This window comes from Streptomyces sp. SJL17-4 (assembly GCF_036826855.1).
Classification (GTDB): Bacteria; Actinomycetota; Actinomycetes; order Streptomycetales; family Streptomycetaceae; genus Streptomyces.
In genome coordinates this window covers 1143815-2066560 of record NZ_CP104578.1, presented here as the reverse complement: position 1 = coordinate 2066560, position 922746 = coordinate 1143815, and the positions used below count along the sequence as shown (strand labels likewise).

At 71.8% G+C, this 922746-nt stretch carries 801 protein-coding genes, 3 tRNA genes, 15 pseudogenes and 1 riboswitch (2 of these 820 only partly in view); of the genes and pseudogenes, 437 read left to right on the top strand and 382 right to left on the bottom strand.

Annotation, left to right across the window (positions count from 1 at the left end):
* The 9 genes from N5875_RS09085 to N5875_RS09045 all read right to left on the bottom strand — a co-directional run.
* Positions 1 to 86, bottom strand: partial view of an FAD-dependent oxidoreductase gene (locus N5875_RS09085; protein ID WP_318212166.1) — the start only. 1378 nt of this gene lie to the left of the window's left edge; 86 of the gene's 1464 nt are visible here — the first part of the coding sequence; its start codon is at positions 84 to 86; its stop codon lies beyond the left edge, outside the window.
* Between the two features lie 198 nt (positions 87 to 284).
* Positions 285 to 1034: a methyltransferase gene (locus N5875_RS09080; RefSeq protein WP_318212165.1), complete on the bottom strand. Its 750-nt coding sequence runs from the start codon at positions 1032 to 1034 to the stop codon at positions 285 to 287.
* A gap of 84 nt (positions 1035 to 1118) precedes the next feature.
* Positions 1119 to 2390, bottom strand: coding sequence for a Cmx/CmrA family chloramphenicol efflux MFS transporter (locus N5875_RS09075; protein ID WP_318212164.1), 1272 nt, complete (start codon positions 2388 to 2390; stop codon positions 1119 to 1121).
* Complete coding sequence (locus tag N5875_RS09070; protein ID WP_338492846.1) at positions 2387 to 2536, bottom strand: hypothetical protein; 150 nt, start codon at positions 2534 to 2536, stop codon at positions 2387 to 2389. Before N5875_RS09070 ends, N5875_RS09075 begins: the two co-directional genes overlap by 4 nt.
* A 230-nt stretch (positions 2537 to 2766) precedes the next feature.
* A complete protein-coding gene (locus tag N5875_RS09065) occupies positions 2767 to 3261 on the bottom strand; it encodes a group II truncated hemoglobin (RefSeq protein ID WP_338492844.1) in 495 nt (164 codons plus the stop codon).
* 78 nt (positions 3262 to 3339) lie between these two features.
* Positions 3340 to 4212, bottom strand: a complete 873-nt coding sequence (locus N5875_RS09060) for an AfsR/SARP family transcriptional regulator (protein WP_318212162.1) — start codon at positions 4210 to 4212, stop codon at positions 3340 to 3342.
* A gap of 362 nt (positions 4213 to 4574) precedes the next feature.
* Positions 4575 to 5537: a class I SAM-dependent methyltransferase gene (locus tag N5875_RS09055; protein WP_338492841.1), complete on the bottom strand. Its 963-nt coding sequence runs from the start codon at positions 5535 to 5537 to the stop codon at positions 4575 to 4577.
* The gene (locus N5875_RS09050) at positions 5534 to 6394 is read right to left on the bottom strand and encodes a thioesterase domain-containing protein (protein WP_318212160.1); all 861 of its coding nucleotides are present in this window, start codon (positions 6392 to 6394) and stop codon (positions 5534 to 5536) included. The genes N5875_RS09055 and N5875_RS09050 overlap by 4 nt, the downstream gene beginning before the upstream one ends.
* Positions 6394 to 6957, bottom strand: a complete 564-nt coding sequence (locus N5875_RS09045) for a hypothetical protein (RefSeq protein ID WP_338492838.1) — start codon at positions 6955 to 6957, stop codon at positions 6394 to 6396. The genes N5875_RS09050 and N5875_RS09045 overlap by 1 nt, the downstream gene beginning before the upstream one ends.
* 468 nt (positions 6958 to 7425) lie before the next feature.
* Here N5875_RS09045 and N5875_RS09040 point away from each other — a divergent pair, with 468 nt between their 5' ends.
* Positions 7426 to 10419: a BREX system ATP-binding domain-containing protein gene (locus N5875_RS09040; RefSeq protein WP_338492835.1), complete on the top strand. Its 2994-nt coding sequence runs from the start codon at positions 7426 to 7428 to the stop codon at positions 10417 to 10419.
* Positions 10420 to 10443: 24 nt separating this feature from the next.
* On the opposite strand, the gene N5875_RS09035 is transcribed toward N5875_RS09040, so the two are convergent.
* A complete protein-coding gene (locus N5875_RS09035; RefSeq protein WP_318212157.1) occupies positions 10444 to 11136 on the bottom strand; it encodes a response regulator transcription factor in 693 nt (230 codons plus the stop codon).
* Entirely contained in the window at positions 11133 to 12083 is a 951-nt protein-coding gene (locus N5875_RS09030; RefSeq protein WP_318212156.1) for a HAMP domain-containing sensor histidine kinase, read from the bottom strand. The genes N5875_RS09035 and N5875_RS09030 overlap by 4 nt, the downstream gene beginning before the upstream one ends.
* Positions 12084 to 12296: 213 nt before the next feature.
* Here N5875_RS09030 and N5875_RS09025 point away from each other — a divergent pair, with 213 nt between their 5' ends.
* The 4 genes from N5875_RS09025 (at position 12297) to N5875_RS09010 (ending at position 15529) form a co-directional block, all read left to right on the top strand.
* Complete coding sequence (locus N5875_RS09025) at positions 12297 to 12767, top strand: TrkA C-terminal domain-containing protein (protein WP_318212155.1); 471 nt, start codon at positions 12297 to 12299, stop codon at positions 12765 to 12767.
* A gap of 7 nt (positions 12768 to 12774) precedes the next feature.
* Positions 12775 to 14034 carry a cation:proton antiporter gene (locus N5875_RS09020; protein WP_338492830.1) on the top strand — a complete coding sequence of 420 codons (1260 nt, stop codon included), beginning with the start codon at positions 12775 to 12777 and terminating at the stop codon, positions 14032 to 14034.
* An 89-nt stretch (positions 14035 to 14123) separates the two neighbouring features.
* Entirely contained in the window at positions 14124 to 14528 is a 405-nt protein-coding gene (locus N5875_RS09015; RefSeq protein ID WP_318212153.1) for a BlaI/MecI/CopY family transcriptional regulator, read from the top strand.
* Between the two features lie 5 nt (positions 14529 to 14533).
* Positions 14534 to 15529, top strand: coding sequence for a M56 family metallopeptidase (locus N5875_RS09010; protein WP_338492827.1), 996 nt, complete (start codon positions 14534 to 14536; stop codon positions 15527 to 15529).
* A 28-nt stretch (positions 15530 to 15557) separates the two neighbouring features.
* On the opposite strand, the gene N5875_RS09005 is transcribed toward N5875_RS09010, so the two are convergent.
* Positions 15558 to 16013: a tellurite resistance TerB family protein gene (locus tag N5875_RS09005; protein WP_318212151.1), complete on the bottom strand. Its 456-nt coding sequence runs from the start codon at positions 16011 to 16013 to the stop codon at positions 15558 to 15560.
* Positions 16014 to 16198: 185 nt separating this feature from the next.
* On the opposite strand from N5875_RS09005, the gene N5875_RS09000 reads away from it, so the two are divergent.
* Both N5875_RS09000 and N5875_RS08995 read left to right on the top strand, forming a co-directional pair.
* Complete coding sequence (locus N5875_RS09000; protein WP_318212150.1) at positions 16199 to 16888, top strand: GntR family transcriptional regulator; 690 nt, start codon at positions 16199 to 16201, stop codon at positions 16886 to 16888.
* 25 nt (positions 16889 to 16913) lie between these two features.
* On the top strand, positions 16914 to 17492 hold the full coding sequence (locus N5875_RS08995) for a MarR family winged helix-turn-helix transcriptional regulator (RefSeq protein ID WP_338492823.1): 579 nt from the start codon (positions 16914 to 16916) through the stop codon (positions 17490 to 17492).
* A 15-nt stretch (positions 17493 to 17507) separates the two neighbouring features.
* On the opposite strand, the gene N5875_RS08990 is transcribed toward N5875_RS08995, so the two are convergent.
* Entirely contained in the window at positions 17508 to 18170 is a 663-nt protein-coding gene (locus tag N5875_RS08990) for a maleylpyruvate isomerase family mycothiol-dependent enzyme (protein ID WP_318212148.1), read from the bottom strand.
* A 71-nt stretch (positions 18171 to 18241) separates the two neighbouring features.
* Between N5875_RS08990 and N5875_RS08985 the strand changes: the two genes are divergently transcribed.
* Positions 18242 to 19180 carry a LysR family transcriptional regulator gene (locus N5875_RS08985; protein ID WP_318212147.1) on the top strand — a complete coding sequence of 313 codons (939 nt, stop codon included), beginning with the start codon at positions 18242 to 18244 and terminating at the stop codon, positions 19178 to 19180.
* 143 nt (positions 19181 to 19323) lie between these two features.
* A complete protein-coding gene (locus N5875_RS08980; protein ID WP_318212146.1) occupies positions 19324 to 20622 on the top strand; it encodes a hypothetical protein in 1299 nt (432 codons plus the stop codon).
* Positions 20623 to 20630: 8 nt separating this feature from the next.
* Here N5875_RS08980 and N5875_RS08975 read toward each other — a convergent pair whose 3' ends face one another.
* Positions 20631 to 21116 (bottom strand): VOC family protein, encoded by a 486-nt coding sequence (locus tag N5875_RS08975; protein ID WP_318212145.1) that lies wholly within the window; start codon positions 21114 to 21116, stop codon positions 20631 to 20633.
* Positions 21117 to 21292: 176 nt separating this feature from the next.
* Between N5875_RS08975 and N5875_RS08970 the strand changes: the two genes are divergently transcribed.
* The 4 genes from N5875_RS08970 to N5875_RS08955 all read left to right on the top strand — a co-directional run bounded on the left by N5875_RS08970 (position 21293) and on the right by N5875_RS08955 (position 24152).
* Positions 21293 to 21724, top strand: a complete 432-nt coding sequence (locus N5875_RS08970; protein WP_318212144.1) for a cell division protein SepF — start codon at positions 21293 to 21295, stop codon at positions 21722 to 21724.
* A 55-nt stretch (positions 21725 to 21779) separates the two neighbouring features.
* Positions 21780 to 23150, top strand: coding sequence for an ATP-binding protein (locus tag N5875_RS08965; protein ID WP_318212143.1), 1371 nt, complete (start codon positions 21780 to 21782; stop codon positions 23148 to 23150).
* A complete protein-coding gene (locus tag N5875_RS08960; RefSeq protein ID WP_318212142.1) occupies positions 23147 to 23503 on the top strand; it encodes a nucleotide pyrophosphohydrolase in 357 nt (118 codons plus the stop codon). The genes N5875_RS08965 and N5875_RS08960 overlap by 4 nt, the downstream gene beginning before the upstream one ends.
* A gap of 163 nt (positions 23504 to 23666) precedes the next feature.
* On the top strand, positions 23667 to 24152 hold the full coding sequence (locus N5875_RS08955) for a DUF6099 family protein (protein WP_318212141.1): 486 nt from the start codon (positions 23667 to 23669) through the stop codon (positions 24150 to 24152).
* A gap of 197 nt (positions 24153 to 24349) precedes the next feature.
* Here N5875_RS08955 and N5875_RS08950 read toward each other — a convergent pair whose 3' ends face one another.
* Positions 24350 to 24595, bottom strand: coding sequence for a hypothetical protein (locus N5875_RS08950; protein ID WP_318212140.1), 246 nt, complete (start codon positions 24593 to 24595; stop codon positions 24350 to 24352).
* Positions 24596 to 24844: 249 nt separating this feature from the next.
* Between N5875_RS08950 and N5875_RS08945 the strand changes: the two genes are divergently transcribed.
* The 17 genes and pseudogenes from N5875_RS08945 (at position 24845) to N5875_RS08865 (ending at position 55699) form a co-directional block, all read left to right on the top strand.
* Positions 24845 to 25768: an LLM class F420-dependent oxidoreductase gene (locus N5875_RS08945; RefSeq protein WP_318212139.1), complete on the top strand. Its 924-nt coding sequence runs from the start codon at positions 24845 to 24847 to the stop codon at positions 25766 to 25768.
* A gap of 13 nt (positions 25769 to 25781) precedes the next feature.
* Positions 25782 to 26711 carry a homocysteine S-methyltransferase gene (mmuM, locus tag N5875_RS08940; protein ID WP_318212138.1) on the top strand — a complete coding sequence of 310 codons (930 nt, stop codon included), beginning with the start codon at positions 25782 to 25784 and terminating at the stop codon, positions 26709 to 26711.
* 79 nt (positions 26712 to 26790) lie between these two features.
* Entirely contained in the window at positions 26791 to 28275 is a 1485-nt protein-coding gene (locus N5875_RS08935) for a 3' terminal RNA ribose 2'-O-methyltransferase Hen1 (protein WP_318212137.1), read from the top strand.
* On the top strand, positions 28272 to 30842 hold the full coding sequence (locus N5875_RS08930; protein WP_338492814.1) for a polynucleotide kinase-phosphatase: 2571 nt from the start codon (positions 28272 to 28274) through the stop codon (positions 30840 to 30842). The genes N5875_RS08935 and N5875_RS08930 overlap by 4 nt, the downstream gene beginning before the upstream one ends.
* 432 nt (positions 30843 to 31274) lie before the next feature.
* Positions 31275 to 32000 carry a Crp/Fnr family transcriptional regulator gene (locus N5875_RS08925; protein ID WP_338492812.1) on the top strand — a complete coding sequence of 242 codons (726 nt, stop codon included), beginning with the start codon at positions 31275 to 31277 and terminating at the stop codon, positions 31998 to 32000.
* A 103-nt stretch (positions 32001 to 32103) separates the two neighbouring features.
* Positions 32104 to 33078, top strand: coding sequence for a hypothetical protein (locus N5875_RS08920; protein ID WP_338492810.1), 975 nt, complete (start codon positions 32104 to 32106; stop codon positions 33076 to 33078).
* Positions 33075 to 35561 (top strand): hypothetical protein, encoded by a 2487-nt coding sequence (locus tag N5875_RS08915; protein ID WP_338492807.1) that lies wholly within the window; start codon positions 33075 to 33077, stop codon positions 35559 to 35561. The genes N5875_RS08920 and N5875_RS08915 overlap by 4 nt, the downstream gene beginning before the upstream one ends.
* Positions 35558 to 37345 carry a hypothetical protein gene (locus N5875_RS08910; RefSeq protein WP_338492804.1) on the top strand — a complete coding sequence of 596 codons (1788 nt, stop codon included), beginning with the start codon at positions 35558 to 35560 and terminating at the stop codon, positions 37343 to 37345. The genes N5875_RS08915 and N5875_RS08910 overlap by 4 nt, the downstream gene beginning before the upstream one ends.
* The gene (locus tag N5875_RS08905) at positions 37342 to 38004 is read left to right on the top strand and encodes a Pycsar system effector family protein (RefSeq protein WP_338492801.1); all 663 of its coding nucleotides are present in this window, start codon (positions 37342 to 37344) and stop codon (positions 38002 to 38004) included. Before N5875_RS08910 ends, N5875_RS08905 begins: the two co-directional genes overlap by 4 nt.
* Positions 38005 to 38012: 8 nt before the next feature.
* Positions 38013 to 40466 (top strand): vWA domain-containing protein, encoded by a 2454-nt coding sequence (locus N5875_RS08900; protein ID WP_338492798.1) that lies wholly within the window; start codon positions 38013 to 38015, stop codon positions 40464 to 40466.
* Positions 40467 to 40487: 21 nt separating this feature from the next.
* A complete protein-coding gene (locus N5875_RS08895; protein ID WP_338492795.1) occupies positions 40488 to 43940 on the top strand; it encodes a tubulin-like doman-containing protein in 3453 nt (1150 codons plus the stop codon).
* The gene (locus N5875_RS08890; protein WP_338492792.1) at positions 43937 to 46591 is read left to right on the top strand and encodes a hypothetical protein; all 2655 of its coding nucleotides are present in this window, start codon (positions 43937 to 43939) and stop codon (positions 46589 to 46591) included. Before N5875_RS08895 ends, N5875_RS08890 begins: the two co-directional genes overlap by 4 nt.
* Positions 46588 to 48918 (top strand): hypothetical protein, encoded by a 2331-nt coding sequence (locus N5875_RS08885; RefSeq protein WP_338492791.1) that lies wholly within the window; start codon positions 46588 to 46590, stop codon positions 48916 to 48918. The genes N5875_RS08890 and N5875_RS08885 overlap by 4 nt, the downstream gene beginning before the upstream one ends.
* Complete coding sequence (locus N5875_RS08880) at positions 48915 to 51482, top strand: hypothetical protein (RefSeq protein ID WP_338492789.1); 2568 nt, start codon at positions 48915 to 48917, stop codon at positions 51480 to 51482. The genes N5875_RS08885 and N5875_RS08880 overlap by 4 nt, the downstream gene beginning before the upstream one ends.
* 185 nt (positions 51483 to 51667) lie before the next feature.
* Positions 51668 to 52900 (top strand): arginine deiminase, encoded by a 1233-nt coding sequence (locus tag N5875_RS08875; protein WP_318212125.1) that lies wholly within the window; start codon positions 51668 to 51670, stop codon positions 52898 to 52900.
* A 161-nt stretch (positions 52901 to 53061) separates the two neighbouring features.
* Positions 53062 to 54060: pseudogene (gene argF / locus N5875_RS08870) on the top strand (ornithine carbamoyltransferase); the annotation flags it as partial.
* A 199-nt stretch (positions 54061 to 54259) separates the two neighbouring features.
* A complete protein-coding gene (locus N5875_RS08865) occupies positions 54260 to 55699 on the top strand; it encodes an amino acid permease (protein WP_318212124.1) in 1440 nt (479 codons plus the stop codon).
* Here the strand turns inward: N5875_RS08865 and N5875_RS08860 are convergent.
* The gene (locus N5875_RS08860) at positions 55653 to 56171 is read right to left on the bottom strand and encodes an ATP-binding protein (RefSeq protein WP_318212123.1); all 519 of its coding nucleotides are present in this window, start codon (positions 56169 to 56171) and stop codon (positions 55653 to 55655) included. The two genes, N5875_RS08865 and N5875_RS08860, sit on opposite strands and share 47 nt — an antisense overlap.
* A gap of 247 nt (positions 56172 to 56418) precedes the next feature.
* Between N5875_RS08860 and N5875_RS08855 the strand changes: the two genes are divergently transcribed.
* The 3 genes from N5875_RS08855 to N5875_RS08845 all read left to right on the top strand — a co-directional run bounded on the left by N5875_RS08855 (position 56419) and on the right by N5875_RS08845 (position 59791).
* Positions 56419 to 57246 (top strand): enoyl-CoA hydratase family protein, encoded by an 828-nt coding sequence (locus tag N5875_RS08855; RefSeq protein WP_318212122.1) that lies wholly within the window; start codon positions 56419 to 56421, stop codon positions 57244 to 57246.
* A gap of 2 nt (positions 57247 to 57248) precedes the next feature.
* Positions 57249 to 59507: a bifunctional salicylyl-CoA 5-hydroxylase/oxidoreductase gene (locus N5875_RS08850; RefSeq protein ID WP_318212121.1), complete on the top strand. Its 2259-nt coding sequence runs from the start codon at positions 57249 to 57251 to the stop codon at positions 59505 to 59507.
* An 89-nt stretch (positions 59508 to 59596) separates the two neighbouring features.
* Positions 59597 to 59791: a hypothetical protein gene (locus N5875_RS08845; RefSeq protein ID WP_318212120.1), complete on the top strand. Its 195-nt coding sequence runs from the start codon at positions 59597 to 59599 to the stop codon at positions 59789 to 59791.
* On the opposite strand, the gene N5875_RS08840 is transcribed toward N5875_RS08845, so the two are convergent.
* Entirely contained in the window at positions 59788 to 60723 is a 936-nt protein-coding gene (locus tag N5875_RS08840; RefSeq protein ID WP_338492783.1) for a PaaX family transcriptional regulator C-terminal domain-containing protein, read from the bottom strand. The two genes, N5875_RS08845 and N5875_RS08840, sit on opposite strands and share 4 nt — an antisense overlap.
* Positions 60724 to 60815: 92 nt before the next feature.
* Positions 60816 to 62438 (bottom strand): AMP-binding protein, encoded by a 1623-nt coding sequence (locus N5875_RS08835; protein WP_318212118.1) that lies wholly within the window; start codon positions 62436 to 62438, stop codon positions 60816 to 60818.
* A gap of 252 nt (positions 62439 to 62690) precedes the next feature.
* On the opposite strand from N5875_RS08835, the gene N5875_RS08830 reads away from it, so the two are divergent.
* The 8 genes from N5875_RS08830 to N5875_RS08795 all read left to right on the top strand — a co-directional run bounded on the left by N5875_RS08830 (position 62691) and on the right by N5875_RS08795 (position 72487).
* Positions 62691 to 63845, top strand: coding sequence for an acyl-CoA dehydrogenase family protein (locus tag N5875_RS08830; protein ID WP_338492780.1), 1155 nt, complete (start codon positions 62691 to 62693; stop codon positions 63843 to 63845).
* Positions 63846 to 63910: 65 nt separating this feature from the next.
* On the top strand, positions 63911 to 64324 hold the full coding sequence (locus N5875_RS08825) for a RidA family protein (protein ID WP_318212116.1): 414 nt from the start codon (positions 63911 to 63913) through the stop codon (positions 64322 to 64324).
* Positions 64325 to 64421: 97 nt separating this feature from the next.
* Positions 64422 to 65975 (top strand): MFS transporter, encoded by a 1554-nt coding sequence (locus N5875_RS08820; protein ID WP_318212115.1) that lies wholly within the window; start codon positions 64422 to 64424, stop codon positions 65973 to 65975.
* Between the two features lie 182 nt (positions 65976 to 66157).
* Positions 66158 to 67693 carry an ABC transporter substrate-binding protein gene (locus tag N5875_RS08815; RefSeq protein ID WP_338499122.1) on the top strand — a complete coding sequence of 512 codons (1536 nt, stop codon included), beginning with the start codon at positions 66158 to 66160 and terminating at the stop codon, positions 67691 to 67693.
* Between the two features lie 85 nt (positions 67694 to 67778).
* On the top strand, positions 67779 to 69656 hold the full coding sequence (locus tag N5875_RS08810; protein ID WP_338492777.1) for an ABC transporter permease subunit: 1878 nt from the start codon (positions 67779 to 67781) through the stop codon (positions 69654 to 69656).
* Positions 69637 to 70599: an ABC transporter ATP-binding protein gene (locus N5875_RS08805; protein ID WP_338492775.1), complete on the top strand. Its 963-nt coding sequence runs from the start codon at positions 69637 to 69639 to the stop codon at positions 70597 to 70599. The genes N5875_RS08810 and N5875_RS08805 overlap by 20 nt, the downstream gene beginning before the upstream one ends.
* On the top strand, positions 70596 to 71270 hold the full coding sequence (locus N5875_RS08800) for a dipeptide/oligopeptide/nickel ABC transporter ATP-binding protein (RefSeq protein WP_338492772.1): 675 nt from the start codon (positions 70596 to 70598) through the stop codon (positions 71268 to 71270). Before N5875_RS08805 ends, N5875_RS08800 begins: the two co-directional genes overlap by 4 nt.
* Entirely contained in the window at positions 71267 to 72487 is a 1221-nt protein-coding gene (locus N5875_RS08795; RefSeq protein WP_338492769.1) for an MFS transporter, read from the top strand. The genes N5875_RS08800 and N5875_RS08795 overlap by 4 nt, the downstream gene beginning before the upstream one ends.
* On the opposite strand, the gene N5875_RS08790 is transcribed toward N5875_RS08795, so the two are convergent.
* The 3 genes from N5875_RS08790 to N5875_RS08780 all read right to left on the bottom strand — a co-directional run bounded on the left by N5875_RS08790 (position 72484) and on the right by N5875_RS08780 (position 76400).
* Positions 72484 to 74013 (bottom strand): UDP-N-acetylglucosamine 1-carboxyvinyltransferase, encoded by a 1530-nt coding sequence (locus N5875_RS08790; protein WP_318212110.1) that lies wholly within the window; start codon positions 74011 to 74013, stop codon positions 72484 to 72486. The genes N5875_RS08795 and N5875_RS08790 overlap by 4 nt on opposite strands.
* Before the next feature lie 51 nt (positions 74014 to 74064).
* A complete protein-coding gene (locus N5875_RS08785) occupies positions 74065 to 74421 on the bottom strand; it encodes a VOC family protein (RefSeq protein WP_318212109.1) in 357 nt (118 codons plus the stop codon).
* A 101-nt stretch (positions 74422 to 74522) separates the two neighbouring features.
* Positions 74523 to 76400 (bottom strand): amidohydrolase, encoded by a 1878-nt coding sequence (locus tag N5875_RS08780; RefSeq protein ID WP_338492763.1) that lies wholly within the window; start codon positions 76398 to 76400, stop codon positions 74523 to 74525.
* Between the two features lie 93 nt (positions 76401 to 76493).
* On the opposite strand from N5875_RS08780, the gene N5875_RS08775 reads away from it, so the two are divergent.
* Together N5875_RS08775 and acnA are read left to right on the top strand one after the other, a co-directional pair.
* On the top strand, positions 76494 to 77543 hold the full coding sequence (locus tag N5875_RS08775) for a LacI family DNA-binding transcriptional regulator (protein WP_318212107.1): 1050 nt from the start codon (positions 76494 to 76496) through the stop codon (positions 77541 to 77543).
* 227 nt (positions 77544 to 77770) lie between these two features.
* Positions 77771 to 80488 carry an aconitate hydratase AcnA gene (acnA, locus tag N5875_RS08770; protein ID WP_318212106.1) on the top strand — a complete coding sequence of 906 codons (2718 nt, stop codon included), beginning with the start codon at positions 77771 to 77773 and terminating at the stop codon, positions 80486 to 80488.
* A gap of 79 nt (positions 80489 to 80567) precedes the next feature.
* On the opposite strand, the gene N5875_RS08765 is transcribed toward acnA, so the two are convergent.
* On the bottom strand, positions 80568 to 81485 hold the full coding sequence (locus tag N5875_RS08765; protein ID WP_318212105.1) for a VCBS repeat-containing protein: 918 nt from the start codon (positions 81483 to 81485) through the stop codon (positions 80568 to 80570).
* Between the two features lie 540 nt (positions 81486 to 82025).
* Between N5875_RS08765 and ngcE the strand changes: the two genes are divergently transcribed.
* The 10 genes from ngcE to N5875_RS08715 all read left to right on the top strand — a co-directional run bounded on the left by ngcE (position 82026) and on the right by N5875_RS08715 (position 95449).
* Positions 82026 to 83471 (top strand): N-acetylglucosamine/diacetylchitobiose ABC transporter substrate-binding protein, encoded by a 1446-nt coding sequence (ngcE, locus tag N5875_RS08760; RefSeq protein WP_318212104.1) that lies wholly within the window; start codon positions 82026 to 82028, stop codon positions 83469 to 83471.
* A 100-nt stretch (positions 83472 to 83571) separates the two neighbouring features.
* A complete protein-coding gene (locus N5875_RS08755) occupies positions 83572 to 84501 on the top strand; it encodes a sugar ABC transporter permease (protein WP_209497352.1) in 930 nt (309 codons plus the stop codon).
* Positions 84501 to 85439, top strand: coding sequence for a carbohydrate ABC transporter permease (locus tag N5875_RS08750; protein ID WP_318212103.1), 939 nt, complete (start codon positions 84501 to 84503; stop codon positions 85437 to 85439). The genes N5875_RS08755 and N5875_RS08750 overlap by 1 nt, the downstream gene beginning before the upstream one ends.
* A 196-nt stretch (positions 85440 to 85635) precedes the next feature.
* Positions 85636 to 86847 (top strand): ROK family transcriptional regulator, encoded by a 1212-nt coding sequence (locus N5875_RS08745; RefSeq protein WP_318212102.1) that lies wholly within the window; start codon positions 85636 to 85638, stop codon positions 86845 to 86847.
* A gap of 121 nt (positions 86848 to 86968) precedes the next feature.
* A complete protein-coding gene (locus N5875_RS08740) occupies positions 86969 to 88033 on the top strand; it encodes a substrate-binding domain-containing protein (protein WP_318212101.1) in 1065 nt (354 codons plus the stop codon).
* A gap of 303 nt (positions 88034 to 88336) precedes the next feature.
* Positions 88337 to 89131, top strand: a complete 795-nt coding sequence (locus N5875_RS08735) for an ATP-binding cassette domain-containing protein (protein WP_318212100.1) — start codon at positions 88337 to 88339, stop codon at positions 89129 to 89131.
* Between the two features lie 35 nt (positions 89132 to 89166).
* Complete coding sequence (locus N5875_RS08730; RefSeq protein ID WP_338499121.1) at positions 89167 to 90447, top strand: sugar ABC transporter permease; 1281 nt, start codon at positions 89167 to 89169, stop codon at positions 90445 to 90447.
* A 241-nt stretch (positions 90448 to 90688) separates the two neighbouring features.
* Positions 90689 to 92608 carry a 1-deoxy-D-xylulose-5-phosphate synthase gene (gene dxs / locus N5875_RS08725; RefSeq protein ID WP_318212098.1) on the top strand — a complete coding sequence of 640 codons (1920 nt, stop codon included), beginning with the start codon at positions 90689 to 90691 and terminating at the stop codon, positions 92606 to 92608.
* Positions 92609 to 92729: 121 nt separating this feature from the next.
* Positions 92730 to 94244 carry an amino acid permease gene (locus N5875_RS08720; RefSeq protein ID WP_318212097.1) on the top strand — a complete coding sequence of 505 codons (1515 nt, stop codon included), beginning with the start codon at positions 92730 to 92732 and terminating at the stop codon, positions 94242 to 94244.
* Between the two features lie 110 nt (positions 94245 to 94354).
* Positions 94355 to 95449 (top strand): hypothetical protein, encoded by a 1095-nt coding sequence (locus N5875_RS08715; protein ID WP_338492754.1) that lies wholly within the window; start codon positions 94355 to 94357, stop codon positions 95447 to 95449.
* A gap of 99 nt (positions 95450 to 95548) precedes the next feature.
* Here N5875_RS08715 and N5875_RS08710 read toward each other — a convergent pair whose 3' ends face one another.
* From N5875_RS08710 to N5875_RS08690, 5 genes are all read right to left on the bottom strand, one after another.
* Positions 95549 to 97687, bottom strand: a complete 2139-nt coding sequence (locus N5875_RS08710; protein ID WP_318212095.1) for a 3-hydroxyacyl-CoA dehydrogenase NAD-binding domain-containing protein — start codon at positions 97685 to 97687, stop codon at positions 95549 to 95551.
* Positions 97684 to 98898 carry an acetyl-CoA C-acyltransferase gene (locus N5875_RS08705; RefSeq protein WP_318212094.1) on the bottom strand — a complete coding sequence of 405 codons (1215 nt, stop codon included), beginning with the start codon at positions 98896 to 98898 and terminating at the stop codon, positions 97684 to 97686. Before N5875_RS08705 ends, N5875_RS08710 begins: the two co-directional genes overlap by 4 nt.
* Before the next feature lie 420 nt (positions 98899 to 99318).
* Complete coding sequence (locus N5875_RS08700; RefSeq protein ID WP_338492751.1) at positions 99319 to 100602, bottom strand: ribonuclease D; 1284 nt, start codon at positions 100600 to 100602, stop codon at positions 99319 to 99321.
* 82 nt (positions 100603 to 100684) lie between these two features.
* The gene (locus tag N5875_RS08695; protein ID WP_015037008.1) at positions 100685 to 101350 is read right to left on the bottom strand and encodes a response regulator transcription factor; all 666 of its coding nucleotides are present in this window, start codon (positions 101348 to 101350) and stop codon (positions 100685 to 100687) included.
* 262 nt (positions 101351 to 101612) lie between these two features.
* Positions 101613 to 102314 carry a DUF3000 domain-containing protein gene (locus tag N5875_RS08690; protein ID WP_318212092.1) on the bottom strand — a complete coding sequence of 234 codons (702 nt, stop codon included), beginning with the start codon at positions 102312 to 102314 and terminating at the stop codon, positions 101613 to 101615.
* Between the two features lie 91 nt (positions 102315 to 102405).
* On the opposite strand from N5875_RS08690, the gene hemE reads away from it, so the two are divergent.
* Positions 102406 to 103479: a uroporphyrinogen decarboxylase gene (gene hemE / locus N5875_RS08685; protein ID WP_318212091.1), complete on the top strand. Its 1074-nt coding sequence runs from the start codon at positions 102406 to 102408 to the stop codon at positions 103477 to 103479.
* Positions 103480 to 103545: 66 nt separating this feature from the next.
* Here the strand turns inward: hemE and N5875_RS08680 are convergent, their stop codons facing one another.
* The 3 genes from N5875_RS08680 to N5875_RS08670 all read right to left on the bottom strand — a co-directional run bounded on the left by N5875_RS08680 (position 103546) and on the right by N5875_RS08670 (position 106543).
* Complete coding sequence (locus N5875_RS08680) at positions 103546 to 104040, bottom strand: hypothetical protein (protein WP_318212090.1); 495 nt, start codon at positions 104038 to 104040, stop codon at positions 103546 to 103548.
* A gap of 65 nt (positions 104041 to 104105) precedes the next feature.
* Complete coding sequence (locus N5875_RS08675) at positions 104106 to 105479, bottom strand: FAD-dependent oxidoreductase (RefSeq protein ID WP_338492725.1); 1374 nt, start codon at positions 105477 to 105479, stop codon at positions 104106 to 104108.
* Positions 105480 to 105529: 50 nt separating this feature from the next.
* Positions 105530 to 106543 (bottom strand): DUF4349 domain-containing protein, encoded by a 1014-nt coding sequence (locus N5875_RS08670; protein ID WP_338492722.1) that lies wholly within the window; start codon positions 106541 to 106543, stop codon positions 105530 to 105532.
* Positions 106544 to 106708: 165 nt separating this feature from the next.
* Here N5875_RS08670 and hemG point away from each other — a divergent pair, with 165 nt between their 5' ends.
* Together hemG and hemQ are read left to right on the top strand one after the other, a co-directional pair.
* Positions 106709 to 108160: a protoporphyrinogen oxidase gene (gene hemG / locus N5875_RS08665; RefSeq protein WP_318212087.1), complete on the top strand. Its 1452-nt coding sequence runs from the start codon at positions 106709 to 106711 to the stop codon at positions 108158 to 108160.
* A 17-nt stretch (positions 108161 to 108177) separates the two neighbouring features.
* A complete protein-coding gene (gene hemQ / locus N5875_RS08660) occupies positions 108178 to 108891 on the top strand; it encodes a hydrogen peroxide-dependent heme synthase (protein ID WP_189835811.1) in 714 nt (237 codons plus the stop codon).
* A gap of 200 nt (positions 108892 to 109091) precedes the next feature.
* Here hemQ and N5875_RS08655 read toward each other — a convergent pair whose 3' ends face one another.
* The 4 genes from N5875_RS08655 to N5875_RS08640 form a co-directional block, all read right to left on the bottom strand.
* Positions 109092 to 110183, bottom strand: coding sequence for a TIGR04222 domain-containing membrane protein (locus N5875_RS08655; protein ID WP_338492709.1), 1092 nt, complete (start codon positions 110181 to 110183; stop codon positions 109092 to 109094).
* 1 nt (position 110184) lies between these two features.
* Positions 110185 to 111624 (bottom strand): DUF692 family multinuclear iron-containing protein, encoded by a 1440-nt coding sequence (locus tag N5875_RS08650; protein ID WP_338492707.1) that lies wholly within the window; start codon positions 111622 to 111624, stop codon positions 110185 to 110187.
* 103 nt (positions 111625 to 111727) lie between these two features.
* A complete protein-coding gene (locus N5875_RS08645) occupies positions 111728 to 113041 on the bottom strand; it encodes an epoxide hydrolase family protein (protein WP_338492704.1) in 1314 nt (437 codons plus the stop codon).
* 23 nt (positions 113042 to 113064) lie between these two features.
* Positions 113065 to 113772, bottom strand: a complete 708-nt coding sequence (locus N5875_RS08640; RefSeq protein WP_318212083.1) for a peptidyl-tRNA hydrolase — start codon at positions 113770 to 113772, stop codon at positions 113065 to 113067.
* A gap of 71 nt (positions 113773 to 113843) precedes the next feature.
* On the opposite strand from N5875_RS08640, the gene N5875_RS08635 reads away from it, so the two are divergent.
* From N5875_RS08635 to N5875_RS08620, 4 genes are read left to right on the top strand one after another with little or no spacing between them, the layout of a single operon-like run.
* The gene (locus tag N5875_RS08635) at positions 113844 to 114518 is read left to right on the top strand and encodes an AIM24 family protein (protein ID WP_318212082.1); all 675 of its coding nucleotides are present in this window, start codon (positions 113844 to 113846) and stop codon (positions 114516 to 114518) included.
* A 44-nt stretch (positions 114519 to 114562) separates the two neighbouring features.
* Positions 114563 to 115558 (top strand): ATP-binding cassette domain-containing protein, encoded by a 996-nt coding sequence (locus N5875_RS08630; protein ID WP_338499120.1) that lies wholly within the window; start codon positions 114563 to 114565, stop codon positions 115556 to 115558.
* Complete coding sequence (locus N5875_RS08625) at positions 115555 to 116205, top strand: ABC transporter (protein WP_318212080.1); 651 nt, start codon at positions 115555 to 115557, stop codon at positions 116203 to 116205. The genes N5875_RS08630 and N5875_RS08625 overlap by 4 nt, the downstream gene beginning before the upstream one ends.
* A 14-nt stretch (positions 116206 to 116219) precedes the next feature.
* Positions 116220 to 116393: a hypothetical protein gene (locus N5875_RS08620; protein ID WP_338499390.1), complete on the top strand. Its 174-nt coding sequence runs from the start codon at positions 116220 to 116222 to the stop codon at positions 116391 to 116393.
* Positions 116394 to 116450: 57 nt separating this feature from the next.
* On the opposite strand, the gene N5875_RS08615 is transcribed toward N5875_RS08620, so the two are convergent.
* Positions 116451 to 117368, bottom strand: coding sequence for a polysaccharide deacetylase family protein (locus tag N5875_RS08615; protein WP_338492699.1), 918 nt, complete (start codon positions 117366 to 117368; stop codon positions 116451 to 116453).
* Between the two features lie 26 nt (positions 117369 to 117394).
* Positions 117395 to 117592: a hypothetical protein gene (locus N5875_RS08610; protein WP_318212078.1), complete on the bottom strand. Its 198-nt coding sequence runs from the start codon at positions 117590 to 117592 to the stop codon at positions 117395 to 117397.
* A 121-nt stretch (positions 117593 to 117713) separates the two neighbouring features.
* Between N5875_RS08610 and N5875_RS08605 the strand changes: the two genes are divergently transcribed.
* Positions 117714 to 119192, top strand: coding sequence for a hypothetical protein (locus N5875_RS08605; RefSeq protein ID WP_338492697.1), 1479 nt, complete (start codon positions 117714 to 117716; stop codon positions 119190 to 119192).
* On the opposite strand, the gene N5875_RS08600 is transcribed toward N5875_RS08605, so the two are convergent.
* The 4 genes from N5875_RS08600 to zapE form a co-directional block, all read right to left on the bottom strand.
* Positions 119178 to 120056: a PPK2 family polyphosphate kinase gene (locus N5875_RS08600; protein ID WP_318212076.1), complete on the bottom strand. Its 879-nt coding sequence runs from the start codon at positions 120054 to 120056 to the stop codon at positions 119178 to 119180. The genes N5875_RS08605 and N5875_RS08600 overlap by 15 nt on opposite strands.
* Before the next feature lie 101 nt (positions 120057 to 120157).
* Positions 120158 to 121531 (bottom strand): alkaline phosphatase PhoX, encoded by a 1374-nt coding sequence (locus N5875_RS08595; RefSeq protein ID WP_338492693.1) that lies wholly within the window; start codon positions 121529 to 121531, stop codon positions 120158 to 120160.
* A 135-nt stretch (positions 121532 to 121666) separates the two neighbouring features.
* Complete coding sequence (locus tag N5875_RS08590; RefSeq protein ID WP_318212074.1) at positions 121667 to 122092, bottom strand: OsmC family protein; 426 nt, start codon at positions 122090 to 122092, stop codon at positions 121667 to 121669.
* 33 nt (positions 122093 to 122125) lie between these two features.
* A complete protein-coding gene (gene zapE / locus N5875_RS08585; RefSeq protein ID WP_318212073.1) occupies positions 122126 to 123211 on the bottom strand; it encodes a cell division protein ZapE in 1086 nt (361 codons plus the stop codon).
* A gap of 36 nt (positions 123212 to 123247) precedes the next feature.
* Here zapE and N5875_RS08580 point away from each other — a divergent pair, with 36 nt between their 5' ends.
* The 6 genes from N5875_RS08580 (at position 123248) to N5875_RS08555 (ending at position 128543) form a co-directional block, all read left to right on the top strand.
* Entirely contained in the window at positions 123248 to 124033 is a 786-nt protein-coding gene (locus tag N5875_RS08580) for a pyrimidine reductase family protein (protein ID WP_318212072.1), read from the top strand.
* 106 nt (positions 124034 to 124139) lie between these two features.
* Positions 124140 to 124622 (top strand): indole-3-glycerol phosphate synthase, encoded by a 483-nt coding sequence (locus N5875_RS08575; protein ID WP_318212071.1) that lies wholly within the window; start codon positions 124140 to 124142, stop codon positions 124620 to 124622.
* A gap of 150 nt (positions 124623 to 124772) precedes the next feature.
* A complete protein-coding gene (gene murC / locus N5875_RS08570) occupies positions 124773 to 126173 on the top strand; it encodes a UDP-N-acetylmuramate--L-alanine ligase (protein WP_338492688.1) in 1401 nt (466 codons plus the stop codon).
* A 47-nt stretch (positions 126174 to 126220) separates the two neighbouring features.
* Positions 126221 to 126628 (top strand): peptide-methionine (R)-S-oxide reductase MsrB, encoded by a 408-nt coding sequence (gene msrB, locus N5875_RS08565; protein WP_318212069.1) that lies wholly within the window; start codon positions 126221 to 126223, stop codon positions 126626 to 126628.
* Positions 126629 to 126702: 74 nt separating this feature from the next.
* Positions 126703 to 128199 carry a hypothetical protein gene (locus N5875_RS08560; protein WP_338492685.1) on the top strand — a complete coding sequence of 499 codons (1497 nt, stop codon included), beginning with the start codon at positions 126703 to 126705 and terminating at the stop codon, positions 128197 to 128199.
* Positions 128200 to 128213: 14 nt separating this feature from the next.
* Positions 128214 to 128543, top strand: a complete 330-nt coding sequence (locus N5875_RS08555; RefSeq protein ID WP_318212067.1) for a hypothetical protein — start codon at positions 128214 to 128216, stop codon at positions 128541 to 128543.
* A gap of 30 nt (positions 128544 to 128573) precedes the next feature.
* Here the strand turns inward: N5875_RS08555 and N5875_RS08550 are convergent, their stop codons facing one another.
* From N5875_RS08550 to N5875_RS08510, 9 genes are all read right to left on the bottom strand, one after another.
* Positions 128574 to 129917, bottom strand: coding sequence for a protein kinase (locus N5875_RS08550; protein ID WP_338492682.1), 1344 nt, complete (start codon positions 129915 to 129917; stop codon positions 128574 to 128576).
* Positions 129914 to 130885, bottom strand: a complete 972-nt coding sequence (locus tag N5875_RS08545; RefSeq protein ID WP_338492679.1) for a PP2C family serine/threonine-protein phosphatase — start codon at positions 130883 to 130885, stop codon at positions 129914 to 129916. The genes N5875_RS08550 and N5875_RS08545 overlap by 4 nt, the downstream gene beginning before the upstream one ends.
* Complete coding sequence (locus tag N5875_RS08540) at positions 130882 to 131550, bottom strand: tellurium resistance protein (protein WP_318212181.1); 669 nt, start codon at positions 131548 to 131550, stop codon at positions 130882 to 130884. The genes N5875_RS08545 and N5875_RS08540 overlap by 4 nt, the downstream gene beginning before the upstream one ends.
* An 88-nt stretch (positions 131551 to 131638) precedes the next feature.
* Positions 131639 to 131815 (bottom strand): hypothetical protein, encoded by a 177-nt coding sequence (locus tag N5875_RS08535; protein ID WP_318212064.1) that lies wholly within the window; start codon positions 131813 to 131815, stop codon positions 131639 to 131641.
* Positions 131812 to 133446, bottom strand: a complete 1635-nt coding sequence (locus tag N5875_RS08530; protein WP_338492677.1) for a hypothetical protein — start codon at positions 133444 to 133446, stop codon at positions 131812 to 131814. Before N5875_RS08530 ends, N5875_RS08535 begins: the two co-directional genes overlap by 4 nt.
* Before the next feature lie 97 nt (positions 133447 to 133543).
* Positions 133544 to 136126, bottom strand: coding sequence for a GTPase-associated protein 1-related protein (locus tag N5875_RS08525; RefSeq protein ID WP_338492674.1), 2583 nt, complete (start codon positions 136124 to 136126; stop codon positions 133544 to 133546).
* On the bottom strand, positions 136123 to 137376 hold the full coding sequence (locus N5875_RS08520; RefSeq protein ID WP_318212061.1) for a hypothetical protein: 1254 nt from the start codon (positions 137374 to 137376) through the stop codon (positions 136123 to 136125). Before N5875_RS08520 ends, N5875_RS08525 begins: the two co-directional genes overlap by 4 nt.
* A 1-nt stretch (position 137377) precedes the next feature.
* Entirely contained in the window at positions 137378 to 139699 is a 2322-nt protein-coding gene (locus N5875_RS08515; RefSeq protein ID WP_338492671.1) for a hypothetical protein, read from the bottom strand.
* Positions 139700 to 139960: 261 nt separating this feature from the next.
* Positions 139961 to 140746, bottom strand: a complete 786-nt coding sequence (locus N5875_RS08510; protein ID WP_318212059.1) for an SDR family oxidoreductase — start codon at positions 140744 to 140746, stop codon at positions 139961 to 139963.
* Positions 140747 to 140887: 141 nt separating this feature from the next.
* On the opposite strand from N5875_RS08510, the gene N5875_RS08505 reads away from it, so the two are divergent.
* Positions 140888 to 141346, top strand: a complete 459-nt coding sequence (locus N5875_RS08505) for a PPOX class F420-dependent oxidoreductase (protein WP_338492668.1) — start codon at positions 140888 to 140890, stop codon at positions 141344 to 141346.
* A 15-nt stretch (positions 141347 to 141361) separates the two neighbouring features.
* On the opposite strand, the gene N5875_RS08500 is transcribed toward N5875_RS08505, so the two are convergent.
* Together N5875_RS08500 and N5875_RS08495 are read right to left on the bottom strand one after the other, a co-directional pair.
* On the bottom strand, positions 141362 to 141601 hold the full coding sequence (locus tag N5875_RS08500) for a DUF397 domain-containing protein (RefSeq protein ID WP_338492665.1): 240 nt from the start codon (positions 141599 to 141601) through the stop codon (positions 141362 to 141364).
* The gene (locus N5875_RS08495; protein ID WP_338492663.1) at positions 141598 to 142431 is read right to left on the bottom strand and encodes a helix-turn-helix transcriptional regulator; all 834 of its coding nucleotides are present in this window, start codon (positions 142429 to 142431) and stop codon (positions 141598 to 141600) included. The genes N5875_RS08500 and N5875_RS08495 overlap by 4 nt, the downstream gene beginning before the upstream one ends.
* A 149-nt stretch (positions 142432 to 142580) precedes the next feature.
* On the opposite strand from N5875_RS08495, the gene N5875_RS08490 reads away from it, so the two are divergent.
* Both N5875_RS08490 and N5875_RS08485 read left to right on the top strand, forming a co-directional pair.
* Positions 142581 to 143018, top strand: a complete 438-nt coding sequence (locus N5875_RS08490; protein WP_318212055.1) for an ATP-binding protein — start codon at positions 142581 to 142583, stop codon at positions 143016 to 143018.
* 48 nt (positions 143019 to 143066) lie between these two features.
* Complete coding sequence (locus N5875_RS08485; RefSeq protein ID WP_338492660.1) at positions 143067 to 143543, top strand: DUF3592 domain-containing protein; 477 nt, start codon at positions 143067 to 143069, stop codon at positions 143541 to 143543.
* A 36-nt stretch (positions 143544 to 143579) separates the two neighbouring features.
* Here the strand turns inward: N5875_RS08485 and N5875_RS08480 are convergent, their stop codons facing one another.
* Positions 143580 to 143984 carry a MerR family transcriptional regulator gene (locus N5875_RS08480; protein WP_318212053.1) on the bottom strand — a complete coding sequence of 135 codons (405 nt, stop codon included), beginning with the start codon at positions 143982 to 143984 and terminating at the stop codon, positions 143580 to 143582.
* A 76-nt stretch (positions 143985 to 144060) separates the two neighbouring features.
* Here N5875_RS08480 and N5875_RS08475 point away from each other — a divergent pair, with 76 nt between their 5' ends.
* Positions 144061 to 144831 carry a methyltransferase domain-containing protein gene (locus N5875_RS08475; protein ID WP_338492657.1) on the top strand — a complete coding sequence of 257 codons (771 nt, stop codon included), beginning with the start codon at positions 144061 to 144063 and terminating at the stop codon, positions 144829 to 144831.
* 97 nt (positions 144832 to 144928) lie between these two features.
* Here N5875_RS08475 and fusA read toward each other — a convergent pair whose 3' ends face one another.
* The gene (gene fusA / locus N5875_RS08470; protein WP_338492655.1) at positions 144929 to 146944 is read right to left on the bottom strand and encodes an elongation factor G; all 2016 of its coding nucleotides are present in this window, start codon (positions 146942 to 146944) and stop codon (positions 144929 to 144931) included.
* A 465-nt stretch (positions 146945 to 147409) separates the two neighbouring features.
* Between fusA and N5875_RS08465 the strand changes: the two genes are divergently transcribed.
* A complete protein-coding gene (locus tag N5875_RS08465; RefSeq protein WP_338492653.1) occupies positions 147410 to 148033 on the top strand; it encodes a DUF6232 family protein in 624 nt (207 codons plus the stop codon).
* Positions 148030 to 148371 carry a hypothetical protein gene (locus N5875_RS08460; RefSeq protein ID WP_338492651.1) on the top strand — a complete coding sequence of 114 codons (342 nt, stop codon included), beginning with the start codon at positions 148030 to 148032 and terminating at the stop codon, positions 148369 to 148371. The genes N5875_RS08465 and N5875_RS08460 overlap by 4 nt, the downstream gene beginning before the upstream one ends.
* A gap of 3 nt (positions 148372 to 148374) precedes the next feature.
* Here N5875_RS08460 and N5875_RS08455 read toward each other — a convergent pair whose 3' ends face one another.
* A complete protein-coding gene (locus N5875_RS08455; RefSeq protein WP_338492647.1) occupies positions 148375 to 148791 on the bottom strand; it encodes a VOC family protein in 417 nt (138 codons plus the stop codon).
* Positions 148792 to 149059: 268 nt separating this feature from the next.
* On the opposite strand from N5875_RS08455, the gene N5875_RS08450 reads away from it, so the two are divergent.
* Positions 149060 to 149710 (top strand): nucleoside/nucleotide kinase family protein, encoded by a 651-nt coding sequence (locus tag N5875_RS08450; RefSeq protein WP_318212047.1) that lies wholly within the window; start codon positions 149060 to 149062, stop codon positions 149708 to 149710.
* Here the strand turns inward: N5875_RS08450 and N5875_RS08445 are convergent.
* Together N5875_RS08445 and N5875_RS08440 are read right to left on the bottom strand one after the other, a co-directional pair.
* Positions 149707 to 150378, bottom strand: a complete 672-nt coding sequence (locus tag N5875_RS08445; RefSeq protein ID WP_318212046.1) for a response regulator transcription factor — start codon at positions 150376 to 150378, stop codon at positions 149707 to 149709. The genes N5875_RS08450 and N5875_RS08445 overlap by 4 nt on opposite strands.
* A complete protein-coding gene (locus N5875_RS08440) occupies positions 150375 to 151532 on the bottom strand; it encodes a sensor histidine kinase (protein WP_338492643.1) in 1158 nt (385 codons plus the stop codon). The genes N5875_RS08445 and N5875_RS08440 overlap by 4 nt, the downstream gene beginning before the upstream one ends.
* Positions 151533 to 151755: 223 nt before the next feature.
* Between N5875_RS08440 and N5875_RS08435 the strand changes: the two genes are divergently transcribed.
* The gene (locus N5875_RS08435; RefSeq protein WP_338492640.1) at positions 151756 to 152124 is read left to right on the top strand and encodes a DUF6223 family protein; all 369 of its coding nucleotides are present in this window, start codon (positions 151756 to 151758) and stop codon (positions 152122 to 152124) included.
* A 36-nt stretch (positions 152125 to 152160) separates the two neighbouring features.
* On the opposite strand, the gene N5875_RS08430 is transcribed toward N5875_RS08435, so the two are convergent.
* Positions 152161 to 152928, bottom strand: coding sequence for a hypothetical protein (locus tag N5875_RS08430; protein WP_318212043.1), 768 nt, complete (start codon positions 152926 to 152928; stop codon positions 152161 to 152163).
* A 96-nt stretch (positions 152929 to 153024) separates the two neighbouring features.
* Here N5875_RS08430 and N5875_RS08425 point away from each other — a divergent pair, with 96 nt between their 5' ends.
* The 4 genes from N5875_RS08425 to N5875_RS08410 all read left to right on the top strand — a co-directional run bounded on the left by N5875_RS08425 (position 153025) and on the right by N5875_RS08410 (position 156693).
* Entirely contained in the window at positions 153025 to 153555 is a 531-nt protein-coding gene (locus N5875_RS08425; protein ID WP_338492636.1) for a tetratricopeptide repeat protein, read from the top strand.
* Positions 153556 to 153567: 12 nt separating this feature from the next.
* Positions 153568 to 154449, top strand: a complete 882-nt coding sequence (locus N5875_RS08420; RefSeq protein ID WP_338492633.1) for a LysR family transcriptional regulator — start codon at positions 153568 to 153570, stop codon at positions 154447 to 154449.
* Positions 154450 to 154498: 49 nt separating this feature from the next.
* Positions 154499 to 155455, top strand: a complete 957-nt coding sequence (locus tag N5875_RS08415) for a hypothetical protein (RefSeq protein ID WP_338492632.1) — start codon at positions 154499 to 154501, stop codon at positions 155453 to 155455.
* 74 nt (positions 155456 to 155529) lie between these two features.
* Positions 155530 to 156693, top strand: a complete 1164-nt coding sequence (locus N5875_RS08410; RefSeq protein WP_338492629.1) for an aminopeptidase P family protein — start codon at positions 155530 to 155532, stop codon at positions 156691 to 156693.
* A gap of 67 nt (positions 156694 to 156760) precedes the next feature.
* Here the strand turns inward: N5875_RS08410 and treZ are convergent, their stop codons facing one another.
* Complete coding sequence (gene treZ / locus N5875_RS08405) at positions 156761 to 158512, bottom strand: malto-oligosyltrehalose trehalohydrolase (RefSeq protein WP_338492626.1); 1752 nt, start codon at positions 158510 to 158512, stop codon at positions 156761 to 156763.
* 61 nt (positions 158513 to 158573) lie between these two features.
* Positions 158574 to 159572, bottom strand: a complete 999-nt coding sequence (locus tag N5875_RS08400) for a GNAT family N-acetyltransferase (protein WP_338492623.1) — start codon at positions 159570 to 159572, stop codon at positions 158574 to 158576.
* Between the two features lie 135 nt (positions 159573 to 159707).
* Between N5875_RS08400 and N5875_RS08395 the strand changes: the two genes are divergently transcribed.
* Both N5875_RS08395 and N5875_RS08390 read left to right on the top strand, forming a co-directional pair.
* Positions 159708 to 160256, top strand: a complete 549-nt coding sequence (locus N5875_RS08395) for a DUF1707 and FHA domain-containing protein (protein ID WP_229313204.1) — start codon at positions 159708 to 159710, stop codon at positions 160254 to 160256.
* A 46-nt stretch (positions 160257 to 160302) separates the two neighbouring features.
* On the top strand, positions 160303 to 161235 hold the full coding sequence (locus N5875_RS08390) for a hypothetical protein (RefSeq protein ID WP_338492619.1): 933 nt from the start codon (positions 160303 to 160305) through the stop codon (positions 161233 to 161235).
* 262 nt (positions 161236 to 161497) lie between these two features.
* On the opposite strand, the gene N5875_RS08385 is transcribed toward N5875_RS08390, so the two are convergent.
* Both N5875_RS08385 and N5875_RS08380 read right to left on the bottom strand, forming a co-directional pair.
* On the bottom strand, positions 161498 to 163129 hold the full coding sequence (locus N5875_RS08385) for an MFS transporter (RefSeq protein ID WP_338492616.1): 1632 nt from the start codon (positions 163127 to 163129) through the stop codon (positions 161498 to 161500).
* 94 nt (positions 163130 to 163223) lie between these two features.
* Positions 163224 to 164243: an NAD(P)/FAD-dependent oxidoreductase gene (locus N5875_RS08380; RefSeq protein ID WP_338499119.1), complete on the bottom strand. Its 1020-nt coding sequence runs from the start codon at positions 164241 to 164243 to the stop codon at positions 163224 to 163226.
* A 372-nt stretch (positions 164244 to 164615) separates the two neighbouring features.
* On the opposite strand from N5875_RS08380, the gene N5875_RS08375 reads away from it, so the two are divergent.
* The 3 genes from N5875_RS08375 to N5875_RS08365 all read left to right on the top strand — a co-directional run bounded on the left by N5875_RS08375 (position 164616) and on the right by N5875_RS08365 (position 167627).
* The gene (locus tag N5875_RS08375) at positions 164616 to 165239 is read left to right on the top strand and encodes a helix-turn-helix domain-containing protein (protein WP_338492613.1); all 624 of its coding nucleotides are present in this window, start codon (positions 164616 to 164618) and stop codon (positions 165237 to 165239) included.
* A 643-nt stretch (positions 165240 to 165882) separates the two neighbouring features.
* A complete protein-coding gene (locus N5875_RS08370; RefSeq protein ID WP_338492610.1) occupies positions 165883 to 167031 on the top strand; it encodes a cytochrome P450 in 1149 nt (382 codons plus the stop codon).
* A gap of 95 nt (positions 167032 to 167126) precedes the next feature.
* Positions 167127 to 167627, top strand: coding sequence for a hypothetical protein (locus N5875_RS08365; protein ID WP_318206285.1), 501 nt, complete (start codon positions 167127 to 167129; stop codon positions 167625 to 167627).
* 30 nt (positions 167628 to 167657) lie between these two features.
* On the opposite strand, the gene N5875_RS08360 is transcribed toward N5875_RS08365, so the two are convergent.
* Together N5875_RS08360 and treY are read right to left on the bottom strand one after the other, a co-directional pair.
* On the bottom strand, positions 167658 to 167888 hold the full coding sequence (locus tag N5875_RS08360; RefSeq protein WP_338492608.1) for a hypothetical protein: 231 nt from the start codon (positions 167886 to 167888) through the stop codon (positions 167658 to 167660).
* A gap of 58 nt (positions 167889 to 167946) precedes the next feature.
* Entirely contained in the window at positions 167947 to 170292 is a 2346-nt protein-coding gene (gene treY / locus N5875_RS08355; protein WP_338492607.1) for a malto-oligosyltrehalose synthase, read from the bottom strand.
* Positions 170293 to 170382: 90 nt separating this feature from the next.
* Here treY and N5875_RS08350 point away from each other — a divergent pair, with 90 nt between their 5' ends.
* Positions 170383 to 171615, top strand: coding sequence for an MFS transporter (locus tag N5875_RS08350; RefSeq protein WP_338499118.1), 1233 nt, complete (start codon positions 170383 to 170385; stop codon positions 171613 to 171615).
* Here the strand turns inward: N5875_RS08350 and glgX are convergent.
* Positions 171584 to 173704 carry a glycogen debranching protein GlgX gene (glgX, locus tag N5875_RS08345; RefSeq protein WP_318206282.1) on the bottom strand — a complete coding sequence of 707 codons (2121 nt, stop codon included), beginning with the start codon at positions 173702 to 173704 and terminating at the stop codon, positions 171584 to 171586. The two genes, N5875_RS08350 and glgX, sit on opposite strands and share 32 nt — an antisense overlap.
* Positions 173705 to 173842: 138 nt before the next feature.
* Between glgX and N5875_RS08340 the strand changes: the two genes are divergently transcribed.
* The 4 genes from N5875_RS08340 to N5875_RS08325 all read left to right on the top strand — a co-directional run bounded on the left by N5875_RS08340 (position 173843) and on the right by N5875_RS08325 (position 178385).
* Entirely contained in the window at positions 173843 to 174727 is an 885-nt protein-coding gene (locus tag N5875_RS08340; protein ID WP_338492604.1) for a Tat pathway signal sequence domain protein, read from the top strand.
* A 73-nt stretch (positions 174728 to 174800) separates the two neighbouring features.
* Positions 174801 to 176174 carry a copper amine oxidase gene (locus N5875_RS08335; protein ID WP_338492602.1) on the top strand — a complete coding sequence of 458 codons (1374 nt, stop codon included), beginning with the start codon at positions 174801 to 174803 and terminating at the stop codon, positions 176172 to 176174.
* Between the two features lie 110 nt (positions 176175 to 176284).
* On the top strand, positions 176285 to 177571 hold the full coding sequence (locus tag N5875_RS08330; protein WP_318206279.1) for an SAV2148 family HEPN domain-containing protein: 1287 nt from the start codon (positions 176285 to 176287) through the stop codon (positions 177569 to 177571).
* A gap of 88 nt (positions 177572 to 177659) precedes the next feature.
* Positions 177660 to 178385: a 3'-5' exonuclease gene (locus N5875_RS08325; RefSeq protein ID WP_318206278.1), complete on the top strand. Its 726-nt coding sequence runs from the start codon at positions 177660 to 177662 to the stop codon at positions 178383 to 178385.
* On the opposite strand, the gene N5875_RS08320 is transcribed toward N5875_RS08325, so the two are convergent.
* Entirely contained in the window at positions 178382 to 179206 is an 825-nt protein-coding gene (locus N5875_RS08320) for an alpha/beta hydrolase (protein WP_318206277.1), read from the bottom strand. The two genes, N5875_RS08325 and N5875_RS08320, sit on opposite strands and share 4 nt — an antisense overlap.
* Before the next feature lie 45 nt (positions 179207 to 179251).
* The gene (locus N5875_RS08315) at positions 179252 to 180109 is read right to left on the bottom strand and encodes an aminoglycoside phosphotransferase family protein (RefSeq protein ID WP_318206276.1); all 858 of its coding nucleotides are present in this window, start codon (positions 180107 to 180109) and stop codon (positions 179252 to 179254) included.
* Positions 180110 to 180251: 142 nt separating this feature from the next.
* Between N5875_RS08315 and N5875_RS08310 the strand changes: the two genes are divergently transcribed.
* The 5 genes from N5875_RS08310 (at position 180252) to N5875_RS08290 (ending at position 184765) form a co-directional block, all read left to right on the top strand.
* Positions 180252 to 181196 carry a sugar ABC transporter permease gene (locus N5875_RS08310; protein WP_318206275.1) on the top strand — a complete coding sequence of 315 codons (945 nt, stop codon included), beginning with the start codon at positions 180252 to 180254 and terminating at the stop codon, positions 181194 to 181196.
* Positions 181193 to 182035 carry a carbohydrate ABC transporter permease gene (locus N5875_RS08305; protein WP_338492597.1) on the top strand — a complete coding sequence of 281 codons (843 nt, stop codon included), beginning with the start codon at positions 181193 to 181195 and terminating at the stop codon, positions 182033 to 182035. The genes N5875_RS08310 and N5875_RS08305 overlap by 4 nt, the downstream gene beginning before the upstream one ends.
* Positions 182032 to 183327, top strand: a complete 1296-nt coding sequence (locus N5875_RS08300) for an extracellular solute-binding protein (RefSeq protein ID WP_338492595.1) — start codon at positions 182032 to 182034, stop codon at positions 183325 to 183327. The genes N5875_RS08305 and N5875_RS08300 overlap by 4 nt, the downstream gene beginning before the upstream one ends.
* A gap of 152 nt (positions 183328 to 183479) precedes the next feature.
* Complete coding sequence (locus N5875_RS08295; protein WP_338492592.1) at positions 183480 to 184034, top strand: DUF1697 domain-containing protein; 555 nt, start codon at positions 183480 to 183482, stop codon at positions 184032 to 184034.
* Positions 184035 to 184108: 74 nt separating this feature from the next.
* Positions 184109 to 184765, top strand: a complete 657-nt coding sequence (locus N5875_RS08290) for a DsbA family protein (protein ID WP_318206271.1) — start codon at positions 184109 to 184111, stop codon at positions 184763 to 184765.
* Between the two features lie 61 nt (positions 184766 to 184826).
* On the opposite strand, the gene N5875_RS08285 is transcribed toward N5875_RS08290, so the two are convergent.
* From N5875_RS08285 to N5875_RS08215, 15 genes are all read right to left on the bottom strand, one after another.
* Entirely contained in the window at positions 184827 to 185684 is an 858-nt protein-coding gene (locus tag N5875_RS08285; protein ID WP_338492590.1) for a D-alanyl-D-alanine carboxypeptidase, read from the bottom strand.
* Between the two features lie 178 nt (positions 185685 to 185862).
* Entirely contained in the window at positions 185863 to 186618 is a 756-nt protein-coding gene (locus N5875_RS08280; RefSeq protein ID WP_338492587.1) for a sirohydrochlorin chelatase, read from the bottom strand.
* Between the two features lie 11 nt (positions 186619 to 186629).
* Entirely contained in the window at positions 186630 to 187520 is an 891-nt protein-coding gene (locus tag N5875_RS08275; protein ID WP_318206268.1) for an ABC transporter permease, read from the bottom strand.
* Complete coding sequence (locus N5875_RS08270) at positions 187507 to 188301, bottom strand: ABC transporter ATP-binding protein (protein ID WP_318206267.1); 795 nt, start codon at positions 188299 to 188301, stop codon at positions 187507 to 187509. Before N5875_RS08270 ends, N5875_RS08275 begins: the two co-directional genes overlap by 14 nt.
* A gap of 33 nt (positions 188302 to 188334) precedes the next feature.
* Positions 188335 to 189444, bottom strand: a complete 1110-nt coding sequence (locus N5875_RS08265; RefSeq protein WP_318206266.1) for an aliphatic sulfonate ABC transporter substrate-binding protein — start codon at positions 189442 to 189444, stop codon at positions 188335 to 188337.
* Positions 189445 to 189640: 196 nt separating this feature from the next.
* Complete coding sequence (locus N5875_RS08260; protein WP_318206265.1) at positions 189641 to 190984, bottom strand: GTP-binding protein; 1344 nt, start codon at positions 190982 to 190984, stop codon at positions 189641 to 189643.
* A complete protein-coding gene (cysD, locus tag N5875_RS08255; RefSeq protein ID WP_318206264.1) occupies positions 190984 to 191919 on the bottom strand; it encodes a sulfate adenylyltransferase subunit CysD in 936 nt (311 codons plus the stop codon). The genes N5875_RS08260 and cysD overlap by 1 nt, the downstream gene beginning before the upstream one ends.
* Entirely contained in the window at positions 191916 to 192482 is a 567-nt protein-coding gene (cysC, locus tag N5875_RS08250; protein ID WP_318206263.1) for an adenylyl-sulfate kinase, read from the bottom strand. The genes cysD and cysC overlap by 4 nt, the downstream gene beginning before the upstream one ends.
* Entirely contained in the window at positions 192479 to 193186 is a 708-nt protein-coding gene (locus N5875_RS08245; RefSeq protein WP_318206262.1) for a phosphoadenylyl-sulfate reductase, read from the bottom strand. Before N5875_RS08245 ends, cysC begins: the two co-directional genes overlap by 4 nt.
* Complete coding sequence (locus N5875_RS08240; protein WP_318206261.1) at positions 193183 to 193362, bottom strand: hypothetical protein; 180 nt, start codon at positions 193360 to 193362, stop codon at positions 193183 to 193185. Before N5875_RS08240 ends, N5875_RS08245 begins: the two co-directional genes overlap by 4 nt.
* Before the next feature lie 88 nt (positions 193363 to 193450).
* Positions 193451 to 195148 carry a nitrite/sulfite reductase gene (locus tag N5875_RS08235; RefSeq protein WP_318206260.1) on the bottom strand — a complete coding sequence of 566 codons (1698 nt, stop codon included), beginning with the start codon at positions 195146 to 195148 and terminating at the stop codon, positions 193451 to 193453.
* A 136-nt stretch (positions 195149 to 195284) separates the two neighbouring features.
* The gene (locus N5875_RS08230; protein WP_310591794.1) at positions 195285 to 195368 is read right to left on the bottom strand and encodes a putative leader peptide; all 84 of its coding nucleotides are present in this window, start codon (positions 195366 to 195368) and stop codon (positions 195285 to 195287) included.
* A 207-nt stretch (positions 195369 to 195575) separates the two neighbouring features.
* Entirely contained in the window at positions 195576 to 196145 is a 570-nt protein-coding gene (locus tag N5875_RS08225) for a GNAT family N-acetyltransferase (RefSeq protein WP_338492576.1), read from the bottom strand.
* A gap of 163 nt (positions 196146 to 196308) precedes the next feature.
* Positions 196309 to 197610 carry a GAF domain-containing protein gene (locus N5875_RS08220; protein ID WP_318206258.1) on the bottom strand — a complete coding sequence of 434 codons (1302 nt, stop codon included), beginning with the start codon at positions 197608 to 197610 and terminating at the stop codon, positions 196309 to 196311.
* Positions 197611 to 197896: 286 nt separating this feature from the next.
* The gene (locus tag N5875_RS08215) at positions 197897 to 199552 is read right to left on the bottom strand and encodes an acyl-CoA dehydrogenase family protein (protein ID WP_338492573.1); all 1656 of its coding nucleotides are present in this window, start codon (positions 199550 to 199552) and stop codon (positions 197897 to 197899) included.
* A gap of 17 nt (positions 199553 to 199569) precedes the next feature.
* On the opposite strand from N5875_RS08215, the gene N5875_RS08210 reads away from it, so the two are divergent.
* Both N5875_RS08210 and N5875_RS08205 read left to right on the top strand, forming a co-directional pair.
* Positions 199570 to 200694 (top strand): YihY/virulence factor BrkB family protein, encoded by a 1125-nt coding sequence (locus tag N5875_RS08210; protein ID WP_318206256.1) that lies wholly within the window; start codon positions 199570 to 199572, stop codon positions 200692 to 200694.
* Between the two features lie 51 nt (positions 200695 to 200745).
* A complete protein-coding gene (locus N5875_RS08205; RefSeq protein ID WP_338492571.1) occupies positions 200746 to 201528 on the top strand; it encodes a helix-turn-helix domain-containing protein in 783 nt (260 codons plus the stop codon).
* On the opposite strand, the gene N5875_RS08200 is transcribed toward N5875_RS08205, so the two are convergent.
* Positions 201420 to 201866, bottom strand: a complete 447-nt coding sequence (locus N5875_RS08200) for a VOC family protein (protein WP_318206254.1) — start codon at positions 201864 to 201866, stop codon at positions 201420 to 201422. The two genes, N5875_RS08205 and N5875_RS08200, sit on opposite strands and share 109 nt — an antisense overlap.
* A 185-nt stretch (positions 201867 to 202051) precedes the next feature.
* Here N5875_RS08200 and N5875_RS08195 point away from each other — a divergent pair, with 185 nt between their 5' ends.
* The 4 genes and pseudogenes from N5875_RS08195 to N5875_RS08180 all read left to right on the top strand — a co-directional run bounded on the left by N5875_RS08195 (position 202052) and on the right by N5875_RS08180 (position 215861).
* Positions 202052 to 202939 carry a PRC and DUF2382 domain-containing protein gene (locus tag N5875_RS08195; RefSeq protein ID WP_338492569.1) on the top strand — a complete coding sequence of 296 codons (888 nt, stop codon included), beginning with the start codon at positions 202052 to 202054 and terminating at the stop codon, positions 202937 to 202939.
* Between the two features lie 886 nt (positions 202940 to 203825).
* Positions 203826 to 204179, top strand: a pseudogene (locus tag N5875_RS08190) (transposase); the annotation flags it as partial.
* 787 nt (positions 204180 to 204966) lie between these two features.
* Entirely contained in the window at positions 204967 to 215265 is a 10299-nt protein-coding gene (locus tag N5875_RS08185) for a LamG-like jellyroll fold domain-containing protein (RefSeq protein ID WP_338492567.1), read from the top strand.
* On the top strand, positions 215238 to 215861 hold the full coding sequence (locus N5875_RS08180) for a hypothetical protein (RefSeq protein WP_338492565.1): 624 nt from the start codon (positions 215238 to 215240) through the stop codon (positions 215859 to 215861). Before N5875_RS08185 ends, N5875_RS08180 begins: the two co-directional genes overlap by 28 nt.
* Before the next feature lie 559 nt (positions 215862 to 216420).
* Here N5875_RS08180 and N5875_RS08175 read toward each other — a convergent pair.
* Both N5875_RS08175 and N5875_RS08170 read right to left on the bottom strand, forming a co-directional pair.
* Positions 216421 to 216657 carry a hypothetical protein gene (locus tag N5875_RS08175; RefSeq protein ID WP_338492563.1) on the bottom strand — a complete coding sequence of 79 codons (237 nt, stop codon included), beginning with the start codon at positions 216655 to 216657 and terminating at the stop codon, positions 216421 to 216423.
* Positions 216654 to 216800, bottom strand: a pseudogene (locus N5875_RS08170) (IS5/IS1182 family transposase); the annotation flags it as partial. The pseudogene N5875_RS08170 and the gene N5875_RS08175, both read right to left, overlap by 4 nt.
* Positions 216801 to 217169: 369 nt before the next feature.
* Here N5875_RS08170 and rsgA point away from each other — a divergent pair.
* Complete coding sequence (rsgA, locus tag N5875_RS08165) at positions 217170 to 218294, top strand: ribosome small subunit-dependent GTPase A (RefSeq protein ID WP_338492561.1); 1125 nt, start codon at positions 217170 to 217172, stop codon at positions 218292 to 218294.
* A 55-nt stretch (positions 218295 to 218349) separates the two neighbouring features.
* Entirely contained in the window at positions 218350 to 219795 is a 1446-nt protein-coding gene (locus tag N5875_RS08160; RefSeq protein WP_338492558.1) for an AlkA N-terminal domain-containing protein, read from the top strand.
* On the opposite strand, the gene N5875_RS08155 is transcribed toward N5875_RS08160, so the two are convergent.
* The 3 genes from N5875_RS08155 to N5875_RS08145 form a co-directional block, all read right to left on the bottom strand.
* Positions 219728 to 220126 (bottom strand): PPOX class F420-dependent oxidoreductase, encoded by a 399-nt coding sequence (locus tag N5875_RS08155; RefSeq protein ID WP_318206250.1) that lies wholly within the window; start codon positions 220124 to 220126, stop codon positions 219728 to 219730. The genes N5875_RS08160 and N5875_RS08155 overlap by 68 nt on opposite strands.
* 77 nt (positions 220127 to 220203) lie before the next feature.
* Positions 220204 to 220686, bottom strand: coding sequence for a DUF456 domain-containing protein (locus N5875_RS08150; RefSeq protein ID WP_318206249.1), 483 nt, complete (start codon positions 220684 to 220686; stop codon positions 220204 to 220206).
* Positions 220687 to 220833: 147 nt separating this feature from the next.
* A complete protein-coding gene (locus N5875_RS08145) occupies positions 220834 to 221817 on the bottom strand; it encodes a helix-turn-helix domain-containing protein (RefSeq protein ID WP_318206248.1) in 984 nt (327 codons plus the stop codon).
* 233 nt (positions 221818 to 222050) lie between these two features.
* Between N5875_RS08145 and N5875_RS08140 the strand changes: the two genes are divergently transcribed.
* The 4 genes from N5875_RS08140 (at position 222051) to N5875_RS08125 (ending at position 229673) form a co-directional block, all read left to right on the top strand.
* Positions 222051 to 225812 carry a S8 family serine peptidase gene (locus tag N5875_RS08140; RefSeq protein ID WP_338492553.1) on the top strand — a complete coding sequence of 1254 codons (3762 nt, stop codon included), beginning with the start codon at positions 222051 to 222053 and terminating at the stop codon, positions 225810 to 225812.
* 123 nt (positions 225813 to 225935) lie between these two features.
* The gene (locus N5875_RS08135) at positions 225936 to 227402 is read left to right on the top strand and encodes a protein phosphatase 2C domain-containing protein (RefSeq protein ID WP_338492550.1); all 1467 of its coding nucleotides are present in this window, start codon (positions 225936 to 225938) and stop codon (positions 227400 to 227402) included.
* A gap of 55 nt (positions 227403 to 227457) precedes the next feature.
* Positions 227458 to 229200, top strand: a complete 1743-nt coding sequence (locus N5875_RS08130) for a pyruvate dehydrogenase (protein ID WP_318206245.1) — start codon at positions 227458 to 227460, stop codon at positions 229198 to 229200.
* Positions 229201 to 229268: 68 nt separating this feature from the next.
* Complete coding sequence (locus N5875_RS08125; RefSeq protein WP_318207318.1) at positions 229269 to 229673, top strand: ATP-binding protein; 405 nt, start codon at positions 229269 to 229271, stop codon at positions 229671 to 229673.
* 42 nt (positions 229674 to 229715) lie between these two features.
* Here N5875_RS08125 and N5875_RS08120 read toward each other — a convergent pair whose 3' ends face one another.
* Together N5875_RS08120 and N5875_RS08115 are read right to left on the bottom strand one after the other, a co-directional pair.
* Positions 229716 to 230840 carry a DUF2637 domain-containing protein gene (locus tag N5875_RS08120; RefSeq protein ID WP_318206244.1) on the bottom strand — a complete coding sequence of 375 codons (1125 nt, stop codon included), beginning with the start codon at positions 230838 to 230840 and terminating at the stop codon, positions 229716 to 229718.
* Between the two features lie 204 nt (positions 230841 to 231044).
* Positions 231045 to 231911 carry a (2Fe-2S)-binding protein gene (locus N5875_RS08115; protein ID WP_338492548.1) on the bottom strand — a complete coding sequence of 289 codons (867 nt, stop codon included), beginning with the start codon at positions 231909 to 231911 and terminating at the stop codon, positions 231045 to 231047.
* Between the two features lie 194 nt (positions 231912 to 232105).
* On the opposite strand from N5875_RS08115, the gene N5875_RS08110 reads away from it, so the two are divergent.
* The 3 genes from N5875_RS08110 (at position 232106) to N5875_RS08100 (ending at position 235638) form a co-directional block, all read left to right on the top strand.
* Positions 232106 to 233071 (top strand): GntR family transcriptional regulator, encoded by a 966-nt coding sequence (locus N5875_RS08110; RefSeq protein ID WP_338492545.1) that lies wholly within the window; start codon positions 232106 to 232108, stop codon positions 233069 to 233071.
* Between the two features lie 28 nt (positions 233072 to 233099).
* Complete coding sequence (locus tag N5875_RS08105) at positions 233100 to 233816, top strand: hypothetical protein (protein ID WP_338492544.1); 717 nt, start codon at positions 233100 to 233102, stop codon at positions 233814 to 233816.
* 145 nt (positions 233817 to 233961) lie between these two features.
* Positions 233962 to 235638, top strand: coding sequence for a hypothetical protein (locus N5875_RS08100; RefSeq protein ID WP_318206241.1), 1677 nt, complete (start codon positions 233962 to 233964; stop codon positions 235636 to 235638).
* 33 nt (positions 235639 to 235671) lie between these two features.
* On the opposite strand, the gene N5875_RS08095 is transcribed toward N5875_RS08100, so the two are convergent.
* Both N5875_RS08095 and N5875_RS08090 read right to left on the bottom strand, forming a co-directional pair.
* Positions 235672 to 236460, bottom strand: a complete 789-nt coding sequence (locus N5875_RS08095; protein WP_318206240.1) for a hypothetical protein — start codon at positions 236458 to 236460, stop codon at positions 235672 to 235674.
* A 343-nt stretch (positions 236461 to 236803) separates the two neighbouring features.
* On the bottom strand, positions 236804 to 238501 hold the full coding sequence (locus N5875_RS08090) for a PucR family transcriptional regulator ligand-binding domain-containing protein (RefSeq protein WP_318206239.1): 1698 nt from the start codon (positions 238499 to 238501) through the stop codon (positions 236804 to 236806).
* A gap of 308 nt (positions 238502 to 238809) precedes the next feature.
* Between N5875_RS08090 and N5875_RS08085 the strand changes: the two genes are divergently transcribed.
* The 5 genes from N5875_RS08085 (at position 238810) to N5875_RS08065 (ending at position 245568) form a co-directional block, all read left to right on the top strand.
* Positions 238810 to 239700 carry a xanthine dehydrogenase family protein subunit M gene (locus N5875_RS08085; RefSeq protein ID WP_209497449.1) on the top strand — a complete coding sequence of 297 codons (891 nt, stop codon included), beginning with the start codon at positions 238810 to 238812 and terminating at the stop codon, positions 239698 to 239700.
* A gap of 2 nt (positions 239701 to 239702) precedes the next feature.
* Positions 239703 to 240290, top strand: a complete 588-nt coding sequence (locus N5875_RS08080; RefSeq protein ID WP_318206238.1) for a (2Fe-2S)-binding protein — start codon at positions 239703 to 239705, stop codon at positions 240288 to 240290.
* A 2-nt stretch (positions 240291 to 240292) separates the two neighbouring features.
* The gene (locus N5875_RS08075) at positions 240293 to 242680 is read left to right on the top strand and encodes a molybdopterin cofactor-binding domain-containing protein (RefSeq protein WP_318206237.1); all 2388 of its coding nucleotides are present in this window, start codon (positions 240293 to 240295) and stop codon (positions 242678 to 242680) included.
* Positions 242681 to 242921: 241 nt separating this feature from the next.
* Positions 242922 to 244388: an NCS2 family permease gene (locus N5875_RS08070; protein WP_318206236.1), complete on the top strand. Its 1467-nt coding sequence runs from the start codon at positions 242922 to 242924 to the stop codon at positions 244386 to 244388.
* Between the two features lie 43 nt (positions 244389 to 244431).
* Complete coding sequence (locus tag N5875_RS08065; protein ID WP_318206235.1) at positions 244432 to 245568, top strand: XdhC/CoxI family protein; 1137 nt, start codon at positions 244432 to 244434, stop codon at positions 245566 to 245568.
* Between the two features lie 50 nt (positions 245569 to 245618).
* Here N5875_RS08065 and N5875_RS08060 read toward each other — a convergent pair whose 3' ends face one another.
* Positions 245619 to 246929, bottom strand: coding sequence for an ROK family transcriptional regulator (locus tag N5875_RS08060; protein WP_318206234.1), 1311 nt, complete (start codon positions 246927 to 246929; stop codon positions 245619 to 245621).
* Positions 246930 to 247094: 165 nt separating this feature from the next.
* On the bottom strand, positions 247095 to 247700 hold the full coding sequence (locus N5875_RS08055) for a TetR/AcrR family transcriptional regulator (protein ID WP_338492535.1): 606 nt from the start codon (positions 247698 to 247700) through the stop codon (positions 247095 to 247097).
* 116 nt (positions 247701 to 247816) lie between these two features.
* Here N5875_RS08055 and N5875_RS08050 point away from each other — a divergent pair, with 116 nt between their 5' ends.
* Entirely contained in the window at positions 247817 to 248965 is a 1149-nt protein-coding gene (locus tag N5875_RS08050; protein WP_318206232.1) for an acyl-CoA dehydrogenase family protein, read from the top strand.
* Here the strand turns inward: N5875_RS08050 and N5875_RS08045 are convergent.
* From N5875_RS08045 to cynR, 3 genes are all read right to left on the bottom strand, one after another.
* Positions 248940 to 249596 (bottom strand): ankyrin repeat domain-containing protein, encoded by a 657-nt coding sequence (locus N5875_RS08045; RefSeq protein ID WP_318206231.1) that lies wholly within the window; start codon positions 249594 to 249596, stop codon positions 248940 to 248942. The two genes, N5875_RS08050 and N5875_RS08045, sit on opposite strands and share 26 nt — an antisense overlap.
* Before the next feature lie 42 nt (positions 249597 to 249638).
* A complete protein-coding gene (locus N5875_RS08040) occupies positions 249639 to 250202 on the bottom strand; it encodes a heme-binding protein (RefSeq protein ID WP_338499116.1) in 564 nt (187 codons plus the stop codon).
* A 151-nt stretch (positions 250203 to 250353) separates the two neighbouring features.
* Positions 250354 to 251271 (bottom strand): transcriptional regulator CynR, encoded by a 918-nt coding sequence (gene cynR / locus N5875_RS08035; RefSeq protein ID WP_318206230.1) that lies wholly within the window; start codon positions 251269 to 251271, stop codon positions 250354 to 250356.
* 94 nt (positions 251272 to 251365) lie between these two features.
* Between cynR and N5875_RS08030 the strand changes: the two genes are divergently transcribed.
* The 5 genes from N5875_RS08030 (at position 251366) to N5875_RS08010 (ending at position 254776) form a co-directional block, all read left to right on the top strand.
* Entirely contained in the window at positions 251366 to 251959 is a 594-nt protein-coding gene (locus tag N5875_RS08030; RefSeq protein WP_318206229.1) for a carbonic anhydrase, read from the top strand.
* Positions 251960 to 252002: 43 nt separating this feature from the next.
* Entirely contained in the window at positions 252003 to 252470 is a 468-nt protein-coding gene (gene cynS / locus N5875_RS08025) for a cyanase (protein WP_318206228.1), read from the top strand.
* 185 nt (positions 252471 to 252655) lie between these two features.
* Positions 252656 to 253417 carry an SDR family NAD(P)-dependent oxidoreductase gene (locus N5875_RS08020; protein WP_318206227.1) on the top strand — a complete coding sequence of 254 codons (762 nt, stop codon included), beginning with the start codon at positions 252656 to 252658 and terminating at the stop codon, positions 253415 to 253417.
* Between the two features lie 108 nt (positions 253418 to 253525).
* Positions 253526 to 254242, top strand: coding sequence for a TetR family transcriptional regulator (locus N5875_RS08015; protein ID WP_318206226.1), 717 nt, complete (start codon positions 253526 to 253528; stop codon positions 254240 to 254242).
* A 144-nt stretch (positions 254243 to 254386) separates the two neighbouring features.
* Complete coding sequence (locus N5875_RS08010) at positions 254387 to 254776, top strand: zinc ribbon domain-containing protein (protein WP_318206225.1); 390 nt, start codon at positions 254387 to 254389, stop codon at positions 254774 to 254776.
* 90 nt (positions 254777 to 254866) lie between these two features.
* Here the strand turns inward: N5875_RS08010 and N5875_RS08005 are convergent, their stop codons facing one another.
* The 4 genes from N5875_RS08005 to N5875_RS07990 form a co-directional block, all read right to left on the bottom strand.
* Positions 254867 to 255823: an electron transfer flavoprotein subunit alpha/FixB family protein gene (locus tag N5875_RS08005; RefSeq protein ID WP_318206224.1), complete on the bottom strand. Its 957-nt coding sequence runs from the start codon at positions 255821 to 255823 to the stop codon at positions 254867 to 254869.
* A 38-nt stretch (positions 255824 to 255861) separates the two neighbouring features.
* The gene (locus tag N5875_RS08000; RefSeq protein WP_318206223.1) at positions 255862 to 256647 is read right to left on the bottom strand and encodes an electron transfer flavoprotein subunit beta/FixA family protein; all 786 of its coding nucleotides are present in this window, start codon (positions 256645 to 256647) and stop codon (positions 255862 to 255864) included.
* A gap of 28 nt (positions 256648 to 256675) precedes the next feature.
* A complete protein-coding gene (locus tag N5875_RS07995; RefSeq protein WP_338492527.1) occupies positions 256676 to 257842 on the bottom strand; it encodes an acyl-CoA dehydrogenase family protein in 1167 nt (388 codons plus the stop codon).
* A 127-nt stretch (positions 257843 to 257969) separates the two neighbouring features.
* A complete protein-coding gene (locus N5875_RS07990) occupies positions 257970 to 258650 on the bottom strand; it encodes a ScbR family autoregulator-binding transcription factor (protein WP_318206221.1) in 681 nt (226 codons plus the stop codon).
* A gap of 128 nt (positions 258651 to 258778) precedes the next feature.
* Between N5875_RS07990 and N5875_RS07985 the strand changes: the two genes are divergently transcribed.
* On the top strand, positions 258779 to 259729 hold the full coding sequence (locus tag N5875_RS07985; RefSeq protein ID WP_318206220.1) for a ScbA/BarX family gamma-butyrolactone biosynthesis protein: 951 nt from the start codon (positions 258779 to 258781) through the stop codon (positions 259727 to 259729).
* Positions 259730 to 259770: 41 nt separating this feature from the next.
* Positions 259771 to 260739, top strand: a complete 969-nt coding sequence (locus N5875_RS07980; RefSeq protein ID WP_338492523.1) for an NAD-dependent epimerase/dehydratase family protein — start codon at positions 259771 to 259773, stop codon at positions 260737 to 260739.
* A gap of 51 nt (positions 260740 to 260790) precedes the next feature.
* On the opposite strand, the gene N5875_RS07975 is transcribed toward N5875_RS07980, so the two are convergent.
* From N5875_RS07975 to N5875_RS07965, 3 genes are all read right to left on the bottom strand, one after another.
* Positions 260791 to 261438, bottom strand: coding sequence for a ScbR family autoregulator-binding transcription factor (locus tag N5875_RS07975; protein ID WP_318206218.1), 648 nt, complete (start codon positions 261436 to 261438; stop codon positions 260791 to 260793).
* Between the two features lie 266 nt (positions 261439 to 261704).
* Positions 261705 to 262124, bottom strand: coding sequence for a DUF2231 domain-containing protein (locus N5875_RS07970; RefSeq protein WP_338492520.1), 420 nt, complete (start codon positions 262122 to 262124; stop codon positions 261705 to 261707).
* Between the two features lie 208 nt (positions 262125 to 262332).
* A complete protein-coding gene (locus tag N5875_RS07965) occupies positions 262333 to 262884 on the bottom strand; it encodes a hypothetical protein (RefSeq protein ID WP_338492517.1) in 552 nt (183 codons plus the stop codon).
* Positions 262885 to 263214: 330 nt separating this feature from the next.
* Here N5875_RS07965 and N5875_RS07960 point away from each other — a divergent pair, with 330 nt between their 5' ends.
* From N5875_RS07960 to N5875_RS07930, 7 genes are all read left to right on the top strand, one after another.
* Positions 263215 to 264765 carry a vanadium-dependent haloperoxidase gene (locus N5875_RS07960; RefSeq protein ID WP_318206214.1) on the top strand — a complete coding sequence of 517 codons (1551 nt, stop codon included), beginning with the start codon at positions 263215 to 263217 and terminating at the stop codon, positions 264763 to 264765.
* A 167-nt stretch (positions 264766 to 264932) separates the two neighbouring features.
* Positions 264933 to 265472 (top strand): HPP family protein, encoded by a 540-nt coding sequence (locus N5875_RS07955; protein WP_318206213.1) that lies wholly within the window; start codon positions 264933 to 264935, stop codon positions 265470 to 265472.
* A gap of 81 nt (positions 265473 to 265553) precedes the next feature.
* Complete coding sequence (locus tag N5875_RS07950) at positions 265554 to 266465, top strand: sulfurtransferase (RefSeq protein WP_338492513.1); 912 nt, start codon at positions 265554 to 265556, stop codon at positions 266463 to 266465.
* Entirely contained in the window at positions 266458 to 266883 is a 426-nt protein-coding gene (locus N5875_RS07945) for a cupin domain-containing protein (RefSeq protein WP_318206211.1), read from the top strand. The genes N5875_RS07950 and N5875_RS07945 overlap by 8 nt, the downstream gene beginning before the upstream one ends.
* 425 nt (positions 266884 to 267308) lie before the next feature.
* A complete protein-coding gene (locus N5875_RS07940) occupies positions 267309 to 267785 on the top strand; it encodes a cobalamin-dependent protein (protein ID WP_030326396.1) in 477 nt (158 codons plus the stop codon).
* Positions 267782 to 271111 (top strand): FAD/NAD(P)-binding protein, encoded by a 3330-nt coding sequence (locus tag N5875_RS07935; protein ID WP_338492509.1) that lies wholly within the window; start codon positions 267782 to 267784, stop codon positions 271109 to 271111. The genes N5875_RS07940 and N5875_RS07935 overlap by 4 nt, the downstream gene beginning before the upstream one ends.
* On the top strand, positions 271108 to 272841 hold the full coding sequence (locus tag N5875_RS07930) for an AMP-binding protein (protein ID WP_318206209.1): 1734 nt from the start codon (positions 271108 to 271110) through the stop codon (positions 272839 to 272841). The genes N5875_RS07935 and N5875_RS07930 overlap by 4 nt, the downstream gene beginning before the upstream one ends.
* Positions 272842 to 273105: 264 nt before the next feature.
* On the opposite strand, the gene N5875_RS07925 is transcribed toward N5875_RS07930, so the two are convergent.
* A complete protein-coding gene (locus N5875_RS07925) occupies positions 273106 to 273684 on the bottom strand; it encodes a helix-turn-helix domain-containing protein (protein WP_338492505.1) in 579 nt (192 codons plus the stop codon).
* 144 nt (positions 273685 to 273828) lie between these two features.
* Here N5875_RS07925 and N5875_RS07920 point away from each other — a divergent pair, with 144 nt between their 5' ends.
* Positions 273829 to 274377 carry a carboxymuconolactone decarboxylase family protein gene (locus tag N5875_RS07920; RefSeq protein WP_318212816.1) on the top strand — a complete coding sequence of 183 codons (549 nt, stop codon included), beginning with the start codon at positions 273829 to 273831 and terminating at the stop codon, positions 274375 to 274377.
* A 21-nt stretch (positions 274378 to 274398) separates the two neighbouring features.
* Positions 274399 to 275541, top strand: coding sequence for a LysR family transcriptional regulator (locus tag N5875_RS07915; protein ID WP_338492502.1), 1143 nt, complete (start codon positions 274399 to 274401; stop codon positions 275539 to 275541).
* Between the two features lie 125 nt (positions 275542 to 275666).
* Here the strand turns inward: N5875_RS07915 and N5875_RS07910 are convergent, their stop codons facing one another.
* Positions 275667 to 277175, bottom strand: a complete 1509-nt coding sequence (locus N5875_RS07910; protein WP_338492500.1) for a right-handed parallel beta-helix repeat-containing protein — start codon at positions 277173 to 277175, stop codon at positions 275667 to 275669.
* A gap of 706 nt (positions 277176 to 277881) precedes the next feature.
* Here N5875_RS07910 and N5875_RS07905 point away from each other — a divergent pair.
* From N5875_RS07905 to N5875_RS07895, 3 genes are all read left to right on the top strand, one after another.
* Complete coding sequence (locus N5875_RS07905; RefSeq protein ID WP_338492498.1) at positions 277882 to 278088, top strand: cold shock domain-containing protein; 207 nt, start codon at positions 277882 to 277884, stop codon at positions 278086 to 278088.
* 125 nt (positions 278089 to 278213) lie between these two features.
* Entirely contained in the window at positions 278214 to 278579 is a 366-nt protein-coding gene (locus N5875_RS07900) for a metalloregulator ArsR/SmtB family transcription factor (RefSeq protein WP_318212821.1), read from the top strand.
* Between the two features lie 132 nt (positions 278580 to 278711).
* Positions 278712 to 279995, top strand: a complete 1284-nt coding sequence (locus N5875_RS07895) for an MFS transporter (RefSeq protein WP_338492496.1) — start codon at positions 278712 to 278714, stop codon at positions 279993 to 279995.
* Positions 279996 to 280218: 223 nt separating this feature from the next.
* Here N5875_RS07895 and N5875_RS07890 read toward each other — a convergent pair whose 3' ends face one another.
* Both N5875_RS07890 and N5875_RS07885 read right to left on the bottom strand, forming a co-directional pair.
* Positions 280219 to 281499, bottom strand: a complete 1281-nt coding sequence (locus tag N5875_RS07890; RefSeq protein ID WP_338499115.1) for a radical SAM protein — start codon at positions 281497 to 281499, stop codon at positions 280219 to 280221.
* Between the two features lie 206 nt (positions 281500 to 281705).
* Complete coding sequence (locus N5875_RS07885) at positions 281706 to 282371, bottom strand: DUF4097 family beta strand repeat-containing protein (protein WP_338492493.1); 666 nt, start codon at positions 282369 to 282371, stop codon at positions 281706 to 281708.
* Positions 282372 to 282617: 246 nt separating this feature from the next.
* On the opposite strand from N5875_RS07885, the gene N5875_RS07880 reads away from it, so the two are divergent.
* Complete coding sequence (locus N5875_RS07880; protein ID WP_338492490.1) at positions 282618 to 283352, top strand: helix-turn-helix domain-containing protein; 735 nt, start codon at positions 282618 to 282620, stop codon at positions 283350 to 283352.
* Between the two features lie 153 nt (positions 283353 to 283505).
* Entirely contained in the window at positions 283506 to 284000 is a 495-nt protein-coding gene (locus N5875_RS07875; RefSeq protein ID WP_318212825.1) for an SRPBCC domain-containing protein, read from the top strand.
* A gap of 41 nt (positions 284001 to 284041) precedes the next feature.
* On the opposite strand, the gene N5875_RS07870 is transcribed toward N5875_RS07875, so the two are convergent.
* The 4 genes and pseudogenes from N5875_RS07870 to N5875_RS07855 all read right to left on the bottom strand — a co-directional run bounded on the left by N5875_RS07870 (position 284042) and on the right by N5875_RS07855 (position 288986).
* Complete coding sequence (locus N5875_RS07870) at positions 284042 to 284461, bottom strand: hypothetical protein (protein ID WP_338492487.1); 420 nt, start codon at positions 284459 to 284461, stop codon at positions 284042 to 284044.
* Positions 284462 to 284607: 146 nt separating this feature from the next.
* On the bottom strand, positions 284608 to 286776 hold the full coding sequence (helR, locus tag N5875_RS07865; RefSeq protein WP_318212827.1) for an RNA polymerase recycling motor ATPase HelR: 2169 nt from the start codon (positions 286774 to 286776) through the stop codon (positions 284608 to 284610).
* 329 nt (positions 286777 to 287105) lie between these two features.
* Positions 287106 to 287722, bottom strand: a pseudogene (locus tag N5875_RS07860) (BTAD domain-containing putative transcriptional regulator); the annotation flags it as partial.
* A 61-nt stretch (positions 287723 to 287783) separates the two neighbouring features.
* Positions 287784 to 288986, bottom strand: coding sequence for a serine hydrolase domain-containing protein (locus N5875_RS07855; protein WP_318212828.1), 1203 nt, complete (start codon positions 288984 to 288986; stop codon positions 287784 to 287786).
* A gap of 219 nt (positions 288987 to 289205) precedes the next feature.
* Here N5875_RS07855 and N5875_RS07850 point away from each other — a divergent pair, with 219 nt between their 5' ends.
* Both N5875_RS07850 and N5875_RS07845 read left to right on the top strand, forming a co-directional pair.
* Entirely contained in the window at positions 289206 to 290468 is a 1263-nt protein-coding gene (locus tag N5875_RS07850) for a hypothetical protein (protein WP_338492483.1), read from the top strand.
* Between the two features lie 159 nt (positions 290469 to 290627).
* A complete protein-coding gene (locus N5875_RS07845) occupies positions 290628 to 291413 on the top strand; it encodes a DUF4239 domain-containing protein (RefSeq protein WP_338492480.1) in 786 nt (261 codons plus the stop codon).
* Here the strand turns inward: N5875_RS07845 and N5875_RS07840 are convergent.
* Together N5875_RS07840 and N5875_RS07835 are read right to left on the bottom strand one after the other, a co-directional pair.
* Complete coding sequence (locus tag N5875_RS07840; protein WP_338492477.1) at positions 291404 to 292573, bottom strand: ABC transporter substrate-binding protein; 1170 nt, start codon at positions 292571 to 292573, stop codon at positions 291404 to 291406. The genes N5875_RS07845 and N5875_RS07840 overlap by 10 nt on opposite strands.
* Before the next feature lie 40 nt (positions 292574 to 292613).
* Entirely contained in the window at positions 292614 to 294218 is a 1605-nt protein-coding gene (locus tag N5875_RS07835; RefSeq protein WP_318212832.1) for a carboxylesterase family protein, read from the bottom strand.
* A 76-nt stretch (positions 294219 to 294294) separates the two neighbouring features.
* On the opposite strand from N5875_RS07835, the gene N5875_RS07830 reads away from it, so the two are divergent.
* The gene (locus N5875_RS07830; RefSeq protein WP_338492474.1) at positions 294295 to 295386 is read left to right on the top strand and encodes an FAD-dependent monooxygenase; all 1092 of its coding nucleotides are present in this window, start codon (positions 294295 to 294297) and stop codon (positions 295384 to 295386) included.
* An 11-nt stretch (positions 295387 to 295397) separates the two neighbouring features.
* On the top strand, positions 295398 to 295733 hold the full coding sequence (locus N5875_RS07825) for a YnfA family protein (protein ID WP_338492472.1): 336 nt from the start codon (positions 295398 to 295400) through the stop codon (positions 295731 to 295733).
* Positions 295734 to 295785: 52 nt separating this feature from the next.
* Here the strand turns inward: N5875_RS07825 and N5875_RS07820 are convergent, their stop codons facing one another.
* From N5875_RS07820 to N5875_RS07810, 3 genes are all read right to left on the bottom strand, one after another.
* Positions 295786 to 297723 (bottom strand): ABC transporter permease, encoded by a 1938-nt coding sequence (locus N5875_RS07820; protein ID WP_338492470.1) that lies wholly within the window; start codon positions 297721 to 297723, stop codon positions 295786 to 295788.
* Between the two features lie 88 nt (positions 297724 to 297811).
* Complete coding sequence (gene modA / locus N5875_RS07815) at positions 297812 to 298624, bottom strand: molybdate ABC transporter substrate-binding protein (protein WP_338499114.1); 813 nt, start codon at positions 298622 to 298624, stop codon at positions 297812 to 297814.
* Positions 298625 to 299361: 737 nt separating this feature from the next.
* Positions 299362 to 300033 (bottom strand): hypothetical protein, encoded by a 672-nt coding sequence (locus N5875_RS07810; protein WP_338492468.1) that lies wholly within the window; start codon positions 300031 to 300033, stop codon positions 299362 to 299364.
* Positions 300034 to 300228: 195 nt separating this feature from the next.
* Here N5875_RS07810 and N5875_RS07805 point away from each other — a divergent pair, with 195 nt between their 5' ends.
* From N5875_RS07805 to N5875_RS07795, 3 genes and pseudogenes are all read left to right on the top strand, one after another.
* Entirely contained in the window at positions 300229 to 301890 is a 1662-nt protein-coding gene (locus N5875_RS07805) for a phospholipase A2 (protein WP_318212837.1), read from the top strand.
* Between the two features lie 195 nt (positions 301891 to 302085).
* Positions 302086 to 304911, top strand: a complete 2826-nt coding sequence (locus tag N5875_RS07800) for a S8 family serine peptidase (protein WP_338492466.1) — start codon at positions 302086 to 302088, stop codon at positions 304909 to 304911.
* Positions 304912 to 305011: 100 nt separating this feature from the next.
* Positions 305012 to 305140: pseudogene (locus N5875_RS07795) on the top strand (diaminopimelate decarboxylase); the annotation flags it as partial.
* 261 nt (positions 305141 to 305401) lie between these two features.
* Here N5875_RS07795 and N5875_RS07790 read toward each other — a convergent pair.
* Complete coding sequence (locus tag N5875_RS07790; RefSeq protein ID WP_338492463.1) at positions 305402 to 306217, bottom strand: oxidoreductase; 816 nt, start codon at positions 306215 to 306217, stop codon at positions 305402 to 305404.
* A gap of 161 nt (positions 306218 to 306378) precedes the next feature.
* Positions 306379 to 306948 carry a TetR/AcrR family transcriptional regulator gene (locus tag N5875_RS07785; protein WP_318212839.1) on the bottom strand — a complete coding sequence of 190 codons (570 nt, stop codon included), beginning with the start codon at positions 306946 to 306948 and terminating at the stop codon, positions 306379 to 306381.
* A 134-nt stretch (positions 306949 to 307082) separates the two neighbouring features.
* On the opposite strand from N5875_RS07785, the gene N5875_RS07780 reads away from it, so the two are divergent.
* A complete protein-coding gene (locus tag N5875_RS07780) occupies positions 307083 to 307280 on the top strand; it encodes a hypothetical protein (RefSeq protein WP_338492460.1) in 198 nt (65 codons plus the stop codon).
* 47 nt (positions 307281 to 307327) lie between these two features.
* On the opposite strand, the gene N5875_RS07775 is transcribed toward N5875_RS07780, so the two are convergent.
* On the bottom strand, positions 307328 to 308443 hold the full coding sequence (locus N5875_RS07775; RefSeq protein ID WP_318212841.1) for a magnesium and cobalt transport protein CorA: 1116 nt from the start codon (positions 308441 to 308443) through the stop codon (positions 307328 to 307330).
* Positions 308444 to 308601: 158 nt separating this feature from the next.
* On the opposite strand from N5875_RS07775, the gene N5875_RS07770 reads away from it, so the two are divergent.
* Positions 308602 to 309729, top strand: coding sequence for a winged helix DNA-binding domain-containing protein (locus N5875_RS07770; protein ID WP_338492458.1), 1128 nt, complete (start codon positions 308602 to 308604; stop codon positions 309727 to 309729).
* Between the two features lie 8 nt (positions 309730 to 309737).
* Positions 309738 to 310259, top strand: a complete 522-nt coding sequence (locus N5875_RS07765; RefSeq protein WP_338492455.1) for an SUKH-3 domain-containing protein — start codon at positions 309738 to 309740, stop codon at positions 310257 to 310259.
* 45 nt (positions 310260 to 310304) lie between these two features.
* Here N5875_RS07765 and N5875_RS07760 read toward each other — a convergent pair whose 3' ends face one another.
* On the bottom strand, positions 310305 to 311120 hold the full coding sequence (locus tag N5875_RS07760) for a helix-turn-helix transcriptional regulator (protein ID WP_338492452.1): 816 nt from the start codon (positions 311118 to 311120) through the stop codon (positions 310305 to 310307).
* Between the two features lie 91 nt (positions 311121 to 311211).
* Between N5875_RS07760 and N5875_RS07755 the strand changes: the two genes are divergently transcribed.
* Both N5875_RS07755 and N5875_RS07750 read left to right on the top strand, forming a co-directional pair.
* Positions 311212 to 312897: an AMP-binding protein gene (locus N5875_RS07755; protein ID WP_338492450.1), complete on the top strand. Its 1686-nt coding sequence runs from the start codon at positions 311212 to 311214 to the stop codon at positions 312895 to 312897.
* Positions 312894 to 314537, top strand: a complete 1644-nt coding sequence (locus tag N5875_RS07750) for an AMP-binding protein (RefSeq protein WP_338492447.1) — start codon at positions 312894 to 312896, stop codon at positions 314535 to 314537. The genes N5875_RS07755 and N5875_RS07750 overlap by 4 nt, the downstream gene beginning before the upstream one ends.
* On the opposite strand, the gene N5875_RS07745 is transcribed toward N5875_RS07750, so the two are convergent.
* From N5875_RS07745 to N5875_RS07735, 3 genes are all read right to left on the bottom strand, one after another.
* On the bottom strand, positions 314534 to 315121 hold the full coding sequence (locus tag N5875_RS07745) for a GNAT family N-acetyltransferase (RefSeq protein WP_318212849.1): 588 nt from the start codon (positions 315119 to 315121) through the stop codon (positions 314534 to 314536). The two genes, N5875_RS07750 and N5875_RS07745, sit on opposite strands and share 4 nt — an antisense overlap.
* 19 nt (positions 315122 to 315140) lie before the next feature.
* Positions 315141 to 315944 carry a TIGR04222 domain-containing membrane protein gene (locus N5875_RS07740; RefSeq protein WP_318212850.1) on the bottom strand — a complete coding sequence of 268 codons (804 nt, stop codon included), beginning with the start codon at positions 315942 to 315944 and terminating at the stop codon, positions 315141 to 315143.
* A gap of 136 nt (positions 315945 to 316080) precedes the next feature.
* Positions 316081 to 317271 carry a hypothetical protein gene (locus tag N5875_RS07735; protein ID WP_338492443.1) on the bottom strand — a complete coding sequence of 397 codons (1191 nt, stop codon included), beginning with the start codon at positions 317269 to 317271 and terminating at the stop codon, positions 316081 to 316083.
* Positions 317272 to 317603: 332 nt separating this feature from the next.
* On the opposite strand from N5875_RS07735, the gene gcl reads away from it, so the two are divergent.
* Entirely contained in the window at positions 317604 to 319382 is a 1779-nt protein-coding gene (gene gcl / locus N5875_RS07730; protein WP_318212867.1) for a glyoxylate carboligase, read from the top strand.
* 60 nt (positions 319383 to 319442) lie between these two features.
* Here gcl and N5875_RS07725 read toward each other — a convergent pair whose 3' ends face one another.
* Positions 319443 to 320414, bottom strand: coding sequence for an ArsR family transcriptional regulator (locus N5875_RS07725; protein WP_318212852.1), 972 nt, complete (start codon positions 320412 to 320414; stop codon positions 319443 to 319445).
* A gap of 73 nt (positions 320415 to 320487) precedes the next feature.
* Here N5875_RS07725 and N5875_RS07720 point away from each other — a divergent pair, with 73 nt between their 5' ends.
* Entirely contained in the window at positions 320488 to 321711 is a 1224-nt protein-coding gene (locus N5875_RS07720) for an MFS transporter (RefSeq protein WP_338492441.1), read from the top strand.
* Here N5875_RS07720 and N5875_RS07715 read toward each other — a convergent pair.
* From N5875_RS07715 to N5875_RS07700, 4 genes are all read right to left on the bottom strand, one after another.
* On the bottom strand, positions 321647 to 322312 hold the full coding sequence (locus tag N5875_RS07715) for an HNH endonuclease (protein ID WP_338492439.1): 666 nt from the start codon (positions 322310 to 322312) through the stop codon (positions 321647 to 321649). The two genes, N5875_RS07720 and N5875_RS07715, sit on opposite strands and share 65 nt — an antisense overlap.
* A 489-nt stretch (positions 322313 to 322801) precedes the next feature.
* A complete protein-coding gene (locus N5875_RS07710; RefSeq protein ID WP_338492436.1) occupies positions 322802 to 324259 on the bottom strand; it encodes a catalase in 1458 nt (485 codons plus the stop codon).
* A 187-nt stretch (positions 324260 to 324446) separates the two neighbouring features.
* Positions 324447 to 325337 carry a 2-hydroxy-3-oxopropionate reductase gene (locus N5875_RS07705; protein WP_318212856.1) on the bottom strand — a complete coding sequence of 297 codons (891 nt, stop codon included), beginning with the start codon at positions 325335 to 325337 and terminating at the stop codon, positions 324447 to 324449.
* Between the two features lie 43 nt (positions 325338 to 325380).
* A complete protein-coding gene (locus tag N5875_RS07700; protein WP_318212857.1) occupies positions 325381 to 326232 on the bottom strand; it encodes a TIM barrel protein in 852 nt (283 codons plus the stop codon).
* 138 nt (positions 326233 to 326370) lie between these two features.
* Between N5875_RS07700 and N5875_RS07695 the strand changes: the two genes are divergently transcribed.
* From N5875_RS07695 to N5875_RS07655, 9 genes are all read left to right on the top strand, one after another.
* Positions 326371 to 326625: a thiamine-binding protein gene (locus tag N5875_RS07695; RefSeq protein ID WP_318212858.1), complete on the top strand. Its 255-nt coding sequence runs from the start codon at positions 326371 to 326373 to the stop codon at positions 326623 to 326625.
* A gap of 44 nt (positions 326626 to 326669) precedes the next feature.
* Entirely contained in the window at positions 326670 to 327008 is a 339-nt protein-coding gene (locus N5875_RS07690) for a helix-turn-helix domain-containing protein (protein WP_318212868.1), read from the top strand.
* A 155-nt stretch (positions 327009 to 327163) separates the two neighbouring features.
* Positions 327164 to 327688 carry a 2-oxo-4-hydroxy-4-carboxy-5-ureidoimidazoline decarboxylase gene (uraD, locus tag N5875_RS07685; protein ID WP_338492431.1) on the top strand — a complete coding sequence of 175 codons (525 nt, stop codon included), beginning with the start codon at positions 327164 to 327166 and terminating at the stop codon, positions 327686 to 327688.
* Positions 327685 to 328086: a hydroxyisourate hydrolase gene (gene uraH / locus N5875_RS07680; protein ID WP_318212860.1), complete on the top strand. Its 402-nt coding sequence runs from the start codon at positions 327685 to 327687 to the stop codon at positions 328084 to 328086. Before uraD ends, uraH begins: the two co-directional genes overlap by 4 nt.
* A gap of 5 nt (positions 328087 to 328091) precedes the next feature.
* Positions 328092 to 329015 carry a factor-independent urate hydroxylase gene (pucL, locus tag N5875_RS07675; protein ID WP_318212861.1) on the top strand — a complete coding sequence of 308 codons (924 nt, stop codon included), beginning with the start codon at positions 328092 to 328094 and terminating at the stop codon, positions 329013 to 329015.
* Between the two features lie 71 nt (positions 329016 to 329086).
* Positions 329087 to 330493 carry a nucleobase:cation symporter-2 family protein gene (locus N5875_RS07670; RefSeq protein ID WP_318212862.1) on the top strand — a complete coding sequence of 469 codons (1407 nt, stop codon included), beginning with the start codon at positions 329087 to 329089 and terminating at the stop codon, positions 330491 to 330493.
* Positions 330494 to 330541: 48 nt separating this feature from the next.
* Positions 330542 to 331930 carry an 8-oxoguanine deaminase gene (locus N5875_RS07665; RefSeq protein ID WP_338492426.1) on the top strand — a complete coding sequence of 463 codons (1389 nt, stop codon included), beginning with the start codon at positions 330542 to 330544 and terminating at the stop codon, positions 331928 to 331930.
* Positions 331931 to 332344: 414 nt separating this feature from the next.
* Positions 332345 to 333694, top strand: coding sequence for a nucleobase:cation symporter-2 family protein (locus tag N5875_RS07660; protein ID WP_338499113.1), 1350 nt, complete (start codon positions 332345 to 332347; stop codon positions 333692 to 333694).
* 88 nt (positions 333695 to 333782) lie between these two features.
* Positions 333783 to 334547, top strand: coding sequence for an aspartate/glutamate racemase family protein (locus tag N5875_RS07655; protein WP_338492423.1), 765 nt, complete (start codon positions 333783 to 333785; stop codon positions 334545 to 334547).
* A 61-nt stretch (positions 334548 to 334608) separates the two neighbouring features.
* On the opposite strand, the gene N5875_RS07650 is transcribed toward N5875_RS07655, so the two are convergent.
* Positions 334609 to 335202, bottom strand: a complete 594-nt coding sequence (locus tag N5875_RS07650; RefSeq protein WP_338492421.1) for a hypothetical protein — start codon at positions 335200 to 335202, stop codon at positions 334609 to 334611.
* Positions 335203 to 335332: 130 nt separating this feature from the next.
* Between N5875_RS07650 and N5875_RS07645 the strand changes: the two genes are divergently transcribed.
* Both N5875_RS07645 and N5875_RS07640 read left to right on the top strand, forming a co-directional pair.
* Positions 335333 to 336298, top strand: coding sequence for a fibronectin type III domain-containing protein (locus N5875_RS07645; protein ID WP_318212613.1), 966 nt, complete (start codon positions 335333 to 335335; stop codon positions 336296 to 336298).
* Positions 336299 to 336400: 102 nt separating this feature from the next.
* Entirely contained in the window at positions 336401 to 338200 is a 1800-nt protein-coding gene (locus N5875_RS07640) for a hypothetical protein (protein ID WP_338492418.1), read from the top strand.
* A 58-nt stretch (positions 338201 to 338258) separates the two neighbouring features.
* On the opposite strand, the gene N5875_RS07635 is transcribed toward N5875_RS07640, so the two are convergent.
* From N5875_RS07635 to N5875_RS07625, 3 genes are all read right to left on the bottom strand, one after another.
* Positions 338259 to 339404 carry a GDSL-type esterase/lipase family protein gene (locus tag N5875_RS07635; protein ID WP_318212615.1) on the bottom strand — a complete coding sequence of 382 codons (1146 nt, stop codon included), beginning with the start codon at positions 339402 to 339404 and terminating at the stop codon, positions 338259 to 338261.
* Positions 339405 to 339664: 260 nt separating this feature from the next.
* Positions 339665 to 341296 (bottom strand): malate synthase A, encoded by a 1632-nt coding sequence (gene aceB / locus N5875_RS07630; RefSeq protein WP_318212616.1) that lies wholly within the window; start codon positions 341294 to 341296, stop codon positions 339665 to 339667.
* Positions 341297 to 341522: 226 nt separating this feature from the next.
* Positions 341523 to 342149, bottom strand: a complete 627-nt coding sequence (locus N5875_RS07625) for a nucleotidyltransferase family protein (protein WP_338492414.1) — start codon at positions 342147 to 342149, stop codon at positions 341523 to 341525.
* Positions 342150 to 342356: 207 nt separating this feature from the next.
* On the opposite strand from N5875_RS07625, the gene N5875_RS07620 reads away from it, so the two are divergent.
* Positions 342357 to 342683 carry a DUF5955 family protein gene (locus tag N5875_RS07620; protein ID WP_318212618.1) on the top strand — a complete coding sequence of 109 codons (327 nt, stop codon included), beginning with the start codon at positions 342357 to 342359 and terminating at the stop codon, positions 342681 to 342683.
* Positions 342684 to 342772: 89 nt separating this feature from the next.
* Here N5875_RS07620 and N5875_RS07615 read toward each other — a convergent pair whose 3' ends face one another.
* Positions 342773 to 343399 carry a response regulator transcription factor gene (locus N5875_RS07615; RefSeq protein WP_318212619.1) on the bottom strand — a complete coding sequence of 209 codons (627 nt, stop codon included), beginning with the start codon at positions 343397 to 343399 and terminating at the stop codon, positions 342773 to 342775.
* Between the two features lie 5 nt (positions 343400 to 343404).
* Complete coding sequence (locus tag N5875_RS07610) at positions 343405 to 344583, bottom strand: sensor histidine kinase (RefSeq protein ID WP_338492411.1); 1179 nt, start codon at positions 344581 to 344583, stop codon at positions 343405 to 343407.
* A 112-nt stretch (positions 344584 to 344695) separates the two neighbouring features.
* On the opposite strand from N5875_RS07610, the gene N5875_RS07605 reads away from it, so the two are divergent.
* Positions 344696 to 345775, top strand: coding sequence for an FtsX-like permease family protein (locus N5875_RS07605; RefSeq protein WP_338492409.1), 1080 nt, complete (start codon positions 344696 to 344698; stop codon positions 345773 to 345775).
* Positions 345772 to 346452 carry an ABC transporter ATP-binding protein gene (locus N5875_RS07600; RefSeq protein WP_318212622.1) on the top strand — a complete coding sequence of 227 codons (681 nt, stop codon included), beginning with the start codon at positions 345772 to 345774 and terminating at the stop codon, positions 346450 to 346452. Before N5875_RS07605 ends, N5875_RS07600 begins: the two co-directional genes overlap by 4 nt.
* A 581-nt stretch (positions 346453 to 347033) precedes the next feature.
* On the opposite strand, the gene N5875_RS07595 is transcribed toward N5875_RS07600, so the two are convergent.
* Positions 347034 to 347840, bottom strand: a complete 807-nt coding sequence (locus N5875_RS07595) for an IclR family transcriptional regulator (RefSeq protein WP_318212623.1) — start codon at positions 347838 to 347840, stop codon at positions 347034 to 347036.
* A gap of 337 nt (positions 347841 to 348177) precedes the next feature.
* Between N5875_RS07595 and allB the strand changes: the two genes are divergently transcribed.
* Both allB and alc read left to right on the top strand, forming a co-directional pair.
* Entirely contained in the window at positions 348178 to 349512 is a 1335-nt protein-coding gene (gene allB / locus N5875_RS07590; protein WP_338492405.1) for an allantoinase AllB, read from the top strand.
* A gap of 3 nt (positions 349513 to 349515) precedes the next feature.
* Complete coding sequence (gene alc / locus N5875_RS07585) at positions 349516 to 350634, top strand: allantoicase (RefSeq protein ID WP_338492403.1); 1119 nt, start codon at positions 349516 to 349518, stop codon at positions 350632 to 350634.
* A 212-nt stretch (positions 350635 to 350846) separates the two neighbouring features.
* Here alc and N5875_RS07580 read toward each other — a convergent pair whose 3' ends face one another.
* Complete coding sequence (locus N5875_RS07580; protein WP_338492400.1) at positions 350847 to 351587, bottom strand: SDR family oxidoreductase; 741 nt, start codon at positions 351585 to 351587, stop codon at positions 350847 to 350849.
* 170 nt (positions 351588 to 351757) lie between these two features.
* On the opposite strand from N5875_RS07580, the gene N5875_RS07575 reads away from it, so the two are divergent.
* Together N5875_RS07575 and N5875_RS07570 are read left to right on the top strand one after the other, a co-directional pair.
* Positions 351758 to 352369 (top strand): dihydrofolate reductase family protein, encoded by a 612-nt coding sequence (locus N5875_RS07575; RefSeq protein WP_338492397.1) that lies wholly within the window; start codon positions 351758 to 351760, stop codon positions 352367 to 352369.
* A 125-nt stretch (positions 352370 to 352494) separates the two neighbouring features.
* A complete protein-coding gene (locus N5875_RS07570) occupies positions 352495 to 353430 on the top strand; it encodes a DMT family transporter (RefSeq protein WP_338492394.1) in 936 nt (311 codons plus the stop codon).
* Between the two features lie 13 nt (positions 353431 to 353443).
* Here N5875_RS07570 and N5875_RS07565 read toward each other — a convergent pair whose 3' ends face one another.
* Positions 353444 to 353665, bottom strand: coding sequence for a hypothetical protein (locus N5875_RS07565; RefSeq protein ID WP_318212629.1), 222 nt, complete (start codon positions 353663 to 353665; stop codon positions 353444 to 353446).
* A 145-nt stretch (positions 353666 to 353810) separates the two neighbouring features.
* On the opposite strand from N5875_RS07565, the gene N5875_RS07560 reads away from it, so the two are divergent.
* Genes N5875_RS07560 through N5875_RS07550 form a run of 3 tightly spaced genes read left to right on the top strand, consistent with a single transcriptional unit; the run spans position 353811 to position 356921 of the window.
* Positions 353811 to 355025, top strand: a complete 1215-nt coding sequence (locus N5875_RS07560; protein WP_318212630.1) for a histidine kinase — start codon at positions 353811 to 353813, stop codon at positions 355023 to 355025.
* Positions 355022 to 355705, top strand: a complete 684-nt coding sequence (locus N5875_RS07555) for a response regulator transcription factor (RefSeq protein WP_318212631.1) — start codon at positions 355022 to 355024, stop codon at positions 355703 to 355705. The genes N5875_RS07560 and N5875_RS07555 overlap by 4 nt, the downstream gene beginning before the upstream one ends.
* A gap of 37 nt (positions 355706 to 355742) precedes the next feature.
* The gene (locus N5875_RS07550; RefSeq protein WP_338492390.1) at positions 355743 to 356921 is read left to right on the top strand and encodes a cytochrome P450; all 1179 of its coding nucleotides are present in this window, start codon (positions 355743 to 355745) and stop codon (positions 356919 to 356921) included.
* Between the two features lie 16 nt (positions 356922 to 356937).
* Here N5875_RS07550 and N5875_RS07545 read toward each other — a convergent pair whose 3' ends face one another.
* Entirely contained in the window at positions 356938 to 357936 is a 999-nt protein-coding gene (locus N5875_RS07545) for a Gfo/Idh/MocA family oxidoreductase (RefSeq protein ID WP_338492388.1), read from the bottom strand.
* 139 nt (positions 357937 to 358075) lie between these two features.
* Here N5875_RS07545 and N5875_RS07540 point away from each other — a divergent pair, with 139 nt between their 5' ends.
* The 6 genes from N5875_RS07540 (at position 358076) to N5875_RS07515 (ending at position 363618) form a co-directional block, all read left to right on the top strand.
* Positions 358076 to 358804, top strand: coding sequence for a GntR family transcriptional regulator (locus N5875_RS07540; protein WP_338499111.1), 729 nt, complete (start codon positions 358076 to 358078; stop codon positions 358802 to 358804).
* Positions 358805 to 358926: 122 nt separating this feature from the next.
* Entirely contained in the window at positions 358927 to 359946 is a 1020-nt protein-coding gene (locus tag N5875_RS07535; protein ID WP_318212634.1) for a sugar ABC transporter substrate-binding protein, read from the top strand.
* A complete protein-coding gene (locus N5875_RS07530; RefSeq protein ID WP_318212635.1) occupies positions 359943 to 360998 on the top strand; it encodes an ABC transporter permease in 1056 nt (351 codons plus the stop codon). The genes N5875_RS07535 and N5875_RS07530 overlap by 4 nt, the downstream gene beginning before the upstream one ends.
* On the top strand, positions 360995 to 361801 hold the full coding sequence (locus N5875_RS07525; protein ID WP_318212636.1) for an ATP-binding cassette domain-containing protein: 807 nt from the start codon (positions 360995 to 360997) through the stop codon (positions 361799 to 361801). Before N5875_RS07530 ends, N5875_RS07525 begins: the two co-directional genes overlap by 4 nt.
* A gap of 66 nt (positions 361802 to 361867) precedes the next feature.
* Positions 361868 to 363043, top strand: coding sequence for an ROK family glucokinase (locus N5875_RS07520; RefSeq protein WP_318212637.1), 1176 nt, complete (start codon positions 361868 to 361870; stop codon positions 363041 to 363043).
* The gene (locus N5875_RS07515; protein ID WP_338492384.1) at positions 363040 to 363618 is read left to right on the top strand and encodes a hypothetical protein; all 579 of its coding nucleotides are present in this window, start codon (positions 363040 to 363042) and stop codon (positions 363616 to 363618) included. The genes N5875_RS07520 and N5875_RS07515 overlap by 4 nt, the downstream gene beginning before the upstream one ends.
* Positions 363619 to 363741: 123 nt before the next feature.
* Here N5875_RS07515 and N5875_RS07510 read toward each other — a convergent pair whose 3' ends face one another.
* Positions 363742 to 364182 (bottom strand): MarR family transcriptional regulator, encoded by a 441-nt coding sequence (locus tag N5875_RS07510; RefSeq protein ID WP_318212639.1) that lies wholly within the window; start codon positions 364180 to 364182, stop codon positions 363742 to 363744.
* 146 nt (positions 364183 to 364328) lie between these two features.
* On the opposite strand from N5875_RS07510, the gene N5875_RS07505 reads away from it, so the two are divergent.
* The 7 genes from N5875_RS07505 to N5875_RS07475 all read left to right on the top strand — a co-directional run bounded on the left by N5875_RS07505 (position 364329) and on the right by N5875_RS07475 (position 375404).
* Positions 364329 to 365825: an MFS transporter gene (locus N5875_RS07505; protein WP_338492382.1), complete on the top strand. Its 1497-nt coding sequence runs from the start codon at positions 364329 to 364331 to the stop codon at positions 365823 to 365825.
* 433 nt (positions 365826 to 366258) lie between these two features.
* On the top strand, positions 366259 to 366477 hold the full coding sequence (locus tag N5875_RS07500) for a hypothetical protein (protein ID WP_338492381.1): 219 nt from the start codon (positions 366259 to 366261) through the stop codon (positions 366475 to 366477).
* 130 nt (positions 366478 to 366607) lie between these two features.
* A complete protein-coding gene (locus N5875_RS07495) occupies positions 366608 to 367414 on the top strand; it encodes an HlyD family efflux transporter periplasmic adaptor subunit (protein ID WP_318212642.1) in 807 nt (268 codons plus the stop codon).
* A 127-nt stretch (positions 367415 to 367541) separates the two neighbouring features.
* On the top strand, positions 367542 to 369848 hold the full coding sequence (locus tag N5875_RS07490) for an NHLP family bacteriocin export ABC transporter peptidase/permease/ATPase subunit (RefSeq protein WP_338492380.1): 2307 nt from the start codon (positions 367542 to 367544) through the stop codon (positions 369846 to 369848).
* Between the two features lie 88 nt (positions 369849 to 369936).
* Positions 369937 to 372819: an NHLP bacteriocin export ABC transporter permease/ATPase subunit gene (locus N5875_RS07485; RefSeq protein ID WP_338499109.1), complete on the top strand. Its 2883-nt coding sequence runs from the start codon at positions 369937 to 369939 to the stop codon at positions 372817 to 372819.
* A 171-nt stretch (positions 372820 to 372990) separates the two neighbouring features.
* A complete protein-coding gene (locus tag N5875_RS07480; RefSeq protein ID WP_318212645.1) occupies positions 372991 to 373545 on the top strand; it encodes a hypothetical protein in 555 nt (184 codons plus the stop codon).
* A gap of 197 nt (positions 373546 to 373742) precedes the next feature.
* The gene (locus tag N5875_RS07475; protein ID WP_338492379.1) at positions 373743 to 375404 is read left to right on the top strand and encodes a long-chain fatty acid--CoA ligase; all 1662 of its coding nucleotides are present in this window, start codon (positions 373743 to 373745) and stop codon (positions 375402 to 375404) included.
* 63 nt (positions 375405 to 375467) lie between these two features.
* Here the strand turns inward: N5875_RS07475 and N5875_RS07470 are convergent, their stop codons facing one another.
* The 8 genes from N5875_RS07470 to rpmB all read right to left on the bottom strand — a co-directional run bounded on the left by N5875_RS07470 (position 375468) and on the right by rpmB (position 402400).
* Complete coding sequence (locus tag N5875_RS07470; RefSeq protein WP_338492378.1) at positions 375468 to 375902, bottom strand: hypothetical protein; 435 nt, start codon at positions 375900 to 375902, stop codon at positions 375468 to 375470.
* A complete protein-coding gene (locus tag N5875_RS07465; RefSeq protein ID WP_338492377.1) occupies positions 375899 to 377035 on the bottom strand; it encodes an NAD(P)-binding domain-containing protein in 1137 nt (378 codons plus the stop codon). Before N5875_RS07465 ends, N5875_RS07470 begins: the two co-directional genes overlap by 4 nt.
* Before the next feature lie 102 nt (positions 377036 to 377137).
* Positions 377138 to 390397, bottom strand: coding sequence for an amino acid adenylation domain-containing protein (locus N5875_RS07460; RefSeq protein WP_338492376.1), 13260 nt, complete (start codon positions 390395 to 390397; stop codon positions 377138 to 377140).
* Between the two features lie 167 nt (positions 390398 to 390564).
* Positions 390565 to 400161: an SDR family NAD(P)-dependent oxidoreductase gene (locus N5875_RS07455; protein WP_338492375.1), complete on the bottom strand. Its 9597-nt coding sequence runs from the start codon at positions 400159 to 400161 to the stop codon at positions 390565 to 390567.
* Between the two features lie 387 nt (positions 400162 to 400548).
* Positions 400549 to 400854: a hypothetical protein gene (locus tag N5875_RS07450; protein ID WP_318212679.1), complete on the bottom strand. Its 306-nt coding sequence runs from the start codon at positions 400852 to 400854 to the stop codon at positions 400549 to 400551.
* Positions 400855 to 400959: 105 nt separating this feature from the next.
* Positions 400960 to 401541 carry an RNA polymerase sigma factor gene (locus N5875_RS07445; RefSeq protein WP_318212650.1) on the bottom strand — a complete coding sequence of 194 codons (582 nt, stop codon included), beginning with the start codon at positions 401539 to 401541 and terminating at the stop codon, positions 400960 to 400962.
* Between the two features lie 317 nt (positions 401542 to 401858).
* Positions 401859 to 402164: a 30S ribosomal protein S14 gene (rpsN, locus tag N5875_RS07440; protein ID WP_318212651.1), complete on the bottom strand. Its 306-nt coding sequence runs from the start codon at positions 402162 to 402164 to the stop codon at positions 401859 to 401861.
* Positions 402164 to 402400, bottom strand: a complete 237-nt coding sequence (gene rpmB / locus N5875_RS07435; RefSeq protein WP_318212652.1) for a 50S ribosomal protein L28 — start codon at positions 402398 to 402400, stop codon at positions 402164 to 402166. The genes rpsN and rpmB overlap by 1 nt, the downstream gene beginning before the upstream one ends.
* 80 nt (positions 402401 to 402480) lie before the next feature.
* On the opposite strand from rpmB, the gene rpmG reads away from it, so the two are divergent.
* The 7 genes from rpmG (at position 402481) to N5875_RS07400 (ending at position 407266) form a co-directional block, all read left to right on the top strand.
* Entirely contained in the window at positions 402481 to 402645 is a 165-nt protein-coding gene (gene rpmG / locus N5875_RS07430) for a 50S ribosomal protein L33 (protein ID WP_209497550.1), read from the top strand.
* A gap of 98 nt (positions 402646 to 402743) precedes the next feature.
* The gene (locus N5875_RS07425; protein WP_229315468.1) at positions 402744 to 402989 is read left to right on the top strand and encodes a type B 50S ribosomal protein L31; all 246 of its coding nucleotides are present in this window, start codon (positions 402744 to 402746) and stop codon (positions 402987 to 402989) included.
* Positions 402989 to 404140 carry a GTP-binding protein gene (locus tag N5875_RS07420; RefSeq protein WP_318212653.1) on the top strand — a complete coding sequence of 384 codons (1152 nt, stop codon included), beginning with the start codon at positions 402989 to 402991 and terminating at the stop codon, positions 404138 to 404140. The genes N5875_RS07425 and N5875_RS07420 overlap by 1 nt, the downstream gene beginning before the upstream one ends.
* 56 nt (positions 404141 to 404196) lie before the next feature.
* Positions 404197 to 404433: a 30S ribosomal protein S18 gene (rpsR, locus tag N5875_RS07415; protein WP_318212654.1), complete on the top strand. Its 237-nt coding sequence runs from the start codon at positions 404197 to 404199 to the stop codon at positions 404431 to 404433.
* A gap of 112 nt (positions 404434 to 404545) precedes the next feature.
* Positions 404546 to 405841 carry a hypothetical protein gene (locus N5875_RS07410; protein ID WP_338492373.1) on the top strand — a complete coding sequence of 432 codons (1296 nt, stop codon included), beginning with the start codon at positions 404546 to 404548 and terminating at the stop codon, positions 405839 to 405841.
* Positions 405842 to 405932: 91 nt separating this feature from the next.
* The gene (locus N5875_RS07405) at positions 405933 to 406100 is read left to right on the top strand and encodes a hypothetical protein (RefSeq protein ID WP_338492372.1); all 168 of its coding nucleotides are present in this window, start codon (positions 405933 to 405935) and stop codon (positions 406098 to 406100) included.
* A gap of 62 nt (positions 406101 to 406162) precedes the next feature.
* Positions 406163 to 407266, top strand: a complete 1104-nt coding sequence (locus N5875_RS07400; protein ID WP_318212656.1) for a glutamate--cysteine ligase — start codon at positions 406163 to 406165, stop codon at positions 407264 to 407266.
* Between the two features lie 94 nt (positions 407267 to 407360).
* On the opposite strand, the gene N5875_RS07395 is transcribed toward N5875_RS07400, so the two are convergent.
* Positions 407361 to 407555 (bottom strand): LapA family protein, encoded by a 195-nt coding sequence (locus N5875_RS07395; RefSeq protein WP_318212657.1) that lies wholly within the window; start codon positions 407553 to 407555, stop codon positions 407361 to 407363.
* Between the two features lie 227 nt (positions 407556 to 407782).
* Here N5875_RS07395 and N5875_RS07390 point away from each other — a divergent pair, with 227 nt between their 5' ends.
* From N5875_RS07390 to N5875_RS07345, 10 genes and pseudogenes are all read left to right on the top strand, one after another.
* Entirely contained in the window at positions 407783 to 407956 is a 174-nt protein-coding gene (locus tag N5875_RS07390) for a hypothetical protein (RefSeq protein WP_318212658.1), read from the top strand.
* 62 nt (positions 407957 to 408018) lie between these two features.
* Positions 408019 to 408213: pseudogene (locus N5875_RS07385) on the top strand (peptidoglycan-binding protein); the annotation flags it as partial.
* A 78-nt stretch (positions 408214 to 408291) separates the two neighbouring features.
* Positions 408292 to 409542 (top strand): alpha/beta fold hydrolase, encoded by a 1251-nt coding sequence (locus N5875_RS07380; RefSeq protein WP_338492370.1) that lies wholly within the window; start codon positions 408292 to 408294, stop codon positions 409540 to 409542.
* Between the two features lie 9 nt (positions 409543 to 409551).
* A complete protein-coding gene (locus N5875_RS07375; protein WP_318212660.1) occupies positions 409552 to 410187 on the top strand; it encodes an MBL fold metallo-hydrolase in 636 nt (211 codons plus the stop codon).
* Between the two features lie 77 nt (positions 410188 to 410264).
* Complete coding sequence (locus tag N5875_RS07370; RefSeq protein ID WP_318212661.1) at positions 410265 to 411044, top strand: exodeoxyribonuclease III; 780 nt, start codon at positions 410265 to 410267, stop codon at positions 411042 to 411044.
* Positions 411045 to 411127: 83 nt separating this feature from the next.
* Complete coding sequence (locus N5875_RS07365; RefSeq protein WP_318212662.1) at positions 411128 to 411571, top strand: DUF6278 family protein; 444 nt, start codon at positions 411128 to 411130, stop codon at positions 411569 to 411571.
* A 183-nt stretch (positions 411572 to 411754) separates the two neighbouring features.
* Positions 411755 to 412501: an amino acid ABC transporter ATP-binding protein gene (locus tag N5875_RS07360; protein WP_229315492.1), complete on the top strand. Its 747-nt coding sequence runs from the start codon at positions 411755 to 411757 to the stop codon at positions 412499 to 412501.
* 14 nt (positions 412502 to 412515) lie between these two features.
* Positions 412516 to 413451 (top strand): glutamate ABC transporter substrate-binding protein, encoded by a 936-nt coding sequence (locus N5875_RS07355; protein WP_318212663.1) that lies wholly within the window; start codon positions 412516 to 412518, stop codon positions 413449 to 413451.
* Positions 413452 to 413469: 18 nt separating this feature from the next.
* Positions 413470 to 414114, top strand: a complete 645-nt coding sequence (locus N5875_RS07350; RefSeq protein WP_318212664.1) for an amino acid ABC transporter permease — start codon at positions 413470 to 413472, stop codon at positions 414112 to 414114.
* A complete protein-coding gene (locus N5875_RS07345) occupies positions 414111 to 414968 on the top strand; it encodes an amino acid ABC transporter permease (RefSeq protein WP_318212665.1) in 858 nt (285 codons plus the stop codon). The genes N5875_RS07350 and N5875_RS07345 overlap by 4 nt, the downstream gene beginning before the upstream one ends.
* 37 nt (positions 414969 to 415005) lie before the next feature.
* Here the strand turns inward: N5875_RS07345 and N5875_RS07340 are convergent, their stop codons facing one another.
* Both N5875_RS07340 and N5875_RS07335 read right to left on the bottom strand, forming a co-directional pair.
* Positions 415006 to 416565: an alpha/beta fold hydrolase gene (locus N5875_RS07340; protein ID WP_318212666.1), complete on the bottom strand. Its 1560-nt coding sequence runs from the start codon at positions 416563 to 416565 to the stop codon at positions 415006 to 415008.
* Positions 416566 to 416678: 113 nt separating this feature from the next.
* On the bottom strand, positions 416679 to 417902 hold the full coding sequence (locus N5875_RS07335; RefSeq protein ID WP_318212667.1) for a hypothetical protein: 1224 nt from the start codon (positions 417900 to 417902) through the stop codon (positions 416679 to 416681).
* 123 nt (positions 417903 to 418025) lie between these two features.
* Between N5875_RS07335 and N5875_RS07330 the strand changes: the two genes are divergently transcribed.
* Positions 418026 to 419285 carry a cytochrome P450 gene (locus tag N5875_RS07330; protein ID WP_338492364.1) on the top strand — a complete coding sequence of 420 codons (1260 nt, stop codon included), beginning with the start codon at positions 418026 to 418028 and terminating at the stop codon, positions 419283 to 419285.
* On the opposite strand, the gene N5875_RS07325 is transcribed toward N5875_RS07330, so the two are convergent.
* Positions 419236 to 419967 carry a hypothetical protein gene (locus N5875_RS07325; protein ID WP_338492363.1) on the bottom strand — a complete coding sequence of 244 codons (732 nt, stop codon included), beginning with the start codon at positions 419965 to 419967 and terminating at the stop codon, positions 419236 to 419238. The two genes, N5875_RS07330 and N5875_RS07325, sit on opposite strands and share 50 nt — an antisense overlap.
* 105 nt (positions 419968 to 420072) lie before the next feature.
* Here N5875_RS07325 and ggt point away from each other — a divergent pair, with 105 nt between their 5' ends.
* On the top strand, positions 420073 to 421884 hold the full coding sequence (ggt, locus tag N5875_RS07320; RefSeq protein WP_338492361.1) for a gamma-glutamyltransferase: 1812 nt from the start codon (positions 420073 to 420075) through the stop codon (positions 421882 to 421884).
* A 37-nt stretch (positions 421885 to 421921) separates the two neighbouring features.
* Here the strand turns inward: ggt and map are convergent, their stop codons facing one another.
* Positions 421922 to 422689 carry a type I methionyl aminopeptidase gene (map, locus tag N5875_RS07315; RefSeq protein WP_318212671.1) on the bottom strand — a complete coding sequence of 256 codons (768 nt, stop codon included), beginning with the start codon at positions 422687 to 422689 and terminating at the stop codon, positions 421922 to 421924.
* Positions 422690 to 422721: 32 nt separating this feature from the next.
* On the opposite strand from map, the gene N5875_RS07310 reads away from it, so the two are divergent.
* On the top strand, positions 422722 to 422973 hold the full coding sequence (locus tag N5875_RS07310) for a helix-turn-helix transcriptional regulator (protein ID WP_055601124.1): 252 nt from the start codon (positions 422722 to 422724) through the stop codon (positions 422971 to 422973).
* 59 nt (positions 422974 to 423032) lie between these two features.
* Complete coding sequence (locus tag N5875_RS07305; RefSeq protein ID WP_318212672.1) at positions 423033 to 423605, top strand: DinB family protein; 573 nt, start codon at positions 423033 to 423035, stop codon at positions 423603 to 423605.
* A 44-nt stretch (positions 423606 to 423649) separates the two neighbouring features.
* Here N5875_RS07305 and N5875_RS07300 read toward each other — a convergent pair whose 3' ends face one another.
* Positions 423650 to 424321 (bottom strand): NAD(P)H-binding protein, encoded by a 672-nt coding sequence (locus N5875_RS07300; RefSeq protein ID WP_318212673.1) that lies wholly within the window; start codon positions 424319 to 424321, stop codon positions 423650 to 423652.
* A 61-nt stretch (positions 424322 to 424382) separates the two neighbouring features.
* Between N5875_RS07300 and N5875_RS07295 the strand changes: the two genes are divergently transcribed.
* The 9 genes from N5875_RS07295 to N5875_RS07255 all read left to right on the top strand — a co-directional run bounded on the left by N5875_RS07295 (position 424383) and on the right by N5875_RS07255 (position 434962).
* A complete protein-coding gene (locus N5875_RS07295; RefSeq protein WP_318212674.1) occupies positions 424383 to 424757 on the top strand; it encodes a helix-turn-helix domain-containing protein in 375 nt (124 codons plus the stop codon).
* A gap of 131 nt (positions 424758 to 424888) precedes the next feature.
* The gene (locus N5875_RS07290) at positions 424889 to 426112 is read left to right on the top strand and encodes an alginate lyase family protein (protein WP_338492357.1); all 1224 of its coding nucleotides are present in this window, start codon (positions 424889 to 424891) and stop codon (positions 426110 to 426112) included.
* A 10-nt stretch (positions 426113 to 426122) separates the two neighbouring features.
* The gene (locus tag N5875_RS07285; protein WP_338492356.1) at positions 426123 to 426506 is read left to right on the top strand and encodes a PPOX class F420-dependent oxidoreductase; all 384 of its coding nucleotides are present in this window, start codon (positions 426123 to 426125) and stop codon (positions 426504 to 426506) included.
* Positions 426507 to 426621: 115 nt separating this feature from the next.
* Positions 426622 to 428187, top strand: coding sequence for a UL36 very large tegument protein (locus N5875_RS07280; RefSeq protein ID WP_338492355.1), 1566 nt, complete (start codon positions 426622 to 426624; stop codon positions 428185 to 428187).
* Positions 428188 to 428520: 333 nt separating this feature from the next.
* Complete coding sequence (locus N5875_RS07275; RefSeq protein WP_318212743.1) at positions 428521 to 429363, top strand: nitrilase-related carbon-nitrogen hydrolase; 843 nt, start codon at positions 428521 to 428523, stop codon at positions 429361 to 429363.
* On the top strand, positions 429360 to 430640 hold the full coding sequence (locus tag N5875_RS07270; RefSeq protein WP_318212742.1) for an aspartate aminotransferase family protein: 1281 nt from the start codon (positions 429360 to 429362) through the stop codon (positions 430638 to 430640). Before N5875_RS07275 ends, N5875_RS07270 begins: the two co-directional genes overlap by 4 nt.
* 79 nt (positions 430641 to 430719) lie before the next feature.
* Positions 430720 to 432123, top strand: coding sequence for a dihydropyrimidinase (gene hydA, locus N5875_RS07265; RefSeq protein ID WP_338492352.1), 1404 nt, complete (start codon positions 430720 to 430722; stop codon positions 432121 to 432123).
* Positions 432124 to 432133: 10 nt separating this feature from the next.
* On the top strand, positions 432134 to 433147 hold the full coding sequence (locus N5875_RS07260) for a TIGR03842 family LLM class F420-dependent oxidoreductase (protein ID WP_318212740.1): 1014 nt from the start codon (positions 432134 to 432136) through the stop codon (positions 433145 to 433147).
* Positions 433148 to 433411: 264 nt separating this feature from the next.
* Positions 433412 to 434962 carry an NCS1 family nucleobase:cation symporter-1 gene (locus N5875_RS07255; protein ID WP_338492350.1) on the top strand — a complete coding sequence of 517 codons (1551 nt, stop codon included), beginning with the start codon at positions 433412 to 433414 and terminating at the stop codon, positions 434960 to 434962.
* Here N5875_RS07255 and N5875_RS07250 read toward each other — a convergent pair.
* The 3 genes from N5875_RS07250 to N5875_RS07240 all read right to left on the bottom strand — a co-directional run bounded on the left by N5875_RS07250 (position 434916) and on the right by N5875_RS07240 (position 438092).
* A complete protein-coding gene (locus N5875_RS07250; protein WP_338492349.1) occupies positions 434916 to 435728 on the bottom strand; it encodes a serine protease in 813 nt (270 codons plus the stop codon). The two genes, N5875_RS07255 and N5875_RS07250, sit on opposite strands and share 47 nt — an antisense overlap.
* Positions 435729 to 435981: 253 nt before the next feature.
* Entirely contained in the window at positions 435982 to 436869 is an 888-nt protein-coding gene (locus tag N5875_RS07245) for a hypothetical protein (protein ID WP_318212737.1), read from the bottom strand.
* A gap of 155 nt (positions 436870 to 437024) precedes the next feature.
* Positions 437025 to 438092, bottom strand: coding sequence for a biotin/lipoate A/B protein ligase family protein (locus tag N5875_RS07240; RefSeq protein ID WP_318212736.1), 1068 nt, complete (start codon positions 438090 to 438092; stop codon positions 437025 to 437027).
* A gap of 112 nt (positions 438093 to 438204) precedes the next feature.
* On the opposite strand from N5875_RS07240, the gene N5875_RS07235 reads away from it, so the two are divergent.
* The 6 genes from N5875_RS07235 to N5875_RS07210 all read left to right on the top strand — a co-directional run bounded on the left by N5875_RS07235 (position 438205) and on the right by N5875_RS07210 (position 444241).
* The gene (locus tag N5875_RS07235) at positions 438205 to 439041 is read left to right on the top strand and encodes an inositol monophosphatase family protein (RefSeq protein WP_338492347.1); all 837 of its coding nucleotides are present in this window, start codon (positions 438205 to 438207) and stop codon (positions 439039 to 439041) included.
* 72 nt (positions 439042 to 439113) lie between these two features.
* Complete coding sequence (locus N5875_RS07230; protein WP_338499107.1) at positions 439114 to 440541, top strand: NAD(P)/FAD-dependent oxidoreductase; 1428 nt, start codon at positions 439114 to 439116, stop codon at positions 440539 to 440541.
* A gap of 9 nt (positions 440542 to 440550) precedes the next feature.
* Positions 440551 to 441171 carry an L-threonylcarbamoyladenylate synthase gene (locus N5875_RS07225; RefSeq protein WP_318212734.1) on the top strand — a complete coding sequence of 207 codons (621 nt, stop codon included), beginning with the start codon at positions 440551 to 440553 and terminating at the stop codon, positions 441169 to 441171.
* Between the two features lie 176 nt (positions 441172 to 441347).
* On the top strand, positions 441348 to 442109 hold the full coding sequence (locus tag N5875_RS07220; protein ID WP_318212733.1) for a metallophosphoesterase: 762 nt from the start codon (positions 441348 to 441350) through the stop codon (positions 442107 to 442109).
* 134 nt (positions 442110 to 442243) lie between these two features.
* Complete coding sequence (locus N5875_RS07215; protein ID WP_338492345.1) at positions 442244 to 443719, top strand: AlkA N-terminal domain-containing protein; 1476 nt, start codon at positions 442244 to 442246, stop codon at positions 443717 to 443719.
* A gap of 21 nt (positions 443720 to 443740) precedes the next feature.
* Entirely contained in the window at positions 443741 to 444241 is a 501-nt protein-coding gene (locus N5875_RS07210; protein ID WP_338492344.1) for a methylated-DNA--[protein]-cysteine S-methyltransferase, read from the top strand.
* Here the strand turns inward: N5875_RS07210 and N5875_RS07205 are convergent.
* Entirely contained in the window at positions 444238 to 444957 is a 720-nt protein-coding gene (locus tag N5875_RS07205) for a Sir2 family NAD-dependent protein deacetylase (protein ID WP_318212730.1), read from the bottom strand. The two genes, N5875_RS07210 and N5875_RS07205, sit on opposite strands and share 4 nt — an antisense overlap.
* Before the next feature lie 64 nt (positions 444958 to 445021).
* On the opposite strand from N5875_RS07205, the gene N5875_RS07200 reads away from it, so the two are divergent.
* Positions 445022 to 445225: a type II toxin-antitoxin system VapB family antitoxin gene (locus tag N5875_RS07200; protein WP_318212729.1), complete on the top strand. Its 204-nt coding sequence runs from the start codon at positions 445022 to 445024 to the stop codon at positions 445223 to 445225.
* 7 nt (positions 445226 to 445232) lie between these two features.
* Here N5875_RS07200 and N5875_RS07195 read toward each other — a convergent pair whose 3' ends face one another.
* Complete coding sequence (locus N5875_RS07195) at positions 445233 to 446327, bottom strand: ADP-ribosylglycohydrolase family protein (protein WP_338492343.1); 1095 nt, start codon at positions 446325 to 446327, stop codon at positions 445233 to 445235.
* Between the two features lie 55 nt (positions 446328 to 446382).
* Positions 446383 to 448011, bottom strand: coding sequence for a BCCT family transporter (locus N5875_RS07190; RefSeq protein WP_318212727.1), 1629 nt, complete (start codon positions 448009 to 448011; stop codon positions 446383 to 446385).
* A gap of 112 nt (positions 448012 to 448123) precedes the next feature.
* On the opposite strand from N5875_RS07190, the gene N5875_RS07185 reads away from it, so the two are divergent.
* Entirely contained in the window at positions 448124 to 449275 is a 1152-nt protein-coding gene (locus N5875_RS07185; RefSeq protein WP_338492341.1) for a glycerate kinase, read from the top strand.
* A 48-nt stretch (positions 449276 to 449323) separates the two neighbouring features.
* On the opposite strand, the gene N5875_RS07180 is transcribed toward N5875_RS07185, so the two are convergent.
* Positions 449324 to 449941: a hypothetical protein gene (locus tag N5875_RS07180; protein ID WP_318212725.1), complete on the bottom strand. Its 618-nt coding sequence runs from the start codon at positions 449939 to 449941 to the stop codon at positions 449324 to 449326.
* Positions 449942 to 449976: 35 nt separating this feature from the next.
* The gene (locus N5875_RS07175; protein WP_318212724.1) at positions 449977 to 451179 is read right to left on the bottom strand and encodes a helix-turn-helix domain-containing protein; all 1203 of its coding nucleotides are present in this window, start codon (positions 451177 to 451179) and stop codon (positions 449977 to 449979) included.
* A 205-nt stretch (positions 451180 to 451384) separates the two neighbouring features.
* Between N5875_RS07175 and N5875_RS07170 the strand changes: the two genes are divergently transcribed.
* From N5875_RS07170 to N5875_RS07150, 5 genes are read left to right on the top strand one after another with little or no spacing between them, the layout of a single operon-like run.
* Positions 451385 to 452203, top strand: coding sequence for an ABC transporter ATP-binding protein (locus tag N5875_RS07170; RefSeq protein ID WP_318212723.1), 819 nt, complete (start codon positions 451385 to 451387; stop codon positions 452201 to 452203).
* On the top strand, positions 452200 to 453114 hold the full coding sequence (locus tag N5875_RS07165; protein ID WP_318212722.1) for an ABC transporter ATP-binding protein: 915 nt from the start codon (positions 452200 to 452202) through the stop codon (positions 453112 to 453114). Before N5875_RS07170 ends, N5875_RS07165 begins: the two co-directional genes overlap by 4 nt.
* Positions 453111 to 454001 carry a branched-chain amino acid ABC transporter permease gene (locus tag N5875_RS07160; RefSeq protein ID WP_318212721.1) on the top strand — a complete coding sequence of 297 codons (891 nt, stop codon included), beginning with the start codon at positions 453111 to 453113 and terminating at the stop codon, positions 453999 to 454001. The genes N5875_RS07165 and N5875_RS07160 overlap by 4 nt, the downstream gene beginning before the upstream one ends.
* A gap of 19 nt (positions 454002 to 454020) precedes the next feature.
* Positions 454021 to 455220, top strand: a complete 1200-nt coding sequence (locus tag N5875_RS07155; protein ID WP_338499105.1) for a branched-chain amino acid ABC transporter permease — start codon at positions 454021 to 454023, stop codon at positions 455218 to 455220.
* Positions 455217 to 456482 carry an ABC transporter substrate-binding protein gene (locus N5875_RS07150; RefSeq protein WP_318212720.1) on the top strand — a complete coding sequence of 422 codons (1266 nt, stop codon included), beginning with the start codon at positions 455217 to 455219 and terminating at the stop codon, positions 456480 to 456482. Before N5875_RS07155 ends, N5875_RS07150 begins: the two co-directional genes overlap by 4 nt.
* 4 nt (positions 456483 to 456486) lie before the next feature.
* On the opposite strand, the gene N5875_RS07145 is transcribed toward N5875_RS07150, so the two are convergent.
* Positions 456487 to 457326, bottom strand: coding sequence for an NAD(P)-dependent oxidoreductase (locus tag N5875_RS07145; protein WP_338492339.1), 840 nt, complete (start codon positions 457324 to 457326; stop codon positions 456487 to 456489).
* 59 nt (positions 457327 to 457385) lie between these two features.
* Between N5875_RS07145 and N5875_RS07140 the strand changes: the two genes are divergently transcribed.
* Positions 457386 to 457949, top strand: coding sequence for a GNAT family N-acetyltransferase (locus N5875_RS07140; protein ID WP_318212718.1), 564 nt, complete (start codon positions 457386 to 457388; stop codon positions 457947 to 457949).
* Positions 457950 to 458021: 72 nt separating this feature from the next.
* Here N5875_RS07140 and pssA read toward each other — a convergent pair whose 3' ends face one another.
* The 9 genes from pssA to N5875_RS07095 all read right to left on the bottom strand — a co-directional run bounded on the left by pssA (position 458022) and on the right by N5875_RS07095 (position 468913).
* Positions 458022 to 458888 carry a CDP-diacylglycerol--serine O-phosphatidyltransferase gene (pssA, locus tag N5875_RS07135; RefSeq protein ID WP_318212745.1) on the bottom strand — a complete coding sequence of 289 codons (867 nt, stop codon included), beginning with the start codon at positions 458886 to 458888 and terminating at the stop codon, positions 458022 to 458024.
* Positions 458881 to 459537, bottom strand: coding sequence for a phosphatidylserine decarboxylase (locus N5875_RS07130; RefSeq protein ID WP_318212717.1), 657 nt, complete (start codon positions 459535 to 459537; stop codon positions 458881 to 458883). Before N5875_RS07130 ends, pssA begins: the two co-directional genes overlap by 8 nt.
* A 169-nt stretch (positions 459538 to 459706) precedes the next feature.
* A complete protein-coding gene (locus tag N5875_RS07125) occupies positions 459707 to 460912 on the bottom strand; it encodes an acyl-CoA dehydrogenase family protein (protein WP_015037484.1) in 1206 nt (401 codons plus the stop codon).
* 2 nt (positions 460913 to 460914) lie between these two features.
* On the bottom strand, positions 460915 to 461439 hold the full coding sequence (locus N5875_RS07120; RefSeq protein ID WP_338492334.1) for a MaoC family dehydratase: 525 nt from the start codon (positions 461437 to 461439) through the stop codon (positions 460915 to 460917).
* A 5-nt stretch (positions 461440 to 461444) separates the two neighbouring features.
* The gene (locus tag N5875_RS07115; RefSeq protein ID WP_030551238.1) at positions 461445 to 462410 is read right to left on the bottom strand and encodes a CoA ester lyase; all 966 of its coding nucleotides are present in this window, start codon (positions 462408 to 462410) and stop codon (positions 461445 to 461447) included.
* Complete coding sequence (locus N5875_RS07110) at positions 462407 to 464428, bottom strand: protein meaA (protein ID WP_318212716.1); 2022 nt, start codon at positions 464426 to 464428, stop codon at positions 462407 to 462409. The genes N5875_RS07115 and N5875_RS07110 overlap by 4 nt, the downstream gene beginning before the upstream one ends.
* 14 nt (positions 464429 to 464442) lie before the next feature.
* Positions 464443 to 465780 carry a crotonyl-CoA carboxylase/reductase gene (gene ccrA, locus N5875_RS07105; RefSeq protein WP_266970826.1) on the bottom strand — a complete coding sequence of 446 codons (1338 nt, stop codon included), beginning with the start codon at positions 465778 to 465780 and terminating at the stop codon, positions 464443 to 464445.
* A gap of 405 nt (positions 465781 to 466185) precedes the next feature.
* Positions 466186 to 467016 carry a TetR family transcriptional regulator gene (locus tag N5875_RS07100; protein WP_318212715.1) on the bottom strand — a complete coding sequence of 277 codons (831 nt, stop codon included), beginning with the start codon at positions 467014 to 467016 and terminating at the stop codon, positions 466186 to 466188.
* 115 nt (positions 467017 to 467131) lie between these two features.
* Positions 467132 to 468913 carry a 3-hydroxybutyryl-CoA dehydrogenase gene (locus N5875_RS07095; protein WP_338492331.1) on the bottom strand — a complete coding sequence of 594 codons (1782 nt, stop codon included), beginning with the start codon at positions 468911 to 468913 and terminating at the stop codon, positions 467132 to 467134.
* A 304-nt stretch (positions 468914 to 469217) separates the two neighbouring features.
* On the opposite strand from N5875_RS07095, the gene N5875_RS07090 reads away from it, so the two are divergent.
* Complete coding sequence (locus N5875_RS07090; RefSeq protein WP_338492329.1) at positions 469218 to 469820, top strand: HEAT repeat domain-containing protein; 603 nt, start codon at positions 469218 to 469220, stop codon at positions 469818 to 469820.
* On the opposite strand, the gene N5875_RS07085 is transcribed toward N5875_RS07090, so the two are convergent.
* The 3 genes from N5875_RS07085 to N5875_RS07075 form a co-directional block, all read right to left on the bottom strand.
* A complete protein-coding gene (locus N5875_RS07085; RefSeq protein ID WP_318212712.1) occupies positions 469791 to 470285 on the bottom strand; it encodes a RidA family protein in 495 nt (164 codons plus the stop codon). The two genes, N5875_RS07090 and N5875_RS07085, sit on opposite strands and share 30 nt — an antisense overlap.
* Before the next feature lie 77 nt (positions 470286 to 470362).
* Positions 470363 to 471955, bottom strand: coding sequence for an alpha/beta hydrolase (locus N5875_RS07080; RefSeq protein ID WP_338492327.1), 1593 nt, complete (start codon positions 471953 to 471955; stop codon positions 470363 to 470365).
* Positions 471956 to 472093: 138 nt separating this feature from the next.
* Positions 472094 to 473125, bottom strand: coding sequence for an Rv2578c family radical SAM protein (locus N5875_RS07075; RefSeq protein WP_338492326.1), 1032 nt, complete (start codon positions 473123 to 473125; stop codon positions 472094 to 472096).
* Positions 473126 to 473272: 147 nt separating this feature from the next.
* Between N5875_RS07075 and N5875_RS07070 the strand changes: the two genes are divergently transcribed.
* Together N5875_RS07070 and N5875_RS07065 are read left to right on the top strand one after the other, a co-directional pair.
* Positions 473273 to 473716, top strand: a complete 444-nt coding sequence (locus N5875_RS07070) for an SRPBCC family protein (RefSeq protein WP_338492325.1) — start codon at positions 473273 to 473275, stop codon at positions 473714 to 473716.
* 238 nt (positions 473717 to 473954) lie between these two features.
* Positions 473955 to 476450 (top strand): MFS transporter, encoded by a 2496-nt coding sequence (locus N5875_RS07065; protein WP_338492324.1) that lies wholly within the window; start codon positions 473955 to 473957, stop codon positions 476448 to 476450.
* 10 nt (positions 476451 to 476460) lie between these two features.
* Here the strand turns inward: N5875_RS07065 and N5875_RS07060 are convergent, their stop codons facing one another.
* Positions 476461 to 477642, bottom strand: coding sequence for a hypothetical protein (locus N5875_RS07060; protein WP_318212707.1), 1182 nt, complete (start codon positions 477640 to 477642; stop codon positions 476461 to 476463).
* A gap of 166 nt (positions 477643 to 477808) precedes the next feature.
* Between N5875_RS07060 and N5875_RS07055 the strand changes: the two genes are divergently transcribed.
* From N5875_RS07055 to N5875_RS07030, 6 genes are all read left to right on the top strand, one after another.
* Positions 477809 to 479572 (top strand): hypothetical protein, encoded by a 1764-nt coding sequence (locus N5875_RS07055; RefSeq protein ID WP_338492323.1) that lies wholly within the window; start codon positions 477809 to 477811, stop codon positions 479570 to 479572.
* Between the two features lie 97 nt (positions 479573 to 479669).
* A complete protein-coding gene (locus tag N5875_RS07050; RefSeq protein ID WP_318212705.1) occupies positions 479670 to 480503 on the top strand; it encodes a M55 family metallopeptidase in 834 nt (277 codons plus the stop codon).
* Complete coding sequence (locus N5875_RS07045; protein WP_338492321.1) at positions 480496 to 481830, top strand: M20/M25/M40 family metallo-hydrolase; 1335 nt, start codon at positions 480496 to 480498, stop codon at positions 481828 to 481830. The genes N5875_RS07050 and N5875_RS07045 overlap by 8 nt, the downstream gene beginning before the upstream one ends.
* A gap of 42 nt (positions 481831 to 481872) precedes the next feature.
* Positions 481873 to 483873 (top strand): prolyl oligopeptidase family serine peptidase, encoded by a 2001-nt coding sequence (locus tag N5875_RS07040; RefSeq protein ID WP_338492319.1) that lies wholly within the window; start codon positions 481873 to 481875, stop codon positions 483871 to 483873.
* Positions 483870 to 484847 (top strand): LD-carboxypeptidase, encoded by a 978-nt coding sequence (locus tag N5875_RS07035; protein WP_318212702.1) that lies wholly within the window; start codon positions 483870 to 483872, stop codon positions 484845 to 484847. The genes N5875_RS07040 and N5875_RS07035 overlap by 4 nt, the downstream gene beginning before the upstream one ends.
* Before the next feature lie 175 nt (positions 484848 to 485022).
* A complete protein-coding gene (locus tag N5875_RS07030) occupies positions 485023 to 486804 on the top strand; it encodes a CocE/NonD family hydrolase (protein WP_338492317.1) in 1782 nt (593 codons plus the stop codon).
* Here the strand turns inward: N5875_RS07030 and N5875_RS07025 are convergent.
* Positions 486801 to 487904 carry an adenosine deaminase gene (locus N5875_RS07025; RefSeq protein ID WP_318212700.1) on the bottom strand — a complete coding sequence of 368 codons (1104 nt, stop codon included), beginning with the start codon at positions 487902 to 487904 and terminating at the stop codon, positions 486801 to 486803. The genes N5875_RS07030 and N5875_RS07025 overlap by 4 nt on opposite strands.
* Positions 487905 to 488080: 176 nt before the next feature.
* Positions 488081 to 488842, bottom strand: a complete 762-nt coding sequence (locus N5875_RS07020) for a GntR family transcriptional regulator (RefSeq protein WP_338492315.1) — start codon at positions 488840 to 488842, stop codon at positions 488081 to 488083.
* 178 nt (positions 488843 to 489020) lie between these two features.
* Between N5875_RS07020 and N5875_RS07015 the strand changes: the two genes are divergently transcribed.
* Entirely contained in the window at positions 489021 to 489272 is a 252-nt protein-coding gene (locus tag N5875_RS07015) for a lipopolysaccharide assembly protein LapA domain-containing protein (protein WP_318212698.1), read from the top strand.
* A complete protein-coding gene (locus tag N5875_RS07010; protein ID WP_318212697.1) occupies positions 489269 to 489619 on the top strand; it encodes a hypothetical protein in 351 nt (116 codons plus the stop codon). Before N5875_RS07015 ends, N5875_RS07010 begins: the two co-directional genes overlap by 4 nt.
* 67 nt (positions 489620 to 489686) lie before the next feature.
* Here the strand turns inward: N5875_RS07010 and N5875_RS07005 are convergent, their stop codons facing one another.
* The gene (locus N5875_RS07005; RefSeq protein ID WP_338492312.1) at positions 489687 to 490019 is read right to left on the bottom strand and encodes a DUF6204 family protein; all 333 of its coding nucleotides are present in this window, start codon (positions 490017 to 490019) and stop codon (positions 489687 to 489689) included.
* Between the two features lie 180 nt (positions 490020 to 490199).
* Between N5875_RS07005 and N5875_RS07000 the strand changes: the two genes are divergently transcribed.
* The 5 genes from N5875_RS07000 (at position 490200) to N5875_RS06980 (ending at position 495958) form a co-directional block, all read left to right on the top strand.
* Positions 490200 to 492260, top strand: coding sequence for a DUF5107 domain-containing protein (locus N5875_RS07000; RefSeq protein ID WP_338492310.1), 2061 nt, complete (start codon positions 490200 to 490202; stop codon positions 492258 to 492260).
* Between the two features lie 391 nt (positions 492261 to 492651).
* Positions 492652 to 493062: a Rid family hydrolase gene (locus tag N5875_RS06995; protein WP_338492309.1), complete on the top strand. Its 411-nt coding sequence runs from the start codon at positions 492652 to 492654 to the stop codon at positions 493060 to 493062.
* Between the two features lie 307 nt (positions 493063 to 493369).
* Positions 493370 to 494080, top strand: a complete 711-nt coding sequence (locus N5875_RS06990) for a hypothetical protein (RefSeq protein WP_318212693.1) — start codon at positions 493370 to 493372, stop codon at positions 494078 to 494080.
* 110 nt (positions 494081 to 494190) lie between these two features.
* Positions 494191 to 494703 (top strand): toxin-antitoxin system, toxin component, encoded by a 513-nt coding sequence (locus tag N5875_RS06985; protein ID WP_338492308.1) that lies wholly within the window; start codon positions 494191 to 494193, stop codon positions 494701 to 494703.
* A gap of 13 nt (positions 494704 to 494716) precedes the next feature.
* Positions 494717 to 495958: a DUF6545 domain-containing protein gene (locus tag N5875_RS06980; RefSeq protein WP_338492307.1), complete on the top strand. Its 1242-nt coding sequence runs from the start codon at positions 494717 to 494719 to the stop codon at positions 495956 to 495958.
* Between the two features lie 55 nt (positions 495959 to 496013).
* Here N5875_RS06980 and N5875_RS06975 read toward each other — a convergent pair whose 3' ends face one another.
* Complete coding sequence (locus N5875_RS06975) at positions 496014 to 500438, bottom strand: ricin-type beta-trefoil lectin domain protein (protein ID WP_338492306.1); 4425 nt, start codon at positions 500436 to 500438, stop codon at positions 496014 to 496016.
* Between the two features lie 365 nt (positions 500439 to 500803).
* On the opposite strand from N5875_RS06975, the gene N5875_RS06970 reads away from it, so the two are divergent.
* Positions 500804 to 507817: a ricin-type beta-trefoil lectin domain protein gene (locus N5875_RS06970; protein ID WP_338492304.1), complete on the top strand. Its 7014-nt coding sequence runs from the start codon at positions 500804 to 500806 to the stop codon at positions 507815 to 507817.
* 133 nt (positions 507818 to 507950) lie between these two features.
* On the opposite strand, the gene N5875_RS06965 is transcribed toward N5875_RS06970, so the two are convergent.
* Together N5875_RS06965 and N5875_RS06960 are read right to left on the bottom strand one after the other, a co-directional pair.
* Positions 507951 to 508796 (bottom strand): methyltransferase domain-containing protein, encoded by an 846-nt coding sequence (locus tag N5875_RS06965; RefSeq protein ID WP_318212688.1) that lies wholly within the window; start codon positions 508794 to 508796, stop codon positions 507951 to 507953.
* A gap of 89 nt (positions 508797 to 508885) precedes the next feature.
* A complete protein-coding gene (locus N5875_RS06960) occupies positions 508886 to 509404 on the bottom strand; it encodes a GNAT family N-acetyltransferase (RefSeq protein WP_338492303.1) in 519 nt (172 codons plus the stop codon).
* A gap of 334 nt (positions 509405 to 509738) precedes the next feature.
* Between N5875_RS06960 and N5875_RS06955 the strand changes: the two genes are divergently transcribed.
* From N5875_RS06955 to N5875_RS06945, 3 genes are all read left to right on the top strand, one after another.
* Positions 509739 to 511010 (top strand): sulfite oxidase, encoded by a 1272-nt coding sequence (locus N5875_RS06955; protein WP_318212686.1) that lies wholly within the window; start codon positions 509739 to 509741, stop codon positions 511008 to 511010.
* Between the two features lie 210 nt (positions 511011 to 511220).
* A complete protein-coding gene (locus N5875_RS06950; protein ID WP_338492301.1) occupies positions 511221 to 512453 on the top strand; it encodes an aminotransferase class I/II-fold pyridoxal phosphate-dependent enzyme in 1233 nt (410 codons plus the stop codon).
* 133 nt (positions 512454 to 512586) lie between these two features.
* Entirely contained in the window at positions 512587 to 513654 is a 1068-nt protein-coding gene (locus N5875_RS06945) for an MBL fold metallo-hydrolase (protein ID WP_338492299.1), read from the top strand.
* Here N5875_RS06945 and N5875_RS06940 read toward each other — a convergent pair.
* The gene (locus tag N5875_RS06940) at positions 513634 to 514287 is read right to left on the bottom strand and encodes a VTT domain-containing protein (RefSeq protein WP_338492297.1); all 654 of its coding nucleotides are present in this window, start codon (positions 514285 to 514287) and stop codon (positions 513634 to 513636) included. The two genes, N5875_RS06945 and N5875_RS06940, sit on opposite strands and share 21 nt — an antisense overlap.
* A 102-nt stretch (positions 514288 to 514389) precedes the next feature.
* Positions 514390 to 515169, bottom strand: coding sequence for an MBL fold metallo-hydrolase (locus N5875_RS06935; RefSeq protein WP_338492296.1), 780 nt, complete (start codon positions 515167 to 515169; stop codon positions 514390 to 514392).
* A 146-nt stretch (positions 515170 to 515315) separates the two neighbouring features.
* Here N5875_RS06935 and N5875_RS06930 point away from each other — a divergent pair, with 146 nt between their 5' ends.
* From N5875_RS06930 to N5875_RS06905, 6 genes are all read left to right on the top strand, one after another.
* On the top strand, positions 515316 to 515732 hold the full coding sequence (locus N5875_RS06930; RefSeq protein WP_318212682.1) for a hypothetical protein: 417 nt from the start codon (positions 515316 to 515318) through the stop codon (positions 515730 to 515732).
* A gap of 207 nt (positions 515733 to 515939) precedes the next feature.
* Entirely contained in the window at positions 515940 to 518108 is a 2169-nt protein-coding gene (locus N5875_RS06925) for a phage holin family protein (RefSeq protein ID WP_338492294.1), read from the top strand.
* Positions 518109 to 518173: 65 nt separating this feature from the next.
* On the top strand, positions 518174 to 519598 hold the full coding sequence (locus N5875_RS06920) for an amino acid permease (protein ID WP_318212680.1): 1425 nt from the start codon (positions 518174 to 518176) through the stop codon (positions 519596 to 519598).
* A 334-nt stretch (positions 519599 to 519932) separates the two neighbouring features.
* On the top strand, positions 519933 to 520232 hold the full coding sequence (locus N5875_RS06915) for a hypothetical protein (protein WP_338492292.1): 300 nt from the start codon (positions 519933 to 519935) through the stop codon (positions 520230 to 520232).
* Between the two features lie 58 nt (positions 520233 to 520290).
* Positions 520291 to 520455: a hypothetical protein gene (locus N5875_RS06910; RefSeq protein ID WP_318209773.1), complete on the top strand. Its 165-nt coding sequence runs from the start codon at positions 520291 to 520293 to the stop codon at positions 520453 to 520455.
* Between the two features lie 76 nt (positions 520456 to 520531).
* Positions 520532 to 522394, top strand: coding sequence for an alpha/beta-hydrolase family protein (locus N5875_RS06905; RefSeq protein ID WP_338492290.1), 1863 nt, complete (start codon positions 520532 to 520534; stop codon positions 522392 to 522394).
* Between the two features lie 53 nt (positions 522395 to 522447).
* Here N5875_RS06905 and N5875_RS06900 read toward each other — a convergent pair whose 3' ends face one another.
* Complete coding sequence (locus N5875_RS06900; protein ID WP_338492288.1) at positions 522448 to 523659, bottom strand: low temperature requirement protein A; 1212 nt, start codon at positions 523657 to 523659, stop codon at positions 522448 to 522450.
* 261 nt (positions 523660 to 523920) lie between these two features.
* Between N5875_RS06900 and N5875_RS06895 the strand changes: the two genes are divergently transcribed.
* Entirely contained in the window at positions 523921 to 524343 is a 423-nt protein-coding gene (locus tag N5875_RS06895; protein WP_318209770.1) for a hypothetical protein, read from the top strand.
* Here N5875_RS06895 and N5875_RS06890 read toward each other — a convergent pair.
* Positions 524333 to 525160 carry a helix-turn-helix transcriptional regulator gene (locus N5875_RS06890; protein ID WP_318209769.1) on the bottom strand — a complete coding sequence of 276 codons (828 nt, stop codon included), beginning with the start codon at positions 525158 to 525160 and terminating at the stop codon, positions 524333 to 524335. The two genes, N5875_RS06895 and N5875_RS06890, sit on opposite strands and share 11 nt — an antisense overlap.
* Positions 525161 to 525252: 92 nt before the next feature.
* On the opposite strand from N5875_RS06890, the gene N5875_RS06885 reads away from it, so the two are divergent.
* The gene (locus N5875_RS06885; RefSeq protein WP_318209768.1) at positions 525253 to 525558 is read left to right on the top strand and encodes a 4a-hydroxytetrahydrobiopterin dehydratase; all 306 of its coding nucleotides are present in this window, start codon (positions 525253 to 525255) and stop codon (positions 525556 to 525558) included.
* A 136-nt stretch (positions 525559 to 525694) separates the two neighbouring features.
* Positions 525695 to 526441, top strand: coding sequence for a class I SAM-dependent methyltransferase (locus N5875_RS06880; protein WP_338492286.1), 747 nt, complete (start codon positions 525695 to 525697; stop codon positions 526439 to 526441).
* Positions 526442 to 526464: 23 nt separating this feature from the next.
* Here N5875_RS06880 and N5875_RS06875 read toward each other — a convergent pair whose 3' ends face one another.
* On the bottom strand, positions 526465 to 527379 hold the full coding sequence (locus tag N5875_RS06875) for an NmrA family NAD(P)-binding protein (RefSeq protein ID WP_318209766.1): 915 nt from the start codon (positions 527377 to 527379) through the stop codon (positions 526465 to 526467).
* A 95-nt stretch (positions 527380 to 527474) separates the two neighbouring features.
* Between N5875_RS06875 and N5875_RS06870 the strand changes: the two genes are divergently transcribed.
* A complete protein-coding gene (locus tag N5875_RS06870; RefSeq protein ID WP_338492285.1) occupies positions 527475 to 528407 on the top strand; it encodes an AraC family transcriptional regulator in 933 nt (310 codons plus the stop codon).
* A gap of 84 nt (positions 528408 to 528491) precedes the next feature.
* Positions 528492 to 529457 (top strand): class I SAM-dependent methyltransferase, encoded by a 966-nt coding sequence (locus N5875_RS06865; RefSeq protein WP_338492284.1) that lies wholly within the window; start codon positions 528492 to 528494, stop codon positions 529455 to 529457.
* A 95-nt stretch (positions 529458 to 529552) separates the two neighbouring features.
* Here N5875_RS06865 and N5875_RS06860 read toward each other — a convergent pair whose 3' ends face one another.
* The 4 genes from N5875_RS06860 to N5875_RS06845 all read right to left on the bottom strand — a co-directional run bounded on the left by N5875_RS06860 (position 529553) and on the right by N5875_RS06845 (position 534167).
* A complete protein-coding gene (locus N5875_RS06860) occupies positions 529553 to 530020 on the bottom strand; it encodes an RICIN domain-containing protein (RefSeq protein ID WP_318209763.1) in 468 nt (155 codons plus the stop codon).
* 131 nt (positions 530021 to 530151) lie between these two features.
* Positions 530152 to 530940: an aldo/keto reductase gene (locus N5875_RS06855; RefSeq protein ID WP_338499103.1), complete on the bottom strand. Its 789-nt coding sequence runs from the start codon at positions 530938 to 530940 to the stop codon at positions 530152 to 530154.
* 163 nt (positions 530941 to 531103) lie between these two features.
* Complete coding sequence (locus tag N5875_RS06850; protein ID WP_338492282.1) at positions 531104 to 532927, bottom strand: long-chain fatty acid--CoA ligase; 1824 nt, start codon at positions 532925 to 532927, stop codon at positions 531104 to 531106.
* Positions 532928 to 533300: 373 nt separating this feature from the next.
* Positions 533301 to 534167 carry a LysR substrate-binding domain-containing protein gene (locus N5875_RS06845; protein ID WP_338492280.1) on the bottom strand — a complete coding sequence of 289 codons (867 nt, stop codon included), beginning with the start codon at positions 534165 to 534167 and terminating at the stop codon, positions 533301 to 533303.
* A gap of 186 nt (positions 534168 to 534353) precedes the next feature.
* On the opposite strand from N5875_RS06845, the gene N5875_RS06840 reads away from it, so the two are divergent.
* The 24 genes from N5875_RS06840 (at position 534354) to N5875_RS06725 (ending at position 562095) form a co-directional block, all read left to right on the top strand.
* Positions 534354 to 535463: a bile acid:sodium symporter family protein gene (locus tag N5875_RS06840; protein WP_338492279.1), complete on the top strand. Its 1110-nt coding sequence runs from the start codon at positions 534354 to 534356 to the stop codon at positions 535461 to 535463.
* Positions 535464 to 535488: 25 nt separating this feature from the next.
* Positions 535489 to 536010 carry an isochorismatase family protein gene (locus tag N5875_RS06835; RefSeq protein ID WP_338492277.1) on the top strand — a complete coding sequence of 174 codons (522 nt, stop codon included), beginning with the start codon at positions 535489 to 535491 and terminating at the stop codon, positions 536008 to 536010.
* On the top strand, positions 536007 to 536390 hold the full coding sequence (locus tag N5875_RS06830; RefSeq protein WP_318209758.1) for a (2Fe-2S) ferredoxin domain-containing protein: 384 nt from the start codon (positions 536007 to 536009) through the stop codon (positions 536388 to 536390). The genes N5875_RS06835 and N5875_RS06830 overlap by 4 nt, the downstream gene beginning before the upstream one ends.
* Positions 536391 to 536564: 174 nt before the next feature.
* Entirely contained in the window at positions 536565 to 537521 is a 957-nt protein-coding gene (locus N5875_RS06825) for a beta-ketoacyl-ACP synthase III (protein WP_318209757.1), read from the top strand.
* A gap of 212 nt (positions 537522 to 537733) precedes the next feature.
* Positions 537734 to 538306 (top strand): hypothetical protein, encoded by a 573-nt coding sequence (locus N5875_RS06820; protein WP_338492275.1) that lies wholly within the window; start codon positions 537734 to 537736, stop codon positions 538304 to 538306.
* 247 nt (positions 538307 to 538553) lie between these two features.
* On the top strand, positions 538554 to 539219 hold the full coding sequence (locus tag N5875_RS06815) for a class F sortase (RefSeq protein ID WP_318209755.1): 666 nt from the start codon (positions 538554 to 538556) through the stop codon (positions 539217 to 539219).
* A gap of 155 nt (positions 539220 to 539374) precedes the next feature.
* Complete coding sequence (locus N5875_RS06810) at positions 539375 to 540556, top strand: ROK family transcriptional regulator (protein WP_318209754.1); 1182 nt, start codon at positions 539375 to 539377, stop codon at positions 540554 to 540556.
* A 227-nt stretch (positions 540557 to 540783) separates the two neighbouring features.
* Positions 540784 to 542301 (top strand): sugar ABC transporter ATP-binding protein, encoded by a 1518-nt coding sequence (locus tag N5875_RS06805; RefSeq protein WP_318209753.1) that lies wholly within the window; start codon positions 540784 to 540786, stop codon positions 542299 to 542301.
* Entirely contained in the window at positions 542298 to 543296 is a 999-nt protein-coding gene (locus tag N5875_RS06800; RefSeq protein WP_338492272.1) for an ABC transporter permease, read from the top strand. The genes N5875_RS06805 and N5875_RS06800 overlap by 4 nt, the downstream gene beginning before the upstream one ends.
* A 106-nt stretch (positions 543297 to 543402) precedes the next feature.
* Positions 543403 to 544440, top strand: coding sequence for a substrate-binding domain-containing protein (locus tag N5875_RS06795; RefSeq protein WP_231070888.1), 1038 nt, complete (start codon positions 543403 to 543405; stop codon positions 544438 to 544440).
* A 68-nt stretch (positions 544441 to 544508) separates the two neighbouring features.
* Entirely contained in the window at positions 544509 to 545819 is a 1311-nt protein-coding gene (locus N5875_RS06790; protein ID WP_338492270.1) for a Gfo/Idh/MocA family oxidoreductase, read from the top strand.
* A gap of 13 nt (positions 545820 to 545832) precedes the next feature.
* Complete coding sequence (locus tag N5875_RS06785; RefSeq protein ID WP_338492269.1) at positions 545833 to 546837, top strand: sugar phosphate isomerase/epimerase family protein; 1005 nt, start codon at positions 545833 to 545835, stop codon at positions 546835 to 546837.
* A gap of 245 nt (positions 546838 to 547082) precedes the next feature.
* Complete coding sequence (locus N5875_RS06780) at positions 547083 to 550820, top strand: ThuA domain-containing protein (RefSeq protein WP_338492267.1); 3738 nt, start codon at positions 547083 to 547085, stop codon at positions 550818 to 550820.
* 240 nt (positions 550821 to 551060) lie between these two features.
* Entirely contained in the window at positions 551061 to 552284 is a 1224-nt protein-coding gene (locus N5875_RS06775; RefSeq protein ID WP_338492265.1) for an inositol-3-phosphate synthase, read from the top strand.
* Positions 552281 to 553375, top strand: a complete 1095-nt coding sequence (locus N5875_RS06770; protein ID WP_338492263.1) for a UbiA family prenyltransferase — start codon at positions 552281 to 552283, stop codon at positions 553373 to 553375. The genes N5875_RS06775 and N5875_RS06770 overlap by 4 nt, the downstream gene beginning before the upstream one ends.
* Positions 553372 to 554250, top strand: a complete 879-nt coding sequence (locus tag N5875_RS06765; RefSeq protein WP_338492261.1) for a sugar phosphate isomerase/epimerase family protein — start codon at positions 553372 to 553374, stop codon at positions 554248 to 554250. The genes N5875_RS06770 and N5875_RS06765 overlap by 4 nt, the downstream gene beginning before the upstream one ends.
* Complete coding sequence (locus tag N5875_RS06760) at positions 554244 to 554816, top strand: EboA domain-containing protein (protein ID WP_318209746.1); 573 nt, start codon at positions 554244 to 554246, stop codon at positions 554814 to 554816. Before N5875_RS06765 ends, N5875_RS06760 begins: the two co-directional genes overlap by 7 nt.
* The gene (locus N5875_RS06755; RefSeq protein ID WP_338492258.1) at positions 554816 to 555664 is read left to right on the top strand and encodes a TatD family hydrolase; all 849 of its coding nucleotides are present in this window, start codon (positions 554816 to 554818) and stop codon (positions 555662 to 555664) included. Before N5875_RS06760 ends, N5875_RS06755 begins: the two co-directional genes overlap by 1 nt.
* A gap of 9 nt (positions 555665 to 555673) precedes the next feature.
* Positions 555674 to 557023, top strand: coding sequence for a metabolite traffic protein EboE (eboE, locus tag N5875_RS06750; RefSeq protein ID WP_338492256.1), 1350 nt, complete (start codon positions 555674 to 555676; stop codon positions 557021 to 557023).
* On the top strand, positions 557020 to 558483 hold the full coding sequence (locus N5875_RS06745; protein WP_338492254.1) for a nucleotide pyrophosphatase/phosphodiesterase family protein: 1464 nt from the start codon (positions 557020 to 557022) through the stop codon (positions 558481 to 558483). Before eboE ends, N5875_RS06745 begins: the two co-directional genes overlap by 4 nt.
* Before the next feature lie 83 nt (positions 558484 to 558566).
* Positions 558567 to 559637 (top strand): sugar phosphate isomerase/epimerase, encoded by a 1071-nt coding sequence (locus N5875_RS06740; RefSeq protein ID WP_338492252.1) that lies wholly within the window; start codon positions 558567 to 558569, stop codon positions 559635 to 559637.
* Positions 559638 to 559881: 244 nt separating this feature from the next.
* Positions 559882 to 559969 (top strand) — tRNA-Leu (locus N5875_RS06735).
* Positions 559970 to 560073: 104 nt separating this feature from the next.
* Positions 560074 to 560442 carry a zinc ribbon domain-containing protein YjdM gene (locus N5875_RS06730; protein WP_318209741.1) on the top strand — a complete coding sequence of 123 codons (369 nt, stop codon included), beginning with the start codon at positions 560074 to 560076 and terminating at the stop codon, positions 560440 to 560442.
* Positions 560443 to 560505: 63 nt separating this feature from the next.
* Positions 560506 to 562095 carry a hypothetical protein gene (locus N5875_RS06725; protein WP_338492250.1) on the top strand — a complete coding sequence of 530 codons (1590 nt, stop codon included), beginning with the start codon at positions 560506 to 560508 and terminating at the stop codon, positions 562093 to 562095.
* Here N5875_RS06725 and N5875_RS06720 read toward each other — a convergent pair.
* The 3 genes from N5875_RS06720 to N5875_RS06710 all read right to left on the bottom strand — a co-directional run bounded on the left by N5875_RS06720 (position 562092) and on the right by N5875_RS06710 (position 563910).
* A complete protein-coding gene (locus N5875_RS06720) occupies positions 562092 to 562802 on the bottom strand; it encodes a methyltransferase domain-containing protein (protein WP_318209739.1) in 711 nt (236 codons plus the stop codon). The two genes, N5875_RS06725 and N5875_RS06720, sit on opposite strands and share 4 nt — an antisense overlap.
* A gap of 86 nt (positions 562803 to 562888) precedes the next feature.
* Positions 562889 to 563251, bottom strand: coding sequence for a hypothetical protein (locus tag N5875_RS06715; RefSeq protein WP_338499101.1), 363 nt, complete (start codon positions 563249 to 563251; stop codon positions 562889 to 562891).
* 206 nt (positions 563252 to 563457) lie between these two features.
* On the bottom strand, positions 563458 to 563910 hold the full coding sequence (locus N5875_RS06710; RefSeq protein ID WP_318209737.1) for an ATP-binding protein: 453 nt from the start codon (positions 563908 to 563910) through the stop codon (positions 563458 to 563460).
* Between the two features lie 249 nt (positions 563911 to 564159).
* Between N5875_RS06710 and N5875_RS06705 the strand changes: the two genes are divergently transcribed.
* From N5875_RS06705 to N5875_RS06695, 3 genes are all read left to right on the top strand, one after another.
* A complete protein-coding gene (locus tag N5875_RS06705; RefSeq protein ID WP_318209736.1) occupies positions 564160 to 565035 on the top strand; it encodes a helix-turn-helix transcriptional regulator in 876 nt (291 codons plus the stop codon).
* Positions 565036 to 565272, top strand: coding sequence for a DUF397 domain-containing protein (locus N5875_RS06700; protein ID WP_015037566.1), 237 nt, complete (start codon positions 565036 to 565038; stop codon positions 565270 to 565272).
* 74 nt (positions 565273 to 565346) lie between these two features.
* On the top strand, positions 565347 to 566165 hold the full coding sequence (locus tag N5875_RS06695; RefSeq protein WP_318209735.1) for an SAM-dependent methyltransferase: 819 nt from the start codon (positions 565347 to 565349) through the stop codon (positions 566163 to 566165).
* A gap of 125 nt (positions 566166 to 566290) precedes the next feature.
* Here N5875_RS06695 and N5875_RS06690 read toward each other — a convergent pair whose 3' ends face one another.
* Positions 566291 to 568177, bottom strand: a complete 1887-nt coding sequence (locus N5875_RS06690) for a M64 family metallopeptidase (RefSeq protein ID WP_338492231.1) — start codon at positions 568175 to 568177, stop codon at positions 566291 to 566293.
* A 91-nt stretch (positions 568178 to 568268) separates the two neighbouring features.
* Positions 568269 to 569612 carry a 6-phospho-beta-glucosidase gene (locus N5875_RS06685; protein WP_318209733.1) on the bottom strand — a complete coding sequence of 448 codons (1344 nt, stop codon included), beginning with the start codon at positions 569610 to 569612 and terminating at the stop codon, positions 568269 to 568271.
* A 113-nt stretch (positions 569613 to 569725) separates the two neighbouring features.
* Here N5875_RS06685 and N5875_RS06680 point away from each other — a divergent pair, with 113 nt between their 5' ends.
* A complete protein-coding gene (locus tag N5875_RS06680; RefSeq protein WP_338492229.1) occupies positions 569726 to 570184 on the top strand; it encodes a YchJ family metal-binding protein in 459 nt (152 codons plus the stop codon).
* A 90-nt stretch (positions 570185 to 570274) separates the two neighbouring features.
* On the opposite strand, the gene N5875_RS06675 is transcribed toward N5875_RS06680, so the two are convergent.
* The 3 genes from N5875_RS06675 to N5875_RS06665 all read right to left on the bottom strand — a co-directional run bounded on the left by N5875_RS06675 (position 570275) and on the right by N5875_RS06665 (position 574149).
* Positions 570275 to 572395, bottom strand: a complete 2121-nt coding sequence (locus N5875_RS06675; RefSeq protein WP_338492228.1) for an MDR family MFS transporter — start codon at positions 572393 to 572395, stop codon at positions 570275 to 570277.
* Positions 572396 to 572482: 87 nt separating this feature from the next.
* A complete protein-coding gene (locus N5875_RS06670; RefSeq protein ID WP_181399417.1) occupies positions 572483 to 572731 on the bottom strand; it encodes a hypothetical protein in 249 nt (82 codons plus the stop codon).
* Between the two features lie 359 nt (positions 572732 to 573090).
* Positions 573091 to 574149: an ATP-dependent DNA ligase gene (locus N5875_RS06665; protein ID WP_338492226.1), complete on the bottom strand. Its 1059-nt coding sequence runs from the start codon at positions 574147 to 574149 to the stop codon at positions 573091 to 573093.
* A 52-nt stretch (positions 574150 to 574201) separates the two neighbouring features.
* On the opposite strand from N5875_RS06665, the gene ligD reads away from it, so the two are divergent.
* Complete coding sequence (gene ligD / locus N5875_RS06660; protein ID WP_318209729.1) at positions 574202 to 575236, top strand: non-homologous end-joining DNA ligase; 1035 nt, start codon at positions 574202 to 574204, stop codon at positions 575234 to 575236.
* Between the two features lie 146 nt (positions 575237 to 575382).
* Positions 575383 to 576306 carry an alpha/beta hydrolase gene (locus N5875_RS06655; protein WP_338492224.1) on the top strand — a complete coding sequence of 308 codons (924 nt, stop codon included), beginning with the start codon at positions 575383 to 575385 and terminating at the stop codon, positions 576304 to 576306.
* A gap of 55 nt (positions 576307 to 576361) precedes the next feature.
* Here the strand turns inward: N5875_RS06655 and N5875_RS06650 are convergent, their stop codons facing one another.
* Positions 576362 to 577015 carry a TetR/AcrR family transcriptional regulator gene (locus N5875_RS06650; RefSeq protein ID WP_338492222.1) on the bottom strand — a complete coding sequence of 218 codons (654 nt, stop codon included), beginning with the start codon at positions 577013 to 577015 and terminating at the stop codon, positions 576362 to 576364.
* A gap of 107 nt (positions 577016 to 577122) precedes the next feature.
* The gene (locus tag N5875_RS06645) at positions 577123 to 577917 is read right to left on the bottom strand and encodes an IclR family transcriptional regulator (protein WP_318209726.1); all 795 of its coding nucleotides are present in this window, start codon (positions 577915 to 577917) and stop codon (positions 577123 to 577125) included.
* Between the two features lie 255 nt (positions 577918 to 578172).
* On the opposite strand from N5875_RS06645, the gene N5875_RS06640 reads away from it, so the two are divergent.
* Positions 578173 to 578430 (top strand): WhiB family transcriptional regulator, encoded by a 258-nt coding sequence (locus N5875_RS06640; protein WP_318209725.1) that lies wholly within the window; start codon positions 578173 to 578175, stop codon positions 578428 to 578430.
* 151 nt (positions 578431 to 578581) lie between these two features.
* On the opposite strand, the gene N5875_RS06635 is transcribed toward N5875_RS06640, so the two are convergent.
* From N5875_RS06635 to N5875_RS06625, 3 genes are all read right to left on the bottom strand, one after another.
* Positions 578582 to 579556, bottom strand: a complete 975-nt coding sequence (locus tag N5875_RS06635; protein ID WP_318209724.1) for an acyl-ACP desaturase — start codon at positions 579554 to 579556, stop codon at positions 578582 to 578584.
* A 293-nt stretch (positions 579557 to 579849) separates the two neighbouring features.
* Positions 579850 to 580032, bottom strand: coding sequence for a hypothetical protein (locus N5875_RS06630; RefSeq protein ID WP_338499099.1), 183 nt, complete (start codon positions 580030 to 580032; stop codon positions 579850 to 579852).
* Between the two features lie 102 nt (positions 580033 to 580134).
* Positions 580135 to 580986, bottom strand: a complete 852-nt coding sequence (locus N5875_RS06625; RefSeq protein ID WP_338492220.1) for a helix-turn-helix transcriptional regulator — start codon at positions 580984 to 580986, stop codon at positions 580135 to 580137.
* Between the two features lie 167 nt (positions 580987 to 581153).
* On the opposite strand from N5875_RS06625, the gene N5875_RS06620 reads away from it, so the two are divergent.
* Complete coding sequence (locus N5875_RS06620; protein WP_338492218.1) at positions 581154 to 581627, top strand: ATP-binding protein; 474 nt, start codon at positions 581154 to 581156, stop codon at positions 581625 to 581627.
* A gap of 32 nt (positions 581628 to 581659) precedes the next feature.
* On the opposite strand, the gene N5875_RS06615 is transcribed toward N5875_RS06620, so the two are convergent.
* The 3 genes from N5875_RS06615 to N5875_RS06605 all read right to left on the bottom strand — a co-directional run bounded on the left by N5875_RS06615 (position 581660) and on the right by N5875_RS06605 (position 584711).
* Positions 581660 to 583303 (bottom strand): ABC-F family ATP-binding cassette domain-containing protein, encoded by a 1644-nt coding sequence (locus N5875_RS06615; RefSeq protein ID WP_318209720.1) that lies wholly within the window; start codon positions 583301 to 583303, stop codon positions 581660 to 581662.
* Between the two features lie 252 nt (positions 583304 to 583555).
* Entirely contained in the window at positions 583556 to 583972 is a 417-nt protein-coding gene (locus N5875_RS06610) for an SsgA family sporulation/cell division regulator (RefSeq protein WP_318209719.1), read from the bottom strand.
* Between the two features lie 193 nt (positions 583973 to 584165).
* Complete coding sequence (locus N5875_RS06605; protein ID WP_338492216.1) at positions 584166 to 584711, bottom strand: (4Fe-4S)-binding protein; 546 nt, start codon at positions 584709 to 584711, stop codon at positions 584166 to 584168.
* A 76-nt stretch (positions 584712 to 584787) separates the two neighbouring features.
* On the opposite strand from N5875_RS06605, the gene N5875_RS06600 reads away from it, so the two are divergent.
* A complete protein-coding gene (locus N5875_RS06600; protein WP_338492215.1) occupies positions 584788 to 585885 on the top strand; it encodes an oxidoreductase in 1098 nt (365 codons plus the stop codon).
* Positions 585886 to 585933: 48 nt separating this feature from the next.
* Here N5875_RS06600 and N5875_RS06595 read toward each other — a convergent pair whose 3' ends face one another.
* The gene (locus tag N5875_RS06595) at positions 585934 to 586233 is read right to left on the bottom strand and encodes a YciI family protein (protein ID WP_318209716.1); all 300 of its coding nucleotides are present in this window, start codon (positions 586231 to 586233) and stop codon (positions 585934 to 585936) included.
* 142 nt (positions 586234 to 586375) lie between these two features.
* On the opposite strand from N5875_RS06595, the gene N5875_RS06590 reads away from it, so the two are divergent.
* Both N5875_RS06590 and N5875_RS06585 read left to right on the top strand, forming a co-directional pair.
* Positions 586376 to 587071: an endonuclease V gene (locus tag N5875_RS06590; protein WP_338492214.1), complete on the top strand. Its 696-nt coding sequence runs from the start codon at positions 586376 to 586378 to the stop codon at positions 587069 to 587071.
* Positions 587072 to 587342: 271 nt separating this feature from the next.
* Complete coding sequence (locus N5875_RS06585) at positions 587343 to 587714, top strand: VOC family protein (protein WP_318209714.1); 372 nt, start codon at positions 587343 to 587345, stop codon at positions 587712 to 587714.
* 41 nt (positions 587715 to 587755) lie between these two features.
* Here the strand turns inward: N5875_RS06585 and N5875_RS06580 are convergent, their stop codons facing one another.
* Positions 587756 to 589105 carry a saccharopine dehydrogenase NADP-binding domain-containing protein gene (locus tag N5875_RS06580; RefSeq protein WP_338492212.1) on the bottom strand — a complete coding sequence of 450 codons (1350 nt, stop codon included), beginning with the start codon at positions 589103 to 589105 and terminating at the stop codon, positions 587756 to 587758.
* A gap of 228 nt (positions 589106 to 589333) precedes the next feature.
* Between N5875_RS06580 and N5875_RS06575 the strand changes: the two genes are divergently transcribed.
* From N5875_RS06575 to N5875_RS06560, 4 genes are read left to right on the top strand one after another with little or no spacing between them, the layout of a single operon-like run.
* Positions 589334 to 590491, top strand: a complete 1158-nt coding sequence (locus N5875_RS06575) for a CaiB/BaiF CoA-transferase family protein (RefSeq protein ID WP_338492211.1) — start codon at positions 589334 to 589336, stop codon at positions 590489 to 590491.
* 31 nt (positions 590492 to 590522) lie between these two features.
* Positions 590523 to 591674 carry an acyl-CoA dehydrogenase family protein gene (locus N5875_RS06570; RefSeq protein ID WP_338492210.1) on the top strand — a complete coding sequence of 384 codons (1152 nt, stop codon included), beginning with the start codon at positions 590523 to 590525 and terminating at the stop codon, positions 591672 to 591674.
* A 47-nt stretch (positions 591675 to 591721) separates the two neighbouring features.
* Complete coding sequence (locus N5875_RS06565; protein ID WP_338492208.1) at positions 591722 to 592936, top strand: acetyl-CoA C-acetyltransferase; 1215 nt, start codon at positions 591722 to 591724, stop codon at positions 592934 to 592936.
* A gap of 47 nt (positions 592937 to 592983) precedes the next feature.
* Positions 592984 to 595158, top strand: coding sequence for a 3-hydroxyacyl-CoA dehydrogenase NAD-binding domain-containing protein (locus N5875_RS06560; RefSeq protein ID WP_338492207.1), 2175 nt, complete (start codon positions 592984 to 592986; stop codon positions 595156 to 595158).
* A gap of 27 nt (positions 595159 to 595185) precedes the next feature.
* Here the strand turns inward: N5875_RS06560 and N5875_RS06555 are convergent, their stop codons facing one another.
* A complete protein-coding gene (locus N5875_RS06555) occupies positions 595186 to 595941 on the bottom strand; it encodes a MerR family transcriptional regulator (protein ID WP_318209708.1) in 756 nt (251 codons plus the stop codon).
* 139 nt (positions 595942 to 596080) lie between these two features.
* Between N5875_RS06555 and N5875_RS06550 the strand changes: the two genes are divergently transcribed.
* The 3 genes from N5875_RS06550 (at position 596081) to N5875_RS06540 (ending at position 597671) form a co-directional block, all read left to right on the top strand.
* Positions 596081 to 596524 (top strand): TIGR03618 family F420-dependent PPOX class oxidoreductase, encoded by a 444-nt coding sequence (locus N5875_RS06550; RefSeq protein ID WP_338492205.1) that lies wholly within the window; start codon positions 596081 to 596083, stop codon positions 596522 to 596524.
* Positions 596525 to 596572: 48 nt separating this feature from the next.
* A complete protein-coding gene (locus tag N5875_RS06545) occupies positions 596573 to 597055 on the top strand; it encodes a macro domain-containing protein (RefSeq protein ID WP_338492203.1) in 483 nt (160 codons plus the stop codon).
* 94 nt (positions 597056 to 597149) lie between these two features.
* Positions 597150 to 597671 carry a hypothetical protein gene (locus N5875_RS06540; RefSeq protein ID WP_338492201.1) on the top strand — a complete coding sequence of 174 codons (522 nt, stop codon included), beginning with the start codon at positions 597150 to 597152 and terminating at the stop codon, positions 597669 to 597671.
* Positions 597672 to 597708: 37 nt separating this feature from the next.
* Here N5875_RS06540 and sph read toward each other — a convergent pair whose 3' ends face one another.
* Positions 597709 to 598713 carry a sphingomyelin phosphodiesterase gene (gene sph / locus N5875_RS06535; protein ID WP_338492199.1) on the bottom strand — a complete coding sequence of 335 codons (1005 nt, stop codon included), beginning with the start codon at positions 598711 to 598713 and terminating at the stop codon, positions 597709 to 597711.
* Between the two features lie 158 nt (positions 598714 to 598871).
* Between sph and N5875_RS06530 the strand changes: the two genes are divergently transcribed.
* Positions 598872 to 599360, top strand: a complete 489-nt coding sequence (locus N5875_RS06530; protein ID WP_318209703.1) for a hypothetical protein — start codon at positions 598872 to 598874, stop codon at positions 599358 to 599360.
* Between the two features lie 97 nt (positions 599361 to 599457).
* On the top strand, positions 599458 to 600339 hold the full coding sequence (locus tag N5875_RS06525) for an oxygenase MpaB family protein (protein WP_318209702.1): 882 nt from the start codon (positions 599458 to 599460) through the stop codon (positions 600337 to 600339).
* A gap of 38 nt (positions 600340 to 600377) precedes the next feature.
* Here N5875_RS06525 and N5875_RS06520 read toward each other — a convergent pair whose 3' ends face one another.
* Positions 600378 to 601955, bottom strand: a complete 1578-nt coding sequence (locus tag N5875_RS06520) for a M1 family metallopeptidase (protein ID WP_338492197.1) — start codon at positions 601953 to 601955, stop codon at positions 600378 to 600380.
* A gap of 230 nt (positions 601956 to 602185) precedes the next feature.
* Between N5875_RS06520 and N5875_RS06515 the strand changes: the two genes are divergently transcribed.
* The 3 genes from N5875_RS06515 (at position 602186) to N5875_RS06505 (ending at position 605958) form a co-directional block, all read left to right on the top strand.
* Positions 602186 to 604234 (top strand): Xaa-Pro dipeptidyl-peptidase, encoded by a 2049-nt coding sequence (locus tag N5875_RS06515; protein WP_338499098.1) that lies wholly within the window; start codon positions 602186 to 602188, stop codon positions 604232 to 604234.
* Positions 604231 to 605538: a M14 family metallocarboxypeptidase gene (locus tag N5875_RS06510; RefSeq protein ID WP_318209700.1), complete on the top strand. Its 1308-nt coding sequence runs from the start codon at positions 604231 to 604233 to the stop codon at positions 605536 to 605538. Before N5875_RS06515 ends, N5875_RS06510 begins: the two co-directional genes overlap by 4 nt.
* 117 nt (positions 605539 to 605655) lie before the next feature.
* Positions 605656 to 605958 (top strand): hypothetical protein, encoded by a 303-nt coding sequence (locus tag N5875_RS06505; protein WP_318209699.1) that lies wholly within the window; start codon positions 605656 to 605658, stop codon positions 605956 to 605958.
* Positions 605959 to 606040: 82 nt separating this feature from the next.
* On the opposite strand, the gene N5875_RS06500 is transcribed toward N5875_RS06505, so the two are convergent.
* Complete coding sequence (locus N5875_RS06500) at positions 606041 to 606997, bottom strand: FAD-dependent oxidoreductase (RefSeq protein ID WP_338492195.1); 957 nt, start codon at positions 606995 to 606997, stop codon at positions 606041 to 606043.
* Between the two features lie 83 nt (positions 606998 to 607080).
* Here N5875_RS06500 and N5875_RS06495 point away from each other — a divergent pair, with 83 nt between their 5' ends.
* The 4 genes from N5875_RS06495 to N5875_RS06480 all read left to right on the top strand — a co-directional run bounded on the left by N5875_RS06495 (position 607081) and on the right by N5875_RS06480 (position 610665).
* Entirely contained in the window at positions 607081 to 607743 is a 663-nt protein-coding gene (locus tag N5875_RS06495) for a hypothetical protein (protein ID WP_338492194.1), read from the top strand.
* Positions 607744 to 607866: 123 nt separating this feature from the next.
* On the top strand, positions 607867 to 609504 hold the full coding sequence (locus N5875_RS06490; protein ID WP_338492193.1) for an ABC-F family ATP-binding cassette domain-containing protein: 1638 nt from the start codon (positions 607867 to 607869) through the stop codon (positions 609502 to 609504).
* A 34-nt stretch (positions 609505 to 609538) separates the two neighbouring features.
* Complete coding sequence (locus N5875_RS06485; protein WP_338492192.1) at positions 609539 to 610267, top strand: 2-phosphosulfolactate phosphatase; 729 nt, start codon at positions 609539 to 609541, stop codon at positions 610265 to 610267.
* Complete coding sequence (locus N5875_RS06480; protein WP_318209694.1) at positions 610264 to 610665, top strand: hypothetical protein; 402 nt, start codon at positions 610264 to 610266, stop codon at positions 610663 to 610665. Before N5875_RS06485 ends, N5875_RS06480 begins: the two co-directional genes overlap by 4 nt.
* Before the next feature lie 143 nt (positions 610666 to 610808).
* Here N5875_RS06480 and N5875_RS06475 read toward each other — a convergent pair.
* Positions 610809 to 613305, bottom strand: a pseudogene (locus tag N5875_RS06475) (Tex family protein).
* 134 nt (positions 613306 to 613439) lie between these two features.
* Positions 613440 to 614309, bottom strand: a complete 870-nt coding sequence (locus tag N5875_RS06470; RefSeq protein WP_318209692.1) for a hypothetical protein — start codon at positions 614307 to 614309, stop codon at positions 613440 to 613442.
* 166 nt (positions 614310 to 614475) lie between these two features.
* Between N5875_RS06470 and N5875_RS06465 the strand changes: the two genes are divergently transcribed.
* The 5 genes from N5875_RS06465 to N5875_RS06445 all read left to right on the top strand — a co-directional run bounded on the left by N5875_RS06465 (position 614476) and on the right by N5875_RS06445 (position 618392).
* A complete protein-coding gene (locus N5875_RS06465; RefSeq protein ID WP_318209691.1) occupies positions 614476 to 615447 on the top strand; it encodes a GlxA family transcriptional regulator in 972 nt (323 codons plus the stop codon).
* Positions 615448 to 615474: 27 nt separating this feature from the next.
* The gene (locus N5875_RS06460; protein ID WP_318209690.1) at positions 615475 to 616113 is read left to right on the top strand and encodes a DJ-1/PfpI family protein; all 639 of its coding nucleotides are present in this window, start codon (positions 615475 to 615477) and stop codon (positions 616111 to 616113) included.
* A 38-nt stretch (positions 616114 to 616151) separates the two neighbouring features.
* The gene (locus N5875_RS06455; protein WP_338492190.1) at positions 616152 to 616376 is read left to right on the top strand and encodes a hypothetical protein; all 225 of its coding nucleotides are present in this window, start codon (positions 616152 to 616154) and stop codon (positions 616374 to 616376) included.
* A 355-nt stretch (positions 616377 to 616731) separates the two neighbouring features.
* Complete coding sequence (locus N5875_RS06450) at positions 616732 to 618033, top strand: alpha/beta hydrolase domain-containing protein (protein ID WP_318209688.1); 1302 nt, start codon at positions 616732 to 616734, stop codon at positions 618031 to 618033.
* Positions 618034 to 618113: 80 nt separating this feature from the next.
* Positions 618114 to 618392 (top strand): hypothetical protein, encoded by a 279-nt coding sequence (locus tag N5875_RS06445; protein WP_338492188.1) that lies wholly within the window; start codon positions 618114 to 618116, stop codon positions 618390 to 618392.
* A 25-nt stretch (positions 618393 to 618417) separates the two neighbouring features.
* Here the strand turns inward: N5875_RS06445 and N5875_RS06440 are convergent, their stop codons facing one another.
* Positions 618418 to 618741 (bottom strand): hypothetical protein, encoded by a 324-nt coding sequence (locus N5875_RS06440; protein WP_338492186.1) that lies wholly within the window; start codon positions 618739 to 618741, stop codon positions 618418 to 618420.
* A 65-nt stretch (positions 618742 to 618806) separates the two neighbouring features.
* Between N5875_RS06440 and N5875_RS06435 the strand changes: the two are divergent.
* A pseudogene (locus N5875_RS06435) lies at positions 618807 to 619414 on the top strand (IS5 family transposase); the annotation flags it as partial.
* A 170-nt stretch (positions 619415 to 619584) separates the two neighbouring features.
* Here the strand turns inward: N5875_RS06435 and N5875_RS06430 are convergent.
* Positions 619585 to 620329, bottom strand: a pseudogene (locus tag N5875_RS06430) (enoyl-CoA hydratase/isomerase family protein).
* 66 nt (positions 620330 to 620395) lie between these two features.
* Between N5875_RS06430 and N5875_RS06425 the strand changes: the two are divergent.
* Positions 620396 to 621058: a DUF308 domain-containing protein gene (locus tag N5875_RS06425; protein WP_318209684.1), complete on the top strand. Its 663-nt coding sequence runs from the start codon at positions 620396 to 620398 to the stop codon at positions 621056 to 621058.
* Positions 621059 to 621188: 130 nt separating this feature from the next.
* Positions 621189 to 621710: an ATP-binding protein gene (locus N5875_RS06420; RefSeq protein ID WP_318209800.1), complete on the top strand. Its 522-nt coding sequence runs from the start codon at positions 621189 to 621191 to the stop codon at positions 621708 to 621710.
* On the opposite strand, the gene idi is transcribed toward N5875_RS06420, so the two are convergent.
* The 3 genes from idi to N5875_RS06405 form a co-directional block, all read right to left on the bottom strand.
* Positions 621676 to 622305, bottom strand: coding sequence for an isopentenyl-diphosphate Delta-isomerase (idi, locus tag N5875_RS06415; protein ID WP_318209683.1), 630 nt, complete (start codon positions 622303 to 622305; stop codon positions 621676 to 621678). The genes N5875_RS06420 and idi overlap by 35 nt on opposite strands.
* A gap of 152 nt (positions 622306 to 622457) precedes the next feature.
* A complete protein-coding gene (locus N5875_RS06410) occupies positions 622458 to 623705 on the bottom strand; it encodes a bifunctional class I SAM-dependent methyltransferase/N-acetyltransferase (RefSeq protein WP_318209682.1) in 1248 nt (415 codons plus the stop codon).
* 195 nt (positions 623706 to 623900) lie between these two features.
* Positions 623901 to 624842 carry a cation diffusion facilitator family transporter gene (locus tag N5875_RS06405; RefSeq protein WP_318209681.1) on the bottom strand — a complete coding sequence of 314 codons (942 nt, stop codon included), beginning with the start codon at positions 624840 to 624842 and terminating at the stop codon, positions 623901 to 623903.
* Between the two features lie 436 nt (positions 624843 to 625278).
* Between N5875_RS06405 and N5875_RS06400 the strand changes: the two genes are divergently transcribed.
* From N5875_RS06400 to N5875_RS06315, 18 genes are all read left to right on the top strand, one after another.
* Positions 625279 to 627075: a DUF5941 domain-containing protein gene (locus N5875_RS06400; protein ID WP_318209799.1), complete on the top strand. Its 1797-nt coding sequence runs from the start codon at positions 625279 to 625281 to the stop codon at positions 627073 to 627075.
* A complete protein-coding gene (locus N5875_RS06395; protein WP_318209680.1) occupies positions 627072 to 627809 on the top strand; it encodes a phosphocholine cytidylyltransferase family protein in 738 nt (245 codons plus the stop codon). The genes N5875_RS06400 and N5875_RS06395 overlap by 4 nt, the downstream gene beginning before the upstream one ends.
* Positions 627797 to 628858, top strand: a complete 1062-nt coding sequence (locus tag N5875_RS06390) for an iron-containing alcohol dehydrogenase family protein (protein WP_338492184.1) — start codon at positions 627797 to 627799, stop codon at positions 628856 to 628858. Before N5875_RS06395 ends, N5875_RS06390 begins: the two co-directional genes overlap by 13 nt.
* A complete protein-coding gene (locus tag N5875_RS06385) occupies positions 628836 to 629615 on the top strand; it encodes a CDP-alcohol phosphatidyltransferase family protein (RefSeq protein WP_318209678.1) in 780 nt (259 codons plus the stop codon). The genes N5875_RS06390 and N5875_RS06385 overlap by 23 nt, the downstream gene beginning before the upstream one ends.
* A gap of 47 nt (positions 629616 to 629662) precedes the next feature.
* Positions 629663 to 630508, top strand: a complete 846-nt coding sequence (locus N5875_RS06380) for a glycosyltransferase (protein WP_318209798.1) — start codon at positions 629663 to 629665, stop codon at positions 630506 to 630508.
* A gap of 49 nt (positions 630509 to 630557) precedes the next feature.
* Positions 630558 to 631487, top strand: coding sequence for an ABC transporter permease (locus N5875_RS06375; RefSeq protein ID WP_318209677.1), 930 nt, complete (start codon positions 630558 to 630560; stop codon positions 631485 to 631487).
* Positions 631480 to 632277, top strand: a complete 798-nt coding sequence (locus N5875_RS06370) for an ABC transporter ATP-binding protein (RefSeq protein ID WP_318209676.1) — start codon at positions 631480 to 631482, stop codon at positions 632275 to 632277. The genes N5875_RS06375 and N5875_RS06370 overlap by 8 nt, the downstream gene beginning before the upstream one ends.
* Positions 632278 to 632402: 125 nt before the next feature.
* Positions 632403 to 633050, top strand: coding sequence for a TetR/AcrR family transcriptional regulator (locus N5875_RS06365; protein ID WP_318209675.1), 648 nt, complete (start codon positions 632403 to 632405; stop codon positions 633048 to 633050).
* 313 nt (positions 633051 to 633363) lie between these two features.
* Complete coding sequence (gene hpnC, locus N5875_RS06360; RefSeq protein WP_318209674.1) at positions 633364 to 634275, top strand: squalene synthase HpnC; 912 nt, start codon at positions 633364 to 633366, stop codon at positions 634273 to 634275.
* The gene (hpnD, locus tag N5875_RS06355) at positions 634272 to 635222 is read left to right on the top strand and encodes a presqualene diphosphate synthase HpnD (RefSeq protein ID WP_318209673.1); all 951 of its coding nucleotides are present in this window, start codon (positions 634272 to 634274) and stop codon (positions 635220 to 635222) included. Before hpnC ends, hpnD begins: the two co-directional genes overlap by 4 nt.
* A 148-nt stretch (positions 635223 to 635370) precedes the next feature.
* Complete coding sequence (gene hpnE / locus N5875_RS06350; RefSeq protein ID WP_338492181.1) at positions 635371 to 636771, top strand: hydroxysqualene dehydroxylase HpnE; 1401 nt, start codon at positions 635371 to 635373, stop codon at positions 636769 to 636771.
* The gene (locus N5875_RS06345) at positions 636768 to 637868 is read left to right on the top strand and encodes a polyprenyl synthetase family protein (protein ID WP_318209671.1); all 1101 of its coding nucleotides are present in this window, start codon (positions 636768 to 636770) and stop codon (positions 637866 to 637868) included. The genes hpnE and N5875_RS06345 overlap by 4 nt, the downstream gene beginning before the upstream one ends.
* A 107-nt stretch (positions 637869 to 637975) precedes the next feature.
* Positions 637976 to 640003, top strand: a complete 2028-nt coding sequence (gene shc / locus N5875_RS06340) for a squalene--hopene cyclase (RefSeq protein ID WP_318209670.1) — start codon at positions 637976 to 637978, stop codon at positions 640001 to 640003.
* Positions 640003 to 640662, top strand: coding sequence for a 1-hydroxy-2-methyl-2-butenyl 4-diphosphate reductase (locus N5875_RS06335; RefSeq protein ID WP_338492179.1), 660 nt, complete (start codon positions 640003 to 640005; stop codon positions 640660 to 640662). The genes shc and N5875_RS06335 overlap by 1 nt, the downstream gene beginning before the upstream one ends.
* 7 nt (positions 640663 to 640669) lie before the next feature.
* Positions 640670 to 641692 carry an adenosyl-hopene transferase HpnH gene (gene hpnH, locus N5875_RS06330; protein ID WP_318209668.1) on the top strand — a complete coding sequence of 341 codons (1023 nt, stop codon included), beginning with the start codon at positions 640670 to 640672 and terminating at the stop codon, positions 641690 to 641692.
* Positions 641693 to 641698: 6 nt separating this feature from the next.
* Entirely contained in the window at positions 641699 to 643084 is a 1386-nt protein-coding gene (locus tag N5875_RS06325; RefSeq protein WP_318209667.1) for an aspartate aminotransferase family protein, read from the top strand.
* 74 nt (positions 643085 to 643158) lie between these two features.
* Positions 643159 to 643803 carry a helix-turn-helix domain-containing protein gene (locus N5875_RS06320; RefSeq protein WP_318209666.1) on the top strand — a complete coding sequence of 215 codons (645 nt, stop codon included), beginning with the start codon at positions 643159 to 643161 and terminating at the stop codon, positions 643801 to 643803.
* Positions 643804 to 643837: 34 nt separating this feature from the next.
* Positions 643838 to 643993, top strand: coding sequence for a DUF6126 family protein (locus tag N5875_RS06315; RefSeq protein ID WP_318209665.1), 156 nt, complete (start codon positions 643838 to 643840; stop codon positions 643991 to 643993).
* Between the two features lie 24 nt (positions 643994 to 644017).
* Here N5875_RS06315 and N5875_RS06310 read toward each other — a convergent pair whose 3' ends face one another.
* The gene (locus tag N5875_RS06310; protein WP_318209664.1) at positions 644018 to 644839 is read right to left on the bottom strand and encodes a tyrosine-protein phosphatase; all 822 of its coding nucleotides are present in this window, start codon (positions 644837 to 644839) and stop codon (positions 644018 to 644020) included.
* 388 nt (positions 644840 to 645227) lie between these two features.
* A riboswitch (cyclic di-AMP (ydaO/yuaA leader) is annotated at positions 645228 to 645388 on the top strand.
* A 4-nt stretch (positions 645389 to 645392) separates the two neighbouring features.
* Between N5875_RS06310 and N5875_RS06305 the strand changes: the two genes are divergently transcribed.
* The gene (locus N5875_RS06305) at positions 645393 to 646406 is read left to right on the top strand and encodes a LysM peptidoglycan-binding domain-containing M23 family metallopeptidase (RefSeq protein ID WP_338492177.1); all 1014 of its coding nucleotides are present in this window, start codon (positions 645393 to 645395) and stop codon (positions 646404 to 646406) included.
* A 169-nt stretch (positions 646407 to 646575) separates the two neighbouring features.
* Positions 646576 to 647370, top strand: coding sequence for an SGNH/GDSL hydrolase family protein (locus tag N5875_RS06300; RefSeq protein WP_318209662.1), 795 nt, complete (start codon positions 646576 to 646578; stop codon positions 647368 to 647370).
* On the opposite strand, the gene N5875_RS06295 is transcribed toward N5875_RS06300, so the two are convergent.
* The 5 genes from N5875_RS06295 to N5875_RS06275 all read right to left on the bottom strand — a co-directional run bounded on the left by N5875_RS06295 (position 647357) and on the right by N5875_RS06275 (position 652699).
* The gene (locus N5875_RS06295) at positions 647357 to 648235 is read right to left on the bottom strand and encodes an STM4011 family radical SAM protein (protein ID WP_338499097.1); all 879 of its coding nucleotides are present in this window, start codon (positions 648233 to 648235) and stop codon (positions 647357 to 647359) included. The genes N5875_RS06300 and N5875_RS06295 overlap by 14 nt on opposite strands.
* A 123-nt stretch (positions 648236 to 648358) precedes the next feature.
* Entirely contained in the window at positions 648359 to 649696 is a 1338-nt protein-coding gene (locus N5875_RS06290; RefSeq protein WP_338492175.1) for an STM4012 family radical SAM protein, read from the bottom strand.
* Complete coding sequence (locus N5875_RS06285) at positions 649693 to 650514, bottom strand: STM4013/SEN3800 family hydrolase (protein ID WP_338499096.1); 822 nt, start codon at positions 650512 to 650514, stop codon at positions 649693 to 649695. Before N5875_RS06285 ends, N5875_RS06290 begins: the two co-directional genes overlap by 4 nt.
* 11 nt (positions 650515 to 650525) lie before the next feature.
* Entirely contained in the window at positions 650526 to 651719 is a 1194-nt protein-coding gene (locus tag N5875_RS06280) for an STM4014 family protein (RefSeq protein ID WP_338492174.1), read from the bottom strand.
* Positions 651716 to 652699: an STM4015 family protein gene (locus tag N5875_RS06275; RefSeq protein ID WP_338492173.1), complete on the bottom strand. Its 984-nt coding sequence runs from the start codon at positions 652697 to 652699 to the stop codon at positions 651716 to 651718. Before N5875_RS06275 ends, N5875_RS06280 begins: the two co-directional genes overlap by 4 nt.
* A 156-nt stretch (positions 652700 to 652855) precedes the next feature.
* On the opposite strand from N5875_RS06275, the gene N5875_RS06270 reads away from it, so the two are divergent.
* From N5875_RS06270 to N5875_RS06260, 3 genes and pseudogenes are all read left to right on the top strand, one after another.
* Positions 652856 to 653182, top strand: a complete 327-nt coding sequence (locus tag N5875_RS06270; RefSeq protein ID WP_318209658.1) for a hypothetical protein — start codon at positions 652856 to 652858, stop codon at positions 653180 to 653182.
* 116 nt (positions 653183 to 653298) lie between these two features.
* Positions 653299 to 654377: pseudogene (locus N5875_RS06265) on the top strand (DUF6745 domain-containing protein).
* Between the two features lie 173 nt (positions 654378 to 654550).
* Positions 654551 to 655318, top strand: a complete 768-nt coding sequence (locus N5875_RS06260) for an SIMPL domain-containing protein (RefSeq protein WP_338492171.1) — start codon at positions 654551 to 654553, stop codon at positions 655316 to 655318.
* A gap of 82 nt (positions 655319 to 655400) precedes the next feature.
* On the opposite strand, the gene N5875_RS06255 is transcribed toward N5875_RS06260, so the two are convergent.
* Positions 655401 to 656063, bottom strand: coding sequence for a TetR/AcrR family transcriptional regulator (locus N5875_RS06255; RefSeq protein ID WP_338492170.1), 663 nt, complete (start codon positions 656061 to 656063; stop codon positions 655401 to 655403).
* Positions 656064 to 656127: 64 nt separating this feature from the next.
* Complete coding sequence (locus tag N5875_RS06250) at positions 656128 to 657324, bottom strand: Glu/Leu/Phe/Val dehydrogenase dimerization domain-containing protein (RefSeq protein WP_338492169.1); 1197 nt, start codon at positions 657322 to 657324, stop codon at positions 656128 to 656130.
* A 243-nt stretch (positions 657325 to 657567) separates the two neighbouring features.
* On the opposite strand from N5875_RS06250, the gene N5875_RS06245 reads away from it, so the two are divergent.
* From N5875_RS06245 to N5875_RS06220, 6 genes are all read left to right on the top strand, one after another.
* Positions 657568 to 658863, top strand: coding sequence for an MBL fold metallo-hydrolase (locus N5875_RS06245; RefSeq protein ID WP_338492167.1), 1296 nt, complete (start codon positions 657568 to 657570; stop codon positions 658861 to 658863).
* A gap of 393 nt (positions 658864 to 659256) precedes the next feature.
* A complete protein-coding gene (locus N5875_RS06240; RefSeq protein WP_338492165.1) occupies positions 659257 to 661203 on the top strand; it encodes an ATP-binding protein in 1947 nt (648 codons plus the stop codon).
* A gap of 5 nt (positions 661204 to 661208) precedes the next feature.
* On the top strand, positions 661209 to 661643 hold the full coding sequence (locus N5875_RS06235; RefSeq protein WP_030313740.1) for a roadblock/LC7 domain-containing protein: 435 nt from the start codon (positions 661209 to 661211) through the stop codon (positions 661641 to 661643).
* A 2-nt stretch (positions 661644 to 661645) separates the two neighbouring features.
* Complete coding sequence (locus tag N5875_RS06230; RefSeq protein ID WP_318209794.1) at positions 661646 to 662017, top strand: DUF742 domain-containing protein; 372 nt, start codon at positions 661646 to 661648, stop codon at positions 662015 to 662017.
* Positions 661995 to 662618 (top strand): ATP/GTP-binding protein, encoded by a 624-nt coding sequence (locus tag N5875_RS06225; RefSeq protein ID WP_030313744.1) that lies wholly within the window; start codon positions 661995 to 661997, stop codon positions 662616 to 662618. Before N5875_RS06230 ends, N5875_RS06225 begins: the two co-directional genes overlap by 23 nt.
* Positions 662615 to 663187, top strand: coding sequence for a GAF domain-containing protein (locus N5875_RS06220; RefSeq protein ID WP_318209652.1), 573 nt, complete (start codon positions 662615 to 662617; stop codon positions 663185 to 663187). Before N5875_RS06225 ends, N5875_RS06220 begins: the two co-directional genes overlap by 4 nt.
* Before the next feature lie 102 nt (positions 663188 to 663289).
* Here the strand turns inward: N5875_RS06220 and N5875_RS06215 are convergent, their stop codons facing one another.
* The gene (locus N5875_RS06215) at positions 663290 to 664498 is read right to left on the bottom strand and encodes an acyl-CoA dehydrogenase family protein (RefSeq protein WP_338492163.1); all 1209 of its coding nucleotides are present in this window, start codon (positions 664496 to 664498) and stop codon (positions 663290 to 663292) included.
* A gap of 601 nt (positions 664499 to 665099) precedes the next feature.
* Here N5875_RS06215 and N5875_RS06210 point away from each other — a divergent pair.
* Positions 665100 to 665173, top strand: a tRNA-Pro gene (locus tag N5875_RS06210).
* 299 nt (positions 665174 to 665472) lie between these two features.
* On the opposite strand, the gene N5875_RS06205 is transcribed toward N5875_RS06210, so the two are convergent.
* Positions 665473 to 665724 carry a hypothetical protein gene (locus tag N5875_RS06205; RefSeq protein WP_318209650.1) on the bottom strand — a complete coding sequence of 84 codons (252 nt, stop codon included), beginning with the start codon at positions 665722 to 665724 and terminating at the stop codon, positions 665473 to 665475.
* A 224-nt stretch (positions 665725 to 665948) separates the two neighbouring features.
* Between N5875_RS06205 and N5875_RS06200 the strand changes: the two genes are divergently transcribed.
* On the top strand, positions 665949 to 666377 hold the full coding sequence (locus N5875_RS06200) for a DUF6325 family protein (RefSeq protein WP_338492161.1): 429 nt from the start codon (positions 665949 to 665951) through the stop codon (positions 666375 to 666377).
* Positions 666378 to 666412: 35 nt separating this feature from the next.
* A complete protein-coding gene (locus tag N5875_RS06195; RefSeq protein WP_318209648.1) occupies positions 666413 to 666706 on the top strand; it encodes an SHOCT domain-containing protein in 294 nt (97 codons plus the stop codon).
* 12 nt (positions 666707 to 666718) lie between these two features.
* Here the strand turns inward: N5875_RS06195 and N5875_RS06190 are convergent, their stop codons facing one another.
* The 10 genes from N5875_RS06190 to N5875_RS06145 form a co-directional block, all read right to left on the bottom strand.
* Positions 666719 to 668095 (bottom strand): chloride channel protein, encoded by a 1377-nt coding sequence (locus N5875_RS06190; protein ID WP_338492160.1) that lies wholly within the window; start codon positions 668093 to 668095, stop codon positions 666719 to 666721.
* Positions 668096 to 668129: 34 nt separating this feature from the next.
* The gene (locus N5875_RS06185) at positions 668130 to 668702 is read right to left on the bottom strand and encodes a potassium channel family protein (RefSeq protein ID WP_318209646.1); all 573 of its coding nucleotides are present in this window, start codon (positions 668700 to 668702) and stop codon (positions 668130 to 668132) included.
* Positions 668699 to 669721: a hypothetical protein gene (locus N5875_RS06180; protein WP_338492158.1), complete on the bottom strand. Its 1023-nt coding sequence runs from the start codon at positions 669719 to 669721 to the stop codon at positions 668699 to 668701. The genes N5875_RS06185 and N5875_RS06180 overlap by 4 nt, the downstream gene beginning before the upstream one ends.
* A 362-nt stretch (positions 669722 to 670083) precedes the next feature.
* Positions 670084 to 671697: a long-chain fatty acid--CoA ligase gene (locus N5875_RS06175; protein ID WP_338492157.1), complete on the bottom strand. Its 1614-nt coding sequence runs from the start codon at positions 671695 to 671697 to the stop codon at positions 670084 to 670086.
* A gap of 46 nt (positions 671698 to 671743) precedes the next feature.
* Complete coding sequence (locus N5875_RS06170; protein WP_338492156.1) at positions 671744 to 673450, bottom strand: aldehyde dehydrogenase family protein; 1707 nt, start codon at positions 673448 to 673450, stop codon at positions 671744 to 671746.
* A gap of 82 nt (positions 673451 to 673532) precedes the next feature.
* On the bottom strand, positions 673533 to 674765 hold the full coding sequence (locus N5875_RS06165; RefSeq protein WP_338492155.1) for an MFS transporter: 1233 nt from the start codon (positions 674763 to 674765) through the stop codon (positions 673533 to 673535).
* 156 nt (positions 674766 to 674921) lie between these two features.
* Positions 674922 to 675839, bottom strand: a complete 918-nt coding sequence (locus tag N5875_RS06160) for a TauD/TfdA family dioxygenase (RefSeq protein WP_338492154.1) — start codon at positions 675837 to 675839, stop codon at positions 674922 to 674924.
* Positions 675840 to 675958: 119 nt separating this feature from the next.
* A complete protein-coding gene (locus tag N5875_RS06155; protein ID WP_318209640.1) occupies positions 675959 to 676561 on the bottom strand; it encodes a TetR/AcrR family transcriptional regulator in 603 nt (200 codons plus the stop codon).
* Between the two features lie 50 nt (positions 676562 to 676611).
* The gene (locus tag N5875_RS06150) at positions 676612 to 676968 is read right to left on the bottom strand and encodes an alkyl sulfatase dimerization domain-containing protein (protein WP_338492152.1); all 357 of its coding nucleotides are present in this window, start codon (positions 676966 to 676968) and stop codon (positions 676612 to 676614) included.
* 6 nt (positions 676969 to 676974) lie between these two features.
* A complete protein-coding gene (locus tag N5875_RS06145; RefSeq protein ID WP_338492151.1) occupies positions 676975 to 678267 on the bottom strand; it encodes a DUF2254 domain-containing protein in 1293 nt (430 codons plus the stop codon).
* A 208-nt stretch (positions 678268 to 678475) separates the two neighbouring features.
* Between N5875_RS06145 and N5875_RS06140 the strand changes: the two genes are divergently transcribed.
* A complete protein-coding gene (locus N5875_RS06140) occupies positions 678476 to 680323 on the top strand; it encodes a glycoside hydrolase family 15 protein (protein ID WP_338492149.1) in 1848 nt (615 codons plus the stop codon).
* Between the two features lie 28 nt (positions 680324 to 680351).
* On the opposite strand, the gene N5875_RS06135 is transcribed toward N5875_RS06140, so the two are convergent.
* From N5875_RS06135 to N5875_RS06100, 8 genes are all read right to left on the bottom strand, one after another.
* Positions 680352 to 682127 (bottom strand): cation:proton antiporter, encoded by a 1776-nt coding sequence (locus N5875_RS06135; protein WP_318209636.1) that lies wholly within the window; start codon positions 682125 to 682127, stop codon positions 680352 to 680354.
* 64 nt (positions 682128 to 682191) lie between these two features.
* A complete protein-coding gene (locus tag N5875_RS06130; RefSeq protein ID WP_318209635.1) occupies positions 682192 to 683250 on the bottom strand; it encodes a cytochrome d ubiquinol oxidase subunit II in 1059 nt (352 codons plus the stop codon).
* A complete protein-coding gene (locus N5875_RS06125) occupies positions 683240 to 684733 on the bottom strand; it encodes a cytochrome ubiquinol oxidase subunit I (RefSeq protein ID WP_338492147.1) in 1494 nt (497 codons plus the stop codon). Before N5875_RS06125 ends, N5875_RS06130 begins: the two co-directional genes overlap by 11 nt.
* Before the next feature lie 36 nt (positions 684734 to 684769).
* Entirely contained in the window at positions 684770 to 685609 is an 840-nt protein-coding gene (locus tag N5875_RS06120) for an SDR family oxidoreductase (protein WP_318209633.1), read from the bottom strand.
* Positions 685610 to 685756: 147 nt separating this feature from the next.
* Positions 685757 to 687337 (bottom strand): GMC family oxidoreductase, encoded by a 1581-nt coding sequence (locus N5875_RS06115; RefSeq protein ID WP_338492145.1) that lies wholly within the window; start codon positions 687335 to 687337, stop codon positions 685757 to 685759.
* 151 nt (positions 687338 to 687488) lie between these two features.
* Positions 687489 to 688409 carry a cyclase family protein gene (locus N5875_RS06110; protein WP_318209631.1) on the bottom strand — a complete coding sequence of 307 codons (921 nt, stop codon included), beginning with the start codon at positions 688407 to 688409 and terminating at the stop codon, positions 687489 to 687491.
* Positions 688410 to 688441: 32 nt separating this feature from the next.
* Positions 688442 to 689965, bottom strand: a complete 1524-nt coding sequence (locus tag N5875_RS06105) for a gluconokinase, GntK/IdnK-type (protein WP_338492143.1) — start codon at positions 689963 to 689965, stop codon at positions 688442 to 688444.
* Between the two features lie 18 nt (positions 689966 to 689983).
* Positions 689984 to 690397, bottom strand: coding sequence for a hypothetical protein (locus tag N5875_RS06100; RefSeq protein ID WP_318209629.1), 414 nt, complete (start codon positions 690395 to 690397; stop codon positions 689984 to 689986).
* A 374-nt stretch (positions 690398 to 690771) separates the two neighbouring features.
* On the opposite strand from N5875_RS06100, the gene N5875_RS06095 reads away from it, so the two are divergent.
* Together N5875_RS06095 and N5875_RS06090 are read left to right on the top strand one after the other, a co-directional pair.
* Positions 690772 to 694506: a S8 family serine peptidase gene (locus N5875_RS06095; RefSeq protein WP_338492141.1), complete on the top strand. Its 3735-nt coding sequence runs from the start codon at positions 690772 to 690774 to the stop codon at positions 694504 to 694506.
* 137 nt (positions 694507 to 694643) lie between these two features.
* A complete protein-coding gene (locus N5875_RS06090; protein WP_318209627.1) occupies positions 694644 to 695636 on the top strand; it encodes a helix-turn-helix domain-containing protein in 993 nt (330 codons plus the stop codon).
* 486 nt (positions 695637 to 696122) lie between these two features.
* Here N5875_RS06090 and N5875_RS06085 read toward each other — a convergent pair whose 3' ends face one another.
* Positions 696123 to 697043 (bottom strand): MurR/RpiR family transcriptional regulator, encoded by a 921-nt coding sequence (locus N5875_RS06085; protein WP_338492138.1) that lies wholly within the window; start codon positions 697041 to 697043, stop codon positions 696123 to 696125.
* Positions 697044 to 697367: 324 nt separating this feature from the next.
* Here N5875_RS06085 and N5875_RS06080 point away from each other — a divergent pair, with 324 nt between their 5' ends.
* The 5 genes from N5875_RS06080 to N5875_RS06060 all read left to right on the top strand — a co-directional run bounded on the left by N5875_RS06080 (position 697368) and on the right by N5875_RS06060 (position 705952).
* Positions 697368 to 702164, top strand: coding sequence for a DUF6531 domain-containing protein (locus tag N5875_RS06080; protein WP_338492137.1), 4797 nt, complete (start codon positions 697368 to 697370; stop codon positions 702162 to 702164).
* Between the two features lie 234 nt (positions 702165 to 702398).
* Positions 702399 to 703202, top strand: coding sequence for a hypothetical protein (locus tag N5875_RS06075; RefSeq protein WP_338492135.1), 804 nt, complete (start codon positions 702399 to 702401; stop codon positions 703200 to 703202).
* A gap of 160 nt (positions 703203 to 703362) precedes the next feature.
* Complete coding sequence (locus tag N5875_RS06070) at positions 703363 to 703596, top strand: hypothetical protein (RefSeq protein WP_338492133.1); 234 nt, start codon at positions 703363 to 703365, stop codon at positions 703594 to 703596.
* An 80-nt stretch (positions 703597 to 703676) separates the two neighbouring features.
* On the top strand, positions 703677 to 704285 hold the full coding sequence (locus N5875_RS06065) for a TetR/AcrR family transcriptional regulator (RefSeq protein WP_318209622.1): 609 nt from the start codon (positions 703677 to 703679) through the stop codon (positions 704283 to 704285).
* Between the two features lie 26 nt (positions 704286 to 704311).
* Entirely contained in the window at positions 704312 to 705952 is a 1641-nt protein-coding gene (locus tag N5875_RS06060) for an acyl-CoA dehydrogenase family protein (RefSeq protein WP_338492132.1), read from the top strand.
* Positions 705953 to 706033: 81 nt separating this feature from the next.
* Here N5875_RS06060 and N5875_RS06055 read toward each other — a convergent pair whose 3' ends face one another.
* The 5 genes from N5875_RS06055 to N5875_RS06035 form a co-directional block, all read right to left on the bottom strand.
* Positions 706034 to 706825 carry a hypothetical protein gene (locus N5875_RS06055; protein WP_338492131.1) on the bottom strand — a complete coding sequence of 264 codons (792 nt, stop codon included), beginning with the start codon at positions 706823 to 706825 and terminating at the stop codon, positions 706034 to 706036.
* Positions 706826 to 706986: 161 nt separating this feature from the next.
* Complete coding sequence (locus N5875_RS06050) at positions 706987 to 707460, bottom strand: nuclear transport factor 2 family protein (protein WP_318209619.1); 474 nt, start codon at positions 707458 to 707460, stop codon at positions 706987 to 706989.
* Positions 707461 to 707673: 213 nt separating this feature from the next.
* On the bottom strand, positions 707674 to 710955 hold the full coding sequence (locus N5875_RS06045; RefSeq protein ID WP_338492128.1) for a S8 family serine peptidase: 3282 nt from the start codon (positions 710953 to 710955) through the stop codon (positions 707674 to 707676).
* Between the two features lie 541 nt (positions 710956 to 711496).
* On the bottom strand, positions 711497 to 712741 hold the full coding sequence (locus tag N5875_RS06040) for a serine hydrolase domain-containing protein (RefSeq protein WP_318209617.1): 1245 nt from the start codon (positions 712739 to 712741) through the stop codon (positions 711497 to 711499).
* Positions 712742 to 712954: 213 nt separating this feature from the next.
* The gene (locus N5875_RS06035; protein WP_318209616.1) at positions 712955 to 713473 is read right to left on the bottom strand and encodes an Rrf2 family transcriptional regulator; all 519 of its coding nucleotides are present in this window, start codon (positions 713471 to 713473) and stop codon (positions 712955 to 712957) included.
* 110 nt (positions 713474 to 713583) lie between these two features.
* Here N5875_RS06035 and N5875_RS06030 point away from each other — a divergent pair, with 110 nt between their 5' ends.
* Positions 713584 to 714330 (top strand): SDR family oxidoreductase, encoded by a 747-nt coding sequence (locus N5875_RS06030; RefSeq protein ID WP_338492127.1) that lies wholly within the window; start codon positions 713584 to 713586, stop codon positions 714328 to 714330.
* 18 nt (positions 714331 to 714348) lie between these two features.
* Here N5875_RS06030 and N5875_RS06025 read toward each other — a convergent pair whose 3' ends face one another.
* Positions 714349 to 715563 carry a glycoside hydrolase family 64 protein gene (locus tag N5875_RS06025; RefSeq protein WP_318209614.1) on the bottom strand — a complete coding sequence of 405 codons (1215 nt, stop codon included), beginning with the start codon at positions 715561 to 715563 and terminating at the stop codon, positions 714349 to 714351.
* 445 nt (positions 715564 to 716008) lie between these two features.
* Here N5875_RS06025 and N5875_RS06020 point away from each other — a divergent pair, with 445 nt between their 5' ends.
* The 3 genes from N5875_RS06020 (at position 716009) to N5875_RS06010 (ending at position 720929) form a co-directional block, all read left to right on the top strand.
* On the top strand, positions 716009 to 716848 hold the full coding sequence (locus N5875_RS06020; RefSeq protein ID WP_338492124.1) for a methyltransferase domain-containing protein: 840 nt from the start codon (positions 716009 to 716011) through the stop codon (positions 716846 to 716848).
* Between the two features lie 269 nt (positions 716849 to 717117).
* Positions 717118 to 720435 (top strand): M36 family metallopeptidase, encoded by a 3318-nt coding sequence (locus tag N5875_RS06015; protein ID WP_338492122.1) that lies wholly within the window; start codon positions 717118 to 717120, stop codon positions 720433 to 720435.
* On the top strand, positions 720432 to 720929 hold the full coding sequence (locus tag N5875_RS06010) for a hypothetical protein (protein ID WP_338492120.1): 498 nt from the start codon (positions 720432 to 720434) through the stop codon (positions 720927 to 720929). The genes N5875_RS06015 and N5875_RS06010 overlap by 4 nt, the downstream gene beginning before the upstream one ends.
* 47 nt (positions 720930 to 720976) lie before the next feature.
* On the opposite strand, the gene N5875_RS06005 is transcribed toward N5875_RS06010, so the two are convergent.
* The 3 genes from N5875_RS06005 to N5875_RS05995 all read right to left on the bottom strand — a co-directional run bounded on the left by N5875_RS06005 (position 720977) and on the right by N5875_RS05995 (position 722165).
* On the bottom strand, positions 720977 to 721276 hold the full coding sequence (locus N5875_RS06005) for a hypothetical protein (protein ID WP_318209610.1): 300 nt from the start codon (positions 721274 to 721276) through the stop codon (positions 720977 to 720979).
* 122 nt (positions 721277 to 721398) lie between these two features.
* A complete protein-coding gene (locus N5875_RS06000) occupies positions 721399 to 721815 on the bottom strand; it encodes an SRPBCC domain-containing protein (protein WP_318209609.1) in 417 nt (138 codons plus the stop codon).
* Positions 721812 to 722165, bottom strand: a complete 354-nt coding sequence (locus tag N5875_RS05995) for a metalloregulator ArsR/SmtB family transcription factor (protein WP_318209608.1) — start codon at positions 722163 to 722165, stop codon at positions 721812 to 721814. The genes N5875_RS06000 and N5875_RS05995 overlap by 4 nt, the downstream gene beginning before the upstream one ends.
* A 160-nt stretch (positions 722166 to 722325) precedes the next feature.
* Here N5875_RS05995 and N5875_RS05990 point away from each other — a divergent pair, with 160 nt between their 5' ends.
* Entirely contained in the window at positions 722326 to 723123 is a 798-nt protein-coding gene (locus N5875_RS05990; RefSeq protein WP_338492117.1) for a VOC family protein, read from the top strand.
* A gap of 29 nt (positions 723124 to 723152) precedes the next feature.
* Here the strand turns inward: N5875_RS05990 and N5875_RS05985 are convergent, their stop codons facing one another.
* Positions 723153 to 723497 (bottom strand): GNAT family N-acetyltransferase, encoded by a 345-nt coding sequence (locus tag N5875_RS05985; RefSeq protein WP_318209606.1) that lies wholly within the window; start codon positions 723495 to 723497, stop codon positions 723153 to 723155.
* Between the two features lie 90 nt (positions 723498 to 723587).
* A complete protein-coding gene (locus N5875_RS05980) occupies positions 723588 to 724511 on the bottom strand; it encodes a pirin family protein (protein ID WP_318209605.1) in 924 nt (307 codons plus the stop codon).
* Positions 724512 to 724638: 127 nt separating this feature from the next.
* Between N5875_RS05980 and N5875_RS05975 the strand changes: the two genes are divergently transcribed.
* Positions 724639 to 725208, top strand: coding sequence for a carboxymuconolactone decarboxylase family protein (locus tag N5875_RS05975; RefSeq protein ID WP_338492114.1), 570 nt, complete (start codon positions 724639 to 724641; stop codon positions 725206 to 725208).
* A gap of 107 nt (positions 725209 to 725315) precedes the next feature.
* Entirely contained in the window at positions 725316 to 725573 is a 258-nt protein-coding gene (locus N5875_RS05970; protein WP_318209603.1) for a hypothetical protein, read from the top strand.
* Positions 725574 to 725651: 78 nt separating this feature from the next.
* Here N5875_RS05970 and N5875_RS05965 read toward each other — a convergent pair whose 3' ends face one another.
* Positions 725652 to 725903: an EF-hand domain-containing protein gene (locus tag N5875_RS05965; RefSeq protein WP_030313851.1), complete on the bottom strand. Its 252-nt coding sequence runs from the start codon at positions 725901 to 725903 to the stop codon at positions 725652 to 725654.
* A 211-nt stretch (positions 725904 to 726114) separates the two neighbouring features.
* On the opposite strand from N5875_RS05965, the gene recQ reads away from it, so the two are divergent.
* Positions 726115 to 728145 (top strand): DNA helicase RecQ, encoded by a 2031-nt coding sequence (recQ, locus tag N5875_RS05960; protein WP_338492112.1) that lies wholly within the window; start codon positions 726115 to 726117, stop codon positions 728143 to 728145.
* 62 nt (positions 728146 to 728207) lie between these two features.
* Here the strand turns inward: recQ and N5875_RS05955 are convergent, their stop codons facing one another.
* Positions 728208 to 729485 (bottom strand): DUF3533 domain-containing protein, encoded by a 1278-nt coding sequence (locus N5875_RS05955; protein WP_338492110.1) that lies wholly within the window; start codon positions 729483 to 729485, stop codon positions 728208 to 728210.
* A gap of 332 nt (positions 729486 to 729817) precedes the next feature.
* On the opposite strand from N5875_RS05955, the gene N5875_RS05950 reads away from it, so the two are divergent.
* Positions 729818 to 732316 (top strand): AAA family ATPase, encoded by a 2499-nt coding sequence (locus N5875_RS05950; RefSeq protein ID WP_318209600.1) that lies wholly within the window; start codon positions 729818 to 729820, stop codon positions 732314 to 732316.
* Positions 732317 to 732372: 56 nt separating this feature from the next.
* Here N5875_RS05950 and fdhD read toward each other — a convergent pair whose 3' ends face one another.
* A complete protein-coding gene (gene fdhD, locus N5875_RS05945; RefSeq protein WP_318209599.1) occupies positions 732373 to 733209 on the bottom strand; it encodes a formate dehydrogenase accessory sulfurtransferase FdhD in 837 nt (278 codons plus the stop codon).
* A 224-nt stretch (positions 733210 to 733433) separates the two neighbouring features.
* Complete coding sequence (locus N5875_RS05940) at positions 733434 to 735716, bottom strand: FdhF/YdeP family oxidoreductase (protein ID WP_338499095.1); 2283 nt, start codon at positions 735714 to 735716, stop codon at positions 733434 to 733436.
* Positions 735717 to 736035: 319 nt separating this feature from the next.
* Between N5875_RS05940 and N5875_RS05935 the strand changes: the two genes are divergently transcribed.
* The 4 genes from N5875_RS05935 to N5875_RS05920 all read left to right on the top strand — a co-directional run bounded on the left by N5875_RS05935 (position 736036) and on the right by N5875_RS05920 (position 740097).
* Positions 736036 to 737022, top strand: coding sequence for a Dyp-type peroxidase (locus N5875_RS05935; RefSeq protein WP_318209598.1), 987 nt, complete (start codon positions 736036 to 736038; stop codon positions 737020 to 737022).
* Between the two features lie 6 nt (positions 737023 to 737028).
* The gene (locus N5875_RS05930; protein WP_318209597.1) at positions 737029 to 737910 is read left to right on the top strand and encodes a family 1 encapsulin nanocompartment shell protein; all 882 of its coding nucleotides are present in this window, start codon (positions 737029 to 737031) and stop codon (positions 737908 to 737910) included.
* Positions 737911 to 737915: 5 nt separating this feature from the next.
* Positions 737916 to 738551 (top strand): DUF1345 domain-containing protein, encoded by a 636-nt coding sequence (locus N5875_RS05925; RefSeq protein ID WP_318209596.1) that lies wholly within the window; start codon positions 737916 to 737918, stop codon positions 738549 to 738551.
* Between the two features lie 76 nt (positions 738552 to 738627).
* Positions 738628 to 740097, top strand: a complete 1470-nt coding sequence (locus N5875_RS05920; RefSeq protein ID WP_338492106.1) for an NAD(P)/FAD-dependent oxidoreductase — start codon at positions 738628 to 738630, stop codon at positions 740095 to 740097.
* Here N5875_RS05920 and N5875_RS05915 read toward each other — a convergent pair.
* On the bottom strand, positions 740094 to 740561 hold the full coding sequence (locus tag N5875_RS05915) for a GreA/GreB family elongation factor (RefSeq protein WP_338492104.1): 468 nt from the start codon (positions 740559 to 740561) through the stop codon (positions 740094 to 740096). The two genes, N5875_RS05920 and N5875_RS05915, sit on opposite strands and share 4 nt — an antisense overlap.
* A gap of 41 nt (positions 740562 to 740602) precedes the next feature.
* Positions 740603 to 741892 (bottom strand): serine hydrolase domain-containing protein, encoded by a 1290-nt coding sequence (locus N5875_RS05910; protein WP_338492102.1) that lies wholly within the window; start codon positions 741890 to 741892, stop codon positions 740603 to 740605.
* 157 nt (positions 741893 to 742049) lie between these two features.
* On the opposite strand from N5875_RS05910, the gene N5875_RS05905 reads away from it, so the two are divergent.
* Positions 742050 to 742727 carry a 1,4-alpha-glucan branching protein gene (locus N5875_RS05905; RefSeq protein WP_318209592.1) on the top strand — a complete coding sequence of 226 codons (678 nt, stop codon included), beginning with the start codon at positions 742050 to 742052 and terminating at the stop codon, positions 742725 to 742727.
* Here N5875_RS05905 and N5875_RS05900 read toward each other — a convergent pair.
* From N5875_RS05900 to N5875_RS05890, 3 genes are all read right to left on the bottom strand, one after another.
* The gene (locus N5875_RS05900; protein ID WP_318209591.1) at positions 742724 to 743803 is read right to left on the bottom strand and encodes a serine protease; all 1080 of its coding nucleotides are present in this window, start codon (positions 743801 to 743803) and stop codon (positions 742724 to 742726) included. The genes N5875_RS05905 and N5875_RS05900 overlap by 4 nt on opposite strands.
* A 7-nt stretch (positions 743804 to 743810) precedes the next feature.
* A complete protein-coding gene (locus N5875_RS05895) occupies positions 743811 to 749264 on the bottom strand; it encodes a trypsin-like peptidase domain-containing protein (protein ID WP_338492100.1) in 5454 nt (1817 codons plus the stop codon).
* A gap of 174 nt (positions 749265 to 749438) precedes the next feature.
* Positions 749439 to 750326, bottom strand: coding sequence for a DNA/RNA non-specific endonuclease (locus N5875_RS05890; RefSeq protein ID WP_318209589.1), 888 nt, complete (start codon positions 750324 to 750326; stop codon positions 749439 to 749441).
* A 120-nt stretch (positions 750327 to 750446) separates the two neighbouring features.
* On the opposite strand from N5875_RS05890, the gene N5875_RS05885 reads away from it, so the two are divergent.
* The gene (locus N5875_RS05885; RefSeq protein ID WP_338492098.1) at positions 750447 to 751313 is read left to right on the top strand and encodes a caspase family protein; all 867 of its coding nucleotides are present in this window, start codon (positions 750447 to 750449) and stop codon (positions 751311 to 751313) included.
* Here N5875_RS05885 and N5875_RS05880 read toward each other — a convergent pair.
* From N5875_RS05880 to N5875_RS05840, 9 genes and pseudogenes are all read right to left on the bottom strand, one after another.
* Positions 751303 to 754239, bottom strand: coding sequence for a LuxR family transcriptional regulator (locus N5875_RS05880; RefSeq protein WP_338492097.1), 2937 nt, complete (start codon positions 754237 to 754239; stop codon positions 751303 to 751305). The two genes, N5875_RS05885 and N5875_RS05880, sit on opposite strands and share 11 nt — an antisense overlap.
* 226 nt (positions 754240 to 754465) lie before the next feature.
* On the bottom strand, positions 754466 to 756160 hold the full coding sequence (locus N5875_RS05875) for a S8 family serine peptidase (RefSeq protein WP_318209792.1): 1695 nt from the start codon (positions 756158 to 756160) through the stop codon (positions 754466 to 754468).
* Between the two features lie 787 nt (positions 756161 to 756947).
* Entirely contained in the window at positions 756948 to 757826 is an 879-nt protein-coding gene (locus N5875_RS05870) for a GNAT family N-acetyltransferase (protein ID WP_318209586.1), read from the bottom strand.
* 408 nt (positions 757827 to 758234) lie between these two features.
* Positions 758235 to 759347, bottom strand: a complete 1113-nt coding sequence (locus tag N5875_RS05865) for a DUF5954 family protein (RefSeq protein ID WP_338492096.1) — start codon at positions 759345 to 759347, stop codon at positions 758235 to 758237.
* A 106-nt stretch (positions 759348 to 759453) separates the two neighbouring features.
* On the bottom strand, positions 759454 to 759948 hold the full coding sequence (locus tag N5875_RS05860) for an SAM-dependent methyltransferase (protein ID WP_338492094.1): 495 nt from the start codon (positions 759946 to 759948) through the stop codon (positions 759454 to 759456).
* Between the two features lie 36 nt (positions 759949 to 759984).
* Positions 759985 to 760884, bottom strand: coding sequence for a hypothetical protein (locus N5875_RS05855; RefSeq protein WP_338492092.1), 900 nt, complete (start codon positions 760882 to 760884; stop codon positions 759985 to 759987).
* Positions 760881 to 761888 (bottom strand): SPFH domain-containing protein, encoded by a 1008-nt coding sequence (locus tag N5875_RS05850; RefSeq protein WP_318209583.1) that lies wholly within the window; start codon positions 761886 to 761888, stop codon positions 760881 to 760883. The genes N5875_RS05855 and N5875_RS05850 overlap by 4 nt, the downstream gene beginning before the upstream one ends.
* 549 nt (positions 761889 to 762437) lie before the next feature.
* Positions 762438 to 763298, bottom strand: a pseudogene (locus tag N5875_RS05845) (DMT family transporter); the annotation flags it as partial.
* A complete protein-coding gene (locus N5875_RS05840) occupies positions 763295 to 764161 on the bottom strand; it encodes a phosphatase PAP2 family protein (protein WP_338492089.1) in 867 nt (288 codons plus the stop codon). The gene N5875_RS05840 and the pseudogene N5875_RS05845, both read right to left, overlap by 4 nt.
* Before the next feature lie 192 nt (positions 764162 to 764353).
* On the opposite strand from N5875_RS05840, the gene N5875_RS05835 reads away from it, so the two are divergent.
* Together N5875_RS05835 and N5875_RS05830 are read left to right on the top strand one after the other, a co-directional pair.
* Positions 764354 to 764962: a TetR/AcrR family transcriptional regulator gene (locus N5875_RS05835; protein WP_318209581.1), complete on the top strand. Its 609-nt coding sequence runs from the start codon at positions 764354 to 764356 to the stop codon at positions 764960 to 764962.
* Positions 764963 to 764991: 29 nt separating this feature from the next.
* Positions 764992 to 765423: a DUF488 family protein gene (locus N5875_RS05830; protein ID WP_338492087.1), complete on the top strand. Its 432-nt coding sequence runs from the start codon at positions 764992 to 764994 to the stop codon at positions 765421 to 765423.
* Between the two features lie 219 nt (positions 765424 to 765642).
* Here the strand turns inward: N5875_RS05830 and N5875_RS05825 are convergent.
* Positions 765643 to 766086: pseudogene (locus tag N5875_RS05825) on the bottom strand (DUF309 domain-containing protein); the annotation flags it as partial.
* 258 nt (positions 766087 to 766344) lie between these two features.
* Here N5875_RS05825 and N5875_RS05820 point away from each other — a divergent pair.
* Positions 766345 to 766418 (top strand) — tRNA-Pro (locus tag N5875_RS05820).
* Positions 766419 to 766516: 98 nt separating this feature from the next.
* On the opposite strand, the gene N5875_RS05815 is transcribed toward N5875_RS05820, so the two are convergent.
* Positions 766517 to 767734, bottom strand: a complete 1218-nt coding sequence (locus tag N5875_RS05815; protein WP_318209578.1) for a site-specific integrase — start codon at positions 767732 to 767734, stop codon at positions 766517 to 766519.
* A complete protein-coding gene (locus N5875_RS05810; RefSeq protein WP_338492085.1) occupies positions 767734 to 768039 on the bottom strand; it encodes a helix-turn-helix domain-containing protein in 306 nt (101 codons plus the stop codon). The genes N5875_RS05815 and N5875_RS05810 overlap by 1 nt, the downstream gene beginning before the upstream one ends.
* Before the next feature lie 1243 nt (positions 768040 to 769282).
* Between N5875_RS05810 and N5875_RS05805 the strand changes: the two genes are divergently transcribed.
* The 3 genes from N5875_RS05805 (at position 769283) to N5875_RS05795 (ending at position 772186) form a co-directional block, all read left to right on the top strand.
* Complete coding sequence (locus N5875_RS05805; RefSeq protein WP_318209577.1) at positions 769283 to 770779, top strand: SulP family inorganic anion transporter; 1497 nt, start codon at positions 769283 to 769285, stop codon at positions 770777 to 770779.
* 379 nt (positions 770780 to 771158) lie between these two features.
* Positions 771159 to 771881 carry an HNH endonuclease family protein gene (locus N5875_RS05800; protein WP_318209576.1) on the top strand — a complete coding sequence of 241 codons (723 nt, stop codon included), beginning with the start codon at positions 771159 to 771161 and terminating at the stop codon, positions 771879 to 771881.
* Entirely contained in the window at positions 771878 to 772186 is a 309-nt protein-coding gene (locus N5875_RS05795) for a hypothetical protein (protein WP_318209575.1), read from the top strand. The genes N5875_RS05800 and N5875_RS05795 overlap by 4 nt, the downstream gene beginning before the upstream one ends.
* 136 nt (positions 772187 to 772322) lie before the next feature.
* Here the strand turns inward: N5875_RS05795 and N5875_RS05790 are convergent, their stop codons facing one another.
* Positions 772323 to 773258: an ion transporter gene (locus N5875_RS05790; protein ID WP_318209574.1), complete on the bottom strand. Its 936-nt coding sequence runs from the start codon at positions 773256 to 773258 to the stop codon at positions 772323 to 772325.
* 96 nt (positions 773259 to 773354) lie between these two features.
* Between N5875_RS05790 and N5875_RS05785 the strand changes: the two genes are divergently transcribed.
* Positions 773355 to 773768 carry a hypothetical protein gene (locus tag N5875_RS05785; protein WP_318209573.1) on the top strand — a complete coding sequence of 138 codons (414 nt, stop codon included), beginning with the start codon at positions 773355 to 773357 and terminating at the stop codon, positions 773766 to 773768.
* A gap of 566 nt (positions 773769 to 774334) precedes the next feature.
* Here N5875_RS05785 and N5875_RS05780 read toward each other — a convergent pair.
* Positions 774335 to 774505 (bottom strand): hypothetical protein, encoded by a 171-nt coding sequence (locus tag N5875_RS05780; protein WP_318209572.1) that lies wholly within the window; start codon positions 774503 to 774505, stop codon positions 774335 to 774337.
* An 89-nt stretch (positions 774506 to 774594) separates the two neighbouring features.
* Between N5875_RS05780 and N5875_RS05775 the strand changes: the two genes are divergently transcribed.
* Complete coding sequence (locus N5875_RS05775) at positions 774595 to 774975, top strand: excalibur calcium-binding domain-containing protein (RefSeq protein WP_318209571.1); 381 nt, start codon at positions 774595 to 774597, stop codon at positions 774973 to 774975.
* 150 nt (positions 774976 to 775125) lie between these two features.
* Here N5875_RS05775 and N5875_RS05770 read toward each other — a convergent pair whose 3' ends face one another.
* The 6 genes from N5875_RS05770 to N5875_RS05745 all read right to left on the bottom strand — a co-directional run bounded on the left by N5875_RS05770 (position 775126) and on the right by N5875_RS05745 (position 782377).
* Entirely contained in the window at positions 775126 to 776145 is a 1020-nt protein-coding gene (locus N5875_RS05770; RefSeq protein WP_318209570.1) for a hemolysin family protein, read from the bottom strand.
* Positions 776142 to 777464 carry a hemolysin family protein gene (locus N5875_RS05765; RefSeq protein WP_318209569.1) on the bottom strand — a complete coding sequence of 441 codons (1323 nt, stop codon included), beginning with the start codon at positions 777462 to 777464 and terminating at the stop codon, positions 776142 to 776144. The genes N5875_RS05770 and N5875_RS05765 overlap by 4 nt, the downstream gene beginning before the upstream one ends.
* Before the next feature lie 129 nt (positions 777465 to 777593).
* Positions 777594 to 778607 carry a hemolysin family protein gene (locus tag N5875_RS05760; protein WP_318209568.1) on the bottom strand — a complete coding sequence of 338 codons (1014 nt, stop codon included), beginning with the start codon at positions 778605 to 778607 and terminating at the stop codon, positions 777594 to 777596.
* Entirely contained in the window at positions 778604 to 779941 is a 1338-nt protein-coding gene (locus N5875_RS05755) for a hemolysin family protein (RefSeq protein ID WP_318209567.1), read from the bottom strand. The genes N5875_RS05760 and N5875_RS05755 overlap by 4 nt, the downstream gene beginning before the upstream one ends.
* Before the next feature lie 189 nt (positions 779942 to 780130).
* Positions 780131 to 781429, bottom strand: coding sequence for a hemolysin family protein (locus N5875_RS05750; protein ID WP_338492082.1), 1299 nt, complete (start codon positions 781427 to 781429; stop codon positions 780131 to 780133).
* A 57-nt stretch (positions 781430 to 781486) separates the two neighbouring features.
* Positions 781487 to 782377, bottom strand: coding sequence for a universal stress protein (locus tag N5875_RS05745; protein ID WP_318209565.1), 891 nt, complete (start codon positions 782375 to 782377; stop codon positions 781487 to 781489).
* A gap of 334 nt (positions 782378 to 782711) precedes the next feature.
* Between N5875_RS05745 and N5875_RS05740 the strand changes: the two genes are divergently transcribed.
* Positions 782712 to 782933, top strand: coding sequence for a hypothetical protein (locus N5875_RS05740; protein ID WP_318209564.1), 222 nt, complete (start codon positions 782712 to 782714; stop codon positions 782931 to 782933).
* 380 nt (positions 782934 to 783313) lie between these two features.
* Here the strand turns inward: N5875_RS05740 and N5875_RS05735 are convergent, their stop codons facing one another.
* On the bottom strand, positions 783314 to 783679 hold the full coding sequence (locus N5875_RS05735) for a metalloregulator ArsR/SmtB family transcription factor (protein WP_318209563.1): 366 nt from the start codon (positions 783677 to 783679) through the stop codon (positions 783314 to 783316).
* A 176-nt stretch (positions 783680 to 783855) separates the two neighbouring features.
* Here N5875_RS05735 and N5875_RS05730 point away from each other — a divergent pair, with 176 nt between their 5' ends.
* From N5875_RS05730 to N5875_RS05715, 4 genes are all read left to right on the top strand, one after another.
* On the top strand, positions 783856 to 784917 hold the full coding sequence (locus N5875_RS05730; protein ID WP_318209562.1) for a sporulation protein: 1062 nt from the start codon (positions 783856 to 783858) through the stop codon (positions 784915 to 784917).
* A 179-nt stretch (positions 784918 to 785096) separates the two neighbouring features.
* Positions 785097 to 785612: a redoxin family protein gene (locus N5875_RS05725; RefSeq protein ID WP_318209561.1), complete on the top strand. Its 516-nt coding sequence runs from the start codon at positions 785097 to 785099 to the stop codon at positions 785610 to 785612.
* Between the two features lie 131 nt (positions 785613 to 785743).
* The gene (locus N5875_RS05720; protein WP_318209560.1) at positions 785744 to 786199 is read left to right on the top strand and encodes a TerB family tellurite resistance protein; all 456 of its coding nucleotides are present in this window, start codon (positions 785744 to 785746) and stop codon (positions 786197 to 786199) included.
* Between the two features lie 45 nt (positions 786200 to 786244).
* Entirely contained in the window at positions 786245 to 786508 is a 264-nt protein-coding gene (locus tag N5875_RS05715) for a GlsB/YeaQ/YmgE family stress response membrane protein (RefSeq protein ID WP_318209559.1), read from the top strand.
* Positions 786509 to 786580: 72 nt separating this feature from the next.
* Here N5875_RS05715 and N5875_RS05710 read toward each other — a convergent pair whose 3' ends face one another.
* From N5875_RS05710 to N5875_RS05700, 3 genes are read right to left on the bottom strand one after another with little or no spacing between them, the layout of a single operon-like run.
* The gene (locus tag N5875_RS05710) at positions 786581 to 787513 is read right to left on the bottom strand and encodes a M56 family metallopeptidase (RefSeq protein WP_318209558.1); all 933 of its coding nucleotides are present in this window, start codon (positions 787511 to 787513) and stop codon (positions 786581 to 786583) included.
* Positions 787514 to 787517: 4 nt separating this feature from the next.
* On the bottom strand, positions 787518 to 787916 hold the full coding sequence (locus tag N5875_RS05705; RefSeq protein ID WP_318209557.1) for a BlaI/MecI/CopY family transcriptional regulator: 399 nt from the start codon (positions 787914 to 787916) through the stop codon (positions 787518 to 787520).
* Positions 787913 to 788428 (bottom strand): BlaI/MecI/CopY family transcriptional regulator, encoded by a 516-nt coding sequence (locus N5875_RS05700; RefSeq protein WP_318209556.1) that lies wholly within the window; start codon positions 788426 to 788428, stop codon positions 787913 to 787915. Before N5875_RS05700 ends, N5875_RS05705 begins: the two co-directional genes overlap by 4 nt.
* 310 nt (positions 788429 to 788738) lie before the next feature.
* Between N5875_RS05700 and N5875_RS05695 the strand changes: the two genes are divergently transcribed.
* From N5875_RS05695 to N5875_RS05665, 7 genes are all read left to right on the top strand, one after another.
* Positions 788739 to 790028 (top strand): LCP family protein, encoded by a 1290-nt coding sequence (locus N5875_RS05695; protein ID WP_318209790.1) that lies wholly within the window; start codon positions 788739 to 788741, stop codon positions 790026 to 790028.
* A 145-nt stretch (positions 790029 to 790173) separates the two neighbouring features.
* On the top strand, positions 790174 to 790749 hold the full coding sequence (locus N5875_RS05690; protein ID WP_318209555.1) for a TerD family protein: 576 nt from the start codon (positions 790174 to 790176) through the stop codon (positions 790747 to 790749).
* A gap of 121 nt (positions 790750 to 790870) precedes the next feature.
* Entirely contained in the window at positions 790871 to 791560 is a 690-nt protein-coding gene (locus N5875_RS05685) for a hypothetical protein (RefSeq protein WP_318209554.1), read from the top strand.
* A 175-nt stretch (positions 791561 to 791735) separates the two neighbouring features.
* Complete coding sequence (locus tag N5875_RS05680) at positions 791736 to 792314, top strand: TerD family protein (protein WP_318209553.1); 579 nt, start codon at positions 791736 to 791738, stop codon at positions 792312 to 792314.
* 36 nt (positions 792315 to 792350) lie between these two features.
* Positions 792351 to 792626, top strand: coding sequence for a Sec-independent protein translocase subunit TatA (gene tatA / locus N5875_RS05675; protein WP_318209552.1), 276 nt, complete (start codon positions 792351 to 792353; stop codon positions 792624 to 792626).
* Positions 792627 to 792720: 94 nt separating this feature from the next.
* Entirely contained in the window at positions 792721 to 792987 is a 267-nt protein-coding gene (locus N5875_RS05670) for a GlsB/YeaQ/YmgE family stress response membrane protein (RefSeq protein WP_318209551.1), read from the top strand.
* Positions 792988 to 793142: 155 nt separating this feature from the next.
* A complete protein-coding gene (locus tag N5875_RS05665; protein ID WP_318209550.1) occupies positions 793143 to 793349 on the top strand; it encodes an antitoxin in 207 nt (68 codons plus the stop codon).
* Between the two features lie 195 nt (positions 793350 to 793544).
* On the opposite strand, the gene N5875_RS05660 is transcribed toward N5875_RS05665, so the two are convergent.
* Positions 793545 to 794096 (bottom strand): LysM peptidoglycan-binding domain-containing protein, encoded by a 552-nt coding sequence (locus N5875_RS05660; RefSeq protein ID WP_318209549.1) that lies wholly within the window; start codon positions 794094 to 794096, stop codon positions 793545 to 793547.
* A 768-nt stretch (positions 794097 to 794864) separates the two neighbouring features.
* On the opposite strand from N5875_RS05660, the gene N5875_RS05655 reads away from it, so the two are divergent.
* Complete coding sequence (locus tag N5875_RS05655) at positions 794865 to 795740, top strand: DUF5655 domain-containing protein (RefSeq protein ID WP_318209548.1); 876 nt, start codon at positions 794865 to 794867, stop codon at positions 795738 to 795740.
* Between the two features lie 174 nt (positions 795741 to 795914).
* Here N5875_RS05655 and N5875_RS05650 read toward each other — a convergent pair whose 3' ends face one another.
* From N5875_RS05650 to N5875_RS05440, 43 genes are all read right to left on the bottom strand, one after another.
* Positions 795915 to 796325: a TIGR03618 family F420-dependent PPOX class oxidoreductase gene (locus tag N5875_RS05650; protein ID WP_318209547.1), complete on the bottom strand. Its 411-nt coding sequence runs from the start codon at positions 796323 to 796325 to the stop codon at positions 795915 to 795917.
* A 79-nt stretch (positions 796326 to 796404) separates the two neighbouring features.
* The gene (locus N5875_RS05645; protein WP_318209546.1) at positions 796405 to 796527 is read right to left on the bottom strand and encodes a hypothetical protein; all 123 of its coding nucleotides are present in this window, start codon (positions 796525 to 796527) and stop codon (positions 796405 to 796407) included.
* A gap of 304 nt (positions 796528 to 796831) precedes the next feature.
* Positions 796832 to 798139 carry a DUF317 domain-containing protein gene (locus tag N5875_RS05640; RefSeq protein WP_338492080.1) on the bottom strand — a complete coding sequence of 436 codons (1308 nt, stop codon included), beginning with the start codon at positions 798137 to 798139 and terminating at the stop codon, positions 796832 to 796834.
* A gap of 13 nt (positions 798140 to 798152) precedes the next feature.
* Entirely contained in the window at positions 798153 to 799301 is a 1149-nt protein-coding gene (locus N5875_RS05635; RefSeq protein ID WP_318209544.1) for a DnaB-like helicase N-terminal domain-containing protein, read from the bottom strand.
* Entirely contained in the window at positions 799301 to 800566 is a 1266-nt protein-coding gene (locus N5875_RS05630) for a DNA cytosine methyltransferase (protein ID WP_318209789.1), read from the bottom strand. The genes N5875_RS05635 and N5875_RS05630 overlap by 1 nt, the downstream gene beginning before the upstream one ends.
* A 5-nt stretch (positions 800567 to 800571) precedes the next feature.
* The gene (locus N5875_RS05625) at positions 800572 to 801432 is read right to left on the bottom strand and encodes a hypothetical protein (RefSeq protein ID WP_318209788.1); all 861 of its coding nucleotides are present in this window, start codon (positions 801430 to 801432) and stop codon (positions 800572 to 800574) included.
* A 159-nt stretch (positions 801433 to 801591) separates the two neighbouring features.
* The gene (locus N5875_RS05620) at positions 801592 to 802401 is read right to left on the bottom strand and encodes a hypothetical protein (protein WP_338492077.1); all 810 of its coding nucleotides are present in this window, start codon (positions 802399 to 802401) and stop codon (positions 801592 to 801594) included.
* A gap of 60 nt (positions 802402 to 802461) precedes the next feature.
* Positions 802462 to 803349, bottom strand: a complete 888-nt coding sequence (locus N5875_RS05615) for a hypothetical protein (protein WP_318209542.1) — start codon at positions 803347 to 803349, stop codon at positions 802462 to 802464.
* A gap of 308 nt (positions 803350 to 803657) precedes the next feature.
* A complete protein-coding gene (locus N5875_RS05610) occupies positions 803658 to 804203 on the bottom strand; it encodes a hypothetical protein (RefSeq protein WP_318209541.1) in 546 nt (181 codons plus the stop codon).
* A 21-nt stretch (positions 804204 to 804224) separates the two neighbouring features.
* Complete coding sequence (locus tag N5875_RS05605; RefSeq protein WP_318209540.1) at positions 804225 to 804569, bottom strand: hypothetical protein; 345 nt, start codon at positions 804567 to 804569, stop codon at positions 804225 to 804227.
* Between the two features lie 164 nt (positions 804570 to 804733).
* On the bottom strand, positions 804734 to 806527 hold the full coding sequence (locus tag N5875_RS05600; RefSeq protein ID WP_318209539.1) for a TraM recognition domain-containing protein: 1794 nt from the start codon (positions 806525 to 806527) through the stop codon (positions 804734 to 804736).
* Between the two features lie 44 nt (positions 806528 to 806571).
* A complete protein-coding gene (locus N5875_RS05595; RefSeq protein WP_318209538.1) occupies positions 806572 to 807324 on the bottom strand; it encodes a DUF317 domain-containing protein in 753 nt (250 codons plus the stop codon).
* Positions 807321 to 807935: a hypothetical protein gene (locus tag N5875_RS05590; protein ID WP_318209537.1), complete on the bottom strand. Its 615-nt coding sequence runs from the start codon at positions 807933 to 807935 to the stop codon at positions 807321 to 807323. Before N5875_RS05590 ends, N5875_RS05595 begins: the two co-directional genes overlap by 4 nt.
* Positions 807936 to 807945: 10 nt before the next feature.
* A complete protein-coding gene (locus N5875_RS05585) occupies positions 807946 to 808584 on the bottom strand; it encodes a DUF317 domain-containing protein (protein ID WP_318209536.1) in 639 nt (212 codons plus the stop codon).
* Positions 808585 to 808776: 192 nt separating this feature from the next.
* Positions 808777 to 809592, bottom strand: coding sequence for a DUF317 domain-containing protein (locus N5875_RS05580; RefSeq protein WP_318209535.1), 816 nt, complete (start codon positions 809590 to 809592; stop codon positions 808777 to 808779).
* A gap of 453 nt (positions 809593 to 810045) precedes the next feature.
* Positions 810046 to 810444 (bottom strand): hypothetical protein, encoded by a 399-nt coding sequence (locus N5875_RS05575; protein WP_318209534.1) that lies wholly within the window; start codon positions 810442 to 810444, stop codon positions 810046 to 810048.
* A 31-nt stretch (positions 810445 to 810475) separates the two neighbouring features.
* The gene (locus N5875_RS05570) at positions 810476 to 811216 is read right to left on the bottom strand and encodes a hypothetical protein (RefSeq protein WP_318209533.1); all 741 of its coding nucleotides are present in this window, start codon (positions 811214 to 811216) and stop codon (positions 810476 to 810478) included.
* A gap of 20 nt (positions 811217 to 811236) precedes the next feature.
* Positions 811237 to 811875 (bottom strand): hypothetical protein, encoded by a 639-nt coding sequence (locus tag N5875_RS05565; protein WP_318209532.1) that lies wholly within the window; start codon positions 811873 to 811875, stop codon positions 811237 to 811239.
* 13 nt (positions 811876 to 811888) lie between these two features.
* Complete coding sequence (locus tag N5875_RS05560) at positions 811889 to 812734, bottom strand: relaxase/mobilization nuclease (RefSeq protein WP_318209531.1); 846 nt, start codon at positions 812732 to 812734, stop codon at positions 811889 to 811891.
* A gap of 8 nt (positions 812735 to 812742) precedes the next feature.
* On the bottom strand, positions 812743 to 813162 hold the full coding sequence (locus N5875_RS05555; RefSeq protein ID WP_318209530.1) for a hypothetical protein: 420 nt from the start codon (positions 813160 to 813162) through the stop codon (positions 812743 to 812745).
* Between the two features lie 141 nt (positions 813163 to 813303).
* Positions 813304 to 813801, bottom strand: coding sequence for a hypothetical protein (locus tag N5875_RS05550; RefSeq protein ID WP_318209529.1), 498 nt, complete (start codon positions 813799 to 813801; stop codon positions 813304 to 813306).
* A 32-nt stretch (positions 813802 to 813833) separates the two neighbouring features.
* On the bottom strand, positions 813834 to 815633 hold the full coding sequence (locus N5875_RS05545; protein WP_318209528.1) for a hypothetical protein: 1800 nt from the start codon (positions 815631 to 815633) through the stop codon (positions 813834 to 813836).
* Entirely contained in the window at positions 815630 to 816772 is a 1143-nt protein-coding gene (locus N5875_RS05540) for an AAA family ATPase (RefSeq protein WP_318209787.1), read from the bottom strand. The genes N5875_RS05545 and N5875_RS05540 overlap by 4 nt, the downstream gene beginning before the upstream one ends.
* Positions 816773 to 816963: 191 nt before the next feature.
* Positions 816964 to 817185 carry a hypothetical protein gene (locus N5875_RS05535; RefSeq protein ID WP_318209786.1) on the bottom strand — a complete coding sequence of 74 codons (222 nt, stop codon included), beginning with the start codon at positions 817183 to 817185 and terminating at the stop codon, positions 816964 to 816966.
* 37 nt (positions 817186 to 817222) lie between these two features.
* Entirely contained in the window at positions 817223 to 818464 is a 1242-nt protein-coding gene (locus tag N5875_RS05530) for an MFS transporter (protein WP_318209527.1), read from the bottom strand.
* A 92-nt stretch (positions 818465 to 818556) separates the two neighbouring features.
* On the bottom strand, positions 818557 to 819561 hold the full coding sequence (locus N5875_RS05525; protein WP_318209526.1) for a hypothetical protein: 1005 nt from the start codon (positions 819559 to 819561) through the stop codon (positions 818557 to 818559).
* A 192-nt stretch (positions 819562 to 819753) separates the two neighbouring features.
* Positions 819754 to 820773 carry a hypothetical protein gene (locus N5875_RS05520; protein WP_318209525.1) on the bottom strand — a complete coding sequence of 340 codons (1020 nt, stop codon included), beginning with the start codon at positions 820771 to 820773 and terminating at the stop codon, positions 819754 to 819756.
* A 61-nt stretch (positions 820774 to 820834) separates the two neighbouring features.
* A complete protein-coding gene (locus N5875_RS05515; RefSeq protein WP_318209524.1) occupies positions 820835 to 821254 on the bottom strand; it encodes a hypothetical protein in 420 nt (139 codons plus the stop codon).
* Entirely contained in the window at positions 821251 to 821991 is a 741-nt protein-coding gene (locus N5875_RS05510) for a hypothetical protein (protein WP_318209523.1), read from the bottom strand. The genes N5875_RS05515 and N5875_RS05510 overlap by 4 nt, the downstream gene beginning before the upstream one ends.
* Positions 821988 to 822515, bottom strand: a complete 528-nt coding sequence (locus N5875_RS05505; protein WP_318209522.1) for a hypothetical protein — start codon at positions 822513 to 822515, stop codon at positions 821988 to 821990. The genes N5875_RS05510 and N5875_RS05505 overlap by 4 nt, the downstream gene beginning before the upstream one ends.
* A 47-nt stretch (positions 822516 to 822562) precedes the next feature.
* Positions 822563 to 823555: a hypothetical protein gene (locus N5875_RS05500; RefSeq protein WP_318209521.1), complete on the bottom strand. Its 993-nt coding sequence runs from the start codon at positions 823553 to 823555 to the stop codon at positions 822563 to 822565.
* A 712-nt stretch (positions 823556 to 824267) separates the two neighbouring features.
* Positions 824268 to 824996 (bottom strand): hypothetical protein, encoded by a 729-nt coding sequence (locus N5875_RS05495; RefSeq protein ID WP_318209520.1) that lies wholly within the window; start codon positions 824994 to 824996, stop codon positions 824268 to 824270.
* 98 nt (positions 824997 to 825094) lie between these two features.
* On the bottom strand, positions 825095 to 825592 hold the full coding sequence (locus N5875_RS05490) for a hypothetical protein (protein WP_318209519.1): 498 nt from the start codon (positions 825590 to 825592) through the stop codon (positions 825095 to 825097).
* The gene (locus N5875_RS05485; RefSeq protein ID WP_318209785.1) at positions 825592 to 826422 is read right to left on the bottom strand and encodes a ParB/RepB/Spo0J family partition protein; all 831 of its coding nucleotides are present in this window, start codon (positions 826420 to 826422) and stop codon (positions 825592 to 825594) included. The genes N5875_RS05490 and N5875_RS05485 overlap by 1 nt, the downstream gene beginning before the upstream one ends.
* A gap of 64 nt (positions 826423 to 826486) precedes the next feature.
* Complete coding sequence (locus N5875_RS05480; protein ID WP_318209518.1) at positions 826487 to 826957, bottom strand: hypothetical protein; 471 nt, start codon at positions 826955 to 826957, stop codon at positions 826487 to 826489.
* Between the two features lie 95 nt (positions 826958 to 827052).
* Entirely contained in the window at positions 827053 to 827619 is a 567-nt protein-coding gene (locus N5875_RS05475; protein ID WP_318209517.1) for a hypothetical protein, read from the bottom strand.
* A gap of 13 nt (positions 827620 to 827632) precedes the next feature.
* A complete protein-coding gene (locus tag N5875_RS05470; RefSeq protein WP_318209516.1) occupies positions 827633 to 829147 on the bottom strand; it encodes an ATP-binding protein in 1515 nt (504 codons plus the stop codon).
* Positions 829148 to 829173: 26 nt separating this feature from the next.
* Positions 829174 to 829584, bottom strand: coding sequence for a DUF6238 family protein (locus N5875_RS05465; RefSeq protein ID WP_318209515.1), 411 nt, complete (start codon positions 829582 to 829584; stop codon positions 829174 to 829176).
* Between the two features lie 49 nt (positions 829585 to 829633).
* On the bottom strand, positions 829634 to 831109 hold the full coding sequence (locus N5875_RS05460; RefSeq protein ID WP_318209514.1) for an SCO6880 family protein: 1476 nt from the start codon (positions 831107 to 831109) through the stop codon (positions 829634 to 829636).
* A gap of 83 nt (positions 831110 to 831192) precedes the next feature.
* The gene (locus tag N5875_RS05455; RefSeq protein ID WP_318209513.1) at positions 831193 to 832542 is read right to left on the bottom strand and encodes an ATP-binding protein; all 1350 of its coding nucleotides are present in this window, start codon (positions 832540 to 832542) and stop codon (positions 831193 to 831195) included.
* A gap of 29 nt (positions 832543 to 832571) precedes the next feature.
* On the bottom strand, positions 832572 to 833267 hold the full coding sequence (locus tag N5875_RS05450; protein ID WP_318209512.1) for a hypothetical protein: 696 nt from the start codon (positions 833265 to 833267) through the stop codon (positions 832572 to 832574).
* Positions 833267 to 833575 (bottom strand): DUF6112 family protein, encoded by a 309-nt coding sequence (locus tag N5875_RS05445; RefSeq protein WP_318209784.1) that lies wholly within the window; start codon positions 833573 to 833575, stop codon positions 833267 to 833269. The genes N5875_RS05450 and N5875_RS05445 overlap by 1 nt, the downstream gene beginning before the upstream one ends.
* Before the next feature lie 153 nt (positions 833576 to 833728).
* The gene (locus N5875_RS05440) at positions 833729 to 834847 is read right to left on the bottom strand and encodes a C40 family peptidase (protein ID WP_318209511.1); all 1119 of its coding nucleotides are present in this window, start codon (positions 834845 to 834847) and stop codon (positions 833729 to 833731) included.
* A gap of 507 nt (positions 834848 to 835354) precedes the next feature.
* Between N5875_RS05440 and N5875_RS05435 the strand changes: the two genes are divergently transcribed.
* The 18 genes and pseudogenes from N5875_RS05435 to N5875_RS05350 all read left to right on the top strand — a co-directional run bounded on the left by N5875_RS05435 (position 835355) and on the right by N5875_RS05350 (position 850074).
* The gene (locus N5875_RS05435; protein ID WP_318209783.1) at positions 835355 to 836110 is read left to right on the top strand and encodes a site-specific DNA-methyltransferase; all 756 of its coding nucleotides are present in this window, start codon (positions 835355 to 835357) and stop codon (positions 836108 to 836110) included.
* 168 nt (positions 836111 to 836278) lie between these two features.
* Positions 836279 to 836860 carry a DUF4913 domain-containing protein gene (locus N5875_RS05430; RefSeq protein WP_318209510.1) on the top strand — a complete coding sequence of 194 codons (582 nt, stop codon included), beginning with the start codon at positions 836279 to 836281 and terminating at the stop codon, positions 836858 to 836860.
* Positions 836857 to 837333 (top strand): hypothetical protein, encoded by a 477-nt coding sequence (locus N5875_RS05425; RefSeq protein ID WP_318209509.1) that lies wholly within the window; start codon positions 836857 to 836859, stop codon positions 837331 to 837333. The genes N5875_RS05430 and N5875_RS05425 overlap by 4 nt, the downstream gene beginning before the upstream one ends.
* Entirely contained in the window at positions 837330 to 837716 is a 387-nt protein-coding gene (locus N5875_RS05420) for a hypothetical protein (protein ID WP_318209508.1), read from the top strand. The genes N5875_RS05425 and N5875_RS05420 overlap by 4 nt, the downstream gene beginning before the upstream one ends.
* Positions 837717 to 837735: 19 nt before the next feature.
* Positions 837736 to 838425, top strand: a complete 690-nt coding sequence (locus N5875_RS05415) for a hypothetical protein (RefSeq protein ID WP_318209507.1) — start codon at positions 837736 to 837738, stop codon at positions 838423 to 838425.
* 28 nt (positions 838426 to 838453) lie between these two features.
* A complete protein-coding gene (locus N5875_RS05410; protein WP_318209506.1) occupies positions 838454 to 839155 on the top strand; it encodes a hypothetical protein in 702 nt (233 codons plus the stop codon).
* Between the two features lie 141 nt (positions 839156 to 839296).
* The gene (locus N5875_RS05405; RefSeq protein WP_318209505.1) at positions 839297 to 839746 is read left to right on the top strand and encodes a hypothetical protein; all 450 of its coding nucleotides are present in this window, start codon (positions 839297 to 839299) and stop codon (positions 839744 to 839746) included.
* On the top strand, positions 839743 to 840165 hold the full coding sequence (locus N5875_RS05400) for a hypothetical protein (protein WP_318209504.1): 423 nt from the start codon (positions 839743 to 839745) through the stop codon (positions 840163 to 840165). Before N5875_RS05405 ends, N5875_RS05400 begins: the two co-directional genes overlap by 4 nt.
* Positions 840166 to 840564: a hypothetical protein gene (locus N5875_RS05395; RefSeq protein ID WP_318209503.1), complete on the top strand. Its 399-nt coding sequence runs from the start codon at positions 840166 to 840168 to the stop codon at positions 840562 to 840564.
* A 28-nt stretch (positions 840565 to 840592) separates the two neighbouring features.
* Positions 840593 to 841438 carry a helix-turn-helix domain-containing protein gene (locus tag N5875_RS05390; protein WP_318209502.1) on the top strand — a complete coding sequence of 282 codons (846 nt, stop codon included), beginning with the start codon at positions 840593 to 840595 and terminating at the stop codon, positions 841436 to 841438.
* Between the two features lie 46 nt (positions 841439 to 841484).
* Positions 841485 to 841865 carry a hypothetical protein gene (locus tag N5875_RS05385; protein ID WP_318209501.1) on the top strand — a complete coding sequence of 127 codons (381 nt, stop codon included), beginning with the start codon at positions 841485 to 841487 and terminating at the stop codon, positions 841863 to 841865.
* 62 nt (positions 841866 to 841927) lie between these two features.
* A complete protein-coding gene (locus N5875_RS05380) occupies positions 841928 to 843211 on the top strand; it encodes an MFS transporter (RefSeq protein WP_318209500.1) in 1284 nt (427 codons plus the stop codon).
* Entirely contained in the window at positions 843211 to 844716 is a 1506-nt protein-coding gene (locus N5875_RS05375; protein ID WP_318209499.1) for an ATP-grasp domain-containing protein, read from the top strand. The genes N5875_RS05380 and N5875_RS05375 overlap by 1 nt, the downstream gene beginning before the upstream one ends.
* An 8-nt stretch (positions 844717 to 844724) precedes the next feature.
* A pseudogene (locus N5875_RS05370) lies at positions 844725 to 845251 on the top strand (hypothetical protein).
* A 14-nt stretch (positions 845252 to 845265) separates the two neighbouring features.
* A complete protein-coding gene (locus N5875_RS05365; protein ID WP_318209498.1) occupies positions 845266 to 846105 on the top strand; it encodes a hypothetical protein in 840 nt (279 codons plus the stop codon).
* Positions 846106 to 846163: 58 nt separating this feature from the next.
* Complete coding sequence (locus N5875_RS05360; protein ID WP_318209497.1) at positions 846164 to 847159, top strand: SpaA isopeptide-forming pilin-related protein; 996 nt, start codon at positions 846164 to 846166, stop codon at positions 847157 to 847159.
* Positions 847160 to 847329: 170 nt separating this feature from the next.
* Entirely contained in the window at positions 847330 to 848682 is a 1353-nt protein-coding gene (locus N5875_RS05355; RefSeq protein WP_318209496.1) for a hypothetical protein, read from the top strand.
* A 531-nt stretch (positions 848683 to 849213) separates the two neighbouring features.
* Positions 849214 to 850074 carry an MBL fold metallo-hydrolase gene (locus N5875_RS05350; protein ID WP_318209495.1) on the top strand — a complete coding sequence of 287 codons (861 nt, stop codon included), beginning with the start codon at positions 849214 to 849216 and terminating at the stop codon, positions 850072 to 850074.
* Positions 850075 to 851018: 944 nt separating this feature from the next.
* Here the strand turns inward: N5875_RS05350 and N5875_RS05345 are convergent.
* The 5 genes from N5875_RS05345 to N5875_RS05325 form a co-directional block, all read right to left on the bottom strand.
* Positions 851019 to 852695, bottom strand: a complete 1677-nt coding sequence (locus N5875_RS05345; protein WP_318209493.1) for an FAD-binding dehydrogenase — start codon at positions 852693 to 852695, stop codon at positions 851019 to 851021.
* Between the two features lie 80 nt (positions 852696 to 852775).
* Positions 852776 to 853447 (bottom strand): hemolysin III family protein, encoded by a 672-nt coding sequence (locus N5875_RS05340; RefSeq protein ID WP_318209492.1) that lies wholly within the window; start codon positions 853445 to 853447, stop codon positions 852776 to 852778.
* A 17-nt stretch (positions 853448 to 853464) separates the two neighbouring features.
* Positions 853465 to 854145, bottom strand: coding sequence for a TetR/AcrR family transcriptional regulator (locus tag N5875_RS05335; RefSeq protein ID WP_318209491.1), 681 nt, complete (start codon positions 854143 to 854145; stop codon positions 853465 to 853467).
* A 154-nt stretch (positions 854146 to 854299) separates the two neighbouring features.
* Positions 854300 to 856750: a glycoside hydrolase family 3 C-terminal domain-containing protein gene (locus N5875_RS05330; protein ID WP_318209490.1), complete on the bottom strand. Its 2451-nt coding sequence runs from the start codon at positions 856748 to 856750 to the stop codon at positions 854300 to 854302.
* A 75-nt stretch (positions 856751 to 856825) separates the two neighbouring features.
* Positions 856826 to 858130 (bottom strand): MFS transporter, encoded by a 1305-nt coding sequence (locus N5875_RS05325; RefSeq protein WP_318209489.1) that lies wholly within the window; start codon positions 858128 to 858130, stop codon positions 856826 to 856828.
* A gap of 294 nt (positions 858131 to 858424) precedes the next feature.
* Between N5875_RS05325 and N5875_RS05320 the strand changes: the two genes are divergently transcribed.
* A complete protein-coding gene (locus N5875_RS05320) occupies positions 858425 to 859438 on the top strand; it encodes a LacI family DNA-binding transcriptional regulator (RefSeq protein ID WP_318209488.1) in 1014 nt (337 codons plus the stop codon).
* A 463-nt stretch (positions 859439 to 859901) separates the two neighbouring features.
* Here N5875_RS05320 and N5875_RS05315 read toward each other — a convergent pair whose 3' ends face one another.
* Both N5875_RS05315 and N5875_RS05310 read right to left on the bottom strand, forming a co-directional pair.
* Positions 859902 to 860060 (bottom strand): hypothetical protein, encoded by a 159-nt coding sequence (locus tag N5875_RS05315; protein ID WP_318209487.1) that lies wholly within the window; start codon positions 860058 to 860060, stop codon positions 859902 to 859904.
* A 505-nt stretch (positions 860061 to 860565) separates the two neighbouring features.
* Entirely contained in the window at positions 860566 to 861150 is a 585-nt protein-coding gene (locus tag N5875_RS05310; protein ID WP_318209486.1) for an XRE family transcriptional regulator, read from the bottom strand.
* 119 nt (positions 861151 to 861269) lie between these two features.
* On the opposite strand from N5875_RS05310, the gene N5875_RS05305 reads away from it, so the two are divergent.
* Genes N5875_RS05305 through N5875_RS05295 form a run of 3 tightly spaced genes read left to right on the top strand, consistent with a single transcriptional unit; the run spans position 861270 to position 863547 of the window.
* Positions 861270 to 862106: an EamA family transporter gene (locus N5875_RS05305; protein WP_318209485.1), complete on the top strand. Its 837-nt coding sequence runs from the start codon at positions 861270 to 861272 to the stop codon at positions 862104 to 862106.
* Between the two features lie 43 nt (positions 862107 to 862149).
* Entirely contained in the window at positions 862150 to 862797 is a 648-nt protein-coding gene (locus N5875_RS05300) for an FMN-binding negative transcriptional regulator (protein WP_318209484.1), read from the top strand.
* Positions 862798 to 862839: 42 nt separating this feature from the next.
* Positions 862840 to 863547: a phenylalanine--tRNA ligase beta subunit-related protein gene (locus tag N5875_RS05295; RefSeq protein WP_318209483.1), complete on the top strand. Its 708-nt coding sequence runs from the start codon at positions 862840 to 862842 to the stop codon at positions 863545 to 863547.
* 6 nt (positions 863548 to 863553) lie between these two features.
* Here the strand turns inward: N5875_RS05295 and N5875_RS05290 are convergent, their stop codons facing one another.
* From N5875_RS05290 to N5875_RS05275, 4 genes are all read right to left on the bottom strand, one after another.
* Positions 863554 to 864183, bottom strand: a complete 630-nt coding sequence (locus tag N5875_RS05290; RefSeq protein ID WP_318209482.1) for a hypothetical protein — start codon at positions 864181 to 864183, stop codon at positions 863554 to 863556.
* Positions 864180 to 864974, bottom strand: coding sequence for a TniB family NTP-binding protein (locus N5875_RS05285; RefSeq protein WP_318209481.1), 795 nt, complete (start codon positions 864972 to 864974; stop codon positions 864180 to 864182). The genes N5875_RS05290 and N5875_RS05285 overlap by 4 nt, the downstream gene beginning before the upstream one ends.
* 399 nt (positions 864975 to 865373) lie before the next feature.
* Positions 865374 to 866561 (bottom strand): serine hydrolase, encoded by a 1188-nt coding sequence (locus N5875_RS05280; RefSeq protein ID WP_318209480.1) that lies wholly within the window; start codon positions 866559 to 866561, stop codon positions 865374 to 865376.
* Positions 866562 to 866678: 117 nt separating this feature from the next.
* On the bottom strand, positions 866679 to 867311 hold the full coding sequence (locus N5875_RS05275) for a TetR/AcrR family transcriptional regulator (RefSeq protein WP_318209479.1): 633 nt from the start codon (positions 867309 to 867311) through the stop codon (positions 866679 to 866681).
* 107 nt (positions 867312 to 867418) lie between these two features.
* Between N5875_RS05275 and N5875_RS05270 the strand changes: the two genes are divergently transcribed.
* The 4 genes and pseudogenes from N5875_RS05270 to N5875_RS05255 form a co-directional block, all read left to right on the top strand.
* Positions 867419 to 868975, top strand: a complete 1557-nt coding sequence (locus N5875_RS05270) for a long-chain fatty acid--CoA ligase (RefSeq protein ID WP_318209478.1) — start codon at positions 867419 to 867421, stop codon at positions 868973 to 868975.
* Positions 868976 to 868989: 14 nt separating this feature from the next.
* Positions 868990 to 870159 carry an acyl-CoA dehydrogenase family protein gene (locus N5875_RS05265; protein ID WP_318209477.1) on the top strand — a complete coding sequence of 390 codons (1170 nt, stop codon included), beginning with the start codon at positions 868990 to 868992 and terminating at the stop codon, positions 870157 to 870159.
* Between the two features lie 124 nt (positions 870160 to 870283).
* Complete coding sequence (locus N5875_RS05260) at positions 870284 to 871591, top strand: MFS transporter (RefSeq protein ID WP_318209476.1); 1308 nt, start codon at positions 870284 to 870286, stop codon at positions 871589 to 871591.
* Positions 871592 to 871601: 10 nt separating this feature from the next.
* Positions 871602 to 872938, top strand: a pseudogene (locus N5875_RS05255) (SulP family inorganic anion transporter); the annotation flags it as partial.
* Between the two features lie 199 nt (positions 872939 to 873137).
* On the opposite strand, the gene N5875_RS05250 reads toward N5875_RS05255, so the two are convergent.
* The 5 genes from N5875_RS05250 to N5875_RS05230 all read right to left on the bottom strand — a co-directional run bounded on the left by N5875_RS05250 (position 873138) and on the right by N5875_RS05230 (position 880124).
* Positions 873138 to 875321: a TniQ family protein gene (locus tag N5875_RS05250; RefSeq protein WP_338492066.1), complete on the bottom strand. Its 2184-nt coding sequence runs from the start codon at positions 875319 to 875321 to the stop codon at positions 873138 to 873140.
* Positions 875318 to 876427 (bottom strand): TniB family NTP-binding protein, encoded by a 1110-nt coding sequence (locus tag N5875_RS05245; RefSeq protein ID WP_338492065.1) that lies wholly within the window; start codon positions 876425 to 876427, stop codon positions 875318 to 875320. The genes N5875_RS05250 and N5875_RS05245 overlap by 4 nt, the downstream gene beginning before the upstream one ends.
* Entirely contained in the window at positions 876424 to 878550 is a 2127-nt protein-coding gene (locus N5875_RS05240; RefSeq protein ID WP_318209473.1) for a Mu transposase C-terminal domain-containing protein, read from the bottom strand. The genes N5875_RS05245 and N5875_RS05240 overlap by 4 nt, the downstream gene beginning before the upstream one ends.
* Positions 878547 to 879191, bottom strand: coding sequence for a TnsA-like heteromeric transposase endonuclease subunit (locus N5875_RS05235; protein ID WP_318209782.1), 645 nt, complete (start codon positions 879189 to 879191; stop codon positions 878547 to 878549). The genes N5875_RS05240 and N5875_RS05235 overlap by 4 nt, the downstream gene beginning before the upstream one ends.
* Before the next feature lie 519 nt (positions 879192 to 879710).
* Positions 879711 to 880124, bottom strand: coding sequence for a MerR family transcriptional regulator (locus N5875_RS05230; RefSeq protein WP_318209472.1), 414 nt, complete (start codon positions 880122 to 880124; stop codon positions 879711 to 879713).
* A 413-nt stretch (positions 880125 to 880537) separates the two neighbouring features.
* Between N5875_RS05230 and N5875_RS05225 the strand changes: the two genes are divergently transcribed.
* The 5 genes from N5875_RS05225 to N5875_RS05205 all read left to right on the top strand — a co-directional run bounded on the left by N5875_RS05225 (position 880538) and on the right by N5875_RS05205 (position 884352).
* Complete coding sequence (locus N5875_RS05225; RefSeq protein WP_338492064.1) at positions 880538 to 882028, top strand: SulP family inorganic anion transporter; 1491 nt, start codon at positions 880538 to 880540, stop codon at positions 882026 to 882028.
* Positions 882029 to 882646: 618 nt separating this feature from the next.
* On the top strand, positions 882647 to 883009 hold the full coding sequence (locus N5875_RS05220) for a DUF317 domain-containing protein (protein WP_318209470.1): 363 nt from the start codon (positions 882647 to 882649) through the stop codon (positions 883007 to 883009).
* 46 nt (positions 883010 to 883055) lie between these two features.
* Positions 883056 to 883331, top strand: coding sequence for a hypothetical protein (locus tag N5875_RS05215; RefSeq protein ID WP_318209469.1), 276 nt, complete (start codon positions 883056 to 883058; stop codon positions 883329 to 883331).
* 72 nt (positions 883332 to 883403) lie between these two features.
* The gene (locus N5875_RS05210; protein WP_318209468.1) at positions 883404 to 884081 is read left to right on the top strand and encodes a DUF317 domain-containing protein; all 678 of its coding nucleotides are present in this window, start codon (positions 883404 to 883406) and stop codon (positions 884079 to 884081) included.
* Positions 884082 to 884130: 49 nt separating this feature from the next.
* Positions 884131 to 884352: a hypothetical protein gene (locus tag N5875_RS05205; RefSeq protein WP_318209467.1), complete on the top strand. Its 222-nt coding sequence runs from the start codon at positions 884131 to 884133 to the stop codon at positions 884350 to 884352.
* A 102-nt stretch (positions 884353 to 884454) separates the two neighbouring features.
* Here N5875_RS05205 and N5875_RS05200 read toward each other — a convergent pair whose 3' ends face one another.
* The 9 genes and pseudogenes from N5875_RS05200 to N5875_RS05160 form a co-directional block, all read right to left on the bottom strand.
* A complete protein-coding gene (locus N5875_RS05200; protein ID WP_318209466.1) occupies positions 884455 to 885144 on the bottom strand; it encodes a hypothetical protein in 690 nt (229 codons plus the stop codon).
* A gap of 89 nt (positions 885145 to 885233) precedes the next feature.
* A complete protein-coding gene (locus N5875_RS05195) occupies positions 885234 to 885599 on the bottom strand; it encodes a hypothetical protein (protein WP_318209465.1) in 366 nt (121 codons plus the stop codon).
* A gap of 186 nt (positions 885600 to 885785) precedes the next feature.
* Complete coding sequence (locus N5875_RS05190) at positions 885786 to 887498, bottom strand: relaxase/mobilization nuclease domain-containing protein (RefSeq protein ID WP_318209464.1); 1713 nt, start codon at positions 887496 to 887498, stop codon at positions 885786 to 885788.
* Positions 887495 to 888112, bottom strand: coding sequence for a hypothetical protein (locus N5875_RS05185; RefSeq protein WP_318209463.1), 618 nt, complete (start codon positions 888110 to 888112; stop codon positions 887495 to 887497). Before N5875_RS05185 ends, N5875_RS05190 begins: the two co-directional genes overlap by 4 nt.
* A 116-nt stretch (positions 888113 to 888228) precedes the next feature.
* On the bottom strand, positions 888229 to 888420 hold the full coding sequence (locus N5875_RS05180; RefSeq protein ID WP_318209462.1) for a hypothetical protein: 192 nt from the start codon (positions 888418 to 888420) through the stop codon (positions 888229 to 888231).
* Positions 888421 to 889181: 761 nt separating this feature from the next.
* Positions 889182 to 889622 (bottom strand): annotated as a pseudogene (locus N5875_RS05175) (DUF2637 domain-containing protein); the annotation flags it as partial.
* The gene (locus tag N5875_RS05170; protein ID WP_318209461.1) at positions 889619 to 890308 is read right to left on the bottom strand and encodes a WhiB family transcriptional regulator; all 690 of its coding nucleotides are present in this window, start codon (positions 890306 to 890308) and stop codon (positions 889619 to 889621) included. The pseudogene N5875_RS05175 and the gene N5875_RS05170, both read right to left, overlap by 4 nt.
* A 116-nt stretch (positions 890309 to 890424) precedes the next feature.
* A complete protein-coding gene (locus N5875_RS05165) occupies positions 890425 to 891180 on the bottom strand; it encodes an ATP-binding protein (protein WP_318209460.1) in 756 nt (251 codons plus the stop codon).
* Positions 891177 to 892223 (bottom strand): hypothetical protein, encoded by a 1047-nt coding sequence (locus N5875_RS05160; RefSeq protein WP_318209459.1) that lies wholly within the window; start codon positions 892221 to 892223, stop codon positions 891177 to 891179. The genes N5875_RS05165 and N5875_RS05160 overlap by 4 nt, the downstream gene beginning before the upstream one ends.
* Positions 892224 to 893378: 1155 nt before the next feature.
* Here N5875_RS05160 and N5875_RS05155 point away from each other — a divergent pair.
* Entirely contained in the window at positions 893379 to 894014 is a 636-nt protein-coding gene (locus N5875_RS05155) for a helix-turn-helix transcriptional regulator (RefSeq protein WP_338492062.1), read from the top strand.
* Entirely contained in the window at positions 894011 to 894667 is a 657-nt protein-coding gene (locus N5875_RS05150) for a hypothetical protein (protein WP_338492061.1), read from the top strand. Before N5875_RS05155 ends, N5875_RS05150 begins: the two co-directional genes overlap by 4 nt.
* 159 nt (positions 894668 to 894826) lie before the next feature.
* Here the strand turns inward: N5875_RS05150 and N5875_RS05145 are convergent, their stop codons facing one another.
* The 15 genes from N5875_RS05145 to N5875_RS05075 all read right to left on the bottom strand — a co-directional run bounded on the left by N5875_RS05145 (position 894827) and on the right by N5875_RS05075 (position 907940).
* Positions 894827 to 895624, bottom strand: coding sequence for a 3-deoxy-manno-octulosonate cytidylyltransferase (locus N5875_RS05145; RefSeq protein WP_318209457.1), 798 nt, complete (start codon positions 895622 to 895624; stop codon positions 894827 to 894829).
* Between the two features lie 22 nt (positions 895625 to 895646).
* The gene (locus N5875_RS05140; protein ID WP_318209456.1) at positions 895647 to 896006 is read right to left on the bottom strand and encodes a hypothetical protein; all 360 of its coding nucleotides are present in this window, start codon (positions 896004 to 896006) and stop codon (positions 895647 to 895649) included.
* 26 nt (positions 896007 to 896032) lie between these two features.
* On the bottom strand, positions 896033 to 897034 hold the full coding sequence (locus N5875_RS05135) for an NAD-dependent epimerase/dehydratase family protein (RefSeq protein WP_318209455.1): 1002 nt from the start codon (positions 897032 to 897034) through the stop codon (positions 896033 to 896035).
* A 32-nt stretch (positions 897035 to 897066) separates the two neighbouring features.
* A complete protein-coding gene (locus N5875_RS05130) occupies positions 897067 to 897903 on the bottom strand; it encodes a phosphotransferase (RefSeq protein ID WP_318209454.1) in 837 nt (278 codons plus the stop codon).
* Entirely contained in the window at positions 897900 to 898556 is a 657-nt protein-coding gene (locus N5875_RS05125; protein ID WP_318209453.1) for a histidine phosphatase family protein, read from the bottom strand. Before N5875_RS05125 ends, N5875_RS05130 begins: the two co-directional genes overlap by 4 nt.
* Positions 898553 to 899314: a phosphotransferase gene (locus tag N5875_RS05120; RefSeq protein ID WP_318209452.1), complete on the bottom strand. Its 762-nt coding sequence runs from the start codon at positions 899312 to 899314 to the stop codon at positions 898553 to 898555. Before N5875_RS05120 ends, N5875_RS05125 begins: the two co-directional genes overlap by 4 nt.
* On the bottom strand, positions 899311 to 900156 hold the full coding sequence (locus N5875_RS05115) for a class I SAM-dependent methyltransferase (protein ID WP_318209451.1): 846 nt from the start codon (positions 900154 to 900156) through the stop codon (positions 899311 to 899313). The genes N5875_RS05120 and N5875_RS05115 overlap by 4 nt, the downstream gene beginning before the upstream one ends.
* Positions 900157 to 900187: 31 nt before the next feature.
* Positions 900188 to 900700, bottom strand: coding sequence for a topology modulation protein (locus N5875_RS05110; RefSeq protein WP_318209450.1), 513 nt, complete (start codon positions 900698 to 900700; stop codon positions 900188 to 900190).
* 96 nt (positions 900701 to 900796) lie between these two features.
* A complete protein-coding gene (locus N5875_RS05105; protein ID WP_318209449.1) occupies positions 900797 to 901849 on the bottom strand; it encodes a hypothetical protein in 1053 nt (350 codons plus the stop codon).
* Complete coding sequence (locus N5875_RS05100) at positions 901846 to 903564, bottom strand: carbamoyltransferase C-terminal domain-containing protein (RefSeq protein WP_318209448.1); 1719 nt, start codon at positions 903562 to 903564, stop codon at positions 901846 to 901848. The genes N5875_RS05105 and N5875_RS05100 overlap by 4 nt, the downstream gene beginning before the upstream one ends.
* Before the next feature lie 8 nt (positions 903565 to 903572).
* Entirely contained in the window at positions 903573 to 904529 is a 957-nt protein-coding gene (locus N5875_RS05095; RefSeq protein WP_318209447.1) for a thymidylate synthase, read from the bottom strand.
* Positions 904526 to 906337: a hypothetical protein gene (locus N5875_RS05090; protein ID WP_318209446.1), complete on the bottom strand. Its 1812-nt coding sequence runs from the start codon at positions 906335 to 906337 to the stop codon at positions 904526 to 904528. Before N5875_RS05090 ends, N5875_RS05095 begins: the two co-directional genes overlap by 4 nt.
* Positions 906334 to 907002: an HAD family hydrolase gene (locus N5875_RS05085; RefSeq protein WP_318209445.1), complete on the bottom strand. Its 669-nt coding sequence runs from the start codon at positions 907000 to 907002 to the stop codon at positions 906334 to 906336. The genes N5875_RS05090 and N5875_RS05085 overlap by 4 nt, the downstream gene beginning before the upstream one ends.
* 21 nt (positions 907003 to 907023) lie before the next feature.
* Positions 907024 to 907545, bottom strand: a complete 522-nt coding sequence (locus N5875_RS05080; RefSeq protein ID WP_318209444.1) for an ATP-binding protein — start codon at positions 907543 to 907545, stop codon at positions 907024 to 907026.
* Positions 907542 to 907940 carry a hypothetical protein gene (locus N5875_RS05075; RefSeq protein WP_318209443.1) on the bottom strand — a complete coding sequence of 133 codons (399 nt, stop codon included), beginning with the start codon at positions 907938 to 907940 and terminating at the stop codon, positions 907542 to 907544. The genes N5875_RS05080 and N5875_RS05075 overlap by 4 nt, the downstream gene beginning before the upstream one ends.
* Before the next feature lie 146 nt (positions 907941 to 908086).
* Between N5875_RS05075 and N5875_RS05070 the strand changes: the two genes are divergently transcribed.
* The 3 genes from N5875_RS05070 to N5875_RS05060 are packed head-to-tail and all read left to right on the top strand — an operon-like array spanning position 908087 to position 910617.
* Complete coding sequence (locus N5875_RS05070; protein WP_318209442.1) at positions 908087 to 909199, top strand: hypothetical protein; 1113 nt, start codon at positions 908087 to 908089, stop codon at positions 909197 to 909199.
* Between the two features lie 16 nt (positions 909200 to 909215).
* Positions 909216 to 909884: a YdcF family protein gene (locus N5875_RS05065; RefSeq protein WP_318209441.1), complete on the top strand. Its 669-nt coding sequence runs from the start codon at positions 909216 to 909218 to the stop codon at positions 909882 to 909884.
* A gap of 16 nt (positions 909885 to 909900) precedes the next feature.
* A complete protein-coding gene (locus N5875_RS05060) occupies positions 909901 to 910617 on the top strand; it encodes a WbqC family protein (RefSeq protein ID WP_318209440.1) in 717 nt (238 codons plus the stop codon).
* A gap of 574 nt (positions 910618 to 911191) precedes the next feature.
* On the opposite strand, the gene N5875_RS05055 is transcribed toward N5875_RS05060, so the two are convergent.
* The 4 genes from N5875_RS05055 to N5875_RS05040 all read right to left on the bottom strand — a co-directional run bounded on the left by N5875_RS05055 (position 911192) and on the right by N5875_RS05040 (position 913682).
* On the bottom strand, positions 911192 to 911422 hold the full coding sequence (locus tag N5875_RS05055; protein ID WP_338492053.1) for a hypothetical protein: 231 nt from the start codon (positions 911420 to 911422) through the stop codon (positions 911192 to 911194).
* A gap of 197 nt (positions 911423 to 911619) precedes the next feature.
* Positions 911620 to 912816: an IS256 family transposase gene (locus tag N5875_RS05050; RefSeq protein ID WP_318209439.1), complete on the bottom strand. Its 1197-nt coding sequence runs from the start codon at positions 912814 to 912816 to the stop codon at positions 911620 to 911622.
* A 117-nt stretch (positions 912817 to 912933) separates the two neighbouring features.
* Positions 912934 to 913203 (bottom strand): hypothetical protein, encoded by a 270-nt coding sequence (locus N5875_RS05045; protein WP_318209438.1) that lies wholly within the window; start codon positions 913201 to 913203, stop codon positions 912934 to 912936.
* Positions 913204 to 913304: 101 nt separating this feature from the next.
* Positions 913305 to 913682, bottom strand: coding sequence for a hypothetical protein (locus tag N5875_RS05040; RefSeq protein ID WP_318209437.1), 378 nt, complete (start codon positions 913680 to 913682; stop codon positions 913305 to 913307).
* 382 nt (positions 913683 to 914064) lie between these two features.
* Here N5875_RS05040 and N5875_RS05035 point away from each other — a divergent pair, with 382 nt between their 5' ends.
* The 4 genes from N5875_RS05035 (at position 914065) to N5875_RS05020 (ending at position 917319) form a co-directional block, all read left to right on the top strand.
* On the top strand, positions 914065 to 914649 hold the full coding sequence (locus tag N5875_RS05035; protein ID WP_318209436.1) for a TerD family protein: 585 nt from the start codon (positions 914065 to 914067) through the stop codon (positions 914647 to 914649).
* 17 nt (positions 914650 to 914666) lie between these two features.
* On the top strand, positions 914667 to 915716 hold the full coding sequence (locus N5875_RS05030; protein WP_318209435.1) for a hypothetical protein: 1050 nt from the start codon (positions 914667 to 914669) through the stop codon (positions 915714 to 915716).
* 540 nt (positions 915717 to 916256) lie between these two features.
* A complete protein-coding gene (locus N5875_RS05025; RefSeq protein ID WP_318209434.1) occupies positions 916257 to 916538 on the top strand; it encodes a hypothetical protein in 282 nt (93 codons plus the stop codon).
* Positions 916539 to 916590: 52 nt separating this feature from the next.
* Positions 916591 to 917319, top strand: a complete 729-nt coding sequence (locus N5875_RS05020; protein ID WP_318209433.1) for a DUF1775 domain-containing protein — start codon at positions 916591 to 916593, stop codon at positions 917317 to 917319.
* 69 nt (positions 917320 to 917388) lie between these two features.
* On the opposite strand, the gene N5875_RS05015 is transcribed toward N5875_RS05020, so the two are convergent.
* Positions 917389 to 918072, bottom strand: a complete 684-nt coding sequence (locus tag N5875_RS05015) for a DUF305 domain-containing protein (protein WP_318209432.1) — start codon at positions 918070 to 918072, stop codon at positions 917389 to 917391.
* A 700-nt stretch (positions 918073 to 918772) separates the two neighbouring features.
* Here N5875_RS05015 and N5875_RS05010 point away from each other — a divergent pair.
* Positions 918773 to 919909: a pyridoxal-phosphate dependent enzyme gene (locus N5875_RS05010; RefSeq protein ID WP_318209431.1), complete on the top strand. Its 1137-nt coding sequence runs from the start codon at positions 918773 to 918775 to the stop codon at positions 919907 to 919909.
* Positions 919906 to 921192 (top strand): MFS transporter, encoded by a 1287-nt coding sequence (locus N5875_RS05005; protein WP_318209430.1) that lies wholly within the window; start codon positions 919906 to 919908, stop codon positions 921190 to 921192. Before N5875_RS05010 ends, N5875_RS05005 begins: the two co-directional genes overlap by 4 nt.
* Before the next feature lie 28 nt (positions 921193 to 921220).
* Here the strand turns inward: N5875_RS05005 and N5875_RS05000 are convergent, their stop codons facing one another.
* Complete coding sequence (locus tag N5875_RS05000) at positions 921221 to 921601, bottom strand: metalloregulator ArsR/SmtB family transcription factor (RefSeq protein WP_318209429.1); 381 nt, start codon at positions 921599 to 921601, stop codon at positions 921221 to 921223.
* Positions 921602 to 921693: 92 nt separating this feature from the next.
* Between N5875_RS05000 and N5875_RS04995 the strand changes: the two genes are divergently transcribed.
* On the top strand, positions 921694 to 922746 hold the 5' portion of the coding sequence (locus tag N5875_RS04995) for a heavy metal translocating P-type ATPase (RefSeq protein ID WP_318209428.1). It continues 918 nt past the right edge of the window; 1053 of the gene's 1971 nt are visible here — the first part of the coding sequence; the start codon lies at positions 921694 to 921696; its stop codon lies beyond the right edge, outside the window.

The window sequence follows — 922746 nt, the reverse complement described above, 5'->3', positions numbered from 1 at the left end:
GCGAGCGACAGTCCCAGGACTCCGTTTCCGGCGATGACGGTGTCGTAGCCGGTACCGACCGCGTCTGCGTTCCTGTTGGCGTTCATCAATGTCCAATCTCCCGGGGCTCCGTCAGGTCGCCCCGATGGGTGTGGGTGGGTCGATGGCGTCGGAACTGCTGGTGCGTGTGGTGCCTTGGTACGGGGAGGTGCGGGGAGGTGCGGGGAAGGTGCGGGGGAGGTACGGGGCGGTGCGGGGAAGGTTCGGGGAGGTGCGGGGAGGTACGGGGGCGGTGCGCGGGGTGGTCAGCGGCGCCGGAACTCGTAGAGCGTGAAGTCCATGTGGACGATGCCGCGTTCGTCGGTGTGCGCCTTGACCACGGGGGAGTCGCCGAACTCGGCGGCGGGCAGCTCGACGGACTCGGTGCGGAGCCGCTTTCCCTCGAATCCGGCCTCGTCGGCGGCGCGCAGCATCTTGAACGGGTTGCCCATGGCCTCGCTGGTGCCCAGGTAGATCCGGCCGTCGGCGGCCAGATGGCGCACCACGTCGCGGAAGAACCGGTTCACCAGGCCGTACCCGGGGTCGAAGACCGCGCGCTCGATGTGCCCGGCGTACGGGCGGTCGGCGGGCGCCTCGATGAACGGGGTGTTCCAGAACACCGTGTCGAGCTGCTCGGCGGGGTCGAGGGCGTCGAAGAGGTCACTGGTCAGCGCGGTGAACCGGTCCGTGACCCCGTGCCGCTCGGCGTTGCGCCGGGCGTTCTGCACGGCGGCCGGGTTGATGTCGGTGGCGAGCACCCGCGTGGCCCCGTGCTGCGCCGCGAGCACGGCGGCGATGCCGGCGCCGCAGCCCAGCTCCAGGAAGCGGTCGCCCCGCTCGTACGGCACCCAGGAGGCGAACAGGCCGGGGCCGGGGTCCGTGTGCGGCGGGAACACCTCGGGCAACAGGTCCCATTCCCTGCCGAGCAGCGAGAAGGTCGACTCCGTGGGGCGGTCGGGGCTCTGGATCTGTGACACGACCCAGGTGCCGAGTTCGTAGCCCAGCTCGTTGTCCATGAGGTCCTCCCTGTGGGGGAGCCGGCGGAGAGTCCCGGGGGACGGAGCTCTCCGCGGCTACCGGTGATGTGTCATGACGGTGGATCAGTTGTCCGCGACCGCCTGGGCGCTCACGTCGGCGCTCGTCGTCGTGTTCGCGGAGTCGGGGGTGCGTGCGGCCCGGTTGCGGGCCATCGTGCGCTCGACCAGGACGACCGGGATGGTGAGGACGGCCAGGCCGGCACCCAGCCACGGGATCGAGGTGAGACCGGCACCGGCGCCGAGCGCCACGCCCGCGAGGACGGGGACCACGCTGATGCCGAGCTGGAACATGGAGACGGCGGTGGCGCCGGCGAGCGTCGGCGCGCCTGCCGCGACGGTGAACACCCGCCCGTAGACGGCCGGGTTGAGGACGAAGCCGGCGACGCCCAGGAGCAGGACCAGGGGGACGACGGCCACGGCGTAGTCGGCGAGGAGCGCGAGCAGGACGGAGCAGACGAGGATGCCGCCGGCCCCGATGAGCAGGGCGTGATGGGGGCGCCCGTCGGCGATCCGGCCACCGATGGAGAGGCCGATGAAGGCCCCGATGCCGAAGAGGACGAGGATGCCGGGCACCCACACGGAGTCGACACCGGTGACGTCCGTGAGGAAGGCCGCGAGGTAGTTGTACGAGATCATGTACGCGGCGGTGCTGAGCAGGGTCGCGGCGTACACCACCCACAGCTGCGGCTGCCGCATCGTCTGCAACTCACGCTTCACGCTGGGTTCTTGTGCCGCCTTGGTGGCGGGCACGGCGACGATCGTGGCGATCGCGCTGAGCACGGTGAGCGCGACCACCGCCCAGAACCCGCCCCGCCAGCCGGTGAAGTGGCTGAGGAAGGCGCCCGCCGGGCCGCCGGCGACCATCGCGATGCTGAGGCCGCTGACCACCACGCCGGAGGCCCGGGCGGTGCGGTCGGGGGTGACGAGGGAGATCGCGGTGACCGCGGCGACGGCCCAGAACCCGGCGTACGCCAGGCCGATCAGGAAGCGGGTGACGAGCAGCACGGTGAAGTCCTCGGTCACCAGACCGACGGCCACCCCGGCGGCGAACACCGCCTGCGAGATCACCAGGGTCGTACGGCGCGGCCAGCGCAGGGTCAGCACCGCGAGCGGCGGCCCGCCGATCACCACGCCGATGGCGAAGGCCGAGATGAGGGCGCCCGCGGAGGACAGCGAGATGTCGAGGTCGTCGGCGATGTCCGGGAGGACGCCGGCGAGCAGGAACTCGGCGCTGCCCATCGCGAACAGGCTGAACGCGAGCAGATAGACGGCGAGCGGCAGCCTGCCGTTGGCCTTCGGCGCGGTGGCTTCCTGCGGTTCGGTCTGGACGCTCATCGGGGGCCGCCTCCCGCCTGCGGGACGGAGAGGCGCGGGGCCTGGGTGACGCGCGGGGTGGTGGGGCGCGGGGTGGCGACGGGGTGCGGGGAGGCGGCGGGGTGCGGGGGGACGCGTCGCACAGCCCCGGGGGTGGCCAAACGCATGAGCGGACTCCTCGTTGAGACGGTTCGGGCATACGGATCAGGGCGGATGCGTGCCGGTCTGCCGGCCTCGGCGGTCCGCCGGATCGTGGTGATCACCAGTGGCCCCCATGCTGGAACCGGGCTCCACGGACGGACAACATTTGTTGCCGATACCGGGACGCGGAGGGGACCCGCGGGAGGGCCGGTTCCGGGGGCCGGCCGGGGGATCGGCCCCGCCGTCGGCCTGTGGGTCACTCCTCACCGGGTACGCCCTCGCCCCAGCCCCACTTCTTGATGGTCGTACGACGGGTGGGGCCGACGTCCGGCTGGGAATTGGCCATGGCCCGGCGCGAGCCGAACTCGATGTAGCCGACGAAGGCCGAGCGGAACTCGGCGTCCTCGGGCAGCCCGACCTCGTCCATCGCCGTCAGCATCAGCTCCACCCAGCGGGCCCGCTGCTCGGGCTTGATGGCCCGGCCCCGGTGGCGGGAGACCATGTGGGGGTAGCCGCCGTGCTGCTCGGTGTAGTGCGTGGGCCCGCCGAGTACTTCGCCGAGGAAGGTCGCGACGTGCTGGGGGTGGTCGTCGTCCATGTGCGCGAAGAGCGGGGCGAGGACCTCGTCCTTGCGGACGCGGGCGTAGAACGCCTCGGTGAGCCGCTCCAGCGCCTCGGTGCCGCCGATCCATTCGTAGAGGGTGGGTACCTGGTTCTGGTCCTGGTCCTGGTTCTCGTCCTGGTCCGTCACTGTGTCGCCTCTCTCGGGTGTCTCGCGCGGTGGGGTCGAGGTGGGGGTGGAGGTGGGGCTGGGGTGTGTGGGCAGGGTTCAGGCTGCGTAGAGGTCGAAGGTCGGTGTCGGCCGGCCGCCGTGGGCGGGGGTGTCCAGGCGGGGATCGACCGAGAGCATCGCCTGGTGCAGCCGCTGGAGCTGCGGGGCGGGCTCCAGGCCCAGCTCCTCGACGAGCCGCCGCCTGAGACCGCGGTAGAGCTGGAGCGCCTCGGACTGGCGGCCGGCGCGGTAGAAGGCCACCATCGCCTGGGCGTACAGCCGTTCGTTGGCGGGGTGGAGCCGGGTCAGTTCGACGAGTTCGGCGAGGAGTTCGCCGTGCCGTCCGAGACGCAGCTCGGCATCGAGCCGGCGTTCGGTGGCGAGCAGTCGGCTCTCCTCGAGGTGGGCCGCGTGGATCCGCAGCGCCGCCCCGGCCCGTACGTCCACCAGGGCCGGTCCCTGCCACAGCGAGAGGGCCTCGCGGAGCAAGCGGGCGGCACGGGCGCTGTCGCCGTCGGCGAAGGCGGTGTGTCCGGCCTGGGCGGCGCGCTGGAAGGCGTAGGCGTCGACGTCCTCTTCGGCGATCCGCAGGAGATAGCCGTCGTGACCGGTGGCCAGCAGATCCCGCGCCCGGGCCGGGCCGGTGGCGCGGGTGGTGCCGGTCTCCGCACGCGTCTCCTCCGAGCCGTACGGTCCGCCGAGGGCGGCGGCCAGTGCCCGGCGCAGCCGCAGGATGTAGGTCTGGAGGGTGCTGTGCGCGCTGCACGGCGGCAGCGGGCCCCAGAGTTCCTCCTTGAGGGTGGCCACCGGGACGGGCCGGCCGGGGTGGAGCGCGAGGAGCGCCAGAATCTGTCGCGTCTTCGCCGCACTCGGGACGACCGGAACTCCGTCCGTCTCGGCGTGCAGCGGGCCGAGAATCCGTATCTTCACGCGTCCTCCGTCCATCGTCCGGGTGCCGTCCGGATCGGTCCCTTTCCGAAGCGGCTGTTCTGGGAAGGAACGTAGGAGTGCGGGGGTGAGGGCCTCAATACGGTGGGACCGTAGGGCTGACCGAAGAATCTGCGGAGGGGGTGTCCCTACGGGGGTCCGGATTCGACGGATTCAGGACATGCGAAGGCCCCCGAGGCGGGGGACGCACTTCGGGGGCCTTACGGGAACTGCCGGAACTGCCGGAACCACCGGAACTACCGGAACCGCCGGAACCGCCGGAACTGCTAATCTCCTTAGTTAATTCGTATGCCTTTCCTTTTCGTGGTCGGTTTTCGCCAAGGTGACAAATTCACCGGCCGGATTCAGGCGGCGGCGCGGGGCCGGCACAACCGTGCGGTGTGCACGGTGGCGGCGGTCAGATAGAAGGCGTCGGGCCGCCAGAGGACCCCCGTGCAGGCGTCCCCGTCGAGGAGCTGCTCCACGGTGAGCCGGTCGACGAGGTCGAGGCGCTCTCCGAGGTCGGCGAGCAGCCCGTGCAGCCGGGTGTGGAGGTGCCGGCGCACCGGTACGTCGAGCGGGGCCGGGAACTCGATGAGGAACGTACGGGTACCGGCGGGCACCAGCCCGGCCGAGGCCAGCAGGCAGGGCCAGTCCTCGACGACGGAGGTGGAGCCGGGGAGCCTGGACCGCCGGGCGGTGACCTGTTCCTCGACGGCGGCGTCCAGACGCGCCTGGAGGCCGGGCCGGCCGATGCCGATGTCCCGGGGCAGGAAGCGTGGAGGCAGACCGCGCTCGGCGACGGCGAGCAGTCCGCCGGGCCGCAGCGCGGAGGCCAGGCTCCGCAGGGCGGCCTGCTGGTCGCCGAGGTGGCGGCAGACGTTCCCGGTCCAGATCAGGTCGACGGGGCCCGACCGGGCGAACTCCTCGGGCCGTTCGGCCCGCCGCGTGGTGATCCGGTGCCCCAGCCCGTGCTCGGCGGCCCGGGCCTCGGCCCGGGCGAGCATGGTGGCCGACCGGTCCACGGCGACGACCTGTGCCTCCGGGAAGGCGTCGGCAAGGGCGTGGGAGGCCACGCCCGGACCGCTGCCGATGTCGAGGATCCGGCGGACGGCCGCCGTGGCCCGGTCCGCGGGGCCGAACAGTCCGTGCAGCCAGTGGGCCGCCTCGGTCAGGAAGCCGGCGTGCAGTTCCGCCTCCTGCTCGGCCGGGTGCCCGGCGCGGTCCTCCGCCTCGTGCTCGACTCCGTGGTCGCCTTCGTGCTCGGCTTTCTCTGCGCCGCCGAGGGCGTCACCGGCGAGGCCTCCGGTGCCATGCGTGGGTGTCATACGGTCACCTCCGCCGGCCAGGATGGGGACGCCGGGGACACCGGACAACTCTTGTTGCCGGTTCCGGGACCGACCGCCGGATCGTACGCACCGGAACCGGCCGGTACGCGCGGACGGCCGCCGCCGACAGCCGCGCGCGACGCACGGACCCGGGGGCGCAGCAGGTCCCGGCTGAAGGTGTCGAGCAGCTCCCACCGGGCGGTGAGCGGGAAGTAGTGGTCGCCGGGGATCGTGTCCACCCGCAGGGACCGCCGGGTGCACCGGCGCCACCCGGCCAGATCGGCCCCGGTGACGCTCCGGTCGTCGCTGCCGCCCATGGCGGTGACCGGGCAGTGCACGACATGGCGGGGGTCGCGCCGGTACGACTCCAGGACGGCGAGGTCGGCACGGAGCGCGGGCAGCACCCGGGGCGCCCGCAGCGGGTCGAGGGCGCCCGGGGGAATCCGGCCCCGCCGGCCGAGCCGGCGCAGCAGCTCTGCGTCCGGCAGCTGGGCGACGGCGTGTTCCGGGGCGGGCCGGTACGGGACGCCGGCCCCGGAGACGTACAGCCGCTCGGCCACCGCGTCGTACTCCCATTCGAGGCGGGCGGCGATCTCGTACGCGAGGAGGGCGCCGAAGCCGTGCCCGTAGAGGGCGAACGGGCGGTCACGCATGCGGGCCACGTACGGGATGATCTCGGCGAGCAGCGGCTCGAGCCGGCCGCAGGGGCGGCCGCGCGGATGACGGCCGCGGCCCGGCAGCTCGACGGGGGTGACGACCACCGAGCTCCCCAGGGCCTCGGCCCAGGGCAGGTAGACGCCCGCCGAGGCGCCCTCGAACGGGAGGCAGAACAGCCGCACCGACGTGTCCCCGGTCATCAGGCCACCGGTCCCCGGGTCCGTACGCCGGTGGTCAGGGGGGCGCCCGGTAAGGCCGCGCGCGGCGGCGCCGTGACCGGCGCCGTCGTGCACGACTGCGCCGTGGCGGCTGTGCGGCGCGGGGTCCCGCCGCGGAGCAGTACCGCGTACGCGTCCGCGGCCTCCTCGAGTATCCGGAGCCCTGCCCGCCGGTCCATCAGCTCGCGGGCGTACCGCCAGGCGAAGGTCCAGTCGCGGTCGGAGCGCCGGATCAGGGTGGCGCACATCAACGGGGCCCGGTCGAGGGGCAGTCCGGTCGCGGACTCCCCGGCCAGGCGTTCGGTGAGCCGGGCGTCCTGCACCTCGGCCCGGGTGGCCCGCCAGTCCACGATCTGCAGCCGGAAGCGGGCCTCGGGCCGCAGCGTACGGCGCAGCAGGCCGTCCGGCCCGCGGTGGAGCGCGGTGCGGGACAGCGGAGTGCCGTCCAGGACGGACTGCCACGCCTGCTCGTACACGTACGGCACGACTCCGCGCAGGGACATGACGAACTGTTCGGTGCGGAGCTCCTCGCTGATCGCGGACACGCGGGACCGCTCCCTCCATCAGGTTTACGCCAATTGGCCGGTGGTGAACGCAGGTCCGGGACAACCGCTCTCCGGGCCGTTCACTGGTCACCGCCGCACATCGGTGCCGACCGTACCTGTGTGGTCCCCATTCACCTCAATACGGTGGCACCGAAGCAATGGCCGAAGGAATACGTTCGGAATCCGTGCAGTGACATCCGCTGTACAAATATCGCGGCCCCCGTGTTAGCGTCGGGATCCTCGGAGGTGTGGGCCGTTCACCGGTGTTCGGGGGATCGGCATGGAGGACTTCGACCGGTCCCCGTGTCGTCTGAAGAAGGCATTTCCAGTATGACGGCGACTGTTCGGGCCATGACCTGAAAATGGCCTTGACGGCGTCGGCTCCACAGCTTTTCCGCATGGCCTCCCCCTGCCGAAGTGGCGACCTCGTCCGAGTCATTCCACTGTTCGGCAGGGAGGTGTGGGGCGGTGCCCAAGGAGCTGTTCGGCAGGAGCGAGGAATCGAAGACCATCACCGAGATACTGGACGCCGCGAGAGCGGGTGCGGGCGCCGTCGCCCTGGTGGAGGGCATCATCGGCACCGGCAAGACCTCGCTGCTGCGCTGGGCCGAGGAGACAGCCCGCGACCAGGGCATGATCGTCCTCTCCGCCACCGCGTCCCCGGCCGAGCAGCGCTTCCCCCTCGGGGTCGTGCACCAGCTGCTCGGGACGCTGCCGGAGACCGCGCACGGCTGGGACCGCACCTTCGCCGCCTACGGCACCCCGCCCGGCGGCGGCCGGGCCGAGCCCGACTATCCGCTCCTCGCGGAGCTGTGCGCGAGCGTGGGCCGGGCCGCCCGGCGCACCCCGATCCTGCTGACCGTCGACAGCGTCCAGCACGTCGACTGCCCGTCGTTGCTGTGGCTGGGCTTCCTGAGCCGTCGTCTGGAGAACCTCCCCGTCGTCCTGCTGGCCACCAAGCGCTGCGGCGAACCGGCCAGCGACCAGCACCTCCTGGTCGAGTTCATGGAGGGGCTGCGCCCCGACCGCCACATCCATCTGAGCGACCTCAGCCCGAGCGCGGCGCTCGATCTGGCCACCTCGCTGTGCGGCCACGGACACGGCCACGAGGCCGTGGACGCGCTGGTCGCCGGGACCGGCGGAAACCCGTACCTGCTGACCGAGCAGATACGGACGGGCCCGACGGGCCGATCGGGCCCCCTCGCCCCCGCGGGCCGGCACCACGCCGCGGGCTTGCCGGGCTTGCCGGGACTGCCCGGACTGCCAGGGCGGGCCGCTCATCCCGCGAACTCCGCCGATCCGCGCGCCGGCCGGGCGCCGGGCGACCCGCCGGACGAGCAACTCGGACTCCAGGCCGTCAAGGAGCGCATCCTGTGCCTGCTCCGGCGGATCGACCCGCACGGCCTGGAGATCGCCCGCGCCGCCAGCATCCTGTGCGGTCCGGTGGACGCCGCCCTCCTCGCCGACCTCTGCGGCGTCCCCACCGAAGACGCGTGTCGATGTATCAGCAGACTCACGGAATCAGGACTGCTCTGCCCCCACGACATGAAGTTCCGCCACCCCCTCCTCGCCGGTCTGCTCTACCAGGACATCCCCTGCGCCGAGCGTGCCGAACTGCACCGGCTCGCCGCCCGCAGGATGCGGCATCGCGGCGATCCGAGCGAGGACGTCGCCGCCCATCTGCTGCGCTCCCACCGCCTGGACGAACCCTGGATGGCGCAACTGCTCGTGGACGTCGCCCAGGGCGTGGTCGAGCACGACCCGGCGGGCGCCCGCCGGCTGATCGAGAAGGCCGTCCTGCACGGTGTCCCGGAGGGTCACGAGGACCGGGCGGAAGCCCTGCGGATCCAGGCCCTCAGCGGCCTCGACCTGCCCGCCGCGGCACGTGCCCTGACCGCGCACTCCTCCACCGTCACCGCGCCCGCCGAAAAGTTCCGGCACGCGCTGCGGCTCTCCGACCTCCGGCTGCGCCTGGACGACACCGCGGGCGCGCTGGAGATCCTGGAGGAGACACGGCGGGAGACGGCGGGCACGCTCGGCCCGACCGCCGCGGCACGACTGCGCGAGGCGGTGGCGCAGGTACGGTTCCACGACGGCGGCCGCCCCGATGCCGGAGGCAACGGGGCTGGGGGTGATGACGGTGGACGTCACGGCGACGCGGGCCACCCCTCCCACGGCCGTCACCACCCCGGCGAGGAGGACCGGCTGCTGAGGGTCCTGCTCCTGCGTACGGCCACCGGCGACTCGGCGTCCGCGGCGCGGCGGATCGCCGACCGGCTGCTCTCCGTCCCGCGTGCCCCGTACGGCTCCACGCGCTGGTACCAGGCACTGCTCGCCCAACTCTGGGCGGGCGACGTGGAAGAGGCCCGACGGCACATCGACACCGAGGTCGGACTCGCCCGCGCCGACGGCAGTACGACCCGCATCGCCGAGGCCCTCGCCGTACGCGGTCTGGTGCAGCTGCACCGCGGGCAGCTGGCCCGGGCCGAGGGCGACGCCCGCGAGGCGCTCGACCTGCTCACCCGGATCCGCGCCGGCCGGTTCCACGTGGGGCCGCTGGCCCGCAGCGTGCTCATCGACGTCGCCATGGAACGGGACGACATCGCCGCGGCCGGGGCCCTCCTCGACGACGCCCCGCCGCTGCCCGGCGACCGGCCGGTCACCTGGTGGCGGCTGCACCTCCTGCACAGCGCCGGGCGGGCCCTCGGCCGGCTCGGCGAGGTACGGCGCGGTCTGGTGCTGCTCGCCCACTGCGAGGAGGAGCTGGCCCGGCGCGGAATCGTCAACCCGGCGATCCTGCCCTGGCGTTCCACCCGCGCCGCGCTCCAGCTGGCCCGGCGCAACGTGACCGCGGCCCGCCGCGCCGCTCAGGAGGAGACCGCCCTCGCCCACCGCTGGGGCGCCCCCTTCGCGCTGGGCCGGGCCCTGGTCGCCGAGGCGGCGGCGAGCTCGGGCCGCGAGGCGCTGCGGCTCGCGGACCGGGCCGTGGAACTCCTCGAACCCGCCCCGGCGCCCCTGCTGTTCGCCCACGCCCTGTACGCGGCGGGGCGCGCCCACCGGCAGAGCGGCACGCCCCGCCGGTCCCGCGAACTGCTCCACCGCGCCAACGAGGTCGCCATCTCGCTGGGCGCCGACGGCCTGGTGGAGGCGGTGCAGCGCGAGCTGCGGGACGCGGGCGGCCGCCCCGACCCCCGCAAGGACTCGACCGAGTCGCTGCTCACCCCCACCGAACGGCAGGTGTCCGAACTGGCCGCGCGCGGCCTGAGCAACCGCGACATCGCCCGGCTGCTCCAGGTGAGCCTGCGGAACGTCGAGTCCCACCTCACCCACTCGTACCGGAAGTTACGCATCAGCGGCCGTCACGAACTGGCCCGCTTCTTCCCCGCCGACGAACCACCGGATCCCGCCCCGGTCCTCCTCTACCAGCCCCGAACCGCCCTCACCCCGACCGCCAACCCCTAGACAGCCGGCCCACGGAAACCGGTCCTAGGGCTCGATCAGGCCCACCCTGATCGCGTACCGGGTCAGCTCCAGACGGTCGCGCATGCCGAGCTTCTGGAGGAGGTTGGCGCGGTGGCGTTCCACCGTCTTCGGGCTGATGACGAGGAGGTCACCGATCTCCCGGGAGCTGTGGCCCTCCGCGACGAGTTTGAGGATCTCCTCCTCCCGTTCCGTGACGGCCTTGTCCGGCAGGGGCCTGCCCTGCTCCGCGCGGTCGAGGTAGGTGCGGATGAGGGCGGTCTCCGCGCCGGGGTAGATGAAGGGCTCGTCGCGGACCGCCGCCCGGCAGGCCTCCACCAGGTCGCGGTCCGCGACCGACTTCAGGACGTAGCCGCTCGCGCCCGCCTTCAGGGCCTCGAAGAAGTACTGCTCGTTGTCGTACATGGTGAGGATCAGGATCCGCAGCTCCGGCTGGAGGCGGCTGAGTTCGCGGGCCGCCTGGAGGCCCGTCATGCGGGGCATCGAGATGTCCAGGACGGCCAGGTCGACGGAGCCGGAGCGGGCCAGGGCCACCGCCTCCGCGCCGTCCGCCGCCTCCGCCACGACCGTCAGGTCCGGCTCCGCGTCCAGGATGAGGCGTACTCCTCCGCGTACGAGCGCGTGGTCGTCCGCGAGGAGGATACGGGTGGGGGACGGCGTTGCCGTGGCCGTGGGAGGTGTCGGGGTCGGGGCCGTCATGGCGTCGCCTTACCGCTGGGCGTGCTCAAGTGGACTTCCGTACCGCCGTCCTCGCCGCCGCGGATCGTCAGTTCCGCGCCGACCAGCAGGGCGCGTTCCCGCATCCCGCTGAGGCCCGCCCCGTCCGGCGCCCGGCCGATCCCCCGGCCGTCGTCCTTGACCAGGAGACCGACCCCGCCGTGGGCCAGCCGGCGCAGACGCAGGTCCACCCGGGTCGCGCCCGCGTGCCGCGCCGTGTTGGTGAGGCCCTCCTGCGCCACGCGGTAGAGCACCAGCTCCGTCTCGTGGTCCAGCTTCGGGAGGCCGGACTCGACGTGCGACCGCACCGTCAGGCCCGGCGTCGAGAACTCCGAGGCCAGCGATCTGAGCGCGCTGTGCAGACCCAGCTCCTCCAGAACCCCCGGCCGCAGCCGGCGCGCGATGCGGCGGATCTCGTCCAGGCTCGCCCGGGTCGTCTCCTGCGCCTGGTGGAGTTCCGGGCGCAGCTCCTCCGGAGCGTGGTTCGCGGCATGCTTCAGCTGGAGCAGCACCGCCGTCAGAGTCTGCCCCACCTCGTCGTGCAGCTCCTGCGCGATCCGCCGCCGCTCCTCCTCCTGTGCCGAGAGGACCCGGGCGGTGCTCGCGGCCCGCTCGGCCTCGAGACGGTCGAGCATCGTGTTGAACGTACGCGTCAGATCGGCGAGTTCGCCGCGCCCCGCCACCGCCGCCCGCCGTCCCGGCCGCAGCAGGTCCGCCGTCCGCATCGCCCGGGTGAGGCGCTGGAGCGGTGCCAGACCGAGCCGCAGCAGGAACGCGTTCGCGAGGAGCATCGCGACGAGGCCTGCCACGAGCACGATCGCCTCACCCATGAGGACGGGCGTGGAGACCGTGACCGGGCCCAGCAACAGCAGTACGGCGACGACCAGCACCGAGGCGTCGAGAAGGAAGATGCGCCAGTACAGCGACACTTGTGCGACTCGCTCCCTTTCCCTGCTCCGGGCCTCTGACCTGCGACGGGATCCATGTCCCCGCCTCATCCTGACCAGTTTCCGGTGTCTTGTCCATCCGTGCCGACACCCATGTTCCGGCCCTCCCGGCGGGTGGCACCATGGCCCCCGACCACCGACCTGATCACCCTGTGACATGACGACGGAAGGGACGGGCCCTTGCCTGCTCCGCGGATGAGAACGACACCCCTGCCCGGCATCGGAGTCCAGTACGACCTCACCACCCGGGAGCACCGCCAGCTGTCGGTCATCGCGCACCGCGACGGAACCCGGACCGTGAACGTCTACCGGGGCGACGACCCCGACGCCTGCGCGCAGTCGCTCCACCTCACCGAGGCCGAGACCGCCTCACTGATCGACGCGCTGCTCCCCGCGCACCACAGCCCCAACGTCCTGCACACCACCGACCTGGGGCTCGTCGCCGAACGCATCGAGCTGTCGGCCCACTCGTACTGGAACGGGCGCCTGCTCGGCGAGACGCGGATGCGCACCGAGGCCGGTGCCTCCATCGTCGCCGTACTGCGCCGCTCCGGGGCCGTTCCGTCCCCGACGCCCGCCTTCCGGTTCGCCGGCGGCGACACCCTCATCGTCATCGGCACCCGCGAGGGCGTCGACGCGGCCGCCGCGATCCTCGGTCGGGAGTGAGGGCGGCGTGCACTCCGCGGTCTTCCTGATCGAATTCGGCGCCATCATCCTCGGCCTCGGCCTGCTCGGGCGCCTCGCCGGCCGGTTCAGCTTCTCCCCGATACCCCTCTACCTCCTCGCCGGGCTCGCCTTCGGCAAGGGCGGCCTGCTGCCGCTCGGCACCAGTGAGGAGTTCGTCGCCATCGGCGCCGAGATCGGGGTGATACTCCTGCTCCTCATGCTCGGCCTGGAGTACACGGCGAGCGACCTGGTCTCCAACCTCAAGACCCAGTACCCGGCCGGGCTCGTCGACTTCGCCCTCAACGCCCTGCCCGGCGCCGCCGCCGCGCTGCTCCTCGGCTGGGGGCCGGTCGCGGCCGTCGTCCTGGCGGGTGTCACCTGGATCTCGTCCTCCGGCGTCATCGCCAAGGTCCTCGGCGACCTCGGGCGCCTCGGCAACCGCGAGACACCGGTCATCCTCAGCATCCTGGTCCTCGAAGACCTCGCCATGGCCGTCTACCTGCCCATCATCACGGCCCTGCTCGCCGGGGTCGGCCTCGCGGCCGGCAGCGCCACGCTCGCCATCGCCCTGGGCGTGGCCGGCGCCGTGCTCTTCGTCGCCGTCCGCTACGGGCGGCTGATCTCGCGGTTCGTCTCCAGCGACGATCCCGAGAAGCTGCTTCTCGTCGTCCTCGGCCTGACGCTGCTCGTCGCCGGCGTCGCCCAGCAGCTCCAGGTCTCCGCGGCCGTCGGCGCGTTCCTCGTCGGCATCGCCCTCTCGGGGGAGGTCGCCGACGGAGCCCACGCCCTGCTGAGCCCCCTGCGCGACCTCTTCGCCGCGGTGTTCTTCGTGTTCTTCGGACTGCACACCGACCCCGCCAGCATTCCGCCGGTGCTCCTCCCGGCGTTCGCCCTCGCCGTCGTCACCGCGCTGACCAAGATCGCCACCGGCCACTGGGCCGCGCGCCGCGCCGGCATCGGGGCCAAGGGCCGCTGGCGGGCGGGCGGCACGCTGGTGGCGCGCGGCGAGTTCTCCATCGTCATCGCGGGCCTCGCCGTCACCGCCGGGGTGCAGCCCCAGCTCGGGCCCTTCGCCACGGCGTACGTGCTGATCCTCGTGGTGATCGGGCCGCTCACGGCGCGCTACACCGAGCCGATCGCCGCGTACCTCCTCCGAGGACGACGACGGAAGCCGTCGGCACCGGAGGGCGTGACCGTACGGGAGCCGGAGACGGGACCCGAGCCCGTACGCGTACCCGACCCCGGGTCCGCCGCCGACCGCGTGTGAACCCGCTCCCCGTCTCGGCCCGCGATCTCGATCGATTCCCCCCGCGGCCCAGTACGATGGGCGGCTGTTCTTACGCGGAGGAGAGCGTCGTGACGGACCGGAGCGAGGGCGGAGCGGAGCCCTCCGCGCGCAGGCGCGGGCAGGGCGAACTGGAGTCCCAGGTGCTCGCCGTGCTGCGCGAGGCGTCCGAGCCCGTGCCCGTGGCGTGGGTACGGGAACGCCTCGGCGGCGGTCTCGCCTACACCACCGTCATCACCATCCTCACCCGCCTCCGGGCGAAGGGCGCAGTCGAGCGCGAACGCGCCGGCCGTTCCTTCCGGTGGACGGCGGTCGCCGACGAGGCCGGTCTCGCCGCCCTGCGGATGCGGAAGGTGCTCGACGCGGAGACGGACCGCCAGGCGGTCCTCGCCAGCTTCGTCACCGGCCTCTCGCCGAACGAAGAGCGGCTCCTGCGTGAACTGCTCTCCCAGGCCGCGGAGGAGGAGGAAGGCTAGCCGTCATGGGAGTCTTCGTCTTCCTTCCCCTGGTCCTTCCGCTCACCGCCTGGCCGGTCGCCCGCCTCGCCGAGCAGCGGCTCCACCCCCGCACTGCGACGCGCCTGCTGGCCGCCGTCGCCGGTGTCTCCGCCGTGTGCAGCACCCTCTGCCTCGGCCTGCTCATGATCGTGGGCACCGCGCAGCTCCCCGGAAACCCGCTCCCCGACAGCTGGTCGGACCCCGACGTGCGCGCGGCCCTCCCGTACGACGAGATCGCCGGCCGCGCGGCCATCCCGGCGCTGCTCGCCGTCCTCGTCTCCTGCGCAGCTGCGGCCTGGCGTCACGTGCGGGTACGGCGCCGGGTCGTGGCGGCGCTCGGCGGGCTGCCGCCGACGCCCGTCGCGGTACTGCCGGACCGCACCCCGTACGCGTACGCGGTGCCCGGCAGGGAGGGGCATCGCCGCCTCGGCAGGGAGGCGCGCGGCCCCGGCAGGGAGACACGGGGTCCCGGTCGGGTCGTGGTCAGTACCGGGATGCTCGCGGGCCTCGCCCCCGCCGAACGGCGGGCCCTCTTCGCCCACGAGCGGGCCCATCTGGCCGGGCGTCACCACCGGCATCTCCTGACGGTCCATCTCGCGGCGCGCGCGAACCCGTTCCTGCGGCCGCTGCGTACCGCCGTCTCCTACACGGCCGAGCGCTGGGCCGACGAGGAGGCGGCCGCCGAGGTCGGCAGCCGCCGCTCCGTCGCCCGCGCGATCGGCAAGGCGGCCCTCCTTGCACCACGCGCTCCGGCCGTCGGCCTCCCCGCCCTGACGGGCGGGGGCGCCGGCCCGGTGCCTCGACGGGTCGCGGCCCTGATGAGCCCGGCCCCGGCGGGCCGCGCGTGGCCGCCGGTCGGCACGGCTGTCGGCCTCGCCGCCTGGTGCGCCGCCTTCGGCACGACCGTGTCGGCCCTGTCCTCGGCGAACTCGGCGGTCACGCTCTTCCTGGTGCTGCGCGGGGCCGCCTCACCGATGTAGCCGCCGGCGCGTCCGGCGGGGAAAGACCCTAGAGGTCGAACTCGTGCGGCGGCAGGTCCAAGGTGAAGCAGGCCTCGCGGACCACGGCCTGCTCCGTCTTGTCGAAGTCGCCGTCGGCGCCGCCGATGACGATGCCGATCTGGATGACGGCGCGTGCCTCGGCCGGCTTCTTCTTCGCCTTGGCGATCTCCTGGAGCACGCTCACCTTGCCGAAGTCGAAGTCGGCCGTCAGCTTGTTCAGGTTGTCGTCGAAGCGGCGCTGAAGGTCGAGGGCGTCGAAGTTCTGCAGCACCTCGTTGGTCGAGATGAGCTGGGCGACCCGGCGGCGCTCGGCGGGGTCGATCGTCCCGTCGGCGGCGGCGACCAGCGCGCACATGGCCATGCTCGCGTCCCGGAAGGCGCCGCTCTTCAGGTCGTTCTTCTTCGTCATCAGCTGGGTCTGCATCGTCGATGCGGATTCCCGGATGCGGTCCCACAGGGCCATGAGTACTCCAGATGTCGATTACTTCTACGGTCTTGTAGAACGTAGCAGTGAGGGGTGGAGTTCCCCGGGACCCCGGGACCGTCACACTCCGGGCCGTCACCCGCCGGACCGCCACACGCCGGGGCGACCGAAGGAGAAACGTGACATTGTACGATGCTCCCCCGTGACTTCTCGGAGGACGCACGATGGGTGACCTGAAGCAGTACGGCCTCGTCAGAGCGCAGGAGCGGCTCCGCGACCAGGTCGGGCACGCCCTCCGCGCGGCCCTGATCGCCGGCGAACTGCGCCCCGGCCAGGTCTACTCCGCCCCCGGACTCGCGAGTGACCTCGGCGTCTCCGCCACCCCCGTCCGCGAGGCCATGCTCGACCTGGCCCGGGAGGGCCTGGTCGAACCCGTCCGCAACAAGGGATTCCGTATCACCGAGGTCAGCGAGCGGGACCTCGACCAGTTCACCGAGCTGCGCACCCTCATCGAGGTGCCCACCATCGGCCGCGTCACGAGGAAGGCCGACCGGGAGCAACTGGAGGCGCTGCGCCCGGTCGCCGAGGAGATCGTCTCGTGCGCCCGGGGGCACGACCTCATCGGCTATCTGGAGGCGGACCGCCGCTTCCACCTCGCGCTGCTCGCGCTCTCCGGGAACGACCGCCTGGTCGAGACGGTGGGGGACCTGCGCAAGCGCTCCCGTCTCTACGGCCTGACCGGCCTGGACGAGGCCGGCAAGCTCGTCTCCTCCGCCGAGGAACACCTCGAACTCCTCGACCTGATGATCGCCGGAGACGCGCGCGGAGCGGAGGCGTGCATGCGGCGTCACCTCGGACACGTACGGTCGTTGTGGGCCGAAGCCCGCGACGAACCGGTCGGGCGACGGGGATAGGGCCGCGGAATGTAGCGTCGTGATCATGAACTCGCCGAATCCCGCCGCCGCCACGACCGCGGCCGCCGCCACAACCACGGCTGCCGCGACCACCGCGGCCGCCGCCACGACCACGGACCAGGCTCCGGCCGACCCGGCCGCCACCGACGACCTGCTGCCCTCCCAGCCCGTCGGCTACTGGAGCGGCCTGGCGCACGACACCGTCGTCGGCCATCTGCGCGACGCCATGGCCGGGATCGACGCCACGCAGCCCCAGTACTGGGTCCTGAACCGCGTGAACGGCGGTCCGTCGGCACCGAGCCGCGAGGAAGTGATCGCCCAGCTGACACCGCTCGCGGACGGGCCGCACGAAATCTCCCGGGTGGTCGACCAGTTGCTCCACCGGGGCTGGCTCCGGACCGAAACGGGGAGTGACCGGGGCCGGAGCCTCCACCTCACCGAGGCGGGCGAGGCCGCCCGGCTGAAACTGCGCGAGCTCGCCACCGAGCTGCGGGCCGTCGTCCACCAGGGCATCAGCGACGAGGAGTACGTGGCCGCGCTCAAGGTGCTGCGCCGCATGGTCGCCAACGTCGAGGCCGCACGGAGCGCCGCCGCCCAGGAGTAGCCGCGCGCAGCCGGCTCACCTGCCGTCCGCGGCCCGGGTGAACCGGCCGCTCGGCTCCCCACGGAGCCGGCCGGCCGGAAGCCTGCGACCGTAGGCCAGCAGCAGGAGGTCCTGGGCGGCGCCGAACACGGGAGAGCCGGAACCGTACGACCAGTCGAGGTCCTCGGCGCACAACCGCACCCCGTCGAGGTCGGCACCGAAGAACTTCAGGCCGCTGGGCCGGATCTGGTCCAGCAGGATGCGCAGCCGGTCTTCCGGGACGCGCCGGTCGAGGCCGAGGGCGACGGTGATGTCCAGGCCGTGCACCACGTCGTGGCCGAGCGCCGCCGCGAACCCGCCGACGGGAGGTGTCCAGGGGTGGCCGGCGTTGTCCCGCAGGAAAGCGGCGAGTGCGGTGGTGGAGTGGGCGGCCGCGTCCCTGCGCGCGACCCGGTCGGTCATGCGGTGAAGGTTCCCGCGCGCCTTGACCAGCTCACCGAGCGTCGCGGGCAAGGAGAGCCGGAACCCCATCGACATGTGCGCCGCGACCTCGCGCACCCGCCAACCCGCGCAGAGGCTCCCTCCGTTCCACTGCTCGGCCGACAGACCGTCGAACAGGTCCGCCAGTTCCCGGCGTTCGGCCGCGATCGCGGCCCTGACCTCGGTGGTGTTCCTTGTGCGTGCTGTCTCCTTCTCCATGTGACCAACCTTGCGGCCCACCGGCCGATAACGCCAATAGACGTTTCTGCTGCGATCTAGAATCATTGCTTATGGAGCTTCGGCAGCTGCGTTACTTCGTCTCCGTCGTCGAGGAGGGCGGCTTCACCCGGGCCGCGGCCCGGCTGCATCTGGCCCAGCCCGGCCTCAGCGCCCAGATCCGCCGACTGGAGCGGGAGTTGGGGCAGCCCCTGCTCGACCGCTCCGGCCGCTCGGTGACGCCGACCGAGGTGGGCCGGGCCGTCCTTCCCTACGCCCGCGCCGCACTGGCCGCCGCGGACGCGGTGCGGCAGACGGTGGACGCGTACACGGGGCTGTTGCGCGGCCGGGTCACGCTCGGCCTGGTCTCCGGCGCCGCCGGGCACGTCTTCGACATCGCCGGCTTCCTCGCGGCCTTCCACGAGGACCACCCGTCGGTGGAGGTGGCGCTCACCGAGGACACCACGGAACGGATGGTGGCCGCGCTCCTGGCCGGCGAACTCGACATCGCCCTCCTCGGGACGGCGGTGCGGACGCCACCGCCGGGAACGGCCTTCCAGATGGTGATCGACGTCCCGCTGGTCGCCGTCGTCGCGCCCGGCGATCCCCTGCTCGAACGCGCCGACGGCACGAGCGTCCCGCTCGCCGAGCTGCGCGACCGTCCCCTCATCTGCCTGCCGCGCGGCACCGGGGTGCGTGCGGCGCTCGAACGCGGCTGTGCGCAGGCCGGATTCCGGCCACGGATCACCTTCGAGGCGGCGGCCCCCCACGTGCTCGCGCGGCTCGCCGCGCGGGGCCTCGGCACGGCCGTGCTGCCGGCCGGAGAGAACGAGGATCCCCTCGACGGGCAGCTCCGCACCCTGCGGATCGTCGAGCCCGAGATGCGTGCCCGCCTGGCGCTCGCCTGGCCGGCGACCGGTCCGTCGAGCCCCGCGGCCCGGGTCCTCCTCGACCGCCTGCGCGAAGCCCTCCCGAAGCCGCCCGAGGTCCGGGGGGCGCCCGGAAGGGCGTAGGAAGTGTCCGGAGGGGCGCCACTGCGGCCCCGAGCCGTGTCGCTCGGCACGGGAGGTTCCTTGCCCTGTCGAGCACAGCGACGATCATGGGAACGGGCACCCCTCGCACCGACGGGTGCCCGTTCCGCACAGGAGGTAGGGGAATGGCACGCGCGCGTGAGGTCTACTACTACGACTACGCGGGCGACTTCGGGCTCAGCGGCCTCGCGGGCACGCTGTGCGCCCGTACGACGCTCCGCCTCGACGGACCGGTGGTTCTCGCGCTGGCCGAGGGGGAGGCGGACGACGACGACCACCAGCTCGGCGCCGACGTACGCCTCCTCCTCGACTCCCCGCTGCCCGACGAGGTACTCCACACCGTGTGGCTGGCGGCCGTACGCCGCTGCTTCGACCCGGCCGAAGAAGGCACGGACACCCGGGCCTGGCTGGACCGGGTCGCCGACCTGTGTCCGCCGCGCGCACCGGAGCGCGATCCGTACGAGGTGAAGTCCCTGGACGAGGTGCGGCCGGTGGTCCCCGAGGAGGAGCTGCGGACGACCGTGGCGACGGAGATCGAGTCGGCCGCGGCCGGGCTCGCACGGGCCGTCGCCGTACCGGGGATCGTCCCGGCGCTCCTCCGGGTCGTGCGCGAGGCGGACGCGGACCTCGGGTTCCGGCTGTTCCTGAGGGCGCTCAAGGCGTACTCCGTGCCCGTCGGGGCGGACGCGTACGACCGGCTGCTCGCTCTCGGGGACCTGCTGGCCCACCCCTGGGCCGCCGTCCACGAGGAGCTGACCGTGCGATGGCCGCCCCTCGACCCGGGCCGCCGCGACTTCGCGTCCGGCCGTGTCGGGCTGCCGTTCCTCGCCGCCGTACTGCACGGGACGGACTGGCCGCACACGGGCACCGTGCGGGAGCACATCCAGCGGGTCGCCGACGACGGACCGGGACGCGCTCCCGGCACGGCCGCCGCGGTGCTCCTCGACGACGTGTGGCGACTCCTCGACTCCGCCCTCTCCGAGGAAGCGCTCGGCCTGCTCTGGCGGACCGCCTCCAAGCGCCTGTACGTCGTCGGCGAGGACGAGTTCGACGCCGACGCGCGTGCCCTGCTGGAACAGGTCTCCCAGGTGTGCCACGCCCACCTGGGCGAGGTCGACCCCGCCTACGTCCCCTTTCTGTCGCCCGCCAGGACCGATCTGACGGAGACGGTGCTGCGGGAGGTCCGTGCGGCGGTCCACGCCGACGCGGAGGCAGTACGGGGCGTGGCGCGGGTCCTGGAGGACGTGGTCACGGCCGTCGACCCGGACCTCGGCTTCCGCTTCCTCCTCCAGATCCTCTCCACGTACGACATCCCCGTCACCGGCGACCGGCGCGACCGCTACCGGGCGCTCGCCGAGCGGTTCGGGTTCGACGCGGACCACCTCGACGACGTCCTGCCCACCGACCGCACCGGCGCCTCGTAGTCCGGCCCTCAGTCCCGGCCCGGGAAGAAGTCGGCGCTCTGGACGTACTCCATGGCCTTGGTGAACTCCGGGTCACCGAGGCGGCGTTCCGCCTCCTCCGGGCTCACGTCCTCCACCCGGGTCTGGATCCAGTACAGGTTGCCCAGCGGGTCGCGCACGCGCCCGACCCGGTCGCCGAAGAACAGATGGGTGACCTCGGTGACCGAGGTGCCGCCGGCCGCGACGGCCCGCCGGTGCACGGCGTCGGCGTCCTCCACGTACAGACGGAGGAAGCCGGGGGTCGCCGGCCACTCCGGTCGCGCGTCGAACATCATCACCACCGAGTCGCCGATCCGGACCTCGGCGTGCTGGATGCTTCCGTCCTCGCCGGCCAGGCATGAGAGCTCCTCCGCGTCGAAGGCCCGCCTCAGGAAGTCGATGAGCCGCACGGTGTCACGCGAGATGATCCAGGGCGTCACCGTGTGGTAGCCCTGGGGAACGGAGTTGACGGACATCTGGCTGCCTCCTGGGATGCGAGTGCCTCAAGGTGATGACGACGCTAAGCCCGATATAGGCCAGGTCATGGCCTAGAAGGGCCCGGTTCCCGGCGCGAAGGGGTGAAGCGCCCCCACCCCGCCGACACCTCGTGTCGTTGTTGGGCCGAACGGGTGAGGAGCGGGAGGATGTGCCCATGAGTAGGTACGAGAGGTACGACGTCACCGACGAGCAGTGGGAGGGCCTCGCCCAGGTCGTGCCCCTGCGCGGCCGTGACGAATGGCCGTCCAGGGTCGACCACCGCACGATCCCCGAGCAGTACGAATCCGCCGACCAGCGCCGCATGGTCGTGCTCCGAGTGCAGGTGTTCGCCGACGCCCGTGAGGTCGCCGAGTACCTCATCGCCCAGATCCCGGTGCTCCTCGATCTGACGAGCGCCGACACCGAGGTCGCCAAGCGCATCCTCGACTTCAGCAGTGGTGTGGTCTTCGGTCTCGGCAGTGGGATGCACCGCGTCGACCGGAACGTTTTTCTTCTCGCCCCGGCCGGTACGGAGGTCGAGGGTGCGGAAGGTGAGGACGAGGAGGGTGTCGTGGGCGGCCGGACCGCCGGCGTCCCCCGATCGTAGGAAGGTCATCTAGCCGTAACGGTTCGTCAGGGAGTGGACTGCGTACGGTCCGGGCATGGACCTCACCGGTGGCTTCACGCTCGACCACTCCTCCTCCACGGCTGCCCGCTGCTCCGGCGCTCCTTCGCTGGGGGCACCGTCCACCGGCGCTCCGACGACGGGGGCCGCGCCCCGGCTGCCGTCCCAGGGCGGGCCCGGTCGGCGGGCCCGGGCCGGGGCGGAGGCCGGGGGCGCGTCCGGGCGCGGGTCCGGGGGCGCGTCCGAAGGCGAGGGCGCGTCCGCCGGTGGGAGAGGCGGTGGGGGGCTCCGGGCGCGGCCGGCCGTCACCGAGCTGCGGCTGTCCGCGTTCGCCGGTCACCGCTCCGCCGTGCACGCCCTGGGGCCGGTCACCCTGTTCACCGGGCCCAGCGGCAGCGGAAAATCCACCACCCTGCGGGCGTACGAGGCCCTGGCCCGGCTCTGCGCGGGCGACAGCCTCGACGAGGTGTTCCCCGACGCCGCCGACTGCGTCCCCGAGCGGGCCCGGCCCGACGCCCAGGGCCGGCGCGGCTTCCGCATCGGGTGCACGGTCGACGGGCCCGAGGGCCCGGTCCACCTGGACCTCGCCGTCCAGGTCGAACCCCGGCTCCGTATCGTCGGCGAACGGCTCACCGGCCGGGGCCGCACCCTCCTCGCCACCGCGCTCCGCGACCCGGGCCGCCCCACCGTCCAGGCCGAGTGGCACACCGCCGGCACCACCCCCGTCACCCGGGCGCCCTTCCCCGACGGCCTCCTCGGTACGGCCCTGCTGCCGCTGCGGGTCGCGGGCAAGACCCCCGGGCAGCTGGAGGTCCTGGCCGCCGCCGAGCAGGTGGTCGTCGGGCTGCGGTCCGCCTTCGCGTGCGACCCCCGGCCCGAGCGGATGCGCGCTCCCGTACCGCCGGGCGAGGGGCGGCTGCGGCGCGGCTGCGGCAACCTCGCCGAGGTCCTGCACCGCACCCACACGGACTGCCCGCGCCGGCACCACCGCCTCGCGGCCGTCGCGGCGGCCGGATGCGTGGGCCCCGTCACCGGGCTCGGAGTGCAGGAACTCGCGGAGGGCACCGTCCGGGCCGTGCTGGAACGCGGCGGCCGGCCCGCGACCCCGCTCGCCCGGCTCGGGGACGGGGAACTGCGCTATCTCGCGCTCGCGCTCACCCTGCTCACGGGCCCCGGTGTCCTCGCCATGGACCGGATCGCCGAGGTGCCCGAGGCCATGCAGTCCCTGACGCTGCTCGCCGACGGCCTCGACCGCGGGCTCGACGAGCGGCAGGTGGGCGAACTGCTCGGCCTCGCCACGGGCATCGCCGCCGACGGACACATCCGGGTCGCCGGCACGGTCGGGGCACGGACGGCGGCACAGGCGCGCAGGACGCCCGGGGTGACGGTGGTAGACCTGAGCGCGTGACGGACAACGACGTAGCGGGACTGCAGCGCAGGCTGGCCGAGTTCGCGGCCGCCCGCGACTGGCAGCCCTACCACACGCCCAAGAACCTGGCGGCGGCGCTCAGCGTGGAGGCGGCCGAACTCCTGGAGATCTTCCAGTGGTTGACACCCGAGCAGGCGGAGCGGGTGATGGACGACCCGGAGTCGGCGCACCGGGTCGCCGACGAGGTGGCGGACGTGCTCGCCTACCTCCTCCAGTTCTGCGGAGTGCTCGGGGTCGACCCGCTGGCCGCGCTCGCGGCCAAGATCGACCGGAACGAGGTCCGATTTCCCGTCCGGAAGCGAGGCGGAGGGGAGGGAGAAGGAGGCGAGTAGGGGGATTCGATCATGGATTGTCACTCTTCGGAGTGATCGACTTTTCCCCGTCGAGCCTCCTGTCCACAGATTTCCGAATTCCCCTGGTGTTGGGGCTCAGGCCGCCTCACTCTGGGTAGTGGACTGAGTGGGCAGATAAGTCGTACGAACGGGGGCGGCGTTGATGGAAGCGGAACGGCTCATCGCGCTTGGCCGGCACGCGTTGGCGGAGAGCGGATCGGCACAGGACATCGTGGCGGAGGCCTGGCAGGCGCAGGCGCTCGCCCAGGCGATAGGGAATCATCTCGCGCTCTGCGGACCGCAGGAACTGCGGGGCGAGGCAAGGGGATTGAGCGAGATCGGGGAGTACCCGGCGTGGGGTGCCGGTGGGCCGCGTGCGGCCCAGCTGTCGGAGGTGGCGGACCCGCACGGGGCGCTGACCGCGCTCGGGGAGCTGCTCGGGGAAGTGGGCATCGCGCTGGTCGGCGTGGCCTGTGCAACCGACGAGGAGGGGCTCTACTGGCAGTGCATCGAGGCCATCGACGCCGCCGACGAGTCGAGCGACCGGGTCCGCGGGATGCTGCGGCGCCTCGCCGTGCGGGACGGGGAGCGGGCCCGCCCGCCCGACGCCGCCCGGGGCCGCGCGGGCCCCGGACGGGGCCGGTGGTGAACGGGGTGCGGCTCGGCCCGTTCGGGCCCGTGTTCCTGGGGCTCGTCCTGCTCGGGCCCGTGATTCAGGGGCTCGGTTCGTTCGGGGCGGGGCCGACGGGAAGGGGTCTCCGGCTGCTGGGTCCAGGGCTGCTCGGGCCAGGGCGGCTCGGGCCAGGGCGGCTCGGGTCAGGGGTGCTCGGGCCAGGGCGGCTCGGGTCAGGGGTGCTCGGGCTGGGGCTTGTGGGGGTCGGGCTGGTCGTGGGCGGCCTGGTCCGGAGCGAGGCGGTCGGACGTGGACTGGAGGTCGGCGTCCAGCTGGTTGAGGTCGGCCGAGAGCGCCGCCATCAGTTCCTCCATCTGCTGGAGCAGGCCCTTGGGGGCGCCGGCGCCCTTCTGCTCGGGCACGGACCGCGGCACCGGCTGTTCGGGCACGGCCTGCTCCGGCGCGGCTTCCTGGGACATGGGGGCCTCCTCGGCCCGGACCCCGCCGCCGAGGACGGGGCCACGAGAGAGAGCGACGCACCGGCAGCGGCCGCCGGCACGCGGGCCGGGCGGTCCGGCTCCGCCCGAGCCAACGACGGGTGCCGGGCCCCGGTCACTGGCCGGGACGGACGCGGCCCGCCAGGGGGCGGGATATTCACCCGACCGAGCCGGGGCGCACCGCGAGCTGACGGAGAGGTTGACACGCACCCGACGGTGCAGGATGGAGGCATGGATCTCCGCATCTTCACCGAACCCCAGCAGGGGGCCGACTACGACACCCTCCTCACGGTGGCACGGGCCACCGAGGAGCTCGGATTCGACGCCTTCTTCCGTTCCGACCACTACCTCAGCATGGGCTCCGCCGACGGGCTGCCCGGACCGACCGACGCCTGGATCACCCTGGCCGGGCTCGCCCGGGAGACCAAGCGGATCCGCCTCGGCACCCTGATGACGGCCGGGACCTTCCGGCTCCCCGGCGTGCTCGCCATCCAGGTCGCCCAGGTGGACCGGATGTCCGGCGGACGGGTCGAACTCGGGCTCGGGGCGGGCTGGTTCGAGGAGGAGCACAAGGCCTACGGCATTCCCTTCCCGAAGGAGAAGTTCGGCCGTCTCGAGGAGCAGCTGGCGATCGTCACCGGTCTGTGGGAGACCGGGATCGGCAAGACCTTCAGCTACGAGGGGGAGTTCTATCAGCTCAGCGACTCCCCGGCGCTGCCCAAGCCCGCACAGGACAGGATCCCGGTCCTGATCGGCGGCCACGGTGCGAGTCGCACGCCCCGGCTGGCCGCGCGGTACGCGGACGAGTTCAACATCCCGTTCGCCTCGATCGAGGACAGTGAGCGGCAGTTCGGCCGGGTCCGGACCGCGGCCGAGGAGGCCGGACGGGCAGCCGACGACCTGGTGTACTCCAACGCGCTGGTCGTCTGTGTCGGCAAGGACGACGCGGAGGTGGCCCGCCGGGCCGCCGCCATCGGACGGGACGTGGACGAGCTCAAGGCGAACGGTCTCGCGGGATCGCCCGCCGAAGTCGTCGACAAGATCGGGCGGTACGCGGCGATCGGATCCTCCCGGGTCTATCTCCAGGTCCTCGACCTGGACGACCTGGACCACCTGGAGCTGATCTCGGCGCGGGTCCAGTCACAGCTGGGATGAACGGGGCGATCCGATGAAGCCGGACCGTACGCTCGCCGACGCGCTCGGGGCGGGTGTCCTCGTCCTCGACGGCGGACTGTCCAACCAGCTGGAGGCACAGGGCTGCGACCTCTCGGACGCGCTCTGGTCCGCGCGGCTCCTGGCCGACGGCCCCGAGCAGATCGAGGCGGCCCACGCGGCGTACGTACGGGCCGGCGCCCGGGTGCTCATCACCTCCAGCTATCAGGCCACGTTCCAGGGCTTCGCCCGGCGGGGCGTGGGCCGGGAGGAGGCGGCGCGGCTGCTCGCGCGGAGCGTGGAGCTCGCCCGGACCTCGGCGGCGGACGTGGGGGAGGAGGTGTGGGTCGCCGGGTCCGTGGGGCCGTACGGCGCGATGCTCGCGGACGGGAGCGAGTACCGGGGACGGTACGGGCTGTCCGTACGGGAACTGGAGGCGTTCCACCGGCCCCGGATCGAGGTGCTGGCGGCGGCGGAGCCGGACGTGCTGGCGCTGGAGACCGTTCCGGACGTGGCGGAGGCGGAGGCGCTGCTGCGGGCGGTGGAGGGGTGCGGGGTGCCCGTGTGGCTCTCGTACACGGTCGAGGGCGGGCGGACCCGGGCCGGGCAGGACCTTGCGGAGGCCTTCGCGGTCGCCGCGGGGAACGACCGTGTCGTCGCCGTCGGGGTGAACTGCTGCGACCCGGCGGAAGCGGGGCCCGCCGTGGAGCTCGCCGTCGCCATGACCGGGAAGCCGGCCGTCGTCTACCCCAACAGTGGCGAGCTGTGGGACGCCGGCGCGCGGGGCTGGCGCGGCGACATCGCCTTCGACCCGGCGCGGGCCACCGGCTGGGCCGCGTCCGGCGCCCGGCTCATCGGCGGCTGCTGCCGGGTCGGCCCGGCGACGATCTCCGCCCTGGGCTCGTCCCTGGTCGCGGACGACGACGCCGATGAGGGCGAGGGCTGAGCCCGGAGCCACCCCCCCCAGGGCCGTCGCGCGGAAAAATGCCTGGTCGGGAGGGGAGCGGCGAACCATACTCGGAAGTGTGTTCCTGACGATCAGTACGACCGGCAACCCGGAGCGTCCCGCGACCGATCTCGGCTTTCTGCTGCACAAGCATCCCGAGCGGGCGCAGACGTTCTCGACTTCGCACGGCACGGCGCACGTCCTCTACCCCGAGGCGAGCGCCGAGCGGTGCACGGCGGCACTTCTCCTGGAGGTGGACCCCGTGGCGCTGGTGCGCCGCGGCAAGGGCAAGGGCCGGGGCGGCGCCCCGGACTCCGCGCTCGCCCAGTACGTGAACGACCGGCCCTACGCGGCGTCCTCGCTGCTCGCCGTCGCGCTCGCGAAGGTCTTCAAGACGGCGCTGCACGGCGTCTGCCAGGCGATGCCCGAGCGGGCCGCCGCTCCGCTGCCGCTGCGTGTCGAGGTCCCCGCGCTGCCCGCGCGGGGCGGCGCCGATCTGGTGCGCAAGCTGTTCGGGCCGCTGGGCTGGGACACGGTGGACGCCGAGCCGGTGGCCCTGGACGGGCAGTTCCCCGAGTGGGGCGCCTCCCGCTATGTGCGCCTGGTGCTCGAAGGTGAGCTGCGGCTCGCGGACGCCCTCAACCACCTCTACGTCCTGCTGCCCGTGCTCGACGACGCCAAGCACTACTGGGTCGCGCCCGACGAGGTCGACAAGCTGCTGCGCGCCGGTGACGGCTGGCTCGCCGGTCACCCCGAGCGGACGCTGATCACGGCCCGCTATCTCTCCCGCCGCTGGGGCCTGACGCGTGAGGCGAGCGAGCGGCTCGAACTCGTGCGGCTCGCCGAGGCCGAGGGGCTGGACGTCGACGACGTCGACAACGCGGTCGACGAGTCGACCGACACCGAGGAGCGGCCCGTGCCGCTCGCCGAGCAGCGCAGGGCGGCGATCCTCGCCGCCCTGGAGCGGGCCGAGGCGAGCCGGGTCCTCGATCTCGGGTGTGGCCAGGGTCAGTTGGTGCAGGCACTGCTCAAGGACACCCGTTTCACGGAGGTCGTCGGCGTCGACGTGTCCGTCCGTGCCCTGACCGTCGCCGCTCGGCGGCTGCGGCTGGAGCGGATGGGGGAGCGGCAGGCGGCCCGTGTGAAGCTGATGCAGGGCTCGCTCGCGTACACCGACAAGCGGCTGACCGGCTACGACGCGGCGGTGCTCAGCGAGGTCATCGAGCACCTGGACCTGCCGAGGCTGCCGGCCCTCGAATACGCGGTGTTCGGCTCGGCCCGGCCGCGCACGGTCCTCGTGACGACGCCGAACGTGGAGTACAACGTGCGCTGGGAGTCGCTGCCGGCCGGGCACGTCCGGCACAGCGATCACCGCTTCGAATGGACCCGGGAGGAGTTCCGGAGCTGGGCGGCCTCGGTCGCCGAGCGGTACGGGTACGGCGTCGGGTTCACCCCCGTCGGCCCGGACGACCCCGAGGTCGGACCGCCCACCCAGATGGCCGTCTTCACCCGCACCCAGGACCAGGACACCACCACCGCGAAGGAGAAGGAGGAACAGGCATGACCATGACCACCGAGACCGAGACGCCGGCCGCCCCGGCCCGCATCCTGCCCGTCACCGACCTGTCCCTCGTGGTGCTCGTCGGCGCCACCGGCTCCGGCAAGTCCACCTTCGCCCGGCGCCACTTCAAGCCGACCGAGATCGTGTCCTCCGACTTCTGCCGGGGGCTCGTCGCCGACGACGAGAACGACCAGTCCGCGAGCAAGGACGCCTTCGACGTCCTGCACTACATCGTGGGCAAGCGTCTCGCGGCCGGGCGGCTCGCCGTCGTCGACGCCACCAACGTGCAGCAGGAGGCCCGGCGTCAGCTGGTCCAGCTGGCCCGTTCGTACGACGTGCTGCCCATCGCGATCGTCCTCGATCTGCCCGAGGAGGTGTGCCGCAGCCGGAACGCCGCACGCCCCGACCGCGCGGACATGCCCGCGCACGTCATCCAGCGCCACCGCCGCGAGCTGCGCCGCTCGCTGCGCGGCCTGGAGCGCGAGGGCTTCCGCAAGGTGCATGTGCTGAGGTCCGTCGAGGAGGTCGACGCCGCCCAGGTCGTCCTGGAGCGCCGCTTCAACGACCTGCGTCACCTCACCGGCCCCTTCGACATCATCGGTGACATCCACGGCTGCCGCTCCGAGCTGGAGACCCTGCTCGCCAAGCTCGGATACGTCGACGGCCACCACCCCGAGGGGCGTACGGCGGTCTTCGTCGGCGACCTCGTCGACCGGGGGCCCGACTCGCCGGGTGTCCTGCGCCGGGTGATGGCGATGGTCGCCGCGGGCGACGCCCTGTGCGTCCCCGGCAACCACGAGAACAAGCTGGGCCGCTGGCTCAAGGGCCGGAAGGTCCAGGAGACGCACGGCCTCGCCGAGACCATCGAGCAGCTGGGGCACGAGAGCGAGGAGTTCCGGGCCGAGGTCGGGACGTTCATCGAGGGGCTCGTCAGCCACTACGTCCTCGACGGCGGCAACCTCGTCGTCTGCCACGCCGGTCTGCCGGAGAAGTACCACGGCCGGACGTCGGGGCGGGTGCGTTCGCACGCGCTGTACGGGGACACCACCGGCGAGACCGACGAGTTCGGGCTGCCGGTGCGCTACCCGTGGGCCGAGGAGTACCGGGGGCGAGCGACGGTCGTGTACGGCCACACCCCCGTTCCGAGCACCTCCTGGATCAACAACACCCTCTGCCTCGACACCGGAGCCGTCTTCGGCGGCAGGATGACCGCGCTGCGCTGGCCCGAGCGTGAACTCGTCGACGTACCGGCCGAGCGCGTCTGGTACGAGCCGGCCCGGCCGCTCGCGACCGAGGCGCCCGGCGGGCACCAGGGGCGCCCCCTGGACCTGGCGGACGTGCACGGCCGGCGGATCGTGGAGACCCGGCACCTCGGCAACGTCGCCGTACGCGAGGAGAACGCGGCGGCCGCCCTCGAGGTGATGAGCCGGTTCGCGGTCGACCCGCGGCTGCTCACCTATCTGCCGCCGACGATGGCGCCGACCGCCACGTCGAAGGAGGAGGGCTACCTGGAGCACCCGGCCGAGGCCTTCGCCCAGTACCGGGCGGACGGTGTCGAGAAGGTCGTGTGCGAGGAGAAGCACATGGGCTCCCGGGCCGTGGCCCTGGTCTGCCGGGACGCCGACGCGGCCAGGGAGCGCTTCGGCGTGGACGTCGAAGGGGTCACCGGCGCGCTGCACACCCGTACCGGACGGCCCTTCTTCGACGATCCCGCCGTCACCGAGCAGGTCGTCGACCGGCTGCGGACGGCGATCGGCGCCGCCGGACTCTGGGACGAGCTCGACACGGACTGGCTGCTGCTCGACGGCGAACTGATGCCGTGGTCGCTCAAGTCGGCCGGGCTGCTCCGCGCGCAGTACGCGGCGGTCGGCGCGGCCTCGGGCGCGGTCTTCCCCGGTGCGATCTCCGCGCTCGAACAGGCGGTGGCGCGCGGGGTCGAGGGGATCGACGGGCTGCTCGCGAAGCAGCGGGAGCGAGCGGTGGACGCGGAGGCGTTCACCGAGGCGTACCGCAGGTACTGCTGGCCGACCGAGGGCCTGGACGGTGTGCGGTTCGCGCCGTTCCAGCTCCTGGCGGCGCGCGGACGCTCGCTCACGGCCGTCCCGCACGACGAGCAGCTCGCCTGGCTGGACCGGCTCGTGGAGCACGATCCGACCGGGCTGCTGCAGGTCACCCGTCGGCTCGTCGTCGATACGGGCGACGAGACCTCGGTCCGGGCCGGTGTCGACTGGTGGCTGGACATGACCGGCGCCGGCGGCGAGGGCATGGTCGTCAAGCCGCTGGCCGCACTCGTCCGCGACGGCAAGGGCCGGCTCGGTCAGCCGGGCGTCAAGGTGCGCGGGCGGGAGTACCTGCGGATCATCTACGGTCCCGAGTACACCCGGCCGGAGAACCTGGAGCGGCTGCGGCAGCGCTTCCTCGGCCACAAGCGTTCGCTGGCCCTGCGCGAGTACGCGCTCGGCCTCGAGGCCCTCGACCGCCTCGCCGAGGGGGAGCCGCTGTGGCGGGTCCACGAGGCCGTGTTCGCCGTCCTGGCTCTGGAATCGGAGCCGGTGGACCCGAGGCTGTGAGGCCTTGAAGTGGAGTGAGGCCTCACGGCAGTGAGACCGTGAGGCATTGCGGCCGTGAGGCTGCGCCGCCGAAGTGAGGCCGTGCTGACCGGAAGCCCTCGCGGAGACCCCCTCGGACGGGTGGGGCTCCGCGAGGGCTTCGGTGTGTTCGCCCCGCCTCCGCAGGGCCTTCGCACGGTCTTCGCGAGCTCTTCGCCCGGCCCCGACGGGGGGCGCAGGGGTGCGGGCTGCGGCGCTCCCCTGCGCCCCCCGTGCCTGTTGACGCATTTCTTCCGCACCCTCTAGCGTTCTTCACCCCATGACGTGACACAGCGTCAACAGTGTGACGTAGCAGGTCACTTGAGGTGGGAACACGCACACGAATACGCCGGTCGATCACCGGCGGCCGGTCTTCCCCGGAGGGCCCGAGGACGGTACGGGGGTGAGCGGGCGGTGAGTCTCTTCGGCCAGGACCGCTCCTTCCTCCACGCCCTCCCGGCGGCCGACCGGCGGTCCCTGCTCGCCGAGGGCGCCCGGCGCGTCTACGAACCCGGGGAGGTGATGATCCGCGAACGCGACACCAGCGCCTTCGTCCTCGCGCTCCTCTCCGGCTGGTCCGTCGTCTCCGTGGGCACCGAGCGCGGCTCGCGGCTCATCCTCGCCCTCCGGGGCGCCGGCGAGGTCGTGGGAGACCTCGCCGCCGTCGACCGGCGCCCGCGCAGCGCCAGCGTCACCGCGCTGGGCACGGTCGAGGCGGTGGCGATCTCCGGAGACCGGTTCCGGCGGTTCCTCGCCGCCCGGCCGCACGCCACCTCGCTGGTCATGCGCCAGCTCGCCACCCGGCTGAGGAGCGCCGACGTCGAGCGCCGCGCGCTCGCCTCGGAGACCGTCCTCCAGCGCCTCGCGGCCCGCCTCGTCGAGCTGGCCCAGCGCGCCGGGCGGCAGGCCGAGGCCGGGACCGTACTCGAACTTCCGCTGCCGCAGCACGACCTGGCGGCGGCCATCGGAGCGACCCGGGAGGCGGTGGCCAAGGCGCTGCGCCTGCTGCGGGAGCAGGACGTGGTCCGCACCGCGAACCGCACCGTCATCGTGATCGACATGCGGGTCCTGGTGCTGCTCGCGGAGGGGCGCGCGCGCCCCGGCGGGAATCCGGCGGACGAATCTCCGCCGGATGTGTAAACGGCTACATCGCCGGTCGCGGAACGCGGCCAGTCTGGACACGCGGCACCAACGGCACCAACGGCACCGGGGCAGCACACGGCAGCACACAGGGAGTCCGAGAGTGAGCAGTGCGGGAGTGAACGGGGCAGCGGGCGGAGACGTGGGCGGAGAAGCGGGCGGCATCCACCGGTTCGTCGTCTTCGGTGACATCTGCGCCTCCGGGACGCTCGACCTGGCCGAGAAGAAACACCAGCGGGCGGCGATGTACGCGGCCTTCGACGACGCGTACAGCTCCGTCGGGGTCGAGCCCGGCACCTTCCACCAGGAGGACCGGGGGGACGGCATCCTCGCCGCCCTGCGTCCCGACGTGCCGCCGACCCTCATGGTCGGCCGGTGGATCGACACGCTCTACGAGAGTCTGCGCGCCCACAACCAGGGCCGGGCCAGGCCGCTGCGGCTGCGGATCGGCATGAACGCGGGCCTCGTGGCCCAGGACCGGCACGGCCTCGTCGGACGGGCGGTGGACCTCGCCGCCCGGCTCTGCGACAGCCCCCCGGCCAAGCGGATCATGAACGAGACCCCGGAGATCGACCTCCTGGTCGTCGTCTCCGACTGGCTGTACGGGAACGTGGTCGCCGAGGGCGGTCGGTACGTCGAGCCGGACCACTACCGGTCGGCCCGCATCCGGTCCAAGGAGACCGACGAGGCCGCCTGGTTCCACGTACCGCGCAGGCCCGCGCCGCCGCTGATCGGGCGCGACGGGGAGCTGCCGCCCGAGGGGGAGCCGGCCGGCGAGGGGGCGCCCGCCGCCGCGGGGGAGCGGCCGCCGGTGGGGGTGGCACGGACCGGCGTTGGGCCGTCGCGGGGGGACGGCCCAACGCCCCGGCCCGTGGGTGGGAACCGCGAGTACCACGTCGGGGGCGACCTCCTCGATGTCCACGGCAACACCATCCACGGCGGGTTCACCGGAATCCGCAAGGATTCCGGCACAGGCTCCGGTTCCCGATCCGGTTCCGGCCCCGGCCCCGGCACGGGCTCCGGTTCCGGTACGGGTACGGGGCCCGGTGCGGCCTCCGGGGCGGGTGAGCCGGAGTGAGCGACCAGGACGACGCCGCACCGCAGGGCGACTCCGGGGACGCCGGGCACGGCCACGGCGACCGGGCCGACGCATCGGACCGGGGTGGTGACCGGGGCGCCGACCGTGGTTCCGACCGTGGATCGGACCGCGGCGGCGATCGGGGAGACAGGGACCGGGACCGCGACCGGGACCGCGACCGGGATCGAGGCCGCGACCGGGATCGAGACCGCGACCGCGACCGCGACCGGGCCGGCGGGTCCGAGCGGGGTGACGGTGCCGCCGAGCAGCCCCGCGAGCCGAGCGTCTTCGCGGCCGCCGACCGGGGGCCCCTCGGCGGCGAGAGCGACACCGGCGGGGCCGCCACGGCACGCCGCGCCGTCCGCACCTGGGCGGGCGGCGCCGCCGACCGTCTCACCACCATCCACGGCGACGGCACCGTCTTCGAAGGCAACCAGATCTTCGCCCTGTACGGCTCCGACCGCACCGCGCACTTCGTCCAGGGGCCCGTCCCGCCCGAGACGCTCGACCACCTCGGCCGGGTGTACTGCGCCACCTCCGGCTACCGGCGGATGCGGGACCGGCTCCGCGACCACCGGGTCCTCGTCCTGTGCGGCGAACCCGGCAGCGGTCGCAAGGCCACCGCGCTGGCCCTCCTCGACGAACTGACCGGCGGCAAGGTCTTCCGGCTCGATCCGCGCCACGGCGTCGACGAGATCACCGAGGAGGCCCTCCAGGAGAGCGGCGGCCACCTTCTGGAACTGCTCACCGAGGACGTGCGCGAGGCCGAGGGCGAGCCACGCGCCGGACGCGCCGGCCGGGGCGAACACACCTCCGTCGCCCGCCGTCCCGTCACCCGGCTCTCCGAACTGCACCTGGACCGCTTCGGCGATCTGCTGCGCGGCCGGGACGCGTACGGCGTCGTCCTCGTCGAGAACGGGGAGCTCGCCGACCGGCTGCTGCGCGGCCGGTACGGGATGTACTGCGCGCCGCCCCCGGCCGACGAGGTCCTCCACCGGCACCTCTGGAACCAGCTGCGCGCCGAGTCCGACGACGCCCTCGGCGAGGCCCGGGCGCGCGGCGCGCGGCGGGACGTCGTCGAGGCCCTCGGCCTGGAGGAGCTGCGGCCGCGCGAGGCGGCCCGGCTCGCCGACCACCTCGCCCGGCACTGGCGCGGTGAGGTGACGGACGAGGAACTCCTGGCCGAATGCGCCTCCTTCGTACGCTCCCAGGCCCGCGAGTGGTTCGCCGGCGCCGACCGTCCGGGCGCGGTCCCCGAGGCCCTTCCGGCCCTGAACGCCGGGGCGTTCCGGATCGCCGTCGCCGTCTTCGACGGCTCCGCGTACAGCCTCGCCGCCGAGGCCGCGGAACTCCTCGCCTGGGAACTCGCGGTCACCCTCGACCCCGAACACCCGCCAGGCCGACGCCTGTTCGGGACGCACGCCGAACACCGGCCGGTGCAGGCACGGGCCGTCCTGGAGGACGGCGAGCTGGACCTCGGCCCGGCCAAGGTGCCCGTGCGGGCCGTCCGCTTCCAGGGCGAGGCGCTCGCCGGAGCCGTCCTCGGCGAGATCTGGCACGGCTACCACAACGTCCGTGGCCCGGTGGCCCGTTGGCTGCGCGCGCTGTGCGACGACCCGCGCCCCGAGGTGTGGGTGCGGGCCTCCATCGCGGCCGGCGTCCTCTGCTCCTGGGACTGGATCCACGGCTTCCGCGAGCTGGTGGTGCCGCTCGCCGTGACCGACGATCCGGTCGCCCGCATGGCGGCCGCCACCGCGCTCGCCGAGGCCGCGCGCGACCCGCGCGTCCGGCCCGCCGTCGCCGACGTCCTCAAGAACTGGGCCGCGTCCGACGACGAGATGCTCGTCAGGACCGCCCTGCTCGCCCACGGCTATGTCCTGGCCGCCGGCGACGTCACCGGTTCGCTCGACGCCCTCGCCCGGGTCGTCAGGGCCCGCGAGGCGACCGACGTCGAGGTCCTCGTGCCCGCCGCGTTCAGCGTGGCGCGGCTGCTCGCCTGCGGCGAACCCGCGCCCGTGCTCCGACGGCTCCGCCAGTGGCTGGAGGACGGCCGGCTCAACCTCGCCAACCTCGTCCACCTCGCCGTGATCCGCGCCCTCAGCACCCGGACCACCCATCTGTGGGGGCTGCGGGAGGTTCCGGAGCTCGACGGGCACGCGGCCCGCCCGCTGTTGATCGCACTGCTCGCGACCCGGCCCGAGCTCGCCGCCGAGCTGGCCGCGCTGCTGCGGTCCACGCTCACCACGGCGCGCTCGGGGGAGTCGGCCCTGGAGGCGCTCGGCGGGATGCTCCGGCGGGCCGCGAAGGACCCGGAGTCGCTCGGGCACGTCTGCGCCTTCCTGCCGCGCCTCGCGGTGGACCGGCGTGACCGGGACCGCCTCAGGGGCTTGCTGAACGAACTGGTCCGGGACCGTGACCGGCCCCTGGACAGAGGCGCGGCGCGCCGGATGTGGGACGCCGTGACGGAAGGAGCGAACCGATGACCGGGCCCGAGCAGGACAGGAACGGACGGCCTGACGAGCGGACGCGCTGGATCGACCGGGACCACGACGAGCGCGGCCGTGAAGGCCGGGGACGGGACGAAAGGGCCCGGGACGAACGGGTCCGTGCCGAGCAGGCCCGTGACGAGCGGGCCCGGGACGGCCGCGACCGGGACGACCGGGAGCGGCAGCGGTACGGGGGGCAGCCGGGCGACGGGCAGCGGGGCGGTGGCCGGCGGTACGACGCGCAGCGGTACGACGGGCAGAACGGCGGCGGCCGGCACGCCGGTGGCCGGGACGAGGACGAGGACCTGGACATGGACCCCGACGAGGACCTGGACCGAGAGCAGCAGCAGCGGCAGGGCAGGGGGCGCGTCCGGGGCCAGGGCGGGCGCTGGAGCGGGGACGACGGCGGCGGGGCCGGGGCGGGTTCCCGGTCGGGCGACCGGCCGCGCGGGCCGCTGATCGCCGAGTACGCGCCCCCGTACCGCCGCCGGAGCGGCAAGGTCGCGTCGGTACTCCTCTACCGCAACGGCGGCCACCGGGTGGTCTGGCCGGACCGCACGGAGGACGTCAACAAGCCCATGCTCGGCTCCGCGTACACCATCTTCGAGGTCCAACTCGGCCGGAACGTGACCGAGTTCAGGCTCCAGCTGCCGGCCGCAGGGGACGGCGTCTTCTTCGAGGCCGTCGCCAGGGTCCAATGGGTGGTCACCGACCCCCACCTGGTCGTCCGGGAACAGGTCGAGGACGTGGCCGAGCTGCTGCACGACGAGCTCCTCGACGGACTGCGCAGGATCTCCCGGCGGTTCCGGATCACCGAGGCCCAGCGCGCCGACGAGGCCGTACGCGAGGAACTGAGCACCGGACGCCTCAGGTTCGGCTCGGACATCGGGCTGCGGACCCGGGTCCACGTCTTCGTCGACCTCGACGACTCCGTCAAGGCCGAGGTCTCGCGCCGGGACCGGGTCGTCGTCACCATGGAGGCCGACGAGCGCGTCGCCGAGGCCGAGCGGCGCAGGGACGCCGCCGACCGCGCCCTGATCGCCGACCGTGCCCGCGAGATGGAGGAACTCCTCCGGCGCGGCGACTTCGCCCAGATCGCCCACCACATGGCGATGCACCCCGACAAGCAGTGGGAGATCCGCACCCAGCTCCAGCGCGAGCGGCGCGAGGGCCAGGAGGACTACCTGGCCGTCTTCAACCGGCTCCTCGACACCGGAGTCCTCGAACGGCACGACATCGGCGAGCAGATGTACCAGGTGCTCATGTACCTGCGGACGCAGACCGGCGGCGTCATCGACGGCATCACCAGCCGGGTGCTCAACCCCTCGGGCAACCCCCCGCGGCGTCGACTCGCCCTGGAGGACGCGGCGTCGCCCGAGCCGAACCGCCCCGACTGGTACGAGGAGCAGGACCACGGGGGCGCCCCGGCACCGGGCGGGCCCCGGGTCTACGAGCCGACCCGCGTCGAGTCCGGCTCCGAGCGGGAGCGGGAGCGGGAGCGGGAGCGGGAGCGGGGCAGGGCGCGGGAGAGGGGCCGCGACGGCGACGACCGCGACGGCGGCAGGGACCGCGGCCGCTCGCGGGACCGGCACGACGACGGCTTCGACGACGGCCACGACCGTTACGAGGACGGTGACCCGTACAGGCGGAGCGACGCCTACGAGCGGAACGACCGGTACGACCGCGACGACCCCTACGACCGGGACGGACAGGACGGCGTCCGGCGGCCCGCCCGTCCGGCCCCGCTCAGCTCCGAGTTCGACGACTGGGACGAGGCATGACCACCGCCCCGGGGCGCGGGCAGGACCCGACCCGCCCACCCACCACGACGGACCCGGTCCGGGACCAGGCCCCGGCCCCGACCGCCGTACCGGGCCCCGTGCCCGCACTCACCACGCCGGACCCCGTACGGGACCAGGCCCCGGGCCGGACCGCCGTGCCGGGGCCCGTGGCGTCCGCGCCCGCCCCCGTACCCGCCGAGGAGCTCAGGTTCATGGCCGAACGGCTGCTCGCCACCGTCCGGGAGGACATCGGCCGGGCCGACACCAAGGCCGCGATCCTGCTCTCCGGCGCCCTCGCCTTCCTGGCGGTCGTCTTCTCCGGGGACCGCGCCCTCCTGCCCGACTCCGGACCCGGGCTCGTCCTCCTGCTCGTCGCGGGCGCGCTCTGGACGGCCGGAGTCCTGATGCTCGTCTCGGTCGTGCTGCCCCGCACCCGGATCGGGGCCGACCGCACGTTCCTGCGCGAGCTGACGGGCGGCCCGTCGGAGACCGCGCTGCGCGAGCGGCTCTCCGCACCCGGCGCGGACGCCACCGGATGGCTCCTCGAACAGGCCAGCGTGCACGGCCTCGTGCTCGCGGCGAAGTACCGGTGGCTGCGCCTGGGCGTGTCCGCGCTCGCGCTCGGCGCCCTTCTGGCCCTCTTCAGCGAACTGTGGTGAGAGAGAACATGCAGTGGACCAACAAGGGGGGCGCCCTGCTCCTCGCCGGGGCGCTCCTCGCCCTCGCCGGCCCGCTCGCGGCGACCACCGCCTCGGGCACGCCCGGCGTCTCCGGGACGCGGGCGGTCCCCCGTACCGCTCCCGCCGCACCCGAAGCCCCCGCCGCTCCCGCCGACGGGCCCGACCCCATCGACTTCGCCGTCGTGGTCGACCAGTCGGCGAGCCTCGCCGACAAGGACCTGGCGCTGGAGACCGAGGCGGCGGCGCTGCTCGTCCAGGGCGAGATATCGGAGCGCTCCCGCGCCGCCGTCATCGGCTTCGGCAGCTCGGAGAAGCGCGGCCAGTCACCCGTGCGCGAGGTGTGCCCGCTCACCGTCGCCGACGCGGCGGGCCGCGAGCGACTCAGCGACTGCGTACAGGAGTTGGGGCGCCGCGACACTGCCAGGATGGGCCCCGGCACCGACTTCCCGGCAGCCGTCCGCCAGGCGGTCACCCGCCTCGCCGGAGCCGGAGCCGGAGCCGCGGCCGGTCCCGGCACGGGCGCCGGGACCGGCGGATCCAAGAAGCCCGGCACCCCCAAGGTCGTCTTCCTGCTCACCGACGGCAAGCTCGACGTCGCCGACAGCCCCGAGTACGGCACCGACCGGGAGAGCCGCCAGGCCAACGGGGCGAAGCGGCTCGCCGAGGAACTCGCCCGCGCCCGCGCGGCCGGAGTCCAGATCTGGCCCCTCGGCTTCGGCGGCGAGCTCGACCGCGACTCCCTCACCGCGATGGCCGAGGGCGGCTACCGAGGCGCCTGCTCCGAGATCCCCGGCTCCACCCCGCGCATGCGGGTCGTCGGCACCTCCGCCGAGATCGACAAGGCCCTCCAGGAGACCTTCGCCGCCGCCCGCTGCGCCCGGATCGAGCACGGCACCGTCGGGAAGCCGCCCGCCGACCTGACCGTCACCATCCCGCCCATCGCCACCGACGGCTCCCTCACGGTCGCCAAGCACGACCCCAAGGTGCAGGTCACCTACTACGACCCGGCCGGCCGCAAGGTGCCCGTCCGGGGCGAGTTCGACGGCTCCTCCTTCGAGGTCAGCGGGGAGAACGGCCCGGTCGAGGCGCTGCGCGTGAAGAACCCCCTGCCCGGCCCCTGGCGGGTGCACATCGAGGCGCCGCCCGGTCACCGCGACCGGGAGGTCGCCGTCCGGGCGCTCTGGCAGGGCAGGCTGCGTTCCGCCGTCGTCCTCGACCCGGCCTCCCCGCGCGCCGGCGAGCGGGTCAAGGTCGAGGTGCAGATGCAGACCCGGCGCGGAGTCGTCATCACCGACCCGAACCAGCTGGCCGGTCTCTCGGTCGCGGCCGACCTGAGCGGCGAGGGCTTCGAACCCGTCACCCTCCGGCTCGCCGACGACGGCAAGGCCCCCGACGCCAAGGCCGGCGACGTCCGGTTCACCGGCACGCTCACCGTCCCCGCGAGCGCCACCGGCGCCCTGGAACTCGCCACCCGCATGGAGGCGCCCGGGATCACCTCCGACCGGCGCCCGCTGCACGCCGTCGTCGCCAAGGGCGCGCCGCCCGTGACCGCCGCCCTCACCGTCGACGGGGCCACCGTGCACCCCGGAGCGACCGTCCGGGGCACCCTCGACGTCACCAACAACGACTCCGCTCCGCACACCCTGCGGCTGGCCCTCGCGGACCGGACCCCGGGCGCCGAACTCACCATCGCCCCGGCGACCGTCACGGCCCCGCCGAACGGCAGCACCCAGATCCCCTTCACGGTGACCATCGGCAAGGGCACGCCCTACGGTCCACTCGGCGGCCAGGTCACCGTCGTGGACACCGCGGACGGCGACCGCACCCTGCGCGGCGCCTTCCTGGACGTCCAGGTGGTGGCGCCGCCGACCTGGTGGGAGCGCTGGTGGAAGGCCGTGGTCGGCGGGGCCGTCGTCGTCCTCCTCGTGGGCGCCTTCGTCGGCATCCGGCTCGTGTTCCGGCGCCGCCGCCGCGACCTCACCGGCGTCACGCTCGAACTCTGCCAGGAAGGGCGGCCGCTCGACTCGCTGACCATCCGCCGCGGGCAGAGCCCCGGCGGCATCTTCGCCTTCGCCGTCGACGAACCGTACGGGGTGCCGGCCACCCTCCGCCGCGTCCCCGGCGGCGGCGGCTCCTCCGCCCATGTGCTGCGCCGAACCGGCACGGGCGAGCTGCTGCTGCGCCCCCGCGGCGGCGCCCAGGTGCCCGTGCGGACCGGCGAGCCGGCCGGGCTCGGCGACCACGAGCTGGTCGTACGGGGCGGCCGCCCAGCGCCGACCGGCGGCCGCGGCACACCGTGGTCCCGTCGCCCCCGCCGTACCGGCAGCGGCAGCGGAGGCGGCGGCGCCGGCACGGGCGATACGGGCACGGGCTCCGGTCCCCTCACCGGATCGGGCGCGGCCGGCTCACCCGACGCGAGCGCATACGACGGCAACTTCTGAACGGGTCCCGAGGAGAACGACATGAAGATCTACCAGCCCATGCTCTTCGTCGGACTCGGCGGCACCGGCGGACGTATCGGCAGCGAACTCGAACGCAGCCTCCGCCGGGAGCTGTGCGGACCCGACGGCACCGACCTGGTCGACGGCGGCCGCCGCCTGCCCTTCCAGCTGCCCGACTGTCTCCAGTTCGTCTACGCCGACTTCAGCGAGGCCGAGCTGCTCAACTACCCGCAGTTCAAGGCGAAGGGCGCCGAGGGCGCCGCCTTCGCCCGTACCTCCCGGATCGTCCGCGACCTGCTGCCCACCGACTACGACTCCTCGCCCGCGGTGACGCGCATGCTGCGCGTCTCCGTCCCCGAGGAGACCCGGATCTGGCTGCCGCCGAAGGCCCGCGAACCGCGCGTCGCCCCGCTCAACAACGGGGCCGGACAGCTGCCGACCGTCGGACGCTCCGCGCTCTTCGCGACCCTCCGCTCCGGGCTCGAACCCGTCCTGCGGCAGCTCCGCGAGGCCATCGGGTCCATCGGACAGGCGGCGGGCGACCTGCGGCGGGTCGGTGGCGGCCCGATCCGGGGCTGCGACGTGTTCGTCGCCTTCTCCGTCGCAGGCGGCACCGGGGCCGGCATCTTCTACGACTTCATCCACCTCATCGGGCACGAGTTCAGCAACGCCCGGGTGCCCGGCGTGAAGATCTACCCGCTCGTCGTCATGCCCTCCGCCTTCCCGCTGGAGGCCGGCGGCGGACGCGAGGCCGAACTCAACTCCGCCCGCGCCCTCGTGGACCTCTCGCGGCTCGTCGACGACCAGAACGTGCCCGACGCCACCGACCAGGTCGGCGACGTCGAGGACCGCGGGCGGCTCAGCGTCACGTACCCCGGCGACGGGGTCGTCGCGCTGCGCCCCGCCACCATGCAGACCGCGTTCCTCTTCTCCAAGCCCTCCGTCATCAACAGCGAGGACCTGCGGCGCTCCATCGCCGCCATGGTGATGTCGCTGATCGGCACGGACCTCGGCCAGGACAGCGGCTCGGCGACCCGCGCCGAGGAGGACTACCAGTCCTTCGCCGCCAGCTTCATCAACAAGAGCGTGGAACGGTCCACGCCGGCCCGGACCGGAATCGGCTACCGCGGCATGTCCACCAGCCTCGCCGCCTCCCTCACCGTGCCCGTCGACGACCTCGCCGAGATCGTCGCCGCCCGGCTCCTCGCCCAGGCCGTACGCGGCATGAGCGAGCGGGCCCGGCGCCCCGACCGGGAGGGACAGAACCACGTCAGGGAGCTGTTCAACCGCTCCGGCATCGGCCGCCTCTGGACCCGGGACGCCCCGGACGTCCCGCTGCCGGAGCAGCTCCCCCGGGGGAAGACGAGGATCATCCAGGAACTGCGGAACCGGCTCGGGGACATGGAGGAGGCCCTGCGCCGCCTCGACGCCGGCCTCGCCCGCGACATCCCGCGCCTCACCGAGGACTTCAGGCCGAGTGCGGGGGTCCGTGAACTCCTCGGCTCCATGGACCCCTTCCAGGTCGGAGTCGTCCTGAAGGGCCTGCCCGGCCACCCCGACCGGGTGGCGAGGGAAGGCTTCACCGGCATGATCGACAACCGGCGGAACGAACCCGAACGGCCCCCGAACGTCCAGACCGCCGCCCCCAGCATCCCCCCGATCAAGGGTCCCGTCGGCGGGGTCGTACCGGCCCGCTGGAACGACCCCGACGTCCAGGACGCGCTCGCCGCCCAGCAGGCCTGGTACCAGTGGCGGGCCCGGACCCTCTGGCACCACGGCTGGCAGACCGGCGAAGCCCAGTGGCGGCCCTCCCTGAACAAGGCCGGCTCCGAGATCGCCGAACTCGTCAAGGCACTCCGCGCCCACGAGCAGGACGAGGCCAAGGCCTTCGCCGACAGCCGTCGCGACCTCTACCGGGACGACCGCGCCGGCATCGCCTATCTGCTGCCCCCGCAGAACACCCTGCGCGCCTTCTACGACGACGTCGTCGACCGGCTCGCCCAGAGCGAGGGCCTGCACGAGTCCCCCGACGCCGCGACCCTGCTCGGCCGGATCGTCGGCCCCGACGACTGGCGGCGGGCCCTCGACGCGGTCCGCCGGTCGTCCGGCGCGGCGGTGAAGGAGATCAAGCAGGTCGTCGAACGGCGGGTCAAGCGGCTCTTCGGCGAGGCCAACGAGGACGCCTTCGCCCGCCCCCTGCTGCCCTCCATGGAACTGCTGCTCCGGGCCGCCGCGGGCGACGAGACCGCCGAGGCGAAGATCGACCCGCGCTGGCTCGACCAGTTCCGCTCCCGGCTCGCCGGACTCATCCCGGTGGGCTTCGTCCCGGACGGCAGCGGACCGCTCAAGATCCTCATCGTGCATCCGGCGAGCGAATCCGACGGCCGGGCCCGCGACTACCTGGAGCAGGCACTCAACCTGCCCTCCCGGGTGACCCCGGAGAGCCGGGCCGGCGACACCGACTCCATCACCGTCGTCTTCTTCCGCAGCGGCATGAACCTCACCGACATCTCCGAGGTCCGCAACGTCCTCAGCCTCTGGTCCGAGGCCCGCGACTCGGCCGGCGAGGACGACTTCCTGCACTGGCGCCAGCGGCTCGGCTACGAGGACGACTGGCTGGTCTCCACCGAACACGACCGGCAGCGCATCCTGCACCGGCTGCTCTGCGCCATGTGGAACGGACACATCGACACCGAGGGCCCGGCCGGCTCGCCCCACCGCGTCCGCATCCGGCTCCAGGACGGCGAGTCCGCGACCATGGCCCTGCGCCTGGAGGACTTCGACGGCTCGCTCACCAGCTGGGCGGGGCTGCTGCGGGCGTACGAGCGCTGGGCGCTGCTCGACGAGGGGCAGATCATCGAGCAGTTCTGCGAACGCCTCATGCAGGCCCTGCCCAAGGGCCTCGCGCAGGTCCCGGTGCCGCCGTCACCGCTCTTCACCCACTTCGTGGAGCAGGTCGCGCCGCGCCAGCTCACCCTGATCGACGAACTCGTCGCCGAGTACGGGGAGTACGGCGATTCGGACACCGAATGGCTCACCCCGCTGCGCCACTTCTGGGAGGTCACCTTCCCCGGCGCCCTCGACATGCGCTTCCCGAGAGCGGCCCGCGCGACCCGGTCGAGCCTCCGGGCCCTGTACGAACGGCACGCGCCACGGGCCGGAGCGACGCACGGGCAGGGCCAGGGCCAGGGCCAGGGCCAGGGCCAGGGGCAGGGGCGGACTGTCGGCCCGCAGGGGGTGCAGCGGCCTCGGTCGTACGAGAACGGCGCACGTCCCGGGTACGCGAACGGCGCCGTGCCCGACCCCCGTACCGCCTACGGGAACGGAGACGCCCCCGGCCCGGGTTCCGCGGCGCCGCCGCCCCCGCGGCCCTCCGTCTTCGAGGGCGATTGGGAGATGGAGCCCGAGCCCGACTTCGGGCCCGACTTCGACGACGAGCCCTACCACCGCGACCGGGCCGGGGAGGCGGAGTGAGCGCGCGCGTCCTCCCCGAACGGCCGCTGCCCGGCCACGCCGTCTGCCTCGACCTGCGGACGGCAGGGGCGTACGACCACGACGCGGTCGTACGCGCCGCCCTGGACGCCCCGCAGCCCGGCGGCGAGCGCCGCTTCCTCGTCCTCGACGAGGCCGACCGGCTCGTCTCCCACCAGCTGCTGTACGAGCGGCTCTCCTCCTACGGGCCCGCCCATGTCGTCTGCCTGGCCGTCGGGGTCAGGGGCGAGCGGAGCGTGCGCCGCACCCTCACCCTCCGTCCGCCCGCCGCCGGCGTCCTGTGGGTGTTCGACACGACGGAGGACGGCGTCCCGGGCGAGGCCGTGCTGCGCCCGCTCGTCGACGTCCTGTCCACTCCCGAGGTCTTCGACGCGGTGCTGCGCGCGCTCGGCGAGGTGGTGCACGGCGTCGCCGTGCCCGCCGTGCGCGTCCTGGAGCACGACCTCACCGACGAGGCGCGGGCGCGCGCCTGGCGGCAGGCGGTGGAGGGGCTCACCGGCCCGGAGGTCCCGGCCGGCACCGCCTCGGCCGAGCAGGTGCCGCCCGCGCTCGCGCTGCTGCTCGACGAGGGTCTTCCGCGCTCGCTCCAGGACCACCGCTGGCTGCCCGCCCAGGGCCGCGCGGGGCTCCGGCTCGCCACCTGCGACGACGCCGTCCAGGACGCCGTCGACGGCTACCACCGGGTGCGCGGCGCGGCGGGACTCCTCACCGCCGCCGGCCGTGCGGTCGATCTGCCGGGAGACATCGAGCGGGTGGCGGGGGAGCTGGACCGGTTCCGGATCGCCGTCGCGGACGCGTTCGCCGCCGCGGGCGGCAGCCGGCTCACCGCCGAGCACCGGGGAGTGCTGCGGGAGCGGGGCATCGAACTGCCGGAGTTGCCACGGGAGATCTCGCGGGCCGGAATCGTCCCGGCCCTGCGCGACCACACCCATGAACTGATAGGCAAGGGGCTGCCGTTGCGCTCCGTGGCGGCCCGGCTCGCCGCGCTCTCCGCGCGCACCGCGCCCGTCGGCAGCGCGGCCAGGCTCGCCCGGCTCGACGCGATCTGCGGGCCGGAGCGGCTGCGGCGGCTCGGCGGCAGGCACCCGTTCACGGCCGGCGGTTCGCGGCCGGTCGCCTTCGCCGTGACGGGCCTCCTGGCCCTGCTCGCGGGGGTCTGGCCGTTCCTCGGCTGGGTCCTCGGCCCGGCTGTCGGTGTGCTCGCCGCCGGGCTCGCCCATCTGATGCTGCGGCGCAGGCCGAACCGTTCGCCGGACGGGCGGATCGACGGAGGCGGTGCCACGGGGGCGGCGCCCCGGCTCTTCGGCGGAGTGCTCGGCGGTCTCGTCGGGGCGGGCCTCGGCCAGTTCCTCGGCCTTCCGCCGTGGGCGGGGGCGGTGGCCCTCACGGTGTCCCTCGCGGCGGTCGTCCTCCTCGCGCTGCGCGACTGGAGCCGGGCCGTGGACGAATGGTGGGCCCGTGCGGACCCGGAGGACGCCTGGCGGATCCTGCGCGAGGTCCAGAACCTGGTGGTCACGACCGCCGTCCACGACTGGCTCTTCGCCGAGGTGCGGCACCAGTGCTCGGCGGGGGCGGGCGCGGTGGCGCGACTGCTGCGCGGCCTCGCGGACACGGCAGACGCACACGGCCGGGGGCCGTCGCACGCGAACGGGCCGGGGTACGCGTACGTGCCGTCGGCCGACTCGGCGGACTCGGCGGAGGAGGGCTTCCGTAGGGCGTCCGGCGGACCGCCGGGCCCCGACAGTGCCACCTCGTCGTGGAGTTGGGAGGACTGGGGGCGCGACGGCGGTGCGGACGACGTCTGGTCGGACATGGACGAGGAACCCCCGTCGCCGGTCAGGGCACCCGCTCCGCCGACGAGCGGGTCCCCGTACCTGTCCGATCCGTTCGGCCCCTCCGATCCGTTCGGCCCCTCCGACTCGTTGGGCGCTTCCGTTCCTTCCGGCCGGGACCCCGCCGACGGAGAGGACGGGGCGGAAGGGGCCGGACCGCGCCCCGGGCACGAGGCCGTACCCGCGCCCGCGTGGCTGGAGCGGCGGTACGGCGACGGCGGCCCGCTGCTCGTCGACACGCTCGTCGGTGACCTGGTCGCCGGGACCCTCCTGATCCTCGACCGGTGCTGGGCGGGCATCGAACGTGACCCCGGAGCCGTGGTGCCCACGGTCCACGAGGAGCGGATCGCGGAACTCCTGGGCGAGACCCGTGTCCGTCTGGAGCGCGATGTCGCCGCCTCGCCGCCGCCCCGGTACGACGGTCTCCGTGACCCGGACGCGCTCTCCGGCCTCGCCGCCTTCACCGACCGTTCCGACCGGCCCGACGCCGCCCGGCTCACCGGCGTCGCCCCGGACGCGGTGGCCCGGCTGATCTTGGCCGAGGACGACCCCGGCCGCACGGTCGCGCTCTGCGGCCCGGAGCACATGCGACTGCTCTCCCACGACCCCCTCGCCGTCCGGCAGGTCCGGTTCGTGCCGGAGGCGATGCGGCGCGGGGCCGCCGGGGACGACATCTGGCGGGGCACCGCCGAGGACGTCGTATGGACCGGTGCGGGACGCCACGCCGGAATCCTCCGCCTCGTACCACTGCGCGCGGACGTCGTGCACACCGTCCGCGCCGAGGAGGCGGGAGAAACGTGACCGACCCGAACCATCCGAACGACCAGCGTGACCCGAACCGTTCGAACGACCAGCGTGACCCGAACCATCCGCACGACCAGCGCGACCCGGGCCGACCGAACCAGGGGATCGGCCCGGACCACCCCGACCATCTGAGCGAACCGAGCCCGCCGCCCCATCCGTACTACCAGGAACTGGAGTTCCTCACCCCGAAGGAGGCGCAGAGCCGCTTCGTCGTGCGGTACGGGGAGGACCACAGGCCCCCCGGTCGTCCCGGGTTCCTCGCGCGACGGGCGGTCCTGGGGGCCGCCGGCGTGCCGGTCGTGCAGTACCGGCTGGCCTCGTCCGCGCAGAGCGACCCGCAGGCGTACGGACTCCTGGAGCGGGAGGTGGCCGCCTCCGTCGCCCTCGAACGGCGTTACGGCACCGAGAAGTTCGTCGGCATCCTCACCCGGATCGTCGGCTTCGACCTGACCGCCGCCGAGCCCTTCGTGCTCTACCGGCCGCCGAGCGGGCGGCCGCTCTCCGACTGGGCAGGACGGCTCGGCGCCGAGGAGCAGGAGCGGATCACCGGCCAACTCGCCATGGCCGTACGCCTCCTGGGGGGCCTGGGCCTCGTCCACCGGGCGATCACGCCCGAGAACGTCCGATGGGACGGCGCCCGGGTGCGACTCTGCGAGCCGTACGCGGCGCTGCGTGCCGGGGAGGCGCGCGAAGCCTTCGGGGCCGCCCCCTGGGCCTCGCCCGAGCAGCGCGCGGGGCGGGGGTTCGTCGACCCGCGTGACGACCTGTGGTCCGTAGCCGAGCTCGCCTACTACCTGCTCTCCGGACGCCCCGACCGCGGGGAGGGGCCTCCCGCGGACCTCGCCGACTTCCGGCGCCTCGCCGCTCTCCAGCACAGCGGTCTCTTCTCCCCGAACGCGACGGAACGGCCGCACCCGGACGAGCTGTTGAGACTCCTGTACGTGCCCGACCCGCTCGCGGCCGGGGCCGACGCGGCCGATGTGCTCGAACCGTTCCGCGCCCAGTACGACGCCCAGCTCGCCCGGAAGCGCGCACTGTCCGGGGAGAGCCGGCCGGGCGCGGCTCCGGCCGAGGAGGCCCCGGAGGCTCCCGCCCGGGACCCGCGCCCGTCGCGCCCCTCCCTGATCAGCAAGATCTTCGGCGGCGGCGAACCGCCCCGCCCCGCCCCCCGCCCCGCCACCCCGCGTGCCGCCGAACCGCCCCGCGCGGCCGTCCCGGCCTCGGAACTCCTCCAGCCGCCGCCCTCACGCAGCCGGATGTGCCCGCACTGCCTGCTCCCCGTCGAGTACGACGAACGCCTGCTCGTCACCATCGACGCCAAGGGCAACCGCATCCCGCTCGACCTCAGCACCGAACGCCGGCCCGCCCACCGCGCGGACGCCCTGCGCAAGGCGTACCACCTCTGCCCGCACACGGTGGACGGCGACGAGGGGCACGAACTGCCCCTGCCCTACCTCATCAACGGCGAGCCGCTCTCCATCGCCCTCGTCGGCAGCTCCTCCGTCGGCAAGACCCACCTCCTCGCGGCCATGCTGGGCGAGGTCGAACTCGGCGGCCTCGAACCGTACGGACTGAAGTGCCTGCCGCTCAACCCCGAGGCGCACCGCGCCTATCTGCGCGAACGCGTCCAAAGTCTGCAACAGGGGCGGCAGTTGGGCCGCACCGGACAGCAGACGTTCGCCCGGTTCGCCGACGGCCTGCTCGTCTCGGCGGGCGGCGCCACACCCCGGCCCGTCGTCTTCTTCGACCTCGCGGGCGAGGACCTCGCCCAGGACAGCGAGGTCGGCCGCTTCCTCATGGGCGTCGACGCCTTCATCTTCGTCCTCGACCCGCTGCGCGCGCTCCGGCTGCCCTCCCTCGAACCGGTACGGGAACAGAGCGGACTGCGGCTGCGAGACCTCGGCGACGAGGCCTTCGCCACCGTGCTCAACCGGATCCCCCGGCAGCGCGGCGGACTCGTCGCCGCCCCCGCCGCGCTCGCCGTCAACAAGAGCGACCTGGTGCGCTTCGAACCGGTCGTCGACCGCTGGCTCGGCCGGGGTCTGCCGGGCCGCCACGACCCCGCCGCGGTACGGGCCGAGAGCCGGGACGCGTACGCCTTCCTGGCCCAAGGGGCCAGCCCCGCCTGGCTCAAGCCGTTCGACGACTGCGCCGACTGCACCCTGCACTTCGTCGCCGCGACCGGTGGACAGGCGCGCGGCGACCGATTTCCGCACGGGGCCCGGCCGCGCCGGGTCCTCGCGCCACTGCTGTCGCTCTTCGCCCTGTGCGGGCTGCTGCCCGGGGCGGAACCCGCGGGACCTATGGAGGGGATCGACCGATGACACGGTCGGAGAACGAGGTCGACCAGATCGTGTTCCGGTGGGACAGCGAGAACCTCACCGGCAGCACCGGTTTCGGGCCGGTCGCCTGGTCCGGGCCCCGCGAAGAGGCCGAGAGCCTCTTCCGGACGTCCGGGACCGTGCTGCGCGCCAGCGGCGAGGAGACCCGGCCGGCGCTGATCCGGCTCCAGCGGCGCTCGGAGGTGATGCTCATCCACCGCAGGCCGTTCACGGACGCCGACGGGGGGACCTCCGTGCTCTGCCACGCCCTCGTCGGCTCGCCCGAACTCCTCGAACCCGCCACCTGCCTCGGGCTCCACGCCTGGAACTGGGAGGGCGCGGCCATGGACGGCGCCCGGGTGCGCGGGCAGCTGCCGGTGATCCCGGAGCGGGTCCTCGTCCCCGCGACCGGCCGTGGGCAGGGGCAGCTCGACAGCGCCCTGGAGCACGCGACCATCGAACTCACGGGAATGGTCGCGGAGTTGCTGCGCCACCCGGACGAGCGCTTCACCGTCCTGGACGAACGCGGCGACACCGCGGGCCCGGTGCTCTGGGGGCTGCACAGCATGTTCGGCGCGCTCACCGGCCGCCGGTGGACCTTCGCCACCCATGACACCGTCGAACTCACCGCCCTGCGCTTCGTGTTCGTCGGCCGGTGGTCGGGCGCGGCGAGCCGCAACACCGACCGCCGCCGCGTCGACCCGCGCGAACGGGTCGGCGACCGGGCGGAGGAGATCGCGGCCCGGCTCGTCCGGCACCACCTGAGGGGCGTCGCGGAGGGGGAGGGCCAGGAGTACGCGGTCGGCAGCGCCCTGCACGGCGCCTCCTCTGTCCGGGGCGCCACGCTCCTGGAGACGGCCGGGCGGGCGCTGGACGTCCTCGACCGCCGCCACCCCGGCGGGTACGCGCCCGCCCCGGGGGGCACGGGCCAGGCCCCACGACCCCCGGACCCGGAGGAACCGGAGGTCCGGAGGACTCCGGGACGGAAATGGGGCTGGGGCCTCGGGGGCAGGACCGCCGATGGCGCCCCGGCGGCCGCGGACGACACCGCCGTCGACCGGCCCGGGGCACGTGACGCGGCACCCGCCGGGGGACGTCCCCGAGGAGCGGGCCGCCCCGGCCCGTACGAGAGTCCCGAGGACTGGTTCCGCTCGGACCAGCCGGAGCCGACGCCGGAGCCGGCGGCGCCGACGGTGCCCCAGGACAGCCCGACGCCCAGACCGGCCCGCCGACCGGACCCGTCCCACCCGACTCCCGACCCCACCCCGTACCGCCCCCCTCACCCGTCCCCCGAACCCGACGCCTACCGCCCGCCCCAGCGCCAACGGGACCCGGACCCCGACCCGTACCGCTCGCCCCAAGGGGACCCAGGCCCCGACCCGTACCGCTCGCTCCAACGGGACCCGGAGCCCGACCCGTACCGCTCGCTCCAACGGGACCCGGAGCCCGACGCGTACCGCTCGCCCCGACAGGACCCGGAACCCGACCGCCCGTACCGCCGCGCCCCGGCGGATCAGCAGCCCGCCGACCCGCCCCGCGTGCCACACCCCGCCCACGGGGCCGACCCGTACGGCCGCGACGCCGCCGACCGCGAGCCCCGCCAGGTCCCCTCCGCGCCCTCCGTTTCCTCCGTCCACCCCGACGTCCCCGCCACCCCACCCACCCCGCCCACCCCATCCGCCCCGCCCACCCCGGTTCAGCCCCGGCCCGCCGACGTTCCCGCGCACCGCCCCGATCTCTCCAAGGGCCCCGCCGAGTCCGGCGCCCGCCCGCCCCGGGCGTCCGAAGCCGACGCGTACCCCCGCCCGGCGCTCCCCCTCGTCGCGCCCGCGTGGACCGGCCCGGGGGCGGCCTCCGGGCGGGCCTGGGCCGCGGTGCGGGGCCGCGGGCGGGAACGGGAGGCCGAGACCGGCCTCCTGCACAAGCTGCCCGCCGCACGGACCGTGGACGAGGCGCGCGAGCTGGTCGAGCGCGGCGGCAACCGCGAGCTGCTCGACTCGCTGCGCCGCCCGCAGGCGTACGTCGTCCTCACCCTCCTCCTGGGCGAGGCCGCCCGGCGCCTGCCGTCCTGGGAGCACCCGCTGCGCCGCGAGCTGTGCGAGGTGGCCATCGGCCAGGAGTTCTGGGCCGTCGCACCGTCGGGCGCCTCGGCCGACCCGTCCGACCCGCCGGAGGAGCAGCGCGCGGCCAACGCCGCCGAGCTGCACCGCTGGGCGGTTCGTCCGCTCCTCGCCGGGGGCGACGCCCCGGTCGGCACCGTGGGAGAGCTGCTCGCCCGGCTCCGTACGAGCCCGGTGCCGTCCGCTCGCGAGACCTTCTGGCTGATCGTCGAGGACGAGCGTCCGGGCCTGCCGGAAGCCGTCTGGCTCACGCTCCTCAAGGACGCGTACGGCCTGCCCCGAACGGCGCGCCGCCCGGGGCCGCCCGCACCCGGGGCGGTCACCGATCACCCGGACGATCCCGGCAACGGCTACACCCGTCGCTTCCTGCGCCGTGCCGGGCTGCTGATCGGCGGCATGGTGACGGCGATCGTCCTGCTCGTCGCCGTACGGGAGTGGTTCGGCTGACCAGGACCGAGACCGAGACCGGGACCGAGACCGGGGCCGAGACGGGGGCCGAGACGGGGGCCGAGGCCGGGATCGAGACGGGGGCCGCCGCGGGGTGCGGGGGCACCGCCGGCCACTCGACGCGCCCCGCCCCCGCCTGTCGCGAAACACGGGCCACGGGCGCCCCGCTCCGTCAGGATGGGCGCATGGGATTCCACGTCGATTCCGAGACCGGGCGGCTGCGCCGCGTCATCCTGCACCGGCCCGATCTGGAGCTGAAGCGGCTCACCCCGACCAACAAGGACGCCCTGCTCTTCGACGACGTGCTCTGGGTGCGCAGGGCCCGGCAGGAGCACGACGGCTTCGCGGACGTGCTGCGCGACCGGGGCGTGGAGGTGCACCTCTTCGGGGACCTCCTCGGCGAGGCCCTCGACGTGCCCACCGCACGCGCGCTGGTGCTCGACCGGGTCTTCGACGAGAAGGAGTACGGTCCGCTCGCCGCCGACCACCTCCGGTCCGCGTTCGACTCGCTGGACTCCGCCGCGCTGACCGAGGCGCTCGTCGGCGGGATGACGAAGCGGGAGTTCCTGGCGGCACACCGGGAGCCGACCTCGGTCCGTTTCCACGCCATGGACCTGGACGACTTCCTCCTCGGCCCGCTGCCGAACCACCTCTTCACCCGGGACACCTCGGCCTGGATCTACGACGGCGTCTCGATCAACGCGATGCGCTGGCCGGCCCGACAGCGCGAGACCGTCCACTTCGAGGCGATCTACAAGCACCATCCCCTCTTCACGGGGGCCGAGGCGGGCGCCTTCCATCACTGGTCGGAGGGGCAGGCCGACTACCCGTCGACGATCGAGGGCGGAGACGTGCTCGTCATCGGCAACGGCGCCGTGCTCATCGGGATGAGCGAGCGGACGACGCCGCAGGCGGTGGAGATGCTGGCCCGCGGCATGTTCGCGGCGGGTTCGGCGCGCACGATCATCGCGCTCGACATGCCGAAGCGGCGCGCGTTCATGCACCTGGACACGGTGATGACGATGGTCGACCAGGACACGTTCACGCAGTACGCCGGGCTCGGGATGCTCCGCTCGTACACGATCGAACCGGGCGACGCGGGCCAGGCCCTGCGGGTGACAGACCATCCGCCGGAGCAGATGCACAGCGCCATCGCCGCGGCTCTCGGGCTCCAGGACATCCGGGTGCTGACGGCCACGCAGGACGTGCACGCGGCCGAGCGCGAGCAGTGGGACGACGGCTGCAACGTGCTGGCCGTGGAGCCGGGGGTGGTCGTCGCGTACGAGCGGAACGTCACCACCAACACCCACCTGCGGAAGCAGGGCATCGAGGTGATCGAGATCCCCGGCAGCGAGCTGGGCCGGGGGAGGGGCGGCCCGCGGTGCATGAGCTGCCCGGTGGAGCGGGACGCCGCCTGAGAGGGCCGGGGGCAGGGGCTGTATATAAATGTTGAAGTGTGTATACACTTCCAGGGTCCCTGATCGTCGTCCCCGATCGTCGTCGCCGATCGCCGACCCCTGATCGCCGATCGCCGACCCCGATCGCCGACCCCTCGACCGTACCCATAGGAGCGCGTCCCATGGCCACAGACCTCATCGGCCGCCACTTCCTCAAGGAGCTGGACTTCACCGCCGAGGAGTTCCGCGGCCTGATCGCGCTCTCCGCCGACCTCAAGGCCGCCAAGAAGGCCGGCGCCGAGGTCCAGCGGCTGCGCGGCCGGAACATCGCGCTGATCTTCGAGAAGACCTCCACCCGCACCCGCTGCGCCTTCGAGGTCGCCGCCGCCGACCAGGGGGCCACGACCACCTACCTGGACCCGTCCGGCTCCCAGATGGGCCACAAGGAGTCGGTCAAGGACACCGCGCGCGTCCTCGGCAGGATGTTCGACGGCATCGAGTACCGGGGTGACGGTCAGGACGTCGTCGAGGAACTCGGCGCCTTCGCCGGCGTCCCCGTCTTCAACGGGCTCACCGACGACTGGCACCCCACCCAGATGCTCGCCGACGTGCTCACCATGACCGAGCACACGGACAAGTCGCTGGACGCGATCGTCTTCGCCTACCTCGGCGACGCCCGCTTCAACATGGGCAACTCCTACCTGGTCACCGGTGCCCTGCTCGGCATGGACGTCCGGATCGTCGCCCCGCGCGCGTACTGGCCGTCCGAGGACGTCGTCGCCGCCGCCCGCAAGCTCGCCGAGACCAGTGGGGCCACGGTCACCCTCACCGAGGACGTGGCCGAGGGGGTCAGGGGTGCCGACTTCGTGGCCACCGACGTCTGGGTCTCCATGGGCGAGCCCAAGCAGGTCTGGGACGAGCGGATCGCCGCCCTCGCCCCGTACTCCGTGACGATGGACGTGCTGCGCGCCACCGGGAACCCGGACGTCAAGTTCCTGCACTGCCTGCCGGCCTTCCACGACCTGGGTACGGCCATCGGGCGGGACATCCACGCCCGGCACGGCCTCACCGAGCTGGAGGTCTCCGACGAGGTCTTCGAGTCGGCGCACTCGGTCGTCTTCGACGAGGCGGAGAACCGGATGCACACGATCAAGGCGGTCCTGGTCGCGACGATGGCCGGCGGCCCGCTTCCCGAGGTGACCCCCACGGAGATCCCCACGGAGATCCCCACGGCGATCCCCACGGCGATCCCGAAGGAATAGCTTTACGCCCGATTGGGTGAATATGCGTGGTGCGGTTTACGATCGCACCCTTACAGGGGGTTCGGGCGTGCATGCCCGAACCCCCTGACGCGTGCCCATGAGAGATGAGAACCACCGCATGACCCCGTCCGCCTCGCGGATCAAGACCCCGCAGCAGCTCCTCGCCGAATCCGGCGCCGACCTCGAAGGCCACGGCCTCAAGCGCACCATGGGCCTCTTCCAGCTCGTGTGCTTCGGAGTCGGCGCGATCGTCGGCACCGGCATCTTCGTCGGTCTCTCCGACAGCGTCGCCGAGGCGGGTCCCGCGGTGGTGATCTCCTTCGTCCTCGCCGCGATCACCTGCATCTTCACCGCCTTCTCCTTCGCGGAGCTGGGCGGCGCGATCCCGGTCTCGGGCTCCTCGTACTCCTTCGCGTACGCGAGCCTCGGCGAGCGGGCCGCCTTCCTCGTCGGCTGGTGCCTGCTCCTGGAGTACGGCGTCTCGGTCTCCGCGGTCGCCGTCGGCTGGAGCCAGTACCTCAACGAACTGCTTGAGAGCCTCACCGGCTGGCAGCTGCCTGCCGCGCTCTCCGCCGGGCCCGGCGACGGCGGGGTCGTCAACGTGCCGGCCGTGGTCGTGATCGCGCTCGCCGCCACCCTGCTGGTGCGGGGGGTCCGGGAGAGCGCGGGGGCGACCGCCGCCATGGCGATCCTCAAGATCGGGATCCTGATCGTCTTCTGCGCGATCGGTTTCTCGGCCTTCCGGGCCGGCCACCTCTCGCCGTTCGCCGAGCACGGCATGAGCGGGATCACCGCAGGAGCCTCGGTGGCCTTCTTCTCGTACATCGGCTTCGACGCGATCACCACGGCCGGCGAGGAGGTCAGGAATCCGCGGCGGAACATCCCGATCGCGATCCTCATCTGCATCGGGCTCGTCACGCTGCTCTACTGCGCCGTCGCGCTCTCCGCGATCGGGGCCCTCGGCGCCGACGCCGTGGCCGATCGGCCGGCCGCGCTCTCGCTGGTCGTCGACCAGGTCACCGGATCGTCGGTCGGCGGCGGGATCATCGCGTTCGGCGCGGTCGTCGCCATCGCGTCCGTCGTCCTCGCGGTGATGTACGGGCAGACCCGCGTCCTGATGTCGATGTCCCGCGACGGTCTCGTGCCCCGGGTCTTCGAGCGGGTCTCGCCGAAGTCCGCCACTCCGGTGGCCAACACATGGATCGTGGCCGCGGTCTTCGCCGTACCGGCGGCGTTCGCCTCGCTCGACGTGGTCGTCGACCTGACCACCATCGGCACGCTCGCCGTCATGGCGGTCGTCAACCTCGCGGTGATGGTGCTGCGGCGCCGGAATCCGGAGCTGCCGCGCTCGTTCCGGGTGCCGCTCTTCCCCCTGAGCCCGATCCTCGGCATCGGGTTCTGTCTCTACCTGATCTGGGGCACGGGCTGGACGACCTGGCTGCAGTTCGCCGGATTCCTGGTCGTCGGGACGCTGGTGTACGCCGTCTACGGGCGCCGCCACTCGCGCCTGGTCACGGCTCCGAGCGAGGACGCTGCGCCGGTATCCCCGGCAGCGTGAACCAGACCGCCTTGCCCTGCGCGGTGGGGCGGTGTCCGCAGTCGCTGCTGAGGGCCCGGATGAGGAGCAGGCCCCGGCCGTGCTCCTGCCAGGGGTCCACCTCGCCCGGCTCGGGGCAGACGAGCTCGCCCGGACGGGCGGGTTCGGAGTCGTGGACCTCGATCTGACAGCCGCCGGGAGTGGCGAGCAGCTCGACGACCAGCTCGATGGGACCGAGGCCGGCGGTGTGCTCGACGGCGTTGGCGACGAGCTCGGCGGTGAGCAGCTCCGCCGTGTCGCTGTCGGGGCGGCCGGCGGTCGCGGGGGCGAGGTCGGTGAGGGCGGTACGGATCAGGGCGCGGGCGATCGGCACGGCGGCGGTCGTGTGGGGCAGCCGGATGCGCCAGGAGGCGGCGGGTCCGGTGGGGCCGCGGGCCTCGGTCGGTCCGGTGGCCGGTCCGGTGGCTTCGGTCGGTCCGCTGGCTTCGGGCATGGGCAGGCTCCCTTCACCGAGTGGGGGGGTGGGCGAGTGGGGTGGAGGCATCCCGAGACGTCCTGGTTTCAACCTTACGAGGTGCAAATTCTTTTTCCAGAGGCGCCCCTCCCTGATCGCCAGGGCCTTCGGTCATGTGTGGCCGGGGGCTTTGGGTGGCGCGCCTTCATCCCTCCTTTATCGCGCACTCGTGACGATGGTCACAGGAGAGTGATACCCTCCGAACGGAGGAAGGAGGCCGTTCCGGATGAGCCCCTTTATCGGCTCCACGCCCCGCACGGCACGCTGGCAGCACCTGCGCCTCGACATCGACCGGGGCGTCGCCACCGTGACGCTCGCGCGCCCCGCGAAACTCAACGCCCTCACCTTCGGCGCCTACGCCGACCTGCGTGACCTCCTCGCCGAGCTCTCCCGCGAGCGGTCCGTCCGCGCGCTCGTCCTCGACGGCGAGGGCCGCGGCTTCTGCTCCGGCGGCGACGTCGACGAGATCATCGGCGCCACGCTCGCGCTCGACACCGCCCAGCTCCTCGACTTCAACCGGATGACCGGGCAGGTCGTCAGGGCCCTGCGCGAGTGCCCCTTCCCGGTCGTCGCAGCCCTCCACGGCGTCGCGGCGGGCGCCGGGGCCGTCCTCGCCCTCGCCGCCGACTTCCGGATCGCCGACCCCACCACCCGCTTCGCCTTCCTCTTCACCCGGGTCGGACTCTCCGGCGGCGACATGGGCGCGGCGTATCTGCTGCCCCGGGTCGTCGGCCTCGGCCACGCCACCCGGCTCCTCATGCTGGGCGAGCCCGTCCTGGCCCCCGAGGCCGAGCGCATCGGCCTCCTCTCCGAGCTCACCGAGGAGGGCGGGGCGGGGGAGCGGGCCGCGGAGCTCGCCCGCCACCTCGCCGACGGCCCGGCGCTGGCCCTCGCCCAGACCAAGGCGCTGCTCACCGCCGAGCTCGACATGCCACTCGCCGCCTCGATCGAACTGGACGCGGCCACCCAGGCCCTCCTGATGAACGGCGAGGACTACGCCGAATTCCACGCCGCCTTCACGGAAAAACGCCCCCCGAAATGGCGAGGGCACTGACGATGCCACCCCCCGCCCTCACCCGTATCGCCGTCGTCGGCGGTGGGCCCGGTGGGCTCTACGCCGCCGCACTCCTCAAGCGGCTCGACCCCGCCCGGGACGTCACCGTCTGGGAGCGGAACGCCCCCTCCGACACCTTCGGCTTCGGCGTCGTCCTCTCCGACGAGACCCTCGGCGGCATCCGGGACGCCGATCCCGTCGTCTACGAGGCGCTCGGCCGCGACATGGTCCGCTGGGACGACGTCGACGTCGTCCACCGGGGCCACCGCACCACCTCCACCGGCCACGGCTTCGCCGCCCTCGGCCGCCGCCGGCTCCTGGAGATCCTGCACGCCCGCTGCACCGACCTGGGCGTACGGCTCCGCTTCCGCACCGAGGCCCCGCCCGCCGACGTCCTCGCCGCCGGCCACGACCTGGTCGTCGCCGCCGACGGTGTCCACAGCCGCACCCGCGAGGCCCACGCCGCCCACTTCCGCCCCCGGATCACCACCCACCGCTGCCGCTACATCTGGCTCGCCGCGGACTTCGCCTTCGACGCCTTCCGCTTCGAGACCGCCGAGACCGAGTACGGCGTGATGCAGCTGCACGCCTATCCCTACGAGGCCGGCGCCTCCACCGCCATCGTCGAGATGCGCGAGGAGGTCTGGCGGGCCGCCGGGTTCGACGAGCTCGACGAGGCGGAGTCCACCGTCCGCTGCGCGAAGATCTTCGCCGAGGCGCTCGGCGGCCGGGAGCTGCGCTCCCACCGCTCCGCCTGGACCGCCTTCCGTACGGTCGTCAACGAGCGCTGGTCGTACGGCAACACCGTGCTCATCGGCGACGCCGCCCACACCGCCCACTTCTCCATCGGCTCCGGCACCAAACTGGCCGTCGAGGACGCCCTGGCCCTGGCCCACAGCCTCCGCGACCACCCCGTCCCCGCCGAGGCCCTCGCCGCCTACGAGGCCGAGCGCCGTCCCGTCGTCGAGTCCACCCAGCGCGCGGCCACCGCCAGCCTCCAGTGGTTCGAGGAGCTCGCGGGCCACGTCGACCGGCCGCCCCGCCGGTTCGCCTTCGACCTGCTCACCCGCAGCCGCCGCGTCACCCACGCCAACCTGCGGCTCCGCGACCCGGCCTTCACCACCGCCGTCGAACGCGACTTCGACTGCCCGCCCGGCACCCCGCCGATGTTCACGCCCTTCCGGCTCCGCGGACTGACCCTGCGCAACCGGATCGTCGTCTCCCCGATGGACATGTACGTCGCCGAGGACGGCGTCCCCGGCGACTTCCACCTCGTCCACCTGGGGGCGAGGGCCCTCGGCGGCCCCGGACTCGTCATGACCGAGATGGTCTGCGTGAGCCCGGAAGGCCGGATCACCCCCGGCTGCACCGGTCTGTGGACCGACCGACAGGCCACCGCCTGGAGCCGGATCACGGCCTTCGTCCACAGCCGGGCACCCGGCACCGCGATCGGCGTCCAGCTCGGCCACTCCGGCCGCAAGGGCTCCACCCGGCGCATGTGGGAGGGCATCGACCAGCCCCTGCCCGACGGCAACTGGCCGCTCGTCGCCGCCTCGCCCCTCCCGTACCGGCCCGGCGTCAACCAGACCCCGAGTGCCCTGGACCGCGCCGGACTCACCGCCGTCCGCGAGGAGTTCACCGCCGCCGCCCGCCGCGCCGCGCACGCCGGCTTCGACCTCCTCGAACTGCACTGCGCCCACGGCTACCTGCTCTCCGGCTTCCTCTCCCCGCTCACCAACCACCGCACCGACGGCTACGGCGGTGATCTGGCCGCCCGGCTCCGCTACCCGCTCGAAGTCTTCGACGCCGTACGGGAGGTGTGGCCCGAGGACCGCCCCATGACCGTCCGCGTCTCGGCCACCGACTGGGCCGAGGGCGGGACGACCGACGAGGAAGCGGTCGCGATCGCCGCCGCCTTCGCGGAGCACGGCGCGGACGCGATCGACGTCTCCACCGGCCAGGTCGTCCCCGACGAGACCCCCGCCTACGGCCGCTCGTACCAGACCCCGTACGCCGACCGGATCCGCAACGCCGCCGGCGTCCCCGTGATCGCGGTCGGCGCGATCTCCTCGTGGGACGACGTCAACTCCCTGCTCCTGGCCGGCCGCGCCGACCTGTGCGCACTCGCCCGACCGCACCTCTACGACCCGAACTGGACCCTGCACGCGGCCGCCGAACAGGGCTACGAGGGCCCGGCGGCCCCCTGGCCCGCCCCGTACCGCGCGGGCAACCGGCCGCCTCCGACCGGCCGCCGGGGCTGAGCCGCGCCCCGAGGCCCGTGGACGCCCGTGTATGCGGGGGCGACGCGCGAGCATGGTCCACGGCGCACCCCCTGCTCTTGAGTGGGGACATGACAGAGCAGCGGGGTGGGAAGGGCGCCGGGGCGGTCCTCGGCGCGGCGACGGTGGCGACCGGACCGGTCGCGGGGGTGTGGTTCGCGTACGGGTGCTCGGTGATGCCGGCACTGGCCCGCAGCGACGACCAGGTCTACGTCGACGCCTGCCTGCTCCGGGCCCTGGCGGCACGGACCCGGCCCCAGGGCTAATCCCCGGACCCGGACCCTGCCCCGGCCCCGGACACGTACGGGCGGACGAACTCCGCGCCCCGGTCCCGCAGCAGCTCGTGCAGGGCCGCGAAGACCTCCGCCGAGCGTCGGCCCGGCCAGTCGTCGGGCAGCAGCTCGGCCGGGAGCACCGGGTCCGCGTACGGCAGACGGCGCCAGGAGTCCAGGGCGAGCAGGTAGTCCCGATAGGCCTTCTCGGCGCCCGCCGGTGTCTCCGCGCTCGACAAGACCTCCGCGCCCGCCGGTGTCTCCGCGCTCGACAAAACCTCCGCGCCCGCCGACGCCTCCCCGCCCGCCATGGCCGTCCGCCAGGCCCGCAGCACCGGTTCGTGGGCCGCCAGGAACTCCTCGTGGAGCCGGGCGATGGCCGGCAGGTCCCACCAGCGGGCCACCGCCCCGGCCGTCGCCGCGTACCCCAGGTGGTCGCCCCGGAAGAGGTCCACGTACGGGGAGAGCTCCAGGCGCTCCAGGGCGTTCCGGGTCTCCTCGTAGAGCCGCGCGGGTGCGATCCAGACGCCGGGCGCCGCCGAGCCGAAGCCCAGACGGGCGAGCCGGGAGCGCAGCAGGTGCCGCTTGTGCCGCTCGGCCTCGGGCACAGAGAAGACCGCCAGGACCCAGCCCTCGGAGAGCTTGGGTTCGGTACGGGCGTAGATCCGGCGGTCGCCGTCGTCCAGCAGCCTGCGGGCGTCGTCCGAGAGGGCGTACCCGGCGGACCCGTCGGCCGTCCGGCCCGGCAGCAGCAGTCCCCGCCGCTTCAGCCGCGACACCGAGGAGCGCACCGAGGGCGCGTCCACGCCGAGGACGGCGAGCAGCCGGATGAGCGCGGCCACCGGCATCGGCGCCCCGTCGGGCGCACGGCCGTACGCGCCGTAGAGGGAGACGATCAGGGATCGGGGGGTGTGCTGCTCGGCCACGTGATCACTTTAGAGGGTGGTGCGCTGGTCGGGCCGGGTCGGGCGGGGCCGGGCGGGGGAGTCCGGGAGGGCCGGCCGGGGCGGGTCGGCCGTCACGCCGGCTCGCGCAGCCGGAAGCGCTGGAGCTTTCCCGTGGGGGTGCGCGGCAGCGCGTCCAGGAAGACGATCTCGCGGGGCGACTTGTACGGGGCGAGCCGGGCGCGGACGAAGGCCCGCAGCGCGGCGGCGGTGCCCGCGTCGCGCGGCACCCCGTCCCGTACCACGGTGTAGGCGACGACGACCTGCCCGCGCAGCTCGTCGGCGCGGCCCACGACCGCCGTCTCCACCACGTCCGGGTGGTCGAGGAGGACCTCCTCGACCTGGGGTCCCGCGATGTTGTACCCGGCCGAGATGATCATGTCGTCGGCGCGTGAGACGTAGCGGAAGTAGCCGTCGGGCTCGCGGACGTACGTGTCGCCCGTGACGTTCCAGCCCTCCCGTACGTACTCCGCCTGGCGGGGATCGGCCAGATAGCGGCAGCCGACCGGGCCGCGCACCGCGAGCAGCCCCTCCTCGCCGTCCGGGACGTCCTTGCCCTCGTGGTCGACGATCCTGGCCTGCCAGCCGGGCACGGGGCGGCCCGTGGTGCCGGGGCGGATGTCGCCGTCGGCGGCGGAGATGAAGATGTGCAGGAGTTCGGTGGCCCCGATGCCGTTGATCAGACGGAGGCCGGTGCGCGCGTACCAGGCCTTCCAGGTCGCTTCCGGCAGGTTCTCCCCGGCCGAGACACAGCGCCGCAGGGAGCTCAGATCGGGGGCCGTGCCCTGGGCGAGTTCGTCGAGCATGACCCGGTAGGCCGTCGGGGCGGTGAAGAGCACCGAGACCCGGTGCCGCTCGATCGCGGCGAGCAGCTGCTTGGGTCCGGCCTGTTCGAGGAGGACCGCGCTCGCCCCGGCCCGCAGGGGGAAGACGACGAGCCCGCCGAGGCCGAACGTGAAGGCGAGCGGCGGCGAACCGGCGAAGACGTCGTCGGGCAGCGGGCGCAGGACGTGCGCGGAGAAGGTGTCGGCGACGGCCAGGACGTCCCGGTGGAAGTGGACACAGCCCTTGGGCCGCCCGGTCGTGCCGGAGGTGAAGGCGATGAGGGCCACGTCGTCGGCGGCCGTCTCCACCGCCGCGTACGGGCCGGGGCGGCGGGCCGCGAGGGCGAGCAGGTCGTCCGGGCCCTCCCCGCCGAAGGGGGTGATGCGGAGTCCCGGGATGCGGGCCGCGAGGAGCTCGTCGAGGCTGTTCGTGTCGCAGAGGGCGTGGGTACAGCGGGCGGCGTCGGCCATCGTGGCCAGTTCGGGGGCGCGCTGCTGGGCCAGGACGGTGACGGCGACCGCGCCGGCCTTCATCACGGCGAGCCAGCAGGCGGCGAGCCAGGGGGTGGTGGGGCCGCGGAGGAGGACCCGGTTGCCGGGCCGGACCCGCAGGTCGGAGGTGAGGACATGGGCGATGCGGTCGACCCGGTCCTGGAGCTCGCCGTAGGTCCAGACACCGCCGTCGCCGTCGTGGAAGGCGGGCCGTTCGGCGCCGAATCGTTCCGCCGTACGGTCGAGGAGTTCGGCGCCGCAGTTGAGCCGGTCGGGGTACGCCAGCTCGGGGAGGTCGAAGAGGAGACGCGGCCAGCGATCCGGCGGAGGCAGCCGGTCACGGGCGAAGGTGTCGAGGTGGGCCGAGGGTGTCAGCTCCATGAGTCCGTCCCCCTGTCGTGGTGGGGTCGCCGGTCGCCCCACGAGCGTATCGTGTTGGTGACGGCAGTCAACGGTTCGCGACAAGGGTGCTTCCGGGCGCCCGGACGAAGACATCGGACGGCGCGCGGACGCCATGCGGCAGCGGCGCAGGTACGCCGACGCCGTACGGCGCAGGCACGCACGTGCCGGGCGGCACAGGGACGCCGCCCGGTGCGGGGACGAAGACGCCAGAGGGCGTCAGAGAGGGCCCACATGCCCGCATTCTCGCTCGATCCGGCACAGACCACCTGGTGTGCGGAGCTCCGCACCCTCGCCGCCGAACGCCTGAAGCCCCTCGCCGACAAGGGCGAACCGGGCCGGGTCAACCGCCCCCTGGTGGCCGCCCTCGGCGAGCTCGGCCTCCTCGCCCGGCTCTTCGACGCGGGCGCCCTCGAACTCTGCCTCCTGCGCGAATCCCTCGCCCGGACCTGCACCGAGGCCGAGACCGCCCTCGCCCTCCAGGGCCTCGGCACCCACCCCGTCGCCGCCTTCGGCACCCCCGCCCAGCGCGCCCGCTGGCTCCCCGAGGCCACCGCGGGCCGCGCCGTCGCGGCCTTCGCGCTCTCCGAGCCGGGCGCCGGGTCCGACGCCGCCGCGCTGGCCCTGGAGGCCCGCCCCGACGGAGCCGGCGGCTGGCGCCTCCACGGTGAGAAGCGCTGGATCTCCAACGCCCCCGAGGCAGACTTCGCCACCGTCTTCGCCCGCACCACCCCGGACGCCGGAGCCCGCGGCGTCACCGCCTTCCTCGTCCCCGCCGACCGGCCGGGACTCGGCGGCGAGGCCCTCGACATGCTCGCCCCGCACGCCCTCGGCACCCTCACGTTCGACGGCGTCCCCGTCGGCCCCGACGACCTGCTCGGCGAACCCGACCAGGGCTTCCGGGTCGCCATGAACACCCTCAACCTCTTCCGGCCGAGCGTCGGGGCCTTCGCCGTCGGCATGGCCCAGGCCGCCCTGGACGCGGCCCTCGCCCACACCGCCGACCGCCCCGCCTTCGGCGGACAGCTCGCCGACCTCCAGGCCGTCGCGCACCGGATCGCCGAGATGGCCACCCGCACCGAGGCCGCCCGCCTCCTCGTGTACGCGGCGGCCACCGCGTACGACGAGGGAGACCCGGACGTGCCCCGGCGCTCGGCCATGGCGAAACTCCTCGCCACCGAGACCGCGCAGTACGTCGTCGACTCCGCCGTCCAACTCCACGGCGCCCGCGCCCTGCAACGCGGCCACCTCCTCGAACACCTCTACCGCGAGGTACGGGCACCCCGTATCTACGAGGGGGCGACCGAGGTCCAGCGCGCGATCATCGCCAAGGAGCTGTACGCGTCCCACCGACGGTCCCACCCCCGCCAGGAGGAGCCGACCCCATGAGCCGGAAGGAGCCGACCTCATGAGCCGGAAGGAGCCGACCCCATGAGCCAGAAGGAGCCGATCTCGTGAGCCTGCACCGGCACAACCCCGCCGAACTCGCCCCGCCCACCGGCTTCTCGCACGCCGTCACCGCCACCGGCACCCGGCTGGTCTTCCTCGCCGGACAGACCTCCCTCGACAGCGAGGGCGCCGTCGTGGGGGACACTCTGGCCGAGCAGTTCACCACCGCGCTCGGCAATCTGCTCACCGCGCTGCGTCACGCCGGAGGCACTCCCGCCGACCTCGCCCGCGTCACCGTCTACACCACCGACGTCGACGACTACCGCACGCACGCGCCCGAACTCGGCCGGATCTGGCGGCGGTTGGCGGGCCGCGACTACCCGGCGATGGCCGTGATCGGAGTCGTACGGCTCTGGGACGAGCAGGCCCGGGTGGAGCTGGACGGCTTCGCGGTCCTGGACGAACCCGCCCACACTTGATCAATTGGTCACCCGCGTGGGCCGGGCTTAGTGTCGAAAGGTGGACTGACCGGCCCACGGCCCCGTCAGGTGAGGGCGCGATGCGCCATGAACAGCCATGAGTAGAACACCCGAGCCGAAGCTTCCGACGGCGACCGCCCCCCGCGCGAGCGGCACGGACGGCAAGGGCATCGCCCTGTTCGTGATCGCCTCGTGTCAGCTCATGGTGGTCCTCGACATCACCATCGTGAACATCGCGCTCCCCCATATACAGACCGCGCTGGACTTCTCCACCACCAGCCTGTCCTGGGTGGTCAACGCCTACACCCTGACCTTCGGCGGTCTGCTCCTGCTGGGCGGACGCGCCGGTGACATCCTGGGCCGGCGGCGCGTGTTCATCTTCGGCGTGCTGCTCTTCGGACTGGCCTCGCTGTTCTGCGGACTCGCCCAGAGCGAGTGGCAACTCCTCGCGGCCCGCGCCCTCCAGGGCGTCGGCGGCGCGATAGCCTCACCGACCTCGCTCTCCCTCATCACCACGACGTTCGACGAAGGCCCGGAGCGCAACCGGGCCTTCGGCGTCTTCGCGGGCGTCTCGGCCGGCGGCGGAGCGATCGGCCTGGTGGCCGGCGGGATGCTCGTGCAATGGCTCGACTGGCGCTGGATCTTCTTCGTCAACGTCCCGATCGCCGTACTGATCGCCTTCCTGACGCCACGTCATGTCAAGGAGTCGGCGCGGCACCCCGGTCACTTCGACCTCGCCGGCGCGCTGACCTCCACGCTCGGCATGGTGGCGCTGGTGTACGGGTTCATCCGCGCCGCACAGGAAGGCTGGCGCGACCCGTACACGATCGGCTCGTTCTGCGCCGCGGTCGTCCTCCTGGCCGCGTTCATCCTGATCGAGCGGCGCTCCCAGCAGCCCATCACACCGCTGCACATGTTCGCCGACCGCAACCGCTCGGGCACCTACGTCATCATGCTCTGCCTGGCGGCGGCCATCTTCGGGATGTTCTTCTTCCTCACCCTGTTCGTCCAGCAGGTGCTGAGCTTCAGCCCCCTGGCGACCGGCCTCGCGTTCCTGCCGGTCAGCGCGATCATCGGGGTCGGCGCCGGACTCACGTCCAACCTGCTGCCCAGATACGGCCCCAAACCCTTCATGGTGACGGGCTCGGTACTCGCCGCCGCCGGACTGTCCTGGCTGACCCTGACCGATGTGCACTCCACCTATCTGGGCAGCATCCTCGGGCCGATCCTCGTCTTCGGCCTCGGCATGGGCCTGATGTTCGTGTCGCTGACCATCATGGCCCTGTCCAACGTCGAGCAGCGCGAATCGGGCGCCGCGTCCGGTCTCCTCAACGCCATGCAGCAGGTGGGCGGTTCGCTGGGCCTGTCGATCCTGGTGACGGTCTTCGGTACGGCCAGCCGCAACGAGGCCGAGAAGCAGGTACCCGCCTTCCTGTCCCAGGCGGGCCCCCTGGAGAAGGCCCGCTTCGCCGAGACGGGCCAACTCCCGCCCCCCTGGGGCGACCAGGTACTGACCTCCGGCGTCTCCGCGGGCTTCGTCACGGCGGCGATCTTCGCCGTGGTCGGCGCACTGATCGCCCTCTTCGTGATCCAGGTCCGCCCCTCGGACATCGAACGCCTCAAGGGCGGGATGGTGACGCCGCCCGGCTGACGCCGCCCGCCGTCGCCTGCCCGCCGTCGCCCGGCTGACGGCGGGCGACGGCGGGCGCGCGATGATCCCGGGTGCCGAGACAACCATAATGAAAACGATTGTCATCCTGGTATGGTCGGCCCGTACCCGCTCGCCGCGCCCCTCCGAGGACTCCCTTGTTCCGCCTGCCCGTGCGCTCCGGCCTGCCCGGAAACAGCCGCACACCCCGCGCCCACCGCCGCCGCACCGGCACCGCTCTCGCTCTCACCACCGCGGCCGTGACCCTGCTCTCCGGCTGCTTCGCCGGCACCGGAAGCACCGGAAGCGCCGGAAGCAAGGGCGCCGCCCACGACGGACGCCTCCGGGTCGCGATGATGCAGCCGCCCCGGTCCGGCCTCTCCCCGCTCTCAGACGACGCCTTCAAGCTCTCCCGGTGGTCCACCGCCGAGACCCTCGTCCGGCTCGACCGCGACGGCAACGCCGTACCCGCCCTCGCCACCTCCTGGCGTCGGAGCGGCTCGAACTGGACCTTCACGCTCCGCGACGGCGTGACGTTCCACGACGGAACGCCCCTGACCGCCGAGGCCGTCGTCCGCTCCCTGACCACCGCGGCCCAGGCCTCTCCCAAGCCCCGCATCCTCGACGGCGTCGCCCTCACCGCACGCGCCGCCGGCCCCCGCGCCGTCACCGTGACCACCGGCACGGCCGACCCCCTCGTCCCCCAGCGGCTCAGCTCGCCGCAGCTGTCGATCCTCGCCGCGAAGGCCTACCGTGGCCGCACCGTGAACCCCGTCGGCGCCGGCACCGGACCCTTCGTCCTGGTCCGCGCCGAGGGCGCCGCCTCCGCGACCCTCGACCGGTACGAGTCCTACTGGGGCGGCCGCGCCAAGGCCACCGGCATCGACGTGCGGTACGTCCCCGACGGCACCGCACGGGCCGCCGCCCTGCGCAGCGGCGAGGCCGACATCGTCGAGGCCGTCCCCGTCTCCCAGGCCCACCTCCTCGACCAGAAGCTGGTCACCGAGGTCCCCATGCCCCGGACCAACACCCTCTACCTCAACACCCGCAAGGGCCCGTTCAAGGACCCGGCTCTCCGCGCCGCCGCCCGCGAGGCCGTCGACGCGCGCGCCCTCGTCGCCGGCGTGTACGAGGGCCGCGCCGACGTGGCTCACGGACTCCTCGGCCCCGCCCTGCCGTGGGCGGCCGAGCTCCGCACACCCCTCCACCGTCCCCACGCGCCCGGCGCCCCCAAGGGCGCCACCGTCACCATCGGCACCTTCACCGACCGGGCCGAACTGCCCGAGGTCGCCCAGCTCCTCCAGCAGCAGCTCCAGAAGGCCGGGTTCACCGTGAAGCTGGACGTCAGGGAGTACGCCACCATCGAGGCCGACGCGCTCGCCGGGAAGTTCGACGCCTTCGTCCTCTCCCGCGCCACGGTCCTCGACTCGGGCGATCCCGCCGCGTACCTCTACAGCGACTTCGCGGGCGACGGCTCCTTCAACATCGCCCAACTCGCCGACCCCGCCGTCGACCGAGCCCTCACCACCGCCACCGACACGGCGACCGGCGACGCCCGCCGCCGGGCCGTGATCGCCGCCGAGGCCGCCGTACTCGCCACCGACGCGGCCGTGCCGATGCTGCACGAGCGCGTCATCCAGGGCGACGCCGCCGACGTCGTGGACGCCGCGCACGACCCGCGCGAACGCGAACTCGTCACCATCGACACCCACGTACGGTGAAGTCGCCCGCGGTGACCACCCTCGCGGCCCGAGTGCTCGTGGCGAAGGCCCTGACCGTCAAGACACTCCTGACGAAGGCCCTCCCATGACCCACCCCACGGGGAAACGCCTCCCGACGGAACCCTCGCCCGCCGCGCCCTCGCCCGCCGCGCCCTCACCCGCGGCGCCCTCAGCCACGGCGTCCCCGGGGTCGCCCCGGTGGCGATCCGCCCTTGCCGGTGCCACCGGCAGGGGCGCCGCCCTGGCCGTTCTCGTGGCCGTCGTCGGGCTGCTGCCATGGCTCTCCGGCAAGGATCCCGCACTCGGCCTGCTGCGCGCCCGGTCCGCCGAACAGGCCCCCACCCCCGAGGCGCTCGCCGCCATCCGCGCCGACCTCGGACTCGACGCGGGGCCGTGGGGCCTCCTCGGCGGCTGGGCCACCGGACTGGTCCGCGGCGACCTCGGGGTCTCCTGGGTCTCCGGCAGCGACGTCCTGCCCTCGGTCGTGACGGGCCTCGGCGTCTCGCTGACCCTGATGGGAGCGGCGCTCGTCGTCGCCCTCGTCGTCGGCTCGCTGCTCGCCGCGCCCACGCTCGTACGGGGCAGACCGACGGCCGGCTCGGTCGCCGCGGTCCTGACGTCGCTGCCCGAATTCCTGCTCGCCCTCGTGCTGCTGATCGTCGCCGGGGTGTGGCTCGGTCTGCTGCCCACCTCCGGCTGGGCCGGACCGGCGCACCTGGTGCTGCCCGCACTGGCCCTCGGCGTCCCGGCGGGCGCGCTCCTCGGCCGGCTCGTCGCCGACGCGGTCCCCGCCGTCCTCGACGAACCGTGGGCGGAGCTGTGGCGCGGCGCCGGGACCAGCCGTGCCCGGATCAACCGGGCCGCGCTCCGCCGCGCCCTGCCGCCGCTCGTCCCGCAGATCGGCCTGGTGGTCGTCGGCCTCACCGGCGGCGCGGTCGCCGTCGAGACCGTCTTCGCCGTCCCCGGCATCGGCCGTACGGCGCTCGGCGCGGCGAAGGCGCAGGACCTGCCGCTGCTCCAGGGCTGCGTGCTCGCCCTCCTCCTGCTGGGCCTGCTGGTCGGCGCCGCCGCCTCGCTCGTCCGGCGCAGGCTCCTCGGGCCCGCGCTGCGCGAGGCGGGCCTGACCCTGCCGCCGCCCCGGCCGACGCGGGTGTCCGCCGTGGTCCCACTGCTCCTGGCCGCCGTACTCGCGGGGGTGATCGGCTGGGGGCTGTTCCGTGATCCGTACGCCGTGGACGTGGCCTCCCGGCTCGCCGGGCCCTCCGCCGCGCATCCGCTCGGCGCGGACGCCCTCGGCCGGGACGTTCTCGCCCGGCTCGGGCACGGCGCCGCGGCCACCGTGGGTACCGCCACCGCCGTGACCGCGCTGAGCTGGCTGATCGCCCTCGTGCTCGGCTTCCTGCCGGCCACGGCGGCCGGCCTCGCGGACATCGCCAACGCCCTGCCGCCGGTGATCGCCGGCCTGCTCGTCGCGGCCGTGACCGGCCCCGGCGCGGGCGCGGCCGCCCTTGCCGTGACCCTGGTCTCCTGGCCGCCGCTCGCCGCCCACGCGGCCGCCCTCGCCCAGGAGGTACGGGCCTCACGCTTCCTCCAGGCCCAACGGGCCCTGGGCGCAGGTCCGTTGTGGATCGCCACGCGCCACGTGCTGCCCTCGGTGGCGGGCCCGGTGGCCCGGCACGCGGTGCTGCGGCTGCCCGGCATCACCCTCGCCCTCGCCTCGCTCGGCTTCCTCGGTCTCGGCGCCCGGCCGCCCTCGCCCGAGTGGGGCCTGCTCCTCGACGAGTCGGCCGACTACGTCGAGCGGGCCCCCGCCGCGGCGCTCGCCCCGGCCGTGGCCCTCGCGCTCCTCGCCGTGCTCGCCGTCCGCCTCTCCCACCTCTCCCACGTCTCGCCGGTACGCCGGAGTCCCCACACCGCACCCCTCCCCAGGAAGGCCCGCTCCGTTGCCGCCGCCGGCTCCTGAACCGCTCCTCTCCGTCGACGGCCTCCGCGTCTCCTTCCCCCGGGCCGCTCGTGCGGACGTCGAGGCCGTGCGGGGGATCGACTTCGAGGTGTCCGCGGGCGAGGTCTTCGCCCTGGTCGGCGAGTCCGGCGCGGGCAAGTCGCTCACGGCCCGCGCGCTGCTCGGCATGGTGCCCCGCGCGGCGGCCGTCTCCGGCCGGGTGCTGCTGCGCGGCGCCCCCGTCACCCCGGCCGACCTCGGGCGCCGCCTCGCCCGGATCCCGCAGGACGCCTTGTCGGCACTGTCGCCCGTCCACCGGGTGGAGGACCAACTGGCCCTCGCCGTACGGTCGGTGCAGGGGCTCGGCCGGCGCGAAGCCCGCGAGGCCGCCCGCCGGGCGCTGGCCGACACCGGCCTCGCCCCGGAAGCCGCCACGGCGTACCCGCACACGCTGTCGGGCGGTATGCGCCAGCGCGCCGTGATCGCGCTCGCCCTGGTCAACGGGCCCGACCTCGTCGTGGCCGACGAGCCGACCACGGCGCTCGACCCCGAGCGCCAGGAGCACGTCCTCACCCTCCTGCGCGAACGGTGCGCGGTCGCCGGAGCCGCCCTGCTGCTCGTCAGCCACGACCTGGAGGCCGTACGCCGCCACGCCGACCGGGTAGCCGTCCTGTACGCGGGCCGGATCGTCGAACTCGGCCCCGTGGCAAGGGTTCTGGAGCGCCCGGCGGCCCCGTACACCCGTGCCCTCCTCGCCTCGCTGCCCACGGCCGGACTGCCCCGCCGCTCCCGGCTTCCCGTCCTCGCCGGAGCGCCACCGGTCCCGGGCACGACGAATGAGGGCTGTGCCTTCGCACCCCGCTGCCCGTACGCCACCGCCCTCTGCCGGCGCGAGGACCCCGGACCGAGGACCGTCGACGGGCGCCGGGTCGCCTGCCACCACCCCCTCGGGGAGGCCGCGTGAACGCCCTGCTCCAGGTACGCGACCTCGTCGTACGCCACGGAGACCGCACCGCCGTCGACGGGGTGTCGTTCGACGTGGCGGCCGGTGAGACCGTCGGCCTCGTCGGCCCCTCCGGCTGCGGCAAGTCGACCACGGCCGCGGCCGTCCTGCGGCTGCTGCGTCCCCACGCGGGGTCGGTGCGGTTCGACGGTGTCGAGCTGACGACCCTGCCCGAGCGTGAACTCCGGGCGCTGCGGCCCCGGTTCCAGCCGGTCTTCCAGGACCCGTACGGAGCGCTCAGCCCGCGCCGCCGTATCCGCGAGCAGATCGCCGAGCCCTTGCGGCTGCACGGACGCTGGACACGGGCCGACGGTCCCGCCCGGGTCACCGAACTCCTCGGCCTCGTCGGCCTCGACCCCTCGCACGGCGACCGGTTGCCCCACGAACTGTCCGGCGGGCAGTGCCAGCGCGCCGGGATCGCCCGCGCCCTGGCCACCCGCCCGGACCTGCTCGTGCTCGACGAGCCGACCTCCGCCCTCGACCCCTCACTGCGGGCCGGCGTCCTCAATCTCCTGATGGACCTTCAGGACACCCTCGGGGTCGGCTGTCTGTTCATCTCCCACGACAGGGCGGCGGTGCGGCACACCTGCGACCGCGTCCTGACCATGCGCGACGGAAAGCTCACCGCGTGACCCCCCTCGCCCGCCTGCTCATCACGAGCCAGTTCGCCTTCAACCTCGGCTTCTTCGCCGTCCTGCCCTACCTCGCCGGCCATCTGGGCGGTGCCCTCGGATTCGGCGGCGCGCTCGTCGGACTCGTCCTGGGCCTGCGGACCTTCAGCCAGCAGGGCCTGTTCGTCGTCGGTGGGGCGCTCACCGACCGGTACGGGCCCCGGCCCGTGGTCCTCGCCGGCTGCGCGCTGCGGGTCGTCGGTTTCGCCTGGCTCGCCCTCGCGGAGAACCCCTGGACGGTCACCGGGGCCGTCGTCCTCGTCGGCTTCGCCGCCGCCCTCTTCTCCCCGGCCGTCGAGTCCGAGATCGCCCGCGAGGCGCTGCGAGCCGAACGGTCCGGCGGCCCCCGGCGCACCCGGACCCTGGCCCGCTTCTCGGCAGGCGGCCAGGCCGGCGCCCTCCTCGGCCCGGCCCTCGGCGCCCTGCTCCTGTACGGGACCGGCGACGCCCACTTCCGTACGGCCTGCCTGGCCGGAGCGGCCGTCTTCGCGCTCGTCCTCGCCGCCCACGCCCGGCTGATGCCCCGTGGCGGCGGCCGGGAACGGCACCCGGGGGAGTGGCGGACGGTCCTCGGCGAGCGGCGCTTCCTCCGCCTCGCCCTCGCCTACTCCACCTATCTCCTCGCCTACAACCAGCTCTATCTGGCCCTCCCCGCCGAACTGGACCGCGCCACCGGCTCCCAGGCCGCCCTCGGCTGGTTGTTCGCCCTCTCCTCCGCCCTGGTCGTGTTCGGCTCGGCGCCCCTGGAACGGCTCGCGGCCACCCGCCTCGACGGCCCGGCGATGGTCCGCGCCGGCCTCCTCCTGATCGCTGCGGCGTTCGCCGCGACGGCCGCCCTCCGGACGTACGAGGGCCTCTGGGCGGCGGCCACGTTCACCGTCCTGCTCACCCTCGGACAGATGCTGGTGCTGCCCGCCACCCGGGCCCTGCTCCCGGACCTGGTGGACGAGCGCCGGCTCGGCCTGGCCACCGGCGCGCTCTCCTCGCTCTCCGGCCTGGTGGTCCTCGCCGCGTCGGCCCCGGTGGGCGCCCTCCTGGACCACCCGGGCCCCACCCCCTGGCTACTCCTCGCGACAACCCCGCTCCTCGGCCTCGCCCTCGTACCGGCGGCGAGGGGGCCCCTCGCGCCGGGCGCAAAGGCGCCCCGCCGCGCGAACGGCCCCCAGGGGGTGTCCTAGATGTCCCGGAAGATCTCGATCTGCGCGCCGATCGAGTTCAGTCGCTCCGCCAGGTCCTCGTAACCCCGGTTGATGACGTACACGTTCCGCAGGACCGACGTGCCCTCGGCGGCCATCATCGCGAGGAGGACGACCACCGCGGGGCGCAGGGCCGGCGGGCACATCATCTCGGCGGCGCGCCAGCGGGTGGGGCCCTCCACCAGGACGCGGTGGGGGTCCAGGAGCTGGAGGCGGCCGCCGAGGCGGTTGAGGTCCGTGAGGTAGATGGCGCGGTTGTCGTAGACCCAGTCGTGGATCAGGGTCTTGCCCTGGGCCGTCGCCGCGATCGCCGCGAAGAAGGGGACGTTGTCGATGTTCAGGCCGGGGAACGGCATCGGGTGGATCTTGTCGATCGGCGCCTCCAGCTTGGAGGGGCGGACCGTCAGGTCGACCAAGCGGGTCCGGCCGTTGTCCGCCGGGTACTCGGCCGAGCGGTCGTGGTCGAGGCCCATCTCCTCCAGGACCGCGAGCTCGATCTCCATGAACTCGATCGGGACCCGGCGGATGGTCAGTTCGGATTCCGTCACGACCGCCGCCGCCAGCAGGCTCATCGCCTCGACCGGGTCCTCGGAGGGGGAGTAGTCGACGTCCACGTCGATCTGCGGCACTCCGTGCACGGTGAGGGTGGTGGTGCCGATGCCGTCCACCCGTACGCCGAGGGCCTCCAGGAAGAAGCACAGGTCCTGGACCATGTAGTTGGAGGAGGCGTTGCGGATGACGGTCACGCCGTCGTGGCGGGCCGCCGCGAGCAGGGCGTTCTCGGTCACGGTGTCGCCGCGCTCGGTCAGCACGATCGGGCGGTCGGGGGAGACCGAGCGCTCGACCTGGGCGTGGTAGATGCCCTCGGTCGCGGTGATGTCGAGGCCGAAGCGGCGCAGCGCGATCATGTGCGGCTCGATCGTGCGCGTACCGAGGTCGCAGCCGCCGGCGTACGGCAGCTTGAAGCGGTCCATGCGGTGCAGCAGCGGGCCGAGGAACATGATGATCGAGCGGGTGCGGATCGCCGCCTCGGCGTCGATCGAGTCCATGTCCAGCTCGGCCGGCGGCACGAGCTCCAGGTCGACGCCGTCGTTCACCCAGCGGGTGCGCACCCCGATGGAGTTGAGCACCTCCAGGAGGCGGAAGACCTCCTCGATGCGGGCGACCCGGCGCAGGACCGTGCGGCCCTTGTTGAGGAGGGAGGCGCAGAGCAGCGCGACGCAGGCGTTCTTGCTCGTCTTGACGTCGATGGCGCCCGAGAGGCGGCGGCGGCCGACGACCCTGAGGTGCATCGGTCCCGCGTAACCCAGGGACACGATCTCGCTGTCGAGGGCTTCGCCGATCCTGGCGATCATCTCAAGGCTGATGTTCTGGTTGCCGCGCTCGATCCGGTTGACGGCGCTCTGGCTCGTGGCCAGTGCTTCGGCGAGCTGCGTCTGTGTCCAGCCGCGGTGCTGACGGGCGTCACGGATGAGCTTGCCGATGCGTACGAGGTAGTCGTCTGCCATGGCGTCACGTTATCTCAGATATGAGATGGTGCTCGCCGTTGGGGTAGGCCGTCAGAGTGACAGGCCGTGCGCGGTCGGGTGACGCGGTTCGTACAGGGGGAGTTCGGTGCCGCTCGGCAGCCGTACGGCGGCGAGCAGGCCCCAGCCCTGGTCGGTGATGGCGCGTGAGATCTCCGCGCCCCGGTCCTCCAGCTCCGTCAGGGTCGCGGTGAGGTCGTCGCACATGAGGTAGAGCTCGTGCTTCGGCTCCTCCTTCGTCGGGTGGACGGCGACCTCGGCGGGCGGCAGCTTGAAGATGAGCCAGCCGCCCCCGGCGTCCACGTGCGGGAAGCCGGTCACGTCCTTGAGGAAGGCCCGGTCGGCCTCCGCGTCCCGCGTGTACAGAATCACGTGCGCGCCACTGAACATGTCCCGATCCTCGGCCGCCCGTACGGCCGCGGCAATTCGTCCGCGGCCGTACGGGCGGGTGTCTGCGGGGGAGGGGGTGGCCTGTGTGGAGGGCGAGCGTCTCAGTGCGCCGCGCAGCCGCACGCCCGGTGCCGGCCGCCGTGCACCGCCGCGTACGTCGAGGGCCGCGGCGCGGACGCCGCACGGGCAAGACCCGCGCCGGCCGTACGCCCCGAGGCCGACTCCGCGTCGTGGACCACGCGGCCCCCGACCAGCGTGAGCCGCACCGTGGTGTCACTGATGTCCGCGACCGGACATTCCATTACATCCCGGTCGAGAAGCAGCAGATCGGCGGCCCGTCCCTCCCGGACCGTCCCGGTCTCCCCGTCCATCCGCAGCTGCCAGGCCGTGCCGTACGTGTGCATCCGCAGCGTCGAGGCGCGGCTCAGGCCCTCGAGCTCGCGGTGGAGCGGGCCCTCGCCGTACGCCCCCTGCCGGTCGATCGCGGTCCGGATCTGGTTCCACACCTGGAGCGCGTCCACCGGCCAGTCCGAGCCGCCCGAGAGCACGGCGCCGTGGCGTTCGAGCGAGCGCGCCGGGTACATCCACCGGTGCCGCTCGGCTCCGATGTACGGCAGGAGCGCCTCCATCGTCCAGGTGTCCGCGGACGCCCACTGCAGCTGCATGCAGGCCGCCACGCCCAGTGCGGCGAAGCGCCGCAGATCGGCGGGGTCCACCAGCTGGAGATGGGCGACGGCGTTGCGCGGGTCGCGCAGCCCGGTGGCGCGGCGGGCGTACGCGTATCCGTCGAGCGCCGTCCGTACGGCCCGGTCGCCCAGGCCGTGGGCGTGCATCTGCCAGCCGGCCCGGTTGAAGGTGGCCGAAAGCCGTCCGTAGTCCTGGGCCGAGACGTACAGTTCACCCCGGTTGGTGGTGGATCGTCCCTCACCGTCCAGATACGGTTCGAGGAGCGCCGCCGTCTGCGCCGGGTACTCGATCACCCCGTCCAGGAACACCTTGATCATCCCGAAGCGCAGCCCGCGCACGTCGCCGAACTCCCGGCGCAGCCCCCGGGCGTACGCGAGCGCCGCCGCCGGGTCCTTCGCCTGGTCCGGGTCGAGCCGGATCGCCGGGACGATCCGCTGCGGCAGCTTCCCCGCCGCCGCGAGCGCCCGGTACGTGCTCAGCTCACCGCGCCCGACCAGGGCGTCCATCATCGTGGTGACCCCCGAGGCCGCCGCCTGGGCGAGCACCCGCGCGCAGGCCGCGACCAGTTCGGCCTCGCTCGGCTCCGGGATGTGCCGGGTCACCAGCGGCTGGGCGTCGTCCTTGAGGACGCCGGTCGGCCTGCCGTCCGCGCCCTTCACGATCTTCCCGCCGGGCGGGTCCGGTGTGGCGGCCGTGATGCCGGCGATCTCCAGGGCGCGGCCGTTGACCCAGATGTTGTGGCCGTCCCCGCCGACCAGGGCGACCGGACGGCGGGTGGGGAGGGCGTCGAGCAGCGAGTGGTGGGGGAGCGACCCCTGCGGCAGCAGGCCGATCGGGTTCCAGTCCTCCACGACCAGCCAGCCGTCCGGTTCCTGCCCCGGGCTGTCCTTCAGGAAGCCGGTCAGGATCGCGAGCAGCTCCTCCCGTGTCGTCTCCGCCCCTTCGAGTGAGGGCCGCAGCGAGCGGCTGCCCGCGCCCAGGGGGTGGACGTGGCCGTCGTGGATGCCGCTCATCACGGTCGCACCGCGCGCGTCGACGACCTCGGTGTCCCGGCCGACGAGGCGGCGCAGTTCGTTGCCCCGGCCGGTCGCCAGGATCCGGCCGTCGCGGCCGACGGCCACGGCCTCGACGGGCCGGCCGCCGGACCGGCCGGTGAACACCCGGGCGTTGTGCACGACCAGCGCGGCCGACCGGGGGCGCGAGCCCGCCGCCGCGGGGCTCCCGGCGACCCCGACGAGACCCGCCGCACCGGCGGCGGCGAGAACGGTGCGCCGGCTCAGGGAAGAAGTCATGACCACTCCAAACATTGGCTGTGGCCGGACGCTCGCTGATTAACGTCGTAACCAGTACCCTCCCCGGACCGCGAAATCCGTACGATGGCGCGCATGCCAGGGCCCACCCTCACCGACATCGCCCGCGCCGCGGAGGTGTCCACCGCCACCGTGTCCCACGCCCTCAACGGCACGGGCCGGCTCGGTGAGTCCACCCGGCGCCGGGTCCGCGAGGTGGCGGCGGCCCTCGGCTACGGCTCGCGCCGGACGCCCCTCAGCCGGACCGGGACGCTCGGCCTCGCCGTCACCACCTTCGCGGGCGCGCCCTGGAACTACCTCCAGGTCCCCTACTTCTCCCGCCTGCTGACCGCCGCCGCGGCCACCGCGCACGCCCTCGGCTACGCGCTGACCGTCCTCCCCGCGGAGCGCGGCGGAGAGACCCTGTGGCACACCCTGACCGTCGACGGCATGCTCCTGCTCGACAGCCCCGAGGACGACCGGGTGCTGCGCGCCCTGCGGGCCCGGGGCATCCCCGTGGTCTTCGACGGCCGCCCCACCGACCCGCACCCCGACGACGTCTGGGTCGACAACGACCACGCCACGACCACCCGCGAGGTCCTCGACCATCTGGCGGCCGCCGGTGCGCGCCGGATCGCCCTGCACGCCGGGTACGGCCGCGAGTACTACACCGGCGCCGTGACCCGGGCGTACGAGGAGTGGTGCCGGGAGCACGGCCGGGAGCCCTCGGTGATCACCTTCGACCCGGAGGACGCGCATGGCCATGCCTTCGACCGGGCGTTCGCCGACCGGGCCCTCTCGGGGCGGGACTCCTCCGACCGACCCCTCTCCGACCCGGCCTCCTCCTGCGACGCCGTCCACTCCCTCTACGACCCCGGCGGCCGGCAGGTCCTCGCGGCTGCGGCCCGCCACGGTCTGCGGATCCCCGACGACCTGCTCCTCGTCTGCGCCAGCGAGGATCCGGCCTATGCCGAGACCGACCCCCCGGTGACCACGGTGACGCTGCGGCCCGAGACCATCGCGGAGACGGCGATCACGACCCTGGTGGCCCGGCTCGACCCCGCCCTCCCGGCCCCCGCGCCGGGCGGGCTGACGGTCCCGGCCCGGCTGTGTCCGCGCACGTCGACCGGACGGCCGTCAGGATGACGGCCGTCACAGGCATGCCGGGCATGACCGAGCAGCGGGGATGCACTAGAGTTATCTCGACATCGAGATAACTGCTTACGGCGCACCGCGGCCGCCCACCCAGTAAGGGTTACCTAACTAAGCCTTACCTTAGCGGATCGGCGAGGGAGTCGTGGCGTGCACCACGCGGCGGCAGCCGCATATTGTCGCGGCGCGGTAATACGCGCACATTGATGAAGGAGACTGTCGTGTCGGCGAACAGCTTCGACGCCCGCAGCACGCTGCGCGTGGGCGACGAGTCGTACGAGATCTTCAAGCTGGACAAGGTCGAGGGCTCCGCGCGCCTCCCTTACAGCCTGAAGGTCCTCCTGGAGAACCTGCTCCGCACCGAGGACGGCGCGAACATCACCGCCGACCACATCCGGGCCCTCGGCAACTGGGACTCGCAGGCCCAGCCGAGCCAGGAGATCCAGTTCACGCCGGCCCGCGTGATCATGCAGGACTTCACCGGCGTTCCCTGTGTCGTCGACCTCGCCACCATGCGTGAGGCCGTCGCGGCGCTCGGCGGCGACCCGGCGAAGATCAACCCGCTCTCCCCGGCCGAGATGGTCATCGACCACTCCGTCATCGCGGACAAGTTCGGCACCAACGAGGCCTTCGCGCAGAACGTCGAGCTGGAGTACGGCCGCAACAAGGAGCGCTACCAGTTCCTGCGCTGGGGCCAGACCGCCTTCGACGACTTCAAGGTCGTCCCCCCGGGCACCGGCATCGTCCACCAGGTCAACATCGAGCACCTGGCCCGTACGGTCATGGTCCGCAACGGCCAGGCGTACCCCGACACCCTCGTCGGCACCGACTCCCACACCACCATGGTCAACGGCCTCGGTGTGCTCGGCTGGGGCGTCGGCGGCATCGAGGCCGAGGCCGCGATGCTCGGCCAGCCGGTCTCCATGCTCATCCCGCGCGTCGTCGGCTTCAAGCTGACCGGCGAGCTCCCGGCCGGCACCACCGCCACCGACCTGGTCCTCACGATCACCGAGATGCTGCGCAAGCACGGCGTCGTCGGCAAGTTCGTCGAGTTCTACGGTGAGGGCGTCGCCGCCACCTCCCTCGCGAACCGCGCCACCATCGGCAACATGTCGCCGGAGTTCGGTTCCACCGCCGCCGTCTTCCCGATCGACGGCGAGACCCTGAACTACCTCAAGCTGACCGGCCGCTCCGCGCAGCAGGTCGCGCTCGTCGAGGCGTACGCCAAGGAGCAGGGCCTCTGGCTCGACCCGGCCGCCGAGCCCGACTTCTCCGAGAAGCTGGAGCTCGACCTCTCCACGGTCGTCCCCTCCATCGCCGGCCCGAAGCGCCCGCAGGACCGCATCGTCCTCGCGAACGCCGCAGCGCAGTTCGCCCAGGACGTCCGCAACTACGTCGACGACGTGGACGAGGCGGGCAAGGAGTCCTTCCCGGCCTCCGACGCCCCGGCGAACCACCCCAACGGCGCCCCGTCGAAGCCGGTCACCGTGACCGCCCCCGACGGCTCGACCTACGAGATCGACCACGGCGCCGTCACCGTCGCCGCGATCACCTCCTGCACCAACACGTCGAACCCGTACGTGATGGTCGCGGCCGCGCTCGTCGCGAAGAAGGCCACCGAGAAGGGCCTGACCCGCAAGCCGTGGGTCAAGACCACCCTCGCCCCGGGCTCGAAGGTCGTCACCGACTACTTCGACAAGGCGGGTCTCACCCCGTACCTCGACAAGGTCGGCTTCAACCTCGTCGGCTACGGCTGCACCACCTGCATCGGCAACTCCGGCCCGCTGCCGGAGGAGGTCTCCAAGGCCGTCAACGAGCACGACCTGGCCGTGACCTCGGTGCTCTCGGGCAACCGTAACTTCGAGGGTCGTATCAACCCCGACGTCAAGATGAACTACCTGGCCTCCCCGCCGCTGGTCGTCGCGTACGCCATCGCGGGCTCCATGAAGGTGGACATCACCAAGGACGCCCTCGGCGTCGACCAGGACGGCAAGCCCGTCTACCTGGCCGACATCTGGCCGACGGAGGCCGAGGTCAACGACGTCGTCGCCAACGCCATCGGCGAGGACATGTTCAACAAGTCCTACCAGGACGTCTTCGCGGGCGACGCCCAGTGGCAGGCGCTGTCGATCCCGACCGGCAACACCTTCGAGTGGGACGCCGAGTCCACCTACGTCCGGAAGCCCCCGTACTTCGAGGGCATGACGATGGAGACCACCCCGGTCACCGACATCGTCGGCGCCCGCGTGCTGGCCAAGCTGGGCGACTCGGTCACCACCGACCACATCTCCCCGGCCGGCGCCATCAAGGCCGACACCCCGGCCGGCAAGTACCTCACCGAGCACGGTGTGGAGCGTCGTGACTTCAACTCCTACGGCTCGCGCCGTGGCAACCACGAGGTCATGATCCGCGGCACCTTCGCCAACATCCGCCTGCGCAACCAGATCGCGCCGGGCACCGAGGGCGGCTTCACCCGCGACTTCACCCAGGCGGACGCGCCGGTGTCGTTCATCTACGACGCCTCGCAGAACTACCAGGCCGCCGGCACCCCGCTGGTCATCCTGGGCGGCAAGGAGTACGGCTCCGGCTCGTCCCGCGACTGGGCCGCCAAGGGCACCGCGCTCCTCGGCGTCAAGGCCGTCATCACCGAGTCGTACGAGCGCATCCACCGCTCGAACCTCATCGGCATGGGCGTCCTGCCGCTCCAGTTCCCGGCCGGCCAGTCGGCCGACTCGCTCGGCCTGACCGGCGAGGAGACCTTCTCCATCGCGGGCGTCACGGAGCTGAACGAGGGCACCACGCCGAGCACGGTCAAGGTCACCACCGACACCGGTGTCGAGTTCGACGCGGTCGTCCGCATCGACACCCCCGGTGAGGCGGACTACTACCGCAACGGCGGCATCATGCAGTACGTGCTCCGCAACCTGATCCGCGGCTGACGCGTCGGGTGATCGGCTAGTACGACAAGGGCCCCGCTCCTCGGAAGAGGAGCGGGGCCCTTGCGTTGCGCCAAGGCGACTAGAAGAGCTCGCGGAAGCCGTTCCAGCCGGACGTGCCGATCTTCACGCGGCCGGTGTACGGGGTCGTGGAGCTGCCACGGCCCTTGTACAGCCACAGCGCGCCGGCGCTGTCGCGGGCGACGAGGTCCGCCTTGCCGTCGAAGTTCAGGTCACCCGAGGAGGCGATGGCGTTGTAGGAGTTCCAGCCACTCCCGATGCGGCTGCGGGTGGTGAAGGGCGACCGGTAGTTGCCGGTGCCCTTGTACAGCCACAGCACGCCGGAACGGTCGCGGGCGACGATGTCGGGCCGGCCGTCGCCGGAGACGTCGCCCTTGCCGGCGATCTGGGTGTAGGCGTTCCAGCCGGAGCCGATGCGGTAGCGCTGGGTCAGCGAGCCGTTGCCGTTGCCCAGGTAGTGCCACAGCACACCGGAGCTGTCGCGGGCGAGGACGTCGTCGGCCACGCCACCACCGGTGTTGGCGGCCGAGAAGACCTCGTTGTAGATGCCCCAGCCGCCACCGATGAAGCGGGGCGAGCCGCCGAACGCGGTGTAGGTCAGGTTGCCGCGGTTGACGGTGTACATGCCGTTGGCGGAGCCGTTGCCGTCCATGTCGGCCTGCGAGAAGTGCTTGTCGTAGTTCCAGCCCGAGCCGGACTGGGTGTTGAGGCGCTGGATGGCGCCACCACCGACCGGCTCGTAACGCCAGATGATGCCGGCGCTGTTGACGCCGTTCAGGTAGTTCACCGGAGCGGCGGCGGCGGCCGACTCGGCCGAGAAGGCGCTTGCGCCGGACGCCTGCTCGACGCCGGCGATGGTGGGCTTCGGCGCGTCGGCGGCCGCGGCCGCCGTCGTCGTGCCGACCAGAGCCGCCGTTATCGCCGCGACCGTCACACGGGACAGAACGCCCGTGCGGTTCAGGCGAGAAGACTTCGCCACGTATTACTCCAAACGCATAGGAAACCAGGCAGGTTCGCCGCGCCTCCGTCGCGAGGACGGGCGCCGGCGAGACCTCTATGATCCCGGATCCTCCTTATGGAATCTTCACTTGGTGGAGGGTCTGTGACACAACTGTTTCGATCACGGACGTATGTCCGCCTTTGCCCCTTCACTCACCCGCTCCGTACGGTTGGGGTCCCGCCCATGCTGCGACACGGCCTCCCATAGGTGGAGGCCTGATGTGCTGTCAAGGGTGTTACAGGGCCAACGGTTGGACGAAACGCCGCAGATCCAGCGTGCTTATCCCGGAGGTCTCAACTCGGGAAAGATGGCCGTCAAAACCTGCTTTCGATCTTGCTCAGGCGAAGGGAAGTGGACTATACCTGTCGGCGTCCAGCCAGTCGGTTCCATCACACGACGGCCCGACGCCTGCACGACCCGGCTGCAAATGACCGCGGTGGCGGGGCCCTTCGCCTGTGGCGAGTGAGTACGGGCGACCGGTACACCGCCTGAGTCCTGAATGAAGGCGAGGACTTGAGCATGGGATCCACCTCCGCTCAGACCAATGAGGGCCTTGGCCGTCGCGACCTGATCAAGCGTTCCGCCGCGATCGGCCTGATTTCGGTGCCGACCATGGGCTTCCTCTCCGCCTGCGCGAGCAGCAGCGGCGACGGAAACGGCAAGGTCGAGAAGGGTACGAAGTCCGACAAGAACCCGCTCGGGGTGAACGAGTCGGCACCGCTCGATTTCGTCCTCTTCGACGGCGGATTCGGACAGCAGTACGCCAAGGACGCGATCAAGGTCTACGAGACGAATTACCCCAAGGCCAAGGTCAAGTTCACGCCCACCCAGAAGATCACCACCGAGCTCCAGCCGCGCTTCAACGGTGGCAACCCGCCGGACCTCATCGACAACTCCGGCGCCGAGCAGATGGACATGGGCGTCCTCGTCGGCCAGAAGCAGCTGACCGACCTCACCGCCCTCCTCGACGCGGCCTCCGTCGACGACCCGAACAAGAAGGTCCGCGACACCCTGCGGCCCGGCATCATCGAGATGGGCCAGTTCGACGGCGCCCCCGTCTGGGTCCTCTACTACGCGTACACCGTCTACGGCGTCTGGTACTCGCAGAAACTGCTCGACTCGCTCGACGCGAAGTACCCCGAGACCTGGGACGAGATGCTGGCCGTCTGCGAGAAGGCCAAGAAGAAGGGCATCGCGGGCTGGACGTACGCGGGCAAGCACCCGTACTACCTGCCCTTCTCGCTCTACCCGATGATCGGCAAGGTCGGCGGCCGCGAGGTCCTGGACGCCATCGACAACCTGGAGCCGAAGGCCTGGGAGCACCCCGCGGTCAAGACCTGTTTCGAGGCCTACTACGAGCTCCAGCGCAAGGGCTACATCCTCAAGGGCACCCCCGGCCTCGACCACATCCAGTCGCAGACCGCCTGGACCGAGGGCAAGGCGCTGTTCATCCCGAACGGCTCCTGGGTCGAGAACGAGGCGGCCAAGACGATGCCGGCCGACTTCGACCTGGCCGTCTCGGCCCCGAGCGGCATCGACGCCTCCGACAAGATGCCCTTCGGCACCATGTGGGCGTCCGGCGGCGAGCCGTTCATCGTCCCGGCCAAGGCGGCCAACCCCGAGGGCGGCATGGAGCAGCTGCGCATCATGCTCAGCGAGGCCTCGTCCAAGAACTTCACGCAGTCCGTGAAGTCCCTCTCCGCGTTCAACGGCGGCACCGACGGCATCGAGCTGACGCCGGGCCTCAAGTCGGGTGTCGCGGCCCTGGAGAAGGCCGGCCAGAACGTCGTCAACCCGCGCCTCCAGGACTGGTACGTCGCCCTCCAGAAGGAGAAGATCGGTGTCGCGGGCATCGGCGAGATGATGGCCGGCCGCGCGACCCCGGCCGAGACGATCAAGAAGATCCAGAAGTTCGCCGACGAAGCGGCCAAGGACTCCTCGATCAAGCACTACAAGCACCAGTGAGCAGTGCCGGGGCCCCTTCCCGCCGACCGGGAGCGGGCCCCGGGCCCTTCGCGCGCGGCACCCGCGGCGCGCCTCCGCGGGAAGATCGGGGTCGGTAGGAATGCAGCACGGCAAGTACCGTTTCATCGTGGGGTTCCTGGCGGCACCCCTCGCGCTCTACGCGCTCTTCGTCATCTGGCCGTTCATCCAGTCCATCTACTACTCGCTCACGGACTGGAGCGGACTGAGCCCCGAATTCGGGTTCGTCGGATTCGACAACTACAGCAGAATGCTGGACGACGAGATCTTCTGGAAATCGCTCCAGCACAGTCTGACCCTCGCGGTGGTGCTGCCGCTGGTGACCGTCGGACTCGCGCTGTTCTTCGCGTTCATGCTCAATGTCGGCGGTCGGCGTCGTCGCGGAGCGGCCATCGCCGGCGTGCGCGGATCAGCCTTCTACAAGATCGTGTACTTCTTCCCGCAGGTGCTGTCGATCGCCATCGTCGCGCTGCTCTTCCAGTTCGCCTACAACCCGAATAGCGGAGCCATCAATTCCGCTCTGAAGCTCGTGGGCCTCGGCAGTATTCAGCCGGACTGGCTGGGCGATCCGAAACTCGCCCTCATCTGCGTGATGGCGGTTCTCGTCTGGTCCACGGTCGGCTTCTTCGTCGTCCTCTTCTCGGCCGGCATGGCGTCCATTCCGAGGGACTTCTACGAGGCGGCGCTGCTCGACGGCGCCAACCGCTTCACGACCTTCTTCAAGATCACCCTGCCGCTGCTCTGGGACACCGTGCAGTCCGGCTGGATCTACATGGGCATCCTCGCGCTCGGCGCGGAGTCCTTCGCCGTCGTCCAGATCATGACCGTCGGCCCCAACGGCGGCGGGCCCGACTACTCCACCGTCGTCCTTCCGCTGTACGTGTACCAGAAGGCGTTCCGGGACGGTCAGGCCGCCTACGCAACGACCATCGGTGTCGCGCTCCTTCTCGTCACCCTGGCCTTCGCGGCCGTCGTGATGAAGCTGGGCCGGCGCGAGCGGCTGGAGTTCTGATGAAGACGACCGACACTGTCACTCCCGGCGTCGAGTCCCCCGACCCCTCGGGGGGCGCGGGGCCCGCGGTCGCCAAGACGGCGGCGCCCACGCCTCGCAAGGAGTCCAAGAGCGAGGGCGCGGTCCTCAACGTCTTCTCGCACGGCGTCCTGATCATCTGGGCGATCATGGTCGTCATGCCGCTGCTCTGGGCGGTCATGACCTCCTTCAAGACCGACCGGGCGATCTTCACCTCCCCGTGGTCGCTGCCCGACAGCCTGCACTTCGAGAACTGGTCGCGCGCCTGGTCCCAGGCACACATGAGCGACTACTTCATGAACACGATCGTGGTCGTCGGCGGTTCGCTCGTCGGCACGCTGCTCCTCGGCTCGATGGCGGCGTACGTGCTGGCCCGCTTCGACTTCCCCGGGAACCGCTTCATCTACTTCCTCTTCATCGGAGGAATGAGCTTCCCGATCATCCTGGCGCTCGTGCCGCTCTTCTACGTGATGCAGAACATGGCCCTGCTCAACACCCCGCACGGCCTGATCCTCGTCTACATCGCGTACTCGCTTCCCTTCACCGTCTTCTTCCTCACGGCCTTCTTCCGCACGCTGCCGACCTCGGTGGCGGAGGCGGCCTTCGTGGACGGCGCGTCGCACACCAGGACCTTCTTCCAGGTGATGCTGCCGATGGCGAAGCCGGGCCTCATCAGCGTCGGCATCTTCAACTTCCTCGGCCAGTGGAACCAGTACCTGCTGCCCACGGTGCTCAACACCGAGCAGGACCAGAAGGTGCTCTCCCAGGGCCTGGTCCAGCTCGCCACGAGCCAGGGCTACAAGGGCGACTGGTCAGGACTCTTCGCCGGTCTGGTGATGGCGATGCTCCCGGTGCTCGCCGCGTACATCATCTTCCAGCGGCAGGTGGTGGCCGGGCTGACCGCCGGCGCCGTGAAGTAACCCACGCTCCCGCAGCCTCCAGGGCCCCCGGCGCACCCGCGCCGGGGGCCCTGCGCGCTGTGTGACACGTCGGGAAACCGACCGTGGACGTCATGTGACACAGACCCTCCGCCACTCAAGGTCTTGACGGGGAGCAAGCCGAAAGCGTCCCCTTAGAGTTCACATGTTGGAGAAAACGGTGGGAGTGAGTGAGTCGATGGAGACTCCGGGGTCGCAGACGTCTCTGCACAGGGCCAATCTCGAACGGGTCGTCCGGGCGGTGCGCATGGCCGGCTCGCTCACCCAGGCGGAGATCGCCCGGGCGACGGGACTGTCCGCCGCGACGGTCTCCAACATCGTCCGGGAGCTGAAGGACGGCGGCACCGTCGACGTCACGCCCACCTCGGCGGGCGGCCGCCGGGCCCGCAGCGTCTCGCTCTCCGGTGACGCCGGCATCGTGATCGGCGTGGACTTCGGCCACACCCACCTCCGGGTCGCCGTCGGCAACCTCGCCCACCAGGTGCTCGCCGAGGAGGCGGAGCCGCTCGACGTGGACGCCTCCGCCGCCGAGGGCTTCGACCGGGCGGAGCACCTGGTCAAGCGGCTGATCCTGGCCACCGGGATCGGCCCCGACAAGGTGATCGGCGTCGGGCTCGGTGTCCCCGGCCCCATCGACGTCTCCTCCGGGACCCTCGGCTCGACCTCGATCCTGCCGGGCTGGAGCGGGATCAACCCCGCCGAGGAGCTCTCCGGCCGCCTCGGCGTCCCCGTGCACGTCGACAACGACGCCAACCTCGGCGCCCTCGGCGAACTGGTCTGGGGCAGCGGGCGGGGCGTCAAGGACCTGGCGTACATCAAGGTGGCGAGCGGCGTCGGCGCCGGCCTCGTCATCGACGGACGCGTCTACCGGGGCCCCGGCGGCACCGCCGGCGAGATCGGGCACATCACGCTCGACGAGTCGGGCCCGGTCTGCCGCTGCGGCAACCGCGGCTGCCTGGAGACCTTCACGGCCGCCCGGTACGTGCTGCCGCTGCTCCAGCCCAGCCACGGCCCCGATCTGACCATGGAACGGGTCGTCCAGCTGGCCCGCGAGGGCGACCCGGGCTGCCGCCGGGTCATCGCCGACGTCGGGCGGCACATCGGCAGCGGCATCGCCAACCTCTGCAACCTTCTGAACCCGAGCCGGGTGGTGCTCGGGGGCGACCTCGCGGAGGCCGGAGAGCTGGTCCTGGCGCCCATCAGGGACTCCGTGTCGCGGTACGCGATCCCCAGTGCCGCCCGGCAGCTCTCGCTGGCCCAGGGGGCCCTGGGGGGCCGCGCCGAGGTGCTCGGCGCGCTGGCCCTCGTACTGAGTGAAATGGGCGATTCGACCCTGTTGGAGAGTGCTCTGCCGACGGCCGCTCCGGCCTCACGCCTTGCGTTCACTTAGATAACGAACACCACCGTTGTCATCTCGTTAAGGATTTACTTCTTGACGTCGGTGTGACGGCCGAGTTGACTTCGTGCCACCTCGGCCGCAACGTCGCGGCCTCGTCAGGGAGGCAACCCCAATGAACGCAGTGACGCGTCGCGCCGTCATAGCCACGGCCGCGGTGTCGATGGCCCTCTCGCTCGCCGCCTGTGGCCAGGCCGGCGGCGACGACAGCGGTGACAAGGGCAGCTCGACCAAGATCGGCCTGCTCCTTCCCGAGAACAAGACCTCGCGCTACGAGGCCCTGGACAAGCCCCAGTTCGAGAAGGCCGTCAAGGCCGCGTGCGGCGACTGCGAGGTCGTGTACAACAACGCGGTCTCCGACGTCGTCAAGCAGAAGCAGCAGTTCGACCAGCTGATCGCCGACGGCATCAAGGTCATCGCGCTCGACCCGGTCGACGCGACCAAGGCCGAGGGCTGGGTCACCGAGGCCAAGGCCAAGGGCGTCAAGGTCGTCGCGTACGACCGCGCCGTCAAGGGCGCCGACGCCTACGTCAGCCACGACAACAACAAGGTCGGCGAGCTCCAGGGCCAGGCGCTCCTCGCCGCCCTCGGCGCCAAGGCCGCCTCCGCCAACGTCGTGATGATCAACGGTGACGAGAAGGACCCGAACGCCGGTCTCTTCAAGAAGGGCGCCCACACCGCCCTCGACGGCAAGGTCGGCAAGATCGCCTACGAGGCCTCCGGCGAGTGGGACCCGAAGATCGCCGGCGAGAAGATGTCCGCCGCGATCTCCTCGGTCGGCAAGGACAAGATCGGCGCGGTCTACTCGGCCAACGACGGCATGGCCGGCGGCGTCATCACCTCCCTCGAGAACGCCGGCATCAAGGGCATCCCGGTGGGCGGCCAGGACGCCGAGGTCGCGGGCATCCAGCGCATCATCGCCGGTTCGCAGACCTTCACCATCTACAAGTCGCCGCTCCAGCTGGCCCCCGAGGCCGCCAAGTTCGCGGTGAACCTGCTCCAGGGCAAGGAGCTCGGAGCCCAGGGCGCGACCGACGGTGTGCCGTCGACGCTGTTCCCGCCGGTCGTGGTCGACAAGACCAACATCCAGACCACGGTGATCAAGGACGGCATCTACAAGGCCGCCGACCTCTGCACCTCGGACCTGGCCGCCAAGTGCACGGAACTGGGCATCAAGTAACCCCTGAGCCCAGCCCGCCGGGCCCCCGAGGGCCCGGCGTCACGGATCCCGTCACCGGCCCGCGTACAGAGGCCGAAGCCCCGGCCACGGGGTGAACGGCCCCGCCGGGGGTGAAACCCGCCAGAGGGTGAACCCCCCGCCGACCGCCAGGTGCCCGTCGACCGGATCCGTCCCCCTGCCCGTCCGGCCCCCGGCCGACCCAGACCCCGCTGTCGGTCCGGGGGCCGGACGAGCTCAGCCCCCCTCGAACTTTGGCGCTGCACCGGCGGCGCGACATGCCGCCGCCCGCGGGCGGCGAAGGAGTTGGTTCACGTGTCCCAGACGCAGGCGCCCGTGCTGGCGTTGCGCGGGATCTTCAAGCGGTTCGGAGCGGTTCAGGTCCTCTCCGGTGTCGATCTCGAAGTCCACGCAGGAGAGGTCGTCGCGCTCGTCGGCGACAACGGAGCGGGTAAGTCCACGCTGGTCAAGACGATCGCCGGCGTGCACCCGATCGACGAGGGCGTCATCGAGTGGGAGGGCGAGCAGGTCGAGATCCAGCGCCCGCACGACTCCCAGAACCTCGGTGTCGCGACCGTCTACCAGGACCTCGCGCTCTGCGACAACCTCGACGTCGTCGCCAACCTGTTCCTCGGCCGCGAGATCAAGAAGGGCAGCGTCCTCGACGAGGTCGCCATGGAGAAGCGGGCCAAGGACCTGCTCTCCACGCTCTCGATCCGCATCCCCAGCGTCCGCATCCCCGTCGCCGCCCTCTCCGGCGGCCAGCGCCAGGTCGTCGCCATCGCGCGCGCCCTGGTCGGCGACCCCAAGATCGTGATCCTCGACGAGCCGACCGCCGCCCTCGGCGTCGAGCAGACCGCCCAGGTCCTCGACCTGGTCGAGCGGCTGCGCGAGCAGGGCCTCGGCGTCATCCTCATCAGCCACAACATGGCCGATGTGAAGGCCGTCGCCGACACCGTGGCCGTGCTGCGCCTGGGCCGCAACAACGGCACCTTCCCGGTGGCCACCACCACGCACGAAGAGATCATCGCCGCGATCACCGGTGCCACGGACAACGCCGTGACCCGCCGTCAGGCCCGCAACGCGGAGGTAGCGAAGTGAGCAACACCCCTCCCACCGCGAGCGAAGAGGCAGCGGTGCCCGAGCCCCGTACCCCCGACGGGACGGCCCCGGTGACCGAGGCTCCGGCCGCCGCCGCGATCCCCGCCGTCGACCCCCGCCTCCTCGTGCGCGAGCAGGGCTTCAAGGGCTACGTCACGGAGTTCAAGCGCAAGATCCGCTCCGGTGAGATCGGCTCGCTGCCCGTCGTCGTCGGCCTGATCGTCATCGGCATCGTCTTCCAGGCGCTCACCGGCAACTTCATCACCTCGTACAACCTCGACCAGATCACGCTGTACGCGGTCGGCCCCGGCATCATGGCCGTCGGCATCGTCTTCGTGCTGCTGCTCGGCGAGATCGACCTCGCGGTCGGCTCCGTGGCGGGTCTGGCCGGCTCGGTCTGGGGCGTCCTCGGCACCGACATGCCGGACTCCCTCGCGATCCTCCTCGGCATCCTGTCCGGCACCCTGCTCGGCGCCTTCCACGGTCTGGTCTTCGCCAAGATCGGCGTGCCCGCGTTCGTGGTCACCCTGGCCGGCTTCCTCGGCTGGGCCGGTCTGCAGACCTGGGTGATGGGCGACCGGTCCACCATCCCCACCCCGATCGGCAGCTTCGTCGGCGACCTCACCAAGTACTACTTCTCCGACGTCGCCGCCGCCTACGGCCTCGCCGTGGTCGTCGTCGCCGCGTTCTATCTCGCCCAGCTGCGCGACTCCCGCCGCCGCAAGGGCGCCGAGCTGCCGCACCGCCCGCAGAGCGAGATCATCCTGCGCACCGCCGTCCTCGCGGTCCTGGTCCTCGTCGCCGCGTACGGCTTCAACCAGGAGCAGGGCCTGCCGCTCTCCCTGGTGATCTTCCTGGTGATCCTCCTCGTCACCGACTTCGTGCTCCGCCGCACCACCTACGGCCGTCAGGTCTTCGCCGTCGGCGGTGGCATCGAGGCCGCCCGCCGCGCCGGTATCAACGTCTCGTGGATCCGGATCTCGGTGTTCATGATCTCCGGCACGATGGGCGCGATCGGCGGTCTGTTCCTCGCCTCCGCGACCGGCGGCGCCGACCGCTCCCTCGGTGGCGGCAACCAGCTGATGATGTGCATCGCCGCGGCGGTCATCGGCGGTACGTCCCTGTTCGGCGGACGCGGCAAGGTCTGGTCGGCGCTCCTCGGCATCCTGGTCATCCAGTCGATCGTCCAGGGCCTCAACCAGATGAACCTGTCCTCGAACGCGATCCAGTACATGATCACCGGAGCGGTCCTGCTCATCGCCGTGATCATCGACTCGGTCTCCCGCAAGACGCAGAAGACGGCCGGACGGGCTTAGGGCCACCAGGGCCACGCCCACGCGCGCGTAACGCTCGCCACACCGCCCGGCGCCGGGAAACCGGCGCCGGGCTGCCGCGCGTCCGGAGCAGTACACGCGCCCGTACAGAGCCGTACAGATCAGCGACATGTAGGCCGTGAGGGTGACGCCTCACCCCCCGGCCCGATGCCCACGATCCAAGACGGAACATTAGACTCGACAAATCGGCAAGCTCGACCAGCTCAAACGCAAGGAGGCACGGGTGGCATTGCTGACCCGTATCAGGGGACCGCGAGATCTGGACCGGCTCTCCCCGGAACAGCTGGATCAGCTGGCCGACGAGATCAGGACGTTCCTCGTGGACGCCGTCTCCAAGACCGGCGGGCACCTCGGGCCCAACCTCGGCGTGGTCGAGCTGACCATCGCCCTGCACCGCGTGTTCGACTCCCCGAAGGACAAGGTCCTCTGGGACACCGGCCACCAGAGCTACGTCCACAAGCTGCTCACGGGCCGCCAGGACTTCTCGAAGCTCAAGATGAAGGGCGGCCTCTCCGGCTACCCCTCGCAGGCCGAGTCCGAGCACGACGTCATCGAGAACTCGCACGCCTCCACGGTCCTCGGCTGGGCCGACGGCCTCGCCAAGGCGAACGAGGTCCTCAAGAAGGACGACCACGTCGTCGCCGTCATCGGCGACGGGGCCCTCACCGGCGGCATGGCCTGGGAGGCGCTGAACAACATCGCCGCCGCCAAGGACCGCCCGCTCGTCATCGTCGTCAACGACAACGAGCGCTCCTACGCCCCCACCATCGGCGGCCTCGCCAACCACCTGGCGACCCTGCGCACCACCGACGGCTACGAGCGCTTCCTCGCCCGCGGCAAGGACATCCTGGAGCGCACCCCCGTCGTCGGGAAGCCGCTCTACGAGACCCTGCACGGCGCCAAGAAGGGCCTCAAGGACTTCATCGCCCCGCAGGGCATGTTCGAGGACCTCGGCCTCAAGTACGTCGGCCCCATCGACGGCCACGACATCGAGGCCCTGGAGTCCGCCCTGACGCGCGCCAAGCGCTTCGGCGGCCCCGTGATCGTCCACTGCCTCACCGAGAAGGGCCGCGGCTACCAGCCGGCCCTCCAGGACGAGGCCGACCGCTTCCACGCCGTCGGCAAGATCCACCCCGACACCGGCCTGCCCATCGCCTCCTCCGGCGCCGACTGGACCGGCGTCTTCGCCGAGGAGATGGTCGCGCTCGGCAAGGAGCGCGCGGACATCGTCGCCATCACCGCGGCCATGCTCCAGCCCGTCGGTCTCGACAAGTTCGCCAAGGCCTTCCCCGAGCGGGTCTTCGACGTCGGCATCGCCGAGCAGCACGCCGCGGTCTCCGCCGCCGGCCTCGCCACCGGAGGCCTGCACCCGGTCTTCGCGGTCTACGCGACCTTCCTCAACCGCGCCTTCGACCAGGTCCTGATGGACGTGGCCCTGCACAAATGCGGGGTCACCTTCGTCCTGGACCGGGCCGGCGTCACCGGCACCGACGGCGCCTCCCACAACGGCATGTGGGACATGTCGATCCTCCAGGTCGTCCCCGGCCTGCGGCTCGCCGCCCCGCGCGACGCCGACCAGGTCCGCGCCCAGCTGCGCGAGGCCGTCGAGGTCACCGACGCCCCCACCGTGGTCCGCTTCTCCAAGGGCGCCGTCGGCCCCGCCGTACCCGCCCTGCGCCGCGTCGGCGGCATGGACGTGCTCCGCGAGCCCGGCTCCGACCGGCCGGACGTCCTCCTGGTCTCCGTCGGGGCGCTCGCCCCGATGTGCCTGGAGATCGCCGACCTGCTCGACCGCCACGGCATCTCCACCACGGTTGTCGACCCCCGTTGGGTCAAGCCCGTCGACGAGGCCCTCGCCCCGCTCGCCGAGCGCCACCGGGTCGTCGTCACCGTCGAGGACAACAGCCGCGTCGGCGGTGTCGGCTCGGCCGTCGCCCAGGCGCTCCGCGACGCCGGGGTGGACGTGCCGCTGCGCGACTTCGGCATCCCGCCGCGCTTCCTGGACCACGCCTCCCGCGGCGAGGTCCTGGCGGAGATCGGCCTGACCGCCCCGGACATCGCCCGTCAGGTCACCGGTCTGGTCTCGCGTCTCGACGGCAGGTTCGAGAGCAGCGCGCAGGCCGTGGAGCCCGCCCGCGACTGACGGTCACCGTCACCCCGCGTCACCCAGGGGCCGATCGGTTCACTCTTCGGAGTGCCGATCGGCCCTTTCGCGTGCATTCTGACCAGAGGGCGGGCAGCCCCATGGCAGGGAGGTACGACGAGTGAGTACGGACCAGCAGCCACGCGCCAACAGCGGAATCTTCCGCACCAAGACGGTCGAGCAGTCGATCCGCGACACGGAGGAACCGGAGCACGCCCTCCGGAAGTCCCTCTCCGCCTGGGACCTGACGGTGTTCGGCGTCGGCGTCATCATCGGCACCGGCATCTTCGTCCTCACGGGCAAGGTCGCCAAGGAGAACGCCGGCCCGGCGACGGCCCTCGCCTTCGTCGCCGCCGGCATCGTGTGCGCCCTCGCCGCCCTGTGCTACGCCGAGTTCGCCTCGACGGTGCCGGTGGCGGGATCGGCGTACACCTTCGCGTACGCCTCGATCGGCGAGCTGCCCGCCTGGATCATCGGCTGGGACCTCGTCCTGGAGTTCGCCCTCGGTACGGCGGTGGTCGCCGTCGGCTGGTCGGGATACGTCCGCTCGCTCATGGACAACATCGACTGGCATCTGCCGGCGGCGCTCCAAGGCCCTGACGCGCCGGGCGGCACCTTCGACATCCTGGCCTTCATCCTCGTCCTGGTGCTGACCGTCGTCCTCGTCCTCGGCATGAAGCTCTCCGCCCGGATCACCGCGCTCGTCGTGGCGATCAAGGTGACCGTGGTGATGATCGTGATCGTCGCCGGTCTGTTCTTCATCGTCGGCGACAACTACACGCCCTTCATCCCGCCGGCCGTCACCCCCGAGGGCGGCGGCTCCAGCTGGGACTCCCCGCTGGTCCAGACGATCTTCGGCTACGAGCCGACCAACTTCGGCGTCATGGGCATCTTCACCGCCGCCTCGGTCGTGTTCTTCGCCTTCATCGGCTTCGACGTGGTGGCCACCGCCGCCGAGGAGACCAAGCTGCCCCAGCGGGACATGCCCCGAGGCATCCTCGGCTCGCTCCTCATCTGCACCGTGCTCTACGTGGCCGTCGCGCTGGTCGTCACCGGCATGCAGCACTACTCGGAGCTGTCCGTGAGCGCCCCGCTCGCCGACGCCTTCAAGGCGGCAGGGCATCCCTTCTACGCGGGCGTGATCAGCTTCGGCGCCGCCGTCGGCCTCACCACGGTCTGTCTGATCCTGCTGCTCGGCCAGACCCGGGTGTTCTTCGCGATGAGCCGCGACGGCCTCCTGCCGCGCTTCTTCTCCAAGACGCACCCGCGCTTCCGGACCCCGTACCGGCCGACCATCCTGCTCGGTGTGATCATCGCCATCGTCGCCGGCTTCACCAGCATCAACGAGCTCGCGACCCTGGTGAACATCGGCACCCTCTTCGCCTTCGTCGTCGTCGCGTTCGGCGTCATCGTGCTCCGCCGCACCCGCCCCGACCTGCCGCGTGCCTTCCGCACCCCCTGGGTGCCCGCGCTGCCGATCCTCTCCATCGCCGCCTCGCTCTGGCTGATGCTCAACCTGCCCGGCGAGACCTGGTTCCGGTTCGCGGTCTGGATGGCGATCGGCATCGTCGTGTACTTCCTGTACGGGCGCGGTCACAGCCGGCTCGGGCGCGAAGGCCAGGGAGCGAAGTATTGAGCGGGCCGTAGGGCGGCGATACCGCAGGCGCGGAAGGGACCGTTCGGAAGGGCGACTACAGTCGGTTCGTACCCGAACTCCTTCCGACGACCGGAGTGCTGGATCCCCCCATGGCTATTCGATCCCAGGCCCCCACCGCCCCTTCCCACGGCTCCTCCACCGGCCCCCTGCTCCAGGGCGCCTGGCTGACCAGAGGGGCGGAGGGCCGGTTCAGCGCCTACCTGCCCAGGGACGGAGAGGTGGTGCGCTGGACCGAGCAGCCCGACGGATCGTGGAGCGGACCCGTCTCGCTCGGCGGCCCCGGACCGGCCGGCGGACTCACCCCCTTCCTCGCCGTCGGCCAGGGAGCCGACCGCTACGTCCACCTCGTCGCCCTGCGTCCCACCGACGGGGGAGAGGGCCACGTCGAGCTCGTCCACAGCGTCCAGTTCCAGACCGGCCGCCCCGCCCTCGAATGGCGCTCGATCGGGCACTCCAACGGCAAGGGGCCGTGGACCGGCAACCCCGCCGTCGCGGTGGACGGCCAGGGCCGCGTGTACGCCTTCATGCGCAACGGCGGCGGCGGACTGAGCGTGCGGGCCCAGAAGGACGCCGGCGGCTGGCACCCCTGGTGGGACCTGATGGGGTCCAAGACCGACCCCTCGCCGGTCGCGGTCACCAACGGCTCCGGCTTCGTCGAGCTGTACAGCTCGCACGCCAAGGGCCTCGTCCGTTACGTGCAGCGCGAGTCCGGCGCCAAGCCGATCCGCGAGGAGCTGCTCCCGGCGTCGGTGACCATGGGCACTCTGGCGGCCACGACCGGCCCCTCGGGGCACGTCACGCTCTTCTACCTCGATCTGGACGGACAGGTCCGCGCCTGGTCGCCGGAGCGCTCCCTGGAGCCGACGGTGCTCGGCAAGGCCGTCGGCACCGGGCGGCTCGCCGCCACCCGCTGTCTCATCGACGGCTTCGACTGCACGGTCCTCGCCCAGCAGTCCGCCGACGGCCGGCTCGCCCTCGCCGCCTACCCGAGCGAGCAGGAGACCGAGGGCATCCAGTGGTCGGAGACCGGGGAGCGGCACGGCGAGCTCGCCGCCGTCCTCACCCGCGGGCTCGACGGGCGCCTGGTCGCGATGGCCCGGATCGGCTCGGGCGCGCCGATCACCACCCGCCAGAAGGCCTCGGCGGAGGGTCTGCTCCTGGAGGGCTGGCGCTCCATAGGGTGACGCCCCGCGAAGTGCGCGTCCGGCGGTACGCGAACGGCCCCGGCACCTGGAGAAGGTGCCGGGGCCGTCCACGTACGCCCTGGGGCGCGAGGCCGGGTGTTACGCCGGGACGCTCGCCACGCCCTGCGCGAGGAACCGCTTGCCGTTGACGCGCTCGGAGACGCCCTCACGGTCCAGGTACGGCGTGATGCCGCCCAGGTGGAAGGGCCAGCCCGCACCGGTGATCAGGCAGAGGTCGATGTCCTGCGCCTCGGCGACGACACCCTCCTCCAGCATCAGGCCGATCTCCTGCGCCACCGCGTCCAGGACGCGGTCGCGGACCTGCTCCTCGGTCAGGACGGAGTCGCCCTGGACGAGGAGGGCGGCGACCTCCGGGTCGAGCTCCGGCTTGAAGCCGTTCTCGGCGTTGTAGACGTAGAAGCCGCGCTTGCCGGCCTCGACGACGCGCTTGAGGTTCGGCGAGACGGTGAAGCGCTCCGGGAAGGCGCGGTTCAGGGTCTCGGAGACGTGCAGACCGATGGCCGGGCCGACGAGCTCCAGGAGGACCAGCGGCGACATCGGCAGGCCCAGGGGCTCGATCGCCTTCTCGGCGGTCTCGACCGACGTGCCCTCGTCGATGACGTTCTGGATCTCGCCCATGAAGCGGGTCAGGATGCGGTTCACGACGAACGCCGGGGCGTCCTTGGTGAGGACCGCGGTCTTCTTCAGCTTCTTGGCGACACCGAACGCGGTGGCCAGCGAGGCGTCGTCCGTCTGCTCGCCGCGGACGATCTCCAGGAGCGGGAGGATCGCGACCGGGTTGAAGAAGTGGAAGCCGACCACGCGCTCCGGGTGCTGGAGCTTGGAGGCCATCTCCGAGACGGACAGCGAGGAGGTGTTGGTGGCGAGGATCGCGTGCGCCGGGGCGACCGCCTCGACCTCCGCGAACACCTTCTGCTTGACGGACATCTCCTCGAACACGGCCTCGATGATGAAGTCCGCGTCCGCGAAGCCGGCCGCCTTGTCCAGGACACCGGAGACGAGGCCCTTGAGACGGTTGGCCTTGTCCTGGTTGATGCGGCCCTTGCCGAGCAGCTTCTCGATCTCGGCGTGGACGTAGCCCACACCCTTGTCGACGCGCTCCTGGTCGATGTCGGTCAGGACGACCGGCACCTCAAGACGGCGCAGGAAGAGCAGGGCCAGCTGGGACGCCATCAGACCGGCGCCGACGACGCCGACCTTGGTGACCGGGCGGGCCAGCGACTTGTCCGGGGCGCCGGCGGGGCGCTTGCCGCGCTTCTGCACCAGGTTGAAGGCGTAGATGCCGGAGCGCAGCTCGCCGCCCATGATCAGGTCCGCGAGGGCCTGGTCCTCGGCGTCGAAGCCCTTCTGCAGGTCGCCGTCCTTGGCGGCCTCGATGATCTCGAGGGCGCGGTAGGCGGCCGGGGCGGCACCGTGGACCTTGGAGTCGGCGATGGCGCGGCCCTTGGCGACGGCCTGGTCCCAGGCCTCGCCGCGGTCGATCGCGGGACGCTCGACGGTCACGGAGCCGTTCAGGACGGACGCGGTCCAGATGAGCGACTGCTCCAGGAAGTCGGCACCCTCGAACAGCGCGTCGGCGATGCCGAGCTCGAAGACCTGCTTGCCCTTGAGCTGACGGTTCTGGTTCAGCGAGTTCTCGATGATGACCGAGACGGCCTTCTCGGCGCCGATCAGGTTCGGCAGGATCGCGCAGCCGCCCCAGCCGGGCACCAGGCCGAGGAAGACCTCGGGCAGCGAGAAGGCCGGCAGGGCCTTCGACACGGTGCGGTAGGTGCAGTGCAGACCGACCTCGACGCCGCCGCCCATGGCCGCGCCGTTGTAGTACGCGAAGGTCGGGACGGCGAGCGCGGAAAGCCGCTTGAAGACGTCGTGGCCGCCCTTGCCGATGGCGAGCGCCTCGTCGTGCTTCTTCAGCAGCTCGACGCCCTTGAGGTCGGCGCCGACGGCGAAGATGAACGGCTTGCCGGTGATGCCGACGCCGACGATCTCACCGTTCGCGGCCTCCGCCTCGACCTGGTCGATCGCCGTGTTCAGGTTGGCGAGCGACTGCGGGCCGAAGGTGGTCGGCTTGGTGTGGTCGAAGCCGTTGTCCAGCGTGATCAGCGCGAACCGACCGACACCGGCGGGCAGTTCGAAGTGACGGACGTGGGCGCTGGTGACGACCTCGTCCGGGAAGAGCTCCGCGGCGCCCTTCAGAAGCTCGGCGGTGGTGCTCACTTGCCCTCCCAGTGGGGGTTTTCCCAGATGACCGTGGCGCCCATGCCGAAGCCGACGCACATCGTGTTGAGGCCGTAGCGGACCTGCGGGTTCTCCTCGAACTGGCGGGCCAGCTGCGTCATGAGACGGACGCCGGAGGAGGCGAGCGGGTGACCGTAGGCGATGGCGCCGCCGTACTGGTTGACGCGGGCGTCGTCGTCGGCGATGCCGTAGTGCTCCAGGAAGGCGAGGACCTGGACCGCGAAGGCCTCGTTGATCTCGAAGAGGTCGATGTCCTCGATGGACAGACCGGCCTTCGCGAGGGCCTTCTCGGTCGCGGGGATCGGGCCGTAGCCCATGACCTCGGGCTCGACGCCGGCGAAGGCGTACGAGACGAGGCGCATCTTCACCGGGAGGTCGTTCTCGCGGGCGAAGTCCTCGGAGGCGATGATCGAGGCGGTGGCACCGTCGTTGAGACCGGCCGCGTTGCCCGCGGTGACGTTTCCGTGGACGCGGAACGGCGTCTTCAGGTTGGCCAGCGACTCCAGGGTGGTGCCCGGACGCATCGGCTCGTCGGCGGTGACCAGGCCCCAGCCGGTCTCACCGGTGGAGGCGTCGGTACGGCGGACCGAGATCGGCACCAGGTCCTGCTGGATCTTGCCGTCGGCGTACGCCTTGGCGGCCTTCTCCTGCGAGCGCACGGCGTACTCGTCGGCGCGCTGCTTGGTGATGCTCGGGTAGCGGTCGTGCAGGTTCTCGGCGGTCATGCCCATGAACAGGGCGGACTCGTCGACCAGCTTCTCGCTCACGAAGCGCGGGTTCGGGTCGACGCCCTCACCCATGGGGTGGCGGCCCATGTGCTCGACACCACCGGCGATGACGGCGTCGTACGCGCCGAAGGCGATCGAACCGGCGACGCTCGTGACGGCCGTGAGCGCACCGGCACACATGCGGTCGATGGAGTAGCCCGGCACCGACTGCGGCAGCCCGGCGAGGATGCCCGCCGTGCGGCCGAGCGTCAGACCCTGGTCACCGATCTGCGTGGTCGCGGCGATGGCGACCTCGTCGATCTGCGCGGGGTCGAGACCGGGGTTGCGGCGCAGCAGCTCCCGGATGGCCTTGACGACGAGGTCGTCGGCGCGGGTCTCGTGGTAGATGCCCTTCGGGCCCGCCTTGCCGAACGGGGTGCGGACGCCGTCGACGAAGACGACGTCCCTGACGCTACGAGGCACGATGGCTCTCCTCCAGGGTGCGGGATGGCACTGCTGCTGCCGCACACGCCTAAGCGTGCGCTTGCTTCCCCCATGCTACTTGCGGGTAACCGGGCTGCCCAGCCCCTGAGGGCTAAGCGGTGAAGGTCACATCGAGGATGCCGCCCGGGTGGTTGCGCGCCCCCGCGCGCGCCCGGCCGATCGGAGGGCCCCATCTCCCGGAACGCAAGGCCGTTCTCATGCTGCACGGCCGGAGCACCCCGGTGCTTCCGGGCTTCGACCTCCAGCACACCACCCCGGCTTCCCGACGTTCCTCAACACGCGATGGGGTCTCGACCCAGGGCGTCTTCGACATGGACACCGACGGCAACCTCAGCCCGGTCCCGTAGGACGGCGGAGCCCCCGGCGCCTCGAAGGCGCCGGGGGCTCTACGGACAGGTGTTACGCGGTCACCGTCAGCGCCTTCACCAGCAGCGGGGTCACCAGCTCGACCTGCCACTGCCGGGCGCCGTACCCCGCCAGAGCGGCGGCCACGCCCGAGGCGTCGGCCGGCGTCGGCGGCTCCCAGCAGACCCGGCGCACCGTGTCCGGGGTGATCAGGTTCTCCTGCGGCAGGTTCAGCTCCTCCGCGAGGGCCGAGACCGCCGCGCGCGCCGCCGACAGACGGGCCGCCGCGACCGGGTCCTTGTCCGCCCAGGCGCGCGGCGGGGGCGGGCCGGCCACCTGCTGGCCGGGCTGGGGCAGCTCGCTCTCGGGCAGGGAGCGGGCGCGGTCCACGGCCGCCTGCCACTGCTCCAGCTGACGGCGGCCCATCCGGTGCCCGAAACCGGGCAGCGCCGTGAGCGCGGCCAGGTTCACCGGCACCGCGAGCGACGCCTCCACGATCGCGGCGTCGCTCAGCACCTTGCCGGGGGAGACGTCCCGCCGCTGGGCGACCGCGTCACGGGCCGTCCACAGCTCCCGTACGACCGCCATCTGGCGACGGCGCCGCACCTTGTGCATGCCGGAGGTCCGCCGCCACGGGTCCTTGCGCGGCGGGGCGGGCGGGGCCGAGGCGATCGCGTCGAACTCCTGGTGCGCCCAGTCCAGCTTGCCCTGCCGGTCGAGCTCCTTCTCCAGCGCGTCCCGGAGGTCGACGAGGAGTTCCACGTCGAGGGCCGCGTACCGCAGCCAGGGCTCGGGCAGCGGCCTGGTGGACCAGTCGACGGCGGAGTGGCCCTTCTCCAGGGCGTAGCCGAGGACGGACTCGACCATCGCGCCGAGGCCGACGCGCGGGAAGCCCGCGAGCCGCCCGGCGAGCTCGGTGTCGAACAGCGAGGTCGGGAGCATGCCTATGTCGCGCAGGCACGGAAGGTCCTGGGTCGCGGCGTGGAGGATCCACTCGGTCCCGGCGAGCGCCTCGCCGAGCCCCGAGAGGTCGGGGCAGCCCACCGGGTCGATGAGCGCGGTCCCCGCGCCCTCGCGGCGGAGCTGGACGAGATAGGCGCGCTGGCCGTAGCGGTAGCCGGAGGCGCGCTCGGCGTCCACGGCGACGGGGCCGCGGGCGGCCGCGAAGGCGGCGATCACCTCGGCGAGGGCGTCCTCCGTCTCGACGACGGGCGGAATCCCCTCGCGGGGCTCCAGCAACGGGATCGGAAGCCCATTCGCAGGGACATCGTCGTCCGGGGGGCCGCCCCCGGTGGTGCGCAGTGCTGTGTCTGCTGCGGTCTCTTGGGCGTCGGTCACCTGTCAAGGGTATCGGTGAACGGCAAGCGCCTGTCGACGGAACGTTCCGTCGACAGGCGCCGGCTTCTCGTCGAGCGCTCCGTCAGTGGATGATCCCCGTCCGCAGGGCCACGGCGACCATGCCGGCGCGGTCGCCGGTGCCCAGCTTGCGGGCGATCCGGGCGAGGTGGCTCTTCACGGTGAGGGCCGAGAGGCCCATGGAGACGCCGATCGCCTTGTTCGACTGGCCCTCCGCGACGAGCCGGAGCACCTCGACCTCACGGCCGGAGAGCTCGCGGTAGCCGCCCGGGTGGCTCGGGGCACCCGGGGGGCGGCGGTGGCCGAGCCGCGCGGCCGCGGCGCCGATGGGGGCCGCGCCGGGTCGGGTCGGGTGGCCGATGTTGGTACGGGTGCCGGTGACGACATAGCCCTTCACGCCGCCCGCCAGGGCGTTGCGCACGGCACCGATGTCGTCCGCCGCCGAGAGGGCGAGGCCGTTGGGCCAGCCCGCGGCGCGGGTCTCGGACAGCAGGGTCAGGCCGCTGCCGTCGGGCAGGTGGACGTCGGCAACGCAGATGTCGCGCGGGTTGCCGACGCGGGGACGTGCCTCCGCGATGGAAGAAGCCTCGATCACGTCGCGTACTCCGAGGGCCCACAGGTGGCGGGTCACGGTGGAGCGGACGCGCGGGTCGGCCACGACGACCATGGCCGTCGGCTTGTTCGGGCGGTAGGCGACCAGGCTTGCGGGCTGCTCGAGGAGAACGGACACCAGGCCTCCTGGGGGGAAGGGTGCGGGACGGAGCCGGCTCGGGGAAGAAGCCGGGGGCGAACCCGTGCTGTGAAGGGGTCACTGACTCCTTCGGCAGCTGGGCCGCCCGCCTTTAGGGAAAGATCACGATTTGGTGAGTAACAATTAGGGCAATTCGGACGCATGATCGATCATCCTACGAGCGGGCCCCCTCACGTCACCCCTGAGAGGGAGTACCGGAGCCGTCGTTCGGACACTCCGAAGGTTGGCTTGATCCCACCCCTCAGACCTGCTGCGGCCCCCGCCGCTGGGGCAGCGAGACGATCCCCGCACCCGACACCGTCCCCGCCGCCCCCGTCGCCGGCTCCGTCGGCGCGGGCGGCAGCCCCGCGATCTGGCAGAGCAGATCGCACCAGGCCGCCAGATGCGCCCCGGTGTCCGGCACCCCTCCCAGACCCTCCCGCGGCGTCCAGGACGCCCGGATCTCGATCTGCGTCGCCGGCCTGCGGTCCGCGAGACCACCGAAGTAGTGCGAGCCCGCCATCGTGACCGTCCCGCTCGCCTCCCCGTACGGGAGCCCCCGGGCCTCCATGGCCCCGGTCAGCCAGGACCAGCACACCTCGGGCAGCAGCGGATCCGCCGCCATCTCCGGCTCCAGCTCCGCCCGGACCAGCGTCACGAGCCGGAAGGTGCCCTTCCAGGCCTCGTGGCCGTCCGGATCGTGCAGCAGCACGAGCCGCCCGTCCGCGAGGTCCTCCTCGCCGTCCACGACGGCCGCCTCCACCGCGTACGCGTACGGGGCGAGGCGCTGCGGGGGCCTCGTCGGGTCGATCTCGATCTCGGGTCGCAGCCGCGCCGAGCGCAACGCCTCCACCGCCCGCCGGAACGCGGGTGGAACCGGGTTCGCCTCCGTACTGTCCGCCGTTTCGTCCGTCCCTCGATCACCGTCGGAATGATCGGAAAAATGTCCCTGAGCCGCAGCCATGCGGGGAAGAGTAGGCGGAACGGGGCCTCCGTGCAGGGAGGGACACCCTGCCCGGACGAGCGGCTTCCCGCCACATGCGAAGATTCTGGTCGTGAGTGCCAACGAACGCCCCACGGGCCAGCAGACGAAGCAGTCGCGGACGTACGACTCCGCGTTCCTCAAGGCATGCCGGCGTGAACCCGTGCCGCACACCCCCGTGTGGTTCATGCGGCAGGCCGGGCGCTCGCTCCCCGAGTACCTGAAGGTGCGCGAGGGCATCCCGATGCTCGAGTCCTGCATGCGGCCCGAGCTGGTCACCGAGATCACCCTCCAGCCGGTCCGCCGCCACAAGGTCGACGCCGCGATCTACTTCAGCGACATCGTCGTCCCCCTCAAGGCCATCGGCCTCGACCTCGACATCAAGCCCGGCGTCGGCCCGGTCGTCGCCGACCCGATCCGGACCCGCGCCGACCTGGACCGGCTGCGCGACCTGACCCCCGAGGACGTCCACTACGTCACCGAGGCCATCGGGATGCTCACCGAGGAGCTGGGCGACACCCCGCTCATCGGCTTCGCGGGCGCGCCGTTCACCCTCGCGAGCTACCTCGTCGAGGGCGGCCCGTCGCGCAGCCACGAGCGCACCAAGGCGATGATGTACGGCGACCCGCAGCTGTGGGCCGACCTGCTCGACCGCCTCGCCGAGATCACCTCGGCCTTCCTCAAGGTCCAGATCGAGGCCGGCGCCTCCGCCGTCCAGCTCTTCGACTCCTGGGTCGGCGCCCTCGCCCCGGCCGACTACCGCCGCTCGGTGATGCCGGCCTCCGTGAAGGTCTTCGACGCGGTCGCCGGGTACGGCGTCCCGCGCATCCACTTCGGCGTCGGTACGGGCGAGCTCCTCGGCCTCATGGGGGAGGCCGGCGCGGACGTCGTCGGCGTCGACTGGCGCGTCCCGCTCGACGAGGCGGCCCGCCGCGTCGGCCCCGGCAAGGCGCTCCAGGGCAACCTGGACCCGGCCGTGCTGTTCGCCGGGCGCGAGGTCGTCGAGGCCAAGACGGACGAGGTCCTGGCCGCCGCGAAGAACCTCGAAGGCCATGTCTTCAACCTGGGCCACGGCGTCATGCCGTCGATGGACCCGGACGCGCTGTCCCGGCTCGTCGAGTACGTCCACACGCGGACGGCCGTCTGATCACAGGTCGCGCGCGACTGCGCGCCGCCGGTACCACCCGGCGGCGCACAGGGACGGTCGCGGCTGTCAGGCCTCGCAGCCGACGGGCGGGTTGCCGGATCCCACCCGGCACACGTCGAGGCCGAGGCCGGCGTTCACGACACCGTTGTTGACGCCGACGCGCAGGAAGTCGTTGCCCGAGTCGCCGAAGACCGAGCCCATCGGCGCGACGGTGTTGTTGACCGCGATGTAGTCGCCGTCCCCGCCGCCGCCGGCGATGCCGTTGACGACGCCGGACTGGACCAGGATGTAGTCGCGGCCCGCGCCGCCGGCGACGGTGCCGTTGAGGTTGCCGGTGGTGACGACGATGTAGTCGTCACCACCCAGGCCGTTGACCGTGTCGCCGGCGTTGACGGTCGCACAGCGGATGTAGTCGGGACCGGCCGTTCCGTTGATGGTCGTGCCGGTGCGGGGGGCGCCGTTGACCGTGCACGTGGTCACGGCGTGGGCGGGGGTGCTCAGAGCGAGCGGGGCGATGACGAGGGTGGCGGCGCAGAGCGCTCGCGCGGCGTGTCGGATCATGTGATCAGTCACACATGGTGAAGAATGGTCCGCAAACCGTCACCATGCGTGCTGGTCCGGTCGGGTCACATCGCCGCCCGAACAGCCGCCGTCGCCTTGCGGGCCGCGATCAGGACCGGGTCCCACACCGGCGAGAACGGCGGCGCGTACCCCAGATCCAGGGCCGTCATCGCCTCCACCGTCATCCCCGCCGTCAGCGCCACGGCCGCGATGTCCACCCGCTTCCCCGCGCCCTCCCGGCCCACGATCTGCACCCCGAGCAGACGGCCCGTGCGCCGCTCGGCCAGCATCTTCACCGTCATCGCCGCGGCCCCCGGGTAGTACCCGGCCCGGCTCGTCGACTCCACGGTCACCGCCACGTACCGCAGCCCCACCGCCCGCGCGTCCTTCTCCCGCAGGCCGGTCCGGGCGAGCTCCAGGTCGCACACCTTCGACACGGCCGTGCCCACGACCCCCGGGAACGTCGCGTAGTCGCCGCCGACGTTGGACCCGATGACCTGGCCGTGCTTGTTCGCGTGCGTCCCCAGCGGTACGTACCGCTCGCGGCCCGAGACCAGGTCCATGACCTCCACACAGTCACCGCCCGCCCAGATGTTCTCGTGGCCCCGGACCCGCATCGCCAGATCGGTGAGCAGTCCGCCGTGGGTCCCCAGGGGCAGCCCCGCCGCGCGGGCGAGGGAGGTCTCCGGCACCACACCCATGCCCAGGACGACCACGTCCGCCGGATACTCGGCCTCGTCCGTCGCCACCGCCCTGACCCGCCCGTCATCACCGGTGAGGATCTTCGTGACCTCCGCCGAGGCGACCGTCGTGATCCCCAGACCGTCCATCGCCCGGTGCACCAGCCGGCCCATGTCCGGATCCAGGGTCGCCATCGGCTGCTCGCCCCGGTGCAGGACCGTCACCTCGTAGCCCCGGTTGAGGAGCGCCTCGGCCATCTCCACGCCGATGTAGCCCGCGCCGACCACGACCGCCCGCCGACCCGGCGTCGCGTCCAGGGAGTCGAGCAGCGCCTGCCCGTCGTCCAGGGTCTGCACCCCGTGCACCCCGGGCGCGTCGATCCCGGGCAGCGCCGGCCGCTTGGGCCGGGCGCCCGTCGCGACCACCAGCTTGTCGAAGTCCGTCCAGGTCTCCGTACCCGTGTCCAGGTCCCGTGCGAGGACCCGCCGGCCGGGCACGTCGATCGACGTCACCTCCGTCCGCATCCGCAGGTCGATGGCGCGCGCCCGGTGCTCCTCGGGGGAGCGCGCGATCAGCTCGTCGCGCGAGGCGACGTCACCGCCGACCCAGTACGGGATGCCACAGGCCGAGTACGAGGAGAAGTGACCGCGCTCGAGCGCGACGATCTCCAGCTCCTCCGGCCCCTTGAGCCTGCGCGCCTGCGACGCGGCGGACATCCCCGCCGCGTCGCCACCGATGACCACCAGTCGTTCGCTCATGGGACGACGCTACTTCTCCGACGCCCATTCCCGGACGCTACTTCTCGACGCTACTTCTCGGGCGCCTCCGGAGGCGCCGGAGAGGTCACCGCCCCGGCGGCGTTCCGCTCCGGACCGGCCTCCCCGGGGCGCGGTACCGGCACCGTCGCGGGCGCGGCGGCGGCCCGGCGGGTGACGCGCGGGCGGATCAGGCGGTACCAGACGACGAAGACGATCAGGGCGACCGCGAGCCACGGGGCGAGCGCCGCCAGGACGATCACGACCCAGGTCACCACGCCCACCAGGGCGTTCCAGCCGCCGGCGAGGGCGTCGAGGAAGCCGGGCCGGCCCTCCTCGCGCTCCTCGGCCGGCGGAGCCTTCTTCTCGCTGAGCTGCAGGGTGATCGTCGCCAGCGAGGTTTGGTCCTTCAGCGAGGACTGCTGGGCGAGCAGCGCCTCCAGGTCCGCCTGACGCCGGCTCAACTCGCCCTCCAGCGTCACCACGTCGGTCAGCCGCTCCGCCCGGTCCATCAGCGCCCGCACCCGCGCCACGCTCGCCCGCTGGGTGGCGATCCGGCTCTCCACGTCCACGACCTGGCCGGTGACGTCCTTCGCGTCCGCCTTCCGGGCCAGCAGCTTCCCCGTCCCCGCGAGATCGGTGAGGACGGCGTCGTACCGCTCCTGCGGCACCCGCAGCACGATGCGGGAGGTGACGTACCCCTCGACCCGCTCCGTCGCCTCGTTCTCGACGTGCCCGCCCGCGCCCGCCGTCACCGTACGGGCCGTGGCGAGGGCCTTCGTCACATCACCGACCTCCACCGAGAGAGAGGCGGTGCGGATGACGTGCTGCTGCGCGGGGGCCTTCGAGGACGCCGACGGGGCCTTCTCGGCACCCGATCCGGCGTAGCCGTCGGTGGCGCCCCGCGCCGCCGTGCCGCCCCCCTTGGCGTCAGCGGCCGCGCCGAGGTCCCGCTTGCCGCCCGCGTCCCTGTCGCCGGCCCCGCAGCCCGTCAGGACCAGCGCGGCCGTGAGCAGGACCGCGCCCGCCGCCGCCCGTGTTCTCGCCGTCGTACGTGAGCTCCGCATCGAGTCCCCCCAGGGGTGTAGGTGTTGCCCGTTCGACGTACGAGCCCCCGGCACGGGTTGCCCTCCGGCGGTAGCGATGCGGTCACGGTCCGGCCTCGGAACGGGCGCGGGCGGGAGAGGGAGCCTCGGAGCGGGAGCCGAGGGGCGATTTGAGAGAGTGGTCCCATGAACGCGGACACCACGGGACCCCATGTCGTCGTCGCCGGAGGCGGTATCGCCGGACTCGCCGCCGCCCACCGGCTGGCCGTCGCAGGCCACCGGGTGACCCTCCTCGAAGCGGGACGGCGGCTCGGCGGCAAGCTGCTCGCCGGGGAGATCGCGGGCGCCCCCGTGGACCTCGGTGCCGAGTCGCTGCTCGCCCGCCGCCCCGAGGCGGTCGCCCTCGCCCGGGCCGTCGGCCTGGGCGACCGGCTCCAGGCCCCGGGCACGACCACCGCGTCCGTCTGGTCCCGGGGCGAACTCGTCCCCATGCCCAAGGGCCACGTCATGGGTGTCCCCGGCGACGCCCACGCCGTCGAGGGCCTGCTCTCCGCGGAGGGCGTGCGCCGGATCGGCCTCGACGCCGAACTGCCCCCGACCGGGATCGGCGACGACATCGCCATCGGCGCGTACGTCGCCGCCCGCATGGGCCACGAGGTCGTCGACCGGCTCGTGGAACCCCTCCTCGGCGGGGTGTACGCCGGTGACGCCTACCGCATCTCGATGAAGGCCGCCGTCCCCGCGCTCTTCGAGGCCGCCCGCAGCCACCCGACGCTCACCGCCGCCGTCCGCGCCGTCCAGCGGGCCGGAGCGGCCGTCCCCGCCGACGCGGCGGGCGCCGCCACCGGTCTCGGCGGCTCCGTCTTCCTCGGCGTCGACGGCGGCGTCGGCACCCTGCCCGGTGCCGTCGCCGACGCGATCCGCGCCGCGGGCGGCGAGATCCTCACCGACGCCCCCGTGACCGGGCTCCGCCGCACCGGGGCCACCGGCTGGCAGGTCGTCAGCGGCGACCGGGTCCTCGCCGCCGACGCGGTCGTCCTCGCGACCCCCGCCGGGCCGACCGCCGCGCTCCTCGCCCCGCACGCGCCCACCGCCTCCGCCGAGCTCGACGCCGTCGCGTACGCCTCCATGGCCCTGGTCACGCTGGCCTTCCGCCGCTCCGACATGCCCGTTCTCGCCGGCTCCGGGTTCCTCGTGCCGCCCGTCGACGGCCACACGATCAAGGCCTCCACCTTCTCCTCGCAGAAGTGGCAGTGGGCCGCCGACGGCGCCCCCGACCTGTTCGTCCTGCGCACCTCCGTCGGCCGGCACGGCGAGGAGGACCAGGTCCACCGCGAGGACGCCGACCTCGTCGCGGCCTCCCTCAAGGACCTCGCCGCCGCCACCGGGCTCGCCGCCCGGCCCGTCGCGACCACGGTCACCCGCTGGATCGGCGGTCTGCCGCAGTACCCGGTCGGCCACCTCGACCGGGTGGCGAGGGTCCGCGAGGCCGTCGCCGCCCTTCCCGGACTGCGTGTCGCGGGCGCCGCGTACGACGGTGTCGGCATCCCCGCCTGCATCGCCTCCGCCCATCGAGCGGCCGACGAGATCATCGCCACGTCGAAAAGGACCGACCCCGGTGCGGGGCACTCCCTGTGACGGGCGAGAATAGGCGTATGAGTGCGCCCGAAAAGATCCCGAACGCCGGTAAGAAGGCGAAGGACCTCAACGAGGTCATCCGCTACACCCTGTGGTCTGTCTTCAAGCTGCGCGACGTTCTCCCCGAGGACCGCGGCGGCTACGCCGACGAGGTCCAGGAGCTGTTCGACCAGCTCGCGGCCAAGGACATCACCATCCGTGGCACGTACGACCTGTCCGGTCTGCGCGCCGACGCCGATGTGATGATCTGGTGGCACGCCGAGACGAGCGACGAGCTCCAGGAGGCGTACAACCTCTTCCGCCGCACCCGCCTGGGCCGCGCCCTGGAGCCGGTCTGGTCGAACATGGCGCTGCACCGCCCCGCCGAGTTCAACAAGTCGCACATCCCGGCCTTCCTGGCCGACGAGAACCCGCGCGACTACGTCTCGGTCTACCCCTTCGTGCGCTCCTACGACTGGTACCTGCTGCCGGACGAGGACCGCCGCCGGATGCTCGCCGACCACGGCAAGATGGCCCGTGGCTACCCGGACGTCCGCGCCAACACGGTCGCCTCCTTCTCCCTCGGCGACTACGAGTGGCTCCTCGCCTTCGAGGCCGACGAGCTGCACCGCATCGTGGACCTCATGCGTCACCTGCGCGCCTCCGAGGCGCGGATGCACGTCCGCGAAGAGGTCCCGTTCTACACCGGTCGCCGCAAGAGCGTCGCCGACCTGGTGGCGGGCCTGGCCTGACGGCCGTACGAAAACCTGGTGGTGGCCCGGCTCCCGGTCGGGCGCGCCACCCCTCGACCCGGAAGATCAGACGGCAGGCGTGACCATGCCTGCCGCTCCAGCGACACCGGGTCCGGCTCCGGGTGCGGCGCGCATGACGCGCGCCGCACCGGCGTCATTTCCGGGGTCTTCCCGCTCTCAGCCGCCACACGAACGGGCGGTCAGCTGCTGGAGCTGGAGCACGAACTCCCGCTGGAACTGGAGCTGGAGCACGAGCTGGAGCTTGAACTCGAGCACGAGCTTCCGCCGCCCCCACCCCCGCCACAGCTGGAGCCGCCCCCGGAGCAGGCCCCGGACGAGCACGACGACCCGGAGCCCCCGCCGGAGCAGGAGCTTCCGCCCCCGCCTCCGCCCCAGCTTCCGCCACCTCCGCCGCCACAGGCACTGGTCCCCGCGCACCACACCGTGGCCGCCGCGAAGGCGTCCTCCGCGCCCGAGGTGCCGTACTGGTACTGCGGCAGGGGACGCCGGCCGCCCCGTCCGCGCCGCCGTGGCGGCCCGTAGATCCGGGCGGCGGCCACCAACTGCTCCCGCAGCACCGGATCGGGCAGCGCCCGCAGCCCGTGCAGGGCCACCAGCAGGCCCGCGTCCGCGAGATGGGCGTGCGCCCGCCCGAACGCGAAGACCGCGCGCCGCCCGGCCGGGGTGATCTGCCGGCCGGTGAGCGACCCGCAGACGATGGCGGTGACCAGCGCGGCGAGCAGGATCGGCACCACCTTGAAGATGAACGGGACCGGCATCCCGGAGTCGGTGTCCACGGTGGCGGCGAAGTCCACGACCGTGAGGACGATCGACACCGGGAAGAGCACGAACGCCGTGACGGCGAGCACGCCGCACCACCGGCCCGTGGTGCGCCGGGTCGCCGGGTCGACGACGAGCCCGCGCGCCGCGAGCCCGTCGCCGATCTCCTGGACCGCCGGGTGCCGCATGACGGCGAGCCGAAGGTGGTGCAGGGCCCCGTGCGGTGCGGCGGCGTGCGCCTGGAGCACGGCGCGCTCCACCGGGTCGTACGCCACGGGGCGGACGACGGCCACGATGCCGGGGCCGCCGATCGCCAGCCTGCCGTCCGCCTGGAGGGCGGACAGGGCGGAGTCGACGACCCTGGCGGGGCCGCCGTTGAGGAAGGCGGCCTCGTACCGGTCGTGGACCGGTCCGCCCGGTCCGCCTCGGGTCCGGACGACCCGGCTCACGAGCAGCGTGATGCCGGCGATGCCGGCGAGGTAGTAGAGCGCGGCCAGGACGTTCACGAACACCTCACTTCCGTACCAGTGCGTGCCGGGCGGCCCGGACGAGCCGGGTGGCGCGGCCCGGCGGGCGGCTGCCGGAACGGTCCTGCCACCACTCCGTGAGCCGCCGCCGGGCCGCCGGGTCCTCCGGCCGCCCCGCGACAAGGAGATGCTCGGCGAAGTCGAGCGCGTCCCGGCGGTAGCCGCCGGTCATGGGCCGGGATCTGGCGTACGCGAGGAACGCGGGCCGGTAGCCCTTGCCCAGGATCTCGGGGAGCTCCGGTGCGACCTTCGCGACGACCCCGGCCCGCTTGGCCGCGAGCGCCCGGCTCTGTACGCCGAGCCGCCGGCTGTCGAACCCCTCGGGCACGGGAGTCCCGGCGACGAGCGCGGACAGCAGGGCGGCCTGAGCGACGGCGACGCGCTGCCGAGCACCCTCGCGGGGAGCGGGCCCGGTGGCGACGGGTGTCGGGGCGACGGGTGCCGTGGGGGCGGGTGTCGCGGGGACCACGCCGGGCATCGGCCCACCCGAGACCCGGGCACCGGCCCCGATGAGCAACGGCTGCGCCGCCGCCGTGGGCACAGTCCCCGTCCCACCACGCGGTGCCCTCACCCCGTGCCCCGCTCCACTGCGCGCCACTCGGGAAGCCCCGGTCAGGGTCGCCCGGATGGCGCGGAGCTCGTCGCCCAACTCCTCCCCGGGAGGAAAGTCGTCGTCCCGCTCCAGCAGCACCCCCGGCGGCGTCACCCGGGACGCGAGATCCGCCAGCACGTCCAGCACCGCCCCCGGCACGGGATGCGCGTGCGTGTCGTGCCAGACCCCGTCCCGCTCGACACCCCCCGCCACGTGCACGTAGGCGATCGCCTCCACCGGCAGCTCCGACAGGGCCCGCGCCGGGTCCTCGCCCCGGTTGACGTGGTTGGTGTGCAGATTGGCGACGTCGATGAGGAGCCGTACCCCCGTACGCTCCACCAGCTCCGCCAGGAAGCGTCCCTCCGACATCTCCTCGCCCGGCCACGAGACGAGCGCCGCGATGTTCTCCAGGGCGAGCGGCACGGGCAGCGCGTCCTGCGCGATCCGTACGTTCTCGCAGAGCACGTCGAGCGCGTCCCAGGTCCTGGGCACGGGAAGCAGATGGCCCGCTTCGAGCTGCGGGGTCGCGGTGAGCGGCCCCCCGGCCCGTACGAACGCGATGTGTTCCGTGACCAGCGGCGCCCCGAGCGCCACCGCCTTCTCGCCGAGCGCGGCGAGCCGCGCCGGGTCGGGGCGGTCCGCGCCCCCGAGCCCCAGCGAGACGCCGTGCGGCACGACGGTGACGCCGCGCTCGCGCAGCCGGGTCAGGGAGTCGGGCAGATGGTCGGCGCAGATGTTCTCCGCGACGACCTCCACCCAGTCGATGCCGGACAGGCCCTCCACCGCGTCAGCGATCTCGGGACGCCAGCCGATGCCGATGCCGAGTTCCGTCATGTCCCCCTCCTTCGGTCCTCAGTCACCCACCTGATGGCCCCGGCGGCAGGGTTCGAATCCACGGAGGGGCACGTTCAGAGCTTGATTTGAGGTTCCATTTCGGTCACGCCGAACGGGGGGAGGCCCTCCGGAAGCTCCGGAAGAACCTCCGTACGTCCCCGACGAGCAGCTCCGGCTGCTCCATGGCCGCGAAGTGCCCGCCCCGGTCGTACGTCGTCCACTGCACGATCCTGTTGGTCCGCTCGGCGATGTGCCGTACGGGGATGAAGTTGTCGTGCGCGAAGTCGGCCAGCGCGGTCGGTGTGTCGGAGGGCTCCGGGGGCGTCCCCCAGTACGCGGCGTGCGCACGCTCGTAGTAGATGCGGGCGGAGGAGCCGGCGGTGCCGGTCAGCCAGTACAGCATCACGTTGGTGAGCATCAGGTCGCGGTCGACGGCGTCCTCGGGACACGTGTCGGAGTCGGTCCACTCCTTGAACTTCTCGGCGATCCACGCCAGCTGGCCGACCGGCGAGTCGGTCAGGCCGTACGCGAGGGTCTGCGGCCGGGTGGACTGGATGTCGGCGTAGCCCTGGCGGTCCCGGCTCCACTCCCGCATCCGCTGCCAGGAGGCAAGGGTGCGCGCACGTTCGGCGGGGTCCAGCGCGTCGAGCTCGTCCGTGTGGGGTTCCTCCGTCACGGCCGAGTTCGGCAGCAGGTTCAGGTGCACACCGATGACGCGGTCGGGCAGGGTCCGGCCGAGCTCCCGGGAGATCACCGCCCCCCAGTCGCCGCCCTGCACCCCGTACCGCTCGTAGCCAAGGCGCTCCATCAGCTCGGCGAACGCGGCGGCGACCCGCTTGAACTCCCAGCCGGTCTCCCGGGTGGGGCCGGAGAGTCCGAATCCGGGGATGCTCGGCAGCACCAGGTGGAAGGCGTCGGCGGGGTCGCCGCCGTGCGCCCGTGGGTCGGTGAGGGGGCCCACGACCTCGCGTCCGAATCCGGGGATGCTCGGCAGCACCAGGTGGAAGGCGTCGGCGGGGTCGCCGCCGTGCGCCCGTGGGTCGGTGAGGGGGCCCACGACCTCGGTGAACTCGACGATCGAACCCGGCCAGCCGTGCGTCATGATCAGCGGGGTCGCGTCGGGCTCCGGCGACCGGATGTGGGCGAAGTGGACGTCGGCCCCGTCGATCGTGGTGGTGAACTGCGGCCACCGGTTCAGCCGGGCCTCCGCCGCCCGCCAGTCGTACGTGTGCCGCCAGTGGCGCACGAGCTCCTGGAGGTATCCGCGGGGGATGCCGTACGCCCACCCCACCCCGGGCAGCTCGTCGGGCCAGCGGGTCCGGTCCAGGCGCTCGTGGAGGTCGTCCAGCTCTTCCTGGGGGACGTCGATACGGAACGGGCGGAGGTGGCGGCTGCTCTCGTCGGCCAAGATCGTCATGCCCGCACCCTACGGACCGGCCGTCAGGCCCGGGACAGCCGGAGGTGCGAGGCGAAGAGGGGGCTTCCCTCGGACACGACGGTGGGGCCGGGGGCGATCTCCGTGAACCCCGCGTCCCGGACCAGCGGGAGACCGCTCGCCGTCAGGGCGGGCCACTCCGCGGCCGACGCGGTGCGGACCGCGAGCGGGAAGCCCGCCTCGTGCCAGGCCTTCCGGTCGGCATCCCCCATCGCCCACCACAGCAGCTGCGCCCCGTGCCCGGCCTGGGCCATCGTCTTGCCCGCCGACATGTCGAGCTCCGGGTTGATCCACAGCACCACCGCCCCGTCCGGAACGGGTCCCGGCGCCACCGGGTCGTCCAGGTCCGTGCCCGACACCTGGAGCTTCGCCAGCTCCTTGGGCCAGCCGTCGAGCGGGACCGGCGGGAAGACCCGTACCTCCGCCTCCAGGCCCTCGACCGTGATCCCCGGGAGCGCGCCCGCGCGCCGCCACTCCGCGCCGCGCGCCCGGCGCACCACCTTGCGGATCCTGGCGTCCTGCCAGTCGGTCATGGCCTGCGCCCACTCGCCCTCGCCGAGCGAGCGGTCGTCGGTGAGGATCTCCAGGACGGCGCGTGCGGCGGTCTCCAGGGCGTCGGTACGGGACGGCGGCGCGTCCCGTTCGATCCGTACGACCAACGGCAGGACGAACTGGGGCTTCTCATCGCGAAGATCGGTCTCGTTGCTGCTCACCGGGCAATTCTGCCACTGCCGTCACGAGCGATTCTTGTGGGAATGAGCGCTTCCGGGTCAAGATGCCCCTCATGAAGAGTGATCTTTTCACCGGCGAACACCTCGCCGAGACCGCGGACTTTCCGGGGATGACCCTCCAGAACGCGAAGTCGGTCAAGTACACCGTCAACGGCGAGATGCACGCGCGTCAGGGATCGATGATCGCCTTCCGCGGCGACCTCCAGTTCGAGCGCAAGGGCCAGGGCATCGGCGGCCTGCTCAAGCGGGCCGTCACCGGCGAGGGGCTGGCGCTGATGGCCGTGCGCGGCCGGGGCGAGGCGTGGTTCGCGCACGAGGCGCAGAACTGTTTCATCGTCGAGATCGAGCAGGGCGACGCGTTCTCGGTCAACGGCCGCAACGTGCTCTGCTTCGACGCCACCCTCCACTACGAGATCAAGACCGTGAAGGGCGCCGGCATGACCGGCGGCGGCCTCTTCAACTCCGTCTTCTCCGGATACGGCAAGGTCGCCCTCATGTGCGAGGGCACCCCGATCGTCATCCCCGTCACCCCGCAGGCCCCGGTCTTCGTCGACACCGACGCCGTCGTCGGCTGGAGCGAGCAGCTGCACACCTCGCTCCACCGCTCGCAGTCCGTCGGCTCGATGATCCGCGGCGGCTCGGGCGAGGCGGTGCAGCTGAAGCTGGAGGGCCAGGGCTTCGTGGTCGTCCGGCCCAGCGAGCTGACCCCGCAGAAGTCCTCCGGTTGAGGCTGGAGCGCGTCGGGCGCCGGCACGGCCTCCGGGGGGCGTGGATCCTCCGCGAGGTGGACCTCGACCTGCCCGCCGGGGCCCTCGTCCGGGTCGTCGGCACGAACGGCACCGGGAAGTCGACGCTGCTCCGGCTCGTCGCCGGGGTCGACGCGCCCACCGCGGGCCGGGTCACGGACCGCCCGCCCCGCACGGCGTACGTCCCCGAACGCTTCCCGGTCGCGCTGCCCTTCACGGCCACCGACTATCTGGTCCACCTGGGGCGCGTCCAGGGTCTTGGCACGGCGGTGGCGCGGACCCGGGCGGGGGAGTGGCTCGATCGCTTCGGCGCGGGCGAGCACGCCCGTACGCCCATGGCGGAGCTCTCCAAGGGCACGAGCCAGAAGGTCGCCGTGGCCCAGGCCCTTCTCGCCGACCCGTCCCTCCTCGTCCTCGACGAGGCCTGGACCGGCCTCGACACGGGCGCGCGTGCGGAACTGGACGCGGCGGTCCGCTCACGCCGGGCGGCCGGCGGAACCGTCGTCTTCGTCGACCACGACCCGCGCCGGCTGGAGGGGGAGCCGTCCGCGGTGTACGAGGTGCGGGAGGGACGGGTCAGGGAGGCCGAGAACCCGGTCAGGCCGGGCGCGGGTCCCGTCGGCGTGGGCGTCGGGCCGGTGGGCGTGGGCGCCGACGCGATCGGCGTGGGCTCGGGGCCGGTCCATGCGGGTGCCGGTCCCCTCGGCGTGGGCGTCGGTCCCGTCGGCGCGGGCGCCCGGCCGGTCCATGCGGGCGGCGCCGGTCACCTCGGCGTGGGCGCCGGGCCGATCGGCGCGAGCCCCGGGACGCTGCCGCGTGTGCGGATCATCGTCTCCGGCGGCCCGCGTGCCCTCCCGCCCCCGGAGCGGCTTCCCGGTCACCCCGCCGTCGCACCCGGACCCGACGGCGACGGGACCACCGTCCTCACCGTCGACGCCGCCCACTCCGACGCCCTGCTGAGCGCGCTCCTCGCCGCCTCCTGGCACATCCACCACCTCGGCTCCGAAGGCGTACGCGTATGACGGCGCTCCTGCGCTACCAGACCGGCCTGCTGCTCCGCTCGCAGCGCTGGCTCGCACCGCTCCTCCTGTACGCGGCCTTCCTCGGCGTCGGCGTCAACGCCGGTGAGCCGGTCCTCGGCGCGCTCGGCTTCACGGCCGCCGCGCTGCTCCCCGTGACCGCCTGGACCGTACGGATCTGCGTCACGCAGGAGCCGTCCGCGGCCCGGAACGTCGTCGCGGCGACGGCCGGCCGGGGCCGCGCGCATCTCGCGGCGCTCGTCACCGGGACCGTGCTGCCCGCGCTCGTCGGCGCGGTCGCGGTCCTCGCGGTGACGGCGACCGGCGACCGGCGGGGTGTCACCGCGCCCGCCGCGGTGACCACGGGGCTCCTGGCCGCGCTGGCCTGTGCCCTGACGGGCGCCGCCGTCGGCGCGCTGGCCTCGCGCCCCTTCGTCCGGGCCCCCGGCTGGTCCGTCGCGGCCCTGGTCCTGGGCTCGCTGCTCGCCCTGGTGACCACCGGCTCACCGGCGAAGCACGCGATGACGGCCCTGATCACCGGCGCCCGCACGGTGACCGCCGACCCGCCGTGGCTCGCCTGCGGCGGCGCCGTGCTCCTCGCGGCGGCGTGCGCGGTCCTCGCGAGCGGGGCCACGGCCCGCCTGGAGTGAGTACGCTCGAAGACATGAACGACATGACCGAGTCCACCGAGTCCACGTCGTACTGCGCCACCCCGGAGCCCGGCCCGAAGCCCGAAGCGGCGGCCGAGGGCCCCTTCGCCGACTGTGTGCTGTGCCAGGAGCCGACCGAGTACCCGGATTCCACGAAGGGCATCACGCTGTGCCCGGTCTGCGAATGACGGGAGGCGGAGCGCACCGCCTGCTCCGGCTAGGGCCTGTCCGGCAACAGCCGGAGGTCACCCGCGCATCAGTTCCGAGACCTTCACGAAGCGGTAGCCGCGGGCTCGGAGTTCCGGGACGATGCGGCGGATGGCCTGCTCCGTGACCGGGGCCGCGCTGCGCGTGCAGTGCATGACGACCAGCGAGCCCGGCCGCACGCCGTCGAGGACCTGCTCGGCCACCGCGTCCGCGTCCTTCGCGAAGGCGTCGCCGCTGACCACGTCCCACTGGACCGCCGTGACACCGGTCGGGGCGAGCGCGCGGAGGGCCGCGTCGTCGTAGCAGCCGCCGGGGAAGCGGAAGTACGGGACGACGTTCACCGCCCCGGCGTCGCGGAACGCGTCGAAGGCCCGCTGCACGTCGTCCGCCATGTCGGGCTTGGCGACGGTCGGGAGGCCGTAGCAGGGGGACGCGAAGGCGTAGTGGCTGTAGGAGTGGTTCGCGATCTCGAAGCGCGGGTCGACGCCGATGGACTTCGCCTGGTCCGGGTACTCCTCCGCCCAGCGGCCCGTCATGAACACGGTCGCGTCCACCTTGAGCCGGCGCAGGGTCGCGATGAGCTGCGGATTGTCGAAACGCTCGCCCTGGGCGGCCCGAGGCCCCTGATCGGCCGTCATGTCGGCGTCGAAGGTGAGGGCGACGACCTTTTCCGCGGCCTTCGACGTGCCCGGCCCCGCGGCCTCCCCCGCTTTCGCCCGGCGTGTGTACACGGGGGTGAGTCCGCCCGGCCCCGGAGCCATGGTGGGCGGAGCGGCCGGGACGCGCGCGGGCTTGGGCCCGGCCGCCGCGGCGCTCGCCCGGGGTGACGGGCTGCCGGTGGCGGCCGGTTCCTTCGCCGGCGGGGCCGGGGGCGTTTCGGCGGTGCCCCGTCCACAGCCGACGAGGGCGGCGCCCAGAAGACCGAGCGCCGCCAGGTTTCGTACAGAAGTGTTCACGATCGGAAGTTAACCGATCAGAGTCTCTAACGCTCGCGACTCGACAGCAGCAGCACCCGAGTCCACGCGCTGAGCTGACGCACCATCGCGTCGGCGTGCGCGGCCCGCTCCCGCCGGAAGGGAAGGACGAGCAGGGCGGGTACGAAGGCGAGCGTCACGAGGAGCAGGGGCAGGATCGCCACGAGAACGATGAGGGCGCGCTGGGCCCAGCGGAGAGTACGCATCGGGTTCCTTGGGGTCTGTCGGGTTCTGGATGAGCGAGCCCCCACCGTCGGACCCGTCCGGTACGTTGCGACAGCGGCAACCGTTGCCGGTGTCGGGGCAACGCCCAGGGGGAGGTGTGCGATGACCGAAGTCGCCCGTACGCAGGGCAGTTCGTCGGAGATGGAGCGCGGCGGGGTCGCCGAAGTTGCCGCGCTGGGCAACGTGTTGACAGGCCTGTTCAAGCGGCTGGACATCCCTCAGGCTCAGTACGCCCACCGCGTCCACCTGGACAAGTCGGTGGTCTCCCGCTATCTCTCCGGCCGCCGCATCGCGCCACAGGACTTCCTCGACCGCCTGGTCCAGGAGGTCGAGGAGCACATCGGAGCTCCGCTCCAGCCGGAGGCCAAGGAGGCTCTTCGCGGTCAGAGGCTGGAGGCGCTGCGGGTCTGCAACCCGGACGAGTTCCGGCTGGAGAGCCTGCGGGACGAGTTGGCGCGCTCGCGGCGGGACGCTGACCGTGCCCACCGCAACATCGAGGCGCTGCACGCCCTCCTCGACAGGAAGGAGGCGGAGGCCCGGGACGTCGCGGAGGACCTCACGCGCCTCCGCCTGGACTGGGGTACGGAACGGGCCGCCCTCGCCCGCGCCCAGGAGGCGCTCCTCCGCCAGGTCGACCAGCTCCGCCAGGACCTCCGGGACGCGGAACACCTCCGCGAGGAGGCGGAACGCCACGGCTTGGAACTGCGGGAGACGGTATTGCGCCTGGAGGAGGAGCTGTCGCGGACCGGAACCGGTGACCTCCCGTTGGAGGCCTTCAAGAGCCGGCTGATGGTGCTGCGGAAGGAGGCGAGGTTCCCGGAGGCTTCCCGGGAGCTGAGCGAGGCGGCCTGGTCACGCTCCTTGGAGGAGGTCATGGAGCTGATGCACTGGCTGGGGGACGACGCGGAAACGTTCGCGGTGGACGTCGCACGGCTGAGGCCGTTGGAGGACGTGCTGGCGCTCGCCCCGGAGGTGGCGCGACTGGAGAGCGCCTGGTTCCGTGACACGTGGACGATCGCCGTGGCGGGTCGGGTCACCCCGGGGAACGCGCCGGAAGTCCATCAGGCGATGGGCGAGGACGGAGGCGACAGGGTGATGGCCGAGGCGGTCGGCCGCGCGCGGAGCGACTGGGACGCGGTCGCCCTCGTCCTGGCGGTCCTGTCCGACGGCAGCTCCTTGGCGGAGCTACCGGGACTGAAGCTGGCGCTGGGCATGAAGCGTCGCGCCGACCGGTACGGACTGCGGGCTTCGGTGGAGCTGGTGAAGGCCGGGAGGCCCGACCTGGCTGCGGACCTTCTCGAGGGCGCGCTGTCGTTCCGCCCCTGGGGAGCCATCGTGCGGGACCTGGAAGAGATGGGCGACGCCCCGGCCGCCGCCCTGTTCGACCTGGCCGTGTCGTCGCAAGACGGAATGACCCTGACGGAATTCGCCGTCCATCTGGCCCACGTGGGCCAGAGCCCCTTGGGCCACCGATTCCTCACCGCCCTGGACGACCGGGGACGCCTCGGGCTCCTCGACCTCGGCGCGCACACGTACCTGCTCCAGGAGGTCACCCGCTGGCGCCGCTCACGTGGCCAGTAGCAGCCGCCGGCTCTCTTCCACGTCGAAGTCCCCCGGCGGGTACGTCGGGTCCAGCGCCTCCAGGTGTTCGAGCAGCAGCCTGCTGATCGCCCAGTTCCGGTACCACTTGCGGTCCGCCGGGACCAGGTACCAGGGGGCCTCGTCCGTCGTGCAGCGCTCCAGGGCGATCGCGTAGGCCTTCTGGTACGCCGGCCACATGCGGCGCTCCTCGATGTCGCCCGCGTTGAACTTCCAGTGCTTCTCCGGGTTGTCCAGGCGTTCGAGGAGGCGGCCGCGCTGTTCCTCGTACGAGATGTGCAGGAAGACCTTGACGACGGTCACGCCGTCGTCGGCCAGGGACGCCTCGAAGCGGTTGATCTCGTCGTAGCGGCGGTCGAGCCGGGAGCGCGGGACCAGCTCCCGTACGCGGGCGATGAGCACGTCCTCGTAGTGCGAGCGGTCGAAGATCCCGATCTCGCCCGGACCGGGGAGCGCCTTCATGATCCGCCAGAGGAAGGGGTGGCTCCGCTCCTCCGGCGTCGGGGCCTTGAAGGCGTGGATACGGCAGCCGGACGGGTTGAAGAGGCCGATGACGTGCTTGACCGTGCCGCCCTTGCCGCTGGTGTCCATCCCCTGGAGGACCAGGAGCACGCGCCGGCGGTCACCGGCCGTGCTCGCCGCGTAGAGGCGTTCCTGGAGGCCCGCGAGGCGCGGTGCGAGGGCGGCCGTGGCGGCCAGACCGGCCGCCTTGTCGGCGGGGCCGCCCGGGGTCGCGGCGGCGTCGTACGCGGCGAGGTCGACGCGCTCGCCCCCGGGGACGCGGAGCAGCTCACGCAAGGACGCGTCCTGCCGCTTCCGCTGCCTGCTGCCGTCCTTCTTCGCCACCTCGTGCCCCTTCCACCCGCCGCTGGTGCGCTCGTCCTCCCCCGATCCTGCGACGGAACCCGGCCGCCCGCGAGCGCGCGCGGCCGGGCACCGCCCTCAGCTCAGCACCACGGGCCGGTCACCGCGAACGTCGTCCCCGGCGTGTAGCAGTTGACGTACATCGTTCCCCGGTCGGGGGAGAAGGTGACGCCCGCGAACTCGCCCCACTCCGGGGCTTCGGGCGTGCCGATGTTCTGCCCGCCCCGGGCGACGGCGTACACCTCGCCCTTCTCGCTCACCCCGTAGACGTGCTGCGCCCCGTCGCCGTCCTCGCTGACCATCAGGCCTCCGCTCGGTGCCAGACAGATGTTGTCCGGCGATTCGCCGGGCAGCCGGATGTCGGTGTCCGGGCCGAAGACGACGACCAGGGTGAGCCGGCGCCGGTGCGGCTCGTACTTCCAGACCTGGCCGAAGTGCGTCGCGCCGGAACCGTCCTTCACGCGCGCGAAGGAGGACACGAAGTACACGGCGCGGCCGCCCCAGTAGCAGCCCTCCAGCTTCTGCGCGTGGGTGATGCCCCGGGGGCCGAAGTCCTGGTGTCTGATCGGGGTCTGTGCCGCCTGCGGGTCGGGTACGGGGACCCACTCGATCCCCTCGAAACGGGTGCCCGCCTCCTGGATCACCGAGAGGTCGGCGACGCCCGGGACCCGCATGGCCTCCAGGGCGCCGCCCGCGCGCAGCGAGCCGGTGCCGCCGAGCGGCCGGTGGGGGAGGAAGCGGTAGAAGAGGCCGAAGGGGCGCTCGAAGGCGTCCTCCGTCTCGTAGACGATGCCGCTCGCCGGGTCGACCGCGATCGCCTCGTGCTGGAAGCGGCCCATCGCGGTGAGCGGGACGGCTCCGGTGCGGTGCGGGTCGGCTCCGTCGACCTCGAAGATGAAGCCGTGGTCCTTGGTGTAGCCGTTCGTCCCGGCCTTGTCCTCGGTCTCCTCGCAGGTCAGCCAGGTACGCCAGGGGGTGGGCCCGCCGGCGCAGTTGACGGCCGTACCGGCGATGGCGACCCGCTCGCCGAGGACGTCGTTCCGGCCGTCGAGCTCCAGGGCCGTACAGCCGCCCTTGGCGGCCGGGTCGTACGTCAGGCCGGGGACGGTCGGGACGCCGACCTTCCCGGTGACCCGGTTCTCGTGGTTGCGGACGAGGTGCACGCGGCCGCGACGGCCGGCGAAGGCGCCCATGCCGTCGGGGTTGCTGGGGACGGGGCCCTCGCCGGAGCGGAGCGGATCGCCCTGCCGGGAGAGGACCCGGTAGCGGAAGCCGGCCGGAAGGTCGAGCAGACCGTCGGGGTCGGGGACGAGGGGGCCGTAGCCGGCCCGTCCCGTGTGGCCGCCGGCCGCGGCGCTCGCGCTGCCGGCGAAGAGTTCGGAGAGGGTGCCGGTGAAGGCGATCCCGGCGGCGGTGGCGCCGGTGCGGGACAGGATCTGACGTCGTGTTGCGGACATGAGGCAACCCACTTTCCTGTTGGCGGACAGGTGTGTGAAATGACGTGTGACCCGCATGTGTGTATCACGCACTGTGGTGACACGTGAACCATGCGGGTCACAACTGCCTCATGTGGCGCGTGTTCTGACCGGGGGTCAGGCCAGTTCGGCGGTGAGCGTGATCGTCACACCGGTGAGGGCCTGGCTCACCGGGCAGTTCTGCTTGGCGTCCTCGGCCAGCTCCTGGAACTTGTCCGCGTCCAGGCCAGGTACGGTGCCGCGCACGGTGAGGTGGCTGGTCGTGATGCCCGTGCCGGGCACGAAGGTCACGTCGGCCTTGGTCTCCAGGCGCTCCGGCGCGTTGCCGGCCTTGGCCAGGACGTTGGAGAACGCCATGTTGAAGCACGAGGAGTGCGCGGCGGCGATCAGCTCTTCCGGGCTGGTCTTCCCGTTCGGCTGCTCGGTGCGGGCAGGCCAGGAGACGTCGAACTTGCCGAGACCGGAGGAGTCGAGCGTGACGACACCGGAGCCCTTGAGGAGGTCGCCCTCCCAGACGGCGTGAGCGCTGCGCGTTGCGGCCATGGTGATCCCTTTCGATCGGGTATGGCCTCCAACCTACTGCGCCACCAGCCCCTTGGCGTCGCGGGCGAGCGCGGTGAGCCGGGAGATCGCCCGGAAGTACTTCTTGCGGTATCCGCCGTTCAGCATCTCGTCGCTGAACAGTCGGTCGAAGGGCAGTCCGGAGGCGAGGACGGGTATCTCGCGGTCGTACAGCCGGTCGGCCAGGACGACGAGGCGGAGGGCCGTCGACTGGTCCGGGACGGGCTGGACGTCGGTGAGGCAGACAGCGGTGAGGTCGTCGGTGAGCGCGCCGTACCGGCTCGGGTGAACCCTGGCCAGGTGTTCGAGCAGATGCGGGAAGTCGTCGAGGGAGGCACCCGGCGTCGCGTACGCGGTCTCCGTGACGACCTGGTCGGAGTAGGGGGACGGAGCCTCGGGCAGACCGCGGTGGCGGTAGTCCTCGCCGTCGATGCGCAGCGGCCGGAAGTGGGCCGAGAGGCCCTGGATCTCGCGCAGGAAGTCGGCGGCGGCGAAGCGGCCCTCGCCGAGCTTGCCGGGGAGCGTGTTGGAGGTGGCGGCGAGCGCCACGCCCGATTCGACCAGCTTGCCGAGCAGGCTGGAGACAAGGACGGTGTCGCCCGGGTCGTCGAGCTCGAACTCGTCGATGCAGAGGAGGCGGTGCTCGCTGAGGGTCTTCACGGTCTGCTGGAAGCCCAGCGCGCCGACCAGATTGGTCAGCTCGACGAAGGTGCCGAACGCCTTCAGGGCGGGCTCGGCGGGAGTCGCGTGCCAGAGCGAGGCGAGCAGATGGGTCTTGCCGACGCCGTACCCGCCGTCCAGGTAGACCCCGCGCGGCCCGGTCGGGGCGGCCGGCTTCCGGGCGAACCAGCGGCGCTTCCCGGCACCGGAGGCGTGCGCTCCGCCCAGGCCCTCGGCGAAGGAGCTCAGCGCCTTGACGGCGTCCGTCTGGCTGGGCTGGTTCGGGTCCGGGAGGTACGTGTCGAACCGTACGGAGTCGAAGCGCGGCGGCGGCACCATCTCCGCGACGAGCCGGTCGGCGGGGACGTGGGGCTCTCGCGAGCAGAGCGAGAGCGGGGCCGCTGAGGTGGATGCGGCTGCGGAGAGGGCACGGGTCGACACAGTTCCCCACTGTAAGCGCCATGTCAGACTCGAAGGATGCGACGCCTGTTCCCTGTGACGGACATGACAGCCCACACGACCGAGGCGGGGGGCGGCGGGGACTGGTCCCTCGACGCGCTCGCCGACGCCTACGCGTACCCGGAGCTGCCCGAGGGCGAGGGCGCCTGGCTGCGGGCCAACATGGTCTCCTCGCTCGACGGGGCGGGGCAGCACGACGGGCGCTCCCAGCCGCTCTCCTCCGAGGCCGACATGCGGATCTTCGGCACCCTGCGGGGCCTCGCCGACGTGGTCGTCGCCGGTGCGGAAACGGTGCGCCTGGAGGGTTACCGCCCCGCACGCGCGCGCGAGGCCTTCGCGGCCCGCCGCGCCGCCGCCGGACAGGGACCGGCCCCGGTGATCGCCGTGGTCAGCGCCTCCCTGAACCTGGACTTCTCGCTGCCGCTCTTCACCGAGCCGCTGGTGCCGACCCTGATCCTCACGGGCGCCGCCGCGCCCGCCGAGCGGGTGCGGGCCGCGCGGGCGGCGGGCGCCGAGGTGCTGGTGGCGGGCGACGGGGCCGGGGTCGAGCCGGCCCGGGCGAAGGCGGTGCTCGCGGAGCGCGGGCTCCGGCGGCAGCTGACCGAGGGCGGGCCCCGGCTGCTCGGCCAGTTCGTGGCGGCGGGAGTCCTCGACGAGCTGTGTCTGACCGTCTCGCCGACGATGACGGCGGGTGACGCCCAGCGGATCGCCGGGGGCCCTTCGGTGGCCGTCCCGACACGCTTCGCCATGGCTTCGCTGCTGGAGCAGGACGGCTTCCTCTTCAGCCGCTACCGTCGGATCTGACAATCGGCGGAATTTGTCGTTCCGCTTACCGTCCGCTGGGCACACTTACTGTCGCAGACCCCGTGCGAGCACGGGGAAGGATGGATTCCGCAGAAGGGCTCCTGAGGTGTTCACAAGCGTTCTGATGATCGAGAAGCCCCTGACATCCGTCGACGTGGAATTCGTCACCACGCTGCACGGCGACGAGGGCGTGTCCTTCATCGTTCTGATGCAGCCGCGTGGTGACCAGGCCGATGTACTGCTGCGTGCCATCGACGACGTGGCCATGGGCGAACTGAAGGAAGCGACCCGCGAGGGCGATGAACCGGAGGGCAAGGAGGCCAGGCGTCCCGCCGAGCTGGCCCTGGAGCAGTCGCTCCGGGCGTTGAGAGACGCCGGCTGCGAAGCGGTCGGCCAGGTCGTCGAGGACCACCCTCTCACCAAGATGAAGGCGGTGGTCGAGGAGTCGGAGGCGGACGAGGTGATCGTGCTGACCGCCCCGCACTACGTGGAGGAGTTCTTCCACCGGGACTGGGCCTCCCGGGCCCGCCACAAGGTGGGGGTCCCCGTCCTCAAGCTCTTCGCCCACAGCGAGGAAGCCACCGAGTAGAAGCGAGGAAGCCGCCGAGCGGACCGGCCCGGCCCGCGTCCGCGCCCCGTGCAGGGGGCGCGGACACGGCCCGGCTCCCGCCGGGCCCACCCGGCGGGAGCCACTAGGCTGGGGTCTTCCACGCACGACGCACCCCGGGGAGAGATCCGCATGGCACCCGCCATCCCTGCCGCCATGGAACGGCCGCACTTCATCGGCATCGGCGGTGCCGGAATGTCGGGCATCGCGAAGATCCTCGCCCAGCGCGGCGCCAAGGTCGCCGGCAGTGACGCCAAGGAGTCCGCGACCGCCCAGTCGCTGCGCGCCCTCGGCGCCACCGTCCACATCGGGCACGCCACCGAGCACCTCGCCGACGACGCCTCCGCCGTCGTCGTCTCCAGCGCCATCCGCGCCGACAACCCCGAGCTGGCGCGCGCCGCCGAGCTCGGCATCCCCGTCGTCCACCGCTCCGACGCGCTCGCCTCCCTCATGGACGGCCTGCGCGCGATCGCCGTCGCCGGTACGCACGGCAAGACGACGACCACCTCCATGCTGGCCGTCGCCCTCACCGAGCTCGGTCTCGACCCCTCGTACGCCATCGGCGGCGACCTCGCGGGCCCCGGCACCAACGCGCTGCACGGCGAGGGCGAGGTCTTCGTCGCCGAGGCCGACGAGAGCGACCGCAGCTTCCAGAAGTACGACCCCGAGGTCGCGATCGTCCTCAACGTCGAGCTGGACCACCACGCGAACTACGCCTCCATGGACGAGATCTACGAGTCCTTCGAGGCCTTCACGGCCAAGATCCGCCCCGGCGGCACCCTGGTCGTCGGCGAGCACGCGGGCGCGCGCGAGCTGGCCCGCCGGGTCGCGGACCGCGACGGTCTGAACATCGTCACGGTCGGTGAGTCCGAGGGCTCCGACGCCCGCATCCTGAAGATCGTCCCGAACGGGATGAAGAGCGAGGTGACGGTCGCGCTCGACGGCGTCGAGCACACCTTCACCGTCTCCGTACCCGGCCGCCACTACGCGCACAACGCCGCCGCGGCCCTCGCCGCCGGCGCCCGCGTCGGCATCGACCCGGCCGAGCTCGCCCAGGCGCTCACCGCGTACACCGGCGTCGGCCGCCGCCTCCAGCTCAAGGGCGAGGCGAAGGGCGTCCAGGTCATCGACTCGTACGCGCACCACCCCACCGAGATGACCGCCGACCTGGAGGCCATGCGCGGCGCCGCCGGGGCCTCCCGCCTCCTGGTCGTCTTCCAGCCGCACCTCTTCTCCCGCACCCAGGAGCTGGGCAAGGAGATGGGCGACGCGCTGGCCCTCGCCGACGCGTCCGTCGTCCTCGACATCTACCCGGCCCGCGAGGACCCGATCCCGGGCATCACCAGCGAGCTGATCATCGCCGCCGCGCGGCAGGCGGGCGCCGACGTCATGCCCGTCCACGACAAGACGACGGTGCCGCTGGTCGTGGCGGGAATGGCCGGCCCCGGCGATCTCGTTCTCACCATGGGCGCGGGCGACGTCACGGACCTCGGCCCGCTGATCCTGGACCACCTGGACCACCTGTCGAAGTAGTACCGGCCGAGAGCGGAGCCGGTCGAAGCAGCAGAGGGAGCGAGCTCATGGCGTACGACGTCGAGAAGCCGGACGAGCAATGGCGTGCGGAGCTGACCCCGGCGGAGTACCAGGTGCTGCGCCAGGCGGGCACCGAGCCCGCCTTCCGGGGTGAGTACACGGACACCACCACCCAGGGCGTGTACTCCTGCCGGGCCTGTGGCGCGGAGCTGTTCACCTCGAACGAGAAGTTCGAGTCGCACTGCGGCTGGCCGTCCTTCTTCGACCCGAAGGACAGCTCCGCCGTCGAGCTGATCGAGGACCGCTCCCACGGCATGCTCCGCACCGAGGTCCGCTGCTCCCGCTGCGGCTCGCACCTGGGACATGTCTTCGAGGGCGAGGGCTACCCCACCCCGACGGACCAGCGGTACTGCATCAACTCGATCTCGCTGCGGCTGGAGACCGAACCGAGCTGATCCTTCCCCCCGATCCGGGGGACACGGTGGGCGGACTTCCCTAGGGTGTGCGGTGACACACAGGGGGAGTCCGCATGGCACGCAGACAGTTACCGACGCTTCCGACCTACCGCAAGGACGCGGTGACCCGGCAGCTGTGCGCGCACGTCCACCTCGACGAGCGATTCGCCCGCGAGGTGGACACCGAGCTCACCGCGGACCGGATGACGGCACTCGGACTTCCCCTCGGGATCCACCTGATCGCCCTCGCCCGCCACGCGCGGGCGGCGGTGCGCCGCCATGAGCGGCGTGACCGCTTCCTCTCCCGCCTCTTCCTCGCCCTCTGGGCGGGCCTCGCCGTCCTGGTCTGGGGCTTCGTGAGCGGCAACGCCCTCGGCCCCTGGGCGGGCGGCGGGATCGTGCTCGGCGCCCTCGCCGGAGCCTGGTGGGCCGTCCACGCCGCCCTGTCGGGGGCCTGGAGCGCGGCTCAGGAGGTGTACTGGGGCACCGAACGCCCCGAGACCCTCGCCGAGCCCGTCGAGCGGGCGGCCGAGGACCGGCTCCGGGCACTCGCCAAGGCCAACGTGGTGCCGTACACGGCCGCCGCCGCCCGCACTCACCCCTTCGTCGGCAGCGGCACGAAGATCAAGGACGTCGTCTGGCAGCCCATCGACGTCTCGCGGCCCGCCGAGGACCCCGCCAATCCGGGACGCAAGCTGACCATCGTCCCCTTCGACGCCGTGGACCTGCACACCTACGTCGCCAAGGAGATGGCGAAGATCGCGGGCCTCGAAGGACTCCGCGCCCGCAACCGGCTCTACGTGTGCGGCGACCACGTCCCGCTCCTCGCCGACGAGCTCCTGGAGGAACCGCAGGGCCGCCCCCGCGCCCAGATCGACGCCGACCTCGTACGGACCGGACTGCTCACCCCCGGGGCCGGGATGCGGACCTTCCTCAGCCTGGAGCGCGTCAGCGACGGCGGCCGGGTCATCGTGACCATGCAGCTGCGGGCCCGGCTGCACCACCCCAGCCTCTCCTGGGAGGTGCTGGTCCTCGTCATCCCGCCCGTGGACGACGCCGTCTACAACATCGTGGGCTCCCTGCCGTTCCGCGGCTTCGAGCGGACCTGGAAGCTGCTCTCCGCCACCCGGCGCGCCTGGTTGCCCGGCCTGCGGGGAGCCTGGGGACGCAACTCCGGGCGGCGGAGCCACGCCCGGGCCAGGGCCCGTGAACTCAGGAACTGGCGCAGGGAGATCTCCGAGCGGCAGCTCGTCTTCGACCACGGGGCGACCGGAAGCATCCGGGAGAGCGTCTCCTCCTGGGACCAGATGCTCCACAACGACCGCGCCGACTCCCGGGACTACCTGCACCGGCTCCAGAGCGGCGTCCTCACCGCGACCGAACGGTTCCTCAAGGACCACCGGGTGGACACCAGCTCGTACGACCAGGCGGTGCAGGTGATCAGCACCCAGACGTACAACATCTCGGGCGACATCCACGGCAGCAACGTCGGCAACCACGGCGTCGTCAACCAGCACGGACCGGGCGGACAGCAGGGCGCGCCGGCCCAGCACGGCACCGCCACCCCCTGAGCGAGAGGAAACCCATGAACACGTACAACTTCCACGGCCAGGTGTCCGGGAGCAACATCGGGGACCACGGCCGGGTGGAGATCCACCAGTACGGGACGGACGCGGCGAGCGCCGTGGCGATGGCGGCCCGCCTCGTCCAGTGGCTCCGCGACGAGGAGGCGGCCCGAACCGCCGTCGAGCAGGCCGAGGCGGTGCACGGCGAACTCGTGACCGCCGAGCGCGAGGGGCGCCCCGCCGACCGGAGCCGCATCCGGTCCGCGTTCACCGCCATCGAACCGTACGTGACCGTCGGGAGCGGCGGTCTCGCCCTGGTCCAGGGGATCGCCGGCATCGTCGGCATGTGATCCCCTGGCAGGCTCCCCGGAGGGCGGGCGTCAGCGGGCGCGTACCTCCGCCTTGGCGCCGCCGTCCAGTTCGAGGGCGAGCCCGGACCGCAGCGGCACCGTCTGGCCGGGCACGACCTGCTGGGTGGTGCCGTCGGAACGGGTGCCCGTCCAGGCCGTGGCGGACCGGTTGGCCAGACCGTAGCGCCCCGGCTTCTGCGGATGCTCCACGAGCTCGGCCACCAGGCTCTCCTCCGAGTAGTCGTGCCGCGAGGGCTCGGGGCTCAGGTGATGCCGGTGGATCCGCGCGGACCTGCCGAGCATGATGTGCCGCTCCGCCCTCGGCGGCGGGGTGGTCACCACCAGGCGGGGCGGCAGGACGAGGGCGCTGCGGCAGCCGTCCTTCCAGCAGGTGCCGGGAGTGGCCGAGCCCGGCTCCGTCATGTTCTCCCGGCCGCAGTTCGCGCACTCCACCACGGCGTCACGGACGGCCCGCAGCGCGTCCCGCCACTGCGACTCCCGCACCCGGGCCGACGGTTCCCGCAGCCCGACCGTGAAGTTCTGCACGAACAGCGCCTGTACGGAGGGCGGCACCAGCGGCCACAGGGCGAGCACGGTGGAGTGCTCGACCGGGTCGGGCCGGTTGTCCGTGTACTGCGGGTCGAAGACGAACAGCGGCTCGCGGCCGTACAGCTTGCGCTCCGCGTTCTCGTCCAGACAGTGGATCGCCAGCTCGCGGGCGCCCTTGAGCGGGTGGTGGTTCATCAGGAACATGAACAGCAGGACCGAGAGCGAGTGCAGGTCGCTCTGGGTCCCCGGCTGGGCGCCGGGGTCCCCGCGTACCAGCTCGGGAGCCATGAAGCCCATGGTCCCCGAGATCCCGCTCTGGTCCCCCTCGACCACCGCGTTGTCGTTGTCGCAGACCAGGATCTCGCCGGTGGCCGGGTCGAAGAAGATGTTGCCCCAGGAGATGTCCCGGTAGGCGATCCCCTTGGAATGCAGGGCCTGGTACGCCTCGACCGTGTACAGACAGGCGGTCAGCAGGGCCCGGAAGGAGGTGCTCACCGTCCGGCGGAACAGCTCGGGCAGACCGCGGAAGCGGTCCGGCCGCACGTCCATCAGATAGCCGAAGCGGTCGGCCCCCGCACTGACGAAGGCCGTCGGCCAGAGGAACCTGTCGTCGTCGAAGTCACGGGTCACCAGGTCCTCGACGACCCGGCGCTGCTGCGGGGTCGCGCTGTCCGGGTAGTACCACTTGAGGGCCTTGACGCTGCCGTCGGGCAGGCCGACCCGGTACACCTCGCCCTGGCCGCCCGAGCCGAGCAGCCGGTCGACGACGATCGTCTGCCCGCCGTCCGTGATCAGTGAGTCTCCGCTGTCGAGCATGCCGCTCATGGTCGTTCTCTCTCCTCGCAGTAGGGGATCCGCGGGTCCACGGGGCTGCTTCCCGGGCCCTCCGCGGCCTCGTCCTGGCTCTCGTCCTGGCTCTCGCCCCGGCTCTCGCCCTGGCTCTCGTCCGAGCCCTCGTCGGTGGCCGGGCCTTCGGCGGACCGGCGGGCCAGCACCAGGGTGGTGTCGTCGCCCGAGTGCCGGGACGCCTCGGCCAGCCACCGGGGGATGTCCTCGGCGACGCCCGGCACGCCCCGCTCGGCCAGCCGCCGGTGCAGACCGGCCGCGAACTCGGTGAAGCCCTCGTCCGAGACGAAGCTCTTCGACAGGCCGTCCGTGGACAGCGCCACCAGCCGGGGAGCCCGTACCGGATCGGGCAGCGGCTCCCAGTGCACCCGGACCGACCGCCACGCGTTGCGCATGCACAACGAGGCCGTCTCGTCGCCGAGTTCGGCCCGGGCGGGGGCGAGCGGCAGCCGGACCTCGCCGTCGCCGTCCACCACGGTCAGCTCGCCGTCGCCCAGCTGCCAGGCGACGAAGAGGTCCGGGGTGAGGACCGCGCCGATCAGCGTCGACCCGTACAGCCGCAGGATCGGCCCGGGGGACTTCGGGTCCTCGTCCGGGGTGGGATTCCGCTCCCAGTGACGGAGGACCTCGCTCTGCCAGTCCCTGACCAGCCGCTCCGGCAGCCCGATCCGGGCGTAGTCGCGCAGCCGTCCGCGCCAGCCCGCCCGGTCACGGTCGGCCACGGACATCGCGAACTCGCGCGCGCGGTTGGCGAACAGGTCCGTCGCGTAGTGCGCTCCGACGTGGCTCCGGGGGTACGAGGCCGAGCCGTGGCCGTCCGCGACGGTGAGGATCAGCGGATCCCGGGCCGTGCCGGTGCCCTGGACCAGGCACCGGTCCTGGTTCCGTGCCTTGTTGACGCCCCGGACGCTCTCGTGGAAGGTCTCCCAGGCCCCTGGCCTGCTCACCACACGTCGTCTTCGTCGTCGTCGTCGGAGAGGACGGGCGGCGCGTACGGAGCCGGCTTGACGGCGGGGTCGGCCGAACCGGCCACCGGCTGCGAGGCCGCCTTGACCGCGGCGGTCGAGGCCCAACGGATGGCGGCGGCCAGCTGCTTGGGGCTGTTCGCGTCGAGCGGGCGCAGCTCCGGATTGGCCAGGAACTCCTGGAGCACGCTGCGGTCGGCGTCGGAACCGATCGCGATGGCGACCCGCACCGCCTTGCGGCCCCACGGGGTGGCGTCGATCGCCTTGAGCCCGGCGCGCCAGTCGTCCGTCGGCACGCCGTCCGAGACCAGGGCGATGACCGGCTTGAGGGCACGCTCGGGCATCGGCGGGGTACGCAGCTCCCCGGCCACCAGATGCAGGGCCTCGCCCAGGTTGGTCGTGCCGTCGGGCTGCACGTCCTGCCAGGTGAAGTCGTCCACCGCCACGGGGTCCTTGTGGTGCCAGCGGGCGGTGGTGGAGAAGGTGATGGTGCGCAGGAGCAGCTGGGCGGCGGGGTTGTCGTGCGCCACCGAGCGCATCTCCGGGATCGCCTCCCGGATCGCGTAGTTCAGCTGTCCGATCTTCTCGCCGAGCATCGAGTACGAGCAGTCGAGCAGCCAGATGAAGTGCACCGGGCGGTTCGCCATGGGGCCGCCGGGGATCTCGGTCACGAGAATCCTCCTGTGGGTGGGTAGGTGGCAATCGGATGGTGGGAAGGGGAGTGAGGGGAAGACGTCAGGACTCCTCCCACCGGGGGGACTCCTCCCACAGGAGCCGCAGCTCCTCCAGGAGGCCGGGCAGCGCGTACAGGACGCCGTACACGGCCGCCCCGAACACCACGACGCAGGCCGTCACGAACAGCGCCAGGACCGCCTTGCGGGACCGCGCCACGCGCGGGGTCACCACCGTCATCCCTGTCGTACCCCCTGCTTCCTGGTGTCGGTGCGGCGTCCCTGCCGGGGGACCGGCCCCCGCGACTCGACCAGCGCGCCGACCCTCAGTCCCGAGCGGGCGAGCAGCCAGAGGACCGGCTCCGCCGCCCGCCGCCGCTCGCTGTCCAGGGCGCCGGTGCCGGTGGCCGCGGAGGCGCTGACCGCCCAGAAGCCCGTCGCTCTGAAGTCGTGGGTGAAGCCGCGGACGAGCCCGCCGAGGCCGATGGCGGTGAGCCATTCGTCGACCCGGGCCCCCGGAGCGGGCAGCGCCTCGATGCGGTCGAGCACGTCCCGTTTGGTGACCACCACGGCCACCGGGAGGTCGCCGCGGCCGCCGGTGAGCGCGGCGAGTTCGCCGGTGAGCCCCTGGTAGGTGTCGACGGGCCCCTGGGCGGCGGGCCGGGCCCCGTCTGCGAGGGTGTCGTCGGCGCCGTGCAGGGTGCGCCGTACCGTACGGTCGGCCAGCACGTCGACGACGAAGAGGACGCCGTCGGCGTGGGCGAGGTACTGCTGTTCGCGTACCCGGTCGGCCTGCTGCAGTGACTCGCCCATGGGGTCGTAGAGGTAGAGCAGGCGCCGTCGCCGTCCCCTGCCCACCAGGATCATCCAGGCCCGCTGGTCGCCCTGCGTCTTGTTGGCCCAGTCGTTCCGGTCGAGCTGCCGGTCCAGTGCCTCGCCGTCCTGCTGGTCGGCGTCCGAGGCGAACTCCATGGTGAGGTTCCCGCGCTCCGACCAGGAACGCAGACCCGCCACGACGGCCGCCACGAGCATCGTCTTGCCGGAGGAGGAGCCGCCGATCAGAGGGACGTGGACCACCCGCGTGGTCCCCACCGACGGAGGCAACGGCCGTGCGCAGGAGGGACATTCGGCCGGTGTCCGGCCGCGGCCCGAGAGGAGCGAGGAGGGCAGCCGGGCACCGCACCGGCAGGCGTGCCGGAACACCCCGTACCGCCCGGGCCGCAGCGAGGTGTGGACCGCGCGGCACTGCGGACAGGGGTGGGCCGCCAGGGGGAAGGGCCGGTGGCAGCCGGGGTGCGGGCAGACGGTCCGTACGCCGCGTAGCAGCAGCGAGCCGCGCTCCACGCCCCGTACGACGGCGACGGTCAGGACCCAGGACGACCAGACGACGGCGACGAGGACGCAGAACACGACGAGGACGAGGGTGTGGAGCGCGGCGGCGAGCAGCGCGGCGGCGGTCGCGCCGATCGCCGTGCCCGGTGCCACCAGCCGCAGGATGAGGCGGGTGAAGGCGTTCGCGCCCCGCGCGTTCGTGGCCGGCCGTCGGCCCAGGAGGAGCCGCCCGGCGACGGTGACCATCCAATGGGCCCACCACAGCGTCCACAGCGCGCGGTAGGAGCGGCCCACGGCGCCGGCCGCGTCGATCCACGACTGCTGGGGCCAGTACGAGGGGTGGGCGGGTTCCGTGCCGATCGTGAGGACCCGCGCGTCGGACCGCCCCGCCCGGAACGGCCCCAGGGCCCGTCCCGCGCTCCGGCAGGCCGTGGCGACGAACACCCAGAAGGCGTAGGCCACGCAGACCAGGAACGCGGTCACGCCCGTGATCGCCACGAGCACGTCGACGGCGATCCCGGCGAGTTCGGCACCCGTCATGTCGACCGCCTCCTCGTCGTCGGCCCTGCCGACGTCAGTCCTCGCGCCGTCGTACCTCGCGCCGTCATCGGCCCTGCCGACGTCAGTCGTCTCGCCGTCATCGGCCCTGCTTCCCCTCGGGCGGTGTGACGTCGCCCCGCCAGGGCGTCGTCGGCGTCGTCGGCTTGCGCCCGCGCCGCCGGAAGAGGCGGCCGAGACCGCCCGACGGCCGGTTCCACTCCTGGAAGGCGGCCGCGCGGCTCGCCGACAGACGCCCGAGCGCCTGCTCGACCGAGAAGACCTCCCCGTCGGTGAAGTCCTGGACGACGGGACGCAGCACCTCGTCGAGGAGCGCCCGGCGCGTCAGGTCCCATCGCGGGCTCGCCCCGGCGTGGGCGGTCCAGGCGAGGAAGCAGTCCGCCACACGGCCGGGGGTCGCGCGCAGCACGTTGCGGAAGACCGGCGTACGGGCCGCCGAGGCGTAGGCGTCGATGAGGTCGCCGTCGTCGCTGCGGGCCAGCTCCCCGAGTTCACCCTCCGGCCGGTCCGGGCCCATGAGCCGCCGGGCCAGTGCGGCCGTGGCGCGGTTGCGGACGTTCGGGCGGGCGGAGCCGGCGAGGGCCCGGACCCGGGCCGTCCAGCCTCCCTGGGCGGGGTCGGCGTCGCCCTTCCGCTCCTCCATGTCGTGGACGAGCGACAGCAGCCTCAGGTCGTCCAGGATCGAACGCCCGACGGCGTCGGGCGCGGCCGCGAGGAGCTGCCGGGCGAGGGCCGGGGCCTCCTTGTCGTCGACGGGCGCGTCGACCGCGGCGGCCACCACCTGGTCCCAGGTCTCGGCGGCGATGAGCAGCCGGGCTCCCGTCTCGTTCAGGAGCTGGGACGCCTCGGCCGCCGTCGGTACGCGGTCGTCCCAGACCAGCGCGAACGCCGTGCGCAGCACGAGGGGGTTCTCCAGGTGGGACACCCCGGCGATCCGGAGCAGCTTGTGCAGCTCGCCGTTTCGGTCTCGGACCCACGCCTGCTGCCGCTCGCGCTCCCGTACCGCGGCCCCGTCAGCAGGACGTACCCCGGCCCCGTCGGCCGCCCGTTGGCCTGCTTGTCCGGCGCTCGCCGTGCCCTCCGGCCGGAGCGCCGGGGCCGCCGCGCACATCCGGAGGTGGGGCAGCGCCCCGGGCGGCCCGTCGACCGGAAGCCCGGTGTCCCGCAGGGCGCGGGCGACGCCCGGCGGGTCGTCGGAGGCCCGGGAGTCGAGCAGGACGGACACCTCGTCGCGCAGGGCGCCGGACTCGGCGAGCGTCTCCCGGAGCGCCTCGGCGGTGGAGGGGCCGGGCCGGCTCAGGAGGCCGTCGCGGAACCGCTCGGCGAGACCGGCCGTCAGGTCGTCGTGCGCCACCCCGAGCAGCCGTGCCACCCGCAGCAGTTCGACGGTCCGGCTCAGCGGTGTCAGCGGGTCCCGGAGCGTCCGGCGCAGCTCGTCGCCGGACTCGGCGGCCAGTTCGCCCCGGTACGGCTCGGGCAACGCCCCCGGAGGCAGCGGCGGCAGGGCCGTCGTCCCGCCCCGTACGGCCCGGCTGACGAGCCGCGCGGTGAGCGGGGCCGTCAGCGCGACGGGGACCCGTCCGTACAGCGCGCCCAGAAGGTCCGCCAGGGTGTCCGAGGGGAGTTCGGGCGCGCCGGGGCCGACCTCGCAGACGGCCCTGAGGAAGCGGGTGAGCGTCGTCTCGTCGAGGGCTCCGGGGTGGGCGCGGACCCACGCGACGGCGTCGGTCCGCGCGTCCTCGGTTGCCGGGATGCCCCGCGCCAGCGCGAGCGCGGCCAGCGGTCCCGAGGCGAACGGCTCCGCGCCGTCCGTCTGGGCCGCCTGCCGGATGAGCTCGTACGCGTCGGCGGCCCAGACGGCCGCCGCCGTGTGTGCCCAGGCGTCGGCCACCGGCGGCGGGGCCGCCGAGGGATCGGAGCAGTCGTGCACGCTGTACCGGTGCGGCTGCCCGGCCACGGACCTGACGTCCTCCGGGTGGACGCCGATGATCTGCTGGCGGGCCTGCTGCGGACGCCGGGTGTACGTGGTGAACGTCAGGCCGCGGGCGAACTCGTGCGGCAGCGCGGCGTTCACCAGCATCACCCAGTGCGCGACCCGCCGGGTGTCCTGCTCGGCCAGGACGATCTGCGGGGCGTGCGGGGACTCGGCGAGGCGCCGCAGATCGGCAAGGACGGCCGCGAGCCGGGGCTGCCGTGCGGCGGCGAAGGCCGCGAGCTCCGCCCGGAGTCCGGCCGAGTGCGCCGGGGTGAAGGCGTCGAGCGGCGGTGGGGTGCCGTCCTCCGGGGAGTGGTCCGCCCACTGCGGGGCGCCCCACGCGGCGATGGGCGGCAGGTCGCCGGGCAGCCGGTCGCCGGCCGTCAGATGGACGGCGTGGGCGTGGAAGTTGCCCCACCGTCCGCTGTAGTCGGCGCCCGTGTACACGGTGCGGCTGAGCAGTCCACTGCCGTCGGAGAGCCGCGTGTAGCTGAACATCTCGGGGAACAGGGCGAGTTCCGAGGGCGTGGGGCGTGACGGGGCGTCCCGGGGCGGCTCGTACCCGACGAGCTGCTCGGCCTCGCGGAGCACGGACGACGGGACGCCGGGGGTGACCGCGGTGAACCGGAAGCCGGAGCCGTCCGGTCCGGGCGGCGCCGACGTGTAGTGCATCTGGGGCAGGCTCATGCCGTGGACTCCCCCTTGGCGCCGCCGTCGCGCGGCGGCTTGGCGACCGGGATGAGGCCGCGCCGTCCGAGGAGCCACAGGATCGGGTCCTCGACGCGGACGGGCTGGGGACCGGACTTGGGCGCGTCGGCGGGGGCGTCGGCGGGCGGCGGGGAGCCGAGCGCGGACAGACCGAAGAGCGACACCGTGGAGAAGTCCCGCTCCAGCTGCCGCCAGAGCGCCCCCGAGTCCCAGCCCTCCAGCAGCGACCGGGTCTCCTCGTGGACGGCGAGCCGGTCGGCCTCGTCGAACCGGCCGCCGGAGTGCGGGGTGTTGCGCAGCAGCGGGGAGTGCGGGTCGACCAGCGAGCGCAGGGTGTCCGTCTTGGTGACGGCGACGGCGAGCGGCGTGTCCACCCGGCCGCGCGAGCCGCTCCGGCGGTGCGAGCGCAGCTGGGTGGCGACGTCGGCGGCGATCTGCAGGGCCGGGGTCTCGCGGGAGGGCAGGGGCGGCCCGCCGCTCCCGGGCAGGGCGTCCCGTACCGCCCCCAGCTGCAGCGGGTCGACGAGCAGGACGATGCCGTCGGCCGCGCTCAGGTACTGGGTGTAGCGGGTCATCGACTCGGCCGACTTGAGGTCCTCACCGGCCGCGTCGAAGAAGACGAGCGCCGTGTGCCGGCTGCCCTGGCGGCCCTGCCTCGGCAGGCTCAGGCGGTAGAGCAGCGGGTCGTTGAACCCGGTCGCGGCGGGCCGGGTCGCGCCGGGCAGCCGCAGCCGCTCGTACAGGTCCTCCGCCATCTCGCGGTCACGGTTCTGGCTCTCGTCGCCCATGGCGGCGAGCGCCGCCCCGTACGCCTGCCCGACCCGGTGCCTCAACTCGTTGACGAGGACCGACACATAGGTGCTCTTGCCGGACGCCTTCGCCCCGATCAGCGCGATGATCCGGCTGTCCTGGGCGCAGTAGTCGCTGGGCAGGTCGCTGTGGCAGGCCGCGCACACCCGCACGGGCGTGGCCACGCCGCAGCGCGGGCACTCGGCGCGCCCGCCGCCACCGCCGCGCAGCCTGCCGAGGCCGCCGGGGGCGGCGAACACCGGACCCCTCATGTACGCGGCGGGGGGCGCCGCGGCGCCCGTGAAGCTCGCCCACAGGTCGTCCCGTTCGGGGTCGCAGGGGGTGCCCCCGCGCAGGCCGGTACGGGACATCAGACAGCGGTACGGGAGGCGCGAGGCCTGGGAACGGTCGAAGCAGTACGGGCAGATCACCGTCGTCATGTCAGCGCACCACCAGGGTCGAGAGGGCGGGTTCTTCGAGGCGTACGGAGCCGGCGTGCTCGCCGGCCAGGAACGCGCGCAGGGCGTAGGGCGGCCGGAGGTGCCCGGCGGGCAGCTCGCGGACCGTGCGCGGCGAGGCGGCCAGCTCCGCCCCGGTCAGCCGGACGAGGACGTCACCGTCCTCGGGGTGCCGGGGGCGCGCGGTGGCGGCGTCGCCGACGCGGCCGACGAGCACGAGGTCGGGGAGGGCGGGGAGAGCGGGGAGGGTGGGGCGGTCAGCGGTGTCGGGCGGGTCGGCGCCGGCGGGGGAGGAGCCGGGAAGGTCCGCCCCCTTCACCGTCACTTCGACCGCCTCGGGCGTCGCCCTGCGCGCGAGGCCCCGGCGCCGGGTCACCAGCCGGAAGGAGACGACGACGTCCCCGGGGAGGACGAGCACGGCGGGGGCACGCCGGACGACGACGGTCGGGTCCACGGCGTCCGGGGCGTTCACGGAGGGTGCGCCGGCCTCCGACCCGGCGGGCGGCGCGGGTGACCCGGCCTCCGGCCCGGCGGACGGCCCGGCGAGCGGCTCGTGGCGGGAGGCGGCGCGCACACCGATCCGGGCGGAGGCCGGACCGATCGGCAGCCGCAGCCCCTCCCGGAAGAAGCGGGAGCGGCTGACCCGGGAGCGGTCCCGGGCTCCTTCCTGCTCCCACTCGACCTCCACCGACCCGGCGTCGGCGGGCCAGTCGAAGACGAGCCGCACCTGTCCGTCGTGCTCGCGCAGGCCCTGGAGTCCGGTCACCGGCGCCGGGATGTCGACCAGGACGGACGGGCCGACGAGGGCCCGTTCCCCGAGTACGGCCACCGCGACGATCCGCCCCGCGAAGGCGGAGGGCGACGTCACCGGGTGCGCGGTGCCGTACGTGGCCCAGGGGAGCGCGGCCGGCAGGGCGTCGGTGCGCAGACCGGTGCCCTCGGGCGGCGCCCCCGCCGGGCCGGTCCAGGCGACGAGGCGCACCTCGGCGTCGGCCGCACCCCGGCCGGTGAACCGGACGCCTCCCTCGGGGTCCGGTGTCACGGTGAGCGCGGTGAGCGGCTCCGGCCACACGTGGACGACACCGGCGGCCCGTACTCCCTCGGACTCCACCTCCCGGCCCTCGGGAGAGGAGTGGTGGCAGACGACACGGACGAGGTAGGAGCCGGGCCGGAGCCCGGTGAAGGTGTGCGTGTCGCCGTCGGCGCCCGCGTCGTGGCGCGCGAGCACCGTGCCGCCGGGCATCGTGCCGCCGGGCGCCGGGCCGCCGCGCGCCGGGCCGTCGGCGGCGTGCAGGGCGACCGTCACACGGGCGGTGCGGGGCGGACGGGTCCAGCGGACCGTGAGCCGCGCGGGCGCGTCGGTGACGGTGAGGTCCTCGGCGTCGGGAGCGATCAGGAGCGGCCCCGAGACCAGCGGAGGCCCGTCGGGGACGCCGTCGAGCAGAGGGAACACCGCGTACCGCACCTGGGTTCCGCGCCGGGGGCTGTGGTCGACGGCGGCTCCTCTGGCCCCGGGCGTCGTGGCGGTCGAGGGGACGACGGCCGGCCGGTCCGTGCCCCGGGTGAGACGGACCGCGCGCCAGCTCCGTCCGTCGGTCGCCGGCCAGGAGAGGAGGACCCGGTCGCCGGAGAGCCGGGCCGTGAGCGGGGCGTCCTCGGGGCGCCGGGGGCGGCCCAGCGTGATCAGGCCGCGCGTCGCCGTGTCGTCGTCGGCGGCCACTCCGAGGGCGTCCAGATAGTGGGTGCGGGCCGCCTCCGTGTCCCGGGTGGCGCGTGCGGCGGCGAGCGAGCGGTCGCAGCGGCCGAGGCGGCGGGCGAGCCGGGAGGCGAGGTGCGAGAGCGCCGGGTCGGTGCGGACGGCGGCGGGGCCCAGGGCGTCGAGGGCCCGCGCGGCGGCCCGTAACCGGCGCCGGCGCCAGAGCCCGCCGAGCGACTCGGCCGCCTTGCGCTGCCGTGCGTCGAGGACGGGCACGGTGGGGACGGCCTGTTCGAGGAGGGCCGCCTCGGCCGGGTCGAGCCCGGCGGCCTTCCGCCGTGCTCCCGGCTCCTGGAGGAGCCCGATCAGCTGGTGGAGCAGCACGCGCCGGAGGACGGCCGCGTCGCGGGTCTGGATGTCGGCGAGGAGCCTCAGGAGGGGGCCCCGCGACGGATGGGCGTCGGCGAGGTCACGCAGCCGGGCCGCGCTGAGGTGGTGCCGCCGGTTCCCGGCGCACAGGAAGAGGCCGTCCAGGAAGGACAGCGTCTCGCCGTCCCCGACCAGAGCCTCTCCGAAGTGACGTAACCCGGCCGTGCGCTGATGGTCCATCAGTTCGCCGTACTCGGGTGCGAGCGGGGCGAGGGGTAAGGAACCCAGTGCGCTGGGCAGCCCCAAGCGTTCTCCGAACCCCCGTCGCATCCCCGTCCCTCATGATCGTCCGGCTACCCGCCGGGGGTACATCTCAGCAGAAGTCGTGGCGCTGTGCAGGGGGTTTACCGCTATTACCGCCCGTACCGGAGCGGCTGCGCAGCGTGGCGGAGCCAGGGGCTGTCGCGGCTGGTCGTCGCCGGGGCCGGCGGTCCCCGTCACTCAGTGGACGGAGAAGCCACCGTCGACGAAGAGCGACTGGCCCGTGACGTACGCGGAGGAGGCGCTCGCCAGGAAGACCGCCGCACCCGCGAAGTCCTCGGCGAGGCCGTTGCGGCCGACCATGGTGCGGGCGGCGAGCGCGGCCACCTTCTCGGGGTCGGTGGAGAGCCGCTGGTTGAGCGGGGTCATCACGAAGCCGGGGACCAGAGTGTTGGCCGTGACGCCGTACGGCGACCAGGCCTCGGCCTGCGAACGGGCCAGCGACTCCAGGGCGCCCTTGGACACCCCGTACGCCCCGCTCTGCACGAAGGCGCGGTGCGCCTGCTGCGAAGTGATGTGGATGATCCGGCCGAAACCGCGCTCGGCCATGCCCGGACCGAAGCGCTGACCGAGGAGGAACGGCGCCTCCAGGTTCACGGTCATCGTCGTGTCCCAGACCTCCTCGGCGAGTTCGCCGAACGGGGGCCGGAGGTTGATCCCCGCCGAGTTCACCAGGATGTCCGGCTCACCGAAGACCGCCGCCGCCTGCTCGGCTCCGGCCTTGATCCCCTCGCGCGTGCTCAGGTCGACGCTCACCCAGGCTGCCCGGCAGCCGTCGGCGGTCAGTTCGTCGACGGTCGCGACGAGCTCGGCCTCCTTGCGGGCCATGACGACCACGCTCGCCCCGGCGCGGGCCAGGGCGCCGGCGATGGCGCGGCCGATGCCGGAACTGCCGCCCGTGACGAGGGCCGTGCGCCCTTCGAGGGAGAAGAGGCCGGAGAGGTAGCCGCCGGGGGTCGTGCTCATGCGTGTCGCTCCTCGCGTCGTGCGTGTACCGGCACGCCCTGTGCGGAGGGGGACCGGTCCCGGCATCCTGGCACACGGCACTCCGGTCGCCCGCGTGTGGCACTGCGGAATACCGGGGGCGGACACGGCGGTTCATCGGCCATGAGCCAAGGTCCCGCACCCCGCGTTCTGTCCGACGACGAGCTTTCCGAACTGCTGAGCACACAGCAGTTCGGCACGCTCGCGACCAACAAGAGCAGCGGTCATCCGCATCTCACCACGATGCTGTACAGCTGGGACCCCGAGGCCCGCGTCGTGCGGTTCTCCACGACCGCCGACCGCGTCAAGGCCAAGCAGCTCCGGCGCGACCCGCGCGCGGCCGTGCACGTCCCGGGCGGCGACGTGTGGTCCTTCGCCGTGGCCGAGGGCGAGGCGGAGGTCTCCGAGACGACGACCATGCCGGGCGATGCGACCGGCAGGGAACTGCTCGCCATGATCCCCCAGGCGGCGAAGCCGGAGGACGAGAACGCGTTCCTGGAACAGCTGGTCGCCGAGCGCCGGGTCGTCATCCGGCTGAAGGTCACCCGGTTGTACGGGACGGCGCTCGACGTCAACGGCTAGGAACAGGCGGCCGGTTCAACCCAGTTCGGCGAGGAACTCCGTCCAGGTGATGGGGGAGAGGGCGAGCTGGGGGCCAGTGGGGGTCTTGGAGTCGCGGACGTGGACGGTGGAGGGGCAGGAGGCGACTTCTACGCAGTTGTCGCCGTCGCCACTGCTGTACGTGGACTTGTGCCAGGAGAGGGCGACTTCGACGCAGTTGCCGCCGTCGCCGGTGCTGTAGCTGCTCTTGAACCAGGCCAGTTCAGTGGTGCTCATAGTGCTCCTCGGATCTCCCGCAGCAGGCTCACGGACTCCTCAGGGGACAGAGCCTGTGTCCGCATCCTGGCATATCGCTGCTGGAGGATGCTGACCACTTTGGGGTCGGAGATGAGCTGGCCGGTGCCTTGGCCCTCGCTGTACGCGTACCAGGCGTTCTCCTCGGTCTCCAGGAGGCACAGGGGGCCGTCGAGACCCGCGTGGTGACCGCGCGATTGCGGCATGATCTGGATGTCGACGTTGCGCCGTGAGCTGAGTTCGATGATGTGGTCGATCTGCTCGCGCATGATCTCCGGGGTGGCCACCTGACGGCGCAGGGCGTGCTCCTCGATGACGAAGCTGAAGATCGTCTCCGGGTGTTCCGTGAGGATGCGCGTGCGCTCCATGCGGGCGACCAAGCTCGACTCCATCTTGTCATCGCTCATCGCTGGGAGCTGCTTCTCGAAGAGAGTCCGGGCGTAGGCGGTTGTCTGGAGCAGTCCTGGCGCGAGTCGAGGCTCGAACGTGTACAGCGTCACCGCCAGGGGCTCCAGCTCCGCCCACCCCTCGAACCACTTCGCCAAGCCCGCCTTGCGCGTCAGATGCTTCGCCGCCGCCCGGATCACCCCGAACGCGTCCAGCACCTCCTCCGCCCGGTCCACGAACCCCTTGGACGGCAGCCGCCGGCCCTGTTCGATCGAGGCGACCATCGGGACCGAGTAGCCCACCAGTGGGGCGAACTGCTCCTGCGTCAGGCCCGCCCGCTTGCGGAGGACCTTGACCACCTCCCCGAAAGCCTTCAGGCTCTCCGACGTCTCCGGTTCACTTCCCTTGGGAACCTCGTCCGTCACCCCGCCACCTCCCGTACCCGTGTGCTCGTGCTGAACGCAACCAGGCTCACTGATAGTTACCGGTACAGTCCAGAGTGTGAACCCGTACGCTGCGCAGCGTACGAGTTTCTGAGCTGGCAACACCCCCCGGGCGCCGCCACATTGGCCCCATGACCTCCCCCGTGACCCGCGAAGCCACCGTCACCGTACGTGTGTTCACCCAGCGCTTCAGCTCGACCCCGCGCGGCGCCCGCCTCGCCCGTCGGCTCGCTCTCCACCAGTTCGACCGCTGGAACATCCCGTACGGCTCCGAAGTCTCCGACGCCGCCGCGCTGCTCGTCGCCGAACTCGCCGCCAACGCCGTCACCCACGGCCGCGTCCCCGGGCGGGACTTCGAGCTGACGCTCGCGTACACACCCGGGCTGCGGCTCCGGATCGACGTTTCCGACACCCGGGGCGAGCGGCGTCCGGCCACCGTCGCCCCGAGGCCCCTCGACGAGGGCGGGCGCGGCCTGCTGCTCGTCGCGGCGCTGGCGGCCCGGTGGGAGGTGCTCGACCGCGTACCGGTAGGGAAGACCGTGCGGGCCGAGCTGGACCTCGGCTCCTGACCTCCGGACCGCACGGGTACGTTGATCAGAGAGAGACGACCGAAGGGGGTGGATGACCTGAACGCCGAGACGAACGCGGGCAAGGGAGTCCTGGGACCACGTGCGGCGATCGTGTTCGCGCTGGTGCTCACAGTGCTGCTGGCGGCTCTGTCGGGCCTCGTGATGCTTCCGGCGGCCCAGCACCTGCGCTCCCTCCAGGACGGCCGACAGGCCGACGCGACGCTGGTGGCCGCCGGCTCGGGGTGCTTCCTGGGGGGATGCAAGGTCAGGTTCGAGGCCGAGGGGCGGACCGTGGTGGCGGACCTTCCGGTGGGGAGCAGTCACGGGAAGAACGTCGTCGGTGAACGTCTGACCGTCCGGTACCGGGAGGACGATCCGCGGGTGGCCGCTTCCGCGGACGACGTCGGCGGCGGTGGGGCGGCAGTGGGCACCGTCGTGTTCGGCGCCGGTGCCGTGCTCTTCCTGCTGGCGCTCGTCTGGTCGACGGTCCACCTGGGACGGCAGCGGCGCGCCGAGGCCGGGTGACCCGAGGCCGGGTGAACAGCGGGCGGGCGGACGGTCTCAGACGGGGCGGGGAGCGGCGGCGTCCGTGCCGACGCGGTCTGCCACCGTCCGCTGGACATGGGCGCACCGGCTGATGTCCTCCCGGTCGCAGCCGAGGGCGCATTCAAGGAGTTCGAGCGAGGCCTGCGCGGCCGCGATGCGGGAACGAAGCGTCTCGGCCTCCTCGCGGAGGGTGTCCCGGCGCTTCGCGGTATCGGCGGTGGCGACCAGAGAACGGATGGTGTCCAGGGACAGCCCCGCCTCCTTGGCACGCAGGATGACGGCGACACGTGCGAGGTCGGCGGTGCGGTAGCGGCGGTGGCCGACGGCGTCACGTGCGGGAGCGAGCAGCCCCATCGCCTCCCAGTGGCGCAACACATGCGTGGCCAGACCGAAGCGTTCGGCGAGGGCGCCGATGCTCATCGCCGCAGGCTCCCCGCCCTCAAGCACGCTGTGCTCGCTTGACTTCATGTCGACATTAAGCCCCAGCCTTGCGCTCATGACCAGAGACACGGAACTGACGCGCCCGTCACCGGACGACCTCGTCGCACGGCTCGACGCAGCCGATCGCCTGCCGGGCGCCGGGGAACTGAGGGCCTTGTCCTACGGCCTGCTCGGCGCCGAACCCGGAACGTCCGTGGTGGACGTGGGCTGCGGCGCCGGACGAGCCGTGGCGGAACTGGCCGAGGGGGGTGTGACGGCCGTCGGCGTGGACCCGAGCGAACGGATGATCGCCGTCGCCCGCCGCCGGTGGCCCCGGGCGGACTTCCGCATCGCGGGGGCCTCCGGACTGCCGCTGCCGGACGCCTCGGTGGACGGCTACCGGGCGGACAAGGTGTTCCATGAACTGGCCGAACCGGAGAGGGCGTTGGCGGAGGCCCGCAGGGTTGTCGTGCCCGGAGGGCGGATCGTTCTGGTCGGCCAGGACTGGGACACGTTCGTCATCGACTCCGACGATCCGGGTCTCACCCGCACGATCGTGCACGCGCGCGCCGACCGGATCGTCGGTCCGAGGGCCGCCCGCCGATACCGCAACCTGCTGCTGGACGCCGGTTTCGGTGAGGTGACGGTCGAGGTCCGTACCGGCGTCTTCACCGGACCGGTGATGCTGCCGCTGCTCATCGGGCTGGCCGAAGGAGCCTGCTCCGCCGACGCCGTCACGCGTGAGCAGACGGACCGCTGGGTCGCGGAGCAGCGCGCGCGGGCCGAGGCCGACCGCCTCTTCCTGGCACTGCCGATGTTCCTGGCAGCGGCGACCGCCGCACGGTGAGGGGCCGTCACCCACGGCAGGCGCGGGACCGGGAGCACGACCGGGCGTCCGGGCTGCGGGGTCACCGCAGCCCGGACGCCCTACGCCGCATCCCACGTCACCTCATCGGCGTCGGCGCCGCCGCATAGCCCGCCGGGCGGGTCGTGAACGTGCCCCGGCCCTGGGTGCGGCCGCGCAGGCGGGACGCGTAGCCGAAGAGTTCGGCCAGCGGCACCGTCGCCTCCACCACCGCCGTACCGGAGCGGGTCGTCTGGTCCGACACCCGGCCGCGGCGGGCCGCGAGGTCGCCGAGGACCGAGCCGACGGACTCCGCGGGGACGGTGACCGTCACGTCGGTCACCGGCTCCAGGAGCGTCATCACGCTCGCGCGGAGCGCCTCGCGCAGCGCGAAGCGGCCCGCCGTGCGGAACGCCATCTCCGAGGAGTCCTTCGGATGCGTGGCGCCGTCCGTGAGCGTGACCCGGACCCCGGTCACCGGGTGGCCGCCGAGGGGACCCTCGACGAGCGCGTCCCGGCAGCCGGCCTCGACCGCGCGGACGTACTCCTGCGGGACCCGGCCGCCCGTGACGGTCGACGTGAACGCGAACTCCTCTCCCTCGTCGAGCGGTTCGACGTCGATGACCACATGGGCGAACTGGCCCGCGCCGCCGTCCTGTTTGACGTGACGGTGGAGCAGCCCGGTGACGCCCTTCGCCACCGTCTCCCGGTACGCGACCTGCGGACGGCCGACGGTGACCTCAAGGCCCCGGTCGCGCCGCAGCTTCTCCACCGCGACCTCCAGATGCAGTTCGCCCAGACCCGACAGGACGGTCTGGCCCGTCTCCGGGTCGGACCGCACGACGAGCGAGGGGTCCTCCTCGGAGAGCCGGGCGAGGGCCGTCGCCAGGCGGCCGGTGTCCGTGCTCCGGCGGGCCTCGACCGCGACCGAGACCACCGGGTCGGCGGTCGTCGGCGGTTCGAGGACGATCGGGGCGCCCGGGGCGCACAGGGTGGCTCCGGCGCGGGCGCCCTTCGGGCCCACGACGGCGACGATGTCCCCGGCGCGCGCCACGTCGACCTCGGTCGCCCGGTCGGCCTGGACCCGCAGGATGCGGGCGATCCGCTCGGTGCGGCCGCTGACGGTGTCGAGCACGGTGTCCCCCTTCCCGATCATGCCCGCGTAGACGCGGACGTAGGTCATCCGGCCGGTGGCCGTCGCGCTCACCTTGAAGGCGAGCGCGGTGAACGGCGCCTCCGGGTCCGCCGGCACCTCTCCGCGTACCGGAGGCATGTCCGAGGGCGCCGGGAGGTACGCGACGACGGCGTCGAGCAGCGGCTCGACACCCCGGTTGCGGTACGCCGAACCGCAGAGCACGACCACGGCCTCGCCGGTGAGGGTGAGGTCGCGGAGCGCGCCCGTGAGGGTCTCCGCCGAGAGCGCGCCCTCGCCGCAGAACTCCTCCAGGGCGCCCGGATGCAGCTCCGCCACGGTCTCCTCCAGAAGTCGCCTGCGGTGCCGGGCCTCGTCGCGGAGCTCGTCGGGGACCGGCTGGTCGGTGTACGTGTCGGCGCCGTCGGCCCACACGTACGCCCGCATCCCGACCAGGTCCACGACGCCGGTGAAGCCGTCCTCGCGGCCGATGGGCAGCTGGACGGGCAGCGGGACGGTGCCGAGGCGGGTACGGATCGACTCCACGGCGCTGTCGAGCTCCGCGCCCGCGCGGTCCAGCTTGTTGACGAAGGCGATGCGCGGGACGCCGTGCCGGTCGGCCTGCCGCCACACCGTCTCGCTCTGCGGCTCGACGCCCGCGACGGCGTCGAAGACGGCGACGGCGCCGTCGAGGACGCGCAGCGAGCGCTCGACCTCGTCGGAGAAGTCGACGTGCCCCGGGGTGTCGATGAGGTTGATCCGGTGCCCGGCCCAGTCGCAGCTGACGGCCGCGGCGAAGATCGTGATGCCGCGGTCCCGCTCCTGCGGGTCGAAGTCGGTGACGGTGGTGCCGTCGTGGACCTCGCCGCGCTTGTGGGTGGCGCCGGTGAGGTACAGGAACCGCTCGGTGACGGTGGTCTTGCCGGCGTCGACGTGGGCCAGGATGCCGAGGTTGCGGACGCGGTCGACGAGGTGGGTACGCACGGTGTCGTTCCTTTCGCTGCTGCTGCTGGATGGAGACAGGGCAGCGCGATTCCCGGACGACGGACCGTCAGAGGGACGGGTGGGACGTCACGGGTCGGCGATGGCGGGCGCGCAGCCGCCACCGGCCGGAGGGAGAGGCGAGGATCACGTCGTACCGGGCACGGGCGGACGACACGGCGGCGGCGTTACGGCAACGCACGGTCGTCTCCCCTCGGTCGGACGTCGGACGGCACCATCGGTCGATGCGCCGCGAGACGAGAGTGTAGGGACGGGGAGCGGAGGGGCGACAGCGGTTTTTCCGGTTGCCGTGTGCCGCGGTCGGTGTGCGTCGCGCCTCACGTGTCGGTCAACTCCCGGCCAAAGATGGGGAATTGGCTGTTTCTCGTCTGCCTCGGGCCCCGCCTCGGGCGCTTAATGGTGCTCCCGCACGGTGCGGGTGGGAGTGACGAGAACACGGGGGAACGCATGGCCGTCACAGGGAACGTGGGACCGCCCATGCCGCCGGGGCCACCGCCGGGGCCGCCGTCCGGTCCGCCGGGTCCGCCGTCGGGGCCGGCCTCGACGGAGCCGGACCCCCGCAAGGGAGCCCCCCTGCATCTCCGGGTCAGCCGCCGGATGCTGTGGGTGGGGCCGGCGGCCTTCCCCCTGCACAACATCACCCGCGTCGAGACGTACAGGATCAAGCCCGACCGGGGCGCGGCCTTCCTGCGCTTCCTGAAGTGGCTCCTCGTCGTCGCGCTCGTCTACGCCGCGCTCTTGGGAGCGAGTGACGCCCAGACCCGTTCCGATCTCCGCGACAACCCGGGCATCCTCATCGTCGTGGTGGTCGTGCTCGCCGGGTTCCTCCTCAGGGACCTCTTCGAGCCGGCGAAGCCGGCGCTGGCCGTCGAGCTGTCCAGCGGTTCCGCGGTGCTCGTGACGCTGCCCAGCATGGAGGAGCTGCGGGACATCGCCGGACTGATCGCCAGGGCGATCGACAACCCGGCCGCCGAGTTCAGCACGGTCGTACGGCAGTTCAACAACACGAACAACTACGGCCCCGTGGTCAATATGAACGGCGGCCGGAACAACAGGGGGATCAACCTGTGAGCGGCGAGACGACGAACAATTACGGCCCCGTGGTCAACATGAACGGGGGCAACGAAAACATCGGCATCAACTACGGCACCGTCGGCGGCGGTCAGGACGACCGGCTCCGCGCGGCAGTCGAAGAGCTCACCCGTCTCCTCCAGGGCCTGCGGCCCCACCTCACCCCGGAGCAGGCGCAGACCGTCGACGAGGCCCTGTCCGAGCTCACCCCCGACCGCGCCGCCCTGCGGCAGCGCGGCCTCGTCCTGGCGTCGGTCGCGCAGATCGCCGCCGCCGTCGGCGCGGTGGGGCAGCCCGTCGTGGACGCGGTGGGGCAGCTGCTCGCGCTCCTGGGTTAGGCGCTACGCGGCAGGGTCGGCCGGCTGGAGGAGGTCCCAGCGGTTGCCGTACAGGTCCTCGAAGACGGCGACCGAGCCGTACGGCTCGTGCCGCGGGTCCTCCAGGAACTTGACGCCCGCAGCCGTCATCCGCGTGTGGTCGCGGGCGAAGTCCTCGGTGTGGAGGAAGAAGCCGACCCGGCCGCCCGTCTGGTTGCCGACGGACGCCTCCTCGGAGTCGTTCTTGGCGCGGGCCAGGAGCAGGCCCGCGTTCCCGAGTCCGCCGACCCCGGCCGCGCCGGGCGGGCGGACGACGACCCAGCGGCTGCCGTCGCCCCGGTCGGTGTCCTCGACCAGGTCGAATCCGAGGGCGTCGGTGTAGAAGGCGATGGCCTCGTCGTAATCACGGACGACGAGGGTGACGAGTGCGATGGACGGCATTACCCCAACGTAATACGCGGAAGCGGCAGGAATCTACCCGCGTCAACCCGAGTCGACCCGAGCGGGACCCTCGCCGGATGGAGGGTACGAACGAGGGTCCGGGGGAGGCGGGGGAGGGTCGGGACGGGGCCGTCGGCGGTCGGCCCTCGGGACCGGGCCGTCGGTCGGCGGGACCGGACGGTCGGTCGTCGGGGCCCGTCGGTCGGCGGGACCCGGGCGTCGGCCGCGCCTGGGGAGCGCGGGCCCTGCCCCCGTCGCCGGTGCGAGAATGCCCCGCATGGACGCGCAGCAGTTCGACCGCCTCGCCGCTCGGGCGCGGGCCCTCGCCGAGCGCCCCGGGGACGGCCGCCCGCCCCGCCGCATCCTCGGGCTCGCCGGCGCGCCCGGCGCGGGGAAGTCCACGCTCGCCGCGCGGCTCGTCGCCCGCCTCGACGGGCTCGCCGTCCTCGTCCCCATGGACGGCTTCCACCTGGCCCAGGCCGAACTGGACCGCCTCGGCCGGGCCGGCCGCAAGGGCGCGCCCGACACCTTCGACGCCGCCGGGTACCTCGCGCTCCTCGCCAGGCTGCGCGCCCCCGCCCCCGGCACCACCGTCTACGCCCCCGCCTTCGACCGCGCCCTGGAGGAGCCGATCGCCGGGGCGATACCCGTCGGCCCCGAGATACCGCTGGTCGTCACCGAGGGCAACTACCTGCTGTACGACGAGGGCGCCTGGGCCGGCGTCCTGCCGCTCCTCGACGAGGCCTGGTACCTCGACCTGGACGCCCGGCGCCGCGTCCCCCGGCTCGTCGACCGTCACGTCCGCTTCGGCAAGGACCGCGCCCGCGCCGAACGCTGGGTGCGGGACTCGGACGAGGCGAACGCCCGCCTGATCGCCCCCGGCCGCGACCGCGCCCACCTCGTGGTGCCCATGTCCTAGGCCGAACCGGGACTCCCCGGCGTCACCAGGCCCGATTCGTAGGCCAGGACGACGAGCTGGGCGCGGTCACGGGCGTCCAGCTTGGTCATGGCGCGGTTGATGTGGGTCTTCGCGGTCAGCGGGGTGATCACCATGGTGGCGGCGATCTCGTCGTTGGAGAGTCCTCGCGCGACCAGGACGACGGCCTCGCGCTCACGGTTGGTCAACTCCTTCAGCCCCGTACGGGCACGCCCGGACGGTGGCTGGGAGACGTACCGGTCGATGAGCTTGCGGGTGATCGACGGCGCGAGCAGGGCATCGCCGCGCGCGGCGACCCGCACGGCGTGCAGGAAGTCCTCGGGGACGATGTCCTTGACGAGGAAACCGGCCGCGCCGGCGCGGAGCGCGTCGAAGACGTACTCGTCGAGCCCGTAGTTGGTGAGGACGACGACGTGCACCCCGGCCAGGTCCGGGTCCGCGGCGATGCGCCGGGTCGTCTCGATGCCGTCGACGACCGGCATCTGGATGTCGACGAGCGCGATGTCGGGCAGGTGCTCCCTGGCCAGAGCAAGACCCTCCCGTCCGTCGCCCGCCTCGGCCACCACCTCGATGTCGTCCTCGATGTCGAGGAGGGCGCGGAACCCACTGCGGATGAGTGGCTGGTCGTCGACCAGCAGGACACGGATCACGGCGTGCGCTCCGACGGCGGGGACGTGCGGCTCGACGGGAGGGACGTGCGCTCCACGGGAAGTTCGGCCCGGACGGTGAACCCGCCCCCGGGGCGCGGTTCCGCTCGCAGCCGGCCACCCAGGGCGGTGACCCGCTCGCGCATCCCGAGCAGTCCGACACCGGGCACCGGTACGGTGTCCGGCCTCGCCCCGCCGTCGTCGTCGACCCGGATGACAAGGGCGTCGGGACGGTGGTCGATCCGGACCGACGCGGTGGTGGCGGCGGCATGCCGGGCGACGTTGGTCAGCGACTCCTGGACGATCCGGTACGCCGTCCGGTCCACCGCGGCGGGCACGTCGGACCGGTGCCCCTCGACGGTCAGCCGCGCGTCCAGACCGGGCGCCCGGGCCCGCCGTACCAGTTCCGGTACGTCGGCGAGCCCACGCGGCGGGTTCTTGTCGTCGTCGCGCAGTGCCTCCAGCGTCGCCCGCAGTTCCCGTGCCGCTTCACGTCCGGCCTCGCGGATCACGAGCAGGGCCTCCGGCACCTGCTCGCCCCGCCGGCCGGCCAGGTGGACGGCCACCTCGGCCTGCACCTTGATGACGGAGATCTGGTGGGTGAGCGAGTCGTGCAGCTCCCGGGCGATGTGCAGCCGTTCCTCGTCGGCGCGGCGCCGCGCGGTCTCCTCCCGGGTGCGCTCGGCCTCGTCCGCCCGGCGCTCGGCCTGGCGCAGCGCCTCACCCGCCGCCCCGGCGGCGATCAGCCAGGCCAGTTGGAGGACGTCCCGGGTCCGCGTCAACGCCTCGCCCATGGTCAGGTCGTGAGGGGAGGCGAGCAGCGCGAGCGTCACGGCAACCGGCATGATCACGGAACCGGCCACCGCGACGACGCGGTGTCCCGCCCGCACAGCGGCGTACACGGCGAACAGATAGGCCACGGCGGGCGCGTCGAAACCGATCACCTGGTGGCCCAGCGCGCAGACCGCGGTCACGGCCAGCACGGTGACGGGAGCCCGGCGGCCCCAGACCAGAGCGAGACCGCCGCCGACCAGCAACGCGTAGCCCAGTGGATCGAGCTGCGTGGGCCCTTGCTGCCGCAGCCCGGCGAACAGCAGGGCCGCCGTCACGCCGACGGCGATCGCCCAGTCCGTGACACCGATGCGTTGCCTGTTCATGCGTGGACCCTAGCCGGGCGCCGACGCGGGTGAGTCCCGCGCGAGGAGGACCGACCGCATACCGCGCACGCGGTAGTTCCGCGGCTCCTGCGGCGTCCGCGGCAGTCGGCTACGACGGCTGCGGAAGGGCACAGTGTCTGCGCGCGGGGGACGACCGGAAGCGGGGGCGGCGGACACGATCGGAGAGCAACCCGCCGTAGTGAAGGAGCACCCCATGTCCCCCATGTCCCCAGACACTGCCACCGTCATCGCCGCCGACGTCCTCTCCCTGAGCTCCGGTCGGGTCGGAGCCATCGTGGCCACCCTGCTGGGCCTCGTCGGCGTCGCCGTCGGCGGACGGGCGCTGGCCCGCGCCGTCGGCCGTACCGGCACCGTCATCGGCTCCGGCTCCGCGCGGACCGGGGCCTTCGCCGCGCTCGCGGCGGGGCTGATCGCCCTGGCCGTCGGCGGGACCGTCGTGGCCACCTCCGAGGGGGCCATCGGCTCCGGCAACGGACTGGGCGGGGCTTTCGTGGCCCTCCTCATGGGGCTGGTCGCCGCCGTCCTCGGCGGCCTGGCACTGACCCGCTCCTCCCGTCGCCGGGCCGGCTGACCCCCGTGCGACCGGCACGGCGACGGGCGCTCTGGGCTACCCCGCGACCGGCACGGCGACGGGCACCCTCGGCCACCCCGCCGCGTGCTTCGCCGCCGCCACCGCCAGCGCCCGGATCAGCGGGTGCGGGCGGGTGCCGTCGCCGGCCAGTTCCGGCTGGAAGAGGGTCGCGAGGAAGAAGGGGTGCGAGGGGAGTTCGGCGATGCGGATGCCGCCCTCCTCGTCCGCGCCCGTGAACCGCATGCCGTGGGCCCGCAGGGTGTCCAGATGGCGGCTGTCGGGGCCGTAGTTGCAGTGGTAGCGCTCGGTGGTCCGCTCCGCGCCGAGGGCCTGCTCGGCGAGCGAGCCCGGGGTGACGCGTACGACTCCCTCGTGGCCCACCAGCGAGCAGGCGAGGGGGGCGATCAGCAGGTCGCCGACGTCCGCCGACGGGTCGTTCTCCGCGTGTGCCGCACCGGTCAGACCGCAGACGTCCCGCGCGTACTCCAGGAGCGCGTGCTGGAAACCGCCGCAGGTGCCGAGGAACGGGATCCCGTCCTCACGGGCCGTGCGGATCGCGGCCAGCGCCCCCGCCTCGCTCGCGTACGGGCTCCCCGGGAGCACCCACACCGCGTCGAAGCCCTTCACCGCGCCGGGTGTCTCCGCGTCCCCGGTCGGGATCCAGTACGCGTCGAGGGCGAGGCCGTCGCGCTCGGCGAGGGCGTCGAGGAGGACGGGAATCCGGACGTGGGAGCGGACGTGCGGGGAGCGGTCGCCGACCAGAGCGATCCGCGGGGTGTGAGGGAGGGTGTTCGTGCTGTTCATGGGGACCATCCTTGGCGCCGTCACCCGTTCACGTCCAACGATGATCACTGCACTGTCCATCACGAACGCTGATACCGGGCTGGATAGGGTGACCGTATGACCACCGATCAGGAACTGCCCGACTGGGAGCGCCGCGTCGCCGCCCTCTGGGAGCGGCTCGACACGTACGAGCCCGCCGACTTCCGCGCCCGTGCCGCCGCCCTCGCCGCCGAGCGCCCCGACGACGCGGCCGCCCTCTTCGAACTGGGCGCCGCCCACGACTCCACCGGCGAGCCGGAGGAGGCCGTGCGCCTCTACCGGCGAGCCCTCGACCAGGGCCTCACCGGTCTGCGCCGCCGCCGGGCCGTCATCCAGCTCGCCAGCAGCCTGCGCAACCTCGGCCGCCCCGACCGCAGCGTCGAACTCCTCACCGCCGAGCGCGACATCCCCGCGGCCGAGCTCGACGCCGACGAGACCGCGCTCTCCGGCGCCGTCGACGCCTTCCTCGCCCTCGCCCTCGCCGACACCGGGCGCGACCGCGAGGCCGCCTCCCTCGCCCTCGGCGCCCTCGCACCCCTGCTGCCCCGCTACAACCGCTCCCTCGCCCACTACGCCCGCTCTCTCCTCACCTCCCCCGACGGGTCCTGAGCCGCCCTCCCCATGGACCCGCACCTGCTCCGCACGTACGTCACCGTCGCCCGGCTCGCCTCCTTCTCCGAGGCCGCCCGCGAGCTGGGCTACACCCAGTCCGCCGTCTCCCAGCACATCGCCGCCCTGGAGGCCGACCTCGCGCTGCCGCTGCTCACCCGTCGGCCCGTCGCCCCGACCCCGGCCGGGGAGCGGCTCCTCGAACACGCCGGGGCGCTGCTGCTCCGGCTCGACGCGGCCCGCGCCGACCTCGACCGGTTCGCCGCCGCGCCCCGCGCCACCCTGAGCGTCGCCGCCTCCCCGCTCGCCCTGCACGCCCGTACCCTCGCCGCGCTGCCCGCCACCGGCGTCACCCTGCGGGCGCTGCCCCGCGAGCGGGTGCCCGCCGCCGTCGCCACCGGCGAGGCCGACGCCGGGCTCGTCGACGGCATCGCCGCCCCCAGCGACCCGCTGCGGCTGCCCGACGTCGCGCCGCTCGCCGCGAGCGGCGTCGCCGAGGAGCCGCTCGCCGTCGTCCTGCCCGCGTCCCATCCGCTCGCCGGGCGCTCCGGGCTCCGCCTCGACGACCTCGTCGACGCCCGCTGGCTCGACGCCCCCGCCGCCGGCCTCCCCCTCGACCAGCTGCGGGGCGTCCACGGCGGGCCGGCCGGGCGGGGATTCCGTACCGCCCTGCGCTACGAGGGCACCGACACCCGCACCCTCGCCGCGCTGGCCGCCGCCGGCCACGGCCTCGCCCTGCTGCCCGCACCGGTCGCGGCGGACGTCCCCGGCGCCACCGCCGTCCCCCTGGTCACACCCCGGCTCGTGCACCGCACCGAACTCCTCCTCCTGGCCGGCTCGCGTACCGAACCCACCGGCCCGGTGGCCGAGTTCATCCGACGGCTCAAGAGCTGACACCGGCAGTCGCTACCCTGTCCGCAACGGCGACGGAAGGCGGGCGGGCGTGGGGTGGCTGCGGCGAGGACCCAGGCGGGACGGCGACGACGCACCGAGGGACCCCGAGTTCGCGTACTTCTCGCAGCGTGAGGCCGCGCTCTTCCGCGGCCGCGTCCGGGAGACCTTCGCCGAGCTGGGCCTGGAGGTCAGCGTCTACGCCGACCACGTCATCGACGACAAGGGCCGCCGCTTCGGCCTCGGCAACCTCGCCGCCGTCTGCCACCAGGACCGGCGCGGGCCCCGCGTCTGGCCCGGCATGATCAACCGCCACATCGGTCTGGTCGTCCGCGCCATGGACGGCCCCTCCGCGCTCGACACCCTGCCGCCCGAGCAGATCCGCTCCCAGCTGTACCCCCGGGTCGTCAGCGGTGACGGCATCGACGCCGCCGCCTTCGGATACGCGCGGACCGTCGCCCCCGGTCTGTACGAGATCCTCGCCCTCGACCTGCCGGAGAGCGTCATGATGCTCACCGACGAGGCGCTCGAACGGCTCGGCGACCACGCCCAGCTGCGCGACCGGGCCCTGCGCAATCTGCGCGGGCTGCTCGAGGAGCACGAGACCGTCCGTGACGCCGACGGCATGTGCTTCGAGATCATCCTCGGCGACTCCTTCTACACCGCGAGCCGCGTCCTCGACCTGGAGGGCGTGGCCCGGCGGGTCACCGGGCTGCCGCTCGGCGAGCACGGCGCCCTGGTCGCGATGCCGTTCCGCCACCAGCTCGCCTTCCACCCCATCCGGGACACCTCGATCATCCCGGCCCTCGGCGCGATGGCCTCCTTCGCCGCCTCCGGTTACGAGGAGACGCCCGGCGCCATCAGCCCGTACGTCTTCTGGTGGCGCGGCGGCACGCTCACCCAGCTCAGCGAGCACGACGAGGAGCGGGGGGACCTGCGGATCGTCGTCGGCGACGAGTTCCAGGAACTCCTGGAACGGCTCATCGCCCAGGGCCCGGACCGCGGCTGAGCGGTCGCGGCCGCCGATCCGGCCCGGCAGGATGCTGTACGTCCAGGACGCAGCGGAGCCGAGAAGGAGCCCCCATGCCGAGCAGCCCCGCCCCCGAAGCGGCCGAGGAGCGGGGCGAGGCCCCCGTCCCGTTCACCCCGGACGACTACCGGGCCCGGATGGCCCGCGCCGCCGAGTCCGCGGCCGACGCCGGACTCGCGGGCGTGATCGTCGCCCCCGGCCCCGACCTCGTCTACCTCACCGGCTACCGGCCGACCGCGATCACCGAGCGGCTCACGGCCCTCGTCATCGCCCCGGGGCAGGAGCCGGTCCTGGTCGTCCCGACCCTGGAGGCCCCCGACGCCGAGAAGGCCGCCGGGGCCGCCGCGCTCACCCTGCGGGACTGGACCGACGGCAACGACCCGTACGCCGTCACCGCGCCCCTCCTCGACGTCGACGGCCGGTTCGGCGTCAGCGACAACGCCTGGGCCATGCACCTCCTCGGCCTCCAGCAGGCCCTCCCGGGGACCTCGTACGTCTCCCTCACCGAGGCCCTGCCGATGCTCCGCGGCGTCAAGGACGCCCACGAGCTCGCCCGGATCGCGGCCGCCGGGGCCGCCGCCGACCGGGCGTACGGCGAGATCCTGAAGGTCCGGTTCGCCGGCCGCAGGGAGACCGACGTGGCCGCCGACCTCGCCGCGCTGCTGCTGCGTTTCGGGCACTCGCAGGTCGACTTCACCGTCGTCGGCTCGGGCCCCAACGGCGCCAACCCGCACCACGAGGCCGGCGACCGGGTCATCGAGCGCGGCGACATGGTCGTCCTCGACTTCGGCGGCCTCAAGCACGGGTACGGCTCCGACACCACCCGTACCGTCCACGTCGGCGAACCCACCGTCGAGGAGCGGCGCGTCCACGACCTCGTACGGGAGGCCCAGCAGGCGGGCTTCGAGGCGGTACGGCCCGGGGTCGCCTGCCAGGAGGTGGACCGGGCGGCCCGCAAGGTCATCACGGACGCCGGGTACGGCGCGTACTTCATCCACCGCACCGGCCACGGCATCGGCGTCACCACCCACGAACCGCCGTACATGATCGAGGGGGAGGAACTGCCGATCGTGCCCGGCATGTGCTTCTCCATCGAGCCCGGTGTCTATCTGCCGGGCCGCTTCGGCGTCCGGATCGAGGACATCGTGACGGCGACGGAGGAGGGTGCGGGGCGCCGCTTCAACAACACCCCGCACGAGATGGCGATCGTCGAGTAGCCGCCGACGGACCGACCGTCAGCCGTCAGCCGTCAGCCGTCAGCCGTCAGCCGTCAGCCGTCAGCCGTCAGCCGTCCGTCAGGACGACCGCCGACTCGCCGGGGAGCCGCAGGACCCCGTCCACCGCGGGGGTCTCGACCGGCTCCCACGCCGCCAGGACCTGGTCGCGGCCGTTGGAGCCGAGCGGGATCACGGCCGGCTCCTTGCCGAGGTTGACCGCCACCCGCAGGACCCCGCGGCGGAAGACCAGCCAGCGGGCCTCCTCGTCGAAGGCCACCTTCACGCCCGCCAGGTCCGGGTCGGTCAGGTCGGGCAGGGTGCGGCGCAGCGCGATGAGCTGGCGGTACCAGGCGAGCAGCCGCTTGTGCGGGTCCCGCTCGCGCTCGGCCCGGTCGAGGACCGAACGGTCGCGGGTGGCGGCCTCCTGCGGGTCGGGGACCTCGTTCTCGTCCCAGCCGTGCTCCGCGAACTCCCGCCGCCTGCCCCGCCGTACGGCCTCCGCGAGCTCCGGGTCGGTGTGGTCGGTGAAGTACTGCCAGGGCGTCCTCGCCCCCCACTCCTCGCCCATGAAGAGCATCGGCACCGAGGGGCCGGTGAGGACGAGGGTCGCCGCGCAGGCGAGCAGACCGGGGGAGAGGGAGGCCGAAAGACGGTCGCCCAGGGCCCGGTTGCCGATCTGGTCATGGGTCTGCGCGTACCCGAGGAAACGATGGGCGGGGGTGCGCTCCCGGTCCACCGGACGCCCGTGCCGGCGCCCCCGGAAGGCCGAGTAGGTGCCGTCGTGGAAGAAGACGTGGGTGAGCGTCTTCGCGAGCGCGGCCATGGGGGCGCGCGCGAAGTCCGCGTAGTAGCCCTGGGACTCACCGGTCAGGGCGGTGTGCAGGGAGTGGTGGAAGTCGTCGTTCCACTGGGCGTGGATCCCGATGCCGCCGAGCGCGCGCGGGGTGGTCGTGCGCGGGTCGGCGAGATCGGACTCGGCGATCAGGAAGTGCGGGCGGCCCTGCTCCTTCGCCAGCTCGTCGACGGCCGCCGACAGCTCCTCCAGGAAGGTCAGTGCCCGGGTGTCGGCGAGGGCGTGCACGGCGTCGAGCCGCAGCCCGTCGATCCGGTAGTCCCGCAGCCAGGCGAGCGCGCTGCCCCGGAAGTACGCCCGGACCTCGTCCGAGCCGGGCGCGTCCAGGTTCACCGCCGCGCCCCACGGCGTGTGGTGGGTCTCCGTGAAGTACGGGCCGAAGGACGGGAGATGGTTGCCGTCGGGCCCCAGGTGGTTGTGCACCACGTCCAGGACCACGCCCATGCCGAGCCCGTGCGCCGCGTCCGTGAACCGCTTCAGGGCCTCGGGGCCGCCGTACGGCTCGTGCACCGCCCACGGCGCCACCCCGTCGTACCCCCAGCCCCGCACCCCGGGGAACGGACACAGCGGCATCAGCTCCACATGGGTGATGCCGAGGCCCGCGAGTTCCCCGAGGCGCGCGGCCGCCGCGTCCAGGGTGCCCTCCGGGGTGAAGGTGCCGAGGTGCAGCTCGTACAGGACGGCGCTGCGGAGCCGCAGCTTCGGGGACTCGTTCCGCCAGACGTACGCGGAGTGGTCGACGACCGCGCTCAGCCCGTCGGGACCGTCGGGCTGCCGGCGGGAGCGCGGGTCGGGCAGCAGGTGCCCTCCGTCGAGCGAGAAGCCGTACCGGTCGCCGTCCTCGGCGGGTACGACACTCGTCCACCAGCCCTCCCGCTCGGCGTCCCGCTCCAGGGGATGCGCGGAGCCGTTCAGCTCCAGCGTCACCCGGTCACGGGCGTTCGGCGCCCACACCTCGAAGAGCACGGAAATCCCCTCGTCGACGGACCAGCCACTGCACGACTGACTACCGCGACCATCCTGGCAGTCAGGAACCCGCCACGCCTGGTGTGTCCCACACGTAGTTGATCGCCCGCTCGAACGTGACGTAGCCCGCACGGGCGAACGACGCCGCCATCGGGACATTGCCCAGGTCCGTCGCCGCCCGGATCCGGGGGACGTCGGCGGCGGCGAGGATCCGCGTGCCCTCGGCCAGGATGTCGTCGATGTAGCCGTGGCCGCGGTGGGCGGGCAGCACGCCGATGTACGCGATCGTGTGGTGGTAGTTGTTCCTCGCGGGGACGACGAAGCCGACCGGCTCCCCGGTCTCCGGCAGCTGGGCCACCTGCCACCACTCCCGCGGCGAGGAGTAGTGGGCGAACTCCTCGTCGTAGTGCAGCTCCGCGGCCTCGCGCGCCGACAGGCCGGAGGCCAGATCGGCCTGGCCGTGCGCGTCGAGCGTGCCCTCCATGACCGGCGTCATCAGCGCGACCAGGTCCTCGCGGTCCCGCACCGGGCGGAACTCCAGACGGCCCTTCGGCTCCGGTACGGGGGTGCCGGGACGCCACTCCAGACGCAGCCGCTCGACGAGCGGACGAGCCCCCGTCGCCACAAGGGCGCCGAAGACGGACTCCAGGAGGGACCGGGTCTCCGGAATCTCACGCCAGTCCGCAGGCATGAAGCGGCAGAACTCCGGACGCTGCGTGCCCGCCGGGATCACGGCGGCCGTGGCGGTCTCCAGAAGCCGCAGACCGACCGCGGCGCGCTCCTCCTCCGACAGCTCCGGGGCGAGGTCGAAGAAGTCGAACTGCTCTGGGGCGCCGCCGGCCGCGTTCGTCCACCAGGAGAGCCGGCCGAGGAGCCGGTCGCCGTCGAGGGCGACCCACATCCACTCGGGGACGCGGCGGCCGGTGGCGAGGTCGTCGGCGAGCTCGTGGTCGAGCGAGTAGGTGAGGCGGAGGAACAGGTCGAGTTCCTCGGGTCCGGCGAGCGGACGTATGACGAGGCCGTGCGGGTAGTTGGTGGTGCTCGAAGAAGACGTGGTCACGTCGTGTTTCCCCCTGGGGATCCGTGCTGTGGAGACGGCAGACCGTAACAGTGATCACCGACGAGGGGATACGGGGTTTCCCGGCCCGGGGGCTCTTCTGGACACTGCGGGCCCGACGGACCGACAATCACAGATGTGACGACCCCTTTCGAGCTTCCGGCGAACACCCCTCGGCTGACCGACGCCGAGCGGGACCGCGCGCTGGTGCTGCTCCGTGAGGGCGCCGCCCAGGGCCGCCTCTCGCACGACACGTTCGTCTACCGGATGGAGCGCGCGCTCCAGGCCCGGCGCCCCGACGAACTCGCCCTGCTCACCGCCGACCTGAGGACCGAGGGCACCTGGACCCGCCGGGTGGTGGGCGCGGTCGAGCGGATGTCCGCGTTCACGGCCAAGCTGGGACGCGCCTGGTCCGCGGAGCGGCTGCCGAAGCTGCTGCTGCCCCTGCCGGGCCCGCACCCCCTGCGCATCGGCCGGGACCCGGTCAACGGCCTCCGCCTCAGCCACGAGACGGCCTCCCGGCTGCACGCCGAACTGTCGATGCAGAGCGGGATGTGGATCCTCCGCGACCTCGGCTCGACGAACGGCACGACGGTCAACGGCCGCCGGGTGACCGGCGCGGTGGTCGTACGGTCGGGCGACGTGGTCGGCTTCGGCCAGATGTCGTTCCGGCTGTCGCACGGGTAGGGCCCGTCCGGGAAGCCCCAGCGGCCCGACCGTCTACGCTCTCGGCATGCGGCGGAACGATGTCACGCGGGACGACGGCACATGGGTGGGCCTGTCACTCGACGTGCGGGACCGCCATCAGCAGGGGCTGCGCGTGTTCAGTGCCGGGCGGCGGCTGCTGCTCGCGCAGCAGTCGCGGCCCGTGCTGCTCGCCGTCGTCGACGAGCACCTCCAGGGTGTGGACTTCTGGCGCACCGACGCGTACCGCTCCGTCGTCCCGCCGCTCCGTGCCGACACGGGGCGCGCGCTGGCGGGCAGTCCGGAACGGTGGGCCCACCGCATCGCCCAGTACCTCGTCGACTCGCCGGACAGTCCGCTGCACGAGGGCAGGTGGCTGCTGTCGGGCGAGAGCCCGCTCCAGCGCTGGGGCCGCGGCGACACGTCGCCTGCCGTGCACTGGAGCTCGATGCTCGTGGAGGGCCATCCCGACGGGTACATCGACTGGTTCGACCATTCCGTCTCGTGGGAGATCCTTCCGCTGCGGCCGATGCCCGCCGCCGACGACAGCCGGGTCAAGGCGTACCGCAAGCAGGCGCGGGAAGGGACGCTCCCGCCCGTCCTGCTGTGGTGGGTCAGCGGCCTGGACTGCCATCTGATCCTGGACGGTCACGCGCGGCTCGCCGCGGCGATCGCCGAATCCGTCGACCCTCCGGTGCTGCAGTTGCAGCGGACGGTGCCGCGTGACGACCTGGCCTCACGCACGCACGAGGCCGTGGGCTTCTACGAGGACGAACTGGCACGTTTCGCGGAGCTCCGCGCCGTCCACGGTTCCACCGTCCCCGACGGCGCCGCCACCGCAGGCCCGCAGCTCGCCCGTCTCCTCCAGGACCTGAACACCAAGGAACAACTCACCTGGGCCTGGCCGCTGCCCGGTGGGGAGGCCGAGTGGCATCGCATCAGCGGCGAGGTGACCGCCGGCCAGGACTGGACCCGTGGCTGAGCCCTGCTGAATCGTTCCGCACCTCCCGCGGCACGGTGCCGTGCCGTCCTCCTGTTCTCTCGCCTCTTGCGAGCGGTTGCTTCCACCGTCAACCGAGCATGGGCCGCAGGGCGGTCGCACGACGCCGCCGCGTGGGTGCGAGCAGCAGCGGGTGCGGCATAGCGGAGTGCGGCGCAGCGGCGTCGCCTGTCGATCCGGGGACGCGTCCCCGGCGACCCGGCGGACGCGTCCCCGGCGATCCAGTGGACGCCCCGCCGGCGATCTAGCGGGTGGACCCGGTGTGCTCCCGCACAGTCGCCGCCTCGCTCGCCGTCGTCCCGGCCCCCGGCTCGGCGCTCTTCCTCGCGAACCCGCGCCGGCCCGGCAGGAGCGCGAGGACGATCATTGTTCCGGCGGCCATGATGATCCCGCCGATGAGGCTGGTCTGGGCGACTCCGTGGGCGAAGGCCTGGTGGACGGCGTCCACGGCGGCCTGGGCCTGCTGGGGCCCGGCGGAGGGATCCTGCGCGACCCGCTCCGCGACGGCCAGGCCGGCGCCGACCGAGTCCTTGGCGGTCTCCATCGCCTCCGCCGGGAGCCGGTTGCCCACCAGGTCGGTCAGCTCGTCCCGGTAGGCCGTGCCAAGCAGCGAGCCCAGCACCGCGATGCCCAGCGCCCCGCCCAGCTCGAGCGCGGTGTCGTTGACACCGCCGCCGACGCCCAGCTCGGACTCGGGGAAGGAGCCCATGATCGTGTCGGTCGCCGGGGAGATGGCCAGTCCGAGCGCGAGGCCCAGCATCATCAGCGGCGCCAGGAAGTCCCCGTACGTCGACCCCTTGTCGATCTGGGTGAGCAGGAACATGCCCGCCGTGCCGACGGTCAGGCCGGTCACGGCCATCACCCTCACCCCCAGCTTCGGGGCGAGCACCCCGGTCACCGCGGACCCGAGGAACACCGCACCGCCCAGCGGCAGCAGCCGTACACCCGTGTCCAGGGCGCCGTAGCCGAGGACGAACTGCAGGAACTGCGTCGAGTAGTAGATCACGGCGAACATGCCGAAGAAGAAGAACATCACCGCGAGCATCGAGCCGCTGAAGGGCCGCAGCGCGAACTTTCGGACATCCAGCATCGGGTGCGGGTGCCGCAGCTCCCAGGCGACGAAGGCGACCAGACCGACACCGGCGACCACGGCGCCGGTGACGGGGCCGACGCCCCAGCCGGAGTGCGGGCCCTCGATGGCGGCGTAGATCAGGGAGCCGACGGTGACCATCGACAGCAGACCACCGACGTAGTCGATCCGGCCCATGCCCTCCGCCTTGGACGGCGGTACCAGGGCGAGCGCGCCGAACACGGCGAGGACGGCGATCGGCACGTTGATCAGGAAGGTCGAGCCCCAGGCGTGGTCCTCGAGCAGCCAGCCGGAGACCAGCGGGCCGACGGCTACCGCCAGCCCGGAGGTCGCGGCCCAGGCAGTGATGGCCTTGGTCCGCTCGCTCCGGGGGAAGGTCGCGACCACCAGGGACAGCGTGGCCGGCATCACGACCGCGGCACCGACACCCATGATCGCGCGGGCCACGATGACCAGCGAGGTCTCGTCGACCATGCTCCCCATCACCGAACCGCCGGCGAAGATCAGCAGCCCCAGCACCAGCGCGCCGCGCCGGCTGTACTTGTCCCCGATCGCGCCCAGCACCAGCATCAGCGCCGCGTACGGAACGGTGTAGCTGTCGACGACCCACTGCAGATCACTGCTGCTCAGGCCCAGGTCGGTGGTCATGCCGGGGGCGGCGACGATCAGCGACGTATTCGCCATCACGGTGATCAGCAGGCTCAGGCACAGCACGAGCAGCGCCCACCAGCGCCGCGCGTAAGGCCCGGTCATTTTCTCCACGGGGGTGTTCGCAAGGAAGGGCATCAGTAGCTCCTGAGAGGGACGGGGCGGACGAGCGGAATCACTCACATGCCCATGAGGTGAGCGGGCGGCGGGCTGAGATCTCAGGGCTTCGAGATCATCCTGTGGCCCCTTTGGGGCTTACCTCGGCGATCCCCTGGAGGGCCGCGTCGGTGTCCGCGGCGGCCAGCACCCTGTTGATGTCGGCGCCGGCCAGTGCGCCGGCCGCTGCGGAGGCCCCGACCTGGGCGACCAGATCGGTGGCGTTGCCGGCCACCCACACACCCGGCACCTCGGTGGTGCCGGCCGTGCCGGAGGCGAAACCGCGGCCCATGTTCGGCAGGTCCTGCACCGGCAGGCCCAGACCTTCCAGGCCCTGGGTGCGGGCCTGCAGCTGCGCGGCGACCGCGACGACGCGGCGGGCCACGACCTGGCCGTCGGCCAGGCGCACCCCGGCGAGGGCATCGTCCTCGTCGTTGACGACCTCGGTGACCGGGGTGTCGATGACGCGGATGCCGCGGGCGGCGAAACGGGCGCGGCTGTCCTCGTCCAGGTCGGTGCCGTGGGTGAAGTAGGTCAGGTCCTCGGTCAGCTGCCGGAACAGAAACGCGTGGCCGATGGAGACCGGGCCGGTGGCGAGAATGCCGATGGGCTCATCGCGCACCTCCCAGCCGTGGCAGTACGGGCAGTGCACCACACTGTGTCCCCAGTGCGCGGCGAGCCCGGGCACCTCCGGCAGCACATCCGTGAGGCCGGTGGCCACCAGGATGCGGCGGGCGGTGATGCTGCGGCCGTCGGCCAGGGTGACGGTGAACCGCAGGTCCCCGTCCGCCGACGGGGCGGTGGACTCGGCCGAGACCACCTCGCCGAACACGACGCGTCCGCCGTACTGGCGCACCTGCTCCCGGCCCCGCCGAAGGATCTCGGGCGGCGGGGTGCCGTCCAGGGCGATGAGGCCGTGCACGGCCTCCGCGGGCGCGTTGCGCGGGGAGCCGCTGTCGATCACGACGACCGAGCGGCGGGAGCGGGCGAGGATCAGTGCACCGTTCAGCCCCGCGGCGCCCCCGCCGATCACCACCGCGTCGACGGTCCCCTCGGCCAGTGCGTCGCTCGCGTACGCAGGAGTCGTCACAGCCATGGCCTCCTGCCTTTCCTTGTCAGTCATGGTTCGGTCAACCTTTCGAGTTCTGGGTGGTTGGAGGAGGGGCCGCTGTTCAGAAAGCCCAGGTGGTCGGCGACCGTCTCGGGCTGTTCGAGGTGCAGGGAGTGCCCTGTGCTCGGACGCGTGATCGAGAACGAGGCCAGCGTGAGAACGGGCCTTGCCGGCCTGGCAGGGGGCGCAACGCTGGGCGGCGCGGAGGAGTTCGCAGGCATGGGTTGCCCTCGATCGCGCCAGGCGTGCACGCAGCCTGTCCGATGCACTCAGGACAGTTGTGTACTGAACAGTCAGAAACCTAGGTAGTTCTGTACCGGGTTGTCAAGAACGGCAGGTCGGCTTTACCTTCTGTGTATGGCGAGACCACGAAGCTTCGATCGCGACCACGTCCTCCATGCCGCCGAGCGACAGTTCCGCACGACGGGCTACAGCGGCACGAGCGTCGACGACATCAGCGCCGCCACCGGCCTGGGCCGCGGCAGCCTCTATGCCGCGTTCGACGGCAAGCACGGCGTGCTGCTGCAGGCGATGGCCGGGTACTCCGCCCGGCTGGGGCAGTTTGCGCCGGAGGCGCTCGCCGGACCGGACGAGGGCGCCCTGGAACGACTGCGCGGGTTCTTGCTCTACGCCGTCGACGGGGTGCCGCTCGCCGACGACGTACCCCCCGCCCCCGACCGGGCGGCGGCGGCCTGCTTCGCCGCCAAGATGGCCCTGGAGCTCGGCGCCTCCGACCCTGAGGTGGAACGCCTGGCCAACGACTGCTTCTCCGTGGTCGCGACGGCGGTGGCCGAGTGTGTGCGAGCGGCGCAGCGCAACGGCGACATCGACCCCGACGCGGATCCCGACGACCTTGGGTACCTTCTGCTGACCATCGTCCGCGGGATCGATGTCGTAGGCGCGTCCGGCCACAGTCCCGCCCGCCTGACCTCGATTGCGGAGAGCGCGTTCGCATTGTTGCCTCGCCCGCGCCACCGCTGAGAAGGGCACGGCCGGCCTCGTTGCACAGGCATCTGATGCGGTCGGCCCACTTGCTGGGGGCGTTCAGCGCGCCGCGGGCGGTGTCGAGCACCTTCGCGATATGCGAGAGGCTGACCCGGAGCGTGCCGTCGTCGTCCCGGAGGCCGGGAAGCGGACGTCCCTGCGCGCTCGCGTACCTCCTCGGCGTTCAGGTGCGCGAGCTGCCGCTCGTAGAGCAGTCGGCCGACCGAGTACCAGCGCAGCGCGAACGAGTGCCGCATCATGTGCGCGTTTGCCTCGAACGAGGTGAGCCCGGCGCGGGCGACCCGCTCGTTGCCGGTGTCGAAGGTGTGCTGCCATCCGTGCGCCTCGCGTGGCGTGCCGTCCTCGTTCGCACGTTGGCCTCGTCGGTCATCTGCCACCGCGCCAACGGACCGGCTTCCACCTCAAGTTCATCGATCATCAACGAGTAGACGTACAGACACCCGCAGTCACGGAAATCCCGGCAGCAGTTGCTTGTGGCTAGAGACCGCCTGAGCGTCTCGGCAGTTTTCACCCGTTCGGCGGTATGCGGCAGGCGGTGGGGCGCGGGCGGTGATGGGCTGGGGGGACGCGCGCCACGATCTCCGGCCGCGGTACCCACCGCCGATCGACAGGGGACGCGATGAGCCACGAGCAGAACCGCGAGCCGGGCCGAGGCATAGGGAACGACCGGCCGGAGGTGCCGCCCGGGGACCCCTGGACCCGGCTGCCGTCCATGGCGCCGGCGACGGCCCCGTCCGGCGGCCGGGCGGGTGAGGACCGGGCGCGTGAGGGCGCGGACGCCGTGGTGCGGGGTGGTCTCGCGCCGCTGGCCGCGCGGGTGCGGACCGAGCCCGGGGGCGGGGGCGCGCCCGGGTCCCGGGTCGTCGCGCCGAGCCCCCTCGACCCCGGTGCCTCGCGCGACCCGCACGGGATCCACCGGGCCCTGCGCGAGGAGTTCCCGCTCACGTACGACCCGCTGCTGCGGGCCTGGGTGCTCAGCCGGTACGCGGACGTGGCCACCGCCCTCACCGACAGCCGGTTCACGCACGGGCACCGGCCCGGCGACCCGCCGTGCGCGCGGGCCCATGTCGACGTCGACATGGCGGCCCTGCGCTCGGTCGCCGAGCGGACGGCGTACGTCCTGGCCCGCCGGATCGCCGAGCGGCCACAGGCCGACCTGGTCGCCGACTTCTGCCACTGGCTGCCCGCCGGAACCGTCGCCGCCGCCGTCGGCGTCCCCTACCGCGACATGATGCGGCTCGTCCGCGGCCGGGCCGCCGGAGCCCTCGCGGGGGAGTGCGGCGCGCAGATCGCCGTACGGGAGAAGGCCCTTGCCTCCTTCCTCGGCAACGTCCTGGCCGATCCCGACCAGGTCGCCGCCCTCCGCGACGCCCCCGCCGGGCTGGTGGGCCGGGCCTGGGCGGAGTCGTTGCGCCGGGACCCGCCGGTGCAGATCGCCGTGCGCCGTACCGGCGCCGAGGTCCGGGTCAGCGGTGGCGTGATTCCGGCGGGCGCGTCCGTCGCCCTGCTCGTCGGCTCGGCCGGCCGCGACCCGGAGCGCTTCCGGGAGCCCGACCGGTTCGACCCGCTGCGCGACGACCCGGGGCAGCTCACGTACGGCTCCGGCTTCTGCCCGGCCGTCGTCCTCGCCGGACTCGAAGCCGAGTACGCCCTGCGCGCCCTGTTCGCGGCCATGCCCCGGCTCCGGCTCGCCGACGGTTTCCGGCCCACCGCGACGGGACTGATCACCCGGGCGCCGCGCAGTCTGATCGTCCGGCCGGGGGGCTGACCGGGGGTGTCAGCGAGTTGTCCCCGACCGCTGCTAGGGTGACGTGCGCTCGTCAAGGAGCCCTCTTTAGTACCACTTTCAACGGGGATTGAAACATGAAGATGCGTCATGTCCGCGGAATCGCTGTCGCCGCCATCGCGGTCGTCGCCCTGACCGGAGCCCGCGGTTCCGGCGGAGGCGGCTGCGACAACCACAGCAGCAGCGGCAGCTCCGGCAGCTCCAGCGGCAGCAACCACAACGACAACGACAGCACCTCCGGCGGTACGTCCGGCGGCTCCCTGCCCGGCGGCTCCAGCAGCGCCGACAAGGCGGCCCGCGACGTGACCATCGACGAGTGCAAGTACGACCCGGCCACCAAGAACCTCGTCGCCCGTGTCACCGTGAAGAACGACAGCACGATGGACTACGACTACAACATCACCGCGAAGTTCACGGGTGCCGCGGGCGGCGACGTCATCCCGAGGACCGCCATCAAGGCCGGTATCGCGGTCACGGCGGGCGCCTCCCAGAGCGCCGAGATCACCACCCCGTACATCGGCACCGGCGACGGCTCCGAGTACATCAAGTGCGAGGTCAGCCGCGTCTCCCGCTTCTGACCGCCCGAAGGCCCCGCGGAGCGCGGGGCCTCAGGGGCGATGACGGTTGTGGATGTCCTTGTAGTTGATCGGGGCGTCGTGCACGGCCAGGGGGTGATAGGTCACCCGGTCCTCGGCGGCCTGCTCCCTGGCCCGCTGCTCGATGAGCAGTCCTTCGGCCCCCTCGGTCCTGCTGTACCTGCGACTGCGCCGCGCGTGGACCAGGACCAGCAGCCCGACGAGACCCCAGAGGACCCCGAACAGCACCCACAGTGAGCCCATAGCCTTACCTCTCCCCGTTCGACCGCCCGTCCGGCGGCACGGTCCGGCAGCGCGTGGTTCACCCGTGGATCCGGGCGAGCAGGGCCACCGGCCGCTCCGCGAAGAGCTCCGCCGCCTTCGTCTCGGAGGCCGGCCCTCCCGTGAACTCCCTTACCCCGTCCAGGAGATCCTCCCACCTGCCGTCCGGCAGGACCAGCTCCGTGTCCTGCCAGCCACCCGACCGCGCGAGCCGTAGCGGCAGCCGGGTCACCGCCGTCACCACCTCGCCCGAGCGGGCGAAGGCCAGGCAGTGGGCGGCGGCCGGACCCTCGGCCCTCAGCGGCTCGTACGTGCCCCCGGCGCCGAAGGCCTCCGGGCGCTCGCGGCGCAGCCGGAGGGCCGCGCGCACCAGAGCCGTACGGTCGTCGTCCGCCCCGACCGCGAACGGGGCCCGGTTGTCCGGGTCGACGAGGGCCCGGTACTCCCGCTCCGTGTTCTGGTACAGTTCCGGCACTCCCGGCATCGTCAGCTGCGCGAGGAGCACCCCGAGCGCGTGCGCCCGGATGTGCGGCTCCAGGGCGAAGGCCGCCTCCGACGCCCCCCGCAGCGGGATGCGGCCGGGGCCGGCCGCCGCGAACTCGGCCACCGCGCGCTCGTACTCGGCATCGGGTTCGGTCCAGCTGGTCCGCAGACCCGCCTCCCGTACCGACTTGAGGATCGCGGGGGTCAACCGGTCCGCGTCCGGGGACCCGAAGCCGAAGGCGGTCTGCCAGGCCGTCCAGGCCACGTGCGCGTCGGGCGCGGGCACCCCCGCGACCTCCCCGAGCAGCTCCGCCCACACCTCCGGGCACTGCGAGAGCACCGCGATCGCCGCCCGGACGTCGGAGCTGCGCTTGGTGTCGTGCGTGGACAGCACGGTGCCGGTGCCCGGCCAGTCCCGGGCGATCCGCAGGCAGTACGCGTGGAACTCCTCCGCCGGCACGGCCGGGCGGCCCGCGTCGCCGCCCACCTCGTTCGCCGAGAGCAGCGGCGTGTAGCGGTAGAAGGCCCTGTCCTCCACCGACTTGGCCCGCAGGGCGGACGAGGTCTGCGCGAACCGGGCCCGGAACGCCCGGTGTTCGGGTCCGTCACCGAGCGCGCCGAGCGCCAGGTCCCGTACGACGTCGACCGCCGTGGCCTCCTCCGGCACCGCGAAGGCGGCCTTCGCGCCCCGCGCGGCCTCCGGGGTCAGCACCTGCTCGCCGCCGGTCCGGTAGGGGCGGTACACCGGGACCCGGACGAGGAGTTCGCCGATCGCGGTGCGCAGCGCCCAGGGGGCGTGGTCCCGCAGCGTGGGGTCCGCGGCGCAGATCCGCTCCGCCATCCGGGTGAGCGCGGCCGTCTCGGCGGCCAGGTCGTGGCCGACCACCTCGTACGCGGCCCGCCGCTCGGTCGCTTCCCAGCGCCCGCCCCTGTCCGCCGCCTTGCCGACGAACTCGCGGTACACGTCGGCCAGTTCGGCGGCCCCCTCCGGGTCCGTGAACACCCCGTCGAGGTGCCGCAGGGCGTCGTACCCCGTGGTGCCGGCGACCGGCCAGGCGGTCGGCAGCGCCTCGGGACCCGTGAGGATCTTCTCGACCACCGTCCAGCAGCGCCCGCCGGTCGCCGCCGCCAGGTCCTCCAGGTAGCCCTGCGGGTCGGCGAGGCCGTCCGGGTGGTCGATGCGCAGCCCCTCGATCACCCCGTCCCGTACCAGCTCGACGATCTTCCCGTGGCTCGCCGCGAACACCTCCGGGTCCTCCACCCGCACGCCGATCAGTTCCGAGACGGTGAAGAACCGGCGGTAGCCGAGCTCGGTCCTGGCGAGACGCCACCAGCCGAGCCGGTACCACTGGGCGTCGAGCAGCTCGTCGAGCGGCAGCCCCTCGGTGCCGGGGCGCAGGGGGAACTCCTGCCCGTCCAGGTGCAGCGCCCCGCCGGAGACCCGCAGTCGGTCCCGCACCTCGGGGAGCCGCGCGGGGAGCACCGGAAGCAGCAGTCGGCCGTCCCCCGCCCGCCAGTCGATGTCGAACCAGCGGGCGTACGGGGAGTCCGGACCGTCGCGCAGGACGGCGCGCAGCGCGTGGTTGTGCCGGGGGGAGGCCGCCATGTGGTTGGGCACCAGGTCGACGACGAGACCGAGCCCGTGCGCCCGCGCGGTCGCGGCGAGGGCCCGCAGCCCGTCCTCGCCGCCGAGTTCGGCCCGTACGGACCGGTGGTCGGTGACGTCGTACCCGTGGGCCGAGCCGGGGACCGCCTCCAGGACCGGGGAGAGATGGAGGTGCGAGACCCCGAGGCCCGCGAGGTACGGCACGGCCCGTTCGGCGGCGGCGAACGGGAACTCCGGCTGGAGCTGGAGCCGGTAGGTGGCGGTGGGAAGCGCGGAAAGGGCCGGGGAGGAGGTCATGCGAACGTACGTACCCCGCGAGAGGGCTTCTGTGTCATCGCCCCATGCACCCGTTCGTGTGCATCGCGTTACGTTCGCCCGATGCTCCGGATGTATCGCGACACCCTCTCCCTGCTCGGCCCGGCCCTGCCGGTCGTCTCCTTCCTCGGCCGGCTGCCCACCGCCATGTGCCAGCTCGGCAGCCTGCTGCTGGTCGCCGAGACGAGCGGCTCCCTCGCCACGGCCGGCCTGGCGGGCGGTGCGCTCGCGGCGGGGCAGACCGTCGCCGGGCCCGTCATCGGACGGCTCGCCGACCGGAGCGGCCAGCGCGGGGTCGTCCTCGCGGCCTCCCTCGCCAACGCCGTCGCCGTCACCGCCCTGGTCCTCGCCGCGCTCGCCCACGCCCCCACGGCCTGGCTGATGGTCCTCGGCGGGCTCGCCGGGGCGACCGTCCCGCAGATCGGCCCGCTCGCCCGGACCCGCTCGGTGGCCCTCGCCCGCCGCTCCGGCGCCGACGACCGGACCGTCGGTACGGTGCTCTCCTTCGAGGGCACCCTCGACGAGGTGTCCTTCGTCCTCGGCCCGGCGTTCGTCGGCCTGGCCGCCGCCCTCGCCCACCCGGCGGCCGCGCTCCTCCTCGCGGCCCTCCTGCTCGTGGTCTTCGGTACGGCCTTCGCCCTCCACCCGTCCGCGCGGGCCACCCTTCCGGAGCCGTCGGCGACCACCCGTACGGGCGCCTCCGAACGGACGCGGCTGCCCCGCTCCGCGTACGTCCTGCGCGGCACGATGGTCCTCCAGGGCGCCATGTTCGGCGCCTCGCAGGCCGGGATCACCGCACTCACCGAGGAGCTCGGCGCGCCCGCCCAGGCCGGGCTCGTCTACGCGGCGATGGGGGTCATGAGCGCCGCCGTCGGTCTCTCCATGGCGGCCGTGCCCGCCCGGATCGGACTCATGACGCGCTGGCGCGCGGCGACCGCGGCGCTCGTCGTCCTCTCCGTACCGCTGCTGTTCGTCGGTTCCCTCGGCGCCCTGTACGCGGTCGTGGTCGTCCTCGGCGCCGCCTACGCGCCGCACCTGATCACCGTCTTCGGGCTCACCGAGCGGACCGTGCCGGCCGCCCGGCTCGCCGAGTCCATGGCCTTCCTCACCAGCGGGGTCGTGGCCGGTCAGGCCCTCGCCCTGGCCGTCTCGGGCCGGCTCGCCGAGGGCCACGGCGCCCCCGCCGCCTTCGCGGTGGCGGTGGGGGCGGCCGTGGCCTGCGCTCTGCTGTCCTGGACGGTACGGGCGGCGGTACCCGGTCCCGTACGGGAACTCAGGCCGGCCGGCGCAGAACGGTCAGGCTGAGCGGCGCGAGGGTCACCCGCTCGCCGCCCACGAGCTCCGGGCCCTCCTGCGGTGGCATGCCCTCCGGATCGGAGGTGTCCACCACCGTGCGCCAGCGGGCCCCGTGACTGTCGGGGACCGCGAACTCCAGCTCCTTCGACGAGGCGTTGAACATCAGCAGGAAGGAGTCGTCGGCGATCCGCTCGCCCTGGGTGCCCGGCTCCGAGATGGCGTTGCCGTTGAGGAAGACGGTCAGCGCCTGGGCGTGCGCCGCCTGCCAGTCGCGGGACGTCATCTCCTCGCCCTCGGGCGTGAACCAGGCGATGTCGGTGAGCTCGTCGTGGGTGCCCTCCACCGGCCGCCCGTGGAAGAAGCGGCGGCGCCGGAAGACCGGATGGTCCCGGCGCAGCCGCACCATCGCCCGGGTGAAGCGGAGCAGCGTGGTCTCCGCCTCGCTGTCCGGCTTCGGCCAGCGCACCCAGGACACCTCGTTGTCCTGGCAGTACGCGTTGTTGTTGCCGCCCTGGGTGCGCCCGAACTCGTCGCCGTGGCTGAGCATCGGCACCCCCTGCGAAAGCATCAGGGTGGCGAGGAAGTTACGGGCCTGGCGGGCGCGCAGCTCGGCGATCCCGACGTCCTCGGTGTCGCCCTCCGCGCCGCAGTTCCAGGAGCGGTTGTAGCTCTCGCCGTCCCGGTTGCCCTCCCCGTTCGCCTCGTTGTGCTTGTCGTTGTACGAGACGAGGTCCCGCAGGGTGAAGCCGTCGTGGCAGGTCACGAAGTTGACCGAGGCGAGCGGCCGTCGCCCGTCGTCCTGGTAGAGGTCGGAGGAGCCGGTCAGCCGGGAGGCGAACTCGGCGAGGGTGCGCGGCTCACCCCGCCACAGGTCCCGCACGCAGTCCCGGTACTTGCCGTTCCACTCGGTCCACAGCGGCGGGAAGTTCCCCACCTGGTAGCCGCCCTCGCCCACGTCCCAGGGCTCGGCGATCAGCTTCACCTGGCTGACCACCGGGTCCTGCTGCACCAGGTCGAAGAACGAGGACAGCCGGTCCACCTCGTGGAACTGGCGGGCCAGGGTGGCCGCCAGGTCGAAGCGGAATCCGTCCACGTGCATCTCGGTCACCCAGTACCGCAGGCTGTCCATGATGAGCTGGAGCACGTGCGGGGACCGCATGAGCAGCGAGTTCCCCGTCCCGGTGGTGTCCGTGTAGTACCGGGGGTCGTTCGAGAGCCGGTAGTACGAGGGGTTGTCGAGGCCCCGGAAGGAGAGCGTCGGGCCCAGGTGGTTGCCCTCGGCGGTGTGGTTGTAGACGACGTCGAGGATGACCTCGATGCCCGCCTGGTGCAGTGCCCGGACCGCCGACTTGAACTCCAGGACCTGCTGACCCCGGTCGCCCCAGGACGCGTAGGCGTTGTGCGGGGCGAAGAAGCCGATCGTGTTGTAGCCCCAGTAGTTGGAGAGCCCCGCGTCGACCAGCCGGTGGTCGTTCACGAACTGGTGGACGGGCATCAGTTCGAGCGCCGTGACACCCAGTTCCTTGAGGTGCCCGATCACCGAGGGGTGCGCGAGCCCCGCGTACGTCCCGCGCAGCTCCTCCGGAAGGTCCGGGTGGAGCATCGTCAGGCCCTTCACATGGGCCTCGTAGATCACCGTGTGGTGGTACTCGGTGCGCGGCCGCCGGTCGTCGCCCCAGTCGAAGTACGGGTTGACCACGACCGAGGTCATCGTGTGCGGACCCGAGTCGAGGTCGTTGCGCGCGTCCGGCTTCCCGAAGGGATAGCCGTACACCGCCTCACCCCACTCGACCTGCCCCGACACCGCGCGCGCGTAGGGGTCGAGCAGCAGCTTCGCCGCGTTGCAGCGGAGCCCGCGCTCCGGGGCGTACGGGCCGTGCACCCGGAACCCGTACCGCTGACCGGGCATCACGCCCGGCAGATAGGCGTGCCGCACGAACGCGTCGGTCTCGCGCAGCTCCACCGCCGTCTCCGAGCCGTCGTCGTGGAGCAGACACAGCTCGATCCTGTGGGCGGCCTCCGAGAAGACCGCGAAGTTGGTTCCCGCACCGTCATAGGTGGCGCCCAAGGGGTACGCCTGTCCCGGCCAGACCTGCATGGATACGACTCTTCCTTTTCTGTCCGGGTTTTGTAGGTGTTCTTCGGCCGAATCCTGCCCGAAAGAGGCGCAACCTCCTAGGACTTCGCCCCGTCCTACCGGGTGACCGCAGACCTGGAGGGGGAAAGAGGGGGAAGTGTGTACGAAATAGCGCGTCGCCACCTGGGGAAGGTGGTGGCCGGAGCGGCCATGGCGGTGACGGGAACCGCCGTCGCGGTCGCGATCAGCCTGCCGAGTTCCGCGGGGGCGGACGACACACCGGGCGGCCGCGCCGCCGCCGGGGTGGGGGCGGCCGGAACCGCGGGATCGACCGGAACCGCGGGATCGACCGGAGCCTCCGGTACGACCGGACAGCAGGGCACGGACGGGACGCAGGGCGGCGACGCACAGGCGCAGGGCGCCGCGCCCGCGCCGGCGACCGTGGCCCCTGTGCCGGCCGAGGGGGAGAAGGGCGTGGGCAGCGACCCGCTCACCGACGACGAGCTCGCCCGGGCCGAGGCGCTGGCGCTGACCCCGCCCGGCGCCGCCGCCCAGCAGAACGTCGAGGGCGGCCGGGGACCCCAGCACCTGGGCACCGACCTGGCCGATCCGCTGCCGGGGGACCGCACCCGCCGCGCCGAGGTCCGCTTCTACGACTACGGGCGGGACGAGCTCATCACCCGGACCGTCGACCTCTCCACGGGGAAGGTCGAGAAGTCCGGTTCGCAGCGCGGGGTCCAGCCCTCCGCCCACCCCGAGGAGCTGCGCGAGGCCCTGGAGCTGATCCTCGCGAGCCCGCTCGGCAAGGGCGTCAAGGAGGACTACGAGGACGCCACCGGCAAGAAGCTCACCACGACCGCCCAGTTGTGGTTCAACGGCGACGTCTACCGCCCCTACCGCGAGGCGAACGTGCCCGCGCAGCTCACCCGTTGCGGCGAGCACCGGTGCGTACGGCTCGTCACCAAGGTCCTCAACGGCGCCTGGATCGACACCCGCAACCTGATCGTCGACCTCTCCGCGAGGACCGTCACCCGCGTCGGCTGACCACCGCCGCCGGTCCTCTCCCGCCGCCCCTCGGGGACGGCGGGCCGATCTCCGTACGAGGGAGTACGTTCCCATGCCCACCCCGCACAGCCTCACCCGGCCGACGCGGCGCACCCGCACCCGGGGCGCCGTCCTGACCGCGGCCGTCCTGCTCGGCACCGCGACGGCCGCCACCGCCCCCGCGACCGGGGCCACCGCGGCCCCGGGCCCGGTCCCGACGCGCACCCCCGCGGTGCCGCCGCCGTCCCCGACGCGGACGCCCGTCACGCCCGAGGCCGACTGCTCCAACGCCTACCGCATCACGCAGAAGCTCGACGGCGGCGCCACCTGGCGCATGTGCTGGCGCTACGACACCGACGCCGGGCTCACGCTCGACAAGGTGACCTACCAGCCGCCCGGCGGGGCCGCCCCCATCAAGGTCCTCACCAGCGCCCGGCTCGCCCAGATCCACGTGCCCTACGACGACGGGGGCGCCGAGTACGACGACCTCACCGGCGCGGGCTTCGGCTGGGGCCTGCAGAACCTCAAGCCGGCCGAGTGCCCCGGCGGCACCCTCACCACGGTCAAGGTGCCCGAGGTCGGCCAGATCAAGGGACTGTGCACCACCACGCGCGCGCGTGGCCACGCCTACCGCATGGCCAGCGACACCGGCGCCAAGGTGTACCAGGCGCAGGCCAAGGACCTGCTCGTCTACACCGTGAACAAGGTCGGCTGGTACGAGTACATTTCCGAATGGCGGTTCTCCAGCGACGGCACCATCGGCGCCAACGTCGGTGCCACCGGCAGCCTCTCGCCGGTCGACTACAACGCCACCGACGGCCGCGGCTGGCCCATCGGCAAGGGCTCCCGCTCCTACGCCACCAGCCACGCCCACAACGTCTTCTGGAAGCTCGACTTCGGTCTCGACGGCTCCACCAAGGACCGGATCGAGCAGTTCGACTCCACCGTCACCGCGCCCGCCCCGGGCGCCGGCGGACCGACCGTGAAGACCAAGCGCACCGTCGTCACCAAGGAGCTCGCCGGCGACGCGAAGAACATGCGCTGGTGGCGGGTGGTCAGCGGCACCGGCAAGAACACCGACGGCCACGCCCGCTCGTACGAGATCGTCCCCGGCCACACCGACACCCACGCGGGACGCGGCTTCACCAAGCACGACGTGTACTTCACGCAGGCGCGCGCCTGCGAGAGGTTCGCCAGCAACAACATCGGCAACTGCGCGCCCAACGCCGGTGACAGCGTGGACAAATGGGTCAACGGCGAGACCCTGACCAAGCCGTCCGTCTGGGTCAACATCGGGTTCCACCACGTCGCCCGGGACGAGGACCAGCAGCCCATGCCGGTCCACTGGCAGGGCTTCCAGCTCGCCCCCAGGGACGTAACCGCTATGAATCCGCTCACTCCGTCCGATCTCGCCTCCCAGAACGGGCAGCCCGATCTGGGGAGTTGAGGAAGGAGCCTGACGATCCTGCTGCACCGCCTCCCGCTCGCGGAGTACCCTTCCTTGATCGTTGTCGGACCGGTCGACACGGGCGTCCAGGAGCAGAAGGCGGTGCGCGGGTGAGCTCGGGAGGTCTGGAGCTGCCCCCAGGGGATCCGGGTCAGGAGCAGCAGGGTCCCGCCGGCCCCGCCGAGGCCCCGCCGGGAGCGGTCGCGCCGCCGGGAGCCGTGCCCCCGGGCACGGTCACCGTGGCCCGGCCGGTGGAGATAGGCGCCGAGCTCGACTGGGACGCCGAGGCCTGGAGCGAGGTCCGTACCCGCGCCCAGCGCGCCGGACGGGCCTACATCTGGCTGAACCTCGTCGAGCAGCGGCTGCGCGCCGTCGTCGCCGCCGTCCTGCGGCCCGTGTACGAACCCGTGCACGGCGAGGAGTGGGTGGTGGCCGCGGCGGGCCCGGCGGGCCAGGAGTGGGTGCAGCGGGCGGTCGCCGTGCGCGAGGTGTCGCGCCGCAAGGGCTATCTGCTCGACCCGGCCGACGACAACGTCCTCAGCTTCCTGACCCTGCCGCAGCTGCGCGAGCTGATGGTGCAGCACTGGCCCTGCTTCGAGCCCTACTTCGACGACCGCCGCGAGGTCGAGCTGGCCCTCGACGAGCTGGAGGTCACGCGCAACGTGGTCTCCCGCAACCGGGCCCTCTCGCTGACCGTCCTCGCCCAGGCCGAACGGGCCTCGGCCCGCATCCTGGAGATCCTCGGCAGCGGCGCCGGGGTGCCCTCCGCCGACCGGCTCCCCGTCGACGCGGTCGAGGACCTCGTCGGGGACCGGTACGCGGACGTGGTCTCCGTCCACCCCGACCGGGTCAGGCTCCAGCGGCAGCTGCCGGCCGAGGACCTCTTCGGCGGGGCCCGCCGCCTCGACGCCACCGGCATAGGTCTCAATCTGCTCGTGCAGAACTTCTCCGGGCGCCGCATGGTCCGGCTCGCCGAGTCCGGCTGCCGCACCCGGCTCCTCTTCCTCAACCCGGCGAGCAGCGCCGTCAAGCGCCGCGAGCGCGAACTCGGCCTGAAGAAGGGCGAGCTGAGCCGCTCGGTGGAGATGAACATCCTGCACATGCGCCGGGTCCGCTCCAAGCTCCGCGACCCGGGCGCCTTCCAGATCCACGTCTTCGACGAGACGCCCCGCTTCACCGCCTATCTGGTGGACGGCGACGGGCCCGACGGGGTCGGCGTCGTGCAGTCCTATCTGCGCCGCGCCCGGGGCATGGAGGCGCCGGTCCTCGTCCTGCGCGGCGGCGGGCGGAACGTGGTGCGCCACGGCCAGGGCATCCGTGACGGCGATCACGGACTTTTCGAGACATACCGGGAGGAGTTCGAGTCCGTCTGGCTCGACTCCCGGCCCGTCTCCTGACCCTTCGACGGGGGGAGGCCGGGGGCGTTGTCAGTGGCGCGTGCGAGGGTGGTCAACACCACGGGGGAGATCACGTAAGGAGGACCCGATGGCTTGGCACGGCGAGACGCTGGTCGGCTTCGACCTGGAGACGACCGGCACCGAACCGCTGGAGGCCCGGATCGTGACGGCCTCGATCATCGAGGTCGACGGCGGGGGACAGGTCGTACGCCGACGGGACTGGCTGGCCGACCCGGGCATCCGCATCCCGGAACAGGCCTCCGCGATCCACGGCATCAGCACCGAACGGGCGGCCGCCGAGGGCCGGCCGGTGCGCGAGGTCGCCGACGAGATCGCACAGGCCCTCGCCGCGTACTGGGAGGACGGCGTCCCGGTCGTCGCGTACAACGCCTCGTTCGACCTGACGCTGCTCTCCGCCGAGCTGCGCCGGCACGGACTGCCCTCGCTCAGCGAGCGGCTCGGCGGCGTCCCCATCGGACCCGTCGTCGACCCGTACACCATCGACCGGGCCGTCGACCGCTACCGGCGCGGCAAGCGGAACCTGGAAGCGGTCTGCGGGGAGTACGGGGTGGTGCTCGAAGCCGCCCACCAGGCCGCGGCCGACGCGCTCGCCGCCGTCCGGGTCGCCGTCGCGATAGCCGAGCGGCACCGCCAGGTCGCCGAACTGGACCCGGCCGAGCTCCATGAGCGCCAGATCGGCTGGTACCGCGCCTGGGCCGAGAACTTCCAGGCCTTCCTGCGCCGCAAGGGCGACGCGGAAGCGGTCGTCGAATCCAGCTGGCCGCTGCGCCCGGCCGTGGCGGTGGCGGGTTAGCCGTTCTCCTTGAGGAAGGAGAGCAGCAGCTCGTTCACCCTGTCCGGCTGGTCCAGCGGGAACCAGTGGCCCGCGTCCTCCACGCGCTCGTAGCGCCAGGGACCGGTGACGTGTGCACCGGTGTCCACCATCTGCCGCTCGTCGAGGAACCGGTCTCCGGTGGACCAGACGCCCATGGCCGGGACGGACAGCGGGGGAAGCACCGGGGGCTCGGCCAGCTGAGTCTCGATGGACAGCCCCGACCGGTAGATCTGGAGGGCGGCGGTCAGCCCGCCCGGAGCGCGCAAGGGCTCCAGTACGGCCTCCGCCTCCGCGTGCTCGGCGAGCATCTCGCGCAGACGCGCGAAGTCCTCGCGAGAGAGCCACTCCTCGGCGAGTTCCTCGTGCTGGAACATCGACAGGTGCCACAGGCGCTGCCGCTGCTCCCAGCCGGCGGCGAGGATCGCCGCGAGGTTGCCCACCGACATGAGGGTCGCGCTCACCACCCGGTCCGGTACGACCTGCGCGATGCCCTGCGCGAGTCCCGAGCCCCAGTCGTGGCCGACCACGTGGAACCGGTCGATCTCCAGCCGGGCGAGCAGCTCAAGCAGATCGCCGACGTGCTTGGCCGGGTGGTACTCCTCCGGACCGCCCTCGGGACGGTCCGAGGCGCCGAACCCCCGCAGCGTCGGGGCGACCGTCCTGAACCCGGCCGCGTTCAGCGCCGGGATCTGATGACGCCACAGACGGTGGCTGTCGGGGAAGCCGTGCACGAGCAGCACCGCCGGGCCCTCGCCGCTCACCTCGACGTCGAGCGTCACCTCGGACAGTTCCACGCGCATCCCAACACCCCGTTCGCCACCGGCCGGTTCGACGGGACCATGATGTCAGAACGGATACCAGCGCACCTCGGGGTCGCCGTCCCGCAGCGAGGCCACCCGCCGCTCGAATTCGGCCAGAGCCTTCGGGTTCGTCGGCGCGTGCTGCGCCACCCACGCGCAGCTCGCGGTCTCCCGCGCACCGCGCAGCACCGCACACCCCTCCCACTCCCGCACGTCCCAGCCGTACGCCCCGGTGAAGGCCTCGTACGCGGCCGGGTCCAGGCCGTACCGGTCCCGGGAGAGGGCGAGCACCACGAGGTCGTGCTCGCGCAGATCGGAGGAGAAGGTCTCCAGGTCCACCAGGACCGGGCCGTCGGGGCCGACATGGACGTTCCGGGGGAGGGCGTCGCCGTGGATCGGGCCCGGCGTCAGGTGCGGCGTCAGCGCGGCCGCCGCCGGGGCGAAGGCATCGCGCCGCTCCCGCAGGAAGGCCGCGTCCGCCGGGTCGATCGCGTCCCCCGCGAGCCGCAGCCACCGCTCGACCCCGCCGAGCAGCTCACGGCGCGGCAGCGTGAAGGCCGCCGGCTCCGGCAGGGCGTGGATCCGCCGGAGCAGCGGTGCCAGATCACGGGGCTCCGCGGGCCGCACCGCCTCGGGCAGCCGGTGCCAGAAGGTGAGCGGGTGCCCCTCGACGAGCCGCGGCTTCTCCTCGGCGGCCCGTACCGCCGGGACCTCCGCGTCGGCCAGCCAGGCGGCCAGCGCCAGCTCCCGCTCGGCCCGCTCGAACAGCTCCGCGTCCCGGCCCACCTTCACGGCGAGATCGCCCACGGCGAAGACCGCGTTCTCCCCGAGGGCCAGCAGCCGCGCCTCCGCGACCGGCACCCCCGCCGCGGCCAGGATCTCCCGCGCCCGCGCCTCGTCCATCGACTTCTCCCTACCTGTGCGTTTGAGCCAAAGTCTCGCATCCGGCCAGGTGGCACGCGCAGGTCGCCTTGACGGCCCCACGACCTGTCAGGACCATGACGGGGTTCCCAGCGGCGCGGTACCGGCGGACGGGGGTCGGATCATGAGCTCGGCGACCGCGACGAAGCGGCCGGGCCGGACGCGCACACCGCGCGCCGCCCACGGGACACGCCCGCGCGGCCCCGACTTCGGCGCCTGGTTCCTGGTGCTCCCCGCGCTGCTGCCGATCCTGGTCCTCAGCGTCGGCCCGCTGCTCTACGGCATCGCGCTCGCCTTCACGGACGCCCAGTCCGGCCGCACCCGGGCCACCGGCTGGGTGGGCACGCTCAACTTCCAGGACCTGCTGCACGACACCCTGTTCTGGGACTCCTTCCGCATCGGCGTGGTCTGGGCCGTCGGGGTCACCGTCCCCCAGTTCCTGCTCGCCCTCGGCCTCGCCCTCCTGCTCAACCAGAAGCTCCGCTTCCGATGGCTGGCGAGGGCCCTCGCCATCGTCCCCTGGGCCATGCCCGAGGTCGTCGTCGGCATCATGTGGCGGCTCGTCTACAACCCCGACGCGGGCATCCTCAACGAGACGATCCGGAACCTGGGCCTCGGTGAGGGCCGCGACTGGCTCTCCGGCCTCGCCACCGCCCTCCCCGCCGTCATCCTCGTCGGCGTCTGGGCCGGCATGCCGCAGACCACCGTCGCCCTGCTCGCCGGACTCCAGAACACCCCGCACGAACTCCACGAGGCCGCCGCCCTCGACGGCGCCGGAGCCTGGCGCCGTTTCCGCACCGTCACCTGGCCCGCGCTCAGACCGGTCGCCCTCGCCATCACCGCCCTCAACCTCATCTGGAACTTCAACTCCTTCGCCCTGGTCTATGTGCTGACCAACGGCGGACCGGGCGGCCGGACCCGGCTTCCCATGCTCTTCGCCTACGAAGAGGCCTTCCGATACGGCCAGTTCGGCTACGCCGCCGCGATGGGCTGCGTGATGATCGCCGCCGTCTCGGTGCTCATCGCCCTCTCCCTCGTACGACGGCTGAAAGGGGACCAGGACCGGTGAGCGCCCTCCGGACGAGCAGACCCGCGCGATTCGGCCAGTACGTGGCCCTCCTCGCGTATCTGGTCTTCCTCGCCTTCCCCTTCCTCTGGCTGATCTCCACCGCCTTCAAGCCCGCCCCCGAGCTCGCCTCGCTCCACCCCACCTGGATCCCGAAGGACCCCACGCTCGCCAACTTCCGGCAGGCCTTCGACGAACAGCCGCTGCTCAGGGCCGCCGCCAACAGCCTGGTCGCCGCGGTCGCCGCCGCAGTGATCGCGGTGGCCGTCGCGACCCCGCTCGCCTATGTGACGGCCCGCCACCGGGGCAGACTCGCCTCTGCCGCCACCGGCTGGGTGGTGATCAGCCAGGCGTTCCCGTTCGTCCTCGTGATCATCCCGCTCTTCCTGATCCTCAAGAACCTGCACCTCATCAACAGTGTCCTCGGCCTCGTCCTGGTCTACGTGGTCTGGTCGCTGCCCTTCGCCCTCTGGATGCTGACGGGGTACGTCCGGGCCGTCCCCGCCGAACTGGAGGAGGCCGCCGCCGTCGACGGCGCGGGCCGGCTCCGCACCCTCGTCTCGGTCACCGCCCCGCTGCTCCTCCCCGGCATCATCGCCACCGCCCTCTTCGCCTTCGTCACCGCGTGGAACGAGTTCTTCTTCGCACTCGTCCTGCTCAAGACCCCGGAGAAGCAGACCCTGCCGGTCGTCCTCACCCACTTCCTCGGCGCCGAGGGCGTCGCCGACCTCGGCCCGCTGGCCGCCGCGGCCTTCCTCGCCACCCTGCCCTCCCTCGTCGTCTTCGGCTTCCTCCAGCGACGGATCACCGGCGGGATGCTGGCCGGGGCGGTGAAGTCATGAGACGACGGATCCTCACCCTCACCGCCGCACTCGCCCTGCTCCTCACCGGCTGCACGGCGGGGAACGAGGCCCCCGAGGACGGGGTCGTACGGCTCCGATTCCAGTCACTCGCCTGGCAGAAGGAGTCCGTCGACGCCAACCGGCAGCTGGTGAAGGAGTGGAACGCCACCCATCCCGACGTCCAGATCGACTACGTCCAGGGCAGCTGGGACTCCGTCCACGACCAGCTCCTCACCTCCTTCGAGGGCGGTGAGGCGCCCGACATCATCCACGACGCCTCCGACGACCTCGCCGACTTCGCCTACGGCGGCGACCTCGCCGACCTCCGTCCCCTGCTCCCCGAACGGCTCCGCGCCGACATCCCCGCCCGCAGCTGGGAGACCACCACCTTCGGCGAGGGGATCTACGGCGTGCCGTTCCTCCAGGAACCGCGCGTGTTCATCGCCAACCGGAAGATCCTCGAATCCTCCGGCGTCCGCCTCCCCACCCCGGAGAAACCCTGGACCTGGACCGAGTTCCGGCAGATCACCCAGGACCTCACCCGCACCATGGGCCCAGGCCGGTACGCCGTCGCCTGGCCGCTCAAGGAACCCGTCTCCGTCAGCCTCAACCTGGGACTCTCCGCCGGCGGGCAGCTCTTCCACCGGGAGGCCGACGGCCGGGTGACCGTCCGCTTCACCGAGGCCGACGCCGTCGTCCCCGGCACGATCCACGACCAGGTCGTCACCGACCGCACCGCCCCGCGCACCACCCTCGGCAGCGGCGGCTCCGACACCCTCCCCGGCTTCTTCGCCGGCAAGTACGCCATGGTCCCGCTGGGCTTCGCCTATCGGCAGCAGATCGCCCAACAGGCCCCCAAGGGCTTCGAATGGATGGTCCTGCCCGCCCCCGCCGGAGACGGCGGGCTCACCCAGGGCGTGTCCCCGCAGACCCTGTCGATCGCCGAGGACAGCCCGTACAAGAAGGAGGCGGCCGCGTTCCTCGACTTCTTCCTGCGCCCGGAGAACATGGTGCGGCTCGCGCGCGGCGACTGGATGCTGCCCACCGGCACGACCGCGCTCGCCGACCCCTCGCTCCACACGGCCCGGGACGGCTGGGCGACGGGGGCGGCGGTGGCCGAACGGCTGCGGCCCGCGCCGGCGCAGTCGGTGCGCGGATACCCGGAGTGGAAGGACAAGGTCGCGACGCCCGCCTTCCAGGAGTACTACAGCGGCGCCATCGACGCCGCCGAGCTGCGCAGCCGGCTGGTGACGGACGGCAACCGGGTGCTCGCCCGCTATCAGCGCAAATGAGGCCTTCACGGAGGGTCCGGCATTACGAAAGTTTGTTGAATAAGTCACAGATGGGTGAAGGGTCTTCTCGCGGCTCCCCCTGATCGGACAGTGTTCGAACCAGCCACCGCGCCGCCCCCCACGAGGCGCGGTGGCCCGCCTACGCTGAACCCATGACGCAGACATACGCGCTCCTGCTCCGCGGCATCAACGTGAGCGGCCACCGCAAGGTGCCCATGCCGGAGCTCCGTTCCGTCCTCGAAGGGCTCGGGCACCGGGACGTCCGCACCTACCTGCAGAGCGGCAACGCCGTCTTCACCACCGACTCGGCCGCGACCCAGGACGCGCTCACCGCCGAGATCGAGGACGCGATCGAGAGCCGCTTCGGCTTCCGCGTCGACTGCCTCGTCCGTGACGCCGACTACCTGGCCGCGGTGGCCGAGGCCTGCCCGTTCCCGGCGGCGGAACTCGAAGGCAAGCAGCTCCACGCCTTCTACCTCTCCGGCCCCACCGACCCCGAGCGCTTCGCCGCGATCGACCAGGAGGCGTACGCGCCCGAGGCCTTCGCCCTCGGCGACCGGGTCCTCTATCTGTACGTCCCCGAGGGTCTCGGCCAGTCCAGGCTGGGCGACGTCCTGACCCGGCCGTCGACCGTCAAGGGGCTGGTGGTCACGGCCCGGAACTGGAACACGGTGGTCAAGCTGGTGGAGATGACACGGGGGGACTGAGGGAGCGAATGGCCCAGGGGAATGGCGTCTGATTGGACCAGGGAGGCAGGCCAATGGCTGGCTAGATTCGTCCCATGACAACCATCGAGATCCAGCCGCAGAACCAGCCCCAGTCCCCGGCCCCTACCCGTCCCACCGTCGACTTCTACTTCGACCCGGTATGCCCCTTCGCCTGGATCACCTCCCGATGGATCCTGGAGGTCGAGCGCGAGCGGGACATCGACCTCCGCTTCAAGGTCATGAGCCTGTACCTGCACAACGAGGGCAACACCCTGCCCGACTGGTACCGCGAACTCGTCGACGCCTCCATCGGACCCGTCAGAGTCGCGGCGGCCGCCGCCGAGCGGCACGGCGAGGAGATCCTGCGCCCGCTCTACACCGCGTACGGAACCCGCATCCACGAGCAGAAGCGGCAGGACTTCGACGCGGTCGTCGCCGAGGCGCTCGCCGAGCTCGGCCTGCCGGCCGAACTCGCCCTGGCCGCCGACGACCCGGCGTACGACGAGGCCGTTCGCCGCAGCCACGACGCCGGCCAGGACCCCGCCGCCGAGGCGTACGTCGGCACCCCCACGATCCACGTCGACGGCACCGTGTGGTTCGGCCCGGTCCTGCGGGCGATCCCGCGCGGCGAGCGGGCGGCCGAACTCTTCGACAGCTTCCGGGTCCTGGCCGCCCACCCCGATCTCTTCGAACTCAAGCGGACCCGCACCGGCGGCCTCGACTTCGCCTAGGGCCTGTCCGGTCGACGGCGGGGTCCGCCGAGAGAGCCGATGAACTGCTACCTGCTACCTGCTACCTGCGGAAGCCGTAGTCCAGCAGCTTCTTGACGTCGGCCGCCCGGTTCGTCTCGCTCGACGAGCCGAGCACCGTCCCGATGACCGTCTTGCCGTTGCGGGTGGCCGCGAAGACGAGGCAGTACTTGGCCTGCGGGCCCGAACCGGTCTTCACACCGATCGCGCCGCTGTACGTGCTCAGGAGCTTGTTCGTGTTGCTCCACGACATGTACCGGTAGCCACCGGTCCTCGTGGTCACCTTCTGCTTCGTGGACTTGGTCTTGACCACGGTGCGGAACGTGGAGTTCTTCATCGCACTGCTCGCGAGCTTCGTCAGATCGCGCGGCGTGGAGTAGTTGCTCCCATTGCTTATTCCGTCGAACGAGTCGAAGTGGGTGTTGCGCAGGCCCAGGTTCCTGGCCTCGGCGTTCATCTTCCCGATGAACGACTTGACCCGGGCGGCCCGCGTGGTGCCGGTGCCGAACTTGTCGGCCAGTGCGTAGGCCGCGTCGCAACCCGACGGCAGCATCAGGCCGTAGAGGAGCTGCCGGACCGTCACCTTGTCCCCGACGATGAGCCGGGCGGACGAGGCGTTCTTGGAGACGATGTAGTCGCTGTAGGCCTTCTGGATGGTGACCTTGGCGTCCAGGTTCAGGTTCCGCTGGGCCAGGACCACCTTCGCGGTCATGATCTTCGTGGTGGAACCGGTCGACCGGCGGGTGTCCGCGGCCTTCCCGAACAGCGTCGCGCCCGTCCCGTTGTTCATGACGAAACCGCCCGGGGCGGTGATCGACGGGGCGGGCGGCGGCGCGGCGTACGCCTGGCCCGTGAAGAGGCCGCCGGCCAGGACGGCCGAGGCCGTGATCGTGACGGTCACGGCTCTGCGTACGCCGAGTGTCGAAGTGATCAAAGTCTTCTGCCCTTGGTAGGTACCGATGTCTTCCGGGCCCGCAATGGCCCGGCGCACAGAAGACGTCCGAGAGGGGTCGATGGATGCACGGCGCGGCCATGAAGTTCATCGCATCCGCCGCCCGGCCGAATTGTCGGACGGGGTCCTAGGCCGAGTGGGCCACGGCGGCGCGGGCCGCGTGGGCGGCGTCGTAGCGCTCCAGGAGCAGCCGGGCCAATTCCGGGGCGGGGCCGAGGACATCGGCGAGGACGTCCGCCTCCGCCGCGCCCGCCGCGATGCGGTCCGGGAGACGGCCGGGGGCGATCACGTACGGGGCGACGGCCACCCGGCGGACGCCCGGGTCGGCCCGCAGGGCCCGTACGGCGTCCTCCGTACGGGGGACGCCTCCGGCACACACAGCGGAGGCGAACGCGGGCCGCACGGAGCACCAACCGGTGCGCCGCAGCTCCCGCGCCGTTTCTGCGATCACCGCGATCGCCTCCGGGTCCGTGGAGCCCGCCGAGGCCAGGACGACCCCGGTCGCGCTCTTGTCGCCGGGCGTGAGCCCGGCCTCGTACAGCCGCCGTTGCACCGCTTCGACGAGCAGCGGCGAGGGGCCGAGGACCTCCGCCTGGCGGACGCGCAGGGACGGCGGCGCCTGGCGCAGTACGGCGGGGATGTCGGCCTTCGCGTGGAAGGCCCGGGTCAGCAGCAGCGGCAGGGCCACCACGTCCCGCACCCCGTCGGCGGCGAGCCGGTCGAGCACCCCCGGCACCGACGGCAGGTTGAAGTCCAGGAACGCCGTCTCCACGCGCAGCCCCGGCCGCAGCGCGCCGGCCCGGCGCACCAGCGCCTGGACGGTCGCCGCGTGCCGCGGGTCGCGGCTGCCGTGGGCGACGACGAGAAGGACGGGTCGGTTCATGGTGGATCGGCTCACTTCACCAGCAGGCCGCGGCTGCGGAGCACCCAGCGCTCCAGCGGGCTGAAGATCAGCAGGTCGATCGCGATGCCGACGACCAGGATCAGGATGATCGCCAGGAAGATGCCCGCCATGTCGATGTTGTTGCGGCCGTTCTCCAGGAGCTGGCCCAGGCCGAGGCCCAGGTCGGGGGAGGAGGCGATGATCTCGGCGGCCATGAGCGAGCGCCACGAGAACGCCCAGCCCTGCTTGAGCCCGGCCAGATAGCCCGGCAGCGCGGCCGGCATGACGATGTACCAGGCGCCCTTGAAGCCGGTCGCGCCGAGCGTCTGGCCGGCCCGCAGGAAGAGCGGCGGGACCTGGTCGACACCGGAGACGAGGCCGTTGGCGATCGAGGGCACCGCGCCGAGCAGGATGACCGCGAACATCATGCTGTCGTTGAGGCCGAGCCACAGCACGGCCGGTGCCACCCAGGCCACCGAAGGCAGTGACTGGAGACCCGAGAGGATCGGGCCGAGCGCGGCCCGGACGAAGGCCACCCGGGAGACCAGGAGTCCCAGCGGGGTGCCGATCGCGAGCGCCATGAGGAAGCCGAGCAGCGCGCGGGACACGCTGGTCCACAGGACGTCGAGGAGTGTGCCCTGCAGCCACATCGTGGTCAGGCTGTCCCACACCGCGGACGGGGCGGGCAGCTTGTACTCGTCGGTGACCTTCGCCGTGACGAGCAGCTGCCAGACGACCAGGACGAGCGCGACGGCGACGAGCGGCGGCAGGACCTTCTTGACCAGCACCTCGCGGACCGGGGTCCGGCGGATCTGCACACTGTCCAGGGCGTCCAGGCCGGCTTCGAGCCCGGCGAGGTCGTCGGTCTTCCGCGGATTCGCGGTGGTGTCAGTGCTGGCCATGACGGCGGATCTCCCCACGCAGGTGCTCGGTGATCTCGAGGGACAGCTCCGCGACGTCGGAGTCCTCGATACGGCGCGGCTGAGGGATGTCGATGGTCCACTCGTGGGCGATCCGGCCCGGCCGGGACGACAGCAGGATGACGCGCTCGGCCAGCCGCACGGCCTCGCGCACGTTGTGGGTGACGAAGAGCACCGACAGCTTCGTCTCCCGCCAGATCCGGGTCAGTTCGTCGTGCAGTACGTCCCGGGTGATGGCGTCGAGCGCGGCGAACGGCTCGTCCATCAGGAGCAGATCGCTGTCCTGGGCGAGCGCGCGGGCCAGCGCGACCCGCTGGCGCATGCCGCCGGACAGCTCGTGCACCCGCTTCCCGTACGCGCCGCCGAGCCGGACCAGTTCGAGCAGCCGCTCCGCCTCGGTCCGCCGGTCGTTCTTGGGCACCCCGCGCAGCCGCAGGGCCAGTTCGATGTTCTTGCCCGCGGTGAGCCACGGGAAGAGGGCGTGCTCCTGGAACATCAGGGCCGGCCGGCCGCCGGGGGTCTCGATGGACCCCGCGGACGGCCGGTCGAGCCCGGCGACCAGGTTGAGCAGTGTGGACTTGCCGCAGCCCGAGGCGCCCAGAAGGGTGACGAACTCGCCCGGGGCGACATCGAGCGAGATGTCGTCGAGGACGAGCTGCCCGCCGGCGGGTCCGCCGAAGGACTTGGAGACATGCTCGATGCGGGCGGCATGGGTCACCGCCGCACGGTCCTCGGCCTTGGCGAGCGTCGCGGTCGTGGCCATGGTCGTCACCTCCTGGAGATCAGCTGCGGGCTGTTACTTCGCGCCGAGACCGGCGTCGGAGACCTCGGGCTGCCCCGCGGCCTTCAGGACCTTGTTGAGCGGCTTCAGGTCGTAGATGCCGCGCAGGTCGGGCTTCTCCAGGAGACCGGCCTTCACCGCGTGGTCGGCCTGCGCCTGGAGCGTGGCGGCCAGCGGGTCGTTGGTGAACCGGATGGACGGCCACGCGGCGTCGATCACCTTCGCGCCCAGCGCCTTGCCCGAGAGGTCCTTCAGCTTGGCGTTGGCGGAGGCCTTCGCCTCGTCCGGGTTGGCGTTGATCCACTCGTTGGTCTTCGCCGCGCCGCGCAGGAAGGCCTCGACGACGTCCGGGTGCGCGCTCAGGAACTTCTGCGACACGATGATGTTCGTGATCACGAACTTCTTGTCGGGCCACAGGTCGGACTCGTCGAGGAGCACCTTCGCCCCGTCGCTGACCAGCTTCGACGCGGTCGGCTCGGGCACCCAGGCGCCGTCGATGGCACCGGAGAGGAAGGCGTTCGGGGTGACCTTGTTGTCCGTGCGGACCACGGAGACGTCGCCCTTGCCGCTCTGGGCGTCGACCTTCCAGCCCTTCTCGGAGATCCAGTTGAGGAAGGCCACGTCCTGCGTGTTGCCGAGCTGCGGCGTGGCGATCCGCTTGCCCTTGACGTCGTCCAGGGTCTTGATCTTGTCCGGGTTCACCACGAGCTTCACCCCACCGGAGGCGGCGCCGCCGATGATGCGCAGGTTGGAACCCTGCGTCTTGACGTAGCCGTTGATGGCCGGCGAGGGGCCGATGAAGCCGATGTCGATCGAGCCGGCGTTGAGCGCCTCGATCTCGGAGGGGCCGGCGTTGAAGGTGGTCGGCACCAGCTTCGTGCCGCCCAGCTCCTTCTGGAGGATGCCCTCCTGGTCGCCCACCAGGGCGGTCGCGTGCGTGAGGTTGGGGAAGTACCCGAGCCGTACGGTGTCGGCGGAGAGCTTCTCGCCCTCGGCGACCACCTTCTTCTCGTCGGTCTTGGCCTCGGAGCCGTAGCCGCAGGAGGCGAGTGCGCCGATGAGCAGCGGCAGAGCGGCGGCGGCGGCGAGGCCGCGGCGCAGGGTGGTACGGGTCGTGGCAGGCACGGGAGGTTTTCCCCTCGATTCAGCGTTTTCGAAGTCTGCTTCTATGTCGTTCGGGGTGGAGCGGGGTCGCGCCGCGCATGCGGCGCGTCGAGGTCAGCACGCACATCGCGCGACGCCTCCCATGCCCGCACCGAGGGCGCCGGAGCCCACCCGGCCGCCCTCCTTCGCGAAGGTGGCGTAGACGTTCTCGCTCATGTCAGAAGTCCCACCCTTCCTCGTCCTCGACGACCGCGACGGCCTTGGCGGTGGCGAAGGACTCGCCCGCCATGCCCGCCGCGAGCGTGGTGCCGTCCGCCGGGTCGATCAGCAGGAACGAACCGGTGCGGCGCGAGTCGGCGTACGCGTCGAGCGCGAGCGGCTCGGCGGTGCGCACCACGACCCGGCCGATGTCGTTGGCGACCAGCTGCCCCGGGTTCGGGTGCTGCGACAGGTCGTCCAGGGTCAGCCGCGACGGGATCTCCTTGACGATCGCCTTGACCGTGCGGGTGGTGTGCTTCAGCAGCACCCGCTGGCCGACGGCGAGCGCCCGGTCCGCCACGTGGCAGACGGTCGCCTCGATGTCCTGGGTGGTCGCCGGGGCGTCACCGCTCGGGGCGAGCAGGTCGCCGCGCGAGATGTCGATGTCGTCGGCGAGCCGGATGGTGACCGACTGCGGGGCCCAGGCGATGTCCACGGCCTCGCCGAGGGCGTCGATCCCGGTGATCGTGGAGGTCTTCCCCGACGGCAGGACGGTGATCTCCTCGCCGACCCGGAAGGCGCCGGCGGCGATCTGACCGGCGTAGCCCCGGTAGTCGGGGTGCTCGGCGGTCTGCGGGCGGATCACGTACTGCACGGGGAACCGCGCGTGGCAGGCCGTCAGGTCGTGGCTGACCGGGACGGTCTCCAGGTGCTCCAGGACCGTCGGGCCGCCGTACCAGTCCATGTTCGCGGACGGCTCCACGACGTTGTCGCCGGCCAGCGCGGAGATCGGGATCGCGGTGATCTCCGGGACGCCGAGCTCGGAGGCGTACGTCGTGAACTCCTCGGCGATCGCGGCGAAGACGGGCTCCCGGTACTCGACCAGGTCCATCTTGTTCACGGCCAGGACCACGTGCGGCACGCGGAGGAGCGCGGCGACGGCCGCGTGCCGGCGGGTCTGCTCGACCACGCCGTTGCGGGCGTCGACGAGGACCACGGCCAGCTCGGCGGTGGAGGCACCGGTCACCATGTTCCGGGTGTACTGCACGTGCCCGGGGGTGTCGGCGAGGATGAAGCGGCGGCGGGGCGTCGCGAAGTAGCGGTAGGCCACGTCGATGGTGATGCCCTGCTCACGTTCGGCCCGCAGACCGTCGGTGAGGAGCGCCAGGTCGGGGGCCTCCTGGCCACGGGAGCGCGAGGCGTGCTCCACGGCCTCCAGCTGGTCGACCAGGACCGACTTGGAGTCGTGGAGGAGGCGGCCCACCAGGGTGGACTTGCCGTCGTCGACGGAGCCGGCGGTGGCGAAGCGCAGCAGGGTGGTGGCCGCCAGCTGCTCGGTCAGCTGCTCGGTGGACGTGCTCATTAGAAGTACCCTTCGCGCTTGCGGTCTTCCATCGCGGCCTCGGACATCTTGTCGTCGGCGCGGGTCGCGCCCCGCTCGGTGAGCCGGGAGGCGGCGATCTCGGCGATGACGGCGTCCAGCGTGGTGGCGTCGGAGTCGACGGCGCCGGTGCAGGACATGTCGCCGACGGTGCGGTAGCGGATCAGCCGCGTCTGCGTGGTCTCGGACTCCTTCGGGCCGCCCCAGTCGCCGGCCGTCAGCCACATCCCGCTGCGGGCGAACACCTCGCGCTCATGGGCGAAGTAGATCTCCGGGAGCTCGATCTTCTCGCGCTGGATGTACTGCCAGACGTCCAGCTCGGTCCAGTTGGACAGCGGGAAGACACGGACGTGCTCGCCGGGGGCGTGCCGGCCGTTGTAGAGCTGCCACAGCTCGGGGCGCTGGCGGCGCGGGTCCCACTGCGAGAACTCGTCACGCAGCGAGAACACCCGCTCCTTGGCGCGGGCCTTCTCCTCGTCGCGGCGGCCGCCGCCGAAGACGGCGTCGAAGCGGTGCTGCTGGATCGCCTCGGTGAGCGGCACCGTCTGCAGCGGGTTGCGGGTGCCGTCGGGGCGCTCGCGCAGCTTGCCGGCGTCGATGTACTCCTGCACGGAGGCGACGTGCAGCCGCAGGCCGTGCTTGGCGACCGTGCGGTCGCGGTACTCCAGGACCTCGGGGAAGTTGTGCCCGGTGTCGACGTGCAGCAGCGTGAAGGGGATCGCCGCGGGGGCGAAGGCCTTCAGCGCCAGGTGCAGCATGACGATGGAGTCCTTGCCGCCGGAGAAGAGGATCACCGGCCGCTCGAACTCGCCCGCCACCTCACGGAAGATGTGGACGGCCTCGGACTCCAGGGAGTCGAGGTGCGACAGCGCGTACGGATTGTCGGTGCTGTCGTGAACATGGGCGACGGTGGTCACAGCAGACCCCTCTCGGTGAGCAGCGCGTGGAGCTGCGCCGCGGACTCCTGCACGGTCTGGGTGTGGGACTCGATCCGCAGATCCGGATCGCGCGGCTCGTCGTACGGGTCGTCGACGCCGGTGAGGCCGCTGATCTCGCCGGCGGCCTGCTTGGCGTAGAGACCCTTCACGTCGCGTACGGAGCAGACGTCCACCGGGGTGGCGACGTGCACCTCGACGTAGGGCGTGCCTTCGGAGGCGTGGCGCTTGCGGACCGCCTCGCGGCTGTCCTCGTACGGGGCGATGACGGGGACGAGGGCCTTCACGCCGTTGGAGGCGAGCAGCTCCGCGACGAACCCGATCCGCTGCACGTTCGTGTGCCGGTCCTCGCGGCTGAAGCCGAGGCCCGCGGAGAGGAACTCGCGGATCTCGTCGCCGTCGAGCACCTCGACGCGGTGGCCCTCCTCGCGGAGCCGGCCGGCCAGCTCGTACGCGATGGTGGTCTTGCCGGCGCTCGGCAGGCCGGTGAGCCAGATGGTGGCACCCGTCACGTGCTTCTCCTGAACTTCCTGAGTGTCCGTCATCCGTGCAGCCCGCATTCGGTCTTGCCACGGCCCGCCCAGCGTCCGGCGCGGGCGTCCTCGCCCTCCAGGACGCGGCGGGTGCAGGGGGCGCAGCCGACGGAGGCGTAACCGTCCATCAGGAGCGGGTTGGTGAGGACGCCGTGCTCCGTGACGTACGCGTCGACGTCGTCCTGCGTCCAGCGGGCGATGGGGGAGACCTTGACCTTGCGGCGCTTCTCGTCCCAGCCGACGACCGGGGTGTTCGCCCGGGTGGGGGACTCGTCGCGGCGCAGCCCGGTCGCCCAGGCGCTGTACCGGGTCAGGCCCTCTTCGAGGGGCTTGACCTTGCGCAGCGCGCAGCACAGGTCGGGGTCGCGGTCGTGGAGCTTCGGGCCGTACTCGGCGTCCTGCTCGGCCACCGTCTGACGCGGAGTCAGGGTGATGACGTGGACGTCCATGACGGCGTCCACGGCGTCACGGGTGCCGATGGTCTCCTCGAAGTGGTAGCCCGTGTCGAGGAAGACGACGTCCACGCCGGGCCGGACCCGGGAGGCGAGGTGGGCGACGACCGCGTCCTCCATGGAGGAGGTGACGCAGAAGCCCTCACCGAAGGTGTCCACGGCCCAGCGGAGGATCTCCAGCGCGGAGGCGTCCTCCAGATCGCGGCCGGCCTGCTCGGCGAGTGCCTTGAGGTCGGCCGTGGTCGTGTCGTGAGTCGTCGTCATATCTCTTTCCCTCCAGGGGTGTTGCCCGAAGTTCCGGGGGCGAGCAGCCCCAGGAACTTCAACTGGAAGGCTCGACTGCACGCGGCGCATTCCCAGGCGCCGTGACCCTGCTCGTTGGGACGCAGGTCCTCGTCGCCGCAGTAGGGGCAGAAGAAGGGGGCCGCACGCTCGCTCACAGTGCCTCCTTGTTCGCTTCTCCGCCCGCGCGGCGGAGAGGTGCGGCTTTCGCTGTCGTCCGCAGCCCGGCGGCCGCGCGTGCGTCGCTCACGAGAGCGCCTCCTCGGAGGCGCGGGCCGCCCAGGTCGCGAAGCGCTCGCCGGTCTCGCGCTCCGCCTGGAAGCGCTTGAGGACCCGCTCCACGTAGTCGGGGAGCTCGGTCGCGGTGACCTTGAGGCCGCGGACCTTGCGGCCGAAGCCGGCCTCCAGGCCGAGCGCGCCGCCCAGGTGCACCTGGTAGCCCTCGACGCGGTTGCCGTCGTCGTCCAGGACCAGCTGGCCCTTGAGGCCGATGTCCGCGACCTGGATGCGGGCGCAGGCGTTCGGGCAGCCGTTGATGTTGATCGTCAGCGGCTCGTCGAACTCCGGGATGCGGCGCTCCAGTTCGTCGATGAGCGAGGCGCCGCGGGCCTTGGTCTCGACGATCGCGAGCTTGCAGAACTCGATGCCGGTGCAGGCCATCGTGCCGCGCCGGAACGGGGTCGGGTTCACCCGTAGGTCGAGCGCCTCCAGGGCGGCGACGGCCGAGTCGACCTGCGCCTCCTCGACGTCGAGCAGGATCATCTTCTGGTCCGCGGTGGTCCGCAGACGGCCGGAGCCGTGCTGCTCGGCCAGGCCGGCGATCTTGGTCAGGGTGGCGCCGTCGACCCGGCCCACGCGCGGGGCGAAGCCGATGTAGAAGCGGCCGTCCTGCTGCCGGTGCACGCCCATGTGGTCGCGCCACTGGCCGGCGGGCTGCTCGGGGGCGGGGCCGTCGGTGAGCTTCCGCTGGAGGTACTCGTCCTCCAGGACCTGGCGGAACTTCTCCGGGCCCCAGTCGGCGACGAGGAACTTCAGACGGGCGCGGTTGCGCAGCCGCCGGTAGCCGTAGTCGCGGAAGATCGAGATGACGCCCGTGTAGACGTCCGGGACCTCGTCGAGGGAGACCCAGGTGCCGAGGCGGACGCCCAGCTTGGGGTTGGTGGAGAGACCGCCGCCGACCCAGACGTCGAAGCCGGGGCCGTGCTCCGGGTGGTTCACGCCGACGAAGGCGATGTCGTTGATCTCGTGCGCCACGTCGAGCTGCGGCGAGCCGGAGACCGCGGACTTGAACTTGCGGGGCAGGTTGGAGAAGTCCTTGTTGCCGACGATCCGACGGTAGATCTCGTCGATCGCGGGCGTGCCGTCGATGATCTCGTCGGCCGCGATGCCGGCCACCGGGGAGCCGAGGATGACACGCGGGGTGTCGCCGCAGGCCTCGGTGGTGGAGAGGCCGACCGCCTCCAGGCGGTTCCAGATCTCGGGGACGTCCTCGATGCGGATCCAGTGGTACTGGACGTTCTGCCGGTCCGTGATGTCGGCGGTGCCGCGGGCGAACTCCTCGGAGATCTCGCCGATGACCCGGAGCTGCTCGGTGGTCAGCCGGCCGCCGTCGATACGGACGCGGAGCATGAAGTACTCGTCGTCCAGCTCCTCCGGCTCCAGGACACCCGTCTTGGTGCCGTCCAGACCCTGCTTGCGCTGGGTGTAGAGGCCCCACCAGCGCATGCGTCCGCGCAGGTCGTTGGGGTCGATGGAGTCGAATCCGCGCTTCGAGTAGACCGTCTCAATACGTGTCCGTACGTTGAGACCGTCGTCGTCCTTCTTGAACTGCTCATTGCCGTTCAGGGGGGTGAAGTGCCCCACGGCCCACTGACCCTCGCCACGGTGGCGCCCGGTCTTGCGGCGTGCGGCGGCGGGAGTGGGGTTTTCCGGGGTGGCGGCCATGGCGTCTTGTCCTTCGGGACTGCGAGAGGGCGGCTCTGACCTGCACACTGGCGCGCAGGTCGGAGGGTGGCGCGTCAGTGCGCAGCAGGGTCGGGCAGAGTCGTGCTGAAAAGTGATCGCGGCGGTGCTGGTTCTCTCAGCGCGCCGGACAGATGGCGCTGGACATGCGGCCTAGGTCGACGTGCCGCCGACTCACCAAGGCAATTCCAGTTCCAGACATGACGGAAGCGTGTCACGGGACTTTGGACCCAGTCCAGCATCGTCCAGAATGCGGACATAGTCGTCTCGCTTAGCGAGATGGTGTGGTCTGGGTCACGCGAAAGGGGCCCTGATCAGGGCCCCTTCACGGGTCTTCGGCGCGATGCACGGGGCGGCGCGCCGGGCGTCGTGCACCGAGGGGCACGCACGGGCGACGCGCCGGGCGACGTCAGGCGTGGGCGCCCGGCCACGGTCCCGGCGTCTCGGTCTCCTCGACCTCCTCCACCTTCGTGTCGAAGAGCCGGAAGCCCCGGCGCTCGTAGTTCGCCATCGCGTGCGGGCCGTCGAGCGAGCAGGTGTGCAGCCAGACGCGCTTCGTCGCCTCCCGCTCCGGCCAGCGCTCGGCCAGGTCCCAGGCCCGCGCCACCCCGTACGACAGCAGGTGACCACCGATCCGGCGCCCCCGGAAGGCCGGGATCAGGCCGAAGTAGACGATCTCCACGACGCCGTCGTCCTGCGGGTCCAGCTCCACGTACCCGGCCGGCGTCCCCTTGTCGTACGCCACCCAGATCTCTGCGCCCGGCTTCTCGACGATCTCCTGCCACTGCTTGTACGTCAGCGACAGCCGGTCGTTCCAGCGGATGTCGCCGCCGACCGCCGTATAGAGGAAGCGGCTGTACTCCGGCGACGGGACCGCGGCCCGCGCGATCGTGATGTCGTCCCCCTCCGGGACGGGGGAGGGGCGGAGGTCGGACGGTGAGGTCTGTTCGAGGGACCAGGTGGTGAGAGTGATGCGCATGGGCTCATCGCATCACGACCCCGCCCGGCACGGCGACAGGGGGCCGGGTGACGGGGGCCCGGCTGCCGGGCGGCCGGTCCAGGGTGTCCGGATGCTGGACAGCCCGAGGCAGCCGCCCGCAGCCACGCAGCCGGCGCCGCGCGCGGCCCCGATCCGCGGCGCCCTACGCGTTCGTCCCCGTGCGCGGGCCCCGTACCGCCGGTGCCAGGGAGTGGGGCAGCAGGTCCGCCGGGCGTTCCGGGCGGAGGACCTCCACCGCGACCTCCTCGCTGAAGCGGTACGGGCGGTGCGCCAGGACCCCGGCCAGGTTCCGGCGTACCCGGGACATCTCCGCCCGTACGGTCACCGTCCGCGTACGGTCCCCGAACACGTCGTCCGCCAGCTCCGCCGCCGTCCGGCCGTCCCGGTGCATCGCCAGGACGTAGAGGAGCTCGGCGTGCCGGGGGCTGAGCTCCTGCTGCCAGCTGCCGGCCGCACCCGAGACGGACACCGTCCAGCGGCGCGGCCTGCTCAGGTCGAGCACCACCCGGCTCGCCGCCGCCGCGCCCGGCTCCTCCGCCGCCGTCTCGTCCTCGACCCGCAGCAGCCAGCCGCCCGGCAGCGGCTCCACCGCGCAGACGCCGAGCGAGGGCAGCCACATCCGGCCGGACCTGAAGGACTTCGGCAGCGCGATCCGGTCCACCGGCGCGAGCCCCGTCACCGCCGCCGTCCAGCCGTGGGCGTCCACCGCGACGGCCCGGCCGCCCACCCGGCACAGGATCGGCGCTGCCACCGCCCGAAGCCGCTCGACCGAGCGGCGGTGCCGCTCCCGCATCTCCGCCTCGGCGAGCTGGGCCACCGAACCGACCAGGGCCAGCATCGCCGGATGGAAGCTGGACGCGGGACCGCTCACGTCCAGGATGCCGAGCAGCCGACGGTCGCGCGGGTCGTGCACGGGCGCGGCGGCGCAGGTCCAGTTGTGGAGCGCCTGGACGTAGTGCTCGGCGGAGTGCACCTGCACCGCCCGGCCCATGGCGAGGGCCGTACCGACCGCGTTCGTCCCGGCGGTGTGCTCGGTCCAGGCCGCGCCCTCCTCCAGACAGATGCCGTTCGCCTGCCGCATCACCGCGAGGTTCCCCTGCCGCCACAGCACCCGGCCGTGCTCGTCGGTGACCACCATGATCTGGAGGGAGGTGTCGGCGATGCCGGCGAGCCCGCCGCTGAGCGTCTGCATGACCTCGGAGAGGAGCGTGGTCCTGCGCCGCTCCTCCAGCTCGTCGCGCTGGAGGAGCACACTGCTCGTGCCCTGGTCGGGATCGAGCCCCAGCCGGGCCATCCGCTGCCAGGACGCGTCGATCACCGCGCGGGGCGCGATCGGCGGCGTACGGCCGGCGAGCGTCTCCTCGCGGACCCGGTGGAGCAGCCGGGTGGCGTGGGCGGCGTCCATGGCGGCGAGGCGCTTCATGTCGAGCTGCGTGTTATTCATCGGTCTCTCCCAGCCACCCGGAGTGCTGTATCGGTTCTGCACGAGGCAGATGTCCGGAGTGTCGGTGCCCATCGTGCCGTTCGGAACCGTCCGGCGAGGCCCGGTTCGGGTAATCCTGCAACCCTTTGCAACTCTGGTCGCCGACCGGCCCCCTGGGTGAAGCTGGTGCGAGCGGCGGGTGGTGCCGTGTCGGCGCAGCACCACCCCCGCTTTTCCGCGCGTGCCGACCCTTGCGGTCCACCCCTGGCACGCGCGGCGAACTTCCCCCGGGTGTACGTCGGTCGCCTCAGACTGCCACCCGCGCCCGCTCCACGAGCGCCCGCAGGTCCAGCGTGTGCGGCAGCGTCCCGAACGCCGCGCCGCCGTCCCCGCCCAGCCGCGCCGCGCAGAACGCGTCCGCGACCTCCGGCGGCGCCCACCGCACGAGCAGCGCCCCCTGGAGGACCAGCGCGAGCCGCTCCGCGAGCCGCCGCGCCCGCGCCTCGATCCCCTCCAGGTCCGCCAGTTCGACGAGCAGCCCCCGGATCGCCCGGTCGAGCCGGTGGTCCGCGCCCCGCGCCGCCCCGACATCCCGCAGGAACGCGTCCAGCGCGGCGGGCTCCGTCCGCAGCGCCCGGACCACGTCGAGCGCCTGGACGTTCCCCGAGCCCTCCCAGACCGAGTTGAGCGGCGACTCCCGCAGCAGCCGGGGCATCCCGGACTCCTCCACGTACCCGTTGCCGCCCAGGCACTCCAGCGCCTCCGCCACCATCGGCGTGCACCGCTTCGTGACCCAGTACTTCGCCGCGGGAACGGCGATACGGAGCAGGGCCCGCTCCCGCTCGGCGTCGTCGCCGCCGGCGTCGACGGCGTCGTAGGCCGCTGCCAGACGCATGCCCAGGACCGTCGCCGCCTCCGACTCCAAGGCCAGATCCGCGAGCACGTTCCGCATCAACGGCTTCTCGATCAGCGGCCCGCCGAAGGCCTCGCGGTACGCGCTGTGGTGCACGGCCTGCGCGACCGCCTGCCGCATCAGCGCCGCCGAACCGAGGACGCAGTCGAGCCGGGTCGCCGCCACCATGCCCATGATCGTGCGGAGCCCGCGCCCCTCCTCGCCGACCCGGCGCGCCCAGGTCGTCCCGTCGAACTCGACCTCGGCGGAGGCGTTCGAACGGTTGCCCAGCTTGTCCTTCAGCCGCTGGATCGCGAAGGCGTTGCGCGAGCCGTCCGCGAGCACCCGGGGCACCAGGAAACAGGTGAGCCCCGCCGGTGCCTGCGCGAGGACCAGGAAGGCGTCCGACATCGGCGCCGAACAGAACCACTTGTGGCCCGTCAGGACGTACTCCCCGTCAGCGGCCAGCGGGCGCGCCTCCGTCGTGTTCGTCCGGACGTCGCTGCCGCCCTGCTTCTCGGTCATGGCCATCCCGAGCAGGACGCCCGGCTTCTCCGCGACCGGGCGGAGCTCCCGCTCGTACACGTGCGAGGTGGCCGCCGGCTCCCACACCTCGGCGAGCTCCGGCTCGGCGCGCAGCGCGGGCACGGCGGCGTGCGTCATCGACAGCGGGCAGCCGTGCCCCGCCTCCGGCTGTGACACCACCAGAAACCCGGCGGCCCGCCGTACATGACCGCCCGGCGTGCCCCACGCGTCCGTCAGCCCGGCCCCCACCGACTTGCCGAGGAGCCGGTGCCAGGCCGGATCGAAGTCGACCTCGTCGATCCGGTGGCCGTACCGGTCGTGGGTCCGCAGCCGCGGCGGGTTCGCGTTCGCCTGCTCGCCCCACTCCCGGACCTGGGCCGAACCGGCCGCCTGGCCGAGCACGACGAGGTCCTCGCGGGCCTCCGCCAGGAGCTCCGGCGCGAGATGTCGTTCGACCGCCTCCGTGAGAACGAGATCGGTCATGAAGACGTCGTACCCGACCAGGGGCGGAGCCTGGTTGGTCACGGTGTGGGTGCTTGCTGCCATGCCGATACGGTAAGCAGGTGCAGGTAGCAAGCGAAACACCCGAACGGCCCGAGCGGCGGCCCTGGAGCAGGCTCCACCGCGCGCGTGTCCTCTACCGCAACGTCTCGAAGCGGAAGATGGTCTGGCTGCTCCTCAAGGACACCGTCAACTCGTGCATCGAGTACCGGATCCTCGGCCTCGCCGCCGAGGCGGCGTTCTTCACCCTGCTGTCGCTGCCGCCGCTGCTCCTCGGTCTGATCGCCCTGCTCGGCTACGCCGACGACTGGACCAACACGGACACCGTGGCGAGCATCCAGGAGAACATCCTGCGCGCTGCCGGGACCGTCCTCTCCGACCGGGGCGTCGAGGAGATCGCCAAACCGGTCCTGGACGACGTGACCCAGGGCAAACGCGCCGACCTGATCTCCCTCGGCTTCGCCATCGCCCTCTGGTCCGGCTCGCGCGCGGTGAACGTCTTCATCGACACCATCACCGTCATGTACGGGCTCGACGGCCACCGAGGCATCGTGAAGACCCGGCTCCTCGCCTTCCTGCTCTACATCGTGGCCCTGCTCATCGGCGCCGTCGTGCTGCCCCTCGCGGTCGTCGGACCCGACCGGGTCGTCGAACTCGTCCCCTGGGGCACCGAGGTCGTCTCCGTCCTCTACTGGCCGGCCGTCATCCTGCTCTCCATCGCCTTCCTCACCACGCTCTACCACGTGTCCGTGCCCGTCAGATCGCCCTGGATCGAGGACATTCCGGGCGCCCTCGTGGCACTCGGGATGTGGGTCCTCGGCAGCTTCCTGCTGCGCATCTACCTCACCAGCCAGGTCGAGGGACCGACGATCTACGGCTCCCTCGCCGCCCCCATCGCCGTCCTCCTCTGGATCGGCATCTCGGCCTTCGCCGTCCTCGTCGGCGCCGCCGTGAACGCCGCCATCGACCGCGTCTGGCCCTCCGTCGCCACCGCGGCGGCCCGCGAGGCCAACGAGCGGGCCCGCGCCGTCCAGGCGGCGGAACTCGTCGCACGCGTGCGCGCGGAGGCGGAGGACGTCGACGAGGACGACCCGGACATGCCGTCCGAGTTCCCCGAGCGCTGGTCCCGGTTCCTGCCCCCGGACGACGTGAAGGCCCGCCTCCACTCGGGCTGGGAGAAGGACTGACCGACCGGCGGGGCTATTTTCGACGTGTGCCGGCGGGGCTATTTTTGACGTGTGTACGAGGAGCGCCCCGCCCTGCTCGACGGAGCCGTCCTGTGGACCCGGACCGCCGGCCCCGCCACGGACGGCGTCCGGCCCGTCCTGCCCGACGGCTGCATGGACCTGATCTGGGCCGACGGACACCTCCTCGTCGCCGGACCCGACACACGCGCGTACGTACCGGGAGAGTTCGCCACGCGGTACGCGGGAATCCGCTTCGCCCCCGGTGACGCGCCCGGCTTCTTCGGCGTACCGGCGCACGAACTCCGCGACCGGCGGGTCACACTCGGCGCGCTCTGGGGCGAGGCCGAGGCTCGGCGGCTCGGCGAGCGGATCACCGGGTCCCCCGACCCGGCCGCCGCCCTGGACGCGCTCGTACGGCTCAGGGCCGCCGAGGCCCCCGCGCCCGATCCGCTGCTCCGGGCCGTCGTGGCGCGCCTCGCGGCCGGCCGGGCGGTCGCCGAGACGGCCGCCGCGGTCGGGCTCGGCGCCCGGCAACTGCACCGCCGGTCCCTGGACGCCTTCGGCTACGGACCCAAGACCCTCGCCCGCGTCCTCCGGCTCCAGCGGGCCCTCGCCCTGGTCCTGGAGGGCGTGCCGTACGCTGAGGCGGCCGTCCGCGCGGGCTGCGTCGACCAGGCCCATCTCGCCCGCGAGACCAGGGCGCTGGCCGGGATGACGCTCGGCGCCTACGTGGCGTCCGTGGCGTCCGTGGCGTCCGTGCCGTCCGCGGTGTCCGTGGCGGCGTCGGCGAACAGCGAGACGCCCGAACCGTCCGGGTCGAGGACCACGGCGTAACGCTGCCCCCAGACGGCGTCCCAGGGCTTCAGATGCCCCCGGTACCCGGCGCCGACCAGCTCCTCGTACGCCGCGTCCACGGCCTCCGGCGTATCGCACCGGAAGGCGAGCTCGATCCGGTCGCCGCCCTCGGGCCGCCGCCATCCGGGGTCGAAGGAACGCACGACGTCCTCCGTGTCCCAGGCGATCCGCAGCCCGCCGGGCAGCGCGGCCTCCACGTGCGGGGCGGACTCGGCCCCGTCCGGGATCTCCAGACCGAGGCGGCGGTAGAAGGCGAGCGAGGCGGCCATGTCGGAGACGACGAGGCCGATGAGGTCGAGGCGGGGTGCTGTGTTCATGGGAGCACGGTAGGCACGGGGCTCCCGGCGGGTCTTGTACGAATCGGACGCGGCCGCCCCTGTCCGGACGGGGCGTTGAGCGATCAACAGGTTACGAATCAACGAAATCTGAGGGCGATTTGCGTGTTTTCGTTTCCCCGAGGGGGAAAGCCGCACCATTACAGCGACAGAACCAGGAGGCCATCATGATTGCCCAGGAACAGATTCCCGCGATCGTGGACCACCCCGTCTATGACGCTCAGGGCAAGAAGATCGGCGACGCCAAGCAAGTCTTCCTCGACGATGTCTCCGGCCGACCGGAATGGGTCACCGTCAAGACCGGACTGCTCGGCTCCAGCGAGTCGTTCGTGCCGATCAAGGACGCCTCCATGGTGGACGACCACCTGGAGGTCCCGTACCCGAAGGACCGGATCAAGGACGCTCCCCACGTCGACGTGGACGGCGGTGGCCACCTGTCCGTACGCGAGGAACGGCGGCTGTACGAGTACTACGGCATCGCCTGGGACGAGGCCTGGCAGCGGGCGAACCAGCCTGGCGAAGGTGGTTGGGCGCACGGCACGGCGGCCGCCTCCCGGCGCGGCGACACCGAAGCCGGCCTGGACGAAGGCCTGCGGGGGACCGGTGGCATCGAGGGCCGTGACATGTCGCGGACCGACGACGCCATGACCCGCTCCGAAGAGGAGATGCACGTCGGCACCGAACAGGTGGAGACCGGCCACGTCAGGCTGCGCAAGTACGTCGTCACCGAAGACGTCCAGCAGACCGTCCCCGTCATGCATGAGGAAGTCCGCGTGGAGCGCGAGCCCATCACCGAGGCGAACCGGGACCCGGCCATGAAGGGACCCGAGATCTCCGAGGCGGAACACGAGGTCACCGTTTACGCGGAGCGCCCCGTCGTGGAGACCCGGGCCGTGCCCGTCGAGCGGGTGAGCCTGCGGACCGACGAGGTGACGGAGGAGGAGACGGTCACCGGCCGGATCCGCAAGGAGCGGATCGATGTCGAGACCGATGTGACCGACGAGGCCGACGAAGGTTCCGAGCGTCGTGACCGCACCGACGAAGGCCGCGCCTGACAGTCCGTTCGGTCGTCACAGGGGGTATCGGCAGGCACAGGGCGACCCGGCATGCCGGGCCGCCCTGTGATGGTGTTCGAGGAGAGGCCACGCCCCTGGCGCGTCCGCCACGCGACGTGACAGTCGCTCTGCCACAGCTGGCACCGAACCCCCTCTGTTGACGCTTCCACAGCAAACCTTAGGACGCTGGGACGCTGCCATTCAGGCAAAGGATCGCATCGCCGGCAGAGATCTCCACGAGGGAACGTTCGGCCGCGGGCGCACAATGGGTGGTGCCGTGCTCTGGGGTGGGGCTGAGGTTCTGATTGTCCGTTCGCTAGCGAGCGAGCGGTGTCGGTTCGTTGAGAAGAAGCAGGGGGTGAGGACATTGATGACTGTCACGGTGACGGGCTCTGCCCGCATTCAGGAGTTCATCGTTCCCACTCCTATGGTCTCCGGCTGACACCCACTCGATCCGCGCGCTCGGAGCGCACCGCCGGGGCCACCCTTCGAAGGACAATGGAGGGGAATCGCGCCCGCTCAGCCCCTCGCCGAGGTATCCGCGTCCGAAGAGCGTCGGCCGCGGCGTTGTCCACATCGCAGGCAGCAACTCGATACAGCCACACCCAGCCTCACCCTGCAAAGGACATCAACTCACGGACCGTCCTCTCAAAGAGCTGCACGTCGATTACGTCCGCGTCGCCCCACCCGCCTTCCGGGACGCCCGTGCGGTCGGCACTTGAGGATCGAGGAGCTGACAGCCACTCCCCTGGCCCGCCGGTGCCCTGGTGGGCCAGGCAAAGTCGCGACTGAAGCCCTGATTGAGGAGCGCTACTGCAGGGTCGTGGCCGTAGCCGCGGTCGGTCAGCAGCCTGTCCGGTCGTCGCCGCGGCCGGCCGACCAGGCCCGCAACGACGTCACCCAGCTGATGCCCCTGCTCGCCAAGATCCCGGCTGTCGCCGGCCTGGTCGGCCGACCGAGGCGAAGGCCTGATGTTCTGCTGGCCGACCGGGGCTACGACCACGACAAATACCGCCGACTCGTCTGGGCCCAGGGCATCAAACCCGTGATCGCCCGCCGAGGCGTCCTGCACGGCTCTGGCCTAGGTGTTCACCGCTGGGTCGTCGAGCGAACCATCGCCTGGCTCCATGGCTTCCGGCGCCTACGCGTCCGATGGGAACGACGAGACGACATCCACGAAGCCTTCCTCGGCCTCGCAACCTGCCTCATCACCCACCAGCACGTCCAACGCCTTTGTTAGGACCTCTTAGTCCATCTCCTGCGCAGCAGGACGAGGCTGTCGGCTTCAGTGTTGCGGCGCCGCGTGTGGAGGGTGACGACTTCGGTGTCTTGTCCCCGCGACCGAAGTAGCGGTTGTCGACCATGTGCGGTGCGACGGGGCTGGCCGGGATGCGAACGATGAGATAGCCGGTGCCATCGCTGGCCGCAGAGCTGATCTCCTCGGTGGGGATGGCGAGGGGCGGGTCGGGGGTGGTGCGGGCCGCCTGCTCAACTTCTCCGGCAGTCCGTTCAGTGAGCATTTCAGCGGTGTCGTTTTTGCTGTTGGTGAGGATTGCGGCGTGATGATCTTCACTTGCTGATCACGAGATAGTCACGGATCTTGCTCAGTCGATCTCCTCGGAGATGTACTGCGCCTCTCTTGATCGTGTCCTGAGGGGGGCTCCGTGCACTTCGTGCGGCCTATTGCTTTCGCTGTTGCGTTTGGCATGGCGTGTCTTGTCGGCGCCGAGGGGGCGGCTGCCGCGCAGACCTTCGAGTCGTCTTCTGTGGCAGCAGACGCTCCCGATCAGCGTTGGGGGTCGGCTGCGGGGCGGTCGCACAGGTCAGCCGTTGAGGGTACGTCGGCGGACGCGACCGGCGGGAGGAAGGGGCACCGGCCGGCGACGGGGGAGCTGCCTCCTGAGACTGGGGCTTCCGCCTCGTTCAGGGGTTCGACTGCGGTGGATATCCCTCGCCCGAGTATCACAGCCGTACCTGGTGAGACACCCGAGCCCAAGGGTTTCGACCCCGACACGAGCCGTGAACTGGTGGCCGAACGTGAGCGCACGGTTCGCACGTTCCAGAACACGGATGGAACGCTCACCAGCCGGTTCTTCGAGGAGCCGGTCAACTTCCAGGACGCTGCGGGAAACTGGGAGGAGATCGACACCACCCTCAAGGAATTGCCTCAAGGCGGCACACTCGGCCGTGCGGTGAACGGCTCCTCCGACGGCTGGCGCATCACGGCTGGGGATTCCGAGACGACGTTCGCCGGCCATGCCGATGGCTCTCCGCTCGTGTCGCTGCGGGTGAGTGAGACGGAGTCCGTCGGGTTCGCCCTCGAAGGCGCGGCGCATGTGCCTGGTGAAGCCGAGGCGAGCACGATCACCTACCGTGCTGTACGACCCGAAGCGGACGTGCGGTTCGTGGCCGGCGGAGCGTCAGTCAAGGAGCTCCTGGTCCTCAACAGTGCTGACGCACCCACAGAGTGGGTCTTCCCGCTGTCCATGCAGGGACTGACGGCGGCCCTCGACGCAACGGGCGCAGTGGTATTCACCGACACCTCCGGTACGGCACGCGCACGGATGCCGGCCGGCTGGATGGAGGACTCCAACCTCGCCCCGAACTCCAACGAGGGAGAGATCTCCGGCGGTGTCGCCTACGAGCTGATCGATGTGGACGGCCGGCAGGCTCTGAAGGTCTCCCTGGACTCCGATTGGCTTCACGACCCTGAGCGCACCTACCCGGTGAAGGTCGACCCGACCGTGATCACTGTGTCGGCGATCGCCGCCACCTCAGGCACCTACGTAGAGTCGCCGTACAACGTGAACTTCTCCGGCGACACGAACATCAAGGCGGGCACCTACGATGCGGGCGGCCACAAGGCCGCCGGATTCCTGCACTTTGCCGGTGTCGAGAGCACGTTGAAGAACGCATGGGTCCTGGGGGCCAGCCTCGCGCTCTACAACACCTGGTCGTACTCCTGCACTGCACGGCCGGTGACGGTTCATCCGATCACCTCGAACTGGGCGGAGTCGACAGCATCGACCTACCCGGGGCCGGCAACCGGTGCCGCGCTGGCGTCGAAGAGCTTCACCCACGGCTGGCGCCCCGCGGGGCAGACGGCGTACCCGTGCGGCGGTCCTGCGTGGGAGGGCATCAACCTGGGGTCGGCAGGACGTCAGCTTGTTGACGACTGGACTCACGGGCGCAAGAAGAACTACGGCCTCGCTGTCAAGGCGTCGACCACCGATTCGTATGGGTGGAAGACCTTCGGCTCCGACGACTACCCGAACGGCAAGCCCTCGCTGGACGTCACGTGGACCAAGTACGGAGCCACGTACACACTCGGCCAGTTCGTCACGCCGATGACCGCCACCTCCGAAGGCACGTTCAAGGTCACGGTCACCAACCGTGGCCAGCAGACCTGGCTCAAGAACGGCACCTACGCCCTCGGCTACCACTTGTACGACGCGGCGAGCAAGGAGATCACGGACGCCACGAAGATCCGCTGGTCGCCGATGCCGGCCGACGTGCCCCCGGGCGCCAGCGTCACCGTCGACGCCAAGATCGCGCCCCTGGCTCCCGGCGCATACACGCTTGCGTGGACGATGAGGGAGAACGGCGTTTCCCTCTTCAGCGCGGCAGGGGTGCCGACAGTCGCTATGAAGTTCTCGGCTGTGAACATTCCGCCGACGCTCACCGACCTGGCTCCTGACAGCGGCGTTGCCGTGGACACTCTTACGCCCACGCTCTGGGCCGCTGCCGCGGACCGGGATCGTTACCCCAAGGCCCTGGAGTACCAGTTCGAGGTCTGCGAAGTAGAGGGCAACAACACGCGCAAGAACTGCAAGACGGGCACCCGCAGCCCGTCGTCCCAATGGATCGTTCCCAGCGGCTGGCTCACATGGGCGAAGACGTACGCCTGGTACGGATACGCCTACGACGGGAGCGCCACCTCCACCCGGCCGGAACCGTCTCTGCTGACGACGCAGGTTCCACAGCCGCCGATCACCGGCCATCTCGGAGGATCTGACACCGGGGGCGGCTTCGGCGAGCGCGCCGGAAACTACACCACCGCAGCCACGGACGCCGCCGTACCCACGGTCGGTCCGGAGCTTTCGGTGACCCGTACGTACAACTCCCAGGACCCACGTCAGGGCAATGCATTCGGCGCCGGCTGGGCGACCCGATGGGACATGCGGGCCGTACCCGAGAGCAACGGCAGCATCCTCATCACGCTGTCGACCGGTGACCAAGTCCGCTTCGGCCGCAACACCGACGGCACCTACACCGCGCCCGCGGGTTCGGTGGGTGTCCTCAAGGCGGAGAGCGGCGGGGGCTGGACACTTCGAGACGGATCGGCGACTCTCCACGCCTTCGACTCCCAGGGCCGACTGACCAGGATCACCGACGGTCACGGACGCACTCAGCAGCTCACGTACACGAACGGGCAGTTGGTCAAGGCCACGGACGTCGTCTCGGGGCGCCACCTCTCCTTCACCTGGTCGGGCGGCCATGTCATCGCGGCCGAAACCAATCCGGTGGAGGGAACCGGTTCGAATCTGAAGTGGACCTACACCTACGAGGGCGACAAGCTCGTCAAGGTCTGCCCGCCGACATCTACGACTGCGTGCACCCAGTACACCTACGAGAGCGGCAGCAAGTACCGCAGCACCGTTCTGGACGCCAACCCCGCAGCCTACTGGCGGCTCAATGAGACGGAAGGCGAGGCCGCGGCCAGCGAGGCAGCCTCAGCGAACGGCCCCAACATCGGCCGGTACCGTGATGTCGGCTTCCGAAACGATGGAGTACTGGCCGGAACCGGCAACAATGCCGTCGGGTTCGCCGGCGCCGACGTCGGCTCTCATATTGAGCTTCCCGACACAGCACTGTCCTCCTCGAGCGTGGTTTCTGTCGAGCTGTGGTTCAAGACCTCCGTGCCTTCCGGGGTACTCATCGGCTTCCAGAGCACGCCGCTGGATGACTACAGCCATCGCTACAACAACCCGGTGCTCGAGATTGACCCTCAAGGGAAGCTGCGAGGTTCTTTCGACACAGTAGGGGCGCCGCAGACTCCGATGCCTTCAAGCGTCACCGTTGCAGACGATGCATGGCACCACGTGGTCCTTTCCAGTAGCGGAACCAGTCAAACTCTCTACCTCGACGGCGTGGCTGTTGGCACGCGCTCAGGGCCGGTCGATCACGGTGCCAAGACCTATACATACCTTGGCGCTGGCTACTCGAGCTGGAACTACGACGGCGATATCGAGAGCGTGCGCCACTTCCAGGGATCTCTCGACGAGGTAGCGGTCTACCACCACGCCCTGGACGCCGCGACCGTCAAGGAGCACTTCGCAGCCCGCAACGCATCCCCCAGAATGACCAAGGTCACGCTCCCCTCCGGGCGGACGAGCTCGCAGGTCACATACGACAGCGACACTGAGCGCGTGACCGAGGTGTCGGATTCGGCGGGGACCTGGAAGATCTCCGCGCCGACGTACTCCTCGGGTTCCGAAGGCTACGCCTCGGCTGTTCGTACTGCTGGCCCCGTCAACTACTGGCGCCTGGGGGACAGCAGCGGTGCGGCCGCCGCCGACGACATATCCAGCGGCGCCGACGGCTCCTACCGGGACGGAGTGAAACTCGGCCAGACCGGTGCCTTCGCCGCTGGTGACGACGGTGCCATCGGCCTCGACGGCACTGAAGGAGCCGTCGAGGTACCCGCAGACGCCCTTGAGGGCGCCGCCGCACTCTCCGTCGAGACGTGGTTCCGGACAGACCAGCCTGGCGGAGTGCTCCTCGGGCTCCAGAACACCGAACTGGGCACCGTGCCCCAGCTGTACACCCCCAGCCTTCTCATCGATGCGAGCGGAAAGCTCCGTGGCCATCTGTGGCGGGGCTCAACGGCAACACCCACCATCAGCACCAACACGGTGACGGACAACGTGTGGCACCACGTGGTGATCACGGGCGGTCCCGCTGGACAGAGCCTGTACCTCGATGGCGTAAAGATCGGGTCCCTTGCCGGGGCGGTCAAGCCGCTGACCCTCGCCCACGCCTATCTCGGCGCCGGCCATTCCACCTCCGGCTGGGGCGGTACCGGCACCGTAACCGGCGTGCAGTACTTCAGTGGCTCCATGGACGAAACTGCGTTCTACACGAAGGAGCTGAGCGCTCAGACGGTCCTCGAGCACTACCGGGCACGCACGAGGCTCGTCGCCGGCAACAGCGCGCACTATCGAGGTTCGGTCACCGGGGACGCACCCTCCGGTTTCTGGCCTCTTGACGAGACCAGCGGCACCCAGGTCATCAGCAAGGTCGCCGCGAACAACGGCACCGGGACCTACACCAAAGCGGCACTCGGCACCACCGGCGTCTTCGGCATCGGAGACGGCTCGGCTGTCCAGTTCAACGGCGACGGATACGCTGAAATCCCGGGCCTCGGCACAAAGACCACCAACGTGGCGGTGGAGCTCTGGTTCAGGACTGCCAAACCAGGTGTATTGATCAGCGACCAGAAGGATCAGCTGGCCGGCGCAACCGCCACGTCGGGAACATGGACACCTGTTCTCTACGTGGGTGCGGATGGCAAGCTGCATGGCGAGTACCCCTCACCAGGAGTGACTCCGTCCAATGCCTCGCCGGGCACGGTAACCGACAGCCAGTGGCATCACGCCGCCATCACCGCTGATTCAGGGACGCAGACGCTCTTCCTGGACGGTGCTCCGGTAGCTACGAAGGCCAACGCGCCCGTCAACCATCAGCTGAACACGCGTACGTTCATCGGAGCCGGATTCGCCAGGACCTGGCCGTCGCCTCCCGCGGACATCAGCTACTTCACCGGGCAGATCGATGAGGCAGCCGTCTACCAACACAGCCTGACTGCCGAGCAAGTGGCCGACCACTATGCGGCGCGCACCTTTGCGAGCGGCTCGACACTGGCATCCACCGTGACAGTGACCGACCCCATCGGCCAGAAGAGCAGCACCACCTACGACGCGTTGCGCGGGCAGCGTCGCATCGCTTCCACCGATGAGGCGGGAGGCGTCACGACGTACGCCTACGACACCGGCGGCTTCCTGCACACCGTCACCGACACCAACGGCCACTCGGCGATCACGGGTCACGACGCCAAGGGCAACCCCGTCTCCCAGACCACATGCCGGGACGACAACTCCTGCTGGACCTCCTACGAGGAGTACTTCGACAACCCCGCCGACCCGCTCGACCCGCGCAACGGCAAGCGCACCGTCGTGCGCGACGCCCGCTCGTCCGGGCCGGCCGACGACCGCTACAAGACCACCACGGGATACACAACGCTGGGCCTGCCCGACAAGCTGACCCTTGCCGACGGCCGGACCTCCGCCACGACGTACACCAGCGGAACCGAAGCCGCTGTCGGCGGAGGATCCACTCCCGCCGGACTGGTCGCCACCACCGTCACCCCGGACGGCGCGGTCACCGCCCACGCCTACCACGCCAACGGCGACCTCGCCACCACCACTTCCCCTTCCGGCCTCGTCACCCAGTACGCCTACGACGGCATCGGGCGGCAGACCGGTGAGACCCAGGTCTCCGACACACACCCGAACGGCGTCACCACCACCCACACCTACGACCAGATGTCCAACCTCGTAGCCGAGACCGGCGCCGGCGTGAAGAACGAGATCACCGGCGTCACTCACACCGCCAAGATCAGCCGCACCCACGACGCGGACGGCAACGTCCTCAGCGAAACGGAAGAGGACCTCTCCGGCGGCGACACCGCGAAGACGACCACTTACCACTACGACAGCCGGAACCTGAACGACACCGTCACGGACGCGGAGGGCAACACGACGACGTTCGGCTACGACACCCTGGGCCGGCTAACCAGCGAGAAGGACCCCCTCGGCAACGAGGTGACCTACAGCTACACCCCGCTCGGGCTCCCCTACGAAACCGTCCTGAAGAACTGGACCGGCACCCCCACTGGCGAACCCCGCGACCTGGTCCTGGAATCCAACTCCTACGATCCGGCCGGCCGTCTCGCCTCCACCACCGACGCCATGGGCGCCACCACGGCCTTCACCTACTACGACGACGGGCTGCCGGCCACGACGACGGCCCGTCAGGTCGAGAAGCACGACGGCACCCGCCGCGACATCGTCCTGGAGAGCAACACCTACGACGGCGCCGGCTACCTGACCACGCACGTCACCGACGGCGGCACCCTCACCCAGATCAATACCGTGGACGCCACGGGTCGCGTCACCCACTCCGTGCTCGACCCCAACGCCCTCAACCGCTCGGTGGACTACGTCTACGACGACGACGACCGCGTCACCGAGTCCACCCAGCGAGGCCCCAGCACGGGAGAACTGACCGAGCGCGCCATCTACGACAACGCGGGCAACGTCACCTCCTCGACCCTGGCCTCGGGTACCACCACCCTGACCTCCCGGCACACCTACGACCAGCGTGGCCTGCTCCTCAGCAGCACCAGCCCCCGAGGGACCAAGGCGGGAGCCGATGCCCCCGCCCACACGACGAACTTCCGTTACGACGCCCTCGGCCGCCTCGTCGAGCAGACAGCGCCCTCCGTGACCACGGAGACCCACGGAACCGCCGCACAGTCCAAGAGGCCGACCGTCACCCTCGGGTACAACACCTTCGGCGACACCACCGACTCCCGCGACGAGAACGGAGTGGAGAGCCGGTCGGAACTCGACAAGCTCGGCAGGACCACCAAGGTGACGCTGCCCTCCTACACGCCCCCCGGCGGCACCCCGATCACGCCTGTGCATCACACGGCCTACGACGCCCTTGGACGTGTCACCTCCACGACCGACCCGCTGGGCCGCACGACCCGTTACGCCTACGACCAGCTCGGGCATCTCACGCAGCAGACGGACCCACTGGCCGGAGGCGCACCCACTCAGCTGAACACCAGCGAGAGCGGCACGCTCAACGGCACTCCCGCCTCACTCGACGACTCCGGCATCACCCGGTACTCCTGGACGCCCACAGGACTGCAGCTCTCGGCGACCAGCCCGACCGGTGCACGAACCGAAGCAACCTACGACAGCCTCGGCCGACAGCTGACCGCGACCACCATCGAGCGATTCCCGGCGCTCCAGAACCTCACCGAGCGCTTCACCTGGGACGACGCGGGCAACCAAATAGCATCCACCTCACCCTCTGGACTCGTGGCATCAGCCACGTACAACGCCATAGGAGAAACCCTGACCGAGACTGAGCCGGGGCAGCGGGTCACTCGGTACGCGTACGACGGACTCGGCCGCCAGACCCAGGTCATCGACCCCACGAACCGTAAAAGCACATTCACCTATGACCTGATGGGCAACGTGACCGAGGCCGCCGACTACGGCACGGCCGCAAGCGCTCTGCGGACCTTCAAGGCCACCTTCGACGAGGAAGGCAACAAGACCTCGACGATCGCCCCCGAAGGTGGTCACACCTCCTTCGCCTACGACGCGCTCGGCCGACTGACCCGGCAGACGGAGAAGGCGTCGGACACCGAAGTGATCACCACCAGCTTCGGCTACGACGCACGCGGCTCCCTCACCCGCTTCACCGACGGCCGCGCCACCTCCACTCACTACACCTTCAATGCCTGGGGTCTCCCGGAATCCACCATCGAACCGGCGACCAGTCAGCACCCGAACGCGATCGACCGCACCTGGACGACCATCTACGACGCGGCCGGCCAGGCCGTCACCGAGATCCTGCCCGGAAACATCAAGCGAGAGCGCACCTACGACGGCCTCGGCCGACTCGTCCGCGAAACGGGTTCCGGCACCTCCGCCGCCACGACACCCCGCAGCTTGTCGTACGACCTTGACGGCCGGCTCACCGGCGCGGGCACCGACGGCATCCAGTTCGGCAACACCTATGCCTACAACGACCGCGGGCTGCTGCTGCGCACCCAGGGGCCGTCCGGCAACTCCCAGTACGCCTACGACGTCGACGGCAACATGGTGTCCCGCACTGACGCCGCTGGAACGGCAAGCTACGGGTACGACACCACGGGACGGCTCGACTCCGTGGCCGACCCGCTCACCGGCACGGTCGTCCAGTACGACTTCGACGCCGCGGGACGACCCACCAAGGAGCAGTACAGCCGAGTCGCCACAGGCGGCGAGAGCACGATCGCCGCACAGCGCACCTACGGTTACGACAGCCTTGGACGCCAGACCTCGGACGCTGTGACACGCACCACCACGGGCGCGACGGTCGGCAGCGTCACCTATGGCTACGACCTCGACGACCACCTGACCAGGAAGACCACGGCAGGAACCGCAGGAGCAGCCGAGAACACCTACGGCTACGACCTCGCCGGTCGTATGACCTCATGGGCCAGCGGTGCCACCACGACCGCCTACGAGTGGGACAAGGCCGGCAACCTCACGCGGAACGGCAACACCGTCGGCGTCTACGACGACCGAGGCCGCCTCGAAACCTGGGGCGCGGAGTCCTACACCTACAGTGCCCGAGGCACGACCGACACCATCAAGCAGGCCGAGGGCCAGACGCGCAGCATCTCCTCCGACGCCTTCGAGCGCGTCGTTTCCAACGGCACGAGCGCCTTCACCTACGACTCACTCGACCGCGTCCTCACCCACGACGGCACGGCGTTCACGTACGACGGCGGCTCCAACAACCTGGTGACCGATGCCACCACCTCCTACAGCCGAGGACCGGACGGCTCCCTGCTCGCCAGTGCCGCCAAGAGCGAACCGGCTGTGGCTCAACTCGCCCTCACCGATCAGCACAGCGACCTCATCGCCGGCCTGAACGCAGACGGCACCTCCATCACGGGCTCGCGTGCCTACGACCCCTTCGGCAAGCTCATCACGAGCGAAGGCGCCAACCCGGCCATCGGCTACCAGTCCGGCTGGACCGACACCACGACAGGCGAAGTCAACATGGCCGCGCGCTGGTACCAGCCCGGCACCGGCGGCTTCACCTCCCGCGACACCTGGCAGCTGGCCGCCACCCCCTCCGGGCGCGCAAACCGGTACGCCTACGGGGAGGGCCAGCCGCTCAACGGGATCGACCCCACCGGCCACGCCGTGGACAAGGGCTACGGAGGCGGAGGCGGGGGCAGGGGACAGGGTTATGGAGGTTCGTGGGGGGTGCGAGGCGGAAGCGGGAGTCGCGGGACGAGCAACGGATCAGGAAAGCGCTCGAAGCCTTTGAACCACGGGAACATCGATCGGTCTCGGAACGACGCATGTGGCGGCGGACGTTGCACGCCGAGGAAGAGCACTTCCTCCGCCTCGAACACAAGGACGAAGATAGCGCCTAACAGGACGCGCAACGGAACGTCGAACGTAAGAACAAGGACCCGCACGTCCACCGGAACGCGCAAGTCGCCTACAACGTACCGGGGAACGAGCTCCCCCAGGATTAACAAGGGCAAGGTGTCCTCGCCCAGCAACGGCAAGGGGCGGGCGTCAGTCAGCAGCAAGGGAAGGCCGCCGGGTAACGGCCTGACGAAGCCGGTCAGGCCAGCAGAGCCTCAAAACATCACCCGAGGAAAGAACCCGAAGCCCGCCCCGCAGCGCCCGAAGCCGAAGCCGGAGATCGACGTCACCAGAAGTGAACGAGAATCTCTGATCAACGCGCAGGACATCAGAGATGCCATCGAGTTGATCGTCGCAGAATCGGATCAGCCCCTCACGCCTGAGGAAGCGAGTCGAGGCGACGATTCTGCTCGGAGTGACAGTCTGCCCGAAGGTGACTGTCGGAATGGTTTCGGAGGTTGGCGCTACTACGCTCCGGTTGATGTGGACAACGGTAACCGCGCTACCGGCGCTGAGGCATGCCTCGACGAGTCTTTCCTTGACGCCAATAAGGGATCTGGGACTGCAGTTAAGGTGATAGCGCCGCCTGCTTATCAGTGGGCAGCTGGGTACGCATGGGAGCTTGGGAATTCTCCGGCGCGGAATTGGCGAAACGCCTGCCATCTACTGGCCAGTTCACTTGGTGGAAGCGGTGTGGCGTACGAGAATCTTGCGACCTGCTCTCGCACTGCGAACTCGACGCGAATGGACCCTTCCACGCCTGAACATCATGTTCCGAACATGGCTCATTACGAGGGCCTTGTAAGGAATGCCGTTCTTGATCAGAAGCTGGTCGTTCGCTATCGAGTGACTCCGCTCTATGAAGGTTCCAGGGTGGTACCGGTGGGGTTCCGCATGCAGGCGTACGGATACAATCCGCGCGGTGGCCCGGGCGTCTCGTTGTTCGATAAGGAGGTCCCCAACGACATGTACAGCAAGGCTGACGGTAAGTGGCATAATATGGGCCGATGGTCGCCGACTCATTGGACGGAATGATGAGTAGTAGTGAATCTTGGGCGCTGACGGCAGTAGCCGAACTTGCGCGTATTCTCACTCGTGTCGGGCCTACTCGGGGGAGTGATCTCGAGTGGCCTGAGGTGGAAGCAAATTATGGTACGAGATTCCCGACCGACTACATGGAGTTCATTTCTGCGTTCGGGTGTGGCTCTATCGAGGAGCAGCTTGCAGTTCGCATTCCGGGTGTTCAGGGTGACGAAGAGCGTGTAACGCCTCTTTCGAGCGCTGCGCTGGCAGAGCCGGTGGTGCGAAATTGGAGCGACCCTTCACTGGTAGGCAGATACCGCCTGGAGGACATGCTCATCTGGGGAGAGGGTGTAGGTGCAGACACCCTTTGCTGGATTGCTGAGGATTCGAATCCTGATAAATGGCCCGTCGCTGTGTATGCGCGAAGTGATCTCGCATGGACGGTGTACGAGTGTGGCATGGTCGAGTTCATTCTGCGTTTGCTGCGTGACGACTTCTCGAAATGGCCCCTGACTGACGAATCTCTGAGGGGATGGCCTGGGGCTCGCTTCTTGCACGAGAAGGACGAGAAAGCTGCCCTGGAGCAGGGGAACGACCCGTGGGCGTGATCGTGAATGAGCGTTTTCCAACCTCACGCCGATGCGTGGTGATGGGCGAGGCGGCCTTCACGACCTCGGTGATTCGGTTGGTGCTGCAGCGGCTTCGCAGGAGGCGCCACCCTCGAGGGTGGCCATGGCCTGCACGCTGAGGCAGCGGATCTCGGCCTGGGTGGTGTGTGGCGGCGCTTCCATCTCTTGAGTCGGCGGTACCGGGCGGGTCCGCCGGCGCCTTGAGTTCCTTGATATGCCTTGCCGGCCCGACATTTGAGAGGACGGTTCGTGAGTTGATGTCCAGGATCATCCCTGGTCACATTCGCGAAATCGCCGAAGTCCAGGTTGGCGATCACCAGGTTCGCGTTCATCGATGTCTGCGAGGTGTACAACGCCGCGGTGCTCTGTGTACACGGATGCCTGGCGAGGGCCTGAGCGGGCGTGATTCCCGTCGTTGCGGACCATCGACGATGTGGACGTAGGGACCACCAACTGATGCACCCGATCGGAATATCACCGCCCTCGCCGACCGGATCCCCGCCCGGACGGCCTCGCCTGACCTGCCCGAGCACCCTGACTACCCCCGCATCCTCAGCGTCGCCAACGAGGCGACGGGCCCCCTCCGGGCCCGCGACGTCTGCGAACCCTCGTCCGACAAACTGCTGCCGAAGAACATCGAAGGCACCCGCGCCAAGGGTTCGAGCTGGGTCTCGGCGTCCCGCAGCCAGGCCTGCAATGTGCGGAGGTTGTCGGCCGCGGCTCGGGCGGCGTCCTCCTGGATGTCGAGTGCGTCGAGCACGGGCTGGACGTTCATGTGGTCATCGTCTGCGGGTCGCGCCAGGCGGGAGTGTTCGCGCCGGTGAGACGGCGGGCCATGACATGGGGCGTCGCGCAGTAGACGCGGGAGGCGGACGAGGACGGACGGTGCTCGCAGCCACGGACCAGGCACCAGTGCAGAGGCGAGTGCCGTGGGCGGCGGCCTGGTTCCTGAAGCCTGGTCGACCAGGGGGCCCTCATGTAGAACGTTGTACGACTCGCGGCATGAGATCGGTTCGCCGGCTGCGTGCTTTGGAGTGGGTGGGCCCCGGATTTAATCGGTGGTGCCGTGCCCCGGGGTGGGGCTAAGGTTCTGATCATCCGTTCGCGAGCGAGCGGTGTCGGTTCGTTGAGAAGAAGCAGGAGGTGAGGACATTGATGACTGTCACGGTGACGGGCTCTGCCCGCATTCAGGAGTTCATCGTTCCCACCCCTGTGGTCTCCGGCTGACACCCACTCGATCCGCGCGCTCGGAGCGCGCCGCCGGGGCCACCCTTCGAAGGGTTCCCCTTGTTCAACGCTTCGCTCCACCCGTCCTCCCTTTCCGGTGCCCAGCACCCGCTCGACGCCCACGGCTGGGACTCCGGCTGGGCCGACGCCTTCGCCCCGTACGCCGCCCAGGGACTCGTCCCCGGCCGGGTGATCCGGGTCGACCGCGGGCAGTGCGACGTCGCCACCGCCGACGGGATCGTGCGCGCCGACACGGCGTTCGTGACCCCGCACGACCCGCTCCGGGTCATCTGCACCGGCGACTGGGCCGCCATCGACCCCGAAGGCGCCAGCGACCCCCGCTACGTACGGGCCTGCCTGCCGCGCCGCACGTCCTTCGCGCGGTCCACCTCCTCCAAGCGGTCCGAGGGGCAGATCCTCGCCGCCAACGTCGACCACGCCGTCATCACGGTCTCGCTCGCCGTCGAGCTCGACCTCGGCCGGATCGAGCGCTTCCTCGCCCTGGCCTGGGAGTCCGGCGCCCAGCCGACCGTCGTCCTCAGCAAGGCGGACCTCGTGCCCGACCCCGTCGGGCTCTCCTACCTCGTCGAGGACGTCGAGACGGTCGCCCCCGGCGTCCAGGTCGTGCCCCTGAGCTCGACCACGGGGGAGGGACTCGACGTGCTGTCCGCGGTGGTCGCGGGCGGTACGACCGTGCTGCTCGGCGTCTCCGGCGCCGGGAAGTCGACCCTCGCCAACGCCCTCGTCGGCGAGGACGTCATGGACGTCCAGGCCGCCCGTGACATCGACGGCAAGGGCCGGCACACGACCACCACCCGCAACCTCTTCGTCCTGCCGGGCGGGGGCGTCCTCATCGACACCCCCGGGCTGCGCGGAGTCGGGCTGTGGGACGCCGAGACGGGAGTCGGCCAGGTCTTCGCGGAGATCGAGGAACTGGCCGGAGGCTGCCGCTTCCACGACTGCGCCCACGAGGCGGAGCCCGGCTGCGCGGTGACGGCGGCGATCGAGGACGGCTCGCTGCCCGTGCGCCGCCTGGAGAGCTACCGCAAGCTGATCCGCGAGAACCGGAGGATCGTGGCCAAGACCGACGCCCGGATGCGTTCCGAGATCCTCAAGGAGTGGAAGCGCATGGGCCGGGAGGGGCAGACGGCCATGGAGCTCAAGCGCGGCCGCAACGTCCGGTAGGCGCGAGCGTGCCCGTGTGCTGCGGTCCGGGGCGCCCGCCCCGGACCGCAGCGCGATGTCCGAAAACCGCGAGCCGGGGGTCGTCGGCCGTCGCACACTGGGAGACGTGAAGGACGACGACACCCGCTACGAGGCGGTCAGCAGCAGGGACGCGCGGTTCGACGGAGAGTTCTTCTTCGCCGTCCGCACCACCGGCATCTACTGCCGCCCCAGCTGCCCCGCCGTCACCCCCAAACGCCAGAACGTCGCGTTCTTCCCGACGGCCGCCGCCGCCCAGGGCCACGGCTTCCGGGCCTGCCGCCGCTGCCGTCCGGACGCCGTGCCCGGCTCCGCCGCCTGGGACGTACGGGCCGATGTCGTCGGGCGCGCCATGCGGATGATCGGCGACGGCGTCGTCGACCGCGAAGGCGTGCCCGGCCTGGCCGGACGCCTCGGCTACAGCACCCGGCAGGTGCAGCGCCAGCTCACCGCCGAGCTCGGCGCCGGGCCCGTCGCGCTCGCCCGCGCCCAGCGGGCGCACACCGCGCGGCTGCTCCTCCAGACCACCGGGTTGCCGGTGACCGAGATCGCCTTCGCGGCCGGCTTCGCCAGCGTCCGCCAGTTCAACGAGACGATCCGCGCTGTCTACGCCCGCACCCCCAGCGCGCTGCGCGTCGAGGCGGGCAGCGGCACCGGAGCCCGTACCGCGCTCGCCGCCGGGGTACCGCTGCGGCTCGCCCACCGGGGCCCGTACGCGGCCGGCGAGGTCTTCGACCTGCTCGCGGCCGAGGCCCTGCCCCGCGCGGAGGAAGTCGTCGGCGCCCCCGGCACCCGCACCTATCGGCGCACCCTCCGCCTCCCGTACGGCACCGGGATCGTCTCCGTCGACGAGCGCTCCGCCGGGCGCTGGCTGGAGGCCCGGATCCATCTCACCGAGCTGCGCGACCTGACCACCGCCGTGCACCGGCTGCGCCGCCTCTTCGACCTGGACGCCGACCCGTACGCCGTCGCCGAGCGGCTCGGCGCGGCGCCCGGGCTCGCCGCCGAGGTCGCCGCCCGGCCCGGCGTACGGTCCCCGGGGACGGCCGAGCCCGAGGAGTTCGCGCTGCGGACGCTGCTCGGCGCGGCGGAGTCCGCCCGGGTCGTCGAGGCGCACGGCACCCCGCTGGCCACCGGCTGCGGCAGCCTCACCCATGTCTTCCCGGAGCCCCGGGAGCTCACCGGCCATGCCGTCGCGGGCCCGCTGGCCCGCGCGCTCGCCGACGGAGCCGTACGCCTCGACCCCGGCGCCGACCGCGACGAGGCCGAGGCCGCCCTCCTCGCCGTTCCCGGAGTGACCGCCGAGACGGCCGCCCTGATCCGGATGCGGGCCCTCGGCGACCCCGACGTACCCCCCGCGGGTGTCCGGGCCACGGACGAGTGGCGGCCCTGGCGCTCGTACGCCGCCCGCTACCTCAGGACTCCGCTCCCGGGGGCTCCTCAAGACCCCAGCTGTGGATCCGGCGAGGACGGATCCGGATGACCTCCTCGCTGAAGTGCGGGCCCAGCGTGTGCGGGCCGACCAGGAGCTCCGCCTCGCCCCGGATCTCCACGCCCCGCACCCGCCAGGGGCGGACGCTCGCGAGATCGTCGACGACCAGCGCCACCTTCGGGTTCTCCCGCAGATTGCGCCACTTCTTCGTACGGCCCATCGCGAGGCCGCCGACCAGGACGGTGCCGTCCTCCTGCGGGAAGAAGCCCACCGGGTTGACCTGAGGCTGACCGGACGGGTCGACCGTGGCCATCCGGGCGAGCTGCCGGCCACCTGTGAGATAGGCGCGTTCCGCCGCGCTGAAGCCCTCGAAATCCCTCATGGGACCAGCATCGCGCCGCCGCACCACCGCCGGATCGGCAGCCGGGCCCGTCCCCCCTCCCCCTTCCGTCCTAGGACTCACCCCCAGAGCACCGCCCCCGCCCACGCCCCCACGATCAGCAGACAGGAGAACAGCTCCACGAGGACGCTCGTGCCGGCCGCCCGCATCACCGTCCGGGTCGCCGCCCTGGCCTGGCCGTGGCCGCCCAGCCGGAGGCGTTCCGAGAGGTAGATCCCGCCCACGAAACCGGGGATCGCGCCGAGCACCGGCACCAGGACGAAGCCCAGGAGCGCGCCCGCGCCGGCGTACGTCACCATCCGCCGGGTGATGCCCACGCCCCGGAGGCGGCGGGGCGGCAGCTGCCAGACGACCACCTGGGTGAGCAGCAGCAGACCGGTCGTGGAGGCGAGCAGGATCCAGGCGAGGTCGGTCCGCTCGTGCAGGGACCACCAGAGCATCGCGGCCCACACCAGCCACGTCCCGGGCACGCCGGGGGCCAGGACCCCGAACAGACCGAGCAGCATCACCGTCGCGACCATCAGGAGCTGCCACACACCCACGCGCCCAGGGTCCCCCACAACGGGCGTCCTCGCAGGTCGCGGCGGGCATCCGGGTACCTCGGGCATCCGGGTACCTCGGGCATCCGGGACCCTCGGTAGCCGGCACCTCGGCCTGAACCCTCGGTTGTCCGGGACCCTCCGATACGGTCAGCCGCGCGCCACCCAGCCCTTCTCGTACGCGTGCCAGCCCAGCTGCAGCCGGGTCGTCACCCCGGTCAGCTCCATCAGGCCCTTCACCCTGCGCTGCACCGTCCGGAGCCCCAGGTCCAGCTGCTTGGCCACGCTCGCGTCCGTCATCCCGGCCAGCAGCAGCGACAGGATCTCCAGGTCCATGACGTCCGGCCCGGGTGCCTCCTCCTCGGTGATCTGCGCGCCGGCGCCGAGTCTCAGCGGCAGCGCCTCCCGCCACACCGACTCGAACAGGCCCATCAGCGATTCCAGGAGCCCGCTCGCGTGCACGACGATCGCCGCCGGTTCCACGCCCCGCCCGGTCAGCGGCACCATCGCCAGGTTCCCGTCGGCGACCACCAACTTCGTCGGGACCCGGTCCGCGACCCGGATCCTCTCCTCACGGCTGAGCGCCGCCGAGAGTTCGAGCAGCCCGGACGGAAGCGTCAGCACCTCCCGCTCGATCACCACCCGGTAGCGCACCCCCCGCCCGGCGGCCTGCTCCTCCGCGTCGTTCTCCATGCCGGAGACCGCGATCGGCTTGCCCGTCACCAGGGCGCAGACCTCCTCCTGGGCCCCCAGCTGGAGCTGGAGGAAGCGGTGGGTGACGGCGCTCGCGCCGGTCACCACCTCCACCAGGTCGTGCACGGCCGCCTCCGTCGCCTCCGCCCGGTACTCCTCGGCCAGCAGCGCCGCCGCCAGCTCCGCCTGCTCCAGCTCGTGGCGCTGCTGGGTGAGGAGAGCGCCCAGCGCCACCCCCGGCGGCGCCGCCACCCACCGCCCGGTCCTGGCCGAGGACTGCGCGGCGAGCCCCTGCGACTCCAGCCGGCGCAGCGCCCGCTCGGTGTCGAGCTCGGGCAGCGCGAGCCGGTGCGCGAGATCGGTCACCTCGGCCGCGCCCAGCGCGACCAGCGCCCGGTACGCGGACTCCTGGCGCTCATCGAGTCCTATCGCTCCCAGCATGGATGCCCCACCCCTCGCCCTACCCCCGGCGGCGCGCCCCGGATCGTCCCAGGACATTCACCGGAGGCATTCGTTCCGTTGGTGACCTGGCGGGAAACGGCCACGGCGTATTCCCGCCTCGCCCATCATCCCTGTACCGCCCTCACCTCTGCCAATGTGGCGCCACCGCAGCACCAACAGCCTCCGGAGACGGGTGTCTTATGCCTTATTTCCGGAATCAGATGGGGAGAGCGATGCGCCCGATTTCGCGTACGGCCCTGGGGGCGGCGACCGCCGTCGTGCTGGCCGTCACCGCGGTCGCGCCGTCCGTGGCGAACGAGCCGCAGGACGACACGACCGGCAAGCGACCGCTGGTGGGGAGCGAGGCCGCGGCCCGCTCCGGGCACCGCCCCGTCACGGTGACCCTGGTCACCGGGGACCGCGTCGTGGTCAGCCGCGACGCCGACGGCAACCCCTCCGCCACCGCCCTGCCGCGCGAGGACGGAACCGTCCCCCTGGTCCAGACCCGCCGCTCCGGCCAGGACCTGTACGTCTACCCCGAGGGCGCCACCGACGCGCTCGCCGCGGGCCGCGTCGACCAGGAGCTCTTCAACGTCACCGGTCTCGTCCGCCAGGGCTACGACGACGCCGCCACCACGACGCTGCCCCTCATCGCGGTCTACGGCTCCGACCTCGCCCGCTCCGTCCCCGCCGCCCCGCGCGGCGCGCGGCGCGGCCAGGTCCTCAGGACCGTCGACGGCGTCGCGCTCATGGCGGAGAAGAAGCAGGCCGCCACGTTCTGGGCCGAGGTGAACACCCCCACGGCCCGCTCCGCCTCCGGAATCAGGAAGCTCTGGCTCGACCGCAAGGTCCAGGCCACCCTGGAGCGCTCGACGAAGCAGGTCCACGCCCCCGAGGCCTGGGCCGCCGGCTACGACGGCACGGGCACCAAGGTCGCCGTCCTCGACACCGGCGCCGACGCCGAGCACCCCGACCTCAAGGGCCGGATCGCCGCCTCGGAGAACTTCACCGACTCCGACACCGCCGACGACCGCCGGGGCCACGGCACCCACACCCTCTCCACCGTCGGCGGCTCCGGCGCCGCGAGCGACGGCAGGAACAAGGGCGTCGCGCCCGGCGCGGCCCTCCTCAACGGCAAGGTCCTCAACGACTCCGGCTCCGGTGCCGCCTCCTGGATCATCGCGGGCATGGAGTGGGCGGTCGCCCAGGGCGCCGACGTCGTCTCGATGAGCCTCGGCAGCTCCGTACCCACCGACTGCACCGACCCGATGAGCGTCGCGGCCGAGGAACTCTCGCAGAACGAGGGGGCGTTGTTCGTCGTCGCCGCCGGCAACTCGGGTCCCACCCTCAACACGGTCTCCTCGCCCGGCTGCGCGCCCAGCGTGCTCACCGTCGGCGCCACCGACCGCGACGACTCCACCGCGTACTTCTCCAGCCGCGGCCCGACGATCGTCAACCACACCCTCAAGCCCGAGATCGCGGCGCCCGGCGTCGGCATCTCCGCCGCCGCGGCCGGCGGCCGGGGCGTCTACGCCTACCAGTCCATGTCCGGTACGTCGATGGCCACCCCGCACGTCGCGGGCGCCGCCGCCATCGTCAAGCAGCGCCACCCCGACTGGACCGCCCAGCAGGTCAAGGCCGCCCTCGTCGCCTCCGCCGAGAGCGACCTCCCCGGCGACGTCCGCGAGGTCGGCGGCGGCCGCCTCGACGTCAAGGCCGCGATCGACCAGACGGTCCTCGGCTCGCCCGCCGTCCAGGGCGGCACCTACAACTGGCCGCAGGACAGGAGCGACCGCACCACGGTCTCCGTCCCGTACACCAACACCTCCGGCGACCCGGTCACCCTGGCCCTGGCCGTCGAGAAGGTCACCGGCAACGACGGCTCTCCGGTGCGGAGTTCGGTCGCCCGCCTCGGCAAGCGCACCGTCACCGTCCCCGCCGGCGCCACCGTCCGGGTCCCGCTGGAGCTCGACCCCACGGCCCACCTCGACCGGGCCCAGTACGGCGACGTCACCGGCCGCGTGATCGCCACCGGCACGGGCGGCGTCCACGTCTCCACCCCGTTCTCGCTCCACGTCGAGCCCGAGACGGTCACCCTCCGCGTCAAGCTGATCGACCGTCAGGGCAGGCCCGCCTCCGGCGCCTCGTCCCTCGACGTCATCGGCACCGACGACGCGAGCGGCGAGCGCCGCTTCAACGAGGGCGCCGCCGACCAGGTCTACCGCCTGCGCCCCGGCAGCTACTTCCTCTCCTCCTTCGTCACCACCCCCGACGCGGGCGAGGGCGCCACGCTGAACGACTCGCTCAGCTACCTCGGCCGCCCGCAGCTGGAGGTGAAGAAGGACACCACGGTCGTCCTCGACGCCCGCAGGGCACACAAGCTGTCGGTCGCCACCGACAAGCCCTCCGAACCCCGCGGTACCACCCTCGCGTTCGCCCGCTCGTGGGACGACACCTGGCTGCACACCGGTACGGCCGCCGGCCCGCGCACCATCCGCGGCTACTACGCCTCGGTCGAAGGCCCGGCCGACGAGGGCGACTTCGAGTTCGGCAGCTACTGGCGCGCCGCGGCCCCGCTGATCTCCTCGCTCAGGACCGACGACGGCCTGACGCTGCACCCGGTCACCGCCTCCACCGGCTCCGACAACCTCGACGGCACCGGCTCCGCCGGTCTCGTGGACGCCGGCACCGGCACCCCCGAGGAACTGGAGGCCGCCGGGGTCCAGGGCCGCATCGCCCTGGTCCGCTTCCCCGACACCTCCCCCTCGGCGGTGACGGTGGCCCGTAACGCCAAGGCCGCCGGCGCGGTGGCCGTCCTCGCGTACCGCGCTGGTCCCGGCCGCTGGTACCCCGCGGGCGGCCTCGCCGGCGTCGGGTTCCCGGTCCTCGCCGTCGACTCCGCCGAGGGCGCGGCCCTGCTCGGCAAGCTCGCCGCCGGTGAGGTCGGCCTCTCCTGGAAGGCCACGGCGAAGAGCCCGTACCTCTACAACCTCGCCTTCCCCGAGAAGGGGTCGGTCCGCGGCGACAAGGACTACCGTGTCCGCGACGGGCAGCTCGGCCGCACCGAGTCCACCTACCGCGCCATGGGCCTCGCCAGCGACTTCATCGACTTCAGCGGCGCCTCCCGGCCCAACGGCACGTCCGTCTCCTTCGGCGACCTCGAGCGGATCCCCGCGCCGGGCACCCGCACCGAGTACTACACCGCCGGTGACACGAGCTGGGACCGGATGCTGTCCTCCAGCTTCCCGTTCGGCGAGTTCATGATCGGCGCCCCGCGCACGTACACGGCCGGCGAGCGACGCACCGAGAGCTGGTACGACGGCGTCGTCGCCCCCACCGCCCCGCGCGACAGCTCCGGCAAGCCGGTCCTCGTCGCCGAGCGCCAGGGCGACTACATCGGCTTCTCCGCCGCGATCTGGGGCGACAACACCCACCACGGCGAGGCCGGTTCCTTCGGCGACATCGGCGGCCTCCGCCTCAGCCGGGACGGCGAGCTCCTCGGGCAGACCGGCTGGCCGTTCGGCGCCTTCCCGGTGCCCGCCGACGAGGGGACGTACACCCTCGAACAGAACGTCATGAAGATCGGCAGCAAGGTGTGGGCCCGCTCCACTTCCGTCAACTCGGTATGGAAATTCACCTCCAAGCTTGACGAGAGCGTCTATTCTCAGGGCATCCCGATTCTCTTCCCCCGGTACGACCTTCCGGAGGACGGACTCAAGACCCTCGCCGCGACCGACGGCCAGCACATCGGCCTCACCGTGACGGGTCACGCGGGCTACACCCCCGCAGCGCTCACCTCGGCCAGGCTCTCGTACTCCTACGACGGAGGCACGAGCTGGACCGAAGCGCAGGTCTCTCAGCAGGGCGGCCACTGGACCGCGACCGTGAACCACGCGGGCGCGACCGGCAAGCCGGTCACCCTGAGGACCGAACTGACGGACGCCAACGGCAACTCCGTCACCCAGACCGTGATCCGCGCCTACGACGTGCGCTGATCACGCCGGTCCGCCGGGCGTCCTTCCCGTGGGGGGTGGGGCCGCCCGGCGGACCACCCATTTGCAGCAACGGTTTTCCTGATGTCCCGTTTTCGGGCGCCCCGCGCGGTGGACAATAAGGGCATGACTCAGCAGGGGGACGACAACTGGTGGGACAAGCTCTACGACGAGTCGGCGCCGGACACGGCCCCGACGGCGTCGGGTGACACCCTCGACGACCACTTCACCACGGCGACCCGGGCCACCACGGGCCCGCCGGGCGCGGCCCCGGACCCGCGGGCCCCCGCGGCCGCCGTACCCCTCGTGCCGGGGCGGGCGCCCTGGGAGACGCGGCAGGAGGGCCCGCAGACCTTTCCCGCACCGCCTCCGCCGCCTCCACCCGCGCCGCCCGTCGAGACGCCCACCGTCCGGGTGCAGCTGCCGGGGCCACCGGACGACCGCGAGGAGACCGAGACCGAGACCGAGAACGAGTCCGGGTTCGAGTCCGGGTTCGAGTCCGGGTTCGAGTCCGCGGCCGGTGCCGGGGGCGGGGAGGAGGCCCCGACCGGCGGCTCCGGCTCCGGCTCCGACCTCACCGTCGAGGTCACCGTGCCCCGTCCCCGTACCGGATACGTCGGGAGCCGGCCGCCCACCTACGACGCCGAGCCGACCGCACTGCCCGTCGCCCGCCCCGGGGAGCTCGGCGAGCTGGTGTCCGACACCGTGCTCGACGGCGCCCGGTACGGCACCTGCACCCTGCGGGCCGCCTCCGTACGCGGAGACTCCGCGCGCTACCGGGGCGAGCCCCGCCGCGACGCCCTGCTCACCGCCCGCTTCGGCCACGACGAGACCGCGCTCGTCCTCGTCGCCGTCGCCGCGGGCTCCCGCGCCGCCGAGGACGCCCATCTCGCCGCCGCCGACGCCTGCCAGTGGATCGCCGAGGCCGTCTGCCGCAGCCACGCCCGGCTCTCCGAGGACATCAGGTCCGGCCGCCGCGGCGACCTCAAGTCGGGACTCCACCGGCTCACCGACCGTACGTACGGCAAGCTCCGCACCCGCGCCGCCGAGCGCGGCCTCGCCCCCGACGAGTACACCGCGACACTCCGCTGCCTCCTCGTCCCCGCCGACCCCGACTGCCGCACCCGGGTCTTCTTCGGCATCGGCGGCGGCGGTCTCTTCCGGCTCCGCGACGGCACCTGGCAGGACATCGAACCGCTCCTGCCCGAACCGGCCGCCGTCACCGGCGCACCCGTCGTGGGCTTCGGCTCGCCGCCTCCGCAGGACGTCGCCTCCGAGACCGAGGAGGGCGACCGGCTCACCATGGACCTCGGCATCACGACCGCGCCGGCGCCGCTCGTCGAGGGGCCCGTGCCGCCGCCCGCCGAGCCGTTCCGTTTCCGCGCCTCCGTCGCCCGCCCCGGCGACACCCTGCTCCTCGCCTCGCCCGGTCTCGCCGAGCCGATGCGCGGCGAACCCGCGCTCGCCCGCGAGCTCGCCGCCCGCTGGGCCGACACCGAGGCGCCCGGCCTGGCCGCGTTCCTCGCCGACACCCAGCTGAGGGTGACCGGCTACGCCGACGACCGTACGGGGGTGGGCGTCTGGGAGGCGTAATCCACCGGGCGCAACCTGCCGGGCGCAACCCGCCGGGCCATGGGTTGATGGAGCCATGGCCAAACAGAACGTGGCGGAGCAGTTCGTCGACATCCTCGTCCGCGCGGGAGTCCGGCGCATGTACGGCGTCGTCGGTGACAGCCTGAACCCGGTCGTCGACGCGATCCGCCGTACCCCCTCGCTCGACTGGATCCAGGTGCGGCACGAGGAGGTCGCGGCCTTCGCCGCCGGCGCCGAGGCCCAGATCACCGGTGGTCTCGCCGCCTGCGCCGGCTCCTGCGGCCCGGGGAACCTGCATCTCATCAACGGCCTGTACGACGCCCACCGCTCGATGGCCCCGGTCCTGGCCCTCGCCTCGCAGATCCCGTCGAGCGAGATCGGCCTGGGTTACTTCCAGGAGACCCATCCGGACCAGTTGTTCCGCGAGTGCAGCCACTACAGCGAACTCATCTCCAACCCGCAGCAGATGCCCCGGCTGCTCCACACGGCGATCCAGCACGCCGTCGGCCGCCGGGGCGTCAGCGTCGTCTCGCTCCCCGGCGACGTCGCCTCCCAGCCCGCCCCGGAGAAGGCGGTGGAGACCGCGCTGGTCACCACCCGGCCCACCGTCCGCCCGGGGGACGCCGAGATCGACGCCCTGGTCCGGATGATCGACGAGGCCGAACGGGTGACGCTCTTCTGCGGCAGCGGGACGGCCGGGGCGCACCCCGAGGTGATGCAGTTCGCCGAGCGGATCAAGTCACCGGTCGGCCACGCCCTGCGGGGCAAGGAGTGGATCCAGTACGACAATCCGTACGACGTCGGCATGAGCGGACTGCTCGGCTACGGTGCCGCGTACGAGGCCACCCACGAGTGCGATCTGCTGATCCTGCTCGGCACCGACTTCCCGTACAACGCCTTCCTGCCCGACGACGTCAAGATCGTGCAGGTGGACGTCCGGCCCGAGCACCTCGGCCGCCGCTCCCGGCTCGACCTCGCCGTCTGGGGTGACGTGCGGGAGACCCTGCGCTGTGTGATCCCCCGTGTCCGGGCCAAGAGCAACCGCCGCTTCCTCGACAAGATGCTCAAGAAGCACGCCGACGCGCTCGAAGGCGTCATCAAGGCCTACACCCGCAAGGTCGAGAAGCACGTCCCGATCCACCCCGAGTACGTGGCCTCCGTGATCGACGAACTGGCCGACGACGACGCCGTGTTCACGGTGGACACCGGGATGTGCAACGTCTGGGCGGCCCGCTATCTCAGCCCCAACGGGCGGCGCAGGATCATCGGTTCGTTCAGCCACGGCTCGATGGCGAACGCGCTGCCGCAGGCCATCGGCGCGCAGTTCACCGACCGGAACCGGCAGGTCGTCTCGCTCTCCGGCGACGGCGGATTCTCCATGCTGATGGGCGACTTCCTCACCCTCGTGCAGTACGACCTGCCGGTGAAGGTGATCGTGTTCAACAACTCCTCGCTCGGCATGGTCGAACTGGAGATGCTGGTCTCCGGACTGCCCTCGTACGGAACGACGAACAAGAACCCGGACTTCGCGGCCATCGCCCGCGCCGCCGGGGCCTACGGCGTACGGGTCGAGAAGCCCAAGCATCTGGCGAGCGCCCTCAAGGACGCCTTCGCGCACAAGGGCCCGGCCCTGGTGGACGTCGTCACCGACCCCAACGCGCTCTCCATCCCACCGAAGATCCGCGCCGACATGGTGACCGGCTTCGCCCTCTCCGCCAGCAAGATCGTCCTGGACGGGGGAGTGGGCCGGATGGTCCAGATGGCCCGCTCCAACCTGCGCAACGTGCCCCGACCCTGAGGGAATGCGGGCGATGTGGCGGGGCATGCATCCCCGTGAGCCTGTTCGACGATCTGTGGGTGGGGGATATGGCCGGGGAGGCACGACAGCCGACTCAACTGCTCAGAAAGGTGGGATGCGAGGATCTCACCGCGGTGCCGGAGGTGCGACATGCCCTGCGTGACCTGCTGCGGAAATGGGGCCGACCGGGCGTTTCCGACGTGGCGGAACTGCTCATCAGCGAGCTGGTGACCAACGCCCTGATCCACACCGAGCACGGGGCCGTCGTGACGGCGACGGTCGTGCCCGAGCAGCTGAGGGTCGAGGTCCGCGACTTCGTCCCCGGTCTCGCCCCACCGCACGTACCGCCCGCCGACGACGGTACGCACGGCAGGGGGCTGATCCTCGTCGAGGCCCTGGCCGACTCCTGGGGAGTCGAGGACCACGGGGTGGGCAAGGTGGTGTGGTTCGAACTGAACGGCGGGGCCGCCTGAGAGGCGGCCCCGCCGGTGTGTGGTGGACGGACGGCTGTCCGCTCAGCCGAACTGCTGCTCCAGGTCCTTGAGCTTGCGCTCCAGGGAGTCGAGACGGGGCAGCGTCTGAGTGTCGTCCTCCGCGGTGAGATCCACCGTTCGGGAGTCGCTCGTGCGGATGTCACGGCCAGTGACGGCCTGGAGGGAGGGCCGGGGTCGAAGCGGCAGTTGTCCCGGATCCGCTATGGCCGGTTCCGCGACGGCGGCCTGCACGGACGCCGTCGCGGAACCTGAACCCGAACCGGTGCCGGACCCCGAACCCGGGCCCGTACCGCTACCCGAGGTGGCGTTGAGCGCCGCCATCTCCACCTGACGGCCGCCACCCCGGCCGAGCCCGAAGGCGCGGTGCTGGCGGTTGATCGCCTTCAGCCGTGCCCGGTCGAGCTTGACCTGGTCGCGCCGGCGGATCCGGTTCTGCTCCTTCTCCCGCCGGTCCTCGCGCACCTCGTCGACGGCCTCGTCCAGGGTCCGTACGCCTTCCAGAAGCATCAGCGACCAGGCGGCGAACGTCTCCCGTGGTGCCCTCATCCACCGCACGATCCGGATCTGCGGCAGCGGGCGGGGCACCAGGCCCTGCTCGCGCAGCGCGGCCCTGCGGGTCTGCTTGAGCGCCCGGTCGAAGAGGACCGCAGCCGAGAGGGACATGCCCGCGAAGAACTGCGGTGCCCCGTCGTGGCCCAGGCCGCGCGGGGCGTGCACCCAGTTGAACCAGGCGGCCGCGCCCGCGAACAGCCAGACGAGCAGGCGCGAGCCGAGGGCCGCGTCGCCGTGGCTGGCCTCGCGGACCGCGAGCACCGAGCAGAACATGGCGGCGCCGTCGAGGCCGAAGGGGACGAGGTACTCCCAGCCCCCGGTGAGGTTGAGGTTCTGCCGGCCGAAGCCGACGAGTCCGTGGAAGGACAGTGCCGCGGCGACCGCGGCACAGCAGAAGAGGAGGACGTAGGAAGCGGTGCCGTACACGGCTTCCTTGCGTCTGCGGCGCTCCTCGCTGCGTTCCCAGGAGTCCTCGGCCGCGGCCTGGTCACCGGCGCGCTTCCCGCGCGCGAGCACCGCCACCGCCGTCAGGACTCCGGCCACCATGACGCCACCCGGAAGCAGCCAGTCCAGCGATATGTCGGTCAGTCTCATGCGGTGTCCCTTGCATCGCAGTAGGGCGTTTGGCGGCCCATACTGGCCGACCCTGTGGGGCGCTCAAGGGGTTTCCGGGCAAGAGCACGCCATCGGGGCGCCACGACATACGAATAGGTGCGATCTGCTCGAACACCCATGCAAGGAAAGGGAGTTGAGTTCGATTTACGCCACCCGTCCGGGTGGCGTAATCACTCGGGTGCCTCAGGCTGCCGCCGTGAGCCGACGGACCCGCTCGGCGTCGCACGTACGCGGACAGGTGAGGCAGGTGTCCTCGGGGCGCAGCGTGTAGAAGAAGCAGCAGGACGCCCGGTCGCGCGTGGTACGCGGGGCGCCGTCCGGCCCCTCGGCGCCGGGCAGTTCGCGGAAGCCCGCCGAGCCCGCGTAGGGCTTGTACGGCTTGACGGTGCCCGGCATCAGGAGGTCGAGGTCGTCCATCGCCCGCCGCTCCTCACCGAGGAGCGCACCGACGTACCAGAGGCCCTCGACGATCTCGTCCGTGGCCATCCCCCACAGGGCACGGCGACCGCGCCGCATCCGGGAGCCGAAGCCGTCGAGGATCGCCTCGAAGTGCTCGGCGAGCGAGGCGCGCACCTCGGCCCGCAGTGCGTCCTCGTCGGCGACCACCCGGGCGCCGGGGAGCGCCGCCGCGGGGTCGCCGGGCAGGCAGGCGAACTCCTCCACCCGGACGGCCATCCGCCCGAGCGCCCGCTGGAACGTCACGTTCCGTGCGGGCAGCCGGGGCACCCTGCGGTCCAGGAACCAGGGGACGGTGACGAGCAGACAGGCGGGCCAGGCGTACCGGTGCAGTCCGAAGCCGGCGACGACGTCGGGGCGGGCCTGGGTGCCGTAGTCGCGGAGCACCTGCGCGTTGTCCCAGGCGAGGAAGGCGTCGAGGTCGGGGCCGCCGGCCGCGAGCCAGTCCGCGCCGACCCAGCCCGCGCCGCGCGGCAGCCGCTCGCCGCGGACGTGTTCCTCTATCCGGAGATGGGGGAAGACCTCGGCGAGCCGGGCGTAGGCGGCCGCGACGGGCGAGGTCGGAGAGGCGGGCAACAGGGCGGGGACGGTCATGCGGACCACCGAATCGCGAGCGTTGGCAGGTTAGCCTTACCTTACCCGATTCGGGGTCACCTCTCACCACCGGCCCGAGCGCCCTCACCAGCGAGGCAGCCCTCACACCCCTGATGTCGGTCCGTTCGCCTATGGTGCACAGAGGACCCGCGCGACGCGAGCCGGGCCGGGCACGAGGCCGCAGGAGGACCCGGGTGGAGCAGGGCGCAGCGCGCGAGCGGGCGACGGAGAGGCCGTCCCCGCCCTTCGGCGACGCAGCCGCCCGGCGCTCGGAGGAGGCCGCACGGGTGCCGGAGCAGGCTCGTGGCATACCCCGCGCCGAGTCCGTACGGGGGGAGTCCGCACGAGCCGAGTCCGCACGAGCCGAGTCCGCACGAGCCGAGTCCGCCCGAGCCGAGTCCGCCCGAGCCGAGTCCGCCCGAGGCGAGGCCGGCCGGGGCGAGGCCGGCCGGGGCGAATCCGTACGGGGCGAGCACACCCACTGCGAGCCGGACGCCCCCGGCGCCGCTCCCGCCGCCGTCCCCGCGCCCGCCCCCCGTGTCGTACGGCACTCCGTCCGCGGCCAGATCCTCGACGCGCTCCGTACCGCCCTCGTCGGCGGTGAGCTCGTCCCCGGTGAGGTGTACTCCGCGCCCGCCCTCGGCGAGCGGTTCGGCGTCTCGGCGACCCCGGTCCGCGAGGCCATGCAACGGCTCGCCGTCGAGGGCGCCGTCGAGGTCGTGCCGAACCGCGGCTTCCGCGTCACCGAGCGGACCCCGCGCGAGCTCGCCGAACTCGCCGAGGTCCGCGCCCTCATCGAGGTCCCCGTCATGCTGCGGCTCGCCCGCACGGTCCCGGCCGCCCGCTGGGCCGAGCTCCGCCCGCTCGCCGAGGCGACCTCGACCGCCGCGGCCCGGGGCGAGCGCGCCCACTACGCCGAGGCCGACCGGGCCTTCCACCGGGCCGTCCTCTCCCTCGCGGGGAACGAGCAGCTGCTCGCCGTCGCCGACGACCTCCACCGCCGCTCCCAGTGGCCCCTGATCAGCGCGCCCGTCGTCCGCCACGGTGTGCTCGTCGCCGACGCCGCCGAGCACACCGCCCTGCTCGACGCCCTGATCGCCCGGGACCTCCCGGTCGTCGAATCCCTCGTACGCGAACACTTCACCGGCTCGAACGCCTGACCCCTGCGGCCCGCTAAGGTTGATGATCATGTCAACCGGCAAAGCCGCAGGGGGAATCAGGATGAGGACGGGCGTACGGGGGATCGCTGTCGCGGCGGCGATGGTGTTCGCGCTCGCGGGATGCGGGGACGGCGACGGAACCGACGCGGTCACGGGGAACGACGCGATCCCGGGAATCGCGGAGGGCCAGGACAAGGGCCAGGACAAGGGCCAGGACAAGGTGCCGCCGGTCTCGCTGAACGAGGCCGGGATGATCAACGCCCTGCCGCTGTCGTCCGAGTTCACCGACGGCACGTACGGCGCCGGTGATCCCGAGATCGTGCAGGGGGCGGAGTCCGGGAAGGCCTGCTTCGACAGGCTGGAGGTGGAATGCCCCGGCGTGAAGTCCTTCAGCATCAAGGACCTGGCCCTGGTCAACTCCAGCTCGGACACGGGGGCCACCTTCATCCTCGCCTCCTTCGGCACGGAGGAGGAGGCCGCCGCCGTACTGAAGTCGGTGGAGAAGGCGAAGAAGGAGTTCAACGGCCCGTCCGGCCGCTACACGCCGGTGAAGGTCGAGAGCGGCGGCGCCGACGAGTGGTTCGCCATCGAGAGGAACGACTTCGTCGGTGTCTACATGCGGATCGGCACCGTGCTGTCCTACGTGATCACCGACGACTTCGGACGTGAGCGCGCGGAGGGAGCCGCCCAGCTCCAGGTCGGCCGGCTCAAGGTCGTCGCGGCGGGCGGCGACCCCGACGCCTGACCGCCCCGAGAAACCCGCGGAAGGTCCCGAGAACCCGCGGAAGCTCCCGGGAAACCGTCCCCGCGACGGGGCGGTCCCCGGGGGCCCGCGCCCACTAAGGTCATGGGCGACAGCCGCCCGTACCGCGTCGCCCGTGAGGTGCCCCATGCCGTCCGCGACCCCGTCCCCGGCGGACGGAGGCCGACCCGTCACCGGTACGGAGACCGAGGCCACCGCCCTGCTCGGCTGGCTCACCGATCCCGAGGCGCCCCGGCTCTGCCTCGTCACCGGCGCCCCCGGCAGCGGCAAGACGGCTCTGCTCGGCTGGTTCGCCAAGCACGGCCCCCGGGCCGGCCGGCCGCGCCGCCGCACGGCCCGGGTGCTCGTCCCGCTGGCCGGACAGAGCGCCCTCGGCGCGACCTGGACGATCGCCGACCGCCTCGGCGTGGTGGCGCGGTCGCCCGGCGACCTCGTGCACGCCCTCGCCACCAGCGAGGCCCGGCCCGCCGGCCGCGCCGTCCTCCTCCTCACCGATCTGCACGCCGCCGCCGAACCCGCCGCGCTCACCGATCTGATCGCCGAACTCGCGGGCGTCGGCCGGGTCCGACTCGTGGTCGAGGCCCGCAGCGGCACCCCGGCCCCCGCCGCCCTGCGCACCGACCGGCGGGTCGCCGTCGTCGACCTCGACGGCGACGCCGACGCGGCCGGCCCCGGCGCCCCCGAGCAGACGCGGCCGCTGCCGGACCTCTCCGACCCGGTGGCCGTCTGTACGGCCGACCCGCTGCTCGTCACCACGGCGTACGTCACCGGGGCGGCCGCCGCCGGACTCCCGGGCACCCTCGACGGACCCGAGGTACCCGCCCGCCCCGGCGAGAACGCCGCCGAGGACCACGGTGGGCTGCGGGCCGCCTGGATGCGGGCCGGCCAGTCCCTCTGCCGCGAACAGGCCCCCTCCGAACGGGCGTTGGTGCTGCTCTCGGCACTCGGCGACGGTGCCGACCCCCGGCTGCGCCCCGCACTCGCCGAGCTCGCGGAGGGCTCGCCCTGGCGGCTCCGCTGGGCCCGGCACCGCGGTGATCTGACCCCGCCCTGGCCGGGTCCCGTCACCGTCCTCGGCGCGGCGGGCGGCCCCCTGGAGGGAACGCTCCTCGTGGGCGACCGCACCGGCGCCGTACGGCTGCTCCACGAGGCCGACGCGAGCCCGGCGGGCCGTCTCGCCCACACCGTGCCCGGCCGGGTCACCGCGCTCGCGCCCGCGCCCGACGGCACGGTGCTGCTCCTGGACGACCGGGGCCGGCTGCACACCGTACGGGGGACGACGCCCCGGGCCCCGTATCTGGAGCGCCTCACCGAGGCCGTCTCGGCGACCCTGGCCCGCCACCCGGGCACGGCCCTCGCGGCGATCGCCGGTTCGGTGGTGGTCGGGGACCGGCTCGGCTCCGTGCACGCCTTCGGTCTCCGGGGCCTGCACCAGGCCGCCTCGCACAGCGGCCGGGTCACGGCCGTCGCGGCGGTGGACTCCGAGACCCCGTTCGTCTGCTCCGGCGGCGTCGACGGGACCGTCCGGCTCTGGACCCCGGGCCGCGATCCGCGCCCCGAACCCCTCGCCGAACGGCCCTCGCCGGTGGTCTCCCTGCACGCGACGGAGACCCCGCACGGTCCGCTGATCGCCGCCGCCTGGGGCGACGGTCTCGTCGAACTCCACCGCCCGGAGGGCGGCCCGACGCTGTCGTTCCGCCCGGGCCCCCCGGTCCGCGCGGTCGCCGTCACCGGCGGCGGCTCCTTGGTCATCGGCACCGACGAGAGCCTGGTGTGTCTCGCCCCGAGGCGCACGACCGTCTGAGGGACTGTCACCAGCCCCTCGTCCGGAGGGGCTTCAGGTGGCGGGCTGGGGTGTCAGCTGGGCGGCGAGCCAGGTCGGCACGCCACCCAGCAGGCGGAAGAGACGGCGGGCCTCGGCGCGTAGCCGGCCCGCCTCCGGCTCCGTCTCCGTGGTGGCGAGGGCGGTGAGGGCCGGGGCCGTACCGACCAGGTAGCCCAACTCCTCCCGGATGCGGAGTGATTCGGCGAAGCCGTGCCGGGCCTCCGCCAACTCGCCTTCCCGCAGGGCGAGTCCGGCGAGGTGCCGCCACGTGGAGGAGAGCAGCAGCGAGTCGCCCTGCGCGGTGGCCCCGGCGTGCGCCCTGCGGTACGCGGCACGGGCCGCCTGCGGGGAGTCGCCGAGGTTCTGTGCGATGAGCCCGCGGCGCAGGTCGAGCAGCGGCCTGCCCTCCGCGGACGGGGCGATCAGGGCGGCCGCCCGGCCCAGTGCCATCCGCGCCTCGTCGGCCCGGTCGCGTACCCCCAGAAGCGTCGACGCGTAGGCCAGATAACCGCGTTCGCAGGCGGCGGCCCCGCGTTCCTCGTCGGTTCCGGCCACCGCCTCGGCCGCCCGGAGCGCCTCCTCCGCGTCGGCCCAGCCCTGTTCCGTGTAGAGGCAGCGCTCGATCAGCAGCGCGGCCCGTTCGAGTGCGGCGGCCGGTTCGGTCGCGTGGGGCGCGAGCAGCGCGGCCGCGTCCGTCCAGCAACCCCGGGAGCGGAGCCGCCATATGGCGGTCTCCACGGGAGTCTCCTTGCCGTAGGCGAGGGACGGATCTTCGCCGCCCCTTGATTCGGAACCAGACATGGCGGTGTCCGCCACATTGCCCTCCCCGAGCGCGCCATTGAGCTGTTGAGTGAGACCCGCATCTCAGCACGAAGGGGAGTACCTGGCCAAGGGGTCAGGTGAAAGAATTCACAAGAGTCCGGCGGATCGGTGTACCGCTGTCCGGACCGTGGCCGAAAGGGCGTTGGACGGCCGCCGGGCCCGTGATCAGGCCCCGGTGGGGCCCGCCGACCGTCCCGGCCGACGGGCCCCACCGGCCCGGACGTCACTCCACCGGACTCGCCCGAAGGGGTGAATCCGCGTGGCACCTCTCAGGTCATCCGATCAGCTCACCCTGCCGGCTCGATCCGGTCGGCTCACCCGGTCAGCTCATCCGCAGGGCGAGGAAGAAGTCGAGCTTGTCCTCCAGACGGGACAGGTCACGGCCGGTGAGCTGCTCGATCCGGCCCACCCGGTACCGCAGCGTGTTCACGTGCAGGTGCAGCCGGGTCGCACAGCGCGTCCAGGAGCCGTCGCAGTCCAGGAAGGCCTCCAGCGTCGGGATCAGCTCCGCGCGGTGCCGGCGGTCGTAGTCGCGCAGCGGGTCGAGCAGCCGGGCCGTGAACGCGCGCCGGACGTCGTCCGGGACGAACGGCAGCAGCAGCACGTGCGAGGCCAGCTCGTGGTGGCCCGCGGCGCAGACCCGGCCCGGACGGGCGGCGGCGACCCGGCGGGCGTGCCGGGCCTCCTCCAGCGCCCCGCGCAGGCCCTCCGCCGAGTGCACGGCGGCGCTGACACCGAGGGTGAGCCGCCCGTCGTCGGCGAGGCCGGCCGACAGCGGAGCGCGTACGGCCGCGAGCAGCGCGTCCGCGTGCAGGCCCAGCGCGGCGGCCGGGCTCTCGTCCTCGCTGTCCGGCAGCGGACCCGTGGCCAGCGGGACCAGGGCGATGGCCTCGTCGCCGCTGTGGGCGACGGCGATCCGGTCGGCGGACTCGGCGCCCACGGTCGCCGGGTCGACGAGGATCTCCTCCAGGAGCGCCTGGGCCACCGGCCCGGCGTCCACGGCGGGGCTCTGGCCGGCTTCCTGCTCCCACTCGACCCTGGCGACGACCACCTGCCAGTGCGGGGCCGTGCCGATCCCGGGCAGCAGCACCGGGGCGGCCACCCGCAGCCTTGCCGCGATCTCGGCGGGCGCGGCGCCCGTCTGCACCAGCTCCAGGACCTCCTGCGCGAGCCGGCGCCGTACCGTACGGGCCGCGTCGCGCCGGTCCCGCTCGACGGCGATCAGCTGGGTGACGCCCTGGAGCAGGTCGAGCCGGGCGGCAGGCCAGTCCCCGGCGTCCGCCTCCACGGCGAGCAGCCAGTCCGAGAGGACCGTCTCGCGCACGTCGCGGGAGGCGGGGGCGGCGCCCCGGCCCGTGTTGCGGATCGGGAAGAGGGAGTACGCCGTTCCGCCCGTGCTCAGCCGGTGCGGGCCACGCCGTCCGGTCCGGGTGGCGGCCAGGTGCTCACCGGCCAGGGTGGCGGCGAGCGGGGCCGGGAGGGGCTCGCCCGCGCCCGCGATCTGGCGGCCGGTGGGGGAGAGCACCCAGGCCCGCAGGTCCAGGTCGGAGCCGAGCAGGTCGAGGACCACCTCGGGGCCGCCACCCGCCGGTCCCGAGGTCATCAGCCGCCGGTGCCGGTCGACGACGGCCGCCAGGTCGCCCGCCCGCTCGCCGGAGACCTGTCGAACAACGTGCTCGGTGATCGTCGCGAACGCAACGGTCTCGTTCACCGCGAAAAGCGGAAGACGATGGCGTGAACACGCCTCTACGAGATCGTCGGGGATGTCGCCCAGCTCCGCCTCGCCCGCCGCCAGGGCGGCGACCCCGGCCGAGGCCAGGATCCGGACGAAGGGCTCGGCGTCGGCCGGCTCCCGCAGCCAGGCGAGGCCGGTGAGCACCAGCTCGCCGCCGGACAGGTACCGGCTGGGGTCCTTGAGGTCCGTCGTCATCACGCCGCGGACGGTGCGGTCCAGCTCGTCCTCGCCGCCGAGCAGGCGCAGCCCGAGCGCGTCGTGTTCCAGCAGTGCGCGCAGCCGCATCGTGTCGCCGCCGTTCCTTCGTCAGTGGGTGGTGGGGTTGTCGCGTTGTCGACGGTGGCGTGGGGCCACCGTTTCCAGGGGAAAACAGCGAGGTAACTGTTCCCCGCCTTTCGTTCGAATCTACAAGACGACGACGGGACCCAGCCAACTCCTTCATGTTTTCGGTGACTGCACCCGGGCGAACGTGGGCTTGTGTACTAGGCCACACACCGCGTGAACAGCACATGAACGTGAAGTCGAGGACCGGCCGTCCCCCCGGAACCCTGCGCACGACCCCCGATCACCAGAATCACTAGAAGAGAGCCACCATGGACTTCCTTCGCCCCGCCAGCTGGGAGGAGGCGCTCGCCGCCAAGGCAGAGCACCCCACGGCCGTGCCCCTTTCGGGTGGTACGGACGTCATGGTCGAGATCAATTTCGACCACCGGCGGCCCGAGTACCTCCTGGACCTGAACCGCATCGAGCTGCTGCGTGAGTGGGAGGTCGGCGAGGAGAACGTCCGCCTCGGCGCCGCCGTTCCGTACACCCAGATCATGGAGAACCTGCGGGCCGAGCTGCCGGGCCTGGCGCTCGCCTCGCACACGGTCGCCTCCCCGCAGATCCGTAACCGCGGCGGCGTCGGGGGCAACCTCGGCACCGCCTCGCCCGCCGGCGACGCCCACCCGGCCCTGCTCGCCGCGGGCGCCGAGGTCGAGGTCGAGTCGGTGCGCGGCAGCCGGTTCATCCCGATCGACGAGTTCTACACGGGCGTGAAGCGCAACGCGCTCCAGCCCGACGAGCTCATCAAGACCGTCCACATCAAGAAGGCGGACGGCCCCCAGCAGTACTCCAAGGTCGGCACCCGCAACGCGATGGTCATCGCCGTCTGCGCCTTCGGCCTGGCCCTGCACCCGGAGACCCGGACCGTGCGCACCGGCATCGGCTCCGCCGCGCCCACCCCGATCCGCGCCAAGGAGGCCGAGGCCTTCCTCAACGCGGCTCTGGAGGAGGGCGGCTTCTGGGACAACGGCAAGATCATCACCCCGTCGATCGCGAAGCAGTTCGCCGACCTCTGCTCCGGCGCCGCCAACCCGATCGACGATGTCCGAGGCACCGCCAAGTACCGCCGCCACGCCGTCGGCATCATGGCCCGCCGCCAGCTCGGCTGGACCTGGGAGCAGTACCGCGGCACCGGCCGCACGCTTGAGGGAGCTGCATAACCATGCGCGTCAATTTCACGGTCAACGGACGTCCGCAGGAAGCCGACGACGTCTGGGAGGGCGAGTCCCTCCTCTACGTCCTGCGTGAGCGGATGGGGCTCCCCGGCTCCAAGAACGCCTGCGAGCAGGGCGAGTGCGGTTCCTGCACGGTCCGCCTCGACGGGGTGCCGGTCTGCTCCTGTCTGGTCGCGGCCGGCCAGGTCGAGGGCCGCGAGGTCGTCACGGTCGAGGGCCTCGCCGACTTCGCCAAGGAGCGTTCCGAGCACGCCGGTTGCGCCACGGGCGCCTGCGGTACCTCGCTGGATGCCGCCAAGAAGTGGGAAGCCAAGCCCGGTCAGGACTCGCAGACCGGCGAGGGTGTCGAACTCTCCCCGATCCAGCAGGCGTTCATCGACGCCGGCGCCGTCCAGTGCGGCTTCTGCACCCCCGGTCTGCTGGTCGCGGCCGACGAGATGCTGGAGCGCAACCCGTCCCCGACGGACGCGGACATCCGCGAGGCGCTCTCCGGCAACCTCTGCCGCTGCACCGGTTACGAGAAGATCCTCGACGCGGTCCGCCTCGCGGCCGCCCGTCAGGGAGAGGCGGTCTGATCATGGCTGGCACCACCACGGGTATCCCCCGCGACGTCACCCAGAACCACGTCAAGGGCGGCATCGGCGAGTCCACCCTCCGCCCGGACGGCACGCTCAAGGTCACCGGCGAGTTCGCCTACTCCTCCGACATGTGGCACGAGGACATGCTGTGGGGGCAGGTCCTCCGGTCCACCGTCGCCCACGCCGAGATCGTGTCGATCGACACCTCCGAGGCCCTCGCGATGGACGGCGTCTACGCCGTCCTGACGCACGAGGACCTGCCGGCCGCGAAGAACTACGGCATGGAGTTCCAGGACACCCCGGTCCTCGCCTACGGCAAGGTCCGTCACCACGGTGAGCCGGTCGTCCTCGTGGCCGCCGACCACCCGGAGACCGCCCGCCGCGCCGCCGCCAAGGTCAGGATCGAGTACCGGGAGCTCCCGGTCATCACGGACGAGGCCTCGGCCACCGCTCCGGACGCGATCCTGGTCCACGAGGGCCGCGACGACCACCACTCCGGTCACGTCCCGCACCCGAACATCGTGCACCGCCAGCCGATCATCCGCGGCAACGCGGACGAGGCCGCCAAGCGGGCCGACGTCATCGTCAAGGGCGAGTACACCTTCGGCATGCAGGACCAGGCCTTCCTCGGCCCCGAGTCCGGCCTCGCCGTACCGGCCGAGGACGGCGGCGTCGACCTGTACGTGGCCACCCAGTGGCTGCACTCGGACCTCAAGCAGATCGCGCCCTGCCTCGGCCTGCCCGAGGAGAAGGTCCGTATGACCATGGCGGGCGTCGGCGGCGCCTTCGGCGGTCGCGAGGACATCTCGATGCAGATCCTCGCCTCGCTGCTCGCCCTGCGCACCGGCAAGCCGGTCAAGATGGTCTACAACCGGTACGAGTCCTTCTTCGGGCACGTCCACCGCCACCCGGCGAAGCTCTACTACGAGCACGGCGCCACCAAGGACGGCAAGCTCACGCACATGAAGTGCAAGATCGTGCTCGACGGCGGCGCCTACGCGTCGTCCACGGCATCGGTCGTCGGCAACGCCTCCTCCCTCTCGGTCGGCCCGTACGTCATCGACGACGTCGAGATCGAGGCGATCGGCCTCTACACCAACAACCCGCCCTGCGGCGCCATGCGCGGCTTCGGCGCGGTCCAGGCCTGCTTCGCCTACGAGGCCCAGATGGACAAGCTCGCGGCCAAGCTGGGCATGGACCCGGTGGAACTGCGCCAGCTCAACGCCATGGAGCAGGGCACGATCATGCCGACCGGCCAGGTCGTGGACTCGCCGGCCCCGGTCGCCGAGCTGCTCCGCATGGTCAAGGCCCGCCCGATGCCGCCGGAGCGCCAGTGGGAGGCGGCCGGCGAGGGCGCGGACGTCCGCGCGCTGCCGGGCGGTCTGTCCAACACCTCGCACGGCGAGGGAGTCGTGCGGGGCGTCGGCTACGCCGTCGGCATCAAGAACGTCGGCTTCTCCGAGGGCTTCGACGACTACTCGACCGCCAAGATCCGCATCGAGGTCATCAACGGCGAGGCCGTCGCCACGGTCCACACCGCCATGGCGGAGGTCGGCCAGGGCGGTGTCACCATCCACGCGCAGATCGCCCGCACCGAGCTCGGCGTCCAGCAGGTCACCATCCACCCCGCCGACACCCAGGTGGGCTCGGCCGGTTCGACCTCCGCGGGCCGCCAGACGTACATGACCGGCGGCGCCATCAAGAACTCCTGCGGGATCGTCCGCGAGAAGGTCCTGGAGATCGGCCGGCGCAAGTTCGGCTCGTACCACCCGGCCTGGGCCAACGCCGAACTCCTGCTTGAGGGCGGCAAGGTCGTCACCGACGGCGGCGAGGCCCTCGCGAGCATCGCGGACGTCCTGGAGGACCAGGCCGTGGAGGTCGAGGAGGAGTGGAGGCACCGTCCCACCCAGGCCTTCGACCTCGTCACCGGCCAGGGCGACGGCCACGTCCAGTACGCCTTCGCCGCGCACCGCGCGGTGGTGGAGGTCGACACCGAGCTGGGCCTGGTCAAGGTCATCGAACTGGCCTGTGCCCAGGACGTCGGCAAGGCGCTCAACCCGCTCTCCGTCATCGGCCAGATCCAGGGTGGCACCACCCAGGGCCTGGGCGTCGCGGTGATGGAGGAGATCATCGTCGACCCGAAGACCGCGAAGGTGCGCAACCCCTCCTTCACGGACTACCTGATCCCGACCATCCTCGACACGCCGACCATCCCGGTCGACTACCTCGAGCTGGCCGACCCCAACGCGCCGTACGGCGTGCGGGGCATCGGTGAGGCCCCGACCCTGTCGTCCACCCCGGCCGTCCTCGCGGCGATCCGGGCCGCGACGGGCCTGGAGCTCAACAAGACGCCGGTCCGCCCCGAGGCGCTCACCGGCACCCTGTAGGACTCTCCGGGCGGTACGTGCCTCCCAGGGAACGTCACACTTCCCCAGCCCGTACCGCCCGGAGTAACCCCCAGCAGTACCCGCAGTACGCAGTACCCGCAGTACCGATTCATTTCGTTCGTCTCGGGCCGTCCCCCGGGTCGTGCAGCCCACGCAGCATCCCAAATCCCGCAACTTCAGCAGATCAGAAGTCCTTCGAAGTCTGACGCGGGTGCCCCTTTGAACCTTGGGAGTAGGCCCCATGACCCAGTCGTCTGTGGAGCCCAAGACCGCTTCGGAGGACGCGGGCTCCGGCTCGAACGTCCCCGCCGGCCGCTCTTGGCTCGACCGGTACTTTCACATCTCGGAGAGAGGATCCACCGTCGCGACGGAGATCCGCGGCGGCGTCACCACCTTCATGGCGATGGCGTACATTCTCCTGCTCAACCCCCTGATCCTCGGCGGCAAGGATGTGGACGGCAACGTCCTCAGCCAGCCCGCACTCATCACCGCGACCGCGCTCGCCGCCGCCGTGACCACCCTGCTGATGGGCTTCTGGGGCAAGGTCCCCCTCGCCCTCGCAGCCGGTCTCAGCGTCTCCGGCGTGCTGTCCTCGCAGGTCATCGCCGTCATGACCTGGCCGCAGGCCATGGCCATGTGTGTGGCCTACGGTGCGGTGATCTGTCTCCTGGTGGTCACCGGCCTCCGCGAGATGATCATGAACGCGATCCCGCTGGCGATCAAGCACGCGATCACCATCGGCATCGGTCTCTTCATCGCGCTGATCGGCTTCGTCAAGGCGGGCTTCGTCCACGAGAACCCCTCTCCCGGTGGTGGCCCGGTCGTCCTCGGCCCGGCCGGTGAGCTGGCCGGCTGGCCCGTGCTCATCTTCGCCTTCACGCTGCTGCTGATCTTCGCGCTGCAGGCCCGCAACGTGCCCGGCGCCATCCTGATCGGCATCGTGGCCGGCACGGTCATCGCCGCCGTCGTCAACGCCGTCGGCGACCTGCCCGCCAAGTCCTGGTTCGCCGGCCCGCCGGAGCTCAACGGCAGCGCGGTCTCCACGCCGGACTTCTCGCTCATCGGCGAGGTGTCGTTCAGCGGCTGGGGCGACGTCGGCTACATCACGATCACGATGATCATCTTCACCCTGGTGCTCGCCGGCTTCTTCGACGCCATGGCCACGATCATCGGTGTCGGCTCCGAGGCCAAGCTCGCGGACTCGCAGGGCCGGATGCCCGGCCTGTCCAAGGCGCTGTTCATCGACGGTGCCGGCGGTGTCATCGGCGGCGGCGTCGGCGGCTCCGGCCAGACCGTCTTCGTCGAGTCGGCCACCGGCGTCGGCGAGGGAGCCCGCACGGGTCTGTCCTCCGTCGTCACCGGCGCGTTCTTCGCGGCCTGCCTCTTCTTCACCCCGATCACCGCGATCGTCCCGGCCGAGGTGGCCTCCGCGGCCCTGGTCGTCATCGGCGCGATGATGATGCAGAACGCCAAGCACGTCGACTGGAGCGACCGCTCCGTCGCGATCCCGGTGTTCCTCACCGTGGTCCTGATGCCGTTCACGTACACCATCACCACGGGTGTCGCGGCCGGCGTCATCTCCTACGCCGTCATCAAGACGGCGCAGGGCAAGGCACGCGAAGTGGGCGCCTTCATGTGGGGCCTGACCGCGATCTTCATCGTGTTCTTCGCGATCCATCCGATCGAGAGCTGGCTGGGCGTCAGCTGACGCCCGTACCGTCGCCCTCCACACACATATCGAGGAGTTCGAGATGCTGGACATCGCCGAAGAGCTGCACCGGTGGGTCGAGCAGGGACGCGAGTTCGCCGTCGCCACGGTCGTGGCGGTCGGCGGGAGCGCGCCCCGGCAGCCGGGCGCCGCGCTCGCCGTCGACAGCGACGGCACGGCGATCGGCTCGGTCTCGGGCGGGTGTGTGGAGGGCGCGGTCTACGACCTGTGCCAGCAGGCCCTTGAGGACGGCAGGACCGTCGTCGAGCGCTTCGGCTACAGCGACGAGGACGCCTTCGCGGTGGGTCTGACCTGCGGCGGCATCATCGACATCCTCGTCACCCCGATCCGCGGCGGGGTCTTCCCCGCCGCGCTGGCCGCCGCCGCCACGGGGGAGGCGGCGGCCCTGGCCCGGATCGTCTCCGGCCCCGAGGACCTGATGGGCCGGGCGCTCCTGGTCCGCCCCGACGGCTCGTACGAGGGGAAGCTCGGCGGCCACCCGGAGCTGGACCGCACGGCGGCGGGCGAGGCCCGCGCGATGCTCGACGCGGGCCGCACCGGCACCGTGGAGATCGGCGAGGACGGCAGCCGCTGCGGACAGCCGCTGACCCTCCTGGTCGAGTCCTCGGTCCCCGCCCCCCGCATGATCGTCTTCGGTGCCATCGACTTCGCGGCCGCCCTTGTCCGGGTCGGCAAGTTCCTCGGCTACCACGTCACCGTGTGCGACGCGCGGCCCGTCTTCGCGACGCCCGCCCGCTTCCCCGAGGCCGACGAGATCGTCGTCGAATGGCCCCACCGCTACCTGGAGTCCACGGAGGTGGACGGCCGTACGGTGCTCTGCGTCCTGACCCACGACGCCAAGTTCGACGTGCCCCTGCTCCAGGCCGCGCTCACACTTCCCGTCGCCTACGTCGGCGCGATGGGCTCCCGCCGGACCCACGAGGACCGCAACAAGCGCCTCCGGGAGGTCGGCGTCACCGAACTCGAACTCGCCCGACTGCGCTCCCCGATCGGCCTGGACCTCGGTGCCCGTACGCCCGAGGAGACCGCCCTGTCGATCGGCGCCGAGATCGTCGCCAACCGCCGGGGCGGCACCGGCCTCTCCCTCACGGGCGCCCATACCCCGATCCACCACGACATCCCGCGCGAGCCGACGGGACGCATAGGGTCCGTCGCCTGATCCCCGGGTACCTCTGATCCCCGGCTACCTCCCGGACGGGCGGCGCACGCTCAGTGCGCCGCCCGTTCCCGTACCGTCGACGCCCAGGCCGGCTGCTCCTCGGCCGTCTCCGCCTCGGCCCGCCGCCCGCCCCGGCCGAAGAAGTCCGCCAGTGGCAGGATCGCCGCGCCGACCGTGACCGCGTCGGGGCCGAGCTTGCCCATGTCGATGGTGACCCGGCCCGCCGGGTACGTGAGGGCGTACTCGCTCGCGTACCCCTTGACCGTCTCCAGGAAGCGGGTGCCGAGCTGGAGGCCGGCCCAGCCGCCGACGAGGATGCGCTCGGGCTGGAAGAGGTTGATGAGGTCGGCGAATCCGGCGCCCAGGTACTCGGCGGTCTCCGCCAGGACGGCGAGCGCCGTGGCGTCGGGCTCCGTCCCCGGTTCCACCGGGTACGCCGCCGCCAGCATCGCCGTCAGCGCCGTCTCCTCGTCCGCGCCCGCCGGGGGCACCCCGCCGGCCTCCCGCCACCGCTCCAGGAGGGCTTCGGCACCGGCGTACGCCTCCAGGCAGCCCTGGGCTCCGCAGCGGCAGCGGCGCCCCCGGACCCGTACCGTCAGATGACCCCATTCGATCGCCCGGCCCGGCCCCATCGGGTCGGTGACCACGCACGCGCCGACGCCCGAGCCGAAGAGGACCACCACGGCGCTGTGCGCGCCCCGGCCCGCGCCGAACCACATCTCGGCCTGGCCGAGGGTCTTGGCGCCGTTGTCGATCCAGTACGGCACCGAGGCCGGAAGCTCCACGCTCTCCCGCAGCAGCCGCTCCAGCGGGACCGCGTCCCAGCCGATGGTCTGGCCGTGCACGACCGCGCCGTCCTCGGCGGTACGGGCCACGATGCCGGGCACGCCGACGCCGACGCCGAGCAGCCGCTCCGCGGGCACGTCCGCGGTCCGCAGCACCTCCGCGACGCCCTCCCGGACGTGCTCCACGACGACCCCGACCTCGTACCGGTCGTGGGGGTTCGGGCCGTCGATGGCCAACGGGCGTTCGGTGCGCGCGAGTTCGGTGAGCGTGAGGTCGAACAGCTCGATCCTGATCCGGGTCTCGCCGACGTCGACGCCGATCATGCAGCCGCTGCCGGGGGAGATCCGGAGCAGGGTGCGGGGGCGTCCACCGGCCGAGTCGACGCTGCCCGCCTCCTCGACGAGGCCCTCCGCGACCAGCTCCGCGACCACGTTGCTGATCGAGCCCGAGCTGAGACCGGTCGCCGGTCCGAGCGAGAAGCGGCTCAACGGCCCGTCGAAGTAGAGGCATTGAAGGACGGCCGTGCGGTTCTCGCGTCGGAGGTCGCGCACGGTGCGGCCGTTCCGCATGGTCACTTGGGCCCCCAGGTGAAGTGGTTGTGAGTGCAACATACCGCCGCCAGGGCCCCGCCAGACCCTTCTCTTTAGGTTTAACTCACATGGTGAATTAAGCGCGGGAGGGCTTCAGGACCTGAACGCGGGCGCCTTGCTCTCCCGCGAGGATCGTGCCCCGGTGGGAGCTCAGGCCTTGCGGAGGCCGCTGAGGAGCAGCTCGGCCAGCTGGTCGTACGCCTCGGCGTCGGCGAGACCGGTCGCCGCGGCGACCTGGCGGCGCTGGATGCGGACCATCACCGAGGAGATGACGTCGGCCGCGAACGTCACGTGCACCTCGCGGAAGACACCGGCCCTGACCCCCTCCTCGATGAGCTGCTGGACCCGGCCGGCCGCCGCGCGCGTGTTGCGCTCGTACACCTCGGCCGCGGGCTCGAACGCCGCCACGTCGTCGAAGAACTGCGGCGAGACCGGCGCCAGCTCGGCCGACACCGCCCGCAGATAGGCGGCCAGCCGCTCGGCGGGATCGGTCGCGGCGGCCAGGACCGCCTCCACCCGTGCCGTGGCGCGCCGGAAGAAGTGCACGACCGCCGCCCGGACCAGCTGCTCCTTGCTGCCGGCCAGGCCGTACAGGGTCCGCTTCGAGCACCGCAGCCGTGCGGCGAGGTCGTCGAGCGTCAGCCGGGCGAAACCCTCGCCGACGAGGAGGGCGACCAGCTCCTCGAAGAGGGCGGAACGGCGCGCCGCTCCGCGGCCCGTCAGCTTCGGGGCATCGGCGGCGGGGGTCTCGATCACCCCGCCAGTATTCCAGGCCGACGTTCCCGGGGGGTTACGGGGACACCCTTCTGCGCTACTCTAAGCGGTACTGCAGTACCTTCCCCAGTACCACTTTGCGCGCCGCTGGAGTCGCCATGGATGTCGACCGCCTGCTTCCCACCCCCGAGGCAGCGGACCTCATCGCCCTCACCCGGGAGATCGCCGACAAGGAGCTCTCTCCGCGGGTGGACGAGTACGAGGCCGCCGAGAGGTATCCCGAAGGGCTGTTCGCCACCCTCGGCGAGGCCGGGCTGCTCGGTCTGCCGTACCCGGAGGAGTACGGCGGCGGAGGCCAGCCGTACGAGGTCTACCTGCAGGTTCTCGAGGAGCTCGCCGCGCGCTGGGCGGCCGTCGCCGTCGCCACCAGCGTCCACACCCTCGCCTGCCACCCGCTCCACACCTTCGGCACCACCGAGCAGAAGGAGCGGTGGCTGCCCGAGATGCTGGAGGGCCGCACCATCGGCGGCTACAGCCTCTCCGAGCCGCAGGCCGGCTCCGACGCGGCCGCCCTCGCCTGCAAGGCCGAGCGGCAGGACGACGGCAGCGGGTACCGGATCACCGGCACCAAGGCGTGGATCACCCACGGCGGCAGGGCAGACTTCTACGCGCTCTTCGCCCGGACCGCCCCCGGCAGCCACGGCATCTCCTGCTTCCTCGCCCCCGGCGCCACCGAGGGCCTGAGCTTCGGCGCCCCCGAGCGCAAGATGGGCCTCCAGGCCGTCCCGACCACCTCCGCCTACTGGGACGGCGCGCTCCTCGACGCCGACCGGCTCGTCGGGGACGAGGGCCAGGGCCTCCAGATCGCCTTCAGCGCCCTCGACAGCGGCCGCCTCGGCATCGCCGCCTGCGCCACGGGCCTCGCCCAGGCCGCCCTCGACGCCGCCGTGGCGTACGCCAACGAGCGCACGACCTTCGGCCGCCGGATCATCGACCACCAGGGTCTCGGCTTCCTCCTCGCCGACATGGCCGCCGCCGTCGACGCGGCCCGCGCCACCTACCTGGACGCGGCCCGCCGCCGTGACCTCGGCCGTCCCTTCAGCCGTCAGGCCAGCGCTGCCAAGCTCATCGCCACCGACACGGCCATGAAGGTCACGACGGACGCGGTCCAGGTCCTCGGCGGCTACGGCTACACGCGCGACTTCCCGGTCGAGCGCTACATGCGCGAAGCCAAGATCACCCAGATCTTCGAGGGCACCAACCAGATCCAGCGCCTCGTGATCAGCCGGGGGCTCGTCCAGCCGTGACGGTGCCGCCCCCGGAGAACCTCGCCCTGCCGCTCCCCGAGCGCCGGCCGAGGAGGGCGGCGATCTCCGTGAGGCCGTGACGGACCGCGTGGTGGAGGGCCGTTTCGCCGTATGGGTCCGGGAGCTCGGGGTCGGCGCCCGCCGCCAGGAGCAGGGCGACGACGTCCTGGTGGGCGCGGCCGCCCGTACCGAGGATCACGGCCTCCAGGAGGGCCGTCCAGCCCAGCCGGTTGACGTGGTCGACCTCGATGGCCGTCTCCGCGAGGACGGCGCGGACGTAGGCCACGTGGCCCCGCTCGGCCGCCGGGATCAGGGCCGTACCGCCGTAGCGGTCGGTGAGCTTCAGGTCCGGGCCCGCGGGGAGCAGGCTCCGCATCATGGCGACGCCGCCCGTGACGCCGGTGACCAGCCAGGGACTGTCGCACCGGTCGTCCTGGGCGTTCGGGTCCGCGCCCGCGGCGAGCAGGACGCGCGCGGCGGCGACATGGTCGCCACGGGCCGCGTGCAGCAGCGGGGTGCGGCGGCGCCGGTCCCGGGCCTCGACCCGGGCGCCCGCGGCGAGGGCCGCACCGACGGCGACGGTGTCCCCGTGCGCGGCGGCCGCCAGGAGGGTGTCGTCGAGTGCGTTCATGGTGGCCTTCCTCGTGCGGGCGCGGGTCCGGACCGCTTCGTGCTACTTGCCGAGCGCGGCGACGCCGGCCTGGGCGAACTTCTCGTCGAGGTCGCCCGAGGGGGCGCCCGCGACACCGATGCCCGCGATGGGCGCGCCCTTGGCGGTCACCGGGGCGCCGCCGCCGAGGAAGAGGGTGCCGGGGATGTCCTTCAGGGTCGGGGCGTTCGCGAGGCGCTTGACCAGCTCCGAGGTCGGGGCGTTCCAGGACACGGCGGTGTACGCCTTCTTCTCGGCCGACTCGTAGGACTGCGGGCCGGCGCCGTCGCCGTGCAGGGTGACGATGATGTTGCCGTTGCGGTCGACGACGGCGACGGAGACGCGCTGGTTCTCCTTCTCGGCGGCGTCGAGGGTCGCCTGCGCGGCCTTGGTGGCGGCCTCGATCGTCAGGTGGGTCGACTGCGTGGTGTTCTTGTTCTTGGCGTCCGCCGTGGCGACCGCGGCGGCGGGAGCGGCCGCCGTGTTCTCACCGGTCGCACTGGCCGAGTAGGCACCGAAGCCACCGAGGGCGAGCGCGGCGACGATCGCACCACCGGTGACGACACGGGTGCGCGAGGTCTTCTTCACGTGCTTCATGGGATCTGCTCCAGTGAACTCGGTGGACTGCGGGGGCCGTCGGTGCTCCGTGGCCCGCTTCCCCTCCATCCTGGGGCCGTCCCCCTCCGCCGTCGGTCGTCGCCCCGGCTGCCTCCGGCGCCCGCAACGGTGGACCCCGGGGTCATCCGATCGGTTGACCCTCCTCGCCGGCCGGGTCCTCCTCGCGTCCGTGGACGACAAGGTCCGTGAACGCGCGCGTGGCCGCGCTCCGGTACCCGGCCGCCCGGCGGAGAAGGATGACGCGGCGGGTCGGCAGGGCCGGGGAGAGCGGGACGGGAGTCAGCTGCGGATGGTCCCGGGTGACGGCGTCGGGCAGGACGGTGGCGAGCGCGGTCCGCCGGACGATCTCGGTCAGCGCGCCGACGGCGTTCGCCTCCACCGCGATCCGTGGCCGGAGACCGTGCTCGGAGACGTACGCGTCGATGTGCCGACGGGTGGCGAAGTCCTGGCTGAGCAGGGCGAGGTGATGGTGGTTCAGCTCCTCGGCCGGTACGGGCTCGGTGCGGCCGGCGAAGGGATGGCCGGGGCCGACGACGAGCCCCAGGGTCTCGGTGTACAGCGCGGTGTCCTCGATGCCCGGCAGATGGTCGCCGCGGAAGGCGATACCGAGGTCGAGGCGGTCGGCGAGGAGCTCGGCCTCGATGCGGTCCTGGGGCAACTCCCGTACCTCCACGGTGATTCCGGGGTGCCGGGCGTGGAAGGCGGCGACCAGCGGGCCGGTGAGGTACGTGAACGTCGGGGTCGCGGCGAGGCGGAGCCGCCCGCGCGAGAGATCGTGCACGTCGAGCACCGCGCGCTCGCCCGCCGCCAGGTCCTGGAGCGCGCGCCGCGCGTAACCCGCGTACGCCTCCCCGGCGTCGGTGAGGCGCACCGAGCGGCCGGAGCGGTCCAGGAGCAGCACCCCGAGCGCCTTCTCCAGCTGCTTGATCTGCTGGGAGAGCGTGGGCTGGGCGATCCGGAGCTCTTCGGCGGCCCGGGTGAAGTTGGCGTGCTCGGCGACGGCGAGCAGATAGCGGAGATGGCGGAGTTCCGGCTGCATGCCTCGACTCTAACCGCTGTCATAGATGACAGCTATAGCAGACATCGACAGGACGTCTTGGACGCTATAGGTCCTGGTCGTGCAGGGTGAGGGCATGCCTCATCTCGCCGAGGGAATCGCCCGCTTCCAGCGGGAGATCTTCCCCGCCAAGGCAGGGCTCTTCGCCCGCCTGGCCACCGTCCACCGCCCCGGCACGCTGTTCATCGGCTGCTCGGACGCCCGCGTCGTACCCGAACTCATCACCCAGACCGACCCCGGCGAACTCTTCGTCGTCCGCACCGCCGGAAACCTCGTCCCCGCCCACACCCCGGGCACCGACGGCGTCGCCGCCGGTGTCGAGTACGCCGTCACCGTCCTCGGCGTGCGGGACGTCATCGTCTGCGGGCACTCCGCCTGCGGCGCCATGACCGCACTCGCCGAGGGCCGCGACCTGAGCGGCGCGCCCGCCGTCGCCGCCTGGCTGCGGCACGCCGACGCCTCCCTGGCCCGTACCGCGGCCGCCGGACGGGCGGGGGACGTGGCCGCCCTCGTCCGGGAGAACGTCGCCGCGCAGCTGGCGAACCTCGCCACCCACCCCTCGGTGGCCCGCGCCCTGGCGAACGGAGACGTACGGCTCCACGGCTGGGTCTTCGACATCGCCGACGGCACCGTCGAAGAGCTGCCCGGGGCCCTCGCCCACGCCGCCTGATCCACCCCTTCCCGCACATCCCCACCGAAAGGACGTACCTCTCATGGTGCACGCCCAGTTCGACCCCACCGCCCGTCGTGAGCTCGCCGTCGCCGCCGTCGACGCCAAGACCCGCAAGGACCTGAGCTGGCAGCGGATCGCCGACGCCGCCGGTCTCTCCGTCGCCTTCACCACCGCCGCCGTCCTCGGCCAGCACGCCCTGCCCGAGGCCTCCGCGCGGGCCGTCGCCGAACTCCTCGGCCTGGACGAGGACGCGGTGCGCCTGCTGATGACGATCCCCACCCGGGGGTCCCTCGACGGCATCCCGACCGACCCGACCATCTACCGCTTCCACGAGATGCTCCAGGTCTACGGGACCACCCTGAAGGCCCTCGTCCACGAGGAGTTCGGCGACGGCATCATCTCCGCGATCAACTTCACGCTCGACGTGAAGAAGGTGGCCGACCCCGAGGGCGGAGAGCGCGCCGTCATCACGCTCGACGGCAAGTACCTGCCGACGAAGCCGTTCTGACCCGTCCGGTCAAGCGGGTGTGACCCTTCCGACCGGACCCGGCTGCGCTTCCGGGGGCGCCGCCTGCGGTTCTATGGTGGGCGGCGCAGATCGCGCGGACCGCGCGGTCCTCCGCGGGCACGCGCCCGATCCGGCGGCCAACCCGGCGGCAGGGTCGCACCCGCACGACACGAACGAGGAGTTCCATGGACATCGCCGGCTCCGCCGCTCTCGTCACCGGTGCCGCTTCCGGTCTCGGCGCCGCCACCGCCGCGGCGCTCGCCGCCCGGGGCGCCACGGTCTACGGACTCGACCTTGGCAAGGCCGTGGCCGCCGCCGGGCAGCTGCCCGAGGGCGTCCGGCTGCTCGCCGCGGACGTCACCGACGAGCAGCAGGTCCGCGAGGCCCTCGCCGCGATCGACGCCGACGGCGCCGAGCTGCGGCTCGCCGTGAACTGCGCCGGCATCGCGCCCTCCGCCCGCATCCTGGGCCGCAAGGGACCGCACGACCTCGACCTCTTCCGGGCCGTGGTCGACGTCAACCTGATCGGTACGTTCAACGTGATGCGGCTCGCCGCCGAGGCCATCGCCCGGCACGAGCCCGACGAGAACGGCCAGCGCGGTCTCGTCGTCAACACCGCCTCGATCGCCGCCTTCGAGGGCCAGGTCGGCCAGATCGCCTACGCCGCCTCCAAGGCGGGTGTCGCCGGGATGACGGTCACCGCCGCCCGCGACCTCGCGCAGTTCGGCATCCGGGTCGTCACCGTCGCCCCCGGCATCGTCGACACCCCGATGATGGCCGGCTTCGGGGAGGACGTCAGGGCCGGTCTCGCCGCGAGCGTCACCTTCCCGCAGCGCCTCGCCCGCCCGGAGGAGTACGCCCGCCTGGTGACGATGATCGCCGAGCACGACTACCTCAACGGCGAGACGATCCGGATGGACGGCGCGCTCCGGATGACCGCCCGCTGAGCCTGCCGCATCGGCCCTGGGCCTCCGTACCCTCGCGACAGCACTCGGTGTCGGATCCGTCCGGCACCTAGTGCCGCGCCGAGGGGATTCGGGTGTTAGGTTCGGCCCATGGGAACAGCCGGATCAGCGTCGACGAACTCCACGAAGCCCGCGATGCGGGACTCCCTCATCGCCGCGGCCTTCCAGCTCTTTCTCGAGCGGGGCTACGAGCAGACCACGGTCGACGACATCGTCACCCTCGCGGGCGTCGGCCGACGCTCCTTCTTCCGGTACTTCCCGTCGAAGGAGGACGTGGTCTTCCCCGACCACGAACAGTGCCTCGCCGACATGACCCGCTTCCTCGCGGCGAGCGCCGACTCCGACGACCCGATGGTCCGGGTCTGCGGCGCCGCCCGGCTGGTCATGCGGATGTACGCCGAGAACCCGACCTTCTCCGTGCAGCGCTACCGGCTCACCCGCGAGGTGACCGGGCTGCGCACGTACGAACTGTCGGTGGTCTGGCGGTACGAGAAGACCCTCGGCGACTATCTGCGCACCCGCTGGGCCGACCGCAGGGACGGCACCCTGCGCGCCAACGTGGCGGCGGCGGCCGTGGTCGCCGCCCACAACCACGCCCTGCGGCACTGGCTGCGCTCGGGCGGCGAGGGCGACCCGCTGGCGGAGGTGGACAGCGCCCTGGAGTTCGTCCGTGCCACCTGGAGCCCGGACGCGGTGGTGGCCGCGCCGGCCGAGGAGGCCGAGGACGTCGTCGTGGTGATCACCAAGCGGTCCACCCCCATGTGGCGCGTGGTGCGCGAGGTGGAATCGAGCCTCGGCGACAGCTGAAGAGGAACCGGCAGTGGACCGACGATCGACGCCGGGGATCGCGGTATCTCCAATTGAGGGAACTCAGGTCTTTATTTGATGGCACTCAGTGCCATATCTTTGCTCCATGCACGGTCGAGCCGCCGAGTGCAAGGAGAAGGCATCGTGTTCCACACGGGACTGAGGAGCGGGACAGCCGTCCAGGCCGCCGAGGAGGCGGGCCCCGACGCCGAGCTCTACTTCCAGCGCTGCCGCTGGTGCCACACCACGACGTTCCAGCGACTGCTCTGTCCGACCTGCGGGTCGACCGATCTCAACCCCGAACTCAGCGAGGGCGAGGGTGTGATCTCCGTACGGCGTGGGGTCGCCGCGGCCGACGCCGACCTCTGGCCGGTGTACATGACGGAGGGTTTCACCGTCCGCTGCCGCGTCGACGGGCCGCTGCACGCCGTCCGTCCCGGCGTCCGGGTCAAGGTCTCCTCGGGCGTCGGCGAGACGGGCCGCAGGCCGGTCGTCCGGCTCTGCGAGGAGGTCCCGCTCGACGGCTGGATCTGAGCTGGATCCGGCTGGATCCGGCTGGATCCGAGCGCGTACGCGAAGAAGGGGCGGGTGGCACAGAGTGCCACCCGCCCCTTCTCGCTGGGATCAGCGGGCGCCGATCTCGTCCGTCAGCTGCGGCAGCACCTCGAAGAGGTCGCCGACCACGCCGTAGTCGACCAGGTCGAAGATCGGGGCCTCGGCGTCCTTGTTCACCGCGACGATCGTCTTCGACGTCTGCATGCCGGCCCGGTGCTGGATCGCGCCGGAGATGCCCGCCGCGACGTACAGCTGCGGCGAGACCTGCTTGCCGGTCTGGCCGACCTGGTTGGAGTGCGGGTACCAGCCCGCGTCCACGGCGGCGCGCGAGGCGCCGACGGCCGCGCCGAGCGAGTCGGCCAGCTTCTCGACGACCGCGAAGCCCTCGGCCGCGCCGACACCGCGGCCGCCGGAGACCACGATCGCGGACTCGGTCAGCTCGGGGCGGCCGGTGGAGACGCGCGGGGTGCGCGCCACGACCTTGGCGGCGTTGCCGGTGAAGGAGACGGTGACGTTCTCGACCGTACCGGCGGCCGAAGAGGCCTCCGGGGCGGCGGAGTTCGGCTTGACGGTGATGACCGGCACGCCGTGCGTGACCGTCGAGCGCACCTGGTACGAGGCGGCGAAGACGGACTGGGTGGCGACCGGGCCGTTCTCGCCGGCCTCCAGCTCCACGGCGTCGGTGATCAGACCGGAGCCGAGGCGGAGCGCGACACGGGCCGCGATCTCCTTGCCCTCGCCGGAGGAGGTCACCAGGACGGCGGCCGCCCCCTTCTCCTTCGCGAGCTGGGTGAGCGCGTCGACCTTCGGCACGACCAGCTGCTCGGTGAACTCGGCGCCGTCCGCGACGTACACGGTCGCCGCGCCGTACTCGCCGGCGGTGGCGGCGATCGAGGCCGCGGCCTCGCCGGCGCCGAGCACGACCGCCGAGGGCTCGCCGATGCGGCGGGCCAGGGTCAGCAGTTCGAGGGCCGGCTTGCGGACCGCACCGTCGGCGTGGTCCACGAGAACCAGGATCTCAGCCATGGTTTTCTGCTCCTGTGAGGTATCAGGCTGACGGTGGGTCAGATGAACTTCTGGGTGGCGAGGAAGGCGGCGAGCTGCTTGCCGCCGTCGCCCTCGTCCGTGACGATCGTGCCCTTCGTACGGGCGGGGCGCGCGGCCACGGCGTCGACCAGGGTCCACGCTCCCGCGAGGCCCACCTCGTCGGCGTCGATGTCCAGGTCGTCCAGGTCCAGCTCCTGGACCGGCTTCTTCTTGGCGGCCATGATCCCCTTGAAGGAGGGGTAACGGGCCTCGCCGGACTGGTCGGTGACCGAGACGATCGCCGGCAGCGGGGCCTCCAGGAGCTCGGTGGCGGCGTCGCCGTCGCGGCGGCCCTTCACGAGGCCGTCCTCGACGGAGAGCTCCGAGAGCAGGGTGACCTGCGGCAGGCTCAGCCGCTCGGCGAGCAGCGCGGGCAGCACGCCCATGGTGCCGTCGGTCGAGGCCATGCCGCAGACGACCAGGTCGAAGCCGGTCTTCTCCAGGGCCTTGGCGAGGATCGCCGAGGTGGCCATGACGTCGGAGCCGTGGATGTCCTCGTCGTTGACGTGGACGGCCTTGTCGGCGCCCATCGACAGGGCCTTGCGCAGCGCGTCCTTGGCGTCGTCCGGGCCGACCGTGACGACGGTGACCTCGGCGTCGTCGGACTCCTCGGAGATCCGCAGCGCCTGCTCGACGGCGTACTCGTCGAGCTCCGACAGCAGGCCGTCGACCTCGTCGCGGTCGACCGTCAGGTCGTCGGCGAAACCGCGGTCGCCGGTCGCGTCGGGTACGTACTTCACACAGACAGCGATCTTCAGGGTCACGGCCTGTCTCCTTCCAACAGTCTTGTGATTACGGGAGGTTGCGGGCCATGACGATGCGCTGGACCTGGTTGGTGCCTTCGTAGATCTGGGTGATCTTGGCGTCGCGCATCATGCGCTCGACGGGGTAGTCGCGGGTGTAGCCGTAGCCGCCGAGGAGCTGGACGGCGTCGGTGGTGACCTCCATGGCGACGTCGGAGGCGAAGCACTTGGCCGCGGCGCCGAAGAAGGTGAGGTCCTCCTTGTCGCCTCCGGCGGAGACGCGCTCGCTCTTCGCCGCGGCGGCGTAGGTGAGCTGGCGGGCGGCTTCGAGCTTCATGGCCATGTCGGCGAGCATGAACTGGACGCCCTGGAAGTCGGCGATGGGCTTGCCGAACTGCTTGCGCTCGGTGACGTAGCCCTTGGCGTAGTCGAGGGCGCCCTGGGCGATGCCGATGGCCTGGGCGGCGATGGTGATGCGGGTGTGGTCGAGGGTCTTCATGGCGGTGGCGAAGCCGGTGCCCTCGGCGCCGATCATGCGGTCGGCGGGGATGCGGACGTTGTCGAGGTAGACCTCGCGGGTGGGGGAGCCCTTGATGCCGAGCTTCTTCTCCGGGGCGCCGAAGGAGACGCCCTCGTCGGATTTCTCCACGACGAAGGCGGAGATGCCCTTGGAGCGCTTGTCGGGGTCGGTGACGGCCATCACGGTGTAGTACTCGGAGACGCCGGCGTTGGTGATCCACCGCTTGACGCCGTTGAGGACCCAGAAGTCCCCGTCGCGCACGGCGCGGGTCTTCATGCCGGCCGCGTCCGAGCCCGCGTCGGGCTCGGACAGGGCGTAGGAGAACATCGCGTCGCCCTTGGCCAGCGGGCCGAGGTACTTGTGCTTGAGCTCCTCCGAGCCGGACAGGATCACCGGGAGGGAGCCCAGCTTGTTGACCGCCGGGATCAGCGAGGAGCTGCCGCACGCACGGGCGACCTCCTCGATCACGATGACCGTGGCGAGGGCGTCCGCGCCGGCGCCGCCGTAGGTCTCCGGGACGTGCACGGCGTGCAGGTCGTTGGCGACCAGCGCGTCCAGGGCCTCCTGCGGGAACCGGCCCTCCTCGTCCACCGCCGCGGCGAACGGCACGATCTTCGCCTCCGCGAGCGCACGCACCGACTCCCGGAGCATGTCGTGCTCCTCGGAGGGCCGATACAGGTCGAAGTCCTTGCCCATGATGTGGAGCTCCCCTAGACGCTTTTGGCACTGAGTACCCTCAGCAAAACACACTCAGTGCCATGACGCCAGAGCGCCCCGACGCTGATCTACGTCGGGGCGCTCAAGGACCGGATGGTCGGTTTTGTTAACCAGGGGTGTCCGCGAGATGGACTTCGTCCCGCCGGAGCCGGCTGGCGTCGTACTCGGCACCGAGCTGCACGGCGCGGCTCTCGGCCATGTCGAGCCGGGGGAGCAGAGCCGGGGTGCAGATGCTCGGCAGAAAGTGCTGGAGCAGGACCGAGACCCGATGGGCCAGGTCATTGCGATCGCACAGAATCTGGGACATCGCCTGAATGCCCGAGAAGGCGCCCGAGAACAGCTCGGCGGTGTCCGACACGTCCACATGGACGAGCAGCTCCCCCCGCGCCTTCGCGACCATCAGGATCTCCGACACCTGGTCGATCCACGCCCGGAAGGGGGCGGCGCGATCGACCCCGGTGGCGCCGCTGTCCAGCGCCAGGGCGACACTCGCCCGCACCAGCGCGTCACGCTGCAGCCGGTGGGTCAGCAGGAAGGCCTGGTCCGCGAGCTCCTGGAGCTTGACCTCCTGCGGCTCCAGGGGCACGTCGAGCATCTGGGCGTCGAGGACGCCCACGGCGAGATCTTCCTTGGAAGCAAAGTGGAAATACAGAGCTCCCTTGGTCACCCCGGCGCGCACCAGGATCTCGCCGATGGTCGTCCGCTCGTAGCCGCGCTCCGCGAAAACCGTGGCGGCCGACTCGAGGATCACCCGCCGGGTTCGGATTGCACGCGCTTGCTGCGCCAAGGCGCCTCCTGCTGTCTCGCTGTGTGTGCTCAACGTGTGACGTGAAGCATTGAAAAGAAAACCGCGCTGTACGTATTCTAATTCGGGCGGACACACCGCCCAGGGGCGCGGGGTTGCAAGGGGGATCCATGGATCAGAACGGACGAGGAACGACTGCACACGTCCCCGGGGAGTTCGTACACCGGGCGGATCCCGCGGACATCATCCCCACGGGGTGGACTCAATTGCGGGAGAATCGGTTCTCCGTCTCCGCCCGCTGGCCGGCCTCACATCCCTTCTTCGCTCCTGTGGCAGGGGACCGTCACGACCCCGTGTTGGTGGCCGAGACGATACGCCAGACCACCATGCTGATCGCTCATGCCGAGTTCGGGGTACCCGTGGACGACCAGTTCGTCATGTGGGGCCTTTCCTACCGCGCGGATCCCGAGGCGCTCACCGTCGACGGGCTCTCCTCGGACGTGACCGTGGACGTCGTCTGCTCCGACCTCAGCAGCCGGGGCGGCCGCCTCCGCGACCTGCGCACCACCCTCGTGCTCACCCGCGACGGCCGGTTCCTCGGCACCGGCACGGCCCAGGCGCGCTGCACCTCCGCCCTCGCGTACCGCAGGATCCGCGGCGAGCGGATGGCCGCGCTCGGCCGTCCGGTCCCGCTGATCCCCGAGGTCGCCCCGCACCTGGTGGGCCGCGAGCACGCCAAGGACGTCGTCCTCGGCCCCGGCAACCGCCCCGACCAGTGGCAGCTGCGGATCAACACCGCCCACAGCACCCTCTTCCGGCGCCCGAACGACCACGTGCCCGGCATGGTGCTTCTCGAAGCGGCCCGGCAGGCCGCGACGGCGACGGTCGGCAGCGAGACGTTCCTGCCCGCCGTGATGGACGTCTCCTTCTCCCGCTACGCCGAACTCGACAGCCCCTGCTGGATCGAGACGGAGATCGTGCCCGGCGCCGACCCGTCGACGACCACCGTCCGGGTCGACGGCCGGCAGGACGGCCACTCCGTCTTCCAGTGCACACTCACCTCCCCGTCCCGGGAACTGGCGGTGGCCGGAGCCGGCCTCGGCAGCCGCCTGGCGGGCTGAATCGGATCGGCACGATAGGCGCGATGGGCACGATGGGCACGATGGCTCCTCACCTCCTGATCACCGGCGCGACCGGCTTCATCGGCGGCCGGGTGGCCGCGGCGGCGGCGTCGGCCGAGGAGCCCGCGGGCGTACGCCTGCTCGCCCGCCGCCCGCCCACCGACCCGGGGGAGTCGGCCGATCCGGGGGGATCGGCCGGCCCGGGGACCGAGACCGTGCTGGGCGACCTCCGGGACCCGGACTCGCTGCGCCGCGCATGCGAGGGGATCGACGTCCTGATCCACTGCGCCTCGGCGATCGGCGGGGACGCGGAACTGGCCCGCGCGGTCAACGACGAGGGGACCCGTGCCCTGGTCGACGCCGCCGTGGCCGCCGGGGTGACCCGGATCGTCTCCCTGAGCACCGCGTCCGTCCATGGCCGCGGCCCCTTCCGGGCCGCCGCCCCCGGCACCCTGCCGCTCGCCCCGGGCTCGGCGACCAGCCGCACCCGGGCCGCCGGCGAGCGGTACGTCCTGGACGCGGGCGGGACCGTACTGCGCCCGCACCTCGTGTACGGCACCGGCGACCGGCAATTGATCCCCGGTGTGGTCCGGCTGCTCGCGGCCCTGCCGGCGCCGCTCGACGGGGGAGCGTCGCTGCACTCCCTGATCGACGTGGACAGCCTGGCGGGGGTCCTGCTCGGGGCGGCGCTCTCGCCCGCGACCCGGCCGGGTCCGTACTACGTCCAGCACCCCGAGCCGGTGCCGGTCGGCGAACTGCTCGCCGCCGCCGAGGACCTGCTCACCCACCGGACGGGGAAGAGCCGGGGCCCGGCGATCGACATCACCTCGGCCCGCGCGCTGCTCGCCGACGTCCCGTTCGCCCAGCACCACCTGGACATGCTCGCGAGCGACCACTGGTTCGCGGACGACCGCCCCTGGCGGGAGCTGGGCTGCGATCCGGGGCCCGGCTTCGCCGCCGGCTTCGCCGACCATCTGCCCTGGTACCGGGGGATCCTCGGCGGTTCCTGAACCGGCCGGCCGGCCGCCGCGCGGGCGCGGCGACGGCCGAGGGCTGAGCCGTCAGGCGACCGGCGTGCGGGCGGCGGGCACGGCCGCGCTGCCCGCCGGCTCCAGACCGGCGAGTGTGCCGGGGGCGGCCAGCATCGGCAGCAGTGTCCGCCACAGACCGGTGACGGTGTCGGGTGACAGCCACTCGCCGTTGTCCCGGCACAGTGCCTCCAGACCGACGGTGGCGGCCACCACCGTGCGGACGAGCTCCTGTTGGCCGCCGTGGCCGGTGGCGAGCAGGCCCTCGTCGGCCGCCTCCGCCAGCCGCTGCTGGACGCAGCTCTGCCACTCCTGGCGCAGGTTCAGGTCCGTACGACAGCCCTGGGAGCAACTGAGCCGGTAGCCCGCGCGGACGACGGTGTCCTCGCGGAGCAGCCGGGCCAGGGCGTGTGTGGTGTCGGCGAGGTTCTGCAGGGGGCCGGCTCCCTGCCGGTACACGATCCGGGCGGTCCTGCGCAGGGCGGTGGAGGCCACCTGCTCGACGGCGGCGGCCACCGCGGGCTTGTTCTCGAAGTGGAAGTGGAGCGCGCCGGGGCTCACTCCCGCCCCCGTGCTGATCGCCGACAACTTGGCCAGGACGTAGCCGTGCTGGTCGAACTCCCTGGCCGCCGACTTGATCAGCGCATCGCGGGTTCGTGCGGCCCGCTCTTGTTTGGTCACCCGTGGCTCCAGCTAGCACCGTGTGTCGCAGTGGCACGGGTGTGCACCCGTCGCGCCGCACCGCTCGACGACTCCAAACCGACTGCTTGGTATTGTACGAGCTTTTCGTGCGTCCTTGAGCGCTTCGGTGCGGATCGGATGACCGGGCCCACTCCTGGGCGGATACGGAACACGTACGGGGTGGTGAGTCGGACGGAGGACGGGGCGGCGGGCGTGCTCCCGCGGGTCGGTCTGGACGTCAACTGGAAAACCGAGACACAGGTTTGTTACGGGTCCTGATGATGGGCCAGGTGACCGCCGATCGCCCCGGTGACACCCACCGCGGCGAGCCCCATGAAGCCGAGAGCCCGGCCGAGGCCCGGGTGGTCGCCACCCCGGGTGGCGAAGGAGGCCGCGTAGAGGGCCACGGCCGTCACGTTCGTCACCGCGTGCACCAGTCCGAGACGCCTTCGCGGCAGGTCGAGCTCCGCCCAGTCGACCCAGCCCGAGACCGCGGCCGGGGCGACACCGACGAGGCCCACGCCGACCAGCGTCCGGGCGGCCCGGCGCTCGTCGGGCAGCAGATCGAGGACGGCCGCGGACAACCATGCCCCGATGGGCACGTGGACGAGCAGCGGATGGAGGGGGTGACCGAGCCCATGGCCGCGCAGTACGTCCCGGCCGCGGCCCAGGGGAACGGCTCGCACGACTCTCCGCATGCGATCGGCGACACCGTCCAATGCCGTCGTGCGCTCCAGGCGGTCCATCACGCGCGGCACCCGTCCGTGCCCCGGGGCCGGCCCCGTGACGAGGCCTTCCGTGGGGACACCGGAATCCTGCATCTGTGATCCGTCCATACCGGTGGATTCCCCGCATTTCGCGCCCTGAAACGGCACGTGCGCCCTGCGTACGGACTCAGTCGCGCGGGCGGGTCGTCACCACGACCACGCCCGCGAGCAGCACCACGTTCTTGACGACGAACTCGCCGACCAGCGTGAGCAGCAGCGGGTTGGAGTGGGCGAAGGCCACCGACGGCGTGAGGACGAGCACCGCGAAGGTGCCGCAGAGGTGGGCGGTGAGCACCGGCAGGGCCAGCGCGCGGGCGCGCCCCGACACCAGCCAGAGGCCCAGCGCCACCTCGGCCCAGCCCAGCGCGGGCACGAACCAGCCGCCCGCCGGGAACGGCAGGACGTCGACCACGAGCGCGGCCGCCGGGCTGAGCCCGATGACCTTGAGCACCCCGAACCACACGAACACGCCGCCCAGGCCGGCCCTGAGCATGCCCAGGCCGTACCGGTGCAGCCGTGGCGCGAGCCGGTCGAAGCGGCCGAGGGGGGCCAGGGAGGTGGCGGGCGGCGGGGTGGCGGTCCCGGGAGCGGGAGGGGTGGCGGTCCCCGGAGCGGGAGGGGTGGCGGTCCCCGGAGCGGGAGGGGCGGCAGCAGGGATCACCTGGGAGGAAACGGTCATGCGCGGGCATCTCCATCACGAGTCGACGCGGGGGCCGGGCGGGGCCGTGCGGGCGGATCGAGGCCGGGTGGGGCGGAGCCGGGGTGGTGGACCGTTCGGATCACGCCGAAATCACGGCAGGAGGATCGGACGCCGTGAGCCACGCTAACCACGTCCCGAGCGCCCCCGCGACGCCCATCGATTCCTTGCATGCCCGCGATGGAAGAAGTCGATAGGGCGTTGCCGCACGCGATCAAATCTCGCCAGCCTGAGCACTGTTCGAGTTTGTGTGTGATTCACGGACTCGGACCGCGTCCATCCGCTCCCGGCAGCATGCGAAGGAATCCACGGATGTCCCACCGACCCGCCGCCCCCGCCTCCACCACGAGCCCCGCGGCCCGCACCGCCCTCACCCGGCGCCGGGTGCTCACCACGTCGGCCGCCGCGGCCGGGGCGCTCGCCCTGCCCGGCAGCGCCGCGTGGGCCGTGCCCACCAGCTTCGAGGCGGAGACGCGCACCGGCCGCCGGCGGCCCGGTGCCGTGACCGACCCCAGCGTCGTCATCCGCTGGAACCAGGCCGCGATGGACGCGATCCTCGGCCGCTACCAGGCGGCCGGCAACCGCTTCGGACCCGCCACCGTGAACGCCCGCGCCCTCGCGATCATCCACAACGCGATCTACGACGCCTGGGCCTGCTACGACCACTGCGCCGTCGGCACCCGCTTCGGCGGCGCCCTGCGCCGGCCCCGTTCCGAGCGCACCCTCGACAACAAGAACGAGGCCATCAGCTACGCGGCCCACCTCGCGCTGCTCGACCTGTACCCCGAGTACAAGGTCGCCATCGACAACATGCTCCGCAGCCTCGGCCACGACCCCGAGCTCACCCACCCCCGCCGCAACAGCCCCGCCTGGATCGGCCGCCGCACCGCGCAGGCCGTCCTCGACTACCGCCACGGCGACGGCGCCAACCAGCTCGGCAGCCCGGCGTACTCCGACACCACCGGCTACCAGCCGCGCAACACCCCGCAGGTCGCCGGGGCGTTCGACCCGGCCACGGTCGCCGACCCGGCGCACTGGACCCCGCTGACCGTCGGCGGCAAGACGCAGCGCTACCTCACCCCGCAGTTCGCGGTGATGCAGCCCTTCGCGCTGACCCGCCCCGACCAGTTCACGGTCGCCGCCCCGCCCGCGTATCCCTCGGTCCGGATGACGGCCGCGATCGAGGAAGTCCTCGACATCAGCGCGAATCTGACGGACGAGCAGAAGGCCATCGCCGAGTTCTGGCTCAACGACGACGTCACCCCGCCGGGCGCCCAGCAGATGTGGGGACGGTACGTCTCCGCCCGCGACGGCCACGGGGTCGACGAGGACGCCCAGATATTCTTCGGCCTCAACATGGCCGAGTGCGACGCCGCCATCGGCTCCTGGGCCGTCAAGGCCCAGTACGACTTCGCGCGCCCCTCCACCCTCATCCCGTTCGACCAGCGCGGCCGGCAGATCCGCTCCTGGGGCGGCCCCGGGCGGGGCACCGTCGCCATGGACGGTGTCGACTGGCAGGCGTACGTGGCCGTTCCGCCGTTCCCGGCCACCGTCTCCGGGCACAGCACCTTCTCCGGCGCCGCCGCCGAGTTCCTGCGCCGCTTCACCGGCTCGGACTCCTTCGGTGACTCGTACCGCTTCAAGGCGGGCGCCTCCACCGTCGAGCCCGGCCTCACCCCGCGCACCGACGTCGTCCTGCACTGGCCCACCTTCAGCGAGGCCGCCCGGCAGGCCGGCATCTCCCGGGTCTACGGCGGCATGCACTGGAGCTTCGACAACGAGCCCGGCATCGAGATGGGCCACCGCATCGGCAAGGTCGTCCACCGGCAGGCCATGCGCTACTTCGGCGGCACCCACCGCTGAGCCGGGCAGGCCCGTCCCGCGGTGTGACAGACACCCGCGGGACGCGCCGCCGCCCTCGCCTGCCCCGCCGCCGCTCCTGATCAACCCGCCGTGCTGTGCGCGGCCGCCCCCGCTCCCGCCCCGCCTTCGCCCGCCCCGCCCCCTGCCCCGCCCAAGGAGAGAACACCGTGAGCAACCAGACCCAGACCCCCACGGGTGCGGCGACCCCGCCCGCCCGCAGCCGCTGGGCGGGCGGCGCCCCGCCCTTCCCCGGCAGCCGGCCCGCCACCCTCGGCACCCTCGCCACCGTCGTGTCCCTGGTGATCCTGGTCGCCCTCGGCGAGGCCACCGACCAGCTCCTGATGATCGCCCCGCTGGCCGCCACCGCCATGATCATCTGCAGCACCCCCGTGCTGCCCCCGGCCCAGCCCCGGGGCGTCATGCTCGGGCAGGTCGGCTCCGGTGTCCTCGGCCTCGTCGCCGTCGCCCTGTTCGGCCACTCCCTGTGGGTGGCCGCCGTCGCCGCCGGCCTCAGCGTCGGCCTCATGCTGCTGCTGCGGGCCGTCCACGCGCCCGCCGCCGCCACCGCCGTACTCGCCGTCCTCCAGGACCCCGCGCCCCTGCGCTTCCTCGTCCTGCTCGCCGTCGGCAGCGCCCTCCTCGTCCTGGTGGGCCTGCTCGCCTCCCGCCTCGGCGTGATCGGCAAGTACCCGACGTACTGGTGGTGACCGGAGCCCTCGGCGCACCACCCGGCTGAACCCCCCTCCACTCGCCCGCACTTCCGCGTACTCACCCTCAACGGAGCGCTCGTGAACCGAGACAGACTGCTCGTCAGCTGCGAGCAGATCATGGAACAGCTGCGCCATCCCGCGGCCGGGGACGAGAACACGGTCCTCGTCGAGATCACCGACGGCGGCAGCCGGCTGGGCCGGATCCCCGGCTCGGTCCGCCTGGACTGGACCGGCGACCTCCAGGACCCGGTACGCCGGGACGTCATCGGCCCCGAGGCCTTCGCCGATCTCCTCGGCCGGCACGGCATCTCCGCCGACCACACCGTCGTCTTCCTCAGCGGCAACAACAACTGGTGGGCCGCCGCCGGATACTGGCAGTTCACCCTGTACGGCCACCGGGAACTGCGGATCCTCGACGGCGGCCGGCTCCGCTGGGAGGCGCTCGGCGCCGCCCTCACCCAGGACGCACCGGAGCGCAAGCCCGTCACGTACCCCGTACCTTCCCCCGACGAGACGATCCGCGCCCGCCGGGAGGACATGCTCGACCACATCGGACGCCATCAGCTAATCGACGTCCGCTCCCTGGAGGAGTACCTCGGGCAGAGCAACACGCCGCCCGGCGTGCCCGAGGACCTCGGTGTGCGCTGCGGCCACGCCCTCTCCGCCGAGCACATCCCCTGGCACACCGCCGTCCGCCCCGACGGCACCTTCCGCGACGACGTGGAGCTGGCCGCAGCCTACGCCGCTGTCCGCACCGACGCCCCGACCGTCGTCTACTGCCGGGTCGGCTGGCGCTCCGCGCACAGCTGGTTCGTGCTGAGCGAGCTCCTCGGCCTGCCCGACATCCGCAACTACGACGGCGCCTGGCGCGAGTTCGGCTCGCTCATCGGCGCCCCCATCGTCAACGGGCCCCAGCCCTGGGGCCCCGACGGCATCCCGTCCATCGTCGCCCAGCGCGACGCCGCCTCGGAGGTCCGCGCCCATGCCTGACGTGACCGTCTTCCGCAACGTGCTCCGCAACGGCTTCGACCAGACCGACCTGCCGTGGGTGCCGTGGACCGAACCCGGTCGCGTCGGCGTCGAGTTCGTCGTCCTCTGGGGCCCCGACCCGGCCGAGGACGAGGACTCCGCCTCGCTGCTGCTTCGCTTCCCGCCCGGCGCGCACGGCGACTTCCACGAGCACCTGGGCCATGAGCTGATGCTCGTTCTCGACGGCACCCTCGACCACAGCGACGGGCGCCGCTTCCACCGCGGCGACCTCGTCGTCGAGGAGCCGGGCACCCGGCACCAGATGTCCAGCGCCGACGGCTGCACCGTCCTCGCCGTCCGCGCCCGCCCCGCGGCCGCGCGTACGCCCGGGGCCGGTGAGATCACCACGGGAGTCGGCGCCGGGGTCCCCGGCGCCTGAGCCACCCCACCTGGCACCCACAGGCGCGCACGACCCCCGGGGTACCCCCGCGCGGTCCAGAGACCACCGGGTCCCCATGAGGGCCCGGCGGCCTCGGGCCCTGCGCGGTCGTGCGACGACCGCGTGCTCGTCGCACGACCGGTACGCCCCCGTGCCCGCCCGGCGCCCGCCCCGTACACGGCGAGGGTTCGCCCCGTGCGCGGTCGAAGCCCGCACGGCCCCCGCTCGCGCCCGCCCGCACACCGGCTCCCCCGCGCCTCGCACACCGCCTCGCCCGCGCCCGTACGCCGCGTCGCCCCTGTCCGTACGGACAGACCGCCCGTCGCGTACGACGTCCCGCTCGCGTCGGTACGGGCGCGGGTCCGCGGCCCGCCGCACGGGCCCCGCACACCCACCCGCCCGCACCCCTTCCGGAGAGAGACGCCATGACCCCGTCCGCACGGCCCCAGCCCCTGCGCAGCAGTCCCGAGCCCTCCCGTCGGGTCCTGCTCACCACCGGTTCCTCCGACGCCCACACCTGGAACCTCGTCCACCTCCAGCTCTTCCTGGAGGAGCACGGGCACTCCGTGCTCAACCTGGGCCCCTGCGTCCCCGAGCAACTGCTCGTCGACACCGCCCGGATGACCAGCCCCGACCTCGTCGTGCTCTCCTCCGTCAACGGCCACGGCCACCAGGACGGGCTGCGCGCCGCCCGCGCCCTGCGCGCCGACCGCAAGACCCGCACCCTCCCCATGGTCATCGGCGGGCTCCTCGGCATCTCCCCGGAGGGCGCCGCCACCCGCACCGCCGAACTCCTCGACGCCGGATACGACGAGGTGTACGCGGACGGCACCCCGCCCACCGCCCTGCTGCGTCGGCTGGCCGACCTCGGCGGTGCGTGTACCGGGCGGGCCGCGGCTTGACGACCTCCGCCCCGCCCCCGCTCGCCCCCGGCGATCTCGGCGCCTTCGTCCAGGAGTCGGCCGCGGCCGGCGAACTGGTCGTCCAGCCCCGGATGGGGATGGTCGCGCCCGAGGTGATGGCCGGCGGAGTCGCCGCCGTCGCCGCCCTGCCCGAAAGGACCGTCGCCACCCTCACCATCGACAGCTACACCCGCGTCGGCGACCACGCCGCCGCCACCGCCGCCCTGCGCGCCGGCCGGCCCCTCAACGGGTTCCCGCTGGTCAGCCACGGCCCGAGGACCACCGCGCGGGTCGCCGCCGCGGCCGGAGGCACCACCCCCGTCCAGGTCCGGCACGGCTCCGCCGACCCGCTGGCCATCTTCCGCACCATGGCCGCCGCCGGGCTCGCCGCCTCCGAGGGCGGCCCCGTCTCGTACTGCCTGCCCTACGGCCGTACCCCGCTCGCCGAATCCGTCGCAGCCTGGCGCGACTCCGTCCAGTTCCTCACCGAGGAGAGCCGCGCGCACGGCCGCCGGGCCCATCTCGAATCCTTCGGCGGCTGCCTCCTCGGCCAGCTCTGCCCGCCGTCGCTGCTCGTCGCCGTCTCGCTCCTGGAGTGCCTGTTCTTCGCGGCCAACGGCGCGACCAGCGTCTCCCTCAGCTACGCCCAGCAGACCCATCCCGCCCAGGACACCGGCGCGCTCACCGCGCTGCGGCTGCTCGCCGACGAGTTCCTGCCGCCCTCCGTCGACCGCCACATCGTGCTCTACACGTACATGGGGGTCTACCCGAGGACCGTGCCCGGCGCCCGGCTGCTGCTGCGCCGCAGCGCCGAACTGGCCGTACGGGGCGGGGCCCAGCGCCTGATCGTGAAGACCGAGACCGAGGCGCACCGCATCCCGACCGTCGAGGAGAACCTCACCGCCCTGCGGATCGCCGCCGACGCCGCCCGCTCCGCGCCCCGGCGCGGCACGCACCAGGGCGCCAGGTCCGCCGCCGAGGCCGACGCCGAGGAGACGCTCGTCGAGGCGCGCGCCCTGGTCACCACCGTCCTCGGGCTCTCCGACGACCTCGGCGTCGCCCTGCTCAAGGCCTTCGACCGCGGCCTGCTCGACGTGCCGTTCTGCCTGCACCCCGACAACCGGGGCGCCGTCCGGTCCACCGTCGCACCGGACGGGCGCCTGCAGTGGACGGATCTGGGCGCGCTGCCGCTGCTCACCACCAGCAGGAGGACCGTTCCGATGACCTCACGCCAGCTCTCCGGCATGCTCGGCCGGGTCGCCCGTGAGCACGACCAGGCCGCGGCCACCAACCCGCCGCCGGAGCCGTTGCCGCGGGCCGCCCCGGCGCCGTCCGGGACGCCGCTGCGGATCGCGTTCGTCGGCATGGGCCCGCGCGGCCTCTCCGTACTGGAGCGGCTCGCGGCCCGCTGCGCCGAGACGCCGCCCGCGCGGCCGATCGAGGTGTTCGCCGTGGATCCGTACGAGGCGGGGGCCGGACGGATCTGGCGGACGGACCAGTCGCCGTGGTTCCTGATGAACACCCCGGCCCAGGAGGTCACCATGTTCTCCGGGCCCGCCGACGAGGGGCCGCACCGGCCCGGCGCCGGACCGTCCCTCGGCCAGTGGTGGGCCGAGGACGACCCGGCCGGGGCCGAGCCCGAGGGCTACGCGCCGCGCGCCGTCTACGGCCGCTACCTCACCCATGTCATGCGGCGGATCGAGGAGACCCTGCCGCCTTCCCTCACCGTCCACCGCGTCACCGCCCGGGTGATCTGCGCGGACCGGGGCAGCGGCGGGGGCGGCGAGACCGGAGCCACGCACCGGCTGAGACTCGACCGCGGTGACGTCCTCACCGTCGACCGGCTGGTTCTCGCCACCGGCCACCCCGTCAACGAGCTCGACGCGGACCAGCGCGCCTGGACGCGGTTCGCCCGTGAACACAGCACACCCGCCCGCCCCGTCCGCTACATCGCCGGCGGCTCCGCGAGCGAGATGCCGCTGGCCGAGATCCCGGCGGGCGCGAGCGTCGGCATCCTCGGCATGGGGCTCACCTTCTACGACATCCTGACCGAGCTCACCCTGGGGCGAGGCGGCACCTTCACCGAGGGCTCCGAGGGCCTGCTCTACCTGCCCAGCGGCAAGGAGCCCCGGATCCTGGCCGGCTCGCGGGGAGGCGTGCCGCTGCTCACCCGGGGCGCCAACCAGAAGGGGCCGGAACACCGGTACCGGGCACGGCTGTTCACCGCCGAACGGATGGCCGCGTTACGTGCGGAGAGGGCGCCGCTCGACTTCGAGGAGTCGGTGCTGCCCTGGCTGCTCGCCGAGGTCAACCTCGTCCTCCTCGCCACCCGGATCCGCCAGGTCCACGGCCCGGAAGTCGCCGACGAGTTCACCGAACGCGGTGCGCGGGCCCTCGCCGACCGGTCCGACCCCCGGCCCGATCCCCGGCTTCTGGAACGGCTCGCCGCCGGCTACCGGGTCGACGCCCGGCCGATCGCCGGACTCGAAGCGCTCGCCCGCCCGTTCGGCCAACGGCGCTTCGGCTCCCCGGCCGAGTACCACAAGGTGCTCACCGAATGGCTGCGCGCCGACCTCTTCGAGGCGCGCCAGGGCAACGCCGACGGACCCCTGAAGGCGGCCGCCGACGTCCTCCGGGACGTCCGGCAGACGATCCGTACCGTCGTCGACTTCGGTGGACTCACCCCTGCCTCGCACCGCTGGTTCCTCGCCGAGTTCGGCCCGGTCGCGGCGATGGTCTCGACCGGACCGCCGCAGCTGCGCTCGGAGCAGTTCCTCGCGCTGCTCGCGGCCGGGGTTCTCGAACCGGTGGGCCCCGGCGCCCGGTTCGGCGCCGATCCCGTCGAGGGGCGGTTCACGGTGGAGTCGGTGCAGGTGGAGAACTCCTGGGTGCCGCTGGACGTGGTCGTGGACGCCCGGGTGCCGGGCACCGATCTGACCGCCGACCGGGACCCGTTGATCCGGGGGCTGATGGTGGACGGGGAGATCCGTACCTTCACCAACGCGGTCGACGGGGCGGAGGAGTTCGCCACCGGCGGCCTCGACTGCACCGATGCGCCGTTCCACCCGGTGCGGGCGGACGGCTCGGTGGACACCAGCACCCATGTGCTGGGCATCCCCAGCGAGTTCACCCGCTGGTTCACGCAGGTGGGCAGCGGCCGGCCGGGCCCGTGGGGTTCGTTCACGCGGGACGCCGACGCGATCGCGGAGGCGCTGGTGGGGGGTGCGGTGGACGCGGGAGGTGACCGGGAGAGCCGCCGGGCGGTCGGGCCCGCGGAGCTCGGCCCGGCGGTGCTCGGGGGCGTGACGCTCGGGGGCGTGGGGTGAGCGGCGCCGCCGGAACATCCGCCCACGAGGAGTACCGGGCCGCGCGGGATCTGCTGCTGCGGCTGCGCGGCGACCGGGAGGCGGCCTGTGCCGCCTTCCGGTGGCCGCGCGCCGAGCACTTCAACTGGGCCCTCGACTGGTTCGACGTGATCGCCGAGGGCAACGAGCGCCCGGCCCTCGAACTCCTCGGCCGGCCGGGTCCGGACGGCGGCGTCCCCGTCGTCGACCGGGTGTCGTTCGCCGAACTCTCCGCACGCTCGGACGTGTTGGCGACGGCTCTGCGCGAGCAGGGGGTCGTACGGGGCGACCGCGTCCTGATCCTGCTCGGAACCCGTGTCGAACTGTGGGAGACGCTGCTCGGCTGCATCAAGCTCGGCGCGGTCGTCGTCCCCGGCTACCAGGACCTGACCGGCTCCGAGGCGGCGGACCGGATCGGCCGGGGTGGCATCCGGCACGTGGTGTGCGCACCCGAACTCGTGCCGCTGCTCGACGAGTTGCCGGGGCGGGGGCCGGGATCGTTGTCGGGGTCGGGGTCGGTGCCGGGCGTCCGGATGACCGTCGGCGGCACGGACCGGGCCGGCTGGGTCCCGTACCCCGACACGCGTCGTCCCGGGCGGCCCCGCTTCGTCCCGGACGGGCCCACCCCCGCCGCCGACCCCTCCTTCTGCTACTTCACCTCCGGGACGACCTCACTGCCCAAACTCGTCGAGCACAGCCACGCGGGCTATGCCGTCGGGCACCTCTCCAGCCTGTACTGGAGCGGCCTGCGCCCCGGCGACCGGCACCTCAACCTCTCCGCGCCCGGCTGGGCCAAGCACTCCTGGTCCAGCTTCTTCGTCCCCTGGACGGCGGAGGCCACCGTGCTCGCGCCCCCGGACGGCGGCCTCCCGCCGGCCGCTCTGCCGGGCGTCCTCGCGACGCACGGCGTCACCAGCTTCTGCGCGCCGCCCAGCGCCTGGCGGTCCCTGCTTCCGTACGTGAGCGGGGGCGCGGCGGCACCCCGACTGCGCGAGGCGACGGCTGCCGGAGAGCCCCTGACCGCCGAGACGGTGGAACGGATCGAGGCGGCATGGGGGGTACGGGTCCGCGACGGCTACGGCCAGACGGAGGCGACCGCTCTCATCGGCCGTGCCCCCGGCACCGAGGAACCCCTCGCCCCGCTCGGGCACCCGCTCCCGGGCTACCGGATCGTGCTGCGCGACCCGGAGACGGGGGAGCGGGGCGAATCCGGCGAGGTCTGCGTCGATCTGACGGAGCGTCCGCCGGGCCTGATGCGGGGGTACGCGGGCCTGCCCGAGCGCACGGCGGAGGCGTTCGCCGACGGTCTCTACCGCACCGGGGACCGGGGCGAGCGGTGCGCGGACGGTTCGATCCGGCTGCTGGGACGGATGGACGAGGTCTTCAAGTCCCACGGCCACCGGGTCTCCCCGATGGAGATCGAGGCGGTGCTCCGCACCCACCCGGAGGTGGCCGATGCGGCGGTGGTGCCGTGCGAGGACCCGGAGGGCGGGCTGGCCCCGTACGCCGTGGTCGAACTCCGTCCGGAACGACGGGAGTCGGGCGCCGACGCGCACGCCCGCATCGGCGCGGAAATCCTGGCCCTCGCCGCCGCACGACTCGCGCCGGTCTTCGTCCCGCGCGGGGTCGAGGTGATCGCCCACCTCCCACGCACCCGCTCGGGCAAGGTGCGACGGAGCGAACTGCGACCGGGGACGCCCGCCACACGCTGACGGCGGACGACCCCGAGCGACGGACCGCGCCTGGCGCCGACCCGAACGCCGGGCCCGGCCGGGCACCCCACTCGGGCGGCGGGCCCGGCCCGGCACCCGCCCAAGTGGCGGGCTCGGCCCGGCGTCCGGACGCCGGGGCCCGGGCCCGGCACCCGACCGAGCGGCTACCCGCCCGAGCGACAGGCCCGGCCCGGCCCCCGACCGGGCCGCCGGGCCGGGCCGCCCGGCCGGGCTTCGACGCCCGGCCCCCGACCCGGCCGCCCCCTACACCTTGGCCGTCTCCCTCTCCGCCGTCCGGAGCAGTACTTCCGCCACGCCCCTGGCCCGTACCGCCGCCTCCGGTGTCCCCTCGCGGAGGGCCGTCACGATCGCTCCGTCGCCCAGCAGGGCCAGCTGGCGGGCCAGGGCCTCGTGGTCGCGGTAGCCGCCCTCGGTGAGCAGGCGGTCCAGGACCGCGATGACCTTCTCCTTGTGCTCGGCCGCCACATGGTGGGCCGGGCTGTCCGGATCGGCCGTCTCGACCATCGTGTTGATGAAGGCGCAGCCGCGGAACGAGGCCGCGGCGAAGCGTTCCGCGAGGCCGTCGAAGAGTGCCAGCGGCAGTTCCTCGGGGGAGCGCTCGCTCACCGCGATCCGGCCGTCGAGCCAGGCGCGCCACATGCCGTCCCGGCGCCGCAGGACCTCGACGACGACATCGCCCTTGCTGGGGAAGTGGCGGTAGAAGGAGGCGCGGCCCACTCCGGACTCGGACAGGATCCGCTCGATGCCGACGGCCCGGATCCCCTCTTCGTAGAACAGACGCTCCGCCGCGCTGAGGAGCCGTTCTTTCGCGTTCGTGGCCATACCAGACGGTACCACTCGGTGCCGTATCGGCGATCCCGAGGCGAAAAGGGGAGTGGCTGCCTCCCGTTGCGCCAGATGGAACCGATCGGTACCGTCTTGATGGTACCGATCAGTTCCGTCTTGGTCCGGCTCAAGGAGAGCTCCATGCCCCGCCTGCCCCAACTGACCGTAGAGACCGCCGACGAGGAGCAGCGCGAGCTGCTCGAAGGCACCCTCAAGCAGCTCGGCAAGCTGCCCAACCTGTACGCCGCCCTGGCCAACGGCCCGGCCGCCCTCCGCGGTTACCTCGCCATGCGCGAGGCCCTCGTCGGCGGCAGCTTCAGCGCCCGCCAGCGCGAGCAGCTCGCGCTCTTCATCGCGCAGCACAACGACTGCACCTACTGCGTCTCCGCGCACACCCTGCGCGGCGGCAAGGTCGGCCTGAGCGAGCAGGAGCTGCTCGACACCCGCCACGGCACCGACGCCGGCGACCCGCACATGGACCAGGTGCTCCGCTTCGCCGGCGCCGTGATGGCCACCGGCGGCCGCGTCACCGACGCGTCCCTCGCCGACGCCCGCGCCGCCGGCGTGACCGATGCCGAGATCGCGGAGATCGTCGGTCACGTCGCGCTCAACGTCCTGTCGAACTTCTTCAATCACGTAGCGCAGCCGGACTTGGACTTTCCGTTGGTCCCGGCCCAGCTCGCCGAGTAGAGTCTTCGCGGCCGAGCAGGGGTGCCGGGCGCGAAGGGGCGTCCGGCACCCCTGCGGCTTGTGCGACAACCGACTGGGGCGATCGAACGGGTGGACGACCAACCACCTGATGCGAGGAACTGCCGCCTGCGCGGCAGGGGGGAATTTCACGTGGACATCGACGCAAGAACCCTTCGGACCTTCCGCGAGGTGACCTTGACCGGGTCGTTCACCCAGGCGGCGCGACGCCTCGGGTACTCGCAGTCCAGCGTCACGGCACAGATGCGTGCCCTGGAGCGGCAGGTCGGCGAGCCCGTCTTCGAACGGCTCCCCAACGGCGTCCGGCTCACCCGCGCCGGCACCGTCCTGTGCGACTACGCCCGCCAGATCCTCACCCTCGTCGGTGAGATGGAGACCGCCCTGCGCCGGCCCGCGGCCAACCCGCCACGGCTGACCGTGGGCATCGTCCCCGCCCTCGCGTACGGACAGCAGCTCGCCCGGGTCACCCACATCGGGCGACGGCTCCTCTCCGGCGTCCAACTCGCCCTGCGCGTCATGGGAACCGCCGAGGTCCACGACGCCTTCCGGGCCGGCGCGATCGACGGTGCCCTCGTCCTCACCGTCGTCGACGCCGAGGACCCGGCCGTCCAGCTCGCCGACCAGTTGCACACCGAACGCTCCGACGAACTGACCGAAGTGCGCCTCCAGGAAGTCGAGTTCATTCCCGTCACCAGTGTCGGTCACCGACGCGGAAACCTCGGCCGCCAGGTCGTCATCGCCGACCCGGACTGTCCGTCCCAGCGCTGGCTCCCCGAGTTCCTCCGACTGCGCTGCGACAGCCCGCCCGAGATACACGAACTCGGCTCCATGGCGGGGGTCCGCGCCGCCACCCAGTCCGGCCTCGGCTGCGCCATGCTCCCCATGGCCCTCGCCGCCTCGCACCAGGAGGCCGGTGGGCTGCGCCCGCTCCCCGGCGTGCCCCGGATGCGCTGGAACGCCTCCCTCGTCCTCGGCCGCTCCGACACCCGGCCCGCCCTCGACTGGCAGAACCTGACGGAGACCCTCCGCCAGGCCACCGCCCTCTCCTGCGCGGTCCACCCCGGCGAGCCCGGCCCCGCGAGCCCGGTCGACGTGCTCGGCGACACGGCCCCGGCCCTCGACCCGGACCCGAGCATCGCCTCGTAACGCCCCACCTCACAGACCGGTGCCACGGCGCACCGTCGTCTCCCCCCGGCCCCACCCCCGACCGGGTCCGAACGGGAGCGACGGCGCGCCGTGGCACCTTCTTCTTCCCGGCAGGCGCGAGCGGGCTACAACCCGGGGCCGTTGTAGGCGCCGCGGTGCGGCTTGGTCGTCGCGGACACCGGGTTCCCCCAGTAGTCGCGGCCCCCGCTGCCACTGATCACCGAGCCGTTGCTCAGCGCCGGCGACGTGGCGCGCAGCTTGTACCCGTCGGCGGAGTCGAGCGAGTCGCCGCCCGCGCCCGGGTTCACGAAGTGCGGGTCACCCACGATGCCGTTGGCGGTCGGCCTCGGCACGCCCTGGAAGACGTTCCAGAGCCAGGAGATCCCCGCGCCGGTCGGCAGCCGGGAGTCGGTGGTGCCCACCCAGATGTTGTTCTCGACGACGCTCTCGTCGGGGAGGGTGATGCTGAACTTCTTGTCCGTGCAGTAGAGGACGTTGTTGTACATGCGCAGCGCCGACCGGCCCGCGCTGACGCTGCTCATCCGGCAGTCGTTCTCGGAGATGTTGTAGCGGATGACCTGCTGGGCCCCGCCGATGGTGCCGCACCCGTCGCAGTCGAGGAAGAAGCCGCCGATGTTGTCGCGGCTGAAGTTGTACTGGATCAGGCAGGTGCCGGTGTTGCCCCAGTCGCAGTCGAAGGCCTGGCTGTCGGCCACGGACATCCGGGTGATGCCGTACACGACGTTCTTCTGGATGGTCGGGTTGTGGTCGCCCAGCACCCAGATGCCGGCGAAGTTGCCGCCGGAGAAGGGATAGACGCCGTTGCCGACGCCGGAGGCGTTGTTGTACTGGATCATGGGCGCGTCGGCGTAGCTGGCGATGATGCCGTCGCCCCCGACGTCCTTGATGACGTTGTGCTCGATCAGGACCCCGGAGCCCTTGACCGCCATGGCGCCGACCCGGATCTTGAGGCCGCCTCCGCCGGTGTTGCTGATCTGGTTGTGGTGGACGTGGACGTCGTGGAGGGTCGAGTTGGTGCCGCTCGCCCCCGTGACGATGCCGGCGGACTGGACGAAGTCCTCGGTGGTCGGGCTGTTCTTGCTCGTCTGGCCCGCGACCCGGTCGACGACCAGATTGCCGATGTCGAAACCGCGGTGCGCCTTGCCGTCGGTCGCGGAGATCCGGAGTCCCGTGCGACGGGCGAGGGAGGCGGCGGGGTTGGTCACCTTGAGGTCGCTGATCCGCCAGTGGTCCTGATCGGTCAGGGAGACGGCGTCCGGGGCGCCGCCGCCGTCGATGACGGGAAGCGCGCCGGTGCCGTAACGCGTCAGCGTGATGGGGGCGGTCGAGGTGCCGCTGCCCTTGGGGGCGAGGGACCCGGTGCAGGTGGTGCCGGACGCGAAGGCGAGGGTGTCCCCGGCCGCGTACGTCCTCCCGTTGGCCTGGGCGATGCTGTTCAACGGCGAGGCCTGGCTGCCGTCGCCGGCGCCGGGACGCGAACAGTCCACGTACGTGGTGCTCCCGGCGGCCGAGGCGGGCGCGGTGGGGAGGGTGACGCTGCAGGCGAGGGCGAGCGCGACGGCGATGAGCCCACCGACCGCGGCACGACGCCCCGGAAATGCCTCCATGGTCATGACGCGACACCTTTCTCGAGGTCTGGTGTCGCCAGAAGCTAGGTGGGGCCGATGAGCGAGTCAATGCAGAAGTGTCGAATGATCGAATATCGATCAGGATCCGGTTGTTTGGTCGACTCGACGTCAGCCGCATCGTCCAGGCGGAAGGCCTGCGGGGTCTGACGGAAGACAGGAAGAGGCCCGATGTCGGACACGGGGGATCTCCGGCATCGGGCCTCTGTTGAATATTCTACGAGATGTGGGGGAGTGGTCTGCACCACCAGCCCCCATGCGTTCCTTCCCGGGCGTCAGGAACGCGTACGGACCCGGCCTCCCGGCGTCAGGACCGCGGGAAGGCGGCACCGCGACGCCCCGACACGGCCTCACGCTGAGCGGACCCGCGAAGACCGCCACGCAAAGGATCAGCGAAGATGGCCGTTCTCACCCCCCCCCGCCACCAGGGCGGAAGCGCGCCCGCCGCGTCCGCCGTCGAGGAGCCCCCGGGCTGGTCGCCCGCGCGACGCGCCGCGACACGGACGCGGTGGTCTGCCCGACTGCGGTTCCGGCTCTGAGTCCCGCCCCGGCCGTCCCCGCCCGCCCGTCACCACGGGCGAACGGCGGGCGTACGGGGTAAGAAGTCGTCAGAGACGCGGATGCGGCCGAGCGGGGCACCCTCGCTCCCTCGGCCTCCCTCGGCCGCGTCGCCGGTGACGACGAGGAGGCCGCCGTGGCAGGCAGAAGCAAAGGGTTCGTGCATTCCTTCAACCGCGCCGGCGGGTACGGATTCGTCGTCCCCGTGGGCTCCGAGGAGCAGGTCTGGTTCAGCGCCGAGGACATCGAGGGCGAGGGCCGCACACTCTCCGAGGGCCAGCAGGTCTCCTTCGTCCTGGTCCTCGGCGACGGCCGCTTCGAGGCCAAGGAGCTGCGCATCTGACACGGCACCGGCACCGGCATCGGCACCGGCACCGGCGGGGCCCTCAGCCGGCCGAGGGGCGTCCGCCCGGCTGAGGGCCGCCCGCCCGGCCGAGGGGCGTCCGCCCCGCTGCCTACGATGGGCCCATGTCCGATCGCGTAGATCCCGTGGCCGCGGCCGCGTCCCGGCCGCACGAGCGGACGCCGGGAGCGCTCGAACTCTCGGCGGCGGCGGAGGTGTTCGGCCTGCTCTCCGACCCCACCCGGCTGCACCTGGTCTGGCTGCTCACCCGGGGCGAGGCCGATGTGACCGCTCTGACGGAGGCATGCGGCGCCGCCCGTCCCGCCGTGAGCCAGCACCTGGCCAAGCTCCGCCTCGCCGGGCTCGTCCAGTCCCGCAAGGACGGACGCCGGGTCGTGTACGCCATGCCGGACGGGCATCTGAAGCGCCTCGTGGTCGAGGCGATCAGCCGCGCCGACCACCAGGTGAGCGGCGAACCCTGGCACGACTGAGGGCTCGGCCTTCACCAAGACCCCAAGGTCCCAAGACCCCAAGGTCCCTGACGTCAACATGTGCGCAAGCATGCACACGTCGGCTACGTTGGTGACGTCCGCAGTCCGCCGTGGCCGACCGGGGGCGTCCTCATGCTGTCCGTGCTGCGCAACCCCACCTACCGCCGTCTGTTCGGCGCGCAGGTCGTCGCCCTCACCGGCACCGGCCTGGCGACTGTGGCCCTGAGCCTCCTCGCGTACGACCTGGCCGGCGCGGACGCCGCCGCCGTCCTCGGCACCGCCCTCGCGATCAAGATGGCCGCGTACGTCGTCCTCGGCCCGCTCGTCGGCGCCCTCGCCGACCGCGTACCCCGGCGGGCGCTGCTCGTCTCCATGGACCTGGCGCGCGCGGCGGTCGTGCTCGCCCTGCCGTTCGTCAGCCGGATCTGGCAGGTGTACGTCCTGATCCTGCTGCTCCAGGCCGCCTCGGCCGCCTTCACGCCGGCCTTCCAGGCGACGATCCCGCAGGTGCTGCCCGACGAACGCGACTACACCCGGGCCCTCTCGCTCGCCCGGCTCGCCTATGACCTGGAGAGCCTGGCGAGCCCGGTGCTCGCCGCCGCGCTGCTGACGGTCCTCCCGTACGCCTGGCTCTTCGCCGGCACCGCCGCGGGGTTCGTCGCCTCGGCCTTCCTGGTCCGCACGACGGCGCTGCCCGACCCGGATCCGGAGCCGACGCCCACGGGTGGCGCGGTCCGCTGCCCCCGTACGTACGCCAGGGCGGTCTCCGGGATCCGGCTCGTCCTCGCCGCCCCGCGGCTGCGGGCCCTCCTCGCCCTCGACCTGGCCGTCGCGGCCGCCGGGGCCGTCGTCCTCGTCGACACCGTGATCCTCGTCCGCGACATCCTCGGCCGCCCCGCCGGGGACGTACCCCTCGCCCTCGGCGCGTACGGCGCGGGCTCGATGGCGGTGGCCCTGCTGCTGCCGCGCGTCCTGGAACGCGGCGGCGACCGCGCGGTCATGGTGCGGGCCGCCTTCGTCCTCCCGGGGGCTCCGGGGCTCCTCGCCCTCGGCCTCACGGTCACGCCCGGGGCCTGGTCCTGGCCCGCCCTGCTCACGGTCTGGCTGCTCACCGGCGCCGCGGGCTCGGCGGTGCTCACCCCCGGCGGCAGGGTGGTGCGCCGCTCCGTCCGCAGCGGCGACCTGCCCGCCGCCTTCGCGGCCCGGTTCTCCCTCTCGCACGCCTGCTGGCTGCTCGCCTACCCGCTCGCCGGCGTGCTCGCCGCGACGACCGGCCCCGCCGCCTCGGCGGCCGTACTCGCCGCCGTGGCGCTGGCGGGGGCCGTGGTCGCGGCGAGACTGTGGCCGCGCGTCCCCGCCTCCCCTCAGCGCGGCAGCCGCATCTCCAGTCCGTCCAGGACCACGTCGAGTCCGTAGAAGAACTTCTCGTCCCGGATCGCGACCGGGTCGATCGGCGCCTGCACCGCGGCATCCGCGTACGCCTCGGTCAGATGGTCGTGCCCGGCCGTCGCCCTCGGCCTCCTCGGCCTCGGTGCCGGCCTCGCGATGCCGGCCGCCGTCGGCGCAGTCGGACCCCGCCTTCGCGAAAGAGCCGGTACCCCTCCAGGGGCACCGGCTCTTTCGCGTCACTCGACGTCCGTCACTCGCCCGGCGCCGCGGGCAGCGCGTCCATGAACGAGCTCACCGAGAACACCGCGCGGCCGGGGCCGGCCGGCCCGTACCCGGGCGGCGCCGTCAGACCGTACTCCTCCAGCGTCGCCGTGTACGCCTCGAGCAGCCGCAGGTGGTACTCGAGCGGCGCCCCGTCCGGGTTCTCGCGGCCCAGCGGGGTCGTCGGCTCCGGGCACCAGGTGGTGAACCGGGGCGTGATCCCGCGCGACATGAAGAACCGCAGGCCCTCACGGGTGGAGGCGATCGCCTCGTCCACGGTCAGGAAGCCGGAGGGGCGGGCCATCTCGACGCCCGCGACGAAGTTCGGGATGACGTTGCGCGGCCCGAAGATCTCGGCGGAGTCCAGGATCCTGCGGTGCCACTCGTCCCGGCCGATGTAGCGCTCCTTGCCGGGGCAGTACAGCTCGAACAACCGGCGGTCCCACACCTCGTAGTTCGGGTGGTAGATCCGGATGCCGTAGTCGTGGAACCGCTGCACGTCCTCCTTCGGCAGCGCCTGCGCGACGACCTTGCCGATCCAGCGGCCGGGGAACCGCTCCTCGATCGCCCGTGCGTACTGCCCGTAGAAGTCGGCCTCGTCCTTCGCGCCGACCTGGGACGTGACCGCCCCGCCCGTGAGGGTGTACGCGGTGGAGGTACGGGCCGTGTCGTGGCGGTCGATGATCTCCAGCGCCTCCAGGACCTCGTCGACCGGCTTCACCCCGGTGTACGGGCGGCCCGCCGCCTTGTGCTGGCGCCAGTTGTGGTTGATGTCGCAGTACTGGCACTCCTCCTTCGCGCCGAAGTACTGGCAGACCCGAAAGACCGTCAGATAGATCAGGTAACCCCACTGGATGGTCGGCGCGACCTCCATCACGGACTTGCCGTTCGCCAGCGGGTGCCGGTAGTACTCCGGCATCGGCGGCAGACCGACGTCCGCGATCTTCACGCCGTCGAGGAACAGCGCGAGCGCCCCGTCGCCGTCCGGCGCCACCCGGTAGGGCGACGACGGGTTGACCCGTACCGACACCACCGTGCGGCGGAGCCCGTACGGCCCGCCCGTGAGCACGATCTCCTCCGGCGGGCGGTTGAGGGCCGCCTCCCCGAGCTCCGGCAGCGTGCGGTGGTCGAAGGAGAAGATGAAGTACGACTTCGGCTTCACCTCGCCCCCCTCGTTCCCGGACAGCGCGGACGGGTCGAAGGCGAGTCCGCCGCGCAGCAGGTCCTCCTTGAACACGGCCTCCGGAGGGACTCCGGGGAAGCGGTCCATGAGGGATTCGACGACGGCGGTACGGGTCGGGGCGGCGCTGGACACAGGCGGATCTCCAGGTGAGAGACGACGGAGCCGACGCACCTCACGCTACGCGCGCGTGCGTCGGCCACGTCGACCGGGACCCGCCCTGCGGCCGGGGAAACGCCGACAGGGCGGCGTACTCCGACTTTCGGTCGGAGGACGCCGCCCTCGGGCGGTCCGCATCAGAGGCTGCGGGCGGTGATGTCGCCGTAGGAGGTGGTGGCGTGGAGGGTCAGGGCGGCGGTGCCGTTGTTGGCGAGGGAGTTGTGGACGCGGCCGTAGCCGGTGCCGGCGTCGAGGGCGGCGGAGACGCCGCGGGCGGCGCCGACCGTGATGTCGCCCGCCGCGGTGCGCAGGACGACGGTGCCGCCCATGGCCTCGGCGATGCGGAGGTCGCCCTTCTGGGTGCTGATCTCGGCGGAACCACCCAGTCGGCCGACCGTGATGTCACCGGCCTGCAGGGTGAGGCGGGCGCTCGCGGCCTCGTCGAGCTTGACCGGACCCAGCGCGCCCTCGAAGACGACGTCACCGAGCCGCCCGACGCCGCGGAGTTCGGCGGCGGCGGTCTTCGCCTCGACGCGGGAGCCGGCCGGGAGCTGGACGGTCACCTCGACCGATCCGGAGTCGCCGAGGATCTTGTTCTTCGGGGGAGCGGCGGTGATCCGCAGGACGCCGTCGGTGAACTCGACCGTGACCTGCCCGGCCGCCTTCACGTCGGCGCTCTTGGCGGCGTTCACGGGACGGATGTCGACGGTGGCGTCGTTCCGGTCGGCGGCGATGAGCTGGATGCGGCCGGCCGGGATGTCGAGGACGGTGGCGATGGCGGCGGCGGTGGCGAACTTCTGCATGGTGCTTCTCCTTCGTCTTCGCGGGCGCCCTGTCGTCGGCCCGCTGTTTCCGATGAGAGAAAAGCTACGTTGCGTTCACGGGTCTGGCAATATCCTCGTTGCGTAAAAGTCCCATCGTTGCAGGTCAACTGCAGAAATTCATTGCAATGGAGATGAGCTTAACGCAACACGCCCACCTCTGGGCGTTGCAATGGAGTGAGGGTGAACGCTATAGTAGGGGTCCCCAAGGACCACGAAGGAGACCCGATGCCGGGAGGCAGGCTCACCCAGCAGGAACGTCAGCAGATCGCGCTGGGATTGGCGGACGGCCTCGCCTATGCCGAGATCGCCAGGCGTCTCGACCGTCCGACGTCGACGATCACGCGTGAGGTCATGCGGAACGGCGGCCCCACCGCCTACCGTTCCGACCTCGCGCACCGGGCCACCGAGCACCGGGCCCGCCGCAGGCAGGCCACGGCCCGGGACCCGAAGGCGGCCGTGCGGGCCGACGGGCGCGACGCCGAAGCGATGCGCGAGTTCGAGGAGGTCTTCACGACCGTCCTCATACAGTCGGGGACGCCCAAGATGATGGCCCGGGTGATGGCCTGTCTCTGCCTCACCGACTCGGGCAGCCTCACCGCCTCCGAGCTCGTCCAGCATCTCCAGGTCAGCCCGGCGTCCATCTCCAAGGCGATCGCGTTCCTCGACAGCCAGGGGCTCGTCCGTCGCGAGCGCGACGAGCGCCGTCGTGAGCGCTATGTCGTCGACGACGACATCTGGTACCAGTCGATGATGGCCAGCGCCCGTGCCGCCCTCCAGATCGTCGAGACCGCACGTCAGGGCGTGGGCGTCCTCGGCTCCGGCACGCCGGCCGGCGCCCGCCTCGAAAACATCGCCCGCTTCCTGGAGTTCGTGTCCGAGAGCACCGCCCGAGCGGCGGAGCAGGCCCGCGCGATCCTCTCCACGAGGCCCGCGTCGACGCCCCCGGACGGTACTGCCTGAGCCGAGGTCCGCCGCGTCCCCCAGCGCCTCGAGGTGCTGCGGGACGCCGGTCTGGTTACGCTGCGCAAGGAGGGGACGAAGCGGTTCCACCGGGCGGACCGGGAAGCGTCCGGCCCGGCTCGCCGAAGAGGCCGAACGAAGCGAGAAGCCCTCATGACGATCCCCCCGACCCCCATGGACACCGTCACCCTGGAGCGGCGCATCGCCGCCCGCCCCGAGACCGTCTTCGGCTTCTTCACCGACCGGGAGAAGTGGCTCTCGTGGATGGGCGCCGACGGCACGTTCTTCTTCGAGCCGGGCGGCTCGTACCGCACCCGGATCACCGGGGAGGACATCGCCTCCGGCCGCTTCATCACCGTCGACCCGCACCGGCGGATCGTCTTCAGCTGGGGCTGGGAGTCGGGCCCCCTGCCCGTCCCGCCGGGCACCAGCACGGTCGAGATCACCCTCGAACCCACCCCCGACGGCACCCTTCTCCACCTGATCCACAGCGGCCTGCCCTCCACGGAGGCCTGTGAGGCCCACGCGGAGGGCTGGCAGCACTACGTGGACCGGCTCGCGACCCGCGCCGAGGGCGGCGACCCGGGCCCGGATGCCTGGCTGCGGGACAAGCCGGAGAGCGAGCGCCGGAACCCCTCGGAGGGCTGAGCCCGAGTCGCTCCCCCCGTGCCCTTTCCGGCGAGTGCCGGTCAGGCGCCCACCGGGACCGGCGTGCGGCCCGGGGCCGAGGTGCCGAGCTCGCGGGCCAGCCCCAGGCCGAGCCGCAGATACGCGGCGAGGTCCGCGCGCGGGGCCTTGCGGACGAGCTGGCGGATCGCCTGCATGGCCTCCCAGGCGGAGGTGTGCGCCAGGGACCCGCCCCAGGTCTCACCGAGACCGTCCGAGAGGTACGCGCTGAACCCGAGCTGGAGGGCTCCCTCCCTGCGCCGCTCCTCCTCGTGCGCGTCCAGAGCCCGTACGAAGAATCGTTCCGCCTCTACGGGGGGAAGCGCGGAACGGATGATGCGCAGGTACGGCGCGACAAGCGACGCGACCTCGGGGCACTCCCCACCGGGCACGACCTGGTCATGGAGAACGGGAGCGGCGGCGTCTGCGCGTGTCTGAGTCATGCACCTATCGATACGTCATCTCATCGCAGGAGCGGCCATGGCGCGCCCACGCGCGACACCGGTTCGCCCCACGGAGGCAGGCCGGGACCTGCCCGGCACCTGAACAGGTGCCGGGCCGGGCCCTCCGGACGCGGTCCCGCTCGCCGTCAGGCGCTCGTCAGGACGACGAGCTGCCTGGTCGCGCGGGTCATCGCCACATAGCGGTCGACCGCGCCCTCGATGCCCACGCCGTACGCCTCCGGGTCGACGAGGACGACCAGATCGAACTCGAGGCCCTTCGACAGGCTCGGCGTGAGCGACTGCACGCGGGGCCTCGGCCGGAACCGGGGATCGCCGATGACGCACGCGGTCCCGTCGGCGTGGGCGTCGAGCCACTCGTCCAGGATCGCGTCCAGTTCGGTCACCGAGCCGCGCACGACGGGGATGCCGCTGCTGCGGACCGACGTCGGCACGTTCGCGTCCGGCAGCGCGGCCCGGATCGCCGGCTCGGCCTCCGCCATGACCTCCTCCGGAGTCCGGTAGTTGATGCTCAGCGACGCCACGGTGATCCGGTCGAGACCGACCCGCTCAAGCCGCTCCTGCCACGACTCCGTGAAGCCCTGCCTCGCCTGGGCACGGTCACCGACGATGGTGAAGCTGCGGGACGGGCAGCGGAGCAGCAGCATCTGCCACTCGGCATCCGTCAGTTCCTGCGCCTCGTCCACCACGATGTGCGCGAACGGGCCGGCCAGCAGATCGGGCTCGACCCCGGGCAGCGCTGCCTCGTCGACCAGGCTGTCCTTGAGGTCCTGCCCGCGCAGCATCGTCACCGCGCCCTCGCCGTCGACGTCGGCGGCGAGGACGTCGGCGATGACATCGGCCATGCGCGCGCGTTCGGCGGCGACGGTGGCCTGCCGACGGCGCGTGCGCCGTGCCGCCTCCGGGTCACCGAGCCGCTGCCGCGCCGCGTCCAGGAGCGGCAGGTCGGACACCGTCCAGGCCTGCGCGTCCGCACGCTGGAGCGTCCGGACCTCCTCGCGGTCGAGCCACGGGGCGCACTTCCGCAGGTACGCGGGGACCGACCACAGGTCGCCGACCAGATCGGTCGCCTCAAGCAGCGGCCACGCGCCGTGCAGGGCCCCGGCCACCTCCTCGTCCTGCCGCAGGGCCCGGCGGAACTCGTCCTCCGGGACCTCGTCGCCGAGCTTGCCCAGGAGGATCGAGCCCAGCTCCTCCCAGATCTGCTCGCGCGCCTCGTTGTGCGGCGTCCCCGCCTCCGCCGCCTCGAACGCCTCGGCCCAGTCGCCCGCGGTCAGCCGGACGTCGGCCCAGTCGGTCGAGACCGTCATCCCGTGGGTGGGCGGCTCCTCGTAGAACCGGACGGCCGCCTCGATCGCCCGCACCATGCCGGCGGACGACTTCAGCCGCGCCACCTCGGGGTCGCGCTCGATCGCCGCCTTGGCGCCCTCGGCGACGAGATCCCGCACGGTGCAGGTCTGCACGCCCTCCTCGCCGAGGCTGGGAAGCACGTCGGCGACGTACGCCAGGTACGGCTGATGCGGGCCGACGAACAGGACGCCGCCCCGACGGTGCCCGAGGCGCGGGTCCGCGTACAGCAGGTGCGCGGAGCGGTGCAGCGCCACGACGGTCTTACCCGTACCCGGTCCGCCGTCGACGACGAGGGTGCCGCGGGAGCCCGCCCGGATGATGGCGTCCTGGTCGGCCTGGATGGTGGCGAGCACGTCGCGCATCCGGGGCGAACGGCTGCCGCCCAGGCTGGCGATGAAGGCGGACTGGTCGTCGAGCGCCGCGTGCTCCTCCAGGCCGTCGGCGGTGAACACCTCGTCCCAGTAGTCACTGATCCGGCCGCCGCTCCAGCGGTACCTGCGGCGGCTCGCCAGACCCATCGGGTTGGCGTGGGTCGCCGCGAAGAACGGCTCGGCCGCGGGCGAGCGCCAGTCGACGAGGAGACGACGGCCGGTGCTGTCGGTGAGGCCGAGGCGGCCGATGTACACGGGCTCGGCGTCGTCCGCTCCCACGATGTGCCCGAGGCACAGGTCCAGGCCGAAGCGGCGCAGGGTGCGCAGGCGCCCGGTCAGCCGGTGGATCTCCGCGTCCCGGTCCATCGCCTCCCGGCCGGCACCGCCCGGGGCCTTGCGCGTGGCGTCGAGCCGGTCGGACAACTCGGCGATCGTCTCTTCGAGGCTCTGCGCGATGGCCGCGAAGTGCCGCTCGTCACCGGCGATCAGCGCCGGGTCGGCCTTGGGGGAGAGGCGGTCGGGAAGGTCGAAGGCACTGGTGCCGCGCGACTGGTCCACCGACGAAAGCACACGCACTGGGTAAGTCTCATTTCTGCAGGTCCGGGGCTGAGGAGTGAGATTCTGCGGCACGGCGAGGGCCTTGCCGCAAGCCCCCCTGTGCGGTATAAGTTGTAAGTGGCAAGAGGTGAGGACACCTTCTTGCCCTTCTTTTTTGGGCGTCCACACCGCCGGTTTCAGGCGCTGCCACCGCGACCCCCTCCCTGAAACCGCCCTGAAGCCACGCTGAAGCCGGCCCCGGCCGAGCTCTGCGCCACGACCTTCCCGCAGGGCAGCGACGGCAGCCGGATGGGCGAGGCCCTCGTCGGCGTCGTCGAGGGACACCACCGTCCTCGGGCCCGGCGGTGTTCGTCGCGCAGCCGGCGCCGATAGCGGTCGTACGTGGTGAGGGCGGCGGCCGTACCGGTGGTGGCGGCCTCGCACCGGACGAGTTCGAGCAGCAGCTCCTCGTCCCTCGGTAACTCCCGCGCCGGCGTGCCGAGCCGGGCCACGGCCTCCTCGTGGCGCCCGGTACGTGCGAGCCCGAGTGCCCGGACCCCCTCCAACGCCCGGTGGGAACGGGCCCGTTCGCACCGCAGCGCCGCGACCGGATCGCCGAGCGACGCCGCCCCCACATGCGGTCTCGCCTCAACCCCCACAACCGTCCCCGCGTCCGCCCCCGTAGGACCGCCCGGCCACAACGCGAGTCCGGCCTCGGCCTCGGCGAGTGCGCCGGCGTGACCCCGGCCCGTGCCTGCTCGGCGGCGGCCCCCAGCCTGGCGCGGGTCCGCGAGACGAGGATCTGCACGGCCTTCACCGGATTCGCCGGCCGCTCGTCCGGCCAGAGCCCTTCGACGATCCGGCCGGTACTGCACCCGCTCCGCAACTCCCCGGCCGGCAGGGCCGGAAGCCCTCGCAGCCGGGGCGCGGTGACCTCCTCCCCGCGGTACGAAACCGTCGACAGAAGGGTCAGCTGCATGCTCAGTCGTGCAGGCTGGCGAAGCGGCGCCGACGCAGGCGTCCTACCCGTCCCTCACACCGGGCCCCTAACGCGGGCCGATCCCACCGGCGTAGACGTTGTTCGGGGTGATGACCTCCGTGATCGCCCGGGCGAGCAGGGTGGACGGCTCCTGGCCGCCGACCTGGGAGTCGGTGGTGAGCATGAGGACCATGGTGGCCTTCTGCGCGGGCAGGTAGACCGTCACGGTCTCGTAGCCGGGGATGGAGCCGTTGTGCCCGATCCAGCCGTTGGCGTCGAGGATCCCGAGGCCGTAGCTGGTGCCGGGGAAGCCGGTCGGCAGCGTCTTGAGGCGTTGCGCCTGAGACTCCGGGCTCAGCAGCTCGCCGGTGGCGAGGATCTTGGCCCAGCGGCGGAGGTCGTGCAGGTCCGAGATCATCGCGCCGGCCGCCCAGGCCCAGCTGGGGTTCCAGTCGGTGGCGTCCGCGATCGTGCCGTTCAGCGTCTGGTCCGTGTAGCCGCGGGCGTGCGGCTCGGGGAACTCGGGACCCTCGGGGAAGAGCGTGTGGCGCAGATGGGCCGGGCGGAGCACCCGCCGCTCGATGAAGTCGCCGAGCCGCTGACCGGTCACCTTCTCGATAACGAGGCCGAGGAGGACGAGGTTGCTGTTGGAGTACTGGAACTGCGCGCCGGGCTTGAAGGTGTTCTTGTGCTTGAAGCCGTACGCGAGTGCTTCCTGCGGCGTGAACGGGCGCTGCGGGTCGCTCAGCAGGTCGTGGACGAAGTCCGCGTCGGCGGTGTACGGGAAGAGACCGCTGCGCATCTCGGCGAGGTGGCGCAAGGTGATCCGGGGGCCGTTCGGGACACCGCGGACGTACCTGGAGATCGGGTCGTCGAGGCCGATCCGGCCCTCGTCGACCAGCTTGAGCAGCGCGGTGACCGTGAAGGTCTTCGTCTCGCTGCCGATCCGGACGAACGAATCGGTGAACATCGGCTCGCGGGTGACCTTGTCGGCGACCCCGGTGGCGCGGACGTAGCTCCCCTTGCCGGGCAGCCAGAGCCCGACGACGACGCCGGGGATCTTGGCCTGCTCGCGGACGTCCGCGATCGTCTTGTCGAGCCGGGCGGTCAGCTCCGGCCCGAGTCCGCCCGGCGGACAGTCGTCCTCACCGTGCCGGTCGACGACGGCGGCGGCGTGGACGGGAGCGGCGGGAGTCGCCGCCATCGGCGCGAGCACGGAGGCCACGAGGACCGTCGCGGCGAACAATCGGCGATAGGGGATGCGTCGCATCTCGACAGACCTCTTCCGGCGTCACGGTCAGGGACGGCCACATCACACCGCCACCCCGCACGACAGCTCCCCGCCCCGCCCCGCCACCCGGCAAGTCCACTCGTTCGGCGCCGGCGGGGTCACCGGGGTGGCCCTGGGCCCGGCGCCCCCGTCCCCACCCACCGATATCTCCCGGGAATCCGCCCCGGGGACGGGCTCGGGCCTGGCACGCTTGCCGACGTGAGCTACGTCGTAACAGTGGAAACGTGCCTGCCCGACAATGCCGAGGAGCTGGACGCCCTGCAACAGGTCGGCGCGTCCGCACTCCTGGAGCACGGCTTCGACGCGGTGGAGGGGATCGAGGGGCCCGGCGGGGTCGAGGTCGACGTCCTGGAGACCATCGTCGCCGTCCACCCGCGAGGGTCGATCGTCAAGGTGTTCGTCCACGCCCCCTCGCTGGAGACCGCGGAGGACGCCGTCGGCTCCGTCGCCGCGGAGGTCCTCGAACGCTCCGAGCTCCTCGCCGACTGGGTGGTCGAGAGCAGCGAGGTCAAACTCCACATCGATCTGACCCGGGAGAGCCTTGCGGCCGCCGACGGGCCGGACGCGCCGCCCAGCGACCTCAGGGCCCGCCGCGCCCACCACACGGCGGGAGCCGACCCCGCGGACGCCACGCGACTCACCGACATCACCGACATCACCGGCATCACCGACGTCACCAACCTCACCGAGCTGACCGACATCACCGACCGTACGGACCTCGACGACCTCACCGACCTCACCGCCCTCGCCGACCTCGCCGACGCTGCCGGGGGAGCGGACGGGAGCGAGGACGACGACCAGGACCGGGCCGACCTGGACGCCCAGATCCGCGCCCTGGCCCCGCGCCTGGTCTCCTTCGGGCCCCTCTTCGCCTCCGAGGCCGCCGAACTGGCCGCCGGAGCCTTGGTCTATGCCTCCGAGGTCCTCATCGACGAGCTGTACGACGACGTCCGGACCCTCGCCGACGAGGAGACCAACGTCGCGGAGTGCCGGGCCGAACTGTGGCACCTCACCGAGCTTCCGCCGCGCTACGGCCTGGCGTACGACGAACTCTTCGCGCGCCGCTTCCTCGTGACCGCCATAGCCCTGACCACCCGGTTCACCGACGGGAGCTTCCGTCAGCTCGGCTGCCTCGCGGAGGAGCTCGTACTGAAGCTCCTCCTGCAGCAGGCGCACTCCACCCTCGACCTGTACGGGCTCCTCAGCGACGAGGTCGCGGAATCCCTGGAACGCTTCGCCGACGAGGTGTACGAGGACATGGACTTCGAGTGGCTCTACGACGACGCGCGGGACGGCGTCGACGAGGATCCCGCCCCGGCCGGCCCGGACGGCACCCCACTGGCCGGCCCGGAGGTCACCCCACTGGCGATCGGCACGTGGTTCACCCCGTTCGACGACGAGCGCTACGTCCACCCGTACGCCGTCGACGAGGAGGCGGGCCGGCAGAGCACGCACGACTGACACGCCCTCGGCGGGACAGCGCCCGCCCGCTCACTCGATGGTGTGAACCGCGGGTGCGGACCTCCGCGGCGCGCAGGCGTGCGCTCCGGCGGTCGAGGCGGAGAACGGGCCCTTCGCGGGCGCCGGGCGGCGGTGGCCGCGTCCCTAGACTTCCCGCACATGTCGCTCTGGCTGCTCAATCACTTCAGCACCTTCACCCTGGCCGTGGTCACGGTCGGCGGAACCGTCCTCGTGGCGGTGGCCGGCAGCGTGCTGCTGCGCCGCAGGCACCCGTCGCTGTCCGACGGCGAGCACAACGACATGGTCGGGGTGACCCTTGGCATGTTCGGTGCGATCTACGGAATCATCCTCGCCTTCGTCATCGTGACCCTCTGGACGCAACTGGAGAGCACACAGACCATCGTGGCCACCGAGGCCACCGACGTCGCGCTCATCGCCCGCGACGCCGCCGCCTTCCCGCCCCCGGTCCGCGCCCGCGTCGACGACGCGCTCAGCGACTACGTCCACTCCGTCGTCGAGGTCCAGTGGCCCCGGATGCGGGCGGGGCAGCCGAGTTACGGGGCCACCGCCGAGAAGCTCCAGACCGTCTACGACGTCCTCCAGGAGTACGACCCGAAGACTGCGCGCGAAGAGGTCTTCTACGAGCAGGCCGTCAGCCACCTCAACGGCGTGGCCTCACAGCGCCGGGCCCGGCTGACCATGGCCGAGCAGGAACTGCCCCCGCTGCTCCAGGTCCTCGCCTTCGGCGGCGCCCTCGTCCTGATCCCGCTCACCTTCCTGTACGGGATGCGCAAGCTGCGGATCCAGCTCCTCTTCGTCGCCTCCGTCGCCGCCCTGATCGGCTTCAGCCTGCTCCTGGTCTTCGTGCTGGACCGCCCCTTCGCCGGAGAACTCAGCGTGAGCCCGGCCCCGTACAGGGAGGGAGCCCTGGAGCGTTACTGGTAGCGGGTTCGGGCCGGTCCGGTGTGAAGGACGCGGAAACGTTCGGGTGCCGCCGGATCCCGGTCGACGACCTGGACGGGCGGCCACGTCCACTGCCACACGCTGATGTCCGGTGTCCGGGAGAACCGGATCTGTCCGCGGGTGCCTTCGACGTCGACGTACGGCCAGGATGTCGCGATGCCCGGCCGGTCCGCGCCGTGAGAGCGCAGCAGGTCGGCGAGGACGGTGACGGTGTCGTAGCCCTCGAAGGCGACGAAGGAGGGTGCTTCGCCCAGCCGCTCGCGCAGCACCGTCCCGACGCGTGTACCGAGCGGGCCGAGGTGCTCGGGCAGGTAGCGCAGGAACGGGACGGCGGCGCCGTCGTCGCCGAGCGACCGCGCCCACGTGGCGAACTCCGGCTGCCCGGCAGGGGCGCCGATCAGGATCTCGGCGAGGCGCGGGTCGCGGCGGACGGCCCGGACGAGCGGCACGGCCGGCTCCGGGTGGCCGACCAGCAGCAGGAGAGCGGTGGCACGCCGGTCGACGAGTGCGTCGCACACGGCCGCCGGCGTGAGCTCGGCCGCGTCGAGCGGGATGACGGTGCCGCCGCGGGGAGCGAGATGGTCCCGCAGGATGCGGGTCCCGGACGCCCAGTAGACGCTCGGCTGGGCGGCGACGGCTATCCGACGGTGGCCCGCGGCCAGGAGGAAGTCCGCGTAGGTCCGCCAGCCGTGGGACTGCGCGGGGGCGATGCGCGCGACCAGGTCCGTCGGCTCGTCGGTGAGCGCGTCGAGAACGGCCGACGAGCAGAGGTACGGCAGCCCGAGGGCGTCGGCCCGCGCGGCGGCGGCGCGGGCGACGACGCTGTGGTACTCCCCGGCCAGGGCGGTCACGCCGAGCCCGGCCAGTTCCTCCACGGCCGCCGCGGCCTGCCGCGGATCGGCCGCGGTGTCCCGGACCACCAGTTCGAGCGGCCTCCCGCCGATTCCGCCGGCGTCGTTGACCTCGCGAACGGCCAGTTCGAGGCCGGCGAGCAGGTGCCGGCCGGCCTCGACCCAGCCGGGCGGCGTCAGCGGGACGAGAGCGCCGATCCGAACGGGCGATCCGTCGGTCGGCGTCGCTTCGGTCGGCGTTGCTTCGGGCGTTGCATCGGGCGTTGTTTCGGGCGTCGAGGATGGCGTCATGTCGGCCATTGGACCCCCCGCGCGACCCACGGGCAAGCGATCAAGTGACCACCGATAGCACGGGGAAGGGGTGGTCCTGCCAGATCAAGCGGGAGGCCTCCTCCGGGTAGGCGGTGACGGCAGGATCGGTGTCGAAGATCTGCACGAGCCGTTGCCCGGTGTCGTACGCGGGCCAGCCGGGGTCGCCATGGGCGGCGAAGGACGTCCACGCGGCGCGCATCCGGGCGGACAGGGCCTCCGCCTCCGGGGACGGCCCCTCACCGATCAGCGCGGCGGGCTGCCCGCGGTCCAGATTGCCGAAGACGAGGGGTACGTCGAGGCCGTGGCAGGCGCCGAAGACACCGCCCATGCCGGGGGCGGCCCAGGTCAGCTCGTACACATGGGCGCGACCGCCGGCGGCCGCCCGGGCCTCGGCGAGGTGGAGCGACGGCATGCGGAACAGCCAGTCGGAGTGGACCAGTTCGTACAGCTCGTCCGGGCCCGCCGCCGGATAGGCCTCGCGATACCGGCGCGCGCCGTCCGGGCCCGGAGCGAGGAAGCGGAGGGCGGTCGCCGCCTGTTCCTCGCTCACCTCTCCGAGCATGCCGGTGACCGCGGTGAACAGGCGCTGTTCGTCGCGGGTGTGGCCGACGAGGAGGTCGACGTCACGACCGGCGCCGTCGGCGAGGGCCTGCCACGGTGTGGCGGGCAGGATGTCGCCGTCGACGACCGGCGAGAAGGGAATGGTCCGGTACGCGGGCCGACCCCAGCGGTCCGCCCACTGGTCCATCGTGGCGCCGAGCGCGTCGCCCGCGGCCGGCAGCTCGTGCGGGGGGACGCCGGACAGGTCGGTCACCGTGGGCCGAAGCCCCCGTTCGGCGGCGCAGGCCGCGGCGATGTCCGACGCCAGGTCCGGGGAGAAGTACGTGCCCTGCGCGCTCTGCGCGACGGCCCGGCGGAAGAGCCCGGCCGCCCGGTCCATCGCCAGCAGGGCGGCGACGGATCCCCCGCCCGCCGACTGGCCGAAGACCGTGACCCGCTCGGGGTCGCCGCCGAAGGCCCGGATGTTGTCCCGCACCCATTCCAGGGCGGCGACCTGGTCGAGCAGCCCCCGGTTGGGCGGAGCCCCCTCGATCTGCCCGAAGCCCTCGATGCCGACGCGGTAGTTGAACGTCACCAGAACCACGCCGCCGTCCCGGGCGAGGCGGCCGCCGTCGTACTCGGGGAGGCCGGACGTCCCGAAGACGTACGCGCCGCCCTGGATCCAGACCATGACCGGCAGACCGGCGCCGGGGGTCGGTTCGGGCGACCAGACGTTGACCGTCAGCCAGTCGTCGCCCGGTGCGTCCCGCGAGAGGGCGTCCATGCCGAAATGCCCGGCCTGCGGGGGCGGCGGCCCGTACGAGACGGCCTCTCGCACCCCGCTCCAGCTCCGTGCGGGCCGGGGCGCGCCGAAGCGCAGCGCGCCGACCGGGGGCTCGGCGAACGGGATGCCGCGGAAGACCGCCACACCCGCCTCATGCGTGCCGCGGAGCACACCGGCCGCTGAGCGGACCTCCGGCCGGGATCCGGACGGCTGGGGCGGCGCGGGCACCTGGGAGGGCTCGGGCGGCTCGGGCGGGGTGACGGCCATCGCGACTTCTCCCGGACGGGTGAGCGGGCTCATGACGAGCGCGGACCCTTCGCATGATCCGCCGCCTCCGGAAGTCGTGCCAGCCGATTACGGCTCTCTACACTCGGTCATGTGCCTGACAGAAACCCATTCGGTGCTGGACGAACTCGGCCTCCTCCCCGCCCTGGAGAAGGCGGGAGCGGTCCGCAGCGAGGCCCGCTGGCACACCCGTTGGGGATGGATCGAGCCGAGGGCCGCGCCGGCGGGCCCCGAGCTGCCGTACGGGTACGACATCCGGCGCAGCGTCCTCGATCCGCTGATCCGGTCCCGTGCGGCGGACACTCCCGGCGTCGACCTGCTGCTCGGTCACGGGGTGACCGGGCTGCTCGGCGCGGGCGGGCGGACCGTCGGGGTGCGCGCGCCGACACCGGACGGTGAGCGCGGGATACGGGCCCGGCTCGTCGTGGGCGCCGACGGCAAGGACTCGGCGGTGGCGAAGCTCGCCGGGGTGGCCGCTCGGCAGCACGAGAACACGCGGTTCGGCCATCTCGCGCACTTCCGCGACCTTCCGCTGCACGGCGGGATCGGCCAGACCTGGTTCCTCGAACCCGACATGGCGTACGCGTTCCCGAACGACGACGGGATCACGGTCCTCGCCGTGGTCCCGGACAAGAAGCGGCTGCCGGCGTTCAAGGAGGACCTGGAGGGCAGCTTCCACGCGTTCGTCCGCGCCCTGCCCGACGCGCCGCCCATCGACGACGCCGAGCGCATCACGAAGATCATCGGGATGGTCGACCACCCCCTCCACAGCCGTAGGCCGACCGCCCCGGGCCTCGCGCTCGTCGGCGACGCGGCACTGACCGGCGATCCCCTGTGGGGAGTGGGATGCGGCTGGGCGCTGCAGTCCGCGCGATGGCTGGCGGAGGAGGTGGCTCCGGCCGCCACCGGTCGAGGGGACCTCGACCGGTCACTCGCACGCTACGCCCGCCGGCACGGGCGCCGGCTGCGCGGCCACCAGTACCTCGCCGCGGACTTCTCCAAGGCCCGCCCGTTCAATCCGGTGGAACGGCTGATGTTCTCGGCGGCGGCACGCGACGCATCGCTCGCGCGCCACATGCACCTGTTCTCCGCCCGGCTGATCGGCCCCCTGCGCTTCCTGCACCCCGTAGCCCTGGCCAGGGCCGCGGCGGTGAACCTCAGGCACCGCCGGACGGCCGGGTAGGCTCACCGATCATGACCGTCGCTCGTTCCGTCGCCCTGTTCGTGGTGGCCGCCCTCTTCGAGATCGGCGGCGCCTGGCTCGTCTGGCAGGGCATCCGCGAGCACAAGGGCTGGGTCTGGATCGGCGCCGGTGTCATCGCCCTCGGCCTGTACGGGGTGGTGGCCACGCTCCAGTCCGACGACAACTTCGGCCGTATCCTCGCCGCGTACGGCGGGATCTTCGTGGCCGGGTCGATCGCCTGGGGCATGGTCGCCGACGGCTACCGCCCGGACCGTTACGACGTCATCGGCGCGCTGGTCTGCCTGGCCGGCATGGCCGTCATCATGTACGCGCCGCGCGGCAACTGACCTCCTCCTCCCACCCCTCGAAACCCGCATCAGTCCCGTACGGACCGGGCGGTCACAGCGGCACGATCGTCGCCTCGGTCGCCTTGACGCTCGTCCAGACGGAGACCCCGTCGGCGAGGCCGAGCTCGGCGGCGGACTGCGGCGTGATCTCGGCGACGAGGTCGGGTGCCCGGTCGGAGGCGATCAGGACCCGGAGCCGGCTGCCGCTGCTGGTGATCTCGCGTACGGTGCCGGGCCAGACGTTACGGGGGCTGCCGGCGGGCCTCTCGCGGTGGACGGACACCGCCTCGGGCGCGACGATCGCGAGCGCGGGGGTGCCGGGCGGCGGCGGGTCGGTCGCGACCAGGGCGCCGCCTCCGTCCAGCGCGAGGCCCTCCGGGGTCGCCGTGCCCGGCCACGCGTTGCGGCCGAGCATGCGGGCGACCCAGGGGGAGCGCGGGTGCCGGGTGACCTCGACGGGTGACGCGTCCTGGAGGGCCCGGCCGTCGTCGAGCACGAGGACACGGTCGGCGAGTGAGACCGCTTCGACCGGGTCGTGGGTGACGATCAGACAGACGCCGCCGAAGCCGGTGAGGTGGGTGCGCAGGGTGTGGCGTACATGGGCGCGGGTGGTCTGGTCGAGCGCGGCGAGCGGCTCGTCGAGGACGAGGAGCCGGGGCCTGGCGGCCAGCGCCCGGGCCAGGGCGACGCGTTGGGCCTGCCCGCCGGAGAGCTGGTTCGGCCGACGGTGGGCGAGCGGGCCGACTCCGAGCCGGTCGAGCCAGGTCTGCGCCTCGCGCCGGGCCTCGGCGCGCGGGACGCCCTGCGCCCGGAGTCCGTACGCCGTGTTGGCGAGGGCGCTCAGGTGCGGGAACAGCGCGCCGTCCTGGGGAACCCAGGCGACATGCCGTCGGTGCGGGGGCAGCGCGGTGACGTCCTCGTCGCCGAGTCGCAGGTCGGCGTGGGCGCGGGGGGTGAGGCCGAGGAGGGCGCGGAGCAGGGTGGTCTTTCCGGCGCCGTTGGGCCCCACGACGGCGATGGTGGTGCCGGGGTCGGCGTCCAGGGTGAGCCGGTTGAAGCCGGTGACCTCGGCGTGCAGCGCCCAGCGTTCGGTCTCCTTCGCGGCGGCGGGCGCGGGGGGAGCCTGCGGGACCGGCGCCGGGTCCTCGGGGCCTGCCTCGGGGGCGGGGCGGGGACGGCGGTCCGCGGGCGCCCCCGTCCATCGGCCGCGCAGGGCGACCAGTACGCCCATGGCGATGGCGAGGAGGAGCAGCGAGACGGAGGTGGCGGCCCCGGGCTCGTCCTGGAGCAGGAGGTAGACCCGGAGCGGCAGCGTCTGCGTCGTCCCCGGCAGGTTCCCGGCGAAGGTGATCGTGGCGCCGAACTCGCCGAGCGCCCGCGCCCAGGTGAGGGCCGCGCCCGCGATCAGTCCGGGCGCGACCATCGGCATCGTCACGGTGAAGAAGACCCGTACCGGCGAGGCGCCGAGGGAGGCCGCCGTCTCCTCGTACCGCGGCCGCAGTCCGCCGAGCGCGCCCTCCAGGCTGATGACGAGGAACGGCATCGCGACGAACGTGGCCGCGATCACGGCCCCCGACGTGTGGAACGGGAAGGTGATGCCGAAGGTGCTCTCGAACCACGGGCCGAGGAGCCCGCGCCGGCCGAAGGCGAGCAGCAGCGCCACACCGCCGACCGTCGGCGGCAGCACCATCGGCAGCAGGACGAGCGAGCGGACGAGCGCCTTGCCGGGGAACGACACGCGGGCCAGCAGCCAGGCGAGCGGCACCCCGAGCAGCAGGGAGAGCCCCAGCGCCCAGAACGACACGACGAGGGAGAGCTTCAGCGCCTCGACCGTGCCCGGTGAGCGCAGATGGCCGGCGAGCTCGCCCCACTCCGTGCGGGCGAGGATGCCGAGCAGCGGCAGGGCCAGGAGCGCCACGGCCAGGAGCGCGGGCAGTGCGAGAGTGAGGGGCGGCCGGGTGCCGGACGCTCGTACGCCTGCTCGTTTCATCGATGACCCCGAAGACGTGAGGGAGGAGGGCCGCCCGTTGCCCCGGTCCCCCGGGACGGACAGTCCTCACGGTGGTGATCCCGCTCGGTCACGGCTTCTGGAAGCCCGCGTCCTGGAGGATCTTCTGGCCCTCGGGCGAGGAGAGCCAGGCGACGAAGGCGGCCGCGGCCTCGGCGTTCTCGGAGTCCTTGATCGTAGCGGCCGGGTACGTCGCGATCGCGTTCTGGTCGTCGGGGATCTCGACGGCGTCGACCTCGTCCTTCGCGCTCGCGGCGTCCGTCGTGTAGACGAGGCCGGCGTCGGCCTCGCCGAGCTCGACCTTGCTGAGGACGGAGCGGACGTTGGGCTCCTGGGAGACCGGCTTCACCGTGATCTTCCGGGCGTCCAGGATCTGCTTGCTGTACTTGCCGGCCGGGACCTCGGGGGCGGCGAGGACGACCTTGAGCTCGGGGTCGGCCAGGTCCTTCAGGTCGTCGACCTTGAAGGGGTTGCCCTCGCCGGTGGCGATGACGAGCCGGTTCTTCGCGATGATCGCGGGGGTGCCGGTGTCGGCCTTCACCTTGTCCATGCTCTTGGTGTCGGAGGTGACCAGGACGTCGGCGGGCGAGCCCTGCGAGACCTGGGCGACGAGCTCCTGCGAGCCGGCGAAGGAGAAGGTGAGCTTCGTGCCCGGGTGGGACTTCTCGTACGCGGCGCCCGCGGTCCTGAAGACGTCGGTGAGCGAGGCGGCGGCGAGGACGGTGAGGTCCGCCGCGGGCGCGCCGCTCGCGGAGCCCGAGCCGGAGGGGCCTGCGGCGTCCTTCCCGGTGCCGCCGTCGGTGCCGCAGGCCGCGAGCGGCACGAGGAGGGCGGCGGTGAGCACGGCGGCGGCGGTACGACGTCCGGTGACGGGGAGGGCCATGAGGGTCTGAACTCCGTCGCGGGGGGTCTGCATATGCGACACGTTAGGTCGTGTTCGATCTCATCTGCAACAAGTTTGTGGGACTCTCCATCGCGAATAAGAGGAGGGTCGTAGGAAGTGACGACCGGTGCCGTCGGGGCAGGCCCCCGGGGGCCCGGAGCACGGGATGCGCATCCCCGCTCGGGCAGTGCGCTGTCGTGCCACCCCCTGGGCGCCGGGAGGAAAGTCGGCCGGTCGGTCCGGTCGTAGCTGTGGCGGCCGTCAAGGCGACCGGTCGGAAGAAGGTCATCCTGTCGGGTCTGGGACGAAGGTCTGCCTCGTCCTGCCCGCGCTCTCCGTGCTGGAGCAGTGATGTGAGGTGTACGTGGTCACCGACGCGTCGCCCTGTCCCAGCCCGAGAAGGTCGCCGATCTGATCAAAGCCGCGGTAGGGGCGACACGCCGAGGAGCCCTGCCGTGAAGAGATCGACAACGCGCGTGATCGAACGCCGGCGGAAATCCTCTCAGACGGCCTCAGGAACGCGGATTCATACGGAACCCAGCCATCCACGGGCATAGCCGATTGCTGACGCAACCTTGAAAGCGTGCCCTGTGGACAACTGCCCTCTATGGCCCGGCGCCCCCCAACTCGCCGCTTCAGCACCGATTTAGGACACTATCCCCCATTCGCGGGTAACGTGATGTCGCTGATCGGTCACCCAGAATGAGACGGGGCGTGTGACCTCGATCACAACGAACTCACGTTCGGCGATGAAGATTTGCAATATCGAACGGACCATCCGTAGGAGCGGCGCAAGCGTCGACCTCCGTCAGCTCGCCGTTGGCGGTGCCGTCCAGGCACAGTCGCCCTCCCTTGTGGCGGAGGTCGATGGCGAACTTCGTGACCGCGCCGGACCGCTTCAGGCCATGGATGCGCTCGTCGATGTAGCCGAGGCCGTTCAGCACCTTCCTGACCTGGGCGGGATCGGGCTGCTTGAGCTGCAGGACCGCCTCTGCCACGCGCTGTTCGTGCTGGACGCCGGCGCACCAGTCGTGGGCGTCGAGCTCCACTTCCGGACCTGCCGTGGGGGCGACGGGCTCGACCGCGCCGCCCGGCGGCGGCTCCACCGTCGTGCCCGGCGGCGGCTCCACCGGAGCGGTCGGCGGCTCGCCCTCCGGGGTGCCCGGCGACCCCCTCTTCGTACCCCGCGGGGGGCACTCCCGCGCCACCTCGTCCAGCATCTTGATGAAGGCCGCGTCGTTCCTGGCCGAGGCGGCATCGGCGGACGTGCCCCGCTCCCCCTGGGGATCCGGCTGCCCGGAGCCGCAGGCGGCCAGGGTCAGAGCGGCGAGAGCCGTCACCGCCAGGGTGCGCCCACGGCGGCGCGCTGCGGGGCCAACTGCCCTGGTCGTGGCTTGGGTTCGCTTCATGTGCCCAGTCTTGGGCCGGGCCGTACACGCCACATGAGTACGCGTACTCAACCTCGGGCGGCGGCCGGGCGATCTTCACTGCTGCAAGGAAGCGGAATCAACACCCCTCATTTGCAAGCCACTTGTGGTCGTGATCAACGCCGGTCTACGTTCCGCAGCGATCAAGCAGCACACCTACGACACGAGGGGGGACTCGTGCGCAAGACAGCTCTGCCTGTCATGGCCGCACTCTCCATGGCGCTGATGCTTCCGCAGCAGCTCGCCGGAGCCGCAGTCATCGAGCAGCCGCAGGCCGCGGCCGCCACTGTCGATCCGCCGCTGGCCGACGGGGAGATCCAGCAGGTCGGTCCCGGCCTGTACTCCACCGCGGAGAAGTCCTTCGAGCTGTACGAGACCGATGTGGCCGAGGGCCTCATGGGCCGTACCCACACGGTGACCGAAGGCGCGGACGGAGTCGCCAGGCCGGAGTCGGCGCCCACGACCCGTCCTGACCAGGGCGTCTTCGGCCCCGGCTGGGAAGCCGGGTTCCTGGGGGGTCAGCTCAACCGCAAGCTGGAGCAGAAGGCCGACTCCGTCGTGGTCACCGACCTCGACGCGAAGGTCTCCGTCTCGTACGCCCTGAAGAGCAGCGTCGACTACCCGAGCGGCGGCGGCGTCAAGAAGTACGAGACCGCCACCGGCGACAAGCTCACCGAGACCGCCACGTACAACGAGGCGACCGGCACGCTGGTGACCACCGCGGTCGAGACCCTCGCTCCGGCCACCGGCACCCCGGACACCGAGGTGACCGGCGACGAGGACGCGGGCGCGGCCATCGGGGTCGCCAACCTCACGGCCACGTACAACTGGAAGCAGGTCGCTCCGGGCACCGACAAGTGGCGTGTGACCAGCCTGGGCAACCTGGCCGACGGTGCCACCGCCACGGTCTCGTACGACACCAAGGGCCGGGTCGCCACGGTCGGCGAGCCCGCCACCGCCGACGCCCCGGCGCAGTCGCTGACGGTCAAGTACTCGACCGCCACGACGGCCACCGGCACGACGGTCGGTGAGTACACGGGCCGCGCGAAGGAGATCACCCTCACGTCGGGTGCCACCACCCAGACGCTGGCGCGCTACTCCTACGACGCCTCGGGCCTGCTGCGCAACGTGACCAACCCGGTCGAGGGCACCGACCCGGTCTCGTCGTACGCCTACGACACCACGGGGCGCGTCTCCGACATCGCCTCGCCGACCAACGGTGAGTGGGACCTGGCGTTCCCGGCCGACTCCGCCGAGTCGGCCGCCCCGAACGCCGCGCCCGTCGGCACCGACCTGCCGTCCGCCACCGAGCCCCTGCAGGGCCCGGCCGGCGACGGAACCGCGACCACGCCTCCGGCCGGGGACTTCACCACCGGTGAGATCACCGACCCGCAGGCCTACCCGCGCTACTGCAACCGCGCCACCGAGTGGATGTGGTACCTCAACCGCGGCTGCGTCGCGTGGGCCGCGCACTACGGCTGGCACTGGCCGCACTTCCGGTACACGCCGACCGGCTTCCGCGTGGCGGGCATCCTCTACGACGGCTGCAGCACCCCCGGCCCGAACATCAGCCGTCCGGGCGGCTTCAACTTCCGGGCCGCGTGTGACACCCACGACTACGGCTACGGCCTGATCGGCAACACGTACAAGGGCTACCGGTACTACCTGGACCGCAGCAAGAAGTCGAACGTCGACAACGCCTTCTACTCCACGATGAAGACACACAGCTGCAAGGCGTACAACATCTTCGTCCGCTGGAAGTGCAACTCCTACGCGTACGTCTACCTCAAGGCCGTGGCCTGGAAGGGCCACCCGAAGAACGGTGCCAACAAGACCTGATCACGGGTCCGAGCCGGTCCGAGCATCTTCTGACGACACACAGCACAACCTCCTGACGGAGCACGCCCCTTGGGCGTGAACGGGCCGGGCGGCGGACACCTCTCGCCGCCCGGCCCGTTCCGTCAGGACCTTTCACCACTTCGCTCCCCACATCTCCCCGGGCTGTGTCATGTCTGCTTCCCCACGGGCCCAGTCATGACGCGCCCCCTGCTCACCGAGGCAATAGTGAAGAGAACGATCTGGGCGACGGTCGTCACCGCGGTGACGGCCGTGACCCTCGGCGCCGCGATACCGGCCCACGCCGTCACGCCGCCGAGCACCGCGACAGCGGCCGAAGCCGTGACCGATCCGGTCGACCCGCCGCTCTACGACCAGACCGCGGGCGGCGGCAAGGTCCGCGTCAACGTCATCACGGAGACCCTCGCGGACGTCGCCGACGCGGCGACCGCCGGCGAGACGAAGCAGGAATTCGAGACCGTGCCGGTGGTCACCCTCAAGGTGGACCGGGCCGGCCTCGACCAACTCGCCGCGAAGCCGGGCGTGGTCAGCGTCACCGAGGACACGGTGGAGCCGGCGACCCTGGACCAGAGCATCCCGCTCATCGGCGGTGACGACGCCGTCGCGGCCGGCAAGACCGGTACGGGCCAGACGATCGCCGTCCTGGACACCGGCGTCGAGGCCGGCCACCCGTTCCTGAAGAACCGGGTCGTGGCCGAGGCCTGCTTCTCGCCGAGCGATGCCGAGAGCGGCATCGTCAGCCTGTGCCCGAACGGCGCCGACACGCAGGAGGGCACCGGTGCCGCCAACACCGCGGCCGGCCCCTGCTCGACCATGACCGCCTGCGACCACGGCACCCACGTGGCCGGCATCGCCGCGGGCAACGGCGCCGGCATCACGGGCGCTCCCAAGAACGGTGTGGCGCCCGGCGCCAACATCGTCGCCATCCAGGTCTTCAGCCAGTTCACCACCGAGGAGTTCTGCGGGGGCGCCGCCCCCTGCGTGGGCAGCTACCAGAGCGCCCAGCTCAAGGGGCTTGAGCACGTGCTGAAGCTCAAGCAGGCCGGTACGCCGATCGTCGCGGCCAACCTCAGCCTCGGCAACGGCCGTTACGCCACCGCCTGCGACACCGATCTGCGCAAGTCGGTCGTGGACAGCCTGCTGAGTGCCGGCGTGGCCACCGTGATCGCGGCCGGCAACAACGGCCACACCGACGCGGTGAGCATGCCCGGCTGCATCTCCTCCGCCGTCACGGTCGGCTCGACCACCGACGACGACGAGCTGTCCGCGTTCAGCAACAGGGGCCCGCTGCTCGACCTGTTCGCCCCCGGCACGGGCATCGTCTCCGCCGTGCCCGGCGGCACCTACGCCGCCAAGAACGGCACCTCCATGGCCGCGCCGCATGTGGCCGGCGCGTACGCGGTGCTCAAGCAGGCCTTCCCCACCAAGAGCATCGCCGACCTGACGGCTCTGCTGAAGAGCAGCGGCCGGGGCATCATCTACACCGGTGCCACCACTCCGCGGCTCGACCTCGGTACCGCTCTCGGCGGCGGGGGCACCACCCCGAAGCCGGCCGGGATGACCGACTTCAACGGTGACGGCGCGGAGGACATCGCGATCTCCGACCCCCAGGCCACCGTCGGCACGGACGCGAAGGCCGGTCTGATCCGCGTCGTGTACGGCAGCGGCAAGGGCACCGCGGAGATCAGCCAGGACCTGGACTGGGTGCCCGGCGGCTCCGAGGCGGACGACTACTTCGGCGAGACCCTGGCCACCATCGACTGGAACAAGGACGGCTTCACCGACCTGGTCGCCGGAACCCCGAGCGAGACCGTCGGCACCGCCGCCAACGCGGGCTTCGTCGACATCCTGTACGGTGCGGCCGGCGGTCTCGGCACCGGCACTCTGAAGGCCACGCACCTCGAACAGGGCCTCGGCACGGGTGCCATCGCGGGATCGGCGTCCGAGGCGGGCGACCGGATGGGCCACAGGATCGCGGCCGCGGTGAACGACGCCGGCCGGCCGTACCTGGTCATCGGCCTGCCCGGTGAAGCCCTCGGCGACGTCACGCAGGCGGGTTCCTCGTTCTACGTGCACGGCACCACCAGCGTGGCGGTGAGCCAGTCGACGGCCGGTGTCCCCGGTGACCCCGAGGCCGGCGACCTCTTCGGCTGGTCCGTGGCCGCCGACCAGAACTACATCGCCATCGGCACCCCCAACGAGGCGCTGGGCAGCACGGCGAAGGCCGGTGGCGTCGCGATCTTCGACGCCAACCGCTTCGACTCCAGCGGCCACCCCCTGCCGCTCGCCGGACTCGACCAGGACAACGCGGCGATCTCCGGCGGTTCCGAGGCGGGCGACCAGTTCGGGTACGCGGTGGCCATCGCCCCGTTCCGGGCCAGCGGCGCCGCGGCCGCCACCGAGTCGATCCTGGCGATCGGTTCGCCCGGTGAGAGCGTGACGGTCGGCACCGAGAGCCGCGCCAACGCGGGCCGGGTGGTGCAGATCCGCATCAAGCCCGACGGCACCTGGAGCTACCTGCGCGAGCTCAAGCAGGGCACGGCGGAGGACGACGTGTCCGGCACCTCCGAGGTCGGTGACCGCATGGGCGAGTACCTCTCCGCCGTCAACACCGCTCCCGGTTCCGTGAGCACCGTGGCGTCCATGCGGCTCGCCGTGGGAACGCCCGGTGAGGATCTCGGCACCGTGGCCAACGCGGGCGCGGTCCACACGTTCTCGCTGGCCGGGTCGGCCGGTCCGAACGACCGCTGGATCGAGGCCGGTGACGGCGACGGCATCCCCGGGCCCCCCGGCGCCAACCAGTACATGGGCAGGAGCATCCACTTCACGGCGACCAAGCTGTACGTGGGCATGCCCTCCGGGCCCCTGGCCACCGGCGCGCTCTACGCGCTGCCGATGTCCAACGTGACACAGGGCGGCACGGTCGCTCCCACCACCACGTACAGGCCCGGCTCCGGTGGACTCCCGGCCAACGGCGTGGCCTTCGGCTACTCGGCACGGTAGACGTCGGTCGACGGGAGCAGCCCCCGAAGGCACCGCCCTTCGGGGGCTGCTCGACGTCCCGGGCCGGAAGACCGGTGAAGGTCGCCCGACGCGACGCGGTGAGGTGCCGGCCAAGAAGATCTCACTGCCCCGTGTCCGGCCCGGCGACCTGATCGGGATCGAGCGTTCCGGCGCCTACGGCCCCACCGCGTCACCGGTGCACTTCCTGGGCTTCGGCGCGCCCGCGGATCGTCACTGCCCCGGGCACGGCGTCCGCCCACGTGAAGCCGTCGGCGGCTTTCCGGGGTCGCACGGGACGATTCGGCGCCGCGGCCGCGTTCACTCGGCAGGCGCCGCTGCTCCCGGTAGGGCCGCGGTGGCCGGGTGGGCAGGGCGGAGAACAGGTCGGGAGTGGGGCCGTGTTCGACGGCGTGGCCTTCCGACAGGTTCTCATTCGGCCTCGGAGGCGAGCCGGCCCCGGGTGTCCTGAACGGCCTTCGGGGGGCAGGCGTCAGCCGGTCAGACGGTTGAGCTTGCGGATCTGCTTGTCGAAGACCCCGGCGGGAGCCATGCGGCGCAGCATGCGCGCGCGACCGGCCACGGGGCCGGCGGTGTAGCGCAGCTTCGGCTTCGGGTCGGTCGCCGCCGCGACGATCGCCTTGGCCACGACAGCGGGGTCGTCGCCGTCCTTGATCGCGTCCACCATCAAGCGGTCGAAGGCGTGCCGCCGCTTGTCGTAGACCGGCAGGGGCGTGTCGGGCCGGGGGCTGTTGGACTCGAATCCGGTGCTGGTGTAGGCGGGTTGGACGAGAAGCGCCCGGACACCCTGTTCGCGGACCTCGTGGTCCAGGGACTCGGTGTACCCCTCGATGGCGTGCTTGGACGCGGCGTAGACGGCCATGTACGGCGAGGGGAGGAAGCCGACCACGGAGGACACGTTGATGATGCGTCCACGCCGCCGGGCGCGCATGTGCGGCAGGACCGCCTTCACCATGCGCATCACACCGAAGACGTTGACGTCGAAGACCGCCTGGGCCTGTGCGACGGAGTTCTCCTCGGCCGCGCCCATCAAGCCCGTACCGGCGTTGTTGACCAGGACATCGATCCGGCCGAACCGGTCGACCACCTGCTGGACCACGGCTGCGGCCGACGCGTCGCCCGCCACGTCGAGGTCGAGGAAGGTGACGCCGTCGAGCGGGGTGACGCGGGAGGTGTCGCGGCTCGTGCCGACCACCTCGAACCCCGCTTCGACCAGCGCGAGCGCGGCTGCCTTCCCGATGCCGGATGACGCACCCGTCACGAGGGCCACCGGCCGATGTGTGCTCATCATGTACTCCCGGACACATAGAAAAAACCGATCGGTTTCCTCAACGGTAAACCGATCGGTTTCACAATGCAAGGTCGGGGTCGGGCGCCGCATGCCGATGACCGACGGCCTTCGCCCCCGAGTGCACATCGCTCACGGCGCCTGCTCGGGGAGGCGGCGCGTCAGCGCACGTCTGCCGCGTCGAGGAGGGTGGCCACCGTGGGGGCGATGAGCCCCGTGAGGTTGTCGGCTCCGATCCCCGCGCGGGCACTGGCGCCGTCGAAGACGAGGCTGAGCTGCCGGGCCAGCAGGTCGGGGTCACCGGCTCCGCCCTGCTCGGCCTCGGCGCGGAAGAAGGATGTCAGCCCTCCCTTGACCCGGTGGGCCACTTGGCTCGCCGGATGACCCTGGTCCTTGAGCTCGATCTGCACGGCCAGGTACCGGCAGCCCCGGAACTCGGGCGCGCCCGCCTGCGATTCCACCTGCTCGAAGACGTGCAGGATCCGCTCGCGCGGCGAACGGTCGTCGTCCGCCGCGGGCAGGAGGGTCGCCACGAAGGCGGAAGCGCGCTCCTCCAGGCTCGCCGCCAGCAGTTCGTCCTTGCTCTCGAACAGCTGATACATGGAGCGCTTCGACACTCCCGCCGCCTTGCACAGCGCCTCGATGCCGACGCCGACGCCGTCTCGGTAGGTGAGCGTGGCCGCCGCCTCCAGCAGCCGATCTCGGGGACTTGGCTTCACTTCGGTGCTCATATGGGGAGGTTAACTCGATTCCGACCAGAAGGAAACCGATCGGTTTATAGGGCGGCGGTCTTCGGCGTCGCCCACAGTCGAGCTGGCGTGTGAGCGTGGTGGGAGGGGCCCGGTCATGGAGACGGTAGTCGGCCGTGGCCGATGAGGCGATGGTGGTCGGCAGTGCCGCGCTGATCGAGCCTCCCACCTGCTGGCTGGTGTTGATCAGCGCCGAGGCGACCCCCGTGTCCTCGTGGTGCACGCCTGCGGTCGCCCCCTGGAACGCGGTGGTCATCACCGCGCCGATGCCGAGGCCCAGCAGAATCATCCCGGGCGTGATGTGGGCGACGTAGGTGCTGCCCAGGGGCCATGCGCACCGCGTGTGTGGCTCAGGTGCCTCCTACAGCCAGTCTCGCCGCTTGAAGACCACGTACAGACTCGTGCACACCACCGCCATCAGCACCACCGCGAACGGATACCCGCCCACCCAGTGCAGCTCCGGCATGTTGTCGAAGTTCATGCCGTAGATCGTTCCCACCAACGTCGGTGCGAACAGGATGGCGGCCCACGAGGAGATCTTCTTGATCTCCTCGTTCTGCTCGAAGCCCGCCTCCGCCAACGCCCGCATTTCCGCGTTCTGTTGCTGGGTGACCAGGGTCGCGTTGACCGTGAGGATGTCCGCGAGGGCCTGGCGGAAGCCGTCGACCCGTTCGCTGGTGTGGGTGACGTGGTCCGCCACGTCACGGAGGTAGCGCTGGAGTTCCTCGTCCGTGCCGTACTTGGCGAAGCCGGCCATCAGGCCGTGCAGCATGCCGACCAGGGGGCGGGTGGCGCGCTGGAACTCGACCATTTCCCGGGAGAGTTCGTAGATGCGACGGGAGACCGCCGGGTCGCCGCCGAAGACCTCCGTCTCGATCTCGTCGATGTCGTTCTGGACGCCCGCCACCACCGGCGCGTAGCCGTCGACCACCGCGTCCAGGATCGCGTACAGGACCGCCTCCGGTCCCAGGGCGAGCAGCTCCGGGTCCTTCTCCATACGGTGGCGGACCGTGGAGAGGTCCGGTGCGGCGCTGTGGCGGACCGTGATCACGAAGTCCGGGCCCACGAAGATGTGGAGCTCGCCGAAGTCGACCTCCTCCTGAGCGTCCAGGTAGCGGGCCGCCCGCAGGACCACGAAGAGGGTCTCGCCGTACCTCTCCAGCTTGGGGCGCTGATGCGCCTCCATCGCGTCCTCGACGGCCAGTTCGTGCAGGTCGAACTCGGCCGCCAGGGAGTGGAGTTCCTCCTCGGTCGGACGCTGGAGGCCGATCCACGCCATGCCGTCCGGGTGCTCGCGCAGTTGCCGGAAGGTCTCCGCGAGCGTCGCCGGGGACGAGACCCGACGGCCGTCCCGGTACAGGCTCGCCTGCACCACGCTCCGCCGCTCCTCCGGCGCCTCGGGTGCCTCCGGGGAGGTGGTCGTGGGCGACTCCGCGTGGGGGCGGCGCCATGCCGCGCGCGGTCGACGATCGGACATCTCGTGCACCTCCAGAGTCTTCGGGAAGGATATATGGGGTTGGGTTCGGGCGAATGGTGATGGATTGGGTGGGTTTGGTGGGCTGGGGCGCGGCGTCTTTCCCGCGTTCGTCGACTTGCGGACCATTTCTGTCCGCAACTCTGGGTAGCGTGCCCTTCATGGCCCTCAAGACGACCCACCCCGTGCTCGGTGCCCGCGCCCTGAACCGTGCCACCCTCGACCGCCAGCTCCTTCTCCGCCCCGCCTCCCTGGGCGTCACCGAGGCCGTCGAGCACCTTCTCGGCCTGCAGGCGCAGAACACCAAGCCCCCGTACTACGCGCTCGCCGCCCGCCTCGACGGATTCCGGCCCGAGCAGCTGTCCGCGCTCATGGAGTCCCGTGAGGTCGCCCGTATCGTGACCATGCGCTCCACCGTGCACACCCACACCGCCCGCGACGCGGTCGCCCTGCGCGGGCTCGCGCAGCCCGGGGCCATCGACCGTGAACTCGCCCTCTTCGTCTCCCGCGGGGGCCTCGACGGCGTCGACCTCGACCGGCTCGCCGACCTCGCCCGCGCGCTCGTCGAGGAGCGGCCCCGCACCCCCAAGGAGTTGCGCGAGGAGCTGCTTCCCCACTGGCCCGGCGCCGACCCGCAGTCGCTCTCGGTCGCGGCCCGCTGCCTCCTTCCCCTGGTCCAGGTCACCCCGCGCGGCCTCTGGGGGCGCGGCGGCAGGGTCGCGCTCACCACGACCGACCAGTGGTTCGACGCGTCCGCCGGGCGCACCACGGACGGGGCCGCCGATCTCGACGAGACCGTGCTCCGCTACCTCGGCGCCTTCGGACCCGCCTCCGTCAAGGACATGCAGACCTGGTGCGGCCTCACCAAGCTCGGCCCCGCCTTCGAGCGGCTGCGGCCCCGGCTCCTCGTCTTCCAGGACGAACGCGGCACCGAGCTCTTCGACCTGCCCGACGCGCCCCGCCCCGACGAGGACACCCCGGCCCCGCCCCGCTTCCTCCCCGAGTTCGACAACCTGCTCCTCTCCCACGCCGACCGCACCCGCGTCGTGCCCGCCGAACTCCGGGGCCGCACCTGGACCGGCAACCAGGCCCACCGCGTCTTCCTCCTCGACGGCTTCCTCGCCGGGATCTGGCACCTCGACGAGGGCAAGGACCGCACCACCCTCACCGTCGAGCCCTTCGCGCACGTGACGCGCTCCCAGCGGGCGGCGCTCACCGCCGAGGCCGAGCGGACCCTCCGGCTCATGAATCCGCAGGGCGCCCGGTACGACATCGTCCACGCCGGATAGGTGTAGCCATGCCGAGAATGACAGCGGAGGCCGTCGAGGCCGCCCTGGCCGAGGCAGGCTGGTCCCCGGGGCGGGACATCGGCGCCGAGCTGCCCGAGCTCCTGACGTTCGTGATGGACCGTTTCGCGGAGGAAGGGCACCCGGTCGAACCGTTCCAGGCCGCTCAGGACTTCGTCCGGGAATTCGGTGGACTGCGCCTGGAGATTCCGGGAACTCCACCGGCCGCCATCGTATTCACGCCGCACTGGATCTACGAGGAGAGCGGCGAGGATGTCGCCGAACTCGCCCGGAACCTCGGCAAGAAGCTCTTCCCCGTCGGATACGAGACATTCGACGGCGGGATGCTCCTCGTCGACGAGACCGGGCGCTTCTTCCTCCTGCACCACACCGGTCCCTCGTACCTGGGAGCGAACACACACGAGGCCATCAGCTGTCTACTGCGGGGCCCTCAGAGGGAAGCGCGGGACTACTTCGTCCGACACCCTTCCGGGGACCGCCTCCTCCCTCCCCCTCCAGGAGCTGACGGGTGACGGCGTACCCCGGCTCCACCCCGCCGTCCGCCCGGCCGCCCCGCCCTACGGCAGCGCCCCCGCCCTCCGTGCCGCGACCACCGCCTCCAGGCGGGTGTGCGCGCCCAGCTTGCGCATCGCCGAGCGCAGGTAGCCCTTGACCGTCTCCGGGCGCAGGCCGAGGCGGGCCGCCGCCGTCGCGTTCGTCGCGCCCGAGGCCACCGCCGCGAGCACGTCCGTCTCCCGGGGGGTCAGCGCCACCCCCGGCAGGTCACGGGGCGCCCCCGAGGCCGTCTCCAGCCGGCCGCAGACCGCGAGCAGCCGCTCCCGCAGCTCCGGGTCCGGGACCATCGGGGCCAGTTCGCGCAGCTCCCCGTACGCCTGGCGGACCTCCTCCCAGGACGGCGCCGTGGCCGGCGGAGTGTCGAGGCGGCCGACCTCGTCCCGTACGGCCAGCGCCTGCTCCACGTCACGGGCCGCCGCGACCGCCGCGTCGAAGACCCGCTCGCCGATCGGCAGGGCGTCGCGCAGCGCCCCGTACAGGACCCCGCGCACCCTGCGGCGTACGACGACGGGCACCGCGATCACCGAGCGCAGCCCCTCCGCGGCGACCGGGCCGTCGTACTCGTGGGTGATGTGCCGGGCCGAGGGGTAGTCCGTGACCGCGCACGGCCGCGACAGGGCGAGGCACTTCCCGCCCAGGCCCGAGCCGGTCGAGATCGTCAGGCCGTGCAGCGCCGGCGTCACCGCCCCGCAGGTCTCGCCGATCCGCATCGCCCGCCCGTCCTGGAGCAGCCCGCCGAAGACCACGGGCAGTCCGCTGCCCCGGCGCAGGCGCAGCAGCGCCGCGCGCAGCTCGGCCGTTTCCCTCTGCTCGGGCACGGAACCACTCCTTCACCCCCGAACGGGGGTAGTGAGACCTGGGTCACTGATTACACGATGTCCGGGACCGGTCCCGCAACGAGGAGGACGTATGACGGCGCAGAGAGCGACCAGTGCGACGGAGAGGTTCCGGGCCGCCCGGGACTTCCTGCTCCAGCACCGCGAGGACTACGAGGCGGCCTACGAGGGTTTCGCCTGGCCCCGGTCCGACCGGTTCAACTGGGCGCTCGAATGGTTCGACGTCATCGCCGAGGGCAACGCCCGGACCGCGCTGCACCTCGTGGAGGAGGACGGCGAGGAGACGAAGGTCAGCTTCGCGGAGATGTCCGCGCGCTCCAACCGCGTCGCGAACTGGCTGCGCGCCCAGGGCGTCCGCCCCGGCGACCGGATCATCGTGATGCTGGGCAACCAGGTCGAGCTGTGGGAGACCGTGCTCGCCGCCATGAAGCTGCGCGCCGTCGTCATCCCCGCCACCCCGCTCCTCGGCCCCGCCGACCTCCGCGACCGCGTCGACCGGGGCCGCGCCCGGCATGTCATCGTGCGCGCCGAGGACACCGCCAAGTTCGACGAGGTCCCGGGGGAGTACACCCGGATCGCGGTCGGCGGCGACGGGGTGAGCTGGCTGGGGTACGAGCACGCCGCCCGCGAGTCCGAGGTGTTCGAGCCCGAGGGCGTCACCCTCGCCGACGACACCCTCATGCTGTACTTCACCTCCGGCACGACCGCCCGCCCCAAGCTGGTCGAGCACACCCACACCTCGTACCCGGTCGGGCACCTCTCGACGATGTACTGGATCGGTCTCAAGCCCGGTGACGTGCACCTCAACATCTCCTCGCCCGGCTGGGCCAAGCACGCCTGGTCCAACCTCTTCGCCCCGTGGAACGCCGAGGCGACCGTCTTCATCCACAACTACACGCGCTTCGACCCGGCCCGGCTGATGAGCGAGATGGAGCGCAACGGCGTCACCAGCTTCTGTGCTCCGCCGACCGTGTGGCGGATGCTGATCCAGGCCGACCTCGGCCAGTTGAAGACCCCGCCGCGCGAGGTCGTCGCCGCCGGCGAACCGCTGAACCCCGAGGTCATCGAGTCGGTACGGCGCGCCTGGGGCGTCACCATCCGGGACGGCTTCGGCCAGACCGAGACCGCCGTCCAGGTCTCGAACAGCCCAGGCCAGCGGCTCAAAGAGGGCTCCATGGGGCGCCCGAGCCCCGGCTTCCGGGTCACCCTCGTCGACCCGGTGAGCGGACAGGGGGACGTGGAGGAGGGCGAGATCTGCCTCGACCTGTCCACCAACCCGGTGGGCCTGATGACCGGTTACCACGGCGACCCGGAGCGTACGGCGGAGGCGATGGCCGACGGCCACTACCGCACCGGTGACATCGGCTCCCGGGACGCCGAGGGGTACATCACCTACATCGGGCGCGCCGACGACGTCTTCAAGGCCTCCGACTACAAGATCAGCCCCTTCGAGCTGGAGAGCGCGCTCCTGGAGCACGAGGCCGTCGCCGAGGCGGCCGTCGTCCCCGCCCCCGATCCGCTGCGGCTCGCCGTCCCGAAGGCGTACGTCGTCCTCGCGGCCGGCTGGGAGCCCGACGCGGAGACCGCGAAGGCCCTCTTCGCCCACTCGCGCGCGGTCCTCGCCCCGTACAAGCGGGTCCGTCGGATCGAGTTCGCCGAACTACCCAAGACCGTCTCCGGCAAGATCCGGCGGGTGGAACTGCGCCGGCTGACCGCCGAGGGCGGCGGCAGGGAATTCGTGGAAGGAGACCTCGCGTGAACGGTGACAAGGAACTCTCCTACGCCCACGGGGTGTCGGAGACCCCGCTCCTCGGCGACACCATCGGCGCCAACCTGGACAGGGCCGTCGCCGCCTGGCCGGACCGGGAGGCGCTCGTCGACGTGCCCACCGGACGCCGCTGGACGTACGCGCAATTCGGCGCCGACGTCGACCGGTTGGCCGGGTCCCTGCTCGGCAGCGGGGTGCGGAAGGGCGACCGGGTCGGCATCTGGGCGGTCAACTGCGCCGAGTGGGTCCTCGTGCAGTACGCCACCGCCCGGATCGGCGCGGTCATGGTCAACATCAACCCCGCCTACCGTCCCCACGAGTTGGCGTATGTCCTCAACCAGGCCGGGATCACCCTGCTGTTCGCCACGCTCGCGCACAAGACGAGCGACTACCGGGCGATGGTCGAGCAAGTCCGGTCCCAATGCCCCGAGTTGCGCGAGGCGGTGTACTTCGGCGACCCGGGCTGGGACGCCTTCCTCGCCCGTACGCCGGGAGAGCTCCGCCCCGAGCCGCTCTCCTGCGACGAGCCCGTCAACATCCAGTACACCTCGGGGACCACGGGCTTCCCCAAGGGGGCCACGCTCTCCCACCACAACATCCTCAACAACGGTTTCTTCGTGGGCGAGATGATCGCCTACTCCGAGCAGGACCGGATCTGTATCCCGGTGCCCTTCTACCACTGCTTCGGCATGGTCATGGGCAATCTGGCCGCCACCTCGCACGGCGCCTGCATGGTGATCCCCGCCCCCTCCTTCGACCCGGCCGCCACCCTCCGGGCCGTACAGGAGGAGCGCTGCACCTCGCTCTACGGGGTGCCGACGATGTTCATCGCCGAGCTGAACCTCCCGGACTTCGCCACGTACGACCTGTCGAGCCTGCGCACCGGCATCATGGCCGGCTCGCCGTGTCCGGTGGAGGTGATGAAGCGGGTCGTCGCCGAGATGAACATGGCGGAGGTGTCGATCTGTTACGGCATGACCGAGACCTCACCGGTCTCCACCCAGACCCGCCGCGACGACGATCTGGAGCGCCGTACGGGCACGGTCGGCCGGGTCATGCCGCACGTCGAGGTGAAGGTCGTCGACCCGGCGACCGGCCTCACCGTCGGACGCGGCACGGCGGGCGAGCTGTGCACCCGTGGCTACAGCGTGATGCTCGGCTACTGGGACGAGCCGGAGAAGACCGCCGAGGCGATCGACTCCGGTCGCTGGATGCACACCGGCGACCTGGCCGTGATGCGCGACGACGGCTACGTCCAGATCGTCGGCCGCATCAAGGACATGATCATCCGGGGCGGCGAGAACGTGTACCCGCGCGAGATCGAGGAGTTCCTCTACGGGTACGCGAAGATCGCCGACGTCCAGGTCGTGGGCGTGCCGGACGAGCGCTACGGCGAGGAGATCCTCGCCTGCGTCATCCCCCGCGACCCGGCCGACCCGCCCACCCTGGAGGACGTCACCGCCTACTGCCGCGACCGGCTCGCCCACTACAAGATCCCGCGCCGGGTGGAGATCCTCACCGAGTTCCCGATGACGGTGAGCGGGAAGGTACGGAAGGTGGAACTGCGACAGCGGTACGGGGAGCCGGGCGGCACGTCCCACGACCTGGGGGAGCCGGGCGGCGCGCCCTAGGGACCGCCTAGGGCCTGTCTGACCTCCCGGACCTCCCGTGCCTCCGGGGCGCCCTGGTCCGGCAGGGTGTGCCGCACCTCCCGGCGCATGCACACCCGGGGCCAGACCGAGAGGCCGTGGGCCGCCTCCGCGCGGCTGATGGCGCGCAGGCCCTCCGTGAGCGCCGGGTCGGAGTCGGCGAGCGGACGGAAGCCGAGCCGCGCGTAGTAGGGGGCGTTCCACGGCACCTCGGTGAACGTCGTCAGGGTCAGCGCCGCCAGGCCCTGTTCCCCGGCGGCCGCCGCCAGATGCTCGATCAGCGCCCGGCCGACGCCCCGGCGGGCGGCGTCCGGATGCACCGACACCTGCTCGATGTGGGCGGAGCCGTCGACCGTGTCGGTCAGCAGATACGCGACCGGGCGATCGGCGGCGTCCACCGCCACCCACGCCCGGCCCGCACGGCGATAGGACTCCAGGACGTCCAGGGGCAGCGGGTCGTCGTCGGCGATCGCCGCCATGCCGAGAGTACGGAACGGCTCGCCCGCCGCCCGTTCGATGTCCTGGAGCAGCGGGAGTTCGGCCGGAGCGGCCGCTCTGATGCGCATACGACAGTATGGCGCGGCCTCACCCCGCGCCGTCGCCCCGAACCGGACCACGATCCTGCGGCGGCCGGTTCCGGTCCACCTCGGCGGGCCGGTCGAGCAGCCCGCCGTCCCGGGAGAAGTGGGGCAGGAACAGCGCGAGCGCCGGATCGCCGTACAGCGCCACGTACAGCTGGACGAGCCACCCGTCCGTCACCTCATGCCGATGCTGCGGCAGCGGGTACCGCTCCCGCAGCCCGGCGAGGAGCCGCCGCGCCGCCCGGGTCGCCGGCGGCAGCCGCAGCAGCACCACCGCCGCGAGGAGCACGGGCAGGGCCCCGGCCGCGAGCGCCCCGGCCACACCGGCGCCGGGCGCCCCCGCCGCGTACGCCCCCGCCGCCACCGTCAGCGGTACGCAGCCGAGCAGCGCCCTGGCCGCCCACAACCTGGCCGGCGACTGCAGCAGCCCCGCCCCGCGCAGCTCGCGGTGGAGCGCGTCCACCGCCCGTCGCGCCTCGGGGCGCAGGGCGAGGTCACGCACCGCGAACGCCCGGTGGAGCGCCCCGTGCACCCCCAGCTGGACGGGGTCCCGCGTGCGGCCGGGGCCGCCGTTGGCCCGAATCGTATGTTTGCGGCCCGCAGCGACCGCCCCGCGCTGGTGCAGCGCCACCAGCGCCACGACGACGGCCGCCCGCCGCCCGCCCCGCAGCAGCGCCAGGGCCTGCGGCGGCGGCACGTCGTCCGGACGCGGCCCTTCGCTTTCCTTGCTGCGGGTTCGCAACAACACGGCGGCGAGCAGCAGTTGCCCGCAGGCCGCACCTATGAACCACCACATCCCCGTCGGCATGACGCCCACCCCCCGAGGGTGTTGTGCCCGGGGGAGCGTGATCGTCACGCGTGAATGGCCGGTTTCGGATGCCGAAGTGTTGTGGGCGGTACGTGTCCGGGGTCGGCACCGTGGGCGGCACCTTCGGACGGCACTCTCAGGCGGTGCCCGAGGCGAGGTCGTCGGCGGCGTCGTTCACCGGCTGAGGGGTGCCGGTCAGGTCGAGCACGAACAACGGAAGGCCGACCTCGGCGGCCCGCGAGCGGGCCTCCGGCGTGTAGCCGGCGAGCGAGAAGAACACGCTCACGGAGGAGGCGCTCAGTCCGTTCAGCCAGAGGCACTCGACGGCCCGGAGCCCGGCGGGCCGAGTGCTCGGGTCGACCTGTGCGACGAGCCCCGGCGCCCGCAGGTCCACCCCGGACGCGGCGCGCTCCTCGGGCTGGACCACGTCCCGGAACCCCAGCCAGCGCAGATACCCGGCGGCCGCGGCGACCGCGTCCCGCGCGGTCCGGATCGTCAGCGGCCGGAAGTCGCCGCGCGCCGGAACCGGGCGCGGGGCGGTGGGCGGCAGCGGTATGTGGGAGGGGTACCGCTCGGCGAAGGTGCGGGGCGCGCCATGGCGGGGCGGGTTCGCGGGCTGAGGGTGGACGGCGGGACCGGGTATGGCTCCGGGGGCGCCGGGGCCCGCGTCCGCGCCACCGGGACCTGCTCCGGCGGCGCCGGGTCCCGTACCGACGGCTCCGGGGCCCGTACCGAACCATGCCGAGCCGGGTTCGACCGGCTGGGGGTGCCCCGTGCCGGGGGAGGTGTCCGCCCGGGGCGGGTAGGGCCCGCCCGAGGCGAGCGGACCGAGCGGACCGAGCGGACCGAGCGGACCGGAGGTGCTGGACGGACCGGAGGTGCTGGACGGACCGGACGAGCCGGACGGAGGGGAGGGCAGCGGGGACGAGGCCCGGCCGCCGCTCGTTCCAGGCCCGGCCGCGCCCGTACCCGTACCCGTACCCGTACCCGTACCCGCACGCGTATCCGCGCCCGTACCCGCACGCGTAGCCGTGCTCGTATCCACGCCCGGACGCAGGCCCGCCCGATCGGCGCCCCCATCCGGCCACGGTCCGGCCTCTCCGGCCTCCGCTGCGTCGCCCTCCGAGGGTCCGCCGGCCGTCGGGGTCTCCGACTCCACCGCCCTCACCGGTACCCGCAGGACCGTCCCGCACGTGCAGCCCATCTCCGGCTGCGGCCAGTCGTTCGCCCGGCCGCAGGCTTCGCAGCGGACGGCGACCCACTCGTCCGTCCAGTTCCGGTGCGTGATGGGTTCCGCCGTCACGCCCGCCGTCACGGGCGGCGCCACCGGGCTTCCGCACGCGCAGGGGAAGACGGGTGCCGCGTACGCCTGCGTGCGCAGGCATTCCGGGCAGCGCACCGGTACCGACTCGCCCACAACCAACCCCCTGTCGTTCCGCCCCATCGTCCACCCATCGGGCGCCTCGGGGGGAGGTGTTCGGCCACTTCCCTGATCCCGCCGATCGGACTTCTCTTGACGGCTCTCCGGAGCCCGACCTACATTGCTTCCGTATAGCAGAACAGTATTTCCGCATTACGGAAACAAGCCGCTCCGGGCTCCCGAGCCGACCGGTGGGCTTGGATCCGCCCGGCCGAAGCAGGAGCACTCCCATGCCTCGTATGACCGCCGCCGCAGCGGCCGTTGAGATCCTCAAGCGCGAAGGCGTCACCACCGCGTTCGGCGTGCCCGGCGCGGCGATCAACCCCTTCTACCGCGAGCTCAAGAACGTCGGCGGCATCGGCCACACGCTGGCCCGCCACGTCGAGGGCGCGTCCCACATGGCCGAGGGGTACACCCGTGCCAAGGCCGGCAACATCGGTGTCTGCATCGGTACGTCCGGCCCGGCCGGCACCGACATGATCACCGGCCTGTACTCGGCGATCGCCGACTCGATCCCGATCCTGTGCATCACCGGCCAGGCCCCGGTCTCGAAGCTCCACAAGGAGGACTTCCAGGCCGTCGACATCGCGTCCATCGCCAAGCCGGTCACCAAGGCCGCGACGACCGTCCTGGAGGCCGCGCAGGTCCCCGGCGTCTTCCAGCAGGCCTTCCACCTGATGCGCTCCGGCCGTCCCGGCCCGGTCCTCATCGACCTCCCGATCGACGTCCAGCTGACGGAGATCGAGTTCGACCCGGAGACCTACGAGCCGCTGCCGGTCTACAAGCCGTCCGCGACCCGCGCGCAGGCCGAGAAGGCCCTCTCCTTCCTCCTGGAGTCCGAGCGCCCGCTGATCGTCGCCGGTGGCGGCATCATCAACGCCGACGCGTCCGACCTCCTCGTCGAGCTCGCCGAGCTGACCAGCATCCCGGTCATCTCCACCCTCATGGGCTGGGGCACCATCCCGGACGACCACGAGCTGGCAGCCGGCATGGTCGGCGTCCAGACCGCGCACCGCTACGGCAACGCGACCTTCCTGGAGTCGGACTTCGTCCTGGGCATCGGCAACCGCTGGGCCAACCGCCACACCGGCTACAACATGGACGCCTACACCAAGGGCCGGAAGTTCGTCCACGTCGACATCGAGCCCACCCAGATCGGCAAGATCTTCGCCCCGGACTACGGCATCGCCTCCGACGCCAAGGTCGCCCTGGAGCTCTTCGTCGAGATCGCGAAGGAGTGGAAGGCCGCGGGCAAGCTGCCCGACTTCTCCGCCTGGGCCGCCTCCGCGCAGGAGCGCAAGGCCACCCTGCAGCGCCGCACCAACTTCGACAACATCCCGATCAAGCCGCAGCGCGTGTACGAGGAGATGAACAAGGCCTTCGGCCCGGAGACCCGCTACGTCACCACCATCGGCCTCTCCCAGATCGCCGCGGCGCAGTTCCTGCACGTCTACAAGCCGCGCCACTGGATCAACTGCGGCCAGGCCGGCCCGCTCGGCTGGACCATCCCGGCCGCCATCGGTGCCGCCACGGCCGACCCGGAGACCCCGGTCGTCGCCCTGTCCGGCGACTACGACTTCCAGTTCATGATCGAGGAGCTGGCGGTCGCCGCCCAGCACAAGGTCCCCTACGTCCACGTCCTCGTGAACAACGCCTACCTGGGCCTCATCCGTCAGGCGCAGGGCAACCTGGGCATCAACTTCGAGGTCAACCTCGAGTTCGAGAACATCAACACCCCGGAGATCGGCGTCTACGGCGTGGACCACGTCAAGGTCGCCGAGGGCCTGGGCGTCAAGGCCATCCGCGTCACCGACCCGGACAAGCTGGGCGAGGCCCTCGAAGAGGCCAAGAAGCTGGCCGTCGAGCACCAGGTCCCGGTCGTCGTCGAGGCCATCCTGGAGCGCATCACGAACATCGCGATGAGCAAGACGGTCGACATGAGCGACGTCACCGAGTTCGAGGAGCTCGCGACCGAGCCCGGCCACGCGCCGACCGCGATCAAGGCCCTCAAGGTCTGATCCCGGCCGAGTGACACGGCCCCCGTCCCGAGGAGCACCGGGACGGGGGCCGCTCCGCGTTCACCCCGAGGCCCGTACGAGCACCGCGCCCGCCTCCGTCCACTCGTACAGCACCGACCGCCCGGCCCGCCCCTTCCGTACGAGCCCGGCGTCGAGCAGCACCCTCAGGTGCCGCCCCACCGACCCGAGCCCCTGCCCGGTGAGTGCCACCAACTGGCTGGTGGACTTGGGGGTTTCGAGCCGCACGAGGACCCCGGCACGGGCCGCGCCGAGCAGGGTGGCGAGAGCCGAGGGCGCGGCCGGTCCCGTCCCGGCCGCCAGGGCGCCGGCGCAGGTGTACACCACCGCGAAGCGCTCCGTCCCCTCCCAGGTCACCCATCCCGCGCTCGACGTCACCGGGACGAAGAACAGACGCCCTCCGTCGACCGAACGCGGGGGATAGTCACGGGTGTTGACCTGGAGCCGACCGTCACCGAGCCAGCGCATCCGGCCCGGGGACAGCTCGTCGAGCGCTGCCGCCCAGCCACCCCGACTCAACCGCGCGGTCCGCGCCACCACATCTGCCTCCAGGACCCTCCGGCGGCGCGGCCACTCCGGCATTACCGCCTCCCGCCACACCCACGTCAGGACCCCGGCCATCCGCTCCGGCAGATCGCGGGCGGAGCGCAGCGGCTCCGGCACCGGGCCGCCGATCGACAGCGCCAACTCCGGTACGGCAGAGGCGGGATCGGCCGTCCGGACGGCCTCGACCTCCTCCTCGAAGGACGCCTCCCCCTCACCCAGAGGCGTCGGGGTCACGAACCCCGCGTTCCACGTCCGCCCGAGCGCGGCCCGGACGAGCAGACCGTCGAGCGGCTCGGCCGCCAGGCGCGCCCGGTAGGCGGGCAGATGACGGGCCAGCCAGGCCTGTTCTCCCGGGTGGGCACCCGAGGCCGTGTGGAGGATCTTGAGCGCCGCGATCGTCTCGGCCAGCGGCGAGACGACGAAACGGCTCACCGCGAGCGAGTCCGTACCGATCTGCCACCAGCCCATGCCCCGCCCCCCGTGGTTTCGCCCTACCGCGAAACAATATCGCCGTGGCGGGGCGCCCCCGGAGACTCCCCGCATGCCCCGCTACCGCACCCTCTTCCGTACCCCGGAGTTCACCCCGCTCTTCCTCACCGGCTCCGCCCACACCGCCGCCCAGACGGTCGCCGGGCTCGGGCTCGCCACCCTCGTCTTCCGTGCGACCGGCTCCCCGTTCCTCTCCGCCCTCGCGCTCTTCGGTCCCTCGCTCGCCCAGCTCATCGGCGCCACCACCCTGCTCTCGGCCGCCGACCGGCTCCCGCCACGCGCCGCGCTCGCCGGCATCGCGCTCTTCTTCGCCCTGTGTACGACGGTCCTCGCGCTCCCCGCCCTTCCGACCTGGGCCGTTTTCGTGATCCTCCTCGCGCAGGGGCTCGCGGCCTCTCTGGGCGGCGGGGTCCGATACGGCCTCCTGAACGAGGTCCTGGCCCGCGAGGACTACCTCCTCGGCCGCTCGGTGACCAACATGGCCGCCGGCGTCAGTCAGATCGGCGGCTACGCGACCGGCGGCCTCCTGGTCGCGCTCCTCTCACCGCGCGGCACCGTCCTCGTCGGCGCCGGGCTCTACCTCACGGCGGCCCTCCTCGCCCGGCTGGGCCTCGGGAAGCGTCCGCCGCGCGCCACGGGCCGCGCCTCGGTCGCCGAGACCTGGCGCACCAACGCCCGCCTGTGGTCCTCGCCCGCGCGGCGCCGCACCTACCTGGCCCTCTGGCTGCCCAACGGGCTCATCGTCGGCTGCGAGTCGCTCTTCGTGCCGTACGACCCCGAGCGCGCCGGGCTGCTCTTCGCCGTGGGCGCGCTCGGGATGCTGGCCGGGGACATGGCCATCGGCCGCTTCGTACCGGCCCGGCTGCGTGCACGGATCCGCTTCCCGCTCCAGGCGCTGCTCGCGGCCCCGTTCCTGCTGTTCGCCGTCGACCCGGCGCTGCCGGTGGTGCTCGTCGCCGTGGCCGTGTCGGCCGTCGGGTTCGGGGCGAGCCTGCTGCACCAGGAGCGGCTGATGACCCTGGTGCCGGAGGAGCTGAGCGGTCACGCCCTCGGCCTCCACACCTCCGGGATGCTCGCCCTCCAGGGAGTGAGCGCGGCGCTCGCGGGCACCCTCGCCCAGTACACGTCACCGCGCACGGCGATGGTGGTGCTCGCCCTCGGCTCGCTCACCGTGACGTACCTGCTGGCGCGCGCGGACCGCCGGACGCCCGTTACTGGGGCGCCTTCGAGCGGAGTACGACCGTCTCCTCGCACGGCCCGTCGGCGAACAGCTTGAGCGCCTCCATCTCGTCCTTGTCGGTGGAGAGGCCCCAGCGCAGTTTGGTGCTGACCCAGTCGCCGACGAAGCGGCAGTACCGGGCGGAGTCCGAGGGCACCCACTCGGCGGGGTCGCGCCCGGCCTTCTCCTTCTGGCTGCGGGCGGTGACGGCGACGAGGGTCGCGGCGGCGCCCTGGTCGTTGGCGTACTGCTCGCGCCGGGCCGCCGTCCAGCCGGAGGCCCCCGACTGCCAGGCCTCTTCGAGTCCGACGACATGGTCGACGCGGAGGGCGGCGGGGTCGGTCACGCTCTGGCCGTCGTAGGGCGAGGTCCACCGGCCGCCGGTCAGGGCGCACTTGGCGCCCGTGCTTGGGGCGTCCTCGGCCTCGGCGATGAGGACCTCGGAGCGGGTGTCGCAGCCGTCGGCCGGGTCGAGGCCCTGGTTCCAGTGGCGGAACGCCGTCGCCTTGTAGCCGTCCGGGTCCTCGGCGGCCTCCGTGAGCTCGGAGAGCGCGTCGGGGAAGAGGATGACGTTGGCGGAGAGGGCGGGGGAGGGGATCGCCAGCGGGGACAGGATCAGGGCGAGCGGTGCGAGGCCGCGCATCAGGTTCTTGATCATGTACGAGTGGATAGCGCCGGTCGCGGGGCGCGTGGGGCCCGCATCGCGGTGCGCTCCCCCGAGCGGGTGCGGATCTTCACCGCAGAAACGATGCGCTGCGACCCGTACACCCCGTACACCCCGTACACGAAGAAGAGCGCGGAACCAGGGACCGTAAACCTGGTTCCGCGCTCTTCGGCTGGTGACCGCCCGGCGGCACGAGGCTGGCGCGACAGGACGTTCGCGCCGCCGGGCGGAGTCTTGGGTGGGGCCGGGAGCCCTCGGGAGGGGGCGTTGGGACCGCGGCGGTGCCGACGGGCGGCCGGTGCTCCCCTTCTTTCAGGTCAAGAAGGGGGACCGGCGCCCTTACCACCGCACTGGCTCGGCGCCGCCGCGGTCCTCACGCTTGTCCGGATCACCGGCCACCCCTCATCCGGGTCGGTGATCCGGACCACGTACGACACTGACCTCCCGTCAGGTGCCGTACGCAGTCTGGGTGATGCCGGCCGGTCAGTCCTCGCGCAGGGCGTTGACGGCCTCGGCCACGCGCTTGCCGTAGTCCGCGTCGGCGGCGGCGAAGTGCGCCACGTTCTTCTCGATGACGTCCTCGCGGGACACCTGGGACAGACCGCCGGCGATGTTGGCGACCAGGCGCTTCTTCTCGTCCTCGGACATCAGGCGGTAGAGCTCACCGGCCTGGAAGAAGTCGTCGTCCTTGGTGTGCTGCGGCGCCTCGTGGGTGCCGGTCCAGCCGTGGATCGCGAGCGGGGCGGAGAGCGCCGCGTCGGTCTGGGCCGGGCCCTGGTACGAGTTGGGCTCGTAGTTCTTGTCGTGGCGCGAGCCGTTGCGCAGCGCCATGGCGCCGTCGCGGCCGTAGTTCTGGGCCGTGGTCGCCTTGGGGGCGTTGACCGGCAGCAGGGTGTGGTTCACGCCGAGGCGGTAGCGGTGGGCGTCCGCGTAGGCGAAGAGGCGGCCCTGGAGCATCTTGTCCGGCGAGGGGCCGATGCCCGGGACGAAGTTGTTCGGGGAGAACGCGGCCTGCTCGACCTCGGCGAAGACGTTCTCCGGGTTGCGGTCGAGGACCAGGCGGCCCACGCGCTGCAGCGGGTAGTCGCTGTGCGGCCACACCTTGGTGAGGTCGAACGGGTTGAAGCGGTACTCGGCGGCCTCGGCGGCCGGCATCACCTGGACGTACAGGGTCCACGAGGGGTTCACACCGCGCTCGATGGCCTGGAGCAGGTCGGTCTGGTGCGAGTTCGCGTCCTTGCCGACGAGCTCGGCGGCCTGGTCGGCGGAGAGGCTGCGGATGCCCTGGTTCGTCTTGAAGTGGTACTTGACGAAGAAGGCCTCGCCCGCCTCGTTGGTCCACTGGTAGGTGTGCGAGCCGTAGCCGTTCATGTGACGGTACGAGGCCGGGATGCCGCGGTCGCCCATGAGCCAGGTGATCTGGTGCGTCGCCTCGGGGGCGTGCGCCCAGAAGTCCCAGACGTTGTCCGCCTCCTGCTTGCCCGTGAAGGGGTCGCGCTTCTGGGAGTGGATGAAGTCGGGGAACTTGATCGGGTCCTTGATGAAGAACACCGGGGTGTTGTTGCCGACGAGGTCGTAGTTGCCCTCTTCGGTGTAGAACTTCAGCGCGAAGCCGCGCGGGTCGCGGACGGCGTCCGCGCCACCGAGCGAGTCGGCCACGGTGGAGAAGCGGATGAACGTCTCGGTCTTCTTGCCGACCTCGCCGAGGAAGTTCGCCTTGGTGAAGCCGGTGACGTCGTCGGTCACCTCGAAGTAGCCGTACGCGCCGGAGCCGCGGGCGTGCACCACACGCTCCGGGATCCGCTCACGGTTGAAGCGCGCGAGCTTCTCCAGCAGGTGCTGGTCCTGGAGGAGGAGAGGGCCACCGACGCCGGCGGTGGCGGAGTTCTGGTTGTCGGCGACGGGGGCGCCGGACTCGGTCGTAAGCACGCGCTTCGACATCGTGACCTTCCGTACGGGAGCTCTGCTGACGGTGCGAGGAGCGTAAATTCGGCTCGAACGTAACGTCAACAGTTTGTTGAAAATGAAGTGGGTGTTCCGGTCGGCGACGGCGCCTGGGCGCGACAGGACAGTTGTCAGCGCCGCCACCGACCGGAAATCTGGGGCCCCCGCTCACGGGGGCGCTGGATCAGACCTGCTGGCCGGAGAGGCGCTCGACGGCGCGCAGCAGGGCCGAGTGGTCCAGGCCGCCGTCACCCTGGGCGCGCAGCGAGGCCACGAGCTGGGCGACGACCGCGCCGACCGGGAGGGCCGCACCGACGTTGCGGGCGGCGTCGGTGACGATGCCCATGTCCTTGTGGTGCAGGTCGATCCGGAAGCCGGGCTTGAAGTCCCGGTTCAGGAAGTTGTCCTTCTTGCGGGTCAGCACGGTCGAGCCGGCCAGACCGCCGTTGAGGACGTCGAGGGCGGCCTGGAGGTCCACACCGGACTTCTCCAGGAAGACCACGGCCTCGGCGCAGGCCTGGATGTTGACCGCGACGATCAGCTGGTTGGCGGCCTTCACCGTCTGGCCGGAGCCGTGCGGACCACAGAGGACGATGGTCTTGCCGAGGGTCTCGAGGATCGGGAGGGCCTCGTCGAAGTCGGCCTTCTCGCCACCGACCATGATCGAGAGCACGGCCTCGATGGCGCCGGCCTCGCCGCCGGAGACGGGCGCGTCGATGACGCGGATGCCCTTCTCCTTGGCGTTCTTCGCGAGGTCGACCGAGGTCTGGGGGGTGATCGACGACATGTCGACGATCAGCGCGCCCTGCCTGGCGTTCTCCAGGATGCCCTCGGGGCCGTAGGAGATGGCCTCGACCTGCGGGGAGGCGGGCACCATCGTGATGACGACGTCGGCGTCCTTGACTGCCTCCGCGATCGACGCGGCGGCGGTGCCGCCGGCCGCGGTGAGGCGGTCCAGCTTGTCCTGCTCCAGGGTGAAGCCGGTGACCGAGTAGCCGGCCTTGATCAGGTTCTCGGACATGGGGGAGCCCATGATGCCGAGGCCGATCCACGCGATCTTGGGGAGGGTGCTCATGAGGGTGCCTCTCAAAAACTGGTCGTACGGGGGAAGTCGCTGGTCAGCGGGCCGGGCGGGCCTCGGCCGGGAGCCACTCGAAGGACGCGGCGGCGTCGGCGGCCTTGTACTCCAGGCCGATCCAGCCCTCGTACCCGGCCTTCTTCAGCTCGTCGAGGAGCTGCTCCAGGGGGAGGTCACCGGTGCCCGGCGCGCCACGGCCCGGGTTGTCCGCGATCTGGACGTGGCCGGTCTTGGCCGCGTACTCCGCGATGACCTGGCTGACGTCCTCGCCGTTCATCGACAGGTGGTAGATGTCGAGGAGGAACTTGGCGTTGCCGAGCCCGGTCGCCGCGTTGACCTTGTCGATCACCTCGATGGCGGAGGGGGCGCTCACCAGCGGGTAGAGAGGCGACTCCGGCTTGTTGAGGGTCTCGACGAGGAGGATCGCGCCGATCCGGTCCGCCGCGCGGGCGGCCAGGACCAGGTTCTCCAGGGCGAGGGTGTCCTGGATCTGCGGGTCGACGCCCTCGACGCGGTTGCCGTAGAGCGCGTTGAGCGCCTTGCAGCCGACCGAGGCGGCGAAGTCGGCGGCCACCTCGATGTTGGCGCGGAAGCGGTCCGACTCGTCCCCGGGGACGGAGAGGGCTCCGCGGTCCGGGCCGGGGAGCTGTCCGGCGTAGAAGTTCAGGCCCACCAGCTGGGTGCCGGCGTCCTCAAGAGCCTTCTTGAGGGCGTCGAGCTCGCTCTGCTCGGGGGTGGCGGTGTCGATCCAGGGCCACCACAGCTCGACCGCGGTGAAGCCCGCCGCGGCGGCGGCCGCGGGGCGCTCCAGGAGCGGGAGTTCCGTGAAGAGGATCGACAGGTTCACATCGAAGCGCTGGTCCATGGCTGCGTCTGCTGAGAAGCGGGTCATGAGGGGTAGGCGCTCCTTCCGTATCGCGGAAGTAAGTTTCTGTCTGACGGAATGTTGCAAGGCGGGCGGCGCGCTTGTCAAGAGGTCCCCGCAGGTCCGGGGCTCCCGCAGACGGGAGTGGGGCCGTAGCGTGGGGCCATGGTGCGTTTGAGAGTGGAGTTCACGACCGAGCCGTTCGACCTCGACGAGGCGCCGGCGCACGCGGTCGTGGCCCGTGAGGTCATCCAGTCGGCCGAACTGGACGCGGTCGACGTCGGCCCCTTCGGAAACACGGCGGAAGGCGGTGCCGACGAGGTGCTCACCGCCGTCGACGCGCTGCTGCGCAAGTCGCTCGCGGCCGGCGCCACCCGCGTCTCGCTCCAGGTCAATGTGCTCGGGGAGGACGACAAGTGAACGAGCACCCTCTGGTCACTGCCGTGAAGCCGCTGGTGGACGCCATGGGCGCCGAGCTGCTCGTCCCCGCGCAGGCGGAGGCCGACGACGTCGTCCTGTCCTGGGAAGGGGAGGACGTGCTCGCCGTACGGCTTCCACAGCTGTCCGAATCCCTCGACCACATCCTCGCGGCGATGGAGCGGCGGCACGGGATGCCACTGGCCGAACTGGACCGCAAGGCCAAGCAGGAGGCCGTCCGTCTCCTGGAGGCCCGGGGGGCCTTCGCGGTGCGCCATGGAGTGGAGACGGTGGCGGGTGCACTGGGTGTCAGCCGCTTCACCGTGTACAACTACCTGAACAGGGAGACCGCCCTGAACAGGGAAAAGGCCGCCAAGGGCGAGTAGTTGATCATGTGTGGCCACAAGCCGTCGTCCGGATGTCGGGACGACGGCTTTTGCGTGGCCGAGTTTTCAACAAAGTGTTGACGTTGTGTTGCGGAGGGCGTTAGCTATCCGCAGCCCGTCCGACGCACAGCGAAAAACAGCCACGGAGGCTTCCCGTGACTTCAGGTACGACACCGGGCCTCACCCGGTTCAACACCTCCGCGGACAGCGAGGCCCTCGCCGCGCTCCACGAGGTGTGTTCCAGTTCGGCGTGGGGGAGCGAGATCCTCGCCCAGCGCCCGTACACCACCGCCGAAGCTCTCTTCCTCGCCAGCGACGCCGCCATGGCCGAGCTGACCGCCGAGGACCTTGCCGAGGCGATGGCGGGGCACCCGCCGATCGGTCGTCCGAAGGCCGGGGACCCGACCTCCTCCCGCGAACAGAGCGGGATGGCAGGCGCCTCCGCGGAGCTCAAGGCCGAGATGCTCGAACTCAACCTGGCCTACCAGGACCGGTTCGGACACGTCTTCCTCATCTGCGCCACCGGCCTGACCGGCGAGCAGATGCGCGACGCCCTCCGGCAGCGGATCGGCAACTCGCCCGAGAAGGAGCGGGAGATCATCCGCACCGAACTGGGCAAGATCAACCGCATCCGGCTGACCCGTCTCGTCGAGACCTCCGAGGAAGAGAGCTCCGCATGAGCACCGACACCACGGCCTCGGTGTCCACCCACATCCTGGACACCAGCATCGGCCGCCCTGCTGAGGGCGTCGCCATCACGCTCGCGGCCCGCAGCGGCTCCGACGCGGAGTGGATCGCGCTCGGCGGCTCCGCCACCGACGCGGACGGACGCTGCAAGGACCTGCCGGCGCTGCCGGAGGGCACCACCCACGTACGACTCGACTTCGAGGTCGAGACGTACTTCGTGAACAAGAACTCCAAGAAGCAAGCCGAGGCGCAGCAGGACGCCCCCCGCGTAAGGGACAGCGGTGCGTTCTTCCCGGAGGTGGCGATCACGTTCGCCGTCACCCCCGGCGAGCATTACCACGTACCGCTGCTGCTCAACCCGTTCGGCTACTCCGTATACCGAGGGAGCTAGCAGACATGCCCACGATTCTCGGCCAGAACCAGTACGGCAAAGCAGAGAACCGCGTCGTCAAGATCACGCGGGACGGCGACACCCACCACATCAAGGACCTGAACGTCTCCGTCGCCCTCTCCGGCGACCTCGACGACGTCCACCTCACCGGCTCCAACGCCCACTGCCTCCCCACCGACACGACGAAGAACACCGTCTTCGCGTTCGCCAAGGAGTACGGCATCGAGTCCGCCGAGCAGTTCGGCATCCACCTCGCGCGCCACTTCGTGACGAGCCAGGAGCCGATCAAGAAGGCGCGCATCCGGATCGAGGAGTACGCCTGGGAGCGCATCGCGTCCTCCGAGGCCAACTCCAAGTTCATCGGCGCCGACGAGGTCAACCACTCCTTCGCCCGCAAGGGCCAGGAGACCCGCGTCACCCAGATCACCTACGACGGCGAGAACTGGGAGGTCATCTCCGGCCTCAAGGACCTCGTCGTCATGAACTCCACCAACTCGGAGTTCTGGGGCTACATCAAGGACCAGTACACGACGCTCCAGGAGGCGTACGACCGCATCCTGGCCACGCAGGTGTCCGCCCGCTGGCGGTTCAACTGGACCGACGACGAGCAGCGCATGCCCAACTGGGAGCGGTCCTACGAGCAGACCAAGAAGCACATGCTCGAGGCCTTCTCGGAGACGTACTCGTACTCCCTCCAGCAGACGCTGTACCAGATGGCCACGCGCATCATCAACCACCGCTCGGAGATCGACGAAGTCCGCTTCTCGCTCCCGAACAAGCACCACTTCCTGGTCGACCTCGAGCCCTTCGGCCTCAAGAACGACAACGAGGTCTACTACGCCGCCGACCGCATGTACGGCCTCATCGAGGCCACCGTCCTCCGCGACGGAGCCACGGCGCAGATCCCGGTCGACATGACCAACCTCTAAGCGGCGTCCGAGTGACCGGCCCCCGCCCGCCCGCAGTCGGGCGGGGGCCGCGCCGGACCGGAGGGATTCTCATGACACAGCCCGCAAAGGGGCCGGCAACCGCCGAAGGCCCGTGTTCCACCCCGCCGGACCCGACCCGCCAGGTTCATCCGGTGGACGAAAAGCTTCCTGCCTCGCGGCTCGTCCCCGCGGCGCTCCAGCACATCGCCGCCATGTACGCAGGCGTCGTCACCCCTCCGCTCATCATCGGCCAGGCCGTCGGCCTGGACGCCGCCGGAATGACCCGGCTCATCGCGGCCGGCCTGCTGATCGCCGGCTGCGCGACCATCCTGCAGACCCTCGGCGTCCGGGGCTTCGCCGGCAACCGGCTGCCGTTCGTCAACGCCGCCTCCTCCGCCGGCATCGCGCCGATGCTCGCCATCGCCGAGACCAGCGCCCCCGGTCACCAGCTCCCCGCCATCTACGGCGCGGTGATGGTCGCCGGAGTGTTCTGCCTCGCCGTCGGACCCTTCTTCGGCAGGCTCCTGCGCTTCTTCCCGCCGCTCGTCACCGGCGTCGTCATCACCCTCATCGGGGTCACCCTGATGCCCGTGCCCGTCGGCTGGGCGCAGGGCGGCGACAGGACCGCCGCCGACTTCGGCGCCATGAAGTACCTGGCACTCGCCGGCTTCACCCTCGTCGTCATCCTGCTCTTCCAGCGCTTCGGCAAGGGCTTCGTCAAGCAGATCGCCCTGCTGCTCGGCCTCTTCATCGGCACCCTGGCCGCGATCCCCTTCGGGATGGCCGACTTCACGGCGCTGCGCGAGGCGCCCGTCGCGGCCCTGCCCGCCCCCTTCGCCTTCGGCGCCCCGGAGTTCCAGCCCGCCGCGATCCTCTCCCTGTGCATCGTGATGCTGGTCCTGATGACCGAGTCCAGCGCCGGCATGCTCGCCCTCGGCGAGATCTGCGAGCGCCGCAGCGACGGCCGGACCATCACCCGCGGACTCCGCACCGACGGCATCGCCACGCTGATCGGCCCCGTCTTCGGCGGCTTCCCGACCTCGGCCTTCGCCCAGAACGTCGGCGTCGTCTCGCTGACCCGGGTGCGCTCCCGGTACGTCGTCGCGGTCGCCGGCGGCGCCCTGCTGGTCCTCGGCGCCTTCCCGGTCCTCGGCGCGGTCGTCTCCATGGTCCCGATGCCCGTCCTCGGCGGCGCCGGTATCGTCCTCTTCGGCTCCATCGCCGTCAGCGGCATCCGTACCCTGTCGGAAGCCGGACTCGACGACAGCTCCAACATCATCCTGGTGGCCGTCGCGCTCGGAGCGGGCATCATCCCGCTCGCCGCACCCACCTTCTACGCCGAGTTCCCCGCCTGGGCACAGACCGTGCTCGGCTCCGGCATCAGCGCCGGCGCGCTCGTCGCCGTCCTGCTGAATCTGTTCTTCCACCATCTCGGCACCCGGAGCCGTCACACGGCCCCGGCACTCAAATCCTCCTAGGGTCCTGCCGTGCCCACACCACCCCCGAGGAATGAAGGAAGCACCGCCATGGCAGCACCTTCGGCAGCCCAGCGCATCGTCATCGAGAACGCGGCGATCGCGACCGTCGACGCGAACGACACCGAGTACGCCTCCGGCTACCTCGTCGTCGCGGACAACAAGATCGAGTCCATCGGCGCCGGCAAGGCTCCCGAGGGCCTGGAGAACGTGGTCCGGCGCATCGACGCCACCGGCCATCTCGTCACGCCCGGTCTCGTCAACACCCACCACCACTTCTACCAGTGGATCACCCGGGGCCTGGCGACCGACCACAACCTGTTCAACTGGCTCGTCGCCCTCTACCCGACCTGGGCGCGGATCGACGAGCAGATGGTGCGCGCCGCGGCGCAGGGCTCGCTGGCCATGATGGCCCGCGGCGGTGTCACCACCGCCATGGACCACCACTACGTGTACCCGGTGAACTCCGGTGACCTGTCGGGTGCCATCATCGGCGCCGCCTCCGAGATGGGCGTCCGCTTCACCCTCGCCCGCGGTTCCATGGACCGCAGCGAGAAGGACGGCGGCCTGCCGCCGGACTTCGCCGTCGAGACGACCGAGGGCGCGCTCGCCGCGACCGAGGAGACGGTGAAGAAGTACCACGACGCCTCCTTCGACGCGATGACCCAGGTCGCCGTCGCCCCCTGCTCACCCTTCTCCATCTCCACCGAACTCCTCCGGGAGGGCGCCGCGCTCGGCCGCCGCCTCGGTGTGCGCATGCACACCCACGGCTCGGAGACCGTGGAGGAGGAGAAGTTCTGCCACGAGCTGTTCGGCATGGGCCCGACGGACTACTTCGAGTCCACCGGCTTCCTCGGCGAGGACGTGTGGATGGCGCACTGCGTCCACATGAACGACTCCGACATCGCGGCCTTCGCCCGCACCAAGACCGGTGTGGCGCACTGCCCCTCCTCCAACGCGCGTCTCGCCGCCGGGATCGCCCGCGTCCCCGACATGCTGAAGGCGGGCGTACCCGTCGGCCTCGGCGTCGACGGCACCGCCTCCAACGAGTCCGGCGAGCTCCACACCGAGCTGCGCAACGCGCTCCTCATCAACCGCCTCGGCGCCCACCGAGAGGCCGCGCTCAACGCCCGCCAGGCGCTGCGCCTCGGTACCTACGGCGGCGCCCAGGTCCTCGGCCGCGCCGACAACATCGGCTCCCTCGAAGCCGGCAAGCTCGCCGACTTCGTCCTCTGGAAGATCGACGGCCTCGGCCACTCCACGATCGCCGACCCGGTCACCGCCATCGTCTTCGGCGCGGCGGCCCCGGTCACGGCCTCCTTCGTCAACGGCAAGCAGATCGTCGAGAACAACCGACTGCTCACCGTCGACGAGGACACCATCGCGCGCGACGCGCGCGCGGAGGCCCAGCGCCTGGCCCGCATCGCGGCCCAGGGCTGACCCTCCCCATGGAGTCCGACCGAGGGGGACGGCCCTCGGTCGGTCGCCGCGGACCCGAGCGGGGTCCGCGGCAGCCCGACCGGGAGGTGCCGTACGCAGAAGACGTACGGCACCTCCCGGGACGGTGACACCCGCCCGCACCCCCACCGGGCATCCGTCCCCGTGTCGCGGACTCCCCACGCGCGCACCGCACCACCCCTGCGTCACCCCCGCACCACCCCGCAACGAGCCGCACCTCCTGCACCCCGCACCGCATCGCACCACCTCCCTGAACCCCGCGTCGCCGCCGACGTGTAACCGACCGGAGGAACCGCCGTGGCCGCCAAGCCCCAGGTTCGCAATGCACAAGCCGCAGGCTCCGCCCCCGACGACCGCGAGAAGCATCCGGTCGACGAGACGCTGCCCCCACTGAAGATGCTCACCAGCGGCCTCCAGCACGTCGCCGCCATGTACGCGGGCGTTGTCGCCCCGCCCCTGATCGTCGGAGCCGCCGTCGGCCTCTCCGGAACCGAACTCACCTTCCTGACCGGCGCCAGCCTCTTCACCGCGGGGCTCGCGACCTTCCTCCAGACGCTCGGGGTCTGGAAGATCGGCGCCCGGCTCCCGTTCGTCAACGGCGTCACCTTCGCCGGCGTCGCGCCGATGCTCGCCATCGTCGACACGACCGACGACAAGGCCGACGCGCTCCCCGTGATCTTCGGCGCGATCATCGTCGCCGGTCTCCTCGGCTTCCTCGCCGCCCCCTGGTTCTCCCGGCTCGTGCGGTTCTTCCCGCCGGTCGTCACCGGCACCGTGATCACCCTCATCGGCGTCTCCCTCCTCCCGGTCGCCTTCGGCTGGGCCCAAGGGCCCAACCCCGCGGCCGAGGACTACGGTTCGACGACCTTCCTCTCGCTCGCCGGCATCACGCTCGTCGTCGTCCTCCTGCTCCGCCGCTTCACCCGCGGCTTCGTCAAGCAGATCGCGGTCCTCCTGGGCCTCGTCATCGGCACCCTCATCGCCATACCGTTCGGCGTCACCGACTTCTCGCCGGTGACCGAGGCGGACATCGTCGGCTTCCCGACGCCGTTCCACTTCGGCGGCCCGCAGTTCGCCCTCGCCGCGATCATCTCGATGTGCGTGGTCATGCTGGTCTCCATGACCGAGTCGACCGCCGACATGCTCGCCCTCGGCGAGATCGTCGAACGGCCCGCCGACGAGAAGACCATCGCGGCCGGACTGCGCGCCGACACCCTCGGCTCCGCGATCAGCCCGCTCTTCAACGGCTTCATGTGCAGCGCCTTCGCGCAGAACATCGGCCTGGTCGCCATGACCCGGATCCGCAGCCGCTTCGTCGTCGCCGCCGGTGGCGGCTTCCTGGTCCTGATGGGCCTCTCGCCGGTCGCCGCCTCGCTGATCTCGGTCGTCCCCCGGCCGGTCCTCGGCGGCGCGGGCGTCGTCCTCTTCGGCTCGGTCGCCGCCAGCGGCATCCAGACCCTGGTCAAGGCCGGCCTGGAGAAGGACAACAACGTCCTGATCGTGGCCGTCTCGCTGGCCGTCGGCATCATCCCGATCACCGCGCCGGAGTTCTACCACGCCTTCCCGGAGACGGCGAAGATCATCCTGGACTCGGGCATCTCGACCGGCTGCGTCGCGGCCGTCCTGCTGAACGTGGTCTTCAACCACCTGGGCCGGGGCCGGGACGCCGACGACGTCACCGCGCCGATGGAGCCCGGCGAGGACATCTCCGGCAGCCACACGGCGAAGGCGGCGCACGTCCACTGAACCACCGCCCCGTCACCCCGCCGCCCGCCCCGGCCCCCGCGCACGCCGCGGGGCCCGGGGCGGCGGTGCTGGGCGGCGAACCGGTGCAGTGCGGCGACGAGGTGCCGACCCGCCGCGCGGTACCGACCCACCGCGCGATGCCGATCAACCCCGCGGTGCAGCGCGGCGTCGAGCCGGCGAGCGCCCTCCGGCTGACGCGTCGCCACATCGTGCTGATCAACCCCAACACCTCCGCCGCCACGACCGCGATGATGACCGCCATCGCCCAGCGCGCCCTCGGCGGCGGCTGCCCGGTCCGGGGCGTGACCGTGGACCGGGGCCCGGCCATGCTCACCGACCCGGCCGCCCTGCGCGCCGCCGCGCCCGAGGTCCTCGCCGCGGCCTCCGCGCCACGGCCCGAGGCGACTGTGCGGCGCTCCTCGTCGGAGCCTTCGGCGACCCGGGCCTGGCGGAGCTGCGCGCGGCGACCGACGTGCCCGTGGTGGGCCTGGGCGAAGCGGCGCTCAGGGAGGCGGCGGCCGACGGCACCCCGTTCGGCGTCGCCACCACGACGCCGCTCCTGGCCGGGGCCATCGCCGCGCGGGTGGCGGCCCTCGGCCTCGCCGACCGGTACACCGGCCTCCGCCTCACCACGGACGCCCCCGAACGGCTCTCCGCCGACCCGGAGTCGCTCCTCGACCAGCTGGAGCAGGCGGTCCGCGCCTGCGTGGAGCGGGACGGGGCACGGGCGGTCGTCATCGGCGGCGGCCCGCTGGGCGAGGCGGCGGAGGCCCTCCGCGACCGGTGCGCGGTCAGGATCGTGGCGCCGATCCCGGCGGCCTGCCGGGCGCTCACACGCCTGCTGCGGCAGTGACGGCAGTCGGGCGGCCCGCCCGGACTCCGGTGGCGGGGACGGCGCCCGGCCGCGCCCCCGCTCACCGCTCCACCGCGATCCTGCGACGGCACTCCTGAGCCAGTGCCGGATACGCGGCTCCGATCGCCTCGTACAGCCGTCGCCGCAGCAGCCGCTCGGCCTCGCCGCGCCCGGTCTCGCCGTACAGGCCGTCGAGGAGCGCCTCGTACCGCGCGAGGGCGTGCCGGAGGTAGCTCACCTGCCACCGTACGAGTGCCCCCGCCGGAGCCCCGTCTCCCGGTGGCGTCCCGGGGCTCCGCGCCCCCAGGAGCTGCCGGTGCCGGACCGCCCGCCGCTCCAGCTCGGGGCCGGGGAGCCGGGGCACCTCGATCGGTTGCGCGCGGATCGCGGCCAGGACGGCGGCGCGGCGCCGCTCCGCGTAGGCCGCGGCGGCAGAGGAACCGGCCAGAGCGAGCGTCGACGTGCCGGTGAACTCGGGTGTCCGCTCCACCGTCTCGACCCGCGCCAGGAGGTAGAGCCGCAGGGGCGCGGGGGACCAGCGGCGCGGGTCGCGGCCCTGCACATCGGGTGTGCCGAGGAGCTCCCGCACCATCGTGTCGGTCCAGCCTCGTCGGCGTACCCCGGCGTGGCTCAGATAGGTCGTACGGTCCGTCATGATTCCCCCAGATTCGACTACGGAGAGTGATGTTCTCAGTGAAGCGCACGCCACTGACAACGCCCCCTTGTCGAGGCCGGTCCGACTGTGCGATATAGGTCTGGACCTTTCCGGCGGAGGAGGCCGGCCCGTGCAACGACCGCTCGCCGCAAGCCTGTTGACCGCCCTCACGCTGACGCTCACGCTCGCCGGATGCTCCGGCGCCGCCGTTCCCGAGGTCAAGGACGTCCGCGCCCCCAGCGTCCCCTCCGGCGTCACCGCGACGGCGGGCAGCGCGAGCACGGTCCATGTGATGTGGAGCGCGGCCACCGACGACCGGGCCGTCACCGGATACGCGGTCTACAGCGAGGGCCGCAAGATCAAGGACCTCCCGGCCACCACCCTGATGACCGACGTGGTCGGCCTCGCCCCCGCCACCCTCCACCGCTTCACCGTCCGGGCCAGGGACGCCGCCGGCAACGTCTCGCCCCCGAGCGCCACCGTCACCGCGACCACCCTCCGCGCCGCCGCCGAGGACCGCACGCCCCCCACCACACCCGCCGCGCTCCGCGCCACTCCCGACGGCAGCCGCGCCGTGACCCTCCGCTGGACCGCGTCCAAGGACGACACCGAGGTCACCGCGTACGACGTCTACCAGGCCGACACCCGCATCCACACCGTGCCCGGCACCGCCACCTCCGCCCACGTCACCGGACTGCGCCCCGGCACCGCCTACGCGTTCACCGTCCGCGCCCGCGACGCCGCCGAGAACTCCTCCCCGGACAGCACCCCCGCCGACCTCACCACGGCCCCGTCCCCGGGCGCGCCCGCGAACACCGCCCCCACCCGCCTCACCGCGTCAGCGGCCAAGAGCGAGATCACCGTCACCTGGACCCCACCGGACACAGGCGCCCCGGTGACCCACCACGAACTCCACCTCGACGGCAGGTTCGCCACCACCATCATCTGGGGCACCGCCCCGCCCCCCGGCCGCGCCACCTACACGTTCCCGGTCCAGGACCCCCCGGGCACCCGGTACACCGTCACCCTCCGCGCCCAACTCCCGGACGGCACCTGGGGCGACTTCTCGGCACCCCGGACGGTGGTGGTCCGCTGACGTCGGCCCACCGGGCGCCCGCTCCGCGACGCAGGCGACTCCCCGTCCCCGCCGCCTGCGTCCTCCGTCCGATTCGTCCCCCGCCGAACTACCCTGGGAAGCGTGGCCGAGACCGTTCTCACCAACACCGGGCTCGACAGCTTCCTCGACGGAGCACCCGAGCGCCGCGATCCCGTTTTCGTGCGTGCCGCCGAGGCGGTGCTGGGTCTCCTCGCCCTCCGGGGGGCCGATAGGGCGTCGGGGGTGCCCGAGCCGACGCCAGGGCTCGTACGGCAGCTGCTCGTCGAGGACCTGCCGACGTTCGTGTACGTGCCGCCCGGGGCGCTCGCCGTCTATCCCGCCGTGGTCGGACAGCTCGCGGCGCGCTTCGACGGGGGCCGGGGCGAACAGGTCGCCGTGGCCGTCCGGGAGGCCGCCGGCGACTTCGAGCGGGCGATGACCGATCCCGGGAACCTGACCTGGCACCGGTGGTACGCCTCGCTCCTGCGCTCCTGCGGCGCCGACCTCGCCGACCCCGAGGACGTACGGCGCCGACTCGCCGCCCTCGACGGCGCGCCGCTGCCCGACGGCGTGCACCGGGCCGACCTCATGGGACGCACGGCCCTCGCCGACGTGCTGCTCGCTGAGGCCCTCACACGCGCGTACGTACGGGACGCCGAGCAGCCGCCCGCCGCGGGGCCGCTGCTCACCGACCACGCCGTCGCGACCGGCATCGGGCAGGTGGCCGCCGCGCTCCAGGACCGGTGGACCGCCGCCGGGCTCGCCGAGCAGCTCGCCGGGCCGTACGCGCGCTTCGCGCCCGGGCCCGACGACTTCCCCCACCTCGTCCTGGCCGACGCCCTCCTGGACGAGCACCTCGACCACTACGGCGACATCTCCGTCCCCGTACCCCCGCCCGCCGCCATCGAGGCCGGGCCGGTCGAGGAGGACGCCGACACCCTCATCACCGCCGTGGAGGAGCTGTCCGAGGAGGAGTTCGAGCCCTACGGGGGTGAGGCTCCGCATCTGCTGTACGTGGTCTACCGGCGCGGCTGCTCGGCCGAGTCCGTCGCCCGCAAGGCCGCCGAGTACGAGGACTGGGCCGTCGATCCGGCCGTGGAGGACCTGCCCGTACCCGTACCGGCGGCGGTGCCGGACGGGGCGTTCGCGTCCTCGCACATCGTTCCGCCCGTCCCCGAGCTCGCACGGCTCCTCGGTACGACCGACCTGACCGAGACCGACCGGGCCCGGCTCGAGGGCCCCACCCGCGACCTCGCCGCCGTCCTCGACCGACTCGCCGCCACCGGCCTGGTCTTCCGCACCGGCGACGCCTTCGGGCTCACCCCGCGCGGCGCCGGCGTCGTCCGCTATCTCCTCGGAGTGCGCGGGATCGCCGCCCCCGACGCCGCCGAGGCCAGGGCGTGGTCCGCCTCCGAGGCGGTGGCCGCCGCCGGGGGCTGGCCCACGGGCGTGGCCGCGCGCGTGCTCGCCGACTGGCTCCGCGCGCGCGGGGACACCGCCGACGCCTGGTCCCAACTGCTCGCCGCCCTCGGCACCGTCCACGTCGGCACGACCGACGCCGCCGCCACCCGAGGGCTCTTCACCGTCCTCGACACCGCCGCGGCCCCGCCTGATGCGCTGCGCGGAGCCCTTCGCGACCCGGTGATCGGCGCGTACGCCCATCAGGCGCTCCGCGCGCGTGGAGAGCCCTCCGACCTGATCCAGGTGGGGATCTCGGCACGGGCCCTGTTCGTGCTCGACGCGCTGCCCGCCAAGAAGGGGCCCCTGGAGTCCCGCCGTGCCGCCTTCGACACGGCGGCCGCCGCCTGGCCCGGCGGTTCCGCCGCCCTGGTCCGGGCGATGCGGGCGGCCGACCGGCACGAGGCCGAGCGGGTCCTCGGCCCGCTCGGCCTGGCGCCGTAGCTCTCGGTCACGCGGCTCGGCGCCCAGCAGGTGCCGCAGCCCCTGCCCCGCGCTGTCGCTATCCCGCCGTCAGGTACATCCCCGACGGCCCCGACCCCGCCGTGTTCCGGCAGCTGTGGTTGCCCGTGGGGCGGGCGTGGACCAGGGCCAGACAGCGGCCGAGGGCCTGCTGGCCGTAGGCGTTGGGGTGCATGGACTCCTGGACGAGGCCCTGGGTGCTCTGGCTGTCGATCCAGCGCGCCCACTCGCTCGTCGTCCCCGACGTCGGCGCCGTCGACGTCACCTGACGGCTCGCCTTGGCACACACCTCACGCCCCTGGAGCGCGTCCCGCAGGTCCATGAACTGCACGCCCTTCGCCGCCGCGACGCCCTTCAGGCGGTTGGCGAGCTGCGGGACGAGGGAGTCGCGGGCCCAGTCGGAGTCGGCGTTCCAGAAGGGGCAGCCGCCGGTGTTCGTACGGGACCAGCCGCTCTCCGCGTACCGGTTCTCGGCGGCGCGGGGGAGGGGCGATGGATACGACTGGAGGACGATCCGGTAGTCGGAGGAGGTGTATCCGGCGCCCGTCATCACGGCCCGGATCTCGTCGACCGAACGGCCGACGTCCGCCATCACCCCGTCGATCCGGGCGTCGACCTCGGCCTGCTGGTCGTCGTGGCAGTACGAGTACCAGACGATGTAGTCCTTGGCGCAGGTGGCGATGATGTCGGCGAACCCGAGGTCGTTGCCGCCGATGGAGAGCGCGATCAGCTCCACGTCGTGCGAGGCGGCGACGGCCGCGAGCTGGTCGGCCTGCGGGGCCTCGCCCTTGTAGGACAGGCCGCCCTGCGAGGCGCGGAAGACGTTGTCGGTCGTGGCCCCGGAGCAGGCCAGATTGACCAGGGAGCTCGCGATCGGTCCGGCGCTCTTCACCTCGGCGGTGTCCGAGCGGTGACATCCGCCCGCGGTGGTGCCGTACACCCGGGACGGGTCGTACGCGCTGCCCGTCCAGGCCCGGTCGGTGCCGTTGCGGCTCCCCGAGTCGGTGAGGCTGTTGCCCAGCCAGCGCCCGGCCTCGCCGGAGATGTAGCTGTCGCCCATGGTGACGACGGCGGTGGGCCCGCTGCCCGGGGAGGCGGAGGCGGTGGGGGCGGCGACGGAGGCGAGCCCGGCGGCGGTACACAGTGCCAGGAGTGCGCGCAGCGCACGGTGGGGGGACGAAGGCATGGCTGTGCTCCTGCGGTACGCAGTGACGTGGGGGACAACCGCCGGCCGGTGGCACGGCGGAATCTGTCACCTCGTGGCTTGTTACCGCTAGGTAGCTGCATATCTCGGTTGCGTCACGTCGCCTGTGAGCCCACAGGAACGGCAACAGGGCCCCGCCTCCGGTGTTGTGCGACACCGGGGACGAAGCCCTGTTCAGGATGCTGTCCGACCGCTGTGCGGGCCGTCGGGGCAGCCGTTCTTCTGCTACTTCGGCTGCGAGATCAGCCGACCAGCTGCTCGTACGCGGGGAGCGTCAGGAAGTCCGCGTAGTCGGCGTCGAGGGAGACGTGCAGGAGCAGGTCGTGCGCCTGCTGCCACTTGCCGGCCGCGAAGGCCTCCTCGCCGATCTCCGCGCGGATCGCGGCCAGTTCCTCGGCGGCGATCTTGCGGGCCAGCTCCGGAGTGGCCTTCACAGTGGTTCCGGCGTGCTCGAAGACGACGCCCGCGTTGATCCACTGCCAGATCTGCGAGCGTGAGATCTCGGCCGTGGCCGCGTCCTCCATCAGGTTGAAGATGGCGACGGCGCCGAGGCCGCGCAGCCACGCCTCGATGTAGCGGGTGCCGACCTGGACGGCGCTGACCAGGCCGTCGTAGGTGGGCTTCGCGTCGAGGGAGTCGATCGCGATCAGGTCTCCGGCCGCGACGGACACGTCCTCGCGGAGGCGGTCCTTCTGGTTGGGCTTGTCGCCGAGGACGGCGTCGAAGGAGGCCATCGCGATCGGGACCAGGTCGGGGTGGGCGACCCAGGAGCCGTCGAAGCCGTCGCCGGCCTCGCGGTCCTTGTCGGCCTTGACCTTCTCGAACGCGACCTTGTTGACCTCGGCGTCCTTGCGGGACGGGATGAACGCCGCCATGCCGCCGATCGCGTGCGCGCCGCGCTTGTGGCAGGTGCGCACGAGGAGCTCGGTGTACGCGCGCATGAACGGGGCCGTCATCGTGACCGCGTTGCGGTCCGGAAGGACGAACTTGGCGCCGCCGTCACGGAAGTTCTTGACGATGGAGAAGAGGTAGTCCCAGCGGCCCGCGTTCAACCCGGCGGCGTGGTCGCGGAGTTCGTAGAGGATCTCCTCCATCTCGTACGCGGCCGTGATGGTCTCGATGAGGACCGTGGCGCGGACGGTGCCCTGCGGGATGCCGACGTAGTCCTGGGCGAAGACGAAGATCTCGTTCCAGAGGCGGGCCTCCAGGTGCGACTCCGTCTTCGGGAGGTAGAAGTACGGGCCCTTGCCGAGGTCGATCAGACGCTGGGCGTTGTGGAAGAAGTACAGGCCGAAGTCGACGAGCGCGCCCGGCACGGGGCGGCCGTCGAAGGTGAGGTGGCGCTCCTCCAGGTGCCAGCCGCGGGGCCGCATGACGACCGTGGCCAGCTCGCCGGCCGGCTTGAGGGCGTACGACTTGCCCGAGCGCGGGTCCGTGAAGTCGATCTTCCGGCTGTACGCGTCGATCAGGTTGAGCTGGCCCAGGACCACGTTCTCCCAGGTCGGCGCGGAGGCGTCCTCGAAGTCGGCGAGCCAGACCTTCGCGCCGGAGTTGAGCGCGTTGATCGTCATCTTGCGGTCGGTCGGGCCGGTGATCTCGACGCGGCGGTCGTTCAGGGCCGCCGGGGCCGGCGCGACCTTCCAGGAGTCGTCGGCGCGGATCGCCGCGGTCTCCGGCAGGAAGTCCAGGGTGGACGTGCGGGCGATCTCGGCGCGACGTTCCGCTCGGCGGGCGAGGAGCTCGTCCCGGCGCGGGGTGAACCGCCGGTGCAGTTCGGCGACGAACGCCAGGGCCGCCTCGGTGAGCACCTCCTCCTGACGGGGCAGGGGCTCGGCATCGACGACGGCCAGGGGGGACGGCGCTGGTGCGGACATGAACTGTCACTTCCTTCAGCGGACTTCACGGGCGGTGCCAGACGGCCGCCGGGCGTCGCTGGACGGCACGCAGTGCCGCCGGCGCCGAGATACGGCCGCAAGCGCCTTCTGAACGGACAGGCGCTTCTGAACAGTGGATACTAGTTTCCTCATGGTGGAAGTTCAATGGTTTGTTGATGTCGAGATTCTCTGGATCGACAGACCATGGCGCTGGGTGCCACGCCGTTCACTCCAAGTGCGCCAGATCCTCCTCGGTGTCGATGTCATAGGGCTCGGCCACATCCGAACAGTCCACCGGGGTGATCGCATCCCGGTGCGCCGCCAGATAGTCCCGCGCGCCCCGGTCGCCCACCGCGAGCTCGGCGATCCCCGCCCAGTGCCCGGCGCCGAACAGCACCGGATGGCCCCGCTGCCCGTCGTACGAGGCCGCCGCGAGCGAATCCCGCGAGACGTACGCCGCCCGGACCCGGGCCACCGCCTCCGCCCCGATCCCCGGCTGGTCGACCAGGAGGACGAGCGCCGCGTCCACCCCGCGCGGGTCGGCTGCCAGCGAGGCGAGCCCCGCCCGCAGCGAGGAGCCCATCCCCTCCGCCCACTCCGGGTTGTCCACGAGCACACATTCCGGCAGCTCCGCCCGCTCCCGTACGACCTCGGCCGACGCGCCCAGAACCACGTGCACCACCTCGCAGCCGGCCGTGCGCAGCGCCCCCACGGCGTACTCGACGAGGGGGCGGCCGCGGTGGGGCAGCAGTGCCTTGGGGCGCCCGCCGAGCCGCCGTCCGCCCCCGGCGGCGAGCAGCAGGCCGGCGACGAGTGGCGTGTGGACATCCGTTCGGTCATGCGCTGTTGTCATGGGGACTGCATACCTCATCAGGCGGAATCACACGGTCGCCTGAATTCCCCGGGCGAAGGGTGGCGCGGTGGGGTGGCGAAGGAGTTAACTGACCCGCAACTCACGGCGCCCGACCACCGCCCGGGGTCGGCTCCGAGCGCTGCTCGGAGTGCTCGGAGTGTTCGGAGTATGGAGTTCTGCGCACAGTGCCGTGCGAGGGGGAGAACCATGTTGCGAAGCGTGGGGCAGAGGCGAGTGACCGGCGAGGGCATGGACCCGAGGGTGGCCGAACTGCGGTCCGCCGTGTCCCGGCTCCGACGTGAACTGGCCGCGCATCGCGTCGAGTTCGCCGACCGGGGCATCGCCGAGGACGAACTCGCGGCGCTCGACGCGATGGCGCTCAGCGGCGCCCCCGAGGTACGACGGCTGCGCCGCTCGCTGCTGCTCGTCGCGGGATCGGTCGGATCCGTCAGCGCCCTCGCGGAAGGGCTCGCCGGGGTCCGGCGGGCGGTGGAACTCTTCGGCCCGCCGGCGCCCCGGGGGCCTGTCGACTGACGGGCGTGCTGTGACGGGTGAGCCTCGACGGGTGGCGGGGGCAGCCGCGGCGTGACTGCCGTGCGGTGACGGGTGTGTGGTGACCGGTGCTAGCGCCTGATCAGGCGGCGGGCCGTCGCCGTCGCCACCGCCGCCGTCCGCGAGTCCACGCCCAGCTTCGCGAAGACGTGCACCAGATGGGACTTCACCGTCGCCTGGCTCAGGAACAGCACCTTGCTGATCTGCTGGTTCGACAGGCCCTCGCCCACCAGCTGGAGCACCTCCAGCTCGCGCTTGGTCAGCGCCTCCGCCGGGGTCCGCATCCGGTCCATCAGACGGTGCGCCACCGCCGGCGCGAGGGCCGACTGCCCGGCCGCCGCCGTGCGGACCGCCGCCGCCAGCTCCTCCGGCGGCGCGTCCTTCAGGAGGTAGCCGGAGGCACCCGCCTCCACCGCCGCCAGGATGTCCGCGTCCGTGTCGTACGTCGTCAGGACCAGCACCTTCGGCCCGCCGGGCGCCGCCGTGATCGACGCCGTCGCCTCCGAGCCGTGCATCCCGGCGCCGAACTGCAGGTCCATCAGGACCACGTCCACGCCCCCGGCAGCGGCCAGCTCCACCGCGCGCTCGGCGGTCGCCGCCTCCGCGACGACGGCGAAGTCCGGCTCCGTGTCCAGGACCGCGCGCAGGCCCGCCCGTACGACGGGGTGGTCGTCGGCCAGGAGAAGACGGATGGTCATGCTCTTCACGCTCCAGCGGGGAGGGGGAGGGAGACGGCGACGGCCGTGCCCTGGCCGGGGGCGGACTCGACGGTGAACGTGCCGCCCAGCGACTCCGCGCGCGAGCGCATCGCCGGAAGCCCGAAACCGCCGTCGGAGGAGGGCCGTACCGCGCCCGGTTCAAAACCCCCGCCGTCGTCGACCACGTCCAGGGTCACCGAGGCGTCCATGAACGACAGGGTGATCTCCGCACGTGACGCGTCCGCGTGCCGCACCGTGTTCGCGAGCGCCGACTGGGCGATACGGAGCAGCGCCACCTCGTAGGGGGTCGGCAGCTCGACCGGCGTACCGCTGACGGAGAAGCGGACCCGCGGCCCGGCCCCCGGCTCGCACAGGCGCTCCAGGGCCGCCGCCAGGGAGCCGTGCTCCAGGTCCGGCGGTGACAGCGCCCGGACGAAACGTCTGGCCTCCGCCAGATTGCCCTGGGCCTCCTGCCGGGCCCGGTCGATGTGGCCCGCGGCGGGGGAGTCCGGCGGCAGCGCCCGCTCGGCCGCGCGGAGCAGCAGCTGGATCGAGGACAGGCCCTGCGCGAGCGTGTCGTGGATCTCGCGGGCGAGACGCTCCCGCTCGGCGAGCGTCCCCGCGTGCCGTTCGGCCGCCGCCAGCTCCGCCCGCGTCTCGATCAGCTCCTCGATGAGCCGGCGCCGCCGCTCGCTCTCCCGGTACAGCGCCTGGTAGCCGAGGACCGTCGCCACCGCGACCGCCGCGCCGAGCAGCGGCCCGATGAAGACCCCCGGGTTGAGCGTGGCGCCGTGCCCCACGTACGAGAGGATCGCCGCGACCGCCGTCAGCGCGACCACCGGCAGCGACCAGCGGGCGGGCAGCAGATGCAGCTGGAGGAAGTAGAGCGGGAAGGCCACCCAGAGCGCTTCCGGGGTCAGGCACAGCAGCGCGATCCAGGACGCGCCCAGGACACCCAGCCACACCGCCGCGGCCCGCTGCGAGTCCCGTACGGACGGCAGATACGACCCGGCGGCGTAGACCGCGCCCGTCACCATCGCGAGCACCGCCCCGGCGGCCGAGTCGGCCCGTACCGCCGCGAGGGCGAGCAGGCCCGCCATCAGCAGGTGCAGACAGAGGCGCAGCACCCGCAGGACGGGGGTGAGGGGGCGCCGGGTGGGGTGGTGGGAGGGGCTCGGATCCATGTTCCCTCCAGCCTAGACAGCGGCAGACAATCCGGACTCAACCGAAAGTTTGATTGCGGAGCCATCCGTGGCGCGATGCCCGGGGGACGCCCCGCGCACCACTCTGGTCACCATGTTCGTCGCATGGAGAGACCTCGGATTCGCCAAGGGGCGTTTCACCCTCATGGGCACCGTGATCGTGCTGATCACCCTGCTCGTGGGCCTGTTGTCCGGGCTGACCGCCGGCCTCGCGAGGGAGAACATCTCCGCGATCACCGGCCTGCCCGCCGACCGGCTCGCCTTCGCCGCGCCGCCGTCCGGGCAGTCGGTCTCCTTCGCCAACTCGACGGTGACGGAGGAGCAGTGGCGCGAGTGGGCCGAGCGGCCCGGGGTCGTCTCGGCGGCGCCGCTCGGCATCCGTACGCTCAACGGCGCCGCCGGGGACCGCACCGCCGCCGTGTCCGCCTTCGGCACGGAGCCGGAGGGCGGGCTCGCCCCCGTGGCGCCCGCCGTCGGCACGGCCGTGCTCTCGGAGTCCGCGGCGGAGGAGCTGGGCGTCGCCGTCGGTGACTCCGTCCGCCTCGGGCCCCTGGAGCTCACCGTCGCCGCGGTCGCGGGCGATGCCTCGTACAGCCACACGCCGGTCGTGTGGACGACCCTCGACGACTGGCAGCGGCTCGGTCACAGCGGCACCACCGCGCAGGAGCAGGCCACCGTCGTCGCGCTCCGCGGGGACGGGGACACCGACTGGGACGCGGGTGACAAGGCCGTCGGCACCGAGGCGCGGACCGTCGACGAGGCCCTCACCGCCATAGGGTCCTACCAGGCCGAGAACGGCTCGCTCCAGCTCATGCGCGGCTTCCTCTTCGTCATCTCCGCCCTCGTCATAGGGGCCTTCTTCACCGTCTGGACCATTCAGCGGAGCGGTGACGTGGCCGTCCTGAAGGCCCTCGGCGCCTCGACCCCGTACCTGCTCAAGGACGCCCTCGGGCAGGCGGTCCTGATGCTCACGGCGGGCACGCTGCTCGGGACGGCGCTCGCGGTCGGCGTCGGGGCGCTGGTCAGCGGCGGGAACGTGCCGTTCGTCCTCGAACCGCTGACCGTCCTCGGGCCGGCCGCCGTGATGGTGGTGCTCGGTGTCCTCGGGGCGGCCCTGTCCATCCGGCGGATCACCGCCGTCGATCCTCTTACCGCGCTCGGGAGTGCCCGATGAGTCTCGTCCTCGATGCCGTCACCCTCACCTACCCGGACGGCGACGGCCGGCTGACCGCGCTCGACGCGGTCTCCCTCACCGTCCCCGCAGGATCCCTCACGGCCGTCGTCGGGCCTTCCGGCTCCGGCAAGTCCAGCCTGCTCGCGGTCGCCGCGACGCTGGTGACGCCGGACCGGGGGCGGGTCGTCGTCGACGGTACCGAGACGGGGGAGCTGGACGCGGCCGGGCGGGCGGCGCTGCGGCGGGAGCGGATCGGCATCGTGTTCCAGCAGCCCAATCTGCTGCCGTCGCTCACGGCGGCGGAACAGCTCCAGGTCATGGCGCACGTCTCGGGGCGGCCGGCGAAGTCGGCCCGCGGCAGGGCGCTGGAACTGCTCGACGCGGTGGGCCTCGCGGACCTGGCCGGGCGACGGCCGCACCAGCTGTCCGGCGGGCAGCGGCAGCGGGTCAACATCGCGCGGGCGCTGATGAACGAGCCGGCGGTCCTGCTCGTCGACGAGCCGACGAGTGCGCTGGATCATGAGCGGGGAGCGGCGGTGGTGGAGCTGCTGGCGGGGCTGACGGTGGGGCGGGGGACGGCGACGGTGCTGGTGACGCACGACCGGACGCATGTGGCTCGCGCGGGGCGGGTGGTGGAGGTACGGGATGGGCGGGTGTCGGAACGCGCGAGCGTCTGAGGCCGACCGGCCTGAGCCTCCGCTGGGCCTCCGCCCCCGCTCCCCACTGCGGAACCTCCGCCCCCGGGACGGCGCCGCCCCGGAGTGCCTGCGCCCCCCCGGGGCGGCGCCCATCCCGAGTGCTTGCGCCCCCGGGGCGGCGCCCATCCTCGGTGCCGGCACTCGCGTCGCTGGGCGGTGCCCCCCCGCCACCGCCGTTGTGGGCAACTGTTCCGCTGGGGCGGAACGGGTGGGCACAACGGACGGCGCCCCCTGCCGGGCCTAGGCTTCCGTGCCTGAACCCGCACCACAGGTGCAGCGCACAGGGGGTGCGGGTCCAGGCGCAAGGGGCGGAGGCGCCGCCAGAGGGCGCCGTCCCGTGTGCCCACCCGTCCCGCCCTGCGGGACGATTGCCCACACGGGGGTGTGGCGCGGGCGCGGCCCGCAGTGGAGGTGGTGCGGGCGCGGCCCGCACGGGCGTCTCGGCCGCGCAGGCCCGCAAGGGGCGGTCCGCACCGGCCCGCAGGGGGGCGGTCCGCACCCGCGCGACCCCGCACGGGGCCCCGCACCCGCGGCCGACCCACCCCCGCCGCCCCGCAGGGCTACGCGCCCCCGTTGCCCGTCGTGTTCGCCAGGGCCGACGACAGTTCTCGGGCGACCTCCTGGAGGATCGGGACGATCTTCTCCGTGGCCGCCTCCGTCACACGGCCCGCCGGGCCCGAGATCGAGATCGCCGCGGCCGTGGGGGAGTCCGGGACCGAGACCGCGAGGCAGCGGACTCCTATCTCCTGCTCGTTGTCGTCGACCGCGTACCCCGTCTCGCGGACCGCGACGAGCGCGTCGAGGAAGCCGTCCGGCGTCGTGATGGTCTTCTCCGTGGCCGCCGGCATGCCGGTACGGGCGAGCAGCGCGCGGACCTCCTCCGCCGGGGTGTGTGCCAGCAGCGCCTTGCCGACACCCGTCGAGTGCGGCAGCACCCGCCGGCCGACCTCGGTGAACATGCGCATCGAGTGCTTGGACGGCACCTGCGCCACGTACACGATCTCGTCGCCGTCGAGCAGCGCCATGTTCGCGGTCTCGCCGGTCTCCTCGACGAGCCGCGCCAGGTACGGGCGGGCCCAGGTGCCGAGGAGGCGGGAGGCGGACTCGCCGAGCCGGATGAGACGGGGGCCGAGCGCGTACCGCCGGTTGGGCTGCTGGCGTACGTACCCGCAGGCCACCAGGGTGCGCATCAGGCGGTGGATGGTGGGGAGCGGGAGTCCGCTGCTGGCGGAGAGCTCGCTCAGCCCGACCTCGCCCCCGGCGTCGGCCATCCGCTCCAGGAGGTCGAAGGCACGCTCAAGGGACTGGACGCCCCCGCTCGCGGCGGGTTTGGCGGCGTCGGTGGTGCTGGCGCTGGACGTCGGCACGTCAACGGTCCTTTCGGGGCAGGCGGGCAAGGCAGCAGCCTACCGGCCCATCGGCCGGGGTACATGGTCCTGGTGTCGGCGTCCGCGCCGGTCAGGACGTGTTTGTCCGGTGTCGGTGACGGCCCGGAGGCCTCCGGGCCGGCCCCAGCTGTACGGAGCTACGTTCTACTGTACGGAATTTGCATTTCACTTGGTGGAAACGTCCAAGCGGCGTGCGGCGGCGTCCGACGTCGGCGGCGATGCTGGAAGTGTGCCCTTGACGACATGTCGTCCGGAAGTGAAAACTCCTTCAACAGTTCGTTGAATTTTTTCTTGAAGCACTGGAAGAGGGGTACGGGTGGACGTCAACCTGGTCCTGCGCTCGACGCGTGTCATCACCCCCGAGGGGACACGCCCGGCGTCGATCGCCGTCTCCGGAGGGACGATCGCGGCCGTGCTGCCGTACGACGCGGAGGTACCCGCCGGTGCCCGGCTCGAGGACGTCGACGACGACGTCGTCCTGCCCGGACTCGTCGACACCCACGTGCACGTGAACGACCCCGGCCGCACCGAGTGGGAGGGCTTCTGGACCGCCACCCGCGCGGCCGCCGCCGGTGGCATCACCACCCTCCTCGACATGCCCCTCAACTCGCTGCCGCCCACCACCACCGTGGAGAACCTACGCGTCAAGCAGGAGGTCGCCCGCACCAAGGCCCACGTCGACGTCGGCTTCTGGGGCGGCGCCCTGCCCGACAACGTCAAGGACCTGCGCCCGCTCCACGACGCCGGTGTCTACGGCTTCAAGTGCTTCCTGTCGCCCTCCGGAGTCGAGGAGTTCCCCGAACTCGACCAGGAGCAGCTCGCGACCTCGCTCGCCGAGATCTCCGGCTTCGGCGGCCTGATGATCGTGCACGCCGAGGACCCCCACCACCTCGCCGCCGCGCCCCAGCGCTCCGGCGGCGCGTACGCCGACTTCCTCGCCTCGCGTCCCCGCGACGCCGAGAACACGGCGATCGAGAACCTGATCAACCAGGCCCGCCGGCTCAACGCCCGCGTCCACGTCCTGCACCTCTCCTCCTCGGACGCGCTGCCGGTCCTCGCCGCCGCCAAGGCCGAGGGCGTCAAGGTCACCGTCGAGTCCTGCCCGCACTTCCTCACGCTCACCGCCGAGGAGATCCCGGACGGGGCGACGGAGTTCAAGTGCTGCCCGCCCATCCGCGAGGCCGTCAACCAGGACGCGCTGTGGCAGGGGCTCGCGGACGGCACGATCGACTGCATCGTCTCCGACCACTCCCCGTCCACGACCGACCTCAAGACGCCCGACTTCGCGTCCGCCTGGGGCGGCATCTCCTCCCTCCAGCTCGGCCTCCCCGCCATCTGGACCGAGGCCCGCCGCCGCGGCTTCGACCTGACGGACGTCGTCCGCTGGATGTCCGAGGGCCCGGCCCGGCTCGCCGGCCTCACCCGCAAGGGCGCCATCGAGGCCGGCCGTGACGCCGACTTCGCCGTCCTCGACCCGGAGGCCTCCTTCACCGTCGACCCGGCCGAGCTCCAGCACCGCAACCGGATCACCGCCTACGCGGGCAAGACCCTCAACGGCGTCGTCACCTCCACCTGGCTCCGCGGCGAGCGGATCGCCGACCACGGCACCCTCGCCGAGCCCTCCGGCCGCCTCCTCGAAAGGAACAACTGACCCGTGAGCACCGGCATACCCTCCTTCACCGGCGACGCCAGCCCTTACGGCGGTGGCGACCCCTACGCCGACTACCGGACGGGTGACTTCCCCTTCACCCAGTACGCCGACCTCGCCGACCGGCGCCTCGGCGCGGGCGTGATCGCCGCCAACGACGAGTTCTTCGCGGAGCGCGAGAACCTGCTCAAGCCCGAGGCCGCCGAGTTCGACCCCGAGCACTTCGGCCACAAGGGCAAGATCATGGACGGCTGGGAGACCCGCCGCCGCCGTGGCGTCTCCGCCCAGCAGCCGCACCCCACCGAGGACGACCACGACTGGGCCCTCGTACGCCTCGGCGCGCCCGGCGTCGTCCGCGGCATCGTCGTCGACACCGCCCACTTCCGCGGCAACTACCCGCAGGCCGTCTCCGTCGAGGCCGCCTCCGTCCCCGGCTCGCCCTCGCCCGAGGAGCTCCTCGCCGACGACGTGAAGTGGACGACGCTCGTCCCGCGCACCGCCGTGGGCGGCCACGCCGCCAACGGCTTCGCCGTCGACGTCGAGCAGCGCTTCACCCACCTCCGCGTCAACCAGCACCCCGACGGCGGCATCGCCCGCCTCCGCGTGTACGGCGAGGTCGCCCCCGACCCGCAGTGGCTCGGCGTGCTCGGCACCTTCGACCTCGCGGCCCTGGAGAACGGCGGCCAGGTGGAGGACGCCTCCGACCGCTTCTACTCCCCGGCCACCAACACCATCCAGCCGGGCCGCTCCCGCAAGATGGACGACGGCTGGGAGACCCGTCGCCGCCGCGACAAGGGCAACGACTGGATCCGCTACCAGCTCGTCGCCGAGTCCGAGATCCGCGCCGTAGAGATCGACACCGCGTACCTCAAGGGCAACAGCGCCGGCTGGGCCGCGCTGTCCGTCGCCGCCGAGGGCTCGGAGGAGTGGACCGAGATCCTGCCCCGGACCCGCCTCCAGCCCGACACCAACCACCGGTTCGTGCTCGACACCCCGGCGGTCGGCTCCCGCGTCCGGATCGACATCTACCCGGACGGCGGCATCTCCCGCCTCCGCCTCTTCGGCTCCCTCACGGACGCCGGTACGGCCCGCCTGACGGCCCGCCACCAGGAACTGGGCGGCTGAGCCCCCCTTTTTTGAGGGCTCGGCCGCCTCCGGGGCGCTCAAGCCGGGCTCACGACCCCGACCGTGCTCGACCCCCTCGTTCCTCGGGGGGCCTCCGCGCGCTCGGGGTCGTTCCCCCGGCCGCGCCCCTTCGGCTCACTCGCCGGTCCTATGGGTGGGCCCTTCGAAACGGCCCCTGTGTACGGGTGCTGTGAGTCGCCACGGGGCCGGCGTTACGCCGCGTGCCCGCCGTCCACCGAGAACTCCGCACCCGTCACGTACCGTCCCTCCGGGCCCGCCAGGAAGGCGACCATCGCGGCCACCTCGTCCGGGGTGCCGAAGCGGCCGAGCGCCGTCATGGCGGCCTGGCCCTCGGCGTACGGGCCGTTCGCCGGGTTCATGTCGGTGTCGATGGGACCCGGGTGGACGAGGTTGGCCGTGATGCCGCGCCCGCCCAGCTCCCGGGCGAGCGACTTCGTCAGGCCGATCAGCGCCGACTTGCTGGTCGCGTAGAGCGTGCCGCCGGGGCCCGGAACCCGCTGGGTCATGCAGGTGCCGATGGTGACGATCCGCCCGCCCTCCGGCAGCCGCGCGGCCGCCGCCTGCGAGGCGAGGAAAGGGGCCCGGACGTTGACCGCGAGGGCCCGGTCCACGTCCGCGAGGGTCAGCGACTCCAGCGGGCCGAGGATCCCGACGCCCACGCTGTTCACCAGGACGTCGAGCCGTCCCAGCGCGTCCGCCGCCCAGTTCACCGCGCCCGCCGCGTCCCCGGCGTCGGCCGCGTCTGCCCGCAGCGGCAGCGCCCGTCGGCCGGTCGCCTCGATGCGCGCGGCGACCTCCTTGGCCCGCACCTCGTCCTGGACGTAGGTGAAGGCGACGTCCGCGCCCTCCTGAGCGAGGCGGACGGCCGTGGCCGCGCCGATCCCGCGGCTGCCGCCCGTCACCAGAACCGCCGTGCCGTTCATCGTGGACATCCCGAACCTCCGTGTGGAGTAGCCATAAGTGGTTGCGGGTTCAAGGAAAGCTGCCGCGGGCGCCGCAAGCTGGCGGGAATCGGACGCCGACCCGATCACCGATGAGTTCCGCCCGGCGGCACGGTCGGAACTGCTGAGACACGATGGACCGGAGACGAAAGGGCACCCCCATGGCCACGCTCAGCCTCACCCAGTTCCTGACCCTCGACGGCGTCCACCAGGCCCCCGGCGGCCCGGAGGAGGACCCCAGCGGCGGCTTCCCGCACGGCGGCTGGTCCGTCCCCTACGGCGACGAGGACTTCGGACGGTTCATGGACGGGGTCTTCGAACGGCCGACCGCCTTCCTCCTCGGCCGCCGCACCTACGAGATCTTCGCCGGCTACTGGCCGAAGCAGACGGACCCCGACAACCCCATCGCCACGAAGCTCAACGCGCTCCCCAAGTACGTCGCCACCTCCACCCTCGACTCCGCCGACTGGGCCGGGACCACCCTGCTCCGCGGGGACGTCGTCGAGGAGGTCGGGGCACTCAAGGAGCGCATCGACGGCGAGATCCAGATGCACGGCAGCGGCGGTCTCGCCCGGACCCTGCTCGACCACGACCTGATCGACACCCTGCATCTGCTCGTCTTCCCGGTGATCCTCGGCACCGGCCGCCGTCTCTTCGGCGACGGAGTGCGCCCCACGGCCTTCCGTCAGACGGACGCCCGCACCACCGGTTCGGGCGTCGCCATCGGTACGTACGAGCTCGCCGGCCGCCCCTCGTACGGCAGCTACGTCTGACCCGCACACCGACAGAGGACCCCGGAAAGATGTAGCCACCACAGGCCCGTCCCGGTACGGTGATCGCTCCACGTGCGAGCCGTCGAAGTCTCCACCCCACCCCGAGAGTTGGAGAAACGGCCGCAATGTCGGTTTCGTCGTCGATCGCCGCCCCCGTGTCCCTCGGCGCCCCGCGCCGCGCCTGGCTCACCGACCTGCCCGTGCTGCTCGTCGCCGTCGTCTGGGGCGCCAGCTACCTCGCCGCCAAGGGCATCACCACCACCCACACCGTCATCGCGGTCCTCGTGCTGCGGTTCGCGGTGGTGCTGCCCGTCCTGGTCGTCGCCGGCTGGGCCAGGCTCCGGGCCCTGAGCGCCGCCCAGTGGCGCGGCGCCGGGGTCCTCGGGCTGATCCTCAGCGGGATCTTCCTCCTGGAGACCTACGGCGTCGTCCACACCTCCGCCACCAACGCGGGCCTGATCATCAGCCTCACCATGATCTTCACCCCGCTCGCCGAGGCCGCCGTCACCCGGGTCAGGCCGCCCCGCGCCTTCCTCGGCGCCGCCGCGCTCTCCGTCGGCGGCGTCGTGCTCCTCACCCAGGGCGGAGGCTTCACCACCCCCTCCCTCGGCGACCTGCTCATGCTCCTCGCCGCCCTCGCCCGTACCGTCCACGTCCTGGCGATGTCCCGGATCAAGGCCGTCCGGTCGGCCGACTCGCTCTCCCTCACCACCGTGCAGCTCGGCTCCGCCGTCGCCGTCTTCGCCGTCATCGCGGCCTTCCCCGGCACCGGCGCCTCGCCCTGGGCGGTGGCTCTCGACTTCGGCCCCCGCGAGTGGGCCGGACTGCTCTTCCTCTCCGTCTTCTGCACGCTCTTCGCGTTCTTCGTGCAGATGTGGGCGGTCCGCCGCACCTCCCCGTCGCGGGTCAGCCTCCTCCTCGGCACGGAGCCCCTCTGGGCCGCCGCCGCGGGCATCGCCCTCGCCGGCGACCGCCCCGGCGTCCTGGGCCTCGCGGGCGCGATCCTCGTGCTCGCGGGCACCAGTTGGGGCCGGAGGGCCGCCGACCACGGGGCCGGGTAGGCCGGCGGACCGATCAGGTCTTCGCCACCCGGTCCGACACGATCATGAGGACCAGGCCGAGCACCGCGATCACGATGTTGGCGAACAGCTCACGGCCCTCCAGGAACCACACGTTCTCCGTGAGGAACCGGGTCACACCGAGGAGACGGAACCAGCCGTCCGTCAGCTCGCGCACCACCCCGGCCACACCGAAGAGGGCGAGCAGGAAACCGGTGACCTCCAGAAACTTCTTCATGAGGTGATCATGACGCCGCCGGTGGACCGGCCGCGTCCGCCTCCGGTCCACCGGCACCGCGACCGAAGTATCGACCTCCGCGACTTCGGTAGCGGCCCGGCCGCCACTGCCCCGCACGGCGCCCCCGGCTGCGTACATTGCCGATATGACCCGCACGGACCGGCAGCGCTGGCTGCTCCCCTCCCACCTGGCCGAACCCGGTGGGAACGGGGAGGGCCGGCCCCGCCGTACCGTCCGCGACTGGATCGTGGACACCTCGCTCTTCCTCCTCGCCGCCTTCGTCGGCCTCCTCGCCGCCGACACCAGCGCGCAGTACACCAGCGAGGCCGTCACCCTCGTCGACCAGCTCCTGGGCGCCGCCGGCTGCTGCGCCCTCTGGCTGCGCCGCCGCTGGCCGGCCGGGCTCGCGATCGGCCTCTCGCTGCTCAACATCGTGGCCCCGGTCGCCGCCGGCGCCCTCCTCGCGAGCCTCTTCAGCGTGGCCGTGCGCAAGCCCTTCCGCGAGGTCGCCGCGATCGGCGCGCTCGCCGTCGCCGCCTCCACCGCGCAGGCCTTCATCCGGCCCGACCCCACCACCAACACCGGGCTCTCCATCGCCCTCGGCTTCACCCTCATCCTGCTCGTCACCGCCTGGGGCATGCTCGTCCGCTCCCGCCGCCAGCTCGTCGAGGCCCTCAGGGAGCGCGCCCGCCGCGCCGAGGCCGAGGCCGAACTGCGCGCCGCCCAGGCCCAGCGGCTCGCCCGCGAGGCCATCGCCCGCGAGATGCACGACGTCCTCGCCCACCGGCTCACCCTGCTCAGCGTGCACGCCGGAGCCCTGGAGTTCCGGCCCGACGCCCCGCCCGAGCAGGTCGCCCGCGCCGCCGGCGTCATCCGCGACAGTGCCCACGAGGCCCTCCAGGACCTGCGCGAGATCATCGGCGTGCTGCGCGCCCCCGGCGAGAACGGCGACGGAGGCCACCGGCCGCAGCCCACCCTCGCCACCCTCGACGCGCTGATCGAGGAATCCCGCGAGGCCGGGGCCGACGTCGTCCTCGACACCACCGTGGACGAACCGGCCACCGTCCCGGCCGCCACCGGCCGTACCGTCTACCGCATCGCCCAGGAGGGCCTCACCAACGCCCGCAAGCACGCCCCCGGCACCACGGTCACCGTCACCGTGCGCGGCCGCCCCGGCGAGGGCCTCACCGTCGACATCCACAACCCGGCACCCGCCGGACCGGTCCCGCCCGTCCCCGGCTCAGGCCAGGGCCTGATCGGACTCACCGAACGCGCCGCGCTCGCCGGTGGCCGGATGGAGCACGGACCCGCCCCCGACGGCGGATTCTCCCTGCACGCCTGGCTACCGTGGCCCCCATGACCATTCGGCTGCTCATCGTCGACGACGACCCCCTGGTCCGTGCGGGCCTCACCCTGATGCTCGGCGGCGCCGAGGACCTGGAGATCGTCGGTGAGGGGACCGACGGCCGCGAGGTCCCCGAACTCGTCACCCGGTACGCCCCCGACGTCGTCCTCATGGACATCCGCATGCCGCACGTGGACGGGCTCACCGCCACCGAGCGGCTGCGGGCCGAGCCCGGCGCCCCCGAGGTCGTCGTCCTCACCACCTTCCACGCCGACGAGCAGGTGCTGCGCGCCCTGCGGGCCGGCGCGGCCGGCTTCGTCCTCAAGGACACGCCGCCCGCCGAGATCGTCGCCGCCGTCCGCCGGGTCGCGGCCGGGGACCCGGTGCTGTCCCCGGCCGTCACCCGCCAGCTCATGACCCATGTCGCAGGCCGGCCGGAGCAGTCCCCGCGCACCGCGGCCGCCGGACGCCTCACCGAACTCGCCGACCGCGAGCGGGAGGTGGCCGTCGCCGTCGGCCGCGGTCTGTCCAACGCGGAGATCGCGGCCGAGCTGTACATGAGCGTGCCCACGGTCAAGACCCATGTCTCACGGGTCCTCGCCAAACTCGGCCTCAACAACCGCGTCCAGATCGCCCTCCTCGTCCACGACGCGGGCCTCTTGACCGCGGGAGGGGGCGAGGACGGCCAGAACTGATCGTCTCCGCCCCGGACCCGTCGGATAGTCTGCGTCGATGTCCGTCATCGAACTGGGGGAGTACGGCGCGGACTTCACCGCGAACCCGTATCCCTCCTACGCGAGGCTCCGCGAGGCCGGTCCCGTCCACGAGGTGCGGATGCCCGACGGCTTCCAGTTCTGGCTGGTCGTCGGTCACGAGGAGGGGCGTGCGGCCCTCGCCGACCCCCGGCTCGCCAAGTCCCCGCACGTGATCGGCGTACGGGCGCCGGAGGAGGACATCATCGGCGTCCACCTCCTCGCGGCCGACGCACCCGACCACACCCGGCTGCGCCGCCTGGTCACGGGCGAGTTCACCGGCCGCCGGGTGGAGGCCCTGCGTCCCCGCATCGAGCGGCTCACCGCGGAACTCGTCGACGCGATGGAACCGGCCGGCCGCGCCGACCTCGTCGACTCCTTCGCGTACCCGCTGCCGATCACCGTCGTCTGCGAGCTCCTCGGGGTCCCCGCGGCGGACCGGGACACCTTCCGCCGCTGGTCGACCGAGCTGGTCACCCCCACCGGCGACGAGGACTTCACCCAGAGCATGGTGGACTTCGGCGCCTACCTCGACGCGCTCATCGAGGACAAGCGGGCCGCGGGCCCCACCGACGACCTGCTCTCCGGTCTGATCGCCTCCCGCGCCGAGGACGGCGACCGGCTCTCCGGACCCGAACTCCGGGCCATGGCCTATCTGCTGCTCATCGCGGGCCACGAGACGACGGTCAACCTGATCGCCAACACCGTCCGCAACCTCCTCACCCACCCCGATCAGCTCGCCGCCCTGCGCGCCGACCCGGGCCTCCTGGACGGGACGATCGAGGAGTCCCTGCGGTACGACGGGCCGGTGGAGACCAGCACCTTCCGCTTCAGCCGGGAGCCCGTCACCGTCGGCGGCACCGAGATTCCGGCAGGTCAGAGCGTTCTCGTCGCCATCGGGGCGCTCGACCGCGACCCGGCCCGGTTCCCCGAACCCGACCGCTTCGACATCCGCCGGGACACCCGGGGCCATCTGGCCTTCGGGCACGGCATCCACTACTGCCTGGGCGCCCCGCTCGCCCGGCTGGAGGGCCGGATCGCGCTCCGGACCCTCCTCGACCGCTTCCCGAACCTGGAACTCGACCCGGAGGGCGAGCCCTGGGAGTGGCTCCCGGGCCTCCTGATGCGCGGAGTCCGGCACCTCCCGGTCCGGTGGTGACGCCGCTACGGGGCGACTAACGGATGTCGTCCACCCGTACCGGGCACCGCTCCCGACGCGAGCGCTCGCACGCCTCCGCGATCCGGAGCGCCGCCAGGGCCTCCCGCCCGTCGCACGGGTTGGGCGCCTCGCCGCGGACCAGGCGTACGAAGGCGTCGAGCTCCGCCTCGTACGCGGGGGCGAACCGCTCCAGGAAGCCGGTCCAGGGCTTTCCCGGCGGGGCCGACGCCCAGGGCTCCACCGAGGTGAGCGGGGTGCGGTCGTCCAGGCCCACCGCGATCTGGTCCAGGTCGCCCGCCAGCTCCATGCGGACGTCGTACCCGGCGCCGTTGCGGCGGGTCGCCGTCGCCGTGACGAGCGTGCCGTCGTCGAGGGTGAGGAGCGCGGCGGCCGTGGACACGTCACCGGCCTCCCGGAACATCGCGGGACCGGCGTCCGAGCCCGTCGCGTACACCTCCACGACCTCCTGCCCGGTCACCCAGCGCACGATGTCGAAGTCGTGCACCAGACAGTCCCGGAAGAGACCGCCGGAGAGGGGGAGGTACGCGGCCGGCGGCGGTGCCGGGTCGGAGGTCGCCGCCCGTACGGTGTGCAGCCGGCCGAGCCGCCCCGAGCGCACCGCCTCACGCGCCGCCCGGTACCCCGCGTCGAAGCGCCGCATGAAGCCGAGCTGGAGCTCCGTGCCCGCCTCGGCCACCGCCGAGAGCGCGCTCGCCGTCCCCGGCACGTCCAGGGCGATCGGCTTCTCGCAGAAGGCCGGGAGCCCGGCGCCCGCCGCGCGGGCGATCAGCTCCGCGTGCGCGGCCGTCGCCGAGGCGATCACCACGGCGTCCAGTGCGTGCGCGAACAGCGCGGTGACGTCCGGCGCGGCCTCCGCCCCGAGCGCCCCCGCGACCCCGGCCGCCCGCGTGGTGTCCGCGTCCGCCACGACCAGCGACTCGACCTCCGGGTGGCGGGCCAGCACACCCGCGTGGAAGCTCCCGATCCGGCCCGTACCGATGAGTCCGATGCGCATGGCCCCACCGTGGAGCCGTCCGTCCCCGGTGTCAAGGATTTGTCAGGACAACCGGACGTCACGACTTCCCGTCATCAGCGCACCGGGCTACGCTCCCCCCGTGTCCAAGCAGTCAGGCGCCGCCCTGCCCCCGCTCTCCGTGGACCGCAGCAGCCCGGTCCCGCTCTACTTCCAGCTGGCCCAGCAGCTGGAGAGCGCCGTGGAGAACGGCACGCTGACCCCGGGCACCCTCCTCGGCAACGAGATCGACCTCGCCACCCGCCTCGGCCTCTCCCGCCCCACCGTCCGCCAGGCCATCCAGACCCTCGTCGACAAGGGCCTCCTGGTCCGCCGCCGGGGGGTCGGCACCCAGGTCGTGCACAGCACGGTCCGCCGCCCGCTGGAGCTGAGCAGCCTGTACGACGACCTGGACGCCGCCGGACAGCTCCCCGCCACCCGGGTCCTGGTCAACCGGGCCGAACCCGCCACCGGTCCGGTCGCCGCGGCCCTCCGCGTACCCGAGGGCAGCGAGGTCGTCTATCTCGAACGGCTCCGCACCGCGCACGGCGAACCCATGGCGTACCTGCGCAACCACCTGCCCGCCGGGCTCCTCGGCCCCGGCGGACCCGACACGGCGCGCCTGGAGACCACCGGTCTCTACCGGATGCTCCGCTCCGCCGCGCTGACCCTGCACAGCGCACGCCAGGCCGTCGGCGCGCGCGCCGCGACCGCTACGGAGGCGGCCTTGTTGGACGAGCGGGAGGGCGCCCCGCTGCTGACGATGGAGCGCGTCACCTTCGACGACACCGGACGCCCCGTCGAGTACGGCTCCCATCTCTACCGGGCCGACCGCTACTCCTTCGAGTTCCAGCTGATGGTCCGTCCGTAGGCCGTACCCCACCGGCCCAAGAGCCGGACACCGGCCCCCTGGCGAGCGCCACGACCCGCATGACCGATACTGCAATGCACGACTGCAATGCACGCAAAGGACACAAAGGAGGGCACGGCCTCGTGACCAGGCTTCGGACAGGAGGGGTACGCGCCGCAGTCGGCGCCGTGCTCGCGCTCGCGCTCACCGGGGCGCTCGCCGGGTGCAGCAGCACCGGCGGAAAGCGGGCGGAGGACGCCCGCAAGGCCGCCGAGGCCCAGGGCAGGGCGGCCGTCGACACCCCCCGCTGGACCTTCGCCATGGTGACCCACTCGGGTGACGGCGACACCTTCTGGGACATCGTCCAGAAGGGCGCCAAGCAGGCCGCCGCCAAGGACAACATCAACTTCCTCTACGCCCACAGCGACGAGGCCCAGCAGCAGGCGCAGCTGATCGACTCGTACGTCGCCAAGGACGTCGACGGTCTGATCGTCACGCTCGCGAAGCCCGACGCCATGAAGGCCGCCGTCGAGAAGGCAGTCAAGGCCGGCATCCCGGTGATCACCGTGAACTCGGGCGCCGAGCAGTCCAAGGCGTACGGGGCGCTCACCCACATCGGCCAGGACGAGACCGTCGCCGGCGAGGCCGTCGGCGAGGAACTCGACAAGCGGGGCAAGAAGAAGGCGCTCTGCGTCCTGCACGAACAGGGCAACGTCGGCCACGAGCAGCGCTGCGCGGGCACGAAGAAGACCTTCGGCGGCGAGCTGGTCAACCTCTACGTCGACGGCACCAACATGCCGGACGTCAAGGCCTCCATCGAGGCCAAGCTCCAGTCCGACAAGGACGTCGACGCCGTCGTGACGCTCGGCGCCCCCTTCGCCGACGCCGCCGTCCAGGCCGCGAAGAGCGCCGGGAGCAAGGCCGAGATCGACACCTTCGACCTCAACGCCAAGGTCGCCACCTCCCTCCAGGCCGGCACCCTCGGCTTCGCCGTCGACCAGCAGCCCTACCTCCAGGGCTACGAGGCCGTCGACCTGCTCTGGCTCTACCGCTACAACGCCAACGTCCTCGGCGGCGGCAAGCCGGTCCTCACCGGCCCGCAGATCATCACCAAGGACGACGCCGCGAAGCTCGTCGAGTACGCGGAGCGGGGCACCCGATGAGCTCCACCGCCCCACCGTCGGACGGGCTCGACCACGTCGACGAACGGCTGCTGCGCACCACCCCGCTGAAGAAGCTGCTGGCCCGCCCCGAGCTCGGCTCGGTCGTCGGCGCGATCGCCGTCTTCGTCTTCTTCTCCGTGGTCGCCGACAGCTTCCTGAACCCGTCCAGCCTCGGCACCGTGCTCTACGCGGCCTCCACCCTCGGCATCATGGCGGTCCCCGTCGCGCTGCTCATGATCGGCGGCGAGTTCGACCTGTCCGCCGGTGTCCTGGTCACCAGCTCGGCCCTGGTCTCGTCGATGTTCAGCTACCAGATGACGGCGAACGTCTGGGTCGGCGTCGGCGTCTCGCTGCTCGTCACCCTGGCGATCGGCGCCTTCAACGGCTTCATGCTCACCCGTACGAAACTGCCCAGCTTCATCATCACGCTCGGCACCTTCCTCATGCTGACCGGCCTGAACCTCGGCCTCACCAAGCTGATCAGCGGCACCGTCTCCACCAAGACCATCGCCGACATGGAGGGCTTCTCCTCCGCCCGCAAGCTCTTCGCCTCGCAGCTGACCATCGGCGGCGTCGAGTTCAAGGTCACCATCCTGTGGTGGTTCGGCCTGGTCGCGCTCGCCACCTGGATCCTGCTCCGCACCCGCTTCGGCAACTGGATCTTCGCGGTCGGCGGCGGCGCCGACGCGGCCCGCGCGGTCGGCGTCCCGGTCTACCGGACGAAGATCGGCCTCTACCTGGGCGTGGCGTTCTGCGCCTGGATCTCCGGCCAGCACCTGCTCTTCTCCTTCGACGTCGTCCAGTCGGGCGAGGGCGTCGGCAACGAGCTGATCTTCATCATCGCGGCCGTCATCGGCGGCTGTCTGATCACCGGCGGATACGGCTCCGCCATCGGCTCCGCGGTCGGCGCCCTCATCTTCGGCATGACGAGCAAGGGCATCGTGTACGCCGAGTGGAACCCGGACTGGTTCAAGTTCTTCCTGGGAGCGATGCTCCTCCTGGCGACCCTGCTGAACGCCTGGATCCGCAAGCGCGTGGAGGCCACCAAGTGACGACGGCCACGAAGACCGAGTCCGCTCCGCTCGTCGAGCTCGACGACGTCAGCAAGTACTACGGCAACATCCGCGCCCTCGAAGGGGTCTCCCTGGAGGTCCGCTCCGGCGAGATCTCCTGCGTCCTCGGTGACAACGGCGCCGGCAAGTCCACCCTCATCAAGATCGTCGCGGGTCTCCACCAGCACGACACGGGGACCTTCCGCATCGAGGGCGAGGAGGTCACCCTCGCCAACCCGCGCGACGCCCTCGACCGGGGCATCGCCACCGTCTACCAGGACCTCGCCGTCGTCCCGCTCATGCCGGTCTGGCGGAACTTCTTCCTCGGCTCCGAGCCCACCAGGGGATCCGGCCCCTTCAAGCGGCTCGACGTCGGCCTGATGCGGACCACCACCCGCGAGGCGCTGCTCCGCATGGGCATCGACCTCCGCGACGTCGACCAGCCCATCGGCACCCTCTCCGGCGGCGAGCGGCAGTGCGTGGCCATCGCCCGGGCCGTCCACTTCGGCGCGAAGGTCCTCGTCCTCGACGAGCCGACCGCCGCACTCGGCGTCAAGCAGTCCGGCGTCGTCCTGAAGTACGTGGCCGCCGCCCGCGACCAGGGTCTCGGCGTGGTCCTCATCACCCACAACCCGCACCACGCGTACCTGGTCGGCGACCGGTTCGTCCTGCTCAAGCGGGGCGTCATGGCCGGCAGCCACACCAAGGGCTCCGTCACGCTCGACGAGTTGACCCGGCAGATGGCCGGCGGCACCGAGCTGGAGGACCTCCGGCACGAACTGGAGCGGCCGTCCGGGACGTGACGGACCTCCCGCGCCCGTCCCCGATGTAACGGCCCCTTGACACCCCACCTGGCAGAATCGGAGCCGATGAGTACCTACCGTGACCTCGCCCACCGGGGGTCGGCCCGGGGCACCGTGCTGCGGACCGTCGGCACCCGGGAGCGGCGCTCCCATCTGACGGCGCCGCGGGTGCCGACCGTCGGCATCGACATCGGCGGTACGAAGGTGATGGCCGGCGTCGTCGACGCCGACGGCAACATCCTGGAGAAGCTCCGCACGGAGACCCCGGACAAGTCCAAGAGCCCCAAGGTCGTCGAGGACACCATCGTCGAACTGGTCCTGGACCTCTCCGACCGGCACGACGTGCACGCCGTCGGCATCGGCGCGGCCGGCTGGGTCGACGCCGAGCGCGCCACGGTGCTCTTCGCCCCGCACCTGGCCTGGCGCAACGAGCCCCTCAAGGACGCCCTGCAGAGCCGCCTCGCAGTCCCCGTCATGGTGGACAACGACGCCAACACCGCCGCCTGGGCCGAGTGGCGCTTCGGTGCCGGACGTGGCGAGGACCACCTCGTCATGATCACCCTCGGCACCGGCATCGGCGGCGCCATCCTGGAGGGCGGCCAGGTCAAGCGCGGGAAGTTCGGGGTGGCCGGCGAGTTCGGCCATATGCAGGTCGTCCCCGGCGGCCACCGCTGTCCCTGCGGCAACCGCGGCTGCTGGGAGCAGTACAGCTCCGGAAACGCGCTGGTCCGCGAGGCCCGAGAGCTGGCCGCCGCCGACTCCCCGGTCGCGTACGGGATCATCGAGCGGGTCAAGGGGAACGTCCCCGAGATCACCGGACCGCTCATCACCGAGCTCGCCCGCGAGGGCGACGCCATGTGCGTGGAGCTCTTCCAGGACATCGGCCAGTGGCTGGGCGTCGGCATCGCCAACCTCGCCGCCGCCCTCGACCCCTCCTGCTTCGTGATCGGCGGTGGCGTCTCGGCCGCCGACGACCTGCTCATCGGCCCCGCCAGGGACTCCTTCCGCCGCCACCTCACCGGCCGCGGCTACCGTCCCGAGGCCCGTATCACCCGCGCCCAGCTCGGCCCCGAGGCGGGGATGGTCGGCGCCGCCGACCTCGCCCGGCTCGTCGCCCGCCGCTTCCGCCGCGCCAACCGGCGCCGGGTGGAGCGGTACGAACGGTACGAGCGTTACGCCCAGGCCCTGCGCAGCGGGACCTCGGGCCGGGCCGCCCGTTTCCCCGAGGACCCGCCTTCATGACCCTGCCCCACCAGTCCACCCCGCCGCGCGCCCCCGGGGGCAAGCTCCCCGAGGACCACCGGCACATGATCCGCCGCCGCTGGCTGACCGCCGTCATCATCGTCCTGCTGGTCGGCATCCCGGCCGGCTATCTCGTCATCTCCGCGGGCCAGAGCCGCGACAGCGGCCGTGACAAGGAGCGCGAGTCCTCCGCGGCGGGACTCCAGGACAACTGGCCCTCGCTGATGAAGCGGCGGATCTACGAGGTCCCGATCCCCGCCGGGTCGTGGGGGGTCGCGTACTACGAGACCAGCAACTGGAAGACCAGCCGGCTGTACGTGCAGTTCACGACGACCGCCGCCGGCCTGGACGGCTTCCTCGCCGAGTCCGGCACGAGCCGCGCGGCACTCACCCCGGGCCGGATCACGGTCGGCGACCGCGACGCGGACATCGCGGGCTGGAGCTTCGTCGAGGGCATGAACTGGTCCGGTACGACGGTGAAGCGCGAGGAACCGCGCCCGGTGACCGACCTGACCGTCGACCTCACCGAGCCGGCGTTCCCCCGGGTGTACGCGGTCTCGACGACGAGTCCCTGACCCTGCCGGTCTCGACGACGAGTCCCTGACCCTGCCGGTCTCGACGACGAGTCCCTGACCCTGCCGGTCTCGACGACGAGCCATGACCTGTCGGTCCCGACGAAGAGCCCCTGACCTGTCGGGTCAGGGGCTCTTCTCCATGCCCGGGCGCAGCCGCGCCAGCAGGGCGTAGAGGGTCGTGCTCTCGTCCGCGTCGAGGGTGTCGAGGGCGCCGCTCGTGGCCTGCATCTCCTCGCGGACCCGGCGGATGATGTCCCGGCCCTCGTCGGTCGCCACGACGTTCTTGACGCGGCGGTCGGAGGGGTCGGGCTCGCGGCGGACCAGGGAGCGGGCCTCCAGGCGGTCGATGATGCCGGTGACGTTGGACGCGTCGCACACGAGCAGGGTGGCCAGGGCGCGCATCGGCAGCGGGCCGTCGAGCTGAGCGAGGACCTTCGCCTGGGTGGAGGTCAGACCGTGGTGGGCCGCGGCGGCCGCGAAGTCGCGCCACTGGGCCGTGCCGATGGCGGCGAGCAGCTCCATGAGCTGGAGCTTGGTGGGGGTGCGGGAGGTCGTCTCGCTCATGGGTCGAGCCTACCCAGAACACTTGACATTATCAATTGTTTACTTGACCACCTCAAGTATCCGGGTCTACCGTCGGCGAAGTACTTGATGACATCAAGCATCGATGATCTGAAGCTCCCGCGTCACCGGAAGAGGCCCTCCCCGCCATGAGTCACGCCCCCGCACCGCCCGTCGCCGATCCCCGGCGCGAGACGGTCGTCGTCTTCGCCCTGAGCCTCGCCGCCATGGTCGTCTCGATGATGCAGACCCTGCCGGTCCCGATCCTCGGCCTCATCCGCGCCGACCTCGGCACCTCGACCGCCGACGTGAGCTGGGTGACCACCGCCACGCTCCTCTCCGCCGCCGTCTTCACCCCGCTGCTCGGCCGCTTCGGCGACCAGCACGGCAAGAAGCCCACCCTCGTCGCCGTCCTCGGTGTCATGGTCGTCGGCTCCGTCGTCGCCGCCCTCGCGACCTCGCTGCCCCTGCTGATCCTCGGCCGCGTCCTCCAGGGCGCCGCCACCGCGATCTTCCCGCTGGCCCTCTCCGTCCTGCGCGAGGAGGTCAGGCCGCAGAAGCTGCCCGGCGCCATGTCGCTGGTCAGCGGCACCCTCGCCTTCGGCAGCGGCCTCGCGCTCGTCGCGACCGGCCTGCTCACCTCCGGCTCCGACGCCGACTACCGCAGCGCCTTCTGGATGGCGACCGGCTTCGCGGTGCTCGCCCTCCTCGCGGTCGTGTTCCTCGTCCCCGCGACCCGCCACAAGACGGGCGGCCGCACCGACTTCCTCGGCGCGCTGACCCTCGGCGCCACGCTGCTGCTGCTCCTGCTGCCCATCTCGCAGGGCCACGAGTGGGGCTGGGCCTCGACCCGGACGCTCGGCAGCTTCGCCGGCGCGGTCGTCATGGCGGTCGTCTGGGTCCTCGTGGAGCGGAAGGTCCGCGAACCGCTCGTCGACATGAAGATGTTCGTCCACCGCCCGGTCCTCATGGCCAATCTGGCCGGCATCCTCGTCGGCTTCGGCATGTTCGCGAACTTCCTGGGCGTCTCCTACCTCGTCCAGATGCCCGAGGCCCTCACCGGCTACGGCTTCGACGCGTCCATCCTGCGTGCCTCCGTGCAGTTCCTGCTGCCCGGCGCGATCGTCTCGCTGCTCGCCTCCCCGATCGGCGGCCGGCTGGTCCGCCACCGCGGGCCGCGCACGGCCCTCGCCCTGGCCGCGGGCCTCGGCGCCGTCGGCTTCGCCTGGCTCGCCCTCGGCCACGGCCACACGGCGTCGGTGATCGGGGCGGGGATCGTCGTCGGCGCGGCCGTCAGCTTCGGTTACGCGGCCATGCCGGCCGTCATCATGGCGAGCGTCCCGCACCACCAGAGCGGTATCGCGAACGGCATCAACTCCATCTCCCGCTCCACGGGCAGCGCGATCGGCAGCGCGGTCGTCACCACGATCCTCGCCTCGCAGACCATCGAGCACCTCCCGGCCGGGGTCCCGCCGCTGCCGGCGGAGTCCGGCTTCACCCTCACCTTCTGGATCGGCGCCACGGCGTTCGCCCTGGTCGGGGTGGTCGCGGGGCTCGGTCTGCGGGGGCGCGCGACGGCTCGCCCGGCTGCGGGGACGCCGTCGGTCGCCACTGCCGCCGCTCCCGAGAAGGCGTCGGTGTCCTAGCCGGGGTCCCTTCGCCGGCACGGCGCTCGGAGCTCGGTCGGCACCCGGTGTGTCGACCTCCTCACCGAGCGTCGCTCCGGCGAATCTTCACATCGTGCAAGAGGAGGGAGCCCTTCCCCTTGCGTCACTCCTCGACGCGACGGCCGCGCTCCCGTCGTTTGAGGGGTCTATGTCCCCTTGCGTTCCGTCGGCGCGGCGGAGGGTCGATTTCTGTTACTCGATCCTGCGGAGAACCTGTGACGATCTCCTGGCGATCTGTCAAATGGATCGAAACGCCGCTCGATTCGGTGATGAATTCGTGTGCCGCAGCACGTCAACTCGGTTGGCCGGGCAACCCGTTCGCGTGCTTATATCTGCACATCGCGGCCGCCGTCGGAACGGCTTGATTCCGGCCGGGGTAAAAACATTCACACGAATTGAAGGGTGCGCACACATGCGTAACGACATCGAGACCCGTGAGATCGCCGACGCCGAGCTGGACGCCGTCTCCGGCGGCCTCGCCATCTCCGGTGGCCTCGCCGGTGCCGTGGTCGGCGACGTCAGCACCGTCCTCGGCACCGTGACCTCGCTGCAGACCGTCCAGGGCGTGCAGACCCTGCCGGGCGTCGTCACGGGCCTCGCCGGTGTCAACGTCGGTGTCGCCGGTCTCTGAGCGGTATATCCGTGAACCCCGGAACGCATTCCCGTTCCGGGGTTCACGGCTGCCCTTCCCGCCCATGGCGGGCGAGCTTCTGCCGGTCAATTCGGCAGCCCCGTAAAGAATGCAGTCGAAGGATGAGCCCGTGCAGTTCCGTCAGAAGGCGCTTTCCAAGCTGCAATCGCCCGAAGAACTCGACCTGCCGGTACGGTTCGCGCGTCCGCAGGGCCGGCTCGTGCTCGCCGTCACCGTCGTCGTGATGGCCGCCGCGACCTTCTGGGCATTCACCGGATCCGTGTCCTCGAAGCTGAGCGCACCCGGCATTCTCACCCGGGCCGAAGGCAGTTACCTCCTCCAGAGCCCGTACGCGGGGCAGGTCACCGCCGTCCATGCCGAGGAAGGGCAGTCGGTGTCCCCGGGCGCACCCCTGCTCACGGTCCGGACGCCGCAGGGCGACCGGGACGTTCGCGCGGTCGACGGAGGACGGGTGACGACCCTCCTCGCCAAGACCGGTCTCGTCGTCACCACCGGCGCCGACGTGGCGACCGTGGAACGCGTGAAGAACCCGGACGACCCGCTGGTGGCCATGCTCTACGTGCCCGGCGGCAGCGGCGCGACGATCCCCGTCGGCGCCCAGGTCGACCTGGGTGTCCCGTCCGCACCCCAGCAGCGGTTCGGGGTGCTCCGCGGGCGGGTCAAGGCGGTCGGCCGCGCCCCCCAGACACCGGCGCAGATCAGCGGCTTCCTCGGCGACAGCAGGCTCGCCGAGCAGTTCGCCCGGCACGGCAACCCCGTCGCGGTGCTCGTCCAGCTGGAGCGCTCGGCCACGACCCCGTCCGGCTACCGGTGGTCCTCGGCCGACGGCCCCCCGTACGCCGTCGACTCCACGACCCCCGTCACCGGAACCGTCCACCTCACCGCGCAGCGCCCCGTCGACTGGCTGCTCCCGTGACCGCGTCGCCCGACACGCCGGCCCGGCGGGCCGCTTCCGTGACCGCGTCGCCCGACACGCCGGCCCGACGGAGCGCTTCCGTGACCGCGTCGCCCGCCACGACCCCCCAGCCCGATTGGCCGCTCCCGTGACCGCGTCGCCCGACACGACCCAGACCCCGCAGCTCCCGCCCGCCGCGCAGCGGCGTCACCGACCCGCGCCGCAGGGCGGCACCCGGCGCCGTCGCCCCGAGCCGGCCGCCCGAAGCCCCAGGCGTCGCCGGCCCGTCCCGAAGGGCCGTACACCCCGCCCCGTACGCACCCCCACCGTGCTGCAGATGGAGGCGGTGGAGTGCGGCGCCGCCGCGCTCGCCATGGTCCTCGGTCACTACGGCCGGTTCGTCGCCCTGGAAGAGCTCCGCATCGCCTGCGGCGTCTCCCGCGACGGGTCCCGCGCCAGCAACCTCCTCAAGGCGGCCCGCGGTTACGGCCTCAAGGCCAAGGGCATGCAGATGGACCTGGCCGCGCTCGCCGCGGTGGGGCCGCCGGCCATCCTCTTCTGGGAGTTCAACCACTACGTCGTCTACGAGGGCATCGGGCGCCGCCTCGGCCGCCGCGGCGTCCACATCAACGACCCGGCCAAGGGCCGGCGCTTCGTGCCCATGGACGAGTTCGACACCAGCTTCACCGGCGTCGTGCTCACCTTCGAGCCCGGCGAGGGCTTCCGCCGCACCGGACGCAGGCCCGGCGTCATGGGCGCGATGCCCGCCCGCCTGCGCGGCACCTCGGGCACCCTGCTCGCCGCCGTGCTCGCCAGCCTCCTCCTCGTCGTGGTCGGCGCCGCGATACCCGCGCTGAGCCGTACGTACATCGACATGTTCCTGATCGGCGAGCAGACCTCACTCCTCGGCGTGCTCTTCGCGTCGATGGCGGCGGCCCTGCTGCTCACGGCGGTGCTCACCTTCCTCCAGCAGTCCAACCTGCTGCGCGGCCGCATCATCTCCTCCACGCTCGGCAGCGCCCGCTTCCTGCGGCATCTGCTCCGGCTCCCCGTCACCTTCTTCTCCCAGCGCAACCCGGCCGACCTGGTCCAGCGCCTGCAGTCCAACGACGCCGTCGCCGAGACACTGGCACGGGACCTCGCCGCCGCCGGCGTGGACGCCGTGGTCGTGATCCTCTACGCGGTACTGCTCTGGACGTACGACCCCCAGCTGACGGTCGTCGGCATCGGCATCGCGCTGCTCAACGTCGTGGCCATGCGGATCGTGATCCATGTGCGGGCCACCGACACCCAGAAGCTCCGTGCCGAGAGCGCCCGGCTGACCAACACCTCGTACAGCGGCCTGCAGCTCATCGAGACGATGAAGGCCACCGGCGGCGAGAACGGCTTCTTCCGGCGCTGGGCCGGCCAGCACGCCGTCACCCTCGACGTGCAGCAGCGGCTCGGCGTGCCCAGCATGTGGCTGGCGATCGTCGCCCCCACGCTCGCCGCGCTCAACAGCGCGCTGATCCTGATGATCGGCGGCCTGCGCGCGGTGGAGGGGCATCTCTCGGTCGGGCTGCTCGTCGCCTTCCAGGCACTCATCACCAGCTTCACCACCCCGATCACCCGCCTCAACGGCGTGGCCGGCCGCATCCAGGACTTCGCCGCCGACGTCGCCCGGCTCAAGGACGTCGAGAACTTCCCCGTCGACCCGCTCTACTCCCGGCGCGAGCCGCCCGCCGCGACCCGCCGCCTCAAGGGCCATGTGGCGCTCGACGGCATCACCTTCGGCTACAGCCCGCTGGACGCCCCGCTCCTGAAGGACTTCTCGCTCGCCGTCGGCCCCGGGCAGCAGGTCGCGCTCGTCGGTGGCTCCGGCAGCGGCAAGTCCACCGTCTCGCGGCTGATCTCCGGGCTCTACGCCCCCTGGGAAGGCACCATCCGCATCGACGGCATGAGGCTTGAGGACATCCCGCGCGGCGCGCTCGCCGCCTCCGTCTCCTTCGTCGACCAGGACGTCTTCCTCTTCGAGGGCACCGTCCGCGACAACGTCGCCCTGTGGGACCCGTCCATCCCCGACGAGGCCGTCGTGGCCGCCCTCGAGGACGCCGCCGTGTACGAGGTGATCGCGCGCCGTCCCGGCGGCATCCACAGCCGGGTCGAGCAGGACGGCCGCAACTTCTCCGGCGGCCAGCGCCAACGCCTGGAGATCGCACGGGCGTTGGTGCGCCGTCCCAGCGTCATGGTCCTGGACGAGGTGACCAGCGCCCTGGACGCGGCGACCGAGCGTCTCGTCATCGACAACCTGCGGCGCCGGGGCTGTGCCTGCGTGGTCATCGCCCACCGGCTGAGCACCGTCCGCGACAGCGACGAGATCGTCGTCCTGGAGCGGGGCACCGTCGTCGAGCGCGGGCGGCACGAGCACCTGCTCGCCGCACGGGGCGCGTACGCCGAACTGGTCAAGGAGCACTGAGGTGACGTCCCCCCACCCCGCACCCGTCGCCGTGGACCCGGTCGTGGCCGCCCTGGGCGGACTCGGCACGCCCCTCGACTGCGCGGGCATGCGCAGCCTGTCCCTGGAGGGGCCGCTCGTGCTGTGGCTCGTCGTCGAGGGCGAGCTGGACCTGTTCGCGATCGACGCCGCGCAGGAGGGCCACTGGCACTTCCTCGGCCGCCTCGTGCCGGGCACGCTGCTGCTCGGCCCGGCCGAGGGCCCCGGCCACACCCTGATCGGCCGCCCCCTCCAGGGCTGCCTGCTGCGCCGCATCGAACTGCGCGAGCTGCAGCCGTACGGACAAGGGGAGTACGGGCAGGGGGAGTACGCGCACGGGGAGTACGGATACGGGGAGTACGGGCACGGGGAGTACGGCCATGGCCAGTTCGGGCACGGCCCGCACGGACAGGGCCGGTTCGGGCCCGAGGCGTACGGACCGGGGGAGTACGGCGTCACCGAGGTGCCGTTGAGCCCCCTGGAGAACGCCTTCGCACTCGGCATCGGGCGCGGCCTGCGCGTCCTCTACCAGGCGCCGCTCGAAAGCCGCGCCACCGCCGGCCCGGGCGCGGCCGACGACGACGTCCTGTGGATGCAGATCACCCCGGGCAGCGTCCGGTACGGCGCCGTGTACGAGGGGTACGACGGGTACGACACCGCGGCAGCGCTCCTCGTCGACGGGGCGATGTGGCAGGGCATGGTCGACCAGCAGTACCGCCTGCTGTACGCCCTGGACAACTGGATCGAGCAGGTCGAGCGCGCCCATGAGGACCGCACGGCGGCCGGCATCGAGGCCGGCGAGGCCGCCCGTACCCAGGCCGACCAGGCCCTGCTCGCCTCCATCGGCCGCTCCGGCGGCCGGTCGCGCGGGGCCTCCGGGCGCGGCGGGAGCGACGACGCGGCCTTCGCCGTGTGCCGGCTGGTCGCCCGTGAGGCGGGCATCACCCTGACGGAGCCGGTCGGCTCCGGCGGCGACCCCGGCCGGGCCGACCCCGTCGAGCGCATCGCGCTCGCCTCACGGATCCGCACCCGGGTCGTCAGCCTCCACGGCCGCTGGTGGCGCGAGAACAGCGGGCCCCTGGTGGGGCGGCGGGAGGAGGACGGCGCCCCGGTCGCCCTGCTGTGGCGGCGCGGCGGATACGAGGCCGTCGACCCCGCCACCGGCAGCCGGGAGCGCGTCGGTGCCGCCGACGAGGGCCTCTTCGAACCCGGTGCCGTCATGTTCTACCGCCCACTGCCCGACGGGAGGCCGAGCCTGCTGCGGCTGCTCCGTTTCAGCCTGCGGGGGACCGGCGGGGACCTGCGCAGCCTCCTCGTGGGCGGTCTGGTCGCGGTCGGCCTCGGCGCGCTCGTGCCCATCGCGACCGGCAAGGTCCTCGGCGAGTACGTACCGCACGCCGAGGACAGCCTCATCGTGCAGACCGCGCTGGCGCTCATCGCGGCCAGTGTCGTCTCGGCCGCCTTCATGCTGCTGCAGAACATCGCGATCCTGCGGGTGGAGGGCCGCATCGAGGCCACACTTCAACCGGCCGTCTGGGACCGGCTGTTGAGGCTGCCTGTCACGTTCTTCACCGGCAGCTCCACCGGGGAGCTGGCGAGCGCGGCCATGGGCGTCAGCGCCATCCGCAGCGTGCTCTCCGGCATCGGGTCGGTCTGTCTGCAGGCGAGCACCGTCGGCACGATGAACCTCGTCCTGCTGCTCTTCTACAGCGTGCCGCTGGCCCTGGCGGCGCTCGCCATGCTGCTCGTCATCGCCGCCCTCTTCCTGGGGCTCGGGCTGTGGCAGCTGCGCTACCAGCGGCGGTTGCTCGTCCTCGGCAACAAGCTCAACAACCAGGCGTTCCAGACCCTGCGCGGGCTGCCCAAGCTGCGCGTGGCCGCGGCCGAGAGCTTCGCCTACGCCGCCTGGGCGCGGGAGTTCGCCCGCACGCGGGAGCTCCAGCAGCGGATCGGCCGGATCAAGAACGTCATCACCGTCCTCAACGCGGTCTGCCCGCCGCTGTGCATGCTCGTGATGTTCATGCTGCTCGCGGGGCCGGCGCGGGGCAGCATGTCCGCCGCAGAGTTCCTCACCTTCAGTACGGCCGTGACGATCCTGCTGTCCTCGGTCACCCAGCTGACCGGTGCGCTGATCTCGGCCGCCGCCGTGCAGCCGATGTTCGAACAGATCGGGCCGGTCTTCCGGGAGACCCCCGAGGTGCGCGGTTCCAGCACACAGCCGGGGGTGCTGAGCGGGGCGGTCGAGGCGAAGAACCTGTCCTACCGGTACACCGAGGACGGTCCGCTCGTCCTGGACGACGTGTCGGTCGAGGTAAGGCCCGGCGAGTTCGTCGCGATCGTCGGGGCCAGCGGCTGTGGCAAGTCGACCCTGCTCCGGCTGCTCATCGGCTTCGACAGGCCGGTCGCGGGCAGCGTGCTGTACGACGGTCAGGATCTGGCGGCGCTCGACCGGGCGGCCGTGCGCCGGCAGTGCGGCGTCGTCCTGCAGAACGCGCAGCCGTTCTCCGGGTCGATCCTCGACTGCATCCGCGGGGCGGAGCCGTACGCTCCGGAGGAGGCCTGGGAGGCAGCCGCCATGGCAGGTCTGGCCGAGGACATCAAGGCCATGCCCATGGGCATGCACACCATGCTGTCCGACGGCGGCGGCACGGTCTCCGGTGGCCAGCGCCAGCGGCTGATGATCGCCCAGGCCCTCATCCGCAAGCCGCGGGTCCTCTTCCTGGACGAGGCCACCAGTGCCCTGGACAACGAGGCCCAGCGTGTCGTCATCGAGTCCACCCGCACCCTGCGCGCCACGCGCGTCGTGATCGCCCACCGGCTGTCCACGATCATGGACGCCGACCGGGTGATCGTCATGGCGGACGGCCGGGTGGCCCAGCAGGGACCGCCCGCCGAACTGCTCGCCGACACGAGCGGCGCGTTCCACGAACTCGTACGCCGTCAGCTCGGCTGAGCGGTGTCTGCCGCGCGGGGATACATGGAGAGGGCACATTTCGGAATCCGAGCCTCCCGGACGGAAAAGCCGGAATGCCTCGACGGAAGGGCTTTCGATCAGGGAAGCTGTCCCCAACAGGCCTTCATATAGGCGCAGTTAGGCAATTTCTGCATCATTCCGGGGGAGAAGATGACAAGATTCACGAACAGATGGCTCGCGCGCGCCGCTGGGGTGGCGGCCGCGGCGGTACTGATAACCGGCGGTACGGCCGGTGTCACGTACGCCACCGAGACGGACCGCGCGGGCATCGTCGCCGACACCTGGCTGCCCACCGTCGACATCACCTCGAACTTCGGCGTGGTCGCGACCACGCATCCGGACACCGTGGGCTGCAACGGCTACAACGTGGTCGGGACGGGGACCGCCACCGGCAAGCCGGTCGGCACCGCCACCTGGTCCCAGACCGAGGTCGTGTGTCTCGCGACCATCCCCGGCAAGTACGACATCAAGGGGACGCTGACGCTCACCGAGGCCGACGGTGACAAGCTCAACATCAGCTACGCGCTCACCGCGCCGGTGACGACGAACACCCTGGTCTACCCGACCGGCACGTTCACGCTCACCGCCGGCACGGGCAACTACGCGATGGTCCGGGGCAGCGGCAAGATGAACGCCCGGGTCAACCTCCTCGACCACGACCACGTCAGCGCCACGCTGGTGGGGGACATCGAGTACCTGGGCTGATCCGACGACTGGCCCCGGGCCAGGCGGACGTGGGTGACGGCGAACCGCCGTCACCCACCTCCGGGGTCACCTCACCCACCTTCAGGGTCACCACCTCACCCACACCACCCTCAGAGCCGTCAGCCACCCTCGCAGCCGGCTCCGCCCTCGGGGCCGGCTTCGTCCACGCGACGGCGCAACCTCCAAGGGGCCGCACCATGAAGAGCACCATGCAGGACCGCGAACTGCTCGTCCGTGACCTCCTCGCGCACGGACAGCGCGTCTACGCGGACAGCCGGGTGATCCGATGCGCCGACGGGCAGAACGAACGGTCCTTACAGACCTTCGCCGAGATCGCCGACCAGGCCGAGCAACTCGCCGCCGCACTGGCCAGGCTGGGCGTGCAGCTCGGCGAGCGCGTCGCCACCCTCGCCTGGAACACCCCCGAACACCTGGTGGCCTATCTCGCCGTACCGAGCATGGGCGCCGTACTGCACACCCTCAACCTCCGTCTCCACCCCGACCAGTTGGGCTACATCGTCGAGCACGCCGAGGACGCCGTCCTCCTGGTCGACTCGACCCTCCAGGACATGCTCGTCCCCCTGCGGGACCGGCTCGGCAGCGTACGGCACGTGGTCGTCATCGGCGGCGCGCCCGAGGTCGACCTGCCCGGGCACATCGCCGTGCACCGCTGGGACGACCTCCTCGCGGCCGAGCGACCCGGCTACGTCTGGCCCGACCTGGACGAGCGGGAAGCGGCGGCGCTCTGCTACACCACGGGCACCACCGGGGACCCCAAGGGCGTGGCCTACAGCCACCGCTCGATCTCCCTGCACACCCTCGGCGTCTCGGGCGGCTCCGGCTTCGCCATGCACGACGGCGACCGCGTCCTGCCGATCGTGCCGATGTTCCACGCCAACGCCTGGGGCTGGCCGTACTCCGCCTGGCTGGCGGGCTCCGACCTGATCATGAACGGCCGGCAGCTGCACACCCCGGACCTGGTCCGGATCATCAACGAGGAGCGGCCCACCGCGGTGGCCGCGATCTGCACGATCTGGAACAGCCTGGTCCACCACGGCGAACAGCAGCCGCTGGACCTGAGCAGCGTACGGCTCGCCGGCTGCGGCGGCGCGACCCCGCCGCGCGCCCTGCTGCAGCGGCTCAAGGACCAATACGGCGTCCGTCTGACGCAGGGCTGGGGACTCACCGAGACCAGCCCCCTCGCCACCTTCGCGGTCCCCCCGTACGGCACCCCCGACGAGGAGGAGGTCGGCTGGCTGGCCAAGAGCGGCCGGGTGATGCCCTACGTCGACGTCCGGCTGATCGCCGAGGACGGCACCGAACAGCCCTGGGACGGAACCTCGGTGGGCGAACTGGAGCTGCGCGGGCCGTGGGTCACCGGCTCGTACTACAACTCCCCTGACTCCTCGGAGAAGTTCCACGACGGCTGGCTGCGCACCGGCGACCTGGGCGTGATCGAGCCGGGCGGCTGGGTGGTGGTCAGCGACCGCCTCAAGGACGGCATCAAGAGCGGTGGCGAGTGGATCTCCACCATCGAGCTGGAGAACGCGATCATCGAGCACCCGGCGGTCCTCGAGGCGATCGTGGTCGGTGTGCCCGACCCGCGCTGGGAGGAACGCCCGCTGGCCTGCGTGTCGTTGGTGCCGGGCGCCGAGGTCGGCGGGGACGAGCTGCGGGAGTTCCTGACCGGGCGGGTGGCACGCTGGTGGGTGCCGGAGCGGTGGTCGTTCGTGGACGCGGTGCCCAAGACCAGCGTCGGCAAGTACGACAAGCGGGCGGTGCGGACGCTGTACGCGGAAGGGGCGCTGGACGTCTGGGTCCCGGGCGACCTCGACCCGCAGGCGCCGCCGGAGTCCTGACCGCGGCGGAGGCGAACGACGGTGCGGCGCCCCGGGTGACCGGGGCGCCGCTGGACGCGTGCGTCAGGAGCCCAGTCGGTGTGCCGTCTCCGTCAGCAACTCCCGCTGCTGGTCGGTGTCGAGACCCAGCTCCCGTACCAGCCGGAGCGTCAGTACGAGCCGGGCCTGGATCGTCGTCTCGGGGTCCTGGTGCTCACCGCCGGTCGCCGTGCCCCCGTCGAGGGCGGCGGCGACGAGGCCTTCGAGGAACGCCGGGTCGAAGTCCTCCCCGCCGGCGTCCAGCGAGCCGAGGACCTCCGCGACGTAGCCGCTGATCTCCTGCGGCGCCGCACCCTGCGGGAAGCGCCTGCGGACCGCGATCCCGAAGGCGGCGCCGACCGCCTGACCGTAGTGCGGGTCGGTGGGGTCGAGTGCGGCCGACTTCTGGGCGAACCCGATGAAGTCGAACGCCAACAGCGCCCCCAGCACATCGAGTTCGGTGGAGGTGGCACTGGTCATGACGGTCGGCCTTCTGTCGTGGGCGGAGTGGTCGTGGTGTCCTTGCCGTGGGCGGTGGCGATGATCGCCGTCGCGACGTGCTCGGCGTCGCGGCCCACGAAGCCGATCAGCGCCGAGCCGCGGGTACGCATCCGGTACAGCCCCAGGTAGTAGCTGCCGGGGACCGCACCCGTGCCCTCGGTGTGCCGCGGCTGCCCGTCGTCGTCCAGCATCTCCGGGTCGAGCCAGCTCCAGTCGGTGCGGAAACCGGTCGCCCAGATCACCGTGGACGGCTTGACGCGCTCGCCGCCCGCGACCAGCAGCTCGGCTCCGTCGGCCGCCGTGATCCGGCCAACGGTCCGCAGCCCGCCCGCCGCGACGAGCTCGGGCACCCGGTCACCGACGACCGGGTCGGGCGCCTGCATGTTCACCGGCAGACGCATCACCCCGAGGACGCTCATCCACCAGAACATGTCCCGGCCGACGACGGTCTGCGGCAGGGGCGGTGAGACGGCCTCGCTGCAACTGAGCACCACGTCGTGGGTCGTGGACAGCTCGGCGGCGATCTGCCGGCCGGAGTTGCCGTCGCCGACGACCACCACGGTCCCCGGCGCCACCTGCGCGGGGCTCCGGTACTCGCTGGTGTGCAGGGTGGGTACGTCCGGACCGAGCGCGGCGGCGAACTCCGGAAGGCGGGGGATGCCGAACGCCCCGGTCGCGATGACGACCTGCCCGGCCCGGCAGTGGCCGCGCGTGGTGCTCAGCAGATAGCCGTCACCGTCCCGCCGTACCGACAGCACCCGGTGGTCCGGCAGCACCTGCAGGTCGAACCGCTCGGCGTAGTCCCGCAGGTACGCCACCACCTCGTCCTTGCCGGGGTAATGCCTGCCGTCGCCGGGGAAGGGCAGACCCGGCAGCCCGGAGAACTGCGCGGACGTGAACAGCTTCAGCGAGTCCCAGCGCCGCGCCCACGTCTCGCCGACCTCGCTGTCCGCGTCGAGCAGCACACACTCCACGCCGGCCTGCCGCAGGTGATATCCGACGGCGAGCCCGGACTGGCCCGCTCCCACGACGGCGACCGGCACGGTGGCCGGCAGCGTGCTCGCTCGCTCACCGGCCTGCCGCCGTATCGGGTCGGCCTGATCAATTCCCATACCGATTGTCCTCACTTCTTGGACCTGGACCCGTGCAACCCGAAGGGACCGGTCCGGGGTGGATCGGCCGGGCCGCCGGAGGGGCGGCCCGGCCGGGTCGGTTCAGTGGGCGTCGAGAGCCCGGCGCAGCTCGTCCGCCAGGACCCGCAGCCGCTCACCGCGCATCACCGTGTAGTGGTCGCCGGGCACGTCCACGAGGGCGGCGTCACCGGAGAAGTACTCCATCCAGCGGTTCGCCGTCTCGACGGTCGCACCGCCGTCCGCCGCCCGCAGCGACAGCACCCGGCCGGCGAAGCCGCTGGGCGCGTACCGCAGCAGGGCACGGTAGTTGCTCTGGAACCGGCCGACGATGGAGCTCAGCGTGTCGAGGTCGATGTCCTCGGACAACGCCCCCGCAGCACGCGCCTCGGCGTGCAGCACCTGCACCGGCGGACGGCCGTCGAAGGCCTCGGCCGGCAGCTCCCACTCCACCCCGGCAAGGCCCGCCAGATCCCGGGCGAACCAGGACAGCAGCACCTCGTCGGAGACCGGCGCGCCCTCGGCCGGTCCGGGCTGTTCCATCAGGTCGACCACGGCGAGCAGCTCCACCTCGGCTCCCGCCGCGGTGAGTTGGGCCGCCATCTCCAGGGCGATCACTCCGCCCATCGACCAGCCGCCGAGCCGGTACGGGCCGTCGGGCAGCGCCTCACGGACCGCCGCGACGTAGTGGGCGGCCATGTCCTCGACGCTCAGCAGCTCCGTGTCCGGAAGCTGCAGCGCGTAGAACGGCTGGTCGTGGCCGAGGAGTTCGGCGAGTTCCGCGTAGCAGAGCACGTCACCGCCGACCGGGTGGACGAACACCAGCGGAGTCCGCCAGCCCGTGGCGCGTACCGGTACGAGTGCCCTGCGGCCTTCCTCGCCGCTGCCGGTCTCCCGGACCGCCTGGGCGAGCAGCTCGATGGTCGGCCGGGCGAAGAGGCTGGACAGCGGCAGGCTGCGGCCCAGACCGCGGGCGATCCTGGCCATCAGCCGCACCGCGAGCAGCGAGTCCCCGCCGAGGTCGAAGAAGCTCGCGGTCACCCCGATCTCGGCGACACCGAAGAACTCCGCCCAGATCTCCGCGAGTCGGCGTTCCACCTCGTCGCGGGGGGCGACGAAGCCGGCGCCTTCGACGGCGACCTCGTCGGGGGCGGGCAGCGCCGCCCGGTTGACCTTGCCGTTGTCGCTGAGCGGCAGCTCGTCCAGGACGAGGATGCGCTGCGGCACCAGGTGCTGCGGGACCACCTTGCGCAGCGACTCGGTGATCCGCTGCTCGGTGTCGTCGCGCCCGTCGTCGAGGACGACGTACGCGATCAGCCGCTTGGGACCGTGCTGCTCGCCCGCCGCGACGACCGCGGCGGCCCGTACGCCCTCGCACTGGGTGAGAGCGGCCTCCACCTCGCCCAGTTCGATGCGATAGCCCTGGATCTTGACCTGGGAGTCCTGGCGGCCGAGGAACTCGATGGTGCCGTCCGGCAGGAAGCGTCCCAGGTCGCCGGTGCGGTACAGCCGCTCACCGGTGACCGGGTGGTGCAGGAACGCGGCGTTCGTCTTGGCCTCGTCGTTCAGATAGCCGCGGGCCAGACCGACCCCGGCGATGTAGAGGTCGCCGGGCACCCACACGGGGCAGGGCCGCATCGTGCCGTCGAGCACATGGAAGCGCTGGTTACGCATCGCCTTGCCGTAGGGAATGCTCACGCAGTCCTCGCCGACCTCCCCGATGGGGTGCAGGATCGACCAGATCGACGCCTCGGTGGCGCCGCCGAGGCTCCACAGCTCGGCGTCCTCGAGGAGCAGCCGGATCCGGCCCGGCAGGGTCACCGGAATCCAGTCCCCGCTCATCATGACCAGCCGCAGCGGCAGTCCGGTGAGCCGGTTCGCGAGGGCGTGCTCGGTGAACATCTCCATCAGCGCGGGCACGCTGTTCCAGATCGTCACCCCGTGCTCGGTGACGAGCTCCGCCCAGCGGGCGGGCTCGCGGTGCGCGGACGGCTCGGGCAGCACGAGGGCGCCGCCCGCCGACAGCAGTCCGAAGACGTCGTAGACCGACAGGTCGAAGTGCATCGCGGACAGTCCGAGGGCCCGGTCCGCCGCGGTGACGCCGTAGCGCTCGTTGACGTCGACGATCGTGTTCAGGGCCGCGCCGTGCTCGATCATCACGCCCTTGGGCAGCCCGGTGGAGCCCGACGTGAAGATCACATAGGCGAGGTCGGTGGGCTTGGCGCCGGACGGCCCGAGCGGCTCGAGCTCGCCGCCCGCCTGCCGGCTCGCGCCGTCGTGCTCCGCGTCGGCGTCTTCACCGGCCCGCACCACGATCCTGTCCACGCCCCGGGGCCAGTCGGCGATGTCGTCCACCCACGGCTGGGTGACCACCCGGCTGATCCCGGCGCTGTCGAGCAGCACATGCAGCCGCTCGGCGGGCACCCGGGCGTCGATCGGCACGTACGCCGCCCCCGCCCGCAGGATGCCCAGGGCCGCGACGACCTGCTCCCAGCCCTTGTCCATCACGATGCCGACCAGATCACCGGGACCGGCCCCCAGCGCGCGCAGCCGGTGACCCACCTCGTGCGACCTTCGGTCGAGATCCGCGTACGTCAGGGTCAGCGACCCCGTGATGACCGCCGGCGCGTCGGGGGTCTCCGCCGCCCTGGCGAGCACGGCGTCGTGCAGCAGTCCGTCGGGCACCGGCCCGTCGGTGGCGTTGGCCTCGGCCCGTACGTCGAGGTCGGCGACGGGGGCGAGGGCGGGCCTGGGCCGCTGCCAGGCCGCCGCGTCGCGGGACAGCTCGCGCAGCGTCCGCTGGTACGCGGCGAACATCGCGTCGATGCAGCCCGCCGGGAACAGCTCCTCGATCACGTCCCAGTTCAGGAGCAGCTCACCGGCCTCCTCGACCGCCTGGTGGTCCAGCCACACCTGGGGGGTGCGGACCGAGCTGCTCACCTGGCGGCCGTTCTCACCGATCCCGGCGAGGTGCTGGACGACTCCGCCGCGCTCGCCGTCCTGCTGACCGGCGATGTTCACCAGGCTGGTGAAGACGACCGGCGCGGCCGCCCGCATCGAGCCGCCGCGAGCCCGGTTCAGTTCCCGGAGCACCTGCACACCGCTCACCTGGCTGTGCTCCATGTCGCTCCACAGCCGGCTCTGGACGTCGGAGGCACGGACGGCGAACGAGTCGGCCGCCGAGTCGCGGATCTCCAGCATCAGGGTCGTGGAGAACTGACCGATGACGTCGCCGACCTGCGGATGCAGCGGAAGCCGGTTGAAGTAGAGCAGGTTCAGGGAGAAGTCGGGAGTGGCACTCCACTCCGCGATGACCTGCGCGTACGCGGTGCACAGGGCCGCCGAGGGGCTGACCCCGGCCGCCGAGGCGTGCTGCTTGAACCGGTCCCAGTCCTCCCGGCCCAGGGTCGCGCCACGGTGGTTGAACACCGGCCGCTCAAGGCTCGACGGGCTTACCGCCAGCGGCAGTTGGGGCGCGGGAGGCAGGGTGTCGAGCCGGTCCCGCCAGTAGGCGAGCGCCCGGTCGTACTCGGGCCCGGCCTCCAGGGCACGGGCCTCCCTGACGTAGTCCCGGTAGCGCAGCCGCAGTTCGGGAAGGGTCTCACCGCGGTAGTGCGCGGCCCACTCCTTGAACAGGATCGACGTGCTGAAACCGTCGATGATCAGGGCGTCGAAGCCGGCGTGCAGCCGGATCACCCGGTCGTCGATCCGGGTCACCCGCACGTCGAACAGCGGCCAGCTCGTGGTGTCGAAGACCTGGTGCCGCATCTCCTCGTGCACCGCGACCAGTTCGGCCTCGCGCTCGGCCGGGTCCAGGGAGGAGGCGTCGGTCTCGCGGATCACATAGGCCGGGACGTCGCGCTGGATGCGCTGCTCGCCGTCGGCGGTGAAGACCGCCCGCAGCATGTCGTGGCGCTCGATCATCGCCCGGAAGGACGCGCCGAGCCGATCCAGGTCCACGTTCTCCAGGTCGATCTCGATCTGGAAGTACGTGGAGGTGTTGCCGAGTTCGAAGGCGTCACCACGGCCCACGAGGTACGCCTGCTGGAGGTCGGTCAGTCCGAACGGCTCGTAGCGCTCGGAGTCGTCCTCGGTCGCGGCGGCTTCACCGTCGGCCACCTGGGCCTCGGTCTCCGCTCCCTCGTGACCCTCGGGGCCGGCGCCGAGGAGGGCGAGGACGTCGTCGGCGATGTCATCGGTGCTGCGGCCGTCGAGGAACGCCTTCATCGGCAGCAGGACGTCGAACTCCTTGCTCAGCGTCGTCCGGATCTTCATCGCGATCAGCGAGTCCAGACCGAGCGCCTGCAAGGACTGTCGGGCGTCGAGCCGGGCCGACGTCGTCCCGAGGGCCCGGGCGACGGTCCGGTTCACGAGGGCACGGGCCGCGTCGGGCGCCACGGCGGGTGCCGCGTCGGACACGTCGGCCGGGGCCGTCGCGGCGGCGACTGCCGGGGCCGCGACGCGCGGGCGCGCCTCGGGCTCCGGAGCGGGTGCCCGCACGGCCGTGGGCACGTGGTGCGCCGTGGGGGCCTGCGCGGTCTCGGGTTCCGCCACCGACCGGGTCAGGGCGGGGACGAACCGTACGCCGTCGGCCTCGGCCACCAGCCGGCCGTTCGCCGAGACGAGCCGGATACGTGCCCGGGTGCCGCCTTCGAACAGCTCGGCGTGACATCGGAGCCCGTCCTGGGGGCCACCGCGGTCGTAGTGGACGAACCGTTCGAGACCGGCCGGCACGAGGGCCGGGCCGTCCGCCGGGAAGCAGGCGAGCGCGGTCTGGAACATCGCGTCGACGAGTCCGGGGTGGATCACGTACGGCTCTGTCTCGCCGGGTACGGCGGACCGGATCTCGGCGGTGGCCTCGCCCCGGCCGAGCCTGATCCGCTCCACCCAGCGGGCGGCGGAGCCCAGGTACAGGGCGCGCTGCCACAGCAGCCGGTACAGCTCGTCGCCGGTCAGCTCGCGGCCCGAACCGCCCGCCGCGAGCGCCACCGTCGGAGCGGCCGACGCGCCCGACCGGGCCAGGGCCTGCGCGTGCAGCTGCCAGCCACCGGCCGGGTCCTGCGCGTAGTAGCTGAACCGGTCGTCGTTCACGATGAGTTGAGCCGCGCGCCCGGTGCCGGCCGGCGCGAGCGCCAGATCGGCGGGCAGCTCCAGGTCCTGGACGGACACCGGTCCCGGTCCGGCGAGTTCGGTGACCGCCTCGATCAGCGACTCCACGAACACACCGGCACTGACCACCGGCCGGCCGCCGACCACGAAGTCCCCGAGGCAGGGGTGCGCCGACGGGTCGAGCGGCGGGGAGAACTGCGCCTGCGCGAGCGGTGAGGACGGCATCCGCACGCCCAGGAGGCTTGTCGACTCGGCAGCCGATACCGCCGGGCGGGGCGCGCCGGGCGCCACGGAGGGGGCATCGAGTGCGAGCCAGTAGTGCTGGCGTTGGAAGGGGTAGGAGGGGAGTTCGACGGTGGCGGCCTGGTAGGGCTTGAGGAGGGTGGGCCAGTCGATGGTGACGCCGTGGGTCCAGGCTTCGGCGGCGGATTCGATGAAGCGTTCGAGGCTGCCGGTGTTGCGGTGGAGGGTGCCGACGACGGCGCCGGTGTCGCCGATGGTTTCGGTGATGCCGGAGATGAGGACGGGGTGGGCGCTGACTTCGATGAACACGACGTCGGGTGCGGTGAGTTGTGCGATGACGTCGGCGAGTCGGACCTTGCTGCGCAGGTTCCGGAACCAGTAGGCGCCGTCGAGCGCGTTGGTGTCGAGTACGTCGCCGGTGACGGTGGAGTGGAAGGCGATGTTGCCCGTCCGCGGGGTGACGTCCTTCAGTTCACTCGCGAGGGTGTCTTGGATTTCGTCGACGTGTGCGGAGTGGGAGGCGTAGTCGACGGGGATGCGGCGGGCCCAGACGCCGGTGGTTTCGCAGTGGGTGAGGAGTTCGTCGAGTGCTTCGGGTCGTCCGGCGACGACGGTGGAGGAGGGGCCGTTGACGGCGGCGACGGATATGTGTCCGGGCCAGGCGGTGAGGATGTCTTGGGCTTGGGTTTCGGGGACGCTGAGCCAGGCCATGCCGCCGCCTCCGGAGAGGACGCGGAGGGCTTTGGAGCGGAGGGCGACGACGCGGGCGCCGTCTTCGATGGTGAGGCCGCCGGCGACGACGGCGGCGGCGATTTCGCCCTGGGAGTGGCCGACGACGGCGGTGGGGTTGATGCCGTTGGCGCGCCAGAGGGCGGCGAGGGCGATCATCATGGCCCAGGAGGCGGGCTGGACGACGTCGACGCGGTCGAGGCCGGGGGCGTCGTCCTCGCCGCGCAGGACGGCGGTCAGGGACCAGTCCACGAACGGCGCGAGCGCCGCTTCACACTCGCTGATGGCCTGTGCGAAGACGGGGGAGGAGTCGAGGAGTTCGACGGCCATACCGACCCACTGCGAACCCTGCCCCGGAAACACGAACACCACAGAGGCACCCGAGGCGCGCCCCGGCTTCGCACCGGAGACGGCCGCGGCGACCCCGTCGACCTCGCGGGAGGCCAGTGCGTCGAGACCGGCGAGAAGCCCCTCGCGTCCTTCGGCGCCGGGAACCATGGCCCGGGACTCGAAGGCGGACCGGTTCGCGGCCAGCGAGAACGCCACATCGGCGGGGCGGAGCTCGGGCCGTGCCCGTACGAACTCCGCGAGCCGGCCCGCGGCCTCGGCGAGCGCATCGGCCGAACGCGCCGACAGCATCCACGGCAGAGCGGCCTCAGGACCCTCGGTCACGTCCTCGGCGGTCGGCCCGGCGGTCGGCCCGGAGGCCGACTCGGCGGTCGGCTCGGTCGTCGGGGCTTCGGCGAGGATGACGTGGGCGTTGGTGCCGCTGATGCCGAAGGACGACACTCCGGCCCGCCGTACCCTCCCCTCCGTGGCAGGCCAGGGGCGCGCCTCGGTCAGTACCTCGACGCCGCCGGACTCCCAGTCGACGAGCTCGCTGGGCTTGCTCACGTTGAGCGAGGCGGGTACTTCGCCATGGCGCAGGGCCATGACCATCTTGATGACGCCGCCGACACCGGCGGCGGCCTGCGCGTGCCCCAGGTTGGACTTGAGAGATCCCAGCATGAGGGGCTGCCCCCCGTCACGCTCGCTGCCGTATGTGGCGAGAAGCGCCTGCGCCTCGATGGGGTCGCCGAGGACGGTGCCGGTGCCGTGGGCCTCGACCGCGTCGACTCCGGAGAAGGAGACCCCGGCGTCCTGGACGGCGGCGCGGATGACCCGCTCCTGCGCCGGACCGCTGGGCGCGGTGAGCCCGTTGGACGCGCCGTCCTGGTTGACGGCGGTACCGGCGACCACGGCAAGCACGTCATGCCCGAGCCGTCGGGCGTCCGACAGCCGCTCCACGACGAGCACACCGACGCCCTCGGCCCACGCCGTACCGTCCGCGTCCGCCGAGAACGACTTGATGCGGCCGTCGGTCGCGAGTCCCCGCTGACGCGAGAACTCGATGAACGTGTTGGGGGTGGACATCACCGCGGCGCCACCGGCGAGGGCCAGGGAGCACTCGCCGGACCGCAGGGCCCGTACGGCGAGATGCAGCGCGACGAGCGACGACGAGCACGCCGTGTCCACCGTCAGCGCCTGCCCCTGGAGGCCCAGCGTGTAGGCCACCCGGCCGGTGGCGACACTGCCGGCCGTGCCCGTCATGAAGTGGCCCTCGGCCTCCTCGGGGAGCCGGCCGCCACCGCCGTAGTCGTGGTACATCACACCGGCGAACACACCGGTGTCGCTGCCGTGCAGCGTTCCGGGCGCGATGCCCGCCCGCTCCAGGGCCTCCCACGACACCTCCAGGAGCAGCCGCTGCTGCGGGTCCATCGCCAGCGCCTCACGCGGCGAGATCCCGAAGAACGCGGGGTCGAACTCGCCGGCCTCGTGGAGGAATCCACCACGCCGCACGTAGGACGTGCCGGAGTGGTCCGGGTCCGGATGGTAGAGAGCGTCGAGGTCCCAGCCCCGGTCGGTCGGGAAGTCCGAGATCACATCGCGCTGCTCGGCGACGACCTGCCACAGCCCCTCGGGCGAGTCCACCCCGCCCGGGAACCGGCAGCCCATGCCGACGATCACGATCGGGTCGTCTTCGTCCGTACGCGGTACGACGGCGGCGACGGGCTGCGGGGAGGCACTCTCGGCGCGTTCCCGCGCGAGCGCGAGCGTGAAGTCGACGACGGCGGACGGCGTGGGGTGGTCGAAGACCAGGGTGGCGGGAAGACGCAGGCCGGTCGCGGAGTTGAGGCGGTTCCGCAGCTGCACCGCGAGCAGCGAGTCGACGCCGAAGCTCTTGAACGGCTGGTCCGGGTCGATCCCGTCCGTCGAGTCTCGGCCGATGACCGCGGCGAGCTGGGTGTTGACGAGGTCGAGCAGCAGACGGCGGCCCTCCTCCTCGGACAGCCGGCCGAGCTTGCGGCGCAGGCCGGACTCGCCCGCGCGCCGCCGGGGGACCCGCACCAGCGAACGCAGCACCGGGGACAGCGTCCCGTTGAGCGCGTCGGAGCGCAGCGCGGCCGGGTCGAGACGGGCCGGTACGAGCATCGCCGTGTCGTCGGCGAGCGCCCGGTCGAGGAGTTCGAGGCCCTGCTCGTTGGAGAGCGGGGCGATGCCCCGGGTCGAGAGCGTGTTCTCGTCCAAGTGGCCGGTGAGGCCGGTGCGTTCGGCCCACAGGCCCCAGGCGAGCGAGGTCGCGGGGCGACCGGCGGCCCGACGGCGGACGGCGAGCGCGTCGAGGAAGACGTTGCCGGCGGCGTAGTTGGCCTGACCCGGGTTGCCGAGTACACCCGCCACCGAGGAGAAGAGGACGAACGCGGCGAGGTCCTGGTCCGCGGTGAGTTCGTCGAGGTGTGCGGCGGCGTCCACCTTGGGGCGCAGCACGGCGGCGAGCCGGTCCGGGGTCAGCGACTCGATCACACCGTCGTCGAGGAGGCCCGCGGTGTGGACGACAGCGGTGAGCCGCACGCCGTTGAGCAGCTGCGCGAGCGCCTCGCGGTCGGCGGTGTCACAGGCGGAGAGGGTCACCTCGGCGCCCAACTCGGTGAGCTCGGCGGCGAGTTCCCCCGCGCCCGGCGCATCGGCGCCGCGGCGGCTGACGAGGAGCAGGCGGCGGGCGCCGTGCTCGGTGACCAGGTGCCGCGCGACCGAGGCACCGAGGACACCGGTTCCACCGGTGATGAGTACGGAGCCGTCCGGGTCGAGCGGGGCGGCACCGGCCAGGTCGGCGACGGCGGTGTGCCGGACGAGCCGCGGCGTGAGGGCCGTGCCCGCCCGCAGGGCGAGCTGGGGCTCGGTGAGTACGGCCCCGGGCACGGTGTCGACGTCGTACGCAACGCCCGGGTCCGTGTCCAACAGTGCGAAACGGTCGGGGTGTTCGGACTGGGCGGTCCTGATCAGGCCCCACACGGTGGCCTGGTCGGGGTTCGTGACATCGGGGCCTGCGGCGCCGTCGGTCAGCACCAGCAGTCGGGAGCCGGTGAAGCGGGCGTCGGCCAGCCAGTCCTGGACCAGGTCCAGCGCCCAACCCGCCGCGCGGTGCGCGTGGGCGGCGAGGCCGGCCCCTGCGCTGTCGGAGTCGGGCGTCGAGCCCGGACATCGTACGGCGACGAGCTGCGGCACGGGATCCGGCACCTCGGCCAGATCGGCGACCAGGCACACGTCGACCTCGGGCACGGCGGTCTGGACCGGCTGCCACTCCAGGCGGAACAGCGCGTCGGTTCCGCGCGTGGCGGCCAGGTCGGCGGTGAACGGCCGCATCGTGACGGACTCCGCGGACAGCACGGGCTTGCCCGAGCCGTCGGTGACGCGCAGGGTCACCCCGTCCTCGCCCCTGGCGCTGAGCCACACCCGCAGGGAGTCCGCACCCTCGGTGTAGCGGGTGACGCCGGACCAGGAGAAGGGCAGGACCGTACCGCCGTCCTCGCGCAGCAGGCCGACCGCGTGCAGCGCCGCGTCCAGCACGGCCGGGTGGACGCCGAAGGAGGCGGCGTCGAGCTCGGCGGGCAGGCTCACCTCGGCGAAGACGTCCCGGCCGCCGCGCCAGGCGGCACGCAAGCCCTGGAAGGCGGGACCGTAGTCGTAGCCCGCTTCCGCGAGGGTGTCGTATCGGCTCTCGACGTCGATCTCCTGGGCGCCGGGCGGCGGCCACTCGGCGAGGTCGAAGTCCACCGTCTCGTCGTCGATGTCGAGCAGCGCCGCGGCGTGCCGTGTCCAGGGCACACCGGGGTCGGCGTCCTGCGGCCGGGAGTGCACGGCCAGCTCCCGCTGCCCGTTCGCGTTCGGCGGCTCGACGGTCACCCGGAGCTGTACGGCCTCGTCGGGCGGCAGCACCAGGGGTGCCTGGAGGGTGAGTTCGGAGAGTCGCCGCCAGCCCATCCGGGCGCCCACGGCCATCGAGAGTTCGAGGAAGGCGGTTCCGGGCAGCAGGACGGTGCCGTGCACGGCGTGATCGCCGAGCCACGGCTGCGTGTCGAGGCCGAGCCGCCCCGTGTACACCAGCCGGTCCTCCTCGACGAGCTCGACCACGGCGCCCAGCAGCGGGTGCCCTGCCGAGTTCAGGCCGAGTCCGCGGGCGTCCGTCGCGGCCGGCTCGGGCTCCAGCCAGTAGTGCTGGCGCTGGAAGGGGTAGGAGGGGAGTTCGACGGTGGCGGCCTGGTAGGGCTTGAGGAGCGTCGTCCAGTCGATGGTGACGCCGTGGGTCCAGGCTTCGGCGGCGGATTCGATGAAGCGTTCGAGGCTGCCGGTGTTGCGGTGGAGGGTGCCGACGACGGCGCCGGTGTCGCCGATGGTTTCGGTGATGCCGGAGATGAGGACGGGGTGGGCGCTGACTTCGATGAACACGACGTCGGGTGCGGTGAGTTGTGCGATGACGTCGGCGAGTCGGACCTTGCTGCGCAGGTTCCGGAACCAGTAGGCGCCGTCGAGCGCGTTGGTGTCGAGTACGTCGCCGGTGACGGTGGAGTGGAAGGCGATGCGTCCGGACTGCGGGCTGACGTCCTTGAGTTCCTCGGCGAGGGTGTCCTGGATTTCGTCGACGTGTGCGGAGTGGGAGGCGTAGTCGACGGGGATGCGGCGGGCCCAGACGCCGGTGGTTTCGCAGTGGGTGAGGAGTTCGTCGAGTGCTTCGGGTCGTCCGGCGACGACGGTGGAGGAGGGGCCGTTGACGGCGGCGACGGATATGTGTCCGGGCCAGGCGGTGAGGATGTCTTGGGCTTGGGTTTCGGGGACGCTGAGCCAGGCCATGCCGCCGCCTCCGGAGAGGACGCGGAGGGCTTTGGAGCGGAGGGCGACGACGCGGGCGCCGTCTTCGATGGTGAGGCCGCCGGCGACGACGGCGGCGGCGATTTCGCCCTGGGAGTGGCCGACGACGGCGGTGGGGTTGATGCCGTTGGCGCGCCAGAGGGCGGCGAGGGCGATCATCATGGCCCAGGAGGCGGGCTGGACGACGTCGACGCGGTCGAGGCCGGGGGCGTCGTCCTCGCCGCGCAGGACGGCGGTCAGGGACCAGTCCACGAACGGCGCGAGCGCCGCTTCACACTCGCTGATGGCCTGTGCGAAGACGGGGGAGGAGTCGAGGAGTTCGACGGCCATCCCGACCCACTGCGAACCCTGCCCCGGAAACACGAACACGGCTCGGGAGGAGGACACACCGTTCTCGCCGTCGACCTCGCGGGAGGCGAGCGCGTCGAGACCGGCGAGAAGGCCGTCGCGTCCTTCGGCACCGGGGACCACGGCCCGGGACTCGAAGGCGGACCGCTTGGCGGCCAGCGAGAACGCCACATCGGCGGGGCGGAGCTCGGGCCGTGCCCGTACGTACTCCGCGAGCCGGCCCGCGGCCTCGGCGAGAGCATCGGCCGAACGCGCCGACACCGTCCACGGCAGCGTTGCGCCCTCCAGCCGGGCAGCGCCGTCCGGTGCCTTGTCTTCGGTGACCGGCTCGCCCGTCGGGGCTTCGGCGAGGATGACGTGGGCGTTGGTGCCGCTGATGCCGAACGACGAGACACCGGCGCGTCGGGCCCGGTCCTCGGTGGCGGGCCACGGGCGCGGCTCGGTGAGGACCTCGACGCCGCCGGCGGCCCAGTCCACCAGCTCGCTGGGCTTGCTCACGTTCAGGGAAGCGGGGAGTTCACTGTGCTGCAGAGCCATGACCATCTTGATGACGCCGCCGACACCGGCGGCGGCCTGCGCGTGGCCCAGGTTGGACTTGAGGGAGCCCAGCATCAGGGGCTGCCCACCGTCACGCTCGCTGCCGTAGGTGGCGAGGAGGGCCTGTGCCTCGATGGGGTCGCCGAGGACGGTGCCGGTGCCGTGGGCCTCGACCGCGTCGACGCCGGAGAAGGTCACTCCGGCGTCGGCCACGGCGGCGCGGATGACCCGCTCCTGCGCCGGGCCGCTGGGCGCGGTGAGCCCGTTCGAGGCGCCGTCCTGGTTGACGGCGGTACCGGCGACCACGGCCAGCACGTCATGTCCGAGCCGTCGGGCGTCCGACAGCCGCTCCACGACGAGCACACCGACGCCTTCGGCCCACGCCGTACCGTCCGCGTCGGCGGAGAAGGACTTGCAGCGGCCGTCGGCTGCGAGTCCCCGCTGGCGCGAGAACTCGACGAAGATGCCGGGCGTCGACATGACCGTGACACCGCCCGCGAGGGCCAGCGAGCACTCGCCGGACCGCAGCGCCTGCACGGCGAGATGCAGCGCGACCAGGGACGACGAACACGCCGTGTCGACCGTCAGAGCGGGGCCCTGCAACCCGAGGGTGTAGGCCACCCGGCCCGAGGCCACGCTCGACGTGGTGCCCGTCAGACCGAACCCGGCCGAACCCGCCGCAGCCTCACCCAGTCGCGGACCGTACTCCTGGGCGATCGCGCCCAGGAACACGCCCGTTGACGTTCCGTGCAGTGCTCCGGGGGCGATTCCCGCCCGCTCGAGCGCCTCCCACGACACTTCCAGGAGCAGCCGCTGCTGCGGGTCCATCGCCAGCGCCTCACGGGGAGCGATCCCGAAGAACGCGGGGTCGAACTCGGCGGCGCCGCTCAGGAATCCACCGTCACGCACATAGGACGTACCGGAGTGGTCCGGATCGGGGTGGTAGAGACCGTCGAGGTCCCAGCCGCGGTCGGTGGGGAGTCCGGAGATGACATCGCGCTGCTGCGCGACGACCTGCCACAGCGCCTCGGGGGAGTCCACCCCGCCCGGGAAACGGCACCCCATGCCGACGATCACGATCGGATCGTTGGTGCCGGCCTCCAGCTCACGGACCCGCTGACGGGACTGGTGGAGGTCGACGGTGAGGCGCTTGAGGTATTCGACGAGTTTGTCGTTGTCCGTTGTTGTCATGACGATGAAGCCCCCGTAGGCGTCGTGAAGCTGTGCGTGTGCGCGGTCCGGGCACGGCACGCCCGTGGGCCGTGCCCGGGCGTGCCGCGCGCGAACAGGATGGGCGGACCGAGGTCCGGCTCCGTGCGGTGCGCAGGTGGAGTTGTGGTTCGGAGTGGGAGTCGGGGTCAGAGTTCGGAGTCGATGAACGCGAGGAGCTCGTCGACCGAGGCCGACTCGACCCGCGCGGCCAGATCCTTGTCGTCGGACTGGGTCCGCTGAGCCGGTACGCGGGCCACCAGTGCCTGGAGTCGTTGGACGATCTCGTCCCTGACGTCGTCCTGGGTGTCGTCCGGGAGTTCGGCGAGCGCGGCTTCGAGGCCGTCGAGCTCGACCAGGCCGGGTACGGCCTTCGCGTCGCCGGAGGCGACGGCATCCGTCTCGGCCGGGGCCAGTTCGGTGTGCAGGTGGGCCACGACCGCGATCGGCGTGGGGTAGTTGAAGAGGAAGGTGGCGGGCAGTCGCAGATCGACGCTGGTCTGCAGCCTGTTGCGCAGTTCCACGAGCGTGAGCGAGTCACAGCCCATGTCCTTGAAGGACCGGTCGGCGGGAATGCCGGACGCGGAGGAACGGCCGAGCACCGCGGCGGTCTGTACCCGGACGAGGTCGAGGAGCATCTCCTCCCGCTCGGCCTGGCCCAGTGCGGCGAGCCGGTCGCGCAGGGTCGCGGTCGTCGGGGCCGCGGCGGTGGCCGTCGCCCGGTCCGGTCGCGGTGCGGCCGGAGCCAGGTCCCGCAGCACCGTGGGCAGTTGGGTGCCAAGCGCGCCGAGGGTGGCACGGTCGAGCGGAGCGGGTACGAGCGCGGCGGCGTCCATGCGCAGTGCCGCGTCGAGCAGGGCCAGGCCCTCCGTCCGGTCGATGGGGGCGAGGCCGGTGCGGGCGAGTCGACCCCGGTCGGCCTCGGACAGGGACCCCGCCATTCCGGCGGCGCCCGGTCGTCCCGCCGTGTCCGCCCACATGCCCCAGGCCAGGGAGAGTGCGGGGAGACGCTGTGCCCTGCGGTGCTGGGCCAGGGCGTCGAGGTAGGAGTTGGCCGCGGCGTAGTTGCCCTGGCCGGCGCCACCGATGACGCCCATGACGGAGGAGAAGAGGACGAAGGCCGCGAGGTCGTGGTCCGCGGTCAGCTCGTGCAGGTTGCGGGCCGCGGTGGCCTTGGGGGCGAGCACCGTGTCGAGGCGTTCCGGGGTGAGCGCGGTGATCACACCGTCGTCGAGCACCCCCGCCGCATGGACGACGGCGGTGAGCCGGACATCGGTGAGCAGCTGTGCGAGCGCCTCGCGGTCGGCGGTGTCACAGGCCGCGAGAGTCACCTCCGCGCCCAACTCGGTGAGTTCGGAGGCGAGTTCCTGAGCGTCCGGCGCGTCGGGACCCCGGCGGCTGACGAGGAGCAGACGGCGGGCGCCGTGCTCGGTGACCAGGTGCCGTGCGACGAGTCCGCCCAGGGCGCCGGTGGCGCCGGTGACCAGGACCGTACCGTCCGGGTCGAGGGCCGCGGGCAGGGTGAGGACCACCTTGCCGATGTGCCGGGCCTGGCTGACGTGACGGAACGCCTCCGGCGCCCGGCGGACGTCCCAGGTGCTCAGCGGCAGCGGGGTGAGCGCCCCCGAGGACAGCAACCGCAGGACGTCCGTGAGGAGTTCGGCGATCCGTTCCGTCGGCTCCTGCAGCAGGTCGAAGAAGCCGTAGTTCACCCCGGGGTGGTCGGCGGCGACCCGCTCCGGGTCGCGCAGATCGGTCTTGCCCATCTCCACGAAGCGGCCGCCGTTCGGCAGCAGCCTCAGGGAGGCGTCGATGAACTCACCGGCGAGCGAGTTCAGTACGACATCCATGCCGCGGCCCTCGGTGGCCGTGGCGAACACGGACTCGAAGTCCAGGGTGCGGGACGAGGCCAGGTTCGTACCGTCCAGGCCGAGGGAACGCAGTGCGTCCCACTTGCCGGGGCCCGCCGTGCCGTACACCTCCGCCCCGAGATGCCGGGCGAGCTGGACGGCCGCCATCCCGACACCGCCGGCGGCGGCGTGGATCAGGACGCGCTCGCCGGCGGTCAGACCGGCCAGGTCGACCAGGGCGTGGTAGGCGGTGAGGAACACGATGGGCGCGGACGCCGCCTGGGCGAAGCTCCAGTCGGCGGGCATGACGGCGACCCTCCGGTGGTCGGCGACGACCACCGGGCCGAACGCCCCGGAGAAGAGGCCCATGACCCGGTCGCCGACGTCGAGGCCGGTGACACCGGGGCCGACCTCGGTGACCACACCGGCCCCTTCGAGGCCGAGCAGACCGGGGTCGCCGGGGTAGAGCCCGAGGGTGTTCAGGACGTCGCGGAAGTTGACGCCCGCGGCGCGCACGGCGATGCGCACCTCGCCGTCGGCCAGCGGGGCCAGGGCCTCCGGGCACGGTTCGAGCGCCAGGTGGTCCAGGGTCCCGCGGTCGCGTACCCCGAGCCGCCAGGCGTTGACCCCGGCCGGCGGAACCAGCGAGCCGTCGGCCGTCGCCCGGCCGAGCATCGGTACGAGCAACTCCTCGCCACGTACGGCGAGTTGCTGCTCCGCCGTGATCAGCGGCAGTGCGGTACGGCAGTCGGTCGCCGACTCCACGTCGAGGAGTCCGACGCGTCCGGGGTTCTCGGTCTGCGCCGAGCGGGCCAGACCCCATACGGCGGCGAGGTCGGGGTCCACGTCGGCGTCCGCCGTCGTGGCCACGGCGGCCCGGGTGACGAGCACCAGCCGGGAGTCGCCGAGCCGGTCGTCGGCCAGCCACTCCTGGAGCAGAGCGAGCGCATGGTGCACGGCGGTCCGGGACCCGGCCCCCGCCCCGTCGGTGAGGGCCCCGGCACCGGTGGCGTCACCGGAGACCCCGAGGTCCGCGAGCGGTACGAAGACCACCGCGGGGGCCGGAAGCCCCGCGTCGAGAGCCTGACCGAGGGCCGCGAGGTCGGCGTGGAGCGGGCCGACGCCCAGGTCGACGGAGCCGAGCGCGGCGGCCGACGGGGACGGTTCCCCGGCCACCGTGGCGGGGATCCAGTCCAGCCGGTGGAGGGACCGCGGGACGGCCACCTCGTCGCTCACCGGGCGCAGGACCAGTTCCTCGACCTCGGCGACCACCGCGCGGGACTCGTCGAGCAGGGTCAGCGACACCGCGTCCGGCCCGGTGGTGGTGATGACCACGCGGGCGGCACGCGCGCCGGGCTGGCGGACGGTCACACCGTGCCAGGAGAAGGGCAGCAGACGGCGGTTGCCGTCGTCCAGCGCCGTCATGACGATCGGGTGCAGGGCCGCGTCGAGCAGCGCCGGGTGCAGCCCGTAGGAGGCGGCGTCGGTGACGGACGGCGGCAGAGCGACCTCGGCGACGAGATCGGTGCCGTGCCGCCACGCGGCGCGCAGACCCTGGAAGACGGGCCCGTAGGCGTACCCCGCGGTGGCCAGCTCGTCGTAGCAGCCGTCGACGGCCAGCGGCTCGGCCTCGGCGGAGGGCAGGCCCGCCGCGTTCGTGGGGGCTCCGTCGTGCGGTGCGAGCGCTCCGGTGGCGTGCAGGGTCCACGGCTCGACGGCGCCGTCCGGCGTCTCGGTGCGGGCGTGCACGGTCAGCGTCCGCTGTCCGTCGTCGCCGGGTGCGGCCACGACGACCTGCACCTCGGTGCGGCCCTCCTCGGGGATCACCAGCGGGGCCAGCAGGGTGAGTTCGGCGACCCGCGGCGTACCGGTCTGCGATCCCGCGCGGGCGGCGAGTTCGAGGAACGCCGTGCCGGGCAGCAGGACCGAACCGAGGACGGCGTGGTCGGCGAGCCACGGGTGGGTACGGCGGCCGAGCCGGGCGGTCAGGACGACCTGTCCCGATTCGGCGAGCTCGACGGCGGGGCCGAGCAGCGGATGACCGGCCGCCCCCTCCGTGCCGCGCGCGGTCAGCCAGTACCGCTCCCGCTGGAAGGCGTACGTGGGCAGCGCGGGCGTCGGTCCCGGGCCGAACACGGCGTCCCAGTCCGGGCCTCGGCCGCGGACGTGCAGGGCGCCGAGCGCGGCGGCCAGGGTGCGGTGCTCGGACCGGCCGCGACGCAGCACGGGGACGAACGCCAGCGCGGTGTCGTCCAGGCAGTCCTGGCCCAGCGCCGACAGCACACCGTCCGGGCCGAGTTCGAGGAAGGTCCGCATCCCGAGGCCGTGGAGCGCCGCCAGACCGTCGGACATCCGTACTTCCCGGCGCACCTGCCGCACCCAGTAGTCGGCGGTGACCTCGACGGGTCCACCGGTGACCGTGGACACCATGGCGATACGCGGCTCCGCGTACTCGATGCCCGCGGTCACGGCCGCGAACGCGTCGAGCATCCCGTCCATGCGGTGCGAGTGGAACGCGTGACTGACCACGAGCCGGCGCGTCTTGCGGCCGGTGGCGGCGAACGCCTCGGCGACCTGCTCGACGGCCTCGACGTCGCCGGAGACGACGACGGCCAGGGGGCCGTTGACGGCGGCGATGCTCACCTCGTGCTCGCGGCCTTCGAGGAACGGGCGGACCTCGTCCTGCGACGCCTGGACGGCCAGCATCGCGCCACCGGCCGGCAGGGCCTGCATGAGGCGACCGCGCGCGGCGACCAGGGCACAGGCGTCCGGCAGGGTGAGGATCCCGGCGACATGGGCGGCCGCGAACTCGCCGATGGAGTGGCCGAGTACGGCGTCCGGAGCCAGACCACGGTGTTCGAGCAGGCGGAACAGCGCCACCTGGAGGGCGAACAGAGCGCACTGGGTGTTCTCGGTCCGGTTGAGCGCCTCGGCGTCGTCGAACATCACCTCGCGGATCGGCGGAGTACCGGGCACGGAGCCCCGGCAGGCGTCGAGTTCGGCGCACACCGCGTCGAGGGCTGCGGTGAAGACCGGCTCCCGCTCGTACAACTCGCGCCCCATGCCGACACGTTGGCTGCCCTGTCCGGTGAAGAGATAGGCGAGACCGTCGTCGGGGCGTGCCGTGCCGAGGGCCAGGGCGGAGTGCTGCTCGCCGCGGCCGAGCGCGGCCAGCGCCGCGAGGGCCTCGGAGCGGTCCTCGGCGGTGACGGCCGCGCGGTGGTCGAGCGCGGTACGGGTGGTGGCCAGGGCGCGGCCGAGGTCACGGACCGGCACCTCGTCGGAGGTGTCCAGCGCCTCGGCGAGTGCGGTGGCCTGGGCGCGCAGCGCCGCTTCGCTACGGCCGGACAGCACCCACAGGGGCGCGGAGTCGTCGTCACCGGAGTCGGCTCCGGACACGACCGGCGCGGCGGGCGCGGCCGGCTGGGCGGTCGGCTCGGTCGCCGGGGCTTCGGCGAGGATGACGTGGGCGTTGGTGCCGCTGATGCCGAACGACGAGACACCGGCGTGCCGGGCCCGGTCCTCGGTGGCGGGCCACGGGCGCGGCTCGGTGAGGACCTCGACGCCGCCGGCGGCCCAGTCCACCAGCTCGCTGGGCTTGCTCACGTTCAGGGAAGCGGGCAGCTCCTCCTGGCGCAGCGCCATCACCATCTTGATGACGCCGCCGACACCGGCGGCCGCCTGCGCGTGGCCGACATTGGACTTGAGGGAGCCCAGCATCAGGGGCCGGTCGCCCTCGCGCTCGCTGCCGTAGGTGGCGAGGAGGGCCTGTGCCTCGATGGGGTCGCCGAGGACGGTGCCGGTGCCGTGGGCCTCGACCGCGTCGACTGCGGAGAAGGTCACTCCGGCGTCCTGGACGGCGGCGCGGATGACCCGCTCCTGCGCGGGGCCGCTGGGTGCGGTGAGTCCGTTGGAGGCGCCGTCCTGGTTGACGGCGGTACCGGCGACCACGGCCAGCACGTCATGTCCGAGCCGTCGGGCGTCCGACAGGCGCTCCACGACCAGGACACCGACGCCTTCGGCCCACGCCGTACCGTCCGCGTCGGCGGAGAAGGACTTGCAGCGGCCGTCGGCTGCGAGTCCCCGCTGGCGCGAGAACTCGACGAAGATGCCGGGCGTCGACATGACCGTGACACCGCCCGCGAGGGCCAGGGAGCACTCGCCGGACCGCAGGGCCCGTACGGCGAGATGCAGCGCGACCAGGGACGACGAGCACGCCGTGTCGACCGTCAGCGCGGGGCCCTGCAACCCGAGCGTGTAGGCCACCCGGCCCGAGGCCACGCTCGACGTGGTGCCCGTCAGACCGAACCCGGCGGCACCCGCACCCGCCTCGCCCAGCCGCGGACCGTACTCCTGGGCCATGACACCGGCGAACACGCCCGCCTGGGTGCCGCGCAGGGAGTCCGGGGCGATTCCCGCCCGCTCCAGCGCCTCCCAGCACGTCTCCAGGAAGGCGCGCTGCTGCGGATCCATCGCCAGCGCCTCACGCGGCGAGATCCCGAACAGCTCGGCGTCGAACTCCGCGGCGCCCTCCAGGAAGCCACCGTCGCGCACATAGGTGGTGCCCACATGGGCGGGGTCGGGGTGGTAGAGACCGTCGAGGTCCCAGCCCCGGTCCGTCGGGAAGCCCGAGATGACGTCGCGCTGCTCGGCGACGACCTGCCACAGCGCCTCGGGGGAGTCCACCCCGCCCGGGAAGCGGCACCCCATGCCGACGATCACGATCGGATCGTCGTCCTGATCGGCACGGTCCTCCGGGCCCGCGGCGTCGTGCTGCCCGTCGGCCAGCAGCGCCGCCATGGCGGCGGGGCTGGGATGGTCGTAGACCACGGTCGTGGGGAGCTTGCGCCCGGTGGCGGCGACGAGCCGGTTGCGCAGCTCGACGACCATCACCGAGTCGATGCCCAGCTCCTTGAACGTCCGCCGCGGCTCGATCTCGGCGGCGGAGTCGTAGCGGAGCACGGCGGCGGTGTGCGCCCGCACCAGCTCCAGGGCGGCCGGTCCGGTCAGCGAGCGCGTCGGTTCGGCGTCCTGCGCGTCCGCGGTGTCCTCCGGGGTCCGGACGGAAGCCGTCGGCGCGGTGCCGGCCGACGGCAGCGCGCGGGCGGTGTCGGACTGCCCGGAGACCCAGTGGCGGCGCCGCTGGAAGGCGTACGTCGGCAGCTCGGCGCGCGTGTCGCCCGCGGGCAGCACGGCGGACCAGTCCACGTCCGCGCCGTGGCAGAACGCCTCGCCGAACGCGAGCAGCAGCCGCTGCGGGCCGCCCTCGTCGCGGCGCAGGGTGCCCAGCGCGGCGACCGGCAGGTCCGCGGCCTCCGCGGTCTGCTGGACGGCGAGCGCGAGCACCGGGTGCGGGCTCATCTCGATGAACAGCTCGTGCCCCGCGTCGAGCAGTGCCCGTACGGCGGGCTCGAACTGCACGGGTTCCCGCAGGTTGCGGTACCAGTAGTCGACGTCCAGCTCGGACCCGTCGAGCGGCGTGACGGTCACGGTCGAATGCAGCGGAACGCTTCCGGCGCGCGGTGCGATTCCGGCCAGGTCGGCCGGCAGCGTGTCGCGTACGGCGTCGACGTGCGGGCTGTGCGAGGCGTAGGCGACCGGCACGCGCCGGGTACGGACGTCCTCGCCGTACTGGGCGGCCAGCGCGTCCAGGGCGGCCCCGTCACCGGCGACCACGGTCATGCCGGGCGAGTTGACGGCGGCCACGCTCAACCCCGGGTACGCCGCGAGGTCTTCGCGCACCCGGTCGGCGGGCAGCGACACGGTGAGCATGCCGCCGCCGCGTCCGGCCAGCGCGCCGAGCGCGGCGCTGCGCACGGCGACCAGTCGGGCCGCGTCGTCCAGGCTGAGCGCGCCGCTGACGGTGGCGGCGGCGATCTCGCCCTGCGAGTGACCGACGACCGCGGCCGGTTCGACACCTGCCGCGCGCCACAGCGCGGCCAGCCCGACCATCACGGCCCACAGGGCCGGCTGCACGACGTCGTCACGGTCCAGTGCGGGCGCGCCGGGGCGGCCGCGCAGCACCTCGGTCAGCGACCAGTCGCGGTACGGGCGCAGGGCGCGCTCGCAGTCCTCGACGACCCGGGCGAAGACGGGGGCGCTGTCGAGGAGTTCGGCGGCCATGCCGGCCCACTGCGAACCCTGGCCGGGGAAGACGAACACGGCCTCGCGAACGGCCTGGTGACTGCTGCCCTCGACCGCGCCCCGGTTCACCCCGGCGTCGGCGACCGCGTCCAGGGCGGCCAGCAGCTCGTTCCGGTCGGCGCCGACCAGAACGGCCCGGTGGCTGAACGTGGTCCGGTCGTGCGCGAGGGCACGGGCGATCTCGGCGGCACCGAAATCCTGGTGCGCGGCGAGAAATTCGCGTAACCGGGCCGCCTGGGCGCGCAGCGCCTTGTCACCGCGCCCGGACAGCACCCAGGCGAGGGATTCGGAAGCAGCCGAATCATCCCGCTGATGCGGCTCCTGTGGCTTGATATCGGCGGCCGAGGCGGTGTCCTCCGGCCATGATCCGAGCACCAGATGACAGTTGGTCCCGCCCATTCCGACGGATGTCACACCGGCGACGAGCGGCCCGTCGGGATTCGGCCATGGTCCGGTTTCGGTGGCGGCGGCGAGCCGTAGATCGGAGAAAGGAATCTGCGGATTCGGCGTCTCGTAGTTCAGGGTCGGTACGAGTTCCCGCTCGGCGAGGCAGAGAATCGTCTTGACAAGGCCCGCGATGCCCGAAGCGCCTTCGAGATGGCCGATATTCGTCTTGACGGATCCGAGCATCAGGGGATTGTCCGAAGGTCGGGACGAGGTGAAAACAGCGCCCAGAGCAGCTGCTTCGATGGGGTCGCCGACCCGGGTGCCCGATCCGTGTATTTCTACGTACTGTGCTTGTTCCAGCGGTATTCGCGCGTTATCCCAGGCATCGCGTATGACGCGTTCCTGGGCTTTTCCATTCGGAGTGGGAAGCGTGTCGCTCGCGCCGTCGCTGCCGACGGCCCCACCGTGCAGCACGCAGTGGATGCGGTCCCCGTCGGCCAGGGCCCGGCTGAGGAGCTTCAGCGCCACCACGCCGCCGCCCTCACCCCGGACGTAGCCGTTCGCCCGGGCGTCCAGTGCGTAACATCGACTGTCGGGCGAGAGGCTGCCGAAGGCGGCCAGGGCGTGGGTGCTCTCCGGCGCGAGGTTGAGGTTCACGCCGCCGGCAAGCGCCACGACGGACTCGCCGCGACGCAGGCTCTCGCAGGCCAGATGCACTGCGACCAGCGCGGATGACTGTGCGGTGTCGACCACCATGCTGGGGCCCTGGAGCCCGAGGGCGTACGAGACCCGGTTGGCGATGATGCCCCGGTGCAGCCCGGTCACGGTGTGCGCGGAGGTGGCGTCGGGCCCGGCCGCGTGGGTGACGGCCGTGTAGTCGTCGGCGATCGCGCCCATGAAGACGCCGGTGGCGGTGTCGGCCAGGGTGGCCGGAACGATGCCGGAGTCCTCGAGCGCCTCCCAGGCCAGTTCGAGGACGAGCCGCTGCTGCGGGTCCATCGCGGCTGCTTCACGCGGGGAAATCCCGAAGAACTCGGCATCGAAGGTGTCGACCCGGGGCAGGAAACCACCGGGGCGCGGCGACCCGTCGTCCATGGAGGCAAGGTGCGCGCGATCCGCGGGAGGCTCGGCTATGGCGTCGCGGCCGTTCCTGAGAAGATCCCAGAATTCGGCGGGGTTCGCCCCGCCGGGAAAGCGGCAGGAAAGCCCGACGACGGCGACCGTCCGGTCGTCGATCCCACCCGGCACCTGCTGCGACGGTCCATCCTTGGCCGTCGGTCGCTTTTCCGCCGCACCGCCTGAAGGGCCTCGTACCGCGCTGTCTGATGGCGTTGCTGCCGCCTGAATTTGGGCATGGCGGATCATGATGTTCTTGCTCCCCCCGTGAAGCACGATCAACGGCACGGCCGACTCGGCGGCCCAGCCTGACTCAATCTCAATTTGGACCCTAGCATCGAGTCGGCGCTCCGTAAACCAATGGCCAGGGCGCGGGAGTTGGTCCAGGAATCAATATGCCGGTAATCGGGGGGACCGGCGTCGAGGACTCGTCTCGCGTAACCGCTCAGTTAACCACGTGGAAACGACGCGTACTTGTGGGGCACGCGCTTTCTCGCCCTGGAAGGCGTATGCCGTCGGAGATCGACGGGCCTTCCGACGGCCCACGCCCGGCCCACGCCTTCCGGCCCGGCGACCTCACCCACGTCGGTCGACAAGGGCGAGAATCAGCCGGGCCGGAAGTCCGAAAACCCTGGGTCACCGGGAAGCGGCCGGGATTCTGTCGGCCGCCGGCTCGCCCTCGGCCTTCGCCGCCGGGTCCGCCTTGGTCAGGGTGCAGACGCCGTCCACGCACTGCCGCTCCAGTCGGCCGCGCGAGATCGTCTGCGCCAGGCCGACCATCCAGCAGGTGGGGCAGCCACGGAAGGCGATCAGGGCCAGCGGGGCCGCGAGCAGGGTGGCCGGGCCGGCGACGGGCACCATGGCGATCGAGCCGATGATCAGCCCGAAGCCGATGACGCCGCGCGCCAGGTGGCGCGGGACGGACTTGCTGGCGAAGTTCATGTCGTTCGCCGGGGCCTTCGTGGTGACCCGGATCTGGTCGCCCTGTGCGGGCTTCACGATGTTCACGGTCGTGACTCTCCTCCGACGGGGTGGTTGATGGCTCGATCAAGCCGCCTGGTCGGTGGCCTGTTCGGGTGCTTGGTCGATCGCTTCCAGCGACTGGCGCACCGCCGCGCGTGCCCGGTGCAGCCGGGACTTCATCGCGGCGTTGCTCAGACCGAGGGAAAGGGCGACGGTCCTGCCGGGCAGGCCCTGGACGTCCCGCATGATCAGGACCTGCCGCTGGTCGCGGGGCAGGGCGCCGACCGCGGCCGCGATCCGCTCCACTTCCAGCCTGTGCAGCACCGCTTCCTCGGCGGACGGCTCCGCGGACGCCTCCGGCTCGGCCGGCTGCTCGTCGTTGCGATGGACGAGAAACCGCACCTGCCGGAGGCATTCGTTGCGCACGATCCGGAACATCCAGGAGGCGAGCGCGCCGGTGGCCCGCAGGGTGCCGATCTTCCGGTAGAGGATGATCAGCGCCTCCTGTGCGGCGTCCTCGGCGTCCTGAGGCGAGGAGCACAGCGACTTGGCGAACTTGCGCACATGAGGCTGCGACTCCATGACGACGGTGGTGAGCGACGTGACGTCGCCGTCCTGAGCGGCCTTGATCAGCCGCTCGTCCGGCCAGGAGAAACGTGGGTTCATGTGCTACTCATACCCGGCGGGCGCCCTGCGCGCAGGCAGCTCGTCAGCTTCGGCTCTTGTAGCGCCGCATGAGGTGCCAGCTGCACGCGCCCACGAGCAGGACTCCGATGACTACGAGGGCCGTGACCATTGTGTTCCTCCTGTTGCTTCGCCGGCGCGTTCGGCCGGTACACACATAAGAGACGGCGAGGCCCCAGGAGGATTCAGCTCTGGCCGAAGTTTTTTTCGGCGCACCGCGCGGGCGCCGTCCAGGGCTGTCCCGCCGGTCCACGGCGCTTGCGTCGGACCAGGTCAGAGCCTTGTGCGAGGAGAGTTCGCTACCAGGAGGATGTGGTGACGCCGGGAAGGAAACCCGCGTGCGCCTGCTGCCGGGTGCGGATCCGCGAGAGTCCGAACGTGCGCAGGTAGCCGCGGGGTCGGCCGTCGACGCTGTCGCGGTTGCGGACCCGGGTGGCGCTGGCGTCGCGCGGCTGTCGGTCCAGTTCCTCCCGCGCGGCACGGCGCTGCTCGGCGGTCGACGACGGGCGGCGGAGGATCTCCTTCAGCTCGGCGCGCCTGGCGGCGTGGCGCTCGACGATCACCTTGCGCTTCTCGTTCCGCGCGATCTTGCTCCGCTTCGCCATCAGACCTTCCCCCCTCGCGCCCGGATCCGGGCCACGGCCGCCTCGATGCCGATCGCGTCCACCGTCCTGATCGCCCGGGCGCTCAGGGTCAGACGGACGGTGCGGCCCTCGCTGGGCAGCCAGTAGCGCTTGTGCTGGATGTTCGGGTCGAAGCGGCGCGAGGTGCGCCGGTGGGAGTGGGAGATCGAGTTCCCGAAGCCCGGCTTGGCGCCGGTCAGCTGGCAGTGGGCGGACATGGGTGTTACCTGCCTCTCTCTGTGGCCCTCGCAGGGCCGATTCTTATTGGAAATGAAAACCGTTGCCATATACTAACCTCATGGCACGCAACGAACTCCGCCCCGTCATCAAGCTGCGCTCCACCGCGGGCACCGGCTTCACGTACGTCACCCGCAAGAACCGGCGGAACGACCCCGACCGGCTGGTGCTCCGCAAGTACGACCCGATGGCCCGCCGCCACGTCGACTTCCGCGAAGAGCGCTGAGCACCCCACCCCCGCAGCAGCGAGGCACCGCAGTGGCGCCGCACAGAAGCCCCCACGCGGCGCCGCAGCGAGGCACCGCACAGAAGAAAGGTCCTGTCATGAAGCCCGGCATCCACCCCGCCTACGGCCCCGTCGTCTTCCGCGACACCGCCTCCGGCTCCGCGTTCCTCACGCGCTCCACCCTCACCAGCGAGAAGACGATCGAGTGGGAGGACGGACAGACGTACCCGGTCGTCGACGTCGAGATCTCCTCGGTGAGCCACCCCTTCTACACGGGCACCGCCCGCGTGATGGACACCGCCGGACGCGTCGAGCGCTTCGAGCGCCGCTACGGGGCCCGCTGATGGCGCGGGATTCCCGGCTGCCCGTCGTGATCGTCGCCGGGATCCACTCGGACGCCCGCAAGGAGGTCGTCGACCGCCTCCTGCGGGCCGTCCCCGGCAGCGTCGCCCTCCATCACGACCTGGCGGGCGCGCCGGACGGAACGGTGCGCCGTCTCGTCCGCGACGCGAGTGGGCTCCTGTCCGAGGACGGCACCCCCCTCGTCAACGACTGCGCGTGCTGCGCGCTGCGCGAGGACCTCGTACCGGAGCTGGAGCGGCTGGCCCGTTCCGGACCGACCCGGCTCGCCGTGGTCGAACTGTGGGACTCGGTCGAGCCGAAGGCGATGGCCGAGGTCGTCGCGGCGCACGCCGGAGACGATCTGGTCCTCACGAACGTGATCACCGCGGTGGACCCCGCTCTCGTCCTGCCCTACCTCGCCAACGGTGACGACCTCGCCGAAGCGGGCCTCGCCGCCGCACCCACCGACCGGCGCACCATCGGCGACACCTGGGCCCGTCAGCTGGAGTACGCGCCCGTCCTCGCCCTCGTCGACAACGCGGAGGCCGACGACGAGGACCGGGCGCTGCTCGCCCAGTTGCACCCCACCGCGCGCCGGGTGGCGGCCGCCTCGGACGACCTCGCCGCAGCCGCCTTCGCCGGCTTCGACATCGAGGCCGCCGCCGCGGCGCAGCACCCCGCGTGCGCCCTGCTGCCCCAGGACGCGGACGACGCCGGGGTGGCGACCCTCGTCTGGCACCGCCGACGCCCCTTCCACCCGGAGCGCCTGTTCGAGGCGCTGGAGGACCTGTGCTGCGCGGCCGCCCGGAGCCGCGGCCGGTTCTGGCTCGCCGACCGGCCCGACACCCTGCTCGCCTGGGACGCCGCGGGCGGTGCGCTGTGCGTGGAGAGCGCCGGCCCCTGGCTCGCCGCCCTGCCGGACGCCGCCTGGGAGTTGGTCCCGCCGATGCGCAGGGCCGCCGCCGCCCTGGACTGGCATCCCGAGCACGGCGACTGCTGCCAGCACCTCGTCTTCACCTCGCCGGGCTTGGACCGCGACGGACTGGAACGGCTCCTGGAGTCCTGCCTCCTCACCGACGAGGAGTACCGGGCCGGGCCGGACGGCTGGAAGCACCTCCCCGCCGCCTTCGCCCCCCTCCTCGACGCCGCCTGACCCACCCGCCCGTCCAGCCCGACCCGGCCGAACGAAAACATCTGAGGAGAGCCCCCGTGGCACGCCGCCCCGAACCCCGCAAGCCCGTGAAGAGCCGCCCCAACCCGCTCGACGCCGCCAAGATCACGTACATCGACTACAAGGACACCGACCTGCTCCGGAAGTTCATCTCGGACCGCGGCAAGATCCGCAGCCGCCGCGTCACCCGGATCACCGCCCAGCAGCAGCGACAGGTCGCCGCCGCCATCAAGAACGCCCGGGAGATGGCACTGCTGCCGTACGTCAGCCGGTGAGGTCCGGCGAGGGGAGGCCGTCTCGGATCGTGTTCTCACCCGTTCGCTCCGCCCCGTCTGGCCGGAACCATACGGGCGGGATTGGCTGAGGGCACACCGCGAGGAGGCGCCTGTGCCGGACGACGAGAACACGAACGAACTGGCCGCGTTGCGGGCGCGGGTCGCCGCGCTGGAGGGGGAGACGGCCGCCCGGCCGGCCCCTCGGCACCGCGGCCGTTCGTTCCTGGCCGCCGTGCTCATCGTGATCGGATGCGTCCTCGTTCCGCTCGGCATCGTCGCCGCGTGGACCGCCGACATCGTCGGCGACACCGACCGGTACGTCTCCACCGTCGCCCCCCTCGCCTCCGACGAGGACGTGCAGGCGGCGGTCGCGAACCGGGTGACCACCGCGGTGATGGACCACCTCGACCTGGAGGACCTCCTGGAGGGGGTCGCCCCCGAACAACGTCCGCTGCTCGCCAAGGGGCTCGGAAAGCTCGGAGGCTCGCTGGAGAGCGCACTCGGCAGCTTCGTCCACGACAAGGCGCAGGAGGTCGTCGCCTCGGACGCCTTCGAGACGGTCTGGACCGACGCCAACCGGGCCGTCCACACCTCCGTCGTCCGCGCCCTGACCGGCAGCGGCGACGGAGCCGTACAGATCGACAACAACACCGTGACGGTCGATCTCGCACCCGTGATCGAGCGGGTCAAGGGGCGGCTCGTCGACTCGGGACTCACCGTGGCCGGCCGGATCCCGGAGATCCACACCGACTTCACGGTCGTCACGTCCGACGACATCGGCAAGGTCAAGACCGGGTTCCGCCTGCTCCAGGTCATGGGGCTGTGGCTTCCCGTGCTCGCCCTGCTGCTGGTGGTCGCGGGAATCCTGCTGTCCAGCCATCGCCGCCGCACCGTGACCGCCTCGGCGATCGGTGTCGCCGCCGCGGCCCTCGTCCTCGGCATCGCCCTGACCGTCTTCCGTACGGTCTACCTCAACGCCCTGCCCGACACCGTCTCCCAGGCCGCCGCCGGGTCCGTCTACGACGCGCTGATCCACTTCCTGCGCACCACGGTCCGCATGGTGGTGGTCCTCGGCCTGGTGGTCGCCTTCGCGGCCTGGCTCACCGGCCCCAGCCGCCCTGCCGTCGTCACCCGCCGCATGTGGAACTCCGGCATCGACGCGACCCGTACCGCGGCGGACCGGGCCGGTCTGCGGACGGGCCCGGTCGGCCCCTTCGTCCGCCGGTACCGGACGTGGATCATCTGGATCCTGGTGGCCGTGGCCGCCCTCGTGTACGTCCTGTGGGACCACCCCACCGCCTGGGTGGTCGTCGGTCTCGCCCTGGCCCTGCTGTTCGCCTTCGCGGTGGTCGGGTTCCTCGGGGCGGAGCCCGCGGACGCCGACGAGGAAACGCCCGTCCGGGCGTAGGGCCGGATGCCCGGAGGGGGCCGGATGGAGCGCTGGGCGGCTCAGCCTTCCTGGCCGCCCTGCCGCTGCTGTTCGCCGCGCGGGCATCTGGATGTGGACACAGCACCTGCTGCTCGCCAAGCGTGTTCCGTGGCTGCCGCTGCCGCTGCCTCTGCCGCTGCTGCCCGGCGCGGTCCTGGCGGCCGCGGCGACGAGCGCGCCGGCTGAGGCGGCGGCCGGGAACGCGAGCCCCCCGACCGAGGCCGACCGCAGGGCTTGAGGCCCGCCGGGCGGGGCATACGTCACAGCAGCCACCCGTTTCGCACAGGCACAGGAAGGCCCATGCGCACTGTAGGAGTGGAAGAGGAACTGCTGCTGGTCAGCCCGACGACCGGCGAGCCGCTCGCCATGTCCTCCACCGTCCTGGCCGTGGCGGCCCACGACGGCGGAGAGGAGCCGCCGGGCGTCTTCGAGAAGGAACTGCACCAGGAGCAGCTGGAGTTCGCCACCAAACCCGTGTCCGACATGCGTGAACTGCGCGAGGACATCGTGCGGTGCCGGGGCGAGGCCGCCCGCCACGCCGAGCGGGCCGGGGCCCGGATCGCCGCCCTGGCCACCTCACCGCTGCCGGTGAAGCCGTCACTGAACCTCGGCCGCAGGTACCGGTGGATGGCCGAGCAGTTCGCCCTCACCACCCAGGAGCAGCTCACCTGCGGCTGCCATGTACACGTCTCGGTGGAATCCGACGAGGAGGGTGTCGGGGTGCTCGACCGCATCCGCCCCTGGCTGCACCTTCTGACGGCCGTCAGTGGCAACTCGCCCTTCTGGAACGGCCAGGACACCGGATACAGCAGCTACCGCAGCCGGGTCTGGAACCGATGGCCGTCGGCCGGGCCGTACGAGCCGTTCGGCGACGCGAGCGGCTACAAGGACCGGGTCCGGGACATGTTGGCGACCGGGGTTCTCCGGGACCCGGGCATGGTCTACTTCGACGCCCGGCTGTCCCACAGCTGGCCGACCGTCGAGATTCGCGTCGCCGACGTCTGTCTGCGGCCGGACACCACGGTGCTCGTCGCCACCCTCGCCCGGGGGCTCGTCGAGACCGCCGCCCGTGCCTGGCGGAGCGGCGAACCACCGGCGCGCATCCCCACGGGACTCCTGCGTCTTGCGGCCTGGCGGGCTGCCCGGTCAGGACTGGACGGGCCGCTCCTCGACCCCCGCACCATGCGTGAGACCCCGGCGGAGGCGGCGCTGGGCATCCTGCTGGACCACGTCCAGGACGCGCTACGGGACGACGGCGACCTCGACTCGGCCCGTCCGGCCATCGCCGCGCTGCTCGACCACGGCGGCGGCGCACAGGTCCAGCGGAGCCTCCACCGCGAGAGCCGGGACCTGGCCGAGGTGGTGGGGGAGTGCGTCCGGATCACGACGGGCGACAGCGACTGACCACCCGCCCGGCGGCGGCCGCCGGGACGGAAGCGCGTGCTTCGCCGCCGCCGCTTCGCCGCCGCCGCTTCGCCGCCGCTTCGCCGCCGTCGCTTCACCGCTGCGCGCGGCGCCGGGCGACGAGCAGGCCGAGGGCGATGCCCACGAGGAGGGTGACGGTGAGGACGATCCACAGCGGAAGGGTGACCGTCGGGATCCAGAGCCTGATGGTGATCGAACCGGTGTTGGCCGCGATGAACCAGATGGCCAGGGCGGCGAGAACCACGAAACCGATGGTGCGCACGCGCATGTCCCGCCCCTTGACCGTCAAGGTCGGCGGTCCATGCGGTTTCCTTGCGGTGTGACGCATAGATCCCATTATCGGCCGCACGTGCCGTCCGGTCGATCGCACCGCACGCGCCAGGTGAATTCTCCGGAAAAGCTCCTTATCGCATGGTTTACGTCTCCTCCTTCGGGAAGGTACGCGGCACGGGCCGATGCCACCGATTCGAGCAGAGGAACCTGGAGCAGATGACGATGAGCATCCTGAAAGACACGCTCAAGCGCGTACGGGGAATGATGAAGGAGTCCGACGGCAAAGTCCTGCAGAACCCCGCCGACCGGGCGGAGGGCCGACGGATGCAGGAGGAGGCCCGAGGCGCGTCGGCCGAGCGCCGGGGCGGGAAGGCGGGTCGCCCTCCGCACCTGTGAAACCGGGCTATGGACACGCTCGGCCGGCGTGTCCTCCCGCTCTACGTCGGGGCGCAGCCGCCCTGCCGGGAAATCTCTGGTACGCCCTGTGGAACGACCGGCAGACCACCACCGCGGACTGGCCCTGGGACCCGAAGCTGTACACCGACCACAGCCGCGGCCACCAGTACCAGGCCACCAGCAGGGAATCCCGCGGCGGCCACACCATCACCGTCGACCGCAACGCCTGGGACGCCCCGGTCGCCATCATCGGCTGACCTGGTCGGACCGGTGAAGGCGTTCCACCCGTGCCCCCGGTCAAAGGGGCGGTCGTGGGAGATGAGAGGGTCTAGCGGGTGAGCGAGACATCATCGAACACCCTGCAATACCGCGTCGACGGGCAAGAAACGGCTCCCGTCCTCGTGCTGGGACCCTCCCTGGGCACCACCTGGCACATGTGGGACCGGCAGATACCGGAACTCACCCGCGACTGGCGGGTCGTCCGTTTCGACCTTCCCGGGCACGGCGGGGCGCCCGCCGAGCCCTTCACCTCCGTCGCCGAACTCGGTGACCGGCTCCTCGCCACCCTCGACTCGATCGGCGTCCAGCGCTTCGGGTACACGGGCTGCTCCCTCGGGGGCGCCGTCGGCCTCGACCTGGCCCTGCGCGCCCCCCACCGGGTCGCCTCCCTCGCCCTGGTCGCCACCTCGCCCCGGTTCGGCAGCGCCGACGAGTTCCGCCAGCGCGGTGTCATCGTCCGCGCCAACGGTCTGGAGCCGATGGCGCGCACCGCGCCCGAGCAGTGGTTCACCTCGGTGTTCGCGGGCGCGCAGCCCGCGATCGTGGACTGGGCCGTGCAGATGGTCCGGACGACCGACCCCGCCTGTTACATCGCCGCCTGCGAGGCCCTCGCCGTCTTCGACGTCCGGGAGGCCCTCGACCGGATCGCCATCCCGGCGCTCGTCCTCGTCGGCTCGGAGGACCAGGTCACCGGCCCCGCCGAGGCCCGCACCCTGGTCGCGGGGATCGCCGACGCCCGGCTCGCCGTCGTCCCCGGCGCCTCGCACCTGGCTCCCGTCGAGCAGCCCGCCGCCGTCACCGACCTGCTCATCGAGCACTTCGCCGGTACGGCCCCGGACACCAGCGGCACCCTGACCGTGCCGCCGCTGCCCGCGGCCCCGGTGCCCGCCGCCGAGCCGGTCCCGGACGCCGAGCCCACCGAGGCCGGCCGCCCCGACCCGTACGAGAAGGGGCTCGGGCTGCGGCGCGAGGTCCTCGGCGACGCCCATGTGGACCAGGCCCTCTCCGACGACGCCGACAGCGCCTTCCAGGACCTCGTCACCCGGTACGCCTGGGGCGAGGTCTGGAGCCGGGACGGTCTCGACCGGCGCACCCGGAGCGTCGTCACCCTGACGGCCCTCATCGCCGGAGGTCATCGGGACGCCCTCGCCGACCACACCCGCGCGGCCCTCCGCAACGGTCTGTCCGCCGAGGAGCTCCGCGAAATCGTCCTCCACGCGGGCGTGTACTGCGGCTTCCCCGCCGCCGAGACCGCCCTGCGCGTGGTCGCCCGCGTCGTCGAGGAGGAGACGACGCCCCCGGCGTAGCCTGGCCCCGTGAAGCTGACGAAGAAGTCCCACGCGTGCGTGCGGCTGGAGAAGGACGGGCGGACGCTCGTCCTCGACCCCGGCATGTTCACCGAGGAGGACGCGGTCCTCGGGGCCGACGCCCTGCTCGTGACGCACGAGCACCCCGACCACTTCGACGAGAGCCGCCTGCGGGCCGCTCTGGAGGCCAACCCGGCCGCCGAGATCTGGACGCTGCGCAGCGTCGCCGACCAGCTCTCGGCGGCCTTCCCGGGCCGCGTGCACACCGTCGGACACGGTGACACGTTCACGGCCGCCGGTTTCGACGTCCAGGTGCACGGCGAGCTGCACGCCGTGATCCACCCGGACATCCCGCGCATCACCAACGTGGGGTACCTCGTCGACGGCGGGGCCGTCTTCCACCCCGGCGACGCGCTCACCGTGCCCGACCACCCCGTGGACACGCTGCTGCTCCCCGTGATGGCCCCGTGGAACAAGATCTCCGAGGTCATCGACTACGTGCGCGAGGTCCGGCCGCGCCGGGCGTACGACATCCACGACGCCCTGCTCACGGATCTCGCCCGGCCCATCTACGACCGTCAGATCGGTGCGCTCGGCGGCACCGACCACCAGCGGCTCGCCCCCGGCGCCTCCGCCGAGCTCTGAGCCGGGCCGTCGGGCCCCCGACGCCCTCCGGACCGCAACGGCGCCGATTGTCGGACCCCGCACGTAGGCTTGCGCACATGCGCATCGCCACCTGGAACGTCAATTCGATCACCGCCCGACTGCCCCGACTCCTCGCCTGGCTGGAGAGCAGCGGCACGGACGTGCTGTGCATCCAGGAGACCAAGTGCACCGCCGAGCAGTTCCCCACCGAGGAGCTGCGCGCCCTCGGGTACGAGTCCGTGGTCAACGCCACGGGCCGGTGGAACGGCGTGGCCCTGGTCTCCCGCGTCGGCCTCGACGACGTCGTCATGGGGCTGCCCGGCGGCCCGGCGTACGACGAGCTCGATGAGCCCCGGGCGATCTCCGCGACCTGCGGCCCGGTCCGCGTCTGGTCGGTGTACGTGCCGAACGGCCGGGAGGTCGAGCACGAGCACTACGCGTACAAGCTGCGCTGGCTGGAGGCCCTGAAGGCGGCCGTCGCGGACGACGCGGCGGGGGACAGGCCCTTCGCGGTCCTCGGCGACTACAACATCGCGCCGACCGACGACGACGTCTGGGACCGCACGGTCTTCGAGGGCCTGACGCACGTGACGGAGCCCGAGCGGGCCGCGCTCGCCGGCCTCCGTGAGACCGGTCTGGCCGACGTGGTCCCGCGCCCCCTCAAGTACGACCACCCCTTCACCTACTGGGACTACCGCCAGCTCTGCTTCCCGAAGAACCGGGGCATGCGCATCGACCTGGTCTACGGCAACAAGCCCTTCGCCGAGGCCGTCACGGACAGCTACGTCGACCGCGAGGAGCGCAAGGGCAAGGGCGCCTCGGACCACGCGCCCGTCGTGGTCGACCTCGACGTGTAGCGGACGCGCGCCCGGCCCGGCCGCGGGAACGATCTCCGCGCGCCGGGTGGTCGACCAGGAGGTGACGGTGCGACGCTGTTCGGATGAACATTCCATTCCTGGACAACTGGCGCAAGCGGCACGCACCCGAGTCGACCGACTCCCCGCTGGCTGCGGCCTTCGACCGTGACCCCGACGGTGTGGCCGAGCTGCTCGCCGAGTGCGAGCTGCTGCGCGCCCGGGTCGCGCAGTCCGGGGTGGCACTCGATGACACCCCGCGTTCCCTCCAGGAGCTCGACCAGCTGCCGCCCCGCTGGCGCGACGACCCGGAGGAGCTGCCCTGGATCGGCAATGACGCCGGGCTCTACCTCGGCACCGTGATCGTGCGGAACGTACCCGGCGCGCGCTGGCAGGTGTGGCCCGGCGGCGGTCCGGTGGTGCGGCTGGCCTCCGGCCGGGAGATCCAGGTCGTCGAGGCCGGTCTCGACTGGGCGATGACGGGCTCGCCGGAGCTCTCCCAGACGTACGCAGAGGCCGCCGAGTACTGACTCCGCCCCCCCCGCGCGCCGGTACCGTGCCCCTACGCGCGCCGGTCCCGCGCCCCCACTCCCGCCACCCTTCTGCAGTAAATACGGCTTATTGCGATTTCATGCGTGTCGGGCGTGAAGTCCCTTTTCTGGTGGATAGTTTGCGCTGACACGACACCGCTGAGAAATGGGGCAGGGCAGCGTATGGCCGTCGTCGATCCGCTGATCGAACTGCGTGGCGTCAACAAGCACTACGGCACGTTGCACGTCCTCCAGTCCATCGATCTCACCGTCGGGCGGGGGGAGGTGGTCGTCGTCATCGGCCCGTCAGGATCCGGCAAGTCCACCCTCTGCCGGGCGATGAACCGCCTGGAGAGCGTGGAGTCGGGCGAGATCGTCATCGACGGGCAGCCGCTCCCCGAGGAGGGCAAGGCACTCGCCAGGCTGCGCGCCGAGGTCGGCATGGTCTTCCAGTCGTTCAACCTCTTCGCGCACAAGACCGTCCTCGCCAACGTCTCCCTCGCGCAGATCAAGGTCCGCAAGCGCAAGAAGGAGGAGGCCGACCGGCGTTCACGCGAACTCCTCGACCGGGTCGGACTCGCCGCGCACGCCGACAAGTACCCGGCCCAGCTCTCCGGCGGCCAGCAGCAGCGCGTGGCCATCGCCCGCGCCCTCGCCATGGACCCCAAGGCGCTCCTCTTCGACGAGCCGACCTCGGCCCTCGACCCGGAGATGATCAACGAGGTCCTGGAGGTCATGCAGCAACTCGCGCACGAGGGCATGACGATGGTGGTCGTCACCCACGAGATGGGCTTCGCCCGCTCCGCCGCCAACCGGGTCGTCTTCATGGCCGACGGGAAGATCGTCGAGGACCGCGCGCCGGAGGACTTCTTCACCGCCCCGCGCAGCGAGCGCGCCAAGGACTTCCTGTCCAAGATCCTCAAGCATTGAGCGGGGTGGGAACCATGCAGCGTACGCACCGCCCGCACCGCCCGCACCGCGCCCCGGCCGCGCTCGCCCTGCTGCTCGCCCTGACGGCGGCGCTCGTCGGCTGCGGCAGGGAGGGCAGCCCGCCCGTCAAGGGCCCGCAGCCCGACCAACTCCCGGTCTATCAGGTCCGGTCCGGCTTCACCCTGCCGGAATCCAGCACCTGGAACCGGGCGAAGAAGCGCGGCCGTCTCGTCGTCGGCGCCAAGGAGGACCAGCCGTACATGGGCGAGAAGGACCCGGCCACCGGCCGCTACTCCGGCTTCGACATCGAGATCGCCAGGATGATGGCCGCATCGCTCGGCTTCGACCCGGCCGGCATCGACTTCCGAACGATCGCCTCGGCCAACCGCGAAACCGCCCTGCAGAACGGGCAGATCGACTACTACGTCGGCACCTACACCATCAACGACAACCGCAAGAAGCTCGTCGGCTTCGCGGGGCCCTACTACATGGCCGGCCAGTCCCTCCTGGTCCGCACCGACGAGAACGACATCGACGGCCCCCAGGACCTGGCCGGCAAGCGGGTCTGCTCCGCGGCCGGCTCCACCCCGTACCAACGCATCGAGAAGGACTATCCGAAGGCCGAACTCGTCGCCTACGACACGTACTCCGCCTGCGTGGACAACCTGCTGACCTACCAGGTCGACGCGGTCACCACCGACGACACGATCCTGATGGGCTACGCCGCCAAGGTCCCGGACGAACTGAAGGTCGTCGGCGAACCGTTCTCGAAGGAGCCGTACGGCATCGGCGTCCCGCGCGGGGACAACGCCCTGCGCTTCGCCCTCGACGACGCCCTCGCCGCCCACGAGAAGAACGGCGACTGGAAGAAGGCCTACGACGCCACCCTCGGCCTCTCCGGGGTCCCCGCCCCGACACCGCCGCCCATCGACCGCTATCCGGCGAGCTGACGAGAGGAGCCTCCCGACATGGACGTCCTGACAGACAACTTCTCGCTCTACGCCGAGGGATTCCTCGGCACCGTCGAACTCACCGTATACGCCTCGGCGTTGGCCCTCGTCCTGGGCTTCCTCATGGCCTCGTTCCGGGTCGCGCCCGTGGGATCCTTCCGGGTCTTCGGCACGGTCTGGGTCACCGTCCTGCGCAACACCCCGCTGACCCTGCTCTTCTTCGCCGTCATGCTGGGCCTGCCCCGGTTCGGGCTCGTGCTGCCCTTCAAGCTGTTCGCGGTCCTCGCGCTCGGCTGCTACACCTCGGCCTTCATCTGCGAGGTGCTGCGCTCCGGCATCAACACGGTGCCGCGTGGGCAGGGCGAGGCCGCCCGCAGTCTGGGGATGAGCTTCTCCCAGTCCCTCGGCACGGTCGTCCTGCCCCAGGCCTTCCGTACGGTCATCCCGCCGATCGGCTCCACCCTGATCGCCCTCGCCAAGAACTCGGCCATCGCCGGCGCGTTCAGCGTCACGGAACTTCTCGGCACCTACAAGACCTTGAGCGAACTCGGCTACAACATCGTCTGGACCTTCGTCTGGATCGCCGTCGGCTACCTCATCATCACCCTCACCATCAGCGCCCTCTTCAACGTCCTCGAGAAGCGCTGGGGAGTCGCCCGATGACCGATTCCACCGCCCTCTACGACATCCCCGGGCCGAGCGCCCGCCGCCGCCACCTCCTCTACGGCCTCGCGTCGACCCTCGTGCTCCTCGCACTGGCCGGCTGGATCCTCTATCTCCTCTTCGACAACGACCAGTTCACCTCGACCAAGTGGTCGCCCTTCCTCTACAAGGGCATCCAGGAGCTGCTGCTCGAAGGACTCGGCAACACCCTCAAGGCCTTCGCCTACGCCTCGGTGCTGTCGCTCGCCCTCGGCGCGGTCCTCGCCACCGGCCGCCTCTCCGAACACCGGGTGCTCCGCTGGACCTCGACCCTGCTCGTCGAGTTCTTCCGCGCCATGCCCGTCCTCGTGATGATCTTCTTCATCTTCGTGGCGCTCAAGGTGCAGGCCCTTCCCGCGCTCGTCGCCGGACTGACCCTCTACAACGGTTCCGTCCTCGCGGAGGTCTTCCGCACCGGCATCCACGCCGTCGCACGAGGCCAGGGCGAGGCCGCGTACGCCCTCGGCATGCGCAAGACGCAGGTCATGACCTACGTCCTGGTGCCCCAGGCCGTCCGCGCCATGCTGCCCGCGATCATCAGCCAGTTGGTGGTCGCCCTCAAGGACACCTCGCTCGGATTCCTCATCACCTACGAGGAGTTCCTCCACGCGGGCAAGCTGATCGCCTCCAACCTGGACTACGACCTGCCGTTCATCCCGGTCGTCCTGGTGATCTCACCGATCTACATCGGGATGTGCATGCTGCTCTCCTGGTTCGCCACCTGGGTGGCCGAGCGAGAGCGTCGCAGCCCGAAGACGAAGGCCGTGGACGTCGCTCCGGCCGAACCAGAGACGCTGCTGCCGGGACCCCAGTAGCGAGCGAGGGCCGCACCCGCCCGGCAGCAGCCGGTGATCACTCCTTCCGCAGCGGTACCGACACGTACGACGGGTCGGCCGACGGGGAGGAGAAGGTCAGCTGCGCGCCGGTCGGGTTGTGCTCGATGTAGAGCGGGTCGACGGTGTCGACGACCAGCGCGAGACGGTGTCCCGCCGGGACGTCGTACGCCGTGGAGAACAGCTCCAGATCGACGCCGAACGGCTTGCCCGGCGTCCGGTCGTGGAAGGTGTACGGGGCGTTGCTGACGAGCTTGCCGATCCCGAGCGGACCGACGTCGTAGAGGTACGCGACGAGGGTGCCGCTCTCCTCGGTGGAGGTGACGGTGGTGTGCACCTTCACCGTGCCGCGCACCCGCTGCGGGGTGTCGTACCGCTCCGACTGCCAGACGCCGGCGAAGGCACGGGGGAGGAGGGGGACGGAGACCATGGGCGGGGTGCGGAGGAACTGGTCCAGGGCGTTGGTGAGCAGCGTGATGCCGCCGTTGGCGCCGGAGTCGACGTTCGCCCAGACCCGCTGCGTACCCCCGAGGTCGAACGTCCGCTGGTTCGCGTGGACGGACTTCCAGTCGGGGTAGCCCTCGTAGCCGCCGGTGGACCGGGACTTGAGCTGGACGGGCTGCTCGCGGTCGATGCCGTTGTCGACGCCCTTGAGGTGGCGGTCGAACCAGCGGTGGGCGCTGGTCCAGGTGTCGTTGGGCAGTCCGAACAGTCCGGTGGCCTCCGCGGTGGCGTGGTCGCCGGGGCGGAACTCCAGCCGCTTGGGACCGGTGAGCTTCTCGAAGAAGCTCGCGTACTGGTTGGGCGGGAAGATGGTGTCGCCCCAGGCGTTGCCGAGCATGATCGCGGCGCCGTTGGCGTTGATCCGGTCCAGCTGCTCGACGGCGGAGCGCTTGCGGCCCCAGGCGATCATGTCCTCCTCCTTCTCCAGGTTGGAGGAGAGGAAGTCGCCCAGGATCTCCTTGAGTTCAGGTCCGGGGCGGCCGGTGAGGTAGCCGGCGCCGCCGAGCAGGGCGGCGGCCTGGACGTGCTGGGTACGGCCGCTGTAGATGGACTCGATGAGGTCGGCCCAGCCGCTGAGCGCGGCGACAGCCTTGATCCGCGGATCGCTGGCGGCCGCGAGCAGGCTGATCCCGGCGCCGTACGAGACCCCCGCCATGCCGATGTGGGCGGGGTCGGCGGCGGTGTGGGCGAGGGCCCAGTCGATCACCTTGGAGGCGTCGGCGATGTCCTTGGGTCCTGCGGTCTCGATCTCGCCGCCGGACTGCCAGAAGCCGCGTGAGTTGTAACTCACCACGATGTAACCGGAGTCGGCGAGCAGCTTGGCCTGGGCGAGGTACTCGATCTGGGGCATGGCCCAGCTGGTGGGCAGCACGATCAGGGGGTGGCGGGTGGTGTCGGTGGACCCGGCGGGGGTGACGACGTTCGCCTTGAGGACGGTGCCGCCCTCCCCGACGATGTCGACGAAGCGGATGCCGGTGCCGGCGGTCTCTTCGGCCTGGGCGGCGGGCGCGAGCCCGAGGGCCGCCCCGGCCACGAGGGCGGCCGAGGCGGCGAGGGCCAGGGGTGTGCGTCGCACGGGTCACTCCTCACTGGGGTACTGCTGGGGAGGCAGTACGGACGCTGATGGGGGGCAGTGAAAGTGACCCGACGGTAACCGCGAGGCCTTACTCGTGGTAACCGGTCGGCAAGTTACGTGCGGGTAACGATTGGTGTGCGCGCGGCCCCGTCCAGGAGGTCGACAGCCTCCGCGAGGTCCGCGTGGGCCTCCCCGTAGCGGGCGGCGGCGGCGAGGAACATGGCGCGGTCGGTCAGGGCTCGTGCGACCGTCTCCGGCGCGTCGGGAACGCGCCGGGCGAGCGCCACGCACTCGTTGAAGAGGGGGCGCAGGGGTTCCTCGATCCGGTACGAACGCTGCTGATGGAGGACGGCGGAGCGCCGGACCAACCGGTGATGCGCTTCCACCGCCTCGGTGATCCGTCCGGCTCCGGCCAGCTCGGCGACTTCCTTCTCCAGCACGGGGATGCCGGCGACGTATGCCTCCCTCGTGTCGCGGGACCAGTGGTCGCAGTCGGTCCCGAAGGGCGGCATCGGCGCGTCCCGGGTCGCGGGCGGCTCGGCCGCCCGGCCCGACAGGGCGAACAGGGTGGACCACCAGGAGAGGGCGCTGCTCCGGCGGCTGGGCTCGCCCGACTCCGACAGCCGGGCGAGGATCCGGAGGGCCTCCTGCCGATCCGCTCCGGCCTCTTCCCGCCGACCGCCGGCGTCGAACATCCCGGAGCGGTGGATGAGTCCCCACACGAGGTTGGCCAGGGCGGACGCCTCGGCCTCTGTCTCGGTCCGGGTGTGGTCCACGAGATCGGTGAAGGCCGCCAGTGCTTCCTCGTGCCGTCCGGCGGCGTCCAGATCCCCCACCGCCGCCGCGGCCCTGCCGCGGATGTCGGCCGCCTCCCCGTGGCGCCCCTCCTCGGACAGCATCGTCGCCAGTCGGCCGTGTCCGTACCAGCGACTCGGCACCTGCCCCCGCTCGAAGCCCAGCCTCCCCGCCTCGGCCATCTCCTCGCACACGGCGAACGCCTCGGCCCGCCGCCCGGCAGTGAGCAGGGTCCGCCGGTACGAGTCCAGGATCTGGCAGAGCACTTCGGTCCGGTTCGGTTCGTCGTGGCCGATGCGCCGTGCGGCGTCGGCGGCCTCGGCGTGGAGTGCGAGCTCCACCTCCGGGCGGGCCGTGCGCCAGTTGCGGTTGCGGTACGAGGTCAACGCCCGCGCCAGCTTTGGCAGGTAGGCCGCCGGGCTCACTTCCGCGAGCACCCGGTATGCGTCGACCTCCTGCCGCCAGCTCGGCCGGTCGGATCCGAGCAGCATCGTCCGTGCCCGCAGCACCGCATCATGATCGACGTTCTCGGAGTGATTCATGACCGCGATTCTGGGATCCGGGGGAGGGGCCGGACAAGGCTGTCGAAGTGTGCGATCAGTCCTACGAAAACCGCCCCTGACCTGTCATGATGGACACGTCTTCACCCCTGACTGGGAGGCGCGGTGCTGGAGTCGAGCGGCGTACCCGACGTCTTCGACCCGCGGATCTACGCGACCGGAATCCCGCACGACCGCTTCCGCGCCCTGCGCGACCGCGCGCCCGTCGCCTGGCAGGAGGAGGCCGGGGTCCTGGGCTGGCCGGCGGGTTCCGGGTTCTGGGCCGTCACGCGGCACGCCGATGTCGTCCGGGTGCTGAAGGACTCCCGTGCGTACTCGTCGTGTCTCGGTGCCACCCAGATCCGTGACCCCGACCCCGCCGACCTGCCCTTCATTCGGCGCATGATGCTCAATCAGGACCCGCCGGAGCACGGCCGGTTGAGGCGGCTCGTCAGTCGGGCCTTCACCCCCGGGCGGATCGAGCGGTTCGGTGCCACCGCGCGCGAGCGGGCCCGGCAGCTGCTCGCGGGGGCGATCGACGCCGGGGGTGACGTGGACCTCGTCCGGGCCGTCACCGACGACTACGCCCTGCTCAACCTCACCGATCTGCTCGGAGTGCCCCCGAGCGACCGGGGTCTGCTGCATACCTGGACCGAGCGGGTCATCGCGTACCAGGACCCCGACGAGCCGCCCGTCCTCGACGCCGAGGGGCGGCCGGTCAATCCGCGCTCGCCCGCCATGCTCGCCGAGATGTTCGGATACGCGCAGGAACTCGCCGCCCACAAGCGGGAGCATCCCGCCGATGATGTCATGAGCGTGCTCGCCATGTCCGAACTCGCCGACGCCGAGCTGGAGATGTTCTTCTTCCTGCTGACCGTCGCCGGGAACGACACGGTCCGCAGCGCCGCCCCCGGCGGTCTCCTCGCCCTGGCCGAACACCCCGATGAACAGCGGAGGTTGTGGAGCGGCGAGGTCGACATCGACACGGCGGTGGACGAACTGCTGCGCGTCCACCCGCCCGTGCTCTCCTTCCGGCGCACGGCCGCCATCGACACCGAACTCGCCGGGCAGTCGATCCGTCGTGGCGACAAGGTCGTCGTCTTCCACGCCTCCGCCAACCACGACGAGCGTGTCTTCCCCGACCCGCACCGGCTTGACCTCGGCCGGACCCCGAACCCCCACGTGTCCTTCGGCGACGGCCCGCACGTCTGCCTCGGCGCGCACTTCGCCCGGCTTCAGCTCCGTGTGCTCCACGAGGAGGTACGCCGGGCCTGCCCCGGCGGCCTGGAGCTCGCCGGCCCGCCCCGGCGCCTCGTCTCCAACTTCATCAACGGCATCAAGTCGCTGCCGGTGCGACTACGGGAACCGTCCGCGCCGCGCGCGTGACATCGGCCACCAGCTCCACCACATCGGGGCCGTACGCCTGCGAGTTGACGACCTTCAGGAGCACCACGAAGGACCCGGAGCGGTGCAGGCGCGCCAACGTCTCGTAGTGGCGGGCGAGATAGCGGGTCGCCGCCTGGTTGGTGATGGCCCGCTGCCCGCAGAAGAGGAACACCGGCCGGCCACCCTCCCCGGCGGTGAGCCGGGCGAGGATCACGTACTCGCTGACCCCCGGCTCCGAGGGGTAGCGCTCCCCGCCGATCAGGAACGCCCCGCGGTCCGCACCCGGCTCGACCTCGACGTTCACCTCGATGCCCGGGAGCAGGGTCGCCAGATGGGCCGCCATCCGCCGATTCGAGTAGGGGCCGCCGACGCAGAACTCCGTCCGGTCGCCGAACCCCTGGTGGGTCTGATCGTGCGACAGGATCCGGGCCTGCGCCCCGCAGTCCTTGATCAGCGCGGACAGTTCCAGCAGCGCGAACACGTCGAACCGGTGGACCGAGCGGTCACCGCCCGACTCCCTGTTCACCACGAGCAGGCACTCCGAGTTCCCCGGCAGGCCGAAGAACTCCTGCTTGCGGCGGAGCCTCCGCCGCCAGAGGTACGTGCGGCCCAGCCAGCCGAGCGACGCGCTGACCCCCGTAGCGAGCACCCCGAGCACGATGTTGCGCAGGTCTTCGTCCATGGGCGCGCATGCTAGCGGGGAAACGGCCTCCTGTTCGAGGCGGTCCTGACGGAAGGGGCCGGGGGAAGTTACGCTGCGCGGACGGTCATTGACTGGAGGTAGGGAATGCGTCGCTCCGCCGCTGGGAAGGTCTCCGTTCTCGCCGTCGCGGCGACGGTGCTCTCGATGGGTGCCGCCGCCCCGCCCACGGCCCCACCGGCCGCCCCGCCACCTCCGGTCAAGGAGCCCGTCGCCGTCGGCCACGGCGGCGCCGTCGCCAGCGTGGACGCCGACGCGTCGGCCGCCGGTGTCGAGGTGCTCCGCAAGGGCGGCAACGCCGTGGACGCCGCCGTCGCCGTCGCGGCCGCGCTCGGCGTCACCGAGCCCTACTCGGCGGGCATCGGGGGCGGCGGCTACTTCGTCTACTACGACGCGAAGAGCCGTACGGTCCACACCGTCGACGGACGCGAGACCGCGCCGCGCTCGGCCGACGCCGGTCTCTTCGTGGAGAACGGCGCGCCGATCCCCTTCGAGGAGGGGATGACCAGCGGCCTCGGCGTCGGCACCCCCGGCACCCCGGCGACCTGGAAGACCGCCCTCGACGCCTGGGGCAGCAAGCGGCTCGGCACCCTGCTCGAACCCGCCGAGCGGCTCGCCCGCGAGGGCTTCACCGTCGACGCCACCTTCCGTGCGCAGACCGCGGGCAACGAGGCGCGCTTCCGTGACTTCCCCGCCAGTTCCGAACTGTTCCTGCCGGGCGGCCAGTTGCCCGTCGTCGGCTCGGTCTTCAAGAACCCCGACCTGGCCCGTACGTACGAGAAGCTCGGGCGCGAGGGCGTCGGCGCGCTCTACCGGGGCCCGCTCGCCCGGGACATCGTGAACACCGTCCGTACGCCCCCGGTCCGCGAGGGCGCCACCCGGAAGGTCCGGGCCGGCGATCTGACGCAACGGGATCTCGCCGCGTACCGCACCGAGTTCCGCAAGCCCACGAAGGTCTCGTACCGGGACCTCGACGTCTACGGCATGGCCCCGTCCTCCTCCGGCGGGACGAGCGTCGGCGAGGCCCTCAACATCCTGGAGGGCACCGACCTCGCGAGCGCCTCCCCGGCCCGCTATCTGCACCGCTTCATCGAGTCGAGCCGCATCGCCTTCGCCGACCGGGGCCGCTGGGTCGGCGACCCCGCCTTCGAGTCCGTGCCGACGCGCGGGCTGCTCTCCCAGCGGTACGCCGACTCGCGCGCCTGCCTGATCCGGGACGACGCCGCCCTGACCAGCCCCCTCGCGCCCGGCGACCCGAACAGCCCGGTGCCGTGCGCGAGCGGTGGCACGGCGGCCCCGACCACGTACGAGGGGGAGAACACCACTCACCTCACGGTGGCCGACAGGTGGGGCAACGTCGTCGCCTACACCCTCACCATCGAGTCCACCGGCGGCAGCGGGATCACCGTCCCCGGCCGGGGCTTCCTGCTGAACAACGAGCTGACCGACTTCTCCTTCGCCCCGGCGAACCCGGCCGTGCACGATCCGAACCTGCCCGGACCGGGCAAGCGGCCGCGCTCCTCGATCTCGCCGACGATCGTCCTCGACGGGCACGACCGGCCGGTCCTCGCGCTCGGGTCGCCGGGCGGCGCGACCATCATCACCACGGTCCTCCAGACCCTCACCGGGGTCGTCGACCGGGGCCTGCCGCTCGTCGACGCGATCGCCGCGCCGCGGGCCAGCCAGCGCAACCAGGCCACCACCGAACTCGAACCCGGGCTGTGGAACAGCCCGGTCCGGGCGGAGCTCGAAGCCATCGGCCACGGGTTCCGGCAGAACCCGGAGATCGGCGCGGCGACCGGTGTCCAGCGGCTGCCGGACGGCCGGTGGGTGGCCGCGGCCGAGACCGTGCGCCGGGGCGGCGGGTCGGCGATGGTGGTGAGGCCGGCGGGGAAGTAGCGGCGGGAGGGGGGCACACGGGTGCCCCCTCCGCGTCCTACAGCGCCGTCAGCACCCGCGGGCCCTCGTCCGTGATCGCCACCGTGTGCTCCGCGTGCGAGGCGCGCGAGCCGTCGAGCGTGCGGATCGTCCAGCCGTCGCGCGCCGTGTAGTGGTCGTCCGTGCCGCCCCCGATGAGCATGGGCTCGATCGCGAGGACCATCCCGTGGCGCAGCTTCATGCCCCGGCCCGGTCGGCCCTCGTTGGGGACGCCCGGGTCCTCGTGCATCGTGCGGCCGATGCCGTGGCCGCCGAAGCCGTCCGGGATGCCGTACCCGGCGGCGCGGCACACCCGGCCGATCGCGTGCGCGACGTCGCCGACGCGGTTGCCGACGACGGCGGCCGCGATGCCCGCCTCCAGGGCCTCCTCCGCCGCGGCGATCAGCCGGGTGTCCTCCGGCCGGGCCGGGCCGACCGTGAAGCTGATCGCCGAGTCGCCCGCCCAGCCGCCGAGCAGGGCCCCGCAGTCCGCGGAGACCAGGTCGCCCGGGGCGAGCCGGGTGTCGTCCGGGATGCCGTGGACGATGGCGTCGTTCACGGAGACGCACACGACCGCGGGGAACGGCACCGGCGCCCACTCCGGGCGGTAGCCGAGGAAGGGCGATCCGGCACCCGCCTCGGCGAGGACCTCCCGCGCGGCGCGGTCCAGCTCGGTCAGCGCCACTCCGGGCTCTGCCTTCTCCCGTACGGCCGCGAGGGCGCGGGCCACCACCCGCCCCGCCGCACGCATCGCGGTCAGGTTCTCGTCCGTCTTGATCTCCACCATGCCAATTACTATACCGGTATTAGTATGGCGTCATGGTGCGCACACCCCTGACCCCCGAAGAGCGCGAGCGCGGCGAGCGCCTCGGCCTGTTCCTGCGCGAGGCGCGCGGCGAGCGGTCGATGGTCGAGATCGCCGCCGCCGCCGGACTGTCCGCCGAGACCCTCCGCAAGATCGAGACCGGCCGGGCCCCGACCCCGGCGTTCTTCACCGTCGCGGCCCTCGCCCGGGTCCTCGGTCTCTCGATGGACGAGCTGGTCGTCCGGTGCGCGCTCGCGCCGGTCTGACGACCCCGACTCACGGGCGCGCGGAATTCGGTGGCGCACCCGACCGGGCGCGGACGATCATGCGACGCATGAGCGACGAACCCGCACGATGGACCACGGCAACCGTCTACCCCGACATGTGGGCGGACCCGGACGACGATCCCCGCAACAACAACGGCGGTTCCAGCCCGGAGGGCGAGGCCGCGACGCTGCGGGACTCCCTGCGGGACTACCGCCTGACCCTGCGGATGAAGTGCGAGGGGCTGGACGCGGAGCAGCTCGCCCGCCGGTCGGTTCCGCCGTCGACCATGTCGCTGCTCGGCCTGGTCCGGCATCTCGCCGAGGTGGAGCGGGACTGGCGCAACTGGATCACCGACGGTGAACCGCTGCCGAAGCTGTACGGCAAGAAGGACGCGGACTTCGACGGGGCCGTCGCCGAACAGGCCGTGGTCGACGCCGCGTTCGCCGATCTGGAGCGCGAGCAGGCGGCGCTCGACGCCGAGCTGGCCGAGCATCCGGACCTGGGCGCACGTGTGGGGAAGGACGGGATCGCGATCCGGGAGCTGATGGTGCACCGGATCGACGAGTACGCCCGCCACTGCGGACACGCCGATCTGCTGCGCGAGTGCGTCGACGGCAGGGTCGGCCAGTAGGCCGAAGGCGGAGTGGGTGGCGGCGGCACCCGTCGTCCGTCCCCCTAGACCGACACCGCCAGCTGTACGCGGCTGTGGCGCGGCTGGTCGATCTCGTCGAGGAGCGCCCGGGCCAGGTCCCCGTGCGCGATCCGGCCGGCCCCGTCGATCACCGTGCCCACGGCCGTCCGGTAGCCCCCGGTCACCTCCGCCTCCGCGTTCAGGTCGAGCGGCGGCACGACCATCAGCCAGTCGAGCCCCGGCCCCGCCTCGGCGGACAGCAGGTCGAACTCGGCCGCATGCCCCTGTGCGAACATCCGCCACGCCTCGGGGAATTCGGGCGCATCCATGATCCGCACCCCCGGCCCCGTCTCCAGGGTCGTGGCGATCCCCAGGGTCAACAGCCGTGCCACCCCCGCCTCTTCGAGGCCCGCGATCAGCGCCTTGGCCGCCGTGGTGAAGTACTCCTCCGAGGGGACGTCCAGACGGACCGAGGCGTTCAACGCCGCGTCATGGCCGACCGCCAGGGCGGCCACCGAGGCCGCATCGGTGACATCACCCCTTACCACCGTGACCGAACCACCTGCCAGGTCCCCGTACTTCGACGGGTCGCGCACCACCGCCGTCACCCGGTGGCCCCGGGCCACCGCCTCCGCCACGGCCGCGCGACCGACCCGTCCACCCGCTCCGAAGATGACAATGTTCCTGCTCAGGTTGTTGCTCATGTCGTTGCTCATGGCAGGACCGTAGAACCGGAGTACCTGGTTACTTCAACGGTACTGGGCTAGCTTCGGGCACATGAACCAGCCGCTGCCCGCCGACCTCTTCCACGACCCGGACTGCTCCGACCGCGCCCGACCCATCCGCGTCGGCGGCAAGTGGACCGCCGTGGTCCTCCGCTGCCTGGAGGACGGACGGCCGCGCCGCTTCTCCGAGCTGCGCGTCCCGCTCCACTGGATCACCCCCAAGGTCCTCACCGAGACCCTGCGCACCATGGAGCGCGACGGCTTCCTCACCCGCACCGCGTACGACGAGAACCCGCCCCGCGTCGAGTACGCGCTGACCGCCCTCGGCCGCTCGCTGATCGATCCCCTCGACGCCGCCTGCGCGTGGACGCGCGCCCACGTCCCCGAGATCACCGAGGCCAGGACCGCGTACGCGCAGGGCGGCTGACCCCGGGGCAGCCGGTCATCCGACGTGCCGATCGCGCGCCCGGTCATCCGAGGTGCCTCGCGCCGGTCGCCGGTCATCCGGGGAGCCTACTCCCGGATGCGTGTCCCGGTGCTCTCGGCGACCGTGGACCCGTGCACCGTCGACAGAAGATCCTTCTCGCCGCGCTCCTCGGTCCGGCGCTCCTGCTCGGCACGGCCTGCGGCGCCGGGGACACCGGCCCCGGGACCGGCGCGGAGGCCGTGCCAGCCGCCGTCGCCCCCGAGCGGTTCCGCCACCCCGGCGTCCTCGTCGGCGGCGCGCAGCTCGAAGCGGTGCGCCGCCGGGTGGCCGCCGGGGAGGAGCCCTGGACCTCGGCGTACAAGGCGATGGGGAAGAGCGCGTACGCCTCGCTCGACTACACGCCCCACCCGGCCAGGATCGTCGCCTGCGCGTCCAACGCCGGCACGGACGCCTGCGTCGCCGAGCGCGAGGACGCCATCGCCGCCTACACCCACGCCCTCATGTGGTCGGTGTCCGGCGACACCGCGCACGCCGCCAAGGCCGTCGCGATCATGGACGCCTGGTCGAAGACGGTGAAGGAGCACACCCGCGACGACGCCGACCTCCAGACCGCCTGGTCGGGCTCCTCCTGGGCGCGTGCCGCCGAGATCGTGCACGCCGGGTACCCGGCGTGGGGCGGCCCCGCCGTGCAGCGCTTCAAGTGGATGCTGCGCAAGGCCTACCTGCCCGCCGTCACCTCCAAAGTGCCCGACCACAACGGCAACTGGGAGCTGGCGATGACCGACGCGGCCATCGGGATGGCGGTCTTCCTGGAGGACCGTACGGTCTTCGAGGACGCGGTGCGGCGCTACCGCGCGCGGGTCCCCGCGTACTTCTACCTCTCCTCCGACGGAGCACTGCCCAAACCGCCGCCCGGCGGGACGATCGACACGGCCGACGAGCTGGCCACGTACTGGTTCGGGCAGCGCACCTACGCCGACGGGCTCGGCCAGGAGACCTGCCGCAACTTCATGCACATCGGGTACTCGCTCGCCGCCACCGCCCACATCGCCGAGACCGCCTGGCACCAGGGCGTCGACCTCTACCGCGAGGAGGCGGAACGAATCGGCGCGGCCCTGGAGTTCCACGCCCGCTACCAGCTCGGCGCGACCGCCCCGAAATGGCTCTGCGGCGGCAAGGTCGAGCGGACCATGGGCCCGGACGTCGAGGTCGCCCTCAACCACCTCGAAGGACGGATGGGCATGAAGCTCCCCCAGACCGCGAAGCTCGCCCTGAGCCAGCGGCCGGGCGGAACGGACGACCTCTTCGTCGCCTGGGAGACCCTGACCCACGCCTCCAACCCGACCCCGGCATAGGCTTCCGGGCATGATGCCCGAAGAGCTGCGACGCGGCCGCTACGTCAGCCTGACCACCTACCGCAAGAACGGCACGGGGGTCGCGACACCCGTCTGGTACGCGGTGGACGGCGACGAGCTGTACGCCCTGTCCCGCACGGACGCCTGGAAGGTCAAGCGGCTGGGGAACGACCCGAAGGTCGAGGTCGCCCTCTGCGACCTGCGCGGCAACATCGCCGAGGGTGCCGCGCGCTTCGCCGGCGAGGGCCGGCTGGTGACGGGGGAGGAGCTGCGCCGGATACGGGGGCTGCTCTCGCGCAAGTACACCTGGCAGTACTGGCTGGGCGACGTGCCCGCCATGATCTTCCGGCGCGGGAAGCGCCCGCACACCGGGATCGTCGTGCGGTTCGGGTGAATTGGGCGGTAGGGCACGCGCAGGAAAACGGTCCGTAGTCGTCCCGTAACACGACTGCGGTCCAATACCCGCGGACCGGAAGGTTCCAGTCGACGGCGGGGCAGGTGCGGATCGCATGACGGTGTATCAACTCCCGGTGGAAGTGGCTGTGTTCAGGCACTGGCTGACGGATCTCACGCGCCGCGTGCCGCCGGTCGGCGGCTGGTACGGAGTCTTCGCCGAACGCGACCCGGAGGGGCTGCGCGCCTGCTTCGACGGGACGGAGATCCTGCCCTGGGACATCGTCGAGTCCCTGCTCCAGGACGCCGGCGAACCGTTCGGGGGGCCGTTCGCACTCCGGGGCAGGACGCTGTACGAGGCGGCCACCGGCGCCCACGACCGCCGCCCCGGCGGAGCGGAGGCGCTCACCGAACGCCGGGAGCTGATGGCACGGGAACGCCGGTACGCCGAGTCCCGGGCTCGCGAACTGGGCGACCGGCTCCGGGTGACCCCGGCTCCGGGCCCGGACGAGACGGCCCGCCTGGAGCACGACCTGGCCTGGACGCGCGACGACCACGCGAGGGCGACGGCGCGGGTGGCCGACCTGACGGCGCGGCTCGCGCGGCTCGGGGAGTGGGGGAAGGGCGGGGCCACGGAGGAGGCGACGCCGACGCCTCCTGCCCCGGACGGTCCCTCCTGGCCCGTTCCGCCGTCGACGGCGACGCCCCCTGTCTCACCTGACGAGCCTCCCGCCCCGCGTACCGCGCTGCCAGGTCCACCTGACGAGCCTCCCGCCCGTCGTGCCGAGCCTCCCGCTCCTCCTGCGAGGCCTCCGGCTCCGCCCGCCGAGCTTCCCGCCCCATCCGCCGAGCCTCCCGCCCCTCCTGTTGAGCCCCGCGCCCGCCCCGCCAGGGTCAAGCGCCGCCCGCGTGGCGCGCGCTACGCCTGGCTGGACGGCGGGGCAGAGGATCAGGGGCCGGTGGCCGCGCCCGCACCCGTGTCCCTACTCCCGGCCGGGGGAGCGGCGCCGCGAGGGGCCCGGTTCGGGGGCGCCGCCCAGTCCGCCGAGGCCGCCGAGCCGGGCGGCGGCGGACGCGCCGGCGCTGGACGCGCCGGCGACCCCGGCGGCGGCGCCGCCGACCCGACGGCGCTCTCCGAGGCCGACCCCGCCGAGGGGGCCCGCGCCGCGGCCAACGCGGTCTACGCGCTCCAGCGGCTCCGCGCCCAGGGCCGTAGCGGCGAGGCGCACGCGCTGCTCTGCGAGGCGCTCAACGGGCCCCCCGCCCGGCTGCCCGCCCTCGCCGGGGAACTGCACCGGGCCGGGCTGGGCGCCGACTGGTCCATCCTGCTCTGGGAAGCGGCCTCGCTGCCGCCCGGCCGGCTCGCCGCCGTCGCCGGGGTGCTCGCCGACGCGGGTCGGGCCGCCGACTGCGAGCAGCTTCTCCGCCAGGGCGTCGCGCGCCCCGCCGGGGAACTCGCCGGAGCGTGCGCCGCCCTGCGCGCCGACGGCCACCACCGTGAGGCCCACGCGCTGCTCACCGCCTTCGTCCGGGTCCGCGCCCCCGAGGACGCGGCCCGCCTCGCGGCGGAGGACCCGAAGGGGCTCGCGCCCCAACTCCTCGAAGCCGCCCGAGCGGTGTCCGCGGCCCGCGAGAGCGACCTCCTGCACGCCCTCCGCGTGGCCGGCCTCGCGGGCGCGTGATCCGCCCGCCCCCGCCCCGCATGCCCCCGCCCGGCCCCGCCCCGCCGGTTCCGGCGCCGGGCCCGGCGGCCTCCAGTCGCACGCCCCGGATGTCCGCCCGGCTCGGGGGCCCGCCCCTGGACGTCTCCGTCATGCCCGGACGTGCAGGTACAGGTCTGTACGTGTACGTGTCGGTACGTGTCCGACGTGGACCACTCGGGTATGAAACATGATCGACCCCACCGCTTCCCGGCGGCGGTCTTGCTCCGAGGTGTGACGGGGCTTACGTTCTCCTCCTACGCACCGCGTCTACGTGCGTAGAGGCTCTCTGACGCCGTGCCGAAGGAGCAGATCATGACCGACGTCGTACGCGCCGCGCTCGTCCAGGCGACCTGGACCGGCGACACCGAATCCATGATCGCCAAACACGAGGAGTACGCCCGGGAGGCCGCCCGTCAGGGCGCCAAGGTGATCGGCTTCCAGGAGGTGTTCAACGCCCCCTACTTCTGCCAGGTCCAGGAGCCCGAGCACTACCGCTGGGCCGAGCCCGTCCCCGACGGCCCCACCGTCAGCCGGATGCGGGACCTCGCCCGGGAGACCGGGATGGTGATCGTGGTGCCCGTCTTCGAGGTCGAGAGCGAGGGCTTCTACTACAACACCGCCGCCGTGATCGACGCCGACGGCAGCTACCTCGGCAAGTACCGCAAGCACCACATCCCCCAGGTGAAGGGCTTCTGGGAGAAGTACTACTTCCGCCCGGGGAACGCCGGCTGGCCGGTCTTCGACACCGCCGTCGGGCGCGTCGGCGTCTACATCTGCTACGACCGGCACTTCCCGGAGGGCTGGCGCCAACTAGGACTCAACGGCGCCCAGTTGGTCTACAACCCCTCGGCCACCCACCGCGGCCTCTCCTCCTACCTCTGGCAGCTGGAGCAGCCCGCCGCGGCCGTCGCCAACGAGTACTTCGTCGCCGCCATCAACCGTGTCGGCATCGAGGAGTACGGCGACAACGACTTCTACGGCACGAGCTACTTCGTCGACCCGCGCGGCCAGTTCGTCGGCGACGTCGCCTCCGACAAGACCGAGGAACTCCTCGTCCGCGACCTCGACTTCGGCCTGATCGAGCAGGTACGCCAGCAGTGGGCGTTCTACCGGGACCGGCGCCCCGACGCGTACGACGGGCTGGTGCAGCCGTGAGCAGTCTCTTCGACCGGCACAAGGCCGTCATTCCCGACTGGGTCGCCCTCTACTACAAGGACCCCCTCGAGATCACCCATGGCGAGGGCCGCCATGTCTGGGACGCCGACGGGCGCCGGTACCTCGACTTCTTCGGCGGCATCCTCACCACCATGACCGCCCACGCCCTGCCCGAGGTCACCAAGGCCGTCGCCGAGCAGGCCGGGCGGATCATCCACTCCTCGACGCTCTACCTCAACCGCCCGATGGTGGAGCTCGCCGAGCGGATCGCCGGACTGTCCGGCATCCCCGACGCCCGCGTCTTCTTCACCACCTCCGGCACCGAGGCCAACGACACGGCGCTGCTCCTCGCGACCGCGTACCGCCGGTCGAACCAGATCCTCGCCATGCGGAACAGCTACCACGGCCGTTCCTTCTCCACCGTCGGCATCACCGGCAACCGCGCCTGGTCGCCCACCAGCCTCTCGCCGCTGCAGACCCTGTACGTCCACGGCGGCGTCCGTACGCGCGGCCCGTACGCCCAGTACACCGACGACCGGTTCATCGAGGCCTGCGTCGCCGACCTCGAGGACCTCCTCGGGCACACCCGGGACGTCGCCGCGCTCATCGCCGAACCCATCCAGGGCGTCGGCGGCTTCACCGCACCGCCCGACGGTCTGTACGCCGCCTTCCGCCGGGTCCTCGACCGGCACGGCATCCTGTGGATCTCCGACGAGGTGCAGACGGGCTGGGGTCGTACCGGCGAGCACTTCTGGGGCTGGCAGGCGCACGAGCAGGCCGGGCCGCCCGACATCCTCACCTTCGCCAAGGGCATCGGCAACGGCATGTCCGTCGGCGGAGTCGTCGCCCGCGCCGACATCATGAACAGCATCGACGCCAACTCCATCTCCACCTTCGGCGGTTCGCCCGTCACCATGGCCGCCGGCCTCGCCAACCTCTCGTACCTCCTGGAGCACGACCTCCAGGGCAACGCCCGCCGGGTCGGCGGTCTGCTCATCGAGCGGATCAGGGCCGCCTGCGCCGGAGTCGAGGCGGTACGGGAGGTCCGCGGCCGCGGCCTCATGATCGGCATCGAGCTCACCGAACCGGGCACCGAACGGGCGAACCCGGACGCGGCCGCCGCCGTCCTGGAGGCCGCCCGCGAGAACGGCCTGCTGATCGGCAAGGGCGGCGGGCACAACACCAGCATCCTGCGCATCGCCCCGCCGCTCTCGCTGACCGTCGCCGAGGCGGAGGAGGGCGCGGCGATGCTCGAAGCGGCCCTGCGAGAGCTGTAGCCCCTCGTCCCGCCGTATCGAGAGCCACATCGTCCCGCCGTATCGAGACCGGCCCGCCGTATCGAGCAGGGAGAGTTCCGTGAGCACCCGAACCGTCATCCGGGGCGGCCTCGTCGTCACCGCCGCCGACGAACTCCACGCCGACGTGCTGATCGAGGACGGCCGCGTGGTCGCCCTCGCGGCCCACGGCTCCGACGCGGCGGCCGCCTGGACCGCCGACCGTACGATCGACGCCACCGACCGCTACGTGCTGCCCGGTGGCGTCGACGCCCACACCCACATGGAGCTGCCCTTCGGCGGCACCTTCGCCTCCGACACCTTCGAGACGGGCACCCGCGCCGCCGCCTGGGGCGGCACCACCACCATCGTCGACTTCGCCGTCCAGAGCGTCGGCCACACTCTGCGCGAGGGACTCGACGCCTGGTACGCCAAGGCCGACGGCAACTGCGCGATCGACTACGCCTTCCACATGATCCTCTCCGACGTCAACGAGCACACGCTCAAGGAGATGGACCGGCTCGTCCAGGAGGGGATCACCTCCTTCAAGCTCTTCATGGCCTACCCCGGCGTCTTCTACAGCGACGACGGCAAGATCCTGCGCGCCATGCAGCGATCCGCCGACAACGGCGGGCTGATCATGATGCACGCCGAGAACGGCATCGCCATCGACGTCCTCGTCGAGCAGGCCCTCGCGCGCGGCGAGACCGACCCGCGCTACCACGGGGAGGTCCGCAAGGCGCTCCTGGAGGCGGAGGCCACCCATCGGGCGATCCAGCTGGCCCGGGTGGCGGGCGCGCCGCTGTACGTCGTGCACGTCTCGGCGGAGGAGGCGGTCGCCGAGATCGCGGCGGCCCGCGACAAGGGGCTGCCCGTCTTCGGCGAGACCTGTCCCCAGTACCTCTTCCTCTCCACCGACAACCTCGCGGAGCCGGGCTTCGAGGGCGCGAAGTACGTGTGCAGCACCCCGCTCCGGCCGCAGGAACACCAGGCGGCGCTCTGGCGGGGACTGCGGACGAACGACCTCCAGGTGGTGTCGACCGACCACTGCCCGTTCTGCTTCACCGGCCAGAAGGACCTCGGGCGCGGCGACTTCTCCAAGATCCCCAACGGGCTCCCCGGGGTGGAGAACCGCATGGACCTCCTTCACCAGGCCGTCGTCGACGGGCACATCTCGCGCCGCCGCTGGATCGAGATCGCCTGCGCCACCCCGGCAAGGATGTTCGGCCTCTACCCGCAGAAGGGCACGATCGCCCCGGGCGCCGACGCCGATGTCGTGATCTACGACCCGCACGCCGTCCAGACCCTGTCCGTGGAGACCCACCACATGAACGTCGACTACTCGGCGTACGAGGGGAAGACGGTCACCGGCCAGGTCGAGACCGTCCTCTCGCGGGGCGAGGTCGTCATCGAGCAGCGCAAGTACGTCGGCAACGCCGGCCACGGCACGTTCGTGCCGCGTTCCACCTGTCAGTACCTGAACTAGGAGAACGACGTTGGACTTCGGACTCGTCCTGCAGACCGACCCGCCCGCCTCGCAGGTCGTCGGGCTGATGCGCCGGGCGGAACGCAACGGCTTCCGCTACGGCTGGACCTTCGACTCCGCCGTGCTGTGGCAGGAACCCTTCGTCATCTACAGCCAGATCCTCGAACACACCACCAAGCTGCACGTGGGCCCGATGGTCACCAACCCGGGGACCCGTACATGGGAGGTGACCGCCTCCACCTTCGCCACGCTCAACGACATGTTCGGCAACCGGACGGTCTGCGGCATCGGCCGCGGCGACTCGGCGATGCGCGTCGCCGGACGCAGGCCCAACACCCTGGCCCGCCTCGGCGAGGCCATCGACGTCATCCGCGACCTGGCGGAGGGCCGTGAGGCGACGGTGGACGGCAACCCGATCCACATCCCCTGGATCAAGAACGGCAAGCTGCCCGTCTGGATGGCGGCGTACGGCCCCAAGGCACTCGCCCTCGCCGGGCAGAAGGCCGACGGCTTCATCCTCCAGCTGGCCGACCCGTTCCTCACGGAGTGGATGGTCAAGGCGGTCCGCCAGGCCGCCACCGACGCCGGCCGCGACCCCGACGCGCTCACCATCTGCGTGGCCGCGCCCGCCTACGTCACCGCCGACGACTCCCCGCAGGCCCTGGCCCACGCCCGCGACCAGTGCCGCTGGTTCGGCGGCATGGTCGGCAACCACGTCGCCGACCTGGTCGCCAAGTACGGCGAGCACTCCGACATGGTCCCCGAGGAGCTCACCGCGTACATCAAGGACCGGCACGGCTACGACTACTCCCACCACGGCCGCGCCGGGAACCCCGACACCCAGTTCGTTCCCGACGAGATCGTCGACCGCTTCTGCCTCCTGGGCCCGGCCGAGGCCCACATCGAGAAGCTGCGGCGGCTGCGGGAGATGGGCGTGGACCAGTTCGCCGTGTACGCCATGCACGACGCGAAGGAGACCACGATCGACGCCTACGGCTCCGAGATCATCCCCACCCTTCGCTGACACCAGGGGCGGCGGTCCGCGCGGAGCCGGAAAGGTCGGGCGACGGCGGTCCGTGGGCGGGCAGCCGTAGGCGTCTCGTGCGGCGTCCGACGTGGTGCCGGGGGGCTACCCGCGTCCCACGTCGAGTGGAAGAATCAGTCCCCAACTCCTTGGCGGCAAATGGTCCTTGACAGACCGCCACGGAGTCGTTCCGGCATGGCACCCCGCGCCCGCCCCGGGCGACACCTCGTTCCGTCCTCCCCGCCGAACGAAGGGTTCCTCCGCATGACCGCGACAGTCCCCCCGGAAAGATCCGCAGACCCCTCCGAACTCGCCGCACCCGGCGGCCGCGTCGAGCTCGTTCCCGGCACCGCCCCCGCCGACCCCCGCTTCGTCAACGAGGACCTGCTCCCCGTCCCCGTCGCCCAACGCCGCTGGAGCACCTACAACTTCGCCGCCCTCTGGGTCGGCATGGCCCACAACATCCCCTCCTGGATGCTCGCCTCCGGTCTCGTCGCCCTCGGCATGGACTGGAAGCAGGCGGTGCTCACCATCGCCCTCGCCAATGTCGTCGTCCTGCTGCCGATGCTGCTCACCGGGCACGCCGGACCCAAGTACGGCATCCCCTTCCCCGTCCTCGCCCGCGCCTCCTTCGGTCTGCGCGGAGCGAACCTGCCCGCCCTCATCCGGGCCGGGGTCGCCTGCGCCTGGTTCGGCATCCAGACGTGGATCGGCGGCCAGGGCATCTTCGTCCTGCTCGACAAGGTCTTCGGCGGCGGCTGGGCGGACGCGTCGAGGATCGGCGGCCAGCCGTGGACCCTCTGGCTCTGCTTCGTCCTCTTCTGGGCCCTCGAACTCGCCATCATCTACCGGGGGATGGAGGCCCTGCGCCGCTTCGAGAACTGGGCCGCCCCCTTCGTCATCGTCGGTGCGCTCGTCCTCCTCGGCTGGATCGCCGTCAAGGCCGGCGGCCTCGGGCCGCTGCTCGACCAGCCGTCGAAGCTCGGCTGGGGCGCCGACTTCTGGCCCGTCTTCTTCCCCGCCCTCATGGGCATGATCGCCTTCTGGGCGACGCTCAGTCTCAACATCCCCGACTTCACCCGCTTCGGCGCCGGCCAGCGCGCGCAGGTCTGGGGTCAGAGCCTCGGACTCCCCACCACCATGACCCTGTTCGCGCTGCTCTCGGTGCTCGTCACCTCCGGCTCGCAGGCCGTGTACGGGGCGCCCGTCTGGGACCCGGTGGCGCTGGCGGCCAAGAGCGACAACGTCTTCGGGCTGCTCTTCGCCCTGGTGACCGTGTTGGTGGCGACCCTCTCCGTGAACATCGCGGCGAACGTCGTCTCCCCGGCGTACGACCTCGCCAACCTCGCCCCGAAACTGGTCGACTTCCGTACGGGCGCGCTGATCACCGGTGTCGTGGGCGTGCTCATCATGCCGTGGAAGCTCACCGCCACGCCCGAGCTGTACATCTTCACCTGGCTCGGCCTGGTCGGCGGTCTCCTCGGTACGGTCGCGGGCATCCTGATCGCCGACTACTGGCTCGTCCGCCGTACCGTCCTCGACCTGGCGGGGCTCTACCGGGCCGACGGGCCCTACTGGTACCGGGGAGGCTGGAACCCGGCGGCGGTGCTCGCCTTCGCGGTCGGCGGCGTCCTCGCCGTCGGGGGCTCCCACTCCGCCCCGGGCACCGGCCCCTTCCCCGAGGACGGTCTGATCCCCTTCCTGAAACCCCTGTCCGACTACGGCTGGGCCGTCGGTCTCGCCGCCTCCCTGCTCCTCTACACCGCCCTCATGAGGCGCGGGGGAGCCGGCCGATCGTCCGCTCGATCCAGCTGAGGTAGGAGCGCACGCGGGTGTTCACGGCAGGGGTGTCGGTGGCGCACTCCTTGCCGTAGGACACCAGGCCGACGACGTACGGCCGTCCCCGGACCAACCGGACAAGCGGGCCGCCGGAGTCGTACTGGCAGGTGTCCCGCCCGGGGGCGTACGTGCAGATCTGGCTGGGGGTGATCTGGGCCATGCCACGGTCAGCACAGTCCGAGTTGGTCATGGTGGTGAGGGCCACGGTCCGCAGCACGTCGGACGTGCGGCCGCCGAACGAGGTGGTGCCCCAGCCCGGCACCTCGACCCGGGTGCCGTCGGTGCTGCCGGGTGCGGACGCCGCGGGCAGCTCGATCGGGCGCACATGGCGGTTGAGGGCGAGGGGCTCGGCGAGCTCGACCAGGGCGATGTCGTTCCGCTGGGTGCCGGGGTCGTACTCCGGGTGCGGGACGAAGCGGGCGGGCGCGGCCAGGAGCGCGTGGGGGCTGTCGGATCCGGTCGTCAGGTCGTGGTCGCCGAGCAGTACGCCCACCCGCGTGGGATCGCTGTACGAGCCCGTCAGACAGTGGGCGGCGGTGAGGACGTAGCGGTCACCGATCAGTGCCCCGCCGCACATCACCCGCCGTTCGAGGACGTCCACGAGTCCCGCCATGAAGGGGTACTGGTGCGGCCGTGCCTCCTGTCCGCCGACCACCGCCTGCGCGGGCGGCGCGATCCCGAGCGGGCTCACCGTGAGCACCGCGCCCGCGACCGCCGCCAGCAACCTCTTCGCCCGTGCCACCTGATCTCCGTACCGTCGACGCCGTGTCTCCGGGCCCAGGGAGTGCGGAGACGTTTCCGCACGTCCTCCGCACGTCCACCGCCCGCCGTCCCGGCCCGCATGGGCTCAACGACGGGGGCCGGATACGGTCACCTGCTCGCGGGGCCGGACCGGTGACCGCGCGACCGGCCGGGTACGGCGACCGGCCGGCCGGGTACGGCGACCGGACGGCCGGGTACGGCCACCGGACGGCCGGGTACGGCCACCGGACGGGTCAGCGGTCGGCGTCCGGGGCCCAGCCCGGTACGTGGGTCGCCGCGGCCGCGTCCCAGGCGGGAGCACCTCCGGGGAAGGGCCAGGCCCGGGTGAGGTCGTACCCGTTGGCGATCGACCTCAGGTCGGCCGCGAGACTGCGGCTCTGGTGGGCGATCCGCGCTGTGGCGAGCGGGCCCTCCAGGGCGGCGACCCGCTTCTCGTACTCCTCCACGGGACGGGCGGACATGAGCGCCACCCACTCGGGGTTCACGGCCGCCCGCGCGAGGATCAGCACCTCCGGTCGCCCGCCCTCCGCGAGCGCCGCCGTCAGACGGTCGTGACCGTCGAGCACCACGGGGGAGTTGAGTCCGCTGATCCACCAGGCGAACACGGGCGGGAGGACACCCTCCCGGTACTGACGGCGGTACGCCTTCACCCGCGGCGCCTGCGGGTCCGACAGCGCCCGCAGGGGCAGCAGATCGCGCGCGTCCTCCACCGGATCGCCGTAGCCGAACCAGGTCAGATGGCCCCGGTCGGGGTCGTGGGCGAGGAGTTTCGGCCAGTTGACGGGCTTGAACCACCGGTGGAGGTCAGGGACCAGCCGCCACGCGCCCGCGTGCAGCGGCCCCTCGGCGGCCGAGCGGAGCTCCGGCTCCGCGTGGGCGGCCCAGCGCTCCGACCACTCCGCCGACCCCGGCGCCGCGAACTCCGCGACCGCACGGGCCCGTTCGGCCCGGAGCGGGGCGAGCGGGGAGACGTACCGGCCGGTGCGCGCGTAGTGCAGGCCATAGTGAGTGGCCCGCTGCCGGGCGAAGAGCACGGGGGCGGCGCCCTGCATGAGCACAAGGCGTCGTCCGTCGGCGCACTCCATCCGCAACCCCGGCTTCACCGGCCCCTCGACACGCATGCCGCCACCCTACGCAGCCGGCCCGTCGGCGGGCCACGGAGAACTGGTGGCGGGCCGGGGCGCGGGCAGGCCCGGTGGCAGCCCGGGGCGGCGGCCAGGCTCGGTCGTGGCCCCGCGCCGGGGCCGGGGCCGGGGCGCCGTCCGGAACGGTCCGGCTACGGCACCCGTCCCGTCCACTCCGCCGTCCCGAACTTCGTCTCCGCGAGCTCCTTCGCCCGTGTCAGCTCGTCCTCCGTGACATGACCTTCCGACAGGCCGTACCGGCCCCGGAAGGAGGCGATCATCCGCTCGATGACCGTCTCGCGCGGCAGCCCCGTCTGGCGCCGCAGCGGGTCCACCCGCTTCTTCGCGCTCTTCGTGCCCTTGTCGGAGAGCTTCTCGCGGCCGATCCGCAGCACCTCCGTCATCTTGTCGGCGTCGATGTCGTACGCCATCGTCACGTGGTGCAGGACCGCCCCGTGGCCCGTCACCATCCGCTTCTGCGCCGCGCCCGCGATCTTGCCCGCCTCCGTGGCGATGTCGTTGAGCGGCTGGTACCAGGCCCGGATGCCCATGTCGCCGAGGGCGCCGAGCACCCAGTCGTCGAGGTAGGCGTAGCTGTCGGTGAACGACAGCCCCTGGACGAGGGCGTCGGGCACGGAGAGCGAGTACGTGATCGTGTTGCCCGGCTCGATGAACATCGCCCCGCCACCGCTGATCCGGCGCACCACCTGGATGCCGTGCCGCTCGGCCGCCTCCGGGTCGACCTCGTTGCGGAGGGACTGGAAGCTGCCGATGACCACCGCGGGGGCGCCCCACTCCCAGACCCGCAGGGTCGGCGGCCGGCGGCCCGCCGCCACCTCGGCCGTGATCACCTCGTCGAGCGCCATGTGCAGCGCGGGGGACTGCGGCGGCTCGTGGATCAGCTGCCAGTCGTAGTCGGTCCAGTCCGTGGCGTGGGCGAGTGCCCGGCGGACCGCGACCCCGACCCCCTCCGTGGTCAGGCCGAACATCCGCGTGCCGGGCGGCAGCGCCGCGTCGATCCGTGCCGCGAGCCCGGACGCGTCGGTGTCGACCGGTGCGCCCTCCAGGGCGCGGTCGATCGCCAGGATCGCCTCGTCCGGTTCGAGGAAGAAGTCGCCCGCGACCCGGACGTTCCGCAGGACCCCGTCCTCGGCGTCGAGGTCGACGACCACCAGCTTGCCGCCGGGAACCTTGTACTCACCGTGGTACGCGCCGTGCACGGAACCCTCCCTGCATGTAAGGGGTGAACTCGGCCAAAGGGTACTCCCCGGGGAAACGGGGGGTGACAAGTGCGCCGGTCCGGTTGTCAGTGCCCCGTGCTTAGCTGGACACATGAGTGAAGAGTTCCTTGACCTCGTCCTGGCCGGTCGTACGACCGACGTGGAGGAGGCGGTCCGCAAGGCGGCCGCCGCCGAGATCATGCCGCGCTTCCGGCAGCTCGCCGCCGACGACATCGTCGAGAAGAACGGTCCGCACGACCTGGTCACCGTCGCCGACCGGGCCGCCGAGGCCCATCTCACGGAGGCCCTGACCGCCCTGCTCCCCGGCTCGGTGGTGGTCGGCGAGGAGGCGGTCCACGCCGACCCCGCCGTCTACGACGCCCTGCGCGGCGACGCCCCCGTCTGGATCGTCGACCCCGTCGACGGCACCCGCCAGTTCGTCCACGGCGACCCCGCCTTCTGCACCCTCGTCGCGCTCGCCCAGCACGGCGAGCTGCTCGCCTCCTGGACGTACGCACCGGCCCTCGACGAGTTCGCCGTGGCGGTACGCGGCCGGGGCGCCACGCTCAACGGGCAGCCGCTGCACTCCGGTTCACCCGCCCCCGGCGAGGTCCTGGAGGTCGCCACCTCGCACCCCGACTACACCACCCCGGACCAGAAGCGCGCCCTGCTCGGACTGGTCACCGACGGCGTCAGCCCCCGGCCCTGCGGCTCCGCCGGACTGGAGTACCTGGCCGTGGCGCGCGGCGCGCTCGACGCCACCGCCTTCTCCTGGGAGTACGCGTGGGACCACGCGGCCGGACTGCTCCTCGTCACCGAGGCGGGCGGCACCCACACGACCCTCGCGGGCGAGCCCTACCGGATCGTCGGGGGGAACGCGCTGCCGTTCACCGCGGCCCGGGACGCGACGACCGCCAAGCGGATTCGGAGCCTCCTCGGGGGGCAGTGAGGCCGGCATCAGCACCGGCCTATCCTGGAAGCCTTGGCCATCGGCTGACGAAGGAGTCCGAAGGTGTCGAAGGTGACGTCGATGCTCGATGCCGTCGTCGTGGGGGCGGGGCCCAACGGACTGACCGCCGCCGTCGAACTGGCCCGCCGCGGCTTCTCCGTGGCCGTCTTCGAAGCGAAGCCGACCGTCGGCGGGGGCGCCAGGACCGAGGAGCTCACCCTCCCCGGCTTCCGCCACGATCCCTGCTCCGCCGTGCATCCCCTCGGAGCCGGCTCGCCGGTCTTCGGGACGATGCCGCTGAAGCGGTACGGACTTGAGTGGCTCCACCCCGAACTGCCCATGGCCCACCCCTGGGACGACGGCACGGCCGCCGTCCTCGCCCGCTCGGTCGCCGAGACCGCCGCCTCCTTCGGGCCGCGCGACGCGGGCGCGTACCGCAGGCTCGTTGCCCCCTTCGCCGGCAAGTGGGACACCCTCGCCCGGGACTTCATGCAGCTGCCGCTCACCGCGCTGCCCCGCGACCCGGTCACCCTGGCGCGCTTCGGCCTCGTCGGACTGCCGCCGGCCACCTGGCTGATGCGCCGCTTCCAGGACGAGAAGGCGCGAGGACTGTTCGCCGGGCTCGTCGCCCATGTCATCGCCCCGCTCGGCGGCTTCGCCACCGGCGCCGTCGGCCTGGTCTTCGCGCTCGCCGCCCACGCCGGCGGCTGGCCCGTGCCCCGCGGCGGCTCGCAGTCCATCTCCGACGCCCTCACCGCGTACCTCAAGGACCTCGGCGGCGCCGTCCACACCGACTTCGAGGTCAAGCGGCTCGACGACCTGCCGCCCGCCCGCGCCTACGTCTTCGACACCTCGCCCACGGCCCTCGCCCGGATCGCCGGGTTCGGCGGCCACTACGACCACTACCGGTACGGCGCCAGCGCGTTCAAGATCGACTACGCCCTGGACGGCCCCGTCCCGTGGACCGCCGAGGAGGCCAGGCGCGCCGGAACCGTCCAGGTCGGCGCCACCGCGGGCGAGATCGACACCGCCCTGCACCAGGCCTCCACCGGCACCGCCCCCGACGTGCCCTTCCTCATCACCGCCCAGCCCAGCGTCGTCGACCCCTCCCGCGCCCCCGAGGGCAAGCACGTGTTCTGGGCGTACGGCCATGTGCCGAACGGCTGGACGGGCGACCTCACCGACGCGATCGAGCGTCAGATCGAGCGCTTCGCCCCCGGCTTCCGCGACCGCGTCCTGGCCCGCGCCACCGCGGGACCGCCCCAACTCGCCGAGCGCAACGCCAACTACATCGGTGGCGACATCGCCTGCGGTGCCGCCCGCGGACTCCAGCTCGTCCTGCGCCCCACGCTCTCGCTCCGCCCCTACGCCACCCCGCACCCGGCGGTCTTCCTCTGCTCCTCCGCGACCCCGCCCGGCCCCGGCGTGCACGGCATGTCCGGGCACAACGCGGCGAAGGCGGTCTGGCGCCTGCTGCGCGCCTCCGCCCACAAAAATTAGACTGTCCCCATGGCGAAGTACTTCGACGTGCACCCCGACAACCCCCAGCCGCGCACCATCGGCACGGTGGCCGACAGCATCCGGAACGGTGCGCTCGTCGCGTACCCGACCGACTCCTGCTACGCGCTGGGCACCCGACTCGGAAGCCGGGACGGCATCAGCCGCATCCGGACGATCCGCGACCTCGACGACCGGCATCACTACACGCTCATGTGCCAGAACTTCGCCCAGCTGGGCCAGCTCGTACACATCGACAACGACGTCTTCCGCGCGGTCAAGGCGGCGACCCCCGGCCCGTACACCTTCATCCTGCCCGCGACGAAGGAGGTGCCCCGGGCGCTCCTCCACCCCAAGAAGAAGACGGTCGGCGTCCGTATCCCCGACCACGTCGTCACCCAGGCCCTCCTCGCCGAACTCGGCGAACCACTGCTCTCCAGCACCCTGCTGCTGCCCGACGAGGCGGAGCCGCTCACCCAGGGCTGGGAGATCAAGGAGCGGCTCGACCACCTGGTGGACGCGGTCCTCGACTCCGGCGACTGCGGGACCGAACCCACCACCGTCGTCGACTTCTCCAGCGGCGAGCCCGAGATCCTGCGCCGCGGCGCGGGCGACACCACGCGGTTCGAGTAGCGGACGCGCCCGGAGCGGACCACCGCTCGGGGCCGGCCGGACCAGCGCTCGGGGCGAGCCGGGCCCCACTCGGAGCGAGCGGGCCACCGCTCGCGAAGCGGCCCTTACGGTGCGGACGGTGATCATCGTACGGTCGGGTGGACTTCTGCCACCCGACCGACGGAGGACCGAGCCACGTGATCGTCATCGCGCATGTCAGTGACATCCATGTCGACCTGGAGCAGCGCAGCACCGACCGCACCCGTGCGGTCATGCGCTACCTGGAGGAACTGCCGTACGACCTGGCGGCCGTGCTCGTCACCGGCGACATCGCCGACAATGCGGCAGCGGACGAATACGCCCTCGCCCGGGAGCTGCTGACCTCCCGTCACCCGCTGCTCGTCTGCCCGGGGAACCACGACGACCGCGACGTCTTCCGGAAGGTCCTCCTCCCCGAGACGCTCGGGACGCGTCCGTACGCGCCCGTCAACCAGGTGCTCCGGGGCGAGGGCTTCGTCATCGCCCTCTGCGACTCGTCCGTGCCCGGCAAGCACGAGGGCCACCTCGAGGACGAGACCCTGGAGTGGCTGGACGGCGTCCTCGACGCCACCCCGCGCGACGTGCCCGTCCTCGTCGGCTTCCACCACCCGCCGGTCCCGCTGCACACCCCGTACGTGGACGAGATCCGGCAGTTCGGCGAGGAGCGGCTCGCCGCGCTCGCCGAGCGCCACCCGCACCTGACCGCCTTCCTCGCGGGCCACGCCCACACGGGCGCCGCCACGACCTTCGCCGGACGCCCGCTGCTCGTCGCGCCCGGGGTCGTCTCCTCGATCCGCCTCCCCTGGGAGCGCCCGGTGACGCATCCGCACGTCCACCTCGACCAGCCGCCCGCGCTCGCCTTCCACGTCCTGGGGGACGACGGCAGGCTGACCACCCACTACCGCCCGGTCGTGGTCTGACCTCGCGGGGGTTTCCCGGCCGGTCCGGGCCCGGCCCCGTGGGGGCTTCCCGGTCTCGGCCGGACCTCGGGGTCAGGGACGTCCATGTCGTTTTCTCGCCAGCCCGCGAGCCGTCCGTCCCCGATCCTGGACTCATGCACACCGACACCGAGCGCTGCGTCCGGGCCGTCCAGTCGAAGGACGCCCGCTTCGACGGCGTGTTCTTCACCGCCGTCCGCACCACCCGGATCTACTGCCGGCCCAGCTGCCCTGTCGTCCCGCCCAAGCCCGAGAACATGGAGTTCCACGCCAGCGCCGCCTCCTGCCAGCGCGCCGGATTCCGGGCCTGCAAGCGGTGCCGGCCCGACACCAGCCCCGGCTCGCCCGAGTGGAACGTCCGCGCCGACGCCGTCGCCCGCGCCGTGCGCCTCATCCAGGACGGCGTCGTCGACCGGGAGGGCGTCCCCGGGCTCGCCCGCCGGCTCGGCTGGTCCACTCGCCAGATCGAGCGCCAGCTCCTCGCCGAGCTGGGCGCGGGACCGCTCGCACTCGCCCGCGCCCAGCGCGCCCAGACCGCCCGGGTCCTCATCGAGACGACCCCGATGCCGCTGGGCGAGATCGCCTTCGCGGCCGGGTTCTCCTCGATCCGCACCTTCAACGACACCGTCCGCGAGGTCTTCGCCCTCACCCCGGGGGGGCTGCGCGCCCGTGCTGCCCGCCCGGCCGCCGACCGGGCGCCCACCCCCGGGGTGATCAGCCTCCGGCTGCCGTTCCGCGCCCCGCTGGAGCCCTCCAACCTCTTCGGTCACCTCGCCGCGACCGCCGTCCCCGGCGTGGAGGAGTGGCGCGACGGCGCCTACCGCCGGACCCTCGCCCTCCCGTACGGGCACGGCATCGTCGCCCTCTCGCCCCGCGCCGACCACATCGCCTGCCGGCTCTCCCTCACCGACCCCCGTGACCTCACCCACGCCATCAGCCGCTGCCGCCGGCTCCTCGACCTCGACGCCGACCCCGTCGCCGTCGACGAGCGGCTGCGCGCCGACCCGCTGCTCGCGCCGATCGTCGACACCGCCCCCGGCCGGCGGGTGCCCGGCACCGTCGACCCCGCCGAGTTCGCCGTCCGGGCCGTCCTCGGCCAGCAGGTCTCCACCGCCGCCGCCCGCACCCACGCCGCCCGCCTCGTCACCGCACACGGCACCCCCGTCGACGACCCCGAGGGCGGCCTCACCCACCTCTTCCCGAGTCCCGGGGCGCTCGCCGCCCTCGACCCGGAGACCCTGGCCCTGCCCCGCAGCCGTCGTACGACGCTCCTCACCCTGGTCGGGGCGCTCGCGGACGGCTCGCTCTCCCTCGGCCCCGCGGACGACCGGGAGGAGGCCCGCGCCCGGCTGCTCGCCCTGCCCGGGTTCGGCCCCTGGACCACCGAGATCATCGCCATGCGCGCCCTCGGCGACCCGGACGCCTTCCTCCCCGGCGACCTCGGCGTCCGCCGCGCCGCCGAGGGCCTCGGCCTCCCCGGCACACCGGCCGCGCTCACCGTCCGGGCGGCGCACTGGCGCCCCTGGCGGGCGTACGCCGTCCAGTACCTCTGGGCGACCGACGACCACCCGATCAACCACCTGCCCGCGTAAAGGACCGTGAGGACCCCTCCCATGCCCGCCATCCAGCACACCGTCGTGGACAGCCCGTACGACCCGCTGACCCTCGTCGCCGTCGACGGCGTCCTCAGCCGCGTCCACATGACCGGCCAGCGCCACCGTCCGCCGGAGGAGACCTTCGGCGAGCCCGACCCGCGCCCCTTCGGGGAGGCGATCCGCCAGCTCGACGCCTACTTCGCGGGTGAACTCACCGAGTTCGACCTGCCGTTGAACCTGATCGGCACCGACTTCCAGCTCAGGGTCTGGGAGGAGCTGTGCCGCATCCCGTACGGGGAGACCCGTACGTACGGCGAACTCGCCGAGCTCCTCGGCAAACCGAGCGCCTCCCGCGCCGTGGGCCTCGCCAACGGCAAGAACCCCGTCGGCATCATCGTCCCCTGCCACCGGGTGATCGGGGCCGGCGGCGGCCTCACCGGCTACGGCGGCGGCCTGGACCGCAAGCAGCGGCTGCTCGCCTTCGAATCGGGTACGGCGGAACCGGCCGCCCTCTTCTAGCGGAGCCGGTCGAGGAGGGCGGGCAGCGCCGTGCCGATCGGCTCGCGTACGACCTCGTCGGCGACGGGGTCGTACGGGGTGGGCTCGGCGTTCACGATGATCAGCCGGGCGCCGTGCTCGGCCGCGATCCCCGCGAGGGAGGCCGCCGGCTGGACCTGCAGGCTGCTGCCGACCACGACGAACACCTCGGTGGCCTTGGCGATCGACATGGCGTTGCCGAGCACCACCGGATCGAGCCGCTGCCCGAACATCACCGTCGCCGACTTCAGGATCCCGCCGCACACCCGGCACGGCGGGTCGTCCTCACCGGCCCGTACCCGGTCGAGCGCCTCCGCCATCGCCGAGCGCGCGTGGCAGGCCGTGCACACCACCGACCGTGCCGAGCCGTGGAGTTCGAGGACCTTCCGTTCGGGCACCCCGGCGGCCTGGTGCAGGCCGTCCACGTTCTGCGTGATCACCCGCAGCGCGTTGCCGCTCGTCCGCTCGTACCCGGCGATCGCGCGGTGCGCCACGTTCGGCTCCGCGCTCAGCACCGGACCGTCGAGCCGCATCCGCCACGAGCGGCGGCGGATCTCGGGATCGGCCATGTACGGCCCGTACGTGACGAGCCGCTCGGCCTCGGGATCCTTCCGCCACATGCCGTTCGGACCCCGGTAGTCGGGGATGCCCGAGTCGGTGGAGATACCGGCGCCACTGAGGATCGCGACCATCGTCATGCAACGACCCTAGGCATCACCGAACCGCTCCCGCGAGCGGGTTTCCCGATGCTAGGTTCCCGCCATGGCCAAGGTGAACATCGGACTCGACGCCGAACTCGTCGTGGAAGTCATGGTCCTGGCCGGTATCGGCAACCCCCAGGACGCCGTCGAGGCGGTCGTCCGCGACTACATCGCGCGCGGCCACCGCACCGAGGCACGAGCCGTCAGCCGCGACGAGGCCGAGCGCACCGGTGAGGTCATCCAGCCGGAGCCGCCCCAGGGGTGACGTGGCATCAGGTCCTCTCGGTCAGTCGCACCGTCCGCTCCGCCAGTTCACGGATCCCGACCCCGTCGAAGCCGAAGACGGCGCTGCGCACCCGGTCCCGCAGCGGCTCCGACCACTGCGGCGGGAGCGCCGCCGCCCCGCATCTCACCCCCGCCACCGAACCGGCCGTCGCGCCGTTGGAGTCCGTGTCCAGGCCGCCGCGCACGGTCAGGGCGATCGTGCGGGTGAAGTCCCCCTCCCCGTACAGGAGTCCGGCGGTCAGCACGGCCGCGTTGGGGACGGTGTGGATCCAGCCCAGCCCCGCCGTCCGCTCCGCCTGTGTCGTCAGCGTCGCCGACCACGCGAGGCCCGCCTCGTGCAGCGCCATCGTGTCCCGTACGGTCCGGGCGAACCGGCAGCTCGCCGGGATCCGCTCCAGGGCCGTCTCCAGGGCGGACCGGATGTCCGGCGCGGTGAACGCCGCCGCGATCAGCGCCGCCGCCCACATCGCCCCGTACACCCCGTTCCCGGTGTGCGAGAGGACCGCGTCCCGCCGGGCCAGCGAGGCGGCCCGGCGCGGATCCCCCGGACTGGTCCAGCCGTGGATGTCGGCCCGGATCAGCGCACCGATCCACTCCTGGTACGGATTGTCGTACGTGGCCGTCAGCGGCGGCCTCAGTCCGTTGGCCAGGTTCCGGTACGCGGCCCGCTCGGCCGTGAAGGTCTGGAGGTACGGCATCCGCAGCAGCCACTCCCGACCCACCTGCTCGGTCGTGAACGCGGAGCCGTACGTCTCCAGGAGCCGCAGCCCCAGGATCGACCAGTCGATGTCGTCGTCCCGGCAGCTGCCGTCGATCCCGCCGCGCACGCACTGCCGCCACTCGGGGCGCAGCTCGAAACCGGAGGCGCCGGGCGGCGGGGCCGGCAGGTAGTCGGTGAGCGGGAGCGCGTCGGTCAGCCGCAGATAGGCGTCGATGCGCTCCCGGGTCCAGTGGTCGCCCTGTTCCACGGGCTTGCCCAGCATGTTCCCGGCGATCCGGCCGGTCCAGCCGCCCAGGACACGGTCCGCGAGTTCCTCGTGCGGGGGTACCCCCTGGGCGGCTTCCCCGTGCGTGAGGCCCATACCTCCGGTGTACCGAATCCGGCGGTCGACCGCGCGCCGAGCGGCGGCCGGCCGGTCAGCGGTGGTGACGGTCGCCGCCCTGCTCGGTCATCGCCTCGCCGACCAGGGTCCGTACCGCGTCCCGCAGACCGTGCAGGGCATGGTGCCGGGACGGGCCCGCGCCGGGGTCCTCGCGCAGTTCCTTCAGGAGCGCCCAGCACAGCACCAGCATCACCACCACGAACGGCAGCGCCACCAGGATCGTCGCCGTCTGGAGCGAGTTCAGACCGCCCACCACGAGCAGCACCGCAGCCACGGCGGCCATCAGGACACCCCAGCTCACCACCAGCCAGGTCGGCGGGTGCAGCGAGCCCCGGCTGGTCAGGGAACCCATCACGAGCGAGGCCGAGTCCGCGCTGGTGATGAAGTACGTCATGACCAGGAGCATCGCCACGACCGAGGTGACCGTGCCGATCGGCAGCGCCTCCAGCATCGCGAACAGCGAGGCCTCCGCCCCGTCCTCGACCGCCGTCGCCAGGTCCGCCGCGCCCGTGGACTCCAGCCGGATCGCCGTACCGCCCATCACGCAGAACCAGATCACCGTCGCCCCGGAGGGGACGAGCAGCACGCCCATCAGGAACTCCCGGATCGTACGGCCGCGCGAGATCCGGGCGATGAAGGTGCCGACGAACGGTGCCCAGGACAGCCACCACGCCCAGTAGAAGATCGTCCACGCCCCGAGCCAGGCACGGTCGGTGAACGCGCCCGTGCGGCTCGCCATCGGCAGCAGCTCGTGCAGATAGCCGCCGATGGAGGCCGGGATGGTGTCCAGGATGTAGACCGTCGGACCGAGCAGGAAGACGAAGATCATCAGGCAGCCCGCGAGGACGATGTTCAGCGTCGAGAGCCACTTCACGCCCTTGTGGAGCCCGGAGAACGCCGACAGGACGAAGGCCGCGGAGAGCGCCACGATGATGATCAGCTGGGTCGATGTGGAGTTCTCCACGTCCATGGTCAGATTCAGGCCCTCGGCGACCTGGAGGGCGCCGAGCCCCAGGCTCGTCGCCGTGCCGAACACCGTCGCGAACACCGCGAGCAGATCGATCGCCCTGCCCTGCCAGGATCCGGCCCTGCGGGACCCGATCAGCGGCACGAACGCGGAGCTCAGCCGGTTGCCGCGGCCCTTGCGGAAGCCCGCGTACGCCAGGGCGAGCCCGGCGATGCCGTAGATCGCCCACGGGGTCAGCGTCCAGTGGAAGAACGAGTACTCCAGTGCCGTACGCGCCGCCGGGCCGGTCCCCGCCGGGACGCCGGTCGCCGGGGGAGGGCTCAGGAAGTGCGTGAGCGGCTCCCCGACCCCGTAGAACATCAGGCCGATGCCCATGCCGGCGCTGAACATCATCGCGATCCACGCCAGATTCGTGAACTCGGGCTCCGAGTCGTCCGCGCCCAGCCGGATCCGGCCGAAACGGCTCAGCGCGATCACCACGCACAGCACCAGGAACGTGTCGGCGGCGACCACGAACAGCCAGGCGAAATTGTCGAGCACCCACCGCAGGGCCGAGGACGAGGCGCGGTCGAAGGAGTCCTCGCCGAGTGCCGCCCAGGCGACGACGGCCACGACCGCCGCCATCCCGATGCCGATGACCTTGCCGTCGGGCGTGTGCTGCTCCCGCGGTGCCCGTTCGAGTGGTTCCGTACTCATGTGGCCCCACTATGGTGCGAAATATCCGCCGATCCGGGGGTGGCACGCCGTCCGGCGGTACGGATAGGGTCGGCCTCGGCGCGACTGCACGTTCGAAAGCAAGGGATGCAAGGTGACGGACGGGGCAGCAACTCAGGTCGCTCACGTGCTCGTGGCGGCCGACAAGTTCAAGGGCTCGCTCACGGCCGTGCAGGTCGCGGAGCGGGTCACAGCAGGACTGCGACGGGTGATCCCGGAGCTCACGGTGGAGACCCTGCCCGTCGCGGACGGCGGCGACGGCACCGTCGCGGCGGCCGTCGCGGCCGGGTTCGAACGCCGCGAGGTCCGGGTGACGGGGCCGCTCGGCGAACCGGTCACCGCCGCCTTCGCGCTGCGCGACACCACCGCGGTCGTCGAGATGGCCGAGGCCTCCGGCCTCCAGCTCCTCCCGGCCGGCGTGTTCGCCCCGCTGACCGCGACCACGTACGGCTCCGGTGAACTGCTCCGCGCGGCGCTCGACGCCGGCGCGACCACCGTCGTCTTCGGCGTCGGCGGCAGCGCCACCACCGACGGCGGCGCCGGCATGCTCGCCGCGCTCGGCGCCCGCTTCCTCGACGCGTCCGGCGCCCCCGTGGGCCCCGGGGGCGCGGCCCTCGCCGACCTCGCCACGGCCGACCTCACCGGCCTCGACCCCCGCTTCGCCTCGGTCGACCTGATCCTCGCGAGCGATGTCGACAACCCGCTCACCGGGCCCAAGGGCGCCCCCGCGGTCTACGGACCGCAGAAGGGCGCCACGCCCGACGACGTCCGGACCCTGGACGCGGCCCTCGCCCACTTCGCCACCGTCCTGGAGAAGGCCATCGGCCCCAAGGCGGCCGAGGCGGCCCTCGCCCCCGGCGCGGGCGGCGCGGGCGGCATCGGCTACGGCGCGCTCATCCTCGGCGCGAGCTTCCGGCCCGGCATCGAGCTGATGCTGGAGGTCCTCGGCTTCGCGCCCGCCCTGGAGCGCGCGACCCTGGTCATCACCGGCGAGGGCTCCCTCGACGAGCAGACCCTGCACGGCAAGGCCCCGGCGGGCGTCGCCGCCGCGGCGCGCGCGGCCGGCAAGGAGGTCGTCGCGGTCTGCGGCCGCCTGGCCCTCCCCCCGGAGGCCCTGGGCACGGCCGGCATCCGCCGCGCGTACCCCCTCGCGGCCCTGGAGCCGGACCCGGCCACGTCCATGGCGAACGCGGGCCCGCTCCTGGAGGACGTGGCGGCGAGCATCGCGCGGGACTTCCTGCGGTAACGCCCCCGGCCGACCGCCGCCCTCCGGGGCGGCGGACCCACGCCGTTCCTAAGGCACCGACAGCTCGCGCTCCGGCTTCCCGGTGCGCGCGTCGAGACGTACGGTCGTCACCCTCCCGCCCCCGGTCGTGAGGACCAGGGCGTCGGGCCCCGACCAGGCCACGTTCGCCAGTACGCCGTCGGCGGCGTCGCCGTTGAAGGTCCCGACGGGCCACTGGCGCGCGGTGAGCCCCGACCCGTCCACGACCGACACCCGCCACAGCGGGTCGATCATCACCGAGCCCTCCTCCACCACGACGTACCGGTCCGCGCCCCCCGGCGCGGCCGTCCGGCCCGTCTCCTCCCAGTTGCCGCCGATCATCGGGAAGGCGACCAGCAGGAACCACACGACAACGATGACCGCCGCCGCACACACGGCGAGCACCCGCCTCCGGACCGCAGGCCGGTCCGACAGCAGCCGCACCGCCGCACCGAGCAGCACGACCGCCACGAGGAAACCCGGCCAGCGGTACTCGAAGGCGGTGACCAGGACGAGGAGCCCCGTCGACTCCGCCAGCCATGGCCCCACCAGGCAGCCGACTCCCGCCGTCACCGCACCCGTCAGGAGTGCCCGCCCGAGGAGCCTGTTCCGCGGGCGGTCCGTACGTATGTCCACAGTGATCGTCACGGAGGCATCCTGACACCTCCGTCCCTCCCGGCCCCTCAACCCCCCGATGCCGTCAGCCGGAACGCGTCCAGCGCCAGCGTCATCTCCGTCAGATCCCGCGGCCGCGAAAGCGACCGCGCCGTCAACTGCTCCAGCCGCCGCAGCCGGTTGAAGACCGTGTTCCGGTGGCAGTACAGCCGGCCCGCCGCCCGGCCCGCCGAACCCTCGCAGTCCAGCCACGCGTCCAGTGTCTCCAGGAGCACCGCCCGGTCCGCCGGGTCCAGTTCGAGCAGACCGCCCAGGACGTCCGAGACCAGCAGGTGCGCCACCTCCGGCTGGCCGACCACCAGCGCGCCCGCCATCCGCCGGTCGAGCCGTACGATCTCGCGGCTCCCCGGCGGACACGTCCGCAGCGCCAGCTCGGCGAGCCGCCGCGCCCGGCCCAGCTCGGTCAGGCCCACCACCACCGGACTGATCCCACCGGGACCCGGACACCGCCCGTCGAGGAGTTCCGACAGCGCGTCCAGACCGGTGTCCCCGGCGAGCGCCACCACTCCCAGCTCACAGTCGGCCCCCATCCGCCACAGGAACCGCACGCCCTCACCCTGCACCTGCCGGTGGAACAGCTCCCGCTCCTCCCGCCGGTCGTAGCGCAGCATCACCACCGCGTACCGACCCTGCTCCGGCAGGTCCAGGCCGGCCGCGGCCCGCGCCACCAGCTCGGGTGACCGCTGGCCCTGGAGCAGCGCGTCGAGAAGCGCCTGGAGCTGCTCGTCCGTGCGGCGGCGCAGTTCGAGCTCCGTCGTCCGGTACGCCTCCGACGCCGTGTCCGCCTGCGCGTCCACCGCCGACCACACCGTCGTCGCCGACTGCATCAGCGCCGCCAACTGTGCCGTGTCCGTCCCCGCGCCCTCGATCAGCGCGTCCCAGACCAGATGCCCGGCGTGCCGGTAGGCGTGCACGACCAGTTCGAGCGGCATGCCCTGCGCGGCCCGCCGCCGGCCCATCTCGTCCGCGTGCTCCAGGTCCCGCCGGGGCGAGCTCCGGGGCGCCGAGATCATCTCGATCCCGATGCGTATCGCCTCCTCGGCCTCCTGCCAGTGCTGGTCGTACGGCAGGATCCGCCCGTAGGCGGGCTCGTACGCGTGGAGTTCCCTCAGATGCTCGTCCACCAGCTCCGGCACCCGCTCCAGAAGCGCCGTGCACGCCTGCGCGAGCACCTTCCAGTCGTCACCGGTCCGCCGTCTGCGCCGTCCCATGACCGGAGGATCCACCGCCGCGGCCCCCTCCGCACAGCCCTGACGCGCAGCGTTGTGCGCATGCACAGCCCTTCGGCGCGCCCGCTGGTCACCGGCAGCGATTCGGCCGCGGGCCGTGGACGCGCGGTCCGGCGCGGTGTTGGGGTGAGCGCCATCGAACGGCCGAGTAACAAGAATCGGCCGGGAAACCCGGAAAAGGGGAACCATGGGAGGTACCGCACCCGCCCTTCAGGTGACGGACCTGACGGCGGGATACGGACCGGTACACGCCTTGCGGCAGGTGTCGCTGACCGTGCCGGCGGGTGAGGTCGTCACCGTCCTCGGAGCCAACGGAGCCGGCAAGTCGACGCTGCTGCGGGCGGTCTCGCGCACCCTCCGGTTCCACGGCGGCGCCGTGGTCTCCGGCACGGTGCGCCGCGACGGCCGGCCGCTCGACGGGCTGCCGCCCGACCGCGTCGTCGCGGCCGGCGTCTCCCAGGTGCCCGAGGGCCGCCAGGTCTTCGCCCGGATGACGGTCGAGGACAACCTGCGCGCCGGAGCGCTCGGCAGCCGCGGAGGTCGGGCGGCGAGGACAGCCTCGCTCCGCCGGGTCCACGAGCTCTTCCCGGTCCTCGCGGAGCGGGCCCGCCAGCCCGCCGGGCTGCTCTCCGGCGGCGAGCAGCAGATGCTGGCCGTCGGCCGCGCCCTGATGGCCGCGCCGGGCCTGCTCCTGCTCGACGAACCCTCGCTCGGACTCGCCCCGCTGATGGCGGCCCGGATCGCGGACGCCGTCCGGGAGATCAACGCCCAGGGCACGGCGGTGCTGCTCGTCGAGCAGAACGCGGCGCTCGCCCTGCGGCTCGCCTCCCGCGCGTACGTCCTGGAGGTCGGCGAGGTCACCCTCTCCGGCCCGGCCGCCGAACTCGCCGCCTCCGACGAGGTACGCCGCCGCTATCTGGGCGTGGTCGACGAGGACGCCGCCGCCGACGCGGCCCGCGCCCGCGCCACGCACCCGGTCCTGTCCCGCTGGGAGGAATCCCGATGACCCCGCAGACCCCACAGCCCCCGCAGACCCCGGAGCCCCCGGAGGCCGCGCGGATCCCGGAGGCCGCGCGGACCCCGGAGTCCCCGCCCCCGCCCCGGCCCCCGGCCGCCGGGCCGGAGCACGTGGCCCCCGCCCCCGACGTCCCCGCCCTCGAAGTCCGCGACCTCACCGTCCGCTTCGCCGGCCTCACCGCCCTCGACGCCGTCGGCTTCACCGTCCGGCCCGGCACCGTGCACGCCCTCATCGGGCCCAACGGCGCCGGGAAGTCCACCTGCTTCAACGTCCTCTCCGGTGTCTACCGCGCCACCGAGGGCTCCGTCCGCCTCGGCCCGCACGAGCTGACCGCCCTGCCCCCGCACCGGATCGCGGACCTCGGCGTCGGCCGGATCTTCCAGAACCTGGCCCTGCCGCCCCGCGCCACCGTCGAGGACAGCCTGATGCTCGGCCGCCACCGGCTGACCCGTACCGGCTTCGTCGCCGCCGGACTCCGCCTCCCCTCCGCCGCCCGCGAGGAGGCGCGCCACCGTGCCCGGGTCCGGGAGATCGCCGCCTTCGTCGGCCTGGAGCAGCAGCTCGGGCGACCGGCGGGCTCGCTCCCGTACGGGCAGCAGAAGCTCGCCGAACTGGCCCGCGCGCTCTGCATGGAGCCGAAGCTGCTGCTGCTCGACGAGCCCGTCGCCGGGATGACCGCCGACGAGCGGCGCCGGACCGCCTCGGTCATCGCCGGGGTCCGCGACAGCCTCGGCATCTCGGTGCTCCTCGTCGAGCACGACATGGGCCTGGTGATGCGGCTCGCCGACTCCGTCACCGTCCTCGACTTCGGCCGCCGGATCGCCGACGGGGCCCCCGGCGACGTCCAGAACGACCCGGCGGTCGTCCGCGCCTACCTCGGAGAGGAGTCCGCCGCGTGAGCACGTTCGCCGAGTTCCTGATCAACGGCATCTCACTGGGCTCGATCTACGCCCTCATCGCCCTCGGATTCGTGGTCATCTTCCGGGCCACCGAGGTCGTCAACTTCGCCCACGCCTCCCTTCTCCTCGCGGGCGGTTACGTCACCGCCGTCCTCCACGACGACATCGGCTTCTGGCCCGCGCTGCTCGCCGGCATCGCGGGCGCGGCGGTGGTCGGAGCGGCCGTCGAGTTCCTCGTGATGCGCCGTCACCGGGGCACCGACCACAGCGTCCTCGCCATCGTCACCATCGGGGTCGACATCCTGCTCGCCACCGAACTGACCCGCCGGATCGGCACCGACATCCTCGCCCTCGGCGACCCGTGGGGTGATGCCGTCGTCACCGTCGGAGGGGTCACCATCGCGGAGACCCGGATCGCCGCGCTGCTCGTCGCGGGCCTCCTCATCACCGCCTTCCTGCTCGCCTTCCGGTACACCTCCTGGGGCGTCGCCATGCGGGCCGCCGCCGAGAACCAGGAGACCGCCGCCCTCATGGGCATCCGGCTCGGCCGGGTCTCGATCGGCGCCTGGGCGGTCGCCGGCGGTCTCGCAGCCGTCGCCGCGCTCTTCCTCACCGTCTTCCCGACCCCGGGCCTGGAGCGGGCCACCTCGCTCGCCGCGCTCAAGGCCTTCCCCGCCGCCATCCTCGGTGGCCTCGACTCCACGACGGGCGCCCTCGTCGGCGGCCTCCTCGTCGGCGTCACCGAGTCCCTCGCCACCGGCTACCAGGGCGACCTGGCGTTCCTCGGCCGGGGGATCGGCGACCTGGCCCCGTATCTCGTCATGGTCGCGGTGCTCCTGATCCGCCCGGCCGGACTCTTCGGCACGAAGGAGCTCGCCCGTGTCTGAGACCCTCGCCCGGAGCGGCCTGCGGGTCGGCACCCCCGCGCTGTACGTGGGGGCCGCCGCCGGCCTCGTCCTCCTCGTGCTGCCCTTCTACCTGGACCGGTTCTGGCTCCAGGCGGGCCTCTTCGCGATGGCCGCCGCCCTCGGCGCGATCGGCATCAACCTGCTGACCGGCGCCACCGGACAGCTCTCCATGGGACACGCCTTCTTCCTCGCCGTCGGCGCCTACGGCTACTGCGCCTTCGCCGGGGACGGGGCCGACGGGCTCGCCGGGCTCGGCCTGCCCGGCTGGCTCGCCGCCGTCCTCGCGGTCGCCCTCTCGGGCCTGGCCGGCGGGGTGTTCAGCCCCATCGCGGGACGGCTGCGGGGCGCGTACCTCGGCATCGCCACCCTCGCGCTGATCTTCATCGGCCAGCACGTCCTCTTCAACGCCCACGACCTCACGGGCGGCTACAACGGCCGCGCGGTCCCGCCGCTCTCCCTCTTCGGCCTCACCTTCGACGACACCGAACTCCTCGTCGCCCAGGTCCCGTTCGGGGCGGTGGAGAAGCTCTGGTACCTCGGTCTCGTCCTGCTCCTCGGCGGGGTGCTCTTCGCCCGCGGCGTCCTCCGGGGCCGCCCGGGACGCGCGATGAACGCCATCCGCGACCACCGGATCGCCGCCGGCGTCATGGGCATCCCGGTCGCCCGCTACCGCGCCGCCGTCTTCGTCCTGTCCTCCATGTACGCGGGCCTCGCCGGTGTCCTGCTCGCCCTGGTCTTCCAGCGCACGGTGCCGGAGTACTTCGGCATGGCGCTCTCCCTCGAATACCTGGCCATGATCGTCATCGGCGGTCTCGGCTCGGTCGCGGGAGCGGTCGCCGGAGGCGTCTTCGTCTCCCTCCTGCCGCAGCTCCTCAACCGCTACAGCGACGCGCTCCCGCTGGTCTCCGCCCCCGGAACGGGCGGCATCGCGCCGGGGGAGGCCGCGCGCTACCTGTACGGCGCCGCCGTCGTCGCGGTGGTCCTGTTCCTGCCCGGAGGCCTCGCCCGGCTCGCGGCGCGAAGGCCCGGCGAACCCGGCAGCGGCAAGAACCCCAACAACCCCACGAACCCCCAAAGCCCCACGAACCCCCAAAGCCCTACGAACCCCGAGAGCCCCACGAACCCCGAGAGCCCCACAAGCCCCAAAGACCCCACCCACACCCCGACCACCACCGAACCCTCAGGGGAGGCACGATGAACCACAGACGACAGGCCGTGCGGGGCCTGGCCGCCGCGCTCGCCGCACTGGTCGCCCTCACCGCCGCCGGATGCAGCTCCAAGGCCAAGACCGGCGACGGCAAGCAGACCGGCGCGGGCGGGGTGAAGACCGGCGAGGGCGTCACCGACAAGACGATCTCGCTCGGCGCGCTCACCGACATGACCGGCGTCTACGCCACCCTCGGCAAGAGCGTCACCCAGGCCCAGCAGCTGTACGTGAAGCAGGTCAACGCCGCCGGAGGGATCTGCGGGCGGCAGCTGGAACTGACGGTCCGCGACCACGGTTACGACCCGCAGAAGGCGCTCGCCGCCTACACCGAACTGGAGCCGAAGGTCGTCGGCTACACCCAGTTCATCGGCTCCCCGTTCGTCGCCGCCGTCAAGCCCCGGGTCGACACCACGGACAAGGGCCTCGTCCTCCCGCAGGCCTGGTCGGCCTCGCTGCTCGGCTCCCCGTACATCCGCGTCCTGGGCGCCACGTACGACGTGGAGACCATCAACGCCGTGGACTTCCTGCTCAAGGAGAAGGGCCTGAAGTCGGGTGACAAGCTCGGCCACGTCTACTTCGAGGGCGACTACGGCGAGAACGCGCTCAAGGGCTCGAAGTACGCGGCGGAGAAGGCGGGCCTGACCGTCGTCGAGCAGAAGATCAAGCCCACCGACAATGACATGTCGGCGCAGGTCGCGGCCCTCAAGCAGGCCGGGGTCAAGGCCATCGTCATCAGCGCTGGCCCCCGCCAGGCCGCCTCCCTCGTCGGAGTCGCCGCCGCCACCGGCCTGAAGGTCCCCGTCGTCGGCAACAACTCGGCCTTCGCGCCGCAGCTCCTCGGCACCCAGGCGGGACCCGCGCTGGAGAAGATGTACTGGTTCGCCTCCCCGAGCCTCCCCATCGGCGCGGACACCCCCACCGCCAAGAAGCTGGTCGCGGACTACAAGGCCGCCTACCCGAGCGACTCCCTCGACAACGGCATCGTCGCCGGCTGGACCGCGGCGAGCGTCTTCGGCGAGGCCCTGAAGAAGGCCTGCGAGAGCAAGGACCTCACCCGTGACGGTGTCGGCAAGGCACTCCTGACACTGACGTCCTACGACGCCGGCTTCGGGATGAGCCACAACCTCGGCGACCCCAAGGCCCCGTCGTCCCGGGAGTCCGTCATCATCCAGCCGGACAAGAAGGTCCCCGGCGGCATGCGCACGGTCCGGGAGCCCTTCGTCGCGGACGCCGCCACGTCCTACACGCCCTGACCGGTCAGCCCCGGCCCTGGTCCGCGAAGCCCGTCCGCCAGGACGGGCGGGCCGGGGCCCAGCCCAGGGCACGGGCGCGGGCGTTCACCGCGCCCCGCGCCCAAGGCGCCCCGCCCTCGCTCCGGCGGGGCGCGGGCACACCCAGCGCCTCGGCCAGGACCGGCAGCCAGGCGTGACCGGGCGCGGGCTCGTCGTCCACCACGTTGTACGCGCCCGAGGGCCACGAGAGAGCCCGTACGGCCGCCTCGGCGGCATCGGCGACGTGCACGAAGGAGCTCACGGCGTCGTCCGCCGCCGTGCTCCCGAGGAACCGGGCCGCCGGGTCCCCGGCGAGCGCCGCGGCCACGGCGCCACCCGCGGCGTACCAGGTTCCGGGGCCGTACAGGATGCCGTAGCGCAGGACCACGGCCTCCGGCAGTTCGGCCGCCACGGACTCCAGGGCCCGCACCCCGGCGACGATCCGGGACCGGGGCGCCTCCTCGGTCGGATCGAGCGGTACGGACTCGTCCGCCGGTCCGTCCCCGGGGGCGTACGCCCAGCTGATCGACTGCGCGACGATCCGCCGCACACCGGCCGCGCGCGCCGCGTCCACGAGGTTCCGGGTGCCGTCGACCCTGATCCGGTTGTTCGCGGCACCGTCCGCCGACCCGAGATCCGTCAGCTGGTGGACCACCGCGTCCGGCGCCGCCTCGGCCACCGCCCGGTGCACCGCCCCGGCGTCCAGGACGTCCACGGGGCGCGGTCCGCGCCGGGAGATCCCCACGACCTCGTGGCCGGCCTCCTCGAGGAGGGGCACGAGCTGACGACCGACGGCGCCCGTGGCGCCCGCGACGAGTACACGCATGATCCACAGCCTAGAAGATCGTCACACGCCGGAAACAACGCGGTGTGAAGCTCGGGTCCATGAACGTACCGATCGAGGGGCAGCCCCTCATGACCGCCCCCGACCGCATCGAGCGCCTCACCCCCGACGAGGTCCGCGCCCACTCCTCCACCGGTCTCGCCGCGCTTCTCCTCGACGCCGTGGACTCCGGCGCCTCCGTCGGCTTCCTGGCGCCCCTGGAGGCCCCCGAGGCGGCCGCCTGGTGGTCGCGGGTCGCCGAGGAGGCCGCGGAGGGCGTGCGCGACGTCTGGGCCGCCCACGGCCCCGACGGGAGCCTCACCGGCGTCGTCACCCTCGTCCGCGGCGGCCCGGCCAACGGCAGGCACCGCGGTGAGATCGCCCGCCTCCTGGTCCACCGGTCCGCCCGGGGCCGCGGCCTCGGGCGGCGGCTGCTCGCCACGGCCGAGGCCCACGCCGCCGTCGGCGGCCTCACCCTGCTCGTCCTGGACACCCGGACCGACAGCCCGGCCGAGCGCCTCTACCGGGGCGCGGGCTGGACGGCCGCCGGCACGATCCCGGACTTCGCCGCCGACCCGGCCGGCGTCCTGCGCGCCACCACGCTCTACTACAAGCGCGTCGGATAGCCCCCCGGGCACGAGGAAGGGCCCCGGAGGCGATATCGCCTCCGGGGCCCTTCCGTACGTTCGCGTCCCGCGCTACGGCAGCTGCGCCGCCCGTGCCTCCCGGCTCTCACGCCGGTTGCCGCGGAAGGTGTTCACTCGACGGGCCGTCGCGAAGAGGGGGATCACGGCGCCCATCACGACCTGGAGCGCGCACCCGGTCTGGAGCAGGAACTGTCCGCCCGGAGCGTCGAAGGCCCAGGCCGCCAGCATGCCCATCGCACCGACGATCCAGCTGAGCATCGCCACCGCGAGGATGCCCCGCGGCTTGGGGTACTCGACCCGGCTCACCATCAGCCAGGCGACGCCGATGATCGCGAGCAGCGTCGGGATGAACGGCAGCTCCAGGAGCACGATCGAGACCACCGTCAGCGCGCCGAAGGGGCTCGGCATGCCCTGGAACATGCCGTCCTTCATGGTCACGCAGGAGAATCTCGCCAGCCGCAGCACCACCGCGAGCAGCACCACGATCGCGGCCACCGCCGAGACCTTCTGCTGCGCGCCGGGCGTGACCATGCCGTACACGAGTACGAAGTAGGCCGGGGCCAGACCGAAGCTGATCAGGTCCGAGAGGTTGTCGAGTTCGGCGCCCATCGGGGAGGAGCGGAGCTTGCGCGCCACGATCCCGTCGAAGAGGTCGAAGATCGCCGCGGCGAGCATCAGGATCACGGCGGTGGCGGCGCTGTTGCGCGCCATGCCGGTCTCCGTGCTGCCCGTCAGGTGCGGGATGAGGATTCCCGTGGTGGTGAAGTACACCGCCATGAATCCACACGTGGCGTTACCGAGCGTGAGGGCGTCCGCTATGGACAGCCTCAGCGACAGCGGCATCTCCTCGGCCTCTTCGGCCGCTTCCGTATCGGTGCCGGCGACCCAGTCGCCGGCCCGTGTGTCGGGATCAATCACGGTCAATGCGAGTCACCCCCGCTGTGGTGGCCTGGCCGACCTCGACGGCGACCTCGACACCCTCGGGGAGGTAGATGTCGACGCGGGAGCCGAAGCGGATCAGACCGATGCGGTCACCCTGCTCGACCTTGGTCCCCTGCGGGATGTACGGCACGATGCGCCGGGCGACGGCGCCCGCGATCTGCACCATCTCGATGTCGCCGAGCTCGGTGTCGAAGTGCCAGACAACGCGCTCGTTGTTCTCGCTCTCCTTGTTGAACGCCGGCACGAACCCACCGGGAACGTGCTCCACGGACGTCACGGTGCCGGCCAGCGGCGCGCGGTTGACGTGGACGTTCAGCGGGCTCATGAAGATGGCGACCCGGGTGCGCCCGTCCTTCCACGGCATGATGCTCTGCACCACACCGTCGGCGGGGGAGATGACCCGGCCCTGAGCGATCTCGCGCTCGGGGTCGCGGAAGAACCACAGCATGCCGGCCGCGAGCGCGGTGGTCGGCACGGCGATGGCCGCGGCCCGCCTCGACTTGCGCGCGCGCACGAGGCTGAGCGCCGCGGTGGCGACGGTCGGCAGAAGCCACGGCGATGCTCCGCGCGCGAGGCGTACGCCCTTGAGGCTGTCGCGGTGTGCAGAGGTTTGGCTGTGGGGCATGGATGACCTTCGTAGCGGATGATGCCGCACTGGCAACGGGGGACGGCGGCTTTCCCGCGATGCTATCGGTTGCGGGGCGCAACTGGGTAAGCCAGGAACCGAGTCGACGGCCGGAAGACGAACACAGGGTGTGATCTTCTTCGCGGCCGAAACGACTCAAACCCGACAATCAACCCTGGAACCGGTACTCCTCGAGCAGCCGACGACCAATGATCATTTTCTGGATCTCGGCGGTACCTTCACCGATGAGCAGCATCGGCGCCTCACGGTAGAGACGCTCGATCTCGTACTCCTTGGAGAAGCCGTACCCGCCGTGAATGCGGAAGGCATCCTCGACGACCTCCTTGCAGTATTCGGAGGCGAGGTACTTCGCCATCCCTGCTTCGAGGTCGTTTCGTTCTCCAGAGTCCTTTTTGCGTGCTGCGTTCACCATCATGGCATGAGCGGCCTCGACCTTGGTAGCCATCTCGGCCAGCTTGAACTGAATCGCCTGGTGCTGAGCGATCGCCTTGCCGAAAGTGTGACGTTGCTGGGCATACGAGACACCCAGCTCGAAGGCACGCTGAGCGACCCCACAGCCACGGGCCGCCACGTTCACGCGGCCGACCTCGACGCCGTCCATCATTTGGTAAAACCCTCGGCCGGTGACCCCGCCGAGGACCCGATTGGCCGGAATGCGCAGTCCGTCCATGATGAGTTCGGTGGTGTCGACGCCCTTGTAACCCATCTTGTCGATCTTCCCGGGGATGGTGAGGCCGGGGCGGACCTCTCCGAAGCCGGGCTCCTTCTCGACGAGGAAGGTCGTCATCGACTTGTGGGGGGCGGTGCCCTCCGGGTGTCCTTCGTCACTTCGGACGAGAACGGCGACCAGTGTTGACGTTCCGCCATTGGTCAGCCACATCTTCTGACCGTTCAGGACGTACTCGTCGCCGTCCTTGACCGCCTTGGACGTGATGGCCGACACGTCCGAGCCGAGACCCGGCTCCGACATCGAGAACGCGCCACGCGTCTCGCCGGCCGCCATCCGCGGAAGGAAGTAGTCCTTCTGCTCCTGGGTGCCGTGCTGCTTCAGCATGTACGCCACGATGAAGTGCGTGTTGATGATGCCGGAGACCGACATCCAGCCACGCGCGATCTCCTCCACGCACAGCGCGTAGGTGAGGAGCGACTCACCCAGACCGCCGTACTCCTCGGGGATCATCAGACCGAACAGGCCGAGCTCCTTGAGCCCGTCGACGATCTGCTGGGGGTACTCGTCGCGGTGCTCCAGCTCGGTCGCGACCGGGATGATCTCCTTGTCGACGAACTCCCGGACGGTCTTGAGGATCTCCTGCTGGACGTCCGTGAGCCCGGCGGTCTGGGCGAGTCGGGCCATGGCTACTTCTCCGTCTTCTTGGCGGGCTCGATCAGCTCGGGGCGGCCGGGCTGCTCGCCGCCGCGCTCCTTGATGTACGTCTCGGTGGGGACCATCACCTTGCGGCGGAAGACACACACGAGGGTGCCGTCCTGCTTGTAGCCCTTGGTCTCGACGTAGACGATGCCGCGGTCGTTCTTCGACTTCGACGGGGTCTTGTCGAGGACCGTGGTCTTGCCGTAGATCGTGTCGCCGTGGAAGGTCGGCGCGACGTGGCGCAGCGACTCGATCTCCAGGTTGGCGATGGCCTTGCCGGAGACGTCCGGCACGGACATGCCGAGCAGCAGCGAGTAGATGTAGTTGCCGACGACGACGTTCTTGCCGAAGTCCGTCGTGTTCTCGGCGTAGTTCACATCCATGTGCAGCGGATGGTGGTTCATCGTCAGCAGACAGAAGAGGTGGTCGTCGTACTCGGTGACCGTCTTTCCGGGCCAGTGCTTGTAGACGGCACCGACTTCGAACTCTTCGTAGGTACGGCCGAACTGCATGGGACTCAGGCCTCCGGGATTTCGAACTTCGACGTGCGCTGCATGCCGGCGGCGCGGCCCTTGCCGGAGATGACCAGGGCCATCTTGCGGGAGGCCTCGTCGATCATCTCGTCGCCGAGCATCGCGGAGCCCTTCTTCCCGCCGGCCTCGGACGTGTAGTAGTCGTACGCGTCCAGGATCAGCTCGGCGTGGTCGAAGTCCTCCTGCGACGGCGAGAAGATCTCGTTCGCGGCGGCGACCTGGTCCGGGTGCAGCACCCACTTGCCGTCGAAGCCCAGGGCCGCGGCGCGCTGGGCGACCGCCTTGTAGCCCTCGGGGTTGCGGATCTGGAGGTACGGGCCGTCGATCGCCTGCAGGTTGTTGGCGCGGGCGGCCATCAGGATCGCCATCAGGATGTAGTGGTAGGCGTCGGCGCCGTAGCCGGGCGGCTGCTCGCCCACGACCAGGGACTTCATGTTGATGGACGCCATGAAGTCGGCCGGGCCGAAGATGATCGTCTCGACGCGCGGGGAGGCCTGCGCGATCGCGTTGACGTTGTTGAGGCCCTGGGCGTTCTCGATCTGCGCCTCGATGCCGATCTTGCCGACCTCGAAGCCCATCGTCTTCTCGATCTGCGTCAGCAGGAGGTCGAGCGCCACGATCTGCTGGGCGTCCTGGACCTTCGGCAGCATGATGCAGTCGAGGTTCTGGCCGGCGCCCTCGACGACGGTGACGACGTCACGGTACGTCCAGTGGGTCGTCCAGTCGTTGACGCGGACCACGCGCGTCTTGCCGGTCCAGTCGCCCTCGTTCAGGAACTTCACGATGGTGTGCCGGGCCTCGGGCTTGGCCAGCGGGGCGCACGCGTCCTCCAGGTCCAGGAAGACCTGGTCGGCGGCGAGGCCCTGGGCCTTCTCCAGGAAGCGCGGGTTGGAACCGGGGACCGCCAGGCAGGAGCGGCGGGGACGCAGGCGGTTCACGGGGCTGGTCATGCGGGGACCTCCGTACTTTCAAGGGGGTGGAGCTTGTTCGCTGTCCGGATCTCGTCGACGATACGTCCGATGATCTCCGTGATACCGAAGTCCTTCGGTGTGAAGACGGCGGCCACACCCGCACGCTTCAGTTCTGCGGCGTCGGCGTTCGGGATGATCCCGCCGACGATGACCGGCACGTCGGTCGCGCCCGCCTCGCGGAGGCGGTCGAGGACGTCCGGGACCAGCTCGGCGTGCGAGCCGGAGAGGATCGACAGACCCACGCAGTGCACGTCCTCCGCGAGGGCCGCGCTCACGATCTGCTCGGGCGTCAGCCGGATGCCCTGGTAGACCACCTCGAAACCGGCGTCACGCGCGCGTACGGCGATCTGCTCGGCCCCGTTGGAGTGCCCGTCGAGACCCGGCTTGCCGACGAGCAGCCGCAGCCGCCCGACACCCATCTCCTCGGCGGTCCGCGCCACCTTGTCCCGTACGAGGGCCAGCGGGGTGCCCGCCTCGGCCGTCACCGCGACCGGGGCCGAGGACACGCCCGTCGGGGCGCGGAACTCGCCGAAGACGTCCCGCAGCGCCCAGGACCACTCCCCGGTCGTGACGCCCGCACGCGCGCACTCCAGGGTGGCGGCGAAGAGGTTGCCGTCACCGGCAGCCGTCGCCTTCAACGCCGCCAGGGATTCCTGGGCGCGGGTCTCGTCGCGGTTGTCGCGCCACTCGTGGAGGGCGCCGACCACCCGCGCCTCGTTCGCCGGGTCCACCGTCATGATGGCGGTGTCCAGGTCGGCGGTGAGGGGGTTCTCCTCGGTCGCCTGGAAGATGTTGACGCCGATGATCTTCTCGTCGCCGGCCTCGATCCGGGCGCGCCGCTCGGCGTGCGAGGAGACGAGCTGCGACTTGAGGTAGCCGGACTCGACGGCGGCCATCGCGCCGCCCATCTCCTGGATGCGCTCGATCTCGGCCAGGCACTCCTCGACGAGCGAGTCGACCTTGGCCTCGATGACGTGCGAGCCGGCGAAGATGTCCTCGTACTCCAGCAGGTCGGACTCGTGGGCGAGGACCTGCTGGATGCGGAGCGACCACTGCTGGTCCCACGGCCGGGGGAGGCCGAGCGCCTCGTTCCAGGCGGGCAGCTGCACGGCACGCGCGCGGGCGTCCTTGGAGAGGGTGACGGCCAGCATCTCCAGGACGATCCGCTGGACGTTGTTCTCCGGCTGGGCCTCGGTCAGACCGAGCGAGTTGACCTGCACGCCGTAGCGGAACCGGCGCTGCTTCTCGTTCTCGATGCCGTACCGCTCACGGGTGATCTTGTCCCAGATGCGGCCGAAGGCGCGCATCTTGCACATCTCCTCGATGAAGCGGACGCCCGCGTTCACGAAGAAGGAGATACGCGCGACGACCTCGCCCTTGCGGTCCTCGGGGACCTGGCCCGAGGCGAACACCGCGTCGAGCACGGCGATCGCGGTGGACATCGCGTACGAGATCTCCTGGACCGGAGTGGCCCCGGCCTCCTGCAGGTGATAGCTGCAGATGTTGATCGGGTTCCACTTCGGGATGTTGTTCACCGTGTAGGTGATCATGTCCGTCGTGAGGCGGAGGGAGGGGCCGGGCGGGAAGACGTGCGTCCCGCGCGACAGGTACTCCTTCACGATGTCGTTCTGGGTGGTGCCCTGGAGCCGGGTGACGTCCGCGCCCTGCTCCTCCGCGACCACCTGGTAGAGCGCCAGGAGCCACATCGCCGTGGCGTTGATGGTCATCGAGGTGTTCATCCGGTCCAGGGGGATGTCCTGGAACAGCCGCCGCATGTCACCGAGGTGCGAGACGGGGACGCCGACCCGGCCGACCTCGCCGCGGGCGAGGATGTGGTCGGGGTCGTACCCGGTCTGCGTCGGCAGGTCGAACGCGACCGAGAGGCCGGTCTGACCCTTGGCGAGGTTGCGGCGGTACAGCTCGTTGGACGCCTCGGCGGTCGAGTGACCGGCGTACGTCCGCATGAGCCACGGCCGGTCCTTCTGGCGCTCAGTCATCTATGGTCCCGGGCTCAGATGTTGCGGAAACGGTTGATGGCGTCGATGTGCTGGGCGCGCATCTCCGGGTTGCGGACGCCGAGGCCCTCCTCGGGCGCGAGGGCGAGGACGCCGACCTTGCCCTGGTGGAGGTTGCGGTGGACGTCGTAGGCGGCCTGGCCGGTCTCCTCCAGGGAGTAGACCTTCGACAGGGTGGGGTGGATCTTGCCCTTGGCGACCAGGCGGTTGGCCTCCCACGCCTCGCGGTAGTTGGCGAAGTGCGAGCCGACGATCCGCTTGAGCGACATCCACAGGTAGCGGTTGTCGTACTCGTGGTTGTAGCCGGAGGTGGAGGCGCAGGTGACGATCGTGCCGCCCTTGCGGGTGACGTACACGGAGGCGCCGAAGGTCTCGCGGCCCGGGTGCTCGAAGACGATGTCCACGTCCTCGCCGCCGGTCAGCTCGCGGATGCGCTTGCCGAAGCGCTTCCACTCCTTCGGGTCCTGGGTGTGCTCGTCCTTCCAGAACTTGTAGCCCTCGGCGTTGCGGTCGATGACCGCCTCGGCGCCCATCGCCCGGCAGATGTCGGCCTTCTCGGGGGAGGAGACGACACAGATCGGGTTGGCGCCGCCGGCCAGGGCGAACTGCGTGGCGTACGAGCCGAGTCCACCGCTCGCGCCCCAGATGAGGACGTTGTCGCCCTGCTTCATGCCGGCGCCGTTGCGGGAGACCAGCTGGCGGTACGCGGTGGAGTTGACGAGGCCCGGGGACGCCGCCTCCTCCCAGCTCAGGTGGTCGGGCTTCGGCATCAGCTGGTTCGACTTGACCAGCGCGATCTCCGCCAGGCCGCCGAAGTTGGTCTCGAAGCCCCAGATGCGCTGCTCGGGGTCGAGCATCGTGTCGTTGTGACCGTCCGAGGACTCCAGCTCGACCGAGAGGCAGTGCGCGACGACCTCGTCACCGGGCTTCCACGAGTTCACGCCCGGGCCGGTGCGGAGCACGACGCCCGCGAGGTCGGAACCGATGATGTGGTACGGCAGGTCGTGGCGCTTGCTGAGGTCGCTGAGCCGGCCGTAGCGCTCCAGGAAGCCGAAGGTCGAGACCGGCTCGAAGATCGAGGTCCAGACCGAGTTGTAGTTCACGGAGCTGGCCATGACGGCGACCAGGGCCTCGCCCGGGCCGAGCTCGGGCACCGGCACGTTGTCGAGGTGCAGCGACTTGCGCGGGTCCTTGTCGCGGCTGGCGAGCCCGGCGAACATCTCCGTCTCGTCCTTGTGGACGGTGACGGCGCGGTATGACTCGGGGAGCGGGATGTTCGCGAAGTCGGCGGACGTGGAGTCCGAGGACTGGATCGCGTCCAGGATGTCCTTCACGGGGTTGCCTCCGGCGGTGCGGCGTCTGAGGGGGACGCGCTGAGGGTTACGTCTGGGGCTGCTGCTGTGGAGGTGTGCCGTCGGTTCGGCGGGGGTGGTGCGGGCTGCGCCTGGTGGGCGCGGTGGGTGCCTGTGACGCAGGCGTCCGGGCGCACAATCACGATCGCTTGTGGGGACAGCCGGCGCACGAGGAGACCTCTGCGCGCCGACCGCCCGGACAACATCAACGTATGGCACGCCGTGTCACGTGACAAGGCACTGCGTGCCAACAATTTCACTCATATGCAATCTGCCGGTCACATGTGAGCGATGATCGATCGAATCGCAGGTCAAAACGGACGAAGGCCGCCCCTGGAGAGGGGCGGCCTTCGTCCGTGAGAAGCGGGGGAGTGGCTCCCGCGGGTGTCAGCTCTTCGTCAGCGCCTGCTGGATCGTGCGCATGACCTCGTCGAGCGGTGCGTCCGTTCGGGCCACGGCGACCACCACGTCACCCGTGGTGGAGGCACGGACGGCCGGAACCGGCTCGTTGGTCCCGGGGGCGGACGAGGAAGGGGCCGGGCGGCCCGCGCCTATGCCCGAGCCGAAGGTGTCCCGGACGATCGCGAAGGCGTGGTCCAGCTGGGTCTCCACATCGCCCTGGCCGCCCGCCCGCAGCCAGCGGCGCAGGACGTGGTTGTGGGCCGTGACGACCGCGGAGGCCGCCACCTCGGCGAGCAGCGGGTCGTCGTTGCCGTCGTGGTGGTCGCGCTCGTCGAAGTGGCCCAGGAGATAGCGGGTGAACAGCCGCTCGTAGCGGGCCACCGAGGCGATCTCCCGCTCCCGCAGGGTCGGCACCTCGCGCGTGAGCCGGTAGCGCTCCACGGAGACCGCGGGGGAGCCCGCGTACATCTTCATGACTTCCTTGATGCCCCGGCACACCGTGTCGAGCGGGTGCTCGTGCGGCGGGGCCGCGTTCAGGACCGCCTCCGCCCGCACCAGGGTGTCGTCGTGATCGGGGAAGATCGCCTCTTCCTTGGAGCGGAAGTGCCGGAAGAACGTCCGCCGCGCGACCCCGGCCCGGGCGGCGATCTCGTCGACCGTGGTCGCCTCGTACCCCTTGCTCGCGAAGAGCTCCATCGCGGCCGTGGCGAGCTCCCGGCGCATCTTGAGCCGCTGTGCGGCGGCACGAGTGCCCGCCGCGCTCTCCGGAGCGTCGGACGGGGAGGTGGCACGGGGTGTCTTCGCGGCCTTGGGCATGGTCCGAACGTACTGCATCGGAGGGGGAGTGTGCCCAGGTGGGGGCGGGGAGCCCCCCGGGACACCGACGGTGCCCGGAGGGCTCAGCAGACCACCCCAGCCGGCCGCTCCGGGCTCAGCGTCGGGCATATTCGCGGAAGCCGCGTCCCGTCTTGCGACCCAGGCAGCCCGCCGCCACCAGGTGCTCCAGGAGCGGGGCCGGGGCCAGGCCCGGGTCCCGGAACTCACGGTGCAGCACCTGCTCGATCGCCAGGGACACATCCAGACCGACCACGTCCAGCAGCTCGAACGGGCCCATCGGGTAGCCGCCGCCCAGCTTCATCGCGGCGTCGATGTCGTCCAGGGTCGCGTAGTGCTCCTGGACCATCTTGATCGCGTTGTTCAGGTACGGGAAGAGCAGCGCGTTCACGATGAAGCCGGCCCGGTCGCCGCAGTCCACCGGGTGCTTGCGGATCTTCGTGGTGACCTCGCGGACGGTCGCGTGCACGTCGTCGCCGGTCAGCACCGTGCGGACGATCTCGACCAGCTTCATGGCCGGCGCCGGGTTGAAGAAGTGCATCCCGATGACGTCCTGCGGGCGCGAGGTGGCACGGGCACAGGCCACGACCGGCAGCGAGGAGGTCGTGGTGGCGAGCACCGCGCCCGGCTTGCAGATCTTGTCGAGCCGCGCGAACAGCTCCTGCTTGATCTCCAGGTCCTCGGCGACCGCCTCCAGGGCCAGGTCGACGTCGGCGAAGGCGTCCAGCGTGCCCGCCGGAGTGATCAGGGCCAGCGTGGCGTCCCGCGCCTCGCCCGTCATCCGGCCCTTGTCGACCGAACGGGCCAGCGACTTGGCGATCCGGGCCTTCGCCGTGTCCGCCTTCTCCTGCGAACGGGCGGCGAGGACGACCTGGTACCCGGCCTTCGCGAAGACCTCGGCGATGCCGGAGGCCATGGTGCCCGAGCCCGCGACGCCGACCGAGCGGACCTCACGCCCACCGGCCGCGTCGGCGGAGCCCAGCGGGGTCAGCGCGTCCCGCACGACCTCACCGGAGCCCGGCGCCTCGTACGTGTAGAAGCCGCGGCCCGACTTACGGCCGGTCAGACCCGCCTCGCTGAGCTGCTTGAGGATCGGGGCCGGGGCGTGCAGCCGGTCGCGGGAGTCCGCGTACATGGCTTCCAGGACCGTACGGGCCGTGTCGACGCCGATCAGGTCGAGCAGCGCCAGCGGGCCCATCGGCAGACCGCAGCCCAGCTTCATCGCCGCGTCGATGTCCTCGCGGGAGGCGTACTTGGCCTCGTACATGGCGGCGGCCTGGTTCAGGTAGCCGAAGAGGAGCCCGTCCGCGATGAAACCGGCCCGGTCGCCGACCGCCACCGGCTCCTTGCCGAGGTCGAGGGCGAGCTGCGTGACGGCCTCGACGGCCCGCGGGTCGGTCAGCACGGAGGAGACCACCTCGACCAGCTTCATCGCCTGCACCGGGGTGAAGAAGTGCAGGCCGAGGACCCGCTCGGGGTGCGCCGAGTCGGCGGCGAGCCGGGTGACGGAGAGCGCGTTCGTGCCGGTGGCGACGATCGTGCCGGGCCGGACGATCCCGTCGAGGGCCCGGAACACCTCCTGCTTCGCCTCGTACGACTCGGGCACGACCTCGATCACGAGGTCGGCCTCGGCGGCCGCCTGGAGGTCGGAGAAGGTACGGAAGCGGGCCAGGACGTCCTGCCGCTCCTCCTCGGTGATCCGCTCACGGGCCACGGCACGGGCGGTGGAGGCCTCCAGGGCGGCGACGGCCTGGGCGGCGGCGGTGTCGCTGATGTCGATGCCGATGACCTCACGGCCGGCGCGAACGAGGACATCGGCGATACCGGTGCCCATGGTGCCGAGACCGACGACGGCGATGGTGGAGATAGGGGTGTCCATCAGGGGACTCCTGAGAGGAAGAGTGACGACTGAGGGCAGTGCGCGCACAAAAGGGCGCGGGAAAGAGCGAGGGCTCTGCCCGGGAGAAAGGGCGATGCCCTGGGGGAATAGGGGCGACGGACTCTGTCCCGGAGCCACGTCGAAACTGCCGAACCGACGAACACCCACAACGGCTGCGTCACCAGGCCGTTGTGAGAAGCGCGGGGGGTGCCCCGCTCACCTGAGACTAACCGGCGGGTAACGAGCACGCCAGTCCTGGGAAGTTGAGGAAAATGTGATCTGGATCGCGGATAGGCTCGGATTCATGGAATACGCCGAGGATCCGGAATTCTGCTCGATGATCGATCGATTGCGGGACGAGATCGAGAATGCCACCGGAACCGTCCCGGCGGCATTCGAACAGCTCGCGGAAACCACCGATCCCGAGGAACTGCACCACGTCCTCACCGCACCCGGACAGCCCCTCTGGGCCCGCGAGATCGCCGCCTACGCCCTCGGCGTCACGGGCGACCCGCGCGCCTTCGAGGCCCTGGTGCTCCTCCTCAACCACCGCGACCCGGAGCGCTGCGTCACCGCCGCCCACGCCCTGACCCGGCTCGGCGACCCTCGTACCGCCCGCGCGGCCGCCGCCCTCGCCACCAACGAACTCCGCGTCGCCTATGCCCTGCTGCCGGTCCGGCTGCTCGCCGATCTCCGTGCCCCCGAGTCCGTACCCGCCCTGATCACCGTCCTCGAACGGCGCCTGACCGCCGACGACCCCCACTGGCGGGTCGGCCTCGCCTGCGTCGAGGCTCTGGGTGCCCTCGGCGACCCCCGGGCCCGCCCGACCCTGGAGGCCGCGCTCCCGCATCCCAGGCTCGGCGACGCGGCGAAAGCGTCACTCGGCCGAATCGGCACCGCCCACTGAGTCGGCACCGCCCACTGAGCGGAGAACCGGGCGGGCCGGGCCGGCGCCCCCGGAGTCCTGCCTCCGCTCCGGCACCAGGGCGAACGCCTCGATCTCCACGAGCAGTTCCGGGCGGACGAGCGCCGACACCTGGACCGCCGAGCTCGCCGGCAGCGGAGCCCCCGCGAAACGGGCGTCCCGGGCCTCCCGTACGGCGGGCAGATGGGCGACGTCCGTGACGAAGTACGTCAGCTTCACGACGTCCTGGAACCCGGCGCCCGCCGCCGCGAGACAGCGGTCCAGGTTGGCGAAGACCTGATGGGCCTGCGCCACCGCGTCCCCCTCCCCGACCACCGCGCCCGAGGCGTCGAACGCGCACTGACCGGATATCGCGACGAAGCGGCCCGTCCCCCAGACGACATGGCTGTACTGCGGGCTGGCTGCGATCCCGTCGGGAGCGGGTACGTGGGTCAGGTGGCTCGTCATGCCCCACATCCTCGCCCACGGCACTGACAACGCCCGCGCCCCGAGGGGCGCGGGCATCGTGCGGGGTCGGCCGGGCGTCAGCGCACGTGGCCGAGGAACCCGTGCAGCGCGCTGCCCGCGGGTTCGGCCGCGGCCGGGGCGGACCGGGTCACCGGCTCGGGCTTCGGCTCCGGCAGCGCCGCGCAGACCGCGTCCACCTCGGCGTCGCCCTCGGCGCGCGGGACCTTGCCCGTGGCGAGGTAGGTGGACAGGTGCCCGTCCATGCAGTCGTTCCCGCCGAGGGTCACGCCGTGGTTCCCGCCGCCCTCCTCCACGACCAGGCTGGAGCCGTGCATCAGCCGGTGCAGGGCGACGCCGCCCTCGTACGGCGTCGCCGCGTCGTCCGTGGCCTGGAGGATGAGGACCGGCGGCACCTGGTCGTTGGTGACGTCCGGCGGGGTCAGCGACTCCACCGGCCAGAACGCGCACGGCGCGTTGTACCAGGCGTTGTTCCAGGTGGAGAAGGGCGCCTTGGCGTGCACGTCCCAGTTGTCCTTGCGCCAGACGCTCCAGTCGCGGGGCCAGGCCGCGTCCCGGCACTGCACGCTCGTGTAGACCGAGTAGCCGTTGTCGGCGGCGGCGTCGGCCTCGCCGTACCGCTCGTACGCCTCCGTCAGCGGTTCCGCGTTCGCGTCGTTGACGTACGCGGCGAACGCCTTCGCGAGGCGGGGCCAGTAGCCGTTGTAGTACCCGCCGGGCAGATAGGTGTCCTCCAGCTCGCCCGGCCCGACCTTCCCGCCGGCCGGCTTCGCGCGCAGCGCGTCGCGCATCCGGTACCAGGCCGCCTCGACCGCCGCCGGGTCGGCACCCAGCTTGTACACGGAGTCCTGCTTTGCCACCCAGGCCATGAAGTCCTTGTGCCGGGTGTCGAAGGCGTAGTCCTGCGCGATGTTGTCCTCGTACCAGACGCCGTGCGGGTTCACGACGGAGTCCAGCGCCATCCGCCGCACCCGGTCCGGGTGGAGCCGCGCGTACACGGCCCCCAGATAGGTGCCGTACGAGTAGCCGAGGTAGTTGATCTTCGGGGCGCCGAGGGCCCGCCGGATGACGTCCATGTCCCGGGCGGTGCTCACGGTGTCGATGTACGGCAGGACGTCCGCGTACTTCTTGCCGCAGGCCGCGGCGAAGGCCTGGGCCCGCTCGACCGCGAGCCGCTCGCCCGCGGCGTCGCTCGGCACCGAGTCCGGGCGGACCGGGTCGAAGTGGCCGGGCCTGCAGTCGAGCGCGGGCTCGCTCTTGCCGACCCCGCGCGGGTCGAAGCCGATCACGTCGTACTCGGCGGCCACCTTCGGGGGCAGCGAGGACGCCACGTACCCGGCCATGCCGCGGCCGCTGCCGCCGGGCCCGCCCGGGTTCACGAGCAGCGGCCCCTGGAAGGTCTTCGCGGTGTGCGGGATCCGGGTGAGGGCGAGCGTGACGGTCCGGCCGGCCGGGTCGTCGTGGTTGAGCGGCACCCTGAGGGTGGCGCACTGGAGCTTCGGGTACGCCTCGGTGGCACACCCGGTCCAGGAGAGCGGGGGGAACGGACGGGGGGCCGGTTCACCGGCGCCCGCGGGGGCGGCGGGCAGGACGGTGACCGTCCCGGCGACCAGCGCTCCTGCGGCGATCAGCATTCCTGCGCGTGGGGTCATAGGGCGTCCGTGCCCCGAACGGGGCGTGACAGGACCTGTTCCGGCCAGAGTTGACCCGAACGGACGGGAATCCGACGGCGTGTCAGCGGAGACAGGGGGTGCGAGGAGCGTCGGAGGAGCCCCGGAGCCCGGGGAGGTTCAGAGGAGGGTCAGCTGCTCCGGCGCCGTCGCCGTCTCCGGTTCCTCCGGTACGGGTATCCGGCGCGTCGCGCCCCGGTGTGCGGGCCCGATGCCGAACTCGGCGGCCAGCTCGTGCACCTGACGGGTGATCCGGCGCTGGTACCACGTGGGCGCGTAGGCCCCGTCCGCGTACATCCGCTCGTACCGCCGCACCAGACCGGGGTGGTGGCGCCGCAGCCACTGCATGAACCACTCGCGGGCGCCCGGCCGCAGATGCAGCACGAGCGGGGTGACCGAACTCGCCCCCGCCTCGGCGATCGCGCGGACCGTGTCGCGCAGCTGCTCGGGCCGGTCGCCGAGGAAGGGCACCACGGGGGCCATCAGGACCCCGCAGTCGATGCCGTGCGCACCCAGCGTCCGGACCACGTCGAGCCGGCGCTGCGGGGAGGGGGTGCCGGGCTCGATGGTGCGCCACAGCTCCTGGTCGGTGAAGCCGACGGAGACGGAGATGCCGACCTCGGTGACCCGGGCGGCCTGGGTGAGCAGCTCCAGATCGCGCAGGATCAGCGTGCCCTTGGTGAGGATGGAGAAGGGGTTGGCGCGGTCGCGCAGGGCGGTGAGGATGCCCGGCATCAGTCCGTACCGGCCCTCGGCGCGCTGGTAGCAGTCGACGTTGGTGCCCATCGCGATGTGCGCGCCCTGCCAGCGGGCGGAGGAGAGCTGGCGGGCCAGGACCTCCGGGGCGTTGATCTTGACGACGATCTGGGAGTCGAAGCCGAGCCCCGTGTCGAGGTCGAGATAGCTGTGGGTCTTGCGGGCGAAGCAGTACACACAAGCGTGCGAGCACCCACGGTACGGGTTGACCGTCCACTCGAACGGCATCCGGGAGGCGCCCGGCACCCGGTTGAGGATCGAGCGGGCCCGTACCTCGTGGAAGGTGATGCCCCGGAACTCGGGCGTGTCGAAGGTCCGGGTGGTCACCGCGTCCGTACCGAACAGGGCGATGTCGGCGGGAGCGGCGGGGGTGTCGCCCAGATTGTCCCAGCGCATGGACGCCTCCTCGATGGCTCTGCGTCGACCGTTCGCTCAGAATAGAACACCTGTTCCCTTGATCGTTGCAACCCGGATTTCGTGCCCCGGAGCCCACGTGGTTCTCTAGGCCCACACCCCTGAGGAACCACGAGCTGGAGGAAGTCAATGGCGCAGGTCGAGGCCACCACGGAACGGATCATCGCCGCGAACCCGGAGGAAGCGTTCGACGCGCTGGCCGACTACAGCGGCACGCGTGCGAAGCTGCTCCCCGAGCACTTCAGCGAGTACGAGGTCCGTGAGGGCGGCGACGGCGAGGGCACCCTCGTCCACTGGAAGCTGCAGGCCACGAGCAAGCGCGTCCGCGACTGCCTCCTGGAGGTCGCCGAGCCCACCGACGGACAGCTCGTCGAGAAGGACCGCAACTCCTCCATGGTCACCACCTGGACCGTGACCCCCGCCGGCGAGGGCAAGTCCCGCGTCGTCGTCACCACCGTCTGGGACGGCGCCACCGGCGTCGGCGGCTTCTTCGAGCGGACCTTCGCACCCAAGGGCCTCGCCCGGATCTACGACGCCGTTCTCGACAAGCTGGCGGACGAGGTCCAGAAGTAACGCCCGGAGCGTTCACCGATTCGAGTGGATCGCCCGCACCCCCGTAACGGCGCCCCCTGTGCGCCGGGGGCGCGGGCCTCCTCCTAAACGCGCTGATGAGCGACCCAAGTGCGCCGTACCGCAGGGCCGTTCACGCCTCCGGACGCCACTGACCTCCCGTACCGCCCGACTTGCTCCCCCTTCGTGCCCAATGCGAAGAATGGCGCGGCGCAGACGCCGTGACGAGGGGAGCAGGCACGTGGGTGCGATCACGATCGTGAAGTCCGCTGAGGACGGAGAGGTGCCTGCCGACGCGGGGGGCGCCGGACCGCTCGCCGCGGGCGGCCCGCCCACCGTCCCGACTCCACCGCCCCACCCCGACCGGGCCGACCACCTCGACCCCCGCCGCGTCCGGCTCGTCTTCTGCGGCCTGATGCTCGCGCTGCTCCTCGCCGCGCTCGAGCAGATGATCGTCGCCACCGCCCTGCCGAAGATCGTCGGCGAACTCCAGGGCCTCGACCGGATGTCCTGGGCGATCACCGCCTACCTGCTGACCTCCACCATCGGCCTGCCGATCTACGGAAAGCTCGGCGACCTCCTCGGCCGCAAGAGCGTCTTCCTCTTCGCGATCGTCGTCTTCGTCATCGGCTCGGGACTCGCCGGCTGGTCCCGCAGCATGGACGAGCTCATCGCCTTCCGCGCGATCCAGGGCATCGGCGCCGGCGGCCTGATGATCGGCGTCCAGGCGATCATCGCCGACATCGTCCCCGCCCGGGAACGCGGCCGGTACATGGGCCTGATCGGCGCCGCCTTCGGCCTCGCCTCCGTCGCGGGACCCCTGCTCGGCGGCTTCTTCACCGACCACGTCTCCTGGCGCTGGTGCTTCTACTTCAACGTGCCCTTCGGGCTCGTCACCCTCGCCGTCGTCGCCGTCGTCCTCGAACTCCCCAAGCCCACCCCGCGCGGGCGCTTCGACGTGCTCGGCGCCCTCCTCCTCGCCGCCGCCTCCACCTGCCTGGTCCTGCTCACCAGTTGGGGCGGCACCGAGTACGCCTGGGACTCCCGCGTCGTCATCGCCCTCGCCTGCGGAGCCGCCGGAACCACCCTGCTGTTCCTGGTCGTCGAGCACTTCGCTCCCGAACCCCTCATCCCGCTCCGGCTGTTCCGCGACTCCGTCTTCACCGTCACCGCCCTCGTCGGCGCCGTCGTCGGCATCGCGCTCTTCGGTGCGGCCAGCTACCTCCCCAGTTTCCTGCAGATGGTCGAGGGCGCCACCGCCACCGAGTCCGGCCTCCTGATGCTGCCCCTCATGGGCGGCATCGTCATCGCCTCCGTCGTCTCCGGCCAGCTCATCAGCCGCACCGGCCACTACAAGATCTACCCCCTGCTCGGCGGCGCCCTCTCCGTCCTCGGCATGTGGCTGCTCTCCCGCATGGACGTCGACACCCCGCGCCTCCAGCACAGCCTCTGGCAGGCCGTCCTCGGCACCGGCATCGGACTCGTCATGCCGGTGCTCGTCCTCGCCGTACAGAACTCCGTACGCCCCGCCGACCTCGGCACCGCCACCAGCGCCCACAACTACTTCCGCCAGATCGGCGGCAGCGTCGGCGCCGCCGTCTTCGGCACCCTCTTCGCCTCCCGGCTCGACGACGCCCTCGGCGACCGGCTCACCGGCGTCCTCGCCGGTGGCGCGACCTCCCTGCCGCCCGCCGAGTCGATCACCCCGCAGACGGTGCACACCCTGCCGCCCGCCGTACGCGACGCCTACATCCAGGCGTACGCGGACGCGATGCCGCGCATCTTCCTCTACCTCGTGCCGGTCCTCGTGCTCGGCCTCGTCCTCGCCTTCTTCCTCAAGGAGAAACCGCTGGTGACCCACCACAGCCCCACCACCGAGGCCACCGGAGCCGACGAGTTCGGCGGCGTCCAGGCCGTCCCGCACGCCCGGCACGCCGCCCCCGCGCCCGCCGCCCCCGCCTCCTTCGCCGCCCCGCACTCAGGGCTCCTCGTCTGCGGCACCGTCCAGCACCACGACGGCAGCCGCGTCCCCCGGGCCGCCCTCACCCTCATCGACGTCCAGGGCCGGCAGGTCGGCCGGGGAGCCAGCGGCGAGGACGGGCGGTACGCGCTGAGCGTCCCCGGCGGCGGCGCGTACGTCCTCATCGCGGCGGCCGGCGGACACCAGCCCCAGGCCGTCTCCGTCACCGTCGGCGACCGGCCGATCGACCTCGACGTCGTCCTCGGCGGCGCCGGCCGGCTCGCGGGCAGCGTCGTCACCGCCGACGGGACACCCGTACGGGACGCGGCCGTCACCCTCACCGACGTACGCGGCGAGGTCGTCGCCTCCACCCGCAGCGGACGCGAGGGCGGGTACGTCATCTCCGAACTGGTCGCCGGCGAGTACACGCTCGCGGCCAGCGCCCCCGCCTTCCGGCCCGCCGCGCTCCCGGTGAGCGTCCAGTCCTCCCGCGAGACCCGCCAGGACATCGAACTCGCCGGCGGAGCGGTGCTGCGCGGCACCGTACGGGCAGGGGGCGGGCGTCCTGTCGAGGACGCCCGGGTCACCCTGCTCGACGCCGCCGGCAACGTCGTCGACACCCTCACCACCGGCGCCGACGGCACCTTCCGCTTCGTGGACCTGTCCTCCGGCGAGTACACCGTCATCGCCGCCGGCTACCCGCCCGTCGCGACCGTCCTCCAGATGGCCGGCGGCGGCCGCACCGAGCGCGACCTCCAGCTCGGCCACCAGGACTGACCGGCCGCCCTCAGGAGGTGGTCGTCGCCTTGCGCAGCGCGCTGATGCAGGTGCCGATCGCCTCCTGGAGGGCTTCGAGGCGCTGGAGCATGTCGGCCTCGTAGATGTCCTCCTCCATCACCTCGTCGAGGGTCAGCTCCTCGAAGACCTTCGTCGCCTTCTGCAGACTGCTGTAGAACCTGGTCCGCCGCTCCTGGACCCGCAGCGCCGGGTCCTCCTCGACCGCCTTCGCGACCAGGCCCTTGACGGTGTCGTACGCCTCCCCGGCCCACTCGCCCGCCTCCTCGGAGTCGTCGAGCTCGTCGAGGAGCGACAGATGCCGCTCGGCCTCGGCCCGCAGCTCGGCCGGCGCCTCCACGGTCTGCCCGGCCGGCGTCCTGATCTGGCCGTTCTCGACGATCTGGCGCACGTATCCGATGCGATCGGCCGCCTTCGCCTCGCTCGCCACCGCCTTCTTCAGATCGTCGGTACGTGCGATGGCACGGGCCATCTCGGTCTGCAGGGCCGGGTCCTCCTTCATGCGGTCGAGCAGCGCGCCCCGTGCCGCCTCCGCGGTCCCCGGGTCGGCGAGGATCGCAGCCCGCAGCGCCGTCGGGTTCTCGGCGACCTCCAGGGCCTTGGTCGGCCGGATGCCCTCCGCCTCGGCCGCCGCGCTGATCGCCTGACCGCGCACGGACGAGGCGCTGTTGCGGGAGGTGTAGTAGGAGAGCCAGACGTCGGCGTCGGGCAGTTCGATGTCCTCGCCCGGGACGAGCACCTCGAACTGCGGGACGAGACCGTCGTCGGCCGCCATGTCCCAGGCCTTGTAGTAGCGCATGACCCGCTCCGGCGAGCACCCCGCGAGCTCCGCGAACGCCTTCGCCGAGACCTTCGTCGCGGCCGTCCCCTCGGCGGCCTGCCCGCCGGGCCGGACACTGCGCGCCACCTTGAGCGCGAAGGTCCAGCCGCCGGTGCGTGCGTAGACCCCGAAGTCCTGGGCGTCACGGACGACGACGGGGTCGTGGTCCCGGCCGTGGTCGTCGTCCGTGTCGTCCGCTTCGTTCCGGCCCTGGTCGTCCGCTGCGTCCAGTACGTCCCGCGTCGCCTCCTGGGGCTCGGGAGCCGACGGCTCCCAGAACTCCGGCTCCGAGATCGCCGCGGCGGTCTCGGGTTCGGCGGGGGACGAGGCGGACGGGGTCAAGGCGATGGTCACCGAGGGCTCTCCGGAAGGTCGACTACGACAACTGCGGCCGACAGCCTATACGCACCCGTTGGCGACGGTTCGTCCGATTCGAAGCCCCGGTAAACCGGTGGCGGCGCGGGCCCGGCAGAGGGCAGCATGCCTCCATGACCTACGGAATCGAGCTCCACCCCGCGCGATGAGCGCCCCGCACGAGCGCCCGACGCTCGCCCCCTCCCTGTACGCGTACGCCAAGGGCCTGCGCGACAGCGACCCCGATGCGCCGCCGCCCCGAGGCGGGCACCCCCTTCCCGACACGGCGAACCCCTCGGGCCGCAGAAACCTCCGCTACGCCGAGGCCCGCGCCGCCGTCACCGCCGTCCTGCTCCCGCTCCTCGACGCCCCGGACCCCGCGCGGGCAGCCGCCGAGGCGGAACGCGCGCTCGGCGCGACGGGCGTCGTCCGTGGGCAGGTCGTCTTCCACGCGGCGGCGGCCATCGAACCGCCCGAGGAATCCGCCGCCCGCGCCCGCACCCGAGCATTCGCCCGATACCTCGTCCGGACCGGAACGATCGTCTCCGGCGTAGCCGCCGGCCTCGGGCTCCTGAGTCGGCTCGCGGAACCCGAGGACATCCCGTACCTGAGCGTCCTCGGCCTCCTCGACGGTCTCCTCGCCCCCGTCGACCTGACCCTCGCGCCCCTGGACCGGGAGGCCGCCGCCCTGCTGTGGCTGATCCACCGGACCCGGGGCGAGGAACTCCGCGGCCTCGTCGAAGCCCTCGCCGCCGGAGACCGGGCGGCCGTGTCCGACCGGCTCCTGAGGCTTCCCACGGAGGCACGGGACATGGGGCCCGAGGCCTCCCGCCGGGTCGCCGAGGCCGTCGGCCTCGCCGGACTCCTCCGGACGGACCCGGAGCACCCCGGCCTCCTCGCGCGGGCCGTCCACCTCCTCGTCCGGATGACCAGCAGCCGGGACTACCACGCCGAGGTCCTGCGGTACGGAGAGGCCGTCGGCCTGTACGAGACGGTGGCCGCCCACGCCCACCTGCTGCCCCGCGACGTGGAGCACCGGGCCAGGCTGCTCACCCTCGCCGTCGACCTGCACAGCGGCCCCTCGTACCTCCTGCCCTGGCCGCCCGGCCGGCGCGAGGAACTCCACCGCACCCTCCTGGACACGGCGACGTGGCCGGGCCCGGCTCCGGCCGACCCGGCCGGGCCGCGGCGCGCCGACTGGATCCGCCGTACGGCACGTCAGCTGCGCGCCGCCCCGCAGGACCCGCCCCGGTTCCGGATCGAGGTGGCCGTCGCCGACCCCGGCGACCCGGACGTCGTCGAGACCCGCTTCCTGATCGACGGGCGGCCCCTCGTGCCGGCGGCCTTCGGCCCCGGCCCGGGGGAGTCCCCCGAGCGGCTCCTCGACAGCGGCGCGCTGCGGGCCGGGCCCGAACCCCGGGAGGTGCGGCTCGCCGAGGCGTACTGCACCGAGGGCTGCTGCGGCGCCCTGTACGTGACCGTGCGCCGCGAGGGCGAGTACGTCGTGTGGAGCGACTGGCGGTGGCCGGGGAGACTGGCCGAGCTGCCGGACACCCCCGCGTACCGCTTCGACGCCGCCGCGTACGACGCCGAGATCGCGCGCGCCGAGAACGACCACTCCTGGACCTGGCCGGCCCGCCGCACCTCCCGGCTGATCACGGCCGGGCTGCGCGACCGCCCGGACCTCCTCACCCGCTGGGGACTCCGGCAGGGCTGGATCAGCTCGGACTTCGCCCAACCGGACACGACCGTCGTCACCTTCACCGGGCCGCGGCTCGGGGACGGGGGCGCAAGCGCGGCGGAGGGGGAGCCGCGCCAGTTCTTGTGGCGGCTGCCCGACGACGGCTCCCCTCCCGAGGAGCGGGCCGCCGCCGCCCTGCGCCGCTTGGCCGAGGGGGACCCCAGGCGCTATCCGGAACTGCGCGGATGATCCCGTACCGCCGTCCCGGCGACCGCCAGTGGTCCACTCCAACGGCGGTTTTCCACAGGGGTGGTGAGGCCGCCGGGCGGCGCGTACGGTGCCAGTCATGAAGATCCTCATCAGCGCCGACATGGAGGGCGCCACCGGTGTGACCTGGCCCGCCGACGTGCTGCCCGGCACACCCCAGTGGGAGCGGTGCCGCGCGATGTTCACCTCCGATGTGAACGCCGCCGTGCTCGGCTTCTTCGACGGCGGCGCCGACGAGGTCCTCATCAACGAAGCGCACTGGTCCATGCGGAACCTGCTCCTGGAGCGGCTCGACGAGCGGGCCGAGATGCTCACCGGCAGGCACAAGTCCCTCTCCATGGTCGAGGGCGTCCAGCACGGGGACGTCGACGGCATCGCCTTCGTCGGCTACCACACCGGCGCCGGCACCGAGGGCGTCCTCGCCCACACGTACCTCGCCAACTCGATCACCGGAGTCTGGCTCAACGGCGAGCGGGCGAGCGAGGGCCTGCTCAACGCCCATGTGGTCGCGGAGTACGGCGTCCCCGTCGTCCTCGTCACCGGCGACGACCTCACCTGCGAGGACGCCCTCGGCTACGCGCCGGAGGCACCCAAGGTCGCCGTCAAGGACTACGTCTCGCGGTACGCGGCGGTGTGCCGGACCCCGGCCAGAACCGCCGCCGACATCCGGGCGGCGGCGAAGACCGGCGCCGCGCTCGCCGTGCGCCACGAGCCGGTCCGCGGCGGCCCCTTCACCGTGGAGCTGGAGTTCGACGCCGAGCACCTGGGCGCCGCCGCCACGGTGGTTCCCGGCGTGGCGCGCAGCGCGGAGCGGCGCGTCGCGTACACCAGCGAGACGATGTACGAGGCAATTCGCACGTTCAAGGCGGTCACGACCATCGTCTCGGCCGCGGTGGAGGAGCAGTATGGCTGAGGAGGTCCGGGGCCCGGACACGACGGCGCTCGACGAGGTGGTCACCTTCACCTCCGAGCTCATCCGCATCGACACCACCAACCGGGGCGGCGGCGACTGCCGTGAGCGACCCGCCGCCGAGTACGTCGCCGAGCGCCTCGCCGCCGCCGGCATCGAACCCACCCTCCTGGAGCGGACCCCCGGCCGCACCAACGTGGTGGCGCGCATCCCCGGCACCGACCCCTCTGCCGAGGCACTCCTCGTCCACGGCCATCTGGACGTCGTGCCCGCCGACCCCGCCGAGTGGAGCGTCCACCCGTTCTCGGGGGAGATCCGCGACGGGGTCGTGTGGGGCCGCGGCGCCGTCGACATGAAGAACATGGACGCGATGGTCCTCGCCGTCGTCCGCTCCTGGGCCCGGCAGGGCATCCGGCCGCGCCGCGACATCGTCCTCGCCTACACCGCCGACGAGGAGGCGAGCGCCGAGGACGGCTCCGGCTTCCTCGCCGACCGGCACGCGGCGCTCTTCGAGGGCTGCACGGAGGGCATCAGCGAGTCCGGGGCCTTCAGCTTCCACCCGCAGCCCGGGACCACCCTCTACCCGATCGCCGCGGGGGAGCGGGGCACCGCCTGGCTCAAGCTCACCGCCCACGGCCGGGCGGGCCACGGCTCCAAGGTCAACACGGCCAACGCCGTCACCCGCCTCGCCGACGCCGTCGCCCGGATCGGCTCGCACACCTGGCCCGTCCGGCTCACCGCCACCGTCCGCGCCGCCCTCGCCGAACTCGCCGCGCTCCACGCCATCGACATCGACACCCGCGCGCCCGACCTCGACGTGGACGTCCTCCTCGACAAGCTCGGACCCGCCGCGGCCCTCGTCGCACCGACCGTCCGCAACAGCACCAACCCGACGATCCTCGACGCCGGCTACAAGGTCAACGTCATCCCGGGCCAGGCCGTCGCCTACATCGACGGCCGGACGCTGCCGGGCACCGAGGAGGAGTTCGCCGCGACCATGGACGAGCTGACCGGCCCGCACGTGGAGTGGGAGTTCCACCACCGCGAGGTCGCGCTGGAAGCCCCCGTCGACTCGCCGACCTTCGCGAAGCTGAGGGCCGCCGTCGAGCGCTTCGACCCGGACGGGCACGTCGTGCCGTTCACCATGTCCGGCGGTACCGACGCCAAGCAGTTCTCCCGGCTCGGCATCACCGGCTACGGCTTCTCCCCGCTCCGGCTGCCCCCGGACCTCGACTACGGTGCCCTCTTCCACGGCGTCGACGAACGCGTCCCCGTGGACGCCCTGCACTTCGGCGTCCGGGTGCTCGACCACTACATGAAGTCGGCCTAGGACCGTGACCGTTCGCGCGTCACCGCGACAGGGGGAGCTGGGATGAGAACGACCGCCGCCCACGGCAGCTGGCCGTCACCCGTCGACGCGGCACTCGCCGCCGCCCACGACGGGCGGCCCGAGTACCCCGGCGTCGTCGGCGACGAGCTGTGGTGGACCGCGCCCCGCCCTGCCGAGGGGGGCCGGCGCGCCCTCGTGCGCCGGCGCGCCGACGGCACCGAGGAAAGCCCGCTGCCCGCCCCGTGGAACGTCCGCAGCCGGGTCATCGAGTACGGCGGCCTGCCCTGGGCGGCGGTCCCGCGCCCGGCCGGCGGACCCCTCGTCGTCTTCTGTCACTTCCCCGACCAGCGGCTCTACGCGTACGAGCCCGACGCCGCCCCCGGCGCGGAGCCCCGGCCCCTCACTCCCGTCTCCGGGATCGGTGGCGGGCTGCGCTGGGTGGACCCGGTCATCCGTCCCGACCGGGGCGAGGTGTGGTGCGTCCTGGAGGAGTTCACCGGCCCCGCCCTGACCGACGTACGCCGGGTGCTCGTCGCCGTACCCCTCGACGGCTCCGCCGCCGACGACCGTGCGGCGGTACGTGAACTCTCCGACGGGCGGCACCGGTTCGTGACCGGCCCCCGGCTCTCCCCGGACGGGCGCCGGGCGGCCTGGATCGGCTGGGACCACCCCCGGATGCCCTGGGACGGCACCGAGGTCCAGCTCGCCGAGGTCACCCCCGACGGCACCTTCCGCCGGGCCACGACCGTCGCGGGCGGGCCCGCCGAGTCGATCCCGCAGGTCGACTGGGACGCGGCGGGACGGCTGCTCCTCGTCAGCGACCGCACCGGCTGGTGGAACCTCTACCGGGCGGAGATCGACGCCGACGGCGGCCTCGGTGAACCGGCCGCGCTCTGCCCCCGCGCCGAGGAGTTCGGCGGACCGCTCTGGAAGATCGGGCTGAACTGGTTCACGCCCCTGGAGAACGGCCTGGTGGCCGTCGTCCACGGCAAGGGCAGCACCGCCCTCGGCATCCTGGACCCCGACCGCGGCACGCTTGTCGACGCCGTCGGACCCTGGACCGAATGGGCCCCGGCCCTCGCGGCCCACGGCACCCGCGCCATCGGCATCGCCGCCTCCCCGCACAGCTCCTACGAGCTCGTCGAACTCGACACCCGCACCGGCCGCACCCGGGTCGTCGGCGCCGCCCACACCGACGCCGTCGATCCCGCCCACCACCCCGAACCCCGCGTCCGTACCTTCACGGGCCCCGGCGGACGCGAGATCCACGCGCAGATCTACCCGCCCCACCACCCCGCGTTCACCGGCCCCGAGAACGAACTGCCGCCCTATGTGATCTGGGCACACGGCGGCCCCACCGGACACGCCCCGCTCGTCCTCGACCTGGAGATCACCTACTTCACCTCGCGCGGCATCGGCGTCGCCGAGGTCAACTACGGCGGCTCCACCGGCTACGGCCGGGAGTACCGCGAGCGGCTGCGCGAGCAGTGGGGCGTCGTCGACGTCGAGGACTGCGCGGCCGTCGCCGAGGCGCTCGCCGCCGAGGGAACCGCCGACCCGGCCCGGCTCGCCGTCCGCGGCGGCAGCGCCGGCGGCTGGACGGCCGCCGCCTCCCTCGTCGCCACCGACGTGTACGCCTGCGGCACGATCATCTACCCCATCCTCGACCTGCGGGGCTGGGCCACCGACGAGACCCACGACTTCGAGTCCCAGTACCTCCACGGCCTCATCGGATCCATCGACGACGTCCCCGCCCGGTACAAGGAGCGCTCGCCCATCGAGCACGTCGACCGCGTCACCGCGCCCTTCCTGCTGCTCCAGGGCCTCGACGACGTCATCTGCCCTCCCGCGCAGGCCGAGCGCTTCCTCACCCGCACCGCCGGCCGGGGCGTCCCGCACGCCTACCTCGCCTTCGAGGGGGAGGGCCACGGGTTCCGGAGGGCCGATACGATGGTCCGCGCCCTGGAGGCAGAACTCTCCCTCTACGCCCGGACCTTCGGCATCGACCGGACGGACGTGCCCGACCTGGAGTACCGCACATGACGGCGCCCGACATCGCCCTCCCCGCCCCGGCCGAGGCCCGGACGCACGTCAGATCGCTCACCCGGCCCGAGCGGCTGCGGCCCGGCGCCCGGGTCGCCGTCGTCGCCCCCAGCGGACCCGTCCCCGAGGAGCGGCTGCGGGCGGGACTCGCCGTCCTCCGCGGCTGGGACCTCGACCCCGTCGTCGCCCCGCACGTCCTGGACGCCCACCCCACCCTCGACCACCTCGCGGGCGCCGACCGGGCCAGGGCCCGGGACCTGACCGAGGCCTGGTGCGACCCCTCGGTGTCCGCCGTGCTCTGCGCGCGCGGCGGATTCGGCGCACAGCGCATGGTCGACCTCGTCGACTGGCGGGCGATCCGGGAGGCCGGGCCCAAGGCGTTCGTCGGCTACAGCGACGTCACCGCCCTGCACGAGGCCTTCGCCGTCCGGGCCGGCTACGCCACTCTGCACGGCCCGATGACCGCCGCGGGCACCTTCCTCTCGGACCCGCGCACCCAGGAGTCCCTGCGGGCCACCCTGTTCGAGCCCGAGTCGGTACGGACGCTCGGCCTGGACACCGCACGGACCCTGGCGCCGGGCCGCGCCCGGGGCGTGACACTCGGCGGCTGCGTCAGCCTCCTCGCATCCGACCTCGGCACCCCCCACGCCCGCCCCTCGGCCCGCGGCGGGCTGCTGCTCCTGGAGGACGTCGGGGAAGAGCCGTACCGGCTGGACCGCGTCCTCACCCAACTCCTCCGCTCCGGCTGGCTCGACGGCGTCGCGGGCATCGCCCTCGGCTCCTGGGCGGAATGCGGCCCGTACGAGGAGATCCGAGCGGTCCTCGCGGACCGCCTCGGTGACCTCGGAGTCCCGGTCGTCGAAGAGCTGGGCTTCGGCCACAGCGAGACGGCCCTGACCATGCCGCTCGGCGTATCAGGCGTCCTGGACACGGAGAAGAACACCCTCACCCTGGACGTCCCGGCCCTGCGCTGAAGGGGCGCACGAGGGGCCCGGGCGGCCCGGGTCCCTCCACGACGGCCTTCACCGAATCTCCGTCAACAACCTTCGTCCGGCGCATTGACGGGTTCTTACACGTGTCACAGCATGGGCGCTGCCCGGGTTCCTACCAGGCGGTAGGCGTCGTGGGTCTCTCGGCGTCGTCCTCAGCGTGGAGGTCTCTGTGTCCCGTGCCGTGCCCCGATCCCGCAAGGCCCTCGCGCTCGTCGCCGGAGCCGCCGCACTCGCCGGGCCGCTGACGCTCGCCGCGCCCGCGAGCGGTGCCGAGGTCGCGTACAGCGTCACCCCACTGAGGTTCACCGTCGAGGCGGGCGGGCGGAGTTGTGTCGTCGACGCCGACCTCTACCGGCCCGCCGGGGTGGACGCCGGGCATCCCGCGCCCGCCGTCCTCGCCACCAACGGCTTCGGCGGCAGCAAGAGCGACGGTTCCACCGACGCCATCGGCAGGGCCTTCGCCGAACGCGGCTACGTGGGTCTCGTCTACTCCGGCCTCGGCTTCGGCGCGTCCGGCTGTCTGATCTCCCTCGACGACCCCGAGACCGACGGCCGGGCCGCCGCCCGGCTCGTCGACTTCCTCGCCGGCAGCCGGCCCGCCGACGACGGTACCCGCGCCGACTTCGTCACCCGGGACGGCGCGGGCGACCCGCGCGTCGGCATGATCGGCGGCTCCTACGGCGGGGCCGTACAGCTCGCCGCCGCCTCCGTCGACCCCCGTATCGACGCCCTCGTCCCCCTCATCACCTGGAACGACCTCGCCTACTCCCTCGCCCCCAACGCCGCCGACCGTGCCACCCCCGGCGTCTTCAAGTGGCAGTGGGCGAACGGCTTCTACCTGATGGGCGAGGGACAGCCGTTGCTCGTGCCCTCCCTCGACCCCAGCCGGATCAACTCACTCCGCTGTCTGCACTTCGTCACCGACGCCTGCGACACCGTGCGGCTCCTCAACTCCGGCCGTTACCCCCAGGCCGAGACCGAGAAGATGCTCGCCTACGCCCGCAGCGTCTCCCCGGTCTCGTACGTCGACCGGATCACCGCCCCCACCCTGATCGTCCAGGGCCAGGCCGACACCCTCTTCAACCTCAACGAGGCGCGCGCCACCTACGACCGGCTCCGCGAGCGCGGTGTCGACACCCGGATGATCTGGCAGTCCTGGGGCCACAGCGGCGGCCAGAAGCCGGGCGAGCTCGACCTGGGACAGGGCAACCTGGAGGGAAGCTACGTCGGACAGCGGATCCTCGGCTGGTTCGACCGGTATCTGCGGAAGAACCCGAGCGCGGACACCGGGCCCGCCTTCGCCTGGTACCGCGACTGGCAGAGCGGCTACGGCACCGCCGCCCGGGTGCCGGCGCTCAGCCAGCGGCTGTACCTCTCCGGCGACGGCAAGCTCGTCGACAACCGCACGAAGGTCGCCCGGGGCTCGCGGACGTACAGCAACTGGCTGATCCCGACGAGCCACTCCGAGTCCTCGCTCGCCGGGACGATCGGACTGCCCGACCCGCGACCGTACGACACCCCGGGCACCTACCTCGGCTGGACCAGCGCCCCGCTCACCGCGCCCGTCGACCTCGTCGGCGCCCCGAAGGCCACCCTGAAGGTGGACTCACCGGCCACCGAGCGCGTACAGGGCTCCGGCGACGCCGCCGACAAGCTCGTGCTCTTCGCCAAGCTCTACGACATCGCCCCCGACGGCACCAAGACCCTGGTCAACCGTCTCGTCGCACCGGTGCGGGTGCCGGACGTCACCCGCCCCTTCACGGTCGAGCTGCCCGGCGTCGCCCACCGCTACGAGACCGGCCACCGGCTGGAGCTGGTGATCGCGGCGAGCGACACGGCGTACTCCGGCAATCGCGGCATCAAGCCGGTGACCGTCTCCGGCGCCCCCGGTGACCCGGGGACGCTGGAACTGCCGCTGATCCAGGGGCGGGTCGGTTAGACCGACACGGCCCGGAGCGTCGCGTACCCCGGGCGGACGACCTGGTCGATCAGCCGCTGCCGCTCCGGCAGCGGCAGGAAGGCGGCCTCCAGCGCGGCGACCGTGAACTCCTCGAAGACCTCCGGGCCGTAACCGAAGGCGTCCACCATGTGCTGGAACTCCTCGCTCATGGTGGTGCCGGAGACCAGCCGGTTGTCCGTGTTGAGCGTGATCCGGAAGCCCAGGCGGCGCAGCTCGTCGATCGGGTGCGAGGCGTAGTCCTTCGCGGCGCCCGTCTGGAGGTTGGACGTCGGGCAGACCTCCAGGGCGATGCGGTTGTCCCGGACGTACGAGGCGAGCCGGCCCAGCGTGCCGTCCTCGGCGATGTCGTCGGTGATCCGCACGCCGTGGCCGATCCGCTCGGTGCCGCAGACCTGCACGGCCTCGTGGATCGACTCCGCGCCGACGGCCTCGCCCGCGTGGATCGTGAAGTGGCAGTTCTCCCGCTTCAGGTGCTGGAAGGCGGGGAGGTGGCGGGCCGGCGGGTTGCCGATCTCGCCGCCGGCGATGTCGAAGCCGGCCACGCCCTTGTCCCGGTGCGCGACCGTGAGCTGCGCGATCTCCAGCGAGCGGTCCGTGTGGCGCATGCCCGTGAGGAGGGTACGGACGGTGATACGGCCGCCGGAGCGGCGCTCGCCCTCGCGGAAACCGTCGTTGACGGCCTCGACGACCTCGTCGAGGGTCAGGCCGCCCTCCAGGTGCTGCTCGGGGGCATAGCGGATCTCGGCGTAGACGACACCGTCCGCCGCCAGGTCCTCGGCGCACTCGGCCGCGATGCGCGTGAGCGCCTCGCGGGTCTGCATCACCGCGCAGGTGTGGGCGAACGTCTCCAGGTAGCGCTCCAGCGAACCGGAGTCGGCCGCGTCCCGGAACCAGACCGCGAGCGCGGCCGGGTCCTCGGTCGGCAGCGCGGTGTAGCCGCACTCCCGTGCCAGCTCGACGATGGTCGCGGCGCGCAGCCCACCGTCGAGGTGGTCGTGGAGGACGGCCTTGGGGGCCCGGCGGATCCACTCGGAGACGGTGGCGGCGGCAGGCGTGGCAGGGTTGTCAGACAAGTGCATGGCGGGGAAGTGTACGCCACGGGGGAGGGGCCCGCTGTGACGGGCCCGACAGGGGGCGCGACGGGGGTCCTGGAGAAGGTGCGACGGGGGTCCTGGAGAAGGCGCGACGGGGGTGCTGGAGAAGGCGGGGGTCCTGGGATGAGGTGCGGTGGGAGCCCCAGAGGGCCCGACGGCTCCTAGTGGGACTGGAGGACGGGCAGCGCCGGGGCGCCCGTCGGGAGCATGTGCTTGGCGGCCAGGACCGGGGTCTCGCCGACCCGGACGACCTGGGTGACCAGCACGGCGGGAGTGTCCGCGGGCCGCCCCAGCTGGTCCCCGCGCCGCCGCCCGAGCAGCGTCGCCGTGATGCCGCTGTGCGCGGTGAGCGCCGTCTCCCGCGAGGCGCCGAGCAGGACCGAGAGCATGGAGACGGCGGGCCCGCGCCCGGTGCGCGCCTCCGTCGCCCGCAGGGACCGGGCGAACTCCGGGTGCACCCGGTCGAGGAGCTCGTCCGCCGCCGCCCACTCATGGCTGAGCGCCGCCGCCGTGCCCTCCCCGGTCAGCACGGATTCCCAGAACCGCAGCTCCGCGCGGGCTGGGGCCAGCAGGTGCTGGGTGGTGAAGTCGGTCGGCTCCTCGACCGTCCGCAGCAGCGCCCGCACCCGCAGCGGCGTCCCCGCGCCGATCAGTTCCTCGAGCGGCTGGACGTGCTCGAACCCGCGCCGGGGCGGCCGGTCGTTGACCGTCCGGCCCACCCCACGGCGTACGGTCAGCAGACCGTCCTCCTGGAGCAGCAGGAGCGCCTCGCGCAGGGCGGGCCGGCTCACGCCCAGCTCGGCGGCGAGCTTCGGCTCGGAGGGGAGCGTCGAGCCCGGCGGGTAGGTGCCGTCGTGGACGGCGTCCGCGATCCGCTCGTAGAGCGCCACGACCGGTCGCCGCCGCTGTCCGCTGACCGCCACGGTCGCTCCTCGTCTCGATGCTCCGACGCTGTCCGGCACCACGGTAGTCGCCCCACGTTGTCTGACAAGTCACCCGTCCGGCTCTCCTCGCCGTCACGGTGAGGCTCCGCTCACCTCATTCTGGTCCCACGGCTGCGGCCGGGTACGACCGACGGCACGACGGAGGAGAGGGCCGGGCATGAGTCCCAAAGAGGCGTCACGGACAGCGGGCGGGGGCAGGTCCCGGTTCACCGAAGCCCTCACCCCGGGCCGGATCGGGATGGCCGCGCTCGCCGTCGTCACCCTGGTCCTCATCTTCCAGAACACCGGGCAGGTCAAGATCCGGCTCCTGATCCCCGAGGTGTCCATGCCGCTCTATCTGGCCCTGCTCGCGACCGCGCTCATCGGCGCCGCCTGCGGTTTCTACGTCGCGGCGCGGAGGTGGAAGTGAAGCGGCGCGCCGTCCTGGGGGCGGGCGCCGTCCTCGCGCTCGCGGCCGTCGCCGTCACGTCGACGGAGGAGGCCGCCGCGGCCGACGACGGCGTCGGGACCCGCCCGGTGCCCGACTTCCTCGGCCGCGGCCTGTGGCGGGTCTTCACCCGGCTGGACCGCCGCACCCGGCTCGACGTCCACGATGTGAGCGGGCGGGACCGGCGGGTGATCTGGCCGCCGCGGTGGCGGGTCGTCACGCAGTACCCGGCGGCCGGCACGGGCCTCGACCGCCGCACCACCGTCATGATCGGAGTCGTACGGAAGGGGGAGAGCTGCCCGCCCCGGGTGCGCATGGCGCGGCGCTGAGCACTCCGCCTCCGTACCCCGCCCCCCGTACCCCGCCCCCCGTACCCCATGCCCTGACCCGGCTCGCTCAGCGCTTGTAGTTGATCTTCATCGTGTCGAGGTCGGTCACCGTCGACCGCAGCGCCCTGTACCCGTGCCCGAGCTCCCCGAGCGCGGTCTCCACCCGGTCCTCCGCGATCGCGCCCGCCATCTCCTCGCCGTCCTCGGCGTCGGAGACGACGACCAGGCGGTACGAGAAGTGCTTCAGCGTCCGGTCGTAGCTCAGCGAGCCCTCCTCCGTGAACTGCATCGCGGTCAGCCCGTGCCCGTCCACCTCGGCGAGCAGCCGGGCCCGGCTCTCCTCCGACAGACCGTCGAACGTGCCGCGCACGATGACCCGGTAGGTGTGCTGCGTGCCCATTCCTCGTACTCCCTGCGCCCTGGTTCTCCGGCCGCCCGACGGCGCGCCGACCCTCCACCCTACGGCGGCGGCCGTCCGATCCGCCGGGAATTCCCGGCCGTCCCCGCGCCCCCGGACCGGCCGCAGCCCGACGCGGAGAACCCCTGGTCAGGAAGGCCCCCGGGCGTGTTCCATGGGGCGATGACGACCGTACGACGTGCCGTACTGACGCTGCCCGCCGCCCCCTTGGGCCCGGACAACCCTCTTCCCGCACTGCGGGCCCCCGCCGGCGCCGGGGCCCACGCGGTCGACCCGAGGACCCTCGCGGAACTCCCGCGCGACATGGCCCGGAGCATCGGCCGGGATCCGCTGCGCAGCCTGCTCCCCGCTCCCGTGCGCGACGGCTACGGCCGCGAGCGCAGGCCCGCGGACCTCGACACGATCGTGATCGAGAACGACCGGCTCCGGGTGACCGTGCTGCCCGGTCTCGGCGGCCGCGTCCACTCCCTCCACCACAAGCCCACCGGACGCGAACTCCTCTACCGCAACCCGGTGTTCCAGCCCGCCGCCTTCGCCCTCAACGGCGCCTGGTTCTCCGGCGGTGTCGAGTGGAACATCGGGGCCACCGGCCACACCGCCCTGTCCTGCTCGCCCCTCCACGCGGCGACCGTCCGCGCGCCCGACGGCGGGCCGATGCTCCGTCTCTGGGAGTGGGAACGGCTCCGCGACCTCCCCTTCCAGGTCGACCTCTGGCTCCCGGAGGGCTCCGACTTCCTGTACGTCGGGGTCCGCATCCGCAATCCCCACGAGCGCCCCGCCCCCGTCTACTGGTGGTCCAACATCGCCGTCCCCGAGGACCGCCGCGTCCTCGCGCCCGCCGAATCCGCCTGGCACCACGGCTACGAGCGCGGCCTGAGCCGGGTCCCCGTACCGGTCACCGAGGACGGCACCGACCGCACGTACCCGCTGAACAGCACACACGCCGCCGACTGGTTCTACGACCTGCCCGAGGGGCAGCGCCGCTGGATCGCCGCCCTCGACGCGGACGGCAGCGGACTCGTCCAGACCTCCACCGATCCGCTGCGCGGCCGCAAGCTCTTCGTGTGGGGCACCGGGCGCGGCGGCCGGCGCTGGCAGGAATGGCTGACGGAACCCGGCACCCCCGGCTACGCCGAGATCCAGGCCGGGCTCGCCCGTACCCAACTGGAACACCTGGAGCTCGCGGGCGGCGCGGAGTTCAGCTGGCTCGAGGCGTACGGGCCGCTCGCCGCCGACCCCACGGCGGCGCTCGGCGACGACTGGACCGCCGCCCGTGCCGACGTCGAGCGCAGCCTGTCCGCCGCGCTGCCCCGGGCCGATGTCGACGCCGCGTACACGGCCTGGCGGGAGGGGGCGGCCGACCTCGCGCCGGACGAGGTCCTCGCGACCGGATCCGGCTGGGGAGCGCTCGAAGTCCTGCGTGCGGCATACGAGTTGCCCGGCACGCCGTTCCCGGAGTCGACGCTCGGACCCGAGCAGGAACCCTGGCGGGAACTGCTCCGCACCGGCGTCCTGCCACCCCCGACGAAGAGCGCGGCACCCCGTGCGGCCCGGACCCCGCCGCAGACCGCGCCGGCTGCCGTACCCCTGGTCGCGCCGCTGGTCGCGTCCGCCTGGCGGGACATGCTGGAGACCGCCCCCGCCGACCCCACCACCGAGTACCAGCTCGGCATCGCCCAGTGGCACGCCGGTGACCGGGCGCAGGCGGTACGGAGCTGGGAGCGGGGACTCAAGGAGGCGACCACGCGCTGGCCCCTGCTGTACTGCCTGGCCGTCGCCGACCGGGAGGACGGCCACCCGGAACGAGCCGCCGAGCACTTCACGGAGGCCTTCACCGACCACGAGGCGACGGGGGGCGGCGCGGAGGCCCTCACCGACCACGACGTGACGGATGCGGGTGCCGATCGCGACGGGGCAACGGCCGTCGTCGTCGCCCTCGGCCGCGAGGCCCTCGACGCGCTCCTCGCCGTCGACCGGCCCGACCGGGCCCGGACCCTCTGGCACCGGCTGCCGGATTCCGTCCGGCGGCGCGGGGCCTTCCGGCTGCTCGAAGTCCGGCTGCTGCTCGCCGAGGGCCGCCCGGACGAGGCCCGTGCCGTTTTTGACGCGGGCTTCGAAGTCGCGGACCTGCGCGAGGGCGCCGAGATCCTCGGCGAGCTCTGGGCCCGGATCACCGACGAACTCCTGCCGGACGCCTATGAGTTCAGGATGCGACCGAACTGAGGGCGGGGGCGGTCCGGGGGTGCGGTCGCTACCCTGGAAGGGGCGGAGACCGTGGGGGACCGGAGGTCCGGGGATGGCTGCATGGGCGACACAGGAGTGCCGGTGCGGGCATCCGCGTTTCCGTCACGGGGCACCCCGGTTCTCGGGAACCTGCGAGGCCTGCCTCTGCGGATCCTTCGAGCTGCCCCCGGCTCCGGCCCTCACGGACGAGCCGCCCCCGCCCCCGGAGCGAGACCGCACGCCCCACCCCGGCTGCCCCCTCCAGGACCCGGACTGCATCGGGTTTCACGACATCTTCTGAGCTTGTCCTTCAACCTCACGTCACTGCGGAACGCTTGCCGGTGGGGAAAACGCGGTGCGTGCCGGCACCACACTGGTCAGACTCGCTGACATGACTGAGAAGATCACCCGCATCAACCCCGAGCAGCTGCATGAGACACCCGGCTATCACCACATCACCGTGGTGGAGGCAGGCCGTACCGCCTATCTGGCGGGGCAGTGCCCGCTTGACCGGAAGGGTGACCTCGTTGGTTCCGGTTCCCTCGAGACGCAGGTCGACCAGGTCGTCGCGAACGCGCTCGCTGCCCTGGCAGCGGTGAGTGCCCGGCCTGAACATGTGGTGCGGTCAGTGATCTACGTGCGGAGCGATGAGAGGGACATTCTCGGAGCCGCATGGCGTCGGCTCACCGAATCTGCCCTGGGTCCGGCGTTCACCACCGCCAGCACGCTCTTGGGCGTCGCCCAGCTGGGCTTTTCGGGACAGCTCGTCGAGGTGGATCTCACCGTGGCGCTGCCTGACTGACTTCGAACGGCGTATCGAACCGCGGAGCGTGAGTGTGCTGCCTGACGCCGGTCCCGGGGAAGCGTTCGGGCAAGCGTCACGCTTCCGGACCCTGGGGGTCAGCACGCGGTGGGGATGTGCCGCGCTGCCGCGAGTTCGGCCATCGTCCGGAGTCTCGTGAAGGAGGAGGCGCAGTACTCCGAGTTGATCCGGCCATCGATCTTGTCGGGTGGCAACCGACGACGGGTCAACGGCGGTTGCTAGCCTTGCGGGACCTCGTCCGATGACCGCGGGAGTTCTTGTGAGTGATGGGCCTGCTCAGGACCTGATGGGCACGGTGCGTCGGGTCGACTCGCTGTTGGAGCGCATGGGACTGGACCGCTCCGACGTGTTGCGGGTGGATGGCGAGGGCGGGCTCTCGTACGCCTCCGGCGTGGCCGCGGAGGAGGTGCGGGACCTGTTGCGTGGCGCCCCGTCCGCCGAGGCCGGGGGCGAGACGGACGTGGTGGAGGCACGCCACCGGCGAGTGGTCGAGCGGATCCTGTTCCTGCGCGCGACGCGGCTGCGCGAGTCCGCGGACGGAAGCAGGCGGGCCTACTCCCTGGCGGAGATCGCGGCCGGCGCGGGCACGAGCGCGCAGTGGCTCGACAAGATGATCAGGACGGGCCGTGCTCCGAACCTCAATCACGCCGCCGGGATCGCGGGATTCTTCGGAGAGAAGATCGAGTTCCTGGTCGCCGAGCCGGCCGAGGCGCTGGACCGGGTCCTCCAGCAGATCCACAAGGATCTCCTGGAGCGGACGGTGGAGCGCCAGGACCAGGACCTGCGGCGCCTGCGCACCGCGGGTCCGGCGAGCGAGGTGGATCCCTCGCTCGGCGTGGTCGCGTACGCGGCCCGGGCACTGGCCGACGTACCGGACGACACCGCTCAGCCCCTGATCGCCCTGATCGAGTCCGTCGCGCGGCGGTCCCGCGAGGAGCGCGCCCGGGAGGCCCGCGCGGCCCTCGAGACCGGATTGGTGCACAATGACGTCGATTGATCGCGGCGTGGACCCCACGGCTCACCAGCGGTAGCGCGCACAAGCGATACAGGGGGGCCGGTCCATCCGGCACGAGGGACGGGTGGCACGGGGTGGGGGTCTCGCGCGAGATGAGGCGGTATCGCGACGCGTTGGTCACGGGGCTGCCGCAGCCGGTTCCCGAGCGGCCGGTCGAGCTGCTGAAGGCGATCTGCGCGTGTGCGGCCCGCAGCAGCGGTCGCGAACTGCGCTTGATGTTCGAGGAGTTCCCGCCGGGCTCGGTGACCGGTCTGTGGCTGGACATGGGCGACTACGACCTGATCGTCCTGGAGGCGAACACGTCTCCCCTGCACCAGCTCGTGATCCTGGGGCACGAGCTGTGGCACCTCAAGGAAGGGCACTGCGGTCATGGCAGCGCGGCCGGCGCGACGGCCGCGGCCCGCATGCTGGGGGACCGCTGGAGTCTCGCCGACGCGGTCGGCCACGTCGCCGCCCGCACGGAGCCGGACCTCGAAGAGGAGCGGCGCGCGGAGAAGTTCGGCCGAATGCTGGCCGACCGGGTCAGGCCCTGCCTGGAGCGCAGGCGTGGCACGACCCCCTCCGCCGGGGTGGCGGGCCGCATCTGGGCGTCGTTCAGGGGATGACGGGCGAGAAGGCGTGAATCTCTACATCCCGGCCGCCGCGCTCGGGGTCGTGCTGGTCGTCAAGCTCCCCGCGTTGGTGAGGCGTCGGCACAGTCCCGTGGTCCGCAGCGTCAACGCCGTGATCTTCCTCCAGGCCGCGGCGTTCTTCTTCTCCGCGCCCCCGACCATCGGGGTCGTCAACAGGGCGACCGGCGTCAGCAACTTCTCGGCGCTCCTGGTCTACTGCGTCCTCTCCGCCTACGCGTGTGCCTGCCGGGTCCTCATGGAGAACTGGCGCGGGGACGTGGAGGTCCTTCCCCGCACCCGCCGCCGGGTCAGACGGTGGATCTGGGGGCACGGAGTCGTGGCCCTTCTGCTCATCGGCTGTTTCGTGTGGGGCGAGGCTCCGGTCGAACGGCAGCGTGACTTCGAGACGTACTACGCCAGTACCCCCTTCATCCGCGAGATGGTGCTGCTCTGCCTGTTCGCCGTCACCGCGGCCGCCGCGGCGGCGGCAGCCGCGTGCCTGAGGTGGGCGCGCGACATCCGCAGCGAGGCCCCGGAGCGGAGGACACCTGCCGACGGCCTGCTGCGCGTCGGCCTCACCGTCCTGGCCGTCGGCTTCCTGACCAACGTCACCTACGGTGCGGCCAAGCTGGCCGCGGTCGTGGCCGCCTGGAGCGGCCGGGACTGGGAGCCGCTCAACCAGGTGGCCGTGTCCTTGGCAGGCCTCGGCACCCTGCTCGTCGCCGCCGGATTCCTCATCCCCATCGTCGGACCCTGGCTCGCCGCACGGGTCTTCGAGCCGCTGCGGACCCTGCGGGCCCTGGGCCCCCTGCGGCGGACCTTGGGCGGCGTCGGCGCACCGCAGGGCCGGATGCGGCTCCCCACTCCCTGGAGCGCCTGCCCCGGCCGGCGCCTCACGGACCGGATGACCGACATCCACGACCGGATGCTGGAACTCGGGGCGTACTGCTCGGAGGAGGTGCGCGCGCGTGCCTACGCCGAGGCCCGCCGGACCGGGCGGGCGGAGGCGGAGAGCGTCGCCGTCGGGCTGGCCGCCATGTTCAGAGCCGCGTCGGACGCCCGTGCCCACGGCATGCCCGCGGACCAGGACCAGGTCGTGCCGGCGGTCCGTGCGCTGCGCGCGGCGGAGGGCGAGTACCGGGATCTCCTGGTCGGCGTCTCCCGGGCGCTCGGCTCGGTCCCCGAGGACAGGAGAGGCGGCACCCCCGCGTCGAGCGGTGGTGCCGCCTTGTCCCCCTGCGACGGATGAACTCCGTCGCGCCGGCGTCCGCGGGCGCCGGGCGGTGGATCAGGTGGGGCGGGTGTTACGGAGCGACCGGCAGGTCCGGGGTCTGGAGCGTCGGGATGCTCCAGCGCTGGGCCGGAGTGTCGTTGCAGCCCCAGATCGCCAGCTTCGTACCCCAGTCACGCCGTGCCTGCGGCAGGTCCAGGCAGTTGTTCGACTGAGGGTTGTAGAAGCTGCCGTCGGCGCGCGGGAGCCACTGCTGGCCGCCCTCGTTCAGGCACTGCCAGAAGATAAGGTCGGTGCCCTGCGCGGTCTGGTTGCCCCGGACCGCGACGCACTGGCCCTTCTGGGTCAGGGTGCCGTTGGCGTTGACGCTGAACTCCTGCGGGTCGGAGCCGTTGCAGCCCCACAGCTGGAGCTGGTTGCCGTTGCCGTTGGCGCCCTGCGGCGTGTCCAGGCAGAAGTCGGGCGACGCCGCGTACCGGATCGGCAGGTCCGTGGTGGTGGCCGGCGGTACGTAGTTCTGGAAGACGGACAGTCCGGCGATGGAGCCCTTGAGGTAGTTGCTGGGCTTGCTGACGTACTTGTACCGGCCCAGGACCAGGGCGCCGCTGGGTGCGGGGCTGGTGCTCGCCCGGTGGTATCCACTGGAGGCCAGCGTGCCGTTCACGTACAGGGTCATGGCGCCGGTGACGGCGTTGTAGGTGGCCGTCAGCTGGGTCCAGACGCCCTGCTTGAAGGCGTTGGCCGGGGTGACGACGGCGTTGAAGTCGTACGGCCAGCCGTCGTCGTCACCGTGCGCGATGGCGAAGCGCCAGTGTCCGGAGTCGGCCCACAGCTTGAACGCGCTGGCGTGCGCGCCGTCCTGGCTGACGATCATTCCGTCGGCCGCGTCCATCTTCACCCAGGTGGAGATGGTGAAGGACTGGCGGGTGTCGACGGCCTTGAGGGGGCCGGTGACGACCGACTTCGCCGCGGGGTCGAAGACCGCGACCTTGCGGGCACGGCCGTCGACCGTCTCGGTGGCGTAGGTGACCGCGGTGGCGGTGGCGTCGTTGGAGACGCCGCTGCCGTTCTTGGCCGGAATGGCCTTGGTGTCACCTTCCAGGCGCCACTGCACCGTCGGGGCCTGGGCGTGGCCGCGGACGTGGTAGCCGTCGAAGCCGTTGACCGCGCCGTCGGCGGCGGTGCCGGCCCAGGCCTGCAGGGTGCCGTCGGTGCCGACCGCCCAGAAGTCCGGGATGTCGTCGCCGGTCACGTCGCCCTCGGAACCCACGCGCGGGTAGTCCGCGCCCTTGATCCCGTAGCCGATGCGAGTGGCGGGCTGCGCCGCGACACCGGTGACCACGACGTAGCCGTCGACCGCGCGGGTGGTGGTGGTCAGCCTGTACTGGAAGATGTCGCCGTTGGTGCGGTTGCGCACCCAGAGCGCCGGGGCGGTGTCGGTGGTGGCGCCGATGTTCAGTGCGTTACCGGGGACCATCAGGTCCTTGTCGTCCCACGTACCGCTCGCGTCGACCAGGGCCGGGGCGGCGAGGGTCTGGTTGGACTTGACCGGGTAGAACCACAGGTTGCCGGACTCCACGGACAGCAGTCCGGTGGCGTCGGTGACCTTGCGGCTGGGCGTCCGCGTGGTGCGGGCCGGGCCGGTCGGCGTGATCTGGCTGGAGTACGCCCAGGTCGCCTCGTTGCGGTAGCCGGCGCAGGACGTGGCGTGGGTGGTGGAGCACTCCGGCTTCGCGACCGAGGTCTTCGTGCCGAGCGTGAAACGGCCCGGGGCGGAAAGGGTGTTGTCGTAGGCGAAGAGCTGCGCCCCGCCCAGTGCGCCGGGGGTGGCCGGCTCCTGGTGCACGAACAGGTCGTCCACGTTGCGGCCGGGGTCGAGCGAGCCGCGGTGAACCGTGCGGTAGTCCTTCCACGTCCGGCCGGAGGTCACCTCGGGAGCCTGGAGCGCGGTGGCCGCGGTTCCGCTGGGGATCATGCTGCGACTGCCGCCGTCGGTGGCACGGCCGTGGGTGACGAGGTTGCCCGCGGTGTCGGGCAGCAGGATGTCGGAGCGGGCGTCGCCGGTGGTGTCGCCGAAGGCGACCGCACCGTCCTTCCACGGCACGTAGAAGGCGTACGACCGGGTAGGCGAGGCGTTGCCGGCCTCGTCCAGGACCCGCGCGTAGACGATGTTCGTTCCCCACTGGGTGGGCGTGATGGCGAGGGGGCTCACGTCGAGCGGGCTGCCGCCGCTCGCGCACCGCTGCTGCGCGCCGACCAGTTGCGGGTCGAAGCCCCACTGGAGACAGGCGAGGCCGGAGCTGCGCAGGCCCGCGCCCGGGCTCGGGTCGGACGCGACGACGGGCAGGGAACCCGTGTCGCCGAGGCGGAGGTTGGTGATCTGGCCGTTGCCGGCCGGCGGGTACTGGGTGGCCGGGTCGGTGAACGCGCCGAACTCCAGGACCGGCGGGGTCAGGTCGACCGCGAAGTGGCAGGAGACGGTGGACGGTCCGCGCAGCAGGCCGTCGTCGCCGTGAACCGCCCAGCCGTAGTTGTGGCCGTCCTTCAGAGCGTCGAGCGGGGTGCTGTACGTGGCGTCGGTGCCGGTGGCGACGAAGCCGGACCAGCCCGTGTTCACGGTCGCGCCCGTGTTGTGCTCCCACATGTTCACCCACTCGGTGAGCTGGCCCTGGTTGGGGCTGCTGACCTTCGAGGTGATGGTGACCGTGGGGGTGGTGATCCACCCGAACTGGTCGGCGGGGATGTCTCCGCAGGCCTGTGTGTCGCCCGCGACCACGCGGCGCGGAGCGGGAACGGTGCGCTGGTTCTCCGGGACGCGCGGCGGGAAGTCGTACTCGGCGCTGAGCACCGCGGTGTACGCGAACCGCTTGAAGGCGATCTTGTCGCCGGTGCCCTCCTGGCCGGTCAGGGCGAAGGCGAGCGGGGTGCCGGTGTCGCGGATGCCGTCACGCATGGCGTTGGTGACGTTGAAGTCCACGGGGATGTTGCCGTAGCAGTCGCCGCTGTTGCCGTTGCCGCCGACGGACTGGTTCTGGATCCACTCGCGGATCTGGTGGTTGCTCCACTTCACCGACGAGCCGAAGGCGCCCGCGCGGTACAGGTGCACCGGGTACTTGTTCGTGCACGACCAGTCCGCCGAGATGTACTGCTCCAGGCGCAGGTTGGCGTAGTTGATGGTGGCGCCCTGGTAGCCGTGGAGATCGAACTCGTACAGCGCGCGCTCGATGCCCTTGCTGGTCTCCCAGCCCTGGTAGCCCACTCCCGGACGGTCCCGGTCACTGGAACCGGTGCGGTCGAAGTTGCCGGAGTCGTACGCCTGCTGGACCCACGCGTGGTGCTGCTTGCCCCGGCTGTCCACCGACCACGAGGGGTCGACGTAGATCGGGTACTTGGTGGCGGCACCGTCGAGCAGCTCGGCACTGGGAGCCAGGGCGATCTCGCCCGTGGCCCGCTTCACCGAGCCGGCCTCCTTCGTGCCGGCCGTCGGGGCTCCGGCTTCCTTCGCTCCGGCCTCCTTCGCGCCGGTCACCTTCGCGCGGGTCACCGGGATCCGGGCCACGGAAGCACCGGCTCCGGGGCCGTCGGCGCTGCTCGGCTCCGTCTCCGACCCGGTGGCGCTCACCGTGTCCCGGGTGTCGAGGTCGGCGTCACGGGAGCCGCGCGCACCGGGCTCGCGGGCCTCGCCGGCCGACCACATCAGGGGGGCCGGGGCACGGAAGACGGTCTCCTTGCCGGCGGCGGCGGTCAGGCTGCCGTCCTTCCCCGCGGCCAGCGTCAGACCGTCGGTGACCGTGGGGAACACCAGGTCGCGCACGGCCGGGTCGGCCGCCGCCGCGGGCGAGTGCAGCACGACCACGGTGGTGTAGCCGCCGTACTTGGTGGCGCTCACCTGGAGATCGGTGTCGGGGGCGACGTTCTCGAACAGCGCGTCGTTGCCGCGGAGTACGGGCTTGGGGAGCGGTCCCGCGAACGGCGAGGAGACCGACAGCTTCTTGCCGTCCTCGGTCGTCATCGTCGCCAGCGGGCCCGTGCCGCCGCCCGAGATGACCAGGTCCGAACTCGACGCCTTAGGCGCCACGGTCCCGTCCGCACGGACGGCCAGGGTGTCATCCAGCGCCAGCCAGCGGCCCTTGGGGCCCTTGGTGCGCTGCGGCAGCACGTGGCTCTCGGAGCGCAGCTTGCCCTTCGGGGTGGCGACCGTGGTCGCGTACTCCGTCGTCAGCTCCGGGACCGGCACGTCCTTGCCGGTCTTCGCCGCCAGCTCCCACGCCTTCTCGACCGCCGTACGCGCGGGCGTGTCCGACGGTGTGACGGGCGGGGTGGCGGTGCCGGGCGCACCGGTCGCCGCCGTGGCTCCCGGCGGGGCCGGAGCGTCGAGCGGAGGCGTCGGCGCGGCTGCCGCGACATACGGCGCCGCCAGCAGCAGGACGGTCGAGACCCCTGCCGCCAGACCGGCGGACACCGGCTTCCGCAAGCCGGATCTTGGTGCATTGGACATGCGAGTGCCCACTCCCCCTAGAACGTGTGAGTCCCTGACCAGACAGGCAGGGCCCGGGCACTGTGACAGGCGGGCACACAGCTGATCAACAGCCGGAGGAGTCAATTCCGCCCCTCCTGCGGGGGGTCGTGACCAATTGGCCGCAGGGTGACCCTTCACACGCGTCCATAAACGATCGTTGATAGTGACGCAACGATCATTTACTGCTAGCTTCCCCCGTTTAGACCGGCGGTTAAGTGGATTTGGGGCCTCCGCTTGCCTCTCTCCGGCTCCTACTGACCCCACTTCAGACCCATGTGACCAAGGTCCCGGCCCGCTCGGCCGAGGGCCTTGGCTCTCTGCTGACCACAGACGAAGGAATCCTCATGTCAGTTCATGGCGTGCGCCGAAGAACGCGCACGTTCCGCACGAGGGTGGCCGGTCCGGTCATCCTGGCGCTCGCCGCCTCGCTCCTCGGCACCCCGGTGGCGCAGGCAGGGCAGGCGGAACAGGACCGGGCCGCCGAGGCGGACTTCTCGAAGGTCTGGAAGCCGCCGCACCGGCCACTGCCCGGCACCAAGCCGGTCAAGGCCGTCGACGTGCGCAAGGTCGCGGCGCTCAAGCCCCGTTACCCGGTGCCCGCGCGTTCCACCGCGCGGTCCAGGACACCCTTCTCCGCGCCGGTCAGCGGCAGCGCCGACCTGACGGGCGCATCCGGCACGGCTCCGGTCCGGGCCGGACGCCTGCCCGTATGGGTGTCCCCGAAGGACACCGGGGCCACGAAGGGCCTGAGCGGCAAGGTCACGGTGGTCCGCGCGGACGACCGCTCCGCGCGTGACGTCGGGGTCAACGGCGCCCTGTTCAGCATCGCCGCCCAGACCCCCGGCGCCACCCGCACCGCCCCCCGCACCGCCCCCCGCGTCAAGGTCGGTCTGGACCTCGCCGAGCTGCAGGCCGCCACCGGGGGCGAGTTCGCCTCCCGCGGCCGCCTGGTGACGCTCCCCGGATGCGCGCTGACGACGCCCGACGTGCCGTCCTGCCAGGTGCGTACGCCGCTCACCACGCGCTACGACAGGGCGACGAAGCGACTGATCGCCGACGTGGCACTGCCGACGGCCGCGGCCCCCGCCCCTGCCCCGGCGAAGACGGCAGCGAGCAGCGGACTGCTCGCCGCCCCCACCGCGCCGATGCTGATCGCCGCGGAGACCGACTCCTCGGGCCCCGGCGGCACGTACGAGGCCACCGCGCTCGGCTCCTCGCAGAGCTGGGCCTCGGGCGGCAGCTCGGGTGCGCTGACGTACGACCAGTCCATCCAGGTTCCGCCGGCCCTGGGCGGCACCGCCCCCGAGGTCGCACTGAGCTACAACTCCTCCTCGGTGGACGGCAAGACCTCCGTCACCAACGCCCAGGCCTCCTGGATCGGCGACGGCTGGGACTACAACCCCGGCTACATCGAACGCGCCTACAAGCCCTGTGACAAGGCGGGCATCCCGGACTCGGGCGACGCCTGCTGGGCCGGGTTCAACGCCTCCCTGTCGCTGGGCTCGCACTCGGGCACCCTCGTACGCGACGACAAGGCGGGTTCGGCGACGGCCACCACCGACGCCGCAACCGGCGTGTGGCGCCTGAAGAACGACGACGGTACGAAGATCGAGTTCGGCTCCGGCGCCGCCAACGGCGTCCGGGACGGCTCGTACGCCAAGGTCACCGACTCCTCGGGCACCACGTACTACTTCGGCGTCAACCACCTGCCCGGCGGCGACAAGACCGACCCTGCCACCAACTCCGTCTCCTCCGTACCGGTGTACACGCCCAAGAGCGGCCAGCCGTGCTACGACAGCGCCAAGGGCGCCGGCTCCTGGTGCACGATGTGGCAACGCCTCTACCTCGACCACGTCGTCGACGCGCACGGGAACCTCACCACGTACAAGTGGGCTCCGGAGACCAACTGGTACAAGCGCGGCGCCGGTCAGAACAACGGCACCGGCACGATGACCGAGTACACCCGGGCCACCACCCTGGCGAGCATCGCCTACGGGCAGAAGCTCTCCGAGCAGGTCGCGGCCAAGGGCGCACTGCAGCCCGCCGCCCGGGTCACCTTCACCGTCGTCGAGCGCTGCACCGCGGCCGGCACGGCGTGCGAGCCCGCCAACCGGACCGTCGCCAACAAGGCCAACTGGCCCGACGTTCCGGTGGACAACGAGTGCAAGAGCACCGGAACCTGCGTCTACTACGCCGCCACGTACTTCACCACCAAGCGCCTGACGCGGATCGCCACCCAGGCGCGCGTCGGCAACGCCTGGCAGGACGTCGACACCTACGACCTGACCCAGTCCTTCCCCGACCCGAAGGACGCGGGCAGCCAGCGCGCCCTGTGGCTGGACTCCATCCGGCACACGGGCAAGACCGGCACGCCGAACCTCGACCTTCCGCTGGTGTCGTTCAAGCCCGTCATGCTGCCGAACCGGGTGGACGGAACGAATCTCGTTCCGGCGCCGCCGATCATGAACCGGCCGCGCATCCAGCAGATCACCAACGAGACCGGCGGCGTCCTGAACGTCGACTACAACCTCCCCGACTGCTCGCGGATCAACAACGTGATGCCGACGGCCGAGGACGACAACAACAGGGCCTGCTACCCGGTGCGGTGGTCCCCGCCCGGTTCGGTCGCCGACTCCGATCCGGTGCTGGACTGGTTCCACCACTACACGGTCAATTCGCTGACGGAGAACGACACCGTCACCGACGCCCCGCAGAAGATCACCTCGTACACCTACGACTCGGCCGCCTGGCACCGCGACGACAGCGAGCTGACCGAGGCCAACGCCCGTACCTGGGGCGAGTTCCGCGGCTTCGCCAAGGTGACCACCACGGTCGGTTCGGGCACCGACGGACCGAAGTCGCAGACCGTCACCTCCTACCGCCAGGGCATGGACGGGGACATCCGCAAGGACAAGAGCACCCGCTCCGCGCACCTGACGGACGCCCTCGGCCGCGATGTCACGGACGTGGACTGGCTCAGCGGCCAGGTCCTGCAGACCGTGGCCCACGACCAGGCCGGCGGCACCGCCGCCACCCAGACCCTGAACGCCTCCAGCGACGAGGTCGTCACCGCCACCCACACCCGCACCGGCCTGCCCGCGCTCGTCGCCCGCTACCCGGCGACCAAGCTCACCACCACGACCCGGGTGAAGCTGGCGGACGGCAGCTGGCGCACCAGCACCAGCAGCCAGGTCACCGACCCCGCGCAGAACAACCGGACGGTGACCTCCCTGGAGCAGGCGCCCGGGGTCCCGGACGAGTGCACCCGTACCCGGTACGCGAGCGGACCCGACGCCCAGCGCACCACCCTGGTGTCCGAGGTCCTCAAGGTGTCGGGCACCGATGCCTGCACCGCGGACCCCACCGCCGCGAACACCGTCGCGTACACCCGCACCTCCTACGACGGCCTCCCCTTCGGACAGGCCGGCGCCGCCGGCGACGCGACCCGGAGCGAGACCCTGGAGCGGTACGCCGCCGACGGCACCCCGGAGTTCACCACCACCGCGACCACCACGTACGACGGCTACGGCCGCACCACCTCGACGACCGACCCCCACAGCAAGGACGCGCAGCATCCGAACGGGGCCACCACCACCACGGCCTACACCCCGGCCGCGACCGGTGAGCTGCCCGCCACCACGACCGTCTCCGCTCCCGTTCCCGGCCAGGCCACGGGTACCTGGGACACCGTCACCACCTACGACGCCCGGCGAGGCCTGCCGCTGAAGGTGACCGATCCCAACCAGAAGACGGCGACCAGCACCTATGACGCGCTGGGCCGGCTGACCGCGGTATGGCTGCCGGGGCGCGCCCCCGAGTCCCACACCCACGCGAACATGGTGTTCGGCTACCGCGTCTCCAACACCGTGGGCGTCCCCTCCACGATCACGACCAAGAAGCTGACCGTGGACGGCTCCACCCCCGTGTGGACCACGTCGATCCAGCTCATGGACGGCTTCACCCGCCCCCGCCAGCAGCAGTCCACCCCGGCGAACCCGGCCTACACCGGCCGCCTGGTGACGGACACCCGCGTGGACTCGCACGGCCGGGAGAAGACGTCCAACGCGGCCTGGTACAACGACGCTTCGGGCCCCAGTGACGTCCTCGTCGCCGCCGCCGACAGCACCATCCCGTCGCAGAAGCGGACCAGCTACGACGGTCTCGACCGGAAGACCGTCATCTCGACGTGGTCGCTGGGCACCGAACAGCACCGTACGACGACCAGCTACCCGGGCGCCGACCGCACCGACGTCCTGCCGCCGAAGGGCAGCGCACCGACGTCGGTGTTCACCAACAGCCTGGGGCACACCACCGAGCTGTGGCAGTACTCCACTCCCACCCCCACCGGTCAGGCCTCGGACGCGGCCGTCTCGCGCTTCACCTCGACCGTCGACGGCAAGCCCCTGACCCGCACGGACGCGGCCGGCAACGTCTGGACGTACACATACGACCTGCGCGGCCGGCTGATCGCCACGAGCGACCCGGACAACGGCGAGACCAGGCAGACGTACGACGCCGCATCGCGCCTGGCCACCGCCACCAACGCGAAGAACCACACGCTCGCGTACACCTACGACCTGCTCGGGCGGAAGACCGGCCTGTACGACGGCACCGTGAGCGCCGCCAAGCAGCTGGCCGGCTGGACCTTCGACACCGCCCCCGGCGGCAAGGGCAAGGCCGCCACCTCCACGCGCTACGTCGGCGGCTCCGCCGGCAAGGCGTACACCAGCGCCGTGACCGGCTATGACGACGGTGCCCGGGTCACGGGCACGACCATCACCATGCCCGCTACCGATGCCGGGCTGGCCTCCGGCACGTTCACGTACACCGTCAGCTCCACCTTCGACCGGCTCACCGGAAGCCCGAAGAGCACGGTCCTGCCGGCGCTCGCCGGGCTGCCGCTGGACGACATGGCGTACTCGTACAACGACTACGGCCAGCTGTACAAGTACGCCGGCGCCACCACCTACGACACGCAGACCGAGTACGACGCCCACGGGCGCGTGATCCGCTCCACCGTCAACCCGTGGGCCTCCCAGGTCGTCACCACCTCGGTCTACGACCAGGCCACCGGGCGGCTGAGCGACCAGTACGTCGACAAGCAGACCTCGGTCACCGGCGCGGTGCAGCAGACCGGCTACACCTACGACCAGAACGGCCGCATCACCTCGCTCACCAACATCGCGGACAACACGCCCGCGCAGACCGACCGCCAGTGCTTCACGTACGACCACCTCGGCCGGCTGACGACGGCGTGGTCCGACACGGGCGGCGTCAGCCGGCCCGACCCCCTCACCCACCAGACGGCCGACCAGGGCGCGTGCGCGAACACCACGCCGACCGGCGGTGCCGTCGCCCCGGCGAAGACCACCGTCGGCGGACCGGCTCCCTACTGGCAGGAGTACACCTACGACCTGACGGGCAACCGCACCAAGGTGGTCCGCCACGACCCGGCGGGCGACACCACCAAGGACGCCACGACCACCCAGACGTTCGGCGCCGCGGGACAGCAGAACGCCCCGACCTCCGCTCCCGCCACGGGCGGCGGCACGGGCGGAGCGCACGCGCTGCTGACCTCCACGACGAAGACCGGGACGGCCACCAACACCGACACGTTCCAGTACGACGAGAACGGATCCACCACCTCCTACCGGGCCGGCAAGGCCGGCACGAGCACCCTGACCTGGAACAGCGAGGGCAACATCGCCACGCTGACCACGGCCACCCAGATCAAGGGCATCGGCGGCAAGTGCCTGGACGCGGAGGGCGGTTCGACCGGAGTCGGCAGCCCGCTGCAGATCTACACCTGCAACACGGGCGCGGGGCAGAAGTACTCCACCGCGAAGAGCACGCTCTCCAGCGGCAACCGCTGTGTCCAGGCCATGGGCACCGCGGCCGGATCGCCGATCACCTTCCAGGACTGCGACGGCGGCGCCGACCAGACCTGGACCGCGCGAGCCGACGGCACGCTCCACAACCCCGTCTCGGGCCGCTGCCTCGCGGTCCCCGGCGACGTCGCCACCGACAGCCTGAACCTGGTCCTGGGCGACTGCGCCACCACCGTGCCCGCCGGGCAGAAGTGGACCATTCCGAACACCACCACGACGTACCTGTACGACGCGGACGGCAAGCTGCTGATCCGTCGCGGTCCCACGACGGCCACGCTCACCCTCGGCAACGACGAGCTGACGGTCACCACGGCCACCCAGGCCCGCACCGGCATCCGCTACTACCCGATCCCCGGCGGCATGACCATCGTGCGCACCGGCGCGGGCACCGCGGCCGGGGCGTTCGTCGCCCAGATCGCCGACCACCACGGCACGAACAACCTCGGCATCGACCTGTCGACGCTGGCGGCCACCCGCAGCCGCACCGACGCCTTCGGCAACGCACGGGGCACCGCGCCCTCGGGCTGGGCCGGGAACAAGGGATTCGTCGGCGGCCAGAAGGACGACACCACCGGGCTCACCAGCCTCGGCATCCGTCTGTACCAGCCGACCACGGGCCGCTTCATCGGCACCGACCCGCTGCTGTCGCCGATGGACCCGCAGCAGTGGAACGGCTACGCCTACGCGAACAACAACCCCGTCGGCAACTCCGACCCCGACGGCCGCATGTGTCTGCACGGGGCCCCCGGCGGCGGAGCGGACGGCATCTGCGCCGGTGTCGAGGGCGACACCGACGGAGTGATCGGCGACTACTCCGACAACTGCGCCAACCCGTCCTGCCGCGCGGCATCGGACGCGATGGCGGACCAGGCACGCAAGAAGGACCGCTACAACAAGAAGCCGAACGGCAAGTGGCGGGACGGATACCACCAAAAGCCGGTCGAGAACTACAAGTTCAAGTACGAGTACTCGTACAAGCACTACCTGGGCATGGCGGCGAACATGGGTACGCCGGAGGAGGTCATGGCCATGTTCCAGGCAGACCCCAAGAAGGTCTTCCCGTTCCCGATCACCGGCTGCGACTCGTTCTACGAAGGGGCCGTCTGCACCCTGCACCCCTTCACCACCAAGATCAGCCCGAACTATCTCGGGGGCGCCGGCGATGTGCGGGTGACCGTCGCCGAGACCAGCTTCACCTTCGAGGTGGTGGGCCAGGGGTACTTCGACGACCTGGGATCGACCATCACCTTCAGCATCTCCCAGAAGGGTGAGAACCTCTATCTCCACCAGGACGCCATGACGACCGGCTCCAAGGCCCTCGCTGTCGCGGGGGTGAAGGCCGGGGAAGCCAAGCGCACCTGGAGTCGGCAGACGTTCAACCTCCAGAAGCTGGTCTACAAGGAGCGCTACGACATCAACCTCAAGGACCGTCTCACCGACGGTGTGTGGCCCCAGGGGCCCAACGGCTGAGCCCGGCCCTCGTTCCGAACCGAACGAGGGAAGCTCCCGAACCGAACGAGGGAAGCCCCCGACCGCATCCGCGGTCGGGGGCTTCCCCTGTCGGCGCCACCGTCCGTGGAAGGGCGGTGGGCCCGGAGCCCCGTCAGGACACCCGGCACAGGATCTCGCCGTGCGGGACCATGAACCAGGCGTCCTCCCGGGTGCCCCACTCCCGCCAGGCCTCCGCGATCGACGCCAGCTCGGCCCTGGTCGCGTGGCCGCCGGACACGGCCAGATCGGCGTAGCCGGAGCCGGTCGTACGGTCCGCCCACAGGCCGCTCCACCAGGCCCGCTCGTCGGGCGTGGCGAAGCACCAGGTCGCGGCGGTCGTCGTGATGTCGGTGAAGCCCGCCTCGCGGGCCCAGGCGAACAGGCGCCGCCCCGCGTCCGGTTCGCCGCCGTTGGCCCGCGCGACCCGGTGGTACAGGTCCAGCCAGCCGTCCAGGGCGGGCCGTTCGGGGTACCAGGCGAAGGCGCCGTAGTCGCTGTCGCGGGCCGCGACGACACCGCCGGGGCGGCACACCCGCCGCATCTCGCGCAGCGCCTGGACCGGGTCTCCGACGTGCTGCAGCACCTGGTGGGCGTGGACGACGTCGAAGGAGTCGTCGGGAAAGTCCAGGGCGTGCACGTCGGCGACGGCGAACTCCACGTTCTCCAGGCCGCGTTCGGCCGCCACGGCGCGCGCGTTCGCCAGCACGCCCTCGGCGGCGTCGACGGCGGTGACGCGGCCGGGCGCGACCAGCGCCGCCAGGTCGGCGGTGATGGTGCCGGGCCCGCAGCCCACGTCCAGGACGTCCAGACCCGCGGAGAGCGCGGGCAGCAGATAGGCCGCGGAGTTGGCGCCGGTCCGCCAGCTGTGCGACCGCAGGACCGACTCGTGGTGACCGTGGGTGTAGACGGCCGTCTCGTGGGCCGCGGGGTGCGCGGAAGGGGTGGAGGCATGCGTCATCGAAGCGACTCCCTCGGTGTGGGTGCGTGCTCACCACCGTACGCACGGATGTCGCATGATGAGATCTGCGTCTTGTTATATGGACGCTCTCAGTCGAACAGGTCGTGTCTGTAACGGAGTTCGTCGAGAACCCTGCCTCCCGTCTCCTCCCGTACGGCCTTGCCGTCCGGGCGCCAGCCCGCCGCCTCGTAGAAGCGGCGCCCCCGCGTGTTCCCCGCGAACACCCACAGTGCCGCCGTACGGAAGCCGGTCGCCACGAGCGCCTCCGTGGAGGCCGCGAGCAAGGACCGCCCGACCCCCGTGCCCCACACCTCCGGCAGGGCGTAGAGGGCGGCCAGTTCGGCCGTCGTCGACCGGTCGAACTCCTCGTCCGACCAGGCCCGGAAGCAGGAGAACGCCCGCACCTGCCCGTCGGGGCCCGTCTCGACCAGGACCGTGGGCCGGTCCGGGGCGGCGAGGCGGGCCCGCCAGGTGGCGGTGCGCTCCTCGATGTCCAGGGCGTCCAGGTAGGGGCCGGGCAGCAGGTCGCGGTAGGCGGCCCGCCAGGACAGGACGTGCACGGCGGCGATGCCCGCCGCGTCCTCGGGAAGGGCTTCTCGTATCGGCATGCCGCATTGTCGGCCGAGCGGTGCCCCGCCCGCCTCCCCATTCGAGCCGCCGGTCCGGCTCCTGCTCCGGTCCCGCTCCGGCGCCCGGTCCGGCGTCCGGTCCTGCGTCCGGTCCGGCTCCTGCTCCGGTCCCGCTCCGGCCCCGCTCCGGCGTCCGGTCCTGCGTCCGGTCCGGCTCCCGCTCCGGTCCCGCTCCGGCGTCCGGTCCGCCCCGACCTGACGAACCCTCTGTGACAGCCGCGTGAACGGGCCGTCCCGGCCGCCCTTCCGCCCCTAGGATCGGCCGCGCCGCCGCTCGGTGGCCCGCCCCTCCCACGTGCCGAGGAGTCCGTCCGTGCCGAACTCGCCCGCGCCCGCCCGCCGTTCCCTGCTGAAGGTCCTCGCGGCGGCACCGGCGGTCTCCGCCCTCGGCGGGCTCGCCACCGCCACCGCCGCTTCCGCGCAGACCCCCGGACCCGCGTCCGTTCCTGCTCCCGATTCCGCACCCGCACGCGCCGCGTCCGGAGCCGCCGTCCCCCTCGCCGCGCCCGGGATCGTCAAGGCCCTCCCGGCCGAGTACTTCACCGTCCGGGGCACCAACGCCGAGGCGCGCTTCGACAGCTTCGGGGACACCGGCCGCCTCACCCCCGTCGACCGTTTCTTCGTCCGCAACCACACGACCACCCCCGTCCTCGACGCCGCCGACTGGCGCCTGACCCTCTGGGGCGACGGCCTGCACGGCCGCAGCCCGGTCCACTTCACGTACGGGCAGCTCCGGGACCTGCCCTCCGTCACCCGAACGGCCCTGATCGAGTGCGCAGGAAACGGCCGCAGCCTCTACGCGAGCCAGCAGGGTGAGCCGGTCACCGGCACCGCCTGGACCCTCGGCGCCGTCGGAGCCGCCCGCTGGCGCGGGGTGCGCCTCGCCGACGTGCTGCGACGGGCCGGGATCGCCCGCGACGCCGTCGACCTCCAGCCGCGCGGCCTCGACGACCCCTACGTGTCCGGCGGAGTCGACTACGGCCGGGTCCGCCGCCCGTTGCCCGTCGCCAAGGCCTTCGACGACGTGATCCTCGCGTACGAGATGAACGGCGAGCCCCTGCCGTACGACCACGGCCATCCCGTGCGGCTCGTGGTGCCCTCGTGGGTCGGCATCGCCTCCGTCAAATGGCTCGGCGACATCGAGGTCTCCACCCGCCCCCTCACCTCGCCCTGGTCCACGGACTGGTACCGCCTGTTCGGCGACGCCCACCCGGCCGGCGGCAGCGCCCCGATCAGTCGCCAGACCCTCAAGTCCGCCTACCAGCTGCCCTTCGACGCCACCCTGGAGGCCGGCCGCGCGCACCGGCTGACCGGCAGGGCGTGGTCCGCGCTCGCGCCCGTACGGACGGTCGAGGTGTCCACCGACGGCGGCGCGCACTGGCGGCGGGCCCACCTCCACGACACCCCGCGGCGGGACGGCTGGGTCCGCTGGAGCGCGCCGTGGCTCCCGCGCGACACCGGACCGGTCACCCTGCTCTCGCGGACCACCGACACCGCCGGCCACACCCAGCCCGAGCGGGCCGTCCACAACACCCAGGGGTATCTGTTCAACGCGATCGTGCGGCACCCGGTGACCGTCGTCTGACCCCTCACGGCCATCCGGCCACCCGGCCCCCCCCCCCGGCCACCCGGCCCCCCGGCCCCCCGGAACCCCGTCCCGGCCCGGCCCGGTCCGGACCCGGTGTCCCGCCCGTCGCCTGAAGCGACGCCTGGAGCGGCGGAACCGGCCGAACCTTCGTATAAAGGGCACGGGGGTGCCGTGCCGGCGCCCCCGTGCGCTCAGGAGGTACGGGACATGCGGCAGACGGCTCCGGAAGGCCGTGGCCCGGTGCGCTACGGCCCTCCCGCCCCCGACACCGGACTGCCCGTCCTGCCCGGACTCGCCGGGCTCCTCGCCGCCGCCGCCGGACGGACCACCCCCGAGCCGCCCGGCGGCGGCCCCGTCCTGCGCGAGGCCGCCTCCGGCTACTGGTGGCGCCGCGGCCTGCGCACCCACCCCGAGGACGTCGTGGCCGGCCCCGGCGCCCCCGCACTGCTGCTCGCCCTGATCGCCGCCCACGGCGGCGACCTCCTCCTGCCCCGGCCCTGCCCCGCCTGGTGGACCCCGCAGGCCCGCCTCCTCGGCCGCCCGGCGTACCACGTGCCGACCCCCGCGGAGGCCGGCGGCGTCCCCGACCCGTACGCCCTCCTGGAGACCGTCCGGCGGATCCGCGCCGAGGGCGGCAGCCCGCGCGTCCTCCTGCTCTCCGTCGCCGACGACCCCACCGCCACCGTCGCCCCGCCCGAACTCGTCCGCGAGGCGTGCGAGGCCGCCGTCGCCGAGGGACTGCACATCATCAGCGACGAGACCTGGCGGGACACCCGCCACCACCCCGAGGACACCGTGCTCCTCAGCCCCGCCGAGATGTGCCCGGACGACGTGACGGTCCTGTCCGACCTCGGCGGCGCGCTCACCCCGGCCGCCTGGCCCTGCGCCGTCGCCCGTTTCCCGCCCACCGATCCGTCCCGCGCCGACCGCTGGACCGACCGCCGTGCCCGCGTCCTCGACGTGCTCACCGCCCTCGGGGCCGTCGTCCCGGGGCCCGTCGCGCCCGCCGCCGCGCACGCCCTGGACGAACCCGAGGACGTCACCGTACGGGCCCGGCGCGCCGCCACCGTCCACGGTCGTCTGGCCGCGGCCGCGCACCGCGCGGTCCTCGCCTCCGGGGCGCTCGCCCGGCCGCCGCAGGCGGGCCGCCACCTCTACGCCGACCTCGGGCCGCTCCGGGCGGGTCTCGCCGCCCGGGGGGTCACCGACTCCCTGGAACTGGAGAGCCACCTCGGCGCGCGCCTCGGCGCCCCGGCGACCGGCGGCCACCGCTTCGGCGACGAACTCGGCGCCCTGCGCGTCAGGTTCGGCACCGACATGTTCCTGGGGAGCACGGACGAGGAACGGGCGGAGACGCTCGGAGCGCGGGACCCGGAGACGCTTCCCCATGTGGCGCGAAAGCTGGCAGAGTTCGGGGGAGTCCTGGAGGAACTCCGGTGACAGCGCCCCCGGTCGGCCGCCCGCCGCGGCAACCCTCGCGCACCGCAGGAGCCGTACGGGCCGCCCGCCCCCACCCCGAACCATCCCGACTCTCCGCACGAGCCGAACCATCCGCGCAGAACGGAGCCCGCAGATGACGGAACGGACGGCACCCCCCGCGCGGTCCGCCCAGGCCGCCCCGTACCAGCCCGATCGCGCCACCGCTCCCGCCCCTGCCCCCGTCCCTTCCCCGGCTCCGGTCCTCCACCCCGTCGGCCGGCTGCGCCTCGACTGGCCCCGCAGCTTCGCCGACCGGCTCACCGCCCCGCTCCCCGGCGTGCGCGCCCTGGCCCGCCTCGCCCGTGAGGGAGCCGTACGCCCCCGCCCCGAGGGCCTCCGTGACATTCCGCTGCTGCCCTTCGAGCCGGGCCCGCTCCCGCCCGCCGGACCCGACACCCTCGCCATCACCTGGGCCGGACACGCCAGTTGGGTACTTCGGATCGGCGGTCTTGCCGTCCTCACCGACCCGGTCTGGTCCCGCCGCATCTTCGGCACCCCCGCCCGGCTCACCCCGGTCGGCGTCCGCTGGGAGGATCTGCCGCGCATCGACGCCGTCGTCATCAGCCACAACCACTTCGACCACCTCGACGCCCCGACCCTGAAACGGCTTCCCCGGCACACCCCGGTCTTCGTCCCGGCCGGCCTCGGCCGCTGGTTCACCCGCCGCCGGTTCAGCCGGGTCACCGAGCTCGACTGGTGGGAGGCGGCCGAACTCGACGGCGTGCGCTTCGACTTCGTCCCCGCCCACCACTGGTCCAAGCGCACCCTCCTGGACACCTGCCGCTCCCTGTGGGGCGGCTGGGTGCTCACCGACCGGTCCGGGCGGCGCGTCCACTTCGCGGGGGACAGCGGGTACGGCCACTGGTTCGCCGAGATCGGCCGCCGGTACCCCGGCATCGACCTGGCGCTGCTCCCGATCGGCGCCTACGACCCCCGCTGGTGGCTGAGCGACGTCCACACCGACCCGGAGGAGGCGGTCCGTGCCCACCAGGACCTGGGGGCGCGGCGGATGGCCCCCATGCACTGGGCGACGTTCGTGCTGTCCTCGGAGCCCGTCCTCGAACCCCTCACCCGGGTGAGAACCGCCTGGGAGCAGGCGGGGCTGCGCCGCGAGGACCTGTGGGACCTGCCGGTCGGCGGCTCACGGGTGCTCGTGCCCTGACACCGCGTGCCCCCGGAGCCGCCGCCACAGCCCCGGCACCGCGCTGATCAGCACGGTGAGGCCCACCGCGGCGACGACCCCCTGCCACGGCTCCGGGAACAGGGAACCGCCCAGGATCCCGATCAGCTGGTACGTCGCCGCCCACGCCAGACAGGCCGCCACGTCACCGCGTACGAACCGCCGCAGCGGCATCTCCGACAGCAGACACGCCAGCATCACCGGGATCCGCCCCGCAGGAACGAGCCGGGACAGCACGAGCACCGACACCTGATGCGTGTCGAGCCGCTCCTGCGCGTGCGCGAGCCGCTCCGGCGTCACCCGGCCCCGCAGGGCGGCGAGCCACCGCGAGCCGTTGCGCGACCGCACCCCGCGCTGCCCCAGCCAGTACAGGGCGGTGTCGCCGAGGAGCGCGGCGAACGCCGCCACCAGGAAGACGAAGAGCAGTGCGAGGGGCGACGTCTGGTGAAAGGCGACGACCGCCGCCGAACTGACGATCGCGCCCGTCGGCACGACCGGCACCAGCGCGCCGAGCGCCACCAGGAGGAAGAGGGAGGGATAGCCGACGGCCTGCTGCGTCGACTCGGGCGGCAGCTCCCGCACCGCCGTCACGACCCCCGTGAGCCCGTGGATCACCGGCCGCCCCCCGGCCGCGCCGCCGTCGCGGACCCCCCGGCCGCTCCCCGCCCGGTCACCGTCGCCCCCTCGGCCGTCGCCGCCCGCCCGGTGCCCCGTGTCTCACCGGGCCACCGCCGGACGTACCCGCTCGCCGTGGGCCAGCAGATGGACCGCCACCTTCGGCGCCAGCCGGGCCGCGTGCCGTACGAACTCGTCGCCCGGCGCGTGGAACTCGTGCGGCCGGATCCCGTCGAGCCCGATCGGCCAGTACGTGCCGTAGTGCACCGGGACGGCCGCCGCGGGCGACAGCGCGGCGAGCGCCTCGGCCGCCCGGCCGGCGTCGAGATGGCCGTGACCGAGGTACGGGCCCCAGCCGCCGACCGGCAGCAGCGCCACGTCCACCGGGCCCACCGCCTCCGCCATCTCGTCGAAGAGTCCGGTGTCCCCGGCGAAGTAGGTCCGCGCCTCTCCCTCGACGACGTACCCGAGCGCGGGGGCGCGGTGCGGCCCCACCGGCAGCCGCCGTCCGTCGTGGCGCGCCGGCACGGCCCGTACGGTCACGCCCTCGACCGTCACCGTGTCGCCCGGCTCCACCTCGGTGAGCCGCAGCCCGTTCCCGTCGAGCCTGCGCAGCCCAGGTACGGCGGCGGGGGCGCCGCGCGGCACGACGAGCAGCGTTCCGGGCGCGAGCCGCGCCAGTGACGGCAGGTGAAGATGATCGGAGTGGAGGTGCGAGACGAGGACGGCCTCCGCGACCGCGGCCTCGGGCGGCGGCAGGGCGCCGCGCCGCCGCCGCAGGTGCGCGAGCCGCCGTGCGAACAGCGGATCGGTGAGGAAGCGGACCCCGGAGTCCTCGACCGTGCAGGTCGCGTGACCCCACCAGGTGACCTCCACCGGCATGCCGCCTTCCGTCGTCGCGGGTTCCGGCCGTCGTCCACCGCCGTTCACGATGTCCGCGCTCGTACCCTCACTCCGTATCGAGGGTAAATGTCCGGAGCGGGCGCCGGAGGATGTTCGGCCGTGCCGTCCCGCAGTAGGGTCGGCCCATGGACGACGTTCGGGTGGCGGCGATCGCCAGCCTCACCCCGCTCGAAGAGCTGGACAGCGACCCCTTCCTCGTGGACACGCGCCGTCAACACGCGGTGTGTGCCCGCTGGGCCGACGACCAGGGGTACGTGGTCGCCCGCCAGCTGCTGTTCTACGGGATCCGGCCCGATCACGAGGCCCTGTGGAGGGACGTGGAGGCGGGGGCGGTCGACCTGTTCGTCGCCGCCAACGAGCGGGTCCTCGCCCGCGCGTTGACCTCCGTGCCCGGCTTCCGCGCGGAGTGCGCGCGGCGCGGGGTACGGCTGGAGACCGCGTGTTCCGACGGGCCGGCGTGCGAGCCGGAGTACGACGCGGCGGCCAAGGCGGGGGTCCACCGGCGGCTCTCGATGCCGACGGCCGGGTACGACGGCTGTTGACGTCGTCGCTCCGCAATCAACGAGCTGACGTCTCTACGCAATCAGCGACCCGACGTCTCTCCGCAATCAGCGACCTGACGTACATCGGCTCGTACGACCACACGACGACCTGACACACCCGGGCCGATCGCCGTCACCCGTTTTCCCCGCCGACCGTGGGCGTTGTGCCACGCTTGAGGCAGGAAACGGGTGAAAGGTGTAGCGGCCGTGGGTGACGGGCGATGGGGTGGCGCCGACCGCTGGCGGTCCGCGGGCAGGGCACTGGGGCGGGTGATCGCCGTCTGGGCGGTGTCCACGCTCACGATGCTGATCCTCGCCGGGCTGCTCCCCGACTTCGAGCTGCAGTCCGCCGACGGCGACACCTTCACGCGGACGGCGCTCACCGCCGCCGCCGCGGCCGGCGCGTTCGGTCTGCTCGGCGCGCTCGTGTGGCCGGTGGTCGTGCGGGCCCTGCTGCTCGTCCCCGCCCTCGTACTCGGCCTGCTGGTCTTCTTCCTCAACGGCTCGCTGCTGCTCGTCGCGCTCTGGCTGATCCCCGACGGGCGGGGCGCCGCCAACCCCGAGACCGCCGTCGTGGTCGCCGCCGTCATGTCCGCCGTCGCCTCCGCCACCTCCACCGGCCTCGCCGTCCGCGACGACGACGCCTACCGGCGCCGGCTCTACCGGCTCACCGGCCGGACCCGGCCGCGAGCCTCGGACGACGCCCCCGAGCAGGTACCCGGGACGGTCTTCCTCCAGCTCGACGGCGTCGGCCACCACGTCCTGCGCGGCGCCGTCGCCGACGGGCTCATGCCGACCGTGGCGTCCTGGATCGACGCCGGCCACCGGCTCACCCCCTGGCGCACCGACTGGTCCAGCCAGACCGGCGCCAGCCAGCTCGGCATCCTGCACGGCTCCAACGAGGACGTGCCCGCCTTCCGCTGGTACGAGAAGGACACCGGCCGCCTCATGGTGTCGAACCGCCCGGCGAGCGCCGTGGAGCTCCAGCGCCGGGCCGTGCGCCGCACCGGGGACGGCGGCCTGCTCACCGTCGACGGGGCCTCGCGCGGCAACCTGTTCAGCGGCGGCGCCGACCAGCTCGCGCTGGTCCTGTCGATGGCCGCCCGGCGCGGCCCGCGCAACCGCTCGCGCGCCGGCTACTTCGCCTACTTCTCCGACCCGGCCAACGCCGTCCGTACCGCCGGATCGCTGGTCACCGAGTGCGTCCGCGAGATCTTCCAGTCGACCCGGGCACTGCTCCGCCGCGAGACCCCGAGGGTCTCGCGCGGCGGCACGTACCCCTTCGTGCGCGCCTTCGCGACGGTCGTGGAGCGGGACGTCGTCGTCTCGGCGGTGATGGGGGACATGCTCGCCGGCCGCACCGCCGTCTACGCCGACCTCGTCGCCTACGACGAGGTCGCCCACCACTCGGGCCCGCACGGCCGGGACACCGACCAGGTCCTGCGCCGCCTCGACCGCTCGATCGCGCTGATCGCCACCGTCGCTGAGCACGCCCCCCGCCCGTACCGGATCGTGCTGCTCTCCGACCACGGGCAGAGTCCCGGCGAGACCTTCGAGAGCGCGTACGGGCTGACGCTCAAGGATCTGGTCAGGGCCGGGTGCGGGCTTCCGGTGCCGCGCCGGGTGCGCCGGACCCGATGGGGGCACCCCCAGACGGAGTCCGGGGGAGGTTCGGAGGCGCGGGACGCGGCCAGGGACGCGCTGCGCCTCGCGCTGCACCGGCCGGTCGACGAGACCGGCGAGAGCGCGAAGGAGCTGCCCGCCCGGCCCTCCGAGCCGGTCGTCCTCGCCTCGGGCAACCTCGGTCTCATCTCGTTCCCCGACGTGCCGCACCGGATGACCCGGGAGGAGATCGACCGGCGCCACCCGGCTCTGCTCCGCACCCTCGCCCACCATCCGGGCGTCGGTTTCGTCCTGGTGGCGAGCGCCGAGCACGGCTCGGTGGTGCTCGCCCGCGACGGGGTGGAGGTGCCGGTCGCCGACCTCGACGACGGGGGGCCGCTCGCCGTCTTCGGCCGGGGCGCGGCGCGGGCGGTACGGCGTACGGACGGCTTTCCGCACGTCGCGGACGTCATGGTCAACTCGATGTACGACCCGGCGACGGGCACCGTGCACGCCTTCGAGGAGCAGATCGGCTCGCACGGCGGCCTCGGCGGCGAGCAGTCGCACCCCTTCCTCCTCTCGCCGCCGGAGCTGTCGCCGCCGGTCGGCGCGGGGGAGGAGCTGGTCGGCGCGGAGCAGGTGCACCGGGTGCTGCGGCGCTGGCTGCGGGAGTGCTCGGGCCCGCAGGTGCCGCTGGAGATTTCGCCGTCCACGGACCGATCGGAATCACTTCTTCCGGTTGATGGGCCGGTCGCGCAGGACAAAAACCACTGATTTGGACGCCTGTTCGTACGTACCGGACGATGGCCTGGAATGTACGACGGAAGGCGCACCACCCCATGAGCACGGCCACGACAACTCCACAGCGCGACACCGGAGCCCCAGGGACCACCGAAGCCTCCGGAACCCCCGGAGCCACCGAGGGCGACGGCAAGCACACCCGCCGCTTCGGGCTCCCCGTCGCGACCGCCCTGGTCATGGGCAACATCATCGGCGGCGGAATCTTCCTGCTGCCGGCCTCCGTCGCCCCCTACGGCACCATCAGCCTCGTCGCCTTCGGCGTCCTCACCCTCGGCGCGATCGCCCTCGCCCTCGTCTTCGGCCGCCTCGCCCACCGCCATCCCAGGACCGGCGGACCGTACGTCTACGCCCGCGAGGCCTTCGGCGACTTCGCCGGATTCCTGACGGCCTGGTCGTACTGGATCACGGCCTGGGTCTCCAACGCCGCCCTGGCCGTCGCCGCCGTCGGCTACCTCGACGTGCTGGTCCCGCTCCACGGATCGAAGCCCGCGACCATCGCCGCCGCGCTCCTCATCCAGTGGCTCCCGGCCCTCGCGAACCTCGCCGGCACCCGCTACGTCGGCGCCGTGCAGATCGTCGCGACCGTGCTCAAGTTCGTCCCGCTGCTGCTCGTCGCCGTCGGCGGATTCCTCTTCTTCGACAGCGCCAACCTCGGGCCCTTCCGGGCCGGTGACGAGAGCGCCCTCGGCGCCGTCTCCGCCTCCGCCGCGATCCTGCTCTTCAGCTACCTCGGCGTCGAGTCGGCCGCCGTCAGCGCCGGCGAGGTCCGTGACCCGCGCCGCAATGTCGGCCGCGCCACCGTCCTCGGCACCCTCGCCGCCGCCTTCCTCTACCTCCTGACCACCCTGTCGGTCTTCGGCACCGTCCCGCACGAGCGGCTCGTCGCGTCCAGCGCCCCCTTCACGGACGCCGTCAACCTCATGTTCGGCGGCTCCTGGGGCGGCACGGCGGTCGCCTGCATGGCCCTCGTCTCCATGCTCGGCGCCCTCAACGGCTGGACCCTGCTGAGCGCCCAGACGCCCTACGCGGCGGCGCGCGACGGCCTCTTCCCGAAGGTCTTCGCCCGGAAGCGGCGCGGGGTCCCCACGGTCGGCGTCCTCGTGACTGTCGTCCTCGCCTCGCTCCTCACCGTCTACAACTACACGGCCGGCACCGCGGGCGTCTTCGAGACCCTCGTCCTCGTCACCACCTTCACCGCCACCGTGCCCTATCTGCTCTCCTCCGCCGCGCAGTTCTACTTCCTCCTGTCCGGACAGTCCGACCGCGTCCACCGCCCCCGACTGGTCCGCGACACCGTCCTCACCCTCGCCGCGTTCGGTTTCTCCCTCTGGCTGGTCGCGGGCTCCGGCTACGCGGCCGTCTACCAGGGCGTGCTGTTCCTCTTCGCGGGCGTGCTGGTGTACGCGGGGATGGCGGCCCGCAGGCAGCGCGCGGCCGCGGGGGAGGGGACGCCCCGGGCGTGACCGGCCCGGCCGCCGCGTGTGCGGTGAACCGGTGAATCAGGGGCCCCACCCGTAGGCCGCTCGGGCGGATCAATGACCGGGCACGCCGCGCCGGGACCCCCGCGGGGCAGTACGGATCTCCGTGAGCCCCGCGTCCGAACCGCCCGCCGAGCCGCCCTCCGGACCGCCCTCCGGGCCGACCGCCGGACCGCCCGTCACCCCGGCGGGCCGCCCGGCGCGCGCGAGGCAGGGTTGCGCGAGGCGGGGATGCGCGCTGGGTTGCGCGCGGCCGGGTTGCGCGAGGCCGGGGCGGCGAGGCCGTTGCTGCCCGGCACCGGGCCGGCGCCTCTGCGTCGTGGTGCTCCTCGTCCTTGCCGCGCTGCTCGGCACCGGGGCCGCCGGCGCGCTCACCGGCGGGGCCGAACTCCGGCCCGCCGCCTCCCCGGCGTCCGATTCGAGCGGCGAGACCCACGACCCGGCCGCCACCGAGGCCGGACTCCCCGGCCGCTCCCGCCGGCACCGGACGGGCATCCGCCCGGTCCGGCGCCCGCGCCGCCTCCCGTACGCCGCCCGGAACCGGCGCCGCACCCCGGCCCCCACCCCCTTCCCCGCCCCGCGCGGCGACGCGCTCCGGTGCGTGGTGATGCGCTGCTGAGAGGCTCACGCCTCCCCGCAGCCCCCGACATCACCCCCGCACCACGAGGAGTTCCGCCATGCCCGTAGACCCGTTCGCCGTTCTCCAGGCCCTGCTGCGCGCCGAGGCCTCCCGGGCCCAGCGCTCCGAACGCCGGGCGCCCGAGCCCGCCGCCCCGGCGGCCGAGCCCGCCCCGGCCCCGGCACCCGAGCCGCCCACGTACCGGGACGAACGCCTCCGCTGACCCTCCGTCACGCCCCGACGCGGGCCACGGCGAAATCTGATTGCGGCCCGGCGTCCGGACGTACGAGGGTGTTCCGATGACCTCGACCGACCGGAACACCAGCCCCGATCGGTCCGCCGGACCCGCGTCCGGCGAGGAGCGGAGGACGGCGCGGGGCGCGGTACGGGGGCCCGCGGCCACCGCCGGCGCTCCTCCTCGTCCGCCCCTCCCGCGCCGCGCCGCCGACCGGCTCCTCGCCTTCGCGCGGCGCCCCTACTGGGACCGCCCGGACCCCTCGTACCGCATCCGCCGCTGGCCCGACCTCACCGCGCTCTGCTTCGCCACGGTCTTCTTCTGGTCGAGCCTGACCCCGTCCCTGGTGCCCCGCCCCTGGTACCTCCAGGGGCTCGTCGGCGGGATCACCGCCGTCATCGGCTACGCCCTCGGCTCCGGCCTCGCCTGGCTCTACCGCGTCCTCGCGCCGTGGCGGCCGCCCACCCGGTTCCGTACCCGCTGCTGGCAGGCGTACTGGCTGCTCAGCCCGGTCCTCGCCGTCTGGCTCATCTCCAGGAGCGCCCGGATGCAGCGTCAGCTCCGGGTCCTCCAGGGCCTTCCGCCCGCCCTCACCTGGCACACGCCGATGATCGCCCTCATCGCCCTCGGCCTGCTGCTCGCCGCGCTCCTCGTGGCCCGCGCCGTACGCCTCGGCGCCGTCACCCTGATACGACAGCTCGGCCGGCTCCTGCCCCGGCCCGTCGCCTTCGCCGTCGGCGCGGCCGTCTCCGCCCTCCTCGTCCTCGTCGGCGTCCGCGACATCGTCTTCGACCGAGGGGTCGTCGACATCGCCGACCGCATCGCCGAAGCCACCAACGGCGGGACCAAGGACGGCATCCGGCGCCCCGCCTCACGGCTCGTCTCCGGCGGCCCCGGCTCCCTCATCCCCTGGGAGGACCTCGGCTACCAGGGCCGCAACTTCGCCGGCTCCACACCCGGCCGCGACACCCTCACCGCATGGACCGGCCGGCCCGCCCTCGACCCCGTCCGCGTCTACATACCCTCCGCGCTGCCCGCCGCCTTCCAGGACGACCGCCCCTTCGCCGCCCAGGCCCGGCTCGCCGTCCGTGAACTCGAACGCACCGGCGCCTTCGACCGCGCCGTCCTCGCCGTCGCCGGCACCACCGGCACCGGCTGGGTCGACCCGAACGTCGCCGAGGCCCTCGAGTACATGTACGAGGGCGACACCGCGATCGTCGCCGTCCAGTACTCGTACCTCCCCAGCTGGGTCTCCTTCCTCGTCGACAAGGAGAAGGCGGGCCAGGCCACCCGGGCCCTCCTCGACGCCGTACGCGCCCGGCTCGACACCCTCCCCGCCGGCCACCGGCCCCGCCTCGTCGTCACCGGCGAGAGCCTCGGCGCCTACGCCGTCGAAGCCTCCTTCGACAGCGCCGACGACCTCCTCGCCTCCACCGACGGAGCCCTTCTGATGGGCGCCCCCGACTTCTCCCCGATCTCCCGGGAGATCCGCCGCGACCGCGACCCGGGCAGCCCCGTCTGGCGCCCCCAGTACCGGGACGGCGCCCACATCCGCTTCGCCCAGTTCCCCGAGACCGACCTCGCCCGCCCGCCCGCCGACTGGGAACACCCGCGCGCGGTCTACCTGCAGAACGCCTCTGACCCCGTCGTCTGGTGGTCGCCCGACCTCCTCCTCGACAAGCCCGACTGGCTGGACGAACCCCTCGGCCCCGACATCACCCCCGAGATCACCTGGTTCCCCTTCGTCGCCTTCTGGCAGACCTCCGTCGACATGGCCGTCTCGTACGGGGTCGACGCCCCGCACGGCCACCGCTACGGGGCCGGAGCCGTCGACGGCTGGGCGGCCGTCCTCCCACCGCCCGGCTGGACGGCCGCCGACACCACCCGGCTGCGCGCCTTCATCGGGCACCGGGCGGCGGCGTACTGAGGACGGCGAGGGCGCTCGCCCCGCGCCCTCACGGCACTACCGTGAACACGCCCTCAGGCCGCCTCCACGGCCTCGAACGTCCGCGCCGCCTGGCGCCGCCCGTGCAGCCACACCAGGGCCGTCGCGACCGTGGCGAGGGACACGAGTGCCACCAGGGCCGGGACGAGACCGACGAGCGGGCCCGCCGCCAGGCAGCCCACGCCGCCCAGGGCGAGGGCGGTCGGCCGCCGGCCGGTGGTGCGCAGCACGATCGCGGCGGCGCCCAGCAGATACACGCCGACGCCCCCGGTCAACGACCAGGCGACGACCCCGTGGAGGGGCTCGGCGAGGCCGTAGTGACCGGTGTCGGCGACCTGTTGGAGGACCTTCTTCATACCGAGCGCGCAGAGCACGACACCGGCGACCAGCGGCAGGTGCAGGAAGGTGTACACGTCCCGCGCGAACCGGGTGCGGTCGTCGCCTTCGAGACCGGCGAGCCGGTGCTCGGCCGCCTCGCCGAGCTGCCGGAAGTACAGCCGCCACAACCCTGCCGAGAGCAACAGCCCGGCGGCCGAGGCACCGAGCACGGCGAAGGTGAGCGGGAAACCGGAGACGCCGACGCCCATCGCGACGATGGACTCGCCGAGCGCGATGATCACGATCAGGCCGTGCCGCTCGGAGAAGTGCCCGGGGGAGTTGACCCGCCAGCCGGTGGCGCCGGTGACGAAGATGCCGAGGTAGTCGACGGCCACCGCCCCCAGCCACAGCAGGAGTTGGACCCGGCCGCTGGACGAGCTGCCGATCAGCAGCAGCACCAGCGGCGGGACGACGGACGTCAGGGCCGTACGGCGCAGGGTGGCACGCAGGACGGGGTCGTCGGGGCTGGCGATCCAGTACGAGACCAGGTGCAGGACGCGCACCGCCCCGTAACAGAGCACGAACAGCAGCGGCTCCGACAGCCCGCCGGACGCGTCGCCGAACACGTCCGGGACCGCGAGCGACACGATCAGGACGACGGCCATGACCGTGACGAGGACCCCGAACAAGGCGCCGGAGTCGGCCCGTACGACATTCCCCAGCCAGGCGAAGCAGCACCAGCACCACCACAGCAGCGCGAGCACGACCATCCCGCCGACCACCCGCACCGGCGAGGGCGCCGCCGCCATCAGAGCGGTGACCTGCGTGATCGCGTACACGAACACCAGATCGAAGAAGAGCTCCGCGGGCGTCACCGCGTGATCGTCCCCGGTGGCCACCATGCGGGCCCGTTCCCTGTCCCACGCCATCTGTCTCTCCCCCTCCTGGGGAGACCACTCCCGGCCACCCCGGCGCGAACAATACTCACGCCCGGAGCCCGCTGACAGACGCTTCCACCACCGGCCGAACCGTCCCCGCACCCACCCCCGCCCGCGCGCATTACCTCACATGTAATCGACCCCCGCCGGCCCGCCCGGCATGCTCGGGAGCACCGGAACCCGGGCGGCGCACTCCGCTCGGGCTCCGGGCCCGTCACCAGCACGAACGTCCCCCATGGAGGGTGATCCGCCATGTCCCAGGCCCTGCTCGCCGGTCTCGCCCGCACCACCCGTCCGCAGTCCGCGGTGCGCCGGTTCCTCGCCCTCGACGCCGTCGTCACCGGGGCGAACGGGATCGCCTACGCCGTCGCCTCAGGCCCGCTCGGGGAGTTCCTCGGGGTCGACGCGGGCCTCCTGCTCGAACTGGGCGTCCTGCTCACCCTGTACGCCGCCGGGGTCGCCTGGCTCGCGAGCCGCCCGCAGCCCCCGGCGCTCGGCGTGAAGCTCGTCGTCGACATCAACGCGCTGTGGGCGGTCCTCAGTATCGTCGCCCTCGCCGCCTGGCTGGAGCCGACCACCGCAGGCCTGGTGTGGACGCCCCTGCAGGCGGCCACCGTCGGCGGCTTCGCCCTCGCACAGTGGGCGTCCCTGAGGGCCGTCGCCGCTAGTCGCTGAACGGCGGCAGGGACTGGAGGTACGCGACCGTCGCCGGGTCGGCCGGGAGGAACGTCTCGATGGCCAGCTCGGCGACCGTCACGTCCAGCGGGGTGTTGAACGTCGAGATCGACGACACGAACGACAGCACCCGCCCGTCGTGCTCGATCCGCAGCGGCAGCGCGAAGTACGGGTACACCTCCTCCGGCCCCGGGGCCGAGGACCCGTCTCCGTCGTCCGCACCCGGCGGAGACGGATACGCCGTCACCTCCGCGTACAGCCCGCGCAGCGACTCCGAACGGGCCAGGCCGATCTGACGTTCCATCTGGTGCAGCAGATGCCCGCGCCACTCCGGCAGGTTCCGGATCCGGGCCGCGAGCCCCTCCGGGTGCAGGGTGATCCGCATCGCGTTCAGCGGCGGCGTCAGCAGCTGCTCCGGCAGCCCGTCGAGCAGTAGACCGATGGCCCGGTTCGCCGCCACCACCGTGTACGAGCCGTCCACCACGAGCGCCGGATACGGCTCGTAGCCCCGCAGCAGCTGCTCGATGCCCGCCCGCAGCGTCTCCAGGCGCGGGGCGTCGAGCGGCGACTCCGCGTACCGGGGCGCGTAACCGGCGGCCAGCAGCAGCGCGTTCCGCTCGCGGACCGGCACCTCCAGATGCTCGGCCAGCCGCAGGAGCATCTCCTCGCTCGGCCGGGAGCGACCCGTCTCCACGAACGAGATGTGCCGCGCCGAGGAGTCCGCCCGCAGCGCCAGCTCCAGCTGGCTCAGCCGCCGCTGCTCACGCCAACCGCGCAGCAGCGGTCCCACTCCCGTGTCGCTCACCACCGTTGTCATGGCCAGACGGTATCCCAGAGGGGGACCCCGGGTAGTTTCCCCCGGGGACCCCTGTCCGTCACCCGCGCCACCCGACCGGAGGGAGCACCGCCGTGCCCACACAGCCGCTGTCGCAGAAGGAGATCGAGGACCGACTGCGGGAGCTCCCCGGCTGGTCCGTCGAGGACGACCGGCTCACCCGCGAGTACCGGCTCGGCGACCACTTCGCGGCGACCGCGCTCGTCGTCCATGTGGCCCGGATCCAGCAGGAGCTCGACCACCACTCGGATCTGACCCTCGGCTACAACACCGTCGCCCTGTCCGTGAACACCCACTCCGCCGGTGGCGCCGTCACGGAGAAGGACTTCGAACTCGCCGAACGCGTGGAGGGGATCGCCCCGGGCCACGGCGCCGCCTGACGCACGTTCACCCGCCGTCCTGCCGTCGTACGGTCACCCGCCGTCCTCCCGTGGCACGGTCACCCGCCGTCCTCCCGTGGCACGGTCACCCGCCTCCTCTCCTTCGTACGGTCACCCACCTCGTACGATCGTCGGCATGGCGGAGACCGTGCTCGACTACGAGGCCGAAGCGGCGCACTACGACCGGACCCGGGGCGGGGTGCCCCGGGCCGGTGCCGCGGCCGAGGCCGTCCTGCGGCTCGTGCCGCCCGGCAGCCGGACCCTGCTCGACCTGGCCTGCGGCACCGGCCTCGTCACCGAACGGCTCACCCGCCCGGGACTGCGCGTCTACGGAGCCGACGCCGCCCACGCCATGCTGCGGGTCGCCGCCGACCGCGCACCGGGCCGGGTCGTCCGCGCCGACGCACGGCGACTGCCGCTGCCCGACGCCTCCCTGGACGCGGTCAGCGCCGTCTGGCTGCTCCACCTCGTTCCCTTCGCGGCGGAGATCGTCGCCGAGGCCGCCCGCGTCCTGCGCCCCGGCGGCGTCCTGATCGCCACCGTCGACAAGGACGCGGCTCACGACGTCGGCAGCGACATCGACGCGATCCTCCGTCCGTACCGCTCGGCCGGGGCGGCCTCCGACCGGACCGAGCTGATCACCGGGTGCGCCGCCGCCCATGGCCTCGCACCCCGCCCCGGCACCCGCTTCACGGGACACGGCCAGGGCGGCACCCCGCGCGACACCGTACGGAAGCTGCGCGCCGGGTACTTCGCCTCCTGGTTCTCCGGCGACCCGGCGGTCGTGGAGACGCTCGCCGCCGCCCTCGCCGCCCTCCCGGACCAGGACCGTCCCCGTGCCGATCCCCGGTACCGGCTCGCCTGCTTCGTCCGGCAGGGCTGAGCCGGCACCCGTGTGCCTCGGGCTCAGGCCGACTCGCCGGCCCAGGTCGCGTCCGCGAACGCCGTGAAGGAGCGCGGGTCACGGCCCAGAACCCGCTTCACGCCGTCCGTCACCGAGGCGTTGTGGCCGTCGAGGAGCGTCGCGAACAGGGCCGCGAGCCAGTCGGCCTCCGGCGCCGGCAGCCCGAACCCGGCGAGCAGCCCGGCGTAGTCGGCCCGGGACACCGGCTGGTAGGCCACCGGACGCCCCGAGGCGCGCGAGATCTCCGCCGCCACCTCCGCGAAGCCGATCGGACGAGGCCCCGTCACCTCGTGCACCCGCCCCGCGTGACCGTCCGTCACCAGGGTCTCGACGACCACGTCCGCGAGGTCGTCCACGTCGATGAACGGCTCCGCCGTGTCACCCGCGGGAAAGACGACCACGCCCTCCGCGACCCCCTCCGCGAGCAGCCCTTCGGAGAAGTTCTGCGCGAAGAACGAGGCCCGTACGACCGTCATCTCCACCCCGACGGCCGCCGCGCGCAGGGCTTCCTCCGCCATGACCGCCTCGGGCTCCCCGCGCCCCGACAGCACCGTCAGCCGCCGTACGCCGTGCTCCGCGGCGAGCCGGCCGAAGGTCTCCATCGCCTCGACCCCGCCCGGCGCGGCGAGATCCGGGTAGTAGGCCACGTACGCGGCGTCCGCGCCCCGCAACGCCGGGCCCCAGGTCTCCGGGGCCTCCCAGTCGAACGGGGTCGCTCCGCTCCGGGACCCGGCGCGGACGGTCGCCCCGCGCGCCGTGAGCCGCTCGGCCACGCGGCGCCCGGTCTTGCCGGTGGCGCTCGTCACCAGGACAGTCGCGATCCGCTCGTTGGCGATCTGCCCGCGCGTGCTCTGCTCGTGCGTGCTCTGCTCGTTCGTGCCCTGCTCGGTCCGCGAGTCGTGCGTCTGGTTCGTCATGGGTCAAGACTCCCGCCCACGGCTCCCGCCGCCCATGCTCCGCCGTCTCACACTCCTATGTCTCCGTCTCATCGGCCCGCCTACGCTGTTGACCCATGGACGCACTCGCCGGACTCCTCGACGGACCCCGCGCCAGGGGCGCCTTCCTGCTCCGCATGGTCATGGAGCCGCCGTGGTCGGTGCGCATCGAGGACGCCGCCCCGATCTGCGTGATGTGCGTGACCGAGGGCGAGGCCTGGGTCGTTCCCGGCAGCGGCGAGCCCGTAGTGCTGCGGCCCGGAGACATCGCCATCGTCCGGGGCCCGGAGCCGTACACCGTCGCGTACGCCCCCGACGCCGCGCCCAGCGCCGTGATCGGGCCCGACGGCGTCTGCACCACCCTGACCGGGGAGCCGCTCGCCGACCGCATGAGGCTCGGCGTCCGCACCTGGGGCAACGCGCCCGACGGCGGTACCACGGTCCTCGTCGGCACGTACCGGATGGACGGCGAGGTCGGCCGCCGGCTGCTCGACGCCCTGCCGACACTGGTCCACCTGCCCGCCGACGCGTGGAACTGCCCCCTCATGCCGTTCCTCGGCGAGGAGATCGCCCGCGACGAACCCGGCCAGACCGTCGTCCTCGACCGGGTCCTCGACCTGCTGCTCATCTCCGGCGTCCGTGCCTGGTTCTCCCGGCCGGGTGCCGAGGCCCCCGCCTGGTACCGGGCCATGGGCGACCCGGTCGTCGGCCGCGCCCTCCGACTGCTCCAGGACGACCCCGCCCACCCCTGGACCGTCGCCTCGCTCGCCGCGAAGGCGGGCGTGTCCCGGGCCGCCCTCGCCCGCCGCTTCACCGAACTCGTCGGCGAGCCCCCGATGGCGTACCTCACCGGCTGGCGGCTCGCGCTCGCCGCCGATCTGCTGCGCGAGAGCGACGCCACCGTCGAGTCCGTCGCCCGGCAGGTCGGCTACAGCGGAGCCTTCGCCCTGAGCGCCGCGTTCAAGCGGGTCAGGGGCGTCAGCCCACAGGAGCACCGCGCCGGGGTATGACGATCTGAGCAACAAAGGATCGATCTTCTTGCCGGAACGGCAACAGTGCTCGCGCTCGCGGCCGACTCGACGCACGCTGGACCCATGAGCCAGCACACCGCAACGCACCACGGCCACTCGCACGGCGACGGGCACGGCCACCAGCACACTCCCGGTGGGACGCACACCACCGGGCACAAGCACAGCCACGGTTCCCACCACAGCGGCGTCCCTCTCGACTGGAACGAGATCGCCCCGCTCCTGGAGCGGCAGGCGGAGATCGAGAGCCCCGCCTACGCGGACGCCGCCGCCTGGCTCGGCACGCTCGCCCCCGTGCAGGGCGTCCGCCGGGTCCTCGACGTCGGCAGCGGCCCCGGTGTCATCACCGGCGTCCTCGCCGAGGCCTTCCCGGCGGCCGAGGCGGTCGCCGTCGACGGCTCCCCCGAACTCCTCGCCCGCGCCCGTGAACGCGCCGAGGAACGCGGACTCGCCGCCCGGCTCTCCACCCTCCACACCGAACTCCCCGAAGGCATCGCCGAGCTGGGGAAGGCCGACCTGATCTGGGCGGGCAACTCCCTGCACCACATCGGTGACCAGCGGGCCGCGCTCGTCGAGTTCGCCGGCCTGCTGAACCCGGGCGGCCTGATGGTCCTCGTCGAGGGCGGGCTGCCCGCCCGGCACCTGCCCTGGCACATCGGCTTCGGCCGGCCGGGCCTGGAGGCGCGCCTCGACGCCGCCAACGCCGACCGGTTCGCCGAGATGCGCGCCGAGACCCCCGGGCACAAGGACGAGCCGGACGACTGGCGGGCCCTGCTCGCCGACGCGGGCCTCACCCCCGCCGGCACCCGCACCTTCCTCAGCGACGTTCCCGCGCCGGTGTCCCCGATCGTGCGCGAGCTGGCCCTCCACCACTTCGGCCGCGTACGCGACAGCTTCGGCGACCGGCTCGACGCGGACGACCGCGCGATGCTCGACCGGCTCCTCGACCCGGCCGACGAGATGTCGCTCCACCACCGCACGGACCTGTTCTACCTCGCGGCCCGCACGGTCCACACCGCCCGCAAGGGCTGAGGACGCCCGCGCCCGTCGGCCGTACTCCGGCGGGGCGGGACGTACTCCTGCGGGGCGGGACGTACTCCGGCGGATTCGGGCCGTACCCCCGCGGGTCAGGACACCGGCTCCAACCGCCACCACTGGAACGGGGAGTCGGTGTCCTCCCACTGCCGTATGTCGCCGCCGTCCTCCTTCGATTCGTCGGCGACCTCCAGGAACAGCCCGCTGATGAAGCTCACCAGCGCGACCGTCCCCGGCGACTGGAGGTCCTGCTCGATGATCCACTCCTGCGCGCCGAAGTTGTTCGCCTTCCACTGCTGGATGGTGGCGCCGTTCTCCGTGGAGGCGTTGGCGACATCGAGCCGCTTGCCGCTGGCCGCGTTGACCAGGTGGTAGAGCCCCCCGCCGTTCGGCACGGCGGTGATGTGCCAGTGCTGGCCGGGCGTGCCGTTCCCGGTGCCCTGCTGCACCTTGGCACCGCTGCGGCTCGACCCCTCGTACACCTCGAGGAGCAGCCCACTGGCCACGTTCCGCACCCGGTAGAGGCCCTCCTCGACGGGCACCGGAGACCCACCACTCACCGAATCGACTCCCTCACTCGCACTCGCCGCTCGCACTGCGCTTCACGGTCCGCGGTCGACTCTATGCCGGGGGTACGACAACGGCGCCGAGGTCCGCCCGGACCTCGGCGCCGTCGTCGTCACCCGACCGGTCAGGCGCCGAACTCCGCGGGGTTCGGGCCCAGTCGGCGGTTCTCGTCGAGCGCGGCGATCGCCGCCAGGTCCTCGGCGTCCAGCTCGAAGCCGAAGACGTCGATGTTCTCCTCGATGCGGGACGGGGTGACCGACTTCGGGATCACCACGTTCCCCAGCTGGAGGTGCCAGCGCAGCACGACCTGGGCCGGGGTCCGCCCGTGCTTGCGGCCGATCGCGACGATCGCCGGCACGTCCAGGAGCCCCTTCCCCGAGCCGAGCGGCGACCACGCCTCGGTCGCGATCCCGTACCGGGCGTGCGCCTCGCGCGAGGCCTGCTGGGAGAGCTGCGGGTGGAGCTCGATCTGGTTGACGGCGGGCACGACCGACGTTTCGCCGATCAGCCGTTCCAGGTGCTCCGGGAGGAAGTTCGAGACGCCGATCGCCTTGGCGCGCCCGTCCGCATGGATCTTCTCGAACGCGCGGTACGTGTCGACGTAGGCGTCCTTCGAGGGGACCGGCCAGTGGATCAGGTACAGATCGACGTAGTCGAGACCCAGCTTGTCGAGGGAGGCGTCGAAGGCCTTCAGCGTCGCGTCGAAGCCCTGCTCGCTGTTCCACAGCTTGGTGGTGACGAACAGGTCCTCGCGGGCGATCCCGGACGCGGCGACGGCACGGCCCGTGCCCTCCTCGTTGCCGTAGATCGCGGCGGTGTCGATCGAGCGGTAGCCGGCCTCCAGGGCGGTCGTCACGGCCGCCGCGGCCTCGTCGTCCGGCACCTGCCAGACACCGAAGCCCAGCTGCGGCATCCGCACGCCGTTGTTCAGGGTGACCGAGGGAACCTTGCTGTCCGTGCTCACGTGGAGTGGATCCTTACCTTGTCGCGGGTCGTGCCTGACTACTCCCACCTTCAACGATGCGAGGGAGTCTCGCATTCCGCTTGCCGTGCCGGGCTGCCCCCGAGGGCACGGCTCAGCCGTACAGCGCCGCGACCTCCGCCGCGTACGCCCGCTCGATCGCCTTCCGCTTCAGCTTCAGGGACGGAGTCAGCAGCCCGTGCTCCTCGCTGAACGGATGCGCCAGGATCCGGAAGGTGCGGATGGACTCGGCCTGCGAGACCAGCGTGTTCGCCGCCACCACCCCCCGCCGGATCTCCGTCTCCAGGGACGGATCGCGTACGAGCTCCGCCGGCGCGAGCGGCGCCCGCCCCTGCATCGCCAGCCAGTGCTCCACCGCCTCCTGGTCGATCGTCACGAGGGCCGCGATGTACGGCCGGTCGTTGCCGACGACGATGCACTGGGCGATCAGCGGATGCGCCCGCACCCGCTCCTCCAGACCCGTCGGCGCGACGCTCTTGCCGCCCGAGGTCACCAGGATCTCCTTCTTGCGCCCGGTGATCGTCAGATAGCCCTCCTCGTCGAGGGAGCCCAGGTCCCCGGTGGCCAGCCAGCCGTCGTTGAGGACCGCGGCGGTCGCCTCGGGGTCGTTGAGGTAGCCGGAGAAGACCTGGCCGCCGTGCAGCCACACCTCGCCGTCCTCCGCGATGTGCACCGTCGTCCCCGGGACCGGCTGCCCCACCGTGCCGTACCGCGTCCGCTCCGGCGGGTTCGCGGTCGCGGCGGCCGAGGACTCCGTCAGGCCGTACCCCTCGAAGACCGTCACCCCCGCACCCGCGAAGAACAGCCCCTGCCGGCGGTCCATCGCGGAACCGCCCGACATCGCGTGCCGGAGCCGTCCGCCGAGCGCCGCGCGGACCTTCGCGTACACCGTCTTCTCGAAGAACTGGTGCTGCACGCGCAACGCCGCCGACGGCCCCGGCCCGGTGCCGAAGGCCTTGTGTTCAAGGGCCTCCGCGTACGCGACCGCCACCTCCACGGCCTTGTCGAACGGGCCGGCCTTCCCCTCCCGCTCCGCCTTGCGCCGCGCCGCGTTGAAGACCTTCTCGAAGACGTACGGAACGGCCAGCACGAAACTCGGCCGGAAGGCGGCCAGGTCCGGGATCAGCTCCGCCGCCACCATCACCGGCTGGTGCCCCAGCTTCACCCCGGTCCGGACCGCGGCCACCTCCACCATCCGCCCGAAGACGTGCGCGAGCGGCAGGAACAGCAGCGTCGAGGCCTCCTCGCCCGGCCGGGAACGGAACACCGACTCCCAGCGGCCCACCAGCATGTCCGTCTCGAACATGAAGTTGGAATGGGTGATCACACAACCCTTGGGGCGGCCGGTCGTCCCCGACGTGTAGATGACCGTCGCCACCGTCTCCGGGGTCACCGCCCGCCGGTGCCGGTGCACGACGTCCTCGTCGATGTCCGCCCCCGCCGCCGTCAGCTCGGCCACGGCGCCCGCGTCCAGCTGCCACAGGCGCTGAAGCCGGGGCAGCCGGTCGATCACCGAGCCGATCGTCATCGCGTGGTCCTCGTGCTCCACCACACAGGCCGTGACCTCGGAGTCGTGCAGCATCCAGAAGACCTGCTCGGCGGAGGACGTCGGGTAGATCGGCACCGGCTGCGCGCCGAGGGCCCACAGAGCGAAGTCGAAGAGCGTCCACTCGTAGCGGGTCCGGGCCATGATGGCGACCCGGTCGCCGAACCGCACGCCCTCCGCGATCAGGCCCCTCGCGAGGCCGAGGACCTCGTCCCGGAACCGTCCGGCCGTCACGTCCCGCCACTCGCCGCCCGGCCCCTTCCGGCCGAACGTGATCCGGTCCGGCTCCGTCAGGGCACGCTCGAACACGGCGTCCGCCAGACCGCCGACCTGAGGCGCCGCCTCGACGGGCGGCACGGTGAACTCGCGCACTGACCTGCTCCTCGACGGCTCGATGGCTGGAAAAGCTCGTTGTAGCGCTCCGTACGGCGCGGGTGACGGTACCCCACCCGACTGCCCGGCGGGAGGGCCTTCACCAAGCCGGGACATTCCGTGTTCGCACAGGTCAGGGTGGGTGGTAGGACCAAGTCGCGGATGCTGCCGGGACGTTACCGACCGCTCGGTACGTCCATCCGGCGGGAATCTCCACCGAATCTGTACGGGCCGCTCACGGCCCGCCACCCGACGCCGCCCGCCACCCGCACGCCGGGCGCGCCGTCCCGGCGGTACGCCCGGAGCCCCGAAGCGGCCCCGCGCGGGCCGGCCCGGACGCGTGGGCACGGGAGCGACCGGGCGCGTAGCCCGGTCAGCCCGGCCGGTGCAGTCGGTCGCCGCCCGCCAGGATCGCCTCCGCCAGCGCGTCCGCCGCCTCCTGCACCGCCCCGCCCCGGCGCCCCGCACGCAGCACGAAACCGACGTCGCCGAGCTCCGGCAGCCCCGCCCGCGCCGGCACCGGTACCAGACCCGGCGGCACCAGCCCCCGTGTGTGCGCCATCACGCCCAGCCCCGCCCGCGCCGCCGCCACGTTCGCGCTCAGGCTGGAACTCGTACACGCGATCCGCCACGCCCGGCCCTGCGCCTCCAGCGCCTCCAGGGCCCGCGCCCGGGTGATCCCCGGCGGCGGGTACAGGATGAGCGGCACCGGACGGTCGGGATCCAGCCGAAGCCCCGGCGCCCCGATCCAGATCAGGGAGTCCTCCCACACGAGCCGCCCCTCGCTCTCCCCGCCGCGCCGCTTGGCCAGGATCAGATCCAGCCGCCCCGCGGCGAGCCGGGCCTGGAGCGTGCCGGACAGCTCCACCGTCAGCTCCAGGTCGACCTCCGGGTGCTCGCGCCGGAACGACTCCAGGATCTCCGGCAGCCGGGTCGTCACGAAGTCCTCCGACGCCCCGAAACGCAGCCGCCCCCGCAGCCGCGTCCCGCCGAAGTACGCCGCCGCCCGCTCGTGCGCCTGAAGGATCGTGCGCGCGAACCCGAGCATCGCCTCGCCGTCCTCGGTCAGCGCCACCCGATGGGTGTCCCGGGTGAACAGCGGCCGGCCCGTCGCCTCCTCCAGGCGCCGCACGTGCTGGCTGACCGTCGACTGCCGCAGCCCGAGACGGTCCGCGGCCCGGGTGAAGCTCAGCGTCTGGGCCACGGCGAGGAAGGTGCGGAGATGGGTGGGCTCGTACACAGGACGACCGTAACCCCTGCGCCGCGTGATTATCGCGAAACGCGATGACAGTCAGTGTCCTGTGCGGGATTCCCGATCACCGAGCCCTGGGCCAGGATGGAAAGGCGCGAGACAAGCGCGAGCAAGCGCAGACATGCGCGAGACAAGCGCGAGACACCCCTCGCCGTGCACAGAGCAGTGGAGTCCATGACCGCCCGTACGCCCGCCCCCACCCCCCGCCGAAGCCGCCCCGGTACGCCACGTCGCACCCTCCGGCTGCCGTCCTGGCTGCCCGTCGACCCGTACATCCTGGCGCTGCTCGGCACGGTCGCCCTCGCCGCGCTGCTCCCCGCCTCCGGCGCCGCCGCCCACGTCGCGGAAGGGGCGTCCACCGGAGCCGTGGCGCTCCTCTTCTTCCTCTACGGGGCCCGGCTCTCCACCCGCGAGGCGCTCGACGGCCTCAAGCACTGGCGGCTCCACCTCACCGTCCTCGGCAGCACCTTCCTGCTCTTCCCGCTCCTCGGACTCGCCGCCCGCGGCCTCGTCCCCACCGTGCTCACCCCCCAGCTCTACAGCGGCCTCCTCTTCCTCTGTCTGGTGCCCTCCACCATCCAGTCCTCCATCGCCTTCACATCGATCGCCCGCGGCAACGTCCCCGCCGCGATCTGCGCGGGCTCCTTCTCCTCCCTCGCCGGCATCGTCCTCACCCCACTCCTCGCCGCCCTGCTCCTCGGCAACAGCGCGGGCGGCCTCTCCGCCGACGCGCTCATGAAGATCGTGCTCCAGCTCCTCGTACCGTTCCTCGCCGGACAATTCCTGCGCCGCTGGGTCGGCGGCCTCCTCGCCCGCCACAAGAAGGTCCTCGGACACGTCGACCGGGGCTCGATCCTCCTCGTCGTCTACACCGCCTTCAGCCAGGGCATGGTCGCCGGCATCTGGCACCTGGTGACCCCGGCCCGGATCGGCCTGCTGCTCGCCACCGAGGCCGTGCTCCTCGCCGCGATGCTGGCCCTGACCTGGTACGGGGCGGGACGGCTCGGCTTCGGCCGGGCGGACCGGATCGCGATCCAGTTCGCCGGCTCGAAGAAGAGCCTGGCGGCGGGACTGCCGATGGCGAGCGTCCTCTTCGGCCCCCAGGCCGCACTGGCCGTGCTCCCGCTCATGCTCTTCCACCAGATGCAACTGATGGTCTGCGCGGTGATCGCGAAGCGCCGCGCCCGTGACACGGAAGGGAAGCAGGAGGGGGAGGAGGCCGCGATGGCTCCCTCAGCGGCCCCCTCCGTAGGCCGGATCACACCCACGACCACCCCAGGATGATCATCGCGGCCGCTACGGTGCTCCCATGCCCGCACTCGATCCCGGCCGCACCGCGCTCGTCCTCGTCGACCTCATGGAACGCATCGTCGCGCTGCCCCTCGCGCCCCGCCCCGGCACCGACGTCCTCACGGCCGCCGCCCGGCTCGCCGACACCTTCCGGGCCGCCGGTGCGCCCGTCGTCCACATCCGGGTCGAGCGGCCGAACGTCGAAGCCCAGCCGCCCGGCAGCGACCTCGTCGCCGACCTCGTCCGGGACGGCGAGCCCGTCGTCGTCAAGCGCACCATCGGCGGCTTCCAGGACACCGGACTCCACGAACTCCTCACCGGATTCGGCGCCACCACCCTGGTCTTCGGCGGCATCGCCACCAACCTCGGCGTCGAGTCCACCGCCCGCGCCGCCGGAGACCTCGGCTACGAGCTCGTCTTCGCCGAGGACGCCATGACCGCGCTCACCGCCGACGAACACCGTGCCTCCGTCGACCTCGACTTCCCGCGCCTCGGCACCGTCGCCCCCACCGCCGCGATCACCCTGGACGGCTCCGAGTGACCCCGGTCCCGATACGTTACGGGGCCCGCCCCTGCTCCCTGGTCGTCTGCCGCGGCTGCTGCTGCGGCGACGCCCGCAAGAACCCCGGCACCGACCACGCCGCACAGCTCGCCCGCCTCCGGGAGGCCGCCGCGGCCTCCGGCGGCCGCCTCGCCGTCCGTACGAGCGACTGCCTCGGCCCCTGCGCCCAGGCCAACATCGTCGTCGTCCAGCCCTCCACCGAGGGCCGACGGCGCGGCGGCCGGGCCGCCTGGGTCGCCTTCACCCTCGACCAGGACTCCCTCGACGACATCCTCGCCTGGACGGCCGCCGGCGGCCCCGGCATCGCCCCGCCCCCGGCCACCCTCGCCCTCCAGATGATCGACCCGCCCAAGAACTGACCCCGTCCGCGGGCCCCACACGAGGCCGTGGGGCCCGTGGGGCGCCCGGGTCCTTGTCACGGTCGGCCAAGGGGCACGGGTGAATCTTGGTGGTTTACGTCACCTGTTACCCATCAGTCGCTGGCAAGACTGGGAAATCCTGCCGGACGATCGAACCACCGAGGGGGTCCCGGGATGACGGGCACTCGCATTGCCGCGCTCGGGCACTACCAGCCCGCCAAGGTGCTCACCAACCATGACCTCGCGGAGTTGGTCGACACCGACGACGCGTGGATCACCAGCCGGGTCGGTATCCGCACCCGGCACATCGGGGGCCCCGACGAGCCCGTCGACGAACTCGCCGCCCACGCGGCGGGCAAGGCCCTGGCCACCGCCGGACTCACCCCCGACGACATCGACCTCGTCCTCGTCGCGACCTCCACGGCCATCGACCGCTCGCCCAACACGGCCGCCCGCGTCGCCGCCCGCCTCGGCATGACCTCGCCGGCCACCATGGACCTCAACGTGGTCTGCGCCGGGTTCACCCACGCCCTGGCCACCGCCGACCACGCCGTCCGGGCCGGTGGATCCCGCCGCGCGCTGGTCATCGGCGCCGACAAGATGAGCGACGTGGCCGACTGGACCGACCGCACCACCTGCGTCCTCGTCGGCGACGGCGCGGGCGCCGCGATCGTCGAGGCCGTGGACGACGAGGTGCCGGGGGCCGCGCGCGGCATCGGCCCGGTCCTGTGGGGCTCGGTCCCGGAGATGGGCCACGCCGTCCGGATCGAGGGCACCCCGCCCCGCTTCGCGCAGGAGGGACAGAGCGTCTACCGCTGGGCCACCCAGCAACTGCCCGCCCTCGCCCGGCAGACCTGCGAGCGGTCCGGCATCAGCCCCGAGGAGCTCGCGGGCGTCGTCCTGCACCAGGCCAACCTGCGGATCATCGAGCCGCTCGCCGCGAAGATCGGCGCCGTCAACGCGATCGTCGCCCGCGACGTCGTCGACTCCGGCAACACCTCGGCGGCCTCCATCCCGCTGGCCCTCGCCAAGCTCGTCGAACGCGGCGAACTCGCCTCCGGCGCCCCGGTCCTCCTCTTCGGCTTCGGCGGAAACCTCTCGTACGCGGGCCAGGTCGTCCGGGTGCCGTAGCACGGCCCCTTCCGGTCCGCCCTGGGGCGGTGTCGTGGCGCGACCCGTTCCGGTCCGCGCCGCCGTCACGTACCGTCGCCGCCGTGCCCCGTTCGGCGGAGCCCGGTGGCGGCGCGCCGGTGGCGGACCTAGCTTCGATCGCGGTGAGGGTCATCGCATTCCGGGCACGGAATCGCTCCGTGACCAGCCCTCCCGTGACCTGGAGGACCGTCATGCGCGCGATACGTGCCGCTTCCGCCGTCCTGCTGAGCGCCGCCGCCGTGGTGGTCACCGTCGCCCCGGCCGCCCTGGCGGGCGAGAACGACCAGAACATCACGTCGTTCGGCTTCTCCGTCACCCCCGAGACCGTCGCCCCCGGCGGCACCGTGACGCTGAAGTCCGACGGCTGCGAAGTGCCGTCGGTGACCGTCACCTCCGGGGTGTTCGACACCGTGACCCTCAGCGAGGGCCGTTCGGGCAACGCCACCGTGGACGTGGACGCCAAGGCAGGCGCCCAGTACGAGATCACCTTCGACTGCAAGGGCGAGCGGGGCACCACCACCCTCACCATCGCCCAGGGCAACACCGGCGGGAACACCGGCGGGAACACCACCGGGCACAACGAGGGCATGCCCCCCGGAGCGCACAAAGGCGTGAAGGCCGGCTACGGCACCGCCGCCACCTCCGACGCGGACACCGACGGCCTCGGCGTCACCGAGGTGGTCACGGGCGTGCTCCTCATCGTGGGGGCGCTGGGCGCCGCCGTCGTCCTGACCCGCCGCCGCGACGCCGACGGCCGCTCCTGACCGCCGGGACCAGGGGGGCCTGAAACGGCCCCTCCGCCCCGGTGTGACGAGGTCCGGGACGGAGGGGCGCCACACCCGGCGGCGCCCGCGCACGGGCGCCGCCGCGTACGCGATCGAGGGCACGGACGGCGGGCCGGACCGTCGGCACCAAGTCGGCGCAGAGTGCAGGGAGTTGGCGCTGGAGGGCACGGGTTCGGTGCGGATGGCGATGAGTCGGCGCGCTCACGGCGCGAGGAGGAGGGCGGGCGTGGGCCGGTCGGACGCTACGGGGCACGGTGCGGGGCGGCACGGTGCCTGGGGCCTCGTCGCCGTCGTCCTCCTCGTCGGCGTCCACCTCGTCCGCGGCGGTGCGGACGAGATCCGGGCCGACGGCCCCCCGCAGCCCCTTTCCGCCGCCGCACCCGACGGCACCCGCGCCGAAGCCGCGCTCGCCCTCGCCCCCGTCCCCGATCCACTGCCCCCGTCGACCCCGCTCCGGGTCCGCGTTCCGACCGTCCGGATAGACGCGCCGATCACCAAGGTCGGACTCGACGCCGACGGCTGGATCGAGGCCCCGCCGCCCGAGGAGAACCGGCTCGCGGGCTGGTTCACCGGCGCGGTCACCCCCGGTGAGCGCGGTACCGCCGTCGTCGTCGGCCACGTCGACGTCCCCGGCGGCCGGGCCGTCTTCTACGACCTGGGGGCCCTCCGCAAGGGGCACCGCGTGGAGATCGCGCGCCGCGACGGCCGGACCGCCGTCTTCGCCGTGTACGGGGTCGAGGTCGTCCCCAAGGAGAGCTTCCCCGCCGAGCGGATCTACGGCGACGCCGGAGCGCCCGAGCTGCGCCTGATCACCTGCGGCGGCACGTTCACCGAGGAGAACGGCTACGCGGGCAACGTGGTGGTCTCGGCCCGGCTGGTCGAGGTCCGCTGACCCTTCTCCCTTCTCCGACCCCGGCTTTGTCCCCAACCGGGAAAAAGTCGGAGGGGATTCATGCGCAACTTCTTCCCACTCCGGTACGCCGCTGCTACGTTCCCCTCGAAAGCACGAAGACGAGCGGGCACGAGAGGGAGGGGCGCGTGAGACGCATGACGGCACGACCTGCCAACCGACATCAGGCGCGACTCCTCAGGCTGCTGCGCGACGGAGGACCCAACTCCCGCGCCCAGCTGGGAGATCAGATCGATCTCTCCCGCTCCAAGCTCGCCGTCGAGGTCGACCGGCTCCTGGAGACCGGTCTCGTCGTCGCCGACGGTTTCGCCGCCTCCCGGGGCGGCCGTCGCTCGCACAACATCCGTCTCGCGCCCGAACTCCGCTTCCTCGGCATCGACATCGGCGCCACCTCCATCGATGTCGCCGTCACCAACGCCGAGTTGGAGGTGCTCGGGCACCTCAACCACCCCATGGACGTCCGCGAGGGCCCCGTCGCCGTCTTCGAACAGGCCCTGTCGATGGCGGCGAAGCTCCGCTCCACCGGACTCGCGGAAGGCTTCGACGGCGCGGGCATCGGCGTCCCCGGACCCGTCCGTTTCCCCGAGGGCGTCCCCGTCGCACCACCGATCATGCCCGGCTGGGACGGCTTCCCCGTACGGGAGGCGCTCAGCCAGGAACTCGGCTGTCCCGTCATGGTCGACAACGACGTGAACCTCATGGCCATGGGGGAGCAGCACGCCGGCGTCGCCCGCTCCGTCGGTGACTTCCTCTGCGTCAAGATCGGCACCGGCATCGGCTGCGGCATCGTCGTCGGCGGTGAGGTCTACCGCGGTACGACGGGCAGCGCCGGCGACATCGGACACATCCAGGTCGAACCCGACGGCCGCCCCTGCGCCTGCGGCAACAACGGCTGCCTGGAGGCCCACTTCAGCGGCGCCGCCCTGGCCCGCGACGCCGAGGACGCGGCGCGCGGCGGCAGTTCGGAGGAGCTCGCCGCCCGGCTCGCGGCGGCCGGTCACCTCACCGCCGTCGACGTCGCGGCGGCCGCCGCCGCCGGAGACGCCACCTCGCTCGCCCTCATCCGTGCGGGCGGCAACCGGGTCGGGCAGGTCATCGCAGGACTCGTCAGCTTCTTCAACCCCGGTCTGGTGGTGATCGGAGGCGGTGTCACCGGCCTCGGTCACAACCTCCTCGCCAGCGTCCGCACCCAGGTCTACCGGCAGTCCCTGCCGCTGGCCACCGGCAACCTGCCCATCGTCCTCGGCGAACTGGGCCAGACGGCCGGCGTGACGGGCGCGGCCCGCCTCATCAGCGACCACCTCTTCTCCCCGGCGTAACGGGGGTTGTGGGCGTACGTTCCGCAAGGGCGGAGCGGGTGGGCCCAACCCCACCGGCCCGTACCCGCCGCACGTCCCGCACCCCCACTCGCCCCAGCGCACCCCCGCACCCGCACTCGCTCAAGCGCACCCCCGCACCCGCACTCGCTCAAGCGCACCCCCGCACCCGCACCCCGCACCCGTACCCCGCCGGACGGCCACCCGTACTCGCCGAGGGGATCTCCGCCATGCCCGAACACCCCCCGTCCCTCCTCACCATGTCCGGAATCACCAAGTCCTTCCCCGGCGTCCGCGCCCTCGACGGCGTCGACCTGGACGTCGCGCCCGGCGAGGTCCACTGCCTCCTGGGCCAGAACGGTGCCGGCAAGTCCACCCTCATCAAGGTCCTCGCCGGCGCCCACCAGCCCGACGAGGGTCACATCACCTGGAACGGCGACCCCGTACGGCTCCGCTCCCCGAGCGCCGCCGTCCGTCTCGGCATCGCCACCATCTACCAGGAACTCGACCTCGTCGAAGGCCTCTCCGTGGCCGAGAACGTCCACCTCGGCCACGAACCCACCACCGCCGGATTCGTCCGCACCCGCGAGGCGCGCGAGGCCACCGCCACCCTCCTGAAGCGCCTCGGGCACCCCGAGATCGACCCGACGCGACGTGTCGGCGAACTCTCCGCCGCCCAGCGGCAGATCGTCTCCATGGCCCGCGCCCTCTCCCACGAGGTCCGTCTCATCGTCATGGACGAACCGTCCGCCGCCCTCGACCCCGACGAGGTCGCCAACCTCTTCCGGATCGTCGCCGACCTCACCGCCGACGGCGTCGCCGTCGTCTACATCTCCCACCGCCTGGAGGAGATCCGCCGCATCGGCGACCGCGTCACCGTCCTCAAGGACGGCCGCGCCGTCGCCCGCGGACTGCCCGCCGCGACCACCCCGACCCGTGAGGTCGTCGCCCTCATGACCGGCCGGGACGTCCCGTACGTCTTCCCCGAACGCCCCGCCCGCCCACCGACGGGCGAACCCGTCCTCCGCGTCCAAGGACTCGCCAGGAAGGGGGAGTTCGAAGCCCTCGACCTCGAACTCCGGCCCGGTGAGATCGTCGGCCTCGCCGGGCTCGTCGGATCCGGCCGCTCCGAGATCCTGGAGACCGTCTACGGAGCCAGGAAGCCCACCGAGGGCCGGGTGATCGTCGACGGACGGCCCCTGCGCCCCGGCAGCGTCCCCGCCGCCGTCGCCGCCGGACTCGGCCTCGCCCCCGAGGAACGCAAAGGGCAGGGCCTGCTCCTCCTCGAATCCGTCACCCGCAACGTCTCCGTCTCCTCCCTCGCCCGCTTCTCCCGGGCCGGCTGGATCGACCGCACCACCGAACGCGAGACCGCCAGGACCGCCACCCGCACCCTGTCGCTCCGCCCCGACCTCCCGGACGCCCCGGTCCGCACCCTCTCCGGCGGCAACCAGCAGAAGGCGGTCCTCGCCCGCTGGCTCCTCCGGGGCTGCCGCGTCCTCCTCCTCGACGAACCCACCCGGGGCGTCGACGTCGGCGCCCGCGCCGAGCTGTACGCGGTCATCCGGGGGCTCGCCGACGACGGCCTCGCCGTCCTCCTCGTCTCCAGCGAGGTCCCCGAGGTCCTCGGCCTCGCCGACCGCGTCCTGGTCCTCCGCGAGGGCCGGGTCGTCCACCAGGCGCCCGCCCGTGACCTCGACGAACACCGCGTACTCGACCTCGTGATGGAAGGGAGCCCTGCGGTATGACGCTCACCACCCCGGCCAAGGCGCCGCCCCGGGATGGCCGTTGGCGCGCACTCGGCCTCAGGGCCGACGTCCGCAACCTGTCGCTGCTCGGCGTGCTCGCCGTACTGATCGTCGTCGGCGGCCTCACCCGGCCCGCCGAGTTCCTCGCCACCTCCAACCTCCAACTCGTCCTGACCCAGGCCTCCGTGATCGGTGTCGTCACCGTCGGCATGACCTTCGTCATCACCAGCGGCGGCATCGACCTCTCCGTCGGCGCGATCGTCGCCCTGGCCTCCGTATGGGCCACGACCCTCGCCACCCAGGAGTTCGGCTTCGCCGGCATCCTCTTCACGGCCGTCGCCGTCGGACTCGGCTGCGGCCTGGTGAACGGCGTCCTCGTCGCGTACGGCGGCATGGTCCCCTTCATCGCGACCCTGGCCATGCTCGCCTCGGCCCGCGGTCTCGCCCTCCAGATCACCGACGGCAAGACACAGATCGTCACCGTCCCGTCCGTCCTCGACCTCGGCCTCCCCGACGCCTACGTCCTCGGGATCCCGCCACTCGTCCTCGTCTTCGCGGCCGTCACCGTCGCCGGCTGGCTGCTCCTCAACCGGACCACCTTCGGCCGGCGCACCATCGCCGTCGGCGGCAACCCGGAGGCCGCCCGCCTCGCCGGCATCGACGTACGCCGCCAGCGGCTCTTCCTCTATCTGCTCTCCGGACTGTGCTGCGGCATCGCCGCCTTCCTGCTCGTCGTGCTCGCCGGCTCCGGCCAGAACACCAACGGCAACCTGTACGAGCTCGACGCCATCGCCGCCGCCATCATCGGCGGCACCCTCCTCAGCGGCGGCCGGGGCACCATCGTCGGCTCGGTCCTCGGTGTCCTCGTCTTCACGACGATCACCAACATCTTCGCGCTCAACAACCTGCAGAGCGACGTCCAGCAGATCGCCAAGGGCGCGATCATCGTCGCCGCCGTCCTGCTCCAGCGCCGCACCGTCCGCGACGGAACCTGACCGGACACCGGCCGACCCCGCCCCGCCCTCACCACCACCCCCCTTCACCACCCCCATCTCACCACCACCCCTTTCACCACCACCCGCTCGGAAGGGATCCACCGCCATGCCCGAAACCAGCCGCAGACACCTCCTCCTCGGCGGCGCGGCCGTCTCCGCCGGCGCCCTGCTCACCGCCTGTACGAGCAACGAGCCGAAGAACCAGTCGCCCGTCGGGAGCGCCGCGCCGGCCGCCGACGACAAGCCCGGCACCCCCGTCACCATCGGCTTCGCCGGCCCGCAGGCCGACCACGGCTGGCTCAACGCCATCAACGACAACGCCGAGCGGCGCGCGAAGAAGTACTCCGACGTCACCCTGGAGATCACCGAGGGCTCCAACGACACCGCCACCCAGATCGGCCAGGTCCAGACCCTCATCAACAAGAAGGTCGACGTCCTCGTCATCCTCCCCGCCGACGGCAAGGCCCTCACCCAGATCGGGCTCCAGGCCATGAAGGCCGGCATCCCCGTCATCAACCTCGACCGGATCTTCGCCTCCCCGCAGGCCTACCGCTGCTGGATCGGCGGCGACAACTACGGCATGGGCCTCAACGCCGGCAACTTCATCGGCGAACAGCTCAAGGACAAGCCGAACGCCACCGTCGTCGAACTCGCCGGCATGGACAGCCTCGAACTCACCAAGCAGCGCACCCAGGGCTTCGACGACGCCCTCAAGAACTACCCCAACATCCGCAAGGTCGCCCGCCAGGCCGCCGACTTCACCGTCGAGTCGGGACAGGCCAAGATGGCCCAACTCCTCCAGGCCCAGCCGAAGTTCGACGCCCTGTGGAACCACGACGACGACCAGGGGGTCGGCGCGCTGCGGGCCGTCGCCCAGGCCGGCCGCAAGGACTTCCTCATGGTCGGCGGCGCCGGCGCCAAGTCCGCCATGGACGCCATCAAGGCCGACACCGGCGTCCTCAAGGCCACCGTCCTCTACCCGCCGACCATGGCCGCCTCCGCGATCGACCTCGCCCGCGCCCTCGGCCAGAAGAAGGGCGTCGGCGGCATGTCCGAGCTGGAGATCCCCGCCTCGATCACCCTCTACTCGGCCGTCGTCACCAAGGAGAACGTCGACGAGTACCTGCCCACCGGCTTCAGCTGACCGGACCCCGGCGGCCCGACCGCCCCCGGGGAGCAGTACATCGCCGCACCACGAAACGGAGGAACCGTATGGAACAGACGGAGAGCGGGGCCGCACCGCCGACGCTCGGCATCGGCATGGTCGGCTACGCGTTCATGGGAGCCGCCCACTCACAGGGCTGGCGCACCGCGGGCCGCGTCTTCGACCTGCCGCTGCGACCCGTCCTGGCCGCCGTCGCCGGCCGCGACGCCACCGCCGTCCGGGCCGCCGCCCGACGGCACGGCTGGGCCGCCGCCGAAACCGACTGGCGCGCCCTGATCGCCCGCGACGACGTCCAGCTGGTCGACGTCTGCACCCCCGGCGACAGCCATGCGGAGATCGCCGTCGCCGCCCTGGAGGCCGGCAAACACGTGCTGTGCGAGAAGCCCCTCGCCAACTCGGTCGCCGAGGCCGAGACCATGGCCGCGGCCGCCGAAGCGGCCGCCGCCCGGGGCCAGATCGCCATGGTCGGCTTCAACTACCGCCGGGTGCCCGCCCTTTCGTACGCCCGCCGGCTCGTCGCCGACGGCCGGCTCGGCGCCCTGCGTCACCTCCGCGTCACCTACCTCCAGGACTGGCTGGTCGACCCCGCCTTCCCGCTCACCTGGCGCCTGGAACGCGAACACGCCGGCTCCGGCGCCCTCGGAGACCTGGGAGCGCACGCCGTCGACCTCGCCCAGTACCTGGCGGGGGAGCCGCTCGTCGGCGTATCGGCTCTCACCGAGACCTTCGTACGGAAGCGTCCGCTGCTCGCGGGCACGGCCGCGGGCGGTCTCGCCGGGGGAGCGGGATCGGAGGCGTACGGGCAGGTCACCGTCGACGACGCGGCCCTGTTCACCGGGCGGCTCGCCTCCGGCGCGCTCGCCTCCTTCGAGGCCACCCGGATGGCCGCGGGCCGTAAGAACGCCCTGCGGATCGAGCTCAACGGGGAGCGCGGCTCGCTCGCCTTCGACCTGGAGCGGCTCAACGAACTGTCCTTCCACGACCACACCGAACCGGCGGTCTCGGCGGGCTTCCGCCGCATCCTCGTGACCGAACCCGACCACCCGTACCTGGAGGGCTGGTGGCCACCCGGTCACGCGCTCGGCTACGAGCACACCTTCGTCCACCAGGCCCGCGATCTGGTCCACGCCGTCGCGAGCGGCATCGCCCCGGCGCCTTCCTTCGCCGACGGCCTCCAGGTCCAGCGGGTCCTGGCCGCGGTGGAGGAGAGCGCCCGGAGCAACGCGGTCTACACCCCGGTCGGCATCCCGGCCCACACTTCTGCCGCAGGAACCGCCGACACGTCCGCCGACACGCCCGCCGACACGTCCGCCGACAGGCACGCCGACACGTCCGCCGACACATCCGTACCGAGCTAGGAGGCGCCCGACCGTGCCACGACCCTTCACGCTCTTCACCGGCCAGTGGGCCGACCTGCCCCTGGAGGAGGTCTGCCGGCTCGCTCGTGACTTCGGCTACGACGGCCTCGAACTCGCCTGCTGGGGAGATCACTTCGAGGTCGACAAGGCCCTCGCCGACCCGGCGTACGTCAAGGGCAGGCGCGAACTGCTCGACGCGTACGGACTGAAGTGCTGGGCGATCTCCAACCACCTGGTGGGGCAGGCCGTCTGCGACCATCCGATCGACGAGCGCCACCAGGCGATCGTGCCCGCCCGGATCTGGGGCGACGGCGACGCCGAAGGGGTGCGGCAGCGGGCCGCCCGCGAGCTCGCGGACACCGCGCGGGCCGCGGCCGCGCTCGGCGTCGACACCGTCATCGGCTTCACCGGCTCCTCCATCTGGCACCTGGTGGCGATGTTCCCGCCGGTCCCCGAGCGGATGGTCGAGCGAGGCTTCGAGGACTTCGCGGAGCGGTGGAACCCGATCCTCGACGTCTTCGACGCCGAGGGCGTCCGCTTCGCCCACGAGGTCCACCCCAGCGAGATCGCCTACGACTACTGGACCACCCAGCGGGCCCTGGACGCCGTCGACCGGCGCCCCGCCTTCGGGCTCAACTTCGACCCCAGCCACTTCGTGTGGCAGGACCTCGACCCCGTCGGCTTCCTGTGGGACTTCCGCGACCGGATCTACCACGTGGACTGCAAGGAGGCCCGCAAGCGGCTCGACGGCCGGAGCGGCCGACTCGGCTCGCATCTGCCCTGGGGAGACCCCCGGCGCGGCTGGGACTTCGTCTCCGCCGGGCACGGCGACGTGCCCTGGGAGGACGTCTTCCGGATGCTCCGGTCCATCGGCTACGCCGGGCCCGTCTCCGTGGAGTGGGAGGACGCCGGCATGGACCGGCTGACCGGCGCCCCCGAGGCGCTGTCCTTCCTCAAGCGGTACGACTTCGACCCCCCGGCGACCTCCTTCGACGCCGCCTTCGGGAGCGCCGACTGAGGTGAAAGCGCAGGTCCGCGCCTGGCGGCGAGGTGCCGCCGGGCCGGTCCGCGCTGTCCGCGAGAGCCTTTGTCCTCTCGCGGGGAAAAGTTCGACCGAACGGATGCACAAGGGCTTTCCGTGGTGGACGAACCCGGCTACGGTCCCTGATGTGTACATGACGTAACAGCGTGATGTGACCAGCGTGACGGCGCACGCCGGTCCCCGGACAACCCGCACACCCGGCCCGACTCCGGAGGACACCCGTGCACAGAAAACGACTCCGCCCCAGGAAGTCGCTCGCCCTACTCACCATCGGACTGCTCGCCCTCGGCGCCCCCCAGGGCCTCGCCGCCGAACCCGAAGCCCGCACCGCCGCCGCATCCACCGCCTCAGCCGCATCCGATGCCGCGGCCGCCCCCGCCGCCTCGGACGCCTCGGCCGCCGAAGAATTCCAGCAGATCACCCTCGCCAAGGGCGGCGAGGAAGTCGGCGAACCCATGTCCCTCGCCGTACTCCCGGACCGCAGCGTCCTCCACACCTCCCGCAACGGCGAACTCCGCCGCACCGACGCCGCCGGCAACACCACCGTCATCGGCACCGTCCCCGTCTACTCCCACGACGAGGAAGGCCTCCAGGGCATCGGCCTAGACCCGAACTTCGCCCAGAACAAGGCCATTTACCTGTACTACGCCCCACCCCTCGACACCCCCGCCGGCGACGCCCCCGAGAACGGCACCGCCGCCGACTTCGCGAAGTACGACGGCGTCAACCGCCTCTCCCGCTTCACCCTGAGAGCCGACGGCACCCTCGACAACGCCAGCGAGAAGAAGGTCATCGACATCCCCGCGACCCGCGGGATCTGCTGCCACGTCGGCGGCGACATCGACTTCGACGCCCAGGGGAACCTCTACCTCTCCACCGGCGACGACTCCAACCCCTTCGCCTCCGACGGCTACACCCCCATCGACGAACGCCCCGGCCGCAACCCCGCGTTCGACGCCCGCCGCACCTCCGGCAACACCAACGACCTCCGCGGCAAGATCCTCCGCATCAAGGTCGCCGAGGACGGCACCTACACCGTCCCCGAAGGCAACCTCTTCACCCCCGGCACCGACAGGACCCGGCCCGAGATCTACGCCATGGGCTTCCGCAACCCCTTCCGCTTCAGCGTCGACAAGGCCACCGGCATCCTCTACGTCGGCGACTACGGCCCCGACGCCGGTGCCGCCGACCCCCAGCGCGGCCCCGCCGGACAGGTCGAGTTCGCCCGCGTCACCAAGCCCGGCAACTTCGGCTGGCCGTTCTGCACCGGCAACAACGACCCCTACGTCGACTACGACTTCGCCACCAAGACCTCCGGCGCCACCTACGACTGCGCCGCCCTCGAGAACGACTCCCCGTACAACACCGGACTCGTCGACCTGCCGCCCGCCGAAGCCGCCTGGATCCCCTACAACGGCGGCTCCGTACCCGAGTTCGGCACCGGCTCCGAGTCACCCATGGGCGGCCCCGTCTACCGCTACGACCCCGCCAACACATCCCCGGTGAAGTTCCCCGAGACGTACGACGGCGACTTCTTCGCCGGCGAGTTCGGCCGCCGCTGGATCAAACGCGTCGACCAGGACGCCAACGGCACCGTCGCCTCCATCAACAACGTCCCCTGGACCGGCACCCAGATCATGGACATGGCCTTCGGCCCCGACGGAGCCCTCTACGTCCTCGACTACGGCACCGCCTGGTTCGGCGGCGACCACAACTCCGGCCTCTACCGCATCGAGAACGCCACCGGCGGACGCTCCCCGGTCGCCGAGGCGAGCGTGAACAAGACCTCCGGCATCGCCCCGCTGAAGGCTTCCTTCTCCTCCGTCGGCACCACCGACGGCGACGGCGACGCCCTCACCTACACCTGGGACTTCGGCGACGGCGGCACGTCCACGGCCGCCAACCCCACCCACACGTACCGCAAGAACGGCACCTACACGGCGACCGTGACGGCGAAGGACGCCAGCGGCCGTACCGGCTCCGCCTCCGTCCACATCGTCGTCGGCAACACCGCCCCCAAGGTCACCCTCGAACTCCCCGCCGAAGGCGCCCTCTTCTCCTTCGGCGACGAGGTCCCCTTCAAGGTGACGGTCACCGACCCCGAAGACGGCACCATCGACTGCACCAAGGTCAAGGTCACCTACGTCCTCGGCCACGACAGCCACGGCCACCCCGTCACCACCGCCAACGGCTGCACCGGCACCATCAAGACCTCCGCCGACGGCGGCCACGACGACGACGCCAACATCTTCGCCGTCTTCGACGCCGAGTACACCGACGGAGGAGGCGGCGGCCAGGCCGCCCTCACCACCCACGACCAGGCCAAACTCCAGCCCCGCCACCGTCAGGCCGAGCACTTCGACGCCCAGAACGGCGTCAACCTCTTCGACAAGACCCAGGCCCACGGCGGACGCACCGTCGGCGACATCAACAACGGCGACTGGATCTCCTTCACGCCTTACAACGTGACCGGAACCACCAAGCTCACCGCCCGCATCTCCTCCGGCGGCAACGGCGGCTTCCTCGAAGTCCGCACCGGCTCACCCACCGGCCCCCTCCACGGCTCCGCCCCCGTCCCCGTCACCGGAAGCTGGGAAACCTTCCAGGACATCGACGTACCCCTCCGCAACCTGCCCCGGAAGACCACCGAACTCTTCCTCGTCTTCAAGGGCGGCACCGGCGCCCTCTACGACCTCGACGACTTCACGTTCTCCAGCACCCCCGTGAACCGCGACGCCAAGCGGGTCCTCGTCTTCTCCAAGACCGCCGGCTTCCGCCACGACTCCATCGGCACCGGCATCACCGCCCTCAAGGAACTCGGCGCCGACAGCGACATCGTCATCGACTCCACCGAGGAACCACGCCAGTTCACCACCAGCAACCTCGCCCGCTACGACGCCGTCGTCTTCCTCTCCACCACCGGAGACGTCCTCAACACCGACCAGCAGAAGGCCTTCGAGAACTACGTCTCCACCGGCGGCGGCTACATGGGCGTCCACGCCGCGGCCGACACCGAATACGACTGGAGTTTCTACGGCGGACTCGTCGGCGCCTACTTCCAGTCCCACCCCCAGATCCAGCCCGCCACCGTCCGCGCCGAAGACCACACCCACCCCGCCACCGCCCACATCGACGGCCCCTGGCAGCGCACCGACGAGTGGTACAACTACCGCACCAACCCCCGCGACCAGGCCCGCGTCCTCGCCACCCTCGACGAAACCACCTACCAGGGCGGCACCATGAAGGGCGATCACCCCATCGCCTGGTGCCAGACCTACGGCGGCGGCCGCTCCTTCTACACCGGAGGCGGCCACACCAAGGAGTCGTACGCCGAACCCGCCTTCCGCCGGCACCTCCTGGGCGGCCTCCGCTACGCCACCGGCCAGGTCAAGGCCGACTGCCGGCCCCAGACCGGCTACCGCGCCCTCTTCAACGGCGAGACCCGCGAAGGCTGGAAGCAGGCCGGACCCGGCGGCTTCGACATCGCCGACCACGCACTCCACTCCACCGGCGGCATGGGCATGCTCTGGTACCAGGCCAAGGAACTCCGGTCCTACTCCCTCACCCTCGACTGGAAGCTCACCGGCGACTCCAACTCCGGCATCTTCGTCGGCTTCCCGGCCAGCGACGACCCCTGGTCCGCCGTGAACAACGGCTACGAGATCCAGATCGACGCCACCGACGCCCCCGACCGCACCACCGGCGCCGTCTACGGCTTCAAGTCCGCCAACCTCAAGGCCCGCGACCAGGCGCTCCGTCCGCCCGGCCAATGGAACACGTACGAGATCCGCGTCCAGGGCGAACGCCTCCAGGTCTTCCTCAACGGCATCAGGATCAACGACTTCACCAACACCGACCCCGCCCGCAGCCTCACCAGCGGCCACATCGGCATCCAGAACCACGGAGCCACAGACCAGGCCGCCTTCCGCGACATCCGCCTCAAGGAGCTCCCGTCCTGACGGACCTCTGGTCCTGACGGAGCTCCCGTTCTGAGGGAGCCTCCCTCCTGACGGAGCTCCGCCCCTGACCGAGCTCCCGCCGACCGGCTCCCGCGCACAGCCCGCGGGAGCCCCCGGACGACGGTGGGCGGGGCGGCGCCGTACCCCCCGCCCACCGTCACCACCCCTCACCACCCCTCACCCCCCACCCCTCACCACCCCTCACCCTCTTTCCGCTGGACGAGCAGGGAGGCCGACGCCATGACCCACGCACCCCGCACCGGAATCTGGCTCATAGGCGCGAGAGGCTCCGTCGCCACCACCACCATGGTCGGCTGCGCCGCTCTCGTCGCCGGACTCCACCCACCCACCGGCATGGCCACCGAAACCCCCGAACTCGCCGACGCGGGCCTGCCGCCACTCGCCTCCCTCGTCTTCGGCGGACACGACACCACCGACTGCCCGCTCCCCAAGCGCGCCGAACAACTCACCACCGCCGGAGTCCTCCCGTACGGCCTCACCCGGACGGTCACCCACGAGCTGGAGGCCGCCGACCGCGAGATCCGCCCCGGCGGCCCCGCCCCCGGCGACACCCGCACCGACGAACAACTCATCACCGCCTTCACCCATGACCTGACGGACTTCCGCCGACGCATTGGCCTGGACCACGTCGTAGTCGTCAATGTGGCATCCACGGAGCCGGCGTCGGGGGGCGCCGGGCTCCCACCCAGCACCCTGTACGCGGCCGCCGCACTGCGCGCCGGATGCCCGTACGTCAACTTCACCCCGTCCACCGGCCTGCGCCACCCCGCCCTCGCCGCCCCGCTCGCCACGAGCCGGCTGCCGTACGCGGGCCGCGACGGCAAGACCGGCCAGACCCTGCTCCGCGCCGTGCTGGCCCCGATGTTCCGCCAACGGGCCCTGACCGTCCGCGCGTGGTCCGGCAGCAACCTCCTCGGCGGCGGCGACGGAGCCGCCCTCGCCGACCCGGCGGCCGCGGCCGCCAAGAACGCCGGGAAGGAACGCGTCCTCACCGACACCCTCGGCCCCGGCGTCGAAGGCCAGGTCCACATCGACGACGTCCCCGCGATGGGGGAGTGGAAGACCGCCTGGGACCACATCGCCTTCGACGGCTTCCTCGGTACCCGCATGATCCTCCAGACCCTCTGGCAGGGCTGCGACTCGGCCCTCGCGGCCCCCCTCGTCCTCGACCTGGCGCGCCTCACAGCCCGCGCCCACGAGAAGGGACTCACGGGCCCCCTGGAAGACCTCGCCTTCTACTTCAAGGACCCGGAAGGCACCCCACCGGCCTCACTGGCGGACCAGTACGACCGCCTGCTGGCCTTCGGCCGCACCCTGGCGGACCGTCCGGATACAGGGGACTCGGGTACGGGCGACACGGGTGCGGAGGCCACGGATACGGGGGACACGGGGGACGCGGGGACGCGGCACGCGGGTACGAGGGACGCGGGGACGGCCCGATGACCCGGTCGCGTACCGGCCGGGCACGGGCCTGGGCGGAACTCCTCCGCGTATCTGCGCTGTTCTCGGTGCCCGGCGACGCCCTCGCGGGCGCGGCGGCGGCCGGGGTCCGGCCCGGCCGGGGCACGTTCTGCGCCATCGGCGCCTCGCTCTGCCTGTACGAGGCGGGGATGGCCCTCAACGACTGGGCCGACCGGGCCGTGGACGCAGCCGAACGCCCCCACCGCCCGCTCCCCTCCGGCCGCATCACCCCCGGCGCCGCCCTCGCGGCCTCGGCGGCACTGACGGCGGCGGGTCTGGCGCTGGCCTCCCGCGCGGGCCGCCCGTCCCTCGCGGTCGCCACCGCCCTCGCCACCACGGTCTGGGCCTACGACCTCGGCCTCAAACACACCCAGGCGGGCCCCGGCGCCATGGCCACGGCCCGCGCCCTCGACCTCCTCCTGGGCGCGACAGCATCGACGGGCTCGACGGCCTCGACGGGCTCGACGGCCTCGACGTGCGGGCGGGGCGGTGGACCCCACCGCCGCGCCGTCCACGCCCTCCCCTCCGCCGCCCTGCTCGGGGCACACACCTACGCGGTCACCGCGGTCTCCCGCCACGAGACCCAGGGCGGCTCCACCCGCACCCCGCTCGCCGCACTCGCCGTCACCCTGGCGGTGGCCGGGGCGGCATCGGGCGGGGCACCCGGCCCGCGGCCCGACACCACCCCCGTTTCCTCCCCCTCCGGGGCCCCCGCCCCCCGCCCCCACCCCACCCTCTCCTCCCGCCGGCCCCTCCCGTCCTCCTGGCGGCTTCCCTCCCGCCGGCCCCTCCCCTCCAGCGCTCCCCTCCCCTCGCGCCGGCCCTTCGCCTCCCGTGGTCTCGGCTCCCTCCTCGCCCTGGCCTATGCCCGTACCCCGGCCACCCTCCTCCTCCACGCCGCGCTCAACCCGTCCGCGGCGCTGACCGAGCGGGCCGTCGGCGGGGGAATCCGGGCCACCATCCCGCTGCAGGCCGCCCTCGCCGCCCGCGCCGGGGCGCCGGGCACCGCGCTCGCGCTGCTGGGTCTGGTCCCGGCCGCGCGCGCCCTCGCCCGGAAGGTGAGCCCCACATGAGCACCCACTCCGCAGCCCGCCCGCTGCTCGGCTACGGCACCAACGGCCTCACCGATCTACGGCTCGACGATGCCCTCGGGCTCCTCGCCGATCTCGGCTACGACGGCGTCGGGCTGACCCTCGACCACATGCACCTCGACCCCCTCGCCCCCGACCTGGCCGTCCGCACCGCCCGGGTCGCCCGGCGCCTCGGCGAGTTGGGGCTCGGTGTGACCGTCGAGACCGGTGCCCGTTACGTCCTCGATCCGCGCCGCAAGCACGGGCCCTCCCTGCTCGACCCGGACCCCGAGGACCGCGCCGCCCGGGCACGGCTCCTGCTGCGGGCCGTTCGGGTCGCGTCCGACCTCGGCGCCCACGCCGTGCACTGCTTCAGCGGCATCCTCCCGACCGGCACCCCACCGGACGAGGCCTGGAAGCGGCTCACCTCCTCGCTCACCCCTGTCCTGGAGGCCGCGGAGGCCGCCCGCGTCCCCCTGGCCTTCGAACCCGAACCCGGCCACCTCCTCGCCACCCTCGACGACTTCCACCACCTGCGCGGGCTCCTCGGCACCCCCGCGCCCGCCGTCCTCGGACTCACCCTCGACATCGGCCACTGCCAGTGCCTCGAACCCCTCCCTCCCGCCGACTGCCTCCGTGCCGCCGCCCCCTGGGTGCACCACATCCAGATCGAGGACATGCGCCGCGGTGTGCACGAGCACCTGCCCTTCGGTGACGGTGAGATCGACTTCCCTCCGGTCCTCGCCGCCCTCGCCGAACTGACCGCCGCCGGCTACCCCGGGCTGACCGTCGTCGAGCTGCCCCGCCACTCCCACGCCGGCCCCGAACTCGCCCGCACCTCCCTCTCCTTCCTGCGCCGGGAGACCCCGACATGCTGACCGTCACCGGCACCGTGACCCCCGCCGCCCGCGCCTGGCTGGACTCCGCGCTCGCCGAGGCCGAGGCCCGTACCCCCGCATGGGAGGAGCGGTTCGTCGCCGCCGGCCGGCACTGCGGGCGCGAGCACGCGGACGAGGCCCGCATCCTCCTTCTCCGGGCCGCCAATGCCGACCCCGACACCCTCACCCGCCTCTACCGGCAGGGCGCCGCAGCCGAGCGCCGCGCCGTCCTCCTGGCCCTCCCCGCCCTCGTCACCGGCCCCGAGGCCGTGCCCCTCGTCGAGGACGCCCTCCGCACCCACGACACCACCCTGATCGCCGCCGCCGTCGGCCCCTATGCCGCCACCCACCTCACCCCCCACGCCTGGCGGCACGCCCTCCTCAAATGTCTCTTCACCGACGTCCCCGTCACCGCCGTCGCCGGACTCGCCGCGCGTGCCGCCGGTGACCGCGAACTCGCCCGGATGCTTGCCGACCACGCCGCCGAACGCACCGCCGCCGGCCGCGACGTCCCCGCCGATCTGACTCGCGTCCTCGCCCTCACCGCCCCCACCGAGGAGTCCTGATGCGCATCTTCGACCCGCACATCCATATGACCTCGCGCACCACGGACGACTACCGGGCGATGTACGACGCCGGTGTCCGCGCCCTCGTCGAACCGTCCTTCTGGCTGGGCCAGCCGCGCACCTCGCCCGCCTCCTTCCTCGACTACTTCGACTCCCTCCTCGGCTGGGAGCCCTTCCGCGCCGCCCAGTACGGCATCGCCCACCACTGCGCCCTCGCCCTCAACCCGAAGGAGGCCAACGACCCCCGCTGCGTCCCCGTCCTCGACGACCTGCCCCGGTATCTCGCCAAGGACGGTGTCGTCGCCGTCGGCGAGATCGGCTACGACTCCCTGACACCCGCCGAGGACGCCGCGCTCGCCACCCAGCTCCAGCTCGCCGCCGACCACGGCCTGCCGGCCCTCGTCCACACCCCGCACCGCGACAAGCTCACCGGTCTGCGCCGCACCGTCGACGTCGTGCGCGAGTCCGCGCTCGCCCCGGACCGCGTCCTCCTCGACCACCTCAACGAGACCACCGTCAAGGAGGCCGCCGACAGCGGCGCCTGGCTCGGCTTCTCCGTCTATCCCGACACCAAGATGGACGAGGACCGGACGGTCGCGATCCTCAAGGAGTGCGGAACCGACCGGGTCCTGGTGAACTCGGCCGCCGACTGGGGCCGCAGCGACCCCCTCAAGACCCGCGCCGTCGCCCGGGCCATGCTCGGCGCCGGCTTCACGGACGACGACGTCGACCAGGTTCTCTGGCGCAACCCCGTCGCCTTCTACGGGCTCAGCGGACGACTCCACCTCGACGTCCCCGCCCCGCCGGACCTGCACGAGGGCAACTCCGTGCTCCGCGGCGGGGAATGAGGCGTCCCCATGCGCTTCCGGCACCCCGACGGCTCCACCGTCCACCTCGCCTACTGCACCAACGTGCACCCGGCCGAGACCCTCGACGGCGTCCTCGCCCAGCTCCGCGACCACTGCGAGCCGGTCCGCCGCCGACTCGGCCGTGACCGCCTCGGCATCGGCCTCTGGCTCGCCCGGGACGCCGCCCGTTCCCTGACCACCGACCCGGCCTCGCTCCGCGCCCTGCGCGCCGAACTCGACCGCCGCGGCCTCGAAGTGGTCACCCTGAACGGCTTCCCGTACGAGGGATTCGGCGCCGACGAGGTCAAGTACCGCGTCTACCGGCCCGACTGGACCCACCCCGATCGTCTCGCCCACACCACCGACCTCGCCCGGCTCCTCGCCGCGCTGCTCCCCGAGGACGTCACCGAAGGATCCATCTCCACCCTGCCCCTCGCCTGGCGCACCCCCTTCGACGCCGAGGCCGCCGCCACCGCCCGCACCGCCCTGACGACGCTCGCCGGACGGCTCGACGCCCTGGAGGAGCTCACCGGCCGGAGCATCCGGATCGGGATCGAACCGGAGCCCGGCTGCATCGTCGAGACGGTCGCCGACGCCGTCGCCGCCCTCACCGCCGCACCGAACCCGAACTCGAACCGGAACCCAAACCGGGTCCGGGACCGGGACCGGGACCCGAGCTTGAACCCGGGCCCCGCACCGAGCCCGGACCCGAGCCCCGCGCCGGACCCGAGCCCCGCGCCGAGCACGAGCCCCGCACCGAGCTCGAACCCCGCGCCGAACCCCCGCATCGGTGTCTGTCTCGACACCTGTCATCTCGCGACCTCCTTCGAGGACCCGCGCGCGGCCCTGGACTCGCTCGCCGCCGCAGGAATCCCCGTGCCCAAGGCGCAGCTCTCCGCCGCGCTCCACGCGGAGCACCCGCACCTCCCCGAGGTCAGGGCGGCGCTCGCCGCGTTCGCCGAGCCGCGCTTCCTCCACCAGACCCGCACCAGAACCGCCGCAGGCCTCCGCGGCACCGACGACCTCCCCGAGGCGCTCGCCAGCTCCGACCGCCACGCCACGACCGCGCACGGTCTCCCCGACGCGACCCCCTGGCGCGCCCACTTCCACGTCCCCCTGCACGCTCCCCCCGCCCCTCCGCTCAGCTCCACGCTCCCCGTCCTCCAGGACACCCTCGCTCTCCTCGTCGGCGGCCCGCACCCGCGCACCCACCACCTGGAGGTCGAGACGTACACCTGGCAGGCCCTTCCTCCCGAAAGCCGTCCCCGCACCCGGGCCCGGCTCGCCGACGGCATCGCCGCCGAACTGACCCTGGCCCGCGACCTGCTGACCGACCTCGGCCTCAAGGAACTGCCATGAGCGACCCCGCACCCGCACCCGCACCCGCACCCGCGCCCGCAGCCACCCGCGCATCCGCCGCCACACCCGCACCCACGCCCCTCCTGGTTCTCGACGTCGTCGGTCTCACCCCGCGGCTCCTGCCGCACATGCCCCACCTGGCCGCCCTCGCCCGCAGCGGCTCCCAGGCCCCGCTCTCCACCGTCCTGCCCGCCGTCACCTGCACCGCGCAGACCACCTTCCTCACCGGCACCCTCCCCGCCGAGCACGGCATCGTCGGCAACGGCTGGTACTTCCGGGACCTCGGTGACGTCCTGCTGTGGCGCCAGCACAACGGCCTCGTCTCCGGCGACCGCCTCTGGGACGCCGCCCGCCGCACCCACCCCGGCTACACCGTCGCCAACATCTGCTGGTGGTACGCGATGGGCGCCGACACCGACATCACCGTCACCCCCCGCCCCGTCTACTACGCCGACGGACGCAAGGAACCGGACTGCTACACCCGGCCCCCGGCCCTGCACGACGAACTCACCGAGGAATTCGGCACCTTCCCCCTCTTCCACTTCTGGGGCCCCGGCGCCGACCTCGTCTCCAGCCGCTGGATCGTCGACGCCACCCGTCACATCCTGCGCACCCGCCGCCCCGACCTCGCCCTCTGTTACGTCCCGCACCTGGACTACGACCTCCAGCGCTACGGCCCCGACGACCCGCGGTCCTTCCGCGCCGCGGCCGCGCTCGACACCGTCCTCGCACCCCTCCTCGCGGAGGCGCGGGCCGAGGGCCGTACGGTCGTGGTCCTCTCCGAGTACGGCATCACCCGGGTCGAGCGCCCCGTCGACATCAACCGCGCCCTGCGGCGCGCCGGACTCCTGGAGGTGCACACCCAGGACGGCATGGAGTACCTGGACCCCATGACCTCCCGGGCGTTCGCCGTGGCCGATCACCAGATCGCCCACGTCTACGTCAAGCGCCCCACCGACCTGCCGGCCGTCCGGGAAGCCCTCGCCGACCTCCCCGGTCTGGAACGACTCCTCGACGACGACGGCAAGAAGGAGCACGGACTCGACCATCCGCGCTCGGGGGAACTGGTGGCCCTTGCCGAACCCGACGCCTGGTTCACGTACTACTACTGGCTCGACGACACCCGCGCCCCCGACTTCGCGCAGCTCGTCGAGATCCACCGCAAGCCCGGCTACGACCCCGCGGAACTCCTCATGGACCCGCTCGACCCCTATGCGCGGGTCAAGGCCGCCAGGGAGATCGCCCGCAAGAAGCTCGGTATGCGGTACCGGCTCGCGGTCGTCCCTCTCGACCCCTCACCTCTGCGCGGCAGCCACGGCCGCCTCCCCGCGAGCGACGACAGTGCCAACGGGCCGCTCATCCTGTGCTCCACCCCCCACGCCCTGAACGGCCGCGTCGCGGCCACCGATGTGAAGAACCTGCTGCTCAGCCTGGCCGGGATCACCGAGACCCCGACCTGAACCCGCGCAGTCGACCCCATCCCGGTTCCGCCGGCTGAATCCAGTGAAGCAGGCCTCTCCGACAGCCAAGGAGTTATCCACAGATGAGTTTCACTCGCCGTACCGAAGCCGCCAACGACCCCGAGCTCGTCCACAGGCTCAGCCGACGGAACATGCTGGGAGTCGCCGCCGGCGCGACCGCCGCCGCGCTCCTCGGGGCGGCGGCCCCCGCCGCCGCGGCGGCCGACACCACCGCGTCGCCCGGCCACGGTCCGGGCCACGGGCACGGCCGCCCCGTCCTGCCGCCCGGCCGCCTCGGCATCCAGCTCTACTCGCTGCGCGACAAGGTCGCGACGCTCGGCTTCGCCGCCGTCTTCGCCGAGCTGCAGAAGTACGGCTACGACGAGGTCGAGTACGCCGGCTACGGCCAGGGCGCCGCCGGCCCCATCAGCCTCGCCCAGCTCAAGCGCCTCACCCGCGACCACGGACTGCGCCCGATCGGCAGCCACGTCGGCTACTACGCGAGCGACCCCGGCGCGTACACCTTCGCCCAGAACCTCGACCGCGTCCTCGACGACGCGGCGGCCCTCGGTCTGCCCCACATCGGTACCGCCTCCGGGCCGTGGCGCTACGGCTCCACCGTCGACGGGTGGAAGCGGTGCGCCGAGGAGTTCAACCGGTTCGGCGCCGCGGCGAGGAAGCGCGGCATGAAGTTCTACCAGCACAACCACTCGGAGGAGTTCTCCTTCGCGAGCGACCGCCCCGACGTACGCCTCTACGACGTCCTCCTCGCCGAGACCGACCCCGACCTGGTGCACCTGGAGATGGACATCTTCTGGGCGTACGTCGGCCAGTACCGCTACTCGGTCCGCCCGGACGGCACCCCCGCCCCGTTCGACCCTCTCGACTACGTCCTCGACCAGCCCCACCGCTATCCGCTCTTCCATGTGAAGGACGGGGACCGGGACGACTCCGCCGTCCCCTACGGCTACCGGATGACGGACGTCGGTGACGGCGACATCGACTACCGGCGCTTCATCTCGGCGGTCAACCGCACCCGCCACGGCCGGAACGCCCACCACTGGCAGGCCGAGCACGACAACCCCGTCGACTCGCTGACCTTCGCCCGCAAGTCCAGCGCCCACCTCCACTCGCTGCGCGAGCGGGGCCACTGACTCACCCGGCGGCCTCGGCCCCCGCCGACCACGGGGTTCGAGGCCGCCGGGCGCCGCCCCGCCGCACTCTGTGTGAGCGGGCCGCGGCACTCCGTGCGTACCGTCGGGAGAATCCGGACTTGATCAAGGACTACAAGGCGGCTTCACCCCACTGACCACGGAAAACGCTGGTGAAAGCCACCTGGAACCCCTGGTAGAGTTACATCTGTCGCCGCGAGGGAAACCCCGCAGCGGCAGACACCTTGTCCGGGTGGCGGAATGGCAGACGCGCTAGCTTGAGGTGCTAGTGCCCTTTATCGGGCGTGGGGGTTCAAGTCCCCCCTCGGACACCAGCGGAAATGCCGGTCGATCTCGTATCGACCGGCATTTCTTGCGTGGGGCGCGGTGCCGCCCCATGCCCGGGGCGGCAAGGGGAAGGGCCGCCTATCCTGAGGGAGTGATCGAGAACATTCCCCCCTGTCCCCAGTGCTCCAGCGAGTACACCTACGAGATGAACAACCTGGTGGTGTGCCCCGAGTGCGGCCACGAGTGGGTGCCGGCCGCCGACGGCGCGAGCGGTGCCGACGGTACGGAGGCGGGCGGGGAGCGCGTGATCAAGGACGCCGTCGGCAACGTGCTGAACGACGGCGACACGGTGACCGTCGTCAAGGCCCTCAAGGTCAAGGGAAACCCCTCCGGGATCAAGGCGGGCACCAAGGTGCGCAACATCCGCCTGGTCGACGGCGTCGACGGACACGACATCGACTGCAGGATCGACGGCTTCGGCGCCATGCAGCTCAAGTCCAGCGTGGTCAAGAAGGCCTGACCACCGGGAGGCTCGCCGCCGGGGGGGGAGTACGCGTTGCGAGGGGGTGCGGTGAACGCGGGGGTGCGATTCGACCAGAGGGCGGTCGCCCTGGTCGAACTGCGGGGGACCAGGGCGGAGCGCGAACTGTTCGAGGCGGCGCTCGCCGACCGTGGATGGCCGCTTCTGGAGAGGCGGGGCCCGGCGGAGTCGGACGGTCCGGAGCGGCCGGTCTGGTACGTGATCGAGGCCCGCTTCCCCGGCAGCCCGTTCAACGCGGTCCGCGGAGCCAGGGAGCGCATCGAGGTCGTCGCCGACGAGCTGCTGCTCGATCTCCAGGTGGAGGTCGTCGACCGTGTCGTACGGGACCCCGTGGACCGGCCGCACTGGTTCGCGTACGAGCGGCCCGAGGTCCACGCGCGGACGGTCCCCGACCTGCCGCTGCGCGAGCGGTGGGCGGAGCGGGCGCGGCTGTGGCTCGCGGAGAACGTGGGGACGCGGGACACCGGACGGCTGATCACCGCCAGGTCGGCGGGGGCCGCTCGGCACCTCGCGACGCGACCGCTGCCCGGTGCACCGAGGCGGAGCGGGCGGGTGGCGGTCCGCCGGCCCATGGGGGCGAGCACCCGGCCGGGGGCGCCGGGGGGCGGCCGCAGGGAGTCGTCGGCGATGTTCGTCCGCCTGGCGGTCCTGCTGCTGATCGGGGCGTGGTCCGGGGCGCGCATCACGGACGGTCGCGCCCAGGGGGTCGGTTCGTGGTGGTGGGCGGCCGTGGTCGCGGCCGGCGTGGCGTGGGGGATCGCGTACGTGGCGCGCCGCGTCGCACCCGAGAGGTCCGGCCCGGCGGCGTTCTGGCTGGGCGTGGTGCTCGCCCTCGTGGCGCTCGGGCTGGGGGCGTTCGCGGCCCTGACGGCGCCGGACGCGGGGTACGGCTCGGTTGCCCTGTTCGGCGTTCTCGTCGCGGGAGTCGTGCTCAACGGGATCAGGCTGCTGGTGCGTCAGTGGAGCTGGCAGCGGGCCGCGCCGTGGCTGATTCCCGCCCTGTTGCCGCTGGCCTTCGGGTTCCTGCCGGGTCTTGGCCTGGGCCTGCACGTGATGTACCTGGACGCGTTCGGTGTCGACCTGGAGGACGTCGAGATACCCAAGGCGTTCCAGCTCCTCGCGCTGCTCAAGCTGACCGTGTGCATGAGTCTGTGGTTCCTCGCACCGAGCCTTCTCGGCTACATGAAGCACTTCCACTGGTACGTGAGGGACCGCTGGTTCGGCAACGCGGTGCTGCTCGTCGTGAGTGTCGCGCTGCTGGTCACCGGGCTGCTCGGGCTCGGTCTGCTGGCGGCGGGAGTCGCCGGTTCCCAGGCGGTGGCCGCCGCGTCCCAGGGGCGTACGCCCGCCGCGTACTACGGGGTCGAACCGGAGTGGGTGTGCGTGCGCCCGATCGGCAAGGTCGAGGACGTGCCGGTCGACGGAGGGGTGCTCGATCCCTCCCGGGCGTACGTCAGGATCGGTGACGCGGGTGGGACGGTCGTGCTGTGGGGCGCTGAGGAGGGGGAGGCGCTCAAGGTGCCCCTCGACCGTCTCCGTATCGCTCCCCTCGCCTCTTCCGAGGCCGGTCCGGCCTCGTCGGCGTGCGCGACGGGCACGAAGGGCACGAAGGGCACGAGGGGCAGTTCCTAGATCTTCCGGGCCACCACGAGACGGCAGTGGGGGCTGTCGTCCTCCCGGCGGCCGAGGGTCTCGACCGGGGTGAGCGAGACGGTGAAGCCGGCGTCCTCCAGGTGCGACCGGACGTCCGCAAGGCGGAAGGTGCGGTAGTACATGACGAACGGTGGGCGCCAGAGCGCGTTGCGCACGCGCATCGTGGCGTCGAAGCCCCACAGGATCCAGTAGAGGCGCGAGCCGACCGGGGGCGGGGCGGCGATGGGGAAGGCGAACGTGCCGCCGGGGCGGAGGGAGGCGTGGACCTGGGCGAACAGGGTGCGCTGCTCGTTCGGCAGGAAGTGGCCGAAGGCGCCGAAGCTGACCGCGAGGTCGAAGACCGGTGCGAAGGGCAGGGCCAGGGCGTCGGCGCGGACCAGACCGGCCGTCGGGTGGGCCTCGCGGGCCCGGGTCAGCATGCCCGTACTGAAGTCGACGCCGGTGATCGGGCCCGCGCACACCGCACGGAGGACGCCCAGTCCGGCGCCCGTGCCGCAGCACACGTCGAGCCCCGAGTCGAAGGGGCCGAGTTCTTCCAGGGTGCGGGTGACCGAGGTGAGGAGGCGGTCGGAGGTCCGGAACGGGGTGGCGTCGAACTTGTTCGCGAGCAGGTCGTAGCCGTGCTCGACGGAGGAGAGGGCCTGGGCGGTCAGCTCGCGGAGGCTGGGACCCTGCGGGGTGAACATGGGGTCGAGCCTATGCGCTCCGGGGCCCGGCGGGTCAGAGCGGGCGTGTTCCGAGGCCGGGACCGTGCGGTTCCGGCTCCTGCGGGTCAGCGCGCGCTGCTCACCGGCGGTCCTGCCCAGGACGGCGCGATGCCGGTCAGCTGGCAGACCAGCAGGTAGAGGGGGATGGGCGGCGTGTAGGGGGAGGTGCCGTCGGGGTGGTGGATGAGGCGTGGCCGCCGGTCCGGGATCTCGGCGCCACGCGCGTAGCAGGCGGGCAGGGGCCAGGTGACGTCCTGGTCGGAGCCGGCCGGGACCAGCCACCACCACCAGTCGGAGTCGGCGTAGACGCAGCCTTTGGCGGGGAGGCGGGAGAGGATCTTGAAGCCGAAGCGGGCGGGGACGCCGACGGCGTCGCAGCCGAGGCCGGTGTGCAGTCCGACGGGGACCTCGAGGCGGGTGGCGCTCAGATCGAGAGGGCGGGCGGAGCCGGTGGCGCTCAGATCGAGAGGGCGGGCCGGGCCGGTGGCGCCCAGGTCGCGCGGGTGGGCGGGGCCGACGGCGCCTCGGGTGCCGGGGCGGTGCTCGGAGGAGCGGCGGGGGTCCGGTACGCGTTCGCCGGTGAGGGACCTGCGGGTCCCGGGGAGCAGCGGGATCATGCGGGTGGCCATGGACCTCAGCATGTTTCCCCCATGCCGTGGGCCAGTTCGGCCCAGACGACCTGGGCGGTGCCGTGTCCGGTGCGTTCGGCGCCCCAGGCGGTGCACAGCGCGTCGACGATGAGGAGGCCGCGGCCGCGTTCGTCCTCGCCGCAGTCGCGTATCCGCGGTCCTGCCGGGCCGCCCTCGTCGCGCACGGCTATGCGGAGGGTGTCCTCGCCCTCACGGAGTTCGCATATGAACCGGTCGCTGGCGGTGTGCACCACGGCGTTGGTGACGAGCTCGGAGACGACCAGGGCCACCGTGTCGCGGATGTCGGGGCCGCAGCCCCAGAGGATGAGCCGTTCCTCCGCGAGCCGGCGGGCGCGGGCGACCGACGAGGTGAGGGCGGGGAGCTCGAAGGCGAAGCGGCGGACGCCATCGGTATCGGTCTGGGGCTGCGGGCGCGGGGCCATGACTCGGGGACTCATGAGACCTGAAGGCTGCGCGTTACCAGAAGCCACGACCGGTTCCTCACAACAGTGGGCAGGAGTGCCGTACGAAGCTGTCGCCGTGGCGCGAGGGCGCACGGCGGCAGCGTGTACTGGTTCACACCGGAACACTGTCCTCCTGAGTCGGACACTTGGCAAGTGGCACTCTGAAAATTCCAGAGTGCTGTGTTCTCTCTGGCCCGGCTTCGTGGCACACTCGTCGAAACAGTGCGTCGGGGAGGTCTGAGAGTGAGCGAGCCGCGGTCCGCCCCCACGGTGGGACAGGTCGTTCTCGGCAGGCGCCTGCAGGATCTGCGGGAGCGAGCCGGCCTGAAGAGGGAAGAGGCCGCGAAGATCCTCCGGGTGGCCCCGGCCACCGTCCGGCGGATGGAGACCGCCGAAGTCGCGCTGAAGATTCCGTACGTGCAGCTCCTGTTGAGGGAGTACGGGATCACGGACTCCGAGGCCGAGGGGTTCATCGCCCTCGCGGAGGAGGCCAATCTCCCCGGCTGGTGGCAGCGGTTCCACGACGTGCTGCCCGGCTGGTTCTCCATGTACGTGAGCCTGGAGGGGGCGGCCGGCCTCATCCGGGCGTACGAGCCCCAGTTCGTCCCCGGTCTGCTCCAGACCGAGGACTACGCCCGCGCCATTCTGCGCAGCGGGGCGGTCGGTGGCGGCAGCGATGCCGGCAAGGACGAGGACGCCGAGCGGCATGTAGCCCTGCGGATGGAGCGTCAGTCCCTGTTGACCAGGGAGAACGCCCCGAAGTTCTGGGTGATCATGGACGAGACGGTGTTCCGCCGACCGGTCGGCGCCGGGCCCGAAGTGATGCGCGACCAGCTCGACCGGCTGCTCGAAGCGTCGGAGCTGCCGAACGTCACCCTGCAGATCGCGGAGTTCGCGTCCGGTCACCACCCCGGCACCTACGGACCGTTCGTCCTCTTCCGCTTCGCCATGCCCGAACTGCCGGACATGGTCTACAGCGAGTACCTGACCGGCGCCGTCTATCTCGACGCGCGCCCCGAGGTGGCATCCCACCTGGAGGTCATGGACCGCATGGCGGCTCAGGCCGCGACTGCACAACGCACGAAGGAGATTCTCCGGAATCTCCGCAAGGAGCTGTGAATGGATCGCATATACAACGGCATGCCCGCCGCTGAGCTCGGTGCCGAGGGCTGGCACAAGCCGTGGAGCGGCGGGAACGGGGGCAACTGCGTGGAGGCCATGAAGCTGGCCGACGGCAGAGTCGCCGTGCGACAGTCCGCAGACCCTGAAGGACCAGCGCTCATCTACACCCACGGAGAGATCGCAGCCTTCATCCAGGGGGCCAAATCCGGTCAGGCTGACTTTCTGCTCACCTGACCCCTTCCGTCCCACCCCTACCGTCGCGTAACTCTTGTTGTAGTGCCACTCGTTCATCCCGACCAGGAGCGCCGATGACCCAGGACCCCGCATCCCCGCGGAGCGAGATACGGATCGACACCAGCACGCCGCATCCGGCGCGCATGTACGACTGGTTCCTGGGCGGCAAGGACAACTACCCGGTCGACGAGGCGATGGCACGCCAGCTGCTCACCGTCGACGCCCGCGGCCGGGACATGGCCCGCGTCAACCGGGCCTTCATGCACCGAGCCATCCGCTGGCTCAGCGCCCACGGTGTCCGCCAGTACCTGGACATCGGTACGGGCATCCCGACCGAGCCCAACCTGCACCAGATCGCGCAGGAGGCCGCGCCGGAGTCCCGCATCGTCTACTGCGACAACGACCCGATCGTGCTCGCGCACGCCGCCGCGCTGCTGCGCTCGACCCCGGAAGGGGCCACCGAGTACATCCAGGCGGACGCTCGCGATCCCGAGATCATCCTCGAAAGGGCCGGAAAGGTCCTTGATTTCGATCAGCCCATCGCGCTGTCGATGCTCGCCCTGCTGCACTTCGTGGGCGACGAGGACAACGCGTACGACCTGGTCCGCAAGCTCGTGGACCAGCTCGCGCCGGGCAGCTATCTGGTCCTCTCCCATGTCACCGGGGACTTCAACCCCGAGGGCGCGGCGGAGGCGGTCGCGATGTACAAGGCGCGCGGGCTGACGCTGCGGCCGCGGTCGCGGGACGAGCTGGCCGCGTTCTTCGACGGCCTCGAGTTCGTCGAGCCCGGAGTCTCGCTGACCGCCGAGTGGCACCCGGAGCTGGGCGAGCCGGTCCCGGTGCCGGGCGACGAGCCCATCCCGGGGTGGGCCGCGGTGGCCCGCAAGCCCTGACCCGCAGGCCCTGATCCGCAAGCCCTGACCCGCAGGCCCGGACAGGATCCGCTCGGGAGGAGGCCCCGCCGACACGTCGGCGGGGCCTCCTTTCGTTGCGGGCTGCTCAAGACGTCAGACGTCCGCTACGGCTCCACCAGCGTCACCAGGAATTCGCCGGTCCCGCCGATGTTGCCGGCCGCGTCGATCGTGCGGTACTCGATCCTGTGGGTGCCGTAGTCGGGGGTCGCGTCGTCCCACGGCACCGCACGGCTCCGGCCCAGCTTCCCGTACACGAGGTCGTCGATCACCGTGCCGCCCGGTGAGAAGCGGAACGGCGCGTCCGCGTCCGTCGGCCAGCCGTAGTACGTGTACCAGCCGTTGCCGTCGACGCGGAACTGGCTCACCACCGCGCCCTCCTGGTCGTCCCGCGCGGTCAGCCGCATCGTGAACGGCCCGTCGTACACGTACCCGACGGGCCGGCCGTGCCGCCCCACCGTCCGCAGCGGTTCGGAGAGTTCGTACGAGGCCGTGGCCGGACGGGCGTCCACGGTCCAGCTCAACTCCTCGTCCGTACCCGCGATGCGGGCCGTCAGGGTGTGCGTGCCCGTGGTCACGGCGAGTGAACGCAGGTCCAGGTCCCGGTCGTTGGGGCCGGTCGCGACGGGCCGGCCGTCAAGGCGCCAGCGCACGGCCGGGGTTCGGTCCACCGCATGGGTGGTGTCCGCGTGGACGACCGACCGGGCGCCGACCGGCGAGCCGAGGGGAGTGTGGCCGGTGAACGCGGCCGTGGTCCCGTCGCGCACGGTGGTGAGGGCCGGGTCCACCGTCCAGCTGACGGTCCGGGTGAGCGCCGCCGAGGCGCGGACGGCCGGGTCGCGGACGAAGGGCGTCGGGTCGGTGACGGTCGCCGTGAGGGTGTGCGGCCCGGGGGAGAGGCGCAGGGTGCGCAGGTCGACGGTGCGCGCGCCGCGGGTGGGCAGCGTCCGCCCGTCCAGGCGCCAGGTCACGGCGAGCGCGCCGCCCACCGGGTGGAGGGTGTCGACCCACACCGTCCGGTCGGCCCCGATGGGGGAGGTGGCGGGCGTGTGGTCCTGGATCAGGTTCACCTTGGCGGAGATCGCCCGGACCATCACCTCGCGCTCCACCTGGTCGAAGGCGTAGCCGAGGGTCTTCATCAGGGAGTGACGGCTCGGCCGCCAGACGCCCTTCGTGCTGTACAGGCCGCCCTCGTGGCGGCCGATGACACCGCCCGACTCGCTCTCCTCGCCGAGCCAGCGCCACCATTTGGCCCGCTGCTCCAGCATTTGACGCTCGGTCAGCAGCGTGTGGTGGGTGGAGGAGGGCTCCGGGCCGGAGTACGTCCCGCCCGGCACTCCCCGCGCGTAGTAGTCGTACTCGTCCTGGAGGCCGCCGAGCGAATGGCCTATCTCGTGCGGGGTGATGAGGGAGGAGAGCGCGTTGCCGCCGGACGCGGTGGCGTAACTGCCGCCCGCGCCGCCGTAGGTGGAGCTGTGGGCGAGGGCGACGATCTGCCGGTTGGCGGCGCTCGTGCCCGGGACGAGATCGGCGAGAGCCGCGGCCTTCCGGCTGTCGACGGTCAGCAGCCGCTGCACGCTGTTCGGATCGCAGCCGCCCCAGAACCCCATGTCGAGCGCCGTTTCGCGGGCGGGGGCGTCCAGGCCGGGGTCGCAGTCGACACCCGACTCGACCGAAGGGGCCTCCACCGCCCAGACGTTGATGTACGAGCGGTAGGAGGCGAAGGGCTCGATGCTCCACAGGGTGCTCAGATGCCGGTCGAGGTCCGCGCGGAACGCCGGCATCTCCGCCGCGGTGTAGCCGTCGCCCATGAACACCAGGTTGAACCGCCGGTCCGCGGGCCCGGTGGTCTGGACGGGGACGACGGCCGGTCCGTCACCGGGCGTCGGCGTCTCGGCCGCCGCCGGTACGGTTCCCACCAGACCGGCGGCCAGCAGGCAGACCGCGACGACGCGGGCCACCTCTCGTCGAACTCCCGTGCGCTGTGAGGTCATGGGGCGCGAGCCTAGGCCGCGCCCCCACTCTCGTAAAGTTGTTCGTCAGCCGTATGTTTCCGCGACAGCTGCGCCGTCGCCCGCCGCCGTCTCAGTGCCGTAGGTACGCCAGACCCGCGTGCTCCGCCGTGTAGCCGTCCACCAGGCGGCGGGCCACCGTCACCGAGTCGACCAGCGGATGGAGGGCGAAGGCCTTGACGGCGGTCGCCCGCGAACCGCTCTCCGCCGCCGCGAGGACCTCCCGCTCCACCGCCTTCACCGCCGTCACCAGGCCGACCGCGTGGTACGGCAGCGGGGACACCGCGACCGGATGGGCGCCGTTCGCGTCCACGAAGCAGGGCACCTCGATCACCGCGTCCGCGTCGAGCGCGGCGAGGGTCGCGCCGTTGCGGACGTTGAGGATCAGCGTGGCCCGCTCACCCCGCGCGATGGCCCGCATGAGAGCCAGCGCCACCTTCTCGTAACCGCCCGACTCCAGGTCCTCCTCGTCGCGCTCCCCGATCCCGGCTGCCTCCCGGTTGGCCGCCATGTAGGTGGCCTCCCGGTCGGCGAGCGTACGGTGCCAGGCGGCGAGGGCCGGAGTGTCGGGCTTCCCCATCTCCTGGTAGAAGGCGCCCTGTTGATCGCGCAGATAGGCGCCGCGGGTCCGCTCGGCCGACCGGTAGGCCTGCACGGCCTCCCGGTTGAAGTAGTAGTAGTGCAGGTACTCGTTGGGGATCGCGCCCAGTGAGCGCAGCCACTCCGGGCCGAAGAGCCTGCCCTCCTCGAAGGAACCGAGCGCCTCCTCGTCGGCGAGCAGCCGCGGCAGCTCGTCCCGGCCGTCGATCCGCAACCCCCGCAGCCAGCCGAGGTGGTTGAGACCCACGTAGTCGATCCAGGCCCTGTCCGGGTCGGCGCCCAGGATGCGGGCGACCCGGCGCCCGAGACCGACGGGGGAGTCGCAGATGCCGACGACCCGGTCGCCGAGGATCCGAGACATCGCCTCCGTGACGAGGCCTGCCGGGTTGGTGAAGTTGATGACCCAGGCGTCCGGGGCGAGTTCGGCGACCCTGCGCGCGATGTGCACCGCGACCGGCACGGTCCGCAGCCCGTACGCGATGCCGCCGGCGCCCACCGTCTCCTGGCCGAGCACCCCCTCGGCGAGCGCGATCCGCTCGTCCGCGGCCCTGCCCTCCAGACCGCCGACCCGGATCGCGGAGAACACGAAGTCGGCGCCGCGCAGCGCCTCGTCGAGATCCGTCGTCGCCGTGACACCGGGCGCGTCCGGCACCCCCTCGCCCTGCTCCGCCAGGACCCTGGCGATGGCCGAGAGCCGCCCCTCGTCGAGGTCGTACAGGGTGACCTGGGTGACCCGCCCCTCGGCGTGATCGCCGAGGAGAGCGCCGTACACCAGCGGCACCCGGAATCCGCCGCCTCCGAGAATCGTCAGTTTCATGCTCGTACGCTACTCGGACGCGCCCTCTGAGCAGCGGGATTCCGCTCGGGCGTCCACGTGGCCGTCCACATGCCGGGCGTCTCGCGGGGCCTGCGGTGGGGGACAATGGCGGCATGTCCCGACGCAAGACCCGCCCCCGTACGTCCCCGGCCCGCCCGGCCGCGCCGTCCGTTCCCTCCGTCACCCCGGAGTCACCCTGCCCGTGCGGGCTCGACGCCTCGTACGGCGCGTGCTGCGGCCACTTCCACACGGGGACGGGCGGCAGCGCGCCGACCGCCGAACTGCTCATGCGCTCCCGTTACAGCGCCTTCGTCGTCCGCGACGAGGCCTATCTGCTGCGCAGCTGGGCGCCGGAGACCCGGCCCGGAGAGGTCGACTTCGACCCGGGGATGCGCTGGACCGGCCTGGAGATCGAGTCGGCCACCGACGGCACCGCCTTCCACCAGCACGGCACCGTCACCTTCACCGCGCGCTACGTCCAGGGCGGCGAGCCCGGCGCGATGCACGAGCGGAGCCGCTTCGCCCGCCACGAGGGTGCCTGGGTGTACGTGGACGGCGACGTCAGCGCGTAGCCGGCGGCCGGCCGGCCGGCAGTCGACAGACTGGGGGGCGACGGGCGGTGGGCGACGGGTCGGCCGGACACCGCTTCCGCGCGGTCCGCGTCAGACGCCGGTGGTCCGGCTCAGTGCGCGTCCGCCGTCGCTGTCGAGCGACCGGTCGGGAAGTCCGTTCGCGAGGTCCTCGGCGACGACCTTCTTGGCGATGGCGTCCGTCGCCACCCGCAGTTCGGGTCCGCTGGGCCGACCGCTCTCCTGCTCGACGCGGTCGGACAGCCAGTCGCCCCACGCGTGCGTGATGACGTCCGCCTCGCGCTTGCCCGCCGGGGTGTGGGAGAGCAGATGGCCGTCACGGGTCAGGAAGCCCTCGTCGACCATCCGGTCGAAGACCGGCAGCAGCACCTCGGGCGGGACCCGCCGCCCCGCCGAGATCAGTCCCAGGCTCGCGTGGCCGACCGTCCGTGTGTAGAGCTCGACCTGCATCACCGCCCACGCCCCGGCGGTGTCGAGCCGTGTGTCGGAGACGTCGAGGATCCGCCGTGCGGTGGTGAGGTCGATCCGGCGCATGATCCTGCCCACGGCCAGTTCCAGGTGCTGTGCGGAGTCGCCCGACGAGGTGGGTGAGGCGAAGCCCTCGCCCATGTCGGGCGCGGCGGCGCGCGCCGAGTCGCGGAGCGTCACCTGCTTGAGGAAGAGCGCGACGACGAAGCCGACGGCGGCGACCGGCACCGTCCAGAGGAAGACGGTGTGGAGGGTGTCGGCGTAGGCGTTGACGATGGGTTCCGCTACCTGCTCCAGCAGGCCGTGCACGCCGTCCGGGCTCTGCGCCGCCTGCGCGACATCTGACGGGTCCAGGCCCAGGCTCCCGGCGACGGCCGAGGCCTCCCCGACCCCGGCCCTGAGGTTGGGCGTGAGGGAGTTGACGTAGATCGTGCCGAAGACGGCGGTGCCGAAGGAGCTGCCGAGCGTACGGAAGAAGGTGACGCCGGAGGTGGCGGTGCCGAGGTCGGCGTATTCGACGGTGTTCTGCACGGCGATGGTGAGGACCTGCATGCACAGGCCGATGCCGACGCCGAGCACGAACATGTACAGCGACGCGAGCCAGGTGCTGGTCCCCGGCTCCATCAGCGAGAGCAGATAGAGCCCGAGGCCCATCACCAGACAGCCGACGATCGGGAAGATCCGGTAGTGGCCGGTCTTGCTGACCACGTTGCCGCTGAAGATGGACGCGATGAGCAGGCCGACGACCATGGGGAGGGTGCGGATGCCGGAGACCGTCGCCGAATCCCCGTCCACGTACTGGAGGTACGTCGGCAGGAACGTCATCGCGCCGAGCATGGCGAAGCCGACGACGAAGCTCAGCACCGAGCAGACGGTGAAGACCGGATTGCCGAACAGCCGCATGGGCAACATGGGTTCGGCCGCACGGGTCTCCACCCAGCAGAACAGGCCGAGCGCGATGACACCGCCGACGAACAGCCCGATGATGACGCCGGACGTCCAGGCGTACTCGTTGCCGCCCCAACTGGTCGCCAGGATCAGGGCGCTGGCTCCGGCGGCGACCAGCGCGATGCCCGCGTAGTCGATGATCGGCTTGCTCGCCGACCGGACGGACGGGATCGTGCGGGCGGCGGCGATCACGACCAGGATCGCGATGGGCACATTGACGTAGAAGGCCCAGCGCCAGCTGAGATGGTCGGTGAACAGGCCCCCGAGCAGCGGGCCGATGACGGTGGAGACCCCGAACACGGCCCCGATCGCGCCCTGGTACTTGCCGCGTTCGCGCAGCGGGATCACATCGGCGATGAGCGCCATCGAGGTGACCATCAGGCCGCCCGCGCCGATGCCCTGGAGGCCGCGCCAGACGATCAGCAGCGTCATGTTGGTGGCGAGGCCGCAGAGGAACGAGCCCGTGATGAAGACGATCGCCGAGATCTGGAAGATCACCTTGCGGCCGAAGAGATCGCCGAACTTGCCGACGAGGACGGTCGCGACGGTCTCGGCCAGCAGGTAGGCGGTGACCACCCACGACATGTGGGCGGCGCCGCCGAGGTCCGAGACGATCGTGGGCAGGGCGGTGCCGACGATCGTCTGGTCGAGCGCGGCGAGGAGGACACCCAGCATGATCGTGCCGAAGACGATGTTGCGGCGGCGGCGGTCGAGCACGGGTGGCTCGGAGGCGGCCGGGGCCGGGGGCGCGGGCGCTGCGTCGCTGGTCGTGGTCACTCTCGCAGCGTCACATCGGCCCCGACCGGGTGCATGCGGGGGACGGCCGAACGGGCGGACCGGTGGGGAGCGGCCCGGCCGGAGCCGTCAGGGCGTGACCGGCAGCTTCGGGTGGTGCTTGGCGAGGATCTTGTTGGCCCGCGCGAGCGCGGCGAGCGCGTGCTCCCGGTCCGCCCGGTCCTCCGCGCAGAGCGGCCCCCGGAAGCGGTACACCTCGCGCGCCGCGCAGTCCGCGTCGATCTCGGCCTGGAGGACGTGCAGCGGCAGGCAGGAGCCGATCAGCGCGGCCACACGGTCGGGGATCGGGACGGGTACGAGGCGGGAGGGTGAGGTGATCACGGGTCAGTCCTAGTGGGTCCGGGAAGCGTACGGAAGGGTCTGCTCTCCATACGTACCGGATCGCCGTACGGGTTCAGGCACGGCGATGTCGCGGTGGGGCAACGGCCCGACGGCGCTCAGGAGGGGCATGCGGGAGTCCGGGCGGGGGAGCGGGCACGGCCCGCGGGGCGCGACCGGGGACGTTCTCGCAGGTACGGGGCCGGGAGGCCGCCGCAGGATTGTTCACCGTCCCTGCGTATCGACCGTACGTCCGACGAATCCATGGTCGACGAGGGGGTGTTGGCGTCGACGGGGCGCTCGCCGAATGTGAAGCATCTCACTCGACGGATCGGCGTCCTCCGGACAGCGTCCGGACGCTAGGTCAGGATCTCGGACAGGTCGTACGAGACCGGCTCGTCCAGCTGTCCGTACCCGCACGACTCCGGCGTCCGGTCCGGACGCCACCGCTTGAACTGGGCCGTGTGCCGGAAGCGGTCGCCCTCCATGTGGTCGTACCCGACCTCGCAGACCCGCTCGGGCCGCAGCGCCACCCACGACAGGTCCTTCTTTCCCGACCAGCGGCTCGGCGCACCCGGCAGTCGCGCGCCCGCGTGCGCCGCCTCCTCAGCCCAGGCCGCCCAGGGGTGCCCGTCCGGCGGGTCCATCCGGAGCGGTTCGAGCTCCTCGATCAGCTCGGCCCGCCGCTGCGCGGTGAACGCCGCGCACACGCCGACGTGCTGGAGGGCGCCCTTGTCGTCGTACAGGCCGAGGAGCAGCGAGCCGACCACCGGTCCGCTCTTGTGGAAGCGGTAGCCGGCCACCACGACGTCCGCCGTCCGTTCGTGCTTGATCTTGTACATGAGGCGGGCGTCCGGGCGGTACGGCAGGTCGAGCGGCTTGGCGATCACCCCGTCGAGACCCGCGCCCTCGTACTGCTCGAACCAGCGGGCGGCGAGCTCGACGTCCCGGGTCGCCGGCGCCAGATGGACCGGCGCGTCCACCCCGGCGAGCATCCGCTCCAGGGCCTCCCGGCGCTCGCTCAGCGGAGTGTTGAGCAGCGAGTCGTCCCCGAGGGCGAGCAGATCGAAGGCGACGAACAGCGCGGGGGTGGTCTCGGCCAGCATGCGGACCCGGGATTCCGCCGGATGGATCCGCTCGCTCAGCCGGTCGAAGTCGAGATGGCCGTCGTGCTCGATGACGATCTCCCCGTCGACCACGCAGCGCTCCGGCAGCCGGGCCGCGAGCGCCTCGACCAGCTCGGGGAAGTAGCGGGTGAGCGGCTTGCCGGTACGGCTGCCGATGACGAGCTCCGGCCCGTCGCGGTGCACGATCGCGCGGAAGCCGTCCCACTTCGCCTCGTACTGCATCCCGGGTGGGATCCGCTTCACCGACTTGGCGAGCATCGGTTTCACGGGCGGCATCACCGGAAGATCCATGAGGCGATTGTCCGGTATGCGGGACTTGTCGGCGAGCCCTAGGCTGACCGGCATGGCAGGCAAGGCGGCAGCGGTGGAACTGGAAGTCGGCGACCGGACCGTACGCGTGTCCAATCCGGACAAGGTGTACTTCCCCGAACCCGGTTACACCAAGCTCGACATGGTCAGCTACTACCTGGCCGTCGGCGACGGCATCACACGCGCCCTGCGCGACCGCCCCACGACCCTGGAGCGCTACCCCGACGGGGTGACCGGCGAGTCCTTCTTCCAGAAGCGGGCCCCCAAGTACCTTCCCGACTGGATCCCGACCGCCCACATCACCTTCCCCAGTGGCCGCTCGGCCGACGAGATGTGCCCCACCGAACCGGCGGCCGTCCTCTGGGCCGCCAACCTCGGCGCCGTCACCTTCCATCCCTGGCCGGTACGCCGGGACGACACCGACCACCCCGACGAACTCCGCATCGATCTCGACCCGCAGCCCGGCACGGACTACGCGGACGCCGTACGCGCCGCCCATGAACTGCGGGCCGTCCTCGACGAGCACGGACTGCGCGGCTGGCCGAAGACCTCCGGCGGGCGAGGCATCCATGTCTTCGTCCCGATCCTGCCGAACTGGACGTTCACACAGGTCAGGCGGGCGGCGATCGCCTGTGGGCGGGAGCTGGAGCGGCGCATGCCGGAGGAGGTCACCATCAAGTGGTGGAAGGAGGAGCGCGGCGAGCGGATCTTCGTCGACTACAACCAGACCGCCCGGGACCGCACGATCGCCTCCGCCTACTCCGTACGCCCGCGAGCGCACGCGCCCGTGTCGGCGCCGCTGCGCTGGGACGAGGTCGACGACGCCGTGCCGCAGGACTTCGACATCAGGACGATGCCGGTCCGGTACGCCGAAGTGGGCGACGTCCACGCCGACATGGACGACGAACGGTTCAGCCTGGAGTCCCTGCTCGAACTGGCGCGGCGGGACGAGGCGGAGCACGGCCTCGGAGACCTGCCGTACCCGCCGGAGTATCCGAAGATGCCGGGGGAGCCGAAGCGTGTGCAGCCGAGCCGGGCGAAGAAGGAGCCGGAGGAATCGGCGGATTGAGGCAGGTAGGCAGGTAGGCAGGTAGGCAGGTAGGCAGGTAGGCAGGTAGGTAGGGCGGGTCGGTGTCTCCGGGTGGGCGCCGACCCGCCCCTTCTTTCACTCTAAAACAACACGAACGATCGTGCTAGCATTTTTCCATCACCAGGATGCAGACCCCACAGGACGACCGAGGAGATCCCGGCATGTACCCGATGGCCCCGCTCATCCGCACCGCCCTGAACGCCACCGCCCGCGTCGCCCCCGCAGCGGCCGGGCGCTGGGCCTTCGGCCTCTTCGTCCGACCGCTCGGCCGAGCACGGCTGAAACCGGAGGAGCAGGCGCTCTTCGCCGCCGCCCGCACCGGGCACCTCCAGGTCCGAGGCAAGGACGTCGTCACGTACGCCTGGGGTGACGGCCGCCGGCCCCTCCTGCTCGTCCACGGCTGGTCCTCGCGCGCCTCCCGGCTCACCGCCTTCGCCGAAGCGCTGTTGGAACGCGGTTACAGCCCCGTCGCCTTCGACGCTCCCGGCCACGGCGAATCCCCGGGGCGAGCCAGCAACATCGTCGAATACCGGGAGATCATCCGGGAGTTGCACGCGCGACACGGCGACTTCGACGCCGTCCTCGCCCATTCCTTCGGCGCCCTCGCCTCCCTCTTCGCCCTCCGGGACGGCGTCCGCACGGCCCGTTTCGTCGGCATCGGCGGTGTCGGCTCCTTCGACCTGCTGATCAAGGGCTTCCAGACCGGCCTCGGCGTGGACGACCGGGTCATCCGGTGCATGCGCGACCATGTGGAGCGGCGGGTCGCGCCGGGCGAACCCGGCATCTGGGACCGCTTCGGCGCGGACCGCGACCCCGGTGAACTCGGCGCGCCCGTCCTGCTGTTCCACGACGAGGGCGACGACATGGTGCCGCTCGTCCACTCGCGGCGGCTCGCGCGCGCCCACGGCGACCGGGCACGGCTCGTCGTCACCCAGGGGCTCGGCCACCGGCGCATCCTGCTGGATCCGGACGTCGTCGGCGGCGCGGTGGACTTCCTGACGGCTCCGGCGGGTGAACCGTCGGAGGGGGAGCGGGTCGTCGCGAGCTGAGAGGGGAGGGGTGTGGGGCGTGGGGCGCGGTCGGCCTTTTCGGCGCCCCGTCCGGTTATCCGGCGTCGAGGCCGTCCCTGCCCCTGTCCGTGGCCGAGGCGCGCAGCCGGGCGGTGATCCCCCGCTCGGCACGCTCGTACGTGTGTACATCGCCGAGCAGCACGGAATGCGCGTTGGCCGCCTCCATGAGCGCGATCACCTCGAAGGCCAACTGCTCCACATCCAGATCGTCGACGAAGTCGCCCACGGCCTGAGCCTCCGTCAAAGACCTTTCCACGTAAGCGGTCCAGTCGCGTCGGGCCTGGGCGACGGCGTCGTGGACCGGGCCCGTACGGGCGTCGAACTCGGCCGAGACCGCGTAGAAGAAGCAGCCACCGGCGAAGACCCGGTCCGAGGAGTACGCCAGCCAGTTCCGGCACAGCTCGCGCACGCGCCGCGCCCCCGGCGGCACGTCCTTCAGAGGGGTGATGACGTTCTCGGCGAAGACGGCGGCGGCGGCCCTGATCGTGGAGAGCTGGAGCTCCTCCTTCGAGCCGAAGAGGGCGAAGACGCCGCTCTTGCTCAGCTGGAGCTCGGTGGCGATCCGGCCCAGGGAGAGGCCGTCGAGCCCTTCGACCGAGGCGATGTCCATGGTCCGCCCGAGCACGAGCCGCCGGGTCTGGTTCCCACGCTCGACGCGCCCGTCCGTCTTCGTACCCGTGTCGCTCATCTCGCCATCCTACTGAACGCACGACCGTGCGGATACTTTGCCGCCCGCCGCCCGCCGCCCGCCGCCCGCCGCCCGCCGCCCGCCGCCCGCCCCGGGGGGCGTACGGGCTAGCCGGTCCGTTCGCCAGGGTCCCGTCGCTCCCCCGGGGCGAGGAGCAGCACCTCCAGGGCGCGGGCGCAGGCCCGAGCCTGTGCGACGTACCAGTCGAGCCGGGCGTCGGTGATCAGCTCGGGGGTCGCCCGCACCGCGAGCGCGAAGCGCGCGTGCCCCGTCCGCTCCAGGACCGGCACGGCCACGGTGCGCACCCCGTGGGCCGACTCGCCGTCGTCGAGGGCGTACCCGGCCTCCCGTACGCGGGCCAACTCGCCGGTCGGCGCGGGGGGTTCCACGGCGGTCCGCTCGGTGAACGCGTACAGCGGCGGCAGCGAGCGCGGGCCTGCCTCGCCCGCCCGGGGCCACGCCAGCAGCACCTTGCCGAGCGCCGTGGAGTGCAGCGGCCGGCGCAGCCCGACCCTCGGGGTCACCGAGCCGCCCGCCACGATCACCACGTGCGGGCCGCTGCGCAGGGCCAGGTCGGCCGTGGCGCCGGTCCGTTCGGCGAGATCGGACAGCTCGGGCGCGGCCAGATGAAGTCCCCGCTGGTGGTACGAGAGCCGCCCCAGCTCCGTCATCGCCGGGCCGAGCCGGTAGCGGGCGGTCCGGACGTCCTGTTCCAGGAATCCCGCGCCGAGCAGGGTCCGGGCGAGCCGGTGCGCGGTGGACGTGGAGAGCCCGAGCCGTCGCGCGAGGTCGGAGGCGCTCAGGTCGGGCCCGTTGTCGTGGAAACAGTGCAGTACATCCAGTGCGCGGCGGACCGCCTGGGCGCCCGCCGGGGGTCGGACGGTGCCGGCCTCGGTCGTCATAGGATTCGCTCCCCGTGGGTGATCGGGCTCCCACGCTCCCACATGGCGGGAGCCGAATCAGGGCCTGGGCAAGGTCGGAAACACGCCGTTCATACGCGATCCCACATGGTGGGAGGCAAGGTGAGGGCTGCGGACCTTGGGCAGCGGGGTTCCGGCCGGCAAAGAGTTTCGGCGCGCCGCGTTGCAAACGGCCGCGAACATCGCATTGATCGAACGTTGATGGCTCGTTTACGGCCCTCCGGCAGCGTGTACGCCATGCAGACCTACACCACCGTACTGACCGCACCGGAGCCCGACATGTCCTGGCAGGAGACCGCTCTGTGTGCTCAGGCCGGGCCGGAGTTCTTCTTCCCGGCGCCGGGCTCGTCCACCCGCGAGGCCAAGCAGCTGTGCGGCGCCTGCGAGGGGCGCGTGGCGTGCCTGGAGTACGCGCTGAGCAACGACGAGCGGTTCGGAGTGTGGGGCGGGCTCTCCGAGAAGGAGCGGTTCCGTCTCAAGCGCCGAGAGGGCTGAGCGGGGGCGCGGACGCCTCGGCGCGGGGGTACGAGGGGTCCGGGGGGGCGCGGCGATGCGGACGCAGCGAGCGGGCGCATCGAGGCGGACGACACGAGACGGGCGCGGCAGGCTGATCAGCCTGCCGCGCCCGTCTCGTGTCGTCGTTCGCTCAGCCTGCCGCGCGGGCGGCCATGCGGGCCTTGCGGGCGGCGAGCTTCTCGTCGAACTTGCTGGCCTCGGAGTCCAGGCCGTTCATGTACAGCCCCAGCTCCTCCTGCGCCTGCAGCCCCTCCGGCCCGAGGCCCTCGATCTGGAGGACCTTCAGGAAGCGGAGGACGGGCTGGAGCACGTCGTCGTGGTGGATGCGCATGTTGTAGATCTCGCCGATCGCCATCTGCGCCGCCGCCCGCTCGAAGCCGGGCATGCCGTGTCCGGGCATCCGGAAGTTGACCACGACGTCCCGCACGGCCTGCATGGTCAGGTCGGGGGCGAGCTCGAAGGCCGCGCCGAGCAGGTTGCGGTAGAAGACCATGTGCAGGTTCTCGTCGGTGGCGATCCGGGCCAGCATCCGGTCGCACACCGGGTCGCCGGACTGGTGGCCCGTGTTCCGGTGCGAGATGCGGGTCGCGAGCTCCTGGAAGGCGACGTACGCCACCGAGTGCAGCATCGAGTGCCGGTTGTCGGACTCGAAGCCCTCGCTCATGTGCGACATCCGGAACTGCTCCAGCTTGTCCGGGTCGACGGCGCGGGAGGCGAGCAGGTAGTCGCGCATCACGATGCCGTGGCGGCCCTCCTCGGCGGTCCAGCGGTGCACCCAGGTGCCCCAGGCGCCGTCGCGGCCGAAGAGGCTGGCGATCTCGTGGTGGTAGCTCGGCAGGTTGTCCTCGGTGAGCAAGTTGACGACGAGGGCGATCTTGCCGATGTCGGTCACCTTGGACTGGGACGGGTCCCAGGCCTCGCCGTCCTCGAAGAAGCCGGGGAAGTTCCGGCCGTCGGACCACGGCACGTACTCGTGCGGCATCCAGTCCTTGGTGACCTTGAGGTGCCGGTTGAGTTCCTTCTCCACGACCTCTTCCAGCGCGTGGAGGAGCCGCGCGTCGGTCCACCCTGTCGAGCTGCCGAGGTGGGGAGAGGTGAGTGTCACGGGGACTCCTGGGGACGGAGAAGGGCATACGGGCATACCTACGGATTCGTAGGTTACGAGACCGTAGGTTAAGGCTCCGTAAGGCGTCGGCCAAGCCCGTCCCGGCGATGTCCGGTTACGTTCCGTTATGTGTGCTGCTCCGATGGGGTGCCGGAGACACAGGTCACGTCCTGGGCGCCCTGTGCAGGTGGTTCCGACGACTACGCAGAGCAGGCGTCCGACGGCTCGGCGCAGTCGGCCGACGGCCCGAAGCGGATGGCTTTCCGGCGCGTGTCCGGCGGCTGCCCGGCCGCTCAGAGCAGATGGTCCGCGGCGCCGGCCTTCACCGCGCAGATCAGCGCCCGCAGCGCCTCCACCGAGTCGCTGACGTACGCGCCGGGGGCCAGGGTCGAGCCGATGTACGCCCGGCCCGCGTCGTCGAGGCCGAACCGGAAGCAGTTGGCGCCCTCGCTGCAGAAGGCCTCGTCCCATTCGATCTCGACGGCGGGGCGGGCGGCCCGGGGGGCGGGGACGCCGGCCGCGACGGCGGAGGTGCGGGCGGCGACGGCGGTCGTGAGGTTCATGGTGTGGGGGATCCTTCACAGTTCCTGGGCGGCGGTGCGGACGAACGCGCGTGAGTCTTCCGTGGGCAGGGCGAGCGCGCGCAGTCGGTCCAACAGGTCCCGGTATCGGCGTAGTTGCATATCGGTATCGAGGAGGAGGGAGCCGTGGGACGAGTCGAGCTGCACGGTGTCGAGCTGCGCCACGGCCGCGGCCACATAGGTGAACGACTGGCCCGCTCCGGGGAAACCCCCCGCGGTGAAGGGGATGACGCGCACGGCGACGTTGTCCCGCTCGGATTGCGCCACGATGTGTTCCAGCTGCTCCCTGGCGACCTTCGGTCCGCCGAACTGCATGCGCAGCGCCGCCTCGTGGATCACCGCCTCGTACGGGACGGGCCGGTCCCGGTCGAGGATCTCCTGGCGGCGGATCCGCAGGGCGAGCCTGGCCTCCAGATCGGGGCCCGGCAGTGGGGGCACGGCCGTGTCGAAGACGGCCCGCGCGTGGTCCTCGGTCTGCAGGATGCCCGGGATGTGGGTGGTGACGGCGGTGTGCAACTCCCGGGCGTGGTGCTCAAGTTCCGCGATGTCGATCAGCGCGGGCGGCAGGAGTCCGCGGTGCTCCTCCCACCAGCCGCGGTCCCGCTCGTGGGCCATCGCGGCGAGGAGGTCGACGAGTCCGGTGTCCGGGCAGCCGTAGTTGAAGGCGAGGGTGCGGACCCGCTCGGGGCTGATGCCGAAGCGGCCCGACTCGATGTTCGGGATACGGGTGCGGTCGACGCCCAGGAGGGCGGCGGCCTGCTGGGCCGACATCCCCGACTGTTCGCGCAGTTTGCGCAGTTCGCTCCCGAGTCGCTGCTGTCGTGCGGTCGGGCTGCTCCTGGGTGGCACGCTCGATCTCCCCTTCGTTGCGTGACGCCGTTATGGCCGGAATGGCATAAGTGCCCACAAGTAGTAGCACTGTGCTCCGGTCGTGCGCTACGGTCGGTAGCGCCAATCTCACACGGGGCTACCGACCGTGTGGAGGGACCCCCCCTGCACCCCCATGCACAGGAAATGTGAGCAACCCGATGAAGGGCGCCCTGCGTTGCCTCCCGTCCGCCGTCGCGGCCGGGCCCATACCCCCCGCCACGGAGAACCTCAGCTACTCCATGCTCCTCCCCGGCGGCGCCTACTGCGCCGGACTCGCGCGCCGGTCGATCGAGTCACTCCTCGACCGGCACGGCCTCGACGACCTCTGCGAGACCGCCGCCCTCGCCGCCTCCGAACTCGTCGCCGCGGCCTACCGGTTCACCCCCGACCGGGAGATGGTCCTGCGCGTCCGCTGGCAGTACGAGGCGCTACGGATCGTGCTGTACGACCAGCATCCGGCCCACCGCTCACCCGGCGCGGCCGAGGAATGCCGCGACCGCCGCAGCCGCAGCATGTGGCTGCTGGCCGCGGCGGTCGACGCGCACGGAGGGGACTGGGGACTCGCCCCCGTCCTCACTCCGGGCGGCGGCACCAAATCCTGGGCGTTACTCCACGGCTAGAGCCGGGAGTGGAGCCGGGGCTGGAGCCGGTCCTACCGAAGGCTCGACGCCGTCCCGCGCACCTCCTCCGCCGTCGTCGGCCGCAGCTCACCGTCGAGCAGCAGCCAGCGGGTGATCCCCAGCGACTCCAGGAACGTCACGTCGTGGCTCGCCACGATCAGCGCCCCTTCGTACGCGTCGAGGGCCGCCGTCAGCTTCCGTACCGATGCCATGTCCAGATTGTTCGTCGGTTCGTCCAGCATCAGCAGCTGTGGAGCCGGCTCCGCGAGGAGCAGCGCCGCGAGCGTCGCCCGGAACCGCTCTCCGCCCGACAGGGTGCCGACGGGCTGATCCGCCCGGGAGCCCCGGAACAGAAACCGTGCCAGCCGCGCCCTGATCGCGTTCCCCGTCGCCGTGGGCGCGAACCGGGCCACGTTCTCCACCACGCTCAACCCGTCGTCGAGGACATCGAGCCGCTGCGGCAGGAAACGGAGCGGCACCCGTGCCTCCGTCTCGCCCGAAAGCGGCTCGAGCTCCCCTGCGATCGTCCGCAGCAGCGTCGTCTTACCAGCGCCGTTCCTGCCGACCAGCGCGATCCGCTCCGGACCGCGCAGTTCGAACTCGCCGGCCACCCGGGCCCCGTACCGCAGCTCCAAGTTCCGCAGGAACAGCACCTCGCGGCCCGGTGGTACCGAGGTGCGCGGCAGTTCGACGCGGATCTCGTCGTCGTCCCGCACCGCCTCCACGGCGGCGTCGAGCCGCTCCCGGGCCTCCGAGAGGCGCTCGGTGTGCAGGGCCTTGTGCTTGCCGGCCGAGACCTGGGCCTCGCTCCTGCGGTTGTTCGCCACGATCTTCGGGACGACCTTGTTCTCGAAGCTCTTCTGCCCGTACCGCTTCCGGCGGGCCAACTTCATCTGGGAGTCGGCGAGTTCCCGCTTCTGTCGCTGGACGTCGGCCTCGGCGACGCGAACCATCCGCTCCGCCGCGTCCTGTTCGGCGGCGAGCGCCGCCTCGTAGTCGGAGTAGGCGCCGCCGTACCAGGCGACGGAGCCGTCCCGCAGATCGGCGATCTGGTCGACGCGCTCCAGGAGTTCACGGTCGTGGCTGACCACGACCAGGACCCCGGACCAGTTCTCCACCGCCTCGTACAGCCGTGCGCGGGCGTGCAGGTCCAGATTGTTGGTCGGCTCGTCGAGGAGCAGCACGTCGGGCCGGGCGAGCAGCAGCGCGGCGAGGCGCAGCAGGACGGACTCCCCGCCCGAGACCTCGCCGACGGTCCGGTCGAGACCGACGGCGCCGAGTCCGAGCTGGTCGAGGGTGGCGCGGGCCCGTTCCTCGACGTCCCAGTCGTCGGCGAGGGCGGTGAAGTGCTCCTCGGCCGCGTCGCCCGCCTCGATGGCGTGCAGCGCAGCCCGCTTCGCGGCGATGCCGAGGATCTCGTCCACGCGCCGGGAGGTGTCCAGGACCAGGTTCTGAGGGAGGTAGCCGAGCTCGCCGGTGACCCGGACCGAGCCGGAAGCCGGGGTCAGCTCGCCGGCGATCAGCTTCAGGAGCGTGGACTTGCCGGAGCCGTTGAGTCCGACGAGCCCGGTACGGCCGGGGCCGACCGTGAGCCGGAAGTCGTCGAAGACCTCGGTGCCGTCGGGCCAGGAGAAGGAGAGCGAGGTGGTGGTGATGAACGTGGGGTGATGCGCCATGGAGGCCTCCGGATGCGTGAGCGCAGATGTGGCGTGATGCGACGCGTGGAGACACCGGGGCGCGGGCTGTCTGTCGTAAGAACGGCTCGTACGCCGAGGTCGAGAACGGCACACACGGCACAAGGGGCACGCGCGGCACGGTGTCTCGCAACCTCAGACGAGCAACGTCCTTCTCCGATCGGACGACGACGTGGACGTGATGAACGGTAGGCCGGGGAGAGGGAAGGAGGCAAACGAATTACGGGCAGACCGCTACGGATGTTCCCGCAGCAGCTCCGCCAGATCCTGGTCCCAGTCCAGGTACTGGTGCTCACGCCCGGCCGGCACCAGGTGTTCCGAGCGCTCCAGGAAACGGCGCAGTTCCGAGGTCCGGACATGGACCATGGCCACGCCTTCCGGGGCGTGGAACTCGACCACCGTACGGTCGTAGCCGTACGGACGGAGGCGTACGTCCCCGACGCCGGCCGGGCGTTCGACGCCCTGGACGAGCAGCTCACGAGCGAAGGCCCAGGAGACCTCGACGCCCTCCAGGGTCGCCGGAGGCGGGAACGCCATGCTGACGGCGTACGGGTCCTCGCGGTCGTACCGCAGCGTGGCGGGGACGGTCTCCATCCGTGGAGCGGACGCGACCAGACGGGCCTTGACGGCCTGCTCGATGACGGCGGACACGACCGGCTCCTTTCACACGGACTTCGGATCCTGTGCGTCTCCCCGACACCAGGGCACCTGACACCTGACAAGACGAGCGGAGCGGCCGGAACGTGCACTCCGGATGTACGTGAGCTGCGTCACGGCTGCGCCAGGGGTCGTGTACGACGGCGCGCCGAACGGGTTGGCGCAGGTCAGAAGGGGGCAGAACAGGTCAGCGCTGGTCCGGGAGGTCGTCGTCCGGCTCGGCGCAGGGGCCGGAGTGGTCGCAATACGGCTGGTTTCCGGAGACTCCGCAGCCACAGAGCATCACCCGTGTCTCGCGCCGGTCGCCGTGCGCGCCGCTCACGAGCAGGTCCCCGCGCATCACGAGCTGACCGGACGGCGTCCGGCGGACGGAGGTAGGGGAGTCGGGGCGCTCGACGGAGGTGGGGGTGTCGGGGTGCTCGACGGAGGTGGGGGTGTCGGGGTGTTCGACGGAGGTGGGGGTGTCGGGGTGCTCGACGGAGCCGTCCGCCGGGTGGTACTGCAGCGCCCCGGAGGGGCACCGGCGGACGACCTCCGCCACCAGACCGGCCTCGGCGGCGTCGGGCAGCACCCACGGACGCCGGGAGAGATCGAAGACCTCGGGCAGCCCGTGCACGCACTCGGCCGCGTGCAGACACCGGCGCGGCTCGAACGTGACGGTGATGCCCTCGCCCTCGTACTCTTTGAGCTTCGGCGTCTCGTCGGGCGCCCGCTCGCTCGTACGGTCGGTCATGGCACCCAGCCTAGGAACGCCGGGCGCGGGACGCACCCTGGACGGGGAGGGGCCGGGGGCACTAGCTTCCGGCGCCATGACGTCCAAGGGGAACACGAGACGAATGATGTCGGTGGGACTGATCGGGGCGGCGCTCGCGCTGACCCTGGCCGTGCCCGCGCGAGCCGGGGAGACCCCCACGGCAGCGACCGACGAGAACGCGGCCGGCTGGGAGCTGACGCCGACCGGTACCGACGCCCGTTTCCGCGGACTCGCGCCCGTCGACCGCCGGACCGCGTGGGCCGCGGGCTCCAAGGGCACGGTGCTGCGGACCACCGACGGCGGCCGCAGCTGGCGAAACGTCTCGCCGCCGGGCGCGGGCGAGCTGGAGTTCCGGGACGTGGAGGCGTTCGACGCCCGCCGGGCCGTCGTCCTCGCCATCGGGGAGGGCGAGGCCTCGCGCGTACTGCGCACCGAGGACGGCGGCACCACCTGGACCGAGTCCTTCCGCAACACCGATCCGCGGGCCTTCTACGACTGCATGACCTTCTTCGACCGCCGGCACGGACTCGCCATGAGCGACCCGGTCGACGGCAGGTACCGCATCCTCGCCACCCGCGACGGCGGCCGTTCCTGGCAGGTGCTCCCGAACGCCGGGATGCCGGAGGCGCTCCCCGGCGAGGCGGGCTTCGCGGCGAGCGGCCAGTGCCTGGTGTCGGCCGGCCCGCGGGACGTATGGCTGGCGACGGGCGGCGGCGCCACCGCGCGCGTGCTCCACTCCGGCGACCGGGGGCTGACCTGGACCGCCACCGTCACGCCGATCCCGGCGGGGGACCCGGCCCGTGGTGTCTTCGGCCTCGCCTTCCGCGACCGGGCACACGGCATCGCCGTCGGCGGCGACTACCGCAAGGACCAGCCGTCCCCGCAGGCCGGCGCGGTCACCGGGGACGGGGGCCGGGGCTGGCACGCCTCGGCCACCCCGCCGCCCGCGTACCGCTCCGGCGTCGCCTGGCTCCCGCACAGCAGGAACGCGGCACTCGCCGTCGGCCCGACCGGCACGGACCTCACCACCGACGGCGGCCGCACCTGGCGCACCGTGGACACCGGCTCGTACGACACGGTGGACTGCACGCCGGACGGCTCATGCTGGGCGGCCGGAGAGAAGGGCAGGATCGCCCGGCTGGGCCGCCGCTAGCCGGAGAGGGCATGAAGCGAGGGGCGACGGGCGCGGCGGGAAGGGCCGTCAGGAGGGAAGCTGCTCCCGGAACGCGGCGAGTCCCTCGGCCGTCCTGGTCGCGTAGAACTCCGTGATCCGGTACGCGCAGACGCCCTCGACGCTGAACGGGTCGGCCGCCACGATCTTCTCGATCTCCGCGCGGTCGACCCCGGCGGCCAGGATCACACCGCCGTCGCGCGGGTTCTTGCGCCCCGAGGCGACGATGACACCGGCGGCGTACTGCGCGTCGAGCCACTCGATGTGCGCGTCGAGCAGCGCGTCCACGCGCTCGACGGGCGCGGTGTAGGTCAATTCCAGTACGAACATGACCGGCAGGCTACCGGGCGCGGCCCGGGTCCCCGCGGGCCGTCCCACCCCCCGGACCCGGACGGGCCGACACGGGGACCGGGAGCCGGTCGGTGACGGGGCTGGGAGCCGGTCTGCGGGCGAACATAGGGTGGCCCGCATCATGACGATCATCGAGATTCCGGCGGGCTGGCCCGCCGACGAGACCGCCGCCCGGGCCGTCCAGCAGGAGCTGCGCGGACGTCTCGTACGCGACGAGGAGGGGCCGGCGGTCGGCGAAGGGCATGTCACGGGGCTGGACGTGGCCTATGACGACGCACGCGATCTCGTCGCCGCCGCGGCCGTCGTCCTGGACGCGCGGACCCTGGAGGTGGTGGAGGAGGCCACGGCGGTCGGTCGGGTCTCGTTCCCGTACGTCCCCGGGCTGCTCGCCTTCCGGGAGATCCCGACGGTCCTCGCCGCGCTCGCCCGCCTGACCGCCGACCCCGGCCTGCTCGTCTGCGACGGCTACGGCCTCGCCCATCCCCGCCGCTTCGGCCTCGCCAGCCACCTCGGGGTGCTCACGGACCGGCCGTCGATCGGGGTCGCGAAGAACCCGTTCACCTTCACCTATGAGCAACCCGGCCCGGGGCGCGGTGACTTCGCCCCGCTCCTGGCCGCCGGCGAGGAGGTCGGCAGGGCCCTGCGCACCCGGGCCGGGGTGAAGCCGGTCTTCGTCTCCGTCGGCCACCGGGTATCCCTGTCCCGGGCCTGCGCCCACACCCTCCACCTCGCCCCCCGTTACCGCATCCCCGAAACGACCCGCCACGCGGACTCCCTGTGCCGCCGCGCACTGAAGGAGGCCCTCGGCGACGCCTGACCGAGGCGGTCGGGGACGCCTGACCGAGGCGGTCGGGGGGAGCGGGACGCCCGCCGGGCGCCCTCGGGTGAGTGATCGGCTGAGTAGCGTGAGTACCTGTACGGATACCGGGCCGTGCGGGCGACCGGCAGAGTGGGGGCATGACAACACCCCTTTCCGTTTCGTCGCGTTCCGCGGGGCGCGGCCCGAACCCGATCCCCGCCGGGGCCGTTGCGGTCGTCCCGGCCGGGGTCCGCGTCATGCCGTCCGTTCTCGTCGACCGGGCGTCGGTGTGATCGGGCGTCTGCGGTGCCTCGTCCTCGACTGCCCCGACGCATGGGAACTCGCCGAGTTCTACCGGACGTTGATCGGCGGCGAGGTGGAGAGCCCCGAGCCCCGGTGGGCCGTCGGTGAGGGGTCAGCGGTGTTGCGCGGTGACGGCGGACCCGTCCTCGCCTTCCAGGGCGTGGCCGATCACCGGCCGCCCGTCTGGGGTGCGCCCGAGCAGCAGTTCCACCTCGACGTGCGGGTCGACGACCTCGACGCCGCCCACGAGGCCGTCCTCGCGCTCGGGGCCGAGCCGCTCGACGACGGCGGTGGCGACGCGGCCTGGCGGGTCTACGCCGACCCCGCGGGCCATCCCTTCCGTCTCGTACGGCCCTGACCCCTCCCGTACCGTCGGCCCGCGTCGCCCGGCAGGGCTGCTCAGCCCCGGTGCGCCACCCGGAAGCGGATGCCCGCCGACCGGAGCCGGTCGATGAGCGCGTCGCCCATCGCCACCGCTGTCGTCACCTGGCCCGATGTCTTCGGCAGCGGGTCGAAGGCGAGGCTGAGCGCCGACTCGGCGAGCATCTTCGCCGTCTCGTCGTACCCCGGGTCACCGCCCGAGACCTCGGTGAACACCCGGCGTCCGCCGCCCTCGCCGACGAAGCGCACCGAGAACCAGCTGCGTGCCCGCCGCTCGGCGGACGGTCCCTGCCCTGCCTGGTAACGCTTCATCAGCCAGGCGCGGACCGGCGGAAGTTGGGCCGCCGCCGCGCTCGCGCCGACGGCCACGGCGCCCCCGAGGGCCATCGGGAGCGTCTTCACGGAGGCGTAGTGCCGGTAGCGGAAGTCCGGGCCGTACCGGTCGAGGGCCGCGGCCGAACGGGCCACGACCTGCGGGTCGAGCGTCGGGAGCGGCAGCGCCCAGGTCCCGGTCTCCCGGCTGAACCGCGGCCCGGCCAGCGGCGCGCGGGCCCGGCGCTCCACCAACCGCGGTTCGTGCAGCCGCCGTTCGTGCGCCGCCCGCAGCATCTCCCGGCCCCGGCCCAGTGCGGTCAGGGCGGACGCGAAGGTGCCGCCGGAGAACTGCGCCCCGACCCGGACGAAGCCGTCCACGCGGAGCGGTATGTCCTCCGGGAGCTGCTGGACGGTGAAGTACACGCCCAGGTCGTGCGGGACGGAGTCGAAGCCGCAGGCGTGCACGATGCGGGCGCCGGTCTCCCGGGCGCGGGCATCGTGCCGTACGTAGGTCAGGTCGACGAACTCGGCCTCGCCGGTCAGGTCCAGATAGTCCGTGCCTGCCTCGGCGCACGCGCCGACGAGCCCGTCTCCGTACCAGACGTAGGGGCCGACCGTCGTGGCCACCACCCGGGCGGACTCGGCGAGTTCGCGCAGCGAGCCGGGGTCGGCGGCGTCGGCGACGACCAGCGGCAGCTCGGCGCAGTGCGGCCATCGGGCGGTCAGCCGCTCGCGCAGCGCCGTGAGGCCGGCCCGGTTGCGCCCCGCGAGCGCCCAGCGGCACCGCGCGGGCGCGTGAGCGGCCAGATACTCGGCGGTGAGTTCCCCGACGAATCCGGTCGCCCCGAAGAGAACGACGTCATACGGCCGGGCCCCGGCCTCCGACCCGGTCCCGGTCTCCGGATACTGCCGGGACCCGGTCTCCGGCCCGGAACCGGTCTCCGGCCCGGACCCGCTCTCCCGCCGGGACCCGGCCTTCCGCCCGGAACCGCTCTCCGGCCCGGAACCGTTGCCCGCGTCGGCCCCGCGCCCCGCGTCCGCCCCTGTGTCCATACAGCCCCTCGTTTCGGCCGTACCGCGCCGCCGTGCGCGGTTCTCGTCGTCGGCGGAGGATAGCGGGTCCCACGCCGTGCTCCCCTGCCGCCCTACCCCCGGTTACCCCACCCACTCCCCTCCGGTAATTTCCAAGCGCTTGCTCGGCCGGGGGGCTTGTGCCGAGTGGAACACGTTCCTAGCATCTCCGGTGTTACATCATTGGTGTCACACATGCCTGGGGGCTCGATGAGCACGACGCACACCGCCGGGAACGGCCCGCTCACCGGGGTACGCGTGGTCGAACTCGCCGGCATCGGCCCCGGCCCCTTCGCCGCGATGCTCCTCGCCGACCTCGGCGCCGACGTCGTCCGCGTCGACCGCCCGGGAGGTCCCGGCCTGGGCATCGACCCGGCCCGCGACCTCACCAACCGCAACAAGCGCTCGGCCGTCGTCGACCTCAAGGCGGCGGACGGCTCCGCCACCGTCCTCGACCTCGTCGAACGCGCCGACATCCTCATCGAGGGCTACCGGCCCGGCGTCGCCGAACGCCTCGGCGTCGGCCCCGACGCCTGCCTCGCCCGCAATCCGCGCCTCGTCTACGGCCGGATGACCGGCTGGGGCCAGGACGGGCCGCTCGCCGCGACCGCCGGACACGACATCGGCTACATCGCGATCACCGGTGCCCTCGGCATGATCGGCCCCGACCCGGACGGCCCGCCCACCATCCCCGCCAACCTCGTCGGCGACTACGCGGGCGGCTCGCTCTACCTCGTCGTCGGCGTCCTCGCCGCCCTCCAGCACGCCCGCGCGCACGGCGAGGGCCAGGTCGTCGACGCGGCGATCGTCGACGGCACCGCCCACCTCACCACCATGATCCACGGCATGCTCGCCGCCGGCGGCTGGCAGGACAGGCGGGGCGTCAACCTCCTGGACGGCGGGTGCCCCTTCTACGGCGTCTACGAGACCTCCGACGGCGGGCACATGGCGGTCGGCGCCCTGGAGGAGCAGTTCTACGCGGAGTTCGTCCGCCTCCTCGGCGTCGAGGAGATCGCCCCCGCCCGTCGTGACTTCGGCCGCTGGCCCGAACTGCGCAAGGCCGTCGCCGACCGCTTCCGGAGCCGTACCCGCGAGGAGTGGACCGCCGTCTTCGACGGCAGTGACGCCTGCGTGGCCCCCGTCCTCTCGATGCGCGAGGCCCCGGCCCACCCCCACCTCGCAGCCCGCGGCACCTTCACCGAGCGGGACGGCATCGCCCAGCCCGCCCCCGCGCCCCGCTTCTCCGCCACCCCGGGCACCCTCCGCAGGGGACCCGCCCTGCCCGGCGCCGACACCGCCGAGGTCGCCCGCGACTGGGCCGTACCCGCCCTGGAGAGCACGACCCCGCCCCAGCCCTCCGACGCGTGACCCGCCCGACCCAGACCCAGGAGACCGCCGTATGAAGCGCCAGCTGTACACCGCCGACCACGAGGCCTTCCGGGCCACCGTCCGGACCTTCCTGGAGAAGGAGGTGCTGCCCCACTACGAGCAGTGGGAGAAGGACGGCATCGTCTCCCGCGAGGTCTGGCTCGCCGCCGGACGGCAGGGCCTCCTCGGCATCGCCGTCGACGAGGAGTACGGGGGCGGCGGCAACCCCGACTTCCGCTACGCGTCCGTCCTCGCCGAGGAGTTCACCCGGGCCGGCACCCCCGGGCTCGCCATCGGCCTGCACAACGACATCATCGGCCCGTACCTCACCTCGCTCGGCACCGAGGAGCAGAAGCGGCGCTGGCTGCCCGGCTTCTGCTCCGGCGAGACCATCACCGCGATCGCCATGACGGAACCCGGCGCCGGCTCCGACCTCCAGGGCATCCGTACGACGGCCGAGGACCACGGCGACCACTGGATCCTCAACGGCTCCAAGACCTTCATCTCCAACGGCATCCTCGCCGACCTCGTGGTCGTCGTCGCCCGGACCACCCCCGAGGGCGGCGCCCGCGGACTCTCCCTCCTCGTCGTCGAGCGCGGCGCGGAGGGCTTCGAGCGCGGCCGGAACCTCGACAAGATCGGCCAGAAGTCCCAGGACACCGCCGAACTGTTCTTCAACGACGTGCGCGTCCCCAAGGAGAACCTGCTCGGCGAGCTCAACGGCGCCTTCGTCCACCTGATGACCAACCTCGCCCAGGAACGGATGGCCATCGCCGTCGCCGGTATCGCCGCCGCCGAACACCTCCTGGAGATCACCACCACGTACGTCAAGGAGCGCGAGGCCTTCGGACGCCCGCTCTCCCGGCTCCAGCACATCCGCTTCGAGATCGCCGAGATGGCCACCGAGTGCGCCGTCACCCGCACGTTCGTCGACCGCTGCATCGAGGAGCACAGCGACCCGGACGGGGCCGGGCTGGACGCCGTCCACGCCTCCATGGCCAAGTGGTGGGCGACCGAACTCCAGAAGCGGGTCGCCGACCGCTGCCTGCAACTGCACGGCGGGTACGGCTACATGAGCGAATTCCCGGTCGCACGCGCCTACACCGACGGCCGGATCCAGACCATCTACGGCGGAACCACCGAGATCATGAAGGAGATCATCGGCCGTTCCCTCCTCGGCTGACGCCCCTTCCCCTCCTGATCGACCACCCTCATCGCGAAAGGCTTCCCGTGAGCACCGAAGCGTACGTGTACGACGCGATCCGCACCCCGCGCGGACGCGGCAAGGCCAACGGATCCCTGCACGGCACCAAGCCGATCGACCTGGTCGTCGGCCTCATCCGGGAGATCCAGACCCGTAACCCCGGCCTCGACCCGGCCGCCATCGACGACATCGTCCTCGGCGTCGTCGGCCCCGTCGGCGACCAGGGCTCCGACATCGCCCGGATCGCCGCCATCGCCGCCGGACTCCCCGACACCGTCGCCGGCGTCCAGGAGAACCGCTTCTGCGCCTCCGGCCTCGAAGCGGTCAACATGGCCGCGATGAAGGTCCGCTCCGGCTGGGAGGACCTCGTCCTCGCCGGTGGTGTCGAGTCCATGTCCCGGGTGCCGATGGCCTCCGACGGCGGCGCCTGGTTCGCCGACCCGATGACCAACCTGGACACCAACTTCGTCCCGCAGGGCATCGGCGCCGACCTCATCGCCACCATCGAGGGCTTCACCCGCCGCGACGTCGACGAGTACGCCGCCCTCTCCCAGGAGCGCGCCGCGGCCGCCGTCAAGGACGGCCGCTTCGCCCGGTCGATCGTCCCCGTCAGGGACCGCGCGGGACTGACCGTCCTCGACCACGACGAGTTCCTGCGCCCCGGCACCACCGCCGACTCCCTCGCCCGGCTCAAGCCCTCCTTCGCCGACATCGGCGAACTCGGCGGCTTCGACGCCGTCGCCCTGCAGAAGTACCACTGGATCGAGGAGATCGACCACGTCCACCACGCCGGCAACTCCTCCGGCATCGTCGACGGCGCCTCCCTCGTCGCCATCGGCTCGAAGGAGGCCGGCGAGCGGAACGGCCTGGCCCCCCGCGCGCGGATCGTCTCGGCCGCCGTCTCCGGCTCCGAGCCGACCATCATGCTGACCGGCCCCGCCCCCGCCGCCCGCAAGGCCCTCGCCAAGGCCGGCCTCACCATCGACGACATCGACCTGATCGAGATCAACGAGGCCTTCGCCGCCGTCGTCCTGCGCTTCGTCAAGGACATGGGCATCACCCTGGACAAGGTCAACGTCAACGGCGGCGCCATCGCGCTCGGCCACCCGCTCGGCGCCACCGGCGCGATGATCCTCGGCACCCTCGTCGACGAGCTGGAGCGGCAGGACAAGCGCTACGGCCTCGCCACCCTCTGCGTCGGCGGCGGCATGGGCATCGCCACCGTCATCGAGCGCGTCTGACCGTCCCGTCCGAACCCCTCTTCACGGATCCACGGAGAAGCAGAGACATGAGCGAGAGCACCACCATCCGCTGGGAGCAGGACGCGACCGGGATCGTCACCCTCGTCCTCGACGACCCGAACCAGTCCGCCAACACCATGAACCAGGCCTTCCGGGCCTCGATCGTCGCGATCGCCGACCGCGTCGAAGCCGAGAAGGACTCCATCCGCGGCATCATCTACACCTCCGCGAAGAAGACCTTCTTCGCCGGCGGCGACCTCAAGGACATGGTCAAGGCGGGCCCCGAGAACGCCCAGGACATCTTCGACGGCGCCCTGGAGATGAAGCGCGCGCTGCGCCGCATCGAGACCCTCGGCAAGCCCGTCGTCGCCGCCATCAACGGTGCGGCCCTCGGCGGCGGCTACGAGATCGCCCTCGCCTCCCACCACCGCGTCGCCCTCGACGCCCCCGGCTCCAAGATCGGCCTCCCCGAGGTCACCCTCGGCCTGCTGCCGGGCGGCGGCGGCGTCGCCCGTACCGTCCGCCTCATGGGCATCACCGACGCGCTGCTCAAGGTGCTCCTCCAGGGCACCCAGTACGCCCCCGAGCGGGCCCTCGACAGCGGCCTCGTGCACGAGGTGGCGGCCACCCCGCAGGAGATGATGGACAAGGCCATCGCCTTCATCGACTCCCACCCCGAGTCCCGGCAGCCCTGGGACGTCCCCGGCTACAAGATCCCCGGCGGCACCCCGTCGAACCCGAGGTTCGCCGCCAACCTCCCCGCCTTCCCGGCCAACCTGCGCAAGCAGCTGAACGGCGCGCCCTACCCGGCGCCGCGCGCCATCATGGCCGCCGCCGTCGAGGGCTCCCAGGTCGACTTCGAGACCGCCCTCACCATCGAGAGCCGCTACTTCACCGAGCTGGTCATCGGGCAGACGGCGAAGAACATGATCCAGGCCTTCTTCTTCGACCTCCAGGCCGTCAACTCCGGGGCCAGCCGCCCGAAGGGCATCGAGCCCCGTCCGGTGCGCAAGGTCGCCGTCCTCGGCGCGGGCATGATGGGCGCCGGCATCGCGTACTCCTGCGCCCGCGCCGGCATCGAGGTCGTCCTCAAGGACGTCTCCGCCGAGTCCGCGGCGAAGGGCAAGGCCTACTCCGAGGCCCTCTGCGCCAAGGCGGTCAAGCGCGGCCGTACGACCCAGGAGAAGGCCGACGCGCTGCTCGCCCGGATCACCCCGACCTCCGAGGTCCGGGACCTGGCGGGCTGCGACGCGGTCATCGAGGCGGTCTTCGAGGACACGGCACTCAAGCACAAGGTGTTCCAGGAGATCCAGGCCGTCGTCGAGCCCGACGCGCTGCTCTGCTCCAACACCTCGACGCTGCCGATCTCCGTCCTCGCCGAGGGTGTCGAGCGCCAGAGCGACTTCATCGGACTGCACTTCTTCTCGCCCGTCGACAAGATGCCGCTCGTCGAGATCATCAGGGGCGAGCGGACCGGCGACGAGGCGCTCGCCCGCGCCTTCGACCTGGTCCGGCAGATCAACAAGACGCCGATCGTCGTCAACGACTCGCGCGGCTTCTTCACGTCCCGGGTGATCGGCCACTTCATCAACGAGGGCGTCGCCATGGTCGGCGAGGGCATCGAGCCCGCCTCGGTCGAGCAGGCCGCCGCGCAGGCCGGCTACCCGGCCAAGGTCCTCTCCCTGATGGACGAGCTGACCCTGACCCTGCCGCGGAAGATCCGCAACGAGACGAAGCGGGCGATCGAGGAGGCCGGCGGGACCTGGGTCTCGCACCCGGGGGAGGCCGTCATCGACCGCATGGTCGACGAGTTCGGCCGCCCCGGCCGCAGCGGCGGCGCGGGCTTCTACGAGTACGGCGAGGACGGCGGGCGCGGCAAGCTCTGGCCCGGCCTGCGCGAGCACTTCGCCAAGCCCGGCCACGAGATCCCCTTCCGCGACATGCAGGAGCGGATGCTCTTCGCCGAGGCCCTGGACACCGTCCGCCTCCTGGAGGAGGGCGTCCTCACCTCGGTCGCCGACGCCAACATCGGCTCCATCATGGGCATCGGCTTCCCGGCCTGGACGGGCGGCGTGCTCCAGTACATCAACGGGTACGAGGGGGGCGTCGCGGGCTTCGTCGCCCGCGCCCGCGACCTGGCGGAGACCTACGGCGAGCGGTTCACCCCGCCCGCGCTCCTGCTGGAGAAGGCCGAGCGGGGCGAGGTCTTCACCGACGCCTGAGCGGTGCGGGGCCTCTGACGGCGGCGTTCACGGGCGCCGGAACGCCGTCCGCAGCTCCTCGCTCAGCGAACGCTGGAAGGCCGTGAGGAGGGCCTGGACCACCATCGGCTGCATGTGCGCCGAGAGCGACCTCATCGCGCTCAGGTGGTCCGGGTCCTCCCCGCTCTCCCGGTACGGGCTCCACACCTCGTCCCGGAAGAGCCGGGAGAGCTCCTGGGCGGCAGCGCGCGCGTGCTCCAGGAGAACGGTCCGGGAGGCCAGGATCGTCTCGTGCTCGATGGGCACGTCGAGCAGCTCGACGCCGAGCCGCAGCAGGGCCCCGTCGAGCCGGAACGTGTCGGCGTCGGTGGTCCGGTCGAGCACGCCCATCGCGGCCAGCCGCTCCACGTCCCGCTCGGTCAGCTCCCGTCCGGCCCGCCGTTCCAGTTCCTGCCGGGTGATGGACTCGGCGGACTCCGGTGCCCAGGAGGCCACCAGGGCCCGGTGGATCGCCAGGTCCTGTGCGCTGAGGTCGGGCGGCAGCTGCTCCAGATACCGCTCGATCGCGGCCAGCGTCATGCCCTGCCGCTGGAGCTCCTCGATGAGCGCGAGCCGTGACAGATGGCCCTGCCCGTAGTGCCCGACCCGTCGCGCCCCGATGACGGGCGGCGGAAGGAGCCCGCGGGTCCCGTAGAACCGCACGGTCCGCACCGTGACCCCGGCCCGCGCTGCCAGCTCGTCGACGGTGTAGCTGGGTCCGTCCTCGTAGCCGGCTCCGTCCTCCTCGTCGCTCCCGACGCCCATCCGAGCTGCCTCGCTTCCGATCCACTGCCGAATCCGGCCGCCGAGGCCGACCGGGACAGTATTGCTGTCTCACCAGAGCTGTAAAAGACCATTCACGTTTCCCGGCGGTCCCGCCGGGTCCCGGTTGTAGCCTCGCGGGATGACCGAGATCTTCGACGAAGCCGTCCGCGCCCGGCTGCGAGCGCCCCTCATCTGGTACGTCGGCACGGTGTTCCCCGACGGAGCGCCCCAGGTCAGCCCGATGTGGGTGGATCTGGAGGGGGAGGGGGAGCTGATGTTCAACACCTCGGTGGGCCGGGTGAAGGAGGAGAACCTGCGGCGCGACCCCCGCGTCTACCTCTCCCACGCGGACTCCGCCGATCCCTTCGACCGCGTGCAGATCAGCGGCGAGGTGTCCCGCTTCATCGAGGGCGAGGAGGCCCACGCCCGCATGGACCACCTGGCCCGCAAGTACCTGGGCGTGGACCGCTTCGAGTGGACGATGCCGGGCGAACAGCGCGTGGCGGTGATCGTCCGCCCGCTCCAGGTCCGCCACATCATCGGCGTGGAACGCTTCCGCCCGGGAGGCCCGGTCCCCGCCTAGGGGCGTTGCCCAGGGGAGTTGTCAGTGCGGCGCCGTAGCGTGATCGTCATGAACGGGATCACCTACGTCCGGGGGGACGCGACCGCCCCGCTCGGCAAGGGCGTCAAGATCATCGCCCATGTGTGCAACGACCTCGGCGGCTGGGGCAAGGGCTTCGTCGTGGCGGTCTCACGCCGTTGGAGCGAGCCGGAGGCGGCCTACCGGCGCTGGCACCGCGAGCGGGCGGGGAACGACTTCGGCCTCGGCGCCGCCCAGCTCGTCCAGGTCGAGCCGTACGTCTGGGTGGCCAACCTGGTGGGGCAGCGGGGCATGCGTACCGGGCGCAGCAGCGGCGTTCCCGTGCGGTACGAGGCGATCGACGCCGCGCTCGGACTGCTCGCCGACCGCGCGGCGGAACTGGGGGCCTCCATACACATGCCGCGGATCGGCTGCGGGCTCGCCGGAGGCTCCTGGGACCGGGTCGAGCCCCTCGTGACCCGGCGGCTCGTGGCGCGAGGGATACCGGTCACCGTGTACGACTTCGGTGCGTAACGGGCGGTGGGCCGGGGCCGTCGTGGGGGATGTCGGTCCCGGCGGCTAGAGTCTGCGGCTGTTCGAACCGGGGGAACGGGAACAGGGGAGTCAGATGTACACGCAACTCAGGGAGAAGGCCGACGAGTTGGCCGGAGTCCTGTGGCGGGAGCACACCGTCTACCGGGAGCGGGGCGGCGGTGTGGTCATCCGGGGCGAGCATGTGCGCCGCTGGATAAGCCTCGGTCCGACCGGGGGCAAGGACCAGGCGCTGCTGCGTGCCGGGCGGCTCCTCGACGGGGGCACCACCGCTCCCGCCCGTACCGAGGTGGTGGTCGACCTGACGGCCGGGACCGCCGAGCTCGCGGCGGTCTGCCGGCGGATGCTCGCCGAGGTCGCCGCGGTCGCCGAGCCCGCCCCGGCGCGGGCGACGCGATCGGGGCGGACGGCCGAGCCGGGGAAGCAGAGCAGGCCGGGGAAGCAGAGAAGGCCGGGTCGCGCGGCGCGTGCCGCCCGACCCGGCCGGCCCCGCAGGGAGCGGCACACGAGCCTGGGCTCTTTCGTCGTGCTGCTCTGTGTCGCCGGGGTCCTCGGTGCCTGGCTCTACAGCCTCTTCGGCCGCGGATACGGGTACTGACGCCTCGCGCCGTCCGCCCGTCCGCCCGCCGCTCGGCTCAGAAGCCGGTGACCGGGTAGTGGTCGGAGAGGTTCGTGTACGTGTAGCTCGTGCCCCAGCTGGAGACCGTCCACGGGGCGCTCTTCTCCAGGACCACGTTGTTGGTCCAGTTCGCGGGACGGGCGTTCCCGGAGCGGTAGAGGACGTGGTCGAGGTCCTCGCGCGGGTCGTCCGGGTAGCGCTCGGAGGCGATCGAGTTCAGGTCGGTGTCGAAGGAGTACGGGTGGCCGGTGCGGGCGTCGGCCCCCGCCAGGCCCGCGTCGGCGAGCATCGTGCCGTACTCGGGCGTGTGCGAGTCGACGTTCATGTCACCGGCGACGATCACCTGCTCGTTCGCCGGGATGTTCTTGGCGTCGAGGAAGGCGTCGATCGCCTTGAACTGGCGACTGCGCATCTGCGCCGCCTCGCCCGCCGAGCAGCCCGGGTCCGTGGACTGGGCGTGGGTGCCGACGACGTGGACCTTGCTGCCGTTCACGTCGAGCACGGCGTAGGCGAAGCCCTTGTTCGACCACCAGTCGGCGCCGCAGGCGTCCTTGTAGACGTGCTGCTCCTTGCGGATGACCGGCCACTTGCTGAGGATCGCCACCCCGCCGTCCTCGGGAGTGGTCGAGGAGTAGGCGCCGCTGGTGGCGTCCCAGCCGCTCTTGCTGCGGCCCACGACCGGGGTCTGGTGCGGGTACTGGCCGGCGGAGTTCGCCTTGAGGGCGTCCGAGGCGGCGTTGTCGAAGGCCTCCTGGACGACGACGACGTCCTGCCCCTGGTACCAGGGGGCCGCGGGTATCGCCTTGGCCCGGTGGTCCTGGCCCCAGTTCGGGTAGAGCGACTTCGAGAACAGGAACGCGTTGTACGTGAGCACCTTCAGTCGCGGGGCCTCCGCGGCCGTCCCGGCGGAGGCGGCGGTCGCGCCCGGAGCGGTCGCGGCCAGGGTGGCGGCGGCGAGGGCCAGGGACAGGGCGGCGCCGGGGGCGCGGCGGAGCGCGGCGAACGACACAGGAACTCCCATGAGGGTGTGGGGGGTTGTGCTGGCGCGGCACATACAATCAGCCGGGGTTACCTTCCGGTAGCCTTTGGGTGCCGGGAATCTGGCCGGGCTCGCACGAACGCGCCAACTCTCGCCGGGTAGCCCGAATTGTCGCTTTTCCCAGCAGGTAGAATGCGCGCATGACCCTCGCTTCGAACTCGACGATCTTCAAGATGGACCTTGGTCCGCTCAACCCTGTCTGGGCGGAGCTCATCCTCGGCCTGGTGCTGTTCGCCCTCACCTTCCTCTTCCTCGCGAAGGGAATTCTGCCGAAGATCCGGCGCACCCTGGACGAGCGCGAGGACGCCATCGACGGCGGCACCGAGCGCGCCGACGACCTGCGCTCCGAGGCCACGCAGATCCGCGAGCAGTACGAGGCCGAGCTGGCCGAGGCCCGCCACGAGGCGGCCCGTATCCGCGCCAAGGCCGTCGAGGAGGGCTCCGTCGCCATCGCCGCCGCCCGCGCCGAGGGCAACGCCGAGCGTGAGTCGATCATCGCCGCCGGTTCCGCGAAGATCGCCGAGGAGCGCGCCGCCGCCGAGCGCGAGCTCAACGCCGATGTCGACGCCTGGGCCCACGCCCTCGCCGCCCGTATCGTCGGCGAGCCGGTCGGCGCCGACCGCGCCTGACCCGTACTCCCCGGAAGGGGCCGTCACCAGGGGCCGAGACGCCCGGGTGACGGCCCCTTCGTCGTGGGTGCAGCCTGGAGTGTGAGGAGAGAGCCCCATGGAACACATGAAGTCCGGCGACCGGGACACCGGCGGCGATCCGGTGCCGCCGCCCGTCGGCGGCGTCCTGTGGAGCGTCGCCGGTGACATCCGGGCGCTCCTGATGCTTCCCGCCGCCCTCACGATGCAGGTCGCCCACCCCGCCATCGGCGCCGGCGTCGACGCCCACTCGGTCTTCCGCACCGACCCCTGGGGCCGTGGCGAACGCTCCCTGCGCTCGGTCCAGCTGTGGATCTACGGCGGCGAGGACGCCGCACGCGAAGGGCGCCGCCTCCGGCAGCTGCACCGCGACATCCAGGGCACCGACGCCCATGGCCGCAGCTACCACGCACTGACCCCCGCCTACTACTCCTGGGTGCACGCGACCGGCTTCCCCGTCTACGCGCACGGCCTCCGCCTCCTCGCCCGCCCCCTCACCGAGGCGCAGGAGCGACAGCTGTACGCCGAGTGGCTCCAGGTCGGCAGGATCCTCGGCATCCACGACCGGGACATGCCGCAGACGATCGAGGAGTTCTGGCCGTACTACCGGAAGGTCCTCGCGGACGAGCTGGAGGCGACCGTCGTCGTCCGGGAGCTGCTCGACCCCGACCAGCCCGTACCCGCCCCCGACCGGGGACCGCTGCCGCTCCGGCTCGCCCTCCGGCTGCTCTGGCCCCTCCTGCGCCGCCCGTTCCTGCGGCTGCGGGCCTTCCTCACCGTCGGCATGATGCCGCCGGACGCCCGGGAGGCCATCGGGCTCGAATGGACGGACACGCAGGAGCGCGCGCTGCGCCGGTTCGCCCGGGTGGTCCGGGTGGTGGTGCCCGTCCTGCCGGAGAGGCTGCGCTATCTGCCGCTGGCCAGGAAGGCCCGCGAGGCCGCCCGCCGCGCTACGCGCTGACGGGCGGCCGGGTGACCGGTGCCGTACGGCCGGATCCCTCAGTGGGCGCCGTGACGCTCCGACTCGTGGACCGTGTTCGTCGCCGCGATCTTCTTCCAGGACTTCGGCTGGGCCGGCTTCGGCAGCGCGGTCCTCGGCGCCGCCGCACGCGCGCGCGGGGTGCCCGTCGATGTGCCGGCCGCCGGCGCCGCGGCCGGCGTGGACAGACCGGCCGCCGCCGCAGCGGCCGCCGCCGGCTTCGACGGCTGGTACAGCCACGTGTCGAAGAGCTCGGACAGCGGCTTGCCGGAGATCTGCTCCGCGTACCGCACGAAGTCGGCGACCCGCGCGTTGCCGTAGGCGAACCGCTGCGGCCAGCCCTTCAGGATCGCGAAGAAGTCCTCGTCGCCGATCTCGTTGCGCAGCGCCTGGAGCGCCAGCGCGCCCCGGTCGTAGACGGCGATGTGGAACTGGTTCTCCGCGCCCGGGTCACCCGGCTTCACCGTCCAGAACGGGTCCTCGGCCGTCCGCGTGGCGTACACGTAGTCCGCCAGCTCCTGGGCCGTGCCCTCGCCCTCCTTCTCCGACCACAGCCACTGGCTGTAGCGGGCGAAGCCCTCGTTGACCCAGATGTCCTTCCAGTCGCGGACGGACACGCTGTCGCCGTACCACTGGTGTGCCAGCTCGTGGACGACCACCGACACGTTCGCGCCGTTGGCGAACTGCCGCGGGCTGTAGAACGGACGGGTCTGCGTCTCCAGGGCGAAGCCGCTGGTCACGTTCGGCACATAGCCGCCGAGGGAGTTGAAGGGGTACGGCCCGAAGACGCCCTCCAGCCACTCGGCGACCTCGGTGGTGCGTTCGATCGAGGCGCGCGCGGCGCCGTCGTTGTCGCCGAGGTCCTTGCTGTACGCGTTGAGGACCGGCAGCCCATTCGCTGTCTTGTCCGTCGTGATGTCGAACCTGCCGACGGCGAGCGTGGCCAGATACGTCGCCTGCGGCTTGTTGGAACGCCAGTTGAAGCGGGTCCAGCCCAGCCGCGACGACTGCGACTGGAGCACACCGTTGCTGATGGCCTGGGTGCCGTCCGGCACCGAGACGGAGACGTCGAAGGTGGCCTTGTCCAGCGGGTGGTCGTTGGACGGGAACCACCAGACGGCCGAGTCCGGCTCCTGCGCGGCGACCCCGCCGTCCGGGGTGCGGGCCCAGGCCGTCCAGCCGTCGATCTTCACCTCGGAGGGCTTGCCCGCGTAGCGGACGACGACGGAGATCGCCTTGTTCTTCTCCAGCGGGTTGGCCGGCGTGACCTCCAGCTCGTGGGAGCCAGACGTAGCGAACTTCGCGAGGCGGCCGTTGACCCGGACCTCGCTGACCTTCAGCCCGATGTCGAGATTGAACCGGGACAGGTTCTGGTTGGTGGTCGCGACGATGGTCGCCGTGCCCTCCAGAAGGTCCGTGGCGGGCTGGTACTTCAGGCGCAGGTCGTAGTGGGAGACGTCGTAGCCGCCGTTGCCACTGGTGGGGTAGTAGGAGTCGCCGATGCCCGGGGCCCCAGGGACGAAGTCGGCCGCCGATGCCGGGATCGCCAGCAGCAGGGAGGCCGCGAGGGCGCTCGGAACGATGATTCTGCGGTGCACAGGTGCTCCCCAAGTCATAAGAAACGTAAGACGCGCGGGTGGTCGTCGGTCCTTAGCCAGACACTATTCAGCGCCCCGACGCACCGTCACGTCCAGAGGACCCCCTGTCACACGATCGCCATTCGGCCGACATGAACCCCTCCGTCCCGGGGATGACCCTGAAACACCCCTGATTGCCTCCTGCACTCTTTTGCACGGGAGTTGACCGGGGTACGTTCCCGCCCATGCCGATGCGAATGCGGAGACCCCGCGGAGCCCGACTGCCGTACGGAACCCTCGTGGCCGCGGCCACGGCCGCCCTGCTCGCGACCCTGGTCACACCCGCCGGCGCCCAGCCGGAGCGCGCCGCCCCGGCAACGCCCGCTGCGGCCACCGCGACCGCGGCACCCTCCGTACGGGAGTCCCGGCCCGTTCACTCGTACGCCGCCGCCATCCGCGAGTCCGTCTGGGTCGACACCGGACTCGACGGCGACGGCGACGGACGCACGGACCGGGTCGCCGTCGACATCGTCCGCCCCCGGGAGACCGCAGCGGCAGGCCGGAGAATCCCGGTCATCATGGACGCCAGCCCGTACTACGCCTGCTGCGGACGGGGCAACGAGAGCCAGAAGAAGACCTACGACGCCGACGGGAACCCCGTCCAGTTCCCGCTGTTCTACGACAACTTCTTCGTCCCGCGCGGCTACGCCTTCGTCGCCGTCGACCTCGCCGGCACCAACCGCTCGGACGGCTGCGACGACGTCGGCGGCCGCTCCGACGTCCAGTCGGCCAAGGCCGTCGTCGACTGGCTCAACGGCCGCGCCCGCGGCTACACCTCCCGTACGGGGGACACCCGGTCCCGCGCCACCACCTGGAGCACCGGAAACGTCGGCATGATCGGCAAGAGCTGGGACGGCACCATCGCCAACGGCGTCGCCGCCACCGGCGTCGAAGGGCTGAAAACGATCGTCCCGATCGGCGCCATCTCCTCCTGGTACGACTACTTCCACTCCCAGGGCGCCCCGCTCTACGACGCCAACCCGAGCTGGCTCTCCGCCTACGTCAACAGCCCCGAGGCGCAGGCCCGCTGCGGCGCCGTCCAGGACCGCATCGCCGCCGGCACCCCGTACAGCGGCGACCGTACGGCCGCCTGGACCGAGCGCGACCACGTACGGAACGCGGCCAAGGTGAAGGCCAGCGTCTTCGTCGTCCACGGACAGCAGGACCTCAACGTGCGCGCCAACCAGTTCGGCCAGTGGTGGGACGCCCTCGGCGCCCAGGGCGTCGAGCGGAAGATCTGGCTCTCCCAGACCGGCCACGTCGACCCCTTCGACTTCCGGCGCGCCGACTGGGTCCGCACCCTGCACCGCTGGTTCGACCACCACCTCCTCGGCTACGACAACGGCATCGACCGCGAGCCGATGGCCGACATCGAGCGCGCCCCGGACCGGTGGACCACCGACCGGCAGTGGCCGCCGCGCGCCACCGCGACCACCACCCTGCGCCCCGCCCCCGGCGCGGCACCCGGGCCCGGTGTGCTCGGCCGCGCACCCGCCGCCCCCGGCTCCACCGCGACCTTCACCGACGACCCGGGCCTGGGCGAGCTCGACTGGGCGGCCCGGATCGACGGCGCGACCCCCGAGAAGGCCGGGTTCGTCACCCGCCCCCTCTCCCGCGACCTGAGGATCGCCGGCTCCTCCACGGTGACGGTGACCGCCACCCCGACCACCGCCACCGCGCACCTCTCCGCCGTCCTCGTGGACCTCGGACCGGACACGATCCGCGACTACGGTGCCGCGGGCGAGGGCATCACCACCCGCACCGACCGCACCTGCTGGGGCGCGAGCACCCCCGGTGACAGCGCCTGCTTCAAGGAGACCGAGGCCCGCACGGCGGACGTCGGGTACACGGTCGTCAGCCGGGGCTGGGCCGATCTCGGCACCTGGGCCGATCCGGGCAGGGAACGTCCGCTGACCCCCGGCAGGGCGTACACGATGACCCTGGACCTCGCCGCCACCGACCACGTCGTGCCGGCCGGCCACCGTCTCGCCCTGATCGTCGGCGGCACCGACAAGGACCTGCTCGACCCTCCGTCGACCACCCCGACCCTGACCCTCGACCTCGCCCGCAGCTGGGCGAGGCTGCCGCTGGTCGGCGGCGCCGAGGCCTTCGGCCGGGCCACCTCGGGAACGTATCCGGCCGTGCCGTCGCTCACCCCCGCCGCCCCCTCGCCGAGGGGTGCCGTACCGCCGGCCGCCGTCGCCGGTCCGCGCCTGCCGGGATTCGGAGCCGCCCGATGAACCCCCGTACCGGACACCGGAGTTCCCGGCGTGCCCTCGCACTCGCGGCGGGCGCCGCCGCTCTCGCGCTGCCGCTCGTCACCATCCCGGCGAAGGCGGCCGACAGCGCGCCCGCGAAGCCGCTGCCGCGCACCGGATTCGAGACGAGCCGGGGCGCCCGATGGACCACCGAGGCCGAGGAGCGGGACTTCCTCGCGGCCGTCGACCGGGCGAGCGCCCGACTGTCGCTGCGGGTCATCGGCACCACCGCCCAGGGCCGCCCGCTCCGGCTCGCCACCCTCGGGACGGGCCGCACCACCGTGCTGCTCGTCTGCAGCCAGCACGGCGACGAGCCCGCGGGCCGGGAGGCCTGTCTGAGCACGGTGCGCGACCTCGCCCACGCCCGGGACCGGGAGACCCTGCGCTTCCTCGCCCGGACGACCCTCCTCGTCGTGCCCACCGCCAACCCCGACGGGCGGGAGGCCGACACCCGGGGCAACGCCGACGGCATCGACGTCAACCGCGACCACATCGCCCTGCGCACCGCCGAGGCACGCGCGGTCGCCGCCGTCATCCGCGACCGGCGGCCCGAACTCGTCTACGACCTGCACGAGTACGGTGCCACCCCCCGGTACTACGACAAGGACCTGCTCGCCCTCTGGCCGCGCAGCCTCGACGCCGACCCGCACGTCCACGACGAGTCGCGGACCCTCTCCGAGGCGTACGTCCGCCCCGCCGCCGGGCTCGCCGGGTACAGCAGCGGCATCTACGGCATCTGGACCGACCCTCTCACCGGCAAGCCGCTCAAGCAGGTCGCGGGCGACGGCCAGGAGCGGATCCTGCGGAACACCGCCGGGATCAAGCACTCCGTGGGCCTGCTCGTGGAGACCCGGGTGGACGCCTTCGACGAGGCCGAGCAGAACGACCCGGCGCGCAACCACCGGCGCCGTGTCGCCACCCAACACGCCGCCCTGGAAGGCGCCTTCGCCTACCTCGACGAGCGGCGCGGACCGCTGACGGCGGTCACGTCCGCCGCCCGGCGCGCCGGATACGCGGACCGGGGCCCGGTCTTCCTCGGCGGCGCCGACAACGACCCGCCGGAGCCGTCGGAGATCCTCGCCGACCCGCCCTGCGGCTACCGGCTGTCCGCCGCGCAGTACGCGGAGGTGGGCGACGAACTCGCCCTGCACGGCGTCGCCGTGCGCCCGGAGGGCACGGGAGTGTTCGTCCCGCTCGCCCAGTCGCGGCGCGCGCTCGTGCCGCTGCTCCTGGACGGGCGGGCCACCTATCACCTCGTCAGTGGGAGTCCTGTGGAGGAGTGTTGACGATCACGTGCCGCACGGGCCGGGGTGGCGTGAATCCATCGTTTGCCGAGGTAAAGTTACCGACCGGTACTGACCATGCCTCGAACAGGTCCCCACGGCCTGGAAGTTGGAGAAAACATGCGCACCACCACGACGGCACGTCGTGTCCTCACGTCCGTGCTCGCCACGACGCTGCTCGCCGGCGGCGTGCTGCTCGGCCAGACGGTGACCGCCGAGCCCGCGTCCGCGGCCAAGATGACCTGCAACATCACCCAGCTGAAGAACGACGCCCGCAAGGAGCGCGACCGCGCCGCGCAGCTCAAGCGCCTCGGCGCCCACACGGAGGCCCGCAGGGCCCTCGCCCGCGCCGACGCCCTGGAGACGCGCGCCCGCCAGTGCCACGACGCGGAGAACAACAGCAAGCCGCCGCTCTGGGGGTAGGAACACCCGCCGGAAAGTGATCCGGTGAGCAAACGCGGGGCGGGTGCGGTCCGAACGGGCCGCAGCCGCCCCGCGGTCGTTCTCACGCCCCCGCCAGCTCCGCCGCCCGCTCCGCGCAGCCCCAGGCCACCGTCACGCCCGCGCCCCCGTGCCCGTAGTGGTGCACCAGGCGCCCGCCGCCCGGGAGCGGCACCGCCTCGATCCGGACCCCGCCCACCCGCGCCGGCCGCAGGCCCACCCGGTGGCCGAGCACCCGCGCCCCCGCGATCTCCGGCCGCACCCGCGCGCATCGCGCCACGATCGCCGCCGCCGTCGCCGGATCGGGCTCCGTCCGCTCGTCGCCCTCCTCGGCCGTCCCGCCCAGGATCAGTCGCCCCGGCTGCGGGAAGAAGTACGTCGTCTCACGGGACCCCGCGTCCGCCGACGTGAACCACTCCTCGATCCCCGGGTTCTCCACCACCACCAACTGCCCCCGCACCGGCCGCAGTCCGGGATCCGGTACGAGTTCCCGCGCCGCCGCCCCCGCGCAGTCGACGACCACCCGCGCTTTGGCCGCCGCCTCCGCGAAGCCGGTGACCGTACGCCGCTCGAAGATCCCGCCCGCCGCCTCGAACCGGCCCCGCAGCCAGGCCAGATGGACCGGCATGTCGATCAGCGGCAACCGCCCCGCGAGACCCACGTCGTACGGCCCCGGCACCTCTTCGGGCGCCAGCTGCCGAAGGCCCGGTACCTCCCGCGCCCAGGAGCCGAGCCCGTCAAGCACGGTGTCCGCGTGGACCCCGGCCACCCACCGCACCCCCGTCCGCTCCGGATCGGCGGCCAGTTCCCCGTACACCCGCAGCGAGACCAACGCCCAGGCGCCCGCCTCCTCCTCGGGCTCGATCCGGTACGGCCACCACAGGGCCCCCGCCACCGCAGAGGTCGTCGCCGCCACCTCGTCCCGCGACCAGACCCGTACCCGAAGGCCGCGCTCCGCCAGCGTCACCGCGGTCGTCAGCCCGACGACCCCGCCACCCACCACGATCACGTCGCTCTCCATGCCCGGGACCGTACCGGGACCGGGACATTTCCGGGACGGACCAGCCATGGAACGAGGACCCCGACCGGGGAATGCTGGATGTCATGCCGGCCGTGTACACGACTCTCGACCTCGCCCCCGCCGTCCTCCCGGACGGTGGTGGTGTCCTTCCCGGGGCCTCCGCCCGACCCCGACCCCGCCCCGAGGACGTCGACCTCGTCGTCGACGGCAGGGCGCTGCTCCACCGGCTCGACGAGGCCGAGGGCATGGATACGGTCTCGCCGCTGGCGGGCGACCTTCCGCCCGCCCTCCGCGCCGAGCACGTCCGCGGACTCCTCGACCCGGATCCGGACGGTGGCCCCGTTTCCTCGCTCCCGGGCCGCCGCCGGGTGATCTACTCCTGCCCCGACTGCGAGGACCTCGGCTGCGGAGCCGTCACCGCCGTCGTCGAGCACGACGGCGAGGACGTCGTCTGGCGCGACTTCGCCTGGCAGACCGGCCCCACCGCGGACCCGGCCCGTGAGGGCTACCCCGGCGTCGGCCCGTACCGCTTCCACCGCGCGACCTACCGGACCGTCCTGCGCCGCCTCGGAACGCAGCCCCGGCCCGAGCCTCGGACCGAGCCCCCGGCTGAGCCCGCGAACGAGCCCGCGACGGAGCCCGCGAACGCGCCCGCGCCGGAGGCCCCGACCGAGCCCGCGCCGGAAGCCCGTACGCAGCCCCGGACGGAGGCCGCCACGAAGCGCTTGACCGAGGCGCGTACGTAGCCCCGTGCCCAGCCCACCCGCGGCTCCGCCCGCGGCGCCGGCCCCAGTCTCGCCCTGAGGCGCCCGCCCCACGCCCCTGACCGGGGCGGGGCGGGTCTGCCGTCGCCTAGGATTCGTACCCTGATGACTGCAACCCTCGTCGCCAAGGACCTCGCCGCCGGCCACGGCGAACGCACCCTCTTCGCCGGGCTCGACCTCGTCGTCGCCCCCGGCGACGTCATCGGCCTCGTCGGCGTCAACGGCGCCGGCAAGTCGACCCTGCTGCGGCTGCTCGCCGGGCTCGACGCCCCGGAGGAGGGGGAGCTCCGGCTCTCCCCGCCCACCGCCGCCGTCGGCCACCTCCCGCAGGAGCCGGAGCGGCGCGCGGGGGAGACCGTGCGGGAGTTCCTCGCCCGGCGCACCGGCGTCGCCGCCGCCCAGACGGCGATGGACGAGGCCACCCAGGGCCTCGTCGACGGCACGCCCGGCGCCGACGACGCGTACGCGATCACCCTGGAGCGCTGGCTGAACCTCGGCGGCGCCGACCTCGACGAGCGCGCCGAGGAGGTCGCCGGCTCGCTCGGCCTCACCGTCGGCCTCGACCAGCCGATGACCTCCCTCTCCGGCGGCCAGGCCGCCCGCGCGGGTCTCGCCTCGCTCCTGCTCTCCCGCTACGACGTCTTCCTGCTCGACGAGCCCACCAACGACCTCGACCTCGACGGACTGGAGCGCCTCGAAGGCTTCGTGAAGGGGCTGCGCGCCGGCACGGTCGTCATCAGCCACGACCGCGAGTTCCTCACCCGCACGGTCGCCAAGGTCCTCGAACTCGACCTCGCCCAGCAGCAGATCACCCTGTACGGCGGCGGTTACGAGGCCTACCTGGAGGAGCGGGACAGGGCCAGGCGGCACGCGCGCGAGGACTTCGAGGAGTACGCCGGCAAGAAGGCGGCCCTCGAAGCGCGCGGTCACATGCAGAGGTCCTGGATGGACAAGGGCGTCAAGAACGCCCGGCGCAAGTCCACCGACAGCGACAAGCTCGGCCGCAACGCGCGCAGCGAGGCCAGCGAGAAGCAGGCCGCGAAGGCCCGCCAGACCCAGCGCATGATCGAGCGCCTCGACGTCGTCGACGAGCCCCGCAAGGAGTGGGAGCTCCGTATGGAGATCGCGGCCGCGCCGCGCTCCGGCTCGGTCGTCGCGACCCTCCGCGAGGCCGAGGTGCGCCGCGGCGACTTCTCCTTCGGCCCCGTCACCCTGCAGATCGACTGGGCCGACCGGGTCGCCGTCACCGGGGCCAACGGCGCCGGGAAGTCGACCCTGCTCGCCGCCCTGCTCGGGCGGCTGCCGCTGGACTCCGGGGACGCGGTCCTCGGCTCCGGCGTCGTCGTCGGCGAGGTCGACCAGGCCCGCAAGCTCTTCCACGGTACGGAGACGCTCCTGGAGGCGTTCTGCGCGGCCGTGCCCGAGACGGAGCCCGCCGAGGTCCGTACCCTGCTGGCCAAGTTCGGTCTCAAGGCCGTCCATGTGATGCGGCCCGCCACCACGCTCTCCCCGGGCGAGCGGACCCGCGCCGCGCTCGCGCTGCTCCAGGGCCGGGGCGTGAACCTGCTCGTCCTCGACGAGCCGACGAACCACCTGGACCTGCCGGCCATCGAACAGCTGGAGACCGCGCTCGACTCGTACACCGGCACGCTGCTGCTCGTCACCCACGACCGGCGGATGCTCGACGCGGTCCGCACCACGCGGCGCGTCGAGGTCGCCGACGGCAAGGTCACCGAGCTCTGATGGCGGTCCTCCCGTACGGCGGCCGGGGCCGGCGATGACGGTCTCCTTCGGCTGGGGGCCCGTCGAAGCGCGGGTCCTCGCTCCCTCGGCCGCCTGCGTGGTCGTCGTCGACGTGCTGTCCTTCACCACCGCCGTGGGCGTCGCCGTCGAGGCCGGCGCGGCCGTCCACCCGTACCGGTGGCGGGACGCGACGGCCGTCGCGTACGCGGAGAGCGTCGGCGCGACCCTCGCCGTCGGGCGCCGCGAGGCGACCCCCGAGCACCCGTGGTCGCTCTCCCCGGCGGCCCTGCGTGCCGCCCCGGCGCCACCGCGCCTGGTCCTGCCCTCGCCGAACGGCTCCACCATCGCCGCGGAGGCGGGTGCAGCGACCGTCGTCGCCGCCTCCCTGCGCAACCACTCGGCCGTCGCCCGATGGCTCACACGGCAGGGGTACGGCTCCGCCGAACGCCCGGTCGCGGTCATCGCGTCCGGCGAGCGGTGGCCGGACGGTTCGCTGCGCCCGGCTCTGGAGGACCTGCTCGGCGCGGGCGCCGTCCTCGCCGGGCTGCGGGCCGCGGGCCCGCACGTCCTCACCCCCGAGGCGACCGCGGCGGCCACGCTGTGGTCGGCCACCGAGGACCCGGTCGCCGCCTTGCACGGCTGTGACTCGGGTCGTGAACTGTACGAGTACGGCTTTCCGCAGGACGTGGCCGTGGCCGCCGAGACCGACAGCTCGACGACCGTCCCCGTTCTCGTGGACGGCGCATTCCAGGAGGCACCATGACCGACCTACTGACCCGGCTGACCGCGATGCTGGACGATCTCGACGCCGACGTGGACGAGACGATCGACCTCGCCGACGAGATCGCCGCCTCGGGCGACGCCGGTCTCCTGCCGCGTCTCCAGGCGGAGCTGGATCGCGCCCTCACCGAGCGGAACGCCTACGCCCGTGAGCTTCTCGGCGGTGTCCTCGCGGCGATCGGTGGCCCGGAAGCCCTGCCGAACCTGATCCGCGCCTCCGCCGTCGACCTCGGTGACGACCAGGACGGTCTGGCCGCCGAGATCGTCGACCTGGTCCAGGCCGACCCGAAGGCGGCCCGGGAGCTCCTCCAGCCGTTGACGGAGGACGACGACCTCTCCGTCGCCAACCGCGCCGACTGGGCCATGCGCTTCCTGCCGTAACGGAGCTCCACTTCCTGCCCGGCTCGCCCAGCCGCCTGCCGTGGCGGACGAACCGCGCGACTCGACGGCGCGGACTCGCCGCTCGGAGGCCGTCCCCGTGGCCCGAACGGGGCATACGGGGACGGCTCCGGTCACGCGGTTCGTCAGCGGCGCTTGCCGCCGCCCTCGCCCAGCAGACCCGCCTTGCGGAGGGCGTCGGCCATCGCGCTGTTCGCGGGCGCGGGAGCGGACGACCGGTCCCGGCCACCCCGCTCGGACTGCCCGCCGCGACCGCCCTGGCCGCCCTGGCCACCCTGCCCGTTCCGGCCGCGGTCGCCCTGACCGCCGCGGTCCCCGCGCTCGGCCCGGCGGCCACCGCCGCCACCGCCGCCGCCCTGCCGCTGCTGCGGCGGCCGGCCGGTGCGCTCCCCGCTCGCCCCGGTCCCCGCGCTCGCGCTTGGGTGCCCCGTCCGCGGTCTCCGCACCGGACTGGTCGTCGAGCCGCAGCGTCAGCGAGATCCGCTTGCGCGGGATGTCGACGTCGAGGACCTTCACCTTGACCACGTCGCCGGGCTTCACCACGTCGCGCGGGTCCTTGACGAAGGTCTTCGACATCGCGGAGACGTGCACCAGACCGTCCTGGTGCACACCGATGTCCACGAACGCCCCGAAGGCGGCCACATTGGTGACCACGCCCTCCAGGACCATGCCGGACGCCAGGTCGCCGATCTTCTCGACGCCCTCCGCGAAGGTCGCGGTCCGGAACGCCGGACGCGGGTCGCGGCCCGGCTTCTCCAGCTCGCGCAGGATGTCCGTCACGGTCGGCAGACCGAAGGTCTCGTCCACGAAGTCGTCCGCCCGCAGCGAGCGCAGCGTCCCCGTGTCGCCGATGAGCGCCGCCACCTCGCCGCCCGTCGCCTTCACCATCCGGCGCACCACCGGGTACGCCTCCGGGTGCACCGACGAGGAGTCCAGCGGGTCGTCGCCGCCCCGGATGCGCAGGAAGCCCGCGCACTGCTCGTACGCCTTCGGGCCGAGGCGGGCCACGTCCTTGAGCGCCTTGCGGGAGCGGAAGGGGCCGTTGGAGTCCCGGTGCGCGACGATGTTCTCCGCGAGGCCCGAGCTGATCCCCGAGACCCGCGAAAGGAGCGGCGCGGAGGCGGTGTTGACGTCGACGCCGACGCCGTTCACACAGTCCTCGACGACCGCGTCGAGCGAGCGGGAGAGCTTCACCTCGGCCAGGTCGTGCTGGTACTGGCCGACGCCGATGGACTTCGGGTCGATCTTCACCAGCTCCGCGAGCGGGTCCTGGAGGCGGCGGGCGATGGAGACCGCGCCGCGCAACGACACGTCGAGGCCCGGGAGTTCCTGCGAGGCGAACGCGGAGGCCGAGTAGACGGAGGCGCCCGCCTCCGAGACCATCACCTTGGTCAGCTTCAACTCGGGGTGCTTCGCGAGGAGTTCGGCCGCCAGCTTGTCGGTCTCGCGGGAGGCCGTGCCGTTGCCGATCGCGACCAGCTCGACCGCGTGCTCCTTGGCGAGACGCGCCAGCCTGTCCAGTGCCTGGTCCCACTTGTTGGCCGGTACGTGCGGGTAGATCGTGTCGGTGGCGACGACCTTGCCGGTCGAGTCGACCACGGCGACCTTCACGCCCGTACGGAAGCCGGGGTCGAGGCCCAGCGTCGCCCTGGTGCCGGCCGGCGCGGCGAGCAGCAGGTCGCGCAGGTTGGCGGCGAAGACCCGGACCGCCTCGTCCTCGGCGGCCGTCCGCAGCCGCAGCCGCAGGTCGATCCCGAGGTGTACGAGGATGCGGGTCCGCCAGGCCCAACGGACCGTGTCCTGAAGCCACTTGTCCCCGGGGCGCCCACGGTCGGCCACCCCGAAGCGACCGGCGACGATCCCCTCGTACGAGGAGGGGCCGGGGGTCTCGGAGGGCTCCTCCGGCTCCAGGTCCAGGCTGAGGACGTCCTCCTTCTCGCCGCGCAGCATCGCGAGGATCCGGTGCGAGGGGAGCGCCGTGAAGGGCTCGGTGAAGTCGAAGTAGTCGGCGAACTTCGACCCCGCCTCCTCCTGCCCCTCGCGCACCTTCGCCACCAGCCGGCCGCGGCCCCACATGCGTTCGCGCAGCTCGCCGATGAGGTCGGCGTCCTCGGAGAACTTCTCGGCGAGGATCGCCCGCGCGCCCTCCAGGGCCGCGGCGGCGTCGGCGACGCCCTTGTCCGCGTCCACGAACGCCGCGGCGGCGGCCGTCGGCTCCACGGACGGGTCGGCGAGCAGCCCCTCCGCCAGCGGCTCCAGACCGGCCTCACGGGCGATCTGGGCCTTCGTCCTGCGCTTCGGCTTGAAGGGCAGGTAGATGTCCTCCAGACGCGCCTTGGTGTCGGCCGCCCGGATGCTCGCCTCCAGCTCCGCCGTCAGCTTGCCCTGCTCGCGTACCGAGTCGAGGATCGCCGAGCGGCGGTCCTCCAGCTCGCGCAGATAGCGCAGCCGCTCCTCCAGGGTGCGGAGCTGCGCGTCGTCGAGCATCTCCGTCGCTTCCTTGCGGTAGCGCGCGATGAACGGCACGGTCGAACCGCCGTCGAGCAGCTCGACGGCTGCCTTCACCTGTCGCTCGCGTACGCCGAGTTCCTCGGCGATCCTTGCTTCGATGGACGTCGTCACGGTGTCCCGACTCGCCTTCTCGTGCCTCAAGCTTGCGAGTGCATTGTGCCGGGTCGGTCACCCGTACGCGGTAACCGACCCGTCCCGCGCGCGTCCCGGGGCGCCGTCGGGCGCCCCGCGGTCACCTCTCGCGGTCACTCCTTGCCGACGAGATCCGCCGGGAAGGCACCCGCGACGGCGGCCGTGACCAGGAACCCGCGCCCCAGCTCGGTGAGCCGCTCGACCCCGGCCGCGCCGAGATGCTCGTACGGGGCGGTGTCGAGCCGGTCGGTGTGGTCCTCCAGCTCGGCGCGGAGGGCGGTACCCGCCTCGGTCAGCTCGCCCTCGGCGTCGAGCAGCCCGCGTCCGCGCAGTCGCTCCGCCGCCGCCTCCCAGTCGCCGCGCCGCCAGCCGCGGGAGCCGAGTACCCAGCGCGGGGCCATGCCCTTGCCGGTGGCGGTGTGGGAGACGAGGGCCTCGACGGGGTCGAGCCCGGCCGAGAGCAGGGCCACGAGGTGTCCGTCGCCCCGGTGCTCGCGCAGCAGGGTGGCGGCGTACCAGTAGGCGAGGTGGGGCTCCTCGGGTACCGGCAGGTCCGCGTGGGCCGAGTAGAGCGGCCGGGCGTGCCGGGTGCAGGCCTCGGTGGCGCGCAGGGCGAGCTCCGCCGCCTCGGCCATCTCCGCGGAGGCGACGGTGTCCTCGCCGAGCAGCCGGCGCAGGGTGGCGTCGGCGGTGCGCAGCCGCGCCTCCAGGACCTGCGCGGGGGAGGCCGTCTCCCAGACGGCCGGGAGGTGCCGGGCGAGCAGCTCGTGGTTGTAGTTGTAGAAGGTCGCGGCGACGGTGCCGGGGCCCACCGCGCCGAGGGCGGCGCTGCGCGAGGCGAGCCGCATCGCGGTCGGGTCGGTGAAGCCCAGGGCGCCGAACTCGCGGTCCAGGTCGGGCGAGAAGTAGAGCGTGGAGTGCAGGGGGTTGAGCGCGTTGTGGCAGCGGCGTCCCGCGCGGGGCGGCAGAGCAGTCGTCGTCATGCCCGAAGGTTACCGACTGGTCGGTACGACTGGAACGGCCGGAACGGCCGGAACAGCCGGAGCACCCGGAACGGGCCCCGAGGCGGACCGCTTCCCCGGCCGTGATGGCAGAAAAGGTGGGATCGGCGTCATTGCGGCCGTCCCGGGCTCCTCCCAGGATGGAGCCATGACGCAGCGACCCGTACTCGTCGTCCTCTTCGACGGCGTGCAGAGCCTCGACGTCACCGGCCCCTACGAGGTGTTCGCCGGTGCCGGCCGCGCCTCCGGCGACCCGGACACGTACACGATCCGCACCGCGTCGCTCGACGGCGGACCGGTCCGCACCCACAGCGGGCTCCGGCTGCTCCCCGACACCACCCTCGCCGAGGCGGTCGCCGACGGCGCACCGCACACCCTCGTCGTCCCCGGCGGGGAGGGCACCCGGGAACCCGATCCGGCCCTGATCGGCTGGCTGCGCACCCACGCCCCGGCCGCCGGGCGTCTGGTCTCCGTCTGCACGGGGGCGCTGCTCCTCGCCGAGGCGGGGCTCCTCGACGGACACCGGGCGACGACCCACTGGGCCGCCTGCGACCACCTCGCCCGGTGCCACCCCGAGGTCGACGTCGACCCGGACCCCATCTTCGTCCGGGACGGACGGCTCGCCACCTCCGCCGGAGTCACGGCCGGCATCGACCTGGCCCTCGCCCTCGTGGAGGAGGACCTGGGCCGGGACGTCGCCCTCACCGTCGCCCGTCACCTGGTCGTCTTTCTGCGCCGTCCCGGCAACCAGGCCCAGTTCAGCGTCCAGCTCGCCGCCCAGACCGCCCGCCGGGAGCCGCTGCGCGACCTCCAGCAGTGGATCACCGAGCACCCCGAGGGCGACCTCTCGGTGGAGGCCCTCGCCGCCCGTGCCCGGCTCTCGCCCCGCCACTTCGCCCGCGCCTTCCAGGCGGAGACGGGGACGACCCCCGGCCGCTACGTCGACCGGGTACGCCTCGAACACGCCCGTCGCCTCCTGGAGGAGACCTCCCGCGGCGTCGAGGAGGTCGCCCGCGCCTCGGGCTACGGCACCCCCGAGGCCATGCGCCGCGCCTTCACCAAGACCCTCGGCACCGCGCCCGCCGACTACCGCCGCCGCTTCCACGCACCCGTCACCTGAGACACCCGTCAGCCGAAAGGGATCAGCATGCAGATCGCCGTCCTCCTCTTCGACCGCCTCACCACGCTCGACGCCATCGGCGCGTACGAGCTCCTCGGCCGTCTTCCCGGAGCCGAGACCGTCTTCGTGGCCAAGGAGACGGGACCGGTCAGGGGCGATCAGGGCAGCCTGGCCCTCGTCGCCGACAAGCCCCTCGCTGACGTCCCGCGCCCGGACATCGTCCTGGTGCCCGGCGGGCCCGGCTCCCGGGAGGCCATGGACGACCCGGAGATCCGGGCCTGGCTCCGCACCGCCGACGAGACCAGCACCTGGACCACCTCCGTCTGCACCGGCTCCCTGATCCTGGCCGCCGCCGGACTCCTCGACGGCCGCCGCGCCACCACCCACTGGCTCGCCTACGAGGAGCTCAGGGCGCTGGGCGTCGAACCCACCGGCGAGCGGGTCGTCTTCGACGGCAAGTACGTCACCGCCGCCGGGGTCTCCTCGGGCATCGACATGGCGCTCCACCTGCTCGGCCGGATCGCCGGGGACGAGGCCGCGCAGACGATCCAGCTGCTCACCGAGTACGACCCGCAGCCGCCGTACGACGCGGGCTCGCCCGACAAGGCCCCGGCGCACATCGTCGCCAAGTGGCGCGGCGAGGCCGTCGCCGTACAGGAGGGCTAGGCAGTGTCCGGCGGATCACGAGGCCATAGGGTCTGACCGTGATTGACCTCCAGGTCCGAGGCGAGAACGGCACGATCGAGGCCCGCGCGAAGCACGGTGTGGTCTGGGGTCCTGAGCTTGCTGGTCTTGATCAGTCAGTGTTTCCGATGCTGGGGCACCTGCTGCCGTATGCGGATACCGTTTTCAACCATCGACAGGTGGCGACGGCCCGGGAGTTCTTGAGCCGGTTGATCGTCCGCTCGACTTCGTTGCGGCGTTTGTAGATCTCTCTTTACGCCGTAAAGAACCTTGGCATGGCGCAGTGCGATCAGCGTCAGGACGTCATGGCAATGGGACGCCCAGACGGGGGAGGCGGTTCGCTCCGTTGGGCGAGACCGATGGGCCGGACCGGAGCAGGGGTGGTCGGCTGGCTCCAGCGCCGGGGCACCGGATGAGTGCTTCCCGGCGTAGAAGGAGGAGCACCCGATGTTCTGGCAGCGGTTCCGAAACAGCGGCCCGGCCACGCTTCAGTGGCGGTCACAACCCGACCGGCCGGCCGGTCATTCCCATCCCCTCCCACAGCCAGGGCGCTTCCGCCGTAGGCGGCTCGGGCTGTGGGCACTGCTGCTGGCGGCACTCATGCCAGCCCTGCCGGCAGCAGGCGCCCAGGCCGTCCCCCGTCACCCCCAGGTCCTCGTGGCGCCCCACGACGACGCAGACCCCGCGCAGGGCGGGACCGAAGACCGGCTCGGCAGTCCGACGACCACGTCCCTCGGGTCGTTCGGCGGCATCCGATACGTCCAGTACGACGGCGTGTTCGAAGGCCGGACGTCCACCGGCCGGTTCCGAGTGCCCTACCGGATCAGTGCCCCGGCCGAACCGCGCCGCTCCAACGGCACGGTGCTCGTGGAGCCGCCGCACTTCGTGGTGGGCCTCGGCACGCTCAACGTCTACCTCGGCAGGGATTTCCTGTTCCGCCGCGGCTTCGTACACGCCGGCGTCGGCTGGAGCACGCTCGGCAACCGCATCCTCGACCCCTCCGTCCCCGGCACGTTCATCGAGGGAGGAATCGAGGAGGACGGAGCTAGAGTCGACGACGAGATCATCACCGACTTCGCCAAAGCGCTCTCCTCCGGCGGCCGCCCGATGGTCGGGAAAGTGTCCCGGAAGTACGTCACGGGCTTCTCCGACAGCTCGTACCCCATCCTCCGCCTCGTCCACTCAGGCGCCGCCGCGGGCGTGTTCGACCTGGCCCTGCCGATCACCACAGAGGGCTTCGACCCGCAGGCCGACCTGGCGGCCGGCCGCTTCGACGGCAAGATCGTCATCGTGAATTCGGAAGCTGATGACTCCACGAACCTGACCGACCGAGGCGTCGCTCTGAATCGCTACCGCTTCTACGTCGTCGCGGGCAGTCCGCACATCCCGGATCCGCTGGACGCGCCGCTGGACCTGCCGTTCCCGGTGAGGCAGACGACACCGGCTTCGTTCGTACCCGCGCTGCGCGCGCATTTCCTGCAGGGGCATGACTGGGTCCGCAAGGGATCTCCGCCGGCGACGAGTACGCAGCTGCGTACTCAGAACGGCACCGTCGTCCGCGACGCCATCGGCAACGCGATCACCGAGGACCGCACCGGCCGACGGGTGCCCCGGCTGCCATTCGTCGAACTCGGCGAGGCGCGCTACATCTCCGGCTTCGTCGGCGGCTACGACAACGTGCGCACCGTGCAGCAACTCGGCTTCAGCTCCCACGAGGCCTACGCCAAGGCCTTCGCCGCCGAAGTCCGCGACTACCAGAAGGCCCGCTACATCCTGCCCGAGGACGCCGCCGACATGCGCCGGCGGGCACAGCTGTGCCCGCCGCTGACGTTCACCGAGACCTACCGCGACCATTACACCGAATTCGTCGCGATCCAGCCCTGCACGGCCGCGGCCCGCTGAGCCCCCGGCCGCGTCCACCCGGCCGGTGATGCATACGCTGTCCGCCCGTCCGCCCACCGGCGCTCCACCGCCGCCCTCGTATGTCCGCCGGGACGTACGGGGACGGGGTGGCCAAGCCGAGGGCGCGTGCGGGGTCAGGCGGCGGCGTCCAGGTGCTCGTCCAGGTCGACCGGTCCACAGCTGGCGACGAGCCGCTCCTGTCGTCCCTGTTGGCAGCGGGCGACCCGCACTTCGCCCACCAGTACTACAGGCACGTCCTCACCGCGCTCGGCCTGGACGCCCCAGACGACGACGAAGACCTGCGGGACGTCGTCGAAGCCGACGCCGAACAGGTCTTCACAGACTGGCGCTTCCGCTGAAACCGGCCGGACGAAGCACACGAGCTCACCCGGTCTGACGCAGCGCAGGAGAGCTGGTCGTACCGGCCTGCCCGGCAGGCTCGGCACGGGCGCGGCGGATCGCGGCCGCGCGCACGGCTTCGGCGGCCTGACGCTGCTGAGCACGGACGGCCTCGAGCGACGTTGGCACCTCGTCCTCCTGGTCCTGCTCGACGTCGGGGAAAGCGGTGGCAGCGAGCTCGCGGCGGACCCGCTCCTGCCGTACGACGGCGGCGGCCAGGGTCGGGTCCTCCTGGTGGGGCGGGGCGACCGCACGGTAAGCGGCGAGAGCACGGTGGTAGCCAGCCGATGCACTCTCCCGCGTCTTCACCAGCCCGGCTAGGTTCTGTCCGGCGGATCATGTGACTGTCGCATTGCTGGCTCGTTGTGTCTGGCATGGGGCGGGGTGATCTGACGAATGCCGAGTGGGTCCGGCTGGAGCCGCACTTGCCAGCGTCGGGGCTGCGTGGGGGACGGTGGAACGACCATCGCAGAGTGATCAACGGGATCTTGTTCCGGGTCCGGACCGGCATACCGTGGCGAGATGTTCCTGAGCGTTTCGGCAGTTGGAAGACCGTTTATGAACGGCACCGGCGTTGGTCGGCGGACGGTACGTGGGACCGGATCCTGTGTGCCGTCCAGGCCGACGCCGACCTCTCGGGCCGGATCAACTGGATCATGGTCAGCGTCGACTCGACGTCCTGCCGTGCCCATCAGCACGCGGCCGGCGCCCGCAAGAAGAAGCCACGTGTCCCGAAAAGAGGACGACGCCTCGGCACCACCGCCCCGACGAAGGACTCGGACGGTCTCGGGGCGGCCTGACCTGCACGATTCACCTCGTGGGTGAAGGTGGCTGCCGGCCGATGGCCTTCCTCCTCACGCCCGGCCAGTGGGGCGACGCGCCGCAGATGATCGAGGTCCTAGAACGGATCCGTGTTCCCCGCCCCCAAGGCGGTCGCCCCCGCACCCGGCCGGACCACTTGGGCGGCGACAAGGCATACAGCCAAGACCAGCAAGCTCAGGACCCCAGACCACACCGTGCTTCGCGCGGGCCTCGATCGTGCCGTTCTCGCCTCGGACCTGGAGGTCAATCACGGTCAGACCCTATGGCCTCGTGATCCGCCGGACACTGCCTAGCCGTACAGGAGGGCCGGCCGCGCAGAAGGCTCAGACCTCAGCTCCCGTACGTGAAGCGGGGCGCCCGGCGTTCCAGGAAGGCGGCCACACCCTCCGCGGTGTCGCCGCTGCCACGCGCCTGCTCCGCCCAGTGGGCGTCCCGGTCCAGCCGTCCGTCGGCGAACTCCTTGGCCGCCGACTGGGTGAGCAGGGACCGTGAGGCGAGCACCCGGGCGAACTCGGCGACCCGCTTGTCCAGCTCGCCCACCGGGTGCAGCTCGTCCACGAACCCGGTCCGCAGCGCCCGCTCCCCGTCGATCAACTCACCCGAGAACAGCAGGTACTTGGCGGTCGAGGGGCCCACCAGTGCGGCGAGCCGCCGGGTCGACGAGGACGGGTAGACGATGCCGAGCTTCGACGGGGTGATCCCGAAGCGGGCGCCCTCCTCGGCGAACCGCAGATCGCAGGCGGCGGCGAGCTGGCTGCCGCCACCGACGCAGAAAGCCCCGGACGGCCGCCAGGGTCGGCCGGGGGAACGCGGCGAGCGCCTCCTCGGCCCGTACCGCGAGCGTCTGCTGCTCGTCCCCGGGCTCCCGGAGCGCCGAGATGTCGGCCCCGGCGCAGAAGGTGTCGCCCTCACCCGTCAGGACCAGCACCCGGACGGCCGGGTCGGCGGCGAGCCGGTCCAATACGCCGGGCAGCGCCCGCCACATGCCGGCGCTCATCGCGTTGCGCTTGGCGGGGTTGGCGATGACGACGGTGGCGATGCCGTCCGTGACGCTGTCCTTCAGCTGCGGCTCCATGGGCCGGATGCTATCCGCCGCACTCGAACGTACGATCAGGAAGGGGTCGCCCCGAGGAGGCACCGCATGGCCGAGGACGTCCACGAGCCGCACGAGGAACCGGACCCGGTCCGCGCGATGGCACGCGAGGGGAAACGGCTCAACCGGAGCTTCAGCTGGCTGGCCGTGCTCGGCACCCTGCTCGTGATCGGCGGCGTCGTCGGCCTGATCTACACAGGCCTTGCCACCCTGACGTCGATGCTGCTCTTCGGCTGGCTGCTCCTGATCGGCGGAGTCGTCGGGCTGCTCCAGGCGATCCAGTCGCGCGGCACCAGCTACTTCTGGCTCGCCGTGGTGGTGGCCGCCCTGAACATCGCGGCCGGTGTCGTGGTGATCCGTCACCCGGAGGGCTCGGCCGAGGCGCTGACGATGTTCGCCGCCCTGCTCTTCCTCACCGGCGGTGTCTTCAGGCTGGTCGGCAGCGTGGTGGTGCGCGGGCCGCAGTTCGGCTGGACCCTGCTCCAGGGCGCCTTCGGCCTGCTGCTCGGCCTGCTCGTCCTGTTCGACTGGCCGGACAGCAGCCGGTACGTGCTCGGGGTCTTCTTCTCGCTCGCGTTGCTCTTCGACGGCCTCGGTCTGATCGCGATCGGAGTGGGCGGGCGACGGATCGTCAGTATGGTGACGCCGACGCCCGTGTCCAGCACGCCCTTGGAGCAGTCAGAAAGTGCGCCCGATCAGTCGAACAACTGACATCGGCATACCCACCCGATCGGAAAGCGGCCGATAAGTGTCGACTTCTGGTCAGTAGGCCGGTCCGCCTGCGCGCATTGCCAAGACTCGATCCGTGGCGAGAATCGAGCACGAGGGTGGGAACCGTACCGTGGAGAACCACGGAGGTGGCCCCGCCCGGCAACCGTCCTACGAAGGAGTCTGGCGCTTCACCGCTGCCGCGGTCGACGTCTCCGTACCGCAGGCCCGGCACGCCGTACGCGACCTGCTGGTCCGCCAGGGCGTCCCCGTCCATGAGGAGATCATGGACGGCCTGCTGCTGATCGTCTCCGAGCTGGTCACCAACGCCGTGCGGCACGCGGCGCTGCTGTCCCCGGAGATAGCGGTGGAGGTGGCCATCGGGCCCGAGTGGATCCGGGTGTCCGTCGAGGACAATCACCCTTACCGCCCCAAGGCCCTTGAGGCGGACTACGGGCAGACGGGCGGCCGCGGACTGCTTCTGGTCCGCGAGATCGCGCAGCAGTCGGGCGGTGCGTGCGACGTCGAGCACACCGCGAGCGGCGGCAAGATCATCTGGGCGGCGCTGCCCCTGGCCCCGATGGCACCGGGGCCGGGAGCGGCGATCCACCAGCCGGTCGTCACCAGCCCCCGGACGGACCCGTCAGTTCCCTGACCGCCGGACGCGCCGCGTCGAGCACCGTCATGAACCAGGCGGAGAAGGGCGCGGCGGCGTGGCGCTCGGCCAGCTCGGCGGCGGTCACGAAGACGGTGTCCTCGATCTCCTCCGGGTCCGGCCGCGGCGCGGCCTGCACCAGACCGACGAAGAGGTGGTTGAACTCCTGCTCCACCAGGCCGGAGGCCGGGTCCGGGTGGTTGTAGCGGACGGTGCCGGCCTCCGCGAGCAGCGTGGGCGAGACGCCGAGCTCCTCGAAGGTCCGCCGGGCGGCGGCGGCGAACGGCGCCTCGCCCGGGTAGGGGTGGCCGCAGCAGGTGTTCGACCAGACACCGGGGGAGTGGTACTTGCCGAGCGCCCGGCGCTGGAGCAGCAGCCGGCCCGCCTCGTCGAACAGGAAGACGGAGAAGGCGCGGTGCAGCAGCCCGGGCGCCTGGTGGGCGGCGAGCTTCTCCGCCGTGCCGATGGTCGTCCCGTCCTCGTCGACCAGTTCGAGCATGATCGGCGCCGGGGCTTCGGACGGCTGGACACCGTTCGACATGATCTCCGGCGTCTCCGGCGAGATCTGAGCCGCGGTGGCTGGTGTGGTCGGCATACCCATCCTTCGCTTCGGTCCTCGCCCCGGCGGGGCCACCTCAGTCTGCCGTACAAAAGCGGCTTGTCCGTACTTCGGAGGCCGGACGTGGCCGCTCCCACCGCACCGGAGTACAACCGGTGCGGCGGGAGCGGAGTGACGGCACGGGGCGGCTAGACCCCGAAAGCCGCCGGATAGGCGATCGTGCCGGGCGGTACGGGTACGGAGTCGTCCAGGACGAGCGCCATCATGGCCTCGTCCGGAACCTCGAAACCTGGCTTGATTCCATACTCGGACGCCCGTACGAACCCGAACTTCGGGTAGTACTCCGGGTGCCCCAGGACGAGCACGAGCGGCTCACCCCGCAGCCGCGCCGCGTCGAGCACCGCACGGACGACGGCCTTTCCGGCCCCCGTCCGCTGGTACGCGGGCGCCACCGCGACCGGAGCGAGCGCCGCCGCGGGGGCGCCGTCCACCAGGCAGCGGGTGATCAGGGCGTGCGCCGCGATCGAGCCGTCCGGGGCCTCGGCCACGTACGACAGGCCCGGGAGCCAGGCGTCGGGGTCCCGCCGCAGCGCGTCGACCAGCTCGGCCTCCGCCTCCGACCCGAAGGCGGCGGCCACGAGCGGCCGGACCGCCGAGGCCTCCCCGGCGGCCTCCGGACGGGTGCGCCAGCGCGGATCCGCCGGCCGCAGGACGAATCCCGCGTACCCGTAGTCGGAGCCGTGCTCGCGGCGCAGGGTGATCTCGGCGCGGGCCCCGGCGACCGCCTCGGCCATGCCGGGGACCGTGGTGTCCGCCGCCTCGGCGTGCGCGGCGAGCGGACCGTAGTACTCGTCCCAGTCGCTCTCGGGCTGCGGGACGGTTCCGAGGACGTGGTAGCCGGCCGCGACGGCCGCCGCGGCGTTCCCGGTGACGGTACGGAGCGGGTAGTGCTCCTCCCAGAAGGCGCGGGCCCCGGGGCCCGGCTCCGCGGTGGTCCAGACGCACTCGGTGAGCACCAGGGTGCCTCCGGGTGCCAGCAGCCTGCGCCACTCGGTGACCGCCCGGTCGAAGCCGAGGACGAAGACCGAGCTCTCGGCCCAGACCAGGTCGAAGGAGCCGTCCGGGAACGGCAGCGCGCCCATGTCGGCGCGGAGGGTGTGGATCGAGCCGTCGAGCCCGCGGTCGGCGGCGGACTGCCGCAGTTCCGCGAGGAACGGTTCGTGGGTGTCGACGGCGGTCACCTCGGCGCCCGCCTCGGCCGCCAGGAGCAGCGCGGAACGGCCCGGGCCGCAGCCCAGGTCGAGCACGCGCGGACGCTCGGGCAGCGGCCCGGTGAGCGCGAGGAGCCGACGCGTGGTGGCGTCGGAGCCGGGGCCCTGCCGCGGAAGACCGTGGTGCAGGGCGAAGAAGGAATCGTGCAGAGCGTTGTCGGACAACGTGGGAAACCCTTTGTGAGAGGGTCCCGGCCGACGACGTGACGGACCGGTGGGAACCGGGATCAGGTCAGCCGGAGACCCGGAAGCTGAGGGAGGACCGGGTGCTGCCGCTCGGGGCAGCCTCCATCGCGACGGTCATCAACCTCAGCTCCTCTCTCCACACGTTCGTACGAAAAGACTAGCAGGACGCGGTCCTCACAGGCACAGCTTGGCCTCGTGCTCCGCGTGGCCGGCGGGCTCCAGCTGGAAGGTGCAGTGCTCCACGTCGAAGTGCGAGCCCAGGCATCCCTGGAGGGAGTGCAGCATCTTCTCGTGACCGACCGAGTCGAGCGCGTCCTGGTCCACGACCACGTGCGCCGAGAGCACCGGCATCCCCGAGGTGATCGTCCAGGCGTGCAGGTCGTGGACGTCCTCGACGCCCGGCAGGGCCAGGATGTGGGCCCGTACCTCCATCATGTCGACGCCCTTGGGGGCCGCCTCCAGGAGGACGTCCAGCGTCTCGCGCAGCAGCTTGACCGTACGGGGGACGATCATCAGACCGATCAGGATGGAGGCGATCGGGTCGGCGTACTGCCAGCCCGTGACCAGGATGATGCCGGCCGCGACGATCACCGTGACCGACCCCAGCGCGTCCGCGAGCACCTCCAGATACGCCCCGCGCACATTGAGGCTGTCCTTCTGGCCCCGCATGAGCAGCGACAGCGAGATCACGTTGGCGACCAGGCCGACCGCCGCGACCGCGATCGCCAGACCGCCCTTGGTCTCGGCCGGCTCGAAGAACCGCTGGATCGCCTCGTACAGCACGTAGCCGCCGACGCCGAGGAGCAGAAGACAGTTGGCGAGCGCCGCGAGGATCTCGGCCCGCGCGAACCCGAAGGTGCGGTTCCCCGACGGGGGCCGGTTGGCGAAGTGGATCGCGAGCAGCGCCATCGCGAGGCCGACCGCGTCGGTCGCCATGTGCGCCGCGTCGGCGATCAGCGCGAGCGAGTCGGAGAGCACGCCGCCGATGATTTCGATCACCATCACGGAGAGTGTGATGCCGAGCGCGACGCGCAGCCGGTTCTTGTACGCGGCCCCGGCCGTACCCGTCGGCGCAGGGCCGCCGTGACTGTGCCCGTGGTCGTGTCCAGCCCCCATGACATGGCCTCCAGATCTCTGTTCGCAGGTGCCCCGAGTCGCAAGTCAACTACGGGTGGGGGGTATGTGCAACACGGTACTGAACACCGTTGTCATATGCTCTGACCTGCGGCGATGCATTCCGGACCGGCCGTGGCGGGAAGGTGGTGCCGGGCTCGTCGTGCGGGCCCCGGCCGGAGCCCCGCCGGAGCCGGCCGCCGTCGTCTTGTGAGGCGGGTCGCAGATCACCCATGATGATCTCCACGGGGTCACCCGCACCCGTGCGGACGTGGGTGGGCCCGGGGGAGTCCGGCCCGCAAAGCCTCGGTGAACTCATGCCCTGTTTCATCCGATAGCCTCAGCCGACGTGTCGCCGCCCCGTGCCGGGCCGCACCGCCGCGCCCGGGGCCGCCATGGGCCCCGCCGGCCCCTCGTCAGCTCCAAGGAGTGAGTTCGTCTGTCGACCGCCATCCTCACCGGCCCGCCGGCACCCGGATCCTCGCTCGACGGAGATCTGCGGTCGCTCGGCTTCGACGTCAAGGCCGCCGCCGGACCCGCTGAGACCGGCGCCCTGCTCGCCGCCGTCCCCGCGGGCGAGCGCGTCGCGCTCGTCGACCCCCGGTTCGTCGGCCACGTGCACGCGCTGCGCCTCGCCCTCACCGACCCCCGGTTCCCCGCGGCCGCCGCACCCGGCGCGCTCACCGTGCAGAACGGGGCCCGCCCCGCGCTCGCCCGCGCCCTGACCGCCGCCGGGGCCGACGGCACCGACGGCGAGGACCTCACCGGGACGCTCGCCGACGCCCTCGACGCCGACGGCGTCGCCGTGCACCGGCCCCAGCTCGGCACCCTCGTCGCCACCGTGCCCACCGACGCCGAGGCCCGCCACGAGGCCCGCGCCGCCGTGGACGCCGTCGACGACGAGGCCGTCCGCCTCCGCTCCGCCGTGAAGGCCCACGACGGCTTCTTCACCACCTTCTTCATCAGCCCGTACTCGCGCTACATCGCCCGCTGGTGCGCGCGCCGCGGCCTGACCCCCAACCAGGTCACCACCGCCTCGCTGCTCACCGCCCTGATCGCGGCCGGCTGCGCGGCGACCGGCGAGCGCGGCGGCTACATCGCCGCAGGCGTCCTGCTCCTCGTCTCCTTCGTCCTCGACTGCACCGACGGGCAGCTCGCCCGGTACGCGCTGAAGTACTCGACGATGGGCGCCTGGCTCGACGCCACCTTCGACCGCGCCAAGGAGTACGCCTTCTACGCCGGCCTCGCCCTCGGCGCGGCCCGCAACGGCGACGACGTCTGGGCCCTCGCGCTCGGCGCGATGATCCTCATGACCTGCCGGCACGTCGTGGACTTCTCGTTCAACGAGGCCAACCACGACGCGACCGCCAACACCAGCCCCACCGCGGCGCTCTCCGACCGGCTCGACAGCCTCGGCTGGACCGTCTGGGCCCGCCGGATGATCATCCTGCCGATCGGCGAGCGCTGGGCCATGATCGCGGTCCTCACCGCCGTCACCAGCCCGCGGATCGTCTTCTGGGCCCTGATCATCGGCTGCGCCTTCGGCGCCTGCTACACCACGGCCGGCCGCGTGCTGCGCTCCCTGACCCGCAAGGCGAAGCGCACCGACCGGGCCGCCCAGGCCCTGGCGGACCTCGCGGACTCCGGGCCGCTCGCCGCGCTCACGAACCGGATCCTCGGCCGCACCGGCATCCTGATGCTTCCGCCGCTGGTCCTCGCGGTGATCGCCACGGGCGCGATGCTCGCCGCGGCCCTGAGCCGCCCCTTCGGGTCCGACCAGACCGTCGTCGCCGCCGTCTTCTACGTGGTGTTCGCCGGCGCGGCCGTCGCCCGCCCCCTCAAGGGCGCCCTCGACTGGCTGCTCCCGCCGCTCTTCCGGGCCGCCGAGTACGGCACGATCCTGATCCTCGCGGCCCGCTCCGAGGTGAACGGGGCATTGCCCGCGGCCTACGGACTGGTGGCCGCCGTCGCCTACCATCACTACGACACGGTGTACCGCATCCGCGGCGGCACCGGCGCGCCGTCCACGTGGCTGGTGCGCACGATCGGCGGTCACGAGGGCCGCACGTTGCTGGTGACCGTCCTCGCCGCCCTGCTGGCGAGCCGTGGCAACGACTTCACCCTGGCGCTCACCGCCCTGGCGGTCACCATCGCGCTTGTGGTGCTCGTGGAGTCCATCCGTTTCTGGGTGTCCTCCGCAGCACCCGCCGTACATGACGAAGGAGAAACAGCATGATCGGTCTCGTTCTGGCAGCCGGTGCCGGACGGCGTCTGCGCCCCTACACCGACACGCTTCCGAAGGCCCTCGTGCCCGTGGACGGTGACACCACCATCCTCGACCTCACGCTGAAGAACTTCGCCGAGATCGGCCTCACCGAGGTCGCGATCGTCGTCGGCTACCGCAAGGAGGCCGTCTACGACCGCAAGGAGGCCCTGGAGGCGAAGTACGGCCTCACGCTCACCCTCGTCGACAACGACAAGGCCGAGGAGTGGAACAACGCCTACTCCCTGTGGTGCGCCCGTGAGGTCCTCAAGCGCGGTGTGATCCTCGCCAACGGCGACACCGTCCACCCGGTCTCCGTCGAGAAGACCCTGCTCGCCGCCCGCGGCGACGGCAAGAAGATCATCCTCGCCCTCGACACGGTGAAGAACCTCGCCGACGAGGAGATGAAGGTCATCACCGCCGAGGGCAAGGGCGTCCAGCGCATCACCAAGCTGATGGACCCGGCCACCGCCACCGGCGAGTACATCGGTGTCACCCTCATCGAGGCCGAGGCCGCCGAGGAGCTCGCCGACGCCCTCAAGGCCACCTTCGAGCGCGACCCCGACCTGTACTACGAGGACGGCTACCAGGAGCTGGTCAACCGCGGCTTCACCGTCGACGTCGAGCCCATCGGTGACGTCAAGTGGGTCGAGATCGACAACCACGACGACCTCGCGAAGGGCCGTGAGATCGCGTGCCAGTACTGACCCGACTGATCCCCTCACCGGTCGTCGTCGACATCCGCAGGGGAGCGCTGGACGACCTGTCCGCGCTCCTCGCGGACCAGCGGATCTCCAGCAACGGCAAGATCGCCGTCGCGATCAGCAGCGGCTCGGGCCTGAAGCTGCGTGACCACTTCGCGCCCGAGCTGCCCGGCGCCGACTGGTACCCGGTCTCCGGTGGCACCATCGACGAGGCCGTGAAGCTCGCCGACGCCATGCGCGGCAAGCGGTACGACGCCGTGGTCGCCCTCGGCGGCGGCAAGATCATCGACGTGACGAAGTACGCGGCGGCCCGGGTCGGGCTGCCGCTGGTGGCCATCGCCACCAATCTCTCGCACGACGGGATCTGCTCCCCGATCTCGACCCTGGACAACGACAACGGCCGGGGTTCGTACGGTGTGCCCACCCCGATCGCCCTGCTCATCGACCTGGACGTGATCAGGGACGCGCCGGTCCGCTTCGTGCGCTCCGGCATCGGCGACGCGATCTCCAACCTCTCCGCCATCGCCGACTGGGAGCTCTCCCACGAGGTGACCGGCGAGCCCGTCGACGGCCTCGCGGCCGCCATGGCCCGCAGCGCCGGAGAGGCCGTGCTCCGCCACCCCGGCGGCGTCGGCGACGACGACTTCCTCGTCACCCTCTCCGAGGGCCTGGTGATGTCCGGCATCGCGATGTCGATCAGCGGGGACAGCCGCCCCTCCTCGGGCGCCTGCCACGAGATCAGCCACGCGTTCGACCTGCTCTTCCCGACCCGCGCCGCCAGCCACGGCGAGCAGTGCGGACTCGGCGCGGCCTTCGCCATGCACCTGCGCGGAGCCCACGACGGCTCCGGTCAGATGGTCGAGACACTGCGCCGGCACGGCCTCCCCGTCACGCCGGAGGAGATGGGCTTCACCGTGGACGAGTTCGTCCAGGCGGTGTCCTTCGCCCCGCAGACCCGGCCGGGCCGCTTCACCATCCTCGAACACCTCGACCTGTCCGACGACCAGATCAGGGACGCGTACGCCGACTATGCCAAAGCCATCGGTAGCTGAGCTCCGCCCGGTCGTCCACCCCCCGGGTGTGAAGGACCGGCGCAGCGGAGAGCACTGGGGCGGCCGCCTGTACATGCGGGAGATCTCGCTCCGGATCACCCGGCAGCTCGTCGGCACCAGGATCACGCCGAACCAGCTCACGTACGTGATGACCCTCGCGGGCGTCCTCGCGGCACCGGCCCTGCTGGTGCCCGGGATCCCCGGGGCGCTGCTCGGCGCGCTCATGGTCCAGCTCTACCTGCTGCTCGACTGCGTCGACGGCGAGGTGGCCCGCTGGAAGAAGCAGTTCTCGCTGGGCGGCGTGTACCTGGACCGGGTCGGCGCCTACCTGTGCGACGCGGCGGTGCTCGTCGGCTTCGGCCTGCGCGCCGCCGACCTGTGGGGCTCGGGCCGGATCGACTGGCTCTGGGCCTTCCTCGGCACCCTGGCCGCCCTCGGCGCCATCCTGATCAAGGCCGAGACCGACCTCGTCGGCGTCGCCCGGCACCAGGGCGGTCTGCCGCCGGTCAAGGAGTCGGCCTCCGAGCCGCGCTCCTCCGGCATGGCGCTGGCCCGCCGGGCGGCCGGTGCGCTGAAGTTCCACCGGCTCGTCCTCGGCATCGAGGCCTCCCTGCTGATCGTGGTCCTGGCCATCGCGGACCAGGTCAGGGGCGACCTCTTCTTCAGCCGTCTCGGTGTCGCCGTCCTCGCCGGCATCGCGCTGCTCCAGACCGTGCTGCACCTCGTATCGATCATGGTTTCGAGCAGGCTGAAGTGAGGCCGGCCGTGAGCACGCCGCTCAGGGTGGGAGCCGTCGTCATCACGATGGGCAACCGCCCCGACGACCTGCGCGCGCTGATCGACTCGGTCGCCGAGCAGGAGGGCGACCGCATCGAGGTCGTCGTCGTCGGGCAGGGCACCCCGGTCTCCGGGGTGCCCGACTGGGTGCGGACCGTCGACCTGCCGGACAACGTCGGCATCCCCGCCGGCCGGAACATCGGCATCGAGGCCTTCGGCCCCGGCGGCACCGACGTCGACGTCCTCCTCTTCCTGGACGACGACGGGCGGCTCGCGCACCCGGACACCGCCGAACTGGTCCGGCAGGCCTTCACCGCCGACCCGCGCCTCGGCATCATCACGTTCCGGATCGCCGACCCGGCGACCGGGGTCACCCAGCGCCGGCACGTGCCGAGGCTCCGCGCCTCCGACCCGATGCGCTCCTCGCGGGTGACGACCTTCCTCGGCGGCGCCAACGCCGTCCGCACCAAGGTGTTCGCCGAAGTCGGCGATCTGCCGGGCGAGTTCTTCTACGCGCACGAGGAGACCGACCTCGCCTGGCGCGCGCTCGACGCCGACTGGATGATCGACTACCGTGCGGACATGGTGCTGTTGCACCCCACCACAGCACCCTCCCGGCACGCCTCGTACCACTTCAACGTGGCCCGCAACCGAGTCTGGCTGGCACGCCGCAATCTGCCCGCGCCCCTGGTGCCGGCGTATCTCGGCGTCTGGCTCCTGCTCACCCTGGCCCGTCGGCCCTCGCTCTCCGCACTGAAGGCATGGTTCGGCGGATTCCGCGAAGGCTGGAAGACCCCCTGCGGACCGCGCCGCCCCATGAGGTGGCGTACGGTGTGGCGGCTGACCCGGCTGGGTCGCCCCCCGGTCGTCTGACATCGTGGTACCGACGTGCCGCGCATCTTGAACACGAAAGTTTCGACTTGTGAGTGACACACAGCAGGGCGGGGCGGTCGCGACGAGCGCGCCCCCGTCCGTCGACGAGGGCCTCACGCCGGCCGCGCTGGCCGCGAAGTACGGTCTCTCGGTCAGCGGCGCCAGGCCCGGACTGTTCGAGTACGTCCGTGAGCTGTGGAGCCGCCGCCACTTCATCATGGCGTTCTCCTCGGCGAAGCTGACCGCCCAGTACAGCCAGGCCAAGCTCGGCCAGGTGTGGCAGGTGGCGACCCCGCTGCTGAACGCCCTGGTCTACTACCTGATCTTCGGGCTCATCCTGGGCGCGAGCCAGGGAATGACCAAGGACGTGTACATCCCGTTCCTGGTCACCGGCATCTTCGTGTTCACCTTCACCCAGAGCTCGGTCATGGCCGGCGTCCGGGCGATCTCCGGGAACCTGGGCCTGGTCAGGGCCCTGCACTTCCCGCGGGCCTCGCTGCCGATCTCCTTCTCGCTCCAGCAGCTCCAGCAGCTGCTGTACTCGATGATCGTGCTCGTGGCGATCGTGGTCTCGTTCGGCAGCTACCCCTCCCTCCGGTGGCTGCTGGTGATCCCGGGACTGTTCCTCCAGTTCGTGTTCAACGTCGGACTGGCCATGATCATGGCCAGGATGGGCTCCAAGACCCCCGACCTGGCGCAGCTGATGCCGTTCGTGATGCGCACCTGGATGTACGCGTCCGGCGTGATGTTCTCGCTCCGCACGATGCTCGCCGACAAGCCGGCGTGGATCGGCGACATCCTCATGTACAACCCGGCGGCCGTCTACATGGACCTCATCCGGTTCGCGCTGATCGACGGCTACGGCTCCGAGAACCTGCCGGCGCACGTCTGGATGACCGCGCTCGCCTGGGCCCTGGTCTTCGGCATCGGCGGCTTCGTCTACTTCTGGAAGGCCGAGGAGAGGTACGGCCGTGGCTGACACCGACACGAACACCAAGCGGTCCGAGGTTCCCACCGTCATCTGCGACGACGTCCACATCGTCTACCGGGTCAACACCGGTGGCGGCGGCAAGGGCAGCGCCACGGCGGCGCTCAGTCGGATCGTCGGCCGCGGCAAGGCCGAGGTCAGCCGGGGCGTCCGCAAGGTCCACGCGGTCCGCGGCGTCACCTTCACCGCCTACCGCGGCGAGGCCATCGGCCTCATCGGCTCCAACGGCTCCGGCAAGTCCACGCTCCTGCGCGCCGTCGCCGGGCTGCTCCCCACCGAGAGCGGCAAGGTCTACACGGACGGTCAGCCCTCGCTCCTGGGCGTCAACGCGGCCCTCATGAACGACCTCACCGGCGAGCGCAACGTGATCCTGGGCGGCCTCGCCATGGGCATGAGCCGCGAGGAGGTGCGCTCGCGCTACGAGGGGATCGTCGACTTCTCCGGCATCAACGAGAAGGGCGACTTCATCAGCCTGCCCATGCGCACGTACTCCTCCGGCATGGGCGCCCGGCTCCGCTTCGCCATCGCGGCCGCCAAGAACCACGACGTCCTCCTCATCGACGAGGCGCTGGCGACCGGTGACCGCAAGTTCCAGATCCGCTCCGAGGAGCGCATCCGCGAGCTCCGCAAGGAGGCCGGCACGGTCTTCCTGGTGAGCCACAGCAACAAGTCCATCCGGGACACCTGCGACCGGGTGCTCTGGCTGGAGAAGGGCCAGCTCCTGATGGACGGGCCCACGGACGAGGTCCTCAGGGCGTACGAGCGGGAGACCGCCCGCTAGGGCCTGCCGGACATCAGTCCCCGCGAGGAGCCCCTGCCGGAAATCCGGTAGGGGCTCTTCCGTTTTCCGCGCGTCGCGCCGCCACCTGGAATGTTCATGCTGGCAACATCGGGCAGGATGAGCCCATGGCAGCGATCTCGGGGGGAAAGACCTACCACCACGGCGATCTGCGCAACGCGCTGATCTGCGCCGCCGTCGACCTCGCCACCGAGGGCGGCCCCGAACGGGTCGTCCTGCGCGAGGCGGCCCGCCGGGTCGGCGTCTCGCCGACCGCCGCCTACCGGCACTTCGACGGACGGGGCGAACTCCTCCGCACCGTCAGGACCCACGCCCAGTGCGTCCTCGCCGACGCCATGGAGCGGGCCGCGGGCCGCGAGCCCGGGGCCGACGATCCCGCCCTCGCCGCGGAGCGCCGGGTCGCCGCCCTCTGCCGGGGGTACGTCGGCTTCGCCGTCGACCAGCCCGGTCTCTACCGCGCCGCGTTCTGCGTGGCCCGCCCGGACGGAACGGCCGGGCCGATGCCGGAGCGGCAGGCGCCCGAACCCGAGGTCCGCGCGTTCACCCTGCTCCGGGACGCCCTTGAGGGCCTCGCCCGCGTAGGCACCCCACGACCCGCCGTCCGTCCGGCCGCGGGTGCCGCCGCGTGGTCGGCCGTGCACGGACTGTCACTTCTGCTGCTCGACGGGCCGCTTCGGCGCCTTCCCGTGCAGCGCAGGAACGCCGTCGTCGAGACGACCCTCGCCATGGTCGTCTCCGGCACGCGCGCCCTCTGACCTCACCGGGAAGCCGAACTTCCTTACGGTGTCGGAGGGTTGACGACTCGTACGGGTGATGTCCGGGACGCCCGGCCCCCCGGAATGGCGACGGTCGTCGTGCAACGTAAGCTGGACCGGTCTGTTTCGCGGCAAGTAGGGCGATACCCCACGACCATCGGGCCTCCATGCGGCGGCTCTACGGGCAGGGGTCGGCGGCGTGTCCGAAATAGGATGGATTGACTCGGCAGTGTAGAACGGGAGACGTGACGGCCATGACGCAGAATCTCCAGCTCCACGAGGGTCTCGCCGTCCCTCCGTCGGGCAGTGACCTGTGACGGACACCCGGCAGGCGCGCACCGACGCCTCCTCGCGCGCCACCCTCGGCAAGGCCGCGGACGAGAACTTCCCCGTGGCGCCCTTCTTCCTGCCCCGGGCCTGGCGGGACGACCTGATGGCCGTCTACGGCTTCGCCCGCCTCGTCGACGACATCGGAGACGGCGACCTCGCCCCCGGTGGCGCCGACGCGCGCCACCTCGGTCTCGACCCGGCGACGGCGCAGGACCGGCTCGCCTTCCTCGACGCCTTCGAGGCCGACCTCCACCGCGTCTTCGACGGCACCCCGCGTCACCCCCTCCTCCAGGGCCTGCTGCCGACCGTGCGCCGGTGCGGGCTCACCCCCGAGCCGTTCCTCGGCCTGATCGCCGCCAACCGCCAGGACCAGCAGGTCGGCCGCTACGAGACCTACGACGACCTCCTCGCGTACTGCGAGCTCTCCGCCAACCCCGTCGGGCGGCTCGTCCTCGCCATCACCGGCACCGACACCCCCGAGCGGATCAGGCGCTCCGACGAGATCTGCACCGCCCTCCAGATCGTCGAGCACCTCCAGGACGTCGCCGAGGACCTCGCCGACGACCGCGTCTACCTCCCCGCCGAGGACCTCAAGCGGTTCCACGTCACCGAGGACGACCTCGCCCGGCCCACCGCGGGAGCCTCGGTCCGTGCCCTGATCGCCTTCGAGGCCGAGCGGGCCCGCGAGCTGCTCCACGCGGGCGCCCCGCTCGTCGGCAGCGTCCACGGCCGGCTCCGCCTCCTCCTGGCGGGCTTCACCGCCGGGGGACTCGCGGCACTCGACGCGATCACCGACGCCGGATACGACGTGCTGACCGGCCCACCGAAGGCCACCAAGCCGAGCCTGATGCGCCAGGCGGGAGCGGTTCTGCTCCGGGCGCGGAGAGAGGGGTGAGCGCGACCGTGGAGGCACAGCCCCAGCCGTCCGCACCGGTCCAGGCCGCCTACAGCTACTGCGAGGCGGTCACCGGACAGCAGGCGCGGAACTTCGCCTACGGAATCCGGCTGCTGCCGACCGAGAAGCGCCAGGCGATGTCCGCTCTGTACGCGTTCTCCCGGCGCGTCGACGACATCGGAGACGGCACCCTCGCGCCCGAGGCCAAGCAGGAACGCCTGGAGGCCACCCGCGCCCTGCTCGACCGGATCCGCGACGGGAAGGTCGACGAGGACGACACCGACCCCGTCGCCGTCGCCCTCGCCGACTCGGCCCGCCGCTTCCCGATCCCGCTCGGCGGCCTCGACGAACTCATCGACGGCGTCCTCATGGACGTGCACGGCGCGACCTACGAGACCTGGGACGACCTCAAGGTCTACTGTCGCTGCGTCGCCGGGGCGATCGGCCGGATCTCCCTCGGCGTCTTCGGCACCCAGCCCGGCGCCCCGGGCGCCGACCGCGCACCCGAGTACGCCGACACCCTGGGCCTCGCGCTCCAACTCACCAACATCCTCAGGGACGTACGCGAGGACGCCGGGAACGGGCGGACCTATCTGCCCGCCGACGACCTCGCCAAGTTCGGCTGCGGCGAGGGCTTCGGCGGCGAGAAGCCGCCCGCCGGCGCCGACTTCGCCGGGCTCGTCCACTTCGAAGTGCGGCGCGCCCGCGCCCTGTTCGCGGAGGGCTACCGGCTGCTGCCCATGCTCGACCGGCGCAGCGGCGCCTGTGTCGCCGCCATGGCCGGCATCTACCGCCGTCTCCTCGACCGGATCGAACGCGACCCCGAGGCCGTGCTGCGCGGCCGCGTCTCGCTGCCGGGCCGCGAGAAGGCGTACGTCGCGGTGCGTGGCCTCTCGGGCCTGGACACCCGCACCGTCGCCCGGCGCGCCGTCAGGAGGCGTGCCTGATGCGTCCGTACGCCGCCGCCCCCGCCCGCCGGGCAACCTCGGGTGCCGCACCGGCGTCCCTGCCGTGGGCGGCCCGGGCCGCGGCAGCCCCGACCACGTCGACCCTTTCCGCGCCGACCCTTTCCGTGCCGACCCGATCGGAGGCCGTGTGACCCACGAAGGAACCGGGCAGCACACCCGGCAGCCGCAGGCCGTCGTCGTCGGCGGCGGGCTCGCCGGGATCACCGCGGCCCTCCAGCTCGCCGACGCCGGAGTCGGCGTCACCCTCCTGGAGGGCAGGCCCCGGCTCGGCGGCCTCGCCTTCTCCTTCCGCCGGGGCGACCTCACCGTCGACAACGGCCAGCACGTCTACCTGCGCTGCTGCACCGCCTACCGCTGGTTCCTCGACCGGGTCGACGCAGCCCGGCTCGCCCCCCTCCAGGACCGCCTCGACGTCCCCGTCCTCGACGTCGGGCACCCGCGCGGGCCGCGGCTCGGCCGGATCCGCCGCGACAACCTCCCCGTACCGCTGCACCTGGCGCGCAGCCTCGCGACCTACCCGCACCTCTCGCTCGCCGAGCGGGCCTCCGTCGGCCGTGCCGCCCTCGCCCTGAAGAAGCTCGACCCCGCCGACCCGGCGCTCGACGGCATCGACTTCGCCACCTGGCTCGGCCGGCACGGGCAGTCCCCGCGGACCGTCGACGCCCTCTGGGACCTGGTCGGCATCCCCACCCTCAACGCCCCCGCCCCACAGGCCTCCATGGGGCTGGCCGCCATGGTCTTCAAGACCGGTCTCCTCTCCGAGCCGGGCGCCGCCGACATCGGCTGGGCCCACGTCCCGCTCGGCGAACTCCACGACACCCGGGCCGCGAAGGAGCTCGACGCCCTCGGGGTGCGCACCGCGCTCCGCACCAAGGCCGAGCGGATCTCCCGTACCGACGACGGGCATTGGGCCGTCGACGTACCCGGCGAGACGCTCGTCGCGGACGCCGTCGTCCTCGCCGTACCGCAGGAGGAGACCCACGGCCTGCTGCCCGAGGGCGCCCTCGACGACCCCGACCGGCTCCTCGACATCGCCACCGCGCCCATCCTCAACCTGCACGTGGTCTACGACCGCAAGGTGCTGAAGCGGCCGTTCTTCACCGCTCTCGGCTCCCCGGTGCAGTGGGTCTTCGACCGCACCGACTCCTCCGGACTCACCGGCGGCGGCCAGTACCTCGCCGTCTCCCAGTCCGCAGCCCAGGACGAGATCGACGAACCCGTCGCCGCCCTGCGCGCCACGTACCTCCCCGAGCTGGAGCGGCTGCTGCCCGCCGCGCGCGGCGCCGGGATCCGCGACTTCTTCGTCACCAGGGAGCGGACGGCCACGTTCGCCCCCACCCCGGGCGTCGGCCGGCTCCGCCCCGGCGCCCGCACCCAGGCACCGGGCCTCTTCCTGGCCGGGGCCTGGACCGCCACCGGCTGGCCCGCGACCATGGAGGGTGCCGTCCGCAGTGGTTTCAGCGCCGCGGGTGCCGCGCTCTCCGCCCTCGGCCGCCGCCATGACCATCCGCTGCAGGAGGCGGCATGAGTGTGAGTACCGGAACAAGAGGAGAGACCGTGCCGACTGTGCCGCCGGGTAATCCGGCCGTCGACACCGCGGACGTGTCCGCACTGCTGGAGCGGGGGCGGACCCTGTCCACCCCCGTACTGCGGGCGGCCGTCGACCGCCTCGCGCCGCCCATGGACACCGTGGCCGCCTACCACTTCGGCTGGATCGACGCGCAGGGCAACCCCACGGAGGGGGACAGCGGCAAGGCCGTCCGCCCCGCGCTCGCCCTGCTGTCGGCCGAGGCCGCGGGCGTCGCCCCCGAGGTCGGGATCCCCGGCGCCGTCGCCGTGGAGCTCGTCCACAACTTCTCGCTGCTGCACGACGACCTGATGGACGGGGACGAGCAGCGCCGCCACCGCGACACCGTGTGGAAGGTGCACGGCCCCGCGCAGGCCATCCTGGTCGGCGACGCCCTGTTCGCCCTGGCCAACGAGATCCTGCTGGAGCTCGGCACGGTGGAGGCCGGCCGGGCGACCCGCCGGCTCACCACCGCCAGCCGCAAGCTCATCGACGGCCAGGCACAGGACATCTCCTACGAGCACCGCGAGCGGGTCACCGTCGAGGAGTGCCTGGAGATGGAGGGCAACAAGACCGGCGCCCTGCTGGCCTGCGCGGTCTCCATCGGCGCCGTCCTCGGCGGGGCCGACGACCGCACCGCCGACAAGCTGGAGGAGTACGGGTACCACCTCGGGCTCGCCTTCCAGGCCGTCGACGACCTGCTCGGCATCTGGGGCGACCCGGAGGCCACCGGCAAGCAGACCTGGAGCGATCTGCGCCAGCGCAAGAAGTCCCTGCCGGTCGTCGCCGCCCTCGCCGCCGGCGGCCCCGCCTCCGAGCGGCTCGGCGAACTGCTCGCCGCGGACGCCAAGTCCAATGACTTCGACACCTTCTCCGAGGAGGAGTTCGCCACCCGCGCGGCCCTCATCGAGGAGGCCGGAGGACGCGAGTGGACCTCCCAGGAGGCCCGCCGCCAGCACACGATCGCGATCGAGGCCCTCGACGAGGTGGACATGCCCGCCCGGGTGCGGGCGCAGCTCACCGCGCTGGCCGACTTCGTCGTCGTACGGAAGAGATGATCACCATCACCCTGATATGAGTTCGCGGTCGCCGGCCGGTGCCACCCGGCGCCGGCCGACGGCAGACCCGTAGAAGCAGAAGCAACCGACTGCGCAAAGGGGAAGCCATGACAGCGACGACCGACGGAAGCGCCGGGGCCGTGGGCCCCCGGGCAGCCGCGGCCAGCACGACGAACGAGCCCCGACACGGTGGTGTCGCCGCGCCGGGACCCGGCGGGGCCGCCCCGCCCGACGCGTCCGGCCTCGAAGGGGCCGCCACGCGGGCGGCGGAACGGGCCGCCGGGCATCTGCTCGCCCGACAGGACCCCGAGGGCTGGTGGAAGGGCGACCTGGAGACCAACGTCACCATGGACGCCGAGGACCTCCTCCTCCGCCAGTTCCTGGGCATCCTCGACGCCGACACCACGCACGCCGCGGCCCTCCACATCCGCCGCCAACAGCGCGAGGACGGCGCCTGGGCCACCTTCTACGGCGGGCCCGGCGACCTCTCCGCCACCGTCGAGGCCTATGTGGCCCTGCGGCTCGCCGGGGACCCGCCCGAGGCCCCGCACATGGCCCGGGCCTCCGCCTGGGTCCGCGCGGGCGGCGGCATCGCCTCCGCCCGGGTCTTCACCAGGATCTGGCTCGCCCTCTTCGGCTGGTGGCGCTGGGAGGACCTGCCCGAGCTGCCCCCGGAACTGCTCTTCCTGCCCAAGTGGTTCCCGCTCAACATCTACGACTTCGGCTGCTGGGCCCGGCAGACCATCGTGCCGCTCACCGTGGTCTCCGCGAAGCGCCCGGTCCGGCCCGCGCCCTTTCCGCTCGACGAGCTGCACACCGACCCGGACCTGCCCAGCCCGCCCCGGCCGCTCGCCCCGGTCACCGGCTGGGACGGGCTCTTCCAGCGCCTCGACAAGGCGCTGCACGTCTACCACCGGGTGGCGCCGCGCGCCGTGCGCAGGACCGCGATGAACCAGGCCGCGCGCTGGATCATCGAGCGCCAGGAGAACGACGGCTGCTGGGGCGGCATCCAGCCCCCCGCCGTCTACTCGGTCATCGCCCTCCACCTCCTCGGCTACGACCTCCAGCATCCCGTCATGCGGGCCGGACTCGCGTCGCTCGACCGGTTCGCCGTGTGGCGCGAGGACGGCTCGCGGATGATCGAGGCCTGCCAGTCGCCCGTCTGGGACACCTGCCTCGCCACCATCGCGCTGGCCGACGCCGGTCTCGCACCCGACCACCCGGCCCTGGTGAAGGCCGTCGACTGGATGCTCGACGAGGAGATCACCCGGACCGGGGACTGGGCCGTACGGCGGCCCGGACTGCCCCCGGGCGGCTGGGCGTTCGAGTTCCACAACGACAACTACCCCGACATCGACGACACCGCCGAGGTCCTCCTCGCCTTCCGCAGGGTCAGGCACCCCGACCCCGCGCGGCTGGAGGCGGCCGTCGCCCGCGGCGCGCGGTGGACGCTCGGTATGCAGTCGAAGGGCGGCGCCTGGGGCGCCTTCGACGCCGACAACACCAGCGTCCTCCCCAACAAGCTGCCGTTCTGCGACTTCGGCGAGGTGATCGACCCGCCCTCCGCCGACGTGACCGCGCATGTGGTGGAGATGCTCGCCTTCGAGGGACTGGCCGAGGACCCGCGTACCCGCAGGGGAATCGACTGGCTGCTCGCCGCACAGGAGCCGAACGGCGCCTGGTTCGGCCGCTGGGGCGTCAACCACGTGTACGGCACCGGCTCGGTGCTCCCCGCGCTCACCGCGGCCGGCCTCCCCGTCTCCCATCCGGCCGTCCGCCGGGCCGTCCGCTGGCTCGGGTCCGTCCAGAACGAGGACGGCGGCTGGGGCGAGGACCTCCGCTCGTACCACGACGAGGAGTGGATCGGGCGCGGCGCCTCCACCGCCTCCCAGACCGCCTGGGCGCTGATCGCCCTCCTGGCGGCCGGCGAGCGGGACTCCGAACCCGTCCGGCGGGGCGTCGCCTGGCTGGCCGAGACCCAGCGCGAGGACGGCTCCTGGGACGAGCCGTACTTCACGGGCACCGGCTTCCCCTGGGACTTCTCGATCAACTACCACCTCTACCGTCAGGTCTTCCCGCTCACGGCGCTCGGACGCTACGTGTACGGGGAGCCCTCGCCCGGCAAGGCCCGCTGATGGGGCGCGAGCCGGGCCCCGGCGCCCCACCGCCGCTGCTGATCGCCTGCGCCCTCGGCATCGAGCAGCTCGCCCTGCGCAGCGGCGACCGGGCCGGCGCCTCCGGGCCCGTCACCGTGCTCCGTACGGGCATGGGGCCCGACCGGGCCCGCCGGGCCGTCTCCCGGGCCCTCGGCGAGCACGGATGGCAGGACGCCGCCGTCATCGCCTCCGGCTTCTGCGCGGGGCTCGCGCCGGGGATGCACCCGGGCGACCTGATCGTCGCCGACGAGACCCGCGGTCCCGACGGCACGATCTCCTGCACCGGGACCGAGCTCCTGGTGAAGGCCCTGGTCAGGGCCGTACCCGGGCGGGCCGTCCACACCGGGCCGCTGACCGGCTCCGACCACGTGGTGCGCGGCCCGGAGCGGGCCGCGCTGCGGGCCACCGGCGCCATCGCCGTCGACATGGAGTCCGCCGCGACGCTGGGGACCGCCCGCGGCGGTCCCGGGCCGGACGCCCGCCCGGTTGCGGCCGTCCGGGTGGTCGTGGACGCTCCAGAACATGAACTGGTCCGGATCGGCACGGTACGCGGGGGAATATCGGCCTTCCGTGTTCTTCGTGCCGTCCTTCCCGCATTCTTCGAATGGCACCGTTCTTTGCTGCTCCCCAGGAGGTGAGCGAGTTATGGCCATGCCGCTCCGTCAGTCCATCCGGGTCGGGACCTACCTCTTCGAACAGAAGCTCCGCAAGCGTGAGAAGTTCCCGCTGATCGTCGAGCTGGAGCCGCTCTTCGCCTGCAACCTCAAGTGCGAGGGCTGCGGAAAGATCCAGCACCCGGCAGGTGTCCTCAAGCAGCGCATGCCGGTCGCCCAGGCGGTCGGCGCCGTCCTGGAGTCCGGCGCCCCCATGGTGTCCATCGCGGGCGGCGAGCCCCTGATGCACCCGCAGATCCACGAGATCGTCCGCCAGTTGGTGGCCAAGCGGAAGTACGTCTTCCTCTGCACCAACGCGATGCTGCTGCGCAAGAAGCTGGAGGACTTCACGCCCTCGCCGTACTTCGCCTTCGCCGTGCACATCGACGGCCTGCGCGAGCGGCACGACGAATCCGTCGCCAAGGAAGGCGTGTTCGACGAGGCGGTGGCGGCCATCAAGGAGGCCAAGCGGCGCGGTTTCCGCGTCACCACCAATTCGACCTTCTTCAACACCGACACCCCGCAGACCATCATCGAGGTGCTGAATTACCTCAACGACGACCTCCAGGTCGACGAGATGATGATCTCGCCCGCGTACGCGTACGAGAAGGCCCCCGACCAGGAGCACTTCCTCGGCGTCGAGCAGACCCGCGAGCTCTTCAAGAAGGCCTTCGCCGGCGGAAACCGGCGCCGCTGGCGGCTCAACCACTCGCCGCTCTTCCTGGACTTCCTGGAAGGAAAGGCGGACTTCCCGTGCACCGCCTGGGCCATTCCGAACTATTCGCTCTTCGGCTGGCAGCGACCCTGCTATCTCATGAGCGACGGATACGTCCCCACGTACCGCGAGCTCATCGAGGACACCGACTGGGACAAGTACGGCCGCGGCAAGGACCCGCGCTGCGCCAACTGCATGGCGCACTGCGGCTACGAGCCCACCGCCGTCCTCGCCACCATGGGTTCTCTCAAGGAATCCCTGCGCGCCATCAGGGAGACCGTCTCCGGGAACAACGGGTGAGCGACCGTGGAAGGTGAGTTCGACCTGCGGGCTCTGCTCGCCGAGCGCGGCGGCGAGCGGTACGAGCTGCACGCCCGCTACCTCAACCACCAGCTGCCGCGCATGCTCCACACCATCGGCTTCGACAAGGTGTACGAGCGGGCCGAGGGCGCCCACTTCTGGGACGCCGACGGGGTCGACCACCTCGACATGCTCGCCGGCTTCGGCGTGATGGGCCTCGGACGGCACCACCCCGTCGTCCGCAAGGCCCTCCACGACGTCCTGGACGCCCAGCTCGCCGACCTCACCCGCTTCGACTGCCAGCCGCTGCCCGGACTCCTCGCCGAGAGGCTGCTCACCCACAGCCCGCACCTCGACCGGGTCTTCTTCGGCAACAGCGGCACGGAGGCCGTGGAGACCGCCCTCAAGTTCGCCCGGTACGCCACCGGGCGGCCCAGGGTCCTCTACTGCCACCACGCCTTCCACGGGCTCACCACCGGCTCCCTGTCCGTCAACGGTGAGAGCGGCTTCCGGGACGGCTTCGCCCCGCTGCTGCCCGACACCGCGATCGGGCTCGGCGACCTCGACGCCCTGGAGCGGGAACTGAGCAGGGGCGACGTGGCCGCCTTCGTCGTCGAACCCATCCAGGGCAAGGGCGTCCACGAGGCCCCGCCGGGCTTCCTGCGCGCCGCCCAGGAGCTGCTCCACCGGCACGGGGCCCTGCTCATCGCCGACGAGGTGCAGACCGGCCTCGGCAGGACCGGCGACTTCTACGCGTACCAGCACGAGGACGGCGTCGAACCCGACCTCGTCTGTGTCGCCAAGGCACTCTCCGGCGGATACGTGCCGGTCGGCGCCACCCTCGGCAAGGACTGGATCTTCAAGAAGGTCTACTCGTCGATGGACCGGGTCCTGGTCCACTCGGCGAGCTTCGGATCGAACGCGCAGGCCATGGCGGCCGGGCTCGCCGTCCTCGCGGTCATGGAGGACGAGGGGACGGTCGCGCACGCCCGACGGATCGGCGACGTGCTCTCCGGACGTCTGAAGGAGCTCGTGCCCCGGTACGAGCTCCTCCATGAGATCCGCGGGCGCGGACTGATGATCGGGATCGAGTTCGGCCGGCCGTCCTCGCTGGGGCTGCGCGGGCGCTGGACCATGCTCCAGGCGGCCCGGAAGGGACTCTTCGCCCAGATGGTCGTCGTCCCGCTGCTCCAGCGGCACCGGATCCTCACCCAGGTCTCCGGGGACCATCTGGAGGTGATCAAGCTGATCCCGCCGCTGGTGATCGACGAGGCGGACGTGGAGCGGTTCGTGACCGCGTTCACCGAGGTCATGGACGAGGCCCACGGCGGTGGCGGGCTGATGTGGGACTTCGGGAAGACCCTGGTGAAACAGGCGGTCGCGCAGCGCTGACCCGCGCGACCCCGGGATTTTGCCTCTGGGGCAAGAAACTTGCCTCAGAGGCACGATCCTGGCGGAATGGACGCATGGACCACGTCCCCGGGGAATCCTCCCCGGACCCTGCCACCCCGGGCCCCGCCGCGCCCGACGTCCTGCCCGACGTCGCCCCGCAGCTGCGGGCCCTGCGCCGCCGCCGGGGACTCACCCTGGAGGCCGCCGCCCAGCGGGCCGGTCTCTCGCCCGCCCACCTCTCGCGTCTGGAGACGGGGAACCGGCAGCCCTCGCTTCCGATGCTGCTGGCCCTCGCCCGTATCTACGGTACGACGGTCTCCGAGCTCCTCGGCGAGACGCCTCCCGAGCGCGACCCCGTCGTCCGCGCCGGACGCTCCGAACCCGTCGAGGCCGACGGCTGGATCTACCGCCAGGCGGGCGGCGCCGGGCGCGCCCTGCAGTGCCTGCGGGTCCATGTGCCGTACGCCACCCGGGCCGACATCGTGCGCGTCCACCCCGGCGAGGAGTGGATCCACGTCCTGGAGGGCCGGGTGCGGCTGGCCCTCGGCGAGGCCGTCCACGTCCTCGATCCCGGGGACAGCGCGCACTTCGACTCGCTGACCCCGCACCGGATCGGAGCGGCGACCCCCGGCGGGGCCGAGCTGCTCTTCGTCCACACCCTGATGCAGAGCCCCGTCGCCGAGCTGTGTCTCGGCGACGGAACTCCGCACCGGCGCTGATCCCGCGTACTTCCTTCGACAGAAAAGGACCGAGATGTCCGAGAAGGCACGACCTGTCACCGGCGAAGAGCGAGGCGAGGGCAAGTTCCCCAAGGGGCTCGTCCTGCGCCTCTTCGCCTATCTGATCGCCGGGCACCTCTTCGCCGGCTTCCTCTACCTGCTGTTCATGCTGGGCGGCCAGAACCAGTAGGCCCCGGTAACCGGTAGGCCCTGGTCACGCCTCCGTGAGCAGCCGCTCGCGGAGGCGCTCGCGGGTCTCCGGGGACAGCTTCAGGCCCTCGGTGAGGTAGGTGTCCACCGAGCCCCAGGTCGCCTCGATCGTCTCGAAGGCGCCCCGCAGGTACTCCACCCGCGCGTCGAACAGCGGGCTCAGCAGCTCCATCACCTCGGGCGACATCGCGTCCGGGGCGGTGGAGCTGCGGCGTACCTTGTAGCGGCGGTGCGGGTCGTTCGACTTCACGTAGTCGGCCTCGATCGCCTCCCGCTCGACCCCGACGGCCAGCAGGGTGATCGCGATGGAGAGCCCCGCGCGGTCCTTGCCGGCCGCACAGTGCATCAGGGCGGGGAGGCTGTCCTCGGCCAGCGAGTGCAGGATCCGGCTGTGCTCCATGGTCCGCTCGACCACCATCTTCCGGTACGAGTCGGACATTCGGGCTGCGGCCTTGCCGTCGCCGAGGATGTCCCGCAGCTGCTCGATGTCGCCGTCGCGGACCAGCTTCCAGAACTCCTTTCCGTCGGCCGGGTCGTTGAGGGGTATGTTCACGTTCCGTACGCCCGGCAGTTCGACGTCCGGGCCCTCGATCTTCCGGTCGGCGAGGTTCCGGAAGTCGAAGACGGTGTGCAGTCCGAGCGAGTCGAGGAAGGTGACGTCCTCCTCGGTGGCGTGGGCGAGGTGGCCGCTACGGAAGAGGCGGCCGGGATGCACGGCGCGCCCGTCCGTCGTCGGCAGGCCGCCCACATCCCGGAAGTTGCGGACCTCGGCCAGCTCGGGTTCGTTCGCTTCGATGGGCGGGACCTGCGGCAGCTGCTGCGTCACGGATGCTCCTGATGGTCGACGTTCGGGTGCCCGACGCGAGATCGGTTCCAGGGGCAATCATCCAGGTGGGGCTGTGATGGCGCACCCCCCTGGACGGGAATGGGTGATCTGTCCGAATTGAGGCGTTGCGTATAACGCGCCCTGTTTACAGGTGAGATGAGTCTCGGCGCGTGAGCAGGGTCATAGAAGTGACGGATCGTGGCCGGACGCCCGAAGCAAATGCCCTGCGCAAAAAGGAAATCGAGGGTCCGTCATCCACGGAGGGTGACCGGAATTCCGGGTGAAAGGCCGTACGGGGAAAGCCGGGAGAAATCCGTGGCTTGTTCGTGCCGACCCCGCTCGTCTAGCGTCACCGTCAATCCGGTCGGACCGCCGAATCCTGCCACCGTCCGGAATTCCACCCATCCCATGCGTGGCAGGAGCGGGGGACCCAAGGAAGTACGCCGGTCCCGCGACGCAGGACGGCTCGGGGTGAAGTCGCGCGAGAGCGTGACCGGACATCTCCAGTCCGAACCCGACAGCTCACCTCGTAGGCGCCGGAGAGGAATTCGCCATGCCCGCGAAGGGTAAGCACCGCCGCATCAAGTCCAACCGCCTCACCCGCGGAATCGCCGCCGCCGGTACGGGAGGCGCCGTTGTCGCCCTCCCGCTCCTCGGTGCCACCGGTGCCCACGCCGCCGAGCAGGCCGCCCCGGCCGCTCCCGGCCAGGCCGTCACCGCCGCCGCCCAGGTGAAGGCCCCCGCCGTCGCCAAGGCCGCGCCCACCGCCACGAAGGCCGCGCCGAAGACGTACTCCGTCGTGCGGGGCGACTACCTGTCGAAGATCGCCGCCGAGCACGACCTCACCGGTGGCTGGCAGAAGCTGTACGCCGACAACCGTCAGGTCGTCGGCGAGGACCCCTCGCTCATCCTGCCGGGCATGAAGCTCACCCTCGGCGCCAAGAGCACCGCCAAGGCCGCACCGAAGAGCGCCGCGCCCAAGGCCGCCGCCCCCAAGAGCCCGGCGAAGGCCTCTGCGGAGAGCTCCTCGAAGAACGGCGACAGCACGCGTGCCTCCCGGAGCAGCGAGCGCGCCGCCGCTCCGGCCGCGAGCACGCAGTCGTCGGGCTCGTCGGCTTCGCAGTCGTCGGGGGCCTCCGCCTCCGGCGCCTCGACCTCCGCCTCCGGCTGGGTCGCCCCGGTCAGCGGCGGCTTCTCCACCCCGTACCGCGCCTCGGGCTCCATGTGGTCCTCCGGCTACCACACCGGTGTCGACTTCATCGCCTCCTCCGGCACCGCCGTCCGCGCCGTCGGCGCCGGCACGGTCGTCTCCGCCGGCTGGAGCGGCGCCTACGGCAACGAGGTCGTCATCCAGCACGCCGACGGCAACTACTCGCAGTACGCCCACCTCTCCTCCCTCTCCGTCTCGACCGGCCAGACGGTCTCCGGCGGTCAGCAGATCGGCCTCTCCGGCTCGACCGGCAACTCCACCGGCCCGCACCTGCACTTCGAGATCCGCACCTCGCCGAGCTACGGCTCCGACGTCGACCCGCTGGCCTACCTCCGTCAGCACGGCGTCTCCGTCTGACGGAGCGTCCCCCGCTGACACGAGCAGCTCCCCGAAGGCCCGGCACCCACGTGCCGGGCCTTCGGCCTATTCCGGCTTGGCAAATTCTTTATCGGTGGCATATGTCACCCGGCGTCAACCCCTCCTTACGGTCGCGTAAGTCACATCCGAAGGGGAAGGATGTGCACCCGTGGCAGACGATTCGAGATCAAGAGACAAGAACGCATTCGGGTCGTACGCGGCGATCGGTGACAGCTTCACCGAGGGCGTCGGAGACCCCGGGCCCGACGGGACGTACGTCGGCTGGGCGGACCGCTTCGCGGTGCTGCTCGCCGACCAGCTGCCGGAGCACGACGCCTTCCGCTACGCCAACCTGGCGGTACGCGGGCGCCTCCTCGACCAGATCGTGGCGGAACAGGTCCCCCGGGCGAAGGAACTCGCCCCCGACCTGGTGACCTTCTGCGCCGGCGGGAACGACATCATCCGCCCCGGCACGGACCCCGACGACGTCGCCGAGCGCTTCGAGCGCGCCGTCGCCGGACTGACCTCCGCCGTCGGCACCGTCATGGTGACCACCGGCTTCGACACCCGCGACGTGATCCTCCTCAAGCACCTGCGCGGCAAGATCGCCACGTACAACGGGCACGTCCGGGCCATCGCCGACCGCTACGGCTGCCCGGTCCTCGACCTGTGGTCGCTGAAGTCCGTACAGGACCGGCGCGCCTGGGACGACGACCGGCTGCACCTGTCGCCCGACGGCCACACCCGGGTGGCCCTGCGCGCCGCGCAGGTCCTCGGCCTGCCGGTGCCGGCCGACCCGGACCAGGCGTGGCCGCCGGTACCCCCGCGCGGCCCGCTCGAGGTGCGCCGCGACGACATCCACTGGGCCAAGGAGTACCTCGTGCCCTGGATCGGGCGCCGGCTGCGCGGCGAGAGCTCCGGCGACCACGTCGAGGCGAAGCGCCCCGACCTCATGCCCCTGTAGTTCCGGGGACCGTCCGCGGGTGCGCGTCGGCGGGGATCCGCTCCAGGACCCCGCCGGCGAACACGTCGTACAACGGCAGCGTCTCCAGATGGACGTAGCCGATGTGACAGTCGCAGACGGCGAGGGGGCAGGCGCGGGGGCGGAGGGCGGCGCGGTACGAGCCGTCGTACAGGTTCCCCAGCTCGGCCTTGACGAAGTGGCAGCGCCGTACCGTCCCCTCGCCGTCCACCGAGATCACCGACTCCCCGGTCCGGCACGGGAGCCCCGCCGAGCGGTGCGGGCGACGGCTGTACGGGAAGAGCGGGTCGATCCCCGTCCACTCCGCGGCCTCCGCGTCGGTGTACGTGTGCCCCTCGGCGGCGTTCACCCAGAGGTACACGTGCGCCGGCAGCGCGGCCCGCAGCCGCCGGGCGTGCTCCGCGTGCTCGGGAAGTCCGACGACACCGACGCTGAAGCGGATGCCCCGCTCCGCCAGCTCCCCGCACTTGGCGAGGAAACGCTCGTACGGCGTCTGCCCCGGGTGGTACGTGCACCAGAGCGCCACGCTCTCCGGGTCCGCATCCGCCAGCCAGTCGGTCCGGCAGCTCAGATTCGTCTGGATCGCCACCCGCTCCACGTGGGGGAGCCGGGACAGCTCGACGAGCGCCCGCCGGTACCAGGAGCGGACCAGGCCCTCGCCCCACGGGGTGAACAGGACACGCAGCCGGTCCCCGGTCTGCCCGGCGGCCCACCCGGTGAACCGTTCGAGCGCCGCCCGGTCCGCGCGCAGCTGCTCCCGGCTGTCACGGCGCTTGGCGAACGGGCAGTACGGACAGTCGAAGTCGCAGGAGGAGAGCGGCCCGCGGTAGAGCAGGGTGAGGTCCATGCCCGGGTCCGGGATCGGCGGCGTTGGCAGGGTGAGGTCCATGCCCGGGTCCGGGATCGGCGGCGTTGGCAGGCCGATGCCCAGGCCCGCGATCGGGATCGGTGTCAGGTCCACGGCCGCCGCCTACTTCGGCTCGTACGCGGCCATCGCGGCCCGCACCGAGGGGGAGAAGAGCTCCGGGCCGAGGCCGTCCGAGTGGGCCAGGCCTTCCGGGGACAGCCTGAGCAGCCCGGCGGGCGCCTCCTCGTCCAGCCAGCCCAGGGCCTCGAACCGGCCCAGCTCCGCCGGGAAGTCCGCGAACGGCGAGGCACCGAACCGCTCCTCGTACCCGGCGACCGGCATCCCCTCGGCCTGGAGCAGCGACTGGAGCAGATGGCGGCGCCGGGCCTCCCCCGCGTCGACCCACCGGCCGACCTCGGCCCGCGAGAAGTCCGCGGTCTCCGTGTAGGCGTCGATGATCGTACGGATCTCCCGCATGTCGACGGCGTAGTCGAAGGAGTAGTGGAGGGCCGAGGTGTACGAGCGGGCCCCGCAGCCCAGGCCGATCATCCCGTCGGTCTGGCAGGCGTGGTCGTCGGGGCCGAGCGGTGCGGCGTCCGACCGGCGGAACATCCGCATCGACACCTGCTCGTAGCCCTGGGCGAGGAGGTGGTCCCGGCCGTACCGGTAGAGGCGCAGCCGCTGCTCGTCCCACTCCCGGTCGGCGGCGGGGGAGATCCTGCCGAGGCCGGTGAGCGGACGCACGTACAGCGGATAGAGGTACAGCTCCTCCGGGAGCCAGGCGAGGGCGGCGTCGAGCGAGGAACGCCAGGACTCCTCGGTCTGTCCGTCGATGCCGTAGATCAGGTCGATGTTGAGCACGGGGACGCCGGTGTCCCGGATCCGGCCGAGGGCCGACTCGACGTCGGCGCGACGCTGCGGCCGGACGGCCGCCCGCGCCTCGGCCTCCACGAAGCTCTGCACCCCGATGCTGAGCCGGGTCGCGCCCCGCTCGGCGAGCAGGGCGAGGCGGTCGGCGGTCGCCGTCGCGGGGGACGTCTCCACGGACAGTGGCACCGCCCGCAGATCCACCCCCATCCGCTTCTCGGCGATGTCGCAGAGCCGCTCCAGTTCGCCGGCGGTGAGGAAGGTGGGCGTGCCACCGCCGAACGCGGCCGTCGCGAACCGCACCGGGGCCCGGTCGCCGAGGGCCTCGCGGACGGCCGTGGCCTGGCGGTCGAGCGCGTCGAGATAGCGCGTGGTCAGCTCGTCGGGGGCGCCGATCCGGGTGAAGAGATTGCAGAAGCCGCAGCGCACCTCGCAGAACGGTACGTGCGCGTAGAGGGAGAGCGCGTCCTTCGGTTCGTCCCGCCAGAGCTGGGCGAGGGTCGGCGCGGGGTCGGTGAGCGGCCGGTACGCCGTCTTGTGCGGGTAGGCGTAGACGTAGCTGCGGTACGGGCGCGGGGCGGTGCTCTCGCTCATGCCACGGCCTCCCGCTCCGGGCCGGCGAGCTCGAACTGCGCGTACGGGACCGTCCACACGACCTCGTGGCCGAGCCGGTGACCGGTGTGGCCGTCCTCCCCGTACGCGGTGCCGTGGTCGGAGCAGACGATCGCGAAACACGGCCGGCGGCTGCTCATCGCGGCGAAGAGCCGCCCGATGTGCCGGTCGACGTACTCCAGTGCGGCGGCGTGGGTGGCGCGGGAGTCGCCGGTCTCGCGGGTCGCGCCGGGCAGATGGAACCAGTTGGGCTGGTGCAGCGCGGACACGTTGACGAAGAGGAACAGCCGGCGCTCGCGCGGGAGACCGGCGACGACCTCCTCGGCCCGTGCGACCTGCGACTCGAAGGAGGTGGGGGAGGCGACGCCGAACGACGGCTCCCAGTGGCTCTCCTGGAACAGACCGGGGAGCACGGTGCCGAGCGGCGGCTGCTTGTTGAAGAAGCCGACACCGCCGACGCAGACCGTCCGGTAGCCCGCGCCCGCGAGGGCGGACACGAAGTCCGGGGTGTCATGGACATAGGTGCCGTCGGCGGTCGTCTCGCTGCCCGCGAAGCGCGCCGCGAACAGCCGCGGGTGCGGGCCGGGGGAGGCCGGGGTGGGCAGGAAACCGGCGAAGATCGCCTGGTGAGAGGCGTAGGTGAAGCTGCCGGGAGCGTGCCGCCGCTCCCAGACGCCGCCGGGCAGATGACGGGCCAGGTGCGGGATGCGGCCCGCGGCCGCGAGCTCGACCGCCACGTCGTACCGCAGCGTGTCGAGGGTGACCAGGAGCAGATCGTGGCTCCCGACGACCGTGTTCATGTCGGGCTGATTCACGCGGTGCTCGTTCCTGTGGTGCTGGTGCTGGTGCTGGTGCTGGTGCTGGTGCTGATGCCGGTCCCGGTCTCGGTGCCGGTGGGTTGGTGGGTACGGGGGAATTGGGCGGCGACCTGGGCCGCGTACGTGTCGAGGCCCTCGGCACCGCTGCCGGGCAGTCCCGTGAGGCCCGGCAGCAGATCGCCGAAGGCATTGACCTCGCCCACGGCGAAGCGGCGCCAGCCCGTCGAGGGCAGCAGGTCGACGCCCACGCACCGGGTGCCGGGGAAGACCGCGGCGGCCCGCTCGCACACGGCGAGCGCGTCCGTCCACCGCGCGCCGGCCGCGGCGATCGCGGCCCGGGCCGCGAGCAGATCGCCCCGGGTCCCGCCCAGATGGAGATTGGTCATGGGGGAGCGGCTGGTGCGCAGCACGGCGTGGGTGGCCCGCCCGTCGATCACCACCACCCGCAGGTCGGCCGCCCGGCCGCCCTGGGCGGCCTTGGGCAGCCAGCGCTCGACGTGCAGCCCGTCGGGGGCGAGGGCGTCCACGATCGCGCCGACCTCGTGCTCGCTCGTGTAGCGCCGCACCCGCAGGGAGTTGAAGAGAAGCCCGTCCGGACCGCGCTCCACCGAGGTGGTGGCGTGGACCCGGCCCGCGCCGTTCGTCTCGACCGCGAGGACTCCCGAGGCGGAGGAGCCGTGCGCGAGCTTCACGAAGACCCGGCGCAGTCCGGGCTCGGCGGTCAGGGCCCTGACATCCGCCCAGCCGCGTACGACAGGGGCGGCGGGGCCGGACGTCGGCGACTCGGGCACCGGTACCCCGGCCGTGCGGAGCAGGCCGTGGCTCAGTCGCTTGTCGAACAGCTCCGCCAGCTCGGCGGGGTCGTCGACGAGCCCGGCCCCCGCGTCGGCGACGGACCGGGCGAGCTCCGCCGTGGCGGCGACGAACCGCGCGTACCAGCGGCCGGTGCCCTCGACCCGCGCCGGATCGTCGACCTCCCGGAGGAGCCGGTCGGCCTCCGGGTCCTCGCCGGGCGAGTCCAGGCGTACGGTCTCGCCCTCGGCGAACCGCGCCGCACCGCGCAGCACCTCGGGCCAGGACACCACCCGCGCCTCGGGCAGCCCGGCGGACCGCAGTGCGTCCTGGAAGAACGCGACGCGGCGGCCCACCGGGTCTCCGACGACCACGAGGCGCGGGTGGGCGGTCATTCGGCGACCGCGACGTACCGGTAGACCCGGCCGTCGCCGTCGTCGTCCGGCACCTGCGCGTCGCCGAGGTCGACGGTCACGCCGTGCGGGGCGAGCGCGGCGAGCACCCGCTCCCGCATGGCCTCCGACAGGAAGTGGTGGGAGAGGTCGAGATGGGTCAGGTGGGTCAGCGGCTGGCCGTCGAGCAGGGCCGCCGCGCCCTCGTCCGTGAGGACGCCCATCGACAGGTCGAGCCGCTCGATGCGGGCGAGGACGGGGGCGCCCGCCACGGCGGCGGCGATGGCGTCCTGGATCACGCTGTTGCACAGGCCGAGCGAGCGAAGGGCGGGGAACGCCGCGCCGGAGAGCAGCGGTGCGAGGTCGTCGGCCGTGCTGTCGCCGCCGTACTCGTCGGTGCCGAGCCAGAGTTCCAGGTTCTCCAGGGCGGGCAGGTCGCTGCCCACGATCCCGCGCACGACGTCGGCACCCAGACCGCCGGTCTCCACGACCAGGGTCTCCAGGCCGGTGTGCCGGATCGAGGGGAAGGCCAGTTCCGAGCCTCCGCGCACCCCGAACTCCCGCAGGGCCGGGTAGGCGGCGAGCAGCGGGGTCACGTCGGACTGGATGATCCAGCTGATCTCGCAGTCCTCGCCCGTCATGTCGCCCAGGAAGACCGCCTCCAGGGAGGTCAGCCGGTTGTTGGCGGCGATCAGCGCCGTGACGATGTCCGCCGAGGAGTTCTCGTACGCCTCGTCCCAGCCGCCGACGACCAGGGCGCGCACCCGCCCGACGTCGACCGTCTTGAGGAACCGCTCGAACTGCGCACCCCACTGCTCGTCGTCGTCCTCGCAGTAGGTCGGCGCGGAGAGCCGCCAGGCGACCGCCGCGGCGTCGGGCAGTTCGCCCCGTGTGTCCGACTCCGACTCCGACTCCGACTCCGGGTCCTGGAAGTGGAACACGGGCAGCCCGTGGAATTCCTCGAGGTAGTGGCCAACGGTCATGACTGCGCTCCCGGCAACGGACGGCGTGGATCGGCTGATCCCCAGAGTTCTACCAAGCGGCACCGACAGCGCGGAGTCCGGGGCCGATTGTCAGACCCGGCCTCTAGCGTCGTTCTCATGTTCGGCCGTACCGCGCCGAACGGGGAGGGGAGAGTCATGTACCGGCAGGGAGACGTACTGATCGTGTCCGTCGCGGAGACGGCCGTTCCGGAGCGGGTGAAGGCGGCGGCGGGGGAGCCGAGGGACGCCCGTGGCCGGCTGGTCCTGGCCCTCGGCGAGGTCACCGGACACGCCCACGCGATCCCGGGGCCCGGCCGACTCGTCCGGGAGCCGGGGCCCTTCGGCCCGCTGCTGCTCGAACTGCCCGAGGGCGGCCGGGTGGTGCACGAGGAGCACGCCCCGATACCGCTGCCCAAGGGCTGGTACCGGGTGGTGCGCCAGCGGGAGTACGTGCCCGGGGCGTACCGGATCGTCGCGGACTGACCGACAGAGACCTGGGGGGCTTCCACATGAACCACGCCGACATGAACGACGCCGACATCAATGACGCCGACACGAATGACACCGACACGAATGACACCGACACGAACAACGCCGGCATGAACCGCACCACCGCGCAGGACAAGTGGCGATCCGTCGCCGCGGCCACCGGGCCCGCCGACCGCGCCGCCGCCGAGGCCGGCGTCCGGCTCGCCTACCGCACGGCGGGCCTCGCCGAGCCGGCGCGCGTGCTCTGGGCGGACTCGCCGCTCGCGGCCGTCACGCTCGTACGGGGGCTGAGCGACCCGGGCCGTTCGGTCCGGGACCAGGTGCGCACCCGGCCGTGGGCCGAGGAGCGGCGCCGCCTCCACGACACCCTCGGCCCGGCCGGCTGGGCGGCCCACTGGCAGGCGACCGGGGCCCACCTCTGGGACCTCACCCGAAGCCTGGCCGACCGGATACGGGCCGGGGTGACGGAGGCCGCGACCGCCGCCGACCCGGCGGGACGGGCCGACCCCGCCGCTGCCGGGGGTTCCGGCGGGTCCGCCCGCCCGGCGCCTTCCGGGCGGGAGACGACCGCCGTGCGGCTCGTGCTGCTCGACGCGGTGCTCGGCCAGCACGACGCGGCCTGGCTCGCCGCCTTCGACGGTCAGGGCGACCGTCTCGCCGGCCTCGGCGCCGTCGCCGAACACGCGGGCTGGTGGTGGCCGTACGAGAACGTCGCCGTGGTCTGCGAGCGGCCCGTCGAGCTGCACCGGGACGAGGCCGGACGGCTCGACCGGGGCGACGGCCCCGCGCTCGCCTTCGCCGACGGCTTCGCCCTGTACGCCTGGCGGGGGATGACCGTGCCCGCCGACTTCCTCGCCGGGCTCGCCGGCTCACTCCCGAGCGGATACGGGAGGAGGAGAACGCCGAACTGCGGCGCGTGATGCTGGAGTACTACGGCTACGACCGCTATCTCGCCTCCTCGGGCGCCCGGCACCAGCACCGCGACGAGACCGGTGTCCTGTGGCGGATCGAGCTGGCCGACGACGAGGACGTGGTCATGGTCGAGGTGGTCAACTCCACGCCCGAGCCGGATGGCAGCCACCGCACGTACTGGCTCCGGGTTCCGCCCGCGACCCGGACCGCGCGGGAAGGCGTCGCCTGGACCTTCGGGCTGCACCCCGACGTGTACGAGCCGCTCGTCCAGACCTGAGCGCGCGGCCCGGGAGCGGCGCCCCGGCAGCGGCGGCCCGGCCGTGCGGAGGAGCGACTGGTACGGAGAGGTGAAGGGCGTCGGCGGTCGGGAGTGGCGTACGGGAGGCGGCGGTGACGGGTGCTGGGATGTGCCCGCCGGAGCCCCGGCACCCAGCCTCGAAGGGACCGCCCGTGACGATCCGCCGGCCAAGCGCCGCCCGTACCGCCCGTCTGCTCGCCGCCACCGCCGTGCTCGGCGGCCTGCTCGTCGGCACCGCGGCGCCCGCCCTGGCCGCCGCGCCCGAGCGGACGGCCCCGCGTGCCGTCCGGGTGGCGGCGCCCGCCACGGTCACCGTCACCGGCCACGGCCGCGCGTCCGCCGCGCCCGACCTGGCGATCCTCTCCGTCGGGGTCGAGGCCACCCGCAAGACTGCGAAGGAGGCGATGGCCGCGCAGAACACCGCCGCCGAGGCCCTTCTCGCCGTGCTGGACAAGCAGGGGATCGCCGACCGGGACATCCGTACCGACAGCCTCACGCTGTCCCCGGTCTACACGCAGAACGCCGAGGGCGAGAGCAAGGTGACCGGCTACCAGGCCGGGCAGTCCTTCTCCGTGAAGGTCCGGAAGATCGACAGGGCCGGGCAGGTCATCGGCGCCGTCAACGACGCCACCGGGGACTCGGGCCGGATCAACGGTGTCGTCTTCGACGTCGCCGACCCCTCGGCCCTGCGGGTGAAGGCACGCGAGGCGGCCTACCAGGACGCGTACGACAAGGCGGCGCAGCATGCCCGGCTCAGCGGCCACCGGCTCGGCCGGCTGGTCTCGCTCAGCGAGGGGGAGTCCACGCGCCCCGGCCCCGGCGCCGCCCCCGGCGTCGCCCACGACGAGGCGAGCGTCCCGCTGGCCCCCGGCGAGATCGAGGAGCAGGTCACGGTCTCGGCGGTCTTCGAGCTGGTGTGACCCGGTGCGATGCGGGGGGTCCTCGAGCTGGTGTGACCCCGTTCGAGCGGCCGACGGGGCGGCCCGATGTCCGAACCGGTCTTCAGGTGCCGGACGGCAGGTCGTCGACGCCCCGGCCCGCATCCGCGTGCTCCCCGACGCCCTCACCCTCGTCCGGCAGGTTCAGCTCGCGCGCGAGGGCGGCGTCGGCCCAGCGCAGCATCGCGCTCCGGGTGAGCGAGCCGGCGTAGGCCGTCGTCTGGACGGCCAGACCGTCGAGGAAGGCGGTGAGCCGCCAGGCGGCAGCCGCCGGGTCCGGACAGCGGAACTCCCCGGCCTCGGCCCCCTCCGCGATCACCCGGGTCAGTGCCGCCTTCCACTCCTTGTCGAGGGAGGCGGCGACCCGGCGCAACTCGGGGTCGCGCAAGGAGGCGGCCCAGCCCTCGATCCACAGCCGCCAGCCCTTGGCCTGTCCGGTCGGCGCGTACCAGCGCACGGCGGCCTGGAGGCGGCGTACGGCGCTGGAGCGGCGCCCGAGGAGCCGGCGCAGATGGGCGAGGTCGGCCTCGGCGGCATGAGCGAAGGCCGCGGCGACCAGTTGTTCCTTGGACGAGAAGTGGTAGAGCACCAGGGCGTTGCTCACCCCGAGCGCCGAGGCCACGTCGGCGATCCGGACGGCCGCCACCCCGCGAACCTCGATCTGCTCGACGGCGGCCCGCAGCAGCTCCTCCCGCCGCTCGGCCACGCTCAACCGCACTCTCGCCACGCCACGCACCTTACACAGCACATGACGCGGGCATGATCGTCAGCGGCACCGGGGCGGCGGGGGCTCAGTACCAGCCGTAGCGTTCGGCGATCCGCGGCAGCCGCTCGTCCACCAGCGCGTGCGCCGCGGCGCGCGGACTCGTGCCGTCCGCCTCCGCCCGGTCGAGGATGCCGTCGACGAGCGTCCGCATCGCCCCGCGCACCCGGGCGAAGGCCTGCTCGGCGTCGGCCTCGATGTCGCCGAAGAGCGTCCACCACCACCAGGCGTTCGTGCACGAGTTCACCACCACGTCGGGCAGCACCGTGATCCCGCGCGCGGCGAGGGCCTCCTCGGCCTCGGGCAGGACCGGCATGTTCGCCGCCTCGGCGATCCAGCGGGCCGTGATCCGCCCCTGGTTCCCGGCGTCGATCGCGTACGAGACGGCCGCCGGGACCAGTACCTCCGCCCCGGCCGCGAGCCAGGCGTCCCCGGGCTCCTCCCGGTCGCCGGGCCGCAGCGCGGAGCGGTCGACGGCGCCGTGGGCGTCCCGGGCCGCGAGCAGCGCCTCGACATCGAGGCCGTCCGGGTTCACGATCGTGCCCCGGACGTCGGCCACGGCCACCACCCGCAGCCCGGCGCGCGCCAGGAACCGGGCGGTCGCCCCGCCCATCGTGCCGAGCCCCTGCACCGACACCCGGGTCCCGGCGTACGCCCGCTCGGCCCGGTCGAGGGCGGTGAGGACCGACTCGGCGACCCCGAGACCGCCGACCAGCTCGTCGAGACCGATGCCGTCGACCTCGATCGCGAAGGCGTCGGCGAGCCGCTCGCGGGCCGCCGCCTCGTCGTCCAGGAGCGGGTACACGGCCTGCACCGAGGAGACCAGACCCGCCTCGGCCACGGCGCGGTCCACCAGGTCCTGGGTGAGCCCCAGGTCCTCCCCAGTGGTCCAGAACCGTTCGACGTACGGCCGCATCGCCCGCAGATAGCGCACGAGCACGCCGTACGCCTCGGGGGAGCGGGGGTCGCAGTCGATGCCGCCCTTGGCGCCGCCCAGCGGCACGTACCGGGCCTTCGGGTCGTAGTGCAGGGCCTCCTTCATGGTCATCCCGCGGGCGAGCCCGGTGACCTCCTCGACCGTGCAGCCCTCCCGCATCCGCAGGCCGCCGCTTGCCACTCCGCGCACCAGCCGGTCGACCACGAGATGGCCCCGGCGACCGGTCACGTGGTCGGTCCAGCCGACGGAAAGCAGCGGGGCGGACGGGGCGGACGGGGCGGAACTCATCGGACATCTCCTCGGGAGGTGCGGGCGGGCCGGGTGCCGGACGGGCCGAACGGGCCGGGCGGCCGGTGCGACCGCGCGGACGTACGGGCCGGGCGGCCGGTGCGACCGGGCGGACATACGGGCCGGGCGGCCGGTGCGACCGCGCGGACATACTGAATGACTGTTCAGTATGGCTGACCGCCCCGACCGTTCGCGGCGCGGGCCGCTCATAATGGAACGACCCCCCAGAGATCAGGAGGTCCTGTGACCGGTACCGGCTCCGACCGTTCGCCACGGGCCCGGCTGCGCGCGCTGCGCCCCGAGTCCTTCGGCGCGGACCCCACGGGCGAGCGCCTCGCCCGCATCCACCGCTCGCCGAACTTCGCGGACGGGATCTTCCAGAACCCCGAACCCGCCCGACGCGGCCCCTCGGGTTCCGGTGTCGAATTCGCCAAGATCTACTTCGACAAGGAAGCCCGCTCGCGCCGCGCCCCCACCGGCACGATCCCGGTCCACCCCACCACGGTCGCCGACCTGTCCAGGCCCCCGGCCACCGGGCTGCGCCTGACCTGGATGGGACACTCCGGCGTCCTGGCCGAGATCGACGGCCACCGGGTGCTCTTCGACCCGGTCTGGGGCGAGCGCTGCTCCCCCTTCCCCTTCGTCGGCCCCAAGCGGCTCCACCCGGTGCCCGCCCCGCTCGCCGCCCTCGGCCCGGTCGACGTCGTCGTGATCTCGCACGACCACTACGACCACCTCGACCTGCCGACGATCAAGGCGCTCGCCACCACCGACACCGTCTTCGCCGTGCCGCTGGGCGTCGGCGCCCACCTGGAGCGCTGGGGGGTGCCCGCCTCCCGGCTGCGCGAGCTGGACTGGAACGAGTCCACCGAGATCGGCGAGCTGCGGCTCACGGCCACCCCGGCCCGGCACTTCTGCGGCCGCGGACTGCGCAACCGGCAGCTGACGCTCTGGGCCTCCTGGGTCGTGACGGGGCCCTCCCACCGGATCTTCCACAGCGGGGACACCGGGTACTTCTCCGGATTCAAGGACATCGGCGCGGCCCACGGCCCCTTCGACGCCACCATGATCCAGATCGGTGCCTACTCGGAGTTCTGGACCGATATCCACATGACCCCCGCCGAGGGCATGCGGGCGCATCTGGACCTCCAGGGCGGCGGGCCCGCCGGGGTGATGCTGCCGATCCACTGGGGCACCTTCAACCTCGCCCCGCACCCGTGGGCGGAGCCGGGGGAGGGCACCGTCGAGGCCGCCGCCGGAGCCGCCCAGCGGATCGCCCTGCCCATCCCGGGCGAGCCCTTCGAGCCGGGCGCCGAACGGCTGCCCGACAGCCCCTGGTGGCGTTCGGTGGCCCGTATCCCCTCCGCCGGCTGGACGACGCCGGCTCTCACCGACGGTGACGGTCCACTCACCGGCGTGTCGCGCGGGAAAGAGGGCGCAAACGCGGACGCGAACACCGGCGTGGACGTGGGGCGGACTTCCGGCGAACCCGGTACGGACACCGGCCGGGGTGCTCCGGAGGCGGCGCGGACCCCCTGAGGCCGCGAGCGGGCCGGGCGGTCCGCATCCCTCCCCGGATTCCGGTCGGGGACGATTTCCGCAGAGGGCGGAGGTGTGAGAACGCCTCCGCCCTCTTCCGTTCCCGGTGTTCAACGCCCCTTGCGCGCCGCGACGTCGAGTTTCGGCCGAAGCTTCTCGGCCTGTCATGTCAGGGGCAATACCAGAGCGGGCCGGTCTACGGGTAAGTTTGCCAACTGCGCACCGCACATGAACGGTTGACGACTACAGTGTGTGGTTGGTGATCATCGGTAGGCTCTTCGCACGCACGTCGCACACCCTGTGAACCACCCCCTGCAGTACCCCCCCGTAGTCCACCCCCGTAGCTCACCCGCAGTACGCCGATTCCTGGGCACGTACGTACCAAGGACACTCATGTCTCAACTTCGCGCACCCGCCTCGCGGTCCGATCGACGCGAGGGCGGGCGGCACGGCCGGTCAGGCGCCCGCCCCGCCCCCGGTACCGGTAGCAACCCCCCGACGCAGCCCCCCACGTCGCACACGATGGAAGCCCGCATACGCCCCCAACTCCTCCGCACCTCCGTGCTTCCCGCCATCGCGGTGGCACTGGGCGGGGCCGCGGCCGTGCTCTTCACCATCCGCTCCACCGGCGCCACCCCGACGCCCGGCCTCTGGGCCGCGCTCACCGGAGCCGCCGCGATCACGGTGGCCTCCGTGACGGCCGCGGCGCTCGGCGCGGACCGGGCCGCCAAGGCGGTCCTCGACCGCTGCAACGCCCTGCGCCGCAGCAGCGCCCGCGGCCAGACCGAACTGCAGACGATCGTCGAACAGTTGCGCAAGGGAGAGGGCCTGCCGCCCCGCCCCGCGCTGCCGACCGGCACCGCGTCCGGCGACGAATTCGACCTGCTCTCCCAGGAGCTGACACGCTCTCACGAGGCCGCCGTGGCAGCCGTCGTGCAGGCGTCCCGGCTCTCCAGCAGCGTCGGAAACGAACAGAAGGTCGAGGTCTTCGTCAACCTCGCCCGGCGCCTGCAGTCCCTGGTCCACCGCGAGATCCAGCTCCTCGACGAGCTGGAGAACGAGGTCGAGGACCCGGAGCTGCTCAAGGGCCTGTTCCACGTGGACCACCTGGCCACCCGCATCCGCCGGCACGCCGAGAACCTCGCCGTGCTCGGCGGCGCCATCTCCCGCCGCCAGTGGTCGAACCCGGTCACCATGACCGAGGTGCTGCGCTCCTCCATCGCCGAGGTCGAGCAGTACCCGCGGGTGAAGCTCGTACCCCCGATCGACGGTACGCTCCGGGGCCATGCCGTGGCCGACGTCATCCACCTCCTCGCCGAACTCGTCGAGAACGCGACGCTGTTCTCCGCACCGCACACCACGGTGCTGCTCCGCGCGCAGTACGTCACGGCCGGCCTCGCCATCGAGGTCGAGGACCGCGGTCTCGGCATGCCCGTCACCGAGCAGAACAAGATGAACGCCCTGCTCGCCGACCCCGACCAGGTCAACGTCGCGCATCTGCTCCAGGACGGCCGCATCGGACTCTTCGTCGTCTCGGCCCTCGCCCGCCGCCACGGGATCGCCGTACGACTCCAGTCCAACATCTACGGCGGCGTCCAGGCCGTCCTCGTGCTCCCGCAGGGCCTCCTCGGAGCCGACCCCGAGGGGCTCGCCCAGCACGAGCGCCAGGCCGCCGCGACCGCCGGATCCTCCGCGGTCCCGCCGAACCAGGTGCAGATGCAGCCCCAGCCGGCGGCGCCGTCGCACGCGTCGTCGCAGCCCGCGCCCGCGGTCGCCGCCCCGGCGACGGCCCCGGCACCCACGACGGTGCCCATGACCGCACCCATGACGCCGCCGATGACGGCACCCATGACCGCCCCGGCACCGGCCCACCCCCAGACGCCCGCGCCCGCGGCCATGAGCACGACGGCCACCACCGGACCCGCACCGCACTCCGTACCCTCCCCGGAGCGGACCGCCGTCCGCCACGAGGAGACCCCCGCCCACGACCCGCTCAGCTACCCCCGTACCACCGAGCGGACCCACGGCTACGCGGACTCCGGCCGGACGTCCGCGGTTCCGGCGCAGACGGCCGGAGCGGAACCCTCGGGCCCGCCGGCCTCCCTGCTGTCGCCGCTCCCCCAGGCGCCCGAGGCCAACGGCCGACCCGTGCTCCCCAAGCGGCGTGCCCAGGAGCACATCGTCCCGCAGCTGCGCGACGAGCCCGTGGCCCGCAAGCCCGAGGAGCACGCCCTGCACGACCCCGGCTTGATGGCCGCGTTCCAGCGCGGCATCGGTCTCGCCGAGTCCCAGCCCGCCCCCCATGAATCGCTGCGTCCAGGCGACGCGCACAAGGAGTAGACACCATGGCGAGCAATGTGCCGACCGGCCATTCCTCGGACCTCGACTGGCTGCTGAGCGGACTGGTCCAGCGGGTCCCGTACACCCGCAACGCCGTTCTGCTCTCCTCCGACGGCCTCGTGAAATCCGTCCACGGCCTCGACCCCGACGCCGCCGACCACATGGCGGCCCTCGCCTCCGGCCTGTACTCCCTCGGCCGCAGCGCGGGCGCCCGGTTCGGCGACGGCGGCGAAGTGCGGCAGGTGGTCGTGGAACTTGACTCCACCCTCCTGTTCGTGTCCACGGCGGGTTCCGGCACCTGCCTGGCGGTGCTGGCCGGCCGCGAGGCGGACGCCGCGGTCCTCGGGTACGAGATGGCGATGCTCGTCAAGAGCGTCCGGCCGTACCTGGTCACCCCCGCCCGGCAGGCAGCCGGAGCGGTGGGCGGCATCGGCCAGTGAACGTGACGACCCCCCAGGAAGGGCCCTGGCTCGACGACGCGGCCGGCCGGCTGATCCGTCCGTACACCGTCAGCGGAGGCAGGACCAAGCCGACCACCGCACTGGACCTGCTGTCCATGGTGATGGCGACCGGATCGTCACCCCAGGCCCACATGGGTCCGGAGCACAGCCTGGCCCTCGGGCTGTGCGGCGGACCCACCTCCGTGGCCGAGATCGCGGCGCACTTACGGCTGCCCGCCGTGGTCACCAAGGTCCTGCTCTCCGACCTCGTGGACTGCGGGGCGCTCACCGCCCGCGCTCCCCGGTTCCACGCCAACCCAACCGACCGTTCCTTGCTGGAGGCAGTGCTCGATGGCCTACGACAACGGCTCTGAGCGCCACGACAGTTTCGCGACCGACCCGTTCCCCACCGCGCTCAAGATCCTGGTGGCGGGCGGCTTCGGCGTGGGCAAGACGACCCTCGTGGGCGCGGTCAGCGAGATCGAACCGCTGAGCACCGAAGAACTGCTGACCTCGGTCAGCGCCGCCACCGACAGCCTGGAGGGCGTGGAGTCCAAGACCACGACCACCGTGGCCATGGACTTCGGCCGCATCACGCTCGACGACCGCCACGTCCTCTATCTCTTCGGCACCCCCGGCCAGGAACGCTTCTGGTTCATGTGGGACGAACTCTCCGAGGGCGCGCTCGGGGCGGTCGTCCTGGCCGACACCCGCCGGCTCCAGGAGTGCTTCTCCGCCGTGGACTTCTTCGAACGGCGAGGCATCCAGTTCGTCGTGGCGGTCAACGAGTTCGACGGCTCCTTCCGCTACGAGCCGGACGAGGTACGGGCCGCGCTCGACCTCAAGCCGGAGGTACCGGTCGTCCTCTGCGACGCCCGGATCTCCAGCTCCGGCATCCGCACCCTGCTGACCCTCGTCCAGCATCTGCTCACCACCATCCCGGCCGCCGTGCCGAGCTACGGAGCCACGCCATGACGTACGACCCCACCGGTCACCTCCTGCTGACCCCCATTGACAAGGACGCGCCGGCCCGGGTGCAGCGGCTGCGCGAACTCGGTCTGGGGGAGCGGCCGGAGCCGGCGTTCGACGAGTTCGCCCACCGGCTCGCGGACGTGACCGGAGCCCCGTTCTCGATGGTCAACTTCATCGACGAGAACCGGCAGTTCTTCGCCGGGCTGCACACCCCCGAGGGCACCCACTCGGGCAGCGACCTGGGCGCGGCCGCCGCCGGCGCCGGCGGCGTGGGCCGTTTCATGGCCCGCGACCACGGCTACTGCCCGCACGTCGTGGTGCGTCGCAAGGCGCTCGTCCTGGAGGACGTCTGCGACTACCCGCGCTTCGCGGGGAACCCGGTCGTGGACGAGATCGGCATCCGCTCCTACATGGGGGCGCCGCTGATAGACCGCACCGGTGTCGCGCTCGGCACCATCTGCGTGGTCGACACCGACGTCCGGCCGTGGGGGCGTGCCGGGCTCGAGACGATCAAGGCGATGGCGGCCGAGCTGATGGAGCAGATCAACCGTCGTGAGGACGGCATGTTCTGACCGTCACCCCGTGACGACATGCCGGGAGCCCCGGTACGGCGACGGCCGTACCGGGGCTCCCGGCATGTCGGGACGTGGGGCTCGCAGGGGTGAGCCCGGACGTCAGGCGTGGACGGGCTCGAGATCCGGTGTGCGGACCAGCTCGGAGAGCCGCTCCGACCAACTGCCCTTGTCCTGGCCGAGGGCGACCTCCGCCAGCCGCAGGAGCTGGATGTCGGAGGTGCCGGCCGGGGCGAAGATGTGATGCGCGTCACGGAGGTACCGCTCGATGGCGCGGTCCGTGAAGAGACCGGCGGCGGCGTGGATCTCCATCGCGTTGCGACCGGAGTCGATCGCCGACTCGACATTGACGAGCTTGGCGTTCATCAGCTCGGTGTCGCAGGAAAGTCCCTGGTCGAGCAGGTGCACGGCGTGGTACGCGGCGAGCCGGGCGGTCATGAGGCGGGACTGCATCTGGCCCAGCTTGAGCTTGACCGTGGGGAGGTCGTGGAGCGGCTTGCCGTACCGGATGCGCTCGGAGGCGAAGCGGGTGGTCTCCTCCAGGATCGCCTGGTGGATGCCGAGCGAGACGGCGGTGAGGTTGGCCCGGCCGTACAGGACGCTGGAGGAGTACGCGACGGAGAGGCCGTCGCCCTCGTCGCCGAGGCGGTTGGCGGCCGGAACCCGGCAGTTCTCGAAGATCAGCTCGCCGAAGCTGAAGCCGTGCAGGCCCATGGCCTCCTGCTGTGGGCCGGTCCTGAACCCCGGGCGATCGGATTCGACCAGGAACGCGGTGAGACCCTTCGAACCGGGACCGGTCCTGACCACGACTCCGTGCAGATCGCCGACGTGGCTGTTGCCGACGTAGACCTTGCTGCCGTTGAGGATGTAGTCGTCGCCGTCCCGTACCGCGCTGGCGCTCATGCCGAGGACATGTCCACCGGACTCGGGCTCGGTGACCGCGATGGTCGGCAGGCACTCGCCCGCGGCGATCGCCGGCAGCCAGGTCTTGCGCTGCTCGTCGCTGCCGAAGTGGACGATCTTGGCCGTGCCCAGCTGGGAGGCCTGGACCATGGCGCCCATGGCGCCGCTGACCCGGGAGAGCTCCTCGATGATGATGGTTTTGGCCAGGTGGCCGGCGCCCATGCCGCCGTATTCCTGGCTGATCGTGGCTCCCAGCCAGCCCTGTTCGGCGATCAGCCGGGACAGCTCGTGGTGCACCGTACGGGACTCTTCCATCTCGGATATCAGCGGCCGAACCTCACGCTCTGCGAAGTCGCGGACCGTCTCCCTGAGCCGATGATGCAGGCGACTGCTGAAGTAGCTGTCCATGCGAGTGCCTCTCCCCTGCGAATCGCCTGACCGGTTCTCCGGTCAGGTGGTGCATCGGCAGTGGTCCCGTCCCGAACAGGCCGACCACTTCATGGTGTTGATCTTTCTGGGAGGGATCAATATCGCCACGATTTTTGTCCGAAACCCGAACGGTTGACGATCGAAACGGACTGTGTTTCGTGTGGTCTTGGCCTGCTGGGCCCGATCCGCCGGACATTCCGGGGGGTCATCTTTCTGCCACGTGCCATGGGCAACCAAGCCACGGGCATATGGCCATGAGAGCGCCTTCCTCGCCACATGAGCACCTTCATCCCCAAAGAAGCGACATTCCGGAAGCCTTCCGCTCTTCTCCCTGTCCAGGTGGCACGCGGGGTGGCACGCCCCTCGGCCCCTCGGGGCGCCGCTCGCACGTCCCTCCGGAGGCGCGTGGGGGCACCCCTCGGTGTGCAGGTCGGTGCACAGGCTGGTCACGGAGAGTGATCGTCCCACTCCTCACGTGCGCCCGCCTTGGGGCGCCGGAAAGGGTTCGTGAGCACCGGGGAAAGTGCGGTATTGTTCTCATGCGCGTCCGGCCGAGGGAAACCCCAGGTCAGACGGGCAACGGGACGTGGCGCAGCTTGGTAGCGCACTTGACTGGGGGTCAAGGGGTCGCAGGTTCAAATCCTGTCGTCCCGACTTTTCGAAGTCGTGGGTCAAGGGGCCGTATCGGAAGCATCCGATACGGCCCCTGATCGTTTTTGGGGACCAGTTGGGGGCCAAGGTGGTCGCCGGGGTCAGACGGCGGTGACTGCCGTGACAGGCAGCGAACGAGGTGCACGGAGCACCATGAGGTGCGCGGAGAGCGCGGCACCGGCTGCGGTGATCTGGTCTGCGTCGGGGTGTAGGTAGCGCTGGGTGGTGGTCAGCGAGCCGTGCCCGGCGATCTTGCGCAGGATCCGCCACGAGGGCCGAAGAAGAGCCGGGCGTCCGGGCTGTCACCGGCCGCGAGCAGGTCGTACGTCTTCGATGAGGGGCACCTTGCGGGCGCGCTTGCCTTTCGTGGCCTTGTCGACGAGTCCGCCGCGGGCGGGGGTGGTCTGCCGGCGGACGTGCTGGTACTGACGCTGCCAGCCGCTGACCCGGGCCGGGTTGACCTTGGTCAGGCCATCGCGTACTGCCTGCTCCATGACGCGTACGAGGACGGCGATGGTGTTCTTGACGGTCGAGAGTCTTGAGCTCCAGTCCACGGAGCGCGAGTTCCATGTTCGCGGTGCCGTAATCGAGGATGTGCGCCGGTCTCGGCCACGTCCACAGCCGTGGCCGACAGCCGCCGCGAAGGTGCGTGCGGGGTCCTGCGGTGTTGGAATTGAAGGCGGTAACGAGCGCGGTGGGCCGGGACGCGCCTGTCGCTCCATCCGAAGTGAAGGCCACCAGGCGAGGAGTCGGTATGAGCGTCGATGAATTCTCTGAGATGGGACCTGTCGATTACCTGATCCTGGAGTTCCCTGGTAATCGCATGACCGGCGAAGGCCTGCCTCTCCTGCTCGACCTCGTCGACCGGCACATCATCCGTGTCCTCGACCTCTCCTTCGTCCGCAAAGACGAAGACGGATCGGTCAGAGCGCTCAAACTCGCCGACATGGACGGCGACGGGGAACTCGACTTGGCCGTGTTCGAGGGGGCCTCCTCCGGCTTGCTCGGCGAGGACGACCTCCAAGAGGCCGCCGCCGTCCTCGAACCGGGCAACTCCGCGGGCGTCATCGTGTACGAGAACGTGTGGGCCGCACCGCTGGCGGCGGCCCTGCGTCGCAGCGGAGCCCGGATGGTGGCCAACGGAAGGATCCCTGCCGAGGAACTCCTGGCGACTCTGGAAGCCGCCGAGACCCAGTCCGCCTCCTAGCGGCCGACGCCCGCCCGATGACAAGGACACCTGTCATGCCTGGTCTACTCCGCGGGGTCGCCCGCACCGCAGTCATCTCCGGTACCGCCACCGCCGTCTCCAACCGGGTGTCGCGCCGTCAGGCCGGCCGATGGGCGCAACAGGATTACGGGCAGCCCGCCGCGGCGCCGGCACCACAGGCCCGCAGCGCTCCGGAACCCGCACCCGCAGCCGCACCGTCGATGGAAACGAAGATCGCTCAGTTGAAGGAGCTCGGTCAGCTCAAGGAGCAAGGGGTGCTCACCGAAGCCGAGTTCGAGGACCAGAAGCGCCGCATCCTCGAATCCTGAACGTCCGGGGGATCAGGCCCTCACACCGCCGCCCGCACTCTTCTCGCGCGGGCGGCGCGTCGCGGCCGAAGGGCCCGGCGGAAGCAGTTCGGCGGTGACGAAGGCCGTCACGGCCGCCAAGATCACGACGGGGATCGTCTCGGCGTTCCCGAGTACCAGGACCACCAGGGCCACGCTGCTGACCGGAAGCCGCAGGGCGGCTGCGGCTGCCGCGGCCATGCCCGCGGCAGCGCCGGGGATCACCCCGAGGCCAGGCAGCGGTGCGAGCAGCACGCCTGCCGCCGCGCCCAGGAAGAGAACGGGGAACACCAGCCCGCCGCGGAGGCTGCCCAGGCACAGGGTGTACGCGGCGGCTTTGAACAGGAGGACGGCCAGTAGGGCGCCCACGCCCCAGGCATGTGGATCCGAAGCGAGTCCGGCCAGCGTGGCCTGGCCGGACGAGGCGACCTCGGCCGGGGAACGGCCCGTGACGAGCGCGTAAAGGGCGGCGCAACCCCCGGCGGCGACCGCGGAGATCATGGTCCTGACGAGGGGAGAGGCCGACACGAAAGCGGCGGTCAGCCGGCCGCCGATGATCATCAGGTGCACCAGCGCGCCCACGCCTGCCGCCAGCACGATCGACCACACCACGTCGCCGGTGTCCAGGCGTGGGGGAGCGGTGGGGAAGTGGACGGTGAGACTGCCCGTCTCGAGGCCGGTCCAGCGTCCGAAGCCCGTGAACACCACCGCTCCCACACCACTGGACAGCAGCGCGGGAAGCATGACGACGAACAACTGTGGACCGCCCACGCCCGCCACTTCGATCAGAAGCACCGCGGCGATGAGCGGATTTCCGAAGATGGCGGCGATGGCCGCGGCCGCGCCGGCCGCACCCAGCAGTGCGGTGCTCTGTGGGGTGGCCGGGGCGCGGACGAGACGCCGGAAGAGCAGGGCCAGACCACCGCCGAGTGCGATCAGGGGCGCCTCCGGGCCGAGGGCGGCACCGAGCGGCAGGCTCGCGGCCGCGGCGATGACCACCCCTGGCAGGGCAGCCGCCGAGGGACCTCCTGCGTGCAGGCCGTACGCCGGGACGTGACCGCCCGCGCCGGGCAGATGGGTCACCACCAGCCCCACGACGACGCCCGCGACGGCGAGCAGCGGGAGCGGCCACCAGGCCGGCGGAGTGTCCCAGCCGAGTGCCTTCGGCACGTCCGCCCACATCACGTGCTCCAGCTCGTGCAGGCCGACGAGGAACCAGAAGGCCGCCAGGGAGATCGGGACGCCGATGAGAGCGCTGAAGACCAAGAGCTTGCTGTATGCGGGTGTACGCAGGAGATCCCGCAAGCGGTCGGCCTCTGTGGCCCCCTCGGGCTCCTCGGAGGGGGAGGGGTGGGCGTTCGGCGCCGTCATGGATTCCGTCCTTCGGGACTGGGGGACGTGGACGTCATGGCTCGTGCTGCTCGGGTGCCGTGGAGGACTGACGTCGCTCCAACCCGATCCGTACCGCTCCGACCATCACCTTCGCGATCAGGCCTACGAGAACGAGGTCGGCCACCATCTGGAGTGTGGTCAGCACGCGAGCCGTCTGGGAGACGGGCACGATGTCACCGAAGCCCACAGTGGCGAAGACGGTCACCGTGAAGTAGAGGGCGTCGTTCCTGCTGAGCGGTTCGGAGAAGGAGGGCACTGCTTGCTTTTGCGCGTACAGGAAATACGTGGCCGAGAACAGCAGAAGAAAGAGGGGGACCGCGGTGGTCAGAGCCTCGATGGCACGCAACCGAGGGTGTGATGAACCGATGATGCTGACCGCTTGCAGGGTCAGCAGTGTGCCGATTCCCAACAGCCCCAGGACGAGCGCCGCGGCCGCGTGCTGGTCGAGATCACGGTCGAGGGGGAGCAGGTAGTACGCCGTGGTGGCCACCGCCACCACGACCGTGGAACGCAGGAGTGGCAGGAGCAGGCGCACGTGGTGCGGGCGAAACGGCCGGCCGCGGTCACTCTCCGGCGGTGTACTCATGAGGGTCGCGGTTCCTTCTCGCCGTTCTGCCGGGCGGTCGCGTCCGCCGTGCCCGCATCGTCGAGGAATTCGCGCACGGCGAAGGCTGCCAGGACCGCGGCAACGATCCACAGGACGACCGCTGTGCTCGGATACGACCAGGTGACGAGGACGATCAGGGCGGTGAGCAGGATGAGGCCGCCGATCCAGCGCTTGTGGCGGTGTACGAGGCGACCCACCGCACCGAGCCGCAGGCCGACCGAGCCGGCGACGCCGCGCATGGACGCGATGCCACTGGCGCATGCCCGCCGCATCGTGACCGCCGCGCGGGAAGGCCCGGTCAGGAAGGCGCCGCAGGCTGTCACCAGGGCGACGGCGGCGACGGCACGGATGGTGGCCCGCAGAAACTTGACGAGTGCGTCGAACACGGCCGCCGCCGCGTCCTGCGAAACCTCGGCCGGCAGACGGTCGAGGTAGATACCGCGGAAGACGGTCAGGCTCACACCGAGAAGCAGCATCCCGAAGGCCACGGCGAGCGCCGTTGTCACCAGGACGCGCCGACGGTGGGCCGCCAGGAGAACTGCTGCCGCGGCGATCAGCACGGTGACCACCGGAAGCCATGAGCCGACGATCTGGAGGATCCGGGTGTACGTCTTGACCTTGGCGAGCTCGTCCGAGGAGAACACCACGAAGTCGCTGTGCACCTCAGGGATGCGCGCGGCGCGGGAGAAGCCGGATCTCACCAGCTCGTCCTTGGCCCGATCCACGATGGGGCCGCTCAGCTCTCCGACCAGCTTGGCGACAGCAGGAGGGGCCCCGCCCTGTTGTGCCGCCGTGGAGAGCTCTCCCACCAGGGCCTTGACGTCGATCTGCTCAAGGATCACTGTTGCGGCCCGGTTGGTCACCGCCGTCTGCACCGCAGGGTTCCGAGCCAGCGGCGCGACGGTGTCGACATATCGGTCCGTGTCCGCCACCATGCTGTCGGCCCATACCGCGACGACCGACAGAACGGACAGCAGCGCGGCCAGGATCACCAGCACAGCGGACAGTACCGACCGCCCCCGATGCCGACGCGGCCTCCCGCCTCCCTCCAGCTCCGCGATCCGGCGCTGCAGATCCGCCAACTCGATCGGTTGCCCTTCCGGAGAGGGCGTGCCGTGTGAAGGATCCGGCCGGATGGGCTGAGGTTCCATACGGATCTCCTGCAAGAGCACTCCGCGGGTGGTCGCGAGCGACGGAGCACCCGCCGCCAGTCCAGCAAAGGCGCTCCTTCCAGCTCCCGCGACCGGAGCCACGCCGTGCGCCGCCCTTCGGTGGCGCCACCGTCATGGCGCCACCGGATGACACGAGCCGGGAGCCGCACGGCCGCATACGGCCGGTCGGATGAACGCCACCCGCTGACTCAGTTCGCCTGCAGCAGTTCCGCGGCGCGTTCCCCGGTGACGACGGCGCCGGCCTCCGCCGTACCCGCCTCCCGAAGCTCGCGCTTGAGGATCTTGCCCGTGGCGTTGGTGGGCAGGACATCGAAGAACTCCACCAGACGGGGGTACTTGTAGCCCGCCATCTCCTCCTTGCACCAGGCGATCAACTCCACCTCGGAGAGCGCCGATCCCGGGGTGAGTACCACGCAGGCCTTGATCTCCTCACCATGGCGCGCGTCCGGCAGGCCGATCACGGCCGCCATGCTCACGGCGGGGTGCGTGAGCAGTACCTCCTCGACCTCGCGCGGGTACACGTTGAAGCCACCACGGATGATCATGTCCTTGGCGCGGTCGACGATGTAGAACCATCCGTCGGCGTCGCGGCGGGCCAGGTCACCGGTGCGGAACCAGCCGTCGTGCATCACCTCGGCGGTCGCGTCGGGCCGGTTGAAGTAGCCCTTCATCACGTTGTGCCCACGGACGACTATCTCCCCGATCGCGTCGGCGCCCTGGACCGGGGTCCAGTCCTTGCCGACAAGGTCCACCTCCACGCCCCAGACGGGGCGCCCGATGGAGCCGGGGCGCACCGGCTCCCCTCGTGGCGAGAAGGTGGCGGCGGGGCTGGTCTCCGAGAGACCGTACCCCTCCAGGATCGTGACGCCGAATCGCTCGGCGAAGCGGCGGTGGATCTCCACCGGGAGCGCGGAGCCGCCCGAGCCCGCCATGCGCAGGTTCTTGGCGATCTGCGGCAGGTCCACGTCGGAGGCGTCCGATTCGAGCAAAGCCCAGAACATGGTGGGGACGCCCGCGAAGAAGGTGACGGCGTGGCGTTGCATGAGGGCGAGGGCAGCCCGGGCATCGAAGCGTGGCAGCAGCACCAGCGTGGCCCCTGACGCGAGGCCGGCATTCATCTGCACGACCTGGCCGAAGGAGTGGAACAGCGGCAGCGCGATCAGGTGCACGTCGTGCTCCACCTCGCCGAACAGCTTGTGGCAGGTCAGCACATTGAGCATCACGTTGGAGTGGCTGAGCTCGGCGCCCTTGGGCCGCCCGGTGGTGCCGGACGTGTACAGGATGACCGCGGTGTCACCGGGCTCCGTGGTCGCCGTCTCGAAGTCCCCGCGCTGACCGGCCAGCGCCGCCGTGAGGCTCTCGGCGCCCTCGCTCAGGGCGTCGCCGGAGAGTGCTGCCGTCATGACGAAGAAGTGCTCGCAGTCCGACGCCTCGCCGAAGCCTGACCAGCCCTCCTGCCCGAGCGGGAGTTCGGCGCTTCCCTCGAAGCAGAAGTAGGCCTTGGCCTGGGAGTCGGCCAGGTGGTAGGCGATCTCTCGGCCCTTGAGCAGCACGTTGAGCGGTACCACCACCGCGCCGGCCTTGAGGATGCCGTAGTAGACGATCGGGAACCACGGCAGGTTCGGGCAAGACAGGGCGACCTTGTCGCCCGGCTCGATACCGCGCGAGCGGAGGAGGTTCGCCACGCGGTTGGCGGCCGCGTCCAGCTCCGCGTAGGTGAGCCGCTGGTCGCCCAGGACGATGGCGGTGCGGTCGGGTACGGCGCGGGCGCTGTTCTCCAGCACGACGGCGAGGTTGAGCATGGGGTCTCCGTAGGGTGTGTCGGTGCGAGCGGCAGGCGAGCGGGTGTCAGCCCCGCAACGCGGACGCAAGGAGAGCGGGCAGCTTGGTGAGGCTCGGCGCGGCCGTGAAACGGGTGAGGCGCTGCACCGTGGTCAGAGCGGTGCGGTTGGTGACGAAGTACGGCGGGCGCGGTGACAGGGACATGTCGCCCGTGACCAGGCCGCGCGGAGCGGGTGTGAAGGGCGCGCGCAGCACGGTCTTCTCGACGTCCTCGAGCATGAACGCGTTGTGCACGAAGCCGATGCCGCTGCCGATGTCCTGCCGCGTGTGGCCGGGGAAGGCGCCCCAGGGGGTGAAGCCCAGCAGGAAACCGACCCCTGACCAGCAGTTGACGCCCAGCGTGCCGTAGCGCAGCTCGGCGATGGCGGTACGCACCGCCTCCCGATGGGCCTTCTCCGTCCTCGGGTGGACGATCAGGGTGGCACCGAGGGTGCCGGGCAGGGTGTTGTTGGCGAAGTCGACGGCCTGCCGCAGGAACTCGGCCGGGGATGCGCCAGACAGGCGTACGACGCCCAGGGCGCTGCCGAAAACCTCGTCGAGAACGAGGAGGTCGTCGTGGTCCGTGATGTCGGGCACGAGCAGTCGGCAGCCGTCGCCGTGGGCCTCCGTCGTCGGGTGAGCCGCTCGTACGGAGGCGAGACGGTCGGCGGCGCCGGGGTAGTAGTCGGCGCGCGGGGGCAGCCGGCGCAGCACCTTCCGGATCTCGTCGAGCAGCCGCTCGGTACCGTCCCAGTCACGCGGCAGGACCAGGATCTGGCTGGCGACGCAGTTGTGGCCCGAGTTGTTCATCTTGCTGGTGACGATGTGCTCGGCCTGGAAGCGGATATCGGCTTCACTCCACGGGCCCGGCGCCACGATGCAGGGGCTGACGCCGCCCAGTTCGCTGCTGAAGGGCTTGGCGATCAGCGGCAGGTCGTCACGGCGGCGTCGCTCGGCGTCCTCGTCGGTGCCCCAGACGATGGCGTCGTGGGTGCGGTCGCTGCCCGTGACATGAATGGCGTCGACGCCTTCGTGGCGGGTGAGGTATCCGCCCTCGGCCGCGCCGCCGTCGACGAAGCGCAGCCAGCCCCGTTCGACGAACTCGGCGAAGACGTGCTCGAAGTGGGGGCGCAGATAGGCGTTGACCGGGTTCATCTTGGCGATGACGACCTGGCCCTCGGCATAGAGCTTGTGCAGGATGTCCAGCGCGGTGATGGCGGCGACGTTGCCGGCGCCGAGCACCAGGGCGAGGCCAGGGTCTCCCTGCCTGCCGCGGTACTCTCCCGCGGCGCACGCCCGCGCCTGCTCCGCGGTGACGCCGGGGCGCATCCACACCTGGGCCGTAAACCCGTTGAGCAGCAGAGAGTCCCAGCCGGTGGCGGGGAAGACGTCCACGCGGGTGCGGCCGTTCTCCTCGCGAACCGTCCTGCCGTCCAGTGGATCCCCGCCCGCGGCGATCCGTCGCAGGACGTGGAGGAGCGCGGCGGCGTTCTGGGCCAGGGCCCAGGGCCCGCCGATCCAGTCCTCGGCCGCCCAGGGGGAGCCCGATCCGTACCCCTTTGCCCGAGCGCCCGCACCGGCGATCTCGGCCGCACTCGCGGCGACGCGCGGCAGCAGCCGCTCGAGGAGGGCGATGCGTTCGGGGAGCGGGGTGGCGCACCAGGACGCGGCATGGGCGCGTACGTCGGCCACGGTGCGGTCGAGCAGGGAGGTGTCGAGGGCGCTGCTGTTCAACGTCGTTCCTTGCGGTGGGTCGGGAGCGGGAAAGGCGGTTCCTGCTCCCGGCGCTGCGCGAGGAGCAGACACACGCGTGCGGTCACGCGGCCAGCAGGCGGGCGTCGCGGTCCGGGTCGATCAACGTGAGGGCGGCGACTCCGCTCAGGAGGAGCACGGCGCCGGTGATCAGGACGGCGTGCTGGTAGCCCGCCACACCGTGGGTGTCCACGAGGTGCCCGATCAGCGTCGGGGCGATCAGACCGGCGGTGGTCACCACGGCGTTCATGATGCCGAGGGCGCCGCCGCGACGACCGGCCGGAGCCAGTTCCGTGACGGTGGTGACGGAAACGCTGCTCATCGCTCCGGCCAGCCCGAATCCTGCGATCAGGAGCAGGGCGGTCACGGCACCGGCCGGGGCCAGCGGCAGGGCGAGACATGCCGCGGCACCGACGAGCAGCAGCACGCCGCCGACCCCGCCGCGGGCCCACCGACTCGCGGTCCCGCGGCGCAGCAGCCATCCGGTCAGACCTGCCTGACCGAGCACCACGACCCCGCCCAGCCCCCAGACCAGCATCAGCATCCGGGTGGACCCCGCTGAGGTGTAGCCGAGCGCGTCCTGGAGGTAGGAGGGCAGCCAGACGAGGGCGAAGGCGATGACCCAGTACGTGCCGAAGTAGGCGGCCGTCGCACCGATCCAGGTACGGGTCGCGAGGATGCGCCGGTACGGCGTCCTCGGCCGGGCCGCACCCGGCCCCACCGCCCTCTCACCTTGCCCGTCGCCGGAGCCGCCCGGCGCCGTGCTGTCCGACGCCGCCGCGTAGGGTCCCTCCCCGCCGAGGGGGATCCACAGCAGCGCCCACACGACACCGACCAACGCCACCGCGGCAACGGCCGAGCGCCAGCCGTGGTGCTGGATCACCCACGTCAGGACGGGAGCGGCGACCAGGACCCCCAGGGTGATGCCGAGGACGATCAGCGCCCCGGGCAGGTTGCGGCGGTGGTTGGGGAACCAGGACAGGGTGGCCTGCTGAGCGACGGGGAAGGCGGGCCCCTCGGCAGCGCCGAGCAGAACACGTGAGGTGAGGAGCACCGCGAGCCCTCCGCCCACCGCCAGCGGCGCCTGGGAGACGGACCAGAGGACGGCCATGGCAAGAATCAGCCACTTGGGCCGGATGCGGTCCGCGAGCAGCCCCACAGCGGCACCGGAGATCGAAAAAAGCAGGAAGAAGGCGCTGCTGGCGAGTCCGAAGGCCGATGCGGACAGGCCGAGGTCCTGACGGATCTCCTCCGCGGCCAGGCCGAGCACGGACTTGTCCGCGAAATTGATCATCATGAAGATGACCAGCAGCGCGGTGACGACCCAAGCGCGGGGTCTCGTTCTTCTCGGCTCCTCAGGGGGGCCGGCCGGCACAGCGGGTGCGACATCGGTGTCGGTCACAAGGGCTCCGCGGAGACTGGATGGGGAGGGGAAGAGGGGCCGGGAGCCGGTTCAGGAGAGCGGGACACCGGTGATGGCGATGCGTTCCATGACACGACGCTGCGGGAAGTAGTCGTTGATCGCGTAGTGCTGGGTGGCGATGTTGTCCCAGACCGCGACCGAGCCGGGCTGCCAGCGGAAGCGAACCTGGTACTCGGGGATTCGGGCTTGGAGGACGAGCTCGTCGAGCAGTTCGCGGCTCTCCTGGTCCGACAGCCCGACGATCCGTGTGGTGAAGGGCTCATTGACGTACAGCAGCTTGCGGCCGGTCCGGGGGTGGCGCACGACCGCGGGGTGCTCGACGGCAGGCAAGTTCTCCCGGTGCGCCGCGATCTGGCTGTCGGTCATCAGCGCACCCCAGCTCGGCACCCAGTCGTGCACGGCGGTGAGCCCGTCGATGCGGGCCTTCATGGGCTCGGTGAGGTTGTCGTAGGCGGCTGCCATGTCCGCCCACATGGTGTCGCCGCCGGCCGACGGCACCTCGACGGCGCGCAGTACGGAGCCGAGGGCCGGCGCGGCCATGAACGAGTGGTCGCTGTGCCAGATGTTCTCGGTTCCGACGGCCATGGCGTCCTTGGCCAGCCGGGAGACCCCGACGGTGTCGCCCTTGGGGAAGAAGGGGTTGGCTTCCGGCTCGCCCCACAAGCCGGAGAACGCCAGTTGGCTCTGCGGGTCGAAGGCGTGCTGGTCGCGGAAGAAGAGCACCTTCCACTCCAGCAGGGCCTGCCTGATCTCCTCCGCGAGCTCCTCGCCGATCGCGAGGGAGAGGTCGACGCCCTCGATCTCGGCGCCGATGTGCGGGGTGAGCGGGCAGACGTCCAGGATCCGGTAGTCGGGCTGGGGCGCGTTCGGGGCGATGCGATCGAGCGCGCGCTTCCCGTAGTGCATCAACGGCTTGTCGAGGGCGGGGGTGGGCGTCCTGCTGTCCATGAGTCCTCCGTGGCGAGGGCTGAAATCGTTACTCGGAGTATCGTTATTACGGCATGACGAGGCAAGAGGTCTGACGCACGAAAATGTGGAGCCGGATACAGCCGCCGCTGCGGAGGCCCTCAGCAGACCGGGCCGACGGCCCGGGCCACGAGATCGACCAGGCTGTCCACGAAGCGAGCGTCGGGCATCTCCTGCTCGCCGATCAGCCGGAAGATCAGCGGTGCGGCCACCAACGTGGCGGCGGCCCGGACATCGGTGTCCGGGGCCACGTCGCCGCGGATGATCCCGCGTTCGAGGATGCGCCTCGTCTCACTCGTGATCCGCTCGGTGTACTCCGCGTACTGGCCTCGCACCGCGCCGGTCTCGGCCGCCGCCCCGATGAGGCCCGCGATCAGCCGGTCCGTGCCCGGCAGCCGGTAGGCCTCCAGGCGAGCGGTGAGCACGAAGCGGAGTTCCGCGCGGAAGTCGTCCAGGTCGGGCACCGACAGAATGCCGATGCGGGTTTCCGCGGCTGCGATGATCAAATCCTGTTTGGTGGGCCACCGCCGGTAGATGGCGGGCTTGCTCACGCCGGCCCGTGCCGCGACGGCGTCCATCGTGACCGCCCCGATCCCCTGCTCGTGGACCATGTCCACGACCGCGTTGAGGACGGCTCCGGTGACCCGTTCCTCTCGCGGTCGACCCGGCCCCCGTGCTGCGCCGTCCGGCTGCATACCCACCATGCCTAGAGCCTACGGCCGTGGCCCCCGGTTGTCGGGGGCCGGGGGCCGTCTCAGGGCGCGACGATGGGGAATCGCTTGTCCGGGACGGTCACGAGCGTGAACAGGCGCTCGAGCAGGCCGCCTCCGGCGCCGGAGCGCAGCTCGAGGGCGGCGGACAGGGAGAAGTTCCGCCAGGTGCCGTTCTCTGCGCCCCGCCCGAGCCGCTCGTACACGGACGCTAGGGCGTTCTTGGCTTCCGTGTCCTCGGCGTCGGCGAAGACCAGGTGGTTGAGTACCGTGGCGGCGAACCGGAGATCGCCCTTCTCGGCGTACGCGCCCGCCTTGGCCAAGGCGCTGTCCCGGCCTCCAGCGAGGTCGACGTGCCGTGCGCGTCCGGCTGCGACCGCGGTTCGGCCGCCGGCACGCACGTGCGGCTATGTCCGCGGACGGCGGTGCCCGCCGATGCCCTGGCGGTCGGAACCCTGCGCGATGGCCCTGCGGGCCGCGTCGGGGAACTCTCGCTCGATCGACTCCTGCAGCAGACTCAATTCGGTGTGCACAGCGGGGTGCTGTCCTGGCGGCAGGGTGTCGAGCAGGCCGTCGAGCATGGCGCGGAGCCGTCGGCAGATCTGCACGGACGATGCTCCGTAGTCGCGGATCTCGCAGACGGCGAGCTGGAGGTAGTTCTCCCAGTCACGCCCTGGCAGCACGAGCCGGGCCTGCCCGTCGCGATCGGCCAGGACGTAACGACCGGGCAGACGCGCGCTGCCGACCGTGTGCAGGAACGACTCGATGTAGTTGATCACCTGCACCGCGGTCGTCGGGTCGTTCACCGCTGGGGAGAGGGCCCTGATGGCGATGTCGACGAGGACCCTCAGAGCGAAGGCGGGGTCCTGTTCGATGGTGCGCTCCGAGCCGAGGGCGACGAGACCGGCCACCCGGTCCGGGTCGGGTGCCGACGTGCCCCCGTGGACATCGACGATGACCGTGCCCGGCGGTACGAAGTCCCCGATCAGCCGGGTCACGACGAAGACGCATTCGTGGCGCGCCGCTTCCGCGACCAGACCGGTCACATTGAACGCCTGGATGGCTCCACCGCGTGCGGTACGGACGCGCATCACCGGTCCGTCGGGCGGCACGGTTCCGTCTCCGCGAGGCGCCGCGCCCCGGATCGCAGCGGCTCCGGCCGTGAAGATGTCCTCTCCCATGCGCGCGACCAACTCGGCGATGGCCACCGGTCTGAGGCTGTGGATGAACCTGTTGAGGTAGATGAGCAGGAGCACGAGGCTGATGGCCACCGCCGCGCCGGCCAGGGTGACCCCGAGGTCGGGGACGGAGTCGGATTCGATGCTGCGCAGCAGGGAGAACGCGAACGCGAACGTCCCGGTGAAGGTCGCCAGCACCGCCTTCTGCAACCGGTCCCGGTACCAGAGGCGCATATAGCGGGGGGAGAGGGTTCCCGTGGCCTGCTGCACGACGAGTACGCCGATGGTGACGACGAATCCGAGCAACGCGACCATCGCCCCCACGATGGCGGTGAGCACGTCGCTCGCCGTCGTCGCGGAGTAGTGCCAGCCGCTCGGCGGCCAGTCCGCGCCGTCCGCGGTGAGGGCGAGCTCAGCGAGAAGGACACCGAGGGCGAGCCCGAACATGGGTACGATCCACAGGCTGGCCTTGACGTATTGCCGCAACCTGAACCTGGCCGCCCAGGATCTCAGGACACCCACGTCACGCCCCCTTCACCCAAAGGGTCCCGTGCTGAGGCGCACGACACCGCGGGCTCCCTCAGCGGGACCACTGTCACCTCACGGTAGGGCCGTTCCCGGACCGGCGCAGCGGCGGGGCTCCCGCCGCCGCCCTTAGCGTCACTGCCCTGCCAGGACGGGACGACCTCCTTGGCCTAGGCTTAACGATCGGGGTCGAAAGGGGTGCAATATGGATGAATACCCCCTGATCGAGAACCACGGCCTGATCGGTGATCTGCAGACCGCGGCTCTCGTGACGACGGATGCGACGATCGACTGGTTCTGCTGTCCGCGCTTCGATTCGCCCAGCGTCTTCGGCGCTCTGCTCGACCGGCAGAAGGGCGGCCACTTCACCGTCAGGCCGGCCGCGGCCGCCTACACCACCAAGCAGCTCTACCACCCGGACACAGCCGTTCTGGTGACGCGCTTCATGACCGAGGCCGGTGCGGGTGAGGTCGTCGACTTCATGCCGGTGACCGGAACGACCGCGACGGACCGGCACCGACTGGTGCGCATGCTGCGCTGCGTCCGGGGCAGCATGACGTTCGAGGGCGAGATCGCTCCGCGCTTCGACTACGGCCGCAAACCGCACCAGTTGCACATCACGGAGCACGGGGCGCTGTTCACCTCGGAGGACCTGGACATCGCCGTCCACGCCGTCCGTGAGCCGCACGACGAGCGGCTGCTGAACGTCCTCTCCGGTGACAAGGACCTGCGCTTCTCCCTGAGCCTGCGGGCGGGACAGCAGCGCGGCCTCGTCATGGAGTCGTCCCCCGGCGGGCCGCCGCACGAGGTCCGTGTCGAGGAGTTCGAGCGACTCTTCGGCGAGACGGTCCGCTTCTGGCGTTCCTGGCTGGGGCAGTCCACGTACTCCGGCCGCTGGCGGGAGGCGGTGGAACGTTCGGCCGTGACACTGAAGCTCATGACCTACGCGCCGACCGGCGCACTGGTCGCCGCCCCGACGGCGGGTCTACCCGAACAACTGGGTGGAGAGCGCAACTGGGACTACCGGTTCACATGGATCCGCGACGCCTCGTTCTCGGTGTACGCCCTGCTGGGGCTGGGGTTCAAGGAAGAGGCGTCCGCGTTCATCGACTGGCTGCACGACCGGGTGAAGCAGGAGGCCGGCCAGGGGAACGGCACCGGACCACTGAACATCATGTACCGGGTCGACGGCTCCGCCGACCTCGTCGAGGAGACCCTGGAGCACTGGGAGGGATACTGCGGCTCCGCACCGGTCCGTATCGGCAACGGCGCGGCGAGCCAGCTCCAGCTGGACATCTACGGTGAGGCGCTCGACAGCATCTACTTCGCGCACCAGCACGGCATGCACCTCGACAACCGGGGCTGGAAGGCCCTGCACACTCTGCTCGACTGGCTGGTCGACCACTGGGACCAGCCCGGCGAGGGGCTGTGGGAGACCCGCGGCGGCCGGAAGGACTTCACGTACGGCCGCGTCATGTCCTGGGTGGCCTTCGACCGCGCCGTGCGGATCGCCGCCGACGACGGCCGTCCGGCGGCGCGCGGCCGCTGGGTGGACGCGCGGGACGAGATCTACGCGCAGGTGATGAGCAAGGGATGGGACGCGAACAAGCAGGCTTTCGTCCAGCATTACGGCGAGGACGTGCTCGACTCGTCGCTGCTGCGCATGCCGACGGTCGGATTCATCACGCCGGACGACCCGATGTGGACGTCCACCCTGGACGCGATGGAGCGTGAACTGGTCAGCGACAGCCTGGTCTACCGCTACAACCCCGAGGCGTCACCCGATGGGCTGCGCGGCTCCGAGGGCACCTTCTCCCTGTGCACGTTCATGTACGTCGACGCCCTCGCACGGGCCGGACGCACCGACATGGCCAGGCTGGTGCTGGAGAAGATGCTCACCTACGCCAACCACCTCGGCCTGTACTCCGAGGAGATCGACCTGACCGGGCGCCAACTGGGCAACTTCCCGCAGGCCTTCACCCACCTGGCCCTGATCGACGCGGCGATCACCCTGGACCCGATGCTGCAACGGTCCTGGAGGAGCGGGCTTTAGGGGCGCGGACGAAGCCGTCCCGCGCGTCTCACCGTTCGGCGGCGGTCGGGACGGGACCGAGGAGGACGACCGTGTCGCCCTCCTGCGGGACGGCCGGCTCTCGCTCCGTGACCGGGTCCAGCCGATGGTCGGCGCGCACCACGAAGAGCGTGTCGTGCTCCGGCGGCAACGGGACGGAGAAGGGCCGCACCACGAACCGGGCGCCCCGCTCGTAGTTCTCCGCCAGGACGTGCCGCACGAGGGAGCGGCCGAAGAGGATGTCGCCACCGGTGTACGGAGCGACCACGCCATGGCTGTCGTGCGGTGGACCCACCCGGTAGACGGGCCCCTCGACGCTGTCCTCCATCACGATCGACGCGAGGGCGTTGAAGTCATCGTCGTCGGTGGCCAGGAAGACGGCCGTCACACCCTCCAGCCGCGCCCCCGGGTTGATGGCCGTGGCCAGCAGATCGCCCTTGGCGAGTTCGAGGCCCGCCCCCTTGATCCTCTCCCGTTCCTCCTCGCGCCCCGCCCACATCAGCAGGTCGAGACCGGCGGACCGCAGGGCCCTGCCCAGGTCGACCACCCAGGGTTCGCCGCCCACCAGGAGAACGCGCGTGCCCGCCGTCTTGACGACGCCCAGCCGTCTGGCCACCGGCACGGCCGTCAGCGCGTACAGCACAACGGTTCCCACGATGACCAGGAAGGTGACGGGCAGGATCTTGTCCGCCCCGTCCACTCCCCGTTGGACCAGGCCGGACGAGAAGGCCGACGCCGTCGCCGCCGCGACGATGCCGCGTGGATCCATCCATGCGACGAAGGCGCGTTCACCGCGTGAGAGATCTGTGCGCGCTGCGGCGCTGAAGGCGACGATCGGCCGGACGACCAGGACGAGGATCGCGATCAGGCCGAGGGAGGGAAGGAGCACCGGCACCAGTGACGCCGGGGTGACGGTGGAGGAGATGGAGATGAACAGCAGGCCGATGATCAGCTGGACCAGGGTCTCCAGGAAGGGCCTGCGCGCGGGCATGTCGAAGCCGCGAATGTTGGAGACGGCCAGCCCCGCCACGACCGCGGCGATGAGCCCCGTGTCGTCCCGCACGACGTCGCAGACCGCCGAAACGCCGATCACGACGGCGAGCTGCGCCAGCGTTCCCAGGGTCTCGCCGAGTCGGAGCGTGCGCAGTGTGAACCACAGCAGCGCGGTCGCCACGGCCCCGCCCGCCAGCCCGAAGGCGAGGCTGAGGGCGAACTGCCCCAACTGGTAACCCCGCCCGAGGTCGATCTGGTGCGACGACGCGACCGCGTGGAAGGTGAGCGCGCCGAGGATGGCGCCGATCGGATCGATCAGCGTTCCCTCCCAGATCAGGATGCGCCGCACCTTGTCGCTCGGCCGCACGAAGTCCAACAGCGGCCCCACGACCGTGGGCCCTGAGACGACGAGGATCATGCCGAGCATGGCCGCCACCCGCAGGGGCATGTCGAACATCGCGGGTCCCACCGCCCCGGTGACGAGGAAGGTGAGCAGCACGCCGTACACGAGCAGTCTGACCACGATCCCGCGCGTGTGGTGGGCGAGCTTGCGGAGGTCGAGTCCCAGACCGGCGTCGTAGAGGATCACGGCGACGGACAGCGACACCAGGGCCGAGAAGTCCGGCCCCAGCAGTTTGTCCGGGTGGATGACGTCCGTCATCCACCCGGCCGCGAACCCCACGGGAAGCAGGATGATCAGGGCAGGGACACGCAGCCTGTTCGCCAGGATCTGCGAGCCGGTGGCGAGCACCACCGTCAGGGCGAATCCCAGCAGGATCTCGTCGTCGGTCACAGCGGCTTCCTCCGTCGGAGTGCGGACGCGAAGGGGAGGTCCAGCGGGGGGTACGAGTGGTCGGTCAGCTGTCGGGTCCCGCACCGCCGCCGGCCGTGCCGCCTTCTCCGGTCAGCTCGGAGTCGGTGAGTTCGGCCAGCTCCCCGTGGGTGTCCAGCCAGTAGAGGAAGACGACGGCCGGCACGACGAGCACCAGGGCCACCACGGTGACGATCGCCAGCCATGTCAGCGTGGCGGGCGCGCCCGCGGCGTCGGCCACGGTCAGCGAGGTGGGGATGAGGAAGGGGCGCTGGGCCATCCCCCAGGCGATCACGGCGGACGCCACGACCCCGACCGCCGTGACGCGTACCCACGTGCCTGGTGTCCGCAGGAGCAGCAGGGCTGTCGCGAGTGTGGCCACACCGGCCACGACGACGAAGAACAGCCCAAGACCGTGAGTGAGCCCGTGCCATACGTGAGGGGAGTCCTCATGGGTGACGAACCCGGTGATCACTGCCAGAACGGTGACGGCAGCGAGACTGCCCAGGGCGCGCCCCCTGAAGTATCCGACCAGGTCGGGGGCATCGAACCGGCGGGCGTCCCCCGTGAGGAACACCGCGCCGAGCAGGGCCGTGGTGGCGACGGCGAGGAGCCCGAACATCAGGGACGTGGGGTTGGCCCAGGCGTCCGCCGAGGCCTCCGTACCCTGTGCCACCCGGCCCGATGCGACCCCTCCGACGGCGGCACCCAGGAAGAACGGCGTGACGACCGAGGCCACGGCGAACATGGCGCCGTACAGCCGTCGGTCGACGAGCCGCCGGGACGGCTTGCGGAACGCGAAGCCGGCGCCGCGCAGGACCAGGCCCATGGCGGCGAGCGCGAGCGGGAGCCACATCGCGGAGAACACGGTCTGGAACAGGGTGGGGAAACCGGTCCACATGATGACGAGGACGAAGATCAACCAGACGTTGTTGACCTCCCATACGGGAGCCATGGCGTGGTCGATGAGCCACCGGGGACGCTTGCCGCGTTCCGCGCCCCCGGCCGTGAGATCCCAGAACCCGGCCCCGTAGTCCGTTCCGCCCGCGCTGGCGTAGGCGGCCACGGCGAGGAGCAGCACCACGGCGATGAGGTCAGCGGTCATGGCGACCGTCCTCGGATCGGGCGGCTCCGCCGCCGGCGGCGGCGGAGGGGACGTCACCCGCGGGAAGCGGGGCCCGCGGTCCGTAGGGAGTGTCCGCCTCCGGCGCGTGGGCCGTACCTCCGGCAGCCCGCTGCTCGTCGGCGAGCCGCCAGCGCGTGCGCATCTTGAGCAGGACGAGGAGGAACGAGCCGAAGAGGAACACGTACACCACCATCACCACCCCGAGCATGATCCACAGGCTGGTGGAGCGGGTCGACGTCACGGCCTCGGCGACCCGCATGTTCTGGTAGACGATCCAGGGCTGGCGGCCCACCTCGGTGGCGATCCAGCCGCACTCGACGGCCACGACGGAGGCGACGCCCGCGCAGGCCGCGGAGCGGTAGAACCACTTCGAGGCGGGCAGTCGGCGGTGCCGCAGCCAGACGAACCCGTACCAGAGGGCGAGCAGCACCAGGGCGGACCCGAGCAGGACCATGATGTCGAAGGCCCAGTGGGCGATGGTCGCCTGAGTGGCCGTGGGACGCTGGTCCGCCGGGACGGAGGTCAGTCCCACCACCTCGGTGTCCGGACTGAATCCGGCCAGTACGGAGTCGAGCAGCGGGATCTTGATGCCGCCCGAGACGGTGCCGTTCTCGTGCAGGCGCCCGAAGAGGTACTCCGGTACCCGGGTGTCGGTCTTCCAGACGATCTCCATCGCGGCGAACTTCACCGGCTGCTTGTGGAACACCGACCGGGCGATGAAGTCGCCCAGGAAGAGCTGCAACGGAGTGGCCACCGCGGCGATGGTGAACGGAACGGCGAATCCGAGCCGGTGGTAGTGGTCCCGGCGGCCACGCAGCCAGCCCACGGCGTAGACACCGGCCACCATGAAGCCCGCCGTGATGATCATTGCCACGACGAAGTGCCAGTACTGCGGCCCGAACATCGGGGTGAAGATCGCTTTCCAGACGTTCACGTCGACCGGGTTGCCCTCGGAGTCGAGGGAGAAGCCCTGTGGCGTGTTCATCCAGGAGTTGGCGGCCAGAATGCCGAACGCCCCGAGCAGTGCGGCGGCCGGGAGCGGCAGCCCGAGCAGGAAGTGCGTACGGGGCTTCAGCCGCCGCCATCCGTACAGATAGATGGCGATGAGTACTGCCTCCAGGAAGAACGCCCAGGCTTCGACACCGAACCCGATGCCGAAGACATCACCCCACCTGCCCATCAGACCGGGCCAGAGCAGGCCGAACTCGAAGGAGAGCACCGTGCCGGTGACGATCCCGAGGGCGAACTGCACCGCCATGACAGCCGACCAGCGCCGCGCCAGGAGCAGCGCCGCGGCGTCCTGGCGGCGCAGTCCGCGGTAGTGCATGACCAAGGTGATGAAGGGGAAAGCCACGCCCAGTGGAACCAGAATGATGTGGGACGCCAGAGTGAAGGCCATGAGTTCCCGGGCCGGCAGCAGCTGGGCCGGGGCATCCGCCAGCAGGTGGAACGACGTGGACATACAGGCCTTTGCTGTTCGTGGTGGTCCTGGAGGGGGTCAGCCGCCGGTGGCGAAACCGGGGAAGAGCGTCATCCCGCCGTCGACGTACAGGGTGGTCCCCACCACGTAGTCCATGAGGTCCGAGGCGAGTGCGACCACGGCGTGCGCGATGTCCTCGGGGTCGCCGATCCGTTCGTAAGGAATCAGCTTCAGCAGATCCTCGCGGGCCTCGGCCGTCTCCCAGGCGCTGCGATTGATCGGCGTCTTGATCGCCCCGGGAGCGACTGCGTTCACCCGGATCTTCTCCGGTGCCAGCTCCTGCGCAAGGGTCTGCATCATCATCTGCACGCCGCCCTTGGAAGAGGCGTAGTTGACGTGGCCGGACCACGGGATGAGCTGGTGCACCGAACTCATGCAGATGATCTTCCCGGCCGCGAGGGACACTTCGGGGACGACTCCACGGCGCCGGAACTCCTTGGTCGCCTCCCTCGCACACAGGAACTGCCCGGTGAGGTTGACGTCGATGACCTTCTGCCACTGCGCCAGCGTCATGTCGGTGAGCCGGGCATCGCGCTGCAGACCGGCGTTGGCGACCATGATGTCGATCGTCCCGAACTCCTGGACCATCCGGTCCATCATGGCAGTGACCTGGTCCTCCTGGGACACGTCCGCTTCGTAGGCGGCCGCGCGCACCCCGAACGAGGTGATCTCCCGGACCACTTCCTCGGCGGCCTCACGGCCTGCCACGTAGTTCACGACCACATCCGCGCCCGCCCGGCCCAGACCGATGGCCGTGGCCTTGCCGATGCCCGAATTGGCGCCGGTGACCAGCGCCTTCTGGCCCTTCAGCAGATCTGTCCGGATGACGCCACGGGGTGCTTCGACGGTGGACTCCATGATGCTCTGCCTCCTGGCTGCGCGGCTCCGGTCCGCCCGGCTGCGGAGTCACGCAATCACCGGGCGGGGCGAGCGGCATGCCCGGAGCAGCACCGTTGGGCCGTTGGGTCGGCCATCTTCACCCGGTCGGGCCAGCGGGCCTCGGCCTCAGTTCAGCCGGGCCAGGAGGTGGTCTCCGACCCGCAGGGCATTGGCGATGGCCGTCAAGGAGGGGTTGACCGCGCCGATGCTCGGGAAGAAGCTCGTGTCCACGACGTACAGGTTGTCGAGGTCGTGGGCCTTGCAGTTGAGGTCCAGCGCGGAAGCGGCCGGGTCGCTGCCGAAGCGAACCGTGCCGACCTGATGGGCCGTCGCACCGATCGGCATTCCCTTGTGCAGATAGATGCTGTGGGACAGCAGGTGGTGCTCGTGCATCCCCAGATGGCCGAGCATCCCCTGCAGCTTGTGCCTCAGCCGCTTCAGGCCCTCGACGTTGTTCTTCTCGTCGAGAGCGAGATGGATACGTGCGTCGCCGTCGAGGGTGACCCGGTTGTCGGCCAGCGGGAGGTCCTCACCGCACAGCCAGAAATCGACGGCGTGATGTGCCAGCACCTCGAATGGCATGTCCGGTGTGACCGCACCGGCCCACCTGGGGGCCTCACCGTGGATCTGCTCGGCGTCCGACTTCCCCAGCATCTGGATGCCGCCCAGAGGGTAGTCCCAGTCGTCCGCACCGAGGTACCAGTCGTTCAAGGCCAGGGTCTTCTGGAACGCGGTGTCGTTGGGCTCCTTCGACACCGCCATCAGGGCCAGGTTGTTGTGCCGCATGTAGAAGCGGCCGACCACGTCGGAGCTGTTGGCGAGGCCACGGGGATGGTGCTCGTTCGCCGAGGCCAGCAGCAGCGCCGCGGAGTTGACCGCCCCACAGGAGACGACCACCACATCCGCCGTGAACCGGACCTCCGAGCCGTCGGGGAGCCGGCCGACGACCGCGCTGACAGTGCGTCCACTCGCATCGGTCTCCAGGCGGAACACCTGCGTGTTCGTGACCATGTCGACGTTGGGGTACTCCAGGGCGGGCTCCACGCAGATCACTTCGGCGTCGGACTTGCCCCGCACCAGACAGGGAAAGCCGTCCACCCGGTCGCATCGGATGCAGACGCTGGAGTGGGTGGCCCGACCGCCGTTCTCCTGAAGCAGGTTGACGCCGATCGGCAGGTGGAAGGGGTGCAGACCACGCTTCTCGAGGTCGTCGCTCAACTGCTGGATGCGCGGCTCGTGCTCGACCGGCGGATGTGCGTACTGTGCGCTCACGGGGCCCTCGCCGGGATCCTCGCCGTGCCGTCCGTGGACGAGATAGAGGTGCTCGGCCTGGGTGTAGTACGGCTCCAGATCCTCGTACCCGATCGGCCAGGCGGGGGACAGCCCGCCGTGGTGACGGAGTTCGCCGAAGTCCTCGGGACGCAGCCGGAAGAGGGCTGCACCGTAGAACTTGGTGTTGCCCCCCACGTAGTAGTTGACCTCCGGCGGGAACTCGTTCCCGTCCCGGTCGATCCAGAACTCCGGTGCCCGGTACTTGCCCTTGACGAAGACGGCCGTCGAGTCCCAGTTGTCGCGCTCACGCGGCAGACGGCCCCCGCGTTCGATGAGGAGGACGCGTTTGCCGGACGGGGCGAGCCGATGGGCGAGGGTGCCGCCGCCGGCGCCGGTACCGATGATGATGACGTCGTAGTGAGGGGCGTCGCCCACGACGACCACCGTCCTTGCGATCACGGGCCTGACCTGACATCGGGCCCTGTCTTCCCACTGCGCGGGGGCCGAGCGGTCCCACCCCGTCGAACGTATCCGCCCTCCGTGTGAACGGCGACCGGAGAGCGGTCAGCGGCCGGGGACCCCCTGGTCATAGCAGTGCGATCGGGTTCACCGGCGAGCCCGTGGCTCCGGGCAACCGCAACGGAGCGACCACGCACAGGAAGCTCCAGCGCCCTGCCCCCACGCAGACCGCGGCAAGGTCCTCGAACCGCAGGTAGTCCATGAGGTGGATGCCCATGGCCTGCACGGCCAGGACGTGTACGGGGAAGGCGATGCCCTCCACCGCGCTGGGGGCGGTGTCGTTGTTGCCGTCTCCACCCAGGACCGAGACCGCACGTTCTGCCAGGAACTCGAGGGCGGTCGGGTGAAGGCCCGCACGCGCCATGGCCGCGTTCCACGGCCCGAGTCCGTTACGACGAAGGCGATGCCCCACCCTGACGAACAGCAGGTCACCAGGACCGACGTGCACCCCCTGCGCGGCCTCTGCGGCCACCAGGTCGGCCGAGGTCACATGGTCGCCCGGTTCCAGCCAGGACACGCCCCGCAGCCGAGGGACGTCCAGCAGTACACCCCGACCGACGATGCCGTTCTCCAGCAGGTCGACGGAGAGCGAACGGGCCCCCTCGGCCGTCACGGTGCTCGCCGGCACCCCGCCGTACAACTCCCCGTCGAACACCACGTGACAGAGGGCGTCGAGATGACTGTCCGCGTCCCCGTGTACGTTCATGGCGAAGCTGTCCGTGGCGAAGTGGAGCCCGGCCGAGCCGAGGTCGCGCGTACCCGGCCCGGTCATGCGGTGTGTCGCGGGCTCGGGGGAGTCGGGTCCCGGCTCGGTCTCGATCGGGGCCGACAGCGACACCGTGCGTCCGAGGCGGACTTCGGCGGCGGCAGCCGCCACCCGCTCAGGGGTCAGATGGCGCAGTGCTCCGCACCGGCCGTTCGCCGTCGGCTGCGCCGCCGCCTGGCTCCGTAGACGTTCGTAGAGCGTCCGGAAGGCGTGCGCGGTCATGCCGGGAGCCGCCGGGGGCTCCATGGCCGGTGTCACGAGTATCCCCAGGGGTTCAGGCCCCATCGGAGCACGTGCGTCGCGCCCGGCTCCAGGACCGTGAGATCCGTGCCGCTGCGAAAGGCGTCCGGCGGACAGGACATCGCCTCCACGGCGACTCCCTGCCGCCGCCGTTCGGGCTCGGCGAGGGTGTCACCCGTGTACACCTGTACGTAGCGGGTGCCTTCGCCGAGCCACAGATCGATACCGCGGAGCCCGGAAGGATGCGCCAGCCTCACGACGGCCCGGCCGTCGGGGCCGCGGTCGAGCCCGGTGAAGGCGGTGTCCAGTCGCAGATCGCCGATGGGGCGGGCGGCGCGGAAGTCATACGGGCCGCCGTCCACGGGGGCACGGCCGACGGGCAGACCCATGTCGTCGGTACGCAGGAGATACCGGGCGGGAACGGTCAGGAGGGCGCTGTCGACGAGGTCGGTGCCGACCGTCAGATAGGGATGCTGCCCCACACCGTACGGCGCGGACTCCGTACCGGTGTTGGTGGCGTGGACCGCCGTCGTGAGCCCTTCGGGCCCCAGCCGGTACTCGACACGGACGTCGAGGAGGAACGGATATCCGGGCTGTGGACAGAGCGTCGTCCCGAGCACCACCGCGTCGTCGGTGCGGGCGAGCGGCTTCCACAGGGCCCAGCGGAGCAGGCCGTGGATCGCGTTGTTCTTCTCGACCTCGGTCAGGGGGAGTTGCAGGCTCCTGCCGCCGAAGCCATAGCGTCCGCCTCCCACACGGTTCGGCCAGGGGAGGAGTAGTTGCCCCCTCCCGCCCGTGATGGCGGACCCGGCGGAGAACCCGTCGAGCAGCGGTCGTCCGTTCACGACGTAGTCGCGCAGGGCCCCGCCCAGCTGGACCACGACCGCCCTCTGTTCCCCACGGACCAACCGCCACGACACGCCCGTGGGGCTGGGGGATTCGGAAGGGCCGGCGAACGCGCCGTGGACCGCGCGCTCCGAGTCCGAACCGGCCGGTTGACGTGCGGCGGAGTCCCGGCGCATCAGGGAGAGCACCGCCGTGACGATGGCCTCCGGAGGCTGGTCGATCTCCACCACCAACGGGTGTTCGTCGGTCTCCGGCTCCTGGAGGTCGGCGAGCTGGCTGTCCAGCAGGTCTGCCGGGAAGAAGTGACCGTGCCGCGCGGCCAGCCGGGAGCCCAACAGTTCGCGCGAGCCGTGCAGGTACACCAGAAGAACGTGCGGACGCCCTGCCATCAACGTGTCCCGGTAGCCACGCTTGAGCGCGGAGCAGGTCACGACGGCCTGCTGACGGGCCGAGATCATCCCGTCCATCCACTCCCCGATGGCTTCGAGCCACGGTGCCCGGTCGCTGTCCGTGAGGGCGTGACCGGCGCCCATCTTGGATCGGTTTGCCTCGGAGTGGAACTCGTCCGCATCCCGGTACACCCAGCCCAGTCGATCGGCGAGGAGGCGCCCCACCGTCGACTTGCCGGACCCGGCGACGCCGACGACGAGCAGCAGCTGCGGAGGCTCCCCGGTCGTTGTTCCGTGTGCCATGGGCGCCGGTCCCGACCGTCAGTCCCTGATCGGTCGGGGTGCGACGCACAACCCCCAGATGACCAGGGCGTCGATGGCGATGAGCAGCACCGCCCACCAGGGCGTGTAAGGGAGCCACATGAAGTTGGCGATCATGCTGAGACCGGCCAGCCCCACGCCGACGACCCTGGCCCATGTGGCACCGGTGAACAGGGCTACGCCGGTGAGCACGATCAGAATGCCCATGATGAGGTGGATCCACCCCCAGCCGGTGAGGTCGAGCTCGTAGACATAGTTACGAGTGGCCAGGAAGACGTCGTCCTTGGCTATGGCCGAAATGCCCCCGAGCAGCGTCATGATGCCGCTGAAGACCATGATGACGGCGGCGAACACCAGCCAACCGCTGGCGTGCGATTCGTCCCGCCGACCGGGTGCACCCACGTGGGTCGTCATGTCAGGCTCCTCCATCTCGTCCGGGCTGCCCGCCGAGACCGGCCGTCCGGTGGATCGGATACCTCCAATCTGACCCCCGTCGGTCCCGGGCGCACGTCGGCCGAACGGGAAGGGTCGCAGCGCGCCGCCATTCACTGCGGCGGGAGAGCCACCTCCACCCCGGCAGCGGCACGCGGCCCGCACCGCACCATCTTCACCGGGCTCGTGGACCGAACCATGTGGCAGGGAGCGGACGGGCCGCCGAACCTTGCGTCTCGGTACGGTGCCTTTGCGCCCGAAATCGCGGGGTTCACGGCTGACAAACATTTGCCATGGCGAGGACTTGCCGTCATGAGGCCTTCACGACGACGTTCACCGGTCGATAGACCCATGGCATGTACTCGCCCTCTCATGCATCCGCCTTCCGGCGCGGGCGGTGGCAGCTGATCTCGGCCGCCACTGTGGTGCCCCTCGTGGCGTCGGCACTCGCAGTCCTGCACGCCCCCGCACAAGCCGCTCCGAGCAAACCCACCGCCTCCGCCAAGCCCTCGGCGACCCACAAGGTCACCCTGGTCACCGGCGACATCGTCACGGTCACCACGATGGCCGACGGCAAGCAGACGGCCGACGTCGACCGGCCGGACAGCGCCGTCGGTGGCGTGAAAGTTCAGCAGATCAAGGGCGACTTGTTCGTCATCCCGGACGAGGCAGCGCCGCTGCTGGGCACGGACAAGCTGGACCGGCGGCTGTTCAACGTCACCGATCTGATCGAGATGGGCTACGACGACGCGAAGTCGGCCGCGGTGCCGTTGATCGCGACGTACACCCATGCGAAGTCCCGCGCGGCCGGCCCGCCGACGGCTCCCCGGGGCAGCAGGCTGACCCGCGACCTCAAGAGCATCCGCGGCGCGGCGCTCAGCACCGAGAAGCGGCAGGCCCGCACCTTCTGGACCACGGTGGCGCCACAGGACAGCGCGACGCTGGGCGCGGGTATGGCGAAGCTGTGGCTCGACGGCCGGGTCAAGGCCAGCCTGAAGGAGAGCGTGCCGCTGATCGGCGCGCCCGAGGCCTGGGCGGCCGGCTACACCGGCAAAGGCGTCAAGGTCGCGGTGCTCGATACCGGCATCGACGTCAACCACCCCGACTTCGCCGGCCTGATCGACGGCACGGCCAGCTTCGTGCCGGGTGAGGCCGTCACCGACGTCAACGGGCACGGCTCGCACGTGGCCGGGACGATCGTCGGTTCGGGCTCCGCTTCCGGAGGCGACAACAAGGGCGTCGCACCCGGAGCCGACCTGTTCGTCGGCAAGGTGCTCGGCGGCGCGGAGGGCTACGGCCAGGACTCCTGGGTCATGGCCGGCATGCAGTGGGCCGCCGAATCGGGCGCGGACGTCGTCAACATGAGCCTCGGTGACTCCTACCCGACGGACGGCAGCGACCCGATGTCGCAGACGGTCGACGCGCTGTCCGCGCAGTACGGCACGCTGTTCGTCATAGCCGCCGGCAACGCGGGCCCGGAGAGCATCTCCTCCCCGGGTGCCGCCGCCTCGGCGCTGACCGTGGCCGCCACGGACAAAGAGGACCGGCTCGCGTCCTTCTCCAGTACCGGCCCGCTCGCCTACTCCGGCGCCATGAAGCCCGATATCGCGGCGCCCGGCGTTGCCATCACCGCAGCTCGCTCGCAGGAGATGACCGACGGCGGTGAGGGTCTCTACCGCACCATCAGCGGCACCTCGATGGCCACCCCGCACGTGGTCGGCGCTGCGGCGATCCTGGCACAGCGGCACCCGGACTGGACCGGCGCGCAGCTCAAGGAACACCTGATGAGCACCGCGAAGGGCCTGGCCGACGGGTACTCGCCGTACGAGGTCGGCACTGGTCGCCTCGACGTCGCCGCCGCCGTGCGCACCACGGTCCGCAGCACCGGACCGCTCTTCTTCGGCAATTACACATGGCCGCACCAGTCGAGCGACGTCCCCGTCACCAAGGACATGACCTTCACCAACACGGGTTCCGCCGACGTCACGCTCAACCTGGCGCTGACCGACGCCGACGGCCCGTTCACGCTGGGCGCCCCCACGGTGACCGTCCCGGCGGGCGGCACCGCCGCCGTCCCGGTGACCGGTGACCCGCAGACCGCCTCCGTCGGCCGGCACGCCGGCTACGTGATCGCCACCGATGCGGCCACGGGGCAGCCGGTGACCCGCACATCGGTCGCGCTCCTCAAGGAGGAGGAGCGCTACGACCTGAACATCAAGCTGGTCGGCCGCGACGGAAAGCCGGCCGCCGGGTCGGTCACGATCAACCTGGCCGGTGACTTCTGGCCGTGGTCGGTCTACGTCGACGGCTCGACCACCATGCGCATGCCCCCCGGCCTGTACACCGTCGCGGCGTACCTCGACGTGGCCGGTGAGAAGGCGGACCGGTCGGGTGTGGCCGTGCTGGTCGACCCGGAGACCGTCCTCAAGGGCGGCTCCGCGGACGTGGTGCTGGACGCGAGCAAGGCACGTCTGCTGCAGACCGAGGCGCCGCAGCGCACCGAGGACCACCAGCGCAAGGTCGACTTCAACGTCCACTACTCGGGCCTCGACGCGTACATGGACTACCGCAGCGCGTACGTGCTGCCGCCGACGTACGACGACGTCTACGTCGCACCGACGGAGCCCATGAAGCAGGGCGATTTCATGCTGATCACCCGCTGGCGCAAGGGCGAGCCGCAACTCGGCCTGAGCACGCCGGACGGCCGGCTGCGCTTCGAGACGCTGGTGCAGGCGGGCAGCGCCCTGGACACCGCCACCGACAGGCTGGACGCCGTCTTCGCGGGCAGCGGAGCGGCGGCCGAGTACCAGAAGGTCCAGGCCAAGGGCAAGGTCGTTGTCGTCGAGCGCAGAGACGAGGTCTCGCCTCAGGAACGCACCGCGGCCGCGGTAGCGGCCGGTGCCACGGCACTGATCGTGGTCAACGACGGTGTCGGCGCCCTGATGGAGTACGTCGGCGAGTCGACCATCCCGGTCGCCACCGTGCACCGCGACGCGGGCAAGGCCCTCATCTCGATGGCCAAGGCCGGCATGCTGAAGCTGACCGTCAAGCAGACCGAGCACACGCCGTTCGTCTACGACCTGACCCGGGACTACCCCGGCCGGGTGCCGGACCGGGCTCTGGTCTACAAGCCGACCCAGGACGACCTCGCCCGGATCGACGCCCGCTACTACTCGGCCACCGAAGGCAAGTTGGCGGAAGGATACCGTTCCGACTTCACCCTCAGCCCGTCGTTCAACTTCCCCGAGCTCGAGTGGCACCCGGGCACCCGGACCGAATGGGTCACCCCGGGCCAGGTCTGGAGGGAGTTCCACGCGCAGGGCATCGATGGAGGCCTCCCGTGGGTGATGGTGTCGGGCGACAACACGTACACCCGGGGCAGCACCACCCGGCTGGACTGGTTCGCTCCGGCGACCCGGCCCGCCCAGAGCGAGTCCTTCGGCGTGTACAACTCCCGCTGGCAGAACTACATGACCTGGAACGTGCAGGCCTGGGCATCCGCGAGCGACAACATGCGCCTCGGCGGCTTCCTGCCGTGGGGTGAGACGCCGTCCCATCTGCAGGTATTCCAGGGCGACACGCTGATCCACGACAACCCGGTCGGCGGGGACATGCAGTGGGTCGAGGTACCGGCGGGCAACCTGCCCTACCGTGCCGTCCTCGACGTGGAGCGGCCCGGGGACGTGTTCCGGCTGTCGACGCGCACTCACAGTGAGTGGACGTTCATGTCCGACACCGTCGACTCGGACTTCTTCGAGCCGTTCTCGGTGCTGAACCTTGACTACGAGCTGGAGACGGACCTGCACGGTGACGTCAAGGCCAACGCACACCAGCAGATCGCCCTCAAGCCGGTGTCGATGAACCTCGGCACCGTGCCGGGCACCGTCACCAAGGTGCAGCTGGACGTCTCGTACGACGACGGCTCCACCTGGCAGAAGGTGACCCTGACCAAGGGCACCGACGGCTACTGGACGGGTCCGTTCAGAACGGCCAAGAAGCCCGGCGGCTTCGTCTCTCTCCGCGCGAGCGCCGAGACGGACAGCGGCTTCAGCGTGAAGAACGAGATCATCCGGGCGTACGGCCTGCGATGAACCGCATTGTCGGGCCCCGGGGAGACGACTCCCCGGGGCCCCTCCCCTCGCACCTGCTCCCAGCAGGGACTATTCAGGGGCTGCCGCCATGGCGCATACTCTCCCCGCTGTTGAAAGTGGAACGGAGTCGGTCACCGATGCTGGATGTTCTGGGCCTCGAACCCGACGACGAGCACGTCTATCGGGGGCTGCTCGGACGGCCGAACTCCACCGCGACGCTGCTGTCGGATCTTCTCGGTGTATCGGGAGCCGACGTGGACAAGGCCTTGTCCCGCCTGGTCGGGTGGGGACTGGTGATCAGGTCGGCGGACGAGCTCTTCACCGCCGCGCCACCGGCCATGGCGCTCGGCTCCCTCATCAGCCAGCGCCGGGACGGGCTGCGCATGGCCGAGCACGCACTGGTGACCTTGGCCGAGGAACACCGGGCGGCGATGACCGGGAGCAGCATCAACGATCTGTTCGAGGTCGTCACGGGCGTCGACGCCATCCGTCACCGCTTCCTCCAGGTGCAGCAGGCAGCCCGCACGCAGGTCCGCTCCTTCATCACCGCACCATTCGTCGCCCTGCCTCCCGACGAGAACACGGCCGAGCCCATGGCCCTCGACCGCGGAGTGCTCTTCCGAGCGGTACTGGACCGCGCCGTGCTGGCCGAGCCGGGTATCGTCCGCGACGCGATCGATTCCCTGCGCAACGGAGTGCAACTGCGTGTCGCCGACGACCTGCCGATGAAACTCGTGCTGGCTGACGCCGACCTCGGCCTTGTCCCCCTCGCGGTCACACCGGCGGGCGAGCCCGGTGCCGTGCTGCTGCACCGCAGTGGCCTGCTGGACGCGCTGGACGCACTGTTCGAGACGGTATGGCGCACGGCCCACCCGCTCGAACTGTCGTACACGGGAGACGAAGCCGCAGCCATCGCCGAGGTCGGTCCGCAGGGCCCGACCGAGCTGGACCGCAGGATCCTCGCGCTGCTCCTGACCGGCCTCACGGATCTGACGGCCGCGACACAACTCGGTCTGTCACCGCGCACGCTGCACCGCCGCCTGCGCCACCTCATGGACATGGCGGGAGTCCGAACCCGGATGCAGCTCGGCGCGTACGCGGTGCGAAACGGGTGGGCGGAGCCACTGTGAACGCACCGGAGAGCGACGGTGTCGCCCCGACGGGCGCGTCGCGTGCACTGGATGCGACCGAGCCGGTGCGGTTGTCCTGACAACGTTTCACGCGAAAAGCGTGACGGCTTGCCTGCGAAAGGCTGGCCGCGGCGCACTGCCCTTGGGGACCGCTTGGGCGGACTCGTCTTGACCGGTCGGCGGGCGATCGCGATCGGGCCGGTGAGGGGCGGCCTCGGTCCAGGGGTTGACCGAGGCCGCCACGGGCGTTCCGAGGGATCCGTAAAGCCGTGACCATCACCCGGCGCGCCTAGGAGGAGGGGGTGGCGCGCTGGGTGGCTGTTCGGCAAGGACGTGGGGCGTCCTCCCTGGCATCCGGCGGATCCGGAACACTGGATTCAGTAAATATATATACCGTCGAGTAAGCAAGAGTATGAAAAATTACATGCAGATCAGACGCTGCGCATGCCTCTGCGGGAGCGGTGCCCAGGAACCCGTGGCCCGCTGCTAGAGGAAGAATCCGTGCTGGTCAGCGGCCTGCTCATACTGTTCGAGCCGTGCCTGGGTCCGCTCGGGGTCGGCATCGGCCATGGCCTGCAGCAGGGCGGCGGAGAGCATGCCGGGGGCCGCGTACGAGTCGAAGACCAGCCGTGACCCGGTCCCTGCCGTCAGCACCACGTCGGCCTCGTCGACAAGCGGGCCGACGGTGGGGTCGGTGATCAGCACCACGCGCAGGCCGGTGCTGCGGGCGGCCCGCAGGGCGGCCAGGGTCTCCTTGGCGTGCCGGGGCATGGCGAAGGCCAGCACCCAGCTGCCGCCGGCGGCCCGGGACTGGAGCAGTGTGTCGTAGGCCACGCTGCCACCGCGGGTCACCACGCGGACGTCCGGGTGGATGCGGCGGGCGGCGTAGGCGAAGTACTCCGCGAGGGAGACCGAGATGCGGAGGCCGAGGACGGTCAGAGGTGTCGAGCGGGCCAGTTCGCGGCCGATCCCCAGTACCTGGCTGGTGTCGGTGAGGAGGCGGCGGACGTTCTCCAGGTTCTCGATCTCGGCGTCGACGGCGGCCTGAAGCTCGTTGTGCCGCAGCTGCTCGCGACTGTCGGGAGTGCCGGCCACCGCGCTCAGGGCGATGGGCTGGAGCACCTCTCGCAGGGCGGGATATCCGCTGAACCCGAGGGAGACCGCGAAGCGCGTCACCGAGGGCTGGCTGACCCCGACACGTTCGGCCAGCTCGGTGATGGAGAGGAACGCGGCTTCGGTGAGGTGGTCGAGCAGGTACTGGGCGATCCGTCGTTGGCCCGGGGAGAGCCGGTGTCCGTCGAAGAGCGCGAGCAACCGGTCGGTCGGCGCCAGCTCCTCCGGCCCGGGCGGGCCGCCGCCCGGCGTGATCGCGGCCGCCCGAGCGCGTGCCTGCTGATCCGATGACACCGGCGGACCTCCATCTCACGTCACTCGTATCCAACATAGCCCACGTTCCACGGACGGATGATCATCGCGCCGATGCGGGCCGCGCTGCGGCGGCGTGGCGCTCGACAGGAGCATGTACCTGGTGGGACGGCCGGTGGCTGCGCGGTCCTCATGGGGCGAGACGGATGAGTCAACCTTCGCTGCCGTGACGCAGGAACATTCCGTCCGGGCCTTGCCGCGCGAGCGAGAGCCGCCGAGCCGGTTTGCTGCAGCGCATGACACGTCGCCGAGACACCGTGGTAGGACTGTGTGGCTGACGGATCGTCGTATGGGGGAATTTCGATCATGGCTGTCACGGTGCCGGACTGGGCGGACACGCTGCTGGATCTGGTGGGGGTGAACTGGCCCAACGTGGACGAGGACGCCTACCGGGAAATGGCGGACGCGTTGCGGGAGTTCGCGGACGACCTCGCCGACGACGGCCAGCTCGCGAACAACCACATGGAGCGTCTGCTGTCGTCGGGTCACGGCGAGGCGATGGACGCGCTGAACGAGCACTGGGGCAAGGTCAAGGGCAAGCACCTCAAGGACATGGTGTCCGCGGCCCGGACGATCGCGGACGCCCTGGACATGGCGGCGGGCGCGATCGAGGGCATGAAGTGGAAGGCGGTCGCGGAGCTCGGGATCCTGGCGGGCCAGACCGGTCTGGCCATGGCGCTGATCCCGGTGACCGGTGGCCTGTCGGCATTGCTGGGTGCCGGTGCGATCGCCTACACGAAGAAGCAGCTGCTGAAGCTCATCACGGGCGCGATGGAAGAGGCCGTCGGCCACATCGTCGGCGTGATGACCGAACCGGCGGTGTCGGCACTGGAGAACATGGCCGCCGATCTGGTGGTCCAGCTGGGCGCGGACGCACTGGGGCTGCAGGACGGGGTGGACCTCGGCCAGACGCGGCAGGCCGGCAAGGACGGGTTCGACGACGGCGTGCAGGGCGCGAAGGAGGGCCTGAACCTCGCCTCCGTCGGCGGCGGGGGCGGCGGTCGCCCCGGGGGCAAGGGCTTCCACATCGAGCACGACGAGCACGACAACGCCGGTACGAAACTGAACGGTGTGAGCGCCGGGATCCACGGCAAGACCGCCGGGAAGTTGACGAAGGCGAAGACGGCCCAGGGCCGCAACAAGGGCCGGGACAACATCGCCGACGCCCTGGACCCGGTCATCGAGAAGGCCATGGGAGCCCTGGCGAAGTCAGCCGACGTGATGGGCGACCACGTCGGCAAGACGCTGCCGAAGGTCGTGAAGCAGATCTCCGTCGACCACAAGAACAACGACGACGACCTGCGCGACCGCTTCGCCCGGCAGCGCAAGGGCGACCATGACGACAGCAACGGCGGCAACGGCGGGACTCAGCAGCGCAGAGACCCCGGGGCCGACGCCCACACAAGGCGCAATTCGGTCAGCGACGCAAAGGGCGATCCCCGCGCCAACAGCGTGTCCCTGGACAAGACCGTCTGCAAGAACGATCCGGTCGACGTCGCCACGGGCAAGATGCTGCTCCCGCAGACGGACCTCCTCCTGCCCGGGGTGCTCCCGCTCACGCTGCGCCGCACCCATGTGTCGACCTACCGCTACGGTCAGTGGTTCGGCCCCAGTTGGGCGTCCACCCTCGACGAACGTATCGAGGTCGACGCGTTCGGCGGCGGAGCCGTCTGGGCCCGTGAGGACGGCTCTCTGCTGATCTACCCGCGCCTGCCTCGCCCCGGCGGCGAGCAGGTCCTCCCCCTGGAGGGCGACCGGCTTCCCCTGGTCCACGGCGGCGTCGACGGTGACGCGACCAGGTACGAGGTGCGCGATCCCCACGGGGGTCCGGTCCGGAGCTTCACCGGCGATCCCTACCGGGCCTCGACCGCCTACTGGCTGTCCGCGGTCGAGGACCGGAACGGCAACCGCGTCGACTTCGCGCGACGCGGCGACGGTGCTCCGACCGCCGTGACCCACACGGGCGGATACGTCGTTCAGATCACCGCGACCGAGACCCGGGTGACGGACCTGGCCGTCCGTGGGCCCGGAGGCCCGACCACGGTCGTCGGCTACGGCTACGACCAGGCCGGTCACCTCACCACTCTGACGGGCCCGGAGGGCACCGGCGGCCCCGCCATGCACTTCACGTACGACGGTGACGGCCGCGTCACCTCGTGGACCGACCGCAACGCCTTCACCTTCCGCTACGTGTACGACGCCGAGGGCAGGGTCGCCGGCACGGTCGGCCCCGAAGGCACTCTCACGTCGACGTTCACCTACGACGTCCACCCCGAGACCGGGCACCGCGTGACGCGCTACACCGACTCCACCGGTGCCACGAGCGTTCTGCACCTCAACGACCGCCTCCAGGTCGTCGCCGAGACCGACCCGCTCGGCCACACCACGCACCTGACCTGGGACGCGTACGACCGCCCGCTCACCCGCACCGACGCCCTGGGCCACACCACCGAACTCATCTGGAGCGAGGAAGGCAACCTGGTCGGGGTACGGCTGCCCGACGGCACCACGGCCACGGCCCGCTACGACGAGCGGAACATGCCCGTGGAGATCACGGGCGCGGACGGGACCGTGTGGCGGCAGACCTTCGACGGCCTGGGCAACTGCACCGGCGTCCAGGCTCCCGACGGGACCGTGAAGCGTTTCACCCACGACCGCACCGGCGCCATCGCGACCATGACCGACACCCTGGGCGGCACGGTCCGCTTCACCTCCGACGCCGCGGGCCTCACCCTGGAGGTCAGCGACGACGAGCACGGCGTGACGCGCGTGCGGCGGGACCACCGCGGACGCCCCCTCCGCATCGTCGATCCGGTCGGCCGGGCGCAGGAGTTCGTGTGGGACGACGACGACCACCTCCTCGCCCGAACCGCGACGGACGGAGCCCGTGAGAGCTGGGCCTGGGACGACGAAGGCAACTGCACGGCGTACACCGACGCCGTCGGCGGCGTCTGGGGCACCGCGTACGGCCCCTTCGACAAGCCCCTGGTCCGGATCGACCCGGACGGAGCCCGCCACCAACTGCGCTACGACACCGAACTGCGCCTCGTCGAAGTCACCAACCCGCTCGGGCAGAAGTGGAGTTACACCTACGACGCCGCCGGCAACATGGCCGCCGAGACCGACTTCGAGGGGCGCACCAGCCACTACCACTACGACGCGGCCAACCGGCTCACGCGACGCGTCAACCCCGCCGGACAGACCGTCACCTACACCTGGGACGCCATGGGCCGGCTGACCTCGGACGACGCGGACGGCGCCGTCACCAGCTACGCGTACGACACCGCCGGTGCGCTCGTCGAAGCCCGTACCGCGACCTCCACGCTGAGCATCGTGCGCGACGTCATGGGCCGACCGCGCAGCGAGAGCATCGACGGGCGGACTCTCCGGTACGCGTACGACCCGGCCGGCCGCCGCGTCGCGCGCACCACACCCACCGGCGCCGTCACCAGCCTCGCCTACGACCCCGCGGGCCGGTGCTCCTCGCTGGCCGTGGACGGGCACGCCCTCACCTTCGGGCACGACCTCCTCGGCCGCGAGGTCTCCCGCGTCTGGGGCGATCCCGCCACTCCGGTTGGCCTGACGACCACCTGGGACGACGCCGGCAGGCCGACGACCCAGAGCCTCGCGGCCGGAACGGCCCCCTCGCCCCTTGTCACGCGCGACTACTCCTATCGTGCCGACGGCTTCCCCGTCACCATCGGCGAACAGACCGCAGGCACCGACCGACGCGTCAAGCAGATCACCCTCGACCCGATGGGCCGACCCCTCGCCGTCGCCGACGACCACTGGACGGAGCAGTACGCCTACGACCGAGCAGGCAATCAGGACGCGGCCCAGTGGCCCACCCGGGCCGGGCGTGGCGAGGCCCGCGGCCCGCGAACCTACGTCGGCACGCGCCTCCTCACAGCCGGGGCCCTCCACTACACGCACGACGCGGCGGGCCGGGTCGTCGAACGCCGCCGCACCCGTCCCTCGCGCAAGCCCGACCTCTGGCGCTACACCTACGACGCACGGGACCGCCTGACCTCCTGCACCACCCCCGACGGCACCCTGTGGACCTATGCCTACGACCCTCTCGGGCGCCGCACCGCCAAGCACCGTATGGCGGACGACGGGCGAACCACGGTGCAGACCATCCGCTACACCTGGGACGGAACGGTCCTGGCCGAACAGGTCGACGAGGCCACCGCCACCGTTCTGACCTGGGAATACGATGGACATCGCCCGCTCGTCCAGTACGAACGCAGACTCCTCGACGAGGCCGAGACCGACGCGCGCTTCTTCGCCATCGTCACCGACCTCGCAGGCACGCCCACCGAGCTCGTCTCCACCACCGGCGAAACGGCCTGGCGCAGCCGGTCGACCACCTGGGGGACCACAGGGTGGAACCGCGACGCCACCGCCTACACCCCGCTCCGCTTTCCCGGACAGTACGCCGACCCCGAAACGGGCCTCCACTACAACTTCCACCGCCACTACGACCCCGACACCGCCCGCTACACCACCCTCGACCCCCTCGGCCTCGCGCCCGCGCCCAACCCGGCCACCTACGTCGCCAACCCCTGGGCGTCCACCGACCCGCTGGGCCTCGCCCCCAAGCGCTGCAGCTTCGACGCCTACGACTGGGGCGACTCGACGAGCGGGTTCGGCGGCAGCGTCCGCTACGGGCGACTGGACCACCTGGGGCGCCCCACAGGCGTGTACGCCTCCATTCGGCCCGAGATGCTCGACAAGGGAACCGAGGCCGGCTCCGTGCGGACCCCCGGCTGGCGCGGCAACGGCAACGACTTCAACGAAGCCCGTGGCCACCTCTACGCCAACCGCCTCGGCGGCCACGGAAAGGGGAAGTTCGCCTGGCAGAACCTGGTGACCGAGACGCAGACACCTACGAACACGCCCGAACAGCGTGTGTCGGTCGAGGCGGTGATCTACAACCAGGTGAAGAACAACGACGAGGTCGTCCAGTACAACGTCGTCCCCAAGTACGCGGGCAACAACCCGATCCCGCACGAAATCCACTTCACGGCGTACGGCAACAAGGGTTTCACCTTCACCTACATTCTTGAGAACCCCGCCGGGTACGTCAGAACCGGCGTCTAGTGCTCACGACGATTCGTTCCGGAGAAACGTATGCCCCGCACCACACCCCCGCGTCCCGCTGACGTGGAGGAGCTCTTTCCCGGCCTTGCCGAGTTCCGGCGGACAGCGACGCGACTTCACCCGCGTCCCGGTGACCCGAAGGCGCAGGACAGCTCCGTCGCAGGCCCCATGCTGTGGCCCGACGACGAGCCCTGGCCGGTGTGCACCGCTGTCCACCCCAAGGGAACCGGTCACTTGCTGGCCGACGTCCGACTCGCACGCCGTGTCCACGCGGCTGCGGAGGGGCGGAAGAAGACCGAGGAGGAGATCGCTCAGCTCGCCACCCTCCGGGACGGGCTGCACGACCCCGGCATCGGCGACGCGGACCCCATCCCGATGCTGGCCGTCGCGCAGCTGTGGGCACGGGACATCCCCGACCTCACCGGACCCCCGGGGTACGACCTCCTCCAGGTCTTCTGGTGCCCGTTCGAGGCGCACGGCCCCGACGCGAGCGTGGCCGTCGAACTGAAGTGGCGCCGCAGCCAGGACATCGGTGCCGTACTCGGCGAACAGCCCGAGCCGCTCGTCGTCGGCTCACCCGAGTGCGTTCCCCAGCCCTGTGACCTCCACCCCGAGCAGATCACCGAACACGAATACCTCGGCCTGCTCCCCGAGGATCTGCAGGAAGCCATCGCGACGTGGGAGGAGGAGCTCCTCGAAGAGGACGAGCAGGAAGCGGAAGCGGACTTCCCCACCGAGTACTCCAGCGACCTGTCACTCGCCCCGGGCTGGAAGGTCGGCGGCTTCGCCACCTGGCACCTCACGGACCCGCGCCCCGTCGACTGCACCGTGTGCGGCACATCCATGCCCCCGCTCCTCACCGCCCACTACGTCGAGTGGGACCCCGCCTCGGAGAGCTGGGCTCCCCTGGAAGACCGCCGCCCCGATCTGTACCGGCACGTCATCACCCCCACGGGCGTGTACCTGGGGCGCGGCTACCTGCGTGTCCACACCTGCCCCACAGACGCCTTCCACCCCCATCGACTGAGCTTCCAGTAGCCGTGGGGAGAGGCCTCCGGCAGCTGCGTCAGGTGCCTGGCTTTGTCATGATGCTCACTTCCGCTTCTCCGCCGCGCCACTCACGTACCAGAAGGACCACGAACCGGAGCTCGCACCGTTCCGCGACTCGACCTGGGCCACTGCCACCGGGATCAGGCTGGTGGAAATCGGCAGGGAGAGCTTCGCCACCGGCAGCTTCACCTGGATCGACGACCAGGGGCGCGATGTGTTCGTCCGCAACGCGGCCCTTCTCGTCGAGGGCCGCTACCACCTGGTGATCGTCATGGGACCGGAGGCGAAGCGTGACGAGGTGCAGGCGCGCCACCCATGTCCTCGCCACGTACCGGTCGACCGCGTGACCGTGCCCGGCGGTGCGTGCGTACGCGAGGCCTGACCTCCGCGCTGTCAGCAGGGTGCTGAGGCGTACCGGGACCGGCCATGGCGGGAAACTCTGAATGGTGGTTCACTTCTTTCATGGCCTACCGCAAGACCCCAGCGGAAATCAGTCGACTCGAAGCCGCCCGCGAGCACCTCGTCGTCTGCGCCACCTCGGTCGTCGCGGAAGTGGGCTGGTCGCAGGCGTCCGTGACCGCCGTCGCCGCCTCGGCGGGCATCGCGGCAGGTTCGGTCTACCAGCACTTCCCGTCCAAGGCGGCGCTCGCCGTCGAGGTCTTCCGGCGCGCCGCCGGACGCGAGGTGGAAGTGCTGGGCGAGGTGCTGCACGGCCCGGGCGACCCCGTCGACCGCCTGACCCGGGCCGTCGACGTCTTCGCCCGCCGCGCCCTGCAGAACCGCGGCCTCGCCTACGCCCTGCTCGCCGCCCCCGCCGAACCCGCGGTCGGCGCCGAGCGCCTCGACTTCCGGCGCCGCTACCGCGCCCTGTACGCCGAGGTCGTGCGGGAGGGCATGGCGACCGGCCAACTGCCCCCGCAGAACGCGGAGATCACCGCCGCCGTGCTCACCGGAGCGATCGGCGAAGCCCTCGTGGACCCGCTCGGCGGCCCCGGCGAGGGCGCCACCGAGCAACTCCTCGCCGACCTCACCGCCGCCGCACTGCGCTGCGCCGGAGCCCCGACCGTCTGACCTTCACCCGCTCCCCTGGAGATCCCATGCCCAGCCACCCCACCGCGACGACGCACCAAGTGACCAACCAGGCACCGCCCTTGACCGGTCACGACGTGGCCGCCGACCCGGTCCTCCTGGACGGCGTACGACGGGAAGGCGCCGCGTGGCACCTCGACGACCTCCACCGGCTGGGCCGCCTGGTCGGCTCCGAGGAGGCCCAGTGCTGGGCGGACCAGGCCAACCGCCACGAGCCTGAGCTGCGCACCCACGACCGCTACGGCAACCGGATCGACGAGGTCGACTTCCACCCCGCCTACCACTCCCTGATGGACCTGTCGGTCGGCGAGGGCCTCGCCGGTGCCGCCTGGGCCGACGAGCGCCCGGGCGCCCATGTGGCACGCGCCGCGAGCTTCATGCTGGCCACGACGCTGGAGCCGGGCCACCTCTGCCCCGTCTCCATGACCTACGCCGTCGTCCCCGCCCTCCGCCACGCCCCCGAGCTGGCCAAGACGTACGAGCCCCTGCTGACCAGCCGCGTCTACGACCCCGGGCTGCGCACCCCGGTCGGCAAGCGCGGCCTGCTCGCCGGGATGGGGATGACCGAGAAGCAGGGCGGCACCGACGTCCGCGCCAACACCACCACCGCCGTCGAACAGCCCGACGGAAGCTGGCGGTTGCGTGGCCACAAGTGGTTCACCAGCGCCCCGATGAACGACCTCTTCCTCGTTCTCGCCCAGGCGCCCGGCGGTCTGTCCTGCTTCCTCGTCCCGCGCGTCCTCCCGGACGGCGGCCGCAACACCTTCCGCATCCAGCGCCTCAAGGACAAGCTCGGAAACCGCGCCAACGCGAGCAGCGAGCCGGAGTTCGACGACACGGTGGCCTGGCTCGTCGGCGCCGAGGGCAAGGGCGTCCGCACCATCATCGACATGGTGACCATGACGCGCCTCGACTGCGTCCTCGGCTCCGCCGCCGGCACCCGCGCCGCCCTCGCCCAGGCCGCCCATCACGCCCGCCACCGCTCGGTGTTCGGCGCCAAGCTCATCGACCAGCCGTTGATGCGCAACGTCCTGGCCGACCTGAGCCTGGAGTCGGAGGCGGCCACCACCCTGGCCCTGCGCCTGGCCGGCGCGGCCGACCGGGCCCAGCGCGGCGACGACGCCGAGCGGTCCTTCCTGCGCCTGGCCACCGCCGTCGGCAAGTACTGGGTCTGCAAGCGGCAGCCCGTCGCCGTCGCCGAAGCGCTGGAATGCCTGGGAGGCAACGGCTACGACGAGGCATCGGGCATGCCGCGCCTGTACCGAGAGGCCCCCCTCAACGGCATCTGGGAGGGCTCGGGCAACGTCAACGCCCTCGACATGCTCCGTGCGTTGGCACGTGAACCCGCCTCCCTGGAAGCCTTCCGCGCGGAGATCGAGGAGGCGGCCGGCGGCGACGCGCGGCTCGACGCCGCCTGGCGTGAACTCCAGGGCGAACTCGTCCTCACCGAGGACGCGCCCCTGCGCGCCCGACGCGTCATCGAGCGCGCGGCCCTCGTCCTCCAGGGCTCCCTCCTGGTCCGCCACGCCCCGGCCCCCGTCGCCGACGCGTTCTGCGCCTCCCGCCTCGCCGGCGACCGCGGCCTCGCCTTCGGCACCCTGCCCCCGGACACGGACTTCACGGGACTGCTCGACCGACTGCCGGCCTGAACGGAACACGCTGCGGTAAGGCCGGGACGTCGACGCCTTCCGTCGAACCACGCCCTCCGGGCCTGCGCCCGGGGGGTGTGATCAGTAGCGGTGGCCGGGCCAGTGCGGGTCATCCCAGCGGTCGGGTCCGGTGACGCCGAGGAGCCGTATCCGGTGGAGGAGGTCCTCCGGCGCGCCATGGGCACGGAGACGGGCGGGCGCGTGGCGGACAAGCCAGACAGTCAGCGCGGCGCGCATCCCTTCCTCGTCCTCCCAGGCGTTCCAGGGGAGTTGGTCACCGAGCAGGTCGTACTCCCAGCGGTCCGCCGCCGCGGTGAGGTGTCCGTCCGCGACGGGACCACTCAGCGCTTCCCAGGCGTCGAGCCACGGGCTGAGCGTGCCCGAGGCCTCGGCGATCAGGACAAGGAGGTCATGCGCCGGCACGGGGGGATCCGGCTCGGTGAGCGTGTACGCCCACCAGGCCCGCAGGAACTCCTCGACTGCGGCGGCCTGTTCGGCAGGCCACTCGCGCCAGTTGCCGAGGGCGAACGCGAGCCCGGCCCGTTCCATGTCGTAGAGGGATGTGACGAGGCCGCTGACGAGGACCGAGGCGAACTGCGGCAGGATCCGGCGCAGCACGGACGCCTTGTCCGTCCAGTCGGTGGCCTGCCAGGTGCGCCGTAGGAGATCAGGGTCCAGCTCCACGTCCGCCACCTTCAGCCGCGCGAGGTCTTCCGCGCTGCCCCAGTGACACGTGCAGTTGGACTCGTCGGGGTGAGCGGTCATCCCGCGGAAGGTGACGGCCAGGCCGTCCAGCGCGGCATCGAGACGGAGGCGTGCGGAGCCGACGACTCCCGGCTCTCCGCCACGGCCATGGCGCTCCGTCGTACACATCAGTCGCCCCTACCCTCTCCCGCACGATCTGCCCCGGATGCTACCCACGCCCTGCCCCGACCCCCGGAAGGGGTACGCCGGCCACGGCCTGGACGCACGGCACCTGCGTGCCGGCCGCTCTCCGGCTACCGGACTCGCTGCCGGGCGGCTGGGAGCCGTTGTCATGACTGGCCGGGTCCGGCGAGGCGTTCCGTGGGGCCGGCGAAGGAGAGGAAGAGAGTCCGCGTGGTGAGCAGCCAGGTGTCGTCCACCTTGCGGAACGTGTCTTCGTAGTGCCCCACCTGAACCGGGGGCCGCGGCGGTACGAGGCCCTTGCTGTAGCCGTCGACCCGGTACGTGGTGAAGTAGGTGGTGGCGGCGGCTGTGTCCGCAGAGGTCACGGTGACCAGGATGTTGGTGCACATACGGCGTGAGAGCCGGTCTGCGGGCCGGTTGTCGAAGTAGACGCGCAGGGCGTCGTGACCCGCGATGCGGCGGTCACCGGCGGGCCATTCCCAGATGCCGTCCTGCGTGAAGAGGTCCGCCACAGAGCCCGGTTCCCCGAGGTCGAGCCGGTGGACGAACTCGACGACCAGCCGCTCACAAGCCCGCTCCGCGAGCAGCCGCTCCATCGGATCAAGAGTTTCTGCATTCATGATCCACTCATATCAGGTCGCCCGCGCTGACGCTGCTGCTTCATGTCACGGAGTGCGGCAGCAACCTCGCCGCCTCGACCGCGACGGGAATCAGGACCGGCAGGATCGACGTACCCGAACGGCGCCACCACCTGAGGGTGGTGACGCCGCGACGGGCGTGAACGGTAGGCCCGTGGGGCCGTGTCACGCGGTCGAACGGTCAGCGGGGCGGCATCACTTGCCGTACCACGCGTTGTGGAGGGTCAGCGTCGACGAGTTGCCCTGCTTGTCCGTGACCACGGCGGAGAGCGAGATCCCGCTGCCCTTCGCCGGACTCTTCACGGAGATCGCACCGTTCCGGACCTGCGCGCGCTCCCAGGTCTTCCCGTTGTCGTAACTCACCGACACCGCGAGGGACTTGAGGTTCTTCCCGGCCGCGGAGCCCTGCACGGTCACCGGGACGAGGACCGGAGCGTGCTCCGGGGCCCGCGAGGTGAGGTCGACGGGGGCGGAGAAGCGGACCGTGGACACCGGCAGTGCGGTGGTGGCCGTGACCTGCTTCGAACGGAACGTGAAGCTGGTGTCGACCCGCGTGGAGGCGGCGGCGAGCTGCGCCGAGCGCTCCACGGAGGTCACCAGCCGGTACTCGGCGTCGGAGCCGTCGACCGTGAAGGGCTGCGAGCCGGTCAGCGGATCGTCGTTCTCGGCGACCTTGACGCCGTCGCGGTACAGCGTCGACGTGGCCGAGGTGTACGGAGAGAACCCCGCGTGACCCTTGCCGTCGGCGAACAGCGGAAGCGAGCCGACGATCTGCTGCTCGCCCGTCGCCGGGTCGGGAGCGGTGCGGAACACGCCCGCGCTCCCGCCCAGAAGGGGTCCGAAGACGCCCGTGTTGAACTTCTCCCGGTACGTCCGGCCGGCCTCGTAGCGCTGCGGCCGGGCCATCGCCCAACCGCCCTCGAAGGCCGGCTGGCCCCACTGGTCGGGCTCGCCCGCCTGGTCGAACTTGGTGAGCCACTCGACGCCGTCGGCGGTGGAGACGTAGAAGGTCCGCGTGCCCGGCGCCGGCTGCGGGTCGGAGAAGCCGTTGCCCTCGGGAGCGCCCGGGATGTGGGCGAAGGGGGAGACGAAGGCGGACTTCCCGGGGGCGGAGGCGCCGAGGCCGACCTTGAGCGTGGCCAGCTCGTTCGGCTTCACGTGCTTGGTGTAGCCGGTCGAGAGCCTGTTCGTCCTGCCGCCGAAGGCCACCGAGTACTGGCTGGTGGCGTCCTTGAGGAAGCGCGCGTCCCAGGTCTGCAGCAGTGAGCCGTCGGTCACGGCCGGACCCCTGTGAGCGGTACGGAAGCCGGCGAAGCTCCTGAGGACCCAGCCGCTGCCGACGCGGCCGATGTCGGTGCCGCCGAGCTCGTAGTACGTGCCTCCGTAGTCCACCGAGTCGATGCCGGGGACGGTGAGCTCCACCGGCTTGGTGGTGCGTGCGTCAGCGGTGACGGTGGTGTCCCCGGAGATCTCCAGCTTCGGCTGGGCGATCCAGTCGGTGCCCTTGGTGTAGTCCGACGGGTCCTGGTAGACGGCCGTGTCGAACGTGTAGGTGCCCTTGGGGACCCGGACGGTGTGGCTGCCGGGTTCGTTGTCGATACGGGTCCCGAAGCCGGCGGCGCCGCCGGCGATGCCGACCAGCGTGCTGTGGAAGTTCTGGGCGTCGGCGCCGTCACGGCCGACGGCCCTGAGCGTGACGTCGTACGACTCCGCCTCCCGGACGGCCACGGCGGCCGTGCGGACGGACTGGCCGGCGGCGGTGGCGGTGACGTAGCCGGAGTAGCTGCCGTCGGCGTCGCCGATCCTGGTGTCGGCGGTCAGCTCGACCTCGGCCCTGCCGCCGGCGGGCACGGTCACCTTGTCGGCGCCGAGCGTGAAGAATCCGGCCGGAGCGGGTCCGCCCTTCGGGTCGAGCGTGGCCACCGACAGGTCGAGGGTGACGTCGGTGGTCCCGAGGTTGCGGTAGGCGACCTTCCGGGTGAGCGGCCGGTCGTCGGCGTGCGGCCACCGCGCCGTGCCGAAGTTCAGCGCGACCGGATCGGCGATGACGCTCTGGGCCAGCGCCCTGTCGACCTGGACGCGGCCGGAGCCCTGCTGGAAGGCGGTGTAGGCGCCGCCCTTGGCGGACGCGGTCAGTGCGCCCTTGAGTTCGGTGGCCTTCCAGTCCGGATGCCGCTGCTTCAGGATCGCCGCCGCGCCCGCGACGTGCGGGGTGGCCATGGACGTGCCGTCGATCTGCAGATACCCCGGGGCGGGGTGCGGGGTGCCGGGGCGCGTGTCGATCTCGCTGCCGGCCGCGGCGGCCGCGGCGATGGCCACGCCGGGCGCGGTCACGTCCGGCTTGACGGCGCCGTCACCGACGCGCGGGCCGGTGCTGGAGAAGGCGGCGAGGCGGTCGTCCTTGTCGACGGCGCCGACGGTCAGCGCGGCGTCCGCGCTGCCGGGCGAGCCCACCGTGGAGGCGCCGCCCTCGCCCTCGTTGCCCGCGGCGATCGCGAACAGGATGCCCTTCTCGGCGGACAGCCGGTCGACCGCCGCCTCCAGCGGGTCGACGCCGGGGCTGTCGGGGCCGCCGAGGCTGAGGTTGACGACGTCCGCGCCTTCGGCGGCGGCCCACTCCATGCCGGCGAGGACGGCGGAGTCGTCGCCGAAGCCGTTGTCGTCGAGGACCTTGCCGCTGATCACCTCGGCGCCGGGGGCGACGCCCTTGAACCGGCCGCCGGACGTGGCACCCGTACCCGCGGCGATCGAGGCGACGTGGGTGCCGTGACCGACGCGGTCCACCGCGTCGGGGGAGGCGGAGAAGTTCTTCTCGCCGACGACCTGCGAGCTGAGGTCGCCATGGGTCTTGTCGACACCGGTGTCGAGGACGGCGATCTTGACGCCCGTGCCGTCGTACCCGGACTCCCACGCCTTGTCGGCGCCGATCTGCCGGACGCTGCGGTCCAGGCTCGCGGCCCGCACGCCGTCCAGCCACACCTTGGCGATCCCGGAGGCGGTGGCGCGCAGGCCGTTGCTCCGCCGGTCGGTCAGCGCGTCCCACACCTTGGCGACGTCGTCCGGGGAGGTACGGATGGCGTCGGCGTCGAGGGTCGGGAACGTCCGTCGCAGCTGGGTGTCGCCGGCGGCACGCACCTCGGCCCGTGCGGCGCCGGCACCCCCCTCGTACTGCACGATCAGCTTGAGCCCGTCGCGATGGCTCTCGCGCAGCCTCGCGTCGCTGAGCACGTCGAGGTCGAAGAGCCGCTGGTCCAGCTTGCCGGCGGCTATCAGGCGCCGCGCGTCGCTGGGCACGACCAGCGTGCTGTCCTTGATGCGCTGCACCTGTACGGGTATGTGCTCACGGCCTCGGGCGGCCTCGAAGCCCACCATCCGGCCCTTGGCGTTCACCACCACGCGGTCGCCGGTGACGAGCGGGATCCGCTGGTCGCCGCCGGGGCGCGGGGTGTCCGGTGCGGCCGTCGCGGGGCCGGTCATGCCTGCTACCAGGGCCACCGATGTGGCCGCTGCGATGGTGAAGGCGCGTGCTCTCTTCACATGTGCGCGCAAGTCTCCCCCAGGAGTTCGGGATGAGGTCGAGTGGTCGGTACCGGCCGGGACGCGATGACGCCCGCACCGGTCAGCGCAGTATGTGAGGTGATCAACGGCGGGGCGGGCGTGGTGGGTTGGGCGGCGTGGTTTCCAGCCATCCGGAAGGCCCCGAGTTCGATGGGGCCACGACGACTCTGTGACGGGTCCGTGACACCCGGGCGATCCTTGTGCGACACCGCCCCTCGGCGGCCCCGCCGGATCGCAGTCCCCGTCCCCCTTCCGGGCACTGACGCACCCCCGGTCGGAGGGTGTCCCTCCCCTTGGCCGTATCCGCACCCCGGGGGAACGGGCCTTCACCCTGGGGGACTCGACTTCACCATGGAGTACGGGACTTCGCCCTGGGGGCGGGCCTTCCCCCAGGGCGCGGGAACCCGGCCCGGCGACGCGCGGTGCCCGTGGTGGAGCTGCCGCCGGGCTGAGGCGTGGATCAGCCGAAGTCGGGGATCGGGTGCTTCGGGGCGAGTGCGGCGGCGATGCGCTGGGTGATCGTGTGGGCGCTGTGCCCGGCCTGGGCGGTGGGCCCGTTCGTGGTCGAGACGGCGATGGCCAGACGCTTCGACGGGAGGTACGCCTGGGAGGCGGAGTAGCCGAAGAACAGCGGGTGTTGCGCGATCCAGTCGCCCAGGACCAGTACGCCCATGCCGTAGTGGGTGGCTTCGGTGTTCGCGAGGCAGACCGTCGCGGGGCACGTCTTGGTCGCGTGGCCCAGGCCGACGGTCCCCGGGTTCAGGAGTTCCTGGTACGAGGCCGGGGACACCAGCTCTCCCGAGCCGATGCCGACGGCCGAACGGGCCAGGTCGCAGATGTCGGTGGTCTGCACCGCGCCGGGCGCCGTGGTCCACGAGGGGTTCCAGAAGGTGGACTCCTCGTACGTCCCCCGCTCGGCGGTGAAGGCGTGCAGGACGGGCTCGGGGATCTCGGGCGTGAAGCTGTTGCGGGTCTCGCGCAGTCCGAGCGGGCGCAGGACCTCGTGCCGGAGCAGGACGTCGAGACGGGTGCCGGTGATCTTCTCCAGGGCGGCGCCGAGCAGGACGAAGTTCGCGTGCGAGTAACTCCAGTTGGTGCCCGGCTCGTACCACCGCTGCTTGCTCGTCGAGATGGCGACCAGTTCCTTGGCCGTCCACTGGCGGAACGGGTTCGCGTAGACGCTCTCGCCGAACCCGGCGGCGGTGACGTAGTCGACGAGCCCGGTGGTGGAGGTGGCCAGCATCCGCAGGGTGATCCTGTCGCCGTCCTCGAGGTCCGGCAGCCAGCGCGACACAGGGTCGTCGAGACGGACCTTGCCCTGGTCGACCAGGCGCAGGAGTGCGGTGCCCAGGTAGCTGATCGCGATGTTGCCGTTCCGGAAGTGCATGGCGGGGGCGGCGGGCACGCCCGTCATCGACTCGCCGAGCGCGGTGGTGACGACCTCGCGGTCGCCGGTCGTGACCCGCACGATCACGGACTTGAGGTCCATCTCTGCCTTGGCCCGCTCGGCGATCCGGAGGACGTCGCGTGCAGGGCCGTGGTCGGGCAGCCGGGAGGCGACACAGGGCCGGCGGTCGTGGCCGTCGCCGCCGGTGGGGCCGCCGACGGCGGTGACCGGGGAGCCGAGCGCGAGGAGTGCGGTGAGTGCGGCGACCGCGGTGACGGTGGCGCGGCGGGACCGGAAGGGGGAACGAGCTGATCTCATGGCCGGAGTATTGGCCGCGGCGTGCCCGCCCGGTGGCGGAGGCGCCACCGACCCGCGCCGATGTCACCCGTCAGGCCCGCGCGTGCGGTCACGCTGTGTGGCGGGGGGCTCCGCGTCGGGCCCGCGTGTGCGGTCACGCTGTGTGGCGGGGGGCTCCGCGTCGGGCCCGCGTGTGCGGTCACGCCGGGACCGAGGTGGGTTGAGGTCTCCGCCTCAGGCCCGGCGGGCGTCGGTCTCCGCGGCCGCGGCCGCTTCCGTGCCCGCCGTCAGCCACGAGCCGATGCCCGGGAGCGCGTCCGGCCCGCTCTCGCCCTCCACCGTCGCGACGAGATCGGCGATCGTGGTGCCCGCGAGCGAGGCCCTCCACGCGGCTTCCGCGGCTCCCATCGCGCGGGCGATCGGGCAGGCCTTCGTGCACTTCTCCGGTGGGGTCGCCAGCGGTCCGCGCTGCCGGATCTCGGTGCAGACGAACGCCGGCTCGGGCCCGTCGACGGCCTGCACGACATCGAGCAGGGTGATCTCGGCGGCCTGCCTGGTCAGCACGTATCCGCCGGTCTTCCCCTGGACCGAGCGCACCAGACCGGCCCGCGACAGCGCCTGCATCTGCTTGGCCAGGTAGCTGGGCGAGACGTCGTGCAGCTGCGCGAGGCGGGCCGCCGGCACCGGTCGGCTCGCCGCCGTCAGCACCACACAGCAGTGGAGTGCCCACTCCACGCCACCGGACAGTTTCATGTCGCCTCCCCATTTGACTCGGATACATAGTATCCGAGTATTATCTCGGACATCAGGTATCCGAGTTTGCGTCCCAGGAGCCCCGCCGGGCCCACGAAGGAAGGCACACCATGAAGATCACCGTCATCGGCGGCACCGGCCTCATCGGCTCTCAGGTCGTCGCCCTGCTCGAGAAGGCCGGCCATGACGTGGTCCCGGCCTCCCTCTCCTCGGGGGTCGACCTGCTCACCGGCGCCGGCCTGGACGGGGCGCTCGCCGGAGCCCACACGGTCATCAACGTCAGCAACTCCCCGACCTTCGACGAGCAGTCGCTCGACTTCTTCCGCACCACCGTGGGCAACCTGCTCGGCGCGGGGGAGCGGGCGGACGTACGTCACCAGGTCGCGCTGTCGATCGTCGGCGTGGACCAGGTCCCCGACCTGGACTACTACCGGGCCAAGGTGCTCCAGGAGGACCTGCTGCGCGACGGCCCCACGCCGTACTCGATCGTCCGCGCCACCCAGTTCTTCGAGTTCATGGACGCCGTGATGTCCTGGACCGCGACCGACGGCGAAGTCCGTCTGCCCGCCACCCCGCTGCAGCCGATCGCCTCCGCGGACGTGGCCGCCGCCCTCGCCGACGTCTCCGTCGGGGAGCCGCTGAACGGGACGCTCGACGTCGCCGGGCCCGACGCCCTCACGCTGGACGAGATCGGCAGGATCACCCTGGCTGCCCGTGGCGACGCCCGCCCCGTCGTCGTCGACGACGGGGCGGGCATGTTCGCCGCCGTCCGCGGTGACGTCCTCACCCCCGGGACCGGCGCGCGCCTGGCCCCCACCCGCTACCGCGACTGGCTGGGCGCCACCCTCGCCGGCTGAACGCGCTCCGTCACCTGGCTAGTTGAACGGGTCCAGCGTGACGTACGCCTGCTGCGGGTTGCCGTCGTGCACGAGCGATTCGTGGGCGCCGACGTCGTCGAAGGCGAAGCCGTACGCCTTGCCGTCGACCATCTGGGCGTGGATCTTGCGCGAGTAGTGGTTGGTCACCGCGTCCTTGTAGAAGTCGGCGGACGACGTGTCCGGCTGGTTCGGGTTCGTCAGCAGGGTCGAGCGGTTGTAACCCGCGCAGAGCGTACGGGAGATGGGGCCGCGCACCTGGTCGTTGGGGGCGTCGAGGTGCTTGTAGCAGCCGAAGACGCTGTCGGAGTCGGGCTTCTGGAACGAGGTGACGACCGCCCCGGACGTGTTGGTGAAGTTCATGACGTTGCCCGAGACGCGGCCGAAGTACTTCACGGAGGGCTGGTTCGCGAACGGCGTCACCGTCAGGGTCGACGAGGCGTACTTGGTCCAGACGCGGTTGATGTAGTCGTTCATCACTCCTGACGGCAGCGCTCCGGCCTCGATGCCGTGGCCGGGAGCCAGGGCGCGCAGCACGGTGCCGTCGGCGCGGGTCTGGATGAGGTTGGCCCAGCCGCCGGGCTGGCCGCGCAGCGCGTCGTAGAAGCCCCGGTAGCCGCCGGGCTTGAGGCGGCCGGTGTTCGCGACGGTGCCGTTGGGGCGCTTCACGCCGACGGCGTAGGGCGCCGAGACCATGTCGACCTGGGTGCTGTTGATCCAGAGGCCCGCGTCGTTGAGCGTGTACTCGGACCAGTTGAAGAGGATGTTCCTGTTGGGGTCGCTCGGGTTCTGGACCGCGGGCTGTACGAGGCCGCCCGTCGCCAGCTTGAACACCAGCTTCTGTCCGTAGCTGAAGTAGATCCGGCCCGAGAACTTCGGCAGCCGGATCGTCATCGATCCGCCGTTGGCGGGACCGGCGATGGCGGCGTCCGGCGCGGGAACGGGGACGGAGCCCCCGGCCGGCCACGGATGGAACGTGCCGTTCGCGTCGGCCCAACCCTGCCGGCCCGTCGAGAGCTCGGTGCCGAGGTTGTAGACGTAGACCTGTTCGCCGCGGCCGGAGTTGTTCGTGAAGGTGAGCGGAATGGTCGCGGGGACGGCGGCCTCGACCTTGTCCGACGGGCCGACGACGGTGACGACGGTGCCGATCAGCGCGGCGGCGACCAGGGGGACGAGTGCGGCGCGGCTGTGCCTGCGCCTGCGGTGTGCGGACATGTGGGGGCTCCTCGGAGGTGGGGACTCCGTGTCGGGGGAATCCGTGGGCGGGTGGGGCCTTGAGCCGTGAGAGCGCTCTCAAGAATGGTGAGAATGAGATGGACCTGTCAATGGTTCTGTGGGGGAGGCGGGGTGAGTCGGGGGGGCGCTGCCGGGCGGGGCGGTGGGGATTCCGGGGCGCCCGATCGGCTCAGGCGCGGGCGCGCCTCGGCCGTACGGGCCGTGGTCCGTGGAGGATCGGCGGGAGGTGGCAGCGGCGTCGGTGCCCAGGGTGGCGGCGACGCCCCTCGGCCGCCCGGAACCGCCCCGCCGCCTGAAGAGATCCGGTCATGAAACTGTTCGAGGCCATGAGACTGTTCGAGGACCCGCTGTTCCCGTGCCGTGCGGACCGGGCGCCGGAACGCGTCGAGGCCGGCGCCCCCGCCGCCGCCACTCCGGTGGCGACGTGACCACCGCCCCGCGCGGGGACGCGCCGGGTGAAGGCCGTTACGGCGAGGCCGTGTTCCCTCCCGGGCGAGCGGGCGAGGGGGAGCGCATCGACTTCGGCGCGCTCGCCTACGACGACATCACCATGGCGCGGTTCCGCGCGCTCGGGGTCGGCCCCGGGTGGCGCTGCCTCGATGTGGGTGCCGGTACGGGCACGGTCTCCCGTCGGCTGCTCGACGAGGCCGGGGTGACGGGCGTGCTCGCCGTGGACCGCCACGTACGCTTTCTCGTTGAGCGTCCCGTGAACGGCCTCGACGTCCTGGAGGCCGACGTCACCGACCCGGACTTCGGCCCCGGCCGGTTCGGGCTCGTCCATGCGCGCTTCGTGATGATGCACCTTCCCGAGCGTGACCGTGTGATCAGCCGGTTGGCCGAACTCGTCGAGCCCGGCGGTGTGTTGGTGCTCAGTGACGCGGTCGATCTGACGAGCGAGCGGGCGCCCGGCACTCCGTACAGCACGGTGATGCGGGCGATGTGGCAGGCGCTGCGGGAGACCATCGGCACCGACGTCTCCTGGGTGCCGTCGTACCCGAGGCTGCTCCGCGGCGCGGGCCTTCTGCCCGTCGCCGCCGAGATCCATGTGCCGCCGCTGCTGGCGGGGAGTCCGATCAGCCGCTTCTGGGCGGACACATGGGAGCGGAGCAGGGCGCCGATGGTCGCGACCGGTCTGGTCGACGACGCGGCCGTCGACGCGGCGATCCGGTATCTGGAGTCCGACGCATGCGCGGCGCTGTCGGCAGGCATGCTCACGGCCTGGGGCCGGAAACCGGGCGAGGGGCTTCCGGAGGAGGGCCGCTGATCGTCGATCGGCGTCCGTGCCGCCTTGGCCCGGGGCGTCAGAACGTTCACCACCTCTCCATGTGAGGCACTTTCCCGACCTCCCGTGCCGCCTTCTCCCGGCGGACGCTCCTCTCAGCGCCGTCGATCAGGAGGAATGATCTCCGCCGAATGTGGCGAGAGTGTCGTGGCACGCCCCCGCGGGGCGGTATGCGCCCTTCCGCCCTCTTGTCATGGGCACGTAGCTTGTCCCCGGTCCGCAGTCAGGAAGCCATCGGACGGGGGAGATCGATGCCACCCACACGCCTGTCGACGCGCGCACGATCACTGGTCATCGGAGCCATGCTGCTCGCACTGCCGGCGGTCACGGTCACACCGTCGGTCGCCACCGCCGACGAACGCCCCAGAGCCCAGGAGGAAGCGGGAGCCGCCCAGGAACAGCCGGACCGGCCCTACCCGAACATCGACGTACGCGGGAACAAGCGCGTCGCGCCCACGGCCGGACAGCTGCGCGCCGCCCAGGAGCTCGACGGCACGGCCGTCCGCTGGGGTCGGTTCGGTACGCCCAGGCTGCTCACCCCGCAGGGGCGGACCACTCTCACCGCCGCCGGCACCGCCATCGACCCGCGCACTCTCGCGCTGGACCACATACGTGACCACGCGGCCCTGTACGGGCTCTCCGCCGCCGAGTTGGACGCCCTCACCGTCGTCAGGTCGTACCGCACCGAGCACAACGGCGTACGGCACGTCTTCATCGGCCAGAGCGACCGGGGCGTCCCCGTCCACGGCGCCCGCCTCTCGGTCGCCGTCGACAAGGCGGGCCGCATCCTCACCGTCACCGGCGGTCTCGTCGCGGGCGTGCGCGCCACCGGGAAGGCCATCCTCGACAAGGGCGCCGCGCTCGACCGGGCCGCGGCCTCCGTCGGCACCGACATCGGCACCGGCACCGGCACCGGCAACGACGCCGCCTCCGGCACCGGCACCGGCAAGGGCAACGACGCCGCCTCCGGCACTCGGGCCGGAACCACCGCCACCCGCGTCACCTTCCCGCTCGCCGACGGTACCGCCCGGCCGGCCTGGCGGATCACCCTCACCGCCGACAACGACCACCTGTACGACATCGTCGTCGACGCCGGGACCGGCACGGTCCTCCAGCGCACCGACCTCACCAGCAACGAGGGCCCCGAGGGCCGCGTCCACACCGCCCAGAACCCCACCCTCGGCAGCCCGACGACCGTCCCCTTCAGCGGCCTCGGCCGCTCCTGGGTCAGCGGCCGGGTCACCACCGGCAACAACGGCGAGGTCTCCCACGACCCCGACGGCAACGAGGCGCTGGGCCACCAGCCCCAGACACCGGCCGCCGGCGACCCGGCGTACCAGCACTTCACCTACACCTTCACGGACGCCTTCCGTACCAGCGGCGGCACCGACATCACGACCGACCGGGACGCGGTCGTCACCCAGGCCTTCTACTACGCCAACCGCATGCACGACCACCTCTACGCGCTCGGCTTCGACGAGGCCTCGGGCAACTTCCAGGAGGACAACCTCGGCAACGGCGGCGCCGGAGGCGACCGCGTCCAGGTCTACGTCGACTTCGACGCCAACGGGGACTCCGCCTGCAACGCCGACTTCGCCACCCCCGCCGACGGCCAGAACCCGACCATGCGGCTCTTCGTCGGACGCGCCTCCTGCGACAACCACCACATCCACCGGGCCATGAACGGCGACACCGTCGCCCACGAGTACAGCCACGGCCTGTCCCACCGCCTCGTCGGCGGCGGCGAGATGGGCGACGGCGTCCAGACCGACGCGCTCGGCGAGGGCTGGAGCGACGCCGTCGCCACCTCGCTCTGGAACGACCCGGTGTACGGCGAGTACAACAACGGCCGGGCCACCGGCATACGCCGCGTCGCCTACAACAACAGCACCCTCACCTACGGCGACCTCTGCGACGACGGCAGTTGCAGCGCGCACTCCGACGGTGAGATCTGGGCGACCGCCATGTGGGACATGCGGACCGCGCTCGTCGGCGCGTACGGCTACGCCACCGGAAAGCAGCGGCACGAGCAGCTGATGGTCGACGGCATGAAGCTGACCCCGTCCTCGCCCGACTTCCTGGACGCCCGCGACGGCATCCTCGCCGCCGACCGCGCGAACCACGGAGGCGCCGACCAGTGCCTGCTGTGGGGCGTGTTCGCCCGCCGGGGCATGGGCGCGAGCGCCACCTCGCCGAGCCAGGACCAGGCCGAGCCGGCGACCGACTTCCCCGTGAGCTGCCGGCCCACCGCCGACGCGGGCGGGCCGTACACCACCAAGGAAGGCGCCGACGTACGGCTCGACGCGAGCGGCTCCACCGTCCCCGGTGGCGGCGGCGGTTACAGCTGGGACTTCGACGGCGACGGCGCCTACGACGACGCGACCGGCGCCGCCCCGCTCTTCGACCGGGTCGGCCGGGACGGCACGTACACCGTCGGCCTGCGCGTCGGCAACGCCGCCGGGGCCGACACCGACACGGCGACCGTGACCGTCACCAACGTGGCTCCCGCGGTGACCTTCACCGTCCAGGGCCCGCGCGAGGAGGGCGGCGGACTCACGGTCTCCGGCACGGTCACCGACCCGGGCTGGCTCGACCCGCTCACCGCCACCATCGACCCCGGCGACGGCAAGCCCGTCCCGCTGCCGGGACAGCTGGAGAACAGCCGTCCCGACGCCACGCTCACCTTCAGCCGTGAGATCGCCTTCGGCGACAACGGCACCTTCACCGTGAAGATCTGCGGCAGCGACGACGACACCAGCACCTGCCGCGAGGCCGAGGTCACCGTCGCCAACGTCGACCCGACCGTCGCCCTCGACAAGACCGGCACCGTGCCGCTCGCCGGCGGCCGGACACTCGTCGTCCACAAGGGCGAGGAGAAGCGGTACACCGCCCGGATCACCGACCCCGGCAGCGACGACGAGACCATGACCTGGACGTGGGGCGACGGGACACCGCCCACCACGACCACCTCGCTCGTCAACCCGCCGGACGCCGACCCGGTCCGCAGCCCCAGCGTCCAGCCGCGCGACCTGACGGACACGCAGCCCCACACGTACACCCAGCCGTGCCTGTACGACCTGTCCCTCGCGGCACGTGACGACGACGGCGGCACAGGGACCGACGGTATGCCCGTCATCGTCCAGGGCAACGCGCCGCTGTCGCTGCTCGCCGACATCTGGTACGTCAAGTACCTGACCGGCGACCTCACCGGACTCGGCAGGGAGACGCTGGACTGCTACCTGAAGATCGTCCAGCACGCGAGCGCAGTGTTCTCCGAGAAGGTCGACGTGTCCACCCAGGACAAGGCGGCCAACGTCCTCTTCCTCAACCTGCTCCTGGACCCGAAGCGCTCCCTCGACCGTCAACTGCTCGCCGCCTGGCTCAACTTCGCCAACGGAGCCTTCGAGCCGAACGAGCTCGTCGACACGGACGGGGACTTGAAGGCGGACACCCCCTTCCTGGAGGCCATGCGGAACGCCGAGCGGGTGCGCCTCGACCCCCAGGCCACCAAGCAGCAGCTCTCCGCCCAGGCGGCCATCCTCACCTGCGTCAACGTCCCGCTGGTATGACCGCTCGTACGCCGAGGAAGACCCTGCTGACGCGCACTGCCGCCACCCTGCTCCTCGGGGCGGCGGCGGTCGCGTGCGCCGACGACGCCGCGCCGGATCGCCCGACCCCGCCGGTCCGCACCTCCGCCCCCACCCCTACTCCCACATCGACGTCCACCCCCGGCTCGACTCCGACGCCAACTCCTGCCCCTGCGACGTCAACTCCTGCCCCTGCGACGTCGACTGCCGGACCGGCCGTCCTCACCCAGGACGACACCGGCCGCACCGTCACCCTCCCCCTCGGCGACACCACCCAACTGCGCCTCTCCGGCAGCTGGCGCACGGCCACTCCCGCCGTCGACGGCACGGCGATCGTCCTCGTGCCGGTCGACTTCGAGTCCGATCCGGGGTACCGCGCCTGGGACGTCCGCGCCGTCGGACCGGGCGAGGCGGTCCTGCGTACCGCCGCACAGCCGGGCCTGCGGTCGCTGCGGATCACCTTTCGGATTCGATGAGCCTCCGGCCGACCCCGTGACTGCCGCGCGCGTGGCAGGCGGGGCGGTCATCCGCCGGGGGTGATCGCGTCCAGGCCCTTGGCCAGGTCTTCGGGGTTCATGACCGGCGAGTAGTGGACCTTGGCGTTGAGCTTGAGGAAGAGCGGCTCCGAGATCTTCGGCATCTGCGACGGATCGGCCGGGTCGAAGAAGACGTACGCCGTCCGGCAGCCGTCCTCGACGGTGAAATAGGCCGCTTCGGGACGGAGTTGACGGAGGGCTTCCTCCATGATCTTTCGCAGCGTGCCTTCTCGAATGGCCTCGTTCGAGGCCGGGGTGTCCATCTGAACCTTCAGGAGCATGCGCATGATGTCGCTGCCTCTCCCGACCGGGCGGGCGCTCCACCGGCTACGCCCTCGACACCCGGACGCGCTCCCTTCCAGCGCCCCCCCTCCTTCTCCGCCGTGACCACTCGGCGGGCGCCTCGCGGCTATCGCGCGGCCGCATCCAGGGCGGGCTCGATCCGGCCGAGCAGGCCCGGCCAGCCGCGCCCCATCCCCTCGAACGCGGCCTTGCCGAGCGGTGAGCCGAGGTCGAATCCGGCGTGGTCGAGGAAGAGCCGCGTACCGGTCCCTTCGGCCTCGAGCCGCCAGGTGACGGTGGTGTCGAGGGTTCCCGGCGCGAAGCTGTAGCTGAGGAGCCGCTCCGGCTCCACGGCGAGCACCTCGCACTCCTGGTGGCCCCACTGCCCCATGTCCAGGGTGAAGCGGTGCCCCACCTCGGCGCGTACGTCCCCGGCGGCCCACCAGCGCGCGTGCAGCTCGGGGTCGGTGAGCGCACGCCAGACGGCCCGGGGCGGGTGGGCGATGAACTGGTCGCAGTGGATGGTCCGGAGTTCGGCAGTCATGGAGATTCGTCCTCGGGTCGTGTGTCGCTGTGAGTGCTGTCGCTGATCTCGTCCAGTACGTCACGCAGGGCGCCCATGCGGGCGCGCCAGTAGTGCTCGAAGGGGTGGAGCCAGTCGCCCACCTCGGCGAGTGGCTCCGGCCGCAGGTGGTAGTAGCGATGGCGTCCGCGGGGCTCCTCGTGCACCAGCCCGGCCCTCTTCAGCACGGCCAGGTGCTCGGAGACGGCCGGACGGCTGAGGGAGAACTCCCCGGCCAGCTCGCCGGCCGGGCGTGGTCCATCGATCAGCCCTTCGAGCAGTTTGCGCCGGACCGGATTGGCCAGCGCGCTGTAGACGTCGACGGTTGGCATGCCGACAGAATGCGTCGGAAATCTCCGACGTGTCAACTTCTTCCGACGCGTCGAGGTCGACGCGCGAGGGGTCGAGTCCGATGCAAGGCTGAGGGCGTGCCCGGCATACCCGGCATACCCGGCGTACCCGGCGTCCCCGGAACCGTGAAAGGCCATCGCCATGATCACCACCGACTTCGTCCCCGGCTCCCCCTGCTGGCTCGACCTCGGCGCCCCCGACGTCCCGGCCGCCGCGGCCTTCTACGGCGGAGTGCTGGGGTGGAACTACGAGTCCATGGGGGAGGGGGAGGACATGGAGGGCGGGATGTTCCGGAGCGACGGAAAGATCGTCGCCGGGCTCGGCAAGCTGACCGAGGAGGGCGCGCGTTCGGCCTGGATGATCTACTACAACGTCGCCGACGCGGACGCCACGACCCGGGCCGTGGAGGAGGCCGGCGGCACGGTACGCGTCGCGCCGATGGACCTCGGCGAGTGGGGTCGGATGGCGCAGTACAGCGACCCGCTGGGCGGCCAGTTCGCCGTCTGGCAGCCGGGTACGAACAAGGGCGTCGAACAGGTCGACGCCCCGGGCTCGCTGTCCTGGACCGAGCTGTACACGAGCGACGCCGCGGCGGCGAAGCGGTTCTACGGCAGCGTCTTCGGCTGGCAGTACAGCGACATGCCGATGCCCGGCGGAGAGGGCACGTACACGATCATCACCCCCGCCGGACTTCCCGAGGAGCGCATGCAGGGCGGCCTCATGCAGCTGAGCGAGGCGGACCTCGCCCTCGCGCACGGACGGCCGTACTGGCACCCCGTGTTCGCCGTCGCCGACTGCGACGCCGCCGTCGCCAGGGTCACCGCGAGCGGCGGCAACGTGCAGATGGGGCCGGACGACGCGGAGGGCGTCGGACGGATCGCCGTCTGTCTCGACCCGTCGAACGCCGACTTCGTGGTCCTGACCCCGTCCGCCGGCTGACCGGCGCGCAGGTTGTGCGGGTCGGGGGGTCAGCGGGCCAACCGGTCGTCAAGCCACTGGAGGATCTCCGGCGTCACCGGGTCGGTGATGTCGGCGAACTCCTCGTGCTTCTTGAGGAACTTGGCCACGTACGGGCAGACCGGCACGATCCGCATCCCGGAGGCGCGCACGTCGGTCAGGGCCTGCTCGACCAGGATCGAGGCGAGGCCCTGGCCCGCGTAGGCGTCGTCGATCTCGGTGTGGAAGAAGACGCGCCGGTCGTCGCGGTCGCGGTACGCCGTGAGGCCGGCGCGCTTCTCGTCGACCAGGATCTCGTAACGGTGGCGGGGGTCGACGTGGCGGACGACGGGGGTGGGGGCTGTCTGCTCGCTCATGACGTGCCTTTCAGGTCGAAGGGTGCCGAAGGATAGAGGGGGCGGTGTGGTTCGTGGGATCCATGGGCCTGGGGGTGTGGGCCCCCTGGCTCAGGCGCGGGGCGGGTTTCCGCGGGGGGTGAGGGCGGCGTTCGGCAGGGCCGGGGCGGGGAGGCGGTCGCCGGGGTAGCCGTCGACGTGTCCGAAGCGGTCGGAGGCGCGCTCCCACTCCTCCCGGGCCTCGACGATGTCCTGGTTGCTGCGGCCGATGAAGTTCCACCACATGACGATCTCCTCGCCGAAGGGTGTACCGCCGATGAGGACCGCCCGCGCGCGCCGCTCGGACGTGTTCGTCAGGGTCAGGGTGTCGTGTCCGGTGTCGACGTAACCGAGTTCGGCCGGACGGAGAAGGGTTCCGGCGAGCCGGACGTCTCCTTCGTCGACGAGCAGACCGTGCTCGTGGGCCGGGTCGACGGGCAGGACGACCGTGGCGCCGGGGTCGATGAGGAGCTCGGCGCCGAGGAGCGGGGTGAAGGTGCGCACGGGGGAGGTCTCACCGGCGAGCGAGCCGAGGAACACCCGGAGTTCCGCGCCGTCGAGCCGCACCGGCTTCGGGGCGTGGTGCTGGAAGTCGCGGTCGGCGTGACGGTGTGCGTCGGGCAGCGCCACCCACAGCTGCACCCCGTGCAGCACGGTGGTGCCGGGAGTGGAGACCTCGGTGTGGCTGATGCCGTGGCCGCCGGTCATGAGGTTCAGTTCCCCGGGCCGTACGTACGCGTGGCTGCCCAGGCTGTCGCGGTGCTCGATCTCCCCGCTGAAGAGCCAGCTCACGGTCTGCAGCCCGGTGTGCGGGTGGGGGGCGACGTCCATGCCGCCGGACTCGGCGACCCGGTCGGGGCCGTAGTGGTCGGCGAAGCACCAGGCCCCGATCAGCGTCCGGGACCGCTGGGGCAGGGTGCGCCGTACGGTCATCGCGCGCGGTCCGCCCAGCGGAACGTCCCGCGCGGAGAGAATCTCGACCTCCGTGTCGCCCATGCCCGACCCCTCTCCATCCGTTCTCGTCCGGCGTTCTCGTCCAGCGATATAGTTTCGCTTTCAACAACTATGGGTGATCATAGCCCCAGAACCCTTGACGCGCACGGATTCCTCGAAGGAGCGCACGATGAACGACGACGTGAACGACGACGCGAAGGACGTGGCGGGTGGTCGGCGGGTCTACCTCGACAAGCAGAGCCCCGCGGCCTACCGGGCCCTGGTCCACACGGCCGACGCCGTCCGCGCGACCGCCGCCGAGGCCGGGCTCGACCGGATTCTGGTCGAACTGGTCAACCTCCGGGTGTCGCAGATCAACGGCTGCGCCTACTGCCTCGACGTCCACACCAGGGCCGCGCTCCGGGCCGGCGAGACGACCCGGCGCCTCGGCGTGCTCCCCGCGTGGCGGGACACCGAGCTCTTCACGGCACGGGAACGAGCCGCCCTCGCCCTGGCGGAGGCCACGACCGACCCGGCGGACGGCCTCGCGCAGGAACGGGCGTACGGCGAGGCCCGCGCGGTCCTGAACGACGAGGAGATCTCCGCGGTGATCTGGGTGGCGATCACCATCAACGCGTTCAACCGCGTCTCGATCTTCAGCCGCCATCCCGTACGCGACGCCGCCCCCGCACCCGTCCCCGCTTCCGCCCCCGCATCCGTCCCCGCTTCCGCCCCGCTCCCGGCGGACGCCACGGCCTGACCCTCCCGGCGTCGGTGGCCGCCAGGCGGGGCGCGGCCGTGTCCGTCGGCCGGGCGGGGCGTTGTGAGGGTGTGATCTCTACACGACGCATTTCCTCAGTTCTCGCCGTGGCCGCCGCCTTCTCGTGCCTCGGCGCCTCCGCGGCGCAGGCCGTCGCCACCACCAGCCCGCTCGGCCCGCCGATCAACCCGGTCACCGAGCTCGACGCGCTCGCCACGACCGGGATCCCCGAGGAGTCCAAGGCGCAGTTCCCCGGCATCGCCGGTCAGCTCGGTGGGCTCAGCCGGCTGCACGAGGTGAACCAGCTCCACCAGCTCACCGACCAGGCCGCGCCGGTCACCGGGCTGCTGCCCGAGATCTCCTGACCGGTCCTCCGGGCGGACGAACCGGCATCGCGCGGACAGCGCGGTGCCGGTTCTCTGTTGCGCGGGCGTGGTCCGGTGTCACCAGCCGAAGCGGCGGTCGACCAGCGCGGCGAACTCCTCGAACGACAGGACGCGGTCGCCGTTCTGGTCGGCCTGGTCGAACAGAGCCGAGGCGTCGTCGTCGTTCCCCACGCCCCACGCGGGGATCACGCCCTGAGCGGCAAGGGTCGGGCCCTTGGCCCGCAGCGCGTTGATGACCTCGATGCGCGTCAGGCTTCCGTCATGGTCGAGATCGAGCGCGTCGAAGAGAGTACGGGCCTTGTCGCTCATGATGTGTCCTGCTTCCCTGTGGCCGTGGCTGTTGCATAGGCCGATGCGTCCCTGTCCAGAAGGACGCAGGGTTCGCCCCCCACGTTGCCTCGGGGCCGTCATCGAGCGTAGTCGTGCGGCGCGGGCCGGGTGCGCGCAGGAGGGGGCGGGGGTTGTCCACAGGTTTCGGCGGTGCGGCCGGGGTGTCCGTGGCGGCCGATAGGGTGGGTGAATGGTCCTTTCCGACGGTTCCGCCGTGATCTCCGATGCAGCGCAGGTGCTCCACCGCGTCTTCGGTTACAGCTCCTTCCGAGGCGAGCAGCAGGAGATCATCGAGCAGGTCGTCGACGGCGGCGACGCCCTCGTGCTGATGCCGACCGGCGGCGGAAAGTCGCTCTGCTACCAGATCCCCGCCCTGGTCAGAGACGGCACCGGCGTCGTGATCTCGCCGCTGATCGCCCTCATGCAGGACCAGGTGGACGCGCTCAGGGCCCTCGGGGTGCGGGCCGGATTCCTGAACTCGACCCAGGATCCGTACGAGCGGCAGGCCGTCGAGCAGGCCTTCCTCGCCGACGAGCTCGACCTGCTCTATCTGGCTCCCGAGCGCCTCCGGACCGAGGGCACCCAGCGGCTCCTGGACCGCGGCAAGGTGTCGCTGTTCGCCATCGACGAGGCGCACTGCGTCGCCCAGTGGGGCCACGACTTCCGGCCGGACTACCTCGCGCTGTCCATGCTCCACGAGCGCTGGCCCAAGGTGCCGCGGATCGCGCTGACCGCCACGGCCACGGAGGCCACCCACAAGGAGATCGCCGCCCGGCTCGGCCTGGAGGACGCCCGGCACTTCGTCGCCGGCTTCGACCGGCCGAACATCCAGTACCGCATCGTCCCGAAGAACAGCCCGCACAAGCAGCTGCTCGAACTGATCAGGGCCGAGCACGACGGGGACGCCGGAGTCGTCTACTGCCTCTCCCGTGCCTCGGTGGAGAAGACCGCGGCCCTCCTCGTGGAGAACGGCATCGACGCCGTCCCCTACCACGCCGGCATGGACGCCCGGGCGCGCGCGGCGAACCAGGCACGCTTCCTGCGGGAGGACGGGATCGTCGTGGTCGCGACCATCGCCTTCGGGATGGGCATCGACAAGCCCGACGTACGCTTCGTCGCCCACCTCGACCTGCCCAAGTCCGTCGAGGGCTACTACCAGGAGACCGGCCGCGCCGGCCGCGACGGCGAGCCCGCCACCGCCTGGCTGGCGTACGGCCTCCAGGACGTCGTCCAGCAGCGCAAGATGATCGACGGCTCCGAGGGCGACGAGCAGCACCGGCGCGCCCTCGCCATGCACCTGGAGGCCATGCTCGCGCTCTGCGAGACGGTCGACTGCCGCCGCGTGCGGCTCCTCGCCTACTTCGGCCAGTCGGGTCAGCCGTGCGGCAACTGCGACACCTGCCTGACCCCGGCCGAGTCCTGGGACGGCACCGTCGCCGCGCAGAAGCTGCTGTCCACCGTGTGGCGGCTGGCCAAGGAGCGGCGCCAGAAGTTCGGCGCCGGACAGATCATCGACATCCTCCAGGGCAAGAAGACGGCCAAGGTCATCCAGTTCGACCACGACGGCCTCTCGGTGTTCGGCGTCGGCTCGGACCTGGGCACCGCCGAGTGGCGCGGCGTCGTGCGCCAGCTCCTCGCGCTGGGACTCCTCGCGGTGGAGGGCGACTACGGCACGCTCGTGCTCACGGAGGAGAGCGGCGAGGTGCTCGGTGGGCGCCGGACCGTCACCATGCGCAAGGAGAAGGCCCCGGCCGCCCCCTCCCGCAAGGAGTCCGGTGGGCGTTCCGGGAAGGGCGCCCGTGTGCCGGTCGACCTGCCGGCGGCCGCGGTCCCGGTCTTCGAGGCGCTGCGCGCCTGGCGGGCCGCGACGGCACGCGAGCAGGGCGTCCCGGCGTACGTCGTCTTCCACGACGCCACGCTGCGGGAGATCGCGACGCGGCTCCCCACGACGGTCGAGGAGCTCGGCACCATCGGAGGCGTCGGCGAGGCCAAGCTGGCGAAGTACGCCGAGGGCGTGCTGGAGGCACTGGCGGAGAGCGGGGCCGCCGCGGCCGCCGCCCCCGTCGCCGCGGCTGCCCCGGCCGTACCCGGTGCGCGGTCCGTGCAGTCCGCGCCGTCCGCGCCCTCCGCTTCGGAGCCCGACGCTCCTCCGTACGACGAGGAGCCGCCCTACGACATGGACGGGATGGAAGAGCCGCCGCCCTGGGACGACTGGCGGTAGGCGGTAGGCGGTAGGCGGCGGGAGGCGCCCGGCGGTGGCCCCCGTCCTCACCGCCGTATCCCTCAGGTGGGTTGCGGGGTGAGGCGGCGCAGGCCCCGGCGGTCGTAGTAGTGGGTCATGCCGAGACCGAACGCCAGGGCCAGGACCGTGCCGACCGCGATCATGATCCAGCCGCGGGCCAGGCCGGCGTCGGCTTGGGCGTCGAAGTACAGGATGGCCCGGACACCCGCGCTGAGCTGGTGCATCGGCTCGAAGACGCCCAGGAAGCGGTAGAAGCCCGGGGTGGCCTCCAGGGGGACGGTGGCGCCGGAGGAGGGGAGGGCCAGCGCGATGAAGATGAACATGGAGACGAGCTGGCCGATGCCGCCGAACGCGGCGTTGATGGCCTGGACGCCCAGACCGACGGCGACCGTCGCGCAGTAGGAGAAGAGCCACAGCATCGGCAGGTGCGAGGCGTCCATGCCGAGGACCGAGATCGTGGCCACCATGACGAGCGTCGAGGTGAGGACCGAGATGCCCGCCGTCATCAGCATCTTCAGGATCAGCGTCTGCGTGCGGTCGATCGGGACCGTGGGGTGCCGGGAGTGCCAGGGGCCGATCTCGCTGTCGGCGTAGCCGAGCGCGGTGTCGACGCCGCTGTTGACGAGGTTGCCGCCGATGAAGCCGCCGAGGACGAGCAGCAGCGTGTAGTAGAAGGCGGTCAGGCCCAGGCCGCTGTGCCGGCCGATCGGATGGCCGACCTCGGTGGTGACGGCGACCGGGTCGGCCAGGAGCAGTCGGGTCGTCGGGACGTCGGTGGAGGCCGTGAGCTGCTTGCCGATGGTCAGTGAGGCCTGATGGGCGGCGTTCTGGTTGATCTGGGACGTGAGCGACGAACCCAGGCTGCCGAGGCCGGGATTGGTGAGCACGGTGATCGTCGGCCGTACGGTCGCCCGGTCCGTGGTCAGGGCGGCGACGGAGGCGGTGAAGTTCTCCGGGACGACGAGGGCGCCGAAGATCTCGCCGGACGCCAGCGCGTCCTGGGCCTGTGCGCGGTCCAGCCGCCGCCAGTCCACGCCGGTCGTCGAGGAACCGGCGGCGACGATCCCGTCGGTGATCTGCTTCCCCAGGGTCTCCCGCTGTCCGGGCAGTGGGGTGCCCCGGTCCTCGTCGACGAGGGCGACGGGCAGCCTGTGCAGGTTGTCGTTCGGGTTGAGGATGCCGCCCATGTAGAGGAGCGAGAGGCCCACGGCGACCAGCGCGCTCAGGACGGTCGGTACGAGCCACAGTTTGGGGTTCCGGACGAGGGCCCGGGCGCGGACCTGCGGGTCGGCGGTGTGCGGGGGGATCGCGGACGTCATGGTGTCATCGTCGACGCGGGCGCCGTCGTGGCGGGGATTGCGGCCCGTACGGGAGACGGGCGTGTCGGCCCCGACGCGCGTACCGGGTCGTTCGCGTGTGGCCACCGACGGGCGTACCGGACTGCTCGCACACGGCCACCGGCGCGCGTACCGACTGGCTCGTGGTCGGCCACAGGCGCTCGTACCGGCTCGTTCGTGCTCGGCCACCGGCGGGTCCGCGGACCGTTCGCGCACCGGCTCCGGCGGGCGAACTGCGCAGGGCCCCACTCCGGTTGCGGAGCCCAGGACGTCACGTTTGAGTGGGAATACCCCCACGCGTCTCTGGAGCTGACATGTCGATGGCGTTCGGTTCACCCTTCGGTTCGTCCGACGACCCGTTCAGCGACATGCTGAACCGGTTCTTCGGAATGTCGCCGGCGTCGTCGCCCCCGGCCGTACAGCGCGTACCCATCGGACGTCTGCTGACCGAGTCCTCGCACGAACTCCTCAACCTGGCCGCCCGGAAGGCCGGTGAGGACGGCACGTCCGACCTCGACACGGAGCACCTGCTGTGGGCCGCGACCCAGGTCGCCCCCTCGCGCAGGCTGCTGTCCCGGGTCGGCGTCGACCCCGAGGCGCTCGCGGCCCAGCTCGACGAGGTGCTGCCCCGGGAAGCCGGCGAGCCCTCCTCGGAACCCGGACTCACCCCCGCGGCCAAGCGCACGCTCGCCGCCGCCTACGGCCGCTCGCAGGAGGCGGGCGTGTCGTACATCGGCCCCGAGCACATCCTCGCGGCGCTCCTCGACGACTCCGATTCCGGGGCGACCCGGCTCCTGGGCGCGGACGACCACGACGTGAAGAAGCTGCGCGGCCTCACGGACCGGGCGGTCCGCTCCGACGGCGGTGCCCCGGCCGCCGGACAGCAGCAGAAGCAGCCGGCCACCACCCTGGACGAGTTCGGCAGGGACCTGACGGACGAGGCGAAGGCGGGCAGGCTCGACCCGGTGGTCGGCCGCGCCGAGGAGATCGAGCAGACCATCGAGATCCTCTCGCGGCGCTCCAAGAACAATCCCGTGCTCATCGGCGAGCCCGGCGTCGGCAAGACCGCCATCGTCGAAGGACTCGCCCAGCGGATCGTGGCGGGCGAGGTGCCCGACACTCTGAAGGGCAAGCGGGTCGTCTCCCTCGACCTGTCCGGTCTGGTGGCCGGAGCGCAGTACCGCGGCCAGTTCGAGGAGCGCCTCAAGAAGGTCATCGAGGACGTCCAGAAGTCCGAGGGCGACATCATCCTCTTCATCGACGAACTGCACACGGTCGTCGGCGCGGGCGCGTCGGGGGAAGGCGCGATGGACGCGGGCAACATGCTCAAGCCCGCCCTCGCGCGGGGCGAGCTGCATGTCGTCGGCGCGACGACGATCGACGAGTACCGCAAGCACATCGAGAAGGACGCCGCACTCGAACGGCGCTTCCAGCCCGTCCTCATCCCGGAGCCGACGGTCGAGGAGACCGTACAGATCCTGGAGGGACTGCGGGACGCGTACGAGGCCCACCACCAGGTCCGGTTCGCCGACGGCGCCCTCACGGCGGCGGCGGAACTCTCCGACCGGTACATCAGCGACCGCTTCCTGCCCGACAAGGCCATCGACCTGATGGACCAGGCGGGCGCGCGCGTACGGCTGCGCGGTGCCGGCCGCTCCACCGAGGTCGTCAGCCGGGAGGACCGGCTCGCCAAGCTCCGGCGGGAGAAGGACCAGGCCGTGGCCGCCGAGCAGTTCGAGCAGGCCTCGGACCTGAAGCGGCAGATCGCCGAGGCGGAGGGCGAACTCGCGGGCATCGAGGAGCGCCGCGAGGGCGTCGTCTCGGTCACCGCCGCCGACATCGCCGACATCGTCTCGCGCCGCACCGGCATCCCCGTCTCCCAGCTCACCGCCGGCGAGAAGGAGAAACTCCTCAGGCTGGAGGAGGAGATGCACGCCCGGATCGTCGGCCAGGACGAAGCGGTCACCGCGGTCTCCGAGGCCGTACGCCGCAACCGCGCCGGCATGGGCGACCCGAACCGCCCCGTCGGCTCGTTCCTCTTCCTCGGCCCCACGGGCGTCGGCAAGACCGAACTCGCCAAGACCCTCGCCGAACTGCTCTTCGGCGCGGAGAACCGCATGATCCGGTTCGACATGAGCGAGTTCCAGGAGAAGCACACCGTCGCCCGGCTCGTCGGAGCCCCGCCCGGATACGTCGGTTACGAGGAGGCCGGCCAGCTCACCGAGAAGGTGCGCCGCAACCCGTACAGCGTGGTCCTCTTCGACGAGGTGGAGAAGGCGCACCCCGACGTCTTCAACACCCTGCTCCAGATCCTCGACGACGGGCGGCTCACCGACGGACAGGGCCGCACGGTCGACTTCCGGCACTGCGTCGTCATCATGACGTCCAACATCGGCGCCCACCGGATCCTCGCCCACGAGGGCGACGCGGCCGAACTCAAGGGCGAACTGATGGAGGACCTGCGGGGCCGATTCCTGCCCGAGTTCCTCAACCGCATCGACGACATCATCGTCTTCCACAGCCTCACCGAGAAGGACCTGTCGGAGATCGTCGACCACCTCCTGGACCGCAGCAAGCACCGGGTGCATGCCCAGGGCATGACCCTCGAAGTCACCGAGGCGGCGAAGAAACTGCTCGTGGCCCACGGCTACCAGCCGGAGTTCGGCGCCCGCCCGCTGCGCCGCACGATCCAGACGGAGCTCGACAACCGCATCGCCTCCCTGCTGCTCGGCGGGGAGGCGGACCCGGGGGACACGATCGTCGCCGACGTCATCGACGACTCCCTCCACTGCACCATCCAGAAGAAGGACTAGCCTGCTCCTCCTGGGAGGTGTGTCCTGACGGCCCGGCGGCTCCCGGCCCGTACGCGTCAGGCCATGGGCTCGGAGCTCAGCCGTTCGTCGCCCGTGTACACGTTCATCGAGGATCCGCGCAGGAAGCCGACCAGGGTCAGCCCGCTCTCCGCCGCGAGGTCCACCGCGAGCGAGGACGGCGCCGAGACCGCCGCGAGCAGCGGGATCCCGGCCATCACCGCCTTCTGCACCAGCTCGAACGAAGCGCGGCCGCTCACCATCAGGACCGACTCGCGCAGCGGCAGGAGTCCCTCGCGCAGCGCGTGGCCGACGACCTTGTCGACGGCGTTGTGCCGGCCGACGTCCTCCCGCAGGCACACCAGCTCGCCCTCGGCGGTGAAGAGCCCGGCGGCGTGCAGCCCGCCCGTGGTGTCGAAGACCCGCTGGGCCGCCCGCAGCCGGTCCGGCAGGGCCGCCAGGACGTCCGTCCCGATCCGCAGCGGATCCTCGGCGACCGACCAGGCGGCCGTCGTGCGGACCGCGTCCAGGCTGGCCTTGCCGCACAGACCGCACGAGGAGGTCGTGTAGAAGTTGCGCTCCAGGGACGCGTCGGGGGCGGCGACGCCGGGCGCCAGACCGACGTCGACCACGTTGTACGTGTTGCCGCCGTCCGCCGTGGCCCCCGCGCAGTAGCGGATACCGGCCACGTCCTCGGCGGAGTGCACCACGCCCTCGCTCACCAGGAAACCGACCGCGAGGTCGAAGTCGTCGCCCGGGGTCCGCATGGTCACCGTCAGCGGGCGTCCGCCGACCCTGATCTCCATCGGCTCCTCGGCGGCCAGGGTGTCGGGGCGGTAGGAGGAGTCCCCCTCGCGCACGCGCAGGACGCGCCGCCGTACGGTCACTCGTCCCATGGTTCGTTCCTCTCCTCGGAGCGCCGCTCCGACGGTGCTCGATGTGCGGCCCTGCCGTCCGGTCGTGGTCGTCCGGTCGTCCTGTCGTCCGGGCGTGCCTGTTCGGGGGCTGTCCACGACTCTGTCACGGGGCCGGCGACGGCATCGCCCCGGGCGACCCTTCGAGGCGGACGAACGACTCCCGGGGGCCGCCCGAGCGGCTCGCACGAGGGCGATGAGGGAGGTCAACCGGTGGGCGCGATCGTCACCTTGACGTGCTTCATGATCGGCTGGTCGCTCTGCGTGCTGTAGTCGACCAGCGCGCACAGCACGTTCATCTCGGGCATGTAGCCGGCCGCGCAGCCCCGGGGGATGTCGTACGGAACCGCGAGGTAGCCGCTCACGGACCGCTTGCTGCCGTCCTTCGCGGTGCTGGTGATGTCGACGGGTCCCATGTCGGCGATCCCGCGCTCCCGCATGTCGGCCCGGTTCATGAGGACCAGCGTGCGCAGGTTCTTGATGCCGCGGTAGCGGTCGTTGTCGGAGTAGATGGTCGTGTTCCACTGGTCGTGGGACCGCATCGTGCCCAGGGCCAGCGTGCCCGGCTCCGGCACGACGTCGGGCAGCGGGGCGCTGGAGAACTCGGCGCGCCCCGACGGGGTGAGGAAGACCAGCTCGCGGGCCGGCTGCTTGATGCGGAAGCCGAGCGGGAGACGCACCCGCCGATTGAAGTCCTCGAAGCCGTCCAGGGCCTTGGCCATGGTGTCCCGGATGCGGTCGTAGTCCTCGACGTACCACTCCCAGGGCGTCGCGCTGTCGGGCAGCGCGGCCCGCGCCATGCCGGCGACGATCGCCGGTTCGGACAGCAGGTGCGGGGAGGCCGGGCGCTTCATGCCGATCGACAGATGGACCATGCTCATCGAGTCCTCGACGGAGGTGCTCTGGATGCCCTTGCGCTGATGGTCCTTCTCGGTGCGGCCGAGGCACGGCAGGATCAGGGCCTGCTTGCCGTGGACGATATGGCTGCGGTTCAGCTTGGTGCTCACCTGGACGGTGAGGTCGCAGGTGCGCAGCGCCGCGTAGGTGAGCGGGGTGTCGGGAGCGGCGAGCGCGAAGTTGCCGCCCATGCCGACGAAGACCTTGATCTCGCCGCGCCGCATCGCCTCGATGGTACGGACGGTGTCCAGGCCGTGCTCGCGCGGCGGTTCGATCCCGCAGGCCTCGGCGAGACGGTCGAGGAAGGCGTCGCCGGGGCGGTGGTCGATGCCGCAGGTGCGGTTGCCCTGGACGTTGCTGTGTCCGCGTACGGGGGAGGGGCCGGCGCCCTCGCGCCCCAGGTTGCCGCGGAGCAGCAACAGGTTGACGATCTCCCGGACGGTGTCGACGCCGTGCTCGTGCTGGGTGAGGCCCAGACACCAGCTGACGATGGAGCGGTCGGCCTCGCCGTACACGCGCGCGGCCTTGAGGACATCGGCGCGGCTCAGTCCGGACTGCCGCTCGATCTCCTCCCACGGTGTGGCCTCGCACCGCGCGCGGTACTCGTCGAAGCCGCTGGTGTGGCGGTCGATGAACTCGTGGTCGAGGGCCTTGGCGTCGGTCGCGGACTGCTCGAGGATCGCCTTGGCCATCCCGCGGACCAGCGCCATGTCGCCGCCGATGCGGGGCTGGAGGTTCAGGGTGCTGGTCTTCGTCGTCCTGAGGAGGGCCATGTCCGTGAAGTCGTGCGGCACGATCGTCCGGGTGGCGGCGGCCTCGACCAGCGGGTTGACGTGCACGATCCGCGCGCCGCGGTGGTGGGCCTCGGCGAGCGCGGTCAGCATCCGGGGCGCGTTCGAGGCGGCGTTCACCCCGAAGATGAACAGCGCGTCGGCGGTCTCCCAGTCCTTGAGGTCGACGGTGCCCTTGCCCGTGCCCAGGGAGGCCTGGAGGGCGCGGCCGCTCGCCTCGTGACACATGTTGGAGCAGTCGGGCAGGTTGTTGGTGCCGAGCTCGCGGGCCATCAGCTGGTAGAGGAAGGTCGCCTCGTTGCCGAGCCGTCCCGATGTGTAGAAGGACGCCTGGTGGGGGTTGTCGAGGCCGCGCAGGGCACGGCCGACCACCTCGAACGCGTCCTTCCAGGTGATCGGCACGTAGTGGTCCGACTCCGGGTCGTAGACCATCGGCTCGGTCAGCCGGCCCTCGTTCTCCAGGTCGTAGTCGCTCCACTCGGCGAGCTCGGACACCGAGTGCGCGGCGAAGAACGCGCGCCCGACGCGCTTACGGGTCATCTCCCAGGTGACGTGCTTGATGCCGTTCTCGCAGATGTCCAGGTGCAGGCCCTTGGTGTCGTCGGGCCACGCGCAGCCGGGGCAGTCGAAACCGGTGTTCTCGTGGTTCATCCGCATGATCGCGCGCGGGCCGTCGACGAGGGCCCGCTCGCGGACGAGGAACCCGGTCACGCTCCTGGCGGCGCCCCAGCCCGCCGCGGGGTGGTGGTACGGGTGGAACTCCGGGTCGCCCTCGGGAGTGGGCCCCACGCGGTGCTCCACGGGTTCCGAGACGCCGGGCGTCGGGGATTCCTGCGCGTCCTGGTCGGTGCTCACGGCTGCTCACCCTTTCACCTGCGGATATCCGGGGCATGAAGGAACAGGAAGTCACCCCTCCGGGCAGGCTAGGCCCGCCGGTCAGCGGGTGCCACTCGGCTCCGGACGGCCGTACGGGCTGCGTACCGGATCATGCGCGCCTACGCTGGCGCTGTCCTTTTCGTCACTTTTTGTGCGTCATCGCCGCTGTACCTCATTGCCGCTGTACCGCGTTGCCTCTGTACGTCATTGCCTCTGAACGTCATTGCCTCTCGGCGGGAGTCCCATGGTCGTCGTACAACCCGTCGTCGTCCCGCCCTCCCGGGCGGCCGTGTTCCTCGTGGCCACCGTCAACCCCGGCGGCGAGGCCACGGCGCGGGACGCGCTCCAGGACCTGTCGGGGCTGACCCGGTCGGTCGCGTTCCGTTCCCCCGACTCCGGCCTCACCTGCGTCGCCGGGATCGGATCCGAGGGCTGGGACCGGCTCGTCGGCGGTCCGCGTCCCCGGGAGCTCCACCCCTTCCCAGCCCTCAGGGGCCCCCGTCACCGGGCCCCGGCCACCCCCGGTGACCTGCTGTTCCATGTACGTGCCCGGCGTATGGACCTCTGCTTCGAACTGGCCCGGCTGATCGTCGAGAGCCTGGGCACCGCCGTGACCGTCGTCGACGAGGTCCACGGTTTCGCGTACTTCGACGAGCGCGACCTCCTCGGCTTCGTCGACGGCAGCGAGAACCCGGGCGGCCAGGTGGCGGCCGCGGCCGTCCACATCGGCGACGAGGATCCCGACTTCCGCGGCGGCAGCTACGTCATGGTGCAGAAGTACCTGCACGAGATGCCGGCCTGGGACGCGCTCACCGTCGAACAGCAGGAGCAGATCATCGGACGCGGCAAGGCGTCCAACGTGGAGATGCCCGACGACGTCAAACCGTCGAACTCGCACGTCGCGCTGAACACCATCGTCGACGAGGACGGCGTCTCCCAGCAGATCTTCCGCGCGAACATGCCCTTCGGCCGAGCCGGCGCCGGCGAGATCGGCACGTACTTCATCGGCTACGCGCGCACCCCCGCCGTCACCGAACTCATGCTGCGCAACATGTTCCTCGGAGATCCCCCGGGCAACACGGACCGCATCCTCGACTTCTCCCGTGCCGTGACCGGCGGCCTCTTCTTCGTGCCGAGCGCCGACCTCCTCGACGACCTGCCCGCCGCGCCGCCGGACGCCGCCGTCCGCCAGGGAGACTCCCTGGGCATCGGCAGCCTGAAAGGAGCCTGACTCCCCATGACCACTCCCGACGCCACGACCCCCGACGCCACGACCCCGGGCCCCACCAGCGCCCCGTACCTCGGCCTCGACACCAGCAACCTGCACCGCGAGCTCGCCCCGATCACCCCGGCGGCCTGGGCCGAGATCGAGGAGGAGGCCCGCCGCACCTTCCGCCGCAACGTCGCCGGCCGCCGCGTCGTCGACGTCCCCGACCCCGGAGGCCCGGACCTCGCGGCCGTCGGTACGGGACACCTCAGCGACATGGGCTCGCCCGCCCCCGGCGTCACCGCCCGCCTGCGCGAGGCGAAGCCGCTGTTCGAACTCAGGGTGCCCTTCACCGTCGACCGGGGCGCCGTCGACGACGTCGAGCGCGGCTCGAAGGACTCCGACTGGCAGCCCGTCAAGGACGCGGCGCGGGCCATGGCGTTCGTCGAGGACCGGACGATCTTCGACGGGTACGGGGCGGCCGGCGTCGACGGACTGCGGGCCAGGTCCTCCAACCCGGTCGTCCAGCTGCCCGCCGAGCCGCGTGACTACCCCGACGCCGTCAGCCGCGCCCTGACCGCCCTGCGCCTCGCCGGCGTCGACGGCCCCTACGCGCTGCTCCTCGGCGCCGACGAGTACCGGGCGGTCAGCGAGACCTCCGACCACGGCTATCCGATCGCGGCGCACCTCGGCCGGATGCTCGACGGCTCGCCCATCTGGGCGCCGGCCCTCAGCGGCGGCTTCGTCCTGTCCACCCGGGGCGGCGACTTCGAGCTGATCCTCGGCCAGGACCTGGCGATCGGTTACACGGGCCACGACGCGTACAGCGTGCAGTTGTACTTCCAGGAGACGCTGACCTTCCGTACGTACACGGACGAGGCCGTGGTCGTCCTGGAGGCACCGGGGGCCTGAGCGCCATGAAGAGTCCCCTGCTGCTCTCCGCCGTGCCCCGGCTCGTCGTCTCGGCGCTGGTCGCGGCGGCGGTCGGCGCCGTCGTCGGTGCCTCCACCCACGCGCCGCTGGGCGTGCTCTCCGCGATCGCCGTCGGAGAGACGATCTTCGTCGTCACCGGGTGGATCACGCTGTGGCCGATGGACGCCACCACCACCCGCCGCAACGTACGCCGCGAGGAGTTCCGGCCCGTCGTCGAGGAACTGGCCGTCGTCGGGACGGCGGTGGGCGGACTCGTCGGCATCGTCGTCCTGCTCCTGGTCGGCAGGTCGGACCTGAGTCACGCCGCCGCGGCGACCGCGCTCGCCGGGGTGTTCATGGCCTGGGCGGCGCTGCACCTGATGTACGCCACCCGGTACGCGTACATCTACTACCTGGGACCCGGCGGCGGGATCGACTTCAACTCCCGGGAGCCGCCCCGCTACAGCGACTTCCTCTACTTCAGCTACAACCTCGGGATGACCTACCAGGTCTCCGACACCAACGTCTCCAGCACGACGATCCGCGCGATCGCGCTCCGTCACTGCCTGCTGTCGTACGTCTTCGGCGCGAGTATCCTGGCCACCACCATCAACCTCGTCACGGGCATCGTCACCGGCTGAGGCAGCCCCCCAAGGAGACGCCGCCGGACGTCGTCCCCTGGAGACCACGTCGACTCCGCCCCCTGGAGACCGCCTCATGACCACGGCCGTCGTCGTCGGAGCCGGGCCCAACGGGCTCGCCGCCGCCGCCCTGCTCGCGCGCGAAGGCCTGGAGGTCACCGTCCTGGAGGCCGCCGAGGAGATCGGCGGCGGCACCCGCAGTCTCGAGGCGATCCTGCCCGGACTGCTGCACGACCACTGCTCCGCCATCCACCCGATGGCCGTCACCTCCCCCGCCCTCCGCTCGCTCGGGCTTGAGCGCCACGGGCTGCGCTGGCGGCAGCCCGAGATCGACTGCGTCCACCCCCTCGACGACGGCACAGCCGGTGTCCTGCTCCGGTCCGTGGCGGAGACCGCCGCCGGGCTCGGCGTCGACGGCGCCCGCTACCGCGCCCTGGTGGAGCCCTCCGTACGGCGGTGGGACGCGCTGGCCGACGACGTCATGGGCCCGCTGCTCCGGATCCCGGCGCATCCCCTGAAGCTCGCCCGTTTCGGTCTGCCGACCGTCCTGCCCGCCTCGGCCCTCGCCCGGCTCTTCCGCACGCCGCAGGCGCGGGCACTGTGGGCCGGCGTCGCGGCGCACTCCTTCCGCCCGCTCGGCGATCCGTTCAGCTCGGCCATCGGGCTCGGCATCCTCACCGCCGGTCACGCCGCCGGATGGGCCGTCGCCGAAGGCGGCTCGCAGTCCATCGCGCGCGCCATGGCCGCCGTACTCGCCGAGCACGGCGGCGCGATCCACACCGGCGTACGGATCACCGACCGCCGGCAGCTCCCGCCCGCCGACGTGACCCTTCTCGACCTCGACCCGGGCCAGGTCGCGCGCCTCTACGGCGACCGGCTGCCGGCCCGGGTGTCAGCCGCGTACCGACGCTTCCGCCGCGGCCCCGGCGCCTTCAAGGTCGACCTGGCCGTCGAGGGCGGGGTGCCCTGGAGGGACGAACGCGCGCGGCGCGCCGGCACCGTGCACCTCGGCGGCCGTCTCGCCGAAGTGGCGTTCACCGAGAAGGAGGTGACGGAGGGTCGGATGCCGGAGCGGCCCTTCGTGCTCGTCGGGCAGCAGTACCTCGCCGACCCCGCCCGGTCCGTCGGCGACGTCCACCCCGTCTGGACGTACGCCCATGTCCCGTACGGCTACGAGGGCGACGCCACGGAGTCGATCCTCCGGCAGCTCGAACGCTTCGCGCCCGGTGTCCGTGAACGCATCGTGGGCCGACACGTCACCCGCCCCGCCGACTTCGCGGCCGCCAACCCCAACTTCGTCGGCGGCGACATCCTCACCGGAGCCAAGACCGTCCCCCAACTCCTCCTGGGCGCCCGCCCCGCGCTCGACCCGTACACCACGGGGCTGCCCGGCGTGTTCCTCTGCTCGGCCGCCACCCCGCCCGGCCCCGGCGCCCACGGCATGTGCGGCGCCGGAGCGGCCGCGTCGGCGCTGCGCCACCTCGGGACGCGTCCCGCGTGGCAGGGCGGTCACCGTCCGGGGCGCCGTGTCCCGCATGCCGGCTAGTCGCCCAGGGACAGCACGACCGCCGTCGTCGGCCCTTCGGGTGTCACGTACGTGACGGTATCGCCCGCGCGGTGACCGAGCAGCGCGCCGCCGAGGGGACTGTCGGAGGTGACCATCGTCCGGTCGAGCACGGCGGCGACCTCGCCGATCTGGACGGTCATCTCCGCCCCGTCCTCGAACCGCACGGTCACGGTGCTGCCCACGCCGATCGCGTCGGTACGCGGCGCGCCCGCGGCGTCCGCCTCGCGCAGCCGCCCCTCGATGTCGTCGATACGTCGGTCGAGCCGGTCGAGTTCCGTGGCGCGCTCCAGCTCGTCGGCCTCGTCGGCCCGGTCGCCCGTCTGGTCGCCGCCTCCGCCCCGGAGGGTGACGGCGACGGACTCGCGTTCGGTGCGGAGATCGTCGAGCTCCCGCTCCAGTGCCTCGCGGGCGACGGCGCTGATGGGCTCGGGTCCACCGGTCATTCCTGCTCCCGTGGTGCGGCGGCACGATGACGTGCCGGGGGTCAGTTCTTGCTGGGGCTCGGGCTGCTCGGGGCCGCCGCCGTGACCGGGATGTCGAAGACGTGGTCCGGGGTCACGATGCGGGTGATGGCCTGCCCGAAGAGAGTGCTGGGTTCGTTGTCGTCGTGCAGCGTGTCCGTGTTGAGGAGGACGACCAGGGTGGCCCGCGGCTCCGGCAGGTAGATCGTCAGCGACTCGTACCCGGGCAGGGAGCCGTTGTGGCCGATCCAGCCCTGGATGTTGAAGATGCCGAGCCCGTAACCGGCGCCGGGGATGTCCGTCGGATAGACCTTGAGGCGCTCGGCCTGGGTCTTCGGCGTGAGCAGCGTGCCGGTGGCGACCACCCCCGCCCAGGTGCGCAGGTCCTGGAGGTTCGAGATCATCGCGCCGGCCGCCCAGGCCCAGGAGGGGTTCCAGTCGGTGGCGTCCTCGACCTGGCCCGACGCGGTCTGGACGGTGTAGCCGTGGGCGTGCGGGTTCGGGATCGTGGCGTCGGTGGGGAAGACGGTGTGGTCCAGGCCCGCCGGGTCCAGGACGTTCTTCTGGATGAACTCGTGCAGCGGCGTGCCGCTGACCTTCTCCACGACGAGCCCGAGCAGGATCAGGTTGGTGTTGCAGTAGTCGAACTCGGCCCCGGGCTGGAACTGGACCGGATGCTTGAACGCGAAGTCGAGCAACTCCCGCGGGGTGAAGGGGCGATCGGGGTTCTGGGTGAGCGCCTTGTAGAAGTCCTCGTCCGCCGAGTAGTTGAAGAGCCCGCTGCGCATGGACGCGAGGTTGCGCAGGGTGATCCTGTCGCCGTTCGGTACGCCGTCGACGTACCGGGAGATCGGGTCGTCGATGCTCACCTTGCCCTGGTCGACGAGTTCGAGGAGCGCGGTCACCGTGAACGTCTTGGTCTCGCTGCCGATCCGCATGAACAGGTTGGGCCGCATCGACTGCCCGGTGTCCTTGTCGGCGACGCCGAAGGAGCGGATGTACGTGCCCTTGCCGGGCGCCGAGAGGCCGACCGTGACACCCGGGACGCCGGCCTCCTTCATGACGTCCTGGATCGCCTTGTCCAGGCGCTCGGCGACGGCCGGGGTGAGTTCGGGGAAGTCACCCTGAACCGCTGGTGCGGCAGCCAAGTACGGTCCGGGCACGGCGGGTCGGCCTTGGCCGACCGCCGCGTAGGAGCCGGGGGCGGGTGGCTCGGCGGCGAGGGCGGCGCCCGCTCCCAACGGGGCGACGAGGATTCCGAAGGCCGCGATTCCCGCGCAGAGTCGCCTGCGGCATGTGCGTGAGCACCTCACGGCGGGCCTCCTGCCGGCCGGGGACAACACTCCACCTCCAGGCTAGGCCGGGGCGTCCCGCCTCGCACGGTGACTCCGCGGAGCGGTCTGTTACGTTGCCGATGCCCGGACCGCGGAGGACGTGGGCCGGACCCGCGACGAGAGGGAGACCCGCACGATGGCCGTCATCCACAGGACCACCATGGAGCCCACCAAGCTGGAACTGCTCACCGAGTGGCTCCCCACCCGGGAGTGGCACACGGGCGGGGAGGTGCGACCGGCGCGGGTCGGCGGGTTCCGGCTCGACGACCCGGCGGGCGAGGTCGGCATCGAGTTCATGGCGGTGACCGACGGCGAGGGTGACGGGGCCACCACGTACCTCGTCCCCCTGACGTATCGCGGGGGGCCGCTGGAGGGCGCCGAGCACGCCCTCGTCGGCACGTCCGAGCACGGGGTCCTCGGCACGCGCTGGATCTACGACGGCGCCCACGACCCGGTGCTCGTCGCCCAGTTGTACGCGCTCCTCACCGGCCGCGCCCAGGCGCAGGCCCAGTCCCAGTCCGACGTTCCGGACCTCACCGTCGCCGTCTCGCCGGTGGCGGTGGAGGACACCGCGGGTGCGGCGGACGCGGAGCTCGTACGGGTCACGGACGGCCCCGACCACACGGACGTGGTGGTACGGACCCCCGACGCGCCCGCCCCGCTGACCCTGCGGGTACGGCGTGTCCTCGACGCCGGCACGGACGTGGCCCCGGACGTCGACGGCGGGGTCACCGCCGAGTGGCGGCTCGCCGACGGAACCGCCGTCCGGGGCGTGTTCGCCGTCGCCGTCCCCTTCACCGGACTCGACTCCTAGACCCAGTTGACCTCCGCCGCGGTCAGCAGCGGGTCGTCCACCAGCTCCCACAGCGGGACGGCGAAGTTGCCCGTGCCGTAGCGGCCGCCGAAGTGGAGGCCGAGGACGCGGTGGTCGGTGAGGTCGAAGACCGGGGAGCCGCTGTTGCCGCCGAGGGTCGAGCAGTCGTGCTTCAGGACCAGCCCGCCCGGGGTGAACTCGGTGGCCGCACCCGGCTGGAGCCGCTTCACGTTGTAGACGTCCATGAAGATCCGGCGCATCGACTCCGGCTCGTTGCGCCGGCCGTCCCAGGCCGGGTAGCCGACCACGTACACCTGTCGGCCCGGGAGGCTCGCCGGGGCGTCCGCGGCGACCGCGAGCGGGGTGGGCAGGCCGCCGTCCGCCGACGGTTCGATCCGCAGCAGCGCCATGTCGACGTCCGGGTGGATGCCGATGATCTCCGTGATCTCGTACGCCGCCGCGGCCCCGGGCGGCTCACCCGCGAGCGGTAGTTCCTCCGCCGGGTCGACCCGCGCCGACATCCCGTACTCGAAGACCCACCGGCCGTCGCCGTCCGCCGACCGGCTGAACTCCACCGCCACATGACGGTTCGTCATGACCGCGCGCGGGCCGACGAGGAACGCCGTGCCGATCCAGTCCAGCCGCGGATGGCCGGTGACCTCCACCCGGCCGACCCGGGCCAGGGACTCACGGATCGCGGGCCGGTGGCCGTCGAGAATCGCCCACTCGTCGTGCTGCGGGGCGAAGTCCTGGCGCTGCACCAGGATCGCCGGACGTCCCTCCAGGAGCACGATCGCCTCCACACCGAAGGACTCGTCGCCGTCGAGCTCGTCCTCCCGGTGTGCGGCCAGCTTCTCGAGTCCGCTGACCCCGGCCTCCAGGACGCGCGCCCGCTCCTCGCGGGCGAAGCGGGAGATCTCGGCCGCCGGTGCCACGTCGGCGGGAAGCTCGAACGTGGACTCCGCGATCTCCGCCTCCAGTTGGCCGCGCACCCGCGCGGCGACCTCCCGCAGATCACCGAAGATCCGCTCGGTGGCGGTCGCGACCGGCGACCCGCCCTGTGATCCGTTCGGCATGGTTCACTCACCTCGGCTTCCCGTTCCCGTTCGCTTCGCTGGCTCCGCTCGGCCCGTTCGCCGCGCGTGTCGGCGTCGGCCGGCCCGACTGGGCCGCCATGATCTCCTGGTACAACTCCGGGGTGAACTCCCTGAGATGGGCGAGGATGCCGCTCATCTGCGTGCCGACGTTCACGAACCGTGTCCTGGCGCCCTGGAACTCGACCTCGTCCACTTTCCGCGTCCCCCGGTGCAGCCCCACCACCGTCCAGTCGTCCAGGCAGACCGGGGAGCCGGAGGAGCCGCCTCGGGTGTCGGTGAAGTACAGGATGTCGTGCTCGTCGGCCCGGTAGACCAGGTTGTTGCGCAGCGCGACCCGCTTCGGCAGCCCGCCCGGATGCTGGATGATGTTGACCGGGACGCGCTGCCGCTCGCCGACGAGCAGCGGCCGGGTGGCGACCCGGAGCGTGGGGCGGCGCTCCTGGTCGGGGGCGAGCCGGACGATGGCGTAGTCCAGTCCCGCGTCCCAGGCGGCGAGTTCACCGGCCGTCGCCTCCGGGGCGACCGCCGCCTCCTCGACGAAGTCGAAGCGGGAACGGGACATGAGCGCCTGGAGGCGCAGGTCCTCGTCGCTCACGTACGGACGGACGCCCGGGTGCTCGGCGGAACGGGCCATCACCACATGGTGGTTGGTGATCAGCAGGTCGGGGGCGATCATCCAGCCCGTGCCGCCGTGCGGATAGGACGGCAGCAGCGGCGCGCCCGACTCGTACGGGGGAATGCGGAGGAGCGCGACGGAGGCACCGGCCCGGATGCCGCCGTGCAGGAACCCGTACGGCACGGTGTCGTCCTGGAAGACGATCTCCTCCTTCATCTCCCCGGGCATCATCTCCGCCGGCAGCTCCGCCTCGCCCGTGATCGCGCGGGCGACGGAGTCGAGGGCACTCTGCAGGACGGCGCGGGGGCCCGGTTCACGGGTCTCCTCGATCGCGTTGTGCAGCCAGATCTCCAGCGGCACCAGTCCGTCGATCAGCCGCTCGACCTGGTTCATCGCGTTCAGGTCGGCGTGGATCTGTTCGCGGGGGTCGGTCAGCGGTTCGAGCGTGGCCGTGAAGTTGCCGGGGATGCCCTTGAGCAGGAACGGGCGGAGGGACCGGTCGGCGAGCCCCGCCTCCATGGCGGCGTTGCGGACCCGGACGAGTTCCTCCTGGGGCAGGAACGGCTCCTTGCGGAGCGCGGCCCCGGCGGCGTTCGGCGGTGGTCGCGTCCACAGACCCGTACCGCTGTGACGGGGACGGGAACGGGGGCCCGCCCAGGGCGCAGACGCTCTGCCGGCAGGGGCACGGTCGCCCGCGGACCCGCCGCCCGGTACGCCTCCGGCCGCGTCCGGTGACGCCGCTTCGTGCGGCAGTGGACCCGCGTTCATCGCGGAGGCGACCCCGAGCAACAGGGTCCCGCTGCCGTCCCGGAGCGTGAGCGCCTCCCGGGCGACACTGTCCAGGGTGCCGCGCCGCCGCGCCTCCCGCAGGTCCCACTCGATCCGCTCGCGGTCCAGGCGTGGCGGCGTGTCACCCGGGAACGCGGCGAGTGTTCCGGCCGCCGTCTCCAGGATGCGGGTCAGCGGTCGGCGGAGTCCGGGCTCGTCGGTGAGAGTGGTGTCGATCCAGCGGGCGAGCTCGGTCACCACCGTCTCCTCGTCCGCCGGAAGCCCCACCAGCCGCAGGGTGTGCTCCAGGATCCGGGGATCCTCCGGGCAGGCCGTGGCCGCCGCCGTACGGGCCAGGGACGGCTGCCGGGCCAGGTCGGCGTCGGGCATCCCGCGCAGCGTCCGGGCGAGCCGCTCCCGCGACGGGGCGGCGTCGACGTCCGAGAGGCCGGCGAGTCGCGACCGGGCGACGAGGATGCCCAGGGACTCGAACCGCAGCCCCAGACCCGCCGCGATCTCCTCGGCCTCCTGGAGGTCCCGGTCCGCGTCCGCGAAGTCGCCCGAGTCCTGGGCGAGCCGCGCCGACAGCTGGAGCAGTTCGAGCTGGGTCTCCGCGCAGCCGGCCTCCCCGGCCCGGTCCACGTCCCGCTCGGCGCTCGCGCGTGCCTCGGCCGTCCGCCCGGAGCGGGCGAGGGTCTCGGCGAGCAGCGCGTGCAGCCGGCTGCACGGCGTCCACGGGCGCCGCTCCGCGAGCCGTTGCGCGGCGGCCTCCACATACCCCTGGGTGAGCAGGTCCTCGACCTCGCGCGTGGCGATCCGCTCCCAGTCCTCCTGGTCGGCCTCGGTCATGATCTGGTCGGGCACGTGGCCACCGATCCGGCCGAGGAGGAAGGCGGCCGAGCGGGGCGGCATCTCCAGATGGGTCGAACCGCCCAGGTAGGTGGCGACGTCGGAATCCCAACGCTCCTCCACCGTACGGGGGTTCTCGCCGAGCCGGAGGCGGTGGTAGATCTCCTCGGCGCGGTTCCTGGCTCCCTCGCGGACCGCGTAGTACGCGACGGCGCTGCGGTCGACGGCCCGCATCAGATCGGTCCGCGCACGGTCCGAGAGACGCAGCATGATGGCCCGTAGATCGGCCCGGTGCCGGATGGCGTCGGGTCCGGCCGACTCCATCAGGTCGACGCGCGAGGTGAGCAGCCCGTAGAGCCGCCGGGCCTCCGCGGCGCTTTCCACATCCAGCCCCGCCGGGCCCGCGAGGACCTCCCGGACGAGGTCGGGGGTGATGAAGCGGAGCGCGAGGCCCGCCTGGACGAGGGCCCGGACGTCGTCCTCCGCGATGTGCTTGAGGATGCGGTCGTACAGCGTGCCCTGGATGAGCATCTGGTCGACCTGGCGGTCGAAGTAGCGTCGCCGGGAGGGGAGTCCGCGCAGCAGCCCGCCGAGCGAGGGGGAGTCGCCGCCCACGGTGACCGCCGTGCGGGCCGCCAGCTTGAGGCTCAGCGGATGGCCGCCGATCCGCTCCGCGAGGTCCTCGGCGAGCGCCTCGTCGGCGACCCCGGAGGAGAGGAGGAGGTCCACGGAGGCCTGGTGGTCGAGCTCGCTGAGCTCCATCGTGCGCGGGGTGAGGACCCGGGCCGGATGGTCGAACGGAGCCCGTCCGGAGACGATGAACCGGAGACGGGAGTAGTCCGCCCGCAGCGCCGTCCAGATGGCCCACATCCGGGAGATGAGAGGGGAGCCCCGGTACTGGGCCTCCTCGGCGGAGTCGAGAACGACGACGAACGGCGGCGGAGCCCCGCCGGACGCCGGCCGGACGGCCGCGGCGACCAGGGACGCGATCCGGCGCGCGAGGTCCTGCTCCCGGGCGCTGGCGCGGGTGTGGAAGTCGGCAGAGTAGTCGCGGGCGAGAGTGGCCCGGATGCCGGCCAGTTGATGGAGTTCGTCGAGCTCGTTGCGTTCCCCGCGCTGGTCCGCCGCCGTCCGCTCGCACTCGTCGGCGAGTGCCTCGAACTCGGTGTGCAGGGCGGGATGCTGGATCCCGAGCTGCCGGGCCATCTCCGCGATCACGGTGGCCGGTTCGTGGACGGAGAGCGTGGGACGCGCGAAGTCGATGTAGGCGAAGGGGAATCCGGTGGGCGACGCGGTCAGGGCGTCGACGAGGAACTTGGCGAGCAGGGTGCTCTTGCCGATGCCGCCGATGCCGTGGAGGAGTATCGGGGGTTCCGCCGGCTCCTCGGGCAGCGCGATGTAGGCGTGCAGGGCGTCCAGTTCGGCGGTGCGGCCGTGGAAGGTGCCCCGGATCAGCCGGTGCATCGGCTGGAGCAGCCGGGCCGTTTCGAGCCGCTGCTGGACCTCGTCGACGGGGGGCAGCCCCGTCACGCCGGGCACCCGGCTCAGCCAGAGCACGGCCTGAAGCGTGTGGGACAGCTCCTCGACGTCGTCCAGGTGGGGCTGGGGGTGGGCCCGCGCGTCGGGTGGGGCCGGAGCCTGGGGTTGCGGTTGGGGCCGGGCCTGGAGGTCCGCGGGCGGCAGGGCCGCTCCGGTGCCGGTGAGGAGGGCGAGGGCCGTGCGTTCCGGGCCGGGGCCCTCGGGCCGCAGGCCGATATTGGTCCGCAGGACGTCCAGCGCGGCCCCGGGGCCCGCGAGGCCCGCGAGGGCCGCCTCGCGGACCTCGGGCTTCAGCGTCCAGACCGTCGCCCCGGGGGAGAGCAGCGCGGTGCTGTCGTCGACGAGCTCCAGGACGGCCCGCCCGGTGGACCGCTCCTCGCCGGGCAGACGGAGCAGCGCCGGGTCGAACTCCTGGAGCAGGCAGGCGGCTTCCCGGTAGGAGCGGCGTGGATCGAGCAGGGCGGCGGCGGGAGCGGTGAGGCTCGCGCGCAGGGCGTCGCGCAGGAGGCGGGCGACCCCGTCGGAACCCGGCGCGGTCGGCGGCAGCGCCCGGTGGAGCCGTACGACGTCCTCCACGGCCGTACACAGCCTGCGCATGTAACTGTCACCGTTCGAGGGGGAGTCGACGGCACGCAGCACCTCGGCCACGGCCGTCTCGGTCAGCGCCCGGACGGTGTCCTCCTGCCCCGGGGAGGTGGTGTCGGTGAAGAACTCCCGGAAGAAGGTGCGGAGATCGCCCTCGTCGGCGAGACGCGTGGTGTCCCGGCACTCGTTCTTGCGGATCTCGTACGGGAGCTGGCGCATCGTCGTGGCGTACCCGAGCAGCACCAGACGGGGCACGTTGTCGGCGCGCACCGGGGTGTGCTCGTAGATCGCCCGCGCCAGGACGCCGATGGCGTCCCACACGTCCGAGTGCGGGTCGAGCCGGTCGCAGTCGTCGAGGACCAGCCAGAAGCGGCCCTCGGCCGCGGTGGCACGCGCGACGATCCGGTGCGCCGCGTCCTCCAGACAAGGCAGTGGATCGTTCAACCGTGTGGGGTTCAACGGGAATCCCTCGGCCGTCGGCCCCGCGACGAAGGCCGACAGCCGCTCCATCAGACCCGCCGCCGTCGACGTACGGGACAGGGTGACCCGTATCGGACGGAAGTCCTCGTGCTGGCCCATGTGTCGGATGAACTCGTACGTGTAGGAGCGGCCGCTGTCCGGGGGACCGTCGACGATGAACACCGTCTGCTCCGGGTCCGCGAGGAAGCCCCGCAGTTTCTCGCGGAGCTCGGACCGGTCCAGGAAGACCGCCGTCCCGTGCTTCAGGAGATGGCTGTGGAAGGGGTCCCGCGGCGAGCGCCGCAGGCTCTCGTCCTCCCGCAGCCGGACGAGGAGGTTCCGGGCCTCGGCGCCCTGTTCGAAGAGGTGCGGGGAGTCGATGGCGCCCAGCGTGTCGAGACCGGTGAGGACGGCGAGCAGCCGACGCTGGTGGGCGATGTCCCGGCGGGCGGCCGCGACCACCAGAAGGGCGTTCCGGTCGGGTTCCGGGGTGAGCGGCAGGTCGTCGACGAAATCGGCCGGGAGGCCGGAACTCAGCAGCTTCTCGCGTGGTTCGGGGGTGTCGAGGAGGTGGTCCCGCACCCAACTGGCGACGAGTCCCCACTCGGTTTCGGTGAGCGGCATTCCGCACCTGCCCGGCGCTCTTGGCGCAGCGCCGGTCGCTCCGGCGCCGGGACGTGATCGGGCCGGACGGCCCGACCCTCCCATCGTTTCACCGGCCCCGAACGGTCGCAATCGCTGTGGGGACGGGACGGGACGGGCGCGCGTGGCGGGGCAGTGGTGCCCGCGAGGTGCGGCTCAGGGATGCAGCACGATGTCCTCGTACGACTCCAGGCGCCGCCACCGCTCCTCGGGTGCCCGCGTCGCCGGCATCACGTCCACATCGGGCAGCGGCCCGAACTCCAGCTCCGTGATCTCCGCGACGTCCGAGACGGGCACCTGGTACGTACGGAACGGGCCGAGCGGAGGCGGCGCGCCGGTCGTCGCCCCCGCGAGCGCCCGCTCCGCGTCCCGGCTCAGGTCGGGGCTCTGGTCGAGCACGTACGCGGCCGCCGCGAGCGCCCCGTCCTGGAGGAACGCCGCCACCTTCCAGAAGCGCATGGGCACCTGGATCCCCCGGTACGGCGGGTCGGAGTCGTGGAGCACAGGGCCCGTGAGGACGGTCAGCTTCCGGTCGAAGTCGGCGGCGTGGTCGAGCAGATAGTTCTCCAGGCCCTGCCAGACCTGCCTGCCCTGGTTGAAGACGTCCGCCTGGGGAGCGGCGTTCGTGAAGTGGAACGTGTCCGCAGAGGCGCGTACGGCCACGGCCGAGGGTCCCCAGACCGGGTCGAGGCGGCGGACCAGATGGCCGCGGTCGAGGCTGTTGTTCTCGTAGATGTCGTCGCCGGCCTGCTGCTCCCGGGGCAGCCGCGGGTCGAACTTCCAGTCGTCGTCCCGGGGTACGTCCTCCTGGAGCTCCCGTCCCTCGATGCCCACGGCCGTCGAGGCCGCGAGCCGCCGGTCGGGCCGGAAGACCACGGTGAAGTGGGTGTAGGGCAGGATCACCGTCCCGACCGACTGCCGTACCGGGAGCGGCAGCGGGACGACCGGACCGAGGAAGGCCTCGTCGTAGCCGGTGCGGTCGGCGAGCGCCGCGCGGCGGGCGGCGTCCGGCCCCGGAGGGGGCGGGGGATCGGAAGGGTTCATACGATGTAGGTACCGCGTGGAGAGGGCCGCGCTCGGTGCCGGACCGCAGGCCACTCGATCAGACGCCCCCGGTACCTCTCCGCCCTCCCGCCTTCCTCCTCTTCCGTCAGGAGGCACCCCATGGCCACCGGACTCGCCCTTCACGTCGGACTCAACAGCGTCGACCCCGCCCGTTACGAGGGCTGGGAAGGCACCCTGATCGCCTGCGAGAACGACGCCCACGACATGGCGCGGCTCGCCCGTGCCGCCGGATTCGAGAGCACGGTCCTGCTCACCCCCGAAGGGACCGTCGCCAACGTCACCGCCGTGCTCGGCGAGGCGGCCGCCCGGCTCGGCCCCGGCGACATCCTGCTCTTCAGCTACTCGGGCCACGGCGGCCAGCTGCCCGACGTGAACGACGGCTCGACCGGCACCGGCACGGGCACGGGCACGGGCACCGAGACCGGTACGGGCGCCGGCTCCGACCACGAACCGGACGCGCTCGACGAGACCCTCGTCCTCTACGACCGGCAGTTCCTCGACGACGAGGTCCAGCGCGCCTTCAGCGCCTTCGCCGACGACGTACGGATCGTCTCCTTCTTCGACTGCTGCCACAGCGGCAGCAGCATCGAGATCCCTGGCGGACCGGGGGCCGCCACCGCCCGCTTCATGCCCGAGCCCCAGCAGCGGCAGCTCTACGAGCGCGACCGGGGTTTCTACACCGAGCTCCGGCGCTCCCTCGCCGAGACCGGCCCCGGGGACGGAGCGGGCCCGGACGCGCTCCTCGTCTCGGCCTGCCAGGACAACCAGGAAGCCTCCGACGGCGACGTCAACGGCGCCTTCACCGGGGCGCTGCTCCAGGTGTGGGACGACGGCGCCTTCCGCGGCGGCTACCGCGACTTCCACCGGGCGATCCAGCGCAGACTGCCCCCGACCCAGAGCCCGAACCTCTACCTCACCGGCACCCCGGACCCGCGGTTCGTGGACCAACGGCCGTTCACGGTCTGAGCGCCGTCGCCAGCTGCGCCCGCGAGCGGACGTCGAGCTTCTGGTAGATCCGGGTCAGCCGCGCCTCGACCGTCTTCACGCTCAGATACAGCTTCGCCGCCGCCTCCTGGTTACTGGCGCCCTGCCCCACCAGACGGGCGAGCCGAAGCTCGGCCTCCGTCAGCGAGGACAGCGCGGGCAGTGCTTCCTCACCCCCGGAACCGCCGCCGGGGCTCTCACCCACCGCGCCCGCCGGGGAGTCGCACGCCAGGGCCAGCCACGGCGTCGCTCCGGCCCGCTCGAACACCGAGGCCGCCGTCTGCAGCGCGCTCTGCGCCGCCGACCGGCGCCGTCTGCGGCGCTCCACCCGGGCCAGGGCGATCAGCGCCCGCCCCCGCTCCAGCGGCAGCCCGGCCCGGCCGAAGGCCTCGGCCGTGCGGGTGAGCAGCTGAGCCGCCTCGTCCGTACGCCCCTCCGCCGCGAGCCACAGGGCGTACGCCCGGTCGCAGCCGAGCAGGACCGTGGACCGGCCGAGCCGGGCCGCCACCGGCCGCACCTCGTCGAGGAGCGCCAGGGCCTCGTCGCCCGCGTCGTGGGCGAGCAGCGCCTCGGCCAGTTCCTCGTGCCAGCGCAGCATCGACGGGTCCACGGTCGACTGGGCACGCTCGTCGGCCTGGACGCGCCGCAGGGTCTCCAGGGCGGCGGCGACGTCCCCGTTGATCAGCTGGACCCGGCCCAGCGCGTACCGGCTCCGGGAGAGGAACACCCGGTCCCCCTCCTCCTCCGAGGCCTGGACGCTGCGCCGGGCGTAGCTCGCCGCCCGCGCGAAACTGCCGCCGGCCGTCTCCGCGAGCGCCAGTGTGTACCAGGCGGGGCCGGGGGAGAGGCCTGCCTCCAGGGTGAGCGCGAGGGACTGCCCGGCGTGCGCGAGGGCGGCCGCGCAGGCGCCCCTGCGGGACTCGACGGCGGCCAGCGTGGAGAACAGCTCGATGGTGTCCTCCACCGAACCGCGCCGCTGGACCAGGGGAAGCAGCGCGTTGAGTTCGTCGCGGGCGTCCGTCAGACGATCGTCGAACAGCGCGTGACGGATCGTCAGGATCTGGGCGGCGTTACGGATTCCCAGCGGCCGCTCGGCCAACTCCAGGGCACGGGCCTGCGCGAGCACCGCTTCCGCGTCCGGTGCGCCGAGGGCCCGCTCCATGCGCGCCTGCACGGTCAGCGCCTGCGCCGCCGTCCGCGGATCGCCCATGGAGGCGGCGAGCGCGGCCGATTCGACGGCCGCCGTCCGCGAGCGCTGCGGATCGCCGTCCGCCAGCACGTATTTGACGGCGAGCCGGAGCTGTACGGCGGCCCGCAGGGCGGTGTCGCCCTCCGAGTCCTCCATGGCGTGGACGTACATCTCGTCGAGCCCGGTCAGGCCCTGCCCGGCGGTGTCGAGGACGGCGAGCCGCGCCCTGACCCGGTCGGCGGGCACCGCGTCACGGGCGAGCAGATCGGTGGCGGCCCGCATGGCGAGGTCGGCGCGGGCCGCGCGGGCGGCCTCCTCGGCGGCGTCGACGAGCCGCGCGATCCGCCGCGTCCCGTGCCGTCCGGGCGTCGACTCGGCGGCCAGCAGGGCGAGTTCGGCCGCGAGCGCGCTGTTTCCGCGGCGCCGGGCCAGATCGGCGGCGGCCGCGACCTCGGCCGCGAGGTCCTCGTCCGGGCTGTCGGTGGCGAGGGCCCGGTGCCGTACCGCCTCGACGGGGTCGTCCACGACTTCCGCGAGCGCCGCGTGCCCGGCGCTCCGCTCGGCCCAACAGGCGTCGTGCACCAGGGTGGAGGGCAGCAGCCCGGCGGTGAAGGTCACCGATCCGTCCTCGGCGAGCGACACGAGTCCGGCCCGCTCGGCCGCCGCGAGGTCCGCCTCCGCGTTGGGCCGCCCCGCCCGCCGTACCAGCGTCGACGAGGGGCGCAGCGCGAGGGCCGCGAGCAGCAGCGTCTCCCGTACGGCGAGGGGTGCGGCGCCGAGCAGCTGGCGGGCGAGGTCGCGGGCGCGCCCGGAGAGCGTCAGCGCCTCCGCGTGGTGCACGGGGGTCCGTGCGTCGGCCAGCGAGCGGCCCACGGCGAGCGCGAGCCGCGGATTGCCACCGCTGGCGCGGTGGATGCGGCCGGCCATCCGGGAGGGCAGCCGGTGGTGGATGAGGAGTTCGGCGATCTCGTCGGCGTGCAGCGGCGGCACGAGCAGCACGTCCGCCTCGGACGGCACCCAGAGGTGGGCGGCGTGCGGATCGTCGGGGCGGTGGGGCGCGCGGTAGGGCTCGCCGGCCTCGCCGTACGGCTCCGGTGTCTCGACGGCCACCACCCGCAGCGAGGGCGGCGCGAGGTGGAGGGCGAAGCGGAGCAGGTCCGCGCTGTCCGCGTCGACGTGCTGCACGCCGTCGACGACGAGGAGCACGGGCCCCCGGCGGGTCAGGGTGCGGAGGATCTGGGCGATGCCGAGCCGGAGCGCGATCGGGTCCCAGCCGCCCGCGTCGAGCGGTGCCTCGCGGCAGAGCATGGCGACGGCGGTGCGCTGGGGTCCGGGCAGCTCGTCGAAGACCGCGGAGACCTCGGGCCCGGCGGGTGCCGTGTCGGCCGGCCGGGACTCACGGCGCCCGGCGCCGCCGGGTTCCGGCAGGTGCACGCTCGCCGCCACCGAGGCCACGAGCGCGGCGGCCGACGCCCCGGGTATCTCGCGGTCGGACGGCAGGGTCGCCAGCCACAGCACGGTCTCGCCACGCGCCTCGGCACGGGTCGCCTCGGCGAGCGCGAGCTCGGTCTTGCCGACACCGGCGGGTCCGGTGAGCAGGGCACGGCCCCGGGTGTGGAGGGCGCGTTCGAGCCGCGCGAGGAGTTCCTCGCGGCCCACCGGCGCCGGGGGTCCCCCCGGACCCGTGGGGCGCAGGGCGAGGTACGGAGCTGTCGTCACTGTCCATCACCTCCGGCGCGCTCGGGCCTCGGCCCATGAGCCCCGTGGGCAGAGAATACGGAGCCCACCGGGGGAGTCCAGGCCTTGTGTCCGGCATACGGACACCGCGCCCCGGCGGCACGGCGGCCGAAACGCCAGGACGCGCCCGTGGTATAGACCACGAGCGCGTCGCTGACCAGCAATGATGCTGATGTGGGGGGTGGTTCAGTGGTGGAGCGGTGGTGCCTTAGAAGGTCAGGCTCCACGAGTTGATGTAGCCGGTGTCACCCGTGGCCACATCGCGGACCTGAAGCTTCCAGGTGCCGTTGGCGACCTCGCTCGACGCGTCGACCGTGTACGTGGTGAGGACGTTGTCGGCGCTGTCCGACGAGGAGGACGCCTTGAGGTTGCGCACCGTGCCGTCGGGGGCGATCAGGTCGATGACCAGGTCCCCGCGCCAGGTGTGCTTGATGTCCACGCCGACCTTGAGGGCGGCGGGGGCGTTGCCGGTGCGGCCGGTGACGGCGATCGAGGACGACACGGTGGTGTTGTCCGAGATCGTCACATCGGTCGCGTTGGTGAAGACGGTGCCGACCGGCGGGGTGGTGGTGACGGCGTCGACGGTCTTCGCGGAGTCGGCGATGCCGGTGCCGCAGCCGCCGGTGCAGGTGCCGGGCAGCGGGCGGGCGTTGGCCTTGATCGCGGACTCGATCTCGGCCGGGGTGAGGGTGCTCTTGGCCGACTTCAGCAGGGCGGCGAGGCCGGCGATGTGCGGCGCCGCCATCGACGTGCCCTGGTAGGGCTTGTAGTTCTCGACCGACTGGGTGGTCGCGCCCGAGTTCAGCGTGGAGTAGATGCCGTTCTCGGGGGTGGTGACGGTGCCGGGCGTGTCGGTCGAGCGACGGGTCTCGCCGCCGGGCGCGGCCACGTCCACGATGGCGCCGAAGTTGGAGTAGTACGACCGGTTGCCCTCACGGCTGGTGGACGCCACGTTGATGACGTTCGCGCAGTTCGCGGGGGTGAATCCGGAGGCGTTGGCGTTGCTGTTGCCCGCGGCGACGACGACGGTGGTACCGCGCGAGACGGCGCCGTTGATCGCGGTCTGGTAGACGCTCGGGCAGGTCGCGCTCGCGCCGCCCAGGCTCAGGTTGATGACCTTCGCCGGGGTGGCGTTGGCCGGGACGCCCGGCACGGTGCCGCCGGAGGCCCACGTGATGGCGTCGGCGATGTCGGCGGACGAGCCGCCGCACTTGCCGAGCACCCGCACGGGCTGGATCTTCGCGTTGTACGCGATGCCCGCGATGCCCTTGGTGTTGTTCGTGACGGCGCCGATGGTGCCGGCCACGTGGGTGCCGTGCCAGGAGGAGTTGGACGCCGTCGAGCCGAGACCGCACTCGCCGGCGGTGGCGTTCCAGTCGCCCTCGTCCTTCGCGTCCGCGTCACGGCCGTTGCCGTCGCGGGCGTCGGCGGAGGTCGAGATGAAGTCGTAACCGGAGACGACATTGGTCGCCAGGTCCGAGTGGGCCGCGTAGCCGGTGTCGATGACGGCGACGGTGACGCCGGAGCCGGTCGTCTTGTCCCAGGCCGAAGGAACGTTCATGCCACCGGTGGGCTCGAACAGGTCCCACTGCTTGGCGTAGTCGGTGTCGTTCGGCGTGACCGCCATCGCGTAGGCGCGGATGTCGGGCTCGACCGAGGCGACGGACGGGTCGGCGCGGAACGCGGCCATGACCTCCGTCACGTCCTGCTTGCTGGCGCTGTCGCCCAGGTCGACCAGGGCGCCACCGCCGGCGAGACGACGCTCGAAGGAGAGCTGCTCGCCCGTCTTCGCGGCCTTCTCGGCCGTGTCGCTCTTCGCGGCGGTGTTCGAGCCGGCCTCGGCGGCCTGGCTCTTGTAGGTGACGATGACCTTCTCGACCGGGGCGCTGGGGAGCGCCCGCATCGTCTGCGAAGCCGGTGCGGGCTTCGGGGTGGCAGCGCCCGGGGCGGCGGCGATCGCCCCGGTCGTGGCAGCGGCACCGAGGATCGCGGCGCTCGCGACCACGGATATGACTCTCCGCCTGGAACCGTTCAAGGTGTGGCCCTTTCGAGTACGACGTAGCTGCGGAGCAGTGGCGGCGGCGCGGGACACAGGGGCGAAGTGGGGTCGCGATCCGGCATTCCCTGGGCTGGGGGGCCCGTGCGCCGCCACCGGCGCGACGGCCCGGGTCAAGGCCGCCACCGGCGGACACCACCCTCCGCATGCACCTGTCAGGGTGCGGTCGGGGGATGATATCTGCCGGTGCGGAGGACAGTAGGGAACGGGGGGGTGAACCCGATACGGGGAAAACCCTTGTCACCCCTCACGGGGCGGCGGGGGGTCGGTGAGGGGAGGTGCGACCGGGGGTGTGACCGGGGGTGCGGGCACGGGAGTCGGCACCACGTCACACACGCACCGAGCGACCGGATCACGCCCGGCCGACCTGCCGGACCAGACGTGTTTCGGTCGAGCAGGTACGTACCTGCTCAAGGGGAAAGGTACACACCACTTGGCGGGGGCCCGAGGGCGGCCCCACGACGGGGCGACCGGGAGCCGTCGAGGGCAGCGAGCCGTGGGGGCCGCGAGCAGTCGCGGGTCGGGAGCCGATGGCGGCCGGGAGCCGTCGGGGGCCGGTAGTGGACGGCGGCCGGGAGCCGTCTGGGGTCGGGATCCGTCGGCGGCCGGCGGCGAGGCCCCGGAGGGGGCGGCCTCAGCCGAGTTCGAGCGTCGTCACCCCGTACACGCGCTCGCGTGCCACCGGGCGGACCGGGCCCGTGTACATCCGGGCCGTCTCGAACGTCGGCTCCAGACCCCGCTCCTCGGCCAGCCGCGCCGCCGCCGGATTCGACTCCGGCATGTCGACCGCGATCCGCGCCGAGCCGAACTCCCGCGCCTCGGCGGCGAGCGCGTCGAGCAGGGCGGCCGCGTCGGCCGGGGTGTCCGCGAACAGCGGCCCCACCCGCGCCTCGTCCTGCGCCGGCCGGACCACCCCGTACCCGGTCGGACGTCCGTCGACGATCCGTACCAGCGCACGATGGCCGGGCGTGGTCAGCCAGGCGGCCAGGAAACGCGGCCGGTCGGCGTGGTGGCAGGCGTTGTCGTACGCGGCGAGGACGGCCGGGTCCACCGACCCGGCGGGCACCACACCGGCCACCGGGCCGTCGGAGGCCGGGACCTCACCCACGTAACGCGCCGTGCGGTACGCCGTCGCGAAGCCGGAACGCCGGTAGTTGTCCTGCTGCGCGGGCACCCCGTCGAGCCCGACGGCCCGGTCACCGGCATGCGCGAGCGCGGCCCGCCAGGTGGCCAGACCGTGACCGAGGCCGCGGAGTTCGGGGCGTACGAGATAGAAGCCCAGGAACGCGTACGCGTCGTCGTAGGTGACGACCGAAATGGCGGATACGGGCTCCCCGTCGACCCGGCCGAGGAAGAACCCCCGGGGATCCTGCGCGAAGAACGGCGCGGCGTCCGAGAGCCCCGGGTTCCACCCCTCCTCGGCCGCCCAGGAACGCACGAGCGCCCAGTCCCGCTCGGTGGCGGGGGAGACGGAGAGCGAGCCGGAGGATGAGGAGGCGGAGGCGGAGGCCATGGGGATCCCTTCAACAGCCGGGAGCGGGCGCGTACGCGATCGGGAAACGGGACCCGGGAGACCGGGAGGCTCGGACCGCAGGACCATGTGAAACCCGCACAGAACTCCTGGGGAAAGCCGGGCAAAGCGCGCCGAGCATAGCGCCCCGCGCGACCGCCCCCGCCCACGGCCGATCGATTCCGGCCGCGGGCGGCTTCGCCGAACAAGGCCCGAGCCGCCGCCGGACCGGGTGGGCCCCGGACCGGCCGAACCGGGTGGGCCCCGAACCGAGTGGGCCCCGGACCTGCCGAACCGGGTGGGCCCCGAGGGGGTCCCCGTCCTACCTCCGGGAGCGCGGCCGCCGTCTGCCGGACAGCGTCCACACCGGGGTCTGCCGCATGGCCGGTCGCGGTGAGAGCCGCTCGTACGTCACGAGGTGGCTTCGTCCTCCGCGTGCTCTTCGAAGTGGACGGTGCCGCCTTCGTCGAGGCGCGGGTGGAGGGCTTCGGGGGCGTGGGTGTTGATGTCGGACGGGCGGGGGCCTTCCGGTCCGTCGGGGCCCCAGCGGAGGAGGCGGCGGGTGCGGGCGATCCGGGAGACGGTGCCGTTCACCTCGACCTCGTTGCACCGGCCTTCACGCAGCCGCTCCCCGGCTCGGGCGAACGGCGCGAGTTCCTTCACGGCGGGGCTGGTGTTCGCTGCGACGACGGTGGTTGCGTCGACGTCTCTTGCGGCGTCGTAGGGGATCAGGCCGCGCGTGCGCGGTTCCATCCAGGTCAGGGCGAAGGACAGCACCCGGCGTGCGTCGTGGGCGGTGGCTTGCAGGCCGCTGCCCGGTGTCCAGGGCCCGCTGCCCGACCGCTCGACGATCGCGAACGCCGTCGGCATGAGCAGGACATCGGGGTGGGTCTCCACCGCCCGCGCGGAGTCCCGCAGTACAGGATCGGGGAACCTGCTGCCGGTGTAGACGAGGGGGCGCAAGGACAGTCGCTCCGCCGCCTGGAGCGGGGACAGAGGTGCGTCAGGGTCCAGGACGAGGCCGTCGTCGATTCTCGGGCTGCGGGCACCGGCGCCGGGACTCCAGTCGGGGGCGGGGGGTTCGGGGTCGGTGGGCCGTGGCTTTTCGATGTCGCCGTGCTCGTCGAGGCCGGCGTACTCCTCCGCCCTCACCACGCGATATCGGGTGTCGAGCACGGTGAGTTCGTCGACGACCTCGCTCTCCAGCCGGGCGACCGCCGCCAGCAGCGCACGCCGCTCCTCCGTGGTCTTCGCCTCGTCCTTCGCCCGGAACCACAGCAGGGAGTTCAGCCCGTCCCGGGCCTCCTGGGGGCAGCCGTGGGCGACTTCGACGACCACCCGCCATCGGCGCCCGTCATCCTCCACGCCCTGCGCGGCCACCCCGAACAGCGGCCCCCGCACCGCCAGAGCACTGTTGCGCGCCGCCGCGTCGAGGGCGTCGGCCTCCATCGCGGCCTCCACCGGCTCCACCGGAACCCGCACCACCACCGGCCAACCGCCCGGTCCCACACGCTGTCCGCTCATCCCACCATCGTGGCGGCACCGACGCGTGCCCGTCACGGATTCCCCGGATCGCCTCCCGAAACCACCGTCCCGGGCGGAGGACTGCGCCGGCAGCCGCATGCTGTCCTCAGTGGTAGCCGCGCATCAGCTCGGAGGCCCACTCCGGCTGCCGCACGTCACCGAGGGGACCGAACTCCTGGACCCACGGCTTGATGTCGAGCACGGGCGTCCCGGTCACCGCATCGAGCCCGGTGACGTGAACGTCCAAACCGTCCACCGCCACGAGTCGGCACCGCGACACCCCCAGTCGGTTGGGGCGACGCCTGCTGCGCTGGGCGAAGATCCCCACCATCGGCTCGTCCTCATGTCCGGGCACTCGGCGGGCACGCCAATCGATGTCTTGTTCCGGCACGCGGTCGAAGAAGAACACGACTTCAAGGTGAGAAAACTGCTCCAGGCCGGACAGCGACTCAGGGCCGAACCGGGAACCGTCCAAACGAATCACCGCGGCCTCGCGGCCCCAGCCACGCTCGCGCAACTCGTCCCTGCCGTCCACGACCGAGGCAATGGGCCGTGACACGACAACCGACACCGACAGGTCCGACCGACCCTGTTCACGCACAGTGCCCCCTTACAACAGGCGAAAGTACGAAGCCTGTCACATCACGAGGCGGAGGCGCGGGCCTGCGATCGTGAGGCGTACGGTCTGGCCCCACGTCAGCTCCAGCGCGTCCGACTCGACGCCGTCGCCGAACACGACCAGCCGGTCCGACTCGACGGCGAGGCGCAGCCCCTGACCCGGGTCGAGGAGGCCCTCGACCCGGCTCGTGCCGGTCGTCGGCGAGGGCCAGGCCTCACGGACGAACCAGGCGAGCCGCGCATCCGCCGGCGCGGGCAGCGCGAGCGCGCTGGAGCGCTGCTCCCACAGGGACCGCAGCCAGCCCGTGGCCCCCGTCCCCGTGCCGACGAGCACACCCGAGGAGGCCTGGGCCTCCGGTGGAAGCTCCGTCGCGTCGAGGTCCAGCGTGTACCGGGCGGTCTGATGGCCGCGCGGCCCGACGTAGATCTCGTTCAGCGCCAGGAGCCGCTGCGCGTCGTCGGTGACCGCCTCCACCATCGTCAGCTCGTCGACCGTCGCCCCGGCCCCCGCCGCGTACGGCAGCAGCCGCCGTGCCCGGTCCGCCCGGTGGCGGACCAGGACGCCCGGATTGCGCCCCGGGTCGGCGTCGATCCCGATGACGGGCTGCCCGGTCAGGTACTTCGCCGCGTTGGCGACCAGACCGTCCTGCCCCACCACCACGACCACGTCCTCGGGCCCGAACAGGAACCGGTCCAGATCGGCGCGCTCCACCCTGGTCTGCCGCCAGGTCAGGGGCACCGCGGCCGCCACCTCGGCCATCGCCCGGTGGGTGCGCTCGTGCCGCTCGCGGACCGCGTCGACCGAGCGGCCGCGCGCGGAGAGGAAGAACGCGGCCTGACCGTGCGTACCGTGCCGGGCGAGCAGCTCCTCGTACTCCGTGGTCCGGTGCACGAGCACCGCGCGCGGCGCGAGGCTCACGGCCGGGCCCCGCCCTCGCCGAGCTTGGCCAGCAGCCCCGTCAGGACGTCGGGCGAGAGCGTCAGGTGCTCGATCCGCGGCAGGTTCTCCGCGGCACGGGACACGGCGAGGGCGTGCAGAGTGGCGGGTTCCACCTCGGCGTGCGCCCGCAGCCACGCCGACTGCGCTCCGGCGCGCGCCTGCCCGACCTCCCGCGCGGCCTCCGCCTCGGCCTGCGCGAGGCGGACCTTCCGTACGGCCTCGGCCTCCGCCCGTACGGCGTCGGCCGAGGCGTTCTCCTCGGCCTCGCGACGGGCGTTGGTGCCACGCTGCTCGACGAGCCGCTCCTCCTGGCGGGCCAGCTCGATCTTGCTCGCCAGCTCGTTCTCCGCGATGGCGCGCTCGCGCTCGACGGCGACGGCGCGGCGCTCGTACGTGGCCCGGTCGGCCTCCTGCTGGATCTGCTCGCGGGCGGGGGTGCGCAAGGCCCGCTCGACCTCGGGTTCGGGGCGGATCGCGACCACCCGGACGGCGACGACCTCGATGCCGGTGGACGGCAGTCGGGGCTCGGCCGCGAGTCCGGCCGTGACGCGGTCCCGTACCGCCGCCACGCCGTCGACGAGCGCCTCGGCCAGCGCGGTGCGGGCGAGGACGTCGAGGGCGTGCTGCTGAGCGGTCTCGGTGAGGAGAGTGGCGATCTGCTCCAGCGGGGTGCCGCGCCACGCGCCCGTGTCGGGGTCGATGGAGAAGTCGAGCCGAGTGGCGGCGGCCGCCGGGTCGCCGATCCGGTACGTGACGGTGGACTGGACGCTGACGTCCTGGAAGTCGGCGGTCCGGGCGTGGAAGGCCATGGCCAGTTCGCGGTCGTTGACCGGGACCTCGGAGAGGGCAGCGGTGAGCGGGCGGAACCAGAAGCTCAGTCCCTCGCCGTCGTGCACGAGCTTGCCGCGGCGCTGGTGACGGATATGCGCGGTGGGCGCGGAGCGCAGATGGCGCCAGCCGGCCCGCCGGGTGATGTCGGCCATGAAGAAACCCCCTTGTCGTCATGTTGACGATAGGGGGATTTCGGGGTTGTCGTCAAGATGACGAATTCGAGGTCGGAGGGGAGGGTGACCTCGAATGCGTCAGCCCGCAGCCGGCGCGTGCGCCGGCTCGGCGCCCGGGCCGGCCGGGCCGCCCGTGTCTGGCATGTCGAGCTGGGTCATGCGCGGCTCGGGCGTGGCCGGATCGGCAGGTCGGGTCGCCCGGGTGGCGGAGAAGTCGGTCATGCGGGGGGCCGGCACCGGCACGGGCGTCGGCACCCGCACCGGGACAGGCGTCGGCCGGATGCTCCACCGGGCAGGCGTACGCGCGTGCGTGGAGTCGGCAGTCCCCGGCTCGGGCGGCGTCGCGGGCCCGGGCGCTGCGACACCCTCCGGCACCGAGACAGGCACCGGCACCGAGACAGGCACCGGCACCGAGACAGGCACCGGCACCGGCACCGAGACAGGCACCGGCACCGGCAACGCCGTGGCCCGCGCTGCCGGGGCCGCCTCGGGTCGGGTGGCCGGAGCGGCCGCCTCCGGGGAACCCCCCTTCGTCAGCAGCACCACGCCCCGCGCCGCGACCAGCGACGCGCCGGCCGCTACCAGCCAGCCCCACGCGCCCGCCCGGAACGTCTCCCCGAGCAGCGCCACGCCGATGATCGCGGCGGCCGCCGGGTTGGAGAGGTTGACCACGGCGAGCGGCGCCGCTAGGCCGCCCCGGTAGGCGGCCTGGGAGAGCAGGAGCCCGCCCGTCGCGAAGCCCGAGATCAGCACCGCGAGGAGCGCGGTCTGCCACCAGGCCGGCTTGCCGCCCGGGAGTTCGAGCGCGAACGCGGCAGTCAACGTCTGGGTGAGCGCGGAGGCGACGCCCGAGGCGATCCCGGAGGCCGTGGCGTGCCCGAGCCCGCGAGGGGCCTGCCCCTCGGCCGGGTGGCGGCGGTGCCGGCCCGAGGCGAGCGCGACGATGAGGAGCGCCGTCGCCGCGGCGACGACCAGGGATTCGCGCAGGCTGAGCGCCTCGCCGGGCTCGGTGGGGCCCGTCACGGCGACCAGTCCGACGAGACCGGCCAGGGTCCACAGCGCCCCGCGCCACTCGGTACGGGTCACCCGGCGCCGGGCCGCGTACGCGCCGAGCGGCAGCGCCGCCACCAAGGTCAGTGCGCCGAGCGGCTGGACCAGCGTCAGCGGCCCGTAGTGCAGGGCGGCCACGTGGGCGAGGGCTCCGGCGGCGTTGAGGCCGACCGCCGACCACCACTGCCCGCGGGCGAGCAGTGCGCGCAGCGCCCCGCGCCCGTCCTGGGCGGGGGAGGCGGCGGCGAGCCGGGACTGCGCGACGGCGGCGAGCGCGTATCCGGCGGCGGAGACGAGCGAGAGGAGCACCGCGACGACGGTGCCTGCGGCGGGGTTCATCGGAGGGCTCCGACCGGGAGGGAGGCCGTACCGACCTGACGGGGTACGGGTGGGGGCGCCGTCCGGCGGCCGGGGGCGCGGACGGCGAGCAGGGCGAGACCGAGCAGCGCGGCGGCGGCGAGCGCGTCGAACCAGTAGTGGTTGGCGGTGCCGACGATGACGAGCAGGGTGAGCAGCGGGTGCAGCAGCCACAGGACCCGCCACCGGGACCGGGTGGCGGCGATCAGGCCGATCGCGACCATCAGGGCCCAGCCGAAGTGCAGTGAGGGCATGGCCGCGAACTGGTTGGCCATCGAGTCGGTCTCCGGCGTCGCCCCGTACACCGAGGGGCCGTAGACCCGTGCGGTGTCCACGAGTCCGCTGGCGGCGAGCATCCGCGGCGGCGCGAGCGGCATCAGGAGGTGCAGGGCGAGCGCGGCGCCGGTGAGGAGCGCGAGGACGCGACGCGACCACACGTAGTGGGCGGGGCGGCGCAGATACAGCCAGACGAGGAAGGCGAGTGTGGCCGGGAAGTGCACGGCCGCGTAGTAGGTGTTCGCGGCCCGGATCAGCGGTTCGCCGTGCAGGAGCAGCTGCTGGATCGTTCCCTCACCCGGCAGGTGGACCGCGCGCTCGGCGTCCCAGACGCGGTCGGCGTTCCGGAAGGCGCGGGACTCGTGGCCGTTGGCGAAGAGCCGGCCGAACTTGTAGACGAGGAACAGCGCGGTGACGAGCGCGAGCTCGCGCAGGAGGGGCGGTCTGGCGGACTCGCCGCCGTCCCTCTCGTCGCTCCCGTGCTCGTCGAGCCCGGCGGGGTCGGGGGTAGGCGTCAGCCCTGATCCGGCAGGACGTGGTCCTCGTATCCCGCGTATCCCGGCAGCCATCGCGCGGCCCTCTAATCAGTCAAATCGCCAGTAAACGGAGTGAGCCTAGATCCGATTTCATCGAGACGCAAGCGTCTCGATACGTTTGCGTCTCGATTGTGCACCCCCTACTCTCGTATGTGCAGAGACAGAGGTGTCCGGGAGGGATCGATGTCCACGTCAGCGTCCACGTCAGCGTCCACGTCAGCGTCCATGTCGGCGTCCACAGAGGCCGCCACCGCCGCCGCCCGCCGCAGCAAGATCACGCCGGAGCGCGAGACGGAGCTGTACGACGCCGTGCTCTGCCTCCTGCGTGAGGGCGGGTACGACTCGGTGACCATGGAGGGCGTCGCGGCCCGCACCAAGTGCGGCAAGGCCACCCTCTACCGGCAGTGGGGCACGAAGCCGCAGCTCGTCACCGCCGCGCTCGCCCGGCGCCGCTGCACCGTCTTCACCGGCATCGACACCGGAACCCTCGCCGGTGACCTGCGCGAGGCGGGCCGTATCGCCGCGTCCCACCGCGAGCGCGACGCCGAACTCATGGAGGCCGTCGCCCAGGCCTTCATCCAGCACCCCGATCTGCGCGCCGCACTCCGCGAGACCGTCATCGCCCCCGAGGTCGCGGCGATCGACGCGGTCGTGGCGCGCGCGGTCGCGCGGGGCGAGATCGATGCCGACAACCCGGCGATCGGCTTCGTCGCCCCCTGCTTCCTGGGCATGCTCCGCATCGAGCGGCTCTTCGAGGACCGCTTCACGGACGTCTCGACCATGCGGACCTTCGTCGACGCCGTCCTTCTTCCGGCGCTGCGCGTCGAGGGGTGAGCCGCGGGCCGGTCCGTCAGGCTGGAGCCATGCCCGCAGAGCCCACGCAGCCCTCAGAGTCCGCGAAGCCGGCCCGCCCGGCCCAACCCGGCCACCGTGGCCGTGTCCGCGTCCGGCGGATCTACGAGACCCCCTCGCCGGACGACGGCGTGCGGGTCCTCGTCGACCGGCTCTGGCCGCGCGGACTCGCCAAGACCGACGCCCGCATCGACGAATGGCCCAAGGCGCTCACGCCGTCGACGGAACTCCGCCGCTGGTACCACGGAACCGAGGGCGAGTACGAGGAGTTCCGTCGGCGCTACGAGGCCGAACTCGAAGCCCCCGAGGCCGCGGCGGCCCTCGACCGGCTGAGGACCCTCGCGGCGAAGGAGACGGTCACCCTCCTGACGGCGGCCAAGGACCCGTCGGTGAGCCACACGTCGGTCCTGCTGCGGGAACTGGACCCGGGAGCGGGGGCGTAACCCTCAGGCCCGGTCCAGCAGCAGCCGAGGCGCCTCGGAGGCGGCGTCGACGACGGGCGGGTGGGTGACGGGGGGTTCGGCGACAGGGGGTTCGGCGCCGGGGGGTTCGGCGACGGCGGGTTCCGCGACGGGCGGTTCCGCGTCGACGGCTTCGGCGTCGGCCGGGTCGTCGGCTCCGGCCGCGTCCGGCCCTGCGGCACGGCGGCGGCCCTCGGCGGCCCTATCGGCCAACTCCCGCGCCCACGCCACGAGTCCGTCGGCGTCGATCCCATGGGCGGCGGACTCCGCGCTCCCCTGCCCGCCCGCGAGGCGGTCGGCGCCGCGGCGCAGCAGCCGCGCCCCGCCCGCCGTGTTGCCCCGGGCGACGTGCGTCAGGCCCACGGCGAGCTGCGCGAGGCCCTGCCACAGGTCGCGCTCCGACTCGGGGCCGGACTTCCAGGCGTCCTCGAAGACCTCGTGCGCATGGAAGGGCATCCCGGCGTCCAGCAACCGCTGCGCCTCGCGCAGGGTCTCCTCGGGAGTGCGGACGACGCCCTCGGGCTGCCGGGGCACGCCTTCGGCGCCGTACGGCAGCGGCCGGCCGAGCCCGTCGCGAGGACGCGCGCTACGGGCCCGCCCCTCCTCGTCGCGATCCCTGCCACGATCACTCGCTGTCCGGTTCACCCGTCCATTGTCGCCCCGGGGCGATCGACACCGCACGGAGCCCCGGGCCCGCCCGGACCTCGCCCACGCGCCCGGACCGCGCCCGCGCCCGCCCGGGCCTCGCCCTCGCGCGCCGGGCTCGGCCGTCACCCTCGCCGAAGCAACATCCCAGGCCACCACCTGCGGCGCGGTGACCGCCCGTGCGTCAACCCACCGTCCGGAGTGAGGTAATGTTTTCCCTGCACGCCGACGCGGGGGAAACCCCGAGGAGACGCGCATCGGGACGTGGCGCAGCTTGGTAGCGCACTTGACTGGGGGTCAAGGGGTCGCAGGTTCAAATCCTGTCGTCCCGACTCGAAAGAGTCGCAGGTCAGGGGCCGTTTCAGAGCAATCTGAAACGGCCCCTTGATCGTTCTTGGGGACCACTTGGGGACCAACCCCGCCTTGACCGTCAGCGGACGACGACGATCGGGCTCGGCAGGGACCGCGGGGCGCGCAGCACGCTGAGGTGCGCTGAGAGTGCTGCGCCAGCGGCGGTGATCTTGTGCGTGTCAGGGTGCAGGTACCGCTGGGTCGTGGTGAGCGAGCCGTGGCCGGCGATCTTGCGCAGGACGTGCACCTGGACACCGGCGTCGGCGAACCACGTGAGTCCCGTGTGCCGGAGGTCGTGGCGGCGCAGGTGCTCGTAGCCGAGCTTGGTGACGACGGTGTCCCAGTGGGTGGCGTCGCGCAGCACAGCGGTGGTGATGCGGCCGCCGCGCGGTCCGGTGAACAGCCGGGCGTTGGGATCGGGGCCGGCGGCGAGGACACGCTGGGCGACGAGCGGGCGGATCTCTTCGATGATCGGGACCTGGCGGGCTCGTTTGCCCTTCGTGCCCTTGTCGACGAGACCGCCGGGGGCCGGAGTCGTCTGGCGGCGGACGGTCCAGATCCAGTTGGTGGTGTCGATGTCGCCGACTCGGCAGCCGGAGACCTCGCCGATGCGTGCGGCGGTGCACGCGGCGAAGAGGACCACCTCGCCCCAGCCTCGGTACTCGCCGTGCGAGGCGTCGACGAGCGCACCGGCTAGCTCGACGAGCGTCTCCCAGTCGGGCAGGGCGAGCGCGCGGGGGTTGAGGAGCTCGTCTTCAACCTGCTTGTAGAGCTTCTGCCAGCCGGTCACGCGGGCTGGGTTGATCTGGATGATGCCGTCCCTGACCGCCTGTTCCATGACGCGGACCAGGACGGCGAGGGTGTTCTTGACTGTGGAGCGGCCGAGGTCGTCGGTGATCCAGTTCTGGACGGTGCGGTCGACCGCGCCGTTGGTGATCATCCGAACCGGCAGGTGCCCCAGGGTCGGTACCACCCGCAGGCGCCAGCCCGACAGGTACGGGTCGCGTGTTTTCAGTTCGAGGCCGCGGAGGGCGAGTTCCATGTTCGCTTCGCCGTAGGCAGCGAGATTGATGGTGGCGAGCGAAGGGTCGAGTCCGGCGGCTGCGGCTTCGACGACGGCGTCGATCCACGCGTTGGCCTCATCCTCGTCCTGCTTGGCCTCGGACAGCGACATGCGGCGCTTGGTCTCGGGATCGAACCAGCGGACACGGGCCCGGTACGGATTGGCCCTGCTGGGTCTGTACTCCACGTCGGTCGAGATCCGAACGCCGATGGGGACGGTTTCTATTCGGGGCATCAAGCCTTCCTGGCTGGGGTGACGCGGCGGCTGCGGAGCCATTCCTCGACGTCGGCCGCGCTGTATACGACGACGCGCTCGGACATGTGGATGAAGGGCGGTCCTTGTGGCGGTCGAGCAGTTCGCCACCGGCGTAGTGTCGACGCATCGACCTGAATGCGAGCTGCGAGGTCCTTGGTCGAGTACCAAGTGCTCGTGAGGAGGGGGGCGTGACCGTTGGCCAGGCCGCATTCCGGCGCGGGTGGCGTTGGGGGCTGCTGGTCGGAGTGTCGTAGGTGGGTGGAGGCTACGGGCTGGAAGGGCAAGGTGGGATTGATCTCCGGGGAGTACGGAACACTAAACGGATCGGCGCGACAGTCCAGCGGCAGACGGGATCGTTCGCGAACGGAGAACGAACTGCATGTCTGCGCGCGTTGCGGCCCATCGGCGCCCTGACGCGCTACGTGAAGTAATACTCCGCAGAATTCCCGGTTTACCTAACCGGGGATTTGCTGCTATGTTCCGCCGCCTTGGACGGACCTTGGGGTACTCGCCGCAGCCGCTGGTATGTCGACATCGGAAGAGCAGAGATCGCGGAGAGGTCTCTCATCGGGCCGTACGCGACCGCCGCCGCCTTCGCCGAGGTGTGCATCGCCCGAGCTGCTCGCTGCTCACACGGTCGCCATGACCGGCCGGTCTCATTCGAGACGCCCAGGCCACCTGGCCGACCCTCTTCGCGATGTGCTCCCCAGTGAGCGTGGGCGAGGGTCTGGGGGGCGCAGTCCGGCGGCCGAGGGCGCACGCGGATTGAACTATCGGCGCGCCGGCAACGCTGTGCGCCAATCGTGTGAGTGATCGCGTCATCTTGCAGCCGGATCCAGTCGCGAATCCTTCCTTCCCATGTGTCGTTCCGAACGACGAAGCACCGTGGCGTATTACTGTGCATTGACCTTCTCTTGAACTCTCTTTTGTGAACTGTGATGGCCTTGTGCGCCCCTGGGGGAGAGAGGTGCTCGCCATGTCGGCCGACCGCATACCTTCGTCTCGAAGTGACACCTTCACTCCCGCCTTCGCGCACGGCCTGCTGGCGTGCGGACGGGGAGCGTCGTTGCGGATTCACGGCCAATCGGACTGCAGCAAGCAGGCTTTGGGGCGTCGCAGAGGGATCCGAAGCGATGGCCCGCGCTACGGACCGGGAATCCGGCCGCCCCGCCAGGCGCGACCTGACCTCAGGCCATGCCGGTGGGCTGCCGCGCACCTTGCCAGGGCCGCTGACGTCGAGCCGTCGCAGCCCCTCCGGCTGACTGTCACCTCACGCATGTATGGCGCAGCCCCAGCACCGAAGCCTTCGCAGACTCGCCGCTTCGCCGCTGACAGGGCCGTCGGCCCGACGCGCCGTCGCGGCCTGCCAGGAGATGTCATTCATGCCGCGCCTCATCGACGAGGGACACCGGTTCGGGCTGGTTCCTGAGGGCGTCCCGCCCGCGGTCGACTTGCTCATCACGTGTTCCGACGTCCGGGACGCGGCCCGTGAGCCCGCTCCGTCTAGACCCTCTGAGGGGAACACACATGCCACTCTTCCTCCGCGGCGTCCGGCAGGACTTCGCCGCCTCACTGGTCGTCTTCCTCGTGGCGCTCCCCCTCTGTGTCGGGGTGGCCGTCGCCTCCGGCGTCCCCGCCGAACTCGGCCTGATCACCGGCATCGTCGGCGGTCTCGTCACCGGTGTGATGCGCGGCAGCAGTCTGCAGGTCTCCGGTCCGGCCGCCGGCCTGACCGTGCTGGTGGCGGAGGCGGTCCGCGCCCTGGGGCTGCCGGCCCTCGGACTGGTCGTGCTGCTGGCAGGACTCCTGCAAGTCGTCATGGGTGTCCTGCGCTGGGGGCGCTGGTTCCGGGCGATCTCCTTGTCCGTCGTCGAGGGCATGCTCGCGGGCATTGGTCTCGTGATCATCGCGGGCCAGCTCTACGCGGCGGCCGGTGTGACGGCGCCCCATGGGGGGCTCGCCAAGCTGGCGGGTCTGCCCGGCGCTCTGACCGGGGCATCGGGGGCCACTGCCTCCCTCGTCTCTCTCGCCGTCGCCGTTGGGACCGTCGCCGTGGTCGTGGTGTGGCGGAGGATGCCCAGCCGGATCCGAGCGGTGCCTGGGGCTCTGGTGGCGGTCCTGCTGGCCGCCCTGGTGACCGCGGTGGCCGAACTCCCGGTTGCCACCGTGCGGGTGAGTGGCGTGCTGGATGCCGTGCGGCTGCCCGGTGGCGACGCCTTTACCGGCCTCGTCGACGTGACGCTGCTCGGTACGGCGCTGGCGTTCGCGCTGATCGCCTCCGCGGAGTCGCTGTTCAGCGCGGCGGCCGTCGACCGGCTGCATACCGGTCCGCGTACTGACTACGACAGGGAGCTCGTCGCCCAGGGAGCGGGGAACGCGGTGTGCGGTCTGCTCGGTGCCCTGCCGCTGACGGCGGTCATCGTGCGCAGCTCGGCCAATGTGGAGGCCGGTGCCCGAACGAAGGCGTCCCGGGTGCTGCACGGTGTGTGGCTGCTGCTCTTCGCGGTCCTGCTGCCGGCCGTCCTCGCGTACATCCCGCTCGGGGCCCTCGCGGGGATTCTCGTCCACGCCGGCTGGAAACTGATCCCGTTCCGGGGTGTGGTGACGCTCTGGCGCACGCATCGCGGTGAGGCGTTCGTGCTCCTCGCGACGGCGGTGGCGATCGTCGTGGTCGGCATGTTCGAAGGCGTACTGATCGGTCTTGTGCTGTCGGTGGCGAAGGCCGCCTGGGAGGCGTCCCATCTACGCATGGAGCACAGCGACGAAGGCGACGGCGGGGTACGGGTGCAGCTGGCCGGGACGGTGAACTTCCTGCGGCTGCCTCAGATACTGGACAGCCTCGAGGCCCTGCCCCGTGACCGCCAGGTCGTCCTCGACCTTTCAGGGGTCCACCACCTCGACCATGCGTGCCGTGCCGCCCTGCACGCCTGGGCCGAGCGGCACACTGTCGCAGGCAGCCAGGTCGTTCGGCTCCAAGCACTCCCGGAATCTTCGCCCGCGGAGCAGGCCAAGGCGCTGGGATGACCCCATGGCAAGCCCGTGGCTACGAGCGAGCACCGCGCACGTCTTCACCCAGGCAGGCCGAGGGAGGCGGCGGTGTCGATACGGCCCGCTCGTCTTCTCGGTGACCAACGAGGCCGGCTCGCCGGCTGTGGTCGGCTGACGCCGTTCGCGGGGCGAGCTGCCGCGCCCCGACGCCACGACCGCTCGTGCCGAAGGCCATGTGGTGATCCCAGCTCGCTTCCCGCGGGCTTCAACCGGCAACGGTGGGATGGATGAGTCCGTCAGGCTGGCAGCGACGAGGAAACCCGACAGGTGTCGACGAGTGCGGCGGACGGCACCTCATGTTCGAACAGATACGCTGCCTTGCGTACAGGCTCATTCGGAGGGAATGCATCAGGCCATGGCACGTCAGAAGCGAGTGGGAATAGCGAGTTTGGCGGCGACCCTGGTCCTGATCGCGGTGGCGGGGTGCTCGGCGGAGGACGATGCCAAGTCCCCGAGCGGCGGTGACGCGAAGCCCTCGCCGACGCGCAGTGGCGCGGCCGGCGGTGCTCCGGAGGCGGACGGGACGCTGCCCGGCGTGCCGACCGCCGAGCAGGCGCGTACGGAGCTCGCAGGTCTGGAGGTCGCCCCGCACGGTTCCATGTCCGGGTACAGCCGTGACCGATTCCCGCACTGGGCCTCTCAGGGAGAGAATTGCAACACCCGTGAGACCGTGCTGAATCGCGACGGCGCGAACGTCCAGCGGGACTCCGAGTGCCGTGCCGTGTCCGGAACCTGGGCGAGCGTCTACGACGACCGAACGTTCAAGGACGCCGCGGATCTGGACATCGACCACACCGTGCCCCTGGCCAACGCCTGGCGGTCCGGGGCGAACAAGTGGACCCAGGACAAGCGCAAGGAGTTCGCCAACGACCTGACCCACCCGCAGCTCCTCGCCGTCTCGGCAGCCTCCAACCGCTCCAAGGGCGACCAGGGCCCCGACGAGTGGCAGCCGCCCTCGAAGACCTACTGGTGCACCTACGCCCGGGCCTGGACGTCGGTCAAGGCCACGTATGAGCTGTCGGTGACCGCGTCGGAGAAGGACATGCTCGGTCAGATGCTGGACACTTGCTCCTCATGACCGACACTCCCACCCCAGGCCCGGACGCACACCTGGACGACGTGAAGGCCGGCCCCGGCGGTGCGATGACCGACGAAGTAGGCGTCATCACCGGCGAACTCACCGTCGCCACGGGACCCCTTACAGACGGCCAAGCCGTCGTTCTGATCCAGTACAAGGGCGCTGACGAGTGGTACACATTGACCGGTAGCCCCATGCCCGTGCCGCCTGGTGGTCTCGCGCAACTGCACGCTGCCGTCCTCGACCGTGTCCGCGCGGGCGGCGGAGCCCGCGTCTCCCGGGGAGGCGGCGAGGCGTCGGCGTAGCCGTCATGACGTTCGAGCGACCGCGCCCATGACGCTGGGACAGATCACTTCGCCGGGCGTTCCTCGCACAGATGGTCGCTCTCAGCGGGATGTCGGCCAGGGATTCACCGCCCGGTCATCGCCGAGTAAGCCGACTTCATCGGCTTGACCATGCCCCTGCCCGGCTTTCGTGATCCCTCGGACGTGCCGGGGAGGAGACCGCCGTCGGTTCTTCCGGCACGGGACGGGCCATGGCGCTCAACTCGGCTTCCAGTTCGTCGAGTGCCTTGCGGGCGGCGGTGATTCGTTCGTGCAGCCGTGAAGCGTCATCTCCGGCCGGCGGAGGTCTCCGGTCGGCGGGCGACTCGAGTTCGCGCGCCTCTTGCAGCGAGTTGATGACGACCCCGATCAGGAGATTGACCAGGACGAAGGATCCGAGGAGGACGAAGGAGGCGAAGTAGACGATGGTCCAGCGCGATATTTCTAGGCCCGCGCGTACCGCGTCGCCCAGCCCGTCCAGGGTGATCAGCAGGAAAAGGGTGAGGCCCGCGCGGCCGAGGGAGCCGTAGTGTTCGGGGTCTTCGTCGGCGAAGAAGACCCAGCCGACCATCGCGTACATGTACAGCAGTAGAGCGCCGACCAGCAGAAAACTGAGGGTGCCGGGCAGACTCTTGCCGACGGCGACGATCACGATCCGCAACTGGGGCAGGAACCGTGCCGCGCGCAGCACCCTGGCGAGCCGGAACAGTCGCAGCACGGTGGCGTTCTCGCGGGCGAACGGCAGGAACGCCACCGTGACGACGAGAAGGTCGAACACGTTCCACGGATCGCGGAAGAAGTCCCTGGGTCGGTCGGCGTGCGCGGCAGCACGCAGCAGTATCTCCGCGGTGAACGCAGCGAGGAAAAGCTGCTCCGCAGCCCGCAGGGTAGGTCGCCACTCGGCCACGATGCCCGGGTAGGTCTCGATGCCCAGCAGCACGGCGTTGGCCGCGATGAGACCGAAAACGCCTGTCGCGAAACCGGAGGAGTCCGTGATGCGGCGACAGCGGTCGGCGAGGGCATGCCGTAACTGCGCGGTGGTCCGTTCGGACATGAGGTGATTCGTTTCCTCGCAGACCTGGTCTGTCGCTTCAACTGCTAGAGATCTTAGGCGCTCTTGGGTCGCTGGTCTGCGTCGCCCGGGGAGCCGGTGACCGAGCCGCGGCGTGGGAGGATCTATGGCGAGTATGAAAAGCAGGGGGAAGCGATGACAGGTTTCGAGATCGCGCTGGTGATTCTGGCGAGTGGCTATGTGGCCGGAGGAGCGTACGACCGGTTCAAGAAGGCGCGCATAGAGCGGCGGCAGGAGCAGGAGAGGGCGCTCAGCGGCCCGGAGCCGGTCTGTGGCTGTCGGCATCATCTCGCCTACCACGACACGCGGGACGGCCGGTGCTATGCAGTGGTCAAGGGCAAGCGTGCCAAGGATGCCGACGATGATGCTGTAGCGCCGCGACAGTGCTCCTGTCGTCAGTACGCCGGCCCCGAACCGCTCGTGACGCTGTACGCCCCAGAGCTCGCCGACACGGTCGGCGAGCGGCCGAAGGCGCTGGAGACGGGGGACTAGCACGCCAGCGGGGGACCTGCTGTTTGATCTGCGGGTTTCGCTTGGCGGACGCAAGGGCGGGCCCGGCTCGGCCGGTGGTGGTCTACTGGAGGGAGAAGCCCGCAGAGAGGGGGCGGCATGTGCCCCTCCCCTTCACACGATCCCGGCGCCTGGCGCCGTCAGTCCTCGCGCGCACGATCTACCGGCCGATCGGCTTCACCCGATCCGGCCGCGTGGGCCGGACAGCCCCGGCAGCGTCCACCGCGAGGCTCCGGCCGCCCTCGACGTCCGAAGCATCCCTGGATCGTCGCGGTCGTCGTTCTGCTCGCCGCCCTCTTGGGGCTCGGAGGACTCGGAGCACTTCTGGCGGAGGACGACCGTCCCGCTTCCGAGGCTCCGCCGCCCGCCGCCAAAACGGGGCAGACCCGGCTGGAATCAGAGCCCCGGGCGCCCGCGCAGACCGAGCCATCACCCACGTCCACCGAGGCCCCTCCCGTGCTGCCGCCCCCACCGAGTGCACCACCGACACCACCGCCGTCGAACGGGCTTCCCACAGCGCCTCGCACGGAGCAGCCGCCCGAACGCGCTCAGCGGCCCGCACCCGGGCCCACCACGGTGGTGGTCACGAGCGTGATCGACGGTGACACGATCGAGGTACGAGGGGAGGGCGCGATCATCACCGCCGGAGCGACGGCCAGGGTCCGTCTGCTGGAGATCGACGCCCCGGAGAAGGGCGCCTGCTTCGGTCGCGAAGCCACCGCGCGAACCCAGGCGCTGCTGCCGCCCGGGAGTATGGTCCGGGCGGGACGACGAGCTCAAGGACCAGTACGACCGCTATCTGCTCTACGTGTGGAACGAGGACGGAGTCTTCGTCAATGAGTCCCTGGTGCGCAGTGGTCATGCCAAGAGCGTGCTGTACCAGCCCAATGACCGGTACTGGTCCAGGATCTCCCAAGCCCAAGCCCAAGCCCAAGCCCAAGCCCAGGCCCAGGCCGATGCCCGCAATGCCGACGCGGGTCTGTGGTCGGCATGCGACTCTGCCCCCGCACCACGACAGACACCGGCACCCGTACAGCCCGAAGGCCGGCCCCCGGGACTCCCGCCCGGCCCCCCGGCAGGCGTCCCTGATGTGGACTGCTCGGACCTTCCCGGCCCGGTCTGGGTCGGCTCCAGCGATCCGCACCGGCTGGACCGCGACGGCGACGGCATTGGCTGCGAGGCGTCCTGACGTGTGGGACCAACCAGCGTCCAAGTGGGCTGCTGTTCCTTCGCGGTACACGTGAGGACGGCCCCGAGCGAACACGTCGGTTCTCCGGCCGGCGCGCGTGGGCGTGCCGTCGCCATCGCCGGCCGGTCGCCGACGGCACGCCTGGACGCATTACGCGGTCTGCGGTCCCATGATTCGGACGAGCAGGTCGTCCAGGCTGACAAGCCCGGTGAGCACCCCTTGCTCGTCGCGTACGACGGCGAGGGAGGCTCGGCGGCGGCGGAGGTGCTCGACGGCTTCGGACACCGTGGTGGTGGCGGGCAGTTCGGGCACCGGGCGGGCGAGGTCCCGGGCCGTGAGGGCGCGTCCCCTGGCCGCGGCGACGAGAGCGTCACGGACGTGGACGGAGCCGGTGATCCGGTCCCCGTCGCGGACGAGGAGACGAGTGAGGTCCGCGTCCGCCGCCCGGTCCAGGACCGTCTCCAGGTCGGCGCCCGCCCGGACGGCGACGATGTCGGCTGCCGGGGTCTGGAGTTCGGCGACCGGGGTCTGGGGCTCGGTCAGGGAGCGGGTGATGAGCTGTGAGTCGGTCTTGTTGATGAGGCCGAGGCGTTCGGATTCCTCGACGAGGTGGGTGAGCTGTTCGCGGTTGTGGACGGCGGCCAGTTCGTCGCGGGGCTGGACGCGGCACATCCGTACGAGCGCGTTGCTGACCTTGTTGAGGATCCAGAGCAGCGGGCGTACGGCCTTGACCACGGCCCGGAAGGGCGGCGTCAGCAGCATGGCGGAGCGTTCGGGGTGGGCGATGGCCCAGGACTTGGGGGCCATCTCGCCGAGGACCATGTGGAGGAAGACCACGATGACCATGGCGACGGCGAAGGCGATGCCGTAGCTGAGGGCGGTCGGCAGGCCGAGCTTCACGAGCAGCGGGTCGAGTTCGTGGGAGATGGCGGGCTTGGAGATGGCGCCGAGGCCGAGGGTGCACAGGGTGATGCCCAGCTGGGCGCCGGCGAGCATCAGCGACAGCTCGCGCATGCCGGCGAGTGCGGCCTTCGCACCGCGCTGCCCGTCGGCGACGGCCTTCTCGATGCGGTGGCGCTTGGCGGCGACGAGGGCGAACTCGGCGGCGACGAAGAAGCCGCTGCCGATCAGGAGCAGGACCGTGATGAAGAGGGCCATGGGGAAGCTCATGCCTGTGCCTCCTCGGCCGGCTGGGTCGGCGTGGCGCGTTCGATGCGGACGCGCTCGGGGACGTGACGGTCGAGGCTGAGGACCTCGATGCGGACGTCGTCGACGGTGAGGCGGTCCCCGATGGTGGGGAAGCGGCCGAGGCGGTCGATGATGAGGCCGGCAACGGTGTCGTAGTCGTCGTCCTCCGGCAGGCTGATGCCGGTGGCGTCCTCGATCTCGTCGAGGCGGCGGCCGGCGTCGATCCGCCAGCCCTCGCCGTCCGGGACGGCGGTGGCGACGACCTTGTCGGTCTCGTCGGCGATGTCTCCGACGAGCTCTTCGGCGATGTCCTCGTAGGTGACGATGCCGGCGACGCCGCCGTGCTCGTCGAGGACGACGGCGAACTCGTCGTCGGACTCCCGCATCTGCGCGACGGCCTGCGGCAGTGGCAGCGTGTCGGGCAGCAGGAGCGGGCGCCGGGCGGACTGCCCCGCCGTCAGGTCCGGGAAGCGGTCGGCGGGCAGGCGGACGAGGTCGCGTACGCCGAGGACTCCGGCGACGTCGTCGGGGTGGTCGCCGAGCACGGGGTAGTTGGAGTGGCCGTGCTTCGCGATGAGCTCGACGGCTTCGGTGAGGGTGGCGTCATTGCGTACGAATACGGCGTCGGCGCGCGGCACCATGACCTCGTCGAGGGTCCGCTCGGAGAACTCCAGGGCGTGGTCGAGGAGCTCGGCGGTGTCGGCCGGGAGCTGGCCCTGCTCGTGGGATTCGCCGATGAGGTGGCTGAGCTCTTCGAGGGTGGCGCCGTGGTGGAGTTCCTCGACCGGCTCGATGCCGACCTTGCGTAGCAGTTTGTTGGCGGCCCCGTCGAAGACGTGGACGACCGGTCCGACGATCTTGAGGTAGACGAGAGTGGAGGCGGCGAGGGACTTGGCGAGCCGCTCGGGCACGGCAAGGGCCAGGTTCTTGGGCGCCAGTTCACCGAGGACCATCTGCAGCACGGTCGCCAGGACGAAGGCGAGGACGACGGAGATCGTCGAGACGGCACCGTCGGAAAGACCGGTGCCCTCGAGTGCGGGCTTCAGGAGCGCGGAGACGGACGGCTCGGCCAGGAAGCCGACGACCAGGCCGGTGACGGTGATGCCGAGCTGGGCTCCGGAGAGCATGAAGGAGAGGCGTTCGAGGACCTTCAGCGCGCGGGCGGCCCGCTTGTCACCCGCCGCGGCCTCGGCGGCGAGGGCGAGGCGGTCGGCGGCGACGTAGGCGAACTCCTGGGCCACGAAGTAGCCGGTGCCGGCGGTCAGCACGAGGACGGCCAGCAGGCCGAGTACGGCGTTCATCGGCTACCGCACCCCTTCGAGTCGTCGGGGTGCGTCGATCTGGCGGACAAGAACGTGCTCCTTGTGGTGCGGTGGTCAAAGGTCATCGGAATCGGGTGTTGGCGGGCTGACGGGCGTGCTTGCGCAAGATCACACGGCGGGGCCGACCAGTTCTCCGAGGACGTCCTCCATGGTCACGTAGCCGAGGACGGTACCGGCCTCGCCGATGACGGCGGCCAGATGGCTGCTGCCGGCGCGCAGGGCGGTGAGGGTGTCGTCGAGCGGGGTGTCGACGCGGACCCGGGTGACGGCGTGGAACGCGGTGCGCGGGAAGGGCTTGTCGCGGTCGGCGACGCCGAGGGTGTCCTTGATGTGCAGGTAGCCGAGGACGGCGCCCGCCGGGCCGGTGACGGGGAAGCGGGAGTATCCGGCGCGCGCCGCGGCGCGCTCCAGCTCGGCCGGGGTGATGCGGTGGTCGACCGTGACCATGCGGGCTGCCGGTACGAGGATCTCGCCGACCGGCCGCGTGCCCAGCTCCAGGGCGTCCCGCAGCCGTTCGCCGTCGTCGGGCGAGAGCAGTCCGGCGGCGCTGGTGTCCTGGACCATGCGGGCGAGCTCATCGTCGGTGAAGACGGAGGACACCTCGTTCTTCGGCTCGACCCGCAACAGCCGCAGCAGGGCGTTGGCGAAGGCGTTGATGCCGAAGATGACGGGCCTGAGTGCGCGGGTGAGGGCGACCAGCGGCGGGCCGAGGAGCAGCGCGGTCCTCGCCGGGGCGGCCAGTGCGATGTTCTTCGGCACCATCTCGCCTATGAGCATGTGGGCGTACGTGGCCAGGGTGAGGGCGATGACGAACGCGATCGGGTGCACCAGGGCAGCCGGTACGTGGCCGGCCTGGAAGGCCGGCTCCAGCAGGTGCGCGATGGCGGGCTCGGCGACCGCGCCCAGCACGAGGGAGGACGCGGTGATCCCGAGCTGGGCGGTGGCCATCAGCTGTGAGATGTGCTCCAGTCCCCACAGAACCGTGCGGGCCCGCCGGTCGCCCTCGCGGGCGGACGGCTCGATCTGGCTGCGGCGGACGGAGATGAGGGCGAACTCGGCGCCGACGAAGAACGCGTTCGTCAGAAGCGTGAGGAAGCCGATGGTCAGCTGCACGGCGGTCATCGGACCACCCCGGCGTGCTGGTGATCCGCGCGGCGGGCAGGCTCGGTGAGGTGGACCCGGTCGGCCCGGTGGTGCTCGACGTCGAGGACGTCGAGCCGCCAGCCTTCGAGCAGGACCGCGTCGCCCTGGGCGGGGATGCGGCCGAGGCGCGTGGCGATGAGGCCGGCGACCGTCTCGTACGGACCTTCCGGCGCGCGCAGCCCTATACGGGCCAGCTCGTCGATCCGTACGCCGCCGTCGGCCTCCCAGGTGGCCCGGCCGTCCTCGGTCGGCGGCGCGGGCAGCAGGTCGGGCACCTCGACCGGGTCGTGCTCGTCACGGACCTCGCCGACGACCTCCTCCACGATGTCCTCGACGGTCGCCACGCCGGCCATGCCGCCGTACTCGTCGATCACGACGGCCATGGTGCGGCCGGCGCGCATCCGCTCAAGGAGCCGGTCGGCGGGCAGAGTCTCGGGCACCAGGAGCGGCTCGGTGACCAGCTCGGTGATCTGAGTGGAGGCGCGGGCGGCCGGTTCGAGGGCGAGGACGTCACGGATGTGGACCGTGCCGATCACGTTGTCCAGGATGTCCTGGTAGACCGGGAAGCGAGACAGGCCGGTGGCATACGTGAGATTGGCGGCGTCGGCAGCCGTGGCCTGGGCCTCAAGTGCTCGGACGTCGACGCGCGGCGTCATGACGTTCTCCGCCGTGAGCTCGCCGAGGTGGAGCGTACGGACGAACAGCTCGGCCGAGTCGGCATCGATGGCGCCCTCGGCTGCCGAGTGCCGCGCGAGAGAGGCCAGCTCGTCGGGGGTGCGGACCGCGGTCAGCTCCTCGGCCGGTTCGAGGCCGAAGCGGCGCACGAACCGGTTCGCGGTGTTGTTCAGGTGCCGGATGAACGGCCCGAAGGCCGCCGTGAAGCCCCGCTGGGGTCCAGCCACGACCTTGGCGACGGCCAGCGGCCGGGAGATCGCCCAGTTCTTCGGGACCAGCTCGCCGACCACCATCAGGACCACGGTCGAGATCGCCACACCGAGGAGGGTCGCGACGGAGGACGCGACACCGCCCAGTCCGATGGCCTCCAGCGGGCCGCGCAGCAGCGCTGCCAGCGAGGGCTCGGCGAGCATGCCGATGACCAGCGAGGTGACGGTGATGCCGAGCTGGGCACCGGAGAGCTGCACGGTCAGGCGGCGTACGGCACGGAGCGCGCCTTCGGCGCCGCGCTCCTTCGCCTCGACGGCCCGCTCCAGCTCACCGCGCTCGACGGTCGTCAGGGAGAACTCGGCCGCCACGAACACCGCGCAGGCCAGCGTGAGGGCCAGGGCCAGAAGCAGCAGAAGCACCTCGGTCACCGTGCCACCCCCGCTCCCCGAATCGATACGCCGACTGGGCGGGCGGTGGCACGGCTCGTACTGGGAGGCTCACCCATTGCGGGTCGCTCACTCCTTCTCGCTCTCGGTGGAGTCCGTGGTCAGAGCGACCACGCAGGCTTCTACACCACTGTAAAGGAAAGGCAAACCGGTATCGAGAGCCGAGGTGGATCAACCGTCGGGCCGGTCGCTGCGCCGAGCTCGCCTCAGACGTACCTCGGCGACGGCGTTGCGGTCGATCACGGTGACTTCGATGACCCACCCGTCCGCCAGGATCCTGGTTCCAGGGCTGCTGGGGATGCGCCCGAGCCTGTGCAGGATGAGGCCGGCCACGGTGGCGTAGTGGTCGTCGTCGGCGAGAGCGCCGAGTTCGACGCCGATGTCGGGGAGGTCGTGGACGGGGAACGAGCCGGGGACGAGGACCGAGCCGTCCGCCTGCGGGAGTGCGGTCGCGATGTCGCGGTCGGTCTCGTCGTAGATCTCGCCGACGATCTCCTCCAAGAGATCCTCGATGGTGACGATTCCCTCCGTGGAGCCGTGCTCGTCGACGACGAGGGCGAACTGCTCCCGGTTGGCGCGGAAGTCCCGCAGTGCCTCGGAGATTTTCATGGAGTCGGGGAAGACGACGCCGGGCCGGGCCAGCTCGCCCACCGGGGTGTCGTCGGCGCTGGTGGTGGCATCGCGGAGGTTGACCACGCCGACGACGTCCTCGAAGCGGCCGGCGGCCAGGACGGGGGCGCGGGAGTGCCCTGAGTCCGCGAGTTCGGTGCGTGCTTGGGCGGCGGGCATGGACGCGGGCAGGGTGAACACCTGGCGGCGGGGGACGAGGGCGGCGAGCAGGGTCCGTTCGTGGATCTCCAGGGCGCTGGAGATGATGGTGCGCTGCTGGGGCGTCAGTCCGCGGTGGCTGACGACCATGTCGCGGAGTTCCTCCGGAGTGGGCGGCTGCTTTGCGGCGCGGGGGTCGCCACCCAGGAGGCGGACGAGCAGGTTCGTGGTGTGGCTCAGGGCCCACACGGCCGGGCGGGATGCGGTGGCGAGGACGTCCAGAGGAGTGGCCGCGAGCAGGGACCATCGCTGGGCGTACTGCATCGCCAGACGCTTGGGCGCGAGTTCCCCGGCCACCAGGGTCACGAAGGTGAGCAGCAGCGTCACCAGGGCGATGGCGAGCGGTTCAGCGGCACTACCCGTGAAGGAGAGCAGTGGCACGAGCGGTTCGGCCAGAGAGACGGCCGCGGTGGCGGAGGCGAGGAAGCCCGCCAGCGTGATGCCGATCTGGATGGTGGCCAGATAGCGGTTGGGGTCCGAGATCAGCCGGGCGAGGCGGGCGGCCCCTGCGCGGCCTCTGCGCCGCATCCGGCGCAGCTGGCTCTCGCGCAGCGAGCCGAGGGCGATCTCGGTACCCGCGAAGAGGGCGTTGATCACGATCAGCCCCGCGATGAGCACGAGATCCCAGACGTAGCCGCTCACGGCCTCAGCCTCCACTCCATGGCTGCGCTTGCGTCCGCCGGCCGGGCGGGACGGTTGTCACAGACCCGCGCGCACCACGGCCACCGGGCAGTGGGCGTGATGCAGGACGGCCTGGCTTACCGAGCCCAGCAGCAGCCCGGCGAAGCCTCCGCGCCCGCGCGCGCCCACCACGATCAGCTGAGCGCTCCGGCTGGCCTCGACCAGCGCCGGCCGCGTACGGCCCCGGACCACCCGCATACGCACGGTCACCTCCGGATGCTGATCCCGGTGCCCGGAGACCGCCTTGGCCAGGAGCTGCTCCTCCTCCGCACGCATCCGGTCCACGTCACCGACCAGGTCGACGAGTTCCACCGGATGGTCCGGACCGGCGCTTTCGCCGTGATCGCTCCAGGTGCTCCAGGCGTGCAAGGCCACCAGTTCGCTGCCGCGCAGCTGTGCCTCCACGAATGCGAACGCGATGGCTCCCTGGCCTCCGGGGGAGCCGTCCACCGCCACCACCATCGGACCTGCGGGCTCGCCGGCGTCCCGTACGACCATCACCGGGCAATGGCTGTGAGCGGCGAGCTGCACGGCCGTCGAGCCCACGAGGAGTCCTCGCAGGCCGCCGGCACCGCGGTGGCCCACCACGAGGAGCTGGGCGGACCGGGACGCGGCTTCCAGGGCGGTTGCCGGCTCACCAAGCATCACGGCGCTGGTAGCCCGCACGCCCGGTGCTGCGGCCTGGGCCCGTTCGACCGCCTCGGCGAGTAGGCGTTCGACGGACTCCCGTACGCCCCCGGCGGGCGGGCCGAGCGGCGAGGCGCCGGCCGGGACGTGTGTGGCCGGCCAGGTGAAGGCGTGCACGACGTGCAGTTCCGCGTCCCTGAGGTGTGCCTCCCGCCCGGCGACCTCCGACGCGGCCAGGGCGGAGGCCGAACCGTCCACCCCCACCACGACCGAACCCGACATGGCCTCGTCACTCCTCACCCGCGATCCCCGCGGGGGTGTGCACGCTCCTTACCTCCCAGCTTCTCTTGCGGGCCACGCCCGCGCCACAGCGCAGCAGCGCCCGCTGCGCGCTCGCGAGACTCGTAAGAGGGTCTCCTGTTCGGCCGGGTGCCCGCTCGGACAGGTGTGTGTTGGCCGGGCCGATCCCCTGGGGCCGCCCAGGGCTCGGGGCGATCGGTTTCAGACTTTGTTGGCGGAGACTCGACCGCGCCGCCCGAAGCGGCCCCCGGCGCCATATCCTCTACACGTTTGTAGAGGCGCGGTGGTCGCGCCTATGTGACTCCTGGAGGGTGTCGTGGCTTCGATCGACCTGGACAAGGTGCTGGACAAGGCGTGGGCGGACAAGAGCCTGCCGGAGATCCTGGCCGCGCCCGTGGCCGCCCTCAAGGGCGTGTCCGATCGCGACGGTGAACTCCTCCAGGAGGCGTTCGGCGTCAAGACGGTCGCCGACCTGGCGGAATTGAAGTATGTGCGCTGGGCTCAGGCGCTCGCCGCGCTGGACGCCGCGGCCAAGTAGCACCCTCGCTCGGCGGTGGACGCAGTCGATACGGGGCGCCGGCAGTCCAAGCCGGCCCATGTCCATGAGGTGGACTCCTTTCCGTGTGCCCCCTGTGACTCTGGAGGTGGTCTGCTGTGCCGGATGGCAGGACGGGGTGGGAGTGGGCGGTGCTCGCGGATGGGCCCGGCGATGGGATGGGCTTCCGGGTGAGCGGGCGGCCTGACGTGATCCAGGTGACGTACCCGTGCGAGGTGGAAGCGGATCCCGGCGTCGTCACCGCGGCGGCCCTCTACGTCTACCGGCGAGACTGCCGGGCCTCCGGCTCCCTGCGTTACACCCACGACCCGGCGAGCCCCTGACCCGGGCATGAGCCCCTCCGGGAGGCGGCCTGCTGCGGATCAGGGGCTGTTCCGGCGTGGTCCGGGAGGTCGTCCATGCTTGGCCCCGGCCTGTGAGACGAGCTGTCGGATCACGACTTGCATCACGGCGATGGCGTCGGGGTCCTTGACGAAGTACACCTGTCGCCGTCCCTCCCGGCGCGCCCCCACGAGACCGGACAGCTTGAGGGAGGACAGGTGCTGGCTGATCGTGGACAGCGCCCCGCCCGCCTGCTCCGCGATCGCGGCCACGCTGCTCTCGCCCTGGGACAGGATCTGGAGGACGCGCAGACGCACCGGGGAGGCCAGCAGGCCGAACAGTGCGGCCGCCTCCTCCAGGATCTCGCCGGACGCCTCACCGAGATCGTCTGTGCCCGCCGCAGTCATGCGCTCGCGCTCCCTGTCGAATGTGTACCCACTGTCCGGATGCGGGCGCCCGCCCCTTTCGGCTGATGCCGAGAGGCGGGCCCCACCTCTATGCTTCTACACGCATGTAGACGGCCAGAAGGCATTCGGGCCCGAAGTGCTGAACCACACAAGCGATATGAAGGAGTGAACGCCCCATGGTGTTCAAGCGTCTGCTCGGCTCGCTCGGCGTAGGGGGCCCCTCGGTGGACACCGTGCTCGATCCCGGTGCGGTGACTCCCGGCGGCGTCCTCGGCGGGCAGGTTCATCTCCAGGGCGGAAACGCCGACTTCACCATCGAGCACATCACCCTGGAACTCGTCGCCCGCGTCGAGGCCGAACACCACGACGGCGAATCCGAGGGCGTCGTCGTCTTTCACCGCCACGTCGTGGGAGGGAACTTCCGCCTCGCGGAGGGCGAGCACCGCAGCGTGCCGTTCTCCTTCCCGCTGCCGTGGGAGACGCCGATCACCGAACTGTACGGACAGGGCCTGGGTATCGCACTCGGCGTGCGTACCGAGCTCGGTGTCGCCGGCGCCAAGGACAAGGGCGACCTCGATCCGCTCGCGGTCCGCCCGCTGCCCGCGCAGGAAGCGATCCTGGAGGCCCTGGGGCAGCTCGGGTTCGGCTTCAAGTCGGCCGACCTGGAACTCGGTCACATCGGCGGGACGGGCCAGCAGCTGCCGTTCTACCAGGAGATCGAGCTCGCGCCGTCCCCGCAGTACGCGCACCAGGTCAACGAGATCGAGGTGACCTTCCTGGCCGGACCGGCCGGCATGGAGGTCATCCTGGAGGCCGACAAACGAGGCGGCTTCTTCTCCGAGGGGCACGACGCCCTCACCCGCTTCACCGTGAACCACCAGGGTGTCGAGCACATCAACTGGAACGCCGAGGTCGAGGGCTGGATCCGCCAGCTCGTCGATCGACACTCCTCGCACGGCTCCCACGGGCACGGCGGCGCGCTCTTCGCCCAGGGCACTCACGGAGCCCACAGCGGCTACACCCACAAGGACGAGTACGGCCACGGTGATCACCACCACGGCGGCCACCATGGCGACGGGCACCGCTCCGGCCCGGGGATGGGCACGGCGATCGCTGCCGGCGCGGCGGGCCTGGCCGTCGGCGTGGTCGGCGGCATGGTGGCCGCCGAGGTCGTCGACGAGGTGGGCGACTTCTTCGAAGGCGACGACGAAGGTGACGACGAGGGCGACGAGGGCTGACCGGCGTGCGGGGGCCTCGGCCGGGACATCGACCGGCCGCAGGTCCCCGCAGGTCCGCGAAGGCGTGCGCCACACGGGTCAAACCGGTGCCGACGCAGCCCAGGGGCACCACCCACTCTTCTACGTGCATGTAGTTTTCGCCGGGGAGGGATCGCTCACCTCACCCCCTGGAGCCCCGAATGCGCCACCGACACCCCCTTCTCACTGTCCTGGCCATCGTGTTCGCCCTCGTCGGCACTGCCTGCGGCGACGCCGGCAACCCGCCAGGTACGCATGCCGCGAAGGGAGCCCCTTCCGGAGGGCTCGAGTTCACGGCCTCGACGCTGGACTCCCAGCCGTTCAACGGCGTCACGCTCGCGGGGAAGCCGACCGTGCTGTGGTTCTGGGAACCCTCCTGCTCCGCGTGCCGCGCCCAGGCGCCCGAGGTCGCCTTGACGGCCGATCTCCACGACGGATCCGTCAGCGTCGTCGGAGTCGCCGGAGCTGGAGGCAGCGCCCTCCACAAGGAGTTCGCCACCTCGACCGGCACCCACTACCTGCGGCACCTTGCCGACCCGGACAAGAAGGTGTGGAACCGATTCGACGTCACCAAGCCGGGCACGTACGTCCTCCTGGACGCGTCCGGCGAAGTCGTCATGCGAGGTGATGGTCTCAACGGACGGCTCGCCAAGGAGGTCTCCAAGCTCGTCGGCTGAGCCCCGCCCCGGCATTCCGTCTCCCGTATCGGACCGACCTGATAGCTTCTACAGTAATGTAGAAGCTTGAGGTCGTCCGGGCTTCACCCCACCCAGCCCGGACGGCCTCTCCTATCAGTCGGGAGTTCTCGATGGCCCTGTGGGACCGACTCAAAGAGTCCGCGTCGACGATGCAGACGCAGCTCATGGCGAAGAAGAACGACCTCAAGTCCGGAGCCTTCCGCGACGCCTCCATGGCCATGTGCGCACTCGTGGCCGCCGCCGACGGCACCATCGACCCCGCCGAACGGCAGCGGGTCGCTCAGCTCATCGCCACCAATGAGGTGCTGCAGAACTTCGACGCGGCCGACCTCCAGCGCCGGTTCGACGAGAACCTGAACAAGCTGATGGCCGACTTCGCCTTCGGCAAGGTCAGCGTGCTCCAGGAGGTCGCAAAGGCGAAGAAGAAGCCGGCCGAGGCCCGCGCCGTGATCCAGATCGGCATCGTCATCGGCGGCGCCGACGGCGACTTCGACAAGACCGAGCAGGCCGTCGTGCGCGAAGCGTGTTTCACGCTCGACCTGCCGCCGCACGAGTTCGACCTGTAACCGCCACCGGAGTTACCGCCGCGCAAGGCGGGGAAGGGGACAGGCATGGAGATCTCGGGCATCATCAGCGCGGTCATCATCGGCGTCGTCATCGGTACCCTGGGCCGACTCGTACTGCCCGGCAGGCAGCAGATCGGCGTCCTGTGGACGATCGCCGTCGGCATCGTCGCCGCCCTCGTCGGCACCGCCCTCGCGGCAGGGCTGGGAGTCGCGGACACCAAGGGCGTCGACTGGATCGAATGGCTCATCCAGATCGGCCTCGCGGCAGCGGGCGTGGCCGCGCTGGAGAGGTTCAAGGCGCGCGGCTGACCGGCGTTCGGAGTACGCGGCGAGGGGCTTCCGCCCGGACGGCGGAGGCCCCTCGCCCTGTGCCGCGCCCGGCTACATCGGGGTGGCGGCGTGCAGGATAAGGAAGAGGGTGACGGCCGCGTTCGCCGAAGACAGCGCCGAGACCGTGGTACCCGCAGTCGCACCCCACACCGCCAGGCCCACCGCGGTGAACGCCGGCGGCCAGATCCGTGCGGACGGTGCCGGCCCCAGCAGGGCGGCGACCCGGCGCGGCACCGGCCCGGCCGGAGCGGCGAAGTGAGCGAGTGTGGGGACCGGAGAGCCTTGCGAGATGAGCGCGGACTTCCCGACCGCCACCGCCACGGTCCGACGGCTGCCCACCGCCTGAGCGGCTTCCTCGTCAGCCCAGCGCTCGGTGGAGTAGACGACGGCCGTACGCAGTGGGCGCAGGAAGGGGTTCGCGCGGGCGGCGAGCTGCACGGCGAGCAGGAAACGGTGGTGACGACCGGCCAGGTGGGACCGCTCATGGGCGAACAGAGCCCGCCGCTCACCCGGGTTCAGGCTGGCCAGCATGCCGGTGGTGACGACGATCCGGTCGCGTCTGCCGGGCAGCGCGTAGGCGTACGGCGACGTGTCGGGCAGCACGGCCACGGACTTGACGGGCAGACCCGCCAGGGCGCGTTCGGCCCGGCGGTGCACCCGGCGGTGACGCCAGGCGGTCGCTGTGCACGAGGCCAGGACGGCGAGCAGCGCGGGAATCGCGATTCTGCCCGCGACCTCGTCGTAGGGGACGGCCTCACGGACCTCCGGGTCCGACCACCCGTCGGGCAGGGGATTGCCGGGCAGCTGGGCGGTGCCGACCACCATCAGCAGGGCCAGGCACAGGGTGCTGCACACCGCGAGCACGGCGGCGACGGCGCTCAGCAGCCACGTCGCCGCCCGGGGATGCAGATGATGCTCGGCCAGGCGCGCAACAGGCCAGGCCGTCAAGGGAAGTACCAGCGGAAGGAAGACGAAGACCCCCATGGCGCTAGTGTTCCTCCTCCCGCCGCGTGGGGGCCAGAAGCGCACGCAGCAGCCGCTCGTCGCCGGGGGAGAGCGCGGTCACGAAGCTCGTGAGCACAGCCTCGCGGTCGGCCTCGGAGTCCAGGACCCTTCTCATCCGCAGCGCGGCGAGCCCGGCCTCGTCGGCGACGGCCGTCCACGCGAACGAACGCCCCGCCCGCTCTCGGGTCACCGCGCCCTTGGCGTGCAGCCGGGTCAGGATGGTCATCACCGTGGTGTAAGCGAGGTCGCCGCCGAGACGTTCCTGGACCCAGGCCGCCGCGACCGGACCAGGCGCCTCGCGCAGAGCCGTCAGAACCTGGATCTCAAGCTCGCCCTGGCCCCGCCGGCGCGGTGCGTTCCTGGCAGCGCTGTGGTTCGTCATGCCCTTGGCCTCCCGCCTGTCCGCCCCGCCTGCCGCCGCGGGGGCGGTTCATCGTACTGGCCCGCCACCGGCCCATCACCTTCCGTTTCCCCGCCGTCCACGGCGGCCGGATCCCCCTCCCGCGGCACGACGCTGTCCAGCAGATTCCGCAGGGCTCGCCCCTCATCGGAGGAGAGACCCGCTACGAACTCGCTGAGCACCGCGCGTCGATCCAACCCGCCATCGAGGACCCTGTGCATGCGCCACGCCGCGAGCCCGGCAGGGTCGAGCACCGCACTCCACACGTAGCAGCGGCCGTCATGGCGCCGGACCACAGCTCGCTTGACCCGCAGTCTGGCCAGCGCGGTCATCACTGTGGTGTACGCGAGGCCGGGATCGACTTGTTCACGCACCCAGCCGGCCGCCACGGGACCCGGGGCGGAGCCGAGCGCGGCCAGGACGCCGGCCTCAAGCTCCCCTGGACCGCGGCGGGAGCGGCCGTCCGCGGCCGGCCCGCTCTGTCTGCTGATCATTCACCGCTCCCCACGCATAGTCGTGGCCGGAAACGAGGCCGAGTGCGCCGTCCGCGTGCACACTGCGGGTGCCCTCCACCCCACCATAGTTCTACGGCGCTGTAGATTTCTGGTTCTGCCCGCAAGGAACGGCGCCCTCAGGCGCGCGACGCGCCCATGCGACCGGAGTCCCGTACGGACCGGGCGGACGGGTGATGAAGGAGAAGATGTGGACAAGCACGTCGGCAGTACGGCGGTCCAGCCGCGAGGGCACCGGCGCGCCCGAGGACGCCTGACCCGGCGCGGCAGGATCCTGGCCTGGAGCGGCGGCGTGCTCGCCGTGCTGCTCGTCGCCGCGGGCTGCACAGGGGTCTGGCTCTATCAGAGCCTGGACGGCAACATCCAGGCAGCCGCCGGCGTCGACGACAAGATCGGCGGCGACCGCCCGGAGAATCTCAGTCCTGGCGCCAAGAACATCCTGGTCGTCGGCTCGGACAGCCGCGTGGGCGGCAACGCCAAGTACGGCAAGGGCCTGACCACCATGCAGTCCGACACCTTGATGGTGCTACACATTGCCGCGAACCGTGAGTGGGCGGCCGTCGTCTCCCTGCCCCGTGACTCCTGGGTGGAGATACCCGCCTGTGACCGGGGCGACGGCACCCGGTCCGAGCCGCAGCACTTCAAGATCAACGCCGCGTTCGCCACCGGCGGTGCCACCGGCGACACAGGCTCGGCCGCCGCCTGCACCATCAAGACCATCGAGCACAACACGGGCCTGCGCATCGACGACTTCCTCTCGGTCGACTTCCAGGGCTTCAAAGGCATGGTCAACGCCCTGGACGGCATCGAGATCTGCCCCGAACGGGCCATCCACGACAAGAAGGCCCACCTCGACCTGGAGGCCGGCTGTCAGACGGTCAAGGACGAACAGGCCCTCGGCTACGTACGCACCCGCTACAGCATCGGCGACGGATCCGACATCGGACGCATCGGCCGCCAGCAGGAGTTCATGCAGGCCCTGGCCGCCAAGGCCCAGCAGAAACTCACCAGTCCCGCCGACCTGTACGCCTTCCTGGACGCGGCGACCGCGTCGCTGACCACGAGCGAGGCCCTGGCCGGCATCAAGCCCCTGTCCGCCCTCGCCTCCAGTCTCAAAGGCATACCCGAGGAACGCCTGGCGTTCCTCACCGTCCCGAACTACCCCCGCGAACTCGACGTCCCCACCGACAAGGCCAACATCTCCTGGCGCTACCCCCAGGCCCAGACCCTGTTTACCGCCCTGGCCCACGACCAGGAGATCGACAAGGAACAGCTCACCGCAGACAAGCCCATCCCCGCCCGTGCCATCACGGTGCGAGTCCTCAACGGCACCGGAACGCCCGGCCAGGCCGCCCAGGTCGCCGCCCAGCTCCGCACGGCCGGCTACACCATCGCCGCAACCGCCAATGCCCCCAACCCCGTACAGAAGACGACCATCGCCCATCCGCCCGGCCTCGAGGACCAGGCCCAAGCCCTGGCCGCCCGCTTCAGGACCCCGGCCGTCGTTCAGGGTGACTCCTCGGCCACACCTGGCATGGTGACTCTCACCCTGGGCCCGGACTACGCGGGGCTGCGCGGCTGAGCGACACGCATCACCTCCCGGATCCGAGGCGCGCCCCTTACATGGCGATGCGCACGCCATAAACTTCTACAGTGTTGTAGTTTTGATGCTCTGTCATAGATGTGCCGGGCTGCGGCCCGGTCTTCGCCACGTGAAGGGATACGACATGGGTGTGAGCCTCTCCAAGGGCGGCAACGTCTCGCTCAGCAAGGAGGCCCCGGGACTGACCGCCGTCGTGGTCGGCCTGGGCTGGGACGTGCGCACGACCACCGGAACCGACTACGACCTCGATGCCAGCGCCCTGCTGGTCAACGAGTCCGGCAAGGTCGCCTCCGACCGACACTTCATCTTCTACAACAACCTCACCAGCCCGGACGGTTCCGTGGAACACACCGGCGACAACCTCACCGGCCAGGGTGAGGGCGACGACGAGGCCATCAAGGTCAACCTCGCCACCGTCCCCGCCGAAGTCCAGAAGATCGTCTTCCCGGTCTCCATCCACGACGCCGAGAACCGCGGCCACAGCTTCGGCCAGGTCCGCAACGCCTTCATCCGCGTCGTCAACCAGGCCGACAACGCCGAACTCGCCCGCTACGACCTCTCCGAAGACGCCGCCACCGAGACCGCGATGGTCTTCGGCGAGCTCTACCGCAACGGCGCCGAATGGAAGTTCCGCGCCGTCGGTCAGGGCTACGTCAGCGGCCTGGCCGGCATCGCGGCCGACTTCGGCGTCGGGGTCTGACCCACTGCCCTGGGGCGGGACGGGGCATACGCCCACCCGCCCCCACCGGGCAGACCTGACGCCGCATCCGACCGCCCAGCGACCACGGGGCGCTCGCTCGTCGCACTCTCGGGGGACCTTCATGACGCACGAGTCGTCCCGCCTCGCGCCCGGCGACCGGGGAGACTTCGAGGACACCCTGCACCAGGCCCTCGCCACCCCTGGCATCCGCGACGCCCTGCAGCAGCCCACCGCAGCGCTCACGCTCGAAGAGTTGCACGCCAGGGCGCGCGCCGCGGCAAACGCCATCGCCGCTGAGGCGGCCATCGAGTACGCCGAGCTGCTCCGGCTACGCGCAGCAGCCTCTCGACAGGCGGGAGCCTCGTCCTTCAGTGGCGGGCTGCTGACCGCGCTGGCCGTCCTCACCCCCGTACTGTCCCTCGCGGCCGCGGTCATCTTCCTGCTCCTCGGATACGGAATCCGGGCGATGAGCGACCGCTGGCCGCTGGGCGATTCGCTTATCCAGACCGGCTGGGCGGCCATCGCCGTGGCCCTGATCGCGGGAGCCGTGGCCGTCGTCGGCCTGTTCATCACGGCAGCACGCCACCGCACCGCCCTCAGCCCTCCCGATCCCCAGGCCGTGGACCAGGCCCATGCCGCATGGCGCAAGGCCCTGCTCGAACGCGGCATGCTCCCTTTCCTGCGCGGCCAGCTCGGCATGCCGGCGTCTGCCCACAGGCCCCGTACGGTACGGCCCCCAGGGTGGCGCAGGACCGGCCTCGGCTACAGCAGTCCGGACTTCACCAGCCCCACCTCCCCGTTCCGCGACTGACGCCGCGGCCGGCCACCCGTGCGGGCGCCCTAGGCCAGCTGGTCGTCCCATCGCCGCGGCTCCGGATGTCTTGGCCGCCTACCAGGCATCTCTACAGTGCTGTAGATTCAGACGGGTCGTCACCAGCCGTCATCACGCCGGGGCAACCCGGTCACGACCAGCAAGAGGAGAACCGGTGGGCATCAACCTGGCTAAGGGGCAGCAGATCAGTCTGGAGAAGACCGGCGGACCGACGCTCAGCGTCGTCCGCATGGGACTCGGCTGGCAGGCGGCACCCCGCAAGGGACTGCTCGCCAGGCTCACCGCCCGCGAGATCGACCTCGACGCATCCGCCGTCCTCTTCGCCGGCCGCGAGCCCATCGACGTCGTCTTCTTCCAACACCTCGTCAGCGACGACGGCTCGGTACGCCACACCGGCGACAACCTCGTCGGCGGCACGGGCGGCGGCGACGACGAATCCATCCTCGTCGATCTCCTGCGCGTGCCCGCCCACGTCGACCAGATCGTCTTCACCGTCAACTCCTTCACCGGCCAGACATTCGCCGAGGTTCAGAACGCCTTCTGCCGCCTCATCGACGAGAACACCGGCCAGGAACTGGCGCGCTACACCCTGTCCGGCGGCGGGTCCTACACAGCCCAGATCATGGCCAAGGTTCACCGCGTGGGTGGCGGATGGAGCATGACCGCCATCGGGGAACCGGCCAACGGCCGTACTTTCCAGGACCTGATGCCCGCTGTCGCGAGCCACCTCTGACCACCCCAGCACCCGCCGCCAGAGAGAAGACGGATCATGTTCGGCATCAGTGAACTCGCCATCCTCCTCATAGTCGTCATACTGATCTTCGGCGCCAAGAAGCTTCCCGAACTCGCCCGTTCCATGGGCAAGTCGGCCCGTATCCTCAAGAGCGAGGCCCGGGCTATGAAGGACGAACAGGAGCCCGCGTCAGCTGCCGTGGATGACGCGCCGGCCACCGAGCCCGTTGTCCCGCGCGTCATCCGAGCCGCCCCCGGAGACGTCACCAGCCATCGCGAGCCCCGATCCGGCCACACCACCCCTGGCGCCTGAGCCAGTCGCATCCCCTGTGCAGCTCCCACCCGGCACATGGGGGATGCCGCCGCACTCTTCTTGCGTACGCGACAACCAGAAGGCAGCTCCTCGCATGGGCATCATCAGCTGGATCGTCCTCGGGCTCCTGGCCGGAGCCATCGCCAAACTGCTCCTGCCCGGCCGGGACCCCGGAGGCATCATCGGCACCACTCTCATCGGCGTCGCAGGCGCCTTCACCGGCGGCTGGCTGTCGGCCAAGTTCCTCGACCGACCCATACAGAACCAGTTTTTCGACCTCGCTACCTGGGGCGCGGCCACCGGTGGATCCCTCGTCCTGCTCATCGCCTATCGCCTGCTGTTCGGCAACTCACGCGACTGACTAACCGACACCGCGTGGCAGACCAGCGGCCGGTTTCGACCGAGGGTCCAGACGGTGAGTGACCGCATCTGGGCACGACCGAAGACGCAGGCCACACAACAGGACGCGGCTACCTCGAATACAGGCCGGCAATACGGAAAGGGCGTGACCGAAGCATGTTCGACAGCCTGAAAGCCATCAAGGACAAGGCGCTGGAGCTGACCGCGGAGCACAGCGATGTCGTCAGTCAGGGACTGGAGAAGGCCGCCGAAGTCGTCGACGCCAAGACGGACGGCAAGTACAGCGAGAAGATCGACGCAGGCGTCGGCAAGGCCCAGGACTTTGTCGAGGGCCTTGCCGAGAAGAAGAACGCGTCGGGCTGAGGCCAGGCCGGCGACAAACCCTCAAAGGTCAGCCGGAAGCGTTGGCCAGGCACCCCATCCCTGCTGCGAGGTAAGTGCCATCGGAGCGCGCGAATCGCACACCGTCTCCGCTGTGCGGCTCCAGGTCGCAACGGCGAAGGCGCCCGACTCCCGGAACCTGAGTGCTGCCGAGTGCGTTCGCCTGCGCGGTTGGGACTACGGAATCGTCAGCACCTGGCCGGCATCCACCAGGTCCGGGTCGTCGATGCCGCTGGCAGCGGCGATGTCGTGGTAGCGGTTGCCGTCACCGTAGAAGCGCTCGGCGATGGCCCAGAGGGTGTCGCCAGGTTCGACGGTGTAGGTGCGCGGCTCAGGGACGAACACCGACTCTTCCTCGGCCGATGGAAACGCGTCAGGTTCCTCGGCGGAGACGGGGCTGTCGGTGTAGGTGTCCGACGACCACAGCGCGGTACCGTCCACGGCGTACAGCACCACGTTGCGGTCGGCCTGTACGACGAGCCGGTCCGCGTCGCTGCCGTCGGTGTCCGTGGCCCACACCGGGCCGTCGGAGGAGTACAGCACGAAGTTGCCGTCGTGCTGGAGCACGGCTCGCTGGACTCCCTGCTCGTGGGTATCGGCCGCCCAGACCAGGCCGCTCGGCTCGGAGAGCACCAGGTTGCCGTCGCTCTGTAGCGTCAGGGTGTACGCGCCGCCCTGGAGGGACTGCCCCAGACCGATCTCGTCACCCGGGTACAGGGTGTCACTCATGGATCTTCCTTTCGGAGAGGGAGACTTGAACTGCGACACATCGCACGGCACCTAGGGCAGGAGCGACCCAGGACCCGTACTTCTACAGTCTTGTAGAAGTTACCAGTAGGAGTCCGCCCCCGGCAGTCGGAAGCCCGAACAGCGTCGATAGCGATGGTGTTCGATGCTCTGCGTGCCACCGTGTTCCTGAGTGCCATGGCATCAATCGCGCACGCGCCGCCGCCGACCGTAGTGCCCGGCTTCCGTGCTTCCTGACGCTTCGCGCAGTGGGTCTGCCCCCAGGGCTCGAGCGGACGCGCCTCGGGCCGGTTCGGCTGGTTCATCGGCCATACCCAAGCCGCCGCACCAAGGCCCGTCGAGGGCCCTCCCTGCCCACCCGCACTCCACTTTGCTGGAGTACTACCGCGACGACGTATCTGGCCTAAGGGTGAAACTCCGGAATGCCGGATATCGGGCTAGGGGTAACGACCCACCAGACCGCTTGCGTTTCCAGTACATCCGCGCAGGGCGCGCTAGATTTCCGCATGGCTGAGCGGATGTGGCCTGATGTGCCCTCGGCGGGCCGTCATCTGCGGGCTGGTACGACACCGAGCCCGGGCGCTGCGGCTCTGACCTGCGAAGACCTGCGAGCCGACGGCATCAGGTCCGGCTTCTGGTGTGTAGCGACCGTACTTTCCCATGCTCGTCGCGGGTCAGACTCGTGGTGCGCTGGAAATAAGTTCGATGTCTCCGTGGTTGACGCCCGCCCATAGTGGGTGCGCGGAAGGAGTGTCGCAGCTGAGGCTCTACAACACGAATAGCGGCGTGACCGAGGTCACGCCGCAGCTGGCCGCGGCGGAGGCGGATCTGCAGCGACTCGTTGAGACGAACATGCAGACGTTGCTGGGGGTCCGGTTCCTGGCATCGGAGTACAGCACAGGGCCGGTCCACGCCGGCCGGATCGACTCGCTGGGGCTCGACGCGAACGGGGCTCCCGTCGTGGTGGAGTACAAGCGCGGCACGGATCCGGGCGTGATCAACCAGGGGCTGTTCTACCTGAGCTGGCTCATGGACCACCGCGGCGAGTTCGAGCACCTGGTCCGCGACCGGCTCGGGGCGACGGCTGCTGCCCAGGTGCTCTGGAGCGGGCCCCGGCTGATCTGTGTGGCCGGCGACTACACCCGCTACGACCTCCACGCCGTACGCGAGCACCGGCGCAGCATCGACCTGGTCCGCTACCGCTTCTTCGGCACGGACCTGATCGGCCTTGAGACCCTGGCCACGGCCACAGGGCGGCCGACGCGGGGCACGTCGGAGCAGCGCACCGGGCTGGTGCGCACGGGGCGTGAGCGGATTACGGAGCTGGCGGCAGCGGCGGACGAGGTCCTCCTCGGCCTCGGTGACGGGATCACCAAGGTGCGGCGCAAGCAGTACAGCGCCTACCGGAGGCTGCGGAACTTCGCGAGCATCTGCCCTCCGCAGCGGACCAAGGTCCACGTATACCTCTCGCTCGACCCGACCGAGGTCGACACGGTCCCCGACTTCACCAGGAACGTGACGGGCCTGGGCCACCACGGAACGGGTGACCTGGAGGTACGGCTGCGCACCGAGCGAGACCTGGAGCGTGCTCTGGAGCTCTTCCGCGCCAGCTACGCGGCGGCGTGAAAGGCCAACGACCGCGCGAATGCGCAACGGCATTTCAGGCCGTGTGCGCTTCGTTCGGGTTCTCTGTCGTGAGGGGCCTCTTGGCGGAAGGGTAGGAAGTGGCGGTGGAGAATCCCCGGTTAGCCAACCGGCGATCCTCGGCCACCATTCGCCGCGCACGTGGGCCGGGAATGCTCACCATCCGGAAGGTTTCGCAGTTCCCATAGCGCGGGTGACGGTGATCTCGATGACCACCCGGTTCGGGTTGATCCTCGGGGGCTTGTATCGCTCGGTGTAGCGGCGCTCGGCCTCGGCGACGGAGTCAGGGTCGTCCTTCACGACGGCCGTGCCTTCCAGGGTGCACCAGCGCCGCCCGTCGACCTGCCCCACAGCGACGAGAGCCTCAGGGCCCGCAGACCGGAGGTTGCGCACCTTCCTGCTGCCGCCATCGCTGATCACCCGAGCGATCCGCGTCTGAGGGTCGTATGTGACGCCGACCGGCACAAGATGCGGGGTGCCGTCGGGGCGCTGGGTGGTCAGGAAGCACACCCGGCGTTCCTGCCAGAACGTGTCGCCGTCGGTGAGCGGCCGGGCGGTGGTACTCAACGCTCGTCTCCTCGATCCAAATCCACGTGAGTCTACGGGCTCGGGGTCAGCGCCACGGAACGAGACGCTCCGTCCCCCGTCACGAGGGGGACGCGCGGCCGGGGTGGGCGGCGAGAGGTCGGGCGACGATGTCGAGCCTCTGGCCGAGGCCCTGACCGCGGGTTCCGCGCCGGGCGGCGAGGAACCCTACGAGCAGCGCCATCAACCACAGGGGGGCGGGCGAGGGCCAGGGCAGCGCGATTTGCCCTTCTGAGGGATACACCCAGGTCAAGCGCGTCGTGTTCGACAACACGGCAGTCGCCAGGGAGGACTGGCACCGCACGATATTCGGGGACTGATCAGGCAGGTTGCACACGGGAAGATGACGCCCCATCCCGCCTCCGTCGCGTACGCGTCGGCCTGGACGACCTCAGGCATTTCCGCCCTGCGCCGGAGCCACTGGAAGTCCCCGCAAGGAGTCTTCCAGCGCGCGACGATGTAGGCGGCCGATCGGCATGCGGGCCTGCTCAGCGGACGCGACCGCGAGGCTGAGGGAACGTGGCCGGAAGCTGGGAGACCCCAGGGGCTCGACGCGCTGGGGCGGGCGGGGACCCGGCGAGCGCGGCCGCGGTGCGGGCGAGCTGGGTGAGCACGTCGTGACTGACGCCGGCGGAAAGGCGGATGGCCCATACCGCCCGGTCGAGGTCTGCGCCTCCGCACAGCGTCCACCGGTCGTCGGAGGCGTGGGGGACGTGGTCGAGGGTGATGGTGTTGTTCGGCGCCCGCAGGCTCGTCCAGGTTGGGTGGCTCGACGGACGGCATCCGGCGTCCCGCAGCGGTTCGTACGCTTCCGTGGTGCCCACGGGGAGCGGGGCGTCAACGTGCTGCAGCAACGTCTGGATGAGGGGGACAGGGGTGCCGACTGTGACGGTGGCGTGCCAGAGCCGCTCGCCGACGGGCCCGTTGTATTCGGCGATCGTCCAGGCGGTGTCGGTGCGGTGGCGCGCTTCGTGGTCGAACTCGGCCCGGACGGTCAGGTTTTCGTGCGAGACGATGGTCGTCTCGTCGCTCCAGGTCCGGTACTTCTCCCATTGGGGGTTGTCGTCGAGGAAGGAGGCGAGGAACTCCTCGTGTTCGCCCGGAGCGGCGGTAGGCGGCGTCGTCGGCGCCGTGTCGGTGCTTTTGGTAGATCCGCTTGTCGGCGTCTGCCCGCGGAGCACTTGGCGGACGGTCTTCTCCAGGTCGGTGAGAGGCGCGGGGCCGGGGCGGGCGGTGGCGGTGTAGCGCCGCTGGAACTCGGCGATGGCTTCCGACTCGTCGTCGAAGCGGGCCCTGATCAGGCGGAGGTGGTTCTCGCCGTGGAGATGGACATGCCGGCGCACGCCTGCGGTGTAGCTGCCGACAGCGACGGTGTTGTGCCCGCTGCCGGCGTGCAGATGGATGATCAGATGACCGTCATTGATGTCGTCGTGGATGTGCTGGGCCGCGGCGGTCCTCTCGCGGACTTCCTCCCTGGAGCACCCGGGGAAGCGATAGCTCTCCCAGACCCACTCAGCATCGATCTCAGCCTGGGGGGCGGGGTCGATCTCGGTGGTGAAGCCGTAGCGCTGGAGGAGTTCGGTCGCCGTGGTCGTGTAGTAGGGCTCCTCGTGGTCGATGCGGGCCAGGACCATGGTGGTCGGGTTGGTGCTGTGCCAGCCGAGGTCGTGGAGGTGGGAGCGGGCGGCGTCGGCGGTCGGGCCGCTGGTGGTGGCGATGACGCCGGGGTGGTGGTCGGGGTGGTGGTCGGGGTGGAGCGAGAAGTGGATGTGGGCGTCGGCGGGGGCGTACGGCATCGGGTTCTTTCGGCTACGGGGCACGGCTGGCGGTGGGCCGGGCGGGGGCGACTCGGGCGGGGGCCGGCGTGGTGGTGAGGCTGCGGGGGCCGGCGCGCGAGGCGGCAGCGGTCTTGGTGTCGGCTGTCGGGGCTGCGGGTGGGTGGGTGGCCCGCTGCCAGCGGGTGCGGACGGCGTGCAGGTCGGCTAGTGCGCGTCGGCTGCCGGTGATCAGCTGGTGGACGCTGTTGGTGGGGTCGTCGGCGTACGCGGTGACCCGGTCGGCTGTGTGTCGGGCCCGGGTGAGCAGGGTGTGCTCGACGAGTCGCTGGCCCCAGTAGTCCGGGGATCCGGCGGGGGTCGCCAGCAGGGTGAGTGTGGCGGCCGGGGTGATGCCGGCGGCCAGGAGGCCGCGGTGCTGGGCCTCCCAGAGCACGGTGACCGGATCCACAGGTTCCCCGCGGTGGGTCAGCGTCGTCACGCACTGCCAGAGCACGGCGTGTGCGGAGTGGAGGAAGTCGTCGGCGGTGAGCCAGTGCATTTCCTTGACGTAGGCGGGCCAGGACACGGCGCTCGCGAGCAGACACTGTTCGGCGTCCAGCACCTCCTCCGTGTCCGTCGGCGGCGGGGGCGGTGGCGGGGCGGTGCGGGGCAGCGGGGCGGAGTGGGCGAGGAAGCGGCCGGCAAGGTCGTCCAGGCGCCGGGCGAGTGCGTCTGCGGCGGCGAGGGCGTGTCCGGGGCGGTCGGGCACGGTGGTGTCCGCGGCGGCCTGGGCCAGTTGCTCGGCGTGGAGGCGGACGGTGCGCCGGGCGTGCTCGGCCCGGAGCATCGCCGCGTACGCGGGCGCGTGGTCCGGCCGGGGGCAGGCGGAGATCAGGGTGTGCATGAACGAGGCCGTCAGTCCCGGTGTCTCCGACCGGGCTGTGGCCAGGACGGCGTTCAGCCAGCCGAGGCCGGCGTGCGCGGTCTGCCCCTCAGGGACGGGGACGGTGCGCATGGCGGCGAAGACGGCGGCGTGGAAGGGGTTGTTGAAGGCCGCGGGTTCGAGACTGCCCAGGTCCGAAAGAAGGGTGGGGTCGAGCAGGATGGCTCCGAGGAGGGCCTGCTCGGCGTAGTGCGCCGGCGGGCGCTCCGCCGGTTCGTACGGGGGTCCGTCGTCGTGGCGATCGGAGGTGCGGGACATTAGGCGGCCAGGGTGAAGTCGTCGGGGTTGAAGGTACGGTCGAGGTGCGGGGCGAGGAGGTGGGCGGCGAGCCTCGGGGGGACGGCGTTGCCGATCTGGCTGAAGACCTGGCCCTTGTTGCCCTGCCAGGGGTAGTCGGCAGGGAAGCTCTGCAGGATGCCGGCCTCGGCGGCCGTGATCCGGATCGGCGCCGGCGGCTCGACCTCGCCCCCGGGCTGGGCGTCCGGCGGCTCGGCGACCCAGGTGCACTCGTTCGCACGGTGCCCGAAGAACAGCGTCCCGGCTGGCTCGGAGAGCGGCCGGACGGTGGCGTTGGCCTGGTTGTTGCTGCGCAGCGACCACGACCAGCGGTGCGCCTCGGCGGTGAACGTCGGTTCGGGCGCGGTGGCGGTCCGGTTGTCGCGCACGCCGTGCCGGGCGGCCCACCCGGACCCTTCCCGCCGGGAGGCCAGGACGACGTCAGCTGCGAGCGGTGCCCAGGTGCCGCGGGCGCGGGCGTCGGAGAGCGTCTTGCGGGCTCCGGAAGGGAAGGGTTCGGGGCCGCCCCCCGGTCCGCCGCCGGCGCAGATAGTCGGAACGGGCCGGTCGGTCGCCCCCCAGCCGAGCGCCTCCGCCATGGACACCCACCGTGCGCGGCCCGGACCGAACAGCGAGTCCGGCTCGGCGAGCCGGGCGTGCGTAGGCGCGGGCGGCTCGGCCGTACGGACGCGAGAAGCGAGCAGGATCGCCCGCTTCCGCGTCTGCGGGACGCCGTAGTCGGCCGAATTCAGGATCCCCGTCCACACGGAGAACCCCCAGCCGCGCAGGATCGCCGCGTACTGGCGCCACAGCGGCAGCACGTCGGGAACCTCCTCCATGGCCACCCACTCCGGCTCGCCGACCGCATGCAAGGCACGCAGGTAGCGCATCGGCTCCGCCGCGAGCAGGGACCGCTCGTCCCTGCAGGCGGCCAGCAGCTTCTCGCGGGTGTCGAGGCCGGCGGCGAGATCGGCGACCGCCTGGTGCACCAGCGGCTGGTCCACCAGGCCGAGCCGCTTGCCCGCCATCGACCAAGCCTGACACGGAGGCGACGCGATGAACCCACGCGTCCGGCCGACGAACACCCGGCACGGGTACATCGCGACGTCGGTACGGATCGTCAGCAGCCCCGCCGCCGCCCGCGTCCGGCACGCCCACTCGTCCCATTCCAGCCCGACATCCCGGATCCCGAGTACACGCAACGGGTGGCTCCAGCCGCCCGGGCCCGCGAACAGGTCCAGCACCAGACCCTTCACGCGCTGAGCCCGAAGTCGTCCTGAACCGCCTCGACTTCGCCCCGGCACGCCCAGGGAGAGCAGCCGTCCACGACGCCCTGCTCCAGCTCGCCGACGTCGTCGAGATCCTCCTGACGGGCGGCCCACTCGGCCGCGGTGACGTGGTCGATCGGGGCCTGATCGAGCGGGACCCGCGAGCGGTGCAGAAACGCCTTACCCAGCAACTTGTTGCCGCCGGCGTTGGCGCGGGCGTTCCCCTTCCGGATCGCCGCGTCGAAGGCGACGACATCCTCCCACTCCGCGGGGGAGCGGTCCCGGATATTCCGCCACTGCGCATTGCCGTGGAACGGGCACCCCAGGCAGCTTGATTTCGGGGTATCGGCAAGCCCCAGGGACGTTAGATAGCGCACGCAGTCGGAACGCGACCAGCCCATGTCGATCAGCGGATTCCGGTTGCGCATGTACCTCACGTCAGCGTCCTTGGCGCGGTGAAATTCGTCGGTGGATATGCCGATCCACTGCTCGACGAAGACACCCTTCGGAACGCGGGCCGGATACGGATAGTCGAGAAGGTCCCGGATCTTCTTCTTGATCGGTTTCACCTTGTACTCCCCGGTGCACTGGCGCCGGGTCATCCCAGGTCGTCCGTCCTTGTTGAGGATGTAGAGGGGAATCGAAGCGAAGCGATGATCCGGATTGAGGGCGTCGTCGCGGATATTTCCGGAGGTGACCCGGAGAATGGGGATTCCGGCAGGCTCGGCTATTTTGCGCTCGATGCGGTCGAGGTGGTCGTAAACGGCCCTGGGCTCCCATCCGGTGTCGGCGAAGATTGCGTAATCGACCTTTGGGAGGGTGCCGTCGGCGGACAGAGCGAGCAGGGTGGTGGACTGAACGCCGGCGCCGAGGGAAATGGCGCGGAACTGGGGCGTAGGGGAAATGGGACTTCCTTGGTCGTGGCGAGGGGGAAGCGGGAAGGGCGGCCCTTGAGGAGAGATGACGGGACGTGACGGGAGCAGCGCGTCAGTCGGCCAAGGCCGTCACCGCCGCGCGCCCGCGCGGCGTGTGGTGCTGCGCGGCGCGACGGGCGTGGGTGCTGTGGTGGCGGGGCCGCGGCGCTGCGCCGGGTGTGCTGAAAGAAGAGCCTGGACGCCGACGGAGGTGAGCCGCACGCCGTACCGGCCTTGCTGGACGAGCGGGGTGAGGGCGATCAGCTTCTTGTCGACGAGAGCGTCGATGGTGGTAGCCCTCATGGGCGTGGCCAGCGGAGCGACGACTTCTCGGGCGCCGTCGGCGGATGCGTGGAGGACCCCCTCACCGCGGGCGAACGAGGCGAGGCCCTTGCGCTGCGCTTCGCTGACCGCGATGGCGGAGTGGGTGCCGAGGTTCTCCCGTGCCGCGCGTTGCTGGGCGTAGAGGTAGCCGTCGTGCCGCAGCAGGGCGGCGGCGACGTCCTGGACGGCCACCGGCGTTCGGTACAGGTGTGCGCGGGACTGCTCCAGCAGCCGGTCGGCCGAGGCGGTGTCGCCGTGGGCGAGAGCGGAGACGGCGTCCGACGCGCGCGCGGCGGCGCTCGCGATGGCGTCGGTGAGGCGGCGGAGGACGGCAATCGCCTCCTGGCCGTCGACGGTGGTTGCCGCGTCGGAGAGCGCCGCCTGGGACAGGAGCTTGCCGGTGTGCAGCGAGGTCCGGTACAGGGCGCTGCCCGTACGAACGGTGTCGGGCAGCCGCTGTGGTGCCTCGCCCGGCTGTCGCTGCAGGGCATCGAGCAGGTCGCCGCACTTCAGCAGGTACTGGGTCAGTGTCCACAGGTCCTCATCGATCGGCCCGGGGGTGAACGGCTGTGTCAAGAAACGGGGCTCCTTGGAGAAGAGGGAGACAGGGGGACGGGTGCTTGCGAGCGGCCGGCACTACGCCAGGCGGGGCGGCTCGGCGGCGGCGCCGTCGCAGCGGTCCTTGGGGCAGCGGAGTCGGGTTCGGGCGGCCTGTGCCGCGAGCGGGGCAGGACGCTTCGAGGCCGGGGCAGGGGGACGTCCGAGTCGAGAGGCGAGCGCCACGCGGCCGGCGTCGGTCAGGTACAAGCGCACCGAGAGGGACGTGCCCAGCGGGCGGGGCGCTCGGGTGACCCAGCCTCGCGCCTCCAGGGAGCGGACCGTGGCCATGGACAACCGGTCGTACCGCAGCCAGGCTTCTTCGACCGCTTGGGCAACCACGCTGACGTAGCCCTGCGCGATGGCCATGAGGCACCGGTACTGGGAGGACGACATCGAAGCGGCGGGCTCGGCGCCGTGCCGGGCACGCACCGCGCCCGTGAGATCGTCGGCGGCAACGACGAGGTCGGGTGCTCCCAGGGCGGTCAGGGTCCTGGCCGCGGCCACATGCCGCCCCGCCTCGATGAGCGTGTCCTGGACGTGTTCCGTACGGCCGCCAGGACCTTGCGCCATCTCCTCAGTGGAGAGAATGCGCAGGAGGCTCTCGGCGATCCGGAGATCGTCGGCGGCTGTCGCGGCCTGCGGGGCGAGCAGTGTCAGCCGGATGTGCACGTCCCCGGCGACCGGACTAAGGGGCAGGTGGATCCGTCCGGCGGCCTTCTGGTACGTCCTGGACGTACCAGGAGATGACCCCGCCTGCGTTGCGAGGGCCTCGGCGATCTCCCGCGAGAGATGCTCTCCGACGCGCAGGAGTTGCAGGTCGTCGTGGAAGCTGGCGAACTCCTCGGCCAGGGCGAGGAGACGAGCAGGCATCGGGACCTGCGGTGACTCCGGGCTGCCGGGGTGATTGCGCTCCTCCAACGTCATCGGTCCCCTCCCGCATCGGCCGTCCACGCGACGGCCGGGGGAGCGACTGAAGGCATGCGCATGGCGGTCCGGGCAAGGAGACCGTGGCCGCAGTCGCAGGCGTTGAACGTTTGGCCGCTGCTGAGCAGGGTCATGGCGCCCACGTGGACGAGCCTGTGCTTCTCGAAGAAGGTGAAGGTGACGGGATGGGTCGTCTCGTCGTGGAGGGAAGTGAATTCCCTGGCGACTGCGAGGATTTGCTCGACGTGCTGGGGCGTGTTGCAGAGAGGGATGCGGAGTCTCCTTGTCGGTGGGTTACCGCCGGGCAGTCAGGCGGCCTGCGGTGCCGGGAGCGGTGGGCGGCGCTGCACGCGGGGAGGTCTGGGCGGTGACACGGGGGCCGGCGAGGGCGCGGGCGATGAGGGGCTGGTCCTCGGCCCGGGCGGCGGCGGATGCCAGGCGCCGGGAAAGGTTCTGGGCGAGCACGCGGTAGGTGCCGACAGCCTTGGCGAGTACTGGCGGCTGGTCTGTGGTGTCCCGTCGCTGTCCTCGTACAGCAGGGCGTCGGTGCGGCCGGTGATGCCGTACATGCACAGCGACGAGGCGACGGAAATCCGCGAGGCGGCCTCGGCCAGGACCGCAAGGTTCTCGTGGCCGTTCTTCATGACGGCGTACTGGCTGGTGGAGAGAGTGTCGAGCTGCTGCAGGCGTCGGATGGCCAGGCTGTGCGCGCGGACCGCGATCGGCGCGATCTCGCGTACGGGCCGGGCGATGTCGCCGGCCCGTATCCCCTCGATCTCGGTCCGCAGGTCCTGCAGTTCACCGGGTGTCTGCCCGAGGGCGCGGGTCTGTCCGGCGAGGTCGATGATGTGCATGGTCGTCTCCGGGATCGGCCGTCAGCGCGACCGCGCCGCGGGGGCAGCCTGCGGCGCCGTCGGGGGCAGGGCACGTGCGGCGAGCGCGGTGGCCGATGGGGGCCGGATGGTGCGGAGGATCTGTCCGGAGGAGGCGATCCGCCAGAACGCCCAACCGGTGCGGATGGGAAGGACATCGGGACGCAGAGCCTCGATGACCGCTCTGGACGCTCCGCTGGGGGACTTGTAGGCCCCCGCGCCGGGGTTGCCTTCGGGGATGGTGACGGACTGGGTGGCGGTGTCGTAGAGCGCGTCGACGCGGGTGGCGGCGTAGACCGCGTACACCGGGACCCGGCCGTCCGCATCCGTCTGAGCGGCTGCGGGCATGGTCTCGGAGAAGAGGACGAGGAGCTGGCGGACGGCGTCGTTGGGCGTGGTGTTCCACGCCTTGGCGAGCAGGTTCAGCAGGCTGTGCGTGGACGGGTCCAGGTCACCGACGGCGGGTGCTGGTCGGGCAAACGATGACCTCCTGTCTGAATCGGGGTGTGTGGTTACGCGGCCTTGTCGAAGTCGGTCTGCTTCGGGGCCTGTTTGGCGATGGCGCGGGCGGTGATGGCCCTGGAGGCGCGGGCGGAGGCGGCGGCGAGTTCGCCGGCGCCGGGCTCGGCGTACCACGGCCGGAGGGTCAGCATCGCGACCCTCATGCCGGTGGCCAGGCACAGGGCGGATCCCTTGGGCAGGGCGCGGATCGCGTCGGCGGGCAGGATCCGCTCCTGCCGCATGCTGATCGAGGTCGACTTGCCGGACTCGGATACCGACGTGCTGGTGGTCGCCACGTCGTGGTCGCCGATCATCCGCGAGAGCTTGTCGGCGAAGTCGGGATCGTCGATGCCGGAGCCGATGACCTTGACGGTGGCCGCGGACCACATGGCGTCCATGCCCGCGTCCCCCCAGACCTTCTGGCCCTGGCGGTAGCTCTGCAGGATGGTGATCGGGATGATCCCCCGGCTGCCGAGGTGGGAGTACAGATCGGGCAAGTCTGAGATCTTGCAGACGTTGGCGGCCTCATCGAGGATCGCGAGCATCGGCGGGTCCAGCCGGCCGCCGGCGCGTTCGGCCTGGGCGGTCGCGGCTCGCATCACGGAGTCCGCGCACGCGGCGATCAGCGCGGAGGCGCCGCCTCCGCCGTCCTTCGACAGCAGGAACAAGGTGTCCGTGCTCGTCACGAACTCGGCGGGGCGGAACTCGGGGACGTCCTTCTGCGGGGTGACCCAGGCGGCGATGTCCGCGTTGAGCAGGGCGGCGGCGTACTGGCGCGCGGTCTCGTAGATTCCGTCCCTTGTCTCCGGCGGACCTTCCACGGTGCCCTTGAGCTGGGCCGCGACAGCGGTGAACCTGTGGTCGCGCAGGATGTCGAGCGGGGTGCGGTCGGCGGGGAAGGCGAGCCACTGCATCACGTCGGTGATCGGCCGCTCGTCGAGGGCTGCGGCGAGGAACAGCTGGGCGAGGATGTTGGATCCGGCCTTGGACCAGAAGTCGCCCTGCTGGGAGGCGTCCACCGAGGCGGCGAGGAAGTGGCCGGCCAGGCGTCCGGCGCCGTCCAAGGTCCGCGCGTCGGTGAGCGGGTTCCACCACATGGCCCGATCGGCGTGGGCGATCTGCTGCGGGTCCATCGACCACACCCGGCCGACCCTGCACCGGGCGTCGAGGCACGCCGTGTAGGCGTCGCCCGCGGCCTTGTTCGACGTCAGCAGCACCGGCCCGGGGGCCGCGAGGATGGAGGGGATGGCGAGGGAGGTGGTCTTGCCTGAGCGCGGCGCCATGATGGCGACGGCCACATCCTCGAAGCCCATGCGGACCTCGTGCTTCGTGCCCTGGAGGCTGCCGAGGAGGATGCCGGCGTCGCGCGGCTCGATGTGCTTGGCGTCCTTCAGACTCGGCCTCAGCGAGCGGGCCTTGGCCTCGATGGCCTTGGCGAGCAGCGGCTCGATGTCGCGGGCCTTGGCCATCCCGTCGACCTTCTTCTTCCTGCCGCCGGCGCGGTTCTTGTACCGCAGCCACAGGGCCCCGGCGCCGCAGGCGAGGAGAAGGGTCACAAGGACGGGGACGATCCGCGTACTGATGAGCAGGGACGTTTCTCCAGCCTCAGGCCAGAGCTGCTCGGGCTGCAGGAGGGCGTCGCCGGGCCGGTAGGGCACCCAGCGGCTGGTGCCGGTCGCCCAGGCGGTGAGGTTGCCGCCCAGCCAGGCGATCGAGGCGAGGGGCAGGCCGAGGGCGAAGGCGCCGAGGAGGACCTTCAGGGCTATGTCGTAGCCGTCGGAACTGGAGGGGGGAGCAGAGCGCAAGCGGTGGTCCTTGGGCGGTGCGGGCTATAGCGAGCGAGGGAGTGTCAACGGGTGCGGCGGGGCGCTGACGGTGGGGTGGGAGGCGCGGGCGGTGGGGCGCTGGCACGGCGGGCGGCGAGGTGTTCGATTCGCTCGGGCAGTGCCCGGGCGACGCTCTCGGCTGTCCACTCCTGCCAGCGCAGGGTGATCCGGCGGCGGGACAGGCCGATGGTCTGCTCGTAGGAGCGGCGTACGGGCTCGGGATCGGCGAGCGCCCGCATGAACGCGGCAACGATGACGCGGGGTGTGGCACTGGCGAACCAGGCGTGCCATACGGGATCGTCCTCGTCGAGGCTGGCCCTGATGCGCCAGTTGCTGCTGCCGGAGAAGTTGTGGCGCTCGCCCCTCACCCGGCCGTCCGGCGAGCGGAACGCTCCGTTGTGAATGGAGTCCCATCCCGCCCGCCAAAGCGGCTGGTAGGGAGCAGCGACCTCTTGCGCGTTGTAGCCGGGGTCGGTGAGGGTGTCGGTGACCGCGGCGATCAGCTCGACCGGCGTGCCGCCACCGAAGGTGGCGTTCCAGACGGATCCGGTGCGGCCGTCGCGGTGGGCAAGGTGCCACCACGGCTCGTTCAGATCGGGTTCGAGGCGGAGCATCGTCTTCTGGTCCGGGCTGGTCAAGACGACCCGGGGTATGAGCGGGTCGTGGCCGTGGCTCCATCCGGCCCCTGCGTGCAGGGCCGCGGTGACCCAGGCCGGGTCGCCGGGGCCGGCGAGGTAGCGGGGTGAGATGAGCGCCTGTTCGACCTTGATGCTCATCGGCGCTTCCCTGCCAGACGGCGGGCCGCCGCCGCGGCCGTCGGGGTGGGTGCGGTTCTCAGGATCCGCGCCGGTGCCTTGAGGGCGACGGCGTGGATGTCGAGGAGGACCCGGCCTTGTATGGCCCAGGTGTCCAGGCCGTCCCATGCTTCCTCGTTGCGCTCGGCCAGGGAGTCGACGAACTTCTCCTGGGACACCGGAGGTGAAGTACGCCGGGCCTCGCGGACCTTGGCATGCTCGTTCTGGAGCGCCTCCAGCTTCTCCAGCGCGCGGGCGAGCTCAGCCAGTTGCCATGCCCATCGGGGTCCGATGTCACCGGCACTGGTGTGCTGGAGCTGGACGGCGGCCGTGGCGAGCAGCTCGCGGGCCGAGTACCGGATCTCCTGGAACGCGCGCCAGGTCTCTGAGTCCCGTTGGACCATGCGCCAGCCGTACGACACCTCGTCGTAGGGCTGGCCGTCGGCGTCGGTGTTCTTGTCGGAGTAGGCGTCCCAGGCGGCGAGGATCGCCTCGCTCTCGACGAGGAACACCTCCAGCCGCCTCAGCAGGAGGGCGTGCCGGTCGGACGGGTTGAGAGTGGATGGTGTGGTCAGGGCGGTTCCTTGCGTCACGTGACGGTGGTCAGCGGATGTGGGCGGGCCCGGCGATGGCGCTGGGGGCCGGACTGGCTGTGCTCGGAGGTTTCTTGGGGCGGTGGCGTCGGGCGTCGGCCAGGCGTTTGGTGTGCGCGGCGACGGCCTGGTCGTGGATTTCGAACTCGGCGCCCACGTCCAGGTGTTGGTTGCTTGGGACGTCGAAGCGGGTGCGCAGCACGGGGGCAGGGTCGATCAGCGCGCCGGCGAAGGCTGCCAGGAGATGCGTGGGAGTGTCCCCGTCGAGGCTCGCTCTCCAAAGCCGTTGCTGCGGACCGTACTGATCGTGGTGACCGGCGACGTCGATGGACCAGTAGTGCAGGGCGGATACGTCAGAGAGGCGAAGGTTGACGACGATGGTGCCGTCCGGAGACAGCAGGTGTTCGTCGCCGGACTTGTCCGGGGTGTGCTGCCAGTGCGCGTCGGTGAGGAGACCGACGATCGTTGGGGCATTCTCCTGGGGGACGGGCCGGACGAGGGCGTCGGTGACAGCGGCCACGATCTCTACCGGCGCGCTGCCGCTGAACCAGATCGACCAGCTGGGCTTCCCGCGACCGGAGATGTTCCAGCAGGTCCTCCGGGAGCCGGGGTCGAGCGTGAGCCAGTGAGAGTGGTCGGGGCTGGTCATGACGACCGTGGGGTGGAGCGGGTCCGAGTCGGCCTTCCAGCCGGCGGCGTGCAGGGCGTGGGTGACGTGCCTCGGGTCGCCGGGCCCGGCCAGATAGCGGGGGCTGACGGCGGACCCGTACCGGTAGTGGTCCTGGGCGAAGGCCCGGAGCTGGCGCTCGGTGACCAGGGTGTTCCTCCTTCACGGGGCGGGTTACCGGCGGGCGCGGGCGCCGCCGGCCGTGGCGTACGGGCGGGCAGCGGCGGCCGGCTTGCGGGTGCGGGGCCGTGCGGAGGCCCAGGAGTGGCGGGCCCAGGTGGCTGCGCGCGCGGCGGTGATGCGGGCCTGCTGCCAGGTGCCGAGCTCCGAGGGCCAAACCGACACCGACGTCGTGCGGACCCACTTCGAGGGCGGTACGTGACCGCGCGGACGCATGACCGGCTGCGGGTCGGCGAGCGCCGCGGAGAAGTGCTCGATCAGGTGCATGGGGGTTGTGACCGAGAAGACGGCGTCCCAGGTCCGGCCGTGCTCTGTCCGTGCTCCGGCCCACCAGTGGGCCTGGCCGGGGCCGCTCTGGTGGTACTGCAGCCACGCGTTGTGGTCGGGGCTGACGGCGGTGAAGTGCTGGGCGCGTTCGGTCTCCCAGTGCTGCTGCTGGAGCGGGGCCCAGGGGTTGGGGGCGTGGGCGGAGCGCTCGCGCGTGAGGGCGTCGGTGAAACCCGCGACGATCTCCACGGGAGTCTGCCGGGTGAAGGTGACCTGCCATCCGGGCTCGGCGGCGGTCGCCTGCCCCTGGATCTGCCAGCCGCCCGGCTGAGCGTTCGGGTCGTAGACGATGCGGACCAGACGGTCGGAGCGGTCGAAGACGAGTGGCCCGCCGGTGGTCGAGCGGTCTGTCCAGCCGGAGGCGCGCAGGAACTCGGTCACGTGCCGGATGTCTCCGCCGCCGGCCAGGTGCCGGGGCTCGACGAGGTAGTGCTGTTCGGCCAGGTCCCCGCCACCCCAGGTCGGGTGCTGTGTGCGGGTCATCGGTGCCTCCGTACGACGAGCGGCGCCGGCGCCGGGGGCTTGGCGGCTTCAGCGGCGGAAGGGCTGCGGTCTGTGGAGGCGCTGAGGGTGTCGAGGTGTTCTTCGAGGCGGAGACCGATGTCGTGGAGTTCGTTGGCGGCGCGGCCGAGGGCGAGCCACACCTCGGGCGGCAGGTGCCCGCGCGTGGCCTGGTCCTGGGTGAAGCGGCTCGCGGTCGTGACGAGGGCGGTGAACTGGGCGAGGACGCCGTCTTCGGGGGCGAAGGTGTGCTGCAGTACCTGGACGGTGTCGGGCTTCGTGAGCCCGTCCTGGGTCAGGTACTGGTTGAGCAGGGCGAGGCGGGTGGCGATGTCGCGGGCGTGGTAGGCGCCGTAGGCGGTCGGGGTAGGGCGGTCGTTCAGCGTGGGCCTCCAAGCGGGTGGTGGGGAGCAGGTCCCGGGGCGGGGGCGGGGGTCAGCGCCGGTGGCGGGGCGGGTCGGTTGCCGGTGGCGGAGCGGGTTGGTAGGTGCCGGACCTGCCCCGGTCGGCGCGGTGAGCCTGCATGGCCTGGGCCCAGGCGGTGACGTCGAGTTCGTCGGGGTCGATGTTGACGTCGTACCCGGCGATCAGGAGCGGGAGGATCTCCCGTGAGACGAGCTGACGCTGTGCCTGCTGACTGAGCCCCTCGGGAGTCTCGTGCCAGGTGTAGACGGGGCCGTCGGTCGTCTCGGACCGGCGCTCCAGTCCGGCGGCGTCGAGCAGGGCGAGGAGTTCTTCGGGGGCGCCGGTCCGGCTGACGATGTGGAGCCGGTCCAGGTGGCCGGTCTTGCGGTAGATCTCGACGTCGGTGCCGTTCTCGTCGGCGAGGTTCAAGGCGTACTCCGGGGAAAAGTGGCGGCGGCGGTCACCGGCTGCGGGCGGCGGACGGCGCCGTACGGGCGGGCAGCGGGCCGGCTGCGGCGAGCGCGGGGCGGGAGGGGTGGCGCATGCCGATGCCGACGCCGAGTTCGGCGAGCCGTGCGCCGACGGCCCGGACGGCCCGTGCCTGCACGGCGGTGTCGTCTCCCGGCAGGACGAGGAGGTCTTGGGCCGTGTCGTGGTGGAAGCCGTGCTCGGCGAGCAGCTTGGCGAGCGGGGCCGAGTTGGGGACCGGGGTGGTCAAAGCTCCGTCGGCCCACGTGAGTTCGACCTGGTCGGGCAGGGGCGAGGCGAGGGCGGCGGCGTTGCGGCGGGCGTGGGCGACGGCGTCGGCGTAGCGGGGGAGTAGATGGAGCGTGACGGCCTCGGCGGCGTGGAAGGGGTCGGCGGGAACCGCGAGTCCGTCGGGCTCTCGGACGCCGCTGTACGCGGCGGCCGGCAGGCCGACGGGGGACATGGCGGCGACGAGGAAGCCGTCGGCCTTGCCGAGGTGGTCGATGACGAAGAGGCGTGCGCCGTCGTCGGTGCGGGTGAGCACCGCGCAGTCGAAGACGCCGTAGGTGGCGATGGCGTGTGCGGTCTGGTCCATGTCCCACACCTCGGCGGCGAGGTGGTCGTAGTCGGTGCCGCCGTGGTCGGGGTGGTACTGGCTGGTCCACCGGCCGGGCAGGTCGCCGGCGAGGATGGTGGCGAAGGATTCGAGGTCGCGGGGGTCGGTGTCGTGCACGGGAGTCCTTGGTGCGTGGGTCAAAGGCGCCGGGGCGGCGCCGGGGCGGGCGGCCGGGGCGGCAGGGTGCTGGTCGGGCAGGGCCGGCGCGCGGGGTGGGCTTCGTGCCGGTTGGCGAGTTCGTCGCGCAGCCGGTGGACTTCGGTGGCGACGATCGCGAGGTGGTGGTCGTTCAGGCCGCGTACGACGGTTGCCGTGTGCCGGTCGAAGCCCAGGTCGAGGGTGCCGAGGAACTCGGCGGCAGTGTCGAGGACTTGGGCGAGTGCTGATAGGACACCGTCGTGGGCGGCGGTCAGCTCGGTCAGGATCGCGGCTGCGTCCTGGGTGGTCGTGGCCTCGCGGAGGTCGTCGGCGAGGGCGGCGACCTGGGCGCCGAGGGGTGGCCGGTGGGCGGTGTGCCGGTCGGTGTCGAACGGCTCGTCGCAGGCCACCCAGTAGCCGGCTGAGCGGAGAGCGGACACCGCACCAGTGGCGAGGGCGTCCTCGGCGGCCTGGTTGAGACCGGCGGGAGCCCAGTGGAAGTTCCCAACCTGGCGGATCACGTGGATGAAGCCGGTGCGCTGCAGAATGCCGTGGGCTTCCGCGTCGCCACCGTGAGCGAGGACTTCGCCGGAGTGCGGATCGCGCCGCAGGTCGATGCAGCGGTCGTCGAGCGCCAAGCGGGTACTTCCCTTACGTTACGGGCCGCGCTCCCGTTCTGGCCGCTGCGGCGTGGGCGGGGACACCCGGCGCCGGGGCCGTAGCGAGCACGGCCGACGGGCGGCTGAGTACGGTGGCTGTGGTGGTGAGGTCTTGCTGGAGGTCGACCAGGCGGCGGGCCGTCCACTCCAGCCGGTGGGCGGCTTCTCGGACGTGAGCCTGGGGATGCCCGACGAGCCGCTGGGCAAGGTGCTCGATGGCGTCGCGGGCGCCGGCGAGCGGGCCGGAGGTCTCGTCGCCGACCTGTGTGAGCAGCATGGCCGCCCGTTCGGCGGCGACCGTTATGCCTGGCGTGGCGGGCCGCCCGGGGGAGATGAGGCCGAGGTCGGCCTCGAGCCGCCGGGCCTCACGGGCCAGGCCGCCCAGCAGACCGGACGGAAGCGGTTGCCAAGAGCCGTCGCGCCGGACGAGGTTGGCGATCAGGTCGAGCCGTCCGGGCTGGGCCTGGACGGCGATCCACCGGCAGCCCTGCTCGTCGCCCGGCACCTCGATGCGGGCGGCCCGCGCGAAGCGGTGCGCGATCTCCGACCACTCCGGCCGCGTCAGCGACCGGTCGCCTGGGGCGAGGCGGACATCGATGCGGAAGATGGCCCGCCGGTCCTCCTCGACACTCGCGGCACCAGGACGTCCGAGCGAGGGTTCATCGAGGTGCTCGGCCCACTCCCGCAGGGTCCAGTAGGACGGTTCAGGTTCCGCATAGGCTTCCAGGCCCGGCCACCAGGCCACCAGCGTGGCCCCGGTGAGCCTCTCCTTCACGCAGAGAGAACGGCCCAGGGCTTCGGAGAGTACGGGCCCGGCGTCGTCGGCACGTGCGTGCACGCGGGGGATCACCGGCCGACCGCCTTCGCGTCCTCGACGTGGAGAAGCTGGCCGAAGTCGGTGACCCGGTACCAGCCGAGGTCGACCGGCTCCTCGCCGATCACCTTCGGCAGCAGGTAGTCCTCCAGAGCCCGCAGGTAGATCAGACAGTCCGGGCACCGCTTGGACAGGTGGACGAGGTAGCGGGGGTGGCCGGTGACGAACGTCTGCGCGCCGCCGTTGGGGTTGCGCAGCCGCCACCCGTCCTCGCCCGTGGGCGTGTGCCACGACGGGGCCACGACGGTCATCGCCTCTCCCCACAGTTCGCCGTCGGCCACACCCTTGATGACCACGACCTGGTCGCCCGGGGCGAAATGGGCGTGGGTGATGTCCCGGTTGCCGGTGATCGTGTCGGCGGGGGCGAATGCGGGGCGGGTGGGTTCGGGCATGGCAGAGTCCTTCCGCAGAAAACCGCACGTGGCGGCTTGGGGCATGACTCCATGGTCGGGAAAAAACCCGGTTAGCCTAACCGGGAATTGTGCGCTATATATATGCGCCCTCGCGCCGACGGCGCGGCCCTCTGCCGGGTGTCATCGGTAGGGGTTTTCGGTGCCGATGTCGGCGCTGGTCGCGGCGTCGAGAAGCTCCGGAAGGTCGGCGCCGTCGGCATCGCGCTGGTCGATCCACCACCCTGTCCGGGTCACCGTGCGGATCTTCTCCTCCAGCACCGCCCAGTCCGTCTCCTCCCAAGTGCCCTCGGTGACGAGCGCGGTGTAGGCGGCGGTGACGAGCTGGAATCGGGAGCGCTCGCCCCAGTCCAGGGCCCGCTCAGGGCCCTCCAGCGGCGGCATGTCGAACCGCTCGGCCCACTCCCTGGCCGCGGCCTGCTCCTCCGCGCGCCGGGCGGCGAGCCACTGCTCCTTTGCGGCGGTGTCGGCTGCACGGCTGGCCTTCCAGCAGTCAGTGCACTCCCGGCCGGCGAGCCAGCGGGCGAACCCGGCCCGGCGGTCGGCTGGCCGGTCGGCGAGGTTGTGGGTGACCTCGTGTCCACAGCTGTGGATGACGGTCCAGACGGTCTTGATTGCCATGGTTGTTCCTGCTTTCTGTCTTCTGTGTCGTCTCAGCGCGTCCTGCGGATGGCGTCTGTGGCCGCCGTGGCGATGGCGGCGGGAGCGCTGGAGGGCCGGGGCAGGTGCAGCAAGGTGGTCCCCGGCAAGTGGCGGGACCCCGCGGTGAGGGTGAGCTGGAGTACGGCGCAGCCGGCGGTCGTGAGCTGCTTGACACGGGTGACGGCTTGAGCGGTTTCATCGCTGCGGTACTGGGCGTCGGTGACGATCACGAGGAGGCGGCCGGCGCCGGGGCGGCTGAGTTCGAGGGCGTGGTCGAGTGCGTCGATGGCGTCGCCGAGGTTGTGGTGGCCGCCGGTGGCATCGAACGTCGTCACGCGCTCTGGTGCTCGGTGGGTGGGTCGGGTCAAGGCGGTCAGGTGCCTGTCGTAGGCGATGGTGGCGGTACGGGAGTCGGGGTCGGTGAGGGCTGCTGCGCGTGCCACGATCCAGGCGGCGGACGCGACGGGCGCGCAGGCGGCACGCATGGAGCCGGAGACGTCGACGGCGATACCCACGCGCAGCGGTGGGGTGGCGGAGTTCCGGCGGCGGGTGTGGGTGAACGGTTCCGCGGTGGGGACCGACCCGGCCGCGCGCTGAGCGTCGCGGGCGAGGGCCGCGCGCATGTTGAGGCGGCCGGGCGGGGTGGGGCTGGTGGTCCGCTCCTCGGTCCGCTCGCGGTAGGCGGTGGCACGCAGGGCGCGGCTCAGGCGCGCGGCGGCACTCTGCTCGGCGGCGGTGGGCCTGCGGGTGCCGGTGACCGGGTTGCTGCGGGGCGCCGGTGTGCCGTCGGGGGCGACGGTGGTGCCACGGGCGTTGAAGACAGACTTGGCGGTGGCGGCGGCTTTGCGTCGCTGGCCGGCACGTTGGGCGCGGTCCTGAGCCTGTGCCTTGGACTGCGCGGCCTTGGCGTTGGTCGCTGCGGCCTGTGCCGCGAGGTCGGCGGCGTCGGTGGCTGCCGTGCTGTCCATAACGACCCCCACGGCGCCGGACAGCAGATCGGTGAGGTTCTCCGGCACGGGCAGGGCGGGGGCCGCGGTGTCCAGAGCGTCGCACCATTCTTGAGCGTGCGCGAGCATGGTCGTGGCGTCGTGGTCGGCGCACTGGTGGGCTGCGGTCCAGATGCTGGTGAGGGTGGCCAGCAGGTTTGCGCCCAGCACCTTTTCGCACAGATCGGCGACGGCCCGAGTCTCGCCGCCGTCCAGGATGCCGACGTCACGGCGGCCGAGGACCAGGGCCGCCACGGCGGCGGCGTGCTCGATGCCCTGGAGGGTGGGGTTAGCGATGTCGGGCATGACCAGGGTACGGGCACTGGTGCGCAGGTACGTGCGGTCCGTGGGCCGCGTGGTCAGGTGTGCGCCTTCGATACGGCTCTCCTCCAGCAGGAGCGCGGCCTCGACGACACGGGGGTCCGCTCCGGCAGGCGCCGTCCAGACGGAGTGGGCCGCGTGCGCGGCCTCGTGGACGAACACTCCCCAAGCGGCGGGATACCGCTCCTCGTCGCCCACGATCCGCGGATGGATCTCGTGGGGCTTCAGCGGGGCGAACAGGCCGGCGTCGAACTCGACCTCGCCCAGAGCGGGGAAGAACGCGGCCGGTGCGCCGCTGCGCGTGCCGGGGCGACAGGTGACGAGGAGGTCCTGGCGGCCGGAGAGGGCGACCAGCCGATCGCCGAGTTCGGCTCCCACGCGCAGCCACGCGGCCGGGGAGGAACGGGGTTGCGCGGGCGGGGCGCCGTCGTCGTCCCATCGCGCGAGGTCGGCGTCGTCGTCCGGCGTGGTGGCGGGGGACTGGACGTGGTGGTGGGCGCTCATCGCGAGCGGCCCCGGTGCGCGGAGCCGGCGATGCCCGGGGGCTTCCGGAGGGCCGAGGCGGACAGCTGCTTGCCGAGGGTGAGGGGAGCGACCTCCTTGACGCCGACAGCCTTGATGACGGCGGCGGCGACGGCGTCGCGATCCTCCAGCGGAGCGATACCGACCAGGTTCGCGAGCGCGGCGTTGGTACCGAGAACGGACTCGGTCTTCTGGTAGCTGAGCAGCTCGCGCAGCTGGGGGGCCCAGCCCAGCTCGCCCAGTTCGACTTGGCGGGCGAGGTGCCGGGCGACCCGGACCACCCGGGCATCGATCCTCAGCGCCAGAGCGAGGTCATAGTCCGTGCCGATCTGGATCTGCACGCTGAACCGGCTCGCGAGCGCCTCCGTCAAAACCGCCCCGTGGACGCCGGGATTGTGGCCCGCCACCACGTAGAAGCCCGGCTCGGCCTTGATGGTCTCGCCCGTGTGGGCCTTGACCTGGATCTGCCTGCGCCCGTCCATCGCCGGATACAGCGCCGCCAGGACCTTCGGCGAGATCAAGGTGGCATCGTCGATCAGCAGGGCGCGGCCCTCGGTCATCGCGGTGACCAGCGGCCCGTACTGGAAGACGTAGCCTCCCGCGTCGGCCTGCGTGTACTCGCCGATCAAGTCGCCGACCGTGGTGTCGCCGTCACCGGCGACGGTGAGCAGGTCCGGGAACGCCGCCTCCACCAACGACGTCTTGCCGGTGCCCGGAGGGCCGTAGAGCAGCACCGGCACGTCGGCGTCGCGCAAGCGATTCAACGCCTCGACGTCGGGCAGATCGGCCAGCTCCCGGGGGTGGTAGAGCTGGCCCCCCGCGCGGCGGATCGGGCCGGTCTGCCTGGGCGTGGCTGCTGCGGTAATGGTCGTGCGGGCCGTGGCCGCCTGGGCGCGGGGAGAGTGGGTGCCCGGTGGGCTGATCACAGCGGTCTGCGCGGCTGCGGCGGTCTTCGCGTTCGCGCGGAACTCCGGTTGTCCGGTTCCGCCTTGGTCGGCCTCGCCGCGTCGCACCAGGGTGAGGGCGGCATTGCGGACGGCGCCGTGGGAGTGGCCCAGCTGCCTGGCCATGTCCCCGATGGTGAGCCTGTCCGCCGGCCGGTCCGCCAGCAGGCGGGCCACCTTGGCCCGTAGTTCGCCGCCCTTGGTGCGCACTGGACTGGCAGGCGTTCCGGGTGTGGTCACAACGAGGCTCCTTCAACAGGTGCGGGTGCGGGCGGGGTTGGCGATGTGGAAAGGCTGGCCGCCCGCGGAGTGGATCACGGACTGTGCCGATATCGGCGACCGGGCCAACCGGGGCGTACCGTCGGCGCTCACCGGCCGACCGAGGGCTCGGTCCAGGTGCACGGGATGGCTGGCGACGAGCAGCTCGCTGGCCGCCGAGCAGGCCCGTGCGTCCGCTCCGTACCGGGTTCCGTCGCACGGCAGGCGCAGCCTGGCGCCTCTTCGAAGCCGGCCTGGAGCAGGATCCGCCGGGCGGCGGCGTTGTAGCCGGTGGTGGTGATCTCGCCGGTGATGGCGTGCCGGATCGTCATGAACGGCTCTGCTGGTGCTTCGGGCAAGGCGGGTCTCCTATCGGTGGTGGCGGGAAAACGGTGGGGTGGAGGTGCGGCGGTGCCGGCCGGGTCGGCGGCGCGGGCCGAGTGCGGGCCGGGAGAGCGCGAAGACGGTGGTGGCGAGGACGGCGCCGGCGGCAGGGAGCGCGGACAGGCCGAGGACGTGGTCGGCGAGGTTGCCGGCGAGGACGGAGCCTGCGGCCTGCCCGGTGCCGACAGCGAGGATCAGCCACGAGTACGCCTCGGTGGTCCGTGAGGCGGGAGCGAGGGCGTCGACCGTCTCGAACCCCGAGGTGATGACCATGGTGAGGAACAACCCGGGAAGAGCGGCGGCGACGATCGCCGCCTGCGTGCCCGACTGGATTAGCAGCCCCAGCCAGCCGGTCGCGAACAGCGCTGCGGTGTAGAGGAGTTGGGTGGAGGGTGCGGCGCGGCGGGCGAGGCGGGCGAAGAGCAGGCCGCCGAGGAAGGAGCCGGTAGAGAACGCGGCCGGCAGCACACCGGTCAGCCAGGCGGCGTGGTGCGTCTCGGCGATGGCGGCGGCCCAGACGCTCAGCCCGCCCAGGGGAATCCCGACGGCGGCAAGGCCGGTGCACAACAGCACCATGCCGCTGCTCGCGAGAGGCTGTCGTTTCGCCGACCGGGCGGCCGTGGTCACTTCTCTGCGGTGGGGGTGCCAGGTGCGCGACGGCGCGGAGGTGAGGACGGTGGTGGTGCCGAGCAGGCCGAACACGGAGGCCGCGGCCAGGGCGGTGTCCGCGCCGAATGTGGCGGCGAGCCAGGTGGCCAGGAGCGGCCCGGTGACGTACATGAGGCCCTGGGAGCCGGTGTCGAGGGCTTGGATGACCTTCCTCTGGCCCGGGTCGGTCACGACGCTCGGCCACAGGGACCTCAGCCCCGATTCCAGCGGCGGATTGGCGAGTCCGGCGACTGCGACGGCGGCGCCGATCGCCCACATGCTGCCGCCCGGCCCGATGACAGGCAGGGCGAACAGGCTGCTGCTGGCGATGACGGCGGCGGGCGCGCTTACCCGGGTTTGCCCATGCCGGTCCATGAGTCGGCCCTTCACCGGCTGGGTGACGCTGGCGGTCAGCCCGTAGACGGCGGCGAGCGTGCTGGCCGTCGTCAGCGACCCTCCGCCGCCGGTGACCCACAGGACCAGGGAGACGGCGACCATGCCGCTGGGCATCCGGCCGGTCAGGGTGCCGGCCAGCAGGCGGATGACATGGCGCGTACCCAGAACGGCCCGGTAGGTCACAGGCGGCGGTGCGGTGGATGGGGGATCGGCCAGGAGCAAGACGAGCAGGGCTTTCCGGGAGGTGGCGGGGGTTCCCCGCGTCCGTGCCTGGGTTACAGGCAGCGCGGGATGCGGGGCGGTGTGGCCGTGGCGGGTGCGGGCGGCGGGATGGTTCGCACGGCGGGTGGGGGCTTGATGTGCCGGGGCTGCGGGGTGCGGTGCGGCGGCAGGACGGCGATGGTGTCCTCGAAGGCGACCAGCGCCTGCCGGAGCTGGCGGTCCAGCAGGTCGGCCTGGACGATCAGGCCCCGGAGCCGTACCGACAGGTCCCGGCCGGCGACCGTCTCGGTGGCAAGCGCGAAGTCGGCGCACTCGCCAAGGAGGTCGGAGAGCTGGGACAGGTGGCTGGGGCCGGTGCCGTCGCCGGCCACATGGCCGATGGCGTCGGCGACCGCCTGGCTGTGCGTGGCGTCGGCGACATCCTCGATGAGATCGGCCAGCGCCGGAATCGTGCCCGCGCCCTTGGGGAATCGTCCGCGCGGGTGTAGGACACCGGGCTGGACGGGCGGCGGCAGGGTGGCCAGGGCATGGTCGTAGATGTCGTACCGGCCAAGCACCCGCATCGCGGTGCCGTCGACGTCCCCGGCGACGATGAGCACGCAGTCCGCGATGGGCTCGTCGAGGTGCGGGACCCCGACAACGGTGAGCTGCCGGCCCGAGGCGTCGTACCGGGACTCGTACAGGTACATCATGTGGCGTCGGCGGACGTCCTGGGCGTGGGCGGTCCACCGTGCTTCCTCGTCCGCCGGCAGCTCCGGCCCTGGTGGCGGCGGCCATTCTTGAACGGCGAGGTCGCACAGGAGCTTCGCCCGCTCCGCCCAGGTTTCCCCGCACTGGCGTAGGACGAGGCCGGTGGGGGGTGCGGCATCACCCGCGGGGCCTCTGCGCAAGGAGCGGGCCTGCTCGGCTGCTGCTTCCAGGTCGTCCACGAGCAGCGACCAGCCGGCCAGATGCCGGGAGGGCGGCTGGAACCGCAGCGCGGCACGGGCCCGGTCGATGAGGAGCGCGGTATTTGCGGGAGCAGGACGTCGAACGCCTCGGACTGCTCGCGGTGACACTCGGCTTCGATCTGCCGCTCCGCGTGCACGCTGTCCGGCCAGCCCATGCTGTGGCGGACCCGTTTCAGGGACTTGTCGCTGCGCGCCCTAATGTCGGCATAGCGGGCCGAGTACGTGTTGAGGGCATCGATTGCCGTATCGGCGATGGAAGTTGAACTGATGGGGACTCCGTGGGTTCGGTCGGCGGGGAGGTCACAGATGCGGAGCCGGGGAGGAGGCCCGAGGCGGTGCGGGCGGAAGAGCCCGCGGGGACATAAGAGGGCGCAATGCCTCGGCGGCATGTGGCTCGCTGGCGGCGACTGCTCGCTGGGCCAGCTCGATCAGTCCCTCGCCGCCTAGGAGGAGCCACCAGGCCAGCGGATCGTCGTGGCGGAGCGCTGGAGGCGCCTCGGTGTCCGCGTCGGGTGTGCCGATGATGTCGTCCACCTCCCGCAGGAATGCCGCCTCGCGCTCGTTGAGCCGCACAAGGGCCCGCACGGCGGCGGCGACATGCGGGACGGCTGTAGCGAACCGTGCGAAAGAGTCCACGAGATCTGCCGGAGGCGGCTCGGGAATCGTGCCCGCCTCGTACGCCTCGCGTGTCCAGGACAAGTCCCCTTCAAGGGAGTTGACCCGGCAGTGGAGAACGGCCCGCGTGTAGGCCGGCAACAGGTGCGTGCGGATCACGTTGGCGGCCTTGGAGGGTACCGGTGGCACCGTCACGCCCGGGGGAGGAGTGACGAGCCCGTCGGGGCCGATGTCGCGTGGACGCAGGGCGCCCACGTGGTACAGGTCCCGGCGGGGGTCCCTCAGGACGGTGAGTTCGGCTCCGTCGTCGCGCCGGAGAATGGCCGCCCGCGCGACACGGTGATTGGCCAGCGTGCTCGCCACGTGACCGGTGCTCCACAGGCAGTCGGCGAGGTCCCCTTGCCATACCTTCATCGCGTAGTTCTCAACCCTCACCGTCCACCTGCCGGGGAGGTGCTCCACGATGTCGCGGGCGAAGTCCCCGACGTAGGTCTCGCTGCTCGCGTTGACCGTGACTCCGGCGAGCCGGGTGACCACGCCCAGGGTGAGGAGGACCTCGCGGGCGCGGGCGAGATCGCTCAGCGAAACGGCCTTGTTGCCGTCCGGTGTCTTCTCGAACCCAGCGAGCTCCATCGCGGTATGCGCCCAGCGCCAGTTGGCGCCGTCGACGAGCCCGACCACGCCGTCGTGCTCGCTCGTGAACAACGTGATCTCGGTGGAGGATCGGCTGGCTGAGCCGCCGGCCGCTTGGGCGAGCAGAACCAGGTCAGTGGGATTCAGCGGTGGGTCCCTTTCGGTCGGAGCGGCCTGCGGGCGCTCGGGTGTGGAAGGCTGTGAGGTGATCGACGCCGAGCTGGTAGAGCTGCCGGTCGGTGATCTCGAGGAGGTCGCTCGTGCGCAGGTAGCGCTCGGCGAGCGCCGGCTGGCCGCGGTCGCGGCACCACGTGGCGGCGGCGCGAAGGAGCTCCCGCAGCGCAAGGAGGGTGCTCGCCTCCGTCCCGGTCTGGGCGTCCAGGAGGACGCGGACCTGCGCGGCGCTCCGGGCGGTAGTGACCTGCTGTGTCCATGCCCGGACGGCCTCGGCCGGGTCGGGCAGCGCGAGCGCCGAGAGGAAGGGCAGGGCCTCCGCGCGGGCCCTTCTGCGCAGTTCGTTCCCGGACGGCGCCTCCGGGGCGTCCGTGTTCACCGGCTGCGGCCCCCGCCGCTCGGCCCCGGGGCCGCTGGCGGGGCCAGGCGGGCCTCGTACTCCCGCGCTCGCTGTTGGCTGAGGCGATGGACGAGGGCCTGCAGCTTCGCCGGAGCCTCGACCACCGCGTTTGACAGCTGCTCGGTGGCGGAGGCCGGGACGTCGGGGGTTGCTTGCAGGCGCAGGGCGATCCGGTCGACTTCGATCTCCACGACCCTCAGGACTCCCGCGAGTTCGGCCAGGCGCCGCGCGTCCCGGTCGTGCGCGGGACCCTGGAGCGCGGAGACGGCGGACGCGGTGCCGAGCAGCAGGTCGGCCGCGGGCCGCAGAAGACTGCCCTCGCCCTGGGCGAGGAGGGTGAGCGCCCGGCCCGCCTGGTACGGCTGCTTCAGGCCGTCAGTGTTCTGCGCCCAGGTCCTCAGGGTCTGGGCCGCGCCTCGTACGGATCGCGGGGTGCCGTCGCCGGCGGTGTCCCGAGGACGGGTGGTGGGGGAGAGGGAGGGATCGAGCTGTACCGCGTAGCGGGCGGCGCGCAGCATTTCGGCGGCGTGGGAGGCGTGGTCGTTCTCCCATTCCTCGCCCATGTCGAAGGGGAGGCGGTGCCACGTGCCGCGCAGGGTGTACTGGTGAACGAACCCGGCGCGGGAGAGCAGCTCGGAGGCGAGCGAGTCGATCGGCCCCTCCGCCACCACCTCACCGCCCCGGCCTCGGACGATGCTGATCGCGTTCTCGGTCACCGGGCACGCCCATGTCCGGAGGCGGCGAGCGGACTGGCTGGCCGCGGGGACGTGGGTGCGGCCTGGGCGGTGACGGCCGGCCGGTACTGAGTGGAGCGGATCCCGGCGGCCTGGGCGATCCGGGATCGGCGTTCCATCAGACCGGCCCGGGGCTGGATCCGGGGCGGGCCAGCGCTCTGGGCGGGATCGAGGGTGTAATCGGCGTGGACGTCGAATCCGTGCCGGCGCAAGTCGTGGACGGCCTGGCGGGTGCGGCGCACGCCGTCGTACTCGGGGCTGGTCAGCCGGTACAGGCCCTCCAAGCCGGGGACGGGCTCGAACTGCTCTGCCGTGAGGTACCAGTGGGCGAGGTGCGGCGTCGTGTTCGCGGCGGGGGCGGCGACGAATCCGTACTCAGGGTGCTGGCCGAAGTTGAAGTGCTGCTTCAGGAAGACTCCTTTCGAAGGGTGCTCGGCGGCGCCGCGTGGACGGTGATGCCGCCGTCGCCGCCTCGGTGAGACGGACGACGAAGAGACGGTGGTCACCGTGGTCTCTCATGCCGAGACGGGCGTGAACTCGGTCGGCCGTGCGGTCAGATGCCGAAGGACGGTCCGGTGGCGTTCGTACGGCCGCAGGCGTACGTCAGCAGGTCGGCCGGAGCGCCGGCTCCGGTGTCGGTGGCGACGTCGACGCACGTGAAGGTGTAGGTGATGGAGGCCAAAGGCGTGGTGCCGAGCCAGGCGCGCTCTTCCTCGTCCGGCCGGATCCGCAGGCCGGGCTGGGCCGCGGAGTCGGTCTGGGTGTGTGCGTGACTGAAGATGACCAGGGTGCGGCCGTCGGCTGTCTTCAGGCCGTAGGCGTCGGCGTGGGGCGTTCCGGCCGGGCCGAAGACGGTGGTGCCCTTGGGCTTGAGACGGCTGCCGATCTCGTCGTGGACGCGGATCTGCAGGCGGCTGGCCACGGAGGGGGCGAAGACCTTCCGGCCGTCCTTCTCGCCTCCGGTGACGAAGTTGTCGAGAACGGCGCTGCGCAGCCGGTCCGCGGCGGTCGTCGCGGTGACGGCGGTGGCGTAGCCGTCCTCGTCGAGGGCGATCTGCGGCGGCACATCGGTGTTCAGGTCCGCAGACGCGGCCAGTTCCCACCCGCCCGCGTTGCGCGCGAAGACCAGGATGCGGCTCCTCTTGACGACGGTGCTGCCGACGTCGACGGTGGCGGCGAACCAGCGCTTCTCGCCCGGCGCGAACCGGGGGATGTACAACTGCGCGGAGGCGGTGTCGTACGCGACCCGGCGGGTGGCCGGGCCCTGGCCGTCGGGTCGTGCGCTGGACTCCTTGAGGTCGGCGAGGGACTGATCCAGCTGGGGGCCGCCCTCCACCGTGTCGAGCAGCGTGTGGTCCAGGCGCTGCATCGCCGTGTTTCTGGTGGTGGCGTGCCGGGTGAGCTGGGCCAGCGCTTCCTGCTTGGTCAGGGCCGGCTCCCGGGCTGCGGGCGAGCTGCTGGGGGGAGGTGCGGCGGTGTCGGCTCTGTCGGAGCTGCAGGCGGTGACGGTCAGAGTGAGGAGGGCGGTGGCGAGTACGGGGAGCACGTGCTTGTACGGGTAGCGAATGTCGGTGTTCCTTGAGGGTGAGGTTTCAGCGGGTCGGGCTGGGCGCGGAGTTCACCGACTGCGGCCCGGCCGAGCGGCCGGGGGCGGAACGGCAGGGCGTGCGGCGACCGTGACGGCGCGCAGGGCACGCATGCGGTCGGTGGCGGTGTGCAGCTGCTCACCGAGCGCGCGGATGTCCTGGGCGGCTGCTTCGAAGTCGGCGGCGAGGTCGAAGGCATCGTCGTCCTCTGACTCCTTTGCCTTTTCGCCGGCTGCTTCGAAGAACTCGGCGACCCGCTCCAGCAGACCGTCGACCGGCTCCAGACCTGGTCCGTGAGCGTGGCGGCCTGGCGGAACGAGGCCGTGCCGTTGAGCTGGTCGGTGAGCGACAGGACGAGGTGGCCGAAGGGGTAGCGGCCATCGGGGTCGGTCGGGGTGGCAGGGGACAGCGTGAGGTTCGGCGAGGGTGACTCCAAGGAGTGCGGAGCGCTCATGTTTCGTCGGGGTCGAGGGCGTCGAGCGCGCCGGGTGGTAGGGGACGACGGCCTCCTTCAGCGGGTGGGGACGCTCGAAGCCCGGGCTGCCATGGGTTTGTGTCGGGGGGGGCGTCACCGAGAGCGGTGCGCCGCCCGAGGGCCGCCGGTCGCCGCAGCAGGGACGGCCGTACCGGCCGGGCGGCGCCGCGCCTGAGACGCGGGAGCCGGAGACGCGGTCACGGTGGCTGCGGCTCGGGGCGCGCCGGGGTGTGGCGGAGGTTGAGCCCGATGTCGGCCTGAGCGAGTCGGGCGGCGAGCACCTGGATCCGTACGGCGGTCGCGACGGGCCCGTACCCGACGGGGAGGAGGAACGCGCCCTGTTCGGGGACGTACTGGAACCCGGAGAGGTACAGCGCGTCGCGGGCCTCGGCCGGGACGCTCGCGTACGGGGTTCCGAGGACGCCGTCGTTGTAGCGGGTGAGCGTCACCGCCTTCGTCGTTTCGGGCGGGGCCTGGCGATGGGCCGGCGGTTCCGGCCGCAGCCGGGCCTGCGCGCGTAGGGCCTCGGCAGCCCTCGAATAGCGGGGCAGAAGCCGACGGCTGACCGTGGCGGCGGCCCGTACGGGATCGGCGCCGACTGCGATGCCGTTCGGCTCGGGCACGCCACGGAAGTGATGCGGCAGGAATCCGACGGGCTCCAGCGCCGCGACGAGGAACTGACCGCGGCGGAGGGGCCGGTCGATGACGTAGAGCTCCCCGCCGGCCGGACCCGCAAGGACGGCGTGATGCCCGAGGACGTGCTCGCTCACGGCCCAGTCGACGTGATCGGAGTCCCACAGGCGCTCGGCCACCGGGAACTGCTCGCTATACGCGGCGTGGCGGTAGTACTGGCTCGTCCATGTGCCGGGCAGGCGGGCGGCGAACTCGACCGCGAAGGTGGGCAGAAGGGTTTGGCTAGGGGGCATGGGCTCCGTCGAGGGGATCGGTCCGGCGGTCGGTAGCGCGGCCGGACGTGGGGCGACTTGTGGCCGGGACAGCCGGGTCGCAGCGTGTGCGGCCGTGCTCAGAAGAGACCGGTCTGACCGGCTTCCTCCTCGGTCCAGCCGAAGACGAAGCGTTCCAGGTCGATGAGGTCGACGTTGCCGGGGGTGGTACGGAAGGCGTCGAGGCGTGCGTCCGAGTAATCATTGATCTTGTTGTCCGCTTCATCGACGTGTACCCGGTTCCTTCGCGACAGCCGTTGCCACGCGACAACGTCGAAGTCTTTGGCGCGGGCCATCCGCACCCAGTTGCCGTTGCCCAGCTTGAGGATGTCGTCGGGGTGGAACAGGCTGTTCGGCCCCCTGGGCCGGGGATTGTGCTTGTCCCCGTAGTCCGTGACGAGCTTTTCGGCGAGTCTGTCCAGGGCTATGACCTGTGTGGCCGGGTCCAGATCGCCGTCGCCGAGCTTGCTGCGCACCGCGTCGACGAAGTTACGTCTGTTGATTCGACCTTCGGCGTCGGTGACAGTACGTGAGGTCTGTTCGACCATGTGCCGTAGGCGGAGTTCGGCCTCGCTCATCACGGCAGGTCACGCTCCTGCCAGACCTGGGCCATCTCCGTGAGCGCCGTCATGGCGTGCGCGATGGTCTCGCGGGTGATGGGCGCGTCGGTGGCGTACGCGGGGTCGTACCGGCTGAACGTGCCCGTGCCACGGGTCTGAGCGAGCGGCGGGACGAGTTCTTCCAGCAGGCGGGTGGCCACCCGCCGCTGCCGCTTGTCCTCTTCGACGCGTTCGGTGTACTCCGCCCGCGCTCCGGCCAGCGTCAAGGTGCCCGCGACCACCCGGTCGGCCAGTTCGGGATCCTGTTCCCGCAGGCGGGCGAGTTGGGCTTCGGCGCCGTTGGCGCGTTCCTTGTTCTCCCGGGCGACGGCGTATGCCTCGTCCAGTCCCATGGTGCCGTTGATGACCGGGTCGACAAGGTCGGGCGCGTGCTGCAGGACGGTGCTGGCCCGCCCCAGAACAGCGACGCCGACACCGACCTGCTTTCCCAGGGAGCGGGCCGTCTGTTCCGCCTCGGAACGCTCGTCGTGATCCGACGCGGAACGTTCCTCCTGTTCCGACGCGGAACGGGCCTTGACCGCGATCATCGCGACCTGCCCCTTGGAGAGATGGCGGCGGTGCAGGTTGACGGACAGGACGTATATGTCCGGGGTGTCGCCCTGGTAGGTGGTGAATGCCGGTTCTACGCCGACGCGTTCGCAGGCAGCGAGTCGGCAGCGGCCGTCGAGGAGTCGTCCATGGCGGTCGAGGACGATGGGCTGGAGAAGCCCGTTGTCCTGGATGTTGATGGCCAGGGCCGTCAACTCGTCCTCGCCCAGCAGGGGGAGGGAAGCGGTGGTCGGGTGGATTTCGATGGGTCGGTCCTTGTCGTTGGGCTGAGTCGGGAAAGGTGGGGCTTCGCCGTGCAGACGGCTACGGCCGCGGGGCCGGTGGAGCGGCGGGAGTGTGTGGCGGCGGGAGCGCTGCTCGGGAGGGTGCCTGACCCGCGGTCGGCGGCGCGTCGTACTCCTCGCGCAGTGCGACCTCGACGCCGAATTCCGCGGTGGCCATGGCGGCGAGCAGTCCGCTGGAGGCGCTCCAGATGAGCCTGCGGGGCGAGTCCGGTGTCCTTCGCCGATCCCGCGGGTAGCGGTAGCCGGCGTGTACCAGGAAGGTGCTCAGGTCCTGGATGACCTGCTCGGCGGCGTCGAGCGCTGCCAGGACGACGGCGCTGGCGTCGACGGGTGTTGCCGCGGCGGCGAGGGCCGCTTCGAAGGGCCGCAGGTCCAGGCTGTGCGGTGCGGGGGCGGGGACGGGGTGGTCCTGGAGGAACGTTTCGGTGTCCCGGCGGGCCCAGCGGTGAAGGTCGTCGGTGGTGAGTGTGCCGGTGTCGGCGGCGTGCATCTGGCCGGTGGTGCGGCCGGCGTTGTCGTACAGCTCGAAGTCGGGGTTCAGGAAGAGCTCCAGGGGTGACGGGGATGTGCGCGGCCCGGTGGCGTTCAGCCCGCCTGTCGGGCCTCGGGGGCGACGGGGAGTGGCACGGTGCCGGACCCGCCGAGAGGCGATGTGCCCGCGCTCTGCAGCCGCACGGCGTTCTCCCGGAGCCGCCTTGCCGCCCGGCGAATTGCGGTACGAGCGCGGCTGATGTCCCGCTGCAGGGACGCCAGCAGGTCCTCCGGAACCTGGAAGGGAGCAGTCGCTCGTGGACGGAGAACGTGGTGGTGCGAGCTGAGGCGGTCGGCGGCTGAACCCAGATGCTTCAGGGCCGTGCCCAAGGGCGCCGCGCACCCGCTGATGGCGGCGGCGTTCAGAGCGCCGTCGTGGGGCAGAGGCTGCCTGGTCTCGCGGCTGTAGCTGACGACCAGTTCGTTGGTGATCTGCCACAGCGTCCAGGAGACGTTGGATGCGACCTCGTCGAGGCCGGGGGTAATGTCGGTGCCGCGTCTGAGGTCTTCCGCCTGGGGAAGCCTGTTGGCAGAGCGGTCGAGCATTCGAGCCAGACCTCGGAGGCTCTCCGGATTGGTCATGCGAATTTCTTCCGGATAGTCGGATGTGTCGTAAAGCATCGGATCGCGTTCTTCAGTGCATGCGGGCGTCGGTGTCGAACAGGGCCTGTTCGGTGGGGTGGAGGTGGTGTTGGACCACGAAGCTGCGGCCGGCGACGCGCCACAGGCCGCGTCCGCGGGTGAGGTGGGAGATGGCTTCGGTCTCGACGGAGGTGAGGCCGAGGAGGGTGGAGGCGGCATGGACCTGGTCGGTCTCCTGCCGGTAGATGATTCGGGTCGAGCAGTCGGCGAGAAGGCCCTCCGCCAGGGCTCGGCCCTGGGATCCGGCGTCGCCGGCCGTGAGCAGGTCGGACAGCCGGTGGATGACCATCAAGTTCGCGATGCCGAGGCCGCGGGATAGCTTCCACTGGGACTGCATGCGCTGCAGGAGACCGGGGTGGCGCATGAGGCGCCAGGCTTCGTCGTAGACAATCCAGCGCCGTCCGCCGTCGGGGTCGGTCAGGGCGGCCTCCATCCACGCGGAGGCACAGGTCATGGCCAACACCAGCGCGGTGTCGTCACCGGATCCACCGAGCCGGGACAGGTCGATGGAGAGCATCGGGCTCGCCGGGTCGAAGGCCACCGTCGAGGGGGCGTCGAACATGCCGGCGAGGTCGCCGTGGACGAGGCGACGCAGCGCGTGGGAGAGGTCACGAGCGGCGTCCCCGAGGTGACCGGACACGGTGCCGGCGGCGGCGTCGAGGAGGTGGGGCTGGGCGAGGGTGTGGGCGATGTCGCCCAGCAGCGGGGCCCGGCCGGCGGCAGTCGCGGCCTGGACGACGCCGTCGAGGGCGATGTCGAGGGCGGTGTGCTCCATGGGGAGCAGGTCGCGGCCGAGCACGGTGCGGGCGAGGGAGCCGAGCAGGAGCAGGCGTCGCTTGCGGACTTCGCCGGCCCAGTCCGCCTCCGGGACGGACGGCGGCTTCGGGGCGGCGTCGAGGGGGTTGAGCCGGCCGGGCAGACCGGGGCCGAGGGCGATGGAGGTGCCGCCGAGCGCGGCGGCGACCGGGGTCCACTCGCCCTTCGGATCGCAAGGCACGTAGACGCGGTAGTCGAAGGCGACCGAGCGGAGCGCGAAGCTCTTCGCCAGCGCGCTCTTGCCCTGCCCGATGACCCCGGCCAACAAGATGTTCGGGTTGGTGAACCCTTCGACCTTCCCGTACAGGGCGAAAGGGTCAAAGACGAAGGATCCCTCGGCGTGGACGTCGCGGCCGATGTAGATGCCATCCGCGCCCAGGCCGCCTTCGGCGAGGAACGGGTAGGCGCCGGAGGCGGTGGCGGTGGTCATCCGGTGGGCGGGCAGCCGCAGCCGGCCGCCGCGCGCTGAGGCCGGGCCGGGACGTCCAGTCGGAGGGTAGAGCGGCGGGGGCATCTCGGCTTCGCCGGCGGCGTCGGCGGTGTCCTTGAGGGCGGCGGCCTTGGCTTTGGCCTGGGCTTCGGCGAGCTGTTTGCGGGCGGCGCGCCGGCTGGTGCGGTCGGCGCCGTGCGGGGTGAACAGCGGGCTGGCCGAGGCGCGGCGCGCCCGGCGGCCGGGGCGGTGTCGGGACATGAGCGGGATCGTTTCTGCGCCGGGGTTCAGGCGGTGCCGTGGTCGGCCGGGGTGGTCTTGCGGCGGATGGCGTGGCCGGAGGCGAGGTGGCGCTGGCAGATGGTGAGGACGAGCGGGCCGTCGGGCAGTCGGTCGGGGGTGCAGGCGGGTGCGGCGGGCAGGGTGTGGAAGGCGTCGTGCAGAGCGGTGGCGGCTTGCCACAGCCGCAGGTGTGCGGCGGCCAGGTGCCGTCCGGCGGTGGGGTGTTCGGGCCGTACGGCTTCGGCGAGCTGGTCGAGGAGGAGGTGGAGGCGGGTGAGGTGCTCGTGCAGGTTGTCCAGGTGCCGCCGGTCGGTGGGTGCGCTCGGGGTGAGGGCGCGGGTGTGGTGGCGGATGCCGGCGGTCGCGGCCCGCAGGTAGGGGTGGGCGTCGCTGGTGTCGGTCGTGGTGGTGGCCAAGAGCGGTGGGTCTTTCTTCGGTGGCCTGGATCGGAAGGAAGTGGTGGCCCTACTTCTCCTGGGCGGTGCGGGCGAGGGGAAGGGCGGCCAGGGCGAAAGCCTCAGGCTGCTGGTACACGAGGCGGCGCAGGTCGACCTGGGCGGTGACGGCGGCGGTCTCGATCTGGGCGCAGGCGGCGTCCAGGGCCTGGTCGGTGTCGGCGGTGACGGTGAGCAGGCCGGTCATCGCGACGTCGGCGTGGCCGGCGATCAGCTGCCGTTCGCGTTCCTTGACGTCGCCGTACTCGACCGTGTCGGCTTCGGAGTCGACCTGGCCGCGCCGCGCGCGTTCGCTGGCGTCGGCGATGATCGTGGCCTTGGTGCGCTGCACGTCGCGCAGCGCGGACTCCAGCCCCTGGGGGACGTATATAAGGGAGAAGGTGCGGCGCACTCCGGCGGTGAACAGCAGCTGGTGGAGGAAGCCGGCGAGGACGTCGGTGCGGGGCCAGTTCTCGACCCAGTAGGTGGCGTGGCGGGCGGTGTCGGTGATGAGCCGGTCGTGCTCCTCGACCTGGACGACGGGCCCGGCGGCAGCGGGGTCGGCCTCCGCGCGACCGGACTGTGACCACTGCTGCAGCGCGGCCAGTGCCTTGGGGTCGTAGGCGGTGCGGATGACGGCGGCGATCTCCTGGGCGTTGAGCCATCCGCCGACGGTGAGTCCGGCGTTGTGGGCGGCCTGGGTGAGGGAGGCCGTGGCCTGGCCGAGCACGGTGAACGCGCCGGGAAGACCCCCGCCGGCCTGACTGATCAGGCGCTTGGCGGCCTTGAGGTCGAGGGAGATCGCCAGGTAGGTCTCGTGCGGGGCGGCGGCCGGGCCGGCGGTGGCGACGAGGTCGCTGTAGATCTGGCCGGCGAGCTGGGCATCGGGCCGGCCGTGGGTGGTCCAGTGCCGGGTGAGAGTGTCGCCGGAGTCGGGGACGGTCCGCTCCAGGACCTGGACGGTGGCGATATGCCCGGTGCGGGCGATACCGGCCAGAGCCCGGCCCCACGCCTGCACGTGGGAGTTCTGGGTGGCGGGGTCGAGCAGGGCGAAGGCGCGGCTGGTGACACGGGCGACGGCGGTGAGGGTCTGACGGTGCGGGTCGTGCAGGGCTGCGGCCTGCCCGTCGGCCGGGGTGACCACCTTGATCGAGGCGGCCGTGCCGGGCAGGTGGAGGGTTCCTTCGGCGCGGGGGCGGGTGACCGGGCGGGCGAGGTAGAGGGTCTGCCCGGTGCGGCGCCGCTGCGCATAGCGGGCGACGATCGGGGCCCAGTCGATCAGTGACCGGCCGCTGCGGCGTACGGCCACGAGCGCGGCGACCGCTGTCCACAGCGGGGCGAGGGCGAAGGCGCCGGCCAGGCCGGTGGTCACCACGGTGACCAGGAGCAGGGCGAGGGCCGCGGCGGTGAGGGAGAGCTGGGCGAGGGAGAGACCGAGCAGGATCCCGCGCCGGGACCGGGACGGAAACTTCACCGTCATTGGCGGTGTGAGCGTGAGGTCAGACAAGGCAGAAGGCTTTCAGCAGCGGGGCGGCGGGCCCGGACGGGACACCTGGGATTTGGAGTCCCGCCCGGGCAGAGGGGTGAGGATCAGGAACCTGCGGGGGACGGCGGCGTCGTGAACGGACTGCCACCCGAGCCGGAGCCGGTCGCGGCGCCGACAGCGCCCGCACCCTGGGACGGCGCCTCCTGCGTGCTGCGCGGAGTGGCACCCGCACTCGGGTCGCCGGAGGCACTGCCGTTCCCGAAGGGACTGCCCGCGTCCTGGCCGGGGCTGGTCGGCATCGACCGCACGGCCTGGTCCAGGCCCGTCTTGACCTTGTCCATGCCGGGGGACCCGCTGGTACCGCCGCCACCCCCGCCGCTGCCCGAGGGGCTGGCGGCGATGTCGCCGGGGAACTGTCCCGGTACCGAGGCCGGACCCTGGGGCGATGCCGCTCCGGCTCCGGCCGCGGCACCTCCGGTCCCGGCGGTGGCTGCGGCGGCTGCCGCCTTGCGGGTGGCGTTCTCGGCGTGCTGCTTGGCGAGCCGGGCTCCGGCCCCGCCGGAGCGGTGCAGCGTCTCACCGTCAGTGGACTCCGCGGCCCAGTGCACAAACTTGAAGGTGGCGTACGGGCAGAGCATGACCAGGAGCATGATGACGATGCCGGCCATGACGTCGGCGAGTGCGGCGAGTCCGCCGTCGGCGTCGGTCTTGCCCATCGCGGAGATGCCGAGCAGGAAGATCACGGTCATCAGGAGTTTGGAGACGATCAGGGTGGCCGTCGCTTCGATCCAGCCGCGCCGCCAGCGGCGGGCGGCCTCCCAGCCGCCACCGGCTCCGGCGAAGACGGCCAGGGTCACGAGCACGAGGACGCCGACCTTGCGGACCATCATCACGCACCAGTAGAGGAGCGCGCCGACGGCGGCGCCGAGCGCGGCGAGGGCGGCCACCAGCCAGCCGAGCGGGGAGATCGCGGCGATCTGGGAGACCTTCACCATCCGCCGTACGGCGTCCTCGATCGACGTTCCCGCCGCGGCGAACAACCCGTCGGACAGGGCGTCGACGACTTCGATCGCCACCGTGGTCAGGGCGATGGCCGCGAAGCAGAACAGCACCCCGGACGCGGTGCCGGTGAACGCCTGGGCGAGGGCCTGGCCGTCGCGTTTCACCGCGGCCCGGATGAGCTGGGCGCAGAAGGTCGCGACCAGGATCGTCAGGCCGATCGGCAGCAGCAACTCGTAGTTGTCACGGAACCATCCGGCGTTGAGGTCGATCTTGGTGGTGGTGTTGACGGCCTCGGCGGCCAGGTCGGCCGATGCGGCGGCGAGTTCGCCGCATGATTTGGCGATCCAGTTGCCGATGCCTTCGGTGATCGCCTTGCCCGGGTCGGAGACGAAGTCGATCGCGTCGGCCGCGTCGCACAGCTTTCCCGCGACGGGAAGGGCGCAGAAGTCCACGGGCGGACTCCTCCTTTTCGGTCAGCGGGTCAGGGGGCGGTGTTCGGGGCGATGGCGACGAGAGCGCAGTCGGCGCTGGGCCGGCACTGGACGGCGAGGGTGACCGAGCGGTCCTCGGCGCCGCCACCGCCGTCCTTCCAGGCGATGGACTGCTTGCCGGTGACGGTGACGGCGTAGATGTACGCCTCGGTCAGCGCCGCCGGGTCCTCGGCCAGGGCCGCCTTGAACGCCGACGGGAAGTGCGCCTCTGCGACCGTGGCCGTGGCGTACTGGGCGTTGTCACCCATCCGCGACCACAGCAGCGGATCGGGCACCTGCGCCTTTATCGAGGCCCAGTCGGTGTACTTCGTGTCGGTCGTCATCCAGGCGTGCATGCCAGCGAGCTGCTGGTCACGGGTGGTGGCGCGGGTGTCGTAGGACCAGAGCATCACCGCCGCAGCCCGGCCGTAGGCGAGCGGATCGGCAAGACGCGGCGGCGGCGAGACCGCTCCCGTCCCCGATGCCGGTGCCGTCTTGCCGGGTTGTGAGGCTGCCGGGGGACTGGCGGAGACCGGTGGCCGGGCGGTCGGGCCGGTGTCCTGGCCGGTGCCGCGCTGGGTGACGTAGGCGGCGATGCCGGCGACCGTCAACAGGACGGCGAGGACTGCTGCCAGGACGGCGACACGCCGCGGCGTAGGCCAGTGTGAGACGGAGGCGCCCATGCGGGGGCGGGAGCGCTTGCCCATCACTGGACCTGTGTGCCGAGCGCGGAGAAGAAGGCCACGATGCCGTTCGCGGCACCCAGGCCGAGCGCGGCGCCCGCGCTGACGACAGCGCCCTTCTTGCCGTTGGCCTCGGCCTGGTGACCGCCGCTGTGGTGGCCCCAGGCCCACACGCCCAGAGAGACGGCGAGCGCGCCGACCACGGCGATGATCCCGAACAAGTTGATCGAGTTGACCACGTTGCGCAGCACGCTCAGGCCCGGCAGACCGCCCTCCTTCGGGGAGACGCCGGGGTCATAGGCGAGATACAGGACGCGGTCGGTGAGATGGATGAGGGGAGCGAGGGCGGGGATGATCGAACTCCTTGCGAGCGCAGGCCAGATGGCCCAGCGGGAAAGGGAAGAAGGGGAGAAGGCGCGCGGCGGCGACGACGGCTCGCGGCGGCCGGTGAAAGCGGCCCGTGGCCCGGGTGGGGGCGGGGAGCGCTAGGAGTGGAGAGCGGGGATGCGGCGGACGGCGAGGATCTGCCAGTCAGAGACCTTCTCGATCCGCACCGGACGCCCCGTGCGCGGCGCGTTGATCACGAGACCTGCGCCCATGTACATGCCGACGTGCTCGGGGACCGTGGCGCTGCCACGGGCGAAGAGCAGGTCGCCGGGTTTGAGCGCGTTGACCGGGACCGGGACGCCCTCGTTGACCTGGGTGTACGTGGTCCGGGTGAGGGAGACGCCGACGCGGTCGTATGCCTGCTGTATCAGGGAGCTGCAGTCGCAGCGGCCCATCGGGTCCTCGCCGTGGGCGTCTTCGCAGGTGCCGCCCCACTGGTAGGGGGTGCCGAGCTGGCGCATCGCCCATTCGATCGCCGTACGCGCCTTCGCCGAGGCGTCGGGAGGGATCTCGTACCCGGCCGGGACGGCGCCTTCAGGGATCTCCCCCCAGGCAGGGCTGTCCTCGCCCGGCCGGCAGCCACCGTCCGGAGCACCAGCTGCGTCGCCGCCACCTTCTTCGGGGAGGGTGCCGGCGATCGCCTGCCGCAGGGCGCGGGCGAGCGGCTCCCACTGGGCGTAGGCGTCCGGGAAGCCGGAGCGCTGCACGGCCTGGGCGGCCTGGGTGAGCGTCATCTGCTGCCACCCCGCCACCTTGAGGAGCCCCTCGTAGAACTTCGTGGCGGCGTGAACCGGATCGAGGATCTCCTCGGGTGTGCCCCAGCCCTGGCTGGGGCGCTGCTGGAACAGCCCGAGTGAATCCCGGTCCCCGTAGCGCAAGTTGCGCAGCCGGGACTCCTGGATCGCGGTCGCGAGGGCGACGACCTGGCCGCGGTCGGGGACCTTCATGGCGATCCCGGTGGCGACGATCGTCTTGGCGTGCGGGATCTGCTCGGCGGGCAGCTCCAGGCCCTCGACGCGGATAGCCGGGTCGGCGCCGCCACCGGCGAGGATCCCGGCGACCTGCCGGGCGACGGCGTCGGCGTCGACCGCGTCGTCGACGGCGCACTGCGATGCGCGGGCAGCGGCGCTGCTGGCGGCAGCCGCCGTGGCGGCGGCGGCGGCGAGAAAGAGAGGGGACAGGCACAGAACGCCGACGGCGGCGGCTATGCCCTTCAATCCGGCGCGCCTCCCGAGGAGACGGAGGCTCTACGGGATGTTCGGGGCAGGGGAGGGTACGGCTGTGTCACAGCGAAAGTCCTTCGGGTGAAGCCCGGCCCGCGCTGGTACGTGGTGAGAAGGACGCAAAGGGGCCGGGGTGAGGTGATCGGGAAGCCCACGAGGAGCGCCGGGGCGAGTTGCCGCTCGCTGGTGGGGCGCCGTGTGGGGCATCGGTCGGACGGGTCAGGACATGGCGGTGCCTCCATGAGGGCAGGGGGAGCGAATGCCGCCGGGCTGTTCGGGCCGGGCGGTGGTCAGACTGTAGGGTCCGATTCCCGGTTGACCTAATTTCTCGTGTGGCCGGGGTCAACCGGGAATCGTGCCCTACAGTGTGGCTCCCGAACTCGCCCACCGTCCTCGTACGGCGTGCCGGCCTTCCTGTGCCCGCATTCGCCACGACGGTGCTTCTTCCTCGCGATCCGGGATTCCCTCTTCCTTTTCTGCGACCCGAATCGGGGTACCTCTTTGCCTTTTTCCCTGCATCACGGCGATGCGCTCGGCGTGCTGGCCGGCCTTCCGGACGACTGTGTGGACGCGGTCGTCACCGACCCGCCGTACAACTCCGGCGGCAGGACCGCGAAGGAGCGCACCTCCCGCACCGCACGCCAGAAGTACACCTCCGCGGACGCCGGCCATGAGCTGGCCGACTTCCCCGGCGAAAACATGGATCAAAGGAGCTACGGCTTCTGGCTGACCCAGATCATGACCGAGGCCCACCGGCTGACGAAGGTGGGCGGCACGGCCCTGCTGTTCACCGACTGGCGGCAGCTGCCGGTCACCACCGACGCGATCCAGGCGGCCGGCTGGCTGTGGCGCGGTGTCCTGGCCTGGCACAAGCCGCAGGCCCGCCCGCAGAAGGGCCGTTTCACGCAGAACTGCGAGTTCATCGTGTGGGCGAGCAATGGTCCGATTGACGGCGCCCGCAATCCCGTTTACCTCCCGGGTCTCTACTCGGCCTCGCAGCCCTCGGGCAAGAACCGGCAGCACATCACGCAGAAGCCGGTCGAGGTGATGCGCGATCTGGTGAAGATCTGCCCGCCGGGCGGCACCGTCCTGGACTTCACCTGCGGTTCCGGCTCCACCGGCGTGGCCGCCCTCCTGGAGGGCCGCGATTTCATCGGCGTCGAGAAGACCAAGCACTACGCCCAGATCGCCTCCGACCGCCTGACGGACACGCTCCATCAGACCCTCTCGCAGGACGATTTCACGCTGACCGCCTGATCTTCGGGACACCGCGGCTTCACGGTCGGGCAGAGCCCCGGCGCCGCAGAGCTGTGCTCCCGCCAACTCTTTCATCGGAATTCCGGCGACCGCGCGCCGGGGGAGGATCATTCCTTGGTGCATGACCCCATAGAAGAATTCGGCGAGCCTGCCGGGGAATTCCCCCCGGTGCGTCTGCCGGAGGCCGAGCTGGACAGTATCCAGGCCACTGTCCGCAAGCTGCTCGACCGGTCCGCCGAGCAGGCCCGCCGGCTCGACCACCTCGCCGCCGCCCCCGCGCCGGCATCGGCTTCGTTCCCCGGGTTCGGACTGCCGGCCCTACCGGGAGCGGCGGCGCTGCCGCCCGATCCGCGGCCGATCCTGGAGCTGGACGGCGAGGCGTACGAGAGCGAACTCGACCTGCTCACCGACTGGGTGGAGGACTACCTCATGCCCATCTACGGGGCGGAGGTCACCACCGCCGCCCCGTGGTGCGACCAGTGGCAGGAGCACCTCGCCGTCGTCGCCTGGCTGCACGCCTTGTGGATGGCCTACCTCCAGCACAAGGACCCCGAAGCCGGACCGGCCGGGATGTTCGTGTGGCACCGGGACTTCCTCACCCACGCCATGGCCGCCGTCCGCGCCCCGGGCGGGCCGCTGTCGGCGTGCCAGACCGATCCGGACCGTCCCTCGCACCGCCTCCTTCGCGGACCCGGCCGCTCCGTGCGTGCCGCCGCCCGCGACACCGAGGCAGGGCAGGCAGAGGTATGACGATCGAGGGCCGGCCCGCGTTCGGCCTCACCTTCGACCCGCGCGCCCTGACCGACCTGCTCCAGGCCCCCGGCGACATCCGCGACCTCTCCCTCGCTCTCCTGCAGGACGTCGTCAACGCCGACCGGCACGGCAGCAAGCTCACGGCCGAACTGGCCGGGCTGCGCAAGCTCTACGTCGACCACCGCGCCGCCTGGCGCATCGTCTACGCGCTGCGGCCGGCTCCGGCGAACTCGGCCTTCCCTATGGAGATCCACGTCGTCGCCGTCCGCCCCCGGGCCCGCCACGACGTGTACGACACCGCGGCCCAGCGCCTGGGCATCACCCCGCGCCCGCTCGGCGCCCGCGCTTACGCCGCACGCACCCGCTCCACCCAGATCGACGCCTACCGAAGCGCCCCGAAACCCGGACCGCCTCCGGGCCTTCCCCGGCCCGCCCAGTCCACCGTTCTCACCACGAAAGCCGTACGTTGACGACCTTTCCGAACTTCCTCGACCACTACGCCACGAAGGTCCTGGGTGCCTCTGCCCAGGTGGAGAATCCGCACCACCGTGCCCTGCTGGAGACCTACGACGAGGTCCGGCAGCGAGAAGCCTGGCTCCTGGCCGCGATGCTCGCGCCTCACCCGCACGGCGGGCCGGAGGGGGAGCACGCGTGTACCGGCCTCCTCCTCGACCGCCTCGCCGTCGGCAAGGAACTCGCCGCTTTGCTGTCCACCACCTGCTGCTGCCCGGACGAGGAGGAAACCGGTCGCAAGGACACCAGCAGCTGCTCCCCGGCCTGCGAGCCGGACACGGATGAGGGCGAGCAGGGCGACGAGGACTCGGCTCCGTGGCGCGGCTGCCGGCGGCACTGACCTGGATTGCGGCAAGCCCTTGAGTCATCGCCCGAATCCGGCGCCTCCCAAGGCGCTGACCCCGCTCGACCACCGCGTCGAACTCGCCGTCGGCTTCCGTGTTGGGCGTCTCTGGCGTGACCACGACCGTGGCCTGCTCGACGAGCCGGCCGCCCGCCTTGCCACCGCCCACCGCGCTTTGGCGGACGCGGTGACGGCGGTGACCTTCTACCGCGTCCTGCTGCAGCGCCTGTCCAGCGGCGAGTACGCCATCGACCAGGCCCTCTTCGCCCGTCTCGACCGCACGGTCCAGCAGCTCAAGCAGGCCGTCGTGATCCGCGACGCCCGCGAGCAGGAGGCCGTCGCCGCGCTCGAACTCATTGAGGCGCAGACATCCCAAAAGCCTGCGGCACCTGGTGAGTTGAAGGCCCGCGAGGTCGCCCTGCTCCTGGCGATCAGCCAGGGCGCGAAGCTGCACGAGCACCTGCTCACGCAGCGGCTGTCCGTGGTCACCGGCTCCGGCGCGCGGGTCACTCAGCAGGACTACGAGCGGCTGGAGCGGGCGGGCCTCGTCCAGCGCGATGCATCCCGTCCCCTGCACGCCGGCCAGCCGGTCACCCTCACTGACGCCGGCCGCGTAGCGCTCACCGCCCGGCCTGCGGCCCCGGCCTCCTTGCGTCCCGCAGCACGCCCCGGTGCCTGGCCCACCGCCCCACGAACCCGCCGCTGAACCGCTTCCATCCTCTCAAGGACCTCATTTGCCCCACGACCTGTACGACCTGGAGTTCCGGCTCAACGGATACCGGCCGGCCACCGCGGAGGTCGGACACGACTTCGACGACCGCATCTCGCTGTGCGAGCTGACCACCCTGGCCGAGCACCACACGGCCGACGGCCGCCACACCTTCCTCGTCCTGCACGACAACTCCACCATCTACGGCGTCCCCGGCGAGTCTGCGCTGGTCGCCCTGCACCTCACCCGGGACGTGGCCTCCCGGACCTTCACCTTCGACAGCGAGCGGCTCCCGCTGCTGGCGCTCGCGCAGTCCTGGCTCATCCAGCGCGGCTGTCCCACCGACGCCATCGACCCGCCGGACACGTTTGCCGTCCTGCCCGCCGACGAGACCACCACGGCCCTGGAGCAGCGCCTTCGCTGTGCGGCCAACCGGTATGCGCCCGTGGAGAGTTACGTCGGTGAGGGGTACCCGACACTGGAGACCGTAGTGCTGCTGGAGGCCGCGCATCCCCCGCGGTCGCACCCCTTCCGTGTGCTGCTGGAAACCACCGACCTCCAGGCCGGTACCCGCCGGCTGCGGGAGGGAGCCTTTGAGACCGCGCAGGCCGCCCGCGACTGGCTGGAGGACCGCAGCACCCCGCTGCCGGCACCCCCGCCCACCCCTGCCCGCGGCCTCCCGGCAGAGCACGCGGGCCCTGCCTCCGCTCGGGGCCGTACCCGCTGACCGGGCGGCGAGAGCGGCGCAAGGTAGCAGCAAATTCCCGGTTAGGTAAACCGGGAATTCTCCGGATCCTTGATGTCACCAGCCCGGAGCCACTGCCTCCGGCCATTCCCGCCTGCCCATCTCAAGGAGAGGAGTCTGCCCGTGTCCGAAGAAGCCGACGACGACGTTCTCGCCACCGTCGCCCGCCAGATCGAGGACCGATTTGGCGTGAGCCTCGACATGCTGCGCGAGACCGTACGCGCCAGCCCCGCCCCGTCGTTCCTGCCCAGTGCGGTGGTGCGCTGGTACGAGGACCTCGAAGAGGCCCAGAGCCTGCTCGCCTCCGCCGAGGACGCGCTCGTCGAAGCCCTGCAACGCGCTCCGGCCGGCGAGCTGGACGAGCAGGTCATGCTGCTGGCGCAGCGTGTCCACACGGCGCTCACCATCCGCGACGGCCGCGCGCTCACCGTCCGCCACCTCCTGGAGGACTACCCCCTGCCCGTGCGGCCGGCCACCAGCCGTACCGCCCGCCGTACGCGTCCCGTCGTGAGCGCCACCCCGGTGCCCAGGACCTCAGCCCCCGTATCCGTCTCCGTCAGGAGCCGTCGTTGACCGTCCGCATCACGCCCAGCAGCCAGGACGACCGACTCGCCGAGATCTTCGGCGCCCCCCTCAATCAGCTGTATCGCGCGGCGGACAAGGACGCCCGGACGCGCCGCGCCCTGGAACTGCGCTCGTTCCTGGCCCTGACGGAACAGCAGGTCGTCCGGGTCCGCGACCGCGTCCACGCCGGCAGCGCCCCCGGCCGCAGCATGGACGAGCTGTCGGAGGAAGCACTGCGGATGGACGCGGAGTGGATGAAGGCCGCGCTCTCGACCCGCCGCGCCTACCTCGTCGCCCTGGACGAGGTCCTTCGCGCCGATCCCTCACCCGAACAGGTCCGGCCGGTGACGTTCACCCAGCCGGTGCTCACGGCCCGGACCGTCACGACGCCCGGGGACACGACAGCGCACCCGGCGAGAGGCCGCTGATTGCCCCACCCCGTATCCGACCAACTCGCCGAACGGATCGAATCCCTCTTCGGCCACTCCCGGGACGACCTCGACGCCCACAACGCCACCACCGACCGGCCCACCATGCTGGCCGCCCTCCTCGACGGCCTGGCCACCATCGAACAGGCCGAGAAGAACATCGAGTTCCAGCGCGAGCGGCTTGTTGAGCTCGCTGCCCCAGGCCGTGACATCGGCCCCGCCGCGGCTGGCCACCTCCTCGACTGCAGTCGCCGGATCGCCGAATCGGTCGCCACCCGCGACGCCCAGACCCGCTTCGCCGCCGCCGTGATCCAGAGCCTCTACCGCCCCCTGGCACCCGCCGCCACGCCCGTCGCTCAGACGCCGACGCTGACCGCGTCCACCGTGCGCACCCGCTGAACACCCCACCCACCTCAGGAGTACCGCCATGCCCGCGTCCGGCCTGCCCGACCCTGCCCCCCGTGACCTCGACCTGGTGGTCCAGACCCTGGCGGCGATCTCGCCGAGGTGGAACGCCTGGGTGCTGATGAGCCTGGCGACCCCAGCCCGCTACTCCGACCTCAAGGCCCGGATGCCGTGGCTGGCCGACGGCCAGCTCTATCCCAAGCTCCGCCTCCTCGAGGCCGACGGCCTGGTCCAGCGCACCGAGCACACCCGTCGTCACGTCGTCTACGGGCTCACCGACCAGGGTGTTCGTCTGCTGCCCGTCCTGGACGCTTTCGCCGAGTGGGGCCAGCAGCACCTGGAGCGCCCCACCGTGACGGATCCCGTCACACGGAAGCAGACGCCCCGTCCGGTGGCCAGGGCCGAGGAGATCGAGGACGCCCTCGCCCTGGTCTCGCCCCGGCACTCCACCGCGATCCTGTGGACCTTGCGGGCCCGTGGCGCCTCCACCGCCGCAGCCCTCGCCTCCTCCGTCATGCCCGACGCCTACCCCACCTCTATCTACTACCCACTGCGCCACCTGACGATGAAGGGCTTGGTGGGCCGTGACCGCGACGGGATGTTCACGCTCACCGCCGCCGGCCGGGCCTTGGCCCCCGCCTACCGGGCACTCACCGCCTGGGCCACGACCCGATCCGCCACCCTTGCGGTCACCTCAAGGCCGGCCCCGGTGCCCACGCAGACCGGACCCGCACCGCGTTCCACGGGCGCCGCCCTGCAGGTCACGCCGGTCGTCCCCGCCTGGAAGCCCGGCGACCTGTTCTCCCACACCCCCGTCGCCCGGCGGCCTCTGATGCCGGCGGCTCCGGCGGGAGGCGTGCGCCGGTGAGGGCCCCACCGAACCTCAGCCGGTGGTCGCGCTGGGGACGAAGACCGTGCGAGACGCTCTTGCAGCCCGCGGCCTTGTCATCGGCCACCACCCGCCCGGCACCGCACTCGACCAGCTCGCCACGCTGATCAGCAAAACGGCGATGAACGTCGACGAGATCCAGCAGATGCTGCTGGGGTCGGCGGACAGCGCAATTCGCCAGCTGCAGTCCGTCACCTCCGGCCGCGACCGGGTCCGCCACACCTCCACCTGCGGCGTACTGCAATCCCTCGGCGCCGAGATCGACGCCCTCGTCGCCCGCCGAGGCGACGGCATCCAGACGCTCCGGATGCTCACCACCAGCTACGCCGACCTGCGCGGCGCACCCAAGCCGCCCCCGACCCCTGCCCCGTCCCGCCTGCCGGCGCCTCGCCGCAGCGGGCGGTAGCACCGGCTGTCCCCTTTCCCCCGCCGTACGCGGGCCGGACTCCTTCTTCTCGACGAAAGCACATGACCGACTTCGTGACCGCCGGGCCCCGGCACGCCCTGCTCCCCAAGCTGTCCCTGCTGCGCCGCATTTACCTTCCCCGTACGGCCGATGCCGCCGCGTTCGCGATGTCCACGTACGGCATCCCGCTCATCGTGCTCGCCACCACCCAGTCCGCCACTCTCACCGGCATCGCGTTCGCCCTGGAGTGGGTGCCCCGCCTCGCCGCCTTCTCGCTCGCCGGACAGGTCGTGGACCGGCACGGCACCAAGCGGGTCTTCCGCATCGCCTCGGTCCTGCGCGCCCTGGTCGTCGTGGCCGCCGCGTTCGTGCTGCCCACACAGGCCGGCGGCACGGGGGCCACCGTCACGGTGATGGCGCTCGCCGCGATCACCGGAGTCGTCACCGAGTTCTCTTACATCGCCGCCGAGACGGCGGGCGCCACCGCCAGCAAGGACGCCGGCACTCGCGCGCACCGGGTGCAGTCCGTTCTCCTCGGCATCGACCAGACCGCCACCCTCGCCGGGCCCGCGCTCGCCGGATTCCTCCTGCACTGGGTCGGCGTCACCGGAACCCTGCTGACGATGGCCGCCTGTTCCCTGCTCGGCGCGCTGCTCGCCCCCTGGCACCGCGAACCCCGGCTCGTCCCGCCCGCGGCCCCCGCGCTCGCCGGTCTGCGCACCGGCTGGAAGACGCTCGTCTCCCTGCCGGCGCTCGCCTGGCTGATCACCGGCCTGACCGTGTCCAACCTGGCCACCGGGTTCCTGCAGGCCGCGGCCCCGGTCATCGTGGTGCAGCACCTGGGTCAGTCCAGCGCGGCTGTCGGCGTGATCTGGTCCGCAGCCGCCGCAGCCTCCCTGCTCGCCGTCGCGCTGTGCCGCTTCGCGATCGACCGCTTCGGCCTGTGGCCCGCGGGCGCGGCCAGCGCCGCTGTCGCCGCCCTGGCGGGGCTCGCCGTCTCCCAGGCCGGCGACTATACCCACTTCCTCGTCCTGACCGCCGTCCTCATGGCCGGCGAAGGCGGCATGACCGTCGTACTGCGCACCCTGCGCTCCCACCTCATCCCCGAGCGCGTCTTCGGTGCCACCCTCGCCGTCACGATCCTCGTGATGCTCCTGCCCTTCCCGCTCGCAGGCATCCTCGTCGCCCTCACCCCCGCCACCGCGATCGGCCACGTCCTGACCGCCTGCGCCACCCTCCAGGCCGCCGGCCTCACCGCCGCGTTCTGGCGCCTGCGCCGCGAACCCACCATGCGTGCCACCCGTGCCAACCACCCGGCCCCACCGTCCGGAGCACCCCAACCCTAATGACCACCACCCCCCTGTCGCCGTTCAGCGCCGACCAGGCCCTGTGCGCCTCCTCCCTCGTCCGCAGCCTCACCCACCGGCTCACCGCCCTGCCCGCCGCAGAGGCGAGCGGTCTCGCCGGCCACTTGCTCGCCCCCGGCGGTCTGGCCACCGACATACGCCGCCTGCTCGACGCCGCCGCCCGCCACACCACCACCCGCGAAACCAAGGACCCCCGCATGCCCCTCTCCCCGGCCTCCTCTGCCCAGAAGACCACCGGCCGCCCGACAGTCCTGATCGTCGCCCCCGGCGACCAGGTGTACCGGGGCTACTGCCTGGAGCAGGTCGCCGCCGCCTACAACGTCGTCGCCATCACCCCGCAGCCGCTCACCTGGGAGACGCCGCACGTCGTCGACCACGAAGTCGCCGACCCCTATCAGCTCGACCAACTGCTTGCCGCAGGTGAGGCGCTCGCCGCCCGGCACACCCTCGCCGGCGTCCTGACCTGGAACGAGCCCCTGCTCGTCCACACCGCGCGGCTCGCCGAGCACCTCGGCCTGCGTACGAACCCGGGGTCCGTGATGGAGAACTGCCGCGACAAGCACGCCACCCGCCGGCTCCTGGCCGCCCACCGGGTCCCGTCGGCACGCTCCGGCCGTGTCGCCAACCTGCTTCAGGCCACGATCCTGGCCGAGGACATCGGATACCCCGTCGTCCTCAAGCCCGCCGGCCAGGCGGGAAGCGTCGGTGTCATCCGCGTCGACAACAGCGAAGACCTCGCCCGCGCCTTCGACTTCGCCGCCGCCGGCGCCGCCCTGGCCGGAGGCCAGAACACGGACGTCCTGGTCGAGGAGTACCTCGACGGCCCGGAGATCAGCGTCGAGTGCGTCACCCAGCACGGCCACACCCACGCGGTCGCTGTCACCCGCAAGAAGCTCGGCTTCGCGCCGTACTTCGAAGAGATCGGCCACACCGTCGACGCCGCCGACCCGCTGCTTTCCCAGGTCGCCCCGATGGCCGCCGCCGCGATCCGCGCGCTCGGCATCGGCCACGGCATCCAGCACGTAGAGATGCGCCTCACACCGTCCGGCCCGCGGATCATCGAGGTCAACGGCCGCATCGGCGGGGACCTCATCGGCCACCTCGTCCGCCTCGCCACGGGCCTCGACCTGCCCCGCATCGCCGCCGACCTCGCCTGCGGCACCAACCCCCGTCTGGAGCACTCCCGCCTGCGCGCCGCCGGCGTCACCCTGCTCTACCCGGAGACCTCCGGCACCCTCACCCACCGCTCGATCGACCAGGAGTTCGCCGACCGTACGCCGTGGCTCGACCTCGTGCAGTGGATCGCCGCCGTCGGCGACGAGATCGTTCTGCCCCCGGAAGGTGACGTTGACGTCGCGCGCGCCGGCCTCTACGTCGTCACCGGCTACGACGCCGCCAAGGTCGAGGAACGCCTCGCCGAGACCGCGCAGCACATCGCCCTCGTCGTCCAGCCCGCCACCGGGTCCGCGGGAGCCGCTGCGTGACGGATGATCTGCCCCGCCGTATCTATCCGCCCGAAGGCGACGTGTACGTCGCCCCTCGCTATCTGGCCGGATCCAACGGCACGGGCGATGCGGGCTTCGCCCCCGTCGCCCACTGGCCGCACCACGACCTCGGCGACGGCCCCTGTCAGTTGCTGGTCACCTCGCCGGACCACCGCATCCGCATCGGCCGGTACGGCGACGACTTCGAGCTGTGGGCCGGACCGCCTGGCTGGGGGCACGCGGGCTCCGGTTCACCGCCAACACCCCGGCCCACCTGATTGCGGCCACTGCGGGGGCCTTCACCGACCCGACGCCGGCTCTCCGCTACCGCGATCACCTCTCGCCACAGCTTGCGGCCCTGGCCCAGCTCACTCCCGTCACCCCACCGAGGCCGCCGGCCCCGACCCCGCTCGACGTCCAGCGGACCCTGCGACGCCCGCCGGCGATCACCACGCGCAGCGTGCCCCGCTGGAGCACCACCACCCGACCCCCGGCAACCGCGATCCCGCACCCTGCACGCGCCGCCCGCCGCTGACCTCTGGAGTCCATGTGCCTCTGCACGCAAAGGAGTTCTTCGGCGAACTCAACCTCCCGTTCGCCTCCGGCACCGTCGTCGGAGATACCTACTACGCCACACCGGTGGGGGACTCGCCGCTTCGGCTGCGGATCGAGTTCGCTCGCACGATCATGGACCGGCAGTACGACGGCCTCCGCCTCACCGTCACCCATGTCGAGCGCGGTGTCCTCGACACGCGGCATCTCTCCTTCGCCGACCACGGCACCTTCACCCGGCGGGACGCCGCGCGGGGGCCCGGTTCCGGCTGCGGCGTCATCCGCGACTGGCACAAGGACGGCCCACCGCCCTGGGCCGGCGCGGAACTCACCGGTCTGCGCAAGGCGATCGAGGACCTCGCGCGGATCTGGTGCCCTGCCCTGCTCACCCCGCGTACGCAGGCTGAACCCGAGCCCTGGTCGGCCCGCTGGCACACGGAGTTCTGGGCCAGCGACCCGGCAACGCTCGCCCGGCTCCACGAGGCGACGCAGGCCGTGTTCGGCCTCGCAGAGGCCGGCACATACGACGGCAGGACCGTGTCCAAGTCCCTCCACAACGCCCGCTTCTACGTCATGGACATCCTCGGACTCCCTCTCGACCAGGGCATGCTCGCCGAAGCCGCCGCCGTCACCCAGCTCACCGGACGCCGCCTCGGCCCCGACACCACCCGAGCCCTCGACCGGATCTCCAGCATGCCGCTGGACGAACAACGGTCCCTCGTCCAAGCAGCCGCCTGGCGGCACGGCGCCGCCACCCCGGCAGCTCGACGCCCGAGCCCGTCTCCCGCCCTTCCCGCGACCGCGGCCATCCGGTCCTCCAGCGCCCGCATCCACTGACTCCCGCCCACGCGGCGGCCCCCAACACCACACCAAGAACGAGGAGATCCCCTTCTTCATGCGCGCCTCCCGCCGCACCGCGGCCACCATCGCCGCGACCACCCTGGCCACCGGCTCCCTGATCTGGGCCCCGACCGCCTTCGCCAACGCACCCGAAATCCCCCCGGGCACCATCGAGATCACCAAGAAGGACCCCGACGGCACCCTGCTCTCCGGAGCCGCGTTCGCCCTGCTCGACACCCTCAACGGCACCAAGGCCCTGACCGGCAAGACCGGCACGAACGGCGTCCTGCTCTTCGAGAACGTCCACCCCGGCACCTACCGTCTCAAGGAGACCGACTCCGGCAGCCCCCTTCACGAACTGGCCCCTGACCAGGACGTCATCGTCACGCCCGAGCACACCGTGAAGCTCACGATCACCGACAGCTTCAAGCCGGCCGAGCTGCTGGTGAAGAAGATCGACAAGAAGACCGGCAAGCCCCTGGCCGGCGCCGTCATCAACGTCACCCCCGCCACCGGCACCGGCAAGGCGATCACCCTGACCACCGGCAAGGACGGTACCGCCACCACCAAGCTCCCCGTCTCCTCCCGCACCGGCACCGCCTACACCGGCACCGAGACCAAGGCCCCCACCGGCTACGAGCTCGACACCACCCCGGTAAAGATCACCGCCAAGCCCGCCGAGAAGACCACCGCCACCTTCACCAACACCAAGAAGGACCAGCCCACCCAGCCGCCCACCACCCCGCCGACCACGCCCCCGACGACCCCGCCGACCACGCCGCCAGTCACCCCGAGCACCCCGCCCACGACTCCGGCGACGACCCCGCCGGCCACCCCGGCCCCGAGCCAGTCCACCTCCACCGCACCGGTGCCCCCGACGGACACCCCGAGCACCCCGCCTGCGGAGGGCTCCCTCGCGCACACCGGGGCCGACTCCAACACCTGGCTCCTCGCGGCCGGCGGCCTCCTGATCGCGGCCGGCGGCGGTGCCCTGATCGCGGCACGACGGAAGAAGTCGGAGGGCGAGGAGGAGACGCCGTCCGCCAGCTGACCGGTAGAGCGACCACAAACTGAACATCGTCGAAGGGCCCCAGGAAGGCGACCTGGGGCCCTTCGCCTATCCTCGGGCCGCCGTTGAACAGGGGATCCAGAAATCCCGGGGCTGACGTGGAGACCCCGTCGTACGATGGCCGGTTCTTCACATTCTTGAGGAGGTCTTGAATGGACTGGCTGTCGCTTGACGACCTACGAGCGGTAGACGAGCGCGTACTTCCCTTTAACCCTTACGGGTTCGGCGGACGACTGACTCCTGAGGACGCCCTGGACTTTCAGCAACACGTGATCGCCCAGTATGAACTCGCCGACAGCGTCGCAGAGGGAACCCGGCAGCGCTTCGAACAACTGCGCCACGTTTACCGCTACGGCCTGCTCTGCTACGAGCTGTTCACCATGGTCGGCGACGCGGCGCTCCTGGTGTTCGAGCAGGCCCTGCGCGACCGGTTCATCGCCTTCCACCAAGGTGCAGTGTCCCTCCGGACCAAGGAAGGCGAGGTGCACACCCTCGAGGACGTGACCAACTACGGGCACTTCATGGAGAGGTACAAGGAGCTCAAGGGCACCAGGATCCAAATGGGACCCGGCCGGAGCTGGACCGGGTTCAACGGAACCCTGGACGGCTTGTACCGGTGGGCACGTCGAGAAGGGTTGCTCCGCGGCCAACGAAATCGCGGCCGGGAGAAGGCCATCACCGACCTGCGGAACATGGTGGCTCACCCGAGCGCCTTCCATCTCCACGGACCTGTTGAGGCTGCGCATACCTTGTCCAACCTGGCTGAGGTGATCAACCGGCTTTGGGGCCAGGACACTCCCGGCGGACGTCTCTACCCCGCTCCGGTGGAGCGTCGCACCACCGCCGTCGCCTGGAACCCGGTTACCGAGGCCGTCTCCATCGGCCATGTAGAGAACCTTCGAACGGACACCGAAAAAGAGGAATGGCAGTACGTCATCGTCCAAGCGGTCTTCGAGCCCGGCACGGCCGAAGACCCCACCCTTTTCCAATTCGACGCCCTCTTCGAGAACACGACGTACCCCTGCGACCTGCTGTGGGGACCAGGTGACCGCGCGGAACTGCTTCGGTGGCTGGACAGGAACCCGCCGGCCTCCGACACCTGTGACCATCTCGACCGAATCTTCCTCGTCCGCCATGACGGAGGCACCTTGTACGTGCCCCAGCGGCCCGAGGTCGCTGCCGGTGCTCCCGAAGCTGAGCGCAGCGGAACCTGGTTTGCGATCCGTGCGGATTTTCCCGCCGACGCCTTTGCCCATGCGCGCGCATCCGTTGAAGACCTCGAATCCCGGCACCAACCCGTAGGCGAGTGCCGGCAGTGTCACGCGGACACGCTCAAGAAGGGCACCTGGCGAGATGCGCTTGCAGCTGCCGAGGGAGCGGGGGCGAGCGTGGGGCCGATCCGGCGGCCGGACGCGAGAGTCCCCGGCTGGATGCCTCGATCGATCTCAGTGTCCACCACTACATATGTAGGGTCTCGCCGCTCGTGGCACCGGCGTCGCCGTTGACCAGCAGTCCTTCCGTTGTCTCACGTCGATGGCGCATCCGTTCAGTCTCACGAACGTGGCACTCCCTCAAGGTCTGCCCGACGGACTGGCGCCGACGGCCCGAAGAACACGCCCAGCACCAGGGCACCGGGCACACGCTCTACCGGTAGCCCCCCGCTCCCCTGGGAGCGGGCCGGCCGCGGACGGCGGACAGCTCCAGCTTGACTGCCTCGGCCGCCTGATCGGGTTACGGCGCGGCGCCTCCCGCGGGCCTTGCGGCGCGGCCGTCGGCGCCCTCCACCACCCTGGGCCCATGTAGCGCCGCCGTTGCCTTGAACGTCACCGCCGGCACATGGGCCTCGCCTACGTGCTGGAGGCCGGATGGCGGCGGGCTTGTCGTCGTGTTGCGGATCCGATGTGGGCCCGCAGGATTGGTCTTGGAAGTCGGGTCGGCGGCTCGTCGAGTCCCCAGCCCCCGGTTCCGAGGCCATCGCGACTGGCCAAGCACAATGCGTCGGCTGGATCTCAACGAGAGTGGAAGGTAGCCACGACATGCCGGAAGCCACATCGGCGCTGCGGTACGAGACGCTGTGCATGCGCCGGTCAGGTCTGACCCGCGACCTGCCGCCCGGCACGGAAGAGCTCCAGTGGGTGGTCAACACCTCGACGTTGATCTTCGGTGAGCGCGACGCCGTGCTCGTCGACACGTTCCTCACCATCGAACAGAACCAACAGCTCGTCGACTGGGTGAAGGCGCACGACCGCAATCTGGCCTACGTCTACATCACGCACGGCCACGGCGACCACGGCTTCGGCGTGAAGCAACTCCTTGAGGCATTCCCGGGGGCCAAGGCTGTCTCGACCGCCGCAGCCGTGGCCAAGGCGAGGTTCGAGGGCACACCGCCTTACGTCGACACCTTCTGGACCTCGCGCTTTCCGGGACAGGTCCCCCTGCCGCAGGTCTTCCCGGAAGTCCTGGACGGCGACACGTTCACACTCGAAGGCCACGAGCTGCGGGCGGTCGAGGCCGGCTTCACCGACTGCGAGGGCAGCACCGCGCTGTGGGTACCGGACCTGCGGCTCGTCGTGGCCGGCGATGTCGCCTACAACGGCATCCACCAGTACATGGGCGAGACCACCACCGCGTCGCGCGAGGAGTGGATGCGCGCCACCGACACGCTCGCCGCACTCGACCCCGCCTTCGTCGTCGCCGGCCACAAGAACCCCGACCTGCCCGACGACCCGAAGATCCTGGCCGAGACCAAGAAGTACCTGGCGGACTTCAACCGGCTCGACGCCGAGACGAAAACCGCAGCCGAACTGTACGAGGCGATGCTCGCGCTGTACCCGAACCGAGCGAACCCGGGCTCGCTCTGGGGCGGGGCGAAGCGGGCCAAGACACCATCGCAGTGACAGCGCGCCCGGCCAGCCCAGCCCGCCGTCGTCGACAGCGACAGCAGGAACCGGCCCACACCGCGGACGAGTGAGCCACTGAACTGCAGGTCTCAGAACCACGCCATAAATGGTGCTGGTATGCGGCTGATGCTGAGAATATGGCGCGGTTTCTGAGAACCCACACCAACTGTAGGCCCGCAATTGGAATGTCCCATTCCGTCGTGACGACCTGTGTGTTCTCGTGTTGTCTCATTCGGATATCCCGGGATTCTGTCTCGCGATCTTGTCCTTTTCACCGCCCGGTCCACTCCCCGGAGACTCCGTGTGTCTCCGGGGAGTCAGAGAACTGGGCCGAGAGGGACCCTCGTCACCCTTTCCCAGGTGATCGTCTTGGCCTGCGGGTCCGCAGTGACGTCGACAAGGTGCACCGCGTTGATGTGCGGCGGGGCATGGCTCGGCCGGACTCGTCGGAGGAGGCGTTGCGCGGCGTCGGAGTCCGCCTCGGCGTAGGCGTAGGCCGTGGTCAGATGCTGAATCCCGAACTCGTACTGGCAGGCGTCATCGCCGACGTGACGCGGGTGCCGTCCCGGGCCGCCGCCTTCACGATCGCCACCGACTCGGCGCCGCGCGCTCCGACGGGGCGAGAACGAGTGCGCCGAAAGGTCGGTCAGTGTCTCGCCCGGCCCGGCGGTGATCACCTCCGTGACGGAGCGCGGCCGTGGCCCGCCCACGATGCCTCGATACCCATGTCATCGACGAGGTGGGGAAGCTGAGTTCTGGTGGCGCTACTCCCGTTCTCGTCGCCCCGATTCACGCCTGGAGGGTGTGCGCTTACCCACCAGTCGGCAGGCAAGCCGTAATCTCCGCGGCACAGCACAGCACGGCACGGCACGGCACGGCACGGCACGGCACGGCACGGCACGGCACGGCACGGCACGACGCCGATCGACAGGAGGACGTGACTAGGCGCTTGCGGCCCGGGCGGCGGCGCGGCCTGCTTGGCGTCCGCTGAAGAGGCAGCCGCCGAGGAAGGTTCCTTCGAGGGCGTTGTAGCCGTGGACCCCGCCGCCGCCGAAGCCGGCGACCTCGCCGGCCGCGTACAGGCCGTTGATGGGCCGGCCGTCCGGGCCGAGGGCACGGGATTCGAGGTCTGTCTGGATGCCGCCGAGGGTCTTGCGGGTGAGGACGTGGAGTTTCACGCCGATGAGGGGCCCGTTGGCGGGGTCGAGGATGGGGTGCGGGGTGGCGGCGCGGCCGAGGCGGTCGCCGAGGTAGCGGCGGGCGTTGCGGATGCCCTGGACCTGGGAGTCCTTGCTGTAGGGATTGGCGATCTGCAGATCGCGGGCCTCTATCTGGCGGCGCAGGGTTCCGAGGTCGAGCAGCGGCTCCTCGGTCAGAGCGTTCATCCGGTCGACGAGTTCGTCGAGGGTGTCGGCGACGACGAAATCCTCGCCGTGGCGCTTGAACGCCTCGACGGGCGCGGGTGCTCCCTTTCCGAAGAGTCGCGTGCGGAGGAAGGCAGCGCGGTCCTTGCCGGTGATGTCGGGGTTCTGTTCGGAGCCCGAGAGGGCGAACTCCTTCTCGATGATCTTCTGGGTGAGGACGAACCAGGAGTGGTCGTAGGCGGCGATGTCCGGCGTGGTCCGCAGGTGCTTGAGCGTTCCGAGGGTGTCGTATCCGGGCAGGCAGGGGTCGGGAAGGCGGCGGCCGAGGGCGTCGAACCACATCGGGGACGGGCCGGGCAGGATGCGGATACCGTGGCCGGGCCAGATCGGGTCGCAGTTCCTGACCCCTTCGGTGTAGTGCCACATCCGGTCGCGGTTGACCAGCCGTACGCCGGCGTCGGCGGCGATGTCGAGCATGCGGCCGTCGACGTACGCGGGCACGCCGGTGACCATGTTTTTGGGCGGGGTGCCGAGACGGTCGGGCCAGGAACGGCGTACGAGGTCGTGGTTAGCGCCGATCCCGCCGGTGGTGACGATGACGGCCTGCGCTCTGAGTTCGAACTCGCCTGTGGTCTCGCGGCTGGTCGCGACGCCCCGGGGGGACCGGTCCTCGATGAGGACGTGGCCGCGGACTCCACTCACGGTGCCGCCGTCGACGAGCAGCTCGTTGACGCGGTGGCGGTGGTGGAAGGTGAGGAGCCCGTCGGCGGCGGCCTGCCTGGCGTGGCGTACGAAGGGCTCGACGACCCCGGGCCCGGTACCCCAGGTGACGTGGAAGCGCGGGACGGAGTTGCCGTGGCCGTCGGCGCGCAGGTTTCCGCGTTCGGCCCAGCCGACCGTGGGGAGGAAGCCGATGCCGTGGCCGGCCAGCCAGGATCGCTTCTCGCCGGCGGCGAACTCGACGTAGGCGCGTGCCCAGCGGGTTGCCCAGGAGTCCTCGTCGTCGAGCCGGTCGAACTGGGCACTGCCCTGCCAGTCGTTCCACGCCAGGTCGAAGGAGTCCTTGACGCCCATGCGCCGCTGTTCCGGGGAGTCGACGAGGAAGAGTCCGCCGAAGGACCAGAACGCCTGCCCTCCGAGATCGGCCGGGCCCTCCTGGTCCACCAGGGCCACCTTGCGTCCCCTGGAGGTGAGTTCGTGAGCCGCTACCAGCCCGGCGAGGCCGGCTCCGACGACGATGACATCAGCGTCCATGCTGCGTTCTCCTTCTCATGGGTGACCGGGGCGACCGGGGTGATGGGTGACGTGACCGCTACTGGCAGGTGTGCGTGGACTCAGCCCGCCCGAAGGGTCAGCAGGCTGATGGCGACGTACTGAGAGGTCCAGGCGGCGATGGTGCAGGCGTGGAAGACCTCGTGGAAGCCGAACCGGGCGGGTGAGGGGTCGGGGCGCTTGAGGGCGTAGACGACCCCGCCCGCGGTGTAGAGGATTCCGCCGGTCACGGTCAGTGCGAGTACCGCGGGGCCGGCCTGGTGCAGCAACTGGCCGAAGGCGGGTGCGAGAGACCAGCCGAGTGCGATGTAGAGGGTGGTGTAGAGGGCCCGTGGGGCGCCGGGCCACACACAGCGGAAGACGATGCCGGCGCAGGCGCCCGTCCAGATCCCCCACAGCAGCAGGGTCCGTGCGGTGCCGGTCAGCCCCAGTCCCACGATGGGCGTGTACGTGCCGGCGATGAGCAGGTACACGTTGGAGTGGTCGACCCGGCGCAGCACCTCGAGCACGGGTGCCGACCACGTGCCGCGGTGGTACACGGCGCTGACCGTGAACAACATCAGCCCGCACGCCGTGTACAGCGCGACCGCCGCTGCCGTCCAGCCATGCGGCGCCAGGACCGTGAGGACCGTCCCCGCGGCCAGCACGACCGGCGCGACACCGGCATGCAGCCAGCCCCGCCAGTGGGGCTTGGCCTCGGTACCGGGCCTCTCCCCGGCGGACGGCAGTTGCATGGTTCGAGGAATGTCCCTCACCGGTCGGCGCTCGTGCCCGCTCCGGCGCGGTCCGCCAGGAGCGCGGTGAGCAACTGGGCGAGCCAAGCACGCGCCCCCGAGGTGTCGCCGTCCAGCAGCAGCTGCACCGTCACACCGTCATAGACGGCCACGACTGCCCAGGCCGCGGATTCGACATCGGGAAGGGCGGCGGGCAGCGGATTGCGCTCGGCGTGCAGCCGAAGGCGCTCGGCCACCACCTGGCGGAGCCGCCCGCGGTGGGCCGACAGGACGTGGGCGAGGGCGGGGTTCCGTGCGGCCTGCACCAGGAAGTCGGTCTTGACCAGCAGCCACTCCCGCTCCAGGAGAAGGACCTTGCTGACCCGCTCGGCGAGCGCGGCGATCGGCAGGTCCTCTTCGGCCGAAGCGAACGCCTGGGCCAACTGCCCGGCGATCAGGTGCGCACGCTCGTCGTAGAGGGCGAAGAACAACTCGTCGAGGCTGTCGAAGTTGGAGTAGAAGGCGCCCCGGGTGTAGCCGGCCTCCTCGCAGACCTGCTCGATCGTGACCTGTCCGAAGCCCTTGGCCGCGAACACTCCGAAAGCCGCCTCCAGCAGGCGGGCCCGGGTCTGCGCGCGGCGCTTGGTCTCGCGGCCCGCCGCCCGTGGCGGCCGGTCTGCCCGGGGCTCTGTCACGGCGGGCTGATGTGCGGCGGTCATGCCAGACCCTTCATTCAATACATTCATGTATCGGATGCGTCAGTGTATCCATCTGTGGCGGGCGGTCGGGGTGGGGGCGCCGCCCGCCGTGGGACGGAGCTCCGGGACCGGTGTCAGGTTCCGGTCCCGGAGCAGCTGGGGAGACCGTGATGGGTCAGCTGCCGGTGACGTCGACCTCGGCGGAGAGAACGGTTCGTGTCGCGCAGCGGGCGGCGTGGAGGTGGTACCGGCCGGGCACGGTGACCCACTGGGAGGTGGTCTCGTCCCATGTCTGGAAGGCACGTTCCGGCAGGGTGATCTGCGCTTCGGCGCTGTCGCCGGCTTCTGCGGCGACCGTCGCGAATCCGACAAGCCACCGGGACGCCCGGCCGGGGTCGGGCTCGGCGGGAGCGGCGTACACCTGGACGACCTCGCGTCCGGGCCGTGATCCGGTGTTGCGGAGACGGACCCGGACGGACCCGTCGGTCACTGTCATGTCCTCGTAGGTCCAGTCGGTGTAGCCGAGGCCGTATCCGAAGGGATAGGCCGGGGCGATCGTGTGGCGCTGCCAGGCGCGGTAGCCGATGAAGACGCCCTCGTCGTAGGCGAGGACGCCCTCGTTCGGAGTCACCTTGGTGACGGGGGCGTCGGCGAGGGCTGCGGGCCAGGTCGTCGGCAGTCGGCCGCCGGGTTCCTCCGTTCCCAGCAGGACGTCCGCGAGCGCGGCTCCGCCTTCCTGGCCGGGGAACCAGGACAGGAGGATCGCCGTCACCTCGTCGCGCCAGGGCATTTCCACCGGTGAACCGGAGTTCACCACCACGACCGTACGGGGATTGGCGGCGGCGACCCTGCTGACGAGTTCGTCCTGGCGGCCGGGCAGGCGCAGAGTCGTACGGTCGAAGCCTTCGCTCTCGACGGCTTCGGTGGTGGCGACCACGACGACGGCGACCTCCGCCGCGGCGGCGGTGGCCACGGCCTCTTCGATCAGCTGGTCCTCCTCGCCGGCGGGGCCCCGGTGTGCCAGACCGAACGTGACACCCCGGAGGGGGCCGTACGACATCTTCGGTGCGGACGCGAGCAGGCTGACCTTCACCGGCCGCTCAGCCACCAGGTCGGCGGTTCCCCGGGCGACGGGGCGGCCCGTGAGGGCGTCCAGCGGGTCCGCCCCTTCCGGCCGGTGGACCCCATCGAAGATCACCGTGCCGTCGACCGACAGACGGAAGGCGCCCATTCCTTGCGTACCGAAGTGGTGCGCACCGCTCCGCCGCGGCGTGTAGGTCCCGACGAGCTCGACCGTGGCGAGGCTGTCGTAGTCGGTGCCGCCCGGGAGGGCGGATGCCATCCAGCGCACGCGCCCTGCGGGCATCGGCTGTTCGGCGAGGACGTTTCCGTGGACGTCGCGCAGCACGCAGCGCAGCACGAAGTCGTCGCCGGCCAGGGTGAGCCCCTCGTTGGGGTTGGCCCCGACCGCGTACGTGAGCGTGGTGTCGTGGGGGAGCGCTGCCCGCAGGCCGTCGAGCGGGGAGATGACGCGGTCGGGAAAGACGGTGGCGGAGCCGCCGCCGAGGATGCGGGCTTCCCGTGCGGCGTTTCCGATGAGGGCGATGCCTCCACCGGTCGGGGAGGTGGTGAGGGGGAGTGCCGCGCCTTCGTTGCGCAGCAGGACGAAGGACCGGGCGGCGATCTCCCGGGCGACCTCGCGGCCGTCGACGGCGGGGGGATACCGGTGAGCGGGAACGGTGGGCTCCGCGCCGTCGAGCAGACCCACCCGCGCGGCGAGCAGAAGCACGCGCCGTGCCGCGTCGTCCACGTCCTTCTCGGAGACCCGGCCGTCGCGGACGGCGGTGGCGAGCGCCTCTCCGAAGACGGTGAGCGGTCCGGGCATGGCTATGTCCAGGCCCCCGGTGATGGCGCCGACGGTGTCGCGGGCGGCCAGCCAGTCCGACACGACCACTCCGTCGAATCCCCATTCCTCGCGCAGGACGCCTGTCTGCAGATCACGGTGCTCGGTCATGGTCACGCCGTTGACCTGGTTGTACGCGGACATGACAGCCCAGGGACGGGCGGTGGCGATGATCTCCTCGAAGGGAGCGAGGTAGAGCTCATGCAGGGTGCGCTCGGTGACCTGGTTGTCGACCGTGAAGCGGTCGGTCTCGGCGTCGTTGGCGACGAAGTGCTTCACCGTCGCGCCGACACCACCCTCCTGGACGCCGGATACATAGCAGGAGCCGATGCGCGCGGTCAGCAGCGGGTCCTCGGAGTACGCCTCGAAGTGACGCCCGGCGAGCGGTGACCGGTGCAGGTTGACGGTGGGGGCGAGCAGCAGGTGCACCCCCTTCCTGCGGGCCTCCTGCGCGAGCACGTGGCCGGCCTGCCGGGCCAGAGCGGGGTCCCAGGTCGCGGCGAGCGCGGTGGGGCTGGGGAGGGCGAGTGCAGGGTCGGCCGCGGTGAACGCCGTGCCGCGTACGCCGACCGGCCCGTCCGACATGACCAGTGAGCCGAGCCCGATCTCGGGGAGGGCGGGCAGCGACCAGAGGTCCTGGCCGGCCAGGAGGCGGGCCTTCGCGTCCAGGTCGAGACGGGCAAGGGCGGCTGCGACTACGGATTCGTGGTCAGAGTGTTCCACTGGGCGACTTTCAGAGAGAAGGCGGAGGGTTGTGTGCGAGAGGGGCCGGCCCGTCAGGGCCAGGAGGACAGGTCGTCAGCGGACTGAACGGATGCGCTGATTGCAGAAGGCGCCGATGAGCCCGATCACTCCGCCCGCGATGAAGAAGGCGGCGTAGTTGTCCCCGTCTCCGATGGCGAGGAACAACGGCGCGATGGCGGGCATGAGCATCTGCGGCAACGCGCTGGCCAGGTGGAGTACACCCATGTCCTTGCCCGCGTCCGCACTCGACGGCAGCACCTGGGTGACCAGGGCCAGGTCGACGGCGAGGAAGCACCCGGCGGCGACGCCGGTGATGGCCGCGGAGATGAGGAACATGGTCAGGGAGGTGGCGAAGGCCGCCAGGACATGCGCCAGGGCCAGGACGACGGCGGAGACGAGCACGAACGGCTTGCGGCGCTGGAGACGGTCGGACAGCGCGCCGAACACCATGGCGGCCAGGACGATCCCGGCGATGCTGACCAGGAGGACCTTCAGGACGACCGGTCCGACGGTGTCCTCGGTGTATCCGAAGCGGCTCATCAGGAAGTACGTCTGGTAGCTGGTCAGGGTGATGTTGCCGCACTGCACCAGGAAGCGCGACAGCCAGGCCCAGGCGAAGTCGGGATGCTTGCGCGGGCTGACCCAGTACGCCTGCAGCCACACGGACGGGCGCAGCGGTCGACGGTCGGCGGGGGCCAGCTGCCGGTCTCGCAGCACGACGGTGAGGACACCGACTCCGATCAGGCAGAACAAGCCGGGCAGCAGGATCGCCGTGGTCAGGTCGGGGAGGAGCAGCTGGGTGAGGAAGACACCGCCGACGACCCCGACCTGGGTGGTGATCCCGGTGAGCGCCGAGACACGTCCGAGCTGGGCGGGCGGTATCTGGTCGGGTATCACAGGCGTCAGCCCGGCCAGCAGGATGTTGAAGGTCAGCTGCGTCAGCGCCCAGGACGCGACGAGCGAGGCGATGCTGTCGGCGGTGGCCAGGAAGCCCAGACTGGCCACGCCCAGGAGGGCTCCGATGAGGATCCACGGCCGTCGCATGCCGAACCGGCTGGTTGTGCGGTCCGACAGCACGCCGAAGATGTTCTGGGCCAGTAGGGCGACGACGGCGCCGACCGCAAGCACGAGGGAGAGTGCGGCCGCCTTGTCCTGCGGCGCGATCTGCTGGACCCGCAGTGCAAGGGTCACCTGGGTTGCCGGGAGCAGCGCCATCCACGTGAAGAGGAAGGCGGCGGTGAGGGCGGCGATGAAGCCGGCGCTCACGGGTGCCCTGGGGGCCGAGAGCGGCCCGGATGGGCCCAGGGTTTCCGTCGCGTGCGGTGCGACGGTGCGGGGGGCGGGGTCGATCGTGCCCATCTGGACACCTCCGGATCTCGGCAGCGAGGCCGCCCGGGCACGCCGGGCGGGGAGGGGCCCGGCGGCGATCGCACCCAAGGTTTACTTGAGGTGCACACGTGTCACATCGGGCGCCGGGACACCGTGACACGCGAGCGGGGGTGAAAACAAGACTCTTTTCCCGTGCAGATACGCGGGCGTAGCATTCTGTTAACCAGATCACGGGATCAAGCAGTGGACACGTGTGCACCTCACGCGAGGTGTGCACCCTGGCGGTTCCTTCCAGGGTCCGCGGATGAGGAGAAGCCCGAGCCCATGAAGAGCGGACCCCAGAGCAGACGCCCCACGAGCGCGGACGTGGCTCGTGTGGCAGGCGTGTCACGGACCACGGTCTCGTACGTCCTAAACAAGCCCGGCGACCGCCCCATCAACGAAGACACCCGTCGCCGTGTGATGGCAGCCGTGCGGGAACTCGGCTACGCGCCGCACGGCACCGCCCGCATGCTCCGCTCGGGCCGGAGCAACGTCGTGCTCATTCCGATGCCGGAGCTCCCCCTGGCCCCTACGCGGCACCGGTACCTGGAGATACTCGGCCAGGAGCTGTCCGCGCGAGGGCTGAGCATGCTACTGCACGGCGACCGCTCCGCCACAGGCGTGAGCGGCGCGCGCGCCTGGGCCGAACTGCGCCCGGCGGTCGTCTTCGCGGAGGCTCATCGGTGCCCGCAGGAGGCTGCCGACCTCCTGCGCCAGGCCGGCGTCGACATCGTGCTGCTCCACGGCCCCCTCGAGATGTCGTACGCGCCCACGATCGTCATGAACAGTGCCGAGGTCGCCGAACTCGCCACCCGCCATCTACTGGACCAAGGCCACCGCCGCCTGGCCTGTCTGGTCCCCGGTGGCGACATCGCGGCTTTGGGCCACGCGCGGTTCGACGCGATGACGGCGGTGGCCGGCGGTGCGGGAGTCCCTGTCCAGCGCGTGGACTGCACGCTCAGTACCGACAGTCTTGCGCCCGCCGTGGCCGCCTGGTGCGATCCGGACCGGCGACCGGAGGCGGTCTACGCCTACAACGACGAGTTCGCACTCGTACTGATCCAAGCCCTTCGGGACGCCGGCCTCGACGTCCCCCGCGACATCGCCGTGGCCGGCTCGGACAACCTCCCCCTCGGCGCCGCACTGCGCCCACAACTGACCACGACCTACCTCGACCTGCCCGCGGCCGCCGCCGCCGTCGCCCGCACGATCGAGCACCTCCTCCAAGGAGAGGACCTGGACCCCGGCCTGGCCGCCGTGGCGAGATCCCGCCTCGTCATCCGCGAATCCGCCTGACGCCCACATCGCCGTGCGCCTCACGGAGAGGGACAGGCCATCCCTCCCACCGGCCCACGAGACGGTCCGCGGTGATGCATGCCGACGACCAGACCATCTCGGACAGCAGAGCCGAGACGGTGGTGCCGGTGACCACCGCAGGACCTCGGCGAACGACACGGTGCTGGCGGGCTCGGGGACGTACGTGTTGATCCGGACGCCGCAGTCGAGCTGCCCTTCGTGGGCCAGGACCGCGCCGACGAGACCGGGGTAGGACTTGGCGGCCGAGGCGTTGAAGTGACGATTGTCCCGTCGAATTGCGCTTGTCTGTGGATCTTGTCCTGAGCTGCGGGGTTGCCAGGTCGGATGAGAACACCCGGCTCTGGATTCTCAGCGCATCTGGCTTGTGCGGCATCCTGCATGGGGGACGAGTCGACCGCCCCAGGTCAGAGGCCGAGCCGACCGTCTATGAAGGGTTCCGGGATCAAGGGCGCAGCAACCGCTGAGCGGTGGCCAGCGTTACCTCGATGTCGTCGCTCCAGGAGCAGACCTCCAGCCATGAGAGGTAGCCGCCCTGTGCGAAGACCAGGACCTCGCCGGGGCACTCGCCGTCTTCCGTGAAGATCTGGGCCTCGGCTGTCACCACAGTGCCCGGGCCGGATGGCGCCGGTTCCACCACTGGTGCGTCGAGATCGAAGTACGCGGTGCCCCACCCACACGTGCAGCGTTCTCGTACGCGGATGTGCGGCACCTGCCGGCGAAGTGCGAGGTGGACCGGATCGTCCTCGCCGAGAACGGCCCAACACGAGGGCTACATCGGCGGGCAGTGTCTCGGTCACCTCGCCACCGTATCCCCTGCCCAGAGGCGTTCACATGCGGCCCAGTGAGAATCCGTCAGCATGAACGAGAACCAGTGAGAATCCGCCAGCTCCCATGCGACAGGACAGTGACGATCAGGCAGGAGTACGTCTCACCGCGTTGTCCCTTGGGCCAGACGAGGGCCAGCGTCAATGAGATGAGGACACGCGAAATGCGAACCTACACCAACCCGGAATTCGACCGTTCTGTCCTTTGACATCCAATCAAGGCGATTGACAGCTAACCCAGTCGTCCAGGGGGGAGCCGACTGTGTGCCATCCGCGGACGGATCAGGCCGCGGATGCGGGCCCGGGCGGCAAATGGACGGTCATGATCAGATGGCAGGTCTCGTCGCCCTCCCCGCGATAGGTGTGGGCGACATCGCCTTCGAACGTGGCGGTCTGCCCGGCCGCGACCGGGTGCTCCGTGCCGTCGACGACCAGGACCATGCGCCCTGCAATGACGCTGACAGTCTCGATGACGCCGGCCTGGTGGGGGTGGCTGGGGTACTCCTCACCCGGTTCCAGGCGCCAGCGCCACACCTCGACTGGAGCGGGGCCCGAGGTCGTCAGCATGAGCCGGGCCTCGCTGCCCCGCTCGCCCGCCCACAGCGGCATCACGGTGCTGGCCGAGACCACACGGACGCGCCCTTCGGTCGGACCTTCCATCAGCGCGGAGACCGAGACGCCCAGCGTGTCAGCCAGCCGGACCAGGGTCGCGAAGTTGGGATTGCCCTGCGCCTTCTCCAGTCCGACCAGGGCTCCCTTGCTGACCTTGGCCCGGCGGCCGAGCTCGTCCAGCGACAGGCCCGCGCGAGTACGCGCCGAGCGGACGTTGTGCGCGAGCGTGCGCAGGGCCGCCTCTGTCTCGGTCACCTGGTCACCATCCCTTTCGGCTGGTCAATGGAATGGGCCACCCGGTCGTTCGGTTGACAAGGGGTGGTCGTTCCGTTGTACGGTTTGGTCGTTCTACTGTAACCATAAGGGATTGTCTCGTGATAGCTCTACTGCTGGCCCTGGGCAGCTCGCTGGCCTACGGATGCGCCGATTTCCTCGGCGGCCTGGGCGCCCGAAAAGCCCACGTGCTGCGCACTGTGATGATCGCCGCGCCGGCCAGCCTGGCAGTCGAGCTGCTGCTGTGGCCCGTGCTCGGTGCCTCGTTCAGCCCCGCCGCCCTCGGCTGGGGTGCCGCCTCCGGCGTGGCCTCGGCCGCCGCATTCGCCCTGCTCTACCGCACCCTGGCGATCGGCCCGATGAACGTGCTCTCGCCCGTCACCGCCCTCGTGTCGGCCATGCTCCCGGTCGGCGTGGGCCTGCTCCAGGGCGAGCACCTGGGCACCGCCGGGCTCATCGGGCTGCCGCTCGCTCTGGCCGCGGTGGTGATGGTCAGCGCAGGCCACGGCGCCGGATCGGCCCGCCCCTCGCGTACCGCTCTGCTACTGGCCCTCGGGGCCGGCGCCGCCATCGCCCTCCAGCTGATCTTCCTGCACCAGGCCCCGTCCGACAGCGGCGTGGCACCCCTGATCATCGGGCGGGCGGTCTCCTCCGCCGTCACCCTGGCAGCGGCCGGAGTGATGTACCGCAAGCTCGGGACAGAGAAGCCCGCGTACGCGATCTCGGCGGCGGCCGGCGTGCTGGACTCGGTGGCGAACCTGCTGTTCCTGCTCGCCGCCCGCAGCGGGGACCTCGCCGTCGTCGCCGTGATCACCGCCCTCTACCCGGCCGGCACCGTCCTGCTCGCCCGCAGCGTCCTCGCCGAACGCATCCACCGCGGACAACTCGTCGGCCTGGGCACGGCCGCCGTCGCCGTCAGCCTCCTCGCCCTCACCTGAGAACTCCGGCACCACAGCACCACCGCCTCGCAAGGAGACCAGCATGTTCATCCAGCCCTGGGACGCCTGCCTGGACGAAGCCGAATGGCAGACCTGGATCGCCGAAGGCCACGACTTCGGCCTCCTCAGCGTCAACGGCCCGCCCGGCCAGGCGCCCGTCGCCGTCCCCACCCACTTCACCAGCGAAACCGGCCACCTCCTGGTCCACCTCGCCCGCCCCAACCCGGTCTGGACGGCGATCGAGAACGACCCGAACGTCCTGTTCACCGTCTTCGGCGACTACGCCTTCATCCCCGGCCCCTGGCGCGCCAAGCCCGACACCCCACCCACCGACGGCGTCCCCACCAGCTACTACACGGCCGTCCAGTTCACCTGCCGCGCCACGATCGTCGACGAACCCGAGGACAAGGCCGAGCTACTGCGCCGCCAGATGGCCCACTTCCAGCCCGACGGCGACCACGCCCCCATCTCCGTAGACCAGCCCCCGTACGGCCGGATGCTGCCCGGCATCCGCGGCCTGCGCCTAGAGGCCACCGACGTACGGGCGAAGTTCAAGTACGACGACCACAAGCCCGTCGAGCACCGCACCGCCGTCGCCGACCACCTCACCGAACGCGGTCAGGGCCTCGACGTCCCCACCGCACACCAGCAGCGCCGCCGCCTGGACCGCATCGGCCCCTGGAAGCCCTGACCACCCGCCTCAGCCCCACCGCAGGAACGGAGAACACCTCCCATGACCGACTTCCGCATCGCCCCCGCCGTCACGGACGCCTTCCCCGACACCCTCATCGCCGTGGTCACCGCCACCGGCCTGCGAGGCCACGAGCCCTGGCCCGACACCGCCGCCGCCCTGGAGACGCTGGAGCAGCAGCTCTCCGACGGGGCCTGGCAGCCTGCAGGCGAGACCGACCCGCGCATCGAGGCATGGCACACCGCCTACCGCTCCTTCGGGACCAACCCCCGCCGCATCCGCCCCAGCGTCGACGCCCTCGGCCGCCGCCTCGCCAAGAAGGGCACGCTGCCGCGGATCAACCCGGCCGTCGACTCCTACAACGCCATCTCCGTCCGCCACGGCCTGCCCGCCGGCGCCTTCGACCTCGACCACGTCACCGGCGATGTCAACATCCGGTACGCGGACGGCACCGAGACCTTCACCCCGCTCGGCGAACCCGACACCATCGAAAACCCCAAGTCCGGCGAGATCATCTACGACGACACCACCGGCGTCCTGACCCGCCACTGGAACCACCGCGACGCCCACCGCACCCGCGTCACCGAGGACTCCACCCGTGTCGCCTTCGTCCTCGAAACCCTCCACGTCACCCGCGACGGCCACCTGCTCAAGTTCGCCGCCGAGGAGCTGCACGACCTGCTGATGCTCCATGCCGAGCAGACGCGCGTGCACTACCTCAGCCCGGAACAACCGGAAGTCACAGTGTGAGCTCGTCTACGAGTCTCCTCGCGCTGACGCCGTTCGGGATCGCATGTATCGGATGTAGTGGCGGACGCTGTCGTACGTGACCAAGTAGTCGTGGTGGTCCATGAGTTCGGTCCAGATCTGCCTTCCGTTGAGCTCTCTGCCGATCATGCCCTCGACCAGGTCGGCGAGTTCCCCTGTGATGGAGTCGGTCAGCGGACTCGTCTCTGCGGTGATCAGGCGTGGGACCTCCAGGGCGAAGCGGATGTCCGAGCAGCGGAGGTTGTGGCGCTTTGCGAGCGTGCGGATCTGCGTCCCCTTGAGGGCCTCTTGGGCGATGCGGTGGGCCAGGTCCTGGCGTCCGGCGAAGGGATTCCTCCTGGGGAGGCGTCGGCGTGGTCTGTTTGTGCCGCCCAGGGAGTTGGCGTCGGCAAGAGCCCGTTCGAGTGCTTCGGGCGAGTGGCCGGCGGTGGTGGCGAGGTGTTCGAGGAGGGGCCTGCCGAACCACTGCGGCGAGCCGCAGAGATAGCAGTGCAGGAAGCTGGGCTGGAGGTGGTTGGCGCGTGCCAGGCGCCGGATGTAGGAGTTGGTGGATTCTCCGAGGCAGGGGCGGAGTCGGACCGGCAGCGGCGCGAACCGGGGCGGCAGCTCGCTGTTCATCGGGACGTAGCGGTCTTCGTGGCAATGGACGCCGTGGTGTGGGCGGTGTGGTCGAGCGGAATGGCCTGGAGGCTCTTCTTGGTGATCTTCTCGGTGCCGGTGAGGATGGCGTCGAGGGCGGCTCCGCGGATGGCGTGGGACAGGGATCCGATCATGCCGCCGGTGTGGTTGTGCAGGAAGCGGTCCAGGTCGGTGAGTGTGCCGGAGCGGTGTTCGTGCAGCCGCAGGGTGTCTTCCATGGTGGCGACCAGACCCTTCCATTCGCTGTTGTAGGGGAAGGGGCGGGAGGGGACCAGGGTGAATCGGCCGGCGATCTGGGCGCCGCGTGTCCCGGACAGCAGGCCGGATTCGGCGATGTCGATGCCGGCATAGACGAAGGTGGCGGGCAGACGTTCGGAGAAGTACTTGAGGGTGTCGGCGACTTCGGCGCCGTGGCGGCTGGTGAGCGAGATGTTGTGGAGTTCGTCGACCAGCACCAGGCCCGTGCGGGTGTCGGTGCAGACCCCCACGACAGCCTCGATGATGTCCGTCATGTTCGAGCGGGCCCGCACCGGCAGGCCCAGGAAGCGTGCGAACTCGGTCGCGATCATGCGGGCGGTCGCGGCGGGCGGGACGGTGACGTAGACGACCGGAATCCGGTCTGTGGCATGGGGATGCCGGGCCCGGTCCAGGAGCACCAGACGACGGCCGCAGATCGCCGTCCGCTCGACGAACGAGGTGGCTACGGTGAGCATCCGAGCGTGATGGTCAAGGCGAGACTCGTCATAGAGATCCCGCTCGGCCGGGTTCATCTGCTGCCAAACACTGCGCGACGCCAAGACCGGGGGAGCGGGTGGGCCGTCGATGAACCTGCTCCGTCTCGGCGCTCAACGCGAGCGCGGGGGCGTCTGAGCTCGATTCGCGGGAGGGCACGGCTGAAGCGTGTCGCAGGAGGCTGCGATCTAAATATTCCCTCTGTATGGGGGGTGTTGAGCGCTCAGTCGTGGAAGGAGACATCCACCGGTCCGCGTGTGCGGCAGTTAGAGCGGCTCCTGCGGATCGTGCGGGAACGGTGAGGGAACGGGCCCAGTGGCAGCCGCCCGTGGTACGCCTAGGCCGTCGCCCACATGCACTCCCTCGCGATCGCCGCGTGACCAGCCAGGCCGCAACCCCGATCTGACCTGTCCGATCACAGCCTTCAACAACACGCTTTAGCCGCAGAGGTGCGTGCCGATCTTCAGGAACGCCTGGACCAGGGGGACCTGGGGAACGGCCGGGGAGACGATCTGGGAGGCGTAGTGGACAATCACCAGATCGAGTGCGGGGGAGATGAAGAGGCGCTGGCCATGGATCCCGCTGGCCATGAAGGAGCCATAGGGATCGTTGGGGATCCACCAGAGGTCGTGGTACGAGAGTGTGGCGGGCGCCTCGGGAGGTGCGGCGGGGAAGCGGACGCGGCGGGGGTAGCCGTCCGGTACGCCGGAGACGATGGTGGAGGCGACGGCCTCCGGGACGATCTGGCGGTCGCCGATCGCGCCGCCGCGGCGGATCATCTCGCCGAGCCGGGCCAGGTCGCGGGCGGTGGCGCTGAATCCGCCACAGGCGGCCTCGGTGCCTTCGGGGTCGAGGAGGTAGTACGCGTCCTCCTCCGCGCCGATGCGGGACCAGATCATCTCGGACAGCAGGTCCGAGGTGGTGGTGCCGGTGACGCGGCGCAGGACTTCGGCGAGGGCCTCGACGTTGCCGTTCTCGTAGCGGAAGTCGATGCCCGGCTCGCCGGTGGCCCGGGCGGTGGTGAGGTGCTCGCGGATCGTGGCCGGCCCGGTGTAGCCGTAGGGACGCAGTTGGGGGGCGAGGACGGCGAAGTAGCGCTGCGCTTCGAGCGCCTTGTCGTACGGGCGGCCCGCGTAACTCATCTGCGTGCCCATGTGGAGGAGGTGGTCGACCTGGGCATCTCCGAAGGCGGTGCCGGCGAGCTCGGGGACGATTTTGGCGACCTGCATGCCGCGGTCGAGCTGCCCCTCGTGGGCGAGGACCGCGGCGACGAGGCCGAGGTAGGACTTGGCGGCCGAGGCGTTGAAGTGTGGGACATGAGGCTCGTACCCGTGGAGGTACTCCTCGTGCACGAGGAGGCCGCGGTGCATGACCAGCAGGGCGTCGGTCTCGGCCCGGGCGAGCAGTTCCGTGAGCGTGAGGGACCCGCCGTGCGCTCCGGTGAAGTCGAGGCCGTCGAGGGCGCCGGCCGACGCGGTCGGCAGCGCGGACGCGCCGCCGGGGCCGCGCCAGACACGGCGGCTCGGAACGAGTTCCCGACTCGAGGTCGTGTGCCGTCGAGCCCAGGCCGGATCCGTGTATCCCCGCGCCCACACGAGATCAGCCAGTGAGGAAATGCCTGTCATATGTCCGCTCCGCTCTGCAGGTCGCGCGTCTATGGGCTCGATACCGTACACGGTGTCTGGTATCTCGACCAGGCGTCTCATGCGAGGAGTGAGGGAGCCGGGTGGTTCAGGCGCGGTTCAGGGGGTGAGGTCGAGGGCTCCGGGGGCGTCCGACGGGGTGAGCCCGGTGGCCCAGACGCGGCCGTAGACCGACAGGTCACGCAGATGTGCGGTGATCTCGGCCGCGCTGTAACCGGTGTCGTTCTCGACCCACCAGGTGAGCAGGCCGATGAGTTCGCCGGTCCATGCCCGGGCGACGACGTCGAGGGGGATGCGGGGTGTCACACCGAGTTGTTCGGTCCGCGCGCGGAAGGCTGCCTCGGCGTGGGCGCAGATGAGGTCCGTGAATTCTTGTAGGGCCCGGCCGTCGCCCTCGCCCCGCAGGACGACCCGGTAGACGGGCTTCTCCTGTTCGGCGTGTTCGAAGATGTACTTCACCGGCAGTCCGGTGAATCCCTCCGCGTGCGCCTGCCGGACCGCCGGCAGAAGGCGTTCGCGGTCCTCGGCGAGGTCGCGGACGATGCCTACCAGCAGGTCTTCCTTGTCGCGGTAGTGCGCGTAGAAGGTGGCCCGGCCGATGTCGGCGTGTTCGGTGATCTCCTCGACCGTGATCGCGTGGAACCCCTTGTCCAGGACCAGTTCGACCAGGGCCTGGCGCAGTGCGGCCCGCGTCCTGCGGACACGGCGATCTCCTGCGGGCTTCATGTCCACTTCGTTTCCTTCTCGTCCGGACCGTTGACCTGACCCTAACGCTGCCTTTACGTTGCCGTACACCAAGCTTACTACTGAACACGCTGTTCGGAAACTCTGGAGGGGCGATGAACTTCGGGCGGTACGTACGCCGGACTGCCGGCCACCAACCCGACGCCGAGGCGGTGGTCTGCGGACCCGCGCGGCTGACGTACGCGGAACTCGACGACCACAGCGACCGGCTCGCGACGGCCCTGCTCGCGCTCGGCCTGAACCGGGGAGACCGGGTCGCGACTCTCGCTGGCAACCGTGCGGAACTGGTTGTCACGGAAGTGGCCCTCTACAAGGCCGGTCTGGCCCGGGCGCCGATCAACGCCAGGCTCGGCACCGCCGAGGTGGCCCACCTGCTCGCGGAGTCCGACGCGCGGGTGTTGCTGACGGACGCCGCCCACCTGGACGCCGCCCGCGCCGCGGTGCCCGGTACGGGGGTCAAGACGGTCCTCGGCTACGACGGCCCCAACGATCTCGGCCCGGGCTATGCCGAGACCCTGGCGGGCACCGAGCCGGAACCTGTCGAGGCGGAGTGCGACGAGGACGACATCGCCGTACTGCACTTCACCTCGGGCTCCACCGGCAAGCTCAAGGCGGCGGTCCAGACCTACGGCAACCGGCTCGCCCTGATGCGCAAGTCCGTGATGAGCGCGGACACCCGGGTGGGTCCCGGTGACCGGCAGATCCTGGCCGGACCGGTCACCCACGCCTCGGGCATGCCGCTGATGGGCATCTTCTTCGCCGGCGGCTGCGCGATAGTGCTGTCCCGATGGGACGCCGAGGAGTTCCTCGCCACCGTCCAGCGCGAGCGCGCCACCCATGCCTTCGTCGTGCCGACGATGGTCAACACCGTGCTCGCGCTGCCGAACGCCCGCGACTATGACCTCTCCACACTGCGCCAGCTGATCTACGGCGCCGCGCCGATGTCACCGGCCCGGATCAGGGCCGCCTGGGACCTCTTCGGCCCGGTCCTCTCCCAGGGATACGGGTGCGGCGAGACCACTTCCGGCGTGCTCTTCCTCTCCACGGAGGACCACCGGCGGGCGATCGAGGGCGAGGACGAGGAGCTGCTGTTGTCCTGCGGCCGTCCGCTCGCCGAGGCCGAGGTCGCCATCGTCGACGACAACGGACAGCCCGTCACCGAGGGAGAGATCGGAGAGATCGCCGTCCGCGGCCCCGACGTCGTCCCCGGCTACCACAACGAACCCGACCTCACGGCGCAGACTTTCCGGGACGGCTGGTTCCTCACCGGCGACCTGGCCCGCCGTCGCGCGGACGGCTACGTCTTCATCGTCGACCGCAAGAAGGACATGATCGTCTCCGGAGGGTTCAACATCTACGCCGTCGAGGTCGAGTCCGTCCTGCACCGGCACCCCGACGTCTACGAGGCGGCCGTCGTCGGCGTCCCGGACGAGCAGTGGGGCGAGGCCGTCAAGGCGGTCGTCGTGACGCGTGACGGCGCCGCCCTCACCGAGACCGACCTCATCGGCTTCTGCGCCGAGCACCTGGCCCGCATGAAGAAGCCCCGCTCGGTCGACTTCGTGGCCGCCCTGCCCCACAACCCCAACGGCAAGATCGACCGCCGCGCCATCCGCGACCGCTACTGGGCGGGCGCCGAGCGCCGCGTCAACTGAACAGGACTCCTGGCATGCCCTTCACCCTCGAACCCTCCTACAACGACAACCCGCGCCTCCAGGACCTGGTCGTACGCCTGCGCTCCTACCTTCGTGACGAACTCGTCCCGTACGAGCGCGAGCACGGCATCACCGCGGAGACCAAGCTCGACCGCACCATGCTCGAGCACGTCTGGAAGCGCAGCGCGGAGCTCGGCTTCTACGGCATCAGCCTGCCGCCGGAGCTGGGCGGTCAGGGCTTGAGCTTCTACGAACTGTGCGCCCTCAAGGAGGAGCTGACCGCCTCCGGTGCCGCTCTCTCCCACTCGGTGCTCGGCGACATGGGCGGCCCCCTGCGGGTCGGCGCGATCGTGAAGTACGCCACCGAGGAGCAGCGGGAGCGCTACCTGATGCCCGTGGTCCGGGGCGAGCGGGCGTGCTGTTTCTCCATCACGGAGGAGGACGCGGGCTCCGACGTGCGCCGCATGACGACGACCGCCACCCCGGACGGAGACAGCTACGTCCTCAACGGCAAGAAGGTGTTCAGCTCCGCGGCTCCCTTCGCGGACTTCGCGATCGTCGTGGCCCGCATGGCCGGCACCGAGGAGGCCTACAGCGCGTTCCTCGTCGACCTGGACACCCCCGGCTGCACGGTCCTCGACGGCGAAGTGCCCATGTCCGGACAGCAGATGGAGGGCGACCTCCTCTTCGAGGACTGCCGGATCCCCGCCGCGAACCTCCTTGGCGAGATCGGCCAGGGCCTGCGCATCGGCATCGGCCGCATCACCCTCAACCGCCTGCTGCACTGCCCGTCCCTGATCGGCGCCGCCCGCCGCGCCTGGGACCTGTCGGTGCAGTACGCGATGAACCGCGTCGTCTTCGGCCAGCCGCTCCTCGCCCATCAGGCCATCCACCACAAGATCGCCGAGATGGCCACCGAGATCTACGCCGCCCGCGCGATGGTGATGACCACCGCCGCGAAGGCCGACCGGGGCGACAACGTCTCCGTCGAGGCCAACATGTGCAAGCTGTTCACCTCCGAGGCGTGCTTCCGCGTCGCCGACCAGGCCGTCCAGATCCACGGCAAGGCCGGGCTGACCCGCGGCAACGAGGTCGAGCAGATCTTCCGCAGCCTGCGGATGTTCCGGATCGTCACCGGAACCACCGAGATCCACAAGAACGCCATCGCCAAGGGCCTGATCTGACCGACCCCCTGGCGTCCAGGGCGGTACCGCGGGCCCCCGCTCCGGCGAGCGGGCCCGCGGCCTCGGGGGACCACCGCTCACCCGTACGACCCCCTGCTCCACCCGCACCCGCAGGAGTCGCCCCATGACACCCCCTACCGCCACCGCGCAGTCCCGGCACATCGCCGCCCCGGAACCCGACCGCCGCAGAGCCTGGCTGATCATGGCGATGATCGTGGCCTTCATGGTCATCAACTTCGCCGACAAGTCGGTCCTCGGCCTCGCCGCCGTCCCGATCATGGAGGAACTCGACCTCAGCAACAGCACCTACGGCCTCATATCCAGCTCCTTCTCCTTCCTGTTCAGCGTCTCGGGACTCCTCGTCGGATTCCTCTCCACCCGGATCTCCAGCCGAGTCCTGCTGTTCGTCATGACCATGGTGTGGGCCGTGGCCCAGCTCCCGGTCCTCGTCGTGGCCACAGTCCCGACCCTGATGGCCGGCCGCATTCTCCTCGGCGCCGCCGAAGGACCGGCGGCATCCATGTCGATGCACGCCCTCTACAAGTGGTTCCCGCCGGAACGCCGCGCCCTGCCCTCGGCCCTCCAGATCGGCGGCGCGGCCCTGGGCACGCTGATCGCGGCACCCCTGGTCACCTGGCTGATCGACGGCTTCGGCTGGCGCTCGGCCTACGCCGTCCTCGCGGTCGTCAGCGCCTGCTGGGCGCTGCTGTGGTGGCGCGTGGGCCACGACGGACCGTATGACCACAAGCACACGACCACTGGAGCCGGCGGGCTTCGGCTGCCGTACCGCAAGATCCTGCTGACCGGCACCGTGCTCGGCAGCATCGCCAGCGCCTTCGGAGCGGCGTGGGCCCTGTCCCTCAGCCACGCCTGGCTGCCCGCCTACTTCAGGACGCAGATGGACATGTCGGCGGCGGCCTCCGCGACGGCCATCAGCATCATGTCCGGCTTCGGACTGGTGCTGCTGCTTGCCGTCTCGCCGTTCGTGGACGCGCTGAAATCCCGTGGCGTGAGCAGCCGTTGGTCCAGCGGGGCGGCACAAAGCATCGCCGTGTGCGTGGCGGGGTGCGCGATGGCAGCGTTCCCGTTCGTCGACGCGTCCGGCCCCCGGCTGGTGCTGATCGCGCTGGCCTTCGGCGGCACCGCCATCGCCATCCCCCTCCACTACATGACGACCGCAGAAGTCGTCCCTCCCTCCCAGCGTGGAGCCGTCTTCGGCATCGTCGCCGGCATCGGCACCCTGCCGGGCCTCGTGGCACCGTTCCTGACCGGCCACCTCATCGACACGGCCAGCACCCCGGCCGCCGGCTACACCACCGCCTTCCTCGTCGCTGGCGCAGTGATGCTCGCGGCCGGTACCTGCGCCCTCACGGCCATCCGCCCCGAGCGGGACGCACGACGATTGGGGCTCGACGCCAGGCCCCAGCCCTGAGCCGCATCGCATCAGTGGTCACCAACCGGTCACCGATAGGCAGATCGAGGCTGACGTGCACTGCCTGGTCGTCGCCCTGGCCCTGATCCCCGAGGGGATCTCCTTCTCGATCATCGCCGGTGTCGCCCCCGCGATCGGCCTGTTCGCCTCCTTCACCATGGCCGTGATCCTCTCGATCGTCGGCGGACGCCAGGCGATGATCACCGCCGGTGATCCTGGGCGCGCTGGGGGTGGCGAAGCTGATGCGGTGCATCCCGCGGTCGGTGATGGTCGGCTTCGTCAACGCGCTGGCGATCCTGATCTTCTTGGCCCAGGTCCCAGAGATGCGGGACGTGCCGTGGGCGGTGTATCCGCTGATCGCCGGCGGCCCGGCGCTGATGGTGTTCTTCCCGAGGATCACCACCGTGATCCCGGCGCCGCTGGTCTCCATCGTGACCCTGACCGTGATCACCGTCGGCGCGGCCATCGCGGTGCCGACCGTCGGCGACAAGGGCGTCCTGCCCTCCTCCCCTGCCGGTCCCCGGCTCCCCGACGTGCCCGACACCCTGACGACGATCGCCCCCTACGCGTTCGCCATGGCGCTGGTCGGCCTCATGGAGTCGCTGATGACCGCCAAGCTGGTCGACGACATCACCGACACCCACTCGAACAAGACCCGCGAGTCGATCGGCCAGGGCATCGCCAACATCGTCACCGGCTTCTTCGGCGGCATGGGCGGCTGCGCCGTGATCGGCCAGACGATGATCAACGTGAAGGTCTACGGCGCCCGCACCCGCCTGTCCACCTTTCTGGCCGGCGCCTTGCCTGATGGTGCTGTGCATCGTCTTCGGCCCGGTCGTCTCCTACATCCCCATGACCGCCCTGGTCGCCGTCATGATCACGGTGTCGTTCGCGACCTTCGATTGGCACTCCATCGCCCCCAAGACGCTTCGGCGGATGCCCGCCGGCGAGATCGCCGTCATGGTCATCACCGTCGCGGCCGTCGTGGCGACCCATAACCTCGCCATCGGCGTCGTCGTCGGCTCAATCACTGCCATGGTGATCTTCGCCAAGCGCGTCGCCCACCTCGCCGAGGTCACTGCCGTCGTCGACCCCGAAGGAACGACGGTGGTCTACCGGGTCACCGGCGAGCTGTTCTTCGCCTCCTCCAACGACCTCGTCAGCCAGTTCAACTACGCCACCGACCCCGACAAGGTCGTCATCGACCTGTCCGCCGCCCACATCTGGGACGCCTCCTCCGTCGCCGCCCTCGATGCCATCGAGACCAAATACGCCCAGCGCGGCAAGACCGTCGAGATCACCGGCCTGAACGACCCCAGCGCCGACCTCCACGGCAAGCTCACCGGCGCAGCCACTGACACAGCACGCAACAGCGAGAGGACCCCGGCATGGCCGGGGTCCTCTCGCTGTTCTGCGGTGCGGTTCGGCGGTTCAGCCCCGGCGGCGGGCGGCCGGGTCGCGTTTGGCGACGTGCCGGGCGACTGCACCGGCCTCTGCCCGAGTAGTCGGGAGGAGGCCCACATTGTTCTCCCCGGGCAAAGGAAGATCACTTCCGCCGAGGGCGCCCCGGATATGACCCGGCGGGGCGCAGCGGGACCCCGTTTTTGAGGAAGGCGAGACGCACAGTGGCGAGGCTGGTTCCTTCACGTTCGGCGATGGCCTGGAGCGAGAGGTGGTCCTGTTCGTACCAGGTGCGCCACTGTTCCAGGCGGGTGGCGGTGTGCTGGGTACGGCGGAATCGGGGCGGGCTCCAGTCGACGGGGTGCTGGGACAGCAGGCAGATGACGTGGGCCGTGGTGGTGTTCAGCGTGCGCGCGAGCTGGGCAATGGAGAAATCCCCGCCAGGCACTGCCTGGTGAAGCTGGGCGATGGTGATGCTGTCCGGGTCGGGTCCGGGGAGAGCGAGGTGGCGCAGGGCGCGGGCGGGGAGACGGGGCGTCCACTGGAGGGGTTCGCCGATGCCGTGCTCGTCGAGGAGTTCTTGCGCGGTGTGGGTGAGCAGGTCGGCTTCGGCGGGAAGGATCCTCCAGCGGAAGCGCTGGTACTGCTGGCGCTGCGCTCCGGCGGCCGGCGCCAAGTCCGGGTGGGCGAGGTGTGGCGGCGAGCCCGTCAGGGTGTGGAAGATCCAGCGCTGGGCGTGTGCGACGTTGGGGGCGCCGGTCGAGCGTAGGCGGCGCTGTAGATCGTTCCAGCAGCGGGGGTCGATGAAGCGGGCATGTTTGGTGAACAGGGCGCGCCGGCGTGCGTAGTCGATGGCGGTGCCGTGCTGGTCGAGGTGGTCGGCCAGGAGGATCAAGGCGTGCAGGACGTCGGCGCAGTCGGTGCGGCGGGTGAGGTCGGCGATGAGTGTGGAGACGTTGTGGCTGGTTACCGTGGTGCCAGTCAGCCGGATGGCGGCCGGGATCGAGGTGGTGTTGCCGACGAGGAGACAGGCCACGGACAGGAGCTCGTCCGTGCGCTTTGCTGCGGGTCTGCCGTTGGAATGGCGCGGTGAAAGGCGCAGCGCCCACTCGGGCCACAGGGCTGATGGCAGCATGTCCGCCCTGGCGTCGTGGTTGGCCGGGGGCCTGGTGGAGTGGGCAGCGGTGCGGTGGCGCAGCCGGTAGACCGGCATGATCTGTGACTCCCGGCTGCAGCGCAGGGACGCTTCGAGGACGGGTGAGAGCGTCCCTCCGACGGAGACGACGCCGGCGGGATAGAGGGGGCGGCCGGAGGCGGCCACCCGCTCGGTCAGCCATCGTGCGGCGTCGGCTGCTGCGGGGATGTCCGCGGCGCACAGGATTCGAAGCGCCGCCGTGGTCGCCACTGCGGTTGCCGCGGCGTCGTCGGGCGCTTGATAGCTGTGCACGTCGCTGCGCTGGGTGTTCGGGTGCCGCTGGGAGCGTGCCGACAGCGGGTTGGTCCGGTAGTGCTCCATGCGTTCGAGGACTTCGCCCGGAGCCACAGGGTGTAGGTCGGTGGGCGTCGCGTGATTGAGGACCAGGGCTCCCAGGCTTTTCACGTCTCGCAGCGCTGTAAGCAGTGACACGCCACCGGGTCCGTACAAGGGCCAGTGCACCATCCGGTCCGTGGCTGCGAGTGCGGTGTCGATCAGGCGCTGGGTCTCCTCCAGGGCTCCGCCGGGCGTGAGGGCGGTGACCGGGGTGTCGGTCAGGGGGTGGTGGCAGCGTCGTGGGCGTGGGCCGCCGGCCAGGGCCGCGCTGGAACACAGGCCGGGGCGGGGCACTTCCCGGCGGGGGTGGGAGCGCAGTCGGGGGGTGCGTAGACAGGCCGGACAGCGGTCGGCGAGCAGGACGTGGTGACGGGTGCAGGCGAAGGACCAGCCCAGTCGCCAGGTCAGCTGCCAGCGGCCACCGGTTTCCTCCAGGCAGGTGGGGCAGTACCGGGACCCTGCCCGTCCCCATAGGGCCTGCCGGTGCACGCGGCGCTGTCCGGGCACGATCACCACGGCGTGGCCGTCGTACGGTTGCAGGGTCATGGCCGTGAGAACATCGGCGGCGACTCCGGTGACTTCGGTGATGACGGACAGCTCGTCGGGAGTGGCCACGGTCGTCCAGCGGGGCAGGACCGGGGCGGCCACGGCCGGGTCACGGTTCGGGAGTCCGAGTGCGCCGAGCACGTCGGTGAAGGGGCAGCTCAGCCGGGCGGCGAATGCCTCCAGCCAGGAATCCAAAGCCTCGCCCGGATACGGGGCGTACCGGATTGGCAAGGTTCGCCGTGCCGGGCTCACCCGGCGGTCCGAACGCCGTGGGGACGGCTGGTGGCCTTCCCCGCGCGGAAGGCGTATTCGAGTTCGCGGCGGGCCTGTTCGGCGGCCTCGTCGTTGCGGACCTGGTCGAGGAGGTCTCTGGTGAGGTGTTCGGCGCCGGTGCGCTGGGCGCGTTGGCAGCCGCGGTTGATCAGCGTCATCAGGGACCCGATGTGCCCGGTGCTCCGGGTGAAGAGGTAGTCGGGCAGGTCGTCGGCGAGCATGCCTGGATAGGCCCGCGTCAGGACGATGCGCTGTTCCAGGGCGAGCAGCAGCTGACGCCACTGGCGGCGGCCCTGCTCGGTGTCGATGGTGAAGGGCGGCATGTCCAGACGGGTGGTGCGCCGCCCGGTCTGGGCCAGCACGGTCTCGCCGAGGGCCTCGCCCTCGCTGAACAGGCCCTTGTCCGCCAGCCCGACGCCGACCTTGAGGAGGGTGACGGGGAACTCGTTGGCGATCCACTTCAGGTGGTTGCTGACCTCGATGCCGCTGGTCCGGCGCCATTTCAGGAAGTGTAGGTCGTCCAGGATCAGCAGGCGGACCTCGCAGGACAGCACGCAGTCCAGTGCCTGGAGCCCGAGCTGGGCGGCGGTGGACGTCTGGCGTCCGGGGTGGCCGAAGAACTCCAGCATCGCCCGGTTCAGGTCCTTCATGCCGGTGTTGCCGGTCAGGCCCACCCGGCACACCGGCCACCGTTCATGCCCCTGGGCGGTGAACGCGCCGTGTTCGGCGATCTCGCGGCGGTGAAAGTCCTGTGCGAAGGCGAGCACCGCGGTGGTCTTGCCCAGTCCAGGGAAGGCGTCGACGGCCACGGCGCCTTTGGCCTTGTCGCCGTCCTGCTGGTTGCTGTCGACGATGTCCCACAGGTCCTCGTGCAGGGAGGTCAGCTGCGGGGTGCGGAGCGGCCCCAGGTTGGCGTGCCACTCGCGCCGGTCGCGGTCGTACTCCGCCCGTGCCGACTTACTGAGCGCGGTCAGCTGGCTTGGTGTGAGCAGGTCCGGCTGACGCCGGCGTGGAGCGTCCGCGAACGCCTTGAAGTCCTCCTTGCGGGACAACGTCGCGCCCGCCAGCGACGGTCGGCCGTTCATGCGTCGTCCAGGGCGTCGGCGTAGAAGTCGTCGAGATCCGCCTCGTCGTCATCGCCGCCTTCCGACTCCGCCTGATCCAGCGGCATGCCCCGGCCCGGACCAGCTTCCGATCCCTGGCCCAGAGCCCGGCGCACCGAGGGAAGCATCGGCACCGGTGGCTCCCCAGTGGTGGGAAGTTCGATGGCGGAGTGCTCGCGCGAGAGCCGCAGGGCCATGCGCCGCTCAGCGAGGGTATGGCCCAGCCCCAGGTTCCACCGCTCCAGCAGATCGGCGATCGCCAGCCGGTCGTCGGGGTAGCGGTACTTCGCCGCGGCCAGCTTCCGTGCGAACGCCAGTGCGTCTTCGCTCAACGGCATCTCCGTGCCCGGGGCATGTTCCCAATGCAGGGTGCGCCACTGACGCTCGTCCGGGTCACGGAAGTAGATCCGGGTGATGTCGTCGGGATCCACCTGAAACGGCCAGCCATTCTTGACCGGTCCCCGGTACGGGCTGCGCACCCCTTTCAGCTTCGTGAGGGCTGGCCCGTTGTACCGGCGCCGGTCGATCTCGACCCCGTAGTGCTGAACCGTGCGCCACCTCGTCTGGAGGAACTCAAACGCCAGGTCCGGATCGCGGGGCACCTCGAGGTACCCGGCCCGGGCAACACCGTGCTCGAACATCGTGGCCGGCGACAGCCGTAGCCCCGGCACGCCAGGGTCGACGAGCCCCGCATGCGGCCGGTGGTGGTAAACCACGGCCACCCACTCACGGATGATCGCCTCCAGCTCGTCCAGGTAGAAGAACGCCTCCGCCTCCGGCCTCTCGCCGCGACCCTGGATGTCCGGACCCTTGTAACCCGGCAGGGCCTGCAACAGGTCTTCCCGCAGAGTGCGGAAGAACCGCTCGACCGGGCCCTTGTCCCGGCCCGTCCGCAGCCGGGCCGGCTGGATCGAGATCCCCATCCGCCGGCACACGCTTGTCAGATGCTCCGAGACGTAGACCTTGCCGTGGTCGACGACCAGCGTCTCCGGCACGATCACCGGGCTCGCGAGCCCCGGTCCTTCCACGGCGTCGACGTCCACCAGCACCGACCGCGGGATCCCGTGCTCCGGCCACACGGCGTGCCGCGGCCAGTCCCGGCCCGCGGGCCTCGGACGGAACGCCTGGTAGAGAACCGCGCTGACGTCGACCGCCTTCGTCGCAACCGGCGTCACCCGGATCCCCGTAATGCACCGCGTGTACCAGTCCATCCCCACACTGAGCTCCGCCTGCACCCAGCGCAGCGTGACCGGGTCGAGAGCGAACACGTCCAGACGGGTCGAGTCCATCAGCAGGTACTCACCCGGACGAGTCGGCCGCAGCTTCCCGTACGGACCATCCGGCCGAGCAGCGATGTCCCGGTTCCGCTTCGCACTCAACCGGAACAGGGGGTGCCGGTTCTCCAGCTCAGCCAGCAACCGAAAGGCCGTCGCCCGACTCGGCTGCGGCACCACATCCGGGCCGAACCGCGCAACCACCCGGGCCCTCGTCCGCTCGATCACCATGGTGCGCGAAGGCTTCGACTCCCCAGTGTGCTCAACCATCACCTCCAGAGCCACCTCCGCCCAGCGGTCGTCGACTCGAGGTCGGCCGTTCCCCGCGCTCCCATTGCCGTGCGTCGCCAGGCCAGCCTCACCACCTGCCTGAAAGGCCGCCGCCCACCGCCGTACGGTGCGTTCGCCCACTCCCAGTTCCGCTGCCTTCGACCTGTAGCGCTCCAGCAGCGGTCGGCTTGGCTCATACTCTGGCCGCGGTTCCCCGGAGCTGGGCAGTTCTGAGGTGCCGGAGCGGAATCCTGTCAGGGTCTCCCGCACGTGTGCTGCACGCTCAAGGATCTCCCGCCGTGCCGTCTCGTCGAGCTGACCGAGGACGACGGATGCGATCTCGTCTTCCGTTTCACAAGCCGGCCTTGGGCCGTCGGGGATGATCGCGGCTCTATCGGAGAACAGCAGCTCTCGCAGCGAGAGCCGCAGGAAATGTCCATGAGCGTCCTTGAGAACTACCTCATTACCCGATGCCGTCGCCGCCATTTCGACGATCTCGACCGTCTCACCGTCGTACCGAAACCGGGCACCCACCCCGACCCGAGCACCTGCTCCACTCATGTTGGTCTCCTCAAGGTATGCGTCGGCCCGAGGGGTGTCAGGAGGTCGGTGAGTAGGTGGTTGGTCCACAGCAAGTGGAAGATGCCCGCCTTCACCTGGGGTCTGGGGAAGTCGGGAAGGAGGCGTGCTGTCTGTCCAAGCGGCATGCCGTCCAGCGGTGCGCTCGCGAGGGCCTTGAGGAGGTGGGAGTTGAACAGCCAGGCTCTCCGAAAGCCTGCCAGGAAGCGGAGGTTCGCCAGCTCAGCGGCCGGTGGCTCACTCCAGAGCTCATAGCGCCAACCGCGGGCTTCGACCAGCTCTCGCGTCCAGCCGCTGGTCAGTCGGAAGGCCGGATCGTCTCGCCGACTGTGCGGCTTCACGTCAACGATCACCGCGCCATGCCTGGTCATCAGCAGGAAGTCCGGCACATGCTTCTGGATCTTGCCGTCCACCACCGACTTCAGCAGGAACGGCTGGGCCACGATGTGCCGGACATCGACATCGAAGTCGGCGTATAGAAGCCGGGCGAGTTCGAGGCGTGATTCGTAGATCACGTGATCTCGCACCGTCGAGGACCAGTGGGTACCCGAGTAATGCCTCTGCCCCCGGTACCAGCGGAAGGTTCTCCACGGTGCAGCCGCCTGCAGCCGACAAAGAGGCACAGCAGCCCAGAGCTGGTCCACCTGTGAGGTGTCCCCGGAGCAGCGAATGCTCACCGTCGCAGCAGAAAGGTCCATATCCCCCTCACGGTCAGCGCGAGCGTCAGGGGTACCAGCGTTCTACGGTGAGGGGAAGCGGGGAAGCGTACGATTCAGCCGACACTCGAACGAGTGACGCCGCGGACATGCGCGTCTCAGTGGCATGGCCAACTGGCCAACCGGTGGCCATGCAGTCGGAGATTTGGCCACGAAATTTGAGACCCTACAGCTGTTGTAGGGGCTCGCCGCTCGTGGCACTGGCCGTGATCGTGACCAGCGGTTCTTCCGCTGTCTCAGGTCGATGGCACCGCTGGCCAGTCTCACGCACGTGGCATTTCCTCAACTGCCATGCGGGAGAGGGGCACCGGTGATCCGCTCCCGCATGGCCGGGGATGATCGATCACAACCCTGGTTGCTTGGCCGTGCCCGGGCGGCGCCGCCTGCCGGATCAGGCGGTACCGGCCGGGAGGTGACGCGGCGGTTCTAGGCTCGGGTGGTCGGAGCGTTCCGCTCCAGGCGGGCGCCCAGGGTGGCGGCGAAGTCCTCGGCGCGTGCCAGCTGGACGCGCAGCTTCTCCACCTGTTCGTCGGCGGCCTGCCGGTAGGTCCGCACCCGCTCCAGCAGCACCTCGCGCTCGCTGGTGTCGAGGCCGGTCTCCGCGTCGAGGCGGTCGGTGGCGTCGAGCAGGTCGCGCATCTGGTCCAGGGTGAAGCCGAGCGGCTTCATGCGGCGGATGACCATGAGGCGGGCGACGTCGGTCTCGGTGTAGAGGCGGAAGCCGCCCTGTGAGCGGGCGGAGGGGATGACGAGGCCGGTCTCCTCGTAGTGCCGGATGGTGCGCAGGGACAGCTCGGTCCTCGCGGCGACCTCGCCGATCTGCATGTGCTTGTCGTCCACGCCCGTGGTCCTGGCCCTTCTCCTCGTAGCGGGCCGCGTCCCGTACCGCTCCGACCTCTACTCTAACGTTAGGGTAGAGTTGTTGATGGTGAGGGCGGCCCGGCTGCCCCGCTACTGCCGTTCCGGGGCCGATGGCGCCCCCGGCGAAGATCCGATTCTTGCAGGAGAGAGCGTGCGCGAGCCCATGACGCCGACCGCCGCCGCCTGCCCGCCGTGACTCTTCGCCCCTCGATGTGAGCTGCCCGGCCGCCCGTGCGCGTCGCCACGCCACGTCCCCCCTCTCTACTTCCGGCCCGCCTCGCGGGCCGCCCGCGGGGTCCGGCCCGGCCCCTGCGCGTCCTTCCGCACGCCCCGTCCTGCCCGTGGGGTGTGCCCGAGCACGACAGGTACGCATCTCCTTGTCTTCTGCTGCTGTGACTCCCGCCGCGCGGCTGCGCGGCCTGAAGCCCGACTGGATCTCCGACCCGAAGGTCTGGCGCACCGAGGTCCTCGCGGGCCTGGTCGTCGCCCTGGCGCTGATCCCCGAGGCGATCTCGTTCTCGATCATCGCCGGGGTCGACCCGGCGATCGGCCTGTTCGCCTCCTTCACCATGGCCGTCGTCATCTCGATCGTCGGCGGCAGGCGGGCGATGATCTCCGCCGCCACCGGCGCCGTCGCACTGGTCATCGCCCCGCTCAACCGTGAGCACGGCCTGGGCTACCTGATCGCCGCCGTCATCCTGGCCGGCGTCTTCCAGGTCCTCCTGGGCGCGCTCGGGGTGGCGAAGCTGATGCGGTTCATCCCCCGCTCGGTCATGGTCGGCTTCGTCAACTCCCTCGCCATTCTGATCTTCATGGCCCAGGTCCCCGAAATGCGCAACGTGCCCTGGGCCGTCTACCCGCTGATCATCGGCGGCTTGGCGCTCATGGTGTTCTTCCCGAAGATCACCACCGTGATCCCGGCGCCGCTGGTCTCCATCGTCATCCTCACCGTCATCACCGTCGGCGCGGCGATCGCGGTACCGACCGTCGGCGACAAGGGCGCCCTCCCCTCGTCCCTCCCGCTGCCGGGCCTGCCGGACGTGCCCTTCACCCTGGACACCCTGACGACGATCGCCCCGTACGCGTTCGCGATGGCGCTGGTCGGCCTGATGGAGTCGCTGATGACCGCGAAGCTCGTCGACGACATCACCGACACCCACTCCAACAAGACCCGCGAGTCCATCGGCCAGGGCATCGCCAACATCGTCACCGGGTTCTTCGGCGGCATGGGTGGCTGCGCCATGATTGGCCAGACGATGATCAACGTGAAGGTGTCCGGCGCCCGCACCCGCGTCTCGACCTTCCTCGCCGGCGCGTTCCTGATGGTGCTCTGCATCGTCTTCGGCCCGATCGTCTCCGACATCCCCATGGCCGCCCTGGTCGCCGTGATGATCATGGTGTCGTTCGCGACCTTCGACTGGCATTCCATCGCCCCCAAGACCCTCAAGCGGATGCCCGCCGGCGAGATCGCCGTCATGGTCATCACTGTCGTGGTCGTCGCGGCGACCCACAACCTCGCCATCGGCGTCGTCGTCGGCTCCATCACCGCCATGGTCATCTTCGCCAAGCGCGTCGCCCACCTCGCCGAGGTCACCGCCGTGATCGACCCGGACAGCACCACCGTCGTCTACCGGGTCACCGGCGAGCTGTTCTTCGCCTCCTCCAACGACCTCGTCGGCCAGTTCAACTACGCCACCGACCCCGACAAGGTCGTCATCGACCTGTCCGACGCGCACATCTGGGACGCCTCCTCCGTCGCCGCCCTGGACGCGATCGAGACCAAATACGACCAGCGCGGCAAGACCGTCGAGATCACCGGCCTGAACGACCCGAGCGCCGACCTCCACGGCAAGCTCACCGGCGAACTCGCCGGCAGCCACTGACACAGCGCGCAACAGAGAGAGGGCCCCGGCCATGCCGGGGCCCTCTCTCTGTTCTGCGGTGCGGTTCGGCGGTTCAGCCCCAGCGGCCGGTGGCCGGGTCGCGTTTGGCGACGTGCCGGGTGACTGCACCGGCCTCTGCCCGAGTAGTCGGGAGGAGGCCCACATTGTTCCCCGGGCAATGAAAGATCACTTCCGTCGAGGTCGCCGTTCGCTGTTCCGGGGACACCGCACAGGTGGACCAGCTCTGGGCCTCCGTACCTCTTTGTCGACTGCAGGCGGCTGCACCTTGGAGAACCTTCCGCTGGTACAGGGGGCAGAGGCATTACTCCGGGACCTACTGGTCCTCCACGGTGCGAGATCACGTGATCTACGAATCACGCCTCGACTCGCCCGGCTCCTACGCCCCGAACAGCGCGTCTCAATGACATGGCCAACTGGCCAACCGGTGGCCATTCAGTCTGAGATCTGGCCACGAAATTTGAGACCCTACAACATAGCGGGCCTGTTCAGTTCGCCGGAGGCAGACAGGGAGAAGCGCGGAAGGGCTGGTGGGCAGGCGGCAAGGGATGTCAACGTAGATCCCTTCCCGAAAGTGCCAGGTCAGAGAGGTGAATGCCCATGACTGTTGATGCTGCGAGGCCAGGCTTCTCCACCACCGTCGCCGAGTTGCGGCTGCGGACATGGCTGCTTGGCCGGGGGCAGCCGATGGACGTCATCGACCTGTTCACCGACGCCGCCTTCAAGGTCGTCGTCGACGACCGCGCCGATGTCCACATCGCCAGCAAGGACGGCCGGTTCTACCTCGGCTGGTTCCCCGACGGCCGGCCCGGCACCGACACAGAGGGCTGGAAGCTCGCCGTTACCGGTACCGCGGACGTGCCCGGCTACTGCGTCTCCTTCCACAGGGAGACTCCAGCCGACGTGGTGGCCGCAGTGGTCACGCGCATCCTGGCCACCTCCAGCCCGGTCGTCCCCGCCTGACGGCGACGAAGCCCAGACCATCCCCTTTTCGCAACGGAGGCCCCCATTGTCCTCGGACTTCACCGCCCGCGACCTCATCGCCCGCCTCTCCTCGGTCGACCCCGACACCCCCGTACGCCTCGCCATCAACCCGTCTTTTCCGCTGGAGCACACCGTCGCCGATGTCCTCGCCACGACCGATGCGCTCGGCAACGCCGTGCTCTATGTCGTGGAGAGCGGCCAGCAGGTCGGTCCCGTACCGCCGGCCGTGACCGTCGGCGCGGGCTGGCACGAGCCGACCGAGGCCCCGCGCTGTCGCCGTGGCGCCGTTGCTGCGCACTAGTCCCACCCCACTCGCCTGGAGGCGCCCCTGAACCCGCACCACCCCCTCTACCCCTCCCACACCGCGTACTGGGTGCACCCGCGTCACCTGGCTGGCGACGACGACGAACTCGCCGACCGCGTCGCCATGACGCTTACGGAGGCCGGCTGGTCCACGTGGACGACGGCCCGCAGCACCCTGCTGCACCTCAGCCCCCGGGGACTCGTCGGCGCCGAGTGGGTCCGCGGTTCCCACGACTTCCTGCTCGGGGAGCTCCCCGTCGCCTGGCATATCTCCGCCCGCACCCATGCGAGCAGCGCCGTGATGGAGTGGAACGCCTACTTCACCACCGGCACGCCGCCCGAGGCGATCGGCGACTTCCTCCTCGCCGTCGATGCCCGCACCGATCCGGCCGTCAACTACGCCGGCCGTGACGCCGTCCTCGACGCCGTGTGCGCGCTCGGGTGGGCCCGTGACCTCGACACCCTCGACAGCCGTGTCTGGGACCCTGGCATGTCCGCCGGCTTCGTCTGGGGGGAACTGCCCGAGCTGGTCCGCGACGGCGACCCGCGCCCAGACTTGTACGGCTGGCAGGCGTGGGCCGAGCCCGTGATCGGCGAGCCCTACCAGTGGACCGCGACCTTCAGCGCCAGCGTCCCACACGACCTCGTCGCCGCCTTCGCCTCCTCCCTCGCCTCGCCCGTCCCGGTCCTGCGCCGCAACCCGCCCGAGAACGCCGACGGCCGCCTCTTCGTCACACCGGCACTGTGACCGGCTGGTTCGCCGGCGCCCCACCCCCACCACTCATGAGGAGATCCACGTGTCCCGCCGCCTTCCCCGCCTGAGCGCCCACCACCCCGACGGCACGGTCTGTCCCACGACCGGACCGAACCGGCACCTGGTCTCCACGAGCGGCAAGCCCCGTACGCCCGAGTGCACCGGCAGGGACCGATGGAACGCGGTCTGTCCCTGTGGCTGGACGTATTCCGCCACGGCGAAGGTGATCACCGACGGCGAGCGCCGCCGCCACACCTGTCCGTGATCACCGCTACGGCACCCTCCGCGCCGGTCGCGGGTGGTGAACGAGGGCGGCCCCTGGCTCAAACGATGAGCCAGGGGCCGTTTTCGTATGCCCAGGGGCGGGTCAGCCGCGCGCCTTGTCGACCGCGCGGGTCAGGTGCGTGTCGACGAGGGCTGGCGAGCCGGAGACGACGACGAGCACGGAACCGGCGCGGACGGCGGTCTGCTTCATCACCGTGTCGCGTCCGCCGGCGGTGAAGGTGAGCAGCTGGCTCCACGCCTCGTCGCCCAAGGCGGGTGCCGGCAGCTGCTGCGTGGCGACCGCGATCGGGGTGTCGCCCACGACAACCCGATAGAGGGGGCAGCCGGTCATGGCCTCGAAGACGGTCTTCGTGCCGGGGCCGAGCTTGTCCAGGGTGTCGCTGTACAGCTCCTCGGCCACCTCGGAGTCCGTACCACGGGTGTAGGCGAAGGTTGTCTTGGCGTTGTTGGGGAAGTCCAGGCTTCCGCCGGCCGCGGCGTCCCCACCGAGGTTCTCCAGGGCGGGGCAGCCGATCACGGTGACGTCGTTGCGGCTGCCGCTGGTCTCGGGCTTGCGGGTGTAACCCTGGCCGAGGTCGGCCTCGTCCAGCAGGCGCTCCGCCAGGGCGGCCGAGGTGAGGGGTGCGGCGGGTTTCGCCGCCGGGGCGGAGCTGACTGCGGCGGCGGGTGAGGAGCCGGAGCCTCCGGCGGGGGCGTTGCCGCCGGCGCAGCCGGAGACGGTGAGCGCGGCGAAGGCAGCGGCGGACAGGGCGGTGGAGGCGCGACGGCGCACGGAGGACCCCTTCAGTGGTCGACAGTGGTCTGACAGGCCGGACCCGTGATGGGTTCTCCTCCGGCGTATCGGCGGAACAGCGGGGCGGGTCAGTGGCCGAGGTGCCGAAGTCCGTCCTCGTAGGAGTCGTACCGGTGCGTGACGGGACCGCTGTGCTGGTCGTACCAGGCGGTATCGAGGCGGGCCTCGGGCTGCTCGTGCCCGGCAGGGCAACGCAGCCATACCGTGTCGTGGATGCTGATCACGATCCAGTTGCGGTAGGTGCCGCACGCGTCGCACGTCCGTACCTGGCCGTCGATCACGAGCGGCTGTGGGTGCGGCATCATCAGCCCCGCCACCTGCTCACGGGCCTGGTCAGGAGCCGTGAGCAGGGGCTCGACGTGCGTTGCGCTCAGCGCTTCCGCCCACTGCCACGCCTCATGGTGCTGCCGGGCTGTACGCCTGCGTCCGAACACGGTTCCCTCTCCTGCTGGTTTTCCACGAGCAGGAAGGATCGTGCCCGGAAGCGTTCCTCCGCTTCAACTCTGAGATATGCCAATGTCACCTCCGCCGGGCGTACGCCGTCCTGGGATGAACCCCTGTCAGTCGCACGTGCCTGCCCGCCGTGATGCGGGGCTCGGTGGAGGGCGGGCCACAGGGACCTATCGGTTCGAGTGTCGCGTCACGTTCTGCTTCTGGGGGGCTGTGCCCGATGCTCCGGGGGAGGATCGCCGGACGGGGTTCATTCCGGTTGCGTCGGCGGGAAGGTCTGCGGTCCGTCGCAGCCGCCAGACGAGCACGTCGCTGACGCGTTCGGCGGTGTCGAGTTCGCGTCGGCCGGCGGCATCGGCGAGGTGAGTGGCCGGATCGTGGCCGGCGGCCTCGGCGTCGGCGAGTGTGGCGGCGAGGGCTGGCCAGCCGGGCTCGGCCAGGATCTGCTCGGCCAGCTCGGGGATGGCCGTGCGTACTGCGCTGGTCTGTCGCTGCAACAGCTGGCGGGTCAGGTGCCGGCCGCGGTGGTGGAGTGCGGCGAGTGGCTGCTCGGCGGCGGCCTGGTAGGCGATGCGCAGGTGTTCCGCGGCCTGGTGGGCTGCTTCGGCCTGCTGGGCGTGGCCCTTCCTGGCGTGCCAGTGTGCAACGGCGATGATGAGGAAGAACAGCATGTCGATCGCCATGGCCGTGGTGGCACCGTCCTCCCCGCGGCCGAGGGCTGGCCCGCCGTGCACGAGATCGCGGGCGGCCTGGCGCAGGGCCCGGTCGCGCCCGCGTACGGCACGGACGTGAGAGCGGGAGGCACGCTCGAACGCCCAGGCGGCTTCACTGAGTTCCCGCCGGGTGTGGGCGGCAGAGGTCTTGGCGAGCGCGTCGAGCACTTCGCCGGCGGCAGCGACGTACGCGGCGGCGATCGCGTCGTCGCCCTGCTCGATGACCAGGACGGCCTGCCAGGCCGTGGTCGCCGTCCGTCGGCGCGCGGCGGCGGGCGCTCCCGGCCCCGCCCCTCTGGGTGCTTCGGCCGGCGTGTCGCCTTGTCCGGGGGCATCGGCGGACCAGCGTTCGCGGACGCGAGGCAGGGACAGGTCGGGGGCGAGGCGGGCGCCCGGGTAGTAGACGGGCTCTCCGTTCTTGTTGCGGTCGTCGGGCCGAGCGACCTTGTAGCCGAGCAGGTCCCCGGAAGGGGCGACACGCTTCTTGACCAGGAGGCCGGACGCGGCCAGGCGGTCGAAGAACTCCTCCTCGCCCTGGGCGCCGGCTACGGCCCGCCGTACGGTCTCGCGCAGTTCCTCGCGGGCGGTGCGCTCGCGGCCCTGCCGTTCGGCCTTGTGCCGCTCGGCGCTGGTTGGCCGCTGGGCGGCGGTGCCGTCGCCGGGGGCGACCTGGTGCAGGCCGAACTCCTTCTCGATGAGCCGGGCTTCGGCCTGGGCGCGCTTGCCGGAGCGGAAGTCGTCGGGCCGGGTGCCGTCCTCGCGCACGAGGGTGGCGACGATGTGGATGTGGTCGTCCGCGTGCCGCACGGCGGCCCAGCGGCAGCCGGGCTGCCCCTCGCCCGGGTCGATCCCGGTGGCGGCGACGATCCGGCGGGCCACCTCCGCCCACTCCTCATCCGACAGGGTCCGGTCGCCGGGCGCGGTGCGCACGGAGGTGTGCCAGACGTGCTGGGCGGGACGGGCGTGCTTGGGCAGCGCTTGGACGGGCTGGTCGAGGAGCTGCTGGAGGGCCTTCAGCGTGGCGTTCGGGTCGCGGCCGGGGTCGGGTGCCATGCCGTCGAACGAGGCGACGAGGTGCGGATCGACGTGCTCCTCGCGCTTGCCGGGGCCGTAGAGGTAGGCGAGCAGACCGATGGTCCGGTCCCCGGGATCGTTGACGCTCGGGATCATGCCGCCCGCTGCCGTTCGAGAACCGCCGTCGCGGCATCATGGACGGCCTCAGCGGCACGCCGCACGGCCGCGAGAGTCGCCTGCAGCTGAGGCGCGTCCGCGCCGAAGTTGAGAGCCTTCACCGCCTGATTGAGGTTGCTGCCGGCCCAGCCGAGCTTGCGCCGGCTGTCGAACAGAGCAGTGATCACTTCACGGTCGTCGGCGATCTCGACGCTCGTACGGTCGAGGTTCCGGGCCGCGGCGAGCGCGGCACGGGCGAGGAAGCCGGCGACGGACAGGTTGCAGGCAGCGGCGGCGGAGACGATCAGCGCGTACTCGTCTTCGTTGAAACGGGTGTTGGGCTGACGCAGACGCTTCTTCGCGGGCGGCTGACGCGGACGCTGGCGCGCACGGCGCTCGCGACGGCGTGGCTTCGGCTTCTGCTCTTCCCCCGGCTTCAATCCGCCCTCGGTCGAAGCCTCCCGGACCTGCGCCCCCTGGTGCAGGTCCGCTCCCGCCCCTTCGGGGGCGGGGCTGGCGGAAGCTACGCTTCCGCCCCAACTTGCTCCCCGCCAGACCGAGTTGGGTGCCTGCTCGCTGTCGGCGGGGACCGGGGTGTTGTGCGGGATCGTCATGGTACTCGGGTCCTTGTATCGGGGAAGAGCGGGACCGCTCCGGTCTTGATACCGGAGCGGCTGGGGCGGAGCTGAGAGGCCCGGAAACCTGCCGGGCCTCTCAGTAGTCGATGGGGCTATCCGCATTCGAGACAGCGCGCGACGTGCCCGGACAGGCCCCTCGCCATGCGCTGCCTGCTGCTTCTGGCCAGGTCGGTGCTGGCCCTGGCGGTGGGCGAGCCCTGGTGCCGGGCGGCGTGGTTGAGCAGGTAGGCGGTCTCCTGCATGTACTTGGCCCGGAGTCGGTCGAACTTCTGGCAGGTCTTCATCGAGCGCTCCTCACGGTCGCGGCCTGCGGCCCACGCAGGCGGGCCAGGACCGGGGTCAACCGGTCGTTTCGAATGGGGATCTTGTGTTCGCGCATGATCCCTCTGAGCTGGACGCGGGTGACGGTTTCGTTGCCGTCCCGCTTCAGCACGTCAGAGATATGGGGACGGACCAGCTCGACGATTTCGTCCTCGGTCAGCCTCGGGGCACGTGTCCGCCGGCCCTTCAGCCCTGCGGGCGGTTCCGGGTCCCCGTCGTTGTCGGGACGGTCCCCTTCGGGTTCCGGGTCCCCGTCGTTGTCGGGACGGTCCCCTTCGGGTTCCCGGTCCCCGCCGGTGTCGGGACGCCCCTCCGGGACCGGGTGGGGGAGCGGCTGCTCAAAACCGCCCCCTGGTGCGGCGTGCTCGTGCTCGCGGGTCCCGATGCCCCCCTGCCCGACGGGGCGGGGATCGCCATCCGCCGGGACCACACGTTCCCCGGTCCCCTGCTGGCCGGGACCCGCTGCTCCGTCGTCGTACTCCGGATACGGGACCGGGGCCACAGGCGTCCGGGGACCGTCCCCGTCCGCGCTCGCTTTCCCAGGGCTTGTCACGGGGACCGGGGACGTTGCCTTGGAGCCGTCCGCCCCCCGGGGGCCGACGGTCCCCACTTCCACGGTCCCGGCAGGACTCGACCAGAGGCGACCCTGATCCCCTTCGACCACAGCTCCCGTCCCGGGGGCCGCTGCCGGCGCAGGCGGTTCGTTGTGCCGGCTGCGGGGTGCGACGAGCTGGTGAATCTGTCGCATCAGGACACCGAAGGCCAGCAGGGCGGCGGTCGGGGGGACGGCGGCGACGATGTAGTCGAGCAGCGGGACCGGCGCGTCGGTGCTGCCGTGGACGCCAGCGACGTTCAGCGCGATCGAGCCCACGGATCCCGTGACCGTCAGACCGATCGCCCAGCCGTCCGTCACGCGCTTCAGCCCCGCGCGGAGCATCAGCAGTTCACCGGTGACGATGAAGGCGTCCACGGTCCCCGGCCAGGCCCACTGCCGGGTGAGGGAGCCGCCGAGCCCGTGCTGGCCGGCGACTTCCGCCAGGTGGGCGTAGGACAGCCAGAAGGACGCGATGGTCAGCGCCACGATGACGGCGCCGGCGGCGGCGAGGACGTACCGTTCGGCAGCCTCCGTGGAGGGAGGGCCGGCCGGATCGTGAGGGTGGGTCATGCTGCCTTTCGGAGCTCGTCGAACAGGACGGGTTCGGGGACGCGGCGGTCGACAGGGACGATGTCCTCGCCGCTGCGCTCGGCGTCCGGGTTGTCGGCGTCGTGGATGCCGCTCGTCAGCGGCTCCTCAGCGTTCTCGTCGGCCTCGCGGGCCGTGGCGGTCGGGACCGGGGCGGGGGCGGAGTGCACGGTGTGCCGGATGCGGTCGTCGATCGCTTCCGACTCCTCGCGCATCTGGTCACGTGCCCAGTCGACGCTCACCCCGAGGACGTGGGCGAGGCGGCTGGCCCTCCAGCCCCTGGCGCAGGCGTAGCTGATGATGGCCTTGCGCTCGAGGCTGCTGAGGTGGACGTCACGCCCGTTGACCGCTTCGCGAACCCGGCCGTAATCGAGGCGGTCGTCGAGCTTGGTACGCCACTTGGCCCGCTCCTTCGGGGTCAGACCGCCCCACATCCCCACGTCCTCCTTGTTCTCCAGGGCCCAGTTGAGGCAGTCGAGCCGCACGGGGCAGGCGGCACACACCTGCCTGGCCTGCCGCCGGTCGCGGGTGTTGCGGGGGCCGTGGAAGAACAGCCGGTCGGCCTCCTTGGGCTTGACGCCGTAGCAGGCGGCGCGGGCGTGCCAGCTGTGGTCCGAGACCGAGCGGACGGCCGGCTGAGGGCCGGTGGTGGTCGTGATGTAGCGCATCAGGGTGTCTTTCGGGTACGCCCCGGGCCGCTTCGACGCCGTTCGGACGGCGGAAGGGCGGGGCGGAGGGATGGGCCCGGCTGCGGCGGCGGGCCGAGGAGAGGAGGGGCCGCGTGTCAGCGCTGGAAGCGGCGGTCGGGGCCGGTGAAGCGGACCACCGGTGTGCACATGCCGGACAGGCGGCTCAGTACCCGGTCGCCGACCAGGTCGCGCAGGACCGGCTGGCGGGGGGAGTCGGCGAGCTCGCGGACCGGCGGCAGGTTGGTGGTGAAGATCGTCGGAAGCTTGTTCTGGCAGCGCCAGTTCACCAGCCGGAAGAGGATCTCCTCGGTCCATGCCGACGTCTTCGCAGCTCCGAGGTCGTCCAGGAGCAGCAGCGGGACCCGGACGATCCGCCGGAGCTGGTGCTCCAGGTCCACACCGGACTGCGGGCGGGTGTCGCCGAACAGGTCGGCGGCGGTCGTGGCGTGCCAGGCCACCCCGCACCCGGAGGCGGTCAGCGCCCGGATGGAGGCGTACGCCTGGTGGGTCTTGCCGGTCCCGAGGTTCCCCCACAGCAGCAGAGACGGTCCATGCTGGATCCGCCGGCGGCCGAGAGACCCGTACTGCGGGTTGAGCCCGCCGGAGTTCGCGGCGACCGCGCCGTCGGCGACCTTCCGCACCCAGGCGGCGACATCGGGGTGCTCCACCAGCGCGTTGCGGTAGTCGACCGGGATGCGCTGCTGCGCGGCCTCCAGGGCCGGGATCGGCTCCGGGGTGTCCGGGAGCGTGGCCGACGGGTCGATGCCGCGCTCGGCGAGCTTCGCCTCCAGGCGGGCCCGCAGTCGCTCGGGTACGGCGGGCTGGGGGTCGGCGAGCTGGTAGCGGGTCACAGTTGGCCTCCGAATCCACTCGGCTCGGCAGCGGGGTCGAGGTAGGGCACGTATCCGGAGGCGCCCCAGGGGCCCGCGCCGGAGGCGCCGACTGCGGACGGCGACCGCGAGGCGTTCAGCGCCTCGTTGACCAGGCTCGGCAGGACCGTCGCGTGCAGACCCTTGATCCGCAGCTGGCCCAGGGCGGGGCGGATCACGTCCGGGTCGAAGCCCTCCTCCAGCAGGCCCTTCACCTGCCGGCCGACGAGCGCCACGACGTCCTTCGGCGGGCGGTGGGCGCAGCCACGCACGTACTCGGCCACCAGCGCCTTCGTCGAAGTGCCCGGCGCAGCGTTGGACGGGGCGGGGGCCGTGCCCCCCTTAGGGGAAGATCCAGGATCCAAGATCCTAGATCCAGACGCCGAGCCCTCGCGAGGATGCATCGAATCTTCGGCGAATGCCGTCTGACCTGCGAATTTGTCGGGCACCTGGGAGGGGGCCCCGACGAGGGGCCCCTCACTGCTCACCCGCACGGTCCGGCTGCCCGCCATGGCGTGCGAGTCCGTGTCCGGCTCTCCCGCGGCGGGCGATTCCGGGCTTTCGAGGGCTCGGCGAGGGTGCACCGTCTGGGTCACGTCCGGGGCCGTGGGCCGCGCGGTGCGGGTCTGCTCGGCCGCCGGGCAGGAGTCCTGGGAACAGCCGCCGCACTTCTGGTGACTCTGGTGGACCGGGCACCGCGGGCGACGCGAGGCGGAGGGGCGGTCGATCTTCTGGTGCTTCTCCCACGTCGCGATGTGCAGGTAGGAGTTGCCGTCACAGCCGGTGTAGCGGCAGATCAGGCCGGCACCCGCCAGCTGCTCCAGGTCGACGGCGACGTTGGCCGGCGTGTGTTCGGCGCGCAGGGCCCACAAGCGTCCGGCGATGATCGCGGGGTGGTCGCGGAAGCGGCCAGAGTCGTCGGCCTGGGTGAGCAGGCCGAAGAAGGTCACCATCGCGGTGACGTCGACCGAGGCGAGATCTTCGCTTTCGAATGCCTCGGGTTTGATCGTCCGGATCCGCGCCATCAGGCAGCACCTCTCGTAGGGAGGCGGCGAATGGGACTTGCCGCGCGGGCCGAATCCCCCGGCCACTTGCGCAGAGCGGCGGTCATACGACACTCTCCTGTTCAGTGAAGCCGCACCGGTTGGTCCCGTGGGAAGGACGGTGCGGGTGAATGTGATCTCCATCGCGGGCCCTGGCCCGGGCGGGTGATCTGTTGAGGCGTCCGGCGTCCGAGAGTTGCCGCTCTCGGGCGCCGCCGCTTTTTCGGGGCCTTCAGACCTGTCGGGTTCTTACGTTCTCCTCGCTCGTCGCGATTCGGGCATGATCACCCGAGAGGACGACGAACATACGCAGACCCGGTCGGCAAGTCCATACATAGCTCTGATTCCTGTTACAACCTGTGTCGCTGCCGAGAGGGTGGCGTTGTCCATTTCGTGGCCGCGCGCAAGCGACTCTCCGAGCCGCACGATGTCGGGATTAATGATCTTCCCCCTGCCCAATGCGACGCGATCACGTCGCTGACCTGCTGGTGACCAGGATTTAAGCCCGCTCCGGAAACGCCGTCAACGGCGTCTCAAGTCGGCTTTACGCGCGTAGAAACCCACCGCGCCACGACAGTCGAGGAGGGGCTTCGCGAGTTAACTCCCTAGCGGAGAAAGCGGGATGGGTCAGGAAGCAGAGCGGTTCCCCGTGGAGGCGGATGGGCGCTCGTGTGGTGCTGTCGGCCTGAAAGAAAAAACCGGCAAGAATTTGCCGGTTTTGAAACCGGCAAATTCCTGCCGGTTTTCTGTCTGATTCGTTCCCGAACGTCGGCATATCGCCTCGACCCAGTTCCTGCGCAAGAGTGGGAAGGTGTGGCGTCTGTCACGTCTGTCGCTGATTCCAAGATCGACAATCTATCTCGTATCCTGGAATGGAGGTCAAGGGGAGGGTCGCTGCGCGGAGCGTGGCAGCCCTCCTTTTTGTTGCCTCGTCTCGGGGATCCGCCCTCCGCCGGAGGGGAAATCATGATCGAGGAGAAGTGGATGGGCGCCACAATGCCCTTCCCCGCAGACGACGGGGACAATGAGTGGGCGGGCACAGCCTCAGATAATGGGGCTGCTGAAGGCGAGGCCATGGCCACGGGGCCTGGTCGGCCGGCCCAGGAGCACTGCGAGATTCCGCACGCTGGCCAGGTCATGGGATTCGCCGGCCAGCTGCGCTCCTGGCGCAAGGCGGCCGGTGAGCGCAGGGGCCGCCGGGTGACCCAGGGTGAGTGCGCGAAGGCGATCGACCGCTCCGAACGGTGGTACCGCGACCTGGAGCGCGGTGCCGGCAGGCACCGGCTCGACCGCAAGCAGTGCGAGGACCTCGCCGACCTGCTGCAGCTCGACCGCGACGAGTTCATCGCGCTGCTGCTGTACAACGGCCTGGGTCCCACGACCGCCGCCGGAACCGTCGACGCCCGTGTCCGCAGCGGCCTGCGGCTGCTGATCGACAAGCAGATGCCCAGCCCCACCTTCCTCTGCGATGCGAACTGGAACATCGTCGCGTACAACGCCGCCACCGCCGAGTGGTGGCCCTGGGTACTGGAACCGGGCGCCAACCTCATGCGCTGGTCCCTGACCGTCTGCGAGGCCCGTTCCCAGTACCACGACTGGGAACGGCACGCTGCCACCTACGTGAGCCTGCTGAAGTTCGCGCTGGCCGGTCGTGAGGACAGCGCCGAGCTCATGGAGCTGATCGGCGAGGTCTGCAAGGACCCGACGTCGGACGCATCTGGGACACGTGCAACGAGGTCACCGAGAACCTGGACGGTTATGCCTTCCGCATGACCGTCCCGGCCCTCAACTGGGATTCGGTCGATGTCGTCAGCCATGTCCTGTCCCCTGCGGCGCTGCCCGACTGGAAACTGGTCGTGCTTTCGTGGGGGACCAGGGGTGATGAGGGCGATGACCGTGCCGACGCGGACGGCGGCCTCGGAGAGGCGACCGAGACGCTTCCGAACAGGCTGGACGACGCGCAGCCATCGGCGGCGGAGACCCGTCGTATCGCGCGCGCCATCACCGGGAGGCTCTCGGTCCCGACCGCCGAGGACGCGGCGGCCATGGCGGGCGAGGACCGTATCGACCTGCCGGTGCTCAGTAGGATGATGGGCCCCAACTGCCGGCTCACCCTGTCGCCGTCGGCACAGTCGGTGATCTGGGCCGTAAAGGAAGCCGACGGCCAATGGGGTGTGAACGTCGTCGCGGCCTACACCCTGGCCGTCAAGGTCCCCCAGGCCACCGTCATCGACGAGGCCCGCAAGGAGATGCAGCTCCTCACCCGCGCGATCCTGCCCGCCGAGCCGAAGGAAGCCGTGGCCCGAATCCAGGAGCTCATCCGGCAGACCGAGCACCGCGCAAAGAACCTCAGGGCCGTGTGGCGCGACCTGTACGAGGAAGACAACACCCTCCCGTACGTCTGGGACCCGACCGACGAGATCTGATTGGGCGAGAGACCTCGGACTGTCGCCTGCGATGGCCGGCCCCGACAAGGGGCCGGCCATCGCCCCTTTCGTGGCTGGTGCGGCTTCGGGCCTGCCTCGGTCGTGGGTGACCTCTGGCGCACTACACGCTGAGGTGGCTGCAAAGCCGTTTATGCCGCCTCAAGCGGTGAAGGGCCGTTCTGGCAGCCTTCGGCTCAGATCAGAGCGAAGAAGCATGCTGGCCCTCGCGAGGTCTTCAGGGGTGTCGACTGCTATTCCTTCGTCCTCGACGCCGAGCATCCGTACACCGTGGCCGTGCTCGACGAAGCGCAGCATTTCCACGCTCTCTGTACGCTCCAGAGGCCCCTGCGGGAGGCGCCGGAACAAGCTGAGGGCCGCTCCGGTGAAGCCGTACAGCCCGAGCTGCCGCAGGTATTTCGGCCGGTCCCCGCGCGGGTACGGAATCGGCTGGCGGGAGAACATCAGGGCTTTGCTCTCCGCGTCGACGACGACCTTGACGACGTTGTGGTCCAGGACGGCCCCGACGTCGTCCAGCTCCGTGTACGCGTTCACCGCGAGCGTTCCGGGCGCCAGGTGGGCCAGGGCTTCTGAGACGGCGTCGATCGCGTCGGGCGAGATGAACGGCTCGTCGCCCTGGACGTTCACGTACGCGCTGGCGGGAAGGCGATCCGCACACTCCGCGACGCGGTCGGTGCCGGTGAGGTGTTCTCCGGTGCGCACGCAGTCGATGCCCAGCTCCTTGCACGCCGCCTCGATGCGTTCGTCGTCGGTGGCGACGACCACGCCGTCGAGGCGCTTCGCCTCCAGGCAGCGCTGGTGGACGTGCCACAGCAGCGGCTTGTCCCCGAGCTGTGCTAGGGGCTTCCCAGGAAAGCGGGAAGCTCCCCAGCGGCAGGGGATGACGGCGATGTGGTGGCGGGGCACGGTGCTCGGTGGTGCGGCGGTGGTGGCGGCCACGGCGTACTCCTGTCGATGTGCGTCAGGAACGGATGGGGACGGGGAGGAGGGCCAGCTGGGCTCGGACGGTAGGAGAGGCGGCATCCTCGACGGACCGCCACTCGTACCCGTTGACCTCTTCGGCCTGGAGCATGACCTCGCCTTGGGCCCGGAGGCGGAAGGACCAGCGGAAGTGCACGTGCTGGTGGACCTGCTCCAGCATGGGCTGGTCGACGGACCTGGGCTTGGGCAGGACAGAGGCGACCGTGGACGTCGCGGCCATCGCACGGAGGAACGCCGGCCGCTCAGGCAGCAGGCGAGTGGTAACGGCGCCGTCGGCGGGGAACCTTGTCGTGATCTGCTGGAAGAACGCGTCCAGTCGCGCCTTCTCAGGATTCTCCACTGCAACTCCTCCTCGTCTCCCGCCGGTTATGCAGCGCGACCGTACGCGGCGGCCTCGGCGGCCAACGCCTGCATCTGGGCACGCATGCCGCTGTGGAGGTCGATATGGGGCTGCCAGCCCAGGACCTCGTGTGCGCGACCGGGGTTGGCGCGGGTGGTGAGGACGTCCCCGTTGCGCGGGTGCTCCTGGTGAACCTGGATCTCGCGCCCGGTGAGGCTGTTCGCGATGCTGATCACGTCGAGCAGGGAAGCGCTTGAGCCGCCTCCCACGTTGATCACCCCGTTGGCCGTCGGAATGGTGGCCGCGGCGATGGTGGCGGTGACCGCGTCGTCGATGTACGTGAAGTCCCGGCGCTGGTGGCCGTCCCCGTACAGGCGCAGCGGCTGGCCGGTGAGGGCGGCCTTGAGGGCGCGGTGCGTGAACATGTCGGGGCGCTGTCGGGGGCCGTAGACGGTGAAGTACCGCAGGACGACGACGCTGGTGGGGCAGTGGGCTTGAGTCGCGTGCGCGAGGCAGAGCTGCTCCTCTGCGAGTTTCGTGACCGCGTACGGGGAGGCCGGCCGGGGCCGGTCGGTCTCGACGCTCGCACCGCCGTCGGTGGGGCCGTAGACGCTGGAGGACGAGGCCACCACGAGCCGGGGTACTCCCATCCGGGTGGCAGCGTCCATGACGCGGTGGGTGGCGAGGACGTTGGAGGCGACGTAGTCGCTGAACTTCGGTCCCCAGGAGGGGCGTACCCCGGGGATGCCCGCCAGGTGGAAGACGGCGTTCGCGTCGACGAGCATCGGCTCGATCGCGCAGCTGAGGAGGTCCCCGGTGACGTGCATGTAGCCGGGGAGGCCCTGCAGGGCGGCGAGGTTGGTCGCGGCCGTGGGGTCGGTGGCCGGGTCGCGCCGGTCGACGCCGACGACGACGGTGCCAGCCTGGACGAGGGCGTGCGCCAGGTGGGAGCCGATGAAGCCGGCGGCGCCGGTCACTACCGCTCGACGGGGTACGGCGTTGGTCAGGTGGGGCGGGAGCTGTGACACGGAGGGTCTCCAGGAATCGGGGGAGTGGTGGTTCAGGGGAGGCGGGCCAGAACGGTGCGGCCGTGGGTGCTGAGGGCGAGGTCGTCCTGCTCGTGTCCGCGGACGAGTGCGGTGACCGCCTCGATGGCGCCGAAGGAGTCCAGCAGCCGCTGTTCGGTGTCGTTCAACGGCTTTCCGTATCCGGCGAAGAAGGCCGTGCGGAGGTTGGGGGCGGCCTGCCAGCGGCGGAACTCGAGCCGGGCGAAGTCGCGGATGCGGGCGTCGCGGCGCATGTGCTCGAAGTCGCACAGCCCGAAGGCGTCGCCGAGGAGCCAGTTCCGTGGCTGGTAGTCGAGGTGGCACACGGCGCTGTCCATGAGCGTGTTCGCCAGAATCTCCGCGTGGTGGCTGAGGCGTTCGTGCTCGGCCGTGGTGACGAGGCCGGCCTCGTCAGCGCGAGCGGTCCAGGCGCGCAGCCGCTGGGTGAGTTCCGTGCCGACGGCACCGGTGCGCGGTACCGAGGTGGCGTGGTGCAGCTTGCCCAGCACGCGACCGGCCTCGCAATGGGCCTGCTCCTCCTCGGGCGACCCCGGTGCGACCGTGTCCGCCCGCACGCCGGGAACAGCGGTGAGCAGCAGCGTGCACGTCCGGTCCTGTCGGCCCGCCACACGAGGGACGTGGCCGATCAGGTGGGATCCCCAGGCGAGATAGGCGTGGAGCTCCCGGATGTACCGGTCGCGATCGCTGTGCTGCTTGGCGAAGAACTCGTTGCCGTCACGGCTGACCAGACGCAGGACACGAGGCGGGAGCATCGGATCGTGCACGATCCGGACCGCTCCCAGCGCGCCCCGCGCCAGGCTCAGTCGAGGGTCGTCGGACAGCGTGATCACGACGCAGCCTCCTGACCTAAGGCGGCCAGGTGCTCGGTGTCATTGTGGCGATCGAGCATCCACCTTCTCTGTCCGAGGCGATTCAGGTGGTGCTGCCAACGGGTGATGGAGCCGTGGGAGACGGTGAATCCTGCCGGGGAACCGAGCGCGATCCCCAGGAGCAGTGTGTGGGCGACGATCACGGTCTCGCCGTGCGCGGCGAACAGGACGCGTTCGCCCTCGTGTCGGTCGATGAGTTCCTGCAGGAAGCGCCCGGCCCGTCCGAGGTAGCCGTTCCACGTATCGGATCCAGCGGCCCAGGGCCTGTCGGGGTGGGCGTGCGGCCCGCCATCGGCGGCGGTCTTCACCTCTGTCCAGGACTGCCCGTCGGCGGCGCCGTGGACGGGACCGTCGAGACGGTAGTCCACGGACAGGGGGATCCTGACGGCCTGGCTGATGATCTCGCCGGTCTGGCGCAGGCGGATGCGCGGTCCGGCGTACAGCGCGTCAAACGGCTTGGCGCGGTGCTCGGCGGCGAGGCGGAGTGAGACCTGCTCGACCTGGGCGTACCCGCGGTTGGTCAGCCCGGTGCAGGTGCGTGGGCCGCCGACCAGGCCGTCGACGTTGCACTGAGCCTCGCCATGGCGGACGAAGACGAGTTCGGTGGTGATCATGCGGAACCTCGGGGACAGGGGCGGGACGGCCAGCTGTCGCGGTAGCCGTTGCGCCCGGCGTACGGAGCAGTGAGGACGGCGTGCAGGGCCAGGAAGTCGACGAGCCGCTCGCGATCCGTGCTGCCGAGCCGGGGGTCGTGGCGCTCAGCGGCCTCGTTGTAGGCGCGCAGGGTGCAGTCGATGACTGGGGCAGGCAGAGGGCCGTACGTCAGGACCAACGTCGCGATCAGCTTCGCCAGGTCGTACCCCATCGGCGCGAGCGTCAGGTCGTCGGTATCGACCACGTAGATGTCGCCGACCTCGGTGATGATGAAGTTCCGTGGGTTGCTGTCCTTGTAGAAGGCGGCCGGCCCCTCGGCGGTCTTCTCCAGCAGCGTCAGCATCGCGTGGAGGGCAACCCGGTCCGGCAGGTACCCCTGTTCCAGTCTTCTTCGGAGGGCAGACTGCCGGGGACCGATGTAGTCGCCGAAGGCGATGCCGTCCCGGAAGCGGTGCGGCGTGTTCAGAGGCGCCGGCCGGAGGTCGGTGGCCCAGGCTGCTCCGTGGGCGTCGCCCAGCAGCCCGGCCAGGGGCAGCAGGTCCTCTGGCCGGGCCGGGCGGCCGTCGATCCACTCGTACGTCAGACTCGTCGGACCGACCATGGTCAGTGCCGGAAGCCGCAGCGGCCGCGCGTGCTCGGCGAGCCAGGCGTGGTGACGGGCCGCCGAAGCCACCTGGGCAGCGGTCTCGTACCGTTTGATGAAATGCCGGGGTCTCACAGCCTGCCTCCCTGCGACCGAGCCACGACGAACGTGACGAGGGACGTAGTGGTGAGCGGACTGTCCGGAAGGGACTGGTGCAGGCTTGCGGCGAGCGCGCTCGGATTGCCGTACAGACCGGGGGCGAGGTCGTACTTCGGGTTGGTGGCCAGGTACTCGGCCACGTGGTCGTGGCCGTCGAAGGTGAACCTGTGCTCTTCGTGCTCCACGGCGAGGACGTCGAGCGACGCACTGGCCAGGTCGGCGAGATTGCCGCTGTGCGCCGAGATGTACAGGCTCTCGTGCTGTTCGGCTCGTGGGTCGAGGCCGGCGGCAGAGACGAGCTGGTCCATCTCCCGATAGCTGTCGATCCCTTTCGTGACGAGCACGGCCAGACCGCCAGGAGCCAGCGCGCGACCGATCTCCGCAACTACGGTCAGCGGATTGGATGAGTGGTACAGACAGAACGCGGCGACGACGACATCGCACACCCCGGTGGTCACGGGGAGACGGTGGAAGTCGCCCTGGTGGAAGTTCACCAGGAGGTCGGGCAGCCGCCGGGCGCGCCGGCGGGCCTGTTCGACCAGGGCGGGCGCGGCATCGAGGCCGACGACGCGCCGGGGCCGAAGCCCCTCGGCGAGGATCAGGCTGCTCGTGCCGCGACCGCAGCCGAGGTCCAGGGCCAGGCCGAGACGGGCCGGCCGTTCGTGATGGGCACGCACGAGCCCGACGATCGTCTCCGGTACGGGGCGTCCGGCGGTCTTCGCTCGCATCAAGGCGTTGGAGCGGCCGGCCAGCCGAGAGGCGTGCCCGTACAGCTCCGCCTGGCGTGTCGGGTCGAGGAAGGGGTTGGTGCCGCTCATGCCGCGCCCTCCTCTCGGGGGCGCGGGAGGATCAACGGTGCTCGGCGGCGACCCTGCGCAGCCAGCGGCGCGTCTGCCGTCGGCTGGACAGCAGCACCACCTCGGCACGACCTGAGGCGAATTGCTCGATCTTGGCCATGACCCGCGGGCGCATCTTGCGGCGGTACGTCGCCACGTACTTGACCACGCCCCAGTGGATGCGGTTGTGCACCCCGTTGCCCTTGTGCCCGGCCCCGTGCCGGATCTGCCGGGAGAAGATCCCGTACAGTGCGGCCACGGTCGAGACGTCCATCAGGACCACGGTGTCGCAGGCTTCGAGTCGGGTCTGCAGGGTCGAGTTGTAGTTCCCGTCTATCACCCACCTCGGCTGCGCGACCAGCTCCCGCTGCAGGTCGGCGAACTTCTCCATGGGCAGCTCGTTCCACTCGTCGTCGTAGAACGCGGCGTCCAGGTGCGTCACCGGGGCGTCGATAATCCTGCCCAGCTCCCGCGCCAGATACGACTTGCCGCTGCCTCCGCAGCCGACGATGGCGACCTTCTTCATGATGCTCCAGCGTAGAGGTGCTCGGACGCCGGGTCGGACCGGACACCTGGGCACGTTCGGATGGTCCAGACACGGTGGCCTGGCTGCTCAGCTGCATCAGGCCGCCCCGCGTTCGATCGCGAGGGGGTCGGCGGCCGCGTCCAGGACGGCTTCCAGCACGTCGACCTGTCGGCTCAGCCGGAACAGGTCCAGACGGTCCAGACAGGACGCGATCAAGTCCGCGTGCTGCTGGGTGCCGGCGATCCGCTGGAGATGGGTCAGCCGCTCGATCACTTCGCTGCCGGTGCTGACGATCAGCTCCTCGGGCACGAAGTGGTCGGCATGCACGATGTCGGCAGGGGCGAGTGGAAGGCAGCCGGCGAGCACGGCCTCGAAGATCCGCTGCGTCATCTGCCCGACGGCCGCGTACGTCTCGGGCAGCATGAGGATGGTCGCCAGCGACCTGCCATAAATGCCATGGACCGCCTCGAAGGGGAGCCTGCCGAGGAACCGGACGTGCGGCCAGCGGCCGGACTTGGTCCACTTGCCTCCGACCAGATGGTCGAAGCACGCCGCGGCCGGTGCGAAGAAGCGGTCGAAGTGCTCGTCACGGTGGTACTGGTTGCCGACGTACCCGAGGACGAGGTCACGAGGCCTCTCGGCGAGCGCGACCGGATCGGCCTCGGCGAGCAGACGGTCGTCGACGGGGAAGAGCAGGCGCTGCGCCCCAGGCGTCGGTTCGAGGGCGGCCTCGCAGATGGTGACATGGGGGACGCGCCGCCACACGCTTTCGCCCCGGAGCTTGCGGTCCTTGTCCCAGATCGCGGTCGGCGTCTTCCTGCGCACGGTGTAACGGGTGACCAGTTCGGCCTGGCGATGCAGGTCGCACGTGTGGCCTTCGGCGCCGCACGGTGTGGTGTTGCGTCCGTCGATCGCCCAGCGCCACTCCAGGAACAGAGCGTCGATGTCCGGGCTGCCGCTGTGGAAGGTGTAGGCATTGCCCAGGTCGTCGCCGGCCTCGATCAGGTCGCGGTTGGCCTGGAGGAAGACGATCTCGTGGCCGCGGTCGAGGAGGGCGTCGATCAAGGGGCGGCGGTGGCTGCGGCCCCCGTCCGGTGTGTCGGTGATCCCGTTGCCGAGGAAGCCCCAGAAGCTGTATCCGATCCTCACTTGGTGATCCACCGTCCTTCCAGCAGCAGGGCGTCCAACCCCGAGTTGGCCAGGCAGTTGAGCGTCATCTCCGGTGTCCCGCAGATCGGCTTGCCCTTGACGTTGAGCGAGGTGTTGATCAGTACCGGAACCCCCGTGCGCCTGGCGAAGGCGCTGAGGACCTCGTGCATGAACGGGTTCTGCGAGCGAGTGACGGTCTGGAGACGGGAGGTGCCGTTGGCGTGCACGATGGCCGGCACCAATTCGCGCGCCTTGTCGGTCACGCCGGAGGCCATCGACATGTACGGCGCCTCCTGGCCGAGGGTGAAGAACTCCGAAGCACGCTCGGCGAGCACCATCGGGGCGAAGGGACGGAACGGCTCCCGGAACTTCACGGAGTCGTTCAGTCGCTTGATGACGCCCGGCTCCCGAGGGGAGGCGAGGATCGAGCGGTTGCCGAGGGCACGGGGGCCGGCCTCGACGCGGCCCTGGAAGAGCCCGACGATCAGACCGTTGGCGAGCTGCTCGGCGAGGAACTCGACGGCCTCGGCACCGAGGGCCTTCTCCTGAAGGCCTGGCCATGGCGTGAGGTCGAGGGGCGTGTCCTGGAAGGACGGGCCGAGGTAGCAGGCCCGGGTGACGCCGGACACGGGCTGTGGGGCGCGACTGTCGTGGTGTACGGCGATGGCGGCGCCGATCGCGGTGCCGGCATCGCCAGGGGCGGGCGGCACGAAGACTTCGTCGAACACGCCGGCCTCGATGATGCGGCCGATGCTCACGCAGTTCGTGGCGACGCCGCCTCCGACGCACAGACGTCGGGAGCCGGTGATGGTCCGCGCTCGGCGAGCGAGATGCAGCATCACCTGCTCCGTGCGCTCTTGGAGGGCTGCGGCCAGGTCCCGGTGCACGTCGCTCAGCGGCTCGCTCGGGTGGCGTTCGGGGCACGTCTCGTCGATGAACCGGCGAGTCGTCCTCGGATAGCCCGAAGTCAGCACCCGCGGGGGAAAGTAGAGCGGGTCGACGACGAAGCCCGTGGGGGTGATGCGGACAGCGCGGGCGAAGAGTTTCCGGAATCGCCCGGGGTCACCGAGCGCGGCGAGCGCCATCACGGTGCCCTCCTCGTCACCACGACGCCATCCCAGGTGCTCGGTGACAGCGCCGTATACGTACCCGAGTGAGGCGGGATCGTTGATCGCCTCCAAGGTGCGAGTGCGTGGACGGAGCGCGTCGTGCCCTCGGGCGATGGTTGTCGTCTGCCGCTCGCCGAGGCTGTCCACCACGAGCACGGCGGACTCGTTCCACCCGGAGGCCGCGAAAGCCGTCAGCTGATGAGCCCTGTGATGCAGGACGGGGGAGACGCGTGCGGCGGGGAACCGCCGGCCGATGTCGCGGACACGGAGCTGGGTGCGCATCGACACCTTGGCGAAGCCACGGGCTCGCGGCACCGCCCGGTCACGTGTGGTCGGTGACAGCGCCAGACGCAGCGCGGCCGGGGATTCGAGCAGGTAGCGGGCGGGCTGAAAGTTGTAGGCCACGGCGTCGACGTCGGTGGCGGACAGCCCGGTCTCGCCGAGCAGCCACTCGACGGCGTGGCGCGGGTAGTCCTTGGTGTGCTTCTTCTGTGACAGCCGCTCCTCCTCGACGAAGCCGACGAGCTGCCCGTCGACGAGCAGCGCGGCGGCGGAGTCGTGGGTGTACGAGCACAGGCCGAGGATGACCGAGGGTGTCTGGTCCACGGCCGCCGTCACCGTGCACCAGCCGACGCATGCGCGGGTGAGGAGGTGGAGCGACGGTTCAGCTCGTCGTACCAGGCGATCACGGCCTGGCCGAGGGGCCCGTCGATCTTGCCGGCCAGGGCCGTCGCGTGCTCCCGCCGACCACCCTTCCAGATCTGGTAGCTGCGCAGGGTCTCGGACATGCCGTCCCAGCCGGCGTGCCCGGTCACGTCCCCCATCTTGACCTGATGGAGGAGGGCGTCGAATCCCTCCCACGGGGTGGTGAGGTCCGGCATGTCGACACTCGCGACGATCGAGGTCAACTCATCCGCCTGGACGAGGTGGTTCTCGTAGATGTGCAGGGAGCCGACGTGGTGGTGGAAGTCGCCCAGCTCGGCGCCGATCCAGCCGGCCACCAACTCGTGCAGGACCGTGTAGAAGAACAGGTCGTACGGCAAGCCGATCCACACGTCCTGGCCGCGCATCGTCGTCGACATGTGCAGGTGACCGTCACGCAGGTAGAAGCGGAAGCCGAGTGTGCAGGGAACGTCCTTGTGGCCGGCGGCGTCCCGGGCCGGGTCGTAGAGCTGGATGAGGGCTCGACGGGAGTCCGGGTCCTGCTTGAGGATCGCCACGACGCGGGCCAGCTGGTCCACGGTGCCCGCCCACTTCCGCATCCGCGGTCCGTAGGCGCCGCGCAGTACTCCGTCGTCGGCGTACTGCCGGAGCTTCGCGTTGTAGTCGAAGATCCAGGGCTCGTCCGAGCCGGAGAGGATCCAGACGGTCTCGGCCACTGCGAACGCGGGGTTCAGGATCCTGCTCGGCGGCGCGTGCAGCAGGCGGGCCCGCGGACGGGTGAGCCGCATGTGGACGTCGAGGACCTCACGAGTCGCCATGCCGCGCGGGCTGACGCTCTCGCCGGACTTGGCCAGGGTGACGGCACCGACGAAGAGCTCGGCGATGCTGTCGGCGGTCAGGGAAGTCATCGGGCGGAGACTCCTTCGTTTCGGAGGTGTTCGAGCGGGTTGCCAGATGTGCGGCTGACGATGAGTTGCGCGACAAGGGCGGCGCTGTCGCCGCCCCAGCGGCACACCGCGTCCGTCGAGGCGGGTTCGGCAGCCGTGTGTGCCTTGGGGAGTGTGGAGAGCGCGTCGGCGACGTCCCCGGGGGTGGTGCAGCGTCGCGCGAGGCCGTGAGTAGCAAGCCCGAGCGTGCGTTCTTCGGCGGTGCCGATCTCCAGGACCGGCACGCCCAAGAGGGCGGCCTCGATGCCACACGTCGAATAGGCGCTCGCCACGACGTCGGCACCGGCGAGACAACCCCGTGCCCCTACCTGCGGATCGGCGACGGCCACGAGCGGCCTTCCGTCCCGCTGCATGAGCGAGGCGAAGACCTTCGGGCTCTGCGCCGGGTGTGGGGCGATGACCAGGCCCCATTCACCCTCGGCCTTCCACATCCCGTCCAGGAGGAGGTCGGCGTGGGCCTTGAGCCGGTCGGGACCGAAGGGTTGGCAGGCCCAGACCATGATCCGGTCGGGGCTCCGCCCGTCTCCGGGGACCAGCAGCTTTTCCAGGTATCGCCTCTGGGTACTCCGCTCGACGCCTGCGAGGACGTCGAAGCGGGGCTGCCCCAGCACATGGACCTCGGCGTCCGGGTGCCGCGCCCATGTCTTGGCGAGCGGGGCGTCTCGATCGCCCATGATGACGATGTCCCGGCTGTGCAGCGCAGGCCATGCGACCGACTCCGCAGTCCAGGCCCCGTGCTGCACATTGACCGTGTTCACGCCAGTGCGGTCGGCCAGGTGGACGGTGAGCGCGCCGACGGGGCTGGTGTCGTTACTGACGAGCAGCGTGTGCGGACGAGAGGCCTTCAGAACACCGCTCAGCCACGTCTCCAGACGGACCACGGAGCGCCACGACGGCTGGGTGCATCCCCCGCTCGTCTCCAGCAAGACGGCCAGGAGACGGACCAGACGCGAGAGCCGGACAACGTGTTCCTTCACCTGGACGACGTGCTCGTCGTCCCACAGCTGCAGGTGCTCCACGGCTCCGGACAGGGCGAAGAGGCCAGGGGGAGGCGTAACGAGCCGGATGCCCTCGACGGCTGGGGTGTCGCAGCGTTGCGCCGGGTCCGTGGCGAGATCGACGAGGAGACTCGTCCGGCCACCACCTGTCAGGTCTTCGAGCACCGGGAGCAGAGTGGCCGCATGGCGGGACGACCACGAGAGCGCGACGACGCCGGTGCGTGGCAGCGCCGACGGAGGTGGGCTCGGTACCCGGGTGTCGACGCGCACCGGTTTCAGGTTGCTCAGCTGCGCCGTACGGAAGGGGTTGTACAACGCAGTTGCCCCGAGCAGATAGGCGATGCCGGACCACGTGACGGTGTAGGCGCGGTACTCCCGGGAACTGCTCTCGCGAAGCCCGACGAGTCCCTCGTGGGGAGCGATCTTCAGCGGGCCGGGCGCCTCTCTGAACGGCTCCCAGGCGCTGAGGGCCATCAGCCTGCGTGCGACTTGAGCCACCAGGCGACGGACCGGTACGTGCTGCACATACAGCCACCCGGCCCCGCCTGGTGTCGTCCTGAGATCGGCCCCGTACCACTGGAGTGCGTCCATGACACGCTCGACGAGCGCTTCGTGCTCCTGTGCGTCCAGAGGCAGGGCCTCCAGCTCGCTGGTCGTGATCCGGTCGGACGCCAGAGTCGCGAGCGCGCCATCACCGACCAGTGCCCACGCGGGCTGTCCGTTGGTGTCGGCTCGCACCAGACCGTGGACGTGGCGAGGGGGCGTGGTCACAACAGGCTCCCTTCGAGGAAGGGGCCGGGGGCTAGGAGCCTCAGTAGGTCCTTCGGGGATTCGGCGACCACGGGGGAGGGGGAACTCGGGCAGCCGTATCCCCAGCCGGCGTGGACGTACGGGACTCCGGCGCGGCGGGCGGCTTCCTGGTCGACCGCCATGTCGCCCACGTACACGGCGTCGGCGGGATCAACGCCCAGGTCAGTCAGGGCGAGGAGGACCGGGTCCGGCGCGGGCTTGCCGCGTCCACCACCGTTCGGTGTGCGCACCGTGGAGAACGGGCAACCGAGGTTGGTCAGGAGCGGGGCCGCCCGCTCCAAGGGCTTGGACGTGACGACACCGAGGCGCCAGCCGACGGCGACGAAGACGTGCAGGACCTCCACGGCGCCGTCGAACTCGAGGGCGTGGTGGGAGGCTGCGATCGACGCCTCGTCGTACGTACGGTGAAACCGCTCGGACTCGGTGAATCCGAGCCGCTCCATGATGTCGGCGAACGGCCGGCCGAGGTGGCGCTCGTACTCTTCGAACGGTACGTCGAGACCGTGCTCGTTCTGGACTTGCTGCCATGCGCGCTCCATGACCGGACGGGTGTCGAGGAGTACGCCGTCGAGGTCGAGGAGCAGCGCCTTCGGAGGCAAAGGCGAGGGCAGGAGCAGGGTGGACATGAGGTAACTCCGGTGAAGGGATCAGGGAGTGAGGGAGGTATTGGGGCGTTTCACGAAGGCGATCACCCGCTTGCCGTTTCCGTCCTGCTTGGGACATGCGGTCCAGGCGTCGGCCACGGCGGACACCAGGAGCAGGCCACGTCCACCAGTCGCGTAGGGGGAGGCGATCTGCGGGACGGGCAGCTTCGGGGAGTTGTCCTCCACCTCGATCCCCACGACGCCGGCCTGGAGGGCGAGCGTCAGAGTGAACTCGTCCCGGTGCTGGCGATGCTTGGCTTCCTCAACGCAGTCGTGGTGCGCGAGACGACAGCCGTGGCGCTCGGCGTTCGTCGCGAGCTCGCTGACGATGAGCACGACGTCGTCCAGCAGGTCCTCCGCACCCCAGGCGGTCAGAACGTCGCGGGTGAAGCGGCGTGCTGTGCCCGGGGCCGTGTCGTCGGCGGCGAACGTCAGGCACTTCTGGTGCTGCGGGGCGTCAAGGATGCTGCCCAGACCGTCGATGCGGCGGCTGCCCAGCAGGAGAAGTTCCCGGTCGAAGTTCATGACGTGGTGCTCCCCGAGTTCGGCGTCGAGGCCGATTCGTCTGCTACCGGCGGTCGGGCCCCTCGTACGAGCAGAATCTCCGTGCCGGCTTCGTGCAGCCGCTGCCGGCGGTGAGCCGCTATGGCCCTGGGGCCCAAGTGGGACGGGGCGGGGAAGACGATGCCGTACGGGCGAGTGGCCGCGACGGCGTCGAGCATGCCCGTGAAAGCGCCCGACGTCGCCGCGCAGCGCTCCATGTACACACCGCCCAGCGTCAGTTCGTGGCGGCGGCAGTAGTCGGTGATGGTCTTGGCGAGCGCCTGCTGGCGGCTCGCGGAAACCCCGACGAGCCGCAGAAATCCGAAGACGATCGGGCCCGTGACGTTCCGCTGTTCCGTAAGGGGCTCCATGGTCATGACCACCCATCGGATCGGGAAAGGGGGACACTCCGAGCCTGGTCGCCACCTTGCGATCGGGGAATCCACGTCTGTCCCACTTCTGTCCCACAACCGCCCCCGGCGCGGTCGCCACGTGCTTCGATGGCATCGGAAAGGAGTGGCACGTGGCGACCGTTCACGAATGGACCGGCCTGGAGGCGCTTGCCCTGCGCAGGGCCCTTCGGCTGAGCGTGCGCCGCTACTCCGAGCACCTGGGCATCGCGGTCAACACCATCAGCAACTGGGAGAAGTACCGGGACAAGAGGCGGCCCAACACCGAGAGCCAGGCCATCCTCGACACCGCGCTGGCCCGGTCCGATGCCGCAACCCATCTGAGATTCGAGACGGAGCTCGCGAAGCTCTCCGCAGGACCAGGGGAAGGGGACGCCGGCGAAACGGCGCGCGTCACCATCCCCCGGCCTCGGGCCTGGGAGTACGAATCCTGGACGGACGACCTCGAACGCGCGGTCATCGCACTGTCCCACCAGAACTTCGCGTTCGCCGACGATCTTCTACGGCGGTGGTCGTCGAGCTACCGGCCCTCGGAGCTGGACGAGCGAGGCACCTACCTTCTCGCCCGCTCCGTCGCCCTTCAAGGCGATCTCAAGCGGGACCAAGGGGCAGTCGTAGGCCCGCTCTCCGCCCAGCGGTGCTACGCCAACGCCCGCTCGCTCTACACCGAGTTGGCGATTCCGCGACGTGTGGCGCAGCTCGACCTCTCCCTGGCGGTCGTCACCGAGATGTCCGGTGCGCTGGACACTGCGGCTCGGCAGTACGAGGACCTTGCGATCGACGAGCGGTTATCCCCGCGAGACCGCGCCCGTGCGCGCCTGTGGGTGGGCACCGCCCTCAGCAAGGACGGTAACCACGACTACGCGGTCCGGGTGATGGAGGAGGCCATTCGCGAGTTCGAGGGCCTGGCCGAGCAGGACGACTGGTCCGTCGCGCAGCAGAAGCTCGCCCTGGCCCACCGCGGAACCGGCAATCTCGACGCGGCCCTGCGCCTCATCGACGTGGCTCGCAGTACAGGCATCACCGATGCGCCCATGCAGCGGGTACGGCTGGACACCGCGTACGGGCACATCCTCCTGTCCGACCGCGCGACCCTGGATGATGGGTTACGCGTCCTCGACGACGCTGCCAAGCGGGCGGCCCAGTACGGCCTGACCCACCAGCTCCGCAGCATCACGGACATCCGGAGGACGGCCGATGGGCCAGCCAGCCCTTCACCACGTTGACCAGGGAGACGAACGAGTGACCGACAACCAGCCGGCCATCAACGACGAGCAGATCCGCAATGCCAAGCTGGTCTGGGACTACCACCAAATGGGTCACGACCTGCGCCCTGTCGACGTCGCCATCGGCCTCGGCAGCCATGACCTCGGCGTCGCAGCCTTCTCCGCGGAGCTGTATCGGGCTGGGCTGTTCCCCACCCTGGTGTTCACCGGCGGCAACAGCCCCACCACCGCGAAGGTCTTCCCCCGCGGCGAAGCCGTTCACTTCTGCGAGCACGCTCTCACTCTCGGCGTGCCCGACAGTGCGATCCTGGTGGAACCGAACGCCGGCAACACGGGTCAGAACATCGAGCTGTCCCGAGAGCTCCTCGCCTCCGCCGGCCTCACCCCGAAGTCGGTGCTCCTCGTCTCCAAGCCGTACATGGAGCGACGCTCCTTCGCCACCGCCCGCAAGCTGTGGCCCGAGGCCGAAGTGCTGTGCGCCTCCGAACCGATGGAGTTCGACGACTACTTGAAGAGCATCGGCGACGAGAGGCTCGTCATCGACATGCTCGTCGGCGACCTCCAGCGCATCATCGAGTATCCGAAGCAGGGCTTCGCGATCGAGCAGGACGTCCCGGAGAACGTGCATGCCGCTTACGAAGACCTCATCCACGCCGGCTTCACCAGCAGGCTCATCGGCGCGTGAAACAGCCCCGGGAGGATTGGTAGCGATTCACCAGCCCAACCTCTTCCCCCGGCTGAGCACCCTCGCGAAGCTCTTCGCGGCGGACTGCTGGATCGTCCTCGACGACGTCCAGTTCGCCCGCCGCGACTTCCAGCACCGCGCCCGTCTCGGAAGCATGTCCAGTCCGTCCCGGCTCCAGTGGCTCTCGATTCCCGCCCACCTACCCGACGGCCGGTCCACCCTCATCAGGGACGCGGTGGTGGTCGACCCGCAGCTGGCTCGTCGGCGCACCACCCACATGCTGACGCAGTACTACTCGAGGAGTCCGGATTGGCCGATACTCCGAGACGGGCTGGACTCTGTACTTCAATGTTTTGACACCGCGAGGGTGGCCGCAGTCGCCGAGGAATCCACGAAGGTCTTGCTCAGGCTGCTGGGATGGAGGGGGCGAATCCTGCGCAGCAGTTGCCTGCCGGCTCGGGCGGAGCGCTCACAACGGCTCGCAGACCTCACAGCTGTCAGCGGTGGGCGCGGCTACCTGTGTGGAACCGGCGGCATGAGTTACCTGGTCACCGCGCCGTTCGAAGCCCACGGATTGAGCGTTGTGCCTTTCGTGCCCCCGAAGGACGGCTTTTGGAGGGACGCACGCGAAGCCAGCTCCGTGCGCCCCCTCATGACTGCAGGGATTGCAGCGGTGGCCGACGAACTACGAGCCGTCGCGTCCTGCCACCGGTCGCCCGCGGGCTGGGCGTGAGACGTGCTGCCTCTGTCCTGTGCCCTTGCTGTTCGCGAGCCCAGCGCGGCGTGATCTGAGGCTCTCAGAGCCGTGTGGGGCGGAGGTCGGTGGCCTCGTCCACCCTCGCCGTAGCAGCGCATCCGGCCGACCCGGCATCGGCGAGTCCACCCTTGCGCACACCGTCGCCTACTGCCCTCGAGCAGAGCCCCTCGCCGGGTCTCTCCGGAACGCGCCACTACTTGCAACCCTGGCCTGGACTTCTAGGGTTCGCCCTGACCGGACGGCTGCGACCTCGCGGAGTGTGGGGACCAAACTTGGGGACCGGTGTCTGGCGCATGCATCTTGTGTCGGGCGACTGGGAGAACGCGACCGCATCCCACCCCTCTCCCACCGAACCCCCGGCCGCCGCATCCCCACCGACGGCACCGAGTGCACCACCGACCCCCGCATCCGGCTCCTCGGCTACGACGACTGGACGGGCCCGGCGGCAGCCGCCCTCGTCGGCGTGGGCCGCACGGCCCGAGAGGCGGCCTGGACCCTTGCTGAACGGCTGGGACAGCTCCTCGCGGCGGGGTTCTCGCGAGGAGCCCGATTACAGGATGTCCTCGTCGTGCTCTTCGTCGAGTCCCAGCTCCGCATCGGTGAACGGCTCGCCCAGGTCCGGCAGGGAGAAAAGCCCGCCACCTGTACTTTCAACGAACCTGACGAACCGGTCGACGGGCCTGTGCAGCTGCGCCTTTTCGAGCGTGGTGCGGCAGGCGCGGCAGCGCCACGGCCGTCGGAGCGTGCTCCATTGTGCCCGGGCGCAGCCGGGGCAGGTCACGAAGTAAGTCGACGGACCGAAGGGTGTTTCCCAGTTGGCATAGCCCCTTCTGGGGCGATGTCCGGTCTCCGTCCAGGGGGAGGGCAAGGCCGGCCTACCCAGCAGGACGAGCTCACCGCCGGGCCATCGGCAGGTGCAGGTGCCCTCGCATCGGCAGGCACGCGTCCGAGCCAGCTCCTGCGTCTTCTCAGTGCGGGTCATGTCCCCTGTAGTGGTGTAACGGCGCCGGGTTGATCTTCTGGGTGGGGGTAGATCGAGTCCATGCCGCCTTTGGGGAGGTAGCTGCGGGGGAAGGCGATCCATTCGTCGTGCATCTCGATGAGGACGGCGGTGGTGAGGCGTTCGAGGGCGTCGGGGTTGGGGAAGATCTGGACGACGTCGACGCGGCGCTTGATCTCGCGGTTGACCCGCTCCAGGGGGTTGGTGGACTGGAGTTTCTTCCAATGTCGCTCGGGGAAATCCGCGAACGCGGTCAGGTCGGTCTTGGCCTCCAGAAGCATGTCCCTGACCTTGGGGAACTGCCGTCCGAGCATGTCGGCGACGGTGTCGAGCTGGGACCGGACGGCCTCGGCGGTGGGCTGGGCGAAGATCGTGCGGATCGTCGCGGCCACCATCTCGCCGGAGTCCTTCGGGATCACCGAGAAGACGTTGCGCAGGAAGTGAACGCGGCATCGCTGGTAGGCGGCGCCGAGCATGACCTTGCGGACGGCCGCGACCAGGCCCAGGTGGTGGTCGCCGATGACCAGGCGGACTCCGCTCAGGCCGCGGGAGCGGAGCGAGCGCAGGAACTCGCTCCAGAACACCTCGGTCTCGCTGTCGCCGACCATGAGACCGAGGACTTCGCGGCCGCCGTCCTCGGTGATGCCGGTGGCGATGACCACAGCCTGGGAGACGATCTGGTGCTCGACCCTGGCCTTGCAGTACGTCGCGTCGAGGTAGATGTAGGGGAAGCGGGTGTGATCCAGGGGCCGGGTGCGGAAGACGGTCAGTTCCGCGTCGAGGTCGCCGCAGATCCGGGAGACCTCGGACTTGGAGATCCCGCTGTCCCCGCCCAGGGCTTTGACCAGGTCGTCCACGCTGCGGGTGGACACGCCGTGCACGTATGCCTCCATGATGACGGCGTAGAGGGCCTGGTCGATGCGCCGCCGGCGCTCCAGCAGAGACGGGAAGAACGACCCGGTGCGGACCTTGGGGATCGCCAGGTCCAGGTCGCCGGCCTGCGTGGTCAACAGCCGCTCCCGGTGCCCGTTACGCCAGGTCGTGCGGCTCTCGGTGTGCTCGCCGGGCTCCGCACCGATGTGGGCAGTGGCCTCGGCTTCGATGAGTTCCTGCAGGATCCGCTGGGCCAGGACCCGCACCAACTCGATTCCGTCCGCCGTACGCAGTGCTTCCATGAGGCGGAGTAAGTCATGCTGGGACAAGGCCATCGCGTCACCTCTCTCAACGAGCGTCTCTACTCGGAGAGTTGCGCGGTGGCCGCCCCACGACCAGGGGCTATTCCTTGATCGCTGCTACACCACGCGGCGGGACACCATCTCAGTGCGCGGTATCCCGGGACCTTTGACCTCGATCCAGGTGCCGAGATCGGGCAGCCAGAAGTCCGGGAGGTACAGGGCGCCGGGCTCAAGGCTGATGGTCTCGGGTTCGTACTGCCATGCGATGCCGTTGACGTCGAGGGTGGCCGCCCAGTCGGCTTCGAGCCGCGACCGGAACATGGTGTTGCCGTAGACGGTCGGAACCGCATCTATGGAGGGATCGTTGCCGTCTGCTTCGTTGATCACAGGGGCTCCTGTTCAAATGTCGGCGACCGACTGCAATGCCTTGGAGTGTGCTGTGCGGACACTCGAAGGCGGGTGGCCTCTTGGGTCCATCACGTGGCACCTCAGCGATCCCCGTAAGGAGCGCGGGCCTCAAGGTCCATGATGATGTTGGACCAACACTCCGCTGCCTGGCTCGGCATCTTCGCCGTCGCGGTCTTCATGGCGTCAATGATCTCTGCATGGTTCTGCTGGAACGTCAGTGACCAGGACGCTGCTGCCAGCACGCTGGCGAGTTCGGTGAGGACGCGCTCGGGTACGGAGTGGTGTTGCAGCAGTTCTGCTGCGCAATCTGCGCTGGCAGGAGCGTAGGCATCCGCCTGGCCGTCCGCGTTGATGAACAATTCCAGGACTGCGCCTTCCCGGTAGGGGTCCGGCCACCTCTCCGGGTGAATCGCGCACGCGCGGATTCCGTCGATGCGGACGGTGAAGGTTCCGTTCACGGTCCGTTGGCCGACTGTGACTCCTAGGCGATGTTGCTCCGGTCATCGCTGACTGCTTCCCACTGATCATCCTGGATCCCCTGTGCACGGGGAAGAGGCTCATGCAGCAGACTCTTGATCACTTCCCCATTGTCCCTGACCTGCCGTTCGTCGCAGCACGATGTAAAGCAAGGGGTGGTCGGTGCAGCGCGTTTCGTTGTCACCCGTCGCCCCTCTCGGTCGTGGGCCGGGGGCAGAGCAGACAAGGTGGAGTCAAGGGAATGGGCGGGGTCCAGGGAGCGGCGCACGCATCTCCAGAATCGTTGGACCCACCCCCGTCGAGGAACCGTCAGGCACCCCGGCACACTCTCGGTTGTAGAACCCTCGACAAAGGATGACGCGCATGATCACGTTGACCAAGGAAGACGGCCCGGCGGACCTGGACGGAGTGACCCATCTGTCCATAGGCGTGTCCTGGGACCCCACCGCCGGCAGCTCCGGCGGAGTGCTGGGCAAGCTGCGCCGCAAGACCGGCACCGACCTCGACCTGATCGCCGTCGCGATGCAGGGCGGGGACCCGGTGCGCCTTGCGGGGCTCGACTCGCTCGACCCCATGGGCAACGGTGCGCTGGTCCACAGCGGCGACAACCAGACCGGACACGGCGACGGCGACGACGAGACGGTCACCGTCGAGTTCGCCCGCATCCCGGCCAACATCACGGCGATCGTGTTCGTCGCCGCCGCGTACAAGAAGGGCAGCTCCTTCCAGAAGGCCCGCAACATCAGCTTCAAGGTCTACGACGCGACCGGCGGTAGCTCGCAGCAGGTCGCCGACATCTGGCCGAGCCTGCTCACCCAGGACAACGGCTGCGCGGTGGCGAAGGCGATGCGCGTCGGCGACGCGTGGAAGCTCGAAGTGATCAATGCGACGGGGAAGGTCAAGCAGGGGGACGAGCACGCCCTGATGCGTTTCGCGGTCAGCAAGTAAGAGATACGGGGGTTGTGGTGAGCCAGGTGCTCTATGGCGAGCGATCGTGGAATCCGCTGGCGCGGACGGTCGAGCTGACCGAGGAACAGCTGCGCAGGGGAGGCAGGGTCACGGCGCTGAGCGAGTTGAACCTGGGCGCCATGGCGGAGGCCTATCAGCGCGGGAACTGGCTCGGTGGCGGAGGGGCCGAGCGCCCGCTGGAGCGGCTGGCACAGGGGCCCGGGATCGTGCCGGTGACCCGCGTCACCGGCACGAGTGCGCCGGTGAGAGTGCGGCATGCCGCCGACTTCGCACGGGAGCTGGGGGAGTTGGCCGTGCGGTTGAGCGGCGGGCCTGAGGGGGTGAACGCTCTGGTCGGCCGAGCCTGGACCGAAGGCGTCCCGTTGTGGATCGCACGGCGGTACGCGGCGGGGCCGGCCGGGCCGATCGCCGTTGCGGTGGACCGGCGCCTGGTACGCGTGGACGTCTGGGGACCACAGGCTCCGGTCGTGCGCATCCGGGCACCGCACGGCTTTCACAGCGACTCCGGCGACCCGGCCAAGGGGCTGCGCCTGACCGTCGGCGACGTCGCCGCCGACCTCAGGCTGACGAAGAAGCTGCGCAAGTCGAAGAGCTCCGTCGAAGTGACCCTGGCGGGGCGGCGGTGGCTGTTGCGGCGGTCCACCACGATGAGTTCGTGGCTGCTGCGGGACGAACAGCGCGTCGCCCTGTTGACGCGGCCGCCGCGCCGGCCGGCGGTCGAGCCGGGTTCGATCCTGCTGCCGCTCGCCCCCGTGCGTTACGAGGGTACGGACCCGCTGGACGCCGTCATGGCGCAGGTCTTCGCGGTCGCGTTCGGCCTCGGGGACACGACGGGCCTGGCGCGGTTCCGGTCGCAGCGGCGCCACGCGGACGGTGGTGAGCCGGTTGGGGCCGACGTGGACTGGGACCGTTCGTGGTTCAGCAACCTGGGCAGCGGCGGCGACGACAACGAGCCCGGCGGCGGGGACGGCTGGGGCTCGGACGGTGGCGACTCGGGCGACTCCGGCGGGGGCGACGGTGGAGGCGGGGATGGCGGAGGCGACTAGCCGGCTGCACCGCGGCGGTCTTCGGTGCTACCCGCCGGGCAAGGCTGTGCTCCCTGTCTCACCGCCGCGCACTGCCGCCCGTAGGCCGACTGCCTGATCACTGAACCGTGTCGTGAGTTCCTGAGCGCTGTGTACGGAGTGGGCGGCGTGGTTCATGATGGGCCCGCTATGCCGTGGACGAGCTGCCCCCGCTCCGCGCGTCGCCCCGGCGGGGAACCGGACGGCGACGTGCCGGGGCGTGTTGTCCGCGCGGGACTGTTCAGCGGTGTCAGTACGGGCCTGGCTGTTACCGGACATCACCTGGCGTCCGGGCACACGGCGTCCTGGACGGCCGGCCTGCTGGGTGGGGCACTCCTCTTCTTGGCCGCGCTCCGGCTCGTAGGCCGCCCGGCTTCGCCGGCTGCCACGACGGCGGCGACAGCGGGCGCGCAGGCGCTGCTCCACTGCTGGTTCGGCTGGGTCGACGGTCCAGCCGCGCACTATGCGCATGCGTCGCACGGTAGCGACGCCGTCTGGCACGCCGGACACCACGGCATGTCGATGAGTGTGGTGCACCTCGTGGCGGCCCTGCTGGTGGGGTGGCTGATGCAGTGCGCAGACGCGGCCGTGCGTGGTGCCGTCGCAGCAGCCGTGCACCGCGTGGCCGACGCCGTCACCGAACTCCTCGTACGGCTTCTCTCGCCAACGCGCTTCCTGCGGCCTCCGCCCGCGATCCGCCAGGTACGACCTCGGTCGCGGTCGCGTGCGTATCCGTCCATGGTGGTGCTGGCCCACGTCGTGGTGCGTCGGGGGCCACCGGCCGGACGGCTCGTCACCGTCTGACCGAGGGCGTGCTCCGGCATGCCCGCACACCCCACACACCACGGAGTAGACCGTGCACCGCATTCTCCGGGCCCGTGCCCCGTTCGTCACCGCCGCGACGCTCGCCGCCTCGCTCGCGATGACCACCTCCGCCTTCGCTCACGTCGAGGTCGAGGCCGAGAACCCCCGGGCGCTCGCCGAGAACATCGAGCTGTCCTTCAACGCCGAATCCGAGTCGCCGACGGCCGGCATCACCAAGCTGGAAGTGGTCCTCCCCGAAGGGATCAAGCCCTCCGACGTCGCCTACAAGAGCGGCCCGGCAGGCTGGCAGCTGACCCCCACCGACCGCGGCTACGCCGTCTCCGGCCCCGCCGTCGAGGCCGGCCGGGACGCCGCCTACAAGGTCGTGATCCGGCAGCTGCCCGAGGCCAAGTCGCTGGCGTTCAAGACGCTGCAGACCTACAGCGACGGCCGTGTGGACCGCTGGATCGAGCTGGAGGAGTCCCACGGCGACGGCGGCCACTCGGGCAGCCCCGCTCCCGTCCTTGAGCTCGGCCCGGCCGCACCGGGCGCCAAGCCGGTCGCCCCGAGCACCACGCCGGCCAGCCCTGCGACTGCCGCCCCCACGAGCGCGGCGCCGACAACCCCTGCCGCATCCGACGCCAAGGCCGGGGCGAAGGCGTCGGAGGCGGAGGAATCCTCGCCGAACACCGTACTCATGATCGTGGGCGTCCTCGTCCTGGCCTCGGTCACGGTCGGCGTCTTGTGGTGGAACCGGCGACGTGGCCGCGCGGACGGCTGATTGCGCCCTGCGATAAGGAAGGGGTGCGTCGCTGGTGGGCGGCACACCCTGCCACGAGGGCGGCCCTGTTCAGTTGAGCGGGGCCGCCCCGCGCCGCTTCAGCATGTCCGTCATCAGGTCGATCTCCTCGCGCTGCCCGGCGACCATGCCCTCAGCGAGCCGCACGAGGAGCGGGTCCGCGCCGAGGTCGGCGTAACCCTGTGCCATCGCCACGCCGGCCTGATGGTGGCGGATCATCAGTTGCAGGTAGAGGACCTCCGCGTTCTTGGCGGGTGCCTTGCTCAGCCGGTCGAGTTCCGCGCGACTCGCCATGCCCGGCATCAGGACCTCGCCGCCGTGGCCGGAGTGCTGCCCGTGTCCCATCCACGCCATCGGTGCCGCGCTGGTGTGCACAGGAAGGTCCCAACGCTGGAGGGCGCCGAGCATCATGCCCCGCTGGTTCGACTGCGTGGTGATGATGTCGTACGAGAGGTAGCCGACGTCCTTGACATCGCTGCGCGAGCGGACGAGGAAGGACATCTCGACCGCCTGCGCATGGTGGATGGACATGTCCCGGGCGAACCCCGCGTCGGCGGAGTCGGACGCCGGGGCAGCGTGGCGCGGCTCCGCGGAGGCGGTCGTTCGGCCCAGGGCGACCGCGCCGACGAGCAGGACCGCGAGCCCGGCGCCCAGCAGCACGTGGTGCCACCGCACCCGTGGGCCGGCGGTGGTCTCGGATATGTCGGCCGGGTCGAGGGGAACGGACTCGGTCACGCGAGACTCCTGTGGGGTGGTGAACGGCCGAGTGTTCGGCCCGAGCGCACCCTATGCGTTGCGGCTTCGCCGACGGCATCCTGCCTCGAACGGAGGACGAGACCCTGCAGAAACGTGACGCCACGTATGTGGAGCCTTACTGTGTGTAGGTGATCGACTACCGGCGAGCATGGGTGCGGAGCCTGCGGCGGTGCCGCGCCGTACTGTTGCCCGTCCTGGTGGTCCTGATCGCCGCGCATGTCGCGGGAGCCAGCCACAGCGCCGCCTTCTCCGGCCCCCACGTCTTCTTGGACACGGCCTGTCCCCACGCGGCGGCCCCCGTGGAGCCGACAGCTGCCTTCGCGGAACATCCCCCAACCCACGGACACGGGTCCGGAGACCACGTCGATCACGCCGTGGACCGCCCGCGCCCGGCCGCCATCGGGGCGGAATCCCAAGCGCCGCCAGTCGAGGAGCTGGCCCCGCAGCCTGCCGAGTTCGACCCAGCTCTCGCCGGAGCAGCCTCGCGGCCGGCTTCATCCTCTGCGTCCCGGCAACGACGATCCGAGCTCGCGACCCGCTGCGTCTGGCGTCAGTAGGAGCTCTGCGCACCTCTCTTCCCGCCGGCCCGACAGCCCGCCAGGAGGAAACGGTGCCCCGCGCCCTACTGACCACCGTCCGTCCCCGCGTCCTGCGCCGGGACGTGAAGGAGCACGCTCCCATGAACCGCCATTCCCTGCTCGACGACCTTGGGCCGCTCGCCCCAGCGTCGTTCGCCCCCGTTCCGCCCGTCGTCCGCCGGCCCGCCCAGCTCGTCGGCGCCACCCCCGTCCTCTGGATCGACCAGTTCTTCGCCCCGCCCGGCCGGGGATTCTTCGCCAAGCTGGAGGGACGCAACCCGGGCGGCATCAAGGACCGCCCTGGGCTGCACATGATCCGCCAGGCCCGGCTGCGCGGTGAGCTGCTGCCCGGTGCTCCCGTGATCGAGTCCTCCAGCGGCACCCTCGGCCTCGGCCTGGCACTCGCCGGGCTGACGTACGGGCATCCGGTCACCGTGGTCACCGACCCCGGGATGGAGTCGTCCCTCGTACGCCTGCTGACCGCACTCGGCGCCCACGTCGACCAGGTTGAGCGACCGCATCCCACCGGCGGCTGGCAGGCCGCCCGCCGGGAGCGGGTTTCGGCGCTGCTGTCCGCGGCGCCCGGCGCGTACTGCCCGGACCAGTACGCCAATCCCGACAACGTCGCCGCCTACCGGCCGCTGGCCATGGAACTCATCGCCCAGCTGGGCCGGATCGACGTCCTGGTCGCGGCGGTCGGCACCGGCGGCCACTCTGCGGGTATCGCCGCCGGACTGCGGGAAGTCGCCCCTGACGTGAGGCTGATCGGGGTGGATTCGGTCAACTCGGCGATCTTCGGACAGCCCGCCGGTCCGCGCCTGATGCGCGGGCTCGGCTCCAGCATCCACCCGGACAATGTCGACTACGCGGCGTTCTCCGAAGTGCACTGGGTCGCGCCCCGGGAAGCGGCCCGGGCGTGCCGTCGCCTCGCCCGCCGGCACTACACCTCCGGCGGCTGGAGCGTCGGCGCGGTCGCCCTCGTCGCCGGCTGGGCGGCCCGCACCATGCCGCCGGGGACGCGCATCGTGGCCGTCTTCCCCGACGGCCCGCATCGCTACCTGGACACCCTCTACAACGACGCCTGGTGCGAGGAACACGGACTTCTCGATGGCGAGGTGCCGGAGGAACCGGACGAGATCGCCATGCCCGACGAGTGCACGGTGACCGGCTGGACCAGGTGCTCGGATGTGCGTGACCCCTTGGCCCGCCTCGCCGAACGCCCGGCGGGTGCGCGATGAGCCGGCTGTCGGCGCAGTTCGCGTCGTTCGGTCCGGCCGTACGGCTGCTGATGGTGAACCAGTTCGGGATCAACCTGGGCTTCTACATGCTGATGCCCTACCTCGCCGACCATCTCTCCCATGGGCTCGCAATGGCGGCCTGGGCGGTCGGCCTCGTCCTCGGCGTACGCAACCTCTCCCAGCAGGGCATGTTCCTCGTCGGCGGCACGCTCGCCGACCGCTACGGCTGCAAGCCCATGATCTTGGCGGGCTGCGCCCTGAGGACCGTCGCCTTCGCCCTTCTCGGCGTGGCCCAGTCCCTGCCCGCGCTCGTCGTGGCCTCGGCGCTCACCGGCCTCGCCGGGGCCTTGTTCAATCCGGCCGTACGTGCCTATCTGGCCGCCGAGGCGGGGGAGGAGCGACGGGTCGAGGCGTTCGCCGTCTTCAACGTCTTCTACCAGGCCGGCATCCTTGTCGGGCCGCTCGCCGGCCTTGCTCTGCTGGCCCTCGACTTCCGCGCGGTGTGCGTGGTCGCCGCAGCTGTCTTCGGCCTTCTGGCTGTGCTCCAGGCGCGGTCCCTGCCTGCCCGTCCGCCGGCCGACCGGAACGCGCGCTCCGCGGTACGCGCGGTGCTTGCCGACTGGCGGTCCATCGCTGCCAATCGGCCGTTCCTGCTGTTCGCGTGCGTCATGTCGGGCTCGTATGTGCTGGCCTTCCAGGTCTACCTGGCGCTGCCCCTTCGGGCGCGTGAGCTGTTCGGTGGACAGGCCGGTCTGGTGACGGGGGCGGTGTTCGCCGCCTCCGCACTCGCGGCCCTGTCGGGACAGCTGAAACTCACAGCCTGGGCCAAACGCACTCTGACCGGGCCGAAGGCCATCGCCTGGGGACTCGCCGTCATGGGGCTCGCCTTCTTGCCGGTGCTGCCGACTCCGGGAACGGGGCCGGTGGGCACGGTGGTCGGGGTCACCGCCCTCGCGGTGTGCGCGGGGCTGCTGGCCTGGGGCGGCGCGCTGCTCTATCCCTTCGAGATGGACACGGTCATGCGCTTGTCCGGCGAGCGCCTGGTGGCGACCTATTACGGCGCCTACAACACCGCCTCGGGCGTCGCCATCGCTGTGGGCAACCTTGCTATCGGTGCTCTCTTCGATACGGGCATCGGCTGGCTTCCCTGGGCGGTGCTGGCCGCGACCGGTCTGCTCTGCGCGGGAGCCGTCGTCGCCCTCGAACGGGGCGGCACCCTCACCCGCGCGGAAGCCGAACCCGAAGTCGGAACGGATACGGCGGTCGGCGCGAACAGCCGCTAGTCCGCCTTCACGACCTCCTCGCTCCGCGCTAGTCGGCTGTGGCCGGAGCGGTGAGTTCGGCGGGGAGGTCGCGGGTGCCGGTGCGCAGGTGCTCGACGTGGTAAAGCGCCTGGTCGAGGAGTTCGGCGACGTGGTTGTCGTAGAGCGCGTAGACGATCGAGCGGCCGTGTCGCTCACCGGTCACGAGGCCGAGGTTGCGCAGTAGGCGGAGCTGGTGGGAGCAGGCCGAGGGCTCCATTCCGACGGCCGCGGCGAGCTCGCCGACCGAGGAGGGTCCTTCCCGCAGGCGGGCCAGGATGTACAGGCGCGAGGGTGTGGCGAGGGCCTGGAGGGTCGCGGCGACGTCGGTCGCACCGACCGTGTCGAGACGTTCGCGGGTGGTGCTGTTGGCGTTCGTTCCGTGGCCCATGCGACCATGATACGGACGAGACATGAAGACCTGTTCAGGTGTTCTTGTATGGTGGGTGGGTTGCCCATCCGCCCGCGAAGGGTTGCTTTGTCATGTCTTCTGTCCTGGAACGGCCCTCGACGGCTGCTGCCGGACCGGGCTCCGCGCCACCGCGTCGGCGCACTCGGATCCTGGCCCTCCCCGAGGCCCGCTGGGCGCTTGCGGCGCTGGTCCTGTTCCTGCTCGCCCTCCCGCTGTACCTGGCGGACGCACCGTCGTGGCTGTGGGGGCCGCTGTTCGCCGCGAGCTACGTCACCGGCGGCTGGGAGCCGGGCTGGGAGGGCCTGAAGGCCCTGAAGGACAAGACCCTGGACGTCGACCTGCTGATGGTCGTAGCGGCCGTCGGCGCGGCCGCGATCGGGCAGGTCCTCGACGGTGCGCTGCTGATCGTCATCTTCGCCACCTCGGGGGCCCTGGAGGCCGTCGCCACCGCCCGCACCGCCGACTCCGTACGCGGACTGCTCGACCTGGCACCGGAGACAGCGACGCGCGTGGCGGACGACGGTACGGAGGAGACCGTCCCAGCGGCGGATCTCGCCGTGGGCGACATCGTTCTCGTACGGCCGGGGGAGCGGATCGGGGCCGACGGCCGGGTACTCGACGGCGCCAGCGACGTCGACCAGGCCACCATCACTGGCGAGCCGCTGCCGGTCGCCAAGCAGGTGGGCGACGAGGTCTTCGCCGGTACCCTCAACGGTTCCGGCGTCCTGCGCGTGAAGGTCGAACGCGACCCGTCCGAGTCGGTGATCGCCCGGATCGTGGCGATGGTCGAGGTGGCCGCCGCGACCAAGGCGCCCACCCAGCTGTTCATCGAGAAGGTCGAGCAGCGCTACAGCCTCGGCATGGTCGCCGCCACGCTGCTGATCTTCGTGATCCCGATGCTCATGGGCGCGGAGCTCCAGTCCACGCTGCTACGGGCGATGACCTTCATGATCGTGGCTTCCCCGTGCGCCATCGTTCTTGCCACCATGCCGCCGCTGCTGTCGGCGATGGCCAACGCCGGCCGCCACGGTGTCCTGGTGAAGTCCGCCGTCGTCATGGAGCGCCTGGGCCAGATCGACGCGGTCGCGCTCGACAAGACCGGCACCCTGACCGAGGGAACCCCG

Bases quoted from the DNA above. Each gene is read 5' to 3' on its own strand.
- N5875_RS09080 (WP_318212165.1), bottom strand. From the start codon at position 1,034: ATGGACAACGAGCTGGGCTACGAACTCGGCACCTGGGTCGTGTCACAG.
- N5875_RS09075 (WP_318212164.1), bottom strand. From the start codon at position 2,390: ATGAGCGTCCAGACCGAACCGCAGGAAGCCACCGCGCCGAAGGCCAAC.
- N5875_RS09070 (WP_338492846.1), bottom strand. From the start codon at position 2,536: ATGCGTTTGGCCACCCCCGGGGCTGTGCGACGCGTCCCCCCGCACCCC.
- N5875_RS09055 (WP_338492841.1), bottom strand. From the start codon at position 5,537: ATGACACCCACGCATGGCACCGGAGGCCTCGCCGGTGACGCCCTCGGC.
- N5875_RS09050 (WP_318212160.1), bottom strand. From the start codon at position 6,394: ATGACCGGGGACACGTCGGTGCGGCTGTTCTGCCTCCCGTTCGAGGGC.
- N5875_RS09035 (WP_318212157.1), bottom strand. From the start codon at position 11,136: ATGACGGCCCCGACCCCGACACCTCCCACGGCCACGGCAACGCCGTCC.
- N5875_RS09025 (WP_318212155.1), top strand. From the start codon at position 12,297: ATGAGAACGACACCCCTGCCCGGCATCGGAGTCCAGTACGACCTCACC.
- N5875_RS09010 (WP_338492827.1), top strand. From the start codon at position 14,534: ATGGGAGTCTTCGTCTTCCTTCCCCTGGTCCTTCCGCTCACCGCCTGG.
- N5875_RS09005 (WP_318212151.1), bottom strand. From the start codon at position 16,013: ATGGCCCTGTGGGACCGCATCCGGGAATCCGCATCGACGATGCAGACC.
- N5875_RS09000 (WP_318212150.1), top strand. From the start codon at position 16,199: ATGGGTGACCTGAAGCAGTACGGCCTCGTCAGAGCGCAGGAGCGGCTC.
- N5875_RS08995 (WP_338492823.1), top strand. From the start codon at position 16,914: ATGAACTCGCCGAATCCCGCCGCCGCCACGACCGCGGCCGCCGCCACA.
- N5875_RS08990 (WP_318212148.1), bottom strand. From the start codon at position 18,170: ATGGAGAAGGAGACAGCACGCACAAGGAACACCACCGAGGTCAGGGCC.
- N5875_RS08985 (WP_318212147.1), top strand. From the start codon at position 18,242: ATGGAGCTTCGGCAGCTGCGTTACTTCGTCTCCGTCGTCGAGGAGGGC.
- N5875_RS08980 (WP_318212146.1), top strand. From the start codon at position 19,324: ATGGCACGCGCGCGTGAGGTCTACTACTACGACTACGCGGGCGACTTC.
- N5875_RS08975 (WP_318212145.1), bottom strand. From the start codon at position 21,116: ATGTCCGTCAACTCCGTTCCCCAGGGCTACCACACGGTGACGCCCTGG.
- N5875_RS08970 (WP_318212144.1), top strand. From the start codon at position 21,293: ATGAGTAGGTACGAGAGGTACGACGTCACCGACGAGCAGTGGGAGGGC.
- N5875_RS08965 (WP_318212143.1), top strand. From the start codon at position 21,780: ATGGACCTCACCGGTGGCTTCACGCTCGACCACTCCTCCTCCACGGCT.
- N5875_RS08955 (WP_318212141.1), top strand. From the start codon at position 23,667: ATGGAAGCGGAACGGCTCATCGCGCTTGGCCGGCACGCGTTGGCGGAG.
- N5875_RS08950 (WP_318212140.1), bottom strand. From the start codon at position 24,595: ATGTCCCAGGAAGCCGCGCCGGAGCAGGCCGTGCCCGAACAGCCGGTG.
- N5875_RS08945 (WP_318212139.1), top strand. From the start codon at position 24,845: ATGGATCTCCGCATCTTCACCGAACCCCAGCAGGGGGCCGACTACGAC.
- mmuM (WP_318212138.1), top strand. From the start codon at position 25,782: ATGAAGCCGGACCGTACGCTCGCCGACGCGCTCGGGGCGGGTGTCCTC.
- N5875_RS08930 (WP_338492814.1), top strand. From the start codon at position 28,272: ATGACCATGACCACCGAGACCGAGACGCCGGCCGCCCCGGCCCGCATC.
- N5875_RS08910 (WP_338492804.1), top strand. From the start codon at position 35,558: ATGACCGGGCCCGAGCAGGACAGGAACGGACGGCCTGACGAGCGGACG.
- N5875_RS08905 (WP_338492801.1), top strand. From the start codon at position 37,342: ATGACCACCGCCCCGGGGCGCGGGCAGGACCCGACCCGCCCACCCACC.
- N5875_RS08900 (WP_338492798.1), top strand. From the start codon at position 38,013: ATGCAGTGGACCAACAAGGGGGGCGCCCTGCTCCTCGCCGGGGCGCTC.
- N5875_RS08895 (WP_338492795.1), top strand. From the start codon at position 40,488: ATGAAGATCTACCAGCCCATGCTCTTCGTCGGACTCGGCGGCACCGGC.
- N5875_RS08880 (WP_338492789.1), top strand. From the start codon at position 48,915: ATGACACGGTCGGAGAACGAGGTCGACCAGATCGTGTTCCGGTGGGAC.
- N5875_RS08875 (WP_318212125.1), top strand. From the start codon at position 51,668: ATGGGATTCCACGTCGATTCCGAGACCGGGCGGCTGCGCCGCGTCATC.
- N5875_RS08865 (WP_318212124.1), top strand. From the start codon at position 54,260: ATGACCCCGTCCGCCTCGCGGATCAAGACCCCGCAGCAGCTCCTCGCC.
- N5875_RS08860 (WP_318212123.1), bottom strand. From the start codon at position 56,171: ATGCCCGAAGCCAGCGGACCGACCGAAGCCACCGGACCGGCCACCGGA.
- N5875_RS08855 (WP_318212122.1), top strand. From the start codon at position 56,419: ATGAGCCCCTTTATCGGCTCCACGCCCCGCACGGCACGCTGGCAGCAC.
- N5875_RS08850 (WP_318212121.1), top strand. From the start codon at position 57,249: ATGCCACCCCCCGCCCTCACCCGTATCGCCGTCGTCGGCGGTGGGCCC.
- N5875_RS08845 (WP_318212120.1), top strand. From the start codon at position 59,597: ATGACAGAGCAGCGGGGTGGGAAGGGCGCCGGGGCGGTCCTCGGCGCG.
- N5875_RS08835 (WP_318212118.1), bottom strand. From the start codon at position 62,438: ATGGAGCTGACACCCTCGGCCCACCTCGACACCTTCGCCCGTGACCGG.
- N5875_RS08830 (WP_338492780.1), top strand. From the start codon at position 62,691: ATGCCCGCATTCTCGCTCGATCCGGCACAGACCACCTGGTGTGCGGAG.
- N5875_RS08820 (WP_318212115.1), top strand. From the start codon at position 64,422: ATGAGTAGAACACCCGAGCCGAAGCTTCCGACGGCGACCGCCCCCCGC.
- N5875_RS08810 (WP_338492777.1), top strand. From the start codon at position 67,779: ATGACCCACCCCACGGGGAAACGCCTCCCGACGGAACCCTCGCCCGCC.
- N5875_RS08790 (WP_318212110.1), bottom strand. From the start codon at position 74,013: ATGGCAGACGACTACCTCGTACGCATCGGCAAGCTCATCCGTGACGCC.
- N5875_RS08785 (WP_318212109.1), bottom strand. From the start codon at position 74,421: ATGTTCAGTGGCGCGCACGTGATTCTGTACACGCGGGACGCGGAGGCC.
- N5875_RS08780 (WP_338492763.1), bottom strand. From the start codon at position 76,400: ATGACTTCTTCCCTGAGCCGGCGCACCGTTCTCGCCGCCGCCGGTGCG.
- N5875_RS08775 (WP_318212107.1), top strand. From the start codon at position 76,494: ATGCCAGGGCCCACCCTCACCGACATCGCCCGCGCCGCGGAGGTGTCC.
- ngcE (WP_318212104.1), top strand. From the start codon at position 82,026: ATGGGATCCACCTCCGCTCAGACCAATGAGGGCCTTGGCCGTCGCGAC.
- N5875_RS08755 (WP_209497352.1), top strand. From the start codon at position 83,572: ATGCAGCACGGCAAGTACCGTTTCATCGTGGGGTTCCTGGCGGCACCC.
- N5875_RS08750 (WP_318212103.1), top strand. From the start codon at position 84,501: ATGAAGACGACCGACACTGTCACTCCCGGCGTCGAGTCCCCCGACCCC.
- N5875_RS08745 (WP_318212102.1), top strand. From the start codon at position 85,636: ATGGAGACTCCGGGGTCGCAGACGTCTCTGCACAGGGCCAATCTCGAA.
- N5875_RS08740 (WP_318212101.1), top strand. From the start codon at position 86,969: ATGAACGCAGTGACGCGTCGCGCCGTCATAGCCACGGCCGCGGTGTCG.
- N5875_RS08715 (WP_338492754.1), top strand. From the start codon at position 94,355: ATGGCTATTCGATCCCAGGCCCCCACCGCCCCTTCCCACGGCTCCTCC.
- N5875_RS08690 (WP_318212092.1), bottom strand. From the start codon at position 102,314: ATGGCTGCGGCTCAGGGACATTTTTCCGATCATTCCGACGGTGATCGA.
- N5875_RS08680 (WP_318212090.1), bottom strand. From the start codon at position 104,040: ATGATCCGACACGCCGCGCGAGCGCTCTGCGCCGCCACCCTCGTCATC.
- N5875_RS08675 (WP_338492725.1), bottom strand. From the start codon at position 105,479: ATGAGCGAACGACTGGTGGTCATCGGTGGCGACGCGGCGGGGATGTCC.
- N5875_RS08670 (WP_338492722.1), bottom strand. From the start codon at position 106,543: ATGCGGAGCTCACGTACGACGGCGAGAACACGGGCGGCGGCGGGCGCG.
- hemG (WP_318212087.1), top strand. From the start codon at position 106,709: ATGAACGCGGACACCACGGGACCCCATGTCGTCGTCGCCGGAGGCGGT.
- hemQ (WP_189835811.1), top strand. From the start codon at position 108,178: ATGAGTGCGCCCGAAAAGATCCCGAACGCCGGTAAGAAGGCGAAGGAC.
- N5875_RS08650 (WP_338492707.1), bottom strand. From the start codon at position 111,624: ATGACGGAACTCGGCATCGGCATCGGCTGGCGTCCCGAGATCGCTGAC.
- N5875_RS08645 (WP_338492704.1), bottom strand. From the start codon at position 113,041: ATGACGATCTTGGCCGACGAGAGCAGCCGCCACCTCCGCCCGTTCCGT.
- N5875_RS08635 (WP_318212082.1), top strand. From the start codon at position 113,844: ATGAAGAGTGATCTTTTCACCGGCGAACACCTCGCCGAGACCGCGGAC.
- N5875_RS08625 (WP_318212080.1), top strand. From the start codon at position 115,555: ATGACGGCGCTCCTGCGCTACCAGACCGGCCTGCTGCTCCGCTCGCAG.
- N5875_RS08620 (WP_338499390.1), top strand. From the start codon at position 116,220: ATGAACGACATGACCGAGTCCACCGAGTCCACGTCGTACTGCGCCACC.
- N5875_RS08610 (WP_318212078.1), bottom strand. From the start codon at position 117,592: ATGCGTACTCTCCGCTGGGCCCAGCGCGCCCTCATCGTTCTCGTGGCG.
- N5875_RS08605 (WP_338492697.1), top strand. From the start codon at position 117,714: ATGACCGAAGTCGCCCGTACGCAGGGCAGTTCGTCGGAGATGGAGCGC.
- N5875_RS08595 (WP_338492693.1), bottom strand. From the start codon at position 121,531: ATGTCCGCAACACGACGTCAGATCCTGTCCCGCACCGGCGCCACCGCC.
- N5875_RS08590 (WP_318212074.1), bottom strand. From the start codon at position 122,092: ATGGCCGCAACGCGCAGCGCTCACGCCGTCTGGGAGGGCGACCTCCTC.
- N5875_RS08580 (WP_318212072.1), top strand. From the start codon at position 123,248: ATGCGACGCCTGTTCCCTGTGACGGACATGACAGCCCACACGACCGAG.
- murC (WP_338492688.1), top strand. From the start codon at position 124,773: ATGGCACCCGCCATCCCTGCCGCCATGGAACGGCCGCACTTCATCGGC.
- msrB (WP_318212069.1), top strand. From the start codon at position 126,221: ATGGCGTACGACGTCGAGAAGCCGGACGAGCAATGGCGTGCGGAGCTG.
- N5875_RS08560 (WP_338492685.1), top strand. From the start codon at position 126,703: ATGGCACGCAGACAGTTACCGACGCTTCCGACCTACCGCAAGGACGCG.
- N5875_RS08555 (WP_318212067.1), top strand. From the start codon at position 128,214: ATGAACACGTACAACTTCCACGGCCAGGTGTCCGGGAGCAACATCGGG.
- N5875_RS08550 (WP_338492682.1), bottom strand. From the start codon at position 129,917: ATGAGCGGCATGCTCGACAGCGGAGACTCACTGATCACGGACGGCGGG.
- N5875_RS08540 (WP_318212181.1), bottom strand. From the start codon at position 131,550: ATGGCGAACCGCCCGGTGCACTTCATCTGGCTGCTCGACTGCTCGTAC.
- N5875_RS08535 (WP_318212064.1), bottom strand. From the start codon at position 131,815: ATGACGGTGGTGACCCCGCGCGTGGCGCGGTCCCGCAAGGCGGTCCTG.
- N5875_RS08530 (WP_338492677.1), bottom strand. From the start codon at position 133,446: ATGACGGGTGCCGAACTCGCCGGGATCGCCGTCGACGTGCTCGTGGCG.
- N5875_RS08525 (WP_338492674.1), bottom strand. From the start codon at position 136,126: ATGAGCCTGCCCCAGATGCACTACACGTCGGCGCCGCCCGGACCGGAC.
- N5875_RS08520 (WP_318212061.1), bottom strand. From the start codon at position 137,376: ATGACGACGGTGATCTGCCCGTACTGCTTCGACCGTTCCCAGGCCTCG.
- N5875_RS08515 (WP_338492671.1), bottom strand. From the start codon at position 139,699: ATGGACCATCAGCGCACGGCCGGGTTACGTCACTTCGGAGAGGCTCTG.
- N5875_RS08510 (WP_318212059.1), bottom strand. From the start codon at position 140,746: ATGAGCACGACCCCCGGCGGCTACCTCTCCGGCCTCTTCTCCCTCGAA.
- N5875_RS08505 (WP_338492668.1), top strand. From the start codon at position 140,888: ATGAGCCAAGGTCCCGCACCCCGCGTTCTGTCCGACGACGAGCTTTCC.
- N5875_RS08500 (WP_338492665.1), bottom strand. From the start codon at position 141,601: ATGAGCACCACTGAACTGGCCTGGTTCAAGAGCAGCTACAGCACCGGC.
- N5875_RS08490 (WP_318212055.1), top strand. From the start codon at position 142,581: ATGACCTCCCCCGTGACCCGCGAAGCCACCGTCACCGTACGTGTGTTC.
- N5875_RS08480 (WP_318212053.1), bottom strand. From the start codon at position 143,984: ATGAGCATCGGCGCCCTCGCCGAACGCTTCGGTCTGGCCACGCATGTG.
- N5875_RS08475 (WP_338492657.1), top strand. From the start codon at position 144,061: ATGACCAGAGACACGGAACTGACGCGCCCGTCACCGGACGACCTCGTC.
- N5875_RS08465 (WP_338492653.1), top strand. From the start codon at position 147,410: ATGGCCGTCACAGGGAACGTGGGACCGCCCATGCCGCCGGGGCCACCG.
- N5875_RS08455 (WP_338492647.1), bottom strand. From the start codon at position 148,791: ATGCCGTCCATCGCACTCGTCACCCTCGTCGTCCGTGATTACGACGAG.
- N5875_RS08450 (WP_318212047.1), top strand. From the start codon at position 149,060: ATGCCCCGCATGGACGCGCAGCAGTTCGACCGCCTCGCCGCTCGGGCG.
- N5875_RS08440 (WP_338492643.1), bottom strand. From the start codon at position 151,532: ATGAACAGGCAACGCATCGGTGTCACGGACTGGGCGATCGCCGTCGGC.
- N5875_RS08435 (WP_338492640.1), top strand. From the start codon at position 151,756: ATGTCCCCAGACACTGCCACCGTCATCGCCGCCGACGTCCTCTCCCTG.
- N5875_RS08430 (WP_318212043.1), bottom strand. From the start codon at position 152,928: ATGAACAGCACGAACACCCTCCCTCACACCCCGCGGATCGCTCTGGTC.
- N5875_RS08425 (WP_338492636.1), top strand. From the start codon at position 153,025: ATGACCACCGATCAGGAACTGCCCGACTGGGAGCGCCGCGTCGCCGCC.
- N5875_RS08420 (WP_338492633.1), top strand. From the start codon at position 153,568: ATGGACCCGCACCTGCTCCGCACGTACGTCACCGTCGCCCGGCTCGCC.
- N5875_RS08410 (WP_338492629.1), top strand. From the start codon at position 155,530: ATGCCGAGCAGCCCCGCCCCCGAAGCGGCCGAGGAGCGGGGCGAGGCC.
- N5875_RS08390 (WP_338492619.1), top strand. From the start codon at position 160,303: ATGCGGCGGAACGATGTCACGCGGGACGACGGCACATGGGTGGGCCTG.
- N5875_RS08385 (WP_338492616.1), bottom strand. From the start codon at position 163,129: ATGCCCTTCCTTGCGAACACCCCCGTGGAGAAAATGACCGGGCCTTAC.
- N5875_RS08380 (WP_338499119.1), bottom strand. From the start codon at position 164,243: ATGGCTGTGACGACTCCTGCGTACGCGAGCGACGCACTGGCCGAGGGG.
- N5875_RS08375 (WP_338492613.1), top strand. From the start codon at position 164,616: ATGGCGAGACCACGAAGCTTCGATCGCGACCACGTCCTCCATGCCGCC.
- N5875_RS08370 (WP_338492610.1), top strand. From the start codon at position 165,883: ATGAGCCACGAGCAGAACCGCGAGCCGGGCCGAGGCATAGGGAACGAC.
- N5875_RS08365 (WP_318206285.1), top strand. From the start codon at position 167,127: ATGAAGATGCGTCATGTCCGCGGAATCGCTGTCGCCGCCATCGCGGTC.
- N5875_RS08360 (WP_338492608.1), bottom strand. From the start codon at position 167,888: ATGGGCTCACTGTGGGTGCTGTTCGGGGTCCTCTGGGGTCTCGTCGGG.
- treY (WP_338492607.1), bottom strand. From the start codon at position 170,292: ATGACCTCCTCCCCGGCCCTTTCCGCGCTTCCCACCGCCACCTACCGG.
- N5875_RS08350 (WP_338499118.1), top strand. From the start codon at position 170,383: ATGTATCGCGACACCCTCTCCCTGCTCGGCCCGGCCCTGCCGGTCGTC.
- glgX (WP_318206282.1), bottom strand. From the start codon at position 173,704: ATGCAGGTCTGGCCGGGACAGGCGTACCCCTTGGGCGCCACCTATGAC.
- N5875_RS08335 (WP_338492602.1), top strand. From the start codon at position 174,801: ATGCCCACCCCGCACAGCCTCACCCGGCCGACGCGGCGCACCCGCACC.
- N5875_RS08325 (WP_318206278.1), top strand. From the start codon at position 177,660: ATGGCTTGGCACGGCGAGACGCTGGTCGGCTTCGACCTGGAGACGACC.
- N5875_RS08320 (WP_318206277.1), bottom strand. From the start codon at position 179,206: ATGCGCGTGGAACTGTCCGAGGTGACGCTCGACGTCGAGGTGAGCGGC.
- N5875_RS08315 (WP_318206276.1), bottom strand. From the start codon at position 180,109: ATGGACGAGGCGCGGGCGCGGGAGATCCTGGCCGCGGCGGGGGTGCCG.
- N5875_RS08310 (WP_318206275.1), top strand. From the start codon at position 180,252: ATGAGCTCGGCGACCGCGACGAAGCGGCCGGGCCGGACGCGCACACCG.
- N5875_RS08300 (WP_338492595.1), top strand. From the start codon at position 182,032: ATGAGACGACGGATCCTCACCCTCACCGCCGCACTCGCCCTGCTCCTC.
- N5875_RS08295 (WP_338492592.1), top strand. From the start codon at position 183,480: ATGACGCAGACATACGCGCTCCTGCTCCGCGGCATCAACGTGAGCGGC.
- N5875_RS08290 (WP_318206271.1), top strand. From the start codon at position 184,109: ATGACAACCATCGAGATCCAGCCGCAGAACCAGCCCCAGTCCCCGGCC.
- N5875_RS08280 (WP_338492587.1), bottom strand. From the start codon at position 186,618: ATGAACCGACCCGTCCTTCTCGTCGTCGCCCACGGCAGCCGCGACCCG.
- N5875_RS08275 (WP_318206268.1), bottom strand. From the start codon at position 187,520: ATGGCCAGCACTGACACCACCGCGAATCCGCGGAAGACCGACGACCTC.
- N5875_RS08270 (WP_318206267.1), bottom strand. From the start codon at position 188,301: ATGGCCACGACCGCGACGCTCGCCAAGGCCGAGGACCGTGCGGCGGTG.
- N5875_RS08260 (WP_318206265.1), bottom strand. From the start codon at position 190,984: ATGAGCACGTCCACCGAGCAGCTGACCGAGCAGCTGGCGGCCACCACC.
- cysC (WP_318206263.1), bottom strand. From the start codon at position 192,482: ATGACGGACACTCAGGAAGTTCAGGAGAAGCACGTGACGGGTGCCACC.
- N5875_RS08245 (WP_318206262.1), bottom strand. From the start codon at position 193,186: ATGACGACGACTCACGACACGACCACGGCCGACCTCAAGGCACTCGCC.
- N5875_RS08235 (WP_318206260.1), bottom strand. From the start codon at position 195,148: ATGGCCGCCACCCCGGAAAACCCCACTCCCGCCGCCGCACGCCGCAAG.
- N5875_RS08230 (WP_310591794.1), bottom strand. From the start codon at position 195,368: ATGTCTGGAACTGGAATTGCCTTGGTGAGTCGGCGGCACGTCGACCTA.
- N5875_RS08225 (WP_338492576.1), bottom strand. From the start codon at position 196,145: ATGCGCATCACTCTCACCACCTGGTCCCTCGAACAGACCTCACCGTCC.
- N5875_RS08220 (WP_318206258.1), bottom strand. From the start codon at position 197,610: ATGAATAACACGCAGCTCGACATGAAGCGCCTCGCCGCCATGGACGCC.
- N5875_RS08215 (WP_338492573.1), bottom strand. From the start codon at position 199,552: ATGGCAGCAAGCACCCACACCGTGACCAACCAGGCTCCGCCCCTGGTC.
- N5875_RS08200 (WP_318206254.1), bottom strand. From the start codon at position 201,866: ATGAACACAGCACCCCGCCTCGACCTCATCGGCCTCGTCGTCTCCGAC.
- N5875_RS08195 (WP_338492569.1), top strand. From the start codon at position 202,052: ATGATTGCCCAGGAACAGATTCCCGCGATCGTGGACCACCCCGTCTAT.
- N5875_RS08180 (WP_338492565.1), top strand. From the start codon at position 215,238: ATGGTCGCCGACTCATTGGACGGAATGATGAGTAGTAGTGAATCTTGG.
- N5875_RS08175 (WP_338492563.1), bottom strand. From the start codon at position 216,657: ATGAACGTCCAGCCCGTGCTCGACGCACTCGACATCCAGGAGGACGCC.
- N5875_RS08160 (WP_338492558.1), top strand. From the start codon at position 218,350: ATGTCCGAAAACCGCGAGCCGGGGGTCGTCGGCCGTCGCACACTGGGA.
- N5875_RS08155 (WP_318206250.1), bottom strand. From the start codon at position 220,126: ATGAGGGATTTCGAGGGCTTCAGCGCGGCGGAACGCGCCTATCTCACA.
- N5875_RS08145 (WP_318206248.1), bottom strand. From the start codon at position 221,817: ATGCTGGGAGCGATAGGACTCGATGAGCGCCAGGAGTCCGCGTACCGG.
- N5875_RS08140 (WP_338492553.1), top strand. From the start codon at position 222,051: ATGCGCCCGATTTCGCGTACGGCCCTGGGGGCGGCGACCGCCGTCGTG.
- N5875_RS08135 (WP_338492550.1), top strand. From the start codon at position 225,936: ATGACTCAGCAGGGGGACGACAACTGGTGGGACAAGCTCTACGACGAG.
- N5875_RS08130 (WP_318206245.1), top strand. From the start codon at position 227,458: ATGGCCAAACAGAACGTGGCGGAGCAGTTCGTCGACATCCTCGTCCGC.
- N5875_RS08125 (WP_318207318.1), top strand. From the start codon at position 229,269: ATGGCCGGGGAGGCACGACAGCCGACTCAACTGCTCAGAAAGGTGGGA.
- N5875_RS08120 (WP_318206244.1), bottom strand. From the start codon at position 230,840: ATGAGACTGACCGACATATCGCTGGACTGGCTGCTTCCGGGTGGCGTC.
- N5875_RS08115 (WP_338492548.1), bottom strand. From the start codon at position 231,911: ATGACCGTCCCCGCCCTGTTGCCCGCCTCTCCGACCTCGCCCGTCGCG.
- N5875_RS08105 (WP_338492544.1), top strand. From the start codon at position 233,100: ATGTCAACCGGCAAAGCCGCAGGGGGAATCAGGATGAGGACGGGCGTA.
- N5875_RS08100 (WP_318206241.1), top strand. From the start codon at position 233,962: ATGCCGTCCGCGACCCCGTCCCCGGCGGACGGAGGCCGACCCGTCACC.
- N5875_RS08095 (WP_318206240.1), bottom strand. From the start codon at position 236,460: ATGTCTGGTTCCGAATCAAGGGGCGGCGAAGATCCGTCCCTCGCCTAC.
- N5875_RS08090 (WP_318206239.1), bottom strand. From the start codon at position 238,501: ATGCGGCTGCGCGCACTGCTGGAACACGACGCGCTCGGGCTGCGCCTG.
- N5875_RS08085 (WP_209497449.1), top strand. From the start codon at position 238,810: ATGGACTTCCTTCGCCCCGCCAGCTGGGAGGAGGCGCTCGCCGCCAAG.
- N5875_RS08080 (WP_318206238.1), top strand. From the start codon at position 239,703: ATGCGCGTCAATTTCACGGTCAACGGACGTCCGCAGGAAGCCGACGAC.
- N5875_RS08075 (WP_318206237.1), top strand. From the start codon at position 240,293: ATGGCTGGCACCACCACGGGTATCCCCCGCGACGTCACCCAGAACCAC.
- N5875_RS08070 (WP_318206236.1), top strand. From the start codon at position 242,922: ATGACCCAGTCGTCTGTGGAGCCCAAGACCGCTTCGGAGGACGCGGGC.
- N5875_RS08065 (WP_318206235.1), top strand. From the start codon at position 244,432: ATGCTGGACATCGCCGAAGAGCTGCACCGGTGGGTCGAGCAGGGACGC.
- N5875_RS08050 (WP_318206232.1), top strand. From the start codon at position 247,817: ATGGATGTCGACCGCCTGCTTCCCACCCCCGAGGCAGCGGACCTCATC.
- N5875_RS08045 (WP_318206231.1), bottom strand. From the start codon at position 249,596: ATGAACGCACTCGACGACACCCTCCTGGCGGCCGCCGCGCACGGGGAC.
- cynR (WP_318206230.1), bottom strand. From the start codon at position 251,271: ATGCAGCCGGAACTCCGCCATCTCCGCTATCTGCTCGCCGTCGCCGAG.
- N5875_RS08030 (WP_318206229.1), top strand. From the start codon at position 251,366: ATGCCTCATCTCGCCGAGGGAATCGCCCGCTTCCAGCGGGAGATCTTC.
- cynS (WP_318206228.1), top strand. From the start codon at position 252,003: ATGGTGCACGCCCAGTTCGACCCCACCGCCCGTCGTGAGCTCGCCGTC.
- N5875_RS08020 (WP_318206227.1), top strand. From the start codon at position 252,656: ATGGACATCGCCGGCTCCGCCGCTCTCGTCACCGGTGCCGCTTCCGGT.
- N5875_RS08015 (WP_318206226.1), top strand. From the start codon at position 253,526: ATGGGAACAGCCGGATCAGCGTCGACGAACTCCACGAAGCCCGCGATG.
- N5875_RS08005 (WP_318206224.1), bottom strand. From the start codon at position 255,823: ATGGCTGAGATCCTGGTTCTCGTGGACCACGCCGACGGTGCGGTCCGC.
- N5875_RS07995 (WP_338492527.1), bottom strand. From the start codon at position 257,842: ATGGGCAAGGACTTCGACCTGTATCGGCCCTCCGAGGAGCACGACATG.
- N5875_RS07985 (WP_318206220.1), top strand. From the start codon at position 258,779: ATGGATCAGAACGGACGAGGAACGACTGCACACGTCCCCGGGGAGTTC.
- N5875_RS07980 (WP_338492523.1), top strand. From the start codon at position 259,771: ATGGCTCCTCACCTCCTGATCACCGGCGCGACCGGCTTCATCGGCGGC.
- N5875_RS07965 (WP_338492517.1), bottom strand. From the start codon at position 262,884: ATGACCGTTTCCTCCCAGGTGATCCCTGCTGCCGCCCCTCCCGCTCCG.
- N5875_RS07960 (WP_318206214.1), top strand. From the start codon at position 263,215: ATGTCCCACCGACCCGCCGCCCCCGCCTCCACCACGAGCCCCGCGGCC.
- N5875_RS07945 (WP_318206211.1), top strand. From the start codon at position 266,458: ATGCCTGACGTGACCGTCTTCCGCAACGTGCTCCGCAACGGCTTCGAC.
- N5875_RS07940 (WP_030326396.1), top strand. From the start codon at position 267,309: ATGACCCCGTCCGCACGGCCCCAGCCCCTGCGCAGCAGTCCCGAGCCC.
- N5875_RS07925 (WP_338492505.1), bottom strand. From the start codon at position 273,684: ATGGCCACGAACGCGAAAGAACGGCTCCTCAGCGCGGCGGAGCGTCTG.
- N5875_RS07920 (WP_318212816.1), top strand. From the start codon at position 273,829: ATGCCCCGCCTGCCCCAACTGACCGTAGAGACCGCCGACGAGGAGCAG.
- N5875_RS07910 (WP_338492500.1), bottom strand. From the start codon at position 277,175: ATGACCATGGAGGCATTTCCGGGGCGTCGTGCCGCGGTCGGTGGGCTC.
- N5875_RS07900 (WP_318212821.1), top strand. From the start codon at position 278,214: ATGTCCGATCGCGTAGATCCCGTGGCCGCGGCCGCGTCCCGGCCGCAC.
- N5875_RS07895 (WP_338492496.1), top strand. From the start codon at position 278,712: ATGCTGTCCGTGCTGCGCAACCCCACCTACCGCCGTCTGTTCGGCGCG.
- N5875_RS07890 (WP_338499115.1), bottom strand. From the start codon at position 281,499: ATGGACCGCTTCCCCGGAGTCCCTCCGGAGGCCGTGTTCAAGGAGGAC.
- N5875_RS07885 (WP_338492493.1), bottom strand. From the start codon at position 282,371: ATGCAGAAGTTCGCCACCGCCGCCGCCATCGCCACCGTCCTCGACATC.
- N5875_RS07880 (WP_338492490.1), top strand. From the start codon at position 282,618: ATGCCGGGAGGCAGGCTCACCCAGCAGGAACGTCAGCAGATCGCGCTG.
- N5875_RS07875 (WP_318212825.1), top strand. From the start codon at position 283,506: ATGACGATCCCCCCGACCCCCATGGACACCGTCACCCTGGAGCGGCGC.
- N5875_RS07870 (WP_338492487.1), bottom strand. From the start codon at position 284,461: ATGACTCAGACACGCGCAGACGCCGCCGCTCCCGTTCTCCATGACCAG.
- N5875_RS07855 (WP_318212828.1), bottom strand. From the start codon at position 288,986: ATGCGACGCATCCCCTATCGCCGATTGTTCGCCGCGACGGTCCTCGTG.
- N5875_RS07845 (WP_338492480.1), top strand. From the start codon at position 290,628: ATGTCGCTCTGGCTGCTCAATCACTTCAGCACCTTCACCCTGGCCGTG.
- N5875_RS07840 (WP_338492477.1), bottom strand. From the start codon at position 292,573: ATGACGCCATCCTCGACGCCCGAAACAACGCCCGATGCAACGCCCGAA.
- N5875_RS07835 (WP_318212832.1), bottom strand. From the start codon at position 294,218: ATGAGCCCGCTCACCCGTCCGGGAGAAGTCGCGATGGCCGTCACCCCG.
- N5875_RS07830 (WP_338492474.1), top strand. From the start codon at position 294,295: ATGTGCCTGACAGAAACCCATTCGGTGCTGGACGAACTCGGCCTCCTC.
- N5875_RS07825 (WP_338492472.1), top strand. From the start codon at position 295,398: ATGACCGTCGCTCGTTCCGTCGCCCTGTTCGTGGTGGCCGCCCTCTTC.
- N5875_RS07820 (WP_338492470.1), bottom strand. From the start codon at position 297,723: ATGAAACGAGCAGGCGTACGAGCGTCCGGCACCCGGCCGCCCCTCACT.
- modA (WP_338499114.1), bottom strand. From the start codon at position 298,624: ATGGCCCTCCCCGTCACCGGACGTCGTACCGCCGCCGCCGTGCTCACC.
- N5875_RS07810 (WP_338492468.1), bottom strand. From the start codon at position 300,033: ATGAAGCGAACCCAAGCCACGACCAGGGCAGTTGGCCCCGCAGCGCGC.
- N5875_RS07800 (WP_338492466.1), top strand. From the start codon at position 302,086: ATGACGCGCCCCCTGCTCACCGAGGCAATAGTGAAGAGAACGATCTGG.
- N5875_RS07790 (WP_338492463.1), bottom strand. From the start codon at position 306,217: ATGAGCACACATCGGCCGGTGGCCCTCGTGACGGGTGCGTCATCCGGC.
- N5875_RS07785 (WP_318212839.1), bottom strand. From the start codon at position 306,948: ATGAGCACCGAAGTGAAGCCAAGTCCCCGAGATCGGCTGCTGGAGGCG.
- N5875_RS07775 (WP_318212841.1), bottom strand. From the start codon at position 308,443: ATGTCCGATCGTCGACCGCGCGCGGCATGGCGCCGCCCCCACGCGGAG.
- N5875_RS07770 (WP_338492458.1), top strand. From the start codon at position 308,602: ATGGCCCTCAAGACGACCCACCCCGTGCTCGGTGCCCGCGCCCTGAAC.
- N5875_RS07765 (WP_338492455.1), top strand. From the start codon at position 309,738: ATGCCGAGAATGACAGCGGAGGCCGTCGAGGCCGCCCTGGCCGAGGCA.
- N5875_RS07755 (WP_338492450.1), top strand. From the start codon at position 311,212: ATGACGGCGCAGAGAGCGACCAGTGCGACGGAGAGGTTCCGGGCCGCC.
- N5875_RS07745 (WP_318212849.1), bottom strand. From the start codon at position 315,121: ATGCGCATCAGAGCGGCCGCTCCGGCCGAACTCCCGCTGCTCCAGGAC.
- N5875_RS07740 (WP_318212850.1), bottom strand. From the start codon at position 315,944: ATGCCGACGGGGATGTGGTGGTTCATAGGTGCGGCCTGCGGGCAACTG.
- gcl (WP_318212867.1), top strand. From the start codon at position 317,604: ATGACCGCCGCCGCAGCGGCCGTTGAGATCCTCAAGCGCGAAGGCGTC.
- N5875_RS07725 (WP_318212852.1), bottom strand. From the start codon at position 320,414: ATGGGCTGGTGGCAGATCGGTACGGACTCGCTCGCGGTGAGCCGTTTC.
- N5875_RS07720 (WP_338492441.1), top strand. From the start codon at position 320,488: ATGCCCCGCTACCGCACCCTCTTCCGTACCCCGGAGTTCACCCCGCTC.
- N5875_RS07715 (WP_338492439.1), bottom strand. From the start codon at position 322,312: ATGATCAAGAACCTGATGCGCGGCCTCGCACCGCTCGCCCTGATCCTG.
- N5875_RS07710 (WP_338492436.1), bottom strand. From the start codon at position 324,259: ATGTCGAAGCGCGTGCTTACGACCGAGTCCGGCGCCCCCGTCGCCGAC.
- N5875_RS07705 (WP_318212856.1), bottom strand. From the start codon at position 325,337: ATGAGCACCCTCCCCAAGATCGCGTGGATCGGCCTCGGCATCATGGGC.
- N5875_RS07700 (WP_318212857.1), bottom strand. From the start codon at position 326,232: ATGACCCGCTTCTCAGCAGACGCAGCCATGGACCAGCGCTTCGATGTG.
- N5875_RS07695 (WP_318212858.1), top strand. From the start codon at position 326,371: ATGGTGCGTTTGAGAGTGGAGTTCACGACCGAGCCGTTCGACCTCGAC.
- N5875_RS07690 (WP_318212868.1), top strand. From the start codon at position 326,670: ATGGGCGCCGAGCTGCTCGTCCCCGCGCAGGCGGAGGCCGACGACGTC.
- uraH (WP_318212860.1), top strand. From the start codon at position 327,685: ATGAGCACCGACACCACGGCCTCGGTGTCCACCCACATCCTGGACACC.
- pucL (WP_318212861.1), top strand. From the start codon at position 328,092: ATGCCCACGATTCTCGGCCAGAACCAGTACGGCAAAGCAGAGAACCGC.
- N5875_RS07670 (WP_318212862.1), top strand. From the start codon at position 329,087: ATGACACAGCCCGCAAAGGGGCCGGCAACCGCCGAAGGCCCGTGTTCC.
- N5875_RS07665 (WP_338492426.1), top strand. From the start codon at position 330,542: ATGGCAGCACCTTCGGCAGCCCAGCGCATCGTCATCGAGAACGCGGCG.
- N5875_RS07660 (WP_338499113.1), top strand. From the start codon at position 332,345: ATGCTCACCAGCGGCCTCCAGCACGTCGCCGCCATGTACGCGGGCGTT.
- N5875_RS07650 (WP_338492421.1), bottom strand. From the start codon at position 335,202: ATGACGGACCGTACGACCTATCTGAGCCACGCCGGGGTACGCCGACGA.
- N5875_RS07635 (WP_318212615.1), bottom strand. From the start codon at position 339,404: ATGCCTTCGTCCCCCCACCGTGCGCTGCGCGCACTCCTGGCACTGTGT.
- aceB (WP_318212616.1), bottom strand. From the start codon at position 341,296: ATGTCCGCACCAGCGCCGTCCCCCCTGGCCGTCGTCGATGCCGAGCCC.
- N5875_RS07625 (WP_338492414.1), bottom strand. From the start codon at position 342,149: ATGACAACAGCGCATGACCGAACGGATGTCCACACGCCACTCGTCGCC.
- N5875_RS07620 (WP_318212618.1), top strand. From the start codon at position 342,357: ATGTTGCGAAGCGTGGGGCAGAGGCGAGTGACCGGCGAGGGCATGGAC.
- N5875_RS07615 (WP_318212619.1), bottom strand. From the start codon at position 343,399: ATGACCATCCGTCTTCTCCTGGCCGACGACCACCCCGTCGTACGGGCG.
- N5875_RS07610 (WP_338492411.1), bottom strand. From the start codon at position 344,583: ATGGATCCGAGCCCCTCCCACCACCCCACCCGGCGCCCCCTCACCCCC.
- N5875_RS07605 (WP_338492409.1), top strand. From the start codon at position 344,696: ATGTTCGTCGCATGGAGAGACCTCGGATTCGCCAAGGGGCGTTTCACC.
- N5875_RS07600 (WP_318212622.1), top strand. From the start codon at position 345,772: ATGAGTCTCGTCCTCGATGCCGTCACCCTCACCTACCCGGACGGCGAC.
- N5875_RS07580 (WP_338492400.1), bottom strand. From the start codon at position 351,587: ATGTCCACGATGAACGGCACGGCGGTTCTGGTGACGGGCGGCAGCCGC.
- N5875_RS07575 (WP_338492397.1), top strand. From the start codon at position 351,758: ATGGCCACGCTCAGCCTCACCCAGTTCCTGACCCTCGACGGCGTCCAC.
- N5875_RS07570 (WP_338492394.1), top strand. From the start codon at position 352,495: ATGTCGGTTTCGTCGTCGATCGCCGCCCCCGTGTCCCTCGGCGCCCCG.
- N5875_RS07565 (WP_318212629.1), bottom strand. From the start codon at position 353,665: ATGAAGAAGTTTCTGGAGGTCACCGGTTTCCTGCTCGCCCTCTTCGGT.
- N5875_RS07560 (WP_318212630.1), top strand. From the start codon at position 353,811: ATGACCCGCACGGACCGGCAGCGCTGGCTGCTCCCCTCCCACCTGGCC.
- N5875_RS07555 (WP_318212631.1), top strand. From the start codon at position 355,022: ATGACCATTCGGCTGCTCATCGTCGACGACGACCCCCTGGTCCGTGCG.
- N5875_RS07550 (WP_338492390.1), top strand. From the start codon at position 355,743: ATGTCCGTCATCGAACTGGGGGAGTACGGCGCGGACTTCACCGCGAAC.
- N5875_RS07545 (WP_338492388.1), bottom strand. From the start codon at position 357,936: ATGCGCATCGGACTCATCGGTACGGGCCGGATCGGGAGCTTCCACGCG.
- N5875_RS07530 (WP_318212635.1), top strand. From the start codon at position 359,943: ATGAGCTCCACCGCCCCACCGTCGGACGGGCTCGACCACGTCGACGAA.
- N5875_RS07520 (WP_318212637.1), top strand. From the start codon at position 361,868: ATGAGTACCTACCGTGACCTCGCCCACCGGGGGTCGGCCCGGGGCACC.
- N5875_RS07515 (WP_338492384.1), top strand. From the start codon at position 363,040: ATGACCCTGCCCCACCAGTCCACCCCGCCGCGCGCCCCCGGGGGCAAG.
- N5875_RS07510 (WP_318212639.1), bottom strand. From the start codon at position 364,182: ATGAGCGAGACGACCTCCCGCACCCCCACCAAGCTCCAGCTCATGGAG.
- N5875_RS07505 (WP_338492382.1), top strand. From the start codon at position 364,329: ATGAGTCACGCCCCCGCACCGCCCGTCGCCGATCCCCGGCGCGAGACG.
- N5875_RS07500 (WP_338492381.1), top strand. From the start codon at position 366,259: ATGCGTAACGACATCGAGACCCGTGAGATCGCCGACGCCGAGCTGGAC.
- N5875_RS07485 (WP_338499109.1), top strand. From the start codon at position 369,937: ATGCGCAGCCTGTCCCTGGAGGGGCCGCTCGTGCTGTGGCTCGTCGTC.
- N5875_RS07480 (WP_318212645.1), top strand. From the start codon at position 372,991: ATGACAAGATTCACGAACAGATGGCTCGCGCGCGCCGCTGGGGTGGCG.
- N5875_RS07475 (WP_338492379.1), top strand. From the start codon at position 373,743: ATGAAGAGCACCATGCAGGACCGCGAACTGCTCGTCCGTGACCTCCTC.
- N5875_RS07470 (WP_338492378.1), bottom strand. From the start codon at position 375,902: ATGACCAGTGCCACCTCCACCGAACTCGATGTGCTGGGGGCGCTGTTG.
- N5875_RS07465 (WP_338492377.1), bottom strand. From the start codon at position 377,035: ATGGGAATTGATCAGGCCGACCCGATACGGCGGCAGGCCGGTGAGCGA.
- N5875_RS07460 (WP_338492376.1), bottom strand. From the start codon at position 390,397: ATGACAACAACGGACAACGACAAACTCGTCGAATACCTCAAGCGCCTC.
- N5875_RS07455 (WP_338492375.1), bottom strand. From the start codon at position 400,161: ATGATCCGCCATGCCCAAATTCAGGCGGCAGCAACGCCATCAGACAGC.
- N5875_RS07450 (WP_318212679.1), bottom strand. From the start codon at position 400,854: ATGAACTTCGCCAGCAAGTCCGTCCCGCGCCACCTGGCGCGCGGCGTC.
- N5875_RS07445 (WP_318212650.1), bottom strand. From the start codon at position 401,541: ATGAACCCACGTTTCTCCTGGCCGGACGAGCGGCTGATCAAGGCCGCT.
- rpsN (WP_318212651.1), bottom strand. From the start codon at position 402,164: ATGGCGAAGCGGAGCAAGATCGCGCGGAACGAGAAGCGCAAGGTGATC.
- rpmB (WP_318212652.1), bottom strand. From the start codon at position 402,400: ATGTCCGCCCACTGCCAGCTGACCGGCGCCAAGCCGGGCTTCGGGAAC.
- rpmG (WP_209497550.1), top strand. From the start codon at position 402,481: ATGGCACGCAACGAACTCCGCCCCGTCATCAAGCTGCGCTCCACCGCG.
- N5875_RS07425 (WP_229315468.1), top strand. From the start codon at position 402,744: ATGAAGCCCGGCATCCACCCCGCCTACGGCCCCGTCGTCTTCCGCGAC.
- N5875_RS07420 (WP_318212653.1), top strand. From the start codon at position 402,989: ATGGCGCGGGATTCCCGGCTGCCCGTCGTGATCGTCGCCGGGATCCAC.
- N5875_RS07405 (WP_338492372.1), top strand. From the start codon at position 405,933: ATGTGGACACAGCACCTGCTGCTCGCCAAGCGTGTTCCGTGGCTGCCG.
- N5875_RS07400 (WP_318212656.1), top strand. From the start codon at position 406,163: ATGCGCACTGTAGGAGTGGAAGAGGAACTGCTGCTGGTCAGCCCGACG.
- N5875_RS07395 (WP_318212657.1), bottom strand. From the start codon at position 407,555: ATGCGCGTGCGCACCATCGGTTTCGTGGTTCTCGCCGCCCTGGCCATC.
- N5875_RS07390 (WP_318212658.1), top strand. From the start codon at position 407,783: ATGAGCATCCTGAAAGACACGCTCAAGCGCGTACGGGGAATGATGAAG.
- N5875_RS07370 (WP_318212661.1), top strand. From the start codon at position 410,265: ATGCGCATCGCCACCTGGAACGTCAATTCGATCACCGCCCGACTGCCC.
- N5875_RS07365 (WP_318212662.1), top strand. From the start codon at position 411,128: ATGAACATTCCATTCCTGGACAACTGGCGCAAGCGGCACGCACCCGAG.
- N5875_RS07360 (WP_229315492.1), top strand. From the start codon at position 411,755: ATGGCCGTCGTCGATCCGCTGATCGAACTGCGTGGCGTCAACAAGCAC.
- N5875_RS07355 (WP_318212663.1), top strand. From the start codon at position 412,516: ATGCAGCGTACGCACCGCCCGCACCGCCCGCACCGCGCCCCGGCCGCG.
- N5875_RS07350 (WP_318212664.1), top strand. From the start codon at position 413,470: ATGGACGTCCTGACAGACAACTTCTCGCTCTACGCCGAGGGATTCCTC.
- N5875_RS07345 (WP_318212665.1), top strand. From the start codon at position 414,111: ATGACCGATTCCACCGCCCTCTACGACATCCCCGGGCCGAGCGCCCGC.
- N5875_RS07335 (WP_318212667.1), bottom strand. From the start codon at position 417,902: ATGAATCACTCCGAGAACGTCGATCATGATGCGGTGCTGCGGGCACGG.
- N5875_RS07325 (WP_338492363.1), bottom strand. From the start codon at position 419,967: ATGGACGAAGACCTGCGCAACATCGTGCTCGGGGTGCTCGCTACGGGG.
- ggt (WP_338492361.1), top strand. From the start codon at position 420,073: ATGCGTCGCTCCGCCGCTGGGAAGGTCTCCGTTCTCGCCGTCGCGGCG.
- map (WP_318212671.1), bottom strand. From the start codon at position 422,689: ATGGTGGAGATCAAGACGGACGAGAACCTGACCGCGATGCGTGCGGCG.
- N5875_RS07310 (WP_055601124.1), top strand. From the start codon at position 422,722: ATGGTGCGCACACCCCTGACCCCCGAAGAGCGCGAGCGCGGCGAGCGC.
- N5875_RS07305 (WP_318212672.1), top strand. From the start codon at position 423,033: ATGCGACGCATGAGCGACGAACCCGCACGATGGACCACGGCAACCGTC.
- N5875_RS07300 (WP_318212673.1), bottom strand. From the start codon at position 424,321: ATGAGCAACGACATGAGCAACAACCTGAGCAGGAACATTGTCATCTTC.
- N5875_RS07295 (WP_318212674.1), top strand. From the start codon at position 424,383: ATGAACCAGCCGCTGCCCGCCGACCTCTTCCACGACCCGGACTGCTCC.
- N5875_RS07285 (WP_338492356.1), top strand. From the start codon at position 426,123: ATGATGCCCGAAGAGCTGCGACGCGGCCGCTACGTCAGCCTGACCACC.
- N5875_RS07280 (WP_338492355.1), top strand. From the start codon at position 426,622: ATGACGGTGTATCAACTCCCGGTGGAAGTGGCTGTGTTCAGGCACTGG.
- N5875_RS07275 (WP_318212743.1), top strand. From the start codon at position 428,521: ATGACCGACGTCGTACGCGCCGCGCTCGTCCAGGCGACCTGGACCGGC.
- N5875_RS07255 (WP_338492350.1), top strand. From the start codon at position 433,412: ATGACCGCGACAGTCCCCCCGGAAAGATCCGCAGACCCCTCCGAACTC.
- N5875_RS07245 (WP_318212737.1), bottom strand. From the start codon at position 436,869: ATGCGTGTCGAGGGGCCGGTGAAGCCGGGGTTGCGGATGGAGTGCGCC.
- N5875_RS07235 (WP_338492347.1), top strand. From the start codon at position 438,205: ATGAGTGAAGAGTTCCTTGACCTCGTCCTGGCCGGTCGTACGACCGAC.
- N5875_RS07225 (WP_318212734.1), top strand. From the start codon at position 440,551: ATGGCGAAGTACTTCGACGTGCACCCCGACAACCCCCAGCCGCGCACC.
- N5875_RS07215 (WP_338492345.1), top strand. From the start codon at position 442,244: ATGCACACCGACACCGAGCGCTGCGTCCGGGCCGTCCAGTCGAAGGAC.
- N5875_RS07210 (WP_338492344.1), top strand. From the start codon at position 443,741: ATGCCCGCCATCCAGCACACCGTCGTGGACAGCCCGTACGACCCGCTG.
- N5875_RS07205 (WP_318212730.1), bottom strand. From the start codon at position 444,957: ATGACGATGGTCGCGATCCTCAGTGGCGCCGGTATCTCCACCGACTCG.
- N5875_RS07200 (WP_318212729.1), top strand. From the start codon at position 445,022: ATGGCCAAGGTGAACATCGGACTCGACGCCGAACTCGTCGTGGAAGTC.
- N5875_RS07195 (WP_338492343.1), bottom strand. From the start codon at position 446,327: ATGGGCCTCACGCACGGGGAAGCCGCCCAGGGGGTACCCCCGCACGAG.
- N5875_RS07190 (WP_318212727.1), bottom strand. From the start codon at position 448,011: ATGAGTACGGAACCACTCGAACGGGCACCGCGGGAGCAGCACACGCCC.
- N5875_RS07175 (WP_318212724.1), bottom strand. From the start codon at position 451,179: ATGGGACGGCGCAGACGGCGGACCGGTGACGACTGGAAGGTGCTCGCG.
- N5875_RS07170 (WP_318212723.1), top strand. From the start codon at position 451,385: ATGGGAGGTACCGCACCCGCCCTTCAGGTGACGGACCTGACGGCGGGA.
- N5875_RS07165 (WP_318212722.1), top strand. From the start codon at position 452,200: ATGACCCCGCAGACCCCACAGCCCCCGCAGACCCCGGAGCCCCCGGAG.
- N5875_RS07150 (WP_318212720.1), top strand. From the start codon at position 455,217: ATGAACCACAGACGACAGGCCGTGCGGGGCCTGGCCGCCGCGCTCGCC.
- N5875_RS07145 (WP_338492339.1), bottom strand. From the start codon at position 457,326: ATGCGTGTACTCGTCGCGGGCGCCACGGGCGCCGTCGGTCGTCAGCTC.
- N5875_RS07140 (WP_318212718.1), top strand. From the start codon at position 457,386: ATGAACGTACCGATCGAGGGGCAGCCCCTCATGACCGCCCCCGACCGC.
- N5875_RS07130 (WP_318212717.1), bottom strand. From the start codon at position 459,537: ATGCCCCACAGCCAAACCTCTGCACACCGCGACAGCCTCAAGGGCGTA.
- N5875_RS07125 (WP_015037484.1), bottom strand. From the start codon at position 460,912: ATGGCCCGACTCGCCCAGACCGCCGGGCTCACGGACGTCCAGCAGGAG.
- N5875_RS07120 (WP_338492334.1), bottom strand. From the start codon at position 461,439: ATGCAGTTCGGCCGTACCTACGAAGAGTTCGAAGTCGGTGCCGTCTAC.
- N5875_RS07115 (WP_030551238.1), bottom strand. From the start codon at position 462,410: ATGACCAGCCCCGTGAACCGCCTGCGTCCCCGCCGCTCCTGCCTGGCG.
- N5875_RS07110 (WP_318212716.1), bottom strand. From the start codon at position 464,428: ATGACTGAGCGCCAGAAGGACCGGCCGTGGCTCATGCGGACGTACGCC.
- N5875_RS07100 (WP_318212715.1), bottom strand. From the start codon at position 467,016: ATGCCCAAGGCCGCGAAGACACCCCGTGCCACCTCCCCGTCCGACGCT.
- N5875_RS07095 (WP_338492331.1), bottom strand. From the start codon at position 468,913: ATGGACACCCCTATCTCCACCATCGCCGTCGTCGGTCTCGGCACCATG.
- N5875_RS07090 (WP_338492329.1), top strand. From the start codon at position 469,218: ATGGAATACGCCGAGGATCCGGAATTCTGCTCGATGATCGATCGATTG.
- N5875_RS07085 (WP_318212712.1), bottom strand. From the start codon at position 470,285: ATGACGAGCCACCTGACCCACGTACCCGCTCCCGACGGGATCGCAGCC.
- N5875_RS07080 (WP_338492327.1), bottom strand. From the start codon at position 471,955: ATGACCCCACGCGCAGGAATGCTGATCGCCGCAGGAGCGCTGGTCGCC.
- N5875_RS07075 (WP_338492326.1), bottom strand. From the start codon at position 473,125: ATGCGCTGGGACAATCTGGGCGACACCCCCGCCGCTCCCGCCGACATC.
- N5875_RS07070 (WP_338492325.1), top strand. From the start codon at position 473,273: ATGGCGCAGGTCGAGGCCACCACGGAACGGATCATCGCCGCGAACCCG.
- N5875_RS07055 (WP_338492323.1), top strand. From the start codon at position 477,809: ATGAGCGCCCCGCACGAGCGCCCGACGCTCGCCCCCTCCCTGTACGCG.
- N5875_RS07050 (WP_318212705.1), top strand. From the start codon at position 479,670: ATGAAGATCCTCATCAGCGCCGACATGGAGGGCGCCACCGGTGTGACC.
- N5875_RS07045 (WP_338492321.1), top strand. From the start codon at position 480,496: ATGGCTGAGGAGGTCCGGGGCCCGGACACGACGGCGCTCGACGAGGTG.
- N5875_RS07040 (WP_338492319.1), top strand. From the start codon at position 481,873: ATGAGAACGACCGCCGCCCACGGCAGCTGGCCGTCACCCGTCGACGCG.
- N5875_RS07035 (WP_318212702.1), top strand. From the start codon at position 483,870: ATGACGGCGCCCGACATCGCCCTCCCCGCCCCGGCCGAGGCCCGGACG.
- N5875_RS07025 (WP_318212700.1), bottom strand. From the start codon at position 487,904: ATGCACTTGTCTGACAACCCTGCCACGCCTGCCGCCGCCACCGTCTCC.
- N5875_RS07015 (WP_318212698.1), top strand. From the start codon at position 489,021: ATGAGTCCCAAAGAGGCGTCACGGACAGCGGGCGGGGGCAGGTCCCGG.
- N5875_RS07005 (WP_338492312.1), bottom strand. From the start codon at position 490,019: ATGGGCACGCAGCACACCTACCGGGTCATCGTGCGCGGCACGTTCGAC.
- N5875_RS07000 (WP_338492310.1), top strand. From the start codon at position 490,200: ATGACGACCGTACGACGTGCCGTACTGACGCTGCCCGCCGCCCCCTTG.
- N5875_RS06995 (WP_338492309.1), top strand. From the start codon at position 492,652: ATGACTGAGAAGATCACCCGCATCAACCCCGAGCAGCTGCATGAGACA.
- N5875_RS06990 (WP_318212693.1), top strand. From the start codon at position 493,370: ATGGGCACGGTGCGTCGGGTCGACTCGCTGTTGGAGCGCATGGGACTG.
- N5875_RS06985 (WP_338492308.1), top strand. From the start codon at position 494,191: ATGAGGCGGTATCGCGACGCGTTGGTCACGGGGCTGCCGCAGCCGGTT.
- N5875_RS06975 (WP_338492306.1), bottom strand. From the start codon at position 500,438: ATGTCCAATGCACCAAGATCCGGCTTGCGGAAGCCGGTGTCCGCCGGT.
- N5875_RS06970 (WP_338492304.1), top strand. From the start codon at position 500,804: ATGTCAGTTCATGGCGTGCGCCGAAGAACGCGCACGTTCCGCACGAGG.
- N5875_RS06965 (WP_318212688.1), bottom strand. From the start codon at position 508,796: ATGACGCATGCCTCCACCCCTTCCGCGCACCCCGCGGCCCACGAGACG.
- N5875_RS06960 (WP_338492303.1), bottom strand. From the start codon at position 509,404: ATGCCGATACGAGAAGCCCTTCCCGAGGACGCGGCGGGCATCGCCGCC.
- N5875_RS06950 (WP_338492301.1), top strand. From the start codon at position 511,221: ATGCGGCAGACGGCTCCGGAAGGCCGTGGCCCGGTGCGCTACGGCCCT.
- N5875_RS06945 (WP_338492299.1), top strand. From the start codon at position 512,587: ATGACGGAACGGACGGCACCCCCCGCGCGGTCCGCCCAGGCCGCCCCG.
- N5875_RS06935 (WP_338492296.1), bottom strand. From the start codon at position 515,169: ATGCCGGTGGAGGTCACCTGGTGGGGTCACGCGACCTGCACGGTCGAG.
- N5875_RS06930 (WP_318212682.1), top strand. From the start codon at position 515,316: ATGGACGACGTTCGGGTGGCGGCGATCGCCAGCCTCACCCCGCTCGAA.
- N5875_RS06920 (WP_318212680.1), top strand. From the start codon at position 518,174: ATGAGCACGGCCACGACAACTCCACAGCGCGACACCGGAGCCCCAGGG.
- N5875_RS06910 (WP_318209773.1), top strand. From the start codon at position 520,291: ATGCCCGTAGACCCGTTCGCCGTTCTCCAGGCCCTGCTGCGCGCCGAG.
- N5875_RS06905 (WP_338492290.1), top strand. From the start codon at position 520,532: ATGACCTCGACCGACCGGAACACCAGCCCCGATCGGTCCGCCGGACCC.
- N5875_RS06900 (WP_338492288.1), bottom strand. From the start codon at position 523,659: ATGGCGTGGGACAGGGAACGGGCCCGCATGGTGGCCACCGGGGACGAT.
- N5875_RS06895 (WP_318209770.1), top strand. From the start codon at position 523,921: ATGTCCCAGGCCCTGCTCGCCGGTCTCGCCCGCACCACCCGTCCGCAG.
- N5875_RS06890 (WP_318209769.1), bottom strand. From the start codon at position 525,160: ATGACAACGGTGGTGAGCGACACGGGAGTGGGACCGCTGCTGCGCGGT.
- N5875_RS06880 (WP_338492286.1), top strand. From the start codon at position 525,695: ATGGCGGAGACCGTGCTCGACTACGAGGCCGAAGCGGCGCACTACGAC.
- N5875_RS06875 (WP_318209766.1), bottom strand. From the start codon at position 527,379: ATGACGAACCAGACGCACGACTCGCGGACCGAGCAGGGCACGAACGAG.
- N5875_RS06870 (WP_338492285.1), top strand. From the start codon at position 527,475: ATGGACGCACTCGCCGGACTCCTCGACGGACCCCGCGCCAGGGGCGCC.
- N5875_RS06865 (WP_338492284.1), top strand. From the start codon at position 528,492: ATGAGCCAGCACACCGCAACGCACCACGGCCACTCGCACGGCGACGGG.
- N5875_RS06855 (WP_338499103.1), bottom strand. From the start codon at position 530,940: ATGCCGCAGCTGGGCTTCGGTGTCTGGCAGGTGCCGGACGACGAGGCC.
- N5875_RS06840 (WP_338492279.1), top strand. From the start codon at position 534,354: ATGACCGCCCGTACGCCCGCCCCCACCCCCCGCCGAAGCCGCCCCGGT.
- N5875_RS06835 (WP_338492277.1), top strand. From the start codon at position 535,489: ATGCCCGCACTCGATCCCGGCCGCACCGCGCTCGTCCTCGTCGACCTC.
- N5875_RS06825 (WP_318209757.1), top strand. From the start codon at position 536,565: ATGACGGGCACTCGCATTGCCGCGCTCGGGCACTACCAGCCCGCCAAG.
- N5875_RS06820 (WP_338492275.1), top strand. From the start codon at position 537,734: ATGCGCGCGATACGTGCCGCTTCCGCCGTCCTGCTGAGCGCCGCCGCC.
- N5875_RS06810 (WP_318209754.1), top strand. From the start codon at position 539,375: ATGACGGCACGACCTGCCAACCGACATCAGGCGCGACTCCTCAGGCTG.
- N5875_RS06805 (WP_318209753.1), top strand. From the start codon at position 540,784: ATGCCCGAACACCCCCCGTCCCTCCTCACCATGTCCGGAATCACCAAG.
- N5875_RS06800 (WP_338492272.1), top strand. From the start codon at position 542,298: ATGACGCTCACCACCCCGGCCAAGGCGCCGCCCCGGGATGGCCGTTGG.
- N5875_RS06795 (WP_231070888.1), top strand. From the start codon at position 543,403: ATGCCCGAAACCAGCCGCAGACACCTCCTCCTCGGCGGCGCGGCCGTC.
- N5875_RS06790 (WP_338492270.1), top strand. From the start codon at position 544,509: ATGGAACAGACGGAGAGCGGGGCCGCACCGCCGACGCTCGGCATCGGC.
- N5875_RS06775 (WP_338492265.1), top strand. From the start codon at position 551,061: ATGACCCACGCACCCCGCACCGGAATCTGGCTCATAGGCGCGAGAGGC.
- N5875_RS06770 (WP_338492263.1), top strand. From the start codon at position 552,281: ATGACCCGGTCGCGTACCGGCCGGGCACGGGCCTGGGCGGAACTCCTC.
- N5875_RS06765 (WP_338492261.1), top strand. From the start codon at position 553,372: ATGAGCACCCACTCCGCAGCCCGCCCGCTGCTCGGCTACGGCACCAAC.
- N5875_RS06760 (WP_318209746.1), top strand. From the start codon at position 554,244: ATGCTGACCGTCACCGGCACCGTGACCCCCGCCGCCCGCGCCTGGCTG.
- N5875_RS06755 (WP_338492258.1), top strand. From the start codon at position 554,816: ATGCGCATCTTCGACCCGCACATCCATATGACCTCGCGCACCACGGAC.
- eboE (WP_338492256.1), top strand. From the start codon at position 555,674: ATGCGCTTCCGGCACCCCGACGGCTCCACCGTCCACCTCGCCTACTGC.
- N5875_RS06745 (WP_338492254.1), top strand. From the start codon at position 557,020: ATGAGCGACCCCGCACCCGCACCCGCACCCGCACCCGCGCCCGCAGCC.
- N5875_RS06740 (WP_338492252.1), top strand. From the start codon at position 558,567: ATGAGTTTCACTCGCCGTACCGAAGCCGCCAACGACCCCGAGCTCGTC.
- N5875_RS06720 (WP_318209739.1), bottom strand. From the start codon at position 562,802: ATGTTCACCCCGCAGGGTCCCAGCCTCCGCGAGCTGACCGCCCAGGCC.
- N5875_RS06710 (WP_318209737.1), bottom strand. From the start codon at position 563,910: ATGAGTCCCCGAGTCATGGCCCCGCGCCCGCAGCCCCAGACCGATACC.
- N5875_RS06700 (WP_015037566.1), top strand. From the start codon at position 565,036: ATGGATCGCATATACAACGGCATGCCCGCCGCTGAGCTCGGTGCCGAG.
- N5875_RS06695 (WP_318209735.1), top strand. From the start codon at position 565,347: ATGACCCAGGACCCCGCATCCCCGCGGAGCGAGATACGGATCGACACC.
- N5875_RS06690 (WP_338492231.1), bottom strand. From the start codon at position 568,177: ATGACCTCACAGCGCACGGGAGTTCGACGAGAGGTGGCCCGCGTCGTC.
- N5875_RS06685 (WP_318209733.1), bottom strand. From the start codon at position 569,612: ATGAAACTGACGATTCTCGGAGGCGGCGGATTCCGGGTGCCGCTGGTG.
- N5875_RS06680 (WP_338492229.1), top strand. From the start codon at position 569,726: ATGTCCCGACGCAAGACCCGCCCCCGTACGTCCCCGGCCCGCCCGGCC.
- N5875_RS06665 (WP_338492226.1), bottom strand. From the start codon at position 574,149: ATGGATCTTCCGGTGATGCCGCCCGTGAAACCGATGCTCGCCAAGTCG.
- ligD (WP_318209729.1), top strand. From the start codon at position 574,202: ATGGCAGGCAAGGCGGCAGCGGTGGAACTGGAAGTCGGCGACCGGACC.
- N5875_RS06655 (WP_338492224.1), top strand. From the start codon at position 575,383: ATGCAGACCCCACAGGACGACCGAGGAGATCCCGGCATGTACCCGATG.
- N5875_RS06650 (WP_338492222.1), bottom strand. From the start codon at position 577,015: ATGAGCGACACGGGTACGAAGACGGACGGGCGCGTCGAGCGTGGGAAC.
- N5875_RS06645 (WP_318209726.1), bottom strand. From the start codon at position 577,917: ATGACGACCGAGGCCGGCACCGTCCGACCCCCGGCGGGCGCCCAGGCG.
- N5875_RS06640 (WP_318209725.1), top strand. From the start codon at position 578,173: ATGCAGACCTACACCACCGTACTGACCGCACCGGAGCCCGACATGTCC.
- N5875_RS06615 (WP_318209720.1), bottom strand. From the start codon at position 583,303: ATGGCGCATCACCCCACGTTCATCACCACCACCTCGCTCTCCTTCTCC.
- N5875_RS06605 (WP_338492216.1), bottom strand. From the start codon at position 584,711: ATGACCGACCGTACGAGCGAGCGGGCGCCCGACGAGACGCCGAAGCTC.
- N5875_RS06600 (WP_338492215.1), top strand. From the start codon at position 584,788: ATGACGTCCAAGGGGAACACGAGACGAATGATGTCGGTGGGACTGATC.
- N5875_RS06595 (WP_318209716.1), bottom strand. From the start codon at position 586,233: ATGTTCGTACTGGAATTGACCTACACCGCGCCCGTCGAGCGCGTGGAC.
- N5875_RS06590 (WP_338492214.1), top strand. From the start codon at position 586,376: ATGACGATCATCGAGATTCCGGCGGGCTGGCCCGCCGACGAGACCGCC.
- N5875_RS06580 (WP_338492212.1), bottom strand. From the start codon at position 589,105: ATGGACACAGGGGCGGACGCGGGGCGCGGGGCCGACGCGGGCAACGGT.
- N5875_RS06575 (WP_338492211.1), top strand. From the start codon at position 589,334: ATGAGCACGACGCACACCGCCGGGAACGGCCCGCTCACCGGGGTACGC.
- N5875_RS06570 (WP_338492210.1), top strand. From the start codon at position 590,523: ATGAAGCGCCAGCTGTACACCGCCGACCACGAGGCCTTCCGGGCCACC.
- N5875_RS06560 (WP_338492207.1), top strand. From the start codon at position 592,984: ATGAGCGAGAGCACCACCATCCGCTGGGAGCAGGACGCGACCGGGATC.
- N5875_RS06555 (WP_318209708.1), bottom strand. From the start codon at position 595,941: ATGGGCGTCGGGAGCGACGAGGAGGACGGAGCCGGCTACGAGGACGGA.
- N5875_RS06550 (WP_338492205.1), top strand. From the start codon at position 596,081: ATGACCGAGATCTTCGACGAAGCCGTCCGCGCCCGGCTGCGAGCGCCC.
- N5875_RS06545 (WP_338492203.1), top strand. From the start codon at position 596,573: ATGAACGGGATCACCTACGTCCGGGGGGACGCGACCGCCCCGCTCGGC.
- N5875_RS06540 (WP_338492201.1), top strand. From the start codon at position 597,150: ATGTACACGCAACTCAGGGAGAAGGCCGACGAGTTGGCCGGAGTCCTG.
- sph (WP_338492199.1), bottom strand. From the start codon at position 598,713: ATGGGAGTTCCTGTGTCGTTCGCCGCGCTCCGCCGCGCCCCCGGCGCC.
- N5875_RS06530 (WP_318209703.1), top strand. From the start codon at position 598,872: ATGACCCTCGCTTCGAACTCGACGATCTTCAAGATGGACCTTGGTCCG.
- N5875_RS06525 (WP_318209702.1), top strand. From the start codon at position 599,458: ATGGAACACATGAAGTCCGGCGACCGGGACACCGGCGGCGATCCGGTG.
- N5875_RS06515 (WP_338499098.1), top strand. From the start codon at position 602,186: ATGCGAATGCGGAGACCCCGCGGAGCCCGACTGCCGTACGGAACCCTC.
- N5875_RS06510 (WP_318209700.1), top strand. From the start codon at position 604,231: ATGAACCCCCGTACCGGACACCGGAGTTCCCGGCGTGCCCTCGCACTC.
- N5875_RS06505 (WP_318209699.1), top strand. From the start codon at position 605,656: ATGCGCACCACCACGACGGCACGTCGTGTCCTCACGTCCGTGCTCGCC.
- N5875_RS06500 (WP_338492195.1), bottom strand. From the start codon at position 606,997: ATGGAGAGCGACGTGATCGTGGTGGGTGGCGGGGTCGTCGGGCTGACG.
- N5875_RS06495 (WP_338492194.1), top strand. From the start codon at position 607,081: ATGCCGGCCGTGTACACGACTCTCGACCTCGCCCCCGCCGTCCTCCCG.
- N5875_RS06490 (WP_338492193.1), top strand. From the start codon at position 607,867: ATGACTGCAACCCTCGTCGCCAAGGACCTCGCCGCCGGCCACGGCGAA.
- N5875_RS06485 (WP_338492192.1), top strand. From the start codon at position 609,539: ATGACGGTCTCCTTCGGCTGGGGGCCCGTCGAAGCGCGGGTCCTCGCT.
- N5875_RS06480 (WP_318209694.1), top strand. From the start codon at position 610,264: ATGACCGACCTACTGACCCGGCTGACCGCGATGCTGGACGATCTCGAC.
- N5875_RS06470 (WP_318209692.1), bottom strand. From the start codon at position 614,309: ATGACGACGACTGCTCTGCCGCCCCGCGCGGGACGCCGCTGCCACAAC.
- N5875_RS06465 (WP_318209691.1), top strand. From the start codon at position 614,476: ATGACGCAGCGACCCGTACTCGTCGTCCTCTTCGACGGCGTGCAGAGC.
- N5875_RS06460 (WP_318209690.1), top strand. From the start codon at position 615,475: ATGCAGATCGCCGTCCTCCTCTTCGACCGCCTCACCACGCTCGACGCC.
- N5875_RS06450 (WP_318209688.1), top strand. From the start codon at position 616,732: ATGCCAGCCCTGCCGGCAGCAGGCGCCCAGGCCGTCCCCCGTCACCCC.
- N5875_RS06445 (WP_338492188.1), top strand. From the start codon at position 618,114: ATGTCCGCCGGGACGTACGGGGACGGGGTGGCCAAGCCGAGGGCGCGT.
- N5875_RS06425 (WP_318209684.1), top strand. From the start codon at position 620,396: ATGGCCGAGGACGTCCACGAGCCGCACGAGGAACCGGACCCGGTCCGC.
- idi (WP_318209683.1), bottom strand. From the start codon at position 622,305: ATGCCGACCACACCAGCCACCGCGGCTCAGATCTCGCCGGAGACGCCG.
- N5875_RS06405 (WP_318209681.1), bottom strand. From the start codon at position 624,842: ATGGGGGCTGGACACGACCACGGGCACAGTCACGGCGGCCCTGCGCCG.
- N5875_RS06395 (WP_318209680.1), top strand. From the start codon at position 627,072: ATGATCGGTCTCGTTCTGGCAGCCGGTGCCGGACGGCGTCTGCGCCCC.
- N5875_RS06385 (WP_318209678.1), top strand. From the start codon at position 628,836: ATGCCAAAGCCATCGGTAGCTGAGCTCCGCCCGGTCGTCCACCCCCCG.
- N5875_RS06380 (WP_318209798.1), top strand. From the start codon at position 629,663: ATGGGCAACCGCCCCGACGACCTGCGCGCGCTGATCGACTCGGTCGCC.
- N5875_RS06365 (WP_318209675.1), top strand. From the start codon at position 632,403: ATGGCAGCGATCTCGGGGGGAAAGACCTACCACCACGGCGATCTGCGC.
- N5875_RS06345 (WP_318209671.1), top strand. From the start codon at position 636,768: ATGAGTGTGAGTACCGGAACAAGAGGAGAGACCGTGCCGACTGTGCCG.
- shc (WP_318209670.1), top strand. From the start codon at position 637,976: ATGACAGCGACGACCGACGGAAGCGCCGGGGCCGTGGGCCCCCGGGCA.
- N5875_RS06335 (WP_338492179.1), top strand. From the start codon at position 640,003: ATGGGGCGCGAGCCGGGCCCCGGCGCCCCACCGCCGCTGCTGATCGCC.
- hpnH (WP_318209668.1), top strand. From the start codon at position 640,670: ATGGCCATGCCGCTCCGTCAGTCCATCCGGGTCGGGACCTACCTCTTC.
- N5875_RS06320 (WP_318209666.1), top strand. From the start codon at position 643,159: ATGGACCACGTCCCCGGGGAATCCTCCCCGGACCCTGCCACCCCGGGC.
- N5875_RS06315 (WP_318209665.1), top strand. From the start codon at position 643,838: ATGTCCGAGAAGGCACGACCTGTCACCGGCGAAGAGCGAGGCGAGGGC.
- N5875_RS06305 (WP_338492177.1), top strand. From the start codon at position 645,393: ATGCCCGCGAAGGGTAAGCACCGCCGCATCAAGTCCAACCGCCTCACC.
- N5875_RS06295 (WP_338499097.1), bottom strand. From the start codon at position 648,235: ATGGACCTCACCCTGCTCTACCGCGGGCCGCTCTCCTCCTGCGACTTC.
- N5875_RS06290 (WP_338492175.1), bottom strand. From the start codon at position 649,696: ATGAGCGAGAGCACCGCCCCGCGCCCGTACCGCAGCTACGTCTACGCC.
- N5875_RS06285 (WP_338499096.1), bottom strand. From the start codon at position 650,514: ATGAACACGGTCGTCGGGAGCCACGATCTGCTCCTGGTCACCCTCGAC.
- N5875_RS06280 (WP_338492174.1), bottom strand. From the start codon at position 651,719: ATGACCGCCCACCCGCGCCTCGTGGTCGTCGGAGACCCGGTGGGCCGC.
- N5875_RS06275 (WP_338492173.1), bottom strand. From the start codon at position 652,699: ATGACCGTTGGCCACTACCTCGAGGAATTCCACGGGCTGCCCGTGTTC.
- N5875_RS06270 (WP_318209658.1), top strand. From the start codon at position 652,856: ATGTACCGGCAGGGAGACGTACTGATCGTGTCCGTCGCGGAGACGGCC.
- N5875_RS06250 (WP_338492169.1), bottom strand. From the start codon at position 657,324: ATGAGTTCCGCCCCGTCCGCCCCGTCCGCCCCGCTGCTTTCCGTCGGC.
- N5875_RS06240 (WP_338492165.1), top strand. From the start codon at position 659,257: ATGTCTCAACTTCGCGCACCCGCCTCGCGGTCCGATCGACGCGAGGGC.
- N5875_RS06235 (WP_030313740.1), top strand. From the start codon at position 661,209: ATGGCGAGCAATGTGCCGACCGGCCATTCCTCGGACCTCGACTGGCTG.
- N5875_RS06225 (WP_030313744.1), top strand. From the start codon at position 661,995: ATGGCCTACGACAACGGCTCTGAGCGCCACGACAGTTTCGCGACCGAC.
- N5875_RS06220 (WP_318209652.1), top strand. From the start codon at position 662,615: ATGACGTACGACCCCACCGGTCACCTCCTGCTGACCCCCATTGACAAG.
- N5875_RS06215 (WP_338492163.1), bottom strand. From the start codon at position 664,498: ATGGACAGCTACTTCAGCAGTCGCCTGCATCATCGGCTCAGGGAGACG.
- N5875_RS06200 (WP_338492161.1), top strand. From the start codon at position 665,949: ATGGGACCTGTCGATTACCTGATCCTGGAGTTCCCTGGTAATCGCATG.
- N5875_RS06195 (WP_318209648.1), top strand. From the start codon at position 666,413: ATGCCTGGTCTACTCCGCGGGGTCGCCCGCACCGCAGTCATCTCCGGT.
- N5875_RS06190 (WP_338492160.1), bottom strand. From the start codon at position 668,095: ATGACGGCGCCGAACGCCCACCCCTCCCCCTCCGAGGAGCCCGAGGGG.
- N5875_RS06185 (WP_318209646.1), bottom strand. From the start codon at position 668,702: ATGAGTACACCGCCGGAGAGTGACCGCGGCCGGCCGTTTCGCCCGCAC.
- N5875_RS06175 (WP_338492157.1), bottom strand. From the start codon at position 671,697: ATGCTCAACCTCGCCGTCGTGCTGGAGAACAGCGCCCGCGCCGTACCC.
- N5875_RS06165 (WP_338492155.1), bottom strand. From the start codon at position 674,765: ATGATGATCAATTTCGCGGACAAGTCCGTGCTCGGCCTGGCCGCGGAG.
- N5875_RS06160 (WP_338492154.1), bottom strand. From the start codon at position 675,839: ATGGACAGCAGGACGCCCACCCCCGCCCTCGACAAGCCGTTGATGCAC.
- N5875_RS06155 (WP_318209640.1), bottom strand. From the start codon at position 676,561: ATGGTGGGTATGCAGCCGGACGGCGCAGCACGGGGGCCGGGTCGACCG.
- N5875_RS06140 (WP_338492149.1), top strand. From the start codon at position 678,476: ATGGATGAATACCCCCTGATCGAGAACCACGGCCTGATCGGTGATCTG.
- N5875_RS06130 (WP_318209635.1), bottom strand. From the start codon at position 683,250: ATGACCGCTGACCTCATCGCCGTGGTGCTGCTCCTCGCCGTGGCCGCC.
- N5875_RS06125 (WP_338492147.1), bottom strand. From the start codon at position 684,733: ATGTCCACGTCGTTCCACCTGCTGGCGGATGCCCCGGCCCAGCTGCTG.
- N5875_RS06120 (WP_318209633.1), bottom strand. From the start codon at position 685,609: ATGGAGTCCACCGTCGAAGCACCCCGTGGCGTCATCCGGACAGATCTG.
- N5875_RS06110 (WP_318209631.1), bottom strand. From the start codon at position 688,409: ATGACCGCGCACGCCTTCCGGACGCTCTACGAACGTCTACGGAGCCAG.
- N5875_RS06105 (WP_338492143.1), bottom strand. From the start codon at position 689,965: ATGGCACACGGAACAACGACCGGGGAGCCTCCGCAGCTGCTGCTCGTC.
- N5875_RS06100 (WP_318209629.1), bottom strand. From the start codon at position 690,397: ATGACGACCCACGTGGGTGCACCCGGTCGGCGGGACGAATCGCACGCC.
- N5875_RS06095 (WP_338492141.1), top strand. From the start codon at position 690,772: ATGTACTCGCCCTCTCATGCATCCGCCTTCCGGCGCGGGCGGTGGCAG.
- N5875_RS06090 (WP_318209627.1), top strand. From the start codon at position 694,644: ATGCTGGATGTTCTGGGCCTCGAACCCGACGACGAGCACGTCTATCGG.
- N5875_RS06080 (WP_338492137.1), top strand. From the start codon at position 697,368: ATGGCTGTCACGGTGCCGGACTGGGCGGACACGCTGCTGGATCTGGTG.
- N5875_RS06065 (WP_318209622.1), top strand. From the start codon at position 703,677: ATGGCCTACCGCAAGACCCCAGCGGAAATCAGTCGACTCGAAGCCGCC.
- N5875_RS06060 (WP_338492132.1), top strand. From the start codon at position 704,312: ATGCCCAGCCACCCCACCGCGACGACGCACCAAGTGACCAACCAGGCA.
- N5875_RS06055 (WP_338492131.1), bottom strand. From the start codon at position 706,825: ATGTGTACGACGGAGCGCCATGGCCGTGGCGGAGAGCCGGGAGTCGTC.
- N5875_RS06050 (WP_318209619.1), bottom strand. From the start codon at position 707,460: ATGAATGCAGAAACTCTTGATCCGATGGAGCGGCTGCTCGCGGAGCGG.
- N5875_RS06045 (WP_338492128.1), bottom strand. From the start codon at position 710,955: ATGACCGGCCCCGCGACGGCCGCACCGGACACCCCGCGCCCCGGCGGC.
- N5875_RS06040 (WP_318209617.1), bottom strand. From the start codon at position 712,741: ATGAGATCAGCTCGTTCCCCCTTCCGGTCCCGCCGCGCCACCGTCACC.
- N5875_RS06035 (WP_318209616.1), bottom strand. From the start codon at position 713,473: ATGAAACTGTCCGGTGGCGTGGAGTGGGCACTCCACTGCTGTGTGGTG.
- N5875_RS06030 (WP_338492127.1), top strand. From the start codon at position 713,584: ATGAAGATCACCGTCATCGGCGGCACCGGCCTCATCGGCTCTCAGGTC.
- N5875_RS06025 (WP_318209614.1), bottom strand. From the start codon at position 715,563: ATGTCCGCACACCGCAGGCGCAGGCACAGCCGCGCCGCACTCGTCCCC.
- N5875_RS06015 (WP_338492122.1), top strand. From the start codon at position 717,118: ATGCCACCCACACGCCTGTCGACGCGCGCACGATCACTGGTCATCGGA.
- N5875_RS06010 (WP_338492120.1), top strand. From the start codon at position 720,432: ATGACCGCTCGTACGCCGAGGAAGACCCTGCTGACGCGCACTGCCGCC.
- N5875_RS06005 (WP_318209610.1), bottom strand. From the start codon at position 721,276: ATGCGCATGCTCCTGAAGGTTCAGATGGACACCCCGGCCTCGAACGAG.
- N5875_RS06000 (WP_318209609.1), bottom strand. From the start codon at position 721,815: ATGACTGCCGAACTCCGGACCATCCACTGCGACCAGTTCATCGCCCAC.
- N5875_RS05995 (WP_318209608.1), bottom strand. From the start codon at position 722,165: ATGCCAACCGTCGACGTCTACAGCGCGCTGGCCAATCCGGTCCGGCGC.
- N5875_RS05990 (WP_338492117.1), top strand. From the start codon at position 722,326: ATGATCACCACCGACTTCGTCCCCGGCTCCCCCTGCTGGCTCGACCTC.
- N5875_RS05985 (WP_318209606.1), bottom strand. From the start codon at position 723,497: ATGAGCGAGCAGACAGCCCCCACCCCCGTCGTCCGCCACGTCGACCCC.
- N5875_RS05980 (WP_318209605.1), bottom strand. From the start codon at position 724,511: ATGGGCGACACGGAGGTCGAGATTCTCTCCGCGCGGGACGTTCCGCTG.
- N5875_RS05975 (WP_338492114.1), top strand. From the start codon at position 724,639: ATGAACGACGACGTGAACGACGACGCGAAGGACGTGGCGGGTGGTCGG.
- N5875_RS05965 (WP_030313851.1), bottom strand. From the start codon at position 725,903: ATGAGCGACAAGGCCCGTACTCTCTTCGACGCGCTCGATCTCGACCAT.
- recQ (WP_338492112.1), top strand. From the start codon at position 726,115: ATGGTCCTTTCCGACGGTTCCGCCGTGATCTCCGATGCAGCGCAGGTG.
- N5875_RS05955 (WP_338492110.1), bottom strand. From the start codon at position 729,485: ATGACGTCCGCGATCCCCCCGCACACCGCCGACCCGCAGGTCCGCGCC.
- N5875_RS05950 (WP_318209600.1), top strand. From the start codon at position 729,818: ATGTCGATGGCGTTCGGTTCACCCTTCGGTTCGTCCGACGACCCGTTC.
- fdhD (WP_318209599.1), bottom strand. From the start codon at position 733,209: ATGGGACGAGTGACCGTACGGCGGCGCGTCCTGCGCGTGCGCGAGGGG.
- N5875_RS05935 (WP_318209598.1), top strand. From the start codon at position 736,036: ATGGTCGTCGTACAACCCGTCGTCGTCCCGCCCTCCCGGGCGGCCGTG.
- N5875_RS05930 (WP_318209597.1), top strand. From the start codon at position 737,029: ATGACCACTCCCGACGCCACGACCCCCGACGCCACGACCCCGGGCCCC.
- N5875_RS05925 (WP_318209596.1), top strand. From the start codon at position 737,916: ATGAAGAGTCCCCTGCTGCTCTCCGCCGTGCCCCGGCTCGTCGTCTCG.
- N5875_RS05920 (WP_338492106.1), top strand. From the start codon at position 738,628: ATGACCACGGCCGTCGTCGTCGGAGCCGGGCCCAACGGGCTCGCCGCC.
- N5875_RS05915 (WP_338492104.1), bottom strand. From the start codon at position 740,561: ATGACCGGTGGACCCGAGCCCATCAGCGCCGTCGCCCGCGAGGCACTG.
- N5875_RS05905 (WP_318209592.1), top strand. From the start codon at position 742,050: ATGGCCGTCATCCACAGGACCACCATGGAGCCCACCAAGCTGGAACTG.
- N5875_RS05900 (WP_318209591.1), bottom strand. From the start codon at position 743,803: ATGCCGAACGGATCACAGGGCGGGTCGCCGGTCGCGACCGCCACCGAG.
- N5875_RS05895 (WP_338492100.1), bottom strand. From the start codon at position 749,264: ATGCCGCTCACCGAAACCGAGTGGGGACTCGTCGCCAGTTGGGTGCGG.
- N5875_RS05890 (WP_318209589.1), bottom strand. From the start codon at position 750,326: ATGAACCCTTCCGATCCCCCGCCCCCTCCGGGGCCGGACGCCGCCCGC.
- N5875_RS05885 (WP_338492098.1), top strand. From the start codon at position 750,447: ATGGCCACCGGACTCGCCCTTCACGTCGGACTCAACAGCGTCGACCCC.
- N5875_RS05875 (WP_318209792.1), bottom strand. From the start codon at position 756,160: ATGCGGGCGCTCCCCAGCGCCCCGGTCGAGAAGGTCATCGTCACCTAC.
- N5875_RS05870 (WP_318209586.1), bottom strand. From the start codon at position 757,826: ATGGCCTCCGCCTCCGCCTCCTCATCCTCCGGCTCGCTCTCCGTCTCC.
- N5875_RS05865 (WP_338492096.1), bottom strand. From the start codon at position 759,347: ATGAGCGGACAGCGTGTGGGACCGGGCGGTTGGCCGGTGGTGGTGCGG.
- N5875_RS05850 (WP_318209583.1), bottom strand. From the start codon at position 761,888: ATGGCCGACATCACCCGGCGGGCCGGCTGGCGCCATCTGCGCTCCGCG.
- N5875_RS05840 (WP_338492089.1), bottom strand. From the start codon at position 764,161: ATGGCTGCCGGGATACGCGGGATACGAGGACCACGTCCTGCCGGATCA.
- N5875_RS05835 (WP_318209581.1), top strand. From the start codon at position 764,354: ATGTCGGCGTCCACAGAGGCCGCCACCGCCGCCGCCCGCCGCAGCAAG.
- N5875_RS05830 (WP_338492087.1), top strand. From the start codon at position 764,992: ATGCCCGCAGAGCCCACGCAGCCCTCAGAGTCCGCGAAGCCGGCCCGC.
- N5875_RS05815 (WP_318209578.1), bottom strand. From the start codon at position 767,734: ATGCCCCGAATAGAAACCGTCCCCATCGGCGTTCGGATCTCGACCGAC.
- N5875_RS05805 (WP_318209577.1), top strand. From the start codon at position 769,283: ATGCCACTCTTCCTCCGCGGCGTCCGGCAGGACTTCGCCGCCTCACTG.
- N5875_RS05800 (WP_318209576.1), top strand. From the start codon at position 771,159: ATGGCACGTCAGAAGCGAGTGGGAATAGCGAGTTTGGCGGCGACCCTG.
- N5875_RS05795 (WP_318209575.1), top strand. From the start codon at position 771,878: ATGACCGACACTCCCACCCCAGGCCCGGACGCACACCTGGACGACGTG.
- N5875_RS05790 (WP_318209574.1), bottom strand. From the start codon at position 773,258: ATGTCCGAACGGACCACCGCGCAGTTACGGCATGCCCTCGCCGACCGC.
- N5875_RS05770 (WP_318209570.1), bottom strand. From the start codon at position 776,145: ATGAGCTTCCCCATGGCCCTCTTCATCACGGTCCTGCTCCTGATCGGC.
- N5875_RS05765 (WP_318209569.1), bottom strand. From the start codon at position 777,464: ATGAACGCCGTACTCGGCCTGCTGGCCGTCCTCGTGCTGACCGCCGGC.
- N5875_RS05760 (WP_318209568.1), bottom strand. From the start codon at position 778,607: ATGACCGCCGTGCAGCTGACCATCGGCTTCCTCACGCTTCTGACGAAC.
- N5875_RS05745 (WP_318209565.1), bottom strand. From the start codon at position 782,377: ATGTCGGGTTCGGTCGTGGTGGGGGTGGACGGTTCGGCCTCCGCCCTG.
- N5875_RS05735 (WP_318209563.1), bottom strand. From the start codon at position 783,679: ATGACTGCGGCGGGCACAGACGATCTCGGTGAGGCGTCCGGCGAGATC.
- N5875_RS05730 (WP_318209562.1), top strand. From the start codon at position 783,856: ATGGTGTTCAAGCGTCTGCTCGGCTCGCTCGGCGTAGGGGGCCCCTCG.
- N5875_RS05725 (WP_318209561.1), top strand. From the start codon at position 785,097: ATGCGCCACCGACACCCCCTTCTCACTGTCCTGGCCATCGTGTTCGCC.
- N5875_RS05720 (WP_318209560.1), top strand. From the start codon at position 785,744: ATGGCCCTGTGGGACCGACTCAAAGAGTCCGCGTCGACGATGCAGACG.
- N5875_RS05715 (WP_318209559.1), top strand. From the start codon at position 786,245: ATGGAGATCTCGGGCATCATCAGCGCGGTCATCATCGGCGTCGTCATC.
- N5875_RS05710 (WP_318209558.1), bottom strand. From the start codon at position 787,513: ATGGGGGTCTTCGTCTTCCTTCCGCTGGTACTTCCCTTGACGGCCTGG.
- N5875_RS05705 (WP_318209557.1), bottom strand. From the start codon at position 787,916: ATGACGAACCACAGCGCTGCCAGGAACGCACCGCGCCGGCGGGGCCAG.
- N5875_RS05700 (WP_318209556.1), bottom strand. From the start codon at position 788,428: ATGATCAGCAGACAGAGCGGGCCGGCCGCGGACGGCCGCTCCCGCCGC.
- N5875_RS05690 (WP_318209555.1), top strand. From the start codon at position 790,174: ATGGGTGTGAGCCTCTCCAAGGGCGGCAACGTCTCGCTCAGCAAGGAG.
- N5875_RS05685 (WP_318209554.1), top strand. From the start codon at position 790,871: ATGACGCACGAGTCGTCCCGCCTCGCGCCCGGCGACCGGGGAGACTTC.
- tatA (WP_318209552.1), top strand. From the start codon at position 792,351: ATGTTCGGCATCAGTGAACTCGCCATCCTCCTCATAGTCGTCATACTG.
- N5875_RS05670 (WP_318209551.1), top strand. From the start codon at position 792,721: ATGGGCATCATCAGCTGGATCGTCCTCGGGCTCCTGGCCGGAGCCATC.
- N5875_RS05665 (WP_318209550.1), top strand. From the start codon at position 793,143: ATGTTCGACAGCCTGAAAGCCATCAAGGACAAGGCGCTGGAGCTGACC.
- N5875_RS05660 (WP_318209549.1), bottom strand. From the start codon at position 794,096: ATGAGTGACACCCTGTACCCGGGTGACGAGATCGGTCTGGGGCAGTCC.
- N5875_RS05645 (WP_318209546.1), bottom strand. From the start codon at position 796,527: ATGGCGCTGCTCGTAGGGTTCCTCGCCGCCCGGCGCGGAACCCGCGGT.
- N5875_RS05640 (WP_338492080.1), bottom strand. From the start codon at position 798,139: ATGCCGTACGCCCCCGCCGACGCCCACATCCACTTCTCGCTCCACCCC.
- N5875_RS05635 (WP_318209544.1), bottom strand. From the start codon at position 799,301: ATGTCCCGCACCTCCGATCGCCACGACGACGGACCCCCGTACGAACCG.
- N5875_RS05615 (WP_318209542.1), bottom strand. From the start codon at position 803,349: ATGACGTTGGAGGAGCGCAATCACCCCGGCAGCCCGGAGTCACCGCAG.
- N5875_RS05610 (WP_318209541.1), bottom strand. From the start codon at position 804,203: ATGCACATCATCGACCTCGCCGGACAGACCCGCGCCCTCGGGCAGACA.
- N5875_RS05605 (WP_318209540.1), bottom strand. From the start codon at position 804,569: ATGCCCGCAGCCGCTCAGACGGATGCGGACGGCCGGGTCCCGGTGTAC.
- N5875_RS05595 (WP_318209538.1), bottom strand. From the start codon at position 807,324: ATGAGCATCAAGGTCGAACAGGCGCTCATCTCACCCCGCTACCTCGCC.
- N5875_RS05585 (WP_318209536.1), bottom strand. From the start codon at position 808,584: ATGACCAGCCCCGACCACTCTCACTGGCTCACGCTCGACCCCGGCTCC.
- N5875_RS05580 (WP_318209535.1), bottom strand. From the start codon at position 809,592: ATGACCCGCACACAGCACCCGACCTGGGGTGGCGGGGACCTGGCCGAA.
- N5875_RS05555 (WP_318209530.1), bottom strand. From the start codon at position 813,162: ATGCCCGAACCCACCCGCCCCGCATTCGCCCCCGCCGACACGATCACC.
- N5875_RS05550 (WP_318209529.1), bottom strand. From the start codon at position 813,801: ATGGCAATCAAGACCGTCTGGACCGTCATCCACAGCTGTGGACACGAG.
- N5875_RS05545 (WP_318209528.1), bottom strand. From the start codon at position 815,633: ATGAGCGCCCACCACCACGTCCAGTCCCCCGCCACCACGCCGGACGAC.
- N5875_RS05535 (WP_318209786.1), bottom strand. From the start codon at position 817,185: ATGACGATCCGGCACGCCATCACCGGCGAGATCACCACCACCGGCTAC.
- N5875_RS05495 (WP_318209520.1), bottom strand. From the start codon at position 824,996: ATGCCCCCTAGCCAAACCCTTCTGCCCACCTTCGCGGTCGAGTTCGCC.
- N5875_RS05490 (WP_318209519.1), bottom strand. From the start codon at position 825,592: ATGAGCGAGGCCGAACTCCGCCTACGGCACATGGTCGAACAGACCTCA.
- N5875_RS05480 (WP_318209518.1), bottom strand. From the start codon at position 826,957: ATGCACGCCGCCGACACCGGCACACTCACCACCGACGACCTTCACCGC.
- N5875_RS05475 (WP_318209517.1), bottom strand. From the start codon at position 827,619: ATGCTTTACGACACATCCGACTATCCGGAAGAAATTCGCATGACCAAT.
- N5875_RS05470 (WP_318209516.1), bottom strand. From the start codon at position 829,147: ATGTCCCGACACCGCCCCGGCCGCCGGGCGCGCCGCGCCTCGGCCAGC.
- N5875_RS05450 (WP_318209512.1), bottom strand. From the start codon at position 833,267: ATGGGCAAGCGCTCCCGCCCCCGCATGGGCGCCTCCGTCTCACACTGG.
- N5875_RS05425 (WP_318209509.1), top strand. From the start codon at position 836,857: ATGACGATCGAGGGCCGGCCCGCGTTCGGCCTCACCTTCGACCCGCGC.
- N5875_RS05390 (WP_318209502.1), top strand. From the start codon at position 840,593: ATGCCCGCGTCCGGCCTGCCCGACCCTGCCCCCCGTGACCTCGACCTG.
- N5875_RS05380 (WP_318209500.1), top strand. From the start codon at position 841,928: ATGACCGACTTCGTGACCGCCGGGCCCCGGCACGCCCTGCTCCCCAAG.
- N5875_RS05375 (WP_318209499.1), top strand. From the start codon at position 843,211: ATGACCACCACCCCCCTGTCGCCGTTCAGCGCCGACCAGGCCCTGTGC.
- N5875_RS05360 (WP_318209497.1), top strand. From the start codon at position 846,164: ATGCGCGCCTCCCGCCGCACCGCGGCCACCATCGCCGCGACCACCCTG.
- N5875_RS05355 (WP_318209496.1), top strand. From the start codon at position 847,330: ATGGACTGGCTGTCGCTTGACGACCTACGAGCGGTAGACGAGCGCGTA.
- N5875_RS05350 (WP_318209495.1), top strand. From the start codon at position 849,214: ATGCCGGAAGCCACATCGGCGCTGCGGTACGAGACGCTGTGCATGCGC.
- N5875_RS05345 (WP_318209493.1), bottom strand. From the start codon at position 852,695: ATGGACGCTGATGTCATCGTCGTCGGAGCCGGCCTCGCCGGGCTGGTA.
- N5875_RS05340 (WP_318209492.1), bottom strand. From the start codon at position 853,447: ATGCAACTGCCGTCCGCCGGGGAGAGGCCCGGTACCGAGGCCAAGCCC.
- N5875_RS05335 (WP_318209491.1), bottom strand. From the start codon at position 854,145: ATGACCGCCGCACATCAGCCCGCCGTGACAGAGCCCCGGGCAGACCGG.
- N5875_RS05325 (WP_318209489.1), bottom strand. From the start codon at position 858,130: ATGGGCACGATCGACCCCGCCCCCCGCACCGTCGCACCGCACGCGACG.
- N5875_RS05320 (WP_318209488.1), top strand. From the start codon at position 858,425: ATGAAGAGCGGACCCCAGAGCAGACGCCCCACGAGCGCGGACGTGGCT.
- N5875_RS05300 (WP_318209484.1), top strand. From the start codon at position 862,150: ATGTTCATCCAGCCCTGGGACGCCTGCCTGGACGAAGCCGAATGGCAG.
- N5875_RS05295 (WP_318209483.1), top strand. From the start codon at position 862,840: ATGACCGACTTCCGCATCGCCCCCGCCGTCACGGACGCCTTCCCCGAC.
- N5875_RS05290 (WP_318209482.1), bottom strand. From the start codon at position 864,183: ATGAACAGCGAGCTGCCGCCCCGGTTCGCGCCGCTGCCGGTCCGACTC.
- N5875_RS05285 (WP_318209481.1), bottom strand. From the start codon at position 864,974: ATGAACCCGGCCGAGCGGGATCTCTATGACGAGTCTCGCCTTGACCAT.
- N5875_RS05280 (WP_318209480.1), bottom strand. From the start codon at position 866,561: ATGACAGGCATTTCCTCACTGGCTGATCTCGTGTGGGCGCGGGGATAC.
- N5875_RS05270 (WP_318209478.1), top strand. From the start codon at position 867,419: ATGAACTTCGGGCGGTACGTACGCCGGACTGCCGGCCACCAACCCGAC.
- N5875_RS05265 (WP_318209477.1), top strand. From the start codon at position 868,990: ATGCCCTTCACCCTCGAACCCTCCTACAACGACAACCCGCGCCTCCAG.
- N5875_RS05260 (WP_318209476.1), top strand. From the start codon at position 870,284: ATGACACCCCCTACCGCCACCGCGCAGTCCCGGCACATCGCCGCCCCG.
- N5875_RS05245 (WP_338492065.1), bottom strand. From the start codon at position 876,427: ATGAACGGCCGACCGTCGCTGGCGGGCGCGACGTTGTCCCGCAAGGAG.
- N5875_RS05240 (WP_318209473.1), bottom strand. From the start codon at position 878,550: ATGAGTGGAGCAGGTGCTCGGGTCGGGGTGGGTGCCCGGTTTCGGTAC.
- N5875_RS05220 (WP_318209470.1), top strand. From the start codon at position 882,647: ATGACTGTTGATGCTGCGAGGCCAGGCTTCTCCACCACCGTCGCCGAG.
- N5875_RS05190 (WP_318209464.1), bottom strand. From the start codon at position 887,498: ATGATCCCGAGCGTCAACGATCCCGGGGACCGGACCATCGGTCTGCTC.
- N5875_RS05185 (WP_318209463.1), bottom strand. From the start codon at position 888,112: ATGACGATCCCGCACAACACCCCGGTCCCCGCCGACAGCGAGCAGGCA.
- N5875_RS05180 (WP_318209462.1), bottom strand. From the start codon at position 888,420: ATGAAGACCTGCCAGAAGTTCGACCGACTCCGGGCCAAGTACATGCAG.
- N5875_RS05170 (WP_318209461.1), bottom strand. From the start codon at position 890,308: ATGCGCTACATCACGACCACCACCGGCCCTCAGCCGGCCGTCCGCTCG.
- N5875_RS05160 (WP_318209459.1), bottom strand. From the start codon at position 892,223: ATGGCGCGGATCCGGACGATCAAACCCGAGGCATTCGAAAGCGAAGAT.
- N5875_RS05155 (WP_338492062.1), top strand. From the start codon at position 893,379: ATGGGATTCGCCGGCCAGCTGCGCTCCTGGCGCAAGGCGGCCGGTGAG.
- N5875_RS05150 (WP_338492061.1), top strand. From the start codon at position 894,011: ATGACCGTCCCGGCCCTCAACTGGGATTCGGTCGATGTCGTCAGCCAT.
- N5875_RS05125 (WP_318209453.1), bottom strand. From the start codon at position 898,556: ATGATCACCACCGAACTCGTCTTCGTCCGCCATGGCGAGGCTCAGTGC.
- N5875_RS05115 (WP_318209451.1), bottom strand. From the start codon at position 900,156: ATGAGCGGCACCAACCCCTTCCTCGACCCGACACGCCAGGCGGAGCTG.
- N5875_RS05110 (WP_318209450.1), bottom strand. From the start codon at position 900,700: ATGAAGAAGGTCGCCATCGTCGGCTGCGGAGGCAGCGGCAAGTCGTAT.
- N5875_RS05095 (WP_318209447.1), bottom strand. From the start codon at position 904,529: ATGACTTCCCTGACCGCCGACAGCATCGCCGAGCTCTTCGTCGGTGCC.
- N5875_RS05085 (WP_318209445.1), bottom strand. From the start codon at position 907,002: ATGTCCACCCTGCTCCTGCCCTCGCCTTTGCCTCCGAAGGCGCTGCTC.
- N5875_RS05080 (WP_318209444.1), bottom strand. From the start codon at position 907,545: ATGAACTTCGACCGGGAACTTCTCCTGCTGGGCAGCCGCCGCATCGAC.
- N5875_RS05075 (WP_318209443.1), bottom strand. From the start codon at position 907,940: ATGACCATGGAGCCCCTTACGGAACAGCGGAACGTCACGGGCCCGATC.
- N5875_RS05050 (WP_318209439.1), bottom strand. From the start codon at position 912,816: ATGGAAGCACTGCGTACGGCGGACGGAATCGAGTTGGTGCGGGTCCTG.
- N5875_RS05035 (WP_318209436.1), top strand. From the start codon at position 914,065: ATGATCACGTTGACCAAGGAAGACGGCCCGGCGGACCTGGACGGAGTG.
- N5875_RS05025 (WP_318209434.1), top strand. From the start codon at position 916,257: ATGAGTGTGGTGCACCTCGTGGCGGCCCTGCTGGTGGGGTGGCTGATG.
- N5875_RS05010 (WP_318209431.1), top strand. From the start codon at position 918,773: ATGAACCGCCATTCCCTGCTCGACGACCTTGGGCCGCTCGCCCCAGCG.
- N5875_RS05005 (WP_318209430.1), top strand. From the start codon at position 919,906: ATGAGCCGGCTGTCGGCGCAGTTCGCGTCGTTCGGTCCGGCCGTACGG.
- N5875_RS05000 (WP_318209429.1), bottom strand. From the start codon at position 921,601: ATGGGCCACGGAACGAACGCCAACAGCACCACCCGCGAACGTCTCGAC.